The following is a 922,746-nucleotide window of genomic DNA, read 5'->3' as shown; positions in this document are numbered from 1 at the left end:
TAGCTGACGAATATCGTCGAGGCTGAATCCCAAAGCGCGGCTGCGCCGAATGAACAGCAGGCGATCACGCTCTTCTTCCGTGTACTGGCGGTATCCGGAGGCATTGCGCGCCGCCGACGGCAGCAGGCCGAGCTGCTCGTAGTAACGGATTGTCACCGCCTTAGTATCAGTGGCGCGTGCCAGTTTACCCACGGTGAAAGTTGTCGCGTTCATGGGGCTTGACCTTATAGTCGCTATAACCCTCATTCTAACGGCGAGATCGAATGAGCGAGGAGCTGATCATGGACAGCTGCTGTGAGAACAACCACTTAGTGAGGAAATCCTAATGACCACCAAGGCTCCGGGCGGTCCCTGGGGGCTGCTGCTCCTGGCCTGGCTGCTTGCGCTGTTCTCGACTCTGGCCGCGCTGTTCATTGGCGAGGTTATGGGGCAGGCGCCTTGCATACTGTGCTGGTTCCAGCGCGCCTTTATGTTCCCCCTGGCAGTGATCCTGGCCGTGGCCTGCTATCGCTCAGACTTCGACGTCTGGCGTTACGCACTGCCCCTTGCCGGTATCGGTGCATTGCTCGCCCTTGCTCACAGCCTGCTGTATGCCGGCCTGATTCCGCAGCGCATCCAGCCTTGCAGTGCCACCGGCCCGTCCTGCTCGGACGCCAACATGACCATCCTCGGAGGCATCCCGCTACCACTAGTGGCGCTGGGTGTATTCGTCCTGATCGCCATCCTGCTTATCATCATCCGTCGGAGAACTACCCAATGAACCGCCGTACCTTGGTACTGGTCATCAGCGCTCTGCTGCTGGCCGCCTTCGCCGCTGCTGCATTCTTCTACCAGGGTGCCACCCCGCCGCCCCAGAAGCAGGCGGCGCCCACCCCGCAAGGCAGTAGCGCCCTAGTGCGCTTCCATTCGCCAGTGTTCGGCCCGGCGCAGGCGCCGGTGACCATTGTTGAGTTCTTCGACCCGTCCTGCGAGGCCTGCCGCGCCTTCTACCCGATCGTGAAAAAGATCCTCGCCGAGAACCCTAGTGATGTGCGGCTAGTGGTGCGCTATGTGCTGTTCCACCAGGGTTCAGAGGAAGTTGCCCGGATGCTGGAGGCGTCCCGCAAGCAGGAACTCTTCCCGCAAGTGCTGGAAGCAGTGCTCGCCGCTCAGCCGGGCTGGCACGATGACCCCAAGGCTGCCAAAGCCTGGGAAGCAGCCGCCTCGGTTGGCCTGGACGTCGACAAGGCACGTGCCGATATGCACTCGCCGGAAGTCGACGCCGTACTCAAGACCGATATGCAGGATGTCCAGACCGTGGGTGTTCGCGGTACCCCGACCTTCTTCGTCAACGGCCGACCACTGGACGAGTTCGGTCCAGAGCCGCTGCGCGCGCTGGTCAGTAGCGAACTCGCCAAGACCAGGAACTGACACTATGCGCTGGCTAGAGAACCGCATTCCGCCGCCCCTAGTAGCCACTCTGTTCGGCCTGTTGATGTGGCTCGTCGCCCACCGGCTGCCAGGTCACCTGGAACTGGCCATCGAGTGGCGCCTTGGCGCTGCACTGGCCGTGCTGCTGGTGGGTGTGAGTGTCTGTCTGGCCGGCGTACTGTCCTTCCGACGCGCCCGCACCACGGTCAACCCATTGAAGCCGGAGACGGCCTCTGCGTTGGTCAGCTCAGGCATCTACCGCTACACGCGAAACCCGATGTACCTGGGTTTCGCCACCGTCCTGCTGGCCTGGGCGGTGTTCCTCGCCTGGCTGCCGGCAGTGCTGGGTGTACTGGGCTTCGTTCTGTACATGAACCACTTTCAGATCGCCCCGGAAGAGCGGGCACTCAGTGCTCTCTTCGGCGCAGACTTCTATCAATACTGCGAGCAAGTGCGACGTTGGCTCTAAACATCAGCCCCTTCCAACTCACTGCGCACCGCCCCTGTGCCAGGCATGCGCTTTGGGTCGAGGCTGGGTAAAAACGTTTTGAGCACCAAAGGTTGGTCGATCAATGACCAAATCTGGCGTGTGCTCGTGAATTTCAAGCGCAATAGCTGCTAAAGCTCTGCGGAAGATATCAGCGAGAGTTTGTACCCAGCCTGGGTCGTGTGCAGTCGGTCGCGAGAAGAGTGAGGTCGAAATCGTCGTGCTTGAGGCGTGCTTCGATTTCAGCGGCGTTGTGCGCGGTGTTGATTCGCAAGCGGCGCGAGGGCGAAGGTCAGGCTGTCGAGAAAGATACGGGATCGTCGACCAGCAGTAACGCGAGCGGATCGGGAAGGGCAGTCAGCAAGGTGGCCATGGGCCAATCTCACGCGGCTTTTTATTATGTTTGCGCCGCGCGAGGTAGCCCAGACTGTTTATCAGAAGCGGTAGGTCAGCTGCGCACCGAGACCATGAGCGCTGTTTTTGAAGGTGGAGCTGTAGGCACCCTTAGTCGCGCTCACGTCGTTGATCTTGGCGTCATCCTCTTGCAGATAGGAATAAGCCACATCGACCGTGACTTCGTCGCTTGGGCTCCAGGCGGCGCCGAAGCTGATGGCCTTGCGGTCGTTGGTCGGAATGCGCGGCGAGCGGTCCTCGTTGTTGGTCGGCGACTGGTCGACCGACACACCGGTGCGCAGGGTCCACTGAGGGTTCAGCTTGTAGGCGACACCAATGGCGTGGGCCCAGGTGTCATGCCAGTTTTGGTCTTCGCGGATTGGGCTCAGGCTCGAAGCCAGCAGAGCGGGTACGCCTTCGTTCTCGACCACGATCGCTTCCAGGCGGCTCCAGCGAGTCCAGGTGCTGCCGGCATAGAGGGTCCAGTCGGCATTCAGCTCGTGGGTGACCGAGAAATCCACCGACTCCGGGGTCTTCAGTTTCAGCGAGGCGTCGTACTTGCTGCCGTTGAAGGGGCCGAAGCCAGAGCCGTTGATCTCGGTGTCGCCTTCCAATTTGTAGTCGACCATCGAGTGATAGGTCAGGCCGGCGCGGGTCTGCGCGGTGATCTGATAGAGCACGCCGACGTTGTAGCCGAGCGCGGTGTCGTCACCCTTGACCTTGACCTTCCCGTCATTGGTGCCCAGCGTCGCCCGATTCAGGGCGGCGGAAGTCAGCTCGCCGTCGACGCGGTTGATGGTCGGGCCGAAACCTACCGACAACTGATCGTTGAAGCGGTAGCTGATAGTCGGCTGCACGGTGATGACCCGCACTTCGCTACGGTCACCAAAGTAGCGGCCCTGAAAGCCGCTTTCGTAGTCGGTGACCAGCCCGAACGGCACATACATGCCAATACCAAAGGTCCACTTATCGTCGATCGGCTTGACGTAATAGCCCATCGGCGCGGCGACGAGCGGCACCATGTCGCCGTCGTTGCTGCCACGGAAAGATCCGCGTGCATCGTCGATATCGGTTCTCGCATAGATCATCGCGGCACCGGCGCTGACTTGTTCGCGCTTGAGGCGTGACATGCCGGCCGGGTTGCCGAAGATGGTGGTGGCGTCCTCGGCGGAAGAGGAGCGGCCAGCAAAGGAGGTGCCCATGCTGCTGACGCTTTGTTCGTTGATGGCATAGCCACTTGCCAGGCTGTGGGTAGAGAGCGCGCCTATGGTCAGGGCAAGGGTGGTTTTGAACCAGGCTTGTTTCATCGGTAACTCCAGGGAGAGAAAAGCGGCGCGAAAGCTAGCAGGATTGCAGGTGTCTTTCCAGTGAGCTTTTGAGTGCGATTGTCGGACAAAAGCGGGCAAATTGATGGCATTAGCAGCGTATTTGCGCGTTTGTCGAATCTTGGTGGGAAGCTTCAAATCGCTCAGGCGGCATGACTTAAATGACCGACGCAATGCCGCCAGGCATGCAGAAAATCCCGCACCCGGCCTTCGGGCTGAAACACCCGCAACCAGATCCCGGCAAGCCCGACCAGATCGTCGGCCGCCGGCAAGGGCGTTTGTTCGACCGCTATCAACAACCAGGCAATGGCGGTGGCGTAACGCAGGTTGACGGTCAACTCGAGATGCGGCGCGGCAAGAAAAGCATGTTGGCTGGCTAGCCCGCGAACCAGGCTGGCGAGTTCGGGGTCGAGCGCCAAATGCCTGTCCCAGAGCATTTGGTGGCGCACGTCGGCTATCCGATACAGCCCATGTCCATGGTGGTCGTCCAAGGCACTGCCCAGCGACGACTGGCTGGCCGCTACACCCAGCAGCAGTACTTCGGCACTGGCTGAATGGCAGCCAAGGTAGAGGAGGGTAGGGCGGATGACGTGCTGGCGGAGCTCACTGGCGGCGATACCCATATAACCTCTGCGAATAGGGTGCCGGTGAGGCCAGGGCGCATGGGCAGCTTTTTGTGCTAGTTCTCGGAAAGGCCCCACCGGAAGCGGGGTTAGCCGCTCATGCTGAAGTGTAGTGAGACATTTCTGCTGTAAAGGACTGTTTTTAAATCAATTGAAGATTTAAGGCATAAGCCATATAGCGGGCAGTGCTAGCTAGTTGGGTCAGGGATCAAGGCGTAGCGGCTGTATCAGGCGTTCCAATCCGAGTGCCAAAAGCCCGTAAAGTCCCAGCCAGAATGCTGCGCAAAGCAGCCAGCCCAGGCTATTCGGTGCCGCCCAGCCGCCGTCCTCCGGGGTTTGCAGATTCGTAGGGTGGGTTAGCCGTAGGCGTAACCCGCCGACCAGGCAGGACGCCAGTGCTCCGGGCGGTACCGCGACTGACTCATGCAGCGTCTTCAGTTGCCCACTGCCACCGGCCGCGTCGGGTCGGTGATCCATTCGCTCCATGAGCCGGCGTACAGCGGCGCCAGCGGGAAGCCCGCCAGGCTCAGGGCAAACAGGTTGTGACAGGCCGTCACCCCGGACCCGCAGTAAGCCACCAGGTCTTGCTTTGGCTGGTCTTCGAGCAGCTCGTTGAAGCGTTGCTGCAAGGCCTGCGCAGGCAGAAAGCGCCCGTCGCTGCCCAGATTGTCGGTGAACGGCGCGCAGCGAGCGCCGGGAATATGCCCGGCGACAGGATCGATGGGTTCGATCTCGCCGCGAAAACGTGGCAATCCGCGCGCATCCAGCAGGGTCAGGCCTGGGTCATCCAGACATTGCTGCAACTGGCTGGCGCTGATCACCATGCTGTGGTCGGCTTGCCCGTGAAAATCGCCCTGGCGTTGCGATGGCGCTTCTGCGGTTATCGGCTGGCCGGCTTGGCGCCAGGCGGCCAGACCTCCATCGAGCAAATACACCCCGTCACGCTTGCCCAGCCAGGCCAGCAGCCACCAGGCGCGGGCGGCAAATGCGGCGGGACCGTCGTCATACAGCACCACGCTGCTGGCGTTATCGATTCCCCAGCTGTGCAGGCGCTCGATCAGCCGGATCGGCTCGGGCAACGGATGGCGCCCGGTTACGCCTTTGACGATGGGCCCGGACAAGTCCTGCTCAAGATCGGCGAAGTGCGCGCCGGGGATATGGCCTTCGGCGTAACTGCGCTGGCCGTAGGCGACATCGTCGAGGGCGAAGCGGCAGTCGAGAATGACCAGGTCGGGTTGTCCGAGGCGGCTGGCCAGCTGCTCTGCAGTCAGCAATTGGGCGAGTGGCATGAAGAGCTCCAGTGTCGTTTTCGGATCAATGCGCATCATAGCCCCGGAATTTTTTCGTACGAAACAATCCCCGTGCGCGGCCACTACGACATTCCCGCGGGCCTCGCCTGCTAACCCACCCACAAAAGCAGTGCGCAACACTTAACGGCTACATTTGATCGTTGATCGTCCCCACGCTCTGCGTGGGAATGCCGCTACAGACGCTCTGCGTCTGCGGGACGCGGAGCGTCCCCGGATCAGGTTCCCACGCTGGAGCGTGGGAACCATCGGAATGCTCGCGGCCAGGGCCGCGAGCAACAGCCTCAGCGGATCTTCAGCTTGCCAATGCGATCGTTTTCCAGACTGCCGATATACAGGTAGTCGCCCACCGGCTTGGCCGAAGTGACCATGCGCAGATGCTCGCCGCTGGTGTCGTGCAGGCTGCGAATGATCTGACCGTTTTCATTGACGGCGATCACCAGACCATAACGGGCGGCTTTCGGCCACATCGCCCGCGGCAGCTTGGCGATCTGCGCCTTGAGCCATGGATGCTGATGGAGGAAATCGGCATCCGTCTTGCGCGGCGACGGCAGGGCTACCCAGAACGTGCCGGCGCGGTCGCCCTGCAGGTTGTCTGGCAGGCCGGGCAGGTTGTCGATGAACACATCGTGGGTGCCAGCCTTGTCGCCTTTGAGCCAGTAGCGGGTGATGCGGTAGCGGTAGGTCTCGTTGACCAGGACGAAATCCTCATGGGCCGACAGCGCCACGCCGTTGGCGAAGTACAGATCCTTGATTAGCACGTCGGTCTTGCCAGTCGCCGGGTCAAAGCGCAGCAGACGGCCATGCGGGCGGGCTTCGAGCAGGTCGAGCAGGTAATCCGGTTGTTCGAACTTGGCCGAGGCATCGGAGAAATAGATGCGCCCGTCGCTGGCGATATCCACGTCGTCGGTAAAGCGGAACGGCACGCCGTCGGCCTCGCGGCTGAGCACGCTGATCTGGCCTTGCGGATCGATGCGTAACAGACCTTTGAACGCATCGGCGACGATCAGATTGCCTTGCGCGTCGAAGTCCATGCCCAGCGGCCGGCCTTGCGTGTCGGCGAAGGTTTGCACCTCGCCAGTGGTGCTGATGCGCACGATCCGACCATCGTGCAGGCCGGCATACACGCGACCCTGAGCGTCTACCGCAGTATCTTCCGGGCCATGGATCTGACCCTTGGCGAGCAGCTCGGCCTTCATCAAGGTGTCGTTGGGTTCCAGTACGCCGGTCATGCTCGGCGCTTGAGGCGCGTCCCAGGCCAGCGGGTCGATCGGGCTGGGGGTGACGGCGAGGTAAGCCGCCACGGCGACGAGCAACAGGGCAATCAGGCCCAAAAGCTTTTTCATGACATTCCCTTATTCTGATTTTTTCGAGGCAGCGGCAGCATAGGCAGCGGCTGGAGTGCCCACAAGCCTGAATAGCCGCGGTTAGGGCCTGTTAAGGCTACTGACGCGAGCCGCGTTGCAGCGAGAAATAACCCCCGGTTAAGCGCAGGACGCAGGCAATGGTCATTCCCTTGGCAAGTCGGGCCATTTCCCGCGCAAAAAACAGGCTCCGGCGCGCCGTGTCAGTAGCGTTAACAGGCCCTGGTGGGGGCGATATATACTGCGCGGCATTCTGTATGGGAGAGCCGCGTGGCTATCGAAATTAACTGGATTCGTGATGACGCCAGCCTGGCGCGCCACTGCGCCGAGTGGCAATGCCTGCCGTATGTGGTGCTGGATACCGAATTCGTGCGGGTCGACACTTTTTATCCGCTGGCCGGCCTGGTGCAGGTGGGCGATGGCAGTCGGGCGCATCTGATCGACCCGCTGTTGATCGGCGACTGGAGCAGTTTCGCCGCTTTGCTGGAGAACCCGGCGGTGGTCAAGGTGCTGCATGCCACCAGCGAGGATCTGGAAGTATTCCAACGCCTGGCTGGCGCTTCGCCGGTGCCGCTGTTCGACACGCAAATCGCCGCTGCTTATCTCAACCTGGGCTTCTCCATGGGCTACTCGCGGCTGGTGCAGGAGCTGCTGGGCATCGAGTTGCCCAAGGGCGAGACGCGCTCCGACTGGCTGCAACGCCCGCTGTCGGAGACGCAAATCAGCTATGCCGCCGAAGACGTGCTGCATCTGGCCGAGGTGTACCAGAACCTGCAGGCCAAGCTGCCGGCCGACAAGTACGAATGGGTGCTGGAAGACGGCGCCGAGCTGGTCGCCAACCAATTGCGCGTCACCGCTCCGGAAGACGCCTACCGCGACGCCAAACTGGCCTGGCGGCTCAAGCCCGCGCAGCTCGCCGTGCTGCGTGAACTGTGCGCCTGGCGTGAGCGCGAGGCGCGGGCACGCAACCAGCCGCGCAACCGCATCCTGCGGGAAAATTCGCTGTGGCCGCTGGCTCGGACGCAGCCCGACAACCTGGTCAGCCTGGCGCGCATCGAAGATATGCACCCGCGTACCGTGCGCCAGGATGGCGAATTCCTGCTCAAGCTGATCAACGACGCGGCCGCCACGCCGCCGGAGGATTGGCCCGAGCCGTTGCCCGAGCCACTGCCGTTGGAAGCATCGGCGGTGCTGAAGAAGTTGCGCGCCATTGGCCAGCGCGAAGCCGAGCAATTGGATATGGCGCCCGAGCTGATGCTGCGCAAGAAAACCCTTGAAGCGCTGCTCAAAAGCGGCTTCCCCAATGGCCCTTATCAGCTGCCGGAATCCCTGCGCGGCTGGCGCCGTGAGCGCATGGGCCAGGCATTGCTCGATCTGCTGGCCAGCCAGCAGCCGGAGGGAGAACAGGCATGAAACGTATCTGCTCCATCTATAGAAGTACCCGCAAGCGCGAGATGTATCTGTATGTGCTGCGCGCCGATGCCTTGAGTAAGGTGCCTGAGGGCCTGCTGGCCGCGTTTGGCACGCCACAGCTGGCCTTCGACATGGTGCTGACCCCGGAGCGCAAGCTGGCGCGCGAGGACATCAACCTGGTCCTGGAAAACCTCGACAAGCAGGGTTTCCATCTGCAGATGCCGCCGCCGGAAGACGAGTACATCGAGCATCTGCCGGACGAGCTGCTGCGCCGCAACGATCCGATGTAGCTCCGTTAGATATAACTCCGCTTGTCACCGCGCGACTGCGACCAGCGCTCGCGCGGCTAGTGAAACCATTTGCCCGTTGTTGCCTGTGACTCCGCGTTATCCCCTCGTCAGCCCTTGGCCGGCGAGCGCCTGAACAGGTTCATCATCATTTGTTTGCGGACTGGCCGTCCTGATTGGCGGCCAGACCAGTGTCGTTCCGAAGGTTTGTCATGCACGTCCTGATTGCTGAGAAAGACCACGCCCTGTACGCCGAATTGCTCGCCGCCGGCGAGCCGGGCTTGCTGATTCATGCCAGCGCCGATCCCGCCGAGTTGGCCCATTGGGCCGGCGATTGCCCCATCTGGCTGGGCCAGCCCGACCTGATCGCCCACGTATTGCGCCGCGGCCAGACGCCGCAGTGGCTGCAATCCACCTGGGCCGGCGTTGCCCCGCTACTGGCGGATAGCCTGCCGCGTGACTACCGCTTGACCCGCGCGGTGGGTATCTTCGGCCAGGTGATGGCCGAATACCTGCTGACCTACATCCTCAATCACGAGCGCGATGTGCTGGCGCGCCTGGCCAGCCAGGTTGAGCGGCACTGGGACAGTCGCCCGCCGCATAGCCTGGCCGGCCGGCGGGTGCTGATCGTCGGCTGCGGCGATATTGGCTTGAGCGTCGCACAGTTTCTCGCCCCGTTTGGCATCGAGCTGACCGGCATCGCCAGCAGCTCACGCGAGCTGGCGCCGTTCCGTGAAGTGGGCGGCATGGCGGATTTGCCGCGCTTGGTCGGTGAGGCCGATTACGTGATCAATCTGTTGCCGGACACGCCCCACACCCAAGATGTCTTCGACGCCGGGTTGTTCTCGCGCTTCCAGCCCAATGCGCTGTTCATCAACGTCGGCCGCGGCGCGGCGGTGGTGGATGCCGATCTGGTAATGGCGTTGCGCGAGGGCTACCTGACCGGCGCGATCATCGACGTCTGCCGCCAGGAGCCGCTGCCGCCGCGCCATCCGTTCTGGACCGCCTACGGCCTGCTGCTGACCGGACACAGTTCGGCGCCGACGCAGCCACGCTTGATGGCCCAGCTGTTTCTCGACAACCTCGCGCGCTATCGAGCCGGCACCGAGCTGCGTGGCGCAGTGGATTTCGCCCGCGGCTATTGAATTGGATAGTCGGCCCCGGCTGATGCTACGAGCTACGCCGGTGTAGGAGCGAATTCATTCGCGATGGGGCAAGCGCAGAGTTGTCTTCATTCGCAGATAAAGCCATTCGGCGTGCCAGCCTTGGCCGGCTGGCGGTGCGGCGCTAGACTGCCGGCCCTTTTTACTTCCTGCCCTTCAATTGCCATGGCCGCCAAAGTCGAACCGTTCTGGAAACGCAAAACCCTCGCCGAGCTGGATCAGCAGGAGTGGGAGTCGCTGTGCGACGGTTGCGGTTTGTGCTGCCTGCAGAAACTCGAAGACGAGGACGACGGCAGCGTCTATTACACGCGGATCGCCTGCAAACTGCTGGACCTCAACACCTGCCGTTGCAGCGATTACGAAAACCGCCGTAAATCTGTGCCCGATTGCATCCAGCTCACCCCGGGCAAGGCCGAGGATTTTCGCTGGCTGCCGCCGACGTGCGGCTATCGATTGGTCGCCGAAGGGCTGGATCTGCCGCCCTGGCACCCGCTGGTCTGCGGCGACCCGCAGGCCGTGCACAACGCCGGTATCTCCCAGGCCGGCAACATGCTCAGCGAAACCAAAGTCGCTGAGGATGACTGGGAGGACTACATGATCTTCCGCGCCGGCTAACCTGTGCGTTGTCCCGCTGGCCTGCGGGCGTGGTAGTTGGGATCGGTTTCGCCAAGGAGTATTCATCGTGTCATTACGCCTGTTGTCATTACGCCTGAGCTGGTCCGTCGCGCTACTGGCGCTGAGCCTGCCGGCCTGGGCAGCAAAGAAAGTGGACCTGGATTACCTGGTCCGCTTCCTCCCCGAGAGCGATCAGGCCGAGGTGCGCCTGACCTTGGAAGATGGCCAGGCCGTACACAGCCTGAGTTTCGAGCTGGGCGAGCAGGGCTACTACAGCGATTTCAAGACCGATGGCCAATGGCAGGTCGAGGCTGATCGCGGCATCTGGCAGCCCGCTAAAGGCAAGAGCAGCCTCAGCTATCGAGTGCGCATCAGTCATCCGCGCAAATCCGGCAGTTTCGATGCGCGGATGACCAAGGATTGGGCGCTGTTCCGCGGCGACGATCTGGTCCCCAGCGGGCAACTGAAACAGCGCGACGGCACCGAGCTGGTCTCGCGCCTGCAATTCGAATTGCCGACCGGCTGGACAAGCGTGGAAACTGGTTGGCCGCGGATCGGCAAGAACCGCTTCCGTATCGATAACGCCTCACGCCTGTTCGATCGGCCGACTGGCTGGATGCTGGCCGGGCAGATCGGCACGCGGCGCACCAAGCTGGGCGAAACCGACGTCACGGTCGCCGCACCGATGGGCGAGGGCATGCGGCGTATGGACGTGCTGACCATGCTGACTTTCGTCTGGCCGCAGGTGCAGGCGGTGTTCCCGCGTGATCCGCAGAAACTCCTGGTGGTTGGCGCTGGCGACCCGATGTGGCGCGGTGGCTTGTCGGCACCGAACTCCTTGTTCATGCATGCCGAGCGCCCGCTGGTCAGCGAGAACGGCACCAGTTCGCTGGTGCATGAGCTGGTCCACGTGTTCAGCCGGATCAGCGATACCGACCGTAGCGACTGGATCAGCGAGGGCCTGGCCGAGTACTACGCGATCGAATTGGTGCGCCGCTCCGGCGGCATGAGCGAAGGGCGCTATCAGGCGATACGCAGCAAACTCAGCAAGTGGAGTCGCAAAGTCAGCAGCCTGCGCGGTGAGCACGCCAGCGGCCCGGTCACGGCGCGAGCGGTATTGCTGCTGCAGGAGTTGGATAAGGAAATCCGCAAGGGTAGCGACAAGCGTTATTCACTCGACGATGTCGCGCGCGGCTTGATGCGTCTGGATACGGTCAGCACCAAGGACTTCATCGAGATCAGCGAAGACCTGATCGGCGGCCCTTCCAAGGTGCTGGATACGCCTCTGCTGCGTTGAGCAGAGGTCACTTCAAGGTTTGGCCTGCAGCTCGCTCAGGCGCCGCGCGGCGATTTCGAGCTCATCGCGAATCTGCGCCAGCTCGGCGCGGGTTTCCGCCAGAAAGCGCTTGGCCGGGCATTGACCGCTAACCCCGCGGGCCAGGGTCACGCCACCGATGGTGATTTCAATCAGCCCCAGTACGCCGCCGCGGCGCAGGCCTTTGCCGATCAGCAAGGCGCCGCCGCCCAGTGAGGCGCAGCGCTCCCAGCCTTGCACATTCTGCGATTGAGGCAGCGAAGTGGCGTTCAGGCGGCTTGGCTTGACGGGCTCGATCATGATGCTGTCTCCGAAGGATGCTCAGTGCTTAATCACTGACCACGCTCGCGCGCAGGCGTTCAGCCTTTGTCCTTGAGGAGGTCAGCCAAGGCACCGAGCGCTTTGTAGGTGGTCTTGGCCGCTTGCGGGGTGGCGGTCGAGCTCTCGGCAAAGTACTGCTGGTCGGTGTAGCGCGAGTGCTCGTTGTCATGGCAGTACAGGCACAGCAGCTCCCAGTTCGAGCCGTCTTGCGGGTTGTTGTCGTGGTTGTGGTCGCGGTGATGCACGGTCAGCTCGCTCAAGCCTTTACCGGAAAACTCGCGGGCGCAACGGCCGCACACCCACGGGTACATCTTCAGGGCTTTCTCGCGGTAGCCTTCCTCGCGGCGGCGCTGGGCCTCGGCGAGGCTGTGGTTGGACGAGCGGTTGGAGGTGTTGGAACTCATGGGTATCACTCTGAAAGTGGTGTTTCTGTAATGAGTTTAGCGCCGTGGCGATTTCCTTGGCGGCTGTTCAGGCCTCGGATTTCTCGGCGATCCAGATGGTGTGGCGGGTGCCGCGATTGCCGTGGGCATACACCTGATGCTCTTCGGCTTTGAACCCCGCTTTGCGCAAGCGCTCGGAAAACCCGCGTTCGGCGCTGGCCGACCAGACGGCCAGCAGCCCGCGCGGGCGGAGCGCCTGTTTGCAGGCCTGCAGGCCTTGCGCGGAATACAGCCAGTCGTTGCTGTGTTGGGTCAAGCCTTCCGGGCCGTTGTCGACATCCAGCATGATCGCATCGAAGCCGTGCGGCTCGGCGCGCAACACCTCGGCGACATCGGTGCAGCGGACGTCGGCACGCGGATCGTCGAGCGGGCGGCCAGCCTTGGCGCCGAGCGCGCCGCGATTCCACTCGATCACCCCAGGCACCAACTCGGCGACTACCACGCTGGCCTCGGCGCCCAGATGCTTGAGCGCCGAGGCGAGGGTGAAGCCCATGCCCAGCCCGCCGATCAGCACCCGGGGCTGCGGGCGCGCGGCGATGCGCTGGCAGGGCAGCGCCGCCAAGGCGTCTTCCGAACCATGCATGCGGGTGTTCATCAATTGGCCGCCGTCGCCGCCCTGGATTTTGATGACGAAATCCGGGCCGTACTCGAACAGGCACAGCGCCCCGCCGTCGTTGGGAATCGGGGCGGTGTCGAGCAGGACAAAGCGTTGCTTCATGGTGGTCTCGTAACGAAGGAAGGAGGCGCGCTGTGGCGGCTGGCGGCGTAGTCTAACCTGAGCACACCCGCACGGCGCGGGCGGCTATTCATCGCAGGGATGCTGACTCACGGAGGCCGAAGATGCGCACCTTCCTCATGATCCTGGCGTTGACTGGTTTAGCCGTCGGCACCGCGCTGGCCGCCGGGCCACTGCTGCAGATGCCCAGCGCCGCCCCCGCGGGAGCCCCTGGCACACCAACGCCCACACCCTATCAGCAGGTCGTGCCGCACGACGTGCCGAGCGTGTCGCCGCGCCAGCCGCCGCTGCTCAATAACGGAGACATCCGACCGCCGCAGGCGGTGCCGTCGCCGTCCAGGGATCAGGATTTGCCGCTGTTGCAGGAGCAGCGCCAGCGCAACTTCCAGGGCAACGAGCCGGAACGCCCGGCCGAGCAGCCGGCCGGGTCGCGTCAGGAGCTTGAGGAGTAGCAGATTGCGGTAGCCCGGATGCATCCGGGGTTCACGCCTCCGCCTCAGCGCAACACCTTGAGCAGGAAGGCGTATTCCAGCGCCACGTCCTTGAGCGCCTGATAGCGTCCACTCATGCCGCCATGGCCGGCGTCCAGATCGGTTTTGAGCAGCAGCAGATGGTCGTCGGTCTTGCTGGCGCGCAGCTTGGCGACCCATTTCGCCGCTTCCCAATATTGCACGCGGCTGTCGTTGTAGCCGGCCACCGCGAGGATTGCCGGGTACGCCTGGGCGCTGACATTCTCATAGGGCGCATAGGCCTTGATCCGCGCATACACCTCGGGCTCGTGCGGGTCACCCCATTCGTCGTATTCGGTGACGGTCAGCGGCAGATCGGGATTCTGCATGGTGTTGAGCACATCGACGAACGGCACATCGGCGATGGCGGCGGCGAACAGCTGTGGACGCTGGTTGAGCACCGCGCCGATCAGCAATCCGCCGGCGCTGCCGCCGCTGATCGCCAGTTGCTCGGCGCGCGTGTAGCCGCCTGCGAGTAGGTGCTCGGCACAGGCGATGAAGTCGCCGAAGGTGTTCTGCTTGTGCTCCAGTTTGCCGGCGCGGTACCACGCTTCGCCGAGTTCACCGCCGCCACGCACATGGGCGATGGCGAAGATGAAACCGCGCTCCAGCAGACTCAGGCGCGCATGCGAGAACCACGGGTCGAGGCTCGCCCCATAGGCGCCGTAGCCATACAGATAGAGCGGCGCCGGTGCGCCGGCGGTGAGCGTTGCGCGGCGAGCCACCAAGCTGATCGGTACTTGCGTGCCGTCGGCCGCCGTGGCCCACAGGCGCCGGCTTTCATAGGCGTCGGCATCGAACGGGCCTTCCACCGGGGTTTCCTTGAGGACTTTCTGTTCGCCGCTGGCGAGATCCAGCTGACGGATCTGCGCCGGGCGATTCAACGCCTCGTAGCGCAGGCGCATCACCGGGCTGGCGAACTCCAGGTTGTCCTGCACATGTAGGCTGTACGCCGCATCCGGCAGCTGTACGCGGGTCGGCGCCTGGCCGCGGGCGCGCACCTCGATGATCGGCAAGCCGCCTTCGCGCAGGCTGAGGACGATCGCCTGTTGGTTGAGGCTGAGGTCCTCAAGCATCACCGCGGGGTCATGGGCGATCAGCTCGCGCCACTGCGCGCGTTGTGGTGCCTGCTCGGGCGCGGCGTAGAGGGCGAAGTTGATGCCGCTCTGGTTGCTGCGGATCAGCCAGGTCCAAACACCGTCCAGCTGGCCGTGGTCGGCGTAGTACTCGTGACCTTCTTCGCGTGGCGCCAGGCACCGGAATGCACCGCGCGGCTGATCGGCGTCCAGAATCCAGACCTCGCTGGTGGTCTTGCTGCCGAGCTGGATGATCAGCTGCCGCTCGGAGCTGGCGCGGTGGCAGCTCAGGAAGAAGCGCCCGTCGGTTTCGTGGAACACCTCTTCGGCGCCCGCCTCGCCCAGGCAATGGCGGTACAGCTGATGCGGTCGATGGGTGTCGTCGAGGGTGGCGAAGAACAACGTCTGGCTGTCGTTGGCCCAGGTCATGCTGCCGTCGCAGTCGTCGAAGGGCAGGGCGCTCACGGCGCCGCTGGTGAGGTCTTTGACGAACAGCTGATATACCTCGTCGCCGCTGGTATCCAGGCTATAGGCGAGCTTGCCGTGGTCGGGGCTGATGTCGAATGCGCCAAGAGCCAGATAGCCGCCAGCGGCCAACGCATTGGGATCGAGAAGCAAGTCTTCGGCGCTTTCGTCCACCACCAGCGAGTTGTCCGCCGGTCGTGGGCAGCGGTAGTGCCGCGGGTACTCGTCACCGGCGGTGGTGCGTGTGTAGTACAACCACGGCCCCCAGGGCGTGGGTAGCGACAGGTCGGTCTCGCGGATGCGTGCCTTGATCTCCTGGAACAGCTGTTCGCGCAGCGCGGCCTGCTCGGCAAGCTCGGCCTCGAGATAGGCGTTTTCTGCTTGGAGATGCTCCATTACCTCGTCGGCATCGCGATTTTCCAGCCAGCGGTAGGGGTCGGTGCCGGCTTCGATTCGGGCGACGGGGGCTTGGGGCATGGGCTTCTCCAGGGTAGCGGGGCGACCGACGGCAAACGCGCCGGGGCGGCGAAAAGCCGTTATGATAAGCGCCCCTTCGCCAGCCCTGCCACGAACTCCATGATCGAGAACGACTATCTGCTTGCCTGGGCCGCCTACGCCATCGCCGCGCTGGGTTGTCTGTTGGTGTGGTGCCGTCTGACCAACTGGATGTGGCGTTACCTGCGCGAGCCACTGCGGGTGTTGGTTGCCGTGTGGCTGTTTGCGCCGACCATCGTCGACCCGGGCAAGGATCTGTTCGCTCCGGCCATCGCGGTGACGGCCCTGGATCTGCTGTTCAAGGTCGGCAACAACGCCTGGCATGCGGTCGCCGACCTGGCCATCTACACCATCATCGGGTTGATCGTTTATCTGCTCCTAGTGGCTCTGCGCTGGCCGCTGGAGCGCTGGTGGCAAAATCGCTTTGCGGCCAAAACACCGGTGGTAGCGGCCGAAGACGAGCCTACGATGCGTGAAGTGCTGGCTCGTCAGGCAGAGCCGCAGGCCGACACGCGCATCGATCGCAACGGTGACCGGCGCTTGCGCATCGAGCCACGGCTCTAGTCAGCGACTTCCCGTGCCGCATGGAGCCGGGCCGTCATGCATCGTCCACGCCTGACCCGGCAAGCCGACCTGTTATGCACCGCTTTGCAGCGAGAACTCTGAATCATGTGTGAATTGCTGGGCATGAGCGCCAACGTGCCGACCGATATCGTCTTCAGCTTTACCGGCCTGATGCAGCGCGGCGGCGGCACTGGCCCGCACCGCGACGGCTGGGGCATCGCTTTTTACGAAGGACGCGGGCTGCGGGTGTTTCAGGAGCCGGCGGCGAGCGTCGAGTCGGAAGTCGCCAAGCTGGTGCAACGCTATCCGATCAAGAGCGAAACGGTGATTGGCCACATCCGCCAGGCCAATGTCGGGCGCGTCTGCCTGGCCAATACCCATCCCTTCGTGCGCGAACTGTGGGGCCATAACTGGTGCTTCGCCCATAACGGCCAGTTGGCCGATTTCCAGCCGATGCCGACCTTCTACCGACCGGTCGGCGACACCGACAGCGAGGCGGCGTTTTGCGACCTGCTCAATCAGGTGCGCTCGGCCTTCCCCGAGCCGGTGGCGGTCGAAATTCTCTTACCGATTCTGATCAACGCCTGCAGCGGTTACCGCAGCAAGGGCGTTTTCAACTGCCTGTTGAGCAATGGCGACTGGCTGTTCGCCTTCTGCTCGACCAAGCTGGCACAGATCACCCGGCGTGCCCCGTTTGGCCCGGCGCGTCTGAAGGATGTCGATGTGATCGTCGACTTCCAGGCGGAAACCACGCCCAACGATGTAGTGACGGTGATCGCTACCGAACCGCTGACCGCCAACGAAAGCTGGACGCTGTACCAGCCCGGCGAATGGAGTTTGTGGCGGCGCGGCGAATGCGTCGCTCGCGGGCGTACTTGAATCCCCCGGCATGATGCCGGGTACAGGAGTGATGATGCTGCGCAGTTATTTACGTCTGGTGGTATTCGCGTTGGGGCTGCTGGTGGGCGTTCAGGTGCCCGGATTCATCGCTGACTATGCGCAGCGCATCGACGCCCACCGTCAGGAGTCGGAGCAGAGCCTGCAAGGCTTTCGCCAGACCGCGCAGCGGTTCTTCCAAGGCGACTTGAACGCATTGGTGGCGCACTACCAGGCCAGTGCCGATCCGGTGATGCGCAGCGACGCGCAAAGCATCGCCCATCTGGTCGAGCGCTTCGAACTGCTGGAAACCGAATGGCACGCCATGCAGGGGGCTTGGTACATGCAGGCCTGGCACGTGCTGGCCGAGGCCGATCAGGCGCTGCTGGCCGAGACCTGGCAGGGTTACGACTACCAGATTCTCCTGCAGCCGCAGGCGATTGCCTGGGGCCTCGGTTGCGCCTTGCTGCTGGCCTGGTTGGTCGAACTATTGGTGATGGCGATCGGCTGGACCTTTGGGGTCGGCCGCACCCACAAGATCATCCAGCACGAGCAGCGGCACTGGCGTTAGTGGCGGGCTTGGGAATGACAAAACGGGCCGCTGGCCCGTTTTTTTGGAAGCTGCTTTCGACCCGGCGCGGACTGTTACCAACGGCCAATGGCTGAAAGTGGACAGGCGGCAGGCATGCCAGCAGCCTGTTTTGATTTGGCACCTATACTGCCTTAGCCCCCGGGTTTGCTGTCCGTGCCGTACTTCTCCTCGGACCCTGTCGCATAACCAGCAGTAATTTCCCACCGCTATTCGCGCCCCAAGAAGACCACCAATGAAAAACCTAACTGCCCTGTCAGCGGTCATTGCCGTCACTCTTGCAGGTTGTGTTTCAGACTCATCGACATCCCAGTCTGGTACAGCACACACAGAAGCCTGCAAGGCAACCAGCGAGCAAGAAATATCGGCCTTGTTTGACCGATGGAACCGCTCACTGCAAACCGGCGACCCACAGAAGGTCGTCGCCAACTATGCCGAGCGCTCGATCCTGCTTCCTACCGTATCGAACAAACCGCGACTGACCGCATCCGAAAAGAAGGACTATTTCCATCACTTCCTGGAAAGTAAACCGGTGGGCAGGATCGACTCGAGGATGATCGAGATTGACTGCAATACAGCGGTTGACGCCGGCCTCTATACGTTCACTTTTGGCGCTAGTGGTACCCAGGTAAAAGCTCGCTATACATACACCTACAAGTGGGACGGGCAGCAGTGGCTGATTACCAGCCACCACTCTTCCGCTATGCCAGAGAAAAATTGAGGTGCCAAGAGCGCATGACACTTGGATCGAGCCTACATCCAAGTGCCTGCGCCTTTTTCAGCCACGCGCCTCAACCGTCAGGCATCTTCAGAGAGCGTCCTTGGTGGCTGGAGCCGCCCATAGATGCCGGTCAGCAACGGCAGAATTCAGCCAAAAGCGGACCTTCGAGAAAGGCATGCATGACGTTTCAGTACCAACATCGAGCGGGGGAACTGAGTATGAGTCGACCCCAGTTGGTGCCGCTTTTCCGTCGAAGCGCCAGCATGCAAGCCAATGCCATCGGCCTCGGCTGTTAGTAACGTGGCGCAGGTTAGACGTAACCCTGCGCTGCCCCGCTATAGCCGTTACTTCATCACTTTGATCGAGATGATGGTGGCCACCATGCCCTCTGCTTTGAACTCGAACTCCACCCGGTCACCGGCTTTCACTTGACCAAGCTGCTCCGACGTAGCCTTGAAGCCCATGACCATGGGCGGCCATTTCAAGGTCGGAACAGCGCCATGGGCGATCGTTATAGTGCCTTTCTGCATGTTTATCGCCTTGATCGTGCCACTGGCCTTGGCCGTTGGGGTTTGCTGCGCTTCTTGCTCCATCTGCATGCCTTCCATAGGCATGTCGTCCATCTTCATGCCCGGCATGTCCTCGGCAACGACGGGAAGGGATAGCACGGCGATGGAGCTGGCGACGGCGATCAAAGTTTTCTTCATACAATTTCTCCTTGGTGAATGGGGGATACAGTGGGGAGGTTTCGGCGGCGCAGCAAGCGGTAGGCCGCCGGAATGACGAACAGGGAAAGCAAGGGCGCGGTGACCATGCCGCCGACCATGGGCGCGGCGATGCGGCTCATCACCTCGCTGCCGGTACCGCTGTCCAAGAGGATCGGTAGCAGGCCGGCGATGATCACCGCCACCGTCATGGCCTTGGGCCGCACGCGCTGCACGGCACCTTCGCGAATCGCTGCGACCAGCCCACGCTCGGTGTTGTCACCGGTGTCTTCACGTTCGGCCCAGGCGTTCTTCAGGTAGAGCAGCATGATCACGCCGAACTCGGCCGCCACCCCGGCCAACGCGATGAAACCGACGCCGGTGGCCACCGACAGGTTGAAGTCCAGCAGGTAGAGGAACCAGGCCCCGCCGGTCAGGGCGAACGGTAGCGTGGCCATGATCAAGCAGGCTTCGTCGAAGCGGGCGAAGGTCAGGTAGAGCAGCACGAAGATGATCAGCAGGGTGGCCGGCACCACCAGTTTGAGCCGCGCGTTGGCCCGTTCGAGATACTCGAACTGCCCCGAATAGCTCAGGCTCATCCCCGGTTGCAGCTTGACCTGCTCGCCGACGACTCGGCGCAGGTCGGCGACCACCGAGGCGATATCCCGGCCACGCACGTCGATATACACCCAGCCGGAAGGCCTGGCGTTCTCGCTCTTGAGCATGGGTGGGCCATCATTGACCTTGATCCTGGCCACCGTGCCCAGGGTGATCTGGCCTCCCTGCGGGGTGTAGATCGGCAGTTGCTCCAGGGCGCCGAGCGAGTCGCGCCACTCACGGGGGTAGCGCACGTTGATCGGGAAGCGCGCCAGCCCTTCGATGGTCTCCCCGACGTTTTCGCCACCGATGGCGCCGGCCACGATCGACTGCACATCGGCGATATTCAGCCCGTAACGGGCGGCGGCCTGGCGGTCGATGTCCACATCGATGTAGCGCCCGCCAGTCAGGCGCTCGGCCAGGGCCGAACTCACGCCCGGAACGGTCTTGGCCGCGTGCTCGACTGCCTGGGTGACCTGGTCGATCTCCGTCAGGTTGCTGCCGGCGACCTTCACCCCGATCGGGCTCTTGATCCCGGTGGCGAGCATGTCGATGCGGTTGCGGATCGGCGGTATCCAGATATTGGTCAGCCCCGGCACCTTGACCACCCGATCCAGTTCCTCCACCAGCTTCTCCTGGGTCAAGCCGGGTCGCCATTGCTCGCGCGGTTTGAATTGGATGGTGGTTTCGAACATCTCCAGCGGCGCCGGGTCGGTGGCGGTTTCGGCGCGTCCGGCTTTGCCGAACACATGCTCGACTTCCGGTACCGTCTTGATCAGGCGGTCGGTCTGCTGCAGCAGCTGTGCGGCCTTCTGCGCCGACAGCCCAGGCAGGGCCGAAGGCATGTAGAGCAGGTCGCCCTCATCCAGCGGCGGGAGGAACTCGCCGCCCAGCCGGGAGATTGGCCACAGTGCGCTGAGAAACACCAGCAGCGCGACCAACAGGGTGACCTTGGGCCGACGCAGCACCGCGTCGAGGGCCGGTTGGTAGATCCTGATCAGCCAACGGTTCAGCGGGTTCTGCTCTTCATTGGGAATCCGTCCGCGAATCCAGTAGCCCATCAATACCGGCACCAGGGTCACCGAGAGGCCGGCCGCCGCGGCCATGGCATAGGTCTTAGTGAAGGCCAGCGGGCCGAACAGGCGGCCCTCCTGGGCTTCCAGAGTGAACACCGGGATAAACGACAGGGTGATGATCAGCAGGCAGAAGAACAGCGCCGGCCCGACCTCGGCCGCGGCTTCGGTCATCACATGCCAGTGATGCTCGCCCGCCAATTCTTCCCCAGGGTGGGCCGCGTGCCAGGCCTCGACCTTCTTGTGGGCGTTCTCGATCATCACCACCGCGGCATCGACCATGGCGCCGACGGCGATGGCGATTCCGCCGAGGGACATGATGTTGGCGTTGATCCCTTGATAGCGCATGACGATGAACGCGATGAGTATGCCAACCGGCAGCGAGATGATCGCCACCAGGGAGGAACGCAAATGCCAGAGGAAGACCGCGCAGACCAGGGCGACGACGATGAACTCCTCGAGCAGCTTGTGGCTGAGGTTTTCCACGGCGCGGTCGATCAGCTTGCTGCGGTCGTAGGTGGTGACGATTTCCACCCCGGCCGGCAGGCTGCTCTTCAGTTCCTCGAGCTTGGCCTTGACCGCGGCGATGGTTTCGCGGGCGTTCTTGCCGCTGCGCAGAATCACCACGCCGCCGACCGTCTCGCCTTCGCCGTCGAGCTCGCTAATGCCGCGGCGCATCTCCGGTCCCTGCTGGATAGTCGCCACGTCGCCGAGGGTCACCGGCACGCCGCCGGCACCGAGCTTGAGGGGAATCGCGCGGAAGTCATTCAACGTCTTCAGGTAGCCGGAAGCGCGCACCATGAACTCGGCCTCCGCCATCTCCAGCACGGAACCACCGGTTTCCTGGTTGGCCCGGCCTATGGCCTCGATCACTTCGGCCTGGGTGATGCCCAGACTGGCCAGCCTGAGCGGATCGAGCAGTACCTGGTACTGCTTGACCATGCCGCCGACGGTCGCCACTTCCGCGACGTTCGCCAGGCTCTTCAACTCGAACTTGAGGAACCAGTCTTGCAGCGCGCGCAGTTGCGCCAGGTCGTGCCCGCCGCTGCGATCCACCAGAGCGTACTGGTAGATCCAGCCCACCCCGGTGGCATCCGGCCCCAGAGCCGGCTTGGCGCTGGCCGGCAGGCGACTCTGGATCTGGCTGAGGTACTCCAGCACCCGCGAGCGAGCCCAGTAGAGGTCGGTACCGTCCTCGAAGATGACATAGACGAAGCTGTCGCCGAAGAAGGAGAAGCCGCGCACCGTCTTCGCCCCCGGCACCGAGAGCATGGTGGTGGCCAGCGGATAGGTGACCTGATTCTCGACGATCTGCGGCGCCTGGCCGGGATAGGGGGTGCGGATGATCACCTGCACATCGGAGAGATCCGGCAGCGCATCGATGGGCGTGCTTTGCACCGACCAGATACCCCAGACGCTGGCGAACAGCGTGGCCAGCAACACCAGGAAGCGGTTGGCCACCGACCAGCGGATCAGTGCGGCGATCATGGCTGGCCTCCCAGCTTCCGCAGGCGCTCAATCAACAGCCCATCGTCGGTTTGGCGCACCGCCACACGTACCTTGTCACCCACCTTGAACCCCTGCGTCAGGGCGGGGTCGGCCAGGGGGAAGGTCATGGTCATGCCAGGCATGCCCAGGGTCTTGAACGGACCATGGGCAAGGGTCACGCCCTGGTCATTGATCTCGACGATTTGCCCCTCGGCCTCATGCAAGGCGGGGGCGGGCTCCGGCATTGGCATAGGGCTCGCGACTATGCCCTTGAGGCTGGCCTCGGAATCGAGCAGGAATTGTCCGGAGGCGACCACCTGCTGGCCTTCCTCGAGACCTTGCAGCACCACCGTCTTGCCTTCGTTTTCCCGCCCGAGCTGTACTTCGACCGGGCGGTAGCGCCCACCGTCTTCGGCGAGCATCACCAGGGCACGCCGGCCGGTGCGGATGACCGCCTCGCTTGGCACCCACAACAGGCTTTGTTCTGTCGACCGGTTTAGGCGCACCTGCGCGGTCAAGCCTGGCCGCAGGCGGCCGTCGGGATTGGGTAGTTCGACACGCACGCGAACCGTGCGGCTGTCCGGATTCGTCTCGGGTAGAACGGCGCTGACCGTGCCGCCGAGCACTTCCCCTGGGAAGGCCGGCAGGCGTGCCTCGACCGCCTGGCCAACGGCAATCGCTCCAACCTCGGCCTCCGGAACGGCTACCGCGAGCCAGACGCTACTCAAACCGTTGACGCGGGCCAGGGTGTCGCCGGCCGCGACGCTCATGCCCGCCCGCACATTCAGCTCCTGCAACACACCGCCAATGGGGCTGGTGAGGGTCAGAACCGGCAGGGGCTTGCCGCTGCGTTCCACCCGGGCGATCAGCGCCGTCGGCATGCCGGTGAGGCGCAGGCGTTGGCGTGCTGCTGCCAGCAAGCCGGCGTCGCCACTGCGCTTGAGCGCGAGGAACTCCTCCTGGGCCGCGGCCCATTCCGGCACCAACAGGTCGGCCAGCGGCGCATTGGCCGTCAGCACATCGCCGGGCGCACGGGCATAGACCAGCTCGACAAAGCCAGCGGTACGCGCCTGCACCACCGCGATATCCCGCTCGTTGAACGCCAGTACGCCGACCGCCTCCAAACTGCTGGCGAGGGCCCCGCGGGTGACTGTGGCCAGGCGCAGGCCGAGATTCTGGGTCAGGCTGGGGTCGATGCTGATGGCCGCGCTGTCCGCCGCCGCATCGGCGTATTGGGGTACCAGTTGCATATCCATGAAGGGCGATTTGCCCGGCTTTTCGAACTTTTTCTGCGGGTACATCGGGTCGTACCAATACAGCACCTGGCGTTGGTCTTGCGCGCTGGCACCCGGCTCGGTAGCCGCACCGGGCATTCCGCCCAGACGCTGCTGAGCGAACCAGTAGCCGCCGGCAACGCCGAGGGCGACCGACAAACCTGCCAGCAAGGCTCCTTTCCATGCTCGAGCAATCAAGAGTCGGGCACTCATTGGCTAGCCTCCCCATAAGTGAAATACAGACGGGAGCTGGTCAGTGCTCGCTGTTCTTCAAAATCGATCTGTTTGAGCCGCGCTTCGATCAATTCGCGACGGGCGGCGATAACTGGCGCCAGTTCGCCTTTGCCGGCGCGATAGCTGGCCATGCTCAGCGCCACCTTTTCCTTCGCCAGAGGCAGCAAGCTGTTCTGGCTACGGCGTACAGCGCGGCTCAGGCGCTCGTACTCGGCAAGATCATCTTCCAGCTGCTGGGCATGCTCGCGGGCAAGGGTTTCGCGTTCAGCCTCCAACTGGTTCAGCTCGGCATGTTTGGCGGCGATCTTGGGGTTCTGCCGGGAGCCGGGAAATAGCGGTAAATCGAAGCTGAATTGCACGCTCACCATGTCGCCGAACTCGCGGCCACGGCGCTGGTAGTCGAGCTCCCAGCTCCAGTCGGAGTTCTTCTCCGCCTCGGCCTCGTGCACCTTGGCTTGCGCCTCGCGGGTCATCGGGACATAGGCTGTCAGCGCGGGATGGTGGGGCAACTTATGGGCATAACCTGAGGCATCGATGGGCCACTCCGGCAAGTTGCCGGCCAACGGCTCATCGGCGGCCGGGCCGATCCAGCGCCTGAGTGCCGCGCGGGCCTGCGCGCGCAAACGGATCAGCTCGTCCTCTTGCTCATCCAGCAGGGCCGCCTCCTGCCTCGGCGTCACCGCATCGGCGGCCTGTGCTCGGCCGCCGGCGATCTGCGCGCGGACGGCATCGCCGAGCAGGCGATTCTCGCGGAAGAAGTCCTGGAACAGCGCCTGTTTGCGCTCCACCGAGTAGCTGCTGATCCAGGCCAGAGCGGTAGCCTGACGGACGTTCAGGCGCTCGACCCGGCGTTCGGCCGTGGCCCGGTCGACTGCCGCCTCGGCCACCTCGATGCGCGCCCGGCGCTTGTCCCGGTTGGGCACCTCTTGCATGACCCCAACCATCTGCATGGTCATGAAGTCCTGGTCGATGCTCCAGCGGTCGGGGCCGCCAATGGGATAGTTCTGCACGCCCAGCAGCAACTTCGGATCGGGTAATTCGCCGGCCGGGATGGCGGCACTATTGGCCGCCTCCAACTTGGCCGCCTGGGCGGTCAGCGAAGGGGCATTGTCTTCGCTCAAGCGCAAGGCTTCATCGAGTGTCAGGGGGGCGGCCTGGCTCGGCAATGCCAGCACGGTCGCCACCAGGGCAGCCGCGACGGGCCAACCTGTGCAATAGCGTTTGGAGTGCATGTTCATGATTCCTGTGATGATCCTGCTCGCCGCTCGAGCGAGCGCGCAGGCCAACCATTCCGCTGGCGGCGGAATGGAACTCAGGTAGGTCCAGGAATCAAACGCGGGGAGGTCGCCACACCCCGGAAGGGACCTGGGCAGGCAGGAGGTCGCTGGAGAAGGAAACCACAATGGGACTGGACAACGTGACAGGCGGCTTCACGCTCGACACTTGCAGCTGGCTGGCGGTCTTGCATTCCTGGCCGGACTTGCAGGGTTTGCCGTGATCGGAAGGATTGCCCAGATACTCGCAACAGTCTTGGTCCATATCCCCCATCATCTCCATGCCCGCCGCTTTCATCGGGCAAGGTTCTGTCGCTGTGGCGAGGCCTGCCATCCCACTCAGGGGAAGCGCCAAGCTAAGCAGGACGATGAGGTAAAACCGCAGGTAGCGTTTCATGCTTGCCAGTCTAGTCAGGGATGCTGCGCCCAACAATGTGCCAAGTTGGTCGATTTGGGAAAAGCGTCCAAGCGCAACTGCGATGCAGTCCTCGCGTGGTAGCAGCCTGAATGGAAGCTCCCGAGCGACCGCTGATGAGGTGAGAGATGCTGTTCCGAAGAGACGCTCACTGGAGTGTTGTTCAATGGCCGCTTGAAGTCCCTCAAACCACATGCCCCAGAAATGAAAACGGGCCCTGCTGGGCCCGTTTTGCTGTGTGGCAGTCTTACTTGGTCAGGAACTTCATCCCATCTTCCAACCCGCGCAGGGTTAGCGGGTACATCTGATCGTGCAGCAAGTCGCGGACGATGCCGGTGGAGGAGGTGTAGTCCCAGGTGTCCTTCGGGTACGGGTTGATCCAGATGAGCTTCTTGTACTTGTCCATGAAGCGCTGCATCCACACGTAGCCCGGCTCCTCGTTCCAGTGCTCGACGCTGCCGCCGGCCTGGGTGATCTCGTAGGGCGCCATGGCGGCGTCACCGACGAACACCACTTTGTAGTCGGCGCCGTACTTGTGCAGTAGGTCCTGGGTCGAGGTGCGTTCGGAGCCGCGGCGCAGGTTGTTCTTCCACACCGACTCGTAGACGAAGTTGTGGAAGTAGAAGTACTCGAGGTGCTTGAACTCGGTCTTGCAGGCCGAGAACAGCTCTTCGCAGACCTTGACGTGGGCGTCCATCGAGCCGCCGATATCCAGCAGCAGCAACAGCTTCACCGTGTTGCGCCGCTCCGGGCGCATCTGGATGTTGAGCAGGCCGCCGTCTTTGGCGGTGTGGTCGATGGTGCCATCGAGATCCAGCTCTTCCGCCGCGCCTTCACGGGCGAACTTGCGCAGGCGGCGCAGGGCGATCTTGATGTTGCGCGTACCCAGCTCGACTTGGTCGTCGAGGTTCTTGTACTCGCGCTGATCCCAAACCTTGACGGCTTTGCCTTGGCGCTGGCCGGCGTCGCCGACGCGGATACCTTCCGGGTTGAAGCCGCCGGAGCCGAACGGGCTGGTACCGCCGGTACCGATCCACTTGTTGCCGCCGGCATGGCGTTCTTTTTGCTCTTCGAGGCGCTTCTTGAATTCCTCGATCAGCTTGTCGAGGCCGCCGAGGCTCTTGATCTTGGCCTTTTCCTCGTCGGTCAGGTGCTTCTCGAATTCTTTGCGCAACCACTCGTCCGGGATCATCGCCTGGATGGCATCGTCGAGTTTATCCAGGCCCTTGAAGTAGGCACTGAAGGCGCGGTCGAATTTGTCGAAATGGCGCTCGTCCTTGACCATCACAGTGCGGGCGAGGAAGTAGAACTCGTCCATGTCGGCGAACACCACGTTGTGTTTCAACGCATTGATCAGATCGAGCAACTCGCGCACCGAGACCGGTACCTTGGCTGCGCGCATTTCGTTGAACAGGTTGAGCAGCATGGCTGCACCCTCGTGTATTCGGGCCGGCGCCAAAAGCGCGGGCTAGGAGCGGGTTTCTTGTGGCAGGCCATCGGCGATGGCATACCAGTCTGCTTTCGACTCGGAAAAAATATGCTTCTGCGGGACCGTGCCCAGCGGCGTATCCAGTGTGCCCAGCGCCACCGATAGCCAATCCGGGTAGGGCTGTTCGCTGAACCATTGCAGGGTAGCGCCGCAGTGCTTGCAGAAAGTCCGCGTCACCCCGGGCGAGGAGTGGTACTCGGCGACCGAGTCCTGGCCCTGGGTGAAGTGGAAGTCCTGGCGTCGCACATTGCCGTAGCTGCCGAACGCTGCACCGTGAGCCTTGCGGCACATTGAGCAATGGCAATGGATGACCGACTTGATGGGGGCATCAAGCCGGTACTTCACCGCTCCGCACAGGCAACTGCCGCTATGCATGGTTCAGCTCCTCCTGAGTAGCAGCCGCCGTAGGTGGCACCTCTCGGTGCCGATGGTGGGTTACGCTGCTGCGCAGCTAATCCACCCTACGGGAGTGCAGACGAGGTTCAGCGCGAGGCGCGGCGGCTCATGAAGGCTAGGCGCTCGAGCAACTGCACGTCCTGCTCGTTCTTCACCAACGCACCGGCCAGCGGCGGGATGGCTTTGGTCGGATCGCGTTCGCGCAGCACGGCTTCGCCGATGTTGTCGGCCATCAGCAGCTTCAGCCAATCGACCAGTTCGGAAGTCGAAGGCTTTTTCTTCAGGCCCGGCACCTTGCGTACATCGAAGAACACGTCGAGTGCTTCGGCGACCAGGTCGGTGCTGATTTTCGGGTAATGCACATCGACGATCTTCTTCAGCGTCTCGCGATCCGGGAAGGCGATGTAGTGGAAGAAGCAGCGGCGCAGAAAGGCGTCCGGCAGCTCTTTCTCGTTGTTCGAGGTGATGATGATGATCGGCCGTTGCTTGGCTTTGATCGTCTCGTCGGTCTCGTAAACGTAGAACTCCATCTTGTCGAGTTCCTGCAACAGGTCGTTGGGGAACTCGATGTCGGCCTTGTCGATCTCGTCGATCAGCAGGATCACGCGCTCGTCGGACTCGAACGCCTCCCACAGCTTGCCTTTCTTGATGTAGTTGCGAACGTCGTTGACCTTGTCGGAATCCAGCTGCGAATCGCGCAGACGGCTAACCGCGTCGTACTCGTACAAACCCTGATGCGCCTTGGTGGTCGACTTGATATGCCAAGTGATCAGGCGTGCGCCAAAGGCCTCGGCCAATTGCTCGGCGAGCATGGTCTTGCCGGTGCCGGGCTCGCCCTTGACCAGCAGCGGGCGCTGCAAGGTGATGGAGGCGTTGACGGCAAGCTTGAGGTCGTCGGTGGCGACGTACGACTGGGTACCTTCGAACTTCATCGGGAAAATCCTCGGAACGGTAACGCGCGCTGGGGCAAACCGGGCGGTTCAGTAATTGGGTAGTGGTCGACTATACCGCGCCAGCTGGGCGGCTGTGAACGCAGGGGCGGTATTCAGTCATTGAATGGCTTATTTACCCCTTTCCGGCGTCGCGCCCTCGAGGCGCGCACTGAATGCCTGGATGAAGGCATTGCGCAGGAACGCCTGGAAGGCGTTGACGTCTTTGCGGTGCACGCTGCCGCTGAGTTTGACGCGGCTGGCGAACTGCTGCGCTCGACTAGACGACCACTGGCCCTAGGCATAGGCTGACTCTCTTTATTTCGAGCAAGGGAGGACGCCATGAGCCGCATTTACGCAGACAACGCCCAATCCATCGGCAATACGCCGCTGGTCGCCATCAACCGGCTGGGCCCCAAGGGCGTGACGATCCTGGCCAAGACCGAAGGCCGCAATCCGGGGTATTCGGTGAAGTGCCGGATTGGCGCCAGCATGATCTGGGATGCCGAGGAGCGCGGCGTTCTCAAGCCGGGAATGACCATCGTCGAGCCGACTTCCGGCAACACCGGCATTGGCCTGGCTTTCGTCGCTGCCGCGCGTGGCTACAAGCTGTTGCTGACCATGCCGGCGTCGATGAGCCTGGAGCGCCGCAAGGTGCTCAAGGCACTGGGCGCAGAGCTGGAGCTGACCGATCCGGCCAAGGGCATGAAGGGCGCGATGGAGAAGGCCAAGGAGTTCGCCGACTCGAACCCCGCGCAATATTTCATGCCGCAGCAGTTTGAAAATCCGGCCAACCCGGCGATCCATGAGAAAACCACCGGCCCGGAAATCTGGAACGACACCGACGGCGCGGTCGATGTACTGGTCACCGGCGTTGGCACTGGCGGCACCCTCACCGGCGTGTCGCGCTATATCAAGCAGACCAAGGGCAAGCCGATTCTCACGGTGGCAGTCGAGCCGATCGCCTCGCCGGTGATCAGCCAGACCATGGCCGGTGAGGAAGTCAAACCGAGTCCGCACAAGATCCAGGGGATTGGCGCCGGTTTCGTGCCGAAGAACCTCGACTTGAGCATGGTCGACCGCGTCGAGCAGGTCAGCGATGACGAAGCCAAGAACATGGCGCTGCGGCTGATGCAGGAGGAGGGGATTCTCTGCGGAATTTCCTGCGGTGCGGCGATGGCGGTCGCGGTGCGTCTGGCCGAGCGTCCGGAAATGCAGGGCAAGACCATCGTGGTGGTCCTCCCGGATTCGGGCGAGCGCTACCTGTCGAGCATGCTCTTCACCGACCTGTTCAGTGAGCAGGAGATGGTGCAGTAAGTCGACGTGGTTTCTCGCCCGTGAGCGTCAGGCTTTATGAGCCCGGGCTTCAAGGGTGGGTTACGCCGCTGTGCGGCTAACCCACTCTACGGACTACGGGGCTGACATAGATGTTTTTGTAGGAGCGGATTTATCCGCGATAGCCGGCGCCGCGGATCGCGAATGAATTCGCTCCTACCAGAGTGCTGAAACCAGCTTTTGTGGGTTATGCCGCTGTGCGGCTAATCCATCCTACGGACTATGCCGCCCCTGACTTACGACCTGCGCTGACTACACTCAAGACCTGTCACAGGCCCGGATCGGCCTGGCTGTCCAAGGTCATTTCCATGCTGCAGTCGGTTTCCCCCCGTAACGACCTACCCCCCGAACCCAGTGGCAGCGAGGCGCCGCCGCCGTCGGCCAAGGGTGTGCTGGCGCCGTTCGCCATCGCCGCGTTCCGCATCATCTGGATCGCCAACCTGTTCGCCAACCTCGGCACCTGGGCGCAGTCGGTGGCGGCCGCCTGGGTGGTCACCGCGGCGCACGCCAGCCCGCTGATGGTGGCGATGATCCAGGTCGCCTCGGCCTTGCCGCTGGTGTTGTTGTCGATCGTCTCCGGAGTGCTGGCGGACAACCACGACCGGCGCAAAATCATGCTGGTCGGCCTGGTGTTCGAGATGAGCGGGGCAATCTTCCTCACTACCATCGCCTTCCTCGGCTACCTCGACCCGGTGCTGCTGATTATTTCGATCCTGTGGATCACCATCGGCGGCTCGATCACCATTCCCGCATGGCAGGCGGCGGTGGGTGAGCAGGTGCCGGCGCCGCTGGTCGGCAACGCGGTGCTGCTCAACAGCGTCAATTACAACGTCGCCCGTGCGGTCGGCCCGGCGCTCGGCGGGCTGATGCTCAGCGCCATCGGCCCGGCCTGGGTGTTTTTGTTCAACACGCTTTGCTACCTGGCGCTGATCGGGGCGATCTGGCAGTGGCGGCGGCCGGTGCCGGAACACCAGCTGCCGCCGGAGCACCTCTTCGAAGGAGTGATCGCCGCGCTGCGTTTCACCCAGTACTCCAGCGTCACCCGCCTGGTGATGCTGCGTTCGGCGGCGTTCGGCCTCTCGGCCAGCGCAATCTGGGCGCTACTGCCACTGCTGGCGCACCGCAATCCGGACGGCAATGCTTCGGTGTATGGCTACATGCTCGGCGCGCTGGGCATCGGCGCGATCATCGGCAGCGCGCTGGTCAACAAGCTGCGTCAGCAGGTCGGCACCAGCCGGTTGATCAGCTTCGCCGGGGCTTTGCTGGCGTTGATGATGATGGTTACCGGCACCATCGACAGTCTGTGGGTACTGTTCGCCGCGCTGCTGATTTCCGGCAGTTGCTGGATTGCCGCGCTGGCGTCGTACAACTCGGCGGTGCAGATCCTCGTTCCGGACTGGGTCAAGGCGCGTGCCCTGGCGCTGTATCAGACCGCGCTGTACGGCGGGCTGGCGGTCGGCTCGTTCCTCTGGGGGCATCTGGCCGAGACCATGGGCGTGAAGGGCGCGTTGCTGGCCGCCGGCTGCCTGATGCTGGCCTCCGCCGTGCTGCTCTACAACTCCCGGCTGCCAGAGCTGGACGCCAGCGACATCGCCCACGCGCCGGCGACCCGCCCGGGCGAGCCGACCTTCGTGTTCAACCCGGAGCGCGGTGCTGTGCTGGTGACCATCGAGTACCGCATCCCGACCGAGCGTACCCGCGAGTTCGTCAAGGCGGTGCAGGCGCTGCGCCGTTTGCGCCTGCGCAACGGTGCCGAGCGCTGGGCGCTGTACCGCGACGTCAGCAATCAGGAGCTTTGGCAGGAGATATTGGTGGTCGACAACTGGCTGCAGCACCTGCGCATGCTCGATCGGCTGACCATCGCCGACAAGACCATCCTCGACAACGTCACCTGCCTGCACCAAGGCGATGCGCCGCCGCGGGTACGCCATGGGGTGAGTTACGAGTCCGGCGATTACGAGGCACCGTCGGCCTGAGGGGCAGCGCTGCCCTGGTGGGAGAGGGCCGAAACGTCGGGCCTGCCAGCATGGTCGTCAGGCGGCGGGAATTCGGCATCGCCGCCCCCGGATTTCATCCGGGCTACCCCTGCACTCCCCGGATGAAATCCGGGGAGTGCAGCCCCAGCTTCACGGCGACGTTTCAGCCTGCAGCGCCGGGCGTGCGGGCTTGAGTACCAGCCACAGCGCCAGAGCGATCAGCAGGCCGCCGTAGAGGTGCGCCCAGGACAGCGTTTCGTCGAGCAGCAGCACGCCCCAGAACACCCCAAATAGCGGGATCAGAAAGGTCACCGACAGGGTCTTCAGCGGGCCGACGTCGGCGATCAGACGGAAATACAGGATGTAAGCGAATGCCGTGCAGATGAAACCCAGGCCGGCCAGCGCCAGCCAGACCTGCGGCAGCGCCAGCGGCGCGAGGGGCATGTCTGCGCTGGTGAAGAGGAAGACCGGCAGCAGGCAGAGCGTGGCACCCAGCTGGCTGCCGAAAGCAACCAAGCGGCTGTCCAGACCGCCACGTTCGCTGATCCAGCGCTTGGTCATGAAGCTGGAAAAACCGTAACAGGTGGTCGCCGTCAGGCAGGCGGCGGCGCCCCACAGCAGGTTGAGGTCGAACGCTACCGGACCGGTGCGCGTCAGCAGAGCCACGCCGGCCAGACCGACTAACACGCCGATGGCCTTGGCCATCGTGAAGGCCTCGCTGAAGAACAGCGCGCCGACCAGCACGCCCATCAATGGCGTGGTGGCATTGAAAATCGCCGAATAGCCGGCCGGCAGCACTAGCGCGGCGAGGCTGTACATGGCGGTCGGAATGCCCGAGCTGATCACGCCGATCATCAGCGTCTTACCCAGCTTGCCATTGAAGTCCCAGGTGCAGCGCAGCACGGCGAGCAAGGCCAGCAGGCCGATGACCGACAGCAACACGCGCAGGAAAGCAGTCGGCATGGCGCCGATCTGCGGCACCAAGAGGCGCATGAAGAGAAAGCTGGCGCCCCAGATGGCGGCGAGACTGATCAGGCGCAGCAGGTCGGCAGGCTTCATGATGGGCGTCCATGGACTGGAGCCCGGAAGATTACCCCGCTGGTGGCATCAGGCAATCCACAACTGGCTTTCAAATTAGCGGCACAGTGGTTATCGGCCCAGTTTTTATCAACAGTCGTGCCGCGTGGAGGCTGGTGTGCTTTCCCTGCGCAAGAGCAATGACTAAGCTCGCGGTTCAGATAGAAAGACAGAGGGTTGCGTATGCCCCAGCACTGGCCGGCCGCCGACATCGCTCGATTGATCCTCGATGGCTTTGACGATTACCGCGAGTATTTCCGTCAGATCACCGACGGCGCGCGGTCGCGGTTCGAGCAGGCGCAATGGGCGCAAACCCAACAGGCGGCAGCGGCGCGCATCGCCCTGTACGAAGAGAAAGTCAGCGCTACCAATGCGCGACTGCAGGCTACGGTCGGCCAGGAGATCCTCCTCGACGTGCAGCTCTGGCCGCTGGTGAAAAGTGCCTATATCAATCTGATCGACCTGCGCTTCGACGATGAGTTGGCCGAGACCTGGTACAACTCGATTTTCTGCAGCTTGTTCAGCCACGATCTGATCAGCGACGGCTGCATGTTCATCCATACCACCCGGCCGTCGCTGCGCAGCCATGAGCGGGCGGCGCAAACCCGCAGCTATCTGCCGCGGGCCGATCTTGCTGGCATGCTCGAGCAGATTTTCAGCGACTACGGTTTCAGTGCGCCATACGAGGATCTGCCACGTGACCTGCAGCGCCTGGAAGCGCAACTGCGCGCCAGTTTGCCGGACTGGGTGTGCAAGGACCCGGAGCTGTGCATCGAGCTGTTTTCCTCGGTGCTGTACCGCAACAAGGGCGCGTATCTGGTCGGGCGCATCTATACCCGCGACGAGCAGTGGCCGCTGGTGATTCCGCTGCTGCACCGCGAAGGCCATGGCATCCAGATCGATGCGCTGATCACCGATGAAGCGGAGGTGTCGATCATCTTCTCCTTCACCCGCTCGTATTTCATGGTCGACGTGCCGGTGCCGGCGGAGTTCATCGGCTTCCTGAAACGCATTCTGCCGGGCAAGCACATCGCCGAGCTGTACACCTCAATCGGCTTCTACAAGCACGGCAAGTCGGAGTTCTACCGCGCGCTGATCAACCACCTGGCGAATACCGACGACCGCTTCGTCATGGCCCCGGGTGTGCGCGGGATGGTCATGAGCGTGTTTACCCTGCCGGGCTTCAACACCGTGTTCAAGATCATCAAGGACCGCTTTGCGCACGCCAAGAACGTCGATCGCAATACCGTGTTCGAGAAGTACCGTCTGGTGAAGAGCGTCGACCGGGTGGGGCGCATGGCCGACACCCAGGAGTTCGCCGACTTCCGTTTCCCCAAGGCCAAGTTCGACCCCGATTGCCTGGCCGAGCTGCTGGAAGTGGCGCGCTCTACTGTGGAAATCGAGAACGGCGATACCGTGCTGATCCGCCACTGCTGGACCGAGCGGCGCATGACCCCGCTGAACATCTACCTGGAGCACGCCAACGAGGCGCAGATGCATGAGGCGCTGGAGGACTACGGTCTGGCGATCAAGCAGCTGGCCGCGGCGAACATCTTCCCCGGCGACATGCTGCTGAAGAACTTCGGCGTCACCCGGCACGGCCGGGTGGTGTTCTACGACTACGACGAGATCAGTTATCTCACCGAAGTGAACTTCCGGCGCATCCCGCCGCCGCGCTATCCGGAGGACGAAATGGCCTCCGAGCCGTGGTATTCGATCGCCCCAAACGATGTATTCCCCGAGGAATTCCCGCCGTTCCTGTTCGTCGATCTGGCCCAGCGCCGGCTGTTTAACCAACTGCATGGCGACCTGTACGACGCCGACTACTGGAAGGGCCTGCAGGACGCCATCCGCGAAGGCAAAGTGATCGATGTGTTCCCCTACCGGCGCAAGAGCGAGCGGGGAACGGTCGCGTAGGGCCGACGGCTCTCGGTCTGGGCGCCAAACCGTAGGGCGGGTGCAACCCGCATGCTGCACAGCGGCGGGTTGTATCCGCCCTACGGGCTGACAGAACCGTTCAGCGGAGCGCCCGGTGTGAGTGCGGTGAACTGGGCCGTACTTGACCTAGGTCAAGTACGGCACTCCGTCGCCGGCCTAGTCTGAATCCATCAGGAGCGACTAAGCTCCTGCTTAGGGCGGTCCGAGAAGCAAGGGCCGCCCGACCACCATTCCAGGAGGGGCATTATGAAAAGTCGGCTGAACGCGTGGTTGTGGCAAGTTGGCGTCGCGCTGGGTCTGATCGATGCGCCGCGCCTACAACCGATACCGGTTCGAAGCGAAGAACAACGTCGTCTGGCTGAGCAACGTCAGCGTCGTTGAAGCGCGAGCCTAAAGCTCGCCAGCGATTTCGCTTCCATCCAGGCACTGCACTAGCAGTGCCTGCCTCCCACGGTGCTGATTGCCTATCTGCGCCGTTTGCTTGTATCTACTTTCGCTAGTGGTTCGACCCTGGCGCACCGTTGGTCGCCAGGCCTGTCTCGCCTCTCAAGATTTCCCCATCGCGACGGATTACCTCAGTAGAGCCGACGACGTAGCCAGTGGCTGCGACAGTTCCAGTCGGTCGCTGTCAGAAAATAATGTGTTGGGCGGGGCAAGGCCGGAACGTCAAATACGCCTGGGGAGGGGTATGACGCTTCGGCCTTTTTTTGCGGACAATTTTCCCACCCTTCGTTGGCTCTCGGTTTGAATCCAGGCGCCAACGCGCTAAGCCATATGCACGACGGCTCTGTCCACATGATTGATGGTGGCGAGGATCTGCTTGGGCGTGGCCAGTGCGGGCGCCATGGTCCAGCGCTCATAGGCGTCGTTGCCGATGCGCAGCATGCCGGAGTGGCTGGCCTTGTTGCCGTCGACCAGCGGGTCGGGGTCGTAGAAGCCGAGGCTGTAGCGCAGCTCCTCGATGTCGGCGGGCGCGCCGGTCAAGAACAACCAGCCCGGCTCGATATGGTGCAGCGCGACGTATTCCTTCAGGCTCTGCGGCGTGTCCAACTCGGGCTGCAGGGTGATCGAGTACATGAAGACGTCGCGCCCCAGGCGTTCGCCCAACAGTTGCTGCACCAGCCGCAGGTTGGCCGTCGCGGTCGGGCAAATCCCGCTGCACGAGGCGTACATCATGTTGATGGCGACCACCTTGTCGCGCACCAGGTCGTCGTAGAAGCGCACCGCCCGGCCTTCGTGGGTATAGAGCGGCGTGTTCGGCAGGCGACCGCCAGCGGCGGCGCTGCGAAGGCGTTGCGGTGCTTCGCCGGCCTCGTGCCAGGCGGCCCAGCCGAGTGCGGCGGCGCCGAGGGCGCCGATGCCGGCCAATAGATTTCTGCGAGTGTTCATCTGCATTCCTCCAGGTTCATGAGCGTCGTTGTCGCGCAGCGTTCAGTCGCCCACGTCCTCGCCCACGTCTTCCTCGCCCTCGCCGACGATGTCCCAGCGCACCATCATCGCGTGGTCCTCGTGGATCACGTTGTGACAGTGCATGACGTACTTGCCTTTGAAGTCGCGGAAGCGAAAGAACACCCGCATGCTCATGGTTTTCTCCAGCACGAAAACGTCCTTGCGGCCGCGCTCGTGCAGCGGCACCGGCACCTCGATCTCATCGACGGTCTTGCTGAGCATGCGGCCTTCCTCGAAGTGGCTGTGGATGGGGTGAGTCCAGCCGCCGCCGTCATCCACAAACTCCCAGACCTCGGCGCTGCCTTGCTTGATCTTGGCCCGCGGGTTGTTCACGTCGGCCAGCTGCTGGTTGACCACCCACAGGCCGTTCTTGCGATCGAACTCCCAGCGCCGCACCGGCAATGCCGCGATGTCGGTGGGCAGCTCCGGCAAGTCCCGCAGCTTGGCCGGCACCTCGCTCATGTCCGGCTCTGGCGGCTCGCGATCGACGATGAACTTGAGCACGCGGGTGCCCGGCGCCTTGACGTCCTTGGGGCCACGGGTGCTGAGCTGGCGGATCCGGTTGACCAGGTACAGCTCGGCGCCGATCTGGTACTTGGAAAAGTCCACCACTATGTCGCCGCGCTCGGCCACGCCGAGCCGCACCTTGGTCTGGCCGCGCAGCGTTTCTGGCAACAGGTTGCCGTCGTTGGCGATGTAGTCGAAGCGCTGCACGACGTTGCTCGAGTTGACCAGATAGAATTCGTACATGCGGCTGGTGCCGCTGTTGAGCAGGCGCAGGCGGTACTTGCGGCGATCCACAGGCAATACCGGCTCGACCTTGCCGTTGACCACCACCTTGTCGCCCAGTACGCCCTCGGCATGCAGCTGGTCGAAGAACAGCTGGCCGTCCGGCAGCGGGGTGAAGCGCCGGTCGCCAAAGGCCAGCGGGTAGTCGTAGGGATGGCTCGGCAGGTGCAGTGCGCCCGGGTTCGGATCGCGCTCGTCGCCCGAGTCGAGCTCGTCGAACAGCAGGTAAAAGCCGACCAGGCCGCGGTAGACGTTCGGCGCGGTGAAATCCAGGGTGTGGTCATGGAAGAACAGCGTGCCCAGGGCCTCGTTCGGATCGCCGAGGGGCGTTTTCTGCTCGTCGTAGCCGGCATAGATGTTGGGGTAGAAGTGGTCCTTGAATCCCCCGGGCGCAGTCAGGGTCGGCCCGGCATGAGTCGGGCTGTAGAAGTCGCCGGGGAAACCGTCGCTCTCCGACGGCGTATGCAGATTGTGCAGGTGGGTGGAGATTTCCGGGCTGCCGAAGCCGACGTGGGTCTCCGGCAGTTTGTTGTGGATGCGGCAGAGGATCGGCCGGCCATAGCGCGCGAAGATGGTGGCGGGCACGGTCGTGTCTGGTGTGGCTGGCACGGTCGTGTCTGGCGTGGCTCTGCGATAAGCCCAGACGGTCTGCAAGGGCAGGTCCGGATGGGTCACCCAGGCGCGATTCTCCACGGCCTCCAATTCATAGAGTTGCGGCGCGCCGAACCTTGCGGTGAGCTCGGCATAACGCTGGTGCGGGTCTCGCCCGGCTTCGCCACCGGCGATATTCGCCGCCAGCGTGGGGCTCGGGCTCAGGGTGCTGACGCCTTCGATCGGCACGATCTGCCTGGGCAGTTCCTCCCGCCAGGGCCTGGTGGCCGGGCTGGGGGGGAAGATCGGCTGGGGCGTGGTGACCCACTCCACGGCAGCACTGTTACGTGCTCTGAGGAGCAGCGGCGCCGCCATGGCCGCGGCGGACAATTTGAGAAATGAGCGTCTGGCTTCGCCCTCGGCTGAATCCTTAAAACGCTTCGACCTAGCTTTCCAAACCTTGCTTTTCATGGGGCATACCTACCCCCCGGTTGCCAATTGGGCGCTCCCACCTCTCATGAATGCTTGGTCCATGGAGGTTGTTCTCCCCAGCGCTAGCTTGACGCTGACAGTCCGCGGCGCGTTCTTCGTTGCCGCGCAAAACGTCATTGACGGTAAGACTAAAGTCCAGGGTCTGAGGGGCGTAAAGTCCAGGGCGACAGAAACTCGGCGCTTTCGTCGGATTTAATCTCGCACCGATCCCGCGCCGCCTTGAGTCATCAAGTGGATGGGTTAGGAGCAACGCGGCGTAACCCACCAGCGGTGTCAGCAACAGACACCGCCCACAACGGTGCCGCCAAGCAGCGCCGCGTGCGGTTCGGATGGTGGGTTACGCCTACGGCTAAGCCACCCTACGCCGTATGCACGACGGTTCTGTCCACATGATTGATGGTGGCGAGGATTTGCTCTGGCTCCGCCAGCGCGGGCGCCATGGTCCAGCGCTGGTAGGCATCGTTGCCGATGCGCACCATGCCAGAGTGGTTGGCCTTGTTGGCGTCGATCAATGGATTGACATCGTAGAAGCCGAGACTGACGCGCAGCTCTTCAATATCGGCCGGCGCGCCGGTCAGGAACAGCCAGCCCGGCCCGATGCGGTGCCGCTCAACGAACTCTTTGAGGATTGCCGGTGTATCCAACTCCGGCTGCAAGGTGATCGAGTACATGAAGACGTCGAGACCTGCTCGGGCGCCAAGCATTGTCTGGACGAGCCGCAAGTTCGCCGTCGCGGTCGGGCAGTTCCCTGTGCATGAGGCGTACATCATGTTGATGGCGACCACTTTGCCGCGGATCAGGTCGTCATAGAATCTGACTGCCTTGCCTTCGTGGGTGATGAGCGGCGTGTTCGGGAAGTAGCGGCCGCCTGCTGTGCCACTGCGCGCACGCTGTGGCTCGGTGCCGCTTTGCCAGGTCAGCACACCGAGCGCGGTGATGCCTATGCCGGTCAATAGATTTCTGCGAGTGTTCATGTAATCCCTCCACCCTGCGAAACACGTTGTCGCGTGACTCAGACGATGTCCCATCTGAGCATCATCGCGTGGTCCTCGTGGATCAGGTTGTGACAGTGCATGACGTACTTGCCTTTGAAGTCGCGGAAGCGCAGGAACACCCGCAGGGTCGTGAATTCTTCGAGTACGTAAACGTCCTTGCGGCCTAGCTCGTGCGCGAGCAGAGGCTTATTCACGCCCTTCTGGATCTTGCCGATGATCTGTCCTTCTTCGAAGTGGATATGAATAGGGTGAGTCCAGCCATCTTCAGGGTTCACCAACTCCCATATCTCGGCGCGGCCTTGGGTAATCAAGGCTCGCGGACGCTTCACGTTGACCAGCTGGCCGTTGATCGTCCACATGCCACCCGAACGGTCGAATATCCAGCGGCGCACCGGTGCGCCGGCGATCTCCGCTGCAGTGATGGGCGGCAGCGGCCGCAGGGTACTCGGCACCTCGCTCAGGTCCTGCTGCGGTGGTTCACGATCGATGATGAACTTGAGTACGCGGGTGCCCGGCTCCTTGATGTCCTTGCCTTCCCGGGTATCTAGCTGGCGCATCTTGTTGACGAAATAGAGCACCGTACCGATCGGGTACTTGTAGAAGTCCACGACGATGTCGGAGCGGTTGGCCATGCCGAGCATCACCCGCGTCTGATTGAGCAGCGGGGCCGGTAGCAGGTTACCGTCGTTGGCGATGAGCGTGAACTTCTCGACTTTACCGCTCGAGGTCACCAGGGAGAGAGCATAAAAGCGGCTCGGCCCGCTGTTCAGCAAACGCAGGCGATATTTACGCCGCGCGACCTTGAGCACTGGCTCGATGTACCCGTTGACCAGCACCTTGTCGCCCAACACGCCCTCGGGATTGATCTGGTCGTAGAACAGCATGTCGTTCGCATCGAAACGCCGATCGGCGAAGGCCAGCGGGTAGTCGTACGGATGGCTCGGCAGGTTCAGCGCGCTCGGACTCGGATCAAGTTCGTCACCCGAGTCGACGTCGTCGAATAGCAGGTAACTTCCAAACAAGCCGCGCACTACATTCGGAGCGGTGAAGTCCAAGGTGTGGTCATGGTAGAACAGCGTGCCCATGGCCTCGTTCGGGTCGCCGATGTGGTCTTGCAGCTGGTCGTAGCCGGCATAGATGTTCGGGTAGAAGTGGTCCTTGAATTCCCCAGGCGCGGCCAAGGTCGGGCCGGCCTTGTTCGCACTGTAGTAGTCCCCTGGGAAACCGTCGCTCTCCGACCCCGTGTGGGCATTGTGCAAGTGGGTGGAGATTTCCGGGGTGCCGAAACCGACGTGATCCTGCGGCAGCTGGTTGCGGAAGCGGACGATGATCGGTTTGCCATAGTGCGCGAAGATCGTTGGGCCAGGGCTGACGGCACCCGGCGTAGTGCCTTCGTAGCCCCAGATGGGTTGCGGCGGATAGGCTGGGTGAAACACCCAATCGAGACGCTCCTTGGCCCTCAGCTCGTAGAGCAGCGGCGCGCCGAGCACTCCGATCAGCTCGTTGAAACGTTGGTGGGGTGCGCGTCCTGCTTCACCAGCGGCGGTATTTGCCGCCTCGGTGGGGCTCGGGTTCAGGGCAGGAACTGCCTGGAGTGGAGTAATCGCATTAGGTAGCGTCACCAGCCAGGGCGTGGTTGGCGGGCTGGGCGGGTACACCGGTGTAACCGCAGCGACAGCAGTACGCCCGTTCAGAAAGACCGGCGTCAGTAGCGCGGCGGCGCCAAGCTTGAGGAATGTGCGTCGCCCCTCGATAGCGGCCGGGTCTTGTGGGTTTGGCAGCTGACCTTGCCCATGTTTCAGTTTTGTAGTTTTCATGGCGATACTCCCTGCAGATAGCGTGCTCGTCGCTGGCTCAACGTCGCGTCTGGCTGGGCGATGAACGGCCAGCGGCGGTTTCACGCCGGGCATTCGGCTGGCGGGCTGACGGTCACGGCCGAATTCTTCTCAGGCTCGCTTTCGTGCCGCAGGCGGCCATGCATTGACGAGAGTGGCCAGGTGGTCGCTGTGAGGGTGCGTGAAGGGAGTGTGGAAAAAGCCGGTAGGTCGATGCTCTTAACTGCGGGCGACTTGCTCTCTGCCCAGGAATGATCTCTGCCGTGGTGATGGCCCTGGATACGGCGCAGCACCCTCTCCTGTGCATCACAACGCTTGCAAACAAGCGTCCGAATCCTCAGTGGCTGGAAGATTGTTGCTGAAAGTGTCAAATATTAGTCTAGATCGGAATTGTTCTTAAATGCAGGGCAAGTGGCTGTTTTAGAAGGGTTTGGATAGATTTTTGCGGCGCATTGATATCAATTGGTGCTTCGCTGCTGGCATATGGTTTTCGCTGTCGGGGAGTTCACCCCCATCTATCTCGGTGCGCGGCGCATCGAGTGGGTTTTTCGGTAGGTGTGGCTTACACCTTCACTATCTCCGGCCACTGCGAAGCCCGATCCATGTGCTCGCGCAATCCGCTCCATTGCATCGTTCCGCCCTACATCATCGAGCATCTCGCCCAGTCGGCAGACCCCGCTGTGCGCTGCTGGGCAGTCGCCAATCTGGCCGCCAGCCAGGCCCTGCGTGCGGTGCGCTCGACGACTCAAGCCATGCCGGGGTTGATGGTGCGGCCGCAAGGCTTCGATGACTAATACCGGCTCCTTCAGCCGAGCTCAAAAGGCCCACCCTTGATCAGCGCGCGCTGATAGGCCGGACGGTCGTGGATGCGCTGGAGGAACCCGGTCAGCTGTGGGTAACGGTTGTCCAGGCCGCCCCGGGCCTGTGCCGCTTCCAGCGGAAAACTCATCTGGATATCGGCGGCGCTGAATGCATGGCCGGCAAACCAACCGCTGCTGGCCAGTGCGCCCTTCAGATAGGTGAGGTGTTGGTTGATCTGCGGCTGGATGAAACTGCTCTTCGCCTTGCTGGCGATGGCCTTGGCGATCGGCCGGATGAAGAACGGCATGGGCCCGCGTTCGATCCGGTCGAACACCAGCTTGAGCAACAGCGGCGGCATCGCCGAGCCCTCGGCATAGTGCAGCCAGTAGCGGTACAGCAGGCGCTCACCGGCGTCGGCCGGCTGCAGACGGCCATTGCCGTAGCGCTCCACCAGGTACTCGATGATCGCTCCCGATTCCGCCAGTACCAGTTCGCCATCGCTGAGCACCGGCGATTTGCCCAGCGGATGCACGGCGCGCAGCTCCGGTGGGGCGAGCATGGTCTTTGGATCACGCTGGTAATACTGAATCTGGTAGGGCAGCTCCAGTTCTTCCAACAGCCAGAGCACGCGCTGCGAGCGGGAGTTGTTGAGGTGGTGGACAGTGATCATCGCGGCTCCTGGTCAGGGGTTTCGAGCAGTTGCTTCATCGCATCCAGATCGCGCATGACCCAGTCCGCATCGGCGGCGAAACTGGCATCGTCCATGTCCGGCTGGCGGAACAAAGTAAAGACCACGTCGCAGCCATCACCGTTGGCGAGCACCCGCAGCGGCACATAGATTTCAATGCCCGGCGCCGGATAGACGTAGTGATCGAGCACGCCGAAGGCGTTGGCTTCGCTGAAACGGATGCGTACCCGGCCATTGGCGGTGTCGGCGAACCACTCACCGTCGATGGATTGCAGGCCATCGCCCAGCCCCGACGCCCAGAGCGGGAAGTTCGCCGGTTGCGCAAGGAAGCGGTAGACCGTGTCCAGCTCGCGCTGGATATGCACGCTGAGGGTTTGCGATGGCAGTGGCTGGCTCATGCGGGTGCTCGTCGGGTCGGGGGAAGAGGGCTTGTGGCACACTGACGGGTCAGGAGAAGTCGTATGTCACGCCCCCAATGCCCACGCTGTAACCGCCCGCTCAACCATTGCCTGTGCGCGTTGATTACGCAAGTCGACAGTCGTACGCGGCTATTGATCCTGCAGCATCCGAGCGAGGCCAATCATGCGCTGAACACCGCGCGGCTGGCGGCCCTGGGGTTGCCCAACGCGCAGCTGCTGGTCGGCGAAGTGTTCGAGGATCTGCCGGCGCTCCTAGCGCAGCCTGGCTATCGGCCGTGCCTGTTGTTCCCCGGTGAACGGGCCGTGGCACTCACCGAGTGGGTTGCCGCCGAGGTCGAACCGTTGCTGTTGGTGGTTCCTGACGGCACGTGGCGCAAGGCGCGCAAGTTGCTGCACTGCAATCCACTATTGGCCGAGCTGCCGCGGGCGAGCCTGCCGGAAGGCTTGAGTTCACGCTATCGCCTGCGCAAGGCGCCCATGGCGGGCGCCTTGTCGACGCTGGAGGCGATCGTCGCGGCGCTGCAGATTATCGAGGCACCACGGGATTTCTCGCAGTTGCTGCGACCGTTCGAGGCGTTGATCGACGGGCAGATCTCGGCAATGGGCGAGGAGACGTTTCGGCGTAATCATGCGGATCAGTAGGCTGGCGAAGAGACGACCGGGTCAGTAGGACAGACATTTTTTGGGTATCGCTGCGCCCAACCCAACCTACGCAAGACCCGTAGGTTGGGGCGGGCAGTCCGAGCGCAGCGATACCCATCGGCCGATTTCGGGACGACATCGACATCAACGCTCGCGCATCGCTTCCGAGCGGGCTTTGAGAATTGGTTTGAGCAGATAGTCCAGCACGCTTTTCTCGCCGGTGATGATGCCGACGTTGGCGACCATGCCGGGGATGATCAGCAACGGATGCTCGTCGGTACCCAGGTGGCTTTTGTCCGTGCGCACCTGGATCAAATAGAAGCTGTTGCCCTTGTCGTCGGTGACGGTGTCGGCGCCGATCAGTTCGAGGCGGGCCTTGAGGCCGCCGTAGATGGTGTAGTCATAGGCGGTGAACTTCACGGTGGCGCTCTGTCCCGGGTGCAAAAACGCCACGTCTTGCGGACGGACCCGCGCTTCGATCAGCAGACTGTCCTCCAGCGGAACGATTTCCAGCATGTCGCTGCCGGGCTGCACCACGCCGCCAATCGTATTGACCTTCAGCTGCTTGACGATGCCCTTGACCGGCGACACCACCGTGCTGCGGCTGACCCGGTCCTGAATGGCGACGCCAGTGGAGGTGATCTTCTTCAGTTCGGTGCGCATTTCGTTGAGTTCTTTGGAGGCGTCCGAGCGAAAGCCCAGTTCGGACTCCTCGATGCGGCTCTTGATCTCGTTGATCGCTGCTTCGGCTCGGGGAATCGCCAGCGTCGTGGCGTCCAGCGAGCCGCGTACCTCCACGGCGCTGCGCCGCAGGCGGAGGATTTCTACCTCGGAAATGGCCCCGGTGCCGACTAGCGGGCTGGACATGTTCAGCTCCTGCTGGAGGAGGCCGAGGCTCGAGCGATATTGCTGCTGTTTGGAGCGGAATTCGGCGAGTTCCTGGTTTTTTTGCCGCAGTTGTTCACTGAGGGTGCGCTGTTCGCTGCTCAGGCGTTTCTGGCGAGAGGTGTAGAGCGCCAGCTCGTCTTCGGCGAGCTGCGGTGCGCTGCGGGTGATTTCCTCGGACAGTGCCATGGGCCGGCCTTCGGCTTCGGCGGCCAGACGTTCGACGCGGGCGACCAGCGCCAGGCGATCGGCCTCGCTTTCACCTTTGTTGGATTGGTAGCGGGTGTCGTCCAGGCGCAGCAGCTTGTCGCCTTTTTCCACGACCTGGCCTTCGCGCACGAAGATGTCGGTGACGATGCCGCCTTCCAGGTTCTGAATCACCTGTACCTTGCTCGACGGAATGGCTTTGCCTTCGCCGCTGGTGATTTCCTCGAGCACCGCGAACTTGGCCCAGACCAGCGCCACCAGCAGCAGCGCGGCGGCGGCCCACACGGTGATCCGCGCCAGCCACGGCGAATCCTCGAGGATCGCGCTTTCGACTTCCGGCATGAATTCGGTGTCCTGCCGGCGCTGGCGAATGCTGCCGAAGTAACCGCCAATGGCTTCGATCATCCTTCGCTCCTAAACGGCGGTCGGGCCGACATGGCCTTTGCGCAGCGCTTCCATCACCGCCAGCTTCGGTCCGTCGGCCACCAGATGGGTGTTGTCGAGCACCAGCAGGCGATCGACCAGGCCGAGCATCGACGAGCGATGGGTGATCAGCAGCACCGTTTTGCCCTGCACCCAGCTGTGCAGGCGGGTGCGGAGGATTTCTTCGCTGCTGTTGTCCATCGCGCTGGTGGGTTCGTCGAGTAGCAGAATCGGCGGGTCGAGCAGCAGCGCACGGGCCAGCAATACCGCCTGGCGCTGGCCGCCGGACAGCAGTTGGCCACGCTCGCCGACCGGGCGTTCGAAGCCTTGCGGGTGCTGCCGGGCGAGTTCGCTGACGCCGGTGATTTCGGCGACTTCGAGCATGCGCGCATCGCTGACGTAGCGGGCGCCGAGGGTCAAGTTGTCGCGCAAGCTGCCGGATAGCAGGGGCATGTCGTGGGTGACATAGCCGATCTGCTGGCGCAGATCGGCCACATCGATCTGCCGCAGATCCAGGCCGTCGAGCAGCACTTGGCCTTCATCCGGGCTGTAGAAACCCATCAGCAAGCGCCCCAGGGTGCTTTTGCCGGAGCCGCTGCGGCCGATGATGCCGATCCGCTCACCGGCGCGAACGTGCAGGTTTATATTGGCCAGCGCCGGGCTGTCCTGACCCGGATAGCGGAAAGTCGCCTGACTGATGGCCAAGTCGCCATGCAACACGGTGCGTTCCAGTGGCCGCTGTTTGGCCTGGCGTTCTTGCGGCAGGGCCATCAGCGCATCGGTGCTGCGCATGGTCAGCTGCGCCTGCTGGTAGCGGGTGATCAGTCCGGCGATCTGGCCGAGCGGGGCGAGCACCCGGCTGCCGAGCATGTAGGTGGCGACCAGGGCGCCGACGCTGAGGTTGCCGGCGATGATGCTGTAGACGCCGGCGACGATGGTCGCCATGCCTGCCAGCTGCTGAATGAACAGCGTGCCGTTGGTGGCCAGCGCGGAGAGAAAGCGCGCATGGGTGTCCAGGCGGGTGAGCGCGCCGTGGGTGGCTTCCCACTGATGCTGACGCTCGCTTTCGGCGCCGCAGGCTTTCAGGGTTTCCAGGCCGCCGAGGGTTTCGATCAACAGCGCCTGACGTTCACCGCCGAGCGCCAGGCTTTTCTCCACTGTGTCGCGCAGGCGGGTCTGGATGATCGCCGCGAACAGAATGGTCAGCGGAAAGGCCAGCAGCGGGATCACCACCAACCAGCCACCCAGCAGGCCGATGACCAGCAGCATCAGCAGGGCGAAGGGCAGGTCGATGATGCTGGTCAGGGTCACGGCGGTGAGGAATTCGCGCAGGCCCTGAAAGTCATGGATGCTCTGCGCGAAGCCGCCGACGCTGGCCGGCCGTGCTTTCAGGGCCATGCCGGTGATCCGCTCGAACAGTGTGGCGGACAGCACCACGTCGGTCTTCTTGCCGGCCACATCCAGCAGATGGGCGCGCAATACCCGCAGCAACAGCTCGAACAGGGTGCCGAGCAACAGGCCGATGGCCAACACCCAGAGCGTCGCAGTGGCCTGGTTGGGTACCACGCGGTCGTAGGTCTGCATGACGAACAACGGCACCATCAGGCCGAGCAGGTTGATCAGCAGGCTGGCCAGGATGGAGTCGGCATACAGCCAGCGCGATAGCTTCAAGGTGTCGCGGAACCAGGCCTCGACCCTCGGCAGTAGCGGGTTGCGCAGGTCTTCCAGCTCATGCCGCGGGCGGGCGAACAGCGCTTGGCCGCTGTATTCGGCGGCCAGTTGTTCGCGGCTTACCCACTGCTCGCCGCCGTCGGCTTCGCAGGGCAGGATCAACGCGCGGTCCTGGTCCGCCCACTGGCGCAGCACGGCGCTGCGGCCATTCTTGAGGAGCAGCAGCACCGGCAGATTGAGTGGAGAAATCGCCTGCAACTCGCGGCGCAGCATGCGTCCCTGCAAGCCGGCACGCGCCGCGGCGCGCGGCAGCAGGTCGGCGCTGAGGCGTTGTTTGGGGAGCGGCAGGCCGGCGCTCAGGCTGCTGCGGCTGACCACGCAACCGTGCAGCTTGCAGAGAATCAGCAAGCCATCGAGCAACGGGTCGTCGTGGCTCAGCCGCGGGTCATTCGAACTGGCCAATTCCATGGTCGTCACGTTTGACTACTCCTAGGTCCCCCGACTCGCCGTTCCCGACGAGTTTTGGCCGGGCGATGAAGCGCGCCCAGCCCCTGCAGGCGGGCCTACTTCAGGTCTGGTAGATGGGCTTCGCTCTTGACGGCCGACAGTGCGGTGGCTTCGGCCGGCAGCACGGTGCCTTGCTTGCGCAGCAGTTCGCCGGTGGCCGCGAGGAGCCGGTACATGGAGAACTCTTCGGTGTAGCGCACTTCGACGTAGCGACGATTGGCGGTGAACAATTCGTTCTCGCTGTCCAGCACGTCGAGCAGGGTGCGTTGGCCGAGGCCGAATTGCTGTTGATACGCCTCGCGTACACGGGCGGTGTAGTCGGCGTACTCCCGGGCCGTGGGGGTTTGCTGGCGGGCGTTTTCCATGGCATTCCAGGCCAGCATGACGTTCTCGTTGAGCTGGCGCAGAGCGTTGTTGCGGATGTCCATCGCCTGGTTGATCTGGTACGAGGAGGATTGCAGCCGGGCTTTGTCGCGCATGCCGTTGAACAGGTTGTAATTCATCACCAGGCCGGCGCGCCAGCCGGTGTCGTGGCCTTCGTCGCCGGCGACGCTGTCGTCGGCATGGGTCGCCAGTTCGGCATCGAAACGCGGGTAGAACGGCGACTTGGCCACTTCATATTGCTTCTCCGCGGCGTTCACATCGGCTTGCGCGGATTTCAGCAGCGGGTTGTTGTCCATCATCATCTGCCGGGCCGCCAGCTGGTTCTCCGGTATTTCGCCCTTCACTGTGGTGGGGGCGACCAGCTCGTCGGGCATGCGGCCGACGGCGCTGTAGAAGTTGGCTTCCGCGTCGGCCAGGTTGACCTGTTCGGTGTACAGATTGTTTTTCGCCAGGGCCAGGCGCGCTTCGGACTGATCCAGGTCCGCCGTGCTGCCGACACCGCGATCCTTGCGCAGGCCGATCTGGTCGCCGATGCGGGTATGGGTCTGCAGATTGTTTTTCGCCAGCGTCACCATCTCGCGGCGCTTGAGCACTTCCAGATAAACCTCGACTGTCCGCAGAGCCAGGCTTTCCGCAGTGCCTTGCAGGTAATAAGCCCGCGAATTGCTCACTGCCTTGGTCCGCGCCACTTCGTTGGGCGTGTTGAAACCATCGAAGAGCATCTGCCGCAGGCGCAGCTCAGCGGCCGAGTAGGTCAGGGTTTCCTTGTGATGGTCGCCGAGCGAGCGGGTGGTGGGATTGTCCGAGCGTTCGCGGCCGTAGCCTCCCAGCGCATCGACCACGGGCAGGTAACCGCCCTTGGCGACTTTGACTTCCTCGTCGGAAGACAGCCGGCTGCTGATGTTGGCCTGGATCTCGGGGTGGTAATCAACGGTGCTTTGAATGGCTTCTGAGAGGGTCATCGCTTGGGTGTGGGCGCAGGCCATCGTGATCAGCATGCCGCTGAAAATAGGGGTCATGACGCGCATAGGTGCTTACTCCGTTGTTAAGTCCGTTTGATAAACCTACTTCCGGCGCCAATTAATTGACTTTTTATGTATTGGCAATGTTCAACGTTTGTAACAACACAGCTAAGAACATTTTCGGGAAGACGCTAAGAAAAAATCTTCACAAGCGTTATGAGAAATAAGTCTTATGCCATCTGTGATATCCGGCACATTCTTTCCGCTGTGAAGTCGGCAGGGAGCCTGTTCTCGGGCGCTGCACCACTTCTTTAAGTAGGCGGACACCGTTTTAGGACGTTCTGGCGGAGAGAAAGCAGGGTGGCTAGTCGGTTTGCACGGAGAGTGACATTTTTTTGTCGCGTTGCAGTTTTTGAAGTGCGCTGATGCGTTTCCAGGGGTTTCTTTCTCGTTCCAGCAGCTGTCCCAGAGGGCGTTACGACCTTGGCTAAGAGCTGCGCTACGGCAGTAGAGGGAAGAAATCATGGCTACTACGATCGGTGTCGTCAGACAAGTTATCGGCGAGGTGTACGCGGTTGCGAATGATGGAGCGCGGCGCTTGTTGGCCGAGGGTGATCGGGTTCATATCGGCGAACAGCTGGTAACGGGCGCGAGTGGCGCCATCGATATCGCTTTGTCCAATGGCCAACAGCTGACCCTCGGACGCGAAAGCACGCTGGAGCTCACCCAGCAGATGCTCGCCGGCCCGCAAGACGCCACGGGTCAGGTTCCGGAACCAGTCGCCGCGCCCAGCGAACAAGACCTTACCGACGTCGAAAAACTCCAGGCAGCCATCGAAGCCGGTGTCGACCCAACACTTGAAGCTGAGGCCACCGCAGCTGGCCCTGGCGGCGGCGCGGGTGGCGCAGGAGGGGGCGTAGGAGGGGGACATTCCTTCGTGCTGCTCAATGCGGTCGGCGGACAGGTCGACCCGCAGATCGGCTTTCCCACCGCCGGCTTGAGCACTGGCCCACGTTTTCCCGAAGGCGAGGTCGACGGACTCCCGGCCCTCCAGGCGGCGCTCGCAGTCGAACCGGAGCCTCAGCCAGAACCTCAGCCAGAACCTCAGCTAGAGCCACCGATCAACAACATTCCGCAGATCGAGGTCCGCTATAACGCGCCGCTGAGCGAAAGCGACACGGCGCTGGTGTTGGAAGCCGGGCTGAATCCGGATGGTTCGGATGCCGCCTCCAGCCGCGAGTTCGCCGGCGGGAGTTTTATCCTGTTCGACAGCGATGGCCTGGGCGATCTGGTTTCCGTGACAATCAACGGAGTGGTTATTCCCCTGGCCAACCTGGCCGGCGCCACCATAGCCGGCGAGCACGGCACTCTCACGGTCAGCAGCTATAACGTGGCGACCGGGGAAGCGACGTATACCTACGAGTTGACCAGTCCAACCACGGATGACGCAGGCGCGGAAACCGAGGTGTTCACCTTGGTGGTTTCCGACGGCAGCGGCAGCTCCTTGCCGGCCGCGATCAGTATCGAAATTATCGACGACGCACCCACGGCTCGGGCTGACGTCGCGACAGTAGGCGAGGGCGCTACGGTTACCGGCAACGTGGTGAGCGGGCTAGGTAGTGGCTCGCAGGCGGACAGTTTCGGCGCGGACGGCACCGGCAGCAGCTCGATAGTGGGCGTTCGGGCCGGCGCAGATATCAGCACGCCGGTCAGCGGACAAGTGGGCACGGATATCGCCGGCAGCTACGGCACGCTGACCCTCAACGCCGACGGCAGTTACAGCTATAAGAGCACTCCCGATGCGGTGAGCGAAAGCGACAGCGTTACCGATGTTTTCACCTACACCATCGTCGATGCCGATGGAGATCTCAGTACCACGACGCTGACCATCGACCTGGCGAATATCACCGTCACCACCGACCTGGGCAGTGATTCCGACACTGACGTGCATGAGGCGGGGCTGAATGGAATCGGTAGCGATGCGGCTACCAACGACGAGATCGCCAGTGGCACCTTGACCGCCGGTGGCGGGGTCGGCACTTACAGCTTCGCCGTCAATGGCAACGGCCAGGGCACCTACGGCAGCCTGACGATCGACAGCAGCGGCAATTACACCTACACCCTGACCACGCCGTATGACACTAATCCGGCCACCAACGATGGTGCCGTGACTGAGTCGGGCAAGGAGCAATTCACCTACACGGTCACCGACGCCAACGGCAATACGGCGAGCGGCACGATCGATATCGACATCGTCGACGACGTACCGACGGCGCGAGCCGATACCGCGACGGTGATCGAGGGTGGCGAGGTCGAGGGCAACGTGGTCACCGGGGTCGGTACTGGCTCGGTGGCCGACAGCTTTGGCGCCGACGGCGCCGGGACGAGTGCGGTGGTCGGCGTCAAGGCCGGCGACAACACCGCGACGCCGGTCAGCGGCGGTTTGGGCGGTGTTGGGGTGGTGGGCGCTTGGGGCACATTGATCCTCAATGCCGACGGCAGCTACAGCTACCAGAGCAGCGCCGACAGCGTGACGCCGCCAGGGGCGACGGATACGTTCACCTACACCATCGTCGATGGCGACGGTGATCTGAGCACCACCACGCTGACCATCGACGTGGCGAACATCACTGTCACCACCGCGCTAGGCAGCGGCGCTGACACCAGCGTGCGCGAGGCGGGGCTGGACGGGATCGGCAGCGATGAGGCCGGCACCGATGAGATTGCGATTGGCACCTTGACCGCCGGCGGCGGGGTCGGCAATTACAGCTTTGCCGTCGATGGCACCGGCCAGGGCCTCTACGGCAGCCTGACGATCGACAGCAACGGCGATTACACCTACACCCTGACCTCGCCAGTGAACCTGCCAGCCGGCAACAACGCCGACAACATCCAGACCACGGAAAGCTTCGACTACACGGTCACCGACGCCAACGGCAATACGGCGACTGGCAGCCTGGTGGTCAGCATCGTCGACGACGTACCGACGGCGCGAGCCGATACCGCGACGGTGATCGAGGGTGGCGAGGTCGAGGGCAACGTGGTCACCGGGGTCGGTACTGGCTCGGTGGCCGACAGCTTTGGCGCCGACGGTCCCGGGGCGAATGAGGTGGTCGGCGTCAAGGCCGGCAGCGACACCGCGACGCCGGTCAGCGGCGGTTTGGGCGGTGTTGGGGTGGTGGGCGCCTGGGGCACCTTGATCCTCAATGCCGACGGCAGCTACAGCTACCAGAGCACCGCCGACAGCGTGACGCCGCCGGGAGCGACGGATACGTTCACCTACACCATCGTCGATGGCGACGGTGATCTGAGCACCACCACCCTGGACATCAACGTGGCGAACATCACCGTCACCACCGAGCTGGGCAGCGGTGCTGACACCGACGTGCGCGAGGCGGGGCTGGACGGGATCGGCAGCGCTGCGGCTACCGGCGATGAGGTCGCCAGAGGCACCTTGACCGCCGCCAACGGGGTCGGCACTTACAGCTTCGCCGTCGATGGCAACGGCCAGGGCCTCTACGGCAACCTGACGATCGACAGCAACGGCGATTACACCTACACCCTGACCAAACCGTATGACACTGACCCGGCCACCAACAATGGTGCCCAGACTGAGTTGGGCAAGGAGCAATTCACCTACACGGTTACCGACGCCAACGGCAACACGGCGAGCGGCAGCCTGGTGGTCAGCATCGTCGACGACGTGCCGCATGCCAACGATGTGTCCGCCGCGGTTGCTCTCGACGACGAAGGACTGTTGGGCGGCATTCCGAGTGCCGGGCAGGGCGATGCGCCGGGTGTGGCGACCAGCATTACCGGCAATCTTGCCTATCACGGCGGCGCCGACGGCGTGCAGTCGGTGGTGCTCAGCGGGCCGACTATGCTCGGCAGCGAAGCGGTCACGGCCTCCAGCTGGGATGCCACGAGCCGCACTTTGAGCCTGTCTACCGCGCGTGGCGAAGTACTCCGCGTACAGATCACCGATCTCGCCAGTGGTGCCTACACGGTCACCCTGGTGAAACCGATCATGCATGCGGCGGGTGACAACGAAAACGACTTCACCCTGGCGATCGGCTACCAAGTCACCGACAAGGATGGCGATACCGCCAATGCCACGCTGCGGGTGGTCATTGATGACGACGTCCCGACCATTCAGGCCAGTACGGTCGGTGAGGATTCCTTTGTCACCTTCACCGGCACCAATGCCGGTTACGGCAACAGCTACGGCTACTACATCAAGGGTGTGGACGGTACACCGATCAGCGGCAAGGTGCTCTGGGCCAACGTGCATAATCAGTCTGCCGATGACACCGCCAGCCTGAACGGGCTGAATCCGGCGCAGGTGGGCTTCTTCATCATTCCCAATGGAGGTGCCAATGCCGGCCTGAGCAATGGTGCCGACATCACCTTCCAGTTGAGCAATGGAAAGTGGGAGGCCGTCCTGGGCAACACGTCGTTGACCGGTGCGGATGGCGCCAATGTGCTGTTCAGCGACGCCAGTCTCAATCCTGGCGGCGCGCATCTGCAGGACACCGCCGCCGACGGCAACCAGAACTGGGAAGACCAGACGCAAGGTGCTGACTGGGACTACAACGATGTCAGCGTTAGCGTGACCTGGGGCGGTCGCCTGCAGGTCGATGAGACTCGTCTGGACATCGATGCCTCGCAAAACTTCAGCGGCTTTTTCACCGCACAGCCGGGCGCCGATGGCCAGCAATCACTGACTTATGCCCTGAACATTCAGAGCTCCGGAGTCGACAGTGGCCTGGTCGACACCGCCACGGGCCAGGCGGTGGTGCTGACCCGCAATGTCGCCGGCACCGTCGTCGAAGGGCGCACCGAAGGCAGCGATGAATTGGTCTTCCGGGTCAGCGTGAACAGCACCTCGGGTGTGGTCGCGCTCGACCAGCAACGTGCCATCATGCATCCGTCTACCGATCCGGATGAAGCCAAGAGCCTGGCGGCTTCCCTCGTCACGCTGACTGGCACCGTGGTCGATAACGATGGCGACTCGGCTTCAGCCAATATCGACCTCGGCCCGCTGCTGAGCTTCAAGGATGATGCGCCAACCGCCGTCAACGATGTCCCGAGCGGACTGGTGGCCGGCGGGCTGAGCGTCGCCGAAGGCAACGTGCTGCTCAATGACATCCCTGGCGCGGATGGCGGCAAACAGTTCGTGCGCTGGGACACCTCGGCCAATAGCGCCGCGCTTACCGAGCTGGCCCGCTATGGCACGCTGACTCTCGATCCAACCACCGGCGATTACCGCTATGTGCTCGACAGCAGCGACCCGGATGTCCTTGCTTTGGGGAGCGGCACGACGATCAGCCGGGACCTGCAGTACACCATGCAGGACAAGGATGGCGATATTTCCACCGCCAAGTTGACCATCACCATCACCGGTCAGAACGACCCGGTGACCTTGAACGGCCTGAGCGTCGGGGGCGGCGAGGAGGTGGTATACGAGGCCAACCTCAGCGATGGCAGTAGTCCGAACCCGTCAGCCCTGCTCCAGACCGGCAGCTTCAGCGTGACCGCGCCAGACGGCTTGAGCAGCGTCACGGTCAATGGTCTGAGCGTCTTCAACGGCAGCACCTTCATCCCGCGGACCATCAGCGATGCGCAAGGCACCCTGAAGATCACCGCTTATGACGCGTCGACCAAGACCTTCAGCTACAGCTACACACTGAACGACAACGCACTGGTCAACAGCAGCGGAATCGACAAGCAGTTCAGCGTGCTGGCCACTGACAGCGATGGCTCCAGCGCCACGGGCAGCCTGGATATCCGCATCGTCGACGATGCGCCGCTGGCGAAAAACGACAGTGCTTCGGTGGTGGAGAGCAGCGGCAGGGACTTCAACGTGGTGTTCGTGCTCGACTCCAGCGGCAGCATCGGTGGCGGCGAATTCACGACGATGATGAATGCGGTGCGTGCCGCCGGGCAGGCCTTGTTCGCCGGCACAAGTGGCGATGTGAGCATCAAGATCGTGGCGTTTTCCGAGACCGCGACATCCTACGACGGGGTGAGCACGCTCAACGACTTCAACGCGTTGGTCACGTGGATCAGCAGCCACCGGCCGTTCGACGACAACACCAATTTTACTGCCGGCATCCAGGAGACCATGCTCGTCTACGCGCCAGTGCCTGGGGCGAGCAATCAGGTGTTCTTCATTAGCGACGGCAATCCCAACGAGCAGACCGGCAGCAACGGTCATTCGCTGGAGGACACCACCGCCACTCAATGGAATACCTTCATCGATGACAACGGCATCAATGTCACCACCATTGGCGTTGGAGACAACATCAAAATCGAGCGTCTGGCTGATGTGGACGTGGATGGCAGCGGCGCGCCGATTTTGGTCGGCGACTTCAACAGCCTGGTCCATACATTGCTAGAACAGGTCGGCGGCAGCGGTCTGCAGGGCAATGTGCGGCTTGGCAACAACGGTGTGGTGGGCGGTGGCGACGATGACGTATTTGGCGCCGACGGCGGGCATATCCAGTCGATCGTCATCAATAACGTGACCTACGTGTGGGACGGGGTAAACACCATCGACCCAAGCAGCGGCGCGAATATTGCCGGCAGCCAGCTGAGCAACATCGCCACCGCGGCCGGCGGCAAGTTGTCCTTCAACTTCGCAACCGGGGCGTGGAGTTATGTCTCGCCGGTGGCCGGCGTCAGTGCCGATACCACCGAGACGTTTGCCTACACGCTGGTCGATAACGACGGCGACACCAGTCCGGCGACCCTGCAGGTCACCGTGCTCAACATCAACACGGCGCCGACGGGCACCAACGCGATCCTCAGCCTGCTGGAAGATGCCAGCAAAGTGCTTGGCACGACCGACTTTGGCTTCAGCGACAACGACGGCAATACCTTGCAGGCGGTCAAGATCACCACGCTGCCGACTGCCGGCAGCCTGACCCTGGACGGCGGTGCTATCGCTGCCGGAACCCTCGTCAGTGCGGCGGATATCGTTGCCGGCAAGCTGGTCTTCAGTCCGGCGGCCAACGGCAATGGCACCGGCTATGCCACGTTCAGCTTCCAGGTGCAGGACAATGGCGGTACCGCCAACGGCGGGGTGAATCTGGACCCGAGCGCCAACACCATCACCTTCAACGTCACGCCGGTGAACGATGCGCCGGTGGCGACCATCACGCCGACTAGCTACACCGCGACCGAGAAGGTGGCGTTGGTGCTGAAGAACACCGGTTTGTCGGTCGGCGATCCGAGCGACGGCGGCAGCGGCAGCATGACCGCGACCCTGAGCGTCACCCAGGGCCTGCTAAAGGCGGTAGCCGGCAACACCGGAGTTTCCATCAGTGGTAACAACAGCAGTGTGCTGACCTTCACCGGCACCTTGGCGCAGATCAATGCGCTACTCGGTAGCGGCGGCGGTTCGCTGACCTACACCGCCAACCTCAATACCCCGTCGGCAGCGGTCGCGCTGGTGTTGATGATCAACGACAACGGCAACATTGGCGGTGGCGCGCTGACTCATATGGATTCCGCGCTGATCAATGTCACCGCGGTCAACGATGCGCCGTCGGCGCTCGCTGACTCGGTCTACAGCAATGCCGGCAATGGCGTAAACATCGTCATCCCGCACTGGGCGTTGCTGCACAACGACAGCGATCCGGACAGCCTGTTGCACATCGCCAGTGTCGATAGCGGTAGCGGCCTGAGCTCGGTCAGCTTGGCCACTCCCGGCGTGGTGACGGTGGTCGATACGGGAGGCGGAAGCAATCCGAATGGCGGCTCGTTTGGCTACACGGTCTCCGATGGCAGCCTGACCGCCAGCGCGACGGTGACGTTGAGGCAGGACGTCAGCAGCGAGCTGGAGGGCAGCAGCGGCAATAACATCCTTATCGATAGCTTGGCCGGCGGCCATACGCTCGACGGTAAAAGTGGCAATGACATTCTGATCGGCAACGATGGCGACGACACGCTCATCGGTGGTAGCGGCGCCGATCTGCTAATCGGCGGTAGCGGCAATGACATCCTGATCGGCGGCTCCAGTACGGATACCGCGGGTTATCTGGATGCCAGCAGCGGCGTGACGGTGGATCTGAGTAATGCCGGTGCGCAGGACACTCTGGGCGCCGGCATCGATACGCTGTCGGAGATCGAGAACCTGCTTGGTTCAAACTTCAACGACACGCTGACCGGTGACGGCGGAAACAACAGCCTCAGTGGCCTACTCGGCGACGACACGCTGATCGGCGGTCTGGGTAACGACACGCTCACCGGCGGCGGCGGAGCCGATACCTTCAAGTGGCTGGGCGGCGATATCGGTACCGATACGGTCACCGACTTCCTCAAGGGCATCGATCATCTCGATTTGTCCGACCTGCTGGTCGGGGCGAGCAACGATGCGACCAGTCTCGGTCAGTTCCTGACGTTCGCCTTCGGCACCGATACCACTATCAGCGTGGATGCTAACGGCAGCGCCGCGGGCGGTGGCGGACAGAGCATCGTCCTCAGCGGAGTGAATCTGCAGGCGGCCTACGCGGCGCCGGATGCGGCTGGCGTGATCAGCGGCATGCTCGGCGATGGTTCGTTGAAGGTCGATACCGTCTGAGGCTGTGCAGGCGTAGGTAGGAGCGAATTTATTCGCGATAGGGGTAGCGCAGGGCTATTCCTGTTCGCGAATAAATTCGCTCGCGGACATCGGGCGCTCAGCCGTGGCGCACCCGCAGGCTGCGCCAGAGCGTGGCGGTCATCAGGATGCTGACTAGCGCCCAGCCGATTGCCTGGGTGTTGAGCAGGGTTTCCTGGAATAACTGCGGCGCGATGCAGGCCCCGACGAACAGGGTGAGTAGGGCGATTTCGCGGCGAGGCCCGGCCACCGGGCGGCACAGATAGACCAGCGCCGGCAGCAGCAGAGCGGCGCTCGGGAAGCAGCGATAGCGCGGGTCGAATACCAGGGCGAGGCTCATCACCGCTGCGGCAAACCCGCTCGCGGCCAGCCACCAGCCGCCGCGCGCGTCGAGCCAGGCGAACGCTTTTGCGCGCCAGCGGTGGCGAGCGCTCAAGGCCAAGGCCGCGTGGGCCAACACGATCAGGTTGAGACCGACCAGCAGCGCCGCCCACAGCCATTCGCCGGCGTAGCGGCTGGTGACGCGGGCCATCTCGCCCCACCCGCCGATGCAAGCGGCGCCCAGCGCGGCAAGGAGCGGCAATAGCATGGCCGCGCGGGTCGAAGCCGGACGGCCGGCGAGCAGCAGGGTGGCGGCGAAAATCAGCACGCCGAGGCCCAGCCATTGCGGCCAGAACGGCAGATTGGTCACCGGCCCGGCGAGCACGCCCTTGTCTTGGCGGTCGGCATCGAACAGTCCCCAGTAACCACCCATAGCGCCTTCGCTTTCGCGCTTCCAGGGCTGGTCGAAGGCTTCGATGAGGTTGTAGCGCCAGCCGTTTTCCTCGGCCATGGCGACAAAGCCACGAATGAAACGGGCTTCGTTGACGCGGCTAGGTACGGCGGTTTCACGCTGGCGACCTTCGCTCGGCCAGCCGGTTTCACCGATCAGGATGTCCTTAGGCGCGAACTTGTTGCCAAACACCCGGCGGATCTCGCCGACATGCGCCAAGGCGGCGTCGATGCCGGTCGGCTCGTCTTCCCAATAGGGCAGTAGGTGAATGGTCAGGAAGTCCACCGCCGGCGCCACTTCCGGGTAGCTGAGCCAGAACTCCCAGACGTCGGCGTAGGTCACCGGTTGCTTGACCTGGCTTTTCACTTCGCCGATCAGCTTGATCAATTGCGCGCCGGTCACTTCCTTGCGCAGCAGGGTTTCGTTGCCGACGATCACCGATTCGACGACGTCCGGATAGGCATTGGCGGCCTTGATCAGGGCGCTGATTTCCTTCTGGTTGTCGAGCGGATTGGCGTTGATCCAGGCGCCGAGCATCAGCTTCAAGCCGTGCTTGCGAGCCAACTCGGGAATGGCTTCCAGGCCGGTCATCGAGTAGGTGCGGATGCAGTGGAAGCGTGTGGCGAGCAGGGCCAGGTCGGCATCCATGCGCTCCGGGCGCAGGGTGAAAGGCTGGTCGAACGGCGACTGATCTTTATCGAACGGCGTGTAGGACGCGCATTGCAGCTTGTGCGTGGGCGTCGCCGCATCCGGCAGAACCACCGGTTTGCCGAGTCCGTACCACAAGCCCGCGAGGGCAAGGAGGGCGAATAGGCTGACGATCAGATAGGGCAGAACCGGGAAGCGAGTTTGGGCGGTCATAGGGCTGCGCGGCTGGTGGCAAAGCCGCGCATCTTAGCGGATTCGTAGACTACTGCGGAGCGTATTAGCGGTGTTTACGAACTCGAGAATACCGATCCTACGTTGCTCAGGCGTGATGATGCAGCCAGGCATGTTTGGGAATCTCCGACTGCGACGCCGACTGCTTCTCCAGGCGTTTCCAGAACTTCTCGTGGAAGTAGAAACCGACCGAATTGCACAGTGGCTCGATCGTGGCCACCAGCCCGCCAACCGCGATGCTGCCGGTCAGCGCGTAGGTCACGCTGAAGGCAATGCAGAAGTGCATCAGGGTGAAGGTGATGGTCTTGATCATGATCGCCGCTCCAGATTGAGAATTATTCGCCGTTGGAGTGACAGTAGGCGCTGGCGACCGGATGCGGAAATCGCTGTTATGCATTGCTTCTATAGCGAAGACTAATCTGATAGAGAAAGTATGGCTAAGGCGGCTGCTACGACTAAGGTCGCGAGTAAGACTAAGGTCGTCTGTCGTGCAGCCCCCAGCCACTTAAAGTTGACTCACCAGCAACCCGTGCTGCGGAGGACAACAACAATATGAACGACAGCCTTTATAAGCGGATCGATCAAAATCCGCGATTCCACGAGATGGTAGCCAAGCGCGAGCGATTCGCTTGGATACTCTCAGCCATCATGTTGGCCCTGTATGTGGCCTTCATCTTTCTCATTGCTTTCGCTCCGCAGGTACTGGGCGCCCGTATCAGCGACGACTCACCGACCACGTGGGGTATCCCCATCGGAGTCGGCTTGATTCTCTCCGCGTTTGTGCTCACCGGCATCTACGTGCGCCGCGCCAACGGCGAGTTCGACGAGATGAACAAGGCCATTCTCAAGGAGGCGCACCAATGATCGCGCGCATTCTCACCGCCCTCGGGCTGATGGTCATCGCCCCGGCTCTGTGGGCCGCCGGCGCAATCGAAGGCGAGGTGCAGCGTCAGCCGCTCAACGTCTCGGCCATCGTCATGTTCGTCGCTTTCGTCGGCTTCACCCTGTACATCACCTACTGGGCGTCCAAGCGCAGCAAGTCGGCCTCCGACTTCTACACCGCGGGCGGTAGCATCACCGGCTTCCAGAACGGTCTGGCGATCGCCGGTGACTACATGTCGGCGGCGTCCTTCCTGGGGATTTCCGCCCTGGTGTTCGCCTCCGGCTATGACGGTCTGATCTACTCGATCGGCTTCCTGGTCGGCTGGCCGATCATTCTGTTCCTGATCGCCGAACGGCTGCGCAACCTGGGCAAATACACCTTTGCCGACGTGGCGTCCTATCGTCTCGGCCAGAAGCAGATCCGCGTGTTGTCCGCCAGCGGTTCGCTGGTCGTGGTGGCCTTCTACCTGATCGCGCAGATGGTGGGTGCCGGCAAGCTGATCGAGCTGCTGTTCGGCCTCGACTATCACGTGGCGGTAGTGCTGGTGGGCATCCTGATGGTCATGTACGTGCTGTTTGGCGGCATGCTGGCGACCACCTGGGTGCAGATCATCAAAGCCGTGCTGCTGCTCTCCGGCGCCTCCTTCATGGCGATCATGGTGCTCAAGTACGTCAACTTCGATATCGCCACGCTGTTCAGCGAAGCCATCAAGGTGCATCCGAAAGGCGAAGCGATCATGAGCCCTGGCGGCTTGGTGAAAGATCCAATTTCGGCGATGTCGCTGGGCTTGGCACTGATGTTCGGTACCGCCGGCCTGCCGCATATCCTGATGCGCTTCTTCACCGTCAGCGATGCCAAGGAAGCGCGTAAGAGCGTGTTCTGGGCGACTGGCTTCATCGGCTACTTCTATATCCTGACCTTCATCATCGGCTTCGGCGCGATCCTGTTGGTCAGCACCAACCCGGCGTTCAAGGATGCTGCTGGCGCCCTGCTGGGCGGCAACAACATGGCGGCGGTGCACCTGGCCGATGCAGTGGGCGGCAGTCTGTTCCTCGGCTTCATCTCGGCCGTGGCGTTCGCCACCATTCTCGCCGTGGTTGCCGGCTTGACCTTGTCTGGCGCCTCGGCGGTGTCGCACGACCTGTACGCCAGCGTGATCAAGGAAGGCAACGCCAACGAAAAAGATGAGCTGCGCGTCTCGAAAATCACCACCGTGGTGCTCGGTGTGCTGGCCATCGGTCTGGGCATCCTGTTCGAGAAGCAGAACATCGCCTTCATGGTCGGCCTGGCCTTCTCCATTGCAGCAAGCTGCAACTTCCCGGTGCTGATCCTCTCCATGTACTGGAAGAAGCTCACCACCCGCGGGGCGATGATCGGCGGTTGGCTCGGCCTGATCACCGCCGTGGCGCTGATGATCCTTGGCCCAACCATCTGGGTGCAGATCCTCGGCCACGAGAAAGCCATCTTCCCGTATGAGTACCCGGCGCTGTTCTCGATTGCCGTGGCCTTCGTCGGCATCTGGTTCTTCTCGATCACCGACACCTCCAAGGCTGCTAGCGAAGAGCGTTCACGCTTCTTCTCGCAGTTCATCCGCTCGCAAACCGGCTTGGGCGCCACTGGCGCAGTCGCGCACTAAGGCGTATCGCTCAGCAACTGAGCAAGTAGAAAAGGGCAGCCCTCGGGCTGCCCTTTTTTGTGCGCGATGGAGTCGCAGCGTCGGCCTTGTGGGCCGATCAGCATTGATTGTTATGGATTAATTTTTCGTTCATCTCGGATCTTTACCCTGTCGGGCATGGTCATTGCTTTTATGGTCATTGTTTTAATGAATTTGCTGGCTGGAGAACCAAGATGGACGAATACCAAGAAGAATTGCTCGACTACCACGCCGGTGAACAGGACCCCGCCGAACCGGCTGAAGACGCCACGGAAATGTGATCAGCCGGCCTGGCGCTGGGCGCGCCGGAATTCTCCCGGAGTGTTGCCGCTCCAGCGTTTGAAGGCGCGCTGAAAGGCTTCCGCCGAGGCGAAGCCGAGCAGGTAGGCGATCTCGCCGAAGGTCAGCTCGGTATCGCGGATATAGGCCATCGCCAAGTCCCGGCGGGTGTCATTGAGGATCGCGCGAAACTGCGTGCCTTCCTCGGCCAGTTTGCGGCGCAGCGTCCAGACCGGCATTTGCAGGCGCGCAGCGACTTCCTCGAGGTCCGGCTCGCGACCGAGCAGCAGCGGGCCGAGCAGATGCACGATGCGCTCGCGCAGGCTGCGGGTTCGCGTCAGTTGCTCCAGTTCACGTTCGCAAATTTCCAACAAGTGCCGCCAGGTGCTCGGGCAGTGCGTCGGGTTGCGCAAGGCAAGGTTGGCCTGGTTGAGGCGGAGCTGGTTGTCGGTCGCGGTGAATTCCACCGGGCAACCGAACAGCTCGGTGTAGCGCTCGGCGTAACTGGGCGGTGGAAACTCGATCATCACCCGTTCGACGCTCAACTGTCCGCCGCACAGTTGGCTGAGCTGGCAGGCCCAGCTGGCCAAGACGCTGTCGACCACGAAACGGTTGTAGCCGTTGTACGGGCTGATCGAATAGAAGCGCAGCCAGGCGCCGCCGGCATCTTCGATCAGGCTCGAGTGGCCACGGTAATTTTGCGCATACAACGGTTCGAAGCGGATCAGGGTGCGCGCGGCTTCGCGCACCGTTGGCGCTTGCGCAGCAGTTACGCCGGTCAGGCCGATGCGGTTCAAACCGCCAACCTGGCCCATGCGTAAGCCCAGCGCCGGGTCGCCGGTCAGCTGAATCGCCGCATGCCCCAGGCGCATGTAGCGCGGAATGGACAAACGTGCGCGCGGCTCGGCCAGGCGGGCGATGTCCAGGCCGTATTGGTCGAGTAGCGGCAGTGGGTCCTGGGCATGGCTACGCACGGCATCGGCCAGGCTGTCGACGAAGCCGACAGTCAGATCACCCAGACGCACGCGGCCAGGTTTCATGGCTTACAACCAGAGATTGATCAGGCGCGCGCCAGGCCCGTCGCCGGCCATCTGGTGCTGCTGCGCCGTGGCGACCAGGCTCTGGCCATCGCTGCCCATGTCCCACAACTGGCCGCGCATGAACACCGTGATGCCTGCCTGCGCGCCGCTGGCCGGCAAGCGTCCAGCCAGGGCTAGACGCTGCCAGGCTTCGCCTTCGCTCAAGTCGCCGGGTTGCAGCTGCACATCCGCCGGTGTCGGCGCGCCGTTATAGCCGCCCCAGGGTTTGCTCCAATTGCCGTTGCCGGTAAGGAAGGCCGGCACCGCCAGCAGTTGCGCGCCTTGTCGGGACAGTTCGGCATAGCCGGCCGGGTACCAGCTGTCGGCGCAGATCAATACGCCGAGGCGCCCGGCCGGGGTGTCCACGACGTGCAGTGCGGACACTGGCGCGGCGGCCGTGAAGCTCTGCTCGTCACGAATCGGAAAGACCTTGCGCTGCGGCTGGCCGAGCGGCGCGCCATCGGCACCGAATACCAGGCTGACGTTGTACAGCGCGCCTTTGCCGACCCGCAGCACACCGTTCTGCACCGCCGGCTCGGGCAGCACAATCGAGCCGGCCACCAGGGTCACGCCGAACTCCTTGGCCAGGCCGCCGAACAAGTCCTGGTAGTCCTTGGCCATGCGCTTGGCCTTCATGCGCAACAACGCATCGGCCAGGCGATCCTCACCCTTGGCGGCAAACCAGGCGAGTCCAAGGCGCAGGGGATTGCTCAGGCCCATCCAGGTCATCGCCTCGCTGACCGTTTGCGCTTGGTAGATCCGGTCTTTTTCGCCGCTGGCAACCAGCCAGGTGCCGATGTGTTCAGGCAGCACCACCACCGTTTTGGCGTTGAGCAGCCCTGCGCTGTGCGCCTTGGCGAGGTAGGCGGCGAGCTTCAGGCGCAGCTGCGCGGGGCTCTGGTAATCGCTGGCGTATAGCTCGGGCTGAATGCCGAGCAAATTGCCGCGCTCGCCGGGCTCGCCCAGGTTGACGGCGACCTCGCTACGCAGGTCGGACAGGTAGCGGCTGGCCGGGCGCATTTCGGTCCACACGGCGTAGCTGCCGAGCAACGCGAGCAGTACAGTCAGAGTCAGTGAAGTGAGCAGTTTGGGCATGAGGCGGGCATCGTCGAGGTCACGGCTAAGAACCTGATTTACGATCTCGCGAGCTAGAGTCGAACAAGGCCTAGGCGGCCCCGCGAAGACGGCTGAGGAAGCGGAGTTTACGAGTAGTAAATGAGCAGTCCGAAGTCGTTTTCAACGCAGTTTGACCGACGCGCAGCAGATCGTAAGCAGGTTCTAAGGGTAGGGCGGCGAGGCAGGCTTGCCAAGCGGCGCTGCTCATTTCGATCAGTAACTTGTCAGTTTGGATCATTGAGCGAGGGGCTGGCGCTCTTTATCGTCTATTCCATACCGACCGTTGCCCGTACGTCGAGGCAACGGCATTCCGTGATTCAACGCTATGTTGTGGAGTTTCTGATGACTGCTCGCTATCCGCATCTGTTGGCCCCGCTCGACCTCGGTTTCACTACCCTGAAAAACCGCACCCTGATGGGCTCCATGCACACCGGCCTGGAAGAGAAGCCCAATGGCTTCGAGCGCATGGCGGCGTACTTCGCCGAGCGCGCCCGCGGTGGCGTTGGCTTGATGGTAACCGGCGGGATCGGCCCGAACGCCGAGGGCGGCGTGTATGCCGGCGCGGCCAAGCTGAGCACCCCGGAAGAGGCGGAAAAACACAAGATCGTCACCCGCGCGGTGCACGCAGCGGACGGCAAGATTTGCATGCAGATCCTCCACGCTGGGCGCTATGCCTACAACCCCAAATCGGTAGCGCCGTCGGCCATTCAAGCGCCGATTAACCCGTTCAAGCCACTTGAGCTGGATGAAGACGGTATCGAGAAGCAGATCCAGGATTTCGTCACTTGCTCCGCGCTGGCCCAGCAAGCCGAGTACGACGGCGTCGAAATCATGGGCTCGGAAGGCTACTTCATTAACCAGTTCCTCGCTGCGCACACCAACCAGCGCACCGATCGCTGGGGTGGCAACTACGAGAATCGCATGCGCCTGCCGGTGGAAATCGTCCGTCGCGTGCGTGAAGCGGTAGGGCCGAACTTCATTATCATCTATCGCCTGTCGATGCTCGATCTGATCGAAGGTGGCAGCACCTGGGACGAAATCGTCCTGCTCGCCAAAGCCATCGAACAGGCCGGCGCGACCATCATCAATACCGGGATCGGCTGGCACGAAGCGCGGGTCCCGACCATCGCCACCAAGGTGCCGCGCGCGGCGTTCACCAAGGTCACCGCCAAGCTGCGTGGCGAGGTCGGCATTCCGCTGATCACCACCAACCGCATCAATACTCCGGAAATCGCCGAGCAAGTGCTCGCCGAGGGCGACGCCGACATGGTGTCGATGGCTCGACCGTTCCTCGCCGACCCGGACTTCGTCAACAAGGCCGCGCAAGGCCGTGCCGACGAAATCAACACCTGCATCGGCTGCAACCAGGCCTGCCTGGATCACACCTTCGGCGGCAAGCTGACCAGCTGCCTGGTCAACCCACGGGCCTGCCACGAAACCGAGCTCAACTACATTCCCACCGTTCAGGTGAAGAAAGTCGCGGTGGTCGGCGCCGGCCCGGCCGGACTGTCCGCCGCCACCGTGGCCGCCGAGCGAGGCCATCAGGTGACGCTGTTCGATTCGGCCAGCGAAATCGGCGGCCAGTTCAATGTCGCCAAACGCGTGCCGGGCAAGGAAGAGTTCTTCGAGACCTTGCGCTACTTCAAGCGCAAGCTGGAAGCCAGCGGCGTGAGCGTGCAGTTGAACACCCGCGTCGGCGTCGATGAACTGGCCAAAGCCGGTTTCGACGAAATCATCCTGGCCACCGGTATCGCCCCGCGCACCCCGGCAATTCCCGGTGTCGATAATCCGAAAGTGATCAGCTATCTGGACGCCATTCTCGAGCGCAAACCGGTCGGTCAGAGCGTCGCGGTGATCGGCGCCGGCGGTATCGGCTTCGATGTGTCCGAATTCATCACCCACAAAGGCGAAGCCACCAGCCTGAACCGCGAAGCGTTCTGGAAGGAGTGGGGCATCGACGGCGCCCTGGAAGCACGCGGCGGCATTGCGGGCATCCAGGCTGAGCCGCATGCCCCGGCGCGCCAGGTGTTCCTGCTGCAGCGCAAGAAGTCTAAGGTCGGCGACGGTCTGGGCAAGACCACCGGCTGGATTCACCGCGCGGGGTTGAAGAGCAAGAATGTGCAGATGCTCAATTCGGTCGAGTACCTGAAAGTCGACGACGCGGGCCTGCACATCCGCATCGGCGAAGGTGAACCGCAGGTATTGCCGGTTGATACGGTGATCATCTGCGCTGGCCAGGACCCGCTGCGTGAGTTGCACGATGGCCTGGTCGCCGCTGGACAGAGCGTACATTTGATTGGCGGCGCCGATGTGGCCGCCGAGCTGGATGCCAAACGGGCGATCAACCAAGGCTCGCGCCTGGCCGCCGAACTCTAACAGGTCGTTGAAAAACTACTGCGCTCGGCTATACCGCGTTGAAATCAGGCTCAAAATGCTCATTTACCACTTGTAAACTGCGCTTTTTCGCCTGATTTCGCCTTGTCTAGCCTTCGCTCGCTACGTTTTCAACGGCCTGCTAAAAAAATAGGAGTCGAACATGACCGCAGCACTCGCATTGAATCCGGCCGTGGCGCAAGCCATGAGCAAGTGGCACGAAATGGTCGCCAGTAAAGATCTACGGGCGCTGCCCGAATTGCTCGACGCCCAAGCGGTGTTCCGCTCGCCGGTCGCGTTCAAGCCTTACGTCGGTGCCCCTACTGTGGCGCTGATCCTTAATACGGTCGTCAAGGTCTTCGAGGACTTTACCTACCACCGTGAATTTGCGACTAGCGATGGTCTCAACCTGGTGCTGGAGTTCAGCGCCAGGGTGGCTGACCGTGAACTCAAGGGCATCGACATGATTCGTTTCGACGAAACCGGCAAGATCGTCGAGTTCGAAGTGATGATTCGTCCTTTGAGTGGCTTGCAGGCGCTCGGCGAGGAGATGGGCCGCCGCCTGGCGCCGTATCTCGGCAAGGCCTGATCGGCTGTCGAGTCTTCCACAGTTTCGACCCGCCGGAGCTCGCCTGAGCGCCACGGCGGGCGACTGCCAACCCAGTCACATTGCCTGCGACACCTTTTCCCCTAGACTTAGCTCAACTCGGAATAACACTCTATCCAACGGGGTTATTCACTTGGTCGCGCGCGTCTGTGTGAGCGAACGGCATCGTCAGGTCCAAGGGGAAAGCAATGAGCATGCAGAACAAACCAAAGATGGTTGAGGCCGTGCTGTTCATCAGTGAGCATGGTGTCTGCAAGGAAATGCTCTTCCCCGAGTTCGAAGCGCTACTCGATGGCATCGTCAACATGCCTGAGTTCGCCGATCAGCAAATGCGCGCTGTGTATGTGCTGATCAACCCGCGTCTGATGATCCGCGCCGCGGTGTTCTTTTATCTGGATTTCGACGAGAAGGGCGGTCCGGACCGCGGCTGGAATATTCCCCTGCGACATCTGGCGGAGCGTTCCGGGCGTGGCCCGGACATGGGCGCCGGGCCGATCCGCCTGGCCTGCCGCAGCCAGTGCCCGGTGTCCTGGCACCAGATGCATCTGTGGGATCCGAACCTGACGCCGGGGCAGAACGATCTGGTGCTGCTGCGCGATGCGGTCAAGCGTAACCAGCTCGGCCTGCTGGTCGAGGACGAAAGTGCCCCCCAGACCGTCGCCGCCGAACGTTTGCAGGTGGTGCAGGAAGACAAATGGTTCGCACCGAATCCGGCCAAGGACGACGCCGTCAAGGTGGCCGCAAAACTTGATCAGGAACACCGCCTGAAAACCGCCCAGCTGATCAAGCAGCAACGCCTACGGCTCAGCACCCTGGCCCAGCAACACAACGAAGAACTGGCCAAGTTCCGCTTGGCCAGTGACGAGCAAGGTAGCCTGCAGCTGGCTGAAATCCAGGCATTGCAACAGGCGCTGCAGCAGCAAGCCGAACTCAATGCCAACCTTAAAATCCAGCTGAGCGCACAAGCGGAAACCTTCCAGAGCGGTCGCCAGGAAATGAGTCAGCAGCTGCGGGCGCTGGAGCGCCACAGCCAAGCCGAGGCGGATATCTTGCGTGGCCAGTTCGATGCGGAACTGCAGGCGCGCATCGCCGCCGCGGTCGCCGGATATAAAGAGCAAGTTGCCATTCGCGATGTGGAACTGGCCTACCGCAACGAGATGGATAACCAGCTGCAGCTGGAAGTCGGCCGGCTACGCCGCGAGCGCGATGAGTTCGCCAGCCAGGGCGGTGATCAGATTCTTGAGCGCCTGGCCAAGCTGGGCATGGTGTTCGTGGTCTATCACCCGGGCGCCGGGCATCTGACTATTCCGTTGCAAGACATCGCTCGCTACCAAGACAACCCGCTGGCCTACGCGGCAGCCAAGTGTTTCGTTTCCGAAACGCAGTACAGCCAATGGCTGGCCCATTATCAGCAGCCCAACTGCGGAGGGACATTGCCCAGCGGCGAGCGCTGCGGGATGTCGATCGAGCGGATCGACGCGCCGAGTCGCTTCGTTACCGGCGACTCCAACTGCTGTGCCGGCCACAAAGTCAACAGCCGCTTGCGCACAGTCGGTTAAGTTGGCGCTGGTCGTTCCCCACTGGTCCCCGCAAGCACCGCTTCACGCTCTGCAGCTTGATTGGCTGGTACGCGGCGGGATCGAAGTCGCAGTGTTGCGCCTCGACTTGATCGACCCGCTAATCTCCGGGAACAAGTGGTTCAAGCTTGCACCCTATCTGCATCAAGCCGCCACACAGGGCCTGCGAGGTCTGATCAGCCTGGGCGGTCCGCACTCCAATCATCTCCACGCGCTGGCTGCTGCCGGCAAGCGCTTCGGCTTCGCCAGTGTTGGTCTACTGCGTGGCGAACCGCAAGACACGCCGACCATCGCCGACCTGCAAGCCTTTGGCATGCAATTGCATTGGCTGGGCTATGGCGGCTATCGCGACCGCCATCGTGCGGATTTCTGGCTGTCCTGGCGCGAGCGCTATCCCGAGCTGTTGCCGGTTGCTGAAGGTGGCGGCGGACTGGCTGGCGCGCGCGGTTGTGCGCCGCTGGTGCAAATGGTGCGCGAGCAATTGGCTTCGCTGGGCTGGGCGGACTATCACGGTTGGTGGCTGGCCGCTGGGACTGGGACGACCATGGCCGGCCTGGTGCTGGCAGAGGAGGCTGGGCATACCGTGCATGGCGCGATGGCCGTGCCTGGCAATCATGGCGTGGCTGAACAGGTGCGCGATCTGCTGGCACAAGCCGGCCATGAGAATGGTGGTTATCAGCTGATCGACGCCAGCCGGGGTGGCTTCGGCAAAGTCGATGCGCCGTTGCGCGGTTTTATCCACGACACCGAGCAGGCGTGCGGCTTGCCGATGGAGCCGGTGTATACCGCCAAGGCGCTGCTGGCGCTGCGAACACGGGTGGAGGCGGGTTATTTCCCGCGCGGCACGCGGCTGATATTCGTGCACACCGGCGGCTTGCAGGGCCGGCGCGCCTCGCTGGGGCTGTGAACAGCGCTTAGCGCCTGTTTACGATCTCGCGAGCTAGAGCCAAACAAGGCGCAACGCAGCGAAGTGGAGTAACAGCCAAAGGCTGGCCCGCAGGGCGAGCGTAGCGAGTCAAACGGCTGAGGAAGCGGAGTTTACGAACTGTAAATGAGCATTTCGAAGCCGTTTTCAACGCAGTTTGGCCGACGCGCAGCAGATCGTAAGCAGGCTCTTAGCGCGGCCACTGATCGCTAACCAGAAATACCCGTTCGGCTTCCTGCCAGTCGTCTGTCGCATGCTCCTCGAAACGCACCAGCAGCTGTGCCGGCGCTTGTTCATCCAGTGCCTGCAACCAGCTGTCGAAGTGCGCGGCATCCCACAAGTCCTCTGCCTTCATCTGAGCAGGGGCCAGCCAGGTTGGCCGCGGCAATGGCTGCCAGGCGCCGCTGGTTTCTGCCAGGAAGGCTGGCCAGGAACGGCGGTGCAACCAGCGTCCGCGCTGATGCTGGGCATGCGCGCCGCGGGGAGCTTGGCAGGTGGCAGGCCAGGGATAGAACAGATAGCCGGCCATCCACAGCTCGGCCTGGATGTCGGTCAGGGCGAGGCCGGCCAGCGCTTCCAGCGCCAGCGGATGCGAGGACAGTGGCAGCTGATGATAATTGAGGTGGTTGAGTTTGAGATCCAGCCGGTCATGGCTGCCGGGGCCCAGCCAGCGGGCCGGATCGCTACCGTCGGCGTCTTGCGGGCCTAGGTACAGTTTGATTGCCAGTTCCAGGTGATGCACGCCTTGGTCATCGCGCAACAGCAGATCGAGTTCGCCAAGCGTATGGCCACCGAGCTGGCGGATCGGCAAGTTGGTGGCGAGCAGCTCGACGCCAGGTGCGGCCGCCAGGGCAAACTGCCAGAGACGTTCGTAATACAACCCGAGGCGGCGGATCGAGTGCTGGCTGAGCCAATCTTCCAGGGGTCGGCTATCGAGTTCCAACTGGCGCAGCCAGTTTTCCAGCAGGTTGGGCGAGTGCATCCAGGGGCTGGCGCTGAGCGGGTGCCGTTGCGGCCAGGGGCTGCCGTTGAGCAGCGGCGGGGCGATCAGTACCCAGGCAAGATCGCGCACATGTGGCTGACGCAGTTGGCGGGGCAAGTCGGCGAGTGAGCTGAGCACGTTCATGCAGCGAGCATAGCGCCTGGCCTCTGGTTTGCCGCTATTGCCGGCTTTCGCCCATAATTCGCCTATCGACCGTCCCAGAGCCTCGCTTGCAGGAGCCCCATGGAGCAATTCCGCAATATCGGCATCATCGGTCGTCTGGGCAGTTCCCAGGCCCTCGACACCATTCGCCGCCTGAAGAAATTCCTCATTGAGCGTCACATGCACGTGATTCTCGAGGACACCATCGCCGAGGTGCTGCCGGGGCATGGCCTGCAGACGTCATCACGGCGCAACCTCGGCGAGGTCTGCGATCTGGTCATCGTGGTCGGCGGCGATGGCAGTCTGCTCGGCGCGGCGCGGGCGTTGGCGCGGCACAAGATTCCGGTGCTGGGCATCAACCGTGGCAGTCTGGGCTTTCTTACTGACATTCTTCCCGATGAACTGGAGATAAAAGTCGCCGAGGTGCTCGATGGTAAGTACCTGGTGGAAAGCCGCTTCCTCCTCGATGCCGAAATACGCCGCCACGGCGAGGCAATCGGCCAGGGCGATGCGCTCAACGACGTGGTGCTGCACCCCGGCAAGTCGACCAAGATGATCGAGTTCGAGCTGTTCATCGACGGCCAGTTCGTCTGCAGCCAGAAGGCCGACGGCCTGATCGTCGCAACGCCGACCGGCTCCACCGCCTATTCGTTGTCCGCCGGCGGGCCGATCATGCATCCCAAGCTGGATGCCATCGTCATCGTCCCCATGTACCCGCATACCTTGTCCAGTCGCCCGATAGTGGTCGACAGCAGCAGCGAGCTGAAAATCGTCGTGGCCAAGGACATGCAGATCTACCCGCTGATTTCCTGCGACGGGCAGAACCATTTCACCTGTGCGCCTGGCGACACCATCACCGTCAGCAAGAAACCGCAGAAGCTCAGCCTGATCCATCCGCTGGATCACAACTATTACGAAGTGTGTCGGACCAAGTTGGGCTGGGGTAGCCGCCTGGATAACGGGGGCGACTGATGCTCGATCCGGCCCGCAGCTATGACGTGATCGGCGATGTGCACGGCTGTGCGCGCACCCTCGAGCTCCTGCTCGAGACCCTCGGTTATCGCCGCCAGAGCGGTGTATGGCGGCATCCGCAGCGGATGGCGCTGTTTCTCGGTGACATCATCGACCGCGGCCCGCGCATCCGCGAGGCGCTGCATCTGGTGCACGACATGGTCAATGCCGGCCAGGCGTTATGCATCATGGGCAACCACGAATTCAATGCGTTGGGTTGGTGTACGTCAGCGGCGCCCGATAGCAACCGGCAGTTCGTTCACGAGCACACGCCGCGCCATGCGCGGTTGATCCGCCAGACCCTGGAGCAGTTTGAGCATTACCCTGGAGACTGGCGCGATTTCCTCGGCTGGTTCCATGAGCTGCCGTTGTTTATCGATGCCGGACGCTTCCGCCTGGTGCACGCCTGCTGGGATGCCGGTTTGATCGATGCGCTGCGCGGCAGGTATCCGGATGGGCGAATCGACAGCGCATTTCTGCAGGCCTCGTCGGTGTCGGGAAGTTTTGCTTCGCAGGTGTTCAACCGGTTGCTGCGTGGCACCGACATGCGCCTGCCAGATGGCCTGACGCTAACCAGCGATGATGGCTTCACTCGGGCGTTTTTCCGCACCAAATTCTGGGAAGAAGATCCGCAGACCTACGGCGACATCGTCTTCCAGCCTGATGCACTACCCGACGATGTGGCGAGTATGCCGCTGAGTGCGGCGGACAAAAACGCGCTGCTGCGCTACGGCGCCAAGGAGCCAATGCTGTTTGTCGGGCATTACTGGCGCAGCGGCCAACCGGCGCCGATTCGCCCCAATCTCGCCTGCCTGGATTACAGCGCGGTGCTCTACGGCAAGCTGGTGGCATACCGTCTGGATCAAGAAACCCTTATCGACCCAGGCAAATTCGTCTGGGTCGATGTCGAGCGCCCGGAGGCGTTGCAATGAGTCCTGTGGAAGTGCTGCGCCTGCCGGCGAAGGTCAATTTGAGCGGTTTCGTCACTTTGCTGCAGCGCCTCAATGTGCCGCACCGGGTCAGTGAGGAGCGCGGCGAACAGGTGCTCTGGGTGCCCAACGAACGGGTGGCCGAAGATGTGCGCGCGCTCTACACGCGCTTCCCTGAAGGCGATCCGAATTTCCAGCTGGGCGCGGATAAACCTGTCGCCCGGCCCAATTTTCTTCAGCAATTGCGCGATAGCCCGCTGACCACGGCGGTACTGTTGGCGACGTTGCTGGTCGCGGCGGTGACGCTGCTCGGTTCGAATTTCGAGGCGATTCGCTGGCTGAGCTTCCAAGACTTCCGTATCGACGGCGAATACGCCTACTTCGTACCGCTGGCCGAGAGTTTAGCGGCTGGCCAATGGTGGCGGCTGGCGACACCAATGCTGATCCACTTCGGCGTGCTGCACCTGGCCATGAACGCCATGTGGTACTGGGAGCTGGGGCGGCGTATCGAGGCGCGGCAGGGCTGGCTGATGCTGCTCGGCCTGACCCTGGTATTCAGTGTCGCGTCGAATTTCGTGCAATACCGCTGGACCGGCCCGTCGTTGTTCGGCGGCTTGTCCGGCGTGCTCTACGGGTTGCTGGGGCATTGCTGGATCTTCCAGTGGCTGGCGCCCAATCCGGCCTATCGGCTGCCCAAGGGCGTGGCGGTGATGATGCTGATCTGGCTGCTGGTCTGCCTGTCCGGGGTTATCGACGCACTGGGATTTGGCGCGATTGCCAACGGCGCGCATGTCGGCGGACTGCTGATCGGCTGCGTCACCGGCCTGCTCGGCGGTGCGCTGGCGCGTTGGCGCCGGTAGTCCGACTACGTCCCGCTGTGCTCGCGGGCATTTGCCTCAGCCGGTAAACTGCCGCTTTGTTTTTGGAGACGTGTATGTCGTCCTTTGTTGAAATGATCGAAAACATTACCCCCGAGATCTATCAGAGCCTCAAGCTGGCGGTAGAAATCGGTAAATGGTCCGACGGTCGCAAGCTGACCCAGGAGCAAAAGGAACTCTCGCTGCAGGCGCTGATCGCCTGGGAAATGCAGAACCTGCCGGAAGACCAGCGGATCGGCTACATGGGCCCGCAGGAATGCAACTCGAAGGCCGAGCCGGTGGCGAATCTGTTGTTCAGCACCTCGGCTACCGTGCACTGATGGTCGAATTGGCCCGCGGTGCATTGAGCAAGATGGCGGCGCGCCTCGACGCGCCGGTGCAGTACGCCTTCCGCCTGGATGGCGAGGAATTGCCGATCAATCCGCTGATCGGCAAGACCGTCCGCCTCGAATACCTAGGGGCTATTCATTGCAGTCACTGTGGGCGGCGCACCAAAACCAGTTTCAGCCAGGGTTACTGCTACCCGTGCATGCAGAAACTGGCGCAGTGCGACATCTGCATCATGAGCCCGGAGCGTTGCCACTACGACCAGGGCACCTGCCGCGAGCCGGCATGGGGCGAGCAGTTCTGCATGACCGACCATGTGGTCTATCTGGCCAACTCCTCCGGGGTCAAAGTCGGGATTACCCGCGCCACGCAGATTCCCACCCGTTGGATCGATCAGGGTGCGACGCAGGCGTTACCGATTCTGCGGGTTGCGACCCGCCAGCAATCCGGCTTGGTCGAGGATCTTCTGCGTAGCCAGGTGGCCGATCGCACCAACTGGCGCGCGCTGCTCAAGGGCGATGCTGCGCCGGTCGATCTGCTCGCTATCCGCGAGCAACTGTTCGACCACTGCGGCGATGGCTTGCGCGAACTTCAGCAGCGTTTCGGCTTGCAGGCCATTCAGCCGCTTGCCGATCAGCAGCCGGTGGAAATCCGCTATCCGATCGAGGCTTACCCGGCCAAATTGACCAGCTTTAATCTAGACAAGGAACCGCATGCCGAGGGAACGCTGCTCGGCATCAAGGGCCAGTATCTAATGTTCGATACCGGCGTCATCAACATCCGCAAGTACACGGCCTACCAGCTCGCCATTCACCAGTGACCAACTCGCCGTGTTGCATCCGTAGAAGGGCCACAAGCCATGCGCAACGAACAACCGAAGATGATTTACCTGAAGGACTATCAGGCGCCTGAGTACCTGATCGATGAGACGCACCTGACCTTCGAGTTGTTCGAGGACCACACCCTGGTTCATGCGCAACTGGTGATGCGCCGCAATCCCGCGCGGGGCGCCGGCTTGCCGCCACTGGTGCTCGACGGCCAGCACCTCGAGTTGCTGAGCGTGGCGCTGGATAGCACCGAGCTGAGTGCAGCGGACTATCAGCTGAGCGAGAGCACGCTGACCCTGCAGCCAAAGGCCGCCAACTTCATCATCGACAGTTCGGTGCGTATCCATCCGGAAAGCAACACCGCGCTGGAAGGCCTGTACAAGTCCGGCAGCATGTTCTGCACCCAGTGCGAGGCCGAAGGCTTCCGCAAGATCACCTATTACCTCGACCGCCCGGACGTGATGAGCAAGTTCACCACGACCCTGAGCGGCGAGCAGCACACCTATCCGGTGCTGCTTTCCAACGGCAACCTGATCGCCAGCGGCCCGGACGAGAACGGCCGGCACTGGGCGACCTGGGAAGACCCATTCATGAAGCCGGCCTACCTGTTTGCCCTGGTCGCCGGCGACCTGTGGTGCGTCGAGGACAGCTTCACCACCATGAGCCAGCGCGAAGTGGCCCTGCGCATCTATGTCGAGCCGGAAAATATCGACAAGTGCCAGCACGCCATGGACAGCCTGAAGAAGTCCATGCGCTGGGACGAGGAGGTCTATGGCCGCGAGTACGACCTGGACATCTTCATGATCGTCGCGGTCAACGACTTCAACATGGGCGCCATGGAGAACAAGGGGCTCAATATCTTCAACTCCAGCTGTGTACTGGCTCGTGCTGAAACCGCCACCGATGCCGCGCACCAGCGCGTCGAAGGGGTAGTGGCCCACGAGTATTTCCACAACTGGTCGGGCAACCGCGTGACCTGTCGCGATTGGTTCCAGCTGTCGCTGAAAGAAGGCTTCACCGTGTTCCGCGACGCCGAGTTCAGTGCCGACATGAACTCGCGCACCGTCAAACGCATCGAGGATGTGGCTTTCCTGCGCACCAACCAGTTTGCCGAAGATGCAGGCCCGATGGCCCATCCGGTGCGCCCAGACTCCTTTATGGAGATTTCCAACTTCTACACCCTGACGGTCTATGAGAAGGGCTCGGAAGTGGTGCGGATGATCCACACCCTGTTGGGCGCTGAAGGCTTCCGCAAGGGTACCGATCTGTACTTCGAGCGCCACGATGGCCAGGCGGTGACCTGCGACGACTTCGTCAAGGCCATGGAAGATGCCAGCGGCGCCGACTTCACCCAGTTCAAACGCTGGTATAGCCAGGCAGGCACGCCGCGTCTGGCGGTCAGCGAGGCATACGATGCGGCGGCCAATACTTACAGCCTGACCTTCCGCCAGAGCTGCCCGGCCACGCCGGGACAGAGCGAAAAGCTGCCGTTCGTGATTCCGGTCGAGCTGGGCTTGCTGGACGGGCAGGGCACTGATCTGCCACTACAACTGGTCGGCGAAGCGGAAGCGCAGGGCAGCAGTCGGGTGCTTTCCGTTACGCGCGCCGAGCAGGTGTTCACCTTTATCGGCGTTGAGCAAAAACCGCTGCCATCGCTGCTGCGTGGGCTGTCGGCGCCGGTCAAATTGAACTTCCCTTACGATCGCGATCAGCTGATGTTCCTGATGAAGCACGATTCCGACGGCTTCAATCGTTGGGATGCCGGCCAGCAGTTGTCGGTGCAGGTGCTGCAGGAGCTGATCGGCCAGCATCAGCGCGGTGAAGCGCTGGTACTCGATCAGCGCTTGGTCACGGCGTTGAGCTCGGTATTGGCGGATCAAACGCTGGACCAGGCCATGGTCGCCGAAATGCTGTCGCTGCCGAGTGAGGCTTATCTCACCGAAATCAGTGGAGTGGCCGATGTCGAGGCTATTCATGCCGCCCGCCAATTCGCCCGTCAGCAACTGGCCGAGGCGCTGTTCGAACCGTTGTGGCAGCGCTACCAGGCCAATCGCGAAGTGTCGCGGCAGAACCCGTATGTCGCCGAGGCCGGCCATTTTGCGCGGCGCGGTTTGCAGAACATTGCGCTGTCCTATCTCATACTGACCGGTAAGCCCGAGGTGCTGAGCGCGACGCTTGAGCAGTACGAGAGCTGCGACAACATGACCGAGCGCCTGACGGCGTTGGCGGTATTGGTCAATTCGCCGTTCGAGGAGGAGAGGGCCAAGGCGCTTGCGGCCTTTGCCGAGCACTTCAAGGACAACCCGCTGGTCATGGATCAATGGTTCAGCGTGCAGGCCGCAAGCATTTTGCCGGGCGGCTTGGCGCGGGTGCAGCAGTTGATGCAGCACTCGGCTTTCAATCTGAAGAACCCCAATAAAGTTCGCGCATTGATCGGCGCCTTCGCTGGGCAAAACCTGGTCAACTTCCACAGCGCGGACGGCTCGGGCTATCGCTTCCTGGCGGATATCGTCATCGGTCTGAATGGCTTCAATCCGCAGATCGCATCGCGCCAACTCGCGCCGTTGACGCGTTGGCGCAAATATGACGGAAGTCGCCAAGCGCTGATGAAGGCCGAGCTGGAGCGGATTCTTGCCTCGGGCGATCTCTCCAGCGACGTCTACGAAGTGGTCAGCAAAAGTCTGGTCTGAGGCGGCGCTGTTGCAAAAAAAAGTGTTACCGGCCCGTGGCTGGTAACACTTTTTTGTTACCGCGCAGAAATGCCCGCGAATTAAAAATGCTATTTCCATCAAGACTTAAGTCGTAAGGCTTGACTGTCGCGTAACTTGCTGTTCCTTCCTCATCCTTCTGATGTTTCGTCGAGTGACAATCCGCGCCAGTCTGTAGGACAAAGTGCGCAATTGTTAGCTTGCTAGGCAAATACTTGGTCACTGACTGATCAGTCAAGATTCGTCTCGATTAGTCGATTTCGTGGCGCCTAAAAAATGTCGAGAAAAGTGGCGATATGGCATCTGGGTTGCAATGGCTCATGCCGATTTGGCCCCGCGATGGCGCAGTCATAGCGGCAAGGGGTACGCATTTACGCGTGTCGAGAGAAATTTCTTTCGATCATCAAGGCCGACGCAGTGCGGCTGCAGTGCCAGTTCAGCTAAGTCGGGCTGGCGATAAAAAGAATGATCTGTCCACGGAGTAAAGCCTCGATGGAATTCAAGTCCCGTAGTCCTATGCGTTTCGCACCGTCCAAGGCCGGCTTTGCCCTGGCTGGTCTCTTGCCGCTGCTGGTTGCCGCCCAGGCCCAGGCGGTGGAATTCAGTTTCGCCGATAACGAAGTCAGTGGTTCGATCGACACCACTGTGTCCTACGGCCAGTTGTGGCGTGTGCAGGGCCAGGACAAGAACAACGACGGCATCAACACCAACGACGGGAACCGTAACTTCGACACCGGTCTGGTTTCCGAGGTGTACAAGATCACTTCCGACCTGGAAGCGACCTATCAGAATTACGGCGTGTTCGTCCGCGGCACGGCTTTCTATGACACTCAGATCATGGACAAGCGCAACGACTATCTAGACAACAACAATCCAGTCCAGCCGAGCCAGAACTCCCCTAACGACTCCAGCTTCACTTACGAAACCCGCCACAAGGCTGGTCGTGATGCGCAGCTGCTGGACGCCTATGTCTACGGCAACTGGGATCTCGCCGAGATGCCGGTCACCGCGCGGGTCGGTAACCAGGTATTCAACTGGGGCGAAGGCCTGTTCTATCGCGGTGGTATCAACACCACCAACCCGATCGACGCCGCTAAATACCGTCTGCCGGGCTCCGAGCTGAAGGAAGTGCTGATGCCGGTCGAGGCATTCAGCGGCAGCATCGGCCTGACCGACAGCCTGTCGATGGAAGCCTTCTATCAGTGGAACTGGAAGGAAACCGCAGTCGACCCGGTGGGTACTTATTTCTCCGAAACCGACCTGTTTGCGGATGGCGGCAACACGGCTTATTCGACTCAGCGTGCGCTGATTCCTCTGGGCGGCTTTTATCCTGGCCTGAGCGCGCTGGGTGTTGGTGGGTTGCAGGGCGGTCGCAACGTGGATGCCAATGGCAACATCCAGGTAGCCTCCGTAGGTAAGGACATCAACGCCAAGAACGATGGTCAGTTCGGGGTGAACTTCAAGTACATCGCTGAAGAACTGAATTCGACCGAATTCGGCGCCTATTTCGTCAACTATCACGCCAAAGAGCCGACTATCGCGGCAGACCTGGGTGACTATCAAGGCCTGAACCTGGCCCAGGTCGCCCAGGGCGTGTGCGTTGGCGCTGGCTTGGGTGGTGCCTGCGCTAACCCCGCGGTGCTTGCAAATTTCGCCACTGCCGCTGGCGGACTCGCAACTCTGGATGTAGCCAACCAGGTAAACGCCCACCGCGAGTACGTTGAAGACATCCGTATGTACGGCTTCAGCTTCAACACCACCGTAGGCAATGCCTCGGTATTCGGTGAGCTGGCCTACCGTCCGAACATGCCGATCGGTATCGCCACCACCGACGACCTGCTGGGTGACCTGCTACTGCAGGCACCGCGGTTGGCGGGTGGTGGCGCCGTGAATATCGGTGGTCAAAGCGTTCAGTTGGGTGACGAGATCCACAACTACGAACGCGTCGAGATGTACAACACCTCGCTGGGTACCATCTACAACTTTGGCCCGGGGCTGAGCTTCGACTCGCTGTTCGGGATTGCCGAATTGGCATCCGAGCATCTGCGCGGTAGCGATCTGCAGTACCAAGCCTACAACGGCACTAACCGCTACTACTCGGGGCGTGGCAACAACTCCTACGTAGGCAACGCCGATCGCGACAATCGCGACGACCAGGTCAACAAGAACGCCTACGGCTACACCCTGGTGCTGTCCGGTACCTGGAACGACGTATTCGCCGGTGTGAACCTCTCGCCGTACGCCGTCTACAAAGACGACTTTTCGGGCAACTCCTACCAGCTCGGCAACTTCGTCGAGGGTCGTAAGGCCTACACCCTGGGCGTCAAGGCCAGTTACCTGAACAGCCTGGAAGCCGAACTGCAGTACACCGAGTTCTACGGCGCCGGCGAAAACAATGGCGCTCGCGATCGCGACAACGTCGGCGTCAACGTCAAGTACTCGTTCTAAGCCTCAACTAGAAATCTGTACCGGACGCCTGTGGGCGTCCGGGCGATGAATCCTTTACGGAGAACTACGATGCTGAAAAAGCACACGCTGGTTGGTGTAGCGATTGCGCTGGCACTCACCGCAGGTAACGCAATGGCGGCTGTTTCGTCTGCGGAAGCCGCTAAATTGGGCGCCAGTCTGACCCCGTTCGGCGCCGAAAAGGCCGCCAACGCAGCCGGCACCATTCCAGAATGGACTGGCGGTATTACTAAGGCGCCGGCCGAATACAAGGGCTCGGGTCAACACCATCCAGATCCTTTCGCCAGCGACAAACCGCTGTTCACCATTACCAAAGCCAACCTCAATCAATACAAGGCCAATCTGACCGCTGGCCAGATCGCCCTGTTCGAGGCATATCCGGATACCTACCAGATCCCGGTTTATCAGACCCGTCGTTCCGGCTCGGCGCCGCAGTGGGTGTACGACAACACCATCAAGAACGCGACCAGCGCCAAGCTGCTGGATGGCGGCAATGGTTTCGCCGACGCCTACGGTGGCATCCCGTTCCCGATTCCGCACACTGGCGTCGAGGCAGTGTGGAACCATATTGCCCGCTATCGTGGTACCTACATCGTTCGTCGCGCCTCGGAAGTGGCGGTGCAGCGTAACGGTGACTACAGTCTGGTGACCTCGCAGCAGGAAGCGCTGTTCAAGTACTACCTGCCAAAAGGCAGCTTCGCTGACTTGAACAACATCATGTTTTATTACCTGTCGTTCACCAAGAGCCCGGCCCGCCTGGCTGGTGGCGCGACACTGCTGCACGAGACCCTGGATCAGGTGAAGGAGCCGCGCCAAGCCTGGGGTTATAACGCCGGTCAACGTCGTGTGCGTCGTGCGCCGAATCTGGCCTATGACACGCCTATCGCCGCCGCCGATGGTCTGCGCACCGCCGATGACACCGACATGTACAATGGCGCGCCGGATCGCTATGACTGGAAATTGGTTGGCAAGAAGGAAATCTACATTCCTTATAACAACTACAAAGTCTCCAGCTCCGAGGTGAAGTACAAGGACCTGCTGAAGGTCGGGCATATCAATCCGGCCGTTACGCGTAACGAGCTGCACCGCGTCTGGGTTGTCGAGGGCACGCTGAAGTCGGGCGCCCGCCACATCTATTCCAAGCGCACCATGTATCTGGACGAAGATAGCTGGCAAGTCGCCGCAATCGATCAGTACGACGGTCGCGGCGAGCTGTGGCGCGTTTCGATTGCTTATCTGAAGAACTACTACGAGTTGCCGACTACTTGGTCCGCGCTGGACGTGTTCCACGATCTGCAATCGCGCCGTTACTACGTGCAAAACCTGGATAACGAAGAGCCGAGCACTATCGACTTCAGTCAGCCGATTCCGGATGACGGTTACTTCAAGCCAGCAGCGCTGCGTCGTCGCGGTACGCGATAAGCGCCGTCAATCTCCTCAAAAAGGCCGCTATTCATAGCGGCTTTTTTGTGTTGCCATGCCGACAGGGCTGCGCTTAACAAAACATAACGTCCCGCACGTTGTCAGCGCTTTCCAAAGCTGGCTAGGATAGGCGGTCCTCTACGAGACACGTATCCATAAAAATAAGGGGGAAGGTATATGAGTGAGCCCGTCATGCGGCGCACCCAGACCGGTCATGCTAGCGATGTATCGGCGCTCCGTTTCCAAACACCACGAGCCAAAATGCTGTCGCTCTGCGGTGCATTGTCCATCCTGGCTTTCGCAGCTGTCCCCGTGCATGCCCAAAGCACTGAGGCTAAAGCTACCTACGCCATTGAGTCATCCAAAGCTGCCCGCAGCCTGTTGCTGGGAGTCGCCCACGCAGGCAAACGCGTGGTAGCGGTCGGTGATCGTGGTCATATCGTGTATTCCGACGACGAAGGTAAAACCTGGACTCAGGCCAAAGTGCCGAGCCGCCAGATGCTGACCGCTGTCAGTTTTGTCGACGACAAGAAAGGCTGGGCCGTCGGTCATGATGCGCAAATCCTCGCTACTCAGGACGGCGGCGCGACCTGGACTCAGCAGTACATCGATATCGACCGCGAAGAGGGCGCCCCCTTCCTCGACGTCGAATTCACCGATGCCAACAATGGCTTCGTGGTCGGCTCCTATGGTGCGTTGTTTACCACCACCGATGGCGGCCAGCATTGGGAAGATGTGTCCGATCGGCTGGACAACCCCGATGGCTATCACCTGAACGCTATCGCTCAGATCAAGGGTCAAGGCTTGTTCATCGTCGGTGAAATGGGCAGCTTGTTCCGCTCTAGCGATGCCGGACAAACCTGGGAAACGCTGAAGGGCCCTTACGAGGGTTCGTTGTTCGGCGTGCTGGGGACCGATCAGCCAGGCACCGTATTGGCTTTCGGTCTGCGCGGAAACCTCTATCGTTCGACCGATTTTGGCAGCCACTGGCAACACGTAGCGCTAAAAGCTGACAACGGTGCTCTGGAGTTCGGCCTGTCGGGCGGTAATCTGGAGAAAGATGGCAGCATCGTTCTGGTCGGCCATGGCGGTACCGTATTGAAAAGCACCGACGATGGTCGCAGCTTTGCCTTGGTCAATCGCAGCGACCGTTTGTCTTTGTCGGCCGTTACAGCCGCGGACAACGGTAATCTGATTCTGGTCGGGCAGGCAGGCGTGCAACTTGCCTCGCCAACTGGCGCCGAGTTGGGCCAACAATAATAACGCCGGGTCTTTTGAGATATGACAGCGATGACTAACCATCACCAGGACAAGGCGACATTCCTCGAACGCCTGATTTTCAACAATCGGCCGGCAGTGATTCTGATCTGCTTGCTGGTTAGCGTGTTCCTCTTCTATCAGGCCATGCATGTTCGGCCTTCGACCAGTTTCGAGAAGATGATTCCGCTGCACCATCCCTTTATCGAAAAGATGATGGAGCACCGTAATGATCTGGCCAACCTCGGCAACACCGTGCGGATTTCCGTCGAAGCCAAGAATGGCGACATCTTCAACAAGGACTACATGGAGACCCTGCGTCAGATCCATGACGAAGTGTTCTATGTGCCCGGCGTCGACCGCTCTGGCCTGAAGTCGCTGTGGAGCCCGAGTGTTCGCTGGACCGAAGTGACCGAAGAAGGTTTCTCCGGCGGCGAAGTGATTCCGCAAACCTACGATGGTTCCGAGGCTAGCCTCGACGACTTGCGCAACAACATCCTGAAGTCCGGTCAGATTGGTCGCCTGGTGGCGAACAACTTCAAGTCGAGCATCATCGATGTGCCGTTGCAGGAGGCTTATCCGGATCCTGAAGACCAGGGCCGTCTGCTCAAGCTCGACTATCGCCAGTTCTCTCATGAACTCGAGCAGAAGATCCGCGACAAGTACGAACTGCAAAACCCCAATGTGGATATCCACATCATTGGTTTTGCCAAGAAAGTCGGTGATCTGATCGATGGCCTGATCATGGTGGTGATGTTCTTCGCCGCCGCATTCGTGATCACCCTGATCCTGCTGTACTGGTTCACTCGTTGTATCCGCAGCACTATCGCCGTACTCACCACCACGCTGGTGGCGGTGATCTGGCAATTGGGCTTGATGCACATCGTCGGTTTCGGCCTCGACCCCTACTCGATGCTGGTGCCGTTCCTGATCTTTGCCATCGGTATTTCCCACGGCGTGCAGAAGATCAACGGTATCGCCTTGCAGTCGAGCGATGCAGACAATGCACTGACCGCTGCCCGGCGTACCTTCCGCCAGCTGTTCCTGCCTGGGATGATCGCCATCCTTGCGGACGCGGTGGGCTTCATCACTCTGCTGATCATCGACATCGGGGTGATCCGCGAGCTGGCCATTGGTGCTTCCATCGGTGTGGCAGTCATCGTGTTCACTAACCTGATCCTGCTGCCGGTAGCTATTTCCTACGTCGGTATCAGTAAGAAGGCGATCGAGCGCAGCAAGAAGGATGCGGTGCGCGAACATCCGTTCTGGCGCAGGCTGTCCAACTTTGCCCATCCGGTGGTAGCACCGATCTCGGTAGTGATTGCCTTGGCGATGGCGGTAGGTGGCTTCTGGTACCAGAAGCAGCATCTGCAAGTCGGTGACCTCGACCAAGGGGCTCCAGAACTGCGCCCGGACTCGCGCTACAACCTGGATAACGATTTCGTCATCAAAAACTACTCGACCAGTTCGGACGTGCTAGTGGTGATGGTGAAAACTACGCCGGAAGGTTGCTCGACCCATGAGGCAATGGAGCCGATCGACCGGCTGATGTGGAAGATGAGCAACACCGAGGGCGTGCAGTCGGCGATTTCCCTGGTCACTGTGTCGAAGCAGATGATCAAGGGCATGAACGAAGGCAACCTGAAGTGGGAAGCGCTGTCGCGTAACAAAGACGTGCTGAACAACTCCATCGCGCGTGCCGAAGGTCTGTTCAACACCGATTGCTCGCTTGCGCCGGTGCTGGTCTATCTCAACGACCACAAAGCCGCCACGCTCAAGCGTGCGGTCAAGGCGGTTGAAGAGTTCGCCGCGGAGAACAACACGGACAATCTGCAGTTCATGTTGGCGGCAGGTAACGCTGGTATCGAAGCGGCCACCAACGAGGTGATCGCCAAGACCGAGCTGACTATCCTGGTCCTGGTTTACCTCTGCGTTGCCGGTATGTGCATGATCACCTTCCGCTCGTTTGCGGCGACCATCTGCATTGTATTGCCACTGATCCTCACCTCGATTCTGGGTAATGCCTTGATGGCTTTCCTCGGTATCGGCGTGAAAGTGGCGACCTTGCCAGTAGTCGCCCTGGGTGTGGGTATCGGCGTCGACTACGGCATCTACATCTACAGCCGTCTGGAGACCTTCCTGCGTGCGGGCTTACCGCTGCAAGAGGCGTACTACGAAACGCTGAAGTCTACTGGCAAGGCGGTGCTGTTCACCGGTCTGTGCCTGGCCATCGGCGTGGCAACCTGGATGTTCTCGGCGATCAAGTTCCAGGCCGACATGGGCCTGATGCTGACCTTCATGTTCCTGCTGAACATGTTTGGGGCGCTGTGGCTGCTGCCGGCACTGGCGCGCTTCCTGATCAAACCGGAGAAACTGGCCGGTAAGAAAGGTGGCTCGCTGCTGGCTCACTAAGCCGTAAGCAGCAACAAGAACCGCGGCCTTGGCCGCGGTTTTTTTATGTTCGTTGGTTGGCTGTTCCAGTGGCAGCAAAGCGTTCAATAGCGCGGGGGAACTGCAGGCCTGCAAACTCTACGTCCTGAGTTATCCCTCAGGATGCAGCGGGGTGGGCACCCGTGTCGGCGTTGGAGGCTTGATCGGCTGGTGGATGGCCGCCAGAGTTCAACACCCGTGGCGCTGCTGGTCGAGGGCGCTATCCAGACCATCGTGGGTGGGCTGCTGAGTTGATGCAACGCAACGAAGCTGCGGTGTATCGAAGCGCAGCCATGCAAGATCACGCTTTGGGACTTATCCCTCAGCGCGGATACAGCGGCGGAAGGCCGCCTGATTCGGTATTAGTGGCTTGATGCTGCTGGGCGACGGGCAGGCTGCGAATAGCACGCCAAAGCTCATCGCCTTGCCATTGCTGACCGGTTTCGCTGTACAGCGCGCCGTTCAGACCATCCAGTGCATCCGACAACGGTACAAAACGCGCAGCCATGTCGGCCAGCGTTTCCGGCTGCTGGCGTGCCCAGGCGTCCAACGCTTGGCGTGTGGTGTGTGGCTCATTGGCCTGACAGGCGCGCTTGAGGTCGTCGAGCAGGGTGCGCGGGCTCGGACCATTCTGTGCGTTGGGTAAAATTGCCGGCTGACGGCGGGCGCGCCACCACAAGCCAAAACCCAGCAGCGTGGTGCCGGCTAGCACGGCGCTGAGCAGCTGCCACGGCCATAGCGGTACTTCTGCGGCCATCGCTGGCGGCGTGGCAACTGGGGGCTCGACTTGCAATGCCGGGTTGCTGGCAACTTCCAAGGTTCGCTCCGGCAGGCTAGTGCGCTCCAGGCGATCCTCGCGGGTGTTCCACCACAGCACTTCCAGTGCTGGCAGTTCGATGCGGCCATTGCGATTGGGCACCAAGGCTTCGCGGTCTTCGCGGCTGCCGATCAGCCCGCGCTCACCGGGCTGATTGGCCAATTGGGGCTGGTCCGGATAACGCCGCAAGCCTTCCGTGCTGGTGGCCGGCAATGGCGGGATCTGCGCGCTGGATAAGCCGTCGACCTTGATCATCAGATTGCGGGTCAGCGAATCGCCGACCTGCACCTGGTTCGGCTCAGGGCTCCAGGTTTCATGCAGGGTGACCGAGCGGGCCGGCAGCCAGGGCACATCGGTCGGGTAACTGGCTGGTTTGGCTTTGACCAGCAGGGGGATTTTGGGCGACTTGACGCGCACAAGCTTGCCCGGCTGCGGGCCGAACGGCTCCACCTGATCTTGGCTACGGGCCACGGTGGTGGCGCTAAACATCAACGCCGGAATCTCCAGTTGGCCGCTTTGCTGGGGGAAAATCGCATAGCGCAGTTCGATCACGCCATGGCGCACGCCATTGATCTGCTTTTCATAGGTGCGGGTTTCGCCAAGCTGCTCGACCCGCGCGTTGTCCATTTGCAGGGGAGTCAGATCACTGTCGTCGTACAGCGAGACCGAGTGATAGATGCGCAGGGTCAGAACGGTTTGCGCCTGCACGTAGACGCTGCCTTGATCCAGACTGGCATCGATGAAGACCGGAGCGACTTTGCCGGACTCGCCTTCGGTACCCGCCTTGAGCACTTGCAAGCTGATCGGCTGGCTGTGCATATCGCCCAGCTGCAAGGCTGGGATGACCACGCGGCCGATCTGTTTGGGTTGCAGGGTAATCAGCCAGCGGGCGCTGGCGCGGGTCTGCCCCTCCTGAGTGGAGAGGCGGTTGACCTGGCGGGTGCCAATGACTTCGAACTGTACGTCGAGCGGCGCCAGGTCTGGTTTGCCGAACAGAGTGACGTCATCAGATTCGAGGGTCAGTTCGACGGTTTCGCCTTCACTGACCCGTTCCCGGTCGACGCTGGCAGTCAGGCTGGCGGCGTTCGCGGTAAACGCCAGAACGCTGAGAAAAACGGCGCAAAACAGGCGGATCATCGGCGGCTTTCCTGATGCTGTTGCTGTTCGTACCAAAACTTGCGGCGCAGTAACTCACCCGGGTCATCGGGGATTTGCCGCAGCCATTGTTCCATCGCCTGACGTTTTTCACCGTCAAGGCCTTCGTCAGCGCCTTGCGCCGGGGCATCGTCTTGCGCATCGGTCTTGCCGAGCGCCTGATCATCGCTGCCAGCACTGTGGCTCGCTTGCGCCGGTTGCTCACCGGGGTTTTCCGGCGCCGGGTTTGATTCGGCTGGCGCCGTGGAGTTCTCCGGTTCGCCCTCTTGCCCCTGGGCAGCGGATGGCGGTGAGTTTTCGCTGGCTTGCGAATCAGTGTCGCTGGAGGGTTGCTGTTGTTGCTGCTCGCGCAACAGCTGCTCGATCAGGGCTTTGTTGTTCAGCGCCGGCTGTAGCTCGGGCCGCCGCTCCAGCGCCTGATCGTAGGCATCCAGCGCGGCCTCCAGCTCACCGGCCTTGGCCAAGGCGTTACCGCGGTTGTAGTGAGCGATGGCGGTATCGTCCTCGGCGAAGCGGCTAGCCGCGGCGGCGTAGTCTCCGGCTTGATAAAGCGCCAGTCCCTGCCATTGCGGATCACTGAAACGCTCGGCGGCCTTGGCTGGATTCTGCGCCTCCAGGAGGCGCTGGCCTTGTTGGTCGCGGCGCAGCCACAGATCCTCGAAATCGAAGGCATAGCTCGGTTGCGCCTGCACGAGCAGCAGTAATGGCAGACACAGCAACCAGCCGCGGCGCCCGGCACAGGCGGCCAGCAACAACAGCGGTAAGAGCAGCCAGTGGCCCTGATCCGCCCAGCGGGCGAGCCAGGTCTGTTCGCCCTCGCGCAGACTGTGCGCCCCATCCAGCAAGCCGAGGCGGCGCAGGTCGCGGTCATCCGGGCGAATCGTGGCGTAGCGGCCGTTGTGCTGGTCGGCGATGCGCTGCAACCCCGCGCTATCCAGACGTGGCAGCAGGATCGCGCCTTGCGCGTCCTTGAGGAAACCGCCGTCTTCCTGGGCGATTGGTGCGCCTTGCGCCGTACCCACGCCGAGGATATGCAGGGGCAGGCGATGCTGCTTGAGCGCCTGATCGATGCCCTGGCGTTCCGCCTCATCCAGTGAGGCGCCAATCAACAGCAGCGTGCCGCGACCCTGCGCACCCTGTTCCAGCAGGGCGATGGCCTTGCTCACGGCGAGCTCGGCATGTTGACCGGCCACCGGCATGATCGATGGTTTCAGCGCTTCGAGCAGATTGCGGCTGGTGGCGATATCGTCGGACAGTGGCACTACGGTATGCGCGCTGCCGGCGTACACGATGATCGCGGTTTGCGCATCGCGACGGGCTTCGAGCAGGTCGAGCAACTTGCGCCGCGCCTGTTCCAGGCGAGTGGGCTGAATATCGCCGGCAAGCATCTCTGGAGTCAGTTCGAGGATCACCACCAGCGGATCGGCGCGCTTCTGACTGGCCACTTCCACGCGCTGCCAGCTTGGCCCGAGCAGCGCCAGCAAGGCCAACAGCCAGGCCAGACCCAGGGCAATCCACGGCAAACGACTGCCACGCTCCTGGCCGCCGCTGAGTAGCGCCGCATGAAAGGCCGGCGGCAGCAACATCTGCCAGCGTCCGATGCGTTTCTGCCGATGCCAGAGCAGCCACAGCAAGCCGGCCAAGAGCGGTACCAGCAATAACCAAAGCGGTCGCTGCCAATGGGGCCAAAGCGCGTTCATGTGCGCCTCCGCAACCACTGCGGGCGCCGGCTCAGCCACTGCTGCTGCCAGTGCGGCCAGAATTCCCGCGCCGCCAGCAACAGGCTCAGGAGCAGCGCGCTAGCCAGCGGCCAGGGGTACAGGGCCAGGGCAGGGCGCGCTTGGGTGTGGGCTTGCTCGACTGGCTCCAGGCGATCGAGGGTGGCTTCGATGCTCTGCAGTTCCTGCTGATCGCGGGCGCGGAAATACTCGCCGCCGGTTTGTTCGGCAATCGCTTTGAGGGTCGTTTCGTCCAGATCGAGAGTCGGATTGAAACCGAAGCCGGCCAGGGTACTTTGCTCGGGATCGGCGCCAATCCCGATCGGATAGATCTTCACCCCTTCCTCGGCAGCCAGGCGCGCGGCGGTGAGCGGCTCGATCTCACCGCCGTTGCTGGCGCCATCGGTCACCAGCACCAGCACGCGACTCTGCGCCGGCCGCTGGCGCAGACGTTTGACCGCCAGGCCAATCGCATCGCCAATGGCGGTGTTTTTGCCGGCGATGCCGATCAGCGCCTCGTCCAGCCAGGTGCGTACGGTGGCGCGGTCAAACGTCAGCGGCGCCTGCAGATAGGCCTGGCTACCGAACAGGATCAGCCCGACGCGGTCGCCCCGGCGGCCTTCGATGAAATCGCCGAGCAGATGCTTGACCAGCGTCAGGCGGCTGACGTCGAGGCCTTGCCATTGCATGTCGGCGTAATCCATCGATCCGGAGACATCCACCGCCACGAGCAGATCGCGGCCCGTAGCGGGAACCGGCAACGGCTCGCCAATCCACTCGGGACGCGCGCTAGCCAGCAGCAGCAACAGCCAGAGCAGAATGAACGGCGCTTGCTGGCGCCAATTCGGCAGGTTGGCCCGCGCGCGACGACCGGCCAGGGTTTCCAGGTCGCTGAGGAAGCTGACTTTGAGCGCCGCCTCGCCGCTGGGGGCGGGCGGCAGCAGCCAGCGCATCAGCCAGGGCAGCGGTACGAGGAGGAAGGCCCATGGCCAGGCGAACTCAAACATGCTTGCGAATCCAGATTTCGACGGCGTGATAGAGGCCATCCACCGCCTTGTCATCGAGGCTGCATTGCGGGCGGTAGCCGCCTTCGACCAACACCATCCAGCGAGTCAGACCGGCCGCCGGGCAACGGCTGTCGAGAAACGCCAGCCAGCCGCGACCACTCAGGGTGTGGCTGTGGTTTTCTGGGTAATGGCTGCGGCACAGGCGCTTGAGCAAGCCATTGAGCTGTTGCAACCAGGGCCCGGCCGGCGCGCCATCGTAGGGTTTGCGCAGGCTCGCCAGCTCGTCCAGAGCGGCCTGGCGCTGCGGGTCGAGCGGTAATTCGCCAGCGGCCCGACGCGGTTGCAGCGGCAGGTGACCACGCCAGTGCCACAGTGCCCAGAGCAGCAGTGGCACGAGCGCCGCGAGTACCCACCAGCCAGGCGCCGGCGGCCACCAGGGAATCGGCGGCGGGGCGATCAGCGGTTCGAGCTTATCGAGCGTATTCATGGCGTTTTTCTGGGCCGCTGGGCATTCAGGTAGTCACGCAGCTGTTCGACCAGTTCAGTCTGGGTATTCAGCGGCAGCAACGGTACGCCAAGCTTCTGCGCCAGGCGCTGCCAGCGAGTTTCGCGGGCTTCGCCGAGGCTGCGGTAGGCCTGGCGCAGCTCGCTGTTGTGGGTGTCCAGTTCGATCTGCGCGCCACGCTCGTTGAAATTCAGCAGGCCGGCCGCCGGTAGGGCGTGATCGAGCGGGTCGGAAAGCGGGAACAAGACCAGATCGGTATGCCGGGCGAGCAGGGTCAATTGCTGCTCGGTGCTGTCGGTCAGGGCGCGCTCATCGCACAGCACGATCACCAGGCTGCCAGGCCGCAGAACCTCGCGAGCACGGCGCAGGGCTTGGCTGAAGGCTTCGCGATTGGCGGGGATTTCGCTGTGCAGAGCCTGACTGGCGCGCACCAAACGGTTGAGTAGTTGCAACAGGCTTTGCTTGCTGCGCCGTGGTTTGACCTCATGGTGCTCGACATCGCCAAACACCAGCCCGCCGATCCGGTCGTTGTGGGCCAGCGCGGCCCAACCGATCAGCGCCGCGGCCTGCGCGGCGAGTACCGATTTGAACACCTGGCCGCTGCCGAAGAACAGCCGCTGGCTCTGCTCGACCATGATGTAAATCGGCCGCTCGCGCTCCTCGTGGAACAGCTTGGTATGCGGCTCCTGCGTCCGCGCGGTGACGCGCCAGTCGATGGTGCGCACATCGTCGCCGGCCTGATAGACGCGCACCTGATCGAAGTCCACCCCACGGCCGCGCAGCTTGGAGTGATGCAGGCCCACCAACGGGCTGCGCCGGCTCGGCGTGGAGAACAGCTGCACCTCGCGCACCCGATGGCGCATGTCGATCAGCTCGGCGAGGTTGGCGCGGACTCCGGGTTGACTGGGAAGAATGTGCATGGCGAGCGGGACCCTAGAACGCGGCGCAGAAAGACGCCCGCTCCCGTATAGGGAAGAGGGATGGGGAGTCCAACACAGCGGCGCGCGCCAGCATCAGGCCACCGCGACCACATCGAGCACGCGCTGGATCACGCGGTCCTGATCGATACCGGCGGCTTCCGCCTCGAACGACAGGATGATGCGGTGGCGCAGCACGTCGAACAGCACCGCCTGAATATCTTCTGGGCTGACGAAGTCGCGGCCGGCCAGCCAGGCATGGGCGCGCGCGCAGCGGTCCAGGGCGATGGAACCGCGCGGGCTGGCGCCGTAGGCGATCCACTCGGCCATTTCCGGATCGAACTTGCCCGGCGTGCGGGTCGCCATCACCAGCTGCACCAGGTATTCCTCCACCGCGTCGGCCATGTACAGGCCGAGGATTTCCTTGCGCGCGGCGAAGATCGCGTGCTGGCTGACCCGGTGCTCCGGCTTGGTTTCGCCGTTCAGCGCATCGCCACGCGCCTGGGAGAGAATCTTGCGTTCCACCGAAGCGTCGGGAAAACCGATCTTCACGTGCATCAGGAAGCGATCGAGCTGGGCTTCCGGCAGCGGGTAGGTGCCTTCCTGTTCGATCGGGTTCTGCGTGGCCATTACCAGAAACAGCGGCGACAGATCGTAGGTCGAGCGACCGACCGATACCTGACGCTCGGCCATGGCTTCGAGGAGTGCCGACTGGACCTTGGCCGGCGCGCGGTTGATCTCGTCGGCGAGCACCAGATTGTGGAAGATCGGTCCTTGCTGGAACACGAAGCTGCCAGTTTCCGGCCGGTAGATCTCCGTGCCGGTGATGTCCGCAGGTAACAGGTCGGGGGTGAACTGGATGCGATGGAACTCGGCTTCGATGCCTTCGGCCAGCTCTTTGATCGCCTTGGTCTTGGCCAGTCCGGGGGCGCCTTCGACGAGCAGATGGCCGTCGGCGAGGAGGGCGATCAGCAGGCGTTCGATGAGCTTTTCCTGACCGAGAATCTGCGTAGCCAGAAAGTTTCGCAGGGTCAGGAGAGATTCACGGTGATCCATCGGGGATGTCCTGAATGAGTGCAACTGCTAACCCGCGCAGGGGCCGCTGGGACGCTTACTTTAATCGATTGCACCGGCAGCGACTAACCGCCAGTGCGCACTTGCCGATCGAACCTCACGCCTGGCGACCGGACGGTAGCGAGCGGGCCGCCAAACCGTTGCGCGCTCAGTCTAGCGAGCGCTACCCAGTCGCCCATTGGGCAAGCAGGCGCCGATGCTCGTGCATGGCGCTTGCCTGATCGCTCGGGCGCAGGCGCACCGTCTCGCCCGGCAGACATTGCGCGAGTCGGGCCAAAGCGTGTGGGCTGAGCGCGCCGAGACGCGGGTAGCCGCCAATGGTTTGCCGGTCGTTGAACAGCACGATCGGCTGTCCATCAGGCGGCACCTGAACCGCGCCAAGCGGGATACCTTCGGAAATCATCGGCCGCCCTTGATAGCGCAAGGGCGCGCCGAGCAGGCGCATGCCCATGCGGTCGGCGCGGCTATCGAGGCGCCAATCGCTATTGAACAACTCGAACAGGCTGACGCCGCTGAATTCGCCGTATTGCGCGCCGAGGATCAGCTCGAGGGTCGGCGGCGTGGAGAAGTCGGGGCGCGCGCGGTTGTCCATGCTGCGCAGCCGCGGTGCAGCAACGGCCCAGTGCAAGCGGTCGCCGGCTTGCAGCGCGCGGCCCTGGCCATCGGGGCCGCCAAGGCCTTCGCGGCTGACCGTCGAGCAGCTGCCCAGCACTGCCGGCACGGCAAAGCCGCCGGGCGTGGCGAGGTAGGCGCGCGCACCGCAGCGCGGCGCGTTGAACTGCAAACGCTGCCCGGCGCGCACGGCCACACTGCGCCAAGGTGTCAGGGGTTGGTCGTCGAGGGTCGCGGCCAAGTCGGCACCAGCCAGGGCGAGGTGGCTGTCCTGCAGACACAGCAGGGCAAAACCGCCGAGCGGGATTTCGATGACTGGCGCCCTAAGATCATTGCCGAGCAGCCAGTTGGCCCAGTAATGGGAAATCCAATCCAGCGCTCCGCCTTGGGTGACGCCCAGGTGCCGGACGCCAAAACGCCCGCCGTCCTGCAGCTGCACCAGCGGCGTGCTGCGTTCCACCAGTAGACCGCTCATGACGCGCCCTGCGTCTGCGCCAGGGGCGTGTCGTCGCCGCCCAGGCGAATGAATTCGGCATGTTCGATGGCGGCGAAACGGACCTGATCGCCCGGTTGCAGCAGGCTGTAGCCGTCCAGCTCGCGGTCGAACAAACGCGTCGGAGTGCGGCCGATCAAGTTCCAGCCGCCCGGTGACAGCAACGGATAGACGGCGGTCTGCCGCTCGGCAATCCCCACGCTGCCGGCTGCTACCCGTTGGCGCGGGGTGTCCAGGCGCGGGCTGGCCAACTCCGGCACGACCAGGCCCATAAAGGCGAAACCGGGCGCGAAGCCGAGGGCGAAGACGCAGTAGCGGTGTGCACTGTGGCGATGGATCACCTCGCTGACCGTCAGCCCGCTGCGTCGCGCCAAGAGATCAAGCTCCGGGCCGACCCGGCGGTCGTACCAGACCGGCAGCGTCAGCTGGCGGCCGCCGCCCGCCGCTAGTGGTTGCAAGTCTGCGAGGCTCGCGGCGATCAGTTCGCGCGCCTGTGCGGCAGTCAGCTGCAGTAAGTCGAATTGCAGCAACAGCGTGGTGTAGGAGGGCACCAGTTCGATCAGCCCGGCGCCGAAGGCCTGGCGCAACTGCTGCGCGGCGGCGAGCAGCCAGGGCATGTTGGCTTCGTCGATGCTGTCGAATAGCCGCAGGATAAAACAGTCGAGCGCGGCGACTTCAAGGCGCAGGTGCGGCGTGCTCATCGATCCTCCGGAGCCTCGCAGTGGATGCGCCAACCGAGCCATGGCCGATTGCGCGCTGCAGGCCGCCATGATGCATGACGCCGGGCGGACCGCGCGATGAACGAATATGTCGCAGCCTGAAAAGCTTGCTCGCCGGTGGCCTCGCTAAGCTGTTCGTGACCGCATGGTCGCTCCGCAGTCCGGGCGGTCAGTGGTCACCTAGACTGCTTGCAAGCCCGGCGTCCGACCCGGTCGCCGCTGCTTCCCCGAAACACCACGTTCAGCGGAGTATCAGCATGTCGTTCTTCACCGCCGCCAGCCGCGTCGATTTCCAGCAACAGCTGCAAACGGCCCTGGCGCAGCACGTCAGCGAGCAAGGGTTGCCGCAGATGGCCCTGTTCGCCGAGCAATTCTTCGGCATTGTCGCCCTCGATGAACTAGGCGAACGACGTCTGTCCGATCTGGTTGGCTGCACGCTGTCGGCCTGGCGCTTGCTGGAACGCTTCGATCCGGCGCAGCCGCAGGTGCAGGTGTACAACCCGGACTACGAGAAGCACGGCTGGCAATCCACGCATACCGCCATTCAAGTGCTGCATGCCGATATTCCGTTCCTGGTCGACTCGGTGCGCATGGAGGTGAGCCGCCGCGGCCACAGCATTCACACCCTGCAGACCAGCGTGCTGAGCGTGCGTCGCGACAGCCAGGGGCAGTTGCTGGAAGTCCTGCCCAAGGGCACGACGGGCCCGGACGTGCGCCACGAATCGCTGATGTTCCTGGAGATCGACCGCTGCGCCAGTGCCGGAGAGCGGCGTGCGCTGGAGAACGGTTTGCTCGAAGTGCTCGCCGATGTGCGCCTGACGGTCGCCGATTTCGAGCCGATGAAAACCAAGGCCCGCGATCTGCTGGCCTGGCTGGGCAGCGCCAAGCTCAAGGTCGACCCGGCCGAACTGGGCGAAATCAAGGTGTTTCTCGAATGGTTGCTGGACAACCACTTCACCTTCCTCGGCTATGAAGAGTTCACCGTGCACGAGGAAGCCGGCGGCGGCTTCATCAGCTACGACGAAGGCTCGCTACTCGGCCTGTCGAAGCGCCTGCGTAGCGGGCTTTCCAGTAGCGACCTGCATATCCAGAGCTATGCGCTGGATTACCTGCGCGAGCCGTTGCTGCTGTCGTTCGCCAAAGCCGCGATGCCGAGTCGCGTGCATCGCCCGGCGTACCCGGATTTCGTCTCGATCCGCGCGCTGGACGCGAAGGGCAAGGTGGTCAAGGAATGCCGCTTCATGGGCATCTATACCTCGGTGGTCTACAGCCAGAGCGTGCGCGAGATTCCGTTCATCCGCCGCAAGGTCGCCGCGGTGGAGAAACGTTCGGGGTTCAGCGCCGAAGGGCATTTGGGCAAGGAATTGGTCAAGGTGCTCGAGGTGTTGCCGCGCGACGACCTGTTCCAGACGCCGGTCGACGAGTTGTACAACACCGCGCTGGCCATCGTGCAGATCCAGGAGCGCAACAAGATCCGCCTGTTCTTGCGCAAGGACCCCTACGGCCGCTTCGTCTACGCGCTGGCCTACGTGCCGCGTGACGTGTACTCGACCGAGACCCGGCTACGCATCCAGCAGGTCCTGGTCGACCGCCTGCATGCCAGCGATTGCGAGTTCTGGACCTACTTCTCCGAGTCGCTGCTGGCACGTGTGCAGTTCATCCTGCGCGTCGATCCGCAGACCAGGCTGGACATCGACCCGCAGCAGCTGGAGCGCGAAGTCATCCAGGCCTGCCGCTCGTGGAAGGACGATTTCGCCGGGCTGGTGGTCGAGAGTTTCGGCGAAGCCAAGGGCACGCGGGTGCTTGCCGATTTTCCGAAAAGCTTCCCCGCCGGTTATCGCGAGCGCTTCGCCGCGTCCTCGGCGGTGGTCGACATGCAGCACGTGCTCAGCCTGTCGGACGTGCGCCCGTTGGTGATGAGCTTCTACCAGCCGCTGGCGGTCGATGAGCAGCAGCTGCACTGCAAGCTGTACCACGCCGATACGCCGCTGGCGCTGTCTGACGTGTTGCCGATTCTGGAGAATCTCGGCCTGCGCGTGCTCGGCGAATTTCCCTATCACCTGCAGCATCAGAACGGCCGGCAATTCTGGATTCACGACTTCGCCTTCACCTACGCCGAAGGGCTGGATGTCGATCTCCAGCAGCTCAACGACACCTTCCAGGACGCCTTCGTGCAGATCGTTAGCGGCGCCGCGGAGAACGATGGCTTCAATCGTCTGGTGCTCACCGCGGCGATGCCCTGGCGCGATGTCGCGCTGCTGCGCGCCTATGCGCGGTATTTGAAGCAGATCCGTCTGGGCTTCGATCTGGGCTATATCGCCAGCACGTTGGTCAACCACATCGACATCGCCCGCGAGTTGGTGCGGCTGTTCAAGACCCGCTTCTACCTGGCGCGCAAGCTCAGCGCCGGCGATCTGGCGGACAAGCAGCACAAGCTCGAACAGGCGATTCTCGCCGCCCTCGACGATGTCTCCGTACTCAACGAGGACCGCATCCTGCGGCGTTATCTGGACCTGATCAAAGCCACCCTGCGTACCAACTTCTATCAGCCGGACGCCACCGGTGCGGCGAAGAGCTATTTCAGCTTCAAGCTCAACCCCCGGCAGATTCCGGACATTCCCAAGCCGGTGCCGCTGTTCGAGGTGTTCGTTTATTCGCCGCGCGTTGAGGGCGTGCATCTGCGCGGTGGCAAGGTCGCCCGCGGCGGTCTGCGTTGGTCGGACCGCGAGGAGGACTACCGCACCGAGGTACTCGGCCTGGTCAAGGCCCAGCAGGTGAAAAATGCGGTGATCGTGCCGGTCGGCGCCAAGGGTGGCTTCATTCCGCGGCGCTTGCCGGTGGGCGGCAACCGCGACGAGATCCAGGCCGAGGCCATCGCCTGCTACCGGATCTTTATTTCCGGTCTGCTGGACATCACCGACAACCTCAAGGAAGGCGCGGTGGTACCGCCAGCCAACGTGGTGCGTCATGACGCGGACGATCCGTATCTGGTGGTGGCGGCCGACAAGGGCACGGCGACTTTTTCCGACATCGCCAATGGCATCGCCGGCGAATACGGCTTCTGGTTGGGCGACGCGTTCGCCTCAGGTGGCTCGGCGGGTTACGACCATAAAGGCATGGGCATCACCGCCAAGGGCGGCTGGGTGTCGGTGCAGCGGCACTTCCGCGAGCGCGGCATCGATGTGCAGAAAGACAATTTCACGGTGATCGGCATCGGTGACATGGCCGGCGACGTGTTCGGCAACGGCTTGCTGCTCTCGGACAAGCTGCAGCTGGTCGCGGCCTTCAACCATCTGCATATTTTCATCGACCCCAATCCGGACCCGGCGAAGAGCTTTGTCGAGCGCCAGCGGCTGTTCAATCTGCCGCGCTCGAACTGGAGCGACTACGAGGCCGGGTTGATTTCCGCGGGCGGCGGGGTGTTCTCGCGCAGCGCCAAAAGCATCGCCATCAGCCCGCAGATGCAGAAGCGCTTCGACATCACCGCCGACAAGCTGGCGCCCACCGAACTGCTCAATGCGCTGCTCAAGGCGCCGGTCGATCTGCTCTGGAATGGCGGCATCGGCACCTATGTGAAGTCCAGTCGGGAGAGCCACGCCGATGTTGGCGACAAGGCCAACGACGCGCTGCGCGTGGACGGTCGCGAGCTGCGTGCCAAGGTGGTGGGCGAGGGCGGCAACCTCGGCATGACCCAGCTCGGCCGCGTCGAATACGGTTTGAATGGTGGGGCGAGCAATACCGACTTCATCGACAACGCCGGCGGCGTCGACTGTTCCGACCACGAGGTGAACATCAAAATTCTCCTCAACGAGATCGTCGCTGCCGGCGACATGACCGGTAAACAGCGCAACGGCTTGCTAGTCGAGATGACCGAAGCGGTGGGTGGCCTGGTGCTCGGCAACAACTACAAGCAGACCCAGGCGCTGTCCCTGGCGCAGCGCCGGGCGCGGGAACGGATCGGCGAATACAAACGCCTGATTGCCGCGCTTGAGGCGGCCGGCAAGCTCGATCGCGCGCTGGAGTTCCTGCCCAGCGACGAGGAGCTGACCGAGCGTGCGGCCAACGGCCTGGGCCTGACCCGGCCGGAGCTGTCGGTGCTGATCTCCTACAGCAAGATCGACCTCAAGGAGTCGCTGATCAAGTCGCTGGTGCCAGACGACGACTACCTGATCCGTGAAATGGAAACCGCATTCCCGCCGTTGCTGGCAGAGAAATTTGGCGAGCCGATGCGCCGCCATCGCCTGAAGCGTGAAATCGTCAGCACGCAGATCGCCAACGACCTGGTCAATCACATGGGCATCACCTTCGTGCAGCGCCTCAAGGAGTCCACCGGGCAGAGCGCGGCCAACGTCGCCGGGGCGTATGTGATCGTCCGCGACGTGTTCCATCTGCCGCACTGGTTCCGCCAGATCGAGACGCTGGACTACAAGGTCGCCGCCGACGTGCAGTTGCAGCTGATGGAAGAGCTGATGCGTCTGGGCCGGCGCGCGACCCGCTGGTTTTTGCGTAGCCGCCGCGACAATCTCGATGCTGGCCGCGATGTGGCGCATTTTGGGCCGCAGGTGGCAGCGTTGGGCCTGAAGCTCAACGAACTGCTCGAAGGGCCGACGCTGGAGCAGTGGCAGGCGCGCTATCAGTCGTTCGTCGACGCTGGCGTGCCGGAGTTGCTGGCGCGCATGGTGGCGGGGGTCAGCCATCTGTACACCTTGTTGCCGATCATCGAGGCCGCCGATGTCACCGGGCAGAGTCCCGCACTGGTGGCCAAGGCGCACTTCGCGGTCGGCAGCGCGCTGGATCTGACCTGGTATCTGCAGCAGATCACCAGCCTGCCGGTGGAAAGCAACTGGCAGGCCTTGGCGCGTGAAGCCTTCCGCGATGATCTGGATTGGCAACAGCGCGCCATCACCGTGGCGGTGTTGCAGATGCCTGATGCGCCGGTGGATATGGAGTCGCGGATGCAGCTCTGGCTGCAGCAGCATCGGCCGTTGGTGGAGCGCTGGCGCGCGATGTTGACCGAGCTGCGCGCCTCGACCAGCACCGATTACGCCATGTATGCGGTGGCCAATCGCGAGCTGATGGATCTGGCGCAGAGCGCCCAGCATGTATTGGCAGCCTGATCGCGAGTCCTCGGCTGATCCGTAGGGTGGGTTAGGCGTAGGCGTAACCCACCGACTCTGCTGGACACTGATGTTCAGGTCGGCACCGCTGGTGGGTTACGCCGCTACGCGGCTAACCCACCCTACAAAAGCGCGGTGCACACTGTAATCGGCACATAGCCATAAAAAAAACGGGGCTTTTATGCCAGCGAGCGCAGGTAGGTCACCACGTCGCTGGCGCCGGCTAGGCGCAGGCCTTCGCCGAGAGCCGTGGCTTCGGCACTCTGGCGCGGCAGCAGGAGGATTTCCGGTGCGCCGGGGCTGTGGATCAGGCTCAGCCGTGCGTAGGGCAAACCATTGTCGAGCAGCAAGGCCATGAAGGCCGGTTCGCTCCAGGCCTGCACCGGCATGGCGAGCACGTGATAGCACGCCTGCAGGGCATCCAGGCCAGCAGCGTTGACGCTGTAGTGGATGAGATCGGCCGGTAGCGTGACATTTAGCCCACGGAGCCGGGCATAGACGATGGCGCTGCTGAACGCCTCGATCTGCCGTTCGCCGGCCCAGTAGACCCGCGACCCGTGCCAAGCGGTCGAGCGCAGCTGAATCCGTTCGCTGGCGGAAAAGTTCGGCAGGGCGAGGCTGATGGTTTTGAGAAAATCCTTGTAGCTGATGATGCGCTGCCCGCGGCAGGCCGGCGTGGCGGCAAACTCTTCGAGGCTGGTATAGACGGGCGCTGCACTGCCCCCGCCGAGGCCGTCGATCTGGCGCAGGTCGAAACTGTCGAGGTGTTGTAGCTCTTGTTTGACCACGCCGATCAGTAGGGCGTGAGCATCGGCCTTGTCATCCTGAACCGGACCGGACAGCGCACTGCGTGGCAGATTGCCGAGGCGCTGCAATTGCGGCCCGGCCTGCCACCAAATACTTGGCTGCGGCGTCGGCAACGGCTGAAACGGTAACTGCAACCTGCTGGCCCGCTCGCGCAGGGCGCGGAGCGCGCGGCCGCCCAGCCCCAGGCGCTGAGCGAGGGTGCTCAGGCGCGCGGAGAAGTTCTGCGGCTGCTCGGACAGAATCATGGTCGGGGACTCCAAAACGATGGTGCCAGTGTGGCAGAGGAATTCTCCTGCTGCACGGCAGCAATAACTGCCTGCAGGCCGCTGCAACGCCCTTGTGGCAAGATGCCAGCCTCATTTGCGAGGATTTTCCATGGCCAGTCTGGTGCTGGATATCGCCATCCCGGCCGAACGTTGGCAGGCCGTTTACCGCGGGCAGGCTAACCGCGTTCTGTTGCACAGTCGTGATGGCCGGCGGATCAGTTTGCCGGTCCATCATCTGCGTCCTTACCTCAGTCATGCCGGTGTCTACGGTAGTTTCGCGCTGGAATTCAGCGATGCCGGCGAATTGCTGAGTTTGCGCCCGCTCGACTGAGTGTCCCGCGCCTCGCGTGCTGGCGGCCGGGGCGGCTATAATCGCCGCCCCCAACGCCGCCCGAGCTAAGCCCGCCCATGTACTCCCTGGCCCGCCAGTTATTGTTCCGCCTGTCCCCGGAAACCTCCCATGAGCTGTCCATCGACTTGATCGGTGCGGGCGGTCGGTTGGGTCTCAATGGCCTGCTGGGCAAAATGCCGCGGTCGTTGCCGGTGAACGTGATGGGCCTGGACTTTCCCAATCCGGTCGGTCTGGCTGCGGGCCTGGACAAGAACGGCGATGCCATCGACGGCTTCGCCCAGCTGGGTTTCGGCTTTGTCGAGATCGGCACCGTGACGCCGCGTCCGCAGCCGGGCAATCCCAAGCCGCGCCTGTTTCGCCTGCCCGAAGCCGAGGCGATCATCAATCGCATGGGCTTCAACAACCATGGCGTCGACCACCTGCTGGCGCGGGTCAAGGCCGCCAAGTTCAAGGGCGTGCTGGGCATCAATATCGGCAAGAATTTCGACACACCGGTCGAGCGCGCGGTGGACGACTACCTGATTGGCCTGAATAAGGTCTACGCCCACGCCAGTTACATCACCGTCAACGTCAGTTCACCAAATACCCCTGGGCTGCGCAGCCTGCAGTTCGGCGACTCGCTCAAGCAATTGCTCGAAGCGCTGCGCCAGCGCCAGGAAGATTTGGCCGCCGAGCACGGTAAACGCGTACCGCTGGCCATCAAGATTGCCCCCGACATGAGCGACGAGGAAACCATCGAAGTCGCGCGGGCGCTGGTCGAGGCGGGTATGGACGCGGTGATCGCCACCAATACCACCTTGGCTCGTGAAGGCGTGGCCGGTTTGCCGTATGGCGATGAGGCGGGTGGTTTGTCCGGTGCTCCGGTGCGCGACAAGAGCACCCATATCGTCAAGGTATTGGCCAGTGAACTGGGTGGTCGCTTGCCGATCATCGCGGTGGGCGGCATCACCGAGGGCGCGCATGCGGCCGAGAAAATCGCCGCCGGGGCGAGCCTGGTGCAGATTTATTCCGGCTTTATCTACAAAGGTCCGGCATTGATCCGCGAAGCGGTGGATGCCATCGGCGCCTTGCCCGGCAAACGCTAAAACACTAAATCACAGATTCGTAGGGTGGGTTAGCTGTAGGCGTAACCCACCGAGCAGGTTGGATGCATATGTTCAGGGCGCGGCGCTGGTGGGTTACGCCGCTACGCGGCTAACCCACCCTACAAAAGCTAAAAATCGCAAGCATTAAAAAGGGCTCCCGAAGGAGCCCTGGGCTCTCGCCCGCCGCCCGGATGGGGCGCGCTTGGTAAACCTGAAGTCGGGCTCCTTAACTAGCCGACTGCGTTGAGTTCGTTAAGTCGATGAAGACCGGCGGCTCCGGTCATGCCGTCCCAGTTATCGCCGCGACCTTCTCGCCAGCCATTTATCCAGGCCTGACGGACGGACGGAAGAGTGAAAGGACACAGTTCGCGGGATTTACCATGTACGCCGTATTGATAACCGCGCAGAAAAGCTCGTTCTAAAGGATCACGCTTAAGTCTTCTCATAGGGTGTTGCCCTCACTTGTTGACTGTTATGTCCTGTTAGCCCCGAGTCGAGGCCTGGTAGATGGCCTCTACCAGAGCGGCCCGTTGCCGGCGTTACGGGCCTCCTGCCATGACCGTTGCGGTCATGACCTGAGTTGATTTCTAACCAATGCGACCTCCCGTGGGAACGATCAATTTGTCATAAGGACGTAACGATTATCAGGGTCAGGCCATAAGGGCATAGGCGATGGTGGCGGCCAACTCCATCCAGCCCCCGACATTAGGGCCTTCCCAACGGCTGGAGCGCTTCGCTGGAACATAGGAATACTTCGTATTTATTCCGACGAAGGGGGGCAAATGCGGCGTTTTGTCACTCATGGCCGGTAATCCGATCGCGCAACATTCGCCCTTTGTTGGCAAGCGGCCCTAAGCTTGGCGTGTTGCTAGGTTCTTTAGCGGTGTTTAACGCTGGTCCCGGTTGAACCGGGTTCGGCTTTCGTCCGGCGAATATTTGTCGGCGAGCGACAGGTCATGTCGCGCAATCGCGGGTGGACCGCGATTGTTCAACCCGGGCTGCGTCCGTCACTGGCGCGCCATTACTTGCCATATGGCACTGGATATCTGCATGTCGGACCAATTCGAACTGTTTCTCACCTGCCCCAAAGGCTTGGAAGGCCTACTGGCCGAAGAGGCCGCCGGGCTAGGGCTGGAGGCAGTGCGCGAACACACCTCGGCTGTTCGCGGCTTTGCCAGCATGGAGACGGCCTATCGCCTGTGCTTGTGGTCGCGCCTGGCCAACCGCGTCTTGCTGGTGCTCAAGCGTTTCAGCATGGCCAATGCCGAGGACCTGTACGACAACGTTCTGGCGGTCGACTGGCAGGATCATCTGCTCGCCAACGGCACGTTGGCGGTGGAGTTCAGCGGCCAGGGCTCGGGCATCGACAACACCCACTTCGGCGCCTTGAAGGTCAAGGATGCGATCGTCGACAAGCTGCGCAGTGACAGCGGCGAGCGGCCGTCGATCGATAAGATCAATCCCGATATGCGCGTGCATCTGCGCCTGGATCGCGGTGAAGCGATTTTGTCCCTCGATCTGTCCGGACACAGCCTGCACCAGCGCGGTTATCGCCTGCAGCAAGGCGCGGCGCCGCTGAAAGAGAACCTCGCCGCGGCGATCCTGATCCGCTCCGGTTGGCCGCGCATCGCCGCAGCCGGTGGAGCGCTGGCGGACCCGATGTGTGGGGTCGGTACCTTCCTGGTGGAGGCGGCGATGATGGCCGCCGACATCGCTCCCAACCTCAAGCGCGAGCGCTGGGGTTTCTCCAGCTGGCTCGGCCATGTGCCGGCGCTATGGAAGAAGTTGCACAGCGAAGCCGAGGCGCGTGCCGAAGCCGGCCTGGCCAAGCCGCCGTTGTGGATTCGCGGTTACGAGGCCGATCCGCGCCTGATCCAGCCGGGCCGCAACAATATCGAACGTGCCGGGTTGTCCGACTGGATCAAGATCTATCAGGGTGAGTTGGCGACCTTTGCGCCGCGTCCCGATCAGAATCAGACCGGTCTGGTGATCAGCAACCCGCCTTATGGCGAGCGTCTCGGCGATGAGGCGAGCTTGCTGTACCTCTACCAGAACCTCGGCGAGCGCCTGCGCCAGGCCTGCTTGAACTGGGAGGCGGCGGTGTTCACCGGCGCGCCGGAGCTGGGCAAGCGCATGGGCATCCGCAGTCACAAGCAGTACGCCTTCTGGAACGGTGCGCTGCCGTGCAAGTTGCTGCTGATCCAGGTCCAGCCGGAACAGTTCGTCACCGGCGAGCGCCGCACTCCCGAACAACGTGAGCGCGAGCGCGAACAGACCGAGCTGAGCCGTGCGCTGGCCCCGGTGGAGCAAGCGCGTCTGAGCGAAGGCGGGCAAATGTTCGCCAATCGCCTGCAGAAAAACCTGAAGGCCTTGGGCAAGTGGGCGCGCCGCGAAGGCGTGGAATGCTATCGCTTGTACGATGCCGACATGCCGGAGTACGCCCTGGCGATCGACCTGTATCGCGACTGGGTGCACGTGCAGGAGTACGCGCCGCCGCGCTCCATCGACCCGGAAAAAGCCCAGGCGCGTCTGCTCGATGCGCTGGCGGCGATCCCGCAGACGCTCGGCGTCGATACCAGTAAGGTGATCGTCAAACGCCGCGAGCGGCAGACCGGCATCAAGCAATACGAGCGGCAGAGCGCACAGGGGCAGTTCCTTGAGGTCGACGAGAGTGGCGTGAAGCTGTTGGTGAACTTGACCGACTACCTGGATACCGGCCTGTTCCTCGATCACCGCCCACTGCGCCTGCGCATCCAGCGCGAGGCGGCGGGAAAACGCTTCCTCAACCTGTATTGCTATACCGCCACCGCCACCGTGCATGCCGCCAAAGGTGGTGCGCGCAGCACCACCAGCGTCGACCTGTCGAAGACCTATCTCGATTGGGCGCGCCGCAATCTGGCGTTGAACGGCTTTTCCGACAAGCAGCGCTTGGAGCAGGGCGACGTGATGAACTGGCTGGCGGAGGACCGTGACGAATACGATCTGGTGTTCATCGATCCGCCGACCTTTTCCAATTCCAAGCGTATGGAAGGGGTGTTCGACGTGCAGCGCGATCACGTGCAGTTGCTCGACCTGGCCATGGCCCGGCTGGCCAAGGGCGGCGTGCTGTATTTCTCCAACAACTTCCGCAAGTTCCAGCTCGATGAAGGGCTGAGCGCGCGTTATGCGATCGAGGAAATCAGCCCGACCACCATCGATCCGGACTTCGCCCGCAATCCGAAGATTCACCGCGCCTGGCGAGTTATGGCGAAATAGCCCACCGATGTAGGAGCGAATTCATGCGTGATGTCTGTGCAGGCTTTCGTGAATGAATTCGCTCCTACAACGTTTGCAAATGCCCAAAACGAAAACGCCGCCCAGTGGGCGGCGTTTTTTATGGCGCGGCGTCAGCGTTGCGCGGTGTTGCCGGCCAGCTTCGGCTGGCGATACAGGTCGACCAGCACCTGATCGAGGATCGACGAAGCGCCCCAGGGCCGTTGATCGTTGAGGATCGCCACCACCGCCCAGGTGTTGCCATTGATGTCGCGGCTATAGCCGGCAATCGCCCGCACGGTATTCAGGGTGCCGGTCTTGATATGCGCTTCACCGGTCAGGGCGCTGCGCTTGAGACGTTTGCGCATGGTGCCGTCCATTCCCACCAACGGCAGCGAGCTGATGAATTCGGCGGCGTACGGGCCTTTCCAGGCTGCCTGCAGGATGATCGCCAACTCCCGCGCGCTGACCCGTTCGGCACGCGACAGGCCCGAGCCGTTTTCCATGACCAGATGCGGCGCGGTGATGCCTTTTTTCGCCAGCCACTGACGAATCACCCGTTGCGCGGCCTTGGCATCGTCGCCATCGGCTTCGTTGCGGAACTGCGCACCGAGGCTCAGGAACAGTTGGCGAGCCATGGTGTTGTTACTGTACTTGTTGATGTCGCGGATGATTTCCACCAGATCCGGCGAGTAGGCGCGGGCTAGCAGGCGGGCGCTTTTCGGTACGCCATCGATACGGTCTTTACCGAGAATTTTGCCGCCCAGTTCCTGCCAGATCGCCCGCACGGCACCGGCCGCGTAGGCCGGATGATCGAGCAAGGACAGGTAGGATTGCGCGCTGCAACCCTCGGCGAGCTTGCCGGTAACCACCAGCGTGGTGCCGTCGGATTGAGTGACCGGATTGAAGCGCACGTCCGGCCAGCCCGGACATTTGGCCGCGGGCAGGGCTTTGACCTGGTTGTCGATCCGCACGTTGGTCAGCGGCGGGTCCATGGCCACACTGACTTTGCCGCCGTCGGTGCGGGTAATCATGCGCACCGCTTTTAGATTGATCAGCAGCGAGTCGGGACCGACCAGAAACGGTTTGTTCTTGTCATTGCCGTCGTCATTGAAGGTCGGCAGCTGCGGCTGCACGAAGTGGCTGCGGTCGAGCACCAGGTCGCCGTTGACTTGCTGAACGCCGTTGGCGCGCAGATCGCGCATCAGCAGCCAGAGCTTCTCCATGTTCAGCTTGGGATCGCCGCCGCCCTTGAGATACAGGTTGCCGTTCAGCACGCCATTCTTCAGTTGGCCATCGGTGTAGAACTCGGTTCGCCACTGATAGGTTGGGCCGAGCATTTCCAGGGCGGCGTAGGTGGTGATCAGCTTCATGGTCGAGGCCGGATTCACCGACACATCGGGATTGACCATGTTTGTATTGCCAGGCCCGGTGAGCGGTATGGTCACCAGCGACAGGGAGTTGTTGCTGATCTTGTTTTTCTTCAGCGCCTGTTGAACGGCGGGCGGAAGTCCGGAGTTGGTGGCGGCGTAAAGGGGCAGGGCGATGGGCAGAAGCAAACTGGCGATGGCCAGGCGGCGAAACATTTTGATCATTGGGCAAGACCCTGCAGGCAAGGGCAAAAAGAAAAAGATGACATGGTGAACACTCTCGCGGGTGATTTGCGAGGTGGTCGACATTATGCCCGAAGCCTCGCGCGGATGGGTTTGCTGTGCAATCGCTGCGGTAAAAAATTCCCCGGTGGGCAACGTCTCACGACCGCGAGCCGCCTTGTCAGTCCATGACGCTGGGCGGTTCTCCTACTGGGAAGCGGACGAAGCTGCTAAAGTGCCGCGCGTTATTACTTTTGAGGATCCATCCATGGCGACTAACCGTTCCCGCCGTCTGCGCAAAAAACTCTGCGTAGGTGAGTTTCAGGAGCTGGGGTTCGAACTGAACCTGAATCTGAAAGACGACCTTACCGATGAAGCGGTCGATGCTTTCGTCGAGCAGTTTCTGAATGAGGCCATCGCGGCCAACGGCCTGGATTATGTCGGTGGCGATGACTACGGCCTGGTTTGCCTGGCCACCCGTGGCTCGGTCAACGAGGAACAACGCGTTGCTTGCGAGTCCTGGTTGAAGGGCCGCAAGGAGCTGGCGGATTACACCATCAGCCCGCTGATCGACGTCTGGCACCCGGAAACCCCGATCAACCAGGCGTAATGCTTTATCTGGGCACGTGCAATGCGTGCCCAGTGCTTCTCCCCGCTGTACCTCCGCTTAGAACCTGCTTACGATCTCCTGTCCGTCGGCCATACCGCGTTAAAAACAGGCTCGGAATGCTCATTTACAGCGCGTAAACTCCGCTTCCTCGCCTGTTTTTGCCTTGTCTGGCTCTAGTCCAAAAGATCGTAAACAGGTTCTTACTCCGTCGATACCGGCTTTGCAGTCCGATCCAGTCGTTGCTGCAGCGCATGAATCAGCAGCGCCACCAGCGTCGCCAGCGCCACTCCCAGCAGGGAGTTGAACAGGCGGACCTGGGCCAGGTGCCAGTCTTTGGCCAGGCTTTCCGACAGTAGAACGAAGCACAAGGTGTTCTGCATCACGTACAGCGCATAGTGGTGGGACTGGAATGCCCGGCTGAAGAAAATCAGCGGCAGCATGGCCGCCACCATCAGCGGCGGGCTTTGCAGGCTGTGGGCGGCGAGGATCAGCAGAGCCGCCGCGCCCAGATTAGCCATGCCGGCTTGCATGGCGCGCACCACACTGCCGCGAAACTCCAGTTGCAGGGTGCAGACCACCGCCAGGGTCAGCCAGTAACCGCGCGAAAGCTCGGCGAGCTGGACGGTCAGGCCGGCCAGGGCGAACGCCAGCGTGCAGCCCAGCGCATGCAGGCGCCACTGCTGTTCCGGCAGGCGCCGGGCATGACGGCGCAACACTTTGAGCAGGCTGATAAAGCGCGGCATGCGCGGCCACATGCGCAGGCCATGAAGGCCGCGCAGGCCGAATGACAGCAGCATCACCCACAAGCCGCCGAGGATGAACAGCACCGCCACCGCGGCCGGATTGTGCAGATTACCCAGGCCGAACTGGCCCTGTCCGAGCGACAGGCACACCGCCAGCCCGACGCCCAGCTTGCCGGCTTCGATGCCGAAGCGTTGCAGCCAGGCGAGATTCAATCCGAACGCGGCGAACAGTCCCAGGCTCAACAGCGGGTGGCTGGCCGCCCAGAACCCCAGTCCGGCGCTCAGTGCACCCAATACCGTGAGCAACAACATGCGCAGCATGCCGAAGCGGTGCAACGCGTAAGCCTGGGCGGCCTGGAAAGCGCCCGTGGCGGCCCACAGAAAGCCTGAATGTTCGGTAAACAGGCCAAGCAGCAGCGGCAGCAGGCAACCAAGCGCCGCAACGACCGCCGAACCCCAGGCTGGCGGCCCAGCGTGCCAACTCACGGCTTGCTGCAGGACTCGTTTCATGGCGTTACACAGGGCTCGAGCGGCCGGTCATCTCGCGGGCCATTTCGGTCGCATAGCTGTCGGTCATCCCGGCGATGAAGTCGATGACCCGCAGAAAGGCGCGATGCAGCGACCAGTCTGGCTGCGGCGCGTAATGGCCGAGCAAGTCGAGAATCCGCCGGTTCTTGAACGACGGCGGTTTGCCGCTGTGCTGCTCAAGAGCCGCGCCGCAGAACGCGTTAAGGAGAATCTCCAGGGTCGTGTAGGCACCGATCTCATGCAGCGTCTTGCGCTTGTCCTGGAAAATTTTCTCGCGCGCCATGGCCTTGGCGCCGAGCACGCAACGCTTGGCTGGACCATGCATGTGCTCGACCAAATCGCCCTGCAGAGTTCCAGCGAGCAAGGCTGGTTGCTGTTCGACAAAGGCGCGGGCGGCAGCGTTGGTCAGATGCTCGATGGCTTTGCCGCGCAGGATCGCCAGGCGGCGGCGCCGCGAATCCTGCGGACCGAGCTGCCGGTAAGTTTCCGGCAGATCGTCGCCGACCAGGCCGAGCAGCAGGCTTTCGACTTCCGCATAGTCGAGCAGCTCCATCTCCAGGCCGTCTTCAAGGTCGATCAGGCCGTAGCAGATGTCATCCGCGGCCTCCATCAGATACACCAGCGGGTGGCGCGCCCAGCGCTGCTCGTCGAGTTTCGGCAGGCCGAGCTTGTCGGCGATCTGCTCGAGCAGCGGCAGCTCACTCTGATAGCAGCTGAACTTGTGCTTCTTGTAGCCGAGCGCTTCGGCGTGGCGGGACGTCCAGGGATATTTGAGATAGGTGCCGAGGGTGGCGTAAGTCAGCCGAGTACCGCCGTCGAACTGGTGATACTCCAGCTGGGTGAGCACTCGAAAGCCTTGGGCATTGCCTTCGAAGTTGAGGAAGTCGGCGCGCTCGGCCTCGCTCATGCCGTCCAGCCAGCCGCGCCCGGCGGCCTGTTGGAACCAATGGCGAATGGCGTCTTCACCGGAATGACCGAACGGTGGGTTGCCGATGTCGTGGGCCAGACAGGCGGACTGCACGACCATGCCCAGGTCGCTCGGCTCGCACCAGTCCGGCAGGCTGTCGCGGATCGTCTCGCCAACGCGCATACCCAGCGAGCGACCGACGCAGCTGACTTCCAGCGAATGGGTCAGACGCGTATGGATATGGTCGTTGCTGGTGACAGGGTGGACTTGAGTCTTGCGGCCCAGGCGGCGAAAAGCGCCAGAGAAAATGATGCGGTCGTGGTCTTTGTGAAAGGGGGTGCGGCCAAGTTCGTCAGAGCTATGCGCCGTTTTACCGAGCCGTTCGCGGGTGAGCAGGGTGTGCCAGTCCAAGGACGATTCTCGTCAGTCAGGGTCGATGGCCTTTAGCTTCGGTGTTCGGGCCTCATGCTGCAAGCTTTGCTGGTCGTACGACGCTCGCGGCTGCTAACGTCAGGCGCGGATTTGGCGGATTCACCACTTCGAAAAAGGAAAGGTTTGTATGGCAGGAACCAGTCTTCTCGCGCTGATCGACGATATTGCCAGCGTACTCGACGATGTTTCGCTGATGACCAAAGTGGCGGCGAAAAAGACGGCCGGAGTGCTCGGCGACGACCTCGCCCTGAATGCTCAGCAGGTGGTCGGCGTTAAAGCCGAGCGTGAATTACCGGTGGTCTGGGCGGTCGCCAAGGGCTCGTTTCGCAACAAGCTAATCTTGGTTCCGGCGGCGTTGGCGATCAGCGCCTTGGCTCCTTGGGCGGTTATCCCGCTGCTGATGCTGGGCGGTGCCTTTCTTTGTTACGAAGGCTTTGAAAAGCTTGCCCACCGCTTCCTGCATCCCGCGCAAGAGGCCGCCGAGCACGCCGAACTACGGGAGGCCGTTGCCGATCCGCAGGTTGATCTGGTGGCGCTGGAGAAGTCCAAGATCAGCGGCGCGGTGCGCACCGATTTCATTCTCTCGGCAGAAATCATCGCCATCACCCTCGGCACCGTCGCCGAGGCGCCATTCATGCAGCAGGTCATGGTCCTGGTTGGGATTGCCATCGCCATGACCATTGGCGTGTATGGAGTAGTCGCCGGCATCGTCAAACTGGACGACGGTGGCCTGTATCTCAGCCGCAAATCGGGACTGCTGCGCCAGCTGGGTGTCGGCATCCTGCATGCCGCACCGTATCTGATGAAAAGCCTGTCGGTGATCGGCACCATCGCCATGTTCATGGTCGGAGGCGGCATCCTCACCCATGGCATCGCGGTACTGCACCATGGCGTGGAGAGCGCGGCGCAGAGCATCGGCCTCCTTGCCGGCGTAGGCCCAGCGCTGGAATGGATTACCCCAGCAATTCTGAATGCCGGCATCGGCTTGGTGGCGGGCGGCCTGGTGCTGGCGCTGGTCGAGGTGACCAGCAAGCTCTGGCACATGCTGCGGCATTAAAGGCGGGCGCTCGTCGGTGCGCGGGTTGGCGCACCGGGATCGGTCTGGGATGCTATGCAGGCTCGTCTGGCGAGCATCCACTGTTCGGTTGATGGTTGTTTCGATGTCCAAGTCTGTTGTCGTTTGTCTGCTGGCTGCTGCCCTGTGTGCTGGCTGCGCCTCCAATTTCAAACCCCTGCGTGGCGAGCCTGCGGTCGTCGCGGCCAATCGGCCCGCGCCGCCGGAGGCTCCGGTGTATGGCGTGGCTAGCTACGAGCCGCCGCAGGTCTGGTTGGCCCCGCTGGCCAAACCGGATGAAGTGCAGGGCAAGGCGCGGAGTGTCCAACGTTTGCCTGAGCCTGGTCAGGAATTGCTGCTCAAGGCTGGGGAGTCGGTGGCCGCGGGCGATCAGCCCGGTATGTTGCGGCTGTTGCAAGCTGCTGCCGACGCCGGCAACAGCACCGCACATTACGAGCTGGCGCGCATTTATCAGACCGGCCAGGACCAGACGGGCCAAGGCGTCACGGTCGATTTGCCCGCCGCCCTGTCGCATCTGAGCTTGGCGGACGCCATGGGCAATCCCGAGGCCACACGCGTCCTCGCCTGGAACTACTTACTCGGCACTGGCTTGAGTGCCGACGTGGCCTATGGAACCCGGCTGATGGAGAAGGCCGCACGCCGTAATGATCGCGCCCTGCGCGAACTCAGCCTGCTGTATCTGAACGTGTACGCCCCCGGACTGAACGATTCCGCACGCGGCCTTGAGTTATTGCAACTCGCCAGCGATGCGGGTGACCTGCAAGCCGAGCGTTTGTACCGTCAGCATCAGCAGGCGACTGCGGCGCCGGGCGTGGCGGCCGAACAGCCCTACGGTGCGGAACTTGCGCCGGGGTTGGTGAGCATCGCCGATGCGGAAGCGCACGCTGACGAAACCAAGCGGGCAGCCTTGAGTGGCGACTTGCAGTCGATGTCCCGGTATGCGGAAAACGTGCTGCAGGGGCAATTCCCCTCGCTGCAACCAGAGCTGGAGTCCTACGCCTGGTTCGCCGTCGCGGCCAAACGCGGTAGCGCGCCGGCCGCCGAGCGCATCGCCGCGCTGGAGCCGGTTCGGCAAGCTAACGCGGGGCAGATCGAGGCGCTGGTCGCCGATCTAGACAGCGCTATCGCCGCACCGGTGCCGGCGCTGGAGTAGGGCGCGAGCAGTTACAACCCAGCAGCGTCGAGATCCACCAGCAGCAAGCGCTGCCCGTTATCGATAAATGGTTGAAAGCAGGCAAGCGGTTGCCCGTCGATCACGGCGTGTTCTTAATGCTGGTTCAGGCCAACCCGAGAAGAGCGGGTAATGAGAGCCGGTGAAAAACACCGGCAGCTCAAGCAGTTGGCAAGAATGTGGCCAGCTTTGCGAACGACCTTAACGAGTGTCAGGTGGCGTGGTCGGTGCCGCATCGGACTGACGGCGCAGCACCATCATCAGCATGGGATAGACCAGGGTGCCGACGCGAATCAGGCGGCGGATGCCACCACCTTTGCTGGAGAACAGCCCTAAGGCGGCAATCCCGGCCATGCTCCACAACGGTGCGCGGGGTAGGCCGAGCAGTTTTGACCAATTGGTCGCCAAGCCGCGGGCCTTGTGCAAGGGCTGTATAACCAGCTGCGACTCGTGGCGGATTTCCTGACGATGCATTTCCAGGCGCAGGCGCACCAAGGCTTTGCGCATCTCATGACGACTGGCCCGAGCGGTTTTCGGTATTTGGCTCATGGGATCAGACGCTCGCGATCGCGGGCCAGCTCTTCAAGCGTGGCTTGGAAGGGGGAGGATTCATCTTCGACGGCGGCGCGCAGGCGGATTGCGCAATAGAGGGCAGCGATACCGTAGAACACGCACAGGCCAATCATCGCGGGAATGCGGTATGGCGTATCCCACAAGGCGACGATCAGTACCGACGACAAGCCGATGATCAGCAGCAGCCCGAAAATCAACGCGAAACCGGCGAAAAGCAGTAAGCGCAGGCTGCGGGACTTCTGCTCCTGCAATTCGATGCCGAACAGTTCGACATGGCTGTGCAGCAAGCCCACCAAGGCGCCACCCAGGCGGCGAACTGAGGGCTGAGTACTACGTGGGGGAGACTCCGTTCCGTCAGCCATGTTTAGCGGCGCCCCACCAGCAAGCCGACGATAACGCCGACCGCGGCCGCCATACCCAGGGCCTGCCAAGGATGCTCAACCACATACAACTCGGTGGCATCGACGGCCGCCTGGCCGCGCTCGCGGATCCTGTCTTCGGCAAAACCGAGGGTTTCACGGGCGCGTTGCAGACCCTCTTTCATCTGATTGCGCAGCTCGGCGGCTTCGTCGCCGGCCACGCTTGCCGTTTCGTTGAGCAGTCGTTCGGTATCGTTGACCAGCGCTTCAAACTCAGCCAACAGCGGGTCTACTCCAGAGGTCGTGTTCTTGCGGGCCATACGTGCATCTCCTTGGTCATGGCGTCAGGTGTTTCGAGTTTAGTGTCTTGAGACGGTTATTGGCGGGCAGTTTTATGAAGCGCGCTACTTACCATTCGTTCTCGGCTGCGCTTAATTGAGGATACTGATGCCCAAAATAAGGTTCCGGAGCTATTCACTGTCCGCTAGTTTGGTATAGCTATTGCATCGTAGTGGTGCGAGCTCTGAGTGAATTGCCCTGCATTCGTGCGAGGTAGCAAGCACGATTACTGCTAATTCACTCAAATAAATGAAAAATAAAGAAAAGATCCAAGATTTTATTCTGCCCAGTCTTAGTGCCAATTGCATCGCAAGCGCTCGCATTTGCGGCGTCTACGTTACGTAATGGTGCATCGTAAGCTGAGCATGATCTGCTTTGGTGCTTTTCAACGCCGGAGTCATCAGCGTCGATGGAAAACCTCAACAACGTCGTGGAAACCCTGGTCCACGGATCCAACACCCTGTTCATTCTGCTGGGCGCCGTGATGGTGCTGGCCATGCATGCAGGTTTTGCCTTTCTCGAAGTCGGTACGGTGCGCCTGAAGAATCAGGTAAATGCCCTATCGAAGATCATTTCCGATTTCGCCGTTTCGGCGCTGGCGTATTTCTTCATCGGCTACTGGGTGGCCTATGGCGTGACCTTCCTGACGCCTGCTGCGACCCTGACCGCCGATCACGGCTACGCGCTGGTGAAGTGCTTCTTCCTGCTGACTTTCGCCGCCGCGATTCCGGCAATCATTTCCGGCGGGATTGCCGAGCGGGCCAAGTTCGGTCCGCAACTGTGCGCCACGCTGCTCATCGTGGCGTTCGTTTATCCGTTCTTCGAGGGGATTGTCTGGAACGGCAACTTTGGTCTGCAGAGCTGGCTGGCTGCACGCTTTGGCGCCAGCTTCCATGATTTCGCCGGTTCGGTGGTGGTACACGCCATGGGCGGCTGGCTGGCATTCGGCGCGGTGCTCTTGCTCGGCCGCCGCGATGGCCGGTACCGCGATGGCCGATTGGTGGCGTTTGCGCCGTCCAATATTCCGTTCCTGGCCTTGGGCTCGTGGATTCTGATCGTCGGCTGGTTTGGCTTCAACGTCATGAGCGCGCAGACGGTCGCCGGCATCAGCGGCCTGGTGGCGATCAACTCGCTGATGGCGATGGTTGGCGGCACGGTGGCGGCGTTGTTTGTCGGCCGCAATGACCCTGGCTTCTTGCACAACGGTCCGCTCGCTGGTCTGGTGGCGGTCTGTGCGGGTTCCGACCTGATGCACCCGGTCGGTGCATTAGCCACCGGGTTGATCGCGGGTGCGTTGTTCGTCTGGACCTTCACCGCCGCTCAGGTGAAATGGAAAGTCGACGATGTGCTCGGTGTATGGCCGCTGCACGGCCTGTGCGGAGTATGGGGTGGCATCGCCTGCGGTATTTTTGGTCAACAGGCGTTGGGTGGAATCGGCGGCGTCAGCCTGGTCAGCCAGCTGATCGGCACCGGCTTGGGCGTCTTGGTCGCGCTGCTCGGCGGGTTGGTGGTGTATGGCGTGCTCAAACTTTCGGTAGGCATTCGCTTGAGCCAGGAAGATGAGTACTACGGCGCCGATTTGTCGATCCATAAGATTGGCGCGATAAGCCACGAATGAATCGGCGTGGGGCCTGAGCATCCAATTAAAAAGCTATGCACCCGTTAAGTGTTGCGCAGTGCTTTTGTAGGGTGGGTTAGCCGCGTAGCGGCGTAACCCACCAGCGGCGCTACCTTGGACGCCGGCGTCCAGCCTGATCGGTGGGTTACGCCTACGGCTAACCCACCCTGCGAATCATCGTCCCAGGCATTGCCTACCTGGCCTGCACCTCCCAGCAGGTGACTGGGACATAGCCAATGAAAAGCCCGCCAATTGGCGGGCTTTTTTCATGCCAAGGCGATTACCACAGCGGCATGCTGTAGCTGACGATCAGGCGGTTCTCGTCGAGATCGTTGGTGAAGTTGCTGCGAGTGGTTGCGTTGCGCCACTTCAACCCGAGGTTCTTCAACGGGCCGTCCTGGAGCACATAGGCGATGTCCATGTTGCGTTCCCACTCTTTGCCGTTATTGCCGGCTGCGCCCAGGTCGACGTCGTCGCCGGTGAGGTAGCGGGTCATGAAGGTCAGGCCTGGGATGCCGAGGCCGGCGAAGTTGTAGTCGTAGCGCGCCTGCCAGGATTTCTCGTCCTTGTTGGCGAAGTCGCCGATCTGCACATAGTTCACCAGGAACGGGTCGGTACCGTTGATGTAGGCGAAACCGGTGTCGCCGCTCATCTCCTGGTAGCCGATGCCGAAGGCGTTGTAGCCCAGGGTGTAGGTGAACATGGCGTTGAGCGCCTTGTTGTCGACGTTGGTGTCGCCGTCGTCGGTGGAGCGCGCCCAGCGGATGTCGGACTTTAATGCCTGCTTGTCGGCGATCGGCAGGACATGGACCAGGTTCAGGTAGTGCTGGTTGTACAGGTCTTCCAGCGCGCCGTAGTGGTAGCTGGTCGTCAGGCTGTCGTTCCACTTGTAGCTACCGCCGGCGAAATCGAACTTGTCCGCGGTGACACCGGCCGCACCGGTGATGTTACGGCGCCCGCCGGTGGTCATCAGCATGTCCTCGTAGTCCGAGGAGTCGCGCTGGTTGTATTGCTTCAGGCGGCCGCCGTCGAAGGTCAGGCCGTCGAGTTCCAGGGAGTTCAGTGCGCCGCCGCTGAAGGTTTGCGGCAGCAGGCGGCTGTCGTTGGCCTGGACCACCGGCAGCTTGGGAATCAGGGTGCCGACTTTCAAGGTGCTCTTCGAGGCGCGCAGCTTGGCGGTCATGCCCAAGTCGCCATAGCTGTCTTCAGCCGGGCCAGTGCCGCGACCACCGCGCTGCAGCAGACCGGTTCCGGCGCGATCCTGGCTGGAATCCAGTTTGAGGCCGAGCGTACCGATGGCATCGAGGCCTACCCCAATCGATCCTTCCGTATAGCCGGACTCCAATTTCATGATGAAACCTTGCGCCCACTCCTCGGCCTTGCTCTGGGCTGGCACTGGCGTGTCTTGGCGGAAGTCGCGGTTGAAGTAGAAGTTGCGCAGCTCCAGCGTACCTTTGCTGTCTTTGATGAACTCCGCATGGGCCAGGCTGGGGAGGGCCAGGCTAGCACCCAGGGTGGCGACAGCCACGGCCTGGGCGAGAGGGGTCTTGCTCATTATTGTTGTCTCCTCGTTGATGCAGGCAGGCGGTTTGTGACCGTACTGTTACATCCGCAAATAAAGCACATGATTCTTGGCTTAGCTTTTAGACCTTAGTAGGCAAGCGTTCTGCCGAAGGTCAGCGACCCGCTGCTTAACCCCAGCGCTATTGGGGGCTTCTCCGTCGTCTGCCGGAATGACCTGCAGATCCGACTCTGGGCCCTGAAGAACATTGCTAACGCAGGCCGCCGAGCAGACGCGCCTCGCAGCTTTCAATGGCATCCAGCGGGCCGGACAGCACCACCGCATCGCCCTGATGCAGCGGCGCATGGCGAGTCAGCGGTACTTCTTCGCCCGCGCGGCGCACGGCCTGCACCTCGACGCCCAATTCTTCCAGCATCAACTCGTCGAGTTGCCGTCCGCAGGCGTAGGCGTCTTCGTTGAGGTTCACCGCATGGAGCAAAACTTTCTGCTGCCCTTGCTGATTTATCAGCTCGCTGTTTGCGCCGGGGTAATAGCCGTGCAGCAGGCGGTAGCGACTGCGGCGCACCTCGTCGACCTGGGTTTGCACTTGCTGCGGCGCCAAGCCGAGCAGGATCAGCGCGCTGGCGGCGAGCATCAGGCTCGACTCGAGGACTTCCGGCACTACTTCGGTCGCGCCGGCTGCTTGTAACTGGGGCAGGTAGGAGTCATCACGCGTGCGCACCAGAATCGCCAGTTGCGGATAGAGCAGACGGGCTCGTTGCACGATAGCCAGCGTCGCCTCGGCATCGTTGACCGCCACCACGAGCAGGCGCGCGCGGACCAGACCGACGGCTTCAAGCAGCTCGGCGCGCCGCGAATCGCCGTAGTGCACGCATGCTTCACCGGCAGCCGCTTCCTGCACGCGCACCGGATCGTCGTCGAGGGCGACATAAGGGATATTTTCGCGGCGCAGAAAGCGGCCGATTGATTGCCCGACCCGCCCATAGCCGCAGATCACCACGTGGCCGGACAACTCGCGGCTGGCCGCAGCGAGCATCTCGGCCGAGCTGTGCGGGTGCTGCTGCCGCGCCAGGCGTGTGGCCAGCTTCGGTGCGGCGCGCAAGAGCAGTGGAGTCAGGGCCATCGAGCAGAACGTTGCGGCCAGCAACACCCCGTCGCTATCGGGTGGTAACAAGCGCGTCTGCGCCGCCAGCGTCACCAGGGCAAAGAAGAACTCGCCGCCCTGTGCCAGCGCCAAGCCGCTGCGCCAAGCGCTGGTGTTGTCTGCGCCACGCAGCGTGACCAATAGCGCGACCACGCCGCCTTTGATCAACATCAAGACGAGGGTGAATGCGGCGATTTGCAGGCCGTGGCTGAGGAAGAGATGGAAGTCGATCAGCATCCCCACGCTGACGAAAAACAGCCCGAGGAGAATGTCGCGGAAGGGGCGGATATCCGCCTCGATCTGATGGCGATAATGACTTTCGCCCAGTAGCATGCCGGCCAGAAACGCACCGAGCGCCATCGACAGCCCCAACAGATGGGTCAGCCAGGCGGTCAGCAGAACCAGCACCAACGCCAGCAGTACGAACAACTCCGGCGACCGGGCGGCGGCGACCTCATGGAACAGGCGGGGCAGTATCCACCTACTCGCCAGAAACAGGCCGGCAAACAACAGCACGGCTTTGCCGAGGGTCAGCGCCAGCACTGACAGCCATTTGTCACCCGCGCCATCGGTCAGCGCCGGCAGCAGGGTCAGTAACAGCACCGCCACCAGATCCTGGAGCAACAACACGCCAATCGCGTTCTGGCCGTGGCTGCTCAGTACTTCGCCGAGGCTGCTCAGCTCCTTGGTGACAATGGCTGTCGATGACAGCGCCAAGCCGGTACCGAGCAGTAGGGCGGCCGTCAGCGAAAAATCGAAACCATAGAAAAGCAAAGCCCCCAGCGGCAGGCCGCAGGCGATTACCTGTGCGCTGCCTAAGCCAAACACCACGCTGCGCAGCGCCAGCATGCGCGGCAGGGAAAACTCCAGGCCGAGGGTGAACAGCAAGAACACCACGCCGAGTTCGGCGATGCGCGGCAGGGTCTCGCTATGGCTGACCCAGCCCAGCGCCGCCGGATTGATTAGCACGCCGACAAACAAATAACCCAGTACTGGTGGCAGATTCAGGCGCCGGAACAGCGCAATCACCACCAGCGACGAGGAAAGGATGATCAATAGAGTGGTGGACAAAGAGCATCTCCATAGCGGGTTAACAGGTCGTTGAAAAATTACCTGCGTTGCCGATCCGGCGTTAAAAACGGCCTCAAAATGCTCATTTACAACCCGTAAACTGCGCTTTTTCGGCCGTTTTTGCCTTGTCTCGGCTGCCTCGCCTACATTTTTCAACGGCCTGTTAGCGGCGCGATAATTTATCAGCGAAGCATAGCGACGATGGGTAATTCGTCCGCCATTTGTCACGGCTTGAGCGATGATAAACTGCCAGCCGGATTCTTCTACGAGGCTTATTCCATGCTCCCCGAATGCCAATTGTTCGGCACCCTGGGTTGTCATCTGTGCGAAGTGGCGGAGGCGCTGCTCATGCCCTTTGTCGAAAACGGCTTGCTGGTCGAGTTGGTCGACATCGCCGAATACGAAGAATGGGTCGAGCACTACGGCTTGCGCATTCCGGTTCTACGTCGTTGCGATACTGGTGCCGAGCTCGATTGGCCATTCGATGCCGAGCAGATGGTGAGCTTTCTTCGCTGAAACTTTCTGCACTGAAAAACAGCAGGCAATAAAAAACCCGCCGTGAAGGCGGGTTTTTTGGGGTTTTGGTCGGAGAGACAGGATTCGAACCTGCGACCTTCTCGTCCCGAACGAGACGCGCTACCAAGCTGCGCTACACTCCGAATCGGCGCCAATAATACCGAAAAACTTTTGCAGCACAAGCAGTTATGTAGATTTTTTTGTTCGCTCAAGCCTGTCCGTTTGGCGAAGAATTATTCTAAACAGGGAAGGGCAGGAGCAGGCCCAACGGTCACGAGAGCGGCAGGACGCCGGAGAAAAAACTCGTGACCGTCGGCGCGTTTCTTAGAGCTCTTTGACGGTGCGGACCTGATCTTTGTTGACCCGGGCGCGTTTGCCGTCCAACTGTTCGAATTCGTAGAAGCCAGCCTCTTCGTCGTAGTCCGGCGCATCGACTGTCTGGATCTCGCGGCCGTCATTCAACGTGATCACCGCCGGTGAGGAACAGCCGGCCAGTGCGCCAAGACCAAGCATCAGCGTGAATGCCAGAAAAGTCCGTTGAGTCATCGTTCGTCTCCTTAGCTTGAGCAGGGTGTCTACCGCTCATCTGACGAACATTCGTCACTCAGGTTCCTGCTAATTTCGCCCTTAGCTGGATTTGGAAGCGCCGTGTAGACGCTCCAGGGTATTCAGATTGGCCAGGCGCGGATCGTCCGCGGCGCATTCCACGGCGGTCGCGCCCAGCGCCAGCAGCGCCTCGCGCGGGCTGCGTTCGCCGCGTTGCCAGGCCAGCTCCAGCGAGGCGCCGAGGGCTTTGGGCAAGATGCAGAACAATGGTTGCCATTGCCCTGCTTGGCGCACCATCACCGGTAGATCCGGCCGTTGCGCGGCGCGGCTGCGCAATTGATCGAGCAATTCACGATCGATCAGCGGGCCATCACAGGGCAGCACCAGAACATGGTCATGGCGGGCGGCAGCGAGTCCTGCACGGATACCCGCCAGCGGGCCGGGGAAGCTCTCGTCGTCGTCCTGTACCAGGCGATCGGCGTACGCGCGGTAGCGGTCGGCGTTGCGGTTGCAGGAGATGATCAGGTCGTCCGTCAGGGGTCGTGCCACGGCATGCAAATGAGCAATCAGCGGTTGCCCGCGCCATTCCAGCAAACCCTTGTCGGCACCGCCCATCCGTTGGCCGCGTCCGCCGGCAAGCAACAGTATGGAACAGGCGGGTAGGGTGGGCGGGGCACTCATTTTGGGGCTCCTGAACTGGGCGGGCGGGGCTGTGATATAACACCCGCCTGCCCCTCTCACAACCGGAATAGAGCCATGAGCCACAAGGCCGACGCGGTATTCGTGCCGCTGAATATTGCCGTGCTGACCGTCAGCGACACTCGCTCGCTGGAAACCGACACCTCTGGCCAATTGTTCGTCGACCGGCTCACCGCTGCCGGTCATAACCTGGTCGCGCGTGTGTTACTCAAGGACGACCTGTACAAAATTCGCGCCCAGGTGGCGACGTGGATCGCCGAGGACGAGGTGCAAGTGGTGCTAATCACCGGCGGCACCGGTTTCACCGGGCGCGATAGCACTCCGGAAGCGGTCGCCTGCCTGCTCGACAAACAGGTCGACGGTTTTGGCGAGTTGTTCCGGCAGATTTCGGTACCGGATATCGGTACCTCGACCATCCAGTCGCGCGCCCTGGCCGGCCTGGCCAACGGCACCCTGGTGTGCTGCCTGCCAGGCTCGACCAATGCGTGTCGTACGGGGTGGGACGGTATCCTCGCCGAGCAGCTGGATGCCCGCCATCGGCCGTGCAATTTCGTCACCCATCTCAAAGCGGTAGCGCCCTGCGAGTCGCGCGGATGACTGGCAGCGTTCATCCGGCTCTGATGTCGCTGGAAACTGCACTCGAGCGCCTGCTTGAACTGGCCGAAGCGACACCGATCAGCGAGCGCGAAACCCTGCCGCTGGGCGAAGCGCGCAGCCGGGTCCTGGCGGCCCCGCTGGTGGCTGACTTCGATCTGCCGCCTTGGCCGAACAGCGCGATGGACGGCTACGCCTTGCGCCAAGCCGACTGGCTGGGCGAGCCGCTGGTTGTTAGTCAGCGCATCTTCGCCGGTCAGGCGCCAGAACCGCTGGAAGCGGGCAGCTGCGCAAGAATCTTCACCGGCGCGCCGCTACCGGAAGGTGCCGATTGTGTGGAGATGCAGGAAAACGTCGAAATTCTCGCCGATGGCCGGGTGCGCTTCCTGCAGCCGCTCAAGCCTGGCCAACACGTCCGTCCGCAAGGTCAGGAGACCCGTCAGGGCGAAACCGTGCTGAACGCTGGCACGCGGCTCGGCCCGGTTCAGCTGGGCCTTTGTGCGACCCTTGGCGTAGCTGAGCTGCAGGTTTTGCGTCAGCCGCGGGTGGCGGTGTTGTCGACTGGCGACGAGTTGGTTGAGCCGGGCCAGCCGCTCGGGCCTGGGCAAATCTACAACAGCAACCGCCGCCTGCTATGCAGTTTGCTGGAGCAATTAGGTTGCGAAGTAGTGGATGCCGGTATCCTGCCCGACGACTTGGCGTTGACCCGTACCAAGCTCGGCGAGCTGAGCGCAGTGGACCTGATCCTGTCGACCGGCGGGGTCTCGGTGGGTGAAGCCGATTTCCTCGGGCAGGCATTGCGCGAGGGCGGCGAACTGGCGCTGTGGAAGCTGGCAATCAAGCCCGGCAAGCCGCTGACCTTTGGCCATTACCAAGGCGTGCCGGTGCTCGGCCTACCGGGCAATCCGGCCTCGACCCTGGTGACCTTTGCCCTGTTGGCGCGGCCCTATCTGCTGCGGCGCTTGGGCGTTGCCAAGGTCACGCCGCTGCAATTCCAGGTACCGGCCGGATTCGCGTGGCCCAAGGCGGGTACGCGCCGTGAATTCCTCCGGGCGCGCCTGGAGAATTGCACCGCGGTGCTGTACGCCAATCAGAGTTCCGGCGTGCTGCGTGGCGTGGCCTGGGCCGATGGTTTGGTCGAGATCCGCGAAGGCGCAACGCTGGTGGAAGGGCAGCCGGTCACCTTCATTCCGTTAAGCGAGCTGTTGCTGTAGGCATGGATGCAGCTGCGGAGCCTGGCATCGCGAATGAATTCGCTCCTACACAGATGCTTTGCGGCTCTCGCGGAACTCTCCCGGGGTCATGCCGGTCCAGCTTTTGAAGCTGCGGTGGAACGAGCGTGATTCGGTGAAGCCCAAGTACTGGGCGATGTCCTGGACCGCCAGTTCGCTGCGGATCAGGTAGTGCTCGGCAAGTTCCTGACGCAGTTCATCGAGGATTTCCTGATAGCTGGTGCCGGCCAGTTGCAGATGCCGTTGCAGGGTGCGCACGGTCATGTTGAAGCGTTCGGCGAGCCGTTCCTTGCGCGGTAAACCTTCCTTGAGCAGCAGGCGCAGGGCGTTCTTCACCCGTTGTGGCAGCGGCTCATTGCTGTCCAGTCCAGCCATCAGCGTCAGCGCGTGCTCTTCGAGGGTGCGCAGCAGGTTGGCGTCGGCCTGGCGCAGCGGCAGGTTGAGATATTCCAGCGGTACCAGCAGGGCATTCGACTCCTGGGAAAATTTCACCGGGCAGCCGAACACCGCTTGGTACTCTGCCACCTCGGCCCCGGTTGGCTGCGCGTGCTCGAACCACACCTCTTGCGGCGAGCCGTGCATGTCGGCGATCCAGCGTGCGTAGAGCAGCCAGGAGGACAGTACGTTCTCCACCATATGCCGGCGAATCTCCCCAGGCTGATGGCGACAGGTCCAGATCAGCCGCACATGGTCTGCTTGCGCTTCGATCCGGCTGACGCCCATATCGCCGACCAGTTTTTCGTACGGCACGATGCGGCTCATGGCCTCGCCGAGCGTGGCGCAATTCATGGTGATGTAGCCGAGCACGCTCCAGGAACCGGGCTGCACGAAATGTGCGGCGTGCAGGCCGAACAGCGGGTCGCCGGAGGCGGCGAGCAGATGGCCGAGCAGCTTTTCGTGGGCTTCGCTGGGCAGGCGCTTGCCGTTGTCGGCGAGGTCGGCGCGGCTCAAGCCGGCGGCCGCCAGCGCGGCCTCTTGATCCAGGCCTTGTTGTTCGGCGAGGCGCAGGTATTTCAGCAGTGCGGGAACCGAGGTATAGCCCAATGCGTGCATGGCTTTGTTCTTCTTGTCTGCGATGTCTTGATTGGCGACTTGGCTTGTCTTGATCGGACAGTGACCGAAAACGGCGGCTGGCTAGTATAAGCAGCACAGCCGGTCTCGGATCTGCTGCGCGTCGACGATACCGCGTTGAAAATGGCTTCGGACTGCTCATTTACTATTCGTAAACTCCGCGTCCTCAGCCTTTTTCGCCTTGTCTCGCCTTAGCTCGCATGATCCGAAAACCGCCTCTGAAAATGCACAGGAGAATGCTATGCGGCGCTGGAACGGTTGGGGCGATGAAAGCACGGCGATGGAGTTGCCTGGGCATGGCGCGGCCTTCCTCGCGGCACGTATTGGCAGCGGCCAGGCGTTGCCCGATGCCAGCCTGGACAGTGTGCTGGCGCAGGTTCCCCCATCTCGTCTGGCGTCCCATGCGCTGATCGATAACGGCGCCGAAACGCGCGTGCGACATGCCCGTGGACAGAGCCTGCCGGACTGGCTGGCGATGCGCGAAGGCAATTTCGGCACGTTCCCCGATGGCGTCGCGTTCCCCGAAACCGCAGTGCAGATCCGCCAGTTGCTGGCCTGGGCCGCCGAGCAGGATGTGCTGGTCATCCCCTACGGCGGCGGCACGTCGGTGGCCGGGCATATCAATCCGCAGCGTGGCGCCAAGCCGGTGCTGACGCTGTCGCTGGAGCGCATGAACCGCCTGCTGGATCTCGACGAGCAAAGCCGCCTGGCCACCTTCGGCCCCGGTGCAAGCGGCCCGCAGGTGGAAAGCCAGCTGCGTGCGCGTGGTTACACCCTCGGGCATTTTCCGCAGTCCTGGGAGCTGTCGACCCTCGGCGGCTGGGTCGCCAGTCGTTCCAGTGGTCAGCAATCGCTGCGCTATGGACGTATCGAGCAGCTGTTCGCCGGCGGCACCCTGGAGACGTTCGCCGGCCCGCTGGAGATGCCGACCTTCCCGGCCTCGGCGGCCGGCCCCGATCTGCGTGAAGTGGTGCTCGGCTCGGAAGGGCGCTTCGGGGTGATTTCCGAAGTCAAAGTGCGGGTCAGCCAACTGGCCGAGGACGAGCGTTTCTATGCGGTGTTCCTGCCGTCCTGGTCGCGAGCGCTAGAAGCGATCCGCGAGCTGGCCCAGGCGCGCGTGCCGCTGTCGATGCTGCGCCTGTCGAATGCCATCGAGACGGAAACCCAGTTGGCCCTGGCCGGCCACCCGGGGCAGATCGCGCTGTTGGAGAAGTATTTGGCCCTGCGCGGCGCCGGTGCCGGCAAGTGCATGCTGACCTTTGGCGTCACCGGCAATCGCCTGCAGAACAGCGCATCGCTCAGGCAAGCCAAACGCTTGCTGAAGGGCCATGGCGGAGTGTTCACCGGCACCTTGCTGGGCAAGAAATGGGCAGAAGGGCGCTTTCGCTTTCCGTACCTGCGCGAGACGCTGTGGCAAGCCGGCTATGTGGTCGACACGCTGGAGACCGCGACCGACTGGTGCAACGTCGACAACCTGCTCAACAAGGTCGAGTCCAGCCTGCGCGGCGGCCTCGCCGAGGACGGCGAACAGGTGCACGTGTTCACGCACCTGTCACACGTGTACGGCGAGGGCTCGAGCATCTACACCACCTATGTGTTCCGCCCGGCGGCCAGCTACCAGGCGACCTTCGAACGTTGGCAGCGGCTCAAGCACGCGGCCTCGCAGGTGATCGCCAGCAACCGCGGGACGATCAGCCACCAGCACGGCGTCGGCCGCGATCACGCGCCGTATCTGGCCGCCGAGAAGGGCGCGCAGGGCATGGCGGTGCTCAAGACCCTGGCTGAGCACTTCGACCCCGAAGGCCGGCTCAACCCTGGCGTGTTGCTGCAGGAGTGAACATGCCCGCCTGGAACGCCGCCTGGCGTGAACATGCCCTGCCTGAGCTGGCGGCCCGCGAGTGGGATCTGATCGTCATCGGCGGTGGCATCAGCGGTGCCGGAATTCTTCGTGAGGCGGCGCGCCGCGGCTGGAAATGCCTGCTGATCGAGCAACGCGATTTCGCCTGGGGCACCTCGAGTCGCTCGTCGAAGATGGTCCACGGCGGCCTGCGCTACATCGCCAAAGGCCAATGGCGACTGACTCGCGACTCGGTTCACGAGCGGCAACGCTTGCTCGACGAGGCGCCGGGGCTGGTCGAGCCGTTGAGCTTCGTGATGGCCCACTACCGCGGCGGCTTTCCCGGGCCGAAAGTGCTGGGCGGCCTGCTCGCGCTGTACGACGCCATGGCCGGCAAGCGCAACCATCTGTATTACCCGCTGCAGCAACTGCGCTACCTGGCGCCGGGGCTGAAGGACGAGGCGTTGCGCGGCGGCACGCGCTTCTTCGATGCGGTAACCGACGATGCGCGTCTGGTGCTGCGCGTGCTCGATGAAGCCCGTGGCGATGGCGGCGAAGCCTTGAACGGTTTGAAAGTCATCGAGTTGTTGCGCGCAGACGGACGGGTGAACGGCGTGCTCGCCGAAGACGCCGAGAGCGGCCAGCGCCTGACATTCCGCAGTCGGGTAGTCGCCCAGGCCACTGGCGCCTGGGCCACTCGTTTGGCACATGCGGCCGGTGGCGAGCAGATCCGCCCGCTGCGCGGCAGCCACTTGCTGCTGCCGGGCTGGCGTTTGCCGCTCGCGCATGCCTTCAGCTTTATGCATGCCGAGGATAAGCGCCCGGTCTTCGCCTTTCCCTGGGAAGGCGCCACGGTGCTCGGCACCACCGATCTCGATCACCGCGACAGCCTCGATGAGGACGCGCGGATCAGTGCGGCCGAGGTCGATTATCTGCTGGCCGCCTGTGGCCAGCAGTTTCCCGCTGCGCATATCGGTCGTGCCGATGTGCTGTCGACCTGGGCCGGCGTGCGCCCGGTGGTCGGTGACGGCACGCCGGGGCGCAAGCCGTCGGATGAAAAGCGCGAGCATGCTCTGTGGAGCGAACCGGGCTGCGTGACCTTGGCGGGCGGCAAGCTGACCACCTTCCGCTTGCTCGGCCTGGAAGTGTTGCGCGCCTGTGCGGCGCAGCTTGGACTGACTATCGAGGATCACGGCGCTACGGTGTTCCGTGCTCAGCCGAAGGTCGAGCTGCCTGGCTTGTCGCTGTTCCAGCAGCGCCGCCTGGCGGGGCGGCATGGCCGGCAGTTGCCGCGCCTGGCGGAGCTGTTGGCTGAGCTCGGTCACGCTTGCATCGGTGCCAGCGATACGCTGTGGGCCGAGCTGGCGCTAGCAGCCGAACAGGAACTGGTGCTGCATCTGGATGACTTGCTGCTGCGCCGCACGCGCATCGGGTTGCTCGTGGCGTGCGGCGCCGCAGCGGAATTGCCGGGCATTCGTGCGTTGTGTCAGGGGCGGCTGGGCTGGAGCGATGCACGCTGGGACGAGGAAGAGCGGCGCTATCTGGCGTTGTGGCGAAGCTGCTACAGCCTGCCGGGCAGCTCGTGATGGTGGGTGGCTACCCCGTGGAGCGCCACCCGGTGGAAAACGCTGCGCGGTTTTCCACCCTACGGGTTGATGGGTATCGCGGGCTCGACCCATCCTACGGTTGAGAGTTTCGTAGGCGGGGTTGAGCGCAGCGATACCCATCGACCAAGGCTGTACCGAGACCAATAACAACAAGGACCGCATCTTGAGCGAAGCAAGCTACCTGCTGGCCATCGACAACGGTACCCAGAGTGTCCGCGCGCTGCTGTTCGACCTGGCCGGCAATCTGCTCGGCAAGGGCAAGGTCGAGCTGCAGGCCTATTACTCGACGCAGCCCGGCTGGGCCGAGCAGGACCCGGAGTATTACTGGCAGAGCCTTGGCGAAGCCTGCCGCTTGCTCTGGCAGCAGGTCGACATTGACAAGCGCCTGATCAAGGGCGTGGCGCTGACCACCCAGCGCGGCACCATCATCAACGTCGATGCCGCAGGCCAGCCGTTGCGCCCGGCGATGCTCTGGCTGGATCAGCGCCGTGCCGACGTGCGCGGGCCTATCAAAGGTCTGTGGGGCTGGCTGTTCAAGCTGATCGGCGAGGAGGCGACGGTCGACTATTTCCGCGCCCAGGCCGAGCTCAACTGGATTGCCCAGCACCAGCCGGAGGTGTGGGCCAAGACTGACAAAGTGCTGCTGCTCTCCGGGTTTCTCACCCATCGGTTGACCGGGCGCTTCGTCGATTCGTTGGCCAGTTGCGTGGCCTATCTGCCGTTCGACTACAAGCGCCTGAAGTGGGCGGCGCCACGCGACTGGAAGTGGCAGGCGGTCGCCGCGCGCCGCGATCAGCTGCCCGAACTGGTCAAACCGGGCGAGCAACTCGGAACCATCAGCGCCGCAGCCAGCCGGCATACCGGCATTCCGGAAGGCCTGCCGCTGATTGCTGCCGGTGCCGACAAGGCCTGCGAGGTGCTCGGCGCCGGCGGTGTCGCGCCGAGTACCGCGTGCTTGTCGTACGGCACTACGGCGACCATCAACACCACGCGCCAGACCTACCTGGAAACCACCCCGCTGATCCCACCGTTCCCCGCGGCGATTCCCGACCATTTCAATACCGAAGTGATGATCTATCGCGGCTTCTGGATGGTCAGCTGGTTCAAACAGGAGTTCGGCCTGCGCGAGATGCAGCGCGCCGCAGAGCTGGGCGTCGAGCCCGAAGCGCTGTTCGACGAACTGGTTAACGGTGTGCCGCCCGGCTCGATGGGGCTGATGCTGCAACCCTACTGGTCGCCCGGCATCCGCGAACCGGGCCTGGAGGCCAAGGGCTCGATCATCGGTTTCGGCGACGTGCACACCCGCGCGCACCTCTATCGGGCGATTCTCGAAGGTCTGGCCTATGCGCTGCGCCAGGGCAAGGAACGCATCGAGAAGCGCTCGGGCACCGCGGTCACGTGCTTGCGGGTGTCTGGCGGCGGTTCGCAGAGCGATGCGGCGATGCAGCTCACTGCGGATATTTTCGGTTTGCCCGCCGAGCGCCCGCATACCTATGAAACCTCCGGCCTCGGCGCGGCGATCGCCTGTGCGGTGGGGCTTGGCTTGCACGCCGATTTCCCCGCGGCGATTGCGGCGATGACGCGGGTCGGCAAGGTGTTCCAGCCTGATCCGCAGGCTCGGCAGATCTATCAGCGGTTGTACGTCGAGGTCTATCAGCGCATGTACAAGCAGCTCAAGCCGCTGTACCAGAGCATTCGCGAAATCACCGGCTATCCCCAGTGAGCCGCGTCAAGCCGCGCTAGAACAGCGGGCCGGAGCGGGTGTTCTTGCCCTTGGCCAGACGATCGTAGAGCACCACGTTGACCGTGGCGGCGAGGTTCATGCAGCCGTTGGTGGGGATGTAGACGACGTCCTCGCACCAGTCGCGGATTTCCTGGTCGAGCGAGCCGTCTTCCGCGCCAAAGATGTACAGCGCGCGATCCGGGTGGGTGTATTCCGGCAGCGACCTCGCTCCGTCGACCAGTTCCACGGCGACCGGGACGCAGCCGAGCGGGAGGATTTTGCGCAGATCGTCGATGTTGATCAGCGGAATGTCCTGATGAACCTTCTTGGTGTCGGTGACGAAGTCCTTGGCCCGGTCGTAGCGGGTGCCGGTGTAGAACACCGAGCTGACGCCATAGCAGCCAGCGGCGCGCATGATCGATCCGACATTGGTCGGCGACTTAGGATTACTCAGGCCAATGCAGGCGTAGCGCTTGGTGCTCATTTTTACGGCTCGCGGGAAAAACGCGAGTATACCCGGCTCGTCCGCCTGCTTGGTCAGCGCCGCCCGCCGGCGGCGCTGCGGTCTGCTAGTTGCCTGCGCGGTTAATTGGTTATCTCAAGTTCGGATGACTGAGGCTCTGAGACAAGGCGCCGCGACGAGTCATAGCAGGGCTAGGCGAGGAGCGGTAACGCAGTATCAGGGTCTCAGGCGCCGAAATTGACTAACTGAATTAACCAAACAGGCCACTAGCTCGCTGTCTGGCTAGTAATCGCCCCGTGGACCCGGCGAGCCACTGGTGCTGCTGCCCGTTTTGCTGGAGCCAGTGTCGGGATCGCGGCCCATGCCGGAGCCGCGCTGGCTGTCGTTGATCCGCTCGCCTGCCTGCGGCGCGCCGCGGTTGAGCGTGCCGCTGGAATGATCCTCGTCGATGGTCGAGTCCAGGTTGTCCGCTTGCCGGTCCTTATCGAGCGTCGGGCCGCGCGAAGGCACGGCGCTAGGATTGGCGGGCGAGGGGATGTCGCCTTCTGCCAGCACCGGCCACGCTGCCCCGGCCAACAACCCGCTAAGCGTCAGGGCAAGAAGTCTGCTGCTGTTCATGATGTCGAGCCTCGCAAGATTACGGTTACCCATTGTTTGAGGCATTCGGGCGCACCGGAGGTTCTAGGTAAATCGGGGCGGAGCAGGTGGCAAGCGGCGCATTCCGACCAACGTATGCAGGCAAAGCGGCACGGCGCTGGTCTAGACCTAATCGACGGTTACTTGGCGATTTGTCCGGAGGCTAGTCATGCAGCTCGAAGGTTCCTGCCACTGTGGCGCGGTGGCGTTCAGCTTGACCAGCGCGCAGCCCTATCCCTATCAGCGCTGCTACTGCTCGATCTGCCGCAAGACCCAGGGCGGCGGCGGGTATGCGATCAACCTGGCTGGCGAGGCGCAAAGCCTCAAGGTGCGCGGTCGCAAAGAGATCACCATCTACCACGCGAAGCTGAAGGATCTGGGCGACAAACGTGCCCGTATCAGCCGCGCCGAACGGCATTTCTGCCGGCTGTGCGGCAGTGCGCTGTGGTTGTTCAGCCCGGAATGGCCGGAGCTGATACATCCATTCGCCTCGGCCATCGATACGCCGTTGCCGGTACCGCCGGAGCACACGCACCTGCTCCTCGACTCGAAAGCAGCCTGGGTCGAAGTCGACGCCTCGCCGGGAGACAAACAGTTTCAGGGTTATCCCGAGGAATCCATTGCGCAGTGGCACGAGCGGCTGGGCCTGACTCGCTAATGCTCCGAACCTACTCGGGGTCTGCAGTGGTCTGGCGGAACACCAGCGCCTTGAGGCCACTGTCGGCGTCGATGTCGGCGAATTCCGGCGGGTTGTCCAGGCGCTGTTCGAAACGCAAGCTGGGCGCTTCGCGGGCCATTTCTTCGATGAGAAAGTCGGGGCCGATGGCCGGGTCGTTGACGCAGGCCAGCACCATGCCATCGACGGTGAGCAATTCCGGTAGGCGGCGGAGGATTTTCTGATAGTCCTTGGTCAGCGCGAAGCTGCCTTTCTGGAAGGAGGGCGGGTCGATGATGATCAGCTCGTACGGCCCGCACTTCTTCAGCTTGCCCCAGGACTTGAATAGCTCGTGGCCGAGAAAGCTGACCCGGCTCAGGTCATGCCCGTTGAGGCGGTGATTGTCGCGGCCACGGCTCAGGGCCGCTTTGGCCATGTCCAGATTGACCACCAGCTCGGCGCCGCCGGCGATCGCCGCCACGGAAAAACCGCAGGTGTAGGCGAACAGATTGAGCACCCGTTTGCCGTGCGCCTGGGCCTGCACCCACTGGCGGCCATAGCGCATATCGAGAAACAGGCCGTTGTTCTGCTTCTTGCCCAAGTCCAGCTTGAAGCGCAGACCGTTCTCGCTGACCAGCCATTCGTCCAATGCCTCGCCGGCCAGCACGTCGACGCCGCTGTCCAGCCGATAGCGATGCTGCAGCAGCAAGGCGCGCGCGGCGCTGTGCTGCCAGGCGGGCGATTCGCCGAGTTGTTTGAGCATGTCGGTCAGCGCGGCCAGTTCGTCGTCTTCTGGCTGGCGGAACAGCGACACCAGCAGTACGCCTTGCAACCAGTCGACGGTGACGTGTTCCAGGCCCGGCCAGCGCCGGCCGCGGCCGTGGAACAGGCGCCGCGCTTCATCGGGCGCGCTGCTCAGGGCGGCGAGTGTGTGTTGCTGGAGGATGTCGATGGCGTTGGTGTTCATGGCGTCGGTCACGTGGGGCAATCGCGCATTTTAAGCGGAGCGGAGCGCTCGAGTGTTGGTCGAGTGTGGCAATGCCCTGGCAATCAAGCGGCGCACTGCGCAGACGCGCGGCTTTTAGCGCGTCGCTAAGCGGCAAGCCGAGGCTTGGGGCATTCATCGTCTGGCGGGAACCGCTCGCGCCGCGCGCAGTCGTCCATCTATACCGTTTGATCGAGGTGACCGATGACCTCGTCCACCCGCAAAAAGCCGCCCAGTCTGTTCAAAGCAGAGGACACCTTTCCTTTCGGAGTCTGAGCATGCCTAGCACCGCCAGTTACCTGTTCGTCTTCAAAGACCGCCGCCAAGCCGGCCGTGCGCTGGCTGCCGCGCTACGTCCGGTGTGGCCGGAAAATCCGCTGGTGCTGGCGTTGCCGCGCGGCGGGGTGCCACTCGGTTACGAAATCGCCAGCGCCTTCGATTCGCCGCTGGATGTGCTGATGGTGCGGAAGATTGGTGCCCCCGGGCATGAAGAGTTCGCCATCGGCGCGGTGGTCGATGGAGACGACCCGCAGTGGGTGTGCGACGATCTAGTGCTCGCCCAGTTGAAGCTGCAGCCCGCCTGGTTCGAAGAGCAGAAGCAGCGCCAGTTACACGAAATCAAACGCCGCCGTGCGCTGTATTGCGGCGAGCAGCCGCCCATTCCCGTGCGCGATCGGGCGGTGATTCTGGTCGACGACGGGATCGCCACCGGCAGCACGATGCGGGTGGCGCTCAAGGCATTAGTCAGGCTTGGCCCGCGGCGCTTGATCGTCGCCGTACCCGTGGCGCCGCAGGAAGCCCTGGATGAGTTGCGTCCGCTGGTTGACACACTGATCTGCTTGCTGACCCCCGAACCGTTCCGGGCGGTTGGTATGCATTACGAGGATTTCACCCAAACCACCGACGAAGAAGTCATCGAGTTGCTCGGTAAGGCACGCGCCGCACATCCTCGCTAACCACGTCTGGTAGGAGCGAATTCATTCGCGATGGAGGTACAGGATTTGATAGTAATCGCGGATAAATCCGCTCCTACAGTCTTTGTTATTCTGTTGGTAAGTGGGTCAGTTCGAGTAGCAGAAGTAATTTAATAAATGAAAAGGGAGATGCTGTCAGGAGATATGGGGAAGTAGTTGTGTGAAGTGAAATTCTGTTGCGTGGTGCTATGAAAGTTACTGCTTGTATAAATTCGATCAAGCCTTAAAAAGCGAAAGCCCGCGTCTGCGGGCTTTCGCTTTTTAAGGCTTGCACAACGTCAGCTGCGCTTGGTGCTGCCATGGCCACCTTTTTTACCTGCATCGGAAGAAGCTTTGTCGCGGTTGGTAACTTGCCCGCTGCTACTTTGGCCGCCTTTCTTGCCGGCTTCAGAAGCTTTTTCTCGATCGTTAGCGAAGTTGCCAGGATTGTTGGTAGGCATTTGGTTTCTCCTCTCATGAGTGGAGCAAGGCCGGTTACCGCGCCTTACGATGCATGAGAAGGTTTCGCCGAGTAATGGTTCGATATGTTTGCGCTGGTTTTTAAATTAACTCGACAGTCGGTATTTATTGCCATCGAGATGATATGAGGTGGATGTTGGTTAAATGGCATACGCATGTCTGATTAATATCATTTTGATGTTTTTAAAATAACTATTTATTGAAAGTTAATGCTGAGAACGCTGGCGGATATAAATAAATCAGGGATAGGCCTGTTCCCGCTCGAGGTCGCCGTCCTCGGCGTGGACTTTTACCGTACCGGCGCGACTGCGCATGAAGCGTTCGGTTAGCTCGAGAATCAGCTGCTTGTCCTCCGCTATTTTCGAAGGTCGCGTCGCGCCTTCCTTGCGCAGCTCCCAGCCCGTGGCCGTCGGCTGAACGTGATAGCTGCTCATGAGTCTTTCTCCATCAACCAAGTGATCACCGCGACTGGCCTGTGCCATCGCTGTTAGCCCTATAGAGCCGGAGCGGCGGGGCAGGTTCAGGTTATTCACGGGGTGGATGAAATATTCCTGAATCCCCGGCGCCGCTGCACCGTCCATAGCGCATGACATGGCTTGCAGGAGATGCGCGATGTATTAGGCAAAGGATTCTGACTACGCCAGCACCGGACGCCGGTTATCGTCATCGAGCACGGTAAATCATTGGAGAGTCGCTTGTGTGCGGCGCGCCTGCGGGTTGAACCTCCGCAATCCTTGAACCGAGAAGGTTTGCGTGGATCTGCTCACCGCCCGCCCCGAAGGCCTGTATCGCCCCGTCATGCCACGAGTTCTTTTGGAAGACGCCAGGAATACCCCGCTTTCTGATCGGCAACTCTCCGAATATGCCCCGTCAGGCGTAGCGCTGGGAAGGGATTATTCGTGGGCGACGGTGAAACCGGCGAAGCCAGGAATGTCGTGCAGGGCATTGAGCATCTGCCGTGAATCCAGAGGCCGTTCGAGAATGCCCCGCAGCGGGATCTTGCGAGACTTGGCTGCGCGTTGCAGCGATTTGCGTTGCTGCGCGCTGTAGGCGCCCAGCAGTAGCAAATGTTTGGCGTTTGCCTGGGTATGCAGGATTTCCAGATTCAGCAGGTCATTGAACGGATCATCAGCCTGGCGCAGAAATGCGACATCGAAGTGCAAGTCGTGCAGGGCAGCGGCTTGCTGCGCCTGTTGCACGCTGCAGCAGGGGTGGATGGAAAAGATCCCCAGCGCGTTAGCCGATAATTGGGCGTCGTGGTTGGCAAACACGTTTTCTTCGACGATCAGCAATCTCATTGGATCTCCCAACGACAAATACGGCAGCTGGCTTCAGCAGGCGAGACAGTTCCGTGAGCGCAGCGGCGCTTACCAGTCCTGCGTTGCGAAGTGGGCGATGCCAGGAATCCGCTGCAGGCTGTCGAGCATCTGTTGCTGGTTCAGCGGCAGATCGATGATCGCCAGCAGTGGCAGCTTGCGGGCGATGGCGGCGCGCATCAGGGTCTTGCGTTGGGCCGCGCTGTAGCTGCCCATCAGCGCCACATGATCGGCCCGAGCCTTGTGATAGAGGGCTTCGAGGTTGCGCAGGTCGCTGAACAGGTCGTGGTCCTGACGCACCAGGGCCAAGTCATAGCCCAGGCTGCTGTGCGCCACCTGGCGTTGCGCGTCTTCGACCGTGTCGCAGAGCTGAATGGAAAAGATGCCCAGCTCGTTGGCCTTGACCTCGGCGTCGTAGCCGGCGAACGGGCTGCTTTCAACGATCAGGAGTTTCATGTCGTCACCTCCGGGTGTTAGGCGGCGTTCCGGCGGCGAAAGGCGCGCGGAACCCTTGGAGGTAACTGTCGACGAAGCGGCCCCTACCGGCTGTAGGGGGATTCCGAGATGCGTGTAGGAATTTTCCGAAGCCGCTGTGTCAGCGGCTCAATAACGAAACGGCGCCCGCGCCACCGAATAACCCGGCGCTGATGCGGTTGAACCACACCTGGCCCTTGCCGGTGCGCAAGAAGCGCGCGGCGCCTTGGGCGCTGAGGCCGTAGAACAGCTTGCAGAGCAGATCGAGCACCACCCAGCTGACGATCAGCACCAACAGTTGGCCGAGCAGGGGGCGCTCGGCGCTGAGGAACTGCGGCAAGAAGGCGGCGAAGAACAGGATGTCCTTGGGGTTGCTGGCGCCCAGGCCGAAGGCCTTCCAGAACATATTGCGAAAGCTTGGGTTGACCGGTTGTTCGTCCGCTTCAACCGGTTGCGCCGCGCGCCGCGACTCCATCCAGCTTTGCCAGGCGAGGTAGAACAGGTACAGGGCGCCGATGAGTTTCAGTACGCCGAAGAGCTGTTCCGACGCCAGCAACAAGGCGCCCAACCCCAACGCGGAAGCGCTGAGCAGGCACAGCGAGGCGGAGACCCCACCGAGAAAGCTCGGCAGCGAGCGGCGCAGGCCGTAATTGAGGGTATTGCTGATCATCAGCAGCGACAGTGGTCCGGGAATCAGGATCACGATCAACGCCGCACTGCAGAACAGCAGCCAGGTTTCCAGACTCATCGCATGTCCCTCCAGAAGTGCGAAAGCCCCGGCGCATGAGCGCCGGGGCCGGGTTAGCAGACATCACCTTAGAAGCAGTTTCCGTTCACCGCAGCCGGCGCTGGTATGCAGCGCGACCGAGGCGAGCGAAGCCGCCTTACAGAAAAATGAACTTGGCGATGAAGATCGCGCACAGTGCATACAGGCTGGTGGAGATGTCCTTGTGCTTGCCGGTAAACAGCTTCATTACCACATAGGTGATAAAGCCCATCGCGATACCGTCGGCGACCGAGAAGGTCAGCGGCATCATGATCACGGTGACGATCGCCGGAATGGTTTCGGTGTGCTCATCCCAGTCGATATGCGCCATACCGCCCATCATCAGCATCGCCACGTAAATCAGCGCGCCGGCGGTGGCGTAGGCGGGAATCATCCCGGCCAGCGGGGCGAAGAACATCGCCAACACAAACAGCACGCCAACGGTGACGGCAGTCAGGCCGGTGCGCCCACCGGCAGCGACGCCCGCGGCACTTTCTACATAGCTGGTCACCGGTGGTACGCCGAGCACACCGCCGAGCACGCTGGAGGCGCTGTCGGCTTTCATGGCTTTCGACAGGTTTTCGATGCGTCCGTCTTCCTTCACCAAATGTGCGCGCTGGGCCACGCCCATCAGGGTGCCGGCGGTGTCGAACATGTGCACGAAGAGGAAGGCCAGGATCACGCTGATCATGGTCACGTTGAACGCGCCGGTGATGTCCATCGCCATAAAGGTCGGCGCCAGGCTCGGCGGCATGGAGAACACGCCGCCGAACTTGACCAGGCCAAGGCCGACGCCGATCAGGGTGACGGTGAGGATGCTGATCAGGATGCCGCCGAATATGCGGCGGTATTCGAGCACGGCGATCATCAGGAAGCAGATCGCCGCCAGCAGCGGGCCGGGGGAGGTCAGGTCGCCGATATGCAGCAAAGTCGCCGGGTGCGCGACCACGATGCCGGCGGTCTTCAGGCCGATCAGCCCGAGGAACAATCCGACCCCCGCGCCCATGGCGAAGCGCAGGCTGCTAGGAATGCTGTTGAGTAGCCACTCACGGATCCGCGAGAAGGTCAGCACCATGAACATCACGCCGGAGATGAACACCGCGCCGAGGGCGATTTCCCAGCTGTAGTTCATGGTCTTGACCACGGTGTAGGTGAAGAACGCGTTGAGGCCCATGCCCGGCGCCAGGCCTACCGGCCAGTTGGCGTACAGGCCCATCAGGAAGCAGCCCAGCGCAGCGGCCAGGCAGGTGGCGACGAACGCCGCGCCGTGGTCGATACCAGCGTCCGCCATGATGTTCGGGTTGACGAAGATGATGTAGGCCATGGTGATAAAGGTTGTCAGACCGGCGGCCAGCTCGGTTTTGACAGTGGTGCCATGCAGGCTCAGTTTGAACAGACGTTCCAGCAGACCGGTTCCGGCTGGGCGCGCGAGATGGATACTTTGTTGTTCTTGTTTGGTGCTTTCCACAGCGGGTACTCCTCATCTTTTATTGTGTTCACCCAGAACCGAGGCGCGAGAGACCTGTGCGTTCTGTGAGGCAGGTGGTGTGAGTGGTACACGTCTGAAAGGTTTTATTGACCTGAAAGTCAGAAAGTGCACGAGCGCGATTATGCTTTTGTGTACAAAAAAAGCAAATATTGTTTCTTTCGTTGCATGCATCGAACGAAAAGATTGTTGCCTGTTATTTGTGCGGGTCGTTCGCAACAATTTCGCGGGTCATGGATTCGTAAAAATCATTTAAAAAACATATAGATAGGTGTGTTTATGCGATTTTAGCTGGACCGTACCAAGCTCGATCGAAGAAGCAGGGAAGAAGCAATTGAGCGCCGAAACTTCGACCGGGTGCACTATCAACTCGCGGCGTAGGAAGGAAATGTGCTGAGGAAGTCCAAGACTTTTCCCGGCCATGCATGGTTATGCAGATATTTCCCACGCTGTAGCGCCGGACTGTATAAAGTTGATCAGATAGAAGGGCAGGTTAAATTGTGTACAATGCCGGAGCCTGTCCTCCTGCTTTCCCGTCATTTCCACTTGCCAGCAAGCGGGGTGAAAGCAGTAGAGTTTCGCTATACCGCCGACCTCTTTGACGCGAGCCCCGATGAACGAAGAATTGCAGCCCCTCAAGAAGCAGCCGCGCGCCGGCAAGACCAGTCGCAGCGGGACTCAGGATGATGTCGTTTACGCCCATATCTTCGATGCCATCCTCGAACAGCGCCTGGCCCCCGGTACGCGCTTGAGCGAAGAGGCCCTGGGCGAAATTTTTGGGGTCAGCCGGACCATCATTCGCCGCGCCCTGTCGCGCCTGGCCCATGAAGGCGTGGTGCTGCTGCGGCCGAACCGTGGTGCGGTAGTGGCCAGCCCCAGCGTCGATGAAGCCCGACAGATTTTCTACGCACGGCGCATGGTCGAGCGCGCCATCACCGAGTTGGCGGTCGAGCACGCTACCACCGAGCAGATTGCCGAACTGCGCCAGATGGTCGAGGACGAACAGACCAGCTTCTCGCGCGGTGATCGCGGCGCGGGTATTCGCCTGTCGGGCGAGTTCCATCTGAAGCTCGCCGAAGCGGCGAAGAACACTCCCCTGATCAGCTTCCAGCGCAGCCTGGTCTCGCAGACCTCGCTGATCATCGCCCAGTATGAAAGCGGCGGCCGCTCGCACTGTTCATACGACGAGCACAACGAATTGCTGGATGCCATCCAGGCGCGCGATGTGACCAAGGCGGTGAGCCTGATGATGCATCACATGGATCACATCGACAGCAAGCTCAACCTCGATGAGGAAAGCGCTTCGGATGATCTGCATGCGGTGTTCTCGCACCTCATGCACACCAAGAAGAAACCCGGCCGCGCCACCACCAATCGCTGAGTAGCAGGTCGTTGAAAAACGTAGCGAGCGAAGGCTAGACAAGGCGCAACGACCAACGGGAGTAACAGCCGCAGGCTGGCCCGAAGGGTGAGCGCCAGTGAGTAAATTAGGCGAAAAAGCGCAGTTTACGAGTGGTAAATGAGCATTTGATTCGCTCCGCTCACCCACTTTGGGGCCGCGCTAAAGCGCGTTCAGCCTTCGGCTGTGAGCCTGATTTCAACGCGGTATAGCCGAGCGCAGTAGTTTTCAAAGGTCTGCTAGCGATACCAGCACGAAGCCCCGTCAATGCGGGGCTTCGTCGTTTTTGCGCATCAGGTCCAATCGCGATCGGGTCGGCGACTTGTGTCGTCTAGCGTTCCGAAAGCTGGGCTGATTGCTCCGGGTCGCCGCGTGGCGCCAATCGGCACCCGGTCCGGCAGCGGTTCGCCGGGTATCTCGCTGCGATCCGCCGGGCCGTGCAGCAGCAAGGCGGCGCTGGCATTACAGCTACGCCTGAGCATCTGCAATCTGAGTCGCGCTGGATGATTCATACGTCGCTCCAGAGGTCAGAACAGGCGCACCGCCCCGGTTTTCAGACGTCAGTCTGATGGCAAATAGCCTAGCCGCTGTCGATTCTCTCGCTGGAAAAACGGACGACAGGCTTGCCTGGTCGGGCGCTGGACCAGCGGGAGTCGGCTGCAAGGCAAACAAAAGGCTATGTCCCAATTACGTGTTGAGGCGTGCAGGCCCGCTAGGTGATGCCTGAGACGATGATTCGTAGGGTGGGTTAGCGTAGGCGTAACCCTCCGACCGACCGTCAGGCCGGCAATGGCAATGCCTTGTGGCATCGATGGTGGGTTACGCCGCTACGCGGCTAACCCACCCTACGGAAACACCGAGTTTCGGCAGTCATTCGCGCCACCAACACGCAACCGTGATAGAGCCAAACAAAAGTCCTGCGAGTGCAGGACTTTGGTGGGCGGTCAGACGTGACGCGGTATGTGCGCCGAATTTTCGTCCGGCCGGAGGTCTACCAGGATTACCTCCGAGCTGCCTACATAGACGCAGGCCTTGCGCGAATTAATCCAGCGATTCGTCGTCGCGGATCAGTACGTAGCTGCGGCCGTCGGCGTCTTCGTCGAAGTCGTAGACGAAGTACATCACCACCTCGCCGCTCCCCGGCATGGTCGCTACGAAGTCGCCGGGCTCGGCTTCGAAGTAGCCGCTGGTAGCCGGCTTGGCTTCGCACTCGATGCGCGCGGTGACGAACAGCTCCGGGGCGCTGTCGCTGTAGAACTCGCTACGTTCGTGCTCATCCCAATCGGCAGGCGCTTCGAAGGTTCCGGTGAAAACAATCTTGGCGTCGCCAAGGTCCATCTCTTCGCCATCTGGATCGTTTTCGTCAGGACGGTAGAGCGTGCAGTTTTGCGCGTCCTGGTGATTGAGGACGGTATTGCGGGCGGCGAGGCGTTGCTGAGGGTCGACGGGAGGCATGGCGGGGATTCCGTGATCGGTGAGGCGGGTATTATCCACCGATTGCCGCCGCTGGGCGTAGCCGAAGGTCGAGAGTTGGGGGATTTGCGGTGGGGAGGGGATGGAGACCGGGAGGATGGGTGTTTGCGCGTTTGCCCTCTCCCCCAACCCTCTCCCATGAATGGGAGAGGGAGTAGTTTGTGGCGGGGCTGATCGGGTGGCGGAGCGGAGATCAGTGGCCAATCGTCACCCCTCGCCCGTTTACGGGAGAGGGGCCGGGGGAGAGGGCGCGTGCAATGCAGGTACCCGCATGAACAGAACAAAGCCTGGGCGGGTTAATCGCGGCTATGCACACGGCGGCCGGCGGCGAAGGTTTCTTTCACCGCGCGATCGTCACCCAGAATGGTCAGGGCGAAGAGTTTCTCTTCCAGGCTCTTGGCCTGCTGCATGCGGTAGCTGATCAGCGGCGTGGCGTTGTAGTCGAGGACCACGAAGTCGGCGTCCTTGCCAGTCGCGAAGTTGCCGATCTGATGATCCAGATACAGCGCGCGCGCGCCGCCAAGCGTCGCCAGGTACAGCGACTTGAACGGGTCGAGCTTCTTGCCCTGCAACTGCATGACCTTGTACGCCTCGTTCAGCGACTGCAGCTGCGAGAAGCTGGTGCCGGCGCCGACATCGGTGCCCAGGCCGACGCGCACGCCGTGCTGTTCCAGCTTCTCCAGATCGAACAGGCCGCTGCCGAGGAACAGGTTGGAAGTCGGACAGAACGCCACCGCCGAGCCGGTTTCGGCCAGGCGCTGGCACTCGGCGTCGCACAGGTGCACGCCATGGGCGAACACCGCGCGCGGGCCGATCAGCTGGTAATGGTCGTAGACATCCAGATAACCACTGCGCTTGGGGAACAGCTCTTTCACCCACTCGATCTCCGCGCGGTTCTCGGAGAGATGGGTGTGCATGTACAGGTCCGGGAACTCGGCGAATAGTCGACCGGCCAGGGCCAATTGCTCGGGCGTGCTGGTCGGCGCGAAGCGCGGGGTCACCGCATAGTGCAGGCGACCCTTGCCGTGCCAGCGTTCGATCAGTTCCTTGCTATCGGCATAGCTGGATTCCGGAGTGTCGGTCAGGTAGTCCGGGGCATTGCGATCCATCATCACCTTGCCGGCGATCATCCGCAGGTCGAGCGCTTCGGCGGCCTCGAAGAAGGCGTCCACCGATTGTTTGTGCACGCTGCCGAACACCAGGGCGGTGGTGGTGCCATTGCGCAGCAGTTCCTTGAGGAAGATCCCGGCCACATCGGCGGCATGCGCCTTGTCGGCGAACTGCTGCTCGGTGGGGAAGGTGTAGGTGTTCAGCCAGTCGAGCAGCTGCTCGCCGTAGGAGGCGATCATGCCGGTTTGCGGGTAATGGATATGGGTGTCGATGAAACCAGGGGTGATCAGCGCGTCGCGGTATTCCTGGACGTCGATACCCTGGAGTTTCGGCAGTAGCTGGTCAGCCGGGCCGACCTCGATGACGCGACCATTCTCCACGATCAGCACGCCGTCTTCGAAATACTCATAGGACTGTTCGATACCGACTTCGGCGGGGTCGGCAAGGCTATGCAGGATGGCGGCGCGGTAGGCAGTTACGTGGCTGGTCATGGTTATCTCGGTCGTGACGGTGCCGCTCTAGCGGGCAAGAGGGCGCGGGTTAGGGGAGTTCAAACGGGTGAAATTGATGGGTATCGCTGCGCGGTCTGAGCGATGCGACTCCCATCGCTCAGGTGATTCAGGTCTGCTCGCGGCGTGAGGTTGGCATTAACTTGGCAACGCTCGATGCGCCTTTCTTCACCTCTTGGCCGAAGCTGGCGTTGTAGGTGGCGATCACCTCGCCGGCGATGGACACGGCGATTTCCATCGGCAGCTTGCCCTTCACCTCGGCGATGCCCATCGGACAGCGCATGCGTTGCACGACGTCCGCCGCGAAGCCGCGCTCGTGCAGGCGGTGTTCGAATTTGACGCGCTTGGTGCGCGAGCCGATTAGGCCGTAGTAGGCGAAATCATTACGTTTGAGGATCGCGGCGCTGAGTTCCAGATCGAGCTGATGGTTGTGGGTCATGACGATGAAGTAGCTGCCGGCCGGCATGTTCTCGACTTCATCGACCACTTCTTCGTTGACCACTTTGTCGACGCCGACGGGTAGCTGTTCGGGGAACTCATTCTCCCGCGAGTCGATCCAGCGCACCTTGCACGGCAGGCTGGCGAGCAACGGCACCAGGGCGCGACCGACATGGCCGGCGCCGAATACGGCGATTTGCGCTTGTGGCTGGCCCATCGGCTCGAACAGCAGCACGGTGGCGCCGCCGCAGCATTGACCGAGGCTGGCGCCGAGGCTGAAGCGTTCCAGGCGCGTCTCCTGGCTGCGGCTTTCGAGCATCTCGCGAGCCATGGCCATCGCCTTGTATTCCAGATGACCGCCGCCGATGGTTTCGTAGATGCGCTCGGCGCTGACCACCATCTTCGAGCCGGCATTGCGCGGCGTGGAGCCGCGCTCTTCGATGATGGTCACCAGCACGCAGGGTTCGCCGCGTTGTTGCAGATCGGCGAGGGCACTGATCCAGCTCATTTGCTCAGCCTCCAGGTCGGCGACAACTGGCGCGGTCGCGACAGGCGCCAGTTGCTCAGCGACGGCTCCAGCAGCGGTATCACGATGGGTTCCGCTGGTGGGTTCTTGGGTTCGGTGTGCTTTCTCATTGTTGTGCACCGGGTAGATTGTCTTCGTGGGCGGGGACGGTGGAAAACGCTTCGCGGTTTTCCACCCTACGAATCTGCCGTACCCATGAGGGGGTTATCCGTAGGGTGGATGTCGCGCAGCACATCCACCATTCCGCGTCAGACCACTTCCGCTTCGGCGGCGACCGCTTGCGTGGCCGTTTGCCGCTGCAACTTGCGCATCTGCTCGACACCCCACAACACCCGCTCCGGGGTGGCCGGCGCGTCGATTTTGGGTTGCACGCGGTAGTCGGCGAGGCTGGCCACCGCATCCTTGAGCGCGCACCAGGCGGCGATGCCGAGCATGAACGGCGGCTCGCCGACCGCTTTGGAATGGAACACCGTGTCTTCCGGGTTTTTGCGGTTTTCCACCAGTTTCACGCGCAGGTCGATCGGCATGTCGGCGATGGCCGGAATCTTGTAGCTCGCCGGGCCGTTGGTCATCAGCTTGCCCTTGGCGTTCCACACCAGTTCCTCGGTGGTCAGCCAGCCCATGCCCTGGACGAACGCGCCTTCCACCTGGCCGATGTCGATGGCCGGGTTCAGCGAGTCGCCGACGTCATGGAGGATGTCGCCGCGCAGCATCTTGTACTCGCCGGTCAACGTGTCGACGATCACCTCGACGCAGGCCACGCCATAGGCGAAGTAGTAGAACGGTCGGCCGGCGGCCTTGTCGCGGTCGTAATGGATTTTCGGGGTGCGGTAGAAGCCGGTCGAAGACAGCGAAATCTGCCCGAAGTAGGCCTTCTGCACCACTTCTTCGAAGGATAGGAACAGGTCGCGCACGCGCACTTGGCCGTTGCGGAACTCGACGTCCTCCGGAGTCACCTTGTGTTCGCGCACCAGGAAATCGACCAGGCGCTGCTTGATGATCTCGGCGGCGTTTTTGGCGGCCATGCCGTTCAAGTCGGTACCACTGGAAGCCGCGGTCGGCGAGGTGTTGGGCACCTTGTCGGTGTTGGTCGCGGTGATCTGGATGCGCGCGATATCGACGCTGAACACCTGCGCGACGATCTGCGCGACCTTGGTGTTGAGGCCCTGGCCCATTTCGGTGCCACCGTGGTTGAGGTGGATGCTGCCGTCGGTGTAGATGTGGATCAGCGCGCCGGCCTGGTTGAGGAAGGTGGCGGTGAAGCTGATGCCGAATTTCACCGGGGTCAGCGCCAGGCCTTTTTTCAGCACCGGGCTTGTTTGGTTAAAGGCGACGATCTCGCGGCGGCGCTGGGCGTAGTCACTGCTGGCCTCCAGCTCGGCGGTCATCTCGTGGATGACGTTGTGCTCGACCGTCTGGTGATAGTGGGTGACGTTGCGCTCGTGCTTGCCGTAATAGTTGAGCTTGCGCACCTCTAGCGGATCTTTGCCGAGCTGGCGGGCAATCGCATCCATGATCTCCTCGATGGCGACCATCCCTTGCGGGCCGCCGAAACCGCGGTAGGCGGTGTTCGACGCGGTGTTGGTCTTGCAGCGATGACCGTTGATGGTGGCGTTGCCGAGGAAATAGGCGTTGTCCGAGTGGAACATCGCGCGGTCGACGATCGAGCCGGACAGGTCCGGCGAATAACCGCAATTGCCAGCCAGGTCGATCTCGATGCCATGTAGCAGGCCGTCGTCATCGAAGCCGACGTCGTACTCGACATAGAAGGGGTGGCGCTTGCCGGTGATGGTCATGTCTTCCATGCGCGGCAGACGCATCTTGGTTGGCCGACCGGTGAGGTGCGCGATCACCGCGCACAGGCAGGCCGGGCCGGCGGCCTGGGTTTCCTTGCCGCCGAACCCGCCACCCATGCGGCGCATGTCGATGACGATCTTGTGCATCGATACGCCGAGCACTTCGGCGACCAGCTTCTGCACTTCGGTGGCGTTCTGCGTCGAGGTGTAGACCAGCATGCCGCCGTCTTCGGTAGGCATCACCGAGGAGATCTGCGTTTCCAGGTAGAAGTGTTCCTGGCCGCCGATGTGCAGGTTGCCCTGCAGGCGATTCTTCGCCGAGGCCAGGTTGGTTTTCGAGTCGCCGATCTTGTGCTGATGGCTGTCGAGGACGAAGTGCTTATTGCGCAGCGCTTCGACCACATCGAGCACTGGTGGCAGGTCTTCATATTCGATGATCGCCGCCATGGCCGCCTTGCGTGCGGTTTCCAGGCTGTCGGCGCCTACCGCCAGAACCACCTGGCCGACGTACTCGACCTTGCCGTCGGCGAGCAGCGGATCACCGGCGACGACCGGACCGATATCCAGCTGGCCGGGCACATCGTCCTTGGTGATGGCGATGGCCACGCCGGGGAACTGATAGCAGGGCGCGGTATCGATCCTGATGATGCGGGCATGCGCACGGTCGGACATGCGCGCATACACATGTAGCTGGTTGGGGAATTCCAGGCGGTCGTCGACGTACACCGCCTCGCCGGACACGTGTTTGTCGGCGCTCTCGTGCTTGACGCTACGGCCGACGCCGGTGGTCATGTCGGCGCGGAACAGCGCGGCCAGTTCTTCCTGGGATTTGTAAACGTGATGGTTAGACATATGCGGTCACCCGGGTTTCGACTTCAGGGCTCTGTTGTTCGAGGAAGAACTTGCGCAGCAGGTTCTGCGCGGTCAGCAGGCGGTATTCCTTGCTGGCGCGGAAGTCGCTGAGCGGGGTGAAGTCCTGGGCCAGCGCTGCGCAGGCCCGTTCGATGCTGCCCGGGTACCAGGCGGCGCCGACCAGCGCCGCTTCGCAGGCCGCGGCGCGCTTGGGAGTCGCCGCCATGCCGCCAAAGGCGATGCGCGCTACGCGCACGGTGCCGGCTTCGATCACCAGGCTGAAGGCGGCGCATACCGCGGAGATGTCGTCGTCCAGGCGCTTGGAAACCTTGTAGGCGCGGAAGGTCTGGTTGGCGGCGGCGCGCGGCACCAGGATCTTCTCGATGAACTCGCCTTCCTGGCGGGCGGTGACCTTGTAGTCGACGAAGTAGTCCTGCAGCAGCAGGCAGCGGCTGTCGCTGCCGCGACGCAGCACAATCTCGGCGCCGAGGGCGATCAGCAGCGGTGGGGCGTCACCGATCGGCGAGGCATTGCCGATGTTACCGCCGAGGGTGCCCTGGTTGCGGATCTGCAGCGAGGCAAAACGATGCAGCAGCTCGCCGAAGTCGGGGTATTCGCTGGCCAGCGCTTCGAAACAGTCGGACAGCGGGGTGGCCGCGCCGATCTCGATGTGGCTGGCGGTGACGTCGACGCGCTTCATTTCCTCGACGTGGCCGACGTAGATCATCACCGGCAGTTCGCGGTGGAACTGGGTGACCTCCAGGGCCAGATCGGTGCCGCCGGCAAGCAGACGCGCTTGTGGATTGGCGGCATACAGGTCGGCCAGGTCGGCGACAGTCAATGGCAGCAGACAACGCTTGTCGCCGCTGTTCAGCTCGGCGGTTTCCTGCGGGGCGATGGCTTTGAGTTGGGCGATGGTTTGCGCTTCGCTGGCGTCGAACTGGTCTGGCTGTTTCTGGCAGCAGGCCTGTTCGGCGGCGTCGATGATCGGCCGATAGCCGGTGCAGCGACACAGGTTGCCAGCCAGGGCTTCCATGGTTTCGGCCTTGTCGTAGCCGTGGGAGCTTTTCTGCAACGCGAACAGGCTCATGACGAAACCGGGGGTGCAGAAGCCGCACTGCGAGCCGTGGCAGTCGACCATGGCCTGTTGCACGCTGTGCAGCTGGCCTTGGTGCTTGAGGTCTTCGACGGTGATCAGCTGCTTGCCGTGCAGCGAGGAAACGAACGTCAGGCAGGAGTTGAGGGTGCGATAGCGGATGCTCTCGCCGGTCGGTGTTGCGACCAGTTCGCCGACCACTACGGTGCAGGCACCGCAGTCGCCCGAGGCGCAGCCTTCTTTGGTACCGGATTTGCCGACGTGCTCACGCAGGTAATTGAGCACGGTGACATTGGGATCGAGCGCATGCTCACTGCGCAGCTCTCGATTGAGTAAAAACTGGATCAAGGAAGACCTCCAGGCACTTTATTGTTTTTTACGAGGGCTCGTATAAAAGCCAATTTAGAGATTTCTGACTTTTGGGTCAACAAATAATTGACTCTTTGGTCAGGCGACTCTCATGCCTTGAGGTTATGAGGCCTGGCCCATCACGATGCATGCTTTAAGCCTAGCGCTAGAGCGCCTGCACGGCACCCTGAGCAAGGGTTATGGCCGTTGAGTAGCGGCACCGTTCTGATGCCCGGTTGGCTTCAGCGATTGATTGTCGGGGCAGCTAGAGCAGTGCGGATGGCTCGATCGCCGGGGTCGACGGGACGGCCAATGGTGTAGCGGGTTGCGTCTGGATGCGCAGCGGACTGGTGATCCACCAACTGGGCAGCAGGCGCTGCACCTCAGGCTGGTTGAAGCGCGAGTCGAGCAGGTAGACCACGCCGCTATCCTCGGTGGTGCGGATTACCCGACCGGCGGCCTGGACGACTTTCTGCAGGCCGGGAAACAGGTAGGCGTAATCGAAGCCGTTGCCGAACATCGCCTGCATGCGCGCTTTCACTTCCTCGTTGATCGGGTTGATCTGCGGCAGGCCCAGGGTGGCGATAAACGCGCCGATCAAGCGTTGCCCCGGCAAGTCGATGCCTTCGCCAAACGCGCCGCCGAGCACGGCGAAGCCGATTCCTTGCGACGTCTCGGTAAAGCGGGCAAGAAACAGACTGCGGTCGATCTCATTCATGCTGCGTGATTGCGCCCACACCGGAATGTGCGGATGCGCGGCGCTGAAGCATTCGAGCACCTGTTGCAGATACGCGTAGCTGCTGAAGAAGGCCAGATAGTTGCCCGGCTGCGCGGCGAACTGGCAGGCCATCAAGTTGGCGATGGGCGTCAGGCTCGCAGCCCGGTGCTGGTAGCGGGTGGACAGGTTGCTGATGGTGCGGACTTCGAGCTGCTCGGCGCGAAACGGTGATTCGACCTCCAGCCATTGCGTGGCCGCGGGCAAGCCGAGCAGGTCGGCGTAATAGTTGGCCGGGCTGAGCGTCGCGGAAAACAGCGTGGTGCTGTGCGCCGCCTGGAAGCGCGGGGCGAGAAAGGGCGCCGGCACGATATTGCGCAGACACAGGGTCGACAGTGTGCGCCGACCGTCCGCGTCCAGGCTGATATCGAACAGCGAGTGTGACCCGTACGCCTCGGCGAGGCGGCAGAACAGCATGGCGTCGAAATAGAAGCGCAGCAGCCCGGCCTCGTTGCCGCTCGGTTGGTCGGACAGATGATCGGTGATCGCGGTCACCGCCTTCTGCAGGGCGGCGATGAACAGATCCGGCAGCGCCGGGTAAATCACATAGGGCTCCTGCTGATTGGCATGCAGCTGGTTCCAATGCCGGCCGACCCGTTCCAGCACGCCCTTGAGCACCGGCGGCGCGACTTTGCGCAGGATATTGAATTGGCTTTGATCGAGCTCCGCGGTGTACATGCCGCGCGCCCTTTCGATCAGGTTGTGCGCCTCGTCGACCAGCAGGGTGACGCGCCAGCCATTCAGCTGGGTGAGGCCGTAGAGCAGGGCGCTCATGTCGAAGTAATAGTTGTAATCGCCGACCACCACGTCCGCCCAGCGGCACAGCTCCTGGCTCAAGTAATACGGACAGACCTGATGGGCCAGCGCCACTTCGCGCACCGCGCTCTGGGTCAGCCAGCGGCGCTCGAGGGCGGCCTTGCGCGCGGCCGGCAGGCGGTCGTAGAAGCCCTTGGCGAGCGGGCAGGAGTCACCGTGGCAGGCTTTGTCCGGATGCTCGCAGGCCTTGTCGCGGGCGACATGCTCGAGCACCCGCAGCGGCATGTCCGGCTCTTGGCTGCGCAGCGCGCCGAGGGCGTCCAGGGCCAGGCCGCGCCCCGGCGTCTTGGCGGTGAGAAAGAACAGACGATCCAGACCCTGGGCAGCAAATGCCTTGAGTTGCGGGAATAGTGTGGCGAGCGTCTTGCCGATGCCGGTGGTCGCCTGAGTCATCAGCGTGGTGCCGTCGCGCGCGGCGCGATAGACGGCTTCGGCCAGTTGGCGCTGGCCTTTGCGGAAGCTCGGATAAGGGAAGCGCAGGCGTTCCAAACTGTGATCGCGCTCGCCGCGATGAGCGCTTTCTTGTTCGGCCCAGGCGATGAACCGGCTGCACTGCAACTCGAAGAAGCCGCGCAGTTCCTCGGCGGAAAAACGTTCGCGGAGCACCGTTTCCTTCTGGGAAATCACGTTGAAATACACCACCGCCAGGTCGATTTCCGCCAGCTCGCGTTCGGCGCAGAGCAGCCAGCCGTACACCTTGGCCTGCGCCCAGTGCAGTAGGCGATGGTTTTGCGGAATGCGCGTCACGTCGCCGCGATGGGTCTTGATCTCTTCGAGCAGGTTGAGCGCCGGGTCGTAGCCATCGGCCCGGCCGCTGACCGTGAGGCCCGGATACTCACCGCGCAGCGGCAACTCGGCGATATATCCAGCGCCGCGTCGGCTGACCACCGTGGCATGTCCGGCCATGCCTTCTTGGGCGGTCGGCGCCGGGGTGAAGCGCAGGTCGAGGTCACCCTCCTTGGCGGTGAACTCGCACAGCGCTCGTACCGCGACGGCGTAAGTCATGCCTCGGTACTCTCGACTTGCCATTGCACGTAGCAGACATCCACCGGCATCTGGTGCTCGGCGCAGAACGCCAGCCAGCGCCGTTGGTTGTCCTGCAGGCGATCACCGGGGCCTTTGACTTCGATCATTCGGTAGCGGCGTTCCTGCGGCCAGAACTGGATCAGGTCGGGCATCCCGGCGCGATTGTCCTTGATGTCGCGCAGCAGACGCTGGAACCAGGCTTTGAGATGCGCGGCCGGCAGGCAGTCGAGCGCTTGTTCGAGCAATTCTTCGCTGACAATCGCCCAGTGCACGAAGGGTGACTGAATGCCGAACTTGGCGGCGTAGGTCTGGCGAATGGCGTCTTTATAGGTCGCCGATTCGAGCCGCTGTAGGCAGTTGTCGAACAGCTCGCGGCGTTGGCTGTGAAAGGTCGGGCTGAGCAGATCGACCGGGCCGCTGTGAAACGGATGGAAGAACGCTCCCGGCAGCGGCGCGAAGATCGCCTCCCAGCACAGCAAGCCGAACAGGCTGCAGATCAGGGTGTTCTCCACGTAATGCACCGGCGCCTGCGGTTCGCTCAGATGCTCGCGCACCGCCAGCTCGACGCACTGGCCCAGGCTGACCAGGCTGAGATCTATGCGCCCGGCGGCGCCGACCGATCTACGCGGCGGTGCGGGCACGCCAATCTGCCGGCCAAGACGCTGCAGCGAACGCTCGAGCAACTGCGCTTCGGCATCGTTTTCCGGGGCGCTAGCAGCCTGCTGCGCCAAGGCGTGGGCTTCGTGCAACCGGCCGAGCTTTTCCAGCACGCGAATCCGTCTTTGTCGGGCCCCGACATAGCTACATCGGTCGTACAGCTGCACGGCCTGCTCCAGGCGCTGTTCGCGTTCCAGCTGCTGGGCCATGCGAAATAGCAATTTGCCGTGGCGGGTTTGCAGATAGGGATTGTCACTGGCGAAGTCGCCGATTTGCGCCAGCACCTCCTCGCAGGACAGGCCGGCGTCGAACCGCTCGCGACAACGATGCAGGTGCAGGTAGCCGTGCAGATCCTGGCGATGGCGAAAGCCGCGCGAATCCTTGCTGAAGGGCACCTGTTCGTAACGGAAGATACCCAGCTCGGCGAGCACGAACTCCGACCAGTCCTGATGCAGATTGCCGAAGAACATCAAGCGCAGGCAGTCGCATAGCTCGTCAATGAGCAGGCTGTAGAGCTGATCGTCCAGCGTCGGGAACCAGGTCGCGAAGGTGCGCGGCTCCAAGTATTGCTCGGCGAGCACGGCCAGCAGATCGGCTTTTTTCAGCGAACGATGGCGCGCAGGGTCGGCAGACAAACCCAGCAGTTCGTCTTTGCGCAGCAGGGCTGCAAGGCTCTCGAGCGGTAGTTCGGTGCTGGCGCTGATCCAGCCCAGGGCCAGCAACGGCTGTGCGGCGGCGCGGCTGTCGCCAATTTCCTCGTACACCAGTTTGCTGGCGCGAAAGTGCAGCCCCTTGCGCATGATCAGGCGCACCAGCAGCGCTTGTGAGGCGGTGGGCAAGGTGTGGAAGTTACCAATGAACTGCTGTTCTTCAGCACTCAGCAGGTCGTCATAGCGCTCGACCAGCCAATCCAGTGCAGTCAGGAAATTGCTCAGGTAATACAGGCTGGTAGGTAAGGGTGGTCGCATGAAAAAAACAAATGGCTGGGTTTTTATACAGGTATGGTGCGGGAGACCCTGGAGCGATGCAAGGGCATCGGTCGGCGGTTGGCCCGTGTGCGTAAGGGCTCTAGGCGCAGGAGTATCGGCCAGTTAGCATCTCTGGTAACCCAGCCGGGCCTTTACTGCATCGCCCACCAGGCCTGCGGTCTTCATCGAACAAGGAAATACCGATGCTCCGATCTACGGAAAAAACAACGTCCCGCGAGCTGCTGGATGTGCTAATTCGCGCCGGATTGATCACCGTTCTGGTGGTCGCCTGCTACACGATTTTTTACCCGTTCCTAGGCTTGATGCTCTGGTCACTGATCCTCGCAGTGACGCTTTATCCACTTAATACCCGGCTGGCGGCGCGGCTCAATCATCGCCAGGGACGGGCAGCGTTAATCATCGTACTGATCGGCTTACTGCTGCTGATGTTGCCCCTGGCGCTGCTCGGCGGCTCGATCGTCGATTCGGTGCAGCAGGGTAAACACCTGCTGGATAGCGGCGGTCTGCATATTCCACCGCCGGCCCCCGCGGTGGCCGGTTGGCCGCTGATCGGCGAGCCGTTGTACAAATTCTGGCTGCACGCTTCGAGTGATATGAGCTGGTTGCTGCATCAAGCGTTGCCGCATGTTCAGGGTGTGGCGAAGGTGGTGCTGACCAAGCTGGCGGGGGCCGGGATGGGCCTGATGATCTTCGTCATCGCGCTGATCATCGCCGGATTGATCATGGCGCATGGCGACAAGGGCAGCGCCACCGCCCAGGCCATTGCCAGCCGGATTTCCGGGCCGGTGCGCGGGTCGCAACTGGCGGAGTTGTGTACCTCGACGATTCGCGCGGTGGCGCAGGGCGTGGTCGGCATCGCCTTCATTCAAATGCTGCTGGTTGGCGTCGGCCTGGTGCTGATGGGCATTCCCGGCGCCGGTCTGTTGGCCTTGGCCGTGCTGTTGCTGGGTATCATGCAATTGCCGGTGGCGCTGATCACCTTGCCGGTGATCGCTTACGTCTTCGCCTTTGACGGCGTGTCGGTGGCGACAGTGGTATTCGCCATTTGGACCTTTATCGCCGGCATGGTCGACAACGTGCTCAAGCCGCTGTTGCTGGGTCGTGGCGTTTCGGTGCCGATGCCGGTGGTGCTGATCGGCGCGTTGGGCGGCATGGTCGCCAACGGCATCATCGGTTTGTTCATCGGTCCGGTGGTGTTGGCGGTGGGCTACAAGCTGTTCATGTCCTGGGTCTACCAGGCGGAAGAGGTGGTATCGCCTGTGCCGGTGGACAAGATCGATCCGCAGGAACCTCGGGTGAGTTGAATGCGTAGGGCGGGTTAGCCGCAGGCGTAACCCGCCATGTCTTCTTAAGGCCGGTGCTCCGGGGCGAGGCAATGGTGGGGGTTACGCCGCTGCGCGGCTAACCCACCCTACCAAACTGTTCAGCCAGCCAATTGGCTGGCGATGCGGATCTCGCCGCTGAGCAGCTTATGCAGCGGGCAGGCGTTGGCGATTTCCAGCAGGCGAGTGCGCTGCGCCTCATCCAGCTCGCCGCGCAGCTGGATCTTGCGTTCGATCTGGGTCAGCGCCGGCGGCGTCAGTTGTTCGGCGCTGATCGATAGTTCGACATCTACGCCTTCCAGCGTCAGCCCCTTGCGTTGCGCATACATGCTCACGGTGATGGCCGTGCAGGCACCCAGCGCCGAGAGCAGCAGCTGGTGCGGCGACGGCGCGCTGTCTCCGCCACCAATGCTTTGCGGCGCATCGCCGAACCATTGATGCGTTCCCTCGGACAGCGTCACGCGATAGGGAATGGCGCCAATCGTGGCGCTGACCAGTTCTTTGCTCATGTGTTTCTCCTGGAGGTAAGCAGCGGGTAACCGTGGGTGAAGCCACGGTAGAACAGCGCGATGGGATGCACCAGTCGTGCGGTGCGGGCTGCTGCGTTCTATCAGTGCAACGCTTCAACACTCGATAATGTTCACCGCCAGGCCACCGCGGGCGGTTTCCTTGTACTTGCTTTTCATGTCGGCGCCGGTCTGGCGCATGGTGCGAATCACCTTGTCGAGCGACACGTAGTGCTTGCCGTCGCCGCGCAGCGCCATGCGTGCGGCGTTAATCGCCTTCACCGAACCCATCGCGTTGCGCTCGATGCAGGGCACCTGCACCAGCCCGCCGATGGGGTCGCAGGTCAGACCGAGGTTGTGCTCCATGCCGATCTCGGCGGCGTTCTCGACCTGCTGCACCGTGCCACCGAGCACTTCGCAGAGCGCCCCGGCCGCCATCGAACAGGCCACCCCGACTTCGCCCTGGCAGCCGACTTCGGCCCCGGAGATCGAGGCGTTTTCCTTATAGAGAATGCCGATCGCTGCGGCGGTGAGCAGAAAACGCTCGACGCCATCTAGGGTCGCCCCAGGAATAAAACGCGTGTAGTAGTGCAGTAGCGCCGGGACGATACCAGCCGCGCCATTGGTGGGCGCGGTGACGACCCGGCCGCCGCTGGCATTCTCCTCATTGACCGCCAAGGCATAGAGATTGACCCAGTCGAGCACCACCAAGTTGTCGCGCAGGTTGGCTTCCGGATGCTCGCTGAGCTGGCGATACAGCGCGGCGGCGCGGCGTTTGACTTTCAAGCCGCCGGGCAGGATGCCTTCGCTGCGACAGCCGTTAGTTACGCAGTCCTGCATGACTTGCCAGATTCGCTGCAGACCCGCCGAGGTGTCCGTGTCCGGTCGCCAGGCTTTCTCGTTTTCGCGCATTAGCTGGCTGATGCTCAGGTCGTGAGTGGCGCACAACTCGAGCAGCTGTTTGGCGCTGGTGAAGGGGTAGGGCAGCGGGGTACTGTCGGCGACAATGCGGTCGAGGCCGGCGGCGTTCTCATCGACCACGAAGCCCCCGCCCACCGAGTAATACTCGCGACTGCGCAGTTGCAGGCCGGCGGTATCGAAGGCGCGAAAAATCAGGCCATTGGGGTGAAAGGGCTGCGGCTTGCGGATGAACGTCAGGTGCTCTTTTTCGTTGAAGGCAATCGGTTTGCTGCCGAGCAGATTCAACTGGCCGCTGCTGCGCAGCTTGTCCAAGCGGGCGGGAATGCTTTGCGTGTCGACCTGATCGGGCTGTTCGCCCTCCAGGCCGAGTATCACCGCTTTGTCGCTGCCGTGGCCTTTGCCGGTGGCGCCCAGCGAGCCGTACAGCTCGACCTTGATGCCGGTGGTGGCCTCGAGCAGGCCGTCGCGGCGCAAGCCCTCGGCAAAGCGCACTGCGGCACGCATCGGGCCGACCGTGTGAGAACTGGAGGGGCCGATGCCAATCTTGAACAGGTCAAAAACGCTGAGTGCCATGCCGGTCTCGCTGCAAACGTTGATCCTGCAAGCTTAGACCTACAGGTCTGAAGGTTTTATCTGCTTGAAATAGCGAACGGGCGCATTTGAGGGGCCAGGCACGCTGAGCCTGCCGCACCATGCACGCGGCAATCGAACGACTGAAACGCAGCGCACTGGCGCGGCAGCTATTGGGCAGCGAGTTCATCGACGGCTACATCGCCAGCAAAAGCATGGAGCTGAGCAGTTTCTTCGATGAAATCACACCATGGGAGCGGCGGGTTCTCGCCGCTCAGGCGTAGACAGGCGGGGATCGATCAGATTTCGTCGCGGCGGGATTCGCGTTGCAGCTGATAGACAAAACGCTCGATCTGCCGTTGCTCCAGACCGCTCATGTTGTGGAAGCGGACGCCGATGAAGCTCAGATCGAGTTTTTCTTCATATTGGGCATGACGCAGCTCGACCGAAGTGGTCATCGCGCCGAACGGTAGATGCGCGGTGAAGCGCTCATAGACCTGGCCCGCTTGTAGCTGAGAGCTCATATTGCCTTGGAAACGCAGCTTGCAGCCGGTGGCGGAGATATCCAGCAACTGGCCCTTGAGCGCGGGATTGAGCTTGGCGCCAGCCAGTTCGATATTGATCATCTGGGTCATTTTCAGCGGGGCGCGGAACGCGTTGCGGCGCTGGTGATAGACGACCTCAGTGGGCAACACGCTCCAATAGCAGCGATGCCCTTCAAATTCACCGATCTGCGTCTGCTGACCTTCCCAGGCGATCCGCACGCCGTCGTGGAACGCCTCGATCTTGAAGCTTTCGCCGTTGTTGAAGAAACGTTCGCCGTCATTCGGGACCAGTTCGTCCAAGGCCAGAATGCCGCGCTCACGGTCGACTTCGATCAGATAGCTCTGGAAGCGCTGACTGCGTTCGGAAAAGGTAATGACCAACGGATCATGGTGCTGAAGCAATTGCCGCAGGTTGGCAAAGATCTCCAGGGGAGCCTTGAGAATTCTGGGTGGCTGCGGGCCATTTTCCGGGTTGAAGGGGTTGGACACGGTCCGTAAATCTCCGGGCTCTAAAACGTCGGCAGCAGAATACTGGCGTTGTGCCGGCATGTCCCCGAACTTTCTTATTTCTTTGTGGATTCAGGCCCGGTTCAGTGGGCGCTGCGGGGCGATTCTAGCGGTGCTGCCGTGGCTGTCATAGAGGCCAGGCGTTTCATTACCGCCGCGCAAGATGCTCAGCACGCTGGTGACCGAAGTATGGCTAGCGCGGATGATCCGACCGTTGCGCAGGTTGGCGGTCTGGCAGTCTTCCAGCAGCGCGGCTAATTCAGCGCTGCGGGTGAGCAGTTCGACGCCTTGGGCGGACTGGCTGGCCACGGCTTCCAGGCCGGCCTGGTCAGGCGGCAATTCCAGGCTGGCGAGCAACTGGCTGCGCTCGTTGCCGTGGTGGGCGAGCTGGGTGAGCAGTGGCTTCTTGTCGCTCAGGAGGTTTTCCAGGCGCGGCAGGTCGCGCTCGCTCAAGGCCTGGTATTCGGCATCGATCAGCTCAAGCAATTGCTTGGCGGCGCCGATATCCTCGGTGAACAGGTGCAGCAGGGTCGTATCGTGCATTGCGGTGCTCTGGGTCAGACAGAGAAAGTCCCCAACGCAGCCCTAGGACTAACGCTGGGATTCGAAATCGAGCAATTTGCTGGCGACGCGCTGGCTGTCGACCTGGTAGCTACCGTCGGCAATCGCTTGCTTCAGGCGCTCGACACGCTCCTTATCGACAACGGGCTGACCGTTCAGCTTTTCAGTAATTTCTTGCAACTGCTTCGCCTCCTGGCTGAGTTGCACGGATTCACCGGCTACCGGTGCCTTGCCTTGCTCGGCAGGCCCTGCGGCCGGAGTGGTTTTGCTGGTGCCGACAGCCTCGGTACGGGCACCAGCCTGGGTACTGCCAGCACGCCCGGTTTGACCGGTAGTGGCAGTATTGGGCCGGTTGAAGTCGATAACCATGATGCTAAACCTCTGACGATGTTTGGACGCTTGTTCTAGTTTTTCGGCCATGGCTGAGAAAACTTTAGGGTAAAAAAGTGTGCAGTACGTCTAGAAAAGCGGGGTAACTCCTGCAGTTTAGGAAATTGGCTGTTTTCTGCCTATCGAAACCTGCCGGCCCGCCTCCTCAGAACCTGTTCACGATCTCGCGAGCTAGAGATAAACGGTGGCGAAAACGGCCGAGGAAGTGGAGTTTACGAGTTGTAAATGAGCATTCCGAGGTTGTTTTCAACGCCGTTTAGCCGACGCGCAGCAGATCATGAACAGGTTCTTACATCGCCACATCTACTTGGCCCGGCCCGGCCACCCGGGCCTTGATCACGCGCTGCGAGGCCAGATTGCGCACGCGGATCTGCGCCCCCTCGCTGCCATCGGATAACGCTTCTCCAGCCATGCGCACGTTGATGCTGCCACTACGTGCGTTGATAACTACCTGATCACCCTTGCGAATCGCCTCGGCCATTTGCAGGTGGGCGGGGGCTAGAACCTGATCGGGTTGCAAGGGGCGAGTCAATTTTTTGCCAAGCGCCTGTTCGGGTGTCGTCAGATAGCCTTGATTGAGCAGTCCGACATCGCGCTCGACCAGCGCGATGTCGCCTTGATCGACAACTCCGTTGCGCTTGAGCGGTCGGGTCACGATCAGCACCTCGCGATATAGACGTACTTGGGCAGGAACGAACAGCGACCATGGCGCGGCACCTTCGCAGCGCAGCTTGACGGTCACCCGACCGAGTGGCTGGGCGGGGCTTTCCAACGATGCGGACAGTTCTTCATCGCAGAGCGGCATGCGCAGCCGTGGGTCGAGGCGATTGACCTCGATCTCATAGCGGCCCTGAATTTCGCTGCGCTGCAGATAGTCCTCAACAGTGAACTCAAGAAAACCCTGAGTCGCGCCGATAAGAAGCTCAGGTGGGGTTGTGCTGGCATGACCCATGGCGCTGTAGCCGAATCCTGGCAAAGCCGGTAAAGCGGCCAGGATCAAGTTGCGGCTTTTTGCCATCACTCGCCGAAAAATTGTCGTTGTCTGGTTCATGACGGCTTAGTTAGCAAGGCCCGTGCCGCATATAGGCTCAAACGGTGCTTAATCAAGAGGAGGCAGGGCATGGCCGGAGTTATGGACTCGGTTAACCAGCGTACGCAACTGGTCGGGCAGAATCGCCTGGAGCTGCTGCTGTTCCGCCTGGATGGCAGACAGCTGTATGGCATCAACGTGTTCAAGGTGAAGGAGGTGCTGCAGTGCCCCAAACTCACCATCATGCCGAAATCCAATCCGGTAGTGCGCGGCGTGGCGAGCATCCGTGGCGGTACCATCCCGATCATCGACCTGGCCTTGGCCACCGGTCGTCGCGGCCTGGATGACCTGACCAACAGCTTCGTCATCATCACCGAGTACAACACCAAGGTTCAGGGCTTCCTGGTGCGTTCGGTGGAGCGCATCGTCAACATGAACTGGGAAGAAATCCTGCCGCCGCCCAAAGGCACGGGCCGCGATCACTACCTGACCGCCGTCACCCGTCTGGATCAGCAATTGGTGGAAATCATCGACGTGGAGAAGATCCTCGCCGAAGTAGCGCCGACCTCTGAGCATATTTCCGCGGGCATCATCGACCAGGAAACCCAGAGCAAGGCGCCGAGCAAGCGGGTCCTGATCGTCGACGACTCGTCGGTGGCGCGTAAGCAGGTGATGCGTTGCCTGCAAACGGTGGGCGTTGAGGTCGTTGCGCTGAATGATGGCCGCGAGGCGCTGGAATACTTGCGCGCTATGGTCGACGAAGGTCGGCTACCCGAGGAAGAGCTATTGATGTTGATCTCCGACATCGAGATGCCGGAGATGGATGGCTACACCCTGACGGCAGAAATTCGCCACGACCCGCGCATGCAGAAGCTGCATATCCTCCTGCATACTTCGCTTTCCGGGGTATTCAACCAAGCCATGGTGAAGAAGGTCGGCGCGGACGATTTCCTCGCCAAATTCCGCCCCGACGATTTGGCGTCGCGGGTGGTTGAACGCATCAAGGTAGCGGATGAAAGCTGAAGGTCTGGCTTTCGGAGATAAGTATGTTTGGTAAGGCGGCCTCAGTGTCTTCAGGTAATGTGGATTTCGAACAGTTCCGGATTTTTCTGGAAAAAGCCTGCGGCATTTTGTTGGGCAGCAATAAGCAGTATCTGGTGTCCAGTCGGCTGAACAAGCTGATGGAGCAGCACAGCATCAAGAGCCTCGGCGAACTGGTGCAGCGTATGGAGGGGCAGCCCCGCAGCGGGCTGCGTGAGCTGGTGGTGGACGCCATGACCACCAACGAAACCCTGTGGTTTCGCGATACCTATCCGTTTGACGTACTGAAAAGCCGCGTTCTGCCGGAGCTGCTGAAGACCAATCCTACCCAACGGCTGCGCATTTGGTCGGCGGCCGCCTCGTCGGGGCAGGAGCCGTATTCGTTGTCCATGGCGATCGATGAGTTCGAGCGCAGCAACCTTGGGCAGCTGCGCGGCGGCGCGCAGATTCTCGGCACCGATCTGTCCAGCTCGATGCTGCAAGCCTGTAAGACCGGCGAGTACGACAGCTTGGCGATTGGCCGGGGCTTGTCGCAGGAGCGTTTGCAGCGGTACTTCGACAACACTGCGCCTGGGCGCTGGGCGGTCAAGCCGGCGATCCGCAATCGGGTCGAGTTCCGCCCGCTCAACCTGCTCGACAGCTATGCGGTGCTGGGCAAGTTCGACATCGTGTTCTGCCGCAACGTGCTGATTTACTTTTCCGCGGAAGTGAAGAAGGACATCCTGCTGCGCATTCATGCCACGCTGAAGCCGGGCGGCTATCTGTTCCTCGGTGCATCGGAAGCGCTGAACGGCTTGCCGGATCATTACCAGATGGTCCAGTGCAGCCCGGGGATCATCTACAAGGTGAAGTGATTCGTACGTACATATAGAAGGAGGCCTAGGCCTCCTTTTTTTCGCCCCGGATTTCATCCGGGCTACGGTGCTGTGTAGGAGCGAATTCATTCGCGAACAGGGGCAACTCGAGCGGCCCCATCGCAAATGAATTCGCTCCTACAGATCCGTAGATGGGTTGAGCGAAGCGATACCCATCGCCGCGCCGTGATCGGCACAGGGGCGGCAATGCTCGCTGTCGAGCTTGCCGGGAGGCGGAAAAGGCTTGCCGCTTGATGCGGCAATGCACCAGTAATATCTATCTATATCATTGAAAAATAAGCAAAAAATAAAATGGCACGCGCCTTGCTATATCTCTGGCAGGAAAACCAGATAAGCCACTTGGCAAGGTTCGTTGACCATGAGCATCAGTTTCGACAAAGCCCTCGGGATTCATGAAAAAGCACTCGGCTTCCGCGCCCAGCGCGCCGAAGTGCTGGCCAACAACATCGCCAATGCCGACACGCCGAATTACAAGGCGCGTGATCTGGATTTCGCTTCGGTGCTCGCTGAGCAAAGCGAGAAGACCCAGCGCGGCACCTTTCAGCTGAATCGCACCAACAGCCAGCACATCGACGCGCAGGGCATCGGCATGGCCGACGCTGCGCTGCAGTACCGCACGCCGATGCAGCCGTCGATCGACCAGAACACTGTGGACGCGCAGCTCGAGCAAGCCAATTACGCGGAAAACTCGGTGCAGTTCCAATCCAGCTTCACGCTGCTCAACAGCAAGTTCAAAGGGCTGATCACCGCCCTGCGCGGCGAATAAGGGAGACCTCTGCCATGTCACTAGCCAGTGTTTTCAATATCGCCGGAACCGGCATGAGCGCCCAGAGCACTCGCCTGAACACCATTTCCAGCAACATCGCCAACGCCGAGAGCGTGTCGTCCAGCGTCGATCAGACCTACCGCGCCCGCCATCCGGTGTTTGCCACCATGTTCCAGAGCTCGCTGAGCGGCAGCGGCGACCGTGGCTCGCTGTTCGCCGACCAGGACCAGTCCGGTGCCGGCGTGCAGGTGCTCGGCGTGATCGAAGACCAGAGCACCCTGACGCCGCGCTACGAGCCGAAGCATCCGGCTGCCGACGACAACGGCTACGTCTATTACCCGAACGTCAACGTGGTCGAGGAGATGGCTGACATGATTTCTGCCAGCCGTGCCTTCCAGACCAATACCGAAATGATGAACACCGCCAAGCAGATGATGCAAAAAGTCCTGACCCTGGGTCAGTAACAGGCCGTTGAAAAATGTAGGCGAGGCAGCCGAGACAAGGCAAAAACGGCCGAAAAAGCGCAGTTTACGTGTTGTAAATGAGCATTTTGAGGCCGTTTTTAACGCCGTATCGGCAACGTAGGTAGTTTTCCAACGGCCTGGTAAGGCGCACGAGGAAGAATCATGAGCACAGATGGCGTAAGCGGTGTCGGCAGTTCGGCGCTGGACCAGTACCAGATCAAGAGCGAAACCAAGTCCAAGGAACTCGGCAAGAACGAGTTTCTCAATCTGCTGGTGGCGCAGCTGAACAACCAGAACCCGCTGGAGCCGCAAGGCAACGGCGAGTTCATCGCCCAACTGGCGCAGTTCAGCCAGGTGGAGGGCGTGGAGAAGCTCAACGACAGCATGAGTTCGTTGCTCTCCGGCTACCAGTCCTCGCAGGCGCTGCAGGCATCCTCGCTGGTCGGCCGCAAGGTGATCGTGCCGAGCGACAAGGCTGTGGTCGATACCAGCGAGACCTTCAAGGCCAGCGCGGTGTTGCCGGTTTCCAGCAGCAACGTCTACGTCAACGTCTACGACAGCGCCGGCACGGTAGTGAACCGCGTCAACCTTGGTCAGCAGGAGGCCGGCAATGTCAGCTTCATGTGGGACGGCAAGGATTCGAACGGCAATATTTTGCCGCCCGGCACCTACAAGTTCGAAGCGCAGGCGGTTTACGGCACCGAAACCAAGGGGCTGTACACCATGCTGCCGGCCAACGTCGACAGCGTCACCCTGGCCCAGAACGGCGGCGAATTGATGCTCAACCTGGCGGGAATCGGCAGCGTTGCGCTCTCCCAGGTCCAGGTCATCGGTCAGTAATTCACAGAATCAGCGTTTGCTGGAGTCGCCGGACTTACCGGCCAAGGAGTCTTGAATGGCGTTCAATATCGGTCTCAGCGGTCTGCGGGCTGCCACCAGTGACCTCAACGTTACCGGCAACAACATCGCCAACGCCGGCACGGCGGGCTTTAAGCAGTCGCGCGCGGAATTCGCTGACGTGTATGCCGCCTCGGTACTCGGCACCGGGTCCAACCCGCAGGGCAGCGGCGTGCTGCTCGCCAACGTGTCGCAGCTGTTCAACCAGGGCAACATCAACTACACGCAGAACGCCCTGGACCTGGCCATCAACGGCAACGGTTTCTTCGTCACCAGCAATGGCGGCGACGTCGGCTATACCCGGGCTGGCTACTTCGGTACCGACCGCGACGGCTATGTGACCAACAACTTCGGCTATCGCCTGCAGGGCAATACCGTCGACGGCAATGGCAATATCCAGAGCGGCGTGGTGGGCGATCTGCGTATCGAAACCTCCAACCAGGCGCCGAAAGCCAGCAGCCGCTTGACCCAGAACTTCAACCTGAACTCCGCGCAGGCTTCGCCGGCGACCTGGCAGGCGGCCAGTGACGCAGTGACCGTCGCCTCCACGACTGCCTGGATCAACGACCCTGCCAACGGCGTGGTGGATCCGGCCAACCCGACCGCTGCCGAGACAGCGGCCGCTCAGGCGGCGGTGGCAGCGGATCCAGCGGTGTCGGCGGCGGCGATTGCCGCGGGAAACGCAACGTTCGATCCCACCGATCCGACCACCTACAACTCCTCGACCTCGGTGAACATCTATGACACCCAGGGCAATGCCCACGTGTTCACCCAGTATTTCGTCAAGACCGCCGACAACAGCTGGCAGATGAATGTGTTGGTCGATGGTCGCAATCCGGCCAACCCGAGCCTGACCACGCCGGCCTCGGTGAACCTCTCCTTTAACGCGGCCGGTCAATTGGATACCACTGCGCTGGCGGCGTCGACGCCCAGCGGCTTCAGCATCAGCCCGGACGGCGTTATCAATATGAATAACTGGGTGCCGGCCGCGACCGATAACGGCACGCCAGCGGTCTGGTCGGCCAACGGTGCCATGGCCAACCCGGGCGGTATTGCGTTCGATCTGCGCACCTCCAGCCAGTTCGCCAGCGCTTTTGCGGTCAACAGCGTGAGCCAGGACGGCTATACCACCGGCCAGCTATCGGGCCTGGAAATCGATGATACCGGGGTGATCTTCGCCCGCTACACCAACGGCCAATCCAAGGTGCAAGGTCAGATCGTGCTCGCCAACTTCGCCAACGTGCAGGGCCTGACCCCGGTAGGCAAGACCGGTTGGGTGCAGTCGTTCGAGTCCGGCGAGCCGATAATCGGCTCGCCACGTACCGGTACCATGGGTGCCTTGCAGGCTGGCGCGCTGGAAGACTCCAACGTCGAGTTGTCGGATCAACTGGTCAACCTGATCGTTGCCCAGCGCAACTACCAAGCCAACGCCAAGACCATCGAAACCGAAAGCGCGATTACCCAGACCATCATCAACCTGCGCTGATAACGGGCCGGTGTAGGAGCGAATTCATTCACGATAGGTGTCTGTCGTGATCGCGAATGAATTCGCTCCTACCCTGTAGGGCGGGTGCAACCCGCCGGGACCTCTGCGGGCTGCACCCGCCCTACGTATCTCGACCTTTGCCGCAAGCGGCAAGCTTCCGCCGCTGGCTTGAATAAAAAGCTCCGTAGGGAGCTTTTTTTTTTATAAAATCCTTATCTATCAATGGTTTGAAAATAATTTCCGGGGCTGGCACAAGCTTTGCTATATCTCTGCCAACAGAGCAGCGGGCGGCAAAGTCCACCTCGGAGAGAACCATGGACAAGATGCTTTACGTCGCCATGAGCGGAGCCAGCCAGAGCACCCTGGCCCAGCGCGCGCATGCCAACAACTTGGCGAACATCTCCACCAACGGCTTTCGGCGCGACTTCGAGCAGGCGCGGTCGATGCAGGTATTCGGTGACAGCTTCCCGGCGCGGGTCTACGCGATGAGCGAGCGCCCCGGTACCGATTTCACCGCTGGCACTTTGCAGGAAACCGGCAACGGCATGGATGTCGCGGTTAGCGGCGACGGCTGGCTGGCCGTGCAGGCGCCGGATGGCGGGGAAGCCTATGTGCGCACCGCCAGCCTGAAGATCGATGCTTACGGCCAGCTGCGTACCGGCGCCGGTTTGCCGGTCATGGGCAACGGCGGGCCGATTGCCGTGCCGCCAGAGCAGAAAGTCGAAATCGGTGCTGACGGCACCATCACCATCCGTGCGCTCGGCGAAGCCCCCAACGTGATCGCTGAGGTCGACCGCCTGAAGCTGGTCAATCCGGATCTCAAGCAGATGGAGAAGGGCGCCGATGGCCTGATCCGCTACAAGGGCCAGGAGCCGCTGCAGGCCGATACCAACGTGCAGATGACCTCCGGATTCCTCGAAACCAGCAACGTGAATGCCGTCGAGGAGATGACCGCGATCCTCTCCTTGTCCCGCCAGTTCGAGCTGCAAGTGAAGATGATGCGTACGGCCGAGGACGATGCCTCGTCTGTGGCACGGGTCATGCAACTTAGCTAATTACCAGCAGGTGGCGCCATGAAACCGGCGCCCCAGGAGAATCAATATGCTTCCGGCTCTGTGGGTCAGTAAAACCGGTTTGTCCGCCCAGGACATGAACCTGACCACCATTTCCAACAACCTGGCGAACGTATCGACCACGGGTTTCAAACGTGATCGCGCCGAGTTTCAGGATTTGCTCTATCAGATCAAGCGTCAGCCCGGCGGCAACACCAGCCAGGACAGCCAATTGCCTTCCGGCCTGCAGCTGGGTACCGGGGTGCGCATCGTCGGCACCCAGAAGGTGTTCACCGCCGGCAGCCTGCAGACCACCGAGCAGCCGTTGGATATGGCCATCAACGGCCGCGGTTTCTTCCAGATCATGCAACCCGACGGCACCGTGGCCTACACCCGCGACGGTAGCTTTCACCTGAGCTCCGAAGGTCAGTTGGTCACCTCCAGCGGTTACGCGCTGGAGCCGGCGATCACCCTGCCCAACGAAGTGAAATCCTTCACCGTGGGTGAAGACGGCACGGTTTCGGTGACCACTACCGGCGACCCGCAACCGCAAATTTTGGGCAGCATCCAGACCGCCGACTTCATCAACCCGGCTGGTCTGGAAGCCATCGGCGGCAACCTGTTCCTGGAAACCGCTGCCAGTGGCGCGCCGCAGGTCGGTACGCCGGGCCTGACCGGCCTGGGTACCGTGCAACAGAACACCCTGGAAAATTCCAACGTCAGCGTGGTCGAGGAGTTGGTGAACATGATCACCACCCAGCGCGCGTATGAGATGAACTCGAAAGTCATCTCCACTGCCGACCAGATGCTCGGCTTCATTTCGCAGAATCTTTGATGGTGGGTTTGTAGGAGCGAACTCATTCGCGATCGGCGAATGAAAGCATCGCAAATGAATTCGCTCCTACGCCGCACCGTCTGGCTGAAACACCGAGAGGTAGTAGTGATGAATCGTTTTTCCCTTCTCCCGCTGCTTGGCGTCGTGCTCCTCGCCGGTTGCGTGGCGCCGCCACCGAAGGCTAACGATCCCTACTACGCGCCAGTGTTGCCGCGTACGCCGCTGCCGGCTGCGCAGAATAACGGGGCCATCTACCAATCGGGTTTCGATAACAGCCTGTACGGCGACCGCAAGGCGTACCGGGTCGGCGACATCATCACGATCACCCTCAACGAGAAGACCCAGGCGAGCAAGAACGCCAACTCGCAGCTGCAGAAAGACAGCACGGCCAATATCGGCCTGACCTCGCTGTTTGGCGGCGGCGTGAGCACCGACAATCCGCTGACCGGCGGCTCGCTGGAGCTCGGTGCCGAATACAGCGGCAGCCGGGATACCAAAGGCGACTCCAAGGCAGGTCAAAGCAACAGCTTGTCTGGCTCGGTCACCGTCACTGTGTCCGAAGTGCTGCCCAACGGCATCCTCGCGGTACGCGGCGAAAAATGGATGACCCTGAATACCGGCGACGAGCTGGTACGCATCGCCGGCCTGATCCGCGCCGATGATATCGCCACCGACAACACCGTCTCGTCGACCCGCGTGGCCGATGCGCGCATCACCTATTCCGGCACCGGTGCCTTCGCCGATGCCAGCCAGCCTGGCTGGTTCGACCGCTTCTTCATGAGCCCGCTGTTCCCGTTCTGATGAGACCGACCATGAAGCGACTGATTTCCGCCCTCTGCCTGCTGCTCGCCGCCGGCGCCGTCCAGGCCGAACGCCTCAAGGACCTGGCCAGCATCCAGGGCGTGCGCAGCAACCAGCTGATCGGCTACGGCCTGGTGGTCGGCCTCAACGGCAGCGGCGACCAGACCACGCAGACGCCGTTCACCCTGCAGACCTTCAACAACATGCTCGCCCAGTTCGGCATCAAGGTGCCGGCCAGCGTCGGCAACGTGCAGTTGAAGAACGTCGCGGCGGTGTCCATTCATGCTGACCTGCCGGCGTTCGCCAAGCCCGGTCAGACCATCGACATCACCGTGTCGTCGATCGGCAACGCCAAGAGCCTGCGCGGTGGCAGCCTGTTGATGACCGCGCTGAAAGGTATCGACGGCAATGTCTACGCCGTGGCGCAGGGCAATCTGGTGGTCGGTGGCTTTGACGCTGAAGGCAGCGATGGCTCGAAAATCACCGTCAACGTTCCATCGAGCGGGCGGATTCCTGGCGGAGCGACGGTCGAGCGGCCGGTGCCGAGCGGTTTCGATCAGGGCAACACGCTGACTCTCAATCTCAATCGCCCGGATTTCACCACCGCCAAGAACGTGGTTGACCACATCAACCAACTGCTCGGTCCAGGCGTCGCCCAGGCCATCGACGGCGGTTCGATCCGGGTCAGTGCGCCGCTCGATCCCAACCAGCGGGTCGACTATTTGTCGGTGCTGGAAAACCTCGAGATCGAAGCCGGTCAGGCGGTGGCCAAGGTCATCATCAACTCGCGCACCGGGACCATCGTGATCGGCCAGAACGTACGCGTGCAGCCGGCCGCGGTGACCCATGGCAGCCTGACCGTGAGCATCACCGAAGACCCGATCGTCAGCCAGCCGAATGCGTTCTCCGGCGGCCAGACGGCGGTGGTGCCGCGCTCCAAGGTGGATGCGACGCAAGAAACCAAGCCGATGTTCAAGTTCGCCCCCGGCACCAGCCTCGACGAAATCGTCCGGGCCGTGAATCAGGTCGGTGCATCGCCTTCCGACCTGATGGCCATCCTCGAAGCCCTCAAACAGGCCGGCGCGTTGCAAGCTGATCTGATCGTGATTTAAGGGGGGCAATAATGGATACCACTCGACTCGGCGGCAGCGCGAACCCTGACAGCGGCGCGTATACCGATCTCAATCGCCTCGGTCAGTTCAAGGTCGGCGGCGACAGCGAGAAGAACATCCGCAAGGTGGCGCAGGAGTTCGAATCGCTGTTCCTCAACCAGATGTTGAAAGCCATGCGTTCGGCGAACGAAGCGTTCTCCGAAGGCAACTTCATGAATAGCAACGAAACCAAGATGTATCAGGACATGCACGACCAGCAGCTGGCCGTGAGCATGTCCAAGGAACAGGGCATCGGTCTGGCCGACGTGCTGGTGCGCCAGCTGTCGCAGATCAAGAAGGGCAGCGCGCGGCCCAATCCGTTCGCGCAAACCGCCGAAGCACCGGCCCTGGCCGCCAGCGGCAAAAGCTTGCCGGCGGTCGATGCCAGCCGTGACGACTCGAAGTTGATCAACCAGCGCCGCCTGGCCTTGCCAAGCAAGCTGACCGACCGCCTGCTGGCCGGCATCGTGCCGTCCACCAGCGGCGTCGGCGAAGGCCAGCCGTTGGCGGAGAACGACTGGATTCCGGCGCGCACCTATGCGGCCCCGACCGACAAAGCCCTCACGCTGGACGGCAGCGATGCCATCAGCGGCCGTCGCCTGGCCCAGCCGCCGCTGGCACCGGGTAAGTCGGCGTTCAGCTCGCCGGAAGAGTTCATCGCCACCATGCTGCCGATGGCCCAGGACGCCGCCGACAAGATTGGTCTCGACGCGCGCTACCTGGTCGCTCAGGCCGCACTGGAAACCGGCTGGGGCAAGTCGATCATCCAGCAGCAGGACGGTTCCAGCAGCCACAACCTGTTCGGCATCAAGGCGCAGGGCTGGGATGGCGAGTCGGCGCGGGTGCTGACCACCGAATACAAAGGCGGCCAAGCGGTGAAAGAGGCGGCCAACTTCCGCGCTTACGACTCGTACCAGCAGAGCTTCCACGACTATGTGGATTTCCTGCAGAGCAACGGCCGCTATGGCGACGCGCTGGACGCCACCGACAACCCCACCCAATTCGTCAAGGAATTGCAGGCGGCCGGCTACGCCACCGACCCGCAGTACGCCCGCAAGGTCGCGCAAATCGCCAAGCAGATGCAGACCTACCAGACCGTTGCCGCCGCCGGCAGCGTGCCGAATAGCTGATGAGAACCTGCCATGGCTGATTTACTGAATATCGGGTTGTCCGGGCTGTCGTCGAGCAAGACTCAGCTGAGTGTCACCGGCCACAACATCACCAACGTCAACACCGCCGGCTACACCCGTCAGGATGCCGCGCAGGCCACGCGCACCCCGCAGTTCAGTGGCGTCGGCTACATCGGCTCGGGCACCACGCTGACGGAAATCCGTCGCAGCTACAGCGAATTCCTCACCACCCAGTTGCGCAGCAGCACCGCCCTGGGCGCCGACGTGGCGGCTTACAAGAGCCAGATCGACCAGCTCGATTCGCTGCTGGCCGGCTCGACCACCGGCATCACGCCGGCCATGCAGAAGTTTTTCTCGGCACTGCAGACCGCCGCCGAGGATCCGTCGAACATTCCCGCGCGGCAACTGGTGCTGTCCGAGGCCGAAGGTCTGGCGCGGCGCTTCAATACCGTTTATGACCGCCTCAACGAGCAGAACAACTTCACCAACAAGCAGATGAGTGCGGTGGGTGATCAGGTCAACCGATTGGCTACCTCGATTGCCAGCCTGAACGAGGCCATCGCCGTGGCCGGCTCCAACGGCAAGGCGCCCAACGATCTGCTCGATGCCCGCGACGAGGCGATCCGCCAGTTGTCGACCTTCATCGGCGTCAATGTGGTCGCCCAGGACGACGGCTCGCAGAACGTCTTCATCGGCTCCGGGCAACCCTTGGTGGTCGGCAGCAAAGCCAACACCCTGGAAGTCGTGCCGGGGCAGGGCGACCCGACGCGCTTCGAGGTGCAGTTCGTCAGCGGCGGCTCACGGCAGACCATCACCAGCCAGATCAGCGGCGGCGAACTGGGCGGCATCATCCGTTACCGCGGCGAAGTGCTCGACAGCACGATGAACTCGCTGGGGCGGCTGGCGCTGGCGGTCACCGATCAGGTCAATAGCCAGTTGGCGAACGGCCTGGACCTCAAGGGGCAAGTCGGCGCCAAGCTGTTTGGCGACTACAACGAGGCCGGCCTGGCGCAACTGCGGGTGTTGAGCTTTACCGGCAACACCGGCTCCGCGGTGCCGCAGTTGAACATCGGCGATACCAGCAAACTGACCACCAGCGACTACCGCTTGGAGTTCGACGGTACCCAGTACACCGCCCGGCGCCTCAGCGACAACGCGATGATGACCGTGAGCGGCACCGGCGCGCCGGGTGACCCGTTGCGCCTGAGCGACAGCAGCGGAACCGATCAGGGTTTCGAGGTGGTGCTAAACGGCGCCTCGAACAGTGGCGACAAATACCTGCTGCAGCCGACCCGGCGCGCTGCCGGGACCATTGCCGAGACGCTCGATCAGCCTGATCAACTGGCTTTCGCTGCGCCAGTGCGTGCGGTGAGCGGTTCGCTGGATGCCAACGGCACTATCACCGGCAGCAATCGTGGCACGGGCGCGATCAGTCAGCCCGACCTGCAGGGTGGGCTGAATCTGGCCAGTCTCAGCGGCGCGCTGCCGGTCAGCCTGGTCTATGACGCGACCACCCAGAACTTCACCCTGCCGGTTGGTGCCACGCTGACGCGGATCAACCCCAACGATGGCACGCCGGCCACGCCGACCACTTTCCAGAGTGGTCAGCTCAACAGTTACGAATTGCAGTTAGCCGACGGCAGTACCGTGCGTCTGAGCCTGAGCGGGCGCCCGGAGAATGGCGACACCTTCAGCCTGGCGCTGAACGACAAGGGCGTCTCCGATAACCGCAACGCGTTGAAGCTGGCGGACCTGCAATCCAAGGCGACCATTGGCGTCGATCCAAACTCGCCGGGCACCACCGGAGTGACGTTCTCCGATGGCTACGGCGATCTGGTCGAGCGCGTTGGCACGTTGGCGGCGCAGGCCAACCAGGACAGCGAAGCGACCACGGCGATCCTCAAGCAAGCCACGGACAACCGCGACTCGCTGTCGGGCGTCAACCTCGATGAAGAGGCGGCCAACCTGATCAAGTTCGAGCAGTACTACAACGCCTCGGCGCAGATCATTCAAGTTGCCCGCAGTCTGTTCGATACCTTGATCAACACGTTCCGCTGAGATGAACCGTAGGGTGGAAAACCGCGCAGCGTTTTCCACCAAAACACGCAGTTAACGGTGGATGCGAAAAGCGGCATCCACCCCTAGGAGAAAGGGCTTCGCCATGCGTATATCGACCATCCAGGCGTTCAACAATGGCGTATCGGGTCTGCAGCGCAACTATGCCAACGCGACCCGCACCCAGGAACAGATCAGCACCGGTAATCGCATCCTCACCCCGGCTGACGATCCGGTGGCTTCGGTGCGCCTGTTGCAGCTGGAACAGCAGCAAAACGTCTTGGCTCAGTACAACTCCAACCTCACCGCGGCGCAGAACAGCCTGAACCAGGAAGAGTCTACCCTCAACTCGGTGAACACCGTGTTGCAGCGCGTGCGAGAACTGACCGTCCAGGCGGGTAACGGTGCTTTGAGCCAACACGACCGGCAATCCATCGCCGCCGAGCTGGGTGAGCGCGAAGACGAGCTGCTCGGCCTGATGAACACCCGCAACGCGCGCGGCGAATACCTGTTCTCCGGTTTCCAGGGCAAGACCCAGCCGTTCTTGCGCAGTGCCGACGGCAGCTACGTGTATCAGGGCGACGACGGGCAGCGGAAACTGCAGGTTGCTAGCTCGTTGCAGCTGCCGATCAGCGACAGTGGCCGCGCGGTATTCGAGAGCGCCACCAACGCCGCTCGCCTGACCGTCACCGGTACGCCGGCGGGCACCATCAGCGGGGCGCTGGTCGACGACGAAGTGTCGTTCGCCAGTTTCCCGCAGTACGGTGTGCAAATCGATATCGACGCGGCCGATCCGAGCCGCTACACGATTAGCAAAATCACCACGCCAGCCGATCCCATCACGACGCCACCGACTCCGGCGGTGTTGGATGCGACTAGTGCGGTCACCGGCCAACTGATCCAGGACAAGGACAATCTGCTGCATTACAACGGCACGGCCTTCTACGTGAATGGAGTACCACCGGCCGGTTCGACCTTCACCGTCTTGCCGCCGGACTCGGACCCAAGCACCGCGCCGGCCACCAAGGTCGGCATCCTCAATACCATCGCCACGCTGCGCAAGGCGCTGGAAGATGGCGTTGACTCCCCGCAGGGCAACCGTGACGTGCGCGACGCCATCGCCCTGGGGCTGACCAATATCGACAACGGCATGACCACCGTTGACCTCACTCGTGGCCAGATCGGCGCACGCTTGAACGTGGTGGACTCGACCATGGCCGACAACGAAGACGTCACCCTGGTCAACAAAGGCGTGCAGGCCGATCTGCGTGAGCTGGACTACGCCGAAGCGCTGTCGCGCCTGTCGTTCCAGCAGATCATCTTGCAGGCGGCGCAGCAGAGTTACGTGAAAATCAGCGGCTTGAACCTGTTCAACTATCTGGGCTGAGCCCAAGGGTGGGTTAGCCGCGCAGCGGCGTAACCCACCACGCTTTCCATCGCGCCTCTCACCATGCCCAAAACCAAACCATGGATCTTGATGGTTCCCACGCTCCTGCGTGGGAACCCAGTCGGGGGACGCTCCGCGTCCCGAGACCTAGACGCAGGAGCGTCTGGGGCGGCGTTCCCCGCGGAGCGTGGGAACGATCAAGCCTGGTGCGGGGCTTGGTGGGTTACGTCGATGTAGGAGCGAATTTATTCGCGATGGCAATGACACGGTATTGCCCAGGTTCGCGGATAAATCCGCTCCCACAGAAACAAAGCCGCGCCGAAAAACTCGATCAATCATGGATTTTTGCCAATTTATATTCGCAACTTACTGTTTTAAAACAAGAAAAAATATAACAGGAGAAATCCAAAAAAAACTTAAAGCTCCCCCCGCAAGCGCCGATACAAATCACGAATGCGAACTTTAAGGGTGCCTGGGCATTGCCCACCCAAGCTCGCAAGCTCAGGCAAATACTTAGTCCTCGGAGGACACCATCATGGCTTTGACCGTCAATACAAACATTGCGTCCCTGAACACCCAGCGCAATCTGAGCGGCACTTCCAATGCCCTTTCCACTGCGATGGAGCGCCTGTCCACCGGTTCGCGCATCAACAGCGCCAAGGACGATGCTGCCGGTCTGCAGATCTCCAACCGTCTGACCAGCCAGATCAGCGGTCTGAATGTCGCGGTCCGTAACGCCAACGACGGCATCTCCCTGTCGCAAACCGCTGAAGGTGCGCTGCAACAGTCCACTAACCTGCTGCAACGCATGCGTGACCTGTCGCTGCAATCGGCCAACGGCTCCAACAGCGCCGAAGACCGCTCCTCCCTGCAGAAAGAGGTCACCCAACTGCAGAGCGAGCTGTCGCGCATTGCCGACACCACCACCTTCGGTGGCCGCAAGGTGCTGGATGGCACTTTCGGTACCTCCAGCTTCCAGGTGGGCGCCAACGCCAACGAAACCATCGACGTTACCCTGACCAGCGCTGCGGCAGACAAGCTGGGCAGTCACACCATCAAATCCAATGGCTCCATTTCGGCTGGTGCTGCTTCTGCAGCTGCAGCTACCGCTGGGGCTAACGGCCTGGATGCGCAGACTCTCACCATTACCGGCTTCAATGGTCAGAAGTCGGTGGCCACTGCTGCTGATGATTCCGCGAAAGTCGTCGCGGATAAGATCAATGCCGAAACGGCGAGCACGGGTGTCAAGGCCCAGGCCAAAACCGGTGTCCAGTTGAGCGGTCTGGCTCAGACTGGCGTGGTTTCCTTCAAGCTCACCGGCTCGAATTCGACTGCGGTCGATATCAGCGCCAACATCACCGACAAGAACGATCTGTCCAGCCTGGTCGACGCGATCAATGCCAAGTCTGCGGACACTGGAATCACTGCGTCTGCCTCCGCGATGAAGGATGGCAAGCTGGTGCTGGAGAGTAAGGCTGGTCTCGATATCAAGCTTCAGGATTTCATTGTCGCGGACGGGTCGGGCGCTGCGGGTGCCAACGTTGATGCCACCACCATCGTGAAGGCTCAAGCGCTGAAGTCGGATGGAACATATGCTGCAGCTGTGAATTTGGATGAAGGTGCAGCAGCAAACGACTCGACCACCATCAGCGGTTTCGTCACGATGAGCTCCACCAAGTCCTTCGCTGTTAACGGCGGTACCGCAGAGTTCCTGGGTAGCGCTGCTGCGAACTCCAGCCTGAGCACCGTTGCCAAGGTGGATATCACCACTGCCTCTGGCGCTCAGGATGCGATCGCGGTGATCGATGCGGCCATGGCTCAGATCGACGACCAGCGCTCCAGCCTCGGTGCTGTGCAAAACCGCTTCGACAACACCATCGCCAACCTGCAGAACATCTCGGAAAACGCCTCGGCTGCCCGCAGCCGTATCAAGGACACCGACTACGCGGCGGAAACCGCCAACCTGTCGAAGCAGCAGGTACTGCAGCAAGCCGGCACCGCAATCCTGGCCCAGGCCAAGCAACTGCCGCAGGCTGTCCTCTCCCTCCTGCAGTAATCGGATTGGGTTGAGGCAAGCACAAGGAGGAAGGGGCAACCCTTCCTCCTTTTCCTCTTGGGAGGTCAAAAATTATGGACATTTCGAAACTGTCTTCCAACCTGTCAGCGGTCTCCGCCGGACTCGACGCGCCACGTACGGGCGTTTCTTCCAGGCAGAAAACCGATCTGTCGGCAGCATTGGTTACGGAGCAAGGCAGCGGTAATCCTGGCTCGCAGGGCGATATCGATACGGCCGTGGCGAACATGTCCTCGTTCGTCCAGAGCGTGCAGCGCAACCTGGATTTCAGCGTCGATGACACCACTGGCGATGTAGTCATCAAGGTGGTCGATCGCGATTCCGGAAAGCTGGTGCGGCAGATTCCATCCGAAGAGGCACTGCGCCTGTCGGAGCAATTGGAAGAGCTGCGCAGTCTGATGTTCGAGACTCGTGCGTAGTGGCACGTTTCTTGTTTCTCTAGTTTTAAGGCAATTGGTTCAGACGTTTTATTGACGGAGGTGAGAAATGGCAGGCATTACCGGTATCGGTTCCGGCATGGATATCGACAGTATCGTCAGCGCCATGGTCACTGCCGAAAAGACGCCGAAGCAGAACCAACTCAACACGGTCGAAAAGAAAGCGACTACGCAGTTGACCAGCCTGGGTCAGTTGAAAGGGGCCATCAGCACCTTTCAGACGGCACTGGCGGCATTGAACAGCTCGTCCAGCTTTTTAGCGCGCAGTGTTACGGCCTCCGATGCCAAGGTTCTTACGCCTTCCGCGAGCCAGAGTGCCGCGGCGGGAACCTATCAGGTATCCGTCAGCCAACTGGCCGTCAGCAGTAAGGTGGCTCTTGCTGCTGTTCCTGCAGACAGCACCAAGACGCTTTCCAGCGGGACCCTTGAAATCAAGGTGGGCTCCACCACCGCACTCAAGATTGACGTCGGCTCCGGCAATAACACGCTTGCCGGCATCCGCGATGCCATCAACAAGTCAGGGGCGGGCGTCACTGCCAGTATCGTCACCGACGATAAGGGTGCGCGGTTGACGCTGACCAGCAACAAGGCAGGGGATGGTAACGACATTACCGTCAAGGCCACTAATGTCGGTACGGATGGCGACAGCTCCCTAAGTCTGTTGACGTTCAACGGCAGTGCTGGTGCTCCGGTTGCCACGGACTATGCAGGCGGAGAAGGCGACGCCGACTATCAAGCGGCGCTGCAAGCTTTCAATACTGCAAGCGGCTCCGGCAGTTCCGGCAAGGTGATCGCTGAGGCGAAAAGTGCTCAGTTGACTATCGATGGTCTTTCAATCACGCGAGACAGTAATTCAATTGACGGTGCTATTGAGGGAGTCAGCTTCAACCTGCTGACCACTGGCACCAGCAATCTGACTGTTGCCAGGGACGAAGCGGGCGTTAAATCCAAGGTACAGAGCTTTGTTGATGCCTATAACACGATGATGGGCTTCATCAATACACAGACCAAGGTCACTACGGTTACCGACAACGATGCTCCGGTGGTGGGCGCACTAGTCGGTGACAGCTCGGTCCGCGCGCTCGTGAATGTGGTCCGCAACGAGCTCGTTGCGGCACAAGACGGTACGGTCAAGGTTCTTACCAATTTAGGAATTACCACTCAGCAGGATGGGACCCTAAAAGTTGACTCGGACAAACTTGGTAAGGCCATTAGCAATGATTATGAGGGTGTTGCAAAGTACTTCACCGGCGACAGCGGATTAGCAGCGCGGTTGGGTAACAAGCTCAAGGCATATACCGAAACCGACGGCATTCTTGAGCAGCGGACAGATATGCTTCAGGCAACTCTCGATAAGGTCGACAAGCAGAACGAAGATCTCACGACCCGAATGAATGCTCTTAGCGAGCGTCTCTACAAGCAGTTCAATGCCATGGACTCTTTGGTAGCGCAGCTGACAAACACCAGTAATAGTCTGACTTCGCTTTTCGAGAATATGCCGGGGTTCGTCACTTCCAAGGAGTGATAAGTCCATTTCAGAGCATTCTTGGAGAATTTTTCGATAAAGTTACGCGCCTCGTTGCCGATACAAGTATCAGTAGCGATTAACGAGGAGTCCTGTCATGAACGCGATGCTGGCCATGAAGCAGTACCAACGAGTGAGTGTCCAAAGCGAAGTGTTCGAGGCCAGCCCGCACCGTCTGATCCAGATGTTGATGCAGGGTGCCTTGGAGCGGATCGCTCAGGCTCGCGGCGCCATCGAGCGCAATCTGTTTGCTGAAAAAGGCGAGTTGATTGGCAAGGCGATTTCCATCGTCGGCGGATTGCGTGAGCCGCTGGATCATGAGGTTGGTGGGGAGCTTTCACAGAATCTCGATAGCCTGTATGACTATATGATCCGCCGTCTGCTGGAAGCCAACCGGCAGAACGATGTCGGTCGCCTGGATGAGGTGTCCGGCCTGTTGCGTGAAATCAAGTCGTCTTGGGACGCCATCGCCCCTTAAGTCGGAGTCGTTATGATCAGCCCAATGCAGCAACTGGAAGACACTCAGTGTGCGTTGCTCTCAGCAGTCGATGCCGAGGACTGGGGGCGCGTTGCCGAGCTGGATGTGCTCTGCCGACAACATGTGACCGAGGCTATGCAGGCCGGTGATGTAGACCAACAGCGTTTGCGCGGGGCTTTCGAAAATCTGCTGGCGTTGTACGCTTCGATGATCGAACGTTGCCAGCAGCGTCGCGACGAAATAGGCAACGAGCTTGTAGCGGTTAATCGCGGCAATAAAGGCGCAAAGGTTTATCAGCTGTTCGGCTAATCTGCATTTCTCCCGCTTTTTTCCTCCAGATGTGGGCAGCAACTCGTCGGAGGAATCAAAAAAATCACGCCATTAAATTGACTATCGTCGAGTTTTTGACTTTACTACTGGCCAAGTGCCGGCATTTCTTAGTTTTTCTCCGATGCCGCTTCATTTCTCGGGCCCACTGGAAAGATCGAATAACAAATGTGGCGTGAAACCAAGATTCTATTGATTGATGACAACAGTGAGCGCCGGCGGGATATGGCGGTCATCCTCAATTTCCTCGGTGAAGAACATCTTGCTACCGCTAGCGCCAATTGGCGCGATGCGGTCGCTCCGCTTTCCAGTAGCCGTGACGTTCTCTGCGTGCTGCTTGGCGATGTAACGGCTAAGGGCGGCGCGCTGGAGTTGCTCAAGCAACTGAACGGCTGGGATGAGTTGGTGCCCTTGCTGTTGTTGGGCGACTCGGTATCGCCTGAGTGGCCCGAAGAGCTGCGCCGCCGCGTGCTGGCCAGTCTCGAATCGCCGCCGAGCTACAACAAACTCCTCGACTCTTTGCACCGCGCCCAGGTTTATCGCGCGATCTACGATCAAGCCCGCGACCGCGGTCGGTCGCGTGAACCCAACCTGTTCCGCAGCCTGGTCGGTACCAGTCGGGCCATCGGTCAGGTGCGTCAAATGATGCAGCAAGTCGCCGACACCGAAGCCAGCGTGTTGATCCTCGGCGAGTCGGGCACCGGCAAAGAAGTCGTCGCGCGCAACTTGCACTATCACTCCAAGCGCCGCGATGCGCCGTTCGTGCCGGTCAACTGCGGCGCGATTCCCGCAGAGCTGCTGGAGAGCGAATTGTTCGGCCACGAGAAGGGCGCGTTCACCGGCGCCATCACCAGCCGGGCAGGGCGTTTCGAACTGGCCAATGGCGGCACGCTGTTCCTCGACGAGATCGGCGATATGCCCCTGCCAATGCAGGTCAAGCTGTTGCGGGTCCTGCAGGAACGCACGTTCGAGCGCGTCGGCAGCAACAAGACGCAATCGGCCGACGTTCGCATCATTGCCGCGACGCACAAGAATCTTGAACAGATGATTGAAGCGGCCACTTTCCGCGAAGATCTGTATTACCGCCTTAACGTGTTCCCCATCGAAATGGCGCCGCTGCGCGAGCGGGTGGAAGACATTCCGCTGCTGCTCAACGAGCTGATTTCGCGCATGGAAGTGGAGAAGCGCGGTTCGATCCGCTTCAACTCCGCGGCCATCATGTCGCTCTGCCGTCATGATTGGGCGGGCAACGTGCGCGAGCTGGCCAACCTGGTCGAGCGCATGGCGATCATGCATCCGTACGGAGTGATCGGCGTCAGCGAGCTGCCGAAGAAATTCCGGCATGTCGATGAAGAGGACGAGCAATTGGCCGAGAGCCTGCGCGACGAGCTCGAAGAACGCGCAGCGATCGTTGCCGGTCTGCCCGGAATCTCTGCTCCGGCGCTGCTGCCGAGCGAAGGGCTCGATCTCAAGGATTACCTCGGTAATCTCGAGCAGGGCCTGATTCAGCAAGCCCTGGACGACGCGGGCGGCGTGGTTGCGCGTGCCGCCGAACGTTTGCGCATTCGCCGCACCACCCTGGTGGAGAAGATGCGCAAGTACAGCATGAGTCGCCGCGACGAAGAGATCGAACAGGACTGAACGGCGGGCGGGCGTCTGCTCGCCTTTCGCGTAGCCCGGATGCAATCCGGGAGCGGGGTTCCTCGGTTCCCGGATTGCATCCGGGCTACGTCATCGATGCATTACCACTTTTCCCTCTCCCCAGCCCTCTCCCATAAATGGGAGAGGAGGCAGTTCGGTGTTTCCAGCGCATGGGTCATTCCAGCGCTCGGATAGCCGAATATTTGACGCTAATTAGCTAACTTACTGATAAATAACGTAAATAAATTCAGGCACGACGTTTGCTATAGCTCAGTCGACTAACCGTTTTACCGGCGGTTCGAGACAGAGAGATGCGCATGAGCCAACCCGCAGCAGTACTCCAGCCTGACGTCGACAGCACCGCTGCCGTGGAGTTTGACGGCCGTGCCGGTCTTGAACAGGCGTTTGCCATGTTCAATCAGATGTCCACCCAGCTCAGCGATTCCTACAACCTGTTGGAAGCGCGGGTGACCGAGTTGAAAGGCCAACTGGCCTTGGTCAGTGCGCAACGAATGCAGGAGTTGGCCGAGAAGGAGCGCCTGGCGCACCGTCTGCAAAGTCTGCTCGATCTGCTGCCTGGCGGCGTCATCGTCATCGATGGGCACGGCGTGGTGCGCGAAGCCAATCCAGTGGCGCGCAATCTGCTCGGTCAGCCGCTGGCGGGCATGCTCTGGCGTCAGGTAATTGCCCGGTGTTTCGCGCCGCGTGAAGACGACGGCCACGAGATTTCCCTGAAAGATGGTCGGCGCTTGTCGATCGCCACGCGTTCGCTTTCAGGTGAGCCGGGGCAACTGGTGCTGCTGACCGACCTCACCGATACCCGTCGCTTGCAGGACCAGCTGGCTCGCCATGAGCGGCTCTCTTCGCTGGGGCGGATGGTCGCCTCGCTGGCGCATCAGATCCGTACACCGCTGTCGGCTGCCTTGCTGTATGCCAGTCATCTCACCGATCAAGTGCTGGAAGTGGAGCAGCAGCAACGCTTCGCCGGTCGCCTCAAAGAACGTCTGCATGAGTTGGAGCATCAGGTGCGCGACATGCTGGTGTTCGCTCGCGGCGATCTACCGTTGCCCGATCGCCTGGCTCCCAAGGCGCTGTTCGACGCCTTGCGCGCGGCCGCCGAGGTCCATGTCAGTGGCATGCAAGTGCGTTGGCAGTGCGACAGCCACGCCGGCGAATTGCTCTGTAATCGCGACACCTTGGTCGGTGCGGTGCTCAACCTGGTCGGCAACGCGATCCAGGCGGCCGGTCGCGAGGCGCGCTTGAAGATTCATCTGTCCAACCGCGGCAACTGCCTGCGGCTGTGCGTCAGCGACAACGGCCCGGGAATCGATGCCGCGACTCTGGCGCGTCTGGGCGAACCCTTCTTCACCACCAAAACCACCGGTACTGGCCTCGGCCTGGCGGTGGTCAAGGCGGTGGCGCGTGCGCACCAGGGCGAGCTGCGGTTCAGCTCGCGGCCTGGGCGCGGAACCTGCGCAATTCTTCTGCTGCCGCTGATTCCTGCGGCACAACCGATTCTGGAGCAATGCTGATGACTGCCAAAGTCCTGCTGGTCGAAGACGACCGCGCGCTGCGCGAGGCCCTGGCCGACACCCTGCTGATCGGCGGGCACGCCTATCTGGCGGTCGACTGTGCCGAGGCGGCGCTTGAAGCCCTGGGCCGTGACACGTTCAGCCTGGTGGTCAGCGACGTCAATATGCCGGGCATGGACGGCCATCAATTGCTCGGGCGCATTCGTGCGCAGTATCCGCAGTTGCCGGTCTTGTTGATGACCGCCTTCGGTGCGGTCGAGCGGGCGGTGGATGCGATTCGCCAGGGTGCGGCGGACTATCTGGTCAAACCCTTCGAGCCGCAGGCGCTGCTGGAACTGGTCGCGCGCCATGCCCTGGGTCACGTAGGTCGCAGTGAGGGCGAAGGCCCGGTTGCAACGGAGCCGGCCAGCCGACAACTGCTCGAGTTGGCCACGCGCGTGGCGCAGAGTGATTCCACGGTGCTCATCACCGGTGAATCCGGGACCGGCAAGGAAGTCCTGGCGCGCTATATCCACCAGCAGTCGCCGCGCGTAGCCAAGCCCTTCATCGCCATCAACTGTGCGGCGATTCCCGACAACATGCTCGAGGCCACCTTGTTCGGCCACGAGAAGGGCGCGTTTACTGGTGCCATCTCCACCCAGCCGGGCAAATTCGAGTTGGCTGACGGCGGGACCATTCTGCTCGACGAAATTTCCGAAATGCCGCTGGGCTTGCAGGCCAAGCTGCTGCGCGTGCTGCAAGAGCGTGAAGTGGAGCGGGTCGGCGCGCGTAAGCCGATCACCCTGGATATCCGCGTGCTGGCCACCAGCAACCGCGACCTGGCCAGCGAAGTAGCGGCGGGGCGCTTCCGTGAGGATTTGTACTACCGACTTTCGGTATTCCCGCTGGCTTGGCGCCCGCTGCGCGAGCGTACCGCTGACATTCTGCCACTGGCCGAACGGCTACTAGCCAAGCACGCCAAAAAAATGAATCAGGCCGGCGTGCGTCTGTCGGCGGATGCCCAGCGCTGTCTGGTCGGACATGTCTGGCCGGGCAATGTGCGCGAACTGGACAACGCGATTCAGCGCGCGCTGATTCTTCAGCAGGGTGGCCTGATCCAGCCACAGGATTTGTGCCTGACCACGCCGATCGGCTTCGCGCCGTTGCCGACCCCGCAGGTCATGTCGATGTCCATGTCAGCGCCAGCCAGCCCGGTGCGGCTGGTGGAAACGCCGCCCGCCGAGGCCGCTGGCGTGCTGGGCGAAGACATGCGCCGTCACGAGTACCAGATGATCATCGACACCCTGCGTTCCGAGCGCGGCCGGCGTAAGGAAGCTGCCGAGCGTCTAGGCATCAGCCCGCGCACCCTGCGCTACAAGCTGGCCCAGATGCGCGACGCCGGTATGGATGTCGAGGCTTATCTGTTCGCCTCGTAGGATGGATCGAGCGTAGCGAGGCAGCTCGTCAGACCAGTCCCATGCGGGTTGCACCCGCGCTACGAAGCAGATGTCCGTGTAGGCGCGAATTTATTCGCGAAAGCCGGTAAAGCCATCGCGAATGAATTCGCTCCTACGGTCGCGTAGGGAGCCCTACAAAGCCTCGGATGTTTGGCACCCTTGTTGCAATAACCCCGGCATAGCGCCATGCGGTGTCAAAAAAACCGCGGCCGGTGGAGGAAGTTATGAGCCAGGGTGTCGAATTCAATCGTCTGATGTTGGAAATGCGCTCCATGCAAATGGAGGCAATGGCGCGCAGCAAGCCGGTGGTCGCCACTCCCGAGCCGGGCGCGCCGAGCTTTTCCGACATGCTTGGTCAGGCGGTGAACAAGGTCAACGAGACCCAGCAGACGTCCAACCAGATGGCCGAAGCCTTCGAGATCGGCAAGAGCGGGGTTGATCTGACCGACGTGATGATCGCCTCGCAGAAAGCCAGCGTGTCGTTCCAGGCCATGACTCAGGTACGCAACAAGCTGGTCCAGGCCTACCAAGACATCATGCAAATGCCAGTGTGAGGCGCGAGTAACCCATGGCTGACGCAGTGATCAGTAACGTCCCCGCCAAGGCGGACGCCCAGGAGCCAAAGAAGCCGCTGTTCGGTTTGTCGTTCCTGGAAAACCTCTCCGACATGAGCATGCTGCGGCAAATCGGTCTGCTGGTCGGCCTGGCCGCCAGCGTCGCCATCGGCTTTGCCGTGGTGCTGTGGTCGCAACAGCCAGATTACCGTCCGCTGTTCGCCAACCTGGCCGGGATGGACGCCAACCAGGTCACTGAAACCCTGGCCAACGCCGACATCAAGTACACCATCGAACCGAACTCTGGCGCCTTGCTGGTCAAGGCCGACGACTTGGCCCGTGCCCGCATGAAGCTGGCCAGCGCCGGCATCGCCCCGCAGGACGCCAATATCGGTTTTGAAATTCTCGATAAAGAGCAAGGCCTGGGCACCAGCCAGTTCATGGAGGCCACCCGTTACCGTCGCGGCCTGGAAGGCGAGCTGGCGCGTACCGTGTCGAGCCTCAACAACGTCAAGGGTGCCCGCGTGCACCTGGCGATTCCGAAAAGCTCGGTGTTCGTTCGTGACGAACGCAAACCCAGCGCCTCGGTGCTGGTCGAGTTGTATCCAGGGCGTTCGCTGGAGCCGAGCCAGGTGATGGCGATCATCAACCTGATCTCCACCAGCGTGCCGGAACTGAACAAGTCGCAAGTCACCGTCGTCGACCAGAAGGGCAACCTGCTGTCCGACCAGCAGGAGCTATCCGAGCTGAGCATGGCCGGCAAGCAATTCGACTTCACCCGGCGTATGGAAGGCAGTCTGACCCAGCGGGTCGACAACATATTGCGTCCGGTACTGGGTGGCGATCGCTTCAAAGCCGAAGTGTCCGCCGACGTCGATTTCAGTGCGGTGGAATCGACCGCGGAAATGTTCAACCCCGATCAGCCGGCGCTGCGCAGCGAGCAGAAAGTCAACGAAGAACGCCAGAGCAGCCTGCCGCCCCAAGGCGTGCCGGGCGCGCTGTCCAATCAGCCGCCGGCCCCCGGCAGCGCGCCGCAGCAAGCCAATGCGCCGGCCGCGCCCGCTGCCTCCGGGCCGGTTGCCGCCGGCCAGCCGCTGCTCGATGCCAACGGCCAACAGATCATCGACCCGGCTACCGGCTTGCCGAAACTGGCGCCGTATCCGGCTGACAAACGCGAACAGTCGACCCGCAACTTCGAGCTGGACCGTTCGATCAGCCACACCAAGCAGCAACAGGGCCGCGTGCGGCGGATTTCTGTCGCGGTAGTGGTCGATGATCAGATCAAGGTCGACGCGCAATCCGGTGAAACCACTCGCGTGCCGTGGAGCACCGCCGATATCGCCCGCTTCACGCGTCTGGTGCAGGACGCGGTCGGCTTCGATGCCAGCCGCGGCGACAGCGTCAGCGTCATCAATACGCCGTTCACCGCCAGCCAGAACGATGAAGTCATCGATATCCCGTTCTACACCCAACCGTGGTTCTGGGATGTGGTCAAGCAAGTGCTTGGTGTGCTGTTCATCCTGGTTCTGGTGTTCGGTGTGCTGCGTCCGGTACTCAACAACATCACTGGCCACAGCAAGGGCAAGGAGCTCGCCTTGGCCGGTGGCGGGGATATGGCGCTGGGTGAAATGGGCGGTCTGGACGGCGAACTGTCGGCTGACCGGGTCAGCCTCGGCGGCCCGCAACGCATCATGTTGCCGAGCCCGACTGAAGGTTTCGATGCGCAATTGAATGCGATCAAGGGTCTGGTAGCCGAGGACCCGGGTCGCGTGGCTCAAGTAGTCAAAGACTGGATCAACGCCGATGAATGAAGCTCGCGTCGCCACCAAGCTGAACAAGGTCGAGAAGGCCGCGATTTTGCTGCTTTCGCTCGGCGAGACCGATGCCGCCCAGGTGCTGCGCCACCTCGGGCCGAAGGAAGTGCAGAAGGTCGGTATGGCCATGGCTCATATGCGCAACGTGCAGCGCGATCAGGTCGAGCAGGTAATGGGCGAGTTCGTCGAAATTGTCGGCGATCAGACCAGTCTGGGCGTCGGCGCCGACAGCTACATCCGGCGCATGCTGACCCAGGCGCTCGGCGAGGATAAAGCCGGTGGCCTGATCGATCGGATCCTGCTCGGCGGCAGCACCAGCGGCCTGGACAGCCTGAAGTGGATGGAGCCGCGCGCCGTGGCCGACGTGATCCGCTACGAACACCCGCAGATCCAGGCCATCGTGGTCGCCTACCTCGATCCCGATCAGGCCGGCGAAGTCCTTGGTCACTTCGACCACAAGGTGCGCCTGGACATCGTCCTGCGCGTCTCCTCGCTGAACACCGTGCAGCCGGCGGCGCTCAAGGAACTCAACCTGATCCTCGAGAAGCAGTTCTCCGGCAATGCCAACACCTCGCGGGCGACCATGGGTGGCGTCAAGCGTGCGGCGGACATCATGAACTTCCTCGACAGCTCGATCGAAGGCCAACTGATGGACTCGATCCGCGAGATGGATGCCGACCTGTCGACCCAGATCGAGGACCTGATGTTCGTCTTCGACAACCTCGGCGATGTCGACGACCGCGGCATCCAGGCGTTGCTGCGCGAAGTATCGTCCGAAGTGCTGGTGCTGGCGCTCAAGGGTGCCGACGATCCGGTCAAGGAAAAGGTCTTCAAGAACATGTCCAAGCGCGCCGCCGAACTGCTGCGCGACGACTTGGAAGCCCGCGGCCCGGTGCGCGTCAGTGATGTCGAGACCGCGCAGAAGGAAATCCTGACCATTGCCCGGCGCATGGCCGAGGCCGGCGAAATCGTCTTGGGCGGCAAAGGCGGCGAGGAGATGGTGTAAGCCGGCTCGCCGTATAGCCCGGACTGCATCCGGGCCACATGTAGGTTGGCGCTGAGCGCAGCGATGCCCAACACGCGATAGATCGGCCGAAAACAAATCACAAGCGAACCCAAACCATGTCGACCAAGGACACCCCCAGCGAACTGATTCGTGCCAAGGACGTCAGCGCCTTCGATCGCTGGGCTTTGCCGAGCTTCGACGCGGAAATCGAGCAGGCTGTCGCTGAGGACGTGCCAGCCGCCAGCGAGACGGCGGAACCTAGCGAAGCGAGCGAAATCGCGCAGAGCGAAGAAGTCCCGCTCGAAGCGGTCAAACCGTTGACGTTGGACGAACTCGAAGCGATCCGCCAGGACGCCTACAACGAAGGTCTGGCGACCGGCGAAAAAGACGGCTTTCGCGCCGGCCAGCTGCGGGCCAAACAGGAAGCCGATGTGGCCCTGGCCGCCAAGCTCGGTAGCCTGGAAAGCGTCATGCAGCAGTTGTTCGAGCCGATTGCCGAGCAGGATCTGGAGCTTGAGCGGATGCTCGTCAATCTGGTCAGCCACATGGCGCGTCAGGTCATCCAGCGCGAGTTGGTTAGCGACTCCAGCCAGATCCGTCATGTGCTGCGCGAGGCGCTCAAGCTGCTGCCGATGGGTGCCGGCAACATCCGCATCCATATCAATCCGCAGGATTTCGCGGTGGTCAAAGCCCTGCGCGACCGCCATGAAGAGAGCTGGCGGATTCTCGAGGACGAAGCGCTGTTGCCCGGTGGCTGCCGCATCGAGACCGAGCACAGCCGCATCGATGCGAGCATCGAGACGCGTCTGAACCAAGCCATCCAGCAGCTCTTCGAACAGCAGCGCGAACAGGCGGTGCATCCATTGCCAGCCGACATCGGCATCGATCTGGGCGCCGAGTCGGGCAGCCGGGAAGCCGCGCATGCGTCTTGAGCGCACCAGTTTTACCAAGCGCCTGGCCGGCTACGCCGATGCCGTGCAGTTGCCCGCCCAGCCGGTGGTCGAAGGCCGCCTGCTGCGCATGGTCGGCTTGACTCTGGAAGCCGAGGGCCTGCGCGCCGCGGCGGGTAGCCGCTGCCTGGTGATCAACGATGGCGACTATCACCCGGTGCAGGTCGAGGCCGAAGTGATGGGTTTTTCCGGCAATAAAATCTTCCTCATGCCGGTCGGCAGCCTCGCCGGCATCGCGCCGGGTGCCCGCGTGGTGCCGCTACCGGATACCGGCCGCTTACCGATGGGCATGAGCATGCTCGGCCGGGTGCTGGATGGCGCCGGCAATGCGCTGGACGGCAAAGGCCGGATGCGCGCCGAAGACTGGGTGCCGATGGACGGCCCAACCATCAACCCGCTCAAACGCCATCCGATCAGCGAGCCGCTAGACGTCGGTATCCGCAGCATCAACGGTTTGTTGACGGTCGGCCGTGGCCAGCGTCTCGGCCTGTTCGCCGGTACCGGCGTGGGCAAATCGGTGCTGCTGGGGATGATGACGCGCTTCACCGAGGCGGAAATCATCGTCGTCGGGCTGATCGGCGAGCGGGGCCGCGAGGTCAAGGAATTCATCGAGCACATCCTCGGCGAGGAAGGCCTCAAGCGCTCGGTGGTGGTCGCTTCGCCCGCCGACGATGCGCCGCTGATGCGTTTGCGCGCCGCGATGTATTGCACGCGGATCGCCGAATATTTCCGCGACAAGGGCAAGAACGTCCTGCTGCTGATGGACTCGCTGACCCGCTACGCCCAGGCGCAGCGCGAAATCGCCCTGGCCATCGGCGAGCCGCCGGCGACCAAGGGCTATCCGCCCTCGGTATTCGCCAAGCTGCCCAAGCTGGTCGAGCGCGCCGGTAATGCGGAGGAGGGCGGCGGCTCGATCACCGCGTTCTACACCGTGCTGTCTGAAGGTGATGACCAGCAAGACCCGATCGCCGACGCCGCGCGGGGTGTGCTCGATGGGCACTTCGTACTGTCGCGGCGACTGGCTGAGGAAGGTCACTATCCGGCCATTGATATCGAAGCCTCGATCAGCCGGGTCATGCCGCAAGTGGTTAGCGAGGAGCACATGCGCCAGGCGCAGCGCTTCAAACAACTGTGGTCGCGCTATCAGCAGAGTCGCGATCTGATCAGCGTTGGTGCCTATGCGCCGGGCGGCGATCCGGACACCGATCTGGCTATCGCCCGTTTGCCGGCGATGCAGCAGTACTTGCGCCAAGGCTTGCGGCAAAGCGAAAGCTTGGCACAGAGCTCGGCCCAGTTGACCGGGGTTTTCGGGCCGGTTAAGGGGGACTGAGACTTGGCGAACAGCCGTAGGACGGGTGCGACCCGCGCAATGTGGTCTTCGGCGGGTTGCACCCGCCCTACGCATCGGCCCCGTGGGGTGGATGGCCACCCCGTGGAAAACCGCGCAGCGTTTTCCACCACTGCAGTGGTGGATGTGCAAAGCGACATCCACCCTGCAACCTGCGCTCAGTCCGTAGCCCGGATGCAATCCGGGAGCGCGTGCAACGCCATGCCCCGGATTGCATCCGGGCTACGGTGGGAACAGCCATGACCCTCAGTCGCGCCAAGCGTCTGCAGCCGGTCATCGAGATGGCCGAGCGTGCCGAGCGCGAAGCGGCGCGCCAGCTGGGGAAGTTGCAAGGGTTGCTCAGCCAGGCGGAGGCCAAGCTGGGTGAGCTCGAGCGGTTTCGCGCCGACTACCAGCAACAATGGATCACTGAAGGCCAGCGCGGCGTTTCCGGGCAATGGCTGATGAACTACCAACGCTTTCTGTCGCAACTGGAAACCGCAATCGGACAGCAGCGGCAAAGCACCACCTGGCACCGCGATAACCTGAGCAAGGCGCGCGAAGTCTGGCAACAGCGCTATGCGCGCCTGGAGGGCCTGCGCAAGCTGGTGCAGCGTTATCAGGACGAGGCACGCCTGGCTGCCGACAAGCGCGAGCAACGCTTGCTCGATGAACTGTCGCAGCGTCTCAGGCAGCATGAGCAGTAGCGCATAGGGCAGAACTGGCGAGGTCGATCACCGCCAAGCGTGTCAGGCGCGAGGGAACCGCGCAGGAATATGTCGGCAGTGGTTGCCGGCATCGGCGCTGAGTGCTAAATCTTCCACCCGTGTTACCCGAATTTTCCGTCGCACTAAGGAGTTCCATATGGCGATCACCGCGCAACCCTCGACCGATGGCCAGGAGCTGACCATTTCGATTCAGGGGCGTTTCGACTTCGGTGCCCATCAAGAATTTCGCGACGCCTACGAGCGGGTGAGCAGCTCGCCCAAGCGCTATGTCATCGACCTCGAGGGCACCACCTACCTCGACAGTTCGGCGCTCGGCATGCTGCTCCTGCTGCGTGATCACGCCGGTGGCGACCATGCGCAGATTCGTCTGGTGAACTGCAATCCGGACGTTCGCAAGATCCTCGCCATTTCCAATTTCGAGCAACTGTTCAAGATCGCCTGAGCCCATGTCTACGCGTCTGTCCATTCTGATCGCCGAGGACAACGCCGCCGATCGCATGCTGCTGTCGACCATCGTCAATCGCCAGGGGCACCGTGTGCTCACCGCCGGCAACGGCCTGGAAGCGGTCGCCCTGTTCGAGCAGGAACGCCCGGACATGGTCCTGATGGACGCGTTGATGCCGGTGATGGATGGCTTCGAAGCCGCTCGGCGCATCAAGCAATCCGCCGGCGAAGCGCTGGTGCCGATCATCTTCCTCACCTCGCTGACCGAGGGCGAAGCGCTGGTGCGCTGCCTGGAGGCCGGCGGCGACGACTTTCTCGCCAAGCCCTACAACCGGGTGATCCTCGAAGCCAAGATCAACGCCATGGACCGCCTGCGCCGCTTACAGGCCACCATGCTGGAACAGCGCGACCTGATCGCCCGGCACAACGAGCACTTGTTGTCCGAGCAGCGGGTCGCCAAGGCGGTGTTCGACAAGGTGGCGCACTCCGGTTGCCTCGACGCGCCGAACATCCGCTATCTGCAATCGCCTTACGCGTTGTTCAACGGTGATTTGCTGTTGGCCGCCTACAAGCCTTCTGGCGGTATGCACGTGCTGCTTGGCGACTTCACCGGCCACGGCCTGCCGGCGGCGATTGGCGCAATGCCGCTGGCCGAGGTGTTTTATGGGATGACCGCCAAGGGCCATTCCATGACCGAAATCCTTCGCGAGATGAATGCCAAGCTCAAACGCATCCTGCCGCGCGGGGTGTTCTGCTGCGCCATGCTGGTGAATATCAGTTTCCAGCGGCGCACTCTGAAGGTCTGGAACGGCGGTCTGCCAGACGGCTATCTGCTGCGCCAAGGTGGCGAGCGGGTGCCGTTGGTGTCGCGCCATCTACCGTTGGGCGTGCTGGAGCCGGAGGCCTTCAGCGATGCCTGCGAGATTTATCCGCTGGAGCTGGATGACCGCTTGTTCCTGCTTTCCGATGGGGTCCTCGAGGCGCAGGACGGTGAGGGGCGGATGTTTGGCGACGAGCGTCTGCAAGCGGTGCTCGCCGCCAATCACGAGCCCGAGCAGCTGTTCGCGGAAGTCCAGCAGGCCCTGACCCGCTTTCGCGGCGAGGCGCAGGACGACATCAGCATGATCGAGGTGCGCCTGGTCGACGATGCCGACCTGCCGCGCCCGCCGCTGGCCTTTGTCGACAGCGGCCAGAGCAGCCCGTTGGACTGGGCGGCGAGCTTCGAATTCCGTGCCGAGACCTTGCGCCGTTTCAATCCACTGCCGTTTCTCTTGCAGTTGCTCCTCGAAGTACGCGGGCTGCGCGCCCAAGGCGGAGCGCTCTACAGCGTGCTCGCCGAGCTGTATTCGAATGCCCTGGAGCACGGCGTGATGGGTCTGGATTCGACCCGTAAGCGCGATGCCGATGGCTTCGCCGACTATTACCGCGAGCGCAGTGCGCGGCTGGCCAATTTGGATCAGGGTTTTGTGCGCTTTCATCTGCACGTGCAGCCGGATGCCAGCGGTGGCTGCCTGGAAGTGCGCGTCGAAGACAGCGGCAGCGGTTTCGATTTCGCCGCCGAGCTGCTGCAGCATCAAGCGCCGAGTAGCTTTAGCGGCCGCGGTTTGCGGCTGGTTCGCGAGCTGGTCGAGCACTGTTCCTGGACCGATGACGGGCGAGTGATCTGCGTAAAATTCCGCTGGTCTGAGTAATCCGCGCTTCTCAGGCATAATCACGCCACATCATCAGGGAGAGAGACGGTGGCTGAGTCGCATCTCGACAGCAATGTGCTGTTGGCCTTGCAAGACGTCATGGAAGACGAATATCCGCTGCTGCTGGATACCTTCTTGGCTGATTCCGAAGAACGCCTGCGCTCGTTGCAGGCGGCCTCGCAGCACGCCGATGCGCAAGCGATGCGCTTGGCCGCGCACAGCTTCAAGGGCAGCTGCAGCAATATGGGCGCCCGTTTGCTGGCAGGCCTGTGCAAGCAGCTCGAAGACCTGGCCCGCCAGGAGCGATTGGACCAGGCGCCGGCGGTCATCGAGCAGATCGAGCGCGAGTTCGCCATCGTGCGCATCCTCTGCAAGGTCGAACGCCAGCGCTATCAGCTGCGTTAGTTAGCGCTCCCAGTCCCCTCGTTTGCCGGCATCGAAAAGCTGGCCCGAGCCTTGCTATATCCCAGGCACGACCCATCCCTAACGGAGAGTGCCTATGGCTGTTGCCACCGACCTGCTGCTCAAGTCGGCACCTGAAGTAAAGCCCCGAGCACACACCACGAAAGCCCCGGATAACAGCGCGGAACCGCGCAAGAACGAGGCTTCCAGCTTCGCTCAGGTGTATGCAAAGGAGCGCCAGGCGAAAGCCGCCGAGCGTAACGACGAGGCGGCCAAAGCGAAAAGCGAGAAGGCCAAGGCAGCCAACGAGGCCAGGGACGGGGGCGACGACCCGGTTGCCGTGGTTGCCGGTGCCGAGTCGGTAGTTGCCGATAGCGGCAAACCCTTGCCGACCGACCCCGTGGCGGTCGATCCCAGTCCGCTGCCGGGTTTGATCGGACAACCGCCGGCGGCAGACAGCGCGCCGGAAGTCGTTGTCGACGCTGAGCAGGCCGCCGCGCTGATGCTGCCCGCGACGCTCAACCTGACGGCTTCCGGTCCCGCCAGCATGACCGAGGCCAGCCATGATCCGCAGATCGATGCGCTGAACGAAGTGGCAGCCGTCAATCTGGTGCTCGGTCTCGACGGCAAAGCGCAGTCCGCAGGCCAGTCATCGACGCAGACCGGCAACAGCCCAGCGATAGCCAACAGTGTGCAGGGCTTCGCCGCTGCGATAGCCGCGTTCAGCGATGCCAGTGCGCTCAAGGAGGAAGGCCAGCTGGAAACCGAGTTGCCGCTCGACGAGTTGGCTGGCGACAGTCTGGAAACCCTGAGCGACAGCCCGAGCGACCTACGCAGCGATAATTTTGCCAGTAAGCTGAATGCGCTGAGCCAGTCCATCCAGCAGAACTCGCCGAGTCAGCGAGCCGCGCTGGTGCCCGGTCAGCCGGTCGCCATGCAGCAAGGCAATTGGAGCGAAGCGGTCGTCGACCGGGTGATGTGGCTGTCCAGCCAGAACCTCAAGTCGGCCGAGATCCAGCTCAATCCAGCCGAGCTCGGCCGTCTGGAGGTGCGCATCGATATCTCCAAGGACGATCAGACCCAAGTGACCTTCGCCAGTCCCCACGCCGGCGTACGCGACGCCCTGGAAGGGCAGATGCATAAGCTGCGCGAGATGTTCACCCAGCAGGGCATGAACACGCTCGATGTCAGCGTCTCCGACCAGTCGCTAAATCGCGGCGGGCAGGGGCAGGGCGGTGACAGCGAGCGAGGCGCTTCGCAGTTCCGCGGCGGCCACAACCTGCGCGGCGGCGAGGAAGAGATCTCGCTGGGCATGAGTGAAATCCGTTCGACGTCTGGCAGTGGCGGCCGCAGCCTGGTCGATTACTACGCCTGAGTGGGGTGGCCGTTCCAACGGTTGATGGCCGGGCCGCTTCAGTCCGTTCAATCGTAGGAGCGGCCCTTGGCCGTGATCAGCGCACAGCGCGGCACTCGCCAAGTAATAGTGGATGACAGGCCGTAGCCGGCCTGATATATCCGCTGGCCCTTCGCGCTGCTGCGGGCAAGCTGGCATAACACTTGCTCAATCCCGGCAAACGCCCACAAATCTCCGAACAATGACGGATTATTGGCATGGCTAAGACAGACCCGGCAGCGTTACTCCCCGGTAACGACGCAAAACCGGCAAACAAACTCAAGCTGATCGTCCTGATCGCCGTGGTGTTTCTGCTGGCCATTGGCGGATCGGTCGCCGGTACCTGGTTCTTCCTCAACAAAGGCGATGCCAAGGCTGAGGAAAGCACGGCGGCCAGCAGCGAAAGCGCAACGCCGCAGAAGCAGCCGGCACTCTACGAGCAGCTGGCGCCGGCCTTTGTGGTCAATTACAAGCAGGACGGTCGGCAGCGCTACATGCAGGTCAGTGTTGCCCTGATGGCCCGTGACCCAGCGCAGCTGAGCGCACTCAAGGCGCATATGCCGGTGCTGCGCAACAACCTGGTGATGCTGTTTTCCGGTCAGGATTTCACTGCCCTGACCACGCCGGTGGGCAAGGAAATGCTGCGCCAGCAGGCCACCGCCAGCGTGCAGGAGTTGGCGAAGAAGGAGACCGGGCATACGGTCGTCGAGCAAGTGTTGTTCACCAATTTCGTGTTGCAGTAAGAGGCTCGCATGGCCGTACAAGATCTGCTTTCCCAGGATGAAATCGACGCCCTGTTGCATGGCGTCGACGATGGTCTGGTCGAAGCCGATGATGCCGCCGAGCCGGGCAGTATCAAGAGCTATGACCTGTCCAGCCAGGACCGCATCGTCCGTGGGCGCATGCCCACCCTGGAAATGATCAACGAGCGCTTCGCCCGTTACACGCGCATCAGCATGTTCAACCTCCTGCGTCGTTCGGCGGACGTGGCGGTGGGCGGTGTGCAGGTGATGAAGTTCGGCGAATACGTGCACTCGCTCTACGTCCCGACCAGCCTCAATCTGGTGAAGATGAAGCCGCTGCGCGGCACCGGGCTGTTCATTCTCGACGCCAAGCTGGTGTTCAAGCTGGTCGACAATTTCTTCGGCGGCGACGGCCGTCACGCCAAGATCGAGGGCCGCGAATTCACCCCCACCGAGCTGCGTGTGGTGCGCATGGTCATCGACCAGGCCTTCGTCGACCTCAAGGAAGCCTGGCACGCGGTGATGGACGTCAATTTCGAGTACATCAACTCGGAAGTGAACCCGGCCCTGGCCAACATCGTCAGCCCCAGCGAGGTGGTGGTCGTGTCGACCTTCCATATCGAATTGGACGGCGGTGGCGGCGACCTGCACGTGACCTTGCCGTATTCGATGATCGAGCCGATCCGCGACATGCTCGATGCGGGCTTCCAGTCCGATGTCGACGATCAGGACGAGCGCTGGGTCAAGGCCCTGCGCGAGGACATCCTCGATGTCAGCGTACCGCTCAGCGCCACCGTGGCGCGCCGCCAGCTCAAGGTACGCGACATCCTGCACATGCAGCCGGGCGATGTGATCCCGGTGGAAATGGCCGATGTCGTGACCATGCGCGCCAACGGCGTGCCGGCCTTCAAGGCCAAGCTGGGTGCGCATAAAGGCAACTTGGCGTTCCAGATTCTCGAGGCCATCGAGCGTCAGCGTTAATCCACTTCATCCTCTGGCCCAGGCGGCGAGGGGATAAACCATTCCAGCCAGCCGAGGACCGATCCCATGGCAGACGAAAACACTACTCCCGAGGAACAGGCACTGGCCGATGAGTGGGCCGCGGCCCTGTCTGAATCCGGCGATGCCAGCCAGGACGACATCGACGCGATGTTTGCCACCCCGGCCGCCGCCACCCCAGCCAAGCCTGCCGCACCGCTGGCACCCATGGAAGAATTCGGCAGCTCGCCGAAGAATAACCAGATGGTCAGCCTCGATGGCCCCAACCTGGATGTGATTCTTGATATTCCGGTGTCGATTTCCATGGAAGTCGGCAATACCGAAATCACCATCCGCAACCTGCTGCAACTCAACCAGGGCTCGGTGATCGAGCTCGACCGCCTGGCCGGTGAGCCGCTCGATGTGCTGGTCAACGGCACGCTGATCGCCCATGGCGAGGTGGTGGTGGTCAACGAGAAGTTCGGTATCCGTCTGACTGATGTGATCAGTCAGAGCGAACGCATCAAGAAGCTGCGCTGAGCATGCGCGCGGTATTCCTCGCCGCCGTGCTGGGCGGTCTGCCGTTGCTTGCCCAGGCTGCCGAGCCGGCCGCCGCGCCAGTCGTCAGCAGCGGCATCGGTGGGCAGTTAGTGCAGTTGCTGCTGGGCTTGTTGTTGGTGATCGGCCTGATTTTCCTGCTCGCCTGGCTGATGCGCCGGGTCCAGCAGATGGCCCCGCGCGGCGGCCAGATTATCAAGATCGTCGCCACCCAGGCGTTGGGCCCGCGTGATCGGCTGGTGCTGGTGGAAGTCGGTAGCGAACAAGTGCTGCTCGGCCTCAGCGCCGGGCGCATCACGCCCCTGCATGTCCTCGCCGAACCGGTGGTGAGCGCTGCCGGCGAACCGGCATCCGCTGACTTCGCCCTGCAGTTGGCGAAGCTCTTGGGCCGCGAGCAGAAGGGTAAGCCGTGAGCACAGCGATGCGTTTTGCCGTGGCGCTGCTGCTGGTTCTGGGCGCGCCGCTAGTATTTGCCGCGCCGATAGCCGTGGGAGCCGACAATCCGTTGTCGATCCCGGCAATCACCCTGGCGACCAACCCGGAAGGGCAGCAGGAATACTCGGTCAGCCTGCAGATCCTGCTGATCATGACAGCGCTGAGCTTCATTCCGGCATTCGTCATGCTGATGACTAGCTTCACGCGGATCATCATCGTCTTCTCGATCCTGCGTCAGGCCTTGGGCCTGCAGCAGACGCCGTCGAACCAGATTCTCACCGGCATGGCGCTGTTTCTGACCATGTTCATCATGGCGCCGGTATTCGAACAGATTAACCGCGATGCCCTGCAGCCCTACCTGAACGAGCAGATGCCGCCACAGGAGGCGCTCAACAAGGCCGAAGTGCCGCTGAAGAACTTCATGCTGGCGCAGACCCGCACTTCCGATCTTGAGTTGTTCGTGCGCCTGTCCAAGCGCACCGACATCGCCAGCCCGGACCAGGCGCCGCTGACGATCTTGGTACCGGCGTTCATCACCTCGGAGCTGAAGACCGCCTTCCAGATTGGTTTCATGATCTTCATTCCATTCCTGGTGATCGATCTGGTGGTGTCCAGCATTCTGATGGCGATGGGCATGATGATGTTGTCGCCGCTGATCATTTCCCTGCCGTTCAAGATCATGCTGTTTGTCTTGATCGATGGCTGGGCGCTGATTATCGGCACCTTGGCCAGCAGTTTCGGCGGCGTGTAGGAGGCTCTGCGATGACTCCCGAAGTAGCCGTAGACCTGTTCCGTGAAGCGCTGTGGCTGACCGCCCTGATGGTCGCCATCCTGGTTGTACCGAGCCTGTTGGTCGGTCTGCTGGTGGCGATGTTCCAGGCCGCCACGCAGATCAACGAACAAACCCTGAGCTTCCTGCCGCGCCTCATGGTGATTCTCATCACCCTGATCGTCCTGGGTCCCTGGATGATTCGTCAGTTGATGGAGTACACCCAGGGCCTGATCCAGAACATTCCGCAGTTGATCGGCTAGCCGTGTTCGAGCTCACCGATGCGCAGATTGGCGGCTGGGTTAGCAGCTTCGTCCTGCCCCTGTTCCGCATCGCCGCGCTGCTCATGACCATGCCGATCATCGGTACCCAGTTGGTGCCGATGCGCGTGCGCTTGTACCTGGCGCTGGCCATTTGCGTGGTGATCATGCCGACCTTGCCGCCGATGCCGAGCGTCGATTCGATCAGTCTGCAGGTGTTCGTGTTGATCGCCCAGGAAGTGCTGATCGGCGCTATGCTCGGCTTCACCCTGCAGCTGTTTTTCCATGCGTTCGTGATTGCCGGGCAGATTCTCGCCACGCAGATGGGGTTGGGTTTCGCCTCGATGGTCGACCCCACCAATGGCGTATCGGTAGCGGTGATCGGGCAGTTTTTCACCATGCTGGTGACCCTGCTGTTTCTGGCCATGAACGGCCATTTGGTGGTGCTCGAGATCATGGCCGAGAGCTTCACCACCCTGCCGGTCGGCGGCGGTTTTCTGACTGCGCAGTATTGGGAGATCGCCAACAAACTCGGCTGGGTACTCGGCGCCGGGCTGTTGCTGGTATTGCCGGCGATCACTGCGCTATTGATCGTCAACCTGGCCTTCGGCGTGATGACCCGAGCCGCGCCGCAGCTGAACATCTTCTCCATCGGCTTTCCACTGACTCTGGTGGTCGGCCTGGTGATCGTCTGGATCGGCTTGGCCGACATCCTTGCCCAATACCAATCGCTGGCCAGCGAAGCGCTGCAATTGCTGCGCGACATGGCCCAGGCGCGCTGATGAGGAGTCCGCGCTGATGGCCGAGAGCGAAAGCGGCGCCGACAAGAGCGAGGAACCCACAGAGAAGCGGCGACGCGAGTCACGTGAAAAGGGTCAGATCGCGCGGTCCCGCGAGCTCAACACGCTGGCCATTCTGTTGGCGGGCACTGGTGGCTTGCTGGCCACTGGCGGCAGCTTGGCCGACATGATGATGCAGGTCATGCGTGCCAATTTCAGCCTGTCGCGTGAGGTGTTGCTCAACGAGCAGTCCATGGGCCTGTGGCTGATGGCGTCGGGAAAAATGGCGATCGAAGCGCTGGTGCCATTGTTCGTTACTTTGCTGATTGCCTCTATCCTCGGTCCGATTGCTCTGGGTGGCTGGCTGTTCTCCATGGAGGCGTTGCAGCCCAAGTTCAGTCGCATGGATCCGCTGGCCGGGCTCAAGCGGATGTTCTCGGCCAAGGCGTTGATCGAGTTGGTCAAGGCCTTGGCGAAGTTCCTGGTGGTGCTGCTGGTGGCGTTGGCGGTGCTGTCCAGCGATCGCGATGCGTTGCTGGCGATTGCCCAGGAGCCGCTGGATATGGCGATTTTGCACAGCGTGCAGGTGGTCGGTTGGAGCGCCCTGTGGATGTCCTGCGGGATCATCCTGATTGCCGCGGTGGATGTGCCGTTTCAGCTCTGGGACAACAAGCAGAAGCTGATGATGACCAAGCAGGAAGTGCGCGACGAGTACAAGGACAGCGAAGGCAAGCCCGAGGTCAAACAGCGGATCCGGCAGATGCAGCGCGAGATGTCCGAGCGGCGGATGATGGCTGCGGTCCCGCAGGCCGACGTGGTGATCACCAACCCGACGCACTTCGCCGTGGCGCTCAAATACGACCCGAGCAAAGGCGCGGCGCCGGTGTTGCTGGCCAAGGGTGGCGATTTCATGGCGTTGAAAATCCGCGAGATCGCCCAAGAGCACAAGGTCATGATCCTCGAATCGCCGGCCCTGGCGCGGGCGGTGTATCACTCCACTGAGCTGGACCGGGAGATCCCCGCAGGCCTCTATCTGGCCGTCGCCCAAGTCCTGGCCTATGTCTACCAGCTGCGCCAGTTCCAGACCGGCAAAGGCAAACGCCCGACGCCGCTGAACGACCTGCCAATACCGCCGGATCTGCGCCGCGACGAGTGATCGCCTCGTCGCGGGAGGACCCGCGATTGTAGGTTGGGCTGAGGAGCCCGCGACGATGCCCAACAGGCGGTGCCGAGCCGCAACACCGTGACCACGCCGGACTCCGACGTTGGGCATCGCGGAGCTCAGCCCAACCTACGACCACCCGCACGACGCAACTCCGCGCTACGCCCAACCCTATTTCACCCGCCCCCTGACGAGTTGGAATGCTTCTTGCCATACCTTCTGAAAAGCGCCTGTCGGCGTCAAAAGAATGGTTAGTCGGGGTTAGGACGTGGCAGTAGATCGTTCACAGTTGATCGGCAACATGCGCACCAATCTGGCGGGCTTGCGCCAGGGCAGTCTTGGCGTGCCGCTGCTGCTGCTGGCGATGCTCGGCATGATGATGCTGCCGGTGCCGCCGTTCCTCCTCGACGTACTGTTCACCTTCAACATCGCCCTGTCGATTGTCGTCCTGCTGGTCAGCGTCTACGCGCTGCGGCCGCTGGATTTCGCGGTGTTCCCGACCATCCTGCTGGTCGCTACCTTGCTGCGCCTGGCGCTTAACGTCGCCTCCACCCGCGTAGTGCTGCTGCATGGGCAGAACGGCCACGACGCCGCCGGTAAAGTGATCCAGGCGTTCGGCGATGTGGTGATCGGCGGCAACTACGTGGTCGGTATCGTGGTGTTCGCGATCTTGATGATCATCAACTTCGTGGTGGTCACCAAGGGTGCCGGGCGGATTTCCGAGGTCAGCGCGCGTTTCACCCTGGACGCCATGCCCGGTAAACAAATGGCCATCGACGCCGACCTTAACGCCGGTTTGATCGATCAGCCAGAAGCCAAGAAGCGTCGTACCGAAGTGGCTCAGGAAGCCGACTTCTACGGTTCGATGGACGGTGCCAGTAAATTCGTGCGCGGTGACGCGGTGGCCGGTCTGCTGATTCTGTTCATCAACCTAATCGGCGGAATGGCTATCGGCATCTTCCAGCACCAGATGAGCTTTGGCGATGCGGGCAAGGTTTACGCCTTGTTGACCATCGGTGACGGTCTGGTGGCGCAGATCCCCTCGCTGCTGCTGTCCACCGCGGCGGCGATCATGGTCACCCGGGTGTCCAGCTCCGAAGACATGGGCCAGCAGGTCAACCGGCAAATGTTCGCCTCGCCCAAGGCGCTGGCGGTGTCGGCGGCGATCCTCATCGCCATGGGCCTGGTGCCGGGCATGCCGCACCTGTCGTTTATCAGCCTCGGCGCCATTGCCGGCGGCGCGGCTTACTGGATCGCCAATCGGCAGAATCAGGCCAAACACGTGGCCGAACAGGAAGTGCAGCGCCAGCAAGAATTACTGCCGGCGCACAAGGCCCAGGAAATCAAGGAGCTGGGTTGGGACGACGTCACTCCAGTGGATATGGTCGGCCTCGAAGTGGGTTACCGGCTGATTCCGCTGGTCGACCGCAACCAGGGCGGCCAGCTGCTGGCGCGGATCAAAGGGGTCCGCAAGAAGCTCTCGCAAGAGATGGGGTTCCTGATGCCCTCGGTGCATATCCGCGACAACCTCGACCTGCAGCCGAACGCCTACCGTTTGACGCTGATGGGCGTCAGCGTGGCCGAAGCCGAGGTCTATCCCGATCGCGAGTTGGCGATCAATCCCGGTCAGGTGTTTGGCACGCTCAACGGCGTGGCCGCCAAAGATCCGGCGTTCGGCCTCGAAGCGGTGTGGATCGACGTCGCCCAGCGCGACCAGGCGCAATCGCTCGGTTACACGGTGGTGGACGCCAGCACGGTGGTCGCCACTCATCTCAACCAGGTTCTGCATAAGCACGCCCATGAGCTGCTCGGCCACGAGGAAGTCCAGCAACTGTTGCAGGTGCTGGCGAAAAACTCGCCGAAGCTGGCTGAAGAGCTGGTGCCGGGAATGATTTCGCTGTCGACGCTGCTGAAAGTCCTGCAGGCGCTGCTGCAAGAACAAGTGCCGGTGCGCGACATCCGTTCGATCGCCGAGGCCATCTCCAACGTCGCCGGCAAGAGTCAAGATCCCGCCGCGATGATCGCTGCAGTGCGTGTCGCGCTGGCCCGCGCAATCGTGCAAAGCCTTGTGGGACTAGAGCCGGAGCTGCCTGTGATCACCCTGGAACCAAGGTTGGAACAGATATTGCTCAATAGCTTGCAGAAGGCCGGTCAAGGTGCCGAGGATGGAATCCTCCTCGAACCTGGCATGGCTGAGAAGTTGCAGCGTTCCTTGGTGGACGCCGCCCAGCGTCAGGAAATGCTCGGCAAGCCGGCGATATTGCTGGTAGCCGGTCCGGTCCGGGCGATGCTGTCGCGGTTTGCCCGGATGGCCGTGCCGAACATGCACGTGCTGGCCTACCAGGAAATCCCTGACAACAAGCAGGTAACTATTGTCGCCACCGTCGGACAGAACTGAGGTCCAGGCCATGCAAGTCAAACGCTTTTTCGCTGCCGATATGCGCCAAGCCATGAAACTGGTTCGCGATGAGCTGGGCGCCGATGCGTCGATCATCGGCACCCGTCGGGTTGCTGGCGGTGTCGAATTGACTGCCGCCCTGGATTATCAAATGCCGGCGGCGCCGGTGCAGCCCAACCCGGCGCTGGAAGCCGAGCTGCGCAAGACTCAGGCGAAGATCGCCTCGGCGCAGGCAGAGCTGGTGTTGCGCGAGAAGGGTGAAGCGCTGAAGAAAGACGGTCAGCTGTTTGCCAACGAATCCTTGGTCGCTCCCGAGCTCTCGGCCACGCCGGTGCATCTGGAGCGCCCGCTGCCGGTAGCGCCTGTCGCTGCGCCGGTCGCCACCGATCAACGTGCCCTGGACGCCATGCGCTCCGAGATGAGCAGTCTGCGGGAATTGATCGAGGTGCAACTGGGTTCCATGGCCTGGGGGCAGATGCAGAACCGTCGTCCGCAGCAGGCCAGCCTCTGGCGGCGTCTGCAACGTATGGGCCTGCCCGCCGAGCTGTCGCGCAACCTGCTGGAGCGCGTCGCCAATATCAACGAGCCGCGCCAGGCTTGGCGCATGTTGCTCGCCCATCTGGCCCAGGCGATTCGCACGCCGAAGCTGGAGCCGCTGGAAGAGAGTGGGGTGATTGCCCTGGTCGGTCCGGCCGGCATGGGCAAAACCACCACCCTGGCCAAGCTCGCGGCACGCTACGTGCTCAAGTACGGCGCGCAAAATGTCGCCTTGGTCAGCATGGATAGCTTCCGGATTGGCGCGCAGGAACAGCTGAAGACCCTCGGGCGCATCCTCAACGTCTCGGTAACCCAGGTCGACCCGGATCACTCGCTGACTCAGGCCCTGACGCCGCTGGCGCGCAAGCGCATGGTGTTGATCGATACCGCCGGCCTGCCGGCCAACGATCCGGCCCTGCGTCTGCAGCTGGAAAGCCTGGCGGCGCGTGGCATCAAATCGCGGAATTATCTGGTGATGGCGGCGACCAGCCAGAGTCAGGTGCTCAAGGCGGCGTACCATAGCTACAAACGCTGCGGGCTGGTGGGCTGCATCATCACCAAGGTGGATGAAGCGGCGAATCTGGGTGAGGTTCTAGGGCTGGCTATCGGTCAGCAGTTACCGGTAGCTTATCTGGCCGATGGCCCGCGCATTCCCGATGACTTACAGGTACCGCGCAGCCATCAACTGGTGAGTCGTGCGGTCAGCCTGCAAACGCCGGATGAGCCGAGCGAAGACGTCATGGCCGAGATGTTTGCCGGCCTCTATCAAGGCGCTGAACGGCGCGTTGGCTAGATATTTCGATGGCCGCAAGGGAAGCAGTCAAATGAAGCATTACAAGGTGTGGAAATAACATGGCAATGCACCCCGTACAGGTGATCGCAGTGACCGGTGGCAAGGGCGGCGTTGGCAAGACCAACGTCTCGGTGAACCTGTCCCTGGCCCTGGCCGACCTCGGTCGCCGGGTAATGCTGATGGACGCCGACCTTGGCTTGGCCAACGTTGATGTGCTGCTGGGCCTGACCGCCAAGCGCACCCTGGCCGATGTGATCGATGGCACGTGCGATCTGCGCGACGTGATCATTCAGGGGCCCGGCGGCATCCGCGTGGTACCCGCGGCTTCCGGCACGCAGAGCATGGTGCAGTTGACGCCCATGCAGCACGCCGGGCTGATCCAGGCATTCAGTGAGATCAGCGACAACCTCGACGTCCTGATCGTCGATACCGCTGCCGGCATCAGCGATGCGGTAGTCAGCTTCGTGCGCGCCGCCCAGGAGGTGCTGGTGGTGGTTTGCGACGAGCCGACCTCAATCACCGATGCCTATGCGCTGATCAAACTGCTCAACCGCGACCACGGCATGAGCCGCTTCCGGGTGCTGGCCAACATGGCCCACAGCCCGCAGGAAGGTCGCAATCTGTTCGCCAAACTGACCAAGGTCACCGATCGCTTCCTCGACGTCGCGTTGCAGTATGTCGGCGCCGTGCCCTATGACGAATCGGTGCGCAAAGCCGTACAGAAACAACGCGCGGTTTATGAAGCCTTCCCGCGCTCGAAGTGCTCCCTGGCGTTCAAGTCGATCGCCCAGAAAGTCGATAGCTGGCCGCTTCCGGCCAATCCGCGCGGCCATCTGGAATTCTTCGTCGAACGTCTGGTCAAGCATCCGTCCACCGAATCGGCCATATGACCGCAACCACTGGACTGCGTATGTACTACAAGGCACAGGCTCGTGATGCCCAGCACCAGCTGATCGAACAATATGCGCCGTTGGTCAAGCGCATCGCCTACCACTTGCTGGCCCGTTTGCCAGCCAATGTGCAGGTCGAGGATTTGATCCAGGCAGGGATGATCGGCCTGCTCGAGGCCTCGAAGAAATACGATGCCAGCAAAGGCGCGAGCTTCGAGACATTCGTCGGCATCCGCATCCGCGGCTCGATGCTCGACGAGGTGCGCAAAGGCGACTGGGCACCGCGCTCAGTGCACCGCAACAGCCGCATGGTCAGCGACGCAATCCGGAAAATTGAAGCGCGAACCGGACGCGACGCTAAAGATCAGGAGGTTGCGGCCGAACTCCAATTGAGTCTCGAAGATTACTACGGCATTCTTGGCGACACTTTGGGCAGCCGCCTATTCAGTTTCGACGACCTGCTCCAGGACGGCGAACATGGCGAGCTGGCTGAAGACGCCGAAAGTACCCACTCACAACCTGCACGAGAACTGGAAGACGAACGCTTCCAGGGGGCCCTGGCGGACGCCATTGCCAAGTTGCCGGAGCGCGAGAAGCTGGTGTTGTCGCTGTATTACGACGAAGAACTCAATCTCAAGGAAATCGGCGAAGTGCTGGGGGTCAGCGAGTCGCGGGTCAGCCAGTTGCATAGCCAGTGCGCAGCGCGTCTGCGCGCACGTTTGGGCGAGTGGCGCGCGCGCTGAAAATTTGCAGTTGCACGATTGATTGACGCTTTCCCGGGCGGGGGCGTTTTAAGACTGACCGGAGGTCGACTTGGACAAAAACATGAAAATCCTCATCGTTGACGATTTCTCGACGATGCGACGGATCATCAAGAACCTCTTGCGTGATCTGGGCTTCACCAACACGTCCGAGGCGGACGATGGCACCAGCGCACTACCGATGCTGCAAAGCGGCAATTTCGACTTTCTGGTGACCGACTGGAACATGCCGGGCATGACTGGCATCGACCTGCTACGCGCGGTACGCGCCGACGAGCGCCTCAAGCACCTGCCGGTGCTGATGGTCACGGCCGAAGCCAAACGCGATCAGATCATCGAGGCGGCCCAGGCCGGGGTAAACGGCTATGTCGTCAAACCGTTCACGGCTCAAGTCCTGAAGGAAAAGATCGAAAAGATCTTCGAGCGCGTCAACGGCTGATCTTCGCCGCGAGGGCACTATGGATCACAACGAATCCCCACTGGGTGACCTTGAGTCGACCCTGAAAACCCATGCCCGCGAGCTGGTCGAAAGTCTCGAAAAAGGCAACTTCGGCGACGCCGTGCAGCTCATTCACGAGCTCAACAAGGCGCGCGATCGCGGCCTGTACCAGGAGGTCGGCAAGCTGACGCGCGAGTTGCACAACTCGATCGTCAACTTCCAGCTCGACCCGCGCATGCCGCATGCCCAGGAAGTCTCGCAGATCACCGACGCTACCGAGCGTCTGAACTACGTGGTGACCATGACCGAGCGGGCGGCCAACCGCACCATGGACCTGGTCGAGCAGAGCGCGCCGCTGGTCAACGATCTGGGCGACGAAGCGCAGAGCTTGAGTGCCGACTGGGGGCGTTTCATGCGCCGCGAGTTGGGCGCCGATGCGTTCCGCGAACTGGCCAAACGTATCGAGCTGTTCCTTGCGCGCAGCGAGCGTGATACGCAAAAGCTCTCGGCCAATCTCAACGACATCATGTTGGCGCAGGACTACCAGGACCTCACCGGTCAGGTGATCAAGCGCGTCACGCAACTGGTGACCGAAGTCGAGGCCGATCTGCTCAAACTGATGCTGATGGCCAGCAGTGTCGACCGTTTCGCCGGCATCGAACACAGCGTCGACACTGTCCGTGCCGAACAAAAACAACAAAAAAATTCATCCCGGGGTGAAGGTCCGCAGATTCATGCCGATAAGCGTGATGACGTTGTATCCGGTCAGGACGATGTCGACGATCTGCTATCCAGCCTAGGTTTTTAGGGAGCACGTGAATGAGCTTCGGCGCCGATGAAGAAATCCTCCAGGACTTCCTGGTTGAGGCCGGCGAGATTCTGGAGCAGTTATCCGAGCAACTGGTCGAGCTGGAAAGCCGTCCTGATGATGCGGATCTGCTCAATGCCATCTTTCGCGGGTTCCATACCGTCAAAGGCGGCGCCGGTTTTCTCCAGCTAAACGAACTGGTGGAGTGCTGCCACATCGCCGAGAACGTCTTCGACATCCTGCGCAAGGGTGAGCGACGCGTTGATTCGGAACTGATGGACGTAGTGCTCGAAGCCCTGGATGCGGTCAACGGCATGTTCACCGAGGTGCGTGAGCGCGTCGAACTGACGCCGGCATCGCCGGAACTGCTGGCCGCCTTGGCGCGCCTGGCCGAACCGCAAGCCGCGCCGTCGGTAGCGGTGGCTGCGCCTGCTGTTGCGGCAGTGGCCGAGCCGACGGGTGACATCACCGACAGCGAGTTTGAGCAACTGCTCGATGCGCTCGGCGACGAGCCTCCTGCTCGACCGGAAACTGCACCCGCGGCCTGCGGGGACGAAATCAGCGACGACGAGTTTGAAGCGCTACTCGACCAACTGCATGGCAAGGGCCAGTTCGCTGGTACCGGCCTCGCCGCCGCCGCGGCGGCAGTCGTCGAAGCGCCGGTTGCGCCTGCCGCAGTCAGCAATGAAATCAACGACGACGAATTCGAAGCACTGCTCGATCAACTGCACGGCAAAGGCAAGTTCGCTGCCGAGGCGGTGGTAGAGCCGACTGCGGTGCAAGCGCCGACGCCAGCACCAGCAGTGGGCCCGGCAGGTGAGCTGATCAGCGACGATGAATTCGAAGCGCTGCTCGACCAGTTACATGGCAAGGGCAAGTTCACCGCTCCAGCTGAGGACGGAGATGTCGCCGTTGCGGTGGCTAAGCCGGCGGTGGTTGCGCCGGCGGCGCCCAAGCCGGCGACGCCAAAATCCGAACCGCAGGCCGAAGTCAAAGCCCTCGCGCCCCGTAGCGCGCCAGCAGCGCCGAGCGACAAAGTAGCCGCTAGCAGCGAAGCGGAAACCACCGTACGGGTCGACACTGCGCGCCTCGACGAAATCATGAACATGGTTGGCGAACTGGTGCTGGTGCGTAACCGCCTGGTGCGCCTGGGCGCCAACAGCGCCGACGAGAGCATGGCCAAGGCCGTGTCCAACCTCGATGTGGTGACTGCCGATCTGCAGACGGCGGTGATGAAAACCCGCATGCAGCCGATCAAAAAGGTCTTCGGCCGCTTCCCGCGGTTGGTCCGCGATCTGGCGCGCAACCTGAAGAAAGAAATCAACCTCGAGCTGGTGGGCGAGGAGACCGATCTCGACAAGAACCTGGTCGAGGCATTGGCCGATCCACTGGTGCACTTGGTGCGCAACTCGGTCGACCACGGTATCGAGCTGCCCGACGATCGTGAAGCCAAAGGCAAGAGCCGCGGCGGGCGCATCGTGCTGTCTGCTCAGCAGGAGGGCGATCACATCCTCCTGTCGATCAGCGACGACGGCAACGGTATGGATCCCGACGTTCTGCGCGCCAAGGCCGTGGAAAAGGGCCTGCTGGACAAGGACGCCGCCGACCGCCTGAACGAGTCGGAGTGCTACAACCTGATCTTCGCGCCGGGCTTCTCGACCAAAACCGAGATTTCCGATGTGTCCGGCCGCGGTGTTGGCATGGACGTGGTGAAAACCAAGATTGCCCAGCTCAACGGCACCATCAACATCTACTCGACCAAGAATCAGGGCAGCAAGATCGTCATCAAGGTGCCGCTGACCCTGGCGATCATGCCGACGCTGATGGTGATGCTGGCCGACCAGGCTTTCGCCTTCCCGCTGGTCAGCGTCAACGAGATTTTCCATCTCGACCTGTCGCGCACCAACGTGGTCGATGGTCAGGAAGTGGTGATCGTCCGCGACAAAGCCCTGCCGCTGTTCTACCTCAAGCGTTGGTTGGTCAAGAGCGCCACTCACGAAGAGCAGGGCGAAGGCCATGTGGTGATTCTCTCCGTGGGTACCCAGCGCATCGGCTTCGTGGTCGATCAACTGGTCGGCCAGGAAGAAGTAGTGATCAAGCCGCTGGGCAAGATGCTCCAGGGCACTCCGGGTATGTCCGGAGCGACCATTACCGGCGACGGCCGCATCGCGCTGATTCTCGACGTGCCCAGCTTGCTGAAGCGCTACGCCGCGCGACGCATTTGATGATTTGGCCGCCGACCCCAACGGGCGGCGGCATGCAGGAGTGTTTATGGCAGTCAAGGTCCTGGTGGTCGACGACTCCGGCTTCTTTCGCCGGCGGGTCTCGGAGATTCTCTCCGCCGACACCAACATTCAGGTTGTCGGTACCGCCACCAATGGCCGCGAGGCTATCGACCAGGCGTTGGCGCTGCGCCCTGATGTGATCACCATGGATTACGAGATGCCGATGATGGATGGCATCACGGCCGTGCGGCATATCATGCAGCGCTGCCCGACCCCTGTGTTGATGTTCTCCTCGCTGACCCACGAAGGCGCCCGCGTCACCCTCGATGCGCTGGATGCCGGGGCAGTGGATTTTCTGCCGAAGAACTTCGAAGACATCTCGCGTAATCCGGAGAAGGTCAAACAGCTGCTGTGCGAGAAAGTCCACAGCATCGCGCGCAGCAACCGCCGGCAGTTCAGCAGTCCGTTGCCGCCGGTTGCTCCGGTGAGCACTTCGGCGACCGCTTATAACCGCAGCACCAGTCCGGCGCCGGCCCGCTCGACGCCAGCCCAACCATCGGCAGCTGCGCCTGCTGCGCCGACCAGCCCTGCGCCCCGACGCAAGAATTACCGGCTGGTCGCAATCGGTACATCAACCGGCGGGCCGGTCGCCTTGCAACGCGTGCTCAGCCAGTTGCCGGCGAGTTTTCCCGCGCCACTGCTGCTGATCCAGCACATGCCGGCGGCTTTCACCAAGGCCTTCGCCGAACGCCTCGACAAGCTCTGCCAGATCCGCGTCAAGGAAGCCGAGGACGGTGATCTGCTGCGCCCCGGTCTGGCGCTGCTGGCTCCAGGCGGCAAACAGATGATGGTCGACAGCCGCGGTGCGGTGCGCATCCTGCCCGGCGATGAGCGACTCAATTACAAGCCGAGCGTCGATATCACCTTCGGCTCGGCGGCCAAATCGTTCAACGACAAAGTCCTGGCGGTGGTCCTCACCGGCATGGGCGCCGATGGCCGCGAAGGCGCGCGCATGCTCAAGCAAGGTGGCAGCCAGGTCTGGGCGCAGGATGAGGCCAGCTGTGTGATCTATGGCATGCCGATGGCGGTGGTGAAGGCCGATCTGGCCGACGCCGTGTACTCCCTCGATGACATCGGCCGGCATCTGGTCGAGGCGTGTAGCTGATGGATGTCCTCAGCCTGATCGGCATCATTCTCGCGGTGGTCGCGATTCTCGGTGGCAATTACCTCGAGGGCGGCCATGCGAGTGCGCTGCTCAACGGTCCAGCGGCGTTGATCGTGATCGGCGGCACCCTGGGCGCGGCTTTTCTGCAGGCGCCGGTGCGGGTGTTCAAACGTGCGATGAGCACGGTCAGCTGGATTCTCTTTCCCCCGCGGATCGATCTGATCGGTGGCATCAACCGGGTCGTGGGCTGGAGTTTGACCGCCCGCAAGGAAGGCTTGCTCGGCCTTGAGGCGGTAGCCGATGCCGAGCCCGATCCGTTTGCGCGCAAAGGCTTGCAGTTGCTGGTCGACGGCTCCGAGCCGGAGGCGATCCGCAGCATTCTCGAAGTCGATTTGTACACCCAGGAAAGCCGCGACCTACAGGCCGCGAAGGTCTTTGAAAGCATGGGTGGTTACGCGCCAACCATCGGCATCATCGGCGCAGTGATGGGCTTGATTCACGTGATGGGCAACCTCGCCGACCCGAGCATGCTCGGCAGTGGGATTGCCGTGGCGTTCGTCGCGACCATTTACGGCGTGGGTTTCGCCAACCTGTTGCTGCTGCCGATCGGCAACAAGCTCAAGGCCGTGGTGCAGCGTCAGGCGCGGTACCGGGAAATGCTCCTGGAAGGCATCTTGTCGATCGCCGAGGGCGAGAACCCGCGCGCCATCGAACTGAAACTGCAAGGTTTCATGGATTGATGGAGTCCGCCCATGCCCCGTAGGCGTCATCAGGAAGAACATGAAAATCACGAACGCTGGCTGGTGTCCTACGCGGACTTCATCACCTTGCTGTTCGCTTTCTTCGTGGTGATGTACTCGATCTCCTCGCTCAACGAGGGCAAATACAAAATTCTCTCCGACACCCTGGTCGGCGTATTCAACCAGCCGGATCGGGCGATCAAGCCGATTCCGGTCGGCGAAGAGCGCCCGCTGACCACCGCTCCCGAGCGTCCGGAGGATCAGGACGTGGCGCATGGCCGCGACGAGTCCGCCGAGGCCCTGGAAGACATCGCCAAGAGCATGCGCCAGACGTTTGGCGAGCTGATCGAAAGCGGTCAGGTCCTGGTGCGTGGCAATGAGCTGTGGGTCGAGCTGGAGCTAAGTTCGAGCCTGTTGTTCCCCAGTGGCGATGCGGTCCCGCGTAACCAGGCATTCGTTATCGTCGAAAAGGTTGCCAAGATCCTGGCGCCGTACGAGAACCCGGTGCATGTCGAAGGCTTCACCGACAATCTGCCGATCAAGACCGCGCAGTACCCGACCAACTGGGAACTGTCCTCGGCGCGGGCGGCGAGTGTGGTGCGCATGCTGGAGATGGATGGCGTGAAAGCCGGACGTCTGGCGGCGGTTGGCTATGGCGAGTTTCAGCCGGTGGCCGACAACGCCACCGAGGCGGGGCGCGCCCGCAACCGCCGCGTGGTGCTGGTGGTCTCGCGCAATCTCGATGTGCGCCGCTCCGTCAGCGGCATGGGCAGCACCAAAGCCGGCAGCGCGATGGGTACTGGCATGCAATCTGCACCACAGGCCTCAACAGCGGGCCCCGCAGCGGGCGCCGTCAATTCTCCGTCGCCGGCCCATTGAAGCCGGTTGCCGTTTTTCTCGACGGGCGATGCGGGTCAGAAGGAAGAAACACATGAAAGTCTGGGCAATAGCCAATCAAAAAGGTGGTGTCGGTAAAACCACGACGACCGTTGCCCTGGCTGGCCTGCTCGCCGATGCCGGCAAGCGGGTAGTGGTGGTCGATCTCGATCCGCATGGCTCGATGACCAGCTATTTTGGTCACGATCCGGATGCCCTGGAACATAGCTGCTTTGATCTGTTCCTCCATCAAGGCAGTGTGCCGCAAGGCTTGCCGCAACAGCTGCTGTTGCCGACCAGTCACGAACGCATTGCCTTGTTGCCTTCGAGCACTGCACTGGCGACCCTAGAGCGCCAATCGCCGGGCCAGAATGGCCTCGGCCTGGTGGTTTCCAAGAGCCTGAGCCAGCTGTGGGAAAAGTTTGATTTCGCCCTGATCGACAGTCCGCCCTTGCTCGGTGTGCTAATGGTCAACGCCTTGGCGGCCAGCCAGCAGCTGGCGATTCCGGTGCAGACCGAGTTCCTTGCGGTCAAAGGCCTGGAGCGTATGGTCAGCACCTTGGCGATGATCAATCGTTCGCGCAAACAGGCCTTGCCCTACAGCATTGTGCCGACCCTGTTCGACCGGCGTACCCAGGCCTCCTTGAGTACTCTGCGGGCACTGCGCGATGCCTATCCGCAGCACCTGTGGCCGGCCTACATTCCCGTCGATACGCGCCTGCGCGATGCCAGTCGGGCGGGCGTCACGCCTTCGCAATTCGATAGCAAAAGCCGCGGCGTCATCGCGTATCAGGCGCTGCTCAAGCACATGCTGGCGCAGTTGCCGGCCACTCAGGTGGCTTGAGATGCACGAGTGCTCAAGTCCCGTCGCCATCCTGCCGATAGCTAGGCACGTACATTTTTTCAGGTTGCCGTCATGAGTCGTCCCGTCGCCACCGCCACGCGCCCACAGCTGGCCTTGCAGTCCTATCTGGACGCGCTGTTGCAAGAAGCGGCGGCCGAATTGGCCGAGTCGGTGAGCCACGAGGAATTCGAGGCGGCGATGCTTGAGGAGCAGGTGCGCGATGCGCGTCTGCTCAGCGTGGCGCCGGTGGTCGAGGTTGCGCCGCGCGTGATTGAAGTGGTCGAGACCCCGCCAATAGAGCCGCCAGCACCGATCGTGCTGGCGCCGGTCGCCGAGTTGCAGGCCAGCCATGCGCCGGCACCGCTTCTGGCGCTCAACGCCGATGGGCGTCCGAGCTGGGCGGAGCAGCCGTTCGAATGTTTGCTGTTCGATGTTGCCGGCCTGACCCTCGCGGTACCGCTGGTCTGCCTCGGCTCGATCTACCCGCTGGCTGACCAAGAGCTGACGCCGCTGTTCGGTCAGCCGGATTGGTTCCTCGGTATCCTGCCGTGCCAGGCGGGCAATTTGAAAGTGCTGGATACCGCGCGCTGGGTGATGCCGGATCGCTACCGCGCCGACTTCCGCGAGGGCCTGCAATACGTGATTTCGGTACAGGGCTACGAGTGGGGGCTGGCGGTGCATCAGGTCAGCCGCTCGATTCGCCTCGATCCGGCCGAGATCAAATGGCGTGGCCAGCGTACTCAACGGCCGTGGCTGGCGGGGACGGTGATCGAACATATGTGCGCGTTGCTGGATGTGGCCTCGCTTGCGGAGCTGATCGCCAGTGGCGGCGCCAAACGCCTGGCCGATGGCCAGTTGCATTGAAGAATTGCTGTCGCGCCCTGGGCGGGACTAGTACCAATAGTTGTGTCAATAACAGCGGGCACACCCGCGCGCACCGCCGTAAGCGGGTTCGGATGAGGGTAGGGGAATGAAGAAATCGTCGATACAGGGTGCTGAAGATCCGATCCTGCAATGGGTAACTTTCCGCCTGGACAACGAAACCTATGGCATCAACGTGATGCAGGTTCAGGAAGTGCTGCGCTATACCGAAATCGCCCCAGTACCGGGTGCGCCGAGCTATGTTTTGGGCATCATCAACTTGCGCGGCAACGTGGTGACGGTGATCGATACCCGTCAACGCTTCGGTCTGGCTCCGGCGCCGGTGAGCGACAACACACGCATCGTGATCATCGAGGCCGACAAGCAAGTGGTCGGTATTCTCGTCGACAGCGTGGCCGAAGTGGTCTATCTGCGTCAGTCCGAGGTGGAAACGGCGCCGAATGTGGGTAACGATGAGTCCGCCAAGTTCATCCAGGGCGTCTGCAACAAGAATGGCGAACTGTTGATTCTGGTCGAGCTCGACAAGATGATGAGCGAAGAAGAATGGTCGGAGCTGGAGAACATCTGAGTTGATCGAAATCGCGCTGCTGGTCCTTGCCGTTGTCTGCGTCGCCCTGGTGGTGTTCTGCTGGACGTTGACGCGGCGCTTGCGTGAGCAGGCGGCGGGGCAGGCCACGCGCGATGCCGCCCGCGACCAACGCATCAAGGAATTGTCCAAGCGCCTGGATACCTACCTGACCGGCAGCATTCGCATGGGCGAAGAGCTGCAGGAGGTACGCCGGGTGGTGGCGCCGCTGCCCGACAAGCTCAGCCAGATCGAGCAGCGCGACCCTACTAGCTTGTCATTCACCCAGGCTGCGCGCCTGGTCGGACTGGGTGCCAGCGTCGACGATCTGACGCAGTCCTGCGGTCTTAGCCGCGCCGAGGCCGAGCTGATCAGCAAGCTCAATCAGGGCCGCCCGAAGGCCTGATATCCCACTGCATTAGTTTCCTTCATAGGCATTCCCGCGAATTTTCGCGAGGCGCTGGCCGCTGCCCGGGAGATACTCCGGCCAACTATTAAACTGGCAGGAGAGCAGCAGTGGAGCTGGCGGCATTTCCGTTTGGTATCACCAATTGGGTGCAGGTGGCGCCGACCGAACACGCGGGCGAACAGGGCGTGGCGCGCTGGCGCACCGCTCATTTCGGCCCGCAGCAACAGCGCGTTCGGGTGCGTATGGTCGAGTATTCCCCTGGATATCTGGCAGACCATTGGTGCCACAAAGGCCACGCGTTGCTGTGTCTGAACGGTGAGCTGGATACCGAGTTGGAAGATGGCCGGCGTTTCACGCTCAGGCCGGGCATGAGTTATCAGGTCGGCGACAATGCCGAGGCGCATCGTTCATCGACGCAGGTGGGGGTGACCCTGTTTATCGTCGACTGACGACTCAGGTGTCTTTCGGGCCTTCGAGCAGTGGCAACTCCGGCTCGTCACGGGAATTGGGGTCGAACCCCACGGGATACTTGCCTTTCAGGTGCCAAGCGAAGGCGATGATTTCGGCGATGCAGCGATACAGCGCTTCGGGAATCGCATCGCCGAGCTCCAAGCGCGCCAACAGGCGGACCAACTCGGCGTTCTCGTAGATAGGCACTTCGTATTCGCGGGCGATGGCGAGAATCGCCTCGGCTAGTTCGTCGTCACCCTTGGCACTCAGGCTGGGGGCGTTCTGGCCGTCGTAGGTGAGGGCGATGGCTTGGCGCGGAGCTTGGCGTTTCATGCGGTTTCGTCGATCCAGCGCTGTTCCAGAGAGGTCCGCGGACCTTGCGGTGGTGTGCCTTGGCGACAGGCCAGCGCGCCGACGCTAAGCCCGGCGGCGAGCAAACGCTCACGCAGGTTGTCCAGTTCGCCAGTGATCATTGCGGCGGTGGCCGAGCGCTCGGCCCACAGCTGGCCAGACAGGCTGCCATGGGCCAGCTGGGCCTGCACTTGCAGTGGCCCGAGCGGGGCGAGATCGAATGCCAGTTCGACGCGCCAGAGCATTTCCTGCTGCTCGTTCTTGCCCTGTTTGGCCTGCTCCTCACGCTGCAGTTTGAGCTGCAGCGGCACCAGATCCTCCTGGTTACGCATCGGCACTTCCATCTGCCAGGTGGTCAGCAGGTTGCCTTCGGGCGTCATCTGGGTCTGCGCCAGGCTCGATAACTGATGTGTCTGCAGGCGTGAGACGGCTGCCGCGGCGAGTTTCAGCAGGGCCTCCAGATCGACTTCCTCATCCATCGCCTGAAGCAATTTGGAAGGCAGCGGAAATCCCAGCGCTTGTTGTCGGCTGCTGCCCTGGCCGAGAGCGCCCAAGGTGTTGCGCGCAAAGGCCGGCAGTGCTTGCGCCAGAGCGCCGGCCGCACCAGCGCTGAGTGGCGCCGCGCCAGGTAGCTGCGGCAGCAACTGGCCGATCAGGCGCAGCAGATTGGCTTTGAGGTCTTGCGGCAGGGTGCCGGTGTGCCCGCCCAGCAATTTGGCTTCGAGCTGCATGCCGCTGTTTTCCAGAGCCTTGGCCAGGCCTTTGGCATCACTCAGTTGCGTCGCTTCCGGCAGGCCGCCAAGCAGTCGCTCGACGCTATTGCGTAGGCCTTCCGGCAGGGCATCGCCATTCACACTGTGCAGCGCTTTGAACAATCCTTCGAGCGAGCCTTGGCGGTTCTGCTGGCCAAGCAACTGCTGGCTCACTTCCAGTTGGTCGAGACGGCTGCTCAGCGGCAGGAAACTCAGCGCCTGGTTGCCCTGCACCTGGGCGGTCAGCAGGCTGCCGACCGGCAGGGCGTGCGGGGTTTCCAGGCTTAGCTTGCTGCCGGCCATGGGCGTATTGAGCAAATTGACCACTACCCGAAACAGCGCCTGCTGAGCCTTGAGTTGGGCGATCTGTTCACGTGCCTCGACTTTGCCCTGGATCAGCGTGCCGACCGGCAGCAAATCCAGATCGAGCTTGGTCAGCGCGGCGGCGCCGGCGTTCTGCAGGACCATCGCCAGGCGGGTGTCGGAAAGCGCGGTGACATTGAGCAGGCTGCCTTGGCTGAGCGGCTGGTTGCTGCTGGCCTGGAGCGTGGCGTGGCTGCCGTTGGCCAGGGTCAGTTTGAGCAGCACCTGAAAGCTCTGCGCCACCGCCTCGCGCACCGCGATCACTTCGGCCTTGGCGGCTTCGCCACTGGCCAGCAGTCCATCGAGCGGCTGCAAGAGCTTGAGCGCCTGCTCGGCCACCTGGCTGGGACGCGTCGGTGGCGGGCTGGCGGGTAGCGGGCGAGAGCTGCTGATTTCGCTCATGAAGGGGTTACAACCTGTTGAAATTGGCCGCTGCGGCTAGTCGGGCCGGGCATGTATAATGCCGCCCCGGTCGCGCCGACCGTGCATTTTGCGTATGCCAGTATAGCGGCCGACACCCTCCAGACTTGAGCGCCTTTGGATAAGCATGCCGTGACCAGCCCTGTCCTTGAAACCGTGGCGCTCGCCTGTGAGCGGGACTGGCGTCTGCTGTTCGAGCGACTCGACTTGCGCCTAAGCGGCGGCGAGATGCTCCAGGTCAGTGGGCCGAATGGCAGTGGCAAAACTAGCTTGCTGCGCCTGCTCGCGGGCTTGATGCAGCCGACCGCCGGTGAAATTCGCCTGAATGGCCAGCCGTTGCACAAATTGCGCGGTGAACTGGCGCGCAATCTGTTGTGGATCGGCCACGCGGCCGGAATCAAAGGTTTGCTCAGCGCCGAAGAAAACCTCGCTTGGCTCTGCGCCTTGCATCAACCCGCCGAGCGTGCGGCGATCTGGCAGGCGCTGGAGGCGGTTGGCCTGCGTGGTTTCGAGGATGTCCCTTGCCATACCTTGTCCGCCGGCCAGCAGCGCCGCGTGGCCCTGGCGCGTCTGTATCTGCAAGCGCCGCCGCTGTGGGTCCTCGACGAGCCGTTCACCGCGCTGGACAAGCAGGGTGTGGCCCAGTTGGAAGCGCATTTGGCCGCTCATTGCGAGCAGGGCGGCTTGGTGGTGCTGACCACCCATCACACGCTGGCGGCTAAGCCGAGCGGCTATCGCGAGCTCGATCTAGGCGCACTGTTGGCGAGTGAGCGCGCTGCATGAGTAATGTGTTCAGCCTGTTGATCGCCCGCGAAGCCCGCCTGCTGTTCCGCCGTCCGTCCGAGCTGGCCAATCCGCTGGTGTTCTTCGCCATCGTGGTCGCCTTGTTTCCGCTGGCCGTCGGTCCGGAAACCCAGTTGCTGCAAACCTTGTCGCCGGGCCTGGTATGGGTCGCCGCCTTGCTGGCGGTGCTGTTATCGCTGGACGGGCTGTTTCGCAGCGATTTTGAAGACGGCTCGCTGGAGCAGTGGGTCCTTTCGCCGCACCCCCTGCCTCTTCTGGTTCTGGCCAAGGTGCTGGCACACTGGCTGTTTTCTGGTCTGGCCCTGGTGGTGCTGGCGCCGCTGCTGGCGCTGATGCTCGGCTTGCCGGCGCGCTGCCTGCCGGTGCTGCTGTTGTCGCTGCTGCTCGGCACGCCGGTGCTCAGCCTGCTCGGTGCGGTCGGCGCGGCGCTGACCGTCGGTCTGAAGCGTGGCGGCCTGTTGTTGGCGCTGCTGATTCTGCCGCTGTATATCCCGGTGCTGATTCTCGGCAGCGGTGCGCTGCAAGCTTCCCTGCAAGGATTGCCGGCGGTCGGCCACTTGTTGTGGCTGGCCAGCCTGACCGCCTTGGCGGTAACCCTGACACCTTTTGCCATTGCCGCCGGCCTGACCATCAGCGTCGGCGAATGAATAACGAACTGTGGAGCGAGGATGCGCGCACGTAGCCCGGATGCAATCCGGGTCTGCTGATTCCCCGGATAGCATCCGGGCTACGGCTGAAGTGCCGCTCCCCGCATGATGATGAGTTGATCGATGAACTGGACTTGGTTTCACAAACTTGGCTCGCCCAAGTGGTTCTATGACATCAGCGGGCGTTGGCTGCCCTGGCTGGCAGTCGCCGCCGCGTTGTTGCTCGGCGTCGGTCTGGTCTGGGGCCTGGCGTTTGCGCCACCGGATTACCAGCAGGGCAACAGTTTCCGCATTATCTATATCCACGTGCCGGCAGCGATCCTCGCGCAGTCCTGCTACATCATGCTGGCGGTGGCTGGGGTGGTTGGCCTGGTGTGGAAGATGAAACTGGCCGATGTCTTCGTGCAGCAGGCCGCGCCGCTGGGCGCCTGGATGACGGTGATCGCGCTGCTTACCGGGGCCATCTGGGGCAAACCGACCTGGGGCTCGTGGTGGGTGTGGGACGCCCGCCTGACTTCGATGCTGATCCTGCTGTTCCTGTATTTCGGCGTGATCGCCCTCGGCCAGGCGATCAGCAACCGCGACAGCGCGGCCAAGGCCTGCGCAGTGCTGGCCATCGTCGGGGTGATCAACATCCCGATCATCAAATACTCGGTGGAGTGGTGGAACACCCTGCACCAGCCGGCGACCTTCACGCTCACCGAGAAACCGGCGATGCCGGTGGAAATGTGGCTGCCGCTGCTGGTCATGGTGCTCGGCATTTACTGCTTCTTCGGCGCCGTGGTGCTTATGCGCATGCGCCTTGAAGTGCTCAAGCGCGAGGCGCGCAGCAGCTGGGTAAAAGCCGAGATCGGCAAGCACTTGGGAGGCGTAAAATGAGTTTCGCTTCCTTCGGCGAATTCCTCGCCATGGGCCATCACGGCCTGTATGTCTGGACTGCCTACGGCATCAGCCTGAGCGTCCTCGTCCTCAACGTCGCGTTGCCGCTGCTGGCCCGACGTCGTTATCTGCAAGAAGAGGCGCGCCGTCTGCGCCGGGAGAGCAAGTCGTGAATCCGCTGCGCAAAAAGCGTCTGTTCATCATCCTCGGCATCCTCGCCGGCGTCGGCATTGCCGTGGCCCTGGCGCTGAGTGCCCTGCAGCAGAACATCAACCTGTTCTACACGCCCACGCAGATCGCCAATGGCGAAGTGCCGCACGACACGCGCATCCGCGCCGGCGGCATGGTTCGCAAGGGCTCTCTGGAGCGCTCGGGGGATTCGCTGGTGGTGCGCTTCGTGGTTACCGATTTCGCCAAGGATGTGACTATTCAGTACCAGGGGATTCTTCCCGACCTGTTCCGAGAAGGGCAGGGCATTGTTGCCCTCGGCAAGCTGGATGCCGATGGCGTACTGATCGCCGATGAAGTCCTCGCCAAGCACGACGAGAAGTACATGCCACCGGAAGTCACCAAGGCCCTCAAAGACAGCGGCCAAATGCCGCCGAAGGAGGGTTGAAGATGAGCGCAACCCAGATGATTCCTGCTTTGATAATTCCAGAATTGGGCCACTTGGCGATGATCCTCGCCCTGTGCTTCGCCATCGTTCAGGCCACGCTGCCGTTGATCGGCGCCTGGCGCGGCGATCGCCAGTGGATGAGCCTGGCGCAGCCGGCCGCCTGGGGCCAGTTTGCCTTTCTGGTGTTCGCCTTCGCCTGTTTGACCTGGGCGTTCATGGTCGACGATTTTTCCGTGCGCTATGTGGCCAGTAACTCCAATAGCGCGCTGCCCTGGTATTACAAATTCAGCGCCGTATGGGGCGCCCATGAGGGCTCGCTGTTGCTCTGGGCGTTGATCCTGAGCGGCTGGACCTTCGCCGTCTCGATCTTCTCCCGGCAACTGCCCGAAGACATGCTCGCTCGTGTGCTGGCGGTGATGGGCATGATCAGCATCGGCTTCCTGCTGTTCCTGATCGTTACCTCCAACCCGTTCGCGCGCTTGCTGCCCAACGCGCCGATGGATGGCAATGACCTCAATCCGCTGCTCCAAGACATCGGCCTGATCGTTCATCCACCGATGCTGTACATGGGTTACGTCGGTTTCTCGGTGGCCTTCGCCTTCGCCATTGCCGCGCTGCTCGGCGGGCGCCTGGATGCTGCCTGGGCGCGCTGGTCGCGGCCGTGGACCATCGTCGCCTGGGCCTTCCTCGGCATCGGCATCACCCTCGGCTCCTGGTGGGCCTATTACGAGTTGGGCTGGGGCGGCTGGTGGTTCTGGGACCCGGTGGAAAACGCCTCGTTCATGCCGTGGCTGGTCGGCACCGCGCTGATCCACTCGCTGGCGGTGACCGAGAAACGCGGCGTGTTCAAGAGCTGGACCGTGTTGCTGGCCATCGCCGCGTTCTCGCTCAGCTTGCTCGGGACCTTCCTGGTGCGTTCCGGAGTGCTGACCTCGGTACACGCGTTCGCCTCCGATCCGGAGCGCGGCGTGTTCATTCTCGCGTTTTTACTGCTGGTGGTCGGCGGTTCGCTGACGCTGTTCGCCGTGCGTGCACCGGTGGTCAAGAGCCAGGTCGGCTTCGCCCTGTGGTCGCGTGAAACGCTGCTGCTGGTCAACAATCTGGTGCTGGTGGTGGCCGCGGCAATGATCCTGCTTGGCACCCTTTACCCGCTGGTGCTCGATGCGCTGAGCGGCGCCAAATTGTCGGTCGGCCCGCCGTACTTCAACGCGATGTTCCTGCCGCTGATGGCGATCCTCATGGTGGTCATGGCAGTCGGCGTGACCGTACGCTGGAAGGACACCCCGCTCAAATGGCTGGCGAACATGCTCACGCCGGTGCTGCTCGGTAGCGTCGCGCTCGGCGTGCTGGCGTCGTTCCTGCTCGGCGATTTCCATTGGGCGGTGCTCGCCGCGTGCCTGCTGGCTGCCTGGGTGGTACTCGCCGGTTTCCGCGATTTGCTCGACAAGACCCGTCACACCGGTTTGCTCAAAGGCCTGCCGAACATGACCCGCAGTTACTGGGGCATGCAACTGGCGCATCTGGGCATCGCCGTCTGTGCCCTCGGCGTGGTGCTGTCCAGCCAGGGTAGTGCGGAGCGTGACTTACGCCTGGCGCCGGGTGAGTCGCTGGAGTTGGCCGGCTATCAATTCGTCTTCGAAGGTGCGAAGCACTTCGAGGGCGCGAATTTTACCTCCGATAAAGGCACCATTCGGGTCATCGAAGACGGCGAAGAAATCGCCGTGCTGCACCCGGAGAAGCGTCTGTACACCGTGCAGCAGTCGGTGATGACCGAAGCCGGAATCGACGCCGGGGTCACCCGCGACCTCTATGTCGCGCTCGGCGAGTCGCTGGGCGACGGCGCCTGGGCGGTACGCGTGCACGTCAAACCTTATGTGCGCTGGATCTGGTTCGGCGGCCTGTTGACGGGTTTCGGCGGCTTGCTCGCGGCGTTCGACCGACGCTATCGCGTCAAAGTCCGCGCCAAAGTGCGTGAAGCCCTGGGTCTGGCGGGAGCGCAAGCATGAAACGTCTGGTGTTGCTAATTCCTTTGGCGATCTTCATCGGCGTCGCCGTGTTCCTCTACAGCGGGCTGTCCAAGGATCCGTCCTTGTTGCCGTCGGCGCTGATCGGCAAGCCGGTGCCGGCCTTCTCGCTGCCGTCCGTGCAGGGCGACAAGACGCTGACCCAGGCCGATCTGCTCGGTAAGCCAGCGTTGCTCAACGTCTGGGCCACCTGGTGCATCGCCTGCCGGGTCGAGCATCCGGTGCTCAACAAGCTGGCCGGGCAGGGCGTGCGCATCGTCGGGGTCAACTACAAGGACGACAACGCCGACGCGCAGAAGTGGCTGCAGGAGTTCCACAACCCCTACCAGCTCAACATCAACGACGCGCAAGGCAGCCTGGGCCTGGACCTGGGCGTGTACGGCGCGCCGGAAACCTTCTTCATCGATGCCAAAGGCGTGATTCGCGACAAATACGTCGGCGTGATCGACCAGACCGTATGGCGCGAGAAGTTGGCGCCGGTCTATCAGAAACTCCTCGACGAGGCCGGCCAATGAAACGCCTGCTCGCCGCTGCGGCGCTTGGCCTGAGTCTGCTCGGCGTCGCCCAGGCCGCTATCGACACCTACGAATTCGCCAACGACGCGCAGCGCGAGCGCTTCACCCAGCTGACCAAGGAACTGCGCTGCCCGAAGTGCCAGAACCAGGACATCGCCGACTCCAACGCGCCGATCGCCGCCGACCTGCGCCGCGAGATCCATCGCATGCTCGGCGAAGGCCAGAGCGACGAGCAGATCGTCGAATTCATGGTCGACCGCTACGGCGACTTCGTGCGCTATAAGCCGGCCGTTAACGCGCGCACCTGGCTGCTCTGGTACGGCCCGTTCGTGCTGCTTGGTGGCGGTCTGCTGGTGCTTGGCGTGATCGTCCTGCGCCGGCGCGGCTCTACTGCCAGCGCCTCGACTGAACTCTCGGCTGACGAACGCGCACGCCTCGATAGCCTGCTGAAATCCACCCCTGCGGATAAAACTACGAATGATTGATTTCTGGCTCGCTGCCGGCCTGATGTTGCTGGTGGCCCTGGCTGTTCTGCTGGTCCCGGTGTTGCGCGGTCGTCGCGCCCAGGCCGAAGAAGACCGCACGGCGCTCAACGTCGCCCTCTATCAGGAACGTCTGAGTGAGCTGCAAGGCCAGCAGCAAGCCGGGGTGCTGACGTCTGCTCAGCTGGAAAGCGGTCGCGCCGAAGCGGCCCGTGAACTGCTCGCCGATACCGAAGGCACCCAGAGTGTGCGTCACTCGCGGCTGGGCCGGGTAATCCCGCTGGTCGCAGCGGTGTTGGTACCGCTGCTCGGCCTTGGCTTGTATCTGCATTGGGGCGCCAGTGACAAAGTCGAACTGGCCCGCGAATTCCGCCAGGCACCGGGCAGCATCGAGGACATGACCACGCGCCTGGAGCAAACGGTCAAAGCCCAACCGGATTCCGCCGAAGCCTGGCATTTCCTCGGCCGTACCTACATGGCCCAGCAACGCGCCGCTGACGCCGTGCCGGCCTTCGAGCGCGCCGCGAGCCTGTCTGATCGGCAGCCCGAAGTCCTCGGCCAATGGGCCCAAGCGCTGTATTTCGCCAGCGAGCGTAAATGGTCGCCGCAGGTCCAGGCGCTGACTGACGAAGCGCTCAAGGCCGATGCCGAGGAAGTCACCAGCCTCGGCTTGCTCGGGATTGGCGCATTCGAAGAGCAGCGCTATAACGATGCCATTGGCTACTGGGAGCGCTTGATCGCCGTATTGCCGGCAGACGACCCCTCGCGTGCGGCGATCCAGGGCGGAGTAGAGCGGGCGCGCGGCAAACTGGGTGAAGCCGGCCAGGTCGAACGTCCGGCAACGGCAGCGGTCGCCAGCGGCGCTACTCTCAAAGTGCGTGTCGAACTGGACGCGAGCCTGAAAGACAAAGTCCAGCCGGGCGACAGCGTGTTCGTCTTCGCCCGTGCCAGCAACGGCCCGCCGATGCCGCTGGCGGTCAAGCGCATGACGGTTGCCGACCTACCGGCCGAAGTCGAGTTGAGCGATGCCGACGCGATGATGCCCCAGCTGAAACTTTCCGCTTTCCCGCAGGTTCAATTGGTGGCACGCATTTCCCGCTCCGGCAAAGCCACCGACGGTGAATGGATCGGCCGCAGCCAACCGCTGGCCAGCAGCACCCGCGACCTGCAACAACTCAGCATCGACAGTCCCGATAAGTAAGAGGTACCGCCATGAAACCGACCCTGCATATCATCGCTCTGGGCTTGCTGGTCGGTTTGGCCGGTTGCGCGGCGCAGGCCCCGGCGCCAGACCTGCCGCCGCTTCCGCAATCGCCACCTAGCGCGCCAAAACAAGCGCCGCTACCTCGCCCCCCGTTGCCGCCCGTGCAACCGGTACCTAAGCCGCCCACCACGATGAAAGCCCACCCACGCTACGCCCCGCCGCCTGGCGGCAATTGCCACTGGGACAACAGCCTGGGCGTTTATGTGCTGGAAAAAGAGCGCGACGTCTTCTACCGCGAGCGCACCTATTACCGTTGGGATGGCGGCTGGTACTGGTCCAACGGCCCACAAGGCCCCTGGCAAGAAACCGACAGCAGCGGCGTGCCGCCGGGCTTGAGCAAGCGCTACGCGCAGTAGGGGCGGTGGCTCCCGCCGATCCGACTGCAAACGCCCTGGTCAGGGCCGCGAGTAGGTTTTGTACCGCAGCAGCATCGCGACCACTGTGCGGCGAGAAGCGCCGGACGTCGTCAGTCATTATCGACAGTTTCGACCTGGCAGCTGGCGACCGCCGACGCCTGCCGCAGTTGCGACATGACGGCGCCGGCTGTCTGTACCGAGGTCGACGCGATGGGAAAGCCACTCGCGGCCACTGCCTCGGCGACCCAGGTATTGCAGGTATTGGCCAGCGAATAGCGGCCGGTCGCCCGATAGAAGCGGCTGTCGCCATACAGGCCAGGACCGAGCGGTTGCAGGGTGCCGGTCGGGGAACGGGCGAAGCTCGCGACGAGGAAGGCCAGCAGGCGTTGATAGCCATTGGCGTCGACCGTCAGCGCAACCACCTCAGCCGCAGGGAAGTAACGCACGGGCTCGCCGGGTAGCCGGACCAGGTGCAGGGCGCTGTCGCCGGACCCGAACAGCGCGCGCAGCGCCTGGCCGATGCCGGGTTGCGGGGCCCGGTAGAAACCTTCGTCGCCCCAGCCGAGTTCGATGAACTCCGCGTCGGCGAAGTCCTCGCCGAGGGCCGGAAGCACCACTAGCAGGTCGGCGGCGGCGACCACCACTCCGGTATGCCAGCCGTGACTCACCACATGAAAGGTCGCGGCCGCGTTGCAGTCCAGCGGAGCCGGTGGCGGGCCAGGTGGAGTGGCGGCGCAGCCAAACAGGGCGAGAGCCAGCAGCAGGGCGATTCGCATGGGGGCGGGACCGACGACGCTTGTCCTACCCTGAAGTGCCTCCGTCCACGGGGGCCTGACGGGGTGGACGGGCGTCTCGGGAGGTCTTTGGGTATCCATCACCGTGGCTCGGCGGTTCAGGGCGAAGAAGGTTGGCGGATCTTGCACTTCATTTCCGGCGCCTCGTAGCCCCAGACCACCGTGGCCTCGCCGTGATGTCCCCAGAACGACTCATTGTTCCTCTGGTATCGAGCACCGCTGGCGGCCGGTTGTTGGTACATCAGCGAAGTGCTGTCGCCGAACTCGACAACGGCGCTCGCCGGGTCAGTGGGGTAGAAGGTGGCCACCACTTCCTTCGCCGGCTGCCCATCGCATTCGTAGCGCACCGGGCCGGTGCCTTCGATCAGTTGGTAGCGCGCCTGCAATTCGGCGATGCGCTGGCGGTAGCTGTCGGTGACGCACTGGGCCTTGTCGTCCGCCTTCCAGCAGTCGTCACGTCCCTTGATCCAGCCGCGTTGCTCGGCTTTCGGCATCGGCGGGTGCTCATTGACGGCCTTGGCCGAGGCCTGCTTGTAGACCGCTGCCAACTGCCGGTCCAGCTTGGCTAGGGCAGGGCTCTCGCAGACCAGCGCCTCGATACTGCCGGCGTCGACCTTGCCGCAATCGAAGGACGGGGCATCCCCCTGGGCCAGCACGGGCAGTGGTGTCGCCAGCAGGAGCCAGACAATGTTTTTCCGAGGACTCATGTTGCCTCCTGGCCACGCAAGTAGTGAATAAAAAGGGGACAGATTTATTTGTTAGCCTTATGCAGGCTAGTCAAAAAGATGGCAGCCCTGAGAGGAGTTGGATAAATAAGTCTGTCCCCTTTTCGGTCTTTGGCCGAGTTGGCTGCTGGCAATTCCATTAGCCAGGTAGACTCAGTTTGGCCGCGGCTCGCCGCGGTATGCGTCCAGTTGGGGCGGCGGTTTTTGGCCAAGCACCACACAACCGACGTTGTTCGGTATATCGAGGACACGGACCCGCACGGCCCGGTGGCGGAATATGTGCGCATAGGGTCTGGCCAGAGCGTCTTGTTTGCTCTTTCGTTAAGAGGCCTTAGGCATTCGCGTGCTGAGGCCTAACAATTCATATATGGGCTCAAGTTCAATCCCCAATATGTCCCGAGGGTAGGCCCGCCAAAATAACAAGCGGTTCAAGCTGGTCAACGGAGTTATTCAGGGAGACTCATGCTCTCGCACATCTTTATAGGCATCGGCGACTTCGAGCGGGCGTTCGCGTTCTACAGCGCTTTGATGAACTGCCTAGGGCTCAAGCCCCGCTTCTGCGACTGGTCGCGCCCTTGGGCGGGTTGGCAGGGGGAGGAGGTGCGGCCGCTGTTTCTGATTGGCAGGCCATTCGACCAAGAGGCTCACCATCCCGGAAATGGTCAGATGGTTGCGTTGTTGGCGCAGAGCCGTGCGCAAGTGGATAGCGCATACGCAATCGCGCTTGCGAACGGCGGGACTTCGGAAGGTGCGCCTGGCTTGCGTCCTGAGTATCACGAGAACTACTACGGGGCTTATTTTCGCGATCCCGATGGCAATAAGCTGTGTGTCGTCTGTCATGCGGCCGAAAGCTGAGCGGCTATCCACATCGCCATTGGATGGCCTGAAAATTGGATGCGTCTAGCCAGCCTGCCAATCCAATCCGATACCCAGATTAAGGAGCAACCCCATGGACCCTTTCATGCAAGCGGCAATCGACGAGGCCGAGTTGGGTGTGGCCGAGGGCGGGATTCCGATTGGTTCGGTGATCGTCCATCGCGGCGTCATCATCGGTCGGGGTCATAACCGTCGGGTGCAGCAGGGCAGTGCGATTCGGCATGGCGAGATGGATGCCTTCGAGAGTGCCGGTCGCCAGCCAGCGGAGGTTTACCGGGAGTCGGTGCTATACACCACGCTGTCGCCTTGCTCGATGTGTTCGGGGGCGATTCTGCTGTATGGCATTCCGCGGATTGTGGTTGGCGAGAACCAGACCTTCATGGGCGAGGAAGAGTGGCTGCGTTCGCGTGGGGTGCAGGTGGACGTCGTGCAGGACGAGCGTTGCGTGACGCTGATGCGCGAGTTCATCGCCCGCAGTCCGCAATTGTGGAATGAGGATATTGGCGAGTAGGGGATTCGGGGCAGTGTTGCGGGTTAGTCCTCTCTCCAACCCTCTCCACTAGGCGTACCCCCATAAATGGGAGAGGGGGCTGTTCGTGGATTACTGATATTCCCTGGTTGGCCCGCCTCTCTGTTAATGGGGCGCGTGTCCGCCGTAGCCCGGATGCAATCCGGGAATAGACCACCCGGAAGTGCCCCGGATTACATCCGGGCTACATATTCGCCGCGATCAGCGGGCCTTGAGAGGGGTCAAGCCCGCCACCATAGTGAGTGGCATGACTTCTACTCCTGTTTCTCGCGACTCTGGCGCGGCGCTGGACGGTTTTCATCCGGCGGTCGCCGCCTGGTTCAATGCCACCTTTCCCGCGCCGACGGCGGCGCAAGTCGGTGCCTGGCCGGCGATCCGCGCCGGGCGCTGCACGCTGGTGGCCGCGCCCACCGGCTCGGGTAAAACCCTTACGGCGTTCCTTGCCGCTATCGACGAGCTGGTGCGCGAAGGCCTGGAGCAGGGTGGTGAACTGCCGGATCGCTGCACCGTCGTGTACGTCTCGCCGCTCAAGGCGCTGTCCAACGACATCCGCATCAACCTCGAAGAGCCGCTGGCCGGTATCCGCGGCGAATTGCAGCGCGAAGGCCTGCCCGACGTGGATATCCGCACCGCGGTGCGCACCGGCGACACCACGCAGAGCGAGCGCGGGGCGATGCGCAAACGGGCGCCGCATATTCTGGTGACCACCCCGGAATCGCTCTACGTGCTGCTTGGTTCGGCGTCCGGGCGGGAAATGCTCAGTGGTTGCCGCAGCCTGATCGTCGATGAAATCCACGCCATCGCCGGCAGCAAACGCGGCAGCCACCTGATGCTCAGCCTCGAACGCCTGGAAGCGCTGTGTCAGCGACGCCTGGTGCGTATCGGCCTGTCCGCCACGCAGAAGCCGATTGAGAAGGTCGCGCAGTTCCTGCTCGGCAGTCAGGCGCCGTTGCCCGCGGAAGTCTTCGCGAATAATGAAGAGACAGCGGATAGCTGCTCCACAGAACCGCTGCCCGGCGACTGCGCGATCATCGATATCGGCTTCAGTCGCGCCCGCGATCTGGCCGTCGAAGTGCCGCCGCAGCCGCTGGAAGCGGTGATGAGCAACGAGGTGTGGGAAAGCGTCTACGACCGTATCGCCGACCTGGCCCGCGCGCATCGCACCACCTTGGTATTCGTCAACACCCGGCGGTTGGCCGAGCGGGCCAGCCGCCACTTATCTGAGCGGCTGGGGATCGAGGCGGTTGCCGCGCATCACGGCAGCCTGGCCAAGGAGCTGCGTCTGGATGCCGAGCAACGCCTCAAGCGCGGCGAGCTGCGCGTGTTGGTGGCGACCGCTTCGCTGGAGCTGGGCATCGATATCGGCGATGTCGAACTGGTCTGCCAGCTCGGCTCGCCGCGCAGCATTGCGGCGTTTTTGCAAAGAGTAGGGCGCTCCGGGCACAGCGTCGGCGGCACGCCCAAGGGCCGCCTGTTTCCACAGTCGCGCGACGATCTGATCGAGTGCGCCGCGCTGCTCGATTGCGTGCGCCGCAATGAGCTGGACGCGTTGGTCATTCCGCATGCGCCGCTGGATGTGCTGGCCCAGCAGATCGTCGCCGAAGTGGCCTGCCGCGAGTGGAGCGAGGACGGCCTGTATCGCCTGCTGACCCGCGCCGCGCCGTATGTCGATCTGCCGCGCGCGACCTTCGATGGCTTGCTGAAGATGCTCGCCGAAGGCTTCAGCGGCCGCATCGGTGTGCGCGCCGCGTATCTGCATCGCGACGCGGTCAATCAGCGCCTGCGTGGACGGCGCAATGCGCGGCTGACCGCGCTGACTTCCGGCGGGACGATTCCGGAAGCCGGCGACTACACGGTGCTGCTCGAACCGCAGGGTATGATGATCGGCACGGTCCACGAGGATTTCGCCGTCGAGAGTTTGGCCGGCGATGTGTTCCAGCTCGGCAACCAGTCCTACCGCATCCTGCGCATCGAGCCGGGGCGGGTGCGGGTCGAGGATGCGCATGGCCAACCACCGAGCATTCCGTTCTGGCTCGGCGAAGCGCCGGGCCGCACCAACGAGCTGTCCGTCGCCGTGGCACGCCTGCGCGGCGAGATCGAGCAGCGCCTACTGGCGGAAGCCCCCGGTAGGAGCGAATTTATTCGCGATGCAGACGGCGCCGCCGTTGCGCTGGGCGCAGATTCCGGTGCCGCTGATTCTGCCCTCTCCCCCAGCCCCTCTCCCGTGAACGGGAGAGGGGAGCAGATCGCGGCCGCTGTCGCCTGGCTGACCGACGAACTCGGCCTCAGCGAGCCGGTCGCGCAGCAAATCGTCGAATACCTGGCCCGCGCACTGAACGCCCTCGGCGCTTTGCCAACCCAGCAGCGCCTGGTGATGGAGCGCTTCTTCGACGAGTCTGGCGGCATGCAGCTGATCATCCATTCACCGTTTGGCAGCCGCCTCAACCGCGCCTGGGGCCTGGCCCTGCGCAAGCGCTTCTGTCGCAGTTTCAATTTCGAATTGCAGGCCGCGGCCACCGAGGACGCGCTGATTCTGTCGCTGTCCACCAGCCACAGCTTTCCGCTCGACGAGGTGTGGCGCTATCTGCATTCCAACAGCGCCGAGCATGTGCTGATCCAGGCCCTGCTGGATGCGCCGCTGTTCGGCGTGCGCTGGCGCTGGAATGCCACCACTGCACTGGCCCTGCCGCGTTTTTCCGGCGGCCGCAAAGTCGCGCCGCAGTTGCAGCGCATGCGCAGTGAAGACCTGCTGGCCACGGTGTTTCCCGATCAGGTCGCCTGTGTCGAGAACCTGGTCGGCGAGCGGGAGATTCCCGATCACCCGCTGGTCGCCCAGACCCTCGACGATTGCCTGCATGAGGCGATGGACAGCGAAGGCTGGCTGGCGCTGCTGCGGCGCATGGAGGCCGGCGAGGTGGAGTTGGTCGCCCACGATTTGCCGGCGCCGTCGGCGCTGGCCGGGGAGATTCTCAGCGCGCGGCCTTACGCCTATTTGGACGACGCCCCGCTGGAAGAGCGCCGCACCCAGGCTGTGCAGAGTCGCCGTTGGAGCGATCCGGAATCGGCGGATGACCTGGGCGCGCTGGATATTCAGGCCATCGAGGCGGTGCGCGCAGAGGCCTGGCCCGAGGCCCGCGACGCCGATGAAATGCACGAGGCGTTGATGGCCCTGGCTGCGCTGACGGTTGCTGAAGTCGCGGCGAATGCGAGTTGGCCGGCGCATTTGGCCAGGCTGGCTGAGGGGCGACGTGCCACCTGTTTACAGTTGGATGACCAGCCGGCGTTGTGGGTAGCTGCCGAGCGTTTGGCCCTATGGCAAGTCTTGCTGCCCGACGCCACCGGCGTGCCGGCGATTAGTGCGCCGGCTGGCTACGATCAGCTGTGGGAAGCCGAGCCGGCCCTGGTGGAAGTGGTGCGCGCGCGCTTGAGCGGCTTCGGCCCGTTACCGCTGGCGCGCATCGCTGTTGACCTGCGCCAGCCCGAACCGGTCGTGAACCTCGCCCTGTTGGCCCTGGAGCGCGAAGGCTATGTGCTGCGCGGGCGCTTCACGCCGGACGGGGCGGAAGAAGAGTGGTGCGAGCGGCATCTGCTGGCGCGCATCCATCGCTACACAGTCAAGCGCCTGCGCCGCGAGATCGAGCCGGTGGAGCGCGCCGACTTCATGCGCTTTCTGTTCGACTGGCAGCGCGTCGCTCTGGACAGCCGCGTGCGTGGCGCGGAAGCGCTGGCTGGTGTGCTCGGTCAGTTGGAAGGTTTTCAGGCCGCCGCCAGCGCTTGGGAAAGCGAAATCCTGCCCAGCCGGGTCAGCGATTACGGTATCAACTGGCTGGACGATTTGTGCCGCGCCGGCCGCGTGGTCTGGTGTCGGCTCGCGGAGAAGCCCGCGCTAGGGCGCAATCGATCGGCCGCTGGACCGTTGCGCAGCACGCCAATCGTGCTGCTGCCGCGCAAAAGCCTCGGGCTCTGGCGTGCGTGTCTCGTGCAAACGCCGGCGCCGGAGCTGTCGCCCCGCGCCGAGCGCCTGCGGCAAGTGCTGGCCAGTCAGGGCGCGCTGTTCTTCGATGAGTTGATGGACGAGGCGCACCTGCTGCGCAGCGAGCTGGAAGACAGCCTCGGCGAATTGGTCGCCCTCGGCCTGGCCAACGCCGACAGCTTCGCCGGCCTGCGCTCGCTGCTGTTGCCGGCGGCCAAGCGCAGCCGCCACGACCGCCGCGCGCGGGTCGCCCTGGCGAACATGCAGGACGCCGGGCGCTGGGCGTTACTGCGCAGCCGAGGCGAGGAAGTGGACGCCGCTGTTGACCAGAAACTCGCCGCACAGGCCCTGGAGCATGTCGCGCGGACCCTGCTGCGCCGTTACGGCGTGGCCTGCTGGCGGCTGCTCGAGCGCGAGGCCGACTGGTTGCCGTCATGGCGCGAACTGCTGCGCGTCTATCACCGTCTGGAAGCGCGCGGCGAGATTCGCGGCGGGCGTTTTATCGCCGGTGTGACTGGCGAACAGTTCGCCTTGCCGGAAGCGGTCAGCCTGCTGCGCGGAGTGCGCAAACGGCCGCTGGCTGGCGAACTGATCAGCCTGTCCGCCTCCGATCCGCTAAACCTGCTCGGCACCTTGCTCAGCGGCACCAAGGTGCCGGCGCTGGCCGGTAATCGCCTGCTATACCGCGACGGTGTGCCGGTGGCGACGTTGATCGCCGGCAAGACCGCCTTGCTGACCGAAGCCAATGTATTCACCGCTGGCGAATGGCAGGCCGCACTGATTCGCCAACCGACCGCATCATCAGGCAGCGGCCCACGACGCGCCCGCACGTCCGTATAAAGGCCCTGCAGGAGCGGCCCTTCGCAGCCCGTAGGATGGGTCGAGGAGCAACGCGACGATACCCATCGCCCTCAAGCCGATGGGTATCGCTGCGCTCGACCTGCGCGGCTCGACCCATCCTATGAAGCTGCACACTCGATGCACATCAGTCTTTCCGAACCCGCGCCGTGACACGCTGTGGAATAAGTGCCGGCATCTTCGGGTGGGGCAGCTACCCGCTATCTCTCCGTCGGAGTGCAGCATGCCGCAAGGTGTCATCGAAGATTCCCGAGCCCCCATTCGCTTAAAGCAGTACCTGCCCTCGGCCAGAGTGCTGACAAGGGGCCTGGGTGTGCTGCTAGTGCTGCTTCTGGTAGCCGTATGGTTTGCAACGCGAACTCAGGTCGCGAACCTGAACACTGTGCAGCAGCTGCGCTACAGCGGGGTCTATTCGCACTGGGCAAAAGGTGAAGTTGTTGTGCTGGTTCGCCATGGCGAACGCTGTGATCGTTCGCGCAACGCCTGCTTGAATGACCCAACCGGAATTACCGTTCAGGGCAGTCAGGTGGCTGCCGACGTGGGTAAGGGCATCCTGCGCCTGGGGCTGGGAATGACCGATGTGTTGAGCAGTCCGCAGGTTCGGACCCGGCAGACTGCCCACTTCATGTTCGGCAAGGCGATCGCCACGCAAGACTGGCTGGAGCAATGTGATCGCACCTTCGCCAATGCCGCCTTCAAGCACAAGAGAAGCGCGCATAACCTGATCCTGGTGACACACAGCGGCTGCATCGCCCAACTGGAGAAGCAATTGAACGTGCCAGGCATTGAACGCTCAAGCGCCTATGCCAGCGCATTGTTTGTTGCCGAGGACAGCCAAGGCAAAGTGCGCATTCTCGGCAAGGTCGACGCAAGCGAATGGCGCAAGTTTGCCAATGGCAGCGGCGCGTAAGCCTCACTCAGCCTGCGCATTCGCGTTTAGCCACCGCGGTTCATATAACTGACGCTCTAGCCGGTTATCGGCCGAGACCTACTTGCGCGCCTCGAGGATCAGGTTGAACGGGGTTTCCGCCGCCCGGCGGAAGCGGCTGAAACCGGCCTCGCTGAACACCTGACGCAGGCGCGCTTCGCCGGCCTGCGCGCCGAGGCCCAGACCGACGTCCTGGGACAGCGAGTTGGGCGTGCAGATGAACGTCGAGGCGGCATAGAACAGCCGGCCCACCGGGGTCTGGTTGTCGTCCAGCTTGTCATTGGCGAACGGCTCGACCAGCAGCACCGTGCCGTCCGGTTTGAGCGACTGGTAGGCATGCCGCGCGGCACCGACCGGATCGCCCATGTCGTGCAGGCAGTCGAAGTAGCAGACCAGGTCGAAGTCGTTGCCGGGGTAGTTCTTCGCCGTGGCCTGGGCGAAGCTCACCCGTTCGGCCACCTGGCCTTCCTGGGCGCGCTGCGTGGCGGTGTCGATGGATGGCGCGTGGTAGTCGAAGCCGACGAAGTGCGAGGCCGGGAAGGCCTGCGCCATGATCACCGTCGAGGCGCCGTGTCCGCAGCCGACATCGGCCACCTTGGCGCCGGCCTTGAGCTTGTCGACCACGCCGTCCAGCGCCGGCAGCCATTCGGCGACCAAGTGCGTGCGGTAGCCGGGGCGGAAAAACCGCTCGGTGCCGCTGAACATGCACGGATGGTGATCGCCCCAGGCCAGCGCGCCGTTGCCGCGCATGGCGGCGACCAGCTTGTCCTTGTCATGGAACAGCGCCGCGACTACCACCGCGCCGCCGGCCACGTAGACCGGCGAATCCTCGATCGCCAGTGCCAGCGCCTGTTCCTCGGGCAGGCGGAACTTGCCGTCGCTGTGCTCCATGTAGCCGGACGCCGCGTGGGCGCTCAGCCACTCGCGCAGCAGGCGGGCGTTGCAGCCGGTCTTGCCGGCCAGTTCTTCGGGGCTGATGGCGCGGCTGTCGGCCATTGCGCGGTACAGGCCCAGCTCGTCGCCGAGGATGATGTTGGCGAGCATCGCCGCGCCACCCATGTCGGAAACCAGCTTGCCCATGAAATCATTGAGTTTGCCTTCGTCCATTGCCTGTCCTCCTGCCCGCGGCCGGCGCCCAGGGCGCGCCGCTGCGTGGCGGTGGTCGAGTCGATGAACAAGGTGACAGCGGAAACGCGATGTGCCGGTGAATCGCCTGCTGATGCGCGCCGGTGCGGATTGCCCTGGATGCACCGGCGGGACTGCTGTGGAGTGGCCTCGCGGGTCTTGCCTGGGCGCGTGCCGGCACGGCTTCTACGCGCTCGCTGACAAGGACGGAGCGGGGCGTTTCCCCCTTGCAGGAAACGCCGTCAGTTTAGTCCCGGCACCAGTGTCGCGTGCGGCTCATCGGCCAGGCGGCGCAGCAACTGCAAGCCCCCGGGCCAGTCGCTCAGGCCGCTTTGCGAGTTCAGATGGCCCTTGGCGCCCATCTCGCACACCTGCGCGCCCCACGCCTCGGCGCAGCGGCGGGCATGGGCGAGGCTGCCGTACGGGTCATCGCTACTGGCGGCGATCAACGCGGGGAAGGGCAAGCGCGTCTGCGGCAACGGGGTAAAGCCCGTGGCGTCCACGGCAGGAAAGGCTGCGGACTGTGGGTCGGGCACAGCGACGAGCAACGCGCCACGAATCTGCGCGGCGAGGTCGGAGCGCGCCGCCCAGTGGGCAATCGCCAGACAGCCCAGACTGTGGGCGACCAGCAGCGTCTGCGGGCCGAGCGCGGTGATCTGTCGTTCGAGGGCCGCTACCCAATCAGCACAACGGACCCGCTCCCAATCCTCGACTTCGAGTCGCTGCCAGGCGGGATGCGCTGCTTGCCAACGGCTCTGCCAATGTTCAAGGCCCGAGTTGCCGATGCCGGGGACGACCAGTATGGGGAAATCCATGTGCGAAACCTTCTGAGGGAGTGGCTGGCAACAGCCTAAAGCGAGAGGTGGTGAATACCCAAGTGCGCAGCGTCAGGCCGCGCTTTTTCGACAAGACTGACGATTAAATTAAGGGCCCCGGTACGCGGTCCCAGCAAGCGAAGTGAACGATTTGGGCGCATTGTTAACGTGACTCTAACTGCGCAATTCTTCTAAAAACGATACCTACTGGGGATTCCACTATCTCCAGTTTGGCTTTGAATAAGCCTTGTGGAAGTTTGTTAAAAAAACTTTCGCTTACACATAATTCAAAAAGAAAGCCCTTAAATTTTTCGCTTTTTAACCTGAAGTCGCAAGAGTATCGTGTGTGATTTATGGTTTTTAATAAATCATCTTCAGTTGTTGTGGTATGGCCGGTTGTTATTGCAATGGTGCGTGGTATTGCATAGTTTAAGTTTATCCAGAAGATGAAAAATAAAATAAATGGGCAAATAATAATAGTGGCTACTTTTTTGATTGTGCTCATTCTGCCCCATTCTGGGTTGTTGGGCTTCCAGTGATTTTTGTGGAGTTGGAGTGCTATCCATATTAATGTGAGCGTGGTTGCCCCTGCGCTGGAGTATAAAGAGGCAATAGATGTCGCTTGGCTGGGAAGAAAGTCTTTGAAAAACATAAAATAAATCAGGGTGGATATTGCTAATAGGAGCAATAATTGGCCAGATATTTTCTGGCTCGTAGTCGCGCCGTTTTCCCATAATAAAGCCATCATGATTCCTTGATTTACGCTAATGCTTAGGTTGAGGGGCGTGATACGCGGTCCCGAACCTGTGGCGAGGTGACTAAACAAGTACCTACCACCTAGCCGGAGCGATGTGACGAGTCGGTTGCTCGATTAAATTCTCGAAGCTTAAACCGATTCACGTTTTTGGGGCGCCGCTTGTAGAGATATTCCTAGCATAGAATGCTCGGCTTGCACGCCAGAGTAATAGCAGTCCAAGAACTAACGCTATAGGTAAGACCAGTAAAACTGTAACGATGTCGCCCCAAAACGCCAGCGTGAGTTGCCATGTGGAAGAGAAGCCTGGAATTGGCTCCAGTGAGATCCTGGTTTTAATGTTCTTAAATTCCGGTACGTCCCGCAGTATTGTAGCCTTGAAAAAATATCTGCCAGTGGGGGCTTTGAAGTGTCCGGCCGGACGATAGAAATTATTAGATGTGTAACCTGCTGAGCCGAAAGAGTTGATTGTGTCTGTCGCAACTACTGCACCATTTTTTGATGAGTGCAGTGACCACTGGATAGGGATAATTACTCCAGAAGGTATGACTTTCCCTCTAAGAGCCCCCCAATTTCCAACAAGAGATCTCAGGTCTTTATCAGGGGCGCCCGTGCGATCAAAAAGAAAGTTAACTCTGTAGAGCTCTGGAATAACGATGCGCACTTCTTTTTCAATAGTGCTTCCCGCGATCAGTGTGATTTCTTCATTTAGAGGAATTGTTCTTATCCATTTAGTCCATATTGTAAATAATACGGACCATAGTATGGCTATTGATAGCACTGCAAGCAGGGCTCTTTGCTTTAGTATGAATTCCAGCATGGTTGCCTAACGTTTGGTTAAGGGGGCGCGGAACGCGGCCCCGAGTAAGCGAACGACTTGAACCGTTTGTTAGATTTCAATTGTCCACGATTGTCGCCGAACCGAGTGCTTGAAGTTGTGCATTGTTGGAACTGGCAGTCGTGAGCGTAAACAACATTGTTCTTGCTGCGTTTGGGACTGACCATTCGTAAGAGATGGTATGAGTTGGGCCGTTGGCAATTGTTTGTGCTCGCTCATCTTTTGCTAGCCGCGAAATCAGAGGGGCAGGTGAATTTCCGACTAATCCTACAAACATCTCTTCTGCTTTCGTTGCATCGGCTCTCCGCGCATAAACCATACAAATGTTTTTGTTGCTAGGAAGGGCAAGGACGAACGTCCCGTTTTTGTCAGGGACTGGCCATGCATCTCCCGGATTTCCTGATAAGAATTGAATGGATTTTTCTGGCGGGAGCTTTGGCATGTCCTTCAACTTTGCCCGAAGTCCTTCTAAGTTAGAAAGGTTTTTCATGCAGAGAGATGCGTAGATAGTTGCGAACGATTTAGCTTGATTTTCAGCATCGCTTGCAAGGCTGGTATTACACGCTACAGCAGAAATAAACATAGAAATGGTAAAGGCGCGCATTGGTTCTCCTAGTGAGATCTAACTATTGTTATGCGACATAGATTTCGCCTTTATCAGCGACATCTATGTCCCATAACGTTCCTTGTCGTCCTAATAAGCCTTTGCTTGGCTGGTAGGAGTCGTAACACATGCGACATTCCAGCCAAAAATATGGCCTAAACAGCACTAAGCTCCATTGTCGTAAAATTCTGCACCGCCAGCCGACGCTACCAATGTGCCACTAGCCTGTCCATTCCCACCGTGGACCTCCAACGGCCGTCCTACAGCCGAACCACCAATCCCGCCAGCGCGCTGCCAATCAGCACCGGCACCACCCCCACCTTGAAGCGCAGCAACGCCAGTGCCGCGCCCAGGGCGATCAGTGCCGACGGCCAGTCGAAGCTGCCGGCGAAGCCCTGCGGCCAGAGCACGTGGTAGGCGAAGAACAGCGCCAGGTTGACGATCACCCCGACCACCGCGGCGGTGATGGCGGTGAGCGGGGCGGTGAACTGCAGTTCGCCGTGGGTGGACTCCACCAGCGGGCCGCCGGCGAGGATGAACAGGAACGACGGCAGGAAGGTGAACCAGGTGACCAGGGCGGCCGCCACGGCGCCGGCGAGGAAGGCCTGGTCGGTGCCGAACATCGGCTGCAGGTAGGCACCGACGAAAGCGACGAAGGCGACCACCATGATCAGCGGCCCCGGCGTGGTTTCGCCGAGAGCCAGGCCGTCGATCATCTGCGTCGGGGTGAGCCAGCCGTAGTGGCCGACCGCGCCCTGGTAGACGTAGGGCAGCACCGCGTAGGCGCCACCGAAGGTGAGCAGCGCGGCCTTGCTGAAGAACCAGGCCATTTGCGTCAGCGTGCCCTGCCAACCGAACAACGCGGTGAGCAGGCCCATCGGCAGCAACCACAGCACGGCGCCGATCAGTAGCAGAAGCGCCAGGCGTGGCCAGCGAAAGCGTGCGTGCGCAGGTGGCGGCGTGTCGTCGTCGATCAACGCCGGGCCGTAGTCGGCATTGGCCGCTGCATGGCCGCCGCCCGGGCTGAATTGCTGTGGCGCCAATCGCCCGCCCAGGTAACCGAGCAGCGCAGCACCCAGCACGATCAGCGGGAAGGGCACGTCGAGGGCGAAGATGGCGACAAAGGCCGCGGCGGCAATGCCCCATAACCAGCTGTTTTTCAGCACTCGCCCACCGATGCGTAGCGCCGCCTGCAGCACGATCGCGGTCACCGCCGGTTTGATGCCGTAGAACAGGCCGACCAGCAGCGGCAGGTGGCCGAAGGCGATGTACAGCCAGGACACGCCGATCAGGATGAACAGCGAGGGCAGCACGAACAGCACGCCGGCCAACACGCCGCCCCAGCTGCGATGCAGCAGCCAGCCGAGGTAGGTGGCGAGCTGCTGCGCTTCCGGGCCGGGCAGCAACATGCAGAAGTTCAGCGCGTGCAGGAAGCGTTTCTCGGAAATCCAGCGGCGCTGCTCGACCAGCTCGCGGTGCATCAGAGCGATCTGCCCGGCCGGACCGCCGAAGCTGATGAAACCGAGCTTCAACCAGAAACGCAGGGCTTCGCGCAGGGTGACCGGCTGAGGGCGGACGACAGGCTCAGGCATAGGGCCTCGGGCAGAATGGCGCTGGGAAGCTCCAGCAGATGACTGGCTTTATACCGAATCGATCGCATGGTTGCAGCCAGAGTCATGCGCTCGCGGTCAGGTGGTTTCGGCTGTAGAAGTGATCTGCCCAGCGCGGCTGATGGCGAGCACCAGCCAGCAGGCGAGGATGAACGGTGCGGTCAACGGCGGCAGGCCGAGCGCGCTGAAACAGGGTTGCAGGGCCAGGCATAAGAGGATGCCGGCCAGTGGCGCCCAAGGCCGACGCGGGGTGTGGTTGAGGGCGATGGCGACGAGCACCGGGTTGTAACCATATAGGCCGAGCAGCGCGGCGGGTTCCGTTCCGCCCAGCGTCAACGCCAAGCTCAGACTGGCGAGCGCGGCGAACAGCGCCCAAGCGGCGGCGCGCCAGTCGGCGATCAACAGGCCGAGGAACACGCAGGCGCCGGCCAGCGGCGAGTCGAGAAAGATCACCTGACCGAAGCTACGCAACAGCGCGGCGGCGAGGCCGAGTGCATCGCCATGTAGGACAAGCTCGCCGACGTTGCGCGCCTCCAGGCCGAAAAGGTTGGCAGTGGCCAGGCTCAGCCAACCGAACAGCACGAAGGGCAGGGTGTACACCGGCAGGCCGCCGAGCAGCCGGCCGCGACGTAGCAGCGCATGCAGCAGCGCGGTGGCCAGCACCGCGCTGGCGAACAGCAACAACGCCATCGGTAGCGACCAATGGAAATGGCTGGCGAACAACAGGCCGATCAGCGTGGCGTTATAGCCGTACAGCCCGGCCGCGAGATCAGTGGTTTCGTAGCGCAGACCGCGGGCGATCAACAGCCCGGCGAGTGCGCCGAGTAACGTGCCGGGCAGCAGGGCCAGATCGTTCACGGCGATGCCCAGGAAGATCAGCGCGCCACACAGCGCCTGTTGTTGCAGGAAGATCTGGCTGCAGCCGTTGAGCAGGGTTTGGAATAAATGCAGGAGTCGAGTAGGCATGGTTCGGCAGTAAAAAAGAGGCGACCGTTGAAGGGGCAGGTCGCCTAAAGCTGGCAATAGCCAGATGGGATTTGGTGGGTGAGACGGACGCGGTGGTGGCTGTTGCCCTCTCCCCGAACGTAGCCCGGATGCAATCCGGGCCGAGTCTTCCGGTTTCCCGGATTGCATCCGGGCTACGGGCTACGATTTGCGGTCGGTGATGCTGGTTATCGCGAATGAATTCGCTCCTACAGACGCCGCAGAACGCTTTTCGTAGGAGCGGATTTATCCGCGATCAACCGGCAACGGCATCCTCCGTAGTACGGTTACGACAGCGTCTCGATGCGCAGCGTGTTGGTGGTGCCCGGCTGGCCGAAGGGGATACCGGCGGTGATCACTACGGTGTCGCCTTTCTTGGCCAGGCCCTGGGCCTGGGCGATTTCCAGCGCGGTGCTGCTGACTTCCTCGACCTTGCTCAACCGCGCATTGACCACCGAGTAGATGCCCCAGGCCACGGTCAGGCGGCGTGCGGTGTGCAGGCTCGGGGTCAGGCTGAGGATGGTCGCCTTGGGCCGCTCGCGGGAGGCGCGCAGGCTGGAGGCGCCCGACTCGCTGTAGTTGACCAGCGCGGCCACCGGCAGGATCGAGCTGATCCGGCGGATCGCGCAGCTGATCGCGTCGGAGGCGGTGGCCTCGGCCTGCGGGCGGCTGACGTCGAGCTGGGCCTGGTAATCCGGGCCGTTTTCCACCTGGCGGATGATCTTGCTCATCATCTGCACGGCTTCCAGCGGGTAGTCGCCGGAGGCGGTCTCCGCCGAGAGCATCACCGCGTCGGTGCCTTCGGCCACGGCGGCGGCCACGTCGGTGACTTCGGCGCGGGTCGGGGCGGGGGAGAAGCGCATCGATTCGAGCATCTGCGTGGCGACCACCACCGGGCGACCGAGACGGCGGCAGGTGGCGATGATGTCTTTCTGGATGCGCGGTACGTTCTCCGCCGGCACTTCCACGCCGAGGTCGCCGCGCGCCACCATGATCGCGTCGCACAGCTCGGCGATCGCTTCCAAGTGCTGCACCGCGGAAGGTTTCTCGATCTTGGCCATCAGGAACGCCTTGTCCTGGATCAGCGCGCGCGCCTCGACGATGTCTTCGGGGCGCTGCACGAACGACAGCGCCACCCAGTCGACGCCCAGCTGCAGACCGAAGTCCAGGTCACGGCGATCCTTGGCGGTCAGCGGCGAGAGCTGCAGCACCGCTTCCGGCACGTTGACGCCCTTGCGGTCGGACAGCTCGCCACCGGCGATCACGCGGGTGTCGATGGCGTCGGCATGCTTGGCGGTCACTTCGAAACGCAGGCGGCCGTCGTCAAGCAACAGGCTCATGCCCGGCTGCAGCGCTTCGATGATTTCCGGGTGCGGCAGGTTTACGCGCTGGGCGTTGCCCGGCGTGGCGTCCAGGTCCAGGCGGAAGGCTTGGCCCTTGGCGAGCTGCACCTTGCCCTCGGCGAAGCGGCCGACGCGTAGCTTTGGCCCTTGCAGGTCCATGAGGATGCCGATCGGGTAGTTCAGCTGGCGCTCTACCTCGCGCACCCACTGGTAGCGCAGGGCGTGGTCGGCGTGCTCGCCGTGGCTGAAGTTGAGGCGGAAGATGTTGACCCCGGCCTCCACCAGCTGGCGGATATCGTCGATGCCGTTGATCGCCGGCCCGAGGGTGGCGAGGATTTTTACCTTTTTGTTCGGAGTCATTTGGCAGGTGCCTCGAGGATCAGAATGGCGCGGAAGTCGTTGACGTTGGTACGGGTCGGGCCGGTGACGATCAGTTGATCGAGGGCGGCGAAGTAGCCATAGCCGTTGTTGTTGTCCAGCTCGTCGCGGGCGGAGAGGCCCTGGCGGCCGGCGCGGGCATAGCTGTCCGGGGTCATGATCGCCCCGGCGTTGTCCTCGGAGCCGTCGATGCCGTCGGTGTCGCCGGCCAGGGCATAGACACCGGGCAGGCCCTTGAGGCTGTCGGTGAGGCTGAGCAGGAACTCGGCGTTGCGCCCGCCACGGCCGTTACCGCGCACGGTGACGGTGGTCTCGCCGCCGGAGAGGATCACGCACGGCGCCGCTAGCGGCTGGCCGTGCAGGATGATCTGCTTGGTGATGCCGGCGTGCACCTTGGCCACTTCGCTTGATTCGCCCTCCAGGTCGCCGAGGATCAGCGGCGTCAGGCCGGCGGCGCGGACCTTGGCGGCGGCGGCGTCGAGCGCCTGCTGCGGCGTGGCGATCAGCTGGAAATGGCTGCGCTCCAGGCACGGGTCGCCGGGCTTGACCGTCTCCGAGCGCGGGTCGAGCAGCCAGGCACGCACGTGCGCCGGCACTTCGATGTCGTAGCGGGCGAGGATCGCCAGCGCCTCGGCCGAGGTGGTCGGGTCGGCCACGGTGGGGCCGGAGGCGATCACCGTGGCCTCGTCGCCGGGCACGTCGGAAATCGCGTAGGTGTACACGGTGGCCGGCCAACTGGCCTTGGCCAGGCGCCCGCCCTTGATCGCCGAGAGGTGCTTGCGCACGCAGTTCATCTCGCCGATGGTCGCCCCGGATTTGAGCAGCGCCTTGTTGATCGCCTGCTTGTCCTTGAGGCCGATGCCTGCGGCGGGCAGGGCCAGCAGCGAGGAGCCGCCGCCGGAGAGCAGGAAGATCACCCGGTCGCTTTCCGAGAGGTTGCTGACCAGTTCCAGCACGCGCCGGGCGACGCGCTCGCCGGCGTCATCCGGCACCGGGTGGGCGGCTTCCACCACTTCGATCTTCTGGCAGTTGGCGCCGTGCTCGTAGCGGGTCACCACCAGTCCAGAAATCTCGCCGTGCCACTCGCGCTCGATCACCTCGGCCATGGCTGCGGCAGCCTTGCCGGCGCCGATGACGATGACCCGCCCGCTGCGGTCGGCCGGCAGGTGGTCGGCCAGTACCTGGCGCGGATGGGCGGCGGCGATGGCGGTGGCGAACAGGTCGCGGAGCAGGGCTTGCGGATCGAGGGACATGGGAGGCTCCAGTGTTGTTATTGCGTGTATGGGCCGATTGCAATCCTCAGGGCTCGGCTTGGCAAGCGCTGAGGGTTGGAATCGACCAGCCCGTCCGGCAGGCCGTGACACCGCCGGCCGGGAGGTCGAAAGGGGTGCCGCGAGATCGGTGTGGTGTGCAAGCCGAGCTTTCCGGAACTCGTGGCCAAGTGCCGAAGCACCTGGCCGATCTTGCTGTGCCACTCCTTTCCCACGGTTTGAAACACCCGGCTTGTGACCGGGGCCGGTCGACAGCGAGTTGGGGGTAGACGGTCCCTTCGCGTTGCCTGCCAGTCTTGCCTCGTAGGATGGGTATCGCTTCGCTTAACCCATCCTACAAAGAGGTCTTGGGCTTACTTCTCGCGAATCGAGAAGTTTGCCATGTGCTCCAGGCCCTTGATCAGCGCCGAGTGGTCCCAGTTGCTGCCGCCGATCGCCGCGCAGGTGCTGAACACTTGCTGGGCGTTGGCGGTGTTGGGCAGGTTGAGGCCCAACTCGCGGGCGCCGGCCAGCGCCAGGTTGAGGTCCTTCTGGTGCAGGCTGATGCGGAAGCCCGGATCGAAGGTGCCCTTGATCATGCGCTCGCCGTGCACTTCGAGGATCTTCGAGCCGGCGAAGCCGCCCATCAGCGCTTCACGCACTTTGGCCGGATCGGCACCGTTCTTGGCGGCGAACAGCAGGGCTTCGGCGACCGCCTGGATGTTCAGGGCGACGATGATCTGGTTGGCGACCTTGGCGGTCTGCCCGTCACCGTTGCCGCCGACGTGGGTGATGTTCTTGCCCATCGCCTGGAACAGCGGCAGGGTGCGCTCGAAGGCTTTCGGGCAACCGCCGACCATGATGCTCAGGGTCGCGGCCTTGGCGCCGACTTCACCGCCGGACACCGGGGCGTCCAGGTAGGCGGCGCCGGTGGCCTTGACCTTCTCGGCGAAGACCTTGGTCGCGGTCGGGGAGATCGAGCTCATGTCGATCACCACCTTGCCGGCGCCGACGCCTTCAGCCACGCCGTCCTTGCGGAACAGCACGTCGTCGACCTGCGGAGTGTCCGGGACCATGACGATGATGAACTCGGCTTCCTGGGCGACTTCCTTCGGGTTGGCCAGGGCGATGGCGCCGGCTTCGATCAGGTCGGCGGGGGCCGGGTCGTGGTGCTCGGAGAGGAACAGGGTGTGGCCGGCTTTCTGCAGGTTCTGAGCCATGGGCTTGCCCATGATGCCGGTGCCGATAAATCCGATTTTTGCCATGAGGAAGTTCTCCTGAATCTGGGTTGTTCATTGGCTCCTCGCGAGCGCGGGAGCCCAGATGGATCAGATCGCGTTATGGGTTTTCAGCCAGCCGAGGCCGGCGGAGGTGGTGGTCAGCGGCTTGTACTCGCAGCCGACCCAGCCCTGGTAGCCGATGCGGTCCAGGTGGGCGAACAGGAAGCGGTAGTTGATCTCGCCGGTACCCGGCTCGTTGCGCCCGGGGTTGTCGGCCAGCTGCACATGGTTGATCACCGCCAGGTTGCCTTCCAGGCTGCGCGCCAGGTCACCTTCCATGATCTGCATGTGGTAGATGTCGTATTGCAGGAACAGGTTGGAGCTGCCGACCGCTTCGCGGATCTCCAGGGCCTGCTTCGTGGTGTTCAGGTAGAAGCCGGGGATGTCGCGGGTGTTGATCATTTCCATGACCAGCTTGATTCCGGCGGCCTCGAGCTTGCCTGCGGCGTACTTGAGGTTGTCGACGAAGGTCTGGCGCACGGTCGCGCAGTCGTAGCCCTGCGGACGGATGCCGGCCAGGCAGTTGATCTGGCGGTTGCCGAGCACCTGGGCGTAGGCGATGGCCTTGTCCACGCCTTCGCGGAACTCCTCGACGCGATCCGGGTGGCAGGCGATGCCACGTTCGCCCTTGGCCCAGTCACCGGCCGGCAGGTTGAACAGCACCTGCTCGAGCTTGTTGGTGGTCAGGCGGGCTTTGATTTCCGCGGCCGGGAAGTCATAGGGGAACAAGTACTCGACGCCGGCGAAGCCAGCATCGGCGGCGGCGGCGAAGCGGTCCAGGAAGTCCACTTCGGTGAACAGCATGGACAGGTTGGCGGCAAAACGGGGCATGGGATGCTCCTTTGTCGTAGCCCGGATGCACTCCGGGATGGTGTATCGGTACTCCCGGATTGCATCCGGGCTACGGTCTGGGTTTGTCTCCCCTCTCCCGATTTCGGGAGAGGGGTCGGGGGAGAGGGCGGGGCTGACTCGCGCGACCCTCTCCCTAGCCCTCTCCCACAAGTGGGAGAGGGGACAGTCCCTGCGTTAGTCCAGCATCGAAATCGCCGTCGGTGCGTCCTTGCCGGTCAGGGCCAGTTCTTCGAACTCGTTGACCGCGTTGATTTCGGTACCCATCGAGATGTTGGTGACACGCTCGAGGATCACTTCGACCACCACCGGCACGCGGTGCTTCTGCATCAGCTCCTTGGCCTGGGCGAGGGCGGCCTGGATTTCGTTCGGGTCGGTCACGCGGATCGCCTTGCAACCCAGACCCTCGACCACCGCGACGTGGTCGACGCCATAGCCGTTCAGTTCCGGTGCGTTGATGTTGTCGAACGAAAGCTGTACGCAGAAGTCGATGTCGAAGCCGCGCTGCGCCTGACGGATCAGACCCAGGTAGGAGTTGTTCACCAGGATGTGGATGTACGGCAGGTTGAACTGCGCGCCGACGGCCAGCTCTTCGATCATGAACTGGAAGTCATAGTCGCCGGACAGCGCCACGACCTGACGGCTCGGATCGGCCTTGACCACGCCCAGCGCCGCCGGCACGGTCCAGCCCAGCGGGCCGGCCTGGCCGCAGTTGATCCAGTGGCGCGGCTTGTAGACGTGCAGGAACTGCGCGCCGGCGATCTGCGACAGACCGATGGTGCTGACGTAGCAGGTTTCCTTGCCGAAGAACTCGTTCATCTCTTCGTACACGCGCTGCGGCTTGACCGGCACGTTGTCGAAGTGGGTTTTGCGCTGCAGGGTGCGCTTGCGCTGTTGGCAGGCCTCGACCCAGGCGCTGCGGTCCTTCAGCTTGCCGGCGGCTTTCCACTCGCGGGCCACTTCAAGGAAGGCGTCCAGTGCGGTGCCGGCGTCGGAGACGATGCCCAGGTCCGGGGTGAACACGCGGCCAATCTGGGTCGGTTCGATGTCGACGTGAACGAACTTGCGGCCGGCGGTGTAGACGTCCACCGAGCCGGTGTGGCGGTTGGCCCAGCGGTTGCCGACGCCGAACACCATGTCGGATTCGAGCATCGTGGCGTTGCCGTAACGGTGCGAGGTCTGCAGACCGCACATGCCGGCCATCAGCTTGTGGTCATCGGGGATGGTGCCCCAGCCCATCAGGGTCGGGATCACCGGCACGCCGACCAGTTCGGCGAACTCGACCAGCTTGTCGGAGGCGTTGGCATTGATCACGCCGCCACCGGAAACAATCAGCGGGCGCTCGGCGTCGTTGAGCATGGCCAGGGCTTTCTCGGCCTGGGTGCGGGTGGCCTTCGGCTTGTTTACCGCCAGCGGTTCGTAGGCGTCGATGTCGAACTCGATCTCAGCCATCTGCACGTCGAACGGCAGGTCGATCAGCACCGGGCCGGGACGGCCGCTGCGCATTTCATAGAAGGCTTTCTGGAAGGCGTAGGGCACCTGGCCCGGCTCCAGCACGGTGGTCGCCCACTTGGTCACCGGTTTGACGATGCTGGTGATGTCGACGGCCTGGAAGTCTTCCTTGTGCAGGCGCGCACGCGGCGCCTGGCCAGTGATGCAAAGGATCGGGATGGAGTCGGCGGAGGCCGAGTACAGACCGGTGACCATGTCGGTGCCGGCCGGGCCGGAGGTGCCGATGCACACGCCGATGTTGCCCGGGTTGGTGCGGGTGTAGCCCTCGGCCATGTGCGAGGCGCCTTCAACGTGGCGGGCCAGGACGTGGTCTACGCCACCGAGTTTCTTCAGCGCGGCATACAGCGGGTTGATCGCGGCGCCGGGGATACCGAACGCGGTGTCGATGCCTTCGCGGCGCATCACGAGGACGGCTGCCTCGATTGCTCTCATTCTGGCCATAAATTTGTGCCTCTTTTGTTATGAGATTGTATACAAAACTGCTTTGGCCGGATTCTAGGCAGGACTCGACTTGGTGGTCAAGAAAATTTCTGTATACGGTTTTGAAGGCGCGTAACTCTTTTAAAACGGGCGTTTGTGTGGGGCTTTGAGTATCCAAGTAGATGCTGAATTGTTTTGTTGTATACAAAAACAGTCAAAAATGTACGTGACTATTGAGTTTTTTGTTTTAGATGAGATAGTGCCGCTACGCTTGGTCAACGCCTGCTCACTACAGCCGGCGATTTGTACATCGCAACAGTTCTTATCCACTACAAAAGGCATAAAACGATGAGTACGTTGAATCTGGAAACCGCCACCCGCATCGCCCAGCGCGCCCAGGCCACCGGTCGCGAGTTGAGCGCGGCGCCGCTGACCATCGCGGTGCTCGACGCCGGCGGCCACCTGATCAGCCTGTTGCGTGAAGATGGCGCGAGCATGCTTCGTCCGCAGATCGCCATCGGCAAAGCCTGGGGCGCCGTCGCCTTGGGCAAGGGCTCGCGCCTGATCGCTGCCGATGCCCTGCAGCGCCCGGCGTTCATCGGTGCGGTGAATAACCTGGCTGATGGCAACCTGGTGCCGGCACCGGGTGGCGTGCTGATCCGTGATCCGCGCGGTGAGGTGATCGGTGCCATCGGCATCAGCGGCGATACCTCGGACATCGACGAGCAATGTGCGATCAGCGGGGTCGAGGCCGAGGGCCTGAAAGCCGACGCTGGCGTTTCGGCGTGACGGTCAAACTGTAGGGCAGGGGCGCAGGCGGACAAAGCCGCTGCCTGCGGGCATTGAACTGTGCAAAAGGGTGCGAGCAATCGCGCCCTTTTTTGTTGCCTGCGCATGGGCCTACCGCACGGCGGCTTTTACATAACCTTTACCGAGGCGGCGTTACGATTTGTTCAGGCCGGCTGTCAGATAGATACCGGCATAGCGCCGGTTCTCAGGAGGTGCCCCATGCTTCGCCGTGCTCCCCAATTTGTCCTGCTGTGCGGCTCGCTGGTCCTTGCCGGACACGCGGCGGCAAGCAGCAATAGCGATGCCGCCGCCATTGGCGCAGTTGTTGGTGCCGTGATCGGTGGGGCAATCGTGGCCGGGTCGAATCCTGCGCCGGTATATGGGCCGCCGCCGGTCGTCTACGCGCCGGCACCGGCTTACTATCCGCCGCCGCAGGCCTATTACCCGCCGCCGCAACCGGTTTATTACCAGACCTATCCGGTCTATCAGCCTCCCGTCGTCATCGTCGCGCCGCCGCGCTATTACGGTCCACCGCGTTACTACGGACCGCCGCGCTATTACGATGATCGGGGTCGCGGCTACGGACATGATCGCGGCCATGGTTACGGCTACGGTCGCGGCTGGTAAGACTGGCAAGAAAAAGCCCCGCATCGAGCGGGGCTTTTTTATGGCGAAGCACAACGAAGTTTTTCAAACACTTCCGATGTGTTCGCTGGCGCTCGGCTCGGCGACTTCGCAGCCCTTGAGCACCAGGCGGATGATGGTTTCCGCGGCGGCTTCGTAGTCGGCGTCGTCGAGCTTGGCCTTGCCGGTGACCGAGGAGATCTGCCAGTCGAAGTCGGCATAGGTCTGGGTCGCCGCCCAGATACTGAATAGCAAATGATGCGGATCGACTTTGGCCATCAGGCCCTGGTCGATCCAGCGCTGGAGGCAGTCGATATTGTGCTTGGCCTGGAGGTTGAGCTGCTCGGTTTGCTCGCTGGAGAGGTGCGGCGCGCCGTGCATGATCTCGCTAGCAAATACCTTGGAGGCGGAGGGTAGTTCGCGGGAAATACGAATTTTCGAGCGAATGTAGGCCTTCAGTACATGCGCCGGGTGACCTTCTTCGTTGAACGGCAGGGAGGCCGCCAGCAACGGTTCGACGATGCTTTCGAGCACTTCGCGATAGAGATTTTCTTTCGACTTGAAGTAGTAATAAACGTTGGGCTTGGGCAGGCCGGCCTTGGCCGCGATGTCGCTGGTCTTGGTGGCGGCGAAGCCCTTGTCGGCGAATTCTTCACTGGCCGCGCGCAGGATTTGTTCTTTATTGCGCTCGCGAATACTGCTCATAAGCCTCATAGGCTCCGTGTTTCATGCCGCAAAAGGCAGCAAATAGGCGGTCGGCATGGTAGCACCGGCTCTTCCGGAGCCTCAACCGCAGCCCGGTGTGATGCGTCAGGGGCAATGGGCGGAAAACTTGTATACAAAATTGTTCTTTTCTGTTTTTATTCGGCCATCCGTCCATGCCGCCGAAGCCTTCCTTCCGGTGCGTGCTGCGGCAGAATTCCACCATGCAAGACAAGGCTTTGCTCGACCCCTTTGGCCGGCGCATCACCTACCTGCGGCTGTCGGTCACCGATCGTTGCGACTTTCGCTGCACCTACTGCATGAGCGAGGACATGGTCTTCGCCCCGCGGGCGCAGATCCTTTCCCTGGAAGAACTCTATACCGTGGCCGACGCCTTTATCGGTCTCGGCGTCAAACGCATTCGCATCACCGGCGGCGAGCCGCTGGTGCGCAAGAACCTGCTCAGCTTGCTCGGCCGCCTCGGCACGCGTAGCGAGCTGGACGATTTGGCGATCACCACAAACGGCTCGCAGCTGGCGCACATGGCCGCCGACCTGCGCGCCGCCGGCGTCACCCGCCTGAACATCAGCCTCGACTCGCTACAACGTGAGCGCTTCGCCGCTTTCACCCGCCGCGATGCTCTCGACCAGGTGCTCGAGGGCATCGCCGTGGCGCGCCACGCCGGGTTCCGCCGCATCAAGCTGAATACCGTGGTGCAGAAGGGCCGCAACGACGACGAAGTGCAGGAGCTGGTGGCCTTCGCGGTGGAGCAGGGCATCGACATCAGCTTCATCGAGGAGATGCCGCTGGGCAGCATCTCCAGCCACGAACGCAAGGTCACCCTGTGCACCAGTGATGAGGTGCGCGAGCGGGTGGCGCAGCGCTTCGAGCTACTGCCGAGCAGCCACCGCACCGGCGGGCCGTCGCGCTACTGGCAGGTGCTTGGCAGCGATACCCAGGTCGGTTTCATCTCCCCGCACAGCCGCAACTTCTGCGGCGACTGCAACCGCGTGCGCGTCACCGCCGAGGGCAAGCTGGTGCTCTGCCTCGGTCATGAGGGCGCGCTCGACCTCAAGGCGCTGATCCGTCGCCATCCTGGCGATAATCAGCGGCTGCGTGGCGCGCTGATCGAGGCGCTGCGGCTCAAGCCCGAGCGGCATTTCTTCGATGCCAACGAACAGGTGCAGGTAGTGCGTTTCATGAGCATGACCGGCGGCTGATGCCTTTCCACCCCTCTCCCGCGTGCGGGAGAGGGGACGGGGGAGAGGGGCGTTCGTGCCCCATTGCAGCGGCCCTCTCCCTGGCCCTCTCCCATGAATGGGAGAGGGGACTTTCCGAACCAACCCTTTCGATAGCCCGCCAAGGGCCAAGGAGCCTACGTATGCCCAAGACAATGCTGGTGAAAAATGCCGACCTGCTGGTGACCATGGACGGCGGTCGCCGCGAGATCAAACAGGGCGGCCTGTATATCGAGGACAACCTGATCAAGCAGGTCGGCCCCAGTGCCGAGCTGCCGCAGACGGCCGATGAGATAATCGATCTTAAAGGCCATATCGTCATTCCCGGGCTGGTCAACACCCACCACCACATGTACCAGAGCCTGACCCGCGTGGTGCCGGCGGCGCAGGACGGCGAGCTGTTCAACTGGCTGACCAACCTGTACCCGATCTGGGCGCGGCTGACCCCGGAGATGATTTCGGTGTCGACCCAGACAGCCATGGCCGAGCTAATCCTCTCCGGCTGCACCACCTCCAGCGACCACCTGTACATCTATCCCAACGGCTGCAAGCTGGACGACAGCATCCATGCTGCCAATGAGATCGGCATGCGTTTTCACGCTGCACGCGGCAGCATGAGTGTCGGGCGCAGCCAGGGCGGCCTGCCGCCAGATTCGGTGGTGGAGAAGGAGGCCGACATCCTCAAGGAGTCGCAGCGCCTGATCGAGGACTATCACGATGCCAGCCACGGCTCGATGCTGCGCGTAGTCGTCGCGCCATGCTCGCCGTTCTCGGTGAGCCGCGACCTGATGCGCGAGGCGGCGGTGCTGGCGCGCCAGTACGGCGTGTCGCTGCACACCCACCTGGCCGAGAACGTCAACGACATCGCCTACAGCCGCGAGAAGTTCGGCATGACCCCGGCCGAGTACGCCGAGGATCTCGGCTGGGTCGGCCATGACGTGTGGCACGCCCACTGCGTGCAACTTGACCAGCACGGTATCGACCTGTTCGCCCGCACCGGCACCGGCGTCGCCCACTGCCCGTGCTCGAACATGCGTCTGGCCTCGGGCATCGCGCCGATCCGCAAGATGCGTGACGCCGGCGTGCCGGTTGGCCTTGGTGTCGACGGCTCGGCGTCCAACGATGGCGCAACCATGATCGGCGAGGTGCGCCAGGCCTTGCTGCTACAACGCGTCGGCTTCGGTCCGGATGCGATGACCGCCCGCGAGGCGCTGGAGATCGCCACCCTCGGCGGTGCCAAGGTGCTCAACCGCAACGACATCGGCGCTCTGGCGCCGGGCATGGCGGCTGACTTCGTGGCCTTCAACCTCAATCAGATCGGCTTTGCCGGCGCCTTGCACGATCCGCTCGCGGCACTGGTGTTCTGCGCCCCGGCGCAGGTCTCGCACAGTGTGATCAACGGCCGCGTAGTGGTGCGCGATGGCCATCTCGCCACAGTCGATCTGCCGCGGGTGCTGGAGCGGCATAACCGCCTGGCCCACCAGTTGGTCAGCGGCGAGTGAGGTAGATGGTTAAGCAGCGATACCCATGGGTAGTCGATGGGTATCGCTGCGCTCAAACTGGGTGGCCCGACCACTTCAAAAAAACTGTCCGAGTAGTCAGAAACTGGCGCGAATCTTGATGGTGTTCGTTGTCACGTCGCCCAGTGTTACCGCGCGACATTCACCACTATGGAGAGTCCCGTGAAGTCCTTGTTTCGTTACTGTCTGTTTGCCGGTCTGTTGCCTGTCGCCGCCCATGCTGAAACCTACGTGGTTGGCGTTGAGCAGGCCGACTTTGAGCCTTATTTCAGCGTTGATGCGCAAGGCAACTACCAGGGTTTTACCCGCGATTTGCTTGATCGTTTCGCTCGCGATGCAGGTATCACCTTGACGTACAAGGCGGTGGCACCAGCGGAATTGCTGGATGACTTACTAAAAGGCCGAGTCGATTTGAAGTTCCCTGACAGTCCCTATTGGGCCAAGGAACGCAAAGCCGAGAAAAAACTGACCTATAGCAGTGCAGTGGTTGAATTCATCGATGGCGTGATGGTCGCGCCGACTCATCAGGGCAAGAGCATTCAGTTGCTCAAGCGCCTGGCTGTGGTCCAGGGATGGACGCCCGAGCAGTACCGCGACTCTATCGCTTCCGGACATGTCACTCGCGTGGATAGCGCCAACCTGCGCGAGATGATTCGTAGCACTCTGAAGAAGCAGGCCGACGGTGCCTATTACAACATCGAAGTGGCGATCCATTACCTCAACTATCGCAGCAGTTCGCCCAATGCGCTGGTGTTCGACTCCAGACTGCCTTACAGCCGCGGCAGTTATCACTTGTCGACTATCAAGCAGCCGCAACTGGTCGAGCGTTTCAATCGCTTTCTCAACGAGCACAGTGGCGAGGTAGCAGCGCTCAAGACTCAGTATCGTGTCGAGGAAAACATCAACTCAGAATTCCTTGGCGTGGAGCAATGGAAGGTCGATTTCATCAAGCGCCAGCGTGCCAAGGAACAACCGCAAAGCAGCAACTGACTGGCATACGAAAACAGGGGCGCCCGCGGGCGCCTTTTTTCATGCCTCTGCATGGCGCTCTGCTATGAGCAAGAAAAATGAGCAAGGTATCGCTCTGATTACCGGCGTTTCGTAGGCATGAGCTGATCACCATTCCATCGCTGCTCGCGATTGGGACGCCTGGTCGCCGCGCATAGCAAACCTGGTCCCCATGTTTTATTGCTGGGCGCATTGTCCCTGGCGAGTGGCGGCGAGAACATTTTTGTCGTTTGGTCGGATTAAAAGATGAATACACATTTAGAAACATCTGGGTGAATAGGCTTACAGCCGCATGCTAGAGGGTCAGACTTTGGTCTGATGTTTCGTGCAAATCATTAAATATCAATAGGTTGTGATTTGAGTTAGGGGAGGCTAAGTGAGGCGACGTTTCCTTGACTATGGGTTGGGCGAGGACTTAATTGAGAGCGTTACCGCGGACCAGGCTTGAACCGGAAACGGTTTGTTCCCTGGGTCGCCAGCAGGGAGAAAGCTCATGGAACGCCTCATCACTGCTCCCTTCCATGGGAGCTTGTCACCGGTCCAACTCCACGGACCACCAACAGCCTGACAGCAGTCCAGGTCGTGCGATCTGCTGCTGATTGATAGGGCTGTTTTTTCCGCTACCGGCACTGACAACGCTCCGGCTCGATTCTGGCGCGCGGTGGCTGTATTGCCCGAACAAACCTGATTAACGACAACGTTTCAGCCACGTCGTTGCAGCGTATTCGGCTGCATGTGGTTTTCTCATCGAGCTGTAGCGAGGAAAGCAATAATGGCTACCTTAACTGTCAACCAAGCAGACCTGCAGTACATCCTCAAGCAAATCGAAATTGCCGAAGCGCACTCGGCATTTATGGCCGCCAACCCCAACGCCACGCTGGCCGAACAATCCGAATTCCTGCGCACCATGGTCGAGAGCCCGCTGCTGCCGGAAGGTTTGCGTACGGTCAACGGCTCGCTCAACAGCTTGGTGCCGGGACAGGAGCTATACGGTTCGGCCGATCAGCTGATGCGCCGTCTGCTCGATCCTGCGTTCAACACCGCCGAAGGCTTCGACCCGGATGGGACGGGTCCGTTGCCGGCGGGTCCGCTCAGCAGCTATTTGCAGGCTATTGGTTTCGTCTTCGACTCGCAGCCACGCACCATCAGCAACCTGATCGTCGATCAGTCGCTGAACAACCCGGTGGCGATCATTGCCGCGCTCGAGGCGCTGGGTGTGGCCAATGCCTACACGACCGGGACGGCAATCGCCAACCAGTACGCGGCGCTCAAACCCCTGCTGGCGGCGGCCACGACAGCCAACCAGGCCGAGGCGGCCAGCGCTGCTCAGCTGGCCGCTGCCCAGGCCGCAGCCGTCACGGCCGCGGCCAATGCCGCCGCGGCGCAGGTCGCGGCGACTCAGGCTGCCGCAGATGCCGCTGCCGCCCAAGTCGCTGCCAATGACGCGAGTGCCGCTCTGGCGGCGGCCGATGCCAACCTGACGAACAGTCCGGGAGATCCGGCGGCGCAGGCCCAGTACGACGCAGCCCTCGCGACGTCCCAGAGCGCCAATGCCAATGCCGCCACGCTCGCCCAAACCGCCGAGGATGCCAGCGCGGCCACTGCCACTGCCGACGCGGCATCCCAGGCTACCAGTCAGCAACTGGCCACGGCCTCGACCGCTCACGCTGCGTTGGTCGCCCAGAGCGATGCCGCCGACGCCGCGGCTGCCGGCCCGCAGACCCAGCTCGACACCCTGCTCACCAACGCCGGGCTGACGGTAGAAAACGACACCGTGGTGAACCCCAACGTTTCGGCGGATGAAGGGCTGACCGCGCCGTTCAACTCCTGGATGACCCTGTTCGGCCAGTTCTTCGATCACGGCCTGGATCTGGTCAACAAGGGCGGCAGCGGCACCGTGCTCATCCCGCTGCTGCCGGACGACCCGCTCTACGTGCCCGGCAGCCCGACCAACTTCATGGTGCTGACCCGTGCCACCAACCAGGTCGGCGCAGACGGCGTGTTGGGCACCGCCGACGACGTCCACGAGCACATCAACCAGACCACGCCGTACATCGACCAGAATCAGACCTATACCTCCAACGCCTCGCATCAGGCGTTCCTGCGCGAATACATGCTGGTCGACGGTAAACCCATGGCCACCGGGCACATGCTCGATGGCCAGAACGGCGGCCTGGCGACCTGGGCCGACATCAAGGCGCAGGCCCGCGAAATGCTGGGCATCGACCTCGCCGACTGGGACGTGACCAACGTGCCAATGCTGCTGATGGACCCCTATGGCGAGTTCATCCGTGGCGACAATGGCTTCCCGCAGCTCTACGTGCGGGTCACCCCGACCGCGGAGAATCTGCTGGGCATCGCCATCGTCGAAGGCGATCCGGCGGCGCCGATCAGCACCCAGCTGGCCATCCGCACCGGCCACGCCTTCCTCGACGATATCGCCCACACCGCCAAACCGGTGCTCAATGCCAACGGTCAGCTGGCTGCCGATGGTGATGACATCGCTGGCAACCCGGTGCCGGCCGACGCGCGCGGCAACAACACCCAGTACGACAACGAACTGCTCGACGCCCACTACATCACCGGCGACGGGCGCGGCAACGAGAACATCGGTCTGACCGCCGTGCACCATGTGTTCCACGCCGAGCACAACCGCCTGGTCGACGCCAACAAGCAAACCATCCTCGACTCCGGCGATCTGGCCTTCCTTAACGAATGGCTGCTGGTCGATGTTGCTGAAATACCGACGGGTGACGCCGCCATCGCCGCGCTGGCATGGGACGGCGAACGGCTGTTCCAGGCCGCGCGCTACGTCAACGAGATGCAGTACCAGCACATGGTGTTCGAAGAGTTCGCGCGCACCGTGCAGCCGAATATCGATGCCTTCGTGTTCTCCAACACCGCGGATATCGATCCGGCGATCTTTGCCGAGTTCGCCCACGTGGTGTATCGCTTCGGCCACTCGATGTTGCGCGAAACGATAGACCGCATCGGCATGAATCCGGATGGCAGCATCGGCGCGAACGACCAGATCGGTTTGATCGAGGGTTTCCTCAACCCGCTGGCGTTTGCTTCCAGCGGACTGACTGCCGAGGAAGCGGCGGGGGCAATCATTCGCGGTATGACTCGCCAGGTCGGCAACGAAATCGACGAGTTTATCACCGAGGCCCTGCGCAACAACCTGGTCGGCCTGCCGCTCGATCTGGCGGCGATCAACATCGCTCGGGCTCGGGATACCGGGGTGCCGTCATTGAATGCGGCGCGCGAACAGTTCTTTGAACTGACCGGCGACAGCCAGCTCAAGCCGTATGTGAGCTGGGTCGATTTCGCAATGCACATCAAGACCCCGGCTTCGGTGATCAACTTCATCGCCGCCTACGGCAAGCACCAGAGCATCCTTGATGCCGACACCCTGGAAGAGAAACGCGCCGCAGCCACCCTGCTGGTGATCGGTGGCACGGGCGCACCGGCTGACCGTGAGGCCTTCCTCAACAGCACCGGTGCCTGGAACGCGGCCAACAGCGGGCTGAACAGCATCGACTTCTGGATCGGCGGCCTGGCCGAGCAGAAGATGCCGTTCGGCGGCATGCTCGGCTCGACCTTCAACTTCGTCTTCGAATTGCAGATCGAGAATCTGCAGAACGGCGACCGTTTGTACTACCTGAGCCGGCTGCAGGGCACCAACCTGCTCAACGAACTGGAAGCCAACTCGTTCTCCAACCTGGTGATGCGCAATACCGACCTCGGCGATCCGACTTCCTCGCACCTGCCGGGGCTGCTGTTCGCCAATGTCGATCATATTCTCGAGATCGAAACCCAGCGGCAGATCGGTGCCGACCCGACCTGGGACGATCCGATCCGCCAGGCGCTGAGTTCCAAGGTAGTGCGCCAGGATCTGGATGGCGACGGCGATATCGACCTGCTGCAGTTCCGCGGTGGCGAACACACCGTACTCGGCGGCTCGGCGGAGAACGACACCCTGATTGGTGGCGACGGCGACGACACGCTGTGGGGGGATGGCGGCGACGACACCCTGGAAGGTGGTTTTGGCGTCGACATCATCCACGGCGGCGAGGGCGACGACATCATTACCGATGCCGGTACCGATATCGGCGCCACGGCGCTGATTCACGGCGATGGCGGCAACGATGTGATCCATGCTGGTAACGGCCTGACCTTGATCTTCGCCGGCGACGGTAGCGACTTCGTCATCGCCGGGCCGGATGGCAAGGAAGTGTTCGGCGGCCGCGGCGACGACTTCATTCGTGGCGGCGGCGGTGTCGACTTCCTGCTCGGCAATGAGGGCGATGACTGGATGGAGGGCGGCGAGGGCTTCGATACCCTGGCCGGCGACAACTCCGAGTTGTTCTTCAACAGCCCGATCGTTGGTCATGACGTGCTAGACGGTAACGGCAACGACACCGACTACGACGGCGAGACCGGCGACGACATCATGGTCCAGGGCCTGGGTATCCAGCGCAACGAGGGCATGTTCGGCTTCGACTGGGCGATCCACAAGAACGACCCGCTCGGCGCCTACAGTGACCTCAATACGCCAATCTTCACCACGGTGGAGGCGGATATCCTGCGCGACCGCTTCGATCAGGTCGAAGGCCTGTCCGGCTGGAAGCACGACGACGTGCTGCTCGGCGACAACCGCAGCAACGATCCGGAACTGGAGCCCGAGCTGCTGACCCTGCTCAACCACGAGCTGACCCAGGCCGGCGTCGACCGCATCAGCGGGCTGCAGGCCATGGTCGGCGGCGAGGCACTGGCCGATCCTGATGCGCTGGTCTACAACGCCGGCAACATCATTCTCGGCGGTGGCGGCAGCGACACCATCATGGGCCGCGGCGGTGACGACATCATCGACGGCGACTCCTGGCTCAACGTGCGTATCAGCGTGCGCGACCCCAACGATCCGAGTGTCGAGCTGTTCTCGGTGGAGAACATGACCGAGCTGCAGGCGCGCATGCTCAATCGGGAGATCAACCCGAGTCAGTTGAAGATCGTCCGCGAGATTCTCGACGGCGGCCAGGAAGGTGACATCGACACCGCGGTGTACTGGGATCTGCGCGAAAACTACGACATTTTCCGCAACGCTGACGGCAGCTGGACGGTGCAGCATGTGACGGTCGACCCGACCAATGCGGTGGGCGAGGGCGCGGTGTTCTCCGATGGTACGGACCGGTTGCTGAATATCGAGCAGTTGCAGTTTGCCGATCAGCTCATGTGGCTGACCAATCAGGCCCCGGTGGGCAGCCTGGATATCGACGATCTGCAGCCGACCGAGGGTCAGCAACTAACCGTGGCGCTGAACTTCTTCGATCCTAACGGCACGTCCACTTCGGCCTTTACATTCACCTTCCAGTGGCAGGTGCTGGTGGCAGGATTGTGGACCGATATCGCTGGCGCCACGGCCGAGCAGTTCACCCCCGCCCAGGCGCAGGTTGGCCTGCAACTACGTGCGCTGGTCAGCTACATCGACGATGGCGGCTACGCGGAGACCCTGATCTCGGCACCCACCACAGTGGTGGGCGATTTCTACCAAGGTACTGCGGCGGCTAACGGCCCGGCGCTGACTGCCGGTGACGACATCGCCTTCGGTAATGGCGGCAATGACGTGCTCAACGGTCTGGCTGGTGACGACCTGCTCGACGGCGGCATCGGCAACGACACGCTGCTCGGTGGCGCCGGTGTCGATACCCTGCTCGGCGGTGCGGGTAACGACACCCTCAATGGCGGTACCGGAGCCGACACCATGACTGGTGGCGCCGGTAACGACAGCTATGTGGTGGACGATATCGGCGATCTGGTCAACGAGGCGGTAGGCGAAGGGACCGACACGGTGCAGACCATCCTGGACCTCTACGCCTTGACGGCTAACGTCGAGAATCTGACGTATGTCGGCAGCGGTAATTTCACCGGCATCGGCAATGCCCTAGCCAACACCCTCACCGGTGGCGCCGGCAACGATGTGCTCGACGGTGGCTTGGGTAATGACCGCCTGGTCGGCGGCGCCGGCGATGACAGCTACTACATCGACGTCGCCACCGACGTGTTGGTCGAAGCGGCCGGTGCTGGCACCGACACCGTGTATTCGACCAGCGCTAGCTACACCCTGGCCGCTAACCTGGAGAACTTCGTGCAGCTCGGCGGCGCGACCTTCGCCGTCGGCAATACGTTGGCCAACAACATGCTTGGCGGGGCGGGTGACGACACCCTCAACGGCGGCACCGGCAACGACAGCCTCAATGGTCAGGCCGGCAACGACACGCTGCTCGGCGGCGGCGGTGACGACGCGCTGCTCGGTGGTTTGGGTGACGATACCCTCAATGGCGATGCCGGCAACGACAACCTGGATGGCGGCGAGGGCCATGACAGCCTGAACGGCGGCACGGGCAACGATACCCTGCTCGGTAGTGCCGGCGATGACGCCCTGGATGGCGGCACCGGCGATGACCTGCTGGTGGGCGGGGCCGGCAACGACGAGCTCGCCGGCGGAGCCAACAATGACGTGCTCGACGGCGGCGACGGTGACGACATGCTCGATGGTGGCGCCGGCAACGATACCGTCACCGGCGGTGCCGGCAACGACATCATGGTGGCCGACAGCGGCAACGACATCTTCCACTTCAGTGCCGGTTTCGGTCAGGACATGATCACCGGCTTCGATGCCGTCGCCGGCGGTGGTCAGGACCTGCTCAATGTCGCCAGCTATGGCTTCACCGCCGCGACCTTCGCCGCCGCGATCTCCGCCGGCAACGTGAGCATTGCCGCCGATGTGGTCGATACGCTGATCACCATCGGCGGAGACAGCATCCGCCTGGTGGGGGTGAACGCCGCCGATGTGACTGTCGCGGACTTCCAGTTGGCTTGAGGTAGCAGCGCAGCGAGGGCTGCGACTGCTCCACAAAAAACGGCATGTGCTGAATGGGCGCATGCCGTTTTTTATTGGGAAGAACCTCGACCCGCAGGATGGGTGGGGGCGCCTAGCCGGAGCGCAGCGATACCCAAAGCCTGCTGCTGGGCACGATCCCCTGTTACCCCTCGACCGCCTCCAGCAAGGTGGCGACACCCTGACCGCCGGCGATGCATTGCGTGGCGATGGCATAGCGTCCGCCGGTGCGCCGCAGCAGGCTCGCCGCCTTGCCGGTGATCCGTGCGCCGGTAGCGCCGAGTGGGTGACCGAGGGCCAGGGCGCCGCCGTCCAGATTGACCTTGGCCATATCCAGGCCCAGCTCGCGAACGCAGGCGAGCGATTGACTGGCGAAGGCTTCGTTGATTTCCACCAAGTCGATATCGGCGATGCCCAGGCCCGCGCGTTGCAGTACCTTGCGGGTCGCATGCAGCGGGCCCATGCCCATGATTTCCGGTGCGCAACCGGCGACGGCGACGGCCTTGATACGCGCGAAAATCTCGAGGTTGTGGCTACGGGCGAAGTCCTCGCTGCACACCAGCACGGCGGCGCTACCGTCGGTCAACGGTGATGAGGTGGCCGCGGTGACGCTGCCACCGAAGGCCGGTTGCAACTGCGCCAGCGCGTCGGCATTGGTGCCGGGGCGGATGCAGCCGTCGACGCTGATCAGTCCATCAGACGTTTCGATCGGCAGGATTTCGTCACTGAACAAGCCGCGCTCCCGCGCGCTGGCGGCCTTAGCATGGGATTCCACGGACATGGCTTCCTGATCGCTGCGGCTGATCGCGTAACGCGTGGCGACTTCTTCGGCGGTATGACCCATCGACATATATACCTGCGGAAAACTCGCCATCAGCGTCGGATTCGGGGAGATATTGAAACCGCCCATGGGCACGCGAGTCATCGACTCGACCCCGGCGCAGATGAACGCGTCGCCGGCGCCGAGGAGGATTTACCCTGCGGCGAAATGCACGGCGGTCATCGACGAGCCGCAGAAGCGGTTCACCGTGGTGCCGCCGAGAGTCTGCGGAAATCCGGCACGGAAGCTGGCGATGCGCGCGATGTTCATGCCTTGTTCGGCCTCTGGATAGGCACAGCCCATGATCACGTCTTCAATGCTGGCGGGGTCCAGGTCGAGGTTTGCCACCAGGCCCTTGAGTACCAGCGCGGCCAGGTCGTCCGGGCGGATATTGATCAACGAGCCCTTCTTTGCGAAGTGGAAGGGCGAACGGCTGAAGCCGGCGATAACGATGGAACGCATGATTTTGCTCCTGAGGTCACTTCGACAGGTTGAGGATCAAGCAGGTGGTGGAACCCACGGCGTAGAGACGGTCATCGACGTCGTAGATGCGCCCCTCGGCCAGGGCAGTCGAGCGGCCGATATGCACGATGCGGCCCTCGGCGCGAACCGGCCCGGTGCTGGCGGTGAGGCCACGGACATAGCTGATGCGCAGGTCGGTGGTGGTGTAACCCTGACCCGCTTGCAGCTGGGTATGAATCGCACAGCCCATGCACGAATCGAGCAGCGTCGCGGCATAGCCACCGTGCACGCTGCCCATCGGGTTGTAGTGCCGCGCATCGGGCGTGCCCTGGAAGACGAAGCGGCCGGACGCCCATTCCAACGGGATGAAGTCGATCAGATCACCGAACGGCGGGCAGGGCAGTTCGCCGTTGCCAATGCGATCGAAAAACTCTTGCGGCGATAGCTCGCTGACCTGGGGCAACGACAGCGTGCCTGGGGCGGCAAGGCGCGCGCGCATCGCCTGTTCGGCGGCCAGCCAGCTGGCCAGCTTGTCTTCGCGGGTTGAGGTGGACATGACAGGTTTCCTCGTTGGTTGGTCGAGCAGAAGCGTTTTTGTATTTAGGATTACAGTCATCATCCATTATTTACATGACGAGTGAAATATAATTTTCTATGCGCTGTGCCGAGGCCGAGACATGAGCCCGCATGGGTAAATCAAGCCAATAAAAAGGCTTTGTATCGGATAAGTGTTGCGCCGCGCTTTTGTAGGGTGGGTTAGCCGCATAGCGGCGTAACCTACCAGCGACGCGCCCTGGACATATGCATCCAGCCTGCTCGGTGGGTTACGCCTACGCTCGAATCATCGTCTCAGGCATCACCTACCGGGCTTGCACGCCTCAACACGCTATTGGGACATAGCCAATAACAAAGGCGCCCAATAGGCGCCGTGTGTCTGGCGATTTAAGCTGTCCAATCAGTCAGATTTGGTGCATGGACGAAAGGTACGTTTGAGTCAGGAATGGCGGCCTGATGAATGGTTGATACTGCTCCGACCGAGCTAACGTGACCTGAGGGTCAAGTTTGCGCGACAATGGCCGCCTGTTTTCGGAGCCTGCCCATGTCCCAACCCGATGCCTTGACGGCCGATGCCATCCTCGATGCGAGCGGTCTTAACTGTCCCGAACCGGTGATGATGCTGCACAACAAAGTGCGTGATTTGGTCGCCGGCGGTGTGCTCAAGGTGATCGCCACCGATCCCTCGACACGTCGCGATATCCCCAAGTTCTGCATGTTTCTCGGCCACGAGCTGCTCGATCAGCAAGAACAGGCCGGCACCTATCTGTACTGGATTCGCAAGAAAACCGAAGGCTGAGGATTTCGGCCCGCTACGACGCCTGACTTAGGGCGTCGCAGCCAAGCGGATATGCCGCTTCGCGCTGCGGGCCAGGCGGATGAACAGCATCAACGCCGCGACCGTTAGCCCGGCGATCAATCCCTGCCACAAGCCGCTCGGCCCCCGTGGCGCGCCCAGCCAGTCGCTCAGGCCAAGGGCGTAACCCACCGGCAGACCAATGCCCCAGTAGGCAAACAGGGTCAGCAGCATGGTCATGCGGGTGTCCTGATAGCCGCGCAAGGCGCCGGCGGCGCTGACTTGAATGGCATCGGAGAACTGAAATAGTGCGGCATACACCAGCAGTGTCGCGGCCACAGCGATCACCGTCGGGTCGGGGGTATAGATGCGCGCGATCGGTTCGCGCATCAGCAGCATCAGGCTGGCGGACAAGCAGGCATAGGACAGGGCGGTGACGATCCCTACCCCGGCACAAAAACGCGCCTCGCGTGGTTCGCGGCGTCCCAGCGCCTGGCCGACGCGCACGGTGATGGCCATGCTCAGCGAGTAGGGAATCATGAAGGTCAGCGAGCTGAAGTTCAGCGCGACCTGGTGACCGGCGACCACCGTGGTGCCGAGCCCGCCGATCAACAGGGCGATCACCGCGAAAATGCTCGACTCGGCAAACACTGCAATACCGATCGGCAGACCAATACCGATAAGGCGCTGGATCGGTTCCCATTTCGGCCATTCGAAGTGGCTGAACAGTTGACTGGACTGGTACGCCGGCGCCCAGCGCACCCAGGCCAACATGCCGAGGAACATGAACCACATCACCGTGCCACTGGCCCAACCGCAGCCAACCCCACCGAGTGCCGGGAAACCAAGATGGCCGTAGATCAGTACATAGTTGAGCGGGATGTTCAGCAGCAGGCCGCCGACGGCCAGCAGCATGCTCGGTCGGGTACGCCCCAAGCCATCGCTGAAACAGCGCAGTACGTGATACAGCGCTACCGCCGGAAAGCCCATGGCGATGCCGTACAGATAGCCCATGCTTGGCGCGATCAGTTCGGCCTCCACACCCATCAAGCGCAGCACCGGCTCGGCGCCCCAGGCGAGCAAGGCCGCTCCGGCCAGTCCGACTGCCAATGCCAGCCATATGGCCTGGCGTACCAGGGCGCCGATTTCTTCGCGCTGGCCGGCGCCGAAACGCTGGGCGACCTTGGCGGTAGTAGCCAGCAGAATGCCGGTCATGAGCAGGAACACCGGCACCCAGATCGAGTTGCCCAGCGCGACGGCGGCCAGGTCGCGCGGGCTCACACGCCCAGCCATCACTGCATCGACAAAGCCCATGGCGGCAAGTGCCAGCTGGGCAATCATGATCGGGGTGGCAAGGCTCAATAGCGCATGCAGCTCGCCGCGAATACGGGCGAAGCGGGAAAGGGGAAGAGACACGGGTCCATCCAGATTCGAGTGGCACTGTGACGGCAGTGCGTTCCGGGCACTCGTGCCGCCGAGCGGCAGGACTTGCAGGGGTGGCCGCTAGTCTAGACCTGACAGGGCAGTCAGGAAAGACGCGGCGGTCGAGCGCTTGAACGATGGGGTGGTGTGGGACGGGGCGCGAATGCGTTTGCCGTAACGCGTAGCCTGGATGAAATCCAGGGAAGGTTAAAGACAGCGGAGCTGGGCTGGGTGTCCGTCAGCCCCTAGAATGGCGGTCTGCTCAGGAGATAGCGATGCGAATTCTTGCCGATGAAAATATTCCCCTGGTAGAGGCCTTTTTCGGTGGCTTCGGCGACATTCGCGGGCTACCTGGGCGCTCCATCGATCGGGCCGCGCTGGCCGATGCGCAAGTGCTGCTGGTGCGCTCGGTCACCCAGGTCGATCGCGCTCTGCTGGAAGGTAGCGCGGTGCGTTTCGTCGGCACCTGCACGATCGGCACCGATCATCTGGATCTCAATTATTTCCAGCAAGCCGGCATCGGTTGGGCCAGCGCGCCCGGCTGCAATGCCCGTGGCGTGGTGGATTACGTGCTCGGCAGCCTGCTGGCATTGGCCGATGTACACGGCGCTGATCTGAGCCAGCGTTGCTACGGCGTGATCGGCGCCGGCCAAGTGGGCGGCCGCTTGGTCGAGGTGCTGCGCGGTCTGGGCTGGCGCGTGCTGGTCTGCGATCCACCGCGGCAGGCGCTTGAGGGTGGCGAGTTCGTCAGCCTCGATACGCTGCTGGCCGAGTGCGACACCATCAGCCTGCACACACCGCTGGACGCCAGCACCCGCCATCTGTTCGACGCCCAGCGCTTGGCGCGCCTGAAGCCCAAATCCTGGCTGATCAACGCCAGCCGTGGCGCGGTGGTGGACAACGCAGCCCTGCGCGAACTGCTGGAACGGCGTGCCGACCTTGAGGTGGTGCTGGATGTCTGGGAGGGCGAACCGCAGGTAGATATTGAATTGGCCCCGCTGTGCCGGCTGGCGACGCCGCATATCGCCGGTTATAGCCTGGAAGGTAAGTTGCGCGGCACGGCGCAGATCTACCAGGCCTATTGCGCCTACGCCGGTCTGGATGCGCCGATTCAGTTGGATGAACTGATGCCGGCGGCCTGGCTCTCCGAGCTGACCTTGCACGCCGATACACCGCCCGCTTGGGCGCTGGCGAGCTTGTGCCGCGCGGTGTATGACCCACGTCGTGACGATGCGGATTTTCGCCGCAGTTTGGCCGGTGACGTCGGTACGCGGCGCAGCGCGTTCGATGCTTTACGCAAACACTATCCGCCACGCCGGGAAATCGACGGCCTGCGGGTAACGCTGGATGGTGATGCACCGCAATTGGCGCAACTGGTGCGTGCGCTAGGAGCGACGTTGATCTGAGGTTCGAGCGATTGCTGGCCCGGCGCGCATGCATGGTTTTTGTGCATGCGCGCCTGCCGAGGTCTATCGAGGGGCAAGCGGTGTGCTGTGTGGCTGACGATCAGTCGTGCTTGGGTGCGGGCACCCAGCCCTTGTCCAGCTCCTGGCAGGCGCGCTGAATCATCTGTTCGGTGATCGGAATTTCCCGTCCCTGCGCATCGATGATCGAGCCACCAACCACCTGCTGTGGCGGAGGGGGTGTCACGCGCGGCTGCGGGGGAATGTTGTGCAAGCTCATGGCGGTCTCCTTTGTCAGCGGTTTGCGCAGTTTAAAAAAGCCAGATGAATGCGCGATGACAGTGAAAATAGCGGGAGCGTCAGCGAAATGTGGCGGACCCGCTCTGAAATCTAGCAGGCTCTGTGCCACGGGATAAGCGTTTCGTCCGAGCGGTTTGTTGCGTTGCCGCAGAACATTAATGAGGTGGGCATGTCGCGTTTTCACTTGGGCTTGATCATCAATCCACTGGCCGGACTCGGCGGGCCAGCGGCCCTCAAAGGCAGTGACGGGGTCGCCGCAGAGGCGCTGGCGCTCGGTGCCGAGCCACGGGCCGCGCAGCGCACGCGGATTGCCCTCGAACATCTGCGGCCGCTGGTTGAACGCATCGAATTTCTCACTCTGCCCGGCGCGATGGGTGGCGACTTGCTCAGCGAAATGGGCTTTGCGCACCGTCTGCTTGGCGAACCGACAAGCGCAATCAGCAGCGCCGAAGACACCCGCCGCGCCGTGCAGCAGCTCCAGGAGGCGGGGGTGGCGCTGATTCTCTTCGCCGGCGGCGACGGCACTGCGCGGGACGTTTGCGCGGCGGTGCGCGAAGGCCAGCCGGTGCTGGGTATTCCCGCCGGGGTGAAGATTCATTCCGGGGTCTATGCGATCAGCCCGCGGGCTGCCGGCGAGCTGACCAAGCGTTTGGTCGAAGGCGGCCTGGTGCGTTTGGCTAGCGGCGAGGTGCGCGATCTCGACGAGGCGGCGCTGCGCGAGGGGCGCGTCGCCGCACGCTGGTACGGCGAGCTGACCGTGCCGGAGGAGGGCGGCTTCGTCCAGCAGGTCAAACAAGCCGGCGTCGAATCGGAAGAACTGGTGCTCGCCGAATTGGCGGCCTGGCTGGAGGACAGCTGGGAAACCAATGTGCGCTATGTGCTCGGCCCAGGCTCGACCTTGCACGGCGTGGCCCGCAACCTGGGCTTGGAGACCACCTTGCTGGGCGTCGATGTGCTCGAAAACGGTCGCCTGATCGCCACCGATGTTACCGAAGCGCAGCTGTTCACCTTGGTCGACGCTTACCCAGCCCGTCTGCTAGTCACCGCCATCGGCGGCCAGGGCCACATCATCGGTCGCGGTAACCAGCAGATCAGCCCGCGGGTGCTGCGTGCCATCGGCTTCGACCATCTGCGCGTCGTCGCCAGCAAACGCAAGCTGCGCACTCTCGAAGGCCGCCCGTTGCTGGTCGACAGCGGCGACCCCACGCTGGACGCCGCTTTCCCCGATGCGCTACGAGTGTGGGCCGGATATAAGGAAGAGTTGCTGTATCCGGTTGGGCACTGAGTTTTTCGCCAGTTGCGGCTACCGTGGTCTGGCGATGCTAGCGGTGTATGCGTTGATGGTGTTCAAACCCTATTAGGAGCGAGCCATGAATCTCGGCAGCTGTTTATGCGGCGCAGTGCGTTATCGGGTTGAAGGCGAGTTGGCGCCGATTCAGGTCTGTCATTGCAGCCAGTGCCGCAAGGCCCAAGGCGCGCCATTCGCGACCAACATTCCGGTGTCCGAGGCGGATTTCCATCTGTTGCAGGGTGCCGAGTCGCTCACGGCATTTGAGTCTTCACCCGGTAAACAACGAGTGTTCTGCAGCCGTTGCGGGTCGCCAGTGTTTAGTCGTAATGCCAAGACCCCAGGGGTTGTGCGCCTCCGCGCCGGCAGCCTGGATGGAGAGTTGGAAACGCGGCCGGCGGTGCATTTTCATGTGGCCTCCAAGGCCAATTGGTGGGCATTGAATGATGGCCTGCCGCAATTTCCCGCGGACTATCCGCCCAAAGCCTGAGGCTGCCCATGTCTTTGCTGTCTTCCCGTCAACGCAATGCGCTGCGCATGGCCCGGCGTTTTGTCGCGCCTTATCGCTGGCAGATTGTCGGTGCGCTGCTGGCGTTGTTGTTCACTGCGGCGATTACCCTGTCCATCGGTCAGGGCATCAAGCTGCTGGTCGACAAGGGCCTGGCCACTCAATCGCCGGCCATGCTCAATCAGTCGATTGGCCTATTCATGCTGCTGGTGGTGGCGCTGGCGGTCGGTACCTTCAGCCGTTTCTATCTGGTTTCCTGGCTCGGCGAGCGCTTCGTTGCGGATATCCGCAAGCGGGTGTTCGATCATCTGATCGAGTTGCATCCGGGCTTCTACGAAAGCAATCGCGCCTCGGAAATCCAGTCGCGGTTGACCGCCGACACCACGTTGCTGCAGACGGTGATTGGCTCGTCGCTATCGATGGCGCTGCGTAACGCACTGATGCTGGTCGGCGGGGTGATTCTGCTGTTCATCACCAACGCCAAGTTGTCGGCCATCGTTATCGCCGCGTTACCGTTGGTGATCGCGCCGATTGTGATTTTCGGCCGGCGCGTGCGCAGCCTGTCGCGGCAAAGCCAAGACCGCATCGCCGATGTTGGCAGTTATGTCGGCGAGGCGCTTGGGCAGATCAAGACGGTACAGGCCTACAACCATCAGGATCAGGACAAACAACGCTTCGCCGGCACAGTGGAAAGTGCCTTCGAGACGGCGCGCAAGCGCATCGGCCAACGAGCCTGGCTGATTACCGTGGTGATCGTCCTGGTACTCGGCGCGGTCGCAGTGATGCTCTGGGTCGGTGGCATGGATGTGATCGCCGGGCGCATTTCCGGCGGCGAACTGGCGGCATTCGTGTTCTACAGCCTGATCGTCGGCATGGCCTTTGGTACCTTGAGCGAGGTGATCGGCGAGCTGCAACGGGCCGCCGGTGCTGCCGAGCGGATCGCCGAGCTGTTGCAGGCGCGCAATGAAATCACTCCACCGGCTGGCGAAGTGGCGCGCTTACCGGCGCAAGTCAGCGGTGCCCTGGTGCTCGAACACCTGCGCTTCGCCTATCCGAGTCGTCCGGAGCGCAATGCCATCGACGATTTGACCCTGAGCGTGGCGCCAGGCGAGACCTTGGCGCTGGTCGGGCCATCCGGCGCGGGCAAGTCGACGTTGTTCGATCTGCTGCTGCGTTTCTTCGATCCGCAGGGCGGACGGGTTTTGGTCGATGGCTTGCCGTTAACCAGCCTCGATCCCCGCGATCTGCGCCGCTGCTTCGCCTTGGTATCGCAACATCCGGCCCTGTTCTTCGGCAGCGTCGAGGACAACATCCGCTATGGCCGGGTCGACGCCAGCCAAGCGGAAGTCGAGGCCGCAGCGCGAGCGGCGTATGCCCACGAGTTCATTCTGCAGATGCCGGAGGGTTATCAAACCCATCTTGGCGATGGCGGCCTGGGCTTGTCCGGCGGGCAGCGTCAGCGTTTGGCGATTGCTCGCGCGCTGCTGGTTGATGCGCCGATCCTATTGTTGGACGAGGCCACCAGCGCGCTGGATGCGCAGAGCGAGTATCTGATTCAGCAAGCCTTGCCGCAATTAATGGCCGGGCGTACCACGCTGGTGATCGCCCATCGGTTGGCTACCGTGCAGAGCGCCGATCGCATTGCGGTAGTCGAGCACGGTCGGTTGGTGGCGATCGGCACCCATCCGGAGTTGGTGGCGAGCAACGCGCTGTATCGGCGTTTGGCCGAGCTGCAGTTCAGCACCATGGAGTAGTCCGGAGTCGGGTCGGGCGGGTGAAACCCGCGTCTAGCAATTGTGGGTTACCCACGCCCTCCGGCTCAAATCAGATATCTCGCGGCACTTTGACCTTGGCTTGGACCGTTGCCGCCGCGCCGGTGGAGGCGATGATGATGGCGGCGATCGCCAGCCACTGCTCCGGGCTCAGTTGCTCATGCAGGAACAGCAGCCCGGAGAGTGCGGCAATGGCCGGCTCGATGCTCATTAAGGTGCTGAACGTGCGGGCCGGCAGACGGGTCAGGGCGACCATCTCCAGGCTGTAGGGCAGGGCCGAGGACAACACCGCCACGCCAAGGGCGATGGGCAGCAGTGACCAGCTGAATAGCGCGTCGCCGGTATGTACCAAGCCAATCGGGAACACCACCGCAGCCGCCACGATGGTGCCCAGCGCCACGGTCTGTCCTCCATGTTCGGCGCCGGCTTTCTGGCCAAAGATGATGTACAGCGCCCAGCACAGGCCGGCACCGAGCGCATAGGCCATGCCTAGCGGATCGATGGGTGTCTGGGTCTGGGTGATAGGTAGCAGCAGCCAAATTCCAAACGCGGCTATGCCGATCCACAACAGATCCAGCCAGCGCCGCGACGACAGCAGGGCCAGCGTCAACGGCCCGGTGAACTCGAGCGCCACGGCAATCCCCAGCGGCACGGTTTGCAGCGACATATAGAAGAGCAGGTTCATGCCGCCCAGGGAGACACCGTAAGCCAGCAGCGAACGGCAGGAGCTCGCCGTCAGGTGGGCGCGCCAGGGGCGCATTATCACCGTGAGGATGATCGCTGCCAGCGACAGACGCAGCGCGGTGGTGCCCTCGGCGCCGACCAGCGGGAACAAGCTCTTGGCCAGCGCCGCTCCGCCTTGAATCGAGGCCATGGCCACGATCAGCACACCGATGGGCAGAAGTATGGAAGAGCTATTGGGGCGTGACATGGCGGTGTCCAGGAAAGCAGTGAGGTTACGGTAGACGCGGCGCATAAAAAAACCGGCCATCAAGGCCGGTTTTTTGGGGGCCTTGGAAACTTAGCGGTATTCGCAAAGATAGGCGGTGTCGATGGCCACTTTCAGCTGGAACTTGCTATTGGCGGGTACGGTGAAATTGCTGCCCGCTTCGAAGGTCGCCCAGTTGTCGCTGCCCGGCAGTTTGACGGTCAGGGCGCCGGCGATTACATGCATCACTTCCAGCTGGCTGGTGCCGAACTCGTATTCGCCAGCAGCCATGACGCCGACGGTAGCCGGGCCAGCGGCCATGTCGAACGCGATGGATTTGACGGTGCCGTCGAAGTACTCATTAACCTTGAACATGCGGGAAATCCTCGGAAAGGGGCGGAAAAAAGGCCGGCCAGTATGCCCAAGACGTTTGAGGCCGTCATGCGCTTTATGCGGGTAACACCAGGGGTAAAAGCCGAGCGGTATTGCGCGCATCTTCGAGGGCGCGGTGCTGCTGCCCATTGAAGTTGAAACCGGCCAGTTGCAAGGCCGCATTCAGGCCCACTGGGCGAGGCAGTTGACGTATTTCGGCGAAGCGTTGCTTGAGATTCAGATGGGGTACCTGGCGCAAGGCGCTGGACAACGCATGGCGCTGCCATTCCTGCTCCAACTGATGGCGGTCGTAATCGCCCCAACTGGTCCAGCCACTGAGGCGCTCGTGGTGTGGCCCGAGCCAACGTTCGAACAGTGGCCAGACGTTGGAGAGTGGTGCGGCACTGTCGACGCTGGTTTGGCTGATATGCGTGAGCGCACGACAAAACTGGGTTAGGCACGGCCGGCGTTGCGGACGGACATAGCGCTGGAAATGATCCAGCTCACGACCGTCGGCATTCACCAGGCTGGCGCCGATCTCGATAATTTCCATTTCTTCGACCGGCCAGCCGCCTTCCTCGGTGGTCGCCTCCAAGTCGATCACAAGCCACAGTCCCATAGCTCCTCCTTGTTGTTTGGCCAGTATGGAAGGGCTTTCCGAGCTCGGCAAACCACATGCTAGGCTGTCGTCAAAGCGACGAAGAAGGAGTTACGGCGATGGCGAAAGTAGCGTTTATCGGGCTCGGCACCATGGGCTTCCATATGGCTGGCCACCTGGCGTGCGAGGGTCATGAGGTGTGCGTCCACAACCGTTCGCCAGAGAAAATGGCGCTTTGGGGCGACGAGTTTGGTGGCGAATCGGCCAGCACGCCGCGGGAAGCGGTGCAGGGCGCGGAGTTCGTGATGATCTGCGTCGGCAATGACGACGATCTGCGCAGCGTGGTGTTTGGTGAGGACGGGGTTCTGGCCGGCATGGCCGCCGGCAGTGTGCTGATCGATCACACTACCGCTTCCGCCAGCATCGCCCGGCTGATGGCGCGGCTGGCTGCCGAGCGCGATGTGGCTTTCATCGACGCGCCGGTGTCTGGCGGGCAAGCGGGCGCCGAAAACGGCATGTTGACCGTGATGGTCGGCGGCGAGCAGCTGCACTTTGATCGTGCCGCGCCGGTGATCGAAAGCTATGCCAAGCAAGTGACGCTGATGGGGCCGGTTGGTAGTGGCCAACTGACCAAGATGGTCAATCAGATCTGCGTGGGCGGCTTGTTGCAGGGGCTGGCTGAGGCGCTGCATTTCGCCCAGGCCGCGGGGTTGGATGGGCAGGCGGCGATGGCGGTGATCAAGCACGGGGCGGCGCAATCCTGGCAACTGGATCATCGCCACGCGACGATGCTGGAAGGCAAATTCGACTTCGGTTTCGCCGTCGACTGGATGCGCAAGGACTTCGCCATCGTGCTCGACGAGGCCCGGCGCAATGGTGCCCAGCTACCGGTGACTGCGCTGGTTGATCAGTTCTATGCGGACGTCCAAGCCATGGGCGGCGGTCGCTGGGATACCTCCAGCCTGATCGCCCGACTCAAATCGCCCCAGTAATCGACAGGCCTGGCGCGACCGGTGACCGGCGTGCGAGGCTCAATCCGCAACCTGCAAGCGCAAGTTGGCCCAGTAAGTAGTCGAGCCGCAATGGCTACGGCATGAACAGCATGCCCGCACCAGGCAAATGTCATGGACACATTGGATAAGAGTGAGGAGGGCGGCGGTTTGCATCCAGACTGGCATAAATAAGTTCCAGAACAGCAGGAAGGTGCCAGCTTAGGCGAATGTCGAGGCTCGCCAAGCACGTAGTGGTCGCACAAAAATAAAAATCAGGAGAGCACATGAAGTGCTGGGTAAAGGGGTTGATCGGCGTGGTAGCCCTGGGCACCGTTGGTATGGCAGGTTGGCAGGCTTGGCAGAGTTGGCGCGAACGTCCGGTCTGGAGCTCGCTGATCGTGCCCCCGGCGCTGGCGTTGCCGCGCGAGTTCAGCCTTGGCGAGTATCGCTTCGCCTGGTCCGGCCAGGGTTTCAACCTCTACGGCCAATCCAGTCCAAGTAAGAGTCTGTGGTCGGCGCAGGGCGGCTTTTTAGCGGCGGGCATTGGCCGTGCGCAGATGGAGGAATCCCGCGGGGCGCTGTTCGTCGTGGAGCGGCGCACCCTGTTGTGCCAAGAGCAGAGCGTGGAAAGCTTCCAGTTGATCGGCGAGCAACTGACCGTGAAGGGGCATTTACGCTGCTCCGATAGCCGCGTCAGTAGCTATAGCATGAGCCTCCGAGCTGACGGCGCGCGCGGTTTGCAGCTGGCTGTGAAAGTCGACGATCCAGCACTGAACCGTCTGTATCTGAGCTGGGCGCGCGATGCCGACGAGCAATTTTTTGGCTTTGGCGAACAGTTCAGCCAGTTCGATCTGGCTGGTCACCGCTTGCCGATCCTGGTCCAAGAGCAAGGCCTTGAGCTGGGTTTAAGGCCGATGACCCCAGGCGCCAGGCGGATCCCGTCCGCGCCCGAGCCGTATTACGTGACCAGCAAGCTGCGCAGCTTTTTCAGCGAGTCGGCGGCGTATCAGGTGTTCGATCTGCGTGACGAGCAGCGGGTGCAACTGGAGGTGCATGAGACAAAGCTGAGCGCGCGCGTCTACGCCGGTGAAAGCTCGAGCGCACTGGTCGAGGCACATGCCTCGGTCGTCGGTCGTAGGCCATCGCTGCCGGATTGATCTAATAGGGCGTGGTCGTCGGATTGATGTAGCGATTGCGCTTCGGCTGTATGGGGCAGCTGACGCCAGGCGCGCTCGCCAAGTAAAATCGCAATTTTAATTCGTGGCCTGGTCGAGGCGAGGATTTGGATCATGGAGTGTCGTGCAGGTTGCGGCGCGTGCTGTATCGCGCCGTCCATTAGTTCGGCGATCCCCGGTATGCCGGAGGGCAAGCGGGCTGGTGAGCGCTGCGTGCAGCTGTCGGTTGATAATCTTTGTCTGCTGTTTGGCAAGCCGGAGCGTCCTTCGGTGTGCGGGGAATTTCGTGCTGATCATCTAACCTGTGGGGACAGTCGGGCAGACGCGATCCGCCTGTTGGGCTGGTTGGAGCAGGCTACTGCCGCGTAGCTGGGCAGATTTTCGTTTATCCGTGAGTAGGCTAGGAGAAGGTTATGAACGTGCTGCACCAGATGGCCATGGTATGCGGTTTGAGTATGTTGATGGGCGCAACGGCGCAGGCCGAAGACTGGCAGTTGGCCAAAGATGAAAACGGCATCAAGGTGTATCTGAGCAGCGTTCCAGGCTCCAAGTACAAAGCCTATCGAGGGGTGGTCGAGATCAAGGCTAACGTGAAGACCATCAATGCATTGCAGGAGGATGTCGTGGGTTCCTGTAGCTGGATTCATGCCTGCGCTGAGATGAAGCTGCTCAAGCGGCAGGGCAATGAGGCTTGGACCTATTCGACCATCGAGATGCCCTGGCCGGTAACGGGGCGTGATTTGGTGCTACATGTCCAAGGCGGGCAAGCCGCCGACGGGACGGTTGTTCGTCAGCTTAAAGCCGATCCGAACTTTGTCCCACCGGTGAAGGGCCAGATCCGGGTACCGAAGTTGGTTGGTGAGTGGCGAGTGGTGCCTAAAGGCAATGATGTCACCGAAGTGACCTATCAGGTGCAGACCGAGCCGGGCGGTAGTATTCCTTCCTGGCTGGCGAATAGTTTTGTCGTCGATGCGCCGTTCAACACATTGGATGCCTTGCGCAAACGTGCCGAGCAACGCTGAGACGATATTCGTCAAATAAAAAAGGCTGCCAATTGGCAGCCTTTTTTATTTGGCGTTAGCCGGAAAGGCGCTTACTTGCGCTCTTCCAGCGGGGCCAGATCGCGTTGCGGGTAGCCGGTGTAGAGCTGGCGCGGACGGCCGATCTTGTACGGGCTAGAGAGCATTTCCTTCCAGTGCGAAATCCAACCGACAGTGCGTGCCAGGGCGAAAATCACCGTGAACATGCTGGTCGGAATGCCGATCGCCTTGAGGATGATGCCCGAGTAGAAGTCGACGTTCGGGTACAGGTTGCGTTCTTTGAAGTACGGATCGGTCAGGGCGATCTCTTCCAGGCGCATGGCCAGTTCGAGTTGCGGATCGTTTGTGATACCCAATTCGCCAAGAACTTCGTCGCAGGTCTTTTTCATCACGGTGGCACGTGGGTCGCGGTTTTTGTACACACGATGACCGAAGCCCATGAGTTTGAACGGATCGTTCTTGTCCTTGGCTTTGGCGATGAACTTGTCGATATTTTCGACACTGCCGATCTCATCCAGCATGGTCAGCACCGCTTCGTTGGCGCCGCCGTGGGCCGGGCCCCAGAGTGCGGCGATGCCAGCGGCGATACAGGCGAACGGGTTGGCGCCTGACGAGCCGGCCAGGCGGACGGTGGAGGTGGAGGCGTTCTGCTCGTGATCGGCATGCAGGATGAAGATGCGATCCATGGCCTTGGCCAGAATCGGGCTGATCGGTTTGATCTCGCACGGCGTGTTGAACATCATGTGCAAGAAATTTTCCGCGTAGTTCAGATCGTTACGCGGGTACATCATCGGTTGGCCCATGGAGTACTTGTAAACCATGGCGGCGATGGTCGGCATCTTGGCGACCAGGCGGATCGCGGAAATTTCGCGGTGCTTGGGATTATTGATATCCAGGGAGTCGTGATAGAACGCCGACAGCGCACCGACCACGCCACACATGATGGCCATCGGGTGGGCATCACGGCGGAAGCCGTTGAAGAAGGACTTCAGCTGCTCGTGGACCATGGTGTGGTTCTTCACGGTGCCAACGAACTTGGCGCGCTGTTCTGCGGTCGGCAGTTCTCCATACAGCAGCAGGTAGCAGGTTTCCAGATAGTCGGAATTTTCGGCCAGTTGCTCGATCGGATAGCCGCGATGCAAAAGGATGCCGTTATCGCCGTCGATGTAGGTGATCTTCGATTCGCAAGAAGCGGTCGACATAAAGCCAGGATCAAAAGTGAACCGGCCCGTGGTCGTCAGACCCCGCACATCTATCACATCGGGACCAACGGTACCGCTCAGAACGGGCAGGTCGACGGGGGCTGCGCCCTCGATGATCAACTGCGCTTTTTTGTCAGCCATGTTGGCCTCCTATTTATGCTTGAAATCACCAGACTGCCCCCCACGCAGGGCCCGCAACACTATAGAGAGATAAATTCCAAAGTCAATTTGCCAGAACCTAGGCAGCAGAGGGGTTTTAGCGGCTTTTTTTGGAGAAGATTGGCCGCTATTTACGCCTTTTATATACGTCGCGCAATCCACCCTTAGGCGGTGGCCATCGCATTGTCATTAGTAGCCTAACTGTCTATACTCTGCGCCCGGCCGCCAGGGCCCTAGCGCCGATATTCTGGTGATCGCCACTCCCTGGGTATGGGTACTTGACCAGTGCACTTCCCGACAACTTTGCCCTGATTGTTAGGGGCCCTTCAGTGTGAAAAAAGCCGTGAATAGCCAAAGACCTGTAAACCTAGACTTAAGGACGATCAAACTCCCAGTCACTGCTTACACGTCCATCCTGCACCGTATTTCCGGTGTCATCCTCTTCCTGGGTATCGCCGTGATGCTTTTTGCACTCGATAAATCCCTGGCTTCTGAGGACGGCTTCGAGCAGGTGAAAGCGTGTCTGGCCAGCCCTCTGGCCAAATTTGTGATCTGGGGCTTGTTGTCTGCGCTGCTGTATCACCTGGTGGCCGGAATTCGCCATCTGATTATGGATATGGGCATCGGTGAAACGCTGGAAGGCGGCAAGCTGGGCTCGCAAATCGTTCTCGCCATTTCCGTGGTGTTGATCGTGTTGGCGGGGGTGTGGGTATGGTAACTAATGTCACGAACCTATCGCGTTCGGGCCTCTATGACTGGATGGCTCAGCGTGTGTCGGCTGTTGTTCTCGCCGCCTATTTCATTTTTCTGATTGGCTACCTCGTGGTGAATCCAGGCCTCGGCTTTGCCGAATGGCATGCGCTGTTCTCTCACGGCTGGATGCGTATCTTCAGTCTGCTGGCGCTCGTAGCACTTGGTGCTCACGCCTGGGTCGGCATGTGGACCATCGCTACTGACTACCTGACGCCGATGGCGTTGGGCAAGTGGGCGACTGTCGTGCGTTTCCTGTTCCAGGCAGTCTGCGGCATTGCGATGTTCGCGTTCTTCGTCTGGGGCGTGCAGATTCTCTGGGGTATCTGATCCATGTCTAGCATTCCTACTCTTTCCTATGACGCCATCATTGTTGGTGGCGGCGGTGCCGGCATGCGCGCGGCTCTGCAGTTGGCTCAAGGCGGCCACAAGACCGCGGTAGTCACCAAAGTCTTCCCGACTCGCTCGCACACCGTATCCGCTCAGGGTGGCATCACCTGTGCCATCGCTTCGGCCGACCCGAATGACGATTGGCGCTGGCACATGTACGACACCGTCAAAGGTTCCGACTATATCGGTGACCAGGACGCCATCGAATACATGTGTTCTGTTGGCCCAGAAGCCGTGTTTGAGCTCGAACACATGGGTCTGCCGTTCTCGCGTACTGAGCAGGGCCGTATCTATCAGCGTCCGTTTGGTGGTCAGTCCAAAGGACCGGATAACTCGACTCAGGCTGCACGTACTTGCGCCGCGGCTGACCGTACCGGTCACGCTCTGCTGCATACTCTTTATCAAGCCAACCTGAAAGCCGGTACTTCGTTCCTCAACGAGTGGTACGCGGTTGATCTGGTCAAAAATCAGGACGGCGCTGTAGTCGGCATCATTGCCATCTGCATCGAGACTGGCGAAACCGTCTACATCCGCTCCAAGGCTGTAGTTCTGGCTACTGGTGGCGCCGGTCGTATTTACTCTTCGACCACCAACGCCTTGATCAATACGGGTGACGGCGTGGGCATGGCCCTGCGTGCTGGCGTGCCGGTGCAAGACATCGAAATGTGGCAGTTCCACCCGACCGGTATCGCCGGTGCGGGCGTGCTGGTGACCGAAGGTTGCCGCGGTGAAGGTGGCTACCTGATCAACAAGCACGGCGAACGCTTCATGGAGCGCTATGCTCCGAACGCCAAAGACCTGGCCGGTCGCGACGTAGTTGCGCGCTCCATGGTTAAGGAAGTCATCGCCGGCAACGGCTGTGGTCCGGATGGCGATCACGTATTGCTGAAGCTCGATCACCTTGGTGAAGAGGTTCTGCACAGCCGCCTGCCTGGCATCTGCGAATTGTCCAAGACTTTCGCGCATGTCGACCCGGTTGTTGCACCGGTTCCAGTTATCCCGACTTGCCACTACATGATGGGCGGCGTTGCTACCAACATTCATGGCCAGGCGATGACTCAAGATGCAAACGGTAACGATGTCATCATCGACGGTCTATTTGCCGTAGGCGAAGTGGCTTGCGTATCCGTACACGGTGCCAACCGTCTGGGTGGCAACTCGCTGCTCGACCTGGTGGTGTTCGGCCGTGCGGCCGGCATCCATCTGGAGCGGGCGCTGAAAGAAGGCATTGAAGCGCGCGGCGCCAGTGCGACCGACATTGAGCTGTCGCTCAAGCGGTTGTCCGGCGTCAACGAGCGCCGCACCGGCGAAGACGTAGCTCCGCTGCGTAAAGAGCTGCAAGCCTGCATGCAGAACTACTTCGGTGTATTCCGTACTGGCGAATACATGAAGAAAGGCATCGCTCAACTGGCTGATCTGCGCGAGCGCATTGCGACCGTCAAGATCGCCGACAAGAGCCAGGCCTTCAACACTGCGCGTATCGAAGCGCTGGAACTGCAAAACCTTCTCGAAGTCGCCGAGGCTACTGCGATTGCTGCGGATACTCGTACCGAGTCCCGTGGTGCGCATGCTCGTGAAGACTTCGAAGATCGCGATGACACCAACTGGTTGTGCCACTCCCTGTATTTTCCAGGTGAGAAGCGCGTGACCAAGCGTGCTGTCAACTTCGCGCCGAAGACCGTTCCGGCGTTTGAACCCAAGATCCGTACCTATTAAGGGTGGCCGATATGTCGCTAGCCAAAACTTTGCAAGTCAGCGTTTATCGCTACAACCCAGAGCAAGACAAAGCACCCTTCATGCAGGACTTTCAAGTCGAGATCGACGGCAAGGACCTGATGGTGCTGGACGTGCTGGCTCTGATCAAGGAACAGGATGAAGGTTTCTCCTATCGTCGTTCCTGCCGTGAAGGCGTGTGCGGTTCCGACGGTATGAATATCAGCGGCAAGAACGGCCTGGCCTGTGTCACTCCGATATCTTCGGTAGTGAAAAACAACAGGCTGGTGATCCGTCCGCTGCCCGGCCTGCCGGTCATTCGTGACCTGGTCGTCGACATGAGCATCTTCTACAAGCAATACGAGAAGGTGCAGCCATATCTGCAGAACGACACGCCGGCTCCGGCTATCGAGCGTCTGCAGTCTCCGGAAGAGCGCGAGAAGTTGGACGGTCTGTACGAGTGCATCCTGTGCGCATGCTGTTCGACCTCCTGCCCGTCGTTCTGGTGGAACCCGGATAAATTCCTGGGTCCAGCTGCATTGCTTCAGGCTTATCGCTTCCTAGCTGATAGCCGCGACACCAAGACTGCTGAGCGACTGGCCTCGCTGGATGATCCGTTCAGTGTGTTCCGTTGCCGCGGCATCATGAACTGCGTGAGCGTTTGCCCAAAGGGTCTCAATCCGACCAAGGCAATCGGCCACGTACGTAACATGTTGCTGCAAAGCGGTACCTGATCAGTTGTTGTAATACCAGTAACACCTGCGGCGTCTGAAATGGTTCAGGCGTCGCGGTTCCAGTTGAAGTGCAGCTCACAAAGCCGCCTTCTTACTTGAAAAATTGAAGACCAGCAGGGGCATCCGGGCTGGTGTCCGGACTATCTGCGGGATCCGAAGTGGCTTTACCCAAGTCGCTATTCGAGGACTTTTAAAGCTAATGCGGTTTCCACGCCGATGGTGGCCCCTTACCGAGGGTGACCAAGCATGCAAGAAAGCGTGATGCAGCGCATGTGGAACAGCGCCCACCTATCCGGTGGCAATGCTGCATATGTGGAAGAGTTGTATGAACTCTACCTGCACGATCCCAACGCTGTGCCAGAAGAGTGGCGCACCTATTTCCAGAAGCTGCCCGCCGATGGCAACGTGGCGAATGACGTATCGCACTCCACGATTCGCGATCATTTCGTATTGCTGGCCAAAAACCAGCGCCGCGCTCAGCCGGTGTCCGCCGGAACGGTTAGCTCAGAGCATGAGAAGAAGCAGGTTGAAGTCCTGCGACTGATTCAGGCTTACCGCATGCGCGGCCATCAGGCTTCCCGACTCGATCCCCTCGGTCTCTGGCACCGTCGCGCCCCGGCCGACTTGTCGATCAATCACTACGGTCTGACCGATGCCGACCTCGATACCACCTTCCGTACCGGTGAGCTGTACATCGGTAAGGAAGAGGCGTCGCTGCGCGATATCTATCAGGCTCTGCAACAGACCTATTGCCGCACCATCGGCGCCGAATTCACCCATATCGTCGATTCCGAACAGCGCAAGTGGTTCCAGCAGCGCCTGGAAAGCGTGCGTGGCCGTCCGGCGTTCTCGGCCGATGTGCAAAGCCATTTGCTCGAGCGACTGACTGCCGCCGAGGGCCTGGAAAAATACCTCGGCACTAAATATCCGGGGACCAAACGTTTCGGTCTGGAAGGTGGTGAAAGCCTTATTCCACTGCTGGACGAGATCATTCAGCGCTCCGGCTCCTACGGTACTCAGGAAATCGTCATCGGCATGGCCCACCGCGGCCGTCTGAACGTTCTGGTCAATACCTTCGGCAAGAACCCGCGCGACCTGTTCGACGAGTTCGAAGGCAAGAAGGTCGAAGGCCTCAGCTCCGGTGACGTGAAATACCACCAGGGCTTCTCCTCCAACGTGATGACCCCTGGCGGCGAAGTTCACCTGGCGCTGGCGTTCAACCCCTCCCACCTGGAAATCGTTTCCCCAGTGGTCGAGGGTTCGGTACGTGCTCGTCAGGATCGTCGTAAGGATCTGTCCGGCGACAAGGTTCTGCCCATTTCCCTGCATGGCGACGCCGCATTCGCTGGCCAGGGCGTGGTCATGGAAACCTTCCAGATGTCGCAGACCCGTGGTTACAAGACGGGTGGCACCATCCATATCGTCATCAACAACCAGGTCGGCTTCACAACCAGTCGCCCGGAAGACTCGCGCTCAACCGAGTACGCCACCGACGTGGCGAAGATGATCCAGGCACCGATCTTCCATGTGAATGGCGATGATCCGGAAGCCGTGCTGTTCGTCACTCAACTGGCCGTCGACTACCGCATGCAGTTCAAGCGTGACGTCGTCATCGACTTGGTTTGCTATCGCCGCCGTGGCCACAACGAGGCCGACGAGCCGAGCGGTACTCAGCCGCTGATGTATCAGCAGATCGTCAAACAGCGCACCACTCGCGAGCTGTATGCCGAAGTGTTGGTCAAGGCTGGCGCGCTCGATGAGACCGCCGTACAAGCCAAGATCGATGACTATCGCACCGCGCTGGATAATGGCCAGCACGTGGTGAAAAGCCTGGTCAAAGAGCCGAACAAAGAGCTGTTCGTCGATTGGCGTCCGTACCTGGGGCATGCCTGGAATGCCCGTCACGACACCCGCTTCGATCTGAAAACCTTGCAGGATCTTTCTTCCAAACTGCTGGAAATTCCTGACGGGTTGGTGGTTCAGCGCCAAGTGGCAAAGATCCTCGAAGATCGCCAGAAGATGGGTGCCGGCGGCTTGCCGATCAACTGGGGCTATGCCGAGACAATGGCCTACGCCACCCTGTTGTTCGAAGGCCATCCGATTCGCATCACTGGCCAGGACGTAGGTCGCGGCACCTTCTCGCACCGCCATGCGGCGCTGCACAACCAGAAGGATGGGTCTACCTATCTACCACTGCAGAACCTGTACGCCGACCAGCCAGTTTTTGACCTGTATGACTCCTTCCTTTCCGAAGAGGCCGTGCTGGCGTTCGAATATGGCTACTCGACCACCACGCCTAGCGCGTTGGTGATCTGGGAAGCGCAATTCGGTGACTTCGCCAACGGTGCCCAAGTGGTCATCGACCAGTTCATCACCAGCGGCGAGCACAAGTGGGGTCGTCTGTGCGGCCTGACTATGCTGCTGCCACATGGTTACGAAGGGCAGGGCCCAGAGCACTCCTCTGCGCGTCTGGAGCGTTACCTGCAGTCGTGCGCCGAGCACAACATCCAGGTCTGCGTACCGACCACCCCGGCGCAGATCTACCATTTGCTGCGTCGTCAGGTAATTCGCCCGTTGCGTAAGCCGTTGGTCGTATTGACCCCTAAATCGTTGCTGCGCCATAAGTTGGCCATCTCGACGTTGGAAGATCTGGCTGAAGGCTCGTTCCAGACCGTCATCAGCGAGATCGATACCCTCGATCCGAAGAAGGTCGAACGCGTTGTGTTGTGCAGCGGCAAGGTCTATTACGACTTGCTGGAGAAGCGTCGCGCCGAAGGCCGTGAAGATATTGCCATCGTGCGTATCGAGCAGCTCTATCCGTTCCCTGAAGACGATCTGGCCGAAGTTCTCGCTCCCTACAAGAACCTCAAGCACATCGTTTGGTGTCAGGAAGAGCCGATGAACCAGGGCGCCTGGTATTGCAGCCAGCACCACATGCGTCGTGTTGCTATCGCGCACAAGAAGAGCCTGTTCCTTGAGTATGCGGGCCGCGAAGGCTCTGCTGCTCCGGCCTGTGGCTACGCTTCGATGCACGCCGAGCAGCAAGAAAAGCTGCTGCAAGATGCCTTCACCGTTTAACGCCTTCGCGCAGAAGAAACCGAATACATAGGAACCACATTAAATGGCTATCGAGATCAAAGCCCCAACTTTCCCAGAATCGGTTGCCGACGGTACCGTTGCGACTTGGCACAAAAAGCCTGGCGACGCCGTCAAGCGTGACGAACTGATTGTCGATATCGAAACCGACAAAGTGGTCATGGAAGTGTTGGCTGAAACGGACGGCGTGCTGAGTGAGATCGTCAAGAACGAAGGCGACACCGTGCTCAGCGGTGAACTGCTCGGCAAATTGAGCGCCGGCGCTGCGGCTCCTGCCGCCGCACCTGCCGCTGCCGCACCGGCTGCCCAAGCCGCCGCAGCCCCGGCAGCCGGTGGCGACGATGCGATTCTTTCGCCAGCTGCTCGCAAGTTGGCCGAAGAAAACGGCATCGATCCGAACAGCATTGCCGGTACCGGCAAAGGTGGTCGCGTCACCAAAGAAGACGTAGTCGCTGCTGTTGAAGCCAAGAAAGCCGCGCCAGCTGCTCCTGCGCCAGTGGCCAAACCGGCCGCCGCTGCACCGGTATTCGCCGCTGGCGATCGGGTCGAGAAGCGCGTGCCGATGACTCGCCTGCGCGCTAAAGTCGCCGAGCGTCTGGTCGAGGCGCAATCCTCGATGGCCATGTTGACCACCTTCAACGAAGTCGACATGACCGAAGTCATGGCCCTGCGTTCGAAGTACAAGGATCTCTTCGAGAAGAGCCATAACGGCGTGCGTCTGGGCTTCATGTCGTTCTTCGTCAAGGCTGCCGTTGAGGCGCTGAAACGCTTCCCAGCGGTCAACGCTTCGATCGATGGCAGCGACATCGTCTACCACGGCTACCAGGACATCGGCGTTGCCGTATCCAGCGACCGTGGCCTGGTGGTTCCGGTACTGCGCAATGCCGAGCTAATGTCCCTCGCCGAAGTCGAAGGCGGCATCGCCACCTTCGGCAAGAAGGCCCGTGACGGCAAACTGTCGATCGACGAGATGACCGGTGGCACCTTCACTATCACCAACGGTGGCACCTTCGGTTCGATGATGTCGACCCCGATCGTCAACCCGCCGCAAGCCGCCATCCTCGGCATGCACAATATTCTCCAGCGCCCCATGGCTATCAACGGTCAGGTGGTCATCCGTCCGATGATGTACCTGGCGCTGTCCTACGATCACCGTCTGATCGATGGCAAGGAAGCGGTCAGCTTCTTGGTGACCATCAAGAACCTGCTGGAAGACCCGGCGCGTTTGCTGCTGGATATCTAAGAGCCAGTCTCTCCCTCGGCGGTCCTCACAAGGGACCGTCCGATCTATTCGAGAAGGAATGAGTTATGACCCAAAAATTCGACGTGGTAGTCATCGGTGCCGGCCCTGGCGGCTATGTAGCCGCGATCAAGGCAGCTCAACTCGGTCTGAAGACTGCTTGCATCGAGAAATATCAGGACAAAGAGGGCAAGATCGCCCTCGGCGGCACCTGTTTGAACGTCGGCTGCATTCCATCCAAGGCGCTGCTGGACAGCTCCTACAAGTACCATGAGGCCCACGAAGGCTTCAAAATCCACGGTATCGAAGCCAAAGGCGTCACTATCGACGTCCCGGCGATGGTCGCTCGCAAGAACGGCATCATTAAGAATCTCACTGGCGGCGTTGCTGGCCTGTTCAAGGCCAACGGTGTGACGCTGCTGGAAGGCCACGGCAAGCTGCTGGCCGGCAAGAAAGTCGAAGTGACCGGCTTGGACGGCAAGAGCCAGATCGTCGAGGCTGAAAACGTCATTCTCGCCTCCGGCTCCAAGCCAGTCGATATCCCGCCGGCACCGGTCGATCAGGACATCATCGTCGATTCCACTGGCGCCCTGGAGTTCCAGTCGGTACCCAAGAAGCTCGGCGTGATCGGCGCAGGGGTGATTGGTCTGGAGCTGGGTTCGGTGTGGTCGCGTTTGGGTGCTGAAGTCACCGTGATCGAAGCGCTGGAAAAATTCCTTCCGGCCGCCGACGAGCAGATCGCCAAGGAGGGGATGAAAATCCTCACCAAGCAAGGTCTGGACATCCGTCTGGGCGCGCGCGTCACCGGCACTGAAATCAAGAAGAAGCAAGTCACTGTCAGCTTCACCGACAGTGCTGGCGAGCAGAAGATGGTGTTCGACAAGCTGATCGTAGCCGTCGGTCGTCGTCCGGTAACCACCGAGTTGCTGGCCGCTGACAGCGGTGTGACGCTCGACGAGCGTGGTTTCATCTTCGTTGACGACCAGTGCAAAACCAGCGTGCCGGGCGTTTTCGCCATTGGCGACGTGGTGCGTGGCGCGATGCTGGCCCACAAAGCTTCGGAAGAAGGTGTAATGGTTGCCGAGCGCATCGCCGGCCATAAAGCCCAGATGAACTACGACCTGATTCCGTCGGTGATCTACACCCATCCGGAAATGGCGTGGGTCGGTAAAACCGAACAGCAGTTGAAGGGTGAGGGCGTCGAGATCAAGGTCGGCACCTTCCCGTTCGCGGCCAGTGGTCGTGCCATGGCCGCTAACGACACCGCCGGCTTGGTCAAAGTGATCGCCGATGCCAAGACGGATCGCGTGCTGGGTGTTCATGTCATCGGCCCAAGCGCCGCCGAGCTGGTACAGCAAGGCGCGATTGGCATGGAATTCGGCACCAGCGCTGAAGACCTGGGCATGATGGTGTTCTCGCACCCGACACTGTCCGAAGCGCTGCATGAAGCGGCGCTGGCGGTGAATGGCCATGCCATTCATATCGCCAACCGTAAGAAACGCTGAAAAATCATTAGGATGCGGCCACTTCCAGCTGTTGGCGGTGGCCAGTCCGGCGATTTTTAGGTCACAAAAGAACCACGATGGGCCGCCCGTCATGAATCTTCTTTGAGGGTTCACCGCGGAACGCCCACCGGACTGCTCAGCAGTCACAGGTGGCGCGGCATTACTTATGCAGCGCCGAAATGCGCAATACCTAACGAAGACGGTAGACAAGCATGAATCTCCACGAGTATCAGGGTAAGCAGCTGTTCGCTGAATACGGCCTGCCCGTTTCCAAGGGCTTCGCCGTAGACACCCCGGAAGACGCGGCTGCAGCCTGCGAAAAAATCGGTGGCAGTGAGTGGGTCGTAAAGGCTCAGGTCCACGCCGGTGGTCGCGGTAAAGCGGGCGGCGTGAAGCTGGTCAAGAGCAAAGAAGACGCCAAGGCCTTCGCTGCCAACTGGCTGGGCAAACGTCTGGTGACCTACCAAACTGACGCCAATGGTCAGCCGGTCAGCAAGATTCTGGTCGAATCCTGCACCGACATCGCCAAGGAACTGTACCTGGGCGCGGTCGTTGACCGTTCCAGCCGCCGTATCGTGTTCATGGCTTCCACCGAGGGTGGCGTGGACATCGAGAAAGTTGCTCACGAGACTCCTGAGAAGATCCTCAAGGCTACCGTCGATCCGCTGGTAGGTGCTCAGCCTTACCAGGGCCGCGACCTGGCGTTCCAGCTCGGTCTGGAAGGCGATCAGATCAAACAGTTCACCCAGATCTTCGTTGGCCTGGCCAAGCTGTTCCAGGACTACGACCTGGCTCTGCTGGAAGTGAACCCGCTGGTGATCAAGGCTGACGGCAACCTGCATTGCCTGGACGCGAAGATCAACATCGACGCCAACGCCATGTACCGTCAGCCCAAGCTGCGCGCCATGCACGATCCGTCGCAGGACGACGCCCGTGAAGCGCATGCGCAGAAGTGGGAACTGAACTACGTCGCGCTGGAAGGCAACATCGGTTGCATGGTCAATGGCGCCGGTCTGGCCATGGGCACCATGGACATCGTCAACCTGCACGGCGGCAAGCCGGCCAACTTCCTCGACGTGGGCGGCGGTGCAACCAAAGAACGCGTAACCGAAGCCTTCAAGATCATCCTGTCCGACAGCAACGTAGCTGCCGTTCTGGTGAACATCTTCGGCGGTATCGTGCGTTGCGACATGATTGCCGAAGGCATCATCGGCGCCGTTAAAGAAGTCGGCGTGAAGATTCCGGTTGTAGTTCGTCTGGAAGGCAACAACGCGGACCTCGGCGCTAAAGTACTGGCCGACAGCGGTCTGAACATCATCGCGGCGACCAGCCTGACCGACGCTGCTCAGCAAGTTGTTAAAGCTGCGGAGGGCAAGTAATGAGCGTCCTGATCAATAAAGACACCAAAGTCATCTGCCAGGGCTTCACCGGCTCGCAAGGTACTTTCCACTCCGAGCAAGCCATCGCCTACGGCACCAAGATGGTTGGCGGCGTGACCCCGGGTAAAGGCGGCACCACTCACCTGAACCTGCCGGTGTTCAACACCGTCAAGGAAGCCGTTGACGCCACTGGCGCCGATGCTTCGGTGATCTACGTTCCGGCTCCATTCTGCAAAGACTCGATCCTGGAAGCGGCGTTCGGCGGCATCAAGCTGATCGTCTGCATCACCGAAGGCATCCCGACCATCGACATGCTGGAAGCCAAGGTCAAGTGCGACGAGCTGGGTGTACGCCTGATCGGTCCGAACTGCCCGGGCGTGATCACTCCCGGCGAGTGCAAGATCGGCATCATGCCGGGTCACATCCACCTGCCAGGCAAAGTAGGCATCGTGTCGCGCTCCGGCACCCTGACCTATGAAGCCGTGAAGCAGACTACCGACGCCGGCTTCGGCCAGTCCACTTGCGTGGGCATCGGTGGTGACCCGATCCCGGGTTCGAACTTCATCGACATCCTCAAGCTGTTCCAGGAAGACCCGAAAACCGAAGCCATCGTGATGATCGGTGAAATCGGTGGTTCCGCTGAGGAAGAAGCCGCTGCCTACATCAAGGCCAATGTGACCAAGCCGGTGGTGTCCTACATCGCTGGTGTGACTGCTCCTCCGGGCAAGCGCATGGGCCACGCCGGCGCCATTATCTCCGGTGGTAAAGGTACTGCGGACGAGAAGTTCGCAGCCCTGCAGGACGCAGGTGTGAAAACCGTGCGTTCCCTGGCTGACATCGGCAAGGCCCTGGCCGAGCTGACCGGTTGGGAAGTCAAGCAAGCCTAAGCCGGCTTGAGTGAGACAGAGGCCACCTTCGGGTGGCCTTTTGTTTTCTGGGTAAAAACAGTTGATCAGGCGACAGCGGATTACAACCAACCGACAGCCTGACCTGTGTCAATGCCCTCGGCGCGGCTTATTCGTTAGGCTGGCAACTATCCCGCGCCAATCCCATAAGGATCGACGCACGCACAGCGGTTCGCCTTATCCCGGTGGACGACGTTTCCTCGACACACACGGAAACCCTCCCCACAAATTCGATTTAGCGATGCGGTATTCCTAGATGAAATCCCTGAAAGGCCAGGACATTCTGGCACTCGGCTTCATGACTTTTGCCTTGTTCGTTGGTGCTGGCAACATCATTTTCCCCCCAATTGTCGGCCTGCAGTCCGGTCCGCATGTGTGGCTCGCGGCACTGGGTTTTCTGATCACCGCCGTGGGGCTACCCGTCATTACTATCGTGGCCTTGGCCAAGGTTGGCGGCGCCATGGATGCGCTCAGCGGCCCGATCGGCAAAACCGCCGGCGTGGTGCTGGCGGTGGTCTGCTATCTATCGGTGGGCCCGCTGTTTGCCACGCCGCGCACCGCCACAGTGTCTTTTGAGGTCGGGGTGGCACCGTTGACCGGCAATACACCGCTGGCGTTGTTCGCCTATAGCCTGGTGTATTTCGCTGTGGTGCTGGCGGTTTCGCTGTATCCGGGACGCCTGCTGGACACCGTTGGCCGGGTCTTGGCGCCCCTCAAGATCATTGCGCTGCTGGCGCTCGGTATCGCCGCCTTCATGCTGCCGCTGGGCACGATCGGCGACGCCACACCGGCTTATCAGGCGGCCCCATTCTCTCAGGGTTTCGTCAGCGGCTACCTGACCATGGATACGCTGGGCGCGCTGGTTTTCGGCATCGTCATCGTCAACGCGATTCGCTCGCGCGGAGTCGAGTCGCCGCGGCTGATCACCCGTTATGCCGTCATTGCCGGATTGATCGCCGGCGTCGGTTTGGCGTTGGTGTACATCAGCCTGTTCCGCCTCGGTGCGGGTAGTCATTCGATTGCTGGCGAGGCGAGCAACGGTGCTGCGATTCTGCATGCCTATGTGCAGCACACTTTCGGCGCCTGGGGCAGCGCTTTTCTTGCGGTGCTGATCTCGCTGGCCTGTCTGGTTACGGCGGTGGGCCTGACCTGTGCGTGCGCCGAATACTTCAGCCAATTGCTGCCGCTGTCTTACCGCAGCCTGGTGGTGATCCTGGCCGGCTTTTCGTTGCTGGTATCCAACCTGGGCCTAACCAAGTTGATCCAGGTATCGGTGCCAGTCCTGACCACCATTTACCCGCCATGCATCGTTCTGGTGGCGCTGAGCTTCTGCTGGAGCCTTTGGTATTCGCCAAGCCGCGTCATCGTTCCGGTGATGCTGGTATCGCTGCTGTTTGGTGTTGTCGATGGTCTTAAAGTGGCCGAGTTGGCGCATTGGATGCCGTCTTGGCTCACTCATTTGCCTCTGTCCGAGCAGGGCCTGGCCTGGCTGTTGCCGGCCGTGCTGACCCTGGCTGCGGCGAGCGTCTATGACCGTCTATTGGGTGCGCCACGCGAAGTCACCGCCTGATCTCTTTTGACTCAAAAAGGCTGCCTCTAGGCGGCCTTTTTGTTGCGTGTGCGAAACACGCAGCTGGCTATAATCGCCAGGCATATACAAGGAGTTGGCATGTTCGCGACCGAGAGCTTTTGGCCACATGTGTTGGCTGTCTTCTGGTTCATTGTTTGTTGGGCGGGTTACACCCGTTATGCGATCTGGAAGGGCCGTGATACGGCTTGTCTAGCCAGTGTCCTGCACCTCTATCGGGAAGACTGGATGCGTCGCCTGCTGTTGCGCGACAACCGCATTGCCGATGCCAGCGTGATCGGTAATCTGGAGCGCAATGCATCGTTCTTCGCTTCGAGCACCTTGATCATCCTTGCTGGCATTCTCACCGTGCTTGGCTCCTCCGAGCGCGCGGTATCGCTGTTGGCCGATCTGCCGCTGGTGCAGCCGGTCAGTCGTGGGCTCTCGGAAATCAAGCTGCTGTGTCTGGCGATCGTCTTCGTCTACGCCTTCTTCACCTTCAGCTGGTGCATGCGTCAATACAATTTCGCCGCGGTGCTGATCGGTTCGGCGCCGATGGTTGGTGAGCGGTATGTCAGCGAGCAGGAGCGCAAAGCCTTTTCCGAGCGTGCGGCGCGGGTGATTTCAATGGCCGCCAACCAGTTCAACCTGGGGCTGCGCTCTTACTATTTCGGCATGGCTGTGCTCGCCTGGTTTCTCAATCCGTGGGTGTTCATCTTGGTGACCAGCGGTGTTGTGCTGGTCCTCTATCGGCGCGAGTTTCATTCGGATGTACTCGAAGTGATGGTGTATACCCAGACCACGGCCCCAGAGCCGCTCAAGGAGAAAAACGAATGAGCACCCCGTTTTGGTGTGTGTTTATCGCCGCCTTACTGATTTATGTGGCCAAGCTTCCCCTGGCCAAGGCGATGAAGGAGGAAGGGAAGGGGTATGACAACCATGATCCGCGCGGGCAACAGGCGCGCCTGACCGGATTTGGCGCCCGGGCGCATGCGGCGCATTTGAACAGCATTGAGATATTCCCGCTGTTTGCCGTGGGTGTGCTGATGGCCCATACCACCGAGGTCTTCGGCTGGTGGGTAGATCTCCTGGCGGTGACTTTCGTGATTTCGCGAGTGCTTTATCTGTGGTTGTACTGGGCGGATAAAGCGCCTGCACGCAGCCTGGTATGGGTGATCGGCCTGTTGTGCTGTCTGTTGCTGATGCTCAGTCCGGTGCTCTGATCCAGAAAGCACAAGGCCCGCAACGTGCGGGCCTTGGCGGGTGGGATGATGGAGCGGAACTGGGTTATTGATCTTTGACTGCATCCTTGGCGTCTTCCGCCGCAGCTTGAGTCGCGTCAACGGCCTCATTGGCTTTTTCTTCAATGGCCGCGCCGGCTTCCTCGGCCTTCTGCTGAATGGCCGCGCCGGCTTCTTTGGTGGCATCGCCAGCGGACTGCATGGCATCAGAGGCCGATTCTTTGGCGGCATTCATCTTGTCTTCCGGGGTCTTGTCGCATGCGGCAAGACCGAGGGTTGCAGCGAGTAGCAAGGCATAAGTCAGCGGTTTTTGCATGGTCAGATTTCCTTGTGTGGCTTTCCGTTCAACAAGCAGTTGGAGTTGTGATGTGGTACCGAAGTTCCCGACAGGCGGAGGCAAATGGTTGACTGCATGTCACCCCTGGGTGGAGCGGGTATGATGCGCGCTTTTTGCGCCCCCTGAGACTAGACGATGAGTGATAACTTGATTATCGAGCGTGCCCAACGCTTTCTAACAGTCCTGCGCCACTGTCAGGTGCTGGGCATGAGCGTGCACTCAACCACAGGCGCCGGCCTCACCCTGCGCTTGCCCTACAGCGAGTCCATTATCGGCAACCCCGAGACTGGGGTGATCCATGGTGGCGCTATCACCACCCTGATGGACACCACTTGTGGCATTTCCACCGTCTGCGTCCTGCCGGATTTCGAGATCTGCCCAACGCTCGATCTGCGCATCGACTACATGCATCCAGCTGAACCGTACAAAGATGTCTACGGATTTGCCGAATGCTACCGAGTGACGCCGAATATCATCTTCACTCGCGGTTACGCCTATCAGGACGATCCGAATCAGCCGATTGCCCATGTAGTCGGGACTTTCATGCGCATGGGCAAGACCACAGGCAATAACTCTTCGGGGGCTACGCAATGAGCGATCTGAATCTCAATAAGCTAGTCGCCGAAGCCCACGAGAAGAACAACTACGACGCACTGCTTAGCTTGACGCCATACGCCAAGCTGCTCGGCATCGAATGCCTGCGTCTCGGCGATGACATGGTGTTTCGCCTACCGGCCAATAAAGACAGCATCGGCAATCCGGTGCTGCCGGCCATTCATGGCGGGGTGATCGCCGGCTTCATGGAGCACTCGGCGATGCTGCATTTGCTGATGTTTATGGGCACACCACATTTGCCAAAAATCATCGACTTCTCGATAGATTACCTGCGTGCAGGTCACTATCGTGACACCTACGCCCAGTGCCAGGTGTGGCGACAAGGTCGTCGGGTCGCCAACGTAGCGATCACCGCCTGGCAGACTACTCAAGCTGAACCCATCGCCACGGCGCGCGCGCATTTCAAAGTTGATGAACCTTGAACCGCTCCCGCCCCTGAGCAGGTCGGCCCACGCATAAGGAATACCGGATGGATGCGCTGTTGATCCTCGGCGGTTTGCTGTTGATTCTTGCCGGGCTGGTCTGGCTGGTCATGCTGGCTTTTGGTACCAGCCTGCTGTGGGGCATCGGTAGTTTGTTGCCGCCGCTGACCGTGCTGTATGTGCTGCGGCACTGGCGGGTGGCGCGCAAGGCGGTGGTGCTCGGTGCATTGGGCTGCATTCCATTGGTGGTGGGTCTGACCATGCTGGCCAGTAACGATCCGCAGCGCCTGGAAGCGATCTTGAGCTTGCGCTGGCTGAAGCCGCAGGTGCAAACGCCGGCGGAGCTGACCATACAGTTGCGCGGCGAGCTCAATGGTCAGCCATTCGCGCCGCAGCAAGGCGAATTGATCGATGGCACCTTGATTCTGCGCGAAGGCCAGGATTTTTTTGCCCGCCGCGAGATCAGCATCCGCCTGCCGCAACCGGTCAAGGGCGCCGTCCAGGTGGATGTGCTGCCGCAAGATCGCGGGGCTTTACCGGAAGTGCAGGTCAGCTGGTTGCTACCGGAGCAGGAGCTGCCCGAGGCGCGGCGCCTCAGTCACGGCTACACCCTGCATCTGAAGCTCGAGCCACAGGCGCCGAACAAGTTGGTCGGGGCGTTTCATCTGGTTCTGCCGCCGCAGTTCAAGACCACCTTGAGTGGTCGAGTCGAGCTGTTCAGCAATCGTCTGCGCTATATCGATGGCCGGGTCGATACCCGCCATGACTCGCGGGATACGCTGCTCTACGTCATCGACAACTACCTGCAGCGGCGTTTCGCGACGCGCGCCGTGCAGATCGTGAATCTGCCGCCGATCAGCCTGCCGGCCGAGAAGCTCGACGTGCAGATTGATGCACGCATCGATGGCCAGTCGCAGCATCTGCCCATCCTGCTGCACAAGACTTCAGCCAAAGGTTGGCGTGTCGATGGCGATCATTTTCAGCCCTTGCCCCAGGTAGCCAACAGCGCAACCGTTGGCGCGGGCTCTTCGATCGCCACTAGTGCTGCCGCGGCGCCCAGCATCCGTCCGGTGGATCGCCGCTCGCGCTTCAGTCTGGCTCGTCTGCAAAGCAACCCAGGGCAGTATCAGAATCTCGCCATGCGCGTGTTGACCGAGCGCGGCGCGCAAGCGGAAGGGCGCTTCCGTGGCATCGATACCCAAGGGCAAATCATCATCCAGCGCAACCTGGGTGGCCCCGGTGCCGCCAGCTTTGCCCTGCGTCCCGAAGAAATCAGCAGCATCGAACTGCTCGAGCCCTGAGCTCGGGCAGCATCGACTGTTTGGCTAAGCACTTGAAATGCCAGTCGTTGCCCCCATCTGCATGACATCCGCCGCGTTAGCGGTTTATGCCATCTGAGTGGAGTTAGACGACCATGAGTGTGGAAACTCAAAAAGAAACACTGGGCTTCCAAACCGAGGTGAAGCAACTGCTTCATCTGATGATCCATTCGCTGTACTCCAACAAGGAAATTTTCCTTCGCGAATTGATCTCCAACGCCTCCGACGCAGTCGACAAACTGCGCTTCGAAGCCTTGGCCAAGCCTGAGTTACTGGAAGGCGGCTCCGAGCTGAAGATTCGCGTGTCCTTCGATAAAGACGCGAAAACCGTCACCCTCGAAGACAACGGCATTGGCATGAGCCGCGAAGACGCGATTGCCCACCTGGGCACTATCGCCAAGTCCGGCACTGCAGACTTCCTGAAAAACCTCTCCGGCGATCAGAAGAAGGATTCGCACCTGATCGGTCAGTTCGGCGTGGGCTTCTATTCGGCTTTCATCGTGGCCGACAAAGTCGACGTCTTCAGTCGCCGTGCGGGCTTACCGGCTGGCGAAGGCGTGCATTGGTCATCGAAAGGCGAGGGTGATTTCGAAGTCGCCACCGTCGACAAGGCCGAACGCGGCACGCGCATCGTCCTGCATCTGAAAAGCGGCGAAGAAGAGTTCGCCGATGGTTGGCGCCTGCGCAACATCGTCAAAAAGTATTCCGACCACATCGCGCTGCCGATCGAACTGCCGAAAGAGCACCACGGTGAGGAGAAGGACAAGCCGGCGGAAGCCGAATGGGAGACCGTCAACCGCGCTAGCGCGCTGTGGACCCGTCCGCGCACCGAAGTGAAAGACGAGGAATACCAGGAGTTCTACAAGCACGTCGCCCATGACTTCGACAACCCGCTGGCCTGGAGTCACAACAAGGTCGAGGGCAAGCTGGAGTACAGCTCGCTGCTCTACGTGCCGGGCCGTGCGCCATTCGACTTATACCAGCGCGAGGCGCCCAAGGGCCTCAAACTGTATGTGCAGCGCGTGTTCATCATGGACCAGGCCGACGAGTTCCTGCCGCTGTACCTGCGCTTCATCAAGGGCGTGGTCGATTCCAACGACCTGTCGCTGAACGTCTCGCGCGAGATCCTGCAGAAGGACCCGGTGATCGACTCGATGAAGTCGGCGTTGACCAAGCGCGTACTCGACATGCTCGAGAAGCTGGCGAAGAACGAACCGGAGCAATACAAGGGCTTCTGGAAGAACTTCGGGCAGGTGCTCAAAGAAGGCCCGGCGGAAGACTTCGCTAACAAGGAGAAGATCGCCAGCCTGCTGCGCTTCGCCTCCACCAGCGATGAAAGCGGTGAGCAAAGCGTCTCGCTGGCCGACTATCTGGGCCGCGTCAAGGAAGCCCAGGACAAGGTCTACTACCTGACTGGCGAGAGCTATGCGCAGGTCAAGAACAGCCCACACCTGGAGGTCTTCCGCAAGAAAGGCATCGAGGTATTGCTGCTCACCGACCGCATCGACGAGTGGCTGATGAGCTACCTCACCGAGTTCGACGGCAAGCAGTTCGTCGATGTCGCCCGTGGCGATCTCGATCTCGGCAAGCTGGACTCGGAAGAGGACAAAAAAGCCCAGGAAGAAGTCGCCAAGGCCAAAGAAGGTCTGGTCGAACGCCTGAAAACCGCGCTGGGTGAAGAAGTTGCCGAAGTCCGGGTGTCGCATCGCCTGACCGACTCGCCGGCGATTCTGGCGATTGGCGAGCAGGATCTTGGCCTGCAGATGCGCCAGATTCTCGAAGCCAGTGGACAGAAAGTGCCGGACTCGAAGCCGATCTTCGAGTTCAATCCGGCGCATCCTCTGATCGAGAAGCTGGACGCCGAGCCGGACGAGGAGCGCTTCGGCGAGTTGTCGCGCATCCTCTTCGACCAGGCCGCCCTGGCTGCCGGCGACAGCCTGAAAGACCCGGCCGCTTACGTGCGCCGCCTCAACAAGCTGCTGGTCGAACTGTCCGCGTAATACCTGGCTGAGTGTTGAAGAAGCCGCCTACCGCTACCGGTAGGCGGCTTTTTTATTGCGCGGCGGTTCCTACCCGGTAATGCCATGGACAGCGGCTACCCTGTGTATTCCCCTTATTGCAGGAGAGCAGGCCATGAATCGATTCATGCCGCTGTTATTCGCCGGTCTGGCTGGGCTGGCCGGCCACGCGCAGGCCGCAGTGCAAAGCAAACCACTGGCTTACCAGATCGACGGGCAGCCCTTCGAAGGCGTGCTGGTCTATGACGATGCGGTAAGAAATCCGCGCCCAGGACTGTTGCTGGTGCCCAACTGGATGGGCGTCAGCGACGCGGCGGTGCGCCAGGCCAAGCTGATTGCCGCAGACCGCTACGTGATCTTTGTCGCCGACATGTATGGCAAAGCGATTCGTCCGCAAAATCCCGAGCAGGCCAAAGCCGCGGCGACTGCCGTGCGTGACGATCGGCCGCTGATGCGCAAGCGTGCGCAGGCGGCGGCTGACGTGCTGAGCGGGCAGAAGGAGGTGGCGCTGGACAGCGGAAAACTCGCCGCCATCGGCTTCTGCTTCGGCGGCGGGACGATTCTCGAACTGGCGCGCTCGGGAGCGCCGCTCAAGGCCTTCGTGTCCTTCCATGGCAACCTCGACACCCCCAATCCGCAGGATGCGCAGCAGATCAAAGCCCCCGTGCTGGTCTTGCATGGCGCGGATGATCCTTCGGTACCGCCAGCGCAGGTGAGCGCTTTCATTGCCGAAATGAGCGCGGCCAAGGCCGATTGGCAACTGGTCAGCTATGGCAATGCGGTGCATTCGTTCACCGATCCGGATGCCAAAGTCCCGGGCCGCAATCAATATAATCCGCAAGTTACGGCCCGGGCCTATCGGGCCATGAACGATCTTTTTGACGAGAGATTCGCCGGCGATTGAGCCGGTCAACCGTTCCTAGGAGGCAACATGAGTCAGATCAGCAATCGCCCCGTCAGTTACATCGTCGGGGGACAGGACTTCGAAGGTCAGCTGCTATTCGATGCCGCCGTGCAACAGCCACGTCCCGGCTTGTTGATGGCGCCGAACTGGATGGGGATCGGCGATGGCGCCATTGAAATCGCCAAGCAGGTCGTCGCGCAGGGTTATGTGGTGTTTATCGCCGACCTCTACGGCGAAGGCGTACGGCCGCAGGACGCCACCGCCGCCAGCGCGGCGATGATGACCGTCATCGACAAGGCCGGCGCGCTGCGGCAGCGCATGCAGGCCGCCCTGGAAACCTTCAAGGCGCAGCCTGACGTGGCGCTCGATACCTCCCGGCTAGCCGCATTCGGCTTCTGTTTTGGTGGCCACTGCGCCCTGGAATTAGCACGTTCCGGTGCGGCGTTGCGGGCTAGCGTGTCGTTCCACGGCACGTTGAGCACCCAAGATCCGGCGGACGAGAAGAACATCCAAGGTGCGGTGCTGGTGCTCGATGGCGCCTCCGATCCGCTGGTACCGCGCACGCAACTGACCGATTTCGCCGCGGAAATGACTGCCGTCAATGTCGACTGGCAGCTCACCAGCTATGGCGGCGCGTGCCATTCCTTCACCGACCCGCAAGCCAATGTGCCGGGCAAGATGCAATACGACGCGAAGATCGCCAAGCGTGCATTTGCGGCGATGTATGCCTTGCTCGACGAAGTATTTGCCTGACACTTTCCATGGCGTGTAGGAGCGAATTCATTCGCGATCAGGCCAGGGCCGGGCTGCGTAGGTGGAGCGCAGCGATACCCATTGCCGGTTGTTGGGCATCGCTGCGCTCAGCGCCAACCTACAAATGCCGGTGCATTCGCGATCTGGGCAAAACACCGGCGATCAACGTGGCAACTCGATGCGTTCGATCTCGCCCGGGACCGGCGGCCAATCACCGGCGGCCCAGCGCTGTTTGGCTTGCTCGATCAGTGCCGGGTCGCTGGCGAGGAAGTTCCAGTTCATGCGCCGCGGGCCGAGCGGCGCGCCGCCGATCATCACCAGTCGACTGCCCGTGCAAGCGCTGAGGGTGAAGGTTTCGCCCTCTGGCAACACGAGCATGCCGTGCATTGGCAGCGGTTCGTCGTCCAGCAAGACTTCCCCTTCGAGCAGATACACCGCGCGCTCCGGATGTTCGTCAGGAATCGCCAGCGTGGCACCGGCGTCCAGCTGTAGTTCGGCGTACAGCGTCGGCGAGCGTACCGGTACTGGCGATTGCAGGCAGAAGCCTTGGCCGGCGATCAGGCAGATGCGCACCCCGAGGGCTTCGCTGACCGGCAGGCTGGCAGCGGGATGATGGCTGTAGCTCGGTTCGCCCTGTTCGTCGACTTCCGGCAGAGCCAGCCACAGCTGCAGGCCATGTAGGCGCGAGCCGCTACGCAGCAACGACTCCGGCGTGCGCTCGACGTGGGCGACGCCGCGGCCAGCGGTCATCCAGCTGACATCGCCGGGTTTCACCTGCTGGTCGGAGCCGAGGCTGTCTTTGTGCCGCAATTCGCCCTCAAATAAATAGGTGAGGGTGGACAGGCCAATATGCGGATGCTGGCGGATATTCACCCCGCGACCGGGCGCATAGGCGGTCGCCAGCATATGGTCGAAGAACACGAAGGGGCCGACGCTCCGGCGTAGCGCTGACGGCAGCAGACGCAGGATCGGCTGGCCTTCGACATCCTCGGCGCGCGGTTGGATCAGGATCAGGTTGGTCATGAGCAGCTCTCGCGGCAGGTTGTGCACAGAGCATAACGGGTGCTTGGCCATTGCAAGCAAGGCGCACTACAGCGGCAGGCGGCGGGCCGGTTAAGGGTGATACCAGAGTTCGGGTCGGTCGAGGGGCAGGGTGTCAGGCAGCAGCGGATTGTCCAGTTCGATCACCCGGCGCTGAGGCAGATGCAGCTGCTTTAGCGTCAGCGCGAAGTAACTCTGGAACAGACGCTCGAAGCTGCCGTCGGTGATGGCTGCTTCCAGGCCGCGGCGAATGGTTTCGGCCAGCTCCGGCCGCTGGCGCGAGGTGAAGTAGTAGAGGGCGCTGGGGTAGTGCAGCACCAAATGTTTGTCGATGGCGATGTTCAGGCCCTCGGCGCTGACGCGTTGCTGTTCCTGCTGGACCATCACGGCTTCCAGCGGGAACAGATCGAAACGCTTGGCGGCGAGCATATCGAACAAGCCTGGATAGGCCGGGCTGACTTCTACCTGCTGACCATTGGCGCGCAGGATGGCGGTGTCTGGCCAGTCGCTGCGCTGGCCAATGCGTAGCGTGGCCAGCGCGGCGCGATCACTGATATTGGCCAGTAACTCGCGCTGATCGCCGCGGATCAGTGGAATGCGCCAGCCAATCAGGCCTTTGTAGATCGGGATGCGGATCGGCAGCAGCGTGGCTTCACGCTCGCGGGTGGTCATCGTCCAGATGACCTGCACTTGGTTGTCGTTGTGCTCCAGCGAATAGCGAGCTCTGCTCGGCGACATGGGCTGCGGCGAGGCTTGCAGCAGGTAGTCGCCGCCGCCTTTCTCCAGGGCCAGACGGAGCAACTCGACTGCGTAGGTTTGCGGATTTACCCCGCGCTGATGCAGTGGATAGGTCAGGTACTCGCTTGCCGCGACCGCAAAAGCGGCGAGCAGGGCCAGGCACAGGCAGGAGAGGCGGCAGAGCATGGACATCCGTTGATCCATAGCTAAAGTGCCAGCATACCCGGTGGCCTCGCGGTTCAACAATCCATGAACCACGCTCCTGCGCAACGGGTCTACCACTGCGCAAAACCGCTCAAGGAGGACAGGTTTGATCGTTTTCCGTTCGATTCTCATGTTGCTGATATGCCTCTGCGTATTCAGCGCCGAGGCGCGCGATTACCGCTACAGCGATGCCCATCTGCATTACGTGGACTTCTTCCAGGAAAGCGAAGGCATGACCAAGCTGCTTGCCGCGATGGACGCCAATAACATCGAGCACGTCATGCTTTCCGGCATTCCGGTGGCCAAGAAATGGCATGAGGATGAACCCAAGCGACCGCGCTATTACGCCGGCGACGACGCGGCCGCCTATTGGTATAGCGCTACCGATGTGATCGTCGCGGCGGCGCTCAAGCAATTGCCAGCCGAGCAGCGCCGGCGCTTGCATCCATTCCTGTCCGGCTTCAATCCCAACGACAAGAACTCCGATGCGCATATTCGGCGCATGCTCGAGCTCGACCCCGGCCTCTGGCAGGGCATCGGCGAAGTGTTCACGCGCCACGACGATCTCACCTCATTGATCGAAGGCAGCACCCCGCGCGCCAATAACGAGGCGATGATTCGCGTCTACCACTTGGCAGCCGAGTACGACCTGCCGGTGCTGCTGCACGCCAACATCACCTCCAAGCGCGAGCGCAATCCGCTGTACCTCAAGGAAGTCGAGGAGCCGCTGCGTAACCATCCGCATGTGCGCTTCATCTGGGCCCACGCCGGTAGCAGCATGGAAATCCACCGCCATCAGCCCAAGCTGGAATTCCTTCTGCCGACCTTGCAGCGGCTGCTCGAGGCTTATCCGAATCTGTATATCGATCTGTCCTGGTCGTTGCTCACGCCCTATCTACTCGACGCGCAGGGCCGGCCCGATGCTGAGTGGCTCGAGCTGGTCACTCGCTATCCCGAGCGCTTCATGGTCGGTTCCGATGTGGTCGGCCGCTTCGACAGCCTTGGCGAGCTGATGCACGGCTTCGACCCATTTCTCGATGCGCTACCCGAAGTGGTGGCACGCAAGGTCGCCCGCGACAATTTTCTCGCCATCCTGCCGCGCAAGGCGCAGCGCTGACGGCGGGCGGCCTTCAGGCTGTCATCAGACTGTCATGCCATCGTCATAGCCTCGCGCCATCCCAATCAAGGAGTGCGTGATGCGATATCCCCGTTTGAGTGTGCTGGCTGCGTTGTTGTCGATGACCGGTCTGGTCCACGCCGAAATGGCCCAAGCCGAAGTGCGCGTCGATGGACCGGTCGAGTACGGCATTTTCATCAGTCAGGCGAAAGACCTGCAGCCCGGTGAGCGCGTGCTGATGCGCAGCAATCAGCAGATCGAGCGCAGCGAAGTGATCCCGGCGCAACTCGGCACCAAGTTTGGCCTGCGCTTCAGCCTGAGCGGCAAACGTGTCGACGATACGCCGCTGACCCTGCTGTATCTGACGCCGGGCCTGACCACGCCGGATGGCGTGCGCCACGACAAGTTCGAGCTGGTGCAGAAAATGGTCGCCGGCGCGCCGCAGGACATCATGGCCTTCGAGTTCAGCGAGCAATACGAGATGGTGCCTGGCGAATGGCGCTTCCTGGTGTTTCAGGGCGATCGCAAGCTAGCCGACCAGCGTTTCACCGTACGCTGAATCGACCCGTCAACCGGAGCGGCAGCGGCGCGATACAGTTGGCCGGAATTCAATATGGGCCGCGCGCGCCGCGCCGCTCGCAAATATTGCCAAGGCTGCCCAGAACACCCGTTTTAGAGCGATACGGTATTGGCCGCACGCGCTCTGTATCGCTGACAATCCCCCAATCTGTACCGGTGCAATTTTGGTGAGTTCCGCTACTGTATCGGTCCAGTGATCGGAGGGAAGCGCGCATGACTAATCTGTTGCTCTATCAGCGTATTGCTCAGCAATTGGCCGAGGACATTCGCCGTGGCGTATTTCAGCCGGGCGAGCGAGTGCCATCGGTACGCAAGATGAGTCAGCAGCTCAGTGTCAGCCACGCCACGGTGCTTCAGGCCTATGCCAATCTGGAAGATCAGGGCCTGATTCGCGCGCGCCCGCAATCCGGCTACTACGTCCACGAAACCCCAGCCCTCACCGCGCTGACTCCAGATATCGCTCGGGTCGAGCGTCCGGGTCTGGTGACCCGCAGCAGCATCATCAATCAGGTGCTCACCGAGGCGCGCCGCGAGGGGGTCTTACCTTTCGGTGCCGCCGTGCCGCATGTCGATTATCTGCCCGTGCGCGCGCTGCATCAGCAACTGGCCAAGGTCACGCGGTTTCAGAGCCCGCGCGCCTTCAGCTACATGTTCAGCCCCGGTTTCGAGCCGCTGCGCCGTCAGGTGGCGATCCGCATGCGCGATGCCGGCGTGGTGGTCGATCCGGCCGAAGTAGTGATCACCCACGGCTGCGTGGATGCGCTGCAGATGTCGCTGCGGGTGTTGACCAAGCCGGGCGACCTGATCGCCGCTGAATCGCCGACCTATTACGGCCTGCTGCAACTGGCCGACCTGCTGGGCCTCAAGGTCATCGAGATCCCCAGCGACCCGACCACCGGCATCAGTCTGGAGGCCCTGCAACTGGCGGCCAACCAGTGGCCGGTCAAGGCGCTGGTGCTTACTGCCCGGCTCTCCAATCCGCTCGGTGGCACCATTCCCGAGGACCGGCAGAAACAGCTGCTGCGCCTGGCCAAGGACTTCGATATTCAGATCATCGAGGACGATATCTATGGCGAACTGATGTTCGAGCCGGGACCCACCAAGGCGCTGAAATCGCAGGATCGCGAGGGACGCGTGGTGTACTGCTCGAGCTTCTCGAAAACCCTCTCACCCGGGGTGCGCATCGGCTGGATCATCGCCGGCAAGCATCAGGCGGAGATCGAGCGGTTACAAACCTTCAGCACTTATTCGGCATGCAGCGTCACGCAGATGGGCGTGACCGCGTACCTGGAAAACGGTGGTTACGACCGCCATTTGCGCTACATCCGTCAGGAGTACCGCAAAAACCTCAGCGCCTTCCAGCTGGCGGTGCAGCAGTTTTTCCCCGAGGGCACGCAGATGACCCGGCCCAAGGGCGGTTTTATCCTGTGGATCAGCCTACCGGCACGGGTGAATACCAAGGACCTGCACATGCGCGCCCTGCAGCAAGGTATCAGTATCGCGCCGGGGCTGATCTTCAGTAATACCGAGCAGTTCAACCATTGCATCCGCCTGAACTGCGGCATGCCATGGAACCGGGAAACCGAGCGTGCGCTGATGACTCTCGGCATGCTGGCCGCGCAGCTGTGCCAGGAAGTCGGTTTGAGCTAAGCCAGCGGTAGCCCGGATGTAATCCGGGAAACGGCTTGTACGCCTCCCCGGATTGCATCCGGGCTACTTACTACTCGTTAAGCGGTTAACCCGAATCATCGAAACCTTGCGTCTACTGCGGTGAATGGATCAATCCTTCCCTGGAGACGCATCATGGCCACGTCCCTTACCGTTGCCCGTCAACCCTTGCTGTGCGGCCTGTTGCTGGGCTTGGCGGCCTGCGGCGGTACACAATCCGAGACGCCCAACACCCACTCGTCCGCCCGGCCGGCAGCCGCACCCATGGCGGAGCAAGCTCGCGTGCAGGTCGAGCAAGCCAGGCAGATCGACAGCAAAGCGCTGGCGCGCGAAAGCTTCGCCACCCGGCCGATGCCAGTTCTGGTGGCACCGGCGGCCCCAGCAGCGCTGGCCGATGCCATGACCAGCGGCTATCGCGACGTCTACCGCGAGCAGTATCAACAGCTCGCCGACAACCCGGTACAGGCAGTAGCCGACGCGCCGGTGTCGACCTTCAGCATCGATGTGGATACCGGCAGCTATGCCAATGTGCGGCGCCTTCTCAATGACGGCCGTTTGCCGCCGGCAGAAGCGGTGCGCCTGGAAGAGCTGGTCAACTATTTCCCCTATGCCTATCCGCTGCCGCAGGGTGACGCGCTGTTCGGTGACGCGCCGTTCGGCGTGAGCACCGAACTGGCGATTACCCCGTGGAATCCGCAGTCGCGGTTGCTGCGGGTGGCGATCAAGGCTTCGGACACCACGATTGAGCGCCTGCCGCCGGCCAACCTGGTGTTTCTGGTCGATGTATCCGGCTCGATGGATCGTCGCGAAGGTCTGCCGCTGGTGCAGAGCACCTTGAAGCTGCTGGTCGATCAGTTGCGCGGCGAAGACAAGGTCTCGCTGGTGGTCTACGCCGGTGAGTCGCGAGTGGTGCTGCAACCTACGTCAGGCACCGACAAGGCGAAGATTCACGCCGCCATCGAACAACTCAGTGCGGGCGGATCGACCGCCGGCGAATCGGGCATCAAGCTGGCCTACCAACAGGCCCAGCAAGGCTTTATCGAAGGCGGCATCAACCGCATCCTGCTGGCCACCGACGGCGACTTCAACGTCGGCATCAGTGATTTCGAAACCCTCAAGCAATTGGCCGCCGACAAGCGTAAAAGCGGCGTGTCGCTGACCACCCTGGGCTTTGCCACTGACAACTACAACGAGCGGCTGATGGAGCAGCTGGCCGATGCCGGCGACGGCAACTACGCCTATATCGACAACCTGCGCGAGGCACGCAAGGTGCTGGTCGAGCAGTTGGCCTCGACGCTCGCGGTGGTGGCCAGGGACGTCAAGTTGCAGGTCGAATTCAATCCCGCACAGGTCAGCGAGTACCGTCTGCTCGGCTATGAAAACCGCGCGCTCAAGCGGGAAGATTTCAGCAACGACAAAGTCGACGCTGGAGAAATTGGTGCCGGCCACGTAGTCACTGCGCTGTACGAAATAGTCCCGGTCGGCGCCAAGGGTTGGCTGGAGCCGCTGCGCTATCAGCGCGCCCAGGCGTCTGCGTCCACGGATTCCGAGCTGGCGTGGTTGCGCATCCGCTACAAGGCGCCGCAGGGTGGCGCTAGCAAGCTGCTCGAAGTGCCGATCAAGGCAGCAGCAGTGCAACCGATAGCCGAATCCAGCGATGATTTGCGCTTTGCCGCGGCGGTGGCCGCTTTCGCTCAGCAACTCAAGGGTGGTCAATACACCGGCGCCTTCGACTTCGCCGAGACGATTGCGTTGGCCCGGACCGCCAAGGGTGACGATCGCTTCGGCTTACGCGCTGAGTTCATTCAACTGGCCGAGCTGGCCGGCAGTCTGCACACTTCAACGGGCAATACGTCCAGCGCAAGCCTTCCAACCACCAGCAAGGTCCAGTGAATGTGACTGTCCCAAGCGTAATGCCCGGCGACGCGCAGCTGCTGCAGCGTTACCGGAGTGGCGATAGCGAGGCCTTTGGCGTGCTGTATGCGCGCCATCGGCTTGGCCTGTTTCGCTTCCTTTGCGGCCTGTGCGGCGACCCGGCGCTGGCCGAAGAGGTGTTCCAGGACACCTGGCTGAGCCTGATTCGTAGCGACAGCGAATTGCGCGAAGCGGTGCAGTTCAAGACCTGGCTGTATCAGATCGCCCGCAATCGATTGATCGACCATTGGCGCAAGCAAGGTCGTCATCAGGCGCTGCATGACCAATATGACGAGCAGCAGCACGGCGAACCCGATACGTCCTCCAGCCCGGATCAGCAGCTCGGCCTGGCGCGGGATCAGCAGCGGTTGCAGGCCGCGCTGGACGATCTACCGGCCGAACAGCGCGAGGTTTTTCTGTTGCGTGCGCATGGCAATCTGGAGCTGGGCGAGATTGCCGAACTGACCCACACCCCGGCGGAAACGGTGAAAAGCCGGCTGCGCTATGCCGTGCAAAAGCTGCGGCGCTTGCTCGCCGATCCGACCGTCGCCGAGGAGTTATCCGTATGAACCATGATCAACACCAGTCGGACAACGAACGGCAGTTGGAGCAGCAATTGCTCGGCCATTTCCGCACGCACAGCCAGGGTGAACCTTCGGCACAGATTGATGCACGCATCCTCGCGGCGGCCCGTGCACAGCGGCCGACCGAACGCGCACCGAACTGGCTGCAGCGCACGAGCACCTGGTTATCGGGCGGCAATGCGCGACGCCAGCGTTGGCCATTGGCGCTGGCCGGCGTGGCGTGTCTGGGGATTGGCATCAGCCTGACCTGGCGCACGCTGGAACAGGCGCCGGCCAGTTACGACGCGATGCCCGCACCCATGAGCGCTCCGCCAGCGCCAAGTCCTGCCAGCGCGCCGTTACGTGAGTCGCAGGCCGAGATGGCCAGCCAGGCCAAGGCCCTGGAGTCGCCCGCACAAGCGCAGGCCAAGCGGGAAATGCGCAAGCCGGTGGTCGCCGAACCAGCGCCGTCGGCATTCGCGGACACTCAGGTGGACGAGCCGCAAGACAGTCTGCGCCGGCTGTTGCAGCTACGTCGCAGCGGACAGGACAAGCAGGCCGAAGCGCTGCGCCAGCAACTGCAGCGCGACTACCCGCAACTGGATATCGCCGCCGCTCTGAAAGCTCTGGAACAGCAGCCTTGAGAGCTTGTCAGCACGGCTATGGCGGGCCAGCATATAGGCGTCTTTTGCCTGCAGATGAACTTTGATGAGCGCGAAACGAACCCTTGGTCTGCTGTTGATGGTCCTGGCCCTTGGTGCTTGCGACGATGGTGTGCCGCCAGTGCCCAAGGTGCCGCCCAGTGCACCGGTGCCGAAACCACCGACGACTGCGCCGCAGGAGGCCGGCAAGTCGGAACTGGTAATTAAGCAGGCGCCTGCCTCGGTGGAGGAAACGCCGGTGCCTAAGGCCAGCCTCGACCCCGGTTTGGCTAACAAACCCGCGGAGAAACCGGCGGAATCCAAGGTCGCCAAGCCGGATTTGGAGGTCAAAGAGGCGCCCAAGTCCGCGCAAGAAAAGCCATTGCCGCAAGCCACGCTCGACCTGCGTCTGCCCAAGGAGTTGGTGGATAGCCTGGAGCACGAGGTACCCGTGCCGGAAGAGCCGAAGCCGCTGCTACCGCCCATGTTCGCGCCCAAAGAGCCGAGCGAGGGGCCTTTCCAACTGAATGGCAAACTGATCACCAATGATCGGGAAGACGACTATCTACGCTCCGTCGAAGGTGCGGAACTGCAATTCGAGTTCAAGCAATAGCGACGCTGCTGAGTAGGGTTGTCGATCTGCGGGCAGCACAAACGACTAGTGGCCTGTGCGGTTAATTGGTTATCTCAAGTTCGGATGGCTGAGGCTCTGAGACAAGGCGCCGCGACGAGTCATAGCAGGGCTATGGCGAGGAGCGGTAACGCAGTATCAGGGTCTCAGGCGCCGAAATTGACTAACTGAATTAACCAAACAGGCCACTAACTGGTAATCGCGGCCACAGTGGCCCGACTCCATCCGAGGAAGCGTGCCATGCCAGCGTTGCAGAAGATTAGTCCCTGCCTATGGTTCGACGACCAGGCCGAACAGGCCGCGAAGTTCTACACCGGCATCTTTAATAATTCGCGCATCGTCACGATTAGCCACTACGGTGAGGCCGGGCAGGAGATCCATGGCCGGCCAGCAGGCTCGGTGATGACCGTTGCCTTCGAGTTGGACGGCCAACTATTCACCGCGCTCAATGGCGGGCCGGTATTCACCTTTAACGAAGCCATTTCGCTGCAAGTGTTCTGCGCCACGCAGGCAGAGCTGGATTACTGCTGGGCGCGGCTTGCCGAGGGCGGCCCTGTCGAAGCGCAGCAGTGCGGCTGGGTCAAGGACAAATACGGAGTGTCCTGGCAGATCGTGCCTAGCACGTTGATGGACTTGGTCAGCGACGCCGACCGGGAAAAATCCCAGCGGGTCATGACGGCCTTGCTGCAGATGAAAAAGCTCGATATCGCCGAGCTGGAGCGGGCTTACGCCGGCTGACACGTGAAACGCTGGGTATCGGCAGTTCAGCCGCGACCCAGCCTGGGCTGCGGGTGTCGATCAAAACCCGTAGTCAGCGTTGCCAATCGCGCGATGCAGGACCTCATCAATTTCTGCATAGGCGTGGCTGCCGGGCAGGCGGACGAACAGCGGATCGTCGGTCGCCTGCGGATCGAAGCCGACTTTCTTCAGGTCGACCTTCTTGTACTTGAAGGTGCCGGTAGTCTCCACGTGGCTGAGCAGGCGCAGGAACAGCGGCACGGCATAGGCGGGTAGCTCGCGGTCCAGATGCGCGGCCAGGGCTGTGCGGTCCAGCTCAGTACCTTCGCTCAAACGCAGTGCGGCCATCCCACAGCGGCCGTTGGTGCCGGGAATTTCCACGCCGTAAACCACCGCGTCCTCGATGCCGGGAAAGGCAGCGATGATGCTCTCGACTTCGGTGGTGGAGACGTTCTCGCCTTTCCAGCGGAAGGTGTCGCCGAGGCGGTCGACGAACTGGGCGTGCTTGAAGCCGATGTCGCGCATCAAGTCACCGGTGTTGAACCAGGCGTCACCTTTCTTGAACACATCGCGGAAGATCGCCGCCTCGCTCTTGCTCGGGTCGGTGTAGCCATCGAACGGCCACTTGTCGGTGATTTCGCTGATCAGCAGACCGGGCTCGCCCTTGTTGGCCTTGGCCATGAAGCCCTTGGCGTCGCGCACCGGGCGATCGGCGTCCAGGTCATAGCGGACGATGGCGTAGGGCGCCGGGGAAAACCCCACGGTGTTGTCGAAGTTGAACACGTTGGTGAAGCCGATGTTGCCCTCGCTGGAGGCGTAGAACTCCATGACCCGTTTGATGCCGAAGCGCGCCTTGAAGTCGTTCCAGATCGACGGGCGCAGGCCGTTGCCGATCATGCAGGTGAGGGTGTTGCCGTGTTCTTCAGTGCATTCGGCGTGATTGAGCAGGTAACGGCACAGCTCGCCGATATAGCCGAAGCAGGTGGCGCGATACTCGGCGACGTCCTTCCAGAAGGCGCTGGCCGAGAACTTGCGGCGCAGGGCAATGGCCGCGCCACCAGCCAGCGCGGCGCTCCAGCACACGGTGACGGCGTTGTTGTGGTAACAGGGAAGGGTCAGGTAAAGCACGTCCTCGGGGGTAAGACCGAGACCGGAATGTCCGAAGCCGCCGTAAGCCTTGATCCACTTGCCGTGGCTGAGGATCGACGCCTTGGGCAGCCCGGTGGTGCCGGAGGTGTAGATCAGGAAGCAGGCGTCCTTCATGCGCACCTGGGTGCTGCTCGGCAGGTTACCGTCGGCCTGGCCACGCGCCAGCAGGGCGAGGTTCTGCCAGCCGGCCGGTGCCGTGCCGGCCTCGGCCAGGGTGTCGCAGTCGGCCAGCCAGTAGCAGTAGCGATGGGCGTTATCGACCTCGCCTCGGACGCTGTCGAACACTACCTGCAGCTCTTCGCCAACCACAAAGTGGCTGGGGTTGACCAGGTTCAGACTGTGGGTGAGCACGTTGCCGCGCTGGGTGGTGTTGATCAGCGCGCCGGCGGCGCCGAGCTTGGCTAGCGCGGCCAGCACGGCGAGGATTTCCAGGCGATTTTCGAGCATCACCGCGACCACGCTGCCGTGCTGCACCCCCTCGGCCTGCAGGGCGTGCGCCAGGCGGTTGGCCCAGGCGTTGAAGGCGGCGTAGCTGAGGCGTCGCTGCTCCTGGATGACGGCCGGATGCTCCGGGTAGCGCTGTGCGGCGCGCTCCAGCGCCCAGGCCAGCGAGAGGTTCTTCTCGCGGTTGCGGATGGCGGTGTAGTAGAGGCCGAGCACCGCGCGTGGGGCGCGGGCGAGGGCGGACGGCAGGCGGCCTAGGAAGCGGGTGGTGGTGATCAGGTCGGCGTTGGGCATGGCGCTCGCGCTTGTTGTTGTGGGCGATCTTGCCAGTGACCAATGTAACGGTGACCGATTGCGGCTGCTATGACCCCGGCGCAGGCGGCGTCGGGCAGATCGGCAAATACGTGGCCGAGGGCGAAGCAGGGTCGATAGTCACCCCTCTCCCGTTTACGGGAGAGGGGTAGGGGGGAGAGGGCTACTGCGCTCAGTCGAGGAACAGATCGGTAGCCAGCTTGCCGCCAGCGGGATCGTAGCGGTAGTGCTCGAAGTCGCTGACGCCTTGTTCGGCGAGGATTTCGTCGTCGATCAACAGGCGCCCGGTGATGCTGCGCTCGGTGCTGGAGAGGATGGCGTAGGCCGCGTCGGCCATGATTTCCGGCTTGCGCGCGTACTTGAAGATGTCGCGCCCGCCCAGCTCGAACTCGATGGCGGCGGTGGCGATGATGGTCCGCGGCCACAGGGCGTTGACGCTGATGCCGTACTTCTTGAACTCGTCGCTCATGCCCAGGGTGAGCATGCTCATGCCGTACTTGGTGACGGTGTACGGGCCGTGCTGGGCGAACCATTTGCTCGCAAGGTTGAGCGGCGGCGACAGGCTGAGGATGTGGCCGTTGCTGCTTTGTTTCAGGTAGGGCAGCGCCGCCTGGCTGCAGACCATCACCGCGCGGGTGTTGATCTGGAACATCAGGTCGAAGCGCTTGGGTTCGAGCTTCTCGACGCCGACCAGCTTGATCGCCCCGGCGTTGTTGACCAGCGCGTCGATGCCGCCGAAGTGCTCGGCGGCCTTGGCCATGGCTTCGCGCACGGCGTTCTCGTCGCGCACGTCGACTTGCAGGGCCAGTGCCTTGCCGCCGGCGGCCTCGACTTCCGCTGCGACGCTGAAGATGGTGCCTTCGAGCTTGGGATGCGGCTCGGCGCTTTTCGCCGCGATGACGATGTTGGCGCCATCACGCGCAGCGCGCAGGGCGATTTCGCGGCCGATGCCACGGCTGGCGCCGGTGATGAACAGGGTTTTGCCTTGCAGGGACATGGGGCCTCCTGGTTGTCGATGGTTCCCATGCTCCGGCGTGGGAACCGGTTCGGGGACGCTCTGCGTCCCCTGAGACGCGGAGCGTCTCGGGCGGCATTCCCACGCGGAGCGCGGGAACGATCAGCTAAAAGCCTTGCGGTGGATGGAGGACGTTCTTTACGCCTCCTGGGCCTCCACCTCCACCAGCACCTGGCGGTTCTTCACCTGGTCACCCTTGCTCACCTGGATGCGGCGGATCACGCCGTCGACCCCGGCCTTGAGCGGGTGTTCCATCTTCATCGCTTCCAGCACCAGCAGCAGCTGGCCCTTGTCGACCTTGTCGCCTTCGCTGACCAGCACCTCGACGATCGCGCCATCCATCGGCGCCTTGACCGTGCCGGAGCTGGCGGCGTCCTGGCCGGCGACTGGTTCGTGGGTGACGTCGAGCAGTTCCAGGTTGCCGTTGTGGCCATACAACCATAGGCGCTCGCCGGCCAGGTGGTAGGCGAGGCGGCGGCGCACGCCGTCCAGTTCCAGTGTGGCCCAGCGACCATCGGCCGCCAGCAGGCGCAGGTCGAACTGGACATCGCCAATCCGTGCGGCGAAGCGTGGCTGCTTGCCGCTGTCTGCGACGCTGAGTTCGACGGCATGCTTGTGCTCGCCGTGCTTGAGCACGAAGCGCCAGGGCGCGTTATCGACGTTGCGCCAGCCGGCCAGGCCATGCTGGTGGGCGCGCTGCAGCGCCGAGGCCTGGTAGAGCAGGGCGGCGGCGCTAGCCAGTTCGCTAGCGGCCGGCGCTTGTGGACTGAGGCTAGGGTCGGCGGCGAAGTGCTCGCCGATAAAGGCCGTGGTGGCCTGCCCGGCGGCGAACTCCGGGTGCTTGAGCAGGTTGGCGAGAAAGCGCTGGTTGCCGTTGACGCCGAGCAGCACGCAATCCTCGACCGCGCGGACCAGCTTGCGCCGCGCCTCGTCGCGGGTCGCGCCGTAGGCGATGACCTTGGCCAGCATCGGGTCGTAGAACGGCGTCACCGGCTGGCCCTCGACCAGGCCGTGGTCGATGCGGATGCCATCCAGCAGCGCCGGCTCCCAGCGCAGCACCTCGCCGGTCTGCGGCAGGAAGTTGTGCGCGCTGTCTTCGGCGTACAGGCGCACTTCGATGGCGTGGCCGGTCAGGCGGATCTCGTCCTGCTTGAGTGGCAGCGGCTGGCCTTCGGCGACGCGGATCTGCCAGGCCACCAGGTCCTGGCCGGTGATCAGCTCGGTGACCGGGTGTTCGACCTGCAGGCGGGTGTTCATCTCCAGGAAATAGAACACGCCGCTGGCATCGAGGAGGAACTCCACCGTGCCGGCACCGACATAGTTGACCGTCGCTGCCGCCTGCACCGCCGCCTCGCCCATGGCTTTACGCAGCTCCGGCGACATCACCGGGCAGGGCGCTTCCTCGATGACCTTCTGGTGGCGGCGCTGCACCGAGCAGTCGCGCTCGCCGAGGTAGACGATATTGCCGTGGCGGTCGCCGAATATCTGGATTTCCACATGGCGCGGCTGGATCACCGCTCTTTCCAGGATCAGTTCGCCGGAGCCGAAGGCGTTCTGCGCCTCGGAGCGCGCGGTGCGCAGCTGCGTGGCCAGTTCGCCGGCCTCATGGACCAGACGCATGCCGCGTCCGCCACCGCCGGCGCTGGCCTTGATCATCAGCGGATAGCCGATGCGCAGGGCCTCGCGGGTCAGGGTCTCGTCATCCTGGGCGGCGCCTTCGTAGCCGGGGATGCAGGGCACGCCGGCCTCGAGCATGGCGAGCTTCGACAGCCGCTTGCTGCCCATCAGGTGTATGGCCTCGACGGTCGGACCGATGAACACGATGCCGGCCGCTTCGCAGGCGCGGGCGAACTCGGCGTTCTCGGAGAGGAAACCGTAGCCGGGGTGGATGGCGTCGGCGCCGGTCTTCTGCGCGGCGGCGATGATGGCGTCGATCACCAGATAGGACTGGTTGACCTGCGCCGGGCCGATGCCCACCGCCTCGTCGGCCAGTTGCACATGGCGGGCGCCGGCGTCGGCCTCGCTGAACACCGCCACGCTGCGGTAGCCCAGCTCGTGCGCGGTACGGATCACCCGGCAGGCGATCTCGCCGCGGTTGGCGATCAGGATCTTGGTGAAGGCGGGCATGTCGTTATGAACTCCTGATTCTCAAGCCACTCGATTCGGTACCCTCTCCCATTCATGGGAGAGGGCTAGGGAGAGGGTTGCGTTGCCGGGCTCCCTCTCCCCCGGCCCCTCTCCCGTAAACGGGAGAGGGGAGTCATTCGGCCCACTTAGGCGCGCGTTTCTGCACGAAGGCCATGGTCCCCTCGGCACCTTCCTCTCCGGTCACCGCCACGGCGAACAGCTTGGCGGCATGGTCGAGCACGGCATCCAGCGGTTCGGTTTCGGTGGCCAGCAGCAGCGCCTTGGTCGCCGCGTTGGCCTGCGGCGCGCAGTGGCGGACCTGCTCCAGGACCTGTGCCAGGCGTAGCGCGATGGCTGCGTCGTCAGCCTCGCAGAAGTGCACCAGGCCCAGGCGCAGGGCTTCCAATCCGTCGAAGCGCGCAGCGGTCAGCGCCAGGCGACGGGCCTGGGTCAGGCCGATGCGCTTGGCCACGAAGGGCGCGATCTGCGCCGGGAGGATGCCGAGGGTGGTTTCCGGCATGCCGAACTTGGCGTTGGCGCGGGCGATGGCGATGTCGGAGACGCAGGCCAGGCCGAAGCCGCCGCCCAGCACCGCGCCTTCCAGCACGGCGATCAGCACCAGTGGCGCGGCTTGGGCTTCCTCCAGCAGGCTGCCGAAGGCACGGTTGAGCTCGCGGTAGGCGTCGACGCCCTTGCTGCGCGCGCCGGCCATGTCCTTGATATCGCCGCCGGCGCAGAAATGCCCGCCGGCACCACGCAGCACCAGGGCACGCACGCTGCGCGCGTCGCGCAGCGTGGCGAGCACGGCGCGCAGTTCCTGGACCATCGCCAGGCTCATGGCGTTGCGGCTGTCCGGGCGGTTGAGGGTGACGTGCAGCACGCCGCCTTCGAGCGCCAGCAGCAGGGTTTCGGTGGTGGGCAGTTCCATCATCGCAAGCCTCGGTTCGGTGATCGTTCCCACGCTCCAGCGTGGGAATGCCTCTGGCGGCGCTCCTGCGCCGTTGGGACGCGGAGCGTCCCGGTATGGGTTCCCACGCGGAGCATGGGAACCATCGGGTATCACTTCTTCTTGCCCGGCAGGGTGCCCATCAGCTTGCAGATGATGCCGAGCATGATCTCGTCGGCGCCGCCGCCGATGGAGGCCAGGCGGGTGTCGCGGTAGGCGCGCGAAACTGGGTTGTCCCACATGAAGCCCATGCCGCCCCAGTACTGCAGGCAGGAGTCGGTGACTTCACGTGCCAGGCGGCCGACCTTGAGCTTGGCCATCGAAGCGAGGCGGGTGACGTCCTTGCCGTTGATGTACAGCTCGGTGGCCTGATAAGTGAGCGCGCGCAGCGCCTCGATCTCGGTCATCAGCTCGGCCATGCGGAAGTGGATGACCTGGTTGTCGATCAGTGCGTTACCGAAGGTCTTGCGCTCCTTGCAGTACTCGATGGTGGCGTTGACCACATACTCCAGGCCCTTGATACCGCTGGCAGCAGCGAACAGGCGTTCCTCCTGGAACTGCAGCATCTGCATCATGAAGCCGGTGCCTTCCGCGCCGATGCGGTTGCGCTGCGGCACGCGCACGTTGTCGAAGAACACCTGGGCGGTCTCCGAGCTGCGCATGCCGAGCTTGTCCAGGTGCGGGCTGAGGCTGATGCCCGGAGTGTTCATCGGCACCATGATCAGCGATTTGTTGATGTGCGGCTTGTCGTCCGAGGTGTTGGCCAGCAGGCAGATGAAATCGGCCGACGGCGAGTTGGTGATCCACATCTTGCTGCCGTTGATCACGTAGTCGTCGCCGTCCTTGCGTGCATTGGTCTTCAGCCCGGCGACATCGGAGCCGGCGCCGACCTCGGAGACGCCGATGCAGCCGACCAGGTCGCCGGCGATGGCGGGACGCAGGAACTCCTCGCGCAACTCATCGGAGCCGAAGCGCGCCAGGGCCGGGGTGCACATGTCGGTCTGCACGCCGAAGGCCATGGGGATGCCGCCGCAGGTGATGGTGCCGAACTCCTCGGTGGCGACCATCGAGTAGCTGTAGTCCAGACCCATGCCGCCAAACTTCTCCGGCTTGGAGATGCCCAGCAGGCCGAGGTCGCCGGCTTTCTTGAAGATCTCGTGGATCGGGAAGCGGCCGTCTTTTTCCCACTGGTCGACGTGCGGGTTGATTTCCTTGGCGACGAAATCACGGACGGTCTTGCGTAGCGCTTCGTGTTCGGGGGTGAAGATCATTTTGTTGTTCTCCTTGAAAGGTGTTCGTTCGCGGGCGCTGTTGGCCCTCTCCCTAACCCTCTCCCACCAGTAGGAGAGGGGACTTGTTGGTGCGTGCCGGTGAGCGAGGCGCTAGCCGGCAACGCCGAGTAACTCCCCTCTACCAGCCTTCTTTTATGAAGAGGGGCGAGGGACTGGGGGAGAGGGCGGTGCCTCTCCGGACTAACCTCAAAGCCATGTAGGGCGGGTGAAACCCGCAGGCCGCTAATCGTGTAGACGCGCGGGTTGCACCCGCCCTACGGCTGCTGTCCTCCCTCGCCATGGGAGAGGGCATCACAGCCGCGCGACCCCAAAGCTATTGCGCTTCAGCGGCCGCACTGCAGCTTCGGCACAGATATCCAGCAGGTAACCGAGCAGCTTGCGCGTGTCGCGCGGGTCGATCAGGCCGTCGTCCCACAGGCTCGCCGTGCCGTACAGCGCGGTGGCCGAGCTGTCGAGCTTCTGTGCAGTCATCTGCTCGAGCATGTCGAGCATCTTCGGGTCGGCTTCCTTGCCTTCCTTGGCGTGCTTTTCCTCGGTGACGATGCGCAGCACCTTGCCGGCCTGCGCGCCGCCCATCACCGCGGTCTTGCTGTTCGGCCAGGCGAAGATGAAGCGCGGGTCGAGGCCACGCCCGCACATGGCGTAGTTGCCGGCGCCGTAGGAGCCGCCGACCACCAGGGTCAGCTTCGGCACGCTGGCGTTGGCCACCGCCTGGATCAGCTTGGAGCCGTGCTTGATCACGCCGAGCTGTTCCGCTTCGGTACCGACCATGAAGCCGGTGGTGTTGTGGAAGAACAGGATCGGCGTGTTGCTCTGCTCACACAGCTGGATGAACTGCGCCGCCTTGACAGCGCCTTGCGGGGTGATTGGCCCGTTGTTGCCGATGATGCCGCACGGCTGGCCTTCGATCTGCAGGTGGCCGCAGACGGTCTGGCTGTCGAACTCGTTCTTGAAGTCGAGGAACTCCGAGCCGTCGGCGATGCGCGCGATGATCTCGCGCACGTCGTAGGGCTTCTTGGCGTCGGCCGGGACCACGCCGAGCAGTTCCTCGGCCGGGTACAACGGTTCCTTCCAGGTCTTCTGCGGGCGCAGCGGCAACTGGGCGTTCCACGGCAGCATGGCGAGGATCGAGCGGGCCAGGCGCACGCCGTCGGCATCGTTCTCGGCCAGGTATTCGGCAGTGCCGGCGATCTGCGCGTGCATCTCGGCACCGCCCAGTTGCTCGTCGGTGGCCACTTCGCCGGTCGCGGCTTTCAGCAGCGGCGGGCCGGCGAGGAACATCTTGGCTTTGCCGCGCACCACCACCACGTAGTCCGACAGGCCTGGCTGATAGGCTCCGCCGGCAGTGCTGGAACCGTGCACCACGGTGATCTGCGGCAGGCCCATGGCCGACATGCGCGCCTGGTTGGCGAAGCCGCGCGCTCCTTCGACGAAGATGTCCGCCGCGTAATTGAGGTTGGCGCCGCCGCTCTCGGCCAGGGTGATGATCGGCAGCTTGTTCTCGCTGGCGATCTGCTGCAGGCGCAGGGATTTCTTCAGGCCGAACGGGGCGATGGTGCCGCCCTTGATCGCACTGTTGTTGGCGACCACCAGGACGCGCACGCCAGCGACGTAACCGATGCCGGCGATCAGCCCGCCACCCGCCTGGGTGCCGTCCTTGTCGTCATGGAACTTGTAGCCGGCCAGCGAGCACAGCTCGAGGAACGGCGCGCCGGCATCGAGCAGCAGGTTGAGGCGCTCGCGCGGCAGTAACTGGCCGCGCTTGACGAACTTCGGCTTGGCCTCGGCGGCCTTGTCCAGCACCTTCTGCTCTACTTCGCGGAAGCTGGTGACGGCGGCGAGCATGGCTTCGCGGTTCTGCGCGAAGGTTTCGCCGTGGACGTCCAGTTCGGATTGGATCACCGGCATCGGCTTACTCCTGATCTTTCAGCACGTCGGGCGCGTAGGCCCGGTGGAAGCCGTTGTAGGACTCGCTGTTGGTCGCCTTGCCCAGTTGCCAGGTGCGCGTGCCCTGGGTCGCAGCGCCGTCGATGCGGATGGTGTTGCCGCTGATGAAGCTGGCGCCGGGCGAGAGCAGGAAGACGATGGCCGAGGCGATCTCCGCTTCGGTGGCGATGCGCTGCAGCGGCACGTGGTTCTTCAGCGAGCGGATCATGGTCTTCATGGCTTCCGGGTAGGTGTCCATGCCGCTGGAGGCGACCCAGCCGGGCGCCACCGCGTTGACCCGCACACCGGAGTGGCCCCATTCGAAGGCGGCGGTCTTGGTGAAGTTCTCCATGCCCGCGCGCGCGGCGCCGGAGTGACCCATGCCGGGCATGCCGCCCCACATGTCGGCGAGCATGTTGACGATGCTGCCGCCGCGCTTGCTCATGCACTGGTTGTACACCTCGCGGGCGACCAGGAAACCGCCGACCAGGTTGGTGCGCACCACGGTCTCGAAGCCCTTCTGGTTGATCGAGGCGAGCGGCGCGGGGTACTGGCCGCCGGCGTTGTTGACCAGATGGTGGATCTGCCCGCGTTCGGCCAGCACCGCGGCGACCATCGCCTTGACCGGCTCTTCCTCGCGGATGTCGCAGGCTTGCCAGCTGACGCTGCCGCCGTCTTCGACTATCTCTGCTGCGGTGGCTTCCAGCTTCTCGGGCTTGCGCCCGACCAGCACCACGTGGGCGCCGAGCGCCGCCAGCTCATGGGCGGTGCAACGGCCGATGCCGCTGCCGCCGCCGGTCACCAGGATGGTCTGGCCGGCGAACAGACCGGGTTTGAATATGGAGTCGTAGCTCATCGTTGTGGTCCTTCGGCTCTCTTGGCGGCCACCCTGTTGGGGTGGAATCCATTTGCTTTTGGTAGGAGCGAATTCATTCGCGAGGCGGTGTTGCCGGTATCGCGAATGAATTCGCTCCTACATCGGTTTCGCTCACAGGCTGTCGGCCAGCGCCTTGGGCACCGGTACCTGGAATTCCAGCAACTGCTGGGCGAACGCCTTGCCCTGCGGGTCGCTGCGCAGGCTGGCGATGCCGCCACCGCCGAGGGCGTTTTCCAGCAGAAAGTTGAGGCTGTGGCTGCCCGGCAGATACCAGCGCGACACGCGGCCGATCTGTGGGTCGAGCACATGCTCCATCCACTCGGCGACGTTCTCGACGCTGAGCGCGGCGGCGATCCACTGCAGGTATTCGGGTTTACGCGCCATCACGCCGATGTTGCTGTGGTTGCCCTTGTCGCCGGAGCGCGCCACGGCCAGCTTGATCAGCGGCACGCTGGCGTCGGCCACACCCTGCGGGGCATCCGGCTCGACGGCTTCGGCGAGGCTGGCCGGATCGAGGGTTTCCAGCTCGGGCAAGGCGACCGCCTGGCGTTGCTCGCCCTGGACCACCTCGAGCTGACAGGCGCTCTTGTCGCTGAGGAAGGAGAACAGGCGGATCACCGGGCTGACCCCGGCGCGTCCGCCGGCGCTGCCGGTCAGACCCGGTGCCATGCCGGTCGCGGCCTGGGCGATCTCGCGGGAGAACAACACCAGCGCTTCCTTCTTGCTGTGCCGGGCGGACAGGCGCAGCACCACTTCACGGCTGTCGCTGCGCCGTGCGTGGGGGCCGTAGGTGGATTCCGCGCCGAGGATGTCGATGGCGGTTTCGCGGTAATCGCCCCAGCCGCGCTCGGCGAGCATTTCGCGGGTCTTGTTGAGGATCGCCTGGCCGACCCGTTGGGCCTTCTTCGCCGCGTCGATACCGGCCATGACGAAGCTGGCGGTGCAGCGGAAACCGTCTGGGTAGGTGGCGCTGACCTTGTACTGGTCGCTCGGCGGTAGGCCGCGCGCGCCCTTGAGCAGCACCCGGTCATGGCCGGCTTGTTCGAGCGTGACGCGGGTGAAGTCGCAGGTCACGTCCGGCAGCAGATAGGCGCGCGGGTCGCCGATCTCATAGAGCATCTGCTCGCCGACTGAGAAAGCCGTGACCAAGCCGCCGGAACTATCCGGCTTGGTCACGATAAAGCGTCCATCGGCCTCGACTTCGACGATCGGGAAACCAATGTGTTCGTAATCCGGCACCGACTCCCAGTCGGTGAAGTTGCCTCCGGTGCACTGCGCGCCGCATTCGATGACGTGACCGGCCAGCGCCGCCTGGGCGAGCTTGTCGTAGTCGTTCCAGGCCCAGCCGAATTCGTGCACCAGGGCGGCGCTGACCACGGCGCTATCCACCACCCGGCCAGTGATGACGATGTCGGCGCCGAGCTTGAGCGCTTCGACAATGCCTGGCGCGCCGAGGTAAGCGTTGACCGACACGCACATCGGCGGTAGCGGGGCGCCGCTGAACATTTCCACGGTGCCGGCCTTGGCCAGTTCACCGAGCCTGGATTGCAGGTTGTCGCCGTGCAGCACGGCGATCTTCAGGTCGACGCCGGCTTGCGCACAGGCAGCGGCCAGGGCCTTCGCGCAGCTCTCCGGGTTGACCCCGCCGGCGTTGCTGATCACTCGAATGTTCTTGGCGGCGATGTCTTTGAGCAGCGGCGTCAGCACTTCGACGAAGTCGGTGGCGTAGCCGGCTTCGGGGTTCTTCATCCGCGCGCCGGCCATGATCGACATGGTGATCTCGGCCAGGTAGTCGAACACCAGATAGTCGAGTTCGCTGCCGTTGACCAATTGCGCGGCGGCGGTGGAGGTGTCGCCCCAGAAGGCGGAGGCGCAGCCGATGCGTACGGTTCGAGTCATTGGAATTGTCCGTGCCACATTGAAGGTGGGTCGACATTACCAAGCAAGCGCTTGGTTGAAAAGTGCCGAATATCCTTTTGCACCCGAATTAACACCCAAGCGCTTGCTTGGTTGTCTGCCAGGGCCTAAATTCCGCAGCAATGACAGGTACTTGCCGGATATCGACCGTAACGTGCGGCGAACCGAGCACGGCTTGGGTAGTGGAGAGCAAGTGTGGACGAGCAAAAAGCTCAAGCGGTTATGCGCGAATTGGTGGCTGGCGGCCAAGTCACCGACCCGGAAAGCCCGCGAGGCAAGTTGCTGAAAACGGCGGCGCACCTGTTCCGCAGCAAAGGCTTCGAGCGCACCACGGTGCGCGATCTGGCCAGCGCGGTGGGCATTCAATCCGGCAGCATCTTTCATCACTTCAAGAGCAAGGATGAGATCCTCCGTTCGGTGATGGAGGAGAACATTCTCTATAACACGGCGCTGATGCGCGCTGCCCTGGCCGAGGCGACGGATGTGCGTGAGCGCCTGCTGGCGCTGATCCGCTGCGAATTGCAGTCGATCATCGGCGGCACGGGCGAGGCGATGGCGGTCTTGGTGTTCGAATGGCGTTCACTGTCAGAAGAGGGCCAGGCCTACATCCTCGACCTGCGCGCCAGTTATGAGCGTCTCTGGCTGGATGTATTGGTCGAGGCTGAGGCCGCGGGCCAATTCAGCGGTGATCCCTTCATCGCCCGACGCTTACTCACGGGCGCGTTGTCTTGGACAAACACGTGGTTCCGCGCCGAAGGTCCGCTGACGATTGATGAGCTCGCCGAGCAGGCGTTACGGATGGTTTTGAAAGACGCCTGAACAGTGAAGTGGCAGATTCGTAAGGTGGGCTAGCCGTAGGCGTAACCCACCGACCAGACTGGACGCCAGTGTTCCGGGTGGTGCCGCTGGTGGGTTACGCCGCAGCGCGGCTAACCCACCCTACAAAAGCGCTGCGCAACTTAAGCGGGCGGGTCGAAATGGCAGCCCTGGCCGATCACTCGTCCCGCTCCAGATAGCCGTTGGCGCGGTTGATATCGTCATCGCCCAAACTGCCTACCGAGGCGGCCAAACGCAGGTGCGAAATCAGGTAGCGCAGCTTCGCCTCGAACAGGTCGCGCTGCGCGTTGTAGACCAGTTCCTCTGCGTTGAGGATATCAATGTTGGTATTGCTCCCGCCCTCGAAACCTTTTTCCCGCGCAAGTAGCGAGTCTTGGCTGGATGTCACTGCAGTTTGCAGGGCGCGGATGCGTGCAGCGCCGCTCTGTACCCCGTGGAACTCACGGGTTGTCACGGAGACCACATCCTCGCGCGTGGCATTCAGTTCTTCCTGCGCCCGGTCGCGGTTGGCCACCGCCTGACGTGCTTGGGAGCTCACGTAACCACCACTGTAGAGCGGGATATTCACTTCCAACCCGACCGAGCTGTAGCGGTTGCGCTGATCCAGCGTGGAGATGGTTTCGCTGTCGCCCGCGGTATAGCCAGCGACGAAATCCAAGACCGGCCAATGACCGGCCTTGGCTTTGTTGACGTCTTCTTCGGCGACCGTATAGCTGTAGCGACTGGCTTGGATGGTCGGGTTGTTGGAGCGCGCGCGGGCCAGCCAATCCTGCAAGTCGCCCTCGAGCGGCGGAGTAGGGAAGTCGGAGTGCAGCGTGGCAACCGTCTCCGGTATTTCGCCCAGATATTCCTGAATCAGCCGGCGGGCGACCAGCAGATTGTCCTGAGCCTCGATCAACTCGGCTTCGGCCAGGTCGCGTCGGGCGATGGAGTCGGCGATATCGGTTTTGGTGCCTTCGCCATTTTCGAAGAGTTGGTTGGATGCCGTCAGCCGTTTCTCGAATGCCTGGCGCTTGGCGCGGGTCAGGTCAATCGTTTCCCGTGCCAGCAGCAAACTGAAATAGCGACTGGCTAGGTTCAGGGCGGCGTCCTGTCGCTTGGCGTCGAACACCGCCACGCTGTAATCGGCGCGCTGATCGCCTTGGCGGTATTCGGCCATTTTGCGTTTATCGAAAAGCGTCTGACGTAGACGCAAGGCGGCACCCTTGGAGTCGTAATCGAGATCGTTGTCGACATCGCCCTGCTTCTGCGTGCCGTTAACTTGATTGCCATACGCGGTGGCATTGATCTGCGGCAGCAGCGGCGCCTTGCCCAGGGTACGGAATTCCTGGCCCGCGTCTTTCTCATGCACAGCGGCGCGGTAGATTGGCCCTTGGTATTGCAGCAAATCCCAGGCTTCTTTGAGATCCATCGCAGCCGCCGGAACTGCCACACCCAGCAGGCAGGCGAATAGGTATCTTCTGGCCATTGTTATTGCTCCTTGAAAGCACTATCGATGCGATCCAGTAGAGGTTTGAACAGGTAGCTCATCAGATTTCGCTCACCGGTCTTGATCGTCACGGTGGCTGGCATTCCAGGGCGAATACGGTTGGCGCCGAGCTTGTCCATACCCTGCGGGGTGACTTCGATCTGGGCGAGGTAGAAGGGCTGCTTGTTCTGCTCGTCGATCAACCGGTCGGCGGAGACCGTCAACACTCGGCCGGGAATATTTGGCGTCTGCGAGTGGTTGAAGGCTGGGAAGGAGATATCCACCGGCAAGCCAGGCGTCATCTTGTCGATTGCCTGCACGGGAATCATCGCGTCGACCTGCAACGGCTCGTTGGCCGGCACGATGTCCATGATCTTGAAGCCGGGCTGGATCACGCCGCCGATGGTGGCGATGCCCACACCTTGAACCATGCCGTCGATGGGCGAGCGAATCGAGGTGTGGGTAACTTCGTAATCCAGGGAGCGCAGGCGGTCGGCGAGGCTGGTGCTTTCCTTCTGCACCTCGGTCAACTGCGATTGAACCTCCTTGAAGTAGTCGTTTTGGCGCTGGAGGATGCGCAGCTTCAGCTCGGTCACCTGGCTGCGCACACGAGCGATGTTGTTGATGTTCTCTGCCTGGCCGGCGTTCAGTTCGGCGGCGTTGCGCTCCAGTTCGAGCATGCGATTGCGCGGAACATAGCCTTCGTCAGCCAGCGTGCGGGTGCCGTTGAGTTGCTCGCGGAGAAATTTTGCCTGCGAGGCGCGCGCGCCGTAGACCTGTTGCAGACCCTTGACCTGCACTTCGGCGGCGGACTGGGTTTCCTGAAGGATACTGAGCTCGCCGGCGAGCCCGGCAAGGCGAGTGGTGAACAGGCGCTCCTGCAATTCGACGGAGTCATTCAGGCGCGGGTCGCCCTTGAAACGTTCGAGCAATTCTGGATCGAAGGTCACCCTGAGCTTGCCGTCGCGTTCGGCTTCCAGGCGGTTCTCGACGGTCTTGGCGACGATGTATTGCGCGCCGATCACTCCCCGCTCGGCCAGCGCCCGGGTTGAATCGAGGCGCACCAACTCTTGGCCTTTGCGCACTGCATCACCTTCGCGGACGAGAATTGCATCGACGGTGCCACCGGTAAGATGCTGAACGGTTTTGCGGTTACTGGTTACTTTGACCGTGCCGGTGGCGACGATGCCGGCATCCAGTGGCGCCAGCCATGACCAAAGCAGGAAGCCGCCAAATCCGGCGACCACCAGCCAGATGCCCCAGCGCGCGGGCTTGCTGGTGTCGATATCGACGACGGTTTGCGGGGCGGTGAGGATCAGGTCCTTGCGTTCGACAGCGTGCATGGCAGTCACTCCCTTACCTTGACCGAGGCCAGTGGTGGTGGGTTGCCCGGCGATATCACGTTGGCCTGACGCAGGGCCGAGAACACTTCGTCGCGCAAACCAAACATCTGCACCGAGCCTTCACGCAGCATCAGGACCTTGTCGACCATGCCGAGTACCGACGGGCGATGGGAGATCAGCACGCAGGTGGCGCCTCGTTTTTTGAGTTCGGCCAAGGCATCAAGTAAGGCTTTTTCGCCGACGTCGTCGAGGTTGGCATTTGGCTCGTCGAGCACCAGCAGCACGGGCTCGCCATACAGCGCACGAGCCAGGGCAATACGCTGTTTCTGTCCGCCGGACAATGGGCTGCCGTCGACACCCAGGCGGGTGTCGTAACCCTGCGGGAAGCGCAGGATCATGTCGTGCACGCCGGCGGATTTGGCGGCGCGCAAAACGCCTTCGCTGTCGATCTCGCCGAAGCGTGCAATGTTCTCGGCGAGGGTGCCTTCGAACAGTTCGACATCCTGCGGCAAGTAGCCCAGCCAGGGGCCAAGCTCGGCTTTGTTCCAAGTGAATACGTCGGCGCCGTCGAGCCGCACCTTGCCACCGTGTGCGGGCCAGATGCCGACCAGCAGCCGGGCAAGAGTCGACTTGCCAGAGGCGGATGGGCCAATGATGCCAATGGTTTCACCGGGCGAAAGATTGAAGCTCACGCCATGCAGAATCGCGGTGGTGGTGCCCGGTGCACCGGCATGTGCGCCTTCCACTGAAAGCATACCCAGCGGCCGTTCCAGCGACATGCTGGGCGGGCGCCGTGGATACTCGCTAAGCATCTCGTTGAGGCGGCCCCAGGCCATGCGGCAACCGAGTAGCTGCTTCCATGAACCGATTACTTGTTCAACCGGTCCGAGCGCTCGACCGGTAAGGATCGAGCAGGCGATCATCATGCCCGCGGTGATTTCCCCGTTGATCGCCAACAGTGCACCGCCCCCGAGGATCAGCGACTGCAGGGTGATCCGCACAAAGCGGCCCACGCCGCTGATGTAGGCGGCGCGGTCGGAGGCTAGGGTCTGACGTTCAAGGATGCGCAGGTGCCCTTGGAACCAGCGGCCACTGATTGCCGGCAACATGCCCATCGCCTCGATCACCTCAGCATTGCGCAGGTTGTTGTTGGCATAAGCGGCGGAGCCTTGCGATGCCTGGTTGGCTTCAGCCAATGGTTGCTGAGTGGCGATTTCGGTGATGTAGGCGAGGCACACCAATATCAGCGAGCCGACCAGTGTGAGCAGTGCGAGCAGCGGGTGGATCAGATAGGCAACGAACAGATAAACCGGTGTCCAAGGCGCATCGAAAAACGCAAACAAGGCGTTGCCGGTCAGGAATTGGCGTACCTGGGAAAGATCTTGTAGGGCTTGGGCTGGATTGCCCCCGGCGCGACTGAGATTTCGCTCGAAGGCGGCGGTGAAGATGCGCTTGTTGAGATCCATGTCGATGCGATTGCCGACGCGAATCATCACCCGTGAACGGGCGATTTCCAGCAGCGCCATTAGCAAGTACAGGCCCACCACCAGAACGGTGAGCATCATCAGGGTCGTGACGTTGCTGCTGACCAGGGCGCGGTCGTACACCTGCAACATGTATATCGCAGGCGCCAGCATCAGAAGGTTGAGTACACCGCTGAAGGCAGCCAGCGAGTAAAAGGTTCGACGCAGGCGGAATAGCACATCCGCGAGTTCGGAGCGGGGGGGCGACATCTTGTCCATCGCGCTTTACTACCTTTGCAGACTACGCGGTAATCACTTACGCCAGCAGCGGAAGACAGCTCCCTCTGATTGCGCACCCGGTTTCCAGCAAGCACTTTCCCAGTGCTTTCCCGGTCAGCCTCAACGCAGAGCGTAGGTGATGAATGTTTTTCCGGCGATCCACGTTGGTCGCAAAAATTGCTTGTTAGTGGAAGTAACGTTTTATAAATGCCAATAAAAACAAGTAGATAACATCATTTTTCCGTTCGTCGACTTTGTTGTCACTATCTTGACACGCTTTTTGTATCGGACTTTAGTCTTATCCATGGGTGTTGCTGCGTGTGATCCGGACCACCAGGGACGGCGCCTGAATGCAATGCCTGCCGAGGAAAAGGCTATGTACGTCATTTACTTCATTCCATGGGTAAGGATGTCGGTTCAGGAATGCATCCTTACTTCCCGTTTTCACGGGCCACCTGAGTTCTGATTCCACTCGCTGAGCGTTCCAGCCCAGCCAGGGGTCAAGCGATAAGCCCTCGACCGTACGTGCTTTCTAGCAAAGCGCGGTGAGAGCTTTTTGTCTGCGCTTGCTGCTCCAAATAGGCCCTGACGCTCATTCATCCAGCTTTATCCAGTCGCACTCACCTGAGCGCGTCGTGGCATCCGTCGTCCCGTGTTTATCCAGATTGAGGGAAAATAAAATGGCCGATTTCATTAAATCCGACCTGGAATTCATTCTTCAGCAGATTTTCATCGCCGAAGCCAATGCCGCCGGTACGCCTCTTTCCGAACTGTTGCCAAACTCCCAGGTGCCTTGGGGGCTGAGGACCGTAGATGGTTCCGGCAACCACATTCAGCCGGGTCAGGATGGCTTCGGTTCGGCTGATAACCTCTTTCCGCATCTGGTCAACCCAGTGCACCTGCCGAACTACACCCCGGGAACGACCGTATTCGATTCGCAGCCGCGGACCATCTCCAACCTGATTGCCGACCAGACCAGCGATAACCCCGCGGCTTTGCAGGCCTACATCGATGCCGGCATGGCGGAAGTAGTGAACGGCGTGTTGACCCATCTGTCTGGCCCCCTTGCAGGGCAACCGGTCCAGCCAGGGCAAGCGCTGGTCATCCCCAACTCGGCTCCGGATGAGGGATTGTCGGCAGGCTTCAACGCCTGGTTCACCTTCTTCGGCCAGTTCTTCGACCACGGGCTGGACCTGGTGCAGAAGGGTGGCAGCAGCACTGTGTTCATTCCGCTGCAGGCGGATGATCCGCTCTTCGATGCGGGTGTGGACGGGATTGCTAACACCGATGACGATGGCCCAAATTTCATGGTGTTGACCCGCGCCAGCGTCGTCACGCTGCCGGGCGCGGATGGTGTGCTGGGTAACGCCGATGACGTCACGGGTAACGTCAACCTGACGACCCCCTTCGTCGACCAGAACCAAACCTACACCTCACACCCTTCGCACCAGGCCTTCCTGCGCGAGTACATACTGACTGCCGGCGGTCCGGTGGCCACCGGTAAGCTGATTACCGGCGCCGATGGAGGGATGGCCACCTGGGGCGATGTGAAGGCTCAGGCCCGCGACATTCTTGGCATTGAACTGGACGATCTCGACGCCTTCAACCTGCCGCTGCTGGCCACCGATGCCTATGGCAATTTCATTCCTGGGGATAATGGCTTCCCGCAACTGGTGGTTGGCGCAAACTCCCTGGTGTCCGCCGGCCTGCCGCCGATCGATGCCAGCCAGGCGATCCGTACCGGTCACGCTTTCCTTGATGACATCGCCCATTTTGCCAACCCGATTGGCGATCACGATGGCAATCCGCTGACCCCAAATCAGCAGCTGACTCGCGTGGAAGACGGCGTAGCCGACTCTACTGTGCCACCAGCCTTGGGCACCTACGATGGCGACTTGCTCGACGCGCACTTCGTCGCCGGCGACGGCCGGGCTAACGAGAATATCGCTCTGACTGCGGTACACCACGTGTTCCACGCCGAGCACAATCGGCTGGTCGAACAGACCAAGACAGTGGCCCTCGAATCGGCGCAAGCCGGCGATCTCACTTTCCTCAATCAGTGGCTGGCAGTAGAAGTGCAAGCGCTGCCGACTGATCTGTCCACCCTGGTGTGGAACGGTGAACGCCTATTCCAAGCCGCCAAATTCGGCACCGAGATGCAGTACCAGCATCTGGTATTCGAAGAGTTTGCGCGCAAGATCCATCCGGGAGTGGATGCCTTCCTGGCGCCGACCGGGTTCGACAGCACCATCGATCCGTCCATCGTTGCCGAGTTCGCTCATGCGGTATACCGCCTTGGGCACTCGATGCTGGTGGAAACCATCGACCGCCTTGATCCGGCCTTCCAGTCGAGCGAAATTGGCCTGATCGACGCGTTCCTCAATCCGCTTGAATTCAACCAGCAGGGCACGCTTACCCCTGAAGAAGCCGCCGGCGCCATCGTGCGCGGCACCACTCGTCAACTCGGCAGCCAAATTGACGAGTTCGTTATCGGCGCGGTGCGCAACAACCTGCTGGGCCTTCCGCTCGACCTGGCGGCACTCAATATTGCCCGCGGCCGCGACACTGGCCTGCCGACCCTGAACGCGGCGCGCGAGCAGTTCTATGCAATGACCGGTGATGCCCAGCTCAAGCCTTACGCGAGCTGGCTGGACCTGATGGACAACCTCAAGAACCCGCTGTCGCTGGTTAACTTCATCGCCGCCTATGGCGAGCATGCCACGATCACTGCAGCAACCACAGTCAACGCCAAGCGGGCCGCGGCGTTCGACCTGGTATTCGGCAATGCCAACAACCCCAACATCGGCGACCGGTTCGATTTCCTCAACGCCACAGGAGCCTATGCGGGCGGTAGCCTGGGCGGTTTGAACAATATCGACCTGTGGATCGGCGGCCTGGCCGAACAGATCATGCCGTTCGGCGGCATGCTTGGCTCGACCTTCACCTTCGTCTTCGAGACGCAAATGGAAGCGCTGCAGAACGGCGACCGCTTCTACTATCTGGCGCGGCTGGCCGGGCTCAACTTTCTCAGCGAAATGGAGAACAACTCGTTCGCCAAGCTGGTGATGTTGCACACCAATGCCACTCACCTGCCTGCGGATATCTTCTCCACACCGGGACTGATTCTTGAGGCTAACCAGGCGCTGCAGTTCAACCCTGGCGTCACGCCGGGGGCCGACGGCATCTTGCTCGACGACCCGACCACGGTGGTCGACGAAAGCGCGGACAACGGCGCCGGCAGCGCCGACCCGGTGGGCGACAACCCGCTGATCCCGCTGGTCATTCGTGTCGACCCTAATCCACCGACTGTAGGTCCGGCGGCGGATACCTATCTGCGCTACACCGGCGACGAGCACGTGGTGCTGGGCGGCACAGCTGGCAACGATATCCTCATCGCCAGCATCGGCGATGACACCTTGTGGGGCGACGCCGGTAATGACCGCCTGGAAGGTGGTGATGGCAACGACACCATTGAAGGTGGCGACGGCGACGACATCATCACTGACAAGGGCGGTGATGACGTTCTCAAAGGTAACGACGGCAACGATGTGATCCAGGGTGGCAATGGCGCCAATATCATTCTCGGCGGGGCTGGCAGCGACTTCATCATTACTGGTGAGGACATCTCGGAAACCTTTGGCGGCACCGGCAATGACTTCATTCTGGGCGCCAAGACCAATATCCAGACTGCCGGCAACGAGGGCGACGACTGGATCGAAGTCGGTACCCAGGATGGGGCGCCGGGTGACAACTTCGACCCCTTCGCCACGGACGCGGTCTTCGGTCATGACGTGTTCGTCGGCGGCGGTGGTTTCGATGAAGTGATCGGCGAGGGTGGTCACGACATCATGGTCGGCTCGGAAGGGTCCGATCACTTCGATGGCATGTCTGGCTACGACTGGGCAACCTACAAAAGCGACCGTTTCGGGGTGGCTGTCGACCTCATGGTCAACGACCAATTCGAGCCACCAGTGCCGGCATCCAATGCAGGCATTCTCGACCGCTTCGCTGAAGTCGAAGGGCTGTCCGGCTCAGCGTTCAGCGACATCCTGCGCGGTGACAACGCCAATGCCGAACTCCTCCTCACCCACGGCGGGGCTCTGGGCAGTGTGCTCGATCAGGCTGGCATCGACCTGATCGTCGGTCTGCAGCAGCTGCTCAACCGCATGCTGGGCGGCAATCAGACGTCGTTCGACGGCGGCAACATCATTCTTGGCGGCAGCAGCAGCGACATTCTTGAGGGTCGCGGCGGCAACGATCTGATCGATGGCGACCGCTGGCTTGATGTGCGTATTGGTGTCAGCGGGCATGTGCCACAAGCGGGCCGGCCGGTCATCACCAGCGTCGCGAGCATGACCGAGTTGATTCCCTACATGCTGTCCGGCGAGATCAACCCTAGTCAGCTCAGTATTGTCCGCACGATTCGCGAAGGGGTTAATGGCTACGACACCGCAGTGTTCTCCGGCCAGCGCGCGGAGTACACCATCAGCACGGCGAATGGTGTCATCACGGTGACCCATAACGAACTCGACGCCAACGGCGCCATCGTCGGTGTCGGCACTGGCATCGACGGCGTGGACACGTTGGTGAATGTCGAGCGCCTGCAGTTCAACGACCAGCGCGTGCTGCTGCCCAGCACCATCGCCAACGCGACGCCCACCGGAACCCTGCAGATCCGCGACTCGGCCACCGGGGTGCTGGACAACACGCCGGCGGTCGGCCAGGTGCTGAGTGCCAGCTCGTTGCTGATTCGCGACAATAACAACATCCACCCCGACAACCCGGGCACGCCGGCCAACGAATTGGACACCGACGCCTCGCTGTCTGGGCGGCCGGTCAGCTATGTCTGGCAGGTCGAGCGCATCACGGGCTCGGGGATCTTCGAGGACATCGTCGCTGAGGGCGGCGATGTACCGGCCACGGCCAATCGCGGCAACTTCACCGTTACGGCCGACCTGAATGGCCTGGCCTTGCGGGTGAGGGCGGTCTATCAGGACGACAACGGCACGCTGGAAACCGTGTTCTCCGGGCCAACCAACCCGGTTGCGGGCATCGTCGCGGCGCCGCCTCCAGTGGTCACGCCAATCGAAGATGAAACCGTACCAATCAACGGTGGCCTGCACCTGATCCGCGCCGATGTGCAGTTCATCCTCGACCAGATCAAGATCGCCGAACGGCATGCGGCCGGGGAGAATCTTCTCGACATTCTGCCCAACTCGCGGGTGCCTTTCGGTCTACGCACCGTGGATGGCTCGCTGAACAACCTGGTGCCGGGGCAGGAGCAGTTTGGTGCCGCCGATAATCCGTTCCCGCTCTCGCTGGATCCGTTTTTCCGCAACGATCAGGACAATGATGAGTTCGATGCCAACGGTCCGGCGCCGGGTGGTTTGGTGACTAATACCAGCTATTTCGCGCTCAATGGCCTGGGCCAAACCATCAGCGTGGCCGATGCCGACCCACGGATAATCTCCAATCTGATCGTCGACCAGACCATCAGCAATCCGGCGGCTGTGCAGGCCTATATTGCCGGTGGCTTTGGCACATTGAACGCCAACGGACAGTTGGTCGATGCGGATGGGCTGATCATTCCGGCTGGGCAGCCGCTGTTCATCCCCAATACCGCGCCCGACGAGGGTCTATCGGCTGGCTTCAACTCCTGGTTCACGCTGTTTGGCCAGTTCTTCGATCACGGCCTGGATCTGGTCAACAAGGGCGGCAACGGCACCGTGTACATCCCGCTGCAGGAGGATGATCCGTTGTACGTGGTGGGCGGCCAGACCAATTTCATGGTGCTGAGTCGCGCCACCAACATGGCGATCAACGCGGGTGCGGACGGGGAAATCGGCACTGCCGATGACGTGCATCTGCACAACAACCAGACCACCCCGTTCATCGACCAGAACCAGACCTATACCTCGCACCCATCGCATCAGGTATTCCTGCGTGAGTATGTGCTGGTCAATGGTCGGCCGATGGATACAGGTCGCCTGCTGAATGGTTCGGACGGTGGGCTGCCGACCTGGGCGGACGTCAAAGCTCAGGCAGCGAACATCCTCGGCATTCAGCTGGATGATGCCGATCTGCTTAACCTGCCGCTGATCGCCACGGACGATTACGGCAATTTCGTCCCGTCCGCCACCGGCTTCCCGTCGATCGTTACCCTTACCGGCGAGGAGTCTGGCACGCCGCTGGCGCCGGTGGATGCCACGGCTGCCATCCGTACCGGTCATGCCTTCCTCGACGATATCGCCCATACCGCGGCGCCTGTGTTCGTGAATGGCGTGCTGGCTCCTGACACTGACCTCCCGGGCGAGGTGACGGTCAACCCGCTGACTGGGCAACGGTTGGTATACGACAACGAACTGCTCGACGCGCACTTTGCTACTGGCGATGGTCGCGGAAACGAGAACATCGGCCTGACCGCGGTGCACCATGTGTTCCACGCGGAGCACAACCGTATGGTTGCGCACCTCAAGGAAGTGATCCTGGCGAGCAACGACCTGGCCTTCGTCAATGAGTGGCTACGTGTCGACGTAGGGGCGATACCCACCGACCCTGCGGCTATCGCGGCGTTGGCATGGGACGGCGCCCGTTTGTTCCAGGCTGCGCGCTTCTCGACCGAGATGCAGTATCAGCACCTGGTGTTCGAGGAGTTCGCTCGCAAGGTCCAGCCGCAGGTCGACGCGTTCTTCGCGCCGACCCAGGTCTATGACACCGACATCAATCCGGCCATCGTCGCCGAGTTTGCCCACGTGGTGTATCGCTTCGGCCACTCGATGCTGACCGAAACGGTCGATCGCCTGGACCCGGCGTTCAACTCCAGCCAGATGGGCCTGATCGAGGCGTTCCTTAACCCACTGGCGTTTAACCAGTTGCGCAATCCGGATTTCAATCCGCTGCTGCCAACCGACCCGGTGACCAATCCGGAGTTCCTCAATGTCTCGGCGGACGACGCTGCAGGCGCAATCATCCGCGGCATGACCCGTCAACTCGGCAACGAGATCGACGAGTTCGTCACCGAGGCGTTGCGCAACAATCTGCTCGGGTTGCCGCTGGATCTGGCGACCATCAACTTGGCGCGCGGTCGGGATACCGGCGTGCCATCGCTGAATGCGGCGCGTCATCAGTTCTATGAAATGACCGGTGACACCCAGCTCAAGCCGTACGCGAGCTGGATCGACCTGGCGATTAACATGAAGCACCCCGAGTCGCTGATCAACTTCATCGCCGCCTACGGTACGCATGACACGATCACCAGCGCGACAACGCTGGCGGGCAAGCGCGCCGCAGCGTCGCTACTGGTACTGGGTGGAGAGGGCGCGCCAGCCGATCGGCTGGAGTTCCTCAACAGCAATGGCAGCTGGGCGAATTCCACGCTTCGCGTCAAAGACATCGATGGAGTCACCAATACCGGTCTGGGCAACGTTGATCTGTGGATTGGTGGTCTCGCCGAGAAGCAGATGCCATTTGGTGGGCTACTGGGTTCGACCTTCAATTTCGTCTTCGAGACGCAAATGGAGAAACTCCAGGACGGCGACCGCTTCTACTACCTGGAGCGCACCGCCGGGCTGAACTTCCTGACTGAGCTGGAGAACAACTCGTTCGCCAAGCTGATCATGGCTAACACCAATGCCACGCACCTGCCGGGTGACGTGTTCTCCACCCCTGGTTTGATCCTTGAGGCGGATCAAGTCGTGCAATTCAATGAGGGTTTGGGTAACGCTGATCCAGATGACGGCACGGTGACTCGCATCAATCCGAATCCACCGACCCAGGGGCCACTGGCGGACACCTACCTGCGCTATACCGGTGACGAGCATGTGGTGCTCGGTGGTACGGACGGCAACGACGTGCTGGTTTCCAGCCTGGGTGACGACACTCTGTACGGGGATGCCGGGGATGACCGCCTGGAAGGCGGCTTCGGCAACGACTTCCTGTTCGGTGGTGCCGGCGATGACATCCTCACGGACCGCGGCGGCGATGACAACATCCAGGGCGGCGAAGGCAACGACGTCATCCATGGCGGGAATGGCATCGACCTGATCCTCGGCGGCTTCGGCAGTGACTTCATCGTCAAGATCGAGGACGAATCGGAGATCTTCGGCGGTACCGGCAACGACTTCATCCTCGCCGCCCGGGCCAACGAAATGACCTTCGGCAACGAGGGTGACGACTGGATCGAACATGGCATGGCAGATGGCGCCGCCGGCGATAACTTCGATTCGTTCGGCAACGATCCGATTCTCGGCCACGACGTGTTCATCGGCGAAGCAGGGATCATCGACCGCATGGACGGTGAGGGCGGCGATGACATCATGATGGGTAACGGTGGCGAAGGTGACCGTTATGTCGGGATGTCGGGCTTCGACTGGGCAGCGTTCCGCGATGACCCGTATGGCGTGAGTGTCGATTTCAGCATGCGCGCGTTCAACGAAACCCCGATCGCCCCGTCCAGCGCTTCGGTGCTGGCGCGTTTCGAAATGACTGAAGGTCTGTCCGGCTCGCAGCATGGCGACATTCTGCGCGGTGATAGTCTGGACACGGCAGGCATCCTCACCTCTGGTATCCACGGCAGCGTGCTGAACGCCGCAGGGATCGCCCGCATCGCTGGCATGCAGGAGTTCCTCGATGCCATGCAGGGCGCTCCGGTAAGCTCGTTCGGTTCGGGCAACATCATCCTTGGCGGCAGTGGTAGCGACATCATCGAAGGCCGCGGTGGAGACGACCTGCTTCACGGTGACAAGTACCTGAATGTGAAAATTGGCGTCACTGGCCACCCGACCATTACCAGCGCCAACAGCATGACCGAGCTGGTTCCGTACATGCTCTCTGGTGAGATTCGTCCGGATCAGCTCAGCATCGTTCGCGAACTGCTGGATGGCGAAGCCGACTATGACACTGCAGTGTTCTCTGGCCTGTCGACGGAATACACCTTCGACTTTGAGGGTGACGTGCTGGTGGTCACGGACAGCGTGGTCGGGCGCGATGGGACGGACCGCCTGACCGGCATCGAGCGGTTGCAGTTCAACGACGGCGCTGTGCCTATCAGCGGCGACAACGAAGCTCCGACTGGTTCGCTGGTGATCCTCGATGCCATCACCGGCTTACGGGATGACACGCCAAGCTCCGGCCAACTGCTACGCGTCACACCTATCGCGGTGCAGGACGGCGACAACATCACCTTAGCCAACCCGAATGGCGCAATCACCGGAGCGGTGTCGTACTTCTGGCAGGTTGAAACCGTCGCCGGTTCAGGAATATTCGATGACATCGTGCTCGATGCGGGAGGCGAAGAAACCATTGCCACTGGCCAGACCTTCCGGGTTACGGACGAGCTGGCAGGCCTTAACCTGCGGGTACGCGCGGTCTACAAGGATGCCAACGGCACTCTGGAGATCGTCGATTCGGCGCCCAATGCACTGCCGGAAGGCGGGCCGGAAATCGACATTGCAGCGCCAGCGCAGGGGCAATTGCTCACCGCATCGCTGGGTGACCTGGTCGATCCGGATGGCACCACCACCTCGACGTTCAGCTATCAATGGCAGGTGGGCAGTGTCGGCAATTTCAACGATATCGACGGCGCTACCGGGTCGACCTTCACGCCAGGACAGGCGCAGGTCGGCCAGCAGATTCGGGTGGTGGTCAGTTATGTCGATGACTTCGGCGTGGCCGAAAGCGCGGCATCCGGCCCGACTCAGCAAGTTGCCAACGTCAACGACGCGCCTGTCGGGTTGCCGCAGATCAGCGATACCACACCAGAACAGGGCCAGGTATTGACGGCCGTCACTGGCGGCATCACCGACCTCGATGGCCTGGGCACCTTCAGCTACCAGTGGCAACAAGGCAACGGCGTGTCGTTCACCGACATCGATGGGGCAACCAACGCCACGTACACGCCGGGCTCCGGTCAGCTCAATCTGCAGCTGCAGGTGATCGTCCGCTACACCGACGGCTTCGGCCAGTTGGAGCAACTGACCTCAGTGGCTACCCAAGCCGTGGCGGCAGTGGCTGGGCTGATCATCACCGGTACCAACCTGGCGAACACCCTCGACGGTGCCGCCGGGAACGATGTGATCCAGGGGTTGGGTGGTAACGATGTGCTCAATGGCTTAGGCGGCCTGGATCTGCTGCTCGGCGGTACTGGCAACGACACCCTGAATGGCGGCGACGACAACGACACCCTCAGTGGCGATGCCGGCAACGACATCCTCAATGGTGGTACCGGCGCCGACACCATGAACGGTGGCACCGGTAACGATACCTATGTAGTGGATAACCTCGGCGATGTGGTCAGCGAAGCTGGCGGTAATGGAACCGATCTGGTGCAGACCACGCTGGGCAGTTACACGCTGGTTACAGGCGTGGAAAACCTGACCTACACCGGCCTCGACTCATTCACCGGTACCGGCAACACCGTGGCCAACGTCATCACCGGTGGCGCAGGCGACGACTCGCTGAGTGGCGATGCCGGCAACGACACGCTGAACGGCAATGGCGGCAGCGACACCCTGATCGGGGACGCCGGTAACGACGCCCTCAACGGCGGTGCCGGCGATGACAGCCTGGATGGCGGGACCGGCAACGACGACCTGAACGGCGGCGCCGGCAACGACAGTTACTTCGTTGACGCCGTTGGCGACGACATCATCGAGGCGGCGGGCGGCGGTACCGATACGGCGTTCTCCACCAGTGCAGCGTTCACCCTGGATGCCAACGTCGAGGACTTCGTCCAGATCGGCAGCAACGCCACGGTGGCGAGCGGTAACGCGCTGGCTAACGTAATGAGCGGCAACGTCGGCAACGACACGCTGAACGGGCAGGGCGGCAATGACACCCTCAGCGGCGCTGGCGGTGACGACACACTCAACGGCGGAGGTGGCAATGACAGCCTGGACGGCGGCATTGGCAACGACGGTATGAGTGGGGGTGCTGGCAACGACCAGTTGTTGGGCGGTGCAGGGATCGACTCGCTCAACGGCGATACCGGTACCGACCTGCTCGACGGTGGCGAAGATGACGATGCGCTCGACGGCGGCTCGGGTAACGACACCTTGATCGGTGGCGCGGGAGCCGACTTCCTGGATGGCGGAACGGGCAACGATATCGTCACCGGCGGCACAGGGGACGACATCATGGTCGCCAATTCTGGCAATGACACCTTCGTGTTCAGCGCCGGCTTCGGCAGCGATCAGATCATCGGTTTCGATGCCAATCCCAACGGCGGTCAGGACCGTCTGGATATTTCCGCGTTCAACATCACGGCGGCGACTTTCGCAGCCGGGGTAGCCATCGTGGATGACGGGGTGGACACCGTGGTCAACATCGGCGCCGACTCGATTCGCTTGGTCGGGGTAGTAGATGTAACCACCGTTACCGCGGCGGACTTCATTCTCACGGTGTGATGCAAAATGGGGATCAACAGGGGCACTTCGGTGCCCCTTGTTTTGCCTGGGGAATGGGGCCCGGCTAGGGGGTATTGACCCAGAGCATCTTGCGGTCATCCTTGGCCCCGGCGCCGATCAAGCACCGCGCTTCGTCTTCGGTGATATGTACCAACTGGCCGGCAACGTCCATTTGCGACATGCGTGCCTCTGGATCGGTGAGGATCACCAGGCCGGCAATCGGCCGCTCGTAAACTACGCCGTCGAGGGTAATGGTGCATGAGGCATTTTCGACATCGATCAATAACGCCATATCGGTCATCCTTGGATGAGCGAGTCGTTTGCGAAGGAGCAGGGCTTACCGGTCTTGGGCGTCTTTGGCGTCCTGCTCAAGATTGCGCTGATGAATGCGTTTGAGCTGCTCCTCGGTCAGCGGCAACTTTTTGGCCGTATCGCGCAGCATCAATAAGCCACCGACGATAGAGCCGATGGCGAGTATCAGGATCAGCCATGCATACCAAGGCATAAAAGTATCTCCGAGCAGTGAACAATGAGTCGCAGCTGGTATGAGTTTCGAACACACCGCGCTACAGGCGTTCCTTCAATAACTGGCTACGGTACTCGGCATGGGGATACATGTCAGGCAGCGACTTATCGCAGCAGCGTCGAAGTACCGTTGGTTGTAGTTTAGGTGCGGCCGGCTAGAATGGTCTGGTGCGACCAGTTCGACCGAACGGCAAGCCAAGCCAAGTGGCATTCCGCTACAATGCGCGCCGATTTCGACTGCCTGAGAGCCCGCCCATGTCCGCTTGCCAGACTCCGATCATCGTCGCCCTCGACTTCCCGACCCGTGACGCCGCGCTGGCCGTCGCCGATCGGCTGGATCCCGCCTTGTGTCGGGTCAAGGTCGGCAAGGAGCTGTTCACCCGCTGCGGTCCCGCGATTGTCGAAAGCCTGGCCGGCAAGGGCTTCGAGGTATTCCTTGACCTGAAATTTCATGACATCCCCAATACCACCGCGATGGCCGTCAAGGCCGCCGCCGAGATGGGCGTGTGGATGGTCAATGTGCATTGCTCTGGCGGTCTGCGCATGATGGCCGCGTGCCGCGAGACGTTGGATCAGTTGAGCGGCCCGAAACCGCTGCTGATCGGCGTGACCGTGCTGACCAGCATGGAGCGCGACGATCTCGCCGGCATCGGCCTGGATGTCGAGCCGCAGGAGCAGGTATTGCGCCTCGCCGCGCTGGCCGAGCAGGCCGGCATGGATGGCTTGGTGTGCTCCGCGCAGGAAGCTCTGGCGCTCAAGGCTACACATCCGGGGCTGCAACTGGTCACCCCCGGTATTCGCCCGGCAGGTAGTGGGCTGGACGATCAGCGGCGCATCCTCACGCCGCGCCAGGCGCTGGAGGCCGGCTCGGATTACTTGGTGATCGGCCGGCCGATCGCCCAAGCCAGCGATCCGGCACAAGCCCTGGCGGCAGTGGTTGCCGAATTGGCATAACGAAATCGGCCCCGTTCAGGGGCCGAATTGTTTGTAGGCGGATGAACTGCTGTGGCTCCCCTCTCCCATGTATGGGAGAGGGGCTGGGGGAGAGGGGGCAGGCAGGAAGGTCATTATGTCGACTGTCTACCCCTCTCCCTAGCCCTCTCCCCAGAGGGGCGAGGGGATAAATGCAAAAGCCTTCTAGCTTCGCTCAGACCTTCAGCACCAGTCTGTAGCCCGGATGCAATCCGGGAAGGCCCGAGTATCCTCAAGCCTTTCTCAAACCTTCAGCACCAGCTTGCCGAAGTTCTCGCCGCTGAATAGCTTGAGCAGAGTCTCCGGGAACGTCTGCAGACCTTCGACGACATCTTCTTTGCTCTTCAGTTTGCCCGCGGCCATCCAGCCGCCCATCTCTTTGGCGGCATCGGCAAACTGATTGGCGTAATCCATCACCACGAAGCCTTCCATGCGCGCGCGGTTGACCAGCAGCGATAGATAGTTAGCCGGCCCTTTCACCGCTTCCTTATTGTTGTATTGGCTGATCGCGCCGCAGATCACTACCCGCGCCTTGGGCGCCAGGCGAGTCAGCACTGCGTCGAGGATGTCGCCGCCGACGTTATCGAAGTACACGTCGACGCCTTTCGGGCATTCGCGCTTGAGGCCGGCGTGGACGTCTTCGTTCTTGTAGTCGATGGCGCCATCGAAGCCGAGTTCGTCGATCAGGAACTGGCTCTTTTCCTTGCCGCCCGCGATGCCGACCACGCGGCAGCCTTTGAGCTTGGCGATCTGCCCGGCAATGCTGCCGACTGCGCCAGCCGCACCGGAAATCACCACGGTGTCACCGGCTTTTGGCGCACCGACGTCGAGCAGAGCGAAGTAGGCGGTCATCCCGGTCATGCCCAAAGCAGACAGATACAGCGGCAGCGGCGCGCGTTTCGGGTCGACCTTATAGAAACCTTTTGGCGCCCCGACAAAGTAGTCCTGAACACCCAGCGCCCCGTTGACGTGATCGCCCACGGCAAACTCCGGATTCTGCGAGGCGATGACCTCACCGACCCCCAGCGCGCGCATGACTTCGCCCAGACCGACTGGCGGAATATAGGACTTGGCGTCGTTCATCCAGCCGCGCATGGCCGGATCGAGGGACAGATACAGGTTCTTCACCACAATCTCGCCAGGGCCAGGTTCACCCAGCGGAGTCTCGACATAGTTGAAAGTCTCACGGCTAGGCACGCCGACGGGGCGCTGCGCGAGCAGGAATTGGCGATTGAGTTGGGCGGACATGGCAAGTCACTCATTGGCGGGAGAGTGTTGTGTGATAGTCCGCCGTGACGGTTCCGGCAAGTTTTAGTTGGCCGGCGGATGCCAAGTTATCCACGTTGTTGATTGGTGGCGTAATCAGCCTGATGGATGAACCGACCGCGCGCGTCCTGATAGTGATGCCTGTATCGCGGCCGGCTATTTATGCTGGCTAAGGTTCATTTATTAGCGCAGAGGACTAACACGATGAGCATGACCTTTTCCGGCCAGGTCGCCCTGGTCACCGGTGCGGCGGCAGGCATTGGCCGCGCGACCGCCCAGGCTTTTGCGGCAGCAGGCCTGAAGGTGGTGGCCGCCGACCTCGACACTCAGGCCGGTGAAACCACCGTGGCATTGATCCGCGCTGCGGGCGGCGAGGCCACCTTCGTGCGCTGCGACGTCACCAAGGACGCCGAGGTCAAGGCGCTGATGGAGCAGGTGATCGCCACTTACGCTCGTCTGGATTACGCGTTCAACAACGCTGGCATCGAGATCGAGAAGGGCAAAGTGGCGGAGGGCGACGAAGCGGTGTTTGACGCGATCATGAGCGTCAACGTCAAAGGCGTATGGCTGTGCATGAAGCACCAGTTGCCGCTGATGCTGGCCCAGGGCGGCGGCGCAATCGTCAACACCGGCTCGGTCGCGAGCCTGGGTGCGGCGCCGAAGATGAGCATTTACGCGGCCTCCAAGCATGCGGTGCTCGGCCTGACCAAGTCGGCGGCGATTGAGTATGCGAAGAGCAACATCCGCGTGAACGCCGTGTGCCCCGGTGTGATCGATACCGACATGTTCCGCCGAGCGCACGAGGCCGATCCGAAGAAAGCCGCGTTCGCCAGCGCCATGCACCCGGTCGGGCGCATCGGCAAGGTCGAGGAAATTGCCGCCGCGGTGCTGTATTTGTGTAGCGATGGCGCGAGCTTCACCACTGGCCAGGCGTTGGCGGTGGATGGCGGGTTCACCGCCGCCTAGGCATCGTAATAAGGGCGCCCGCAAGGCGCCTTTTTGCATTCTGTTACAAGCTCCACGGATTCTGGCGCGCCAAGACACTACCGCAGGCTTGAGCGGTTGCGCAGAATCCAGGCAAGTCCACCCAGAGAACAATAACAATGACTGAAAGCCTGCTGAGTACCGTATTTCTCCCCCTGGCACTTGGCATCATCATGCTCGGCCTGGGGTTATCGCTAACCCTCGCGGACTTCGCCCGCGTGGTCAAATTCCCCAAGCCAGTGTTGATTGGCCTCGGTTGCCAGATTCTCCTGCTGCCGCTGGCGTGCTTCTTCATCGCCAAGGGCTTTCATCTGGAAGCCGCGCTGGCCGTGGGCATGATGCTGTTGGCGGCCTCGCCGGGTGGCACCACGGCGAATCTCTACAGTCATCTGGCGCATGGTGATGTGGCGCTGAATATCACTCTGACAGCCGTCAATTCGGTGGTGGCGATCCTCACCATGCCGTTGATCGTCAACCTGTCGATGGCTTATTTCATGTCCGCCGACCAGGCTATTCCGTTGCAATTTGCCAAGGTCGTCCAGGTGTTCGCAGTCGTCCTCGGGCCGGTAGCGATTGGGATGTGGGTGCGCGCCCAGTTCCCGGCGTTCGCCGCGCGCATGCAGAAACCGGTAAAGATTATTTCCGCGCTGTTCCTGGCGATCATCATCCTCTTGGCGGTGGTCAAGGATTGGGCAACCTTCATCGAGTACGCCCCGGTAGTCGGCTTGGCGGCGCTGTGTTTCAACCTGGTGAGTCTGGCTGTGGGTTATTGCGTACCGCGCCTGCTCAAGCTGTCGCAACGCCAGGCGGTCGCCATCGGCATGGAAATCGGTATCCATAACGGCACCCTGGCCATCGCCTTGGCGCTCAGCCCAATGCTGCTGAACAACTCGACCATGGCTATTCCGGCGGCGATCTACAGCATCATCATGTTCTTCACCGCCGGTGCTTTCGGCTGGTGGGTGAACCGTGTGCATGGTCGTGAGCTGGCCGCCGAAGCCGAGGTGGCGGCCAGTAACTGAGGCGGAGCTGGACCTTGGTGCCTGTTCACGATCTTGCGACGCGCAGCAGATCGTGAACCGGCTCTTAGCGTTTGCCCCAATTGAGTACCGCTAAGGTCAACATCCCCGCGACAATTCCCCAGAACGCCGAGCCCACGCCAAACAGCGTCATCCCCGACGCGGTCACCAGGAAGGTGATCAACGCTGCCTCGCGCTCCTTGGGCTCGCTCATGGCCTGAGTCAGGCCGCCGATGATCGAAGCGAACAACGCCAAGGCGGCGATCGACAGGATCAGCGCCTTGGGCAGCGCGGCGAACAACGCCGCGAGGGTCGCGCCAAAAATCCCGGCGATGCCATAGAACACTCCACACCAGACCGCCGCGGTATAGCGTTTGCGCGGATCTTCATGGGCTTCTGGCCCAGCGCAGATGGCGGCGCTGATGGCAGCCATATGAATGCCGTGGGAGCCGAACGGCGCCAGCACAATCGACACCAAACCGGTGGTGGTCAGTAACGGCGAAGCCGGCACGTCGTAGCCGTTGGCGCGCAGTACGGCCATGCCCGGCAGATTCTGCGAGGCCATGGCGACGACGAACAACGGGATACCGATGCTGATCGCTGCCGCAATGGAAAAGCTCGGCGCGGTCCACTCCGGCGTGGCCAGCTGCAGTTCGAATGCATGGAAATCGAGCAGACCGAGAATGCCCGCCAGCAGACAGCCAACCAGCAGCGCGGCGAGCACCGCATAGCGCGGCAGCAGGCGCTTACCGAACAGATAGGCAAGCAGCATGGCGACCACCAGCAGGGTTTGTTGTTCGGCGGCCACGCAGATTTCCAGGCCGATCTTGAACAACACACCAGCCAGCAGCGCTGCGGCGATGGAGCCGGGAATGCGCCGCATGATGCGGTCGAAACTGCCGGTCAGTCCGCACAGCACGATTAAGCCCGAACAGAGGATATAGGCGCCGATCGCCTCGCTGTATGGCACGCCGGGCAGGCTGCTGATCAGCAGCGCCGCGCCAGGCGTCGACCAGGCGATCATCACTGGCGCGCGATAGCGCAGCGACAGGCCGATGCAGCAGATCGCCATGCCGATCGATAGTGCCCAGATCCACGAGGATATCTGTCCATTGGACAGGCCGGCGGCTTGGCCCGCCTGAAACATCAGCACCAGCGAGCTGGTGTAGCCGGTGAGCATAGCGATAAAGCCGGCGACTATCGCCGACGGCGAGCTGTCGGCCAGCGGGCGTAGGCGCGCTTGGGTGACCTCGGTCATGGTGCTTCCTTGAAAAACGCGAAACGTAGCCCGGATGCAATCCGGGGGCTCGATCCAAATTGTTCAGCTCAGCGGCAAGTCCGCCAGGATCGGGTAGAGCGAGGCCACCAGTAGCAAGGCCATGCTGACATTGAACAGGCGCAGTACGCGTGGGTTCTCCAGCCAGCGGCGCAGCAAGCTGCCAGCCATCGTCCACAAGCTGACACTGGGGCAATTGACCAGCGCGAAGAGCCCGGCGATCAGCAGCACGTTAAGGAAGAAGTTCTCTTGCGGGGTATAGGTGGTGATCGCGCCGATAGCCATCACCCATGCCTTGGGATTGACCCACTGGAACGCCGCCGCTTGCAGAAAACTAAAGGGTTTGCCGGCGGCTTGACCGCTATCCGGTGCGCCGGAACGGGCAATCTTCCAGGCCAGATACAACAGGTAGGCCGCGCCCAAGTAGCGTAGCGCGCTGTACAGCGCTGGAAAGCTGACAAACAACTGGCCCAAGCCCAGGCCAACGGCAATCACCAGCAGCATGAAGCCCAGGCTGATGCCAAGCATGTGTGGCACGCTGCGGCGCACTCCGAAGTTCACTCCGGAGGCGAGCAGCATCATGTTGTTGGGTCCGGGCGTTACCGAGGTGACAAAGGCGAAGAGGACGAAGGCGAGTAGCAGTTCGGGGCTCATGGGCGGGTACTCGGAAAACAGGAGTCCAGCCTATGCGCGACGGCGCAGGGCGTCGCGGTACAGCGGTCGGCGCAAATGCCGATACAGTTTTCGCACTTTGAAGCTTACGAGCGAAGTGTGTTGTTCAGTCTTGCCCTACGCCGCTGCCCGCGTCCGCTTGACGGCTTCTGCCCAGTGTCTGATTGACCGCCAGCCAGCCGCTGGCCGCCGCCTCGCCGGTTTCGGCAAACACCCGTTGCAGCAACTTGGTTTGTTCGTGGCGCAGCGCCGTTTCTAGTTTGGCGCCTTCGCTGGTCAGGCCGAGTCGGCGTTTACGCTTGTCATCCTCGGCGGTGACGCTTTCCACCAGGTGCATTTCCATCAATTGGCGCAGCGGTGGGTTCAGGGCTTGCTTGCTGACGCCGAGGACTTCCAGCAGTTCTTTCATGCTCAAACCCGGGTTGCGGGCGATGAAGAACAGGATGCGATGGTGCACGCGGCTCAGACCGCGCCGCGCGAGCATCTCGTCGGGTTTGGCGGTAAATGCCTGATAGCCGAAGAAGAAGGCTTCCAGGGCAAGTTGCTGAGCGGTCGGATTTTTCAGGTCAATCATATTGACGTATCTGTCGGTGGCGTCGTAGTTTCGGTCAATCAGTTTGACCCATTTTCTCCTGCCTTCGCTACCGGTGACCTGCATGGCCTTCTCCGAACGTATTGCCCGCCTGAAAAGCTCCCTGATCCGTGAAATTCTCGCTGCGGCGCAACGTCCGGAAGTGATGTCGTTCGCCGGCGGTTTGCCGGCCGAGCCAATGTTGCCGAAAGTCCAATGGGCGGACATGCCAGCGAGCATGGGCCAATACGGCATGAGCGAAGGCGAGCCGGAACTGCGCGAAGCGATCGCCGCCGAAGCGCGTGCCTTGGGGATTGTCTGCGACGCCAGCCAGGTGCTGATCGTCAGCGGCTCGCAGCAGACTCTCGACCTGGCCAGCAAATTGTTCATCGATCCGGGCACCGAAGTGCTGCTCGAGGCGCCGACCTATCTGGCCGCGCTGCAAGCGTTCCAGCTGTTCGGCGCCGATTGCATCACTGTCCCGCAAGAGGCCGACGGCCCCGAGCTGGTTGCCCTGCGCCAGCGCCTGGAGCAGCACAAACCGGCCTTCGCCTACCTGATCCCGACTTTCCAGAACCCGTCTGGCGTGCGCTACAGCGAGGCCAAGCGCGAAGCCGTGGCGGCCTTGCTCGACGAGTTCGGCGTCACCCTGATCGAGGACGAACCGTACCGCGAGCTGGTGTTCGATGAAGGCCGCGCCGCGCCCATCGTCAGCCGCCTGAAGAAGGCCAGCTGGGTGTACACCGGTACGGTCTCCAAGACATTGCTGCCGGGCCTGCGCGTGGGCTTTTTGATTGCCACTCCGGACCTGTTCCCGCATTTCCTGCGCCTTAAGCAGTCCGCCGACCTGCACACCAACCGCATTGGCCAGTGGCAGGCGCTGCAGTGGCTGGGCAGCCAGCAATATCGCGATCACCTGGCCGAACTGCGCGACTTCTATCGCAAGCGTCGCGACGCCATGCAGGTGGCGCTGGAAGAGCATTTCGCCGAACTGGCGGACTGGAACATTCCGCAGGGCGGACTGTTCTTCTGGCTGACCCTCAAGCAGCCACTGGATACCCGCACGCTGCTGAATCCGGCGTTGGAGCAGAACGTTGCGTTCATGCCGGGCGAGCCGTTCTTTACTCACCCGGAGCAGAACCCGGGTTATCTGCGGTTGAATTTCAGCCACGTGGCGCCGGAGCGCCTCGGCGAAGGGCTGCGGCGTCTGGCCAGCGTTATCCGTCAGGCCCAGGCCGCCGAGGCGGCTTAACAAGGAGGCAGTAATGTTCAAGGTGTACGGCGATTACAAGTCCGGCAACTGCTACAAGGTCAAGCTGATGCTGCACCTGCTCGGCAAGGAGTCGAAGTGGGTGCCGGTGGATATCCAGAAAGGCGAGACGCAGACTGCGGAGTTTCTTGCGATGAACCCCAACGGCAAGATTCCGGTGCTGCAACTGGAAGACGGCAGCTGTGTGTGGGAGTCGAATGCCATCCTCAACTTCCTCGCCGATGGCAGCGAGTTCCTGCCGACCGAGCCGCGCCTGCGCACCCAGGTGTTGCAGTGGCAGTTCTTCGAGCAGTACAGCCATGAGCCCTATGTCGCGGTGGCGCGCTTCATCCAGCTCTACGAGGGCCTGCCGGAAGCGCGCCGCGACGAGTATGAGAACTGCCACAAAGGTGGTTACAAGGCCCTGCGGGTGATGGAGCAGCAGCTCAAAGCCACGCCCTACTTGGTCGGTGACAGCTACACCATCGCCGACATCGCGCTGTACGCCTATACCCACGTGGCGGATGAAGGCGGCTTTGACCTTAGCGGCTATCCAGCGATCCAGGCCTGGCTTGCGCGGGTGGCCAGCCATCCGCAGCATGTGGCAATGCTTGGTTGAGTCCTCGTCAAAAAAACCGGCCGCTGGCCGGTTTTTTCTGCACGCAATAAGCGGCCGTCCCAGGCTGGAGAGTTAAACGGCAGTGCTTTGGTCGACCTCGGCCGCAGCAGGAGCACGGCGGCTTACCAGTCGGCACGCCATCATGAACGCCAAAGGCGACACTACCAGGGAAAGGCAGAAGGCTACGGGCCAGGCAATAACGAAAGAACTGATCCAAGCATCCGCCATTGCGGCGGTTAAACCTAGATGAAGCGTGGCGAAGAATCCGGTCATCAGGAAGGCCATCATCCCGGAGATGAAGACCTGGGCAGTGATCACGACTTTCTTACTGTGCATGCAAGGGTTCCTTTAAGAACGGGGAGAGCATGGACGGCAAAATGGCCACCCACAGCATCGCCCCCAATTTGATTAGGGTGATGCCGGGGATTCTGAAGACAGACTAATTCTCGTAGGACAACGAGGGCCGGAATAACCACACCGACCGATCATTTTTCGGCGCCGGGATAGTAGGTACCGCTCTGCCGTGGGTCAAGCCTCGCTTCGCCCGTGGAAGGGCTGGGTAGATGATGCTCGCCCCCACTCAATACAGAAGCCCTGCGGGCTAACCAGCTTGTAGTCTGCTCCTGGCGCCGGTCGTCTCTTCGGCACTGGTCAAGCCGGATGCGAACGGTGGTCAGCATCTATGCAATTGGCTGGTCTGTGGCCATGCAATTGGGCGGTCAAGTGCGAAGCGCCCATAAAAAACCGGCCATGAAGGCCGGTTTTGTTTGCAGCGCCGATCAGTTGATCAGGCTGAGGAACTCGCTACGGGTGGCGGCACTCTCGCGGAATTCGCCAAGCATCACCGAAGTGACCATCGACGAGTTCTGCTTCTCTACCCCGCGCATCATCATGCACATGTGCTGCGCCTCGATGACCACCGCCACGCCTACGGCGCCGGTGATCTGCTGGATGGCCTCGGCGATCTGGCGGCTGAGGTTTTCCTGGATCTGCAGGCGCCGAGCGTACATATCGACGATCCGCGCCACTTTCGACAGGCCGAGCACTTTGCCGTTGGGAATGTAGGCCACGTGGGCTTTGCCGATGAAGGGCAGCAGGTGGTGTTCGCACAGCGAATACAGCTCGATGTTCTTCACTAGGACCATTTCGCTGTTGTCGGAGCTGAACAGGGCGCCGTTGGTTACTTCTTCCAGCGTTTGCTCGTAGCCACGGCAAAGGTACTGCATGGCTTTGGCCGCGCGCTTGGGGGTATCGCGCAGGCCTTCGCGGGTGACGTCTTCACCGAGCTGTTCGAGAATCGCGGTGTAGTGCTGTTCCAGGGACATGATCTTCCTGTGGGGCTTAGCTTATGGGGCACAAGAGCGCAGGGTAGGGCGCGACTGCCAGGCTGGCAAGGGCGGAGAGCGCCGCAACGGTGAGCATTTTCGGCCGGTTTGCGGCTTTCATCAGTAGTGGATTACTCGTCCCGGCCGTCCATCATAGTGCGTTTGAGCATCACGTAGATGGCTCCGGTGCCGCCGTGCTTGGCCAGGCACGAGGTGAAGCCGAGCACTTGCGGATGCTGACGCAACCAGGTGTTGACGTGGCTTTTCAGCATCGGGCTACGGCCATCCTTGCGTTGCGCTTTGCCATGGGTGATGCGCACGCAACGCACCTCCAGTTTGCTGGCTTCGGCGAAGAACTCCCACAGCGTATCGCGGGCTTTTTCTACCGTCATGCCGTGCAGGTCGAGGCTGCCTTCAAAGCTGATCTGGCCCTGTTTGAGCTTACGCATCTGGCCTTCCTGCACACCGTCGCGCGACCAGTGCAGTTCATCTTCGGGGCCGACATCGATGACAAATTGATCGGACAGGCCATCGACCTTGACGCTATCGGTGCGGATAGTCGCCGCTTGGCGCAGGGTGCTGAGGTGGGTGCGGTCGGACTTCGGTTTGCCGACGTCGGCGCGATCGTGGGAGATCGGCTTGACGCCGCGAAGCTGGTCGCGAAACAGGGAAAAGTCGTCGTCTTGCATGTAAGGCCTCCGCGAAGGCCCACTAGTTTAACCGCTCACGAGCGATGAGCGTCAGTCACGCTTTTTCATCAGATGTGGCGAGATGTTTAAATCATTGCCGCGGCGCAGACGCCGCCGGCATTTGCGCCACCCCAGGATGCCGATCCACAGCAGCAGCAATCCGCTAATCAACAGCGCGATGGCCGCGCCGGGCGTGGCATTCAGCGAACCCAATGCTGGTGGACGACCCAGCAGGGTGGCGGCTCCAGCCATGGCGAGCAGTACTCCGAGGCAGGCAAACAGTGCAGCCAATGCCGTACCGAAACGCCAGCGCCACACGCTCGGGCCGCGCTCGCGCAGGCGGCGGGCGTTGAAACCACCGGATAGTTTCATTCCGACTTCCTCAAAGGTTATCGGGGGTATGACCCACCCTCGTTGGTGAGGTTCAAGAAGCGGGCGCGATTAGACCTGCAGGCCGCCGAAAAGTGCTCATATCAGTGCTGACGCGTGAGGAACCAGGGCCGCGAAATTGTCCGCCAGAGCGGCCATCTCTGCACGATGCAGATCGGCAGCGCTGATTACCCCATCACCCAGCGGTAGGTCGCGGGTCGCGCAGGCGGCATTCACCAGCGTGCAGCGGTAGCCGTAATCCTTACAGGCACGCACGGTGCTGCTCACGCTGGAGTGGGTCATGAAACCACAGATGATCAGGTCAAGACGCCCGATGGTCTGCAGACGGTCGTGCAGCTCGGTCCCGGAGAAGGCATTGGGTAGGCGCTTTTCAACGATCAGCTCGCCCGGATGGGGTGCCAGTTCCGGCAAAAAACGCCCGCGTGGGCCTTGCGGATCGAGGAAGCCGCCCGGAACGCCCAAGTGCTTGACGTGAATAACGGGAGTGCCAGCAGCGCGTGCGGCACTCAGCAAGCTGGTGATCTCGGCGATAGCGGCGTCCAGTCCGGACAATGGAAGCATGCCGCTGCGGTACTCCTCCTGCGCATCGATGACGATCAGGCAACTGTGCTGCAGGCTGGCGGGGGCGTAACTGCGACCGGACAGCTGAAGAAGAGTTTGGGGCTGAGACATGAGAACTCCTGGCGGACGCGCAATAGGCCCATTGTCACTCCCTACGCCGACGCTGTGAACCACTGCATCACTTCATCGGTAATTCTCTGCGCGCTCGCAGAGTTCTCCCCTGCGCTCTAGAATGCCCGCCTGCTCTCTGGAGATCCCGCCGTGCTTGCTTCCTCGTCGCACCTGCGCACCTTGCGCGACCATATTCGCTGGGCCGTCAGCCGCTTTCATAGCGAAGGCCTGTTCTTTGGCCACGGCACCGACAATGCCTGGGATGATGCACGCCAGCTGGTACTCGGCGCCTTGCACCTGCCGTGGGAGATCGCCGACGCCTATCTCGACTGCCGATTGGAGGACGACGAGCGCGAGCATGTGCAAACGCTGCTCGCTCGGCGTATCGAGGAACGCATCCCAACCGCCTACTTGCTGGGCGAGGCCTGGTTCTGCGGATTGTCCTTCGCCGTCGACGAGCGCGTCCTGGTCCCACGCTCACCCATCGCTGAGCTGATCCCGCAGCATTTCGCGCCGTGGCTGCCGCACGAACCGGCACGGATTCTCGATCTGTGTACCGGCTCCGGCTGCATCGGCATTGCCTGCGCGTACCAATTTCCGCAGGCCGAAGTGGTGCTTGCCGATTTGTCCTTCGAGGCGTTGGAAGTCGCCTACCAGAATGTCGAGCGGCATGAGCTGGAAGAGCGCGTGTACACGGTGCAGGGCGACGGTTTTGCCGGCTTGCCGGGCCAGCGCTTCGATCTGATCGTCTCCAACCCGCCGTATGTCGATGCCGAAGACTTCGCCGACATGCCAGCCGAATACCAGCATGAGCCTGAGCTGGGCCTGGCCTGCGGGGCCGATGGTCTGGACTTGGTGCGGCGCATGCTGGCCGAGGCGGCCGATCATCTGAGCGAGCAGGGTTTGCTGATTGTCGAAGTCGGCAACAGCCAAGTGCATGTCGAAGCGCTATACCCGGAAGTGGATTTCACCTGGTTGGAGTTCGCCCAAGGCGGGCACGGGGTGTTCCTACTCGCCGCCGCGCAATGCCGCGAGCATCAGGAGCTGTTCCGCTCACGCCTCAATCCATAGCCCGGCGCAGCGCAGCCAGCAACCTTGGAGCCTGTCTACGATCTGCTCCGCGTCGGCCAAACTGCGTTGAAAACGGCTTCGGAATGCTCATTTACAGTTCGTAAACTCCATTTCCTCAGCCGTTTTCGCGGGGCCGCCTAGCCCTTGTTTGGCTCTAGCTCGCGAGATCGTAAACAGGCTCTTAGCGCGTGGCGATCCAGATCAGCAGCCCGGCCTGGAACACCGCGAAGGCCACCAGGCAGGTGATTGTGAAGCGCAGGGTGCCGTCTTCGCGGCGCAGCACGGCAATCCGCTCGTCCAGCTTGCGGATTTTGACTTCCTGCTCCTGCAGGTTGCGGTCGGCTTGTTCGAGCATAGCGGCCGCATCCTGCAAGGCCACGACTTGTACCTTGTCCTTATGCCAGTCGCTGTGCAGCGCGTTGACCCGCTCGGCGCTGTATTGCGCCTTGAGTTGCAAGGTATCCAGATAGCTCAACTCAAAGCCCTGAGCCTGCAAGAAGTGATCGCGACGGGCGCGTGCGTCGTCGCCGAGCGCATCCTTGATCCCTAGAGCCCCGCCCTCGACGCGGTAGTGCGCCCAGCGCTGTTTGGCCCAGGCGATGCCTTGACCGAGCAGAAAACGTCCGAGTCCGCGATTTTGCGGTTCAACCTGCAAATGGCTGTCGGAGCCGAAACGGACTTCCTTGCTGCGGTGGTCGGCCCAAATATCCAGCACGTTCTGCTCCCGCCGCACTCGCTGGCCGGGTAGTTGGATAGTCAGGCGCAGCAAGCTCTGCGTCGGACTATGCCGCTCAGCACGCCCGAGTTGCACGAAACGTAGCGGCCGCATGCCGGTATCCCGGTCGGTCGGCAACGGCGCCAGGCGCAGCAGATGGAATTGTTCCGGCTCGAGCTCGGCCCAGAGGTTTGGCTGGGTAGCGGCGACGCCGGCTTCTGCCTCGGTGGTGGATGGGGCGATTTCAGTCATATAGGCAACGTCCTGGTACGTTGATGCCAGGTTATAGAAGCCTTATCGGCAAGTCGTTGTCTAGCTAGATGCTGTCGATGTGCTATTACGTCGAATGAAGTCGATGATGCCATTGGCCAATTGCAGCGCCAGCGGCAGTTTTGGATCGTTGTACGACGCCATCTGCCGTTGCGGATCGTCCGAGACGATGCGCAGCACGTGGTTCATGCCTGGAATCAGCAGTAGCTCAGCGTCCGGCTTGGAGGCCTGCAACGCTTCGGCGTCTTTGATACCGACTTGGATATCGTGGCTGCCCTGGATGATCAGCGCCGGGATGCGCAATTGCGCGAAAGCCGCGGCCGGATCGTAACCAAACAGCGAAATCAGATAAGGCTGCACGCTGGGGCGGAAGATGACTTGCAGCTCATCGGGCACCTCGTCGTCGGGTTGACCGGCCTTGAGGCTGGCGATTATGTCCATGCTGCGCGCCAGCAGCCGTGGTGGCAGGCGATTGCCGAGTTGCTCGCGGAGCACTTGGTCAATTGGCCGCGCGCTGCCGGCAATCGATACCAGCGCATCGGCACCGGCCCCGCTGGCGGCCAGACTGGCGATCAAGGCGCCTTCGCTGTGGCCGATCAACACCAGTTCGCTGAAGCGCGGGTCAGTCTTGATCAACCGGCCCCAGGCCACGGCATCGCTGACATAACGTTCGACGCTCAGATTGCGCTCGTCCGGCGTAGCGGGCTGACTGGCGGCCACGCCGCGTTTGTCGTAGCGCACGCTGGCGATGCCGTGACGCGCCAACACCTGCGCCAACAACTTGAGGCTGTCGTTGTTGCCGCCACCGGGGTTGTTGCCATTGCGGTCGGTCGGCCCTGAGCCGGCGATCAACAGCGCGACAGGCACGGCTTGCGGGGTTTTGGGTAGCAGCAGGGTGCCGTACAGCGTGCCCGCGCCGGTATCCAACTCGAGCGGCCGTTGCAGTACGGTAAGCGGCGTGGCCTGGGCTAGGCTGGCGAACAGAGAAAAACTCAAGGCAAGCACTCGTAACATACAGGTTCGACTTCCAGGGAGCTTGGCGGCTTGGACGCGTCGGCTCGGATAAGGTTCGTGGGTGAACTGCACGGGCGCGGCGGGTATACTCCGAGCCCTTGTTTTTGGCTGATTCGCGGAGCGCCCTGCATGTCCGGCAACACTTACGGCAAGCTGTTTACCGTCACCACCGCCGGCGAAAGCCACGGCCCGGCCCTGGTCGCGATCGTCGATGGCTGCCCGCCGGGTCTTGAGCTGTCGCTGGAGGATCTGCAACGCGACCTCAATCGCCGCAAGCCAGGCACCAGCCGTCACACGACCCAGCGCCAGGAAGACGACGAGGTGGAAATCCTCTCCGGCGTATTCGAAGGCAAGACGACTGGTTGTCCAATCGGCCTGCTGATCCGCAATACCGACCAGAAGTCTAAGGACTACTCGGCGATCAAGGATCTGTTCCGTCCGGCCCATGCCGATTACACCTACCACCACAAGTATGGCATCCGCGACTACCGCGGCGGTGGCCGTAGTTCGGCGCGGGAAACCGCGATGCGCGTGGCGGCTGGCGCCATCGCCAAGAAATACCTGGCGACTCTCGGCATTCAGGTGCGCGGCTACATGAGCCAGCTCGGTCCGATCGAGATTCCCTTCAAGACCTGGGACAGCGTCGAGCAGAACGCGTTTTTCAGCCCCGACCCGGACAAAGTTGCGGAGCTCGAAGCCTATATGGACCAACTGCGCCGCGATCAGGACTCGGTCGGGGCGAAGATCACCGTAGTTGCCGAGGGCGTGCCGCCGGGGCTCGGTGAGCCAATTTTCGACCGTCTGGACGCCGAACTGGCCCATGCGCTGATGTGTATCAATGCCGTCAAAGGCGTGGAGATTGGCGCCGGATTTGCCAGTGTCGCCCAGCGTGGCACCGAGCATCGCGACGAGATGACGCCAGAGGGTTTCCTCAGCAACAACGCCGGCGGTATTCTCGGCGGGATTTCCTCCGGTCAGCCGATTGTCGCCAATCTGGCGCTCAAGCCGACCTCGAGCATCACCACGCCGGGTCGCTCGATCGACATCAACGGCAACCCGGTAGATGTCATCACCAAGGGCCGCCACGACCCGTGCGTGGGTATTCGCGCCACGCCAATCGCCGAGGCGATGATGGCCATCGTGCTGATGGATCATCTGCTGCGCCATCGCGGACAAAATGCCGGGGTCAGCGTCAGCACTCCGGTATTGCCGCAGCTTTGATCGGGACCCTGGTTGGAGTGCAGCGATACTCAGCGCGGCCTGTGTTGGGTATCGCTATGCTCCATCCAACCTACGTGATGTCCTGATGTCCTCCGCATTGCCTTACTGGCGTCTGTCCAGCTTCTACTGGTTCTATTTCTCCCTGCTAGGCGCCACGGCGCCGTTCTTGGCGTTGTATTTCCACCACCTGGGTTTCTCCAGCGCGCGGATTGGCGAGCTGGTGGCGATTCCCATGCTGATGCGTTGTGTGGCGCCGAATCTGTGGGGCTGGCTCGGCGACAAGACCGGCCAGCGCTTGGCGATCGTGCGCTTCGGCGCGTTCTGCACGCTGCTGTGCTTTGGCGGGATTTTCATCAGTCACAGTTACGCCTGGCTGGCGCTGATCATGGCGCTGCACGCGTTCTTCTGGCATGCGGTGCTGCCGCAGTTCGAAGTGATCACCCTCGCGCATCTCAAGGATCAGGCATCGCGCTACAGCCAGGTGCGTTTGTGGGGCAGCGTCGGCTTCATCGTTACCGTAGTCGGCCTGGGTAAATTGTTCGATTTGTTCAGCCTGGATGCGTATCCCTGGGCACTAATAGGGATCATGGCGGGCATCGTGGTGAGCAGTTGCTGGGTGCCCAACGCGCAGCCTGAGTACCACAGCGAGCAGGCTGGAGCAGGCGGTTTTCTCCAGCAGCTACAGCGTCCTGGTGTGTTGGCGTTTTATGCCAGTGTGGCGCTGATGCAGCTCAGTCATGGCCCGTACTACACCTTTTTGACCCTGCACCTCGAGAGCCTCGGTTACGCACGCAGCCTGATCGGCCAGCTGTGGGCGCTGGGCGTGGTGGCCGAGGTGATTCTGTTTATGGTGATGAATCGCCTGCTGGTACGCTTTTCCCTGCGCCAGGTGCTGCTCGCCAGCTTCCTGCTCGCCGCGCTGCGCTGGTTGTTGCTGGGTAATTTTGCCGATCATCTGCTCGTGCTGCTGTTTGCCCAGCTGCTGCATGCGGCAACCTTCGGCAGCTTTCACGCGGCGGCGATTCACTTCGTCCAAGGCAGCTTCGGTGCTCGCCAGCAAGGTCAGGGTCAGGCGCTGTACGCGGCGATGGCCGGGATTGGCGGGGCGCTCGGTGCGTTGTATTCCGGCTACAGCTGGAACACCCTCGGACCGGCCTGGACCTTCGGCCTGGCGAGCCTGGCGGCATTGGCCGCCGCCGTGATGATCATCCTTCGATTGCCGCCACCCTCCAGCCTGGAGCGCACCTGATGAGCTGCCTTACCGTTTATGCAGAAACTTCTCCCGAGCAGCCCAACAAGCTGTTGACCCATGGCGAGGACATCACCGCGACACTGGCCGAGATCGGTGTGCGTTTCGAGCGTTGGCAGACGCAGACGCCGCTCTCGCGGGATTCCAGCCACGCCGAGTTGCTCGCCGCGTATCAGCCACACATTGACCAACTTCGCGACGAGTGTGGCTATCGCGCCAGCGAAGTGCTCAGTGTGACTCGCGAGCATCGGCAAAAAGACGAGCTGTGCGCCAAGCTGCTCGACGAGCACCGGCGCGAGCAGGATGAAGTGTGCTTCTTCGTCAGTGGACGCGGGTTGTACAGCGTGCACGTCAATGGCTACGTCTTTTCCCTGCTGTGCGAGAAGGGCGATTTGCTGGTGATTCCGGCCGGCATCCGCCACTGGTTCGACCTGGGCGAGCAACCGCATTGCATCGCCATTCGCCTGAGCGGCGGCGACGATGGCGCGGTGGAGCTCACCGGTGAGGACATCGCCAGCCGCTTCCCGCGCCTGGATGACCAGATATAGGTGACTGGCTAGAGCAGCCAGGCACCTTCCAGCTGCAGCAACAGTTGTTTGCGCTCCAGTCCGCCGGCATAGCCGGTCAGCGTGCCGTTACTGCCGATCACCCGGTGGCAGGGGATGATGATGGCCAGCGGATTGGCACCATTGGCGGTGCCCACCGCCCGCACAGCCGCAGGCTTGGCGATATGCCGGGCGAGTTCGGCGTAGCTCCAGGTGCGCCCGTAGGGGATTTCTTGCAGAGCCTGCCAAATCTGGCGCTGAAACGCCGTACCGGCTGGCGCCAGACGCAGCTCGAAACGCTCGCGCTGACCGGCGAAGTATTCATCCAGCTGCCGGCAGACGTCGTCCAGTTCACCTTGATCGGCCTGCCAGCCGTGGACCAGCTCCCAGGCTCGGGCCGCATCCATATGCAATAGCCGCAGGCCCTGTTCGTCGCCGGCAATCAGCAATTTGCCAAGTGGGCTGTGGTGATAGCGGTAATGCATGCTCAATCCTCCGCGTAGCTGTGCCAGAGATACACCGCCGCATAGGCGCGCCAGGGCCGCCAGCATTCGGCGCGCTCGGCCAAGGCGCGCGGGCGGATGCCGGCGCTGCCCCATAGAGGCGCTTTGAGCAGGCCCAGATCGGCGGTGGGAAACGCGTCCGCCGCCCCGAAGGCGCGCAAGGCAATGTACTCCGCGGTCCACGGGCCGATGCCGGGCAGGGCGCAGAGACGCTCGACCAAAGTCTCGACCCCCTCATCGATAGTCAGCCGCAATTCGCCGCAGGCCACCGCGCGGGCGAAGTTGCGCAGCGTTTGTGCACGCTTGCCGGGCATGCCGATGTTGGCCAGCACGTCGTCGGCCAACGCTTGCGGCGTGGGGAACAACCACATCGGCTCGCCATCCGGGGTTTGCGTGAGCGGGGTGCCGAGACGTTGCACCAGGCGCCCGGTGATAGTCACGGCGGCCTTGACGGTAACCTGCTGGCCGACGATGGCGCGCACCGCCTGCTCGAATGGGTCGAAGGCCATGGGCAAACGCAAACTCGGCGCGCGGGCGATCAGTTCGGCGAGCAGTGGATCACGGCGCAGGTGCGTGAGGATGGTCTCCAGTTCGGCATCCAGGTCGAACATCCGACGTACCTGGGCGCTCAGCTGATCGATCAAGTCCGCGCATCCAGGGCCGACGCTCAGCTCGAGGGTGTTTTGCCCGGCCAGCGGGCGTACGCCAAACCAACCACCGCGCTCGCCAAGCCGGAAGCTGCGCGTATAGCCGAGCGGAGTCAGGCGCTCGACGCCGGCCAAGCGGCGCAAGGCAAAATGGCCATGGAACTGCTGCCAATTCAGCGGGCTGCCACACGCCAGTTGGACCACGGAGGAGGTGAGGGGCGTTGTCGTGTTCATCGGCAGACGATACCGCCGTCGATAAGGCTTGTCGCTCCGGATCTGGGGATCGAATTCGCGCCATGTCCCGGAGCAGGAACGGTCGCCATGACAAAATTTTCACAGTCCTATCGGCAATGTTTCGCGTTTGCTAGCTGACCTATCGGGTTGCCCACGCGGTATGCTCCAGCTACTTGCGCGCGGCGCTCATCCTATTCGCAGTGCCAGTCACCTGCCCGGATGCGCTCCCCGTTGCATCGATATCAACCGCCCATAGAACACGGATCCTGACCCAGCATGACCCCGAAGGATGTTCCCAGCCGCCAGCCTTTTTCCTCGCGCCTAGCCAATCCCACCCTCAAAAGTCACCTCACGTTCACCTTGCTGAGTGGGTTGGCGCTGTTGCTGATGTACACCCTGATGCGCGTCGCACTGCTGGTGTACAACCGTGAGCTGATCGGCGACTCGCCGGTCGCCACGTTTGTCGAGGCGTTCTACAACGGCCTGCGTTTCGATGCCCGCGTCGTGATGTATGCCTGCATACCGTTGTTGCTGTCGCTGCTCAGCGTGCGCGCCATGGCCGCGCGGGGCGTATTGCGAATTTGGTTGACGGGTTTCGCCAGCATCACCTTGTTCCTCGGCCTGGCGGAGCTGGATTTCTATCGTGAATTCCACCAGCGCCTGAATAGTCTGGTGTTCCAGTACTTCGAGGAAGACACCAAAACCGTCGCCAGCATGGTCTGGAATGGTTTCCCGGTCGGCCGTTACCTGCTGGCCTGGGCAGTGGCGACCTGGCTGCTGTATCAGCTGTTCAAGCGTCTCGATCTGCTCAGCCGGCCAGCGTCGAGCGTTGCGGCAAACCGTGTTGGTCGATCCAGTGCGCCCTGGTATTGGCGCGTGACGGCCTTCGTAGTGTGCTTGCTGGTGACGGTGATCGTCGCCCGTGGCCATGTGCGCCAAGGCCCGCCGCTGCGCTGGGGCGACGCCTACACCACCGATTCGATGTTCGCCAATCAGCTCGGCCTGAACGGCACTCTGACGCTGATTTCGGCAGCCCAGGCAAGCTTCTCGCCACATCGCGACAACGCCTGGAAGTCGACCATGCAGGACCAGCAGGCGCTTGAAACGGTGCGCAAGCTGCTGCTGACCCCGCACGATCAGCTGATCGACGCCGATACCGCGGCGATCCGTCGTGAGTACACGCCGCCGGCCGACGGCACGCTGCCGATTCGCAACGTGGTGGTGATCCTCATGGAAAGCTTTGCCGGCCACTCGGTCGGCGCACTGGGCAGTCCGATCAAAGGCATCACGCCGAATTTTGACAAACTGGCCAAGGAGGGTTTGCTGTTCGACCGCTTCTTCTCCAACGGCACCCATACCCATCAGGGCATGTTCGCCACCATGGCGTGTTTCCCCAACCTGCCCAGTTTCGAATACCTGATGCGGACGCCGGAAGGCGCGCATCAATTCTCTGGTTTGCCGCAGCTGCTCAGTGCCCGCGGCTTCGACAACCTGTACGTCTACAACGGTAACTTCCAGTGGGACAACCAGTCGGGTTTCTTCAGCAACCAGGGCATGACCAACTTCGTCGGCCGCGAGGATTTCGTTAATCCGGTATTCATGGACCCGACCTGGGGCGTATCCGACCAGGACATGTTCAACCGCGGCGCCGAAGAGCTGCTCAAACTCGGCACGCAGAAGCCGTTCTACGCACTCTTGCAAACGCTTTCCAACCACACACCGTACGCACTACCGACGCAATTGCCGGTCGAGCCGGTGACTGGCTATGGCTCGCTGGATGAGCACCTCACGGCCATGCGCTATTCCGATTGGGCGCTAGGGCAATTCTTCGAGAAAGCGCGTCAGGCGCCGTATTTCAAGGACACCCTGTTCGTGGTCGTTGGCGACCATGGCTTTGGCGGTGATCGCCAGTTGACGGAAATGGACCTGTTCCGTTTCAACGTGCCGTTGCTGCTCATCGCGCCGGGTATTCAGGAAAAATTCGGCACCGTCAGCCACACCGTCGGCACGCAAGTCGACGTCGTGCCGACCATCATGGGCCGTTTGGGTGGTCAGGTCCGCCATCAGTGCTGGGGCCGCGACCTGCTCAATCTGCCCGAAGGCGACCACGGCATTGGCGTGATCAAGCCCTCGGGCGGCGAACAGACTGTCGCCCTCGTCACTCCCGAACGCATCCTGATTCAGCCCAAGGGCTTCGAGCCGCGCTTGTATGCCTACCAACTTGGCGCTGACGCCAAGGCCGAGCGGATTGATGGCGAGATCGACCCGGAGCTGAAAAAGCAGCTTGAGGCCTTCCTGCAGACTGCCACCAAGAGCTTGCTGGACAACACCGCCGGTGTGGTGAATGGCAAGTCGGCCAAGGACTGATCAACCGTAGCGATGAAAAAGGAGCCGTCAGGCTCCTTTTTTATGGGCGACAGGGCAGGGCAATACGCTGAATTCACCGCCGTTATGACGGAGTAATTCGTAGCGATAGTGTCCTTGCCTCAACCGCACCTGGGTGCTCGCATCTCTCATAGCGTCTGTTAAAGCGCTCATTACCCGATTGCGCAGTTGTGGAGTAATCTGGCACTTTCGTACAAATAACCACCGCGCCTGTCTAGCGTGGGTATTTCAGGGATAAAACAATGACAACAATCCCCCAGCCTCTCGCGCCTTTGCGGGTATTGATTATCGGCGCCGGCTTTGCCGGTCTTGGTCTGGCGATTCTTCTGCAGCGCGCGGGCATCCATAATTACCTGATCCTCGAGAAGGCCGACGAGGTAGGCGGAACCTGGCGCGACAACAGCTATCCGGGCGCCGCCTGCGATATTCATTCGCATCTTTACTCTTTTTCTTTTGCGCCCAAAAACGACTGGTCACGCAAGTTCGCGCCGCAATCGGAAATTCTCGCCTATCAGCGACAGCTGGCCGACGAGCACGGCCTGCGCCCGCATATCCGCTTCGGTGTCGAGGTGGTGGAGGCGGCGTTCGATGAGGCGGCGGGTGTATGGCAGGTCACCAGCGATAGCGGGGAGCTATTTACTGCTCAAGCCTTGGTCAGCGCCTGTGGGCAACTCAACCGGCCGGCGTATCCGCAGCTGTCGGGAATCGAAAAATTTTCCGGCGAGGTGTTTCATTCAGCGCGCTGGAATCACGCTTATGATCTGAGCGGCAAGCGGGTGGCGGTGATTGGCACGGGTGCCAGCGCCATCCAGTTCGTGCCGCAGATCGCCAGCCAGGTCGCGCAGTTGCATCTGTTTCAGCGCTCGGCCGCCTATGTGATTGCCAAGCCGGACCGCCCCTACAAGGCCTGGGAGTTGGCGGTCATGCGGCGCTTTCCTGCGGTGCAGAAGCTCGATCGCCTGCTCAAGTACATCCAGCACGAATCACGGGCGTTGGCGTTTTCGGTGTTTCCCTCGGTGATGAAGGTCATGCGCCTGGAGTTCCAGCGCCATCTGCGCCGCGGTATTGGCAATCCTGAGCTGCGCAAGAAACTCGATCCGGACTACCCGCTGGGCTGCAAGCGCATTCTGATTTCCAACGACTACTACCCGGCGCTGGCTAGGCCGAATGTCGAAGTAATCAGCGATCCGATCCGCGAAGTGACCGAACGTGGCGTAATCACCGCCGACGGTCAGGAGCGCGAGGTCGATGCGATCATCTATGGCACGGGCTTCGCCGCTACCGGATTTCTCGCGCCGATGCGCATCAGCGGACGCGCCGGGCAGACGCTCGACGAGGTCTGGCAGGCCGGCGCGGAAGCCTACTTGGGCATCAGCGTCAGCGGCTTCCCGAATCTCTTTCTGCTGTATGGGCCGAACACCAATCTCGGTCACAACTCGATTCTTTACATGCTCGAAAGCCAGTTCGCCTATGTGCTCGGTTGCTTACGGGCATTGGATCAGGGCCTGCGTTACCTGGATCTGAAACCTGAGGTGCAACAGCGTTTCAACCACAAACTGCAGCATCGGATCAGGCATACCGTCTGGGCTCAAGGCTGCACCAGCTGGTACCAGACCGCCGACGGCAAGAACACCAATAATTGGCCCGGTTTCACTCTCACTTACCGACACCACACGCGGCATCCGGAGTTTGTCGATTATGAATGCATTCGTTGAGTTCACTGCGCCTGCGCCGGAACAACCGCGGCGGCGCGCCATCATGCGCGGGGCGCTACGTCTGCTGTTTCGCAGTGTGGTGCGCCCGCCCGTGCCGATTGCCTGCCAGCGGCTGATTATTCGTGCGCTGACCTTCAAACCCACACGTATTTCCGGGGTGACGCGTACGTCGGCGGAACTGGCCGGGCGGCGCTGTGAGTGGCATCGCCCCCAGCACAGCGATGATGGCGTGTTGTTGTATTTGCATGGCGGCGCCTACCTGCTCGGCTCACCGGCTACCCACCGGCGTCTGTGTTCGATCCTGGCACGTAATGCCAGTGTATCGGTGTGCGCCCTGGACTACCGCTTGGCGCCCGAGCACCCGTATCCCGCCGCCCGTGAGGACGCGGTCGCCGCCTACCGGGCATTGCTGGATGCCGGCCATCGCCCCGAGCAGATTGCCATTGGTGGTGATTCGGCGGGAGGCAATCTCACCTTGATTACCGCTCAACGTTTATTGGCCGAAGGCTTGCCGTTACCGGCCGCATTGGTCTGCCTGTCGCCGTGGGCCGATGGTACGGGCGAGCATCTCTACGATCCGCCAGCCGGCGATCCACTGCTCAATCCTGCATGGCTGGACCAGGCTTTTCAGTTGTATCGCCCGGCACATATCCAGCACGACGACCCTGAGTTTTCCCCCTTGCATGGGCGATTTGAAGGGCTGCCGCCGCTGTTGATTCAGGTCGGTGAAGACGAAATGCTACTCAACGACAGCCTGCGGTTAGCTGAGCGAGCGACGGCTGCTGGGGTGAGCGTGCAGTTGGAGCGCTATCCGGAGTTGTGGCATGTGTTCCAGATGCATGTAGGTTCTCTCCGCGCTGCCGACCAGGCAGTAAGGCGGATTGCCAATTTCTTGCGCGCGCATATAAGCGTAGGAGGTTGATCATGCCCAACATTCTCATCACCGGCGCGGCGTCTGGTATCGGCGCGGCAACCGCGCGACTCTTCCATGCACGCGGCTGGGCCGTCGGTTTGTTGGATATCAATGCCCTGGCCGTCGCAGAGCTGGCACATGAGCTGGATGATTCCTGGCATGCCGCCTTGGATGTGACGGACGCGTCGGCTGCGGCGCAGGCGTTGGCGCAGTTCTGCGGCCATCACGATGGCCAGCTGCGGCTGTTATTCAATTGCGCCGGTATCTTGCGCTTCGGGTATTTCGAAGACATAGAACTGGCCGAGCATCTGCGAATTCTCGATATCAACGTGCGCGGCGTCCTGCAAATGAGCCATGCCGCCTTCATGTACCTGAAGGCCACGCCAGACGCCCAGGTAGTCAACATGGGCTCCGCTTCCGGTCTCTATGGCACGCCACACATGGCCAGTTACTCGGCCTCCAAGTTCGCGGTACGCGGCCTGACCGAGGCGCTGGATCTGGAGTGGCGCCGACACGATATCCGTGTCGGCGATATGATGCCGCCGTTTGTGCGTACGCCAATGGTCGACAGCCAGCGTTTCGAGCCGCCGACCTTGCGGCGCCTGGGGGTGACGCTCGCCGCCGAGGACGTTGCCGCGGCGGTTTGGCAGCAAGCGCACGCCGCAGCGGTGCACCGCCCGGTCAGTTGGACGTTCAAGCTGATGTATTGGTCCGGGCAGCTCGCGCCGGCCTGGCTGAATCGCTTGGTCATGGCCCGTTTGAGTCGCGAATAGAGCGATAAATCCATGGCGCCGCCTGTCGCGCATATTGGTAAATCCAAGGGCTAGCCGGCGGGCAGGGCTACCAGACGCTACCCTCAGCATGACGACACCCAATTATCAGGTGTCGTTGTATGCCGGCTGTTGACATAGAGAGCAGCCCAAGCCGGCTGTTGAAAAAACGTAGCGAGCGAAGGCTAGACAAGGCGCAACGACCAACGGGAGTAACAGCCGCAGGCTGGCCCGAAGGGTGAGCGCCAGTGAATAAATCAGGCGAAAAAGCGCAGTTTACAAGTGGTAAATGAGCATTTTGAGCCTGATTTCAACGCGGTATAGTCGAGCGCAGTAGTTTTTCAACGGCCTGCTAGCCGCTCGTGAAACGGGCGGGTACGCGCAGTGTGGGGAGCCGTGAAGCCAGCAGAGGCTTCGGGTTTCTGGAAAGCGGGAAATCCATCAATCGCTTGAGAGGAGGTGTTTATGACTACTGCCTTCCACGATGATGTCAGCAGTAAGGTGCTGCACCGCATGAAAGAAAGTGGATTCGACTTCAGCCGTTTTCATCCCATCGAGTTCTACGCCATCTTTCCCGACGAGGAGCGGGCCCGACTGGCGGCGAAGCAATTTCAAGGCGAGTCTCTCAACGCGCAGGTCAGTGTCCGCGATGGCGCCTGGCACCTGTCCATCAGCAAAGTGATGTACGCCACTTACGAAGGCATTGGCGATTTCGAACAGGATCTGGAATCGCTATTGGTGCCGCTCGGCGGGGTGCTCGATGGTTGGGGTGTAACGCAGGAACTCGGCGCCTCGCGCGCTTGAGTAACACCGCATAAGCGCCTAGTCGACGTCATTCCGGCCTTTGGCCGGGATGGCGCTCGTTTCAGCATTCGCTTCCGTAGACCCCTCACGGCGCGTGGTTTGCCTCACTCTGCACCGGGAGGTAATTCAGGCATGTCCGATATTCTGATCCTCACCCACGCCGATTTTTGTCCACCTGGTCATTTGGCCAGCCTGCTGGATGAGTGGCAGCTGGATTTCACCGTGCTACGCGTGGATCTCGGCGAGTTGGATGGCATCGATCTCGATGTGCCGAAGGCCGTGGCGCTGATGGGCGGGCCGATGAGCGTCAATGATCCGTTGCCGTGGCTGGCGACCGAAATTGCCGCCTTGCGCCACTTTATCCGCCGCGATATTCCGCTGATCGGCCACTGCCTGGGTGGTCAGCTATTAGCCAAGGCGCTGGATGCGCCGGTGCATCGCATGTCCTACCGGGAAGTCGGTTGGCACCCGCTATGCCGTTCGCCGCGAACGGCGGACAGCCCGTGGCTGGCCCATCTGGCCGACGAGTTCTGCGTTTATCAGTGGCATGGCGATACCTTCGATCTGCCGGTCGGCGCCGAACGCTTGCTATCCAGTCCGTGGTGTCGCAATCAGGCGTTTGCCTGGGGCGACAAGCTGCTGGCGCTGCAGGGCCATCCGGAAGTGACCGAGGAAATGGTCCGTCTCTGGCTCCGCGATGGGGCCCACCTTCTGGATGAAAGCCAACCCAGCCAGCAGAGCGTGAGGCAAATGCTCAGCGACTTGCCCAGCAAGGTCGCCACGCTCCATCAGGTCGCCGAGGGCTTCTATCGCCATTGGCTGCAACTGGCGGAGTTGAGCCGCCCCTGAGGTTGCAGCGCGTGTCCCGCTGACGGGCGAACCAAACGCCATACCGCGACGCATACCTTTTCCGAAAATGGCTGCAAAGCCTGTAGGAGCGAATTCATTCGCGATCAGTGCATCGGCCAATCGCGAATGAATTTGCTCCTACAACGTCAGATCCGCTTGCCGTGCAATAGGGCGCAAGCTCTTCAGGGCTGACGCTTGCGCACGGATATGGTGCGAAGAACTTTCGTTATTTCATTATGTATTTGTATTTAAAGGAATTATTCGCTGGCACGGGCTTTGCGATAGCTCTGTCGTCCGGGTGACAAGGAGTTCGGCATGAGTCGCACTTTTTTCAATGAAATGTTCGAAGCCGACGGCAACTGCCGACCGCATTACCGCGAGTTCGCTCGCTGGCTGGCGGACACGCCGGATGAGCTACTGGCCCAGCGTCGCCGAGAGGCTGACCTGCTGTTTCATCGCGCGGGGATCACCTTCACGCTATATGGCGACGACCAGGGCACCGAGCGGCTGATTCCCTTCGACATCATTCCGCGCAGTATTCCGGCCAGCGAATGGCGCATGGTCGAGCACGGCTGCATCCAGCGCGTGCAGGCGCTGAACATGTTCCTCGCCGATCTGTACCACAACCAGCGCATCATCAAGGCCGGAGTGATTCCCGCCGAGCAGGTGTTGGCTAACGAAGGCTACCAGCCAGCCATGCAGGGGCTCGGGTTGCACGGCGACATCTATGCGCATATCGCCGGCGTCGATCTGGTTCGCGATGGCGATGGCACTTACTACGTTCTGGAAGACAACCTGCGCACCCCGAGCGGCGTCAGTTACATGCTCGAAGACCGCAAGATGATGATGCGGCTGTTCCCCGAGCTGTTTGCCGCCCAGCGCATCGCACCCATCAACCACTATCCGAATCTGCTGCTCGATACGCTGAAAAGCTCCAGTCCGCTGGATAACCCCAGCGTCGTGGTGCTGACTCCCGGCCGTTTCAACAGCGCCTATTTCGAGCATGCCTTTCTGGCTCGCGAGATGGGCGTCGAGTTGGTCGAGGGCGCTGATCTGTTCGTTCGCGACGACAAAGTCTTTATGCGCACCACCGCCGGCGCGCGCCAGGTGGATGTGATCTACCGGCGCCTCGACGATGCCTTTCTCGACCCGCTGGCCTTCAATCCCGACTCAATGCTCGGCGTGCCTGGCCTGCTGGCCGCCTATCGCTCCGGCAATGTGATTCTCGCCAACGCCATCGGCACCGGCGTGGCGGATGACAAGTCGGTATATCCCTTCGTCACCGACATGATCCGTTTCTACCTCGACGAGGAACCGATCCTGCAGAACGTGCCGACCTGGCAATGCCGTAAACCTGATGAGCTGTCCCATGTGCTGGCGCATCTGCCGGAGCTGGTGGTGAAGGAAACCCAGGGCTCCGGCGGCTACGGCATGCTGGTTGGCCCGGCGGCCAGCGCGGCGGAGATCGAAACGTTTCGCGCGCGTCTCAAGGCCCGCCCCGAAGCCTATATCGCCCAGCCGACGCTGGCCCTGTCGACCTGTCCGACCTTTGTCGAAAACGGCATCGCGCCGCGTCATATCGACTTGCGCCCGTTCGTGCTGTCCGGCCGCGAAACGCGCCTGGTGCCGGGTGGCCTGACCCGCGTGGCGCTGCGCGAAGGTTCGCTGGTGGTCAACTCGTCGCAGGGCGGCGGGACCAAAGACACCTGGATCGTGGAGGACTGAGGAATGCTTTCGAGGACTGCCTCCGATCTGTACTGGATGTCGCGTTATCTGGAGCGCGCCGAGAACCTCGCGCGCATGCTCGACGTAAGTTATTCACTGTCGCTGATGCCGCAAACCGGGCGTGGCGATGGTCTCGACGAACTGGCCATGCCGCTGTTGATCACCGGCACGCTGGATGAATATCTGAGTCGCCACGGCCAGCTGCACGCTGAGCGCATGCTGCATTTTTTCGCGCTCGACGAGGCCAACCAGGCGAGCATCTATTGCTGCCTGCAGGCAGCGCGGGCCAACGCCCATGCGGTACGTGGGCGCATCACCGCGGACATGTGGGAGAACATCAACGCCACTTGGCTGGAGATTCGTGGCATCGCCGAGCAGGGTCTCGGCCGCTATGGCATCAGCCGCTTCTGCGAGTGGGTCAAGGAGCGCTCCCACCTGTTCCGCGGTGCCACCTTCGGCACCATCATGCGCAGTGATGCCTATCGCTTCATTCGCCTGGGTACCTTCATCGAGCGCGCCGACAACACTTTGCGCCTGCTCGATGCGCGCTACGAAATGCTCGGTGACGAGGCCGAGGAGATCGATGATCGCTCGGCGCGTAGCTACTACCAGTGGAGCGCCTTGCTGCGCGCGCTGTCGTCGTTCGAAGCGTTCGCCGAGATCTACCGCGGCTCGCCGAATACCCGCAAGGTCACCGAGCTGTTGCTCCTGCGGCCGGATGTGCCGCGCTCGCTGCGCTCCTGTCAGGAAGAACTGCACCAGATTCTCGCCAGCCTGCCCGGCGAAAACGGCCGCCCGGCGCAGCGCCTGGCCGCCGAGCTGGCCGCGCGCCTGCGCTACACCGGCATCGACGAAATTCTCAACGCCGGCCTGCATGCCTGGCTTACCGATTTCATCCTGCTGGTTCGCCAGCTGGCCCGTGCCATCCACAGCTCCTATTTGGAGGTCGTATGAGACTGTCCATCCGTCACGACACCACCTATCACTACGATGATCAGGTCCGCGCGAGCATTCAATATTTGCGCCTGACTCCGCACAGCAGCGAGCGCCAGCAGATCATCAGCTGGCAGCTGACCTTGCCGCGCCCGGTGCGTGCGCAGCTCGATCCCTACGGCAACATCCTCCATGTGCTGACGCTGGACGAGCCGCACGAATCGATCGTCATCGGCGCGCGGGGCCAGGTGGATATCGACGAGCAACGTGAGGCCGAGCATGAAGACGGCTCGGCACTGCCGTTCTTGCGCCAGACGCGCCTCACCCAGGCTGACGAAGCGCTACGAGGGTTCGCCGTGCAGCAGTGCAAAAGCGGCGCCGATCGCAGTGCGCTGATCGGCCTGATGGAGGCGCTCAACGAGCAGATGGCCTACAAACCGGGGGCGACGCAGATCGATACCACCGCCGCCGAGGCGTTCGCCGGCCGCGCCGGGGTGTGTCAGGACCACACGCACGCGTTCATCGCCTGCGCCCGCACGCTCGGGGTTCCAGCGCGCTATGTCTCGGGCTACCTGTACAACGGCAACAACAGCCAGCTGGCCAGTCACGCATGGGCGGAAGCCTGGCTGGACGATGCCTGGTACAGCTTCGATGTCACCAACAATCTGGCCCGCCCGGAGCGGCATCTGAAGCTCGCTGTGGGCCTGGATTACTTGGATGCCTGCCCGGTGCGCGGCATGCGTCGCGGCGGAGGGGGCGAGCAGATGCACGCCAAGGTGCCGTTCGCCTCGTTGCTGGCAGTGCAGGCGCAGTAGGGGCGGGGGTGCTTGTAGGATGGGTCGGGCCGCGCAGGTCGAGCGCCATCGCCGGCGCATCGATGGGTATCGTCGCAGCGCTCCTCGACCCATCCTACGACCTACGAGTCGCCATGCCCTGAATGCCGGGCGCTACCGCAGGGTCGAAACAAGGCCCCCATCGGCCTGCACAAGAAGGCATATCCATGACTTACTGCGTCGCCATGAACTTGGTCGATGGTCTGGTGTTCGTCTCCGACTCGCGTACCAATGCGGGCATCGACCACATCGCCACCTTCCGCAAGCTGTTCACCTTTGGCGTGCCAGGCGAGCGGCTGATCGTGCTACAGACCGCCGGCAACCTGGCCACCTCACAGTCGGTGATCAACCTACTCAAGCAGCGCATCGCCGACCTTAACCAGATCAACCTGTACAGCGTGCCGACGCTCTACGATGCCACCGCGTTGGTCGCCGGGACGATTCGCGAGGTGGTCGCCCGCGATGGCGCGCCGCTGGCCGGCAACACCGACCTGACCTGCTCGTTCCTGGTCGGAGGGCAGATCGTCGGCAGCCCGCCGGATCTGTACAGCATCTATCCGCAGGGCAATTTCATTCAGGCGACCGTCGATACACCGTTTCTGCAGCTGGGTGAGAGCAAGTACGGCAAGCCGATCCTCGACCGCAATCTGCACTTCGACACCCCGCTGGAAGAGGCCCTGCGCTGTGCGCTGGTGTCTTTCGACTCGACCATTCGCAGTAATCTTTCGGTTGGGTTACCGCTGGACCTGCTGGTCTATCACAAGGACAGCCTGATCGTGCCTGAAGGGTATCGGGTGAGTGAGGAGGACCAGTACTACCGCGACATCCGCAAGCGTTGGGCGAGCGGTCTGCAGGCACTGCTCTACGAGTTGCCCGCGCCGCCGAAGGATTACAACGTTTGAGTCTGCGGGTTGGCGAATGCAGTCAGGGCCCGGTCCTGTTGCTTAAGGTGCGCTGACGACTTTGCGTCCGGCCATGTGGCGCAAATAGGCGAGTAGTTGGCCGAGCTGTTCATCGCTCAGCGCTTCTTGAGAGAACCCCGGCATCCGCCCTTGTGGCCAGCGCCGCAGATTTTGCGGGTCGCGGATGTAGCGGGCGAGGAAGTCCGTTGCGAAGTATTCGGTTGGATTGAAGGGCAAATTCAGGTCCGGGCCGAACTGGGCGTCGCCGGCGCCATTGAGGCGATGGCAGGCCAGACAGTTTTTCTGAAACTGAGCAAACCCCGCCTGAACATCCGGTGCGGAATTGGCAGCCGGCAGCAGCGCCGGGAAGCGCTTGGCCACGGGCGCCAGGAGGCGGATGCTGGCTACCTGGTACGGCCACTGTTCCGTGCCAATATCGCTTTTCTGCGGCTCGCTCCAGACCAGATAAAACGGTCCGGCACTCGGCTTGCCTTTGGCCAGTGCCGGCCAGGGACGTGCCGGATCTTCAATCGCCAGCCAGGCCGTCGCCGCGCTCTGTGCCAACACCGGCGCAGCCGGTAATTCAGCGGCGAAACCATCTGATGCCACCACCTGCAAATGATCGCCGGCCTGCACACCCTCCAGCAGACTGGCCAGCGGCACTGCCCGGTAATACATGACGCGCTTGTAGGCGACATCGGCAGGAATCTCGATCTCCCGCGCTTGCGGATGATTGAGCAGGGCGCTGGTTTGCCAATGGCGTGGCCCGCCAGGCAGGTCCAGGGTCAGTTCAGCGGCCATGGACAAGGCGCTGGCCGACAGGCACAAACAGGCCGTAAGTGATGCACACACGCGACGCATGAGATAGCTCCGAGATCGGGGGCGGGCACCCTAGCATATCGTCCAGCGGTGTTCGTAGGGGCGGCCCATGGTCGCTGAAAAGCCTCGCGGCCAGGGCCGCTCCTGCGCAAATGTGTGCGTGTAGAGGCAGGGCAGACTTAGCGGTCGATGAGGTATCTACCCGCGGCCGGATGATGTCAGACGCATCATCCAGGCCCGCGAGCCCAAGGTGGAAAACTCAAGTGAATAGGCGGGTAATGTTGGGCAGGATCAGAATCACGGCAGTGGCGAATACGATCAACGTGGCCTGACGAATCTTCGGTTGTCTGAACATGATTGATGCCTTTTTTTGTTATCGGTGGCGTCATTGCCCCGCTTTAAAAGCCTGGCGGGTCGGCGTCATGCCGAAGCATTTAAAAATATCGTCCCGGCAAATCCCGGCGGCGACTTCCACTGTCAAATCTAGGGTTCAGATCATGTTTTCTTTAGATGACTTGGCAGCAAAGCCCAATCTTCTAACACCCAGCAGTTATCCCCTGGCTTGCTAGTGGCACGGTGATCCGCACGCCAGACCTGTTTGGCGGAGATTGCTCGATATTGGCCATCTCTAACCGTTCGTCTGAGCGCTGTAGTCAATGGCGCTGAGCGCTTCGGTCATTGAGCCAAGATGGCCGGCGGTTAAGGTGTACGACGCTAACAAGAACAAAGTGGTTTTCGGGGCGCCCCGACTTCGCACTGCCATCGACTCCTCCTTGCAGAGGCCAGAGGACACCATGACTACCGAAGCTTTCATTTTCGACGCGGTGCGTACGCCGCGCGGCAAAGGCAAGAAGGACGGCGCGCTGTACAGCGTCAAGCCGGTCAACCTGATTGCTGGCCTGCTCAAGGCTCTGCAGGAACGCAACAATCTCGACACCAGCCAGGTCGATGACGTGGTGCTGGGCTGCGTCGGTCCGGTCGGTGACCAGGGCGGCGACATCGCCAAGACCGCGGTGCTGGTCGCCGACTGGGACGTCAGCGTCGCCGGCGTACAGCTCAACCGCTTCTGCGCCTCGGGTCTTGAGGCGGTGAACCTCGGTGCGATGAAGGTTCGTTCCGGCTTCGAAGATCTCGTGGTCGTCGGTGGCGTGGAGTCGATGTCGCGCGTGCCGATGGGTGCGGACGGCGGCCCCTGGGCGCTGGACCCGGAAACCAACATGCACACCAATTTCGTCCCGCAGGGCGTGGGCGCCGATTTGATCGCCACGCTCGAAGGCTTCAGCCGCGCCGACGTCGATGCCTTCGCCCTGCGTTCGCAGCAAAAAGCCGCGCGTGCCAGTGCCGACGGTTCGTTCAAGAAGTCGTTGGTGCCGGTCACCGACCAGAACGGCATCGTGCTGCTCGATCACGACGAGTTCATTCGCGGCGAGTCGACCCTGGAGGGCCTGGGCAAGCTCAAGCCGAGCTTCGAGATGATGGGGCAGATGGGTTTCGACGCCAGTGCCATCCGCCAGTACAGCCATGTCGAGCGCATCGCGCATGTGCATACGCCGGGCAACAGCTCGGGCATCGTCGATGGCGCCGCCGCGATGCTGATCGGCTCCGAAGCCAAGGGCAAGGAGCTGGGCTTGAAGCCGCGCGCGCGCATCGTAGCCACTGCGGTCACCAGCACCGATCCGACCATCATGCTCACTGGCCCCGCGCCGGCCACCCGCAAGGCGCTGGCCAAAGCTGGCCTGAAGGTCGACGACATCGATCTGTTCGAAGTCAACGAAGCCTTCGCCTCGGTGGTGATGAAGTTCATGAAAGACATGGGCGTCAGCGAGGACAAGGTCAACGTCAACGGCGGCTCGATCGCCATGGGCCACCCGCTGGGCGCCACCGGCTGCGCGATCCTCGGCACCCTGCTCGATGAGCTGGAGAAGCGCGATCTGCGCTACGGCCTGGCCACACTCTGCGTGGGCGGCGGTATGGGCATAGCCACCATCATCGAACGTATCTAAGGAGCTTTCAGAAGCTACTGCGCTCGATCAAGCTGCGTTGGAACCCGTTTCGGAATGCTCATTGGCTACAGCCAACTCCGCTTCCTCAGCCGGCTTCCGCCTTGCCTGCTCGTCGCTCGCTACGCTTCTGAAGCGCTCCCCCAACAATGGGAAAGAGAAATGACTGACGCCATCCGTTACGAAAAAGGCCAGGACAATATCGTCGTCCTGACCATCGATATGCCTGGCCAGAGCGCCAATACCATGAACGCCGTGTATGGCGCGGCGATGGGCAAGATCGTAGAGCGCCTGCAGACCGAGAAGGACAGCATCGCCGGGGTGATCGTCACCTCGGCGAAGAAGACCTTCTTCGCCGGCGGCGACCTGAACGAGCTGATCAAGGTCAGCAAGGCCGACGCCGGCGAGTTCTATCGCCGCATTCTCGACCTCAAGGCGCAGCTGCGCACCCTGGAAACCCTGGGCAAGCCCGTAGTCGCTGCCATCAACGGCGCGGCCCTCGGCGGCGGCTGGGAAATCTGCCTGGCCTGTCATCACCGCATTGCCCTGGACGACAAGGGCGTGCAGCTCGGTCTGCCGGAAGTCACCCTCGGCCTGTTGCCGGGCGGCGGCGGAGTGGTGCGCATGGTGCGTCTGCTGGGTATCGAAAAGTCCCTGCCGTACCTGCTCGAAGGCAAGAAGGTCGATGCGCAGGCCGCGCTGAAAGCCGGCCTGATCCAAGAAATCGCCAGCAACCGTGATGAGATGCTGGCCAAGGCGCGGGCCTGGATCCTCGCCAATCCGGCGGCCGTGCAGCCTTGGGACGTCAAGGGTTACAAGATTCCTGGCGGTACCCCGTCCAGCCCGAATGTGGCGCAGATGCTGTCGATCGCTCCTTCGGTGCTGCGCGACAAGACCAAAGGCTGCTTCCCGGCGCCGGAGAGGATCCTCTGCGCCGCCGTCGAGGGCGCTCAGGTTGATTTCGACACCGCGCACATCATCGAGGCGCGCTACTTCACCGAACTGGTCACCGGCCAGGTGGCGAAGAACATGATCGGCACTTTCTGGTTCCAGCTGAACGAGATCAACGCCGGCAAGTCCCGTCCGCAAGGTTTCCCGGTCAGCGCGACCAAGAAGGTCGGTGTGCTTGGCGCCGGCATGATGGGCGCAGGGATCGCCTACGTCTCGGCCGTCGCCGGTATCGAAGTGGTGCTCAAGGACGTGTCGGTGGAAGCGGCGGAGAAGGGCAAGGCTTACTCCGCCGGCCTGCTGGATAAGCAGGTGGCGCGCGGCAAGCTGAGCGCCGAGAAGCGTGACGCAGTCCTGGCGCGGATCAAGGCCACGGCCAGCGAGGCGGATTTCACCGGCTGCGACCTGATCATCGAAGCCGTGTTCGAAGACCGCGCGTTAAAAGGCAAAGTCACCGCTGCCGCCGAAGCGGCGGCGCTGAGCGACGCGGTAATCGCGTCCAACACCTCGACGCTGCCGATTACCGGCCTGGCCACTGCGGTGCAGAAGCAGGACAAATTCATTGGCCTGCATTTCTTCAGCCCGGTCGACAAGATGCCGCTGGTGGAAATCATCCGTGGCGAGAAGACCAGCGACGAGACCTTGGCGCGCGCCTTCGATTACGTGCTGCAAATCAAGAAGACGCCGATCGTGGTCCACGACAGCCGTGGCTTCTTCACGTCGCGGGTGTTTGGCACCTTCACCAACGAAGGCCTGGCGATGCTCGGCGAGGGCGTCAACGCGGCGATGATCGAGACCGAGGCGCGTAATGCCGGCATGCCGGTCGGGCCGCTGGCGATCTCCGACGAAGTGTCCATGGGTTTGATGTCGCACATCCGCGCGCAGACCCGCAAAGATCTGGAAGCCGAGGGCAAGCAGATGCCGCAGCACCCGGCGTTCGCCGTGGTCGATCTGATGGTCAGCGAGTACAAGCGCCAGGGCAAAGCCGCCGGTGGTGGCTTCTATGACTATCCGCAGGCCGGCAAGAAGCACCTGTGGCCGGAACTGAAAGCGCGCTTCGAGAAAGCCGACAAACAGATCCCGGCCGCCGATGTGCGGGATCGCATGCTGTTCATCCAGGCCATCGAGACCGTACGGTGCGTGGAGGAGGGCGTGTTGTTATCGACTGCCGACGCCAACATCGGTTCGATCTTCGGCATCGGTTTCGCCGCCTGGAGCGGTGGTGCGCTGCAGTTCATCAACCAATACGGGGTGAAGGACTTCGTCGCCCGGGCCGAATATCTCGCCGAGCAATACGGCGAGCGTTTCATACCGCCGACGTTGTTGCTCGAGAAGGCAGGTAAGAACGAGCGCTTCTAACCAGCAGGCAATACCTAAGCCGACCCTTGTGGTCGGCTTTTTTTTGCAGCTGGTTTCCTGGAAAAATCACTGAATGTCCTGGCTTTTTGGCGTCATCCACATCCCCTGGTTCTTCGGCACCAGGCAGCTCAACCACAGGCTCAGGTTCGAGCGTGAGTGGTCCGTGCGGTGCAGGGGATGCTGGAGGAAGCCAGTAAGCGAGGAGTCGCTAGACAGCAGAAAGCCGGCCAGTGAGTCGGCTTTTCTGTCTGGAGGGTTTTCAGCAGACGGTCTGCCGAAACAGTTCGCGGCGGATAGCTTGGCGCTCACCCGGCGGAGTCGGCATGTTCAGGGTCAGTAGGCTGCCGTCTTCCAATTGGAAGGCGAGCTCCGTTTCGAAACTCAGCTGGCAATCTTCGAAGTGGGCATAGGTCACTCCATACGCAGAGAGGCAGGAGAGATTCTCGATGGCGTTCATGGCCATCCTCCGTTTGCTCGGCACCGCCGAGAGGTTTACTGGGGCTTGTTCTGGGCTTTTCTGGAGTGGAAGGCTTCACCTGGTAGCGCTGAGGATCGCTGCTGCCGAAGAAAGCAGAGGCGGCGATCAGGCTGGCGATAGCGGCATATGTGCTCATGATGGATTCCTCTTCTGGCGGTGGGGCGCTGAGCCCCGATGGCTGGATAATTGCCGAGATGCGGCATGCGCAGAAGTGAATGGGCTTTATGGTCACTATCGAGGTGAGTGATGGAGGTGGCGTTGAAAGAGCGCTGACGGCTGGCTGATTGAGGTCGGGCATGCCCACGAACGTCTCGCCACCAACAGCGGTGTTTGGTCTGGTGGCGGTTCTCTTGCGGTTTGGACTGTGTTAAAAAAAATGCACGTTTTTGAATAGCTCTCCGTATCAGGAAATTGTTATGACGCTGCGCATCTGCATTCTGGAAACCGACGTCCTGCGTCCCGAACTGGTCGATCAGTACCAGAGCTACGGGAAGATGTTCGAGCAACTGTTCTCCCGTCAGCCGATTGCGGCCGAGTTCGTTGTGTACAACGTGTTGGAAGGTAGTTACCCGCCGGACTCAGAGAGTTTCGATGCCTACCTGGTGACCGGCAGCAAGGCTGACTCGTTCGCCAACGACCCCTGGATCGAAACCCTGCGGGCCTACCTTCTCGAGCGCTACCAGCGCGGCGACAAAATCCTTGGCGTGTGTTTCGGCCATCAACTGCTGGCGCTGTTGCTCGGCGGCAAGGCTGAGCGCGCCGCCCAGGGCTGGGGTGTGGGGACGCACAATTATCGGATCGCCGAGCAGCCGGAATGGATGACTCCAGCCGTGGACGATCTGACCTTGCTGATCAGCCACCAAGACCAGGTCACCGCCTTACCGGAAAACGCCAGGCTGATTGCCTCCAGCGACTTCTGCCCGCACGCGGCCTATGCCATCGAGGACCAGGTGCTGTGCTTCCAGGGGCATCCGGAGTTCATTCACGACTATTCGCGCGCGCTGCTCGACATTCGTCAACAGCATCTGGGCGAGCAGATCTACCAACAGGGCGTGGCCAGCCTGGATCGCGATCACCAGGGCGATGTTGTAGCCGAATGGATGATGCGCTTTGTCGCTCGCGGGCGAACCGGCGAGCCGGTCTGATTGGTAACCCCGCTAGATGCAAAAAAGCCCGATTTGATCGGGCTTTTTTCTGGGCGGTCTTAAAGCCATTTCAAACGCTTGAAGTTGGCATACAACACCGTGCAACCGACGGTAATGATGCCGATCACGACAAAATAGCCGTACTTCCAGGTCAGTTCGGGCATGTTTTGGAAGTTCATCCCATAGATACCCGCCACCGCAGTGGGGAAGGCCAAAATTGCCGCCCAGGCACCGAATTTGCGCTGCGTAACGCTTTGCCGCGACGACTCGAGCAGCAGACCGATCTCGATGGCATGGTCAGCCATTTCGCGCAGACCGGTGAGGTCTTCCAGCAGGCGTTGAACGTGGATTGCCACATCGCGAAAGTAAGGACGCATGTGTTTGTCGATGAAGGGGAAATCCAGGTGCTGCAGGTCCTGGCATATCTCCTCAAGCGGTGCCAGGTAGCGGCGCAGGCGCAGTAGGTCGCGACGGGTGCTCTGGATCTGCTCGACGTCCTCCTGGCTCAACGGGTTGTTGAGCACGTGCTGCTCCATGTCCTCCATGCGGTCGTGGTACTGGTCGAGCAGTGGTCGGTAGTTCTCGATCACGAAACTGAGCAGCGCGTAGAGTACGAAGTCCTCGCCGTGCTCGAGCATCTGTGGCTGGGCCTCGCTGCGCTGGCGCACCGCGGCGTAGGATGGCGATTCGCCGTAGCGCGCACTGATCACATAGCCCTTGCCGGCGAACAACTGGGTCTCGATGAACACCAGGTCGTCGTCGTTATCGTCGACGATCGGCGAGTAGAGCACCATAAACAGCGCATCGCCGAAGGTTTCCAGCTTCGGCCGGGTGTGCTGCAACAGCGCATCCTCGACGGCCAGCGGGTGCAGGTTGAACTGCTGTTGCAGGGTCAGCAGCTCCGGCTCGCCGGGATCATGGAGGCCGATCCAGACGAAATGCCCCTCCTTGGCGGCCCATTCGGCACCCTGCTGCAGGGAGATGTCCGTGACTTTCTTGCCTTTGGCGTAAACCGCGGAGCCGACCACTCGCGACATGTTGTCCTCGTTGTGACTGTTGAACGGGAATGTTTCATGGGCATGAAAGTCGCGGCCACCGCAGGACAAACCGTACAGCGCCTGGCTGGAGGCGCCGTACACGGTGGCCGAGCGACGGATCAGCGCGGAGGCGTCACCACGACATACTGTAACTGCATGCCTACGTACTGCGGCTGATACCAGGTGCTGCCGCACTGCTGGTAGGTCAAACCGTTGACCAGTACAGGCACACAGTTCGCCGGTACGCTGCTGACCACGCTACCGACCACCATGGCAGTCGTGGCGCCGACAACCACGCCAGCGACTATAGGGTCGTACCAGCCGTAGTAGTGCGGCGGCGGTGGTGGCGGAGGCGGAGGCGGCATTGGCCTCGGCGGTGGCGGGCCAGGGGGATGCGGTTGTGGCCCTGGGCCTGGGTAGGGTTGTGGTGGGCCGGGATGAGGGGGTTGAGGGCCAGGACCGGGTGGCTGCGGATGTGGAGTCGGACCCGGTGGTGGCCCTGGTGCGGGTCGCGGTCCTGGCTGAGGTGGGGGTGAGTACTGATGCTGGACACCACCGCCCCATTGTCCCGGCATCGGGTGCTGGAACGTGTGACCGGCGAAGCCGGCATGATGGAATATTTGGGTGCGCGCACCGCCGCCACGCATGTGCCATGCCTGGGCTAGCGGACTCAGTAGCATCAGGATGGCGAGGCCGGCGCTGATAATGCTTTTCGATTTGCTCATGCCGCCTCCCTATTGGTTGGATTGCTGGGGTTGATTGGTGTCCAACTGACGCAACTCCACCGCTTGGGCGCCAGTCGGGGGCTGGAAGTCGAAAGTGTCTGTCGTGAAGGTCGGGGCCGGCTGCCAATGCAGGCGCACACTGTGTCGCGGCCGGGCCTCGTCGTTGCTACTGATGATAACCAGTTGACAGGGCAGGGGCTGAGGGCCGCTTTCGACCCAGAGCTGCCAGTCGATACCGTCCTGCCGATAGGCGTAGTGTTCGCAGGTTTTGCCTGCGAGCTTCTCGGTGCCGATGTAGGCCGCCGAGTGGATGTTGTCGCGCAGGCTGCGGTCATTACTCCAGTAGAACAGGTCGGCCAGCGGCAACTGGATGCCATAGCGACCCTCCAGTTGCTCGAGCAGCGAATCGATGTTCGGCGGTGCGACCAGGCGGCTGTAGTAGTTGTGGAGGTCGCCGTATACGACGAAATGGTTGCCGTCGTAGTAGAGGCTGCGGCGATGCAGGCCATCGCTGACCGTCACCTGCAGCCTGTTCGGGCGCTCGGCCTTGAGTTCGGTATGGTGGGAGAACTGTATGGTCTGACCGCTATCCAGAACCTGGTCGGTGGTGCTGTCGGCGCTGATCTGGAAGCGCTGCAGCGAACGCATGTAGTCGCTCATCTTTTGCAAGGCATCGAGCGCTCTGGGCTCGCGTTCCGGCGAATCGACGGCAAGGGCGCCGCTGCTTATGGCGGCGAGCAGTACTGCACAAGCTAGTGAACGTATAGCCATAAACTGTCTCTTTGCGTGCGGTGTTGTTGCAGCATAGTCAGCGAATCACCGGCAACAAACACAAAAAACCGGCGCAGAACCGGGCCTGCTCAGCGAGGCAACTGTTCAGATGGCGTGCTGGCGATCCAGTTCGATCGACGTGTCCAGCGCCTCCAGCAGAGCCTTGCGGACTTTGAGCTTGGTGTTGCGGTGGGCAATCATGTTGATCTTTTTCAATTGCTGCGCGGCGGCCAGCGCAGAGGCCTGCAGCTGTTCAGGTGCGACGACCTTGTCGAGGAAGCCGGCGTCGACCGCGCTTTGTGGATCGAACATCTCGCCGTTGATCACCGAACGGTGGAATGCCGACTTGTGCAAGCGGTCACGCGCCAGTTCGATGCCGACGTGATGCATGGTCATGCCGATCTGCACTTCGTTCAGCCCGATGCTGAACGGCCCTTCGACGCCAATGCGGTAGTCGGCCGAGAGCAGGATGAAGGCGCCTTTCGCCACCGCGTGACCCGGGCAGGCAACGATCACCGGGAATGGATGAGCGAGCAGGCGCCGCGCTAACGTAGAGCCAGCGGCAACCAGATTGATCGCATTCTGCGGACCGGAGGTCATCACCTTGAGGTCATAGCCGCCGGAGAGAATGCCGGGTTGGCCGGTGATGATTACCACAGCGCGATCCTGCTCGGCGCGGTCCAGCGCAGCATTGAAGGCGGCGATTACATCCGGCGAGATTGCATTGACCTTGCCATTGCTGAGGGTCAGGGTGGCAATGCCGTCTTCGAGTTGGTAGCTGATCAGATCGCTCATGGCGGAGTTCCTTGCGGCGTGAAAGAGACTGAAAGTGGGCTGACGTTACCCATCGGCAAACCTGCGGTAAAGCGCCCTGGCTGACTGATGAGTCACCCCGGCGGCACTGCCGCGAACCACTACGCTGGCTTAAGCGCATGAATCTTCTGCAAAAAAACTTTGCCTTTGGCGGGGTGTTCGGCTAGATTAGCGCGCCTCGACGGACCGCAAGGTCGGTCGAGATCCGGTGAAGTGTCCGAGCGGTTGAAGGAGCACGCCTGGAAAGTGTGTATACAGGAAACTGTATCAAGGGTTCGAATCCCTTCTTCACCGCCACTTTCGCAAAACCCCTGACAGAGCGATCTTCAGGGGTTTTTTGCATTCTGACGTCTGCTACGGTCGCCACTCAGTCGGCGCAGTGATAGAGATGGCGGCAGCCGCGCCCTGGAGCCAGCGATGAAAACCACCTGGGACATCTTCTGCAGCGTCGTCGACAACTATGGCGACATCGGCGTGACCTGGCGCTTGGCCAGGCAGCTGGTGGTCGAGCATGGGCAGGCGGTGCGGTTGTGGGTGGATGACCTGCGGGCGTTCGTGCGCCTCTGTCCCGAAGCCGATGCACTCGCCGACAGCCAATGGCAGCAGGGTGTCGAAGTGCGGGTGTGGCACCCCGACTGGCAGGTGGTCGAGCCGGGCCAAGTGGTAATCGAGGCCTTCGCCTGTCATTTGCCACCTGCCTATATAGAAGCGATGGCGGCCCGACCCCGGACGCTGTGGCTGAATCTGGAGTATCTCAGCGCTGAAGACTGGGTGGGTGGCTGCCACGGCCTGCCATCGCCGCAGGCTAACGGCTTGCGGAAGTTCTTCTTTTTCCCCGGCTTCACCCACGACACCGGCGGTCTGTTGCGTGAGGTTGATCTGCTTGCCAGGCGCCGGGTATTCCAGGCTGACCCGGAGGCGCGCAAGGTATTCCTGGCCAGTATCGGTGTGGCGGTGGCGCCTGAGTCTCGGCTGATTTCGCTGTTCGCTTATGAGAACCCCGCCGTGGCGAGTTGGCTGGACGCGCTGGCAGCTAGCGACGCAGCAATCCAATTGCTGGTGCCGCAGGGGCGTGTTGTCGCTGACGTGCAAGCCTGGCTGGGCGAGGGCGATCTTGTCGTAGGCGGCAATTGGCGGCGTGGCAATCTGCAGGTGCATCTCTTGCCCTTCATGCGGCAGGAGGATTACGACCTGCTGCTCTGGAGCTGCGACGCCAATATTGTGCGCGGCGAGGATTCGTTCGTGCGTGCGCAATGGGCCGGGCGGCCGCTGCTCTGGCATATCTACGAGCAGGATGAGCAGGCGCATTGGGACAAGCTCGAGGCCTTTCTCAGCCTGTATCGACAGGAGTTGTCGGTCACGGCAGATGCGGCGTTGAGCGGCTTATGGCAGGCATGGAATGCCGGTGAAGACATGACCAAGAGCTGGAATGCCTGTCTAAAGGTATGGCCCGAGCTGGCTGAACATGCCGAACGCTGGTGCCTGCAGCAGGCCTCCCGTCCTGATCTCACCGCAGCGCTGGTACAGTTTTACCGAAATTGGCTATCATGCGCGGCCTAGAAATTCGCATCTCCATCTAATTCCGGATATTCGTATGAAAACCGCACAAGAAATGAAGCCCAACAGTGTGGCCCTGATCGACGGTCAGCCTTGGCTTATCCAGAAAGCCGAGTTCACCAAGTCCGGTCGTAACAGCGCCATCGTCAAAATGAAGCTGAAGAACCTGATCAACGGCTCCAAGACCGAGACCGTTTACAAGGCCGACGACAAGATGGAGCCGGTGATCCTCGAGCGTAAGGAAGTGAACCTTTCCTACATCAGCGGTGACGACTACGTGTTCATGGACCCGGAGTACAACTCTTACGAGCTGCGCGCCGAAGACCTGGAAAGCGTTCTGCCGTTCATCGAAGAAGGCATGACCGACGTCTGCGAAGCGGTGTTCTTCGAAGGCAAAGTGATCTCCATCGATCTGCCGACCACCATCGTTCGCCAGATCACCTACACCGAGAACTCCGCCCGTGGCGACACTTCCGGCAAGGTGATGAAGACTGCCAAGCTGAGCAACGGCACCGAAGTCAAAGTTGCTGATTTCTGCAACATCGACGACTGGATTGAAATCGATACCCGTGACGGTTCCTACAAAGGCCGCACCCAGGCGCCGCAGGCCTAAGCCTTACGCGCTACAAAAAAAGCCCGGCATTCGCCGGGCTTTTTCGTTTCTGCCGTTTGCGTCAGACGCTGACGTTCAGGCGTACGTCGATGTTGCCGCGGGTGGCGTTGGAGTACGGGCAGACCTGGTGGGCGGCAGCGACCAACTCTTCGGCGGCGGCTTGGTCGAGGCCCGGCAGGCTGACATTCAGTTCCACTTCCAGGCCGAAACCGCCGGGGATCTGGCCAATGCCGACCTTGCCGGTAATCGAGGCGTCGGCCGGCAGGGCTTGTTTCTTCTGCCCGGCGACGAACTTCAGTGCACCAATGAAGCAGGCCGAATAGCCGGCGGCGAACAATTGTTCCGGGTTGGTGGCTTCGCCGCCCTGGCCGCCAAGTTCGCGCGGGGTGCTCAGCTTCACGTCGAGGACGCCGTCGGAGGAAACGGCACGACCGTCACGGCCGCCGGTGGCGGTTGCAGTTGCGGTGTAGAGCGCTTCGATGGCTTGCATGAGGTATCTCCAAGTTGTTTGCTTGATAAAATATTGCGCGCTAACTAAATGCGTGCGACGGAAATTACTCGTGATTTATTTAGTGCGCAATATATTTCTTGGGGCAGTTCGCTATAAGCGTTCCGGCTCTTGGGGATATCGCTCTAGACAGCCTTGTGCAGGCTGGCGCGCAGGCTCACTAGCTCCTGCTTGAGGGCGATGAGCTGGTCGATCGATTGCCCGGTGGTCTCGAGGATGCAGGCGGGAAGCGGCTCTGCCTGCTGCTGTAAAGAGCGACCCTTGGCAGTCAGTCGTAGCTCCACGACGCGCTCGTCGGCACTGCTACGGGTGCGGCTCAGCAGGCCTTCGACTTCCAGGCGTTTGAGCAATGGTGTGACCGAGCCGGGATCTGTCAGCAAGCGCTGGCTGAGCTCGCCGACGGTAATGCCGTCGCGTTCCCAGAGCACCAGCATCGCCAGATATTGCGGGTAGGTGAGGTTGAGCGCTTGTAACAGGGGTTTGTAGACCTTGGTCATCGCCAACGAGGTGGAATACAGGGCGAAGCACAGCTGGTTGTCGAGGCGCAGTTGTTCGCAGCGGCTAGAGCGGGTCATGGCGGGAGTCCGGAAGTAAGCCTGGCCTCAATTTAGCGCGCTTAACTTTCGTGCTCCAGGCTTTTATGGCAAGTCACCGCTCGCCCGCGACGCGGTCAGATCCGGAACCCTTCGGTGATGTGCTCGGCGAGGGTTTCGGTGACTTGCGACTGACCCTGTGGATTACGCAGCAGCACGATGCTGGCCATCGGCATGCGCGGCAAACCTTCGGCCTCGCCAATGATGCGCATGTCCGGGGTGATCAGGCTTTGCAGCTGCGCTGTTACCGCCAGACCAGCACTGACCACCGCCATGATCGCCGAGAGGCTGGGGCTGGTGTAGGCCACGCGATACTCGCGTTCCATCGCATCCAGCGCGTTGCAGGCCCAGTTTCGACAGAAGCAGTCGCCGTTGAACATCGCCAGCGGTATGGGTTGTTGCTCATGGGGGCTGAAGCCCTGGGCTTCGGCCCAGACGATGTGTTCCTGGCGCAGCAGTTGGCCGATTTCCTTGCCCGGCTCGCGGGTGACGATGGTTAGGTCGAGGTCCTGGCGTTGCAGCAATTGGTGGGACGGCTCGCAATGCAACTCCACCTGGATCAGCGGAAAGCTCTGCGCGAAACGCGAGAGAATCCCCGGCAGGAAGCGCATCACGTAGTCGTCCGGCGTGCCGATGCGCACGGAGCCGACCATATGCGGCTCGCGCAAGGTATTGAGCACCTCGCCGTGCAGCTTGAGGATTCTCCGCGCGTAGCCGAGCAGCACCTGGCCCTCCGGCGTCAGCCGCACCTGGCGGCCGTCGCGCTCGAATACCGAGCGCTGCAACACGTCTTCCTCAAGCCGCTTCATCTGCATGCTGACTGCCGATTGGGTGCGGTTGACCGCATCCGCAGCGCGCGTGAAGCCGCCGTGATCGGCAATGGCCACGAAGGTGCGCAGCAGTTCGGTATCGATGCTCGGATAAGTGCCCATTCATCAATCTCCCAGATGCAGTGCATAAGAAACATTCGTTGGATTGATCTTAAGTCCGGCAGGAGACTGGCGCCATCCCCACATGGAGGGCGATGCGATGAAAGGTCAATTCGGATTTGTTGGAGTTCTACCCGCGAGCAAAGCACGAGCGGAACGGCGTCACTGGTGGCGCGCGTTGGGCTGGCAATTGCGTCGCTGGTACCAGCTGGCACATCAGCGTCGGCAACTGGCGATGCTCAGCGACGAAGCGTTGAAGGATATCGGCCTCAGCCGGGCCGATACCATGCAAGAAAGCGAGCTGCCGTTCTGGGATGATCCGTCCAAGCGCTGAGTCGTATCGGTGGCGTTTCCCGCATAGCAAGGAAGAAATATGACTAAGTATCACCTGGCCCAGATCAATATCGCGCGGACCCTTGAGCCGCTGGATCATCCGCTGCTCAAGGACTTTGTCGACCAGCTCGATGCGGTCAACGCGTTGGCCGAGCAAAGTGCGGGCTTTATCTGGCGCCTGCAAACGGAAGAGGGCGATGCAACGTCGATCCAGGCGTTCGACGACCCGCAGATCATCGTCAACATGTCGGTGTGGGAGTCGTTCGAGGCGCTGAAGGGCTTTGTCTATTCCGGCGAACATCTGCGCGTGATGCGCAATCGCTCCAGCTGGATGGCGAAACTGCAGACGCCGATTCTCGCGCTGTGGTGGATCCCGGCGGGACAGATTCCGAGTGTCGAATCGGCAAAGGCCGCATTGCGCTCGCTCGAGGAAAACGGCTCGACGCCGGCTGCGTTCACCTTTGCCAAGCCGTATCCGATGCCAGAGCCGCAGTCGCTGCCGGCGTGAATGGCGAAACGCTTGGCCGGCCAGAGCGGGGTGACGTAGGGTAGGCCATCCACGCTCAGAGTGTGCTCATGGTCGAATCCCTTTCGCTGCAACAGGCTCGTCGCCTGGCTCTGGTGGCCCAGGGTTTTACCGCCCGCCCGCCACGCTTGGTGAAGAACACGCATCTCACCCAGATGATCGAGCGCCTCGGTGCGCTGCAGATCGACTCGGTCAACGCCTTGGTGCGTTCGCACTATTTGCCGCTGTTTTCGCGCCTTGGCGATTACTCGCAGAGCTTGTTGGAGCAGGCCGCCTGGGGGCCGAAACGTAGTCGCAAACTGTTCGAATATTGGGGCCATGAAGCCTCGCTGTTGCCGCTGGAACTGTATCCGCTGCTGCGCTGGCGCATGCGTCGTGCAGCCAATGGCCAGGGCATCTATGGGCAGCTGGCGCGATTTGGCTACGAGCGGCGGGACGTGATTCACCGCGTGCTGCAAGCGGTGCGCGAGCAAGGCGCCCTCGGTGCCGGCAGCTTGAGCACTCGAGAGGTGCGCGCCGGACCATGGTGGGATTGGAGCGCGGAAAAGCATGCGCTGGAATGGTTGTTCGCTGCCGGTGAAGTGACAGTCGCCGGCCGTCGCGGTTTTGAACGCCTTTACGACTTGCCCGAGCGGGTGTTCTCCACCGCGCTGCTCAATCAGCCTGAATTGGACGAGGCCGATGCCCAGCGCCAACTGGTGCTGCGCGCTGCGATGGCCTTGGGCGTGGCGACCGAAAAGGATTTGCGCGAGTACTTCCGTCTGACACCCGCCGACAGTCGCGCACGACTGGCCGAGCTGCTGGAGAGCGGTGATCTACTGGCGGTGCGGGTGCACGGCTGGGACAAGCCCGCCTACTGTGCGGGCGAGCCGAATACCGTGCGGCGCATCGAGGCCAGCGCCTTGCTGTCGCCGTTCGATTCGCTGGTCTGGGAGCGCGAACGCACCGAGCGGCTGTTCGATTTCCGCTATCGCCTGGAGATTTACACCCCGCCGCACAAGCGGGTGTACGGCTACTACGTGCTGCCGTTTCTGCACCGCGAACGGCTGGCCGCACGCGTCGACTTGCGCGCCGAGCGAGCGCTCAGCCGCCTGGCGGTGCATGCCGTTCACGAAGAAGAAAAGGGCTTGGACGAGGAGGGTATGCAGGCGCTGGCCGGACAGCTGCGGGCGTTGGCGGATTGGCTTGGCTTGGAGCATGTACAGCTGAATTGCACCCGCAGTGGCGGAGCGCGGCTCGCTGCCTATTTGTAGGAGCGGCCCATGGCCGCGATGCATTTAACGGCGGCCATCAACCTGTAGCCCGGATGCAATCCGGGGGAACCCACTCACCGGCTCTCCGGATTGCATCCGGGCTACACAGCTACGCAGCAGGAATCAGCGGCGTACTTGCTTCAGCGTCTCGGCAATCATGAACGCCAGCTCCAGCGATTGGTCGGCGTTCATCCGCGGATCGCAGTGGGTGTGATAGCGGTCCGACAGGCCATCCTCGGTAATCGGGCGCGAGCCGCCGATGCACTCGGTGACGTTCTGCCCGGTCATCTCGATATGGATACCGCCAGCGTAAGTGCCCTCGGCCTGGTGCACGTCGAAGAACTGCCGTACTTCACTGAGAATCTGCGCGAAGTCGCGCGTCTTGTAGCCGCTCGACGCCTTGATGGTGTTGCCGTGCATCGGGTCGGAGCTCCACAGCACCTGCTTGCCTTCCTTCTGCACCGCGCGCAGCAGGCGCGGGAAGTTCGCTTCGACCTTGTCGGCGCCCATGCGCACGATGAGGTTGAGGCGACCCGGGTCGTTGTCCGGGTTGAGCACATCGATCAGGCGGATCAGATCATCGCTGTCCATGCTCGGGCCGACTTTGACGCCGATCGGATTACCCACGCCGCGCAGGAACTCAACGTGCGCGCCGTCCAGCTGGCGGGTGCGGTCGCCAATCCACAGCATGTGCGCCGAGCAGTCGTAATAGCCGCCGGTAAGGCTGTCGCGGCGCACGAAGGCTTCTTCGTAGTTGAGCAGCAGCGCTTCGTGGGCGGTGAAGAAACTGGTCTCGCGCAGTTGCGGCGAGGTGTCCATGCCGCAAGCGCGCATAAACGCCAGGGTTTCGTCGATGCGGTCGGCGAGCTGGCTGTATTTCTCGGCCAGCGCCGAGTTGGCGATGAAGTCGAGGTTCCACTGATGCACCTGATGCAGGTCGGCGAAACCGCCCTGGGCGAAGGCGCGCAGTAGGTTCAAGGTGGCGGTGGCCTGATGGTAGGACTGCAGCAAGCGGTCCGGATCGGGCACGCGGCTGGTCGCATCGAAACCGATGCCGTTGACGATATCACCGCGGTAGGCGGGCAGGGTCACCCCGTCGATGGTCTCGTCATTAGCCGAACGCGGTTTGGCGAACTGGCCGGCCATGCGGCCGACTTTCACCACCGGGCAGCCGGCGGCGAAGGTCATGACGATGGCCATCTGCAGCAGCACTTTGAAGGTGTCGCGAATTTTCGCCGCGCTGAACTCGGCGAAACTCTCGGCGCAATCGCCGCCCTGGAGCAGAAAGGCCCGGCCCTGAGTGATCTCGGCAAACTGCCGACGCAGCTCGCGCGCTTCCCCGGCGAACACCAGCGGCGGATAGCCGGCCAGGGTGCGTTCAACCTCGGCGAGGTGGGCGGCGTCGGGGTAGACGGGTTGTTGCAGGATCGGCTTGCCTCTCCAGCTTTCGGGACTCCAGGTCTGGCTCATCACGGACTCGTTGCGGCTGATTTCAGTTGCCAGCATGGTAACCGATCGGCAGCGCACCTGGTGTCAATGGCCGTGATAGGCAGGCTGCATCAGCGCCGCACCGGCTATGTCGATGGCTCGTTTTCGTAGGATGGGTCGGGACGAGTAGTCTGAGCCTGCGATACCCATCACCTCTCACGCTGTGCTTGTTGGGTATCGCTGTGCTCAACGCCAATCTACAACAACCGGCGGGACTCCAAGCCAGCAGGGCAGCGGTGATGCATAGCAGCGCATGGATGTCGATGCGGAAATGTTGTTCCGGTACGTGGTGGTGTAAGTGTTCACCCAGTTAATGTAGGGCGGGTGCAACCCGCGCTGAGGCTTGGCGGGTTTTACCCGCCCTACGAATTGGCATGCTGCTTCGCGAGTACCTGCGGCGTCAGGCGCGCCAGGCCAGTAGGGCGCCGGTGATGCTCAGCAGTACATAGATACCGATGCGGAAATGTTGTTCCGGCACGCGGTGGTGCAGGCGTTCGCCGAGCAGCACGCCGACGGCCAGTAGCGGCACGTAGCTGGCGATGTGCGGCAGGGCAGGAGCCAGGCTGCCGTTGGCGAGAAAGGCCAGGGTCAGCACGCTGTTGAGGCTCAGCCAGACGCACACCAGGGTGGCGCGAAAGCGCGCCTTGTCCAGCTCGGTGGCGGCCAGGGCGTAGACCAGTAGCGGCCCGCCGGAGGCGAACAGGCCGTGGCTGATGCCGGCAGCGCCGATTTGCAAGCGGGTCATCCACAGCGGCGTGTGGCCGGCTGGTTTGCTCTGACCCATGCGCAGCAGCTCGCGCAGGGCGAACCACATGATCAGCACGCCGAAGCCCTGTTTCAACGCGCCATCGCTGAGCCACGGGCTGAGACCGAAGCCGAGCAGGGTGCCGACCAGCATGCCAGGCAGAATCAGGCTGAGCAGCAGGCTGCGGTCAATCAGGCCGCGCAGCTTCCAGGTCAGGAAGCCGCTCATGAGCACGTTCAGGGCCACCAGCACCGGCAGCATGTCTTTGATTGGCAGCATCAGGGCGCCGAGCGATAGAGCGATTACCACGCTGCCGAAGCCGGTCATGGCTTCCAGGGTGTAGGCGAGGAAAATGCAGGCACCCAGCCAGATCCAGGGGTCGATCATTAATGGATTCCTTGATGAGGCGGTGAGTAGGAGCGAATTCATTCGCGATCAGGCTGCCGCTCTTCGCGAATGAATTCGCTCCTACGAGAGGGTATGGGGTCAGCGCGGCAGTTCGCCGGCGAAGCGCCGGCTCATCTGGCGGTAGTAGAAACCGGGCGCCAGGCGCCAGAGCAGGCTGGCGAACCAGCTAGCGCGATCCGGGAATAGCCGTTCTTGGCGCCGCTCCAGGGCGTGGAGGATTTGACTGGCCATCCAGTCGGCGCCGCGGACCTTGCCGATGGTCGAGCGCGCATGGCCGGCGGGGCGGCCGTCGGCACCGAGGGCGTGGCGCTCGATGCTGGTGTCGAGAAAACTCGGGTAAACCAACAGCAAATGGATGCCGTCGAGGCTGAGTTCCGCGCGCAGCACTTCAAAAAACTGCCCCAGCGCGCTCTTCGCCGCGCAGTAGCCGGCGCGCCCGAGTACCGGCATCCAGCCAGCCATCGAGCCGATGGTCACCACCTGGCCGCGACTCTCGCGCAGCAGTGGCAGCGCGGCCAGAGTTAGCTCGGCCGGCGCCTGATAGTCCACCGCCATGACTTTGCGAAATACCGCCGGGTCGGTGCGGGTGGTCGGTGAGCGATGGGTGATGCCGGCGTTATTGATGAGCAAATCCAAACGTCCGAACCGCTCGCGGCAGGCCTGGAACAGGGCGCAATGCAGGGCCGCATCGGTAATGTCGCCGGACAGCGCCAGCACGCGCTCGGGCTCCAGCTCGGCGCAACGCGCTTGCAGGGTGGCCGCATCGATATCGGTCAATATCAGTCGATCGCCACGGGCATGGCAGGCCCGCGCCAGCTCCCAGCCGAGGCCGTTGGCGGCCCCGGTGATCAGCGTCACGCTCACGCTTGCGCGGCTTGCGGTAGTGGTGCGTTCTGGATCGCCAGGCCCTGCTTCAGCTCGTCGGTGTGCTGCTTGATGCTCGCCCGGTAGCTGTCCTTGTGGACGTAGTAGGCCATGCGCTCCAAGTCTAGATAGTCGTAGCCACCGTCCAGGCGAATGCTCGCCCGTTGCTGCTTGATCTGTTTGAAGCGCTGCGCGGCGGCGCTGCCGGCTTGCGTCTGGCGGATATACAGGGCGACCAGTTCGGCCTGTTCGTCGCGGCCCTGCCAGCCGAGCCCGGAGGCTTCGACCATGCCCATCATGAACAGGTCGTCGTAGTGCGGGTGGAACACGTTGAGATAGAGCTGCGGCGCGCCAACGCGCTCCGGCCAGTTAAGGTGGGCGCGGTCGATGAACGGGTAATCGAGCTTGTAGCCGGTGCCTTGCAGGATCAGGTCGTATTCGGCCTGTTCACCGTCGGTGAAGGTCACTTGCTTGCCATCGATCCCGGCGATGTCGCGGCGCGCCTTGATGTCGCCATGGCCGAGATGATGAAGCACCAGCGAGTTCATCACCGGGTGCGATTCATAGAGCTTGTAGTCCGGGTCGGGCAGACCGTACTGCGAGGGTTTGCCGACCAGGGCGCGAACCATCAAGCCGTCGAGGCGCTGCTTGAGCGGGCGCGGCAGTTTGATCGCGCCGCCAAAGGTGTCGGTCGGCTTGCCGAGGATGAATTTGGGCAGGAAATAATAGCCGCGACGCACTGACAGATCGACCGAGGCGGCGCGGTGCACGGCATCGACGGCGATGTCGCAAGCTGAGTTGCCGCAGCCGAGCACCAGCACGCGCTTGCTCTCGAAAACCGCCGCCGAGCGGTACTCGCTGGAGTGCATCAGCTCGCCGCTGAATTCGCCCGGCAGCTTCGGTCGGTTGGGCTTGTGCAGGGTGCCGTTGGCGATCAGTACACCCTCGAACTGCCATTCGCGACGCTCGCCGTCGCGCTCGCTGGTCAGCTTCCAGCCCTTGTCGAGACGCTCGACCGAAACCACGCGGGTGTTGAACTGATAATGCTCGTACAGGCTGAAATGTGTGGCGTAATCGCGGAAGTAACGGCGCATTTCGCTGTGATGCGGATAGGGCGCGACGTCGGTGCGCATCGGGAACGCACTGAACTCGGTGGTGCTCTTGGAGGAAATCAAGTGCGCCGATTCATACATGGTGCTGTGCGGGTTCTCGATATCCCACAGGCCGCCGACGTCGTTGTTCAGCTCGAAGCCGACGAAGGGAATGCCGTGTTTGTGCAGCTGCCTGGCAGTGCATAGGCCCATGGGGCCGGCGCCGATAATGGCGAACATAGGGAACCTCAACCTTCTTGTTGGTATGCCTGAATTATCCCGTGACCGCACCACCGCTCTTCAATGACAATCGGCGCCGATCATCATCGCTGCCTGGTCGGCGATGTCATGCCCGCTTGCTGAACGAGGAATTGCGCTGTGTCTTCACCCGAAGAACCGAAAGAGGAACGCCTGCTCGCCGAAGTGCGCGATGAGTTTGGCGTGATCCGGGTGATGGAAGTCGGCGACTACCGCTTTCTTGAGTTCGGCGAGGCCATCGAACAGAGCTGCGTATTCACGCCTGACCCGAGCTGGTTGGAATACGACTACACCCGCGCCATGCTGCTCGGCGCGCTGGTGCATCCGCAGCCGGAGTGCGCGCTGTTTCTCGGCCTGGGCGCAGGCAATCTGACCCAGGCATGCCTGAAGTTCCTGCCGTTGGAAGATGTCGAGGCCATCGAATTGCGCCCCGATGTGCCGCGTCTGGCCATGGAGTACATGGGCCTGGCGGACGATCCGCGGCTGACCATTCGTATCGGCGACGCCATGGAGTTGCTGGCCACGGCGGAGACCGCCGATCTGATCTTCGTCGATCTGTATACCGACACCGGGCCAGGCGTCGGCCATCTGGCCTGGAAATTCCTCGAAGCCTGTCAGCAGCGTCTTAACGAAGGTGGCTGGCTGGTGATCAACCAGTGGGCCTGCAACGACGGTAAACCGCTTGGCGCGGCGCTCTTGCGCGGTCTGTTCCATCGGCATTACTGGGAGTGCCCGGTGAAGGAGGGCAACGTGATCCTGCTGGTGCCGGCTGACCTCGACCAGCAATTGGATCTCGCCGCCTTGTATGGCAAAGCGGCTGCGCTGGCGCCGCAGTTGGGCTATTCGCTGAAGCCGCTGATCGACGTCTTGCGCCCGGCGACCTGACTGTAGCGCTCACCGGTCACTGGTAGGGCGGACTCAGGGGTGCAGCGAACAGTCCGCCGATCGATTTGAATCGATGCTCGCTGGCGAGCACGCCCTACGCGGCTGAATGTCCGGTAGCGAGCTGCTCGTGGTGCGCTTTTGCCTGCACGCACCATTCTGGGATGCCTGGCTGAGCTCGCTATCCCCTGGAAGATGCCCGTTGTAGACGCCTGGCCTGGTAATTGCTGAAGCGATATCACCTTGATATCGAGAAGTAGGGGCCAGTATGTCGATCCTGCACAGCAATGCCATGCAACTGTCTGCAAACGAGCGGGGCTGGCTGCCCTGGTGGGGTAAAACCGGCAAATTTGCCATGGCGCGTTCCTGCTGGTTGAACCGGCAGATTTACCCGGTGGTCGAGCAGACCTTCGAAGGCATCGCCCAGACTCGGGTGAAAATCCTGCAGAGCTGGGCCCGTGCGCAGTGGGAGCATCTCGGTGAACTTGCCGAGGTGCTGGCGCGGGATTTCCCACACAGCGGAACGCCGCAGTACGACAGTGCCTTGCTACATGCCAAACGCCAGCAGGCGCTGGATTTTTCCGAGCTGTTTATCGTGAGTTGCAACGGGCGGGTGCTGGCTTCCACCGATACCGGGCATATCAACGCCAGCGATCTGCCGTCGCGCGCCTTGGCCGAAGGTTTGCGGCGACCCTTTCTGCATGGCCCATATATCGACCCACTGACCAAGAGCATCGGGCCTTTGACTTCGCGCTTCCATGATGCGGTGACGTTGATGTTCTATCAGCCGATCACTGTCGCCGGCGTGGTGCGCGGTTGTCTGTGCGCGCGGGTGCCGAACGATGTGCTGGGCGATCTGATCCAGCGCGAGGCCGGACACATTTTCCCGGAGTCCGGCGACAACTATCTGTTCATGGTCGATTCGGTGTTCGATCGGGCGATTCAGCAGGGCACCGCGCTGTCGCGCTCGCGCTTCGAAGACAACACCTTCAGCCACGGCGAAAACCTCAAAAGCGGCGTGAATACTGACTGGGGCGTGGTCAGCGTGCGCGAGCACACCGAGCTGGAACTGCGCTTTACCGATCCGGCCACCGGGCAGTTGCATCCGGGGGTACGCGAGACCATTCGCAACGGTTCCAACCTGTTTGTCACCTATCCGGGCTACTCCGATTACCGGCACATTCCGGTGATTGGCAAAGGCGTGACCTTTCAGTTGCCGGGCTCGCCGGATCGCTGGGGAATGATGTGCGAGGCCGATCTGGAGGAGGTCTACCGCCGCCGTTCTCTGAGCCTCAGCCTGATGAAAACCTATCTGCTCACCGTGCTGACGCTGTTCGGCGTCCGCAGCGTTCTGCAGCACTTCAGCGGTTTACCGTTGTTTGCCTTGGATCTGATCGACGGCGGCCTGTTGCTCGGTGGCGCCTGGTTCTTCGCCGCTTATGGCCCACGCCGGCTGGCCGCACGGATGGGCGCGATGACCGAGGTGATCCGCACGATTGCCGAAGGCGAGGGCAACTTGCGCCAGCGCCTCGACAGCAATCGCCTGGTAGCCGATGAGACCGGGGACATGGGGCGCTGGATTAATAGCTTTATCGACAATCTCGACGGCATCGTCGGCCAAGTCATTCAGGCATCGCTGAGCGTCCGGCAGACCAACGAGACGATGCTCGATCGCAGCAGCGAAGCCGGTCAGACCACCCGCGAAGTGACCGAGGCGGTGCACCGCATGCTGCTCTTGGTGGAAGAGCAATTGGGCGAGATTCAGCAGGCCTCGATGACTGCCGAGGAGATGAAACGGGCGATGGACGAGGTGGTCGAGCGCGCCCGCGTGCAATTTGAGGCGGTGCGCGCGGGCACCCAGACCATTCGCGATGTGGTGGCGCGTTCGGCGCGCAGTGTGCAATCGCTGGATGCGCGCATGGGCGAGATCGGCAACATCGTAGGGCTGATCAGCGACATCACCAATCAGACCAATTTGCTCGCCCTCAACGCGGCAATCGAGGCGGCGCGGGCGGGCGAACACGGTCGCGGTTTCGCCGTGGTGGCGGGCGAGGTGCGCACGCTGGCCTCGCGGACCGCTAATGCCGCGGAGGACATTCGCCATATGGTCGCCGGCCTGCAGGCTGAGACCCAGGAGGCCGTGGCCTTCATGCAAAGTGGCGTGCAGGACGTCGACAACAACCTGCGCCGCACCGAGGAGGCGTCCTCGGAGAACCTGCATTTGCACCAAACGGTGGAGCGCATGTTCGAGATCATCCAGCAGCTCAACCAGCGCAGCCTGCACTACGGGCAAAGCATCCGCGGCGTCGATCAGGCTTCCGGGGAGATGGGGCAGACCGTCTGCATCCTGCACAGCAGTGCGGAAACCGTGCGGCATACGGCGAGCAAGTTGCAGCAATTGGTTGGGCAATTCCGGGTTACGTCGACGTCCTTGTCGGCGTGAGGCTTGAGGCGCGGTTCGGGTGCATTCCGGGCGTGAGTTGTAGGTTGGCGTTGAGCGTAGCGATACCCAACGAGCGGTCGACGATGGGTATCGCTGCACTCAACCTGCGCGGCCCGCCCCATCCTGCGGCTATTCGATCAGCGGCCCTTGAACACGCCTGGTCGACGTTCCTGCATGGCGCGTGCGCCTTCTTGAGCGTCCTCGCTGGCCATCATTTGCGGCACCGTTGTCGCGAAGCTGCGCACGGCGGCCGCCTCACTGTCGCTGACCGCCTGGCGTGCTGAGGCGAGAGTGGCTTGAACGCCGAGTGGCGCCTGGGCGGCAACGCGTCCGGCCAAGAACAGCGCGCGTGGCAGCAGATCCTCACTGGCCAGAACCTCCTGAACCAAGCCCATACGGTACGCTTCGTGGGCATCGAATTCATCACCGGTGAGCAGCCAGCGCATCGCGTTGCCCCAGCCGGCGACCTGATGCATGCGCAACGTGGCGCCGGCGAACGGGAAGATGCCGCGTTGGACCTCCATCTGCGCGAAGCGAGTGTTGCTGGCGCACAAGTTGATGTCCGAGGCCAGCATCAACTCGATGCCGATGGTGTAGCAGTAGCCCTGTACGGCGACGATGACCGGCTTGCTGACCCGCGGTCCGCCAAACACGCCCCACGGATCGCAAGCGCCGGGCGGCGGCGTCCAGCCTGCGGCGAAGCTGGGGCCGATCTGCGTGAGGTCGAGGCCGGCGGTGAAGTGCTCGCCATGGGCGAATACCACCGCGACGCGGGCATCGCTGTCGCGCTCGAACTCGCCGTAAGCCAGGCAGAAGTCGTTCAGCAGGTCGAGATCGAAGGCGTTGCGCTTGGCGGAGCGATCGATGCCGATCAACATGATGTGGCCCTGTTTTTCACGGCTGACACGGCTGCTGGAGCGTTGAGTCATGACAAGAGTCCTTCTGCTGGCGTGGGCTGAACGGTTTGTATAGCGCGGCGCATGATGGCTTGTCCAAGTCATTCGATCCGCAGGTTTGAGCAGCGCGCAGGGGCTTACCGTTTGGCGGCAGACAACTCGACCCAGGGAAAAACTCGCGCCAGGGTCAGGATTTTCCGGTATAGTGCGCGCCGGCCAGTGACCTGGTCGCGTTTGAGGTATGCAATCTCCCCCGAAGCCAGCCTTCGGCAGCGTGTCCGCCCTGCGGACTACCCTTGACGATCCATCATCCATTTACGTTTTCGCAAATCCCCGCCGACCAAGGCTGTCAGGGTGACCTTCGGGTCTTTCATGGCATGTGCAGCTTCGGAACATGGGTCTTTGCGGATTTAGAGGCAGACCCATGACCCAAGTATCCGGCGGATTCGCCGCGCTCGAACTTCATCCCAATATTCTTGCTGCTGTTATTGCAACTGGCTACGAAGAGCCATCGGCGATTCAGTTGCAGTCGATCCCAGTGATCCTCGCCGGCCACGACATGATCGGCCAGGCGCAGACCGGTACCGGCAAGACCGCCGCCTTCGCGCTGCCGATTCTCAGCCGTATCGACCCGGCCAAGCGCGAGCCGCAGGCCCTGATCCTGGCACCGACCCGCGAGCTGGCTCTGCAGGTTGCCACCGCGTTTGAAACCTACGCCAAGCAAATGCCTGGCGTGAACGTCATCGCCGTTTACGGCGGCGCGCCGATGGGCCCGCAGCTGAAAGCCATTCGCAATGGCGCGCAGATTGTCGTGGCGACCCCAGGCCGTCTGGTTGACCACCTGCGTCGTGACGAGAAAGTGTTGTCCACCATTCAGCATCTGGTGCTCGACGAAGCCGACGAAATGCTCAAACTCGGCTTCATGGATGACCTTGAAGTCATCTTCGCCGCCATGCCGGAAACCCGTCAGACCGTGCTGTTCTCGGCCACCTTGCCGCATTCGATTCGCGCCATCGCTGAAAAGCACCTGCGCAATCCGAAGCACGTCAAGATTGAAACCAAGACCCAGACCGTGACCGCCATTGAGCAGGCGCACCTGCTGGTACACGCCGACCAGAAGCACTCGGCGGTCCTGCGTTTGCTGGAAGTCGAAGAGTTCGATGCGCTGATCGCCTTCGTACGTACCAAACAAGCCACTCTGGATCTGGCCTCCGCCCTGGAAGCTGCGGGCTACAAAGCCGCTGCGCTGAACGGCGACATCGCTCAGAACCAGCGTGAGCGCGTCATCGACTCGCTCAAAGATGGTCGCCTGGACATCGTGGTTGCTACTGACGTAGCCGCCCGTGGTCTCGACGTACCGCGCATCACCCACGTCTTCAACGTCGACATGCCGTATGACCCGGAATCCTACGTCCACCGTATCGGCCGTACCGGCCGTGCCGGTCGTACCGGTCGTGCGCTGCTGCTGGTAACCCCGCGCGAGCGCCGCATGCTGCAAGTGATCGAGCGCGTAACTGGCCAGAAGGTCGACGAAGTTCGTCTGCCCAACGCCCAGCAAGTGCTGGATGCGCGCATCAAGAAACTCACCACCAGCCTGCAACCGCTGGTGGCTGACGCCGAGGCCAGCCATGGCGAGCTGCTTGATCGCCTGACCGCCGATATCGGCTGCAGCCCGCGCGCCCTGGCCGCTGCACTGCTGCTCAAGGCAACCAATGGTCAGTCGCTGACCTTGGCCCAGGTCGAGCGCGAGCAGCCGCTAGTTCCGAGCAGCGCCCCGCGTGCGCCGCGCACCGAGCGTTCTGGCGAAGTCCGTGAGCGTCGTGCTCCGGTGCCATTGGCCGAAGGCCGCGCCCGCTGCCGTACCGCGCTGGGAACTCGTGACGGGATTGCTGCACGCAACCTGCTTGGCGCCATCCTCAATGAAGGTGGCCTGACTCGCGAAGAGATCGGTCGCATTCAAGTGCGCGAATCCTTCAGCTTGGTCGAGCTGCCGGAAGAGGGGTTGGAGCGCCTGCTCGGCAAGCTCAAGGACACTCGCGTCGGTGGTAAGCAACTGAAGCTGCGCCGTTATCGCGAAGATTAATCCTCGCCGTTGCCGCGTAAATAAAAAGCCCCGCCTAGTGCGGGGCTTTTTTGTTTGGGTGCCTCAGTCGAAGCGGTAGATATCCATCCCCAGCGCGCCGAGGGTGAAGCCTTCGTGTACCAGACTGAAGCGCTGGCCGGCGCCCCGGGCGAAATACAGCGGCAGCAGGTGTTCTTCGCTGGGGTGATTGCGCGCAGCGTGAGGTGCCTGGCGACGGTAGTCATGCAGGGCGGCTTCGTCGCTGCCGGCGAGCTGCTCCACCATCCAGTCGCGAAAGGCCTTAGCCCAGGGTGTGATGACTTCCGGGCCCGCATGCCAGTCGAGTTCGCCGAGGTTATGAGTGATGCTGCCGGAGCCGATCAGCAGCACGCCTTGCGCACGCAGGCTGGCGAGGGTGCGGCCAACGCGAGTCTGGAATGCTGGGCCGCGCTGGCTGGGCAGCGAGAGTTGCACTACCGGGATGTCGGCCGCCGGATACATCAGCGACAGGGGCACCCAGGTGCCGTGATCGAACGGTCTTTGGTCATCAAGGCGGACGCTGAGGCCGTGTTCTTCTAGCAAGTCAGCAATCTGCTCGGCCAGTTGCGGCGAGCCAGGGGCTGGGTAATCGAGGCGATAGAGTTCCGCAGGGAAGCCGCCAAAGTCGTGCCAGGTGATTGGCTGGGCGGCGCTGCTGAGTCGCAAATCGTCGCTTTCCCAGTGCGCGGATACCACCAGGATGGCGCGCGGTTTTGGCAATTCGGCGGCCAGGCGAGCCAGTGCGGGTCCGCTGGCGCCCGGTTGCAGGGCCAGCATCGGTGAACCGTGCGAGATAAACAGGCTGGGTAGCATCAGGGGTTTCCTCCGGTGACGGGTGCCATCATCCGGCGGAGACATATCGACTACCAGTATAAATTTTCGAGCGATTTGATCGAATTAGTAGTTCTTTTCAGCCAATAAAAACGGGCGGCCGAAGCCGCCCGTTTTTATTGGCAATCGCTCAACCGCGGCGTTGCAGTGCTTCGATGCGCACTTCAAGCGGCGGGTGGCTCATAAACAGGCTTTTCAGTCCGGTCTTGATGCCGCCGTTGATGCCGAAAGCGCTCATGGTTTCCGGCATGTGCACCGGTACGCCTTGTTCGGAGCGCAAGCGCTGCAGGGCGCTGATCATTGCGTTGGTGCCGGCCAAGCGGGCGCCGGCTTCGTCGGCGCGGAATTCGCGTTTGCGCGAGAACCACATGACGATGGTGCTGGCGAGGATGCCCAGAACCATTTCGGCGATGAAGGTCGCGACGTAGAAACCGATGCCGTTGCCTTCTTCGTTCTTCAGAATGACTTTGTCGACGAAGTTGCCGAAGATCCGCGCGAAGAACATCACGAAGGTGTTCACGACGCCTTGAATCAGCGCCAGGGTGACCATGTCGCCGTTGGCGACGTGGCCGATTTCATGGGCCAGCACGGCCTTCACTTCATCTGGCGAAAAGCGCTCGAGCAGGCCCTGGCTGACTGCAACCAGCGCGTCGTTCTTGTTCCAGCCGGTGGCGAAGGCGTTGGATTCGTAAGCGGGGAAGATACCGACTTCGGGCATCTTGATCCCGGCTTCGCGCGACAGCTCTTCAACGGTTTGCAGCAGCCACTGTTCGTGGCGGGTACGCGGCTGGGTGATGATCTGGGTGCCAGTGCTCATCTTCGCCATCCACTTGGAGATGAACAGCGACACCAGCGAGCCGGCAAAGCCGAACACGGCGCAGAAAACCAGCAGGTTGCCGTAGTTCTGGCCGGTGAAGCGGTCTACCCCAAGCAGCTTGAGGGTGATACTGGCGATGAGTAGTACCGCCAAGTTGGTGGCCAGGAACAACAGAATGCGCATCATGGTTTAAAGCTTCTCCTTACGAGACAGATGTACTCAGTATGCGGGCTATATAAGGGCGGGCTACAGGCCTATTCAACCTGGCGACTATTTCAAACTATGTCGCTTGGCCTGCGGGAGTGGCTTCGAACAACAGCCGAGTCAGTCGTGCGGTGCGCTCGCTGTGGCGACTGGCCAGTGCTTCGCGTAATTGATGGGCGAGGGTGGCGTGTACGCGGCGTACGCTTGGTGGCAGCGTCTCGTCCGTCTGCAGTGCATGTGGGACAGCGCGTGACAGGCGCAAAAAGCCTTTCTCGCTGAGCACTGCCTGATCGAGTGCGTCGTAATGAATGGTCGATTCGTAGCGCAGGTAACCTTCATCCGCCAGCCAGAGCAGGGCGCCGAGGCAGCTCTGGTGACGCTTGCTGGGTAGGCCGAACTCATCCGGCTCTTCGCGACCAATCAAGTCTTCTACGTACAACCCGACTTTGCGCGGGAAGGCCTGGTAAAGCATCAGCAGGCCTGCCGCACAATCCTTGTAGAAGTCGTCGATCTGCAGGTCCATTCGGGCGCCGCCGGGGGTTACTGGCTGTACGACTTGAGGAAGTTGCCGATGCGCCCGATGGCTTGTTCCAGCTCATCCACGCGCGGCAGGGTGACCACGCGGAAGTGATCCGGCCACGGCCAGTTGAAGGCGGTGCCCTGGACGATCAGCAGTTTCTCGGACAGCAACAGATCGAGAACGAATTTTTCGTCGTTGTGGATGGGGCAGACCTTCGGGTCGATCTTCGGAAAGGCGTACAGCGCGCCCATCGGCTTGACGCAGCTGACGCCCGGGATGTCGTTGAGCAATTCCCAGGTGCGGTTGCGCTGCTCCAGCAGGCGACCGTTGGGCAATACCAGATCGTTGATGCTCTGGTAGCCACCCAGCGCGGTCTGGATCGCATGCTGACTCGGCACGTTGGCGCACAGGCGCATGTTGGCGAGGATGTCGATGCCTTCGATGTAGCTCTGCGCGCGGTGTTTCGGCCCGGAAATCGCCACCCAGCCAGAGCGAAAGCCTGCCACTCGGTAGGATTTGGACAAGCCATTGAAGGTCAGGCAAAGCACGTCCGGCGCCAGCGAGGCGGTGGAGATGTGCACGGCTTCGTCGTAGAGGATCTTGTCGTAGATCTCGTCGGAGAACAGCACCAGATTGTGCTGCCGGGCCAGTTCGACCATGCCTTCGAGGACTTCTTTGGAATAGACGGCGCCGGTCGGGTTGTTGGGGTTGATAATCACCATGGCCTTGGTGTTCGGGGTGATCTTGGCCTTGATGTCTTCGAGGTCCGGCCACCAGTGGGCCTGCTCGTCGCACATGTAATGCACCGGTTTGCCGCCGGCCAAGGCCACGGATGCGGTCCACAGCGGGTAATCAGGAGCCGGGATCAGCACTTCGTCGCCATTGTTGAGCAGTGCCTGCATGGCCATCACGATCAGCTCGGATACTCCGTTGCCGAGATAGATGTCCTCGATGCCAACGCCTTCGACCTGCTTCTGCTGGTAGTACTGCATCACCGCTTTGCGTGCGCTAAACAGGCCTTTGGAGTCGCTGTAGCCCTGGGCGGTAGGCAGATTGCGGATCACGTCCTGAAGGATTTCATCCGGCGCTTCGAAGCCAAACGGCGCTGGATTGCCGATGTTCAGCTTGAGAATGCGATGGCCTTCTTCTTCCAAACGTTTGGCGTGCTTGAGTACTGGGCCGCGGATGTCATAGCAGACGTTGGCGAGCTTGTTGGATTTGCTGACCTGCATATATGAAGTCCTGAAATGAGCGAACGCCGCAGAAAAAGGCTGGAAAAGAGTCCGCCGAGAGCCGCTTGGCAGCCTGCAACCTGGGTGACAGACTGGGGTCGAAAAGTGCCGCAATCATACGTGTGGCCCGATTCTTGGAAAAGAGAGATCGCTCGGCTTTTTGAACTTGAGGTAGCCTATGGACAAGCTCGATAAACCCTTGGAAGCGTGGCGCGAAGAGCTCTCCGACACGCAGTTCCAGGTCTGCCGGTTGGGTGGCACGGAGCGCGCCTTTACCGGTGCGTACTACGACACCAAAACTCCCGGCGTCTATCGCTGCGCCTGCTGCGGCACGGCGCTGTTCGATTCAGATGCCAAGTACGACTCTGGCAGCGGCTGGCCAAGCTATTTCCAGCCGGTTTCCGCTGAGGTAATCGCCAGTAAGAACGATTCGAGTCACGGCATGCAGCGGATCGAAATCACTTGTGCCAAGTGCGATGCGCATCTGGGCCATGTGTTTCCCGATGGGCCGGCCCCGACGGGGCTGCGTTATTGCATAAACTCAGCGTCGTTGAAGCTGGAACCGCGTTCTTAGTCGTCGGTGTGGGCGCAGGCTAGCTTGCGCTGCCTGTCATAGAAGTCCGGGGTAGAGCGAGGAAGTTTTCCGTAATTAGATTGTGCGCAATTTAATTGCTGTCTATCTTGTCAGCTAACCAACTTCATTAGGCGAACAGGCATGAGTGACTCCCTTCTCGATATCCCGTGCACCACCATTAAAGGTGAGCAGAAGACCCTAGCGGATTTCGGCGGCAAGGCGCTTTTGGTGGTCAATACCGCCAGCAAGTGCGGCTTTACTCCTCAGTACAAGGGGCTGGAAAGCCTCTGGCAGCAGTACAAGGATAAAGGACTGGTGGTGCTGGGCTTCCCGTGCAATCAGTTCGGTAGTCAGGAGCCAGGCGATGAAGGGGCGATCAGTGAATTCTGCGAGCTGAATTTCGGAGTCAGCTTCCCGCTGTTCAAGAAAATCGATGTCAACGGAACCGCCACCCATCCGCTGTATGTGAAGCTGAAGCAGCGCGCCCCGGGCCTGCTGGGCAGCAAGCGGATCAAGTGGAACTTCACCAAATTCCTCCTCGACGCCGACGGGAAGGAAATCAAGCGTTTCGCGCCCACCACCAAACCGGAAGATCTCACTACTGAGATCGAAGCACTGCTGAGATGAGCGAGCAGTCATCACTGCCGGCTGAGCTGAGCTCGCTGCTGCTGGATGAGCAGCTGTGCTTCAAGTTGTATGCGGCTTCGCGGGCAATTATCCGCGCCTACAAGCCGATGCTTGACGATCTCGGTCTGACCTACCCGCAGTACCTGGCGATGCTGGTGCTGTGGGAGTGGCAGCAGGTACCGCCTGCGCAGCCTACGGTGAAAGCTCTGGGCCGGCGCTTGGCGCTGGATTCCGGGACGTTGACACCGTTGCTCAAGCGCTTGCAGCAATTGGACTTGGTGCGGCGCCAGCGGGGTATCGAGGACGAGCGTGAAGTCCACCTGGGGCTGACGGAAGCCGGCTCGATGTTGCGCGACCGCGTACTGCCGCTCAAAGCCAGGCTGATCTGCGATAGTCAGGTCGATCCGCAGCAACTAAGTGAGTTGCGCACGTCGGTGGGCGGCTTGCTGGACCGGCTCGCGTTAATGCCTTAGCGGTCAGCGGTACGCCGAGATTGGTGCGTAACGGCAGGTAATCAACGATTGCCCGCCAGTGGTGCGCTGGCATAATCGGCGCTTACCCGAAGTTATCCCTCAGGAGTACATGGTGGATTCCCGTCTGAATGCTTTTCTCGAACGTGCCGAGAGTGTATTGGCTCGTCTGGAGCCGTTGTTGCCGACGCTGCGGGTCGACATCGATTGGAGTCGTAGCCTGGCATCGCGCTGGCATCGCGAAGGGCGCAGTGGGTATCTGCAGGCTCTGGAAGTCAGCTTGGATACCGGCCTCGACGATTTGATTGGCGTGGATAGGCAGCGCGATCAACTAGCACGCAATACCCGGCAGTTCGTCGATGGCTTGCCGGCCAACCATGCCTTGCTTTGGGGGGCGCGGGGGACCGGCAAGTCGTCGCTGGTGCGCGCTTTGCTCTCCGAGCATGCGGCCGCCGGATTGCGCCTGATCGAAATCGAGCGGGACCATCTGGCTGATCTGCCGCGAGTGGTCGAGCAGCTGGCCAAGTTGCCGCAGCGATTCGTGTTGTTTTGCGACGACTTGTCGTTTGAAGCGGGCGAGGGCGACTACCGAGTGCTGAAGAGCGTTCTCGATGGCTCTCTGGAGCGGGCGCCTGATAATGTCCTGTTGTATGCGACTTCCAACCGCCGCCATCTGGTGCCGGAGAAGCAGAGCGATAACGAAAACTGGCAGAGGGTTGACGGCGAACTCCATCCCAACGAGGCAGTGGAAGACAAGATCGCGCTGTCCGACCGGTTTGGGCTGTGGCTGTCGTTTTATCCGTTCACTCAAGAACACTTCCTCGATGTCGTGCGGCATTGGATCGAGGTGCTCGCTGCATCGGCCAAGCTGACCTGGGACTGGGATGAGGCGCTGGAAAAAGAGGCGATCCGCTGGGCGACGGGGCGGGGCAATCGTAACGGCCGCTGCGCCTACCAATTCGCGCGTTACTGGGTTGGCCTTTGCTTGCTGGATGTGCGCGGATAAGCAAATTTTCGAGCGCGAGGCCGGCAGCGAATGCAGATGACATTTCTGCAACTGGCATGCGCTGTATGAAAAAGCCCGGCATTTGCCGGGCTTTTTCTTTCACTGTTCGACTTTTGCCCGTTCGCGCATTTTGGCAACCGTGGCCTGTTCGGCGGGTAGCACTGCCAGCACCGAAGGGCGGGCTTTGATTCGGACCAGAAACGCACTCAAGCTTGGCCAGCGCTGTTCATCCAGGTGCTCGCCACCGTGCTCCATGTTGATCAACTGCGAGGCAATGGCGAGGTCGGCCAGGCTCAGGCTGCCGCCTACAAAGTATTCGGCTTGGCCGAGGGTCTTTTCCAGATAATCGAAGTGCTGCGGCAGGCGGTCATGCAAGGCGCTTTGCACGGCGGACTCGTCGCACTGCTGGCCGAGAGTTGCCTTGACGATGCGGTTGCGGAACACGGTAAACGTGGTCAGAGGTGCAAGTTCATAGTCGGCGTACTTTTCCAGCCAGCGCACCTTGGAGCGCTGCTCCGCTCCTTGGCCGTACAAGGGCGGGCGCTCGGCATGCTTATCTTCCAGGTACTGGCAGATGACGCTGGAGTCGGCAAGCTCCACCGAGTCGTCGCGAAAAGCAGGAATACGCCCCAGCGGACTGATTGCCCGGAAGCTCTCGGAGCGATCGCCAGGCATGACCACTTCGAGTTGGTAGTCGAGGCCCTTTTCGGCGAGGTAAAGCCGTAACTTACGGACAAAGGGTGACAATGGCGCGCCATACACAATAAGGCTCATATGAAAATTGTCCTGATATTGGTGTTTTGGGGTCAGTCGTAGATCTGCTTTTTCTTCCAGTCCTCTTCGTCTAGCGACTTGAGGCCGTCATTCAGCTCGTATGATTCTTCTTCCGCCGGCTTGATGGTATCCAGCACCATCGAGTTGGCTCGGGCCAGCTGCATTTCCAATTGCTTCAAGGCTGCCTGGTAAGGCGTGGGGTCAGTCTGCTTGCGCAGATATTGCACGCCGCGTTCGAAAGCCAAGCGCGCCTGGCCGGGCTGGTTCTGCAGCAGGGCTTGCTGGCCAAGGTTGTTGAATAGATCGATGTTGGTATTCACCAGCATCTGACGAATCTCGTTTGCCCAATATTTGCCTTGCTGTTCGGGCAGTACGCCTTCTTTTACCGCACGGCTCAGCTGGCCGTGAAGGTTTTCCAGCAGATAGCGAATGTCTTTGGCTTGGGCTTCGCTGAGGACTTTTTGTGGTGGGTTGCTGATCGCAATCGATTCGCCATTGTCGATCAAGCCGCGTAGCTCTGCGATGCGCACCTTGAGGGCGTTGTTGTGTTTGTCCAGCGGCAGCAATCGCTCGCTGCCATGCAGTTGCAGGCGCGCCAGTAGGAGCTTGAGCTGCGGCGACATCAGCTGGCCGGGAAGCGCTTCAGAAATCTCGCTACAGCGCCTCACGCGGTCCGAAAGGTCAGCCCTGCGTCGCGCTTTCTCGAGTTTGTTGTGTTCAACAATGTGGTTGATATAACCGATGGCGATCAAGATAACGATGCCGCCTACAATCAGTAGGGTAATTAGAAGTGAAGACACCGGGCACCTCGGATATTGTTGTTTCTCGCGAGTGTAGAGACATCCACTCCTGGCTCATAGAGGAAGCCCGGTTTTCGCTCAGAAGTCTTTGATTTTGAAAAAAAATTGATTGAGGGTTGACGGACTTTAAAAGCCTTCATAGAATGCGCGCCACTTTCAATGCTAAGGCAAACAGCCCGCATCGAAAGCCGAAATAGGCGTCAAGCTGTTGTGCCTGAGTCCCCTTCGTCTAGTGGCCTAGGACACCGCCCTTTCACGGCGGTAACAGGGGTTCGAGTCCCCTAGGGGACGCCATTTCGGTTGCCAAGTTGTATTGCGGGAATAGCTCAGTTGGTAGAGCACGACCTTGCCAAGGTCGGGGTCGCGAGTTCGAGTCTCGTTTCCCGCTCCAGTTTAATAAGCGATGCTTAAGTGCGTTGTTTGTCCCCTTCGTCTAGTGGCCTAGGACACCGCCCTTTCACGGCGGTAACAGGGGTTCGAGTCCCCTAGGGGACGCCATTTTGGTTGCACCAAGTTGTATGCGGGAATAGCTCAGTTGGTAGAGCACGACCTTGCCAAGGTCGGGGTCGCGAGTTCGAGTCTCGTTTCCCGCTCCAAATAAACAAAAACGCCGCTCATTGAGCGGCGTTTTTGTTTGTGTTGGAAAAGCCTCAAAACAAGGCCCGCACGGTATCGACGGGCCTTTCGTATCAGTGTTTGCTGCTTGCCTGCGGCAACGACAACAGTTGCTTTTCCTGACTCCAATCGAACGGTTCATCATTCTCTTCGGCTTCGTAGCGGCGCTCGTCGAGGCGCTGGAACAGTTCGATCTCTTCGTCCGGCATGAAATGCAGGCAGTCGCCACCAAAGAACCACAGCAGGTCGCGCGGCACCAGATGGGCGATCTGCGGATAGCGGTGGAAGATCTGGCTGATCAGGTCCTGGCCCAGATACAGATTGCTTTCCGGATCCTTGGGTAGCTCGTGGAGCAGCTCGTCGAAACGCTCGAGGAAGAGCGCGTGGGTATCGTCTTCCACTTGTTCGGCTTCGCCCAGCGCGACCAGGATGCCGCGCAGGTGGTTGAGCAGGGCGAGGTGATGGTCGAGGTAGGCTGTGGCCATGATGATGATCCTGAAAAGCAAAACGGGCGCGGGAGTATAAATCCCCCCACAGCCGCTGTCGTCCGCAGGCCGTCTAGCAGGCCGTTGAAAAACTACCTGCGTTGCCGGTACGGCGTTAAAAACGGCCTCAAAATGCTCATTTACAGCGCGTAAACTGCGCTTTTTCGGCCGTTTTTGCCTTGTCTCGGCTGCCTCGGCTACATTTTTCAACGGCCGTCTAGCGAACTTTACCCAGATTCACGGTCAGCTCTTCCTTGGCGAAATCATCGACATCGATCACTTTGCGGCGCGCGTTTTCCGCGGCGCGTAGCTTTTGTACCTCCTCGGCTTGCAAGACGCCGCCAGCCAGCGCGGCATCCAGCAGCGACTGGCCGGGAGCCGGGTGGATTTGCCCGGACTTCAATGCGCTGTGCAGTTTCTGTTGCTCTGTCTGGCTGTCCGCCAACAAGGTCGCGGCGTGTTGTAGCGCGCCGACCGGGTCATCGGGATCGGTGGGTCGGTAGCAGCCTTCTAGTAGCGCCTCGAGGGCCGGGTCGCCTTTGGCACGGCCGAGAATCTTGGCGACATCGGCGTCCAGTCGATCTGACGGGCCTTTGTGGCGGCGCCCGAGCGGGAACACGACGATGCGCAGCAGGCAGCCGAACAGGCGATTGGGGAAGTTGTGTAGCAGATCGTTCAGCGCCTGCTCGGCCTTACCGAGGCTTTCCTCCAGTGCCCACTGCACCGAGGGTTGCAGATGCTCGGGATAATCGAGGTCGTGATAGCGCTTGAGCGCGGCCGATGCCAGGTAAAGATGGCTGAGCACGTCGCCTAAACGCGCGGACAGACGTTCCCGGCGCTTCAGCTCGCCGCCGAGCAGCATCATGCTGAAGTCGGCGAGCAGGGCGAAGGCCGCTGCCAGGCGATTCAGCGCGCGGAAGTACGGTCGGCTCAAATTGTCCCCAGGCACGTTTCCGAACAGGCCCAGCGATAGGCTGAGGATCAGGCTGCTGGCGGCATTGCCGACGGCGAAGCCAACATGGCGCATGAGCAGATCGTCGAATTCGACCAGGGCCTGATTGCGATCCTCGCGGCTGGCCAGGGCCATTTCCTGGAGTACGTAGGGATGGCAGCGGATTGCGCCCTGACCGAAGATCATCAGGTTGCGCGAAAGAATGTTGGCGCCCTCGACCGTGATGAAAATCGGTGCACCCTGCCATGAACGGCCCAGATAATTGTTGGGGCCCAGGATGATGCCCTTGCCGCCATGCACGTCCATGGCGTGGCTGATGCATTCGCGGCCCCGTTCAGTCAGGTGGTATTTGAGGATCGCCGACAGCACCGAGGGTTTCTCGCCCAGATCCACCGCGCTGGCGGTGAGGATGCGCGCGCTGTCCATCAGCCAGGCATTGCCACCGATCCGCGCCAGGGCTTCCTGGATGCCCTCGAACGCGGCCAGCGGCACATTGAATTGCTCGCGGATCTGCGTGTATTGGCCGGTGACCAAGCTGGTGTACTTGGCCGCGCCGGTGCCCACAGCGGGCAGAGAAATCGAGCGGCCCACCGACAGGCAGTTCATCAGCATCATCCAGCCCTTGCCGAGGTATTCCGGGCCGCCTATCAAGTATTCGAGCGGCACAAACACGTCTTTCCCCCAGTTTGGCCCGTTCATGAAGGCCGCCCCGAGCGGCAGGTGGCGCCGGCCGATATCCACGCCGGGGGTATCGGTAGGAATCAGCGCGAGACTGATGCCCAGATCTTCCTCGTCGCCCAACAGATGTTCCGGGTCGTAGGCCTTGAACGCCAGGCCCAGCAGGGTGGCGACCGGGCCGAGGGTGATATAGCGCTTCTCCCAGTTGAGGCGCAGGCCGAGCACTTGATCGCCTTGCCAGTCGCCCTTGCAGATGATGCCGGTGTCCGGCATAGCTCCAGCGTCGGAGCCGGCGAGCGGGCCGGTCAGGGCGAAGCAGGGGATGTCTTCGCCGCGGGCCAGGCGCGGCAGGTAATGCTTGCGCTGCTCATCCGTGCCGTAGTGCAGCAACAGTTCGGCCGGGCCGAGCGAGTTGGGCACCATCACCGTGGAGGCGAGATCGCCGCTGCGGGTCGCCAGTTTCATCGCCACCTGCGAGTGGGCGTAGGCGGAGAAGCCCTTGCCGCCGTATTCCTTGGGAATGATCAGGGCGAAGAAACCGTTGTCCTTGATGAACTGCCAGGCCTGCTCGGGCAGGTCCATCTGTTGGCCGATCTCCCAGTCGCTGACCATTGCGCAGAGCTCTTCAGTCGGGCCATCGATAAAGGCCTTTTCCTCCTCGCTGAGCTGCGCCTTGGGATAGTTCAGCAGGGTATTCCAGTCCGGCCGGCCGCTGAACAGTTCGCCATCCCACCACACCGTACCGGCCTCGATGGCTTCCCGTTCGGTGTCCGACATCGGCGGCAGGACGTTCTGAAACCAGCGGAACAGCGGGGCACTGATCAGTTGGCGACGCAGCTGGGGAAGCGCCAGCGGCAGGGCCACGGCGAGCCACAGCAGACCGAGGATGAGCATCAGCCAACCTGGCGCGTGACCAAACACGATCATCGCGATCAGAAAGACCGCGACCACCCCAAAGGCTGGCAAGGGGGCGGTGCGGCGATGGGCCAAAAAGGCCACGCCGAGAACTAGCACCAGTAACCACACGAGCAGCATGCGCATTCCTCCGTGGATATGACGGCAAGCCTTGCGGCTTACTGAAGAGCGTAGCCAACTGCATTCAGCAAGATGGCGACATGGGCGGTGAGCTTGGCCGAAACGTCGTGAGCGATGCGGTGGCGGTCTCGATAGACTGGCCGGCGAGCCTCAGAACCTGTTTACGATCTGCTGCGCGTCGGCCCTGCTGCGTTAAGAACAGGCTCAGAATGCTCATTTACAGCCCGTAAACTCCGCTTCTTCGCCTGTTTTTATCTTGCATGGCTCTAGCTCGCTAGATCGTAAACAGGCTCTCAGGAGAATCCTCATGCGCGAATACCTCGAGCCCGGCCGCTTCATCGATAGTGACCACCCACGGGTGGTGGAGTTCGCCGAACTATGGCGTGGCGCTAGCGCCGATCCACTCGACCAGGCGGTCAGTCTGTACTTCGCGGTGCGCGATGAGATCCGCTACAACCCCTACAGCTTCAGCATCGATCTGGACCATCTGACCGCCAGTCACGCCTTGCAGGCCGGCGAATCCTATTGCGTGCCCAAGGCCCTGTTGCTGGCCGCCTGCGCCCGGCATTGCGGGGTTCCCGCGCGTATCGGCCTGGCTGACGTGCGCAATCACCTGGCTACCCCACGCTTGCTGGAAATGCTGCGCAGCGAGATCTTCGCCATGCACGGCTACACCGAGCTGTACCTGCGTGGGCGCTGGGTCAAGGCCACGCCGGCGTTCAACCGCGAGCTGTGCCGCGCTTTCCAGGTGGCGCCGCTGGAGTTCGATGGTTTGCACGACAGCGTGTTTCATCGGTTCAACGACAACGGCGAGCTCTATATGGAATACCTCGCCGATCACGGCCAGTTCGCCGATCTCCCCGAGGCGCTGTTCTTCGGCCATCTGGAACAGAGCTACCCGCATCTGTTCACGGCCGACTCGCCATTCCTCGGCGGCGACCTGCTGGCCGAAGCCCTGCGTATGAAAGCCGTCGATAGCTGATATCGGGATTTGTGGCTTTTCTCCTGAGCCGCACCTGCTAGGGTGCAGGTCAGAGCTCGTTCGCCATCGCTCCTACAGCATCACTTTGAAACAGACCGTTGCAATTGGCCGGCCCAAGCTTTATCAAAGCCACCTTCATTTCGCTGAGTACCTGCCTCCCATGAGTTCCGCCTTGTCCATCCGGCAGCTGACCAAGACCTACGGTAACGGCTTCCAAGCGCTGCACGGCATCGATCTGGATGTCGCCGAAGGTGATTTCTTCGCCTTGCTCGGCCCCAACGGCGCCGGCAAATCCACCACTATCGGCATCCTGTCCACCCTGGTGAACAAGTCCAGCGGCACGGTCAACGTGTTCGGTCACGACCTCGACAAAGAACCCTATGCGCTCAAGCGCTGCCTCGGCGTGGTCCCGCAGGAGTTCAACTTCAACCAGTTCGAGAAGGTTTTCGACATCGTCGTGACCCAGGCCGGCTACTACGGCATCCCGCCGAAGCTGGCCAAGGAACGCGCTGAGCAGTACCTCACCCAACTCGGCCTATGGGACAAGCGTAATAACGCCTCGCGCGAATTGTCCGGCGGCATGAAACGTCGCCTGATGATTGCCCGCGCGCTGGTCCACCAGCCGCGCTTGCTGATTCTCGATGAGCCAACCGCCGGGGTGGACATCGAGCTGCGCCGCTCGATGTGGAGCTTCCTGACCGATCTGAATCAGCAGGGCATCACCATCATCCTCACCACCCATTACCTGGAAGAGGCCGAACAGCTGTGCCGCAACATCGGCATCATCGACCACGGGCGAATCGTCGAGAACACCAGCATGAAGGAGCTGCTGAAGAAGCTGCACGTGGAAACCTTCCTGCTCGACCTCAAGGATTCGCTGCCGGTAGCGCCGCAATTGAACGGCTACCCGACGCAGATGCTCGACCATCACACCCTTGAGGTGCAGGTGGAGAAAAGCCTTGGCTTGACCGAGTTGTTCCGCCAATTGGCGCTGCTGAACATCGAAGTGCTCAGCCTGCGCAACAAAAGCAACCGCCTGGAGGAGCTGTTCGTGTCTTTGGTCGAGAAGAACCTGGCGAAGGTGGCCGTATGAACACCGAGCTGATCAATTCCGAGCTGCGCGCCAACTGGGTAGCGCTGAACACCATCGTCTACCGCGAGATTCGCCGTTTCGTGCGCATCTGGCCGCAAACCCTGCTGCCGCCGGCGATCACCATGGTTTTGTACTTCGTCATCTTCGGCAACCTGATCGGTCGGCAGATTGGCGACATGGGCGGCTTCACCTACATGCAGTACATCGTGCCGGGGCTGATCATGATGTCGGTGATTACCAACGCCTACGGCAACGTGGTGTCGAGTTTCTTCGGCAGCAAGTTCCAGCGTTCGGTCGAGGAGTTGCTGGTGTCGCCGGTGTCGCCGCACACCATTCTGCTCGGCTACACCATCGGCGGCGTGTTGCGCGGGTTGGCGGTGGGCTTCATCGTCACCTTGCTGTCGCTGTTCTTCACCAAGCTGCAAGTGCATCACCTGGGCGTCACCGTGCTGGTGGTGCTGCTGACGGCGACGATCTTCTCGCTCGGCGGTTTCGTCAACGCGGTGTATGCGCGCAACTTTGACGACATTTCGATCATCCCGACCTTCGTGCTGACGCCGCTGACCTATCTGGGCGGGGTGTTCTATTCGATCAGCCTGCTGCCGCCGTTCTGGCAGACGGTGTCGCTGGCCAACCCGATTCTGCACATGGTCAACGCCTTCCGTTACGGCATTCTGGGGGTGTCGGATATCCGTATCGGGATCGCCATCAGCTTCATGCTGGTCGCCACCGCGGTGCTTTACGTCGTATGCATCCGCCTGTTGATCAGCGGGCGCGGGATGCGTCAGTAGTCTGCCCAACTATCGCTCGACCGTAGGAAACGGTTGAGCGCAGCGATACCCATCGGGAGCCCTGTTGGGTATCGCTGCGCTCAGCCTAGGCGGCCCCCACCAACCTACAAAGCCGCTGGGACTCGCCAGATCGGCTCAGTCTTCCTCCAGCACCGCCTTGTAGCTGGCCTTCAGCCGTTGCTGCACCTCTTGCGGCACGTTGTTGTAGTGGCTGAGCTGCATACCGTACGCGCCCTGGCCGGCAGTGATCGACTTGAGCCGGCCGGCATAGCCTTCCAGCTCGGCCAGCGGTACTTGGCCGCGAATCAGCGTCACCCCCTGCGATAGCGACTCGGTGCCGAGCACCTGGCCGCGCCGACCGATCAGGTCGGTGGTGATGTCGCCCAGCTTGGCTTCGGGGGCAGTGATCTCAATCGTCATGATCGGTTCCAGGGCAATGCAGCCGGCGGCGCGCAAACCGTCGAGCATGGCTTTGCGGCCTGCCGCCTGGAACGCCACGTCCTTGGAGTCGACCGCGTGGCTCTTGCCGTCATACACGGTGACTTTCACATCGGCTACCGGATAGCCGGCCAGCGGGCCGCTGTCGAGCACCGAACGCACGCCTTTCTCTACGGAGAGAATGAACTGGCCGGGAATCACCCCGCCCTTGACCTCGTCGGTGAACTCGAAGCCGGCGCCGCGCGGTAGCGGTTCGACGCGCAGGAATACCTCGCCGAACTGGCCGGCGCCGCCGGTCTGCTTCTTGTGCCGGCTATGGCCTTCGGCGGCTCGGGTGATGGTTTCCTGATACGGCACGCGCGGCGGGCGGGTTTCGACTTCCAGCTTGTAGTTGCCGGCCAGGCGATCGAGCAGGTAGCGCAAGTGCAACTCGCCCATGCCGCGCAGCACGGTTTCCTGGGTGGCGGGGTGGTAGTCGAGCTTGACGCAGGGGTCTTCGGCTTGCAGACGAGCAAGGACCTCGGCAATCCGCTGCTCGTCGCCGCGCCGCTTGGCCTCGATGGCCAAGCCGAGCATCGGCTCGGGGAAGTCCAGCGGCTTGAGGTGGATCTGGTCTTCATCGTGGGAGTCATGCAAGACCGCGCCGAATTCGACTTCATCGACCTTGGTCAGGGCACCAAAGTCACCGGGAATCAGTTGCCCGACTTCTTCGTGGCGTTTGCCTTGCAGGCGTAGTAGATGACCGAGTTTGAACGGCTTGCGGCCATCACCGACGAACAGCTGCATGTCGCGCTGCAAGGTGCCTTGATAGACGCGGAAGATGCCGAGTTTGCCGACAAAGGGGTCCATCACCACTTTGAACACGTGGGCCAGCGCGTGTTGTTGCGGATCAGGCTGGGCGCGAAATGGCTGCGCTTCGGCGCCTTCGCCCTTGATGAACAGCGGCGGGTTGCCCTCGCTCGGGTTCGGCGCCAGCTTGGCGAGGATATCCAGCAGTTCCGTCACACCGGCGCCAGTGCGCGCCGAGACGAAGCACAGCGGAATCAGATGACCTTCGCGTAGCGCCCGTTCGAAGGGCTCGTGCAGCTCTTCGGGGCTGATTTCGCCCTGGTCGAGATAGCGCGCCATCAGCTCCTCGTCGACTTCCACGACTTGGTCGACCAGGGCCTGATGGGCGTCTTCCACCGAGGAAAAGTCGGCATTGCCGGCGGGCTCGAAGAAACAGTCGACCACCCGGCTGGCGCCGTCGGCCGGCAGATTGAGCGGCAGCACTTCCTTGCCGAAGGTGGCGCGCAGCTCGGCGAGCAACGTGGGCAGGTCGACGCGCTCGGCATCGATCTTGTTGACCACCAACAGTCGGCACAACCCGCGCTCGGCGGCCAGATCCATCATCCGTCGGGTGGTGAGTTCGATGCCGCTCTGCGCATTGACCACCACCAGTGCGGTTTCCACCGCCGCCAGCGCGGCGATGGCTTGGCCGATAAAGTCAGGAAAGCCGGGAGTGTCGATCAGGTTGATCTCGGCGCCAGCGTAACTGCAATGCGCCAGCGCCGAGGATAGGGAGTGGTGGTATTCGCGCTCCATGGGGTCGAAGTCGCAGACCGTATCGCCGCGCTCCAACGTGCCCATGCTGGTGATCGCGCCGCTGCGGTGCAGCAGCGCCTCGGCCAGGCTGGTCTTGCCGCTGTCGCCCTGACCGACCAGGGCGACTGTTCGGATGGCATCGGTTGAATAGTTCGCCATGAGCACCTCCGCTTGCAGAATTTCTGCAGTATAGGTAGCCGAGGTTTTGGGCCCGGACGATGCGCCGGTTTACTGCCGTCCAGGTGACGGCCGGTGGCCGGAGAAGCGGCGTTTATTGATCCGGCCCTTTGATGTCTTCATTTTCGTAGGGTGGGTTAGGCCGCAGGCCGTAACCCACCGGCCGGCCTCAGGGATGCCTGCCGACATCCATGGCGGGTTACGCCGCTACGCGGCTAACCCTCCCTACGACTGCGGAGTGCCGGCTGAAAGCTCAAACTTCAGCGGGCCTGATCAATAGTTGGCGCTGGAGGGAAACTCCAAGATGAACCGCGTCCAGCCATCGGCTGACAGGCAGCGGATCTTGCCGCCATGGGCATGGACGATCGAGCGGGTGATCGCCAGGCCCAGGCCGGCATGTTCGGCTTGGCCTTCGCGGCGGGCCGGATCGGCGCGGAAGAAGCGATCGAACAGGCGCGGTAGCGACTCGGCGGGAATGGATTCACCCTGGTTGGCGACGATCAGGCGGATGCCGTCGGGGCCGGTTTCCGCTGTCAGATGGATTTCGCCGCCAGCGGGAGTGAAGCGCAACGCATTGTCCAGCAGGTTGGACAAGGCCCGGCGCAACAAGCTGCGGTCGGCTTGCAGCGGCGCCGAGCCAGAGACGCGCAGGCCGACGCCGGTTTCCTCGGCCAGCGGTGTGAAGTAATCGGCCACCGCCTGCAGCTCCGGGCCCATGTCCAGCGGTTCGCGGCGGGTGGGCAGCAGACCGTGTTCGGCTTTCGCCAGGAACAGCATGTCGCCCACCATCTGGGCCAGGTGCTGAAGCTCTTCGAGGTTGGAGTGCAGGGCTTCGCGGTAGCTCGGGAGGTCGCGCGGCTGGCTGAGGGTTACCTGCGTCTGGGTCAACAGGTTGGAGAGCGGCGTGCGCAGCTCGTGGGCGATGTCGGCGGAAAAGGCCGACAGCCGCACGAAGGCATAGTCCAGGCGGGCGAGCATGGCATTGAAGGCGCGGATCAGCTCGGTCAGCTCGACCGGCGCGTCGTGCTCGTCCAGGCGATGGGTCAGCGATGAGGCGGACATGCTGCTCGCTAGTTCGGTCATCTGCCGTAACGGGCGCAGGCCGCGCCGGGCTACCCAGGCGCCGAGAAGGGCGGTGGCCAGTGCGCTGAGGCCGACGGTTAGCCAGATCAGTTGCTGCATGCGTTGCAGAAAGTGCTGGTGATGGGTGATGTCGAGCAGCAGGCGCAGGCGCGGCGAGTCGCGCTGGCCCTCGTGCAACGGGGTATCCAGCACGCGGTAGTCGGTGGCATTGGCTTTCAGGTCGTGCAGGCCGGTGTGCAATGCGGGCAGTTCGACTTGCGCGGCGCTGCTGGCGAACCAGGTACTGCCGTCATGCCCCAGAATTTGCAGGCTGAGGTCCGGGTGGTGACGCAGTTCGACGTCTAGTGCCGGCCGATGGGCGTTCAGTGCGTTCGGGCTGTCGACGTTTTTCAGCAGGCTGCGAAATACCGCGACGCGGCTGTTCAGCAGTTGCTGGTCCAGTTCGATGAAGTGCGCCTCGCTGGCGCGGTTGAACAGGACTCCGGCCAGCAGCGAGACCGCCGCCGTGCAGGCGGCGAACAGTAGACCGAGGCGATTGGCCAGGGACAGGCGGGGGGTCACTCGCGCACCTCCAGCACGTAGCCCATGCCGCGCACGGTATGGATCAATGGCGCGGCGAAACCTTCGTCGACCTTGGCGCGCAGGCGGCGGATGGCGACCTCGATGACGTTGGTGTCGCTGTCGAAATTCATGTCCCAGACCTGCGAGGCGATCAGCGTTTTTGGCAGTACCTCGCCCTGGCGGCGCAGGAGCAGTTCGAGCAGGGCGAACTCCTTGGCGGTCAGGTCGATGCGCCGGCCGTCGCGTTCGACGCGGCGACGCAGCAGATCGAGGTGCAGGTCGGCCAGTTGCAGCTGGGTTTCCTGCGGGCCGGACTGGCTGCGTCGCAGCAGGCTGCGTACCCGGGCAAGCAGCTCGGTGAAGGCAAAGGGCTTGACCAGGTAATCGTCGGCCCCCGACTCCAGGCCGCGAACCCGATCGTCCACCGCATCACGGGCGGTAAGGATTAGCACCGGGAGCGGCAATCCCTGCGCACGCACGCGGGCGAGGATCTGCCAGCCGTCGAGGCCGGGCAGCATGATGTCGAGGATCAGCAGGTCATAGTCGCCGGAAAGGGCCAGATGCTGGCCCTCGATGCCGTCACGCGCCAGCTCGACGCTGAAACCTGCTTCGCCCAGTCCCTGTTGCAGGTAGTGGCCGGTCTTGGGTTCGTCTTCGACGATCAGCAATTTCATGGGTTTTCCATCAGCACTGTGTCGCGCTCCTATAAAGGGCGCATTTATACCCGGGCCTGATTGTCAGGAATGTCTTCCTGACAGATTTGTAATCTACCGGTCAGCTGGATGCCAGTTGCCGGTTCGTAGGATGGCGGCCTAGACCACAACTGGAATCGTGTTCATGTCCTTGCGCATCCTGCCGCTCCTGGCCGCTGTTTTTACCCTTCCCGTGCTCGCCGATACCCCGGCAGGCGGTTACTCCTTCGGCCATCCGGCCAAATCCGCAGGCGCCACCCGGACGGTGGAGATCGTCATGGGCGACATGTACTTCGAGCCGGCCAGCGTACAGGTCAAGGCCGGTGAAACCGTACGTTTCGTGCTGAAGAACGAAGGCAGCCTGCTGCACGAGATCAACCTCGGCGACGCCGGCATGCATGCCGAGCACCAGAAGCGGATGTTGATGATGCAGCAGATGGGCATGCTCACTCCAACCGGGATGAAGCATGACATGGGCGCGATGGACCACAGTCAGATGGGGCACGACATGGGCAGCGCGGACCATGCGGCAATGATCAAACACGACGACGCCAACAGCGTGCTGGTCGAGCCAGGCAAGACTGCCGAGCTGACTTGGACCTTCAGTCAGGCCACCGGCCTGGAGTTCGCTTGCAATATCCCCGGCCATTATCAGGCCGGCATGGTCGGCAACATCGAGATCACGCCGTGACCCGCCTGTGGCTGGCTGCCGGCTTGCTGTGCGGTAGCCTCTCCGTGCACGCCGGCACCTATGACTTGGTGATCGACGAGGGTGAGTTGCACCTGAGCGACGGCAGTCGTGCGGCGCTGACCGTCAATGGCCAGACCCCGGCGCCGGAGCTGCGCTTCCAGGAAGGCGAAGAGGTGGTGCTCAACGTCACCAATCGCCTGGATCGCGACACCTCGCTGCACTGGCACGGCATCCTGCTGCCCTACACCCAGGACGGTGTGCCGGGCATCAGCTTTCCCGGGATCAAGCCGGGTGAAACCTTTACCTACCGCTTCCGCATTCAGCAGGCCGGCACTTACTGGTATCACGCGCACAGCGGTTTCCAGGAGCAAGAAGGACTGTACGGCCCGCTGATCATCGAGCCCAAGGGCCGCGAACCGTACCGCTACGACCGCGAGTACACGGTGCTGCTGTTCGACTGGCAGGACGAAAAGCCCGAACGCACCCTCAGCAATCTGAAAAAACAGGCTGATTACTACAACGACCAGCAGCAGACGGCGGGTGATTTCTTCCGTGATGCGGGCCGCGACGGCTTCTGGGCAACGGTCAAGGACCGCTGGGCCTGGGGCGACATGCGCATGAGCAAGACCGATATCGCCGATGTCAGCGGCTTCCGCTTCCTGGTCAACGGCAAGGATGTCGAGCAGAACTGGACGGCACTGTTCAAGCCCGGCGAGCGGGTGCGCCTGCGCATCATCAACGGTTCGGGAATGAGCTATTTCGACCTGCGGATCCCCGGTCTGTCGATGACCGTGGTGCAGGCCGACGGCAACGACGTACAACCGGTGACCGTCGACCAGTTGCGCATTGCCGTCGCCGAAACCTATGACGTGATCGTCCAGCCCAAGGAGGACAAAGCCTACACCCTGTTCGCCGAGTCGATGGACCGTCGCGGATATGCCCGCGCCACGCTGGCCCCGCGTGCGGGAATGCAGGCCGAGGTGCCAAAGCTGCGTGAGCCGCGCCTGCTGAACATGGCGGACATGGGGGCCAGCCATGCGGGCATGACTCATGAGGGGATGGGGCATGGCGACATGGCTGGAATGAATCACGACCAGATGGCCGGCATGGATCACGCGGCGATGGGTCACGCCATGCCTGTCGGCAACCCAGACTACGCCGCTGGCAGTGGTATCGCGCCCGAGCCGGTTGATGGTGGTCGGGTGCTGGTCTATGGCGATCTCAAAGCGATGCGTCCGTTCGCTGACTATCGCGCGCCGGACCGCACTATCGAGCTGAAGCTGACCGGCAACATGGAGCGCTATTACTGGTCATTCGACGGCAAGAAATACTCGGAGGCCGAGCCGGTCCGCTTGAAGTATGGCGAGCGGGTGCGCATCCGCTTCGTCAACCAGACCATGATGAACCACCCGATGCACCTGCACGGCATGTGGATGCAGCTGGACAAAGGCAACGGTCGATTCAATCCGCTCAAGCATGTGGTCAACGTCGCACCGGGGCAGACCCTGGAAGTCGACGTGCCGGCGGATGCCAAGGGCGAGTGGGCCTTCCACTGCCACCTGATCTACCACATGGCCAGCGGCATGTTCCGCAAGGTCATCGTCGAGGCGCCGGATGGCGGCAGCCAGCCGTTCTATCCCGCGGCTCGGGAGGAGGGCGGCCATGCGCATTAATGAACGAGTGCTAGCCGGTGTGCTGATCGGCTTACCGTTATCGGCTTTGGCCATGGAGATGGACGACATGCCGGTCGGCCATTTCGCTGTCGATCGTCTGGAACAGCGTTTTCACGGCGACGATCAGCAACTGGCCTGGGAGGCCGAGGGCTGGTACGGCAACGATCGTCACAAGCTGGTGCTCAAAAGCGAGGGCGAACGCGATGCCGGCGGTCCGACCCAGTCGAGCCAGACGCAATTGCTCTACCGTCGGGAGGCCAGCACGTTCTTCGACTGGCAGGCCGGCCTTCGTTATGACGACCAGTCAGGGCCGCAACGCAGCTACGCGGTGCTCGGTCTCAAGGGGCTGGCGCCACAGTGGATTGAGCTGGACGCCAACCTGTTCGTCAGCGAGCAGGGCGATCCTTCGCTACGGGTGGAGGCCGAATACGAGTGGCTGTTGAGTCAGCGCTGGGTGCTCGAACCGAAGCTGGAATACGACCTGGCCATGGCCGACGACCGCGATCTGGACATTGGCGCCGGGGGCAGCACCCTGGAAGCCGGCTTGCGCCTGCACTATCGGATCACCCCGGCGTTCTCTCCCTATGTCGGCTACCAGTGGGAAAAGACCTACGGCCGCAGCAGCGACTGGCTACGTGAGGCGGGCGAGGATGACGAGGAGGGTGCTTGGGTGGTCGGCCTGCGATTCTGGTTGTAAGGCGTATCCATACTTTTGGGGGCGGAAATGCGCGCGCCAGTGGTCCAGGGGCCCTGAAAGCACCGAGGAAACTGTATACACTTGCCGCGTTTTTCTCCTTCCAGGTTTTCGCCATGCAGCACCCTGCCGAACATTCGCCGCTAGGTAAATCCAGCGAATACATCGCCACTTACAGCCCGGAACTGCTGTTCCCCATTGCCCGCGCGACCAAGTGGGCGGAGCTGGGCCTGACCGCGCAAACCCTGCCCTATCAGGGCGTCGATTATTGGAATTGCTATGAGCTGTCCTGGCTGCTGCCGTCTGGTAAGCCAGTAGTAGCAATTGGCGAATTCGCGATTCCCGCAGACTCGCCGAATATCATCGAATCCAAGTCCTTCAAGCTGTATCTCAACTCGCTGAACCAGAGCACCTTCAGCGATGCTGCCGCGCTTGAAACAGTCATGACTCGGGATCTCTCGGCTGCCGCTGGTGCTCCGGTGGCAGTACGGGTGCGCAGCCTGGCCGATGTGCAGGCGCAAGGCGTGGCGCCGCTGCCTGGCGTGTGCATCGACGAACTGGATATCCAGGTGTCGCGCTACGAGCATCCGCAAGCCGAATTGCTGCGTTGCGAACCGTGCGGCTCGGTAGATGAGGCGTTGCACAGCCATTTGCTTAAATCCAATTGCCCGGTCACCGGTCAGCCTGACTGGGGCAGTGTGACGCTGGAGTATCAGGGCGCTGCGCGGCTAGATCCCGCCAGTTTTCTGGCTTATCTGGTGAGCTTTCGTCAGCACGTCGATTTTCACGAGCAATGCGTGGAGCGGATTTTCCTCGATCTGCAGCGATTGCTCGCGCCGACCAAGCTCACTGTCTATGCGCGCTATGTGCGCCGCGGCGGGTTGGATATCAATCCGTATCGCAGTACGGCGCCGATTACGCCGGACAATCGCCGACTGGTCCGCCAGTAACGCAAAAGCCCCGGTCGATGCCGGGGCTTTTTAGTTGTACAGGGCTCAAATACCCATGTTGGCGAGACTTTGCACGATGTTGCGCAATGTGCCGGCCAGCGTCGGATGCTCGACCTCGAAGCGTTCCACCGCGAGATTAACGCCATCCACCAACCCCGTGTCCGGGGTGACGGCTTCCAGTTCGAGTTTCAGTTCGATTTGACTGATCAAATCCTGCAGATGCGTCTGCTCTTCGGCGGTCAATGTGGTACCGCTATCGAGTTGTTCGCGCAGTTCATTCAATTGCTGCTGCAATTCACGAGCAGGCATGGGGTATCCCTCCATAGTAATTACAGGCATTGACCTGCCAGGCTGGCGAAAGGTCCACGCCTCACTGACAGGTTACGCCAACATCCGGGCATATTCATTGCGCGCATCAGGCAAATAGTTGGCGCACCGAGTCGGGAATCGGCACGCTGCGCTCCTCACGATGATTGATCCAGACGACTTTGCAAAAGCCTTCTCCGTAGACTGTTTGCGGGTTTTCCAGGGTGGTCATGCGATGTTCGAGGGTCAAACTGCTGCGGCCCGCTGCACCGAGATATAGCTCGACGACCACCGTCGCCGGATAAACCACCGCCTTCAGGTAGGTATGCATGTTTTGCAATACCACCGGCCCGACTTCGCTGAAATCCAGGCCCAGTTGGCGGAACCACTGTACTCGCGCCTCTTCCGTGTACTGAATATAGGTGGTGTTGTTGACGTGTTGGCGGCTATCCATGTCGCCCCAGCGCACTGGAATCCGCGCGGTGAAAACTAAGCGTTTTTCTGTCATAAAAGGTTTCGCTATGCTGCCGAAATAGTGGGGTCGAGGCTTTATACTGCGCAGCCAAATGGCGGTCGCCTGCTCGCCAAAGTACTTTTTCTCATGGAGAAACTGCAATGCGTGTTTTCGCTGCAAAGTGGATCGAGGGTCTGGTATGCCTTATGGCGTTCGCCAGTCTGGCACTGGTGCCATTGGCTGCACAGGCCGCAGAAGAAGACCCATGGGAAGGTTTCAATCGGGCAATTTTCCGATTCAACGATACCCTCGATACCTATGCGCTGAAGCCGCTTGCGCAGGGTTATCAGACGATCACCCCGCAATTTCTCGAAGATGGCGTGCATAACGTCTTCAACAACGTTGGCGACGTGGGCAACCTGGCCAACAACCTGCTGCAAGGCAAGATTCATGATGCCGGTGTTGATAGCAGCCGACTGATTTTCAACACCACGTTCGGGTTGCTTGGTTTCTTCGATGTCGGCACCTCAATGGGGCTGAACCGCAACGATGAAGACTTCGGCCAGACTCTCGGCGCCTGGGGCATAGGTAGCGGTCCGTACCTGATGCTGCCGTTCTTCGGTCCGAGCACCGTGCGTGATGCGCCGGCAATGATTCCGGATAGTTACCTCGGCCCGTATCCGTACATCGATCATGTGCCGACCCGTAACGTGACCCGCGGTGTGGACGTGATCGATACCCGGGCGAACCTGTTGTCGGCGGAGAAAATGATCAACGGCGATAAATACGTGTTCATCCGCAACGTCTACCTGCAGAACCGCGAATTCAAAGTGCAGGACGGCCAGGTCGAAGACGACTTTTAAAAGCTGTCGAACTTGCTTCCAGATGTGACAAAGGCGGCCTAGGCCGCCTTTGTCATGTTTGATTCAGAACGCGGTTAGTTCATCGCCACGATGGACAGCCCGAGTGCTTGACCACCCTCGTCCAGCGAGCTGACGCGAACCACTTCCGCCTCTACGTCCAGACCTTTGAGTTCGCGATGGGAGGAGGGGATCAACACTCGCACGCGGTCGCCCATCTTCAGTGCGGTAGGCGCTTCGAGGTGCATGCCGTTGCTCGAAAGGTCCAGGCAGATGGCTCCGAGCTCCCTCCCGCCGTGCACCAAAGTGACCGGGGCCTCAAGGCGCATTCGGATGAAGTCGCGTTTCTCACTGTAGTCCCGATCGTTTTGGGTCATGCCTTGATCCTCTTGTTATGACGTGTTTGCCTCTTATAGTCCCCACCGTTTTCGGGTGTAAAGGTGCCGGGCGCGCCAATCGGGCCAAGCTTGAATCAGGGCACGGATGGGAGTACCGTCTGCGCCTTAATGTGAGCCGAGTACACGCGTTCAGGATCTCACGCTCAACGCTTAAGCCAATTCCCTGGCGCCGTTTGCCTGGTACCCCATGCACAATTCCAGTGCCTCGCTGCTGATAATTGATGACGACGACGTAGTGCGCGCAAGCCTTGCGGCCTATCTGGAAGACAGCGGTTTCCATGTGCTGCAAGCCAGTAATGGCCTTCAGGGATTGCAGGTATTCGAGCGAGAAAAGCCCGATATTGTCGTTTGTGATCTGCGCATGCCTCAGGTCGATGGCCTTGAGCTGATTCGTCGAATTAACGCCTTGGAAGTCGAAGTGCCGGTAATCGTCGTTTCTGGCGCCGGCGTCATGGGCGATGTTGTCGAAGCCCTGCGTCTCGGGGCTGCCGATTACCTGATCAAGCCGTTGGAAGACCTTGCGGTGCTCGAGCATTCGGTGCGCCGCGCGCTGGATCGTGCGCACCTGCGCCTGGAAAACCGCCGTTATCGCGAGAAGCTGGAAGCGGCCAATCGCGAGCTGGAGGCCAGTCTGCACTTGTTGCAGGAGGACCAGAACGCCGGTCGCCAGGTACAGATGAATATGCTGCCGGTGACGCCTTGGGTTGCCGATGACCTGCAGTTCGCTCATCAGATCATTCCTTCTTTATATCTCTCGGGCGATTTCGTCGATTACTTCCGCATTGATGAGCGGCGGGTGGCGTTTTATTTGGCCGATGTCTCTGGACACGGCGCGTCTTCCGCGTTCGTGACTGTGCTGCTCAAGTTCATGACCACCCGGCTGTTGTATGAGTCGCGCCGTGGTGGACGTTTGCCGGCGTTCAAACCGTCGGACGTACTCGGGCACATCAACCGTGGGCTGATCAACTGCAAGCTCGGTAAGCATGTGACCATGCTTGGCGGCGTTATCGACCAGGTCGAGGGCACGCTGACCTACAGCATTGGCGGGCATTTGCCGCTACCGGTCATGTTTAGCGAAGGAAAAGCCCACTACCTGAACGGTAAGGGCTTGCCGGTGGGATTATTCGACGAGGCTGAATACTCGGACCAGGTGATGGATTTGCCTGCTTCCTTCAGTCTCACCCTGTTGTCCGATGGCATTCTGGACCTTTTGCCGGGCGACACACTCAAAGAGAAAGAGCTAGCGTTGCCTGAGCTGGTAAGTCAGGCAGGCGGAAGCCTGGAAGGGCTACGCCAGGTGCTTGGGCTGGGCGATTTGGGCGATATGCCTGACGATATTGCCCTGCTGGTATTGAGCAGGAACCTTGCGTGAGCAACAGCATGAGAGGCGTGGCATGAGTACCGGTAGAATTCAATTCGCCGAGCAGGATGGCACTTTCATCCTCAAATTCGTTGGTGAAGTCCGTCTGACCCTATGTTCGGCACTGGACGCCACGATCGAGAAGATTTTTTCCGCGCTGAATTTTTCCGCGATCATCATCGATCTCACCGAAACCCGCAGCATCGACAGCACCACCCTGGGCTTGTTGGCCAAACTGTCGATTCTTTCGCGGCAGAAAGTCGGATTGCTGCCAACTGTGGTTACCACTCACGAAGACATTACGCGCTTGCTGCAGTCGATGGGCTTCGATCAGGTATTCAATATTGTCGATCGCCCAGGAATTCCGTGTCCGGATTGCCTGGATGATTTGCCGTCGCAAGAGCAATCCGAAGACATCGTCAAAGCCAAGGTATTGGAAGCCCATAAGATCCTCATGGGTCTCAATGAATCCAATCGCGAGGCTTTCCATGATCTGGTCAACGCGCTCGAGCGCCACTGATTCGATCGGTTTGCTTCAAATGAAAACGCGCGCCCTAGGGCGCGCGTTTTTTGTTGGGCGACTTCACGCCTTGCTGGCGAGGAGCGCTTCGAGTTTTTCCTGATCGCGGGCGAACAGGCGGATACCTTCAGCAAGTTTCTCGGTGGCCATGGGATCCTCGTTCATGCCCCAGCGAAAGCGGCTTTCATCGAGCGATTGGCGTGCCTCGCCAGTTTTGCCAGGTGCCAGTTTGCGCGCCAGCGAGCCCTGGTCATCAGCCAGTTGCTGTAGCAACTCGGGGCTGATGGTCAGACGGTCGCAACCCGCTAGTTGCTCGATTTGGCCGAGGTTGCGGAAGCTCGCACCCATCACCACGGTCTGGTAGCCGTTGGCCTTGTAGTAGTCGTAGATGCGTGCCACCGAGCGCACGCCAGGGTCTTCGGCACCGACGAAATCGCGGCCCTCGGCCTTCTTGTACCAGTCGTAGATGCGCCCGACGAAGGGCGAGATCAGGAACACGCCGGCGTCGGCGCAGGCGGCGGCCTGGGCGAAGGCGAACAGCAGGGTCAGATTGGTCTGGATGCCAGCTTTTCCCAGCTGTTCGGCGGCGCGGATGCCTTCCCAGGTGGCGGCGATCTTGATCAGCACCCGCTCGCGGCCGATGCCGGCCTGCTCGTAGAGGCCGATCAGGCGTTCGGCGCGTTGCAGGGTGGCCTGGGTATCGAAGGACAAACGGGCGTCCACCTCGGTGGAGATGCGCCCGGGAATCACCTTGAGGATTTCCCCGCCGACCGCGACGCCGAAGCGGTCGCAGGCCAGGCCGAGATCGCCGTCGCAGCCGGCTACCGCATCGTCGAGCAGTTGCGCATAACGCGGCAGGGCGGCGGCCTTGAGCAGCAGCGAGGGATTGGTGGTGGCGTCGACCGGCTTGAGGCGGGCGATGGCGTCGATATCGCCGGTGTCGGCGACCACGGTGGTGAAAGCTTTAAGTTGATCCAGCTTGGAGGTCATGGCGAAGCCTTATCGTGGCGGATGCCATGACCTTACCCGAGCTGAATCTGCCCCTCAACGGGAGCTTTCTGCCAGCAGTGGCAATAAGCCGTTATTCGCGCAGTTGGTCGGCTGCCGTCTGCCCGCACAGCGCACGGAGCTGGTCGCACAGGCTGCGGCCGGCGCTGCCCAGCTCGGCGCGCGCATAGAGCACCAGTTCCAGCCCGTCGATCGACGGGAAACCTTCCTCGGCCGTCAGCACCTGATGCGAAGGCTGCTGGCAGCGCAGCGGCAACAGGCTCACGCCCATGCCGGCGCCCGCCGCCGCGGCGAGGCTGGCCAGGCTGGCGCTGCAATAGCTGATTCGCCAGCGGCGACCGTTGCCCTCCAGTGCGTGGATCATCTCCTGGCGATACAGGGCGCCCAGCGGAAATACCACCAGTGGCAGGGGATCGCGCCCGGCGCTGGGCTGCGCAGCGCTGTCCAGCCAGCACAGAGGTTCGGGCCAGCGTGCCAGGCAGTCGCTGTCGGCGCCCCACTGCTTGACCAGCAACAGGTCCAGCTCGCCGTTGCGATACTGGCGCAGCAGTTCATGGCTGAGGCCGCTGGAAATCTCCAGACGCAGGCGCGGGCGTTGGGCGCTGAACGCGGCGAGCAGCGGCATCATGCGTTCGCCGGCGAAGTCCTCGGGCATGCCCAGGCGCAGCACGCCTTCGCTGTGTTCCATGTTCAGCGCTACGCGGGCTTCCTCGCCCAGCTGCAGGATGCGCCGGGCATAACCGAGCAGACGTTCGCCTTCCTCGGTGGGCAGGATCTGGCGCTGGCTGCGGTCGAGCAGGCGGCAATCCAGGCTCTGTTCCAGACGGAGAATCTGCTGGCTGACGGTGGATTGGGTCAGGTGCAGGTGTTCGGCGGCGCGGGTGAAATTGCCGGCATCCACCACCATGACGAAACTGCGCAGCAAAGTCGGGTCGAGCATTCTGATTCCCACTGGAAAGCATTTCACCATTTAATTTCAACATACTAGGCCGCCTGGGCATAATTTTCTGACTTGCAGCAGAGTCGGTGACATTCATGCAACACGAAGATTTCATGCGCGAAGCCGTGGCCTTGGCCCGTGCCAATGTCGACGCTGGCGGGCGACCGTTCGGCGCCGTGCTGGTCCGCGATGGCCGGGTCATCGCGCGCGCCGCCAACGAAATCCACCTCGATCAGGACCCGACCGGCCACGCCGAGTTGTTGGCGATCCGCCGGGCCAGCCAGGTGCTCGGCAGTCCCCGGTTGGACGGCTGCGTGATCTACGCCAGCGGCCATCCGTGCCCGATGTGCCTGGCGGCCATGCACCTGTGCGGGGTGAGCGCGGCCTATTTCGCCTATTCGAACGAGGACGGCGCGGCCTTCGGGCTGTCGACCGCGGCGGTTTACGTGCAGATGGCGCACCCGCCGCAGGAGCAGTCGCTACCCTTGCGGCCACTGTTGCCCCAGGGCGAGCAGGGGTTGTACTCCTTCTGGCAAGCGACTCGGGGATGAGTGGCGGCGGTTGCGAGTCGGCGCTACGCGAGAGCGGAACGCGCGCCCAGGTGGGCTCGCTGGGCCTGCTGGTGATAGTCGCGCTGGGCATCAACCTGCGGCCGATGCTGACCTCGATTGGCCCCTTGCTCACCGAGATTCGCCAGGCGACTGGCCTGGGCTTCCAGGGTGCGTCGATGCTGACCGTCTTGCCGGTGCTGTGCATGGGCCTGTTCGCCTTGGCGCTGCCCTGGCTCGGACCTCGGCTCGGCGAGGGGCGGGGCATGGTCTGCGGGCTGCTGGCGATTGCCGTCGCCTGCCTATGGCGCCTGCTGCTAGACAGCGGCCTGGCGCTGGTGGCCAGCGCGGTGCTGGCCGGTACCGGCGTGGCGATCATCCAGGCGCTGGTGCCGGGAGTGATCAAGCGCTGGTTTCCGCAACGCGTGCCGGCCGCGATGGGCCTGTATTCGGCGTCCTTGATGGCCGGTGGCGGCAGTGCCGCTGTGCTGGCGCCGGTCGTCGCCGAGCATTTTGGGCGCTGGCAGAGCGGCCTCGGCATCTGGCTGCTGCCGGCGCTGTTCGGCCTGCTGCTATGGGGGCTGGGGCGGCCACGAGAGCCGGCTGCGGGCGTGCAGGCGCAGGCCGGCGGGCATTTCTTCGCCAGCCGCCGGGCCTGGTTATTGGCGATCTATTTCGGCCTGATCAACGGTGGCTATACCAGCATGGTTGCCTGGCTGCCGGTCTATTACCGGCAGCTGGACTGGAGCGCCGAGGCGAGTGGCCAACTGATCGGTTTGATGACCATCTTCCAGGTTCTCGCCGCCTTGAGCATGCCGATCCTCAGCCGTCGCTCGGCGGACCGCCGCCCCTGGCTCTGCCTGGCGCTGCTGGTGCAGCTTGGCGGCTTCGCCGGCCTGCTGCTGGCGCCGCTGTACTTGCCGGGCCTGTGGGTGGCCTTGATCGGCTATGGCCTGGGCGCCTGCTTCGCGCTCAGCCTGACGCTCACCCTCGACCACTTACCTGACCCCGGCGCCGCCGGCCGCTTGGCCGCATTCGTCCAAGGCATCGGCTTCATCATCACCGGCATCATTCCCTACGTGACCGGCTGGCTGCGCGATGTCACCGGCAGCTTCCAGACGTCCTGGCTGCTGCTCGCGGTGTCCATCGTGCTGATGCTCGGCGTGACGCTGCGCTTCGCCCCGCACGGCTACGCGCGCGCCATGCAGCGGCCAGTCGCGGAGTAGCGCGAGCAAGGTAAAAAAAACCGCGGTCAGGAGTCTGAACCGCGGGCGAGGGGAGCATTAGGTTCTGTACGAAAACTGCCTGCGCTCGGTGATGCTGCGTTAAAAAGTGGTTCGGACTGCTCATTTACAACTCGTAAACTCCGCGTCCTCGCCACTTTTTGCCTTGCCTGACCTTCGCTCGGCGACTTTTCGTACAGAACCTAGGTTGTCAGGCCGCTGGTTGCCAGCCACCGCCCAGCGCCTTGTAGATGGCGACTATGCCGCGATACACCTCGACCTCGGCCAGCGCCTGGGCATCCTCGGCGGCCAGGCGTTCGCGCTCGGCGTCGAGCAGCACGAGGAAGTCCACCGTGCCCTCGCGATAGCGGATCGCCGCCTGTTCGGCCGCGGCACGGCTGGCCTCGCTCTGGCGCACCAGCGAGAGCAGGCGCTGCTGGCGCTTGCCATAGTCGCTGAAGGCATTCTCCGACTCTTCCAGGGCCAGCAGCACCTGCTGCTCGTAGCTGGCCAGGGCGCCATCGGCGTCGGCCTCGGCACCGCGCAGACGGGCGCGCACGCTGCCCAGGTCGAACGCCGCCCAGCTGATAGTCGGGGCGATGGCCCAGGCGCGTGCGGCCGAGGAGCCCAGTTGCGAGCCGCGCCCGGCGGTGAAGCCGAGGAAACCACTGAGGCTGACCCGTGGAAACAGGTCCGCCGTGGCCACCCCGACATTCGCGGTGGCCGCCGCCAGCCGGCGTTCGGCGCTGCGGATATCCGGGCGGCGGCGCAGCAACTCACTCGGGTCGCCAATCGGCAGGGCCTTGCTGATGGCCGGCAGTTCGCGCGGACTGAGATCGACCTGCAACTGTTCCGGACGCTGGCCGAGCAGGGTGGCGATGCGGTTACGGGCGCGCACTTCCTGCGCCTGCAACTGCGGCAGGCTGGCTTCGGTGGCGGCCAGGCGGGCGTCGGCGCGCAGGACGTCGAGTTCGTTGCCGACTCCGGCCTCGCGCAGGCGCTCGGTGAGGTTGCGCGAGTCCTGCTGGTTCTGCAGGTTGCTGCGGGCGATGCGTTCGCGCAGTTGGGCGCCGCGCAGTTCGCCGTAGGCATCGACCAGTTCGGCAATCAGGCTGACTTGCAATTGCTGCAACTCGGCCTCGACGGTGCCGATGTCGGCGTCGCTGGCCTCTATCTGCCGTTGGATGCGGCCGAACAGGTCGAGCTCCCAGGCCATGTCCAGGCCGAGGTCGTAGCGTTCGATATTGACGCGGTCTTCGGTGACGCCGGGCTGTTGCGCTTTACCAATTTCGCTGCTGGCGCGGCTGGTGGCCGTGGGCAACTGATCGTTGGCGACATCGTCACGGATCGAGCGCGCCGCTTTCAGGCGGGCGAAAGCCACGCGCAGCTCGCGGTTGCCCTGCAGCGACTGGCTGACCAGCTGGTTCAGGGTCGGGTCGTCGAACTGTTGCCACCACAGCGTCTCAAAGCGTGCGCGGTCATAGTTGCCGCTATCGGCGCTGGTCACGCGGGCGGCTTCGGTCTGCGGCGCCTGATAGTCCGGGCCGACCGCGCAAGCGCTGATGGCCAGGGCCAAGAGGCTGATGCCGAAGGCTTTCAGGGGGCGGACGCGGAGCGTCCTGGGCTGCATTGCCACGCGGGAGCGTGGCAACGATCGGCTCTGGATGGTCATGCGTGCAGCTCCTTGAGTGACTCGACTTTCGCGGCCTTGCGCGCCTCGCGTTTCTCCACGAAACCGCGGATCAGCACATAGAACACCGGGGTTAGCAGCAGGCCGAAGAATGTCACCCCGATCATCCCGCTGAACACCGCGACGCCCATGGCGTGGCGCATCTCCGCACCGGCGCCGGAGGAGAGCACCAGCGGCACCACGCCCATGATGAAGGCGAAGCTGGTCATCAGGATCGGCCGCAGCCGCAGGCGGCAGGCTTCCAGTACCGCGGCGACGCGGTCCATGCCTTCCTCCTGTTTGTCCTTGGCGAACTCGACGATGAGGATGGCGTTCTTGCACGCCAGGCCGACCAGGACGATCAAACCGATCTGGGTGAAGATGTTGTTGTCGCCACCGGCCAGAATCACCCCGGTGATGGCCGACAGCAGGGTCATCGGCACGATCAGGATCACCGCCAGCGGCAGGCTCCAGCTCTCGTACTGCGCGGCCAGCACCAGGAAGGCGAGCAGCACGCAGAGCGGGAAGACGAAGATCGCGGAGTTGCCGGCGAGGATCTGCTGGTAGGTCAGTTCGGTCCACTCGTAGCTCATGCCGTTGGGCAGCTCTTCCTTCAGCAGCTTCTCCATCGCCGCCTCGGCCTGCCCTGAGCTGTAGCCCGGGGCGGCGGCGCCGTTGATCTCGGCGGTGAGGAAGCCGTTGTAGTGCATCACCCGGTCGGGACCGGCGCTGTCGCTGACCTTAACGAAGGTCGACAGTGGCACCATCTCGCCACGGTTGTTGCGCACCTTCAGTTGACCGATCTGCTCAGGCGCGAGGCGGAACTTCTGCTCGGCCTGCACGTTGACCTGATAGGTACGGCCGAAGCGGTTGAAGTCGTTGGCGTACAGCGAGCCGAGGTAGACCTGCATGGTGTCGAAGATGTCGCTGATCGCCACGCCGTGGGTCTTGGCCTTCTCGCGGTCGATATCGGCATCCACCTGCGGCACGTTGACCTGGTAGCTGGTGAACAGCCCGGCCAGCTCCGGCACGTTCTGGCTCTTGGCGATGACGTTCTGCACCTGGGTGTAGAGCTCCTCATAGCCGAGGTTGCCGCGGTCCTGCACCTGCACGCGGAAGCCGCCGATGGTGCCGAGGCCCTGCACGGGCGGCGGCGGGAAGATGGCGATGAAGGCGTCCTGGATTTCGCCGAACTGCGCGTTGAGGTCTTCGGCGATGGCGTTGGCGGACAGCGCCGGGTCCTTGCGCTGGTCGAAGGGCTTGAGCGGGGTGAAGACGATGCCGCTGTTCGGGCTGTTGGTGAAGCCGTTAATCGACAGGCCGGGGAAGGCCACGGTGTTCTCCACGCCCGGGTGCTTGCCGGCGATCTCCGACATGCGCTTGATCACCGCCTCGGTACGGTCGAGGGTGGCGGCGTCCGGCAACTGGGCGAAGGCCACCAGGTACTGCTTGTCCTGCGGTGGCACGAAGCCGGTCGGGGTGCTGGAGAAACCAAGGTAAGTCAGGCCCATCAACCCGGCGTAGACCACCAGCGCCACCGAGCTGCCGCGCAGCACGCGGCGTACCACGCCGACGTAGCCCTTGCCGGCACGTTCGAACGCGCGGTTGAACGGACGGAACAGCCAGCCGCCGAACAGCTTGTCGAGGGCCCGTGAGAAGCGGTCTTTCGGCGCGTCATGCTCGCGCAGCAGCACCGCGGCCAGGGCCGGCGACAGGGTCAGCGAGTTGAGCGCGGAGATCACCGTGGAGATCGCGATGGTCAGCGCGAACTGCTGGTAGAACTGCCCGGTGAGCCCGGAGATGAACGCGGTCGGCACGAACACCGCGCAGAGCACCAGGGCCGTGGCAACGATCGGCCCGGTGACTTCCTTCATCGCCTGCTTGGTGGCTTCCACCGGTGATTTGCCGAGGCCGATGTTCCGTTCGACGTTCTCTACCACGACGATGGCGTCGTCCACCACGATGCCGATGGCCAGCACCAGGCCGAACAGCGACAGCGCGTTGAGCGAGAAACCGAACATGTGCATCACGGCGAAGGTGCCGATCAGCGACACCGGCACGGCGGCCAGCGGGATGATCGAGGCGCGCCAGGTCTGCAGGAACAGGATCACCACCAGCACCACCAGGACGATGGCTTCGAGCAGGGTGTGTGCCACCGCTTCGATGGAGCCGCGCACGAAGATGGTCGGGTCGTAGACGATTTCGTAGTCGACGCCCTGCGGGAAGCTCTGCTTCAGCTCGCCCATGCGCTTGCGCACCGCATCGGAGATTTCGATGGCATTCGAGCCGGGGCGCTGGAACACCGGGATGGCCACCGCCGGCTGGTTGTTGAGCAGCGAGCGCAGGGCGTACTGGCTGGAGCCCAACTCGATGCGCGCGATGTCTTTCAGGCGAGTGATTTCGCCATCTTCACCGGCACGGATGATGATGTTCTCGAACTCTTCCTCGTTGATCAGCCGGCCCTGGGTGTTGATCGACAGCTGGAAGCTGGTATCGCCCGGTGCCGGCGGCGCGCCTAGGGAGCCGGCGGCGACCTGGCGGTTCTGCTCGCGAATGGCGTTGACCACGTCGCTGGCGGTGAGATTGCGCGAGGCCACCTTGTTCGGATCGAGCCACACGCGCAGCGAGTAGTTACCGAGGCCGAACAGTTGCACGTCGCCCACGCCGTCCAGGCGCGCCAGTTCGTCCTTGATGTTCAAGGCGGCGTAGTTGGACAGGTAGAGCATGTCGTAGCGGTTATCCGGCGAGGTCAGGTGCACGACCATGGTCAGGTCGGGCGAGGCCTTGTCGACGGTCACGCCGAGACGCTGCACTTCGGTGGGCAGGGTCGGCATGGTGCGCGTCACGCGGTTCTGCACCTGCACCTGGGCGTTGTCCAGGTCGGTGCCGAGAGCGAAGGTGATGGTCAGGGTCATCTTGCCGTCGGCGGTGCCCTGCGACGACATGTACAGCATGCCCTCGACCCCGGTGATCGCCTGCTCCAGCGGCGAGGCGACGGTTTCGCCGATCACCTTGGGGTTGGCACCGGGGAAGTTGGCGCGCACCACCACGGTGGGCGGCACCACTTCCGGGTATTCGCTGATCGGCAGCTGGAACAGCGAGATCGCGCCGCCGATCAGGATCAGCAGTGACAGCACGGCGGCGAAGATCGGCCGCGAAATGAAGAATTGCGAGAAGTTCATCGTCTGGGTCCCTCAGGATTCTCAGGCAAAACCGTCCCGTCGCCCCGCCGAAACGGGGCTGGAAGACGGGCTGGTTTTAGCCGCGCGGCGTGGTTGGGCGGTTGACGGGCTGGCGTTCGGCAACTCGGGGCGGATTGCTGGCGGCCACGGCGTTGCGTTGTTCGGCGAGGGCGGCGAGGGTGGCCGCATCTGCCATCGGCACCGCATCCGGGCTGACCGGCATGCCCGGGCGGGCGCGCTGCAGGCCGTTGACCACGATCTTCTCGCCCTTGGCCAGGCCGCTGCGCACGATGCGCAGGCCTTCCAGCTTGGGACCGAGTTCGATGGCGCGGTAGGCGACCTTGTCGTCCTCGGCGAGGACCAAGACGAACTTCTTGCCGAGGTCGGTGCCGACGGCCGAATCCTTGATCAGCGCGGCGTCGTAGGTGGCGCTGCCGACCAGCTTCAAGCGCGCGTAGAGGCCCGGGGTGAACTCGCCGTTGCGGTTGTCGAACACCGCGCGGCCGCGGATGGTGCCGGTCTTTGGATCGACCTGGTTGTCGATGAAGTCCATCTGCCCCAGGTGCGGGAAACCGTCCTCGTCGGACAGGCCGAGGTATACCGGGGTGGTGTCGCCGCGGCTGCCCTGGCGGGCCAGCTGGTTGTACTTGAGGAACACACGCTCGTCGGCGTCGAAGTAGGCGTACACCTTGTCGGTGGAGACCAGGCTGGTCAGGCGGGTTTCGCCGGCGTTGACCAGGTTGCCGGTGGTCACATCGGCGCGGCTGACGCGGCCGTCGATCGGCGCGCTGACGCGGGTGAAACTGAGGTTCAGGCGCGCCGCTTCCAGGCCAGCCTGGATCGCCGCGACTTCGGCACGGGCCTGCAGCGCTGCGCTGGCACGGGCATCGGCCAGTTCGGCGGAGATCGCGTTGCTGGCGCGCAGACGCTCGCCGCGGCGAGCTTCGTTCTCGGTGCGGCTGAGGTTGGCGCGGACTTGCTGGAGCTGAGCTTCCAGGCGGCGGACTTCGGCCTCGAACGGGCGCGGGTCGATCTGGAACAGCAGATCGCCTTTCTTCACCAGCGACCCTTCGCTGAAGGCCACCTGGTCGATGTAGCCGGACACCCGCGGGCGAACCACCACCGATTCCGGCGCTTCCAGGCGGCCGGTGAGCTCGTCCCACTCGTTGATCGGTTGCTCAATCACGGTAGCGACGCTGACCTTGGCGGGCAGGGTGGCCGCGGCCTGTTCCGGTGCGCGCCCACAGGCCGCAAGAATCAGCAGGGAAAGCGCGGCGAGGGGATAACGCAAGGCCTTGGATGACTGTTCCATGGGTGACTCCGCCAATCGTTTTTTAGGATTGGCGCAGTCTGCGACGCGGGTTTGTCGAGGACGAATCGAACCGGGCGAAGTTGAATATCAATCTGAATGATGGAAGGCGGTGTTGTATCGACGTGGACGTAGGATGGGTCGGGACGCGTAGTCTGAGCCGTAGGCGATACCCATGCGGGATCGGATTGATGGGTATCGCTGCGCTCAACCCATCCTACAGGCTGTCGGGATCGCCGAAGAACATCTGGATGCGCGAGCGCAACCAGCGTTCGGCCGGATCGTTGTCCTGCGCGCCGCGCCAGGCCATGTGCAGTTCGAAGCTGCCGGTCTCCAGCGGCAGGTCCTCGGCGCGCAGACCGCCGGCGGCGGTGAGGGCAGCGGCGGTGTAGTCCGGCACTGTGGCGACGATGTCGGTACCGGCCAGCAGGGTGCCGAGGCCGTTGAACTGCGGCACGGCCAGCACCACATGGCGGCTGCGGCCGAGCTTGGCCAGCTCTTCGTCGATGAAGCCGCTGAGGTCACCGGCGAAGGACACCAGCGCATGCGGCCGCGCGCAATAGTCGTCGAGGCTGAGCGCGCCTGGCGCGCTATCGGCGCGCAGCAGCTTGGGTTTATTGCGGCGCAGCACCTTGCGCTTGGCGTTGGCCGGCAGTTCGATGGTATAGCCGACCCCCACGGAAATTTCCCCGGACGCCAGCAGGCTAGGCGTCAGCAGATAGTTGGCCCGGCGCACGACCAGCACCACCCCTGGGGCTTCGGCGCGCAGACGCTTGAGCAGCGCCGGCAGCAGGGCAAACTCGACGTCGTCGGAGAGGCCGATGCGAAACACCGCGGTGCTGGTGGCCGGATCGAAGTCGGCGGCGCGGCTGACGGCGGTGGAAATCGAGTCGAGCGCCGGCGAAAGCAGCGCGAAGATCTCCACGGCGCGCGCCGAAGGCTCCATGCTGCGGCCGGTGCGGACGAACAGCGGGTCGTCGAACAGGCTGCGCAGACGGGCGAGGGCGGCACTGATCGCCGGCTGACCGAGGAACAGTTTTTCCGCCGCGCGGGTGACGCTGCGCTCGTGCATCAGCGTCTCGAAGACGATCAACAGGTTGAGGTCGACGCGACGTAGATCGTTACGGTTCATTCGGCTGGCCTCGGTTTCGCAGGCGAATAGGATTGAAGCGGCGGGTTGGTCACGTCAAGTCGCTGCATCATCGCTGTCTATGTGCACTATCGATGGCAGCGGGTAGTCTTAATCTCAAAGCCCGGATAAAGTCCGGGCCATTAGAAATAACCGGCGAGGTTCGTGATGTCCCGCATGATTCGCTTTCACCAATTTGGTCCTGCCGAAGTCCTCAAGATAGAACAGGTAGAGTCCGGCCAACCTGGCCCGGGCGAAGTATTGCTGCACGTCGAAGCGATTGGCGTGAGCTGGCATGACGTGCTCTGGCGGCAGAACCTGGCACCTAGCCAGGCTCGCTTGCCAGCCGGCATCGGCCACGAATTGGCCGGTGAGGTGCTGGCGGTGGGCGAGGGTGTTGATGATCTGTCGGTAGGCGATAAGGTCGCCAGCTTCCCGGCACACAGCGCCAACGACTATCCGGCGTATGGCGAACAACTGGTCATGCCGCGCAGTTCGCTGACCCGCTACCCCGAACAGCTCAGCGCCCAGCAAGCCGCGGTGCATTACACCGCTCTGCTGACTGGTTATTTCGCCTATGTCGACCTGGCTCGTGCAGAAACCGGGCAAAGCGTACTGCTCACCGATGCCGCGCACTGTGGCGGTCCGGCCATGTTGCAGCTCGGCAAGGCGCTCGGTTTGCGGATGATCGCCGCCACCAAGGATGCGGATGACCGCGAAGCCCTACTCGCGCTGGGCGCCGATAAGGTGATCGTCACCGAGGAAGAAGACTTGGTCGGCCGCATCGCCAAGATCACTGATGGCCGCGGCGTGGATATCGTCCTCGATGGCCTCGGTGGCCCGCAGATGTGTCTGCTCGGAGATGTGCTCGCCCCGCGTGGTCGCTTGGTCCTGTACGGATTGCAGGGCGGCAACGAAACGCCGTTCCCGGCCTGTGCAGCGTTCCAGAAGAACATTCAGTTCTTCGTCCATTGTCTGGGCAATTTCACCGGCAAGCCGGAGCTGAGCATTCCTCAGGACGAAGTGGCGTTGCAGCGCGCGCTGGTGGCAATTAACCAGATGACCCGCGACGGACTGCTGACCACCGAAGTCGGGAAAGTCTTGCCACTGGAAGCCGCCGCCGAAGCCCACCGTTATATGGAAGGCTGCCCGAAGGGCGGGCGAGTGGTACTGGTTCCATAGTTCCGGGGGGCAGCTCGATCTTGTAGGGTGGATGTCGCGCAGCACATCCACCGCGGGTCGAGCCCTCTCCGCAGTCTGCTCATCCGCCCGTGGAGAGTGGGTGGAAAACGCTTCGCGGTTTTCCACGGGGTGGCCTTCCACCCTACGGAACTACGTGTGTGGTTATCGCCCTTGCAGCAGTTCGATGGTCTGATCGAGCAACGCCAGCGGCTCTTTACTCTTGTGAATATCCACCGACAGCATCTGCCGAAAACGTCGCGCACCTGGAAAACCGGTGCCCAGGCCGAGGACGTGGCGGGTGATGTGATGCATCGCCCCGCCCTCGGCCAGGTGGCGCTCGATGTACGGGCGCATCAGCGTCAGTGCCTCGGCGCGGCTGATGATCGGCCCGTCGCCGCCGAACAGCGCGCGGTCCACTTCCGCCAGCAGAAAAGGGTTGTGATAGGCCTCGCGGCCGAGCATCACGCCGTCGAAAGTCTGCAGATGGTTCTGGCACTCCTCCAGGGTCTTGATCCCGCCGTTGAGGATGATCTCCAGATCCGGGAAGTCGCGCTTGAGCTGCGCCGCCACGTCGTAGCGCAATGGGGGGATCTCGCGGTTCTCCTTCGGCGACAGACCGGCGAGGATGGCTATTCGCGCATGCACGGTGAAACTGCGGCAACCGGCGTCGCGCACCTGGCCGACGAAGTCGCACAGCTCGGCGTAGCTGTCGCGGCCATCGATGCCGATGCGGTGCTTGACCGTGATCGGGATCGCCACCGCATCCAGCATGGACTTGACGCAGTCGCCCACCAGCGCCGGATGGCCCATCAGGCAGGCGCCGATCATGTTGTTCTGCACCCGGTCGCTGGGGCAGCCGACGTTGAGGTTGACCTCGTCGTAGCCCGCCTCTTCGGCCATCCGCGCGCACGCGGCCAGCTCGTCAGGCACGCTACCGCCGAGCTGTAGCGCCAGCGGATGCTCGCTCTCATCATGGCGCAGGAAGCGCGCGTGATCCCCGCGCAGCAACGCGCCCGTGGTGACCATCTCGGTATACAGCAGGGCATGTTTGGACAGCAGGCGCAGGAAGAAGCGACAGTGTCGATCAGTCCAATCCATCATCGGCGCAACAGAAAACCTCCTATTTGGCTCTGGCCGCTCTGTTATGGGCGCTGTAGCTGTATTTGTGGGGTTTTCTGCTTCGCTCATTTGCTACCGTTTTCGCTTATTTTTGCTCGTTTCTGAGAGTGCGTTGCTACAATGTAGCAACGCAAATCAGTCGTGTAGCAAAATCATGGGCTCTATAACTATCCGCAAGCGCAAGGACGGGTCTGCACGGTATACCGCGCAAATCAGGATCATGCAGCAGGGCGCAACAGTTTATCAGGAAAGCCAGACCTTCGACCGCAAGGCCACCGCGCAGGCCTGGGTCAAGCGGCGCGAGACGGAATTGGCTGAGCCAGGCGCCATTGCTAAAGCAAATCGCAAGGGCGTGACGGTCAAGGAAATGATCAAGCGCTACCTTGATGAGTATGAAAAGATCAAGCCGCTGGGCAAGACCAAGCGCGCCACGCTCAAGGCCATCAGCGAGACATGGCTGGGCGAACTTGAAGACTCGCACATCACCAGCCAGCGGTTGGTCGAGTACGGCAATCGCCGGATGCAAGAGGACGGCATTCAGGCGCAGACGCTCGGCAATGACCTGGCTCACCTGGGCGCAGTGTTCTCTGTAGCAAGGCCAGCATGGGGTTATGACATTGACCCGATGGCGATGCCTGACGCGCGCCGGGTCCTGCGCAAGATGGGTGCCGTGACCAAGAGCAAGGAAAGGACGCGCCGGCCCACGTTGGATGAACTGGACAAGCTGCTGGCTTACTTCTCCGAGATGCGCGACCGCCGCAAGCAACAGATCGACATGGTGCGAGTAACCGTGTTCGCGCTGTTCTCAACGCGCCGGCAAGAGGAGATCACGCGCATTCGCTGGGGTGCTATGGATGAGCCAGGCCAGCGGGTGCTGATCACCGATATGAAGAATCCAGGCCAGAAGCACGGCAATGACGTGTGGTGCCTGGTTCCAGATGAGGCTTGGCGCATCCTGCAGTCAATGCCTCGGGTTGCTGACGAGGTATTCCCCTATAACGCCAGATCAGTGTCCGCGTCGTTTACACGTGCCTGCAGTTTTCTGGAGATTGACGATCTGCATTTTCACGACCTGCGCCATGACGGCGTGAGTCGGCTTTTTGAAATGGGTTGGGATATTCCGAAAGCGGCCAGCGTGTCGGGCCATCGGGATTGGAACTCGATGCGGCGCTACACGCACCTACGGGGGAATGGCGATCCGTACAAGGATTGGCCATGGCTGGAGAGGGTTGTAACGGGCCCCGTGATTGGGGCCGTGTTGGGTTAGGACACTCGACGTATGCCTCGCCCCATCAATTTGTCGTGCTCCGCCTTGGCCTTGCTGTGCTGGGTGTCGAGGTAAGTAGCCAGATCAGACAGGTGAACGCCTCGCGCTGACTTCTGGCTGCTCTCCATCGGTACCAGTGTCAGGTCGATTTGTCCGGCGGCGACCTTGAGTTTCATTTTCTCTGGCGTCAGGTGGCTGAAATAGTCAGCACAGACGCGCTCAAGCGGGATGATTGCTTGGCCGTTGTACTGGGCCATCAGTAGGAAGGCAGTATTCATGCCGCACCTGCCATAGACTTTCCGGCCATGGCCAGTTCGTCGTCAAGGGCATCGATCTGCTGCATCAGGTTGACCTGGGTGTGCTCGCCGCATCCACGGGTAGCCTCGTTCCAGTTTTTGCTGGCGGAGCGTATCAAGTTGAGGTTGCCCATATGATGCACTCGGGTTTGCCATAGTTCGTCGTCTGTTTGTGTTGTGCTCATGCAGCCACCCGCTGCTGGTGGGTGGTGCAGGGACGATTCTTATTTTTCATTGGGCGCCCTAGTCGTACCCCTGAAAACCAAGGGCCGAAGTTCCTGGTACAAAAGAGAGGAAAAAGGCCCGGACAAGCCGCTAATTCTGACTCCCGCCCTCTCGTCTGGGGCGGTCACCTGTAATCAGTCCTACGATTTAAGTATTAACCAGCTCCTGATTTTCTGCTTAAAACTACTCTGAGAACTGCTCTGGAGGCCCCGGAATTGCTGGGTTTTGTGGTTTTGAGAAGTTGTACGTAGTACCGCGTTGCTCAGCTTCTTTAGCCATATTCGCAGCCAGGGCGGGGAACGGCTGAATAGTTCGTATTTTCTTGTCGGTGATGCGCTGCAAGACCAGGGGGAGTTTGTCTTTTGGGTAGCGCTGGCCGTGTTCGTCGCACGCCGAGCGGAACAAGCGGTAGTCGCATTCTTTCACCCGGCGCGCCTCGATAATCTTGCGGAGAATGCTGGTGGACGGTCGATTTGGCAGCGCCACCATCAGCAGGTCCCCCAGCTCAGCCTGGTTGTAACTCAAGGCCCGGGCGTCGTAGAGAAGGGTAGCGGCCTGGTACTAGACGCCTCGAGCACCGGTTTCCATGGTTAATCGTTCGTGGCTGAGGGTGCCGGTCTTGACGACCTTGAAAGTGATTTCGTCGGCAGCCTGCGTAATTGCACTGACTTGACCACCCGATTGCATCCCTCCTGACCAAGTATTTGCATTCGTGTCGACCATCCGCTTGCATGCGGTTTAACCAGTCACACCGTAGTAACGACCGGCTGCAATCGGCCCAGGCTGTGTGAAAGCGTTTCGAGTGCCAAGCGCCGAACAATCAACGATCAAATCTGGTGCTCTCTCTCGAGTCCTATGCAAGCTAGCTCGGATAACTTTCGCACATTTCGCGTACCGGGTTATGCGCCCTACGGTACTAGCGATGGTTGCGATAGCGTTCGGTCAAGGACTGCACGAGGGTGACGTAGGATTGCGTCTCGGCGTAGGGAGGCACCCCGTTGTACTCCGGCGTTGTAACCTGCCAACGCCAGCACCTGGTTGCCGTTGAAGCGCTTGAGCAGCCAGGCCAGGTAGCGCACGCCGCCACGAATGTTCTGTCGTGCGTCGAACGGATCGTCCACGGCGAAGCGCTCGGCGGTGGCTGGCATCAACTGCATCAGCCCCTGGGCGCCGGCTTCGGAAATGGTGTTGGGGCGAAACGCCGATTCGGCATGGATCACTGCGCGGACCAGCGCCCTGTCGACACCATAATGACCCGAAGCGGCTTCAATCTCCCGACGATAGGAATGGGTGTCCAGGCGCAGTGAGGCGACCTTGAAATCCTTCGGCGCCATGCACAGATAGCAGCCCTTGATGTAATAGAGCTCAAGGATATCGACCCGTGCGGAGATCCCGACTGGGCGCCGGCTCACATATTGACGAATACCCTTGTGGACGAAGGTGTACACCCGAATCCGCATCGCGCTTGAGTTGTCGTCCCGCACAAGCCGTGGCAGGGCCATTGCCTTGGCGCCGACACCCGCCATGCCATTCAGGCGAGTGCAGCGGCCGCTGGCGATGGCTTGGCTGGTGTAGCTGATGGCTCCGTCCCTGGCTTGGCACTTGAACATGGCGCTGGCGCACAGTGGCGCGACCAGCAAGGCCAGCTCGATGCAGCCAAGAAGACTCTTGCGAGCCCATCGCCATGCTCTGAAACTCATCACATCGCTCCGCGCCGCAGGCGCCGATCAGGCCTGGGCCGCCTAGCCCGGGCGCTGTCTTTGGAGGGCCTATTCTGGGTGACCCGCCTTTTGTTCTGGTAGTTATACCCCTTGTAACTGGCCTTGGAACTTGCGTTGACGTACGGGCTGCCGGCGTTCCCAGGCGAGGCGCCGGCCTGATTAGGCTGATCCCAAAGACTGCATGGGATAATCTTGCGCAACGAATCAACCATGAAACTGCGAACTGAACGATGGGTTTTGAACAACTAGCTGAGCTACGTGACCGCCTGCGGGCTGAAAATGAGCAGGTAAAGACTGATAGCACGAAGCCGCGCAAACGGAAGTCCTCCCTGCAAGCGAAGCCTCGTGAGCAAGATCCTGCGGTTGAAGCGATCTGGCGATTACAGAAGCACTTTCCATTAGCCTTCCCGGTCAATCCAGCCCCTAAGGTTCCGCTCAAGGAGGGCATTTTCAAGGATGCCGAGCAACACCTGGAGCTGCTCGGAATCTCCAGCGAGCAGCTCAAACTGGGCATCGCGACCTGGTGCCGGGGGAGTCGATACTGGGCAAGCATGACGGAGAATGCGCCGCGCTTGGACTTGAGCGGCCAGGCAGTTGGCGCGGTGACGGCGGCTCAGGTGCTGCATGCGAAGCAGCAGGCAAAGCGGCAGCGCGGACAAGCGCGACGTATTCAGTCAAAGCCGAAAGAGCGTGTACAGGACCCCGCCGCCGATACCGCTGCAGAACAGATCGTGGATTAAAGTCACTCGCGCTCGGCATCGAGTCGCCCAATCAATCCAGTCACCGGCAAAGTGCGCGAGTGACTGCTAGCCAGCGCCCTCAATGTCGCGTGAGGTGCTGATGAGGCGACTCGAAGGGCAGTTCATGGCCGGTTAGCGACCATGTGCCGTGGCTGATCCACCCTTGCCCTCCCTCAACACGGAGGACAAGCCATGAAATCCAGCGCCATCTACAACCATTGCCCTTGGAACAAGGGAAAGCTAGTCGGGCAGAAAGCCCCACTGCGGCTCAGAGATATTTGGGCCATCCGGGTAAGGCTCCAGATCGCGGAGCGAACCCGGGATCTTGCTCTATTCGACCTGGCGATCGACAGCAAGCTGCGAGCCTGCGACTTAACCAAGCTTCGTGTGCGGGACATAGCCCATGGAGACCATGTGTCGTCGCGAGCCATCGTGATGCAGCAGAAAACTCAGCGCCCAGTGCAATTTGAGATCACTGAGCAACCCGGGCGGCTTTGGAGGCCTGGATACATCAGGCCCAGCTCCGCAGCGAGGACTGCCTATTTCCGAGCCGGCTGCACGGCTCAGATCATCTCTCCTCCAGGCAATACGCTCGAATCGTCAAAGCCTGGGTGACAGCCATTGGCCTTGATCCAGCCATGTATGGCACCCACACGCTGCGGCGTACGAAGGCATCACTGATCTATCGCAGAACGAAGAACCTGAGGGCAGTCCAACTCCTGCTCGGCCATACGAAGCTTGAAAGCACCGTCCGATACCTAAAAATTGAGGTCGATGACGCCTTGGAAATAGCGGAGCAGACCGAGGCCTGACCATGCATAGTGACGGTTGAAGCCAGACCGTCGCTATGCAGGGTCAGAAACGGACACACCGCTCCAATCGCAAATTTGTCCCCTTTGCCCGTGAACCTTGCGTTGCGGCCCGCAGTCTTAGCCCGGTCTCGAAGTCCAGTTGCCAGCAACTTCAGCAAGGCGCTTCCCCGGTCTTCTGCCTCGCCTTTATCGCCAATGCCGTCGTCATCCCATCAGAGCTGTTCGCCGTTCATGCGCCAATCCGCCCGTACCTCCCGCATTGTCTCGTTTTGCCTCATTTCGTTGCTCCCTCTGTTCGCCAGTCCCGCCCATGCCAGCGGGGAAAGGCAATTGCTGGCGGCCATCAACGATTACCGCGCCCAACCCCAGCGCTGCGAGAGACGCACGGTCCAGGCGTTGGCGCCGCTGGCGCTGAAGTCGAGCCTGGCCTTGCCGGTCGGCTTTAACGGCGGTTTGCGGGAAGCGTTGAAGGCTTCCGGCTATCAGACGATGACGGTGCGGACCATCCGCCTGGTCGGGGCGGAGGATGCCGAGGCAGCCTTTGCCATGCTCCGGCGCGGTTACTGCAGGGCCCTGCTCGATACGCAATTCGCCGATATCGGCGTCAGTCGCACAAGAAGCAAGTGGCGGGTGGTACTGGCACGGCCCTTGTTCGATAACCATCTGGGCGATTGGAGGGCGGCGGGCAAGGCCTTGCTGGTCCAGGTCAACGCGGCACGGGCGAAGCCGCGCCTGTGTGGTCGTCGGCGCTTCGCCGCCGCACGGCCATTGACCTGGAATTCCGCCCTGGGGGCGGCGGCCCAGGAACACAGTCGGGCGATGGCCAACGGCAACTACTTCGCACACCAGGACCCCGACGGTGATTCGCCGGCGGATCGGGCGCGGGCCGCCGGCTACCGTGGCCGGCAGATCGGCGAGAACATCGCCGCCGGACAAGGCTCATCGAGCCAGGCGCTGGAAGGCTGGCTGGCCAGCCCCGGGCATTGCGCCAACCTGATGACCCCGCTGTTTACCCAGGTTGGCGCGGCCTATGCAGCGCAATCGCGTAGCGCCGCGGGAATATATTGGACGATGCTGTTCGGCGCGCCCTGAGTTGTAGTCGCGGATCTCTTGCGTGTGGGCGACCCACTGCCACGGGCGCCAAAGCGAAGGGGGCTTGCAATGAGGGGAGTCCATATACGGACCTTAAACGGCAGCACCTGACCAAGCCAACCTGACTAGCGCAGCGGCTCACTGGTACTCGGGCTACAGCGACAGAGACCTATCTTGAATCACGCGCTTCAACGAACGGGCTAATGGAGATCACCACTTCGGACTGGGCGATCACCTAAGCAAGTGAGCAAGGAGGCTGGGTGGCGAGATCGATTTGTATAGGCACAATCACCGACTGGATGGGTTTTGGTCGTCGTTTACAAGCAATTTCTGTAATTCTTCAGGAACCGGCATGGGCCTGAAAGCACTGATCTTGGAACGCCCTGTATTGCCGATAGGCACCCAAATTTTGGAGAACAGCAGGGCCGCGAAAATGCGGGGTATTTGCCCCGCGACCTCGCGATAATCGCCGATCTGCCAGCCGAGCGCGAGCATCAGCCAGTGTGACCTGGCATGCAGCAAGGGTTGGCGCTGGGTCAGGATGTGCGCGCGCTCTAGCCATCGAAAGGCATCTGCACTGCGTCTTTCCTGCATGGCGTGCTCGGCCTGTTGAAGGGCTTGTTCAATCGCAAGTTGCAGTGCTGCGTTCATCTCCAATCCTCCTGTCCTACTTTTTAAGAAGGCGCAGGCCGTTGAACACCACCAGTAGGCTTACGCCCATGTCTGCAAAGACGGCCATCCACATGGTGGCCTGACCCGTTAGGGTAATGGCGAGAAACAGGGCCTTGATCCCTAACGCCAGCACGATGTTCTGCTTGAGGATGGCTGCGGTTTGTTGGGATAGGCGGATGAAGGCCGGGATCTTGCGCAGGTCGTCGTCCATCAACGCTACATCCGCAGTTTCGATGGCGGTGTCCGTGCCGGCGGCGGCCATGGCGAAACCGATTTCAGACTTTGCCAGCGCCGGTGCATCGTTGATGCCATCGCCGACCATTCCGACGACATAGCCGCGCGCCTGCAATGCTTCAATGGCTTGCAACTTATCAACCGGGAGGAGGTTGCCGCGTGCCTCGTCGATACCTACCTGCTTTGCGATGGCTTCTGCGGTGTGCGGGTTATCGCCGGTCAACATCGTAGTCTTCACCCCGAGCGCGTGAAGCTCCTCAATTGCCTTGCAGCTGGAGTCTTTTACGGTATCGGCAACTGCGAACATGGCAATGGCACGCTGTGGACTGCACAGCACCACCACTGTTTTACCTTGGCGTTCAAGGCGTTCGAGTATCGCTTCCAGCTCTGGTGAGCAGAGGCCAAGCTCTTCCACCAGGCGGTGGTTACCCAGGTGGAAATCCATGCCTTCGATGGTGCCTCGTACACCTCGACCCAGTAGGGCTTCGAACCCCTCAACGGCGGCAAACGTCAGCCCATTCTCAGTGGCATGCTTGGCTATCGCTTGCGAAACCGGATGGTCAGACCGACTGGCGAGGCTGGCGGAATGTGCGCGGTAGAGTTCTGAGTCCTGCTCAACCAACGGCATGTAATCGGTCTGCACCGGCTTGCCGTGGGTAATGGTTCCGGTCTTGTCGAGTGCCAGGAAGCCAAGCTTGCCGCCGATTTCCAGGTAGACACCGCCTTTGATCAGGATGCCTTTGCGCGCAGCCGCAGCCAGGCCACTGACGATGGTGACGGGGGTCGAGATGACCAAGGCGCAAGGGCAGGCGACAACCAACAGTACCAAAGCGCGATAGATCCAGTCGTACCAGGGCTCGGCCATAAACAGCGGTGGCACTATGGCGACAGCCAGGGCGAATAGGAATACGACAGGGGTGTATACCTTGGCGAATTGATCGACAAAGCGTTGGGTCGGCGCGCGTGAGCCCTGCGCCTCTTCGACCGCGTGAATTATTCGGGCCAGGGTGGTGTTGGCAGCGGCGGCCACGACGCGGTATTCCAGCGAGCCGGCTTCATTGATGGTTCCAGCAAAAACCGGGGCGCCGATGGTTTTCTCTACGGGCAGGCTTTCCCCTGTGATGGGCGCTTGGTTGATGGTGGAGTTGCCGGAAGTTACCTCGCCATCGAGGCCGATTCGCTCGCCAGGTCGAACCCTGACCAACGCGCCTACGGCGATGGTTTTGACGTCAACTTCAAGCCACGAGCCGTCGGCCTGCTGCACCGTGGCGCGCTCCGGGGTCAGATCCATCAGGCCACGGATGGCGTTGCGAGCCCGATCCAGCGACTTCGCTTCGATCAGCTCGGCGACAGCAAAGAGGAACATGACCATGGCCGCTTCTGGCCATTGCCCAATCAGTACCGCACCGGTTACCGCGATGCTCATCAGCGCATTAATGTTCAGGTTTCGGTTCTTCAGGGCGATCCAACCCTTTTTATAGGTCGTCAGGCCGCACAGCAGAATGGCGAGCAGTGCCACGCCAGCCACAACCCATTCGGGAGCAAGCTCGGCGAAGTGCAACAATTCAGCCAATACGGCGGCTACGCCCGATAGTGCCAAAGGCCACCAGGTCTTCTTGCTAGGGGCCCCTTGCACTTCTTCGTTTGGTGTTCCTGAACCCTCAACCACCGGAGCGAAACCAAGGCCGCGAATAGCTGCCAGCGCTACTGGCAGTGCATCTGCTGTGTGACGAAGCGTCAGTACGCGCTGAAGCAGGTTGAATTCCAACTCACTGATGCCCGGTAGTGAGGACAGCTTGTCGCGAATCAGCTTTTCTTCCGTTGGGCAGTCCATCTGTTCAATATTGATGCGGGCTTGCCCGTCAGCAGATAGTGGTTCTGCTTGCATGCCCAGAGACGAGATCGCCGCTTCGATAGGCGAGGTCGAGGGCAAGCTGTGCCATACCCCAAGAATGCGATTGATCAGGTTGAAGTCGAGCTTATCTACGCCTGCGAGCTTGCTCAGTTTGTCCTGAATCAGCGTTTGTTCGGTAGGGCAGTCCATTTGCTCAATGCGAAAGCTGCTGAGCCTGGAGCCGGCTAGGACACTTCCCGTTGAGGCGGCTGTGGCGGAGCACTGAATCGTCTCGCTGGGGTCACAGCAGACATCCGTTGGAACCGCTTCAGATTTGTGTTCGTCACCGCAGCAGCCAGCCATGGGGGTATCCTCATTGATCAGTTATGCAGAGTGAACACCCTGAAGCCACTACAGGGTCAAGCGTTTGTCGAAGAGGTAATTCATGAGAATTGGAGAGCTGGCCAAGCTTGCCGATTGCCAGGTTGAAACGGTTCGCTACTACGAGCGTGAGGAGCTATTGCCGGCCCCGGCTCGCAGCGAGGGTAATTACCGCCTGTACAGCAGTGAACATCTTGAGAGGCTTACGTTTATTCGTAACTGCCGAACACTGGACATGACCCTGGACGAGATCAGAAGCTTGCTGGCGCTGATGGATCGGCCAGAGGAAAACTGTGAGGGTGTGAATAGCTTAGTGGATGAGCACATCGAGCATGTAAAAGAGCGCGTGACCAACCTGCTGGCACTGCAACAACAGTTGGTTGAGTTGCGACACCGCTGCGCCTTTGGGCGGGGTGTAGATGAGTGTGGAATCCTTCAGCGCCTGAACACGACTGGCGGTGTCAGTGTGCTTCCAGATGTTGGCCACACCCATGTTGGTAAAAGCCACCGCCATTAACAATGCACCACTGCCTGCAATGCTCGGTACGAGACACTGCGGGAGTGGTGCTGGCGCGCCTGTTTGCAGACCGCTAGCGCTTGTTTGTTTTGTTCGACTTCAGCTTTAACCAGCTCACGGGAGTGTTTTTCAATGACAGCTGCGGATTCATCCGGTTGCTGCCTTTCGCCACCGGCAGCTTTGGGTTGCGGACTCAACTGATCGACCCGGAAGTGACGGCCGGGAATGGTCTGAATGAAGGCTGCGGCGGTTTGCATCCCGCCACCTACACTTACTGAGTCATCGATACGGCCTCCCTGCCAGTGGTCGGGCATGGAGGCCGTGCCACGACGTGAGGTTCAGCCTGACGAGGAGAGGAGACGATGAAGACAGTTCGAATGGGCATGCTGGCATTGGCGCTGAGCGTGACCCTGGCGACGGCTTGGGGTGCTGACGAGGTGCCCATGATTACCGGCGAGCAATGGACGCAATCATCGCTGGAACTCAAGAAAGCCTATCTCATCGGTATCGCCAACGCGTTCCACGTGGAGGCGGCCTACCACGCAATCAAACCGCCGTCCGATGAGCAGAGCCTGATTCCCCGTTTCGGCAGGGGCCTGAAGGGCCACACGCTCGACACCGTGCGCGATGGGCTCGACCAGTGGTATGCCGCCAACCCCGACCGCGTGAACCGGCCGGTCATCGAGACCATCTGGTTCGAGATGGTCGTGCCCGGCTTGCAGCAGAACAAGTAGCGGAGATGAACATGAAAGGGTTCCTAGCGTTTGCCGCCGTCCTCGTCGCAGCGGGCCTGATCGGCTGCACCTCGATGAGTTCCCAGCAGCAGGGCACCTTGAGCGGTGCTGCTATTGGTGCCGCCGCTGGCGCCGGCATTGCTGCCATCGCTGGCGGTAGCGGCTGGACCGGCGCCGCGGTCGGTGCCGTCGCCGGTGGCGTGGTGGGCAATATCAGAGGCAGCAAGAAGTAGGACTGGAAAGGTGGCAGATTAATTTTGCCTACCCTGAACGCTCGCTTTTAGCCGGATAGCGACGGTCCGATTTCGGCCGTCGCCATGCAGGGTCAGACCTCGGTCTGTTCCGACATTTCCAAGGCGTCATCGACCTCAATTCCTAGGTATCGGACAGTGCTTTCAAGCTTTGTATGGCCGAGTAGGAGTTGTACCGCTCTCAGGTTCTTCGTCCTGCGGTAGATCAGGGATGCTTTCGTGCGGCGCATCGTGTGTGTGCCGTACATGGCCGGATCAAGGCCAATGACTCTCACCCAGGATTTGACGATCCGAGCGTATTGCCTGGTGGAGAGATGATCTGAACTATGCAACCGACTCGGAAAGAGGCACTCCTCGCTGCTGAGCTTGGCCTGATGTATCCAGGTTTCCAAGGCCACCCGAGTTTGCTCTGTGATCTCAAACTGCACCGGTCGCTGGGTTTTCTGCTGCATCACGATTGCTCGCGACGACACGTGCTCTCCATGCGATACATCTCGCACACGAAGCTTGGTTAAGTCACAGGCTCGCAGCTTACTATCGATGGCCAGATCGAAAATAGCCAGATCCCGGGTTCTCTCCGCAATTTGTAGCCTTACCCGGATTGCCCAAATATCTCTGAGCCGGAGCGGGGTTTCTGCCCGACCAGCTTTCCCTTGTTCCAGGGCTGATGGTTGTGGGTAGTAGTGATGTTCATGGCTTGTCCTCCACATGAGGGAGAACAAGGATGGTCGTTGGATGTGGTGGTCGCTATCGGCCCAGACCGTGTAAAAACGTAGCGAGTGATGGCAATTAACTGTCGGCGGATTTTCTCAGTGTTCAGGAGGCCGCCGGAGGCCCAATCAAGCGCAATCGATGATTCTGGTTGTTATGGTACTTTCGGCTTCGGCGCGCCTGCTGGAGGGCGGCAAGAGTCGTAAAACAGGCCTCAGGCCTTCATCGCCGCCATCAAGGCATCGCTACCCATCAAGCGCAGTATGCGTTTGAGATTGTAGGCGAGCACATGCAGGCTCATCTCGGTACTCACCCGGTCGAGCGTTCTGGTGAGGAAATGGGTGGCGCCCATCCAGGACTTCAGCGTGCCGAACGGGTGCTCGACCGTCTGACGGCGGATTCGCATCATCTCAGGAGCTTGATCCAGACGATTCTGCATCGCCTCGAGTACGGACTCATGCTCCCAGCGGCTCACTCGTCGCTCGGGGCTAGGCGTACAGTGCTCTTTCAACGCGCAACCTTGGCAATGCGAACTCCAGTAACGGTGCAGCTTCAGGCCTTTCTCGATGCTTGAGAAACGCCAGATCAGGCGTTGCCCAGCAGGGCATTGGTACTCGTTCTTTGCTGCGTCGTAGATGAAATCACCTTTGCCAAAGCGGCCAGCCGCTGTCGCTCCCGAGGTCAGCGTCTTGGGTACGAAAACAGTGATTCCAGCTTCATGGCAAGCCAGGATTTCTTCGCCTTTGAAATACCCCCTGTCTGCGACCGCCGAGAGTTCCTCGACGCCCATGGCTTCTCGGGCTTGCTTGGCCATTGAACTTAGTTGGTCTCGATCGACTCCGTCGTTCGTGACCTCATGCGTCACGATCAGGTGGTGCTTCGCGTCGACCGCCGCCTGCACGTTGTAGCCGACCATTCCGGTGCCACGCGTCTTCATTGAGCGGGCATCGGGATCGGTCAGGGAGATCTGTTTATCCGGTGTTTCGTTGAGCTGAACCTCGATTTCCTTGAGCTCCTGCATCTTGGCTTTCAAGGTCGCAATCTTGTCGTGAAGGCGCTCAGCTTTGACCTGCGCCACGGCAGGCTCCTGACGATCTGCGGTGTCCAGCGCCGTCAGGTAGCGGTTGACTCGATCTCAGCCATTCGCCGTTGAAGCTTGGCGCTGGTGAAATTGCGGTCGCGATTGTTGACCGCCTTGAACTTGCTGCCATCGATGGCCACCAGCGCTTCAGAGAACAGACCAAGCTGCTGGCACAGCACCACGAACTGCCGACAGACGCCGCGGATTGCCTTGCCGTTATCCTTGCGAAAATTGGCGATGGTCTTGAAGTCCGGCATCAGACGTCCGGTCAGCCACATCAATTCGACATTGCGCTGCGCCTCTCGCTCCAGCCGGCGACTGGATTGGATGCGATTGAGATAGCCGTAGATGTAGATCTTCAGGAGATCGGCAGGATGGTAAGCAGGTCTGCCAGTTTCCGCCGGGACGACACCGTCGAAACCAAGCGGGCCGAGGTCGAGTTCATCGACGAAAACATCGACCACCCGTACCGGGTTGGTGTCCGCTACGTAGTCATCCAGGCTCTCGGGGAGCAGCACGCTTTGGCCTCGATGCTCTCCCTGGATAAAACGCTTCATCGGCATCCTCCGCTGATTTGAATCCATCAAATCACAGCAAGGTCGGTGCCAACGTTTTTACACAGTCTGGGCCAGAGGCGGACATCCCTCACCGGCAGTTCATGGCGGGCTCACGCACAATGCTTTCTATGACCATGCTTGCACAGGTGCGGTCGAATTCAAGCCGTCGCTATCCGGCCAGCCACGGTTATCAACAGCCCATAATTTCAGAAGCAATCAAGGCGGCTGCCACCGCGGCAACAGTTGGCGTCACTTAGTAGCAGCCCTGAACCGGAATATGTCTCAGTTGTTGCCGGCCTGAATGCCTTTGAGCGCGGTCTCGACGAACATGCCTACCTGCTGGCCAGCGTCGGTGCGTGGCGCCGCGCTGTTCCAGTCGGTGATTCGCGCCAGATGTTCTTCCACGTCTTCCGGAGTCGGCTCGGTGCTGAGGAATACCGGTGCGGTCTCTTCCATACGGGCACCGGAGAATACGCCGGCGCCGGCGCTCAGCAGCAGCTTGGTGGGAGCATGTTCACTGACCAGGAACAGTGCCGCCGGCGTGGCGAGTTCGGGGCCAGTGATTTTCAGAAGATCCGCGGGCAGCACGTCTTGGGTCATGCGAGTGGCGGCCATTGGTGCCAGGGTGTTGACGTGCACGTTGTTCTTGCGGCCTTCGACGGCCAGCATATTCATTAGGCCCACCAGGCCCATCTTGGCCGCACCATAGTTGGCCTGGCCGAAGTTGCCGAACAGGCCGGCGGCCGATGTGGTCATCAGGATGCGGCCGTAGTTCTGCTCTTTCATCAGGTCCCAGACAGCCTTCGAGCAATACATTGCCCCCATCAGATGGACGTTGATCACCGCGTGGATGTCGTCCAGTTCCAGCTTAGCGAAGGACTTGTCGCGCAGGATGCCGGCGTTGTTGATCAGGATGTCGACGCGGCCGAAGGCCTCGACGGCCTGCCTGACCATAGCCTGAACCTGTTCGTAGTCGGCAACGTTGGCGCCGTTGGCGATGGCGGTGCCGCCGGCCTGACGGATTTCCTCGACCACCGCTAGTGCGGCCTCGGAAGAGCTGCCGATGCCGTCACGGCTGCCACCGAAATCGTTGATTACCACCTTGGCACCGCGCTTGGCGAGTTCCAGGGCGTGGATGCGGCCCAGGCCGTTGCCGGAGCCGGTGACGATGGCGACGCGGTCATCGAAGCGAATGGTCATGTCTTGTTCCTCAGGTTTTTAGTGTGGCGAATGGCTGAGCGCCTGTTGCGGGCGTCCGTGCCCTGCTCGTCGATGCGTTGTCCAGCTCAGGCTGCGGCGCTGCAGTAGTCCACCTGGAACTTACCGGATGCCGACGCGGTTGCTCCCTATCTTTTCGGCCGTTGCGCGGCTCCGCTGGCTGGTGGAGGATGGGGCAGGAGTCAGTAAAGCGTGTTGCCGACCGCTGGCAGAAGTTGTCGCCGGTGCTGCACGATGTCGGACTGGCCGACGGGCGAGAAAGAGCGAAATAACTAGGATGCAAGCGTCTCCGATGAACTCCGACGATCTGCTGATCGTGACCAAGTTTTCTCCGCCGCGGCTGAACGCCCGGCATATCCCGCGCACTCAGCTGTTGGAGCGGCTGAACGAGGTGCGCCAGGGCAAGCTCACGCTGATCTCCGGCGCTGCCGGCTTCGGCAAGACCCTGTTGCTTGCGCAGTGGCGCCAGATGTTGCTCAAGGAGGGGCTCGACGTGGTCTGGCTATCGCTCAGCCAGGAGGATCGCGACTACCCCGGATTCAGCGCCTACTTGGTGGCGGCCTTGCAGCGCCTGGGCATCGCGGTGGAGAGCGGCCTGGTCGACGGCGAACCCAGCGAGTACTCGCTCAACATCCTGGTCGCGGCGGTCACGCGCCTGGCTGAGCAGGCCATGCGCGAGCTGTATTTGCTGATCGACGATTACCAGAATGTCGAGTCCCCGCTGGCGCACCGCCTGTTGCAGAAACTGCTGGACCACGGCCCAGCCAACCTGCACCTGGTCGTCGCCTCGCGTAGCGCGCTGCCATTGAGCCTCGGCCGGCTGCGCATGCAAGGGCAGGCGGCGGAGATCAACTTTGCCGAACTGCCGTTCGACGTGGCCGAGACGCGGGTGTTCTTCGAGCGCAACCTGGCGGGCCTGGAGCTGAGCGCCGACGAGGAACAGCAGATTCACACGCTCACCGGCGGCTGGCCGGCCAGTCTGCAGCCGATTGCCACCGCGCTGCGTATTCGCCCGGCGTCGCGGACCCGGCTGCGCGAAGTGCTGAAATCGAGTGATCTGCACGCGTACCTGGAAGAGGATGTGCTCGCCTGCCTGGCGCCGGAGCTGATCCAGCTGCTGGAACAGCTGTCGCCCTTTCGCCGCTTCAACGCTGATCTGACCGCATTCGTGACGGGCAACGATCAGGCCGCGGAGCTGATACGGCGGGCCGAGCTGGAAAACCTGCTGATCTATCGGGTGGACTCGGCGGACAATCTGCCCTGGTACCGCCTGCATCCGCTGTTCAGTGAGTTCCTCGCGAAGCGCCTGGCCAAGCGCGAAGCGGCGGCGGTGGACGCGCTACACCGGCGCGCCAGCCAATGGTTTGCCGAGCGCGAGCTGTTGGTCGAGGCGTTGCGTCACGCCAACCTGTGCCACGACCTGGATTTCGCCGTCGCCGCCATGGAACGCGTCGGCAACGCGCAATGGAGCATGGCCTATATCAGCCCGATGCTGACCCTGCTCGAACTGTTGCCTCAGGAGACCCTGTTCGCCCATCCTCGGCTGTTCATCCTCGGCTGCCTAACCTATGCCTTCACCGCCCGCCCGGAGCAGGCCGCCCGCTGGATGGAACAGATCCGCCGCACCGAGGCGGCGCGCATTCCGGCGTTGTCCTCAAGTTTTGCCCTGGTCGACGCCACCGTCGCCCTGCAACGCGACAACCCGCGGCGGGTCATCAGCCTGCTGGAACCGTCGTTGCAGGCGGTGCTGGCCAACCGCCCGCTGCGTTACATCAGTCTGACGACGCTGGCCTGTGCCTACCTGTTGGTGGGCCGAGTGGCGGATGTGCAGCGGCTGCACGTGGAATACCCCATCGCCGGCGAGGACCACGCGAGCGACATGGCCCTGGTCTATGAGAGCACCCTGATTCTGGCCAAGATGCGCAATGGCGACGTCGACGAGGTGACGCGGCTGGGAGCGGCTCTGCTTGCGCGTGCCGAAGCGGGCTACGGGCGGGGCTCGGTTGCGGCCAACGTGTGCGCCGGCCCGCTGTGTACTGCGTACTACGAACTGGACCGTATCGACGATGCCCTGGCGGTGCTGGTCAACCGCGGTAGCATCCTGCAGGCGGCCATGCCCGACGTGATGATCCTCGCCTCGCTGTGCCGCGCCCGCATCGCCGCGCTGCGCGAGCCCCCCCAGGTGCTGCTGAACTTCCTCGAATCCCAGGCGGCGCACTTTCAGCAACTGGGCCTGGACCGGCTGCAGGCGCTCATGCTGGCCGAGCAGGTCAAGGCCTGGCTGGCCCAAAGCAAGATCCGCCACGCCGCCGAACGCCTGGAGCGGCTGGAAGGGCTGGTCGAGCGCTTTCGCGGCGATTGCCAGGATGAAGTCGTGATCATCCTCGCCTTGGCCCGTGCCCGATTGGCCCTGGCGCAGCACGAACCGGCGCGTGCGCTCGAATCCTTGGCCCTGGTCGGCCGCTTCGCTGAGCGTTATGGGCGGCGCCAGACCCACGTCCAGGCGCGTCTCCTCGCGGCGCTCGCCCATACCGACCTGGGCCAGGAGGACTCGGCCATGGCGTGCCTACGCGAGGCAGTGGACGACGCCGTACAGTGCGGCTTGCGCCGTACCCTGCTGGACGAAGGCCCACGTCTGGCCGGCCTGCTGCAGCGCTTAAGCGAGACACAGACGCTGGATGAGCGCTGCCATCGTTACCTCACCGAAATGTGGCGCAGCGATGCGCCGGCCGGGCCAGCCGCGGAAACCGCGGAAACGCCGCCGCTCAACCGCCTGCTCGCCGGCGGCCACCCGGTCAGCCTGACGCCACGCGAGATGGAGGTGCTGCGGCTGATGGCCGAGACAATGTCCAACAAGCGCATTGCCCTCACGCTCAATCTCACTCTGGGAACGGTGAAATGGAATGTGAATAACATCCTCACCAAGCTGGGCGTGCCCAGCCGCTACGCCGCCGTGTCCATGGCGCGCCAGCAGGGGCTGCTTCGTTGAAGTAGTGCTGGCCTGCAAGGCCCCGCTCCGACCTCCCCGCCGACCAAACGCCCGATGTGCCGCATCGGGCGTTTTGTGTTGTGGCTGCTGCGCCCCGCCCTTGGCCAGCGGCACCATGTCCTCGCCCACTACCTACCCCTACCCTGAAGATAGGCGTGTCCCGTCCACCCTCCTCGCATGCTGCAGCCATGGAGAGCCCGCTGGGCTTCCGCCGCGTAACTGGAGAGAGAAGCGCAATGAACGACGCAGTGTTGTTTGAAAAGGTCGGCAAGACCGCGGTCATCACCCTGAACCGACCGCAGAAGAAGAACGCCCTCGATCAGGCAATCTGCCAGGCGCTGCCGGAGGTGCTGCGCGCCGCGCGCACCGACCGCACGGTGCGTTCGGTGGTGCTGACTGGCGCAGGTGGGGCGTTCTGCTCCGGTTTCGATCTGGACGGATCGGTGAGTAGTGACGAACCCGTCTTCGCAGGGCGCGAAGCCGTGCTGGATTTTCACCGCTGGCTCCGTGAGCTGCAGGAGCTGGAGAAGCCGGTGATCGCTGCGGTGGATGGTGCAGCAGCGGGCGCCGGCTTCTCCCTCGCGCTGATGGCGGATTTCGTCTTCGTCACTCCTAAAGCCCGGTTGCAATCGAGCTTTCTCTGCCTGGGCCTGGTACCGGATCTATCGCTGCTCCACTGGCTGCCACGCCTGATTGGTCTGTCGCGTGCCAAGGAAATCCTGTTCTCGGCCCGCCCTGTCGGCGCGGAGGAGGCGCTTGAGCTGGGCCTAGCCCAGGTGCAGGTGCCAGCCGAACAATTGGTTGAACGGGCGCTGGAGTATGCCCGGCAGTTCGATGATGCGCCGCTGCAGGCCCTTGGCCTGGTGAAGACCCTGCTGAACCGCAGCTTCGAAAGTGACCGCGAAACCATGACCCAGTTCGAGGCGATGGCGCAGTCGCTCTGCGTAGGCAGCCGCTACAACAGCGAGGCGGTGAGACGTTTCCGGGACAAGGAAGGGCTGCTGTACCGCGGCACGGCGCGATTCATGTCCTGAGTCCGCCTGGCTTGGAGTGGTGTTGGCGGATGTCGCCATGGCCGCCGTTTTCTATCTAGGTCCTGAGGGGCGGCAGCTCCCGCAACGTGAATATTCCTGAAGCTCGAAACGGCTTTCCGTGGCTGCTATGGCACCTCGGCTGGGATGAGTGATTTTGAGGAGAAGCAAATGAGTCAAAAAATCGTGGTCGCCGGTGTCGGCATGATTCCATTCACCAAGCCCGGCCAGAGCGAAACCTATCCGGTGATGGGCGAGCAGGCGGTGCGCATCGCCCTGGCTGACGCCGGGGTCGGCTACGAGTCGATCCAGCAGGCTTACGCCAGCTATGTCTTCGGCGATTCCACCTCCGGTCAGCGCGTGCTCTACAACGTCGGCATGACTGGCATCCCGGTGATCAACGTCAACAACAACTGCGCCAGCGGCTCGACCGCGCTGTTCCTGGCCAACCAGGCGATCGCCAGCGGCATGGTCGACATCGTGCTGGCCTTCGGCTTCGAACAGATGGTCCCCGGTGCGATTCCCAGCGCCTTCGCCGACCGTCCCAGCCCGCTGGAGCTGTTCCTCGATCAGTGCGACAAAGGCGTTGCCGGTGCGGCAGAAATCCCCGCCGCTCTGCGCATCTTCGGCTGTGCCGGGATCGAGCACATGAAGCGCTTCGGCACCCCGCTGGAGACCTTCGCCAAGATCCGCGCCAAGGCCAGCCGCCATGCGGCGAACAACCCCAAGGCAGTATTCCGCAAGATCGTCACCGTCGAAGACGTGCTCGCCGAGCAGATGATGTGGCCGGGCGTGATGACCCGCTCGATGGCCTGCCCGCCGACCTGTGGTGCCGGCGCTGTGGTGCTGTGCAGCGAGTCCTACGCGAAGAAACACGGCCTCGACCGCAGCGTGTCCATTGCTGGTCAGGCACTGACCACTGACGGCGCGGAAACCTTCACCTCCGGCGACATGCGTGATCTCGCTGGTTACTCCATGTCCCGCGCGGCGGCCAACAAAGTCTACGAGATGGCTGGCGTGGGCGCTGCGGATGTCGATGTCGTGGAGCTGCACGACTGCTTCGCACAGAACGAGCTGCTCACCTACGAATCGCTAGGCCTGTGCCCAGAAGGCGGCGCGCAGAAGTTTGTCGACGACGGCGACAACACCTACGGCGGTAAATTTGTGGTCAACCCTTCCGGCGGCCTGCTCTGCAAGGGCCACCCGATCGGCGCCACCGGCCTCGCACAGTGCACCGAGCTGGTCCTGCAGTTGCGCGGCCAGGCCGAGCAGCGTCAGGTCGAGGGTGCGCGCATCGCCTTGCAGCACAACATCGGTATCGGTGGTGCGGCCGTGGTCACCATGTACCGCAAAGACTGACGGGAGCCCGCCATGGACTTTCAACCCGATGCCGGCCTCGAGGCGTTCCAACAGGAAGGGAGAGTAGATTTCATGACGCAAGATCGCAGCGGTCCTCTGGCTGGACTGAGAATTCTGGAAATCGCGGGACTCGGGCCAGCGCCGTTCTGCGGCATGTTGCTCGCAGACCTAGGAGCGGATGTCGTGCTGGTGGATCGGCTAGAGACGGGGCCGGAAGATGTCGACTTCGGCAAGCATGCGGTCTTCAACCGCGGCAAGCGCTCGATAGCAGTCGATCTCAAGAGCCAGGAAGGCATCGACACCGTGCTGCAGCTGGCGCAAAGCTGCGACGCCCTGATCGAAGGCATGCGTCCCGGTGTGATGGAGCGCCTGGGGCTCGGGCCAGAAGTGTGCCTGGCGCGCAATCCGAGACTGATTTATGGCCGCATGACCGGCTGGGGCCAGAGCGGGCCGTTGGCCCAGGCCGCGGGGCATGATCTGAACTACGTCGCTCTCTCCGGCGCCCTGTGGTGGTCCGGCCAGCCCGGTGAGACGCCGATTGTCCCGCCGAGCCTGGTGGGCGATGTCGGTGGGGGTGCGCTCTATCTGACGATAGGCGTACTCGCTGGCATCATGAACGCGCGCACCACCGGACAAGGGCAGGTGGTGGATGCCGCCATCGTCGATGGCAGCGCCCACATGCTGAACCTGCTGCTCAGTCTGAAATCGGCGGGCCAGATGAGCAATGAGCGTGGCAAGAGCATTCTGGATGGGCCGCAGTGGTACCGCACGTACAGGTGTTCCGACGGCCAGTTCATTTCCGTAGGCGCGGTGGAGCCACGCTTCTACAGGCTGTTGCTGGAGAAGCTTGGGCTGAACGATGATCCGGACTACGTGCAAAGCGCCGATCCGGCCCACTGGCCGCGCCTGCATGACGGCTTCGCTGCCCTGTTCGCGACAAGGACACGTGACGAGTGGTGTGCGCTGCTGGAAGGTTCCGACGCCTGCTTTGCGCCGGTGCTCAATGTCGACGAGGCGGCGGCGCATCCGCATATGCGGGAGCGGGGCATCTACAGTCGGGTTGACGGCGTCCTGCAGGCCGGCCCGGCACCACGCTTCTCAGTCACCTCGACCGCTTCGCCCGGCGCCATACCGGCTCGCGGCCAGGACACAAAGAGGGTATTGCACGATTGGTGCGGCGCATGAATCGGGGCAGCCGTATTGGCGGCTGACAAGCATGATTGGTCCTAGAGCGTGACGACTTGAAATAGCCTGGAAGGGAACATTGCATGAACAACAATAATTCGACGACTTTGCTCCATCGCTTCCTGCACTGGGAAGAAACCCGGCCCGATGCCATCTACCTGACCCAGCCTGTGCCCGGTGGCGTTGCCGACTACAGCTGGCGCGAGGTCGGTGACCAGGCGCGTCGGATGGCGACCTACCTGAATTCGCTGGCGCTGCCTGCCGGCAGCACCATCGCGATCATTGGCAAGAATAGCGCGCACTGGATCATCGCCGACCTGGCGATCTGGATGGCCGGTCATGTCTCCGTCCCGCTGTATCCGACGATGAGTGAGGACGCCCTGCGCTACGTCATCGAGCATGCCAGCGTCCGGCTGCTGTTCCTCGGCAGGATGGAGGCCGGCAGCAACATCCACGACATGCTTCCGGCGGGTATGCCGGTCATAGCCTTGCCCTTGGCGCCGGCAGGCAACTATGCGCAATGGGACGATCTGATCGCAGTCCACCCGCCGCTGCAAGACGTTCACCTGCCGGAACCCAGCGAGCTGGCCACCATCATCTATACCTCCGGCACCACTGGTAAGCCGAAAGGGGTGATGCATAGCTTCGGTGTCATGCATACCTACGCCACCCTCGCCGGTGGCGATTTCTGCAACTTGATGCCCGGGGAGCGCATGCTCTCCTATCTGCCCCTGGCGCATGCAGCAGAACGATCCTCAGTGGAATCCAATTCCCTATGCCATGGGGTCCAGATTTTCTTCAACGACAGTCTTGAAACCTTTACCCAGGATCTGGCGCGGGCGCGGCCGTCGATCTTCATCTCCATGCCGAGGCTCTGGACCAAGTTCTACCAAGCGACTTGCGCCCGGCTGACGGCCGAACAGCAGACGCTGCTCTTCAGCCAGTGCGAGGCCGGCGCTGCCCTCCGGAAGCAGGTGCTGGTCATGCTGGGGCTGGACCAGACGCGCATCGCCTTTACCGGTTCGGCGCCACTGCCGCCGGAGATCGTCAGTTGGTACCGCAACCTGGGGCTCGAGCTGCTGGATGTCTACGGCATGTCTGAGAACTTCTGCTACTCCCATTACAGCCGCCCCGGACAGGTGCGCGTGGGTTATGTGGGCCAGGCGCTACCGGGGGTTCGCTGCCGCATCTCGGAAGAAGGTGAGATCCTGGTCGCCTGCCCGACGCAGATGATGGGTTATTACAAGCAGCCGGAACTGACCGCCCAAAGCATGACGGCAGACGGCTACTTCAAAACTGGCGACCGCGGCGTTCTGGACGAGGAGGAACGGCTGAGAATCACCGGTCGGGTGAAGGAACTGTTCAAGACCAGCAAGGGTAAGTACGTGGCACCCGTGCCTATCGAAAACCGCTTCGGTCACAAGGCAATTGAGGCGATCTGCGTCACCGGCCCGTCTCAGCCACAGCCCTTTGCACTGCTCATGCTTTCACCAGAAGGACGCAGCGCCCTCGCCGATTCGCAACGCCGCAATGAATGGGTGGCTGAACTGGAGGAATTGCTGGGCAGCGTCAACAGCAGCCTGGAGGCGCATGAACGGCTGAGTTATATGGTCGTAGTGAAGGATACCTGGAGCATCGAAAACGGCTTCCTCACCCCGACACTGAAGATCAAGCGTGATGTCATCGAAAGCCGCTACCTGGCCAATGCCGAAGCCTGGCTCGGTTCGGGGCAAACGATCATTTTCGAAAACGATCTGGCCTAGCCCATGTAATCAGCAGGGTCGGGTCTGGGAAAGATACTGGTTCTTGCGTCTCGAAGCCCCGCATATGCGGGGCTTCGTGTGACACCTGAGAGCTCGCATCATCTGGAAATTCGCGCTTTAACCATCCAGCAATTTGCTCCGGCGACCACTGCAATTGGAGCTTGCTTGCTACGATCTGCGCCGCTGTTGGGTTCTTTGCCAGTTTACAGATCTTGGGACGACATGCTCTGCCCCAGGTAGCTTGCTCGGCCTGACTTGCCCGATAGCTTCCCAGACCGCCATTGCGCTTAATCTCGCGGCTGATGGTAGAAGGTGCTCGCCCGAGTAGTGATGCCACCGAACGGATCGATTTTCCGGCCACCACCGCACGTGAAATCTCTTCGCGCTCAGCCAAAGTCAACGCCAATCTTGAGCGATGGCGCGCAGGAGGCTGGATACCCCCGGTCTCCGCCAAAATGCGTTGTATTGATGAGTGATTACGGTCGAACAACTGCGCGATCTGCTGGAGAGAATCTCCCTTTCGCCAATGCTCCCACATCAGCGCTTTTGGGTTTCGGTGTAATAGATCCGAGGGCTTTGCTTCATTTGCAACACTCCTCTTGCTTACACAGAATCTAGTGTGTTGCATCCACCGGTTGAATCCACAGCCGATTTCCGACATTCGCGACAGGCAGCTATGGGTCGTTTTGAGCCGCTCGGCTGACCCGCGTAAGTGGTCAACCCGTTGCCAATGCGTGGTCATATCGAATGCATATGACTGGTCAGCGGCAAGGCCAACCGCCGGTCAAGTGAGGCGCAATTTCGCACGTGTTGATGAGCTTGAGTCTTCGGCCTCATCAACGGGGGGGATTGAGGCTTTTTCACCCCGCCCCAAGGCCGGGCTGCAGTCACAGCTTGTAGCCGATCTGCCGCAACAAATTCTTGCGCCAGAGGATGTCGTCGTCGCCTTCGATGTCGTTGACCCGCAAGCCATCCACCACGCCGAGTATGCCGCGGCCCTGTTCCGTCTCGGCGACAATCACTTCGGTGGGATTGGCGGTGGCACAGAAAACCCGGCAGACCTCCGGGACCATCTTGATGGCGTTCAACAGGTTCAGCGGGTAGAAGCCGTCGCCGAGGAAAATGATGAAGCTATGGCCGGCGGCAATGGCTTGGGCATTCTTCTGGGCCAGTTCGATCATCGCGGCATCGGTGCCAGACCAGCGCACCAGGCATTTGCCCGAGGCTTCGCAAAAGGCCAGGCCAAACTTGATGCCTGGCACGGCACCGACCAAGGCTTCGTGGATGTCCTCGACGGACTTGATGAAGTGCGTCTGACCCAAAATGAAGTTCGTGGCTTCCGGCTTGTCGATTTTCACGGTGATGAGTTGCATCGCAAACCTCCCTTTTCCGATCGGGTTTAACGGCGCGCAAATCATGCGGGAGCCCTAGCCACGCCCCGCGTTGCCGAGCATCCGGCCCTGGTGGTCCCGGGCGGCACAATCGGTTGCGCCGGCGAATTAAGCATAGCCATGCCTTGGTCATGACCCGGTTCAACTGTTGCCGGGCGGATGGGCGGCCAGCCGATCTTGCAGCGGTCCGTGCCGTATGGACGGGCAGGGAAATCGCTGCGGCTGATCCCGACTAGTCTCAGCTAAAGGCACCTTGGCTGGAGCGCGATTACTGAGAACCTGCCCCGGATCTGCCGCGCAGATCGGAAAAGGGTTCCCGGCAGCGCCGGGCTCTCCCCGGTCCAGTCGTGCCGCGGGGCGTTCTTGGCTGTTTGCCACAGCCATCGCCGGCACAGCCTCGATAGGGCCGCACACCGATGCTGAAGATCCAGGGCCTATGCAAAAGCTACCCGACTCCCCAGGGGCCGCTGGCGGTGCTGCGGGGCATCGACCTCGAGCTGGAGGAGGGCGGCAGCCTGGCGTTGATGGGCGAATCCGGCAGCGGCAAGAGCACCTTGCTGCACCTGGTGGCCGGCCTCGACCGCTTCGATGCCGGCAGCATCTGGGTGGCCGGGCGCTCGCTGGCCGCGCTCGATGAAAGCCAGTTGGCGGCCTGGCGGTGCAGCGGGATCGGTCTGATCTTCCAGCAGTTCAACCTGATTGCCAGCTTGCGGGTCGAGGACAACCTGGCCTTCCAGGCTCGTCTGGCCGGCCGCCATGACCCGCACTGGCAGGCGCAGCTGGTCCAGCGGCTCGGCCTTGGCCAGCTGCTCAAGCGCTATCCCGAACAACTCTCCTGCGGGCAGCAGCAACGGGTGGCCTTGGGCCGAGCGCTGGCCGCCAGACCGCCGTTGTTGCTGGCCGACGAGCCTACCGGCAGCCTGGATGAGGCGACCTGTGACGAGGTGCTGGAGCTGCTGCTGCAACTGCTCGAAGGCAGTACCACCAGCCTGCTGATGGTGACCCATAGCCCGCGCATGGCGGCGCGCCTGCAGCGGCGCGTGAGCTTGCAGGGCGGCCGCCTATTGGCGCGAGGCGAGGCCTGACATGCGGATTTTCTACTGGACGCTGAGTGGTCTGTTCAGCCATTGGCGCCGGCATCCCGTGCAGTTCTTCAGTGTGCTGACCGGTCTGTGGCTGGCCACCAGCCTATGGACGGGTGTGCAGGCGCTGAACAGCCAGGCCCGGGAAAGCTATGCGCGGGCCAGCCAACTGCTGGCCGGCGCTGACCAATACGCGCTCAGTGCCCGCAACGGCGGGCTGTTTGCGCAGCAGTACTTCATCGAACTGCGACGTGCCGGCTGGCCGGTATCGCCAGTCCTGCAGGGCCGCTTGCGCCTGCGGGGGCAGGCCGAACAGCGCCTGCAGCTGATCGGCATCGAACCCCTGACCTTGCCGGCCGACACCTCGCTGGCCGGGCAAGCTATCGAGCGCCTGGACCTGGCCGCCTTTCTTGGCCAGCCCGGGCGCACCTGGATTGCCCCCGACACCCTCGCGGCCCTCGGCCTGGCAGCCGGGGCGCAACCGCTGACCGAGGCCGGGCAAGCCTTGCCGCCGCTGGAGCTGCGGCCGCAGTTGGCGCCGGGCGTGCTGCTGGTGGATATCGGCGTCGCCCAACGCCTGCTCGATGCACCACAGCAGCTGTCCCGGTTGCTGCTGGCCGGCGATTTCGCCCGCAGTAATCCGCGCCTGCCGCCGCAACTGGCCGAGCAACTGGTGCTGAACCGTCGCAGCGAAGCGGCCGATCTGGGCCGGCTCACCGACAGCTTCCACCTCAATCTCACCGCCCTCGGTTTGCTGGCCTTTGTCGTCGGGCTGTTCATCGTGCATGCCGCCATCGGCCTGGCGCTGGAGCAGCGCCGCGCGCTGTTGCGCACCCTGCGGGCCTGCGGGGTGAGCGTCCGCACCCTGCTGGGCGCCCTTGCCCTGGAACTCTGCGGCCTGGCCTTGCTCGGCGGCCTGGCTGGCGTGCTCAGTGGTTACTGGCTGGCCAGCCTGCTGTTGCCGGATGTGGTGGCCAGCTTGCGTGGCCTGTATGGCGCCGAGGTCGCCGGGCAGCTCAGCCTCAGCCCGCAGTGGTGGCTCGGCGGGCTGGCCATGAGCCTGCTCGGCGCCTTGCTCGCCGGCGCCGGCAGCCTGCTCAGGGCCGCGCGCTTGCCGCTGCTGGCCTTGGCTCAGCCCGAGGCGTGGCAGCAGGCCCAGGCGCTCTGGTTGCGCCGCCAGGCCCTGCTGGCGGCGGCGCTCGGTGTGCTGGCGCTGGTCGCGCTGCTGGGCGGCAACAGCCTGATCGCCGGCTTCGTCCTGCTCGCCGCTTTGCTGCTGGCGGCGGCCCTGAGTTTGCCGCTATGCCTGAACCTGCTGCTGGAGGGCCTGCTGCCGCGCTGCCGCTCGCCGCTGGCGCAGTGGTTCGTCGCCGACAGTCGCCAGCAGCTGCCGGGTCTGGCGCTGGCGCTGATGGCCCTGCTGCTGGCGCTGGCGGCGAATATCGGCGTCGGCAGCATGACCGAGGGCTTTCGCCAGACCTTTGCCGGCTGGCTCGATCAGCGCCTGGCCGCCGAGCTGTACCTCACCCCGCAGGATCCGCAACAAGCCCTGGCCATCGGCGCCTGGTTGGCCCGCCAGCCACAGGTCAGCGCGGTACTGCCGAGCTGGCGGGTCGAGCTGCAGCTGCAGGGCTGGCCGGCGCAGCTCAGCGGCATACTCGATCACCCGGCCTACCGTGCCCACTGGCCACTGCTAAGCGCCAGCCCCGATGCCTGGGAGCAACTGGCCCGGCAACAGGCGCTGATGCTAAGCGAGCAGCTGGCGCGACGCTTGAACCTGCAGCTGGGCGAGAGCCTGAGCCTGCCAACCCCTAAAGGCGAATGGCGGCTGGTAGTCGCCGGCATCTATGCCGACTACGGCAATCCGAAAGGGCATCTGCTGGTCAATGCCTCGGGCTTGCAACAGCACTGGCCGGGGTTGAGCCCGAGCAGCTACAGCCTGCACCTGCCTGCCGCCGAGGTCCCCGAGCTGATGCAGGCCCTGCAGCAGACCTTTGCCCTGGGCAGCGACCGGATCATCGATCAGAGCGAACTCAAGGCCTGGTCGACCCGCATATTCGAACGCACCTTTGCCGCCACCGCCGCGCTCAACAGCCTGACCCTGGGAGTGGCCGGCGTGGCGCTGTTCATCAACCTGCTGACCCTCGGCCAGGCGCGCCTGAGCCAACTGGCACCGCTCTGGGCGCTGGGGGTGAGTCGAGCGCAGCTGGCCTGGCTCAGCCTCGGCCAGACCCTGCTGCTGGCGCTGATCACCCTGCTGCTGGCGGTGCCGCTGGGGCTGGTGCTGGCCTGGTGCCTGGTCGCGGTGATCAACGTGCAGGCCTTTGGCTGGCGCCTGCCGCTGCATGTGTTTCCCTGGCAGCTCCTGCAACTGCTGGCCATGGCCGTGCTCGCCACTCTACTGGCCGCCGCCTGGCCGCTGTGGAAGCTCGGGCGGACCACCCCCGGCCGAGTTGCTGAGGACCTTCGCCGATGAACGCTAGCCTGCGCCTGGTGCTCCTCGCGGGCTTGCTGCTCGGCGCCTGCGATGCCGAACCGCCGCCTGCCGAGGGTTTTGCCGGGCTCGGCAGCGCCGCGGCGAACTTTGCCCAGGTGACCCCGGGCCGGGCCTTCAGCTTCCCGGCCGATCACGGCGCGCACCCGGATTACCGCATCGAATGGTGGTATGTGACGGCCAATCTGGAGGATGAGCAGGGCCGTGCCTGGGGCGTGCAGTGGACGCTGTTCCGCAGTGCCTTGCAGCCCGGCTCCACGAGTGAGGGTTGGAGCAACCAGAACCTGTGGATGGGCCATGCCGGGCTGACCGGCCCGCATGGCCATCGCTCCGCGGAAACCTTCGCCCGCGGCGGCATCGGCCAGGTCGGCGTCGACGCCTCGCCCTTCAAGGCCTGGATCGACGATTGGCAGTTCAGCAGCCGCAAGCCGGCGAACGCGGGGCTGGGCGAGCTGGATCTGCACGCCAAGGGCGGCGCCTTCAGCTATCGCCTGCGCCTGCTCAGCAGCCGCCCGCCGGTGCTGCACGGCGAGCAGGGCTTCAGCCAGAAGTCCGGCCAAGGGCAGGCGTCCTACTACTACAGTCAGCCGTTCTTCCAGGCCCAGGGCACCATCCAGTTGCAAGGCCGCTCGTACCGAGTAAAGGGCCCGGCCTGGCTAGACCGTGAGTGGACCAGCCAGTACCTGGCGCCCGACCAGAGCGGGTGGGACTGGTTCTCCCTGCATCTGGATACGGGCGAGAAGCTCATGCTGTTCCAGCTGCGCCATGCCGACGGCGCACACTACCGCGCCGGCACCTGGATCAGTGCCAGCGGCCAGCCCCGCGCGCTGGCTAGCCAGGACATCGTCATGACCCCCTTGCAGTACAGCCGGGTCGCCGGCCGTCGGCTACCGACCCGCTGGTCGCTGCGCATCGCCAGCCAGGGTTTCGCCATCAGCAGCACGCCGGTGCAGGAGAATGCCTGGATGGATACCCGCTTCCCTTACTGGGAGGGGCCCATCCGTTTCAGTGGCAGCCATCAGGGCGTGGGCTACCTGGAGCTGACGGGGTATTGAGGCAATGTTCTTCAGCAGGAAGCGGGCGATCGCCACGAAAAAGGGGACTGCTTTATTTTCTGCTCTTCAACAGCCTGCCTCGGTACGAGACGAAACCGTACCTCCCCGCCGGACTCTCTTGCTCCCGTACTCGCCACCTATATTCAAAACACCGTGGGCGGACGTGCTGGACGTTCCGTTGGAGATGGGGCTGGCAAAGCTGCAAAAGCCCAGCAGCTGGCTAGGAGGAAGACAGCAGGCCATCGAGGTCTGCGGAGCAAGCAAACCCGTATGAGCAGTGTGAAGGGCTCGGTTGAAACCTATCTGTCATCGGTGTCTCTGCGGACGGGAAGGTAAAGTCCCCACTTTGCGTGACTACGCTTCAGCTTTCTTTCCTAAGCCCAAACCCACCGTCACCACGCCTACTCCGAGTAGGCCGTGAACGGCAGCAATGGGTCGGTTTTTGTCCTTCAGTGCTTGTCTGATGCTCTCCTGAGTAGCGCCCGCTGACACCCATCTACTGCAAACAGCTAGTCAGCGTAAATACAAATGGCTGGCCAGTTGGTGTGCAAACGGGTGGTCAGGTAAGTGCGATCACACAAAGTGATCGTGTGCCTTTTGGGATTAGGTTGAGCGCATCGATATAGATGTGCCTTGGCTCTTGGTTGTATTGGTCATCGGTATTTTTTTCCGATAACTGGGGCAGTTTCAGGGATTTGTACAATGTACCGATGGGATTTAAGTGTGGGTGAGGGTGGTGATAGGGTCTGTGTACCGCTTTCGGACAGATGATCGGGTAAAAGTCGTGGCCGGGGTGCTTGGTTGGCACGCTCACTGCCGCGGCAAGCACATATAGCGTTGGCTCAAAACCAGTGTGGCGCGATCAGTATTGTACCGTTATTGGTTGTCTTAATATCTATATAGGCCTGCCTGCATATCGAAATGGCTGTTAGTGTTATTTGTCGGTCCTCTCATGGAGGAGGGCATGCCCTAGGGAGAGTGCGCGACGCCGTATCCTCAATTAGTGGGGTTGGCGACTGGGGTGATCGCTCTTTTCAGAGCCTATGGGCCGAGACCCGGGTTACCCAGAATGGGCCAAAGCCCTCCAGCGCGACAAGAAACGCTAGGCGTCAATGCCGTTGGTCGCGTCTTTTGAGCATCCCTCAAGCTGCCCGCCCCAGCGCCCTCGATAAGTGTGCCTTTTTCTAGTGATTCGTCACTTAAAACGGTACGTTGTATATCGGCACCTTAAAACAGCCCAGGAGGCAACATGACCCCAAAACCCCGCTTTGTCCGGGCGTACCTGCGCGCGTCCACTGTGGAGCAGGACGTGGATCGAGCACGGCAGATGCTCGTCGATTTCGCCCAGGAGCACGGCCAGCACATCGCGGCCTTCTACCTGGAGAACGAGAGCGGCACCAAACTCCACCGACCGGAACTGTTCCGCCTGCTGAGGGACGCCCAGCCCGGCGACATTCTCTTGTGCGAGCAGGTCGACCGGCTGAGCAGGTTGGAGGCCGCCGATTGGCTCCAACTGCGCAGCATCATCGCCGCCAAAGAGCTGCACATCGTCGCCCTCGACTTGCCGACCTCGCACCAGTTTCTGGCCGAGGCGCAGGGCGACAGCTTCACGGGGCGGATGTTGTCGGCGATCAACAGCATGTTGCTGGACATGCTCGCCGCCGTGGCGCGCAAGGACTACGAGGACAGGCGGCGGCGCACCCTGCAGGGGATCGCCAAGGCGCAGGCGCAAGGCAAGTACAAGGGCCGACCCATCAACGGCGAGCTGCACGACAAGATCAAGGCCTGTCTGCGTCGCGGCATGCCGATCCGGGAAACCGCCGCGATGCTCGACTGCGCCAAGTCGACGGTGCAGCGGGTCAAGCAGGACCTTGAACGCGACAACTGCCCGGCCTAGAGCTGGCAGGAAGCACCCCTCCCATCTTTGAACGGGTCGTTTGGCCGGTGTGCAGGTACGCCGCCGGCAGGCCCGGGTCGTTGTTTGCTCGATTTCTCGGTTATCTCTCTTCTATCTAATAATATTTTTTAACAATCAAAATATTATTACTAAGGGGGGTCATAAAACGGAAAACGAGGGTTGCCGAAAAAACCTCGGGCGAAAAAGAACCAAAAAAACAGATGAACAGATAAATAGCTTGACTGTTTCTCTATTTTGTGGGCGATTTTTCGCGGCAAAGTCCGACCCCAAAAATCAACTTCCCCAGTAAAATCAACGACTTACTTAAAAGTCCGAGGTCTACGCCATTTGCCGATCCCACGCGCTACGCGCTACCCCTCGGCCCGCCACCCACCCACTCGAACCGATAGCAATCCCGTAAGGAAAAAATACCCACGCGCTACCCCGTCACGGTCGGTGGTTTAGCCAATTCCAGTAATCACCCCCCAAATTTCGATACTTGCCCGGTATTCCGGGCAAAACCCACCAAAACCCAGCTAAGAAGGCAATGGCCATGACCACCACCCCCAAGGGCCTGTCCCAGGAAGCCATCCTGCACATCCGCACCACCCTTGCCCGCTACTACCGGGGCGAGATCGACGACGCCCAGGCCGCGCAGGCCTTGGGCCAGTTGCACAAGGACGCGCTCGCCGAATTCATCTTCCAACTGTTCGCCCGTGGCCTGCTGACGCGCGGCGCGCTCGACATCGACGATGACGGCCAGGTGATCTGAGCCATCCCTCGAATAGGAGCACCGACCATGCGCCAAGGCACCCCCTCCCAGCGTTTCGGCCAGCGTGGCCTGCACATCCTCCACCTCGGTGGCGGCACCACCACCCCGCTGCTGCTGCACCTGTACGGCGCCGACGACCAGCTGCTGGCCAGCCTCAGCGAGGAACGCGGCGAATGCCTCGATCCGGGCCACGTCGACTTCTTCCTGGGGCCGAACTGCCGCCCGGCGCGCTACGCCCGCCAGCTGGTGGAGACCCTGCCCGACGGTCGCACGGCCGTGGTGCCCGGCGACCCGGCCGCCCTGAGCAAGAACCCCACGGCCTGGCTGGCGTTCCTCGACGCCTGGATCAGCCGCCACGAACCCCCCACCCCCAGCTAAGAAGGAGTCCGCCATGGGCCTCGATTGCTTCATCCACGTCACCCGCCACTCGGGCCTGCCGGCCGACCAGTTCAACTGCGAGCCCCTGTACCTCACCGAGGCCCTCGTCGAAGAGTTGGAAGCCGACTGGCTGGCGGGCCGCCTCACGCCCACCGACGGCTTCTTCTTCGGCAGCGCCAACAGCCGCGACGAGATCAACGAGGCCCTGGTCCTGCTGCTCGATGCCCACGAGCACGGCGGGCTATGGCTAACTCGCCAACGGGCCGCTGTTGGCCGCCTTCAAGGCTGTCGCTGAGGCCCTCTAACCCACCCCACGTAAGAAGGAGGCGATCATGGAGCTGCCCCCCAATCTGATCTCGCTCAGCGAGCGCATCTGCACCCACATGAGGTAGCTCTGGCGCAGGTGCTGTTGCCTACCGCGAAGGTGCGCCAGGCCCGCGGCGAACGGGTGTGCCGGACGTGATCAGCCTCCGCCGCAAGGGCGTCACCCTGTAACTGCTGTCGGAAGAGTACGTCGCCGCCCATCCCGAGCAGCCGACCTACCGCAATACCCGGTTCGTCGAGCATTACCGCAGCTACGCCAGAACCCTCAAGCGTTCGATGCGCCTACAGCACCAGGCCGGCGAGAAGCTGTTGATCGACTACGCCGGCCCGACGCTACGGGTGATCGATCCAACCACCGGTGCGATCACCTGGGCGCATTTCTTCGCCGGCACTGGGAGCCTCAAGCTACACCTATGCCTACGCCACGCCCGGTGAAAACCCTGGTGGACTGGCTGACCGCGCTGAGTCAGGCGTTCAGCTACTTTGGCGGCGTCACCGAGATGATCGTCCCCGACAACCCGCGCGCCCTGATTGCCATCCGGACCGCTACGAGCCGGGCTTGAACCGTGCCGCGTTGGAGTGTGCCCGGCATTACGGCAGCGTGATGCTGCCGGCGCGGCCGCGTAAGCCACAGGACAAAGCCGAGGTGGTGGTACAGGTCGTCGAGCGCTGGGTCATGGCGTGGCTGCGGTACCGCCAGTTCTTAAGCCTGTGTGAACTTAACCAGGCGATTGCCGAGCTACAGGAGGATTTTACCCGGCTCTCTGGGGGTAGCGCTCGGTGGCCGGGAGGAACACTAGTGCAGCACTCCTGATGTCAAACTAGACACTCCTCTTAGGCCGTGGCACTACTCTAATGCCTTATGGACCTGTTTCAGCTCGGTGAGTTGATACACCATCGGCTCATGCGCGCGGCGGCTCTGCGTGAGTGCATCCTAGGTCACGAGCAGGGTGTCCTGTAGGTACTCATTGTCTTGTATCAGGTGTTGCTCCTGAACTTGCAGTTCGCCCTAGCTGCTCGCTGCACTGTGGGAGTGGTTGGTACATACAGCTGTGCAAGTCGACGCAATTTCGCCGCGAAGTTCCAGTCGAGGCAAATGCTCAGGCTTGATCTTGGCTTGGCAGTTCAAGCAGGAATGATGGCGTGACGTCGAGCGCTTCAGCCAAACGATAGATATTTAGCAATGCAATGTTGCGCTGCCCTCGCTCTACTCCGCCGAGATAGCTACGCGCCAGCCCGCTTTCCAGAGCAAGGCGCTCTTGGGACCAGCTTTTTGCTTTTCTGGCCTCTATCAATCGTTGGCCGAAAAGAACTCTTGGATCGGTTGGCATCTTCACCCCTCAAAGAGCGGAGATGCTATGAGTGCCGCCTCTATCGGGCCACGCTCTATAGGTGCACGCTCTATGAGTGACAAATTTTAATTTCAGGCTTAAGATGGCCTCTATAAGTACCTATTGAGCTGAAAGCTTGCGGCTAGCACTGACATTGGTCAGATAGTTGATCAGGAAAACCATGAATGGCTGGCATCGTAAAAACCTGACGTTTCAGTGCTGGCAGGTCTGGCGATTCCGCTAGACGGACTTTCTGGGTTGGGGCGGAGGGTTCCCTGCTGTCGATGCTGTCAGCGAATAACCGAACCAATAGTGTCGTGATGCTCTTCCTTCGCTCGGCGGGGCTGTTTGGGCTCGCTTTCTGGTTTTCAAGTTGCAAAAGCACGCAAAGCATTGATGGAGAGCATTATTCGGGAGAATGATCTCTGGCTAGACCCGGCGAATCTGCTGGGTTATCCAGCCCCGATCTTTCTCGTATTCGCTAAACAGAACCGCAAGTTGGCGATCTGCAATCACGTGACCGGATATTGTTGGGGCTTCGCTTATATATTGGCTTGGCGTTACGAGTGGCGAGAGGTCGAGCGCATGGGGATTTCTGGCGCAGGTTCACAGGTTTCCAATACCGGCATCAGAGCCCCAGCGTTTTAGCGCATTAAAAAGGCTAAACACTTCACCTTGGTGCTGGAGTTTGCGGGCGAGCAAAACTCGATTCTGACGTTTCCCGGTGAGCGCACGTGTGGCTGAAACCTGGTGCGCGCGCCCTAACGCTTTATTAAACGGCTGAATTGATTCACTGCAAATAACGCCGCCTCAATCCGCCATACATGGCTGGATAGTGCAAGCTTGAATCGACTTGTTAGCAATCAATAAGAGAAGTAGGGAAGGCTTGAGAGAACTCAGATATATCCTACCCATCCACCTCTCATCAAACATGGCGATAGTTAAGTTATGCAGAATGCATTAGTTAAGCAGGATCGGAGGCGGTACTTTATTGAGAAGGCAAGGAAAGTCCATGGAGATAAATACAGTTATGACGGTGTCGTATATAAAAACAATAAGACGAAGGTCGCCATGCTCTGCAAAATACATGGGGAGTTTTTGCAAGCACCCTCAAGCCACCTGGCGGGCTGCGGCTGCATAGGCTGTGGTATAAAAAGTAGATCCATGAGGTGCAGGCAAACACTGAGTGAATTTATCGCAAAAGCTCAATATAAGCACGGCGATAAGTATTGCTACGATCAAATAGAAAATTATTCAGCTAGTTCTAAGGTGCCAATTGTATGTCCCGATCATGGTGTTTTTATGATGGAGCCTTCGAATCATCTAACCGGTCAAGGCTGCAAAGACTGCGGGGTGAGCAGGCGAGCTAACAAGTGCAGATCCAGTGGAGACGAGTTTGTTGCTCGAGCATATCGTATCCATGGAAATAGATATGGCTATGCCCAGGTTAATTACCTTAATGCAAGGGCGAGCGTGATAATTGAATGCGCAAAGCATGGCCCATTCCAACAGACGCCAGATACTCATCTCAAAGGTAGTGGATGTAAGAGGTGTGCAGCTGAACAGAGAGGGAAGTGTCGTGAATTAGGAATGCGAGCCAATATTGAGCGAGCAAGAAAAAAACATAAGGATTTTTATGACTACGCGTTAGTGCCAGCAGAGGGGAGTTCCTGCGACAAGGTACGAATCAGATGTCCCAGGCATGGACTTTTTTCGCAAGATTTTTACCAGCACTCTCGTGGGATGGGCTGTCCGAAATGTTGGGATGAAAGAAGGAGTATGAGACGCAAGGAAAAAGAGGCGTTCATTCTTGATGCTAGAAATAAACATGGTGCGAAGTATGACTATTCGGAAGTCGACTACATTAATGCTTATACAAAGATTAAAGTTATCTGTGCTGCGCATGGCTCGTTTGAAGTAACGCCAACAAAACATTTGAGTAGAGGTGATGGATGTCCGGAATGCGGATTTCTTAAGCGAAAAGGAATCGGGGGGATTACTGATGTTCGGTTAGAAAATGAGCCGGAGCTCGGCAGAGTTGATGCCTGGGTGTATATTGTGTGCATGGAAAGTTGTGAGGAGAAGTTCTTTAAGGTCGGGCACACGACAAGTAAATATCCGGAAAATCGTTTTTCCTTCTTTGATATGTATAGCTGGAACATTGAGCATGCTGTAAGCAAGCCGCTCTGTGAGGCGCTCAGATTAGAAAACGAGCTAAAGCGAACGCTACCCGGATACAGGCCGAAGCTTAAGTTTAACGGTTATACTGAGTGTACCTATGAAGATCCGTGGCCACTGTTAAAGGAACTCCTGAATATATAGCCATATACGGGTGATTCGAACAAACTTGACGTATCGCGTGGCTCTCATCGACAGGCATTGAGCCAAGGGCCTCGCTGGTACAACGGATAATCTGTCTCAACCGACAGAACTGGGATGGCAGATTGTCCCAGCACTGCGTCGGCAATCGGGCTGCATCGGTATCGCAGCCCTATCCACCAAGACTCATTGTGCCGCAGAGGGCAATAGCTCAGCCCCATCGCGATCGACGATCAGGCGACGCAGTTCGTCGGCGACGGCGACCTTTTCCCCCGTCGAGTTGATCATCCAGACACAGATGGCGTGGCCGTGACCAACCCGGGTGCCGTTCCAGGCCGCGAACTCCATGCGGAAGCTGGTTTTGCGAATCCAGGCGACGCGACCGGTGATCAGGATCTTCTCGCCGTGTTCGAGCGAGCGGTCGTAGGTGAAGCCGAGTTCCTTGATCACCGGGCCTGGGGCTTCCCGGGTGAAGCGGGGTACGCCCAGGGATTCGAGATAGGCATTGCGGCTTTCTTCGCACCAGCCCAGGTAGGCGAGGTTGTTCGCATGGCCGAAGGGGTCGATGTCCGCCCAGCGTACTTCGAAATGCTTGCCGAAGGCCCAGCCCGGTTCGACGCCGTACTGCGCCCGGGAGTCGTTGTTCAGATCATTCATGCTTGTTCCTCGCCTCTTGGCAGTCTTTAGATATGCAGCGCCCGGCCGTAGGCGGCCAGTACCGCTTCGTGCATGGCCTCCGACTGGGTCGGGTGGGGGAAGATGGCGCTCATCAGCTCCGCTTCGGTGGTTTCCAGTTCCAGGCCGACGGTGTAGCCCTGAATCATTTCGGTGACTTCCTCGCCGACCATGTGTGCGCCGAGCAGCTCGCCGCTGTCCGCATCGAACACTACCTTGGTGAAACCGCCCGTTGCCCCCAGCGCGATGGCCTTGCCGTTGGCGGCGAACGGGAACTTGCCGACGCGCACCTCGCGCCCGCTGTCGCGGGCCTGGGCTTCGGTCAGGCCGACGCTGGCGACCTGTGGATGGCTGTAAGTGCAGGCCGGTACGCGGTTGCTGTCCAGTGGATGCGGATCGAGGCCGGCGATCTTCTCGACGCAGATCAGCGCCTCGTGGCTGGCCTTGTGCGCCAGCCACGGAGGACCGGCGACGTCGCCGATGGCGTAGACGCCGGGCTCGCCGGTGGCGCAGTAGCGGTCGGTGACGATATGGGTCTTCTCCACCTTGACCGCGGTGCCTTCCAAGCCGAGGTCCTCGACGTTGCCGACGATGCCGGCGGCGCTGAGGATCACGTCGACCTCCAGGGTCGCCGCGCTGGCACCGTCCAACTCCACCCGCCAGCCGCTGCTGAGGCGCTGGCTGGATTGCAGGCGGCAGCCGGTGTGCAGGGCGATGCCGTCCTTGCGCAGCGCGTCGGCGACATGCGCGGAAATTTCCTCGTCTTCCACCGGCAGGATACGTTCGGCCATCTCGATCACGCTGACCTCGCAGCCCAGCGCATGGTAGAAGCTGGCGAATTCGATGCCGATGGCGCCGGCGCCGATCACCAGCAGGCGCTTGGGCAGGGCAGGCGGTTGCAGGGCCTCACGGTACGACCAGAGGCTGGCGCCGTCCGCCTCGAGCCCCGGCAGTTGCCGTGCCCGCGCGCCGGTGGCGAGGATGATGTGCGGCGCCGCCAGCGTCAGCGTCAGCGTGTCGCTGCCGCGGGTCACTTGCAGGGTGTGCCGACCCGCGAGGCGGGCATGGCCGTTGATCACGGTGACGCCGTTCTTCTTCATCAGATGCTCGACGCCGCGTTGCAGCTGGGCTGCGACAGCGCGCGAACGAGCCACCATGGTCGGCAGGTCAGCCTGCGGCGCGCCGACGCTGACGCCGAAGTGCGCGGCATCGCGCACCAGACGCAGCACATCGGCGGAGCGCAGCAGCGCCTTGGTGGGGATGCAGCCCCAGTTCAGGCAGATGCCGCCGAGCTGGGCCTTCTCCACCAGCGCCGTGCGCATGCCCAGTTGGGCGGCGCGGATCGCCGCCACGTAGCCCCCGGGGCCACCGCCGACGACGATCAAATCGAATGCTTGTGTCTTCATCGTTGCCTCAGACCAGAATCGCCAGCGGGTTTTCGATAATGCGTTTGAAGGCGGCCAGCCACTGTGCGGCGAGGGCACCGTCGACGGCGCGATGGTCGACCGACAAGGTCACGGTCATCAGCGGCGCCACTACCAGCGCGCCATCCTCGACCACCGGGCGCAGCGATGTGGCGCCCACGGCAAGGATCGCCGCATGGGGTGGATTGATAATCGCGGAGAACTCCTCGACGCCGTACATGCCAAGGTTGCTGATGGTGAAGCTGCCGCCCTGGTAGTCCGCCGGCGCCAGTCGTCCGCTACGCGCGCGTCCGGCCAGTTCGGCGACCTCGCTGCCGATGCGCGACAACGACTTGCTGCCGACATCGCGGACCACCGGGGTGATCAGCCCGTTGTCGGTGGCGACTGCCACGGCGATGTCCGCCCGCTGGTAGCGACGCAAGGCACTGTCGGTCCAGCTGACGTTCATCGCTGGCACTTCCTCGAGCGCCGCGGCGACCGCCTTGATGATGAAGTCGTTGATCGAGCACTTGCGCGGCGCACTGGCGTTGATTTGGGCACGCAAGTCGTTCAGTCGGTCCATCCGGCAGTCAGCCTTCAGGTAGAAGTGCGGCACGCTGGCCTTGCTCTCGGTCAGGCGACGCGCAATGGTGCGGCGCATGTTCGAGTGTGCGACTTCTTCGTAATCGCCTGCGCCGCTGCTGGCCGCCGGGGCGACTGGTGCAGGCGTGGGCGCCGGTGCGGCGGGTGCCGGGCGGGCGCTTTCCACATCGCGCTTGACGATGCGCCCGTGCGGGCCGCTGCCCTGCAGCGTGGCGAGCTCGACTCCCTGTTCCTTGGCCAGGCGCCGCGCCAGCGGGCTGGCCTTGATCCGTTCGCCATCGGCAACCACAGGAGTTGCCTGGGCTGTCGAGGCTGCCGGTGCTGCGGCCTGCGCTGTAGGGACAAGAGCCGTAGCCAGCAGCGCCGCGATATCGACGCCGTTCTCGCCGGGCGCATGCAGCACGGCGATGGGGGCGCCCACGGCAACGTCCTCGCCGACCGGGCTGAGAATCTTGCCGAGTACGCCGGCCTCATCGGCCTCGAAGTCAACCAATGCCTTGTCGGTTTCGATGGTGACGAGGATGTCGCCGACCGCAATGGCGTCGCCCTCGCGCTTCAGCCATTCGTTGAGCACTGCCGAGGTGCCGTTGGCGGCGATTTCCGGCATGCGGATGAGTTTTGCCATGTCAGCTCGCTCCGTTGATGAGGTCGGGACGGTAGTCGCCGATGCGTTGGTACTGCACCAGTTCGAGGACGTTTCCCTCGGGGTCGCGACAGAACGCCAGGTAAACACCGGGCCGCACTTCCACGCGCTGCGGGCCGGTCATGAACTCGATGCCAGCGTGCTGCAGATCGGCGATCGCAGCGTCGATGTCGTCGAGGATGAAGGTCAGGTAGGTCGCGTTCGGTCGGTCGAGAATCCATTCGCCGGGTGCCGCGGCACCGGTCGGCGTGGCCCGCGCCAGCAACTTGATACGCTCGCCCCGGTTGGTCTGCAGGCGCACCACGGTATAGGCCTCCGGGCACAACGCGGCGGCACTGGCCTTGTCGGCCGGCACAACGAACTCGCTGACGAAGCGAAAACCCAGCACGCCTTCATAGAAGGCGCGCTGCATGGCGAGATCGCGACAGGCGATACCGACTTCGAGAGGGACGGTCATGTGGATGGTCATCGCAAACTCCTCGGCCGCTCAGGCGGCGCCCTTGTCGCGCATGACGCGGTGCAGGCCGACGACCACCTCTTCGGTGCGTGCGCAGGCCGCGCGCTCCAGCACCTTGGAGATGCTCGGCGAGGCTTCGCTGCCGGATACGCGCTGCACCGGCTGGTCGAGCCAGTCGAAGCAGCGGCGCTGGATCTCGTCCGCCAGCCAGCCACCGTACGAGGTGCCGACCGAGCCCTGTTCGACGATCAGCACGTTGTTGGTCTTGCGGATGCTCGCCTCGATGGTTTCCCAGTCGAGACTGGCGCGGTCGAGCCAGCGCAGGTCGACCACTTCGGCGTCGACGCCGCTGTGTTCGGCGGCTTCGAGGGCGTGGGCGACCATCGACAGGTAGGTCAGCACCGTCACCTCCTTGCCGCTGCGGCGGATGGCGGCCTTGCCGAACGGGATCTGGTAGTCGAGGTCTTCGGCCGGCGCCAGGCCTGACGAGGTGTACAGGTCGACGTGCTCGATCACCAGCACCGGGTCCTTGAGCGCCAGCGCGGCGTTCATCAGACCGATGTAGTCGAACGGCGTGGACGGCGCGACGATCCGCCAGCCGGGGCTGGTGGCGAAGATGCCCGCCGGGTCCATCGAGTGTTGTGAGCCGTAACCGGTGCCCATGGCCACCTTGGTGCGCAGCACAAAGGGCATCTCGATGTCGCCGCCGAACATGTGCCGGGCCTTGCCGATCTGGTTGAACACCTGGTCGGCGGCGACCCACATGAAGTCGGGGTACATGAACTCCACCACCGGGCGGTAGCGGCCGTCCATCGCCAGGCCGCCGCCGAGACCGGCGAAGGCGTTCTCGCTGATCGGCGTGCCGAGCACGCGATCCGGGAAGCGATCCTTGAGGCCGCGGGTGGCGCCGTTGGTGCCGCCCTTGAGGCGGTGCACATCCTCGCCCATGACCACCACGCCCGGGTCGGTTTCCATGCGGCGGGCCATCACGTCGGCCACCGCATCGATGAACTTGCGCTTCTCCAGCTTGCCCTGGAAGCCGGCTTCCTCCGCGGTACGCGCGCCCTGCAGCTCGCTCAGGTCGCCGCGCACGCCGACGTTGCAGAAGTCCGGGCTGGGCCACAGGTCGGGGCGAATCCGCCGCTTGCCCGCCCGGACGCCGCTGTCGGCTTCGGTCAGCGCGGCCGCCGCGCGCTGCATGGCCGCCTGCGCGCGACCGCGCAGGTCGGCGATCTGCTCGGCATCGATCAAGCCGCGTTCCTGCATGCGCCGGCCCAGGTGATCGAGCGGGTCGCGCTCGCGCCAGGCCTGCTCCTCGTCCTTGCTGCGGTAGCCGAAAGCGCTGCCGGGATAGGCGCCGTTCTGGTGGAAGAAGCGGTACACGTCGGCCTCGATGATGGTCGGCCCCTTGCCGGCGCGCATGTGCGCCAGTGCTTCTTGCATCGCCAGGTATACCGCCAGCGGGTCCATGCCGTCGACACGCCAGCTGGGGATGTTGAAGGCCGCGCCGCGCGCGGAGAGGCGCGGCTCGGCGGTGGCTTCCTCGACCGTGGTGGAAACCGCGTAGCGGTTGTTCTCGATGAAGAAGCACAGCGGCAACTGCCAGGCGGCGGCGAGGTTCATGCTTTCTAGCACCGAGCCGATGTTCACCGCGCCGTCGCCGAAGTAGGTCACCGCCACGGCATCGGTGCCGGCGTGCTTGTGCGCCCAGGCCGCACCGGCCGCCAGCGGCACACCGCCACCGACGATGGCGTTGGTGCCGAGCACGCCGGCGTCCTGCCAGCGCAGGTGCATGGAGCCGCCACGTCCCTGGCAGAAGCCCTGGGCCAGGCCGAGGATCTCACCCAGCGTGCGTTGCAGCAGGTTCTCGACCTCGCTGCTCAGCGGCGCCTTGGGATCGATGCCGGTGGGGTTGAGATAGCCGAGGGCCTTGGCGAGGAACTGATGATGTCCACGGTGGGAGCCGTTGATCTGGTCGGCGGCGACCAGCGGCACAATGGAGCCGGCCGCGCCGCCTTCCTGGCCGACGCTGGAGTGTGCCGGGCCGTGTACCAGGCCTTCGGCGGCCAGCTCCAGCACGCTTTCCTCGAAGGCGCGGATCAGGTGCATGTGCGCCAGCAGGGTGCCGAGCACGGCCGGGGCGGCGTTCTGCCAGTCCTGTTCGGTGGTGCGCAGCTCCACCCAGGGCGCGGCGGGCGCCAGCGCGATATGTTCTGCCATGATGTCGGTCTCGGGGTCAGATGTAGCCGTAAGCCGTCCAGCCGCCGTCGGCGACTAGGGTCTGGCCATTGATGAAAGCGGCCGCATCGGCCGCAAGGAACAGGGCGACGCCGGCGATTTCTTCCGGTTGCGCCAGGCGCCCGGCCGGCGTGCGCGCGGTCAGCGCATCCAGGTCCATGCGCCCGTCGCGCACCAACTGGTCGACCAGCGCGGTCTGCACATAACCGGGGGCTATGGCGTTGACCCGCACGCCGGCCTTGGCCCATTCGATGGCCAGCACCTTGGTCAGCATCACCACGGCGGCCTTGCTGCCGCAGTAGGCGGCGCGCTCTGGAGCGGCGCTCAGGCCGTACATCGAGGCGGTGTTGAGGATCACGCCACTGCTCTGGTCGACCATCCGGCGGCCGGCTGCCTGCGCGCAGTAGAAGACGCCGTTGAGGTTGATGTCGATCGCCCGCCGCCAGTCATCCGCGCTCAGTTCGAGGGTCGGACGGTTCATGGCGATGCCGGCATTGTTCAGCAGAACGTCGACCCGCCCGAAGCTCTCCACCGTGCGCTGCATCGCGTCCTCGACCACCTGCGGATCGGTGATCGAGCCGGCGATGGCTTCCAGCTGGATGCCGGGATGTGTTTCACCCAGCTCGCCACGAACCTGCTCCAGCGCGCTGGCGTTGATGTCGAACAGCGCCAGGTGGGCGCCATTGGCGGCGAAGGCTTTAGCCATGGCGAGGCCGATGCCGCTGGCGGCGCCGGTGACGAAGGCCACCTTGCCTGCCAGTTCCGGGTACCCCTGCACCGTGCTCATAGGTGTGCTCGTTTGCTGTGTCATACCGCTGTCCAGCCTTTCAGTTGTCGGTTGTTGTTCTTGGCGGTTCAGGCCAGTCCGAAGAAGCGCGCCATTTCCTCGATCTGCGCATCGACCATGTGGCGGCCCAGATGGATCGGGTGACCGAGCTTGGCTGCGGCGAGCAGCAGCGGGGTCATGTCCGGGTTCATCACTACCTCGGCGACCACTGCGCCGACTGGCAGTCGATCCAGCTCGAAGGGCAGGCCATCGCCTGGCTGCAGGCCGAGCGACGTGGAGTTCACCGCCAGCGTGCAGTGCTCAGGCACTGATCCGGCCACCTCGGCGACCAGGTGCGGGTGATGCGCACGCAGCTCCTCCACCAGTTGCCGCGCGCGGCTCTCGGTGCGGTTGTAGATGGCGATGGACGCCGCGCCGTGGTTGGCCAGCGTATGGGCGATGGCCTTGGCCGCGCCGCCGGCGCCGGCGATGTAGACGTGTTGAGCACGAATGGCATGGCCCTGGGCGAGCAGACCGCGGGTGAACCCTTCGCCGTCGAGGTTGGTGCCGACCAACGCGCCGAGCTCATGGTCGATGCGCAGCACGTTGACCGCGCCGATCTGCCGCGCCGCGTCGCTGAGTTCGGTGCACAGCGGCAACACGGATTCCTTGTAGGGGATGGTCACTACCAGCCCCGCGAGATTGCGCATGGCCGGCAAGCTGGCGATGAACGCTGCGAAATTTTCCGGGCGCACATGCAAGGGTACGAGGACGGCATTGCAGCCCAGTTCCTGCATGTACGCATTGAAGCGTTCCGGTGTGCGCACGTGCTCGATGGGGTCGGCGACGATGCCGACGACGCGGGTTTTTCCGTTGATCATGTTTCCCTCGTCTCCGATCGGGCCGTGCCGGTGCTGTCTCGCCATCATGTATGACGAATGATGTTTACTTGTCAGACAAGTTGGCGCACATTATTGGCCGCAATCGCGGTTGTCAATAACTACTATCAGCCTGTCAGACAAGTTGCATGGCAAGCACCGCACAGCGCCATCAACAGAGGGAACACAATGATCGCTTTCGAGAGCAAAACTGCCCTGATCACTGGCGCCGCTAGCGGCATTGGCCGTGCCTGTGCGCGGATGCTGGGGCGAGCAGGCGCCAACTTGGCCCTGGCCGACATCAACGAGGCAGCGCTGGAAGTGCTGCAGGCCGAGCTGATCGCCGACGGAGTGGCCGGTAGCATCAGCTGCCATCTGCTGGATATCGGCGACGAAGCGTCGTGCATCCGCACCAGCGAAGCGGTGGCCGCGCGCCACGGGCAGATCGACCACCTGATCCACGCCGCCGGCATCTACCCGGAAGGCCTGGTGCGCGACCTGCAGGACGCCGACTGGCAGCGTCTGATGCGCATCAACCTGGACGGCACCTTCTACATCTGCCGTGCGGCGATGCCGTTTTTCAGCGACGACAGTTCGATCGTCAATCTCTCATCGGTGGCCGGTCATCGCGGCAGCTACGCGCACGCCCACTACTCGGCGTCCAAGGGCGCGGTCAGCAGTTTCAGCAAGAGCCTGGCGCTCGAGCTGGCGCCCAAGACCCGGGTCAACCTGGTCGCCCCAGGCATCATCGAGACACCGATGACTGCCGCGCTGCTGCACCAGAAGGGCCAGGCGCTGCTCGACGGTACGCCGCTAAAGCGCTTCGGCACGGCGGAGGAAGTGGCTGGAGCCATCGTGTTCCTCTGCTCTCCGCTGGCCAGTTTCGTCACTGGCGAAACCCTTCACGTCAACGGCGGCTTGTATATGGTGTAAGAGCCTGTTTACGATCTTCTGGATTAGAGTCAGACAAGGCAAAAGTGGCCGAGAAAGCGCAGTTTACGAAGTGTAAATGAGCATTTTGAGGCCACTTTTAACGCGGTCTGGCCGCGAGCCAGGAGATCGTAAACAGGCTCTAAGAATACCGACCATGATCACCCCTCCGGATCCAAGGCTTGCCTACATGAGCACTGCGCAGAACACCCCGAATCGGGCCACTCCCACAGCAGAACAGTCGCGCCAGCCGGTGACGGAGGTGATTGTCGAGTGGCTGTATCAACAGATTGAAAGCGGGGTGCTCCAGCCGGGTGACAAGCTGCCCAGCGAAAGCGCGCTACAGGAGCGCTTCTCAGTGGGGCGCTCGGCGGTGCGCGAGGCCCTGTCGCAGCTCAAGTCCGAAGGCATCGTCAGGGCTGAGCAGGGGCGGGGCGTATTCGTCAACGAACGGGGGGCGCGCCAGGCCTTTCGCTTGCAGGCGTCCTCGTTGGATGACAGTGAGAGCCTGGCGCACATTCTTGAGCTGCTGGTGACCTTCGAAACGGCTGCTGCTCGCTACGCAGCCCTGCGGCGTACGCCTGACGACCTGAAGTGCATCAAGCGGGCACTGGTCGGCATGGAGTACGCGGTGCTCAACGACGAACTGGGCGAGGAGGAGGACTTTGCCTTTCATCAGGCCATCGTTGACGCCACCAAGAACCCCCACTTCAAATCGTTCAACGATTACCTGGAGCAGCACGCCCGTCGGCTGATCCGCCAGGCGCGCAGCAATACCGCGAAGAACTACGCCGAGCTGATTCAGGACGTGCAGAACGAGCACAAGGCAATCTTCGAGGCGATCGAGGCCGGGAATGCCGAAGCAGCGAGCGCCGCCGCGGAAAACCATCTGCACAACGCGGCGAAACGTCTGAACATGTACGTTCAGGCTTAGCCGAACTCGCCGTTCGCGGGCGTTTCAAGCCGGATAGTGGCGGTCGAGAAAGTCGCTGAGTAGGGCATTCACTTCTGCCGGTCGTTCGTTCTGTATCCAGTGACCGCAGCCTTCCAGTACGTGCTGCTCGAGTCTCGGCACCCGTTCGCCCATGCGCTTGAGCGTATAGGTTTCCAGCTTGCCGACCGGGTCGCGCTCACCGAGCAGAAACAGGGTCGGCTGGAGAATGGTCTGGCCGGCCAGTGCTTCGGTGCGCTGCCAGGTGCGAGCGAAGTTGCGGTACCAGTTCAGCGGGCCCCGGAAGCCGCGGGCAAAGGTGCGCACGTAGATGGCGAAGTCCTCGGCCGTACACCAGGCCGGCAAGTCCTGTGGTTCGGGCAGACCGTCGAGCAGGCGGGCGCCGGCGGGTTTGTCCTGCAGGAACACCTCGCCCTGTCCGCCGAGCAGTAGGCGCAGACTGCGGGCGACGTCAGCCTCCAGCTTGGCCTCCGCGTCACCCGGCTCCTGGAAATAGACGATGTAGTTAAAGCGACCAGCATTCACCTCGCGCATGATGTCGATGGCGGGGCGTTTGGGGCGACCGCCGAAGGGCACTGACATCGTCACCAGGGTTTTGACACGCTGCGGTTCGAGCATGGCCAGGTACCAGGCCATGCCCGCCCCCCAGTCGTGACTGATCACCCCGACCTCGGTGTGGCCGAGTACGTCCATCGCGGCCTGGATGTCACCGCATAGGGTGACCAGGTCGTAAGCCTCTGGCTCGCTCGGCGCGCTGCTCAGGCCGTAGCCGCGCATTTCAGGAATAAGCACTCGGTAGCCGGCGCAAGCCAACGGCTCGATCTGTTGGCGCCAGGAGTGCCAGCATTCGGGAAAACCGTGCAGTAGCCAGAGTGGTCGACCGTCAGCCGGGCCTGCGCTGTACAAGCTGAGCGTGATGCCATGAACGTCAAGCAGTAGGTGGTCGATAACGGGCATGTTGGGCTCCTTGATTCGGGCCGATTGGGGCACTGGTCAGGCGCCCCTAGGGGAGGGGGCCAAGAGTCCATGGCCCTTTCGCAGTCCGCGACAAATCGACTTAGAACTGCGCGTCGTCCATCGCCAGGGCGGCATCGCCACCGTGTAGTACGGTGTCTGCCAAGCCGTTGGCCCGCGTCAGCTGGTGATCGGCATAGAACTGCACGGTATGCAGCTTGGCCTGGTAGAACGCGGTGTCGCCGCTGCCTTCGCGCAGGCGCTGCTCGGCGACCAGCGCGCTGCGCGCCAGCTGCCAGCCGCCGGCGACGATGCCGAACAGCTCGAGGAACGGCACCGAGCCGACCGAGACCTTGGCTACCGCACTGTCGTACTCGGCGACGATGAACTGCACGGCCTGCTGCAGGGCGCCGATGCCCTGGCCCAGGGCCGCGCCGATGCGGCTCAGGCTGGCGCTGTCGGCCGCACCGAGCTGCGCCTTGACGGTACGCATGCGCTCGATCAGCTGGCCGATGGCCTGGCCGCCGTCGCGGGCGATCTTGCGACCGACCAGGTCGGCGGCCTGGATGCCGGTGGTGCCTTCGTAAATCGTGGTGATGCGCGCATCGCGCAGGTGCTGGGCGGCGCCGGTTTCCTCGATGAAGCCCATGCCGCCGTGGATCTGCACGCCGAGCGAGGCGATGTCGATGGCGTTCTCGGTGCTCCAGCCTTTGACTACCGGGATCATCAGGTCGACGAAGGCCTGACTGCGCTGACGCTGTTCGGCGTCGGCATGGCGCTGGGCAAAATCCATCGCCGTGGCGACCTCGCAAGCCAGCGCACGCATCGCTTCGGTACGCGACTTCATCGACAGCAGCATGCGGCGCACGTCCGGGTGACGAATGATCGCCACCTTGTCGCGGCTCTTCACGCCCAGTTCGCCGCCTTGCACGCGATCACGGGCGTAGGCGAGGGCGCGCTGGTAGGCGCGTTCGGCCAGGCCGATGCCTTCGATGCCGACCGAGAAGCGCGCGGCGTTCATCATGATGAACATGTATTCCAGACCGCGGTTTTCTTCGCCGACCAGCCAGCCAGTGGCACCGCCCTGGTCGCCGAAGGCCAGTACCGCAGTCGGGCTGGCGTGGATGCCGAGCTTGTGCTCGATCGATACGCAGCGCACGTCGTTGCGCGCGCCGAGGCTGCCGTCGGGGTTGACCAGGAACTTCGGCACGACAAACAGCGAGATGCCTTTGACACCCTCCGGCGCGCCCGGTATGCGGGCCAGCACCAGATGGACGATGTTGTCGGTGAGGTCGTGCTCGCCGTAAGTGATGAAAATCTTCTGGCCGAACACTTTGTAGGTACCGTCGCCCTGCGGCTCGGCGCGGCTGCGCACGGCGGCGAGGTCGGAACCGGCCTGGGGTTCGGTGAGGTTCATCGATCCGGTCCACTCGCCGCTGACCATCTTCGGCAGGTAGGTTTCCTTGAGGTGCGCGGAGCCACGCAGTTCGATGGCTTCGATAGCACCACGGGTCAGCATCGGGCACAGCCCGAAGGAGACGTTGGCGCCGTTCCACATTTCCTCGACCAGCGCCGAGACCAGGCGCGGCAGGCCCTGGCCGCCGAACTCTGGCTCGCAGGACAGCGCGTTCCAGCCGCCCTCGACGAATTGCTCGTAGGCCTTGCGCCAGCCAGCGGGGGTGCTCACCGCGCCGTCGTGCCAGCGCGCGCCTTCGCGGTCGCCGATCACGTTCAGCGGCGACAGCACTTCACCGGCGAAACGCCCGGCCTCTGCGAGGATGGCGTCGACCAGATCGCTACCCAGATCCTCGCAGCCGGGCAGGGCAGCGATGCGCTGCAAGTGGCCAAACTCGTTGAGGAGGAACTGCATGTCGCGTAGGGGGGCGGTGTAGTCACTCATCGGAAGGTCTCTATCGGTTGTCGTTGGGGTAGCTAGCGACGATTGCTCGCGGCGCATCGGCAAGAGGGCGGTAGTTAACCAGATTGTCGGCTTGTCTCTCCCACTCCATTGGAAGGGCATCTAGTGGCAGACCCCAGCCTTTCGGCCCCTCAGCCAACTCCACGGGAGTGGTCCGGCTGGCAGCGCTTTTACCTAAGGTGGCGGGCAGATGGTCGCCCGTGGGGCGGACCTGTTCCACCCGTCTCCAGAGGATTCCACCATGATCCCCCGCACTTTGTTTGACCACGAACATGAAGAGTTTCGCAGTACCGTCCGCCGCTTCCTGGCTGATGAGTGCATGCCGTTCCACGAGCAGTGGGAAGAGGACCGCCGCGTCCCGCGCGAGATCTGGAGGAAAGCCGGCGAACTGGGCATGCTCAACGCCACCACGCCGGAAGCCTATGGCGGCTTGGGCCTCAACCATCTGTTCACGATGATCACGGTGGAGGAGATAGCCTTCGCCAATGTCACCGGCCTGAACGGCTTTGGCATTCAGGACATCTGTGCCGGCTACATTGCCAACTTCGGTACCGAAGAACAGAAACTGCAATGGTTGCCGAAAATGGCGAGTGGTGAGGTGATTGCGGCTCTGGCGATGACCGAGCCGAACACCGGTTCCGATCTGCAGGCGGTGAAAACCCGTGCCGTGCTGGACGGTGATGAATACGTCATCAATGGCGCCAAGACCTTCATCTCCAACGGCACCAACTGCGACCTTATCGTGGTGGTGGCGAAGACCGGCAGCAGCGGCAAGGGCTCCCAGGACATTTCGCTAATCCTGGTCGAGGCGGATAGCCCGGGCGTGACCAAATCGAAACCGTTGCGCAAGGTCGGCCTGCACGCCCAGGACACCACCATGCTGTTCTTCGAGAACGTGCGGGTCCCCGTGTGTAGCGTGCTTGGCGGCGAGCCAGGGAAGGGCTTCTACCAGATGATGAAAGAGCTGGCGTGGGAGCGACTGTCCATTGCCATCGCCAGTATCTCCGGTGCCCAGGCGGTGCTCGACCATACCATTGACTACACCCAAGGCCGCACCGTGTTCGGCAAGCCGATCATCGAGTTTCAGAATGCGCGCTTCAAGCTCGCCGATCTGAAGACCGAGATCGCCATCGGCCAGACCTATGTCGACCGCTGCATGGAACTCTGCCTGGAGCACAAACTGACCACCGAAGCTGCGGCCGCGGCCAAGATGTGGTGCTCGGATCTGTACTCCAAGGTGGTCGACGCCTGCCTGCAGCTGCATGGCGGCAATGGCTACATGCTCGAGTACCCGGTAGCGCGCCATTACATTGATAGCCGCATCACTCGCATCTATGGCGGCGCCAACGACATCATGCGCGAGCTGATCGCCCGCACACTGTGATCTGTCGGGGCCGTTTGGCCCCGGCGACGAAGGATGGCGATGGAGGGGCTGATGTCCACCTTGCCCAGTCTCCGCAGGCGGGGCACGTCATGCCCCGTCCCACCAAGACCTCATCCTCTTCTGCTGTATCCGACCTGTCATGGCAGCCTAGGGGCGATGGAATTCGCTTCGCTGTCCTGGATTAGGTAATCGATGAGCGCCCTGACGCGCAACGGCAGGTGACGGGCATGGGGGGTAGCGTCGAAGGAACTGCGGCAACATCGGCAGCAGCCGGTAAAGCGGCCGCCCGTTAATGACTACTTACGACCGATTCTGTTGAAAAAGTCCCGCCACGATTTTTCCCCACGAAAGAGCGGTGGCGACGTTGAAATCTGGTTCGCTCGGAAGGTAGAACTGCCTTGGTTTTTACGTAGCTACGCCAAAATCGCGCGCTTTTTGAGCTGCCGAAAGCCAGCTCTCTCGGGGACCGACTTTTTCAACAGAATCGACCCTTTGCAGACGTTCAGATCTTTAATAAAGACCTTCGGACTTCGCCACAACGGCTACCAGTGGCCGATCACAAAGTTGTCTACGATAGAGAATCAGCTCAGGCTTGCCCCATCAGGAAGCTGACACAATCAGTGGAACTGGCATGCCTCCATCGAAATCGATGGAGCTCCATTGCAGAGTGAATGGAAGGCTGGAGTGTATCAATGGTGAAGCTCGGGGCTATCGAGTTCGACGACTGCATATTCGATGCAATGCGTGACGACAGGCTTGTCATATTTGCTGGTGCGGGGGTCTCGATGGGACCACCATCAAACCTGGCTAGTTTTGAGAAACTGACCAGCGATATTGCTCAGGGAACAGGGTTAGTGCCTTCCAATCCTCTAGATCGCTTTCTGGGGCAGTTGCAACACCGCAAGGTGAACGTTCACGAGCGCGCCGCTCAATTACTCTCCCCCTCAGGTAGCGCTCCGAACGCACTTCACCACGACTTACTTCGCCTGTTTCGCGTATCAAACCATGTGAGACTGGTTACCACCAACTTCGATCTGCATTTTGAGACCGCGGCCCATGCTCTGTTCGGGGTCGTGCCAGAGATTTATCGAGCTCCAGCGCTACCGCTGGGATATAACTTTGCCGGCATCGTGCATCTTCATGGCGCACTTCCACATGCGCAGAACCTTGTTCTTACCGATGCTGACTTTGGCCGGGCCTACCTCACCGAAGGCTGGGCCAGACGCTTTCTAGTTGATGCATTCCGCCGATACACCGTGCTGTTCGTTGGCTACAGCCACAACGATGTCGTGATGAATTACCTCGCGCGCGCCCTGCCTGCAAGTGGTGTCGCAGGACGCTTCGCACTCACCAACGAGGATGGAAGCTGGGATCTTCTGGGCATCAAGCCCATTCGATTCAACACAGGCTCGGGGGCCGACGCCTATAAGGAACTCTACGACGGCATCCAAAAGCTCGCCGAGCGTTCAACGCGTGGCGCGCTGGACTGGCAAACGCGATTGACCGATTTGGGGAGCCGCGTGCCACCGGCGGACGAAGAGGCTATTGGTGAAGTCGAACAGGCGCTGCGCGAGGTGCACACGACACGCTTTCTAGTCGGCGTCGCGCGAGATGTGGAGTGGCCCAAGTGGCTGGATGCGCGCAACCACCTTGATGCACTTTTCGATGCAGCAGACCTCAGTGAACGAGACCGCTTGCTGGCCTGGTGGCTGGCGGAGCATTTTGCCATCGAACATCCGGAGATGATGTTCGATTTGGTTGCGGCGCACGGCCTGCGGATTAATCCGGTGCTCTGGTGGTCTATTGGGCGAGAACTAGGCGTCACAAAGGACAAGCCGCTGGACAACTCCGCCCTCAAGCGCTGGGTCACGATTTTGCTCGCGAGTGCACCATCCACTGCGGACCACCACGTCCTGATGTGGCTTGCGGAGCGCTGCGCCAGCAATGAAATTTTCCAGCTCACGTTGAAGGTGTTCCTCCACATGAGCCAACACAGACTTGCCATCAGGCCCGGCATTGTTTGGCACGACGGAGACGATAATGAACGCGACCGACGCTTGGATGCAGACTGCATCCTGCGTGCTGATCATTGGTCGCTGAATGAAATCTGGATCAACCACATTCAGTCGCACATGGCTTTGATTGCGCAGCCTCTGCTGTCCGGAATCACCAGTCGGCTGGAGGATATACACCACGACCTTGCAGCCTGGGACAAGGCGTCCCCTGAATGGGATCCGGTGAGCTACGGCCGCTCCGCGATCGAGCCTCACGAGCAAGATCGCTATCCAGAAGCCATTGATGTAGTGATCGATGCCGCACGAGATGCGCTGGAGTGGCTCGCCGCCAACGCACCCACGCTGCTCGATGCATGGATCGAAAGGCTTGTCACCTCGAATGTGCCGCTGTTGCGGCGGCTATCCATACACGCTGTCATCGTGCATACCTGCAAGTCGGCGGACGAGCGTTTGAGGTGGTTGCTGGATCGAGTCGGCCTGCATGAGCTCTCGGAGCATCACGAGGTTCACCGCATGGCAGCCCTGAACTACGCTGCGGCAAGTGATGGAGTGCGGCAGGCCGTCGTGGACGCTGTGCTTGCGCACATTTTGCCGACGAGCGACGACAGGCCTGGCGAAATGCAGACGGCGCGCTCGCATTTCAATTGGCTTTCCTGGTTACTGCAGTCGAAGCCCGATTGCAGTTTGGCAGAAGCAGCGTTGACACCGATCAAGGCCCAGTTTCCGGACTGGCGACCGTCGGAGCATCCTGATCTCACACACTGGGCTGGTTCGGCGGGCTGGGTTGGCTTTCAGAGCCCGTGGTCCGTTGAGCAGATGCTGGCCCGTGACCCTTTAGAGCAAATTGAAGACCTGCTGACCTTCAACGGGAGCCGCTTTGACGGACCTGACCGAGATGGCTTGATCGTGGCTGTCAGAGAAGCATGTAAACAGAAAGCAAGTTGGGCATTCGCTCTTGCCGGGGTCTTGGTCGAACGGTCGCTATGGACATCCGATCTATGGCCTGCAGTGATTGGAGGGTTGCAGGAATCTGAGCTAACAGTGGATGGTTGGCGCGCCCTGCTGGAAGTTGCATCAAACCCCGAGCTTCATACGTCGCATGCATACGATATCGCAAGCTTGCTCTATGCCCTTGTAAGAGACGGGGGAAAGCCGTTTGCTCTCGACTTACTGGAGTGTGCCAATGCAATTGCGCTACCTGTGTGGGGCGTCTTGGAGCCATACGAGCAGGATGAGGAAATTGACGACTGGTTATCGCGCGCCATCAATCGGCCAGCTGGAAAAATTGTCGAGTTTTGGATCAATGGCCTTTCGCTGCTCTTGAGCGGCAAGACTGGAACCGAGCGAGTCCTTCCTGAAAATTACCGGCAATGGTTCACGATGGTGGTGCAGGACCCAACCTCGAAGGGTGGGTTAGGACGCAGTTTGCTAGCCAGTCAGACGGCTTTTCTGTTCAGCCTTGATGAAATTTGGGCACAGCAACACATCGTCTCTCTGTTTATAGATGTTGATAGACAAAAGTTTGCCCAGGCCTGGGATGGCTTCCTAGTATGGGGAAGGTTGTATCCAGCCCTGGTCGAGGCATTGATGCCGGCTTTCATCTCGGCAATAGAGTCGCTTGGTACAGTCCTACCTAAGCAGAGACACCGCTTCGTTGAGTTCTACACAGCGCTTGCCGTGTTTCACGTCGCTGATCCGATGCAGCAGCTGTTACCGGCGCTCTTCCAGCACGGGTCATTAGAAGATCGAACCGGCTTCGCCGCTCATCTCGGATACTTCCTTCGCCAAATGCAACAGGATGCCAAGCAACGGCTATGGGACAGTTGGCTGCACCTTTACTGGCAGGATCGGCTTCAAGGAGTGCTTGCTGTGCTGGATGAGGCGGAAATTCGCAAGATGCTGGAGTGGTTGCCTTATCTTGGAGATGCATTCCCCTCAGCGGTATCGTTGTCTATTCGCGCTCCGACGATTCAAATTGAACACAGCAGTCTGCTGTACGAGCTCCGCGACAACGAGTCGGTTACACGCTATCCCGACGAGACCGCAGAGCTGCTCATTTACTTGTGCAACTGCGTTGTTGCTTACCACGCCGCAGATTTGGCCAGGGTGGCTGCCCGTTTGCCTACGCTTCACCCGGATTTGCGACGCAGGCTTGATGAAGGCTTGGCCCGCATTGGCGCCAATCTCAATAGGTGACTGATGCCCCCCGTGGGGGGTTATCCGAGAGACGGCGAGACCTGCTTTGAAAAGCGAGAAGAGCACTACCTCTTATGCAGTCTGCGACGGCGGCTGATGAGTTAACAGATTCGGCTTTACTACCGCGTTGATGGTGCCGCAGCTCGAATCTACAGCGCGTGTGCTCCTTGCCATCCGGCAGCTATTGGCCGTTTTTAGCCTTTCGCAAACGATCTCAACGCTTGCCAATTGCCTAAATACCTTTGCCGTTGCAGGCATCCATAACGACAAGAGCCCGACCTTTTCAGGCCGGGCTCTTGTGCGTCTCGCCGGAGCGAGGGGGAGTGGTTTAGCGAATGCCCGCGTTGCGCAAGGCGGCCGGGGTGTAATCGTTCATCCGGGTGCGGTCAACGAATTGAGTGGCTTTCTTCGATTCGTTGGTCATGCCGATGACGTTGTAGCGGCCGGAGATCAGGTCATAGATGCCGATCATGGAGTTCAGCGGCGTCTGGTGCTGGTAGTCGTTGACGGCATACCCCTCACCGACCCTCCAGAGCTGACCGCGACCGTCGTAGTGGTCGGCCTCGGCCAACTGCCAGGTGTCTTCGTCGAAGTACATGTCGCGCTTGGCGTAGATGTGTCGCTCACCCTCCTTCAGAGTGGCAACGACATGCCAGACGCGGTGCAGTTCGTAGCGGGTCAGATCCTGGTTGATGTGGCCGGGTTTGATGATCTCGGCGTACTTATGCTTGGGCGACGCCAGCTGGTAGTTGTTGTACGGGATGTACCGCTCTGTCTTGCCGACCAGCTTCCAGTCGTAGCGGTCCGGAGCGCCGTTCATGAGGTCGGTGTTGTCGGCGGTGCGCATGCCGTCGGAGCCTGAGCCTGGGCCGTCGTAGGCCACCTGGGGGGCGCGCCGGACGCGGCGCTGGCCAGCATTGTAGATCCAGGCCATGCGCGGCTCCTTGACCTGGTCAATGGTCTCGTGGACCAGCGTGACGTTGCCGGCCAGGCGGGCAGGGGCGGTGATGCTCTGCTTGTAGACGTATAGGAGGTTGCTGGCCTGGTTAGGGTTGATTCCATCCATGAGCTGGGGATAGCTCAGCTCGTCGCCATATTCGACGAGAGCGTAAGAGCCATCGGTCTGCGGCGCGACCTGGGCTGCATGGCGAGTGGTGTTGCCGCCGCGGTAGCGGTTGGTATGGTTCCAGTACACCTCGACGCCGCTTTTTGGAATTGGGAAGGGGGTGTAGCGGGTTTCGGTGAAGTTGGCCAGGCCGTTGCCGCCATCGGTCAGCTCGGTGCTCACCGCACCCTTCTTCACGGCATCGTAGACGGCCTGCGGCATGCTGGCGGTGCGGTGGGTTTTGTACACCGGAATCTTGTAGCTGGCGCCGTAGCGTTTGAACATCGCCAGTTGCCCTGGGGTCAGCTTGTCCTTGTACTGCTCGGCGTTCGCTGCGGTGATGGTGAACAGCGGCTGCTCGCCGGCGAACGGATCGCCGAGGAAGCCATTGCTGTCCACCGGCGCCGCGCCGGGTTTCAGGCCGCCGTCCCAGGCTGGGATGCTGCCGTCGGCGTTGCCTTCCTTCTGCGCGCCTACCGGGGTCAGGGTGGTGCCCAACTTGTCGGCTTCCTGCTGAGAGACGGCGGCCATCACGCTGGAGGCCAGTAGGCTCAGCGCCAAGACACCCATTTTCATCATTGTTGTTTTCATGTTGTGTTTCCTCTTGCACGCGCCGATCAGAAGTTCACGCCGAAGCTGAGCGCGACGAAGTCGCGATCGGTGTTGGTGTTGAAGTCACCGCCGAAGAAGTCCGTGTAGCTCAGGCTGGCGGTGTACGTGTTCTTGAAGTCGGCATCCAGGCCGACACTGACCGCCTTGGTGCCTTCTTCGAAGTTCGGCCCATAGCCTTCTACGTCATGCGACCAGGCCAGGTTCGGCGCCAGGTTGATACCGGCGAAGACGTTCTGGTAATCCAGGCGGGCGCGGGCGCGGTAGCCCCAGGAGTCGGTGGTGTAGAAGCCGTCGTCGTTGCATTCCTGCTGCGGGTTGCTGGGCCGGGTTACGCCATTGGGCTGACCGGGCACCTGACCGGGAGACCCCAGGCATACCGCATTGTTGATACCGGGGAACTGGCCCCCACCAAAACTCGGGCTGCGGCCGAAGCGCAGGTCGGTGCCGTCGCTCTTGCCCAAACCGTTGATGCGGTTGTAGCCGACCTCGCCGACTAAGGTCAGGCGGCTCGCGCCCATCACCTGGTCGATGAACTGGGTGGCGGTCATCTGCGCCTGCAGCACCGGCATGCGCTCGTAGCCGGCGATATTGGCGCCCGGCGCATTCTGCGCATGACCGGTGGTGATGACCGGCGACATGGCCACCCCGGCCACTTGCTGGTTCAGTGCCGCCAGGTTGAGGTCGGGGGTATTGATCTGCAGCGGCATGTTCGGCCGGTAGCTGACTTCGCCGCCCAGCGAAGTGCCGCCGACGTTGGTCTGGAAGCTAACGCCATACAGGCGGATATCTTCCGGGTAGTCGATGAAGTAACTCGCTCCACGGATCCGATCGATGGCGTTGAGGGATGCGGCTGTCGTTGCTCCGGCGATAAAGTTGTTTACCGTAGTCCGCTTCAGGCTCAGGAACGGGCTGCGGCTGTGGTAGTTCATCGCATAGGCGCCGAACTCGGTGTCGTGCAGTTCCGGCGCGAACCAGCGCAAGGCCAAGCCCCATTGCCCGCTATCACCCGGTTCGTTGTCTTCGAGGCGGGGGATGTACGCGTCTTGAGTGCCGGCGCGAATGCCGCCCGCCAAGGTGGCGGAACTGACTGCCGGATTGCCCGATTGCGAGACACCAGGGGCCAGGTCGAGACCGGTCACAACCAGGCGATCGTTGCAGCCCTTCGGCACGCCATCGTTGCCGAAGAAGGTGCCGCAGTTGTCGACCACGCTGTTGTCCCACTCCAGCTGGTAGAAGGCCTCGGCGTTGAGGTTTTCGGTCAGCCCTTGGGAGACATAGAGCATATTGACCGGGATCAGGCCTTCCTTGACCTCGGCGCCGGGGCGGCGCAGGGCGGCGACGTCGATCGGGTTGATTGAGTTGATGCTGTTGCCAATGAAGGTGCTCTCGCCCCAGCTCACTACCTGCTTGCCCAGGCGCACGTTGCCCGGCAGGTCGCCGAGGTTGTAGTTGTGGTAAACGAAGGCATCGAGGAACTCGGCGCCGGAGGACTTGGCTAAGTCGTCGCGGCCGCTGTCGTCGATGTCGTAGAACAGGCGGTGTTCGTCCTTCAGCTCGAAGTCGTACCAGTACTTGCCGCGCACGAAGACGCCGGAATCGCCGTACTTCAGCTCGAGGTCGTGCACGCCCTTGAAGATCTTCGAGAAGGTCTCGCCCTTCTTGAAGTTCAGGCGGTTGTCGTCGACCGTGCGAGCGGAGGAGTTGCCACGCACCCCTTGCGAGTTGAAGTTGGAGATGAAGTCCGGATCGCCGCCACGCACCGCCCAGCTGGCGCCCACGGACAGCGATGAGTCGAATTGCCCCTCGATTTCCCCGATATTGAAGTTAATGGCGTGAGCCTGTGCACTCACGCCCAAGGCGACGGCTGCAGCCAGCAGATGCGGCTGAAAGGCCCCGCGCTTTGTTGTTCTTGTCATGCGGCGCTCCAGTGTATGGATCAGATGGAGCAGCCATCCTAGGCAGCCGCCTGAAAAGACTGAATTGTCCGATCAGTCATTTCGCGCATTGTCCGAAAGCTCAATTTCGACCTTGATTCCACCTCGTTTGGCAGCGCCTCAGAGCGACATTGGCAGACATAGGGGGACGCGGTGTTGCCGAAGGTAACAGCCTCCCGCAGCCGCCTGGCAGGCGGGTTTCGAGCGTTTTTAGGCGCGTTTTTACCTCGAACGAAGGATAGGGAAAGCACCCTTACGCACGAATAATTGCTGCACTTGTCCTTGTGGCGACCACTTGAGGCTGGGAGGGTGTGATGACGCGGTGTCTGGTAACGACGATCCAAAGCGCGCAGGGCGTGGACGAGGAACCGCCGCGCCAGCCCTTCGCCTATCTGCCTCGGGAACGGCTCACCAGTGAACTGCTCACGCGTCCTCGGCGGCTGCGCTTGCTATGCGCTCCGGCTGGCTACGGCAAGACGGCGCTGCTCAATGCCTGTTTGTCTCGGCGGGCGGGGGGAGCGCGGCATGTCTGGCTTGATATGGCCGGCCGGCCTCTGACGCTGGAGCAGTTCTGCATGCAGCTGTCGACTCGACTCGGTGCCGAGGCCGCACAGTGCCGAGCCCCCCAGGCGTTGCTGGAGTACTTGGGGCGGGCCAGTGACCTCTGGCTGATCCTCGACGATTTTCCGACCGAGCGTTGCGCCGGGCTCGACGACTGGCTTGACCAGCTACTGCACTCTGCAGCGCCGGTTCAGCTATGGGTAAGCTGTCGCCGGCGTCCGGCGTGGCGGCTAGGGCGTTTGCTGGCGGATGGCGAACTGATTGAGCTGGACGCAGCGCTGCTGGCGTTCAGCCGCGAAGAGTTCGAGGCGGTGGTCGAGCTCTTTGAGCCCGATATCTCCCCGTCCTCCCGCATAAGCCTCTGGAGCTCGACGCGTGGCTGGTGTGCGGGAGTGCGTCTATTGCTGAGCGTGCCCGGGTGCCACGACCGCACCGGAACCGCTTGGGTGCGTGCCTACCTTGGTGACGAAGTGCTCGCGAGTCTGTCCCCGGACGAGTGTCGGTTGCTGAGCAGAATGGCCTACTTGCCGCGGATCTCGGCCAGTTTGTGCGACCAGCTCTGGCCCGACTTGGGCGCGGGCGATCTTTTCCAGGGCTTGTTGCAGACGCAATCATTCTTCCTGCCCCTAGAGGGACCGGATGACTCTTGGTACGGCATGCTGCCGGTCGTCTCCACGGCATTGCGCCAAGAGCTTGGAGCGGCCGAGTTGAATCGCTTGCGATTGGATGCCTGTCGCCTGCTCTATGCCGATGGCTTCATCGACGAGGCCATTGAGCTGGCCTTGTCGGCTGGCCAGATGGAGATGGCAGCCTGCTACATGGAACGCCTGAAGCTGGACTGGATGTATGTTGCGCGCAATCTGCGTACCTGGTTGGAGTGGCGTTCGCATCTGTCTTTGCAACTGCTGGAGAGCACGCCGAGCCTGATCTATATGAATGCCCGGGCGCTGCTCAGCACTTGGCGTCTGGATGAGGCGCATGCGTGCATCACGCGGCTGTCCAGCCTGTATCCGCAGCCCAGGGTGCAGGTGAACGTACGCATGATGGCCAACTGGCAAGCGCTGCAAGGCACCCTCCAGGGGCTGCGAGGCGACGCTGCGGGAGCCCGCGAACATTGCGCGGCGGCCTTGCAGCACCTCGAAATGCGCGACTGGCAATCGTCATTCCTCTGCTATTCGACCCTCTCCCGGGTGGCGATGGCAGAAGGCGAGCCCGAGCAGGCCCACCGCTGGCAACAGGCGTCGCTGACGCTGGCGCGGCGCCAGGGCTGCCTCGCCAGCGAGGTGTTGATCAATGCCGACCGGATTCGCCAGCTGATTCTCGCTGATGAACTGGAACTGGCCGGGTTGATGCTCGGTGAGTGTTTCGACCTGATCAGCGCCGACAACACCCACCACAGTCTGCTGTTAGGGCGGCTGCAGATGCTGGAAGGCGAGCTGTATTTGTTGCGCGGTGATCTGGATGCCTGCGAAAAAGCGTTGAAGGCGGGGCTGGAAAATGCCCTGGCGAGCGCCGATCCCTATGCTTTGCATGCGTGGGTAGGATTGGCGGAAGTGGCGGCCTGCCGTAACGATTTTGATCAGGCCCGCTTCCAGCTCTGTCGGGCGGAGCGGCATATGCAATGCGGGCGAGTGGAGGAGGGCTGCTACCAATTGCTGCTCGACTATCAGCAGCTGCGATTGCTGGCTCGCCAGGGCGCTTGGGAACGTATGCTGCCGCTGGCACTCGCCGCTGAGGCCGCGCTACTGGGCACTTCCCGGCGCTTGCCGCCGCTGCATTCCCCGTCGCTACCGCAGCGCTTCCAGCTGCTGCTGGCGTTGGCGGAGTGGGGCACTGGGCAAGGGCAGGCCGCGATGGAGCGTTTGCGCAGGTTGCTCGCGGACTGCGAGCAGCTGTGCTTTCGCGGACTGAGCGCCGAAGCTCGAGTCGCCCTGGCGCGGGTGGAGCAGGAGCTGGGCAGTGAACCGGACGCGCCTGCTGGCCAGTCGTCGCGGCCGCTGGTCAACACGAGCCTGTTGTATGGGCGACATTCTCAGCGGGGCGTTTCGCCTCTCGCGAATCGGCAACAGGGTGGCGATGGGCTCACGTCGCGCGAGTTTTCCGTTCTGGAGTTGGTGGCCCAGGGCCTGTCCAATCAGGAAATAAGTGATCGGCTTTTCATTTCTCTAAGCACGGTCAAGGCACACGCCGTGAGCATCAACCACAAACTCGGCGTCAAGCGGCGGACCCAGGCCGTGATGCGGGCGAAGTCGATGGGCATGCTGGCCTGACCGCAGATGATTTCAGTCGAGCAGGCCATGGGCCCGAGCGATGGCGAGGACTTCGGTACGGCTCTTCGCCCCCAACTTCCCACTGACGCTGCGCAAGTGACTCTTCACGGTGTGCTCGGAGAGGCACATTTGTTCGGCGATGGCGCGGTTTCGGTTGCCCGCCGCCAGTAGACGGATCACATCGATCTCGCGAGCGGTCAGCTGCAAATCAGCTTGCGGAGTCGTCTTCGCTCCATGCTGCGTTTCGTAGCGGTGCAGCAGGTCGGTGATGAAGGCCGGCGAAATGTTCAGGCTGCTGCACAGGGCCTGGAAGGAGACTGCCCAACTGCGCATAAGTTTTTCCAGCGCTGCGCCCTCGTCGAGGAAGGTCCGCAGAAACCCCTCCTTGCTGGCCAGCTGCAACGCCGCGGTGAGGGTTGTCAGGGCGTCTTTGCGTCGGCCCGTTCCGGCCTGTGCCATTGCCAGCAACAGGCGCAGCTTCAAGGCCCGACGATAATGCTGATACTGCAGTGCGGTTTCGATGGCGGGGCGCAGGGCGGTAACGGCCTCTCGGTACTGGCCGCGGGCGATCTGCAGGCGTTGCCGAGCGATGAACGGGGTGTCGGTATCGCAACTGTTCGTCGATCGATCCGGTCGTACCCAGCCGCCGGATAGCTCCGCGGAGTGGAGTGCCTGGGCGGCGATATCCAGACGATCCTCCAGGGTGGCGACGCGGGTACGCTCCAGCCAGACCGCGCAGAGTATGCGCATGGAGCCACTGCCTCGCCCCAGTTGTTCCAGCTCGGCCAGGTGATGCAGCCAAGCATCGCGGTCACCCAGCTGCAAGGCGATGCGTGCCAGAAGCACCAGGCGGGTGATCAGGGAATCCGATCCGGCGATATCCAGTGCGTCAGCCGGAATGCCGGCGAGGATGTGGCCTGCCTTGACCAGCTCGTCGCCCTCGTAAAGCACGACGGCCCGCAAGATATCCAGCGTCGGTTTGCCTGCCCCCCACTTGCTGCTCTGCTCGGGAGTCTCAGTCAGGCGGGCGGCCTCCAGTCGAGCGGAAGAGTCGCGCAAATGCCCCTGGGTCAGTTCGAGCGTACTTTCAATGTAGGTCGCGATTCCCCCCAGAAGCGCCCGGCCGCCCTGCGAGCCTTGGTGCGCCATCTCGGTCAAAATGTGGCGCGCATCGTCGTAGCGGCCGGCATAGACCAGACAGAAGGCCAGCGGTGTCGCCACGATGCTGTACTGCAGGCCGTCGTGTGGCGATAGGCGTTCGATCTGGGTTTGACCCAAGGCAAGTGCGGCATCCAGCTGATCGGTGAGCGCCAGTAACAGGCAGCGGATGGCCTGGATTTCCGGCCCGGCCGGGTGGCGCTCGACGACCCGCATGGCGTGCTGATAGCGGCGATCGAGCAGCAGCGTCCAGGCGTGGCTCAGCACCAAGCGTGGGTAGACATCGAGAACATCCGCAGGCAATCGCTCGAGCCAGCGCAACAGCAGGCGCAACCGGCCGGCATCGACCAGCGCGTCGAGCTGGCGGTCCAGCAGTTCCGCGCCAGCCGCCCAGTCTGTCGCCTGCAGGTGCTGCTCGATGGCTGCCAAGGGGCGCTCAGTCTTCAGATACCACTGCGCAGCACGTCTGTGGAGGTGTTCGGCCTGCCCGGGAAGCTGACGTTCCAGGGCGTGAGACAGGAACTCGCGGAACAGCCGGTGATAGCGATACCAGTGACGCTGCGGGTCAGTCGGCTGGATGAATAGATTGGCGCGCTCGAGTTGGTCAATCAGCGCCTGGCTGTTATGGCTGCCCAGAAGCTCGTCACAGAGCGGGACGCAGAAGTCGTCGAGGATGCTGGTCTGCAACAGGAAGTTGCGCAGTTCCTCGCTTTGGTTCGCGAGGATGTCCTCGGCCAGGTAGTCGGCCAGCTCTAGGCTGGACCCGGAGAGCAAGTGGATGAAGGCCGTCCGGTCGCTGCGGCCTTGTAATGACAGGGTGGCCAGGTAGAGGGCGGTGATCCAGCCTTCGGTGCTGTGCTGCAAGCTGGCGACTTCGCTGTCGTCCAACTCCAGGCCGCAGGTCTCGCGGAGGTAGGTGGCGGTCTCCTCGGGGGTGAAGCGTAACGCGGCGGTGCCAATCTCGAGCACCTGGCCCTGGGCACGTAGCCGACCCAGGCTGATGTCCGGTGTGGTTCGGGAGGCAATTACCAGCGATCCGCACGCGGGCAGGGCTTCGAGCAAGCGCCGGATGAAGTCCAGCGCCGCGGGCGCAGTGAGCGCCTCGAAGTCGTCCAGCAAGATTGAAAATGGTTCGTCCAGGCTGCCCAGGTAGGTGAGTAGCGAGGTTTCGTCTCCGCGCACCGATTCTCCGGGCTGAAGGCCTGCGCGCAGGTGAGCCGCCAGGCGACGCGGCTGGTTGTCGGCCGCGTCGAGGTTCAGCCAGAGCACCCGGCGCCCCTGCGCAAGGCAGTGTTCGCGGTACAGGCGCAGCAAAGTGGTCTTGCCGAAGCCGGCAGCGGCGCTGATCAGGATGAGGCGGGGCGCGTCGGCGTCACTCATGCGCTGCAGCAAAGCGTGGCGAGGGAGAGGGCTGGTCACTGCCCTCGGCACGCTGAACTTGGTGGGGTGGATATGCAGTTCAGAGGGGCCGGCATTGCCAGTTTCGGTGAGGTCCGGCCACGCCTGGTGTGCCGGTGCTTCCGCGACAGTGGGGATCAGGCTCAGGCGCGCCAACAGGTCTGGGCGGTCGAACATCGAACTCTCCGGCAGGCACGCCGCCGTGCGGCAATAGTCACGGCGGCAGGCCTTCGTTTGTAGGTCTTTCGCCCATATTGCCACGCTCATAAGGGCTGAGAAGCCCCGATGGTGCTCCACAGGTAGAAAAGGGCCGAGTTTCGCTCGTTCGAGTGATTGTTCGTGTGGTGTCGCCGGCTAGCCTGTCGCTGCGTTGGCCTCGCGAGTCAGCGAGGACATTCCACGACAAGAGAGGCAAGCGATGGCGGGACCATTGGCAGGTGTGAAAGTAATTGAGATGAATGCAATCGGCCCGGCGCCGTTCGCGGTGATGTTGCTCGCCGACATGGGCGCCGAGGTGATCCGCATCGATCGGCAGGTCTCCGGCTTCCTCAACGGCGACGACAGCGTGATCGGCCGTGGCCGGCGCAGCCTGGCCATCGACCCGCGCAAACCAGGTGCCACTGAGGTGCTGCTGCAGCTGATCGAGGGCGCAGACGTGCTGGTGGAGGGTTTCCGCCCCGGCGTCATGGAGCGCCTCGGCCTTGGTCCCGACATCTGTCTCGCGCGTAACCCGAAGCTGGTCTACGGCCGCATGACCGGCTGGGGGCAGACAGGACCGCTGGCATCTAGTGCCGGGCATGACCTCAACTACCTGGCGATCACTGGTGCCCTGCATGCCATGGGGCATGCCGATCGCGAACCGACGCCGCCGCTACACCTGGCCGGCGACATGGGCGGCGGGGCGATGTTTCTCGCGTTCGGTGTCGTCTGCGCGCTGTTCGAGGCGCGTAAGTCGGGCGCAGGCCAGGTAGTGGACGCGGCCATCAGCGACGGCGCGGCGCTGCTCAGCACGATGTATTACGAGCTCAAGCAGCGCGGTGAGTGGCGCGGTCGTGGCGAGAACATGTTCGACGGCGGTGCGCCGTTCTACGGTTGCTACGCCTGTGCCGATGGCGGCTTCGTGTCCATCGGCTCGATCGAGCCGCAGTTCTATCAATTGCTCCTCGAACTCTGCGGAATCGACGATCCAGCCTTCAAGGCCCAGTGGGACCGCGGGGAATGGCCGGCGCTGCGCAGCAAGCTGGAAGCGCTATTCCGCACCCGCAGTCGTGACCAGTGGTGCCAGCTGTTGGAAGGGACGGATGTGTGTTTCGCCCCGGTGCTGGATTTCAGCGAGGCACCTGCCCACCCGCATCACCTGGCGCGGGGCACCTTCATGGAGAGCAACGGGGTCGTCCACCCAGCCCCTGCTCCGCACCTGAGCGCGACTCCTGCAGTCGCCGGCAAGGTCGTGCGCAACGGCGAGCACAACCTGGAAATTCTCCGCGAACTCGGCCTAGACGAAGTGGCTATCGCCACGTTGCGATCGGCCGGGGCAATTGCCTGAAGGGGTGGGGTACCCCACTCCCTCCGCGCTGGATACAGGTGGCCGGGCATGCGCGACCATCAAGTCATGGAGCTCCCGGATCGATAGACGACCGCAGCCCAGCAACTGACCAACTGATAGTGGAGATAGAAATGTCGCAGAAAACCTATGTTGCCGGTGTCGGCATGATTCAGTTTGCCAAACCTGGCCAGAGCGGTAGCTACGTCGAGATGGGTGCCGAGGCGATCCGCCTGGCCCTGAAGGATGCCGGCATTGACTACAACCTGGTGCAGCAGGCTTATGCAGGCTACGTCTACGGCGACTCCACCTGCGGCCAGTCGGCACTCTACGAAGTCGGCATGACCGGTATCCCGGTGATCAACGTCAACAACAACTGCGCCAGCGGCTCGACCGCCCTGTACCTGGCCCGCCAGGCGGTGGAAAGCGGCGCGGTGGATTGCGCCCTGGCCTTCGGTTTCGAGCAGATGCAGCCGGGCGCGCTGAAGAGCTCCTGGAACGATCGAGAGCCGGCCATGGGCAAATCCTATCGTGCCGCTTCCGAAGTCTTTCCGGAGGGTGTCGGCATGCCAGGGGCGCTGATGCTCTTCGGTGGCGCCGGTAAAGAACACATGGAGAAGTACGGCACGCAGATGAGCACCTTTGCCGCGATCCGCGCCAAGGCCAGCCGTCACGCCGCCAACAACCCGCTGGCGGTGTTCAAGAAAGTCGTCACTACTGAAGAAGTAATGGCCGACCAAGTGGTCTGGGAGGGCGTGATGACCCGTCTGATGGCCTGCCCGCCGACCTGCGGTGGCGCCGCGGCGATCCTCGTGTCCGAGCGCTTCGCCAAGAAGCACGGCCTGCGTACCGACGTGGTGGTCCTCGCCCAAGCCCTCGCCACCGACAAGCCGGCAGCCTTCGACCCGCCGTCGATGATCGAAATCGTCGGCAGTGGCATGACCCGCCAGGCCTCCCAGGAAGTCTACGAAAAAGCTGGCGTCGGCCCGCAAGACATCCGCGTTTGCGAGCTGCACGACTGCTTCGCCCACAACGAACTGATCACCTATGAAGGCCTGGGCTTCTGCCCGGCTGGTGGCGGCGAGAAGTTCGTCATGGACGGTGACAACACCTACGGCGGTCAGGTGGTGATCAATCCGTCCGGCGGTCTGCTGTCCAAAGGTCACCCGCTGGGCGCCACCGGTCTGGCGCAGTGCTTCGAGCTGACCCACCAGCTGCGCGGCACCGCTGGCGCGCGTCAGGTCGAGAACCTGCAGCACGCCCTGCAGCACAACCTCGGCCTCGGCGGCGCTGGTGTCGTGACCCTCTACGGTCGCGGTTGACACGTCCCCGCACGCGCGCCCTTGAAGGCGCGCGATTCCCCGGATAAACGACAGGAAACACTGACATGGCAGACAAGAGTCTGATCGGTCGCTCCACCGGAATGAGCACCTGTGAAGTGGAGAAGGGCCGTCTGCGCTTCTTCGCCAAGTCGATCGGCGAGACCGATCCCATTTACACCGACGAGGCAGCGGCTGAGGCCGCCGGTTATCCGTCCCTGCCGGTGCCACCGACCTTCCTGATGTGCCTGGAGAGCGAAGGGCGCAATGCGCAGGCGATCGTCGAAGAGGTCATGGGTTTCGACCTCGGGCGCATCCTGCATGCCGAGCAGGAGTTCACCTATTACGGAATGGCGTTTGCCGGCGACCTGCTGACCTTCGATACCCACATCGCCGATGTGTACGAGAAGAAGGGCGGTGCGCTGCAGTTCGTCGTCCAGCAGACCCGCGTCATCAACCAGAAAGGCGAGCACATCGCCGACATCCGTTCGTCGCTCGTGCAGCGTTGAGGAGCAGGCCATGACTATCCCGCAATACAGCAATGTGCAGGTCGGCGACGAACTGCCCTTGATGAAGCTGCGCCCGATCGATCGCACCATGCTGGCGCTCTATGCCGGTGCCTCGGGCGATCACAACCAGATCCATATCGACATCGACTTTGCCCGCAAGGCGCGTCAACCCGACGTGTTCGCCCACGGCATGTTGTCCGCCGCCTACCTCGGTCGCCTGCTCACCCACTGGGTGCCGCAGCGGCAGATCCGCAAGCTGGCGGTGCGCTTCACGGGTATCACCCAGCTCGGCCACATCCCGCGCCTGACCGGGCGTATCGCCGAGAAATTCGAGGAGAACGGCGAACAGCGCGTGCGCCTCGATATCCAGTGCGCCAACCAGTACGGCGAACCCAAGCTGGTCGGCGAAGCCGTGGTGGCGCTGGCCTGAACCCCCCCATACGAACAAGTCGTAGGACGGGTGTAACCCGCCAAGCAGCCACTCCGGCCTGGCGGGTTGCACCCGCCCTACGGCAAGAACCTGAATAGGAATAGAACGAATGAAAAAGCTCGAAGGTAAAGTCGCCCTGGTCACCGGTTCCGGTCGTGGCATCGGTCGTAGCGTCGCGCTGCAATTGGCCGCCTACGGCGCCAAAGTCGTGGTCAACGACCTGGATGCCGCTCCGGCTGAAGAAGTAGTCGCCGAGATCCGTGCTGCGGGCGGCGAAGCCGTGGCCTGCGTCGGTAGCGTGACTGCAGTCGATTTCGCCGACCGCTTCGTGCAGACCGCCGTCAAGACATACGGCGCCATCGACATCCTCGTCAACAACGCCGGTTACACCTGGGACAACGTGATCCAGAAGATGAGCGACGAGCAGTGGTACGCGATCATCGACTGCCACCTGACCGCGCCATTCCGCATCCTGCGCGCCGCCCAGCCGATCATCAGCGCCCAGGCCAAGAAAGAAGCCGCTGAAGGCAAGGAAGTGTTCCGCCGTGTGGTGAACATCTCCTCCATTGCCGCGGGCGGCAACGCCGGACAAACCAACTACTCTGCTGGCAAGGCCGGCATTCTCGGCATGACCAAGACCCTGGCCAAGGAGTGGGGCCGCATGAAGGTATGCGTCAACGCCGTGGCCTTCGGCTTTATCGAAACCCGCATGACCCAGGCGCTGGCCGGCGACGAGAGCAAGACCATCAACATCGAGGGTCGTGTGATCAAGGTTGGCGTGCAGAAGGCCGTGGTCGATGGCGCCAGCCAGGTAATTCCGCTGGGTCGCCCGGGTACTCCGGACGAAGCAGCCGGTGCGGTGGTCATGCTGTGCCTGCCGGAAGCCAACTACGTGTCCGGCCAGACTATCGTCTGCGGCGGCGGTCACGGCAACGTCTGAGCCTGAGAGGAATCCGACATGCAACTGGACAATTACCGTTCCCCCTGGGTGAACGAAGAGCTCTCCGCCTTCGGCGACAGCATCCGCCGCTTCGTGCGTGAGCGCATGGCGCCGCATGAGGATGAATGGCGTGCGCAACACCAAGGCGACCGCGCCACCTGGTTGGCCTGCGGCGAGATGGGCATGATCCTGCCGGACATCCCTTCCGAGTATGGCGGCGCCGACGGCACTCCGGCGCACTACGCCGTGGTGCTGCAGGAGCTGGCCTATGGCGGCTCGGCCAGTATCGCGCTGAGCATCAACCATATCGTCGGCCACTACATCCTGGCCGGCGGCACCGAGGCGCAGAAGCAGCAGTGGCTGCCGAAGATCGCTTCGGGCGAGGTGATCTGCTCCATCGCCATGACCGAACCGGGCACCGGTTCTGACCTGCAGGGCGTGCGCACCCGCGCCGTCAAGCAGGGCGACAAGTACGTCATCAGCGGCTCGAAGACCTTCATCAGCAACGGTCAGTTGAGCGACATGGTGGTGGTGGTCGCCAAGACCGATCTGGAAGCCAAGGGCTCGAAGGGTATCTCGTTGTTCATCGTCGACACCAAGACGCCGGGCTTCCAGCGCGGCAAGTGCCTGGACAAGATCGGCATGCCGGGCCAGGACACCTCGGAAATGTTCTTCGAGGACTGCATCGTGCCGGCCGACTGCCTGCTCGGCGGCGCCGAAGGGCAGGGCTTCATCCAGCTGATGCAGCAATTGCCATACGAGCGCGCGGAAATCGGCATCCAGGCCGTCGCCCACATGGAGCGCGCCCTGGCCCTGACCGTGGAGTACACCAAGGAGCGCAAGGCCTTCGGCAAGGCGATCCTGGACTTCCAGAACACCCGCTTCCAGCTCGCCGATGTGAAGGCCACGGTGGTCGCCTCGCGCACCTTCGTTGATCTGATCATCCAGCGCTGGGTCGACGGCACCCTGGACACCACCCTGGCGTCGATGGGCAAGTTCTGGCTGACCGATCGCCAGGGCGAGGTCATGGACCGTTGCCTGCAGTTCTTCGGCGGCTTCGGCTACATGAACGAGTACCCCATCGCCCGGATGTTCGCCGACGCCCGCGTCGCGCGCATCTATGGCGGTGCCAACGAGATCCAGCGCGAGCTGGTCGGTCGCTCGCTGTAAGAGAGGATTCGGGTGGCGCTCATCCACGAGAGTGCCGCCCGGTTCGCCAGGGAAGGCCTTTCAACCCTGATTGCCTCAAGAGAAGACTGTGATGGCGGAATACGCATCGGAAAACCAGCAGCGGCGCTTGCTGCACACTCGCCAGGTCACCTGCACGGGCTATCTGCGCGAGGACGGCCTGTTCGAGTTCGAAGGGCGGTTGCGCGATACCAAGTCGTATGACACCACGCTGTTGTTCAGCAGCATTCCTGCCAACGAGCCGGTGCACCAGATGCTGATCGTCATGACCGTCGACCAGGATCTGCTGATCCACGACCTGAAGGCTGTCACCGAGGTCGGGCCGATGCCGTTCTGCAGCCAGATAAACGGCGCCTATGCGGCCTTGAAGGGGCTGCGCATAGGTTCAGGCTTCAAGAAACGGCTGCTCGAACGCGTGGGCGGCGAGCAGGGCTGTACCCACCTGACCGAACTGCTCGGCCCGATGGCGACTACCGTTTACCAGACAGTTTCCATGCTCGCCTATGGCACCCCGCGAGAGCGGGCGGCAGTCGATCCGGCCAACGGGTTTTCTGGCAACCAATGGGTGATCGGCACCTGCCATGGCTACCGCAGCGATGGCGAAGCCGCGAACATATTACTGGCCCGCAGCCGAGCGGCCGCAGCGTTGCCGCTGGCTGTGGCCGTCGACTGAAGGCCCCGGACGGGGCATGAGTGACTTGGTGTTGCATGCAGCCTGCACAGCGCGCATCCGCCAATAACAACAAGAGTGGAGGTTCAGATGTACATCACCCAAGGCTTACACCGCCACATGCAGCAGCGCCCTCAGGCAACTGCCATTCGCGAGCAGGGCCGCAGCGTCACCTTCGCCGAGCTTGGCAGCCGCATCGCTCGCCTGGCCGGCGCACTCAAGACCCTGGGCATGGCCAGTGGCGAATGTGTCGCCATGCTCTCGCGCAACTCGCAGCGCTACCTCGAATACGCGTTCGGCGTACCCTGGGCCGATGGCGTGCTGAACCCGGTCAATACACGCTGGAGCGTCGCCGAGATCGTCTATTCCCTGGACGACTCGCAATCGACCATGCTGATTGTCGACGACACCTTCAAGGCGATGGGTGAGGCGATCTTCGAACAGGCCAAGACACTCCGCCACATGATCTATGCCGGCGACGGCGAGACTCCGGAGGGCATGCTCAACTACGAGGCGCTGCTGGCGGCCGCCGAGCCGGTGGAGGACGTGCGCCGCAGCGGTGATGCGCTCCTCGGCGTCTTCTATACCGGCGGTACCACCGGCTTCCCCAAGGGCGTGATGATCAGCCACAACAACCTGGCCTTCGCCGGCCTGGCGGGGTTGACCCGGGGCTTCTACGGCAGTGGCTCGGTGTTCCTGCACGCCATGCCGATGTTCCACCTGGCCGACTTCTCGGCGATGTACGGCCAAGTGGTGACCGGTGGCGTGCACGTCGTGCTGCCGGCGTTCAGCGGCGAGTCTGCCCTGCAGGCGGTCATCGACGAGCAGGTCACGGACGTCATGCTGGCGCCGACCATGATCCAGATGATGCTCGATGCACGCGACGCCAATCCGGCGCTGGCGAAGGTCGAGTTGGCATCGATCCGCAATATCATCTACGGCGCCTCGCCGATTTCTCCGGCGCTGCTCGATCGTGCCTGCGAAGCCTTCCCCTCGGCTCGCTTCTTCCAGGGCTATGGCATGACCGAGTTGACTACCGGCGGCACCATGCTCGATCCCGAGTACCACTGCGACGCGCACCACCACAGCGGCAAGATGTATTCCGCCGGCCGTGCGATGAACTGCGTCGAGCTGCGCATCGTCGATGCCGAGGATCACGAAGTGCCGCGCGGCAGCGTGGGCGAGATCGTCGTGCGTGGGCCGAACGTCATGCTCGGCTACCTGAACAAGCCAGAGGCCACCGCGGAGGTGCTGCGCGACGGCTGGATGCATACCGGCGATGGCGGATACATGGACGAGGAGGGCTTTGTCTACATCGTCGACCGCCTGAAGGACATGATTGTCAGTGGCGGTGAGAATATCTATTCCGCCGAGGTGGAGAACGCCATCTCCAGCCATCCGGCCGTGGCGCAGTGCGCGGTCATCGGCATTCCCCACGACAAGTGGGGTGAGACCGTGCATGCGATCATCGTACTGAAGTCGGATTGCGGCAGCAGCGAAGCCGAAATCGTCAGCCACTGCCGCGATCGTATCGCCGGCTACAAGTGTCCGCGCAGCGTCGAGTTCCGTAGTGCTCTACCGCTTTCAGGAGTGGGCAAGATTCTTAAGAACGAACTGCGCAAACCGTTCTGGGAAAACCACTCGCGCAACATCGCGTAACTGCCAAAGAACAGACCGCCATGCGCCCTCTCAGGAGCATGGCGGTCTTTCCGCGTCAACCCTCGCAGGTTTCCGACTGCCGCCTGATGGGCCGGCAAAGTCTGGCTGATTGGCATACCGATACGGCGTTGAAGGATGAGATTCAGGCCTGAAACAACGCGCGGGTGATCGCCTGCGCGTCGGCGTCATGCTCTGACTGATCGAGTGTCATTGCGATCGATCGATGCGACGGGTCTATGCGCGCTGCCAACTGGTCGATCTTCGCCAGGGTCCTCGCGCTGAGCAGGCTGGCCATCTGAATCTCGGTCCGAGAGGCCTGGCCTTCGTCCAGACGCTGCAAGCTGGCGACGATCATCTGCCGAGCTGCAGACACGGCGGTGGCCATTTCGGCCAGGTGCAGGGCCAGCAGGGGCTGAATGTTGCCGGTCGTGTGTTCGCGCGTCTGCTCGACGACGTGGTCGAGCACCTGCTGCGCTTTTGCGACGCAATTCATTCCTTTGAACAGTTTACGAAGGTCGTGCAGGCGGGCGATCGTGGTCGCGTCGCCAAGCCATCGCTCCTCAGTCAGAAAGGTCTGGGTGACCTGTAAGTTGGAAAGGGGAGCCGAGGCGCTTCCGGAAGAGTGTGAATGAGAGATATCGATCCGGTCCGCATGCCGGTCCAGCAGAAAGCAGCTCTGCCCACCATTGCCATTGTTCGCGCTGCAGATGAGGAGGTCCGCCCAGGCGGCACCGCGTACCTGCTCGACAGTACCATCGAGGAGGAAGCCGCCGCGCTGGACGGTCGTGCTCAGGCCTTGGTGGTCCAAGGCGAAACCGACGATGCAGCGGCCTTCGAGGAGATCTGCCAGGTAGCCGTCGCGCGAGGTGTCCCGGGACGCCAGCAGCCACGCTGTCAGCAGGTTAGCGAGCGCTATTTCGGCCAGTTCGTCACTGCCTCTGGCCAGCTCCTCGAACAGATGGGCAAGGCTGGTCCAGTCCAACCCCATCCCGCCCAGCTCCGTTGCGACCGCTCCGCCAGGCAGGCCGAACTCGGCCAGACTCTCCAACAGCTCGAGGAGTTGTGGATGAGCTCGAGCGCCCCGCTGAAGCGTGGCGGCAATCGGCTGAATCTCCGAGCTGACGAAAGCCCGCATGCTCTGGACGAGCAAGGCCTGTTGAGAGGTGAAGTGGAGTGGCGTACGCATCCTGAAACAGTCCTGGAGGGGAAGTGCAGCCAGACTAATGCATCCACCTGGCAGGCCCACCCCTCCTGTGGATGGGGAGACTCCCTACCGCGGGTACCTTTATCGCGGTCGCGCCAACGACGGCAGGGCGCGACGGCTACGATGCACCTTAGTCAAAGTACAGCGAGTTCCCTCCAGGCCGCACGCAGGCGGGACCGGCCGTTGCGGAATAAGGAGTTCAGATGAGCCAATCACCTCTGTTGTTTAACAGCCAGTTCACACCGCCGAGGATTGGCAGCCACAGTATCTTGCGCGAGCAACTGCTCGTGCGGCTGAGCGAAGCGCGCAATAGCCGTCTGTTCCTGGTGACCGGAGGTGCGGGGTTCGGCAAGACCACGCTGGTGGCGCAATGGCGGCAGTCGCTGATCCAGGGCGGTGCGACGGTGGCCTGGTTGTCGCTATCGACTGACGAAGGCCAGTTGGAGCCGTTTTGCACCAACCTGGTGGGTGCACTGCAACAAGCCGGTATGGCGTTGGAAGGGACGCTGGTGCCTGGCGAAATCGTCTCGGATGACGCGCTGAAACCGTTTCTCTCGCTACTGGTCAACAGCGTGGCCAGGGTCAAGAGCGACCTGTATCTGATCATCGATGACTTCCAGCATGCCACCGATCCGCGTATCGACCGGTTGATACAGGGGCTCATCGAACGAGCTCCGCAGAACCTGCACATTGTCCTCGCCAGCCGGACAGTGCCGATGTTGCTGCTCGGGCGCTGGCGAGCAATGGGAGAGTTCTGCGAGATCGATGGCGAGGAGCTATTGTTCAGCTTCCGTGAAGCCTTCGCCTATCTGCGCAGCCACCTCGATCAAGGCATTGAAGTGGATGTCGCACGCGCATTGCATGACAAGACCGACGGCTGGCCCATAGGTCTACAGCTGCTGGCGATTGCCCTGAAGGCCAATCCGCGCCGCAAGCTCAGTGCAGCTGCATTGCAGCCGACCCGCCAGGCGCTGGGGGCCTATCTCGCGGAGGATGTCCTGGCGGACCTGCCGCCGCCGCTACTGGACTTCCTGCAGAAGATATCCATGCTGCGTCGTTTCAACTCGACCGTGGCCGCGCACATCACCGGGGTGGATGACGCCCAGGCACTTATTCAGGCTATCGAGGCGCGCAATCTGTTCCTGCAGCCGGTGGACGGACCGGGTGACCTGCAGTGGTTCCGCTTGCACCCTATGTTTTCGGAGTTTCTCGCCGAGCAGCTATTGGCTTCTGGGTACGACATACGCTCCTTGCATTTGCGGGCGACCCGCTGGTTCGAGGAGGCCGGACTGGTGGCGGAAGCGGCGCGCCATGCGCTGTTGACGGAAGACGTGGACTACCTGATCGGCCTGCTGGAGCGGATCAGGCCGCCGCTTAAAAGCATCAGTCATCTGAGTGAGTTCATGTGCTGGCTCGACCGGGTGCCGCTTGAAACGCTGGCCCAGCATCCGGAACTCTTCCTGATCGGCATCTGGAGCAGTGTGCTGACCCTGCGTACCGACAAGGCTGAGCAGTGGATCGCAGTCTGGCAACAGGCCGGAGTGGTGCCGGACAGGCGCATGGAACTGGCCGTGCTTAAGGCGGCGATTGCCAACCAGCGCGATGATGTAGGCCAATGCCTGCAACTCCTTGAGCCTCTGGCGGAACAGCCGCTGGATAGCCCGTTCCTCGCGCAGGTGTTTGCCAGTCTCTATATAGGTTGTCTCGGCACTGTAGGTCGCCATCACGACGCGCGCCGCTACTTCAATTCACCGCAGGCGCGTGGGCTACGTGGTAACACGCACGAGATGGCGCTGATCGCAGTCAACTCGATGGCTCACGTCGCACTGTTCGAGGGCAATATGCTGGAGGCCGTGCGAATCGGCAGCGACCTGCTGGCGGAGGCAGAGACCGTCCATGGGCGTCGCTCGGTCAGCGCCTGCAACTGCGCGGCCCTGATGGCGACCGCCTTCTACGAGCTCGATCGAATCGACGACGCCCGCGAGGCACTTTCCAACCGCCTGGACATCCTGCATATCGCCGTTCCCGAACTGATGATCAACGCGGTGTTGTGCTTCGCGCGGCTTCAGTACCTGCAGGAGTCATCGCGCAGCGCGTTGGAGTTCCTTCGGCAGCGCGAACAGCACTTCCGCCGGCTCGGTTCTGACCGGGGGGTGGCGAACATGCTGGCCGAGCAGGTGCGCATGGTGCTCGCCGACGGCGACTGGCGCCACGGTGAAAGCCTGCAGATGGTGCTCGACGACCTGCAAAAGCAGCATCTGGAACCGTGTCCACGGAGTGTGGAAATCAAGGTGCTGGCAACGCTTTCCCTGGCCCGAGTCGCCTTGTCCAGGCGCCAGCCAGAGATGGCCTTGCGGGTGCTGGTCGAGCTGGATGCCTTGGTCAGCGAGTATCAGCGCGGTGTCTGGCGGGTACGCCTGGACCTGCTGCGTTGCCTGGCGTTGGATCAATTGGGTCGCGACATCGAGGCTGGGGAGGCGCTCTGGCACGCCGTGCTCAGTGGCTATCGCCTAGGCCTGTTGAGGACTTTTTTTGACGAGGGCAAGGTCTTGTCGCGGCTGCTGCATGGCCTTGAGTGCCCAGATAATCCGGACCTGGATGCCTACCTCGATCAGCTCAAGCAGAGTCCCGGCCCGGCGCCGGTAGACAGCGAGATTGACGCGCGGATCGATGGGAAAGGCGAGCTCACCCTGCTTACCGATTTCGATGGCGGCCTGTCTTTGACCAAGCGCGAACTGGAAATCCTGGTATTGCTGGAGCAATCGATGTCTAACAAGCGCATCGCTCTGACGCTCAGCCTCAGCTTGCAGACGGTCAAGTGGAACCTGCGCAACATCTTCGGCAAGCTCGGTGTGTCCAATCGCTATGACGCCATCGTCATCGCCCGCAAACGCATAAAGCGCGCCTGAGGACCAACGCTCCGGGGGGGGCAGCCCGGAGCGCCGGTGCCTACAGCGGGTTCACCAAGTGGCCGCCGTCGACCACCAGCACGCTGACGGTCATGTACGCACCAATGCCCCTCGATGCGCCGGTGACCAGCAGCACCTTGCCGTTCAGGGAAAAGCCGTCGAAAGCACTCATCACAACACCTCGAACAGGCCGGCCGCGCCCATGCCCCCGCCGACGCACATGGTGATCACCACATACTTCACGCCACGCCGCTTACCTTCCAGCAGCGCGTGGCCGACCATCCGTGCGCCGCTCATGCCATAGGGGTGACCGATGGCGATGGCGCCGCCGTTGACGTTCAGCTTGGCCGGGTCGATGCCGAGCTTCTCGGCGCAGTACAGCACCTGGCAGGCGAAGGCTTCGTTGAGCTCCCACAGGCCGATGTCGTTGACCTTCAGGCCGTGTTGCCTGAGCAGCTTGGGCACCGCCAGCACCGGGCCGATGCCCATCTCTTCCGGGGCCAGGCCGGCCACCGCGATACCGCGATACAGGCCGAGCGGTTCGAGGTTGCGCTGCGAGGCCAGGCGCGCGTCCATCAGCACGCAGGCGCTGGCGCCGTCGGAAAGCTGGCTGGCGTTGCCGGCGGTGATACAGCCGCCGTCGATCACCGGCTTGAGTTTGCTCAGGTCGTCGAGCACGGTCTGCGGGCGGTTGCCTTCGTCGAGGCTGAGGGTGACTTGCTCGTAGCTGACCGCGCCACTGGCCTTATCGACCACCTGTTTGGTAGCGGTGACCGGAACGATCTCGGCTTCGAACAGGCCGGCGGTCTGGGCGGCGGCGGTGCGCATCTGCGACTGCAGCGCGTAAGCGTCCTGCGCGTCACGGCTGATGCCGTAGCGCGCGGCGACCAGCTCGGCGGTCTGCAGCATCGGCATGTAGGCGTGTTCGGCGTGGCGCAGCACCAACTCGTCGGGCTGGCTGTTGACCCACTCCATGTGGCGGCCTTGCACCAGGCTGATCTGCTCCTGGCCGGCGCCGATGGTCACGGCCATGCCGTCGACCATGATCTGCTTGGCGGCGGTGGCGATTGCCATCAGCCCGGAGGCGCACTGGCGGTCGAGGGTCTGGCCACTCACCGACAGCGGCAGCCCGGAAGCCAGCGCGCTCAGGCGGCCGAGGTTGCATCCGGCGGTTCCGGCGGGCATGGCGGTGCCCATCACGAGGTCGTCGATTTCGCCCGCTTCGATGCCGGCGCGCTCGACCGCGGCGCGGATCGCATGGCTGGCCATGCTCGGCGACTTGAGGTTGTTGAACGCGCCACGGAACGCCTTGGCAATCGGCGTGCGGGCGGTGGAAAGGATGACGGCTTCTTTCATGGTTTGTCCTGTCTATGGGCGTTGGCTTTTTTCCCTCGCCCCTCTGGGGAGAGGGTTAGGGAGAGGGGCGGGCGTTCAGGTCGGCACCTGTGCTAGCCCATTTCCCTCTCCCCCAGCCCCTCTCCCGTAAACGGGAGAGGGGAGCTAATGCAGCGTTTGCCTATGAATCCTGTGCAGTGAGTGGCGATCAGATCTTCTCGATCTTGGTCTTGCCGGCGGCGACCAACCGTTCCAGCAGCGCTGTCGGCTGGAACCACATCTCGCCATAGCCGCCGAGCGTGTCGCGGTAGCGGCGGAGGCTGGCCAGGACGTGGTCGAGGCCGAGGGTCTCCGCGTAATGCATCGGCCCGCCGAGGTGCGCCGGGAAGCCGTAGCCGTTGATGTACACCAGGTCGATGTCGCTGCTGCGCAGGGCGATGCCCTCGTCGAGCAGCTGGATGCCTTCGTTGATCAGGCCGAACAGGCAGCGGTCGTGGATTTCCTCGGCGGAAATCTCGCGGCGGGCGATGCCCAGGTCGGCTGCCACGCGCACCGCCAGCTCAGTCACCAGCGGATCGTCGAGACGCTCGCGGCCCTCGTAGCGGTAGAAGCCGGCATTGGTCTTCTGCCCGTAGCGCCCGAGCTTGTACAGCTCGTCGCCGAGCTGGCAGTAGCTCGGGTCGTGGGCGATCACCGCGCGGCGCGACTCGCGGATCAGGTAACCGATGTCGATGCCGGCCAGGTCCTGCACGGCGAGCATGCCCATCGCCAGGCCGAGGTCGCTGAGCACCTGGTCGATCTGCGCCGGGCTGGCGCCTTCGAGCAGCAAACGATGCGCTTCGCGCGAGTAGGGCTCGAACATGCGGTTGCCGATGAAGCCGAAGCATACCCCGGAGACCACCGGGATCTTGCCAATCTTGCGCGCCAGCTTGAGCGTGGTGGCCAGCGCGTCCGGCGCGGTCTGGGCGGCGCGTACCACTTCCAGCAGGCGCATGACGTTGGCCGGGCTGAAGAAGTGCAGGCCGATCACGTCCTGCGGACGGCGGGTCACTGCGGCGATGGCGTCGACGTCGAGGGTCGAGGTGTTGCTGGCGAGGATCGCGCCCGGCTTGCACACCTGATCGAGGGTGCGGAACACCTGCTGCTTGATCTCCAGGTTCTCGAACACCGCTTCGATCACTAGGTCGGCGTCGGCCAGGTCGGCGTAGTCGACGGTGCCCTGCAGCAGTGCCATGCGCTGTTCCAGTTGCGCCTGAGTGAGCTTGCCGCGCGTGACGCTGATCGCGTAGTTATGGTGGATCTGCGTGAGGCCGCGGTCCAGGGCTTCCGGCTTGAGCTCGAGCAGCGTTACCGGGATGCCGGCATTGGCGAAGTTCATGGCGATGCCGCCGCCCATGGTGCCGGCACCGATCACCGCGACCTTGTTGATCGGGCGCAGCGGGGTACCGGCGGCGATGCCTGGCACCTTGGCCGCTTCGCGCTCGGCGAAGAACACGTGGCGCAGAGCCGCTGATTGCGCCGAGTCCTCGGCTCGCTTGAACAGTGCCTGCTCACGGGCCAGGCCTTCGCTCAGCGGCAGGTCGCAGGCGCTCTCCACCGCGGCGAGCACCAGGCGTGGCGCCAGACGGCTCTTCCAGCGTGGCTCATTAGCGGCGCGGAAACTGGCGAAGAAGTCAGTCGGCAGGTCGGTGGCAGGGCAGGGGTAGGGCGCCGAAGGTTGGGCTGGCACCTGATTGGCGATCAGCTCTCGAGCGCAGGCGCAGGCGGTATCCAGCAGACTCTCGGCGCTGTCGGCGACACGGTCGAAGATGGCGAGCAGCGACGCGCGCGTGGCATCGATCTGCTGACCGGAGAGCATCATGTTGAGCGCCGACTCTGCGCCGATCAGCCGTGGCAGGCGCTGGGTGCCGCCGGCGCCGGGCAGCAGGCCGAGATTGATTTCCGGCAGGCCGACGCGGGTGCCCGGCTCGCCGATGCGGTAACCGCAGGCCAGCGCCAACTCCAGGCCGCCGCCGAGGGCGAGCTTGCCGATCGCGGCGATCAGCGGTTTATCGATCTCGGTCAGGCGCACCAGCAGGCTGGGCAGGTCCGGCGCGGCGAACGAGGCGCCGGTGCCGAACTCGGTGATATCGGCGCCGGCGCAGAACAGTCCGTTGCTGCCGTGGATGATGATCGCGCGGACATTCTGGTCGGCGGCGGCGCGCTCGCAAGCGTCCAGCAGGGCGGCCCGCAGTGGCTGGCCGAGGGCATTGACCGGCGGGCGGGCGAGGCCGATCAGGGCCAGGCCGTCTTCGATGCGGTAGTGGATCAGATCGCTCATGGAGGTTCCTGGTGCGCGTGAAGGTTGTCGAAAGGTCTCGCGCGCTGGCCTGGCCGTATTGCTTGTGAGGGCCACGTTGTTGCCATGAGCGACACACTTCGGCAGCAGAGGGGAGCGGCAGACACATGCAGTGAACCGTAAACCTCAACCTCCGAGACCATCCTGGGGGGTGGGGTTGGCCTGCTCCGGATGGGTTGGTTGGCACGGCTAAGGTATGGGGTGGGCTGGCCGGAAGGAGTGGGGGCGAAACAGGAAGTGGCGAGTAGCATCCGGGCGAAGGGCAACTTCGACCGCCGTCAATGCAAGAGTGGAGAGCTGACGAGATGAGAATGCTGAACAAATGGTTAGGCGGGCTGGTCATGGCGATCTGTATGCCAGTGCTGGCGCAGGCCGCCGACAAGCCCAACATCCTGGTGATCTTCGGCGACGACATCGGCTACTTCAACGTCAGCGCCTACAACCAGGGCATGATGGGCTACGAGACGCCGAACATCGACCGTATCGCCAACGAGGGCGCGCTATTCACCCACGCCTACGGCGAGCAATCCTGCACGGCGGGGCGCTCGGCCTTCATCCTCGGCGAGCATCCGTTCCGCACCGGTCTGCTGACCATCGGCCTGCCCGGCTCCCAGCATGGCATCCCGGACTGGGCACCGACCCTCGGCGACGTGATGAAGCAGCAGGGCTACACCACCGGCCAGTTCGGCAAGAACCACCTCGGCGACCGCGACAAGCACCTGCCGACCAACCACGGCTTCGACGAGTTCTTCGGCAACCTCTACCACGTGAACGCCGAGGAAGAGCCGGAGACCTACTACTATCCGAAGGACCCGGAATTCCGCAAGAAGTATGGCCCGCGCGGGGTGATCCACTCCTACGCCGACGGCAAGATCGAGGACACCGGCCCGCTGACCCGCAAGCGCATGGAAACCATCGACCAAGAGTTCGTCGATGCCACCGCGAACTTCATCGACAAGGCGCACAAGGCCGACAAGCCGTTCTTCGCCTGGTTCAACAGCACTCGCATGCACGTCTGGACCCACCTGAAGAAGGAGTCTGACGGCAAGACTGGCATTGGCCTGTATCCGGACGGCATGGTCGAGCACGACGGTCAGGTCGGCCAGTTGCTGAAGAAGCTCGATGACCTGGGTATCGCTGACAACACCATCATCGTCTACACCACCGACAACGGTGCGCAGAAGGTCAGCTGGCCGGACGGCGGCACCTCGCCGTTCAATGGCGAGAAGGGCACTTCCAACGAGGGCGGCCACCGCGTGCCGCTGCTGGTGAAGTGGCCGGCCGTGCTCAAGCCGGGCAGCCGTTTCAACAACCTGATCGCCCACAACGACTGGATGCCGACCCTGGCCGCCGCTGCCGGCAACCCGAATCTGGTCGCCGAGATGGCCAAGGGCACCACGGCCAACGGCAAGCAGTGGCGCGTACACCTGGACGGCTACGACTTCCTGCCGTTCTTCAAGGGCGAGGCGAAGGCCAGCCCACGCGAGGAGTACTTCTATTTCGGTCAAGGGGGCGAGCTGAATGCGCTGCGCTGGAACGACTGGAAAGTCGCCTTCGCCAGCTTCGAGGGCTCCATCTCCCGCTCATCGCGAACGGTCACCAACTGGCCGAGCATCACCAACCTGAAGGCCGATCCCTTCGAAACCGCGCGCAAGGAGTCGGGGCTATCAGCGCGTTGGGCCGCCGACCAGATGTGGCTGTTCGTGCCGGTGCAGGCCGAAATCGGGAAGTTCATGGCGACGCTGGAACCGTACCCCTTCCAGGAAGGCCAGAACCTCAATCCGGCCAACATCAATTACCAGAGTCTGGCGCTCAAGAAGGCGCTGACGGGCCTGCAGAAGCCGTCCACCGCACAGTGAACCCCGGACCTCCAAGCGCCGCGTTCGTCGCGGCGCTCGTGCCCTCGGCATGGGGAGGGGAGATCACTGTCAGGGCACCCAGAACAACAAGACCAGTAACTCGTGATGCGCGGCTCAAGGCCAGGCACACCGAAACAGGAGCAGGTATGTTCATTCAGAAAAAGGCGCGTGCCCTTGGCTGGCTGCTGGGGCTGTGCGCCCTGGCGATCCAGGCGCATGCCGAGACGATACTGCCGAAACCGGACTACCACTTCCCGGGGTATGTCGGGCGCACCAAACTCGACAGCGACCCGCCCAAATTCCCGGAGGTCGACCGGCCGCCGAAAGGCGCGCCCAACGTCCTGGTGATCCTCCTCGACGATGTCGGCTTCGGCCAGTTCGACGTCTTCGGTGGCGGCGTTGCCTCTCCCGGCCTCGACAGGCTGGCCGCCGACGGCGTGCGCTTCAACCGCTTCCACACCAGTGCGCTGTGCTCGCCGACCCGCGCCGCGCTGCTCACCGGACGCACGCCCCATCAGACCAACACCGGGGTGATCTCCGAACTTGGCATCGGCTACGACGGCTATACCGGCATCCTGCCGAAAAGTACCGGCACCATCGCCGAGATCCTCCGCCAGAACGGCTACGCCACCGCGCAGATCGGCAAGAACCACAACACGCCGCCGTGGGAGACCAGCGAAGTCGGTCCCTTTGACCGCTGGCCGACCGGCCTGGGATTCGATTACTTCTATGGCTTCAACGGCGGTGATACCAGCCAGTTCGAGCCGATCCTCTACGAAGGCCATAGCCTGGTCCCTCGCTCGAAGGATCCGAACTATCACCTGACCACCGATCTGGCCGACCACGCCATCACCTGGGTCAACAAGGGCAAGGCCATCGACCCGCAGCGGCCGTTCTTCCTCTATGTCGCGCCCGGCGCCGCCCACTCGCCGCACCAGCCGCCGGCCGACTGGCGCGACAAGTACAAGGGCCAGTTCGACATGGGCTGGGACAAGTACCGTGAGCTGACCCTGGAGCGCCAGAAGAAGCTCGGCGTGGTACCGGCCAATACCCAGCTGACCCCGCGTCCGGCTGATCTGCCGGCTTGGGATTCCCTGCAGCCCGAGCAGCAGCGCCTGTACTCGCGGATGATGGAACTGTTCGCGGCCTTCAGCGCGCATGCCGACTACGAGATGGGCCGGATCATCGATGCGGTGCGCAAGCTGCCCGATGGCGACAACACCCTGATCATCTATGTGGTCGGTGACAACGGCGCCTCCGCCGAAGGCGGGATGGACGGCCGCACCAACGAGTTCTCGATCTTCAACGGTGTGCAGGAAACCTGGCAGAGCAATCTCAAGGTCATCGACGAACTGGGCGGGCCGAAGCACTTCAACCACTTCCCGTCAGCCTGGGCGCATGCCATGAACGCGCCGTTCCAGTGGACCAAACAGGTCGCCTCGCACTTCGGTGGCACGCGCAACCCGCTGGTCATTTCCTGGCCTGCGAAGATCAAGGACAAGGGTGGCCTGCGCAGTCAGTTCGCCTATGTCTCGGACATCACCCCGACCATCCTCGAGGCGGCAGGCATCGAAGCGCCGAGTGTGCTCAATGGCGTGCCGCAGAAGCCCATGGATGGCATCAGCATGCTGTATGCCTTCGATGACGCGAAGGCCAAGGAGCGTCGTCGAGGCCAGGTGTTTGAGTTGTTCCGCAACCGTGGCATCTACCAGGACGGCTGGTTCGCTTCCTCGGTGGGCTCCAAGCCATGGAATTCGGACCGTGAAGAGTTCGACGTGGATAAGACCACTTGGGAGCTGTACAACATCGACGAAGACTTCAGTCAGGCCAACGACCTCGCCGCGCAACATCCGGAGAAGGTCAAGCAGATGGAACAGCTGTGGTGGGCCGAGGCGCAGAAGGCCAATATCCTGCCGCTGAACTGGGACGGCATAAAACGCTTCAACGCCGAGTTGATGGGCCGTCCGAGTCTGGCCGCCGGGCGCAAGCAGTTCGTCTACAACGGCCCGCTGGCGGCATTGCCCGAAGGCAACGCGCCGGGACTGCACAACCGCTCGTTCTCGGTGACCGCGGAGGTGGAGTTGCCGGAGAAGGCCAATGGCATGCTCTTCACCCAAGGCGGCTCCACCGGGGGCTGGGGCTTCTTCCTCAAGGACGGACGACTGAGCGCCGTGCACAACTTCCTGGGCATGGCCAGCTACCGGGTGGACAGCGAGTCCGTGCTACCGGCCGGCAAAACCACCTTGAAGATGGACTTCGACTACGACGGCAACGCCAAGGACCGTGGCAAAGGCGGCACGTTGCGTCTGTCGGCCAACGGCAAGGTCGTCGCCGAGGGCAGGGTGGAGCGCACCGTGCCGTTCATCTACTCGCTCTACGAGGGCCAGGACGTCGGCCTCGACTCCGGTTCCGCGGTGTCAGCCGACTACACGCCGCCGTTCACCTTCGCAGGCCGGCTGAACCGGCTGACGGTGGACCTCCGTTGAGCCTTCACTGAATCATCAGGGCCCACAATGGGCCTTGGTCTCGCCTGGCTCGTGCAGGCTTTGGCGGGCAGGGTGATTTGTCGCTCGCTTCGCTCACAGGGCAGGTGAAAGCTACGCTTTCACCTGCCCCTCAACTTGACCATTAGGGCTCATGCCAGGCCGCTTGGGCACAGAGCCTCGCTACCCACCGAAAGAGGATAAGCACCCATGCTGAGGAAATGGCTCGTAACCCTTAATGCCGTGGCGATCCTTGCGATCGGCACTCTCCCCGTGGCGGTTGCTCAAGACCATGGCACACCTGCAGTGATGAACCAGCCGGCACCGGCTCAGGCGCTTTCCGAGGAGGAGGCCCATGCCATCGCCAAGGATGCCTACGTCTACGCCTATCCGCTGCTGTTGACGCACATCACGTTGCAGAAGTTGAGCAACTTCGCCGAACCGACCGGGTCGGTCCGTGGCCCGGCCAACCAGTTTCATCACGCCCGCGCGTTCCCGGTTCCCAGCAACAAGACTGTTATCCGCTCGAACGTTGACACCCTCTACTCGGCCGCTGTGCTCGACCTGAAGGACGAACCGATCGTCCTTTCGGTTCCGGCCACCGACCACTACTTCCATCTGCCGATGCTCAGCCTGTGGACCGATGTGTTCGCTGTGCCCGGCACCCGTACCACCGGCAAGAACACCGCGCGCGACTTCCTCGTGGTCGGGCCGCAATGGAACGGCAGCGTGCCGGCGGGCCTGGAGATGATCAAGAGCCCCACTCGCTATACGTGGATCATCGGCCGCACCCAGACCAACGGCGTCGCCGACTACGCCACCGTGCACAAGGTCCAGGACGGCTTCAAGCTGATGCCGCTCTCCGCCTGGGGCAAGGGCGCGTACGTGCCGCCCAAAGGCCAGGTCGACCCGAGCATCGACATGAAGACGCCGCCGCCGGCGCAATTGGACAAGATGGACGCGGCGGCCTTCTTCGGCCGCTTCGCCGAGCTCTTGAAGGACAACCCGCCGAACCCGGTAGATTATCCGATGATCCACCGCCTCGAGCGACTGGGGTTCACGGTTGGCCAGAGCTTCGACCTCGCGGCGGCGCCGGCGAGCGTGCGGCAGGCGTTCGAGCGCGGTTATGCCGACGGCAGGGCGCTGGTGCTGGCCGAGGGCAAGAAGGAAGCCGGCATCGGCGGCAAGGGCTGGGTCTACACCACGCGCAGCGGCACCTACGGCGCGGACTATCTGTACCGCGCCGCCATCGCCCAGTGCTGCGTTGGCGAAAACCTACCGCAGGACGCAATCTATCCCTCGCTGGCGAGCGACAGCGAAGGCCGGCCACTCGATGGCAACAACCAATACGTGCTGCACTTCGAGAAGGGCAAGCTGCCGCCGGTGGATGCCTTCTGGTCGGTGACGGCCTATGACATCGAGGGCTACTTCATCCCGAACCCACTGGAACGCCTGGCGCTCGGCGACCGCGACAAGCTCGTCAGCAACGCCGACGGTTCGCTCGATCTGTATATCCAGGCGGACTCGCCAGGGCAGGACAAGGAAGCCAACTGGCTACCGGTCGCCATGGCGCCGTTCACCCTCCTGCTGCGCCTCTACTCGCCGCGCGAGGAGATCATCGACGGCGTCTGGACGCCGCCAGCGGTCGTCCGCCAGTAATCCGAAGCCGCTCTGCGTCATCGCTGCCGGGGCTGGACACTGCCTTCACCACAAGGCGTGTTCATGACCCCGGCTAGGTCGTGTTTGCATGCCCGAAACTTCCGCTGCGTCATCGGCTCAGGTGCTTGGGATTGCCGAGTGCTTGCCCGGACAGGGCAGGAGGTTTCGAGTCTGGCGGAAGGAGGCGTGCGCTTAAACGCAGTCGGCAAAGCGCCGACCGTGAGCGGGAGCCTTGGCTGCTGGCGAGCAACCTTCCTGAAGTTCAATGGAATGCCGCGCAGATCGTGGCCATCTACAAACGCCGCAAGCAGATCGAAGAAGGCGTTAGCGACGTGAAAAGCGAGAAGCAGGGAATTGGTCATCACCTGCACCGTAGCCACTACCCCAGACGCATCGAAGTGCTCTTACTCATTGCTGCACTGGCCAACTATTTGATTTGCCTGTTGGGTTTGCTAGCTCGCCGGGCCGGTCATGAGCAGCGCTTCCAAAGCAACAGCCTCAAGAGCAAGCGGGTGTTATCCCTGTGGCGATTGGGCTTGGAGTATTGGCGAAACTACGGGCAGGAAATCCATCGGGACGTCTTGGAAGAAATAGAGCTTAGCCTGTGCCTGGAGGCACACCGCCAGGCACAGGGGCTGGGCTAGATTTGTGGGGACCACTCAGGGTCCGGCCGGCCTTTTTGTATCTGGAAGGATCATAGGATTTTCAGTCAATTGCTCTGCCAGCTATGGCTGCAGGAGCGATAGCGGGGAGAGGCGAGACAATCTTCCTTCTGCTTAATATTTGCTACAGCAAATTATTGTTCTGATGTAACTGATTGAAAAATATTGAATTTAAAATTTAGTCAATCCAATCCATCATCGGGGCGACGGAGAAGCGGCGCGAGGGGCCGCGCGGAATTTCAATGGATGTATTCAAAGTTGATCTTCAGCGAGTGACGGGTGCGTATGCCGTGACCGCGAGGCGCACATGAAAAGGTCGGGCCATTATACAGATCATTACCGAAGCCTCAGGCGAATAGGGCAGCTGCCTGTCCGCTTTTAATTCCCTCATAAATCATCGGTTTAACAGCATTTGCGCAGCTGGCTGATGGAATCAGTGCGCTAGTCAATCAGCATTCGCGAACTGCGCTTTTCGCCACGCTCAGGTCAGCAGCTTCTGCTTTGCCCGTCCCCCTTCGTGTTTGTCGCACGGCCATTAGACGGTCTCGGCACTGAAGGTTTGTTTTAGCCAATGTTGGGCGGTTTGCAGCAGGTGATCAGAGAGCTGCGGATCTGCAACGCTGCGCGCCAGCATCAGCGCGCCGACCAGCGCCGAGAGGATCACCACGCTTTGTTCGCTGGCTTGCGGCCCGGAGAGTGTGCCTTCGAGGCTGTTCAGGCGGCTGCGCACCACTTCATCGGTAATCGGGCTGGGTTCGCCGCGCTGGCCGAGTTCCGCCGCCATGGTCGGTAATGGGCATCCCAGGTCGGGTCTGGCGCGGTGGTCGGTGGATAGATAAACGTCGATGAAGCGCGCCAATGGATGGTCCTTGGCAAACAGTTCAGTGGTGCTGGCCTCAAGGTTGCCGGCTGCTACCCGCAGGGCTTGCTGGACCAAATCGTCCTTGGATTTGAAGTGCGCGTAGAAGCCGCCGTGGGTCAGTCCCAATGCCTTCATCAAGGGCTGCAAACCGGTGGCGCCAATGCCATCGCGTCGAAAACGCTCCGATGCTTCTTTGAGGATGCGTTGATTGGTTTCCGCTTTGTGGGTTTCTGAATATCGCACGGTTCATCTCCGCAATGACGAGTGGTGGAATGATATCCGTAATGTTGCGCCCGGTGCATGCCTGCTGCGGCGGACGATCCTTTGGCGTTGATAGCCAAGATTGTTGGTTGACAGGATTATACGTGTAATTCAATCATTGGAATGTTGGTTGTAATCTTACTCATCGCGCGGACATTGGCATGAGCGAGCATCCTGGCGCGAATAGCGCCAGGAGCAATTGCCCGCCGCCTTTCGAGGCCACTCTGTGGAGCGTCGCTACATGACTATGAATCTTCCGCCGCTGCCGTCGCGCAGCCTGTTGTGGCTGCTGGTGTTACTCACCGGCCTGGGCGAAATCTCTACCCAATTACTGATCCCCAGCCTGGCCTCCATCGAAGTTGAGCTGGGTGCGCCGAAAGGTTCGGTGCTGGCCGCGCTGGCCGTGTTCGTCGGAGCGTTCGGTTTGGGACAGCTGATTCTCGGGCCATTGTCCGACCGTATCGGCCGGCGTCCGGTGTTGCTCGGCGGTCTGTCGCTGTATGTGTTGGCGACCCTGTGGATGGCATTCGCCAATGGCATGCAGGAATTCATCGCCGCGCGTGCCTTGCAAGGTCTCGGCGCCTGCGCCGCGCTGGTATTGGCGCGGGCGGTGGTGCGCGATGTGTGGAAGGAGCGCGCTGCGCCAACTTTGGCGTTGACGGTGATCGGCATGCTTTGCGCGATCGTGCTGATGCCGGTGATCGGCGGGCTGTTGGCCACGCACCTGGGCGGTTGGCGTTCGGCGGTCGGGCTTTCCGCCCTGTTGGGTAGCCTCGCCTTGCTGGCGGTGATGCTGGGTTATCGCGAAAGCAACCTGAGCCGCGATCCGCAGGCCGGGCGCATTGGCTCGCTGGTTGGCCAATATGCCAGCCTGCTGGCCGGGCGCTCCTACCGCGCCTTCGCCTTGGCGCTGGCCTGCACCTACGGGGCGATGTTCTGTTTCATCGCCGGTTCCTCGTGGATATTCGTCGGCCTGCTAGGGCTGACGGCGACGCAGTACGGCCTGGTATTCGGCGGCATCGTTTCCGGCCTGATTGCCGGCGCGCTATGCGCTAGCCGGTGGATCACGCGCATCGGCGCCGAACGTTTGGTCGGCATCGGCACCGGCTTGGTCGCGACGGGTGCGCTGGTCACCCTGCTGGTCCATCAAGTCCACGGACTGTCGATCCTCGGCCTGTTTGTTCCGCAAGTCTTGCTGACCTTCGGCGCGGGAATGGTGTTGCCGGCGTCGGTGGCCGGTGCGGTGATGCCCAATGCACAGTGCGCCGGCTTGGCTGCGGGCTTCATGGGGTTTGCGCAGATGGCCGGCGGCATGAGCGCGGGCTTGCTGCTGAGCCAACTGCAAGATGGCACGGCGCTGCCCATGATCGAGTTGCACGGCGTATTCGCCTGCGGCGCATTCATCCTGTTCCAACTATTGCGTCCGCGTAACCCGTTGCTGGTGCCGACCGCTCCGTTGAAAGGCCGTTAGAGCGTCGATTGCCTATGCTGAATTTTCCCTTTATTCACTGAGCAGGAATCGACCATGAGCAGTTATGACGTAGTTGTGATCGGCGGCGGCCCCGGCGGTTACAACGCCGCCATCAAGGCCGGGCAGTTGGGCCTGAAGGTGGCGTGTGTGGAGGGTCGCGAGACGTTGGGCGGGACTTGTTTGAACGTCGGTTGCATGCCGTCCAAGGCCTTGCTGCATGCGTCGGAACTGTACGAGGCGGCCAGTGGTGGCGAGTTCACCACCTTGGGTATCGAGGTCAAACCGCAGCTCAATCTGGCTCAGATGATGAAGCAGAAGGGCGACAGCGTGACGGCGCTGACCAAGGGCATCGAGTTTCTCTTTCGCAAGCACAAGGCCGAATGGATCAAGGGTTGGGGACGAATCGACGGGCCGGGCAAGGTGGTCGTCACCGCCGCGGACGGCAGCGAGCAGGTGTTGCAGGCTAAGGACATCGTCATCGCCACGGGCTCCGAACCGACCCAGCTACCGGGGGTGCAGATCGATAACCTGCGCATTCTCGATTCCACCGGCGCGTTGTCGCTGCCCGAGGTACCCAAGCATCTGGTGGTAATCGGTGCCGGCGTGATCGGCCTGGAGCTCGGCTCGGTCTGGCGGCGGCTAGGCAGCCAGGTCACGGTGGTGGAGTTTCTCGAGCGCATCTGTCCGGGCCTCGACAACGACACGGCGAAGACCCTGCAGCGTTCGCTGAGCAAGCAGGGCATGAGTTTCAAACTCGGCGCCAAAGTCACCGGGGCCAAGGCCTCGGCCACTGGCGTGACGCTGAGCATTGAGCCGGTTAGCGGCGGGCCGGCGGAAACCCTGGAGGCCGATTACGTATTGGTGTCTATCGGCCGCCGGCCCTACACCAAGGGGCTGGGCCTGGAAACCGTCGGCCTGCAGACCGACAAGCGCGGCATGTTGGTCAACGAGAAACACCGCAGCGCGGCGCCTGGCGTGTGGGTAATTGGCGATGTGACCTCGGGGCTGATGCTTGCCCATAAGGCGGAGGACGAAGCGATCGCCTGTATCGAACAGATCGCCGGCAAGGCGGGCGAGGTCAACTACAACCTGATTCCCAGCGTGATCTACACCAAGCCGGAAGTCGCTAGCGTCGGTAAAAGCGAAGAGCAGCTCAAGGAGGAGGGGCGCGCCTACAAGGTCGGCAAATTCCCCTTCACCGCCAACAGCCGGGCGAAGATCAATCACGAGACCGAAGGCTTCGCCAAAGTGCTCGCCGACGAGCGCACCGATGAAGTGCTGGGCGTACACTTGATCGGCCCGAGCGTCAGCGAAATGATCGGCGAGTATTGCGTGGCGATGGAGTTTTCCGCGTCGTCCGAGGACATTGCCCTGACCTGTCACCCACACCCGACTCGCTCCGAAGCGCTACGCCAGGCGGCGATGGATGTGCATGACGAGGCAATGCAGATGTAAAGCGTGCTTCACCCGGGTAAGGCGCTGCGCAATCGGCCGGGTGACCGGCCGATTGCGCAGCCTGATCAGTCGGCGCTGATGGGCGCCGATTGCATTTGATACCAGACTGCGCCGTGCGCATCCTCGCTCGCCGTCACCTCGCCGCGCTGCACTAGATAGTTGAGATTGGCCAAGCTTTCGCCGGTGGCCAGCGGCAGCAGTTCATTGTCGATGCCTGCGGCGAACAACACCGAGAACACATCGACTGCACGTTTGGGGCCTTCCGCCAGCAACTCGCGCAAGCGGTCCAACGCCCGCAAGTGACCGTTCTTCAGGTGGTCGAGGCGGTCGTGCAGGCTGCGGAATGGCTCGCCATGCGCCGGCAGCACCAGTACATCGGCGGGAAGCTCCGCCTTGAGCTTATCCAGCGAATACATCCACTCGCCCATCGGGTCGGCTGCGGGCTCGGTCGGATGTACCGAGACGTTGGAGGAGATGCGCGGCAGTACTTGGTCGCCGGAGATCAGCACGTTCAATTCCGGGCAGTAGAAACACGCATGCTCGGGCGAATGCCCGGAGCCGACGACCACCTGCCATTGGTGCGCGCCAATGGTCAACCGCTGGCCATCGCGCAGGCGCTGATAGCTTTCCGGCAACGGCGAGACTTTCTTGCCGTAGCCACCGAAGCGGGCGCGGTAATGTTCTATCTGTTCGGCCGTCCAGCCGGCGCGCTGGTAAAAGCGCACGCCTTCGGGCGGCGCTTGACGGCCGGTATCAGCCACCAGGACTCGGCAATTCAGGTACTCGGTACGCGTCATCCACAGTTCGCAGGCGTAGGTGCGAGTCAACCAGCCGGCCATGCCGATGTGGTCGGGGTGCATGTGCGTGGCAAACACCCGAGTCGGGCCGTGTTCACCAAGTGGCGCGCCGACAGCGAACAGAGTTCGCCAGGCTTCTTCGGTTTGCGTGGTGTGCATGCCGGTATCGAAGATCGCCCAGCCTTCGCCATCCCGCACCGCCCATAGGTTGATGTGGTCCAGCGTGAGCGGCAGTGGCATGCGCAGCCACAGTACGCCGGGCGCTACCTCCAGAGCCGTGCCTGCCTCAGGGGGCTTGCCGCAGGGATACTGCAGCGCTTTACGTGTGGGCTTCATGGTGCGGTTTCCTTAACTTCTGGACCGCCCAAAGCAGTGGCGGTTGGATTCACAGTGCAAGGCAAGACGTTCATTCACCGGTCAAAGGCACCGCAGTTGATTCGCGGCCTCAGTCGAAGACGCCAAGAACAATGGCGGGCGGTCCCGAATTGCGTCAATGTCGCGATGGACATTTCCGAGGCGGGTCCTAAGGGCTGGGCTTCTCTACATGTATGCATATATAGGCGCACTATTCAGCAAACAACATCGAGTGATGTGGTTACTTTAGCCGGTGGCTGGTATGAATGAATTGAGGCTATTGCTCCTTCCTTTATATGCAGGAAGAAAATCTCAAAAAATATCTATTGACGTGTCGTTCTGCGGCCCTATAATGCGCACCACTTCTGGCGCAGTCATGATATAAAAGTTCTTGTTAATCAAAAGGTTAGCGTGAATTATCAGGGAGTGCTGAAGGGTTCGATCAGGATGGTCGAGGTAGTGAAAAGAGGTGGTTGACAGTGTCGAATGATGCTGTAAGATTCGCCTCCCGCTACCGAGATGCGAAATGCTGATTGGAAGCGCAAGCGGTTGAAGTAGAAAAGAAATTTTCGAAACTGCTTGACGGAATGAGGAGCTGCTGTAGAATGCGCGCCTCGGTTGAGACGAAAGACTTAACCAACTGCTCTTTAACAACTTGAATCAAGCAATTCGTGTGGGTGCTTGTGGAGTAAGACTGGTGGTCGAGATGATTATCAGCAACACAAGTAACACTCGTGAATTCGAGAGTTTATTTGCGATTGCTGAGCCAAGTTTAGGGTTTTCTCAAAACCCAAGCAGTATTGAACTGAAGAGTTTGATCATGGCTCAGATTGAACGCTGGCGGCAGGCCTAACACATGCAAGTCGAGCGGTAGAGGGGTGCTTGCACTCCTTGAGAGCGGCGGACGGGTGAGTAATGCCTAGGAATCTGCCTGTTAGTGGGGGATAACGTTCGGAAACGGACGCTAATACCGCATACGTCCTACGGGAGAAAGTGGGGGATCTTCGGACCTCACGCTAACAGATGAGCCTAGGTCGGATTAGCTAGTTGGTGAGGTAAAGGCTCACCAAGGCGACGATCCGTAACTGGTCTGAGAGGATGATCAGTCACACTGGAACTGAGACACGGTCCAGACTCCTACGGGAGGCAGCAGTGGGGAATATTGGACAATGGGCGAAAGCCTGATCCAGCCATGCCGCGTGTGTGAAGAAGGTCTTCGGATTGTAAAGCACTTTAAGTTGGGAGGAAGGGCATTAACCTAATACGTTAGTGTTTTGACGTTACCGACAGAATAAGCACCGGCTAACTTCGTGCCAGCAGCCGCGGTAATACGAAGGGTGCAAGCGTTAATCGGAATTACTGGGCGTAAAGCGCGCGTAGGTGGTTTGATAAGTTGGATGTGAAAGCCCTGGGCTCAACCTGGGAACTGCATCCAAAACTGTCTGACTAGAGTACGGTAGAGGGTGGTGGAATTTCCTGTGTAGCGGTGAAATGCGTAGATATAGGAAGGAACACCAGTGGCGAAGGCGACCACCTGGACTGATACTGACACTGAGGTGCGAAAGCGTGGGGAGCAAACAGGATTAGATACCCTGGTAGTCCACGCCGTAAACGATGTCGACTAGCCGTTGGGTTCCTTGAGAACTTAGTGGCGCAGCTAACGCATTAAGTCGACCGCCTGGGGAGTACGGCCGCAAGGTTAAAACTCAAATGAATTGACGGGGGCCCGCACAAGCGGTGGAGCATGTGGTTTAATTCGAAGCAACGCGAAGAACCTTACCTGGCCTTGACATCTACAGAACTTTCCAGAGATGGATTGGTGCCTTCGGGAACTGTAAGACAGGTGCTGCATGGCTGTCGTCAGCTCGTGTCGTGAGATGTTGGGTTAAGTCCCGTAACGAGCGCAACCCTTGTCCTTAGTTACCAGCACGTTATGGTGGGCACTCTAAGGAGACTGCCGGTGACAAACCGGAGGAAGGTGGGGATGACGTCAAGTCATCATGGCCCTTACGGCCAGGGCTACACACGTGCTACAATGGTCGGTACAGAGGGTTGCCAAGCCGCGAGGTGGAGCTAATCCCACAAAACCGATCGTAGTCCGGATCGCAGTCTGCAACTCGACTGCGTGAAGTCGGAATCGCTAGTAATCGTGAATCAGAATGTCACGGTGAATACGTTCCCGGGCCTTGTACACACCGCCCGTCACACCATGGGAGTGGGTTGCACCAGAAGTAGCTAGTCTAACCGCAAGGGGGACGGTTACCACGGTGTGATTCATGACTGGGGTGAAGTCGTAACAAGGTAGCCGTAGGGGAACCTGCGGCTGGATCACCTCCTTAATCGAAGACTTCAGCTTCTTCATAAGTTCCCACACGAATTGCTTGATTCACTTGCGAAAAGCGATTGGGTTTAGACCCGAGAGTGAGACGATTGGGTCTGTAGCTCAGTTGGTTAGAGCGCACCCCTGATAAGGGTGAGGTCGGCAGTTCGAATCTGCCCAGACCCACCAATTGTCAAGGGATGTGGCCGGTCATTAGATGGGGCCATAGCTCAGCTGGGAGAGCGCCTGCTTTGCACGCAGGAGGTCAGGAGTTCGATCCTCCTTGGCTCCACCATCCTCATGAAAATCGCTGAAAGCACAGAATTGAAGACTTATGAGTGAGTCTTGAATTCTGGTCTTTGCGCCAGAACTGTTCTTTAAAAATTTGGGTATGTGATAGAAGTAGACCAATTAGTCACTTTCACTGGTGGTTAATTGCGTCAAGGTAAAATTTGTGAGTTCAAGCGCAAATTTTCGGCGAATGTCGTCTTCACGTTTGAGACAGTAACCAGATTGCTTGGGGTTATATGGTCAAGTGAAGAAGCGCATACGGTGGATGCCTTGGCAGTCAGAGGCGATGAAAGACGTGGTAGCCTGCGATAAGCTTCGGGGAGTCGGCAAACAGACTTTGATCCGGAGATCTCTGAATGGGGGAACCCAGCCATCATAAGATGGTTATCTTGTACTGAATACATAGGTGCAAGAGGCGAACCAGGGGAACTGAAACATCTAAGTACCCTGAGGAAAAGAAATCAACCGAGATTCCCTTAGTAGTGGCGAGCGAACGGGGATTAGCCCTTAAGCTTCTTTGATTTTAGCGGAACGCTCTGGAAAGTGCGGCCATAGTGGGTGATAGCCCCGTACGCGAAAAGATCTTAGAAGTGAAATCGAGTAGGACGGAGCACGAGAAACTTTGTCTGAATATGGGGGGACCATCCTCCAAGGCTAAATACTACTGACTGACCGATAGTGAACTAGTACCGTGAGGGAAAGGCGAAAAGAACCCCGGAGAGGGGAGTGAAATAGATCCTGAAACCGTATGCGTACAAGCAGTGGGAGCCCACTTTGTTGGGTGACTGCGTACCTTTTGTATAATGGGTCAGCGACTTATATTCAGTGGCGAGCTTAACCGAATAGGGGAGGCGTAGCGAAAGCGAGTCTTAATAGGGCGTTTAGTCGCTGGGTATAGACCCGAAACCGGGCGATCTATCCATGGGCAGGTTGAAGGTTAGGTAACACTGACTGGAGGACCGAACCGACTACCGTTGAAAAGTTAGCGGATGACCTGTGGATCGGAGTGAAAGGCTAATCAAGCTCGGAGATAGCTGGTTCTCCTCGAAAGCTATTTAGGTAGCGCCTCGTGTATCACTGCTGGGGGTAGAGCACTGTTTCGGCTAGGGGGTCATCCCGACTTACCAAACCGATGCAAACTCCGAATACCAGCAAGTGTCAGCACGGGAGACACACGGCGGGTGCTAACGTCCGTCGTGAAAAGGGAAACAACCCAGACCGTCAGCTAAGGTCCCAAAGTTATGGTTAAGTGGGAAACGATGTGGGAAGGCTTAGACAGCTAGGAGGTTGGCTTAGAAGCAGCCACCCTTTAAAGAAAGCGTAATAGCTCACTAGTCGAGTCGGCCTGCGCGGAAGATGTAACGGGGCTCAAACCATACACCGAAGCTACGGGTTCATCTTAGGATGAGCGGTAGAGGAGCGTTCTGTAAGCCTGTGAAGGTGAGTTGAGAAGCTTGCTGGAGGTATCAGAAGTGCGAATGCTGACATGAGTAACGACAATGGGTGTGAAAAACACCCACGCCGAAAGACCAAGGGTTCCTGCGCAACGTTAATCGACGCAGGGTTAGTCGGTCCCTAAGGCGAGGCTGAAAAGCGTAGTCGATGGGAAACAGGTTAATATTCCTGTACTTCTAGTTACTGCGATGGAGGGACGGAGAAGGCTAGGCCAGCTTGGCGTTGGTTGTCCAAGTTTAAGGTTGTAGGCTGAGATCTTAGGTAAATCCGGGATCTTAAGGCTGAGAGCTGATGACGAGCGCTCTTTTAGAGCGTGAAGTGGTTGATGCCATGCTTCCAAGAAAAGCTTCTAAGCTTCAGGTAACTAGGAACCGTACCCCAAACCGACACAGGTGGTTGGGTAGAGAATACCAAGGCGCTTGAGAGAACTCGGGTGAAGGAACTAGGCAAAATGGCACCGTAACTTCGGGAGAAGGTGCGCCGGTGAGGGTGAAGGACTTGCTCCGTAAGCTCATGCCGGTCGAAGATACCAGGCCGCTGCGACTGTTTATTAAAAACACAGCACTCTGCAAACACGAAAGTGGACGTATAGGGTGTGACGCCTGCCCGGTGCCGGAAGGTTAATTGATGGGGTTAGCGCAAGCGAAGCTCTTGATCGAAGCCCCGGTAAACGGCGGCCGTAACTATAACGGTCCTAAGGTAGCGAAATTCCTTGTCGGGTAAGTTCCGACCTGCACGAATGGCGTAACGATGGCGGCGCTGTCTCCACCCGAGACTCAGTGAAATTGAAATCGCTGTGAAGATGCAGTGTATCCGCGGCTAGACGGAAAGACCCCGTGAACCTTTACTATAGCTTTGCACTGGACTTTGAATTTGCTTGTGTAGGATAGGTGGGAGGCTTTGAAGCGTGGACGCCAGTTCGCGTGGAGCCAATCTTGAAATACCACCCTGGCAACTTTGAGGTTCTAACTCTGGTCCGTTATCCGGATCGAGGACAGTGTATGGTGGGTAGTTTGACTGGGGCGGTCTCCTCCTAAAGAGTAACGGAGGAGTACGAAGGTGCGCTCAGACCGGTCGGAAATCGGTCGTAGAGTATAAAGGCAAAAGCGCGCTTGACTGCGAGACAGACACGTCGAGCAGGTACGAAAGTAGGTCTTAGTGATCCGGTGGTTCTGTATGGAAGGGCCATCGCTCAACGGATAAAAGGTACTCCGGGGATAACAGGCTGATACCGCCCAAGAGTTCATATCGACGGCGGTGTTTGGCACCTCGATGTCGGCTCATCACATCCTGGGGCTGAAGCCGGTCCCAAGGGTATGGCTGTTCGCCATTTAAAGTGGTACGCGAGCTGGGTTTAGAACGTCGTGAGACAGTTCGGTCCCTATCTGCCGTGGACGTTTGAGATTTGAGAGGGGCTGACCTTAGTACGAGAGGACCGGGTTGGACGAACCTCTGGTGTTCCGGTTGTCACGCCAGTGGCATTGCCGGGTAGCTACGTTCGGAAAAGATAACCGCTGAAAGCATCTAAGCGGGAAACTTGCCTCAAGATGAGATCTCACTGGAGCCTTGAGCTCCCTAAAGGGCCGTCGAAGACTACGACGTTGATAGGTTGGGTGTGTAAGCGCTGTGAGGCGTTGAGCTAACCAATACTAATTGCCCGTGAGGCTTGACCATATAACACCCAAACAATTTGCGTGTTAGACGTCGAAGCCGACAATAAACCGAAAATTTGCAAGAACTCGCAATACCGCCGCAAGGCTCTATCACACACCCATTCGGGATGGCGTCTAACCACGACATCCCAACCCAATTGCTTGACGACCATAGAGCGTCGGAACCACCTGATCCCATCCCGAACTCAGTAGTGAAACGACTCATCGCCGATGGTAGTGTGGGGTCTCCCCATGTGAGAGTAGGTCATCGTCAAGCTTCTATCCCAAACCCCCGATTCGCTCACGCGAATCGGGGGTTTGTCTTTGGGCCGAGGAAGCTCAGTGCTGTACTGGGGCAGATTTCACGCGGAAAAGTGGACAAATCGCAGTCCATGCTGCGAAGGCGCTTTCAGTTTGAGTTAAGTTGGAGCGGTTATCTTGTGGCTGTGAAACGGTCTCATAAGAAATGCTCGGATTCTCGAAGATTATCGGACTCGCGGATCAAGTTTATTGCGTGTTATAGCGGCATCGTTGCGCTGAGTCTTGCTCTGTGAAGTACAAGCACGTGATCTGCATCAGGATGAGGCGCTAAAGCTGCGGGCCGACGGCGTGTTACCGGCTCGATGAACTTACATGCCGTTAGCGAAGGCCGGCGTTGCCATATCGATGGAGTCGCGCACTGGCTTCAGCGCTTGGGCGTACTTGACCAAGACGTCCAAGGCGTAGTCGCAGCGCGCACGTAAGCGGCTGTCGTCCTCGCCTTCGGCCTCCAGGCTATTTAGAACCTTTTCTGCGTGCCTGACGATAAGGTGCTCAGGCAGGTAGCAAAGGCGGCAATTTTTGTAGCCGGACGAGCGTAGTTCGCTGATCGGATACGCACCGCCCACACCCGAAGAAACGCCGACCAACAGCCCTGGCTTGTGCGCCAATTCAGCCTTGCTCGCATATAGAAAGAAATTCTTCACCGCCGGACTGGCCATCCCGTGCCATTCCGGGGCGATGATGATCACTGCGTCGGCGGCATTCAGCTGCTCGGCATACTGATTCCAGGGGCCACTGTGCTCAGCCGGCCATAGGGGCAACGGGTTTTCGCCAAGATCGATGACGTTGCTCTGCGCCTCATTGGTATGGCGCAGATCGATTAAGCGTTGACGCAGGTAGCGGGCAATCTTGCCTGACTGGCTCTTCACGCGGCTGGAGCCAGCCACGACGGCGAAATTCAGCATGCTTGAAATCCTTTTAAATGGTGCGTGCACAGGTTAATGCTGCGTGCGCAAGTCGACAAATGTTGATGCGTCAGGCTGGTGGTCGAATGACGCCAGCGACTGTTTATGCCTGCGCCAGAGCGACTGCAGGCGAAGATCGGCAACCATGATTGCCGATCATTGGCAGCAAACTATACGCGGAACTGATTCAGCAAACCCTGCTGGTGGGCGATCAAATAGTCGAGCGAGTGGCTGATCTGCGCAGATTCATCGGCTTGTCCGCAAAGCGACTCGGTGACATCGCGAATTGACGCCATATTGCGGCCGATTGCCTCGGCTACGGCACTTTGTTCCTCGGCCGCGCTGGCGATTTTCAGGTTCATGTAATGGCCGATACCGCGTCCTCATTCCGGCGTAGCGCCGCGACGGCCAGTTCGGCGTGGTCGAAGCTGCTTTGCGATGGCTGTTGCCAAGGTCTCGAGGGATAAAGGCCGGCCAGCAGAGTGATTTTCCACTGGATGGAGAGGCGATTGAGCATGTGGATACACCTATCGATCGAGTTACAGGCCTGCTATTGGCACCATTCGAGGACTCTTAATTCCCCACCCACCGAGCTGCCGGTAGAGGTCTGATGATTAAAATTTGCTCGGTTGTAGGCGGATTCGACCGATAGGTGGATTCGCAACAGACTGTCGCGCTAACGCAACAAAGGATTTATTGCTAATTGCTGCTTAGGCAGTATCATCTCTGAAAATTACTGCCTAGACAGATATTAGCCAGATCATGAACCACTATAGTTCGTCCGATTATCCCTTCAGTAAATCCATCGGGCATTACCTGAACCGAGCCGATTTGCTCAAGAACCATCTGTTGGATCACTACCTGGCTCCGCTCGATATCAGCGCGGCGCAGTGCAGGGTGCTGATCTATATCGGTTACGAGAAGGCCAATACACCGGCCGAATTGTGCCGCGAGCTGTCGATCGATAGCGGCTCGATGACGCGCATGCTCGATCGTCTCGAAAACAAGGGATTGCTCGTGCGGAGCCCGTGCCCGCAGGATCGCCGTCGCGTGCGTCTCGCGCTTAGCGCTGAGGGGCAGTTGATCTGCGAGCAGACCCCCCAATTGATTGCCAACGCGATGAACGATTTGGCTAGCGGCCTCAGCCATGACGAGCTGGTCTGCTTGAACGGTTTGCTGGAAAAAATGCTGCTACCGCACCAAACGGTAGCAGCGGGGGAATGACGGGGATGATCGGCCTTAAGCAATTTGGACATACCATGCTGGCCAGTTCGCTGCTCCTGCTCGGTGCTTGTGTCAGCTCGGATGGGCTGGAGCCACAGGGCAAGATCTTGAACAGTGCCGACTTACAGGCTCGGCAAACGTTGACTGGCGTTACTCTTTCGGCGGCGGCATGGCCACGCCAGGATTGGTGGCAGACGCTCGGCGATCCGAGTTTGAATGCGCTCATCGAACAAGCGTTGCGGGACACCCCTGATCTGCAAATCGCCGATGCCCGTGCTCGCCAGGCCAACGCTCAGGCGCTGGCCGAAGATGCCGCGCGGTTGCCTAGCGTCAATGCCAATGCCGCTTATTCCGGTGCTCGTCTGCCGGAGGGTCTGGTGCCGGGCGGTGACTACGCCGGCATCAAATACCTGTCGCTGGGATTTAATTATGACGTTGACCTGTGGGGTGGCCAGCGTGCCGCCTGGGAAGCGGCGCTCGGGCAGGCTCGGGCAGCTGAAGTCGACCGTCAGGCAGCACGTCTGAATCTGTCGGCCAGTGTGGCGCGCGCCTATAGCCAGCTCGGCTATGCCTTCATCGAGCGCGATCTGGCCAACGAGGAGCTGCAGCGTGCCGAGCATCTGGTCAAGCTCAGTCAGCAGCGTATGGATGCCGGGCTGGACAGCAAGGTGCAGCTGCAGCAAAGCCAGACACTACAGGCCAGTGCGCAGCAACAACTGGCGGCAGCAGAGCAGCGGATCGACAGTGATCGCATCGCCTTGGCAGTGCTGCTCGGCCAAGGCCCGGATCGCGGTCAACAAATCGCCCGGCCGCAGATTCTCCAGCCTGTCGCGCTGGCGTTACCCTCCAACTTGCCGGCCGAGCTGCTTGGTCGGCGCCCCGATGTGATTGCTGCACGCTGGCGGGTAGAGGCGGCAAGCAAGGACATTCAATCGGCTAAAACCAGCTTTTATCCGAACCTCAACTTGAGTGCGATGGCGGGTCTGGCGGCTGGACACTTCGATGAGATGTTTCGCGGTTCGAGTCGCTTCTATCAAGTCGCTCCGGCAATTTCGCTGCCGATCTTCGATGGTGGCCGTCTGCGTGCCAACTTGGCCGGGATCAATGCCGATTACGATCTGGCCGTCGCCCAGTACAACAAAACCGTGATCGCTGCGCTGGGGGAGGTGAGCGACAACCTCAGCCAGCTGCGCTCGATGCAGCTGCGAATCGGGGCCCAGCAGCAGGCTCGCGACATCGCCAAGTCAAACTTCGCATTGGCCACCCGGCGTTATGGCGAAGGTATCGGCAACTATCTCGACGTGCTCAGCGTCGAGCAGCAACTGCTAGTCAGCGAACGCCTGCTTGCCGAGCTCAATGCAATGCAACTCGACACCTCCGTACGCCTGGTTCAGGCCCTCGGTGGTGGTTTCCAACTCGATCAAAATGCGCTCGCCCAAGTGGCGCGCCCAGCTGCTGAATAACTGAGGCCAATACATGAGCACGCAAGAAATCTCCCCAAGCAACCCGCGTCGTAAACGCCTGCTGCTGTTGTTGTTAGTGGTGGTCGTCCTCGGTGGCCTGGCCAGTCTGTTCTGGGAGCTGTTGTTTGCGGGGCGGAGCGAGCACACTGACAACGCCTACATCGGTGGCAACGTGGTGCAGATCACCCCACAACTGCTGGGTACGGTGGTCAGCATCGGCGCCGACGACGGCGATCTGGTCGAGGCCGGACAGGTGCTGGTGAAGTTTGATCCCAGCGATGCCGAAATCAGCGTGCAGGAAGCCGAGGCCAACTTGGCTCGCAGTGTTCGCCAAGTGCGTGGGCTTTTCAGTAATGTCGATGGCCTGAAAGCGGACATGGCGGCGCGGAAGGTTTCTCTGGAGAAGGCCAAGGCCGACTTCGCTCGGCGTAAGAATCTGGCCCAGGACGGTGCGATTTCCCGCGAGGAGTTGGCCCACGCGCAGGACGCGTTGGATGGCGCGCAAAGTGCGCTGATCAGTGCCGAGCAGCATCTAAAAACCAATCGTGCGCTGATCGACGATACTCAGATCGGCTCGCATCCGGACGTCAAAGCGGCCTCCGCCAAGCTGCGCCAAGCCTATCTGGACGAGGCCCGCACGACCATCGTCGCGCCGGTCCGCGGTTATGTAGCCAAGCGCACCGTGCAACTCGGACAGCGTGTGCAGCCGGGGGTTCCACTGATGGCTGTGATCCCGCTCGACGAGGTGTGGATCGATGCGAATTTCAAAGAAACCCAGCTTAAGAAGATGCGCATCGGTCAGCCGGTCGAAATCGAATCGGATCTGTATGGCAGCGAAGTGAAGTTCACCGGTAGCGTCGACAGTCTTGGTGTCGGCACGGGCAGTGCGTTTTCACTGCTGCCAGCGCAAAACGCCAGCGGCAACTGGATCAAGATCGTGCAGCGGGTACCGGTGCGCATTCGTATCAACCCCAGCGATCTGGCCGCACATCCGCTGCGTATTGGCTTGTCGATGAAGGTCAAGGTCGATCTACGCGACCAGAGTGGTCCAGCCCTCGCGCTGCAACCGCCGAAGCGGGCTCTGCTGGCCACTGAGGTATACCAGCAGCAACTGACTGCGGCGGACCAGATGATCGAGCACATCATTCATGCCAATGGCCCGCAGGCCGGCAACAAGACGGCCCAGCGCTAAGGGTCCGATGGTGATGATTGATCAGAACAAGGCGAGCTTCACTCCGCCGAACCTAGTGCTGGCGACCATCGGTCTGTCGCTGGTGACTTTTATGCAGGTGCTCGACACCACCATCGCCAACGTTTCGTTACCGACTATCTCCGGCAACCTGGGCGCCAGTACAGAGCAGGGCACTTGGGTGATCACCTCGTTCGCGGTGAGCACCGCGGTTGCCTTGCCATTGACCGGTTGGATGAGCCGCCGCTTCGGCGAAATGCGCTTGTTCATCGCTGCCACGTTGTTGTTCATGTTGGCTTCGTTCCTGTGCGGGATCGCTCAGTCAATGAACAGCCTGGTGGGCTTCCGCGCCTTACAGGGATTCGTCGCCGGGCCGCTGTATCCGATTACCCAGGCGCTGCTGTTGTCGATTTATCCGCCGGCCAAGCGCGGCATGGCGTTATCGTTGTTGGCCATGGTCACGGTGGTCGCACCCATTGCCGGGCCGCTCCTGGGTGGCTGGATCACCGACCAGTACAGCTGGCCATGGATCTTCTTCATCAACTTGCCAATTGGCTTGTTCGCCGTCTTAGTGGTGTATCAGCAGTTGGGTAAACGCCCGGAGACACTGAAGAAAGAACCGATGGACTACGTCGGTCTGGTGACCTTGGTGATAGGGGTCGGCGCTCTGCAGATAGTGCTGGATAAAGGCAACGAACTGGATTGGTTCGAGTCCACTTTCATCATTGCGGGCAGCGTAGTCGCGTTGATCTCGCTAGCGTTCTTCCTGATTTGGGAGCTCACCGAGCGCCACCCGATCGTCAATCTACGTCTGTTCCGCTACCGTAATTACAGCGCCGGTACGTTGGCGATGGTCGGCGGTTACGGGGCGTTCATGGGGATCAGCTTGCTGCTGCCCCAATGGCTGCAAACGCAGATGGGCTATACCGCTACCTGGGCGGGGATGGCCGCGGCGCCGATTGGCATTGTGCCGGTTCTGCTCGCACCGATCATGGGCCGTTATGCTCACAAGTTCGATCTGCGCGTACTGGCCTCCGTAGCGTTTCTGGCGATGGGTATCAGCTGCTTCATGCGCGCCAGCTTCACCACGGACGTCGACTATTTGCACGTGGCCTTGGTGCAGTTGTTCATGGGTATCGGTGTGGCGATGTTCTTTATGCCGATTTTCAGCATTCTGCTATCTGAATTGCCCCAGAACCAGATCGCCGATGGCTCCGGATTGGCGACGTTCTTGCGGACCCTGGCTGGTAGCTTCGCGGCGTCGCTGACTACCTGGATCTGGGTGCGCCGTGCCGACCAGCATCACGCCCATTTGACTGAACATGTGAGTGTGTATGAGCCGACTACCCAAGAGACGTTGGCGCAGATGGGAGGTATAACTCAGCAAAATGCAGCCTCGCTGGATCATATGATTACGAGCCAGGCGTACATGATGTCGACCATCGATTACTTCACCTTGGCCGGTTGGGTCTGCCTAGGCCTGATCGCTCTGATCTGGCTGGCCAAACCACCGTTTGTGGCCAAGGCAGCAGCTGGCGCGGCAAGCACCGCGCATTGAGTGTTGAGCCACGCCTCTAGCCTCAAGCCGCTATTCGCAGGCCACAAAAAACCCGGCATAGGCCGGGTTTTTTGTGGTCGCTCCGAAGACTCAGCTGGCCAACGCCAAACCTGCGTGTTGGACCAGATCGAGCAGTGGTTGCGGGTAGACACCCAAGACGAAGGCCAGCAGCGCGACCAGTAGCAACATGATGCCGCCGGTTCGTTGCGCCCAGTGCAGCGGTGCATCGTGGCGGTGCAGGTTGGGTTCGACCAGGAACAGCGCGACCATCACCCGCAGGTAATAGAACACCCCGATAGCGCTGCCGATGACCAGCGCGGCCAGCAACCACCACTGCTGGGACTGCACGCCGACGGCGATTACATAGAACTTACCGATAAAGCCGGCGGTGAGCGGAATACCGGCCAGCGACAGCATCATTACGGTCAGCACGGCAGTCAGGTACGGACGGCGCCAGAACAGGCCGCGGTACTCGTACAGCGCATCGCAATCGCGGCCGCTGTAAGGCGTGGACATCAGGGTAATCACCCCGAATGCGCCCAGGCTGGTCAGTACATAGGTCGCCAGGTATACGCCGATGGCTTCGACAGCCAAGCCTTTGCTGGCAATCACGGCGATTAGCAGGTAACCGAAATGGGCAATCGATGAGTAGCCCAGCAGGCGCTTGAGGTTGCTCTGGATCAGCGCGAGCAGGTTGCCGACCAGGATCGAGGCGACCGCGATTACCGACAGCACGACGTTCAGCAGGCCTTCGTTGGCTGCTGGCGAGAGTTGGAACAGACGGAGCAATACGGCAAATACCGCGACCTTGCTGGCCGTGGCGAGGAACGCGGCGACCGGTGCGGGCGCGCCTTCGTATACATCCGGGGTCCACAGATGGAAGGGAACCAGCGACAGTTTGAACGCCAGGCCGACCAGCATCATGCCAATGCCCAGCTGCGCCAGGGCGCTTTGCAGGCCAGTGCTCGCCAGTTTGGCGCCGATGCCGCTGAAGCTCATGGTGCCCGCGTCGGCATACAGCAGTGCCATACCGAATAGCAGGAACGCCGAACCAGCGGCGGACAGCACCATGTATTTGATGCCGGCTTCCAACGAGCGCTTGTTGAAGAAGGCATAAGCCACCATGCCGTACACCGGTACCGACAGTAGCTCGAGACCGATGAACAGGCCGGCCAGGTGCTGGGCGCTGACCAGCACAATGCCACCGGCCGCCGCCAACAGAATCAGCAGGTACAGTTCTTCACGGTTGCCTGGGTAACCTTTTCCGGCCTGATTTTCACCGAGATAGGCATGCGCGAGAGTTACGCAGGCGAGGGTGGCGACCAGGATTAGCGCGGTATAGAAGCCCGCGTAGTTGTCTACCAGGAGTAGGTCGGTGACTGCCAACGGAGTGACCTGCAGCGCCGGGATGATCGACAGCAAGGCCAGGTTCAGGCCGGCCACCGACAGCACGAAGGTCAGTGTGTGGCTGCGTCGCCAGGCGATGCCGAGCATGACCACCACCAGAGTGGCACTGGTGACCAGCAGCGGCAGCAGGGCGATGAAGTGTTGAGTGGTGAATTCCATAGCGCTACTTACCGGGCCGAAGCGAGTTGAGTGAAGGCGGAGCCGAGCCACTGCTGCACGCCGTGCATGCTGGCGGCTGAGGTGTCGAGCACCGGCTGCGGATAGACGCCCAGGAGGATCAACAGCACGGCCAAACCAACGACCATGCCCATCTCGCGGGCTTGCAAGCCGAACAGCGGGCTATCGCTCTTGGACGGGCCGAAGTAGGCGCGGTGAATCATGATCAGCGCGTACACCGAACCCAACACCAGACCGGTCGAGGCTAGTACGGTGATCCACGGCGCGCCCTGGAAGCTGCCGACCAGAATCAGGAATTCACCGACAAAGTTGCCGGTGCCCGGCAAACCGAGCGCGGCGGCGGCGAAGAACAGGCTGAGGGCTGGCAGGTAAGGCAGGCGCGCCCAGATACCGCCCATCTCGCGCATGTCACGGGTATGCACACGCTCGTAGAGCTGACCGCAGATGATGAACAGTGCCGCTGCCGACAAGCCGTGAGCGATCATCTGCACGACCGCGCCTTGCAGGGCGATCTGGCTGCCGGAGTAGATGGCGATCAGCACGAAGCCCATGTGCGAGACGCTCGAGTAGGCCACCAAACGCTTGATGTCGGTCTGCGCGAACGACAGCAACGCGCCATAGACGATGGCGAATACGCCCAGCCACTGGGCAATCGGCGCGAATTCGGCCGATGCATTCGGGAACAGCGGCAGGGCGAAGCGGATCATGCCGTAGGCGGCGGTTTTCAGCAGAATCCCGGCGAGGTCGACGGAACCGGCGGTCGGCGCCTGGGCATGGGCGTCCGGCAGCCAGGAGTGGAAGGGCACCACCGGGAATTTCACGGCGAAGGCGATGAAGAAGCCGAGCATCAGCAGGTATTCGGTGCGCGGCGCCATTTCGGTCTTCAGCAGTTCGGCGTAACTGAACGTCAGCATGCCGGTCTGGCTGTAGTGGACGAACACCAGCGCGAGGATCGCCACCAGCATGGTCAGGCCGCTGGCCTGGGTGTAGATGAAGAACTTGGTCGCCGCGTTGATCCGCGACTTGCCCTTGCTGCCGCTGTGACCCCAGAGCGCGATGAGGAAATACATCGGCACCAGCATCATTTCCCAGAAGAAGAAGAACAGGAACAGGTCGACGGCCAGGAACACACCGACCACGCCGCCGAGAATCCACAGCAGGTTGAGGTGGAAGAAGCCGACTCGGGTCTGGATCTCGTTCCACGAGCAGAGCACCGAGAGCACGCCGAGCAGGCCGGTGAGGCTGATCATCAGCACCGACAGGCCGTCCAGTGCCAGGTGCACGCTGATGCCGAAGCGCTCGATCCATGGCACTTGGAATTCGGCCGCCCACTGCGGTGCAGCGCCGGGCGCCGGGGCCTGACTGAAATCGCCGGTCGCCCACAGCCACAGGCCGAGGCCGAACAGCAGGCACATGCTCAGCAGCGCGATCCAGCGTGGCAGCGTGGTGCCGAAGCGCTCGCCTTGCCAGCACAGCAGGCCGCCGATAAAGGGAATCAGGATTAGCCAAGGCAGAATCATGACGGGCTGTATTCCTTAATTCAGAATCAAAAGAGTGGCGAGCAGCAGCACGGCGCCACCGACGATGGAGACGGCGTACCAGCGCAGATTGCCGGTTTGCGTGCGACTCATGGCGTAGTGCCCGCCGCGCACCAGGCGCGGAAGCGTGCCGATGCTGCGGTCGATTGGATCGCGGCTGAGCAGACGTGTCACCAGCATGTACGGTTGCACGAACAGCTTGTCGTAGAGCCAGTCGAAGCCCCAGGCAGCGAACCACCAGGCCGACAGGAAACGCCCCAGCGCACTGTTGGCAATCGCGCTGACTAGCGTGCGCTTACCAAGGAACAGCAAGGCCGCGAGCAGGATGCCGGCGATGGCGATGGCGCCTGAGGCGATTTCCAGGCTGTGCTTGGCTTCGCCGCCGGCATGCCCAGCGCTTTGCGGCAGCACGCCGGCCAGCGGCGGGGTGATCAAGGCGCCAATGAACGTCGACAGCACGATCAGGGTGATCAGCGGCAACCAGTGAGTAATGCCGTGGCCGGCATGCGCCTCGCTTTTGGCTTCGCCATGGAAGGCGATGAAGATCAGCCGGAAGGTGTACAGCGAGGTCATGAAGGCGCCCAGCAGACCGGCATAGAGCAGCGTCTGATGACCGCTGGCGAAGGCTTCCCAAAGGATCTCATCCTTCGAATAGAAGCCAGCAGTGACCAGAGGCAGGGCGGCCAAGGCGGCGCCACCGACGATGAAGCTCGCATAGGCCAGCGGCAGCTTTTTCCACAGGCCGCCCATCTTGAAGATGTTCTGCTCGTGGTGGCAGGCGACGATCACCGCACCGGAAGCGAGGAACAGCAGCGCCTTGAAGAAGGCGTGGGTCATCAGGTGGAAGATCGCGCCTTCCCAGGCACCCACGCCCAGGGCGAGAAACATGTAGCCGATCTGGCTCATGGTCGAGTAGGCGAGGATGCGCTTGATGTCGGTCTGCACCAGGGCGGCGAAGCCGGCCAGGACCAGAGTTACGCCGCCGACGATGCCGACCAGTTCCAGCACGTCTGGTGCGAGGGCGAACAGGCCATGGGTACGGGCGATCAGGTAGACGCCGGCGGTGACCATGGTCGCCGCGTGGATCAGCGCCGAGACCGGAGTTGGGCCGGCCATGGCGTCGGCCAGCCAGGTCTGCAGCGGCAGCTGGGCGGACTTGCCGACCGCGCCGCCGAGCAGCATCAGGGCCGCCAGCTGCATCCAGAAGTCACCGACGGCGAACTTCTGCGGCGCCAGCACCAGCAGTTCCTGAATGTTCAGGGTGCCGAGCTGGGCGAACAGGATGAACAGGCCGATGGCCATGAATACATCGCCGACACGGGTGACGATGAAGGCCTTGAGCGCCGCGTTACCGTTGGGTATGTGCTGGTAGTAGTGACCGATCAGCAGGTAACTGCACAGGCCCACGCCTTCCCAACCGAAGTAGAGGAACAGCAGGTTATCGCCGAGCACCAGGAACAGCATGCTGGCGATGAACAGGTTGGTATAGGCGAAGAAACGCGAGTAACCCTCTTCACCACGCATGTACCAGGAGGCGAACAGGTGGATCAGGAAACCGACGCCGGTGACCACGCCGAGCATGGTCAGCGACAGGCCGTCCAGGTGCAGGGTGAAGCTGGGACGGAAGCCTTCCACCGCCATCCACTGCCAGAGCACCTGGGTGTACACGCCGCTTTCCGGCGGATTGACGTTGAACCGCCAGATGAGCCAGGCAGTGACCAGGGCGGACAGGCCGACCGAACCGACGCCGATCAGGGCCGCGAGGTTTTCCGAGAAACGTCCACGGGAGAAGGCCAGGATCAGCCAGCCGAGCAGGGGGAACAGGCAAGTCAGGAATAGAAGATTCATCCGCGCATCTCGCTGGCAGCGTCGATATCGAGGGTGTGGAAGCGGCGATACAGCTGCAGCAGGATCGCCAGGCCAATGCTGGCTTCCGCGGCGGCCAAGGTGATGACTAGGATGAACATCACCTGACCATCCGGCTGCGCCCAACGGCTGCCGGCGACGACGAAGGCCAGTGCGGCGGCGTTCATCATGATTTCCAGGCTCATCAGCACGAACAGAATATTGCGCCGCACCATCAGGCCGACCAGGCCGAGGCAGAACAGCACGCCGGCAACGGCCAGGCCGTGCTCTAGGGGAATAGAGTTGATCATGATGGTTCCTTCGCCTCGTGACGGCCGAGGTGGTAGGCAGCGACCAGTGCTGCGAGCAGCAACATGGAGGCCAGCTCGACGACTAGCAGATAAGGCCCGAACAGGCTGATACCGACGGCCTTGGCATCCACCGTGACCTGGCCCAGGGGGGCGCCGGTAAAGGCCTGACCAAACAGCACATATAGCAGCTCGGCCAACAGCAGCAGCGACAGTGCAGCCGGGCCAGCCCAGATTCCGGGCTTCAGCCAGCTACGTTCCTGCTCGACGATGGCCGGGCCAAGGTTGAGCATCATCACCACGAAGACGAACAGCACCATGATCGCGCCGGCGTAGACGATGATCTCCAGCGCGCCGGCGAACGGCGCGCCGAGGCTGAAGAAGCACATGGCTACCGCCAGCAGGGAGATGATCAGGTAGAGCAGGGCATGTACGGGGTTGCTGTTGGTGATCACCCGCAGCGTGGATACCACCGCAATGCCAGCAGCGAAATAGAAAGCGAATTCCATTATTCGTCCTTAAGGCAGCAGGCTTTTCACGTTGATCGGCTCGGCTTCATTCTGCGCGGCGCCTTTCGGCTTACCGGCGATGGCCATACCGGCAACGCGATAGAAGTTGTAATCCGGATTCTTGCCCGGGCCGGAAATCAGCAGATCTTCCTTCTCATACACCAGGTCCTGGCGCTTGAACTCGGCCATTTCGAAATCCGGAGTCAGCTGGATCGCGGTGGTCGGACAGGCTTCCTCGCACAAGCCGCAGAAGATGCAGCGCGAGAAGTTGATACGGAAAAATTCCGGATACCAGCGACCGTCCTCGGTCTCGGCCTTTTGCAGGGAAATGCAGCCAACCGGGCAGGCCACTGCGCAGAGGTTGCAGGCCACGCAGCGCTCTTCGCCGTCGGGGTCGCGGGTCAGGACGATCCGGCCACGGTAGCGCGGCGGCAGGTACACCGGCTCTTCTGGATATTGCAGGGTGTCGCGCTTGCGAAAGGCGTGGCCAAAAACCATCACCAGGCTGCGTAGCTGGGTGTAGGTGCCATGCACGATGTGCAAAATTTCTTTGATCATGGTCATTGTCCTTACTGGGCCGCGGCCAGCACGAGTGCGCCGGTCACCAGCAGGTTGAGCAGAGTCAGCGGCAAGCAGAACTTCCAGCTGAAACTCATTACTTGGTCATAGCGCGGGCGCGGGATAGAGGCGCGCAGCAGAATGAACAACATGATGAAGAAGCCGGTTTTCAGGGCGAACCAGATGAACGGAATCTGCGGCAGGATGCCAAACGGGCCGTGCCAGCCGCCGAAGAACAGCGTCGCCAACAGCGCCGAGATAAACACGATGCCGATGTATTCGCCGACGAAGAACATGCCCCATTTCATCCCGGCATATTCGATGTGGTAGCCATCGGCCAATTCCTGCTCCGCTTCTGGCTGGTCGAACGGGTGACGGTGAGTCACCGCAACGCCGGCGATAAAGAAGGTACAGAAGCCAAAGAACTGCGGAATGATGAACCACAGGTTCTGCGCCTGGTAATCGACGATGTCGCGCATGTTGAAGGAGCCAACCTGTGCCACCACGCCCATCAACGAGAGGCCCATGAACACTTCATAGGACACCGTCTGTGCCGAGGCACGTAATGCGCCGAGTAGGGCGAACTTGTTGTTGCTCGACCAACCGGCAAACATCACCGCGTATACCGACAGACCCGCCATTGCGAAGAAGAACAGCAGGCCGATGTTCAGGTCCGCGACACCCCAGGTTGGGGTAATCGGGATGATCGCGAAGGCGATCAGCATGGCGCTCATCGCTACCACTGGCGCCAAGGTGAAGATCGGTTTGTCGGCGAACGGCGGCGTCCAGTCTTCCTTGAAGAACATCTTGATCATGTCAGCGGCGATCTGGAAGGCGCCGAATGGGCCAACCCGGTTCGGGCCGTAGCGGTCTTGCCAGAGCGCCAGCAGGCGGCGCTCAACCCAGCTGAGCAGGGCGCCGCAGATCACTACGGCGAGCAAAATCACGATCGACTTTAGGACGGCGACGATGACATCGACTAGTTCTGGAGTCAGCCAGCTCATTGCGCGGCCTCCTGCAGATTGCTCGCCGCTCGCCCGGCGAGGACCGAAGGAATGCCCGGCAGACCAACCGGCAGGGCAACCACGCCGGCGGCCAGCTGCTCATCGATACGCAGTGGCAGACGCAGAGTTTGTTCGCCGATATTCAGACTGAGCAGTGCGCCATCGTTGACGCCCAGACGGTCAGCCTCGGACTTCGCCAAAGCCACATAGGCTTGCGGAATGCGCTCCTGCACCGGCGCAGCACGCGAGGAGTTCTCTTCGCTGCCGAACAGGTGGTGCACCGGCGCGACTTGCCAGCTGCCAGCAGCCGGGTTGAACGGGGCCGGAACCGTGCTGAACCATTGCAGGTTGTCGCCGTGGGTTTCGATCAGGCGCACGCCAGGGTCGCCGGCGCGCAGGTGACCACCCACTTCGTCCTGGAATTTGTTCCAGGCTTGCGGTGAGTTCCAACCCGGCGACCAGGCAAAGGGAATCTGCTGACGCGGTTCAGCAGAGCCGGAGTAGCCTTCCATGGAGAAGGCAAAAGCGCTGTCCTTGTCCTGCGGCTGGCGTGGCTCGTGCACGCTGATATTGGCGCGCATGGCAGTCCGACCGCTGTAACGTAGCGGCTCGCGGGCCAGCTTCATACCCTTGATGCGGAAGGCTGCCGAAGGTGCGGCGTTGACGATGGTGCTGAGCTTTTCATCGCTGGCGGCCACCGCAGCGGTGACTTGATCGAGCAGGGTCCAGTCGACGGTCTTCTCCTGCAGCGTGCTGTGCAGCGCGTGCAGCCAGCGCCAGCCTTCGCGAACCAGAATTTTGGCGTCGTAGTAGGACGGCTCATAGACCTGGAAGAAGCGTTGGGCACGGCCTTCCTGGCTGACCAGGGTGCCGTCACCTTCGGCGAAGCTGGCCGCGGGCAGGACCAGATCGGCGCGCTCGACGGTAGCGGTCTGCTGGTGATCGGCAACGATGACTACCTTGGCGGCATTCAGTGCGGCGTCGACGGTTGCCGCATCGGCACGGCGGTACAGGTCGTTTTCCAGCACCACGACGGCATCGGCTTGTTGGGAGATCAGGGCATTCAGTGCCGCGTCCACGGACTCGCCGCCCAGCAGGGTGACGCCGAGGCTGTTGGCCTCGGGTACGACCAGGCTGATCGAACCCTTTTTGTCGCGTGCTTTAAGGGCCTTGGCAATGTTCGCTGCGGCCTCAATCAGCGCCGGGTTACCCAGCGAGGTGCCGGATATCACCAGTGGACGTTTGGCGGCCAGCAGGGCATCGGCGATGCGCTGCGCCAGTTCGCCGGCTTCGGTGTCCAGACCGGCAACCGCCGGAGCGCTCGGGTCGATGGCATGGGCGACGGCAAAGCCGATACGGGCCAGATCATCCGGCGCGGCATGGACGCATTCGGCGGCGACGTCGTCGAGTTTGGTATCGGTCAGGCTGGCAATGAACAGCGGATTCAACTCGTGCTGAGCAATGGTCTTCACCGCGGCATCCAGCCACGGTTGGATTTTCATCGCCGCGGCCATCTCTTCGCCTTTGCCTTTCACAGTCTGGCGCAGGGCCAGGGCGATACGTGCAGCAGTCTGGGTCAGGTCCTCGCCCAGAACGAACACGGCGTCGTGCTCTTCGATTTCGCGCATCGACGGAATCGGTAGCGGACTATTTTGCAGGACCTGCAACACCAGCCGCAGGTTATCCAGCTCGGCGGCGGTGATGCCGGTGTAGAAGTTGTCCGCGCCGACCAGTTCGCGCAGGGCGAAGTTGCTTTCCAGACTGGCGCGCGGCGAGCCAATGCCGATCACGCGTTTGCCTTTGAGTAGCTCGGCGGCTTTGTCCAGTGCTTCGTCCAGCCCCAATTTCTGCGCACCAAAGCGCGGCTGGCGTGGGCGATCCTCGCGATTGACATAGCCATAGCCGAAGCGGCCACGGTCGCAGAGGAAGTAGTGGTTGACCGAGCCGTTGTAGCGGTTCTCGATGCGCCGGATCTCACCGTAACGCTCGCCGGGACTGATGTTGCAGCCGCTCGAGCAGCCATGGCAGATGCTCGGGGCGAACTGCATGTCCCACTTGCGGTTGTAGCGCTCGGAGTGGGTTTTGTCGGTGAATACACCGGTCGGGCAAACCTCGGTGAGGTTGCCGGAGAATTCGCTTTCCAGCACACCGTCTTCAACGCGCCCGAAGTACACGTTGTCATGGGCGCCGAACACACCGAGGTCGGTGCCGCCGGCGTAATCCTTGTAGAAGCGCACGCAGCGGTAGCAGGCGATGCAGCGGTTCATTTCGTGGGAAATGAACGGGCCGAGCTGCTGATTCTGGTGGGTGCGTTTGCTGAAGCGATAACGGCGCTCGTTGTGGCCGGTCATCACCGTCATGTCTTGCAGGTGGCAGTGGCCGCCTTCTTCGCACACCGGGCAGTCGTGCGGGTGGTTGGTCATCAGCCATTCGACGACGCTGGCGCGGAAGGCCTTGGCCTCTTCGTCGTCGATGGAGATCCAGCTGTTGTCGGTGGCGGGGGTCATGCAGGACATGACCAGGCGACCGCGTTTGTCGTTTTCGTCGGTGTACTGCTTGACCGCGCATTGGCGGCAGGCGCCGACGCTACCGAGCGCCGGGTGCCAGCAGAAGTACGGGATGTCGAGGCCGAGGGAGAGACAGGCCTGTAACAGGTTGTCCGCCCCGTCGACTTCGAGCGCTTTGCCGTCTACGTGGATAGTGGCCATGGTTCAGGTTTCTTCGTTGCCCCGCTTGTGACGGGCTTGGCTAATAGAATCACGGAGCAGTCGGGGCCGGGTGTGGCCGCCAAGCTGCGAATATTTTTTATGCGCCGATTTTTAGTGCCGGTGCTGCCGGTACGCTCTGGCGGGCAACGCCAGCCTCGAACTCCGGTCGGAAATACTTGATTGCGCTACCCAGCGGTTCTACGGCGCCCGGGGCATGGGCACAGAAGGTTTTGCCTGGGCCGAGGAAGTTGACCAGTTGCAACAAGGTCTCGATGTCCTCGGCGCGACCTTCACCACGTTCCAGCGCGCGGAGCATTTTCACGCTCCATGGCAAGCCGTCACGACAAGGTGTGCAGAAACCGCAGGATTCGCGGGCGAAGAACTCTTCCATGTTGCGCAGCAGAGAGACCATGTTGACGCTTTCGTCGACCGCCATGGCCAGGCCCGTACCCATCCGGGTGCCGACTTTGGCGATGCCGGCAGCGAACATCGGCGCATCGAGATGCTCAGGCAGCAGGAAGCCGGTACCGGCACCGCCGGGTTGCCAGCACTTCAACTTGTAGCCGTCGCGCATGCCGCCGGCGTAGTCCTCGAACAGCTCACGGGCCGGGGTACCGAACGGCAATTCCCAGACGCCGGGGTTCTTCACCTTGCCGGAGAAGCCCATGAGCTTGGTGCCCATGTCTTCGCTGCCCGGGCGCGCCAGGGTCTTGTACCAGTCGACACCGTTGCCGACGATGGCCGGCACGTTGCACAGCGTTTCAACGTTGTTGACGCAAGTCGGCTTGCCCCAGACGCCGACGGCGGCGGGGAAGGGCGGCTTGGAACGCGGGTTGGCGCGACGGCCTTCCAGCGAGTTGATCAACGCGGTTTCTTCGCCGCAGATGTAGCGGCCGGCGCCGGCGTGGACGAACAGCTCGAAGTCGAAGCCACTGCCGAGGATGTTCTTGCCAAGCAGACCGGCAGCCTTGGCTTCTTCGACAGCGCGGTTCAGATTGCGCGCCGCGTCAACATATTCGCCGCGCAGGAAGATGTAGCCGCGATAGGCTTTCAGCGCGCGCGCGCTGATCAGCATGCCTTCGATCAGCAGATGCGGCAGCTGCTCCATCAGCATGCGGTCTTTCCAGGTGTTCGGTTCCATCTCATCCGCGTTGCACAGCAGGTAGCGGATGTTCAGGGACTCATCTTTAGGCATCAGGCCCCACTTTACCCCAGTGGGGAAGCCGGCGCCGCCACGGCCTTTGAGGCCGGAGTCTTTGACGACCTGAACGATATCGTCGGTGGCCATCTGTGCCAGGGCCTTGCGCGCGGCGCTGTAGCCGTCTTTGGCCTGGTATTCGTCGAGCCAGACGGGAGCGCCATCGTCACGCAGACGCCAGGTCAGCGGATGGGTTTCCGGGCTGCGGGCGATCAGGTTGGCAGGGCCGAAGGAGGTCAATTTCATGGGTAGGCCTCCAGCAGACTGGCGACGCCGCTCGGCTCGATATTACCGAAGGTATCGTCGTCGATCATCAGTGCCGGGGCCTTGTCGCAATTGCCCAGGCAGCAAACCGGCAGCAGGGTGAAACGGTCGTCGGCGGTGGTTTGGCCGAGGCCGATACCCAGCTGTTGCTGGATCGCATCGACCACCGATTCATGACCGCCGATGTAACAGACCATGCTGTCGCACACGCGAATGATGTGACGGCCCACTGGCTGGCGGAAGATCTGGCTATAGAAGGTTGCTACGCCCTCGACGTCGCTGGCCGGGATGCCGAGTAGCTCGCCAATGGCCGGAATGGCGCCATCGGGCACCCAGCCGCGCTCTTTCTGCACGATCTTCAGCGCTTCGATGGACGCGGCGCGCGAGTCTTCGTAGTGATGCATCTCATGCTCGATGGCCGAGCGCTCGCTGTCGCTGAGGGTAAAACGGTCGGTCTGGATTAACGTGCTCATGCTTAGCGGTCCACGTCGGCCATAACGAAATCGATACTGCCCAGATACGCGATCAGGTCAGCCACCATGCTGCCGCGGATTACCGAAGGAATCTGCTGCAGATGCGGGAAGCTGGGGGTGCGAATCCGGGTGCGGTAGCTCATGGTGCCGCCGTCGCTCGTCAGGTAGTAACTGTTGATGCCCTTGGTCGCTTCAATCATCTGGAAGGCTTCATTGGCCGGCATGACCGGGCCCCAGGAAACCTGCAGGAAGTGAGTAATCAAGGTTTCGATGTGTTGCAACGTGCGTTCTTTCGGCGGCGGCGTTGTCAGCGGGTGGTCCGCCTTGTACGGGCCTTCCGGCATATTTTTCAGGCATTGCTCGATGATCCGAACGCTCTGACGCATTTCCTCGACACGGACAATGCAGCGGTCGTAGGCATCGCCGTTGACGGCGAGCGGCACTTCGAACTCGAAATTTTCATAGCCGGAGTACGGGCGGGCTTTGCGCAGGTCGAAGTCCAGACCGGTGGAGCGTAGGCCGGCGCCGGTGACGCCCCATTCCAACGCTTCTTTGGTGTTGTACTGGGCGACGCCGATGGTACGGCCTTTGAGAATGCTGTTCTTCAACGCGGCCTTTTCGTATTCATCGAGGCGCTTGGGCAGCCATTCGACGAAGTCCTTGACCAGTTTCTCCCAGCCGCGCGGCAGATCGTGGGCGACGCCACCGATGCGGTACCAGGCCGGATGCAGGCGGAAACCGGTGATAGCTTCGATCACCGTGTAGGCGCGCTGGCGGTCGGTGAATGTGAAGAACACCGGGGTCATCGCACCGACGTCCTGGATATAAGTACCCAGGAACAGCAGGTGGCTGGTGATGCGGAAGAACTCGGCCATCATGATGCGGATGACGTCGACCTTTTCCGGCACCTTGATGCCCGCCAGTTTCTCGACCGAGAGTACATAGGGCAGGTTGTTCATGACCCCGCCGAGGTAGTCGATGCGGTCGGTATAGGGAATGAAGCTATGCCAGGATTGACGCTCGGCCATCTTCTCGGCGCCACGGTGGTGGTAGCCGACTTCCGGCACGCAATCGACGATTTCTTCGCCATCCAGCTGCAGGATGATGCGGAAGGCGCCGTGAGCGGACGGGTGGTTGGGGCCGAGATTGAGGAACATGTAGTCCTCATTCTCGCCATGCCGCTTCATACCCCAGTCCTCTGGCTTGAAGCGCGCAGCTTCTTCTTCCAGGTTCTGTTTGGCGACGGACAGGCTGAATGGATCGAATTCGGTGGCGCGCGCCGGGTAGTCCTTGCGCAGCGGGTGACCTTCCCAGGTTGGCGGCATCATGATCCGCGACAGATGCGGGTGGCCGGCGAAGGTGATGCCGAACATGTCCCAGACTTCGCGCTCGTACCAGTTGGCGTTCGGCCAGATTTTGGTGGCGGTCGGCAGATTGAGGTCGCCCTCGGACAGCGCGACCTTGAGCATCACGTCGCTGTTCCGCTCGATCGACATCAGATGGTAGAACACGCTGAAGTCGGCGCCAGGCAGGCCGAAGCGCTTGGTGCGCAAGCGCTCGTCGACGCCATGCAGGTCGTAAAGCATTACGTACGGTTTGGGGAGCTGACGCAGGAAGGTCAGCACCTCGATAATTTTTTCGCGGGCAACCCAGAGCACCGGCATGCCGGTACGGGTGGACTGGACGGTAAAGGTCTCAGCGCCAAAGCGGGAGTTCAGTTCAACGACGACATCTTGGTCGTCTGCCTTGTAAGGCGGGATGTACAGAGCGGTGTCTGCAGTCATGGTCTCGGTCGCTTTCAGTCAACGTATAAGGGTGAGGCGGCTTTCTTGAGAAAGGCCAGGATCACACTTCGTCGGGGCTGCGCAGGTTGGTCACCTGGATACGCTGTTCACGGCGCTGTTCCCGTTGCGACGGCATGTCGGCGCGATACACGCCTTGATCGCCGACGACCCAGGAAAGTGGGCGCCGCTCTTGGCCGATTGATTCCTGCAACAGCATAAGCGCCTGCAGGAACGCCTCGGGGCGCGGAGGACAGCCGGGCACGTAAACGTCCACGGGGAGGAATTTGTCGACCCCCTGAACGACCGAGTAAATATCGTACATACCGCCTGAGTTGGCACATGCCCCCATGGAAATTACCCACTTAGGCTCGAGCATCTGCTCATAGAGGCGCTGGATGACTGGCGCCATCTTGATGAAGCAGGTGCCTGCAATGACCATGAAGTCGGCCTGGCGCGGAGATGCACGAATTACTTCGGCACCGAAGCGGGCAATGTCATGGGGTGCTGTGAAAGCAGTGGTCATTTCCACGTAGCAGCAGGACAGGCCGAAGTTATACGGCCACAGGGAGTTCTTGCGACCCCAGTTGACCGCACCGGTCAGCACGTCCTGCAGTTTGCCCATGTAAATGTTGCGATGGACTTGACCCTCGAGCGGATCGGCTACGGTCTCCCGCTCGCCGATCGGATACTGCTCGTTAGGAGCATCCGGGTCGATCCTGGTGAGTTTGTATTGCATCGCCAAAGCCTCATTGTTTTAGCTTCGCCTGCCGCTTGCGACGACCTTCGGGAGCCCAATCGAGCGCCCCGATGCGCCAAAGGTAGACAAGACCTGCCAACAGAATTGCTATAAAAACTGTAGCTTCAACGAAGCCGGCCCAGCCGCTTTCACGGACAGAAACCGACCAGGCGAAGAGAAAGAGGGCTTCAACGTCGAAAATCACGAATAGCATCGCGACCAAATAGAATTTTGCGGATAGGCGCAGACGGGCGCTACCGGTAGGCAGCATTCCGGATTCGAAGGGTTCGTTCTTGCTCCGGCCCCAGGCTTTGCTGCCCAGCAGGCTGGATACGCCGAGCATGAAAGCGCACAGGCCAACGACCCCGAGCAAAAAAATGGCAAAGCCCCAGTTGTGGGACATGGTAACGACGGTCTCAGCATTCATGCCGGAGTTCCTTGAGCAAGGGGCGGCGATACATACAAAACTTGTAGCTGGCGCAAATGCTTAGCCAGCAATCGATTCGGCTAATTTTATGCGTGTCTGCCGGGTTAAGTAAATTTTTCCTTATAAAAAATTAACTTAGCGGCCAAGTATGCACCTGCTTAGGCCGGTTGAAACATTGTTTCATCGTCTACTTCACGCGCATCAGTTTGCTTGCTAGACATGGCGACGCTCGTCGACGGCTACCTAGGTGACGTACGGAACAACAAAAAAGCCCCGGCATTTCTGCCGGGGCTTTCGGGTTGCGCACTCAGTCTGGGGTCGTGGCCCGGGCTGGGTGAAACCGATTCCGATTAGTGGAACTGGTTCATGGTGTTGTCTTTGCCGCCGGCTTTCAGGGCCGCTTCACCAGCGAAGTACTCTTTGTGAGCGTCGCCGATGTCGGAACCGGACATGTTCTGGTGCTTAACGCAGGCGATACCTTGACGGATCTCCTGACGCTGAACGCCTTTCACGTAGGCCAGCATGCCCTGGTCTGCGAAGTACCCTTTGGCCAGGTTGTCGGTGGACAGCGCGGCGGTGTGGTAGGTCGGCAGAGTGATCAGGTGGTGGAAGATACCAGCCTGAGCCGAACCGTCGCGTTGGAAGGTGCGGATCTTCTCGTCGGCGACTTGAGCCAGCTCAGTTTCGTCGTACTCGACGCTCATCAGCTTGGTGCGGTCGTAGGCGGAAACGTCCTTGCCTTCAGCAGCGAAGGCATCGAATACCTGCTGACGGAAGTTCAGGGTCCAGTTGAACGACGGGCTGTTGTTGTAAACCAGCTTGGCGTTAGGGATGGTTTTACGGATTTCGTTAACCATTTCTGCGATCTGGCCGACGTGTGGCTTCTCGGTTTCGATCCACAGCATGTCAGCGCCGTTCTGCAGCGAGGTGATGCTGTCCAGTACGCAGCGCGCTTCACCGGTGCCAGCACGGAACTGGAACAGGTTGGACGGCAGACGCTTAGGACGCAGCAGCTTGCCACCGCGGTTCAGTACTACGTCGCCGTTGTTCAGGTCGGCAGCGGAGACTTCTTCGCAATCCAGGAAGGAGTTGTACTGGTCGCCCAGGTCACCCGGCTGGTTGGTAACAGCGATCTGCTTGGTCAGGCCAGCACCCAGGGAGTCGGTACGAGCAACGATCACGCCGTTGTCGATGCCCAACTCGAGGAATGCGTAGCGAACAGCGTTGATCTTGGCCAGGAAGTCAGCGTGCGGCACGGTGACTTTGCCGTCTTGGTGGCCGCACTGCTTCTCGTCGGAAACCTGGTTTTCGATCTGGATGCAGCAAGCACCCGCTTCGATCATCTTCTTGGCCAGCAGGTAGGTCGCTTCCGGGTTACCGAAACCAGCGTCGATGTCGGCGATGATTGGCACTACGTGGGTTTCGTAGTTGTCGATCTGGTTCTGCAGGTCAGCAGCTTTGGCGTTGTCGCCAGCAGTGCGGGCAGCGTCCAGAGCGGTGAACAGCAGGTCCAGTTCGCGGGCATCAGCCTGGCGCAGGAAGGTGTACAGTTCTTCGATCAGGCCGGAAACCGAAGTTTTCTCGTGCATGGACTGATCCGGCAGCGGACCGAAATCCGAACGCAGAGCAGCAACCATCCAGCCCGACAGGTAGAGGTAGCGCTTGTTGGTGGTCTTCAGGTGCTTCTTGATCGAAATCAGCTTCTGCTGACCGATGAAACCATGCCAGCAACCCAGCGACTGGGTGTAGACGGAGGAGTCAGCATCGTACTCGGCCATGTCTTTGCGCATGATGTCGGCAGTGTACTGAGCGATTTCCAGACCGGTTTTGAAACGGTTCTGGGCGCGCATGCGGGCCACGGACTCAGGGTCAATAGCACTCCAGCTGCTGCCGATGGCTTCTTTCAGCGCGGCAACGGCCTTGATGTCGTTTTGATAAGCTGACATGGTCAATCCTTCAAAGTATGTGTTTGGTTGAGCACCGACTTCCCACCCCAAAATCCCTTCAAAACGATCCAATTTCAGTAATTGGGCTCTAAAGGCATTGTTATGGGCGGCTCACCGCAGTGTGATGAGTGTTGACCAGGACGAGGTTGAAACTGTGCAGGAGGGGAGGACGAACAGTTGGATGACCGATTCAGAACCGCAGCAAAGCGATTCGATAGCCGAACAGGTCAATCTGGCTGATACGCTAAAACGCTTCCCCGTCCCTCAGGACAACTTCGTTCCAGTCGCAATCTCGTCAAACCGCCTTGTGGGCTGTGCAACACGAATCGGCTCAAGTCGTTAGATTAGAGCGCAATTCGGAGGCTTCTTTTCAGAGCCTCTGATTAGCGGGAGCGGGGCCATCATGCCTTTCAAACAAATGTTCGTCAAACGTTTTGTAGTGCTTTTTTAGCGCTACTACATAACTTTTTAGAGGCGACCGCTTGGTCAGATTTGCGGACTAATCCAAGGTCTCGACTTTTAAGCGCACAGTCATATTCTCGCTTCCTTGCGTCGAATAATGTTGAAGGAATCCGCTTTGGCTCTCCTGTCGACTTTCGTTGACGCCACCAATAGTCATCCACTCGCCAAGTCGTCCGCTCACCCGGGTATCGGTACTTTGCAGATTGATCGCCCCGGATGGGTTTTGGCTTAGCCGGTCGTTATTGGTGCTGATGCTGACATGTACGACGTCACCCGTGAGGCTGGCGGTTACGTAGAAGCCGCGAGTGACGTCACGGTATTGGGTGTCGCTATACGCTTGGCCGTAAGGACCATTGCTGGTGGTAGTGATGGGTACGCTTTGACCGGCCTGAATAAGCGCGGGATAACCTTCGGTCGTCTGCACTTGCTGGGAGCCACCGCCACGACTGGCAGTACTGCGGCGGATGCCCCTGACCTGATCGCGGCCGTTGACCTCGCCGCGTCCAGATTGAATTTCAACATTGCCCGCACTGGCTGAACCATTCACGTTGTAGCCGCGATCATCTGCGTAGTTGGTGTCAGCGGTATCGACGCTGATCAGCAGACGGCGAGGCTGTTTGTCGAGTTGGTCGAGAACCCCGCGAAGCTCATCGATCTTGGCTGGCGATGCATTGACTACGAGCTGGTTGCCATACGCACTGACACGGCCCTCATTGCCAAGCACGGCTTGCACAACGGGCATCACGTCATCGGCGGTGCGGTAATTGAGCGGAATGATCTCGGTAGCGGCCAGTAGCGGTGGGCTACAAACCATAAGCACAGCGGCAAGCCAGAGACGCAGGTTCATAGCAGAAAGCTCCGCAAGTCAGGGTCAGTAATGCTCAGATCCCAGGCTTGATCAAACTGCGCCTGGCGCTGACGCACTCGGCCGGCGTCGTTATAAAGCGCATAGCCCGCGAGATTCGCTGGTTCAGGACGCAGCAGCAATCCATGGCGATCAGCCAGCAGAAAAGCGGCGGCGTCGCTGGGGTGATCCGGATTGATTTTGCGAATTTGCAGGTTGCTCGGCAAGCGGTGCGAGAGATTCAGAAGACGATGGCCTTCTTTGGTCGCACGAGTGATATCGCGCAGGAGAATCCGTATTTGGCTTTTGGGGCTGCTGAGCAGTAAGCGGGTACAGGCTTCTTGCACGCTGCTGTGGTTATACAGCCAAGGCTCAAGATCCTGGCTGTAAATGCATATAGACCGTTGTGCCTGTTGTAGAAGAGCCAACGCGTGAGCGCGAGCTTCGGCGGGTTGACTGAAGCGTTCCAGCGGTAGATGGACGCCAAGTGAATATGGCGCTGGCTCCCAATGTTGCGGTTCAGCATGCTGGCTCGGCGGATTATGGACAGCAAAACGCCCCGGAGACTGAAACTCGATGACCGGCAGTTCTACTGATTCGGCATCCGCTTCAGGCGGCGGGGCATTTTCTTTGTTCATCTCGACCTCAGCGGGTTTGGCGCACCATATCCACGTGGGGAATACCGGCGTCTAGGAATTCACCGCTAACAACCGAGAAACCCAGGCGCTCATAGAACGGTGTGGCGTGAACTTGAGCACTGAGCATCTGCCGGACCAGTCCGCGGCGCTCGGCTTCGATAATGACCGCGTTCACCAATGCTTCACCGACTTTCAGGCCGCGCCAATTTTTGAGGACCGAAACGCGGCCGATGTGGCCATCGAGCAGTAGCCGCGCCGTTCCGATCGCATAATCGCCATCTATAGCCAGGAAATGCACAGCGTCCAGATCTTCTGCATCCCACTCGAGCTCTGGAGGCACGGTTTGCTCGGCAATAAACACCGTCTCGCGAATTCGACGCAGGTCGGCATTATCTTTCTGCCAATCGGCGACACGGACATACAGGTTATTCATCAGCAAACTCCAAACTTCCTTGCTTGATAAGCTCCACCAACAGCTTACGCCCGTCAGCGTCGGCTAGCCATTGGCTGAGATTCTCGGCATGCAGAGCATCGGCGGCGCAGATCAGTTTCAGCAAGTCGCGCAGGTTGCCGGGCAACAATCGGCTTTGGCCGCTGGCAAACAGGAGCAAGTCGTCATCCACCTCCGACCAGGCAAGACGTGCGCTTGGGTTGCGGACAAGTACTACACCCTCTTTCAGACCAGCAAAAAACTCCGCCTCGTCGAGCTCGCCACCGGCTACCAGCTCCGGGTATCGAGGCTCCGTCATGAACTGACCGAACCAGGTAAGTAGCAGTCGCTCATCCCCCATGTGCTCGGTCAACAGTGCCTTGAGACGATCAAGGGAGTCGCGTTGAATCTGATGGGGATCTGCGGTTGGGGCGATGCCTGCGTCACTGTAGCGCTCCTCCTCCGGCAGGAACTGACTGAGGAAGTCGGTGAAGTGCGTCAAGACTTCAGCGGCGCTGGGGGCGCGGAAGCCCACGGAGTAGGTCAGGCAGTCGTTCTCGGCAGTGCCGTAGTGGGCAACGCGTGGCGGCAGATAGAGCATGTCGCCGGGTTCCAAGACCCATTCATCGGTTTGCTCGAAGTCAGCCAGAATGCGCAGATCGGCATGCTCCAGCAGCGGGCTGTCGCTATCGCACATTTGGCCGATCTTCCAGCGCCGTTGGCCTTGTGCTTGCAGTAGAAACACATCGTAGTTATCGAAGTGGGGCCCGACGCTGCCTCCCGGTGCGGCGAAGCTGATCATCACGTCGTCGATGCGCCAGCTTGGTAGGAAGCGGAAGTTCTGCAGCAACTCCGCAACCTCGGGGACGAATTGATCGACAGCCTGAACCAGTAGTGTCCAGTCGCGCTCAGGCAATGCCTTGAAGTCATCTTCGTTGAAGGGGCCGCGGCGCAATTCCCATGGGCGTTCGCCTTGCTCAATAACCAAGCGAGACTCGACTTCTTCCTCTAGCGACAGACCAGCCAACTCGTCGGCGGAAATAGGGCTTTCATAGTCGGGTAGGGCCTGGCGAATCAGCAGTGGTTTTTTCTGCCAGTAGTCGCGCAAGAATTCCCGTGCAGTCAAACCGCCCAAGAGTTGAAGAGGAATATCAGGATTCATAAATAAGCCTTTGAAATAAAAACGCCCGGCACAGCCGGGCGTGCAAAAAAGAAGCTGTGATTAGACGCGCTTGGCTTGTGCTGCGGCATTGCCGATGTAGTTGGCTGGGGTCATGGCGCGAAGTTGATCCTTCGCCTCGGCGGGAATCTCCAGGCCGTCGATGAACTGCTGCAAGGCTTCGGCGCTGATGCCTTTGCCACGGGTCAATTCTTTTAACTTTTCGTATGCGTTCTCGACGCCGTAACGGCGCATTACGGTTTGCACTGGCTCGGCCAGTACTTCCCAGCATGCATTAAGATCCTCAGCAATCCGTTGAACATTAAGCTCCAACTTGCTGATTCCTTTGAGGCTGGATTCGTAGGCGATCACGCTATGAGCAAAGCCAACACCGAGATTGCGCAGTACGGTGGAGTCGGTCAGGTCACGCTGCCAGCGCGAAATTGGCAACTTGCTTGCCAGATGCTGGAGCAGGGCGTTGGCAATGCCGAGGTTGCCTTCCGAGTTCTCGAAATCGATCGGATTGACTTTGTGTGGCATGGTCGACGAGCCGATTTCGCCGGCCACGGTCTTCTGCTTGAAGTAACCGAGGGAGATATAGCCCCAAATATCCCGATCAAAGTCGATGAGGATGGTGTTGAAGCGGGCAACGGCGTCGAACAGTTCGGCGATGTAGTCGTGCGGCTCGATCTGTGTGGTGTAGGGGTTCCACTGCAGACCCAGATCGCCTTCGATAAAGTCGCGGGCGTTGGCTTCCCAATCGATCTGCGGGTAGGCCGACAGGTGAGCGTTGTAGTTGCCCACCGCGCCATTGATCTTGCCCAGTAGCGGCACGCCGGCAACTTGGTTGATCTGCCGCTCCAGGCGGTAGACCACGTTGGCCAGCTCTTTGCCCAGGCTGGTTGGGGAGGCTGGTTGGCCGTGGGTGCGCGAGAGCATCGGTACATCGGCAAAATTGACTGCCAATTCGCGAATGGCGCCGGCGATTTGTTTCATCAGCGGCAGCAGCACGTTGTCTCGACCTTCGCGTAGCATCAGTGCGTGCGACAGGTTGTTGATGTCTTCGCTGGTGCAGGCGAAGTGAATAAACTCACTGACTTTGGCCAATTCGGGCAACTTGGCGGCCTGCTCCTTGAGCAGGTATTCGACGGCTTTGACGTCGTGATTGGTGGTGCGCTCGATGTCTTTGACGCGCTGGGCATGCTCGATCTGGAAATCGGTAACCAGGCTGTCCAGAAGGGCGTTGGCTTCGGCGGAGAAGGGTGCGACTTCCGGCACTCCCGTATGCGCCGCCAGGCGCTGCAGCCAGCGTACTTCGACCATCACGCGGAAGCGGATCAGGCCGTACTCGCTGAAGATTGGGCGCAGGGCGCTAGTTTTACCGGCGTAACGGCCGTCGACGGGGGAAACCGCGGTGAGCGAGGAGAGCTGCATGGAAGGCGTTCTCGGACAGTCGGCTAACAAAATGGGCGCGTATCATACATGAAAAAGCCGGCCAAAATTCGGTCGGCCGATTAGCGTAGTTTCGTGGCGCATTGCCGAGGGCTAACCACGCAGCAGCGGATACAACTCGGTAAGCATCTTGCGGCGACTGAAAACTAGCTGCCAACGATGGCCGCCCAACTGTCGCCACAGGCGCGCGGAACGAATGCCGGTAAGCAGCAAGGCGCGGATTTTTGCGGCGTTATTGGGTTGCTGCAAATTGCGCATGTCGCCCTGCACCTGGATGCGCTGGCGGAAGGTGCTCAAGGTGTCCTGATAAATGGCTGCACAGTTCGCCACCACATTTTCATGGGTGAGGCCAAAGTGCTGCACCTGCTGCTGGACCTGGTCGAGGCGGCTGCCGATGACCTGCAGCATGTCATCGCGCTTGCTCAGTTGGCGCTCCAGCCCAAGCAGGGCCAGCGCATAGCGCAAGGGCTCGCGCTGCAGGCTGGAGGGCTCGCGCTCAAGGGCGCTGGCCAGGGCGCGGTAGCCGTCGCGCAAGTTAAGATCGTCGCCACCATAGACTTCCAGCGTATCCTTTGGATCGCGCACGAGCAGGCTACCTAGCATGCATGCCAAAGGTGTTTCGCTGATCTGTCCGGTGCGAGCGATTTTATCGACCAATGCTGCCGCTTCGAAAACTGCTCCTAATGCAACGAGCTGCTCCTGCATAGGAGTCATTGGCATGCATCCTTGCTGTTCCAAGGCACGGCAATCTCGATTACGCCGCCACCGAGACAAACCTCGCCGTCATAGAACACCACCGATTGTCCCGGAGTTACTGCGCGCTGGGGTTGATCGAAGATGGCGCGATAACCGCTGGCGGTTCTTTCCAGGGTACAGCCTTGATCGCTTTGGCGATAACGCACTTTGGCTGTCAGTTTGCGCGGCTGGCTAAGATCTATGGGGTTGACCCAATAGATATCCGAGGACAAGAGGGCTCGCGCAAACAGCCATGGGTGGTCATTGCCTTGGCCGACGGTCAGCACATTGCGCTCAAGATCTTTATGCAACACGTACCAGGGCTCTTCACCAGCATCTTTCAAGCCGCCGATACCTAGGCCCTGACGTTGGCCGATGGTGTGATACATCAGGCCGCTGTGACGACCGATTACCTGGCCTTCGGTATTCTCGATATTGCCTGGCTGGGCGGGCAGGTATTGCTTGAGGAAGTCGCTAAAACGACGCTCGCCGATGAAGCAGATTCCGGTGGAGTCCTTCTTTTTGGCGGTAGCCAGTTCGTATTGCTCGGCAATAGCGCGTACCGCTGGCTTCTCCAGTTCGCCGACGGGAAACAAGGTCTTGGCAATTTGGTCACCGCCAACCGCATGCAGGAAGTAGCTTTGATCCTTGTTCGGATCGAGACCCTTGAGCAGTTCAGTGCGATCTTCCTTGTCACGACGGCGCACGTAGTGACCGGTAGCGATCAGGTCGGCGCCGAGCATCAGCGCATAATCGAGAAACGCTTTGAACTTGATTTCGCGGTTGCAAAGAATATCCGGGTTTGGGGTGCGACCCGCTTTGTATTCGGCGAGAAAGTGTTCGAATACGTTGTCCCAATATTCTGCGGCGAAGTTGGCGGTATGCAGCTTGATACCCAGCTTGTCGCAGACCGCTTGGGCGTCCGCCAGATCGTCCATCGCCGTGCAGTATTCGGTGCCGTCGTCCTCCTCCCAATTTTTCATGAAAAGACCTTCCACCTGATACCCCTGCTGCATCAACAGAAGAGCGGAGACGGAGGAGTCAACGCCGCCGGACATGCCGACGATTACACGTTGTGGGGTTGCACTGCGGATGGGGTCGGACATAGCGGTACGGGAGATTTACTCGGCAAAGATTGAGGATTCTACATTAGCCACTGCAGGGGTGCGATTTCAGGCGGAAGGGCGAATCAGGCTCAGCGCGAATCGCTCGCCGGCAAGATAGTCATCGACACAGCGCAAAACCAGTTCACTGCGCCAGCGCTCGGGCTGCGCGGCCAGTTCGTCACGGGTCAGCCAATGCGGGCCGATGATGCCTTCGTCTAGCGGCAAGTCGGGGTGGTGGCGCAGGGGGCGAGCGGCGAAGCATATGCGCTGGTAAGTCACGCCGTTACTCGGGGCGGTATAGAGGTAGATGCCGGTCACTGCGGTGAGTTCGACATCCCAGCCAGTTTCCTCGAGGGTTTCGCGAAGCGCGGCCTGAATGAGGCTTTCGGCGGCGTCCAAGTGGCCGGCCGGCTGGTTAAAAACCGCCCGGCCATCAGCCATTTCCTCTACGAGCAGAAACCGCCCTTGATCTTCGACGACTGTTGCAACGGTGATGTGGGGCTGCCAAAGCATCTTGGGCTTCCTAGTAAAAAGGTGGCAATCATAGCAGCAGGCGAGAGCTGCCTTTTCCGGATTCCGCCTGATTTGCAGGACGGAAACAAGAACCCCGGCGCATGGCCGGGGTTCCGTTCATCGGGCGTGGTTAGCGCCTGGCGCTAATTTCAATGCAGCGCGTCGATTGCCGCATTGAATGTGACGCTTGGACGCATGACCTTGTTGGTCAGCTCTGGATTCGAGCGGTAGTAACCGCCGATGTCCACTGGCTTGCCCTGAGCGGAGTTCAGTTCGGCAACGATAGTTGCTTCCTGTTCGGACAGGGTGCTCGCCAGTTGGCGGAAGCGGGCTTTCAGATCGGTGTCTTCGTCCTGTGCTGCCAGAGCTTGCGCCCAATACAGCGCCAGATAGAAGTGGCTGCCGCGGTTATCCAGTTCGCCGGTTTTGCGCGATGGGGACTTGTTGTTGTCCAGCAGTTTGCCAGTGGCCTCGTCCAGGGTCTTGCCCAGCAGTTTGGCTTTGGTGTTGCTGGTCTTGATGCCGGTTTCTTCGAGCGAGACGGCCAGAGCCAGGAACTCACCAAGTGAATCCCAGCGCAGGTGGTTCTCTTCGGTCAACTGTTGCACGTGTTTCGGTGCGGAGCCGCCGGCGCCGGTTTCGTACATGCCGCCACCGGCCATCAGCGGGACGATAGATAGCATTTTCGCTGAGGTGCCCAGTTCCATGATGGGGAACAGGTCGGTCAGGTAGTCACGCAGGACGTTACCGGTCACCGAGATGGTGTCCTGGCCGCGGATCTGGCGTTCCATGCTCGTGCGAATGGCTTCGTTGTAGCCCATGATCTGGATGTCGAGGCCGTTCAGGTCGTAATCCTGCAGGTAGGTTTCGACTTTCTTTTGCAGCTGCCGGTCATGGGCGCGCTCTGGGTCCAGCCAAAAGATGGCCGGGGTATTGGACTGACGGGCGCGAGTAACGGCCAGCTTGACCCAGTCACGGATTGGAGCGTCTTTAGTCTGGCAGGCACGCCAGATATCACCGGCTTCAACCTCGTGCTGCATCAGCACAGTGCCGTCAGCCAGGACTGCGCGCATGGTGCCATTGGCATGCATTTCGAAGGTCTTGTCGTGGGACCCGTATTCCTCGGCTTTCTGCGCCATCAGGCCGACGTTTGGCACGGTACCCATGGTGGTCGGGTCGAACGCGCCGTTGGTTTTGCAGAAATTGATCATTTCTTGATAGATACGGGCGTAGGTGCTTTCCGGCATCACCGCCTTGGTGTCTTTCTGCTTGCCGTCTTTGCCCCACATCTGGCCAGAGTTGCGGATCATGGCCGGCATCGAAGCGTCAACGATGACGTCGCTCGGGATGTGCAGGTTGGTGATGCCCTTGACGGAATCGACCATCGCCATTTCCGGGCGGTCGCTGTAGCAGGCGTGGATGTCATTCAGGATCTCTTCCTGCTGCGAAGCTGGCAGAGATTTGATCTTGTCATACACGCTGCTGAGCCCATTGTTCGGGTTGACGCCCAGCTCTTCGAACAGCTTGCCGTACTTCTCGAACGCGTCTTTGTAATACACGCTAACGGCGTGGCCGAAGACGATCGGGTGGGACACCTTCATCATCGTCGCCTTGACGTGCAGCGACCACATTACGCCGGTCTCTTTGCATTCCTGCAGCGTTCTTTCGAGGAACTCACGCAACTTCCGGCAGCTCATGAACATGCCGTCGAGTACTTCGCCTTCTTCCAGGTGCAGTTGTTTCTTGACTTCAACCTGGCCGTCTTTACCGACGAATTCGATGCGAATGTCACCAGCCTTGCCCATGGTGATGGACTGCTCGCTCGAGAAGAAATCGCCGCCGCGCATGTAGTCCGCGTGCGACTGCGACGCCATGCTCCACTTGCCCATCGAATGCGGATGCTTGCGGGCGAACGCCTTGACTGCGGCAGGTGCGCGGCGGTCAGAGTTGCCTTCGCGCAGAACCGGGTTCACCGCGCTGCCAAGAATTTTGCCGTATCGAGTGCGGGTGTCTTTCTCTTGTTCGGTCTGCGGATCTTCCGGGAAGTCCGGGACCTTGTAGCCCAGCGCCTGCAGTTCGGCGATTGCACCTTTGAGCTGCGGCACGGAAGCGCTGATGTTCGGTAGCTTGATGATGTTGGCGTCTGGCGAAGTGGCCAGAGTTGCTAGCTGAGCAAGGTCATCTTCTACCTCTTTATCAGCGTCAAGCTGGTCGGAGAAACTGGCCAGAATGCGCCCGGCTAGAGAGATATCACGAGTTTCGACGTCTATCCCGGCGGAGGCGGCGAAGGCCTTCACGATAGGGAGAAGTGAGTAGGTAGCAAGCGCGGGAGCTTCGTCGGTGAAGGTATAGGTAATTTTCGAGCGGATGGACATTAACTATTAACTCTCTTCTTTGCTGGGCGTGCAGAGAATCTCGATATGCGCGGGGTAGGCGCTTTCGCTCAATGTCAGCGTTGAGCTGAAATTCGAGAGTTGCCGCGGGGGTGGGTTGTGGCACCAGTAGAGTGTTGTACGGTCAAGTCATGGTGGGGACCCGGCCGTGGCGAGGGTTGGGAGCCTGGTTTCAGGCTGTCTTGACCTCGATGACTATTAAGTCACGGCGCGCAGTATACCACCGCATTAGGGGGGTGAGGTGTGCACCTTATTTAAACTAACGGAGGTGTGGTTTCAGTCGGGGCAAGTAGGCTACCCTCAGAGGTTGCAAGAAGTTTTAACCACAACGTGGAGTTCAGCATGGGATACCAAAAGATCCAGGTCCCGGCAGCCGGTGACAAAATCACTGTAAATGCCGACCTGTCCCTGAATGTACCGAACAATCCAATCATCCCGTTCATCGAGGGTGATGGTATCGGTGTCGATATCAGCCCCGTCATGATCAAGGTGGTTGACGCTGCAGTAAGCAAGGCATATGGCGGCGCCCGCAAGATTTCCTGGATGGAGGTCTATGCAGGTGAAAAAGCCACTCAAGTCTACGACCAAGACACCTGGCTGCCGAAAGAGACCCTGGAAGTTGTGCGCGACTATGTGGTCTCCATCAAGGGCCCGCTGACCACTCCGGTTGGTGGTGGTATCCGCTCGCTGAACGTGGCGCTGCGTCAAGAGCTCGACCTATACGTTTGTCTGCGCCCTGTGCGCTGGTTCGAAGGTGTTCCCAGTCCGGTCAAGAAGCCTGGCGACGTCGACATGACAATTTTCCGTGAAAACTCGGAAGATATTTATGCTGGCATCGAATGGAAAGCCGGTTCGCCGGAAGCGACCAAGGTCATCAAGTTCCTCCAAGAGGAAATGGGCGTTACCAAAATTCGTTTCGACGAGAACTGCGGTATCGGCGTTAAGCCGGTTTCTAAGGAAGGCACCAAGCGACTGGCGCGTAAAGCACTGCAGTATGTCGTTGATAACGACCGCGACTCGCTGACGATCGTGCACAAAGGCAACATCATGAAGTTCACCGAAGGTGCCTTCAAAGAGTGGGCCTATGAAATTGCCGCGGAAGAGTTTGGGGCGACCTTGCTCGATGGTGGTCCTTGGATGCAGTTCAAGAATCCCAAAACTGGCAAAAATGTGATCGTCAAAGACGCCATTGCTGACGCCATGCTCCAGCAAATCCTGCTGCGCCCAGCCGAATACGATGTGATCGCTACTTTGAACCTGAATGGCGACTATCTGTCCGACGCCTTGGCGGCGGAAGTGGGTGGTATCGGTATCGCTCCAGGTGCCAACCTATCTGACACCGTGGCTATGTTCGAGGCCACCCACGGCACCGCACCGAAATATGCCGGTAAAGATCAGGTGAACCCCGGTTCATTGATTCTTTCCGCAGAGATGATGCTGCGCCATATGGGCTGGATAGAAGCTGCTGACTTGATTATCAAAGGCACCAATGGCGCTATTTCGGCCAAAACCGTGACCTATGATTTCGAGCGTCTGATGGATGGCGCGACCCTGCTGTCGTGTTCGGCGTTCGGTGATGCGCTGATCTCTCATATGTAAGCTGATCTGCGTTAAGAAAAAGGCCGGTCAAGTGACCGGCCTTTTTTATGTGCTGCTATTAGTCTAAGCCTCGATGGGAGTGGTCTCGGCATGTAGAGCTACGGCAGGAGCATCTGTTGAAACGGTTGCGGCGCTGATATTGATGGCGTGCAAACCTTTAGGGCCCTGAACGATATCGAAGCTTACCGGTTGGCCAGCTTTAAGCGTCTTGTAGCCTTCCATTTGGATAGCCGAGTAGTGGGCGAACAGGTCTTCATCTCGTCCGTCGGCCAGAATAAATCCATAGCCCTTGGCGTTGTTGAACCACTTGACCTTACCGCTAAGCATGCTGATATCCCTCTGCAAAGGACTCCATAGCTGGAGTATCATCCACCCTATTCCGCGCAAATGACCGATCGGGATGAGACGCGGAACTCCTGATACCCGAGATGGGTATTCTCTGTTTGTAACACCCTTTTGCTGTTAGTCAAGGCTATACGGCGGCCACCTGCGAAATGGATCAAAATCTGTCTAGCATCGTTATTTTCCAGCGGCGAACCTTTCATTCCAATATGCGTGTAAGCAGTGAGATTCGACTAACATTCAATCAAGATCATCCTGCTCCGCATGAGGGTGATTCATTCGGTGTGGCAGTGCAGGAGGCCAAACCGAAGTTGCAGGTACCACCCATGTACAAGGTGGTTCTTTTCAACGATGACTACACACCTATGGATTTTGTGGTCGAAGTGCTCGAGGTTTTTTTCAACCTGAACAGGGAGCTGGCAACCAAGATCATGCTGGCCGTCCATACAGAGGGAAGGGCAGTGTGCGGAGTGTTTACCCGGGACATCGCTGAAACCAAGGCTATGCAGGTCAACCAGTACGCGAGAGAGTGCCAGCATCCGCTACTCTGTGAGATCGAGAAGGACGGTTAGTTCCGGCCGCTTGGGTATGAGGTGAAGCTATGTTAAACCGAGAGCTCGAAGTCACCCTCAATCTGGCTTTCAAGGAGGCTCGCGCAAAGCGTCATGAGTTCATGACGGTTGAGCACCTACTGTTAGCGCTTTTGGATAATGAGGCCGCAGCCAGCGTGCTGCGCGCATGTGGCGCTAATTTAGAAAAGCTGCGGAGAGATCTGCAGGAATTTATCGATTCGACCACGCCATTAATTCCTCAGCATGATGAAGATCGTGAAACTCAGCCGACACTGGGCTTTCAGCGTGTTCTTCAGCGCGCTGTGTTTCATGTGCAAAGTTCCGGCAAGCGCGAAGTAACGGGCGCCAATGTGCTCGTGGCAATTTTCAGCGAGCAGGAAAGTCAGGCCGTGTTTCTACTGAAGCAGCAAAGCATTGCCCGCATCGATGTGGTCAATTTCATCGCCCACGGCATTTCCAAGGTGCCTGGTCATGGCGATAGTTCGTTGAATGATCAAGAAATGCAGGACGATGAGGGGGGGGAACCTTCTCCTTCTGGAAATCCCCTCGATGCCTATGCCAGTAATTTGAATGATTTGGCACGCCAAGGCCGCATCGATCCACTGGTCGGACGTGAGCTGGAGGTCGAGCGTGTCGCTCAGATTTTGGCGCGTCGCCGCAAGAATAACCCGCTTTTAGTGGGTGAGGCTGGGGTTGGCAAGACGGCCATTGCCGAGGGCTTAGCGAAGCGCATTGTGGATAATCAGGTGCCAGATTTGCTGGCCGAAAGCGTGGTTTATTCGCTGGATCTAGGCGCGCTGCTCGCGGGGACAAAGTATCGCGGCGACTTCGAGAAACGCTTCAAAGCTCTACTTAATGAGCTGCGTAAGCGGCCCCACGCGATCCTATTTATCGATGAAATCCATACCATTATCGGCGCTGGTGCTGCGTCCGGAGGCGTTATGGATGCCTCCAACTTGCTTAAGCCGATGCTTTCTTCTGGTGAAATACGCTGTATCGGCTCAACGACTTTTCAAGAATTCCGCGGCATCTTTGAGAAAGATCGCGCATTGGCGCGACGCTTCCAAAAGGTGGATGTCACAGAGCCTTCGGTTGAAGACACCATCGGCATCTTGCGTGGTCTGAAAGCGCGTTTCGAGCAACATCACAGTATCGAGTACAGCGACGAGGCGTTGCGCGCAGCGGCTGAGCTGGCCGCACGCTATATCAATGACCGGCACATGCCGGACAAGGCCATCGATGTCATCGATGAGGCGGGTGCATATCAGCGCCTGCAGCCCCTAGAAAAGCGCGCCAAGCGTATCGAGGTGGCGCAGGTTGAAGATATCGTCGCGAAAATTGCGCGAATCCCGCCGCGCAATGTCACTAGCTCGGATAAGGAGCTGCTGCGCAATCTGGAGCGCGATCTCAAGCTCACCGTATTTGGTCAGGAGCCTGCAATTGATTCGTTGGCTACGGCGATCAAGCTATCCCGCGCCGGACTCAAATCACCGGATAAACCGGTTGGCTCCTTCCTGTTTGCCGGCCCCACCGGTGTAGGTAAGACGGAAGCGGCGAGACAGCTGGCCAAGGCCATGGGCATTGAGCTGGTGCGTTTTGACATGTCTGAGTACATGGAGCGGCACACGGTTTCGCGCCTGATCGGTGCTCCACCTGGATATGTCGGATTCGATCAGGGTGGATTGCTGACTGAAGCGATTACCAAGATGCCGCACTGTGTATTGTTACTCGATGAAATCGAGAAGGCTCATCCCGAGGTGTTCAACCTGCTTCTGCAGGTGATGGATCACGGAACGCTAACCGATAACAACGGGCGTAAGGCAGACTTCCGCAATGTCATTTTGATCATGACTACCAACGCTGGGGCCGAAATTGCAGCGAGGGCGTCGATCGGTTTTACCCATCAAGATCACTCCACCGATGCGATGGAGGTTATCAAGAAGAGCTTCACGCCGGAGTTCCGTAACCGTCTGGATACGATTATCCAGTTTGGTCGTCTCAGTCATGAAGTGATCAAGAGCATCGTCGACAAGTTCCTTACTGAGCTGCAAGCGCAGCTGGAGGACAAGCATGTCACTCTGGAGGTCAGCGATGCCGCTCGAGGCTGGCTTGCTGAGGCTGGATACGATGTGCAGATGGGTGCTAGGCCGATGGCGCGTTTGATTCAGGACAAGATCAAGCGCCCGCTCGCTGAGGAGATCCTTTTTGGCGAACTGGCTGAGCATGGCGGTGTGGTGCACATTGATCTCAAAGACGGCGAGCTGTCCTTTGAGTTCGAGACAACGGCTGAGCTCGCTTAGCTTTTAGTGCGGACAACAAAAACGCCCGGCATCTGCCGGGCGTTTTTGTTTGGACTGGCTTAGCGCGCGCGGTAGGTAATGCGGCCTTTGCTCAAGTCATAGGGCGTCAATTCGACACGCACTTTATCGCCAGTCAGGATACGAATGTAGTTTTTGCGCATCTTGCCGGAGATGTGCGCTGTTACGACGTGCCCGTTTTCCAACTCCACGCGGAACATGGTGTTGGGCAGGGTGTCGACGACAGTGCCTTCCATTTCGAAGCTGTCTTCTTTCGACATGCAGTAAAGCCCTCGGTATTCAGTGAATGGCCCGAAGCAACAAGCTCCAAGCAAAATCGGCGTGCATTGTGCCCGAAAACGGGGTAATGCGCCAAGGGCTTCAGGTTAACGTCACCCATCGTTGATTGACGAATAGTTCAATTGGCCGGTATTGGGTCTTGTAATTCATCTTGCGGCAATTTTTGATCCAGTAACCAAGATAGACAGCCTTCAAGCCCAGGCGAGCGCTCTCGCCAATTTGCCAAAGGATGGCGAAGCGACCCAGGCTACGGCGTTCTTCATCGGGATCGTAAAAGGTGTAGACCGCAGAGAGGCCGTTAGGCAGTGCATCGGTTACCGCAATCGCCAGCAGCCGACCTGCTAGCCGGAACTCGTAAAAACGGGCGAAGGGCAGGTCGCGAACCAAAAAAGTTGAGAATTGCTCACGGCTGGGAGGGTACATATCGCCATCGGCATGGCGCTGTTCGATATAGCGGACATACAGGGCGTAATACTCTTCTGTGTAAGAAGGGCGCACAGCTAGAACCTGCAGGTCCGAGTTGCGTTTAATAATCCGCCGCTGTTGCCGATTAGGGGCGAATTTTTCGGCCGGGATACGTGCTGGAACGCAGGCGCTACAACGCTGGCAATGCGGGCGATACAAATGATCGCCGCTACGGCGAAAGCCTACTTCTGAAAGCTCGGCATAGACCTCCACATCCATCGGCTGACTGGGGTCGAGAAACAGGGTGGTGGCCTGCTCCTCGGGCAGATAGCTGCAAGGATGTGGCTGAGTGGCATAAAACTTCAGGCGCGCCAGCTCGGTCATGGTTATGTCTCGGGTAAGCCTTGAGTAAGTGTATGCCAGCCTTCCGGCCTCGCCTAGGCGAGCCAGTCGGCTGCAGTATCTTGATCAAGATGGCGAGCCAGATAGTCGGCAAACTGGGCGCGGGGGATGGCGCGGGCGCCGAGGCTATGCAGGTGTTGAGTCGGCATCTGGCAGTCGATGAGGGCGAATCCCCACTCCTGCAATTGTTCAACAAGCGTTACGAAACCGACTTTGGATGCATTGTCGATGCGGCTGAACATGGACTCGCCGAAGAACAGTTGGCCCATTGCCAGGCCGTAGAGGCCGCCCACCAACTCGTCACCACGCCACACTTCGACTGAATGGGCGATGCCTCGTGCGTGCAGCTCTAGATAAGCGGACTGCATGGGTAAGGTTATCCATGTGCCATTGGCATAGTCGCGAGGTGCTGAGCAGGCGCGGATGACGGCGGCGAAGTCCTGATCGAAGGTGACCTTGAGCTGACCCTGGCGCATGAATTTGCTCAGGCTGCGAGACACATGCAGCTCGTCCGGAAATAGGACGGTGCGCGGATCGGGGGACCACCAGAGAAGTGGCTGACCATCTTGGTACCAGGGGAAACAACCGTGTCGATAAGCCTGAATCAGTCTCTCGGCACTCAAATCGCCGCCAGCCGCCAATAAGCCGTTGGGCTCATGTAGCGCTTTCTCTAGCGGGGGGAAGTCCAGTGAGTTGCGTTGCAGCCAGGTAAGCATGGCAAGTTCCGCGGAGGAGGGCAGTGCGTCAAGGCGGCGCGCTGCCCGTTGGCAGTCAAACGTCGAGGTACTTTTCTGCGTCAAGCGCGGCCATGCAACCAGCACCTGCCGAGGTGATAGCTTGACGATATACATGGTCCGCAACGTCGCCGGCGGCGAACACGCCGTCGATCGCTGTGGCGGTGGCATTGCCTTCACTGCCGCCTTTGATTAGCAGGTAGCCGTCGCGCATCTCCAACTGCCCGTGGAACAGGTCAGTATTCGGCTTGTGACCGATAGCGATGAATACACCGGCCAGCTGCAACTCCTTGGTTTCACCGCTCTGAGTGTTTTTCAGGCGGGCTCCGGTAACGCCAGTGGCGTCGCCGAGCACTTCGTCGAGACTGTGATTCCAATGCAAACGGATATTGCCGTTGGCGGCCTTCTCGAACAGTTTGTCCTGCAAGATTTTCTCGGAGCGCAGTTTGTCGCGACGATGGATTAGGTGAACTTCCTTGGCGATATTGGACAGATACAGCGCTTCTTCAACGGCGGTATTGCCGCCGCCAACTACGCAGACGACCTGATTGCGATAGAAAAAACCGTCACAGGTCGCGCACGCCGAAACGCCTTTGCCTGCAAATGCCTCCTCCGAAGGTAAACCCAGGTACTGGGCAGAGGCGCCAGTGGCGATGATCAATGCGTCACAGGTATAGGTGCCGCTGTCGCCTTTCAGTGTGAAAGGGCGTTGTTGCAACTCAGCTGTATGAATGTGGTCGTAGACAATCTCGGTGTCGAAGCGCTCGGCATGCTTCTGCATCCGCTCCATTAATGCCGGCCCGGTCAGGCCTTCGACGTCACCCGGCCAGTTGTCTACTTCGGTGGTAATGGTGAGCTGGCCGCCAGGCTGAATTCCGGTGATGACGGTTGGCTTGAGATTGGCCCGCGCGGCATACACGGCAGCACTATAACCAGCCGGGCCAGAGCCCAGAATAATCAGCCGTGAATGCTTGACTTCACTCATAAAAACACCTCATAAGCCTTTGTCACAAAAGAGAATGCATGCTCAAATTGAGCCGCGCGAAAGCAACTGGTAGCTATGCTACACCGAAGCAGAGTGGGAGCGAGAGCTCTACGGCTACGTCCTGGCATGATGTGTTCAAAGCCGTACAATAGGCGCCATTTCTGCTGTCATTCGATTGTTGGGCGCGCCATCGGCGCAGGAAACGACGCGTTTTGAAGAATTCGAATACCACTACCCAAGCCTCTGTGTGGCGCCAGCAATTGCCCTACCGGCTCAAGGAAGGGGCGCTGATTGCGCTTGGAGCGCTGTGCCTCTACTTATGGATGGCATTGCTGACCTACGATCAGAATGATCCAGGCTGGACCCACACCAGCAATGTTGATCAGGTACAGAATTCAGCCGGTCGTGCGGGTGCCTGGTTCGCCGACATCCTGTTCATGGCCTTGGGCTATTTCGCTTATTTGTTCCCGCTACTGCTGGCGGTAAAGACCTGGCAAGTATTCCGTGCCCGGCATCAGGCATGGCAGTGGAGCGGTTGGTTGTTCTCCTGGCGCATGATCGGCCTGGTATTTCTCGTCCTTTCTGGCGCTGCCTTGGCTTACATCCATTTTCATCCGGGCAACAGCATGCCAGCCTCGGCGGGTGGCGCGCTCGGTGAAAGCCTCGGCCAGTTAGCCGTGGCGGCGCTCAATGTGCAGGGCAGCACGCTGCTGTTAATCGCCTTCTTTCTGTTTGGGCTGACGGTGTTTACCGACCTCTCCTGGTTCAAGGTGATGGACCTCACCGGGAAAATCACTCTTGATCTGGCAGAGCTGATTCAGAATGCTGCCAATCGCTGGTGGAGCGCCCGGGTCGAACGTAAGCAACTGGTTGCACAGCTGCGCGAAGTAGATAAACGCGTCAGCGAAGTCGCCGCCCCAGTAGTTCCGGATCGTCGTGAGCAAGCCCGGGTCAAGGAACGCTTGATCGAGCGCGAAGAAGCCCTCAGCAAACACATGACTGAGCGCGAGAAACGTCCGCCTGTGACGATCACTCCGCCGGAACCAGCCAAAGCGATCGAGCCCAGCAAGCGCGTGCAGAAAGAGAAGCAGGCGCCGCTGTTCGTCGATAGTGCTGTAGAAGGCACGTTGCCGCCGATTTCCATCCTCGATCGCGCCGAGAAAAAGCAGAAGAGCTTCTCGCCAGAGTCGCTGGAAGCTATGTCGCGCCTGCTGGAAATCAAACTTAAAGAATTTGGCGTCGAAGTCATCGTCGAATCGGTACATCCCGGTCCAGTGATCACCCGGTTTGAAATTCAACCGGCGGCTGGGGTCAAAGTCAGTCGAATCTCCAATCTGGCCAAGGACCTGGCGCGCTCGCTGGCGGTTATCAGCGTACGTGTGGTCGAGGTTATTCCTGGCAAGACCACCGTCGGCATTGAGATTCCCAACGAGGATCGGCAAATCGTGCGCTTCTCCGAAGTGCTCGAGTCAAATGAGTACGACGATGCCAAATCACCGGTGACCATTGCCCTCGGGCATGACATTGGCGGTAAGCCGGTTATCGCCGACCTGGCGCGAATGCCGCATTTGCTGGTCGCCGGCACCACGGGCTCCGGTAAGTCGGTTGGTGTCAACGCGATGATCCTGTCGATCTTGTTCAAGTCGACCCCGGAGCACGCGCGGTTGATCATGATCGACCCGAAGATGCTCGAACTGTCGATTTATGAAGGCATACCGCATCTCCTGTGCCCGGTAGTCACCGACATGAAGGAGGCGGCCAACGCATTGCGTTGGAGCGTCGCCGAGATGGACCGGCGCTATAAGCTGATGGCCGCCATGGGCGTTCGTAACCTGGCCGGCTTCAATCGCAAGATCAAGGATGCCGAGGAGGCGGGCACGCCGCTCACCGACCCGCTGTACCGCCGCGAAAGCATGGAAGATCAGGCGCCGCTGCTGAAGACATTGCCGACTATCGTGGTCGTCGTCGACGAATTCGCCGACATGATGATGATCGTTGGCAAGAAGGTCGAAGAGCTGATCGCGCGGATTGCCCAGAAGGCTCGTGCGGCGGGCATCCACCTGATTCTCGCCACCCAGCGGCCTTCGGTGGACGTGATTACCGGTCTGATCAAGGCCAACATCCCGACTCGCATGGCGTTCCAGGTATCCAGCAAGATCGACTCGCGCACCATTCTTGACCAAGGCGGCGCCGAGCAGCTGTTGGGGCATGGCGACATGCTCTACCTGCCGCCCGGTACCGGTCTGCCGATTCGCGTCCACGGTGCGTTCGTTTCCGACGAGGAAGTCCATCGCGTGGTCGAGGCTTGGAAGCTGCGCGGCGCACCGGACTATATCGAAGACATCCTTGCCGGAGCCGAAGAAGGTCCCAGCGGTAGTTTCGATGGTGGCGAAGGCGGTGGCGAGGGCAGCGAAGAAGATCCGCTATATGACGAAGCGGTCCGTTTCGTCACCGAGAGCCGTCGTGCGTCGATCTCTGCGGTGCAGCGCAAACTCAAAATCGGTTACAACCGCGCCGCTCGCATGATCGAGGCGATGGAGATGGCCGGGGTTGTGACCTCGATGAGCACCAATGGCTCACGCGAAGTCATCGCACCAGGTCCGATTCGCGATTGAGCAGCGGCCGTTCGCCGGCCGCTGTAGTCGTCTCGCTGGCTGGGTATTGGCCGCCGACTGCCTGTAAACTCTGCTTTTTATTCTTTCGCGCCAGCATGCGCTGCAGCGAAGCCCGCAGTTACATCCTGATAGAGGACTTTCATGCGCCTGATTCGCATGTTGTTGATCGCAGCACTGAGCGTTGCCGCCCTGACCGCACAGGCGGATGACCAGGCAGCTATTCAGCGCCTGACCGAAATGCTCAACAAAGCCCAGACCATCAGTGGCCGCTTCTCGCAGTTGACGTTGGATGGCTCCGGCACCCAACTGCAGGAAACCGCCGGGGAAATGACGCTGAAGCGCCCAGGGCTGTTCCGCTGGCATACCGATGCGCCGATGGAGCAACTGCTGGTCTCCAATGGCGAGAAAGTCTGGCTATACGATCCGGATTTGCAGCAAGTAACTATCCAGACCCTTGACCAGCGCTTGACCCATACGCCGGCCTTGCTGCTGTCTGGCGACGTATCGAAGATCAGCGAGAACTTCGAGATCAGCTACAAGGAAGCCGGCGACGTCGTCGACTTCACGCTCAAGCCAAAGGCCAAGGACACGCTGTTCGACAATCTGCGCCTGTCGTTCCGTAAGGGCAGCATCAATGACATGCAGCTGATCGACAGCGTCGGCCAGCGCACCAATATCCTGTTCTTCGGCGTGAAGATGAATCAACCGGTGGATGCCGGCCAGTTCACCTTCCAGATCCCTGAAGGCGCCGACGTCATTCAGGAATAAGAGGTCGCCCACGCGCCCATGGACCTGTTCCGCTCCACACCAATCGCCCAGCCCCTGGCCGCTCGTTTACGGGCGACCAGTCTGGATGAGTACGTCGGTCAGGAGCACTTGCTGGCGCCGGGTAAGCCCCTGCGCGAAGCGCTGGAGCAGGGCGCGCTGCACTCGATGATCTTCTGGGGCCCACCCGGGGTCGGAAAGACTACTCTGGCGAAGTTGCTGGCGCAGGTCTCCGATGCGCATTTCGAGACGATTTCCGCGGTGCTTTCCGGGGTCAAGGAAATTCGTCAGTCCGTCGAGATGGCCAAACAGCAGGCTGCTCAATACGGCAAGCGCACCATCCTGTTCGTCGATGAAGTGCACCGCTTCAACAAGTCGCAACAGGATGCGTTCCTGCCTTATGTAGAAGACGGCACGCTGATTTTCATTGGTGCCACCACCGAAAACCCGTCGTTCGAACTGAACAACGCGCTGCTATCGCGGGCGCGTGTCTACGTCCTGAAAAGTCTCGACGAAAGCGCGCTGCACAAGTTGGTGCAGCGCGCCTTGATGGAAGAAAAGGGCCTCGGCAAACGCCAATTGCAATTGCCCGACGAGAGCTTCCAGATTCTCTTGGCGGCTGCCGATGGCGATGGCCGCCGCCTGCTCAACCTTCTGGAAAACGCCGCTGACCTGGTCGAAGACGGCGACACGATTGGCAGCGAGCTGTTGCAGAACCTTCTAGGTGATAGCCGCCGGCGGTTCGATAAGGGCGGTGAAGCGTTCTACGACCAGATTTCCGCGCTGCACAAATCAGTGCGCGGCTCCAATCCCGATGCCGCGCTGTACTGGTTCGCGCGCATGCTTGATGGCGGTTGCGATGCGCTGTATCTGGCGCGCCGCGTGGTGCGTATGGCCAGCGAAGAAGTCGGCAATGCCGATCCGCGCGCCTTACCTTTGTGTCTATCGGCCTGGGAAGTTCAGGAGCGCCTCGGCAGTCCGGAAGGTGAGCTGGCGATTGCCCAAGCCATCGTTTATCTGGCCTGCGCGCCGAAAAGCAATGCGGTCTACACCGCCTTCAAGGCGGCGATGCGGGATGTTGCCGAGAACGGCTCGTTGGAAGTACCCCTGCACTTGCGCAACGCGCCGACCAAGCTGATGAAGGAACTGGGTTATGGCGATGAATACCGCTACGCCCACGACGAGCTAGACGCCTATGCCGCCGGCGAGGATTACTTCCCCGAGGCCATGCAGCCGCGCCAGTACTACCAGCCCGTCGCCCGCGGACTTGAGTTGAAAATACGTGACAAGCTCCAGCATCTGGCAGCTCAGGATCGCGCCAGCCCAAGACAAAGGAGAAAGCCATGATGCCGCTGATTCTCGCCGTTGCCGTGGGCGGCATGATCGGCACGTTACTGAGATTTGCTACCGGCAATTGGGTCACCGCCCATTGGCCGCAACATTTTTATCTGGCTACAGTGGCGGTCAACATCGTCGGTTGCCTGCTGATTGGCTACCTGTACGGCGTGTTCCTGATTCGCCCGGATATCCCGCTGGAGCTGCGTGCCGGATTAATGGTTGGATTCCTGGGCGGGCTGACGACTTTTTCTTCCTTTTCGCTCGACACCTTGCGCTTGCTGGAAACCGGGCAAGCGCCGCTGGCTCTGGGTTATGCCGCCGCCAGTGTGCTGGGCGGTGTGCTGGCGACCTGGGCCGGACTGACTTTTGCGAAACTCTGATAGACGAGAACCAACATGCTCGATTCCAAACTGATACGCAGCGAACTGGCCAACGTGGCCGAGCGCTTGGCGACCCGCGGCTTCCAACTGGATGTGGCGCGCATCGAGGCGCTCGAAGCGCAACGCAAGACCGTGCAAACCCGTACCGAACAATTGCAGGCCGAGCGCAATGCGCGCTCCAAGTCGATTGGCCACGCCAAGGCGCGTGGTGAGGACATCGCACCGCTGATGGCCGATGTCGAGCGGATGGCGGGTGAGTTGAGCGAGGGCAAACAGGAGCTGGACGCCATCCAGGCCGAGCTTGATGCGATTCTCTTGGGTTTGCCGAATTTGCCCCATGAGTCGGTGCCGGTCGGCGCGGACGAAGAGAGCAATGTCGAAGTTCGTCGTTGGGGCAGCCCGCGGACCTTTGATTTCGCCGTTCAGGATCACGTCGCGCTTGGCGAACAGCATGGCTGGCTGGATTTCGAAACCGCCGCCAAGCTCTCTGGCGCGCGTTTCGCCCTGCTGCGTGGGCCAATCGCCCGTCTGCACCGCGCTCTGGCGCAGTTCATGATCGATCTGCATACCGCCGAGCATGGCTACGAAGAGGCCTACACCCCTTATCTGGTTCAGGCGCCGGCTCTGCAGGGGACCGGTCAATTGCCCAAGTTCGAGGAAGATCTGTTCAAGATCAGCCGCGAAGGCGAGGCCGATTTCTATCTGATCCCGACTGCCGAGGTGTCGTTGACCAACATCGTCGCCGGCGAAATTCTCGATGCCAAACAACTGCCGGTTAAGTTGGTTGCGCATACGCCGTGCTTCCGCAGTGAAGCCGGTGCGTCCGGGCGCGATACCCGTGGGATGATCCGTCAGCACCAATTCGACAAGGTCGAGATGGTCCAGATTGTCGAACCGAGCAAATCCGCCGAGGCGCTGGAAGGCCTGACCGCTAACGCCGAAAAAGTCCTGCAACTACTCGAGCTGCCCTATCGCGTGCTGGCGCTGTGCACGGGCGACATGGGTTTCAGCGCGGTGAAAACCTACGATCTGGAGGTCTGGGTGCCCAGCCAGGACAAATACCGCGAGATTTCCTCGTGTTCCAACTGCGGTGACTTCCAGGCCCGCCGCATGCAGGCGCGTTGGCGCAACCCGGAAACCGGCAAGCCAGAGCTGGTGCATACCCTCAATGGCTCCGGCCTGGCGGTCGGCCGGACGTTGGTTGCCGTATTGGAGAACAACCAGCAGGCTGACGGCAGCATTCGCGTACCGGCCGCGCTCAAACCGTATATGGGTGGCATCGAGGTGATTGGCTAACGCCAATTGCCGTTATAAGGCCACACTCAATCCGGCCTGCCTGGATTGAGTGTGGCTCCTACCTAGAGTTTGCGCAGGTTCCTTTCCGCTACTGAGTCGCCGCCATGGATTTCCTCCCGCTGTTCCACAACCTTAAAGATCGCACCGTGCTGGTTGTCGGGGGCGGTGAGGTGGCGCTTCGCAAGGCACGCTTGCTCGCTGATGCTGGCGCGCGTTTGCGTCTGGTAACCCCGGCAGTGCTTGATGAGTTGCGCGACCTGGTCGCCGAGAACGGCGGGCAATTGCGCTTGCGTGGTTATGAACTGGACGATCTCGATGAGGCCGTGCTGGTTATCGCCGCCACCGACGACGAACCGCTGAATGCGCAAATCTCCGCTCAAGCGCAGGCGCGCAGCTTGCCGGTCAATGTGGTGGATTCACCGGCGCTCTGCACGGTGATCTTTCCCGCGATCGTCGATCGCTCGCCGCTGATCGTCGCGGTTTCCAGCGGTGGTGATGCACCGGTACTGGCGCGCTTGACCAGGGCCAAGATCGAAACCTGGATTCCCGCTGCATACGGTCAACTGGCCGGATTAGCCAAGCTATTCCGCTCGCGAGTCAAAGCCTTGCTGCCCAACGTGCAACAACGCCGCGTGTTTTGGGAGGAGGTCTTTCAAGGGCCGATTGCCGAGCGCGTGCTCGCTGGACAAGTTGGCGAGGCCGAGCGGCTACTCGAAGAGCGCCTGGCCGGCGCAGTGCCGCAAGCGCTTGGCGAGGTTTATCTGGTCGGCGCCGGCCCGGGCGATCCAGATCTGCTGACGTTCCGTGCTCTGCGTCTGATGCAGCAGGCTGATGTGGTGCTGTATGACCGTTTGGTGGCACCGGCGATTATCGAACTGTGCCGCCGTGATGCCGAGCGAATCTACGTCGGCAAGCAGCGCGCCGAACACGCGTTGCCCCAACAGCAGATCAACCAACACTTGGTCGAGCTGGCCCGGCAAGGTAAGCGGGTGCTGCGTCTGAAGGGCGGCGATCCGTTCATCTTCGGCCGTGGCGGCGAGGAAATCGAAGAGTTGGCCACCCATGGCATTCCCTTCCAGGTGGTGCCCGGCATCACTGCGGCGAGTGGTTGCGCCGCGTACGCGGGAATTCCGCTCACCCATCGCGATTATGCGCAGTCGGTGCGCTTCGTCACTGGCCATCTCAAGGATGGCAGTTGTGACCTGCCCTGGAAGGAATTGGTCGCGCCGGGCCAGACCCTGGTGTTCTACATGGGCTTGGTGGGCTTGCCGATGATCTGCCAGCAGCTGATGCGCCACGGCAGTGCTGCCGACACCCCCGCGGCGCTGATCCAACAGGGTACGACCAGCAGTCAGCGGGTATTCACGGGCACGTTAGCCAACTTGTCGGATCTAGTGGCTGAGCACGAAGTGCATGCGCCGACGTTGGTCATCGTTGGCGATGTGGTGCGTCTGCGCGACAAGCTGGCCTGGTTCGAAGGGCAATAGGCCATGCTCTTCAATGCCGCTATAGACTGCCAGCGATTCCCTTGCCCGGTAGACGCTGGCGGTTATGCGCTTGGCTGAAATCCAACTGCGGTCCAAGCGGCACGACCCCGGTCGGATTGATGGTGCGATGGCTGGCGTAGTAATGGTGTTTGATGTGCTCGAAATCCACTGTCGACGCCACATCCGGCCATTGATAGAGCTCGAGTAGCCAATTCGACAGATTCGGATAGTCGGCAATGCGCTTCAAGTTGCATTTGAAGTGGCCGTGGTACACCGCGTCGAAACGGATCAGCGTGGTGAACAGCCGCCAATCGGCTTCGGTCAGGTATTCGCCGGTCAAGTAACGGTGTTCGCCGAGGCGATTTTCCAGCCAATTAAGCTCATCGAACAGCGCAACAAACGCCTCTTCATAGGCGTCCTGACTGGTGGCGAAGCCGGCCTTGTACACGCCGTTGTTGATAGCCGGATAGATGCGCGCGTTAAGGGCATCTATTTCCTCGCGCAAGTGGGCGGGGTATAGATCCAGATGGTTGCCGGTCAGGCCGTCGAATGCCGTATTGAACATGCGGATGATTTCCGCCGACTCATTGCTGACGATGCAGTTCTGCTGTTTGTCCCACAGCGCCGGCACTGTGACGCGACCGCTGTAATGCGGATTATCAAGGGTGTAGCGCTGGTGCAGATAAGTCAGCTCTTCGAGCGCGTCGCCGTTTGAGCCATGGGCGGTATCGAAGGTCCAGCCTTGTTCGCCCATCAACCAGCTGACCACTGATACATCGATCAACGCTTCCAGCCCTTTGAGCTTGCGGAAAATCAAGGTGCGGTGGGCCCAAGGGCAGGCTAGCGATACATACAGGTGGTAGCGGCCCGGCTCGGCACGAAAGCCGCCAACGCCACTGGGGCCGGGGGCGCCATCCGCGCTGACCCAGTTACGCCGTTGCGCGTCTTCGCGACGGAAACGCCCATCGCGCTTGGTGTCATACCACTGGTCACGCCAATGGCCATCGATTAACAGGCCCATTGCTCTGGCTCCTCGACTTAGTCGGATAGAGCCAGTCTAGGTCAGCTTGCTCGAACGAATGGTTGAAATCCCGCGTCGTTTTAATCGATCAAATCGATTGATTGCGGGTTTGCCAATATTCTTCGGCCTGTGCGAAGGCCTGTTCCCGATCAGCGCCCAAGCCCACCAGGGCCAAGGCCATGGTCGAAAGCACCGCCTGCTGAGCGTATTCGTCCTCTACCTGGCCACGCCAGAAGGCGAGCAGATGTTGCGGCTCGAGTCGGTCGGGTTTGACGTGGCGCAAGGCCGACAACGCTGGCCATTCGGCATCCCAGCTTTCCCCGTTGCGGGTGCCGAAGAGATGGTTGCGGGCATCGGGATTTATCTCGATCTCGCCACCTTCGCCTTTAACGACGATCGCGGTATCGCCGAGCAAGCGGCTGGCTTCGCGGTGGGCCTCTTGGTAGCCCGGATGGAAAATGCTCTGCAGGCCGCAGCGAGCCTTGAGCGGGTTGAGGATGCGCGCGAGCGAATGAATCGGCGAGCGCAGGCCGAGGGTATTGCGCAGGTCGATCATCCGTTGCAGTTGCGGCATCCAATCGCCCAGTGGGCTGAACGCCAGATGCTGTTCGTCCAGCGCGCGGCTGACCGCTTGCCAATCGCGGCACAGCGGAATCTGCAACAGTTCGAGAAACTGTTCGCTATACAGGCGCCCAGCGGTATGGGCACCGCCACCGTGAATGAGGATACGCACGCCATGACCAGCCAGGCATTTGGCCGCCAAGAGAAACCAGGGCAGGTGGCGTTTTTTTCCTGCGTAACTCGGCCAGTCGAGATCGACAGCTATCTGCGGAGCATCCAGACGAGCGCGTACCGCTTCGGTGAAACCAGCAAGCTCGGTCGCGTTTTCCTCCTTGTGGCGCAACAACATCAGGAAAGCGCCGAGCTGCGTGTCTTCGACTTTGCCATCGAGCAGCATGCCCATGGCTTCGCGAGCTTCTTCTTGAGTCATGTCGCGTGCGCCGCGCTTGCCTTTGCCGAGAATGCGCACAAAAGGAGCGAAGGGGTGTTCGGCCGGAGTCGTAAGCGTCAGCGGGGAGGCGGTCATAGGCAATTGGTCGGCTTGGGCAGGCCTGCCAACTTGGCGGCCAGTTTGGCGGGAGTACCCTTGAACAGGCGGTTGAGATGCAGGCTGTTGCCTTTCTCCGGGCCAAGTTTCAGGGCGGTGTATTTGATCAGCGGGCGGGTGGCCGGCGAGAGCTGGAACTCGCTGTAGAACGTGCGCAGCAGTTGGAGGATTTCCCAATGCTCGTCGCTGAGCACCAATTCTTCCTGGGCCGCCAGTGCTTCGGCGATCTGCGGGGACCAGACCTCGCGATCGACCAGATAGCCGTCCTTGTCCAGCGCGATGTTTTGATCGCCGAGGTGTAAGACAGTCATAGCCAGCTATTGACCTTATCGAAGCGGGTGCAGAGTTCAACGAAGGCCGGATAATCCACGGGCTGCACTCGCATGGGAACAGAGAGGCCGCGCGCCTGCAGGTCTTCGCTCAGCGCAAACAGGGCGATGCTGTCAGGCATCAATTCCAGCACTTGGCGCTGGGCGGTCGCCGCCTGGAGCGCGTAGACCGCGTCACCGCTCAGTAGTAGCGCATCGTTGGCGCCTAACAAGCGCAGGCAACTGCTTAGCCGGCTGTCGCTGAATGGCGAATGGGACAGGACATGTAAGGTAGCCATCAGAGGGTAATCACTTGGTCGTATTGATCGAGAAGCTGGCTAAGCCCCGCGTCATCCAGATTTTGGACGGGCAGACTCAATCCATCCAGCTGCATTCCCCGTTCGCTCAGACTGCGACTCGACACATAGAGCGACTCGATGCCGAATAGCGGCAGCGCTTGCAGGTTGGCGGTCAGATCCTTTTGTTGCACGGCGGCGGAGTGTTGGTTGCCAGCCAGCTGGAACACGCCATCGTCGAGAAACAGCAGGCCGATCGGTAGATCGAACGCGCCACCGGCGAGGGCGATATCCAGCGCTTCACGGGCATTCGGTCCAGACCAAGGTGCTTGGCGAGTGATGATCAGCAGCGATTTGCTCATCGTCACGCTCCCCCAAAACAGATCAGGCGATCGGCGAGCTGGGTGGCCTCATGTAATTGCCCGAGGCCAGATAAGTCCCACGGCTGGGCCAGGCTGGCGGCATTGCGCTCATAGCGTCGGGCCTCTTCCTCATTGAGGATGCCGCGACGCAGGGCAGCCGCGATGCAGACCACGCCGTCCAGCTGCTCGTCGCGAACAAAGGCAGTCCATTCGGCGGCGCAGTCCAGCTCGTCTTGGGGGGCGACGATACTGGCCGATGCGCTATGTACGCCGTCCTGATAGAAAAACAGCCGCACGATCTCATGCCCGCCCGCAAGTACAGCCTGGGCGAAACGCAGGGCGCGCCGCGAAGGGGGTGCATGAGGCGGAGAGAAGAGGGCGATGGCGAATTTCATGGCATACCTTGACGGTTCGAAGCTGCCGAAATGATACGGCCTGGACGCTCAAAGTGCTCGTTGCAGACACGAAAAAGCCCGCCGAAGCGGGCTTTTGCTTTCTTGTGACAGGATCAGTCGTCGCTGCCCATGATGCCGAAAATCTGCAGGAGGCTGATGAACAGGTTGTAGATCGATACGTACAGGCTGATCGTCGCCATGATGTAGTTGCGTTCACCACCATGGATGATCGCGCTGGTCTGGAACAAGATGCAGGCCGAGGAGAACAGCACAAAGCCCGCGCTGATGGCCAGCTGCAGCCCGCTGATCTGGAAGAACACGCTTACTAGCACCGCGGCGAGCAACACGAAGAAACCGGCGGTGATGAACCCGGCGAGGAAGCTCATATCCTTGCGGGTGGTCAGCACGTATGCCGACAGGCCGAAGAATACCAATGCCGTCATCGCAAAGGCCGAGCTGACCACTTCGGCACCGCCGGCCATGCCCAGATAACGATTGAGGATCGGGCCGAGCGTGAATCCCATGAAGCCGGTCAGCGCGAACGTGCTAACCAATCCCCACGCCGAGTTGCGCAGCTTAGTGGTGAGAAAGAACAGGCCGTAGAAACCGATCAGCACCACAAAGAAATTAATGGAGCGAATTTGCATCTGCTGCGCGACGTACGCCATCACACCGCTGAACGCCAAGGTCAGTGCCAGCAGGCCGTAGGTATTGCGCAATACGCGGCTGACTTCTAGCTGCGCGCCCCGAGCATGTTCGAGGGCATAATTTTGTTCGTGCATAGCGACTCTCCTGCTAAGCGTAAGGGTTCCGTGACCACGGTCGACTGGATCATAACAGAGGCATTGAATTAGCCAATGTTGAGAGTTTGACAGTGTGTTTCGTTTCGGTAAGATGGCGGCCCCGCGTTACCTGCGGAAGTGTGGCCGAGTGGTTTAAGGCAGCGGTCTTGAAAACCGCCGGGTGTAACAGCCCCCAGAGTTCGAATCTCTGCGCTTCCGCCATCTATTTCCCCTTCATGCTATTTCATTTTTCCGGACTTCTGCGTATGCAGTCGGCGAGCGTGCGTCGCGCTAGGTGCTGCCTGGAGTTTTTGATAAGGTGGCTACCAGCCAAAAAAACCACTGCAGGAAGCGGCTTTTGACGTATTACGAGGTGTCGTTTGATTAGGGTCCTAGTGGTCGATGACCATGATCTGGTTCGTACCGGCATTACTCGAATGCTTGCCGACATCGATGGCCTACAAGTGGTGGGGCAGGCGAGTTCCGGTGAGGAGTCGCTAAAGAAAGCCCGTGAGTTGAAGCCCGATGTAGTGCTGATGGATATCAAGATGCCCGGCATCGGCGGGCTGGAAGCCACTCGGAAGCTGTTGCGCAGTCACCCAGACCTCAAGGTAGTCGCCGTTACTGCCTGTGAGGAGGATCCTTTCCCAACCCGTTTGCTGCAAGCTGGTGCCGCAGGCTACCTAACCAAGGGCGCGGCATTGGAAGAGATGGTCCAGGCCATCCGTCTGGTATTCGCGGGCCAGCGCTTCATTAGTCCCCAGATCGCTCAACAGTTGGCCCTTAAGCCATTCCAGCCGCAGAGCAATGGCTCTCCGTTCGATTTGCTTTCCGAGCGAGAAATCCAGATCGCGTTGATGATCGCCGATTGTCAGAAAGTCCAGAGCATCTCCGACAAGCTTTGCTTGTCACCCAAGACGGTAAACACCTACCGCTACCGTATATTCGAGAAGCTGGCGATCACCAGCGACGTGGAACTTGCACTTCTGGCTGTGCGCCACGGCATGGTCGACGCTACCCGTTAAATGACCATCCCCTTCGACTCCAGCGCATTCCTTGCTACATGCAGCAATCGACCCGGCGTTTATCGGATGTTCGATCTGGCGGGCAAGCTGCTCTATGTCGGCAAAGCCAAAAGTCTAAAAAAACGCTTGGCCAGCTACTTCCGCAAAAGCGGGTTGGCGCCGAAAACGGCGGCTCTAGTTGGCAAGATTGCCCAAGTGGAAACCACTATCACGGGCAACGAAACCGAAGCGCTGCTGCTCGAGCAAACGCTCATCAAAGAGTGGCGACCGCCCTACAACATCCTACTGCGCGACGATAAGTCGTATCCCTACGTGTTTCTCTCGGATGCCACTTACCCCCAGCTGGGCATTCATCGTGGCGCGAAGAAGCAGAAGGGGCGCTATTTTGGCCCGTATCCTAGTGCTGGCGCGATTCGGGAAAGCCTCGGGCTCCTGCAGAAAGCATTTCTCGTGCGCCAGTGCGAGGACAGTTATTTCAAGAATCGCACCCGTCCTTGCCTGCAGTATCAGATCAAGCGCTGTAAGGGACCTTGTGTTGGCTTGGTCGAGCCCGCCGAATATGCCGAGGATGTACGTCACGCGGTGATGTTTCTCGAAGGGCGAAGCAATGCCCTGAGTGAAGAGTTATCCGCCGCCATGGAGCAGGCTGCTGCGAAGCTCGATTTCGAAAGGGCAGCAGAGCTTCGCGATCAAATAGCCTTGCTACGCCGCGTTCAGGACCAGCAAAGCATGGAGGGGGGCACTGGCGACGTCGATGTCGTAGCTGCCGCTGTCAGCCCTGGCGGCGCTTGTGTGCACTTGATCAGCGTGCGTGGCGGCAGAGTGCTGGGTAGCAAGAATTTCTTTCCTCAAGTGGCGATCGAGGAGGAGGTTGGCGAAGTTCTCGCGGCTTTCCTGGCGCAGTACTACCTGAGTAATCGAGAGCGTGATTTACCGAACGAGTTGATCGTTAACGTCATGCACGAAGACTTTCCAACGCTCATCGATGCAATACATGAGCTGCGCGGTGCGGAGCTGAGCATCAGCCATCGCGTACGGGGTACGCGCGCGCGTTGGCAGCAGTTGGCGGTAACCAACGCTGAACAGGCCTTGGCGGCGCGTCTGGCCAACCGCCAGCATGTAGCGGCGCGCTTCGATGCACTGGCAGAAGCGCTGGACCTTGATGAAACGCCGCAGCGCCTCGAATGCTTCGACATCAGCCATTCAAGTGGCGAAGCGACTGTGGCGTCTTGCGTGGTGTTTGGGCCGGAAGGCCCTCTGAAGTCTGACTATCGCCGCTATAACATTGAAGGCGTCACGCCCGGTGATGATTATGCCGCGATGCGCCAGGCGCTAACTCGGCGCTTCAGCAAGGTAAAAGAAGGGGAAGGCAAGTTGCCCGATATCCTGCTGGTGGATGGCGGTAAGGGGCAGCTGTCAATGGCGCAAGAGGTGTTACAGGAGCTTGCGGTGCCAGAGTTGATTCTTCTAGGCGTTGCCAAAGGGGTTACCCGCAAGCCAGGTCTGGAGACTCTGTATCTGAACGATGCCGCTCACGAGTTCACGCTTCCGGGCAACTCGCCCGCACTGCATTTAATTCAACAGATTCGTGATGAGTCGCACCGCTTTGCCATTACTGGCCACCGCGCCCGCCGCGGAAAAGCGCGCACCACTTCAACGCTTGAACAGGTCGCGGGCGTCGGGCCAAAGCGCAGGCGGGAGTTGCTCAACCATTTTGGCGGCTTGCAGGAGCTCTCCCGTGCCAGCATCGAGGAAATTGCCAAAGCACCCGGTGTCAGCAAAAAGCTGGCCGAGTCGATTTATGCCGCCCTGCACAGCGAGTAGAATGCCCGCTCATCTCGCAGCCTAGTCGTACCGATGAATATTCCAAATCTGATTACCGTACTACGCGTTCTGCTGATTCCGATCTTCATCCTATTGTTCTACATGCCGTTTGCCTGGAGCCATTTGGCAGCCAGCGCAGTATTCGGGCTGGCTGCGTTAACCGATTGGCTTGATGGTTACTTGGCGCGGCGGCTGGAGCAAAGCACGCCGTTCGGGGCCTTTCTCGATCCGGTGGCAGATAAGTTGATGGTGGCCGTCGCGCTGGTTTTACTAGTCGAGGAGCATGCCAATTTCTGGCTGACGCTGCCGGCGGCCATCATCATCGGTCGCGAAATCGTCATCTCCGCATTGCGCGAGTGGATGGCAGAGCTAGGTGCTCGGGCTCATGTGGCGGTTTCCAATCTAGGTAAATGGAAGACAGCGGCGCAGATGCTGGCACTGGTCATCCTGCTGGCCAATCCCGCACTGATGAATGCCTGGGTGCTTGGTGGATATGTGCTGTTGATTGTCGCTGCGGCGCTGACCCTGTGGTCCATGCTGCAATACTTGGTAGCTGCCTGGCCGCACCTCAGTACAGCCGCCGAGAAGAAATAAGCTTTTTTGAATCAAAGGGTTGACGAGGCGTTCTGAATCTATAGAATGGCGCCCGTCACCAAGACATGCGGGAATAGCTCAGTTGGTAGAGCACGACCTTGCCAAGGTCGGGGTCGCGAGTTCGAGTCTCGTTTCCCGCTCCAATTTGTTGACGTTGGCGCCGCTGAATGCGGCGTCTTCGTTTTGAGGCCGGTTGGCAGAGTGGTCATGCAGCGGATTGCAAATCCGTGTACGCCGGTTCGATTCCGACATCGGCCTCCAGTATAAAAAGCCCCGTAAATCCATGATTTACGGGGCTTTTTGTTTATCTGGTGTGCGTGGAAAACTTGCGCCCAACAGGGTGGGCTGTATATATTCCTGCGCTCATCAAGAAGTTGCTGTTCCGCTATACGATGTACGCGCTGCCGCCCGAATGGCGAAATCGGTAGACGCAGGAGACTTAAAATCTCTCGACCGCGAGGTCATGCCGGTTCGAGTCCGGCTTCGGGCACCATCTCATCGCTATTTCAGCCTTTCATAAGGCCTTCTCAAGTCACTTTGTCGCTCCTTAGAGTGCTGAACACGTCAATATTTCTTGTCGCCGGGAACTCTCTTAGCGCGAGTTTCTCTATCCAAGAGTTGTCGTCACTGGTTGAGCCATTGTAAGGGCGCTGCCGGCTGATTAGACTGCGCGGCATTCCGTGTGCCCCCTCGTTTCGAAGGACTCTCATGATCAAGAAATGCTTGTTCCCGGCTGCCGGCTACGGCACCCGTTTTCTGCCTGCAACCAAAGCCATGCCCAAGGAAATGCTGCCGGTGGTGAACAAGCCACTAATCCAGTACGGCGTTGAAGAAGCACTGGATGCTGGGTTGAAGGAAATCTCCATCGTGACGGGCCGTGGCAAGCGTGCGCTGGAGGACCATTTCGATATCAGTTACGAGTTGGAACACCAGATCAAAGGCACCGACAAGGAAAAATACCTGGTCGGTATCCGTCGCCTGATCGACGAGTGCAGCTTTTCCTACACCCGTCAGGTGGAAATGAAAGGTTTGGGGCATGCGATTCTCAGCGGTCGCCCGCTGATTGGCGATGAGCCATTCGCCGTAGTGCTGGCCGACGACTTGTGCCTGAACATCGAGGGTGACGGCGTTCTGACCCAGATGGTCAAACTCTACAACCAGTTCCGTTGCTCTATCGTCGCCATCCAGGAAGTACCACCGGAGGAAACCTCCAAGTACGGTGTGATCTCCGGCGAAATGATCCGTGACGACATTTACCGTGTGAACACCATGGTCGAGAAGCCGAAACCGGAAGATGCACCTTCCAACCTGGCGATCATCGGTCGTTACATCCTTACTCCGGACATTTTCGATCTGATCGAAAAGACCGAGCCGGGCAAAGGCGGTGAGATCCAGATCACTGACGCGCTGATGAAGCAAGCGCAGGACGGTTGCGTGCTGGCCTATAAATTCAAAGGCAAGCGCTTCGATTGCGGTGGCGCGGAAGGCTACATCGACGCTACCAATTACTGCTTCGAGAATTACTACAAAACCGGTAAAGCGTACTGATCCGGTCCTGATCCAAGCGAAAGCCACCCGCGGGTGGCTTTCGTGTTTCTGCTGATTGGGTTTTGCTAGGGGATCGGCATTTCTTCCGACCCTGGCCCGAGCGGTTGGCCGTAGCTGAACTCGACATAGTTGCCCGCCGGGTCGCGTAAGCCGCAGTAGTAACCGACTGGGTAAGGCTCGTTGCGCGGAGCCCAGACCAGGCAGCCATCCTTCGCTGCCTGCGTGGCGATTGCATCGACCTGCTCGCGACTGTCCAGAGCAAAGCCGAAATGACTGTAGTCGTCGGCGGCGAGTTGCCGGTCGTTACCACCGGGCATGATGACGAAAATGAATTGGTGCTCTTTGCCCGGTTCGGCCATCCAGACAATCCGTGAACCTTTCCCGGCTCGCTCATGGATTACCCGCATACCGCAGTAGCGGCTATAGAACTGCAAGCAGGCATCCAAATCGGGAACGTGCAGTGCGATATGAGTGAGAGTAGGGCGCATGGGCATTCTCCTTTCTCGTCTTGGCAGTCTAGGCCCGCCGGCTGGCGGCGGCTGCGTTTGCGGTATGCTTGGCGCTTATTCAAGGAGACGTGTTGATGGCTTACGACTTCGATTTATTTGTCATTGGCGCCGGTTCTGGCGGTGTGCGCGCGGCTCGTTTTGCCGCCGGTTATGGCGCTCGCGTGGCGGTAGCAGAAAGCCGTTATCTGGGCGGCACCTGCGTGAACGTTGGTTGTGTACCGAAAAAGCTGCTGGTCTACGGCGCGCACTTTTCCGAAGATTTCGAACTAGCCAAAGGCTTCGGCTGGTCGTTGCCACGTGCGGATTTCGATTGGCCGACCTTGATCGGCAACAAGGATCGAGAGATCCAGCGTCTCAACGGCATTTACCGCAACTTGCTGGTCAATTCCGGCGTCACCCTGCTGGAAAGCCATGCCAAATTGATCGACGCGAATCACGTCGAAGTCGATGGTAAGCGCTATAGCGCTCAGCACATTCTGCTCGCCACCGGCGGCTGGCCGCAGATACCCGACATTCCGGGCCAGGAGCATGCGATCAGCTCCAACGAGGCGTTCTTCCTCAAGCAGTTGCCCAAACGCGTGCTGGTGGTCGGTGGCGGCTATATCGCGGTGGAGTTCGCCTCGATCTTCCACGGTGTAGGCGCGCAAACCACGCTGCTGTATCGCGGCGAGTTGTTCCTGCGTGGCTTCGATGGCGGGGTGCGCACGCATCTGCGTGAAGAGTTGGAGCGTAAGGGCCTGGAGCTGCAGTTCAATGCGGATATCGCGCGTATCGACAAGCAAGCCGATGGCAGCCTGCGCGCCACGCTCAAGGACGGTCGCGAACTGGAGGCTGATTGCGTGTTCTACGCCACTGGCCGCCGGCCAATGCTCGACAACCTGGGGCTGGAGAACGTCGACGTGGCGCTGGATAAGCGCGGCTTCATCCAGGTCGATGAGCAGTTTCAAACTAGCGAACCGTCGATCCTGGCCATTGGCGACGTGATCGGACGTGTCCAACTGACTCCGGTGGCGCTGGCCGAAGGGATGGCTGTGGCGCGGCGTTTGTTCAAGCCGGAGGAATATCGTCCGGTGGATTATGCGCACATCCCCACTGCTGTATTCAGTCTGCCTAATATCGGTACGGTCGGTCTGACCGAAGAGCAGGCGCGCGAGGCCGGGCATGAGCTGAAGATTTTTGAGAGTCGCTTCCGCGCCTTGAAACTGACGCTGACCGAATCCCAGGAGCGCACCTTTATGAAGCTGGTCGTGGATGCCAAGAGCGACCGCGTATTGGGCTGTCACATGGTGGGTCCGGATGCAGGAGAAATCATCCAAGGATTAGCGGTGGCCTTGAAGGCTGGGGCGACTAAGCAGGTGTTCGACGAAACCCTGGGCGTGCATCCGTCCATGGCTGAGGAGTTTGTTACCATGCGCGCCCCTGTTAGCGCCTGAGACATCATGGAACAGCTTTTCTACCTGTCGGACCTGTTCGGAGTCGTGGTTTTTGCTATTACCGGCGCGCTTATGGCGGGCCGCAAATCCATGGATTTGTTTGGCGTGCTGGTGATTGCCATCGTCACTGCGTTGGGTGGCGGCACGCTTCGCGATGTGATTCTGAATAACTACCCGGTCAGCTGGATTCGCAACGACACCTACATTCTGATCGCCTCGCTGGCGGCAATTGGCACGGTGTTATGGGTGCGGTTGACCCGGCCGATTCATGAGACGGGCCTGTTGATCGCCGATGCCTTTGGCCTGGCGGTGTTTACGGTGATAGGCACCGAGGTCGCGCTCCAGCACGGCACGCCCATCAGTACGGCAGTGATCATGGGGGTGATGACGGGGGTGGCCGGCGGGGTCATGCGGGATGTCTTGTGCAACGAGATTCCGATGATTTTCCAGAAGGAAATCTACGCCACCGCCTGTATTGCCGGGTCGTTGATGTTCATCCTCTTGCAGCAGATCGGCATCGCCCATTGGATGGCCACGGGTTTGGCAATGTTGACGGTATTGCTGATCCGCTTGGCGGCGATCTACTGGCATCTGTCACTACCGCGCTTCCATCTGCTCGATCGAAGCTGAGCATCGCGTACGCCTCGCTAAACAAAACGGCCACCCTAGGGTGGCCGTTTTTTCTTGTGGGCGATTTACACCCGTTCAACCACCGGCATCCGCCATTTGCCTGTGCGTACGTCCTCACTGGGGCCGTAGAGGCGCAAGGTAATGAAGAAGGGGCCTTTGGCTGCTGACGGTAGCCAGTTGCTCTGTTCGGTTGGGGGCACCGTTTGGATCACCAGGGTGAGGCCTCCGTCGGCATCACGCTGGAGGCTGTCGCGGCTGCTCAAGCTGTAGCGGTCGATCGAGTTTTCCACCAGTTGCCGGTCAGGCAGATCGTAGAGCGTCAGCGACCAGAATTGACTGGCCGGTGGCAGCTGATTGGGCGCAAAACGTAAGCGGTATTTCTGCCCGGCCATCAGCGGCTGACCGCTGCCGTCCAGCTTGGTGCCGGTGTAGAAGGCTTCCTCGATGCTGTTGCCATAGATGCCCAAGGCGGCGCCCATGGCGCGTTTGAGGTAATCGTTGGCCAGGGCGGTGCGGTCGCCGAACATGCTGATCGGCCGCGGCAGCTTCTCGGTGATCGCCTTCAGGTCGGCTTGCCCCTGCTGGATGCCGGCGATCAAGGCCTGGCGCTGTGCCGCGCTGAGGGCTGCGGCATCGAATGGTTGGCCGGGAGCGATACCGATCCGAGCGAAACGCTCGCGCAACCCACGTTCCGATTCGACTACTGGGCAGAGGGTCAGCAGCTGATTGAGATGGGCGATGAAGCCTGCACCCAAGCCGGTTTTGATATCCCAGGGCAGCCAGTCGATTGTCGGTGCGGCTGCCGGCGCGGGAGTGCTGGCGAAGTCGTGCAGGGCGCGTAGCTTGTACTGCTGTTGGATGGCACGCACGGCGGGGAGGTCATCATGGCTGTTGAGGCCGGTACGGCCGAGGATCATGACGATCTCCGTCTCGCTGCGTAGCACTTGCTTGATACCGGGCGGCGTGGCGCCTTGCCAGTTCGGGCCAGCGATCAGATAGTCGCCTGCTGCACGTCCGGTGCTGAGCACTCCGACGTAAGCGAAGTTCTGCGTGTATTGGTCGACCAACTGGTGCACGTAATAGCGCTTGTCATCCACCGCCGGCACGCTCAGTACCCAGGGTTCGGCGCGCAGATCGAGCCAGGCCCAGGAGTAGGGCGTGTCATTGTTCGGCGTGACGATATCGCGGTTCTTCGGCGTGAACAGTTCGCTGTAATGGCGGAACTTGCCGAAGCCGCCCACGTATTCGCTGGTGTCTGGATTGAGTGCCTGCTTCTGCATGGTTTGGTAATGCATGAGCATCGGGTAGGCATAGATCCAGGCGTCACGAGCGATGGCCTGGAACTCGGCCGGATCGGCTGTCAGTGGTTGCGCGGCAGCCAGCAACCAGCTGGGACAGGCCAGGCTGGCGCCAAGAACCGTCGCGCCCGCAAGAAAATTCCGGCGACTGAAAGGAAGGCTCGTCATGCTCATTGCTCCGCGTCGACCGGCGTGATGCCCGGCAGCTGATAGATGCCCTTGAGCGCCGGTTCCTTGGGCAGATAAAGGCGCAGCAACATGTTGAACGGACCTTGCGGCGCGGGCAGCCAGTTAGCCTGTTGCGCGGCAGTGGTGGGTTGTTCGTTCTGGATGTACAGAGTCAGGCCGCCATCGGCGTCGTAGACCAGCCCAGGCGTGCGATCGCCAATCGAATAGCGTTTGATGGGGTTGGCGACGAGCAGCTGGGTTTGGCTGTCATAGAGGGTCAACGACCAGAAGGAATTAACCGGCGGTAACTGCCCAGCGGCGAAGTGCAGACGGTAGCGCTTGCCGCCATTGAGCGGCTGGCCGTGGCTGTCCTGCAGGGCAATCGGGTACAGGGCTTCAGCCGGATCGTTGACATAGATGTAACGCCAAGCCGCGGCCGCACGCGTCAAGTCATCGCTGCCGAAATGCCCGGCATTGGCCGGCGAGCTGTACCAGCCGTTACGATTTGGAGAAATGCTCGATGATGCAGCTCTGACCTTGGCGCGGGCTGCTTCGGCGCCTTCGGCGATGGCGCTGGCGAGTTCCTTGGGAGGATTGAAAGCCAGCCCCGGACCCACGCCGATTTCCGCGAAGCGCTGGAGCTGTGCCTGTTCTTCCGGCGACCAGGCGTGCAGCGCCGCCAGGCCATTGAAAATGTCGAACAGGGCACTGGCCTTGCCGTCCTTGGTGTTGCTGTACGGCGGCAGTGTCAGTTTGGGCAACGCGACTGGCGGCTCTTGTTTAAGCGCAGCGGAGAGGCTCTGCAAACGGTACTCCTTGAGCACGACAGCCGCGCCTTGATCCTCCGGGCCTTTGACTTCGGTACGGCCAAGCAGGAATACCAAGCGGCTCGGCGAACGGATCACACCGCTGTAGCCGGCAGGCAGTTCACCTTTCCAGTCCGGCCCGGCAATCAAGTAGCGGCCGGCGGCGGTGCCGGTCGCGCGGGTGCCGATGTAATCGAGGTTGTTGGTGCGCAAGTCGATCAGCTGGAAGCTGTAATAGCGCTGGGTTTCGGCCGGCACGCTGAGCACCTGCGGCTCGCTGCGCAGGTCAAGCAGGGCGCGTGAATAGAAGGTGTCGTTGTTGGGCGAGACCACGTTCTTATCATCCGGTCCCAATAGTCGCGCTTCGCCATACAACACGTTATAGGGCAGCTTGGCGGCAATGGCATTCAGCACTTTGTCGTGTTCGGCGCTGGCGTAGGCGAATACATAGGCCTCTTCCGATAATGCGCGGGCTTGCTGCGAACTGAGAGCGGCATGCGCGCTTGGCAGGCCAAAGCAAAGGCCCAGGGCGAGCAGGCACAGGCGTGGTCTAGTGATACGCGAGCTGTTGTTCTTCATTGTGTGCTCCGGCGGATGGGGGCGGCTATAACGCTGTGGTCAATCGCAGGTGAGCCGAAATTGCTTGGGGGTGATGCCGTAATGCGTGCGGAACGCGCGAATGAAATTGCCTGCCTGACGATAGCCGCTAGTTAGGGCGATGCTCTCGATCGATCGATCGGAGCATTTCAGCAACTGCTTGGCCATCGTTAGCCGTTCAGCCAGAGATTGATTGGCTTGCGGCTGTTGCCACGTGGCGCGGAGCGACTGGTGCAGAAAGTCGTTGGCGCCTTGCAGCGGCCAGGCCAATGCGGCGCTGGGTAGCAGCAAGCTCAGCGTGGGCCCACGCCGATAAGATATTCCCCAGGATTGCAGCAGCGCGTCGCAGTTCTGTTCCGGGGTGATCTGCGCTTCGACAACCAACTCAGCCGGCCGACGATTTACCCGGCGCGCCATATTGCGCACCAAAGCCAACAGGCTCGAATCGAGGCCAAAGGCGTGAGGCGGTAGTGTGGCGTTGAAGGTCAGGCGACTGAAGCCGTCGTGGTGACTGAGCTCTGGTTGTATATGCCCCATCAAGATGGGTAGGCACTCTGTTAGGCATTGCAAGCTGTCGCCGAGGGTGGCCGCGGTATCGAAAAGAATATTCAGGCCTTGCAAGCTACCAGTCGCCAGGCGAGCACGTAATTCGCAGCCGAATTGAGGATCGGCGCCGATTGCGGCGCACTCATCGAACAGCTGAAGGACCTGGCGTGCAGGTATGGCGAGGCTGTGATCGCGGAGTGCATCGGGGCACAAGCCGACCCGAGTGCAGAGTTCATGGATCGGAAGGTTGTATTGCGCAGCGTGGCTAAGAATGGTGCTGGGCCAGGCGCTGGCTACCATGGGTTCCTGCTGCATAAGGCTCCTCTTGTTAGCGGCTGAGCGCGCCTAATAGAGCACCTTGGACGCATATTTGCCAAATGCATTAAACGCATGGAACTGATTCGCTCGGCGCATTGCTGGCTGTGAGTCGCGCCAACCAGCAGTACGGCCAAAAGTGGGGCGAAAAAATTTACTCCTTCATGGCCTATTGGCCCTGCCGCAAGGCAGGGTCGTCTGGATTCAATTGCTCCAGCTCCGCCTGCAAGATCTGCACTTTCTGCATTTGCCCGGCGTCTCGCCAGAAACCGATCAAGGTCATGCGCGCCTGACGGTTATTGGGCTGCCGTTCCAGCAATTGCTCCAGTTGATGAATAGCGCCTTCGGCATCGCCACTATCATGCAAAGCAATCGCCATCACGTAATTGAACTGGCCGTTGTCTGGCTCCAGGCGTGCGGCTTCGGCCAGTTCCTTGAGGGCAGCGGTTTTCTCGCCGCGACGAATCAGCGCGAGGCCGTTGGCATGGTGGAGCAGGGCGGATTGCGGATGTTTTTTGAGGCCCTCAGCCATGAGCTGCTGGGCTTCGTTCATCCGGTAATTGCCATCTAGCCATTGGATCAGGGTGACCAGCGCCGGAAGGAAGTTCGGATCGCGCAGCAGCGCATCCCGCAGAGCTGGCTCGACGAGAGCTGAGCGCCCTTGGGCCTGATAAAGCATGGCCAGGTTGAGGTTGGCCTCGGCCCGATCAGCCAGACTTTTCTGCACCTGCTCGTATTCGCCGATGACCTTGTCCCAGCTGGGTTGATACTGCAATGCTTCGGCGGGCAGGCCGAGCAGGGCACTTGCGGCCGCCAGGCGCACGGCGCGGACTGGATCATTGAGCAGCGGGCCAATTGGGCCCGAGCGATGCTCAGGCGGGGTCATGCTGGTCACGGCCTCAATCGCAGCCAAGCGGACCTGGGAATCGGCATGTTTCAGCTCGCGCCGGGCTAGATCCAGCGCACGTTGGCTTGGGTAGTACGGCAGCTCGGCGAGCAACGTGGCACGACGGATGGCTGGCAGATCACTGGAGTCGAGTTGCTGGAACAGCGCGCGGGAGGCTCCGGGCTTGCCGTTGCGAATCAGCCACAGGCTTTCGTCGTAGCGCGGCACGGCAGGCTTGTCGGCGCCATACCAGGCGTTGAACTGCTCGGCGACCTTATCGCCGGCAGTTTCTTTATGGCAGCCGAGGCAGGCGTCAGGTGTTCCCAGCTTTAGGGCGCGGCCAGGGTTGGGAATGCTGAAGCTGTGATCGTGGCGGAAATCGTTGCCCATGTAGAACTTGCCGGGCATGTGGCAATCGACGCACTGCGAGCCGGGCTGACCAGGCTGGTGCTGGTGATGTTCAGGTGAATCGTAATTCTTCGCCTGCAAACCCTTGCCGTCGATACCCGGCAGTGAAGTCTTGCCGGCGGGGTTGTGACATTGCAGGCAGACGGCATTGCCCGGCGCCTTCAACTCAGTGCTATGCGGGTTATGGCAGTTGCTGCAGCTCACGCCTTTGGCGAACATTTTGCTTTGGGTGAACGAGCCGTACTCGAACACCTCTTCCTTAATCTTGCCGTCCAGTTCGTACAGAGCCTGGGTCAGCGGGCTGGGCAGGTAGTCGTCCATCAGCCGCTTGTGCGCGGCGAAACCATCGCCCAGCGGCGCGCGTCGAGCGTGGCAACGGCCGCAGGTTTCCGCCTGGCGGGTGGTGTCGGCCTTGCTCAGGTCAATATCGAAGCCGTGCGTTTTGCTGCCATCGGGTTTGCTCGCCCATTGCAGATGGTTGGACGCCGGTCCGTGACAGGACTGGCAGCCAACGCCGAGCGACTGCCATTGGCTGGCATAGCTGTTGGTTTGCGCATTGAAGTTGCGTTTGAAGCCGGTGGTGTGGCACTCGACGCACATGAAATTGGCGTTCTGCTGCGGCTGGCTCCAGTGCAGCTCATCTTTGAAGTCGACGCCCTGACCGGGATAGAGGTGGAACCAGTTTTTCTTCTCGACATCCCAGGCGACGCCGAGGGCTTGCAGACGGCCGCCAGGTGCTTCCAACAGATATTGCTGCAAGGGCGCGACGCCGAAGGTGTAGGCCGCGCGGAAGTCTGCTGCTTTGCCATCAGGGCCCGGTGTGTTGACCCAGAAGCTGCCGTCCTTCTGAAAGAAGCGCGTGGTTTCGCTGCCGTCCTTGAACGTCACATTGTTGAAGTCGCCCAGCACGCTCTCAGTAGTGGCTTCTTCCATCGCCATCTGGTGATGGGAGCCTTGCCAGTCTTTGACCTGCACGGCGTGACAACCCACGCACTGGCCTTCATCGACCAGGCTGGCCGTGCTCTCTGCGATTGGTTTAATTACTGCAGGTTTGGTCGCCGGCGCAGGGCTTGAGGGCACCGCAACCCCTGGCGTGCTGCGCTGCAACATGAACCAGACAATCACCGTCGCCAGCAGCAATAGCCCGGCGAGCCAGGGAAGCAGAAAGCTGAAAGAGCGTTTGGCTGGTGTGGCGGGAGACGTGGCAGTTGGGGTTTTTTTATGTTTAGGCATGGTCTAGGACGCGGTCTTCACGGTTTGGCGCAGCTTCAGGGACAGCCGCAGGGCTGTCAAACGATTGCAGGATGGATCGGTATGCGGCCCCCGTTACGGTTGCCTGCCAAAGAACCAGCGGTAGTACGGGTTGCCGCCGTCCTCGGCAACCACCCTCGGCATATCTCGCGCCCAGGCCTCGCGGTTACCGGTATAGGCGTACAAACCAACCGCATAGAAGCGCGCCAGACGCGCTTGCTGGTCGATCAAAGCAGCCTGAAATACGGGATCTGCATTGATCAGCGGTGGCTCGCTGCGCAGGGCGAGCAGTGCCGGCAGAACGCGGGCGAACTCATTCGGGCGCACCCATGGCGCGTATTCGATGCGCGGTTGGTCGTCAGTAACCGGCGGCGCATCGCCGGCATAGCGCTCGAGGCCGGCTCGGTCAGTCACCCAGGTCGCGAGCAGAGCGGCGGGGGAGAAGATACCCACTTCCCGCAAGGCGCTGGCGACTGCCGGCTGCGCGAAGCGCGCGCGAATACGAGCGATGTCCAACTCCAGCGGCTGTAGCGAACCGATCAACAGCATCTCGTGGAACTCGGTGGTCCATAGCGAAGCGTGGGGGAATACTTCGAGGAAGCTGCGCACCAATGAGCGGCTGTCTTCATCGTTCTGAGTCGGCAGGGGCAACCATTGGGCGACAAGCCCGTCAGGCTGCAGACGATTGGCCGCCAACTGATAAAAATCCTGCGAATAGAGATTCACCACGCCCGCGGCGGAAGGCGGTGGCGGCTCAAGGGTGACCACGTCGTAGCGGTCCTCGCTGCGCAGCAATTCGCGCCGGCCGTCGCGCAGGCGGATGTCCAGCCGCGGATCGCCTGCTGCTCCGTAGTTGCCCCGAAACAGCGGGGCGGCGCTGATGACCTCAGGCAGCAGTTCGGCGACCACTGGCCGCTCCAGCCCTTGATAGCGCAGCATGGCGCCGGCGGTAATGCCTGTGCCGAAGCCGATAACCAGCGCCGAACGAGGCTCCTGGCGATGAATCAGCAGTGGCAACAACGCTTGCAAACGCATGTAGCGCAGCGACGGCATGGCGTCGCCGGTATTGGATACGCCCTGGATATACAGGCGGTTGAACTTGCGTTGCCCCTGACCTTGGCTAACCACCGCTACCGTGCCGCCGCGACCCTCCTTGTAAAACGCCAGCTCGCCGCTACGCGCACCCGGCAGCAATTCGGCCAACCGTTCCGGTGGAGTCAGGACGCCAACCACAAGGCTGGCGATGCCAATGGCGATTACACCTTGGCGCAGACCTTTGCCTACCTGCGAGCCGCGGAGTACTGCGAGTACGCTGATGCCCGCCGCCAGCACGGCCAACAGTCCCAAGGTGCGCACTAAGCCAAGGCCGGGCACCAGCACGAAGCCTACGAGCATCACTCCGACGATGCCGCCGAGGGTGTTGAGCGCCACCACGACGCCGACGTCGCGCCCTACATGGGCGCTATCCACCGATAGCCGCAAGGCGAGCGGAAAGGCGGCGCCGAGCAAGGTGGTCGGCAGGAACACCACACTTAGTGCCGCCACGGCGAAACGCGCGCACATGCCGGCAAGTTCGTTGCCAGTCAGCGCCAGCACGGCAGCCTCTGCCTGGGTTTGGGCGATTACCAGCCAATGCCCCAAGCCAGCGATTTCCAATAAGGCGATCAGCCCGGCTGCGCCGATCAGCAGGCCGAACAAGCCCCACGGATCGCGAATGCGGTCGGCGCGCCGCGCATAGATCGCGCTACCCAGCACCAAACCGGCGAGATAGGTGGCGAGCACTACCGAGAAGGCAAACGCGCGAGTGCTCATGAACTGCACGATAGATTGGGTCCAAACCACCTCGTAGCCGAGCGCCACGCCACCGGCGAGGCAATACAGCAAGATGGCCAGTCGCGCGGCGGGCGTGCGAGTGCTTTTTTCTGCGATAGGAGCTGGCGGCAGCGCGCTTTTGCCTCGTTGGGCGAGCAGCGCGCCGACGGCGGCGAGCAGGTTCAACAGGGCGGCCGCCACCGCGCTACCGCTGACGCCTAACATCGGAATCAACAAGAAGGCCGCAAGCAGCGTGCCGGCGATGGCGCCGGCAGTATTTGCCGCATACAGGCCGCCGCCAGCCGTAGCGACTTGGCCGTCACGGGGAGTGAGTGAGCGGACCAGTACCGGCAAGGTGCCGCCCATCAAAAACGCGGGCAGCCCGACCAGAGCGAACGGCAAAACCCAGGCGAACAGCCCCACCTGCGCTTCAAGCCGAGCGAACGTGCCGGCCGAATGCGCCAAACCCCAGGTTGTGGCGATAGCCAATAGGGCAACACCCAATTCCAGCGCGGCGTACAGCCGGACCGGATGCCGCAGACGATCGGCCCAGCGACCGAAAAACAGGCCGCCGAGCGCCAGGCCGGCAAAGAAAGCACTGATACCGGCAGTGATGGCATAGACCTCTACGCCCACCACCAGCGAAAGTTGTTTGACCCACAAGACTTGATAAACCAGCGCCGCACCGCCGGACATGAACAGCAGCAGGGCTGGAATCAGCAACGCCGGCAAGCTCTGTGCCTGCGCTGTGATGGAAACCGAAGATTTATTGCGATGGCGCGAAGCGTTGCGAACTGCAGAAGGCATCGAGTCGTGGGCCTGTGTGAGAAAACAATGAAGCCTTGTGACCGAACAGTTGCCTGGCCGATCACAAGGCTCGTCAGCGCCCATTACGACAGGGCGCGGGTTGCTAACACTACTGCTTGTTGGCCTTCATTTTTTCCGCGATCTTCGCATCCACGGCCTTGCGCACCTGGTCGATGCTGAAGCTGGCCGGTTTCTGGCTCGGCGGATAGGCGACGAAGGTTTCCAGGAAGGTGGCGGACTTCATGGTGGCGATGGCGGTCAGGTAGGCGTTCTTGGTCAGCCAGTCGTAGTACTGGTCGGAAACCACGTCGGCTCGCTCGTACGGGTCCATGCGCAGGTTGAACAGCTTCGGCACGCGCAGGCAGACGAAAGGCTCGCTCCACACCGCGAAGCCGCCCGGAGCCCGCTGCTCGCAGAACACCACCTTCCAGTTGTCAAAACGCATGGCGACCAGATCGCCGTCGTCGTTGAAGTAGAAGAACTCGTTGCGCGCGCTCTTGTCGCTCTTGCCGGTAAGGAGATCGAGCTGGTTGTAGCCGTCGAGGTGCACCTTGAAGCTCTTGCCGGCGGAGGTCGGTGCCCAGCCCTTGAGCAGCTTGTCCTTGACCTCGGTATCGCCCGCGGCGGCCAGCAGGGTGGGGAACCAGTCGAGGCCGGAGAACATCTGGTTGGACACTTCGCCAGGCTTGATGTGGTTCGGCCAACGGACCATGGCCGGCACCCGGTAGGCACCTTCCCAGTTGGAGTTCTTCTCGTTGCGGAACGGCGTGGTCGCCGCATCCGGCCAGGACCACTGGTTCGGGCCGTTATCGGTGGTGTAGACCACTATGGTGTTGTCGGCGATCTTCAGATCGTCCAGGGTTTTCAGCAGCTTGCCGACGTCACCGTCATGCTCGAGCATGCCGTCGGCATACTCGTTGCCCGGCATGCCGCTCTGGCCTTGCATCGACTCGCGCACATGGGTGTAGGCGTGCATGCGCGTGGTGTTCATCCACACGAAGAACGGTTTGTCGGCCTCGGCCTGCTTCTTGATGAAGTTGATGGCGCCTTCGGTGGTTTCGTCGTCGATGGTTTCCATGCGCTTCTTGTTCAGCGCACCGGTGTCCTCGATCTTGCCATCGGCAGTGGAGTGCAGTACGCCGCGCGGCGAGAAGTTCTTCACGTAGGGATCGTTGGGGTCCTTCGGCCAGTAGGGACGCTCGGGTTCCTCTTCGGCGTTGAGGTGGTAGAGGTTGCCGAAGAACTCGTCGAAACCGTGCTTGGTCGGCAGGTATTCGTCGCGGTCACCCAGGTGGTTCTTGCCGAACTGGCCGGTGGCATAGCCTTGGGACTTGAGCGCCTGGGCGATGGTGATGTCGCGGTCTTGCAGGCCGACGGTGGCACCTGGCACGCCGACCTTGGAGAGGCCGGTACGCAGCGGCGTCTGGCCGGTGATGAAACTGGAACGACCGGCGGTGCAGCTGTTCTCCGCATAGTAATCGGTGAACATCATGCCTTCCTTGGCGATGCGGTCGATGTTCGGCGTCTTGTAGCCGAGCACGCCCATCGAGTAGGCACTGATATTGGTCTGGCCGATGTCGTCACCGAATATCACCAAGATATTCGGCTTGTCCGCGGCGCTGGCGGCGGATGCCCCCATTACTGCGGCGGCGGCGAGGGCGAGCCTCGGTAGCCATCTTCTTGTGCGGTTCATTGAACTCTCTCCATTTCACGTTTCAGAGTCGCGTTCCACGACTACGTTGCACCAGAGCCGCCGACTGCAATACGGCATCCCCAGTATTCTTGCGCGGGTTTATTGCCCGCTTGTGGCAGTGGCGAAAGGGAACACCTGCCGCCACTCCGCTGCCATGTCCACTACAGTCCAGCCCTCGGCCTTGGCCTGATCCAGGGCCTTGTCCAGCTTGCCGATCTTGGATTCGCGGTCATAAGCCCATTCGCGCTTGGCATCGGTGTGATGCACCAGGCCGGTGAAGCGCTTGCCGCTGCCGGCGGCGGTCCACTGCAGCATCTGCAGGTCACCGTCGGAGTTGCCGAAGGCGAAGATTGGCCGGCGGCCGATGATCGAATCGATGCTTTCCGGCTTACCGGGGCCATCGTCGTTATGCGCCAGCTTGGGCGTGCGCAGGATCGACAGCTTGCCGTCCTGGTTCTGGAACTGGGTGACGAAGGTGGTGCCGATCACCTGCTCCGGCGGGATGCCATAGACCTCCTCGGCGAAGGCGCGCATGAAGGTTACATCGCCACCGGAGACTATGTAGGTCTTGAAGCCGTTGGCGCGCAGATAGGCGAGCAGTTCCAGCATCGGCTGGTAGACCATCTCGGTGAACGGCTTCTGGCTCTTCGGATGCACGGCCTTGGCCAGCCAGGCTTCGGCATTGTCGATGAAGGCTTCGCTGCTCAGGCCGGTATGGGTGGCGCCGACGATCTTGATGATGCCGTCCATGCCGCTTGCGGCCAGGGTCTTCTGGTCACCTTCCAGTACGGCCTTGAAGGGTTGTTGCTCCTTCCATTCCGGATGCTGCGGGGCCAGCCGCTTGACCTCGGCGAAGGCGAACAACACCTGGAAATACATCGGCTGTTCGCTCCACAGGGTGCCGTCGTTGTCGAACACCGCAATCCGCTCGGCGGGCGCAACGAAATCCTTGGAGCCTTCGCTGGTGACGGCGCTGACGAAGCTTTCGATGGCCTTTTTCGAGGGGCCGTCATTCCACGATGGTAGCGGGTCAGCCGCCTGCACCAGCAGCGGCAGGGCCAGCAGCAGCGGCATCAGCCAGCGCAGGTTGGGAATTGAAAGGGCAGATCGGTTCATAGGGCTTCCTTGGTGCTATATGCCGCCGACGGAGGCGGGGCTTGACGAGGGTTCAACGGCACCAGGCCATGCCTGGCAAGGGCATGCGGTTGTTGCTTGCGAGCTTCCTTACGCAGCGCCGGAAGGCTCTGCTGCAGCTCTTGCAGTGCCTCGGTGGCGCGTTCCGGCCGGCCATAACAGGATTTCAGCAAGACTAGCAGCCGTTGCGCCAAGGGGATGGGGAGCTGAGTCGCGAAATTCTTCAAGGTTTGTGCGCCCTGACTGCGTCTGGCCCAGAGGTACAAAGCGGTCAGTTGCGCCGGTTTGCCGTTGAGTTGCCCGGGCAGCTGTTTCCAGGCGTAGTCCGCCGACTGCAGGTAGGTCTGCTGCCGCCGGGCTTGCCAGCCGCGTAGGGCGGCCCGCCCACGCCGCCACCAGGGCTTGCCCCAGTAGAAGGCCAGCGCGCCAACCACCAGGGCAATGACGAGCAGCAACCAATGCCGGGCGATTCGCACTCGAGCTTTCTGCCCGAGCTTCTGCAAATCTTCAGCGATGGAGAAAGGCGCTTGGTAAGCGCTGTTGGCCGTGGCCTCGAACTCCACAGCCGGCACCCTGGCAGTGCGCGCCTGATTGGCTGCAGCATCCCACCAGCGCAATTCGATGGCCGGGAGTGTGTAGTGGCCGGGCTGGTCGACCACATAGCTGGCGACATCGACCCGCCGCCCGCCGCTGATGGCACCACGGCCATTGTCCAGCGGTACCACTTGCGGGGTTTTCACATAGCGCTTGAGGCCATCGATTTCGACGAACTCCGGCGGCGGAATCAGCATGGCCTGGGCGCCGTCGGCTTCGATGGTCAGCTGGCGGGTCAGGCTGTCACCGACCCGCAGCGGCTCATGCGAGTGGACGATTTGCTGGTCGAACCTCAGTCCCTGGGCCACCAGCACTTGCTGGCCTGCGGGCACGCCCGCAGGCAGTCGAGCGATAAAGCCGAGCGGCTGGCTCTGCACGGTGACCGGGCCGCTGCCCTGGCCGGGGCTGACCTGAATCGACAGGGCCGGGATGCTGTAGCTCTGCGCCTGGTTGGGGGTGATCAGATAGCTGAAACGCAGGCCGAAGAGCTTTTCACCCTGGCGCTGTTCGGTGAGATGGGTGGCCTCGCTGCTCGGCGGCATCACCATGGCACCGGGCAGGTCCAGGTTTGGCAGTTGTGGGGCGTCGGTGAACCAGGTGTCCACCAGTACATCGACCTCCAGGCGCACAGTGCTGCCAACCGTCACCGTGCCGGCCGGCGCTATCCGGCTTTCCACCAGCACCTTCGGTGCGGCCAGGCCCAGCAACGGGCAGAGGCAGCAGAGCAGTAGCAACAGGCGCTTCATGGCTGGCCTCCATTCGAGGCCTTGCGGGCGGCATCCTGCAGGCTGAACTTCTGCTTGAGGAACTTGGCCGGTGAGGTGCTCAGGTTGCGCAGCCACAACTCGTCCGATGGTGTTCTCGGTGCCTGCACCTGCACGCTCTTGCCCTTACTGGTCTTATTGTCGAATTTCTCTTCGTCGGGCTTCAGATCCGGCGCTTTTTCTCCTGCTTCTTGCTGCTCCTTATACAGCTCGGTGACCAAGGCCAGATTGGCGCTGGCCTCGGGGAACTGCGGTTGCAGCTTGAGGGCCTGGCCGAAGGCAGCGATGGCCTCCGGCAGCTTGTACAGGCGGGCATAGCTGTTACCCAGGTAGAAGTAGGCCTGGGCGCTATCGAGGTGGGCGAAGCTGGCCAGCGCGGCGGTGTAATCGGCGGCGTTGTAGGCCGCCAGGCCTTGCCAGTAGGGATCATGAAAGTGCGCCTGAGCTTGCGGGTAATGGCCGTGCTCGAAGGCCCAGCGGCCCTGCTGATCCGGGGTGAAGAAGGCATCGGCCAGCACCCCGGCCTGGGCCGGCGGTGCGGGCAGGGCCAAGCCCAGCGCCAGCAGCAGGCCGGCCAGCCAATTGACGCTCCAGCCACGGCGCACGCAGAAGAAGGTGATCAGCAGCAGCGGCCAGCACAGCCAGTAGCCGGCATCCTTCCAGTGCACTTCCTGCTCGTCGCCGTTGGCAGCCTGGAAGTGCTTCTGAGCGTGCAGTTCGATCCAGTCGAGGTCGTCGTCGTTAAGGGTCAGGCTGCCCAGCGGTGCATCGGCGGCATCGGCCAGCTGCTTGAGGGCCGCGCCGTCGAAACTGCCCAGGATCGGCCGGCCGGTGCTGTCCACCCGCGGTTGCCCCTGGGCATCGCGGAGCATGCCTCCGTCCTGACTGCCGACCGCGAGGATCAGCAACTGCAGCCCGGCGTTATCCAGGCTCTTGCCGATTGCTTCGAGCTGGCTGACGTCAGCGCCATCGGTGACCAGCACCAAGGTGCCGGGGGACTGCTCGGCGGCCAGCAGGCGCTTGGCTTCCTCGATCACGGCCAGGGCGTTCTTGCCGGGTGCCTCGATCAGCTCGGTGGAGAGCGCCTGCAGGAAGCTATCCAGCAGCGCCGGATCTTCGGTGGCCGGCAGCACCAGATGGGCGCTGCCGGCATAGGCGATCAGCCCGGTGCGTGCGCCGGCGCGGCGCTGGATCAGGTCGTGCAGTTTGTGTTTGGCGGCCTCCAGCCGGGTCGGCGGCACGTCGTTGGCATCCATGGATGGCGACAGATCGACCGCCAGGATCAGCGGTGCGCGGTTTTCCAGAAAGGCCGGACGATCCTGCTCCCAGGTCGGCCCGGCCGCTGCCAGGCCACCGAGGATCAACAGGGCGCCGAACAGATGCACCGGCCGCAGGTGCTGCCGGTCGCTGGGGGTGATCACCAGATGCTTGAGCAGGTGCGGCGCGATGGACCCACGCAGCCGCCGGCTCAGATCGCGGCTGCGCCCCCAGGCCAGCGGCAGGAGAAGGCCGGGCAGGAGCAGCAACAGCCAGAGCGGGCGCAGGAAGTGGAAGGCGTTGAGGTCGATGTCCATCTCAGCCTTCCTGCGTCTGACGTGGACCGCCAGCGCTGGCCAGGTAGCCGCGCAGCGCAGCGAGCACTTGATACAGCGCCAATAGGCCGAGAGCCGCGCCGAGCGGCAGCCAGAACAGGTCGCGCTTGGGCTGGTGGCTGAACTTCTTCACCTCGTGCGGGGTGAGGCGGTCGAGGGTGGCGTACACCTGCTTGAGGGCGTCGCGGTCATCGGCGCGGAAAGACTGTCCGCCGGTGGTCTCGGCGATTCTCTTCAGTGCGCCGAGATCGACCTTGGCATCACCGGTGGCCTCGGGGTCGCCGATGCCGATGGTGTGCACCACGATGCCCTTGGCGGCCGCCATCTTCGCCGCATGGTCGGGCGGGATGGCGCTGCCGGTGTCGTTGCCATCGCTGAGCAGGATCAGCACCTTGTCTTTCTCCTTGGCGCTGTCGAGCATCTTGATGGTCAGGCCGATGGCGTCGCCGATGGCGGTGTTCGGCCCGGCCATGCCGATGCCGACTTCATCGAGCAGCAGGCTCAGGCTGGCGTGGTCGAGGGTCAGCGGCGCCTGCGGATAGGCGCCGGTGCCGAACACGATCAGGCCGAGGCGGTCATCCTTGCGCTGCTCGATGAAGCTCTGCACCACCTGTTTGACGGCGCTTAGACGATCCACGTGCTGGCCGTCGGCGTTGGTGTAGTCGGTGGCCTCCATCGACTGCGAGATGTCGATGGCGAGCATCAGGTCGCGTACCGGCTGAGTGCGCTCGATGGGCTTCTCCACCAGCACCGGGCGGGCGCAGGCGAGCACCAGCAGAACCCAGACCAGCAGGTTGAGTAGCAACTGCCAGGTGCTGCCGAGCACGCCGGAACGATTCGGCGTCTGGCCGATGGCGCGGCTCATGGCACTGAAGAACGGCACACGCACGGCACTGCGAGCCTCGCGGTACTCGGCCAGGTAGCGGTAACCGAGCAGCGGCAGCGGCAGCAACAGCAGCAGCCAGGGGTAATCAAATTGCCACATGGTGGTTCTCTATCCAGTGCCGGCTGTTGGTCAGCAACGCCTGCTGTGCGGCGGCGGGGAGGGCGCGCAACTGCGCCTCCGGGGCGTAGGCGAGGGCGGCCAGTTGCTGGCCGAAGGTCGGCGGCAGTGGTTGTGCGCAGGTCTTGTCCAGAAAGGCTTGCCAGTTGGCGCCGCTCAGGGTGGCCACGTCTGGCTTTTCCGGCATCGACAGCGCGACGCGCTTGAGCAGTTCCGGCAGCTCGCGCAGGGCCGGCAAGCGCTGGACGTCATCAGCTAGCGCCTGCTCCAGCTCGTTCAGGCGGGCGAGAGCGTCGCGGCGATAGCGGTCGCGATTCCAGCGTCGCCAACGCAGCGCGCCCCAAATGGCCAGGCCAGTCAGCAGCAGAATCAGCAACAGCAGCCAGCCCCAGGTTTGCGGGAAGTAGCTGACCACCGGCGCCGGCAGCGGCAGTTCCTTGAGTTGGTCGAGACTCGGCGGGTTCGCAGTCATCGTGGCGCTCCCGTCAGTCGGCCCATTTCCCGGCGCATCTGTTCCAGCGCGTCTTCGCCGGTGCTGAACATCATCAGCGGCACCTGGCTGCGGCGTAGCAGGGTGGCGACGTCCTTCAAACGGCCGGTGAGGAATTCGCCCAGCGGTTGGTGCACCTGACGCCGCTCGACCTCCAGCTCGACCTGCAGCTCGCCCTGGGTGACCATCACCCGGCCGCTGGCCGGCAGCTTAAGGGCCAGCGGGTCATAGACCTGCATGGCGATCACGTTGTTATGCGCGGACAACTCGCGCAGCAGCTGCAGGGTGCGTGGGCCAGCGCCGGCGAAGTCGCTGACGATGCAGATCAGGTGGTCGTGGCCGGCCATGCTCAGGCAATGCTGCAGGACCTTGTCGAGCTGGTCTGCGTTTTCAGCGTCCGGGAGTGTCGCGGAAAGCGCCTGATTTTGCCGAACGATGGCTGCGCACAGCGCTTCCACCCGGCTGCGGCTGCGGATCGGGCTGATGCGCTCGATGCGGCTGTCGTTGAACACCAGGCCGCCGACCCGGTCGCCGGCGTGGAAGGTCATCCAGGCGGCGAGGGCGCCCAGCTCGGCGGCGGTGGCGGATTTGAAGCTGCGCTGCGAGCCGAAGAACATGCTCATGCGCTGGTCCACCAGAATCAGCGCCGGCCGGTCGCGCTCCTCGGTGAAGGTCCGCACGAAAGGTTTGCCATAGCGCAGCGAGGTACGCCAGTCGAGGTGGCGGAGGTCGTCGCCGGGCTGATAGCGGCGCAGCTCGTCGAAGTTCAGCCCGCGCCCACGCAGACGCGAGGCATGGTTGCCGGCGAGGATGCTCGACAGCGGCTGGCGGGCGAGGAAGCTCAGGCCGCGGACGCGATGTTCCAAGGCCATTAACTGCGCCAGGGAGACATAGACGAAACCATCCGGGCCCGGTGATTGTTGTTGCATAACGCTTCCCTTGCTTGCGGGTATTCAGAGCCCTGTCACGATTCTTTTCTGCGGCATCGAACAGGCAAAAAAGTGCGTGATTCCGCGCATCTGTCCCCTCTCCCGTTTACGGGAGAGGGCTAGGGAGAGGGCATCATCACGAACCTCCCCCAGCCCCTCTCCCACAAGTGGGAGAGGGGAGCCTTCTGCGATCGTTAACAGTTTCTCAGGCCGGAATGGCCACCTTGTCCAGCAGGCGATCGAGTACCTGGTCGGCGCTGACGCCGTCGGCTACGGCGTCATAGGACAGCAGCAGGCGATGGCGCAGCACCGGATGCACCACGGCGCGCACATCGTCAGGCGACACGAAGTCATTGCCAGCCAACCAAGCATGCGCACGGGCGCTGCGGTCCAGGCCGATGCCGCCACGCGGGCTGGCGCCGATGTGGATCCAGCGCGCGAGGTCGGCGTCATAGTCGGACGGCTTGCGGGTGGCGTTGATCAGATCGATCAGGTAGCGGTCGATGGCTTCCGACACATGCACGGCGCTGACTTCCTTGCGTGCGGCGAAGATCGCCTCCTGCGCCAGCCTGGCCTCTACAGCTGGCGCGCCTTGCTGGGCGGCTTGCTCCTCTTCGCGCAACAGGCGCAGCACCTGGGTCTCGTCGTCCGGCTTGGGATAGTCCAGCAGCACCTTCATCAGGAACCGGTCCATCTGCGCCTCGGGCAACGGATAGGTGCCTTCCTGCTCGATGGGATTCTGGGTGGCCAGGACCATGAACAGCCCCGGCATCGGGTGGCTGGTGCCGGCGACGGTGATCTGCCGCTCTTCCATGGCTTCCAGCAAGGCGGCCTGCACCTTGGCCGGGGCCCGATTGATCTCGTCGGCGAGGATCACGTTGCCAAACAACGGGCCGGGCTGGAACTTGATCTCGTTGTGGCCCTCGCTCTGCTGGAGGATTTCCGCGCCGGTGATGTCCGACGGCAGCAGATCGGGGGTGAACTGGATGCGGCTCATCTTCGCGTCCAGATGCTTGGCCAGCGCTTTGACCGTGCGGGTCTTGGCCAGGCCCGGCAGGCTTTCCAGCAGCAGATGGCCGTTGGCGAGCAGGCCCAGCAGCACTTGGCGAATGACCTCATCCTGACCAAGCACGGCCTGGGCAATGCTGGAGTGCAGGCTGAGGATGTCGTTACGTACGCTCATGGTTTTTCCTTGTGACACGAACATTGGCGCCGCGGAATGCACTGGCCGCGGCGTCTGCAAAAGGGGCGAGGTGCTTCCCTATTCGTACTTGCCGAGGGGAATGACGAGGCTCACCCAGGTGTTCCAGCCCTCCGCGCGATTGCGCGCATCAAACTCGTAGTAGCCTTTGAGATTGACGTACCAGAGCTCCTGCCCGATAGCAAAGAAATGCCCGGCCTGCGGCCCCACGGCCCTGACCCGCGATTTGAAGTCGCCGAGCACGGCGCCGCTACCGTCATCACCGGTCACCTGCTCGTAGAAGTAGCCAACCAATCCAAAGTGAGTTTGCGGTGAGATAAAGCGCGAGGCGCTCCAGTCGAGGTGGGCGTCGAGACCATTTTGGTAGTCGGTATCAGAGTTTTCCCAGTTGTAGGTCATGCCCGTCACTACAGAGAACTCGTTCACCTTGTCGTAGTAGGTGTAGCCGCCGCCGACATCCATTGCCGCGTGGCCCAGTCCGAGGTTGACCAGCCGGTCAGGGTCGTAGGCACCAACCGGCAGGCTGCCCATGGTGTAAACCATGAAGTTGTGTACGTCCTTGTGCTCCCACTTCAACGTGGCCATTCCGTAGATATCGCTGCCGCCTTTCAGGCTGTCGCTGACCCCTGTGGAAATTGTATTGCCGCGTGGGCCAGTGAGCGTGGCATCGACATCAACTGCCATGCGCCCCACGGCGGCTAGGGCCGTAACTGCCGCCTGGCCGCCCAGCAGCGGTTCGCCGAAGGTATAGGTTGGGCCCGCAAACAATAAGTCGGCTTCCGCGTCCACACCTGCTGCGACGCGGCCACGTCCACCGCGCGGTATTTGCTTGCTTGCGCTCAAGTCGGCGCTGGTGTGGTAATAGATCAGCGGCAGGCTCCAGCCAGGCTGGACTTGCACGGCCGCCATTGCGCTGAACTGGCCCGGCAGCCAAAAGCTAACACCGCCTTCGTCTGCCAAAGCGCTAGGCACTGCCGCTGCTAGCGCCACGCCCGCGAACAGGGCCGCTGCGGCATGGCGGCCGGCGTGAGGCCAGATGAGTAACTTGTGCTTTAACGACTGTTCCATCGTGACGTGCTCCGGTATCCAGATACGGTTGTCCGTACTCATTATGGTCTTGTTGTCAGGTTCAGATCCGGGACGGCCAGTACCATGGCAACTACAGCAATGTCTTAATGCTCATACTCAAGCTCTTTGAGTGCCTATAAATTGCTTCCGTGGCGATCATGGGCAAACTCTCTTTTAGCCAGGTCTTGCAGCAGTTCGTGTCACTCGTAACCAATGCCCTGGCCGGCGGCAACTCGATCAACATTATTTACCAAGGGTGATATTAACGCCGGCAAACACCGTGAACTGCGGCAGGCCGGCGCCTTGGTGGTCCACTGTCCATTGTGGCTCGATAAAGGCGTTATAGATGTTGTGGCCGATCTTCGTGGCCTTGCCGACACCCAGGCCGAGCGGGATGTAATGGGTGTCGTTCTTCAAATCGAAGGTCCAGGTGCCGGTGGAGCGCAGATACCAGCCCTTGGGCAGGTTATGAATGAGGAAGGGCTGGAAGGTTGCGGTTTCTACGTGGGCCCGGTCGTTGTCACCAGCGAACGAGCTCTGGTATTGCACTAGCGCGCCGAGGAGTCCCCGTGGCGAAGAGTCAATTGCGACAGCCGCCAAGCCAGCCTGCCACTTGCCTGTACCCAGCTCATCTTCAGCGGCAGTTGGTGCGGTGATTTGTGGGCCGATGCCGAGCTGCACACCTTCGGTTTTCAGCAAAAAAATGTCGAATAGATTGAGATCCCCAATACCGGTGCTGTAGCCACCGGAGGGATCGGGCCGAGTACTGATTGGTAGCGTGGCGCGGAGCAGCTGGGGAACGCCGATAAAATCGCTTGGCGCGATCGGCAAGGTGCCCCGCAGGAGGAAATCATTGGTGTGCGCGTTGGAGTCGTAGAGTTCAGGAGTGTAGTAGTCCTGGAAATTCAAACCCGGCGACAGGTTTAGAGGGTTATTGCTCTTGTTGGCAATGTCAGCGTTATCGGCCTGTACCACGCCGGTGGAAACCATTGCTGCGACGAGCAGCAAACGCTCGATACCCATAATCAATCCCTCGAACATGACGAAATGTTAGCGAAATCGCTGGGCAGCTCGTGTCCATTCCCAGCTATGTATTCGACCTATTGTGGCGTCATCTTCCTACGATTCTAAAGTCATTCCGCGATTAACAATAGGATCGTTATTCCTATCTTATTAATACGGGTTGCACGATCAAACGATGAGCAACCATGCAGTGTGCCCGCTTTTACGTGCGCTTAAGAAGCGTAACTACCTGATATATATCAAAATAACATCACAGGGCGGCGCAATGTCTGCTTGATTGCCAAGGAGATAGCGCGCAAAGCGCTCAACCAGCAACTCAAGGATCGGACCGCTGGCGCTCTGTATTTCCACGATCGGAGCATGTCACCCGACTGGGCCAGGGAATGCATCAAGACCGCCGAGACCAGCAAATTTCTCTTCTATAAAAGGTGCCGCGCGCTAGTCCGTCAATCTGTCGACCGCCGATCGTTGTCCCCGAACGCTCATGCCTGAGAGCAGTGAACACTCGGCAATGCGCTCCGACGCAGTCAGGGCGCGTTCTCCGCTGGCTCTGATCTCAGATATGCAGGGCATGCCCCAGCGCCCGCAGCGCCGTTTCCTGCACCGCCTCGCCGAGGGTCGGGTGGGCGTGGATGGTGCCGGCGATGTCTTCCAGGCAGGCGCCCATCTCCAGCGACTGGACGAACGCCGTGGACAGTTCCGACACCGCCTTGCCCACCGCCTGCCAGCCGAGGATCAGGTGATTGTCGCGACGTGCCACCACCCGCACGAAACCGTCGCTGGACTCCAGGGTCATCGCCCGGCCGTTGGCGGCGAACGGGAAGCTCGCCACCAGGCAGTCGAGACCGGCGGCCTTGGCCTGTTCCGGCGACTGGCCGACCACCACCACTTCCGGATCGGTGAAGCACACCGCCGGGATTGCCGTGGGGGCGAACTCGCGACGTTTGCCGGCGATCAGCTCGGCGACCATCTCGCCCTGGGCCATGGCCCGGTGCGCCAGCATCGGTTCGCCGGCCAGGTCGCCGATCGCCCAGACGTTGCGCATCGAGGTGCGGCACTGCTCGTCGATCTTCACGGCGCGGCCGTGCATGTCCAGGTGCAGGGCTTCCAGGTTCCAGCCGCTGGCGTTGGGGTGGCGGCCGACGGCGATCAGCACCTGGTCGGTCTCGATCACCCGCTGCGCGCCCTGATCGTCGCGCACGCGCAGGCCGTGGCCGCCCGGTTCCAGGCCCATCACGCTGTGGCCGAGGTAGAGTTCGACCCCTAGCTTGCGCAGGGCGGAGGCGACCGGTTTTGTCAGCTCCTCGTCGTAGCTGGGCAGGATGCGCGGCTGGGCTTCAACCACTGTCACCTCGACGCCCAGCTTGCGATAGGCGGTGCCCAGCTCCAGGCCGATGTAGCCGCCACCGACCACCGCCAGACGCTTGGGCAGTGCCCGGGGCGCCAGCGCTTCGGTGGACGAGATGACGTTGCCGCCGATCGGCAGGAAGGGCAGTTCCACCGACTTCGAGCCGGTGGCCAGCAGCATGTGCTCGCAGTGGATCTGCTGCGTGCCGCCCGCGGCGAGATCGACTTCCACCGTCTTGCCGTCGACGATCTTCGCCCAGCCCTCCACCACGCTGACGCCATGCTTCTTCAGCAACGCGGCGACTCCGGTGGTCAGGCGGTCGACGATGCCGTCCTTCCATTCCACGGTGCGCTGGATGTCGATGCTCGGCGCTTGCACGCTGATGCCCAGAGCTGAGTTGCCGGCGAACTCGCGGGCCTTGAGGTATTCCTCGGCGGCGTGGATCAGCGCCTTGGACGGGATGCAGCCGATGTTCAGGCAGGTGCCGCCGAGGGCGGCGCCTTCCACCAGCACGGTACGAATGCCGAGCTGGCCGGCGCGGATGGCGGCGACGTAGCCGCCGGGGCCGCCGCCGACGATCAGCAGCGTGGTTTCAGTGACGTGAGCCATCGACGCTTACTCCAGGAACAGGGTGGCAGGGTGTTCGAGCAGGCCGCGCACGGCCTGGATGAAGGCTGCCGCATCCATGCCGTCAACCACCCGGTGATCGAAGGACGAGGACAGGTTCATCATCTTGCGCACCACGATCTGGCCATTGACCACCATCGGCCGTTCGACCATGCGGTTGACCCCGACAATCGCCACTTCCGGATGGTTGATCACCGGCGTACTGGCGATACCGCCCAAGGCACCGAGGCTGCTCAGGGTGATGGTTGAGCCGGACAGTTCCTCGCGGCTGGCCTTGCCACTGCGCGCGGCTTCCGCCAGACGTGCCACTTCCGCGGAGTTGCCCCACAGGTCGCGGGATTCGGCGTTGCGCAGCACCGGCACCATAAGGCCGCTGTCGCTCTGGGTGGCGACGCCGAGGTGCACCGCGCCGTAGCGGGTGACCACGTCGGCCTCGTCGTCGTAGCGGGCGTTGAGCTGCGGAAACTCGCGCAGGGCGACCACCATCGCGCGGGCGATGAAGGGCAGCAGGGTCAGCTTGCCGCGTGCTGCGCCGTACTTGGCGTTGAGGTGCTGGCGTAGGGCTTCGAGGTCGGTGACGTCGATTTCCTCGACATAGCTGAAGTGCGGAATGCGCCGCTTGGCCTCGGCCATCTTCTGCGCAATCCTGCGGCGCAGACCGATCACCGGGATCTTCTGCTCGTCGTGGCGCGCGGCGTAGCCGGAGGCCACGGTGGCGCCGCCGTGGGTCAGGTAGAGCTCCAGGTCGTCGGGGAGGATGCGCCCGGCGGGGCCGCTGCCCTGCACGAACTGCAGCTCGACGCCCAGGTCGCGGGCGCGCTGGCGGATCGCCGGGGAGGCCAGCGGCTTTTCCCCCGGCGCACGGCGCGGGACCGGCGTCGGAGCAGGGCGAGCTGCCGGGGCGACCGGCTTGGGCTCGACGCGCGGCTCGGGCTTCGCGGGTTGCGGGGCCGCTGCGGTGTTGGCTTCCGGTCTGGCCGGCGCTGCCTCCTGGGTCTTCGGCTGAGCGGCTTCTTTAAGGTTGCCGTGGCCTTCTACTTCCAGGCGGATCAGTTCGCCGCCCACGGCCAGCACCTGGCCCGGCGCCCCGCCCAGGGCGAGGATCTTGCCGGCCACCGGCGAGGGGATTTCCACCGTGGCCTTGTCGGTCATGACTTCGGCCAGCACCTGGTCCTCATGCACCTCGTCGCCGACCTGTACATGCCACTCCACCAGCTCGACTTCGGCGATGCCTTCGCCGATATCCGGCATCTTGATGACGTGAATGCCCATTCAGACCTCCATGGCACGCTTGAAGGCGGCGCCAACCCGCGCCGGCCCGGGGAAGTAGTCCCATTCCTGGGCGTGCGGGTAGGGGGTGTCCCAGCCGGTCACACGCGCGATGGGCGATTCGAGGTGGTGGAAGCAGTTCTCCTGAACCAGCGACATCAGCTCGGCGCCATAGCCGCAGGTGCGGGTGGCCTCGTGGACGATGACGCAGCGGCCGGTCTTCTTCACCGACTCGACGATGGTATCCAGGTCCAGCGGCCAGAGACTGCGCAGATCGATGATCTCGGCGTCGATGCCGGTCTCCTCGGCCGCGGTCTGCGCCACGTAGACGGTGGTGCCGTAGGTCAGCACGGTGAGCTCCGCGCCGGGGCGGGCGATGACCGCCTTGTCCAGCGGCACGCTGTAGTAGCCCTCCGGCACCTGGCTGGCCGGGTGCTTGGACCAGGGCGTTACCGGGCGGTCGTGGTGACCGTCGAACGGGCCGTTGTACAGGCGCTTGGGCTCCAGGAAGATCACCGGGTCGTCGTTCTCGATGCAGGCGATCAACAGGCCCTTGGCGTCGTAGGGGTTGGACGGCATCACCGTGCGCAGGCCGCAGACCTGGGTGAACATCGCCTCCGGACTCTGGCTGTGCGTCTGGCCGCCGTAGATGCCGCCGCCGCAGGGCATGCGCACCACCATCGGCACGATGAAATCGCTCACCGAGCGGTAGCGGATGCGCGCCGCCTCGGACACCAGTTGGTCGGTGGCCGGGTAGACGTAGTCGGCGAACTGGATCTCCACCACCGGCCGCAGGCCGTAGGCGCCCATGCCGACGGCGGCGCCGATGATGCCGCTCTCCGAGATCGGCGCGTCGAACACCCGCGAGCTGCCGTACTTCTTCTGCAGGCCCTCGGTGCAGCGGAACACGCCGCCGAAGTAGCCGACGTCCTGGCCGAATACCACGACGTTGTCGTCGCGTTCGAGCATCACATCCATCGCCGAGCGCAGCGCCTGGATCATGGTCATGCTGGTTACTGCCTGGGCGTTTTCCGTTTGCGGGTTCATGGCATTCATACCCCGAGCTCCTGGCGCTGCCGACGCAGGTGTTCCGGCAGGTCCTTGTAGACGTCTTCGAACATGCTGGCGGCGCTGAAGACGTGGCCGTCCACCAGCGAGCCGTGGCTTTCGGCTTCCTTCTGCGCGGCGATCACTTCGGCTTCCAGTTCCTTGTGCAGCGCGTCGTGTTGCTCGTCCGACCAGATGCCGAGAGCGACCATGTGCTGCTTGAGGCGGGCGATCGGGTCGCCGAGCGGGAAGTTGGTGTAATCGTCGGCCGGGCGGTACTTCGACGGGTCGTCGGACGTGGAGTGCGGGCCGGCGCGGTAGGTGACCCACTCGATCAGGCTCGGGCCGAGGTTGCGCCGCGCGCGTTCGGCGGCCCACTGCGAGGCGGCGTAGACGGCGAGGAAATCGTTGCCGTCGACGCGCAGCGAGGCGATCCCGCAACCCACGCCACGGTTGGCGAAGGTGGTGCCTTCACCGCCTGCGATGGCCTGGAAGGTGGAGATCGCCCACTGGTTGTTGACCACGTTGAGGATCACTGGCGCGCGGTAGACGTGGGCGAAGGTGAGGGCGGTGTGGAAGTCCGCTTCGGCGGTGGCGCCGTCGCCGATCCAGGCCGAGGCGATCTTGGTATCGCCCTTGATCGCCGAGGCCATGCCCCAGCCTACCGCCTGGATGAACTGGGTGGCGAGGTTGCCGGAAATCGAGAAGAAGCCGTATTCGCGGCTGGAGTACATGATCGGCAGCTGGCGGCCCTTGAGCGGGTCGGCCTCGTTGGATAGGAGCTGGCAGATCATGTCCTTCAGCGGGTAGTTCCGCGTGATCAGGATGCCTTGCTGGCGATAGGTCGGGAAGCACATGTCGCCGTCCTTCAGCGCCATGGTGTGGGCGGTGGCGATGGCTTCCTCGCCCAGGCACTGCATGTAGAAGGACATTTTCTTCTGCCGCTGTGCGGTGGTCATGCGCGCGTCGAAGATGCGCGTCTTGAGCATGGCGCGCAGGCCGGTTTCCAGCTGCTCGTGGCTGAGTTCCGGGTTCCAGTCACCGAGTGCCTGGCCGTCATCGTCGAGCACGCGCACTAGGCTGTAGGCGAGGTCGCTGGTCTGCGCCGGCTCCACGTCGATGGCCGGTTTGCGCGCTTCGCCGGCGGCGGACAGGTGCAGGTAGGAGAAATCGGTCTTGCAGCCGGGACGGCCGGTGGGTTCCGGGACGTGCAAGCGCAATGGTTGGTAATCATTCATGGCTTTGCCTCCGGCCTTCGCGGCCCAAGGAATGGATCGGAAAGGGCTCAGCGAACGGGCGCGGCGGAGAACGAGCTGGGCGAGTGCAGCCCGGGCTGGGCGGAGGCGAATAAACGGCGCGCGCGGGAGCGGCGGGGGAGCTGGGTGTGCGTGACGTCACTCATGGTGAGGTCCTCGTCATTTGTTCTTGTGAATTGAGTATATGCCTCGGTAGTTGGTTTTTTGCTCCAAATTGACTCGCTTAAACGGTCACGATTAGTATGTTTGAACTAACAAAACCATAAACGGTAGAACAGCGAACCATGGCCGAACTCGACCGCATCGACCTCAAGATTCTCCGCGCCCTGGCCGAGGATGGCCGCCTGAGCTGGCGCGACCTGGCCCTCAAGGTGGGGCTGTCGCTGACCCCGACGCTGCGTCGGGTACGCCGCCTGGAAGAGGAGCACTACATCCAAGGCTATTTTGCGCGTCTGGACGAAGAGCGCCTGTCTGGAGGGATGAGCGTGTTCGTCTCCGTCTCCTTAGAAAAGCAGACCGGCGACTACCTCGCCCGGTTCGAAGAACGCATCGTCGAGGCGCCGCAAGTGATGAGCTGCTTCCAGATGACCGGCGATGCCGACTACATGCTGCGCGTGGTGGTCAAGGACCTCGCAGCGTACCAAGCCTTCCTCACCAATACGCTGACCTGCATTCCCGGGGTCGCCGGAATCAAGTCGGCGTTCGCCCTGAAGTCGGTGATGCTGCGCTCGGCGCCGCCGATCTGAACGTTCGCCGGCAAGGCAGGACGGCGGTTTTTCTGGGTGACTCACTGCGCTTGCCCTTCGGGCTGAAAGCGGTCACCCGCGATCTTTGCCGCCCATTGGTGGACAAGCTGGGGGCTCAGGCGCTGTGCTGCGGGAGCTTGATCGACTGGTCGCGTTCGGGTGTGTCTTCGGCCTGGGTGTCCGGCACATCGTCACCCTCCGTCGGGTTGCCGTCTAGCCATTGCTCGGTGGATTTCTGCGCCTGGTCGATTTGTTTGTTGAGTTCCTTGGCCGTTTCGTTCAGCGCGTTGCGGGCAGTCTGTTCGACTTCCAGTTGGGCTTTCTCGGCGAGTTTCTGGGCGGCGTTTTCGGCGGCTTCGCAGCCGGCCAGCAGAGCCAGAGCAGCGATGCAGACGACCCGCAGCGAGCGAGCAGTGAGTGGGGAAAAGGACATGGTGACTTGCTCCATAGAGATGGCACGGCGTGACCGTGACGAAAAGGGGGGCGATGGTACGGTATGGCGTTGGACAACAGGTGAGACAACTAGGCCTCCTCGCTGCGGTATCAGTTAGCAGGCCGGGGCTGAGGATTATCAGGCCTCCGGGCCGCTCAACACAGGGGGAGGCACAGGGCTCTCCGGTAGATAAATTCGCGCCGACCTTACCGGCTTCACCACAGAGTGCCTAGCGCTCCGACGGTAGACGCAGGCCCGGTTGCGCTGCTGTTTGGCCTAGTACATGGCGCTGTCGGTCGCCTTGATCAAGGCTTCCGGGCTGTCGGCGCCCTCGGGGTAGTGGGCGATGCAGATACTCAGGGTTACAAAGTTGATCGGTGCACCGCTCAGTTCGATCAGCGTCGCCATCTCTCGAGCCGGCGGGCAGCATGATGAATTCGGCGCCGCCGATCTGAATCAGCAGGTTTCGTTCCTGTATCTGATCGACAGCGGCTACAGCATCACGCCGCGGAACCAGGCCTGCGAATCTATGCTGCGCTGTATTTAGATGCCTGAGGGAGCGTATTCACCCATCATCGTGGCATGTCGCTAGATGATGTTTTACGCGACATCCGCCGAATGCTTGGTCGGAATCCTGATTTGGATGAGAACCCAGCGCTAGAGCAGCTACGCGTAAATCAGGAACGTGTGAGTAGGTCCTTGCGAATCTCGCTGACAACCACGATGGCCGCATCAATTTCCGGATCAGCTCAGTGATCAAGGAAGAGTTCGAGCGGTTGTCGGCACCACTCGCTGTATTGTGCTGAGCAAAATTGGAGTGGGTTTCAGGCCAAGTGGGTGCTTCTTTCTTAGCGGCCGCTGAAGCAAGGCGGACGCTTGTCGATGAATGCCTGCACGCCCTCCCGAGCATCCTCGCTCTGCGTGCTGGCCAGCAGGCCGGCGCTCTCCACGTCCAGATGGGTCGCCACATCGCGACTGTTGGCTTCGTCGCACAGTCGCTTGATCCGCGCGAAAGCCTGCGTGGCGCCGGCGGCCAGGGTATGCGCGAGTGTTTCGGCTGCATGGGTCAGTTTGTCCGGCGTATGCAGTTCGTCGAACAGGCCCATGGCCAGGCACTGCTCGGCCTCGAACATTTCGTTGAGGATGAACAGACGTTTGGCCTTGGCCGCGCCGATGCGCTGGGTGGCGTAATAGGAGGCGCCGATGTCCGGGGTCAAGCCAATGGCCGAGTAGCCGCCACGTACCCGTGCGGTGTTGCTGGCCAGGACGAAATCGGCGCAGCAGGCCAGGGCGATACCGGCGCCGCCGACCCCGCCGTGGACGACGCTGATTACCGGAGCCGGTAGGGCGGCGAGTTTTTTCATCGCCGGATTGAGCAGCACCAGCATGGCACCGATGTGCGCCGACAGACGCTCGCGGTTCTCGACGAGCTCGGCGATGTCGCCGCCCGCACAGAAGCGCGGGCCGCGGGCGCTCAGCACCACCACGCGCGGTTTGGCGCGCACGAGTTGTTCGACAGCCTCGGCAAACGCCGCGCTGAAGGCCAAGCTGATGGCATTGCCCTGCGCCGGGCGGTTGAGAGTGAGGCGACCGATGCCGCCTTCGACGCTGTACAGAACCGGGGATTCGGAATTCAAGATGGCTGCTCCTGGTGTGTCTCTCCCATTCCTGGGAGAGGGTCGAACTCGGCTTATTGATCCGGCCCTTTGATGTCTTGATTGGCCGCAGGCCGTAACCCACCGACCGGCCACAGGGATGTCTGCCGACATCCATGGTGGGTTACGCCGCTACGCGGCTAACCCGCCCTACGACTGAAAGTTCAAACCTCAGCAGGCCTGATCATTAGAACGAGCGGGCGATGATCTCTTTCATGATCTCGCTGGTGCCGGCGTAGATGCGCTGCACGCGGGCGTCGGCATACATGCGGGCGATCGGGTACTCCATCATGTAGCCGTAGCCGCCGAACAGCTGTAAGCACTCGTCGATAACCTTGCCCTGGGTCTCGGTCATCCACAGCTTGGCCTTCGACGCGGTTACCGGGTCCATGCTGCCGTCGAGCATGCGCTGGATGCAGTTGTCGATGAACACGCGGGCGAGAGTCGCTTGGGTATCGCATTCGGCCAGCTTGAAGCGGGTGTTTTGCATATCCAGCAGTGGCTTGCCGAAGGCCTTGCGCTCGCGGGTGTATTCCAAGGTCAGGCGCACCGCGCGTTCGATCGAGGCGGCGGAGCCTACGGAGCAGCCGACACGTTCATAGGCCAGGTCGGACATCAACTGGCGCATGCCCTGGCCTTCCACGCCACCGAGCAGGTTGGCCGCCGGCACGCGTACGTCCTGGAAGGCCAGTTCGGAGGTGTCGGCGTTGTGCTGGCCGAGCTTTTCCAGTACCCGGCCGACACTGAAACCGGCGCAATCCTTGGTTTCCACGATGATCAGCGACATACCCTTGCTGCCGGCATTCGGCTCGGTTTTGGTCACCACCACCACCAGGTCGGCCATCGAACCGTTGGAAATGAACGTCTTCGCGCCGTTGATCACGTACTGGTCGCCTTCGCGTACGGCGCGGGTGCGGATGCCCTGCAGGTCGGAGCCGGTACCTGGCTCGGTCATGGCGATGGAACCGATCATCTCGCCCGAGGCCATCTTCGGCAGGTACTTGTGCTTCTGCTCCTCGGTGCCGTGATTGAGGATGTAGTGGGAAACGATGTGGTGCACCTGCACGCCGAAGCCCCAGTCACCCACCGCCGCCTGCTCCTCGAAGAACACCGCGAGGTGGGCGAAGTTGCCGCCGCTACCGCCGTACTCCTCCGGCATGTCCAGGGCCAGCAGGCCGAGTTCGCCGGCCTTGTACCAGAGCTCGCGGTCGACGTGGTGCTGCTTGTACCAGCGTTCCTGGTGCGGCACGACTTCCTCGGCGAAGAAGCGCCGCACGTTATCGCGGACGACTTCCAGCTCGGGATTCATCCAGGGGGAGGTGTAGGTTTGGCTCATTGCGGTATCTCCTGACTTGCGTTGCGTGCTGGATGCAATCCGGGAGCGGGTGTACCGGGCTACATTTTGTAGCGTTCAATATCCGTATAGGCGTAACCCACCGGCCCTGCGGGGCACTGATGTTCAAGTCGGCACCGCTGGTGGGTTACGCCGCTACGCGGCTAACCCACCCTACAAAAGCCATGCGGCAAGCCTTAGACCGACTGCCATACCGAGCTGGCCGGGTCGCTCAGTGCGGCCAAGATCTGCGCGGTATGTTCGCCCGCGGCCGGAATCGCGCCGGGGGTGACCACCTCACCATCGAAGCGGGGTGCCACGCGGGTTTGCAGCAGGCCATCGCGCTCGAAATAGACACCGCGAGCGACGTTATGCGGATGCTGCGCGGCCTCACGCGGGCCGAGCACTGGTGCGAAGCACACGTCGGTCCCTTCGAACAGCGCGCACCAGTGCTGGCGCGATTGGCTGGCGAACAGCTCGGTGAAGAACTGATGCAGCTCTGCCCAGCGGCTGCGATCCCACTGCTTGGCGAAGCGCGCATCGTTCTGCAGGCCGAGTTTTTCCAGCAGCAGCGCATAGAACTGCGGCTCAAGCGAACCGAGGGTGACGAAGTCGCCATCGGCGCAGCGATAGGTGGCGTAGAACGGCGAGCTGTCGTGAATGTTCTGGCCGCGCTCGTCGGTCATCCAGCCGATGTTGCGGCTCGCCAGCATGAGCTGGAGCATGTGCGCCGAACCGTCGAGGATGGCCGCATCGACCACCGCGCCCTTGCCGGTGGCCCGCGCATTGAGGATGCCGGAGAGCAAGCCGATGGTCAGGTACTGCGCGCCGCCTCCGATATCGCCCAAAGCGGCGAAGGCTGAGGAGGGCGGGGTTTCAGGGGCGCCGTTGTGGAACAGCGCGCCGGACAGCGAGACATAGTTGTTGTCGTGGCCGGCGGCCTGAGCCATTGGCCCGGACTGGCCCCAGCCGGTCATGCGCCCGTACACCAGCTTCGGATTGCGTGCCTGGCACACTTCCGGGCCCAGACCGAGGCGTTCCATCACGCCCGGACGCATGCCTTCGATCAGCGCGTCGGCGTCTTCGATCAGGCGCAGTACCAGTTCGCGGCCTTCGGCGCTCTTCAGGTCGGCGACCACCGAACGCTTGCCGCGGTTAAGCAAATTGGCGTGGGCGGCGGCGCCGGTATCGCGCTCGACGGCGATCACTTCGGCGCCCAGATCGGCCAGGTGCATGGCCGAGAATGGCCCAGGGCCAATACCGCAGATTTCTACAATCTTGATGCCTTGCAGCATGAAATCACCTCATTGATTGATATCGGTCCAGCGGGACGCATCGGCTGGATCCTCGTAGCGTCGTAGGATGGGTTGAGCTTGTGATACCCATCCTACGAAGCCCAACCCAGGCGGCCCACCCATCCTACGGCTGAGTTTTCAGGCCACGTCCATCAGCTGGCTGAAGGCCTTGAGGTGATGATCGTCATCGCCGAACTGGCGGGCGACCATCAGCAGGTGCTTGGCGTGGTGCGACAGCACGTATTCCCAGGTCAGGCCGATGCCACCGTGCAGTTGGATGCCCTGGTCGGCGACGAAGCGCGCGGCGCGGCTGATGATGTACTTGGCGGCAGCCAAGGTACGGCTGCGCTCAGCACTGTCCGGCTGGTCAGCCACGCAGGCGGCGAGGATGGCCATCGAGGTGGCCTGGTCCAGTTCGATGCGCATGTCGACCATGCGGTGCTGCAGCGCCTGGAACCTGCCGATCACCTGGCCGAACTGCTGGCGCGTCTTCAGGTAGTCGAGGGTCAGTTGGCAGGCCGCCTCCATGCTGCCGACCGCTTCGGCGCACTGCGCAGCGATGGCGCGGCCCTGCTGGTAACGCAGCGCAGCCAGGGCCTGACCCGGCTCGCCGAGTAAGGTGCCGCTGGCATTGTCCAAGTACAACTCACAGGCCTTGCGGCCATCCAGGGTCGGGAAGGCACGGCGCTTTACCCCCGCGCTCGTCGGGTCGATCAGGAACAAGCTGATGCCGGACTCGTCGTGTGCTTCACCGCTGGTGCGGGCCGACACGAGGATCAGCCCGGCGCTCTGCCCGGCGACTACCACGGATTTACGCCCGCTGAGTCGCCAGCCACTTTCTACCGCTTCGGCGCGGGTCTGTACGTCATGCAGCTGGTAATGGCTCTGCGGCTCGTCGAGGGCCACGCCCAGCTGCAGCTGGGCGCTGGCCACGTGCGGCAGCAGTTCGTTCTTCTGCGCCGTGCTGCCCAGCTGGTTGATCAGCCCGCCGGCGAAGATCACCGAATACAGGTAGGGTTCCAGGCACAGGCCACGGCCCAGTTCGGTGGCGATCAGCATGGTGTCCACGCCGCTGCCGCCGAAGCCGCCGAACTCTTCGGCGAATGGCACAGAGGTCAGGCCTAGCTCGCCGAGCTGTTGCCAAAATTCGCGGCTGAAGCCCGGCTCGCTCTTGGCGAACTGCTCGCGCTGCTCGAAACCATAAGCGTCGCGCACCAGGCGCGCCGCGGTGTCCTGCAGCATTTGCTGCTCTTCTGTCAGTTTGAAATCCATGGTGTAGACCCCTTACAGCTCGAGAATCATCTTGGCGATGATGTTCTTCTGAATTTCGTTCGATCCGCCGTAGATCGAGGCTTTGCGCATGTCCAGGTACTGGTTGCTGGCGGCACTGCTGTACTCGGTATGCAGCAGTTCCGCGCAATCGCCGTAGCCCAGCTCCTCTTCGATGACCGGCAGGGAGTAGGTGCCCACCGCCTTGTTGATCAGGTAGGTGATCTGCTGGCGCAGCTCGGTGCCCTTGATCTTCAGGATTGAGCTTTCCGCGCCCGGCACGCCGCCGTCGCGAGTCGCGGCGAGGGTGCGCAGGTTGCTCATCTCGGCGGCCATCAATTGCATTTCCACGTCGGCGATCTGCGCGCGGAACAGCGGGTCGTCGATCAGCGGCTGGCCATTGCGCAGCTCTTGGCTGGCGACCCGTTTCAGCTTGGCCAACAGCGCCTTGGCCTGGCCGATGCCGGCGATGCCGGTGCGTTCGTGGGTGAGCAGGTACTTGGCGCAGGTCCAGCCCTTGTTCTCCTCGCCGACCAGGTTTTCCACCGGCACGCGCACGTTGTCGAAAAACACCTCGTTGACTTCGTGTTCACCGTCCAGGGTGATGATCGGCCGCACAGTAATGCCCGGGGTCTTCATGTCGATCAGCAGGAAGCTGATGCCGCGCTGCTGCTGGGCCTCGGGATCGGTGCGCACCAGGCAGAACATCCAGTCGGCGTAGTGCGCCAGGGTGGTCCAGATCTTCTGGCCGTTGACCACGTAATGGTCGCCGTCACGTACCGCGCGGGTTTTCAGCGAAGCCAGGTCGGAGCCGGCGCCCGGCTCGGAATAGCCCTGGCACCACCAGTCTTCGCAATTGAGGATGCGCGGCAGGAAATATGCCTTCTGCGCGGGCGTGCCGAACTTGATGATGACCGGCCCGACCATGTTGACGCCGAACGGAAGGATCCCCGTGGCGCCGGCAATTGCGCACTCTTCCTCGAAGATGTGCTTCTCGACCACACTCCAGCCGGTGCCACCGAGCTCCACCGGCCAACTGGCGGCCAGCCAGCCACGCTCATTGAGCAGGCGCATCCAGGTGACCTGGTCTTGTTTGTCGAAGCGTTTTCCGTGGCGACCGCGCGCAGCGAAATCGGCCGGCAGCTTGTCACTTAGAAACGTGCGCACCTCGTCCTGGAAGGCGAGTTCAGCGGGGGTGTAACGGATGTCCATCGAGGAAGTCCTCCAATCTATTCATATGAGTGGGCCAGGATGAGCCAGTCAGGCTAGGTGCCGGATAGCGCCGTAGACGAAAGACGCCTTACCCACGTCGACAATGGCGTGTTGGCCCGCAATCGCGTGCTCAGACGCCGCGGAACACCGGCGTGCGCTTCTCGGCGAAGGCCTTGAGGGCTTCCTTGTGGTCGGCGCTGGAGAAGTTTTCCTTCTCCAGCGCCAGCGAGGTGTCGAGGACCAGGTTCACCGTGTCGCGCACGATCTTGTTCACGCTGGCCTTGCTCGCCAGGATCGCCAGGCGCGGGCCGTCGGCCATGCGGCGGGCCATGGCCGTGGCGGTGGCCAGGGCCTCGCCATTGGCGACCACCTGGTTGATCAGGCCGATGCGCTCGGCTTCGGTGGCGGTCATGGCGTCGCCGGTGAACAGGTACTGCTTGGCGCGTGCCGGGCCGACCAACAGCGGCCAGATCGCGGCACCGCCATCACCGGCGGCGACCCCGACCCGTACATGCGGGTCGGAAATCTTCGCCGACTCGGCGGCGAAGACCATGTCGCAGAACAGTGCCAGGGTCGCGCCCAGGCCGGCGGCGTGGCCGTTGACCGCGGCGATGAGCGGCTGCGGCAGTTCGAGCATGTCGATGATGATCTTGCGCGCTTCGCGGAACAGCTGGTTGAGGCCTTCCTGATCGATGTCGCGCATCCACGCCAGGTCGCCGCCGCCGCAAAAACCGCGGCCTTCGCCGGTCAGCACCACCGCATGCACGCTACGGTCGGCGGCGATGTCGGCGAATACGGTCGAGAGTTCAGTGTGCAGCGCGGCATCGATCGCGTTGAACGTTTCGGGACGATTCAGGCGTACGGTCAGCACGCCGTTGTCTTGGGCGAAGGTGATGAATTTGTAGGCTTCGTAGTTCATGAGAGCTCCAGGAGTTTTTGGCCACAGGGCCGGCGAGTGGGGTTACGCGAGCACGCCGCCATCGACGACGAAATGCCCGCCAGTGGCGTAGGAAGACTTGTCCGAGGCCAGCCACAGGACCATTTCCGCTTGCTCGGCCGGCTCAGCCAGGCGGCGCATCGGCACGGAGCGGGCCAGGGCGTCCAGGCCCTTGGGATCTAAGAGACTGGTCTCGCCGACGAGCATCGGCGTCGCCACGAAACCGGGGCACAGCGCATTGATGCGCACGCCGTACTTGCCGTATTCCAGCGCGGCGCTGCGGGTCAGGCCGATCACACCGTGTTTGGAAGCCGAGTAGGCGGCTGATCCTGCGGTGCCCTGCAGGCCCATGATCGAGGCGGTATTGATGATCGAGCCGCCGCGCTCTTTCATGGCGCGCAGTTCATGCACCATGCAGTTGAAAACCCCGGTCAGGTTCACATCCAGAACCTGGCGCCACTGCTCCAGGCCCTGGTCCTGAGTGAGCGATGGTGCGCCGCCGATGCCGGCATTGTTGAAGGCGATGTCGAGCTGGCCGTAGTGCCCCAGCGTCGCTTCGACCAATGCGGCGCAATCCGCGTCGCGGCGCACATCGACACGCTGGAAAAACGCCTCGCCGCCAGCCTGGCGGATCTCCTCGACCATGGCCTGGCCTGCGGTCTCGCTCATGTCTGCCACGGCGACCCGCGCACCTTCACGGGCAAACAGCAGAGCGGTGGCGCGACCGATTCCGGAGGCGCCGCCGGTGACGATCGCGACTTTGTTGTGCAAAAGCTTCATATGAATTCTCACTCTCGAATGTGGGGATATGGACGCAATCCGGCTCTTAGGCCGTGGTCCCGCCATCGACGACGAACTGCCCACCGTTGGCATAGGAGGACTTGTCCGAAGCCAGCCACAGCACCATCTCGGCCATTTCTTCGGGGCGACCCTGGCGGCGTAGCGCCGAGCCCTTCACACCGGCGTTGATCATCTTGTCGTTGAAGCCGCTGTCCGGGCCGACGGTCATCGGTGTCTCGATCAGGCCGGGGCACAGGGCGTTGATGCGCACGCCGTACTTGCCGTATTCCAGCGCGGCGCTGCGGGTCAGGCCGATCACTCCGTGCTTGGAGGCCGAGTAGGCCGCCGCGCCGTAGGCGCCCTGGATGCCGGCTATCGAGGCGGTATTGATGATCGAGCCACCGCGCTCTTTCATCACGCGAAGCTCATGCACCATGCAGTTGAAAACGCCGGTCAGGTTGACGTCGAGCATGCGTTGCCAGAGCGCCAGGCCCTGGTCTTCAGTCAGCGTCGGTGCAGCGAAGATGCCGGCGTTGTTGAAGGCGATGTCGAGCTGACCGAAGCGAGCCAGGGTGGCCGCGACCAGCGCCGCACAGTTCTCGTCGCTGCGCACGTCGAGGGTTTGCATGAAGGCTGTGCCACCGGCCTGCTCAATCTCCCTGACCACTTCAGCGCCGGCCACTTCGCTCATATCCGCGACCACCACCTTGGCGCCGTTGCGGGCGAACAGCAGTGCGCTGGCGCGGCCAATGCCGGACGCGCCGCCGGTCACGACCGCGACCTTGCCTTGTAGAGCTGCCATAGAAAATTCCTCTGCGCCTGGACCGGGCATGCCGGATGTTGTTTGGGGGAGGGCGACCATGGCCAGCGAAGCTAATGCACGGGCGCGGAATCGAATCCACTCCAGGGGAGTGGGCGGGGGTAGGTCGGGGGCGCGCGGCGTTGGCCCGGCGCGCCGGGGCGATTCAGAGAGAGTGGGCAAGGTCTTCCAGGCGTACCCCCACCCACCCACTCCCTCGGGGCGGGTGACCCCATCCGATGGATAGGTATCTTGGGCACATGAGCCGGCTCTGCCCGCTCGCTTGCGCAGGTCGCGAGACACAACCAACTGTATGGAGAAGACAATGTCGCAGAAAGTGTACGTAGCGGGCGTGGGCATGATCCCGTTCATGAAGCCCGGTGCCAGCGGTACCTACATCCAGATGGGCGCCGAAGCCACCCGTCTGGCGCTGAAGGATGCCGGTATCGACTACAAGCTGGTGCAGCAGGCCTATGTTGGCTACGTCTACGGCGACTCCACCAGCGGCCAGTCGGCCCTCTACGAAGTCGGCCTGAGCGGCATCCCGATGCTCAACGTCAACAATAACTGCTCGACCGGCTCCAGCGCGCTGTACCTGGCTCGCCAGGCGGTGGAGAGCGGCGCGGTCGACTGCGCCCTGGCCCTGGGCTTCGAACAGATGCAACCGGGCGCCCTGAAGAATCATTGGGATGACCGTCCTGGCGTGACGGGCAAATGTATGGATATCGCCGCGCAACTGGCCAGCGATGTGCCGGAAATGCCGATGGCCCTGAAAATGTTCGGTGGCGCCGGCCGCGAGCACATGCAGAAGTACGGCACGCAGATGAGCACCTTCGCCGCGATCCGCGCCAAGGCCAGCCGTCATGCCGTCAACAACCCGCTGGCGCTGTTCCGCAAAGTCGTCACCACTGAAGACGTGATGAACGACATGGTCGTTTGGCCGGACGTGATGACCCGTCTGATGGCCTGCCCGCCGACTTGCGGCGGCGCGGCGGCGATCGTCTGCTCGGAAGCCTTCGCCAAGAAGCACGGCCTGCGCACCGACGTAGTGATCCTCGCCCAGTCGATGACCACCGACGCGCCGATCGCCTACGAGCCGCCGTCGATGATCCAGATGGTTGGCCGCGATATGGCCGAGCGCGCCTCGCGTGAAGTCTACGAAAAAGCCGGCATCGGCCCGCAGGACATCCGCGTAGCCGAGATGCACGACTGCTTCGCCCACAACGAGCTGCTGACTTATGAAGCGCTGGGTCTCTGCCCGATTGGCGGCGCCGAGAAATTCGTCCTCGATGGCGACAACACCTATGGCGGCCAAGTGGTCACCAACCCCTCCGGCGGCCTGCTCTCCAAGGGCCACCCGCTGGGCGCCACCGGCTTGGCGCAGTGCTATGAGCTGACCCATCAGCTGCGTGGCACTGCCGAGGCGCGTCAGGTCGAAGGCTTGAATCACGCCCTGCAACACAACCTGGGCCTGGGCGGCGCTTGCGTCGTGACCTTGTACGGTCGCGGCTAACGTCGGGTTATTGATCAGGTTTCGTAGGGTGGGTTAGGCCGCAGGCCGTAACCCACCGACCGGCCGCAGGGTCGGTCAGCGGGATGTCTGCCGACATCCATGGCAGGTACGCCGCTACGCGGCTAACCCGCCCTACGACTTACGGCTTCATTGACCACTTTGCAGACTCACAAAAAGGAGATAGCAAAATGACCTACATAGGAAAAAAGCTCGCCAGATTGGTCCTGGCTATCGGCCTGTCGAGTGCGGCGCTAAGCGCTTTTGCCGCCGAAAAGCCCAATGTCTTGGTGATCTTTGGTGACGACGTCGGCATCTTCAATCTGAGTGCCTACAACCAAGGCATGATGGGCTACGAGACGCCGAACATCGACCGTATCGCCAAAGAGGGTGCGCTGTTCACCCACGGCTACGGCGAGCAGTCCTGCACTGCCGGTCGCTCGGCCTTCGCCCTCGGCCAGCATCCGTTCCGCACCGGCCTGCTGACCGTCGGCATGCCAGGCTCCGAGCACGGCATCCCGGACTGGGCGCCGACCATCGGCGACGTGATGAAGCAGCAGGGCTACACCACTGGCCAGTTCGGCAAGAACCACCTCGGCGACCGCAACCAGCACCTGCCGACCAACCACGGTTTCGACGAATTCTTCGGCAACCTCTACCACATGAACGCCGAGGAAGAGCCGGAGACCTACTACTACCCGAAAGACCCGGAATTCCGCAAAAAATACGGTCCGCGCGGGGTGATCCATTCCTACGCCGACGGCAAGATCGAGGACACCGGCCCGCTGACCCGCAAGCGCATGGAAACCATCGACGACGAGTTGGTGCAGGCCACCGAGAACTTCATCGATAAAGCGAACAAGGCCGACAAACCCTTCTTCGTCTGGTTCAACAGCACGCGCATGCATGTCTGGACCCACCTGAAGAAAGAGTACGACGGCAAGACCGGGATTGGCCTGTATCCGGACGGCATGGTTGAACACGATGACCACGTCGGCAAGCTGCTGAAGAAGCTCGACGACCTCGGCATCGCCGACAACACCATCATCATCTACACCACCGACAATGGCGCCGAGAAGTTCACCTGGCCGGATGGCGGCACCTCACCGTTCCATGGCGAAAAGGGCACCTCCAATGAAGGCGGCCACCGTGTGCCGCTGCTGGTGAAATGGCCGGGCGTGATCAAGCCAGGCAGCCGCTTCAACAACATGATCGCCCATAACGACTGGATGCCGACCCTGGCAGCCGCCGCCGGCAACGCGAGCCTGGTGGCCGATATGGCCAAGGGCAGCCAACTGAGCGGCAAGCAATACCGCGTGCACCTGGACGGCTACAACTTCCTGCCGTTCTTCAAGGGCGAGGCGAAGGACAGCCCGCGCGAGGAGTACTTCTACTTCAGCATGGGTGGCGATCTGGATGCGATCCGTTGGAAGGAGTGGCGCTTGAGCTTTGCCACCATGGAAGGCGGTTTCGGCGACGCTTCCCGCAGGGTTGCCAACGTGCCGGTGCTGACCAACCTGCTGGCTGACCCGTTCCAGACCGCGCGCCAGGAATCGGACATGGCGCGGCGCTGGGCCTTCGATCAGGCGTGGTTGTTCGTGCCGATCCAGGCCAAGGTCAAGGCCTTCATGGGTAGCCTGTCGCAGTACCCGTTCCAGGAAGGCGTCAGCCTGAATGTGGCCAACATCAACTATCAGAGCCTGGCGGTGAAGAAGGCGATGATGAGTCTGCAGAAGGCGCCTCCAGCAAAGCCCGCGCAATGAACAGCTCGCCTGGCGGATCACTATTGATCCGGCCCATTGATGTCTTGATTTCGTAGGGTGGGTTAGCCGTAGGCGTAACCCACCGACCGGCCACAGGGATGCCTGGCGACATCCATGGCGGGTTACGCCGCTGCGCGGCTAACCCGCCCTACGACTGCGTGCGCGTCTTCGGGCGCGCCTCTCGAAAAGTTCTTATAGGAGACATGTGAAATGGCAGACAAAAGTCTGATCGGCCGTTCGCTCGGCGTCACCAGCGTCGAAGTGGAAAAAGGCCGCCTGCGTTTCTTCGCCAAGGCCATTGGTGAAACCGATCCGATATATACCGACGAAGCCGCTGCCCAAGCCGCCGGCTACAAGTCGCTACCGGTGCCGCCGAGCTTCTTCATGTGCCTCGGCGGCGAAGGTCGCGACCTGGTCGAGCAGCTGAACATCTACGGTTTCGATCTCGGCCGCATCCTGCACGCCGAACAGTCGTTCGTGTACCACAAGCCCGCGGTGGCCGGTGATGTGCTGACCTTCGACACCAAGATCGCCGACGTCTACGACAAGAAAGGCGGCGCGCTGCAGTTCGTGGTCAATGAAACCCGTGTGACCAACCAGGACGGCGAGCACATCGCCGATGTCCGTGGCACCGTCGTTCAGCGTTAAGGAGCCAGCAAAATGACTACCGTTCAATACTCCGATATCCAGGTTGGCGACGAGATCCCGCTGCTCAAGCTGCAACCGATCAATCGCACCACCCTGGCCCTGTATGCCGGCGCCTCGGGTGACCACAACCCGATCCACATCGACATCGACTTCGCCCGCAAGGCGCGGATGCCCGACGTGTTCGCCCACGGCATGTTGTCTGCCGCCTACCTCGGCCGCCTGCTGACCCGCTGGGTGCCACAGAGCCAATTGCGCAGCCTGTCGATCCGTTTCACCGGCATCACCCAGCTCGGCCACATCCCGACCTGCACCGGCAAAGTCACCGAGAAGTTCGAAGAAAACGGCGAGAAGCGTGTGCGTCTGGCGATCCGCTGCGGCAATCAGTACGGCGAAGAAAAGCTCGCCGGCGAAGCCGTGGTCGCCCTGGCCTGATATTCCATCCCCCCACTCGTAGGAACAGTTAAATGAAAAAGCTCGAAGGTAAAGTCGCTCTGGTAACCGGCTCTGGCCGTGGCATTGGTCGTGAAGTCGCCCTGCAACTGGCTGCCTACGGCGCCAAAGTCGTGGTCAACGACCTGGACGCCGGCCCGGCTGAAGAAGTGGTCGCCGAGATCCGTGCTGCGGGCGGCGAAGCCGTGGCCTGCGTCGGCAGCGTTACCGCTGTTGATTTCGCCGAGCGCCTGGTGCAAACCGCGGTCACGGCTTACGGCGCCATCGACATCATCATCAACAACGCCGGCTTCACCTGGGACAACGTGATCCAGAAGATGAGCGACGAGCAGTGGTACGCCATCATGGATTGCCACCTGACCGCGCCGTTCCGCATCCTGCGCGCCGCTCAGCCGATCATCAGCGCCGCTGCCAAGAAAGAAGCCGCCGAAGGCCGCGAAGTGTTCCGCAAAGTGGTGAACATCTCCTCCGGCGCCGCTGGCGGCAACCCCGGCCAGAGCAACTACTCCTCGGCCAAAGCCGGCATCCTCGGCCTGACCAAGACCCTCTCCAAGGAGTGGGGCCGCTTCAAGGTCAACGTCAACGCCGTGGCCTTCGGCTTCATCGAAACCCGTCTGACTCAGGCGCTGGCCGGCGACGAGAGCAAGACCGTGAACATCGAGGGTCGCGAGATCAAGGTCGGCGTGCAGCAGTCTTTGGTCGACGGCGCCAGCCAGATAATCCCACTGGGTCGCCCAGGTACTCCGGAAGAAGCAGCCGGTGCGGTGGTCATGCTGTGCCTGCCGGAAGCCAACTACGTGTCCGGCCAGACCATCGTCTGCGGCGGCGGTTACGGCAACGTTTAATCCTACGAGGAAATCGATATGCAACTGGAAAACTATCGCTCCCCGTGGATGGACTCCGACCTGGATGCCTTCCGCGACAGCATTCGCCGCTTCGTCCGTGAGCAACTGATGCCGCACGAAGACAAGTGGCGCGAACAGCACCGCTCCGACCGTTCGGCCTGGCTGGCCGCCGGCGAGATGGGCATGATCCTGCCGGATATGCCCTCCGAGTACGGCGGCGCCGATGGCACCCCGGCGCACTATGCCGTGACCTTGGAGGAGCTGACCTATGCCGGCGTGACGAGCCTGGGTCTGGGGATCAGCCATATTGTTGGCCACTACATCCTGGACAGCGGTACCGAAGAGCAGAAGCTCAAGTGGCTGCCGAAGATCGCCTCCGGCGAGTGCATCACCTCGATCGCCATGACCGAGCCGGGCACCGGCTCCGACCTGCAGGGTGTGCGCACTCGGGCGGTGAAGAAGGGCGACAAATACGTCATCAGCGGCTCGAAGACCTTCATCACCAACGGTCAGATCAGTGACATCGTGGTGGTGATCGCCAAGACCGATCTGGAGGCCAAGGGTTCGCGCGGTATCTCGTTGTTCATCGTCGACACCAAGACCGCGGGCTTCCAGCGCGGCAAGTGCCTGGACAAGGTCGGCCTGCCGGGCCAGGACACCTCGGAAATGTTCTTCGAGGAGTGCGAAGTGTCGGCCGACTGCCTGATCGGTGGCGTTGAGGGTCAGGGTTTCATCCAGCTGATGCAGCAACTGCCCTACGAGCGCGCGCAGATCGGCATCGGTGCCGCTGCCCAGATGGAGCGCGCACTGGCGCTGACCGTCGAGTACACCAAGGAGCGCAAGGCCTTCGGCAAGGCGATCATCGACTTCCAGAACACCCGCTTCCAGTTGGCCGAGATCAAGGCCACGGTCACCGCGTCGCGGACCTTCGCCGACCTGATCGTGCAACGCTGGGTGGACGGCACTCTGGACACCACACTGGCCTCGATGGGCAAGTTCTGGCTGACCGATCGCCAAGGGGAAGTGGTTGACCGCTGCCTGCAGTTCTTCGGCGGCTTCGGCTACATGAACGAGTACCCGATCGCGAGGATGTTCTCCGACTCTCGCGTGGCGCGTATCTATGGCGGCGCCAACGAGATCCAGCGCGAGGTGGTCGGTCGGTCGCTGTAACCCACTAGTCATGGTCTCGCGGGTGCGCATCGCTTTTGTAGGGTGGGTTAGCCGCGTAGCGGCGTAACCCACCAGCGCTGCCGACCTGAACATCAGTGCCCCGCAGGGTCGGTGGGTTACGCCTACGGCTAACCCACTCTACGCCTTACGGATCTGTTTCCCAACGGCACTCCGGCAGGCTTGCCTGCCGTTCGAATGCCGTTTTTTTATACGTGGTACGAGATGAGTGAAATGAAGGAAAACGTATCGGCTGCCTCGACCCGGCAGCGACTGCATACCCGCCAGGTCGAATGCACCGGCTTTTTGCGCAGCGACGGCTTGATCGATATCGAAGGGCGCTTGCTGGACACCAAGCACCACGATCACGACGCCTACTACAAGATGATCCTGGCCGGTGAGCCGGTGCATCGGATGCGCGTGGTGATGACCGTCGATTTGCAGTTCGTGATTCATGACATCAAAGCCGTCACCGAAGACGCACCGTCACCGTTCTGTCCAGGAGTCGCGGCGATCTATGCCAGCCTGATCGGCCTGAAGATCGGCCCGGGCTTCAAGAAACAGGTCGCCCAGCGCGTCGGTGGCACCAAGGGCTGTACGCACCTCACCGAATTGCTCGGCCCCATGGCTACCACGCTGTATCAGAGCACCTTCGATCTGCTCCAGGACGCCGAGCGCGAGCGTGCTGCCAGTGATCCGGACTATGTCGCGCCGAAGCTCTGGGTTATCGATACCTGCCAGGTCTACCGGGCTGACGGCGAAGCGGCACGCATGCGCTGGCCAGATGCTCACCAGGTAGCAAGCGAGCCGGTACGCCTGATGACCGGCACGGAAATAGCGCGAACCACGCAAAGAGACGTAGCCGGCACGTTTGCATGACTTGAGTCTGCGACGTACCTCGACCCAGTGACCAAAAACAACAAGATATTGGAGTTTCCGATGTACATCACTCAAGGTTTGCACCGTCATATTCAGAGCCGCCCGAATGCCACAGCCATTCGTTATCGGGGTCGCAGTGTCAGCTATGCCGAGTTCGGTGAGCGCGTCGCCCGTCTGGCCGGCGCGCTGAAAAATCTGGGCGTAACCAGTGGCGAGCGAGTGGCGATGCTGTCGCTCAACTCGCAGCGTTATATCGAGTACTACCAGGCGGTGCCCTGGGCGGATGCGGTGCTCAACCCGGTGAATATCCGCTGGAGCGTGGCGGAGATCGTCTACTCGCTGGACGATTCGGAAACCAGCGTGCTGATCGTCGACGACGCCTTCCTCGGGCTGGCCGGCAAGGTCATCGAGGCGGCGAAAACCCTGCGCCTGGTGATCTATGCAGGCGACGGTGAAACCCCTGAGGGCATGCTCAGTTACGAAGCGTTGCTCGCTGGTAGCGAACCGGTGGAAGACGCCCGCCGGGGTGGCGATTCGCTGCTGGGGATCTTTTATACCGGCGGCACTACCGGGTTCCCCAAGGGGGTAATGCTCAGCCACAACAACATGGGCTTCTCGGGCCTGGCCGCCATCAACCAGACCGGCTACGGTCCGCATACCGTCTATCTGCATGCGATGCCGATGTTCCATGTGGCCGACCTGTCGTCGATGGTCGGGTTGTTTATCAGTGGTGGTGTGCATGTGGTATTGCCTGCGTTCAAGCCGCAGGAAGTGCTCGAGCAGATCAGTCAGGAGAGGCCCAGCAACACCTTGCTGGCGCCAACCATGCTGCAGATGCTCATCGACTGGCGCGAGGCCAATCCGGCTGCGGCCGAACTCGATCTGAGCGCGCTCGGGGAAATCACCTATGGCGCTTCGGCCATCTCCCCGGCGTTGCTCGACCGCGCTCGCCAGGCTTTCCCCGCGGCCAAGTTCATCCAGGGCTACGGCATGACCGAACTGGCCCCTGGCGCGTCCATCCTGGGTGCCGAGTATCACTGTGAGGCGCATCAGCGCAGCGGCAAGATGTACTCGGCCGGCTTGCCGATCACCTGCATTGAAATGCGCGTCGCCGACGCCGAAGACCGCGAAGTGCCGCGCGGCACCGTCGGCGAGATTCTCGTGCGTGGGCCGAACGTCATGCTCGGCTACTGGAAAAAGCCGGAAGCCACCGCCGAAGCGCTGCGTGGTGGTTGGATGCACACCGGCGACGGCGGCTACATGGACGAGGACGGCTTCATCTACATCTGCGACCGCCTCAAGGACATGATCGTTAGCGGCGGGGAGAACATCTTCACCGCCGAAGTCGAGAGCGCCATCGCCAGCCATCCGGCCGTCGCCCAAGCCGCGGTGATCGGCGTTCCCTGCGATAAGTGGGGCGAGACGGTGCACGCGGTGCTTATCCGCAAGCCGGAGCACAGCGTCAGCGAAGAGGACATCATCTCCCATTGTCGCGAGCGCATCGCCGGTTACAAGGTGCCGCGCAGCGTCGAGTTCCGCGACACGTTGCCACTGTCCAGTGTCGGCAAGGTGCTGAAAACCGACCTGCGCGCGCCGTTCTGGGAAGGTCGCAAACGCGGCGTGGCCTGAGCCAGCTTGGTCGGTGGGTTACGCCTACGGCTAACCCACCCGACGAGTCTGGCTCGCTTCTATCCCCTCGCCCCATTGGGGAGTGGGTGAGGGGGCGGAGCCTGCGGGCACGTCGCTACTTCGCGGCGAGCCATGAAAAACAATAACCAGCAGAGAACTGAAACCATGGAAACACGCTGTGCTACCACTCTGTCCGCGGGTTGCAAGAGACTGTTCGCCGCCTGCCTGTTAAGCCTCGGTCTGGCCAGCGCCGCGCTGCCGCTCGCCGCGCGCGCCGAGACGTCCTTCACCTCGGAACAACTGCAAAGCCGCATGCTCGAACGCCGCGCCGTCGAAGCGGCCGTCTGGGGCATCCCACTGGTCAACTTCGACGCCATGCGCCAGGCCTATTTCCGCGATGCCGGCGCGCAGTACAACGACGTCATGTACTGGTCGCGCCCGTCGGACTGGAAGAACCAGACCACTACGCCGAACCACTCGACCATCTACGTGATGGTCTTCGTCAATGTTAAAGACGGCCCGGTGGTGCTCGACATTCCGGCGACCAAGAACGCCGGCCTGTACGGCGCCGTGGTCGATTCGTGGACCATTCCGCTGCTCAACGTCGGCAGTCGCGGCGAAGATCAGGGCAAGGGTGGCCGTTATCTGGTACTGCCGCCGGGCTACAAGGGCGAAGTGCCGGCCGGCTACATCGCGATCCCGAGCAGTACCGTCAACAACTACACGCTGTTACGGGTGATCACCAAGACCACCAGCGACGCGGATCTGGCCGGTGGCGTCGACTACCTGAAGACTCTCAAGGTCTATCCGCTGGCCAAAGCGGCGGCGCCGGCCGCCAATCGCTATATCGACGTGGCCGACAAGGTCTACGACGGCATCGTCAAATACGACGCCAGCTTCTACGAGTCGCTGGCACGGATGGTCGCCGAAGAGCCGGTGCAGGCGCGCGACCTGGCCATCATGGGCCAGCTGAGTGCGTTGGATATCGGTAAGACGCTGAGCTTCAAACCGGACGCGCAACGTCAGGCGCTGCTTCAGCGTGGCATCGAGGAAGCGCACGCCTACATGATGGATGGCTATGCCAAGTCGGGCATCGCGATCTGGGGTGACAAGCGCAAATGGCGCTCGCTGGCAGGACCGAAGGCAATGGCGACGAAATTGTCGTTCATCGATCCAGCGCAGGAGATGCATCTCGATCAGCGCGCCTACGCCTGGTTCGCCATGTTCGGGCCGATCGTGCCGCCGGGTCCGCATGTATACATGAAGAGCTACGAAACCGATAAAGGCCAGCAGCTCGATGGTAGCCACAGTTACCGGCTGACCATTCCGGCCAACCCCCCGGCGCGTGATTTCTGGGCGGTAGACGCCTACGACGGGCACACGGCCGGTTTCATCCGTGAAGCCAAGGTGGTGGGGCTGGACTCCTACAACCAGCAGATGAAGAAGAACGCTGACGGCAGCGTCGATCTGTACTTCGGACCCAAGCCACCAGCCGGGAATGAGAGCAACTGGATCAGCACCAAAGCGGGCCAGCCGTTCTTCATCTTGTTCCGCATCTACGGTCCGGACAAGGCCATGGCCGAGCGCAGCTGGGTGTTGAACGATATCGAACAGCTCGACTGATCTCGCCGTTGCTTCGCAGCATCCAGGTATATCGAATCATCACAAGGAAACTCTCTATGTCGCGCACCCTAACGCTACCCCGCGGCCTTGCCATCTTGTTGTGCCTTGCTCCGCTGGCCGCGGCCGTACAGGCCCAGGACGCCCCTGGACCCTATGCCTTCGAGAACGGTTATCCAACTGCCGAAACCGTGCAGCGCGTATACGACGACGTTGATCTGAACCGGGCCCTGCAGACCTATCGGTTCTTCTACCCCAACGTGGCGATGATGCATCTGTGGAAATCCAACCTGGCCTTGGGTCAGGTGCCCAACAAGGTATTCACCATTCTCGAGGGCACGCCCAAGAAACGCGTGTTCACTGCCAACTCCGATACGCCTTACGCCGGCGCGATGCTCGACCTGTCCGCCGGCCCGGTGGTGGTCGAGTTGCCCGTCGGACCGATCATGAGCGTGGTCAACGACCTCAACCAGCGCTGGGTCGCCGACCTTGGCCTACCTGGCCCAGACAAGGGCCAGGGCGGCAAGTACCTGTTCCTGCCGCCGGGCTATCAGGGCGAGGTGCCGGCGGGCTATTTCACCGCCCAGTCGACCACCAATCGCTTGCTTCTAATGCTGCGCGCCTTGCCCAAGGACGGCCAGCAGGCGGCTATCGCGCTGATGAAATCGGTCAAGATCCATCCGCTGGACAACGCCGCCGCCTGGCCGGCGCCGCAATGGCTGGACCAGGCCGGTAAGGCCAGCGACATTTCCACTGTGCCGATGGAAAGCACCCTGCAGTACTGGCGCGAGCTACATGAGTTGATCGACAGCGAGCCGGCCTTCGCCGAGTACCAGAACTATTACGGCGAGCTGGCCGCGCTGGGCATCGCCAAGGGCAAGCCCTTCAACCCGGACGCACGCATGCAGCGCATCCTCACGGAGGCCGCGCAGCGCGGTAACGCGCAAATGCGCGTGCAGTCGCTGGCCGACCGTCGCGCCGACCGCCTGGCCTGGCCAGACCGGCAGTGGGAATGGGCAGTGCTGCGCCCGGAGAACGGCAAGTTCGAAGTCGATGGCCGCGTCGATCTGGAAGCGCGGGAAAAGTGGTTCTACCAGGCGATGATCGCCTCACCGGCGATGTTCCGCCGCGCCCCCGGCGCCGGCTCGCTCTACTGGCTGGGCAGTCGCGACAATCACGGCGCTTTCCTCGATGGCAGCAAGACCTACAAGCTGAGCGTGCCCCAGCCGGTGCCGGCCAAGCTGTTTTGGTCGGTGACGGTGTACGACAGCGAGACTCGCTCGCAGATCGAAAACCCGCAGAACCATGCGGCCCTGCGCTCGATGATCGAACTTCAGAGTGTCGCCAAGGAAGGGGTGACCGAGCTGTACTTCGGCCCCACCGCCCCGGCCGGTCACGAGAAACAATGGATCAAGACCTTGTCGGGCAAGGGCTGGTTTACCTATTTCCGTATCTATGGCCCCGAGGCAGCGGCCTTCGACGGACGCTGGAAGCCATACGATTTCGAGGAAGTGAAATAGCCCTGCCATGCGCCGGTTCGCCGGCGCATGGCGTCACGGATCAGGACCGCCGATCAGCTCGCCGTGGATGCGCTGCGCATCCACGGCGAGCAGTCGTAGGGCGGGTTAGCCGCGTAGCGGCGTATTCGCTGCCGTTCAGGCCGGCCTGCTCGAGCAGACGCTTGATCACCGCGGCGCCCAGTTCGACCGCGGGAATACCGGCCAGCGAGCCCTGGAAACTGCCGATGGCAGTACGAGTGGCGGCGACAATGACGACGTCTTGCATAGGTGCTCCGAGATGAAAGGGAATCAATGGGTGGACTATGCCTTTCCATCCAGCGCAGTGGTCCACTCTTCCAGGGTGGGGGGGTAACGACCTCGGATCTTTTCAGGCGCTCATGCTGATGATGGGGCGATGGGCCCGGCAGAACGTCTAGCGAGCGTTCCTTCCGCCGACGAGGAGCCGATTTCTGCTTTGAATGGGCAGGGTGGTGCTGGAAAGCGCTGTCGTATTGGTGAAAGCGGGTGTGGGTGAGGCGACATTCGCAGAGCTACCTGCCCGCCGGTCAGACAGTTGCCCTTGGAAACCTGCGCCAGCCGCTCGATGCGCCGGTGCCAGCACGGTCTTGCTCATCAGGGAAAATACGCTCAGATCGCTCATCACGAGCACCTCGAACAGGCCGGTCGCGCCCATACCGCCGCCGTTGACGTTCAACTTGGCCGGGGCGATGCGGAGCGTCTCGGCGCAGTGCCCATCACCAGGCCTTCGATTTCCCTGGCGTCGATCCCGGCACGCTCGACCGCGGCGCTGGGCATGCCCGGCGACTTGAGGTTGTTGAGCGCGTCACCGGCGTGCGGGCGGTGGCGAGGGTGACGGCTTCTTTCATGGAGTGATCCAGGTCGCTCAGTGGGAAATGAATACTGCGGCTTGCAGTTCGTAGGGCCACAGCGGTTCGATGCGGGTCTTGCCGGCGGCGACCAGGCGTTCCAGCAGCGGCGCCGGCTGGAACCACATCTCGCCATAGACGCCGAGTTCCTTGCGGTAGCGCTGGATGCCGGCCAGCACCTTGTCGAGACCGAGCTGTTCGGCGTAGTGCATCGGCCCGCCGAGGTGGGCCGGGAAGCCGTAGCCGTTGATCCACACCAGGTCGATGTCGCTGGCGCGCAGGGCGATACCCTCGTCGAGCAGCTGGATGCCTTCGTTGATCAGCATGAACAGGCAGCGGTCGTGGATTTCCTGGTCGCTGATATGGCGGCGGGGAACATGCAGCTCGCCGGCCAGGCGTTCGGCGATGGCCGCCACCTCATAGTCGTCCTGGCACTGCCGCCCCTCGTAGCGGTAGAAGCCGTGACCGGTCTTCTGGCCAAAACGGCCCAGGGCATACAGCTCGTTGCCGACGATGTAGTAGCTCGGGTCGTGGGCGAAGGCCGCGCGGTTGGCGTCGCGCACCAGGAAGTTGACGTCGACGCCGGCCAGGGCGGTCATGCTCAGCACGCCCATGTTCAGGTCGAGGCCGGTGAGCACGCTATCCACCTGCGCCGGGGTGGCGCCTTCGAGCACCAGGCGGTGCGCTTCGCGGTTGTAGGGTTCGAGCATGCGGTTGCCGATGAAGCCGAAGCACACGCCGGAGACCACCGGCAGTTTGCCGATGCGCTTGGCAATCTTCAGGGTGGTGGCCAGCACGTCCGGGGCGGTTTCGCGGGGGCGCACTACTTCCAGCAGGCGCATGACGTTGGCCGGGCTGAAGAAGTGCAGGCCGATCACGTCCTGCGGGCGGCAGGTCACTCCGGCGATCTGGTCGACGTCGAGCGAAGAGGTATTGGTGGCGAGGATAGCGCCCGGCTTGCACACCCGGTCGAGGGTGCGGAACACGTCTTCCTTGATTTCCAGCTTCTCGAACACCGCCTCGATCACCAGGTCGGCGTCGGCCAGGTCGGCGTAGTCGAGGGTACCCTGCAGCAGGGCCATGCGCTGTTCCAGTTGCGCCTCGCTGAGCTTGCCGCGTTGGACGCTGATTGCGTAGTTCTTGTGGATCTGCGTCAGGCCGCGATCCAGCGCGTCGCCCTGACGTTCCAGCAGCGTCACCGGGATGCCGGCGTTGACGAAGTTCATGGCGATGCCGCCGCCCATGGTGCCGGCGCCGATCACCGCGACCTTGTTGATCGGGCGCAGCGGGGTGTTGGCGTCGACGCCGGGGATCTTGCCGGCGTCGCGTTCGGCGAAGAACACGTGGCGTAGCGCGGTCGACTGCGCCGAGGTCTCGGCTTGCTTGAACAACGCAAGTTCACGGGCGAGCCCTTCGTCGAGCGGCAGTTCGCAGGCGGCCTCGACGGCGGCCAGCACCAGGCGTGGGGCCAGGCGGCTTTTCCAGCGTGGCTCGTGCTCGGCGCGATACTGGGCGAAGAAGTCGTTCGGCAGGTCGACGGCTGGGTGCGGGTAGGGTGCCGCTGGCTGGGCCGGCGCCTGCGCTGCGATCAGCTCGCGGGCGTAGGCGCGGGCTTCATCGAGCAGACCCTCGGCGCTGTCGGTGACGCGGTTGAGCAGACCGAGCATCTGTGCGCGCTTAGCGCTGATCTGTTGGCCGGACATCATCATATTCAGTGCCGACTCGGCGCCCAGCAGGCGTGGCAGGCGCTGGGTGCCGCCGGCGCCGGGCAGCAGCCCAAGGTTGATTTCTGGCAGGCCGACGCGGGTCGCCGGTGCAGCGATACGGTAACCGCAGGCCAGGGCCAGCTCCAGGCCGCCGCCGAGCGCCAGTTTGCCGATCGCGGCGATCAGCGGTTTGTCGATCTCGGTCAGGCGCACCAGCAGGTCGGGCAGGTCCGGCGCGGCGAAGGACGCCGCGCTGCCGAACTCGCTGATATCGGCGCCGGCGCTGAACAGGCCGTTGGCACCGTGCAGGACGATGGCGCGGACGGCCGGGTCGGCGGCGGCGCGCTCGCAGGCATCGAGCAGGGCGGCGCGCAGCGGTTGGCCGAGGGCGTTGACCGGTGGGCGGGCGAGACCGATCAGGGCCAGGCTGTCTTCGACGCGATAGTTAATCAGAGTGCTCATGGTGACTCCTTGTAGCGCTTGCATACGGCACTGGGTGGTCTTCTGGTTGTGCGGGGCGAGGTACTCGGCGGCGATGCCGCGTGCGGTATCCAGGGGCGCATCGAACACGGCGCGATCGTGCTCGGCGTAGCGCGGACGTTCGAGTAGCGCCTCGGTGTCGAACAGTTCGTAGAGCTGGAAGCTCGGTTCGCGTTCGTTGAGGAGCTGATCGGTCATGGTGTTCTCGTCGACGAAAATATGTGGCGAAAGAGGCAGCGCCCGACGCGCACGAACGGCAGTCAAGGCAGGCGCACAGTAAAGAGGCGATTGCCCACAGAACCATCCCTCTTTACGAGTGGGGAGGGAGGCGGGGACGAATACCTACTCGCCACGGGGGGTGTGGCAGGCGGGCAACGGCCTATGGTGACGCGAAGCGCCGCCGGCGATGCCGCCGGTACGATTAACCTGCATCCAGGGGAAGCCCGATGATTCCACGTGTCCTGTTCGACCACGAACATGAAGAGTTCCGCAACACCGTTCGCCGCTTCCTGGCCGAGGAGTGCACGCCGCTCCACGAGCAGTGGGAGGAGGACCGCGTGGTGCCGCGCGCGATCTGGCGTCGCGCCGGCGAGCTGGGCATGCTCAACGCCACCACGCCGGAGGCCTATGGCGGCCTCGGGCTGGATCGTCGCTTAACCATGATCGCCGTAGAGGAGGTGGCGCGCGCCGGGCTGTCCGGGCTGGTTGGCTTCAACGTCCACGACATCTGCGCCGGCTACTTCATCAACTTCGCTACCGAGGCGCAGAAACAGCAGTGGCTGCCGAAGATGGCCGGCGGCGAGGTGATCAGCGCGGTGGCGATGACCGAGCCGAACACCGGCTCCGATCTGCAGGCGGTGAAGACCCGCGCCGTGCTGGACGGCGACGAGTACGTGATCAATGGTGCCAAGACCTTCATCTCCAACGGCACCAACTGTGATGTGGTGATCGTGGTGGCCAAGACCGGCAACAGCGGCAAGGGCGCTGCCGACATCTCGCTGATCCTGGTCGAGGCCGACCGCGTCGGGCTGACCAAGTCCAAGCCGCTGCGCAAGGTCGGTCAGCACGCGCAGGACACCACCATGCTGTTCTTCGAGGACTGCCGCGTGCCGAAGGAGAACGTCCTGGGTGGCGTGCCGGGGCAGGGCTTCTACCAGTTGATGAAGGAACTGGCCTGGGAGCGCCTGAGCATCGGCATTCTCAGCATGGCGGCGAGCCAGGCGGTGCTCGAACAGACCATCGACTACACCCGTGGCCGCACCGTGTTCGGCAAGCCGATCATCGATTTCCAGAACTCGCGCTTCAAACTCGCCGATCTGAAGGCCGAGATCGCCATCGGCCAGACCTACGTGGACCGCTGCATGGAGCTGTGCCTCGAGCACACTCTGAGCCCCGAAGCTGCGGCGGCCGCCAAGCTGTGGTGCACCGAGCTGTACTCACGGGTCGTCGACCAATGCCTGCAGCTGCACGGCGGCAACGGCTACATGCTCGAGTATCCGGTCGCCCGCCACTACCTGGACAGCCGGATCAACCGCATCTATGGCGGCGCCAACGACATCATGCGCGAGCTGGTCGCCCGCAGTCTCTGAGCCAGAGCCAAGCCTTCTCTGTTGGAGAAGGCTCGGCTTCGCTTCTCATCATCGCTGACGGATATCAGGCTTTCGCGCTCGCCTGCGCGTCAGGCGTGCATTGGCGCTACGCCCCGAGGCGAAGGCTGATGGCTGAGTGGGCGGATCGCCCACTACCTCTCTGCCGGAATGCGGTATGGCTGAGGCTAGGTTGGCCTAGCCGGCAATAAGTGCTTTCCGCCGCTCAGATCTGCTTGGGGAGTATGTCGCGGTTGCGCCCGGCGACCACCGCGTCGTAACGCCGGGAAACGCCGAGTTTGTGGAAGATGCTCTTCACGTACCATTTCACCGTCTGCAGGCTGATGCTCAGCGTCAGAGCGATGTGTTTGTTCGACATCGACTGGCTCATCAGGGTCAGAATTTCCAGCTCCCGTTTGGTCAGCAACCCCTGGCTGTCCTTCGGCAGCTTCTCGCTGGCGCTCGTCTCCGGTGGTTGCTCGTCCTGCTGCAACAGGCTGTCGCGATACTCATCGAGCAGTGGGAGGTCGTCGAGATCCAGGTCTTTCAGCAATTGCTGAAACGCCTCGCCCTCGTCAAGCAGTGAGCGCTTCAGACCCAGGCGATAACCGCTGGCGAGGGCGGAATGACTACGCTCGGCCGCTTCGCTATCGCGGCCGAGTGCTTGCAGCGCCAGTGCCTGCAAGATATCCACCCGAACCTTGACGATGCCCCGGTCGAACTCGCTGGCCAGCCGGGCGACCACCTGCAACTCCAGCAGCGCCGCTTCCGGGTGTTTCCAGGTCAGCGCCAGCCGGGCTCGGGACAGCGCGGCGAGCGAGACGATTTCGGCGTTGCGCGGTGACGCCTCGTAGTCGCGGTCCTTGATAACATCCAGCGCCGCCAACAGCGTCTCGGCATGCCGCCAGTCACCGCATTGCAGGCCCATGCGGATCTGCTCGGCGAGCATGTTAGCCAGGCCGCGATCGAGGCCGGCGTCGCGAAAATACTCGGCGCGCTTGGCGAGGTAATCCAGGGCCTTGCGCGGACTTTCCTGCAGGTATTGCACGCGGGCATGGGACAGGGCAACGCTGATCATGCGATCGGGCACCGAGAAACGCAGCACGTCCATGCGATTGGCGAGCACCTCTCGCGCCTCGTCGATGCGATCCTGTTCATAGAACACCTCGGCCATCGCCATGGCGCAGTAGCAGGTGCTGACCGCCCGCCGGCCATACAGCCGTTCGGCTTGCAGCAGCACCGGCGCGGCGATGCGTTCGGCCTCCAGCACCGCGCCTTCGAACAGGGCGACGGTGGCCAGGCTGGTGTGGCCGACCAGGGCCATTTCCTCGTCGCCATGGCGCACCACGCGGCCTGCCTGGGACTGGAACAGGCCGCGCGCCTCCGCGTAGCGTCCCATCTGGCAAAGACAGCCGAGCGTCAGGCTCACGCGCGCTTGTTCCTGGAAATTGTTGTCCAGCGCCGTGTCAGTCAGTGTCTCGAGGTAGGCGAAGCAGCGCGGAATGTCGTCGCGCTGCAGGGCGATGGCGGCTTTCAGCAGGGCGAGCTGGGGTGCCCACTCGGCGACTTTCGATCCCGTTTCCAAGGCCTTGATCCAGGTATCGGCCTTGTCCGTCAGCAGGGTCAGGACGCAGCTCCAGATCCCCAGCAAGAGCAGGTTGGGATGCTGCAGCAGCACCGCCAGCGGCACCTGATCCAGCCAGCACAGGAACTGCCGCAGATTGCTGATGCTGCGTTGCGAGGGCTGCACCCGCTCGAGCAACTGCACCAACAGGTCGACGTCGGCGCATTGCAGGGTATGGCGCACGGCCTCGCTCACCAGCCGGGCTTCCTCGAACCAGTGGGCGGCGCGCCGATGCAGCGGCTGGGTGTCGATACCCGAAAGCGCCAGGCGCTGGCTGAGGAACTCGGCGAACAGCGGGTGCAGGCGGTACCACTGGTAGCGCCCGGGCAGATCAAGCGGCAGCAGGAACAGGTTGCGCGCCTCGAGCATGGCGATCAGCTCCGCCGCGCGCGGCGAGCCGGTGACGTAGCCGGCGACCTCGACATTGAAGCGGAGCAGGATGGATATCTGGTAGAGAAATTCGAGCAGCTCCGCTGGCAGGTCGGCGATCACGTCCTCGTCGAGGTAATCACCGAGGGCGGCGCTGGTTGGCAGCAGTGCCTCGGTCCTGCTGCGCTTATGCGGGTTGTTTTTCAGCGCGATCGACATCAGCTGCAGACCGATGGGCCAGCCATCGGTCTTGTCATGCAGCGAGCGGGCGAGCTCCAAGTCGATACCGGCATCCAGATAGGCCTTGAGCAGCTCCATGGACTCATGGAAGTTGAACGCCAGGTGGCTGTCGCCGACTTCGAACAGTTCGTCCATCGCGCGCAGGCGACCGAGCAGTAGCCCCGGCTTGCTGCGGGAGGCGAGCACCAGATGCAGGTTGTTCGGGGCGTTGTCCAGCAGCGCCTGGATCATCAGCAGCAGGCGCGGCGAGGTGATGTGCTGGAAGTCGTCAATCAGCAGGTACAGCTCGCTGGGCCAGCGCGCCAGGGTGTTGATGATCAGTGGCGGCAGCAGCTGCAGGTCTTCGTTGAGGCTGATAGTGCTCAGCTCATCCATCGACAGGCCGGCCTGCTGCAGCGTGCCGATAAGGTTCGCGCAGAACTGTTCCGGCTCGCCGTCTTCCTGGGCGAGCGACAGCCAGGCGACCGTGGCGCCGTTCTTGATCAGGTCCTGACGCCACTGCGCCAGCAGCGTGGTCTTGCCGAACCCCGCGCTGCCACACAGCACCACCAGCCGGCTGTGGCGCGCCTGATGCAGACTGTCGAGCAGCGCCTCGCGGTGCACTGAGTAGCGGCCGATGCGCGGCGGGGCGAACTTGGTCGTGATCAGCAGAGAGGTGGGCTTCATGGGGAATCCGGACTCCAGTGCGCGGGTAATTCGTTAAGCTTGACCGTCAATTGCAAGCAAACGCAAACGCAAAAGCCACGCAGGCGGTGAGCCGCGAGCGTGGCGTCGGTATCGCGGAGCTCAGGCGATATTGCGCTTGCGACCCTCCCAGTAGGGTTTGCGCAGCTCGTTCTTGAGGATCTTGCCGACCCCGGAAAGCGGCAGCGAGGATCGGAACTCCACGCTACGCGGGCACTTGTAGCCGGCGATGCGCTCGCGGCAGTGGTTGACGATATCGTCTTCGCTGGCGTTATGACCAGGCTTGAGGACGACCACCGCATGCACTGTTTCGCCCCACTTGTCGTGGGGAATGCCGATGGCCGCGCACTGGGCCACGGCCGGGTGGCTGGCAATGGCGGTTTCCACCTCGGCGGAGTAGATGTTCTCGCCGCCGCTGACGATCATGTCCTTGAGGCGGTCGACGATGAAGACGAAGCCTTCGGTGTCCATATACCCGCCGTCGCCGGTGTGCATCCAGCCGTCGCGCAGCACCTCGGCGGTGGCCTCGGGCTTGTTCCAGTAGCCGAGCATGACGTTCGGCCCGCGCACGGCGATCTCGCCGATCGTGCCACGCGGCACTTCGTTGTCATCGGTATCGACGATGCGCACTTCGACGCAGGCGCCCGCCGTGCCGGCGGAGTACATCTTGCCGCTGTGGTGGTGTTCTTCGTTGTGGTATTCGGGGGCGAGCGTGGTGCCGATGGTGGTCAGCTCGGTCATGCCGTAACCCTGGAAGAAAGCGGCGCGTGGGAAGGCCTCGCAGGCACGGTCGAGCAGGGTCGGCGAGATCGGCGAGGCGCCGTAGACGATGTGGCGGACCGAGTCCAGGTCGACCGTGGCCAGCGCCGGACTGGCGATGCGCGCGTCCAGCATCATCTGGATCATGGTCGGCGCCAGCAGCATCTCGGTGATCTGCTCATCGACGATGGCCTGCACCGCGGCCTCACCGCTGAAGGCCGGCATCGGCACGTGCACGCCGCCGCTCACGGTCAGACAGTACAGGGCCGAGAAGTCGGCCAGGTGGAACATCGGCATGGCGTGCAGGTACACCGAGTGGCGGTCGAAGAGACCCTTGCTCATGCTCGAGAAGCCGGCGAATGCCAGGTTGTTGTGGCTAATCATCACGCCTTTGGGAAAACCGGTGGTGCCGCCGGTGTAGAAGATGCCCAGCAGCGCATCGCCACCCCGACGGGTGTCGGCGATCGGTTCGGCGGCGGCCAGCAGCGCTTCGTACGACAGCATGCCGGCAGGTGTCTCGCCGTCGCCGGCGTAGATCAGCGTGCGAATGGTCTTGGCCTGCTCGAGGATGGCTTGGCCCATCTCGGCGAAAGTGTCGTCGACAATCAGTACAGTGGACCCGGAGTCGTCCAGCGAGTAGACGATCTCGGCCACGCTCCAGCGAGTGTTGACGGGGTTGAGCACACCATCGGCCCACGGTACGCCGAACACGTATTCGATGTAGCGCTGCGAGTTGCGCGAGAGCATGGCTACGCAGTCGCCACTGGCCATGCCGAGGGTCTTGAGCGCGCCGGCCAGGCGGGCGATGCGGTCGCCGAGTTCGGCGAAGGTCATGCTGCGCCCCTGGTAGCGGACGGCTATCGTGTCAGGCCGTTCCTTCATGTGGCGGTGCAGGCCTTGGGTGATGTACATAGGGGAATCTCCTCTCTTGTAGTTATAGGTCGTCGCCTGACTTGCCGGCGCCATCCCGATCGACCGCCAGCCGGCGCGCACCCTCGCTTCCAACCCGATAGGCATGGCAGCCGCCGATTACCCAGCGGTTGTCCGTGCCGATGACCGCCTCCGAGCGGCGCTCGCTCTCGTACTTCAAGGTCGCGATGGTCTGGTACACAGTGGTCGCCATCCGCCCGAGCAATTCGGTCAGATGGGTGCAGCCGGCTTCACCGCCCACGCATTCGGCGACTTTCTTCTTGAAACCTGGCGCAATCTTCAGGCCCTGTAGGGCCGTATAGGCAGGGTTGACCTCGGCGCAGAAGGGTGTCGGCGCCGCTTCGGTTTTCACCTGGATCTCGCGGATCACCCGTTCGGCATCGACAGTCATGACGATGCGCATCAGGTGCACCGGTTCGCCGACGGCGATGTGCTTGTAGTTCAGCGAGTGGGCCTGGGTCTTGCTGTCCTCCAGCACGCCCTCGAACTCGAACAGGCCGTCGTCGCGCAGGTAGCCCTTGCAGATGACCTGGCGGGTGTGCAGCAGGCGCCGCCCAATTTCTGTTGCCATGCGGCCGTTGGCCTCACTTCTCATGACGATGCCTCGTGATTGATCTTCACGGCCGGCTGGTGCCGCGCCATGGGTACGGCCATCCCTGGCCGTGTTGGACGCCTCCTCCGTGGAAAGGCGGCATCCTCACGCTCCATGGGTTACAACGAACGCCCGACCAGCTCGCGCTGGATTTCGTTGGCGCCGCCATAGATGCGGGCCACGCGGGAGTCGGAGAACATGCGTGCGATCGGGTACTCGTTCATGTAGCCGAAACCGCCGAAGAACTGCAGGCAGGTGTCGATCACCTCGCCTTGACGGTCGGTCAGCCAGAACTTGCCCATCGAGGCTAGGGTGCTGTCCAGCGTACCGTCGACCCAGCGTTGCACGACCAGATCGGCGAACAGGCGGGAAGCCAGCACGGTGGCCTTTACTTCGGCCAGGGTGAAGCGGGTGTTCTGGAAGTCGAGGATCGACTTGCCGAACGCCTTGCGCTCCTTGGTGTAGTCGACGGTCAGCGCTAGCGCGCGCTCCAGCGAGGCGGCCGCCTGGATGGCGATATCCGCGCGCTCGTAGGGCAGTTGCTGCATCAGCTGGATGAAACCCTGACCCTCGACGCCACCGATCAGGCAGTCGGCCGACACTTCGCAGTCCTCGAAGAACATTTCCGAGGTGTCCTGGCCCGGCAGGCCAACCTTGTCCAGGCACTTGCCGCGCTGGAAGCCGGGGGTCTTGGTGTCGACGATGAACAGTGAAATGCCCTTCGAACCCTTGGCCTCCAGGTCGGTCTTGGCGATCACCACCGCCATGTCGCTGTTCTGGCCGTTGCTGATGAAGGTCTTCGAGCCGCTGATGACGTACTTGTCACCCTTCTTCACCGCGCGGGTGCGCACGCCCTGCAGGTCGGAACCGGTGCCCGGCTCGGTCATGGCGATCGAGGTGATGCACTCGCCGGAAGCGATCTTCGGCAGCCACTCGCGCTTCTGCGCTTCGGTGCCGCTACCCAGGATGTAGTGCCCCACGACGTGGCTGACGCTTAGCGCGATGCTCGTCGCGCCGGCATAGATCAACTCTTCCGTGGCCACGGCGTAGTGCGCCGGGGTGCCATCGACACCGCCGTACTCGGAGGGCATGTCCGGCAGGATCATGCCCATCTCGCCGCAGGCCAGCCAGGCGCTGCGGTCGGTGCGCTTCTGCGCGCGCCACTTGTCTTCGTGGGGCAACAGTTGCTCGCGAATGAAACGGCGGATGCTGTCACGGAAGGCGGTGAGATCGGCGTCTTCCCAGGGAGAACGGTAGTTTTCTACACGCATGATGGTTTCTCGCAGGCTTAGATGTTGCCGTAACCGCCGCCGCAGACCAGAACCTGACCAGAGACGAAGTCGGACTCGGGAATGCAGAACATGTAGACCGAACCGGCACCCTCGTCCGGAGTGCCCGGGCGGCCCAGCGGGCAGATCTGGTTGCTGGCGGCGATGGTGGCTGGCTGGATGCCGACCTTGATTTCGCGGCCTTCGATATTCACGGTCTTGCTCTCGTCGCCGGCCAGCGCCTGGGTCATGCGGGTATCGATATGACCGAAGGCCACGGCGTTGACGTTGATGTTGTAGCGGCCCCACTCCTTGGACAGGGTCTTGGTCATGCCCAGGATGCCGGCCTTGCCAGCGGAGTAGTTGGTCTGCCCGGCGTTGCCGCCCGCGGCGATGGAGGAGATGTTGACCACCTTGCGGTAGACCACGCGGCCTTCGGCGAGCTCCTGCTTGGCCAGGGCGCTGATCACCGGCTGGGCGGCACGGAGGATGCGGAACGGCGCGGTCAGGTGGCAGTCGATGATCGCGTACCACTGCTCGTCGGACATCTTCTGGATCACGCTGTCCCAGGTGTAACCGGCGTTGTTGACGATGATGTCGATGCCGCCGAAGGAGTCGACGGCGGTCTTGATGAAGCGATCGGCGAAGTCGACCGCGGTGACGCTGCCCACGCAGGCCACGGCTTCACCGCCGGCGGCGCGGATCTCGGCGACCACTTCCTCGGCCGGTGCGGCGTCGAGGTCGTTGACGACCACTTTGGCGCCCTCGGCGGCCAGTTTCAGGGCGACGCTGCGACCGATGCCACGCCCGGAACCGGTGACCAGGGCAACTTTGCCTTCAAGTTTTTTCATGATGGTTTCCCTAAGTTTTTTTGTTCGGTAGGAAGACTTAAGCGAGCGCGACCACGGCGTCGCCGACCAGCTTGGGCTCGCCGTGCTGGTTGACACACTGGATTTCGAGACGCACGCGCTGCTCGCCGCCTTCTTCGAATTTCTCGGTGATCCGGCCGGTCAGGTGCGGGATGTGGCCGATCCAGGTGATGCCGACGAAGCGCACGGACAGGTTGCGGATCCGCGGCTGCGGTACCCAGGCGGTGAGCAGGCGGCCGAGGTAGGCGACCGACAGCATGCCCTGGGCGAACACGTCCGGCTGACGCGCCTTGCGGGCGAAGTCGGTGTCGATGTGGACCTGGTTGTGGTCACCGGACGCGCCGGCGTACAGGGCCAGCATGGTGCGGTCGACCGGGCGCAGCTTCATCAGCGACAGCTCGTCGCCGACCTGTACATCACTGTATTTAGGAATGGACATCATGGGCTCCTCAGCGCTGGACCAGCGACGAACGAAGGTCGGCGACGTGCTCGCCGCGTTGGTTGGTGACACGGCATTCCTGCACGACAAACTGCAGGGCGCCGCCTTTCTTGTCGTACACGTCGACGATGCGGGTATCGAAGGTCAGCACGTCGCCGGCGAAGGCCATGCGGTGGTAGTCGAAGCTCTGCTCGGCGTGCAGGATGCGGCCGAGATCGAAGCCAATCACGTCCTCGACGATGGACTGCGGGTTGCGACCTTCACTTTCCAGGCACGCGAGGAAGGTCGGCGGCGCCGGTAGGGACGGATAGCCGGCCGCCTCCGCAGCGGCCTCGTCGGTATAGACCGGGTCGGTTTCGCCGATAGCCTTGGCGAAGAAGCGCAGGCGCCCCTTCTCTACTTCGCTGCGGGTCACGCCGAGGGAGCGGCCGATCAGGTTCTTGTCTGCCATTTCAGTTATTTCCTGTCGTAAGGCTGGGGCCCGCGCCAGGCGCGGGATGGAGGGCGATCAACCGCGACCGTAGAGGGTCACGACACCGGCGCCGCCGAGGCCGAGGTTGTGTTGCAAGGCGTGCTGCAGGTTCTCGACCTGACGTGCGCCAGCCGTGCCGCGCAGTTGGTTGGTCAGCTCGTAGCACTGGGCCAGACCGGTGGCGCCCAGCGGGTGGCCCTTGGAGAGCAGGCCGCCGGACGGGTTGGTGACCACCTGGCCGCCGTAGGTGTTGTCGCCGTCCAGGACGAACTTCTCGCCCTCGCCAACCTTGCAGAAGCCGAGGCCTTCGTAGGTCAGCAGTTCGTTGTGGGCGAAGCAGTCGTGCAGTTCGCAGACTCGGATGTCTTCCGGGCCGACGCCGGCTTTCTCGTAGACTTCCTGGGAGGCCTGGCGGGTCATGCCGGTGCCGACCACGCTGATCATCGACGGCGGATCGAAGGCGTCCGGCTTGTCGGTAGCCAGGGCCTGGGCGAGGATCACCACGTCGGTGCGCAGGCCGTGCTTCTTGGCGAAGCGCTCGGACACAAGGATCGCCGCAGCGCCACCGCAGGTCGGCGGGCAGGCCATCAGACGGGTCATCACGCCTTCCCAGACGACCTGGTCGGCCATCACTTCTTCGGTGGTGACGACCTTCTTGAACACGGACAGCGGGTTGTTGGCGGCGTGACGGCTGGCCTTGGCGCGGATGGCCGCGAAGGTCTCCATCTTGGTGCCGTACTTCTGCATGTGTTCTTTACCGGCGCCGCCGAAGAACATCAGCGCGCCCGGCATGCCGATGCCTTCCGGGAAGGCCACGGCGGAGGCATCGAGGCCCTTGCCCATGGTGGGCAGGCGGTCGGTCCAGAAGTTCTTCAATGCACCCGGCTGCATCTGCTCGAAGCCGAAGGCCAGGGCGCAATCCACCGTGCCGCTTTCCACGGCCTGGCGGGCAAGGTACAGGGCAGTCGAGCCGCTGCCGCAGTTGTTGTTGACGTTGATCACCGGGATACCGGTCATGCCGACTTCGTACAGGGCCGACTGGCCGCAGGTGGAGTCGCCATAGACGTAGCCGGCATACGCCTGCTGCACCAGGTTGTAGTCGATGCCGGCATCCTTTAGAGCCAGACGAACCGCCTCGGCCCCCATCTCGATATAGCTACCGCTCTGGCCAGGCTTGGCGAAAGGGATCATGCCGACACCGGCGACGTAAGTTTTCTGCGACATCTTGTTCTCCTGGGACAGTGGTCAGATCACCGCGATAGCGGAACTCGTGAAGTCATATTTGCTCGGCTGGCGGGCTAAGTATTCCGCTCACAAAGAGTGGGAAAAGGGTGGGGGGGTACCCCGGCGGTCGCCATGAAGGTGCCGCGCGCCTGGTTGTGTGGGTGGTGCGGCGCTTCGTCGAAGTCCAGTACTGGCGCGAAGCACACGCCCATTTCGATATTTTTTGGCTATGCACCGGTTAGGTGCTGCGCATCGCTTTTGTAGGGTTAGCCGCAATGCTGTTCATTTAGGTTTTGGTGCCACAGGCAGGCCACGCGGACAGAACCCTCTCCCGCCGGGAGAGGTCAGGGTGAGGGGGCGCAGCCAATACAGGCGAAGAGGTTGCGTTGCTACGAGGCTTCTTCCCCTCACCCCGACCCTCTCCCCAGCGGGGAGAGGGAGAGCAGAACCCTCTCCCGACCGGCCGGAGGGCCGGCCACGGGGATGCCTGCCGGCATCCATGGTGGGTTACGCCGCTACGCGGCTAACCCACCCTACGGCCCTAGGATCTGCTGTTCGTGTAGGCGCGAATTTATTCGCGAAAGGCGGTAAATCCATCGCGAATGAATTCGCTCCTACGGGCTTTTGTGGTGGGGCGAGGATGGGCAATCGCTCGAACGAGGGAGGAGGGGTGGCTTGCCTCCCACTCTCGTGGAGGGGACAACGACAGGGCAAAGGGGCCTAGCTTTGCCCTAGGTTTTACTAATCGCTCGGATGGCGGCGGGTGGCGGGCTCTGCGCTTGTCGGCCAGTTGTGGAGGGCACTATGTTCGAAGGCTCCAAGCTGTCATTACCCCAGGTTCAAGCGCCTGCAGTGATCATGCTGCCGGTCATGCATGAACGGGTCGCGATGCTCCGGGCGACGTCGCCGGTATCGATCGATCCACGCAAGTTGCGCAGTCCGGAAGCCTCGGCGAAGTCGTTACCGCGCGAACGGCTGCTCGCGCAGTTGACGCAGGATCAGGAGGCCCGGCTGATTCTGCTCCGCGCCGCCAGCGGCTTCGGCAAGACCACGTTGCTGCAGCAGTACCGCCAGTCTTGCGAAGATCGTGGGCAGAGCACCCTATGGCTCAGCCTCGATGCGACAGACAACGACCCAGAGTGTTTCCTGGCACACCTGCATGCCGGCCTGGATGCGCTGGACCTGCCTCAGGTGGCGGTTGCCGATAGCGGCCAGGCCCTGCTGGCGCGAATCGCGCGCGCGGCCACGCCACTGGTGATGTTGCTCGACGGCTACGAGGCGATTCGCACGCCGGCGGTCGATGAGCTGGTTTCGCGGCTGTTGGTGGTGCTGCCCGCGCACATGCAACTGGTGATCGCCTCGCGTGCCGCGTCAGGCATAGCCCTCGGCCGGCTGCGCGCGCAGCGCCTGCTGTGCGAGCTCGACGCCACCGCGCTGGCGTTCAGCGAGCAGGAAACCCGTCAGTTGCTCGACCAGGAGTGCCTGGACCTCGACGAGCAAGCGCTGGCCGAGCTGCTGCGCAGTACCGAAGGCTGGCCGGTCGCGCTGCAGATGGCGACGCTATCGCGGCGCGACGGCTGCATGGCCCCGGCGCTCGCCGAGTACTTCAGCGAAGTGGTGCTGGCCGGTGTGGACGCAGAAACTCGCGAATTCCTGCAGCAAACTTGCGTTCTCGACCGACTCTGCGTGCCCGCGTGCGAGGCGCTGACCGGTAGCGGCGATGCGCGGAGCATGCTTTTGCGCCTGGAGCGTGCCGGCCTGTTCCTGTTTCCCCTCGGCGACGGCGGGTATCGCTACCATGCGCTGTTCGCCGAATTTCTCCGCGCCACGCTCCAGCACCGGCAGCCGCATGGCCTCCACGAACTGCACCTGCGAGCGGCGCGCTGGTCACTCGACAATGGCCAGCCGGCTGCCGCCATCGAGCACCTGCTACAGGCGCGCGAATACGAGGCGGTATTCGATCGACTGGAGCCGATCCTCGATCAGTTGATCGACGAGGGGCGGTTGCGCACCTTGGCGCGCTGGTTTGACCAGCTGCCAGCCGCGGCCGTGGCCAGGCGTCCGCGTCTGGCCCTGGTGCAGGCCTGGATCCGGGTGCTCGAACAGCGTTACCAGGACACCCTACAGCTGATCGATCGGCAGGCGTTCAGCCTCGAGAGCGAAAGCCTGCGCTGCCTGCTGCTGGTCTTCACCGACCAGTTCGAAGCCGCCCACTCCGCCTGTCTCCAGCACATCGAACGCCTACCGCCGGGCGACTCACTGCACCATGGCCTGTTGGCCATCAGCCTGGCCTACTGTCAGATCGGCCTGGGTGAGCACGGGCAGGCGCGCCTGCAACTGAGTCGCTTGGTCGGCATGGCGACGACAAAGCGGGCGACGATCGTCGATAACCTCGCTGACACCCTCGACAGCATTCTCGACTTGACCGAGGGCCGGTTGGGCAGTGCCCTCGTCCGTTTGCGCACGCTTGCCAGCCGGCCGCGGGCCGGCGGTTGCAGGAGATGGGAGGCGGGGAGTTTGGCGCGAGATATCGTGCGGACCGCTCTGCTGTACGAAGCTGATGAGCTCGAAGAAGCGCGGCGCATACTGACGGGCATTCCACGCGGCGGCCGTTTCAGCAACGGTGCCGATGCGATGATCAGTGCCCAGGTATTGCTGGCGCGCATGGCCCTGCTCGACGGCGACCGGCCGGCCTGGCAGCGTCACCTCGCCGAGCTGGAGCAGGCCGGTCGCCGTTGCGGGCTGCACCGGGTGATCTGCGCGGTGTGGCTGGAGCGTGCTCGCGTGGCCACCCTGGAGCGACGTTTCGACCTGGCAGCACAGGCGCTGCACAGTGCCGACAACCACGCCGACTGGATGCGTCCGGAGCTGCGCATGTACGCCAGCGACGTGGACGATACCTTCGTCGCCCGGCAGCGTCTGGGCATCGCGCGCGGTCAGTTTGCCGAGGCGGCCGACGAGTTGGCGGCGGCGCTCGCCGCTGCGTTGCGCCAGCACCGTCAGCGCCGGGCCTTGAAGCTGCGGCTGCTGCTGGCCATGGCGCTAGCCGGCCTCGATCGCGACGGCGAGGCGTTCACCGAGCTGACCGAAGCCTTGCGCCTCGCCGCGCACGAAGGTTTCATCCGCAGCTTTCTCGACGAAGGCGCCGGCCTCGCTCGGCTGTTGCAGCGCTGGGCGGTCGTGCACCAGACGCAGGCCAGCAGCCTGGGTGTGCGGCCCGAGTTTCTCGCCGGCCTGCTACGCCGCTTCGGCGTTGCGGCGGTCACTGGCGTGTCCGGCGCTGTCGAGGCGGCCGCCCATCTGACTTCGCGCGAACTCGACGTCCTGCGCCTGCTGGCTGCCGGCCACCGCAACCGCAACATCGCGGAGCGGATGAGTCTGTCCGAACACACGGTTAAGACCCACCTGCGCAATATTAACGCCAAGCTCGGCGCCAATGGCCGTACCGCTGCGATCGCCATTGCCCGGGCGCTACAGCTGCTGGACTAGTGGCCTGTTTGGCTAACTGAATTAGCCGCACGGACTCGTAGGGTGGGTTAGCCGTAGGCGTAATCCACCGCCCCGGCTGGACGCCGGTGTTCCGGGCGATGCCGCTGGTGAGTTACACCGCTACGAGGCTAACCCACAAAAGCCCGTAGGAGCGAATTCATTCGCGATGGATTTACCGCCTTTCGCGAATAAATTCGCTCCTACACAAACATCAGAACTGTTCCGGACGATGTCACTGGCCTGCGCTCAGGACAGCATGCCGAACGAGCGTGCGCGCATTACCGCCTGGGTGCGTCGTCTGACCCCCAGTTTGTGGTTGATGCTGACGGTGTGCGCCTTGACGGTATTCAAGGAGATAAACAGTCGTTCGCTGATCTCCTGGTTGGACAGCCCTTCGGCGAGCAGCTCCAGCACGCCGAACTCGCGAGCGGTCAGCTCTTTTGCATGCGATACGGTGCTGCCGCTCGTCCCGAGACTCTCGTCCCAGCCGGCAACCAGGCTGAAAGGGGGAAGTATCGCGCCATCCTCGGCGTTTCTGGCAGGCGTTCGGCCGAGTGTCAGCTCCACGCGGAACAGCGCCACGCGCACCTCGGCGAGCAGGCCGCGGAACTGCATACGCTCACACTCATCGGCCAGCCGACGCAGGCGCGACTCCGCTGCCGCGGCGCGGCCCGTACCGAACTCGGCAAGCGCGAGCAGGTAGCGATTGCGCTGATGCATGGAGGGGGCGTGCAGAGGTGGCAGACGTCCCGCTGCCGTATGGGCCTGTTCCTCCAGGCTGGCGGCCAGCGGCAGCACCTGCTGCCAGAGCCCCTGACGCGCCAGAATGCGCAGCTGGAACTGGGCTATCACGGCCTGGTAGCAGTCGGCGTGCACATTGGCGCGCTGCATGCGCCGTTCCGCCTCGAGCAGATGTCGATGGCCCCGCTCGTGTTGACCGCGACAGGCCGCCACTTCCGCCAGGCCCAGGCTGCCATGCAGGACGCAAGGGTCTGCGCTGAGCTCGGCATATTTCACGCCGTTCACCAGTGCCGTTTCGGCGGTGTCCAGATTGCCACGCAACAGCAGCAGCTCGCCGCGCAGGATCCATAGGCGACCGAGCAGCAGCGCGTGCTGTCTGCCGCTGGCGGCCACCAGAGCGAAGTCCTCGTCGAGTAGGGCCTCGGCGAGCGACAGTTCGTGGCTCAGCAGCAGGCCACGGATGCGGTCGGTGTCGATCAGCACCTCGCTGGCCAGGCAGCCTTGGCGCCGGCTCAGCTCCACGGCGTTTTGCAGGCGTTGGCGGGCCTGGTCCGGTTGTCCGGCGGCCATCTCCACGCGGGCAAGGGTGGAATGGCAAAGGACCGCTGACTGCCAGTCACGCAGATCCAGATGGTCGGGCGCGGAGCTGCAGTGCTCGCGCGCCGTTGCGACGTCGCCGAGCAGCCCGCGCAGGGTGCCGTGCAGCGCCTGCCAGTTGCTCAGCACGCGGCAGTGGCGGCGCGCGGTGACCTGCGGCATCGCCCGGTTCAGGCGCTCCAGGCAGGTCGCCGCCTCATCCAGACGCCAGGTCATCAGCAACGCACGGGCGTTCAGGTAGATAAGCAGTGGCGTGCTTTCCAGCAGCTCCAGGGGCAGGCGCGAGCGCCAGTCGAGCCAGGTGCGCAGGTGCTGCTCGCTGAACAGCCAGTCGAGGGTCAGCTGGTGCATGTAGCTGACCGCCACCTCGACCTGGCCGGCGCTCAACGCCAGTTCAATCGCCTCGTCGAGGAAGCCGGCGCCGCTCAGGTAGCGACAGGCATGCAGCCGCAAGCGGCTCAGCTCGGAGGCACCCAGCTCACCCTGCAGCGCTCTGGCCACGGGCGGGAGCAGGCGATACCAGGTGGCGCTGGAGTCTACTGGCTGGAAGACGGGGTGATCGCGTAGCAGCCGACGGAACACGGTGCCGCCATCTTGTAGCTCCCACAGCTGGTCGCAGAATTCGGCAGACACGCGCGGCAGGTGCGCCAGGCCGATCAGCAGCTGGCGCTCCTCCGCCGAGACCCGCGACAGCAGTTCGTCACCCAGGTACTGACGCAACCAGTCGGCGCCGTTCGCTGTGCCCAGCAGCAGGCGCGCACCGGCACACCAGCCCTGGGTCTGCTGCCAGGCCGACTCCGCTGCCTCGCTGCCGGGCGCCGGATCGAACAGAGGCACTAGGTCGTCGTATTCGCGGCGGGAGAAGGACAGGCGCTCGGCGCCGAGCTCCAGCAGCTGATCGTCGAGCATCAACTGAGCGAGCCGCCAAGGTGATCGCTGGCGGCAGCTGACCCAGAGTTGCAGCGGCGTTTCCGGCAGGCTCAGCAGTTGATCGATCCAGACGTTGAGCGCGTCATTGCTACTGGCCCCCAGGTCGTCCAGCACCAGCACCAGCGGCTCGCCGGGGAGCCGCAGTCGTTCCAGCAGCGCTGCCGGCTCGCTCGGGCCGGGCAGCAGTATGGTCAGCTGCGCGCACAGCCAGTCCAGGCTGGGGGCCTGGCCGCGCAGGCTCAGCCACAGGCAACGTGGCGTGGGCGCGAGGTGACGCAGGTATTCATTGAATAGCACGCTCTTGCCGTAACCGGCTGGCGCATAAAGCAGGCGCAGGCGGTAGGGCTTGGCTCCCAGCTCGTCGATGAGGTGCGGACGGGACTGGTGAAGCGAGGGCAGGGGCGGCGGCGTGGCCGCCGCGAAGGCGGTGCCGGGCGTCAGGGAAGGGCAGGCAGGCATGATTTCCTCGGCACGGGCGACAGTCGATCGGGTGCAAGGCCTGGCCCTGCGCGCGCGTCGATTGTCGGTCCGATTCCGCAGTCGCCAAATCAGCCGTTCGAGGTAGAGGTATCGCCCGGTTTCTACCTCGCGCGCGAGGAGACGGTGGGGTGGTAACAGTGGTGCGCCGGGCACGCTGTTACCGGCGGCCACGCGCGGGCATAAGGCGAGCGCAGCGGCAGGCTGATTTTCGCTCGTCTCAACCTTTCGGGTAACCCGGCAAATTGTCTGAACAGGCAATTTTGACCCTCCGATGCGCGACCTAGCATGGGGCCTCCACTTGATCCATTTTTTTGGAGCGCCGCATGACAACAACAACAAAGCGCGGAGTCTTCCAGCCGCATCTGCTGGCTGCAGCCGTCGCCGTCGGCCTGAGTGCACCTGCTCACGCCATTATTTTCAATATCGGGGAAGTCGAAGGGCAGTTCGATTCATCGCTGTCGGTTGGTGCCAGCTGGGCAACCCGCGGCCCGGATCCGGATTTCATTTCCAACTTCAACGCGCAAGGTGTGCGTGGCAATTCCTCGGCGCGGACCGCTGACGACAACCGCCTGAACTTCAAGAAGGGCGAGACCTTCTCGAAAATCTTCAAAGGCTTGCACGACCTGGAGCTGAAGTACGGCGACAGCGGCGTCTTCGTGCGCGGCAAGTACTGGTACGACTTCGAGCTGAAGGACGAGCACCGCCTGTTCTACGACATCGACGACAGCGGCCGTGACCGCGCTGCCAAGTCGTCCGGGGCGATGTTCCTCGACACCTTCGTCTACCACAACTACAACATCGGCGAGCTGCCGGGTAACGTGCGTCTGGGCAAGCAAGTAGTCAGCTGGGGTGAGAGCACCTTCATCGGTAACTCGATCAACAGCATCAACCCAATCGACGTCGCCGCGCTGCGCCGTCCGGGCTCCGAGGTCAAGGAAGGCCTGATCCCGGTCAACATGTTCTACCTGTCGCAGAACCTCAGCGAGAACATCACGGCCGAGGCCTTCTATCAGCTCGAATGGGAAAGCAGCGTTCTCGACAACTGCGGCACCTTCTTCGGCAGCGATGCGGTTCCGGAAGGCTGCACCGATCGTGCAGTGATCGCCGGCCTGGATCTGCCGCCGGGAGCGGCGAACCGTGGCAACAACCTGGCGACGGTTGCCGGCTCGACGGTTCAGGTAGGGCCGGGGGTATTCCTCAATAACCCTCTTTCCGGAACTGATGACGCCTTTGTCCCGCGCACCAAAACCAAGGATGCCCGAGACGACGGTCAATTCGGCGTAGCCTTGCGCTGGTTCATCCCGGAGCTGAACGACACCGAGCTCGGTGCCTACTACCTGGACTACCATTCTCGCAACCCGAACCTCGACTTTACTCGGGCCACGACGACAGCCGCGACCGGCACAGGACTGGGCGCCACCTCCGGCGCCATCAATGCGGTACGCAGCGCCAGCTATCACGTCGTTTATCCCGAAGACATCCGCCTCTACGGCCTGAGCTTCCAGACCAATATCGCAGGCACCTCGCTGGGTGGTGAAGTCAGCTTCCGGCCGAATATGCCGCTGCAGCTCAATGGTGCCGACCTCAACCTGGCAGCCGTAGGCAACGCCACTTCGCCGCTGTTCGTCAGCGGGCATTCCGTCAATGCGCCGGGTTCGGCACTGCAGGGTTACGAGCGGATGCCGGTACTGCAGACGCAGATGACCGCGACCGAGTTCTTCGATCAGGTCATGGGTGCCAGCCGTCTGACCCTGGTCGGCGAAGTCGGTTACAACCGCATCAACGGTCTGGGCGATGCCGACGGCACCGATCTGCGCTTCGGCCGTAGCACTGTCTGGGGCGCCGGCCAGCTAGCCACCGCAGCGGGTCCGGCGACCTGTGCCGGGACCCTGAACCCGGTACCGGGCCAGCCTGCCAACGTCGTGCGACCGTCCAACCCGCAGCAAGAGTGCAACGACAAGGGCTTCTACACCACCGACTCCTGGGGATACCGCGCTCGCGCCCGTCTCGACTATCCGAACATGTTCGCCGGCATCAACCTGGCGCCGAGCGTGGCCTGGTCGCATGACGTCGATGGCAACGGCCCGAACTTCGAGGAAGGCCTCAAAGCCATCAGCCTCGGTTTGGATGCGGATTACGCCAACACCTATACCGCGAGCCTCAATTACACCGATTTCTTCGGCGGTGAATTCAACAGCAACGGTGACCGCGACTTCGTGGCACTCAGCTTCGGCGTGAACTTCTGATTGGCACTTGCAAGAGGAAACACAGCATGAAAACAAAAACAATGATGCAAATGGGTGCCCTGGCGCTGACCCTGTTGGCCAGCAGCGTGATGGCGGCCGTCTCCCAGGAGGAGGCCAACAAACTGGGCACCATCCTGACCCCGCTCGGCGCGCAGAAGGAAGGCAACGCCGACGGCAGCATCCCGGCCTGGACTGGCGGCCTGAAACCCGGCGCGGCGCCAGTGGATGCCAATGGCTTCCTCGGCGATCCGTTCGCAGGCGAGAAGCCGCTGTTCGTCATCACCGCGGCCAACGCCGAGCAGTACAAGGACAAGCTGACCCCCGGCCAGCTGGCGATGTTCAAGCGCTACTCGGACAGCTACAAGATCCCGGTGTACCAGAGCCAGCGCACCGGCGGTGCTCCAGGGGCAGCCTACGAGGCAGCCAAGAAGAGCGCGGTCAACGTCACGCTGACGGATGGCGGCAACGGCCTGGCTAACTTCGCGGCTTCCCGCTACTACCCCTTCCCGCTGCCGAAAAGTGGCGTAGAGGTGTACTGGAACCACACCAACCGCTATCGCGGCGGCAACATGGTCCGCCAGGCTGCCCAGGCCGCGCCGCAGACCAATGGCTCCTACACCATCGTGGGGTACGAGGATGAGCTCAGTTATCCGCAGCACATGGATGGCGTCGAGCCGGGCCGCGCCGACAAATTGCAGTACCTTTACAAGCAGCAGGTGACTGCGCCGGCGCGCATGGCCGGTACCGTCCTGCTGGTCCACGAGACCATCGATCAGGTCAATGACCCACGCATGGCCTGGCTCTACAATGCTGGCCAACGTCGCGTACGTCGGGCCCCTCAGGTCTCCTACGATGGTCCGGGCACCGCGGCTGACGGCATGCGCACTGCCGACAACGCCGATCTGATGAACGGCGCTCCGGACCGCTACGACTGGAAGTTGGTCGGCAAGCAGGAGCTGTACATCCCTTACAACAACTATGAACTGGCATTGCCCAAGCATAAGTACGCCGAGATCATCCAGGCTGGGCACATCAACCAGGACCTGACCCGCTACGAGCTGCACCGTGTCTGGCATGTGGTCGCCACGCTGAAGGCCGGCGAGCGGCATATCTATGCCAAGCGCGACATGTACTTCGACGAGGACACCTGGCAATTGGCCGAGGTCGATCATTATGACGGCCGCGGTCAGCTGTGGCGGGTCGCAGAGGGCTATGCGTACAGCGACTACGAACGTCAGGCGGCTACCTACGCGATGATGGGTATCTACGACCTGATCGCCGGCCGCTATAACGTGCTGGCGATGACCAACGAGTCCAAGCACGCACCGGTCTACGGCGGCACCAGCAAAATGTCCGACTACACCCCGGCGGCATTGCGCAACGCAGGCGTCCGCTAACCTCCAGCCCCTCCGAGCACACCGACGTCCCGCTTGCGGGACGTCGGCCCATGGCGACCGTCCTTCTATCCCTGTCTTCGTGAACTGCAGTGCCGAAGGACAAGCCAGGGAGTTTCCTGTCGGCTCAAGCTCGCCAGTGAGGCTGATCCGACTGAGTGGGCGGCGCAAGGCCAGTCCATCACCCAGCCTGAGGCGACAAGCTGATCGCCACAGGTGCTGCAGACGTAGGCCATATCCCTGCAAAACGTCGGTGCTGCACCTTCACCGACGAGCAACGCTCGGTCTAGTGCTATGAACCACCGCCCCTATCACAACGTTTGAAGACAGCAGGCCGCAAATGCACCAGCTGTGGCGGCCCTTTGCTAACTACCTGGAGAACTTCCATGACCAACTGCCTTGCCTATGGTGCACATGAGACCCATGCCGAGCTGTCCCCGATGCGCATCGAGCGTCGTGTGCTGCGTGACGACGACGTGGCCATCGAGATCGCCTACTGCGGCGTTTGCCATTCCGATCTGCACTTTGCCCACAACGACTGGGGCAACACTGTGTTCCCCTGCGTGCCCGGCCACGAGATCGTCGGCCACGTGACGGCTGTCGGCAGCGCAGTGAGCCGCTACCGGGTGGGCGACCGCGTGGCGGTCGGCTGCCTGGTCGACAGCTGCCAACAGTGTGCAGCCTGCGAGCAGGGCGAGGAGTCGTACTGCGAGAAGGGCATAACCCCGACCTACAACGGCCGCGACCGCCAGACCGGCGACACCACCCTGGGCGGCTATGCGCAGCACATCGTGGTGCGCGACAAGTTCGTCCTGCGCGTGCCCGAGGTGCTCGACCTGCGCTACACCGGCCCGCTGCTGTGCGCCGGCATCACCGTCTGGGCGCCGCTGCGCGACCATGGCGTGAAACCGGGTACGCGGGTGGCCGTGGTCGGCCTCGGCGGCCTCGGGCACATGGCGGTCAAGCTGGCGGCGGCCCTGGGCGCGGAAGTCACGGTGGTCACCACCTCGCCGGGCAAGGCCGACGATGCCCGCGCCTTGGGTGCGCACCACGTGCTGCTGTCCACCGACCCGGCGGCGATGAAGGGCGCCGGCAACGCCTTCGACCTGGTCCTCGACACCATTCCGCGCAAGCACAACGTCAACCCTTACCTGATGCTGCTCGGCCGCCACGGCAAGCTGGTGCTGGTCGGCGCGCTGGAGCCGTTGGAGCCAATCCATGGCGGCCTGCTGGCCCGCAACAATCGCTCGATCTCCGGCTCGCTGATCGGCGGCCTTGCCCAGACCCAGGAACTGCTCGAGTTCTGCGCCGAGCACCAAGTGCTGCCGAACTGCGAGCTGATCCGCATCCAGGACATCAACGTCGCCTTCAAGCGCCTGGAGAGCAACGACGTGAAGTACCGCTTCGTCATCGACATGGCGTCGTTGGGAGAGTCCTGATCGCCTGCTGGATGTCACCAAGGGAGGAGGGCGAAGCCATCTTCGGGTTCGCTCCTTTCCTCCGCTCCTCTGGCGAGCTTCAACAGCCCCAGCACGGATAAATCACGGATGGCGACTATCTGCAGCACCTGATCGATTGATTCGCCGAGGAGGTCGAGGGATGCCGTGCTTGCGCTGCTGGGTAAGTCGTTCTAGCAGGTCGATAAAGCCGGCATAACCCCACGTTGTCCCAAGAGCGACTAGGAATCCTGGCTGGGCTTGATCCGATATCAGCCAGTGCGCGGATGAACCAGTACGAAGCAGGAACTCATGCCGACTACGTCTCCGATATCCACGAACCGCTCCACCGCATTGCCGGTAACCCTCGCAGCCTGGAAGGTGATATCGCGAGAAAGTGTATGCCCTGACGCAGCTGTGGCGCTATCCTTGCGAAAAATATCAGACAAAAACAGCCAGTTATGCTTGTGGTTCGAACTTTAAAATCGGAGAAATGAAAGCGCGCCTGGGTTCGTTGCCGGAAACGTCCGGCAGCTCCTCGTGGCCGGTCTCGCTGCTGAGCGTAGAGATGTGCCCACAGTGCTCTGAGAGTGGAAATGCCATGGGGCCGTAGTCGCGGCTGTCTCTATCAGTACCAGCTTGGCGCCCAGCAAAAGGTTCTGAGGGAGAGCCGCAGCAGGCGGAGCTTCAGAAACGTCTGGAGGCCTTCCTGCAGGTGGCGCCCCAGAGCCTGCTGCACAACACCACGGGCGCCACCGCGGCCAAGACGCCGGCCCGCGCCGAGTAAGGTTCAGGCCGTGCCGCGCTGGAAACGGTGCGGCGCGATGCCTTTCCAGCGCTTGAAGGCGTGGATGAAGTTGGAGACTTCGCCATAGCCCAGGCGTTCGGCGATTCCCTCCAGAGTCAGGCCGCCGGTGGCCAGCAGTTCCTCGGCCAGGGTCTGACGCACCTCGTCCAGCAGCAGGCGGAATCAGCTATCGTTTCTCTCGGCATGCCGCCGGTGGCACAGCAGCCATGTGCGTAGCGCCAGTAGCTCTAGAGCGTGCATGCCTCACAGACACCGAAAGGGCCTGGGGATCGGCGGTAAAGACGCCAGCGACGCCTTGCTTGCCACGGCCAAGGTGCGTTATCGCCAGAGTGATGAGGCCAGCACGCTGGAGAAAACCGCCAGTAGCTACCGCACGCTTAAAACGAGAATACTCAAGCAAGAATCGATGAAGTTTTCGTAGCTTATTGTTTTTTTTTAGATTATTTCTTTTAAGCAAAATTTCTTGTTTTTAAGAAACTGCGACATACCCACACGAGGCGTACGCGTGCTGATTCATTATCCAGGGCGCCTGCCTTGCGATCCTTAGGCTTCGCATAATGAATATTATGTTAAATCTAGTGTTATTTATGGACGCCTAGCGGTGGTTATTGCTTGCAGCGCTCAGAACTAAAAAGTCGAGATTTCGAGAACTAATTCTTTGAAAAATCGCATGCCGCACTTTCGTGAAGATTTAGTTGCACTCCTCCTGCCATCCCACAGCGAGCCTCGTCGCGTACTCCAGTTCGATCTCCCCATGTGGCTCCAGATTGGTTGGAACCTGTGAGCCTGAACAGATGCGTGATGCCTTTGGGCTCATCTATCAATGCGAGAACTCAGTACCGCCGAGTGCACCTGAATTGCGAGTTCGCGCCGAGGGTCGTCCGGTGAGGTGGACTCAAGGAACTCTCAAATTTTCCAAGGCTGAGTACCGTCTCAGCGTCTGGATAGTGGCGCAGTAGCCGCTTTACTACCCAGCGAGGGGCGATTCAGTCTTCCCCTACTCCTTCCCTCAGTTGGGTGCTCCTACAAGGGGCTGATACACCACCTCGCCACCGAATACGAATTGCAAACTGCAGGGCACTTCTTAGGAGCCCTCGCAGTGTCAGTTTCAAACACTCAATCTCTCACGGGCATCGATTGCTGGTTAGGCCGGACGGCAGCACTGGCCGCCGGCAGAGTTTTGCCGGCCAGGCTGTCCTTGCCAGCCTAGCCGGCAAGGCGCTGCGCCCCGGCCGCAAGCGAGGGGCGTACTATAATTAATCCGCGCGCTTGCTTGCGTGGCGAGACCCCAAGGCGAACCAGGTTATACGTGGTACTCGCCTTGGAGGGCAGAGGGCAGCGCAGCAGGCGGGACCGAAGTTACGCCTGATTCCGCGATTGAGGATCCTGCCATGAAAATTCAATCCTTCCAGCATTACTCCCATGATCTGGGCATGGCTGTTCACGACGTTTGGATTACCGCCAAAGTGAAGTCGACCCTGGCATTTTCCGAATCGACACGCAGCCACCATATCAATGTCAAAACCCATGCCGGCATGGTGACGTTGAGCGGTCGAGTGAACACCCATAAACAGTGTGATCAGGCCATAGAGCTGGCCCGTTCGGTCCATGGCGTCATCGAAATCGATGCCAGCGACTTGCAGACCCATATCTTCACGGGGAATTTCCCCGAAGCGCCCAACTCCGAGGAAAGCGCTGAGTATCGGCCGCCATCGTCAACCAAGACGGACGACAGATGACGACGGCGACCTTGTGAAGGCCAAGGCTGGACGGGGCGACTATTCGCCCGCGTAGGGCCGGCATACAGCCTTGACCAGTAGGAAGGGCCGCATGCGTCCCTTCCTACTGGTCTGTTCTTGTGCTCAGCCTATGACGGTCGGCAGGTGCGGCCGGGTAGCCAGCCTCCCCTTCGAGCGGCTCCACAGGAATCACCTCCAGGCCAACCAGCTGAGCTTCCTCGAGGGTGTCGCAATGGCGCCGTAGATAGCAAAGAGCATCTGCGGCAGCGCTTTCAAGAGACGCCCAGGCATCAGTCACCCGATTCAGCGGCAGGAAGCTTTTTGTTCCTGGCTGCATGTCAATAATTACTGAGGGTCAGGGCGCCGGTTTGGGCCTGTCGATCGTGCGCCGGGTGGTCGAGCTGCACCGCGGCAGCAACTGGTTGAGTCGCCGCTGGGCGGGCTGGAGGTTTGCGTACGTTTGCCGCGCCTCCTGGAGAACGACATGCGGGACATTCGGCACCCATGATCAACCAGCCTGTCTGGGCAGCGGCCATAACCGGAGCTGCGAGGACGATCAAACAGGATTGGCCTGATAGGGAAAGGGGACAGTCGAAACACACAACGGATAATGTCCGCTGGCTCTCGCCCAGCGGCGTCATGCCGTGGTAACACCATGACCCCGAGCGCCAGGGACCGGCGCTCCACTCCCCCCTTGCGCCCCAAACCCCCTCATATACCCCCGCTCACAAAGCATTCATTTCAGCAATATCACGCACCACCTGATCTGCAGAGCGGTCGAACATCGCCTGCTCCTGCGCATCCAGAGACAACTCGATCACCCGCGCAACCCCCTCCTCTGCCAGCACACAGGGGACACCCATGGCAATACCTGTTCGCCCGTACTCGCCCTCGAGAATCGCGACCGCCGGCAAAATGCGGTTTCGCCCATTGGCGATAGCATCCACCATCTGTGAAATTGCCACGCCCGGCGCATCGCAGGCGCTCCCCAGCTTCTTCAAACCCAGAATCTCGCCGCCACCCTGACGTGTGCGCTCCACAATCCGCTCTATCTGCTGACTGGACAGGAAGTGAGACAGCGGCACCGAACCGACCGCACAGTATCGCATCAGCGGCACCATGCTATCGCCATGCCCTCCCAGCACCAGCGCCGTGATATCCCGAGCAGAAAACCCTGTCTCCTCGGCAATAAAACACTTCATGCGCGCTGTATCCAGCACCCCCGCCTGCCCGAACACCCTGTCGCGTCCCAGCCCACTGAGACACCAAGCCCGATAGGTCAGCACGTCGACGGGGTTCGACACCACCAACACCGTCGCCGCCGGAGCATGACGATTAATATCCAGCATGATGCTATCGAGAATTGGCAGATTGATACTCAATACATCCTGACGTGACTGACCAGGCTTGCGGGGCACACCCGCCGTAATCACTACCAGGTCAGAATCCTGCAGCAATTCGGCATTGGACCCGCCGTAAACCCTGGTATCAGAACCTGACTCAACTGCCGCCTGCCAGACGTCCAGCGCCTTGCCCTGTGCCAACTCACCCTGCACATCAATCAACATCAACTCACGACAGAACTCATCCCGGGCGATGATCTGAGCCGCCGCCTCACCCACCATACCGGCACCCACAATTGATAGCTTGTTCACCTCACACCTCCCCGCGGCGCGCGCCACCAGCAACACGCCCACCTATACAGAGAAGTATTACCCGCTAATGCTAAAAGGCCACCCGAAGGTGGCCTGTATTTGGCCGTAAGGCTGCTTGCTTTCGGGGGTGTCGATATTGGTCATGCGTACTTTGATCTGGGATCGTGACGCATCAAGGCAGGTGAAGGTGGTCGCCATCGCTGATGGCGACCACCTTGCAGCTAATCTCAGACGAGAATGAGGTTTAGCGTAATCGTTAACAGGGCAACCCAGCGGCCTAACCACATTTTTCGCGAGCTGGCAGACGGCCTCAAGGCATCGATCGTCAATCTGCTCGACGGTGAGCCGGTCACCTCGTTCGCTAACTTCGAGGCGTTCACCGACTGGCTGGATGCGGAACAAAGAAGGGCCGCTCATCGAGCGGCCCTTCTTTGTTCGAGCCGTCCGAGAAAATTCGACCAGCACAGGGTTGTCTTCCCGCACGTCGCCTGCAGCCCGCCGAGCTGAGCTAACGTTATACAGACCAGCCTATCCCCCTGGGGGCCACTATGGAGCCGAAACCCGGCAGCTCGACAACATCATGGAGGCGATGGCCAGGCAGACAGTCGCCCTACTCTCCCCTCAGCGGCAAACGGTACTGATCGGCATCCTAAGGCGCGGCGAGCCACTGGCGCGCATGCTGCAACAGCGCCTGGTGCAACAGTTCAGGTTGCCCGAGTTGCCGCTCTACCCGCTCAAATTGAAGCGCTACGCCGATGATCTGACGCTGTTGTATGCCCAAACCGCGCTGACCGAAAACCCGGCATTGGCGACACTGGATCTGCCCCGAACCCGCCTGCTACTGGTCGACGACGTCCTGTATGAGGGCCATTCTCTGTTGCGCGCGAGCAGCTACTTGGCGCAACTGGGTGCCAACGAGATCCGCACTGCGGTCTTAGTCGATCGTTGCGTGTGCAAACAGCCGATACAGGCCGACATCATCGGGCTGCGTCTGCAGGTGGCGCCTAGCGATATCATCGAATGCAACGTGCCCCCCTACGAGACGGATTTTCGTATCGATGTGCTGCGGCTCGCCCCTCATTCGGGCTGAGGTTGCAGGTGGTTCAGCAACCAACTGCCGGCCAGTTCGGCCACCACCTCGAGCTTGCCCGGTTCTTCGAACAGATGGCTCGCGCCCGGCACTACCTCCAAGCGCTGCGGGCCTTGCAGTTGCCGGGCGGACTCGCGGTTCAGCGCCAGCACGGTGTCATCCCACTCGCCAACGATCAGCAGGGTGGGTGCCTTGACCTGTTGCAGTGCCGGCTCGGCCAGATCGGTGCGGCCACCGCGTGAAACCACCGCCGCGACAGCGCTCGGCCGCTCCGCAGCCGCCTTCAGGGCCGCGGCGGCGCCGGTACTGGCGCCGAACAGTCCGATTGGCAGCTGGCGTAACTCCTCGTCGTGGCGCAGGTGGTCGATCGCGGCTAGCAGCCGCCGCGTCAACAGCGCGATATCGAACCGAAACTCACGGCTGAGCATATCGATGCGATGCTCGTCCTCGGTCAACAAATCGAGGAGCAGCGTGGCAAGCCCAAGGTGATTGAGGTAATCCGCCACCATTCGATTGCGCGGGCTGAACCTGCTGCTCCCGCTGCCATGGGCGAATAGCACGATTCCGCTGGCGTCGGCAGGCAGAGCCAGATCGGCGTCCAACTCGGCATCCGCCAGGGGCAAGCTCAGACTCCGGTGTTGCAGCCACTGTTCTTGGTTCATGTCGATAGGCTCCAATTAAGCGGGCTCCTCGCAAGTCATCCTGACTTGTTCGGAACGCAGCGAGTCCACTACAGACCCTGACTCGGCTCACGACTAGCCAAGACTCAGGTCTTTGCTTTGCAGACAGAACAGCCCTCCACGATCACGCACTACGGCCTGTCACCCGGCATTCCAGCGACTGCGCGCAGGGCTATTGCGCAGCGTCACGCAGTTCCCTCCGCCAAGCCTGGCTCAGCAAGGTCTTCACCTCCTCATCCGTGGTCTGGGCGAAATCGAGGTACCACTGGCCAATGGAAAAGAAGGGCTCTGGGGCGAGCGGACAGATCAGTTGATCGACCAGAGGGCGCAGCATCGCCAACGTCTCCACGGGCGCGACCGGTACGGCGACTACGATGCGCGCCGGCGCCTGCTGGCGTACCGCCGCAATCGCCGCACGCATGGTGGCACCGGTCGCCAGTCCGTCATCGACCAGTATCACCCGTTGCCCGGCCACGGCTGGCGCGGGACGTTCGCCCCGATAGGCCAGGTCACGGCGCTGCAGCTCCAGAACTTCCTCTTGCACGGCCGCGTCGATGGCCGCTGGGGGTATGTGCAGGTGACGGATGACATCATCGTTCAACACCTGCACGCCGCCGCTGGCAATGGCGCCCATCGCCAGCTCCTTATGACCGGGCGTGCCTAGTTTGCGCACCAGCATCAAATCCAGCCGCAGGGCCAGTGCGCTGGCAATTTCATAGGCGACCGGCACGCCGCCCCGTGGCAAGGCCAGCACGAGCACATCGGCTTGCTCGCGCCACGCCGCCAACGCCGCGGCCAGGGTCTGGCCCGCCTCCACCCGGTCACGAAACGGAATATCCCACTTCATGTCTTCGGCTCCTCAGTGTCCAACTATGCGCCTGACTTTCGCTGTTTGCCTTGCTCCCTATCGGCTTCTCGGCGGCAATAAGACCCTGCACTGTCACGAAAGCGCCATGGATCAAAGATCGTGGTGTCGCCGGGGATCCTCTCCAGGCTCACACCGACGAGGATGTGGGGCTGTAATGTCACCCTGGCCGCGGCTGGCCATTCGGTCACCTTGCTACTGGGCGTACTGACCGCTGTCTCCGTCAGCACTTATGTGATCGACGCGATCAGTCGCTTTTCGGCGGTGTACCAGGCGCTCGACATCCTGGCGCTTTCCATCGCTGGTTCGGCTACGCGCTTTTACCCAGGCAACGCTCAACCAGCGCCGCAGCGCTGGTTACGGGGGCAGCGCAGGTGCGGTTGCGGCACACATAGGCGGTGGCTTGTCCGGCGAGTGGCGTGCGGCCCGCGCCCAAGGGAACGTCCTCGGCGAAGGCCAGCACCCGTGCCGGCAGGTAGCGCCGATGCAGGCTCGCCAGCAAGGCGCTGGCGGCCTCGCGCTCGCCTGCAATGACGACGCTCAGCGGGCCGCATTGGGCGAAGTCCTGCGCGGCCAGGAGATGGGCGAAGCCGAAGGGGTTCTGCGCGGCTGCGGCGCGGTACATGGCGAATACCTGCTCGGCATGCTCGCGGTAGAGCTCGCGACCGGTCAGCTCGAAGAGCCGCAGGAAGGCGAACACGCTGGTCGAGGTACCCGAAGGCCAGGCATTGTCGTGCGGCGCGCGCGGCCGGTGCACCAGCTGCTCGCCATCGCCGGGGGTGAAGTAGAGGCCATCATCCCAGAACTTCTCGAGGATCAGTTCGGCCAGCCGCGTGGCCCGGGCGAGATGGTGCGGGTCGAAGTCGCACTCGTAGAGATCGAGCAGCGCGTTGGCGAGGAAGGCGTAGTCCTCGAGGAAGCCCGGGACCTTGGCCGTGCCCTCGCGCCACGCCCGGTACAGGCCACCCTCGGGGGTCGAAAGGTGGTCCTGGAGGAATTCGGCGGCGCGCCGCGCGGTGTCCAGGTGGCCCGCGCTTCCCGTGGCCTGGTAGGCGGCGCAGAGGCCCTGGATCATCAGCGCGTTCCAGCTGGTGAGGATGTTTTCGTCGCGCCCCGGACGAATGCGCTGGGCCCGCGCCGCCAACAGCTTCTCGCGCAGGCCCACCAGTTGCGCCTCCTCCCCCGCGTCCAGCGCGGCGGCGCGGTGCAGCACCGTGCTGCCATGCTCGAAGTTGCCCGCCGCGCTCACGCCGTAGGCCCGGCAGGCCAAGGCAGCGTCCGCAGCGCCGAGGACGGCCTGCACCTGCACCGGAGTCCACACGTAGAACTTGCCTTCCTCACCCTCGCTATCGGCGTCCTCGCTGGCGTAGAAGCCGCCCTCGGGATGGGTCATATCGCGCCGGATGTAGTCGATCGTCTCCTCGAACACGCGCCGCCAGGAGGGATTGCCGGTCGCGCGATAGGCGTCGGCATAGAGCTTCACCAACTGGCCGTTGTCGTAGAGCATCTTCTCGAAGTGCGGCACGGCCCAGCGCTCGTCCACGCAATAGCGGGCGAAGCCGCCGCCGAGGTGGTCGTAGAGGCCACCGGCCGCCATGCGCTCAAGGGTCAGCTCGAGGGAGCTCAGCAGGTCCGGCTCGCCCAGGCGCTGATGGAGCCGCAGGACCAGGTCATGGCAGGAGGGGTTGGGGAACTTCGGCGCCTGCCCCAGGCCACCGTGGATGCGGTCGGTGCTCTTGGCAATCAACCGGGCTGCCGCGGCCGGCTGGTCTTGCTCCGGCGGCGTATCACCCTGCAACTGGAGGTCTGCCATGAGGCGGTAGCCCTGGTGGATCTGTTCGACGTTCTGCCGCAGCGCCGTGCGGTTGTTCCGCCAGGCCTCGCTCAGCCCGAGCAGAACCTGGGCGAAGCCGGGCCGGCCGTGGCTCGGCTGCGGCGGGAAATAGGTGCCGCCGAAGAACGGCTCGCGCTGCGGGGTGAGGAACACCGTCAGCGGCCAGCCACCGCCCTGCCCCAGCATCTGCACGACTTTCTGGTAGATGTCGTCGAGGTCGGGCCGCTCCTGGCGGTCGACCTTGATGTTGATGAAGTGCTCGTTCAGCAGGCGCGCGAGGTCCGGGTCCTCGAACGACTCGTGGGCCATCACATGACACCAGTGGCAGGCGGCATAGCCCACCGACAGATGGATCGGCCTGTCCTCGTCGCGGGCACGACGGAACGCTTCGTCACCCCAGGGATACCAGTCCACCGGGTTCTCTGCGTGTTGCCTCAGATAGGGCGAGGTTTCATTGGCGAGTCGGTTGCTCATGACTGGCTCCTCACAATGGGTTCTCTGGAACTGCTTCCTTCGGGCCCCTCACAACAAACCAAGCTGCAGGCGGGCCGCCTCGGACATGCGGCTCTGGTCCCAGGGCGGCTCCCAGACCAGCTCGATTTCGACCTGACTGACGCCGGGGAGCGCCTGGACCTTGGCCCGCGCCTCCTCCTTCAGCACCTCGCCCATGCCACAGCCGGGCGCGGTCATCGACATCCTGATCGCGACTCGCTGGCCGCCGCCTTCCAGCGGCTGGATCTGGCATTGGTAGATCAGCCCGAGATCGACCACGTTGACCGGGATCTCCGGATCGTAGACGGTCCGCAGCACGTCGAGGACCTGCTGGACGTTCAAAGTACCGGACGCCGGCTGGGCGCTCGCCTGGGGCATGCTCAGCCCCAGGGCGTCGGCCTCGCCGGCTGCGATCCGCGCGAGCTGGCCGCTGGCGGTCCTGATCGTGAAGCTGCCGCCGAGCGCCTGGGTCACGACGACCCACTCGCCCCGTGCCAGCCGTAGCGGCTCCCCGCGCGGAATCAGCGTGGCCGTGCAATCTCGCTTGAGCGCTATCCGCTGGGCGTGGCCCGGCTGGTTGGGGTTGTCGAAGGTGAAACCGGCGCCGCGCAGCTCCTGCACGTAGTCGATGGCCAGCCCATCGGCCCGGCGCGCGCTCGCGGGGTCGAGCCACAGGCTGATGCCGTCCGTTTCGACGGCGAGATCCCCCTCCGTGCCGGACCCGAAGAGCAGCTCATGCTCGAAGCGCTCGTCGATCCTCAGCCGCAGCAAGCCGCTGCGGCCGTCCGCCAGGGCGTCGCGCAGGACCTGCCGCGCCGCGTCGCTGAGGCGGATGCCGGGAATACGCCGCTCGGTTGCCATGGCTTACTCCGTAGTGACCGGCGCGCTGCCCCCTTCAAGGGCACTGCGCAGCGTGTGCCAGGCCAGCGTCGCGCACTTGACCCGCACCGGAAATTCCCAGACCCCGGCGAGCACCGCCAGCTTGCCGAGCTCCGCAGGTGCCGCCTGGGCATCCGGACCCTCGGTGAGCAACGCATGCACCCGGTCGAACAGCGCCAGCGCCTCCTCCTGCCGTTTTCCCTTGACCGCCATGGTCATCAAGGACGCCGAAGCCTGGGAAATAGCACAGCCGGCCCCCTGGAAGGCAATGTCCTCGATCACCCCGTCCGCGAGCTGGATATAAACCCTGAGCTGATCGCCGCACAGCGGATTGAAGCCCTCCGCCGTATGGGTAGCGCCCTCCAGCGGGCGGAAATTACGCGGCCGCTTGCCGTGGTCGATGATCACGTCCTGGTAGAGATCGCGCAGCTCGCCGTTCATTGGAACAGCTCCCGGACCTTGGCCAGGCCAGCCACCAGCGCATCGATGTCCTGCTCCGTGCTGTAGCAGCCGAGCGAGGCGCGGGCCGTGGCGACCAGGCCGAATCGCTGCATCAGCGGCTGGGCGCAGTGGTGCCCGGTGCGGATCGCGACACCCTCGCGGTCGAGGACGGTACCGATATCGTGCGGATGGATGCCGTCGAGGACGAAAGACAGTACGCCGACCTTTTCCGGCGCGGTGCCGATCAGCCGGAGGCCGGGCACCGCGGCGAGTGCCTGCTGCGCGTAGGACAGCACGGCCTGCTCGTGGGCAGCGATGGCCTCCGCCCCCAGCTCGCCGAGGAAGTCGATCGCCGCGCCGAGCCCGATCGCACCGGCCATGTTCGGCGTGCCCGCCTCGAAGCGGTAGGGCGGCTTGTTGTAGAGGGTCTTTTCGAAGCTGACCGAAAGGATCATGTCGCCGCCGCCCTGGTAGGGCGGCATCGCCTCGAGCAGTTCGCGGCGGCCATAAAGCACGCCTACGCCGGTGGGGCCGTACATCTTGTGCCCCGACAGGGCATAGAAGTCGCAGCCCAGGGCGCGCACGTCGAGCCTCAGGTGCGGGGCCGCCTGGGCGCCGTCGACCAGCACGCGCGCGCCCCGGGCATGGGCGAGCTCGACGATGCGCTGGATCGGGTTGATGGTCCCCAGCACGTTCGAGACATGGGCGACCGCCACCAGCCTGGTCCTGGGCCCGATCAGCCGTTCCAGCTCATCCAGCAAGAGTTCGCCGGCATCGTCGATGGGTGCCACCCGCAGATGGGCGCCGGTCTGCTCGCAGAGCATCTGCCAGGGAACTATGTTCGAGTGGTGCTCCATGGCGCTGATGAGCACCTCGTCGCCGGCGTGGACCTGGGTCTTGCCAAGGGTTTGCGCGACCAGATTGACCGCCTCGGTGGTGCCGCGGACGAAGACGATTTCCTCGACGTGCTCGGCGTTGAGAAACCGCTGGACCTTCGCCCGCGCCTTCTCGTACTCCTCGGTGGCGCGCACCGAGAGATAGTGCACGCCACGGTGCACGTTGGCGTTTTCCTTCAGGAAGAAGCGCGACATCGCGTCTATGACCGCCTGTGGCTTCTGGCTGGTCGCAGCGCTGTCGAGGTAGATCAGGGGTTTTCCGTAGATCGTCTCCGCAAGAATCGGGAAGGCCTGGCGCACCCGCTCGACGTCGTAGCCGGCCGTGAGGTCGAGCCGTTGCGGTGGTGTCTGCAGGCTGGTTTCCAGGTTGCTCATGCCGCCACCTCCAGGCCCCGCAGCTGCGCGGCCACCAGGCGCTCCACCCGGGCCCGCAGCGGCTCCAGGCGAATCAGTTCGAGCATCTCGCTGGCGAACGCATAGGTCAGCAGGGACCGCGCCGCCGCCTCGGGTATCCCGCGCGAACGCAGATAGAAAACGGCCTGTTCATCCAGCTGGCCGACGGCGGCGCCGTGGGCGCACTTGACTTCATCGGCGAAGATCTCCAGCCGCGGCTGGGTGTTGGCCTGGGCCGACGCCGACAACAGCAGCGTCTTGATGGTCTGGCTGGCATCCGTCTTCAGCGCGCCCGGGCGCACTATGATGCGCCCGTCGAAGACCCCGTGGCCACGCCCGTCGATCACGCCCTTATAGAGTTCGCGGCTGGTACAGCGCGGTGCCAGGTGCTCGATGCACGTCTGGTTGTCCAGGTGCTGTTCGCCGCGGGGCAGGTAAAGACCATCAAGAACGACCTGGGCGCCGGGGCCTTCGAGCAGCACCCGCACCTCCTGCCGCGCCAGCGCCGCACCGAGTGCCGAGGAGTGCGCGACGAAGCGGCTGTCTTCGGCCTGGCGCACGCCAAGGAGCGCAACATGGAACGCCGAGGTGCTCTCGTCCTGCAGCTTGTAATGCTCGAGCGTCGCGCCAGCCTCGAGCACCAGTTCGGTGACGGCATTGCTGAGGTAGACCCCCACCCCGCTACCCAGGTGGCTTTCCACCACGGTCGCGCGGCTCCCTGCACCCACCTGCACCAGGGCGCGCGGATGCGCCGCCAGCGGCGTAGTGCCGGGGGCCGACAGAAACACCAGGTGGATCGGCGCCTCGACCCGGGTGCCGGCGGGGATCCGCACCAGGGCCCCGTCCTCGGCGAGGGCCGCATTGAGCGCGGTGAAGGCCTGCGGTTGCGCGCGGAACGCACGGGCGAACAGGTCCTCGAGCGCCCCGCTGTCGGCCGGGAGCAGTGCGGCCAGGCTGCCCAGCTGGACGCCTGGGGGCAGGCCCTTCAACGCAGAGAGTTCAGCGGCGAAATAGCCGTTGACGAAGACCATCCGCGGGCCGCCGAGGTCGCCGCAGAGCTGCTCGACGTTCGCGGCGGACAGCTGCCGGCTCGCGCCGGGCCCGGCCGGCTGGAACGGGATGGCCAGCATGGGCGCGACTCGCGTGTACTTCCAGGCCTCGTCCTTGGCCGTGGGAAAGCCCTGTTCGGCCACCCAGTGGAACGCCGCGCGACGCAGATCCCCCAACCAGACCGGCTGGCGACCGTCGACCCTGGGTTCGAGGCGGGCGAGGAACGCCGTGCTCGCTTCGCCGTTCATGGCCTGGCTCCGGTTGTCGGCCCCTGCTCGAAGCCGGCATAGCCGTGCTTCTCGAGCTCAACGGCCAGCGTCTTGTCGCCGGACTGCACGATCTGGCCGTTGGCCATGACATGCACATGGTCCGGCACTATGTAGTCGAGCAGGCGCTGGTAGTGGGTGATCACCAGCAGCGCGCGGTCTTCACGCCGCAGCGCGTTGACGCCAGCGGCGACGGTGCGCAGCGCATCTATGTCCAGGCCCGAGTCGGTTTCATCGAGGATGGCCAGCTTGGGTTCCAGGATCATCATCTGGAAGATCTCGTTGCGCTTCTTCTCGCCACCGGAGAAGCCTTCGTTGACCGCGCGGCTCATGAAGCTCTGGTCCATCTCGACCAGCGCCATGCGCTCCTTGGCCAGCGTGAGGAAGTCCAGCGCGTCGAGCTCCTCGAGCCCGCGCTGCCTGCGCACCGCGTTGAGGGCCGTGCGCAGGAAGTAGAGGTTGCCGACGCCGGGAATCTCCACCGGGTACTGGAACGCCAGGAAGATGCCGGCGACCGCGCGCTCTTCCGCCGCCATGGCGAGCAGATCCCGGCCCTCATAAAGCACCTCGCCGCTGACCTCGTAGGCCTCATGGCCCGCCAGCACCTGGGCCAGGGTGCTCTTGCCCGAGCCGTTCGGCCCCATGATCGCGTGCACCTCGCCGGCGCCAATCCTCAAAGTGATGCCCCGAAGGATCTCGCGGCCCTCGACATTGGCGTGCAGATTCCTGATCTCGAGCATGCTCCACCTCAGCCTTCAAACCTCGGCCCTCAGCCGACGCAACCCTCCAGGCTCACGCCCAGCAGTTTCTGGGCTTCTACCGCGAACTCCATCGGCAGTTCCTTGAACACCTCGCGGCAGAAGCCATTGACGATCATCGGCACCGCATCTTCCTCGCGGATGCCACGCTGCCGGCAGTAGAACAGCTGTTCCTCGCTGATCTTCGAGGTGGAGGCCTCGTGCTCGACCCGAGCGCTGGGGTTCTTCACCTCGAGATAGGGGAAGGTGTGCGCGCCACACTGGCTGCCCAGCAGCAGGGAGTCGCACTGGGTATGGTTGCGGGCGCCGGCCGCCCCCTTCTGGATCTTCACCAGGCCGCGGTAAGTGTTCTGCCCATGGCCGGCGGAGATCCCCTTGGAGAGGATGGTACTGCGTGTGTTCCGCCCGATGTGAATCATCTTGGTGCCGGTGTCCGCCTGCTGGTGGTTGGTGGTCAGGGCGACCGAGTAGAACTCGCCGACCGAGTCGTCGCCCTGGAGGATCACGCCCGGATACTTCCAGGTGATGGCCGAGCCGGTCTCGACCTGGGTCCAGGAGATCTTCGAGTTTCTGCCGGCGCACTTGCCGCGCTTGGTGACGAAGTTGTAGATGCCGCCGCGCCCTTCGGCGTCGCCCGGGTACCAGTTCTGCACCGTGGCGTACTTGATCTGCGCATCATCCAGCGCGATCAGTTCGACCACCGCCGCGTGCAGCTGATTCTTGTCGCGCATCGGCGCGGTGCAGCCCTCGAGGTAGCTCACGTAGGCGTCGTCCTCGGCGACTATCAGCGTGCGCTCGAACTGGCCGGTGTCCGCGGCGTTGATGCGGAAGTAGGTCGACAGCTCCATCGGGCAGCGCACCCCCTTGGGCACGTAGCAGAAGGAGCCGTCGGAAAACACCGCCGAGTTCAGTGTGGCGAAGAAGTTGTCGCTGTAGGGGACGACCGAACCCAGGTATTTACGCACCAAATCCGGGTGGTTCTGCACGGCCTCGGAGAAGGAGCAGAAGATCACGCCGACCTCGGCCAGCTTTTGCTTGAAGGTCGTCGCCACCGATACCGAGTCGACCACGGCGTCCACCGCCACGCCGGTCAGGCGCTCCTGCTCGGCGAGCGAGATGCCGAGCTTGCCGAACATCGTGCGCAGTTCGGGGTCGACCTCGTCGAGGCTCTTGGGCCCCGGGGTTTTCGGCTTGGGCGCCGAGTAATAGATGATGTCCTGGTAGTCGATGGGGGCGTAGTGGACGTTCTGCCAGCTCGGCTCGCGCATGGTCAGCCAGTGACGGTAGGCCTTCAGGCGCCAGTCGAGCAGCCACTGCGGCTCGTTCTTCTTGGCCGAGATCAGGCGGATGATGTCCTCGTTGAGCCCGCGCGGGGCGGCGTCGCTCTCCAGGTCGGAGACGAAGCCGTACTTATACGCTCGACTGCTGAGTTCGCGGATCTTCGCATTATCAGTGCTCATCACTGCCCTCCTCGTCACCCATGACGGAGGATTCGATCGCTCATCCGTGAAGCGCAGCTCCATGTTTAGCAACTATATTCTTTTTAAAGTATAGATACTCGGAAAATTCGCTGACTCGGGGGCGGTCGCGCACGCGCCGGTTACGGCTCGCGGGGGGCGCGGGGCGCAGCGCCGGGCAGCGAAACCAGCCCCGCGTCAGGCCTCCGCCGAGGGCCGCAGCAAGATGTCGTCGCCCTCCACCCGCACTTCGAACTGCTCGACCCGATAGGCCGATTCCGTCAGGCATTCGCCGTTGGTCACGTCGAACTCGTAGGCGTGCACGGGGCAGGTCACCACGCAGCCGCAGAGCGTGCCTTCGCCCAGCGGGCCGTCCTCGTGCGGGCAGCTATTGTGAATGGCGAAGTACTGGCAGGCGACGTTGAACAGCGCGACGGGCGTAGCCCCCAGGTACACGGTCTTGCCGCTACCCGGCTTAATGTCGCCCACGCGGGCGACCCTGACGAATTCACTCATGGCGCCACTCCAGGCTACGGCCGAGGCCCCCGGCAGGGCTGCCGAGCCGCCAAACTTCACTGCTAGACGGTCGCCCCTCGAATGTCAATAATGAACTTTCCTAAGTATGGAAATGGAAGCAGCGATGCGCGTGGCCAGCAAGAATGCCGAGGCGCCCGGCTCCGGTCGGGATCGGGTCCTTTTCCTGCTCAAGCGGGACGGCCCCCAGGCCACGGCGCAGGTCGCACAGCAACTAGGCGTGACGGCCATGGCCGTGCGCCAGCACCTTTCCGTCCTCTACGGCGAGGGTTTGGTCGAGTTCAGCGATGAGCAGCGCAAGATTGGCCGCCCCGCGCGCATCTGGCGGCTGACGCCGAAGGCCAATGCGCGTTTCCCTGATCACCACGCGGGGCTGGCGGTCGAGATGCTGCAGGTGGTGCAGAGCACCTTCGGTGAAGAAGGCCTGGAACGCCTGACCGACGGCTGGACACGCAAGCAAGTGGCCGCCTATCGCGCGCAGATGCCCCGCCAGGACCTGCCGCTCGACCAGCGGGTGGCCGCCCTGGTCAGGATTCGCTGCGAGGAAGGTTTCATGGCCGAGTGCCGGCCGGCTCAGGACGGGACCATCGAACTGGTGGAAAACCATTGTGCGATCGCCAAGGCCGCGCACTTTTGCCCCCGGCTCTGCGGCGGCGAGCTGACGCTGTTTCGCGAGGTGCTCGGCGACGCCGTCACCGTCGAACGCGTCGAGCACTTCCTCGCCGGCGACCGCCGCTGCACGTACCGCATTCTCGCGAACCCGAGCGCCAGCTAGCGCCACCACCGAAAAGGATCACGACTACGTGCTCAGCCGCGCGCGCGACTGAGCCGGCGCAGCGGGGTAGGCATGCACCGCCGGGCAGGAAGGATGCGTCCAGTGCCGGGATTGATTGCCGCGGATATATGCGGGGTCACCACTAGAATTGATCACTCAGCGATGCCCAATCGGACGCTTCTGGCCGATCTCTGTCTCTCGCGAACGTCCGTTGCGGGTCGATTCCGGCCGGTGATGACTGGCAGCAGACGACCCTTAGCTGCCGGTGGGGAATCAGCGCCGACGGCCAGTCGAAAGTCCCCTCGAAGCCTTGCGGCCAGAGTACGTGGTAGCCGAAGAACAACGCCAGGTTGAGGATCACCCCGACCACGGCGGCAGTGATAGCCGTCAGCGGCGCAGTGAACTTCAGTTCGTTGTGGGTCGACTCCACCAACGGGCCGCCCGCGAGAATGAACAGGAAGGACGGCAGGAAGGTGAACCAGGTGACCAGGCTGGCGGCCACCGCCCCGGTCAGGAAGGCCTGATCGGCACCGAACACCTGCTGCACATAGCCGCCACAGAAGGTTTGCCTAGATATCGAGCACGCCAGCGGCGATGACCTCGAAGAGTCCTCGGCGGTGAATCTGGGCTACCGCCACCTCTGGTAGGTGTAGCCCGAAGAAACCCAAGTCCGGACATGTGCCGGGCTTTTTGCGTACGGCGATTTGCCGTGAATGGCACGCCGATGTCGTGATTCGCAGGGATCGCCTTCACTTCGGCCAATTTCAGCCAGACTGATAGTCGACCTGGCACGACGCATCGATCGCCGCCGAACCCCGGACTACAACGCAAGGATTCTGCGATGGCTGAATCAAGCAAGAAGATGAGCCTCGCCGGGCTGACCACCCTGGTGGCGGTGAACATGATGGGCTCAGGCATCATCATGCTGCCGACCAGCATGGCCCAGCTCGGCGCGGTGTCGCTGCTGTCGTGGGTGATCACCGCGATCGGCTCGATGGCGATCGCCTACAGCTTCGCCCAGTGCGGCATCTACTGCCCACGCTCGGGCGGCCTGTCGGCCTACACCGAAGAGGCGCATTCGAAGTCGGGCTTCTTCCTCTGCTCGTACCTGTACTTCCTGTCGCTGGCCATCGCCAACGTCGCCGTGGCGATATCAGCGGTGGGCTACATGACTGCCTTCATTCCCTGGCTGGGCAGCGACGCGATCCCGCTGTTCGTCGGCACGGTGAGTCTGATCTGGCTGACCATCGTCGCCAACTTCGGCGGGCCGAGCATCACCGGCAAGATCGGCGCGATCAGCGTCTGGGGGGTGATCATACCGGTGGCCGGGCTCAGCCTGATCGGCTGGTTCTGGTTCAAGCCGGAGGTGTTCGTCGCGGCGTGGAACCCCAACCAGCTGCCCATCGCCGAAGCCGTCGGGCAGACCATCCCGCTGACGCTGTGGGCGTTCCTCGGCATGGAATCGGCGGCGCAGGCCTCCGATGCGGTGGAGAATCCCAAGCGCAACGTGCCGCTCGCCTGCCTGTTCGGCACCCTTGGTGCGGCGGTGGTCTACGTGCTGTCGACCACCGTCATCCAGGGCATCATCCCCAACCCCGAGCTGGCCAACTCTTCGGCGCCGTTCGCGCTGGTCTATGCGCAGATGTTCAACCCTACGGTCGGCAACATCATCATGGTGCTGGCGGTGATCGCCTGCATCGGTTCGCTGCTCGGCTGGCAGTTCACCCTGGCGCAGACCGCCAAGATGACTGCCGATGAGGGCATGTTCCCGAAAATCTTCGGCCGCCTCACCGCCATGCAGGCGCCGGTGCTCGGCATGCTCGTCTGCGGCGTGCTGCAGACCGTTATGGCGCTATCGACCATCTCACCCAACGCCAGCGCGCAGTTCGGCAAGCTGGTCAGCCTGGCCGCGGTGACCAACCTGATTCCCTACGTGACCGCCCTCACCGGCCTGCTGGTGATCATGTACAAGGTCGGCGTCGGCCCGACGATCTACATCCGCAACAGCCTGATCCTGATGGTGGCGCTGGCCTACTCGTTCTACGCCCTGTACTCCTGCGGCAAGGACGCGGTGTTCGGCGGCACCCTGGTGCTGGCCATCGGTTACCTGTTCTACGGCTCGATCGCCAAGTTCTTCGTCACCACACCGCCACCCAGGCTGGCGGACGCCGGAGGGATCCGCCTATGAATCCGGTTTTCCGCACATCGCTCGGTCTGCTGCTCGCCGGCCTGCTCGCCGTACCGACCTTGGCTACCGCGAACACGCTGGAGCGCGTGCGCAGCAGCAACACCTTCACCCTCGGTTATCTGCCTGACTTCGTCCCGTTCAGCAGCGCGGCGGGCGAGCAGGTCAGCGGCTACGCCATCGACCTGTGCCTGAAGATCGCCGAGCGCCTCAAGGCCGAACTGGCGCTGCCCAATCTGCAGGTGCGCTACCAGCCGCTGACACCCAGCGAGCAGATCAGCGCCGTCAGCTCGGGCCAGGTCGACATCCTCTGCACGCCGACCCCGGAGACCCTGGAGCGGCGCAAGTCGGTGAGCTTCTCGGTGCCGGTGTATACCGCCGGCCTCTCGGCGCTGCTGCGCAAAGATGCGCCCGAGGCCTTGCGCCGCGCGCTGAACGGCGAGGAGGCGCACGTCGGCCCGACCTGGCGGGCGACGGTCAATCGCGGCTTGTCCAACCAGACCTACGCCGCCGTCGCCGGCAGCATCACGGTGGACTGGATTCGCCAGCAGATGAATCGCCTCGGTGTGGTGGCGACCCTGGTCGCCGTGGAGAACAACCAACAGGGCGTGCAACAGGTGGCCGAGGGCAAGGCCGATGCGTTCTTCGCCGAACGCATGCTGCTCAATAACCTGCTGCAGACCCAAGACGTGGCCGGGCAGTTGATGGTGCTCGACCGCACCTTCACTTCGGCGCCGGCGTCGTTGGTGCTTAAGCGTGGCGATGAAGACTTTCGCCTGCTGGTTGATAGCGTGTTGAGCAATATGTACCGCTCGGGTGAGATCGAACAGGCGTACGGCAAATACCTGGGTGGGGCTAGTGATACGACCAAGATGCTATTCAAGGCCTATGCGCTGCCCTAGCACCGCAGCCCAGGCAGGCGCGAGCGAACAGCCACCGCCTGATTGAGCTAGTCGTCGGGATGCTGTTGTGACCGCGGGGTGTGGCGCTTGATGACATCCATCACCGCTGCGGTCATCACTGCTGTGGAGACGCCGAACATCAGGATGCCGTTAGCCGCCTCCAATGGACTGAGCAGGCGCCAGCGAGCCGACATGACAACGTCTCCATACCCTAACGTGGCGAAGGTCACGCCCGAGAAATACAGCGCAGTGGCAAAGCTGTCGAACTCACCGAGCAGCATGAATAGCGCCGCCCATATCCCCATCTGCACGAAATTGCCCAGCAGCATGATCAACATCACCAGCGACAGCAGGGTTGTGTTCCATACCCATGAGTCCGGCCCGTGTGCGCCCTTCCCGCGTACGTATTGACGCAAACTCAGGGTCACGAACAGCGCCTGCAACAGCAAACAGAGCAGCATCACGGGAAGGCCGACCAGAAAGTTGAGCAGCATACGGTCCTCTCCTCAGCTTGCGACGCGCCCTCGCCGGCGAAGGCGGTGTGCGTCGATCAAGTAAACCGCCAGGCAGGCATACAGGGTGACAGCGATGAACAGCCCCATGCGCACGGCGAAAGCGCTGTAGACATCCTTGCCGGCGGCGCTGTCCTGTACCGACTGGCCGAGCAGGATGATCAGCGTGGCCATGCTGCTCAGCCAAAATCCAGGGCTTTGCCGGGTCGGGCTCAGGGCGTACAACTTGCGCGCCAGCAGCAGGCCAAACAGCAGCATCCACAGAAAGAACATCCACAGGTTCGGCAGGATGCTCAGCCCTCCCCAGAACAACATGGCCAACAGGCCGCCGAGCAGGGTCGAACCCAGCAGTTCGCGCCCGGCATCGCGCGCCTTGGTGCTGCATACCTGCTGGCCGAGGCTCACCGATTTCATGATCAGCGGCATGTAGCTGGCCGGGTCGATCAGCGCCAGCAGAAACGCCGGCATCACCACCAGGGCGGCGCGCAGGGCAATCCAGCTTGCCTTGGCGGGTGGCGTCTTGGGCTGGGCAGGCGCGACAGGCGCATTGGCCGGCTCGGGAAATAGCCAGTGGCCGAGCGCCAGGGCCAGCACGGCGAGCAGCACTGCCTTGCTCAACGCTTCGATGACCATCAGGGCCAGGGAAAAGACACTGGTACCGGCGGCGGAGATAAGGGTCAGGCCGATGACCAGGAAAGTCCCCACCAACGGATTGCCCCCACGCAGCCCATAACGGAAGCAATGGAACAGGCACAACCCAACCAGCAATACCCCACTCACAGGAACATATTGCAGCAGCGGGATCACCAGCAAACCGCTTGCGGTGGTCAGCATCACCATCAGCGCCAGACCCAATCCGGCCTTGAGGGGCAGCGGCCGGTTCATCGAGGCCAGCATGAACAGCGCCAGCATCGGTGCCAGGAAGGGAATCGGCAGATCCAGGCCGAAGCTGACGGCCAGACACAGCGCAACGCCACTGGCCAGGCGTAGCGCGCGCTGGCTGCGAGGATCGCGCTCAGTAGGCATAGGACAGCCAGCTCATCACGCGAATGAACAGGTGGCCGAGCAGGTTCAGCGGGTTGCCTTCGGAGGGAAACGCCATGACCTCGGCTTGCCCTCCGGCGCGGATGTCGCGCGGAGTGGTCAGCTCGCCGGGGGCGAACTCGACCACCACCGGAAAACGCTGGGCCGGACGCAACCAGTCGCGACTGTTCTCCACACTCGGCAAGGTGCCGGGCGCGGTGCTCTGACCAACGCTGACGCCATAGCCAACGCTGCGCACGCGGCCTTTGAATATTTTGCCGGGCAGTGCATCCAGCACGATGGCCACGGGAGTCCCCGGCTCGACCCGGCCCAGATTGTTCTCAGTCATTTCCGCATTGATCCACACGTCGTGGATTGCAATCAGGGTCATGACCGGATTGCCGGCGGCAGCATATTGACCGGCCTCAGTGCGCAAATCGGTGATCAGGCCATCCGAGCGCGCGCGTATCTGGGTATTGGTCAGATCCAGCTCAGCCTTCGCCAAGGCGGTAGCGGCGCTGCGTAACAGGGCATTCTCTTCATCGCTGCCGCCCTGCTGTTCGCGTGCACGTTGCACTTCGGCCCGCGCCGCGGCGACCTGACTGACGGCCTCTTCGCGAGTGGCACGCGACACTTCGAGACGGCGCAGGGAAATGGTGCCCGGGTCTTCACGGTACAGGCGTTCGAGGCGCTGACTGTCCTGACGGGCCTTGAGTTCGTTGGCCTGGGCGGCGCGCAAGTTGGCCTGCGCCGATTCGATTCCTGCGGTGCTGGCGCCGATCTGCCGGCGTGTCGACTCAAGGTCGGCGCGGGCGCGATCAACGGCGATCCGATACTGCTGCTGATCGATCTCGAACAGAACCTCCCCGGCCTTGACGTTCTGATTGTTGCGCACGTGCACCTGGGTTACCCGCCCCGCCACTTCCGCCGCCACCGGAACGACGAAAGCCTGTACCCGCGCCTGCTGCGTGTAAGGCGTGAAGCGATCGGCCAGCAGGTACCAGACCAGGATCAGGCCGATCAGCAAAGCTACCCAGTTGGCGCCCTTCTTCACTGCGTCGGCGGCGGGCGTCGGCTCGCTCGGCGGCGCTTCTTCTGCAGGCTTTTGCTGGCTGTCATTCATCGGAACCTACCTTGTCTCAGGTGGACTGGTGTCGGCGGGCGGACGGCTTGGCTCATCCAGTAATTCGCCCCAGTCGGTGCGTTGTTGCATCTGCTGGCGGGTGGCGGGATCGACCAGTGGTTGCTCGCTGTACCAACCACCACCAAGAGCCCTGTACAGGGCAATCAGATTGCTCACGGCGGTACTGCGGTTGACCAGATACGCGTCCTGCTGGGCGAATAGCGCCCGCTGGGCATCCAGTACGCGCTGGAAATCCGAATAGCCTTCGCGGTACTGGGCGCTGGCCAGGGTCAGCGAGCGCTCGGCGGCCACCGAGGCCTCGCTCAGGATGTGGTCACGCTCCAGCGACTTGATCAAACCGATGGCAGCATCGTCGGCCTCGCGCGCGGCCTGACGCACGCTGTCCTGATAAGCGACGATCAGCTGCTGCAAGCGGGCATCCTGTACGCGCACGTTGTCTTTGATCCGGCCATGGTCGAACACGTCCCAAAGCAGACTGGGGCCGCCGACAAGATCCAGCGTGTCGGAAGCGCCGCTCAGCGTGGTAGTGGACCAGGCGATGCTGCCCAGCAGGCTCAGCGATGGGTACAGATCGGCCTCGGCCACACCGATCTGCGCCGACTGGGCGGCAACCTGAAGCTCGGCGGCGCGGACGTCTGGACGGCGCAATAGCAGGTTGCCGGGGACATCCTCCAACACGGCGCGGTCGATCAGCGGGATCAGTCCCTCCTTCTCCGCCAGTTCCGGGAGTTGGCCCGGAGGACGACCAATCAGTGTGGACAAGACGTTACGGGTGCGCAGCACTTGGCTTTCCAGGTCTGGGATGGTGCTCAGAGTGCCCAGGTACTGGGTCTTGGCCTGTTGCAGATCCAGCTCGGCACTCTCACCGCTGGTGAACAGCCGCTCGGTGATCTCGTAGCTGCGTTTTTGCAAACGGGCGTTGTCGCGCGCAATGCGCAGGCGGGCCTCGGCGGTGCGCAGGGCGAAATAACTGTCCGCCATCTGCGCGCGCAGCAGCACCAGCGCGTCGTCATGATTGGCCTGGGCGGCAAAGTAGGCGGCATCGGCCGACTCGATGGCGCGACTGAAACGTCCCCAGAAATCCAGTTCCCAAGCGACGTCGAAAGCGGCGCTGTGCTGCCAGAAATGACGATCCTGCGGGTTGCGGCCACCGGATTCGTTGTGGTCGAAATACAGGCTGTCGGCACTGGCCTGCTGCAGTTGCGGGTAACGGCCGCTCAGGGCTATGCCCAGTTGAGCTCGGGCTTCCATCACCCGCAGGCCGGCGATTCTCAAGTCCGGATTGTTGGCATCGGCTTCGGAGATCAGCCGGTCAAGGATCGGATCGGCGAACACCTGCCACCATTGGCGGGGATCGGGCGACGGCCGCGGCTGGCTGACCTGCGCGAGTGCCGGGCTGTGCCAGCCGTCGACCCACGCCTCGCCCGGCGCCTGGAAATCCGGCCCGACGCGTACGCAGCCGCTAACGCCAAGCGCTATCAGCAGGACTAGCCGGCTCGGACCGGGGATCAGCAGCATGGCGAGGGCGGCGACCGCGTCACGCCGGTTGCTGGTCACTTGTCTCGTTGCTTTGCGCCGGCTCATCCACCCACTGCCAGAACAGCCGGTAACCGACCGCGAGCATCACCGGGCCGATGAACAGGCCGATGAACCCGCTGGTGACCATACCGCCCAGTGCACCGATCAATATCACCGGCATCGGTACATCGACACCGCGTCCCAGTAACAACGGCTTAAGCACGTTGTCGGCCATGCCAGCGACGAAGGCGTAGATGCCGAAGATGATGCTCGCCACGGTGGCGCCCTCGGTGGCGAAGACATAACCAATCACCGGCACGGTGATCAGCAAGACCGGTAGCTGCATGATGCCGAGCAGCAACACTGCCAGGGCGAGCAGGCCGGCGCCGGGAATGCCCATGAGCACGAAGGCGACACCAACCAACAGCATCTGGATAAAGGCGATACCAACCACGCCCTGGGCCACCGCACGGATGGTGGCGGTGCAGAGCTCGGCGATCTTCGGTCCCCGTTCCGGGCCGGAGATGCGCAAGGCGATCCGCACTGCGCTCCGGTGGCCATTGTCGCCATAGGCCATGGCGATACCGGCGATGATCAGTGCAGCGATAAACATCAGGAAGCCCATTCCGACACCGGCCAGCTTGCCCAGCACCGTCAGACCAACGCCTTTCAGGTGCGGGGTCAGCTCTTTCACCACGCTCGTCAGATCCGTCGACGCTTGCAGCCAGAAGGCGTGCAGGGTCGGCCCCACCAGCGGCCAACTGGCCACCGCCTCACTCGGTGGCGGAATATGCAGGCTCTCGGACTTGACCACCTCCAGGGCGCTCTGTGCCGACTCCGCCATCGAGGTGGCCAGCAGATACAACGGCACCATCAGGATGGCGAGCGCGACCAGCACGATCAGGCTCGCCACATGTCCATCGCGAGCTCCGAGCCGGGCCTTGAGCATTCGATGCAGTGGGTACAGTGTGATGGCGAGGATCACCGACCAGAGCATTAGGTCGAGGAAGGGATTGAAGATCTGGAAGCAGAAAACGACCAGTACGGCAATCAGACCTGCGCGGATCAGGACATCCAGCAATCCACGCGACAGCATCCATTCAGTGAGAGGACTAGGCGCCATCATGTTTCTCCTTGCGTGCAGCTAACCGAACCGGAATCGATACGTTCTTCACCTCTTCCCTGCACCGTTTCGCCATTCAGTGGAACGGGAAGATGTAGTTCATCCAGGCGGCCATGCGCAGAAGAATCTTGCGCATCACCGCAACATGGTGGAAATGCTTGCTGTAGAGCGCCGCCTGCCCATACGAGCCGCCCGGCATCAGCTTGCTGTATTGCGCGAAATTGGGGTCGGTGATTTCGATAATGACTGGCACCCTGCCCGGCGGCGGTGAACCGGTGTAGCTCATCAACGTGCCGGAGGGCTGTATCTGCCCTTCTCCGATCACGGCGATCACGTTCTTCACCTCGCCTTTGAACACCTTGCCCGGGATCCCGTCGAACGCGATCTCAGCCTCATCGTCCGGCGTCAGACGCAGCTGGCTGTTCTGCCGCATCCAGGCCACGAAGTAATGGCCCTCGTCAGGAATGAAAACCATGGAAGGCCGCAATGGCAGCTTGGTCGCCATCATCCCGGGGCGCAGTGAGACATGAGTGACAAAGCCTTTGCCCGGAGCCCGCACCACGGTGTTATCCAGTTCAAACTGAGCGATATTCAGTTGCGCCTGAAGATCCGTCACACGAGCGGTAGCGATATCCAGATCACGGCGGGTGCCGAAGTTACGCTTGATCAGCTCTCTGATTCGGCCCAAGTCGCCCCTGGCTTGAATTAGCTGCGCCTCGATGGATTTCAGTCGGTTCTCGAAGGGGGTCGGGTCGATGCGAAACAGTACGTCACCCTTCTCCAGTGGCTGGTTGGTCTGTACGGGGACATCGATCACCTGACCGGTGACCACCGGTATCACTGGAGTCGAGACGAAATACGAACGCGCCACCTCCGAATAGGGATGGTTGTAATTCATGGTGAAGATCAGCGCGCCGATCAGCACTACACCGCCAAGAACTGCAGTGGGTACCGTCCACTTGTTCAGCGGGATGCGGAAGATCTTGAAGATAGCGATGCACAACGCGGCATAGGTGAGGATGAGCAAGAGATCCATGGCTCAGATTCCCGCGCCAAGATCAGGACCAGGATCTGCCGGCGTCTGAGCTACCGCCATCTTGCCTTCGAGCCGATCCACCCGCTGCTGCAACTCGGCTACTTGTTGCTCCAGATGGATGACATGGCTTTGCGGTGACTTACCGTCGCCAAAGCCCCAGCCACGATCCTCCCTATAGGCCATCGCCCAGATCCACAGGAACGGCCAAAGTGCGTGCAGGGTGAACAGGCTGACCCAGCCGGTGGCATGGATTGCGTCTTGATGGGGATGATTGCGGTGCACGGCAATTTCATAGGGGATGTCGTGCAGCACGATGATCCCGTAGAACAGCACCAGCCCGACGAAGATCAGCAGACCCAAGGCGAAGTAATCGAGCATGGCATCCGTCCCTTCTGAGTGAGCGAACCGCTGTGCTGAAATCTAGCCCATTTGCTATGGCATCGCCCGGAGCCCACCAGGCATAACCTTGCCCCTAGTCAGTAGGAGGCTTTACCTCCCCGAAACCCTGACCAGTGGCAGCTGCTCATTGCCAATCTTCGTTCGCGTGGTAGAGCCGGCGGCAAGCATCGGTGGTGCTGGAGAACAGCTCGCCGCTGAGCTGACTCCGGAGCAGTTCGCTGTGCTGCAGGCGATCCATGATCGGGCCTTTGACTTCAGCCAGGTGCAGTTTCACGTCGCGCAACAGCAAACTGCGATTGAGCTCACCGAGAGCAGCCAGCCCCGAATAGTCGATCATTGAGTTGCCTCTGATTTCCTAGACGCATCCGAAGGGCTCCTTTTGGCCGGTTGATGCCGGTCAGATTTTATTTGGGAAGCGCTGAACAAACATCCGATTCATACCTCGTCGACGTTTTCAGCCTGATTTCTACGGCCTAGTGGACGAGCACTGCTAATTTCGGACCGGTTTGAGTCCTAGTTTCGCAGGTTGGCGGAGCATCGCCCATGTTGCATGTGGATTGAACCCCTGGCTTCGCACTAGCGACGATAATAGCGGTGATCGTCCGCGTAGCGCTGCCGCATGGCCCGATCTCGGTGGCGCTCCCAATCACGATGACGTTCAGCTTCTCGGCGGGCTTGCTCTCTACGCCACTTTTCTCTACGCCAGTCGTCTCGGCGCCAATCGTCTCTACGATCGTGCCAACGACCGTCATGCCAGTATCGGTCGTCATGGGCAAGCAACGGCCCTGGCTGCTTGCCGGCCATACTGGCCAAGGTCGGCCAAGGGTTGCCGGCAGCCTGGACCGGAGCCTGAACTGCTGCGACTTCAGTTGCGAAAACAGGAGTTGAGGTCTTCATCTGTGTTGCTGATGCCGAGCCCACTGCCGCGAATGCCAACAGCCCGAAGAGCACCATCCGTGGGTCATGGAATTTCATGAGCGAAGACAACCTCTGATTGACATTTTGACGTGTGGCTATCTGGCTGCGGGAAGACTGCAGGTTCGCGCTTACCGAGTGGATGTGCCTATCCACATAGACCGATAAATAGGGAAAAGTTCTAGGGACCCGCTGCTTAAATATCCAACGGCCTCAGTGCTCGGCCCCTTTGAGGTTTGCTATCTCGATGTCCGCTCTTGGCCGATTGCTGCCTATGGTGAGTGGCAGCAATGGGGCGACTGCTGCCGGTCGTGACAGACCGGAATCGACCCTTAGCTGCCGTTCACGGCCTACTCGGAGTAGGCGTGGTGACGGTGGGTTTGGGCTTAGGAAAGAAAGCTGAGCGTAGTCACGCAAAGTGCGCGGACTTTACCTTCCCGTCCGCAGAGACACCGATGACAAATAGGTTTCAACCGAGCCCTTCACACTGCTCATACGGGTTTGCTTGCTCCGCAGACCTCGCTGGCCTGCTTGCTTCCTCCTGGCCGGCTGCAGGACTTTTGCAGCTTTGCCAGCCCCCTCTCCAACGGGACGTCCAGCACGTCCGCCCACGGTGTTTTGAGTATAGGTGGCGAGTCCGGGAGCAAGAGCGTCCGGCTGGACGGTACGGTTTCGGCTCGGACGGGGCAGATTGTTGAGCAGAAAATAAAGCAGTCCCCTTGTTCGCGGCGATCGCCCGCGCCCTGCTGAAGAACATTGCCTCAATACCCCGTCAGCTCCAGGTAGCCCACGCCCCGATGGCTGCCACTGAAACGGATCGGCCCCTCCCAGTAGGGGAAGCGGGTATCCATCCAGGCATTCTCCTGCACCGGCGTGCTGCTGATCTCGAAGCCCTCGCTGGCGATGCGCAGCGACCAGCGGGTCGGTAGCCGACGGCCGGCGACCCGGCTGTACTGCAAGGGGGTCATGACGATGTCCTGGCTAGCCAGTGCGCGGGGCTCTCCCGTGGCGCTGATCCAGGTGCCGGCGCGGTAGTGGGCGCCGTCGGCATGGCGCAGTTGGAACAGCATGAGCTTCTCGCCCGTCTCCAGATGCAGGGAGAACCAGTCCCAGCCGCGCTGGTCGGGCGCCAGGTACTGGCTGGTCCATTCGCGGTCTAGCCAGGCCGGGCCATTTACTCGGTACAAGCGGCCTTGCAACTGGATGGTGCCCTCAGCCTGCAAGAACGGCTGGCTGTAGTAGTAGGACGCCTGCCCCTCCCCGGACTTCTGGCTGAAGCCCTGCTCGCCGTGCAGCACCGGCGGGCGGCTGCTGACCAGGCGCAGGCGATAGCTGAAGGCGCCGCCCTTGGCGTGCAGCTCCAGCTCGCCCAGCCCCGCGTCCGCCGGCGTGCGGCTGCTGAACTGCCAATCGTCGATCCAGGCCTTGAAGGGCGAGGCGTCGACGCCGGCCTGGCCGATGCCGCCGCGGGCGAAGGTTTCCGCGAAGCGATGGCCGTATGGGCCGGTCAGCCCGGCATGGCCCATCCACAGGTTCTGGTTGCTCCAACCCTCACTCGTGGAGCCGGGCTGCAAGGCACTGCGGAACAGCGTCCATTGCACGCCCCAGGCACGGCCCTGTTCATCCTCCAGATTGGCCGTCACGTACCACCATTCGATGCGGTAATCCGGGTGTGCGCCGTGATCCGCCGGGAAGCTGAAGGCCCGGCCGGGGGTCACCTGGGCAAAGCCCGCCGCCGCGCTGCCGAGCCCGGCAAAGCCCTCGCCCGGCGGCGGTTCGGCATCGCAGGCGCCGAGCAGCAAGCCCGCGAGGAGCAGCAGGCGCAGCCTAGCGTTCATCGGCGAAGGTCCTCAACAACGCGGCCGGGGTGGTCCGCCCGAGTTTCCACAGCGGCCAGGCGGCGGCCAGTAGCGTGGCGAGCACCGCCATGGCCAGCAGTTGCAGGAGCTGCCAGGGAAACACATGCAGCGGCAGGCGCCAACCAAAGGCCTGCACGTTGATCACCGCGACCAGGCACCAGGCCAGCACCAGCCCCAGCGGCACCGCCAGCAGCAGGGTGATCAGCGCCAGCAACAGGGTCTGGCCGAGGCTGAGCCAGGCCAGCTGCGCTCGGCCCACGCCCAGCGCCCAGAGTGGTGCCAGTTGGCTCAGGCGCGCCTGGCCGAGGGTCAGCAGGCTGATGAACAGCGCCACGCCGGCCACTCCCAGGGTCAGGCTGTTGAGCGCGGCGGTGGCGGCAAAGGTGCGTTCGAACACGCGGGTCGACCAGGCCTTGAGTTCGCTCTGGTCGATGATCCGGTCGCTGCCCAGGGCAAAGGTCTGCTGCAGGGCCTGCATCAGCTCGGGGACCTCGACAGCAGGCAGGTGCAGGCTGTAGCTGCTCGGGCTCAGCCCCGGCCAGTGCTGTTGCAAACCCGCGGCATTGACCAGCAGGTGCCCTTTCGGATTGCCGTAGTCGGCATAGATGCCGGCGACCACCAGCGGCCATTCGCCTTTAGGGGTCGGCAGGCTCAGGCGCTCGCCCAGCTGCAGGTTCAAGCGTCGCGCCAGCTGCTCGCTGAGCATCAGCGCCTGTTGCCGGGCCAGTTGCTCCCAGGCATCGGGGCTGGCGCTCAGCAGCGGCCAGTGGGCGCGGTAGGCCGGGTGATCGAGTATGCCGCTGAGTTGCGCCGGCCAACCCTTCAACTGCAACTCGACCCGCCAGCTCGGCAGTACCGCGCTGACCTGTGGCTGGCGAGCCAACCAGGCGCCGATGGCCAGTGCCTGCTGCGGATCCTGCGGGGTGAGGTACAGCTCGGCGGCCAGGCGCTGATCGAGCCAGCCGGCAAAGGTCTGGCGAAAGCCCTCGGTCATGCTGCCGACGCCGATATTCGCCGCCAGCGCCAGCAGCAGGGCCATCAGCGCCAGCGCCAGACCCGGCAGCTGCTGGCGACTGTCGGCGACGAACCACTGCGCCAGCGGCGAGCGGCAGCGCGGCAGCAGGCCCTCCAGCAGCAGGTTCAGGCATAGCGGCAAACTCAGGGCCGCCGCCAGCAGCAAAGCGGCGAGCAGGACGAAGCCGGCGATCAGGCTGTTGCCGCCCAGCAGCGCGACTAACGCCAGCAAGGCGAGCGCCGCCGCCAGCAGGGCCTGGCGGCGCAGCCAGAGCGCCTGGGCTTGCTGCCACGCCTCGGGCTGGGCCAAGGCCAGCAGCGGCAAGCGCGCGGCCCTGAGCAGGCTGCCGGCGCCGGCGAGCAAGGCACCGAGCAGGCTCATGGCTAGCCCGCCGAGCCACCACTGCGGGCTGAGGCTGAGCTGCCCGGCAACCTCGGCGCCATACAGGCCACGCAAGCTGGCCACGACATCCGGCAACAGCAGGCTGGCCAGCCAGTAACCGCTGAGCACGCCAGCCAAACCGCCGAGCAAGGCCAGGCCGCAGAGTTCTAGGGCCAGGGCGCCCAGCAGGGTGCGGGCACTCACCCCGCAGGCCCGCAGGGTGCGTAACAGTGCGCGGCGCTGCTCCAGCGCCAGGCCGATGGCGGCGTGCACGATGAACAGCCCGACGACAAAGGCTAGCAAACCGAGGGCGGTGAGATTGAGGTGGAAGCTGTCGGTGAGCCGGCCCAGATCGGCCGCTTCGCTGCGACGGTTCAGCACCAGTTGCTCGGCCAGTTGCGGCGGCAGGCGCGGATTACTGCGGGCGAAATCGCCGGCCAGCAGCAACCGGGACAGCTGCTGCGGTGCGTCGAGCAGGCGTTGGGCGACGCCGATATCCACCAGCAACACTCCCGGCGCCAACTGCGGCCGCAGTTCCAGCGGCGGCAAGGCTTGCCCGGCCTCGGTCAGCGGTTGCGCCCCGGCGGCAAGGTCGAGGGCCGCGAGGGTGTCGGGGGCAATCCAGGTGCGCCCGGGCTGGCCGAGAAAGGCTGCTAGGTCCAGGCGCTCGACCGCTTGCCCGGCCAGCGAGGTGTCGGCCGGCAAGGTCAGGGGTTCGATGCCGATCAGCTGCAGGCGCTGTTCGGCCTGCCCCCGCAGGCGCAAACGGCCCTGCAGGAGTGGCGATACCGGCCAGCCGGCACGTCGCAGTTCGATGAAGTACTGCTGCGCAAACAGCCCGCCGTTGCGGGCACTGAGCGCGTATTGGTCAGCGTCGGCCAGCAGCTGGCTGGCCCGCGCATAGCTTTCCCGGGCCTGGCTGTTCAGCGCCTGCACACCCGTCCACAGGCTGGTGGCCAGCCACAGACCGGTCAGCACACTGAAGAACTGCACGGGATGCCGGCGCCAATGGCTGAACAGACCACTCAGCGTCCAGTAGAAAATCCGCATGTCAGGCCTCGCCTCGCGCCAATAGGCGGCCGCCCTGCAAGCTCACGCGCCGCTGCAGGCGCGCCGCCATGCGCGGGCTATGGGTCACCATCAGGAGGCTGGTGGTGCTGTCGGCGAGCAGTTGCAGCAGCAGCTCCAGCACCTCGTCACCGGTCGCCTCATCTAGGCTGCCGGTGGGTTCGTCAGCCAGCAACAGCGGCGGTCTGGCGGCCAGCGCTCGGCCCAAGGCCACCCGTTGCTGCTGCCCGCAGGAGAGCTGTTCGGGATAGCGCTTGAGCAGCTGGCCAAGGCCGAGCCGCTGGACCAGCTGCGCCTGCCAGTGCGGGTCATGGCGGCCGGCCAGACGAGCCTGAAAGGCCAGATTGTCCTCGACCCGCAGGCTGGCAATCAGGTTGAACTGCTGGAAGATCAGGCCGATCCCGCTGCGCCGCCAGGCCGCCAACTGGCTTTCATCGAGCGCGGCCAGCGAGTGCCCGGCCACCCAGATGCTGCCGGCATCGAAGCGGTCGAGGCCGGCCACCAGGTGCAGCAAGGTGCTCTTGCCGCTGCCGGATTCGCCCATCAACGCCAGGCTGCCGCCCTCCTCCAGTTCGAGGTCGATGCCCCGCAGCACCGCCAGCGGCCCCTGGGGAGTCGGGTAGCTTTTGCATAGGCCCTGGATCTTCAGCATCGGTGTGCGGCCCTATCGAGGCTGTGCCGGCGATGGCTGTGGCAAACAGCCAAGAACGCCCCGCGGCACGACTGGACCGGGGAGAGCCCGGCGCTGCCGGGAACCCTTTTCCGATCTGCGCGGCAGATCCGGGGCAGGTTCTCAGTAATCACGCTCCAGCCGAGGTGCCTTTAGCTGAGACTAGTCGGGATCGGCCGCAGCGATTTCCCTGCCCGTCCATACGGCACGGACCGCTGCAAGATCGGCTGGCCGCCCATCCGCACGGCCACCGCTGAACAGCGGTCATGACCAAGGCATGGCTATGCTTAATTCGCCAGCGCAACCGATGGTGCCGCCCGGGACCAGCAGGGCCGGATGCCCGGCAACGCGGGGCGGGGCCAGGGCACTGCATGATTCCCGCGCCGTTAAACCCGATCGGAAAAGGGAGGGTTGCGATGCAACTCATCACGGTAAAAATCGACAAGCCGGAAGCCACGAACTTCATTCTGGGGCAGACGCATTTCATCAAGTCCGTCGAGGACATCCACGAAGCCTTGGTCGGTGCCGTACCCGGCATCAAGTTTGGCCTGGCCTTTTGCGAAGCCTCGGGCAAATGCCTGGTGCGCTGGTCTGGCACCGATGCCGCGATGATCGAACTGGCCCAGAAGAATGCCCAAGCCATTGCCGCCGGCCATAGCTTCATCATTTTCCTCGGCGACGGCTTCTACCCGCTGAACCTGTTGAACGCCATCAAGATGGTGCCGGAGGTCTGCCGGGTTTTCTGTGCCACCGCCAATCCCACCGAAGTGATTGTCGCCGAGACGGAACAGGGCCGCGGCATACTCGGCGTGGTGGATGGCTTGCGGGTCAACGACATCGAAGGCGACGACGACATCCTCTGGCGCAAGAATTTGTTGCGGCAGATCGGCTACAAGCTGTGATTGCCAAATATTTTCTTGTTCAAGCTTGTCAGAGCGGTGCATCCAACTAGGTCAACCCGCGCCGGCAAACACCCCAAACGCACCGAATGAGCAGATAAAAGCCCAGACAGAACGCTTCCTTCTATGCTCAAAGCATAGGCCGGGATGTCTACCGGAGCGGGGGTAGTCTAGGTCTAATGATTCCGGATACCCATTTAGGCAAGAATGCTCGCCATAGAAAGGTGTCCGGAATCATTAGACCACTACAACACCGCTCCGATACGGTCACGGCAGCATTGAACATGGCCCGCCGTTAGGGTTCGAAGCCCTTAAGGCATGTTTACCGAGCGCTGTAGATTTCCTTGTCACGACATGAGTCCTGATGCCAAATGAAATTACGGCTTCATCCAGCCAGGGTTGTCGCCCTGGTTTTCCTGGCCGCGATACTGGCCGGCACCGCCATTTTGATGCTGCCGATATCCCAAGCCGAGGGTATCGCCCCCCCTTGGGTGACAGCCTTCTTTACCGCGGTATCGGCCGTCTGCGTTACCGGGCTGGTAGTGGTGGACACCGGTACGTACTGGTCGACCTTCGGCCAGTCGGTGATCCTGCTACTGTTCCAACTTGGCGGCTTCGGCATCATGACGGTGGCGACCTTGCTCGGCTTGATGGTCAACCGCAGCTTACGTCTACGCACTAAAATGGTCGCACAGTTGGAATCACGCTCATTGGGGTTGGGCGACATCGCCAGCGTGGCCAAGCTAGTGCTGGTGGTGACGTTCGCCTTGGAACTCATCTTGACCCTGTGGCTCACCCTCAGATTACGCCTGGCCTATGACCTTCCCTGGGCTGATGCAGCGTGGAGCGGCCTGTTTCATGCGGTATCGGCATTCAATAACGCGGGTTTCTCCATTTATCCCGACAGCCTGATGCGCTACGCCGCAGATGCTTGGATCCTGCTGCCAGTCATGGTTGCGATCATTATTGGCGGCATTGGCTTTCCCGTACTGTATGACTTGCGCAGCAGGTTCAACGATCCCCGCCGTTGGTCGCTGCATACCAAGCTCACCCTGGCTGGAACGGCAATCCTGCTTCTGGGCGGTTTTTTCACGCTGCTGCTGTTCGAGTGGTTCAACCCGACTACCCTCGGCCCGATGCCAGTGGCCAATAAAATGCTCTCGGCGGCATTTGCTTCCGTTTCTGCGCGTACCGCCGGGTTCAACTCTATCGATATTGGCGCGTTGACCCATGAAAGCTGGGCGATGCACTACCTCCTGATGTTCGTAGGGGGTGGCAGCGCGGGAACCGCGGGTGGCGTCAAAGTCGGTACTGTCGCCATCCTGGCCTTGCTGGTCATCGCCGAAATTCGTGGCCACAGTGACACCGAGGCATTTGGCCGGCGAGTCGGCGCCCCGGCCCAGCGTCAAGCTATCACGGTGCTCGTTCTGGGCAGCGCCATGATCGTGCTGGCGACGCTCTTTATTTTGCGTGAAACAGATTTCGCCACAGACCAAGTCATATTCGAAGTCATCTCAGCGTTTGGCACGGTCGGCTTGTCCACCGGCATCACCGCCGATCTCCCCGCATCGGCCCAACTGATGCTGACGCTGCTGATGTATGTCGGGCGGGTCGGCACTATCACGCTTGCGGCTTCACTGGCCCTGGGCGAGCACCGCATGCCCTACCGCTACCCAGAGGAACACCCAATTGTTGGCTAACTTTCTGTTCACCGAGCAGTTTGCCTTTTCTAAGGGCGATAGCGTGGTCGTGATCGGCCTCGGCCGTTTCGGCGGCTCCGTTGCCCAATCGCTGATGCGGCTCGGTCACGATGTGATGGGCATCGACCGGGACGCCGTGCCTGTCCATGACTGGGCCGATCTCTTGACTCATGCTGTCCAGGCCGACTCCACCAACCTGATGGTATTGCGCCAACTGGGTGTTGCCGACTTCGCTCACGCCATTGTGGGGATAGGCACCGACCTGGCAGCCAGCTTGCTGACCATCATGACGCTGACCGAACTGGGTATCCCGGATATCTGGGTCAAGGCCCAGACTGCCGAGCATGGACAGATAGCCCAGCGGATTGGCGCCCATCACGTTGTCTACCCGGAGAGGGAAATGGGGGAGCGTGTTGCTCACCTCATTAGCGGGCGGATGATCGATTTCATCGAGTTCGATGACGGCTTCGCCATCGCCAAGATTCACTCCCCCCTGCCGAGCCACAACAACACGCTGGCCGACGGCAATATCCGTGAAAAATTTGGTGTGACGGTCGTAGGGTTGAAACGCGCCAGTCAAGACTTCCAGCATGCCACCCCTAGCACCCTGATCATGCCGGGTGATCTGCTAATCGTGTCCGGCCCGACCCATCTGATCCAGAAATTTGCGGGCCACTCGACATAACGACTTACTCTCCTAACAGACCTCGGCTGTATTTAAGGTCTTTCCAGATACGGCCAGAGCCCTGATATCAAAGTCTCAAGAAGTCATGCATGAAAAATGAGCTTCGTCCCCCCGCTCAGGGTGGCGGCACTCAAACGCTCGCTGCTTAGAGTGGGGGCCGAAAAAATTAGGCCATGCTGATGCTGCGGCGACGCGGCACTGGCCATGGACGACGAGTACTTCTAACAGGGGTTGATCAGACGATGCAGCCCATCCTGTGATCAAGACAGCTCCTCGACCAGCACGGCAGCATAGCTGAAGTCACCGCCACCGTGCTCAGCGGGTACGGTGAGGCACAGCGGGCCTTGGTCGACGTAGCCCGCCTCGCCCCCTGCGCCTGGCGCTGCAGGCACTGGGTCAGGTCCTGTTCTTATTGTCGGGGAGAAACTGCTCGGAAGCTGCAGCGTGACGTTACTACGAGGCCTGCAACTGGGTGTTCGGCACTGCGAAGTGCAGGCTGTTCATCCACAGCGCAGGCACTCCGAGTCTTCGCCAGCCTAATTCCGCACAGACCCAGTCGCCTGTTGCGGATGGTTTCATATGGGAGGCTAAACCTTGCCCTTCCAAATCGTGAAAATGCCGTTGGCACGCAGCACCAGCCGTTCGCCAACCTTGAGCAGGCAGCTTGCATTCGCGAAGCTGCTACCCACTTTGAGCACATCGACATGCGCCTCGAGCCACTCGCCTTCGCGCACGGCTCCTCGGCAGTCGATGTTCAAAAATAGAAAAATCATGGCCCAGTCAGCTGTGAGTTGAACTGGACTGAGTCGACCAGCAATTGCGCTGCACTGCATTACCACCGGGCTTCAGTCCTTGATCGAAGTCGACCATGATCAATCAACAAAAGCGGCTGCGCCCTTCCCTGTGGCGCATGCTTGAGTCATCCGGTCAGAAACCCACGGTTGCCGAGAGCAGATAGGTTCTGGGGGTCGACAGGGTCAGGCCCGCTGCGCTGTCGGACGAGGTCGCGGCAGAGGCCCAATAGGTCTTGTCCAGTACGTTCTCCACCGTGGCCCGCAGGGTTACCGGGCTGCCGCCCAGTTTGAAGGCGTAACGGCCGCCCAGGTCGTAGCGTTCCCAGCTGTCGATTTCCTGCTCATTGGCTGGGTCCAAGTACTGGGAACTGGTGTGGATGGCACGTGCGGTCAGGGTCAGCCCCCGGACGCTTTCGATGTCCCATTCGGCGCCGAGGTTGGCGTTGACCTCCGGCGCGCCGGTGCCGTGGTTACCGTCGAACTCGCCATCGGTGGTATCACTCTGCTCGCTGTCGAGCAGCATCACCCCGCCCAGCAGGCGCACACCATTAAGCGGCTCGCCGAAGACGCTGAGTTCCACCCCCTGGTTGGTCAGCTCGCCGTTGGGCTTGAAGTTGTTTAGATCGTCGAACTGATAGGCCGGCTGTTCGATACGGAACAGGCTGGCGGTCAGGCCGAAGGTGCCTTGGTCGTACTTGGCACCGACTTCTGCCTGCTTGCTGCGGTATGGCGGGAACACGGTGTCGGCGTTATTTGCCGTGGTCGGCGCGGTCTCGCCCTGGGTCAGGCCTTCCACGTAGTTGGCGTACAACGACACATGGTTAGTGGCCTTGAACACCACGCCCAGCGCGGGCGACGTATCGGTTTCGTCATTCACCGGTTCGTCACGGACGCCGTCGCTCCAGGAGGTAACTTTAACTCGCTGCAGGCGCGCGCCGAGGGTCAGTAGCAGGCGATCCTCGAGGAAACCCAAGGTGTCGGCCAGGGCCACGCTGGTAAAACGGTCTTCGGTGTGGGTGCTGGTATCGAAGCGGTTCGGCCGGCCTGGGTAAGCGACTTCCACCGGGTTATAGATGTTGCCGATGCTGCGCAGGTAGCGCTCGCCGGCGTTATCGAAATCCATGTCGAAGCGGTTCAGGCTCAGGTTTACCGTGTGGTTGACCGAGCCGGTGCTGAACCACTGGCGGGCGCCAATGGTGGCGGTCTTCACGTCTTCATCGCGGCGGAAGGTGCGCGGCACCAAGGTGAAATTGCCATTGTTTTGAGTGTTCTGGACCCCGTGGCGCAGAAAGTCGTAGTTGCCTTTGCGCGCGCCATAGGCGGCGTAGACCATCAGCGAGTCGCTGACATCGAATTCGCCGCGCAAGGCGCCAAAGGAGTCTTTGGTTTGCGAATAGGTCCAAGGCTGAGCGAAGTTGCGGTCGATGTCTTCGGCTTTGGGCACCTTGGCCCCGGGAGCCAGTTCGACACGCTCCTGCGGCGCGTCGGCACGGCGATTTTGATGGCCGATGTCTAGCGACAGACGCACCCGCTCTTCCCGCAGGTCCAGGCCGAGCACACCGGTTTCGCGCTTGAGCGCCTGATGGTCCCACTCGGTATCACCGGACTGACGCACGCCGTTGAAGCGCACGCCGAAACGCTGGTTCTCACCCAAGCGTCGGCCGATGTCCACCGCGCCGCCGAACTGCCCCTCCGAAACGTAACTGCCGGTGAACTCAGTGACCGGCGCATCTGTGGCGCGCTTGGGCACGATGTTGATGCCGCTGCCGATGCTGCCGCGCGGGGCGATACCGGACAGTACCGCGCTCGGCCCCTTGAGGATATCGACGCGTTCGGCGATCTCCATGTCGATGGCATAGGTCGGCAGGATGCCGTACAGGCCGCCATAGGAGACGTCACTGTTGAACAGGCTGAAGCCGCGCACGGTGAACTGCTCGAAACGCCCGCTGGCCGGGTTGGAGGTGCGCACCGATGGGTAGGCAGCCACAGCATCGCCGAGGGTGCGGGCTTGCTGGTTCTTCAGCGCTTCCTTGGTGTAGGACGTGACGCTGAACGGGCTGTCCATGAAATCCTGGTCCCCGAGCATGCCCTGGTAACCGGCTCGCGCCACCTGGCCACCGGCGTAAGGTTGGTCGCCCACCACGCCGCGTGCACCGCGAATCGAGGTGCTGGGCAGTTGCAGGCTGCCTTCGTCCAGGGCCGGGGTCAGGGTGTAAGCCTGTTCGCCCACCGGCTGCAGTTGCAGGCCGGTGCCCTGCAGCAGCCGGGCAAAGCCCTCCTCCACGCCGTATTCGCCGGACAGGCCATTACTGGCGCGCCCGCTGACCAGCGCAGGGTCTACTGACAGGTTGACCCCAGCCAGGCCGGCGAAACGGGTCAGCGCCGCGCTCAGACTGCCAGCCGGCACCTGATAACTGCGCCGGGCGGCGTCTTCCGCCCAACTGGTCGAGATAAACAATGGACTGGCGCTCAGACTCATCACGAGACCCAAGCGGAATAACGGGCGAAAACGGCAAGGCGGCACTGCGGGCATGGGAAGGAATTCTCGATTTTATTCACTTACCCGGAATGACCAGCGACCTGAAAAAAAGGGACAGGCTTCAGGTAATGTTTTTTCGAGGGGCATTTCTTTGCGGGATCAGGGTGACCCAGTAACGGGTACGCGAATGCACCTCCAGCGGCAGGCTAGCGGCCAGCAGTGAGAGCACACGATCGGTGTTGTCGAGGCGGAAACTGCCGGTGACCCGCAAGCTTTCCAGCTCCGGTTCCCAGCGCAACAGCCCGGGGCGATAACGGCTCAGCTCGCGCAGGAAATCCCCCAGCGGTTGGTTCTGTGCCATCAGCACCCCATCGCGCCAGCCAGGCAGCAAGGTGTCGAAGGTGTCGGCAGATCCGGCGCCGCTAGCTTGCAGGCTGATCTGCTGCCCTTCACGCAAGACCAGAATCGGGCCGTGCAAGGGCTGCAATTGCACCGAACCGCTGACCACCGACACCTGGCAATCCCGCTCGTTGAGGCGCACACAAACTTCGCTGCGACTGACGATGATGCGGCCATAAGGCGCCTGGATGGTCAGCGGCGCGCTGCCAGGGACCTTGAGCGCCATTTCTCCGCGGACCAGGGTCAGTTGGCGGACGCCCAGATCGATGTTGACCGCACTGGAGGTGTTCAGCTGCAACGAACTGCCGTCGGCCAAGGGGATTTGTGTGTGCTCGCCGATACCGGTATGCAGGTCGGCGCGCCATACATCCAGCGGCAACTGCCGGCCCAGCAGCCAGATTGCCGGTACCAGTGCCGCGACCCCGAGGGCGCGTTTGAGCACCGCTCGGCGTGCCGGATCCGGGCGATCCAGAGTAGCCATCGCCAGAGCCGTCGGCAGGCCGGAAAACCGCTGGCGCAGCAGCTGCGCCTTCTGCCAGGCACTCTCATGGCTGCTACTGCTGTTGCGCCAGTTCTGCAGGCGAGCGTGATCGTCTTCATTGGCCGCGCCAGATTCCAGCAGCGCCAACCACTGGGCCGCCGCGCGTGCCACCTCACGGGCCTCGTTGGAAGGCACTGAGTGCATCACAGCTCCACCAGTAGGCAATGCTCGTAGGCCTGGGCCATGTAACGTTTGACGGTGCGTTCGGACACTTCAAGGCGTTCGGCGATCTCGCGGTAACCCAGCCCTTCCAGTTGGCTCCAGAGAAACGCCCGGCGCACCAGAGCCGGTAGACCGTCAAGCAACTCATCCAGGGCCTGCAGGGTTTCCAGCAGCACCCAACGTTGCTCCGGCGATGGCACGCTCTCTTCGGGTAGCTGCGCCAAGGCGTCCAGGTAGGCCTGCTCCAGATTGCGCCGGGTGTAGAAGTTGCTCAGCAGGCGTTTACCCACCGTCAGCAGATAGGCCCGTGGCTCGCGCATCTCGGCGACCTGCTGGGAGCTGGAAAGCACCCGCAGGAAGGTGTCCTGACTCAGGTCCGCCGCATCCCAGGCATTGCCCATGCGTCGGCGCAGCCAGTTCTCCAGCCAGCTTCGATGGTCGCGGTACAGGGCGTGTAGGCTGTGCTCCGGTGGCGCCGCTACTTCAATCATCTCATGGGGCCTTGCGCGAAGACGGCTCAAATGCGAGTGATTCTAATTAGGACTACCCCGCTACACCAAGTCCTTTTGGGTATTCCGGATCTCTCCCCCCTTCAATTCGTCCTACAGAGGCGACGTAGGTCGGGGATGTGCGCGGCAATCGCCCCAAAAAAGGGACTGAGCCAAACGCTGCGCACATTTGTGGCTCAGCGCCTGCCGCAACAAACGCTTAATTCTCCGCAAATAACCCCACACATCCCACTATTCAGCGCGATTCGCCGGTTGTCCGGGAGACTGGCACGCAACCTGCTTATACCCCAGCACAACCTGCCGGACACCCGGCAGCGCACTCCCCGTGGTCACTGTCGACCACTTGCCGTTCAGGCGCGGGGATGAGTGACCCCGAGCAACGGCGCTCAGGTCAGCACTCCACAATAACTATGAATACCAGGCAAAGGCGCCTGGAGCTAATCGACAGCTCCAGGCGCCTTTTTTTGCATCTTTTTTAACCGCGTTGCCCCGGCAGCGGCTTGTACTGAGGAACGGCTATGAACTCCTTCGTCACTCCGATCAAGAGCGAAACCCTGATCGTCATCGGCAACGGTATGGTCGGCCACCACTGTGTCGAGCAACTGATCGAACGCGGTGCGCTGGCCCACTATCAGGTGCACGTATACGGCGAAGAACGCCAACGCGCCTATGACCGTGTGCACCTCTCCGAGTACTTCGGCGGTAAGGATGCCGAAGACCTGGCCCTTGGCGACGCCGACCTGTATGCCCGCAACGGCGTGCATCTGCACCTCGGCGAGCAAGTCCTGGAGATCGACCGCGAGCGCCAGGAAGTGGTCACCAACCACGGCCGCCGCGCTTACGACCGTCTGGTGCTGGCCACCGGCTCTTACCCCTTCGTACCGCCGATTCCCGGCGCCGAAGGCAATTCGCGCCTGGTCTACCGCACCCTCGACGATCTCGACGCCATTCGCGCCGCTGCGGCCAATGCCCGTCGCGGCGTCGTGGTCGGCGGCGGCCTGCTCGGCCTGGAAGCCGCCAACGCGCTGAAATCGCTCGGCCTGGAAGCCCACGTGGTGGAGTTCGCCCCGCGGCTGATGCCGGTCCAGTTGGACCCTGACGGCGGCGCCGCCCTGCGTGCGCGCATCGAAGCCCTTGGCGTCGGCGTACACCTGTCGCGCGCCACCCAGGACATCGTCATCGGCGAGGAATACGCCTACCGGATGAACTTCAACGACGGCGAATTCCTGGAAACCGACCTGATCGTGTTCTCCGCCGGGATTCGCCCGCAAGATGCCCTCGGCCGTAGCTCGGGCCTGGAAATCGCTCCGCGCGGCGGCGTGGTGATCGACAACGACTGCCGCACCAGCGACCCGGCGATCTTCGCCATCGGCGAGTGCGCCTCCTGGAACGGCAGCATCTTCGGCCTGGTCGCCCCCGGTTACACCATGGCGCGCAACCTCGCCGCGCAGCTGGTTGGCCAGGCGCACGAGCCGTTCACCGGCGCGGACATGTCAACCAAGCTCAAGCTGCTCGGCGTCGACGTCGGCTCGATCGGCGACGCCCATGCGGCCACGCCGGGCGCCAAGAGCTACCGGTTCATCGACGAAGCCAACGCCAGCTATCGGCGCCTGGTGGTGTCCGCCGATGGCCAGCACGTGATCGGCGCGGTGCTAGTCGGCGACAACAGCTACTACGACACCCTGCTGCAGTACGCACAGAACGGCATCAAACTGCCGCAGGAACCGTCCAGCCTGATCCTGCCGCTCTCCGACGGCGCGCCGACCCTCGGTGCCGACGCACTGCCGGACACCGCGACCATCTGCTCCTGCCACAACGTCAGCAAGGGCGCGGTGTGCTGCCAGGTCGACGCTGGCATCACCGACCTCGGCGAACTGAAGGCGGTGACCAAGGCCGGTACCGGCTGCGGCGGTTGCAGCGCGCTGCTCAAACAGGTCTTCGAACATGAGCTGAGCGCCCGTGGCGTGGCCGTCGACAAGAGCCTGTGCGAACACTTCGCCCACACCCGCCAGGAGCTGTACGCCATCGTGCGGGTAGAAGGGGTGATCAGCTTCGAGGAACTGCTGGCCAAGCACGGCCGCGGCCACACCGGTTGCGACATCTGCAAGCCGGCGGTGGGCTCGATCCTCGCGTCGTGCTGGAACCAGTCGATCACCGACCCCGCGCTGGTGCCGCTGCAAGATACCAACGACACCTTCATGGCCAACATGCAGAAGAACGGCACCTACTCCGTCGTGCCGCGTATTCCCGGTGGCGAAATCACCCCGGACGGGCTGATCGCCATCGGCGCGGTGGCGAAGAAGTACGACCTCTACACCAAGATCACCGGCGGCCAGCGCATCGACCTGTTCGGCGCGCAACTGCATGAGTTGCCGGATATCTGGGGCGAGCTAATCGCCGCCGGCTTCGAGACCGGCCACGCCTACGGCAAGTCGCTGCGTACCGTGAAGTCCTGCGTGGGCAGCACCTGGTGCCGCTACGGCGTGCAGGACAGCGTGGGCATGGCGCTGATCCTCGAGGACCGCTACAAGGGCCTGCGCTCGCCGCACAAGATCAAGTTCGCCGTCTCCGGCTGCACCCGCGAATGCGCCGAGGCGCAGAGCAAGGACGTCGGTGTGATCGCCACCGAGAAGGGCTGGAACCTCTATGTCAGCGGCAACGGCGGCATGCGTCCACGGCACGCCGAGCTGTTCGCCACCGATCTGGATGACGCCACCCTGATCCGCTACATCGACCGGTTCCTGATGTTCTACGTGCGCACCGCCGACCGCCTGCAACGCACCTCGGTCTGGCGCGAGTCGCTGGAAGGCGGCCTGGACTACCTCAAGGAAGTGATCATCGACGACAGCCTGGGCCTGGCGGGCGAGCTGGAAGCGCAGATGCAGCTGGTGGTCGACCGCTACGAATGCGAATGGGCCAACGCCATCCAGGACCCGGAGAAGCTCAAACGCTTCCGCACCTTCGTCAACGACCAGCGCGGCGACCCGGACATCCATTTCGTCAAGGAACGCGGCCAGCGCCGGCCGGTGCACTCCTCCGAACTCCACCTGATCCCTGTCACCGAGGAGGTGCTCTGATGAGCCAGTCCAACGTCGTGCTTGCCGCTTCCCCCTCCGCACTTTCCTGGCAGGCGCTGTGCCGCAGCCAGGATCTGGTGGCCAACTCCGGCGTGGTCGCCTGGCTGGACGGGGCGCAGATCGCCCTCTTCCACCTGCCGCACACGGTCGACGGCGAGAAGCTGTTCGCCATTGAGAACCGCGACCCGAAATCCGGCGCCAACGTGATTGGCCGCGGCATCGTCGGCCAGCTCAAGGGCGATCTGGTGATCGCCTCGCCACTCTACAAGCAGCACTTCCGCCTGGCGGACGGCAGCTGCCTGGAATACCCCGAGCAACGCCTGCGCGTCTGGCCGGTGCGCCTGAACGGCGATGCCGTGGAAATCGGCGTCGCCGCACAAGACTGATCCACAACGACGACCGGCGCGCCCAAGCGCCGGCTCACTGGCTACCGAGCCTCACACAGAGAGCACCCCGATGTCCTACCTGGTTCCTGCAGAATTCGTGACCAAGATGGTCGACTCCGGCGAGTCGAAGATCTTCATGTCGACCCGCGACACCCTGATCCGTGCCTTCATGGCCGGTGCGATCCTGGCCCTGGCCGCCGTGTTCGCCATCACCATTTCCGTGCAGACGGGCTCGCCGCTGGTGGGCGCCATCCTCTTCCCGGTCGGCTTCGTGATGCTTTACCTGATGGGCTTCGACCTGCTCACCGGGGTGTTCGTCCTCACCCCGCTGGCCCTGCTCGACAAGCGCCCGGGCGTCACCGTCGGCGGCGTGCTGCGCAACTGGGGCCTGGTGTTCACCGGCAACTTCGCCGGTGCGCTGACCGTGGCGGTGATGATGGCGTTCGTCTTCACCTACGGGTTTTCCACTGGTCCCGGCGTGATCGGCGAGAAGATCTCCCACATCGGTGAAGCCCGTACCCTGGGCTACGCCGAATACGGCCTGGCCGGCTGGCTGACCATCTTCCTGCGCGGCATGCTGTGCAACTGGATGGTGTCCCTGGGTGTGGTCGGCGCGATGATCTCTACCACTGTCAGCGGCAAGACCATCGCCATGTGGATGCCGATCATGCTGTTCTTCTACATGGGCTTCGAGCACTCGGTGGTGAACATGTTCCTGTTCCCCTCGGCGATGATTTTGGGCGGCAACTTCTCAGTGATGGATTACATGCTCTGGAACGAGATTCCGACCGCGCTGGGCAACCTGGTCGGCGGCCTCGCCTTCACCGGTCTGACCCTCTACAGCACGCACATTCGCACCGCGCCGAAACGTTCGTTCAGCTGAGCCGTACCGGCCGGAAGCCGCAGCCCTAACCGGTTGCGGCTTTGTTGTGAGTGACATCTTCCCGAGCGAACCAAGCATCCTGTGAAAGTCTCCGTAGGGCAGTACTCCGACAAGGGCCGCAAGGCGGTCAACCAGGACTTCCATGGCGCCTGCATTCCTCCGGAGCCGCAGCTGAGCGCCAAGGGTATCGCCCTGGCGCTGGCCGACGGCATCAGCAGCAGCGAGGTCAGCCATATCGCCAGCGAAACGGCGGTCAGCGGCTTCCTCGCCGACTACTTCAGCACCTCGGAAACCTGGTCGGTGAAGAAGTCCGCCGAGCGCGTGCTGAGCGCTACCAATTCCTGGCTGCACGCGCAGACCCGGCAGAGCCAGTATCGCTACGACCAGGATCGCGGCTATGTGTGCACCTTCAGCGCGCTGGTGCTCAAGTCGACCACCGCGCACCTGTTCCACGCCGGCGATGCGCGCATCTACCGGCTCCAGGGTAGCGCCCTCGAGCAACTGACCAACGACCACCGCCTGTGGGTGGGTGAAGACAAGAGCTACCTGAGCCGCGGCCTGGGCATCAATCCACAGTTGGAGCTCGACTATCGAGCGCTTGCGGTCGATCGCGGTGACCTGTTCGTCCTGGCCACCGATGGTGTGTACGAGCACGCCAGCGACCGCTACATGGTGGAAACCATCGCCGCACACGCCGACAACCTCGATGCAGCGGCGCGCGCCATCGTCGCTACCGCCCTGGCCCAAGGCAGCGCCGACAATCTGACCGTGCAGATCGTGCGAATCGACGAATTGCCCAGCGAAGATGCCGACGAGCTTTATCAGAAACTCACCGAACTACCCTGCCCGCCGATGTTGCAGGCGCGCATGGTGTTCGATGGCTACCGGATCGTCCGCGAAGTGCACGCCAGCAGCCGCAGCCACGTGTACCTGGCGCTAGACGGCGAAAGCGACACGCCGGTGATCATCAAGACGCCTTCTATCGACCAGCAGCACGACCCGCTCTACCTGGAACGCTTCCTCACCGAAGAGTGGATCGCCCGGCGCATCGATAGCGCGCATGTGCTCAAGGCCTGGCCGCAGACACGCAAGCGCAACTATCTGTACACCGTAGCCGAGTACATCGAGGGGCAGACGCTCAGCCAGTGGATGATCGACCACCCCAAGCCCGACCTGGAGACGGTGCGCGGCATCGTCGAGCAGATCGCCAAGGGCCTGCGCGCGTTCCACCGCCTGGAAATGCTCCACCAGGACCTGCGCCCGGATAACGTGCTGATCGACGCCACCGGCACGGTGAAGATCATCGACTTCGGCTCCACCCAGGTCGCCGGCATCCTCGAAATCGCCACCCCGCTGCAACGCCAGTCGTTGCTAGGCACCGCGCAGTACACCGCACCGGAATACTTCCTCGGCGAAAGCGGTTCGCCGCGCTCGGACCAGTTCTCCCTGGCGGTAATCACCTACCAGATGCTCACCGGGCAGCTGCCCTACGGCGCGCAAGTGGCCAAGTCACGCAGCCAGGCCGCGCAAAACCGCCTGGTCTACCGCTCCGCCCGGGATATCGAGCGGGAGATTCCGGCGTGGATCGACGACGTGCTGCGCAAGGCCAGCCACCCCAATCCGAACAAGCGCTACGAGGAGCTCTCCGAGTTCGTCTACGAGTTGCGCCATCCCAACCAGGCGTTCCTCAACCGCACCCGCGCCCCGCTGCTGGAGCGCAACCCGGTACTGTTCTGGAAAGGCCTGTGCGGCGTGCTGCTGGCCGTCATCGGGCTGTTATTGCTGCGTTAATTTCTCCGGCGACGCCTCGTAGGATGGGCGGGGCCGCCTAAGTCGAGAAGCGAGTGCCGATACCCAACCCATGGACTCATGCCGGCTTTGATTGGGCGGTGCAGGTGTTTAGCGCCCCACCGCACGTGGGTTGGGCTGAATTTTCCGGCGTTTGACCAGGGTTTGCATCGCGCGCGCGTACAAAGCCTGGCCGGTGTAGGTCGGTAGTTCATTGCTGATCCAGCCGTCATCGGGGCTATGCCAGCGCAACTCGCCGCTTTGCAGCTTCAGTTCACGCTGAATCTGGCGAACCGACCTTTCAATGTCACTGACCGACTTCAGCGAGCTGGAGTCGATCACCCGACATAAGCAGCTATCCGCGCAGTGAAGTTCCAGCAGCACCGAACCATCGGGACGCGAGTGGGCGGTGATGCCCTGGTTGCGGAAGGACTCGAGAATCAATTCCATGCTGCCTTTCATCGCGGTGTGCTCCTTATTGATTTCAATACCCGAACTTCAATAAGCAGTTCACATGCCGCTTTGAGAAACTTTATTACTCATTAAAAATCAATTAGTTAGCCTTGAAGATGGTATTTTGATATCAGCAAAATGCATGAATTGAGCGTTACGCCATCATGCAGAATGCACGGTGAAAGCTACGAGCCAGACCTCATAAGGCCTGTAATCGCCTGCGCCAAATCGCTCTGCCGATAGGGTTTGGACAGCATGGGCAGGCTAGACGATGCAGCGTGAAGCTCTTCGGCGAAACCAGTGGCCAAAATCACTGGCAGTTTCGGCCATTGGCCATGGACCGCCGCGATCAGTTGCAAGCCAGTCATGCCGGGCATGGCATGGTCGCTGATGAGTAAGTCGGGTATTTGGCTCTCCAGCAGGTCGAGTGCCTGGTCGCCAGAATTAGCCGTCACCACATCACAGCCCAAGTCTTCGAGCATGGCCACGGTACTCGCCATCACGAGCGCGTCATCGTCCACCAGCAGAACCTTGTAGTGAAACGGACTGTCGGCAACCTGTGGGGCGCGGCTTTCACCCGTGCCAACCACCTCTTCTCCCTGAGCGCTGGGCAGCCAGAGCTCCGCAGTGGTGCCGATACCTTTCTGGCTACGCAGGATGAGTTTGCCCCCCAGCTGTTCCGCCAAACCGTGAACGATGGAAAGCCCCAGCCCGGTGCCCTTGCCGATGCTCTTCGTGGTGAAAAATGGCTCCACCGCACGCTGCAATGTGAGTTCATCCATCCCTTCGCCCGTATCCGTAACGCTCAGGCACACATAGCGGCCCTGGGTCAGGTGGCGCGGATCGTTCGGCTCGACCACCTGGTTAGTCGCAGTGATGACGATATTGCCGCCATTAGGCATGACATCGCGGACGTTCATGGCCAGGTTGATCACCGCTAGCTCCAGCTGGCTCATATCACCCTTGATCGGGTCGAGAGACAGAGGCAAGCGGGTCTCGAAGGTAATGACTGGAGCGAACGAATTCAGCAGCTCGGTCATGGCGCGAATCATTCCCTGCACCTCGATTACCTGGGGCAAGAGCCGCTGACGCCTGGAGAACGTGAGCATCCGCTGGGTCAAGCTGGCCCCGCGTTGGGCGCCAGCAATGGCATTGTCGACCAGCCGCTGCAGCTTCGGATCGGCCGGTAGCCGCTTGGCGAGGAGCTCCAGGTTACCGAGCACCGCCATCAGCAAATTGTTGAAGTCGTGGGCGATGCCGCCGGTCAATTGGCCGATCGCCTCCATCTTCTGCGACTGAAACAATGCGGAACGGGCTTGCTCCAGGGCTTCCTGCGCCGCCTTGGCCTCGCTGATATCGCGTGTAACCTTGGCGAATCCGAGCAGCGTGCCTTTCGGGTTGCGAATCGGATCAATCACCACGCTGGCCCAGAAACGCGTGCCGTCCTTGCGCACCCGCCAGCCTTCGCTTTTGAACCAGCCTTCACGCGCGGAAATTTCCAAGTTGAGCTGCGGAAGGCCAGATGCACGGTCCTCCGGGGTATAAAAATTCGAAAAGGACTGGCCGAGGACTTCGTCTTCGGTGTACCCCTTGAAGCGCTGGGCGCCGCGATTCCAGCTGACCACGATCCCCACTGGGTCGATCATGTAGATCGCATAGTCATGGACAGCGTTGACCAGAAAACGGTAGCGACTATCGTCGCTCAACAGCGAATCCGACTTCATTGTCTATCCCTGTGTGGCGCATAGATCACGACAGGACTGGGAGACGGGGCGAGACATAGTGGTGAGTCCCGCAGCGACTGCAGCAAGACACCATGAATCGCTCAAGCCCCAGCCAACAGTTCTGCGGTTGACCCCATCGACAGCCGAAAAGCGCACAACTAACGGTCATGGTCGACTTTCGATGCATTCGTGAAAGCAGTGGTAGATTTTGAGCGCAACTCGATGCGCGCCGAGACTCATTGAAAAAAACAAAGAGTTAGGGGCAACTGGCGACAGAGTCATCGGTCATTTTGCACGACCAGCGCAGTTACGAATTGCAAAATACCGCCCGGCCGGAGCAGGCGGGCGGCATCGGACAGGGCCAAGTTCAGCGCGCGGCGTCCTGCTGCATCAGTGGGGTTTCCTGGATTTTGGCGGCGTCCCAGCCGCCACCCAGGGCGGCGATCAGTTGCACGCTGGCCGTCAGGCGGCTGCCTTGCAGGCTGAGCAGCGTGCGCTCGTTGGAGAGCGCGCTGGTTTGCACGTTGACCACGCTGTTGTAGTCGATAGTGCCGGCCTTGTACTGGTTTTCGATCAGCCGCAGCGAATCGCGGGCGGACGCCAAAGCCTCCTCCTGCACCGCGCTCTCGCGAGTGAAGACATCCAGCTGGACCAGGTAATCCTCCACCTCGCGGAAGCCATCGAGCACGCTCTGCCGGTAGTCGGCGACGGTCTGGTCATAGCTTGCTTCGGCCTGCTCGACCCGCGAGCGGATGATGCCGCCGTCGAATAGGGTCATGGCGAATTGCGGGCCGATCGACCAGAAGCGGTTCGGTGCGCTGATCCAGTCATTCAGGCTGCCACTGCGATAGCCTCCGCTGGCCGACAAGACCAGATCTGGATAGTAGGCGGCCTGTTCCACACCGATATCCGCGTTGGCGGCGATCACCCGGCGCTCCGAAGCGGCGATGTCCGGTCGCCGTTCGAGCAAGGCGGATGGCACGTTCAGCGGGATTTCCGGTAGCGCGGGAACCTGGTCGAGTTCAGCGAGATCGAACTCGCTCGGCGGCACGCCGATGAGCACGGCGATGGCATGTTCCAGCTGGGCGCGCTGGTACTCCAGATCGATGGACTGCGCTTGAGTACTTTTCAGCTGAGTCCGCGCCTGAGTGACGTCGGATTTCGGCACGATGCCGGCGTTGTACTGGTTGTCGGTCAGCTTCAGCGCGCGCTGATACGCCACCACCGTCGCCTCGAGCAAGCGCTTCTGTTCATCCAGTACACGCAGTTGCAGATAGCTCTGCACCAGTTCGGACTGCAGGCTCAGACGCACCCCGGCGAGATCGGCGGCGCTGGCGTCCATGCTGGCGTTGTCCGCTTCCAGCTGGCGGCGCAACTTGCCCCACAGATCCAGCTCCCAGCTCACGCCGAGGCTCGCCTCGTAGCTCTTCGATACGTTGGCGGCGCTCGAACCGCTGACACTGATGCCGTCAGACGTGCTGATGGTATTGCTGCCGCCGCCCTGCCCTGCACGACTGACACCGACATTGGTGCCGATGGTCGGGAAGAACGCCGCCCGCGCACCACGAGTCAGGGCTCGGGCCTGGCGGTATTGCGCTTCGGAGCTGGCCAGACTCTGGTTGTTGGCGTTCAGTCGCTCGATCAACTGGTTCAGCTGAGCATCGCCATACAGTTGCCACCAGGCGTCGCTTTGCAAAGCGTTGGCGGGTGTCGCGGCTTTCCAACCGGCGGCATGCTTGAAGGCGGTGGGTGTGCCGCCGGCCAGACTCGGGCGCTGATAATCGGGCCCGATGGCGCAGGCGCTCAGCGTCAGGCTAATGCACAGGGCCAGAGCCGTAGGGCGGGTGCAACCCGCCACAGCGCTGAAGAATGCTCGCGCGGGTTGCACCCGCCCTACAAAGCCGATTCGGGTAAATGAATTCATAGCGGTGTTTCCAAGGCGGCATCGGTACGCACGCCGCGCCAACTATTGAAGCGATGGCGCAGGCGGTCGAGGGAGAGATAGACCACCGGAGTGGTGTACAGGGTCAGGATCTGGCTGAGGATCAGCCCGCCGACGATGGTGATGCCCAGCGGTTGGCGCATCTCTGCACCTTCGGTACCGCCGATCAGTAGCGGCATGGCGCCAAGAATCGCCGCCAGAGTGGTCATCAGGATCGGTCGTAGCCGCTGCAGACACGCCTGGCGGATCGACTCGCTGGGCGACAGGCCGCTTTCGCGCTCGAGTTGCAGGGCCAGGTCGATCATCAAGATCGCGTTCTTCTTAACGATACCGATCAGCAGGAACAAGCCGAGTAGCGAAATCAGGCTGAATTGGCCGCCGACCAGCAAGATCGTCAGCAGCGCCCCAACGCCCGCCGAGGGCAGCGTCGAGAGAATGGTCAGCGGGTGGATATAGCTCTCGTAGAGAATCCCGAGGACCAGATAGACCAGCACCAGAGCGCCGAGAATCATCCAGGGTTGATTCTCCTGGGTGCTCTTGAAGGCATCGCCAGCGCCACCGAGCCGACCGATCACATCGGTCGGCAGGCCAATCGCGGCAATTGCCCGGTCAATCGCCACGGTGGCCTGATCGAGGCTGACCCCCGGCGCCAGGTCGAAGGAAATACTTTCCGAGGCGAACTGGCCGTCGTGAGTCACCCGGTCGTCTTCCAGACTGTAGGTGTAGTGGGCAAAGGTCGACAGCGGCACGCGTTTGCCATCGGCGGTGATCAACTGCACCTGATCGAGGGTATTGGGGTCCTGGGCGTATTTGGGATTGACCTCCATGACCACCTGATACTGGTTGAGGCTGTCATAGATCGTGGAGATCTGCCGCTGGCTGTAGGCGTTGTTGAGCACCGTACTGACCATGGCCATGTCCACGCCCAGACGCTTGGCCTGTTCGCGGTCGATCTGCAGGGTCACCTGCTGTGCGCCGCGCCCCTCGCGGGCATCGATGGCGGTCAGCTCGGGCAGCGCCTTGAGCGCCGTGGCGACCTTCGGCAGCCACTCACGCAGCGCCGATAGCTCGTCGGTTTGCAGCACGTACTGGTATTGCGAGGTGTCCTGCTCACGCGAGCCACCGAACATCAGGTCCTGGTCGGCCATCAGCATCAGCCGGCCACCAGGGACTTTCGGGGTACTTTTGCGCAGGCGCTCGATGACCTTCTGGGCATCCACGCCGCGCTCTTCGAGTGGCTTGAGGCGGACGATCATGAAGGCGTTATTGATCCCGCCATTACCGCCGATGAAGCCGGCCACGCTTTGCACCGCCGGGTCCTTGAGCACCGCGCGACGGAAGATTTCCATCTTCGGCTGCATGACGCTGAACGACAGGCCGTCGTCGCCGCGGATGAAGCCGATCAACTGGCCGGTGTCCTGCTGCGGCAGGAACGTCTTGGGCACGATGACGTAGAGGAAAACGTTCAAGCCGATGGTGGCCAGCAGGCTCAGCAAGGTCAGCCGCGGATGGCGTAACACCCAGCCCAGGCTGCGGTCGTAGAAATCCACCAGGCGCTCGTGAACGCCTTGGCTCCAGCGTTGCAGGCGCGATTCGCGTTGCGGATCATGCGGCTTGAGCCAGCGTGCGCAGAGCATCGGCGTCAAGGTCAGGGAGACCACCAGCGAGACCAGAATCGACGCCGCCAGGGTGATCGAAAACTCGCGGAATAGCTGCCCGACAATGCCGCCCATAAACAGGATGGAAACGAACACCGCGACCAGCGAGAGGTTCATCGACAGCAGGGTGAAGCCGACTTCGCGCGTACCGCGCAGCGCCGCCTGGAAGGGTTTTTCGCCGTTATCGATGTGCCGGGCGATGTTCTCCAACACCACGATGGCGTCATCCACCACCAACCCGGCGGCGAGAATCAGCGCCATCAGCGACAACACGTTGAGCGAGAAGCCGCACAGGTACATCACCGCGAAGCTGCCAATCAGCGATACCGGGACCGCCAATGCGGGAATCAACGAGGCGCGCAGATTGCCAAGCGACAAGAACACCACGACGATCACCAGCGCCACCGCGATCAGCAGCGTGCGCTCGGCTTCGTGCAGGGTCGAGCGGATCACCGGCGAGCGATCCATCGCCAGGTCCAGTTGCACGCTGGCCGGCAACACCGCCTGCAACGCCGGCAGCTGCGCCTTGATCGACTCGATGGTTTCGATGATGTTGGCGCCGGCCTGGCGGTTGATCACCAGCAGCACAGCCGAGTTGTCGTTGAAGAAGCCGCTGTTGTAGCGATCTTCCACCGCATCGCGGACCTGGGCGACATCGCTCAAACGCAGCGCGGCGCCATCCTGGTAACGAATGATCAGTGGCCGGTAATCCTTGGCGCGCTCCAACTGGTCGTTGGCCTGCACCTGCCATTGCCGCTCACCGTCTGCCACCTGGCCTTTCGGGCGGCGCACGTTGGCGTTGTCGATCGCAGTGCGCACCTCGTCGAGGCTCAGACCGTACTGGTTGAGCAATTGCGGCTCGAGTTCGACGCGCACCGCCGGCAGCGAGCTGCCGCCAACTTGCACCTCGCCGACCCCGGTCACCTGCGACAGGCTCTGGGCGAGGATGGTCGAGGCCAGGTCGTAGAGCTGGCCCTTCTCCAGTACATCGGAGGTCAGCGACAGCACCATGATCGGCGCCTGCGACGGGTTGACCTTCTTGTAGGTCGGCATGCTGCGCATCCCGCTGGGCAGCAGGTTGCGCGAGGCATTAATCGCCGCTTGCACGTCGCGAGCGGCGCCGTTGATGTCGCGATTGCTCTCGAACTGCAGAATGATCCGTGATGAGCCCTGGCCGGTGCGGCTGGTCATCTGGGTGATGCCGGCAATCGTCCCGAGTGAGCGCTCCAGCGGCGTAGTGACGCTGGACGCCATGATCTCCGGGCTGGCGCCGGCCAGGTTGGCCTGCACGGTGATTACCGGGAAGTCCATCTGCGGCAGCGGCGACACTGGCAACAGGCCAAAGCTCAGGCCGCCGAGCAGCAGGATCGCCAGGCTGAGCAGCATGGTCGCCACCGGACGGCGGATGAACGGCGCAGAGAGGTTCATGCCCACGCCTCGGCGGTAGGAGCGAATTTATTCGCGATGCCCCGAACCGAATTCGCGAATGAATTCGCTCCTACACACAGCCGAGATGTCCGGTTGTGCTCGGGCAACCCCCTCTCCCATTCATGGGAGAGGGTTGGGGAGAGGGCAACGGACGCGCCGGAGACGCCAGCCACCCTCTCCCCCGACCCCTCTCCCGTAAACGGGAGAGGGGAGGAAATGCCGCTCAGTCCGTAGCCCGGATGTAATCCGGGGGCCAGGCAACTCCGCTTCCCGGATTGCATCCGGGCTACGGTGGCGCGAGCGATGCTCATACCACCACCTCTTCACCCTCTTCTTCCTGCCGCCCATAACGCCGCGCCAGGCGGTCGAAGTACAGGTAGATGACCGGTGTGGTGAACAGCGTCAGCACCTGGCTGACCAGCAGGCCGCCAACCATCACCAGACCCAGCGGCTGACGCAACTCGGCGCCGGAGCCGCTGGCGAGCATCAGCGGAATAGCGCCGAACAACGCCGCCAGGGTGGTCATCAGGATCGGCCGGAAGCGCAGCAGCGCCGCTTGGTAGATCGCCGCCTCGGGCGGCATGCCTTGGTTGCGTTCGGCGTCGAGGGCGAAGTCGATCATCATGATCGCGTTCTTCTTGACGATGCCGATCAGCAAGATGATGCCGATGATCGCGATCAGCCCCAGATCGTTGCCGGTGAGCAGCAACGCCAGCAGCGCGCCGACGCCCGCCGAGGGCAAGGTGGAGAGAATCGTCACCGGATGGATGTAGCTCTCATAGAGCACTCCGAGGACGATATACATGGTCACCACGGCGGCGAGAATCAGCCACAGGGTGCTCGACAACGAGGCGCGGAAGGCTTCGGCGGCGCCCTGGAAGCGGCTCTGCACGCCTTCCGGCATACCGATGTCGCGCTGAGCCTGCTCGATGACCGCCACCGCTTCGCCGAGCGACACGCCCAGGGTCAGGTTGAATGACAGATTGACCGCCGGAAACTGACCGATGTGGTTGACCACCAGGTCAGTGTTGCGCTCCTCGACCTGGGCCAGGCTGGACAGCGGCACCTGGTTGCCGGCGCTGGTCTGCACATGGATTTGGCCAAGTGCCTGCGGGCCGATCTGCTCGCCGCTGCGCGACTGCAACACCACGCGATACTGGCTGGACTGGGTGAAGATGGTCGAGATCTGCCGCTGGCCGAAGGCGTCGTACAACGCATCGGTGATGCTTGAGACGTTCACGCCCAAGCGGCCGGCGAGATCACGGTCGATGTTCAGGTATACCTGCAAGCCTTTGTCCTGCAGGTCGCTGGCGACATCGCGCAGTTCGGCTTTGCCACGCAGCTCGTCGACCAGCTTGTGCGTCCACTCGCGCAGCAACTCGGTATCCGGCGACTCCAGGCTGAACTGGAATTGCGTGCGGCTGACCCGATCCTCGATGGTCAAGTCCTGGACTGGCTGGAGGAACAGGCGAATATCGCTGAGCTGGGCGAGCTGCGGCTGCAGACGTTCGATCACCTCGCTGGCGCTAACATCGCGTTCGCCGTGTGGCTTGAGATTGATCAGCAAGCGGCCGCTGTTGAGCGTGACATTGTCGCCATCGACACCGATGTAGGAGCTCAGGCTCGCCACCGCCGGATCTTTGAGAATGAGCGTCGCGAGTTCCTGCTGACGCGTGCTCATGGCGCTGAACGACACCGACTGCGGCGCTTCGGAAATACCCTGAATCACCCCGGTGTCCTGCACCGGAAAGAAGCCCTTGGGCACCGCGAGATAAAGCACCACGGTCAGCCCGAGGGTGGCGATGGCCACCAGCAGGGTCAGCGGCTGGTGGCGCAGCACCACTTGCAAACAGCGCCCGTAGCCGGCGATCAGCTGGTTGATCCAGTTGCCGCAGGCCCGATAGAACCAGCCCTGCTCGCGCTCCGGCGGTTCACGCTTGAGCAGTCGCGCGCACATCATCGGGGTCAGGGTCAGCGAGACCACCAGCGAAATGAGGATCGCCACCGCCAGGGTGATAGCAAATTCGCGGAACAAGCGGCCGACCACATCGGCCATGAACAGCAGCGGAATCAGCACGGCGATCAACGAGAAAGTCAGCGAGATCAGCGTGAAGCCGATCTGTCGCGCTCCTTTGAGCGCCGCCTGCATCGGTGTGGCGCCCTCCTCCAGATGGCGAGAAATGTTTTCCAGCATGACGATGGCATCGTCGACCACAAAACCCGTGGCGATGGTCAGCGCCATCAAAGTCAGGTTGTTGATCGAGAAGCCGGCCAGATACATCACCGCAAAGGTGCCGACCAGCGACAACGGCACGGCAATCGACGGAATGATGGTGGCCGACAGCTTGCGCAGGAAGATGAGCGTCACCATCACCACCAGCGCGACGGCCAGGAACAGCTCGTGCAACACATCGCGCACCGAGGCGCGGATGGTCTGGGTGCGGTCGGTGAGCACGCTGACATCCAGACCGGACGGCATGGTCGAGGTAATTTTCGGCAACAGCTCCTGAATCCGGTCGACCACCTCGATGACGTTGGCACCCGGTTGGCGCTGGATATTGATCAGCACCGCCTGGTTCTGGTTGGCCCAGGCGGCGAGTCGCTCGTCCTCGGCGCCATCGACGATGTCGGCGACATCTTTGAGCCGCAGCACGCCGCCATTGTTGTAGGAAAGGATCAGCTCGGCGTATTCCTCCGGGGAGCGCAGCTGGTCGTTGGCATCGAGCATCGACACCCGGGTGGGGCCGTCGAAGTTGCCCTTGGGCTGATTGACGTTGGAGGCGTTGACCAGGGTGCGCACGTCCGACAGGTTCAGACCGTTGGCCGCCAAGGCCTCGGGGTTGACGCGGATGCGCACCGCCTGGCGCTGACCGCCAGCCAGGCTGACCATGCCGACACCGCTGATTTGCGCGAGCTTTTGCGCCATGCGCGTATCGACCAGGTCATGCAGCTTGGGCAGCGGCATGGTCTTGGAGCTAATCGCTATGGTCAGCACCGGCGTATCGGCTGGGTTGACCTTGTTGTACACCGGCGGCGCGGGCAAATCCTTGGGCAGCAGGTTGGTGGCCGCATTGATGGCCGCCTGCACCTCCTGTTCGGCGATATCCAGGCCCATTTCCAGGGTGAAGCGCAGGGTGATCACCGAGGCACCGCCGGAGCTGGTCGAGGACATCTGCGCCAAGCCGGGCATCTGCCCGAACTGCCGTTCCAGGGGCGCGGTCACGGCGCTGGTCATCACTTCCGGGCTGGCGCCGGGATACAGCGTGAGCACTCGAATGGTCGGGTAATCGACCTGCGGCAAGGCCGACACCGGCAGCAGCTTGTAGGCGATCAGGCCGGCGAGGACGATCGCCAGCATGCTCAGCGTGGTGGCGACCGGGCGAAGGATGAACAGCCGTGACAGATTCATGCGTCGGGTTTTTCGCGGGCGGCAGGTTTGGTAGCAGTTTGATCCGAACCTTGCAGCTCAACGACCGGCGAGGCAGGCACCGCGTCGCTGTCATGGACAATTTCCACTTCGCTGCCATCGCGCAGCCGGTCGGTGCCTTCCAGGACCACCCGGTCACCGGCTTTCAAGCCGCTGAGCACCACGCTGCGCTCGCCGTCGTTCGGGCCAATCTGCAGCTGGCGGATATGCACTTTCTTGTCACCGTCGAGCACATAGACGAACGAGCCGTCGGTGCCGAACTGCACCGCCGCAGTGGGCACCAGTACGGCGTTTTTCAGGGTGTCGGCGCGCAGCTTGACGTTGACGAACTGGTTGGGAAACAGGGTTTCCTTTTCATTGGTAAAACGCGCCTTGAGCTTCAAGGTGCCGGTGGTGGTGTCGATCTGGTTGTCCAGGCTATGCAGCACGCCTTCGGCCTGCAGGCGGGTTTCCCCGCGATCCCAGGCTTCCACCGCCATCGGCTGGCCGCTGCGGTAATGCTCGACCACGTCCGGCAAATCCCGCTCCGGCAAGGTGAAGCTAACGCTGATCGGCTGGGTCTGAGTGATCACCACCAACGGCGTGGTATCGCCGGAGCTGACCAGGTTGCCGGCATCCACCTGACGCAAGCCCAGGCGTCCGGAAATCGGCGCCTTGACCTGGGTAAAGTCGAGATTCAAGCGCGCCTGGGCGACGGCCGCCTCGTTGCCCTTGATGGTGCCGCGATATTGGTTGACCAGGGCTTCCTGGGTATCGAGGGTTTGCTTGGCGATGCTGTCTTCTTCGAACAGACCTTTGTAGCGTTTCAGGTCGAGTTCGGCGTTGCGCAGCTGCGCCTGGTTCTCCTGCAGGGTGCCTTGGGCTTGCTGCAGCGCGACCTGGAACGGCCGCGGATCGATGACCGCCAACACGGCGCCGGCCTTGACCAGCTGACCTTCTTCGAACAACAGCTTGACCAGTTGGCCGTCGACGCGCCCGCGAACATTCACGGTATTCATCGCCGTCACAGTCCCCAATGCCTTGTAGTAGACCGGGAAGTCGCCCTGGCTGGCGGCGGCGATCCGCACCGGAGTAGGCCCGCCCATGAAACCGCCGCCGAATCCGCCGCCGCCTCCAGGACCAGGTGCCATACCCGGAGCGCCAGCGCCGCGCCGGCGGCCCGCGCCAGGCTGGGCGGCCTGTTCAGCTGTAGCGCCGTCGCCGGGCTGGGATTTGCTCGTCGGCCATTGCCACCAGGCCAGCAACGCCAAGGCGAGCACAGTCAGGCCGATGAACAACCAGCGGCGCGAGGAACGGGATTCAGGGGTATTCGGAGAGCGAGCGGCCATGATGCACTTTCAACGTCTTCGGGAGCGTGCACGATAAGCACAGGACGCGGCCAAGCAAAGCCTCTTTACCGGGTTTTTACCTTCTACTGACGCCTCTAAACCCATGACCCGCAAATAAAAAGTTACGTGTTGGGCACCGCTTCCGTAGGGTGGGTTAGCCGCGTAGCGGCGTAACCCACCGGCGCGGTCACCCTGAACACCGGCGTCCAGCAGGGTTGGCGGGTTACGCCTACGGCTAACCCACCCTACGAATCATCACGCACTTACGCTTCTAAACCCATGGCGCGCAAATAAAAACGGCCTGCTTAAGCAGGCCGTTTTTAATATTGCCGGGTATTACTTGGTGAGCGCCGCAATGGCTGCGTCGTAGTTCGGCTCATCAGCAATTTCGCCGACCAATTCGCTGTGCAGGACTTTGTCGTTCTCGTCCAGCACCACCACGGCGCGAGCGGCGACGCCAGCCAGCGGGCCGGAGGCAATGGCGACACCATAGTTATTGAGGAAATCAGCGCCACGCATGGTCGACAGATTCATCACATTGCTTAGACCTTCAGCGCCGCAGAAGCGCGCTTGGGCAAACGGCAAGTCGGCGGAAATGCACAGCACCACGGTGTTGGCGAGCTTGCTGGATTGCTCGTTGAACTTGCGTACCGAGGTGGCGCAGGTCGGCGTGTCGACGCTTGGGAAGATGTTCAGGACTTTGCGTTTGCCGACCAGGCTGGCCAGGGTCACGTCGCCCAGATCTTTGCCGACCAGGGTGAATGCCGGTGCGGTTTGTCCGGCTTTTGGCAATTCGCCAGCGACTTCGATCGGGTTGCCCTTGAGGGTCACTTGAGCCATGAGAATGGTCCTTTTTGTTGGGTGGGGAAAAAGCGGCGAGCGCATGGTGACTGCATGAAAGAGCCGAAATGCTAGCACGGCACTAGCGCCATTTAGAGCGCTGCGGGGCAATCAGCCTACGCCCCCATTACGCATGTGGCCAATCGTTCAGCTTCTCGCCACCCGCACAGCGCCGGCTGGCAACAGGATTGACTGCTATCCGGAGATGACCTGCGCCACCGGCCGTGGGTTGGGATGGAAGAACACATGCTCGCGAATCGGCCCGACCGCCACTTCGCCGATTTCTTCGTAGCCTTGGCGGGCATAGAACTCCAGATAGCGCGGATTACCGGTGTCCAGCACCACGCCCTGCGAGCCGGTGTCCTCGGCGCACCAGTCGTGCAAGGCGCCGAGCAGCCGCTCGCCCAAATGCTGGCCCTGAAACTGCGGATGCACGCCGAGTAGCGGCAGCACGTGATAAGGCCCCGGCGGCAGGCAGGCGAGCACGGCGTCGTGATATTCGAGATAGCGCTTGGTGCAGCGAAAGCCGGTGGTCAGCAACATACGCAGACGCCAGGCCCAACTTTCGGTGATATCCAGACGCCGCTGCGGTGGCGCAATCAAGGCGATACCGATCAGGCGATCCTCGAGCAACAGGCCGATCGCTGGCAGTTCCTCGGCGAAATGCTGCTGCACCAGTTCGCGGACCGTGGCGCGCACACGCTGGTCGTAGCCAGGACGCTCAGCCTCGAACAGATAGGCAAACGTCGGTTCGTGACGATAGGCGTGGTACAGCAGCGAACGCGCCTCGCGTGCATAACCGCCATCGAGCATGCGGATATTCAGCGCCGCGAGGGAAACCTGGGAATTAGGCATTCACGGTGACCTCTTAATTATTGTTATCGGTTTTTCTTGCCTCCCAGCAACTTAGCACCCGCCCCCAGACGCCGCCAGACGGCTGGCCGCAAGGCCCGGCGATGGGCTAGCATCGGGCTTTTCCCAGGATGGCTAGCCATGAAGATCGTTTCTTTCAATATCAATGGCCTGCGCGCCCGTCCGCATCAGCTGGCAGCGCTAATCGAAAAGCATCAGCCGGATGTCATCGGCCTGCAGGAAACCAAAGTCAGCGACGAGCAGTTCCCCGAAGCGGAAATCCGCCAGCTCGGCTATCACGTGCATTACCACGGCCAGAAAGGCCATTACGGTGTCGCCCTGCTATCGCGCAAAGCGCCGCTGGTGCTGAGCAAAGGCTTCCCTGGCGACGATGAAGAAGCGCAACGGCGTTTCATCTGGGGTACCTACGCCGATGCGCACGGCAACCCGATCACCATCATGAACGGCTACTTCCCGCAGGGTGAAAGCCGCGATCACCCGACCAAATTCCCCGCCAAACAGCGCTTTTACGCCAATCTACAAGAGCTGCTGCTGACTCAGTTCAAACAGGACCAACCACTGGTGGTGATGGGTGACATCAACATCTCACCGGAAGACAGCGACATTGGCATCGGCGAGAACAACCGTCTGCGCTGGCTGAAGACCGGCAAGTGCAGCTTCCTGCCGGAAGAGCGCGAATGGCTGGCGACCCTGAAGAACTGGGGCCTGGTCGACAGTTTCCGCCACCTCAACCCGACGGTCAGCGATCGCTTCAGCTGGTTCGACTACCGCAGCCGCGGCTTCGAGGACGAACCCAAGCGCGGCCTGCGCATCGACGTGATCCTCGCTTCCGACCCACTGCTCGCACGGTTCAAGGACGCCGGGGTCGACTATGACCTGCGCGGCATGGAAAAGCCTTCCGACCACGCGCCGATCTGGCTTGAGCTGAGCTGAGCCCGTCTCGACCATGCACCAAGCCCGGCTCCAACGCCGGGCTATTGGCTATGTCCCCGCTAACGTGTTGCGCAGCGCTTTTGTAGGGTGGGTTAGCCGCGTAGCGGCGTAACCCACCAGCGACGCCGCTCGGAACACTGGCGTCCAACCTAGTCGGTGGGTTACGCCTACGGCTAACCCACCCTACGAATCTGAGCTGAACCTGCTGGCGTATTAACGCAGGAAGTCGAACGCGACTGCCCGCGTGCACACCTACGACAGGCTTCTTACGCCTGCCGAGTCATCGACTCGTCACACTCCTGTCATCTTTGCTGCTTAGCCTGCCGGCCTTCGGATCACTCCAAGGACGCACTCATGCTGCACCCTTCTTCTCGCCTGCCGGCAAACTGGCCTGCAACCATTACCTGGCTGCTACTCGGCTTTATCTGCTACGCCCTGCCCTGGTCGGTTATCGCCGCCCCTGGTGAACCGCCAGTACTGCGCATCCAGGGCTCCAACACCATCGGCGCGAAGCTCGGTCCGGCACTGGTCAAAGGCTTGATGGAGGAACGCGGCCTGCGCGACATCCGCCTGCAGCAAGGCGCAGCCGAGAACGAGCAGCGGGTCATCGGCGTGAACGCCGAGGGTCAGGAGGTGCGCATCGAGGTCGCCGCACACGGCTCGGGCACCGGTTTCACTGCCTTGAAGGATGGCAGTGCGGAACTGGCTGCCTCCTCGCGGCCGATCAAACCGGCTGAAGCGCAGTTGTTGACCAGTCTCGGCGATCTGAAAGGCCGCGACGCCGAACAGATCATCGCCCTCGATGGCCTGGCGATCATTCTCAATCCGAACAATCCGCTGGCCAGCCTGACCACCGAACAACTGGCGCGTATCTTCGCCGGCGAGGTGAAGACCTGGGAGGAGCTCGGCGGGCGCGGCGGTGAGATCCGCCTGTACGCGCGGGACGACAAATCCGGCACCTACGACACCTTCAAGGAACTGGTCCTCGCCGCCCACGGCAAGACGCTGGCGGCGAATGCCAAGCGTTTCGAGTCCAGCGAACAGTTGTCCGACTCCGTCAGCCAGGACAGCCACGGCATCGGCTTCATCGGCCTCCCCTACATCCGTCAGGCAAAGGCGCTGGCCATCGCCGATGGTGACTCGCAGGCCATGCCGCCGAGCACCACGCTGATCGCCACCGAGGACTACCCCCTGTCGCGGCGCTTGTTCCTGTATCTCCCTCCGGGCCAGCAAAACCCCTGGGCCAAGGCGCTGGTGCAGTTCGCTCACAGCCCGCGCGGCCAGGCAATCGTCGAGCAGACAGGATTCATCGCGCAGACGGTCCGCGCGGTTAAAGTGGCGGCGGATTCGAATTTGCCTCACGACTACCGTGAACTGGCGAGCCAGGCACAACGGCTATCGGTGAATTTCCGCTTCCAGGAAGGCAGCGCGACGCTGGATAACAAGGCGCAGCGCGACCTCGAACGGGTACTGGATTACTTGCAAAGCCACGACAAGCTGAATCAGGCGGTCGTGCTGGTCGGCTTTGGCGATCCCAAGCTCGATCCGGAGCGAGCTGCGCTACTGTCCAAGCTGCGCGCCATGGCCGTGCGCCGCGAGCTGGCCCGCCACGGGGTGGCCTTCCGCGAGATCACCGGCCTCGGCGATCAACTGCCGGTAGCCGCCAACGACGGCGAAGATGGCCGCCTGAAAAATCGCCGGGTGGAAGTCTGGGTGTATTAGGCGCGGATCAATAACCGCAACCGCGCTCTAATCGGCGGGAATGGGGGTGGAGGAAGCGTCCCCCGCCACGGGTTCATACTTAAGCCGCTGCGCCTCGAGTTGCCCGAGACCTACTTCGATCTGTCCCGATAGGTAATAGACCCCCGCCAACACTCCGGTTTCGCGATTGCGCATCAGGTTCAGCCACTCTTCGTCAAAGGCGGCGTTGATGTTTTTCCGCAAGCGCGCTTCCGTTGCCGGTCGTTCATTCTCCCGTGTGAGGGCAGTGAAACCGGCCACGCCCAAGGAAATCACCGAGCCCGCTACTCGTCCAACCAACGCCCCCAAAGCGCTTGCCGCACTGCTGGCGGTGAGCTCGGCCTCCAGGGTTTCGCTGGTGTGTTTCGCCATCGAGGCGATTCCCTCATTCGACGCCCACGCCCCAGGGCCACCGGGAGTGGTGAGAATTCGCTCGATCAGGGCGTCATAAGCCTGCAGCTCATCCAGCGGATCGGCGTGGACAACCTGATAAAGCGAAGCGCTGTAGGCCGGCTGGGTTAAGGCTATGGCTGGAATTTGATTCAGGCGCTGGTCGAACTGCTCTGGTGGTACCCCATAGCGCTGCGGGATTACCTGGAGTTGCTCGCCGAGCCGCAAGACATAGAAACTCGTGGTCTTTTGCATGACATCGTCAGGATCGATCTGCTCGGAAACGGGCTCCAGTACGCGATCCTGATACTGCTCCTGCAGATAGATGGACAGACGATTAACCGCCGAATCCTTATCCCCGTCCGCGCTCACCCGGTACCAGGCGACTTTCATGCTCAGCCATTGGCGGGTCCAGTAGCTGGAGAACCAGGGAATAAAGTCATCATCGGTACGTTTGTAGACCAAGTCCATCCAGCTCTCCATGAAGTCGAGAGCGTATTTCTCGGCCTGCGCTGCCGCAGCGTCTGAGGCGGCTCCAATATCGCTATCGACCTGCCGCCAGGTGTATTCCGAGACCACAACATCAGGGGGACGATCTGCGGTAGCACACCCCACGAGCGCCACCATCAAGGCGACGAGCAAGGAGCGCAAAATCAACATTGCCAAGACTCCTGGAGCAAGTTCGTTAGCGGCTCATCCCCACCAACGAAAGTGGCTAACCGGACTCTTCACACTGCTCATGCGGGCTTTCCGCAAAATCAATGGTCGCTCGATTGCTCCTTGCACATAGCAGTCTTCAGCGCCTTCTTCGGCCGCGCGTACAGCACGTCCGGCTTGGGCTTGAAAGTATAGGTGGCGAAAAAACACGGCTTGCACAAACCGACGCCTGGCGCTGCGGGGCGCCAGCCCACTAAATGGGCGCCGACGCAATTTCTTACACCCCCAGACTTGTCAGAGTCTGGCCAGGGCTTCTAGCCTCGTTAGGGTGACGCCGGGCCCCTCTGGCGGTGAATGCTCACCGTGATGTCGGAGTCATTTGACTGGTCAATTTTCGACATTCAAGGAGGGGCTCATGGAAGCTCTACAAACGTTCCTAGGTGGGGAGTTCCTCGGTACCGCCGCCTGGCTGTGGCTGGTTTTCCTCGGCATCGTCAGCGCCCTGCTGGTCCTCGATCTAGGCGTGCTGCACCGAGATCAACACGAAATCGAAATGCGCGAAAGTCTGCTGCTGTACAGCGGCTACTTTGCCGTAGGCGTGCTATTCGGCGTGTGGGTCTGGTTTCAGCTGGGGGCGCAAAGCGCGCTGGAGTTCTATACCGGCTTTCTCGTCGAGCAATCGCTGTCGATGGACAACGTGTTCGTCATGGCGACGATCCTCGGCTACTTCAACATCCCGCGGCGCTACCAACATCGTGTGCTGTTCTGGGGAATTCTCGGGGTGATCCTGCTGCGCGCGCTCATGATCGGCCTGGGCACGGCGCTAATTAAGGAGTTCGACTGGATTCTCTATGTGTTCGGCGCGTTCCTGCTGTTCACCGGGGTGAAAATGCTGTTCGCCAAGGACGAAGCGCACCCGGACTTGTCGCAGAACTCGGTGCTGCGCTTCCTGCGTAAGCGCCTGCGCATCACCGATGAGCTGCATGGGCCACATTTTTTCGTCCGCCGCCCCGACGCGAGCGGCAAGTTGTTGCTCTATGGCACACCGTTGTTCCTGGCACTAGTACTGATCGAGTTGGCCGACCTTGTGTTTGCCGTAGACAGCGTGCCAGCGGTGTTCGCCATCACCCAGGATCCGTTCATCGTCTACACCTCGAACATCTTCGCGATCCTCGGGCTGCGCGCGCTGTACTTCGCCCTGGCAGCACTCATGCACCGTTTCGTTTATCTGAAATACGCGTTGGCGTTGGTGTTGGTGTTCATCGGTGGGAAGATTTTCGCCCACGGTATCGTCGGCCCGATTCCACCGCTGCTGTCGCTGAGCGTCACCTTCGGCGTGTTGGCGGGCGGCGTGCTGCTATCACTGTTGAAGACGCGCAACCAGGCCGAGCAGCGTTAGCGAGAGTCAGAGGACGATGGATATGCAGGATGTGCTGATCGAAGCCATCGAGAAACGCGGCAAACAGCAGTGGCAGGTCCGGCTAGGGAGCCGCTACGTGACCTTCGTGCAGGAGCAGGCGGCCCGCGCCTTCCCCGCCCAGCTGCACCTGCGTGTGCATTGGTTGCACCAGCAGAGCGATGTCACAGACAGTGCCAACCCCTCACCGCCCTGAAGCGCAAAGCCATCCTGTAGGAGCGAATTTATTCGCGATGGGGCCGCCCGAGCTGCCCTGCTCTCCTACACAGCCACAAACAACAAGGCCCGCATCTGCGGGCCTTGTTGTTTCAGCCGGGTTAGTGGCTGCTGCGGAGCATTTCCTTCGGCACGTATTTGCCGATCTCGAACTTGCCGATCGCCGCGCGGTGCACTTCGTCCGGGCCATCGGCCAGGCGCAGGGTGCGCTGCATGGCGTAGAAGTACGCCAGCGGCGTGTCGTTGGAGACACCGGCACCACCGTGGATCTGGATCGCACGGTCGATCACGCTCAGCGCGACGTTGGGCGCCACCACCTTGATCTGGGCGATCTCGCTCTGCGCGATCTTGTTGCCCACGGTATCCATCATGTACGCCGCATTGAGGGTCAGCAGGCGAGCCTGGTTGATCTCGATACGTGAGTTGGCGATGTGGTCGATGTTGCCGCCTAGGCGGGCCAGCGGCCTGCCGAACGCGGTGCGGCTGGCGGCGCGCTTGCACATCAGTTCCAGCGCGCGCTCGGCCATGCCCACGGAGCGCATGCAGTGGTGGATACGGCCTGGGCCAAGGCGACCCTGGGCGATCTCGAAGCCACGGCCTTCGCCGAGCAGGACGTTCTCATACGGCACGCGGACATTCTCGAACAGCACTTCGGCGTGGCCGTGCGGCGCGTCGTCGTAGCCGAACACCGGCAGCGGACGGAGGATTTTCACCCCTGGGGTATCGGTCGGCACCAGAATCATCGAGTGCTGCTGGTGGCGCGGGCCGTCCGGATTGGTCAGGCCCATGAAGATCATGATCTTGCAACGCGGATCGCAAGCGCCGGAGGTCCACCACTTGCGGCCGTTGATCACCCACTCGTCACCCTCGCGTACCGCGCGGGCTTCCATGTTGGTGGCGTCGGACGAAGCCACGCCCGGCTCGGTCATCGCGAAGGCCGAACGGATCTCACCGGAGAGCAGCGGCTCCAGCCACTGTTTCTTCTGTGCTTCAGTGGCGTAACGCACCAGGGTTTCCATGTTGCCGGTGTCCGGCGCCGAGCAATTGAACGGTTCGGAGCCCATCAGCGAGCGGCCCATGATCTCGGCCAGCGGTGCGTATTCCATGTTGGTCAGGCCGGCACCGTAGTCGGACTCCGGCAGGAACAGGTTCCACAAACCCTCGGCTTTGGCCTTGGCTTTCAGCTCTTCCATGATCGCCGTGGGCTGCCAGCGGTCGCCTTCGGCCACTTGCTTGTCGAATACCTCCTCGGCTGGATAAACGTAGGCGTCCATGAACGCGGTAACGCGCTCACGCAATTCTTGAACCTTGGGAGAGTAAGCAAAATCCATGGGAAGCTACCTTTGACCGGCTGAGATGGAATGATCCTAGAACATGACCCCGTGATTTATCCAACCTATTCTCGGCGTGTATAAACATTCATCACTCATATATGATCACCCGATCGGGTACTTTCGGAGTGTGTTTGGAAATGAATCTAAGCAAGGTCGATCTCAACCTTTTCATTGTCTTCGATGCCATCTACACCGAAGCCAATCTGACCCGCGCCGGCCAAATTGTTGGTATCACCCAACCGGCCGTTTCCAACGCCCTCGCTCGTCTGCGCGAAACCTTCAATGACCCGCTGTTCGTGCGTACGGCCCAGGGCATGGTGCCGACGCCAATGGCGCAGAACATCATCGGCTCAGTGCGCAACGCTCTGCAGTTGTTGCGCGTATCCGTGCAGGAAAGCCGCATTTTCAACCCAGCCCAAGCGAATAAGACGTTCCGCATCAGCATGACCGACCTCACCGAGGCGGTCGTTTTGCCGCTTCTGTTCCAGCGCCTGCGTCGCCTGGCGCCGCAGGTACAGATCGAAAGCTTCCTGTCTAAACGCCGCGAGACCACCAAAGAGCTGGCCGCCGGCCGTCTGGACTTCGCCGTGGACTTGCCGCTGAACACCGATGCGCAGGTGCGCCACGTCAAGCTGATGGACGACCGCTACGTCTGCGCGATGCGCCAAGGTCATCCGCTGGGCAAAGAGAAAATCAGCATCGAAAAGTACTTGTCGCAGTCGCACGTGCAGATTTCCAGCCGCCGCAGTGGCCTCGGCTATGTCGATCTGGCCCTCGGCAAGATGGGCCTGCAACGCAAAATCGCACTGCGTTCCCAGCACTACCTGATGGCCTCTACAGTCATCGAAAGCACCGACATGCTGATGACCGCGCCCGAGCGCTTCGCTCGACGTCATGGGCTGCACTATGCCGATCTGCCGGTCGAGGTTCCGGCGGTTGAAACCCATCTGTACTGGCACGAGAGCACCGACCAGGATCCGGCCAACCGCTGGATGCGGGAGCAAATCATCGAAATCTGCCAGCAGGTTTCACGTAACGAAGCGAAAACCGCTTGACGGTTGTCGGCATTCCACATCCGGACTATTATTAACTTTAAGTCCGTATGCGGAGGATGGTGGCCATGGTAGTCGCCGAGCGTAAAGCCGAACCGATCGCCAATCTCGACTCGACCAAAGCCGGTCAAGTGGCATTGAAGTTCTTCTTCAACCTGATGGAAAAATGGCATTGCTCGGTCGAAGAGCAAATGGTCCTGCTCGGCTCCATCGGTCGTAGCACGCTGTACAAGTACCGCCAGCTGCCGGAAATCCGCTTGCCGCGCGATACCCTCGAGCGCGTGTCCTATCTGATGGGCATCCACAAATCGCTGCGTATCCTGTTTGGCGACAAACCGTCCACCTACGACTGGGTTCGCAAATCCAACAGCGAAGCACCGTTCAACGGCCATAGCGCGATGGAGTTGATGCTCGCCGGCGGCGTGGTCGATCTGGCCGATGTGCGCCGCTATCTGGATGGAGTGCGCGGTTGAGCCAAGCCGCCCTGCCTGCATGGAATCGTGCCTACCGCATCGTCTCCAGCGCCTTTCCACCGATCTCGGTGTTCGAGGACGTGCTCGATCCCGCCGACCTGGAGCAGGCCTACCTAATCGAAGGCCTGACCAACGACCGCCTGCGCGAAGAAGCCGGCCTACTCGCCCTGGTCGCTCCTGAAGATCGGGTCAGCGGTCCCGGCGCCTCGCCGCTAATGGCGGCGTTCACCCATATCGGCTATGCCAGTCGTTTCACCGACGGTAAATACGGCGTGTATTACTGCGGCGACAGCTTGCAGACCGCCATCGCCGAAACGCGCTATCACAAGGAACGCTTCCTGCGCGCCACCGCTGAGCCAAGCATGGAGCTCACCCTGCGCACCTACGTGTGCCAGGTGATCAAACCGCTGGTCGATATCCGCCAAGATTACGCGCAGCTTCACAATCCTGATCCGTCCAGTTACCCGATTGCCCAACACTTCGCCGCCGAGCAACGCAAGCAGAAGGCCTGGGGCCTGCTCTACCGCAGCGTGCGCCATGCGGACGGTGAATGCGCGGCGCTATTCCGCCCCCCGGCCGCCAGCCTGCCGCTGCAGGGCGTGCATTTGCGCTACGTCTGGGACGGCAAGCTGCAACAGATCGTCAATGTCTTCGAGATTAAGCAGCTCGCCTGAGAACCTGTTTACGATCTGCTGCGCGTCGGCCATACGGCGTTGAAATCGGGCTCAGAAGCCGCTTGCGGCTAACGCACTTCAGTGCGGCCCCGAAGGGGCGAGCGTAGCGAGTCATGCTCATTTACAACACATTCGAGATCAAACAGCTCGCCTGAGGCGACCGACAGGAGTCAGCAGTGCTGAAAAAGAGTTTCCAATCCATCCTGACCACCTGGTTCGCCGGCCTGTTGGTGCTACTGCCGCTGACCCTGACGCTGATCCTGCTCGGTTGGCTGTTCAGCCTGCTGAACAGCATGGTCGGCCCGGCGACCCTCACCGGGCGCCTGTTCGCCGCGCTCGGCCAACCCTTTGCCAGCAACCCGTACCTAGCCTACCTACTCGGTAGCCTGCTGCTGGCGGCGGCGATCTATGCCCTCGGCCTGGCCGTGCAGCTGGGGCTGAAGCGCCCGTTGGCGCGACTGATGGACATCACCCTTGGACGCATCCCTGTATTCAACAAGTTGTACAATCTGGCCGAGCGATTTGTCGCCCTGATCGACAAGAAAGAAGGCGCCGATATCGAAGCCATGAGTCCAGTTTGGTGCTTCTTTGGCGGAAATGGTGCCGCGGTGCTGGCCTTGATGCCCAACCCAGAGCCTCTGGAGATCGAGGGCCGCCGCTATTACGCGATCCTCGTGCCGACCGCGCCGATCCCCGTGGGCGGCGGCCTGCTGTATGTGCCCGTGGACTGGGTGCGCCCGGCGAACATGGGTGTCGATGCGTTCACCAGCGTGTATGTGTCGATGGGCATTACCCCGCCCAACGTGCCGGCAGTCCGACCGGAATAACTGGGTACAGTCGTTGCTTCCTCGCTCCGACAGTGCGGCCATGAGTCGCATTGCAATTCCGGACACATGGTAACTTTTTGTATACAAGCTAGTAGCCAAAACGTATTTACTTTGTCTACAGTGCGTGCACAAAGACAAAAAGCGAGCGCAACACCCATGAAAAATCCTTCAGTAGCAGCGTCATCGCATCAACGGCCCGAAGACGAAAACCTCGGCATCGGCGCCAACCTGGCCTACGGGCTGCAGCATGTACTCACCATGTACGGCGGTATCGTCGCGGTCCCCCTGATCATCGGCCAGGCCGCTGGCCTGTCACCGGCGGACATCGGCCTGCTGATCGCCGCCTCGCTGTTCGCCGGCGGCCTCGCCACCTTGCTGCAGACCCTCGGCCTGCCGTTCTTCGGCTGTCAGCTGCCGCTGGTGCAGGGCGTGTCCTTCGCCGGTGTGGCGACCATGATCGCAATCATCGGCAGCAACGGCGCCGGAGGCATCCCCGTGGTGCTCGGTGCGGTGATCGCCGCCTCGCTGATCGGCCTGCTGATAACCCCGATATTCTCGCGAATTACCAAGTTCTTCCCGCCCTTGGTCACCGGCATCGTCATCACCACCATCGGCCTGACGCTGATGCCGGTCGCCGCACGCTGGGCGATGGGCGGCAACAGCCAGTCGCCGGAGTTTGGCAGCATGGCCAATATCGGCCTGGCCGCCGTCACCCTCGGTTTCGTGCTGCTGTTCAGCAAGCTCGGTAACGCCAGTATCTCGCGCCTGTCGATCCTCCTGGCCATGGTCATCGGCACCGTGATCGCGGTGTTCTGCGGCATGGCCGACTTCTCCAATGTGCTCGAAGGCCCGCTGGTGGCAATGCCCAACCCGTTGCATTTCGGCATGCCGGAGTTCCAGATTGCGGCGATCCTGTCGATGCTGATCGTGATCATCGTCACCCTGGTGGAAACCTCCGCCGACATCCTCGCGGTCGGCGAGATCATCGGCACCAAGGTCGACTCCAAGCGTCTCGGCAACGGCCTGCGCGCCGACATGATCTCCAGCTCGCTGGCGCCGATCTTCGGCTCGTTTACCCAGAGCGCGTTCGCCCAGAACGTCGGCCTGGTCGCCGTCACCGGTATCAAGAGCCGCTACGTGGTGGCCTACGCCGGGTTGATCCTGGTGACTCTCGGCCTGCTGCCGGTGATGGGCCGACTGATTGCCGCGGTACCCACCGCGGTGCTCGGCGGCGCCGGCGTGGTGCTGTTCGGCACCGTGGCGGCGAGTGGCATCCGCACCCTGGCGCAGGTCGACTACCGCAACAACATGAACCTGATCATCGTCGCCACCTCGATCGGCTTCGGCATGATCCCGATCGCCGCGCCGACCTTCTACCACCACTTCCCGGCCTGGTTCGAGACCATCTTCCACTCGGGCATCAGCTCGGCGGCGATCATGGCCATCGCCCTGAACCTGCTGTTCAACCACTTCAAGGCCGGCAACTCCGACCAGCAGTCGGTGTTCGTCGCTGCCAGCGAGCGCACCTTGAGGGTTCAGGACATCGCTGCACTGAACGAAGGCGACTACTTCCAGGACGGCAAGCTCTTCGACGCCGACGGCAACGAAGTACCGGTGCTTAGCCATGACGACCATGGCTACGGCCACGACCACGCCGCGCCGAAGTCGCCGCGCAGCACCTCGGCTGAAGCCGCCCATCCCTCCAGCGCCTAAGCGCCCCGCAATAGCGTTGCCCGGCCCTGCGCCGGGCAACGTCCGTTCTGCCCCTCCGCACCGCCTCGCCCGCCGCTCCTCCTCCCCCGTTCCGCACCCTCGCACTCAGGATTGACAGTTCTTCGACTCATGCTTACGTTAACGTAAAGGTAAACGAATTCGAGCCCCGTCATGCCGACCACCTACTCCATCTCCGATCTGGCCCGCGAACTGGACGTCACCCCCCGCGCCATTCGTTTCTACGAAGAGCACGGCATGCTCAGCCCCGAGCGGCGTGGCCAGGAACGCGTCTACAGTCCCAAGGATCTGGTCGCCCTGAAACTGATCCTGCGCGGCAAGCGCATCGGCTTCTCGCTGGCCGAGTGCAAGGAGCTGATCGACCTCTACGACCCGAGCAGCGGCAACCGCAAGCAGCTGGAGACCTTCATGGCGAAGATCACCGAACGCCGCGCACAACTCGCCCAGCAGGTCCTCGACATCGAGCAGATGCAGCTGGAGCTGGATACCGCCGAAGAACGCTGCCTGGCCGCCATGGCCGAAACCATCGACTAATCCGATTCCCCGCGACGCGCACCACACAACGACAACAGGTGATTCCATGAACTACCCGAACCTCAACTTCGCCCTCGGTGAAACCATCAACATGCTGCGCGAGCAGGTGCAGGGCTTCGTCGCCGCCGAACTGGCGCCGCGCGCCGCCGAGATCGACAGCAGCAACCAGTTCCCCATGGACATGTGGAAGAAGTTCGGCGACATGGGCCTGCTCGGCATCACCGTCGAGGAGGAATACGGCGGATCCGGCCTGGGTTATGTGGCCCACGTCGTCGCCATGGAAGAGATCAGCCGCGCCTCGGCCTCGGTCGCCCTCTCCTACGGCGCGCACTCCAACCTGTGCGTCAACCAGATCAAGCGCAACGGCACCGCCGAACAGAAGGCCAAGTACCTGCCCAAGCTGGTTTCCGGCGAGCATGTCGGCGCCCTGGCCATGAGCGAGCCGAACGCCGGCTCCGACGTGGTCTCGATGAAACTGCGCGCCGACAAGCAGGGCGACCGCTATGTGCTCAACGGCAGCAAGATGTGGATCACCAACGGCCCGGACGCCCACACCTACGTGATCTACGCCCGCACCGACGCGAGCAAGGCCTCGGGCGGCATCACCGCCTTCATCGTCGAGCGCGACTGGAAGGGTTTCTCCCGCAGCCCGAAGCTGGACAAGCTCGGCATGCGCGGCTCGAACACCTGCGAGCTGGTGTTCCAGGATGTGGAAGTGCCGGAAGAGAACATTCTTGGCGCACTCAACGGCGGCGTGAAGGTGCTGATGAGCGGCCTCGACTACGAGCGTGTGGTGCTCTCTGGCGGCCCGACCGGGATCATGCAGGCGTGCATGGACGTGGTGCTGCCCTACATCCACGACCGCAAGCAGTTCGGCCAGAGCATCGGCGAGTTCCAGCTGATCCAGGGCAAGGTCGCCGACATGTACACCCAGCTCAACGCCAGCCGCGCCTACCTGTACGCGGTGGCCAACGCCTGCGACCGTGGCGAGACCACCCGCAAGGACGCTGCCGGGGTGATCCTCTACACCGCCGAACGCGCCACGCAGATGGCCCTGGATGCCATCCAGATCCTCGGCGGCAACGGCTACATCAACGACTTCCCCACCGGCCGCCTGCTGCGCGACGCCAAGCTCTACGAGATCGGCGCCGGCACCAGCGAAATCCGCCGCATGTTGATTGGGCGCGAGCTGTTTAACGAAACCAGGTAATCCATCGCCCAGCGCGGACAAGCCCCCTCTCCCCTCGCTTCATAAACAGGAGCAGGGAGAGGGTTAGGGAGAGGGGCAAGGCCGCCAGCGCCACCCTCCCCCCCGGCCCCTCTCCCGCAAGCGGGAGAGGGGAGCCAAAGACCCGTAGCCCGGATGCAATCCGGGAGGAATCGAGATCACCCCGGATTGCATCCGGGCTACGAAACGGAGCGAGCCAATGGCCATCCTGCACCCCCAGATCAACCCGCGGTCGGCGGAGTTCGCCGCCAACTCGGCGGCCATGCTCGAACAGGTCAACGACCTGCGCGCCCTACTCGCCCGCGTCCACGAAGGCGGCGGCGCCACGGCCCAGGAGCGCCACACCTCGCGCGGCAAGCTGCTGCCGCGTGAGCGCATCAATCGCCTGCTCGATCCCGGCTCGCCGTTTCTCGAGATCGGCCAGCTCGCCGCCCATGAGGTGTACGGCGAAGCCGTGCCGGCCGCTGGCGTGATCGCCGGTATCGGCCGTGTGGAAGGCGTCGAGTGCATGATCCTCGCCAACGACGCCACGGTGAAAGGCGGCAGCTACTACCCGCTGACCGTGAAGAAACACCTGCGCGCCCAAACCATCGCCCGCGAGAACCGCCTGCCGTGCATCTATCTGGTGGACTCCGGCGGCGCCAACCTGCCACGTCAGGACGAGGTGTTCCCCGACCGTGAGCACTTCGGCCGCATCTTCTTCAACCAGGCCAACATGAGCGCCCTCGGCATCCCGCAGATCGCCGTGGTCATGGGCTCGTGCACCGCCGGCGGCGCCTATGTGCCGGCGATGAGTGACGAGACCATCATGGTGCGCAACCAGGCCACCATCTTCCTCGCCGGCCCGCCGCTGGTGAAAGCCGCCACCGGCGAGGTGGTCAGCGCCGAGGACCTCGGCGGTGCCGACGTGCACTGCAAGACCTCCGGGGTCGCCGACCACTACGCCGAGGACGACGAGCACGCCCTGGCCCTGGCCCGCCGCTGCGTGAGCAACCTCAACTGGCGCAAGCTCGGCGAACTGCAACGCCATCAGCCGCTGGCGCCGCGCTATGCCAGCGACGAGCTGTATGGAGTGATCCCGGCCGACGCCAAGCAGCCGTTCGACGTGCGCGAGGTGATCGCGCGGATCGTCGACGATTCGTCCTTCGACGAATTCAAGGCGCTGTTCGGCGCCACCCTGGTCTGCGGCTTCGCCCACCTGCACGGCTACCCGGTGGCGATCCTCGCCAACAACGGGATTTTGTTTGCCGAATCGGCGCAGAAAGGCGCGCACTTCATCGAACTGGCCTGCCAGCGCGGCATTCCGCTGCTGTTCCTGCAGAACATCACCGGTTTCATGGTCGGCCAGAAATACGAGGCCGGCGGCATCGCCAAGCACGGCGCCAAGCTGGTCACCGCGGTGGCCTGCGCCAAGGTGCCGAAGTTCACCGTGATCATCGGCGGCAGCTTCGGCGCCGGTAACTACGGCATGTGCGGCCGCGCCTACGACCCGCGTTTCCTGTGGATGTGGCCGAATGCGCGGATCGGCGTGATGGGCGGCGAACAGGCCGCCGGCGTGCTCGCCCAGGTCAAGCGCGAGCAGGCCGAGCGCGCCGGCCAGGCTTTCTCCGCCGAGGAAGAACGGCAGATCAAGCAGCCGATCCTCGACCAGTACGAACACCAGGGCCACCCCTACTACTCCAGCGCCCGGCTCTGGGACGACGGCGTGATCGACCCGGCACAGACCCGCGAGGTGCTGGCGCTGGCGCTCTCGGCGACGCTCAACGCGCCGATCGAGCCGACTCAGTTCGGCGTGTTCAGGATGTAAAAAACCTACTCCCCTCTCCCGCTTGCGGGAGAGGGGCCGGGGGAGAGGGAAATCGGCGAAGCACCGGCCCTCACCCCAGCCCTCTCCCGGAGGGAGAGGGAGTCACTGACATGAGAGCCCGTGCATGACTACTTACAACACCATCGAACTACAGATCGACCCGCGCGGCGTGGCCAGCCTCTGGCTCAACCGCCCGGACAAGAACAACGCCTTCAACGCCGAGATGATCCGCGAGCTGATCCTCGCCCTCGACGCGGTCGCGGCCGACAAGAGCGTGCGTCTGCTGGTCCTGCGTGGCCACGGCAAACACTTCTGCGCCGGCGGCGACCTGAGCTGGATGCAGCAGGCCGCTGAACTGGACTACAACGGCAACCTGGCCGATGCCCAGCAACTCGCCGAACTAATGCACAACCTCTACCACCTGAAGAAGCCGACCCTGGCCGTGGTGCAGGGCGCGGCCTTCGCCGGCGGTCTGGGGCTGGTCAGCTGCTGCGACCTGGCGATCGGCGCCGACAACGCGCAGTTCAGCCTCTCCGAGGTGCGCATCGGCCTGATCCCGGCAACCATCGCGCCGTTCGTGGTCAAGGCCATCGGCCAGCGTGCCGCCAGCCGTTTCGCCCTGACCGCCGCGCGCTTCGATGGCCAGCGCGCCGTGGCCCTCGGCCTGCTCGCCGAAAGCTATCCGACCGAGGAGCTGGAGGCCCAGGCCGAGGCCTGGATCGCCAACCTGCGCCTCAACAGCCCCGCGGCGATGAGCGCCTGCAAGGCACTGTTCCATGAGGTCGCCGCCGCCGAGCTGACCCCGGCGCTGCGCCGTTACACCGAAAGCGCCATCGCCCGCGTGCGCATGAGCGTCGAAGGCCAGGAAGGCCTGCGCGCCTTCCTCGACAAACGCAAGCCGACCTGGCAGGGAGACGCCTGATGCCCGCCCGCTTTGGTAGGTTGGCGTTGAGCGCAGCGATACCCAACGGCAAGTCCTCAGTTACCACCACATCCGCTTGTTGGGCATCGCAGGCTCAGCCCAACCTACATTCGAGTCACGCCACCTCCACGGAGTCGCAGCCATGATCACTACGCTGCTGGTCGCCAACCGCGGCGAGATCGCCTGCCGGGTGATGCGCACCGCCAAAGCCCTCGGCCTGAAGACCGTGGCCGTGCACAGCGCGGTCGACCGCGACGCCCGCCACGTGCGCGAGGCGGATATGGCCGTCGACCTCGGCGGCGCCAAACCGGCCGACAGCTACCTGCTCATCGACAAGCTGATCGCCGCGGCCGAGGCCAGCGGCGCCCAAGCCATTCACCCAGGCTACGGCTTCCTCTCCGAGAACGCCGGCTTCGCCCGCGCCATCGAGGCCGCCGGGCTGATCTTCCTCGGCCCGCCCGCCTCGGCCATCGATGCCATGGGCAGCAAGTCCGCCGCCAAGGCGCTGATGGAAGATGCCGGCGTGCCCCTGGTGCCCGGCTACCACGGCGAAGCGCAGGATGTGGAAACCTTCCGCGCCGCGTCCGCGGGCATCGGCTACCCGGTGCTGCTCAAAGCTGCCGCCGGTGGTGGCGGCAAGGGCATGAAGGTGGTTGAACGCGAGAGCGAGTTGGGCGAAGCCCTGGCCTCGGCCCAGCGCGAGGCGCAGGCGGCGTTCGGCGACTCGCGCATGCTGGTGGAAAAGTACGTGCTCAAGCCGCGCCATGTGGAAATCCAGGTGTTCGCCGACCAGCACGGCAACTGCCTGTACCTCAACGAACGCGACTGCTCGATCCAGCGCCGCCACCAGAAGGTGGTCGAGGAAGCGCCAGCGCCGGGTCTCAGCGCCGAACTGCGCCAGGCCATGGGCGAAGCCGCAGTGAAGGCGGCGCAATCCATCGGCTATGTCGGCGCCGGCACCGTGGAGTTTCTCCTCGACGCGCGTGGCGACTTCTTCTTTATGGAGATGAATACCCGCCTGCAGGTCGAGCATCCGGTCACCGAAGCCATCACCGGCCTCGACCTGGTCGCCTGGCAGATCCGTGTCGCCCGTGGCGAAGAGCTGCCGATCAGCCAGGCGCAGGTGCCACTGATCGGCCACGCCATCGAAGTGCGCCTGTACGCCGAAGACCCGGACAACGACTTCCTCCCGGCCGCCGGCACCCTCGCTCTGTATCGCGAAACGGCCGCCGGCCCGGGCCGCCGAGTGGACAGCGGCGTCGCCGAAGGCGATGTGGTCTCGCCGTTCTACGACCCGATGCTCGGCAAGCTGATCGCCTGGGGCGAGAGTCGCGAGGAAGCCCGCCAGCGCCTCTTGGCCATGCTCGACGACACCCTGGTCGGCGGGGTGAAGACCAACCTGGCCTTCCTGCGTCGCGTGCTGGCCCATCCGGCCTTCGCCGCCGCCGAGCTGGACACCGGCTTCATCCCCCGTCACCAGGATGTCCTGCTACCGGCTCCGGGCGCACTGCCGGAGGCGTTCTGGCAGGCTGCCGCCGATGCCTTTATCCAGAGCGAAGCCAGCCAGGTGCGCGGCGACGATCCACACTCGCCGTGGAACGCCCGCAGCGGCTGGCGTGCCGGGGTGGCGACGGAGACCGAGCTGCATCTGGTCTGCGGCAGCGACAATTGCAAGGTCCGCCCCACGGGCGGCGCGCAGCTCCAGGACGAAGCGCTCTCCTGTACGAGCGAGCTTGCTCGCGATCAAAGCATCGCCAGCAAGCTGGCTCCTACAACAACATCGCTGCAACGCCGCCTGCACGCCATCCGCCAGGGCGATACCCTGTATCTCGAGTGGAACGGCGAGCTGCATAGTGTCACCCGCTTCGACCCGATTGCCGCCGTGGAAGCCAGCCACAGCCACCACGCCGGCCTCACCGCCCCCATGAACGGCAGCATCGTCCGCGTGCTGGTGGCAGCCGGCCAAGCGGTCGAGGCCGGCACCGCCCTGGTGGTGCTGGAGGCGATGAAGATGGAGCACACCATCCGCGCGCCGCATGCCGGGGTGGTCAAGGCGCTGTACTGCACAGAGGGCGACATGGTCGGCGAAGGGGCGGCATTGGTGGAGCTGGAGCAACTGGCCACCGGCGGCGGCGATTTCGGTGGATAGCAGGGCGGACTCAGCACCCCGCAGGATGGGTATCGCCTTGCTCAACCCATCCTACGACAATGAAGCCCAGCACCGGCCTTAGAACCTGTTTACGATCTCCTGGCTCGCGGCCAGACCGCGTTAAAAGTGGCCTAAAAATGCTCATTTACACTTCGTAAACTGCGCTTTTTCGGCCACTTTTGCCTTGTCTGGCTCTAATCCAGAAGATCGTAAACAGGCTCTGAGTTGTAGGGTGGAAAACCGCGAAGCGTTTTCCACCAAAAACGGTGGATGGATAAAGCGTCATCCACCCTACGGAGAAAAGCACATGAACCTACCCCAACACGTCCGCCTGGTCGAAGTCGGCCCGCGTGACGGTCTGCAGAACGAGAAGCAGCCGATCAGCGTGGCGGACAAGGTGCGTCTGGTCGACGACCTGAGCGCCGCCGGCCTGAGCTATATCGAGGTCGGCAGCTTCGTCTCGCCCAAGTGGGTGCCGCAGATGGCCGGCAGCGCCGAGGTGTTCGCCCAGATCGCGCGCAAGCCGGGCGTCACCTATGCCGCGCTGGCGCCGAACCTGAGAGGCTTCGAGGCGGCGCTGGAGTCGCAGGTCGAGGAAGTCGCGGTGTTCGCCGCCGCCTCCGAGGCCTTCTCGCAGATGAACATCAACTGCTCGATTGCCGAGAGCCTGGAGCGCTTCGTGCCGGTGCTAGACGCCGCCAAGCAGCGCGGCGTGCGCGTGCGCGGCTATGTGTCCTGCGTACTCGGCTGCCCCTACGAGGGCGACGTGTCGCCCGAACAGGTCGCCAGTGTGGCCCGCGAGTTGTTCGCCATGGGCTGCTACGAAGTGTCCCTGGGCGACACCATCGGCGTCGGCACCGCCGGCGCGACTAGGCGCATGTTCGAGGTGGTCGGCCGCGACGTGCCGCGCGACAAGCTCGCCGGGCACTTCCATGACACCTATGGCCAGGCTGTAGCCAACGTCTACGCCAGTCTGCTCGAAGGCATCAGCGTGTTCGACAGCTCGGTCGCCGGCCTCGGTGGCTGCCCCTACGCCAAGGGCGCCACCGGCAACGTGGCGAGCGAGGACGTGCTCTACCTGCTCAACGGTCTGGGCATCGACACCGGCATCGATCTCGACAAGCTGATCGCCGCCGGCCAGCGCATCTGCCAGGTGCTCGGTCGTGACAACGGCTCGCGGGTCGCGCGGGCCCGCAACCTGTAGGAGCGGATTTATCCGCGATGCTTTTATCGCACGAGCAATCGCGAATGAATTCGCGCCTACAGTCACGGGGAAGAAGCCGTAGCCCGGATGCAATCCGGGAACGAAACCGCCGACATCCCCGGATTGCATCCGGGCTACGTCCATGGGAACGCAAGGGCAAGGAGATTGGCATGAACCTGCAAGGCAAGACCGCACTGGTCACCGGTTCCACCAGTGGCATCGGCCTCGGCATCGCCGAGCGCCTGGCCGCTTCCGGCGCCGATGTACTGCTCAACGGCTTCGGCGAGGTCGAGGCCGCGCTTGCCGCCGTCGCCAAGCACGGCGGCAAGGTCGGCCATCATCCGGCGGACATGGCCAGCCCGGAACAGATCGGCGAGATGCTCACCTACGCCGAACGCGAATTCGGCGGCATCGACATCCTAGTCAACAACGCCGGCATCCAGCACGTCGCGCCGGTCGAGGAATTCCCGATCGAGTGCTGGGACGCAATCATCGCCATCAACCTGTCTTCGGTATTCCACACCACCCGCCTGGCGCTGCCGGGCATGCGTCAACGTGGCTGGGGGCGGATCGTCAATATCGCCTCGGTGCACGGCCTGGCCGCCTCGGCGCAGAAGGCCGCCTACGTGGCCGCCAAACACGGCGTCGTCGGCCTGACCAAGGTGGTGGCGCTGGAAACCGCGCAGAGCGCCATCACCTGTAACGCCATCTGCCCCGGCTGGGTGCTGACCCCGCTGGTCCAGCGGCAGATCGACAGCCGCGCCGAGGCTGCCGGCAGCGTCGAGCAGGCGCGTCACGACCTGCTGGCGGAGAAACAGCCATCGCGCGAGTTCGTCACCCCCGAGCAACTCGGCGAGCTGGTGCTGTTCCTCTGCAGCGAAGCCGCCAGCCAGGTGCGTGGCGCCGCCTGGAACGTGGACGGCGGCTGGTTGGCGCAGTGATTTTGTAGGCGCGAGCGCTGCTCGTGATCGGAGGCGACGCGAAAGCTTCGCCGGCTCACCGCAAAGATCGAATCAGGACTCCTTTATGTCTCAACCGCTCTGGACCCCATCCGCCGAACGCATCGCCGCCACCCGCATGGATGCGTTCCGCCACTTCGTCAATCAGCGTCACGCCCTGGGCTTGGCCGACTACCCGGCCCTGCATGCCTGGAGCGTGGCGCAACGCGAAGCCTTCTGGCAGGCCATCGTCGACTTCTTCGAGGTTCGCTTCAGTAGCGCGCCCAGCGCGGTGCTCGAGGAAGGACCGGCGATGCCCAGCGCCCACTGGTTCCCTGGCGCCACGCTGAACTTCGCCGAGCACCTGCTGCGCCGCCGCGACGCGCATCCGGCGCTGGTCGCCATCGGCGAGGACGGCTCGCGTGAGCAGCTGACCTATGCCGAACTGGCCGCGCAGGTCGCCGGCCTGCAGCAGAGCCTGCGCAATGCCGGTGTGGGCATCGGCGACCGCGTCGCGGCCTTCATGCCCAATACCTGGCAGACCATGGTCGGCATGCTCGCCACCGCCAGCCTCGGCGCCACCTGGTCGAGCTGCTCGCCGGACTTCGGTACCCAGGGGGTGATCGACCGCTTCGGCCAGATCGAGCCCAAGGTGCTGATCGCCGCCGCCGGCTACCGCTACGCCGGCAAGAACCTCGACCTGACCGCCAAGCTCAACGAAATCCTCGAACGCCTGCCCAGCCTGCAACAGCTGGTGGTGGTGCCCTACTCCCACGCCGACGCCAAGCCTGCGGACTACGCGACTGCGGCCAAGGTCGCGCTGTGGAACGACTTCTACCAGCCCGGCGGCGAGCCGCAGTTCACGCCGGTGACCTTCGAGCAGCCGCTGTACATCCTCTACTCCAGCGGCACCACCGGCGTGCCCAAGTGCATCGTCCACGGCGTCGGCGGCACCCTGCTGCAGCACGTCAAGGAGCACGGCCTGCACACCGACCTCGGCGCAGACGACACCCTGTTCTACTACACCACCTGCGGCTGGATGATGTGGAACTGGCTGGTGTCTGGCCTAGCCCTGGGCGCCACCCTGGTGCTGTTCGACGGCTCGCCGTTCCATCCCGGCGCCAAGCGGCTGATCGACCTGATCGATGCGGAGAACATCAGCATCTTCGGCACCAGCGCCAAGTACCTCGCCGCACTGGAGAAGGCCGGCGTGCTGCCCAATCAGAGCCACAACTTGCAACGTTTGAAGGCCATCCTTTCCACCGGCTCGCCGCTGGCTCACGAGAGCTTCGATTACGTCTACCGCGCGTTCAAGGCGGACTTGTGCCTGTCCTCGATCTCCGGCGGCACCGACATCGTCTCCTGCTTCGCCCTTGGCAACCCGGTGCTGCCGGTGCGGCGCGGCGAGCTGCAGTGCAAGGGCCTGGGTATGGACGTGCAGGTCTGGAACGACGCCGGCCAGCCGGTCATCGGCGAGAAAGGCGAACTGGTCTGCGCCCGGCATTTCCCGTCGATGCCGGTGGCTTTCTGGAACGATCCGCAGGGCGAGAAATTCCACGCCGCCTACTTCGACACCTTCCCCGGCGTCTGGGCCCACGGTGACTACGCCGAGGAAACCGCGCACGGCGGCCTGGTCATCCACGGCCGTTCGGATGCGGTACTCAACCCCGGCGGCGTGCGCATCGGCACCGCCGAGATCTACCGCCAGGTGGAGAAGGTCGAGGAGGTGCTGGAGTCCATCGCCATCGGCCAGGACTGGCACGGCGATGTGCGGGTGGTGCTGTTCGTGCGCCTGCGTGACGGAGTGGCGCTGACCGTCGAGCTGCAAAAGCAGATCCGCCAGATCATCCGCGCCAACACCACGCCACGGCACGTGCCGGAGAAGATCATCGCGGTCGCCGACATCCCTCGCACCATCAGCGGCAAGATCGTCGAACTGGCGGTGCGCAACGTGGTGCACGGCCAACCGGTGAAGAACACCGATGCCCTGGCCAACCCGCAGGCGCTGGAGTTGTTCAGCGACCTACCGCAGCTCAAGGACTGAGCTGCTCCAATCGCGAATAAATTCGCGCCTACAAGCCCGGATGTAGGAGCGAATTTATTCGCGATATAACGAACCAACCACGAGGCAACGGAATGCCCACCCGCACAATCCGCACGCCCGCGCGCTACGTAGCGGGCGCTTTTCCGAAGCCGGCCGCAGTTACCTCATCACGATGGTTACCCACCTGCGTCGGCCTGCTTTTCTTGATTTCGACTGCGCGCGTCAACTGGTCCACGAAATGCGGCTCTGCGCGGAGGACGGCCTTGCAGACTCCCTCGCCTGGGTCATCATGCCGGATCATCTGCATTGGTTACTGACACTCAGGCAAGGCAGCCTTGCCCAGTTGATGAAGCGCCTGAAAGCACGCAACACCCAAGCAATCAATCGGCGATCAGACATCAGTGGGAGTCTTTGGCATCCCAACTACCACGACCGCGCGGTGCGCCATGACGACGACATCCAAGCCATGGCCAGCTATGTGGTTGCCAACCCACTTCGAACTGGGTTGGTAAAACGCCTTGGCGACTACCCGCTTTGGGATGCCATGTGGCTATGAAAGCGCCCCTGTAGGAGCGAATTCATTCGCGATCATGGGTAATACCGTGGCATCCCTATCGCGAATAAACTCGCTCCTACACTCGCCGTGAACAGTTAGCCCATACAGGCGACCACGAGCGGTGTGTACTCAAGCCGCTACCGGCGCACCACTATTGGCCCAGCCCTGATGCCGGGGCAGGCCATCGTCGGGCAGGGTCAGCAGGGGGTGTTTGGAGCGCACGAACACCCAGCGGTCGGGCTTGCCGCCCGCGTCCTGATCGCGGTCGAGGGTCGGTACGTGCACCAGTTCGAAATCCGCGAAGGCATCCACATGCACGTACAGATGGCAGCCGCATGCGCTGCAGAAGTGCCGATGGCAGGTGGGTTTGGAGTGAAAGGTGCGCAACTTGTCCGCATTCTCCGTAATGCGGAAGGACTGTTTGTCGACCACGGCGATGATCGCCATGGCCCCGCCGCAGATGTCGGTGCAATCCGTGCAGAGGCAGTAATGCACCTCGGCGGGTCGGGCGGTGTACTCGTAGCGAACGGGGTTGGTATCACAGCGGCACCCTCCTACCGCTTTGAATGAATCACTCATGATCAGCCTCCTCTATGCGAGTGATGCCTAGCGCTAACCTCCGAGCCTGTGCCCGACGATCGGCAAGTGACTATTCGAACGACCGCAGAAGTCGGGCTCCTGCGCGTTGCTCTTAGAGCCTGTTCCCGATCTCGCGAGCTAAGGCCAGACAAGGCGGAAATGGCTGAGGACGCGGAGTTTACGAGTTGTAAATGAGCAGTACTCGCTTCGCTCGCCCTTCGGGTCGCGCTGAAGCACGTTAGCGGCAAGCCGCTTTCCGAAGCCATTTTCAACGCCGTATGACCGACGCGCAGCAGATCGTGAACAGGCTCTTACAGTGTGGTCGCTCCGCGAGAAAGTGTGGTCTGCCCTCCTCGCAAACGCGGGCATAAGAAATTCGGGCCTGGCAGGCAATGCCCTTTCCTGTAGGAGCGAATTTATTCGCGACGAAGGGCTATGCGGAGTCGCTCCAGAATCGCGAATAAATTCGCTCCTACAAAAGCCTGTGCTCCGCCTCGGCCCCCGGTCGCCCCGGGTCTTCCGGCGGCTCTCCTCGAGCTTCAGCCCGTGGGGCGGACTCAGGAGCGCTGCGAGCAGTACGCCAGCAACCGGTCGCCACTACTACAGATACGGCCTCACCACGCCCGACGCCCTGGCCACGAAGGCGTCTTTCTCGCCCACCGGCGCCACGTAGTGCAGCGCCTCGGCGCAGGCGCCCTCGCCGGCCAGTTTGGCGATCACCCAGGCGGCCAGGTAGGGCGCCGACAGGCAGCCGCCGGCGGTGGCCAGGTTGCCGCTGGCGTAGAACGGTTGATCGAGCACGCGCACGCCGGCTTCGATGACCCAGGGCTTGGTGGTCAGGTCGGTGCAGGCCGGCAGGTCGCCGAGCAGGCCGAGCTTGGCCATCAGCAGTGTGCCGGAGCACTGTGCGCCGATCAGCTGGCCCTGCGGGTCGAGGCGCAAGCGGTCGAGAATCGCCGGCGACTGGGCGATCTCGCGGGTCTTGATGCCGCTTCCAAACAGCACCACATCAGCCTGGTTGGCAAACTCCAGCGGCTGCTGGGCATGCACGATCACGCCGTTCATCGAGATCACCTGCGCCGTCGGGCAGGTGATCTCCGCGCACCAACCCTGGCTGCGCAGGCGATTGAGCAGGCCGGCGGCGACGAAGGAGTCGAGCTCGTTGAAGCCGTCAAAGGTGAGGATGGCGATGCGCATGGTTCGCTCCGGTTGAATGCCCAGTGCCTGCGACTGTAGACCGAAGCGTACCCGCGCACCCGATACAGTGCGCGGCTGAGTCAGCGGTACAGCGCCTCAGATACCGCGGCGCCCCGGATCTTCGGGTAGCTGCTCTTCCTCGATGTCCTCGAGCTTGAGCTCCATGCTCCAGTCGCCCGACTCGATCGCCTTCGCGGTGGTCGCGACCGGGGCCGTCGACACGACGGACTGGGCGGCCGGTGCAGCCGGGGTTTCGCGGTAGAGCTTGAGCTTGAGGCGCACGTTGTTGGCCGAGTCGGCGTTCTTCACCGCCTCGTCTTCGTCGATCACACCCTCGTTGACGAGGTCGATCAGCGCCTGGTCGAAGGTCTGCATGCCGAGGTTCTTCGACTTTTCCATGATCTCCTTGATCTCGGAGAACTCGTTGCGCTTGATCAGGTCGCGGATGGTCGGCGTACCGAGCAGCACTTCCACCGCCGCGCGGCGCTTGCCGTCGGTGGTCTTGACCAGGCGTTGGGAGACGAAGGCCTTGAGGTTGTTGCCCAGGTCGTTGAGCAGCTGCGGGCGGCGCTCCTCGGGGAAGAAGTTGATGATGCGGTCGAGCGCCTGGTTGGCGTTATTGGCGTGCAGGGTGGAGATCGCCAGGTGGCCGGTGTCGGCAAAGGCCAGCGCGTGCTCCATGGTCTCGCGGTCGCGAATCTCGCCGATCAGGATCACGTCCGGGGCCTGGCGCAGGGTGTTCTTCAGCGCCGCGTGGAAGCTGCGGGTGTCCACGCCGACTTCGCGCTGGTTGATGATCGACTTCTTGTGCCGATGCACGTATTCCACCGGGTCTTCGATGGTGATGATGTGGCCGCCGCTGTTGCGGTTGCGGTAGTCGATCAGCGCCGCCAGCGAGGTGGACTTGCCCGAGCCGGTGCCACCGACGAACAGCACCAGACCGCGCTTCTCCATCACGGTCTTGAGCAGCACCTCGGGCAGCTTGAGGTCTTCGAACTTGGGGATGTCCAGCTTGATGTTGCGCGCGACGATGGAGACTTCGTTGCGCTGTTTGAAGATGTTGATGCGGAAGCGCCCGACCCCCGGTACCGAGGTGGCCAGATTCATCTCCAGCTCGCGCTCGAATTCAGCCTTCTGCTCGGCATCCATCACACTCGCCGCAATGGCGGCCACCTCGCCCGGCTTGAGCGGCTCGGCCGCCAGCGCGCGCAACACGCCGTTGAACTTCGCACAAGGTGGTGCACCGGTGGACAGGTAGAGATCGGAGCCATCCTGACTAGACAGGATTTTGAGCATTGCAGAGAGATCCATGACGGTGCGTCCGTAGCTATTTTTGTGGGATGCAGCGGTATCGGCGGCCAACAAGCCTGAAAGATGGCGTCATTCTGATGGCGCAACAAAAGCTGGCACAATACCGTCCGGAAAAAATTGAGGATAGCGTCATGGCAAAGGCAATGGCCCGCCACATCCTGGTCAAGACTGAGGCCGAAGCGGCGGCGCTGAAGAAACGCATCGCCGCCGGTGAAGCTTTCGATGTACTGGCCCGCAAGTACTCGACCTGCCCGTCCGGCAAAAAGGGTGGCGACCTGGGCGAAGTGCGTCCCGGGCAGATGGTGCGGGCGATCGATCAGGTGATTTTCAAGAAGCCGGTGCGCGAGGTGCATGGACCGATAAAGAGCCAGTTTGGCTATCACCTGGTGCAGGTGTTCTATCGCGAGTGAAACCTGCCAGTAGGAGCGAATTCATTCGCGATCGGCAGCTGCCCCATCGCGAATGAATTCGCTCCTACCTCCCTGCCTTCACCCGCCGCCGTGTCAACCAGCGTGCCAGCAGCCAGAACACCAGGGCGAGGATGGCCAGGTTGATCAGCGGCCACTGGATCTGCTGATAGCTGGCGCCCATCTGGTGCAAGCGCAGGAAGCCCTCTACCCCAGAGGTATTGGGGATCATCCTCGACAGCCAGAACAACGGTTCGGGAAGCATCTCCTTTGGCCAACTGAAGCCGGCGAGGAACACGCCCGGCAGCGAGGTGAACAGCAGCACCTGACCGACGGTGATCGAGCTGCGGAAGAGGTTGCCGACCACCAAGCCGAACAGCGTGGTGGCGAGCAGGAACAGCGTCAGGAAGGGCATCAACACCCAGCCGTTGCCCTGGTTCGGCAGCCCGTAGAGGCGGAAGATCACGCCGAAGAAGAACAGCGAGTTGAACGCCGAGATCAGCAGGTACGGCACGCAGCGGCCGAGCACCCACATCCCCGGCGAGCGTCCGGCCACGGGCGACAGTGGCAGGTGGCGATTGTCTGCCGAAAGCATGCCGATGCCGATCAGCAGGGTCTGGTGCAGCATGATGATCAGCACGGCCGGCACCACGTAGCTGGCATAACCGCCAGCTGGGTCGTAGAGCGTCTTGATGGTAACCGGCAGCACCGCCCGCGTGACATTGGCCTGTTCCTGCGGCACCCCCTTGGCCTGCAGCTGCTCGATCTGTACTCCGGCGCCGATGGTCATCGCCACCTCGGTGAGAGTTTCGGCGATCATGCTGTAGGCCAGCACATAACCGGCGTTGCCATACACGCCGATCACCGCCTGCTCGCCGCGCAGCACACGTCGCTCGAACTCGCGAGGAATCTCCACCACACCCAGGGCTTTCGAGCGATACAGCTGGTCGCGGGCGGCGCTCATGTCGTCCGCAGAACCGACCACTTCGACCATCTCGGCAGCATCCGCCATGCGGATCAGTTCGCGGCTGAGGGCGCTGTTGTCGTGGTCGACCACCACCACCGGCACGTCACGAAACACCTGGTGGCTGTAGGGCGAGGGATACAGCAGGCCATACAGCAGAATGGCGCCGATCAGCACGCCCAGCGCGCCCTCGTTGCGACGCACCGCGGCAAACTCCTCGCGCATCGCCTGCAGAAAGGCCCCGATCATTCGCGCCCCCAGTAGCTCGGTGTCTGCAAAACCAGCCGCGCACGCCACAAGCCGATCCCCCAGAAGAATGCGGTCATCAGGGCCAGGGTCAGCAAACGCTGAGCAGACACCGCTTCGGGTATCGAACCCAGGGTCTGCTCGATCTGCAGATGGACGAAATGGGTCAGCGGCAGCATCTCGCCCCAAATGCGCGGACCGAGCGGCAATGCCTCGAGAGGAAAGGTCACCCCACAGAACGCCACCGCCGGCGAGGCGATCAGACTGGCAAGCGACACGGCCACCCGGTAGTTGGCGGTGGTCATCACCAGCAGCAAGGCCAGGCCCTGATAGACCAGTACCAACAGCAGCAAGCCGAACAGCATCACGCCCAGATGCTCGGGCATACCCATGCCCAGCCAGCGGTAGGTGCCAAACAGCAGCAAGCTGCCGAACAGCATCCACCAGCCGGTATAGAGTCCGAACTTGCGTAATAGCGCGAGAAACCAGCCGCCCTGCGCCGCCGCCAGCCAAGCCGGCACGCTCTTCTCCAGCAGTTCGGTGCCGAGGAACTGGGTAGCGCTGATGAAGATGAACACGTGCAGCGTCGCCGAGATCAGTAGCAAGGCGAGAAAGGGCCCATAGTCGATGCCAGGGTTGAACAGCGGGTGCAGTTCGGCGCGCACCGGGAGGATGCTGACCACCTTGCCGCCCATCTGTGCCTGCTGGATCAACGAGTTGCGGGCCGACAGCTCACCCAGCACCGACTGGACATCGACGCTGATCCTGCCCGCCGCAGTCATCAGTTGCTGGTTGACGAACACCTGAATCGGGACCGGATCGCCACGCTTCATCCGCTTGAACAGGTCGTGGGGCAGCGCCATCACCGCATAGACCTCGCCGCGCAGCAGCAGGTCTTGCGCGGCACCGACGCTGTCTGGAAAGGCCGCGACCCGGGTGGAGCTGGTGGCATCCAGCAGACGGGTGACCTCGCGACTCAAGACGCTGTTGTCGAAGTCCACCACGGCGATCGGCAGGTCATGCGGTGTGCGTGCGGAGAAGATCCATAGCAGCAGCACGGTGCCAATGAGCGGCAGCCCGAACAGCAGCCAGGCCGCCGACTGGTGATCGCGGATACGCTGCCACTCGCGGTGCAGGAAACGACCCATGCCGGCCTCAGCCCGCGGTCAGGTCGGATTCCGGGAGCACCACGCGCATGCCCGGACGCAACCCCTCCACCGCCTCGACCGGCCGAGCCCGGACCTCGAAGGTGCGTAGATCGAAACTGCCCAGGTCGCGGGTCGAGCGCCAAGTGGCGAAATCGCCCAGCGGCGCGATCAGGCTGACTTTGAAGCGCACCTCACGATTACTCAGCGCCGGCACCCGGGCGGTGAACTCCTGACCCACCTTGAGCCCGTGAAGGAAGTCCTCGCGCAGATTGAAGGTGACCCACGGCAGGTCGGTGCGGGTGATCACCAGCAGCGGGAAGCCGGCGCCCAACACCTCGCCCTCTTCGATGACGCGCGTGCTGATTTCGCCGGCCACCGGTGCGCTCAGGCGGGTTTCGGCAATCACCGCCTGGACTTCCGCGCGGGCGCCTTCGGCTTCTCCCAACTGCGCAGTGGCCGCGGCTTTGTCCTCCGTGCGCGCGCCCTCTTGCGCTTCATCGTATTGCGCTTTGGCGGCGAGGACTTTCTGCGCGCTGGCGGCGGCCATGGTTTGCACTTCGTCGCGGCGCTGCTGCGGGATCACCCCGTCGCGAAACAGACGCTCCATGCGCCCGGCGGTGGTCTGCGCCAGCCGGGCCTCTTCCTGCGCTGCCAGCCAGCCGGCTTTGGCGCGAGCGATATCCTGGCTGCGCGCGCCGGTCTGTGCTTTGTCGCGCAGGGCGGTGGCACCACTGACCATGGCCTGCACCTGGGCCATTTTGGCGTCGGCTTCCGGACTGTCGATCTCCACCAGCAGTTGGCCGACCGTGACTGCATCGCCTTCACGCACGTGGATCGCTTTGACGCGACCGGGGTATTTGGAGGCGATGTTGACCCGATCAGCTTCGATCTGCCCCTCGAGATAACGTGGCTGGGGCCAGAATACCCAGACCGCCAACCCTGCGATGACGAGCACCGCTAATCCCAGCAGGAAGATGGATTTGCCTGATTTCGGCGAATTGGTCCCTTCGCTCATGGGCGTTGCTCCTGTGTACGGCGTAGCCATTCCTCCAATGCGGGTCCTTGGCCGGACACCACCATCAGCGCGGCATAGTTGGTCAGTGCGGAATAACGAGCGCCCAAGTCGGCGAGCTGGACTTTGGACTGAGTGTTCTGGGCATCGATTACATCGAGTGAGCGAGCGAAGCCTTCGGCAAAGGCTTTCTGCTGCGCGCGAAGGCTTTCGTCGCTGAGCTGACGGGTGCGCCGCAAGGTGCGAATCTGCTCCTGGGCATTTTCCAGTTCGTGATAGCGCTGCTCGATCAACAGATTGAAATCGCGGCGTGCCTGTTCGTAGGTCTGGCCGACCTCCTCCAGCCGGGCGTTGGCCTCGTGCAGCTTGCCGCGCCGCTCGCCACCATCGAAAAGCGGCAGAGTAATGGTTACGCCGGCGGTCCACTGCGGCCAGATTTCCGGCAGGTTGTAGTTGCTGAGACTGCGCACGGCCAGCACGTTGACCGCTGGCAGATAGGCGCCCTTGACCGCATCGGTGGCCGATTCAGCTTGTTTGCGGGTCGCCGCCAGTTGTTTGAGCTGGCTGTTGTCCTGGCTACCGCTGGTGAAACGCTGCAACGGCGGCAGGCTGTCCACCGTAGGAATAGCCACATCGCGGGGTGGCGTAGCCTCGCCGTTGAGCAACGAGGCCAGCGATTGCCGGGCCATACGCAGGTTGCGCTCGGCCATCGACCGCTCGCGCTCCGCTTCGGAAGCGGCAACATCGGCGCTGAGACGCTCGACCTTCGCGATCTGCCCTTCCTTCTCCAGATGCTGAGCGTTCTGTTCATGGTTGCGCAGGCTGCTTGCGGCGGCCGTCTGTACTCTCAGCGCCTCTTCGGCCACGCGTACTCCGTAGTAGCGCTTCACCAGTTCCAATACCAATTCGTCGTAGGTGTGCGCACGCCCCTCGCGGCTGGCCTCGACCGCTGACTCCGCCGCCTCTACGCCGGCACTCACCCGCCCGCCGGTATACAGCGGATATTTGACGATGGCATCGAGGCTGCCGAAGTTGCGGTCTTGGATGGTGACGTCGGAAATACGCGCCGCAGCCGCCGCATCACCATGATCGACGAAGGCCTGACGAACATCGCCCAGATCGACCTCAATATCCTGATCGAGCAGATAGTGATTGCTGGACAGCACCAGCTCGGGAAAATGCTTCGCCGTTGCGGCTTCACGCTGACCCTCGGCGGCATTGATTGCCGCCTCGCCGGCCCGGAGCTTGGGGCTGTCGCGCAAGCGATCCATGGCGTCGCCAATCGCGATTTCCTGCGCCGCTACAGTCTGTAGCGACATCAGCAACCACAGGCCCAAACCGATTGATCCGTTTATTCGCACTCTGCGCGCTCCCTTTCGCCATTGATCGCTCGGTTCCACTTTTGTGAGCGCTTACCCATCAGAACCGATCGCAGAGTAACAGCGGGAGAGGTCACTCGTCTTGGCGTGTCTTAACGGCATTGCCCTGATGCTGTAACGACCGCCCAGGCAATTTTCTGCCGCTGCAGTCAGCAAACCGCTACAATCGCGCCCTTATTCGCGCCCGCGCCCGCCCAAACTTGGTCAAAATCCGTGATTTCTACCGCAAACATCACCATGCAATAAGCCATGGGTATGGGTGGGGGTCTATGAGTAGGAAACACGCGGGTTCCAGCCACATGGCTACTCAGCCAAACACACCGATTGGTATCAAAATTGGTATCAGATTCGGGCTGAGCAATCCCGATTTAGGGCATTCCAAAGGGGCTCATCACACCCCTTCACAACTCGCCTCGTGCGACAGCAGAAGCACTGCGCGCCTGATCTTAAGCGCGCCTCCAGACCTCGACTTGCAGTTTTCAGAATGACTGGAAACTGGAAATGCCAGACCGATCTGGCCTCCCGCTTCAGGGACATTCAAGTCGAGGAAATTGCCATGCTGAAAAGCCTTATCACCGCACTTGCCAAAAGCCTGCGACGCCCTGCTCCCAGTCTTGGCTACCAGACCAGAATCTATCCATCGCTTGGTGAAATGATCGTTGTGTATGACAGCCTGGATTTCGGGTCGCTCGCAACGGATGACCAACTGAGTCGAATGGCAGCGTATTGGAAAATCGACGAGCCTTTCGATACTCCGATAGGTTCGCCGAACTGTTCTGCTCCGCTACTGGGAGATTGCTCTGGGTTCGAGATCAATCCAGGCAGTGGCATTCCGATGATCTGCAATTCGCTGGATGCTATGGGGAATCCATTTGGGTGGAGTGATACGAATGCAGAGACCAACATCTAGTCGGGTAGCCCCGGGTCATTACTGATCCAGGGCCCCCTGAGAACCGTACGTGCGATTTTCACCGCATACGGCTCAAGCCGTCAGTAAGCCTTCCACGGAAGACCGGCGTATCGGCATCTCTCTGGAGCCAATACACCCTTGCAATCAGTTCCGAGTCGACTACACCTGCCTCCGCTTGCGTGGTGATAGGTGGCAGGCCACAGACACGCGCTTTCGCCCGTGCTCTATCATGCTGGCCTGCTCTCGCTACTTCTGAGATAGTCCCGTCAGACCTCATGCAATCAACGACCACGCAGAAGTCTGCCCGGTTTCCCGTGGGGTGATGTTCCAACCCCTATCCGAACCATTACAGCCCGGCGTTCGCTTTCTCTGCGATCCCTTACCCACACGGCCAACAGCTCACCTTATGGCTCGCCTGAATCGCCCCGGGTTTCGTGGAGGCTGTTTCGTTTAAGTCAGGCAGCAATGGCCTGACCTGTTTGTTGCCGGTAGAAGTTTGCCTCAGCCTCCGCAGGCGGGATATAGCCGATTGAACTCAGCAGACGCTCATTGTTGTACCAGTGCACCCACCGCAGGGTGCGCCATCTCTACGGCCTCGCGGCTCTTCCATGACTGACGGTGAATCAGCTCCGCCTTGTACAGTCCGTTGATGGTTTCAGCCAAGGCGTTGTCGTAGCTATCACCTTTGCTGCCGACCGAGGGCTCGACCCCGGCCTCGGCCAGTCGCTCGGTGTAGCGAATGGAGACGTACTGGCTACCGCGGTCGCTGTGATGGATCAGACCGCCTGTGCGATGTGGCTGGCGGGCATACAGGGCTTGCTCCAGGGCATCCAGCACGAAGTCGGTCTTCATGCTGGTACTGACTCGCCAGCCCACTATGCGGCGTGCAAACACGTCGATGACAAACGCCACATACAGCCATCCCTGCCAGGTCGAAACGTAGGTGAAGCCCGATACCCACAACTGGTTTGGGCGGTCGGCACGGAACTGCCGTTGGACACGATCCAGTGGGCATACGGTTTGGTCACCCGATACCGTTGTCCATACAACCTGGCCGCGCCTTATGCCCTGTAATCCAGCCCGACGCATCAACCGCTCCACCGTGCATCTGGCTGCCCCGATGCCTTCTCGCCTGAGCTGCTTCCAGACCTTCACCGCGCCATAGCACTGCATGTTGGCGTCCCACACCCGCTGGATTTCCGGGATCAACACGTCATCACGCCGAGCACGGCAACAACGTAGTGCAGGGTTACGCTGCTGCGCCGCGTGCCTGCGGTAACCGGACGGGGCGATCTGCAAGACGCTGCAGATCGACTCGACCCCTAGACGGTCACGATGCTGATCGACAAATGCCCTCAGGACTTGGTGCGGCGGTCGAGCTCCGCCTGGGCAAAATACGCACTGGCCAGGCGCAGGATCTCGTTGGCTTTACGCAGCTCGCGGTTCTCCCGCTCCAAAGCCTTGATGCGCTCGCGCTCTTCGCTGGTCTGACCGGGGCGCTGACCAGCGTCGGTCTGCTGGCGACGAATCCAACCATGCAGGGTTTGCGCTGCACAGCCAATCTTCGGAGCAATGGCCTCAATGGCCGCCCACTCGGACGGATAATCGTTCAGGTGTTCCAGAACCATGCGCACGGCACGTTCACGGACTTCAGGGGAGTAGGTCGTAGTCTTTTTCATAGCCTCATCTTCTCAAGAGTTGAGGCCTCCACGAAACCCGGGGCGATTCAGCATTTCGGTAGCGGCATCCCCAGCCTGCCACCTATCACCACGAAATCGGAGGCAGGTGTAGTCGACTCGAAACTGATTGCAAAGGTGTATGGCTCCAGGGACGCAGAGATGCCAATACGCCGGTCTTCCGTGGAAGGCTTACTAACGGCTTGAGCCGTATGCGGTGAAAATCGCACGTACGGCTCTCAGGGGACCCTGGATCAGCAATGACCCGGGGCTACCCGACTAAGCTTACACATTTTGAAATCACTGGAGAATTTGAAGCGTCAAATCCATTGGGAAAAATCAATCATGCAAGCCAGAAAATACATTTCAAGTTCTCACGAAGCGGCGTCATTTTTAGTTTCCTTCATGATGCTCGCTATCCCCGGTACGATATTGCTATTGGCCTTCCCATCGCTGGCAAACACTGAGATAGCCAACTGGATCTACATTCTAGAGTTCATGTGCGGTGCCGTTGGGAGGTTCACCCATCGAAGACGTAAAACCAGCAGAACCCTATTCAATAGAGATGGGAGCGGACGATGAAACCACCAATCAAGCTAGTGTTATCCAGCCTATCGGAAGAAAACTCGACATGCTGGCAGAAATATATGTAGAAGCACGCATTGGCGAAGTTACCGAAATACCTTTATCAGAATTCCTGCGAGAGAACTTCGCCCCTAGAACCCCACAAAAAAATCATCTGCGCCTAGTAACGTCAATCGCTAAAATCAGGCCACACCTTGATGGTGCGAAATGATAAAATATTTGATCGGATGGATAGCTACGCACTGAACCGCAGGGTTGCATACTTTAAGGCGCTGTTAAATTTTATTCGAGGTTGAAAGTTTGGCGACGACTTTGAAGCGGGGAGCTGCATAAGTGCTGAAAATAATCTCTGCCTCATTGCCCTGGGCGTCGCTATCACCGGCGGCTCCACTGTACCGGCATTTAATCCGACTAGCGCGCCCGTAGGCTGAAATCCTATAGCTACCACATTTAGAAGAACAGCTGCCCCAGGGCCCCGGCACTGCCCTACACTTCAAGTGAAATCGGTGAATGGAGGTTTGATATGTCGCTGGGAAATCAATACCTGCTGCTCGAGTTCGCAATTGTGATCTTAATTGTCGGGTTCGGGACGTGGGTTCTGCGCGGATAGCAGAACGCGCTCCTCCTCGTCCCGCCCATCTCGTATCAACACCAGCCGCGGTGCCGGACGATCTGACAGAGTCCAGCGCCAGCCAGGAAGCTCCGCCATGGAGAGCAAAACTCACCGAGCTAGCTCTCCTGTGGCATGCCGTGGCCAATTCGAATGCCGCCCTCTCGCTAGATTTGCCTGCCAACATTCACATTAGAAACAAACCAGTGGTGCGCTCAGTCGCGGCCAGAAATAAAAGCCTATTAACAAGCAGACCCCTGCCCATGTAGCGAGCGGCATCCGTAAATCCCGCAAGAGTTGATTCAGGGTGCATTGAATTAGGCGCCGCCGATAGCCATTGATGAAGAACTCGGCCCAAAGCAGTGGGGCCACCTGAAAGGCAATCACCAGGAGTAACCGTAGCTGCAGCAGTTCGACCAGCACCTGGCAGGGCGCAATATCCACCTGCTCAAGCGATGTTGCTAGTCGCATTAGTACGAAACTTACTACCGCAACAAGTGGGACGGTGGCGAAAGCCAATCTGCGCCATAACTGAGCAGAAACGTTGGGGATATTGCGCTTCATGGGACATCTCCGGAAATGACTCCTCGATGCCACCATGAAAAGCAGAATATGCAAGCTGCTGGAGACCGACATTACGCGCACGGCTGACGGTTGCATTTTCAATCAGAGGGATAAAACGGAGGGACTGGGCCAAAAGCGGACCTCCTTGGGCTCAAATTGGAGCGCTGGCGGGCCCGGCTCGCCTATAGTCCGGGGCAGGTGCCTGCGACTGTCCAATTCAGCCTTCGCACATCTCCACCTGCACCAGCACGTCGTAGAACGTCGCGCCATTGCCCATGTCGGTGACCCGCTGGCTGGTGACTTCATTGGCGTTCTTGCCATCCTCGGCGAACTTCTTCCACCAGATCGACAGGCCCACCACCAATCCCGGCCGCGCGCGGTCGCTGACCCGCGCCTTGGCTTCGAACGCGCCGCGGTCGTTGTAGATGCGCACCATTTGGCCGTCCTCGATGCCGCGCGCCGCCGCGTCGTTCGGATGGATGTCCAGATGCGGCTCGCCTTCGGTGCTGCGCAGGCTCTGCACGTTGACGAAGGTGCTGTTCATGAAATTGCGCGCCGGCGGCGAGATCATCGCCAACGGATACTTCTTCGCCAGCTCCGGGTTGCTCGCCACCGACTCGTAGGGGGCGATGAAGGTCGGCACTGGGTCGAGGCCGGCGGCCTGCATGCGCGCGGAGAAGAACTCGCATTTACCCGAGGGCGTCGGGAAGCCACCGTTGGCGAACGGCGCATCGGGCACGTTCATCTTCTGCCAGCCGACCAGCTTGAGCGCCTCCCAGCCGAAATGCTGGGCGCGCACATCCTGCGTCTTGAACGCCTGGGCGGCGATCTCGTCGTCGCTTTCGCGGAAGCACGGCTCGTCGAAGCCCATGCGTGCGGCCAGCAGGCGGAAGATCTCCGAGTTCGGCTTGGCTTCGCCGAGCGGGGCGATCGCCGCGTTGTTGGCCAGCATGTAATTGTGCCCGTAGGCCATATGTACGTCGACGTGCTCCAGCTGCGTGGTGGCGGGCAGGAGAATGTCCGCGTAGTCGGCGGTGTCGGTCTGGAAATGCTCGAGCACCACGGTGAACAGGTCGTCGCGGGCGAAGCCCTGGGCGACTTTCGGCGACTCCGGCGCCACCGCGACCGGGCTGGAGTTGTAGACGATCAGCGCCTCGACCTTGGGCCCGAACTCGGCGGAGGTCTCGCGCAGCAGGTTGTCGCCGATGGTGCTCATGTTGAGGGTGCGTGGACGGCCACCGGTGCGCAGATCAGAGCGCTGCAAGGCGCGGTGGTTGACCGGAAAGGCGTCCGCCGAGGCCAGCAGCACGCCGCCTGCCGCCTGTCGCCAGGCGCCGACCAGCGCCGGCAGGCAGGCGATGTTGCGCACCGCCATGCCACCGCCGCGCACGCGCTGCAGGCCGTAGTTGAGGCGGATCGCCACGGCCTCGCCGCGCCGGGCGGCTTCGCCATAGTCGCGTGCCAGCTGCAATACCTCTTCCGCGCTGATTCCGCAGGTCTGCGCGGTGCGCTCCGGGGTCCAGTCCTGCACGCGTTCCTTGAGTTGCTCGAAGCCCAGGGTGTGCTCGGCGATGTACGCCTCGTCGAGCAACTGCTCGGCGATCAGCACGTGCATCATGCCCAGCGCCAGCGCCGCGTCGGTGCCCGGCAGCAGGGCGATGTGCTGGTGGCATTTCTCCGCAGTGAGCGAGCGGTAGGGGTCGATGGCGATCAGCCTGGCGCCACGGCGCTTGGCCTGCTGCACGCGGGTCCAGAAATGCAGGTTGGAGGCGATCGGGTTGCAGCCCCAGATCAGGATCAGTTTCGAGTGTTCGAACTGTTCGACATCGGTGCCCAGTTGCGCGCCGATGCTGTACTGGTAGCCGACGCTGCCGGCGGTGCTGCAGATGGTGCGATCCAGGTAGGAGGCGCCGATCTTGTGGAAGAAGCGCGCCGACATCGAGTCGCCCTGCACCAGGCCCATGGTGCCGGCGTAGCTGTACGGCAGGATGGCTTGCGGGGCGCGCGCGGCGATGTCCGTGAGGCGCGCGGCGATGGTGTCGAGCGCCTCGTCCCAGCTGATGCGCGCGAGCTGGCCGGCGCCCTTCGCGCCGATGCGCTTCATCGGGTAGAGCAGGCGATCGGCGTGGTAGGTGCGCTGCAGGTAGCGCGCCACTTTGGTACACAGCGCGCCGCCGGTAGTGGGGTGCTCAGGGTCGCCGCGCACTTCGGTGGCGACCCCGTCCTGCACGGTGATCAGCATCGCGCAGGTGTCGGGACAGTCATGCGGACAAGCCGCGCGAACGATGGACGTGGTCACTGGAGTACCTCGGAATTATGTGAGCGCGAAGGGGCTGCCGTCTGATGAAGCGGCTTGCCGAGTAGCGCCAGCACGGCGTCCAGTGACTCCGCGCCGCGGCCCTGCAGCTCACATATCACGAACGCCAGCAGGGCCTGCTCATGGCGGGTGATATAGCGCAGCAGGGGGCGCTCCCGGCCTTCGTCAGGGATCAGTTGTTCGCCTGCGCTGTACTGCGCCACGAACTTCTGCAAGGACGGCTGGAACACTGTCAGGAACTCCAGCCACGGCAGCTTGGAGAAACGCTCGGCGAGCTGCTCACCGCGCTCGATGTTGTGGCGTTGCTCGGCCACTTCGATGCCCAGCTCGCGCAGCCCGGCACGGATGTGCTCCTTGGTCTGGGTCTCCAGTTGGGCGAGCACCTGCCACTTGTGTTGGTGCTCCGCGTCTGCGGCGCGTTCCGAGAGACCGCTGAAGAATGCTTCGCCCTCAACTTCTTCGACGAATATGGCGCTCAGGTACTGCTGGTATTCAGCATTCATGATTTCCGTGGCCCTTTTTTATACGTTGTTGCCGCGCTAGAAACGCGGCCATCAGAGCATGTTTGAGATTGCTCTTATTCACGGAAAACTCCTGATAGCGAAGCGCTTATCGCATCTCTGTTTTTTGCTGGGCATCGCCATACGGACGCCATTCGCCGATCTTGCGCGCCGCCTCGCCCTCCGGGTGGTAGGCGTGACAGGTACCGATCACCCAGTGGCTGGGCATCTCGAAGCTCGGGTCGCGCGCCGCACGTTCGCGCAGGCGCTTCTGGATGACCGGCGCCATGGTCTGCACCGCGGTGGTGGCCATCGGGCCGAGCATTTCGGTGAGGTGGGTACAGCCCTTCAGCCCGCCGACCAGTTCGGCGGCGCGCTTCTTGAAACCGGGCCCGATGCGCAGGCCCTTGAGCGCCGCGTAGGCGCTGCTGATGTGTGGGCACACCGGCGTCGGCGCGTGCTCGGAATGCGCCTCGATGTGCTGGATCAGCATCCTTTCGTCGAGGGTCATCACCAGACGCATCTGGTGCAGCACGCCGCCGGCGGCAATGGTGCCATAGAGAAACTGGGTGTCGATGCCCTTGGTGTCGAGCAGTCGGCCTTCGATGTCGAACAGGCCGTCATCGCGCAGGTAACCCGTGCACACCACCTGACGGGTATGCAGCAGTTTCCGGCCGGGGCTCCCGGCGATCTTCTCGCTCATATCACAACCCTCGCCAACGACGGGGCGCCGAAGCGCCCCGTAGCCATCAGACGGTACCGAGACCGCCGCCGCACACCAGCACCTGGCCGGACAGGTAGTCCGATTCCGGAATGCAGAACAGGTACACGGCGTTGGCCGCCTCCTCCGGATTGCCCGGACGACCCAGCGGAATAGCGGTCTTGGACGCTTCGACGGTGGCCTGGCTGATGCCAACCTTGATCTCGCGGCCTTCGATGTTGATGAACCGTGGATCGCCTTCGACCGGCAGGGTCATGCGGGTCTCGATGTGACCGAAGGCCACCGCGTTGACATTGACCTTGTAGCGGCCCCACTCCTTGGACAGCGCCTTGGTCATGCCCAGCACGCCAGCCTTGGCGGTGGAATAGTTGACCTGACCCGCGTTGCCGGCGGCGGACACCGAGGAGATGTTGACGATCTTGCGGTTGACCACGCGGCCTTCGGCGGCTTCTTTCTTCGCCGCAGCACTAATGATCGGCTGGGCCGCGCGGAGGATGCGGAACGGCGCGGTGATGTGGCAGTCGATGATCGCGTACCACTGCTCGTCGGTCATCTTCTGGATCACGCTGTCCCAGGTGTAACCGGCGTTGTTGACGATGATGTCGATGGTGCCGTAGCTGTCCATCGCGGTCTTGACGAAGCGGTCGGCGAAGTCAACGGCGGTCACGCTGCCGACGCAGGCCACGGCTTCACCACCGGCGGCGCGGATCTCCGCAACTACTTCTTCGGCCGGCGCGGCGTCGAGGTCGTTGACTACTACTTTAGCGCCATCGGCGGCCAGTTTCAGGGCCACGCTGCGGCCGATACCACGACCGGAGCCGGTGACCAGGGCGACTTTACCTTCAAGCTTTTTCATTCAATCTATTCCTATGCAGGTTCTTGCCGTAGGGCGGGTGCAACCCGCCAGGCCGGAGTGGCCGCTTGGCGGGTTGCACCCGCCCTACGACTTGTTCGTATGGGGTTCAAGCCAGCGCGACGACGGCTTCGCCGGTCAGGCGCGGCTCGCCGTATTGGTTGCAACAGCTCAGTTCGATGCGGATGCGCGGCTCGCCGTTCTGCTCGAACTTCTCGATCACCGTGCCGGTGCAGGTGGGGATGTGCCCCAGGTGGGTGATGCCGACGAAGCGCACGGACAGGCTGCGGATCCGCGGCTGCGGCACCCAACTGGTGAGCAGCCGGCCGAGGTAGGCAGCCGACAACATGCCGTGGGCGAACACGTCGGGCTGGCCCGACTTGCGGGCGAAATCGAGGTCGATGTGGACCTGGTTGTGGTCGCCCGACGCACCGGCATACAGCGCCAGGGTGGTGCGGTTGACCGGCGGCAGGACAAGCGGCGGCAACTGGTCGCCGACCTGCACCTCGCTGTAACGCGGAATGTTCATGGGCGATTCCTCAGCGCTGCACGGTGGAGGCGCGGACATCGGCGATGTGCTCGCCGTGCTGGTTGGTGACGCGGGTTTCGGTCACCACGAACTGCAGAGCGCCGTTCTTCTTCTCGTACACGTCGACGATGCGGCTGTCGAAGGTCAGCACGTCGCCGGCGAAGGCCATGCGGTGGTAGCTGAAGCTCTGCTCGGCATGCAGGATGCGGCCAAGGCTGAAGCCCATGATGCCCTCGACGATGTGGTCGTTATCGCGCCCTTCACGTTCCAGGCAGAACAAAAAGGACGGTGGCATCGGCAACGAGCGATAGCCGGCGGCATGGGCCGCCGCCTCATCGGTGTATACCGGGTCGGTCTCGCCGATGGATTTGGCGAAGAAGCGCAGGCGGCCCTTTTCCAACTCGGCACTGGTCACGCCGAGCGAACGGCCGATCAGACTGGTATCTGCCATTTTGGGATTCCTGTCAGGTGAAAAGGCGCGCCCCTGGAGCGGGGCGCGCGGTGACTTAGAACCTGTTCACGATCTCGTGATGAGGTTCTTAGCCGCGACCGAACAGGGTCACGATCCCGGCGCCACCCAGGCCGAGGTTGTGCTGCAGAGCGTGCTGCAGGCCTTCGACCTGACGCGCGCCGGCGGTGCCGCGCAGCTGGTTGGTCAGCTCGTAGCACTGCGCCAGACCGGTGGCACCCAGCGGGTGGCCCTTGGAGAGAAGGCCGCCGGACGGGTTAGTGACCACGCGCCCGCCATAGGTGTTGTCGCCGTCCAGGACGAACTTCTCGCCTTCGCCTTCGGCGCAGAAGCCCAGGCCTTCGTAGGTCAGCAGCTCGTTCTGGGCGAAGCAGTCGTGCAGTTCGCAGACGCGGATGTCTTCCGGGCCGACACCGGCTTTCTCGTAGACTTCACGGGCGCCCTGACGGGTCATGCCAACACCGACGGCGCTGATCATCGACGGCGGATCAAAGGCTTCCGGCTGGTCGGTGACCAGGGCCTGGGCGAGGATCACCACGTCGGTGCGCAGGCCGTGCTTCTTGGCGAAGCGCTCGGAGACGACGATTGCCGCGGCGCCGCCGCAAGTCGGCGGGCAAGCCATCAGGCGGGTCATCACACCAGGGAAGATCACCGGGTCGGCCATCACTTCCTCGGTGGTCACCACCTTCTTGAATACCGACATCGGGTTATTGGCGGCATGACGGCTGGCCTTGGCGCGGATCGCCGCGAAGGTTTCCATCTTGGTGCCGTACTTCTCCATGTGTTCCTTGCCGGCGCCGCCGAACAGGCGCAGAGCGTTAGGCATGCCTTCGCCTTCCGGGAACACGCGACGTGCCACGTCCATGCCCTTGCCGTAGGTCACCGGACGATCGGTCCAGTGGTCTTTCAGGGCGCCCGGTTGCATCTGCTCGAAGCCGAAGGCCAGCGCGCAATCGGCCATGCCGCTTTCCACCGCCTGACGAGCCAGCCAGAGCGCCGAGGAACCACTGCCGCAGTTGTTGTTGACGTTGATGACTGGGATACCGGTCAGACCCACTTCGTAAAGCGCCGACTGGCCGCTGGTGGAGTCGCCGTAGACGTAGCCGGCATAGGCCTGCTGCACCAGCTTGTAATCGATACCGGCATCCTTCAGGGCCAGGCGAATGGCTTCGGCACCCATCTCGATGTAGGTACCGCTCTGGCCGGGCTTGGCAAACGGAATCATGCCGACACCGGCGACGTAGACTTTCTGCGACATATCTTTCTCCAGGGACAGGTGACAGGACCTTGCTCATCGCTCACACAGCGGCGACACAGCGACCATGGAGCGATGGTCATCCACTCCGGCAATGGCGCGCCCCCTCCTGTCGAGGGGGATCGGCCTTTGCCGCGCCAACGCGGCGGCCCACCGAAATATCACCCAAAAGGAGTAGCCCCCTCCCCTTAGGGGGGGGGAGTGGCTGTCTGCGGGATTAGCGTTTGGCCCGCTGATCGAGCACCGACACACGTTCAGAAAGGCAAGCGCGACAACGGCCAACGCCGGCGTTGCAGCCGCTCACCCACGCCGCTCGCGGCAACCCAATTGATCAGCTGGGTTTGAGCCGTTCGCCCTTCGTCCTATTGCAACCGTCTTTGGAGCGCCGCATGACAATAAGAAAATCCGGAGTCTTCCAACCCCACCTGCTGGCCGCCGCCATTGCAGTGGGCGTCGCATCTCAGGCCCAGGCCGTTAGCTTCCAAATTGGGGAAATCGAGGGCAGCTTCGATTCGTCACTCTCTGTGGGTGCCAGTTGGGCCGCAGACGGCCCGGACCCCGAGTTCATCCACCCCGCCAACACCTTGGGCATGCGTGGTTATTCGGCAACCCGCACCGCGGACGACAACCGCAAGAACTTCAAGAAGGGCGAAACCTTCTCGAAAATCTTCAAGGGCATTCATGATCTGGAGCTGAAATACGGCGACAGCGGCGTGTTCGTCCGCGGCAAGTACTGGTATGACTTCGAGCTGAAGGACGAGCACCGCCTGTTCTACGACATCGATGACAGCGGTCGCGACCGCGCCGCCCAATCCTCGGGCGCGATGTTCCTCGACACCTTTGTCTACCACAACTACAACATCGGCGACCTGTCGGGCAACGTGCGCCTGGGTAAGCAGGTGGTGAGCTGGGGTGAGAGCACCTTCATCGGTAACTCGATCAACAGCATCAACCCGATCGACGTCGCCGCGTTGCGCCGTCCCGGCTCTGAGGTCAAAGAAGGCCTGATCCCGGTCAACATGTTCTACCTGTCCCAGGGCCTGTCGGAGAACCTCAACGCCGAGGCCTTCTATCAGATCGAATGGGAAAAGACGGTAACCGACAACTGCGGCACCTTCTTCGGTTCTGACCCCTTGCCGAAGGGTTGTAACGACCGCCTGGTGTTCGCCGGCCCCGACCTCGCGCCCGGTGTAGCCAGGAATACTGCCTCCGCTGCGACGATTCTCGCGGGCGGGAATGCGGCAACGGATGACGTCTACATGCCGCGCGCCAAGGACAACGACGCCCGTGACGGCGGTCAGTACGGTTTGGCCTTGCGCTGGTTCGTGCCGGAAGCCAACGACACCGAATTCGGTGCTTACCTGATGAACTATCACAGCCGCAACCCGTACCTGAGCTTCAAGCAGACCACCGTGCCGTCGATCACGGCAGGCGAGATCGGCGCCCTGCGCAACAGCCTTATCGCAGCAGGTCGTACGCCCGCGCAGATCACTACCGCTCTGCAAGTGGCGGGCGGTCAGCGCCAGTTCGACCAGGTCCGAGCTGCGCGCTACTTCGTGGACTACCCGGAAGACATCCGCCTCTACGGCCTGAGCTTCCAAACCAACGTCGGCGGCACCTCGCTGGGTGGCGAAGTCAGCTACCGGCCGAACATGCCGCTGCAGATCAACACCCCCGACCTCAACCTGGCGGCGCTGCACGCGACCAACCCGGCCACCTTCTCCGGGGCCACTTCGCCGGTTTTCACCTCCGGAGAAACCACCCGTTCGCTGGGCGGCGACCTGCCAGGCTACAAACGCATGCCGGTGGTCCAGGCGCAGATGACCGCCACCCACTTCATCGACCAGGTTTTGGGCGCCAGCCGCCTGACCCTGGTGGGCGAGATTGGCTACAACCGCATCAACGGCCTAGGCAAGTCCGACGGCACCGACGTACGTTTCGGCCGCAGCCCGGTCTGGGGCGCCGGCGAACTCCCTGGCGCGCTGAACACCTCAGTCTGCGCCACCCCGACCAGCACGCAGCGGAACAACTGCACCAGCCACGGCTTCTACACCACCGACTCCTGGGGCTACCGCACCCGCGCCAGCCTGAACTACAGCAACGTGTTCGCTGGCATCAACCTGACACCGAACGTGGCCTGGTCGCATGACGTGGAGGGCTTTGGTCCGAACTTCGAGGAAGGCGTCAAGGCCGTCAGCGTCGGTCTGGATGCGGACTACCTGAACACCTACACCGCCAGCCTCAGCTACACCGACTTCTTCGGCGGCGACTTCAACACCAACACCGATCGTGACTTCGTCGCGCTCAGCCTCGGCGTGAACTTCTGAGCCGTTATCGGCAGAGGGTAATTGCATGAAAACAAAAACAAACATGATCATCAAAAGTGGCGTCATCGCGCTGTCCCTGCTGGCCAGCAGCGTCATGGCCGCGGTTTCGCAGCAGGAAGCCGACCAGCTCGGCACCACGCTGACCCCGCTGGGTGCGGAAAAAGCCGGCAACGCCGACGGCAGCATTCCGGCCTGGACCGGCGGGTTGAAGCCTGGCGCGGGTAGCGTGGACGCCAAGGGGTTCCTCTCGGATCCCTACGCCAATGAAAAGCCGCTGTTCACCATCACCGCCGCTAACGCCGCGCAGTACAAGGACAAGCTGACGCCGGGCCAGATGGCGATGTTCAAGCGCTACGCCAGCACCTACAAAATCCCGGTGTACAAAACCGAGCGCAGCGCGGCCAACCCGCAGGAAATCTACGAGGCGGCGAAGAAGAGCGCGGTGAACGTGAAACTGATCAGCGACGGCAACGGCCTGGAGCACTTCACCGAGTCGCGCAACTACGCCTTCCCCATTCCGAAGAACGGCGTGGAGGTGTACTGGAACCACCAGACCCGCTATCGCGGCAAGAACATTCAGCGCTGGGCGGCCCAGGCGGCTCCGCAAGTCAATGGCGCCTACACCATCGTCGACACCAACGACAAGAACAGCTTCCCGCAATACATGGACGGCGCAGACCCGAAAGAGTCGGCCAACGTGCTGTTCTACTACATCTTCGCGGTCACCGGCCCGGCACGCCTGGCGGGCAACGTGTCGATGGCCCACGAGACCATCGACCAGGTTAAGGAGCCGCGTAGAGCCTGGGCCTACAACGCCGGCCAGCGCCGCGTGCGGCGCGCCCCGCAATTGGCCTACGACGCCCCCGGCCTAGCCTCCGACGGCATGCGCACCTCCGACAACGCCGACATGATGAACGGCGCACCGGACCGCTACGACTGGAAGCTGGTGGGCAAAAAGGAGATGTACATCCCCTACAACAACTACCACCTGCAGTCGCCCAGCGTGAAGTACGCCGACATCATCAAGCCCGGGCACATCAACCAGGATCTGACCCGCTACGAGCTGCACCGGGTCTGGCAAGTCCAGGCCACCCTCAAACCGGGCGAACGGCATATCTATGCCAAGCGCGACATGTACTTCGACGAGGACACCTGGACCATCGTCGAGGTCGATCACTACGACGGCCGAGGCAACTTGTGGCGGGTGGGTGAAAACTACACCTACTCGCAGTACGAACAAGGCGTCAACGTGCCTGCGGCGCAGGGCTTCTATGACCTGATCGCCGGCCGCTACATCGTCGCAGCGATGAGCAACGAAGCGAAGAGCGCCCCGCAGTTTGGTCAACGGACCAAGATGTCCGACTTCACCCCGGCATCGCTGCGCAACGCCGGTATCCGTTAAACCTTGTTAGCCCAATGAAAAACGGCGCCCTCGGGCGCCGTTTTTCGTTTCATCACCGACATTGCCGGCGCACCGTTCTTAGCGAGTCACTCCGCAGTCGTCAGCAGCGCATGCACCATGCGCGCGAGCATCTGCACCGTATCCTTTTCGGTCAAGTAGCTGGGGCGTTCCAGGAGGATCGCCCGGGACAGGGCGAGTAAAGTGTGGAAGACCAAAAAGTGCGCCTTGTCTTTGTCGCGGACCAGGACCTCATCGGCGAAGCGGCACATCAGTGCCTCGGTCGCGCTACCGGACAGCTCCTCTCGCGCCTTGACCACGTCGAGCCTTACCAACTCGTCGTAGTGGGTCGAGCGCACGCTGAACTCCGGATCGAAGCGGATCTTCTGGAGATAGAGATTGAGGCCGACCTCGATGGTCAGCACGATGCCGTCGTACAGTGTGGTGTCGGCCGGCAGCGCGGCGATTCTGGTCAGCAGTTCGGTGCGCACTTCCTTGCGGACGTCCTCGTAGATGGCGGCGATCAGCGCCTCCATGGTCGGGAAATACTCGTAGATGGAACTGGTGGCAACACCCGCCTCTTCCGCCAGACGCAAGGTCGTCAGCTCATCCCTTCCATGCCGTTCGAGGATCTGCCGGGCGGTCTGCTTGAGGGCGTCGACCAAGGCGATGGAACGTGCCTGGCGCGGCGATTTGCGCTGCTGGGCAGGCACCTCGACTCGCAACACACCATCGGCACCGGGTCGCGATTCGTCGATGGGGGGCTTGCTCATATCGTTTCTCCTGGCGGTGGCGTCCCTCGTGCGGCAGAGCGGGCGCACTCAAAAAATGCTGCGGGTCGGCCAGGGTGAGCCCCCCGTCGCTGAGCAACGGGGGTAGCTTCGAGGCCTCCGCTTGGGTGTCGTGTAAGGCTCCATTTCATCACAATAACAGTCCACACCCCGGCCCCTTCCACTCCTTCAGAGTAGGTCCGCATGACTCGTCGGGACAGCGCGCCGGAGCGACGTCGTCCCCTCCCGAGGAGACGGTTTTGGGCGCGCTCAGGAAATCCGCCGCCCCAGGTCCTTCCAATACTTGTCGCGCACCTGGCGGCGCAGCACCTTGCCGACCGGGCTGACCGGCAGCTCGCTGACCAGCAGCAGCGATTTGGGCGCCTTGAAACGTCCCAGCCGACCTTTGACGTGCTCGATCAGCTCCGCCACTGACGGCTGCGTGCCAACCCTCACCACCACCTCGGCATGCACCGCCTCGCCCCATTCCGCATGGGGGATGCCGACCACGGCGGAGATCGCCACGTCCGGATGGGCATTGAGCGCCGCCTCCACCTCGACCGCATAGACGTTGAAGCCGCCGGTGATGATCATGTCTTTCTTGCGATCGACGATGAACAGGTAACCCAGCTCGTCGACACACCCCAGATCACCCGACCTCCAGAAGCCGTTGCTGAACTCGGCAGCGGTCGCCTCGGGATTGCCGTGATAGCCGCCGATGGTGGCCCGGCTGCGCAACCAGATCTCGCCGGTGGCGCCGGCTTCAACCTCCGCGCCCTGCTCGTCGACGATCATCAGCTCGACGCCTGGCGCCACCCGCCCCGCCGAAGCGAGCCGGCCGGCCGCGTCGGCCAACAGGTGGTCGGCCTTGCTCAGCGTGGCCACCGACTGCAAGCATTCGGTGGCTCCGTAAATCTGCAGGAAGACATTGCCGAAGCGCTGCTGCAATTGCGCGAGCTTGCTCGGGCTCATTGGCGCGGCGCCGTAGTAAATGGTCTGCAGGCTGGACAGGTCGTGGTCGCTGGCCTCCGGCATGTCGAGCAGGCGATACAGCAGGGTCGGCACCAGCGAACCGACGGTGACCCCCTCGGCCTCGATGTTGCGGCACCACAGGGCGAGGTCCGGCGCGTTCTGGGTCAGCGTACAACCGCCACGGAACAGCGTGGCCAGCACGCTCAGCCCCGAGCCATGGCTGATCGGCGCCATGTGCAGCAGACGGGTTGCGGCATCGAAGGCCTGCTCGCTCTCGGCATAGAAGGCGTCGCGGCAGGCCAGCCAGTTGTCCATGGTGTACTGCGCGCACTTGCTCTTGCCGGTGGTGCCGCCGGTGAAGCGGTAGATCAGGATATCCGTGCGCGGGTCGCTCTCCACGCCGGGGTCGTGGTCGCCGACGCCGTCCAGCAACTCGTCGAAGACGTACAGACCCTCACGCCTGACGGTCGGCGGGTCCATGCAGACCACGCTGATGCCGCGGGCCTGCAACCAGTCGAAGTAGCGTTCGAGCAGCGCGTTTTCGAGGAACACCACCTTCGGCTGCAGTTGATCGACCTGCGCAACATGCTCGTCGAGCGAGTCGCGGAAGTTGGTGAACGCCGCGGCGGCCTCACCCTTGAGCGCGGTCCAGGTGTGCAGCAACGACAGGTTGTCGTTCTCCAGAATGCACAGGTAGCGGTCGCCGCGCCGTAGCTGCAGGCGCTCGCGCATCATGTTGACGATCCGGTTGGTCAGCCGGTGCAGCTCGGCGAAGCTGTAGCGCCGCTGCCGCTCGATATTGACCAATGCCTCGTGGTCGCCGTAACGAACCGCGAGTTGGGCAAAGGTACGGGCGAAGTTCATCTTCATCGGAAGTCTCGTTCTTGTTATTGGCTCCCGAGTTATGCGCCTGCCCGATCTAATCCTCCCCCCTGCGATGGAGGGGGGAGTCGGAAACGACATGGCCGATCCTGGAGGATCGGCCATGCTGGTCACCACGCGGGTTTACTCGAAGCCCCGTAGGGTGGGTTAGCCGTAGGCGTAACCCACCACCCGTGCTGGACATCGGTGCCCAGGTTGGCACCGCTGGTGGGTTACGCCGCTACGCGGCTAACCCACCCTACAAAAGCGCTGCTCAACACGAATCGATGGCCATGAAAAGGCCGGCCCAATGCGGACTACTCGAAGATGACCTTGCAGCGGCTCGATCCCCAGGTTTCGGCCGCCGCGTGGTAACGCTCCTCGATAAGGTTGCGGCGGATCTTCAGGGTCGGCGTGAGCAAGCCGTTCTCGATGCTCCAGGGCTCCTGCACGACGACCAGGCAGTCCAGTTGCTCATGCGCCTCCAACTGCGCGTTGACCTCGGCCAGCAGCGCCTCCAGCTCGGCGCCGATCTGCTCGCACGTCGCTGCGTCGGCAAGCGCCGCGCGGGTGTCCGGCGCCACATTGAGCAGGCCGATCGGCTGCGCCAGTCCCACGCCGATCACGCAGGACGCTTCGATGGTCTGGTGGTTACCCAGTTTGGCCTCGATCGGTACCGGCGCGACGTACTTGCCCTTGGCGGTCTTGAACAGATCCTTGACCCGCCCGGTGATACGCAAGCGCCCCGTCTCGTCCAGCTCGCCACGGTCGCCGGTACGGAACAGCCCGTCCTCGGTGTAGCTCTCGACGGTCAACTCAGGCTCGCGGTAGTAGCCGAGCATCTGCCCCGGGCTACGCACGAGGATTTCCCCGTCCGCGGCGATCCGGCATTCGACTTCGGGAAGGGCTGCGCCGACGTAGCCGATGCGGACATCTCCCGGGCGACTGAAATGTGAGGTACCGAAGTTTTCCGACATCCCGTAGCCCTCGATCAGCTCCAGTCCGAGCTGGCGGTACCAGGCATGGACGGCCGCCGGCAGCGGCGCCGAGCCGGACATCCCGGTGTGCACCTGGTCGAGCCCGAGCGCGCCGAGAATCTGCCCCTTCATCACCGGCGCCTGCTCCGAATCAGCGAACGCCGCCGCCTGCACCGCCGGCGCAATCCGCTCGTTGATACCGTGATAGAACTTGCCCCACAGGCGCGGCACCGACATGAAAATGGTCGGTCGCGCCCGGCGCAGGTCGTCGGCGAAGGTCGCCAGGCTCTCGTTGAAGAACACCTGGCAGCCGCTGTACAGCGACAGCGCCTCGACTACGGCGCGTTCGGCGGTATGCGCCAGCGGCAGGTAGGACAGCAGGCGATCGGACGTACTGGTGCCACGGCCGCCGTTGTACATCACCCGGGTGACGGGCAGTACGTCGTGCATCGCGGCGAAGCTGAGCATCACGCCTTTCGGGTTACCGGTACTGCCGGAGGTGTAGGTGATGGTTGCCAGTTCGTCCGGCGCCGGCAGCAGCGGTTCGGCCAGTGGCGCGCAGCTGGCCATCAGTTTCTCCCAGGCCAGGCCTTCGCTGCGCGCCGAGCGCGGCAGGTTGATCAGCGGCAATTCCGCCGGCACCGCGGCGCTGACATCGAGCCAGCCGGCGGCGTCGCCGTCCAGGCGGCCGACGAACATCAGCCGGGCACCGGAGTGCGCGAGCACATAACCCACCGTGCTGGCATTGGCGGTCGAGTAGATCGGCACGCTGACGTGCCCGGCCAGCCAGATCGCCAGGTCAGCGATGATCCAGTGCGCGGTGTTCTTGCCGAGGATGGCGATCGCCGACTTGGGCGGCAGGCCCAGCGACTGCAGGTACGTCGCCATGCGACGCGCCTGGTCGCCGACTTCACCCCAGCGGTACTCGACCACCGAGCCGTCCTCAAGCGGTTGGGTCAGATAGACCGTATCGGGCTGGCGGCTTTCCCAGTCGAGAAAGCGGTGAAGCAAGGTCGCATGTTCGTGTGTGGCGCTCATGGCAGTTCCTACGGTACAGCGGCGGCTGGCCGCCTGGTTCATTGTTGTTGGATAGCGGATGACCGCTGATTCGCCGTTCAGTCGCGTCGGTAAAGCGTCACGATGGAGCCGGCCTCGCCGGCATCCTGTTGCAGGGCGATCGAGGCGTGCGGAACCTGTCGCGATCCGGCGCGGTCACGCAGATGCATCACCAGTTCGGCGCACTGGGCCAGGCCGGACGTACTCGCGCCAAAGCCCATTCCCAGCAGTCCGCCGGACGGATTGACGACGATATTGCCGCCATAGGTGTTGTCGCCGTCCTCGATGAATCGCTCGGCGCTGCCCTCGCGGCAGAACCCCAGTGCCTCGTACAGCAGCAGCTCGGTGACGGTCGCGCGGTCGTGCAGTTCGCACAGCTGGAGGTCGGCCGGACCGATACCGGCCCGCTCGTAGACTTCCCAGGAAACCGCCATGTCGCGCTCGTACCCCACCGACTGCAACGGCGTGTCCGGCGCGACGGCAGGCCCCCGCAGTTCGTCGCTGCAGACCTGCGCCAGGATCCGCACCGGACGGCTCAAGGCGAGGCGGCGGGCAAACTCGGTGGAACACACCAGCAATGCGCTGGCGGCGTACGCCGGAGCGGCGAACTGCAGACGGGGCAGCGGCGCGAAGCCGCCCTGTCCAGCCAGCACGTCATCGAGACCCAGCGGCTGGCCGTAATCGGCATCCGGATTGTGGAACGCATGCTGATGGGCCTTCACCGCGATCATCGCGAAGGTTTCCTGACGGCACTGATGGCGTCGCGTGTACTCGCGCGCGGCAGCGGTCCACAGCGCCATGGATTGTTCGCTCGGTGCATCGGCCGGACCATGATCGATCCCGGCCACCAGCACGCAGTGCGCACGCCCCTCCTCGATGTCGCGGCGCGCCAGGTACAGCGCCCGGCTGGCGCCGGCCACCGAGGCATCGACCGAAACGATGGGCGGGACATGCCCCAGAGCACGTAACAAGGACTCCTGCCAGGGCAGGCGGGCGCCACCGCTCGCGCACAGATAGACCTGCTCGACCTGCATCGGCTCGAGGCTAGCGTCGGCCATTGCGCAGCCGATTGCCTCACCCAGCGCCGATACGGGATACCAGCCAGCGGTCGACCGGTGATAGGCAGAACGGCCCACGCCAACCACTCTGACGTCTTGCTCCATCACGCGCTCCTGAAATTCTGTTGCCGCCGCCCCGTCGGGGACGGCGGACTTTCTCTACAGCCTTAGGCCGGGACTTGCTCGAAGATTTCGACCGAACCGCCCTTGAGCACCACTACGTCACGCTCGACGGCACGGGTCTCGAACAGCACGCGGGTCGGTGATTCGCGCCACATGCGGGTTTCCAGGGTGTCGCCCGGCATCACGATGGCGGCGAAACGCACGCGGATGTTCTTGAACAGACGCGAGTCGTTGTTACAGAACGCCTTGATCACGTGGCGACCGGCATAGCCGAAGGTGCACAGACCGTGCAGGAACGGCTTCTCGTAGCCGGCCTTGGAGGCGTAGTCCGGATCGACGTGCATCGGGTTCCAGTCACCACACAGGCGGTACAGCAGGGCCTGGTTGAGCTCGGTCTGCTCGGCGATGACAAAGTCCGGCGCGCGATCGGGCAGCGGCGCGGCCGCTACGCTCGGCACACGCTTCAGGCCAGCACCCGGAGTGCCGGTGTAGAAGCTGGTGAACTCGTTGTAGAACAACGGAGTGCCGTTCTCGTCGGTGGTGTGGATTTCCAGCACGCTGACCGAGCTCTTGCCTTTGTCCAGCGCTTCCTTCAAGCGCATGGTGTGCTTGAGCTTCGCCTTCGGCGGCAGCGGACGGTACATCTCGGTGTACTGCTCGCCATGCAGGCCCTTGGCGAATGGCAGTTCCAGGCCTTCCAGGGTCGGCTTGCCGGCGAGAATCGCCTTGAGGAACACCTGAGTGGCCGGCAGCACTGCCATGGTCGGCAGCACGCGGAACTCTTGATCCTTGAACTCATTGATGTAGAGCAGCTCGGTGCGGTCCAGCGGGTCCTTGGCGGCGCCCACGGCCAGCGCGTAGAGCGCAGCGTCGGTCTGAGTGTATTCGGTTTCCAGGGTCGCGACGGCGTTGGCCGCCACTTCCATGTCGACGTACTGGTTACCACCGATGGCATTGCCGGCCATGCGCTCGAACAGCTCCTTGAAGCCTTCGCCGCCGCTGGTGGGGTGCACGCTCTTCTCGTCGAAGCGGGTGATGCGTTCCCAGTTCTCGCGCACCAGCTCCGGGCTCAGCGAGTCGGTGTGCAGGAAGCGGCCGTAGGAACGCTCCCAACGGTACTTGGCGTGGAAGCCGCCACCGACTTCGAACAGGCCACCGGTGTCCGGGCACTCTTCGCTGCACAGCCAGCCAACCAGCGGCGCGACGTCCTCGACCTTGACCTTGGCGTGCAGCTCTTCCGGGAACAGGCCACTGGCGATCACCATGCGCGAGGCGGCGATCGGCGCAATGGTGTTGACGCGGATGTTCTTGCTCGCGCCCTCGATGGCCAGCGAGTTGGCGAAGCCGATCAGCCCGGCCTTGGCCGTGCCGTAGTTGCACTGACCGAAGTTGCCGAAGATACCGGTGCCAGAGGCGGTCATGACGATGCGGCCATAGCCCTTGTCGCGCATGATCGGCCACACCGCGTGGGTCAGGCGGAACGCGCCCTTGACGTGCACGTCCTGGATCAGGTCCCACTGCTCTTCGGTCATCTTGTGGAACGCGGTGTCACGCAGGATGCCGGCGTTGTTGATCAGGATGTCGACGGTGCCGAAGGCCTCCAGGGCAGTGGCGACGATCTTCTCGCCCTCGGTGACCGAGTGGTAGTCGGCGACGGCTTCGCCGCCCAGCGCCTTGATCTCGGCGACCACGGCATCGGCGGCTTCGGACGAAGTCCCCAGACCGGCGGTGGTCACGCCGAGGTCATTGACCACGACTTTGGCGCCACGGGCGCCGAGCAACAGGGCATGGGCACGACCAAGGCCGTTGCCAGCGCCGGTGACGATGGCGACTTTGCCGTCAAAACGAATTTCCTGCGACATGATTGCTTCCTCCAATGGGATGGTGGTTGGCCCTTACAGGGTGCGGGCGATGATTTCTTTCATGATTTCGTTGGTGCCGCCCCAGATCCGGTTACCCCGGGTATCCAGGTACAGGCGTGCGATCGGGTACTCGGTCATGTAACCGTTGCCGCCGTGCAGCTGCAGGCAGGCGTCGACCACCCGGCTGCTCAGCTCGGCGGTCCAGTACTTGGCGATCGCGGCGGTCTCGGCGCTCAGCTCGCCCTTCAGCAGCAGTTCCATGCAGCTGTCGACGAAGGAGCGGCCGATCTGCACTTCGGTCTTCAATTGAGCGAGGGTGAAACGCGAGTTCTGGAAGTCGAGCACCGGCTTGCCGAACACCATGCGGGTGCGGGTGTAGTCGATGGTGTGGTCGATGGCGGCCTCGGCCTGGGCCTGGAAGCCGGCGGCGCCGATGATGCGTTCCCAAGCCAGGTCGTGCATGAGCTGGTAGAAGCCCTTGCCTTCCACGCCACCGAGCACGTTCTCCACCGGCACACGGCAGTCGTCGAAGAACAGCATCGAGGTGTCCTGGGCGTGCAGGCCGACCTTTTCCAGCGGCTGCGAACGGGTGAAACCGGCACGCTCCTTCTCGACGATGACCAGCGAGATGTCCTGGGCGCCCTTGCCGCTGGTGCCGGTCTTGCAGACCACGATGGCCAGGTCGCAGGACGCACCGTTGGAGATGAAGGTCTTCGAGCCGTTCAGCACATACTCGTCACCGTCACGCACCGCGCGGGTCTTAACTGCCTGCAGGTCGGAACCGGTGTTCGGCTCGGTCATCGCGATCGAACCGACCGCCTCGCCGGCGACCATCTTCGGCAACCACTTCTGCTTCTGCGCCTCGGTGCCGTAGTTGAGCAGGTAGAAGGCGACCAGGCCGTGCACGCCGAAACCGATCAGGCCGGTGGCGCCGACGCGAAAGAACTCCTCGCCGAAGATCATGTCGAACAGCCGGTCGGCGCCGGGGCCGCCGTACTCCTCGGGTATCGACGGCAGCAACATGCCCAGCTCGCCGGCCTTGCGCCAGACCGCGCGCGGCACGCACTTGTCCTTTTCCCATTGGGCGTGGAAGGGGGCGACCTCGGTTTCCATGAAGCGCCGTACGGCGCGGCGGAATTCGTCGTGCTCGGTGCTGAACAGGGTGCGGGGGATCAGGTATTCCATGGGGGATTCCTCTCGGCGAGCGGGATCAGAGCGTGCGCCCGACCAGGTCTTTCATGATGTCGTTGGCGCCGCCGGCGATACGCAGGACGCGGTGATCGAGGTAATGACGGGCGACCGGGTACTCGAGCATGTAGCCGTTGCCGCCGTGCAGCTGCAGGCACTCGTCGACCACCTTGGAGTACAGGTCCGAGCAGAACAGCTTGGCCGCGGCCGCCGCCTCGGGGCTGAGGCTGTGGGCCAGGCACTGCTCCATGCAGCGGTCGACATAGTTCTGCGCCACGGCCAGCTGCATCTTCAGATCGGCCAGCTTGAAGCGAGTGTTCTGGAACTCGAAGATCGGCTTGCCGAATACGGTGCGACCACGGGTGTAGTCCAGGGTGTGTTCGAGCACCGCGAGCGAGCCGGCAACGCTGCTGATGGCGATCGACAGACGCTCCCAGGCCAGCTCCTTCATCAGGTTAATGAAGCCCTGGCCCGCGACGCCGCCCAGGACGTTTTCCTTCGGCACGCGGCAGTCTTCGAAGAACAACATGGTGGTGTCCTGGGCATGCAGGCCGACTTTCTTCAACGGCTTGGACTTGCTGAAGCCGGCACGCCCAGCCTCGACCAGAATCAGCGAAATGTCGGCGGAGCCCTTGCCGGTGTTGCCGGTCTTGGCCACCACGACCACCACATCACAGTTGGTGCCGTTGGAGATGAAGGTCTTGGCGCCGTTGATCACGTACTCGTCACCGTCCAGCACGGCACGGGTCTTCACTGCCTGCAGGTCGGAGCCAGTGTCGGGCTCGGTCATCGCCACCGCGGCAATCGCCTGACCGCTCGCCATCTTTGGCAGCCACTGCTGCTTCTGAGCGTCGGTGGCAAAGTTCACCAGGTAGCCGGCGACAATGTCGTGCACGCCGAAACCGATCAGCCCCGACGCCAGACCGGCGCGGTTGATTTCCTCAGCGGCGATCATCGAGAAGCGCCGATCCAGGCCCAGGCCGCCGTACTCCTCCGGGGTAGTAGCGTTGAGCATGCCGAGTTCGCCGGCGCGCTCCCAGATGGCGCGCGGAACCCGATGGTCCGCCTCCCACTGCTCCAGATGCGGAGCGCACTCCTCCGCCAGGAAGCGCCGCACGGTGTTGCGGAACTCCTCATGCTCATGGTCAAACAGGGTGCGTGGAATCATCGGTTTGCTCCTCGGATCTTGTCTGCGCAGCGGCAAAAAACGCCGGTACGGGATGGAGCCAAGATAGGAGGAGGTGGGGCGCTGCCGTCCCCCTCGGGGAGGGGGGGATTGGGGGCCCGGGGAGACGGCCGACTGGAAAAGACCGCCCCCCTTCATACGGGGAGGTCGGCCGGCTGGCGCTCTCCCTATTCTGAGATCGCGCGCCGCCAGTCGACGCCCGTCACGCCGGCGTCCACGCAACCCGGCAGGGCGGGCGTCGGCTGGCGACGCTCAGATTCTCAGAACCTGTTTCGGATCTTGCGAGCTAGAGCGAGACAAGGCGCAACGAAGCGAAGCGGAGTAACAGCCGCAGGCTGGCCCGTAGGGCGAGCGAAGCGAGTCAAACAGCCGAAGAAGCGCAGTTTACGAGTTGTAAATGAGCATTCTGAGGCTGTTTTTAACGCCGTATCGCCGACGCGCAGCAGATCCGAGACAGGTTCTCAGATCACTTCGTGTTTGCGCGCCCATGAGATGGCGTCATAGCGACTGGAAACCCCGAGCTTCACGTAGATGTTCTTGAGGTTCCATTTCACCGTTTCCAACGAGATGTTCAGGGTCAAGGCCACGCGTTTGTTGGACATGGCCTGGTTGATCAACTGCAGGATCGCCAGTTCACGAGGCGTCAACAGCGTTTTCGCCGCCGCGTCGGCCGCCTCACCGCCCCGGGAGGACGAATCGGCCACGGCGAAGCGGCTCAGCAAGTCGCTCAGATACTCGCTCGGCGAGCGCTCCGCGAGCGGCACGAGCAGACGCTGGAGGGCCGGCCCCTCATCCAGGAAGGTGCGCACCAGACCAAGCTCGGCGCCCAACCGCAGCGCCTCGACGAGCAGCACCTCGACGCGCGCACCTTCGCGCAGATCGGCGCGCGCCTGGGCTTCCAGCAATAGCGCGAGAACCGTGAACTGCCCGCGCTCATAGCGCTGGGCGTAATCCCGCAAGCCGTGCAACGCCTCCAGCGCCCGGTCCGGATAGTTGTCGGCCAGACAGATCCGCACCCGCGCCAGCGAGGCCAGGGCGGGAATTTCGGCAGTGAAGCCACTGGCCTGACCGAACGCCTCGGCGACCTGATCGATCTGGCTCGCCCGCTCCGCGGCCGCACCCCGATCATGCTGCAGCAAGGCGAGTCGCGACTGCTCCGCCAGGCAGTGAACCAATGGGCGGTGCAGGCCTAAGTGACGGAAATGGCGCACCTGGCGCTCGAGAAACGCCATCGCCACCGCGGGCGATTCCTGCAATAGGTCGAGGCGAGCCCGACAGATGGTCGCTCGCAGCATGGTGTCGGGCATTGCCCATTGCAGCAAACCGTTGCGGTTGGCGAGGACTTCCCGGGCCTCGTCGATACGATCTCGCTCGCGATAGACCTCGGCCAATGTCGCCGCCCCCAGGTAGGCGCTGGCCGAGCGGTGCCCGTGGACCGCCACGGCACGAGCCAGCTGCACGACCCCGCCTTGTTCGGCCTCGACCATCCGCCCCACCTGCAGGTGGCACAGCGTCCGCGCGCCCTCGCCAATCAACGCCATTTCGGAGTCACGGTCGCTTTCCGGAATAGGATTTTCATCCAGGCAGCGCAGCGCGTCGGCGTAGCGTCCCGCTGCGGAATAGGCGATGGCGAGCAGTGCCGGCGCACCGTAGCGGGTCACGGAATAATCCTCCGCCAACGGTACGAAGCCTTCGAGCAACGCGATAATCGGGTCGGTGCGGTCGCGCTGCACTTCGATGGCGGCCTGAACCAATGGCAGGCGATGGCGGATGTCGATTGGCTGCGCCGCACCGCTAAGCCGGAAGCGCTCCAGCCATAGCTCGGCCTTCGCCGGCCGCGCGGTCAGGGCATACGCCAGGCAGCCGAGGAAGAACAGACGCGGGCGGGAGAACAGGATGTCCTCGGGCAGCCGCTCCAGCAACCGCAGCAGCGGGCTCAGTTGGTCGAGGCTCCAGCTCGCCGGGGTGGCACGTTCGATCATCTCGGCAGCGAAGGCCAGATCATCGCCCAGGGTCGCGTGGCGCACCGCCTCCGCCAGCAACGCATGCTCGGCCAGCCAGCGCGCCGCGCGGCGGTGCAGCTCAACCAGCTCGCGCTGATGCTGACGGGCCAGGCGGGCGGAAAGGAAGTCGCCAAACAATGCATGGAAGCGATACCAGGGCTGGCGGTCGTCGGACTCGACCCGGACGATCATCAGATTTTCCTCGGCCATGCGCTTGAGCAGCGCCGGCGCGTCGAGGCAACCGGTCACGGCTTCAGCGAGGGAGGCATTGAAGCGGCGGCACATGCTGATCCGCTCCATGAAGCCGGCCAGCTCGACCGGCAGATGGGCCATCACTTCCTCGGCCAGGTAGGTCTGCAGATCATCGGAGCGCCAGCCCAGATCGCGCAACATGCCACGCGCATCCGGATTGCTGCGCAGCAGGATGAGGATCAGCTGCAGACTGGCCGGCCAGCCGCTGGTCAGTTCGTGAACCAGCAGCACCTCCTCGGCAGTCAGCTTGAGTGCCGTCAGGTTGAGCTCGAGGAAGGCCCGCGTCTCGCCAAGGTCGAACGGCAACGCCGCGCAGTCGATGTCCACGACCTCATCCAGCAAGCGCAGGCGGCTGAAGTTGAGCGGTGGCGCGACGCGCGACACGATGACGAAATGCAGGTTGGCCGGACTGTGATCCAGGAGCCTCTGCATCAACTGATGGGAGCGCTGATCGCTGACGTGCTGATAGTCGTCCAGCACCAGAAACAGTTCCTTGTTGATGCCGGCGGCACCCTCGACGATGGCGGCCACCACTTCATCGATGAATTCCGGCCGCACCCCCTCCGGCGGAATACCCGAGTCGAACGGAATGCCGAGGCGCTGCAAGGCCCCATGTAGATAAGCGAAGAAGATCGACAACTGCTTGTCGTCGACGCTGAGCGACAGCCAGGCCACATCGGCCCCGACCCGCATCATTTCCTGGCGCCACTGTGCCAACAGCGTGGTCTTGCCGAAACCGGGGCTGCCGGTCACCAGCCCTACCCGGCGTTTCGCCATCCCCTGGAAGGCATCGAGCAGTCGCTGCCGGGGGATCGACTGAGTGCCAAGGCGCGGCGGCGAAAATTTCGTCGACACCAGTTGCCTGTCGGTATGCATATCCACACGGAGTCTCCCATCACGGCCCGCGCAACTGCGCGCGGTACTGCAGAATCAGGCGTAGCTGAGCCGCCTGACAACCGCAAGCATAGCCGTTGCCAATGCTTGCCTGGCGCGCAGGCGAAGGCGCAAACCTGATATCAGTCAGCGATGATGAGGAGCGAAACAAAATCCCAGCCCCCTCCAACAGAGGGGGCTGGGCTATGGCTCAGAGACTGCGGGCGACCAGCTCGCGCATGATGTCGTTGGCGCCGCCGTAGATGCGGTTGACCCGGCTATCCAGGTAGTGACGGGCGACCGGGTACTCGAGCATGTAGCCGTTGCCGCCGTGCAGCTGCAGGCACTGGTCGACGACCCGCGAGTACAGCTCGGTGCACCACAGCTTGGCGGCCGCCGCGGCTTCCGGGCTCAGGGTGTGCTCGAGGCACAGCTCCATGCAGCGGTCCACGTAGGTCTGACCGAGGACGATCTCGGTCTTCAGGTCGGCGAGCTTGAAGCGCGAGTTCTGGAAATCGATGATCGGCTTGCCAAACACGGTGCGACCACGGGTGTACTCGATGGTTTGTTCGAGCACCGCCTGGCTTGCCGCCACGCCGAGAATGCCAATGCTCAGGCGCTCCCAGGCCAGCTCCTTCATCAGCTGGTAGAAGCCCTGCCCCGCCACGCCGCCGAGGACGTTGTCCTTCGGCACGCGGCAGTCCTCGAAGAACAGCATGGTGGTGTCCTGGGCATGCATGCCGACCTTCTTCAGCGGCTTGGACTTGGTCAGCCCGACGCGATCGGCCTCGACCAGGATCAGCGAGGTGTCGGCGGAGCCCTTGCCGCTGTTGCCGGTCTTGGCCACCACGACCACCACATCACAGTTGGTGCCGTTGGAGATGAAGGTCTTGGCGCCGTTGATCACGTACTCGTCACCGTCCAGCACCGCGCGGGTCTTCACCGCCTGCAGGTCGGAGCCGGTGTTCGGCTCGGTCATCGCCACCGCAGCGATCGCCTCGCCGACCGCCATTTTCGGCAGCCACTGCTGTTTCTGCTCCTCGGTGCCGAAGTTGATGAAGTAGCCGGCGCAGATGTCGTGCACGTTGAAACCGTTCAGCCCGGACAGGCCGGCGCGCGACACTTCTTCCACGGCAATCATCGAGAAGCGCCGATCCAGCCCGAGTCCGCCGTATTCCTCCGGCGTGGTGGCGTTGAGCATGCCCAGCTCGCCGGCGCGCTGCCAGATCGCGCGCGGCACCAGACGATCTTCCTCCCACTGCTCGTGGAATGGCGCGCACTCCTCGGCTAGAAAGCGGCGAACGGTGTTGCGGAATTCTTCGTGTTCGTGATCGAACAGGGTACGTGGAATCATCGGGTTTCCCCTGGAAGCAGGTTGATCGTATCGCCGGCCTTGCCGGTGGCGCTTCGCGTCACCATAGGCGGTTGCCCGCCTGCCACACCCCCTCGTAGCGAGTAGGTGCTCGCCCGCGCCTCACGCCCCCACTCGTAAAGGGGGGATCGTTGGTGGCGCATTCGCCTCTTTACTGCCTGCCTCAACAGCCATCAGCGCGGCGCGCCGAGCGCTGTCTGTTTCGCCACCAATTTTCGTCGACGAGAACGCCATGACCGACAAGTTGCTCAACGAACGCGAGCTGAGCTTCCAGCTCTACGAGATGCTCGACACCGAAGCGCTGCTGCAACGCCCGCGCTACGCCGAGCACGATCGCGCCGTATTCGATGCGACCCTGGAAACCGCGCGCGGCATCGCCGCCGAGTTCCTCGCCCCGCACAACCAGAAGGGCGACGCCAACGAGCCGACCTTCGACGGCGAGAAGGTCAGCCTGATTCCGGAAACCAAAGCCGCCTGGGACGCGCTCGCCGGCGCCGGTTTCCACGCCGCCCACCACGACGCCGAGGACGGCGGCCTGCAACTGCCGGAAGTGGTGTTGCGCGCCTGCATGGCCTACTTCAACGCCGCCAACGTTTCCTCTGCGGCCTATTCCTTCCTGACCATCGGCGCCGCCAACCTGGTCAAGGGCTTCGCCGGCGATACCCTGCGCCAGCGCTTCCTGCCGCCGATGCTCGACGGTCGCTACAGCGGCACCATGGCGCTGACCGAACCGGGCCAGGGCTCGGCGCTCGGCGACATCCGCACCACCGCGCGCCCGGCCGACGACGGCAGCTACCGGGTGTTCGGCCAGAAGATGTTCATCTCCGGCGGCGACCATGAGCTGACCGACAACATCGTGCACATGGTGCTGGCCCGCATCGACGGCGCGCCGGCCGGGGTCAAGGGCATCTCGCTATTCCTGGTGCCTAAATTCCTGGTCAACGCCGACGGCAGCCGCGGCGCGCGCAACGACGTGGCGCTGGCTGGCCTGCTGCACAAGCTGGGTTACCGCAACACCACCTCCACCGTGCTCAGCTTCGGTGAGAAGGGCGGCGCGGTCGGTTACCTGGTGGGCGAGGCCAACAAGGGTCTCGCCTACATGTTCCAACTGATGAACGAGGCGCGCATCGGCGTGGCCCTGGGCGCCTCGGCGCTGGCTTACCAGAGCTACATCCATGCCCTCGACTACGCCCGCGAGCGTCCGCAGGGTCGCCTGCCCGGCAGCAAGGACCCGCTGGCGTCGCAGGTACGCATCGTCGAGCACGCCGACGTGCGGCGCATGCTGCTGCAGCAAAAGGTCTACGCCGAGGGCAGCCTGTCGCTGTGCCTGTACGCCAGCAGCCTGTTCGAGGACGCCCACACCGCGCCCGAGCAGGCGGCCCGCGAGGACGCCGCCGAACTGCTCGACCTGCTGATCCCGATGGTCAAGTCCTACCCGTCGAAGTACGGGGTGATCGCCTCCGATCTCGGCATCCAGATCCTCGGCGGCTCCGGCTACATCCGCGAGTACCCGCTGGAACAGTACTACCGCGACAACCGCCTCAACCCGATCCACGAAGGCACCGAGGGCATCCACGGCCTCGACCTGCTCGGCCGCAAGGTCGGCCAGCGCGGTGGCAAGGGCTACCGGCTGTTCCTCGCCGCCGCCCGCGCCAGCCTCGAGCAGGCCGCCGCTGACAGCACCTGCGCGCCGCTGACTGCCGCCTTGGCCGATGCGCTAGGCATCCTCGAGCGGGTCACCGTCGATCTGCAGGCGCAGGTCGGCGCCGATGCCAACCTCGGCCTCTCCAACGCCACCGCCTACCTCGACCTGTTCGGCCGAGTGGTGGTCGGCTGGATCTGGCTGCGTCAGGCGCTGGTCGCCAGCCGCGCGCTGAACGCCGGCGCCGCCGGCAGCGAAGCCGACTTCTACCAGGGCAAGTTGCACGCCGCCCGCTATTTCATGGACTGGGAACTGGCCGGCCTGGACGCCCAGGCGCGCCTGCTCAGTGCCGGCAACCGACTGTGCTTCGACATGCAGAACGCCTGGTTCTGACCGCGCCCACGGCGTGTAGGAGCGAATTCATTCGCTCCTACACAGACTTGAGCACCGGCCGGCCTCGCGGCGCTTTTATTCATCGACACCATTCAAACCACTACAGGGAATCATCATGAGCGACTTGATCCACTATCGCCTCGAAGACGAACTGGCCCTGATCGGCCTCGCCCGTCCGCCGGTCAACGCCCTCGGCCAACCGCTGCGTGCCGCCCTGCTGGACGCCTGCGAGCGCGCCGCCGCCGACCCGGCCGTACGCGCCATCATCCTTCACGGCGCCAACGGCCTGTTCAGCGCCGGCGCCGACATCAGCGAGTTCGGCAGCGACGCCTCCTTCGCCGCGCCGGATCTGCCCGGCCTGCTGGTGCGCCTGACCGAGATCGACAAACCGCTGATCGCCGCGATCGGCAAGCTGGCGCTCGGCGGCGGCCTGGAGCTGGCGCTGGCCTGCGGTTACCGCATCGCTGAACCGGCTACCCGCGTCGGCCTGCCGGAAATCAACCTCGGCTTGCTGCCCGGCGCCGGCGGCACCCAGCGGCTTCCACGGCTGATCGGCGCCGAGTCGGCACTGAATATGATGATTTCCGGCCAACAGGTCAGCGCTGATCGCGCACGGATGCTCCGCCTGCTCGACCGCGTCACCGACAGCGCCGAAGGTCTGCTCGATGAAGCCCGCGCCTACGCCCGCGAGCTGCTTGCAACGCAAGCGCCGGCCCAGCCAGTCGCGCCCTATCCGGACCCAGCCGTCGACCTGCCGGACGACTTCATCGCTCAATACCGCGCCGAGAACGAGCCACGCTGGAAGAGCCGCCTGGCCCCGCGCCTGGTGCTGGCCGCCGTCGAGGCCGCCTGCGAACTGCCGCTCGACCAGGGTCTGGCTCACGAGCATGCGCTGTTCAAGAAAGCTGAGAACTCCACGCAATCGGCCGCGCTGCGGCACGTGTTCTTCGCCGAGCGCGAAGCCGGCAAGGTTCCCGGCATCGACGCCAACACCACGCTGCGCCCGATCAACAAGGTCGCGGTGATCGGCGCCGGCACCATGGGCGGCGGCATCGCCATGAACTTCGCCAACGCCGGCATCCCGGTGACGCTGCTGGAACGCCAGGGCGACGCGCTGGACCATGGCCTGGGCCAGATCCGCAACAACTACGCGATCAGCGTCACCCGCGGCAAGCTCAGCGAAGCCCAACTGGAACAGCGCATGGCCCTGCTGCAGGGCACCCTCGACTACGCCGACCTGGCCGACGCCGACCTGGTGATCGAGGCGGTGTTCGAGAAAATGGAGATCAAGCAGGAGGTGTTCCGCACCCTCGACCGGGTGTGCAAGCCGGGCGCTATCCTCGCCACCAACACCTCCTCGCTCGACGTCGACCAGATCGCCGGGGTGACCTGCCGTCCACAGGACGTGATCGGCCTGCACTTCTTCAGCCCGGCCAACGTCATGCGCCTGCTGGAAGTGGTGCGCGCCGCCAAGACCGCCCCGGATGTGCTGGCCACGACCATGAAAGTCGCCAAGCAGATCGGCAAGCTGCCGGTGGTCTCCGGCGTGTGTTTCGGCTTCATCGGCAACCGCATGCTCGAACCCTACGCCCGCGAGGCGCACCGTCTGGTCCTCGAAGGCGCCAACCCGGCCCAGGTGGACGGCGTACTCACCGGCCTCGACCTGAACATGGGCGTGCTGAGCATGCTCGACCTGGCCGGCATCGACGTGAACTTCCTGGTGCGCCAATCCAACCTGGCTGCCACCCGTCACGACCCGAGCTACCACATCGTCGGCAACGAGCTGTATGCCCTGGGCCGCTACGGCCAGAAGGCCGGTCGCGGCTTCTATATCTACGAGGGCCGGCAGCGCCAGGACGACTACGAGGTGGTCGCCATCGCCGAACGCCTGGCCGGTGAACTGAACGTCCCGCGCCGCGCCATTTCCGACCAGGAAATCCACGATCGCTGCCTGTTCATGCTGATCAACGAAGGCATCCAACTGCTCGACGAGGGCATCGCCCTGCGCGCCAGCGACATCGACCTGGTGTGGATCAACGGCTACGGCTTCCCGGCCCACCTCGGCGGGCCGATGCACTACGCCGAACAGCTCGGCCTGGACAAGGTGCTGGCCGGCATCCAGCGCTACCGCAAGGAGCTCGGCGCCTATGGCGAGATGTGGTTCCAACCGGCGTCGCTACTGGAGCGCCTGGTCACCGCCGGCAAGACCCGCATCGAACCGCTGTGGCCCAACGAACTACAGCCAGCAGTATTCATTTCCCACTGAACCAACTCCCCTCTCCCATTCATGGAGAGGGGCTGGGGGAGAGGGAAATGGGCGCGCACCGCTGTCGACCTGAACGCCCGCCCCTCTCCCTGGCCCTCTCCCAGCGGGAGAGGGAACCAAACCAAGGACATCCTGAACCATGAAAGAAGCCGTCATCCTCGCCACCGCCCGTACGCCGATCGCCAAGGCGTTTCGCGGTGCCTTCAACAACACTCCGTCGCCGTCCATGGCCGCCTTCGCCATTCGTGCCGCCGTCGAGCGCGCCGGCATCGAAGCCGCCGAGATCGAAGACCTGGTGATGGGCACCGGCATGCCCGCCGGCACCGCCGGCTGGAACCTCGGGCGCATGAGCGTGTTGGCCGCCGGCCTGCCGCTCTCGGTCAGCGGCCAGACCCTCGACCGCCAGTGCGCCTCCGGCCTGATGGCCATTGCCACCGCCGCCAAGCAGATCATGGTCGACGGCATGCAGGTCACCGTCGGCGCCGGCCAGGAGCACATCAGTCTGGTGCAGAACCGTCACATGGAATGGGTCGGCGAGTACCACGACGCCCAGGTGCTGGACAACGTGCCGACCGCCTATATGCCGATGCTGCGCACCGCCGAGCTGGTCGCCGCGCGCTATGGCATCAGCCGTGAAGCGCAGGACGCCTACTCGCTGCAATCGCAGCAGCGCACCGCCGCCGCCCAGGTCGCTGGCCTGTTCGACGGCGAGATCGTGCCGGTCAGCGTGAGCAAGTCGGTGACCGACAAGGCCACTGGCGCAGTCAGCTACGAGCAGGTCAGCCTTTCGCTCGACGAAGGCAACCGCCCGCAGACCGTGCTTGACGACCTCAGCAAGCTCAAGCCGGTGATCGAAGGCGGCTGCATCACCGCCGGCAACGCCAGCCAGCTGTCCGACGGCGCCAGCGCCTGCGTGCTGATGGATGGCCGCCTGGCCGCGCAGCGCAACCTGCAACCGCTGGGTCTGTATCGCGGCATCGCCGTCGCCGGTCTGGCGCCGGAAGAGATGGGCATCGGCCCAGTGCTGGCCGTGCCCAAGTTGCTCAAGCAGCACGGCCTGACTGTCGACGACATCGGTCTGTGGGAACTCAACGAAGCCTTCGCCTGCCAGGTGCTGTATTGCGCCGAGAAGCTGGGCATCGACCCGGCCAAGCTCAACGTCAACGGCGGCGCCATCGCCATTGGCCACCCGTACGGCATGAGCGGAGCGCGGATGGTCGGCCATGCGCTGCTGGAAGGTAAGCGCCGTGGCGTGAAGTACGTGGTGATCACCATGTGCGTCGGCGGTGGCATGGGTGCCGCCGGCCTGTTCGAGGTGCTTTGATGGACAAGAATATTTTCTCGCTCGCTGGCAAGACCGTCCTGATTACCGGCGCTTCCAGCGGCATTGGCGCGCACTACGCCAAAACTGTCGCTCAGTACGGCGCACGGGTGATTATCGGCGCGCGCCGCGTTGACCGCCTGGAGCAACTGGCAGGGGAAATCCGCGCCATGGGCCGTGAGGTACTGGCGGTCAGCATGGACGTCACCCACCGCGAAAGCGTCGAGGCGGCCTTCGACGCTGCGGAAGCTGAATTCGGCGTGGTCGACGTCGTGGTCAACAACGCCGGCATCGGCCAGGAAAAGCGCCCGCTGGAAATCACCGAGGAAGACTGGCGCGCCATGCTGTCGACCAACCTCGACGGTGTCTGGCGCGTCGCCCAGGTTGCCGCGCAACGCCTGGCGAAAGCCGGCCAGCCGGGCAACATCGTCAACATCGCCTCGATGCTCGGCCTGCGCGTCGGCGCCAACCTCAGCCACTATTGCGCGGCCAAGGCAGCGGTGGTGCAGCTGACCAAGTCGCTGGCACTGGAGTTGGCGCGCAACAAAATCCGCGTCAACGCCATCGCCCCCGGCTACTTCAAGACCGAGATCAATGACGAGTTCTTCGACACCGAAGCCGGGCTGGGCTACATCCGCCACCAGGTGCCGATGCGCCGTCTAGGCCAGCTGGAGGAACTGGACGGCGCCCTGCTACTGCTCGCCAGCGATGCCGGCTCGTTCATGACCGGCTCGGTACTGTCGGTGGACGGTGGACAGGCCAACAACCAGGTCTGATCGATCTTCCCAGTCATAAAAAGGGCGCCTCAGGCGCCCTTTTTATGCACTGCCGAAGGTGGAATGGCTTCGCGGTTCTCCGCCCTACGAAGTGGCTGGCTCCTACAAGAGCGGTGCCTGCCTGGGACCTCGGCGATTTGCAGATCGGTTGCGCGCCATGCTGTCGACCAACCTGGACTGTGTCTGGCGATTCCTATTTCGACAGCGAAAGAGCCAGGCTAGCGTCGCCCTGTTCATTCAAAGAAGCACCTCGCTTTTCGCTGATTGGAAGGAAAGCTCGCTGGACGTCGACCGACGGCCCCCTCTCTTGGGGTGGGCAACGAAACCCAAAAGCTCGGCAGCATGAGCCTCATCTGTGCACACGATTGCACAACCCTTGAGGCCCCGACATGGCTCGCAACATTTCCTCTCCTGACAAACCAATCCGTGCGGTCGCTCCGGCTGGCCAGCGGATCACAGCCAGGGTCCTTGCCGAACGGCTCGGGGTTGCCACGTCGACCATCACCCGAGCGTTCGACAAGCAGTCGCGCATCTCCGCTGAGCTGCGCCAGCGCATCCTCGCCATGGCCAATGAGCTGGGTTATCGGCCCAATGCCATTGCCCGCTCGCTGAACCAGCGACGGACCGGCATCGTCGCGCTGGTCACCGGCAACATGCTCAACCCGTTCTACCCCGCCGCCATCGAGGAATTTTCGCTGCAACTGCAGCAGACCGGCCGCCAGCTGCTGCTCTTCGTGGTGCAGCCAGGTGGCGACGCGGACGAACTGATGCCGCAACTGCTGCAGTACCAGGTCGATGCCATCGTGGTGACCGCGGCGAAGCTGTCTTCGCACATGTCGGATATGTGCGGGCGCCAGGGTGTTCCGGTGGTGTTCATGAACCGCCGCGTCGAGGACCCGACCGTCTGGTCGGTGTGCTGCGATAACGAGCGCATGGGAGCTGCGGTGGCCGAGTACCTGGTGGGCAAAAATCGCCGCGCCTGTGCCTTCGTCTCCGGCGATCCGAACATCTCCACCACGGCTGACCGCCTGCGCGGCTTCGAGCACGGCCTGGCCATGCACGGCCAACGCCCGGTTGCCTGCGTGCAGGGCGGGTACAGCTACGAAGGAGCGCGAGACGCGGCGGCCCAGTTGTTTGGCGCCGGCCAGCCCGCCATCGATGCGGTGTTCTGCGCCAACGACGTAATGGCCCTCGGCGTGCTGAGCCACCTGCGCCTGAACACTTCCCTGCGCGTGCCCGAGGACGTGGCCGTAGTTGGCTTCGACGACATCCGTGCCGCCGCCTATGCGGAGAATGACCTGACCACGGTGCACCAACCGGTGCGCGAGATGATCGCTTGCGTCATTCGGCTGCTCGATGAAGGCCGCCCGAGCGGCAGCGTGGCCGAAGCGCTGCGCGAAGTGCCGGGGCGACTGGTCATTCGCTCCTCCGCCTAGCACACAGCCCCGGCAAACCCATCACAACAACAAGAAAACCAGGAGACAGGCATGAACCCGACAGAGTCCACCGACGACAGTGCGATGTACCGCAAGATCAGCTGGCGCATCATGCCGCTGCTGATGGTCGCCTACGTGGTGGCGTTCCTCGATCGCATCAACATCGGCTATGCGCAGCTGCAGATGAAAGAGACGCTGGCCTTCAGCGACGCCGTCTACGCCCTGGGCGCGGGAATCTTCTTCATCGGCTACCTGCTGTTCGAAGTGCCAAGCAACCTGCTGCTGGAGAAGGCCGGTGTGCGCAAGACGCTGCTGCGCATTATGGTCTGTTGGGGCATCGTCGCCATGGCGATGATGTTCGTGCAGACGCCGACGCAGTTCTACGTGCTGCGCTTTCTGCTCGGCGTCTTCGAAGCCGGTTTTACCCCCGGCGCCCTGCTCTACCTGACCTACTGGTACCCACCGGCGCGGCGCGCGCGGATGATCGCAGTGTTCCTGCTCGGCGCCATCATCGCCAGCCTGATCGCCGGGCCGCTGTCGGGCGTCATCATGAAGTTCCTCGACGGCATCAACGGCTGGCACGGCTGGCAATGGCTGTTCCTGGTGCAGGGCCTGCCTGCCCCGCTACTCGGCCTGCTGGCCTGGTTCGTCCTCGTCGACCGCCCCGAACAGGCAGCCTGGCTGAGCGCCGAGGAGAAAGTCCGGCTGCGCCAGCAGTTCGACGCCGAAAGCCAGTCGGCCAGCAAGGCCAACCACGGCTCGCTGCGCGACCTGCTGGGCGATCCCAAGGTCTGGACGTTGTCGCTGGTCTATGTGCTGATGGTCGCCGGGACCTACTTCATCGCCTTCTCGACGCCGACCCTGATCCGGAGCTGGGGCGTCGCCGACGTGCTGGAGATCGGGCTCTACGCCACGCTGCCGCAACTCTTCGCCATTGCCGGCGTGATCCTGCTCGGCCGCAGTTCCGACCGCCACGGCGAGCGCCGCTGGCATTTCACCGCCGGCGCGCTGACGGCCGCCAGCGGCATGGCACTGATCGCCCTGGCCGAGGGTCAGCTCGGCCTCTCGCTGGCCGGCCTGTGCCTGGCCGTACTCGGCCTCACCTCGGTCACCCCGGTGTTCTTCGCCCTGACCTCCGACTACCTGCCACGCGCCTCGGTGGCGGCCGGCATCGCCCTGGTCAGCAGCCTTGGCAACCTCGGCGGCGCCATCAGCCCGTCGGTTACCAACGCCCTCAACGCCGCCAGCGGCGGCACGGCCTACAGCCTGTACTTGGTGATGAGCCTGTACCTGCTGGCCGCATTCATCGTCCTGACGGTCGCCCGGCCGCCAGTCCCCGTTTTTCAAGCCGCCTGAGGCGGCATTCCCTGGAAAGCTATAGGTAATTGCCATGATCCAACAGCTCAAGAAAGGCCAGGCGGCCCAAGCCAAGGCCAGCAACCAGGCGCAGGTACGCGCCACCGTCGAAGGTATCCTCGCCGACATCGAAGAGCGCGGCGACGCGGCGGTGCGTGAGTACTCGGCGAAGTTCGACAACTGGTCGCCGGACAGCTTCCGCCTCAGCCAGGCGCAGATCGACGCCTGCATCGCCGGCCTGTCGCAGCAGACGCTCGACGACATCAAGTTCGCCCAGACGCAGATCCGCCGTTTCGCGCAGATCCAGAAGGACTCGATGCACGACGTCGAGGTCGAGACGCTGCCGGGCGTGGTGCTCGGCCATCGCAACATTCCGGTCAATTCGGTCGGCTGCTACATCCCCGGCGGTAAGTACCCGCTGATTGCCAGCGCGCACATGAGCGTGCTCACCGCCAAAGTGGCCGGCGTCAAGCGCGTGATCGCCGCCGCGCCGCCGTTCGAAGGCCAGCCCTGCCCAGAGATCGTCGCCGCCATGCACCTGGCCGGCGCCGATGAGATCTACTGCCTCGGCGGTGTGCAGGCGGTCGCGGCGATGGCCATCGGCACCGAGAGCATCACCGGCGTCGACATGATCGTCGGCCCGGGCAACGCCTTCGTGGCCGAAGCCAAGCGCCAGCTCTATGGCCGCGTCGGTATCGACCTGTTCGCCGGCCCGACCGAGACCATGGTGATCTGCGACGACACGGTGGACGCCGAACTGGTCGCCGTCGACCTGCTCGGCCAGGCCGAACACGGCCCGACCTCGCCGGCCTATTGCGTGACCACCAGCCAGAAGATCGCCGAGGAACTGCCGGCTGCCATCGAACTGGTGCTGGCGCGCCTGGACACCGCACCGGTGGCGAGCGTCGCCTGGCGCGACTTCGGCGAGATCTACCTGTGCGACAGCGACGAGGAAGCCCTGGAGGTCTCCGAGCGGCTGTGCTCCGAGCACGTGCAGGTGATGACCAAGGACCCGGATTGGTACCTGCAGCGCATGACCAGTTACGGCGGCCTGTTCCTCGGCCACCGCACCAACGTCAGCTACGGCGACAAGGTGATCGGCACCAACCACACGCTGCCAACCATGGGCGCCGGCCGTTACACCGGCGGGCTGTGGGTCGGCAAGTTCATCAAGACCCACACCTACCAGCGCGTACTGACCGACGCGGCCAGCGTAATGGTCGGCGAGTACTGCTCGCGCCTGTGCGGCTACGAGCATATGTCTGGACACAAAGAGCAGGCGGACATCCGCGTGCGCCGCATGAAGCAGGAGGCCTGAAGCCATGAGTAAACCCGCACCGCATAACCGCAGCGAATACCGCTACTTCCGCGACATCACCACGCGCTGGATGGACAACGACGTCTACGCCCACGTCAACAACGTCATCTACTACAGCTGGTTCGACACCGTGGTAAACGGCTGGCTGCTGGAGCAGAACGTGCTGGATTTCACCGACAGCCCGGCGGTCGGCCTGGTGGTGGAAACCCACTGCAGCTACTTCTCGTCGATCGCCTTTCCGGATTTGGTGCGCGCTGGTCTGCGCGTCACCCGTCTGGGCACCTCGAGCGTGCGCTACGAGGTCGGCCTGTACGCCAACGACAACACCGAGGCCTCGGCCCAGGGCCACTTCGTCCACGTCTACGTCGACCGCGTGACGCGCCGCCCGGTGCCGCTGCCGGAGGCACTGCGCCGTGCGCTGGAGACTATCGAGGTCGCCGAATGAACGACTTCAACGGCCGCGTAGCGGTGATCACCGGCGCGGCCTCGGGTTTCGGCAAGGCCTTTGCCGAGATGGCAGCCGGCCTTGGCATGAAGCTGGTACTCGCCGATATCCAGGCCGAGGCGCTCGACGCCACGGTGGCCGAACTACGCGCCCGCGGCGCCGCGGTGATCGGCTTGCGCACGGACGTCTCCCAGTCTGAGCAGATCCAAGCGCTGGCCGATGCGGCCATCGCTGAGTTTGGCGCAGTGCACCTGTTGTTCAACAACGCCGGCGTGCTCGCCGGCGGCCTGGTCTGGGAGAACAGCGAGAAGGATTGGGACTGGGTGCTGGGCGTCAACGTGCGCAGCGTGATCCACGGGGTGCGCATCTTCACCCCGTTGATGCTCGCCGCTGCCGCGGCCGATCCTGGCTATGAGGGGCACATTATCAACACCGCGTCGATGTCCGGGCTGCTCAACGCACCGACCATGGGCGCCTACAACCTCAGCAAGCAGGCCGTGGTATCGCTCAGCGAGACGCTCTACCACGACCTCGCCCTGGTCTCCGAGCAGGTGCATTGCTCGGTGCTCTGCCCGTACTTTGTGCCCACCGGCATCAGCCAGTCCGCGCGGAATCGTCCGGGTGAGCTGGCCAACGCCACTGGCCTGACCCGCTCGCAGGCGATCGCCCTGGCCCAGAATCAGAAGGCCACCGGCTCCGCCAAGGTCAGCGCCGAGCAGATCGCCCAGCTGACCTTCGAGGCGATTCACCAGGGTGGCTTCTACATCTATTCGCATCCCCACGCCATGGGATCGGTGCGCGAGCGCTTCGAGGCGATTGTCGAGCAGCGCAACCCGCCCGATCCCTATTCCGAACGACCGGAACTGCGCGAGCAGTTGGTCGAGGCGCTGCGCGGCTAAACAACCCAGCTTTAGGCATTAACGTTCACGGGAGAGACTTCATGCTCAAACACATCAAGCGTCTGGCCCTGGCCGGCGCTTTGCTCGCCGCGCCACTGGCGCAGGCCGCGGACCAGCCCAACATTTTGGTGATCTGGGGCGACGACATCGGCTGGCAGAACGTGAGTGCCTACGGCATGGGCACCATGGGCTACACCACACCGAACATCGACAGCATCGGCACGCAGGGCATTCGCTTCACCGACCACTATGGGCAGCCGTCGTGCACCGCCGGTCGTGCGGCGTTCATCACCGGCCAGTACCCGATCCGCTCGGGGCTGACCACCGTGGGCCTGCCGGGTGACAAGCTCGGCCTGCAGGCCGCCTCGCCAAGTCTCGCTGAAGTGCTGAAGCAGGCCGGCTACCGCACCGGCCAGTTCGGCAAGAACCACTTGGGCGACAACAACGCCAACCTGCCGACGGTACATGGCTTCGACGAGTTCTACGGCAACCTCTACCACCTCAATACCGAAGAGCAGAGCGAGTATCTGGACTACCAGAACTACGCCAAGACGTATCCCGGCGGCCCGGAGGCCTACGCCAAGAAGTTCGCCACCCGTGGTGTGCTGCACACCTTCGCCAGCGACAAGGACGACCCGACGCTAGACCCGCGTTTCGGCCCCGTCGGCAAGCAGACCATCAAGGACACCGGAGCGCTTACCATGCAGCGCATGGAAGACTTCGACGGCGCCGAAGTGATTCCCATGGCGCTGGATTTCATGCGCAAAGTGAAAAAGGAAGACAAACCCTTCTTCGTCTGGCTCAACACCAGCCGTATGCACCTGTATACCCGCCTCAACGACAAATGGCGCACCGCCGCCGCACCGTACACCCATGAGGACGACACCCAGGGCAGCGGCATGCTGCAGCACGACCACGACATCGGCCAGGTACTCGATTTCCTCAAGGCCAACGGCCTGGATGAAAACACCATCGTCTGGTACTCCACCGATAACGGCCCGGAACACTCCTCCTGGCCGCACGGCGCGACCACGCCCTTCCGCGGCGAGAAAATGACCACCTACGAGGGCGGTGTGCGCGTGCCTTCGATGCTGCGCTGGCCGGGCATGGTCCAGCCGGGGCAGATCAAGAACGGCATCCAGGCGCACCAGGACATGTTCACCAGCCTGGCCGCCGCGGCCGGTGTGGCGGATGTGGCCGAGCAGGTGAAGAAAGACAAGAAGCAGTACATCGACGGCATCAACAACCTCGACTACTGGTCCGGCAAGTCGCCAGAGAGCAAGCGCACCAGCATGCTCTACTACATCGAGAGCAAGCTCACCGCCGTGCGCATGGGTCCGTGGAAGATGCACTTCTCCACCAAGGAGGACTACTACGCCGCTGTGCAGCCGCGGTTTGCCCCGCTGATGTTCAACCTGCGCAGCGACCCGTTCGAGAGCTATGACAGCAAAGACTCCTACGGCCAGCTGATCCAGAAAAACTCGTGGATCTCGGGACCGATGAGCGAGCTGATCGGCGCGCACCTGAAAACCCTGGCCGAGTACCCGCCAGTGCAGGCCGCCAAGTCGTTCGACCGCTCGAACCTGGTGCAGGACTTCCTGAGGAGCCAGCAGAAAGCGCCATAACGAAGGCTATATCCCAGTTACGTGTTGCAAGACTAGATTCGTAGGGCGGGTTAGCCGTAGGCGTAACCCGCCAGCCCTGCTGGAAACCGCTGCCCAGGGCGACGACGGTGGTTGCGCCGCTACGCGGCTAACCCGCCCTACAACAGAGCTGTGCAACACTTAACGGGTACATAGCCATGCTGAAACGTAGCGCGAAGGCTCCTGCGGTTCTGCTGAGGCGTCGCCAGCTCCACTTGATTGCAATGATCAGGGCAGCAGCCCATTTCCCCCACTCTCGACGAGTGGGGGAAATGGGCCACGTGCAAGGCATAGTTCACCTATTGGTTTCCTATGCCTCGGAGCACATATGCAAGAAGTCGTCATTGTCGCCGCCACCCGTACCGCCATCGGCAGTTTCCAGGGCTCCCTGGCCGGCGTGCCCGCCGTCGAACTGGGCGCTGCGGTAATCAAACGCCTGCTGGAGCAGACCGGCCTGAACGGCAGCGAAGTGGATGAGGTGCTGCTCGGCCATGTGCTGACTGCCGGCGCCGGGCAAAACACCGCCCGCCAGGCCGCGATCAAGGCCGGCCTGCCGCACGCAGTGCCGGCGATGACGGTCGGCAAGGTCTGCGGCTCCGGCTTGAAAGCCCTGCACCTGGCCACCCAGGCGATCCGTTGCGGCGACGCCGAGGTGGTGATCGCCGGCGGCATGGAGAACATGAGCCTGGCCCCCTACGTCATGCCCGGCGCGCGCACCGGCCTGCGCATGGGCCACGCCAAACTGGTCGACACGATGATCCAGGACGGCCTGTGGGACGCCTTCAACGACTACCACATGGGCATTACCGCCGAGAATCTGGTGGAAAAATACAGCGTCAGCCGTGAAGCCCAGGACGCCTTCGCCGCCGCCTCGCAGCAGAAAGCCGTGGCCGCCATCGAAGGTGGCCGCTTCAAGGATGAAATCACCCCGATCCTGATCCCGTCGCGCAAGGGCGAGCCGCTCAGCTTCGCCACCGACGAGCAACCGCGCGCCGGCACCAGCGCCGAAGCGCTGGCCAAGCTCAAGCCGGCGTTCAAGAAAGACGGCACGGTCACCGCCGGCAACGCCTCCACCCTCAACGACGGCGCCGCCGCGGTGCTGCTAATGAGCGCCGACAAGGCCAAAGCCCTCGGCCTGCCGGTCCTGGCGCGCATTGCCGGCTACGCCAACGCTGGCGTCGATCCGGCGATCATGGGCATCGCCCCGGTCTCGACGACTCAGCGCTGCCTGGCCAAAGCCGGCTGGCAGCTGGCCGACCTGGACTTGATCGAAGCCAACGAAGCCTTCGCCGCGCAGGCCCTGTCGGTCGGCCAGGAGCTCGGCTGGGACGCCAGCAAGGTCAACGTCAACGGCGGCGCCATCGCCCTCGGCCACCCGATCGGCGCGTCGGGCTGCCGCGTGCTGGTGACCCTGCTGCATGAAATGATCAAACGTGATGCGAAAAAAGGTCTGGCGACCTTGTGCATCGGCGGCGGCCAAGGCGTGGCCCTGGCCATCGAAAGAGCCTGACCCGTAGGGCGGGTGAAACCCGCATAGCAATTCAACAGCCCGCACCGCGGGTTGCACCCGCCCTACATTGGCAAATACCCAGCAGCAGGGTTGGGCTCACAATCGCCCGTTGGGCATCGCGGGCTCAGCCCAACCTACGTGGGAGCCGTAGCCCGGATGCAATCCGGGAGCAGTCCATGGCCGCAACACCGGCAACAGGGTTTGCATATTCAGGTGCGAGTCGCGCGCTAAAACAGGAGAAACCAGCATGACCATTCAGAAAGTCGCCGTCATCGGCGCCGGCACCATGGGCAATGGCATCGCCCAGACATGCGCGTCTGCCGGCCTGTCCGTGACCATGATCGACATATCCGACGCGGCCCTCGAGCGCGGCCTGCAGACCCTCGCCAGCAACCTCGAACGGTTGGTGAAGAAGGAGCGGCTGAGCGCCACCGAGCGTGACGCCACACTGGGCCGCATCCGGACCAGCACCGATTACGCCAGCCTGGCCGACGCCGACCTAGTCATCGAGGCGGCCACCGAGAACCTCGAACTCAAGCGTCGCATCCTGGCGCAGATCGATGCCCAGGTAACGGCCAACGCCCTGATCGCGACCAACACCTCGTCGATCTCGATCACCGAACTGGCCGGTTCGGTGCGCGGGCCGGAGCGCTTCATCGGCCTGCACTTCTTCAATCCGGTGCCGGTGATGACGCTGGTGGAAGTCATTCGCGGCCTGCAGACCAGCGATGCCACCCACGCGCTCGCCCTGGAATTCGCCGAACACATCGGCAAGACCGCGATCAGCGTGAGCAACGGTCCCGGTTTCGTGGTCAACCGCCTACTGATTCCGATGATCAACGAAGCGGTGTTCGTTCTTCAGGAAGGCGTGGCCAGTGCTGCAGACATCGACACTGGCATGCGCCTGGGCTGCAACCATCCGATCGGCCCGCTGGCACTCGCTGACCTGATCGGCCTTGACACCACGCTGGCGATCATGCAGGTGCTCAACGATGGTTTCGCCGATCCCAAATACCGCCCTGCACCGCTCCTGCGCGAGATGGTCGCGGCCGGCCGGCTCGGTCGCAAGAGCGGCCGTGGCTTCTTTGATTATTGAGAGACAACGTCCATGACTGATTACACCGCCCCCCTACGCGACATGCAGTTCCTCCTCAACGAACTCGGCCACTTGCAGCGCATCGCCGCCCTGCCCGGCTGCGAGGATCTGGGTAGCGATCTGGTCGATGCCATCCTCGCCGAGGCCGGCCGCTTCTCTGGTGAAGTGTTGTCGCCGCTGAACGTGATCGGCGACCGCGAAGGCGCACGCTGGAACGACGGCGAGGTGCGCACCGCTTCCGGCTGGAAGCAGGCCTACTCGCAGTTCGTCGAGGGTGGCTGGAACGCCCTGTCCTGCGAGCCGGAGTTCGGCGGCCAGGGCCTGCCGCGCCTGGTCTCGGCGCTGGTCGAGGAAATGTGGAATGGCGCCAACGTGTCCTTCGGACTGTGCCCAATGCTGACCCGTGGTGCCATCGAAGCCATCGAACTGCGCGGCTCCGAGCACCTCAAGGAAACCTACCTGCCGAAGATGGTCAGCGGCGAGTGGACCGGCTCGATGAACCTCACCGAACCGCAAGCCGGTTCCGACTTGGCTGCCGTGCGCAGCCGCGCCGAGCCGCAGGGTGACGGGACCTACAAGGTGTTCGGCCAGAAGATTTTCATCACTTATGGCGAACACGATCTCACCGACAACATCGTCCATCTGGTGCTGGCCCGCGTACCGGGCGCGCCGGAGGGCGTGAAAGGTATCTCGCTGTTCGTGGTGCCAAAGTTCCTGATCAATGCCGACGGCAGCCTCGGCGCACGCAACGACGTGCGCTGCGTGTCCATCGAACACAAGCTCGGCATCCACGGCAGCCCGACTGCGGTACTCGCCTTCGGCGACAAAGGCGGCGCCACCGGCTGGCTGGTCGGCGAAGAAAACCGCGGCCTGGAGTACATGTTCATCATGATGAACGCCGCGCGCTTCTCGGTCGGTATCGAAGGTATCGGCCTGGCTGAGCGTGCCTACCAGCGCGCCGTCGCCTACGCCCGTGATCGCGTACAAGGCGGCGAGTTGGGGGTTAAGAGCCGCGATAAAGTAGCGATCATCCGGCATCCGGACGTGCGCCGCATGCTGCTGTCGATGAAGTCGCGTACCGAGGCCATGCGCGCGCTGGCCTGCGAGGTGGCGGTGGCGATGGACATCGCCCAGCGCCATGCCGACGCCTCCGAGCGCCAGCAAGCGCAGGCCTTCGTCGACCTGATGATCCCGGTGATCAAGGGCTGCGGCACCGAGAACGCCATCGACATCGCTTCGCTCGGCGTGCAGATCCACGGCGGCATGGGCTTCATCGAAGAAACCGGCGCCGCCCAGCACCTGCGCGATGCGCGGATCACCAGCATCTACGAAGGCACCACCGGCATTCAGGCCGCCGACCTGGTCGGTCGCAAGATCGCCCGCGACGGCGGCCAGGCCATCCGCGCGCTGATCGAGCGCATGCGCACGGTCGAGGCGCAGCTGCGCAGCGGCGACGATGCGACGCTGCTGATCATCGCCCAGGCGCTGGGCGACGGCATCGACGCCCTGGAGCAGGCAATCGCTTTCATCGTCGCGCAGTACGGCGACCACCCGGCCAGGGTCCTGGCCGGTTCGGTACCGTTCCTCGAGCTGTTCGGTCTGGTCGCCGGTGGCTGGCAGCTGGCAGGCGCCGCGCAAGTGGCGCAGCAGCATCTGGCGCAAGGCGGCGACGCAGGCTTCTATCAGGCGAAACTGCACACCGCGCGCTTCTACGCCGAGCACCTGCTGGTCCGTGCCAACGGTCTGGTATCTGTCGTGCTGCAGAGCGGCGATGTCGTGCTGGCGATGGACGACGAACAGTTCTGACACTGGTGCGTCTCCATTAGAGCCGCCAGTGGAGCGTACCTTCGATCTGAATGGTCTGTTAACCACCCCCGGATTTCGCCGGGCAATCAGCAGGTCTTTCAGCTTCGTGCGAGCGAACCGCGACGACGCCGACCTTTTCGACAGAACCGGTCGAACGCCGTCGCAGGCCGGTGCGCTCAATGAGCTTGGCACCTCACTCGCTGATGGTCGCGGCGAGGTCGTCGAGGTCACTGATGGCGCGGTCGAGGTAGAAGGTGGCACCTCCGCTGAGGTGACCGTTGCCCTGTAGCAACTGACTCCTAACGAAGCGGTAGGTGTTGTCTATCTTGCCCAGCGCCATGGTGTGCTGTGGATAGCTGGCCTGCAGTTGTTCAAAGCGTTGGCTGACCTCGGCATCGAAATGCTGGACCTGCTCGCCGCTGAGCGCGAAGGGCTGTGGATCGGGCAATGGGTAGCCGCGCAATTGGTAGTCCAACAGCAACGAAGCCAGGGCCCTGCTCTGCGCGCCCAGCCCCTCCGCCAGGGGATCGCTGGGGGCATTCGTGGGGGTAGCGAGGGCTATCTGCTGCAGTGCATCCCTCGCCTCCAGCAACTGACGAACCAGCAGCGGAAACTGCGCCGCGTCTTCCCGAGGCAGTCCTTCAAGAGTTTCGAACACTGTTCTCATGGTCTGTAGCGGGCGGTGCAATGACTCCGAGCCACCCATCTGGACCGCCAGCGTATCGAGTGCCATGAGGTTGTGGTACACCGACGTCAGACCGCGAGCGTCGGGCTCGCGCTCGCGCGGATCGAAGTAGGCCATGGCACTGGCGCAGAGCAGCTTGCTGCGGCTGTCGATTTCGCTCAAGCGCTGCGCATCAAGCGCGTTTCCACTGGCCAGTAGGGGATTTAGCAGGCACAACAGTAGCAGGGTCTTTCGCATCGTCCGGTGTCCTTGTTTTTTGTTGTTGTGGCAGATCGACGACGAAACAAACCTGAGCCGGCAGAAACCAACCCAGAGCGCATAGGAAGCACTGGACGGCGCCTAGTGTGCACCTTCCTTTTCTGGGGGGCGCTGGGGTGGCCTCGCCTGGCTGCGACGGCATTGCTGAGGCGACACCCGCCGCCCTCCACCGCCCGCTTCCCTACCTGGCGGGCGGCTCGATCCACGCCGCTCCACCTGCATCGCACCGGCACCATGCCCGGAACACGGAAGGGGCTGTCTGCCATCACCGCAGATTGATTTTTTTTCATTAAAAATCAATTTGTTATAAAAATACGCGATCCGGAAAGGCCGTCCCTTGGTCGTCCCTATACTCGCCCTACGGCCTTGAGGACGCATTTACCGTCAGCACTGCATACCCGCCGTCACGCCCCTCTCGAGAACAACAAGCGGGCCACCCGCAGGAGCGACACATGAGCGACACCCTTGAGCAGTACCCGACCACCGCCATCGCGCCACCCGTGCCGAAGACTGTCTACGCCAAGGTGCTGTGGCGACTGATGCCCTTTCTGCTGCTGGCCTTCATCATCAACGCCATCGACCGGATCAACCTGTCCTTCGCCAAGCTGCGCATGGCCGAAGACATCCTGCTCAGTGACGCCGCCTATGGCATCGGCGCAGGGATCTTCTACCTCGGCTACATCCTCTTCGAGGTGCCCAGTAACCTCTATATGCAGCGGGTCGGCGCGCGCCAAACCCTGACTCGCATCATGGTGCTGTGGGGGATGGTGACCGTGGCGACCGCCTTCGTCACCACCGCCAACCAACTGATAGCCGCGCGCTTTTTGCTCGGCGTGGCGGAAGCCGGATTCTTTCCCGGGGTGATCCTGTACATGACCTACTGGCTACCCGCGTCCCTGCGCGGGCGGGTCACTGCCGCGTTCTTGATGTCGGCGATGGTTGCCGGGATCATCTGCGGACCGTTGTCCGGCGTGATCATGGCCCACCTGGACGGCTGGCTGGGCTTCAACGACTGGCAGGTGCTGTTCATTCTGACCGGTGCACCGGCCATCCTCCTCGGCGTATTCGGCTGGTTCTGGCTGACCGACCGTCCCGAGCAGGCCAACTGGCTGAGCGACGAGGAGAAGCGCCAGATCGCCCAGTCCACATCCAGTGAGCCACACACCGTGCGCAGTCACTTCGGCGGCGTGCTGCGCGATCCCCGCCTGTACATCGCCGGCCTGGTGTACTTCTGCATCTACAGCGGCTCGAACACCGTGACCTACTGGATACCGACGCTGATCCGCGGCTTCGGCCTGGAAGACCTGAAGCTGATCGGCATGCTCGCCGCCCTGCCATTCCTGGTCGCCCTGTGCGCCATGTACCTGCTGGGACGCAGTTCCGACCGGCACATGGAGCGGCGCTGGCACCTCGCCCTGACCATGCTGGTTGGCGCGGGTAGCTTCGCCCTGCTCGGCCTGGCGCAAGGCAATGTGGTGCTATCGATCTTCCTCATGAGCCTTGGCGCAGCCGCCGCGCTGTCGGCGATCCCGCTGTTCTGGACGATCCCGCCAGCGCTACTCAACAGCGCCGGCGCGGCGGGTGGCATCGCCATCATCAGCAGCCTCGGCAACCTCGCCGGGGTGCTCAGCCAAGCCGCCGTCGGAGCGATCAAGTCCGCTACCGGCAGTCTTTACCTGGCGTTCGATGTGATGGCCGCAGTGATGGTGCTGGGCGCGCTGCTCCTGCTGATCGGGATTCCGGCACATTGCCTCAGGGACAACCGACCTTCCCACTGAGTGGGATGCCGCAGGCCTCGTTCAGGGCCTGCGGATCACTCGATCAAGTCGTGCTTGCGGGCCCAGGAAATCGCGTCGTAACGGCTGGAAACGCCAAGCTTCGCGTAGATGTTCTTCAGATTCCATTTCACTGTTTCCAGCGAAATGTTCAGCTTCAGCGCCACCAGCTTGTTCGACATGGCCTGGCCGATCAGCTGCAGGATGGCCAGCTCGCGGGGCGTCAGCACCGCGGGTGCGCCGGCGCCGTCCGATTCAACGGAGTGCGGCGCCTGGTCCTGGCCGAATCGCGCCAGCAGCATCCGCACGTAGTCAGCTTGCTTGCCTGGCGGCAGCTGTTCGGCCAATGAGGCCAGCAGACGTTGCACTGCCGGGCCCTCGTCGAGGAAGGTGCGCACCAACCCCAGGCGCTCGCCGGCCTCGACTGCCTGCCGCAGCCATTGCAGATCCTGCGGGTTGGCCTGGGCCATCAGCAGCAAGGCGGTGACATCCCACTGCTCGCGGTGGTACTCGGAGGTGTAGCAGCGCACGGCTTCCAAGACCTCGAGCGCCTGCTGCGGCAGCTCGGTGGCCAGCAGCACCCGGGCCCGGGTCAGCGCCGCCAGGGCCGGAATCTCGGCCTGAAAGCCGCGCGCCTGCGCATAGCCAGCCGCCAGGGCATCGACTCGCGCGGCATGCTCCGCGGCCAGGGCGCGGTCGTTGCCGAGCAGCGCGATACGCACCTGTTCGGCCAGGCAGTGCACCAAGGCGCGGTCCAGGCCGAGATTACGGAAATGCCGCTCCTGACGCTCGAGGAACGCCAGGGCAGCGGCGGCCGACTCCTGGATCAGTACCAGACGTGCCTGGCAGATACTGGCCAGCAGCATGGTCTGCGGCATCGCCCACTGCAGCAGACTTTCGCGGTTCGCCAAGATCTCCCGCGATTCGTCGAGACGATCCTGCTCGCGGTACACCTCGGCAAGGTTCGCTGCGCTCAGGTAGGCGCTCACCGAGCGGAAGCCATGCAGCGCTATCGCCCGCTCCAGTTGGGCGACACCCACCCGCTCGGCATCCGCGATGCGCCCCTCGAGCATGTGACAGAGCATCCGCGTGCCTTCGGAGACCAGCGACAACTCCGAGTCGCGATCGGCCTCGATGATCGGATTCTGCTCCAGACAGCGCAGCGCATCGGCGTGCCGCCCCGCCGCCGAGTAGGCGATGGCCAGCAGGATCGGCGCGCCATAACGGGTCACCGGGTAGTCGTTGGACAGCGCCTGAAAACGCTCCAGCAGACCGATCACCGGGTCGGTGCGGTCCCGTTGGATTTCAATCGCCGCCTGCACCAGGGGCACACGGAAATCCTCGTCGGCCTGCTGCACCGCGCCGCTGCGGCGGAACTGTTCGAGCCAGAGCTCGGCCTTCCCCGGCCTGGCGGTCAACGCGTAGGCCATGCACCCGAGAAAGACCAATCGCGGCCGGGAAAACAGCACTTCCTGGGGCAGGCGATCGAGCAGACGCAACAACGGGCCGAGTTGCTCCAGGCTCCAGGAGGCCGGAGCCGCACGCTCGATTACCAGGGCGGCGAACTCCAGATCACCGCCCTGAGTGGCGTGCCGCACCGCTTCAGCCAGCAGACGGTGCTCGGCCAGCCAATGCGCCGCGCGCCTATGCAGCTCGCTGACCAGCGCCGGATCGCGCTGTTCGAGGCGCGTCGAAAGGAACTCGCCAAACAGCGGGTGAAAGCGATACCAGGGCTGCCGGTCATCGGACTCGACGCGGAAGATCAGCATGTTTTCTTCGTCGAGCCGCTTGAGCATCTCCTGGGCATTCGCGCTGCCGGTCACCGCCTCGGCCAGCGACGCATTGAAGCGTCGGCAGAGACTGATGCTTTCCATGAAAGCGGCCCGATCCGCCGGCAGATGGATCATCACGTCCTCCGCCAGGTAGGTATGCAGATCATCGGAGCGCCACACCAGCTCGCGCAGGGTGCCACGTGCCTGGGGGTTGCTGCGCAGCAGAATGACGATCAACTGCAGGCTCGCGGGCCAGCCGCGGGTCAGCTCATGAATGAGCTGCAGTTCTTCGGTGCTCAACTTCAGCGCCGGCAGGTTCTGCTCAAGAAATGCACGGGTCTCGCCCGCCTCGAACGGCAGGCCGACACAGTCCAGTTCCACCACCTGCCCCATCATCCGCAGGCGACTCAGGCTGAGCGGTGGCCCGACGCGGGAGGCAATCACGAAATGCAGGTTGTCCGGACAATGATCGAGCAGCTTCTGCATCAGCAGATGGGCGCGGGGATCAGTCACGTGCTGGTAATCGTCGATCACCAGGTACAGTTCCTTGGTCAGACTAGCGGCGCCGTCGACGATGCTGGCAACCATGGCATCGACGAACTCCGGCCGAGCCGACTCCAGTGGGATGCGGTTGTCGAGCGGAATCCCCAGGCGCTGTAGCGCGCCACGCAGGTAGGCGAAGAATACCGAAAGCTGCCGGTCGTCGGCACTCAGCGACAGCCAGGCCACCTCGGTGCCGTCGCGCATCATCGCCTGGCGCCACTGCGCCAGCAGGGTGGTCTTGCCATAGCCGGGACTGCCGACCACCAGCCCCACCCGACATTGGGTCATGAGCTGAAATTCGTCGAGGAGCCTCTGCCGAGGAATCGTCTGCGTGCCAATCCGCGGCGGCGAAAACTTCGTCGACACAAGCAGATTGTCGATATGCATGTCCAATCCTGCCTCCACTGCTCCAGTTACTCGCCAATGACACACTTCAGTCGGCAGGACGCTGCATGGGCGCGGCGATTCGAGTTCAAACATAAATCTTTGCCGACCCGGACAGGATACTTGCGCCCCGTACCGGATCACCATAAATGCAGAATGGACGACGAGCCAGCGCTGATGATGGGCCAGCTTTGTGGCCCACCGAGCGGTGGCTCGATCGTCTGTTGGGGGAAATGCGCATGCGGAGCCAGTGGCGACGCCGCATGCGCGATGCAGGGAAAACTCAGCGAATCCCGGTACCGGCGAGGTTGTCCGGCGTCCACTTGCTGTCCGGCAGCAGGCTGTTGCTGATCTTCAGACCGTATTTACCGGGCCACAGGTTGATGTAGTAGGTTCCGGCGATAACGTCGTAATGACTGACGGGCGTGTTGTTGATCGCCGACTGGTCGTACAGCGCGGTGATGTAGGAGAAGCCTGGGCGCCACAGCTGCCCACGACCGTCGTACTGATCGACCGCCAGAGCCGCCCAGCTGTCCTCGTCGAGGTAGTAGGTACGCTTCGCGTAGATGTGGCGCTGGCCTTCCTTCAGGGTCGCCTCGACCACCCACACGCGGTGCAGCTCCCAGCGCACTACGTCCGGATTGAGGAACTTGGGACCGACCACTTCGTCCGGGTTGTCGGCATAGGTGAAGCGATAGGTGTTGTACGGAACGTACAGCTCCTTCTTGCCGACCAGTTTCCAGTCGTAGCGATCCATCTTGCCGCTGAACAGGTTGGTGTCATCGACGGTGGACATGCCGGACGTGCTCGGGTTCGGCGTGTCGTAGGCCAGGTCCGGCGCCAGGCGCACGCGACGCTGCCCGGGCAGGTACTGGTAGGCGCGGCGACCGAGGGTGGTGTAGTCGATCGGCTCGGCGGTCTGCAGCGACTCACCGGCACGACGCGCCGGGCCGCTGTAGTTGGCGCGGGCACGGGTCATCAGGTTTTCATCGGCCGGACGCGATAAGTCGTAGAACGCCGATTCGTTGGCCCACATGCCCTGGGTGGAAATCACCTTGCGGCCGGAGGCGTTGACGTTGTAGGCAGTATATTTGGGTATGACGAAGCGCAGGCCCTGGAAACGCGCGATGTGGTTGAGCATCACCTCGTTGCCGGTCTTCGGGATCGGGAACGGGGTGCCCGCGCGAGCGCCCTGCACCGACAGGCCATCCGCGGACAGCGACGCGCGAGTGGCGTTCTTCACGGTGTTGTCGAGCACGAACTGCGGATAGGCCACGGTACGATGGGTCGGATAGACGTCGATGCGATAACCGGGCTGGTTTTTGAGCAGCGACTTGGCCCCTTCACTCAGCTTGGCCGCGTACTGATCCATGTTCTTCGCATCGATCGAAAACAGCGGCTTTTCACTGGCGAATGGATCGGGGCGAATGCCCGTGCTCGCATCGAAGCCAGCCGGTGCCGTGGTCAGGCCACCGGTGTACTCGGGAATCGAGCCATCCGCATTGCCGGCCTTTTCGGCTCCAAAAGAAGTCAGCGTGGTGCCCAGTTTCTGGGCCTCAGTTGCCGACACTGCCGCATGGAGCACGCCTGCATGCGCCGCCAGCAAGCCGGCCGCGATCAGGGTTTTTGTGAGTTTAGTCATGTCTCCACCTTTCTAGGGTCTGAAATCAAGTGATGCACGCCAGCCTCGGAGCCGCCAGAACAGCGGTATTCGGCAGGCGGGAGCACCTTCATCGATTGAATGAAACACACGAGCGGGCCATCGATGCAGAGCCCTAGCCTCGACTTGAGGGTAATGAGGGAAGCAGTGGGCCCGCCCCTCCCAAAGTGGAGTAATAGGGGGGGAGGGTGACCCGGTGACGACGCGTTCAAGCCGTCGCGCACCGGCCGCCTAGAACGAAAAAGGCCATGGCGCGGTGACCCGCCCCATGGCCTGAAAAACGCAAATTTGGCCCGCCGGAGACGACATCAATCTCCGGCGAGTCCACGCCACCGCGTCTAGTGGCCTGTACGGCTAGTGGATTAACTCAAGTTCGGATGCCAGAGGTTCCGAGACAAGGCGCCGCGACGAGTCATAGCAGGGCTATGGCGAGGAGCGGCAACGCAGTAGCGGGACGTCTGGCGCCGAAATTGACTAATTGAACTAGCCACACAGGCCACCCGCTTAGCCGAACACCCGCAGGATGGCTTCGGCCACGCAAGCGGGCTTCGCCACGCCTTCGATCTCGACGGTCATCTCATAGGTGATCTGTGCGCCATTGCCTGGCAGCGCTTCCCACGACTGCACCTTGAAGTGCGCGCGCAGGCGGCTGTCGACCGGCACCGGCTGGACGAAGCGCACCTTGTTCAAGCCGTAGTTCACGCCCATCTTCACGTTGCGAATCTCGAAGGCGTTGGTCATGAGGGTCGGCAGCAGGCTGAGGGTTAGAAAGCCGTGGGCGATCGGCTTGCCGAACGGTCCCTCGGCCGCGCGCTGCGGATCGACATGGATCCACTGCTGATCGCCGGTGGCCTCGGCGAAGGTATTGATGCGCTGCTGGTCGATGGTCAGCCAGTCGCTGGTGGCAATCACCTCGCCCACCTGGCCTTGCAGTTCGGTCAGATTCTCAAAGCTTTTCATCGGTACGTACTCGAATGAATTGGATACGAATGGTTTTTTGACTGTGTCCCCGTAACGTGTTGAGCAGCGCTTTTGTAGGGTGGGTTAGCCGCATAGCGGTGTAACCAACCAGCGGTGCTGACCTGGACATCGGCGTCCAGCAGGGTCGGTGGGTTACGCCTACGGCTAACCCACCCTACGGTTCAGCGTGTCGTCTCAGCACATAATTGGGACATCACCTTTTGGGGGCCGCCTACACGCCGAGCTCGGCCTGCAGCGCCGCAGCGCACAGCGCTTCGTGGCTGTCACTGCTGCCCAGCAGCAGGTCGGCGACCACAGCACGCTTGTAGTAGTGGCCGACCAGATATTCCTCGGTCATGCCGATACCGCCATGCAGCTGGATACCCTGACCGCAGACGACCTTCGCCGCCCGGCCGATCAGCATCTTGGCGGCCGACAGGGTCTTCAGGCGCGCCGGTTCCTCGTCATTGGCCAGCGAGGCCAGTGCCGCATGCAGCATCGAACGCGACAGCTCCAGCTCGGCAGCCATGTCGGCCATGCGGTGCTGCAACGCCTGAAAGGCACTGATCGGCACGCCGAACTGCTTGCGCACCTTGAGGTACTCGGCGGTGACTTCGATGGTCTTTTCCATCACCCCGATCAGCTCCGCGCACAGTGTCACGATGCCGCTGGCCAGGCCGGCGCGCAGTGCGCCGAGGCCCTGGCCGGCTTCGCCGAGCAGCGCATCCGCGCTTACCCGCACGCCAGCAAAGGTCAGTTCCTCGACCCAGCTGCCGTCATGCAGCGGCAGCGCCTGGCGGGTCAGCCCGGCGCTGTCGCCGTCGACCAGCAACAGGCTGATGCCCGAAGTTCCTTCGATCCGCGCAGAGACGATAAAGGCCTGCGCGCCGACCGCACCGAGCACCAGCGACTTGCTGCCGTTCAGCACAAAGCCGTCGCCCGTGCGCTCGGCGCGCAGCGCGACGATGTCCGGCATGCCGCGCGAGGCCGGCTCGCTGTAGGCCAGGGCGAGGCGATAGCTACCATCGGCCAGCTGTGGCAGCAGCGTCTCCTGCTGCGCCGGCGTGCCAGCGGCGACCAGGGTCTGTGCCGCCAGCACTGCGCAGCCGAGGTACGGCTCGAGCACCAGGGCGCGGCCCAGTTCCTGGCTGATGATCACACTGTCCACCAGCGTGCCGCCGAGACCGCCGTACTCTTCGGGCAACGCAGCCATCAGCCAGCCGTTCTCGGCGAACAGCTGCCAGTTCGCCGCACTGCCGTTGCGACCGCTGTGCAGCAGCGCGGTGCGCGCCTCGAAGCCGTACGCCTTGTCGACGTAGCGGCGCACGCTGTCCTGCAGCAGCTTCTGCTCGGACGTCAGTTGGAAATCCATGCCTGCTCCCCTCTCAAAATTGGAACAGCATCTTGGCGATGATGCCCCGCTGTACCTCGCTGGTACCGCCGTAGATAGTCGATGCCCGACGCAGGAACATGTCGTTGGCAATGCCGCGGGCCAGCGCCTGCAGCGGATAAGGCTGCGCGGGCGCCGCCTCGTGCGGATGCGGATAGGCAATGGCACCGTAATCGCCGAGTGCCTCGAGCTGCGCCTCGGTGATGCGCTGCTGCAGCTCGGTGGCGCGAACCTTCAGCATCGAACCGAGCACATGCGAGGCCGGATCGTGCTGCTGCTCCAGGCGCGCGACGCGCTGCACCAGCATGCCGATGGCTTGCAGCTCGGCATCCAGGCGCGCCAGCTTGAGGGCGAACGCCGGCTGCGCACCGAGCGCCTGGTCGCCAACGCGCAGCGCCGTGGCGAACTGGCGCAGCTCGCGCATGTAGCGCTTGAGCTCCGGCAGGTCGGCCGTGGTGGCGTGCTCGTTGTTGAGCAGGAACTTGGTGATGTTCCAGCCCTGCCCTTCGGCACCGATCAGGTTCTGCACCGGCACCCGCACGTTGTCGAAGAAGGTCTCGTTGAGGTGGTGCGCATCGTCAATGCTGCGAATCGGCCGCACGGTGACGCCCGGGGTTTTCATGTCCACCAGCAGGAAGCTGATCCCCGCCTGCTTCTTGCCTTCCGCGCTGGTGCGCACCAGCAGGAAAATCCAGTCGGCGTCATGCGCGTAGCTGGTCCAGATCTTCTGGCCGTTGATGATGTAGTCGTCGCCATCGCGCTCGGCGCGGGTGCGCAGCGAGGCCAGGTCGGAGCCGGAGCCCGGCTCGGAGAAACCCTGGCACCACAGGCGCTCGCCACGGAAGATGGCCGGCATGTGCTCGGCCTTCTGCTCGGGCGTGGCGAAAGCGTTCAGCACCGGGCCGAGCATCTTCTGCACGAAGCCGTCCTGGGTCGGCGTGCCGGCGGCGCTGCACTCGTCGTCGAACACCAGGATTTGCGGCACCGACCAGCCGGTGCCGCCGTGTTCCGTGGCCCAGTACGGCGCGCCCCAGCCTTGCGCATCGAGCAACTGCTGCCAGCGCTGGATCTGCTCGCGCGGCGAGCGCACGCAACGCTGCAGGCCTTTCAGCTCGGCCGGCACCTGCGCGATGAACTGCCGGACGTCCTGGCGGAACGCCTCGAGGCCGGCATCGGGTTGAAAGTCCATGGCGGGTCCCCGTCAGTCTTTGCGGTACATGGTGACCACGGCCGCACCACCGATACCGATGTTGTGCTGCAGGGCGATGCGCGCGCCCTCGACCTGGCGCTGCTCGGCCTGGCCGCGCAACTGCTGGACCAGCTCAGTGCACTGCGCCAGACCGGTGGCGCCGATCGGGTGGCCCTTGCAGAGCAGACCGCCGGACGGGTTGACGACGAATTTGCCGCCGTAGGTGTTGTCGCCGTCGTCGACGAACTTCTGCGCGCCACCTTCCGGGCACAGGCCGAGCGATTCGTAGGTCAGCAGCTCGTTCTGCGCGAAGCAGTCGTGCAGCTCGACCACGCTCACATCCTTGGCGCCGATGCCGGCCATCTCGTAGACCTTGTTGGCCGCCGCGCGGGACATCGAGTAACCAGCGAGATCACGCATGTCGCCGGAGGTGAAGGTTTCCGCGCCGTCAGTAGTCAGCGCCTGGCCAGCGATGGACACGCGGCGGTCGAGGCCGTGCTTCTTCGCGTAGGACTCGCTGCACAGGACCACAGCGCCGGCACCACAGGTCGGCGGGCAGGCCATCGAGCGAGTCATCACGCCCGGCCACATCACCTGCTCGGCGAGCACGTCTTCGACGGTGACGATCTTGCGGAACACTGCCTTGGGGTTGTTCGCCGCATGGCGGCTGGCCTTGGCGCGGATCTTGGCGAAGGTCTCCAGCGGCGTACCGAAGCGCTTCATATGCTCGATGCCGGCGCTGCCGAAGATGCGCAGCGCCGAGGGGATGGCCGCGGCGCCCGGCACGTTGCGGTCGCACTGGTCGAGGAAAAGCTCCAGCGGGCTGGGACGGTCAGCGAAGGCACTGGGGATGGCGCCGGGGACCATCTGCTCGAAGCCGAAGGCCAGCACGATGTCGACCATGCCGCTGGCGATCGCCTGGTTGGCCAGGAACAACGCGGTGGAGCCGCTGGCGCAGTTATTGTTGACGTTGATGACCGGAATGCCGGTCATGCCCACGTTGTAGAGCACGCGCTGACCACTGGTCGAATCGCCAAAGACATAGCTCGCGTAAGCCTGCTGGATCGACTCATAGCCGACACCGGCGTCCGCCAGGGCGATGCGCACCGCTTGCTCGCCCATCACCGGATAGGTTTCGCTCTGACCGGGCTTGGTGAATGGAATCATGCCAACACCGGCGACAACGACTTTCTGCGTCATGTCTTTCTCCTCTCGTTTTTCTGTTAGTCACCGCCACCAAACCGACCCTGACGGGCAAGGCTGGCGTGCGGTGAAACCATGAATTTCAGGGTATGCATCGAAAGCGCTAGCTGCCCCTCCCCCTCCAGGCAGTCGTAGGGGGGGGGCAGCGAGCGGAAGGCCGCGCGCCGCGCAGCGCCCATCCGGTCAGGAAGGCCGGCGAGCAGCAGCCGGATAAAGCGCCGGCTCCTTGGCCATGAAGCGGCGCAGCGCCTCGGCGTGATAATCACTGGCCACGCACAACGATTGCGCCGCCGCTTCCAGCTGGGTCAGCGCCGCCCGATCGGTCTCGAAGGAACGATTGAGGATGGTCTTGGCCAGCGCCAGCGCCCTGGGCGGTGCGTTGTCGAAGCGCCGCGCATAGGCGAGCGCCTCATCCAGCAGGCTTTCCGCCGGCACCACCGCCTGGGCAATACCCAGCGCGACGGCGTCCTCAACCGCCACCGGAAGCGCGGAGAAGACGATTTCCTTGGCCTTGGCCAAGCCGACCAGGCGCGGCAGCACGTACATCATCGACAGGTCGGGGACCAGGCCGACGCCGAGAAACGACGGCATCAGCCGCGCCCGCGGGCTGAGGAAGATGAAGTCGGCGGCCAGTGCCAGGGAGAAACCGGCACCCACGGCGACGCCATCGACCGCCGCGATCACCGGCTTTTCCATATTGGCCAGCTCGGCGAACCAGTCCTGCGAGTCGAGCACGATGTCGCGACCGATAAAGGTCTTCTCGTTGTCGTTCGCCTCGCCCAGGTAGGCCCCGGAACAGAACGCGCCGCCGGCGCCGGTCAGCACCACCGAGGCCACCGAGCGGTCGTTGCGAGCGCGGCGCACCACCTCGGGCAGCGCCGCCATGACGGCCTCTTCCAAGGCGTTGCGGGTCTGCGGCCGGTTGAGGGTGATCACCGCGGTCTTGCCGATTTTCTCGTACAGCACCGCGGCGTTTGTCTGGTTACTCATGATCCTGCTCCCTCACAGTTGGATCGACCCGGCCGCACGCGGGCGGCCGGGCGCGGCGGTTACAGGTTGCGCGAGATGATCAGCTTCTGAATGTGGCTGGTGCCTTCATAGATCTTGATCACCCGCGCATCGCGGTAATAGCGCTCGACCGGGAAGTCAGTGAGGTAGCCATAACCGCCGTGAACCTGGATCGCATCCGAGCAGACCTTCTCGACCATCTCGCTGGCGAACAGCTTGATCAACGAGGCTTCCTTCGGGCAGCGGATCCCGGCCTGGCACAGACGGGCGGCGTGCAGCATGTACACGTGCGAGACGTCCACCTGGGTCGCCATGTCGGCCAGATCGAACGCCACGCCCTGCAGATTGATGATCGGCGCGCCGTAGGCTTCGCGTTCCTTGGCGTATTTCACCGCGGCTTCCAGTGCCGCACGCGCTACACCGGTCGCCAGCGCAGCAATCGCCACCCGGCCTTCGTCCAGGCCGGCAATGATGTGTTTGTAGCCGGCCCCTTCGGCGCCCAGCAGGTTGCTCACCGGCGTACGGCAGCCCTCCATCTGGATCGCCGCCAGGTTGGCCGTACGCTGGCCCATCTTTTCTTCGTTGCGGGTGACCACGAAGCCCGGGGTGCTCGGGTCGGCCATGATCAGGCTGACGCCTTTCTTGCCGGCGTCCTTGTTGGTGACGGCCACCACGATGGCTACGCCCGCTTCGCCGCCGTTGGAGATGAACTGCTTGCTGCCATTCAACACATAGTCATCGCCATCGCGGCGGGCCGAGGTGCGGAAGGCGGCGGTATCCGAACCGGCGTGCGGTTCACTCAACAAGAAGCAGCCGATCTTTTCCCCACGGATCATGGCCGGCAGCCATTGCTGCCGCTGCTCCTCGGTACCGTCGCGGTAGATCGACAAGGCGACGGAGTTGTGCACATGCAGGGCAGTGGCAAAGCCGGCATCGACAGCGGCAAATTCTTCGATGGTCAGGCAGTACTCCACGAAGCTCAGGCCGACACCGCCGTACTCTTCGGGGATGTGCATGCCGAGAAAGCCGAGTTCGGCGATAGCATTCAGTTCCTCCCGCGGCCAGGCACCCGTGCGGTCGCGCTCGGCGGCAGTCGGCGCGACCACTTCCTGCGCCACCTTGCGGGCGGAATCGCGGATCATGACTTCCTGCTCGCTCAGGAATACTGCAGATGTATCGCTCATTGTCTTCCTCGTCTGTCTGGGGGGGTGCCCACCGACACAGCGTTTTGCTGCGAGGCCTGATCCACGGCGGCGCCATCAAAGGCGGCCGGCCACGGAAGGCCGTCGGTTTGTCCACGCCTACAGCATGAGATGAGCGCCGCCAGCGTCGCTCCTTCCCTATCGGGAGGGGATAGCCCCCCCCGGCTAAAGCGGCAGGCGAACGCCGCCCCAACAGGGCATGGGTGACGAGGACAGACAAACGATGCGCGCACGCGGACGCAGAACGTCCGGAAAGCGCTGTAGACGTTCGCCTTGAAGAGCAAACACGGGGGTATTCTTAGCGGGAAACCAACTCGACACTGCTGCTGGTGTCGAGCGCCGCCTGGGTAGAACGGCTTATTTGAAGAAGTGGCTGGGTGTCGTGCCGAACTGTTTTTTGAACATGGTGGTGAAGGCACTCGGACTTTCGTAACCCAGTTCGCCGGCGACGTCGATGATCTTCTCCCCCACCGCTATGCGTTCCAACGCCAGTAACAGCCGAGCTTGCTGACGCCACTGACCAAAGGTCATCCCGGCGCCCTTCTGAAACAGCCGCTGGATGGTTTTTTCATCGAGGCTCAAGCGAGTGCTCCAATCCGCCAGCGTTGAGCCATCGCCCGGATCGTTAAGCAGGGTTGTACAAATGGACTCGATGCGCGGGTCCGCCGGCTGAGGCAGGTGTAACGGCAAAGTCGGGAGGATTTTCAGCTCATCCAGAATCAAGTTCATGACCCTTGATTCCCGTGAGTTCGGATCAAAGGGCTCAGCGATATCGATGGAGGCCTTGATCAACTCGCTCAGCAGCGGGGAGATGCTCACCGCCTTGGATTCGCTAGGTAGCTCCAGCGTGCTATCGGGGCGCACGTACACACTGCGCATTTTCACCGGCCCGACACAGCGAATGGCGTGAATTTTCCCACTGGGCATCCAAATGCCCCGACTGGGCGGCACAGTCCACTGGCTCATTTCAGAGTGAACGACCATCACACCCTGGATGGCGTAAATCAGTTGGTGTTTTTGGTGGCTGTGCGGATCGATACGCCAACCGTCCGGGTAGTCAGTAGCGCTGCCACTCACCAACCAGTCGCCTCATCGATCTCTACGACAGCTTCATGCAGTGGCTTGATCATTTCGCCCTTTTTAAGAGAGTTGCCACCCCAATTTCGCGAGACAGGCAGATTCACGAAATTTAGCATAGCCGCGCACTCCGAAATCTCGCAGCGCATTTCTGCTGAACAGCTAGTCCGCAGATCACGCTGTTTTTGTCTGGAAGATCGAATATGCCCCTTAGCTCCACTGCCTCGCCCTTGGCTGCCCCATCGATAGCTAACCAAGCCAGCCCCCTGGTCATGCGCGTGATCGGCGCCTGCGCGTTGGCGCACCTGATCAACGATCTGATCCAGGCCGTGCTGCCGTCGATCTACCCGATGCTCAAGGCCAATTACGGGCTGACCTTCGCCCAGGTCGGCTTGATCACCCTGACGTTCCAACTCACCGCTTCGCTGCTGCAGCCATGGGTGGGTTACCACACCGACCGCCACCCCAAGCCGTGGTTGCTGCCCGCCGGTTCGCTGTGCACGCTGGTTGGCATCCTCCTCCTGGCCTTCGTCGGTAGTTTCCCGGCGATTCTGCTGGCCTCGGCGCTGGTCGGGATTGGCTCGTCGACATTCCATCCGGAAGCTTCGCGCATCGCCCGCCTCGCTTCCGGCGGGCGCTACGGCTTGGCCCAGTCGAGCTTCCAGGTCGGCGGCAATGCCGGCAGCGCCTTCGGCCCGCTGCTGGCGGCGGCCATCGTGATTCCCTACGGCCAGGGCCACGTTGCCTGGTTCGGCTTGTTCGCGGCGTTCGCGATTCTGGTGCTCTACGGGCTGAGCCGCTGGTATCGCAAGCACCTTGATCTGTTCAAGCTCAAGCAGGGCAGCCAGGCCACTCACGGGCTGTCGAAACGCCGAGTGACTGCCGCTTTGGGGGTGTTGGCGCTGCTGGTGTTCTCCAAATATTTCTACATGTCCTGCTTCACCAACTACTTCACTTTCTACCTGATCGAGAAGTTCGACCTGTCGATTGCCAACTCCCAGCTGCACCTGTTCCTGTTCCTTGGCGCTGTCGCGGCAGGCACCTTCTTCGGTGGGCCAATCGGCGACAGGATCGGGCGCAAGAAGGTCATCTGGTTTTCTATCCTGGGCGTCGCCCCCTTCAGCCTGGCGCTGCCCTACGCCGACCTGTTCTGGACCGGCGTACTGAGCATGGTCATCGGCTTTATCCTCGCCTCGGCCTTCTCAGCCATCGTGGTCTTCGCTCAGGAATTGGTGCCAGGCAACGTCGGCATGATCGCCGGTATTTTCTTCGGCTTGATGTTCGGCTTTGGCGGTATCGGCGGTGCGCTGCTGGGCTATCTTGCGGATATCCATGGCATCGAATACGTGTTCTATCTGTGCTCGTTCCTGCCTCTGCTGGGGATCCTGACGATCCTGTTGCCGTCGACCAAAGGGGTATAGCGGGGGGGCTGTGGAGATTTATCTTCGTTGCGGGCCACATCCGTGTGGCCCTAGGCCGACGCTTACTTGAGCAGACCCTGCTGGCGGGCCGTGGTAATCGCGCCATAGCGGCTCGACACGCCGAGCTTGGCGAGGATGTTCTTCACGTTCCACTTCACCGTGCCGAAGGTCAGATTCAGGGTCAGGGCGATACGCTTGTTGGACATGGCCTGGGAGATCAGGCTGAGGATTTCCAGCTCGCGCGGGGTCAGCACCGCCGGCTGTCCGCTGCTGGCGTCCCGCGCCACCGCCGCATCCGCGGCGCCCTCCTCCGCAGCCAGGTGCGCCAGCAGATCGGCCAGATACTGTGCGGTGAAGGCGTCCAGCGGCAGGGCGGCGCGCAGCTGCTCAATCAGTTCCATCGCCTCGCTCTCGTCGAGCAGGGTGCGCACCAGGCCGAGCGTGGCGCCGGTTTGCAGCGCCTGGGCCAGCTCGGCGGCGGCGGCTTCGCTGTCATCCTGCATGTCGTGCGCGATCGCGGCGAGCAGGTTGGTCTTCACCATGGCGCGGCCGCGACCATGCTGCTCACCGAACCGCCGGACCTCGGCCAGCGCCACCAGCGCGGCAGCCGGGTCGCGATCGGAAATCGCAGTACGCGCGCGCACCGCCGCGGTGATCGCGGCAATCTCGCCTTGCCCGCCGGCGCTGCCGCCCTGCGCCGCCAGACCCTGCAGCCGCGCCAGCAGCTCACCGGCCTGCCGACGCTCGCCCATCGCCAACAGCAAGGCAGCCTGTTCGGCGATCATCATCGCCTGCGGCCGGCTCAGGCCGAGCAGATGAAAGTGCGCCGCCTGGTCTTCGAGGAAACGCAGGGCGTCCTGCGGCTCGCCGCGCAGCACTTCGATGCGCGCGCGGCACAACGAGGCGCGCGCCATCACGTCCGGCATCGAAAACTGCAGGATGCCAGAGCGATTGGCCAGCACCTCCAGCGCATCGTCGATGCGATCAAGCTCGTAGTAGGCGTCGCTCAGCGTCGCGGCGCACAGGTTGGCGGCCACCGAGCCGCGCCCATAGCCGGCCTCGGCACGCGCCAGCACGCCGGCACCGATGCGCTCGGCCTCGCGCACGCTGCCCTTGGTCAGGTAGGCCAGGGCGCGATTGCTTTCGAAGACCATCGCCATGTCATTTTCGCGATCGTCCGGATTGATCGGGTTGTCATCGAACAGCCGGCGCACATCCTCGAAGCGGCCGACCGTCAGGTAGGCCACCGCCAACGCCGACAGGCTGATGTAGCGCAATGAGCGGTTCTCCACCGGTGCCTTGAGGGTCGGCTCGAGCAGATCGATGACCCGTTTGAGGTCGTCGAGCTGCATCGCTACCGCCGCGTCGGCCAGGGCGAAGCGCGAGGAAATCGCCGGGTTCTTCGCCGCCTCGGTGCGGCGGATCTGCTCCAGCCAGCGCTCGGCTTTTTCCGGCCTGGCGGTGAGGGCGTAGGTCAGGCAGCCGAGGACGAACAGGCGCGGATGGGCGAACAGGGTTTCCTGTGGCAACCGATCAAGCAGGTGCAGCATCGGCCCGATGTAGGCCATGCTCCAGGTGGTGGTCGCGGCCTGCTCGAGCGCACTCACCGCGTAGTCGAGGTCACCGCACAGATTGGCATGGCGGATCGATTCGGCAAGGAAGTCGTGCTCGGCGAACCACTGGCTGGCCCGCCCATGCAGCGCCTCGATCACCGCTTGGCCCTGCTGCGCCAAGCGCTGCGACAGGAACTCGCCGAACAAGGGATGGAAGCGGTACCACGGCAGGCTGTCGTCCGAGTCCACCCGGTAAATCAGCAGGTTCTCGTCCTCGGCCAGCTTGATCAGTTCCAGCGCGCGCGAATCTTGCGCCACGAACTCCGCCAGCTCGGCGTTGAAACGCCGGAAGATCGAGATCTTCTCCATCAGCTCGACCAGTTCCTCGGGCAGGCACGCCACCACATCTTCGGCGAGATAGGCCTGCAGATCGGACGACTTCCACAGCAGCGAGCGTAGTTTCGCGCGCTTCGCCGGGCGGACGCGCAGCATGGTGGCGATCGGCTGCAGGCTGGCCGGCCAGCCGCCGGTCAGGTCATGGATCAGCCGATCCTCATCGGCGGTCAGCTCCAGACTGGTGAGGTTCTGGGCGAAGAAGGCCTTGGTCTCCTCCAGATCGAAAGGCAGCTCGGCGAAGTCGATTTCCGCCACATAGCCCTGCATGCGCAGCCGGCCGAGGCTGAGCGGCGGAATGGTACGCGAGGCGATCACGATGTGCAGGTTCGCTGGGCAGTGATCGAGCAGCTTCTGGATCAGCCCATGGGCCGAAGGCGCTTCGATGTGCTGGTAATCATCGATCAGCAGGTACAACTCGCGACCGATCTCCTCCGCCGCCCGCGTCACCACCGCGACCACCGCGCTCATCGACTGGTCGCCGCCTTCCGCATTGAGCATCTCGCCGTCGATCTGGATGCCCAGATGCTGCAGAGACGCCAACAGGTAGGAGAAGAAGCTGCGGAATTCCCTGTCGTCATGGCTGAACGACAGCCAGGCCACTTCGACCCCGGCCTTCATCAGTTCCTGCCGCCATTGCGCGAGCAGGATGGTCTTGCCGAACCCCGCTCCGCCGGTAATCAGCGTGACGGTGCTGTCCTGCGCCTCGCTCAGCCGCCCAAGCAGGTGCACACGCGGGATGTGTCGGGTGTTCAGTCGTGGTGGCGAGAACTTGGTCGCCACCAGCAGATTTTCGGAATTCATTACCGTGGTTTGCATCGATTGACTGCTCCGCCTTGCACATCGGCCGCGCCACGCAGAGCCGACCGTCAACACCATCATGGCAGGTTCGGGACGAGACGCCCCGGCCGGCATGCCGATAAAGCTGCCTAGCGTGGCAGGCATCCGCCGACCCGCCCATGACAATTCCCGCCATCCGCGCCGCCGCCGGACGCCAGCCGCCAACCCGTGGATACCGGCCCTGGACCCGCGCCGCAGCCCGATGGTAAGCCCGCTTCGCGCGCCTGACACCCACTCCCCTCCCCACCCGTCCATTAAGGGAGGGGTCCGATAAAAAGCGCCTGACGTAAGGTCCCATCTGAGCAAAAACGCCATTTGAACGCTGAGTGAGGATAAAAAATGAGCGAGTCGGTTTCCTTTGAAGTGAAGGGCCAGGTGGGCTGGATCACCCTGACCCGTCCGAAGGCCATGAACGCCCTGAACCGTGAAATGCTCGACGCCATGATCGAGTGCCTGAAAGGCTGGGAACACGACGCCAGCGTGCGCGTGGTAGCCCTGACCGCCACCGGCCGGGCGTTCTGCGCCGGCGCCGACCTGAAGGCCGGCGGCACCCCTCAGCCGGGCGAAATGGATCTGCTGGACACCATCGTCGCGTTCTTCGACCGCCTGCGCGCCTTCCCGAAACCGGTGATCGCCGCGGTCAACGGCATGGCCCTGGCCGGTGGTCTGGAAACCGTGCTGTGCTGCGACTTCGTGATCGCGGCCGAGAGCGCCAGCTTCGGCGACGCGCACTCCAACTTCGGCGTGTTCCCGGGTGGCGGCGGTGCTGCCGTGTTGCCGCGCAAGATTCCGGAGAACATCGCCAAGTACATGCTGTTCACCGGTGACGCCCTGCCAGCCCAGGACATGAAGCAGTACGGTCTGGTCAGCGAAGTGGTGGCCGACGCTGAACTGGTCGCCCGCGTCCAGGCCATCGGCGACAAGCTCGCCGACAAGAGCCCGCTGGTGCTGCGCAAGATGAAGAAAGTCTGCGACGAAGCCACCGACAAGAGCCGTGCCGACGCGCTGCGCCACGAACTGCTGGCCCTGCGCGATCACCAACGCTCCTACGACATGGCCGAAGGCGTGAGCGCCTTCGCCGAGAAGCGCAAGCCGGATTTCAAAGGCTACTGATCCGCGCCCCGTCACTCAACAGAACTCGAGGTAACTATGGAAAACGTCTACATCGTCGGCGTGGGTATGACCAAGTTCGGTCGCCACGCGGACAAGAGCATCAAGCAACTCACCGCCTGGGCCGTCGAAGACGCCCTGAAAGATGCCAACTGCGACCGCAAGTGGGTCCAAGTCGGCTTCTTCGGCAACTGCACCCAGGGCCATTTCGACGGCCAGCACATGATCCGTGGCCAGGTGGCGCTGCTGCCGCTGGGCCTGGACGGCATCCCGATCTTCAACATCGAGGGCGCCTGCGCCTCGTCGAGCCACGCCTTCAACCTGGCGGTCACCCAACTGCGCGCCGGCGCCGCCGATGTCGCCATCGCCGTGGGCGCAGAGAAGATGTTCTACAGCGACAAGGCCAAGATGTTCTCCGCCTTCGAGTCGGCCTGGGACATCGAGACCTTCGAGGAGAACCAGCAGTACCTAAGCAACATGGGCAAAAGCATCGTACCGCCGGAAGGCTCGCAGTCGAAAAACCCCTACAGCCCGTTCATGGACATCTACGCGGCGCTGGGCCGTGGTGGCTTGATGGAGCGCTACGGCATCACCCAGCGCCAGCTGGCCGCCGTGTCCTCGAAGAACCACGGTCATTCGGTGCACAACGAGCGTTCGCAGTACCGCAACGCCATGAGCATCGAGGAAATCCTCGCCGCGCCGCCGATCACCTACCCGATCACCCTGCCGATGTGCTCGCCGATCTCCGACGGCGCCGCCGCCGCGATCCTCTGCACCGAGTCGGCACTGAAGAAATACGGTTTCGACAAGAGCCGCGCGATCAAGGTGCTGGCTTCCGTGGTGCGCTCGGCCTCGGCCCGTGCCGCCGACGATTTCGACAAGGGCTGCACCCACCTGGCCGGCAAGGCGGCGTTCGAACAGGCCGGGATCAGCCCGCAGGACGTGGACGTGGCCGAAGTGCACGACGCCACCGCCATCGGCGAACTGCTCGCCATCGAGGCCCTGGGGCTGTGCGAGCCGGGCATGAGCGGCGTGATGGCCGAAAGCGGCGACAGCTCCCTGGGCGGTCGCCTGCCGGTCAACCCGTCCGGCGGCCTGGAATCCAAGGGCCACCCGATTGGCGCCACCGGCATCGGCCAGATTTTCGAGCTGGTCGAGCAGTTGCGCGGCGACTGCGGCAAGCGTCAGGTGGAAGGCGCGCGCATCGCCATGCAAGGCAACGGCGGCGGCCTGTGGCGCGTCGAGGAATCGACCGAACACGTCGGCATCTTCAGCCGCGCCTAATGACTACGGGCGCGGCCCTTCCCGGCCGCGCCGCAACATTCGCTATTCATTGATTTGAGGTTAACGAAATGACGATTCGCTTCGACGGCCAAGTGGCCATTGTTACCGGCGCCGGCAACGGCCTAGGCCGTATTCACGCCCTGGAACTCGCCAAGCGTGGCGCCAAGGTAGTAATCAACGACTTCGGCGGCAGCCGTGACGGCACCGGTTCTTCCACCGACTCCGCCCTGGCTGTGGTCGAGGAAATCCGCCAGGCCGGCGGCACCGCCATCGCCAACGGCGCCAACGTCGCCGACTACGAGCAGGTCCAGGTCATGGTCGCCCAGACCGTCGCCGAGTTCGGCCGCGTCGACATCCTGATCAACAACGCCGGCATCCTGCGTGACAAGTCCTTCGCCAAGATGGAACTGGCCGACATCCACGCGGTGATCAATGTCCACCTGATGGGTGCGATGTACTGCTCCAAGGCCGTCTGGGACGTGATGAAGGCGCAGAACTACGGTCGCATCCTGATGACCACCTCCGCCGCCGGCCTGTTCGGCAACTTCGGCCAGGCCAACTACGGCGCGGCGAAGATGGCCGTGGTCGGCCTGATGAACATGCTGGCCATCGAAGGCCGCAAGAACAACATCCACGTCAACACCCTGGCGCCGATGGCCGCCACCCGCATGACTGCCGACGTGATGCCGGAAGAACTGCTGAAGGTCAGCCGTCCCGAGCAGGTCACTCCGGGTGCCCTGTATCTGGTCAGCGAAAACGCTCCGACCAAGCTGGTCCTGGGCGCCGGTGCCGGCGTGTTCACCGCCGTGCGCATGGAAGAGACCGCGCCGGTCTACATTCCGGAAGCGGAGCTGTCGCCGGAAGCCATCGAGGCCCGCATCGAGCAGATCGCCGACTGGACCACCGCCGTCCCGCGCACAGATGCCAACGCACAGGTTGCGCTGTTCATCGACACCGCGATGAAAGCCCTGAAGGCTTGAGTCGAGGCCGGGTTCGGCCTTAGAGCCTGTTTACGATCTCGCGAGCTAGAGTCAAACAAGGCGAAAACGGCTGAGGACGCGGAGTTTACGAGTTGTAAATGAGCAGTCCGAAGCCGTTTTCAACGCAGTTTGACCGACACGCAGCAGATCGTAGACAGGCTCTTAGCTTGAATCGACAGCGAAATCCGCAGCGGCCTGCCGCTGCGGATGGACTGGACGCCTGGAACGGACCCCGCAAGCCACTGAGCAGTCGAGCTGCCCGGGCCGCTTCCGGGGCCGTCGTCCCATAACAGCATTGACCGCGAACGCGCGGATTTCTGCCGCTGGCACCGACTGCCATCCGCACGCCCGACCGGGCTAGCCCAGGCATTCGGGAAGGAGAACAAGATGACAACAATGAACTTCGCACGCACGATAAGAAACCTCGCCGTGCGTTTCGCCGACCGGGAAGCCTTGGTCAATATCGAGCGCAACCGCCGCTACACCTTCCGCGAACTGCACCTGCTCACCAACCGCATCGCCAACATGATGCGCGAGCGCCTGCAGTTAAAACGCGGCGACATCTATATGTGCATCCTCGATAACGACAACCTGTCGCTGCTGCACGCCTGGACCTCGATGAAAGGCGAGGCCGCCGGCGCCTACACCAATTTCCGTGATTCGCTCGAAGAGCACCGCGGGCAGATCGCCCTGATCCAGCCCAAGGTGGTGTTCCTTGAGAACAGCCTGCTTGAGCGCTATGTCGGCCTGCTGCGCGAACAGGGCATCACCGCAGTCTGCATGGATCCGCCGGAAAACAGCCAAGACGGCCTGCTGTACTTCTGGGATCTGCTCGAAGGCATCAGCGACCAGACCACCGAGGTCGCCCACGACACCCAGAACGACGTGGTCTCCTACCGCTTCACCGGCGGCACCACCGGCGTCAGCAAGTGCGTGCCCTACACCATGGACAACTGGCTGGCGCTGCGCGACTCCATGTACATGGAGAGCGAGCAGCCCTACCAGCCGGACACCCGCTTCCTGCACATGGCACCGATCAGCCACGGCTCCGGTCTCGGCCTGCTGCCGACGCTGTTCCGCGGCGGCTGCACGGTGACCCAGAACATTCCGGACATGGTCCAGCTGTGCCGCAACATCGAGGCGGAACGCATCACCATGACCCTGCTGGTGCCGACGATGATCTATCGGCTGCTGGAAATGCCCGAGGCCAGCAGCTACGACCTGTCGTCGCTGAATAGCCTGGCCTACGGCGCCGCGCCGATGAGCCCGACCAAACTGCGCCAGGCCCAGGAGCGTTTCGGCAATATCTTCATGCAGATCTACGGCGCCACCGAATGCCTGCACGCGGTGGCGATGCTCAGCAAGGCCGACCACCTGAACGCCAGCGATGAACAGATCGGTTCGGCCGGGCGCATCGCCGCCGGCGCCGAAGTGATCATCGTCGACGATGACGGCCGCGAAGTGCCGCACGGGGAAACCGGTGAGCTGTGGGTGCGCTCGCGCGGCACGGTGTCCGGCTATTTCGGCAACCCGGAGGCCAGCGCCAGCGAATTCGTCGACGGTTTCTGGAAGTCCGGCGACCTCGGCTACCTCGACCAGGAAGGCTTCCTGCATCTGGTCGACCGCAAGAAGGACATGATCATCACCGGCGGCTTCAACGTGTACGCGGTGGAGGTCGAAGCAGCCCTCAACTCGCACCCGGCAGTGTCCAACTCGGCGGTGGTCGGCATCCCCCATGAGGAATGGGGCGAGGCGCTGCATGCCGAGGTGGTGATCAAGGCTGGCCAGGAAGTCTCCGCCGACGCGCTGATCGAGCACGTCAAGGGTCGCCTCGGGCGCTTCAAGGCGCCGAAGTCGATCCTGTTCGTCGAGGCGCTGCCGGTCAGCGTGGTCGGCAAGGTGCTGCGCCGTCAGGTTCGCGAGAAATACTGGAAGAACATGACGCGCCGCGTGTCCTGACCCCCAAGCTTTACCCTTGCTGCCCTGAGCGGCGCTGGCGTTTCCACGAACGACGGCGTTTGCTCGGGGCTTTTTTATGGCCAAGAAAAAGCCCGCAGCTGCGGGCTTTTTTCTTGTTGCTCAGCGGACCGGCTGCGCCTCCGGGAGCTTCCAGCTGCCATCGAGGATCGACTGCTTGGGCTGGTAGAAGCGCACCATGTAGTTCCAGCCCGCCATGATCGGCAGGCAGTTGGCGGTCGCCGCCTCGCAACCGCCGAACTGAATGGCGACCGAGCCATCGGCAGACTTCTGCGCCGTCAGGTTGTTGAGGGTGTAGGCATCCGCCGGGTTCTTGCGGAAGTTGCCATCGGCGTCATACACGCTGACCGACCAGAAGCTGTCGACCGGCACGTCCTTCACGCTCAGGCGATACACCGTGTTGCCATCGTTACGCGCCGGGGTGATGTTCTGGTACAGCGCATCCTTCTCCGGGAGGCCGCCCCAGGCGATGGCGCTGCCGACCAGATGACGCACCGGCGCCACCTCGCCCGCCTTGCCGAACATGCCGCGCGAGTCCGGCACCGTCCGGCCCAGCACGATCAGCGCCTGGCGCAGCGCATCCTGGCTGACCTTGTCCCAGCTCGGCGCCTCGAAACGGCCGGGGCCGCCGGGCTGGCTCAGCGAAACCGCATCCTGCAGGGCATTGACCTGCTTCAGGTCCTCCGGCTTGGTAGGATCGAACAGCGTGCGCACGCCGAGCATGACGTAGCGGGTGCCCACACTCTGCCGACTGAAGGTGTGGCTGCCCGCGCCGTAATGGACGCTGATGTGATGGTCCTCGTCGATCACCGCGAGGGACATGTAGCGGCCGCCCGCCTCCGGCAGGGCGACGGTGACCGGACCGGCGTCCAGGTCGAAGACGCCGGTGGAATACAGCGTGTCGCGGTTCGGTCGCACCACGGTTTGAACACCCACCGGCATCAGCTGGCGCAGGTGGGCGAATTGCCCCAGGCCACCGCGTTGCAAGGTAAGGCCGAAGTAGCGGTCGGTCTCCGCGCGGATGAAGTTGTCCAGCGTGACGGCGACGGGCTTGGCTGGCGCCACATCCACATCGGCGGCATGCGCGCTTGCCAAAGCGGCGAACAGCAGGGCGGGCGCCAGGCGGCGCCCTGTGCCGGTAATTGGCATAGAGATGGTCCTTGTTGTTATGGATGACTCGTAAAGACGGCAGTCCGCCGGGTGCGGAACTGCCGTTGGCGAAGCCTCAGAGGTGCTTGATCACCGGCGGGAAGTATTCGCCGCTGGCAACGTCGCCCTTGGGCCCGTAGAAGCGCAGCACCAGGCGGTAAATCTGCCCCGGCGCGGTGGGCAGCCAGTTGCCATCCGCCACGTCCTGCGGCTTGCTCGGCGCGAAGTGCAGGGTCAGCGAACCGTCCTGGTTGTACTTCAGATCTGCCTGATCGTTGACCGAGAAGCGGTTCAGCGAATTAGGCAGCACGAGGAAGGTCTTGGCATTGGTGGCGGTGATCGACCAGTAGTAGTTGGCCATCGAGGCAGGCAGCTGCTTGCCAGGGAAGGTCAGCGAATAGCTTTGGGTGCCGTCCAGGGTCTTGCCGTTGGCATCCTGCCCACCGCGGTAGTAGATCACTTCCTTCTGGGTGTTGGCCCAGATGCCGCCGTAGTTCACCAGGGTACGGGTCAGATAATCATCGCCGTAAGTGCCGACTGTGGCCGGACGAGCCCAGCCGTCGCGGGCCGTGCCGTGGCCGATGATCGGCGAGGCTTTGGCGATGTCGGCGAAGGCTTGGGTATGGATCGACTTGTCGACGCGCGCCCGTTCCGCCGGGTCGGCGATGGCTGCGGCGATGGCGCGCACCTTGGCCTGCACTTGTTCCATGCCGGGGTTGATGTCCGGCTCCTGCAGCGCCACAGTGGCCGAGTCGAAGGCCTCCACACCGGGCAGCTTCTGCCCTTCGAAGATCAGCGTTTTCGGCACTTCCGGCAGTTGCGGCGAGCCGCTCGGGCGCATCTTGAACTGGTGCTGCAGGCGCTCGGCCTCACTCCAGTCCTTGCCCAGTTCGACCCGGCTCAGCACCCGCAAGGTGCGCGCGGGAACGTCGATGCGCTGGGTGTCGGCCGGCAGCGAAACCTTGGCGTCTTTCAGGCAGACCGCGAACTCGCCGTTCGGATGCTCGGGATATTCACGCTCGTTGATGTTGGCCAAGGTCTCGCCCCAGCCGTTGAGAAATTGCACCGTGTAGTAACGGTCGACGACCTTCGGCACCGTAACCTGCGTACAGCTCTTCTCGTCGATCCCCACCCAGGCCTCGGAATAGGCCACATCCAGATTGGGGTTGGGCCAGTCCACCGCGCCGGGTTTGCGGTGGTACAGCGTGTTCCACTGCATGCCGTCCTTGAAGTCCAGCTGTTGCTGACGGGTCACCAACAGGCGGCCAAGCAGGTAGATGTAGGCGTCGCTGATGTCTTGATCGGTGATCGCCACTGCGGGTGCGGCAGGGGGGGTTTGCGCGAGGGCGAGAGGCGCCTGCAGGCAGGCAGTCACCAACCAAGTCGCTGCAGTGGCGCCAAGGGCGGCAGGTAATCGCATGGACATGAACGTTCTCCGTCGAAAGCAATTGGTACGAACTCTAGATCATAGCCAGTTAGCCTCATCGGACCACTTATGCCCCCCTCCTTTTGGAGTGGGCGACCCGGGCGCGGGGCAATCGCCGAGCTATACCCCTGCCCGGCTCGGGCTCAGTCGACCTGCACGTCGCTCAACGAGGCCATGTCGATGACGAAGCGGTACTTCACGTCGTTCTTTTCCATGCGCTCGAAAGCGCTGTTGATGTCCTGCATGCGGATCATCTCGCAGTTCGGCAGCACCTGGTGCTCGGCACAGAACTCCAACAACTCTTGGGTCTGCGCGAGACCACCCATCAGCGATCCGGAGATCGAGCGATTGTTGAACGCCAGCAGAGCGCCGTGAATCGGCTCCAGCGGTTCCAGCGCGCCGACCAGCGCCAGCTTGCCATTGCGGGCGAGCAGCATCAGGTACGGATTAACGTTGTGCTTGCGCGGAATGGTGTCGAGGATCAGGTCGAAGCTACTGGCGGCGCCCTTCATTGCCGCCGGCTCGGTGGATAGCAGCACGTGATGGGCACCCAACGCACGGGCATCGTCGGCCTTGCCCGGCGAGGTGGTGATCACCGTGACTTCCGCGCCCAGGGCAACTGCCAGCTTGACGCCCATGTGCCCGAGGCCGCCGAGGCCGACCACCGCCACCCGCGAACCCTGCTTGATGCCATGCGTGCGCAGCGGCTCCCACACGGTGATGCCGGCGCACAGCAGCGGGCCGGTGTAGCGCAGGTCGAGCGCCTCGGGTACGCGCAGCACGAACTTCTCGCGCACCACAATGTGCTGCGCATAGCCGCCCTGGGTGACGGCACCGCTCTGGCGGTCGCGGCCGTTGTAGGTCGGGGTCATGCCCTTCTCGCAGTACGACTCCTCGCCCTGCTCGCAGGCCGCGCACTGCTGGCAACTGTCGACCAGGCAGCCGACTGCCACCTGGTCGCCTACCCGGTAGCGGCTCACCGCGCTACCGACGGAGGTGACGTGGCCGACAATTTCGTGGCCGGGCACGCAGGGAAATACGGTGCTGCCCCAGTCGTTATGGGCGAAGTGCAGGTCGGAGTGGCAGACGCCGCAGTAGGCGATCTGGATGGCGACGTCATCGTCACGCAAAGCGCGACGCTCGATGCGCAAAGGGGTCAGATCCGCGTGGGCTTCATGGGCGCAGTAGGCAAGACAATTGGTCATGACAAATCCTCGAAAGGGAGACAAAACGGTCCGATCACGTGACCGGGCCTGGTATCAGATGGAAGGACGCAGCCAGGGCGCCGCCGTGGTTTCCGGCGAGGCGATCTGGTTGGAAATCCATTTACCCATGCGCCGCATCGGCTCGAGCGAGTCCTGCGGGGCGGCGAACTTCATCGCCGCCGCGTAGCCCAGCGAGACGATGCGCTGGGCGCCATAGAGCGGCAGGACGTCCTTCAGTTGATCCTTGATGCTTTCCGGGTAAACGCCGACGGTCTGGGTGTAGGAGTCCACCGCGTCCATCATCTCGTCGAGCGAGTCCACCGGCACCAGGTTGGCGGTGCGGTCGTCGAGGCTGGTGGAGAAGGACACCGGCTCGGGGATCTGCGAGCAGATGATCGCGCCCTCGCCGTCCTTGCCACCGATGACCTTGTACCACTCGTCATCCAGGCGCAGCGCGTCGACTTCCGCCTTGAGGCGCTGGTCGTAGCGCTTGGGCGCGGTGGACAGGGTGTTCGGCAGGCCGAGCATCGCCTCGTAGACGTACTGGCCGAAGGTATTCAACCGCGCCAGGCCGTCCTCGTCGGTGCCGCTCTGCACGTAGATCACCCGGGCGCAGACGCAGCCCTTCTGGTTGATCGCACCGATGTCGGCGGCCAGGCGCACGGCGGCTTCGCGCATGCTCGCTTCGCTGGCGAAGGTGCCCTCGCCAATGATCGACGCACTGCGTTTCGGATCGAGGGAGATCAGCTCGAGGCCCGGCTGGATGTACTGGGTGACGTGCTTGATAGAGGCGAAACCGCCCCAGGCGACGATCTTCTCCAGGTTCTGCGGCTGGTACAGGCGCTGTTCAAAAGCCTGGTCGCCACCTTTCCAGTAGGCCACGGTGAGGTGCTTGGTCAGCGGGTGATCCGACGCCATGTCGATCATGGTGCGGGCGATGGCCAGCGCGGTGAACGGGTCGTTGGACGGCGCCTTGATGATCGCGTCGCTGCGCAACACCATGTTGCGGATGATGGTCCACAGCGACAGCGACACGGCGTTGCCGGCGACGATGTGCAGGGTGCGCGCGCCGAAGCAGCGCACTTCCAGCTCGGTGCCGTCGAGCAGGGTCTGCTTGACCCAGCCTTCCAGGTAATCGACGCCCACCGTGGTTTCCACCATCTCGCGGATGAACTCGCGCGACAGCATGTGCTGCAGGCCCATGTAGGAGGCTTTGACGATGGTCGGGGTGGTCGGCGCGGTCAGGTAGGACAGCTCGCAGGCTTCCTGCAGGTAGCGGTTCTTGCTGAATTCCAGGCGCTCGCCGAGCTCGACGCAGTAGTCGAGGATGTCCTCGAAGCTCAGCGCGTACAGGTCAGCCAGCTTGGCCGGATTACCCAGCGGCAGCTTGTCGATGTACTTGTGTGCATCCGGGGTGAGGAAGGCCAGGTCACCGCCGCGGCCACCCACTTCGATCAGGTTGTCGGTGATGACTTCGCCGCGGATGATCAGCGGTGCAATGGGATGGGTCATGAATCAGCCCTCGAAGGTATTCAGGAAGTCCATCGCCTCGCGATGGGACTGTTCGGATGCGGCGCAGGTGATCTTGTCGTCACCACCGTTCTTGTCGCTGTAGCGCTCGATGGCACCGGCCACGTAGCGGCTCGGCCGGCCGCAGGCGCAGGGCTTGTCCCACTCGACGGTGATCTCGTCGCCGGTGATGAAGCCACCCCAGCGCAGGTCGGCGCCCAGGTCGAAGAACGCTGCGCGCCCGGTCTGCCGACCTTCGCGGGGCAGCGCCTTGCCGGTTTCCGGGTCGAGCACGAAGGGAATCGCGGTGTGTGCGAAGTGGTAGTTGCCGTGCTCGCACTTAGCGTGCGAACCGCTGGGCGTTTCCGACATCGCGTAGGTCTCATTGAGCTTGTTCACGCCGGTGAAGCGCATGACGTCCTCACGCCAGCCCTCGGGCTGCACCACGCCCTTGGCGCCGCCGGTGGTGGCGATCCACGAATCGGGGTGGAACACGCCCTCGATACCGCGTTCCAGGCCGGCCTTGGCCATGTTGTGCAGCAGGTTCCAGGTGCCGCCGATGTACACGCGCTTGCCCTTGAGCTTGGCGGTCATGTCGTCGAAGAAGTTGGCCAGGTGCTGCGGCATGTCGGCCTGCAGCTGATCGAATTCCTTCTTCTTGGCCAGCAGCTCGGGGCTGATCACCAGACGGTCGAGGGTGCCCTTGGCATGCGCGGCGCGGACCTTGGCGCCGAGGTGCAGCACGTCGCTGGACAGCGTCGCCGGGTAGGCGGCATGGAAGTTGTCCAGGCTCGGCAACACGGTACGCATGAGCATCACGTTACCGCGCAGGTGACTGAGATAGCCCTTGCGGTAGTAGGGATAGGCGGAGTGCATGTCCACCGCCGGGCTGTCCGGGCCGGTCATGCCCCAGGCATAGAGGCGGCGGATCTGCACGGATTTCTCGAACTCGCGGAAACCCAGCGGCAGGAACGACAGGGTGCCGGACGTGCCGGAAGTGTGGCTGAGGCACAACTCCGGCACCGCCACCTCCATGGTCTCGAACCACTCGTCGAGGCCCTGGCAGGCGCTGACGTCGGTGGCGAGGATCTTCTCGCCGATTTCCGGGATCACCAACCGGCTCAGCCACTTGTTGATCGCGGTGAAGTTGTTCTTCTCCAGCAGCGACGGCGGGTAGGACTTGAACACCGTGTGTTCGAACAGCAGCGGCACCAGGTCTTCGAGTTTCTCGATGCGCTCAACGCCCTCGCCGTCGGCGAGTTTCTTCAGCACCGGAATGCTGTCGCGCATTTGCGCGAAGCGGCGCTGGAGTGCCGCCAGTTGCAGCGCATCGACCTCGTCGCGCGGCAGCTGATTCCAGGTCTCGAAGGAGTGCTCGGCCAACTCAGCAGGGTTGGTCAACAGCAGTTCAACCTTCTCGTCGATTGTTCTTGTCATGCGGAGAGCCTCTTCGAATTCGCTGATTCACGCGGCGAGGGGAACGCTGCCCATCGCCACAGTAGAGCCAGTGTAGGGAGAGTCGCCGGCAATTCGTTCCGGATTCAGAAGCCCGAATATCAATTACAAACAGTTGATTTAACTGACATTTTTTAGAAGCTCAGCGACGCGTTTCCAAATCCGGGGTGGTCAGCAGCGTATGGATCATCCGCGCCAGCAGGCGGACGGTGTCCGGGGCGAGCAGGTACTGCGGCCGTTCGAGGAGCAGCGCACGCGGCAAGGCGATCACCGCACGATGTGGGTCGGCCAGCAGGTCGCGGACGTTTGCGCGGGCGGTGCATTGAGCTGCTGGTTTCAATGCGGCTAGGTGTGATTCTTACCCATCCGCCTCAGTTGGTTACGGCGGTGGGCTTCGACGGAAATGGCACAGCCTCTGAGTTGCCAATCGCCCTCTCCCCCGGCCCCTCTCCCCCTCTTTGTAAAAGAGCAGGGAGAGGGGAGTAAGGCTAGCGTCTACGTCTGTGACACACGCAGGTTTCTGTAGCCTGGATGCAATCCAGGGAGCGGAATTGCTTGTTTTCCCGGATTGCATCCGGGCTACGGCCTGCTGTTGTCCCCTCACCCCTTTGGGAGAGGGTTAGGGCGGCCCGCGTAGGGTGAGGGGGCGGAACTGACAGGCGCTGTCTTCCTCAGGCTCCGCCACCTGAAAACGAGCCAGTTTCTTCAATGGCTGCCAGGTTGCACTCCACCAGCATGTCGATGGCCTTCTGCGCGATGGGCGTCAACGTCCGATGCGCCAGATGGGCGATGACAAACTGAGTGGTGAAGTCGGCCGTATCTTCGAAGTGGATCCGCTGTAAGCGGCCCTCGCGCAGCTCGTCGCGCACGGAACTCACCGGTGCGCAAAGTATCACGTCCGATTTCCCGGCGAGCTCGCGTAGCACTTGGAAGCTGTTGCACTCGACACTGAATGACACATTCTCAGCCGCCCCCAGTTGCATGATTCTGCGGAGTGACTCGCGGGCGTCATCGGGTATCGGCACGCCGGCCAGCGCCAGGTCGTGCAGCATCGAAATGGGCGGGCGCGCCTGCTCGAGAATGGGATGCCCGCTGCGGGCGAACCAACCGCAGGGCATGGGTGGCAGCATTCGCAAAGCCAGATCCGGCGACTCCGGTATGGCTTGGCTGGTCGAGACCAGAAAGTCGACGCGCTCCTTGCGCAGGCCTTCCAGCAGCGTCCGCCAGTCTTCCACCTGGGCGCTAATCCGCAGGCCCCGATGAGTGCCGTTCAGACGCGCCAAAGTATCGGTGAGCAGCACCGCGGCGGGGAAAGGGCCGATGCCGAAGCTGAGGTCTCCCAGCTCGTAGTTATTGAACAGCCGCACGTCGCACTCCAACCCGCGCAGCTCGAAGAGCGCCTTGCGGGCCCGCTCGAGCACCAGCCGGCCACCGGGCGTCAGGATGATGCCGCGCGACTGGCGGTCGCAGAGGGGCATGCCCAAGGCTTCCTCCAAACTCTGGATGCTACGGCTCAATGCCGATTGGGTGAGGTGCACCCGAGCGGCCGCCTTGACGAAGGAACCCTCCTCAGCGAGGACCACCAAGTGTTCAAGCTGACGCAGGTTCATTGGTATGAGTCCGCTGCAAGAATGGCATTCATTTTATGCAATAGAAGTATATGTCGCGCTACTTTAGCCTGCTAGATGCGTCCTTTACGGTCGTTACGTCGCCACAAAAATTTCAAGACGAGACGTTACCCATGAACTCATCACAATCCTTCGACGCTACCTCCATCCGCGAAACACTGCGGCTTCAGCGTGCGGCTTTTCTTGCCGCCCCACTCGCCAGTGCCGAGGCGCGCATTGAGCTGCTCGAACGCGCTGCCGTGCTCTTGCTCACCCATGGCGACGAGCTGATTGAGGCGCTGAACGCCGATTTCGGCGTGCGCAGTCCGACTTTTTCTCGTGGTCTGGAAATCCAGGCCCCGCTGGCCACTATCCGTCAGACCCAGGCAAACCTCGAACGCTGGATGCAGCCCGAAGCACGGGAAAGCGCGCAAGGCGAAGCGTGGGTGCAATACCAACCACTGGGTGTGGTCGGTGTGATGACGCCCTGGAACGGCCCGGTGAACCTGCTATTCAATGGCCTGGCCGGTGCGCTGGCAGCAGGCAACCGAGTAATGCTCAAGCCTTCCGAAGCCACCCCGCGGACCAGCGCGCTCCTCGCCGCCCTGTTGGGCTCGGTGTACGCCCAGGACGAAGTGGCGGTAATCACCGGCGGCGCCGATGTCGCCAGCGCCTTCTGCAGTCAGCCTTTCGATCACTTGCTGTTTACCGGGGCCGCCAGCATTGGCCGCGAGGTGATGCGCGCGGCGGCGGAACATCTGGTGCCGGTCACACTGGAACTAGGCGGGAAATCGCCGGTGATCATCTCGCGCTCGGCCGACGTGGCCTCAGCGGCGGCCGCCGTGACGATGAGCAAGATGAACAATTCTGGACAGATCTGCGTCGCCCCTGACTATGTTTTCGTCCCAGAGGAATTGCTGGCGTCCTTTGTCGCCGCCACTCAGGCGGCGATCGCCGCGCACTACCCCAGCCTGCGCGACAATCCGGAAGTCACCTCGATCATCAACCGTCGGCACTTTGAACGCCTGCACGGCTATCTCGACGAAGCCCGCGCCGCCGGGGTCGAGTTGATCGAGCTGAATCCGGCCGGGGAGAACCTCACCGGCCAGGCGTTCCACAAGATGATTCCGACCCTGCTCATCAACCCTGGCGACGAGCTGCAGGTGATGCAGAACGAGATCTTCGGTCCGCTGCTGCCGATCAAGACCTATCGCGAACTGGACGAGGTGCTCGCCTACGTCAATGCCCGTCCGCGGCCGCTGGCCCTGTACTACTTCGGCCTCGACGCCATCGAGGAACAACAGGTGCTGGCGCGCACCTGCTCCGGTGGCGTGACGATCAACGGCATCGCCAAGCACGCCGGCCTGGAGAGCCTGCCCTTCGGCGGGGTTGGCGCCAGCGGCATGGGCGCCTATCGCGGCTTCGACGGCTTCCGCCGCTTCAGCCACGGCAAAGCAGTCTTTCGCGCCTGAAGCTGGCTGCGGCATTGCCCCGACCCGCCGTGCCGGTTGGGGAATGCGCGGACGCCTCGCAACGATAATTCGGAACTCTCGATGACTATGACTACCTACGACTACATCATTATCGGCGCCGGCTCGGCCGGCTGCGCCCTCGCCGGTCGCCTGGCTGACGCCCAGCCCGGCAGCATCGCGCTGCTGGAGGCCGGTGGCCACGACCAGAAGCGCGTGATCACCCTCCCCATCGGCTTCGCCGCCACCGTGCCCAAGGCCGGTCCCTTCAACTACGGTTACCAGACTGAGCCGCAGCCTGGACTCAACGGCCGGCAGATTTTCCAGCCGCGTGGCCGTGGCCTGGGCGGCAGCTCGTCGATCAACGCCATGGTCTATATCCGCGGCGTGCCCAGCGACTACGATCACTGGGCCGAACTGGGTTGCGCGGGCTGGAGTTGGCAGGACGTCTTGCCCTACTTCAAACGCTCAGAGGCCAACATCCGCCTCGCGGGCCACGCCGAAACTCAGTTGCACGGCGGTGTTGGGCCATTGAAGGTTGCCGATACGCGCAGCACCAACCCTTTTGATCGCCGTTTCATTGAGGCCACCCTGGCCGCCGGCTATCCGTACAACGACGACTTCAACGGTAGCACCCAGGAAGGCGTGGGCTTTTATCAGCGTACCCAACTGAATGGCGAGCGGTGGAACGCCGCGCGGGCTTACCTGCACGGCGGCGCTATGCCTTTGAACGGCGGGCGCAGCAATCTGCAGGTGCTGACCGACAGCCAGGTGCTGCGCATCCTCTTTGAGGGCAAGCGGGCGGTGGGCGTGGAGCATATGCACAACGGCCAGCGCCAGGTGCTGCGCGCTCGCCGGGAGGTGATCCTCAGCGCCGGCTCGTACGGCTCGCCGCAGCTGCTGATGGTCTCGGGGGTGGGACCGGCGGAGCATCTGGCGGAGCACGGTATCGAGCTGGTGCAGGATCTGCCGGAGGTCGGCCAGAACCTGCAGGAGCATCCGGACGCCAGGCTGCACATGCGGCTATTCAGCACCGATCTTTACGCAGCCTCGGTTCCCGGTGGGCTGCGCATGCTCGGTGAATGGCAACGCTATCGGCGCGATCGCTACGGCATGTTCGCCTCGAACATCGTCGAGACCGGCGCCTTCCTGAAAAGCCGCGCGGAACTCCCCGACCCGGATCTGCAGTTGCACTTCGGCACTTCCTTCGGCGATCTACAGAAGCTCGGCACCCATGGCTACAATGGCCACGTCTGCGTGCTGCGTCCGCACAGCCGCGGCGAACTGCGACTGGCCTCCGCCGATGCACGGGAGGCCCCGCTGATCAATCCAAATCTGCTGGGCGACCCGCGTGACCTCGAGGCCATGTTGACCGGCGTGCATCTGGTCAAGCGCATTCTTGACCAGCCGCAGTTGGCGTCGCTCGGCGGAAAGGCGCATTTCCACGCGCACCTGAAATTCGACGGCAGCGACGACGAGGCGGTGAAGCAGATGATCCGCGAGCGAACCGAAACCGCCTTCCATCCGGTAGGGACCTGCCGCATGGGTGCGGACCGTGAGTCTGTCGTCGATCCGCAATTGCGCGTGCGCGGCATTGATGGGCTGCGAGTGGTCGACGTCTCCATCATGCCGAAGCTGATCGGCGGCAATACCAATGCGCCGGCGATGATGATCGGCGAGAAGGCCTGTGACCTGCTGCTGCAGGAACAACAGCAATAAGCGCAGCGGCCAACCCCGCCGTGTTCTGGCGGTCGGCGTCACATTGCTTTGCGGCAGTGCGACACTGGCCGCCGCGCGAGCGCGGCAAAGCCGGCGCTGGCCATAGAAATTCCAGAGCTCGGACAAAATGCCGAATTCGCTCGACCCTGGTCTCCGGCGCATGGCCCAGCGGAATACCTATGCTGGGCCGTTCCAGGTCACCGAAAGGGTCGGCAGGTCCGCGGGCTGGAGCTGGCGAACATGACCATCAACGGCGCGTTTCCACATCCGGGGTGGTCAGCAGCGCATGAATCATCCGCGCCAGCAGGCGAACGGTGTCCGGCGCCACCAGGTATTGCGGCCGTTCGAGGAGCAGCGCGCGCGGCAAGGCGACCACCGCCTGATAGGCGAGGAAGCCGGCCTTCTCGCGGTCGCGCACCAGCACCTCGCTGGAAAAGCGTTCGACCAGCCCCGGGATGACCATTGACGACCAAAAGCGCTCCGCCTTGACCAGGTCGAGGCGCACCAGCTCGGCGTGGTAGGCCGCCTTGATGCTCAGCTCCGAGTCGATCTGCATCCAGCGGTGCAAGGCCGCAAGGCCGGTGCCCAAGACCATCTCGATGCCATCGAACAGCGCGGCGGTGGCTGGGAGATTGGCCAGACTGGCGATCACCTCCTGGCGTGCTTCTTCGCGGTAGTCGTCGAAGATCGCCCCGACCAGCGCTTCGATGGTCGGGAAGTACTCGTAGATCGAGCTGATAGCGACCCCCGAGTAATCCGCCAGGCGATACACCGACAAGCCGCTGCGACCTTCCTGCTCGAGGATGTCGCGGCCGGCTTTTTTCAGCGCCTCGACCAGGGCGATCGAGCGTGCCTGGCGCGGCAGCTTGCGCTGCCGGGCGGTGAGCTCGACCAGCAGCACCTCGCCGCCGGCCTGGGAACGGGTGTCCTTGAGCGCGGCGGCTTCGGTTTGCAGAGTGCGGTTCAACATGGTCGTCAGGGTGTGACGATGTTGAAGTTCGGCGTGAAGCTGCCCAGCATGCCGAGCAACGCCTTGAACTGACCAGCCTGACCGTCGAGCTTCACCTCGCCGTTCTGGATGGCCGTGGCGAAGTCGGTCTGGCGCAGGCTGATGCGATCCAGGGTGGCCTTGCTGAGGCTGACCGCGGCGTCGGGCTGGGCATGCTGGCTGTTCTCGCGATAGGTCAGCACGCCGTTGCTCAGGGTCAGCGCGAAGTCCTGCTTGAGGTCGTCGAAGCGCCAGTTGAGGGTCATGTCGTGGCCCTGCGCCTTTTCCGCATCGAGGCGCACGGCCAGCAAGTCGAAGAACATCGCCGGGGTCGCGGCACGCACCAGATCCTCGGTGGCGCGCGGCACATTGTCCTGTGCCCCCTCGCGCAGCTCCTGCGCGCCGAGCAGATACATGTTGCGCCAGGTGGCCGCCTCGCTGCGGTAGCCGAGCTGCTCCAGCGCATCGGCCTGGATTTCGCGGGCCGCCTGGTTCTGCGGCTCGGCGAAGACCAGTTGATTGCCCAGCTGCACTGCCCAGCGATAGTCGCCACGGGCCATCGCCGCACGGATCAGCTCGAGCATCTGGTCGGCACCACCGAGCGCCTCGACCAGACGCTTGCCGGATTCCGCCGGCGGCAGCGGATCGAGGTTGGCCGGATTGCCGTCGTAAAAACCGAGGTAGCGCTGGTACACCGCACGGACGTTGAAGCTCAGCGTGCCGTAGTAGCCACGCGTATGCCATTTGCGGTCGAGTTCGCCGGGCAGTTTGGGGGTCGCCGCGGCGATCTCCAGGGGCGTCAGGCCCTGATTGAGCAGATGCAAGGTCTGGTTGTGGATGTAGGCGTACATGTCGCGTTGGTCGGCAAGCAAGGTGCGGATGTTCGCGCCGTCCCAGGTCGGCCAGTTGTGCTGGGCGAACAGCACCTCGGCCTTGTCGCCATAGCGCACCAAGCTGTCATCCAGATAGCGCGCCCAGCCCTTGGCATCGCGCACCTCGGCACCGCGCGGGGTGAGCACGTTATGCATGACCTGGGTGGCGTTTTCCGCCATGCACAGCGCACGCATCTGCGGCAGGTAGAGGTTCATCTCCGCCGGCGCCTCGGTCCCCGGAGTCAGCTGGAATTCGACCTGAATGCCGGCGATCTCGTGCGTCTCGGTGGGCTTGCCGATCAGATCGGTAGGCGGAATCAGGCTGATCGTGCCGCCGACCGACGCGCCCTTGCCGATCCCCGTGTCGATCTGCCCGCGCTCGCCGGGCTTCAGTGCGCTGCCGCTCTGATACTGGGCGCGGCGGAACATCGCCGTGCCGGCCAGCACGTTCTCGCTGATCGCATGCTCCATGAAGCCGGCCGGGGCGAAGATCCTAACCTTGCCCGCTCGCACATCGGCCTCGTCGACAACGCCGCGCACCCCGCCGAAATGATCGGCATGGCTGTGGCTGTAGACCACCGCTACCACCGGTTTGCGCGGCCGATGCTGGTAGTACAGCTCCAGCGCGGCATGTGCCGTTTCGGTGGACGTCAGCGGGTCGATGATCAGCAGGCCGTTGTCGCCCTCGATGATCGTCATGTTCGCCAGGTCCAGCCCGCGCACCTGATAGATGTGCTCCATCACCTGGAACAGGCCGGCATTGGCGTTCAGCTGCGCCAGACGCCAAAGGCTGGGGTTGATGGTGTCCGGTACCTGGTCCTGAGCCAGGAAGTCGTAGCGGTGGGTATTCCACACCACCCTGCCGGCAGCGTTCTTGATCTCGCCCGCAAAGGGCGCCACCAGGCCGCGGCGCACCGCGTCGTAATCGGCACGATCGGCGAACGGCAACTGGTCGAGCACCGCGCGGTTCGCCGCGATGGTTTGCGGGCTCGCCGGCTTGCCCAGCGGGGCCTCGCCTGCCATGACTCCGACCGCCAATAGGGAGGTCGTGGCAAATAGGGCAATTACTTGGGTTCGCATACTTTTCCTACTATATGAAATTGTTCGAACGTGCGCCGCGCCGGCGCGGATTCAAGCCTGCACGTCGGTCATGAGGACCGCGTCGGCGATCCACTGTTTGTGGCAATCGGTGGTGCCAGCGGAGATCGACAGCGCCATCGCCTCGCGCGCCAGGCGCTCGATCTCGCTGCCCCGGCCCGCTCCCTCGCCGCCGTGCAACTGCGCCGCGTCATGACAGGCCTTCACCGCCAAGTCGCAGGCGAGCCACTTCGCCATCGACACCGCCATGGCACTCGGCCTGTTGGCATCCATCAGGGAAATGGCCTGGAAACACATCAGTCTGGCGGCGTCGATCGCGGTAGCCATCTCGGCGAGCCGGGCCGCCATCTGAGAATGTCCCGGCAGCAGCCGGCCGCCCGGGCGCAGCTGCCGCACATGGGCGATGGACGCATCGAGGGCCGCACGCATCAGGCCGACCGCGAGCAAACCGATATCGGCATGCATTTTTGCCAGCAGCCGGCGTGCGCTGCGCATGCCCGCCTCGCCCGCCCAGATGCAATTAACCGCCAGCACCCGCGCACCGGTGAAGGTGATCTGCGCGGCGGGAGGCCCGCTGAGCGCGCCCCTGTCGAGCTTGCGCGACAGATAGCCGTGATCCTTGCGGTCGACGATGACGTGCACACGCGCATCCTTCGCAGAGTCAGCCGCAACGATCAGAAAATCCGCGAAATGGCCATTGGCGCCCCCGCTTGCCTCGCCGCTGAGCACCACACTGTCGCCATCCTGCTCAATGGTGAGCAGGGCGCTCGCCGAGTCGGCATCTCCCAGGCAGAAGGCGGCGAAAACCCGCCCCGCGAGAAGGTCGGCGAGGTAGCGGTCGCGCAGGTACGCCTGGGTCGACGGTAGCTCGGCCAGAACCATGGCCGCGGCGCGGTTGGTGATCACGCACCAAGCGATGTCGAGGGAGATGACGCTGAGCTCCTCGAACAACATCGCCTCGGTCGCCAGCGACAAGCCCAATCCACCCAGCGCCTTGGTCACGCTGGCGCCGGGCAGGCCGAACTCGGCGATCGCCTGGGTGATGTCGAGCAGCCGCTCCTTGGAAATCGGACGGTCCCGATAGCCGCGCACGATCGGCTCGACCTCCGAGGCGAGAAACTGGCGAAAGCTCTCGATCATGAACCGCTGATCTTCGGTTGGACTTTCAACATTCATGGCCCAGTTCCTCGTTGCAGCGGCGCGGTTCAATCCGGGTCCCGGCAGGTCAGGAAACACCACCTCGGCCGTCCCCTCGCCTTTCGCGGGGACGGCCGAGGTCCTAGCCCAGGCTGCGGGAGATGATCAGTTTCTGGATGTGGCTGGTGCCCTCGTAAATCTTGGTCACCCGCACGTCGCGGCAATAGCGCTCGACCGGGAAGTCGCGGAGGTAGCCGTAGCCGCCGTGCACCTGCAGTGCGTCGGAGCAGACCTTCTCGGCCATCTCGCTGGCGAACAGCTTGGCGATCGAGGCCTCCTTGGCACAGGGGATACCGGCTTCGCACAAGCGCGCGGCGTGCACCACGTACTGGTGCGACACGTCGACCTTCATCGCCATGTCGGCCAGGTCGAAGGCCACGCCCTGCAGGTTGATGATCGGCGCGCCATAGGCCTCACGTTCCTTGGCGTAGGCGACCCCGGCGTCCAGCGCGGCACGCGCCACACCGGTGGCCACCGCGGCGATGGCCACACGCCCTTCGGACAGCGAGCCCATGATGGCGCCATACCCAGCCCCTTCGGCGCCGAGCAGGTTGTCCACCGGCACCCGGCATTCGTCGAGCTGGATCTGCGCCACATGCGCGGAACGCTGGCCGAGTTTCTCCTCGATGCGCGCGACGATGTAACCGGGATGCTCGCTGGGATCGACGATGAACAGGCTGCTGCCCTTCTTGCCGGCGGCCTTGTCGGTGACCGCGAGGACCAGGCCAACGCCCGCCTCATTGCCGTTGGAGATGAACTGCTTGCTGCCGTTGAGCACGTAGTGCTCGCCCTCGCGACGCGCGCTGGTGCGGAACGCCGCGGTGTCGGAGCCGGCTTGCGGTTCGCTCAGCAGGAAGGCGCCAATCCGCGTGCCGGCGGCGATGCCGGGCAGGTACTTGCGCTTCTGCGCCTCGCTACCAAGTTTGGCAATCGACATGCCGGCGGAGTTGTGCACGTGGATCAGCGTGGCGAAGCCGGCATCGGCGGCGGCGAACTCCTCGATGGCCAAGCAGTACTCGACGAAGCTCAAGCCCGCGCCACCGTACTCCTCGGGGATCAGCATGCCGAGAAAACCCAGCTCGGCGGCGGCCGCCAGTTCGGCGTGCGGCCAGGCACCGCTGCGATCCCGCTCGGCCGCGGTGGCCGCGACCACCTCGAGCGCGACCTTGCGCGCCGAGTCGCGAATCAGCAGTTCTTGTTCGCTCAGAAAAACAGAGGAGGAATCGCTCATCGTTACACCTGTACATTTCGCTTAATGGGTTGAAACCGAGGACCGGCCGGCGCGCAGGCAGCGCACCGGCACGGCTCCCGTCAGAGACACTGGGCGGTCGAAACCTTGCGCTGCACCTTGACCGCCTGCGGCTGTTCGGCAGCATCCGGCGCAGCACTGCCGGGCAGCAGGAAGTGCGACAGCGCCGGGATCAGCACCAGGGCGCCGAGCATGTTCCACAGGAACATGAAGGTCAGCAGAATGCCCATGTCGGCCTGGAACTTGATCGACGAGAACGCCCAGGTGATCACGCCCGCAGCCAGCGTCACACCGACCAACGCCACCACCTTTCCGGTGAAGCGCAGGGCGTAGCAGTACGCCTCGGCGAGCGACGCACCGGCACGCTGGCGGGCCAGCTGGATGCTCAGCAAATACAGCGCGTAGTCGACGCCGATGCCGACGCCGAGGGCGATCACCGGCAGCGTGGCGACCTTCACGCCCATGCCCAGCGCGACCATCAGCGCCTCGCAGAGCACCGAAGTAATCACCAGCGGCACCACGGCGACGATCACCGCGCGCCAGCTGCGGAAGGTGATGAAGCACAGCACGATGACCGCCGCGTAGACGTACATCAGCATGGTGAAGTTGGCTTTCTTGACCACGATGTTGGTCGCCGCCTCGATCCCGGCACTGCCGGCGGCAAGCAGGAACTGATGCTCGGGGGTGCTATTCGCAGCGGCAAACGCCTCGGCCACCTTGACCACCCGATCGAGCGTCTCGGCCTTGTGATCGGCCAGGTAGGCGACCACCGGCATCACCGAACAATCGGTGTTGAACAGCTCCGGATTGGTGGTGCTGGCCGTGCGCGCGGCGTAGTTCAACACGTCCTGGTTCGGCGGGATCGACAGCCACTTGTTGCTGCCTTCATAGGAACCAGCAGTGATCTTGCGTACCGCGTCGGCCAGCGACACCGTGCTCTGCACTCCAGGCACCTGCCGCAACGCCCAACCCAGCCGGTCGGCCGCGATCAGCGTTTCATAGCCGAGGCAGCCCTCGGGGGCGGTCTTGACGATCACCGCGAACTGATCGCTCGACAACGAGTACTTCTCGGTGATGTAGGCGTTGTCGAGGTTGTAGCGCGAGTTCGGCCGCAGCTCGGAAACCCCGGCGTCGAGGTCGCCGATCTTCAGCTGCGTGCTGACCATGAAGCCGCCGACCAGCAGCACCAGCGAAGCCGCGATCGCCGCGATCGCCCAGCGCCGCTCGGTGAAGCGCGTCAGCAGTTTCCACATCCCGCCAAGTTCCGCTTCATCGGCGCGCAGGCTGCGCTGCGCCGCCTTCTGACTGACACCGGTGTAGGACAGCATCACCGGCAACAGGATCAGGTTGGTGAAGACCAGCAGCGCCACACCGATGCTGGCGGTAATCGCCAGATCTTTGATGACCGGAATGTCGATCATCATCAGCACGGCGAAGCCCACCGCATCGGCGGCCAGCGCCGTCAGACCGGCGAGGAACAGGCGGCGGAAGGTGTAGCGGGCGGCGACCAGCTTGTGGGTGCCGCGGCCGATGTCCTGCATGATGCCGTTCATCTTCTGCGCGCCGTGGGACACGCCGATGGCGAACACCAGGAACGGCACCAGAATCGAGTAGGGATCCAGCTCGTAGCCGAGCCTGGCGATCAAGCCGAGCTGCCAGAGCACCGCCACGCAGGAGCAGGCCAGCACCAGCAAGGTGCTGCGCAGGCAACGGGTCCAGGCAAAGATGATCAGCGCAGCGATCACCGCCGCGACGACGAAGTAGAGGATCATCTGGACGAGACCGTCGAGCAGCTCGCCGACCACCTTGGCGAAGCCGACCAGACGGATCTCGATCTGCGCACTGCCTTGCTCGCCGGAGAACTTCGCGCGCACTGCCTCGAGCTTTTTCGCCAGCGCCCAGTAGTCGAGCGCTTCACCGGTACTCACGTCCTTATCCAGCAACGGCAGGAAAATCATGCTCGAGCGGTAATCGGTGCCGACCAGGCTGCCGAGCAGTTGCGCCCTACCGATGTTCTGCTTGAGCTGCTCGATGCTCTCCGCTGAACCGGTGTAGTTGTCGGGCATCACCGGACCACCGGCGAAACCTTCCTCGGTGACCTCGTTCCAGCGCACCACCGGCATCCACAGCGACTTGACGTTGGCGCGGTCGATGCCCGGGGTCAGGAACAACTCGTCGTTGATCTCCTTGAGCGCCTGCAGGTAGTCCGGCGCGAAGATGTCGCCGTTCTTGTTCTCGACCACCACGCGCACCGCATTCCCCAGACCAGCGAGCTCGCTGCGGTTGTCGAGGAAATTGCGAATGTACGGTTGGTGGTGCGGAATGGTCTTTTCGAAGGCCGCGTTGAAGGTGAGCTTGGTCGCATCCCAGCCCAGCACCAGCGTGACCAGCGCGCAAAGGATCACCACCAGCAGGCGATTGTTGAAGATCAGCCGCTCGAGCCAGCTGCCGGACTTGCGGTCGAACGCATTCAGATCGCGGATCGTCTGCAGGTTTTCGTCGAATTTGTTGGTATTCATTACATATCCCCAACGGATCTGTTGTTACTGCAGGTTTTCCACGCGCACGCCACCGATGCCGGCCAGCGCGACAGCGCCTCCGGCGGCCGGGGCCACAGCGAAGTTCGGGGCGACACGGTTCGGTTTGGCTGGCGCAAAGCTGGCGCCCTGATCACGCGAGCGCAGGACGTGTCCGGCCTGGCTGACCAGCACGACGGAGCCGTCGGCGAGCGCGATACCGGCGGTCAAGCCCGCATGGACATGCGTCTCGACCTTGCTCCAGCTGACGCCGCCATCGACGCTGCGATAGGCGTTGCCACGCAGCCCATACACCAAGACCATCTCGGCGTTGCCTAGCAGGCCGAACAGCGTGCCCTGGTAAGGCAGCTGCAACTGCTGGAAACGCTGCCCAGTGGCATCGAGCTTGAGTGCCAGCCCCTGCTCACCAACGATGAACAGCGAGCCGCCCGCCGGACGGATGCCGTAGAGGTGCATGCCGCGCGGGTTGTCGATGCGGTCGAGCCACGGCGTCCAGGACTTGCCACCGTCCTCGGTGCGCAGGATCAGGTTGAACGCACCGACCACGAAGCCCTTCTGGTCGTTCTCGAACCAGACATCCAGCAGCGGCTTGTCCGCGCCCTGGGCAACGAAGGCCTCGGCCTCTTGTTGCAGGCGCTGCGCCTCGGGGTCGTCGGCATTGGCCGGTGCGCCGTAGCTCTTGCCCACCAACTCGGCGATCTGCCGACCATCGAGCTGCTTGCTCCAGGTCGCGCCGCCGTCGGTGGTGTGCAGAATCACGCCCTCATGGCCGACCGCCCAGCCCTGGCGCGCGCTCGGAAACGCCAACGCGGTCAGATCGGAGCTGACCGGCACCTGCGCCTGCTGCCAGGCCTTGCCATCATCGGAGTAGAGAATGTGCCCGCGCTGACCGGCGGCTACCGTGCGGCTGCCCGCCGCGGCCAGGGCATTCAGCGGGGCGAGAATCGCCTTGGCGCTCGGCACGGCGGCCAGCTCCATCGGCGAAGTGAATACGGGTTGCGCGACGACCGGACCGGCCAATGCGGCGAGGATCGCGAGCGGGGTGCAGATACGTTTTACAAGCACCTTGGTACCCTCAAATCTGTGCGCCAGGGCGCTTACTGCAGAACGGCAAGGGCAGGAGTTCCCGCCCCGGACCAATGAATCGACGTCCCTGCCGTGCTGGTGTGAATGACACGCGAAGAAAACCATCGCCCCACCGTGACAACGGTGAGGCGAGCGTCCCGCCAGCCAGCAGCGGACGGGGCGCGCCGTCTGTCAGAGCGTGGTCTTGAAGGTGAGGAACACCGCACCACGATCTTCCAGCGCCGACTGAGCACCACTGGTGGTGCGCAGGGAGCCATTGGGGTTCTTCGAGATGTCGCCGAAGTAGTCGACATACTTCAGATCGAAGCGGTAGCGGCTGTACAGGTCCAGGGCCACGCCCACCGCGTAGCTGCCGGCATCCTCGTTACCGCCGGAGGCGACCGCCGAATTGCCGTTCAGGCCGCGCGAGTAGCTGAGCGGCAGCGACACATCACCGCCCGGAAACACCTGGTACCAGACCGGCGTGAAGTTCACCGCCGCGCCATAGTTGCTGCGGGTCACCGCGTCGATGTTGAGCGGGTTGGCCTTGTACGCGGAGCTACCTTTGAACACGTTCTGCGGGTCGTCGGTTACCGACAGCCAACGGCTCGCAGTCAGCTCGGCCGACCAAGAGGCGCCGTCGTACAGCGCCGTTGGGCTGAGCGAGCCGATGGCGTTGAGCACCCCGTGCAGGGTGTCGCCACGGGCACCGAGGACGTCGCCATCGTCCGGCAGACGGGCCACCGAAGTCACGGTCGCCGCACCGCTGTTCAGCGGCATGTTTTGACGGTAGTTGACGTCTGCACCGAAGCTGATGCCGCCGATTTCCTTCGACAGGCTCAGGCCGTACATGTCGATATCGTCGCCGTAGTTCGCGAAGTATTTGCAGGCCGCCAGCGTGCACCGCGTTGCGGGCGCCACCGTGATCATCTGCACGAGCTGCGGCTGGGTGTCGGAGAAGTTGCGCACGTAGAAGCCGAGGGTGCCGTCCAGCCACTCTGGGCTCCAGCGCGTCATCACGCCCCAGTCGCCACGGTCGTCCGGCTCGATATCGTCGCCATGCCCGACACGCACGCCCGGCACACCCGGCGCCAGGACGAGGGACTCACCGCCCTGCAAGAAAGCGTCGCTGAAGCCGAGGTAGGTGCCCGCTTCAGGGACACGCGACGGGCGCCACTCCAGGAAGTACTGCGCGGCGAACGACAGCTCCGGGGTCACCTGCAGCTGCGTGGAGAGTTGCGTACGCGGCAGGTACAGCTCCTTGGCTTCGACGCCCGGCAACGCCAAGGCCTTGGCCTGGTCGAGCGGCGCCTGGCCGTAGGAGATACCGTGGATCGCGCCGCTACCGAGCAGCGACTCACCCCAGTTGACCGTGTGCCGGCCCGCGCGAACGTTCAGCGGCATGTCGCCGAGGTCGAAGGAGCCGAACACGAAGGCATCCATGATCTCGCCGGACGGCCCGCGGTAGTAGCGCTTGGCGTAGTTGCTCAGGCCCAGCGCCGGCCGACCATTTTCGATGTGGTTGGAGGTAGCGACGTTCTTGTTGTCCAGGCCGCCTTCATAGGCCTGGTCGTACCAGCTCGCAGCACTGACCCGCGCGCCGTATTTGCCCTTATAGACAAGGTCGGTCTCGGTGAGGATGTCGAGCCGATTGGCGACCATGCTGTGCTTGTTGAAGTTGCGATCGCCGTCGTCGTTGTTCGCGTTGCCGAGGATGGCCTTGGACTGGCTATCCAGACGCTGACCGATGTTGTAGCGCAGCGTATTGTCGAAGCGCAGCTGCAGGTCTTCGTTACCGGTATCGATCTCAAAAGCCCCCACCTGTCCAGCGGCAGCCACGCAAAGCGCCAAGGCCGTCAACCGCAGTACAGAGGAGCTGACAGGCTGAATCTGTTTCGACTTGTTCTTGTTATTCGTCATCTAAGGTGTCTCCTCTCTCGCCATATCACGACTGCGCGCCGACTCCCCGCCCAGCCACGTGAACCTCAATCAACGGATCGAGCTTCGCTAGCCTGCCAGCGGGACAGGAAACTTCCCCCTCCCTCCTGAAGGGGGATTCGGACGCATCCGAATTGGGGGGGCGAGAGCCGCAAAGACCAAGATTCAGAGCCTTCAGGCCAGATTGCACGGGCGCTCGCGCAGACCGGGGTGGGCACCCCCTCTTATGGGAGGGACGGAGGTTCGTGGCCTTCCCTACCATCGCCGCGAACCATTCACGTGCAGGAGAGACCCCTTCCATGAAACTCGACAACAAAGTGGCGATCGTCACCGGCGCGGCATCCGGACTCGGCCTGGCGACCTGCCAGGCGCTGGCGGCCGCAGGCGCCACCGTGGTCGGCTTCGACCTCGACCAGGCGAAGCTCGACGCCGCGCTCGGGCCCAAGCTCAAAGGGATCGCCGTGAACGTGGCGGACGAAGCCAGCGTCCAGGCCGGTATCGACGCCGTGCTTGAGACGTACGGGCAGATCCACGTGGCGGTGAATTGCGCCGGCATCCTCGGCCCGTGCAAGACCCTGTCGAAAGGCCAGCTGTTCCCCAGCGAGCTGTGGAATCGCGTGCTGTCGGTCAATCTCACCGGCACCTTCAACATCATCCGCCACGCGGCTTTGGCGATGAGCGCGAACAGCCCGGAAGACACCGGCGAGCGCGGCGTGATCATCAACACCGCCTCGGGCGCGGCGCGTGAAGGACAGATGGGCCAGGCCGCCTACAGCGCCAGCAAGGCCGGCGTCATCGGCATGACCCTGCCGATCGCCCGCGACCTGGCCGAACACGGCATTCGCGTCGTCACCCTGGCGCCCGGATTGTTCGAGTCCGGCATGTCGGCCGGCATGCCGCCGAAGGTTTCCGAAAGCATCGTCGGCAGCCTGCTGTTCCCGCGCCGCATGGGCCTGCCGAGCGAGTTCGCCGCGCTGGTCCAGCATGTGATCGAGAACGCCTACCTGAACGCCCTCACCCTCGATATCCAGTGCGGCGTGCGCTGATTCGGCGAAATACATCCGGCGCGCGCGGCGCCGGATGTCACACCCTGGCGTAGGAGCGAATTCATTCGCGATGCCGACACCTCGGTGTGGCCTGCTTTCGCGAATGAATTCGCTCCTACAGCCGAGTAGCCCGGATGAAATCCGGGAAATTGGATTGCTGGCGCCCCCGGATTTCATCCGGGCTACGGGCTGGTTTGTCTCCCCTCTCCCATTTATGGGAGAGGGGACGGGGGAGAGGGCAATGGGCGCGCACCGCTGTCAACCTGAACCCCCTGTCGGCGCGGCCGCTACAGCGCGGCCTGCCCTATCGCGGACGCGCGCAATACCAGGCTACGCCCTCGGCATCGAGCTCCCGCGAGATCTCACCCCGGCGCAACAGGTAGTTCAGGTGGGCGACGCTCTCGCCGGTGGCGAGACTCAGCATCGACGCATCGCTGAACGGAATCGGCCGCGAAAACAGCAGCGCGAAGGTATCGACCACCCGCTTGGGCGTCTGCAGCCCCGCCCGCAGTCGCTCCAGCGCGCGCTGAATGCTTGCCCCCAACTGATCCAACCGCACGTGCAAGCCATGGAACGGCTCGTTGTGCGCCGGCAGCACCAGCACGTCAGCCGGTACGCGCTGACGCAGCATGTCGAGCGATGCCAGCCATTCGGCCAATGGATCGGCATCCGGCTCGGTCGGGTGCACGGAGATGTTCGAGGAAATCCGTGGGAGCACCTGGTCTCCCGAGATCAGCAACTTGCGCTGCGCGTCATACAGGCAGGCATGCTCGGGCGAATGGCCGGCACCGACAACGACTTCCCATTCATACTCGCCAATACGCAGACGCTCGCCGTCGCACACGCGCCGGTAGCTGTCGGGCAACTGGGACATCATTCGGCCGAAGTTACCGAAGCGCGAGTGATACACGTTGAGCGCGCTTTCATCCCAGCCGGCACGCCGATAGAAGGCTACCCCGTCATCGGGTGCGGCGCGGCCCGTATCGCTAGCCAGCATCCGGCAGGACAGGTACTCCAGGCGAGTCATCCACAAACGGCAGCCGAACCGCCGGGTCAGCCAGCCGGCGAAGCCGATGTGGTCCGGATGCATGTGGGTGACCAGCACGCGCTGCAGCTCGCGCCCGGCCAGTGGTCCGGCAAGCAGCTGGTTCCACACCGACATCGCCTCATCGCTGTTCACCCCGGTATCGACCAGGGTGTAGCCCTCACCATCGGCGAGCACCCAGAGGTTGATCGCGCCCAGGGAAAACGGCAGCGGCATGCTGATCCATTGCACGCCGGGAACGATCTCACCCAGCGCGCCGTTTTCCGGTCTTGCTCCGCAGGGGTAGCTGAGCGCATCGCGCGTTGTGCTGCGACTTTCCGTCTCCATCATCGTGCTCCTACTGCTTGGGTAAGGTGTCAGCTGTCGAGCCGACGAAGTTCGGTGTGGTGGTCGAACGGTTGGTAACGGGACTGCCGATCCCGGCAGATCTTGACCATCGCCACCGCGGGGTCGCGCGCCAGCACCAGCCGGCCGCGGATGGCGACCAGATGATCGAGCAGCCGCTCCTTCTCTTCGACCAGGCATTCAGGATTGCGGTCCAGGGCGCTGGTCACGTCCAGCCTCAGCCAATGGGAGCCCGGCAGCAGATCGCCGGCGAAGACCACCTTGCCACCGGGCATGTCGATCTCCGGCAGCAACTGCCCGGGCGTGTAGCCATCGCTGACCTGGAAATGCCAGCCAGGCCCCAGCAACTCCGAGCTGGTGCCCTCGACCAGCGCCAGGCGGCCGCTGCTCTCCAGTTGGCCGATGATCGGCTGCACGAACAGCGCGCGATCCAGCGGATGCGGATGGCTGGCGCGTATCCAGTGACGTTCACCGACCAGGTAACGCGCGCGGGGAAACAGCAGGCGGGGCATATCGCCGGCCCGCACGGCGGCCTGCAGCTCCGGCGACAGGCGGGCCTGCAGATGGGTCAGCACCACCGCGTGGATATCCATTTCCCCCAGCCCATGCTCGGCCAGGCTGTCGAGCAGGCCGGCGGCATAGTGCTGACAACTGCAAGCTCTCGGCAGGGGCGCAAGCAGGCCTTCGCTGCCGGCGAGCACCAGAATGTTCTGCCGATCCTGCTGCACCAGCAGCGCACGCGAGGCCAGACCGATTTGGTTGTTGTGGTCGGGCGCGATCCAGCTGGCCCACAACTGCCGGGGTACCGCCCCGAACATCACCCCGCCATCGAGTTGCCGGGGTTGGCCGGTGAGGGTGGAAAGCCTACGGTTCACGCGCACTACCTCTTCGAACACCATCCCGCTACCACCGGCAGCGGGTTTTTCTGATGGCCCAAGATAGAGTGACCAGCGCCAACCCCGCCCCCCTCCTGAAGAGGGGAAGAGACGAACGCCGGCGCCGCGGAATTGGCAACGGCACTTTCTTTTTCTTTTAGCTTTTCCTTTTAGCGCTGAATTGGATCTCGGCTCGGCACGCCGTCGACCAGGCGCAACAGGCCCAGCGGGTTGGCGTCCTGGAGGGCGTCGGGCAGCAGCTCGTCGGGGTAGTTCTGGTAGCACAGCGGGCGCAGGAAGCGGTCGATCGCCACGGTGCCGACCGAGGTGCCGCGGGCATCCGAGGTGGCCGGATAGGGGCCGCCATGCACCATCGCGTCGCAGACTTCCACGCCGGTCGGGTAGCCGTTGACCAGCAAGCGCCCGGCCTTGTGCTCGAGCAGCGGCACCAGGTGGCGGAAACCCTGCAGATCGGCAGGTTCACCGATCAGCGTGGCGGCCAACTGCCCGCGCAGGCCCTGCAAGGCGCGCTGCAGCTCGGCGGCATCGGCCACTTCGACCACCACGGTGAGCGGCCCGAAGACCTCCTCCTGGAGCAATTCGTCGCTGCTCAGCAGCAGGCTGGCGTCAGCTTGGAACAACTGCGCCTGCGCTTGCCGGCCGGCCTGCGGCGCGCCAGCCAGATGGCGCACGGCGGGGTGCGCATGCAGGGCCGCTACGCCGTGCTCGTAGCTGCGCAGGATGCCGGCGTTGAGCATGGTCTGCGCCGGCTGGTCGGCCATGCGCGCGGTGAGTTGCGCGAGGAAGGCCGTGAACTCCGGCGAGCGGATGCCCAGGACCAGGCCCGGGTTGGTGCAGAACTGCCCGCAACCCATTACCACGGACGCAGCCAGCTCTGTGGCGATGCGCTCGCCGCGCAGCTTCAGCGCTTCGGGCAGCATGATTACCGGATTAATGCTGCTCATCTCGGCAAATACCGGGATCGGTTGCGGGCGCGCCGCGGCCATGTCGCACAGCGCGCGGCCGCCCTTGAGCGAACCGGTGAAACCGACCGCCTGAATCGCCGGATGCTTGACCAGCAGCTCACCGACGCCGCCGCCATAGATCATGCTGAACACCCCGGCGGGCATGCCGGTCGCTGCGGCGGCGCGGACGATGGCGCCGGCCACGTACTCGGCGGTGGCCATGTGGCCGCTGTGTGCTTTGACGATCACCGGGCAGCCGGCGGCCAGCGCCGCAGCGGTATCGCCGCCGGCGGTGGAGAACGCCAACGGAAAGTTGGCGGCGCCGAATACCGCCACCGGGCCAACCCCGAGGCGGCACTGGCGCAGATCCGCACGTGACACTGGTTGCCGCGCGGGCTGTGCACGGTCGATCCGCGCGCCGAGGAAGTCGCCACGCCGCAGAGCCTCGGCGAACAGGCGCATCTGGTTGCTGGTGCGCGTCCGCTCGCTCAGCACGCGCGCCGGCGGCAACGCGGTTTCACGAGTCACGGTGGCGAGAAAGGCGTCGCCCAGCGCATCCAGTTCGCTGGCGATGGCGTCGAGAAACTCGGCGCGGCGCGCGGGCGCCAGGGCGCGGAACTCTGGGTAGGCGGCCTCGGCAGCCAGGGCGGCGGCATCGACTTCGGCGGCGGTGGCCTGCGCGAAGTGACAGGGCAACGGCTCGCCGGTGCTGGCATCGAAGCTGTTCAGACAAACGTCGCCGGCAGCGCTGCGAGCGCCCGCGATGAAATTGTGACCGGTGAGGGACATGGCATTTCCTGCACGCTGATAGGGATAGGAAGGGTCGGCGAGCCCCGCCAGCCGCTCGGCGGTGACGGGGACGCCTGGGAAGCGAGGACTAGTCGGTCAGGGTGCTCAGCTCGGCGCGCACCAGTGGGGGTATGGCGACCGGCTTGTTGCTGGCCCGATCGACATACACGTAAACCACGTAACCGAGCGCGGAAGCCTCGGTCTCGTCATTGCGAAAGACGCCGAGCTCGTAGCGGGCGCTGCTGTTGCCCAGGTGGGCGATACGCAGGCCGACGTGCACCTGATCGGGGAAGGTGATCGGCGAAAAGAACGTGCAGCTCGACTCGACGATCAGGCCGATGACCGGGCTGTTGTCGATGTCCAGGGTGCCCTGCTCGACCAGGAACTGGGTGATCGCCGAATCGAAGAACGAGTAGTAGACGACGTTCTGCACATGGCCATAAGAATCGTGGTCGCCCCAGCGCGTGCCGAGGGTGTAGGAGCGTCGGAAATCCTCCCGGCGTGGACGGTGGGCTTTGGTGCTCATAGTACTTCTCGGTAGATGGCGCGTACGTCGTCCAGCTGGACCTCGCGCGGGTTGTTGCCGAGCAGGCGCTGCTGCTTCATCGCATCCAGCGCCAGGGCCTCGATATCGGCCTCGCCGATGCCCACGTCGCGCAGCCGGGTCGGCAGTTGCAGCGCACCGGCCAGGCCGCCCAGGTGTTCGGCCAAAGCACGAGCTTTTTCCTGATCGCTGCCGGTCACAGTGGGCAGCACGATCTCGGCCAGTTGCGCGTACAGCGGCGCCACGGTGTCGAGGTTGAAGCGCATCACCGGGCCGAGCACCAGGGCGTTGGACACCCCGTGCGGCACGTGGAAACGCGCGCCGAGCGGATACGCCAGCGCGTGCACGGCGGCCACCGGCGAGTTGGCGAACGCCATGCCGGCCAGACAGGCGCCGAGCAGCATGTTTTCCCGCGCGACCAGATCGGCGCCGTCGCGGCAGGCCTGGTGGATGCTGCCGGACAGCAGGCACAGTGCCTCACGCGCCAGGCAGTCGGAGATCGGGTTCTTCAGGTTGCGGCTGGTGTAGGCCTCCACCGCGTGAACCATGGCATCGATGCCGGTCGCCGCGGTGATATGCGCCGGCAGGCCGAGCGTCAGGTCAGCATCCAGCACCGCCAAGTCCGGCAACAGGGTCGGCGAATAAACCACGTTCTTCTCGCCGGCACCGGTAGTGACCACCGACACCGAGGTCACCTCGGAGCCGGTGCCAGCGGTGGTCGGCACCAGGATCAGCGGCAGGCGTTGACCCTTGCTCACATTGATCCCGTAGATCTGCGCCAGCTCTTCGCCGCCGCGGATGAGCAAGGCGGCCAGCTTGGCGGCATCCAGCGAACTGCCGCCGCCAAAGCCGACCACGCAATCCGCGCCACAGGCCCTACCCGCCTCCACTGCGGCGAGGATCACCGACTCCGGTGGGTCGGCCAGCACGTCGGCGAACACCCGGACCGGGACGCCCGCCGCGGAAAAACCGGCCAGCACCGGGTCGAGCAGGCCAGCGGCCACGACACCGGCATCGGTGACCAGCAGCACGGAGCTGCCACCCAGGTTGCGCACCTGTGCGGCGAGACGGGTGGCGGCACCGCGCTCGATGATCATCGAGCGGGTGGTATTGAATGCCATCGATAGCATTGGAAGAGCCTCAAATGGGTTACTTCGACAGCCTCCGCGCTTGTGTCGCGGAGCGCTCTGTTCATTACCCTACAGGTTCGCTCTCCGCCACCGCCCCCTCCCTCTGAGGGGGCAGAAATGGCGAGGAAAACAGCAGCCCCGGCAGTGGCCTGCGCCTTCCCTGGCTACGGCTTTGCGGGGCCGGCCGGGGGACATAACTGGGCGTTCGACAGACATAAAAAAGCCGGGCGAGGCCCGGCTTTCTGGAGAACCACTCGCTTAGTTGGCAGGTGGCGCCAGCTTCTGCAGTTTCATCATTGCCTGCTTAACGGCCAGGCTCTGATAGCTGATGTTGGCCGGATTCAGGCTGACGCCCTCCTGGAATGGGTACTGCGGGATGGTCGCCATGAACGCCTGAATCTGCGCCTGAACCGGCACGAACAACCACATCTGGTCGCCCTTCCAGCGGGTGAACAGGCTGGATTCGCGTTGCGCGGTTTCGAACGGGTCGGCCTTCAGGTTGACGATCTGCGGCCAGTTGGTGACCTTGCGCGATCCCGAGCCGACCGAGCCTTCCGTCTGGGCGAAGCTGACCTTCCAGTCTTTCCAGCGCAGCGCGTTCAGCTCGCCGGCCTGGGAGAAGTAGAAGTACTCCTCGCGCGGGCTGTCCTTGGCCTCACCTTTGAAGAACGGCAGGAAGTTGTAGCCGTCCAAGTGCACCTTGAACTGCTTGCCATTCAGCTCGCTGCCTTTGGCCATCTCGGCGACCAGACTCGCGGCACCGGCGGCGGCGGCCAGGGTCGGCATCCAGTCGTTGTGAGCGATCATGTTGTTGAAATGGCTACCCGGCTTGAGCACGCCCGGCCACTTAACCAGCAGCGGCACGCGGTGGCCGCCTTCGTTGCTGCTGCCCTTTTCGCCATGGAACGGCGAGCTGCCGCCATCCGGCCAAGTCGCTTTCTGCGCGCCGTTGTCGGTGGTGTAGACGATGATGGTGTTGTCGGCGATGCCCAGCTCGTCGAGCTTGTTCAGCAGCCGGCCGACGTGGTCGTCGTGCTCGAGCATGCCGTCCGGGTACAGGCCGATGCCGGTCTTGCCGTCGTAGTCCTTACTCAGGTGGGTCCAACTGTGCATGCGTGTGCTGTTGAACCAGACGAAGAAGGGTTTATCCGCCTGGTGCGCCTTGTCGATGAAGTTCTCGGCGGCCTGGACGAATTCGCCGTCGACGGTTTCCATGCGCCTGCGGTTCAGCGGGCCGGTGTCTTCGATCTTGCCGTCGGCATAGCTATGGATCACCCCACGCGGGCCGTATTTTTTGCGGAACGCCGGATCCTTCGGATAGTAGTAGCCCTCCGGCTCTTCCTCGGCATTCAGGTGGTAGAGGTTGCCGAAGAATTCGTCGAAGCCGTGGTTGGTCGGCAGGTGCTTGTCGCGGTCGCCCAGGTGGTTCTTGCCGAACTGGCCGGTGGTGTAGCCCTGCTGTTTCATCACGTCGCCGATGGTCGGCGCCCAGTCAGGGATGCCGTGCTGGGCGCCGGGCATGCCGATGGTCAGCAGGCCGGTGCGGAACGGGTGCTCGCCGAGGGCGAAAGCCGAACGGCCGGCGGTGCAGGACTGCTCGCCGTAGGCGTGGGTGAACAACGCGCCCTCGTTGGCGATACGGTCGATGTTCGGCGTCTCGTAACCCATCATGCCCTGGTTGTAGGCACTCAGGTTGTAGTAGCCGACGTCATCGCCAAAAATCACCAGGACGTTGGGTTTGTCCGCTGCATGCGCACTCACTGTTGCGCCTGCCAGTGCCAAGGCACACAGCAGCTTTCCTATACGAGCCATATCGGCGTCTCCGGTTCGAATCGAATTAATGGCCGGGCAGCGATAGCCACCCTGCCCTAGGGCCTGAACAGTAGGAGGGCCGGGTAACGCGGACACCCCTCCCTCCGAGGGGGGCGTCGCGTCAAGCACGGGCGCCGCGCCAGAATGGCAAAGTGGCCGTGGAGGTTTGCCCTCGCACGGCCACTGGTCTCACTTACCTCTTACCCTCGAGAGTGACGGCTAGCGCAGACCGTCCGTGCGCAGGGCGGCCGGGGTGAAGTCGAAGTACTTCGCCTCCACTCCGAACGTCGTGGTGCTCGGCTCCTGGTTACGCATGCCGAGCGCCAGGTAGCGACTGGACATCAGGTCGTACAGCGCCTCGACCGCCAGATAGCTAGTCTGCTGCTGGTAGTTGTACAGCGCATGGCCTTCGGCGACGCGCCACAACTGCCCGCGACCGTCATAGTGGTCAACCTCGGCGATCTGCCAGGTGTCCTCGTCGAGGTACATGTGGCGCTTGGAGTAAATGTGCCGGGAGCCCGACTTGAGGGTCGCCACGACTTCCCAGACCCGGTGCAGCTCGTAGCGGGTGTGCTCAGGATTGATGTGGCCGGCCTTGATGATGTCGTCGTACTTGAGCGCCGGGGACTCCAGCGCGTAGCTGTTGTACGGGATATACAGTTCCTTTTTGCCCACCAGCTTCCAGTCGTAGCGGTCCGGGGCGCCGTTGAACATGTCCAGGTTGTCGGCGGTGCGCAAGCCGTCGGAAGCGGTGCCCGGGCCGTCGTAGGCGACCTGCGGCGCTCGCCGCACGCGGCGCTGGCCGGCGTTGTAGATCCAGGCCAGGCGCGGCTCGGTGATCTGGTTGAGCGTCTCATGAGCGAGCACGGCGGTGCCGGCCAGACGCGCCGGCGCGGTCACCCGCTGCTTGACCAGGTACAGGATGCTGCCCTTCTTGTCCGCCGGGAAATCGGCGACTTGTTCCGGATAGACCTGCTCCTCCAAGAAGCGTACCGGCGTGTAGGCACCGTTCACCTGCGGGGTGACCTGGATGTAGCTGCGCGAATAGTTGCCGCCCAAGTAACGGGTGACGTGGTTCCACAGCACCTCGACGCCATTCTTCGGAATCGGGAAGGCGTAGTAGCCACTCTGCGCAAAGTTGGCCAGGCCATCCCCGCCGTTGACCTCCTCGACCTGCAGCGCGCTTTTGCGCGCTGCTTCCTGGATGGCGGCCGGCACCGTGGCGGTGCGATGGGACGGGTAGACCGGAATGCGATAGCTGTCCGGGTAGCGCTTGAACATCGCCATCTGACCATCGGTCAACTTGTCCCGGTATTCCGCGGCATTGGCTGCGGTAATCACCAACAGCGGCTTTTCGCCGGCGAACGGGTTGGCCAGGAAGCCGTTGGCCGCCACTGCGCCAGCGTCCTTCGGCAGCCCGCCGGTCCAGGCCGGGATGCTGCCGTCGGCGTTGGCTTCTTTCTGCGCGCCTAGCGGGGTGAGGGTGGTGCCGAGCTGGGCGGCTTGGTCGGCGGAGACCGCTGCCATCACCTGGCCGGCGAGCAGGCTCAAAGCCAGGATGCAGCTGTTTTGCAGGAATTTATTCATTATTTTGCTCCTGGGAATGCTTAGAAGTTCACGCCGAAGCTCAGCGAAACGAAGTCACGGTCGACGTCGGTATTGAAATCACCACCGAAGTTGTTGGTGTAACTGAGGCTGGCTGTATAGGTGTTGCGGTAGTCGGCATCGAGGCCCAGGCCAACGGACTTGGAACCTTGGTTGAACACCGGGCCGTAGCCGTCGACGTCGTGTGACCAGAACAGGTTGGGTGCCAGGTTCACCCCGGCGAACACGTCGCTGTACTTGAGGTTGGTGAAGGCGCGGTAGCCCCAGGAGTTCGCCGTGTAGTAGCCGTGGCGGCCGCCCTGGACGATGTCGCCGTATACCGAGTCGCGGCCGTAGCGCTGAGTTTCCAGCGACTCCAGGCCACCAACATGGGTGAGGCCCACTTCAACCGCGAGGCTCAGCGAAGTGGCCCCCAGCACCGGGTCGAACAGATGCAAGAAGGTGGTCTGCGCCTGGGTCACCTCCTTGCGCTTCCAGCCCTGCAGGACCTGGCCTTCCTCGGCCCGCACGGTCGGTTCGAGGACAGCGCCGCCGGTGAGGGCGCTGAAGGTCGGGTTCAGCGCGCCACCGAACAGGTCGGCGGTGTTGATGCTGATCGGCGCGTTGGGCCGGTAGCTGATCTCGCCGCTCCAGGCCGTGCCGGTGGGCAGCTCGGTGGCGAAGCTGGCGCCATACAGATGAATGTCTTCCGGGTAATCGAGGAAGTAGCTGGTGTTGCCGGCACCGGTCGCCAGGCCAAGGGCGAATTGCAGGTCGGGGTCGCCGAGCGCGGCGAAGCCCGGGTCGTTGTTGATGAAGTCGGTCACGCCGCTGGCGGTGCGCAGGCTGAAACGCGGCGCGCGCGAGTGATAGTTGAGGTAATAGGCGCCGTACTCCACGCCATCGCCCAGCCAGCGCAACGCCATGCCGTACTGACCGCTGTCGCGCGGATCGTTGTTTTGTTCGCGGCGGATGACCACCCCTTCCGGGTCGGTGACGTCAAAGCCCAGGCCCGCGGCGGCGGCGATCGGTTCGAGCGGCGCGATGCCGGCCATGCCGCCGTTGAGGTTGTTGTTACAGCCCTTGGCCACCGGATCGGCGCCGAAGAAGGTGCCGCAGTTATCCAGTGCGTAGGGTTTCCACTCCAGCTGGTAGAAGCCCTCGAGGCTCAGGTTCTCGGTCAAGCCCTGGGCGACGTAGATCATGTTGACCGGGATCAAGCCTTCCTTGAGCTCGGCGCCCGGACGGCGCAGCGCAGCGACATCGAGAGGGTTGATCGAGTTGATCGAGTTGCCGATGAACAGGCTTTCGCCCCAGCTCACCACCTGCTTGCCGACACGCAGGTCGCCGGGGTGCTCGGCCAGCTCGTAGCGTTGCGAGATGAAGGCGTCGAGGATCTGCGCACCGGAGGAGCGCGCGGACATTTCGCGACCGTCATCGCTGATCTGCTTGAACGGCCGGCTTTCGTCCTTGAGCTCGAAGTCGTACCAGTACTTGCCGCGCACGAAGGCGCGGGTGTCGCCGTAGCTCAGCTCCAGGTCGTGCACGCCCTTGAAGATTTTCGAGAAGGTTTCGCCCTTCTCGAAGTTCAGACGGCCGTCATCACCGGACGAGGAAAAGCCGCGACCGCCGTTGCTGCCGTCGATCAGCTTGCTGCTGGGGTCTTCGGTGGCCCAGCTGGCGCCGACCGACAGGGCCGAGTCGAACTGGCCCTGCAGCTCGCCGACCGTAAAGGCGGCGGCGTGGGCGCCGAAGGAAGCCATGGAAATCGCGGTCGCCAGTAGGTAGCGCTGGAAGTGTGGTTTATGCACTGGGAGGTCCTTTTTTTGTTGTTGTGATCCTGGCGAGCCTGTCAGCAAGCTGGACGATTCCGAGGGCGGCGGGTTGCGCCGCCGACGGCTAGCTGTGTTGCTGCAGGAAACAGAGCACTGCTTGCCGTTCTTCAGCCTTGCGCAGGCCACCAAAAGCCATTGCCGTGTCGGGGAACATCTTTGCGGGAGCGGTCAGCCAGCGATCGAGCTGCTCGACGGTCCAGGTGCTGTTCGCCCCGGCCAAGTCGCTCGAATAGTTGAAGCCCACCACCGAACCGATGGGCCGGCCGACCACACCGGCGAGGTGCGGACCGATGTGATCGGCGTCGAGGGCATGACAGGCGGCGCATTTGGTCTGGAAGGCCTGTTGGCCAGCGCCGACATCGCACTCGGCGGCCAGACTGGCGAAGCTCATGGCCAGAGCGAAGGCTCCGAACAGCGGGCGTATCAGAGAGTGCATGAACGTTCCTTTCGGCTGCGCTTGAGGTGAAGCTAAGGTGGCAGCGGGAACGTTTTTTGAATCGCCGTGGCACGCCAATGACTTGTCATGGCGTGCCAATCGGCGGTGGCAGGATGTTACTTGGGCGGAGTATAGGGGTCCGGCGTACCGGGCTCGATCGGCGGGTACTGCTTGAGGCTGGTCTTGATGCCGCCGACGATGCGCATAATCGGGTGCATCGCCCAGGAGTTCTGAATGATCACGTTGTCTTCCTCGCGCAGGTCGGTCAGCAAGTTGTGCAGGCGCGGACTGGACAGCGGCAGTGCGGGATCGAACATGTTTTCCTGAAGGAAGAAATGCAGCTTCCAGTTGCGCCACTTGACCGCCGACAGCCGATCGGCAACGTAGGCTGGGAAGCCTTCACGATTGGAGTGTTGCTGCTTGCCGGTGAGAAAGGCCAACTGATCGACGCCATCTACCGCGCGATCCGTGGGCACTTGCGCACCGCCGGCGTGGGCGAGCGTGGTGTACAGGTCGGTGATGTGCACGACCTCGTTGCTGACCTTGCCCACCGGCGTCTGGCCCGGCCAGCGCAGGATAAACGGCGCGCGCAACGACGCTTCCATGGCGGTGAAGTAGGTGCCGCGCCACGGGCCGTTGGCGCCGATCCACGGGTGCACGGCCTCGCCGCCGTTGTCACTGGCGAACACCACCAGGGTGTTATCGGCGATGCCGGCCGCCTGCAGGGCATCGAGAACCTGCCCGGTGCGGTAGTCCATCTCGGTCAGGGCATCGGCCCAGGAGCCATTGCCGGTTTTACCGGCAAAGGCCGGGTTCGGTTGCGTTGGCATGTGCATCAGCGAGAACGAGACGAAGGCGAAGAACGGTTTGCCGGCCTCGGCATTGCGCTTGATGAAGGTCGTCGCCCGATCGGCAATTTCCTCGTCCAGCGTGCGCCGGCTGGCGAGGTCGAGCTTCTTGACCTTGCGCGGCGCCTCATCCCGGTGGGCCTCAAGGATGGACGGCGCCGGTACCAGCGTCTCGTCCCAGCCCTGCTTGCTGCCCACCGCCGGCCATAGACTGTTGGTGTCGTCGGCATTGCTCCACATGGCTTCGTCGTAGGTACGCGGCACACCGTAGAACTCGTCGAAGCCCTGCTGGGTGGGCAGGCGCGCATTGCTGCTGCCCAGGTGCCACTTGCCCCAGATGCCGGTGGCATAGCCACGCGCGGACAACAGCTCGGCCAGGGTCTGCTCCCACAGGGTTAGACCATCGGGGCCGCCGGCACTGGGCACGCGATAAGTCCCGGAGCGGATCGGGAAGCGCCCGGTCATCAGCGCCGAGCGCGACGGCGTGCACTGCGCCTCGACGTTGAAGTTGGTCAGGCGCACACCCTCGGCGGCGAGCTGATCGATGCGCGGGGTCTCGGCGCCGCGCAATACCCCACCGCCGTAAACGCCGAGCTCCCCATAACCGAGGTTGTCGATCAGGATCACCACGATGTTGGGCTGCGCGGGTTGGGCCAGACAAGAAAGGCTGAGCAGCATGCTTGCCAGGAGGCAGAACCATTTGCGATACATAGAAAGCTCCGGAGGGGCGGCGGATTATTCACCGCACAGTCTCTTAGGCACCGGTGTAATGCTTGTCGGCAGGTGCCAATGTTTTGCCATTGAGTGCCATTGCCGATCCGGCTTGTCCGCGCGCAGTGAACGCGGTGCAATCTGTGGCGTACCGTGGCATTGTCGCCAGCCCTGCATCGAGTCAGACGGCGGGGACGGGCCGCCCGAGGAGGGCAACGAAGATGTCTCGCTTGAATTACACCGTTTACGCCGAAGCCTTGCTGCTGCATCACGCCGAGGTGTTTCGACCGTTTCTCGGTATGGCGGGCCTGTCGCCGGAGGTGCTCGAGCGTCCCGAGGCGAAGATCCCGTTGAGTCAGTACACCGCCTTGCTGGAAATTACCGCGGCGCAATGCGATCCCAATCTCGGCTTGCGGCTGGGCCTCGGTCTGCTCGGCGGCCCGGCCGGCGGCAGTCTGCTCGGCGGTTTCGGCCACGCCGCGCGCAGCGCGGCTACCGTGCGGGCGCTGCTCGACTTCGGCAGTCGCTACATGATCGTCCACGCCCAGGCCAATGAGCTGAGCTGGCAGCAGAGTGGCAACCAGCTGGAAGTCTCCTATCGCCTCACCGACCCCAGCATCACCGACCGCCGCCAGGATGCCGAATATGCCCTGGCCGTGCTGTACACCCGGCTGCGGGAGTGCACTGCGAGAAAATTCGAACTCCTGCGAGTCGACTTTGCCCACCCGCAGCCGGCGGACATCACCCTGCATCAGCAGACGTTCCAATGCCCACTGCGCTTCGAGCAGCCCAGCAATACGCTGGTCTGGCCCGCGGCGATGCTCGACGAAGCGTTGGTGACGGCAGATCCCCGGCTGTTTCAGGCGCTGCTGCCGGGCCTGGAGGAAGAGCGCAAGCGACGCATGGCCGACAGCGATCTAGCCATGCGCATCAGCCTGGCCATCGAGGCCGATCTCAAAGGCGGCAAAGTGGGCTTGGATCAGGTGGCCACGCAGCTGTGCATGAGCAAGCGCACCCTGCAGCGGCGCCTCAGCGAACTGGAAGTGGAGTTCAACGAGTTGGTCGAGGAGGTACGCCAGGCACGGGCCATCGAGTTCGTGCGCAACTCGTCGCTGAGCCTGACCGAAATTGGTATGCGCCTGGGTTACAACGAGGCCAGCTCGTTCAGCCGGGCGTTCCGGCGCTGGACGGGACTGACGCCCCGCGAGTATCGGCAGCAGCACCAGCAGTAGTCGATGGCCGGCTGCGCGGCCATCGACTTGCAGCGTCAGCCTAGCAGTTTCTGGGCCCGTTTGGCGGCTTGGCCGCCGGCCCCGATGGCGCCATCGATGAACCCACGCCAGCCTTCGCCATGGTCGCCTTGACCGAATAGCACCCGGCCACGGTCCTTCTGGAAGTGGTCGTAGTACTTGCCCAGCCAGTTCGGCTTGTAGCTGCAATAGGTGCCCTTGGCATACGGGTCAAGGGTCCACTCGTAGCCGTAGCACTCCTCGACCTCCAGATCCGGGTAGAAGGAACTCACCACCGCCTGCACGGCGTCGCGATCCTGGATGTCGAGCTTCTCCGGGTCGGCACCGAAGGCGACGAAGATGGTGTGATCCTCGCCCTTGGCATAGGTCACCAACAAGTTGAGCGGATGTTCGGAACCGGCCGCCCCGAGGCGCTTGCCGTCGTCCGGCAGCTTGCCCTTGGTACGGACAAACACCTTAACCCCGCTGCCGGAGTGCTTCTCCTTCGCCGCCTCGATCAGCGCCGGGTCCAGCGCCGGAGTGAAGGCAATGCGCGGCAGCACGTTCATCGGCACGGCGACGATCACCGCGCCTGCGCTGATGGTTTCGCCCTGCTCGGTAGTAATCAGCACGCGCTTGCCTTGATCCTCGACCTTGACCACCGGAGTGGACAGGCGGATTTCCGGCTTGCCTTCCTCGACCATCGCGTTGATCAGGCTGATGGTGCCGTCCTTGAAGCTGTAGCGGCCCACAGAATCGACCAACGCGGTCATGTTCCAGCCCGGCAGCGACCACCAGCGGGCCACATCGGCGTAGGAGGCGCGATCGCTGGTGGTATGTGCAATACCAGCGATGTAAGCATCGACAAACGAGCGTTGCAGCGGGGTGAGCTGCAGTTGGGCAAGGCGATCGGCACCGCTCAGGCTGTCGACGGCGAGCAGCTCCTTCCAGGTGTGCTTGGCGTCGTAGGGACGCTCCCAGAGTTTGGGCGCGTCGGCAAAATAGTCCTTGATCGCCTTGGAGATGCTGATCAGGTCCTCGAGCTTGGGCTCGATCGCCTTGCCGTCGTGGATGATGCGGATGCTCTGCTTGTCTTCGACGAACGGCTCGGGGGTTTCCTTGAGTTTGAGGCCGTAGCGCTGCACCTCACTCCAGACGAAGGGCTGGGTCCAGTGAATCCAGGTGCCGCCCAGCTCGATCTTGTGGCCGGCGAACTCGCTGCTGAAGGTGCGCCCGCCGAGACGGTTGCGCGCTTCGAGGATCACCGTCTTGTAGCCGTTCTTCATGCTGTCGCGCGCCGCGGTCACGCCGGCGAAGCCACCACCGATGACCACCACGTCGTAATCGCAATCGGCATGCTTGGCGCCGCGCTTGTCGCCGGCCACCGCCGAGCCGAGCGACACCGCGCCGGCAGCCACCACCGCCCCGGCCGCACCGACTACGCCGGCATTCTGGAGAAACTTGCGGCGACTAACGCCGTCACTCTGCTGGTTGCTCATGCCCACACCTTTCAACGTTATCGTGATGCCTTCCGGCAGTTACCTGAAAACATGCCAGAACGCGGGCAGGGGCAATTGTCAGACGATGCCAATGATTTGCCATTGAGCGCCAGCGTGGGTTTTCCACGTATCAGGAAGCAGCGCTGAGGCGCCACTCCTCGACCAGCCGTGCAAGGCGACTGGTCGAGCCACTTGGCTGAGGAGCGGCGAGCCACCCGTGCGGGCGGCGAGGTTTACCACTGGTGGGTATAGCTTGCCGTCAGCACCGTGCCGGGGGCTGGTAGGTGGCTGGTGTTGTTGCTGTTGCGCATCAGCTGGCTGTAAAGCGGGTAGTAGTCGCGATTGAACAGATTCTGAATGCCGACGCTGACTTGGTCGGCATCGCTCAGTCGGTACTCGCTGATAAGGTCGACGGTGGTGTATCCGCTGACTTCGCGACGCCCGAAACTCGTTACTCCATCTAGCCGGTAGTCCTCGCCATCGAAATAGGTCGCCTGCAGACGGTTACTCCACGCGTCGTTCGGTCGGTACTGGATATAGGCGGTGAGCTTAAGCGGTGGTATGCGGTAGCCGGTCATGTCCTGCCAATCACCACCGTCTGGTTTCTCGCGACCTTTGATCCAGGTGAAGGTGCCGCCGGCGCCCCAGCTCTCGTCGCTATTCAACCAGTCGGCACCGCCTTCCACGCCGTGGATTCGTTCCTTGGTGCGAGTCAGGATCAGGCCATTGTTGAAGCTCTGCACGTCCCCTAGCTTGGAGGTGCTGTAGAAAACCGCCAACGAGGCCAGGGTCTGTTCACCAACGGCACCACGCCAGCCCAGTTCATAGTTGTTGGTTTTCACCGGTTCCAGGTTCGAGGAGTCGATGTCGAAGCCCCGCCGAGCATTACGCAGCTGCACACCGATATCGGGCAACTGGAAGCCTTGGCTGAAGGTGGCATACAGCTCCTGACCGGCCACCGGTGAGTAAATCACTCCGATGTTGGATAGGACTGCGTCGTAGTGCGCCTCGCCGCCTTGCACGGTCACTGGCTGAACAGCCGCAGATTCCGAGAGCGGAATGAAGTCATCGAACTCGGCGGTGGCGTACTCGTAACGCAGGCCACCATCGAAAGACCATTGCTCGTTGAGCTTGTGCTGCAGCTGGGCGAACCCACCGGTACTGCGGGTGGTCAGGTCGGGCATGTAGGTCAGTTTGCCGATCTTGTTGAACACCGTGCCGCCACTGGCATCGTAGGCGCGCGGGTCAAAGATATCGATCGGCATGTCGCTTCGCTCCTGGTTGAAGTCGCCACCCCAGACCAGTTCGGTATCTCCCTGATTGCCCAGAGGAGTGCGCAGCGTCACGCGGCTGCCGAAAATTTCGCTGTTCTGCATCACCTGGTCGACGTTACGACCGCGCGTGGCCACCGCGCGGGCGTCGAACGGATTGAAGCGGGTGAAATAGTCCCGGTAATAGAGCTGGGCGTTCATGTTGCCGCCCAGCACCTCCTCATGCGCATACTCGAGATTGACCAGCGTGTTCTTAATCTGGTTCTGCTCATCCAGCGACAGCCCTTTGATCGGACGTGCCGGGACCGAGCCAGCTGGCAGGCGTGCGACGGAAGGGTCGGAGGCGTAGTCGGTGTCCTGCTGTGCATCGTAGTGGCTGGCAGATAGCTGAACGCGCTGTACGTCGTCGATGCGCAGGCCGAGCTTGCCGCCGATGTTGTAGGCGTTCGAATCGAACAGGTCACCCTGACTGGGCTCCGGTGCAATGCGATGGCCGTTGGCATCGTAGGACGCACCGATGTGCCGGGCACCGAAATCCAACGCGTAGTCAACGGTGCCTTGTGAACCGGAAAAATGCTGCTGCAGCTGTCCACCCAAACCGTCATTGTCCAGCTGGGTCAGCGGTGACGTTGCTGTCAGGCTGGTCTCGGCGCGCGGCTCACCGCCGGCCGGGCGAGTGGTGATGGATACGATGCCGCCAGTGGCACCGGCACCGTAAATGGCGCTGCTGCCGCGGGTGACTTCGACGCGTTCGATCAGCGCTGGGTCGATGTTTGCCAGGTTGCGCGATGAATCGCGATTGGTATTCAGCGGGACGCCATCGACCAGCACCAGCATGGTCCGCCCACGCAAGGTCTGGCCATAATCGGTGACGGTGCGGCTGGAGTCGGCCATCCCTGGAATGGCCTTCGCCAGCAGGCCGGCCAGACCATCAGAGCCCTGGCGCAGCTGCTGCAACTGCTCGTGCTCGATGACATCCACCTGACGCGCCTGCGGCACCAGGTTGCTGTTGGTGCGCGAGGCAGTCACCTCCATGGCGTTGAGCTCAATCGCAGCCTCTTCGGCCGGCGCGGTATCCAGCGGCTGAGACTGGCTGGGTACCACCACAAAGGTGTGCTCATCGCGTTCCTGAACGGTAAGCCCGCTATTGCCCAGCAAGCGCTGTAGCGCTTCGAGCAGCGTGTAGCTCCCGCGAAGTGCAGGCGCGGCCTTGCCCGCCGTAGCGTCGCTGGCAAACAGAATCTGTGCATTGGATTGCCGCGCCAGCGCATTCAGTGACTTCTCCAGCGATGAGGCTGGAACGTCGAACTCGACGGGAGCGGATTGCGCCAGGGACGAAAGGCTGATCAGCAGGCCACTGGCCAACAGGGACAGATGCAGTGGCGCACGCCGTAGGGGCTGACTCACTTCTGGTTCTCCATGAAATAAGGGGGTTCATGGAGATAGCCGCCACAGAGCGAGTACAACCCTACCTTCAGTTGAGGAATTATTTTTTTCCGGCTCGGTCGCGGATCAATACGGCACCATCGGCGCCGGTGGACACGCTGACCGGCAGGATGCTGGGCAGCAGTGAAATCAGGCTGTCCACATGCTCGCTATCGAATACGCCGGAAATCGGTAGGCCGGCCAGACTGCGATCTACCAGTTGAATCGGGGCCGGATGGTAACGCTGGACCACCTCGAGCACGTCGCTCAGCGGCGTGCTCTCAAATACCAGGCGGTTGTCCTGCCAAGCGATGACATCCTCAACGTTGACCCGTATTGCCTGATCGGGCAAACCGGCGTGTACGCGCAGCTGCTGACCTGGTTCAAGGAACGTGGTGGTCGGGGCGGCATGCCCGTGCACGGCAACCTTGCCTTCGGCAACGGTCACCAACACATCGTTCGACCGCCGACTTACATTGAAGCGCGTGCCGACCACCTTCACGTCTGCGGTACCGGCGTCGACCAGGAACGGGCGATAGCGCATCGGTGCCACGTCAAACAGCGCCTGCCCCGCCTGCAATTCGACTTGCCGACTGCGTAAATGCCAACTAACTACCAGCTTGCTGGCACTGTCCAGCAGCACCTGGCTGCCGTCCGCCAATTGCAGGGTCTGTCGCTGGCCAACCGCGCTGGCGTAATCCTCGATGCGATATGCTGGATCGAACCATGCCAATCCAGTTGACAGACCGAGGAGGAGCAGCCCTAGGGCGGCGCCAGCCGCGCGCTTCTTGGGCCGTGACTGAGGTGTTGGAAGAGGAAAGCGCTTCTTCAACTCCTCGCGGAACGAAGCAATCGCCTCGTCCTCTTGGGTGAATTCATTCGGTTTTCGCGGGGCATCGCTCATAGCGCCACCTCATAACCGAGTTTGGCTCGGCAGGCCGCCATCCCTAAGCGCAGATGCTTCTCCACCGTCTTCAACGAGATCCCCAGGCGCTCAGCCACCTCGCTTTGAGGCAGTTCATGCAGCTTGTGCATCACGAACACCATCTGGCAGCGCGGCGGCAGCGACGCGATGGCCTCGGTGAGGTGCTCCAGCGTCTGCACTGCGCCATAGTGACGCTCCTGAGTAGGAGCTCCGCTGTCGACCTCTGGCAGCTCTGGGACAGCCACGACCCACGCTTGCCGGCGGCGCTCACTGCGGTAGCGCGTGATGGCATTGTCGTGTGCGACCTTGCGCAACAGCGCCAATGGAGAACGCACGCCGTCCTTTTCGTGCTTTTCCAGCAACTGAACGCACAGGTCATGAATGACCTCGCGAGCAAAGCCATGATCCCCAAAACGCCGACGCACGTGCTCCACCAGTTCGTCATAGTGACGAACCAATGCGGCGAGGAGCGATGGCTTGACGGGGTCGAACTGCACGAGGACCTGCATGGCGGAAGCGAGCGAGTACCCTCGAAGAGGGTGAGAGCAGGCGAATATAAATGAGAATCTATTTCACTCAAAGCATCGATGCACCATAGATAGGCCAAAGCCTGCACTACCCAACTTGATGAAGGTCATCGGACTACCAGCGCCGCAGCCGAGAGGTGAGTCAACCTGATCGCCTGGAGCTGTACCCGCACGACCTTGTCGAGCGCGCCCCCGAAACCAAGCACTGGCGGGCCATCGATGAGGGCGCAAGCTGAGCCCCAGCTACCGGGCGCCCGAAGACCAGACCTAGGCCCGCTCTTTTTCAATCCTCACGTTCGTGTGGATTTTCTTGCAGATTTCTTTTTCTGACTTAAAATCCACACAATCGTGCGGATTTTTATTTTTCTAAGTCCACTTTTTTACAAAAACCGCACGCTCTTGAGGATTTTCCCGGATTTCTACAATTTCCGAGTAAATCCTTACAACCGTGAGGATTTCCACAATGAACTTCCCGATCGACTCGCCCGAGACTCTCGGCCAAGTCATTCGCGCCGCCCGCAAGGCACTGGACCTGCGCCAGGACGATGCCGCCGGAATCATCGGCGTCAGCGAGAACTTCCTCGGCAAGGTCGAGCGCGGCGGTGAAACCGTCCAGTGGGGAAAACTCTTCCAGGTGATGGAGCAACTGGGCCTAAAGATGTCTGTCGAGGTTCCCGACGCAGCCGCAAGTGCCGCTTGGGAGAACTTCATCCGCCTGCGCAACAAGGCGGCGCACGACATCGGTTCCACAAACCGGGGTAATCGGTCATGACCGAACGGCAGCTGAACGTCTGGATCAACTTCGACCTGATCGGCGTGCTGGCCGAGCGCAATGGGCTGTGGACCTTCACCTACTACCCCGAGTGGCTGGCCAACAACCAGGCCTACCCCCTGAGTCCCAGCCTACCGCTGCAGGAAGAGACGCACGTCGACGGCGCGACTGTTCGGCTGGTGCAGTGGTACTTCGACAACCTGCTGCCTGAAGAGGATCAGCGCCGGCTGATTGCCGATGCCGCGCATGTAGGAGTCGAGGACGCCTTCGGCATGCTGCAGCACTTCGGCGCGGAATCTGCCGGGGCGCTGTCGCTGCTGCCGCCCGGCGAGGAGCCGGAAAGAGGAAGCGTGGTCCCCCTCTCTGAAGAAGAGTTGGCCGCGCGCATCCGTAACATGCCCCAGGTAGCGTTGGCCGAGCAGGCCCCCAAGCGCATGTCGCTGGCCGGTGCGCAGCACAAGGTTGGCGTGATCTACGACGGCAAAGAGCTGTTCGACCCGATCGGCACCACGCCCTCGACCCACATCCTGAAACCCGAACACCCCAGCCCGCATTACAGCCAGTCGGTGATTATCGAATGGTTCATCATGACCTTGGCGCGGCGGGTCAAGCTTCCGGTACCGCCGGTGTACCGCATGTACATCCCCGTGCCTGTATTCCTGATTGAACGCTTTGATCGAAAGAGGACCGAGGATGGCTGGGCGCGCATGCACTGCATCGACGCCTGCCAACTGCTGGATCTGGACCGGACCGTCAAGTACAGCCAGGGCAGCGTCGAGCGCCTCCAGCAGATAGCTGACGCATGCACCATCCCCGCAGTGGCCCGGCTTGCGCTCTACAAGTGGCTGCTGTTCAACGTGCTGGTAGGCAACGACGACGCGCACCTGAAGAACGTCAGCTTCTTCATAACCCCGAAGGGAGTCCAACTGGCGCCGTTCTACGATCTGCTGAGTACAGCGGTATGGGAAACAAGGACGTTCGACAAGAACGGATGGCCGGACCAATGCACCACAGCCTGGCCCATCGGCACCGAGGACAAACTGGCTCAACTGAACCGCGACATCCTTCTCGCCGCCGGCGATACGCTGGGTATCAAGCCTACGACTTCGCTGAAGCTGATGAGCCAGCTGGCGCAGGATGTACGGCAAGAGGCTCGCAAGCTGATGGACGAAGTTCAGCATGAGAATGAGCGCATCGCCCAGGAGCGGCCCGAGCTACAGGCCACGTTCGCCGGCGAGATGAAGGCGCTCCGCGCCATCGTCCACATCGTGATCAGCGAGATGACCGCCAAGTTTATCTAGGGTCTCCGGGCGAGCCTCAGGCCCGCCCGGCCCAAGCGCTCCCAGGTTGCATTTCCACGTTCCTGTTTAACCTCGGGGCGCTCAGCACCAGCTGACTACCTCCCGCTGGTGCTGCTCCGCTAATCCAAGGAGCGCCCCATGTCCAGGCAGCACTGAAACCCGCCAACCCCACTCTCCCTCATCACCTGATCGGACCCGCCTGCGGGAGCTGCGCCAAAATCAGAACCTGTCGCTCGACCAGGCCGCCCAGCGGCTGACAGAGCTGGCCGGCAAGGACGTGTCTATCGGCAAGTGGAACCACTGGGAAGTGTGGACGACCCAGCCTTCCAGGTGCGCGACCAGTTCTGGCGCAGCAACGTGCAGCTGTGCTCCGCCAACTTCCCGCTCTATGGCGACATGAGCTCGCGCATGATGCGCACCATTGCAACGCTGGTGCCAAAAATCATCCCGTATTCAATCGACGAGGCCTTCGCCGACTGTGCCGGCATGACCGACAAGCAGGTCTTCGACATCGGCGCTGAGCTGCGCTCACGAGTCCCCAAGTGGACCGGTATCCCGATCGGGGTTGGCATCGGACCCACACTCACTCTCGCCAAGGTCGCTAACTACGCAGCCAAACGCATCTACAAGACCGAGCCCGTCCGACCGTGACGCGTTGCTGGTTATCACACCTATCGGAGAAGTCTGGGGCATTGGCCCAGCGCTATCCGATCGCCTGAAAAGCATGGGAGTGAGTACCGCAGCCGACTTTGCGGTCATGCCCGAACATCTGCTGGCTGGTGTCTTCCCGGTCACCGTACGACGCACTCAGCTGGAGCTGCAGGGAATTGTTGCTATCGCGCCAGACGACCCCAACGCGCCCAGGCAGATAATCAACGCCAGCCGCAGCTTCGGATCTCCAGTCGCAAGCGCTGATGCTCTAGCGCTGGCGCTCTCAACCTTCGCCTCAACCGCGGCCCGGCAACGCTCGTTCGTCAGATCTAGCGGGTGTACGCCAGGTCGAACCCCTTCAGCACGCGCGCCGCGCGTTATCAGCGTTCCCTTCGGGAGGCTACGGCCGGCGACTAATAGGGCTGTTCACGCCACGACTTTCGAGTGGCCTGCTCCCTGACCATGTCTTCCGGTTCCCAGAAGACCGGGACGCCTCCATGCAGCCCTCTTGTCGATCAATTAACGCGGACTAGGCGCAGGGCTGGGCGAGCGTTCGACTGGCTCCGATCCTGCTGGGTCCACTCGGCTTGAATGCGCTTGGCGGTTGCCGCTTGAGCCGGGAGCAGCGGGCGGAAGCCTTGCACCATGGAGTCCAAGGCACTCTCCTGCCCTGCATCGACCAGCTCATTCCACGGATCCCGGATGAACTCACTAAACGGCTTGTTGCTGATCTCACCAATGCGGGCATCGGCGTAGATCTCGACCCACATGTCCAGCTCGTCCGGGGAAATGTCGCGGTAGGAAGTAGCTCTGGCAGTTGTCATGGTGCGTGTCTCTTGGCTGGGTGATGACTTCACCCTACCCGCACCCGGAGATATGCAACCCCATCGAATCAGCCCAGAGCGTCAAAGCTGCGCGCCACTTGAATCGTCTTGCGCAGCAGCACGCGCTCTTTCCTATTCAGCTTGATCAGCTTTCGATACTGCTCGAAGTAGTCTTCGTAACGGTTGTAGAGCTCCTCAATCCATACCTCCATTTTCCCCAGGTACCGGCGATCCTGCCGATCAGCCTTCCCCTTTGGGAGCGTCAGCTCATGTCTCTTCCGCTTCCCGTCATCGGTCGAGAACGTGTAACGAAACCAAAGAATCGAGAAGGAACCTGACGCAGAAAACCTCGTGCGTGGAGCTATATACAGCATCGAGTTTGTTGCTTTGCAATGAGCCAGCCCATCCGCCCAGAAGGCGTCGACCCGCGCCTTGGCTTCGGTGCACAACATTGCGAATTCAGCCTCGATTCGATCGTGGTTTTCGGTGTACAGCTCTGTCATGTTCATTTTCGTATTCATGTCCATTCCTATCTATAGGGATATTACACGAGACTCCCTATATATCCGTCAGACGCAACGGATCAAGGAAAACCGGCATGCCAGAAATTCCTATCAAATGTCAGATTATCCCCATAGATAGAGGTACCTCTGTGTGAAGTATTATTTAAAATAAACGTGAAGCACAAGTACCTATAAATCTATGGGGATAAGTAAAAACAAGCCTATTGTAAATGCCGGCAATGAATGGTGGCCAGAACAGCTTGAAAGCGCTTGCAAGCGGATGATCCCAGCATAGGAATGCGCCTGGACGCCGGCGGTGGGTTAGATCATTCAAAAAGGAAAAAGGGCGACCCGCAGTGGGCTCAATTGAGGGGTTGCATCTCAAAAAAGGGTGTCAGTGTGGTTCACAGATACAGCAGTCGACCTTTAGTCGACCGTTTGTGATCTGAGCCAGGTCGCGAGGATGAGGGTTCGCCGCGCCGGCCTGAAGCAAGGAATCGCAGAGTTACTTTTGCATACCTTTTGAGAACCTTTTTGGTGGCGGTAATTTGCGGAGAGGATACTTCGGGTAGCAGCTCAACATTCAGCATCCAGGCAAAAATGCCTGCGCCGCGCGGGTCTTTTCATAGGCGTGCTGATTGCAGCTTCATCACGCGACCTCTTACGTCTGTGGCCGATAGATCCATTGCCCACGGCGAAATAACTTCTGCCGGCCTCCCCAAGCCTGTAATCGGCCAAACAACCCCACTTGCATACAGCAGCTCTCATGCTCAGATGACTGCTGCCCGATTAGCGCGCGCTCTTTTTGCTCAAAAGCACCTTTTTTTCTCGGCAGCACCAAGTGCATACGACTCATGCGAGCCGCACTAATGAAGCGCGAGATCCGGCCCTTTTTTGGGTACCAATACAGCCTTCCCAGCGAGAAATCCCGGTCACGATGAGTCCAGTAAACATCGTTGAGGGAAGAGCTACCCATGAACAAAAAACAAAATGCTTTAGCCGAGGGGATCAAGGCAGCTTCATGCACCCATCCAGCAGCTCTGAGCTGGGTGACGCAATGAGAGCCACCGTTGACTCAGGCGACATGGACAAAGTCTCGGAAGAGAGGATGGCCGAGCTGTTGGGAACCACCAAGCGGGCGCTGCAAGCCCGGCGCGCGCGCAAGCAGATCCCGGAAGGGGTGTGGATCAAAACGGGCCGCCAGATCATTTACAGCAAGCGGAGATATGACGAATGGCTCGAAAGCCAATGGATATGCCCACCGGAGTGGAAGTCTTCCGTAACTCAATCCGTATCCGTTTCATCTGGAACGGGCGACGCTGCAACGAAACGCTCCCGTATCCCGTCACGCAGAAAGGGATCGCAGCTGCATCCATTCTTAGAGATCAAGTAGTCCGCCTAGCCAAGATGGGTCTGCTGGACGACGCCAAGTACGTAGAGCTGTTTCCCAGCTCGGCAGTACCGGTGGGCGGTGTTATGTGTTTTGGCGAGTTCACGCAGCTGTGGCTGGATAGTCGGGAAATTACGGATGGCACTCGGCTCAACTACAAAAGCATCCTTAACCGGTATTGGATGCCGCATTTGGCGCTGATCCGAGTGGACCTCATCACAACTACCCTGTTACGTCGCATCGTTGCTGGAACCAAATGGATATCGCCCGGCGTAAAGCGAAACGCACTTTTCAAAGTCTCAACGATTTTGAAGGCGGCTGTTGCGGATGGAGTAATTGAGCGAAACCCGGCAGACGCATTGGAAAATGCCAAAACGATCGCGCAAGGAGATCGACCCATTCACTCAAGATGAAGCCAATCGCATCATTGAGCGACTGTACCAGAACGAGCATTGGCCGAGCTCGATTTACGCAGCCTTCTACGAGTTCGTTTTCTTCACGGGGTTACGTCTTTCAGAGGCTTTAGCCCTTCGTTGGGATGCCGTGGACATGAATCAACGGGTAGCGCATGTTCGTCGAACGGTCGCACTGGGTGTCATTGAAGAACGCACCAAAACTGGTAGCGACCGCTTCGTGCTGCTGAATGAACGAGCCATGCATGCCCTGGAATTTGCCAAGGCGTATGCAGAACGCCGCAAGTCCGGAACAGGAAAAGTAATCGAAACGCCCTATATATTTCCGCCGTCGAAAAACAACGAGTACGTGAAGCAGACGTCCGATCTGCACCACCAGTGGCGGCCAGTGCTGAAAGCGTTGGGCGTCCGTTATCGGCCGCCGTACAACTGCCGTCATACCTATGCGACAATATGTTTAATGTCTGGCATGAACCCCGCATTCATATCCCAGCAGCTCGGCCATAGCGTGCAGATGCTGCTTTCTACGTATGCCCGCTGGATCAACTCGAGCTCCGATTGGAGCGAACTGGAAAAGCTGAATATTGGTATCAAATTGGTATCAGGCGTTCCAGCCCACAGCTAAGTTATTGATAGGTAAGCTCTTTGATCTCCACCGCAAACATCACCATGCAATTCGGGGCTAAGCCCCTGTTCGAAAACGTTTCCGTCAAGTTCGGCAACGGCAACCGTTACGGTCTGATCGGAGCCAATGGCTGCGGCAAGTCGACATTCATGAAGATTCTCGGTGGTGATCTCGAATCGAGCGGTGGCCAGGTGATGCTGGAACCCAACGTACGCCTGGGTAAGTTGCGTCAGGACCAGTTTGCCTACGAAGACTTCAGCGTCATCGATACCGTGATCATGGGTCACGAAGAGCTGTGGAAGGTCAAGGCTGAGCGTGAGCGTATTTACTCGCTGCCGGAAATGACCGAAGCCGACGGCATGGCCGTGGGCGAGCTGGAAACCGAGTTCGGCGAGATGGATGGCTACACCGCCGAATCGCGCGCCGGTGAACTGCTGCTCGGCCTGGGTATCCCGCTGGCCCAGCATTTCGGCCCGATGAGCGAAGTCGCTCCAGGCTGGAAACTCCGCGTGCTGCTGGCTCAGGCGTTGTTCTCCAACCCGGAAGTGCTGCTCCTCGACGAGCCGACCAACCACCTGGACATCAACACCATTCGCTGGCTGGAAAACATTCTCACGGCGCGTAACAGCACCATGATCATCATTTCCCACGACCGGCACTTCCTGAACAGCGTATGCACGCACATGGCCGACCTGGATTACGGCGAGCTGCGTCTGTTCCCCGGCAATTACGACGAGTACATGACCGCGGCGACCCAGTCGCGCGAGCAATTGCTCTCTGATAACGCCAAGAAGAAGGCGCAGATTGCCGAGCTGCAATCCTTCGTCAGCCGCTTCTCGGCCAACGCCTCGAAGGCCAAGCAAGCCACCTCGCGTGCCAAGCAGATCGACAAGATCCAACTGGCCGAGGTCAAGCCGTCCAGCCGCGTCAGCCCGTTCATCCGCTTCGAGCAAACCAAGAAGCTGCACCGCCAGGCCGTGACCATCGACAAACTGGCCAAGGGCTTCGACGGCAAAGAGCTGTTCAAGAACTTCAGTTTCCAGGTCGAAGCCGGCGAGCGCATCGCCATCATCGGCCCCAACGGTATCGGCAAGACCACCTTGCTGCGCACGCTGGTCGGCGAACTGGCCCCGGATGCCGGCGAAGTGAAATGGACCGAAAGCGCCGAAGTCGGTTATTACGCCCAGGACCATGCCCACGACTTTGAAGACGACTGCAATCTGTTCGACTGGATGAGTCAATGGACGCAAGGCGGCGAACAGCTGGTCCGCGGCACCCTCGGGCGCATGCTGTTCTCCAACGACGAGATCCTCAAGTCAGTCAAAGTCATCTCCGGTGGCGAGCAAGGTCGCATGCTGTTTGGCAAGCTGATCCTGCAAAAGGCCAACGTCCTGCTGATGGACGAACCGACTAACCACCTGGACATGGAATCCATCGAGGCGCTCAACCTGGCCTTGGAAAACTATCCGGGCACCTTGGTATTCGTCAGCCATGACCGTGAATTCGTTGGCTCGTTGGCCACACGCATCATCGAGTTGAGCGAAAACGGCGTCGTCGATTTCAGCGGCACCTATGACGACTATCTGCGCAGCCAGGGCGTGATCGTCTAGGTTCGCCGACGTTACCTACAACGCCCCGCTCAGTCGGGGCGTTGTGTTTTCTGGCGCTACAAAATGCTACGCAGCCCATTAGTTAGTTAGCTTCCTTTTAATAACGACTGCGGCGATCATTGCAGCGTGTTTCCGCGCCTGTGAACCTTGTCATGTCCAGTCAAGACTCCGCCCAATCTAGCTCGAAGATGCCCCTCCTGCCGATCATTGGGATCGTCATGTTTTCCTTCTTGGGCTACCTCTGCACGGGTATTCCGCTGGCCGTGCTGCCTGCCTATGTTGACCAAACTCTGGGCTATGGCAGCGTGTTGGCCGGTCTGACTATCGGCTTGCAATATTTCGCCACACTGCTCTGCCGCCCAATCGCTGGCCGCATCGCCGACACCAACGGCTGCAAGCGCGGCGTTGTCTACGGATTGATTGGCATCGGCGTGAGCGGCCTGCTCACCCTGCTCGCCACCTTTCTGCACGGCCAGCCCCTGGCGAGCTTGTTGATACTGCTGACCGGCCGCATTGCGCTCGGCGCTGCACTGAGCATCATTGGCGTCAGCGCGCTCAGCTGGGGCATTGCCCGAGCGGGCACTGAGCACACAGCGCAGGTGATTTCCTTGAATGGCGTCGCAGCCTATGGCGCAATCGGCCTCGGCGCGCCACTCGGGGTGATTTTTGTCGACCACCAGGGACTCTGGACCCTTGGCGCATCGCTGGCTCTGCTCGCTGTTATCGGCCTGCTGATGGTCTGGCCCAAGCGTTCGGAGCCGGTCATTGCCGGCGAACGGTTGCCCTTCATTGCCGCGCTTGGACGTGTTTTTCCCTACGGCTGCGGCCTAGCACTTGGCTCGATCGGCTATGGCACGCTGACGGCCTTTGTCACCCTGTACTACGCCAGTCTCGGCTGGGACGGCGCAGCCTATTGCCTGACCGCCTTCGGCGTGTTTTTCATTGCCGCGCGCCTGCTGTTCACCGGCAGCATTAACCGTTGGGGCGGCTTTCGCGTGGCCATCATCTGCCTGGGCATCGAAACCCTTGGCCTGGTTCTGCTGTGGCTAGCGCCCTCCACGTCGGTAGCAGTGGTCGGCGCATCGTTGGCGGGCTTTGGTCTGTCGCTGGTGTATCCAGCGCTGGGTATGGAAGTGATCGGCCGCATCCCGGCCAGCAGCCGCAGCGCGGGGTTAGGTGCCTATGCGGTGTTCTTCGACCTGGCGCTGGCGATTGCCGGGCCGTTGATGGGTGTGGTTGCCCGAGGCTATGGCTATGCCTCAATCTTTCTGATCTCGGCGTTGCTGTCGTTCGCTGGATTGCTGCTCAGCGTCTGGTTGGCGCGCACTAAGCGCTGACTGGGAGCATTACTCAACGGGACCTGCCACAAGCCCCATTTGCCGCGAGGCCACCATGACCGCCGATCAAATCGCCGCTTTCTGCCTGCAATTGCCGGGGGCTCGCGAGGACCTCAAGTGGGGCAGCAATCGAGTGTTCTCTGTGGCGGGCAACAAGATGTTCGCCATCCTCGACTTCCTCGGCGCCGGTCTGGCCTTCAAGGTCGATACCGAGCTGTTCCTAGGTTATGTCGACCGTCCCGGCATCCACCCGGCGCCCTATCTGGCGCGCGCGTACTGGATCAGCATGGATGCGCCCTACCCGCTCGGCGACGGCGAGCTGCGCGACTTGCTCATACGCTCGCATCAACTAGTGGTTCGCAAGTTGCCGAAAATTCGTCAGGTAGGGCTATTACTGGATCAGTAGGGAAATAGGCCGATTCAACTGCCGGCCATGAAGCGACCGTCCAGCACAAGCCAATCGACCCAGAAGCCCTGGTGCAGCAACACGATGGCCCAGAACACTACCTGGAATGACAGCTTGCGGGTCTTGTGGCGGAACAGCTGCTGCGCGACCAGGGCTCCGGGCCATCCACCCAGCAATTCGGTCACATGCAGGCTGTTTTCTGAGGTGCGCCAGCGGCCTTTCTGCGCCTTGTGCTTATCACCCCAGTACTGCAGGAAGCTGACGACACTGAACAATGGATACGCCAACAGTGGCCAGACCACGCCGGTCGTCAGCAGCTGTTTCATCGCACCGGCAGCGGGCAGGCTGCAGAGCACCACAAACAGCAACAGTTTCACCGGCAGAGCCTGAATGCTGGGAGCGGCTGCTAGCGTGGCGTGCGCCTTCGATGGGCTCTGCTTAAGCTGCGGTTGTACCGGTTTACGCCGAATTGCCGGGTGATCCAGACTCAGGCTTTCGCCGCGCATGTGCTCGGCGCGTATCCGTCCCTGTTGATCCAGGACGCTGATGAACAACACCGCTTGCCCTGGCTGAGGCCGGCGATCGCCGCGCACCGCGGAAATATGCACGAAGACATCCTCGCCACCGCGCTCAGGCTGGATAAAGCCAAATCCCTTGTCATCATTCCAACTTTTCAGCAGGCCACGCTCTTCCATCCTTGAACCCTCCGAGCATCAGCTGTGCGCTGTGCTCCAGTCGATCCATCCCATCTGCCAGGTTGCCAGGATCAGCAAGCCAAAACCGATCCGGTACCAGGCGAATGCCGCATAGCTATGGCTGCCAATGAACTTCAGCAGGCCGCGCACCGCGATCATCGCGAAGATGAACGAAGTGACGAAGCCGGCGGCAAATACCGGAAGATCGTCAGGCTGGAACAGTTCGCGGTATTTGTAGGCCGAATAGACCGCGGCGCCGACCATGGTCGGCATGGCGAGAAAGAAGGAAAACTCGGTCGCCGCCTTGCGCGACAAGCCGAATAGCAGTCCTCCGATGATGGTCGCTCCCGAGCGTGAGGTTCCAGGAACCATTGCCAGACACTGGGCGAGGCCGATTTTCAAGGCATCTTTCCAGCCCATGTCATCGACCGTGTCTACGTGGATCACGTGTTGACGGCGCTCGGCCCACAGCATGACCACTCCGCCGACCAGTAGGGCCCCCGCTACGGTGATCGGGTTGAACAGATACGCGTGAATCAAGTCGGCGAACAAAACACCCAAGACTACCGCTGGAATGAAGGCGATCAGCAAATTGCTGGTGAAGCGCTGCGCCTGGCGCTCGGTCGGTAGCCCGACGACCACCTCGATGATCTTGCGTCGGAACTCCCAGACCACAGCCAGAATCGCCGCCAGCTGAATGATGATGTTGAAAGCAATCGCCCGCGGGCCATCGAAGCCAATCAGATCGGCTACGATGATCTGGTGCCCAGTACTGGAAATCGGCAGGAATTCCGTCAGCCCTTCGACGACACCCAAAATCAGCGCCTGAGCGGCGGTCAAAAAATCCATGCAATCCCCTATAAGCGAAGTAAAGCCTCGCCAATCGATAAATTATTCAAGCCAGACGGTGCTCGGCGAGCCCGAGACTCACCGGCGAAAAGTCGGTTCCAGCAAATGGACATCAAGCGCTACAACTACCCGGTTAGCACTCAGGTTGCCGCTTGAGCGCCGAAATGCTATCAGAGGCGAATAACAAACACTGCATCCGAGATGACAAAGAGCATGGAGCACCAGGAAATCGACCTGCGTCAGCCGCAAAACCAGGATCTCATCTGGGATTTGGGGAGCATGGCCCGACGTGAGCTGGCCGAGCGTTTCATGCGCCTGTTCGAGAATCGCTTATGCGTTTACTCCGAATCGGTGCGCCAGCTGTACACCAACTACAGCCTGCATTTTCCCAGCGATCTCGGTCGTAAGATGGTGGTGCTGCCAAACGCCTATGCGTTCCACGACACGCTGCATGGCATAGACGCCGATGCCATCCGCAAAACCGGGCTGTTCGTGCTTCCCGGGTCGTTGTTGGGAAAACCCGGCCTGCTGCTCGCCAATCACTTGGACGAAGGTGGTCAGCCGCCGAAAACCATGTCGTTCAAAACGGCCTTGGCGCAAATCATCAGCAAACAACAACAGGCCGGTGGTTTGTTCCTGCCCATTATGCAGAAAGGCGATCTGCGCGAATTCGATCAGCAGATGCCTTACATCCATTTGCACCGACTGCAATTGAACAAGCTCGATCATCTCTCGGCATTCGACCGAAACGACATCCAAAACAGCATCACCAAGAAATTGATGGAGCTGTATCGAAACGCCGACAAACTTGCCTGCTAGTCGCGGCGAGACGCCCGGAGCGATCTCTATCGCCGTGATAGCGGCATTTCTGCGTGATGAATGCCTGCGCGGATGTATTGAAACTGCAACACCTACACGCCACAAACTTCAATAAAACGGTCAAAACCAGCACTTTCAGCCTGGCTGTTTCACTTTTGACACATCCACTGCAAAGCCACTCTAAGTCACGCACCGCTAGGGATAGAGGTCTATCGGCAGCTATCCGGGTGTCTCAGTCGCTATACAACCAACCTCATGCCCCACTACAGACAAAAACCATAACCAACTGATTAATCTGTAGTTTATAGGTTTTGGCACAACTCCTGCGCTAGCTCGGTCCGGTACCGCTAGACGGAAAAGGAATTGCTGCCATGGATCATTACGCTCGTACAGCCGCGCTCTCGCTGCTCACTCTGTCGATCACTGCTCTTTTTCCCTGCACGTTCAGTTATGCCCAAGACGGCATCATCGTCTTGCAACGCACTGTGCAGCCGCGTGTAGCCACGCGCCCTACCGACATCCCCGATCCTCGCCCCACCGTCGTCAACGCCAATATCTCGCAACCGGTCAATCAGGCTGTCAGCGGCGCGGGTGGTGGCGGGACGGTTAGCCAAGAGCTGGGCGACGCGGACTTCGCCAATATCACCAGTGGTAGTGGCATCAAGGCGACCATCATGCCGGGCGGCAATCTGCCTGGCTTCGGCTCGGCGGTAGGTAGCGGTTCGACGACTCACCAGAACATCTCTGGCAGCGCCCCTGGCCATAGTGGCGGCGGTGCGGGCAGCGGCCTGGCCGGAACAATCAACGGCACAGTGCAGCGCGGCCTGGCTCCGTTGCAGATGCTGGGTGGAGGCGAATGACCATGCTGCGGCTAACCCTTGTCCTCGCCTGCGCCTGCCCCCTTCTGGCGCTGGCCGATCCGGCACAACACCAGTCCCGGATCGACTCCAGCGCCAGCAACTATCGCGGGATCGTCTCCATCAACCAGGCCGCCGGCGACTATCAGCAGCAAAGTAATGCGCGGGCATTGGCGATTGGCCTGGCTGGTTCCGCCGCTACCCAGCAGCGGCAAACGCTCCAGGTCGATGACATCCAACCGGCACTCAATGCCACGGCGAGCATTGACGGCGCCGCATTTACCGCGGGTAGCGGCGTACTGGGCGTCAATCAATCGGCCGGAGCAGCGACCCAGCAGGCCAACAGTGTGCGGATCAGCATTCAGACGGCCCCGCTAAGCCTGGACGACAGCGTCCTGGCGCAGAGCGTGGCCATCACAGCGAACTCCGGTCCAGTTGTAGCAACCCCAGGGGAGCGACGTGTCGTCACCGACGACAAGGCTTTTGTCGGTAGCCGTGGTGTGGTGCAGCTGAACCAGAGCGCGGGGGTCGGCAGCCGCATGGCTAACACCCTCAGCATCAGGGTTGCGGATTAACCCTGAGACAAACGTTGAAAAAAGTAAGTCCAACATTGCAAGGAGAAACACCATGAAAGCAAGAATGGTAATGACGCCGTTGGCATTCGCCCTGGCAACCGCCATGGCAGCAACCGCAGTGCAGGCCGAAAGCCAGAACAACCAGCAGTTCTTTCAAAGCGGCGCCGAAGCGACCGTCGATGACTCGCAGAGCATTCAGGAGAATAAAGTCATCAACGAAGGCACCGTGAACGATGCATCGGCCACCAACATCGGCCAAGCCGCGTCGGGCAATATCGGCATCAACATCGTTGCCGGTACCAATAACCAGCAGGCCAATGCGGCTGCGCTGGCCACTGCGGATGCCCAGTTCGTCTTCGGTTCTGCCAGCGCGTCGACCACCGTCGGGCAAACCCTGCAAGGCAACGTTGTAAAAAACTACGCCAATCCGAGCACCGCCACGCTGACCAATGCGCTGAACAATGCATCGGGTAACGTTGCGGCGAACGTGGCGGCCGGTACTTACAACCAACAGAAAAACGACCTCGCGGCAGCTGTTTCCGCCGGCCGTTTCTCCACGGCAACAAGCAGCGCGACCCAGGACATCAGTGGGGAGACCACCAATAACAAGGCCACGCTGGAATATGCCGCAGCCAATGTGAGCCTCAGCCTGAGCGGTGTCGGCGGGACTTACTCGGGCAGTTCCGATCAGGAAGGTGATGTTTATCTCGACACCTGGAACGGAGAATTCCACCCAGCCGGCCCCAATACCGGCCACGTTGACGTCGATAGCGCCGCTCAAGGCGCCACCGATAGCAACAACGACGGTGGCGCGTTCCACTTCAACGAGCAAGGCGATATCAGCCTCAGCGGCAACGTGACAGGTCAGCTGCCAGTAGTAGCCGGCTTCCAGGCTCCGGTCACCAACACCGCCACGCTGACCAACTCACTTAACGGCGTGTCCGGCAATGTCGGGGTCAACATCGCAGCAGGTAGCGGTAACCAGCAAAGCAACTCGCTGGCCATTGCCGCAGGTTGCACCTCCTGCCCTGCCGGTGGCACCTCACCGGGCAGTGAAAGCGGGCTGCGCCTCTAAAGCTGTGGTATGGGACTCCGGCTTCGGCCGGAGTTCTTTTCTTTCATAGCGTAAGGATCGCGCCATGCGCACGCTTGCCGTCACGCTTCTCTGCCTGCCCCTACTGGCCAATGCGGCGCAATTGCCCTTGGCAGTTCTTCCAGGCGGAGCATTGGCGTTCAAACCCGTCGAAAGCTTTCGCGAAAGACGCTTCAGTAACCTCGTCGAACAGAAGACTGACTTCAGCTGCGGTGCCGCATCGCTGGCCACCATCCTCTATCAGGCGTACCGGCTGGATGTCGATGAGAACACCGTTATCCAAGGCATGCTCAGCCAAGCCGACCATGAGCTGGTTCGCAGCCAAGGCTTTTCGATGCTGGACATGAAGCGCTATGTCGAAGGCATCGGGCTACGGGCCCGTGGCTATCGAATCCCCGCCGAGGAGCTCAATCAGCTCAAGGTGCCCGCGATCGTGCTTCTAGATGTTCGCGGCTACAAACACTTCGTTGTCCTGCAACGAACCACCCGCCAATGGGCCTACATCGGCGACCCGGTTCTTGGGCATAAACGCTACAGCCTGGAGGATTTCGAGAGGGGCTGGAACGGCATCGTCTTTGCCGTTATCGGTCAGGGATATGACCGGGCCAACGTCCTGTTGGCGCCACCCGAACCACTCACGGCTCGGCACCAACTCGATCGATTCCGCCCAGTAAAGGATGCAGAGCTTATGGAGTTTGGCTTTCTCCAGAGCGATTTCTTCTGAGGGGCTCTGCCCCGGGAGCAAGAAATGAAGACTTATCAATGGCTGGCTGGCTGCCTTATCGCCGGAAGCATGCCTCTCCAAGCGGCAAATCTGTTTCAACCAATGGAACTGAACGACCACGAATTATCTCAATTACGCGGCCGCTATGTCCTTCCCGACCGCATTGTCAGCTTCGGCGTAACCATGAGCAGTAGCTGGCAGAACGCCAACGGCCAGGTTCTCGGTGGGCAACTCAACATGCAGATCCAGCAGGGCCTCGCCAAACCGGTGTTCAACGTCACGACGTTCAATGGCAGCGGTCAAGCGACGCAGGCGGGCTCCGGACAACTGATCGGCGGCGAAGGGCTGAATCAGGTCCAGGGCGTAGTGCAAAGCACGCGCTCGGCGGGTGACTTCAACGTCAGCCAGAACGGTATCAACATCGATGTCACGCACGGTACTCAGGCCCCGCTCGCGGAAGGTCAAAACAGCTTGGCCAACACCATCCAAACCAGTGACCTGGGCGTAGTCCGCATCAACTCTGGCAATGGCGGGTTACAGCTGGCCATCAACGCCAACGGCCAAGGATCTTCGCTGCAGCAATTGGGCGCGGGAGGGGCGGTCCAACGCACCGACATCGTCGGTTCGAACAACCGGGTAGAGAACGTCGCCGCACTGAACGTAATGCTTCGCGAAAACATGCCATCGGCCAGTGGGCTGAATTGCGCTTGGGAACAACTTAAAAGCCTGCAGCCCACGGGCTATTGATCTCGCAGAGGAGCAACCATGACCAACAAGGACGTAATGATGCCCAAGCGTTTGACCGCCTGCGTGATGGCAGGCGTCGCAGCCTTGGTCGCATTGCCGCTGCAGGCAGCTACGGAGGCAGAAGCCTCCACCCTGCAACATCAACTGATTGAACTCAAGGATCGATATGAGTCCCAGCAGAAAGCGCTAATGGTGCTTGAGCAGCGACTTCGCCAGATCGAAGCGCAACCGCCGGCACCGCAACGCCCGGCCACTCGCCCGCTCAGCAAACAGCCCAACGAGACGGTCGCGCAGCAGGGTTCCGGATATGGAACCAGCTTGCAGGATGACAACACGCCCGCGCGCAGCGTCGAGAATCTGTATGACGAAGCAAGTGGCTTCTTCGGTGGCGGCGCCTTCAGCGTGGAAACCGGGCTCAGCTACTCCCACTACGATACCCGCCAGCTGTTCCTTAATGGCTTCCTGGCTCTGGACAGCATCTTTCTTGGCAATCTCGGGGTCGACCAGATCAACTCCGACTACTTCACCCTCGACTTAACCAGCCGCTACAACTGGCACCAGCGCTGGCAGTTCGATGTGAATGCGCCAATCGTTTATCGCCAGTCCACCTACGAATCGGCAGGAGCCGCCGGCGGTGCGTCCAATCAGATCAGCGATGAAACCGTGAAAGGCGACCCGCGGCTCGGCGACGTCAATTTCGGCGTGTCGTACAAGTTCATGGATGAGAGCGAAAGCCAACCCGATGCCGTCGTCAGCTTTCGGGTCAAGGCACCGACTGGCGACGAGCCTTATGGCATCAAACTGGAACCTGTGCCCGGCAATAACAACCTCAACGTCCCCGAAGACTTGCCCACCGGCAACGGCGTGTGGTCCGTTACGCCGGGGCTGTCGCTGGTCAAGACAGTCGACCCGGCAGTGCTGTTCGGTAATATTTCCTATACCTACAACCTGGAGGAGTCGGTCGATGACCTCAGCCCGACCCAGGGCGTCAAGCAGCCGGGCAAAGTCAAACTAGGTAACTGGTTTCAATACGGCATGGGGCTTGCGTTTGCCCTCAACGAGCGCATGAGTCTTTCCATGTCGTACTCGCAACTGATAGCGCAAAAAAGCAAAGTAAAGTCGGATGGTCTGGAGTGGGAAACGGTGTCGGGCAGCGATGCCAATGCTGCCTACTTCAACATCGGCTCAACCTTCGCGGTGAATCAGAATTTGACCGTGGTGCCCAACTTGTCCATTGGACTGACGCCAGATTCGCCAGACTTCACGTTCAGCGTCAAATTCCCCTACTACTTCTGAACTAACTATCGCCCGGCCATTGATGGCCGGGTTTTGCGCTGTCGCTCAGCGAATCTGATGCTTGTGCATCAGGCGGTAAAAGGTCGGTCGCGAGACACCTAACACCCGTGCGGCCTGGCTGAGATTGTTAGAGAAACGCGCCAGCACATCACACAACGCCTGGCGCTCCGCTTGGAAAATGTAAGCTTCCAGGGTTTGCTGGGCTGCGCAGGGCATTTCGCTAAGATCGAGGCCCAGATTGATCGCCTCGATTTGCCTTCCCTCGGCCAATACCAATCCGCGACGAACGCGATTGGCTAGCTCGCGGACATTTCCCGGCCACGGATGAGTCTTCATCGCGGTTAGTGCGCCCTCGCTGAACTTGCGCGGACGGCGGCCGATTTCCTGGCTGTAAAGCTGTGAGAAGTAGTCGGCCAGCAGCGGAATATCTCCCGGCCTGCTGCGCAACGGCAGCGTCTCTACTTGCAGCACATTGAGACGGTAAAAGAGGTCCTCACGAAAGCGGCACGACTCGATGGCTTTTTCCAGATTGACGTGAGTCGCCGCAAGAACGCGCACATTGATCGGAATGGGCTGCGTACCGCCGACCCGCTCGATTTGCTTTTCTTGCAGTACCCGCAACAAGTTGGCTTGCAGGTCCAGAGGCAGGTCGGCGACCTCATCGAGGAACAACGTGCCACCGGCGGCGGACTCGAAACGGCCGATCTTGCGTTGGTGAGCGCCGGTAAACGCGCCCTTCTCGTGGCCGAACAATTCCGACTGAATCAGATGCTCTGGAATTGCCCCGCAATTAACTGCCACGAATGGACCATTGGCACGCCGCGACTGGCGATGCAAGGTTCTGGCAACGAGTTCCTTACCGGTGCCGCTTTCGCCATGTACCAGGACGGTGGAGTCCGTTGCGGCCAACTTCGTGAGCAGTTTGCGCAGCTCTTGCATCGGCTTACTCTGGCCGAGCAATTCGTTGCCTAGATCATCGCGACTTTCACGCCCGCGTCCACGCAAGCGAGCCATGCCGAATGCACGCCCCAGAGTTACTTGGACACGATCGACATCGAAGGGAAGCGTATGGAAATCGAAAAACCACTCGCTGATGAAATCGCCCACGTGCTGATGCCGCAAAGCGTCTGCACTCAATACCGCGATCCACTCGGTATTGCTGTTCGAGATCAGCTCCTTGATGCTTTCCGGGCGCGGAAGCTGGGCAGCTTGCAATCGCAATAAGCCAACGTCACAGGCCGGTGGATCGAGATTGTCTAGCGTACAACTGGATACCTCCCAACCAGCACTTTTCAACTCGGGCAGTAATCTCAGGCAATCAGCACAAGGCTCGACCACCAAAAGGCGTCGCGCCGGATCGACCACGTCGAACATTGTTATTCCTTGGCGTCAATTATTAGTAATCCATTCAAAACAGATGCTTGTTTCGACAAATGGAGGCTAGCCTGTTTTTTGACGCGCCTTGGAAGCTTTTCTCATAAATCTAGATTCATCAATAACATGCAGACGAATTCGAATGAGTTACTGGTACTGATGTGCCAAATTTATGACTGTTTGCCAAGATTTGGCGGTTGGCCTAACGTCCGCACACCCACGTAACAAGGAAGTTTTTGTTCATGCGTACTTTTCGCCCCGTTCTGATAATTGCCATTGGCACCCTACTGATTGCTCTGGCGATACCGCTTTATTACATCGCCCGTCCCAATCTGCCGGTTTATCAGCAACCAACCGCCCTCCACTATCTAGACCAGTGGAGTCCAGAGGCGCGGCAAACCTACTACTACACGCCGCAAGGCACACGGGTGAAAGGACTGCGCTATGACTGGTTCGTCGCCCTGGAACTGCCTTTTTCCAGCGCCAAGTTCGCTACCCCCGATTACCTTGCGCGCTTTGGTTTTCTGATTGATCCGCAGCAGCGCGCATCGCAACTCAACCCAGGCAATTTACCGGTGGGCTTTGCCCGTCACGCTGACGAGGCCACCGGTAATCAGTACCTGGATATCACCTGTTCCGCCTGTCATACCGGCGAGCTGCGCTATCGCGGCAACGCCATTCGCATCGATGGCGGCGCCGCCCTGCATTCGCTTGCCTCCACGGTGCCGACCCTACGCGGCGGCGGATTCGGTCAGGCACTAGGCATGAGCATGGCGCTCACCTACTACAATCCATTGAAGTTCAGACGCTTCGCCAAAGAGATTCTCGGCGAGCGCTATGAGCTGGAGCACGACCAACTGCGCCGGGATTTCAAAACCGTTCTCGATCGTCTCATGGCGACTGCCTACAACGACTGGCACCGCGATCTGTATCCGACCGAAGAAGGCTTCGGCCGCACCGATGCGTTCGGTCGCATTGCCAACAGCGTGTTTGGCGATGTAATCGATGCAAGCAACTATCGGGTCGCCAATGCGCCGGTGAGTTATCCGCAGGTCTGGGATATCTGGAAATTCGATTGGGTGCAGTGGAATGGCTCGGCGATGCAACCCATGGCGCGCAACATCGGCGAAGCGTTGGGCGTGGGTGCCACCCTAAGAATATTCGACGATCACGGCCAAGCCGTTGCCGAACCTGATCGGTATGCCTCCAGCGTGCGTCTGCGCGAGCTGTATACCCTCGAGCAAACGCTCAAACAGTTGCGACCACCCGCTTGGCCGGAACAGGTACTCGGCAAAGTCGATCGCGAGTTGGCCAGCCGAGGCCGAGCGTTGTTCGAGGAAAATTGCGCCTATTGCCATGCGCCAGTGGCGAAACCCGCGAACAAGCGTTATGCCCCGACGCGCGATCCGGAATGGCATCTGCGGGTCGTTCCCACATCTATCGTCGGTACTGACACGACCGCCGCCGACAACATTGCCGACCACCGTTTCGACATCCGCAAGTTGGGCTGGGACAAACAACAGCTCGGCAAGCTAGACGTGAAACTCTTTGGCTCCAGCCTTGAGCGAGTCGATCTAGGCAGTATTTCCAGCGCCAAGGGCCTCGCCTATATCACCGCATACGTGGAAAACCGTGCCTACCTCGATGCTGGAATCAGCGCCGATGTGCGGGCGGAAATGGACGGTTTCGGGTTGCCTATCAGCGTACAAGAGAAGCGTGGCTATAAAGCCCGTCCCCTCGATGGCATCTGGGCAACTCCGCCGTTCCTACACAACGGCTCGGTGCCCAATCTGTTCCAGCTACTTTCGCCGCGCCTTGAGCGCGCCAGTGAGTTCTGGGTAGGCAGCCACGAGTACGATCCACAGCGGGCCGGCTTTCGGACCGAGAAACTCGCCGGCGGCTTTCTGTTCAAGACGTCGGTTACCGGTAACAGCAATCGCGGCCATGAGTTTCGCGATGGCTGTCGCAGCGAAGGCGTGATCGGCCGTGGGCTGGAGCCCAGCGAACGGTGGGCGCTGGTCGAGTATCTGAAAACGCTAGGCAATCCCCAGCTCGAGGCACAACTCACGCCCATCACCGCCAAACCGTGGACGCCTGGGCCAAATTGCCACGGACTGATCTCGCTTGCGGCCACGAAACAATAGGAAGGAGCCTGTTATGTTGAAGAAATTCTGGCTGTGGCTGGGTCGCCTGATTGGCAAACTTATCGCGTTGCTGTTGGTGCTTGGCCTTGCTGGGTGGGCGATCGGCGCGCTGTATTACAGCTGGAAGTTTTCCGGCCCGGTCTCTAGCGAAGAACACATTCCAGCCGGCGAAGCCGCGCTGACGCGAGGCATCATCGACGACGCGCTGCGCATCGCCGAACAGCACCGCGACAACACACGTGTACTGCGCGATGCCCATGCCAAGGCGCATGGCTGCGTCAGGGCACAAGTCAGCGTACGCAGCGATCTGCCTACCGACTTGCGCCAGGGGGTGTTCAGCGAGCCGGGGAAAACCTGGCAAGCCTGGATGCGCCTGTCCAACGGCAACGCTTACCCGCAGTTCGACCGCGCGCGGGATGCTCGCGGAATGGCGATCAAGCTCCTCGACGTTCCGGGTGCGAAGCTGATGAGCGGCCCAGCCAGCGCCGGCGATCAAGATTTCGTGATGTTCAATAACACCGCGTTCTTCGTGCGCGATGTTGCCGAATACAAAACCAACTTCGCCATCCAGGCCAGCGGCAAGCAAGTACAGGCTTTTTTCCCCGGCTGGGATCCGCGCAACTGGGAAATTCGCCATTTATTCATCGCCCTGCAGACCCTCGCGCCAGCCCCGGAAAGTCCGGCGTCAACCAATTACAACTCGATTGCGCCGTTCAAACTCGGCCCGCACAACATCAAGTACCGAGTGATTCCTGCCCCGGGTAACTGTCCGGCCTATCAATTGCCGGAGCAGAACCACGGATTACCGAACTTCCTGCGTAATGCGCTCTATCAACAACTGTCGCTCGATCGCATGCCAATCTGTTTTGAACTTCAAGTCCAGCGGCAAAATGCCGCACATTACATGCCCATCGAAGACACCAGCGTCGAATGGGATGAATCGATATCGCCATTTGAAACAGTCGCGAACATAAGAATTCCGGCACAGGACTTCGATACCACCGAGCAAAATCTGCTCTGCGATAATTTGTCGTTCAATCCTTGGCATGCATTGGCAGAACATCGGCCGATTGGTGGGATAAACCGTCTGCGTAAAGCTGTCTACGAGGCAGTAAGCGCTTATCGATATGGGCGCAATAACGGCCAATAAGCCGCCGTACTTTTAATCAGTTCGCTATTCCATCGGCGGGGATAGCGGACTTCCAGGACTTCCGGACAGGCAATCAGCGATGTAGCGGCGCGATGCTGCGGATAATTTTTTTGTGACAAATACAACTATTTCTGTATTTGATGTGACTTCCGAGTCAGATCGGAACATCCACAGTATGAATGCCGGTAGAGCGCAAAGCGCCATCGGCTCAAACTTCCTGGGTATATACGGAGAAAGATCCCATGAACAGTCCACTCCGTTTCAACGAAGCGCTTTTGATCGCCGGCCGTGCCTTTCAACCATTCCAGTGCGTTGCCTGGACAGCGCCGGATGGCACCGGCGAACTTAGCCTGACGGTCATCGATCGTACCAATACCCGCCTGCTGGGGCGCACCCTGCTCTCCAGTAGTATCTACAGCGATCCCGACCAGCTCGCCTGCGAGCTGAAGAAGTCTCGCGAAGAACTCAGCCAGCAAGGTTACGATCTCGAACCTTGGCAAATGCCTGAATAAGCCTTTATCTCTGAAGCGGATAGCCACAATGGCTATCCGCTTTCGCTTCACCCCTCCGCTATATCTAACGAACCTCCGCGCCGCTTGCTCGTCTATCGATTAATGATCGACAGACAGAGAGCGTGTGTCATGAGCCAGCTAAGTCTTGTAGAAGCCACTCGAATCACCGAGCAGGCCTTTCTTCCCCATCACTGCACCACGACCCTGAACAGCGAAGACGCCAGCTTCTCTTTCCGCGTATTCGGTGAAAATGGCGCCGAACTGTTCGTGCAAGCGCATGTCGCACGCAGCCAATACAGCGATTGGACACATCTCGCCGGGCTACTCGAGCTGGCCCGCCTGGAGCTGAGCAAGGACGGCTATGCGCTGACGCCTTGGTCGATGCCGGGCGAAAACCCGTCGAGGCGATGACATGCAGGCCTTCGATCCAAAGCGCTTGCGGCTTGATGAGCTTCCACCGGAGTTCCTGGCCGAGGGGCATTCGCCTACACGGCAGTATTCATCTTCCTGAAGGTTTCCGGACGCCGCGGCGTCAAACAGCTTTCGCTGTTCGCGCTGGTGGTCATCCTCACGCTGGGTTCCGCCGCGGGGGATGTGTCGTTCTATCACGACGTGCCTTTGCTACCGATCATGGTGGTGTTCGGCACGCTGCTGTTGCTCTACCGGGCGACCACACTGCTTATGAAATGGAGCCCGCGCTTCGGCAGCCTGGTCGAAGGCTGCCCGATCGTGATCATTCGCGATGGCCTGTTCGAGCTTGGCGTGATCCGCCGGCAGAATATCTCCAGCGATGAATTTTCCATGGAGTTACTCCAGCAGGGCGTCGAGCATCTGGACCAGATCCGCCTGGGTATCGTCGAGCTGGATGGCGGCGTCAATCTGTACTTCTTCAGCAACGATCAGGTGCGGCCAGGTCTGTCAGTTTTGCCGTTGCCGTTGCCGCTGCGCCATCGCCTCACCGAAATCGCCACACCGAGCCTGTATGCCTGCGAACGCTGCGGCCATTCGATCTGGAGCGAAACCCTGGGTGGTGTCCGATGAACGACCAAGTCCCGCCCATCGCCACCGGCACTCGCCCGACACCGAAAGATGAGGGCCTGGATACCGCCCCTTCCTCTGCCCCGCTTTGCCAGCGGATTTGCATTACGTCGACGACAGCCAGCAGGCCTGCGCCGGAAAAAACTGCGCGGCAAATTCGCAGCGAACGCATCCACGATGCCGAAACTATCCAGCGCATCAACAGGCTGGCGATTCCACCCGCGTATGGCGATGTCTGGATCTGTGCCAACCCCAAGGGCCATCTGCAGGCCACCGGCCGTGATGCGCGGGGACGCAAGCAATACCGCTCACCCGCGCAAGCGAGGAAACCGCATTGATGCGCTTCCTGGAAGCGCGCTCGCAGAGTGAACGGGGCTAGATTGGCAATCTCTGTGGGGCAGATGGCATTGCCGCCATTTGCAGCGGGCCGCAGACTGGCAGCATCGACCATCCCCAGGAGCCAGATGAGCCCCCGCGCCAAATCGCCTGCCTGATTCCCCCCAGCTCATGGGCCTTGATGTCACCGGGCCCATGCAGGTATTTGTCACCCAACGTCGAACTGTCCTAGCCACAGAGGAGATATCCCCATGCTGCAACTGCGCCCGAATTGCGAATGCTGCGACCGTGACTTGCCTGGCGATACCGGCGACGCATTGATCTGTTCCTTCGAATGCACCTTCTGCCACGGTTGCGCCGCGCGCCTCGGTCAGCGCTGTCCGAATTGCGGCGGGCAATTGCTGGCCCGGCCGCCGCGCTCGCCAGCGGCATTATTGAAATACCCTGCCAGCACAGAGCGGGTATTCCGGCCAGACGTTTCCGCGGCTGCCATCGCGACGAGAGCGCAGAGCGCTGCTTCCTCCAAGTAACGTTGCCAGCGATTGCAGGCATAAAAAAGGCGACCCGCAGGTCGCCTTTTTTGTTCCGCGGGCCTCAGTAGTAGGCGTTTTCGCGGTTGGTATGGTCGGTCACATCGCGCACGCCCTTAAGCTCGGGAATGCGTTCCAGCAAGGTCCGTTCGACACCATCCTTGAGGGTCAGATCAACCTGGCCGCAACCCTGGCAACCACCGCCGAACTGCAACACGGCAATGCCTTCATCGACGACTTCGATCAGCGAAACCTGCCCACCATGACTGGCCAGCCCCGGATTGATCTCGGTCTGCAGGTAGTAGTTGATCCGCTCATTGAGCGGACTCTCTTCGTTGACCATCGGCACTTTGGCGTTCGGCGCCTTGATGGTCAGCTGGCCACCCATGCGGTCGGTGGCGTAGTCGACTACCGCGTCTTCCAGGAAGGGTTCGCTGACCGAGTCGATCCAGGCAGTGAAGCTCTTCAGCGCGAGAGCGGTGTCTTCATGCTTCTCTTCACCAGGCTTGCAGTAGGCGATGCAAGTTTCGGCGTACTGGGTACCAGGCTGGGTGATGAAAACTCGGATGCCGATACCCGTGGTGTTCTGCTTGCTCAGCAGATCAGCCAAGTAGTCGTGGGCAGCTTCGGTAATAGTGATGGCGCTCATGGCAACTCCTCGCAAACGTGCAGGCAGTTTACGCCAATCAGCCAACGCGACAAAGCCCTAGCAATTTAGTAGGAATAATGCTCGATGCCGTAGGCGCTTGCCCAACCCCCTCTGGGCAAGTGTCTGTTTAGCTTTGCCGCGAGACCGGCTGCGGCGCACAGCGCTCCGACAGGGCCTTCAGCGCTTGGTAGAGACGCTGCTCAAGCAATCGATAGCTGATCCAGGACGCCAACATAATGACCGGCACGCAACCCACCACCACCGCATAGGGGTTGAGCTCGAAGCGCCGGCTCAGATACCAGCCCAGCGACAGCACCAGCACGTGCACCAGATACACCGAATACGACCAGTCGCCGAGCGCTTTGAATATCCGCTTATCAGTGAAGTAGCACTCCAGTGAAATGCTCGCGATCACGATCAGGCCGCTCGGTATTCCCTAGTGCAACAGGCGCGCGGTGCCGTCGAGGTGATACAGCGCAGCCAGCTAGCCGATAAGCACCAGCACCGGCAGCCAGAGACCCTCGCGAATCCATCCACGCCGATAGATCACCCCGATCAGTACCCCGACAAAGAACTCGTACACGATCGGCTGACCATAGAAACCATCCAGCACGCCGATGCGACTTAGCACCTCCCACGTGAGCAGCAGCGAGACGCCGAGCAGCTGGATTTATCGACTAGAGGTTTTCGTAGCGGTTCATGTCCAGAACGCCCGCTTCTCTTGGCTCGGTCTCGCGAATGTAAGCCGACAGGTCATGGAACAATTGCCAGAACCGCGGACTGGAACGACGCACGCCCCAGCGCTCGACCAATGTGTCAAAACCAGCCTCATCACGCACATGTTCCATGGCCTGGACAAACTCCGGTAACTCCTCGGCATCCAGGTTGAAGATGAAATTCGGGTAACTGCTCCATACCCCGGGATACACCGTCAGCGTGTCCAGCCCAGGCTGATAGCGCCCTTCCTCGCCGAGCATGAACGCCACATTGCTGTGCGCCCGATTGCGCAACAGGCTGTAGATTTCCCGCCGGCCGTCGGCTAGCTCGACGCGCAGCATGGTCGCCTCGGGTAACTGCTCGATCACCTTCAAGCCCGCGGCGGGTCGATTGGCCAGGCGGCTAAGCGTCTGGTCGGCGCGTTGTAAGGTCGGCTGCACATTCGGGCGGAAACAGTGGCCATCGCGGCAACGGTTGAGCGGATCGGGGCGTGCATTGAGCTGCCCGTAACGTTGCAACAAGCCTTGTACGAAGGCCTTCTTGGGATCGCTCTCCGGCAGGCCCAAAGCGCTGTCGGTGTCGTCATCGATGCTCTGGTAGTCCAGCCACATCTTCAGTTTGCCGCTGCTTTGGTACCAATCATCGAGCAGTGCATCGCGCGACTCCGCCGGCATCAGTCGCAGGAAGTTGACTTCAGAACCATTGCGGATCAAATCGAAATACAGCCGGGTTTGCGCCTGGTGCGAGACATTGCCGAACACATCGAAATTGACCACCAGCTGGTAGTAGGTGCGTTCCAGCAGGGGGTAATCCATCAGCCACAGCGTTTGTGGTATCTCGCCGACCAGGCCCTTACGCACCGAAGCGCTGTCGAACTGGCGAAAAATCGACAGCAGCGCGTTGTCGTTGCCAGTCCAGATTTGTGACCAGTCCGGCGCTGGCGCGTCGGCGTAGGCGTCCATGCGCAGCTCTTCATAGGCATTGCGCTTGTCCCGATAATCGGTCCACATGCCTAACAGACTACCGATGTCGTCGAATTGCCCGGGCATTTCCAGGAGCGGCGTGGCCTGCTCACGGTAGTCGGCGTCGGTGATGAACAGGTCATGTTGCGGGTCCTGGAACAGCGTCCAGAAGTTGTCGCGGATCACATCCGTGGCGATCTGCCCACGACAAACCGGTCCGCGGATAAAGGTGCGCACGAAATACTCGGCGTTATCCAGCATGAACTGGTAACGCGCCTCGGCCGGTATCGCCTCGAAGGTTTCGAACGGGTTGGCACGACGCTGGGCGCCATAGCCCGGTACTTTGTCGGTGCTCCAGTCGTCGCCGAAAAACAGCTCGCGAACCCGCGTGAGCTTCTGCGCGCTAAGCGGATAGGTGATGTGGGTCTTGTGGACGATGACGCCCTGGATAGGCCAAAGGCGGTAGTAGAAATCGCTGCCCGGATCATCGTTGGGGCGGCGCGTGGTAATCGGATCGATTGGCTGACCACTCGGCGTTCGCGAACGTACCAACTGGAAGAAGTGCCCAGCTTCACCGCTTTCAAAGTACAGGTGAGCCAGGAACAAGTGCTCGAACAACCAGCGCCCGACCAAGGTTTCGCGAGCGCCTCGGGCATTCAGCAATGCCTCCCAATCGGCTATTTGCGCGGTTTCCGTCATCGTGAGCGTCAAGGCCTGCTCTTCGACAGGTGCGCCCTGAGCCAGCCAGCGCTGCAAGGTCTGATATTCAGCGTCGCTCAAACCGGTGACAGCGAATGGCATGCCGGCATGGGCGAATTTCTTCGCGTAAGCATCGAACTCGCCGGGCAGCGGACATTGATTCAATCGGTTGATGCCGATGTCGAGATCAGCTGGCAATTTGGCGTTGGGTTTCAGCGGCTGGCCACGTCCCAGCTCGAGCATCCGCGCCATGAGCGCCGCCTGGCCGCCCTGCGGGTCGATCACTGAGCTGAAACCCTTGGCTCGCCACGCCTGCTCGCTACGGGCATCCAAATAAAGCCGCGTGGTTGGCTGGGCTTTGGTGCGCGCACCGTCGTACACCAGCGCCTTGCTGGCACCCCGTAGCACGCCTTCACCGCTACCGAGGTTGAGCTGACAGGGGGCGTCATAGCATGCGTGGCAAGCCACGCACTTCTGCGTGAGGATCGGCTGAATATCACGACTGTAGGAGATGTCAGCCGCTTGTACGGGTGTCATGAACGAGAGGAAAGGCAGCGACAAGGCGCCCAATGCACGCAGCAGCATAGTGAGTTCCAGAATCATCGGATGCGCTGATTCTACGGTTCTAAACTCCAGAGAACGAGCAAGGCTTTAGTCGGCAACATGAGCGCTATTCATGTAAAAGCCGCTGAAGCTCAGAACGGCTAAGGTTTTGGTATCATCGCGCCCTTTCGTCACAGCTCCTCTCAGGTAGTACCGTCCATGTCCCTGTCCGATCGCAGCGCCCGTTTACACGCCCTTCAGCAAGCCCTGAAGGAACGCATCCTGATCCTCGACGGCGGCATGGGCACCATGATCCAGAGCTACAAGCTGGAGGAAGAGGATTACCGTGGCGCGCGCTTCGCCGATTGGCCGAGCGATGTGAAAGGCAACAACGATCTGTTGATTCTCAGCCGTCCGGACATCATCGGCGCCATCGAGAAGGCCTATCTGGACGCCGGTGCCGACATCCTCGAGACCAACACTTTCAACGCCACGCAGGTGTCCCAGGCCGACTACGGCATGGAAGCGCTGGTCTATGAGCTGAACGTCGAAGGCGCGCGCTTGGCCCGCCAGGTGGCCGATGCCAAGACTTTGGAAACCCCGGACAAGCCGCGCTTCGTCGCCGGCGTACTCGGCCCGACCAGCCGTACCTGCTCGATCTCCCCCGACGTCAACGACCCCGGCTACCGTAACGTTAGCTTCGACGAGCTGGTGGAAAACTACACCGAGGCTACCAAGGGGCTGATCGAGGGCGGTGCTGACCTGATCCTGATCGAGACCATTTTCGACACCCTGAATGCCAAGGCGGCGATCTTCGCCGTTCAGGGCGTATTCGAAGAAATTGGCATCGAACTGCCGATCATGATTTCCGGAACCATCACCGATGCCTCCGGACGCACACTGTCCGGGCAGACCACCGAAGCGTTCTGGAACTCGGTGCGCCACGCCAACCCGATCTCCGTGGGACTCAACTGCGCCCTCGGCGCCAAGGATCTGCGCCCGTATCTGGAAGAACTGTCGACCAAGGCCGGCACCCACGTCTCCGCGCACCCCAACGCCGGCCTGCCGAATGCCTTCGGCGAGTACGACGAAACGCCGGCGGAAACCGCGGCGGTCATCGAGGAGTTCGCCCAGAGCGGCTTCCTCAACATCATCGGCGGCTGCTGCGGCACCACGCCGGGGCATATCCAGGCGATTGCCGAAGCCGTAGCCAAGTACAAGCCACGCGCTATTCCGGAGATCCCCAAGGCCTGTCGCCTGTCCGGTCTGGAGCCGTTTACCATCGATCGCAACTCGCTGTTCGTGAACGTCGGCGAGCGCACCAACATCACCGGCTCGGCCAAATTCGCCCGGCTGATCCGCGAGGACAACTACACCGAAGCCCTGGAAGTCGCCCTGCAGCAGGTGGAAGCCGGCGCCCAGGTGATCGACATCAACATGGACGAAGGGATGCTCGATTCCCAGGCGGCCATGGTCAAGTTCCTCAACCTGATCGCCGGTGAGCCGGACATCTCCCGCGTGCCGATCATGATCGACTCCTCCAAGTGGGAAGTGATCGAGGCCGGCCTCAAGTGCATCCAGGGCAAGGGCATCGTCAACTCGATCTCGATGAAGGAAGGCGTCGAGCAGTTCAAGCACCACGCAAAGCTGTGCAAGCGCTACGGCGCCGCCGTAGTGGTGATGGCCTTCGACGAAATCGGCCAGGCCGACACCGCCGCACGCAAGCGCGAGATCTGCCAGCGCAGCTACGACATCTTGGTCAATGAAGTGGGCTTCCCACCGGAAGACATCATCTTCGACCCGAACATTTTCGCCGTCGCCACCGGCATCGAAGAGCACAACAACTACGCGGTCGACTTCATTGAGGCCTGCGCCTATATCCGCGACCACCTGCCCCATGCGCTGACCTCGGGCGGCGTGTCCAACGTGTCGTTCTCGTTCCGCGGCAACAACCCGGTTCGCGAGGCGATCCACTCGGTATTCCTCTACCACGCGATCCAGAACGGCCTGACCATGGGCATCGTCAACGCCGGCCAACTGGAAATCTACGACGAGATTCCCAAGGAGCTGCGCGAGAAGGTCGAGGACGTCATCCTCAACCGCCACGAAGGCGGCACCGAGGCCCTGCTGGCCATCGCCGACAACTATCGTGGCGACGGTAGTGTCAAGGAAGCCGAAACCGAGGAATGGCGTGCCCTGCCGGTCGGCAAACGCCTGGAGCACGCACTGGTCAAAGGCATTACCGCGTTTATCGTCGAAGACACCGAGGAATGCCGCCAGCAGTGCGCGCGCCCCATCGAGGTCATTGAGGGCCCGCTGATGAGCGGGATGAACGTGGTCGGCGACCTGTTCGGCGCCGGCAAGATGTTCCTGCCGCAGGTGGTCAAATCCGCCCGCGTGATGAAGCAGGCCGTGGCCCACCTGATCCCCTTTATCGAGGCGGAAAAAGGCGACAAGCCGCAGGCCAAGGGCAAGATCCTCATGGCCACGGTCAAGGGCGACGTCCACGACATCGGCAAGAACATCGTCGGCGTGGTGCTCGGCTGCAACGGCTACGACATAGTCGATCTGGGCGTGATGGTGCCGGCGGAGAAGATCCTGCAGACGGCCATCGCCGAGAAGTGCGACATCATTGGCCTGTCCGGCTTGATCACCCCCTCGCTGGACGAGATGGTCCACGTTGCCCGCGAGATGCAACGCCAGGGCTTCAGCCTGCCGCTGATGATCGGCGGCGCCACCACTTCGAAAGCGCATACCGCGGTGAAGATCGAGCCGAAATACCAGAACGATGCGGTGGTCTACGTCACCGACGCCTCGCGCGCCGTTGGCGTGGCCACCCAGTTGCTCTCCAAGGAGCTGAAAGCCGGCTTCGTCGAGCGCACCCGCGCCGATTACGTGGAAGTGCGCGAACGCACCGCCGCCCGCAGCGCGCGCACCGAGCGTCTGCCGTACGCCGCCGCGCTGGCCAACAAGCCGCAGTTCGACTGGAGCGGCTACCGCGCCAGCCAACCGACGTTCACCGGTGTGAAAGTGCTGGAAGATATCGACCTGTCGGTCCTCGCCGAATACATCGACTGGACACCGTTCTTCATCTCCTGGGATCTGGCCGGCAAGTACCCGCGCATCCTCACCGATGAAGTCGTCGGTGAAGCCGCCACCGCACTGTTCGCCGACGCCCAGGCGATGCTCAAGAAGCTGATCGATGAAAAGCTGATCAGCGCCCGCGCAGTGTTTGGCTTCTGGCCGGCCAACCAGGTCGACCATGACGACATCGAAGTCTACGGCGACGACGGTCAGCCGCTCGCCAAGCTGCATCATCTGCGCCAGCAAACCATCAAGCCCGATGGCAAGCCGAACCTGGCCTTGGCGGACTTTGTCGCACCGAAGGACAGTGGCGTGACCGACTATGTCGGCGGCTTTATCACCACCGCCGGCATTGGCGCCGAAGAAGTCGCCAAGGCTTACCAAAACGCCGGCGACGACTACAACAGCATCATGGTCAAAGCCCTCGCCGATCGCCTCGCCGAAGCCTGCGCCGAATGGCTGCATGAGCAGGTGCGCAAGAATTATTGGGGCTACGCCCAGGACGAACAGCTGAGTAACGAAGAGCTAATCAAGGAGCAGTACAAGGGCATCCGCCCTGCCCCCGGCTACCCGGCCTGCCCGGACCACACCGAGAAGAAGACCCTGTTCACCCTGCTCGACCCCGAGGCCGAATTCGACAAGGCCGGCCGCAGCGGCGTATTTCTCACCGACCACTACGCCATGTTCCCCGCCGCCGCAGTCAGCGGCTGGTACTTCGCCCATCCCGAGGCGCAGTACTTCGCCGTCGGCAAGGTGGATAAGGACCAGGTGGAGAGCTATACGGCACGCAAAGGCCAGGAGCTGGCCGTAAGCGAGCGCTGGCTGGCGCCAAATCTGGGCTATGACAACTGAGTCGGCAACCAACCACACGGGGCCTGAGCATTCAGGCCCCGTGTCATCCGCGCTGAATCACTCTGCGGTCGCCCGGCGGCTGCCTTCTGCTGAATGCTGAACGCCCCGTCCTGTCCGTCCCACCGAGATCAGATGAATACTCTCGAACAACTGCGCCGCGGTGAACTAGCCGGCATCCAGCGCCTGGATCTGTCCTGCAATCTGAGCGAGTTCCCCCGCGAAATTTTCGATCTCGCCGACAGCCTGGAAGTCCTCAACCTTTCCGCTAACCAGTTGACCAGCCTGCCAGCGGATTTGCCCCGTCTGCACAAGTTGCGCATTCTTTTCTGCTCAGATAACCCCTTCACCGTCGTCCCGGAAGTGCTGGGCGATTGCCCGCGCCTGGAAATGATCGGCTTTAAAGCCAATCACCTGCACCACTTGCCGGCCGCTGCGTTGCCTCCCGCATTGCGTTGGCTGATTCTCAGTGACAACCAATTGCCGGCCTTGCCTGCCGAGCTCGGCAACTGCAAACACCTGCAAAAGCTGATGCTCGCTGGTAACCGACTCGATGCGCTGCCGGACAGCCTGAGCGACTGCCAAAATCTCGAACTGCTGCGCATCGCCGCCAACCGTTTCGAAAATCTGCCAGCTTGGTTACTGGAACTGCCGCGCCTGGCTTGGCTGGCATTCGCCGGCAATCCGGTCAGCGACGCCAGTGAAACCACCGCTTTGGCGCGGCATTCCATTCCGGCGATTCCACACAATGAAATCGCCTTGGGCGAAATACTCGGTCAGGGCGCCTCGGGGATCATTCACTGCGCAGAATGGCGAGTCCCAGGGCGTCCACCGCAAGCCATGGCGGTGAAGCTGTTCAAGGGCCGCATGACCAGTGACGGATTGCCACATAGTGAAATGGCGGCCTGCCTGGCCGCGGGCGAACACGCCAATCTGATTCGTGTCACCGGACCGTTGGCGACTCAGGCAAGCGAGCCGCCAGGACTGCTGCTAGAGCGTGTCCACGCCGATTACCGACCGTTGGCCAACCCGCCCTCACTGGCCAGCTGTACCCGCGACTGCTATGCCGTGTCTCGAAGTTTTAGCGTAACTGAAGCGCTGCGCATCGCGCGGGCCGTGGCTTCGGCGACAGCCCATCTGCATGCCAGGGGAATTTTGCACGGCGATCTCTACGCGCATAATCTGCTGGTCGACGCTGTGGGCGAATGCCTTCTTGGCGACTTTGGCGCCGCGTCCTTCTTCACGCCACAAAGCACGCCAGGCAAAGCCTTGCAGCAAATCGAAGCGCGTGCATTCGGTTGTTTGCTGGAAGAACTGTTGCAACGCTGCCCAGCAGATGATCAACCCCAGCAATTGGCCAAGCTCTGGCAACTGCAAGCCGACTGTGCGTCAACCCTAGTGGCTGCGCGGCCGGACTTCGCTGATATCAGTAGCGTACTTGGCCGATAGTCATTGGCAGCGACGAAGCTGCTGAGCACCACCTCCGGCAGCCTTTCAACGCAGCTGCGAGGGCGACTTGCGGACGATCTTGATCGAGTGCGTGAGAGCGGGCTTGCGGGTCACGCTGATAGCCCGGCGGGTCACGGTGTCGATCGTGATGTTCCAGAAACCAGAACTGGGCACGGTAATTTTCGCGGGAAACTGGTCGAACGCGCCGCCGTGGTAGGTATGCCGACCACCATTTTTAAAGCTGCGGAAGTTCGCATCGTTCATCAGGCGGATGTTGCAAGGCTGTGAGCACTGGATGACGACGATGTCGTCCTCGTTCAGGTGTTCACGTTGGTGTATGAATTTCATGTACAGCTCCACGCCGCTTTAAACCAATCAGGCCGGCATTATGGGCCCGTCGACAGTTTGAGCGAAGCGATACGCATCGACTCCCTTGCCGAACGTCCTGGCACCCGCCCAATTGCGCGGCCTGCTGCCCTACTCAGACGCGCGGTGGTAGCATGCGCGCCCCATGCGTATCCATGACTTCCACCAGCGTCTCGCCGACCTCGGCGCCAAACCCATGCACATTGGGCGCGTCAGCCGTGCCTGGCTGAAAGGCCTGCCGCTGGATACCGGCACCCGCCATCAGCAGACGGAAAATTTCCTGCCGCTGAGCGTTCGTGATGGCTTGCCGGAGTTGACTCAGACGCTAAATGGCCTGGCAGAGCTGCGCTCCGAACATCCCGGCGCCGATGGCTCCGCGCGCCTACTGGTGGCTCTGGCCGATGGGCAAATGATCGAAAGCGTGCTGCTGCCGCGCGATGGCCTGTGCGTCTCGACCCAAGTCGGCTGCGCGGTTGGCTGCGTATTTTGCATGACCGGCAAGAGTGGCCTGCTACGCCAGCTCGGGAGTGCCGAGATCGTCGCCCAGGTGGCGCTTGCGCGGCGCTTCCGGCCGGTGAAAAAAGTGGTGTTCATGGGTATGGGCGAACCGGCGCACAACCTCGACAACGTCCTGGAAGCCATCGATATGCTCGGCACCGACGGCGGCATTGGCCACAAGAATCTGGTGTTCTCGACTGTCGGCGACATGCGGGTGTTCGAGCGCTTGCCGCAGCAACGCATCAAGCCGGCCTTGGCCCTGTCGCTGCATACCACCGATGCACAGTTGCGCCAGCAACTGTTGCCGCGCGCGCCGCGTATCGACCCGGATGAATTAGTGGCCTTGGGCGAAGAGTACGCACGCCGCTTCGACTATCCCATCCAGTATCAATGGACGCTGCTCGCCGGAATCAACGACAGCCAGGAAGAAATGGACGGCGTTCTGCGCCTGCTCAAGGGCAAGTTTGCGGTCCTCAACCTGATCCCCTACAACAGCCTGGAAGACGATGAGTACCAGCGCCCAGACGGTGATCGGATCGTGCAGATAGTCCGCTACTTGCACAGCCGCGGCGTACTGACCAAGGTGCGCAACTCCGCCGGGCAGGACATCGAAGGCGGCTGCGGACAGCTGCGCGCCAGGGCAGTCGATGTCGTCAATACCCGACGACTGCACCGCCACAGCCAATGACATTCTCCTCCTGCTAGCCCTCAGGCTAAGCTGACGAAAAGGGAGGTAAACCATGAGCGATTCGAACAACGATAAAGCGCCAACGCTCAAGCAGATGTTGCAGAGCATATTGGCAGGCGCCTTCGGCGTGCAGAGCGGCAAGAACCGAACCCGGGATTTCACCCACGGCAAACCGAGCCATTTCATCGTGCTCGGTGTGCTGTTTACCGCGATATTTGCGCTGGGGCTGTTTGGCCTGGTCAAGCTGGTGCTGTACCTGGCCGGGATCTAGTACAACAGCGGCCGCAATGAGAATGTGTAATTGCGCATATGCGGCTGACCGACAGCACTGAAGCGACGGAAATCGAGATCAAAGTCTTTTTTCTGCAATCGATTCCGGAGCTTTCCCGCTTGCTGCGCGTCGAGCAACACGAAAAGACGATCCTTTCGCTCAATGCCACCCCGGGCGGCGAAATCAAGGCCGGCGTGGTAGTCATGAAGCATCACCATGGCCCAACCACCCAGTGTGAAATGGCCGCTGGCCAATACCGATATATCGCCATTGGTGCGTGCCTGCAGCACTCTCTCCGAGCTGTTTATCGCTGAAAACAGCACGTCATGGCCCGGCTTCCCGCCGCGCTCCTGCAGTGCCTGAATGGCGCCAAATGCCATCTGATCATTTGCCGCCCATACCAGGCGCACGTCTGGATAACGAGTAAACAGTAGCTGCGCCTGCTCGTAGCTACGCTGTTGGCTCCAGTTGCCAAGGGCAAGCTGTCTGAGACGTACCTGGGGATGTTCAGCCAAGGCTTTACGCAAACCGCGCTCGCGAGCCTGACTAACGGGTGTCGCTCGATTCCCCGCAAACGCCAACATATCGACCGGCCCCTCACCGGCACTGGCCTGATGCTGGCGGATCAACTGATCCGCAATCAGGTAGCCTGCCTCGTCATCATTGCTGATAAGACTGCCGATCCAATTGGGATACTTTTCTCGGGGTGCGCCCAGCGCCTTCTGCTGATCTGCAGTCAGAACGTTATGCACCATGAACAGCTTGACCCCGCTGTGTGCGGCGAGACGCAGAACTTCGGGAGCCACATATTCTTCATTACTAAACAGCAGGTAATCCGGCCGGTTAGAACCCAGCAATATCTGGCGCGCCTGGCTTATCTGCTGATGCGGATCGCGCTCGGCATATAGAACCTGCAAGTCCATGCCCAGGCTATTAGCGGCAGCCTGCATAAATCGGGAATAGAGAACCCAGAAGTCCTCATTAGATTTGCCAGGATTGAGGAAAACCACCTGAGCCGACTGTGCCCAGGTCGTGCTGCACAAGCACCAGAGGAACAAAACCCTGCCAATAAAGCCTTTCACGTTTCACCAGTCCGCCTGCGATCAGCGGGCAGTATAACCGCCAAGATGATAGCCATATGACACCAATCGTCTGCCTTCGGACAAAGCAAAGCCGCCGCGTGTAACCTCGCGGCGGCTTTGCTTAATGGGACGACGAACGCTTTATTTACTGGTGGCTGACCCAATACACCGCAGTCGCTACCGCCAGCAGAATCAGGACAAATATGGCCCGCGCATCGACGACGCTATCGCGGTTATCAAGCTCGGTATGATCGGACATGGCTTCCCCCTTCTTGTGATTATTGGTAGCTCGCCCCAGCAGTTAAGACCACCGTTGGTACTCACTCAAGGCCCATCTCGGCACGAGTCGTTAGCACTAGGGGTTTGACCCATATACGAAAACTTCACTTTTGCGCATAAAGCTGAACTGGTATCTTGCCCGGCTCCGCCAGGAGTGCGCGGCCGTGCGCGCGATTAGCTGTAGCCAGCCTGAGAACGAATTTTATGTACGTATACGATGAGTACGACCAACGGATCGTCGAGGACCGCGTCAAGCAGTTCCGCGATCAGACCCACCGCTATCTGGCGGGTGAACTGAGCGGCGAAGAATTTCGCCCGCTGCGTCTGCAGAACGGTCTTTATATCCAGCGTTATGCGCCGATGCTTCGGATTGCCGTCCCCTATGGCTTGCTGAGCTCCACTCAGGTGCGCAAGCTGGCGCAGATCGCCCGGGACTACGACAAGGGCTATGCGCACATTAGTACCCGGCAAAACGTCCAGTTCAACTGGCCAGAACTGGAAGACGTTCCTGAAATCCTTGCCGAATTGGCGACCGTGCAAATGCACGCGATTCAGACCAGCGGCAACTGCATCCGTAACACCACCACCGATCAGTTCGCCGGCGTCGCCAAAGATGAGCTGGTCGATCCGCGCCCGTGGTGCGAGATCATTCGTCAGTGGTCGACCTTCCACCCAGAGTTCACCCATCTGCCGCGTAAGTTCAAGATCGCCGTCAATGGCGCCGTGAGCGATCGTGCTGCCATCGAAGTCCATGACATTGGCGTCGAAGCCGTTAAGAACGCTGCTGGCGAACTGGGTTTCCGGGTTTCTGTCGGTGGCGGTCTTGGCCGTACTCCGATCGTCGGCAGTTTCATCAATGAATTCCTGCCGTGGCAGCACCTGCTCACCTATCTCGACGCCATTTTGCGGGTGTACAACCGCTATGGGCGCCGCGACAACAAGTACAAGGCGCGTATCAAGATCCTCGTCAAAGCGCTAACTCCGGAAGTGTTTGCCGAGCGCGTCGACGCTGCCTGGGAGCTCTTGAAGGATGGTCCGAGCACCCTGACTGAGGCCGAAGTTCAACGTATCGCGCAGCACTTCGTCGATCCAGCCTACAAAACTCTCGACGACCAGACCGCTGCCCTGGCCGAACTCGACCAGCAGCACCCTGGCTTCGCCCGCTGGCGTGAACGCAACGTCGTGGCCCACAAGAAAACCGGTTATGCGGCGGTGACCCTGTCTCTCAAGCCGACAGGCGTGGCCCCCGGCGATGTCACCGACAAGCAGCTCGATGCTATTGCCGACTTGGCCGACCGCTACAGTTTCGGCGAAATCCGCAACTCCCATGAGCAGAACATTATCCTCGCCGATGTCGAGCAAAGTCAGCTGCTCACGCTGTGGGGCGAATTGCGTGAACTCGGTTTTGCCACGCCAAACATTGGCCTGCTGACCGACATCATCTGCTGCCCGGGCGGCGACTTTTGCTCCCTGGCCAATGCCAAGTCGATTCCGGTGGCGGAAGCGATCCAGCGTCGTTTCGATGACCTCGACTACTTGTTCGATATCGGCGAAATCGACCTGAACATCTCTGGCTGCATGAACGCTTGTGGTCACCATCACGTCGGCCATATCGGCATTCTCGGTGTGGACAAGAAAGGCCAGGAGTTCTATCAGATTTCTCTCGGCGGCAGCTCCAATCGTGATGCCAGCCTTGCGCAGATCCTCGGCCCATCCTTTGCCCAGGACGACGTGCCCGATGTGATCGAGCGGATCATCAACGTTTACGTGGAAAAACGTACCGAGGACGAATCCTTCCTCGAGACTTTCCGTCGTGTCGGCATCGACCCGTTCAAGGAGCGTGTATATGCAGCGAATCATTAAGAACGGCGAGATCGTCGACGAAACCTGGCATCTGCTTCCTAAGGATGCGACGCTGGAAATCCTCACCAATTGCGACGATTACATCGTGCCGTTGGCGCTGTGGCGCGAACACAGCCATGCGCTCAAGGCGCGAGACGGCGGCGTTGGCGTTTGGCTGGATGCTGACGAGGCAATCGAAGAAATCGTCGAAGAACTTCAGCACTTCCAAGTTATTGCGCTGAATTTCCCTGCTTTCACCGATGGCCGTCATTACTCCACGGCTAGCCTGCTGCGTCAGCATTACGGCTTTAAGGGCGAAATTCGCGCCATCGGCGACGTCCTGCGCGATCAACTGTTCGCCATGCGCCGTTGCGGCTTCGATGCCTATGCCCTGCGCGCAGACAAAGACCCGCAGGACGCACTTAAGGCCTTCGAGGACTTCTCCGAGGTCTATCAGGCCGCCATCGACCAACCGTTGCCGCTATTTCGCCGCCGACCTGCTTGAACAGGTAGTCGAACGTTAGAGCAGCAATAAAAAGCCCGGCAAATGCCAGGCTTTTTATACTCAGCGCACCACACTCAGTCCAGGCGAACCAGCACCCGACCAACCAGCTTGCCGGCGAGAATCTGCTCGATAGCTCCTGGCAACTCATCCAGCGCGATTTCGCGGACCAAGGCATCCAGATTCTTCAGCTTCCACTGCAGCGATAGCCGATCCCACATCGATGCCTTGACCACCAGCGGCAATTCCACCGAGTCGACACCCAGCAGATTTACCCCACGTAGGATGAACGGCATGACATTGCCCTTGAAGGCGATACCCGCCGTCAGCCCACAACAGGCCACGCTGGCGCCGTATCGTAGCGACTTGACCACATTGAACAGAATATCGCCGCCGACAGTATCCACCGCCCCCGCCCATTGCTCCTTGAGCATGGGGCGCTCCAGACCTTCCTGCAGGGCGCTGCGCTCGACAATCCGCGACGCGCCCAGCTGGCTGAGGAACTCGGCCTGATCGGCCTTGCCCGTGGAGGCCGCTACTTCGTAGCCCAGTTGGGACAATAGCGACACCGCGATACTGCCGACGCCGCCCGTGGCGCCCGTGACCAGAACTGGCCCGGCATTGGGTTCGACCCCGGCCTGCTCGAGCTTGTCGACGCATAACGCGGCGGTCAGCCCCGCGGTTCCCAGCACCATTGCCTCACGCAGGGACAGACCTTGCGGACGCTTGATCGCCCAGGCGGCCGGAATCCGGATGTACTGGCCGAACCCACCCGCGGTGTTCATCCCCAGGTCGTAGCCGGTAACAATGACTTCATCACCGACGCTGAATTCGTTCACGCTCGACTCGACCACTTCACCGGCGGCATCGATACCCGGTGTATGCGGATAAGCCTTGGTCACGCCGCGGTTACCACTGGCGGACAGCGCATCCTTGAAATTCAGCGAGGAATAGCGCACCCGAATCAACAAATCGCCAGCCGGCAGATCTGCTGTATCGCGCTCGACGATCTGTCGCGAGAACTCCCCGCCCGCCTCTTCGCAAACCTGCAGCGCCTTGAACTTGCCCATTACCAACCTCCTGAATAGCGGAATTCGTTTACCAGAACCGTTGATTGAGCCGACTGACCCATTGCAGCAACAGGCGATCTGCCGCCAGGCTCACTGCCAAACCCATGCGTTCTTGAAGGGTTTTCTTCTGCGCGTAATGCAAGTGGAACAGCTCGGCGTGCTTGGCTCGCGTCGCCAGATACTCATCGCTGGTCATCAACTCATCCACCAGCTTCTTGCCTAGCGCGGCCTGTCCCAGCCAGATTTCGCCCGTGGCGATCTCATCGATATTCAACTGCGGGCGGTGGCTGGCCACGAAGCCTTTGAACAGTTCATGAGTGGTTTCCAAGTCTTCCTGGAATTTTTCCCGGCCCTTTTCGGTATTTTCGCCAAAAACCGTCAAGGTTCTTTTGTACTCGCCGGCGGTCAGCACTTCGAAATCGATTTCGTGTTTTTTCAGAAGTTTATGAATATTGGGTAGCTGCGCGACCACGCCAATGGAGCCGAGGATGGCGAATGGCGCGGAAATGATCTTCTCGCCAATGCACGCCATCATGTAGCCGCCGCTTGCCGCGACCTTGTCGATGCAGACGGTCAACGGTACGCCCGCCTGACGAATGCGCGCCAACTGTGATGCGGCCAGGCCATAGCTATGCACCAAACCGCCGCCACTTTCGAGACGCAGCACTACCTCGTCCTGCGAGGTTGCCATGCTCAGCAAGGCGGTCACTTCATGGCGTAGGTTGTCGGTGGCTGAAGCCTTGATGTCGCCATCGAAATCCAGGACAAAAACCCGCGGTTTCTCCGCTGCGGTTTTTTTCGCCAGTTTCTCGGCTTTGGCTTCTGCTTTACGCACCGCTTTCAACCGGCTTTTGTCTAGCACCGCTTGTTCCAAGCCTTGATGCAGTGCCTTGTAGAAGTCGTTGAGTTTGCGCACTTGCAGCTGCCCGGAGCTTTTGCTGCGGCCTTTACTGCGCAATACGGCGATGGCCGCCAGCACCACGAGCACCGCCACCACCAGCGTTATCGTCTTGGCCAGAAAGCCCGCATAGTCAGCTAGAAACTCCACGCATTTCCCCTTGCTTGTTACTTCGCGACCCCATATGGGAGCGCGATCAATGATCGCCCAAGCATACCCAGCCAACTGAGCGCCGACCAGCAAATGGACGGGCAACCGTGCGGCCTTCCCAACGTAAGAAGTGGCCGCCTAACCAATTCAAACAAGCGTATGTTTTTTCGTTGACACGGCCTACCTATCCTCATAACCTCGCGAAATCTTCACCTTTTCGGATGAGCCAAAGCGTGGGCAGCATTTACCTGATTCGACATGGCCAGGCCTCCTTCGGCGCAGACGATTACGATGTATTGTCCGAAACCGGGATCCGCCAAGCGGAACTGCTGGGCAAGTATCTGATTCAAATCGGCGCTCAGTTTGACCGTGCTATTAGCGGCGATCTGCGCCGCCAGCAGCACACAGCCGAACATGCTTTTGCTCAATACCGGGCGGCCGGCTTGGACGCTCCAGAGATCGAAACCGATAGCGCATTCAACGAGTTCGATGCCGATGGCGTTATCCGCGCCCTGCTCCCAAGCCTGGTCAGCGGCGAACCCGAGGCGCTGTATGTATTGCGTAATGGCGCGCAGAACCGGGCCGAGTTCCAGCGCCTGTTTGCGTTGCTGATAGGTCGTTGGATCAATGGCGAACACGAATCCGACCTGGCCAGCTGGCAAAGCTTTGTCGACGCAGTCGAGGCCGGGCTCGACCGCATTCTCGACACAACCACCAACAAGCAGAACGTCGCCGTATTCACTTCGGGCGGCACCATTACCGCACTGCTCCACCTAGTCACCGGCATACCGGTGGCCAAGGCATTCGAACTCAATTGGCAAATCCTCAACACTTCGCTCAACCGTCTGAAGTTCCGCGGCCGCGAAGTGGCTTTGGCTTCCTTCAACAGCCATGCACATCTGGAATCGTTGAAGGCCCCGGAACTCATCACCTACCGCTGAGCGCCCCGGAATACTGGCCGCAAGGCCGTTGGAACAACCTGAAAACCAAAAAGGACCACCCCATGAGCAGCACTGCTGAAATCGTTAAAAACATGCAATCCAAGTTCAACGCCAGTGCCGCGGCCGGCCTTGATCTGGTATTCCAGTTCAACATCGAAGATGGTGAGAACCACTACTTGGTAGTCAAGGACGGCACTTGCGATCTGCAGCAAGGCGACGCGCCGAACCCGAACGTTACCCTGATCATGAACACCGAAACCCTGAAAGGCATCACCAGCGGCGAGACCGATGGCATGCAGGCTTTCATGGGCGGCAAACTGCGCGCCGAAGGCGACATGATGCTGGCGATGAAGCTGGGCGAGCTGTTCCCGGTCTAAGCTTTATCTCGCTATGCGATACCAAGAACCGGAGTCCATGGACTCCGGTTTTTTTTCATTCGAAAAGAGCAATCAGGCAGGTTGATCGAGCTGCAACACGCTCACCAATAAACCCCTGGTCGAGCTTGTGAGGCAGGTGAAGCAGCATTAGATTAGCCAATAGTCTTGGCTTCCCATCATAAATAAAAGGGATAAGTATGGCGCTTACTGATCAATCCACCCGCATCCGCGAAGGTGAAGAACTCGACGCAACCGCGATCGATACTTATCTCAAATTCCATATTTCCGGACTCTCTGGCACGCCTCGCATCAGCCAATTCCCTGGTGGCGCTTCCAATCTGACTTACCTGCTGGAATACCCCGAGCAGGAGTTTGTATTGCGCCGGCCGCCATTCGGCAAGAAGGCCAAATCCGCTCACGACATGGGTCGCGAATTCCGCATTCTCAATCAATTGAACGCCGGTTTTCCTTACTGTCCGAAGGCCTATGCGCATTGCACCGACGACTCAGTGATTGGCGCCGAGTTCTACGTGATGGAACGCGTCAAGGGCATCATCCTGCGTGACGAACTGCCGCCTGAGCTGAATCTGGACGAAGCGCGTACTCGCCAGCTGTGCGAAAACTTCGTTGATAAGCTGGTCGACCTGCACAACGTCGATTACAAGGCCTGCGGCCTCGCCGACCTCGGCAAGCCAGAAGGTTACGTACAACGCCAGATCGGTGGCTGGATCGACCGCTACGAGAAGGCCATGACCCCTGACGCGCCGCAGTGGGAAGCGGTCAAGTCCTGGCTCAACGACAAGATGCCCGCCGACCATCCGAAACCGGGGATCGTGCACAACGATTACCGCTTGGACAACGTCATCCTCGACCCGGCCAACCCGATGAAGATCATCGGGGTACTGGACTGGGAGATGACCACCATCGGCGATCCGCTGATGGACTTGGGCAACACCCTCGCCTACTGGATTCAGGCCGACGATCCGGCGCCGATGCAAGCGCTGCGCCGGCAGCCGAGCCACTTACCGGGCATGCTGACCCGCCAGCAATTCGCCGATTACTACGCCGAGCGCTCCGGCATCGAAATCACTAACTTCGATTTCTATTACACCTACGGCGTGTTCCGTCTGGCCGGCATCATGCAGCAGATCTACTACCGCTTCTTCCACGGCCAAACCCAGGACAAACGTTTCGCGCAGTTCATTCACGCGAACAAGTTGTTGGAGCAGGTGTGCCTGCAGGTCATCGATAAATCACGGCTGTAACTGTTTCCAGTCAATCGCACATAGCAAGGGGAACCCCATGTCCAAGACTCATCTGTTCGACCTCGACGGCAAAGTCGCCTTCGTTTCCGGCGCCAGCCGTGGGATCGGCGAGGCGATCGCCAAGCTGCTCGCGCAACAAGGCGCGCATGTGATCGTCTCCAGCCGCAAGATCGATGGTTGCCAAGCTGTGGCCGACGCCATCATCGCCGAGGGCGGCAAAGCCACCGCGATCGCCTGCCACATCGGTGAAATGGAGCAGATCCAGAGCGTCTTCGCGCAGATTCGCGAACAGTTCGGTCGCCTCGATATCCTGGTCAACAACGCAGCTACCAACCCGCAGTTCTGCAACGTGCTGGACACCGACCTCAGCGCCTTCCAGAAGACCGTCGACGTCAACATTCGCGGCTACTACTTCATGTCCATCGAAGGCGGCAAGCTGATGAAGCAGAACGGCGGCGGCAGCATCATCAACGTGGCCTCGATTAACGGCGTCTCGCCGGGGGAATTCCAAGGTATCTATTCGGTTACCAAGGCTGCGGTAATCAGCATGACCAAGGTGTTCGCCAAGGAATGCGCGCAGTTCGGCATCCGCTGCAACGCCCTGCTGCCGGGCCTGACCGATACCAAGTTCGCCTCGGCACTGACCAAGAATGACGCCATCCTGAATGTCGCCTTGCAGCGTATTCCGCTCAAGCGCGTTGCCGATCCGAGCGAAATGGCCGGCACTGTGTTGTATCTGGCAAGCGACGCATCCACCTATACCACCGGCGTAGCGCTGAACGTGGACGGCGGCTTCCTCGCCTGAGGCAAGTGAGCAATAAAAAAGGGACCTCTCGGGGTCCCTTTTTTATTCCTGGCAGCTTGGCTCAGTGCCAGTTTTTCAACGCTTGGTGTGCGGCCTGGTTCAGCGGTTGAGCCAACAGACCGGTTGGCGTCAGTGCCACCGCATAGACTGCCCCGTCGGCGATGGGCAGATAGGTCACACGCTGCGCCTGGGGATCGAACAGAAACAGATCGCGTTGCCCCAACCGCAGCCAGCGCCAGAGATCAATGCCGTAAGGACTTTGCGCCAGCGCCACCTGGGTACGCTGGGCCAACTCCTGCTGTTCGATGGCGAGGAAGCGCCCGGAAAGTTTTTCGAGTCGGTAACCGGGCTGTAGACCGATCAATGCAGCCAGCCCCTTCCACTGCAGCATGCGCACATCCAGCTGCCATAGATCGCCTTCCAGCGTCACGCTGCGCTCATCAGCGCCTTCCAACATGTTGACCGTGTAACGCCCCGGGCCATCCGCCTGAAAACTCACCGTGACCAGAGGCTTCCCCTCCGGTAATGCGTCGTAGCTCATCAGGTCGTAGGCGATCACTCCAACCAAGCCAGCCATGACCAAAAAAGCCAGCCCGATCGTGCCGCGCAGCCAGCCGAGAAACCACTGACGATTGAACAGAATGCGTGCGGCGACAACGACCGCCAACAGGGCAAGCAGCGCGACACTCCAAGCCAAACCGTCATACTGCATGAGCCGTTCCTTGTCTGGAAAATAGCCGGCATTATGCTTAGCCAGCTACCGTCAAGCCAGCGAGCACTTCGCGCAATCGGACACACGTTGGACCTATGCCCTTCCCTATTGAGCTCATCGTCGATCCGTTCACATTGCTGGCACTTGCGCTGGTGGCATTCATGGCCGGATTCATCGATGCCATCGCGGGCGGCGGAGGCCTACTGACGATTCCTGCATTGCTCACCGCCGGTCTGCCTCCGCATTTGGTCCTGGGCACCAACAAGCTGTGCGCCACCTTTGGCTCGGCTACCGCGAGCGTTACCTTCTATCGCCGCAAACTGTTCGATCCACGCCAGTGGCGCAATGCACTGATCGCCACCGGCATTGGCGCGCTGCTCGGTGCTGCCGTGGCGCACTGGTTACCAGCGGCTTGGTTGAATCAATTCCTGCCAGTGGTGGTGTTTGCGTGTGGGTTGTATCTGTTATTTAGCCGCACACCGCCGGCCCCTCTGACCAGCGATGCGCCAATCGCCCGCGGTCGTCAGTGGCCGCAAGGGTTCGGCCTGGGTTTTTACGATGGTGTCGCGGGGCCGGGTACCGGCGCGTTCTGGACCGTCAGCAGTCTGCTGCTCTACCCGCTCGACTTGCTGCGCGCCAGCGGCGTGGCGCGCAGCATGAATTTCGTCAGCAACGCGGCGGCGCTGAGCGTGTTCATCTTCTCGGGTCAGGTCGCCTGGGCGCTGGGCTTGAGCATGGGCGTGGCGTTGATGCTCGGTGCATTTCTCGGCGCACGCACGGCGATTCGCGGCGGCGCCAAATTCATTCGCCCGGTGTTTATTCTCGTGGTGCTGGCGTTAACGGCGCGTCTAGCGTGGCAGCACTGGTTCGGGATGACCTAGACGGCGTGCCAGGTACGCATCGATGAGATAGCGCGCGATGGAGCGCTGCATCGGCAAAGGCGGTAACTTCTCGATGTGAAACCAGGCGGCGTCTTCGATTTCATCGGCCTGCGGGACGATTTCCCCCGACGCGTATTCGGCATGAAAGCCCAGCATCAGCGAGTGCGGAAATGGCCAGCCTTGGCTGCCGAGGTACTGCACGTTACCTATTTCGATGCCGACTTCTTCGCGCACCTCCCGGGCCACACACTCTTCAGCCGACTCACCGGGCTCGACGAAGCCGGCCAGCGTGCTGTACATGCCCGGCACGAACCGCGGCGAGCGGGCGAGCAGGATCTCATCGCCGCGGGTGACCAACACGATCATGCTCGGCGAAATTCGGGCGTAGCTGTCCAGCGCACAATCCGGGCAGCGTAAGCAGCGCTCGCCGGGCACCAGAGCATTGCGACTGCCGCAACGACCACAGAACCGATGCTGGCTGCTCCAGCAACCAATCTGCTCAGCAAACGACAGCATGCGGAAAGTCTGATAATCAGCTTGCAGCATAAACTGGCGCAGGCCCTGCCACTGACAACCCATCAACTCAGCCGGCTGACCGAACTCCAGCAGCCATACCGGCTCGTCGTTGAGATAACCCAGGCCATACTCGGCAAAGTTCGGCAGGTCTTGGCGCTTCAGCCATTCGCGCGAGAACAGTACACCGTTGCTATCGGCAAGAAATCCCTGCGTGCTGCGCGCCAGAGCCCAGCCGCCCGGCGTACTGTTATCCAGCGGGGGAGTTGTCTGCCAACCCATCAGGCCGCTACCGGTAAGCCGAGGACTCGCACGCTTTCAGCGGCGAGATCGAGCACGCTCGGGGTTGTTTCAGGACGCAGTACGCCGCCCCCTTCCAAGTAATACTCCAGGCTCGTCAGCGCATCGGCGAGGGTTTCCAGCATTTGCTCCGAAGGCATCTGCGTGGTTTCCAGCATGTGCTTCTGGATGTAATCGCTGCATGCGCCGATCAACAGCGCCGCGCGCGCCTGACCAAGGAACCACAAGCCGCCGCGCACCGATTGCAGGCTAAACGGCACGTTGGCAAGGTGCAGCTTGTCGCCATTGGATTCCAGATATGAGGTGATCGCCCGCTTGGCCAATGCCAGGCCGGCCTGCGCCTCGCCAACCACCACGATGCGCGCTTCGGCAAACTGGTGCAGGGCAAAGGCTTCCGCCTCGTCGACTACCGGGAGCGGACGCTGATCGCGACGCTCCAGATTGGCCACCATGCTTTCCACATGCAGCACCGCATCGGCCAGTTTGTTGAGGGCCGGACTGTCCGGTACTTGCTCCTCGCACCAGGCCGCCACCAAGGGCAGTTGGGCGCTGAGAATGGTGCTTGCCGAATTCAGACCCACCATGTTCAAGGTCTTGGTCAACTTGGCCAGCAACGCCTGCAGGGAACTGAAACCTTCGCTATCGGCAGTGCCACGCTCGATCAGGTCCAGCAGATCCTTGACGCTGGTCAGCTCCTCGCGAATCGCCGAGGACAGCGAACGCATGACCGCCTGTCCTGGACCGGCCAGGCGCTGGTATTCCTCTTCCAGCAACTGATCGGTGAACGGCAGCGGGGTGAGGCCAAAGGTCTCGCGAACCTGAGTCGCCAATGGACCCTGACTGTCGGCCAGCGCCACTAGGTAGAGAAGCTCTTTAAGCAGATTACGCGGCGCGTCGTACTGGGGATTTGCAAGCAGTTGCTTGAGCTCTCGATCGAGGCGGGCGAACAACTGCTTGCGCGATTTCCGCGCAAGCAGTTGGCCATCGGTCTGAGCTTCCAGTGCCGCCGCGGCAATCCAGCACAGACGTCCGCGCGACTCATGAGCGAACAGACTGTTCAAGCGACTAAACGCCCGAGCCATGACTTTGATGCCGGCCTGGGAGCTCTCTTCGCGGATAAATCCGAGCAAGCCCACTTGATACATGTGGCGTAGCTGCCGGATCAGGTTTTGCAGCGTGGCGGCATCCGGCTGTTGGCAAGTAGTGGATGGCCGCGGCTGATCGAGACGCGCGCTGAAGAAGAAGCTTTCCGGCAACGCTGCCTGACCGCCAGCCTGGCGCAGATCGTTAATCGCCGGAAGCAGCAGCTCAGGCAGTTCCTGGCGGTGGCTTTCGACATTTTCGAGATAGCGTCGCAACACATGCAACGCATTGCTCAATGCGCCCAGCTGGCCATCCCGCTCTTCGCCAGCGCCGGCAGGGATATCGGTGGCTTGCTGGAGAATCTCCTGCGCCAGCAGCTCAGCCCCGGCCAACTCCACCAGACTCAAGGTGCCGCGTACCTGGTGCAGACTCTCTACGGCTTGTTGTAACGGGCTGCCGTTGTGGCGCTCGGCAATAAACTGTTCGAGGCTCTGTTCGGCCTCTTCCATGGTGGCGAACAACTCGTCGCGCACCAAACTCAAGGACGTGGCTCCTGAAACCATGTCTAGTGCGCCTCCCGCGCGGTTGTAATGGCTAGCATCGGACGCATACGCCTTAGTCGGCGAATTCTGGTTTCTGCTTGTTCATGAATGCGGTCATGGCGATGCGTAAATCCTCAGATTGCAGCATTGCCGCATTCCAGGTCGCGATGTATTCAAGACCGTCATCAATACTGTGGTCACGCATGTAATCGAGCATGCGTTTGGTGCCGCGCACGGCGATCGGCGATTTCCCAGCGATTTCCTGGGCGATTTCAAGCACTCCGGCCTGCAAGGCGTCGTGGTCGGCGTAGGTGCGATTCACCAGGCCGATGCTGCGGGCTTCTTCGCCATTGATGGTGCGGGCGGTGTAGGCCAGTTCACGCGCCAGGCCATCGCCGATGATGCGCGGCAGACGCTGCAGCGTACCGATGTCGGCTGCGAGGCCCATATCGACTTCGCGAATCGACAGCTGGGCATCAACGGTGGCGTAACGCATGTCGCAGGCAGTGATGAGATCAATGCCACCGCCCAAGCAGTAACCCTGAATCGCGGCCAACACCGGCTTGCGGCAATTGTCGACGGCGTTGATGGAGCCTTGCAGTTTAAGGATCACGCGGCGCTGCAGTTCAGCGTTGCGCCCTACATCCTTGCCGTACTTGTGAGTGCCCGCGGCGAGCATGCCCAGATCGATGCCGGCCGAGAAATGTTTGCCAACCCCTGACAGCACCACCACGCGAACTTCATCGGTCTCATCGACCCAACGGAAAATGTCGACGATTTCGGTCCAGAAGTCGGCGTTCATGGCGTTGAATTTGTCGGGACGATTAATCGCCACGTGGGCGATCTTGTCTTTCAGCTCGACGCGGAAAGCTTTGTAGTCAGACATGACGCATCCTCGAACAGCGCGGGCGCGCATAAGTATTGTTATGGCGAAAACCGCCCAACTATAACAACTGAGCGATAAATGTCGATGCCGCTGACTGTGATGCAGAACACGTCGTCTGACTTGCGGAAAAACATTGAATTCATGGGGTAAGCAATTGATCTACCGACCATCCAGGCGGGTGCTGAGAGCATCAGCTTCGACTCGATTGCGCCATTGCCGCCAGCTATAGAGTGGGATGCCTGCCATCAACACCAGAAAGCCCCAGAAGATCGCCGCCTCTCCAGTGCCATAGAGCGCCCACATCGAATAGATGAAGCCCAGCGTGCCCAGAGCGAACAATGGCGCCCGCTCGCGCGGTCTGAAATCCTGCGGTGAAACAGCGAGAAACTGCAGGAGCGCCGCCGTGCAGAAGGCGTACGGCACGACGCCGGTCATGGTGCCCAAGAGGATGATCACATTGAATACATCGACCAGTTCACCCTGGCCATCGACCAGCACCAACGCCGTGACCAACAGTCCAGAAACCAACAGGCCATTAGCCGGTACATCGTATTTATTGGTTTTCGCCAGAGACTTTGGCAGCAAGCCATCGCGTGCAGTCGCCATGGGGATCTGCCCTTGCAATAAGACCCAGCCATTCAGCGCCCCCAGACATGCGATCACCGCCCCGCCAGCTACCAGGTAATAACCCCAAGTTCCGAGCAAAACCTGAGCCGCATCGGCGAAAGGCGCGTTGGAGCGCATCAACACATCGGGGGGAAGAACGCCCTGCACCGCAGTGATCGACAAGATATACACCCCGGCTGCCACCAAGGTCCCAAACACCGTGGCGCGCGGGATCGTGCGCTTCGGATCGCGCACATGCTCGGCCGGCACGGTCGCCGACTCCAAGCCGATGAAGGACCACAACGTCAGCGCCGCCGTGGTCGCGATCGCCTGGGCGTAACCACCGCCACCAGGAATATCCTTGGGCTCGGGAATGCTCAGGTATTCAGGATGAAAGGAAAACCAGCCAAGGACACCGATCAGCAACAACGGCACCAGTTTCAGCGCAGTAAGAATATTCTGCGCCAGGCCGAACGCGCCGATGCCCCGCAGGTTGATCAAGGTGCACAGCCAGATCGCGCCGATGGCGGTACTCACCGCCAAGACCGGTTCTTTCAGGGCCGGAATAAACACCTGTAAATAGCCGACCAGCGTCACCGCAATGGCGGCGTTTCCGATCCACGCGGCTTTCCAATAGGTCCAAGCGCATAGGTAGCCGGCGAAATTGCCAAAGCCGTCACGCGTGTAGGCATACGGACCGCCCGCCGCTGGCTTGAGCCGGCTCAAGCGGGCAAAGGTCAAGGCCAGAATTACCGCACCAATAGAGGAAATTGCCCAGCCAAACAGACTCAGCCCGCCAAAAGCCGCGAGGCTGGCCGGCAGGAGAAATACACCAGAGCCCACCATATTGCCGACCACCAGGGCAGTACAGGTCCAGAACCCCATGGTACCCGTCTTGCCTGCCTCTCCTTGACTCATGCGTTCCCCCAGTTGAGCTACTGCTTTATGCAATCCACTGTATAGCAGCGTTGGCCGTTTATATCCTCGTCCTGCAGGCCGTGTACATCGGCATCGAAGCCTGGGAAGCATTGATCAAAAGCCCGCGCGAACTCCAAGTAATCGATGATCGAGCGCGTCGCCGGAGTAAAGCGCTCGCCTGGCATGATCAAAGGAATACCCGGAGGATACGGCACCAGCATCACCGCGGCTATGCGCCCTTCGAGCTGATCGATCGGCACCGCCTCGACCTCGCCACGCACCAGTTGGTCATAGGCATCGGCCGGCTTGATGGCCACCTCCGGCAACACCGTATACATACGTTTCAGAGCTTTCGCCGTGGCGTTGTCGCGGTAGCAGCTGTGCAATTCATCGCACAGATCGCGCAAGCCGAGACCGGCATAGCGCGCGCCACCCGCCTTGGCGATGCTTGGCAGCGCTTGTGGCAGCGCCAGATTGGCGTCGTAGCAACGCTTGAACTCCAGCAACTCGGTGAGCAGCGTGCTCCATTTCCCTTTGGTGATGCCCATCGAGAACAACACCAGGAATGAATAGAGACCGGTCTTTTCCACCACCAGGCCGCGCTCCCAGAGGAACTTGCTTACCACCGCAGCCGGGATACCGCAGTCGTCCAGCTTGCCACCCGCGGTCAGGCCGGGCGTGACCAAGGTGACCTTGATCGGGTCGAGCAGCACGTAGTCTTCGCTCACCTCGCCGAAGCCATGCCAGTCAGCATTCGGTGCGAGCAGCCAGTCGAGGGTGGCAACGCCTTCGCCGCCCTCGGTTTGCGGTGGCTGCCAGATATCGAACCACCAATCTTCCGCAGGCAGGTTCTGCCGCAGATTGGCCAAGGCGCGGCGAAAGCTCAGCGCCTCATCGAAGGTCTCCTGGATCAGCGAGCGTCCGGCCGGGCCTTCCATCATCGCCGAGGCGACGTCGAGAGAGGCGATGATGCTGTACTGCGGCGAAGTGGAGATATGCATCATGAAGGCTTCGTTAAAGCGATCGCGATCGAGCTGGCGCACGCCGCCGTCTTGCACGTGAATCATCGATGCCTGGCTGAAAGCCGCCAGCAGTTTGTGGGTCGAGTGAGTGGTAAACACCAGCGGCGCGTGCGGATCACGGCGGGTGCCCATGCCGTAGCGGCCGGTATAGAACTCATGGAACGCCGCGTAGGCGTACCAGGCCTCGTCGAAGTGCAGCACCTCGACACTGTCGCCGAGGGCCTGCTTGATCAACTCGGCGTTGTAGCAGAGACCGTCGTAGGTGGAGTTGGTCACCACCGCCAGCTTGACCTTCGGCGGCCGCCCTTTAGCCAGTGGGCTGGCGGCGATCTTGGCCTGAATCGATTCGCGGGAGAACTCGCTGAGCGGAATCGGACCGATAATGCCCAGCTCGTTTCGCTCGGGGCAGAGATAAAGCGGAATCGCCCCGGTCATGATGATCGCGTGGAGAATCGACTTGTGACAGTTACGGTCGACCAGCACCAGATCGTCCCGAGCAACCATGGAGTGCCAGACGATCTTGTTGGCCGTCGAGGTGCCGTTGATGACGAAGTAGGTGTGATCGGCGCCGAAGTTACGCGCCGCACGGCTTTCCGCTTCGGCCAGCGGACCGGTGTGATCGAGCAGCGAGCCCAGCTCCGGCACGGATACCGACAAGTCGGAACGCAGCGTGTTCTCCCCGAAAAACTGATGAAACGCTTGGCCTACCGGGCTTTTGCGATAGGCAACGCCGCCGCCATGACCCGGCGTGTGCCACGAATAATTGGACTGCGCGGTGTGCTCCACCAAGGCGCGGAAGAACGGCGGCAACAAGCCTTCCAGATAATTGCGCGCGGCTCGCGCCACCTGGCGGGCGAGGAACGGCACGGTGTCCTCGAACAGATACAACAGGCCGCGCAGCTGGTTGAGATCGGCCATCGCCTCCGCCGGCGCGTTCTCGATGGTCACCTGTTCGCCTAAGGCGAAAATTGGCAGCTGCGGCGCTCGCACGCGCGCCACACGAATCAGCTCGACCACATCATGCAGCAGACGCTGGTTCTCCCCCGCACCTTCGGCGGCCACCAGAATGCAGGCCAAGCCGTGATGGGTGGAAGCGACGATGCGGCCTTCGGCCGAATTGGCAGTGGAGAGAATGCTGAAGCCTTCCTGCTCCAGCTCGCGGGCGATTTCCCGCACGCGATCACCGGCCACCGTGTCGGCCTTGATGTCGCGGTGGACGATGAGAATGGGGAATTTAAGGTCTTTGTACATTCTGCGCCCCTGGGTGGACGGCTGGTGCCGCCAATCACCTCAGGGTAGAGCGACGTCCGGTCGGACGGAACCCCGCAGGCTTTAGCCTGTACGAAAAGGTCGCGCGCGGATAAGTCAGGCTCAGACTTCGGCGGTGGATTCCATCTGCACCCACAACGCCGGCGCCCCGGCGGACTTCTCGATGATCGCCAGGCGTGTCGCATGGGCCGCCAGCTCGTCGGCACTGGCAGGGATGATCCGCGTCACCGTTCGGTCGGCTGGCAGGCGACGGATTTCGCTGGCCTGCGCGACACCGCCATTGCCGTTGCCGTCGGACGCGTTGCCAGCCAGCGACAGGCTAGTCTGGCCGCCGGTCATGGTCAGATAGACGTCAGCCAGAATCTCCGCATCGAGCAAGGCGCCGTGCAATTCGCGACCGGAGTTGTCGACGCCATAACGCTTGCACAGCGCATCGAGGTTGTTGCGCTGCCCCGGATGCCGCTCGCGCGCCATGACCAGGGTGTCGAGCACCGAGCAGTAGTTACTGACTTCGGCGCGTTCGTTGTGGCCGATCAGGGCAAATTCGTTGTTGATGAAGCCGATGTCGAACGCCGCGTTATGAATGATCAGCTGGGCGTCTTTGATGAACTCGTAGAATTCGTCGGCGACTTCGCGAAAGCGTGGCTTGCCGACGAGAAACTCGTTGGTGATGCCGTGCACCGCGATAGCACCTTCGTCGCTCTCGCGATCTGGCTGCAGATAGACGTGAAAATGCCGCCCGGTTAGGCGTCGCCCGATCAGCTCGACACAACCGATCTCGATGATCCGGTGGCCATCGGTAACCGGCATGCCGGTCGTTTCGGTATCCAGAACCACACTACGCATGCTTTATGCCCCTGACTTGATCTACACCGCGGTTGGCCAACTGATCGGCGCGCTCGTTGCCGGGGTGACCAGTATGTCCGCGCACCCATTGCCAGATGACCTGGTGACGGTTGACCTGCTCGTCCAGCTGCTGCCAGAGATCGGCATTCTTCACCGGCTGTTTGGCCGCGGTTTTCCAGCCGCGCTTCTTCCAGTTTGGCATCCATTCCTGAATGCCACGCATGACGTATTCGGAGTCCGTGACCAGACGCACCTCGCAGGAACGCTTGAGTTCGGCCAGGCCACGAATCGCCGCGGTGAGCTCCATGCGATTGTTGGTGGTTTCCAGCTCGCCACCCCACAACTCTTTTTCCACGCCCTTATAAACAAGCAGCGCACCCCAGCCACCTGGACCAGGATTGCCCTTGCAGGCGCCATCGGTGAAGAGTTCGATCAATTCAGACATTCTCAAGACTCGGGTCTAGCTATTTGGAATCCCGCCGGCTGATTTTGGCCACGGGCATGGGCAGTAGCTTGCCCATAGGAGCCCGCTGGGCTTGTCGCAACGGCCGCAAACCGACCACGATCTTGCGCGCCACGAGCAGATAAAAGCCCGCGCCAGAAGGCTGCCAACGGTCGCCCCAGTGTTCCAGGCGTGCCAGCCGTGATTGCCAGGCGGCGGAAGAAAGCGGCGGACGATAGCACCCGAAGCGGCGTTTCTCCAGCGCGAATCCGAGCAGATTCAGCCAGTCGCCGACCCGTGCCGGAGAGATGCAGCGCGCCTTGCGAAAGGCATCGCGGGCGAACCAATGCCGCAGCCCCCACGTGCTCCATGGGTTGATACCGATGATCAATAAATGTCCACCGGGCCTGACGCTGTGCGCCGCTTCCCGCAGCAGACCATGCGGCGACAGGCTGAAATCCAGGCCATGCTGCAGCACCACCACGTCAGCGGCATGCTCGCTCAATGGCCACGCCTGCTCCTCACAGACAATCTCGATACCAGGTAACGGCGCGCCGACCCGCACGCTGCGCTGAATCTGCCCGCAGTCCATCGTTTCGGCGGGTGGCCCGTAATGCACCAGATAACCGCCGAACAAACGCGCCAACTCGTCTTCCAGCAGGCGCCGCTCCTGGACCAGCAATAATTGACCAAGTGGGCCGTCCAGCCAGGCACGCGCAGCGCGGGTCAGGGCAAGCCAGTCGGCGTCGGCCTGAGCGAAAACTTGATTGGTCATATCGATACCCTGCCGCAACCTTTGTGCCTAAGATGAGCCATTGATGACAGCTTAGCGACTTCAGCCATGATACAGATCGATGCCCTG

General features: G+C 62.2%; 764 protein-coding genes, 12 tRNA genes, 3 rRNA genes, 21 pseudogenes and 1 other annotated feature (2 of these 801 running past the window's edge). Of the genes and pseudogenes, 398 read left to right on the top strand and 402 right to left on the bottom strand.

Features of this window, described 5'->3' with window-relative positions; all coding sequences use genetic code 11:
• Positions 1-213 carry the 5' portion of a helix-turn-helix domain-containing protein gene (locus NVV93_RS12985; RefSeq protein ID WP_258251063.1) on the bottom strand. The gene continues 195 nt to the left of window position 1, outside the view, so only the first 213 of its 408 coding nucleotides appear in the window; its start codon is at positions 211-213; the stop codon falls past the left edge of the window.
• A 112-nt stretch (positions 214-325) separates the two neighbouring features.
• Between NVV93_RS12985 and NVV93_RS12980 the strand changes: the two genes are divergently transcribed.
• Genes NVV93_RS12980 through NVV93_RS12970 form a run of 3 tightly spaced genes read left to right on the top strand, consistent with a single transcriptional unit; the run spans position 326 to position 1,879 of the window.
• Positions 326-760 carry a disulfide bond formation protein B gene (locus tag NVV93_RS12980; protein ID WP_258251062.1) on the top strand — a complete coding sequence of 145 codons (435 nt, stop codon included), beginning with the start codon at positions 326-328 and terminating at the stop codon, positions 758-760.
• The gene (locus tag NVV93_RS12975; RefSeq protein ID WP_258251061.1) at positions 757-1,410 is read left to right on the top strand and encodes a thioredoxin domain-containing protein; all 654 of its coding nucleotides are present in this window, start codon (positions 757-759) and stop codon (positions 1,408-1,410) included. The genes NVV93_RS12980 and NVV93_RS12975 overlap by 4 nt, the downstream gene beginning before the upstream one ends.
• Positions 1,411-1,414: 4 nt before the next feature.
• Positions 1,415-1,879 carry an isoprenylcysteine carboxylmethyltransferase family protein gene (locus NVV93_RS12970; RefSeq protein ID WP_258251060.1) on the top strand — a complete coding sequence of 155 codons (465 nt, stop codon included), beginning with the start codon at positions 1,415-1,417 and terminating at the stop codon, positions 1,877-1,879.
• 452 nt (positions 1,880-2,331) lie between these two features.
• Here the strand turns inward: NVV93_RS12970 and NVV93_RS12965 are convergent, their stop codons facing one another.
• From NVV93_RS12965 to NVV93_RS12950, 4 genes are all read right to left on the bottom strand, one after another.
• Positions 2,332-3,597 carry an OmpP1/FadL family transporter gene (locus tag NVV93_RS12965; RefSeq protein WP_258251059.1) on the bottom strand — a complete coding sequence of 422 codons (1,266 nt, stop codon included), beginning with the start codon at positions 3,595-3,597 and terminating at the stop codon, positions 2,332-2,334.
• 161 nt (positions 3,598-3,758) lie between these two features.
• The gene (locus NVV93_RS12960; RefSeq protein WP_258251058.1) at positions 3,759-4,238 is read right to left on the bottom strand and encodes a hypothetical protein; all 480 of its coding nucleotides are present in this window, start codon (positions 4,236-4,238) and stop codon (positions 3,759-3,761) included.
• Positions 4,239-4,672: 434 nt separating this feature from the next.
• Positions 4,673-5,527 carry a sulfurtransferase gene (locus tag NVV93_RS12955; protein ID WP_258251057.1) on the bottom strand — a complete coding sequence of 285 codons (855 nt, stop codon included), beginning with the start codon at positions 5,525-5,527 and terminating at the stop codon, positions 4,673-4,675.
• Between the two features lie 302 nt (positions 5,528-5,829).
• On the bottom strand, positions 5,830-6,891 hold the full coding sequence (locus NVV93_RS12950) for an SMP-30/gluconolactonase/LRE family protein (RefSeq protein ID WP_258251056.1): 1,062 nt from the start codon (positions 6,889-6,891) through the stop codon (positions 5,830-5,832).
• 288 nt (positions 6,892-7,179) lie between these two features.
• Between NVV93_RS12950 and rnd the strand changes: the two genes are divergently transcribed.
• The 5 genes from rnd to NVV93_RS12925 all read left to right on the top strand — a co-directional run bounded on the left by rnd (position 7,180) and on the right by NVV93_RS12925 (position 11,684).
• The gene (rnd, locus tag NVV93_RS12945) at positions 7,180-8,322 is read left to right on the top strand and encodes a ribonuclease D (protein WP_258251055.1); all 1,143 of its coding nucleotides are present in this window, start codon (positions 7,180-7,182) and stop codon (positions 8,320-8,322) included.
• Entirely contained in the window at positions 8,319-8,612 is a 294-nt protein-coding gene (locus tag NVV93_RS12940; protein WP_258251054.1) for a YcgL domain-containing protein, read from the top strand. Before rnd ends, NVV93_RS12940 begins: the two co-directional genes overlap by 4 nt.
• Before the next feature lie 209 nt (positions 8,613-8,821).
• Positions 8,822-9,754, top strand: a complete 933-nt coding sequence (locus NVV93_RS12935; RefSeq protein WP_258251053.1) for a D-2-hydroxyacid dehydrogenase — start codon at positions 8,822-8,824, stop codon at positions 9,752-9,754.
• A gap of 183 nt (positions 9,755-9,937) precedes the next feature.
• Positions 9,938-10,387, top strand: a complete 450-nt coding sequence (locus tag NVV93_RS12930) for a YcgN family cysteine cluster protein (RefSeq protein WP_258251052.1) — start codon at positions 9,938-9,940, stop codon at positions 10,385-10,387.
• Between the two features lie 82 nt (positions 10,388-10,469).
• On the top strand, positions 10,470-11,684 hold the full coding sequence (locus tag NVV93_RS12925; RefSeq protein WP_258254360.1) for a hypothetical protein: 1,215 nt from the start codon (positions 10,470-10,472) through the stop codon (positions 11,682-11,684).
• A 12-nt stretch (positions 11,685-11,696) separates the two neighbouring features.
• On the opposite strand, the gene NVV93_RS12920 is transcribed toward NVV93_RS12925, so the two are convergent.
• The 3 genes from NVV93_RS12920 to NVV93_RS12910 form a co-directional block, all read right to left on the bottom strand.
• The gene (locus tag NVV93_RS12920) at positions 11,697-12,002 is read right to left on the bottom strand and encodes a DUF2892 domain-containing protein (protein WP_258251051.1); all 306 of its coding nucleotides are present in this window, start codon (positions 12,000-12,002) and stop codon (positions 11,697-11,699) included.
• 59 nt (positions 12,003-12,061) lie between these two features.
• The gene (locus NVV93_RS12915) at positions 12,062-12,427 is read right to left on the bottom strand and encodes a YajD family HNH nuclease (RefSeq protein WP_258251050.1); all 366 of its coding nucleotides are present in this window, start codon (positions 12,425-12,427) and stop codon (positions 12,062-12,064) included.
• A gap of 67 nt (positions 12,428-12,494) precedes the next feature.
• Positions 12,495-13,184, bottom strand: coding sequence for a spermidine synthase (locus NVV93_RS12910; RefSeq protein WP_258251049.1), 690 nt, complete (start codon positions 13,182-13,184; stop codon positions 12,495-12,497).
• Positions 13,185-13,306: 122 nt separating this feature from the next.
• On the opposite strand from NVV93_RS12910, the gene NVV93_RS12905 reads away from it, so the two are divergent.
• Positions 13,307-13,654, top strand: coding sequence for a hypothetical protein (locus NVV93_RS12905; protein ID WP_258251048.1), 348 nt, complete (start codon positions 13,307-13,309; stop codon positions 13,652-13,654).
• A gap of 44 nt (positions 13,655-13,698) precedes the next feature.
• Here NVV93_RS12905 and NVV93_RS12900 read toward each other — a convergent pair whose 3' ends face one another.
• Positions 13,699-15,729, bottom strand: coding sequence for a S9 family peptidase (locus NVV93_RS12900; protein WP_258251047.1), 2,031 nt, complete (start codon positions 15,727-15,729; stop codon positions 13,699-13,701).
• Positions 15,730-15,828: 99 nt separating this feature from the next.
• Here NVV93_RS12900 and NVV93_RS12895 point away from each other — a divergent pair, with 99 nt between their 5' ends.
• The 4 genes from NVV93_RS12895 (at position 15,829) to NVV93_RS12880 (ending at position 18,497) form a co-directional block, all read left to right on the top strand.
• Entirely contained in the window at positions 15,829-16,311 is a 483-nt protein-coding gene (locus NVV93_RS12895) for an MFS transporter (protein WP_258251046.1), read from the top strand.
• 105 nt (positions 16,312-16,416) lie between these two features.
• Positions 16,417-17,190: a class II glutamine amidotransferase gene (locus NVV93_RS12890; RefSeq protein ID WP_258251045.1), complete on the top strand. Its 774-nt coding sequence runs from the start codon at positions 16,417-16,419 to the stop codon at positions 17,188-17,190.
• A 34-nt stretch (positions 17,191-17,224) separates the two neighbouring features.
• The gene (locus NVV93_RS12885) at positions 17,225-17,758 is read left to right on the top strand and encodes a DUF2937 family protein (RefSeq protein ID WP_258251044.1); all 534 of its coding nucleotides are present in this window, start codon (positions 17,225-17,227) and stop codon (positions 17,756-17,758) included.
• A 253-nt stretch (positions 17,759-18,011) separates the two neighbouring features.
• Entirely contained in the window at positions 18,012-18,497 is a 486-nt protein-coding gene (locus tag NVV93_RS12880; protein WP_258251043.1) for an SgcJ/EcaC family oxidoreductase, read from the top strand.
• Positions 18,498-18,841: 344 nt separating this feature from the next.
• Here the strand turns inward: NVV93_RS12880 and NVV93_RS12875 are convergent, their stop codons facing one another.
• The 8 genes from NVV93_RS12875 to NVV93_RS12840 all read right to left on the bottom strand — a co-directional run bounded on the left by NVV93_RS12875 (position 18,842) and on the right by NVV93_RS12840 (position 28,373).
• Complete coding sequence (locus tag NVV93_RS12875; protein ID WP_258251042.1) at positions 18,842-19,204, bottom strand: copper-binding protein; 363 nt, start codon at positions 19,202-19,204, stop codon at positions 18,842-18,844.
• Positions 19,201-22,359: an efflux RND transporter permease subunit gene (locus tag NVV93_RS12870; protein ID WP_258251041.1), complete on the bottom strand. Its 3,159-nt coding sequence runs from the start codon at positions 22,357-22,359 to the stop codon at positions 19,201-19,203. The genes NVV93_RS12875 and NVV93_RS12870 overlap by 4 nt, the downstream gene beginning before the upstream one ends.
• Positions 22,356-23,831 carry an efflux RND transporter periplasmic adaptor subunit gene (locus NVV93_RS12865; protein ID WP_258254359.1) on the bottom strand — a complete coding sequence of 492 codons (1,476 nt, stop codon included), beginning with the start codon at positions 23,829-23,831 and terminating at the stop codon, positions 22,356-22,358. Before NVV93_RS12865 ends, NVV93_RS12870 begins: the two co-directional genes overlap by 4 nt.
• 11 nt (positions 23,832-23,842) lie before the next feature.
• The gene (locus tag NVV93_RS12860) at positions 23,843-25,099 is read right to left on the bottom strand and encodes a TolC family protein (protein WP_258251040.1); all 1,257 of its coding nucleotides are present in this window, start codon (positions 25,097-25,099) and stop codon (positions 23,843-23,845) included.
• Between the two features lie 97 nt (positions 25,100-25,196).
• On the bottom strand, positions 25,197-25,538 hold the full coding sequence (locus NVV93_RS12855) for a hypothetical protein (RefSeq protein WP_258251039.1): 342 nt from the start codon (positions 25,536-25,538) through the stop codon (positions 25,197-25,199).
• A 265-nt stretch (positions 25,539-25,803) separates the two neighbouring features.
• The gene (locus NVV93_RS12850; RefSeq protein ID WP_258251038.1) at positions 25,804-26,982 is read right to left on the bottom strand and encodes a VWA domain-containing protein; all 1,179 of its coding nucleotides are present in this window, start codon (positions 26,980-26,982) and stop codon (positions 25,804-25,806) included.
• Between the two features lie 42 nt (positions 26,983-27,024).
• Positions 27,025-27,420: a GFA family protein gene (locus NVV93_RS12845; RefSeq protein WP_258251037.1), complete on the bottom strand. Its 396-nt coding sequence runs from the start codon at positions 27,418-27,420 to the stop codon at positions 27,025-27,027.
• Between the two features lie 107 nt (positions 27,421-27,527).
• The gene (locus tag NVV93_RS12840; RefSeq protein WP_258251036.1) at positions 27,528-28,373 is read right to left on the bottom strand and encodes a MoxR family ATPase; all 846 of its coding nucleotides are present in this window, start codon (positions 28,371-28,373) and stop codon (positions 27,528-27,530) included.
• 339 nt (positions 28,374-28,712) lie between these two features.
• On the opposite strand from NVV93_RS12840, the gene cysK reads away from it, so the two are divergent.
• Together cysK and NVV93_RS12830 are read left to right on the top strand one after the other, a co-directional pair.
• Positions 28,713-29,687, top strand: a complete 975-nt coding sequence (cysK, locus tag NVV93_RS12835; RefSeq protein WP_258251035.1) for a cysteine synthase A — start codon at positions 28,713-28,715, stop codon at positions 29,685-29,687.
• 326 nt (positions 29,688-30,013) lie between these two features.
• On the top strand, positions 30,014-31,681 hold the full coding sequence (locus NVV93_RS12830; protein WP_258251034.1) for an MFS transporter: 1,668 nt from the start codon (positions 30,014-30,016) through the stop codon (positions 31,679-31,681).
• 150 nt (positions 31,682-31,831) lie between these two features.
• Here NVV93_RS12830 and NVV93_RS12825 read toward each other — a convergent pair whose 3' ends face one another.
• Entirely contained in the window at positions 31,832-32,740 is a 909-nt protein-coding gene (locus NVV93_RS12825) for a DMT family transporter (protein WP_258251033.1), read from the bottom strand.
• A 201-nt stretch (positions 32,741-32,941) separates the two neighbouring features.
• Between NVV93_RS12825 and aceK the strand changes: the two genes are divergently transcribed.
• Positions 32,942-34,675, top strand: coding sequence for a bifunctional isocitrate dehydrogenase kinase/phosphatase (gene aceK / locus NVV93_RS12820; protein WP_258251032.1), 1,734 nt, complete (start codon positions 32,942-32,944; stop codon positions 34,673-34,675).
• Positions 34,676-34,942: 267 nt separating this feature from the next.
• On the top strand, positions 34,943-35,077 hold the full coding sequence (locus NVV93_RS12815) for a PA1414 family protein (RefSeq protein ID WP_258251031.1): 135 nt from the start codon (positions 34,943-34,945) through the stop codon (positions 35,075-35,077).
• Positions 35,078-35,461: 384 nt separating this feature from the next.
• Here NVV93_RS12815 and NVV93_RS12810 read toward each other — a convergent pair whose 3' ends face one another.
• The 4 genes from NVV93_RS12810 to NVV93_RS12795 form a co-directional block, all read right to left on the bottom strand.
• Complete coding sequence (locus NVV93_RS12810) at positions 35,462-36,085, bottom strand: SCO family protein (RefSeq protein ID WP_258251030.1); 624 nt, start codon at positions 36,083-36,085, stop codon at positions 35,462-35,464.
• A gap of 42 nt (positions 36,086-36,127) precedes the next feature.
• On the bottom strand, positions 36,128-37,858 hold the full coding sequence (locus NVV93_RS12805) for a multicopper oxidase domain-containing protein (RefSeq protein WP_309137376.1): 1,731 nt from the start codon (positions 37,856-37,858) through the stop codon (positions 36,128-36,130).
• Positions 37,859-38,376: 518 nt separating this feature from the next.
• On the bottom strand, positions 38,377-38,991 hold the full coding sequence (locus tag NVV93_RS12800; RefSeq protein ID WP_258251029.1) for an SCO family protein: 615 nt from the start codon (positions 38,989-38,991) through the stop codon (positions 38,377-38,379).
• A gap of 38 nt (positions 38,992-39,029) precedes the next feature.
• Entirely contained in the window at positions 39,030-40,829 is a 1,800-nt protein-coding gene (locus NVV93_RS12795) for a multicopper oxidase family protein (protein WP_258251028.1), read from the bottom strand.
• 557 nt (positions 40,830-41,386) lie between these two features.
• Here NVV93_RS12795 and NVV93_RS12790 point away from each other — a divergent pair.
• Entirely contained in the window at positions 41,387-41,641 is a 255-nt protein-coding gene (locus NVV93_RS12790; RefSeq protein ID WP_258251027.1) for a hypothetical protein, read from the top strand.
• Positions 41,642-41,652: 11 nt separating this feature from the next.
• Here the strand turns inward: NVV93_RS12790 and NVV93_RS12785 are convergent, their stop codons facing one another.
• Positions 41,653-42,318 (bottom strand): glutathione S-transferase, encoded by a 666-nt coding sequence (locus NVV93_RS12785; RefSeq protein WP_258251026.1) that lies wholly within the window; start codon positions 42,316-42,318, stop codon positions 41,653-41,655.
• The gene (locus tag NVV93_RS12780) at positions 42,315-42,734 is read right to left on the bottom strand and encodes an SRPBCC family protein (RefSeq protein ID WP_258251025.1); all 420 of its coding nucleotides are present in this window, start codon (positions 42,732-42,734) and stop codon (positions 42,315-42,317) included. The genes NVV93_RS12785 and NVV93_RS12780 overlap by 4 nt, the downstream gene beginning before the upstream one ends.
• A gap of 63 nt (positions 42,735-42,797) precedes the next feature.
• On the opposite strand from NVV93_RS12780, the gene NVV93_RS12775 reads away from it, so the two are divergent.
• A complete protein-coding gene (locus NVV93_RS12775; RefSeq protein ID WP_258251024.1) occupies positions 42,798-43,397 on the top strand; it encodes a tRNA-uridine aminocarboxypropyltransferase in 600 nt (199 codons plus the stop codon).
• Between the two features lie 144 nt (positions 43,398-43,541).
• Here NVV93_RS12775 and NVV93_RS12770 read toward each other — a convergent pair whose 3' ends face one another.
• The 3 genes from NVV93_RS12770 to NVV93_RS12760 all read right to left on the bottom strand — a co-directional run bounded on the left by NVV93_RS12770 (position 43,542) and on the right by NVV93_RS12760 (position 48,502).
• Positions 43,542-44,894 carry an HlyD family type I secretion periplasmic adaptor subunit gene (locus NVV93_RS12770; protein WP_258251023.1) on the bottom strand — a complete coding sequence of 451 codons (1,353 nt, stop codon included), beginning with the start codon at positions 44,892-44,894 and terminating at the stop codon, positions 43,542-43,544.
• Between the two features lie 9 nt (positions 44,895-44,903).
• A complete protein-coding gene (locus NVV93_RS12765; protein ID WP_375162886.1) occupies positions 44,904-47,051 on the bottom strand; it encodes a type I secretion system permease/ATPase in 2,148 nt (715 codons plus the stop codon).
• 95 nt (positions 47,052-47,146) lie between these two features.
• Positions 47,147-48,502 (bottom strand): TolC family outer membrane protein, encoded by a 1,356-nt coding sequence (locus NVV93_RS12760; RefSeq protein ID WP_258251021.1) that lies wholly within the window; start codon positions 48,500-48,502, stop codon positions 47,147-47,149.
• 457 nt (positions 48,503-48,959) lie between these two features.
• On the opposite strand from NVV93_RS12760, the gene NVV93_RS12750 reads away from it, so the two are divergent.
• Positions 48,960-57,020, top strand: a complete 8,061-nt coding sequence (locus tag NVV93_RS12750) for a retention module-containing protein (protein ID WP_375162885.1) — start codon at positions 48,960-48,962, stop codon at positions 57,018-57,020.
• A gap of 97 nt (positions 57,021-57,117) precedes the next feature.
• On the opposite strand, the gene NVV93_RS12745 is transcribed toward NVV93_RS12750, so the two are convergent.
• Both NVV93_RS12745 and NVV93_RS12740 read right to left on the bottom strand, forming a co-directional pair.
• Positions 57,118-58,671 (bottom strand): beta (1-6) glucans synthase, encoded by a 1,554-nt coding sequence (locus NVV93_RS12745; RefSeq protein ID WP_258251018.1) that lies wholly within the window; start codon positions 58,669-58,671, stop codon positions 57,118-57,120.
• 106 nt (positions 58,672-58,777) lie between these two features.
• Positions 58,778-59,002 carry a DUF2061 domain-containing protein gene (locus tag NVV93_RS12740; RefSeq protein ID WP_258251017.1) on the bottom strand — a complete coding sequence of 75 codons (225 nt, stop codon included), beginning with the start codon at positions 59,000-59,002 and terminating at the stop codon, positions 58,778-58,780.
• A 239-nt stretch (positions 59,003-59,241) separates the two neighbouring features.
• On the opposite strand from NVV93_RS12740, the gene NVV93_RS12735 reads away from it, so the two are divergent.
• Positions 59,242-59,553, top strand: coding sequence for a DUF485 domain-containing protein (locus NVV93_RS12735; RefSeq protein WP_258251016.1), 312 nt, complete (start codon positions 59,242-59,244; stop codon positions 59,551-59,553).
• Complete coding sequence (locus NVV93_RS12730; protein ID WP_258251015.1) at positions 59,550-61,208, top strand: cation acetate symporter; 1,659 nt, start codon at positions 59,550-59,552, stop codon at positions 61,206-61,208. Before NVV93_RS12735 ends, NVV93_RS12730 begins: the two co-directional genes overlap by 4 nt.
• 299 nt (positions 61,209-61,507) lie before the next feature.
• Here NVV93_RS12730 and NVV93_RS12725 read toward each other — a convergent pair whose 3' ends face one another.
• Both NVV93_RS12725 and NVV93_RS12720 read right to left on the bottom strand, forming a co-directional pair.
• A complete protein-coding gene (locus tag NVV93_RS12725) occupies positions 61,508-62,545 on the bottom strand; it encodes an AraC family transcriptional regulator (RefSeq protein ID WP_258251014.1) in 1,038 nt (345 codons plus the stop codon).
• Between the two features lie 3 nt (positions 62,546-62,548).
• Complete coding sequence (locus tag NVV93_RS12720; protein WP_258251013.1) at positions 62,549-63,679, bottom strand: carbon-nitrogen hydrolase family protein; 1,131 nt, start codon at positions 63,677-63,679, stop codon at positions 62,549-62,551.
• 363 nt (positions 63,680-64,042) lie between these two features.
• On the opposite strand from NVV93_RS12720, the gene NVV93_RS12715 reads away from it, so the two are divergent.
• From NVV93_RS12715 to NVV93_RS12700, 4 genes are all read left to right on the top strand, one after another.
• A complete protein-coding gene (locus NVV93_RS12715; protein ID WP_258251012.1) occupies positions 64,043-66,076 on the top strand; it encodes an NADPH-dependent 2,4-dienoyl-CoA reductase in 2,034 nt (677 codons plus the stop codon).
• A 160-nt stretch (positions 66,077-66,236) separates the two neighbouring features.
• Positions 66,237-66,662, top strand: coding sequence for a nuclear transport factor 2 family protein (locus tag NVV93_RS12710; protein ID WP_258251011.1), 426 nt, complete (start codon positions 66,237-66,239; stop codon positions 66,660-66,662).
• Positions 66,663-66,868: 206 nt separating this feature from the next.
• A complete protein-coding gene (locus NVV93_RS12705) occupies positions 66,869-68,239 on the top strand; it encodes a chromosome partitioning protein ParA (protein WP_258251010.1) in 1,371 nt (456 codons plus the stop codon).
• Between the two features lies 1 nt (position 68,240).
• Positions 68,241-69,164, top strand: coding sequence for a 1-aminocyclopropane-1-carboxylate deaminase/D-cysteine desulfhydrase (locus tag NVV93_RS12700; protein ID WP_258251009.1), 924 nt, complete (start codon positions 68,241-68,243; stop codon positions 69,162-69,164).
• A 208-nt stretch (positions 69,165-69,372) separates the two neighbouring features.
• On the opposite strand, the gene NVV93_RS12695 is transcribed toward NVV93_RS12700, so the two are convergent.
• Positions 69,373-70,308 carry a DUF1853 family protein gene (locus tag NVV93_RS12695; RefSeq protein WP_258251008.1) on the bottom strand — a complete coding sequence of 312 codons (936 nt, stop codon included), beginning with the start codon at positions 70,306-70,308 and terminating at the stop codon, positions 69,373-69,375.
• Positions 70,309-70,407: 99 nt separating this feature from the next.
• Here NVV93_RS12695 and NVV93_RS12690 point away from each other — a divergent pair, with 99 nt between their 5' ends.
• From NVV93_RS12690 to NVV93_RS12645, 10 genes are all read left to right on the top strand, one after another.
• Positions 70,408-71,298, top strand: a complete 891-nt coding sequence (locus NVV93_RS12690) for an NAD(+) kinase (RefSeq protein ID WP_258251007.1) — start codon at positions 70,408-70,410, stop codon at positions 71,296-71,298.
• Entirely contained in the window at positions 71,298-72,269 is a 972-nt protein-coding gene (locus NVV93_RS12685) for a metallophosphoesterase (RefSeq protein ID WP_258251006.1), read from the top strand. Before NVV93_RS12690 ends, NVV93_RS12685 begins: the two co-directional genes overlap by 1 nt.
• Positions 72,266-73,126, top strand: coding sequence for a rhomboid family intramembrane serine protease (locus tag NVV93_RS12680; RefSeq protein ID WP_258251005.1), 861 nt, complete (start codon positions 72,266-72,268; stop codon positions 73,124-73,126). Before NVV93_RS12685 ends, NVV93_RS12680 begins: the two co-directional genes overlap by 4 nt.
• 74 nt (positions 73,127-73,200) lie before the next feature.
• Complete coding sequence (locus NVV93_RS12675; RefSeq protein WP_258251004.1) at positions 73,201-73,464, top strand: YeaC family protein; 264 nt, start codon at positions 73,201-73,203, stop codon at positions 73,462-73,464.
• Entirely contained in the window at positions 73,464-74,291 is an 828-nt protein-coding gene (locus NVV93_RS12670) for a DUF2797 domain-containing protein (RefSeq protein ID WP_258251003.1), read from the top strand. Before NVV93_RS12675 ends, NVV93_RS12670 begins: the two co-directional genes overlap by 1 nt.
• Positions 74,292-74,330: 39 nt before the next feature.
• Positions 74,331-76,988, top strand: a complete 2,658-nt coding sequence (gene pepN, locus NVV93_RS12665) for an aminopeptidase N (RefSeq protein ID WP_258251002.1) — start codon at positions 74,331-74,333, stop codon at positions 76,986-76,988.
• A gap of 510 nt (positions 76,989-77,498) precedes the next feature.
• Positions 77,499-79,454, top strand: a complete 1,956-nt coding sequence (locus NVV93_RS12660; protein ID WP_258251001.1) for a DUF1302 domain-containing protein — start codon at positions 77,499-77,501, stop codon at positions 79,452-79,454.
• A gap of 69 nt (positions 79,455-79,523) precedes the next feature.
• Complete coding sequence (locus NVV93_RS12655) at positions 79,524-80,894, top strand: DUF1329 domain-containing protein (protein WP_258251000.1); 1,371 nt, start codon at positions 79,524-79,526, stop codon at positions 80,892-80,894.
• Positions 80,895-81,071: 177 nt separating this feature from the next.
• On the top strand, positions 81,072-82,154 hold the full coding sequence (locus NVV93_RS12650; RefSeq protein WP_375162884.1) for a WD40/YVTN/BNR-like repeat-containing protein: 1,083 nt from the start codon (positions 81,072-81,074) through the stop codon (positions 82,152-82,154).
• 21 nt (positions 82,155-82,175) lie between these two features.
• Positions 82,176-84,563 (top strand): RND family transporter, encoded by a 2,388-nt coding sequence (locus NVV93_RS12645; RefSeq protein ID WP_258250999.1) that lies wholly within the window; start codon positions 82,176-82,178, stop codon positions 84,561-84,563.
• Positions 84,564-84,903: 340 nt separating this feature from the next.
• Here the strand turns inward: NVV93_RS12645 and NVV93_RS12640 are convergent, their stop codons facing one another.
• From NVV93_RS12640 to pxpB, 8 genes are all read right to left on the bottom strand, one after another.
• The gene (locus NVV93_RS12640; RefSeq protein ID WP_258250998.1) at positions 84,904-86,535 is read right to left on the bottom strand and encodes a BatD family protein; all 1,632 of its coding nucleotides are present in this window, start codon (positions 86,533-86,535) and stop codon (positions 84,904-84,906) included.
• On the bottom strand, positions 86,532-88,253 hold the full coding sequence (locus tag NVV93_RS12635; protein WP_258250997.1) for a VWA domain-containing protein: 1,722 nt from the start codon (positions 88,251-88,253) through the stop codon (positions 86,532-86,534). The genes NVV93_RS12640 and NVV93_RS12635 overlap by 4 nt, the downstream gene beginning before the upstream one ends.
• Positions 88,250-89,278 carry a VWA domain-containing protein gene (locus NVV93_RS12630; protein WP_258250996.1) on the bottom strand — a complete coding sequence of 343 codons (1,029 nt, stop codon included), beginning with the start codon at positions 89,276-89,278 and terminating at the stop codon, positions 88,250-88,252. Before NVV93_RS12630 ends, NVV93_RS12635 begins: the two co-directional genes overlap by 4 nt.
• Positions 89,271-89,765, bottom strand: a complete 495-nt coding sequence (locus NVV93_RS12625; RefSeq protein WP_258250995.1) for a DUF4381 domain-containing protein — start codon at positions 89,763-89,765, stop codon at positions 89,271-89,273. Before NVV93_RS12625 ends, NVV93_RS12630 begins: the two co-directional genes overlap by 8 nt.
• Positions 89,762-90,703 carry a DUF58 domain-containing protein gene (locus NVV93_RS12620; protein WP_258250994.1) on the bottom strand — a complete coding sequence of 314 codons (942 nt, stop codon included), beginning with the start codon at positions 90,701-90,703 and terminating at the stop codon, positions 89,762-89,764. The genes NVV93_RS12625 and NVV93_RS12620 overlap by 4 nt, the downstream gene beginning before the upstream one ends.
• Positions 90,704-90,796: 93 nt before the next feature.
• Positions 90,797-91,756 (bottom strand): MoxR family ATPase, encoded by a 960-nt coding sequence (locus NVV93_RS12615; RefSeq protein WP_258250993.1) that lies wholly within the window; start codon positions 91,754-91,756, stop codon positions 90,797-90,799.
• Positions 91,757-91,937: 181 nt separating this feature from the next.
• Positions 91,938-92,861 carry a biotin-dependent carboxyltransferase family protein gene (locus tag NVV93_RS12610; RefSeq protein WP_258250992.1) on the bottom strand — a complete coding sequence of 308 codons (924 nt, stop codon included), beginning with the start codon at positions 92,859-92,861 and terminating at the stop codon, positions 91,938-91,940.
• Positions 92,858-93,580 (bottom strand): 5-oxoprolinase subunit PxpB, encoded by a 723-nt coding sequence (pxpB, locus tag NVV93_RS12605; RefSeq protein WP_258250991.1) that lies wholly within the window; start codon positions 93,578-93,580, stop codon positions 92,858-92,860. The genes NVV93_RS12610 and pxpB overlap by 4 nt, the downstream gene beginning before the upstream one ends.
• Positions 93,581-93,855: 275 nt before the next feature.
• On the opposite strand from pxpB, the gene NVV93_RS12600 reads away from it, so the two are divergent.
• Positions 93,856-98,715 carry an NAD-glutamate dehydrogenase gene (locus NVV93_RS12600; protein WP_258250990.1) on the top strand — a complete coding sequence of 1,620 codons (4,860 nt, stop codon included), beginning with the start codon at positions 93,856-93,858 and terminating at the stop codon, positions 98,713-98,715.
• Between the two features lie 179 nt (positions 98,716-98,894).
• Here NVV93_RS12600 and NVV93_RS12595 read toward each other — a convergent pair whose 3' ends face one another.
• Positions 98,895-99,767: a hypothetical protein gene (locus tag NVV93_RS12595; protein WP_258250989.1), complete on the bottom strand. Its 873-nt coding sequence runs from the start codon at positions 99,765-99,767 to the stop codon at positions 98,895-98,897.
• Between the two features lie 130 nt (positions 99,768-99,897).
• Here NVV93_RS12595 and NVV93_RS12590 point away from each other — a divergent pair, with 130 nt between their 5' ends.
• Together NVV93_RS12590 and NVV93_RS12585 are read left to right on the top strand one after the other, a co-directional pair.
• A complete protein-coding gene (locus NVV93_RS12590; protein WP_258250988.1) occupies positions 99,898-100,119 on the top strand; it encodes a DUF2835 domain-containing protein in 222 nt (73 codons plus the stop codon).
• Between the two features lie 77 nt (positions 100,120-100,196).
• Positions 100,197-101,225 carry a quinone-dependent dihydroorotate dehydrogenase gene (locus NVV93_RS12585; RefSeq protein WP_258250987.1) on the top strand — a complete coding sequence of 343 codons (1,029 nt, stop codon included), beginning with the start codon at positions 100,197-100,199 and terminating at the stop codon, positions 101,223-101,225.
• A gap of 230 nt (positions 101,226-101,455) precedes the next feature.
• On the opposite strand, the gene rmf is transcribed toward NVV93_RS12585, so the two are convergent.
• Together rmf and NVV93_RS12575 are read right to left on the bottom strand one after the other, a co-directional pair.
• Complete coding sequence (gene rmf, locus NVV93_RS12580) at positions 101,456-101,671, bottom strand: ribosome modulation factor (protein ID WP_258250986.1); 216 nt, start codon at positions 101,669-101,671, stop codon at positions 101,456-101,458.
• Positions 101,672-101,875: 204 nt separating this feature from the next.
• A complete protein-coding gene (locus NVV93_RS12575; protein WP_258250985.1) occupies positions 101,876-102,028 on the bottom strand; it encodes a hypothetical protein in 153 nt (50 codons plus the stop codon).
• A 247-nt stretch (positions 102,029-102,275) separates the two neighbouring features.
• Here NVV93_RS12575 and rlmKL point away from each other — a divergent pair, with 247 nt between their 5' ends.
• Positions 102,276-104,480, top strand: coding sequence for a bifunctional 23S rRNA (guanine(2069)-N(7))-methyltransferase RlmK/23S rRNA (guanine(2445)-N(2))-methyltransferase RlmL (rlmKL, locus tag NVV93_RS12570; RefSeq protein WP_258250984.1), 2,205 nt, complete (start codon positions 102,276-102,278; stop codon positions 104,478-104,480).
• Between the two features lie 131 nt (positions 104,481-104,611).
• On the opposite strand, the gene dacB is transcribed toward rlmKL, so the two are convergent.
• Complete coding sequence (gene dacB / locus NVV93_RS12565; protein ID WP_258250983.1) at positions 104,612-106,072, bottom strand: D-alanyl-D-alanine carboxypeptidase/D-alanyl-D-alanine-endopeptidase; 1,461 nt, start codon at positions 106,070-106,072, stop codon at positions 104,612-104,614.
• Positions 106,073-106,337: 265 nt separating this feature from the next.
• On the opposite strand from dacB, the gene NVV93_RS12560 reads away from it, so the two are divergent.
• Complete coding sequence (locus NVV93_RS12560) at positions 106,338-106,679, top strand: 50S ribosome-binding protein YggL (RefSeq protein ID WP_258250982.1); 342 nt, start codon at positions 106,338-106,340, stop codon at positions 106,677-106,679.
• A 200-nt stretch (positions 106,680-106,879) separates the two neighbouring features.
• Here NVV93_RS12560 and NVV93_RS12555 read toward each other — a convergent pair whose 3' ends face one another.
• Complete coding sequence (locus tag NVV93_RS12555) at positions 106,880-107,932, bottom strand: FUSC family protein (RefSeq protein ID WP_258250981.1); 1,053 nt, start codon at positions 107,930-107,932, stop codon at positions 106,880-106,882.
• 4 nt (positions 107,933-107,936) lie between these two features.
• The gene (locus tag NVV93_RS12550) at positions 107,937-109,268 is read right to left on the bottom strand and encodes a deoxyguanosinetriphosphate triphosphohydrolase (protein WP_258250980.1); all 1,332 of its coding nucleotides are present in this window, start codon (positions 109,266-109,268) and stop codon (positions 107,937-107,939) included.
• Between the two features lie 148 nt (positions 109,269-109,416).
• Between NVV93_RS12550 and NVV93_RS12545 the strand changes: the two genes are divergently transcribed.
• Together NVV93_RS12545 and NVV93_RS12540 are read left to right on the top strand one after the other, a co-directional pair.
• Complete coding sequence (locus NVV93_RS12545; protein WP_258250979.1) at positions 109,417-110,346, top strand: DUF808 domain-containing protein; 930 nt, start codon at positions 109,417-109,419, stop codon at positions 110,344-110,346.
• Between the two features lie 103 nt (positions 110,347-110,449).
• Positions 110,450-111,517 carry a tetratricopeptide repeat protein gene (locus NVV93_RS12540; protein ID WP_258250978.1) on the top strand — a complete coding sequence of 356 codons (1,068 nt, stop codon included), beginning with the start codon at positions 110,450-110,452 and terminating at the stop codon, positions 111,515-111,517.
• Between the two features lie 219 nt (positions 111,518-111,736).
• Here NVV93_RS12540 and NVV93_RS12535 read toward each other — a convergent pair whose 3' ends face one another.
• The 3 genes from NVV93_RS12535 to NVV93_RS12525 are packed head-to-tail and all read right to left on the bottom strand — an operon-like array spanning position 111,737 to position 112,787.
• Entirely contained in the window at positions 111,737-112,084 is a 348-nt protein-coding gene (locus NVV93_RS12535) for a hypothetical protein (RefSeq protein WP_258250977.1), read from the bottom strand.
• Complete coding sequence (locus NVV93_RS12530; RefSeq protein WP_258250976.1) at positions 112,081-112,470, bottom strand: phage holin family protein; 390 nt, start codon at positions 112,468-112,470, stop codon at positions 112,081-112,083. Before NVV93_RS12530 ends, NVV93_RS12535 begins: the two co-directional genes overlap by 4 nt.
• A 2-nt stretch (positions 112,471-112,472) precedes the next feature.
• Positions 112,473-112,787 (bottom strand): YqjD family protein, encoded by a 315-nt coding sequence (locus tag NVV93_RS12525; RefSeq protein WP_258250975.1) that lies wholly within the window; start codon positions 112,785-112,787, stop codon positions 112,473-112,475.
• A gap of 428 nt (positions 112,788-113,215) precedes the next feature.
• Here NVV93_RS12525 and NVV93_RS12520 point away from each other — a divergent pair, with 428 nt between their 5' ends.
• Complete coding sequence (locus tag NVV93_RS12520) at positions 113,216-114,424, top strand: ammonium transporter (protein ID WP_258250974.1); 1,209 nt, start codon at positions 113,216-113,218, stop codon at positions 114,422-114,424.
• Positions 114,425-114,704: 280 nt separating this feature from the next.
• Here the strand turns inward: NVV93_RS12520 and NVV93_RS12515 are convergent, their stop codons facing one another.
• Both NVV93_RS12515 and NVV93_RS12510 read right to left on the bottom strand, forming a co-directional pair.
• Positions 114,705-115,979, bottom strand: coding sequence for an OprD family porin (locus NVV93_RS12515; protein WP_258250973.1), 1,275 nt, complete (start codon positions 115,977-115,979; stop codon positions 114,705-114,707).
• Positions 115,980-116,196: 217 nt separating this feature from the next.
• Complete coding sequence (locus NVV93_RS12510) at positions 116,197-118,161, bottom strand: monovalent cation:proton antiporter family protein (RefSeq protein ID WP_258250972.1); 1,965 nt, start codon at positions 118,159-118,161, stop codon at positions 116,197-116,199.
• A 279-nt stretch (positions 118,162-118,440) separates the two neighbouring features.
• Here NVV93_RS12510 and NVV93_RS12505 point away from each other — a divergent pair, with 279 nt between their 5' ends.
• Positions 118,441-118,677: a glutaredoxin family protein gene (locus NVV93_RS12505; protein ID WP_258254356.1), complete on the top strand. Its 237-nt coding sequence runs from the start codon at positions 118,441-118,443 to the stop codon at positions 118,675-118,677.
• A gap of 66 nt (positions 118,678-118,743) precedes the next feature.
• Here the strand turns inward: NVV93_RS12505 and NVV93_RS12500 are convergent.
• The 3 genes from NVV93_RS12500 to mobA form a co-directional block, all read right to left on the bottom strand.
• Positions 118,744-118,820, bottom strand: a tRNA-Pro gene (locus NVV93_RS12500).
• A 181-nt stretch (positions 118,821-119,001) separates the two neighbouring features.
• The gene (locus NVV93_RS12495) at positions 119,002-119,223 is read right to left on the bottom strand and encodes a YgdI/YgdR family lipoprotein (RefSeq protein ID WP_258250971.1); all 222 of its coding nucleotides are present in this window, start codon (positions 119,221-119,223) and stop codon (positions 119,002-119,004) included.
• A gap of 81 nt (positions 119,224-119,304) precedes the next feature.
• On the bottom strand, positions 119,305-119,904 hold the full coding sequence (mobA, locus tag NVV93_RS12490; protein WP_258250970.1) for a molybdenum cofactor guanylyltransferase MobA: 600 nt from the start codon (positions 119,902-119,904) through the stop codon (positions 119,305-119,307).
• A gap of 75 nt (positions 119,905-119,979) precedes the next feature.
• Here mobA and moaB point away from each other — a divergent pair, with 75 nt between their 5' ends.
• Positions 119,980-120,519: a molybdenum cofactor biosynthesis protein B gene (moaB, locus tag NVV93_RS12485; protein ID WP_258250969.1), complete on the top strand. Its 540-nt coding sequence runs from the start codon at positions 119,980-119,982 to the stop codon at positions 120,517-120,519.
• Positions 120,516-121,730 (top strand): gephyrin-like molybdotransferase Glp, encoded by a 1,215-nt coding sequence (glp, locus tag NVV93_RS12480; RefSeq protein WP_258250968.1) that lies wholly within the window; start codon positions 120,516-120,518, stop codon positions 121,728-121,730. Before moaB ends, glp begins: the two co-directional genes overlap by 4 nt.
• A gap of 45 nt (positions 121,731-121,775) precedes the next feature.
• Here glp and NVV93_RS12475 read toward each other — a convergent pair whose 3' ends face one another.
• Positions 121,776-122,801: an AraC family transcriptional regulator gene (locus NVV93_RS12475; protein ID WP_258250967.1), complete on the bottom strand. Its 1,026-nt coding sequence runs from the start codon at positions 122,799-122,801 to the stop codon at positions 121,776-121,778.
• Between the two features lie 259 nt (positions 122,802-123,060).
• Here NVV93_RS12475 and NVV93_RS12470 point away from each other — a divergent pair, with 259 nt between their 5' ends.
• The 3 genes from NVV93_RS12470 to NVV93_RS12460 all read left to right on the top strand — a co-directional run bounded on the left by NVV93_RS12470 (position 123,061) and on the right by NVV93_RS12460 (position 127,986).
• On the top strand, positions 123,061-124,656 hold the full coding sequence (locus tag NVV93_RS12470; RefSeq protein ID WP_258250966.1) for an FAD-binding oxidoreductase: 1,596 nt from the start codon (positions 123,061-123,063) through the stop codon (positions 124,654-124,656).
• A 2-nt stretch (positions 124,657-124,658) separates the two neighbouring features.
• Positions 124,659-126,242, top strand: coding sequence for a glycerol-3-phosphate dehydrogenase/oxidase (locus NVV93_RS12465; RefSeq protein ID WP_258250965.1), 1,584 nt, complete (start codon positions 124,659-124,661; stop codon positions 126,240-126,242).
• 184 nt (positions 126,243-126,426) lie between these two features.
• Positions 126,427-127,986 carry an FGGY-family carbohydrate kinase gene (locus tag NVV93_RS12460; RefSeq protein ID WP_258250964.1) on the top strand — a complete coding sequence of 520 codons (1,560 nt, stop codon included), beginning with the start codon at positions 126,427-126,429 and terminating at the stop codon, positions 127,984-127,986.
• Between the two features lie 16 nt (positions 127,987-128,002).
• Here NVV93_RS12460 and NVV93_RS12455 read toward each other — a convergent pair whose 3' ends face one another.
• Both NVV93_RS12455 and NVV93_RS12450 read right to left on the bottom strand, forming a co-directional pair.
• A complete protein-coding gene (locus NVV93_RS12455; RefSeq protein WP_258250963.1) occupies positions 128,003-128,470 on the bottom strand; it encodes an RNA methyltransferase in 468 nt (155 codons plus the stop codon).
• A 261-nt stretch (positions 128,471-128,731) separates the two neighbouring features.
• The gene (locus NVV93_RS12450; RefSeq protein WP_258250962.1) at positions 128,732-129,067 is read right to left on the bottom strand and encodes a hypothetical protein; all 336 of its coding nucleotides are present in this window, start codon (positions 129,065-129,067) and stop codon (positions 128,732-128,734) included.
• A gap of 187 nt (positions 129,068-129,254) precedes the next feature.
• Between NVV93_RS12450 and NVV93_RS12445 the strand changes: the two genes are divergently transcribed.
• On the top strand, positions 129,255-129,743 hold the full coding sequence (locus tag NVV93_RS12445; RefSeq protein WP_258250961.1) for a GFA family protein: 489 nt from the start codon (positions 129,255-129,257) through the stop codon (positions 129,741-129,743).
• Between the two features lie 10 nt (positions 129,744-129,753).
• Here the strand turns inward: NVV93_RS12445 and NVV93_RS12440 are convergent, their stop codons facing one another.
• On the bottom strand, positions 129,754-130,707 hold the full coding sequence (locus tag NVV93_RS12440; RefSeq protein ID WP_258250960.1) for a class I SAM-dependent methyltransferase: 954 nt from the start codon (positions 130,705-130,707) through the stop codon (positions 129,754-129,756).
• A 296-nt stretch (positions 130,708-131,003) separates the two neighbouring features.
• Between NVV93_RS12440 and NVV93_RS12435 the strand changes: the two genes are divergently transcribed.
• Positions 131,004-131,681: a phosphoribosyltransferase gene (locus NVV93_RS12435; RefSeq protein WP_258250959.1), complete on the top strand. Its 678-nt coding sequence runs from the start codon at positions 131,004-131,006 to the stop codon at positions 131,679-131,681.
• A gap of 296 nt (positions 131,682-131,977) precedes the next feature.
• Here NVV93_RS12435 and NVV93_RS12430 read toward each other — a convergent pair whose 3' ends face one another.
• From NVV93_RS12430 to NVV93_RS12405, 6 genes are all read right to left on the bottom strand, one after another.
• Entirely contained in the window at positions 131,978-132,139 is a 162-nt protein-coding gene (locus NVV93_RS12430) for a general stress protein (protein ID WP_258250958.1), read from the bottom strand.
• Between the two features lie 258 nt (positions 132,140-132,397).
• On the bottom strand, positions 132,398-132,592 hold the full coding sequence (locus tag NVV93_RS12425; RefSeq protein ID WP_258250957.1) for a DUF2188 domain-containing protein: 195 nt from the start codon (positions 132,590-132,592) through the stop codon (positions 132,398-132,400).
• Between the two features lie 459 nt (positions 132,593-133,051).
• Entirely contained in the window at positions 133,052-133,456 is a 405-nt protein-coding gene (locus NVV93_RS12420; protein ID WP_258250956.1) for a hypothetical protein, read from the bottom strand.
• Positions 133,457-133,525: 69 nt separating this feature from the next.
• Positions 133,526-133,930, bottom strand: a complete 405-nt coding sequence (locus NVV93_RS12415; RefSeq protein ID WP_258250955.1) for a hypothetical protein — start codon at positions 133,928-133,930, stop codon at positions 133,526-133,528.
• Between the two features lie 139 nt (positions 133,931-134,069).
• A complete protein-coding gene (locus tag NVV93_RS12410) occupies positions 134,070-134,696 on the bottom strand; it encodes a LysE family translocator (protein WP_258250954.1) in 627 nt (208 codons plus the stop codon).
• A gap of 136 nt (positions 134,697-134,832) precedes the next feature.
• The gene (locus NVV93_RS12405; protein ID WP_258250953.1) at positions 134,833-136,182 is read right to left on the bottom strand and encodes an NCS2 family permease; all 1,350 of its coding nucleotides are present in this window, start codon (positions 136,180-136,182) and stop codon (positions 134,833-134,835) included.
• 631 nt (positions 136,183-136,813) lie between these two features.
• Here NVV93_RS12405 and NVV93_RS12400 point away from each other — a divergent pair.
• Positions 136,814-137,581 carry a GntR family transcriptional regulator gene (locus tag NVV93_RS12400; protein WP_258250952.1) on the top strand — a complete coding sequence of 256 codons (768 nt, stop codon included), beginning with the start codon at positions 136,814-136,816 and terminating at the stop codon, positions 137,579-137,581.
• 1,059 nt (positions 137,582-138,640) lie between these two features.
• On the opposite strand, the gene NVV93_RS12395 is transcribed toward NVV93_RS12400, so the two are convergent.
• The 7 genes from NVV93_RS12395 to NVV93_RS12365 all read right to left on the bottom strand — a co-directional run bounded on the left by NVV93_RS12395 (position 138,641) and on the right by NVV93_RS12365 (position 149,989).
• A complete protein-coding gene (locus NVV93_RS12395) occupies positions 138,641-139,054 on the bottom strand; it encodes a hypothetical protein (RefSeq protein ID WP_258250951.1) in 414 nt (137 codons plus the stop codon).
• Positions 139,055-139,368: 314 nt separating this feature from the next.
• Entirely contained in the window at positions 139,369-140,673 is a 1,305-nt protein-coding gene (guaD, locus tag NVV93_RS12390) for a guanine deaminase (RefSeq protein WP_258250950.1), read from the bottom strand.
• A 127-nt stretch (positions 140,674-140,800) separates the two neighbouring features.
• Positions 140,801-141,637, bottom strand: a complete 837-nt coding sequence (gene xdhC, locus NVV93_RS12385) for a xanthine dehydrogenase accessory protein XdhC (RefSeq protein WP_258250949.1) — start codon at positions 141,635-141,637, stop codon at positions 140,801-140,803.
• Between the two features lie 266 nt (positions 141,638-141,903).
• The gene (gene xdhB, locus NVV93_RS12380) at positions 141,904-144,303 is read right to left on the bottom strand and encodes a xanthine dehydrogenase molybdopterin binding subunit (RefSeq protein ID WP_258250948.1); all 2,400 of its coding nucleotides are present in this window, start codon (positions 144,301-144,303) and stop codon (positions 141,904-141,906) included.
• On the bottom strand, positions 144,296-145,747 hold the full coding sequence (xdhA, locus tag NVV93_RS12375) for a xanthine dehydrogenase small subunit (protein ID WP_258250947.1): 1,452 nt from the start codon (positions 145,745-145,747) through the stop codon (positions 144,296-144,298). Before xdhA ends, xdhB begins: the two co-directional genes overlap by 8 nt.
• Positions 145,748-146,012: 265 nt before the next feature.
• Positions 146,013-148,343 (bottom strand): ATP-dependent DNA helicase, encoded by a 2,331-nt coding sequence (locus NVV93_RS12370; protein ID WP_258250946.1) that lies wholly within the window; start codon positions 148,341-148,343, stop codon positions 146,013-146,015.
• A complete protein-coding gene (locus tag NVV93_RS12365) occupies positions 148,340-149,989 on the bottom strand; it encodes a VRR-NUC domain-containing protein (RefSeq protein ID WP_258250945.1) in 1,650 nt (549 codons plus the stop codon). The genes NVV93_RS12370 and NVV93_RS12365 overlap by 4 nt, the downstream gene beginning before the upstream one ends.
• A gap of 203 nt (positions 149,990-150,192) precedes the next feature.
• Here NVV93_RS12365 and NVV93_RS12360 point away from each other — a divergent pair, with 203 nt between their 5' ends.
• Positions 150,193-151,314: an AI-2E family transporter gene (locus tag NVV93_RS12360; RefSeq protein ID WP_258250944.1), complete on the top strand. Its 1,122-nt coding sequence runs from the start codon at positions 150,193-150,195 to the stop codon at positions 151,312-151,314.
• A gap of 119 nt (positions 151,315-151,433) precedes the next feature.
• On the opposite strand, the gene NVV93_RS12355 is transcribed toward NVV93_RS12360, so the two are convergent.
• The gene (locus tag NVV93_RS12355) at positions 151,434-151,841 is read right to left on the bottom strand and encodes an OsmC family protein (protein ID WP_258250943.1); all 408 of its coding nucleotides are present in this window, start codon (positions 151,839-151,841) and stop codon (positions 151,434-151,436) included.
• A 114-nt stretch (positions 151,842-151,955) separates the two neighbouring features.
• Positions 151,956-153,332 carry an L-serine ammonia-lyase gene (locus tag NVV93_RS12350; protein ID WP_258250942.1) on the bottom strand — a complete coding sequence of 459 codons (1,377 nt, stop codon included), beginning with the start codon at positions 153,330-153,332 and terminating at the stop codon, positions 151,956-151,958.
• A gap of 79 nt (positions 153,333-153,411) precedes the next feature.
• Here NVV93_RS12350 and NVV93_RS12345 point away from each other — a divergent pair.
• Positions 153,412-153,613, top strand: a pseudogene (locus tag NVV93_RS12345) (glutamine synthetase); the annotation flags it as partial.
• A 15-nt stretch (positions 153,614-153,628) separates the two neighbouring features.
• Here NVV93_RS12345 and NVV93_RS12340 read toward each other — a convergent pair.
• The 4 genes from NVV93_RS12340 to flgA all read right to left on the bottom strand — a co-directional run bounded on the left by NVV93_RS12340 (position 153,629) and on the right by flgA (position 156,383).
• Complete coding sequence (locus tag NVV93_RS12340; protein ID WP_309137375.1) at positions 153,629-154,363, bottom strand: flagellar regulator YcgR PilZN domain-containing protein; 735 nt, start codon at positions 154,361-154,363, stop codon at positions 153,629-153,631.
• A 90-nt stretch (positions 154,364-154,453) separates the two neighbouring features.
• Positions 154,454-154,924 (bottom strand): flagella synthesis protein FlgN, encoded by a 471-nt coding sequence (locus NVV93_RS12335; RefSeq protein WP_258250940.1) that lies wholly within the window; start codon positions 154,922-154,924, stop codon positions 154,454-154,456.
• 48 nt (positions 154,925-154,972) lie between these two features.
• Positions 154,973-155,311 carry a flagellar biosynthesis anti-sigma factor FlgM gene (gene flgM / locus NVV93_RS12330; protein ID WP_258250939.1) on the bottom strand — a complete coding sequence of 113 codons (339 nt, stop codon included), beginning with the start codon at positions 155,309-155,311 and terminating at the stop codon, positions 154,973-154,975.
• Between the two features lie 310 nt (positions 155,312-155,621).
• Positions 155,622-156,383 carry a flagellar basal body P-ring formation chaperone FlgA gene (flgA, locus tag NVV93_RS12325; protein ID WP_258250938.1) on the bottom strand — a complete coding sequence of 254 codons (762 nt, stop codon included), beginning with the start codon at positions 156,381-156,383 and terminating at the stop codon, positions 155,622-155,624.
• 69 nt (positions 156,384-156,452) lie between these two features.
• Between flgA and NVV93_RS12320 the strand changes: the two genes are divergently transcribed.
• The 54 genes from NVV93_RS12320 to NVV93_RS12055 all read left to right on the top strand — a co-directional run bounded on the left by NVV93_RS12320 (position 156,453) and on the right by NVV93_RS12055 (position 210,526).
• Complete coding sequence (locus NVV93_RS12320) at positions 156,453-157,385, top strand: chemotaxis protein CheV (RefSeq protein WP_258250937.1); 933 nt, start codon at positions 156,453-156,455, stop codon at positions 157,383-157,385.
• Positions 157,386-157,429: 44 nt separating this feature from the next.
• Positions 157,430-158,257 carry a protein-glutamate O-methyltransferase CheR gene (gene cheR, locus NVV93_RS12315; RefSeq protein ID WP_258250936.1) on the top strand — a complete coding sequence of 276 codons (828 nt, stop codon included), beginning with the start codon at positions 157,430-157,432 and terminating at the stop codon, positions 158,255-158,257.
• A 379-nt stretch (positions 158,258-158,636) separates the two neighbouring features.
• Positions 158,637-159,044, top strand: coding sequence for a flagellar basal body rod protein FlgB (flgB, locus tag NVV93_RS12310; RefSeq protein ID WP_258250935.1), 408 nt, complete (start codon positions 158,637-158,639; stop codon positions 159,042-159,044).
• A 14-nt stretch (positions 159,045-159,058) separates the two neighbouring features.
• The gene (flgC, locus tag NVV93_RS12305) at positions 159,059-159,508 is read left to right on the top strand and encodes a flagellar basal body rod protein FlgC (protein WP_258250934.1); all 450 of its coding nucleotides are present in this window, start codon (positions 159,059-159,061) and stop codon (positions 159,506-159,508) included.
• A gap of 162 nt (positions 159,509-159,670) precedes the next feature.
• Positions 159,671-160,348 (top strand): flagellar hook assembly protein FlgD, encoded by a 678-nt coding sequence (gene flgD / locus NVV93_RS12300; RefSeq protein ID WP_258250933.1) that lies wholly within the window; start codon positions 159,671-159,673, stop codon positions 160,346-160,348.
• A gap of 55 nt (positions 160,349-160,403) precedes the next feature.
• Complete coding sequence (locus NVV93_RS12295; RefSeq protein ID WP_258250932.1) at positions 160,404-161,891, top strand: flagellar hook protein FlgE; 1,488 nt, start codon at positions 160,404-160,406, stop codon at positions 161,889-161,891.
• A 314-nt stretch (positions 161,892-162,205) separates the two neighbouring features.
• Positions 162,206-162,946: a flagellar basal body rod protein FlgF gene (locus NVV93_RS12290; RefSeq protein WP_258250931.1), complete on the top strand. Its 741-nt coding sequence runs from the start codon at positions 162,206-162,208 to the stop codon at positions 162,944-162,946.
• Between the two features lie 46 nt (positions 162,947-162,992).
• Positions 162,993-163,778, top strand: a complete 786-nt coding sequence (flgG, locus tag NVV93_RS12285; protein WP_258250930.1) for a flagellar basal-body rod protein FlgG — start codon at positions 162,993-162,995, stop codon at positions 163,776-163,778.
• 108 nt (positions 163,779-163,886) lie between these two features.
• Positions 163,887-164,579, top strand: a complete 693-nt coding sequence (flgH, locus tag NVV93_RS12280; protein WP_258250929.1) for a flagellar basal body L-ring protein FlgH — start codon at positions 163,887-163,889, stop codon at positions 164,577-164,579.
• Between the two features lie 11 nt (positions 164,580-164,590).
• Positions 164,591-165,691, top strand: a complete 1,101-nt coding sequence (locus tag NVV93_RS12275) for a flagellar basal body P-ring protein FlgI (protein WP_258250928.1) — start codon at positions 164,591-164,593, stop codon at positions 165,689-165,691.
• A gap of 11 nt (positions 165,692-165,702) precedes the next feature.
• On the top strand, positions 165,703-166,860 hold the full coding sequence (gene flgJ / locus NVV93_RS12270; RefSeq protein WP_258250927.1) for a flagellar assembly peptidoglycan hydrolase FlgJ: 1,158 nt from the start codon (positions 165,703-165,705) through the stop codon (positions 166,858-166,860).
• Between the two features lie 12 nt (positions 166,861-166,872).
• Entirely contained in the window at positions 166,873-168,918 is a 2,046-nt protein-coding gene (gene flgK / locus NVV93_RS12265; protein WP_258250926.1) for a flagellar hook-associated protein FlgK, read from the top strand.
• Between the two features lie 103 nt (positions 168,919-169,021).
• The gene (gene flgL, locus NVV93_RS12260; protein WP_258250925.1) at positions 169,022-170,302 is read left to right on the top strand and encodes a flagellar hook-associated protein FlgL; all 1,281 of its coding nucleotides are present in this window, start codon (positions 169,022-169,024) and stop codon (positions 170,300-170,302) included.
• A gap of 535 nt (positions 170,303-170,837) precedes the next feature.
• The gene (locus tag NVV93_RS12255) at positions 170,838-172,358 is read left to right on the top strand and encodes a flagellin (RefSeq protein WP_258250924.1); all 1,521 of its coding nucleotides are present in this window, start codon (positions 170,838-170,840) and stop codon (positions 172,356-172,358) included.
• A gap of 74 nt (positions 172,359-172,432) precedes the next feature.
• The gene (locus NVV93_RS12250) at positions 172,433-172,795 is read left to right on the top strand and encodes a flagellar protein FlaG (protein ID WP_258250923.1); all 363 of its coding nucleotides are present in this window, start codon (positions 172,433-172,435) and stop codon (positions 172,793-172,795) included.
• 67 nt (positions 172,796-172,862) lie between these two features.
• Positions 172,863-174,338 carry a flagellar filament capping protein FliD gene (gene fliD / locus NVV93_RS12245; protein ID WP_258250922.1) on the top strand — a complete coding sequence of 492 codons (1,476 nt, stop codon included), beginning with the start codon at positions 172,863-172,865 and terminating at the stop codon, positions 174,336-174,338.
• A 97-nt stretch (positions 174,339-174,435) separates the two neighbouring features.
• Positions 174,436-174,816 carry a flagellar export chaperone FliS gene (gene fliS, locus NVV93_RS12240; RefSeq protein WP_258250921.1) on the top strand — a complete coding sequence of 127 codons (381 nt, stop codon included), beginning with the start codon at positions 174,436-174,438 and terminating at the stop codon, positions 174,814-174,816.
• A 24-nt stretch (positions 174,817-174,840) separates the two neighbouring features.
• Positions 174,841-175,125, top strand: coding sequence for a flagellar protein FliT (locus tag NVV93_RS12235; RefSeq protein WP_258250920.1), 285 nt, complete (start codon positions 174,841-174,843; stop codon positions 175,123-175,125).
• Between the two features lie 186 nt (positions 175,126-175,311).
• Positions 175,312-176,784 carry a sigma-54 dependent transcriptional regulator gene (locus NVV93_RS12230; RefSeq protein WP_258250919.1) on the top strand — a complete coding sequence of 491 codons (1,473 nt, stop codon included), beginning with the start codon at positions 175,312-175,314 and terminating at the stop codon, positions 176,782-176,784.
• Between the two features lie 317 nt (positions 176,785-177,101).
• Positions 177,102-178,316 (top strand): PAS domain-containing sensor histidine kinase, encoded by a 1,215-nt coding sequence (locus NVV93_RS12225; RefSeq protein WP_258250918.1) that lies wholly within the window; start codon positions 177,102-177,104, stop codon positions 178,314-178,316.
• Entirely contained in the window at positions 178,316-179,731 is a 1,416-nt protein-coding gene (gene fleR / locus NVV93_RS12220) for a sigma-54-dependent response regulator transcription factor FleR (RefSeq protein ID WP_258250917.1), read from the top strand. Before NVV93_RS12225 ends, fleR begins: the two co-directional genes overlap by 1 nt.
• Positions 179,732-179,976: 245 nt before the next feature.
• Positions 179,977-180,306, top strand: a complete 330-nt coding sequence (gene fliE, locus NVV93_RS12215; protein ID WP_258250916.1) for a flagellar hook-basal body complex protein FliE — start codon at positions 179,977-179,979, stop codon at positions 180,304-180,306.
• Positions 180,307-180,320: 14 nt separating this feature from the next.
• Positions 180,321-182,117 carry a flagellar basal-body MS-ring/collar protein FliF gene (fliF, locus tag NVV93_RS12210; RefSeq protein WP_258250915.1) on the top strand — a complete coding sequence of 599 codons (1,797 nt, stop codon included), beginning with the start codon at positions 180,321-180,323 and terminating at the stop codon, positions 182,115-182,117.
• Positions 182,110-183,126, top strand: a complete 1,017-nt coding sequence (fliG, locus tag NVV93_RS12205; RefSeq protein ID WP_258250914.1) for a flagellar motor switch protein FliG — start codon at positions 182,110-182,112, stop codon at positions 183,124-183,126. The genes fliF and fliG overlap by 8 nt, the downstream gene beginning before the upstream one ends.
• Before the next feature lie 116 nt (positions 183,127-183,242).
• On the top strand, positions 183,243-184,058 hold the full coding sequence (gene fliH, locus NVV93_RS12200; protein WP_258250913.1) for a flagellar assembly protein FliH: 816 nt from the start codon (positions 183,243-183,245) through the stop codon (positions 184,056-184,058).
• A complete protein-coding gene (fliI, locus tag NVV93_RS12195) occupies positions 184,048-185,406 on the top strand; it encodes a flagellar protein export ATPase FliI (protein WP_258250912.1) in 1,359 nt (452 codons plus the stop codon). The genes fliH and fliI overlap by 11 nt, the downstream gene beginning before the upstream one ends.
• Before the next feature lie 257 nt (positions 185,407-185,663).
• Positions 185,664-186,110: a flagellar export protein FliJ gene (fliJ, locus tag NVV93_RS12190; RefSeq protein WP_258250911.1), complete on the top strand. Its 447-nt coding sequence runs from the start codon at positions 185,664-185,666 to the stop codon at positions 186,108-186,110.
• A gap of 157 nt (positions 186,111-186,267) precedes the next feature.
• The gene (locus NVV93_RS12185) at positions 186,268-186,573 is read left to right on the top strand and encodes an STAS domain-containing protein (RefSeq protein WP_258250910.1); all 306 of its coding nucleotides are present in this window, start codon (positions 186,268-186,270) and stop codon (positions 186,571-186,573) included.
• Positions 186,574-186,577: 4 nt separating this feature from the next.
• A complete protein-coding gene (locus NVV93_RS12180) occupies positions 186,578-188,266 on the top strand; it encodes a fused response regulator/phosphatase (RefSeq protein WP_258250909.1) in 1,689 nt (562 codons plus the stop codon).
• Positions 188,267-188,314: 48 nt separating this feature from the next.
• Complete coding sequence (locus NVV93_RS12175) at positions 188,315-188,671, top strand: Hpt domain-containing protein (RefSeq protein ID WP_258250908.1); 357 nt, start codon at positions 188,315-188,317, stop codon at positions 188,669-188,671.
• A gap of 94 nt (positions 188,672-188,765) precedes the next feature.
• Complete coding sequence (locus NVV93_RS12170) at positions 188,766-190,043, top strand: flagellar hook-length control protein FliK (RefSeq protein WP_258250907.1); 1,278 nt, start codon at positions 188,766-188,768, stop codon at positions 190,041-190,043.
• 236 nt (positions 190,044-190,279) lie between these two features.
• On the top strand, positions 190,280-190,804 hold the full coding sequence (gene fliL, locus NVV93_RS12165; RefSeq protein ID WP_258250906.1) for a flagellar basal body-associated protein FliL: 525 nt from the start codon (positions 190,280-190,282) through the stop codon (positions 190,802-190,804).
• 9 nt (positions 190,805-190,813) lie between these two features.
• Positions 190,814-191,785, top strand: coding sequence for a flagellar motor switch protein FliM (fliM, locus tag NVV93_RS12160; protein ID WP_258250905.1), 972 nt, complete (start codon positions 190,814-190,816; stop codon positions 191,783-191,785).
• Positions 191,786-191,851: 66 nt separating this feature from the next.
• Entirely contained in the window at positions 191,852-192,322 is a 471-nt protein-coding gene (gene fliN / locus NVV93_RS12155) for a flagellar motor switch protein FliN (RefSeq protein ID WP_258250904.1), read from the top strand.
• Positions 192,323-192,324: 2 nt separating this feature from the next.
• Positions 192,325-192,753, top strand: coding sequence for a flagellar biosynthetic protein FliO (gene fliO / locus NVV93_RS12150; protein WP_258250903.1), 429 nt, complete (start codon positions 192,325-192,327; stop codon positions 192,751-192,753).
• A gap of 8 nt (positions 192,754-192,761) precedes the next feature.
• Positions 192,762-193,526, top strand: coding sequence for a flagellar type III secretion system pore protein FliP (fliP, locus tag NVV93_RS12145; protein WP_258254355.1), 765 nt, complete (start codon positions 192,762-192,764; stop codon positions 193,524-193,526).
• An 11-nt stretch (positions 193,527-193,537) separates the two neighbouring features.
• A complete protein-coding gene (gene fliQ, locus NVV93_RS12140) occupies positions 193,538-193,807 on the top strand; it encodes a flagellar biosynthesis protein FliQ (protein ID WP_258250902.1) in 270 nt (89 codons plus the stop codon).
• A 2-nt stretch (positions 193,808-193,809) separates the two neighbouring features.
• Entirely contained in the window at positions 193,810-194,586 is a 777-nt protein-coding gene (fliR, locus tag NVV93_RS12135; RefSeq protein WP_258250901.1) for a flagellar biosynthetic protein FliR, read from the top strand.
• Between the two features lie 16 nt (positions 194,587-194,602).
• Positions 194,603-195,739, top strand: coding sequence for a flagellar biosynthesis protein FlhB (gene flhB, locus NVV93_RS12130; RefSeq protein WP_258250900.1), 1,137 nt, complete (start codon positions 194,603-194,605; stop codon positions 195,737-195,739).
• 307 nt (positions 195,740-196,046) lie between these two features.
• Positions 196,047-198,143 (top strand): flagellar biosynthesis protein FlhA, encoded by a 2,097-nt coding sequence (gene flhA / locus NVV93_RS12125; protein WP_258250899.1) that lies wholly within the window; start codon positions 196,047-196,049, stop codon positions 198,141-198,143.
• Between the two features lie 10 nt (positions 198,144-198,153).
• Positions 198,154-199,473 (top strand): flagellar biosynthesis protein FlhF, encoded by a 1,320-nt coding sequence (gene flhF / locus NVV93_RS12120; protein WP_258250898.1) that lies wholly within the window; start codon positions 198,154-198,156, stop codon positions 199,471-199,473.
• Between the two features lie 59 nt (positions 199,474-199,532).
• Positions 199,533-200,363: a flagellar synthesis regulator FleN gene (fleN, locus tag NVV93_RS12115; protein WP_258250897.1), complete on the top strand. Its 831-nt coding sequence runs from the start codon at positions 199,533-199,535 to the stop codon at positions 200,361-200,363.
• A complete protein-coding gene (gene fliA, locus NVV93_RS12110; RefSeq protein ID WP_258250896.1) occupies positions 200,360-201,106 on the top strand; it encodes an RNA polymerase sigma factor FliA in 747 nt (248 codons plus the stop codon). Before fleN ends, fliA begins: the two co-directional genes overlap by 4 nt.
• 82 nt (positions 201,107-201,188) lie before the next feature.
• Complete coding sequence (locus NVV93_RS12105; protein WP_258250895.1) at positions 201,189-201,563, top strand: chemotaxis response regulator CheY; 375 nt, start codon at positions 201,189-201,191, stop codon at positions 201,561-201,563.
• Positions 201,564-201,582: 19 nt separating this feature from the next.
• Positions 201,583-202,371 carry a protein phosphatase CheZ gene (locus NVV93_RS12100; RefSeq protein ID WP_258250894.1) on the top strand — a complete coding sequence of 263 codons (789 nt, stop codon included), beginning with the start codon at positions 201,583-201,585 and terminating at the stop codon, positions 202,369-202,371.
• 11 nt (positions 202,372-202,382) lie between these two features.
• The gene (locus NVV93_RS12095; protein ID WP_258250893.1) at positions 202,383-204,596 is read left to right on the top strand and encodes a chemotaxis protein CheA; all 2,214 of its coding nucleotides are present in this window, start codon (positions 202,383-202,385) and stop codon (positions 204,594-204,596) included.
• 46 nt (positions 204,597-204,642) lie between these two features.
• The gene (locus tag NVV93_RS12090; protein ID WP_258250892.1) at positions 204,643-205,761 is read left to right on the top strand and encodes a chemotaxis response regulator protein-glutamate methylesterase; all 1,119 of its coding nucleotides are present in this window, start codon (positions 204,643-204,645) and stop codon (positions 205,759-205,761) included.
• A complete protein-coding gene (locus tag NVV93_RS12085; protein ID WP_258250891.1) occupies positions 205,761-206,501 on the top strand; it encodes a flagellar motor protein in 741 nt (246 codons plus the stop codon). The genes NVV93_RS12090 and NVV93_RS12085 overlap by 1 nt, the downstream gene beginning before the upstream one ends.
• A 12-nt stretch (positions 206,502-206,513) precedes the next feature.
• On the top strand, positions 206,514-207,380 hold the full coding sequence (gene motD / locus NVV93_RS12080) for a flagellar motor protein MotD (protein ID WP_258250890.1): 867 nt from the start codon (positions 206,514-206,516) through the stop codon (positions 207,378-207,380).
• A 52-nt stretch (positions 207,381-207,432) separates the two neighbouring features.
• The gene (locus tag NVV93_RS12075) at positions 207,433-208,221 is read left to right on the top strand and encodes a ParA family protein (RefSeq protein ID WP_258250889.1); all 789 of its coding nucleotides are present in this window, start codon (positions 207,433-207,435) and stop codon (positions 208,219-208,221) included.
• Between the two features lie 72 nt (positions 208,222-208,293).
• Entirely contained in the window at positions 208,294-209,085 is a 792-nt protein-coding gene (locus tag NVV93_RS12070; protein ID WP_258250888.1) for a CheW domain-containing protein, read from the top strand.
• A 106-nt stretch (positions 209,086-209,191) separates the two neighbouring features.
• Positions 209,192-209,671, top strand: a complete 480-nt coding sequence (locus NVV93_RS12065) for a chemotaxis protein CheW (RefSeq protein WP_258250887.1) — start codon at positions 209,192-209,194, stop codon at positions 209,669-209,671.
• A gap of 1 nt (position 209,672) precedes the next feature.
• Complete coding sequence (locus NVV93_RS12060) at positions 209,673-210,074, top strand: DUF2802 domain-containing protein (protein ID WP_258250886.1); 402 nt, start codon at positions 209,673-209,675, stop codon at positions 210,072-210,074.
• A 110-nt stretch (positions 210,075-210,184) separates the two neighbouring features.
• Entirely contained in the window at positions 210,185-210,526 is a 342-nt protein-coding gene (locus NVV93_RS12055) for a DHCW motif cupin fold protein (protein WP_258250885.1), read from the top strand.
• 4 nt (positions 210,527-210,530) lie between these two features.
• Here the strand turns inward: NVV93_RS12055 and NVV93_RS12050 are convergent, their stop codons facing one another.
• Positions 210,531-210,860, bottom strand: coding sequence for an EscU/YscU/HrcU family type III secretion system export apparatus switch protein (locus NVV93_RS12050; RefSeq protein WP_258250884.1), 330 nt, complete (start codon positions 210,858-210,860; stop codon positions 210,531-210,533).
• Entirely contained in the window at positions 210,857-212,395 is a 1,539-nt protein-coding gene (locus NVV93_RS12045; protein WP_258250883.1) for a flagellar hook-length control protein FliK, read from the bottom strand. Before NVV93_RS12045 ends, NVV93_RS12050 begins: the two co-directional genes overlap by 4 nt.
• A gap of 150 nt (positions 212,396-212,545) precedes the next feature.
• Between NVV93_RS12045 and ccmA the strand changes: the two genes are divergently transcribed.
• The 10 genes from ccmA (at position 212,546) to NVV93_RS11995 (ending at position 220,000) form a co-directional block, all read left to right on the top strand.
• Positions 212,546-213,196, top strand: a complete 651-nt coding sequence (gene ccmA, locus NVV93_RS12040; RefSeq protein WP_258250882.1) for a cytochrome c biogenesis heme-transporting ATPase CcmA — start codon at positions 212,546-212,548, stop codon at positions 213,194-213,196.
• Positions 213,193-213,864, top strand: a complete 672-nt coding sequence (gene ccmB / locus NVV93_RS12035; protein ID WP_258250881.1) for a heme exporter protein CcmB — start codon at positions 213,193-213,195, stop codon at positions 213,862-213,864. The genes ccmA and ccmB overlap by 4 nt, the downstream gene beginning before the upstream one ends.
• 123 nt (positions 213,865-213,987) lie before the next feature.
• Positions 213,988-214,743 carry a heme ABC transporter permease gene (locus tag NVV93_RS12030; protein WP_258250880.1) on the top strand — a complete coding sequence of 252 codons (756 nt, stop codon included), beginning with the start codon at positions 213,988-213,990 and terminating at the stop codon, positions 214,741-214,743.
• Positions 214,740-214,916: a heme exporter protein CcmD gene (gene ccmD / locus NVV93_RS12025; protein ID WP_258250879.1), complete on the top strand. Its 177-nt coding sequence runs from the start codon at positions 214,740-214,742 to the stop codon at positions 214,914-214,916. The genes NVV93_RS12030 and ccmD overlap by 4 nt, the downstream gene beginning before the upstream one ends.
• Entirely contained in the window at positions 214,913-215,359 is a 447-nt protein-coding gene (ccmE, locus tag NVV93_RS12020; RefSeq protein WP_258250878.1) for a cytochrome c maturation protein CcmE, read from the top strand. Before ccmD ends, ccmE begins: the two co-directional genes overlap by 4 nt.
• 32 nt (positions 215,360-215,391) lie before the next feature.
• Positions 215,392-217,365: a heme lyase CcmF/NrfE family subunit gene (locus NVV93_RS12015; RefSeq protein ID WP_258254354.1), complete on the top strand. Its 1,974-nt coding sequence runs from the start codon at positions 215,392-215,394 to the stop codon at positions 217,363-217,365.
• Positions 217,362-217,898 (top strand): DsbE family thiol:disulfide interchange protein, encoded by a 537-nt coding sequence (locus tag NVV93_RS12010; protein ID WP_258250877.1) that lies wholly within the window; start codon positions 217,362-217,364, stop codon positions 217,896-217,898. The genes NVV93_RS12015 and NVV93_RS12010 overlap by 4 nt, the downstream gene beginning before the upstream one ends.
• Positions 217,895-218,383 (top strand): cytochrome c-type biogenesis protein, encoded by a 489-nt coding sequence (locus tag NVV93_RS12005; RefSeq protein ID WP_258250876.1) that lies wholly within the window; start codon positions 217,895-217,897, stop codon positions 218,381-218,383. Before NVV93_RS12010 ends, NVV93_RS12005 begins: the two co-directional genes overlap by 4 nt.
• Positions 218,376-219,581: a c-type cytochrome biogenesis protein CcmI gene (gene ccmI / locus NVV93_RS12000; protein ID WP_258250875.1), complete on the top strand. Its 1,206-nt coding sequence runs from the start codon at positions 218,376-218,378 to the stop codon at positions 219,579-219,581. Before NVV93_RS12005 ends, ccmI begins: the two co-directional genes overlap by 8 nt.
• Before the next feature lie 11 nt (positions 219,582-219,592).
• A complete protein-coding gene (locus tag NVV93_RS11995; RefSeq protein WP_258250874.1) occupies positions 219,593-220,000 on the top strand; it encodes a hypothetical protein in 408 nt (135 codons plus the stop codon).
• 110 nt (positions 220,001-220,110) lie between these two features.
• Here NVV93_RS11995 and NVV93_RS11990 read toward each other — a convergent pair whose 3' ends face one another.
• Together NVV93_RS11990 and NVV93_RS11985 are read right to left on the bottom strand one after the other, a co-directional pair.
• Positions 220,111-220,776, bottom strand: coding sequence for a DUF2459 domain-containing protein (locus NVV93_RS11990; RefSeq protein WP_258250873.1), 666 nt, complete (start codon positions 220,774-220,776; stop codon positions 220,111-220,113).
• A gap of 116 nt (positions 220,777-220,892) precedes the next feature.
• Positions 220,893-221,501 (bottom strand): MliC family protein, encoded by a 609-nt coding sequence (locus tag NVV93_RS11985; protein WP_258250872.1) that lies wholly within the window; start codon positions 221,499-221,501, stop codon positions 220,893-220,895.
• A gap of 480 nt (positions 221,502-221,981) precedes the next feature.
• Between NVV93_RS11985 and NVV93_RS11980 the strand changes: the two genes are divergently transcribed.
• The 4 genes from NVV93_RS11980 (at position 221,982) to NVV93_RS11965 (ending at position 228,665) form a co-directional block, all read left to right on the top strand.
• Positions 221,982-222,374, top strand: coding sequence for a VOC family protein (locus tag NVV93_RS11980; protein WP_258250871.1), 393 nt, complete (start codon positions 221,982-221,984; stop codon positions 222,372-222,374).
• Between the two features lie 94 nt (positions 222,375-222,468).
• Positions 222,469-222,906, top strand: a complete 438-nt coding sequence (locus NVV93_RS11975; RefSeq protein ID WP_258250870.1) for a nucleoside deaminase — start codon at positions 222,469-222,471, stop codon at positions 222,904-222,906.
• 265 nt (positions 222,907-223,171) lie between these two features.
• Positions 223,172-227,737, top strand: coding sequence for a DEAD/DEAH box helicase (locus NVV93_RS11970; RefSeq protein WP_258250869.1), 4,566 nt, complete (start codon positions 223,172-223,174; stop codon positions 227,735-227,737).
• A 241-nt stretch (positions 227,738-227,978) separates the two neighbouring features.
• Positions 227,979-228,665, top strand: a complete 687-nt coding sequence (locus NVV93_RS11965; protein ID WP_258250868.1) for a histidine phosphatase family protein — start codon at positions 227,979-227,981, stop codon at positions 228,663-228,665.
• Positions 228,666-228,743: 78 nt separating this feature from the next.
• Here NVV93_RS11965 and NVV93_RS11960 read toward each other — a convergent pair whose 3' ends face one another.
• The 12 genes from NVV93_RS11960 to gcl form a co-directional block, all read right to left on the bottom strand.
• Complete coding sequence (locus tag NVV93_RS11960) at positions 228,744-229,790, bottom strand: class I SAM-dependent methyltransferase (RefSeq protein WP_258250867.1); 1,047 nt, start codon at positions 229,788-229,790, stop codon at positions 228,744-228,746.
• A gap of 260 nt (positions 229,791-230,050) precedes the next feature.
• Positions 230,051-230,623 carry an alpha/beta hydrolase gene (locus NVV93_RS11955; protein WP_258250866.1) on the bottom strand — a complete coding sequence of 191 codons (573 nt, stop codon included), beginning with the start codon at positions 230,621-230,623 and terminating at the stop codon, positions 230,051-230,053.
• A 163-nt stretch (positions 230,624-230,786) separates the two neighbouring features.
• Positions 230,787-231,368 carry a hypothetical protein gene (locus NVV93_RS11950; RefSeq protein ID WP_258250865.1) on the bottom strand — a complete coding sequence of 194 codons (582 nt, stop codon included), beginning with the start codon at positions 231,366-231,368 and terminating at the stop codon, positions 230,787-230,789.
• A gap of 151 nt (positions 231,369-231,519) precedes the next feature.
• Positions 231,520-232,197 carry a DUF5625 family protein gene (locus NVV93_RS11945; protein ID WP_258250864.1) on the bottom strand — a complete coding sequence of 226 codons (678 nt, stop codon included), beginning with the start codon at positions 232,195-232,197 and terminating at the stop codon, positions 231,520-231,522.
• Positions 232,198-232,273: 76 nt separating this feature from the next.
• Positions 232,274-232,819 carry a hypothetical protein gene (locus tag NVV93_RS11940; RefSeq protein WP_258250863.1) on the bottom strand — a complete coding sequence of 182 codons (546 nt, stop codon included), beginning with the start codon at positions 232,817-232,819 and terminating at the stop codon, positions 232,274-232,276.
• A 260-nt stretch (positions 232,820-233,079) separates the two neighbouring features.
• A complete protein-coding gene (chrA, locus tag NVV93_RS11935) occupies positions 233,080-234,411 on the bottom strand; it encodes a chromate efflux transporter (protein ID WP_258250862.1) in 1,332 nt (443 codons plus the stop codon).
• Positions 234,412-234,507: 96 nt separating this feature from the next.
• The gene (locus tag NVV93_RS11930; RefSeq protein WP_258250861.1) at positions 234,508-235,395 is read right to left on the bottom strand and encodes an urea transporter; all 888 of its coding nucleotides are present in this window, start codon (positions 235,393-235,395) and stop codon (positions 234,508-234,510) included.
• Positions 235,396-235,700: 305 nt separating this feature from the next.
• The gene (gene pyk / locus NVV93_RS11925; RefSeq protein WP_258250860.1) at positions 235,701-237,116 is read right to left on the bottom strand and encodes a pyruvate kinase; all 1,416 of its coding nucleotides are present in this window, start codon (positions 237,114-237,116) and stop codon (positions 235,701-235,703) included.
• Positions 237,113-238,387 (bottom strand): glycerate kinase, encoded by a 1,275-nt coding sequence (locus tag NVV93_RS11920; protein WP_258250859.1) that lies wholly within the window; start codon positions 238,385-238,387, stop codon positions 237,113-237,115. The genes pyk and NVV93_RS11920 overlap by 4 nt, the downstream gene beginning before the upstream one ends.
• 371 nt (positions 238,388-238,758) lie before the next feature.
• Positions 238,759-239,649 (bottom strand): 2-hydroxy-3-oxopropionate reductase, encoded by an 891-nt coding sequence (locus tag NVV93_RS11915; RefSeq protein ID WP_258250858.1) that lies wholly within the window; start codon positions 239,647-239,649, stop codon positions 238,759-238,761.
• Between the two features lie 63 nt (positions 239,650-239,712).
• On the bottom strand, positions 239,713-240,495 hold the full coding sequence (gene hyi / locus NVV93_RS11910; protein ID WP_258250857.1) for a hydroxypyruvate isomerase: 783 nt from the start codon (positions 240,493-240,495) through the stop codon (positions 239,713-239,715).
• Positions 240,496-240,690: 195 nt separating this feature from the next.
• Positions 240,691-242,466 carry a glyoxylate carboligase gene (gene gcl / locus NVV93_RS11905; protein ID WP_258250856.1) on the bottom strand — a complete coding sequence of 592 codons (1,776 nt, stop codon included), beginning with the start codon at positions 242,464-242,466 and terminating at the stop codon, positions 240,691-240,693.
• Positions 242,467-242,793: 327 nt separating this feature from the next.
• On the opposite strand from gcl, the gene NVV93_RS11900 reads away from it, so the two are divergent.
• Both NVV93_RS11900 and NVV93_RS11895 read left to right on the top strand, forming a co-directional pair.
• Positions 242,794-243,234 (top strand): heme-binding protein, encoded by a 441-nt coding sequence (locus NVV93_RS11900; protein ID WP_258250855.1) that lies wholly within the window; start codon positions 242,794-242,796, stop codon positions 243,232-243,234.
• Positions 243,235-243,453: 219 nt separating this feature from the next.
• Positions 243,454-243,861 (top strand): hypothetical protein, encoded by a 408-nt coding sequence (locus tag NVV93_RS11895; protein ID WP_258250854.1) that lies wholly within the window; start codon positions 243,454-243,456, stop codon positions 243,859-243,861.
• Between the two features lie 63 nt (positions 243,862-243,924).
• Here NVV93_RS11895 and NVV93_RS11890 read toward each other — a convergent pair whose 3' ends face one another.
• Entirely contained in the window at positions 243,925-244,563 is a 639-nt protein-coding gene (locus tag NVV93_RS11890; protein WP_258250853.1) for a TetR/AcrR family transcriptional regulator, read from the bottom strand.
• A gap of 221 nt (positions 244,564-244,784) precedes the next feature.
• On the opposite strand from NVV93_RS11890, the gene moaA reads away from it, so the two are divergent.
• From moaA to NVV93_RS20090, 4 genes are all read left to right on the top strand, one after another.
• Positions 244,785-245,780: a GTP 3',8-cyclase MoaA gene (gene moaA, locus NVV93_RS11885; protein WP_258250852.1), complete on the top strand. Its 996-nt coding sequence runs from the start codon at positions 244,785-244,787 to the stop codon at positions 245,778-245,780.
• A 161-nt stretch (positions 245,781-245,941) separates the two neighbouring features.
• Positions 245,942-247,300, top strand: a complete 1,359-nt coding sequence (locus NVV93_RS11880) for an 8-oxoguanine deaminase (RefSeq protein WP_258250851.1) — start codon at positions 245,942-245,944, stop codon at positions 247,298-247,300.
• A 180-nt stretch (positions 247,301-247,480) separates the two neighbouring features.
• On the top strand, positions 247,481-248,308 hold the full coding sequence (locus tag NVV93_RS11875) for an ABC transporter substrate-binding protein (protein ID WP_258250850.1): 828 nt from the start codon (positions 247,481-247,483) through the stop codon (positions 248,306-248,308).
• A 790-nt stretch (positions 248,309-249,098) separates the two neighbouring features.
• Positions 249,099-255,206: a peroxidase family protein gene (locus tag NVV93_RS20090; RefSeq protein WP_309137374.1), complete on the top strand. Its 6,108-nt coding sequence runs from the start codon at positions 249,099-249,101 to the stop codon at positions 255,204-255,206.
• A gap of 163 nt (positions 255,207-255,369) precedes the next feature.
• On the opposite strand, the pseudogene NVV93_RS11855 reads toward NVV93_RS20090, so the two are convergent.
• Together NVV93_RS11855 and NVV93_RS11850 are read right to left on the bottom strand one after the other, a co-directional pair.
• A pseudogene (locus NVV93_RS11855) lies at positions 255,370-256,506 on the bottom strand (thiolase family protein).
• Between the two features lie 16 nt (positions 256,507-256,522).
• On the bottom strand, positions 256,523-257,062 hold the full coding sequence (locus NVV93_RS11850) for a PaaI family thioesterase (protein ID WP_258250849.1): 540 nt from the start codon (positions 257,060-257,062) through the stop codon (positions 256,523-256,525).
• 543 nt (positions 257,063-257,605) lie between these two features.
• Here NVV93_RS11850 and tusA point away from each other — a divergent pair.
• Entirely contained in the window at positions 257,606-257,860 is a 255-nt protein-coding gene (gene tusA, locus NVV93_RS11845) for a sulfurtransferase TusA (RefSeq protein WP_258250848.1), read from the top strand.
• Positions 257,861-257,887: 27 nt separating this feature from the next.
• On the opposite strand, the gene NVV93_RS11840 is transcribed toward tusA, so the two are convergent.
• Positions 257,888-259,273 (bottom strand): MATE family efflux transporter, encoded by a 1,386-nt coding sequence (locus NVV93_RS11840; protein ID WP_309137373.1) that lies wholly within the window; start codon positions 259,271-259,273, stop codon positions 257,888-257,890.
• A 281-nt stretch (positions 259,274-259,554) separates the two neighbouring features.
• On the opposite strand from NVV93_RS11840, the gene pdxB reads away from it, so the two are divergent.
• Positions 259,555-260,685, top strand: a complete 1,131-nt coding sequence (gene pdxB / locus NVV93_RS11835; RefSeq protein ID WP_258250847.1) for a 4-phosphoerythronate dehydrogenase PdxB — start codon at positions 259,555-259,557, stop codon at positions 260,683-260,685.
• Positions 260,686-260,785: 100 nt separating this feature from the next.
• Here pdxB and NVV93_RS11830 read toward each other — a convergent pair whose 3' ends face one another.
• A complete protein-coding gene (locus NVV93_RS11830; protein ID WP_258250846.1) occupies positions 260,786-260,962 on the bottom strand; it encodes a PA1571 family protein in 177 nt (58 codons plus the stop codon).
• Between the two features lie 189 nt (positions 260,963-261,151).
• Between NVV93_RS11830 and NVV93_RS11825 the strand changes: the two genes are divergently transcribed.
• From NVV93_RS11825 to NVV93_RS11815, 3 genes are all read left to right on the top strand, one after another.
• Positions 261,152-262,267, top strand: coding sequence for an ATP-NAD kinase family protein (locus NVV93_RS11825; protein ID WP_258250845.1), 1,116 nt, complete (start codon positions 261,152-261,154; stop codon positions 262,265-262,267).
• Between the two features lie 85 nt (positions 262,268-262,352).
• Entirely contained in the window at positions 262,353-262,760 is a 408-nt protein-coding gene (locus tag NVV93_RS11820) for a GFA family protein (RefSeq protein WP_258250844.1), read from the top strand.
• 8 nt (positions 262,761-262,768) lie between these two features.
• Positions 262,769-264,532, top strand: a complete 1,764-nt coding sequence (locus NVV93_RS11815) for an ABC transporter transmembrane domain-containing protein (RefSeq protein ID WP_375162883.1) — start codon at positions 262,769-262,771, stop codon at positions 264,530-264,532.
• Between the two features lie 70 nt (positions 264,533-264,602).
• On the opposite strand, the gene rhtA is transcribed toward NVV93_RS11815, so the two are convergent.
• The 3 genes from rhtA to NVV93_RS11800 all read right to left on the bottom strand — a co-directional run bounded on the left by rhtA (position 264,603) and on the right by NVV93_RS11800 (position 266,469).
• Positions 264,603-265,481: a threonine/homoserine exporter RhtA gene (gene rhtA / locus NVV93_RS11810; RefSeq protein ID WP_258250843.1), complete on the bottom strand. Its 879-nt coding sequence runs from the start codon at positions 265,479-265,481 to the stop codon at positions 264,603-264,605.
• A gap of 90 nt (positions 265,482-265,571) precedes the next feature.
• Positions 265,572-265,853 (bottom strand): pyrimidine/purine nucleoside phosphorylase, encoded by a 282-nt coding sequence (locus tag NVV93_RS11805; protein ID WP_258250842.1) that lies wholly within the window; start codon positions 265,851-265,853, stop codon positions 265,572-265,574.
• 73 nt (positions 265,854-265,926) lie between these two features.
• Positions 265,927-266,469, bottom strand: coding sequence for an exonuclease domain-containing protein (locus NVV93_RS11800; protein ID WP_258250841.1), 543 nt, complete (start codon positions 266,467-266,469; stop codon positions 265,927-265,929).
• Positions 266,470-266,567: 98 nt separating this feature from the next.
• Between NVV93_RS11800 and NVV93_RS11795 the strand changes: the two genes are divergently transcribed.
• The 4 genes from NVV93_RS11795 to NVV93_RS11780 all read left to right on the top strand — a co-directional run bounded on the left by NVV93_RS11795 (position 266,568) and on the right by NVV93_RS11780 (position 269,637).
• Positions 266,568-267,440 carry an NAD(P)-dependent oxidoreductase gene (locus NVV93_RS11795; RefSeq protein WP_258250840.1) on the top strand — a complete coding sequence of 291 codons (873 nt, stop codon included), beginning with the start codon at positions 266,568-266,570 and terminating at the stop codon, positions 267,438-267,440.
• Between the two features lie 284 nt (positions 267,441-267,724).
• Complete coding sequence (locus tag NVV93_RS11790; RefSeq protein WP_258250839.1) at positions 267,725-268,597, top strand: hypothetical protein; 873 nt, start codon at positions 267,725-267,727, stop codon at positions 268,595-268,597.
• Positions 268,598-268,729: 132 nt separating this feature from the next.
• A complete protein-coding gene (locus tag NVV93_RS11785) occupies positions 268,730-268,984 on the top strand; it encodes a YkgJ family cysteine cluster protein (RefSeq protein ID WP_258250838.1) in 255 nt (84 codons plus the stop codon).
• Between the two features lie 44 nt (positions 268,985-269,028).
• Positions 269,029-269,637 carry an START domain-containing protein gene (locus NVV93_RS11780; protein ID WP_375162882.1) on the top strand — a complete coding sequence of 203 codons (609 nt, stop codon included), beginning with the start codon at positions 269,029-269,031 and terminating at the stop codon, positions 269,635-269,637.
• Between the two features lie 71 nt (positions 269,638-269,708).
• Here NVV93_RS11780 and gltA read toward each other — a convergent pair whose 3' ends face one another.
• Positions 269,709-270,998: a citrate synthase gene (gene gltA / locus NVV93_RS11775; protein ID WP_258250837.1), complete on the bottom strand. Its 1,290-nt coding sequence runs from the start codon at positions 270,996-270,998 to the stop codon at positions 269,709-269,711.
• A gap of 349 nt (positions 270,999-271,347) precedes the next feature.
• Between gltA and sdhC the strand changes: the two genes are divergently transcribed.
• From sdhC to NVV93_RS11715, 12 genes are all read left to right on the top strand, one after another.
• A complete protein-coding gene (gene sdhC, locus NVV93_RS11770; protein WP_258250836.1) occupies positions 271,348-271,734 on the top strand; it encodes a succinate dehydrogenase, cytochrome b556 subunit in 387 nt (128 codons plus the stop codon).
• Positions 271,728-272,096, top strand: a complete 369-nt coding sequence (sdhD, locus tag NVV93_RS11765) for a succinate dehydrogenase, hydrophobic membrane anchor protein (RefSeq protein ID WP_258250835.1) — start codon at positions 271,728-271,730, stop codon at positions 272,094-272,096. The genes sdhC and sdhD overlap by 7 nt, the downstream gene beginning before the upstream one ends.
• Before the next feature lie 3 nt (positions 272,097-272,099).
• Positions 272,100-273,872, top strand: a complete 1,773-nt coding sequence (gene sdhA, locus NVV93_RS11760; protein ID WP_258250834.1) for a succinate dehydrogenase flavoprotein subunit — start codon at positions 272,100-272,102, stop codon at positions 273,870-273,872.
• Positions 273,873-273,883: 11 nt separating this feature from the next.
• Positions 273,884-274,603, top strand: a complete 720-nt coding sequence (locus NVV93_RS11755; RefSeq protein WP_258250833.1) for a succinate dehydrogenase iron-sulfur subunit — start codon at positions 273,884-273,886, stop codon at positions 274,601-274,603.
• 246 nt (positions 274,604-274,849) lie between these two features.
• Positions 274,850-277,681, top strand: a complete 2,832-nt coding sequence (locus NVV93_RS11750) for a 2-oxoglutarate dehydrogenase E1 component (RefSeq protein ID WP_258250832.1) — start codon at positions 274,850-274,852, stop codon at positions 277,679-277,681.
• A gap of 43 nt (positions 277,682-277,724) precedes the next feature.
• A complete protein-coding gene (gene odhB / locus NVV93_RS11745) occupies positions 277,725-278,942 on the top strand; it encodes a 2-oxoglutarate dehydrogenase complex dihydrolipoyllysine-residue succinyltransferase (protein ID WP_258250831.1) in 1,218 nt (405 codons plus the stop codon).
• Between the two features lie 65 nt (positions 278,943-279,007).
• A complete protein-coding gene (gene lpdA / locus NVV93_RS11740) occupies positions 279,008-280,444 on the top strand; it encodes a dihydrolipoyl dehydrogenase (RefSeq protein WP_258250830.1) in 1,437 nt (478 codons plus the stop codon).
• Positions 280,445-280,656: 212 nt separating this feature from the next.
• On the top strand, positions 280,657-281,823 hold the full coding sequence (gene sucC / locus NVV93_RS11735) for an ADP-forming succinate--CoA ligase subunit beta (protein WP_258250829.1): 1,167 nt from the start codon (positions 280,657-280,659) through the stop codon (positions 281,821-281,823).
• Entirely contained in the window at positions 281,823-282,710 is an 888-nt protein-coding gene (sucD, locus tag NVV93_RS11730; protein WP_258250828.1) for a succinate--CoA ligase subunit alpha, read from the top strand. The genes sucC and sucD overlap by 1 nt, the downstream gene beginning before the upstream one ends.
• Positions 282,711-282,984: 274 nt before the next feature.
• Positions 282,985-284,298, top strand: a complete 1,314-nt coding sequence (brnQ, locus tag NVV93_RS11725; RefSeq protein ID WP_258250827.1) for a branched-chain amino acid transport system II carrier protein — start codon at positions 282,985-282,987, stop codon at positions 284,296-284,298.
• Between the two features lie 99 nt (positions 284,299-284,397).
• Positions 284,398-285,132: a DUF599 domain-containing protein gene (locus NVV93_RS11720; RefSeq protein ID WP_258250826.1), complete on the top strand. Its 735-nt coding sequence runs from the start codon at positions 284,398-284,400 to the stop codon at positions 285,130-285,132.
• Positions 285,129-285,518 (top strand): MAPEG family protein, encoded by a 390-nt coding sequence (locus NVV93_RS11715; protein WP_258250825.1) that lies wholly within the window; start codon positions 285,129-285,131, stop codon positions 285,516-285,518. Before NVV93_RS11720 ends, NVV93_RS11715 begins: the two co-directional genes overlap by 4 nt.
• Before the next feature lie 64 nt (positions 285,519-285,582).
• Here NVV93_RS11715 and NVV93_RS11710 read toward each other — a convergent pair whose 3' ends face one another.
• On the bottom strand, positions 285,583-285,852 hold the full coding sequence (locus NVV93_RS11710; protein ID WP_258250824.1) for a hypothetical protein: 270 nt from the start codon (positions 285,850-285,852) through the stop codon (positions 285,583-285,585).
• Positions 285,853-286,008: 156 nt separating this feature from the next.
• Between NVV93_RS11710 and NVV93_RS11705 the strand changes: the two genes are divergently transcribed.
• From NVV93_RS11705 to NVV93_RS11680, 6 genes are all read left to right on the top strand, one after another.
• On the top strand, positions 286,009-286,467 hold the full coding sequence (locus NVV93_RS11705) for a PaaI family thioesterase (RefSeq protein WP_258250823.1): 459 nt from the start codon (positions 286,009-286,011) through the stop codon (positions 286,465-286,467).
• Positions 286,464-286,910, top strand: a complete 447-nt coding sequence (locus NVV93_RS11700; protein ID WP_258250822.1) for a PaaI family thioesterase — start codon at positions 286,464-286,466, stop codon at positions 286,908-286,910. Before NVV93_RS11705 ends, NVV93_RS11700 begins: the two co-directional genes overlap by 4 nt.
• Before the next feature lie 47 nt (positions 286,911-286,957).
• Positions 286,958-288,211, top strand: a complete 1,254-nt coding sequence (locus NVV93_RS11695; RefSeq protein WP_258250821.1) for an MFS transporter — start codon at positions 286,958-286,960, stop codon at positions 288,209-288,211.
• Positions 288,212-288,324: 113 nt separating this feature from the next.
• Positions 288,325-290,229, top strand: coding sequence for a molecular chaperone HtpG (htpG, locus tag NVV93_RS11690; protein ID WP_258250820.1), 1,905 nt, complete (start codon positions 288,325-288,327; stop codon positions 290,227-290,229).
• Positions 290,230-290,374: 145 nt separating this feature from the next.
• Positions 290,375-291,151 carry a dienelactone hydrolase family protein gene (locus tag NVV93_RS11685; protein WP_375162929.1) on the top strand — a complete coding sequence of 259 codons (777 nt, stop codon included), beginning with the start codon at positions 290,375-290,377 and terminating at the stop codon, positions 291,149-291,151.
• Positions 291,152-291,178: 27 nt separating this feature from the next.
• On the top strand, positions 291,179-291,904 hold the full coding sequence (locus tag NVV93_RS11680; protein WP_258250818.1) for a dienelactone hydrolase family protein: 726 nt from the start codon (positions 291,179-291,181) through the stop codon (positions 291,902-291,904).
• A gap of 162 nt (positions 291,905-292,066) precedes the next feature.
• On the opposite strand, the gene NVV93_RS11675 is transcribed toward NVV93_RS11680, so the two are convergent.
• Both NVV93_RS11675 and NVV93_RS11670 read right to left on the bottom strand, forming a co-directional pair.
• A complete protein-coding gene (locus NVV93_RS11675) occupies positions 292,067-292,927 on the bottom strand; it encodes a pirin family protein (RefSeq protein WP_258250817.1) in 861 nt (286 codons plus the stop codon).
• A gap of 90 nt (positions 292,928-293,017) precedes the next feature.
• A complete protein-coding gene (locus tag NVV93_RS11670) occupies positions 293,018-293,875 on the bottom strand; it encodes an ABC transporter substrate-binding protein (RefSeq protein WP_258250816.1) in 858 nt (285 codons plus the stop codon).
• A 142-nt stretch (positions 293,876-294,017) separates the two neighbouring features.
• Between NVV93_RS11670 and NVV93_RS11665 the strand changes: the two genes are divergently transcribed.
• The 8 genes from NVV93_RS11665 (at position 294,018) to NVV93_RS11630 (ending at position 301,738) form a co-directional block, all read left to right on the top strand.
• Positions 294,018-295,004 carry an amidohydrolase family protein gene (locus tag NVV93_RS11665; RefSeq protein ID WP_258254349.1) on the top strand — a complete coding sequence of 329 codons (987 nt, stop codon included), beginning with the start codon at positions 294,018-294,020 and terminating at the stop codon, positions 295,002-295,004.
• 79 nt (positions 295,005-295,083) lie between these two features.
• The gene (locus NVV93_RS11660; protein ID WP_258250815.1) at positions 295,084-295,563 is read left to right on the top strand and encodes a DUF3859 domain-containing protein; all 480 of its coding nucleotides are present in this window, start codon (positions 295,084-295,086) and stop codon (positions 295,561-295,563) included.
• 233 nt (positions 295,564-295,796) lie between these two features.
• Positions 295,797-297,233: a PLP-dependent aminotransferase family protein gene (locus NVV93_RS11655; protein WP_258250814.1), complete on the top strand. Its 1,437-nt coding sequence runs from the start codon at positions 295,797-295,799 to the stop codon at positions 297,231-297,233.
• A gap of 153 nt (positions 297,234-297,386) precedes the next feature.
• On the top strand, positions 297,387-299,144 hold the full coding sequence (locus NVV93_RS11650) for a VWA domain-containing protein (RefSeq protein ID WP_258250813.1): 1,758 nt from the start codon (positions 297,387-297,389) through the stop codon (positions 299,142-299,144).
• A 20-nt stretch (positions 299,145-299,164) separates the two neighbouring features.
• Positions 299,165-299,734: an RNA polymerase sigma factor gene (locus NVV93_RS11645; RefSeq protein ID WP_258254348.1), complete on the top strand. Its 570-nt coding sequence runs from the start codon at positions 299,165-299,167 to the stop codon at positions 299,732-299,734.
• On the top strand, positions 299,731-300,372 hold the full coding sequence (locus NVV93_RS11640; protein WP_258250812.1) for a hypothetical protein: 642 nt from the start codon (positions 299,731-299,733) through the stop codon (positions 300,370-300,372). Before NVV93_RS11645 ends, NVV93_RS11640 begins: the two co-directional genes overlap by 4 nt.
• Positions 300,373-300,436: 64 nt before the next feature.
• Positions 300,437-300,982 (top strand): hypothetical protein, encoded by a 546-nt coding sequence (locus NVV93_RS11635; protein ID WP_258250811.1) that lies wholly within the window; start codon positions 300,437-300,439, stop codon positions 300,980-300,982.
• A 258-nt stretch (positions 300,983-301,240) separates the two neighbouring features.
• Complete coding sequence (locus NVV93_RS11630) at positions 301,241-301,738, top strand: VOC family protein (RefSeq protein WP_258250810.1); 498 nt, start codon at positions 301,241-301,243, stop codon at positions 301,736-301,738.
• 60 nt (positions 301,739-301,798) lie between these two features.
• Here NVV93_RS11630 and NVV93_RS11625 read toward each other — a convergent pair whose 3' ends face one another.
• The 8 genes from NVV93_RS11625 to NVV93_RS11590 all read right to left on the bottom strand — a co-directional run bounded on the left by NVV93_RS11625 (position 301,799) and on the right by NVV93_RS11590 (position 313,725).
• Positions 301,799-303,625: a long-chain-acyl-CoA synthetase gene (locus NVV93_RS11625; protein WP_258250809.1), complete on the bottom strand. Its 1,827-nt coding sequence runs from the start codon at positions 303,623-303,625 to the stop codon at positions 301,799-301,801.
• A gap of 190 nt (positions 303,626-303,815) precedes the next feature.
• The gene (locus NVV93_RS11620) at positions 303,816-304,640 is read right to left on the bottom strand and encodes an NAD(P)-dependent oxidoreductase (protein ID WP_258250808.1); all 825 of its coding nucleotides are present in this window, start codon (positions 304,638-304,640) and stop codon (positions 303,816-303,818) included.
• Between the two features lie 156 nt (positions 304,641-304,796).
• A complete protein-coding gene (atuF, locus tag NVV93_RS11615; protein WP_258250807.1) occupies positions 304,797-306,785 on the bottom strand; it encodes a geranyl-CoA carboxylase subunit apha in 1,989 nt (662 codons plus the stop codon).
• A 133-nt stretch (positions 306,786-306,918) separates the two neighbouring features.
• Positions 306,919-307,713, bottom strand: coding sequence for an enoyl-CoA hydratase/isomerase family protein (locus NVV93_RS11610; RefSeq protein WP_258254347.1), 795 nt, complete (start codon positions 307,711-307,713; stop codon positions 306,919-306,921).
• Between the two features lie 131 nt (positions 307,714-307,844).
• Entirely contained in the window at positions 307,845-309,002 is a 1,158-nt protein-coding gene (atuD, locus tag NVV93_RS11605) for a citronellyl-CoA dehydrogenase (RefSeq protein WP_258250806.1), read from the bottom strand.
• Positions 309,003-309,314: 312 nt separating this feature from the next.
• On the bottom strand, positions 309,315-310,931 hold the full coding sequence (atuC, locus tag NVV93_RS11600) for a geranyl-CoA carboxylase subunit beta (RefSeq protein WP_258250805.1): 1,617 nt from the start codon (positions 310,929-310,931) through the stop codon (positions 309,315-309,317).
• Between the two features lie 4 nt (positions 310,932-310,935).
• The gene (locus tag NVV93_RS11595) at positions 310,936-311,805 is read right to left on the bottom strand and encodes an SDR family oxidoreductase (RefSeq protein WP_258250804.1); all 870 of its coding nucleotides are present in this window, start codon (positions 311,803-311,805) and stop codon (positions 310,936-310,938) included.
• Between the two features lie 132 nt (positions 311,806-311,937).
• Positions 311,938-313,725 (bottom strand): acyclic terpene utilization AtuA family protein, encoded by a 1,788-nt coding sequence (locus NVV93_RS11590; RefSeq protein ID WP_258250803.1) that lies wholly within the window; start codon positions 313,723-313,725, stop codon positions 311,938-311,940.
• 213 nt (positions 313,726-313,938) lie between these two features.
• On the opposite strand from NVV93_RS11590, the gene NVV93_RS11585 reads away from it, so the two are divergent.
• Positions 313,939-314,562: a TetR/AcrR family transcriptional regulator gene (locus tag NVV93_RS11585; protein WP_258250802.1), complete on the top strand. Its 624-nt coding sequence runs from the start codon at positions 313,939-313,941 to the stop codon at positions 314,560-314,562.
• A gap of 175 nt (positions 314,563-314,737) precedes the next feature.
• Here the strand turns inward: NVV93_RS11585 and NVV93_RS11580 are convergent, their stop codons facing one another.
• The 3 genes from NVV93_RS11580 to NVV93_RS11570 are packed head-to-tail and all read right to left on the bottom strand — an operon-like array spanning position 314,738 to position 319,133.
• Entirely contained in the window at positions 314,738-316,048 is a 1,311-nt protein-coding gene (locus tag NVV93_RS11580; protein ID WP_258250801.1) for a TolC family outer membrane protein, read from the bottom strand.
• Between the two features lie 2 nt (positions 316,049-316,050).
• The gene (locus NVV93_RS11575) at positions 316,051-317,391 is read right to left on the bottom strand and encodes an HlyD family type I secretion periplasmic adaptor subunit (RefSeq protein WP_258250800.1); all 1,341 of its coding nucleotides are present in this window, start codon (positions 317,389-317,391) and stop codon (positions 316,051-316,053) included.
• Between the two features lie 5 nt (positions 317,392-317,396).
• Complete coding sequence (locus NVV93_RS11570; RefSeq protein WP_258250799.1) at positions 317,397-319,133, bottom strand: type I secretion system permease/ATPase; 1,737 nt, start codon at positions 319,131-319,133, stop codon at positions 317,397-317,399.
• A gap of 680 nt (positions 319,134-319,813) precedes the next feature.
• On the opposite strand from NVV93_RS11570, the gene NVV93_RS11565 reads away from it, so the two are divergent.
• On the top strand, positions 319,814-330,535 hold the full coding sequence (locus tag NVV93_RS11565) for a peroxidase family protein (RefSeq protein WP_258250798.1): 10,722 nt from the start codon (positions 319,814-319,816) through the stop codon (positions 330,533-330,535).
• Positions 330,536-330,599: 64 nt separating this feature from the next.
• Here the strand turns inward: NVV93_RS11565 and NVV93_RS11560 are convergent, their stop codons facing one another.
• Positions 330,600-330,827, bottom strand: coding sequence for a DUF3203 family protein (locus tag NVV93_RS11560; protein WP_258250797.1), 228 nt, complete (start codon positions 330,825-330,827; stop codon positions 330,600-330,602).
• A gap of 45 nt (positions 330,828-330,872) precedes the next feature.
• A complete protein-coding gene (locus tag NVV93_RS11555; protein WP_258250796.1) occupies positions 330,873-331,040 on the bottom strand; it encodes a DUF2897 family protein in 168 nt (55 codons plus the stop codon).
• Between the two features lie 275 nt (positions 331,041-331,315).
• On the opposite strand from NVV93_RS11555, the gene pyrF reads away from it, so the two are divergent.
• Positions 331,316-332,014 carry an orotidine-5'-phosphate decarboxylase gene (gene pyrF, locus NVV93_RS11550; RefSeq protein WP_258250795.1) on the top strand — a complete coding sequence of 233 codons (699 nt, stop codon included), beginning with the start codon at positions 331,316-331,318 and terminating at the stop codon, positions 332,012-332,014.
• A 261-nt stretch (positions 332,015-332,275) separates the two neighbouring features.
• On the opposite strand, the gene NVV93_RS11545 is transcribed toward pyrF, so the two are convergent.
• Positions 332,276-333,280, bottom strand: a complete 1,005-nt coding sequence (locus tag NVV93_RS11545) for an NADP-dependent oxidoreductase (RefSeq protein ID WP_258250794.1) — start codon at positions 333,278-333,280, stop codon at positions 332,276-332,278.
• Between the two features lie 222 nt (positions 333,281-333,502).
• Between NVV93_RS11545 and NVV93_RS11540 the strand changes: the two genes are divergently transcribed.
• Positions 333,503-334,264: an SDR family oxidoreductase gene (locus NVV93_RS11540; protein ID WP_258250793.1), complete on the top strand. Its 762-nt coding sequence runs from the start codon at positions 333,503-333,505 to the stop codon at positions 334,262-334,264.
• Positions 334,265-334,401: 137 nt separating this feature from the next.
• On the top strand, positions 334,402-335,304 hold the full coding sequence (locus NVV93_RS11535) for a bile acid:sodium symporter family protein (protein WP_258250792.1): 903 nt from the start codon (positions 334,402-334,404) through the stop codon (positions 335,302-335,304).
• A 64-nt stretch (positions 335,305-335,368) separates the two neighbouring features.
• On the opposite strand, the gene NVV93_RS11530 is transcribed toward NVV93_RS11535, so the two are convergent.
• The 3 genes from NVV93_RS11530 to NVV93_RS11520 all read right to left on the bottom strand — a co-directional run bounded on the left by NVV93_RS11530 (position 335,369) and on the right by NVV93_RS11520 (position 337,823).
• Positions 335,369-336,559 carry a benzoate/H(+) symporter BenE family transporter gene (locus NVV93_RS11530; RefSeq protein ID WP_258250791.1) on the bottom strand — a complete coding sequence of 397 codons (1,191 nt, stop codon included), beginning with the start codon at positions 336,557-336,559 and terminating at the stop codon, positions 335,369-335,371.
• 63 nt (positions 336,560-336,622) lie between these two features.
• On the bottom strand, positions 336,623-337,231 hold the full coding sequence (locus NVV93_RS11525; RefSeq protein WP_258250790.1) for a LysE family translocator: 609 nt from the start codon (positions 337,229-337,231) through the stop codon (positions 336,623-336,625).
• A 124-nt stretch (positions 337,232-337,355) separates the two neighbouring features.
• Complete coding sequence (locus NVV93_RS11520; RefSeq protein WP_258254346.1) at positions 337,356-337,823, bottom strand: MarR family winged helix-turn-helix transcriptional regulator; 468 nt, start codon at positions 337,821-337,823, stop codon at positions 337,356-337,358.
• An 82-nt stretch (positions 337,824-337,905) separates the two neighbouring features.
• On the opposite strand from NVV93_RS11520, the gene NVV93_RS11515 reads away from it, so the two are divergent.
• Entirely contained in the window at positions 337,906-339,072 is a 1,167-nt protein-coding gene (locus tag NVV93_RS11515) for a PLP-dependent aminotransferase family protein (protein WP_258250789.1), read from the top strand.
• Between the two features lie 13 nt (positions 339,073-339,085).
• Positions 339,086-339,688, top strand: coding sequence for a glutathione S-transferase family protein (locus NVV93_RS11510; RefSeq protein ID WP_258250788.1), 603 nt, complete (start codon positions 339,086-339,088; stop codon positions 339,686-339,688).
• 72 nt (positions 339,689-339,760) lie between these two features.
• On the opposite strand, the gene NVV93_RS11505 is transcribed toward NVV93_RS11510, so the two are convergent.
• From NVV93_RS11505 to NVV93_RS11485, 5 genes are all read right to left on the bottom strand, one after another.
• Positions 339,761-340,024, bottom strand: a complete 264-nt coding sequence (locus NVV93_RS11505) for a DUF2798 domain-containing protein (RefSeq protein WP_258250787.1) — start codon at positions 340,022-340,024, stop codon at positions 339,761-339,763.
• A 443-nt stretch (positions 340,025-340,467) separates the two neighbouring features.
• Positions 340,468-341,013, bottom strand: coding sequence for a GTP cyclohydrolase I FolE (gene folE / locus NVV93_RS11500; protein ID WP_258250786.1), 546 nt, complete (start codon positions 341,011-341,013; stop codon positions 340,468-340,470).
• Between the two features lie 131 nt (positions 341,014-341,144).
• Positions 341,145-341,702, bottom strand: a complete 558-nt coding sequence (locus NVV93_RS11495) for a Smr/MutS family protein (RefSeq protein WP_258250785.1) — start codon at positions 341,700-341,702, stop codon at positions 341,145-341,147.
• A 51-nt stretch (positions 341,703-341,753) separates the two neighbouring features.
• Positions 341,754-342,074, bottom strand: coding sequence for a hypothetical protein (locus NVV93_RS11490; protein WP_258250784.1), 321 nt, complete (start codon positions 342,072-342,074; stop codon positions 341,754-341,756).
• A 96-nt stretch (positions 342,075-342,170) separates the two neighbouring features.
• Positions 342,171-342,764 (bottom strand): cysteine hydrolase family protein, encoded by a 594-nt coding sequence (locus NVV93_RS11485; protein ID WP_258250783.1) that lies wholly within the window; start codon positions 342,762-342,764, stop codon positions 342,171-342,173.
• Positions 342,765-342,914: 150 nt separating this feature from the next.
• Here NVV93_RS11485 and prmB point away from each other — a divergent pair, with 150 nt between their 5' ends.
• Positions 342,915-343,835: a 50S ribosomal protein L3 N(5)-glutamine methyltransferase gene (gene prmB / locus NVV93_RS11480; protein WP_375162881.1), complete on the top strand. Its 921-nt coding sequence runs from the start codon at positions 342,915-342,917 to the stop codon at positions 343,833-343,835.
• 181 nt (positions 343,836-344,016) lie between these two features.
• On the opposite strand, the gene NVV93_RS11475 is transcribed toward prmB, so the two are convergent.
• Both NVV93_RS11475 and NVV93_RS11470 read right to left on the bottom strand, forming a co-directional pair.
• On the bottom strand, positions 344,017-344,802 hold the full coding sequence (locus NVV93_RS11475; protein WP_258250782.1) for a hypothetical protein: 786 nt from the start codon (positions 344,800-344,802) through the stop codon (positions 344,017-344,019).
• Between the two features lie 60 nt (positions 344,803-344,862).
• Complete coding sequence (locus NVV93_RS11470) at positions 344,863-345,834, bottom strand: S9 family peptidase (RefSeq protein ID WP_258250781.1); 972 nt, start codon at positions 345,832-345,834, stop codon at positions 344,863-344,865.
• A 129-nt stretch (positions 345,835-345,963) separates the two neighbouring features.
• Here NVV93_RS11470 and aroC point away from each other — a divergent pair, with 129 nt between their 5' ends.
• The 3 genes from aroC (at position 345,964) to NVV93_RS11455 (ending at position 348,852) form a co-directional block, all read left to right on the top strand.
• Positions 345,964-347,055, top strand: a complete 1,092-nt coding sequence (gene aroC, locus NVV93_RS11465) for a chorismate synthase (RefSeq protein WP_258250780.1) — start codon at positions 345,964-345,966, stop codon at positions 347,053-347,055.
• Between the two features lie 85 nt (positions 347,056-347,140).
• The gene (locus tag NVV93_RS11460) at positions 347,141-348,304 is read left to right on the top strand and encodes an MFS transporter (protein ID WP_258250779.1); all 1,164 of its coding nucleotides are present in this window, start codon (positions 347,141-347,143) and stop codon (positions 348,302-348,304) included.
• Positions 348,304-348,852, top strand: a complete 549-nt coding sequence (locus NVV93_RS11455) for an acireductone dioxygenase (RefSeq protein WP_258250778.1) — start codon at positions 348,304-348,306, stop codon at positions 348,850-348,852. The genes NVV93_RS11460 and NVV93_RS11455 overlap by 1 nt, the downstream gene beginning before the upstream one ends.
• Before the next feature lie 8 nt (positions 348,853-348,860).
• Here the strand turns inward: NVV93_RS11455 and NVV93_RS11450 are convergent, their stop codons facing one another.
• Both NVV93_RS11450 and NVV93_RS11445 read right to left on the bottom strand, forming a co-directional pair.
• A complete protein-coding gene (locus NVV93_RS11450) occupies positions 348,861-349,334 on the bottom strand; it encodes a methylated-DNA--[protein]-cysteine S-methyltransferase (protein ID WP_258250777.1) in 474 nt (157 codons plus the stop codon).
• Positions 349,335-349,336: 2 nt separating this feature from the next.
• Positions 349,337-350,233 carry a DNA-3-methyladenine glycosylase gene (locus NVV93_RS11445; RefSeq protein ID WP_258250776.1) on the bottom strand — a complete coding sequence of 299 codons (897 nt, stop codon included), beginning with the start codon at positions 350,231-350,233 and terminating at the stop codon, positions 349,337-349,339.
• A gap of 276 nt (positions 350,234-350,509) precedes the next feature.
• Here NVV93_RS11445 and NVV93_RS11440 point away from each other — a divergent pair, with 276 nt between their 5' ends.
• The 10 genes from NVV93_RS11440 to NVV93_RS11395 all read left to right on the top strand — a co-directional run bounded on the left by NVV93_RS11440 (position 350,510) and on the right by NVV93_RS11395 (position 362,062).
• Positions 350,510-352,600 carry an LTA synthase family protein gene (locus NVV93_RS11440; RefSeq protein WP_258250775.1) on the top strand — a complete coding sequence of 697 codons (2,091 nt, stop codon included), beginning with the start codon at positions 350,510-350,512 and terminating at the stop codon, positions 352,598-352,600.
• Between the two features lie 260 nt (positions 352,601-352,860).
• Positions 352,861-354,333 (top strand): NAD(P)/FAD-dependent oxidoreductase, encoded by a 1,473-nt coding sequence (locus tag NVV93_RS11435; RefSeq protein WP_258250774.1) that lies wholly within the window; start codon positions 352,861-352,863, stop codon positions 354,331-354,333.
• Complete coding sequence (locus NVV93_RS11430; protein WP_258250773.1) at positions 354,317-355,255, top strand: alpha/beta hydrolase; 939 nt, start codon at positions 354,317-354,319, stop codon at positions 355,253-355,255. The genes NVV93_RS11435 and NVV93_RS11430 overlap by 17 nt, the downstream gene beginning before the upstream one ends.
• 2 nt (positions 355,256-355,257) lie before the next feature.
• On the top strand, positions 355,258-356,019 hold the full coding sequence (locus NVV93_RS11425) for an SDR family oxidoreductase (protein ID WP_258250772.1): 762 nt from the start codon (positions 355,258-355,260) through the stop codon (positions 356,017-356,019).
• 462 nt (positions 356,020-356,481) lie between these two features.
• A complete protein-coding gene (locus NVV93_RS11420) occupies positions 356,482-356,820 on the top strand; it encodes a ribonuclease E inhibitor RraB (RefSeq protein ID WP_258250771.1) in 339 nt (112 codons plus the stop codon).
• A gap of 132 nt (positions 356,821-356,952) precedes the next feature.
• Positions 356,953-357,669: a type 1 glutamine amidotransferase gene (locus tag NVV93_RS11415; protein WP_258250770.1), complete on the top strand. Its 717-nt coding sequence runs from the start codon at positions 356,953-356,955 to the stop codon at positions 357,667-357,669.
• A gap of 315 nt (positions 357,670-357,984) precedes the next feature.
• Entirely contained in the window at positions 357,985-359,394 is a 1,410-nt protein-coding gene (locus NVV93_RS11410) for a circularly permuted type 2 ATP-grasp protein (RefSeq protein ID WP_258250769.1), read from the top strand.
• A gap of 3 nt (positions 359,395-359,397) precedes the next feature.
• Positions 359,398-360,348, top strand: coding sequence for an alpha-E domain-containing protein (locus NVV93_RS11405; protein WP_258250768.1), 951 nt, complete (start codon positions 359,398-359,400; stop codon positions 360,346-360,348).
• A complete protein-coding gene (locus tag NVV93_RS11400) occupies positions 360,345-361,142 on the top strand; it encodes a transglutaminase family protein (RefSeq protein ID WP_258250767.1) in 798 nt (265 codons plus the stop codon). Before NVV93_RS11405 ends, NVV93_RS11400 begins: the two co-directional genes overlap by 4 nt.
• A gap of 185 nt (positions 361,143-361,327) precedes the next feature.
• On the top strand, positions 361,328-362,062 hold the full coding sequence (locus tag NVV93_RS11395; RefSeq protein ID WP_258250766.1) for a peptidase: 735 nt from the start codon (positions 361,328-361,330) through the stop codon (positions 362,060-362,062).
• Between the two features lie 42 nt (positions 362,063-362,104).
• Here the strand turns inward: NVV93_RS11395 and NVV93_RS11390 are convergent, their stop codons facing one another.
• Positions 362,105-362,923, bottom strand: coding sequence for a cytochrome c (locus NVV93_RS11390; protein ID WP_258250765.1), 819 nt, complete (start codon positions 362,921-362,923; stop codon positions 362,105-362,107).
• Between the two features lie 752 nt (positions 362,924-363,675).
• On the opposite strand from NVV93_RS11390, the gene NVV93_RS11385 reads away from it, so the two are divergent.
• Together NVV93_RS11385 and NVV93_RS11380 are read left to right on the top strand one after the other, a co-directional pair.
• Complete coding sequence (locus NVV93_RS11385; protein ID WP_258250764.1) at positions 363,676-364,884, top strand: acetyl-CoA C-acetyltransferase; 1,209 nt, start codon at positions 363,676-363,678, stop codon at positions 364,882-364,884.
• Positions 364,885-365,043: 159 nt separating this feature from the next.
• The gene (locus NVV93_RS11380; RefSeq protein ID WP_258250763.1) at positions 365,044-367,188 is read left to right on the top strand and encodes a 3-hydroxyacyl-CoA dehydrogenase NAD-binding domain-containing protein; all 2,145 of its coding nucleotides are present in this window, start codon (positions 365,044-365,046) and stop codon (positions 367,186-367,188) included.
• 259 nt (positions 367,189-367,447) lie between these two features.
• Here NVV93_RS11380 and ptrC read toward each other — a convergent pair whose 3' ends face one another.
• Positions 367,448-367,645, bottom strand: a complete 198-nt coding sequence (ptrC, locus tag NVV93_RS11375) for a type III secretion system co-regulatory protein PtrC (RefSeq protein ID WP_258250762.1) — start codon at positions 367,643-367,645, stop codon at positions 367,448-367,450.
• A gap of 437 nt (positions 367,646-368,082) precedes the next feature.
• On the opposite strand from ptrC, the gene NVV93_RS11370 reads away from it, so the two are divergent.
• Positions 368,083-368,811 carry an amidotransferase gene (locus NVV93_RS11370; RefSeq protein WP_258250761.1) on the top strand — a complete coding sequence of 243 codons (729 nt, stop codon included), beginning with the start codon at positions 368,083-368,085 and terminating at the stop codon, positions 368,809-368,811.
• A 59-nt stretch (positions 368,812-368,870) separates the two neighbouring features.
• On the opposite strand, the gene NVV93_RS11365 is transcribed toward NVV93_RS11370, so the two are convergent.
• Together NVV93_RS11365 and NVV93_RS11360 are read right to left on the bottom strand one after the other, a co-directional pair.
• Positions 368,871-369,848, bottom strand: a complete 978-nt coding sequence (locus NVV93_RS11365) for a magnesium and cobalt transport protein CorA (RefSeq protein ID WP_258250760.1) — start codon at positions 369,846-369,848, stop codon at positions 368,871-368,873.
• A 119-nt stretch (positions 369,849-369,967) separates the two neighbouring features.
• Positions 369,968-370,213: a hypothetical protein gene (locus NVV93_RS11360; protein WP_258250759.1), complete on the bottom strand. Its 246-nt coding sequence runs from the start codon at positions 370,211-370,213 to the stop codon at positions 369,968-369,970.
• A 177-nt stretch (positions 370,214-370,390) separates the two neighbouring features.
• On the opposite strand from NVV93_RS11360, the gene NVV93_RS11355 reads away from it, so the two are divergent.
• Positions 370,391-370,513, top strand: coding sequence for a hypothetical protein (locus tag NVV93_RS11355; RefSeq protein ID WP_258250758.1), 123 nt, complete (start codon positions 370,391-370,393; stop codon positions 370,511-370,513).
• Between the two features lie 69 nt (positions 370,514-370,582).
• On the opposite strand, the gene NVV93_RS11350 is transcribed toward NVV93_RS11355, so the two are convergent.
• Both NVV93_RS11350 and NVV93_RS11345 read right to left on the bottom strand, forming a co-directional pair.
• Positions 370,583-371,344, bottom strand: coding sequence for a DUF2092 domain-containing protein (locus tag NVV93_RS11350; RefSeq protein ID WP_258250757.1), 762 nt, complete (start codon positions 371,342-371,344; stop codon positions 370,583-370,585).
• Between the two features lie 105 nt (positions 371,345-371,449).
• Positions 371,450-372,139, bottom strand: coding sequence for a crotonase/enoyl-CoA hydratase family protein (locus tag NVV93_RS11345; protein WP_258250756.1), 690 nt, complete (start codon positions 372,137-372,139; stop codon positions 371,450-371,452).
• Between the two features lie 225 nt (positions 372,140-372,364).
• Here NVV93_RS11345 and NVV93_RS11340 point away from each other — a divergent pair.
• From NVV93_RS11340 to efp, 3 genes are all read left to right on the top strand, one after another.
• Positions 372,365-372,454, top strand: a tRNA-Ser gene (locus tag NVV93_RS11340).
• Positions 372,455-372,574: 120 nt separating this feature from the next.
• Positions 372,575-373,717: an elongation factor P maturation arginine rhamnosyltransferase EarP gene (earP, locus tag NVV93_RS11335; protein ID WP_258250755.1), complete on the top strand. Its 1,143-nt coding sequence runs from the start codon at positions 372,575-372,577 to the stop codon at positions 373,715-373,717.
• Between the two features lie 34 nt (positions 373,718-373,751).
• Positions 373,752-374,327 (top strand): elongation factor P, encoded by a 576-nt coding sequence (efp, locus tag NVV93_RS11330; protein ID WP_258250754.1) that lies wholly within the window; start codon positions 373,752-373,754, stop codon positions 374,325-374,327.
• Between the two features lie 61 nt (positions 374,328-374,388).
• Here the strand turns inward: efp and NVV93_RS11325 are convergent, their stop codons facing one another.
• The 3 genes from NVV93_RS11325 to NVV93_RS11315 form a co-directional block, all read right to left on the bottom strand.
• Positions 374,389-374,817, bottom strand: a complete 429-nt coding sequence (locus tag NVV93_RS11325; RefSeq protein ID WP_258250753.1) for an organic hydroperoxide resistance protein — start codon at positions 374,815-374,817, stop codon at positions 374,389-374,391.
• A gap of 143 nt (positions 374,818-374,960) precedes the next feature.
• Positions 374,961-375,410 (bottom strand): MarR family winged helix-turn-helix transcriptional regulator, encoded by a 450-nt coding sequence (locus NVV93_RS11320; protein ID WP_258250752.1) that lies wholly within the window; start codon positions 375,408-375,410, stop codon positions 374,961-374,963.
• Positions 375,411-375,505: 95 nt separating this feature from the next.
• Complete coding sequence (locus NVV93_RS11315) at positions 375,506-376,360, bottom strand: LysR family transcriptional regulator (RefSeq protein ID WP_258250751.1); 855 nt, start codon at positions 376,358-376,360, stop codon at positions 375,506-375,508.
• A gap of 97 nt (positions 376,361-376,457) precedes the next feature.
• On the opposite strand from NVV93_RS11315, the gene NVV93_RS11310 reads away from it, so the two are divergent.
• From NVV93_RS11310 to NVV93_RS11300, 3 genes are all read left to right on the top strand, one after another.
• Positions 376,458-376,691: a DUF1127 domain-containing protein gene (locus tag NVV93_RS11310; RefSeq protein WP_258250750.1), complete on the top strand. Its 234-nt coding sequence runs from the start codon at positions 376,458-376,460 to the stop codon at positions 376,689-376,691.
• Between the two features lie 39 nt (positions 376,692-376,730).
• Positions 376,731-377,198 carry a DUF3291 domain-containing protein gene (locus NVV93_RS11305; RefSeq protein WP_258250749.1) on the top strand — a complete coding sequence of 156 codons (468 nt, stop codon included), beginning with the start codon at positions 376,731-376,733 and terminating at the stop codon, positions 377,196-377,198.
• A 68-nt stretch (positions 377,199-377,266) separates the two neighbouring features.
• Positions 377,267-378,469, top strand: coding sequence for a winged helix-turn-helix domain-containing protein (locus NVV93_RS11300; protein WP_258250748.1), 1,203 nt, complete (start codon positions 377,267-377,269; stop codon positions 378,467-378,469).
• Between the two features lie 123 nt (positions 378,470-378,592).
• Here the strand turns inward: NVV93_RS11300 and NVV93_RS11295 are convergent, their stop codons facing one another.
• The 4 genes from NVV93_RS11295 to NVV93_RS11280 all read right to left on the bottom strand — a co-directional run bounded on the left by NVV93_RS11295 (position 378,593) and on the right by NVV93_RS11280 (position 383,305).
• Positions 378,593-379,939, bottom strand: a complete 1,347-nt coding sequence (locus NVV93_RS11295; protein ID WP_258250747.1) for a class II 3-deoxy-7-phosphoheptulonate synthase — start codon at positions 379,937-379,939, stop codon at positions 378,593-378,595.
• 418 nt (positions 379,940-380,357) lie between these two features.
• The gene (locus NVV93_RS11290; RefSeq protein ID WP_258250746.1) at positions 380,358-381,089 is read right to left on the bottom strand and encodes a sulfite exporter TauE/SafE family protein; all 732 of its coding nucleotides are present in this window, start codon (positions 381,087-381,089) and stop codon (positions 380,358-380,360) included.
• A gap of 99 nt (positions 381,090-381,188) precedes the next feature.
• A complete protein-coding gene (locus tag NVV93_RS11285) occupies positions 381,189-381,974 on the bottom strand; it encodes an SDR family oxidoreductase (RefSeq protein WP_258250745.1) in 786 nt (261 codons plus the stop codon).
• Entirely contained in the window at positions 381,971-383,305 is a 1,335-nt protein-coding gene (locus NVV93_RS11280) for an NAD(P)/FAD-dependent oxidoreductase (RefSeq protein WP_258250744.1), read from the bottom strand. Before NVV93_RS11280 ends, NVV93_RS11285 begins: the two co-directional genes overlap by 4 nt.
• Before the next feature lie 213 nt (positions 383,306-383,518).
• Here NVV93_RS11280 and NVV93_RS11275 point away from each other — a divergent pair, with 213 nt between their 5' ends.
• Both NVV93_RS11275 and NVV93_RS11270 read left to right on the top strand, forming a co-directional pair.
• On the top strand, positions 383,519-384,208 hold the full coding sequence (locus tag NVV93_RS11275) for a spermidine synthase (protein WP_258254344.1): 690 nt from the start codon (positions 383,519-383,521) through the stop codon (positions 384,206-384,208).
• Between the two features lie 265 nt (positions 384,209-384,473).
• The gene (locus NVV93_RS11270) at positions 384,474-386,648 is read left to right on the top strand and encodes a methyl-accepting chemotaxis protein (RefSeq protein WP_258250743.1); all 2,175 of its coding nucleotides are present in this window, start codon (positions 384,474-384,476) and stop codon (positions 386,646-386,648) included.
• A gap of 137 nt (positions 386,649-386,785) precedes the next feature.
• Here the strand turns inward: NVV93_RS11270 and NVV93_RS11265 are convergent, their stop codons facing one another.
• Complete coding sequence (locus NVV93_RS11265) at positions 386,786-387,577, bottom strand: crotonase/enoyl-CoA hydratase family protein (protein WP_258250742.1); 792 nt, start codon at positions 387,575-387,577, stop codon at positions 386,786-386,788.
• Between the two features lie 361 nt (positions 387,578-387,938).
• On the opposite strand from NVV93_RS11265, the gene NVV93_RS11260 reads away from it, so the two are divergent.
• Positions 387,939-389,627 (top strand): DEAD/DEAH box helicase, encoded by a 1,689-nt coding sequence (locus tag NVV93_RS11260; protein WP_375162880.1) that lies wholly within the window; start codon positions 387,939-387,941, stop codon positions 389,625-389,627.
• 63 nt (positions 389,628-389,690) lie between these two features.
• On the opposite strand, the gene NVV93_RS11255 is transcribed toward NVV93_RS11260, so the two are convergent.
• From NVV93_RS11255 to NVV93_RS11240, 4 genes are all read right to left on the bottom strand, one after another.
• A complete protein-coding gene (locus tag NVV93_RS11255) occupies positions 389,691-390,458 on the bottom strand; it encodes a class III extradiol ring-cleavage dioxygenase (protein ID WP_258250739.1) in 768 nt (255 codons plus the stop codon).
• A 148-nt stretch (positions 390,459-390,606) separates the two neighbouring features.
• On the bottom strand, positions 390,607-391,479 hold the full coding sequence (gene htpX, locus NVV93_RS11250) for a protease HtpX (protein ID WP_258250738.1): 873 nt from the start codon (positions 391,477-391,479) through the stop codon (positions 390,607-390,609).
• Positions 391,480-391,573: 94 nt separating this feature from the next.
• Positions 391,574-392,020: a hypothetical protein gene (locus NVV93_RS11245; protein WP_258250737.1), complete on the bottom strand. Its 447-nt coding sequence runs from the start codon at positions 392,018-392,020 to the stop codon at positions 391,574-391,576.
• 17 nt (positions 392,021-392,037) lie between these two features.
• Positions 392,038-393,249, bottom strand: a complete 1,212-nt coding sequence (locus tag NVV93_RS11240) for a pyridoxal phosphate-dependent aminotransferase (RefSeq protein WP_258250736.1) — start codon at positions 393,247-393,249, stop codon at positions 392,038-392,040.
• Positions 393,250-393,427: 178 nt separating this feature from the next.
• On the opposite strand from NVV93_RS11240, the gene msrB reads away from it, so the two are divergent.
• The 4 genes from msrB to NVV93_RS11220 all read left to right on the top strand — a co-directional run bounded on the left by msrB (position 393,428) and on the right by NVV93_RS11220 (position 395,926).
• Positions 393,428-393,823, top strand: a complete 396-nt coding sequence (msrB, locus tag NVV93_RS11235) for a peptide-methionine (R)-S-oxide reductase MsrB (RefSeq protein WP_258250735.1) — start codon at positions 393,428-393,430, stop codon at positions 393,821-393,823.
• Between the two features lie 141 nt (positions 393,824-393,964).
• The gene (locus tag NVV93_RS11230) at positions 393,965-394,450 is read left to right on the top strand and encodes a glutathione peroxidase (RefSeq protein WP_258250734.1); all 486 of its coding nucleotides are present in this window, start codon (positions 393,965-393,967) and stop codon (positions 394,448-394,450) included.
• Positions 394,447-394,923, top strand: a complete 477-nt coding sequence (locus NVV93_RS11225) for a MarR family winged helix-turn-helix transcriptional regulator (RefSeq protein ID WP_258250733.1) — start codon at positions 394,447-394,449, stop codon at positions 394,921-394,923. The genes NVV93_RS11230 and NVV93_RS11225 overlap by 4 nt, the downstream gene beginning before the upstream one ends.
• Before the next feature lie 112 nt (positions 394,924-395,035).
• Positions 395,036-395,926: an ATP-binding protein gene (locus NVV93_RS11220; protein ID WP_258254343.1), complete on the top strand. Its 891-nt coding sequence runs from the start codon at positions 395,036-395,038 to the stop codon at positions 395,924-395,926.
• A 99-nt stretch (positions 395,927-396,025) separates the two neighbouring features.
• Here NVV93_RS11220 and NVV93_RS11215 read toward each other — a convergent pair whose 3' ends face one another.
• On the bottom strand, positions 396,026-396,700 hold the full coding sequence (locus NVV93_RS11215; RefSeq protein WP_258250732.1) for a glutathione S-transferase family protein: 675 nt from the start codon (positions 396,698-396,700) through the stop codon (positions 396,026-396,028).
• Positions 396,701-396,732: 32 nt separating this feature from the next.
• Positions 396,733-397,500, bottom strand: coding sequence for a hypothetical protein (locus NVV93_RS11210; protein WP_258250731.1), 768 nt, complete (start codon positions 397,498-397,500; stop codon positions 396,733-396,735).
• Between the two features lie 218 nt (positions 397,501-397,718).
• Here NVV93_RS11210 and NVV93_RS11205 point away from each other — a divergent pair.
• The 4 genes from NVV93_RS11205 (at position 397,719) to NVV93_RS11190 (ending at position 398,096) form a co-directional block, all read left to right on the top strand.
• Positions 397,719-397,794: transfer RNA gene (locus NVV93_RS11205), tRNA-Glu, on the top strand.
• A 21-nt stretch (positions 397,795-397,815) separates the two neighbouring features.
• Positions 397,816-397,891 (top strand) — tRNA-Gly (locus NVV93_RS11200).
• A gap of 31 nt (positions 397,892-397,922) precedes the next feature.
• Positions 397,923-397,998, top strand: a tRNA-Glu gene (locus tag NVV93_RS11195).
• Positions 397,999-398,020: 22 nt separating this feature from the next.
• Positions 398,021-398,096: transfer RNA gene (locus NVV93_RS11190), tRNA-Gly, on the top strand.
• A 93-nt stretch (positions 398,097-398,189) separates the two neighbouring features.
• Here the strand turns inward: NVV93_RS11190 and NVV93_RS11185 are convergent.
• Both NVV93_RS11185 and NVV93_RS11180 read right to left on the bottom strand, forming a co-directional pair.
• The gene (locus NVV93_RS11185) at positions 398,190-398,600 is read right to left on the bottom strand and encodes a PA2817 family protein (RefSeq protein WP_258250730.1); all 411 of its coding nucleotides are present in this window, start codon (positions 398,598-398,600) and stop codon (positions 398,190-398,192) included.
• 217 nt (positions 398,601-398,817) lie between these two features.
• Positions 398,818-401,265: an acyl-CoA dehydrogenase gene (locus tag NVV93_RS11180; protein ID WP_258250729.1), complete on the bottom strand. Its 2,448-nt coding sequence runs from the start codon at positions 401,263-401,265 to the stop codon at positions 398,818-398,820.
• A gap of 307 nt (positions 401,266-401,572) precedes the next feature.
• Here NVV93_RS11180 and NVV93_RS11175 point away from each other — a divergent pair, with 307 nt between their 5' ends.
• The 3 genes from NVV93_RS11175 to NVV93_RS11165 all read left to right on the top strand — a co-directional run bounded on the left by NVV93_RS11175 (position 401,573) and on the right by NVV93_RS11165 (position 404,131).
• Positions 401,573-402,247, top strand: a complete 675-nt coding sequence (locus NVV93_RS11175) for a transglutaminase family protein (RefSeq protein WP_258250728.1) — start codon at positions 401,573-401,575, stop codon at positions 402,245-402,247.
• Between the two features lie 160 nt (positions 402,248-402,407).
• Entirely contained in the window at positions 402,408-403,340 is a 933-nt protein-coding gene (locus tag NVV93_RS11170) for an ABC transporter ATP-binding protein (RefSeq protein WP_258250727.1), read from the top strand.
• 11 nt (positions 403,341-403,351) lie between these two features.
• Entirely contained in the window at positions 403,352-404,131 is a 780-nt protein-coding gene (locus tag NVV93_RS11165) for an ABC transporter permease (RefSeq protein WP_258254342.1), read from the top strand.
• Positions 404,132-404,266: 135 nt separating this feature from the next.
• On the opposite strand, the gene fusA is transcribed toward NVV93_RS11165, so the two are convergent.
• The 3 genes from fusA to NVV93_RS11150 form a co-directional block, all read right to left on the bottom strand.
• On the bottom strand, positions 404,267-406,312 hold the full coding sequence (fusA, locus tag NVV93_RS11160) for an elongation factor G (RefSeq protein WP_258250726.1): 2,046 nt from the start codon (positions 406,310-406,312) through the stop codon (positions 404,267-404,269).
• Positions 406,313-406,603: 291 nt separating this feature from the next.
• On the bottom strand, positions 406,604-407,974 hold the full coding sequence (locus NVV93_RS11155; RefSeq protein ID WP_258250725.1) for a heavy metal sensor histidine kinase: 1,371 nt from the start codon (positions 407,972-407,974) through the stop codon (positions 406,604-406,606).
• Positions 407,971-408,648 (bottom strand): heavy metal response regulator transcription factor, encoded by a 678-nt coding sequence (locus NVV93_RS11150; RefSeq protein ID WP_258250724.1) that lies wholly within the window; start codon positions 408,646-408,648, stop codon positions 407,971-407,973. Before NVV93_RS11150 ends, NVV93_RS11155 begins: the two co-directional genes overlap by 4 nt.
• A gap of 163 nt (positions 408,649-408,811) precedes the next feature.
• Between NVV93_RS11150 and NVV93_RS11145 the strand changes: the two genes are divergently transcribed.
• The 4 genes from NVV93_RS11145 (at position 408,812) to queF (ending at position 412,674) form a co-directional block, all read left to right on the top strand.
• Positions 408,812-409,357 (top strand): plastocyanin/azurin family copper-binding protein, encoded by a 546-nt coding sequence (locus NVV93_RS11145; RefSeq protein WP_258250723.1) that lies wholly within the window; start codon positions 408,812-408,814, stop codon positions 409,355-409,357.
• A complete protein-coding gene (locus NVV93_RS11140) occupies positions 409,354-411,030 on the top strand; it encodes a copper resistance system multicopper oxidase (RefSeq protein WP_258250722.1) in 1,677 nt (558 codons plus the stop codon). The genes NVV93_RS11145 and NVV93_RS11140 overlap by 4 nt, the downstream gene beginning before the upstream one ends.
• On the top strand, positions 411,020-411,727 hold the full coding sequence (locus tag NVV93_RS11135; protein WP_258250721.1) for a copper resistance protein B: 708 nt from the start codon (positions 411,020-411,022) through the stop codon (positions 411,725-411,727). The genes NVV93_RS11140 and NVV93_RS11135 overlap by 11 nt, the downstream gene beginning before the upstream one ends.
• A 113-nt stretch (positions 411,728-411,840) precedes the next feature.
• Positions 411,841-412,674 carry an NADPH-dependent 7-cyano-7-deazaguanine reductase QueF gene (gene queF, locus NVV93_RS11130; protein ID WP_258250720.1) on the top strand — a complete coding sequence of 278 codons (834 nt, stop codon included), beginning with the start codon at positions 411,841-411,843 and terminating at the stop codon, positions 412,672-412,674.
• Between the two features lie 45 nt (positions 412,675-412,719).
• Here queF and NVV93_RS11125 read toward each other — a convergent pair whose 3' ends face one another.
• On the bottom strand, positions 412,720-412,983 hold the full coding sequence (locus NVV93_RS11125; protein ID WP_258250719.1) for a DUF4404 family protein: 264 nt from the start codon (positions 412,981-412,983) through the stop codon (positions 412,720-412,722).
• 106 nt (positions 412,984-413,089) lie between these two features.
• On the bottom strand, positions 413,090-413,488 hold the full coding sequence (locus tag NVV93_RS11120) for a thioesterase family protein (RefSeq protein ID WP_258250718.1): 399 nt from the start codon (positions 413,486-413,488) through the stop codon (positions 413,090-413,092).
• A gap of 107 nt (positions 413,489-413,595) precedes the next feature.
• On the opposite strand from NVV93_RS11120, the gene NVV93_RS11115 reads away from it, so the two are divergent.
• Positions 413,596-414,297 carry a VacJ family lipoprotein gene (locus tag NVV93_RS11115; RefSeq protein WP_375162879.1) on the top strand — a complete coding sequence of 234 codons (702 nt, stop codon included), beginning with the start codon at positions 413,596-413,598 and terminating at the stop codon, positions 414,295-414,297.
• A gap of 74 nt (positions 414,298-414,371) precedes the next feature.
• Here NVV93_RS11115 and NVV93_RS11110 read toward each other — a convergent pair whose 3' ends face one another.
• Positions 414,372-414,671 carry a PilZ domain-containing protein gene (locus tag NVV93_RS11110; protein WP_258250717.1) on the bottom strand — a complete coding sequence of 100 codons (300 nt, stop codon included), beginning with the start codon at positions 414,669-414,671 and terminating at the stop codon, positions 414,372-414,374.
• 208 nt (positions 414,672-414,879) lie between these two features.
• Between NVV93_RS11110 and rssB the strand changes: the two genes are divergently transcribed.
• Together rssB and rssC are read left to right on the top strand one after the other, a co-directional pair.
• Positions 414,880-416,064, top strand: coding sequence for a two-component system response regulator RssB (rssB, locus tag NVV93_RS11105; protein WP_258250716.1), 1,185 nt, complete (start codon positions 414,880-414,882; stop codon positions 416,062-416,064).
• Between the two features lie 22 nt (positions 416,065-416,086).
• Positions 416,087-416,572 (top strand): anti-sigma factor antagonist RssC, encoded by a 486-nt coding sequence (rssC, locus tag NVV93_RS11100; RefSeq protein ID WP_258250715.1) that lies wholly within the window; start codon positions 416,087-416,089, stop codon positions 416,570-416,572.
• A 63-nt stretch (positions 416,573-416,635) separates the two neighbouring features.
• Here the strand turns inward: rssC and tal are convergent, their stop codons facing one another.
• Positions 416,636-417,562, bottom strand: coding sequence for a transaldolase (tal, locus tag NVV93_RS11095; protein ID WP_258250714.1), 927 nt, complete (start codon positions 417,560-417,562; stop codon positions 416,636-416,638).
• A 91-nt stretch (positions 417,563-417,653) separates the two neighbouring features.
• Positions 417,654-418,520 carry a LysR substrate-binding domain-containing protein gene (locus NVV93_RS11090; protein WP_258250713.1) on the bottom strand — a complete coding sequence of 289 codons (867 nt, stop codon included), beginning with the start codon at positions 418,518-418,520 and terminating at the stop codon, positions 417,654-417,656.
• 95 nt (positions 418,521-418,615) lie between these two features.
• Here NVV93_RS11090 and NVV93_RS11085 point away from each other — a divergent pair, with 95 nt between their 5' ends.
• Both NVV93_RS11085 and NVV93_RS11080 read left to right on the top strand, forming a co-directional pair.
• Positions 418,616-419,071 carry a nucleoside deaminase gene (locus NVV93_RS11085; RefSeq protein ID WP_258250712.1) on the top strand — a complete coding sequence of 152 codons (456 nt, stop codon included), beginning with the start codon at positions 418,616-418,618 and terminating at the stop codon, positions 419,069-419,071.
• Entirely contained in the window at positions 419,068-420,294 is a 1,227-nt protein-coding gene (locus tag NVV93_RS11080) for a CynX/NimT family MFS transporter (RefSeq protein WP_258250711.1), read from the top strand. Before NVV93_RS11085 ends, NVV93_RS11080 begins: the two co-directional genes overlap by 4 nt.
• Positions 420,295-420,502: 208 nt before the next feature.
• On the opposite strand, the gene NVV93_RS11075 is transcribed toward NVV93_RS11080, so the two are convergent.
• From NVV93_RS11075 to NVV93_RS11060, 4 genes are all read right to left on the bottom strand, one after another.
• Complete coding sequence (locus NVV93_RS11075) at positions 420,503-421,921, bottom strand: efflux transporter outer membrane subunit (protein WP_258254340.1); 1,419 nt, start codon at positions 421,919-421,921, stop codon at positions 420,503-420,505.
• Positions 421,922-421,959: 38 nt separating this feature from the next.
• Positions 421,960-425,142, bottom strand: coding sequence for an efflux RND transporter permease subunit (locus NVV93_RS11070; RefSeq protein WP_258250710.1), 3,183 nt, complete (start codon positions 425,140-425,142; stop codon positions 421,960-421,962).
• Between the two features lie 76 nt (positions 425,143-425,218).
• Positions 425,219-426,454: a multidrug efflux RND transporter periplasmic adaptor subunit MexE gene (gene mexE / locus NVV93_RS11065; RefSeq protein ID WP_258250709.1), complete on the bottom strand. Its 1,236-nt coding sequence runs from the start codon at positions 426,452-426,454 to the stop codon at positions 425,219-425,221.
• A 214-nt stretch (positions 426,455-426,668) separates the two neighbouring features.
• On the bottom strand, positions 426,669-427,583 hold the full coding sequence (locus NVV93_RS11060) for a LysR family transcriptional regulator (RefSeq protein ID WP_258250708.1): 915 nt from the start codon (positions 427,581-427,583) through the stop codon (positions 426,669-426,671).
• Positions 427,584-427,748: 165 nt separating this feature from the next.
• Between NVV93_RS11060 and NVV93_RS11055 the strand changes: the two genes are divergently transcribed.
• Positions 427,749-428,762, top strand: coding sequence for a zinc-dependent alcohol dehydrogenase family protein (locus tag NVV93_RS11055; RefSeq protein ID WP_258250707.1), 1,014 nt, complete (start codon positions 427,749-427,751; stop codon positions 428,760-428,762).
• 162 nt (positions 428,763-428,924) lie between these two features.
• Here NVV93_RS11055 and dusA read toward each other — a convergent pair whose 3' ends face one another.
• Positions 428,925-429,950, bottom strand: a complete 1,026-nt coding sequence (dusA, locus tag NVV93_RS11050) for a tRNA dihydrouridine(20/20a) synthase DusA (RefSeq protein ID WP_258250706.1) — start codon at positions 429,948-429,950, stop codon at positions 428,925-428,927.
• 85 nt (positions 429,951-430,035) lie between these two features.
• On the opposite strand from dusA, the gene NVV93_RS11045 reads away from it, so the two are divergent.
• On the top strand, positions 430,036-431,148 hold the full coding sequence (locus NVV93_RS11045) for a tyrosine-type recombinase/integrase (RefSeq protein WP_258250705.1): 1,113 nt from the start codon (positions 430,036-430,038) through the stop codon (positions 431,146-431,148).
• On the opposite strand, the gene NVV93_RS11040 is transcribed toward NVV93_RS11045, so the two are convergent.
• From NVV93_RS11040 to NVV93_RS11025, 4 genes and pseudogenes are all read right to left on the bottom strand, one after another.
• The gene (locus NVV93_RS11040) at positions 431,145-431,426 is read right to left on the bottom strand and encodes a pyocin activator PrtN family protein (protein WP_258250704.1); all 282 of its coding nucleotides are present in this window, start codon (positions 431,424-431,426) and stop codon (positions 431,145-431,147) included. The two genes, NVV93_RS11045 and NVV93_RS11040, sit on opposite strands and share 4 nt — an antisense overlap.
• Positions 431,423-431,629 (bottom strand): hypothetical protein, encoded by a 207-nt coding sequence (locus tag NVV93_RS11035; RefSeq protein ID WP_258250703.1) that lies wholly within the window; start codon positions 431,627-431,629, stop codon positions 431,423-431,425. The genes NVV93_RS11040 and NVV93_RS11035 overlap by 4 nt, the downstream gene beginning before the upstream one ends.
• 223 nt (positions 431,630-431,852) lie before the next feature.
• Complete coding sequence (locus NVV93_RS11030; RefSeq protein ID WP_258250702.1) at positions 431,853-432,194, bottom strand: hypothetical protein; 342 nt, start codon at positions 432,192-432,194, stop codon at positions 431,853-431,855.
• A 391-nt stretch (positions 432,195-432,585) separates the two neighbouring features.
• Positions 432,586-433,369 (bottom strand): annotated as a pseudogene (locus NVV93_RS11025) (lytic transglycosylase domain-containing protein).
• A 251-nt stretch (positions 433,370-433,620) separates the two neighbouring features.
• Between NVV93_RS11025 and NVV93_RS11020 the strand changes: the two are divergent.
• The 3 genes and pseudogenes from NVV93_RS11020 to NVV93_RS11010 all read left to right on the top strand — a co-directional run bounded on the left by NVV93_RS11020 (position 433,621) and on the right by NVV93_RS11010 (position 436,034).
• Positions 433,621-434,130, top strand: coding sequence for a ProQ/FinO family protein (locus NVV93_RS11020; protein ID WP_258250701.1), 510 nt, complete (start codon positions 433,621-433,623; stop codon positions 434,128-434,130).
• Between the two features lie 192 nt (positions 434,131-434,322).
• Positions 434,323-434,942, top strand: a pseudogene (locus NVV93_RS11015) (tyrosine-type recombinase/integrase).
• 231 nt (positions 434,943-435,173) lie between these two features.
• Positions 435,174-436,034 carry a CAP domain-containing protein gene (locus NVV93_RS11010; RefSeq protein WP_258250700.1) on the top strand — a complete coding sequence of 287 codons (861 nt, stop codon included), beginning with the start codon at positions 435,174-435,176 and terminating at the stop codon, positions 436,032-436,034.
• A 288-nt stretch (positions 436,035-436,322) separates the two neighbouring features.
• Here the strand turns inward: NVV93_RS11010 and NVV93_RS11005 are convergent, their stop codons facing one another.
• Positions 436,323-436,685, bottom strand: coding sequence for a DUF3703 domain-containing protein (locus NVV93_RS11005; protein WP_258250699.1), 363 nt, complete (start codon positions 436,683-436,685; stop codon positions 436,323-436,325).
• 16 nt (positions 436,686-436,701) lie between these two features.
• Positions 436,702-438,984, bottom strand: coding sequence for a heavy metal translocating P-type ATPase (locus NVV93_RS11000; RefSeq protein ID WP_258254339.1), 2,283 nt, complete (start codon positions 438,982-438,984; stop codon positions 436,702-436,704).
• A gap of 235 nt (positions 438,985-439,219) precedes the next feature.
• On the opposite strand from NVV93_RS11000, the gene cadR reads away from it, so the two are divergent.
• Positions 439,220-439,672, top strand: a complete 453-nt coding sequence (cadR, locus tag NVV93_RS10995; protein WP_258250698.1) for a Cd(II)/Pb(II)-responsive transcriptional regulator — start codon at positions 439,220-439,222, stop codon at positions 439,670-439,672.
• Here cadR and NVV93_RS10990 read toward each other — a convergent pair.
• Positions 439,669-439,929: a hypothetical protein gene (locus NVV93_RS10990; RefSeq protein WP_258250697.1), complete on the bottom strand. Its 261-nt coding sequence runs from the start codon at positions 439,927-439,929 to the stop codon at positions 439,669-439,671. The genes cadR and NVV93_RS10990 overlap by 4 nt on opposite strands.
• A 105-nt stretch (positions 439,930-440,034) precedes the next feature.
• On the opposite strand from NVV93_RS10990, the gene NVV93_RS10985 reads away from it, so the two are divergent.
• Together NVV93_RS10985 and NVV93_RS10980 are read left to right on the top strand one after the other, a co-directional pair.
• Entirely contained in the window at positions 440,035-440,406 is a 372-nt protein-coding gene (locus tag NVV93_RS10985; RefSeq protein WP_258250696.1) for a hypothetical protein, read from the top strand.
• A gap of 11 nt (positions 440,407-440,417) precedes the next feature.
• Positions 440,418-440,639, top strand: coding sequence for a YMGG-like glycine zipper-containing protein (locus tag NVV93_RS10980; RefSeq protein WP_258250695.1), 222 nt, complete (start codon positions 440,418-440,420; stop codon positions 440,637-440,639).
• Positions 440,640-440,731: 92 nt separating this feature from the next.
• On the opposite strand, the pseudogene NVV93_RS10975 reads toward NVV93_RS10980, so the two are convergent.
• From NVV93_RS10975 to NVV93_RS10965, 3 genes and pseudogenes are all read right to left on the bottom strand, one after another.
• Positions 440,732-441,351 (bottom strand): annotated as a pseudogene (locus tag NVV93_RS10975) (tyrosine-type recombinase/integrase).
• A 231-nt stretch (positions 441,352-441,582) separates the two neighbouring features.
• Positions 441,583-443,006, bottom strand: a pseudogene (locus NVV93_RS10970) (IS1182 family transposase).
• Between the two features lie 282 nt (positions 443,007-443,288).
• Entirely contained in the window at positions 443,289-444,206 is a 918-nt protein-coding gene (locus NVV93_RS10965; RefSeq protein ID WP_258250694.1) for an SDR family NAD(P)-dependent oxidoreductase, read from the bottom strand.
• A gap of 310 nt (positions 444,207-444,516) precedes the next feature.
• On the opposite strand from NVV93_RS10965, the gene NVV93_RS10960 reads away from it, so the two are divergent.
• From NVV93_RS10960 to NVV93_RS10940, 5 genes are all read left to right on the top strand, one after another.
• Positions 444,517-447,213, top strand: a complete 2,697-nt coding sequence (locus NVV93_RS10960; RefSeq protein WP_258250693.1) for a LuxR C-terminal-related transcriptional regulator — start codon at positions 444,517-444,519, stop codon at positions 447,211-447,213.
• 188 nt (positions 447,214-447,401) lie between these two features.
• On the top strand, positions 447,402-448,247 hold the full coding sequence (locus NVV93_RS10955; protein WP_258250692.1) for an enoyl-CoA hydratase/isomerase family protein: 846 nt from the start codon (positions 447,402-447,404) through the stop codon (positions 448,245-448,247).
• Positions 448,248-448,415: 168 nt separating this feature from the next.
• Positions 448,416-449,603 (top strand): lipid-transfer protein, encoded by a 1,188-nt coding sequence (locus tag NVV93_RS10950; protein ID WP_258250691.1) that lies wholly within the window; start codon positions 448,416-448,418, stop codon positions 449,601-449,603.
• A 72-nt stretch (positions 449,604-449,675) separates the two neighbouring features.
• A complete protein-coding gene (locus NVV93_RS10945) occupies positions 449,676-450,788 on the top strand; it encodes a CaiB/BaiF CoA-transferase family protein (protein WP_258254338.1) in 1,113 nt (370 codons plus the stop codon).
• 83 nt (positions 450,789-450,871) lie between these two features.
• Positions 450,872-452,551 (top strand): AMP-binding protein, encoded by a 1,680-nt coding sequence (locus NVV93_RS10940; RefSeq protein ID WP_258250690.1) that lies wholly within the window; start codon positions 450,872-450,874, stop codon positions 452,549-452,551.
• A gap of 73 nt (positions 452,552-452,624) precedes the next feature.
• Here the strand turns inward: NVV93_RS10940 and NVV93_RS10935 are convergent.
• Positions 452,625-453,136, bottom strand: a pseudogene (locus NVV93_RS10935) (transposase); the annotation flags it as partial.
• A 302-nt stretch (positions 453,137-453,438) separates the two neighbouring features.
• Positions 453,439-453,924 carry an adenosine-specific kinase gene (locus NVV93_RS10930; protein ID WP_258250509.1) on the bottom strand — a complete coding sequence of 162 codons (486 nt, stop codon included), beginning with the start codon at positions 453,922-453,924 and terminating at the stop codon, positions 453,439-453,441.
• A 434-nt stretch (positions 453,925-454,358) separates the two neighbouring features.
• Here NVV93_RS10930 and NVV93_RS10925 point away from each other — a divergent pair, with 434 nt between their 5' ends.
• The 8 genes and pseudogenes from NVV93_RS10925 to istA form a co-directional block, all read left to right on the top strand.
• Positions 454,359-455,027, top strand: coding sequence for an ABC transporter ATP-binding protein (locus tag NVV93_RS10925; RefSeq protein ID WP_258250689.1), 669 nt, complete (start codon positions 454,359-454,361; stop codon positions 455,025-455,027).
• 1 nt (position 455,028) lies between these two features.
• Positions 455,029-457,507 (top strand): annotated as a pseudogene (locus NVV93_RS10920) (ABC transporter permease).
• Positions 457,497-458,573 carry a lipocalin-like domain-containing protein gene (locus NVV93_RS10915; RefSeq protein ID WP_258250688.1) on the top strand — a complete coding sequence of 359 codons (1,077 nt, stop codon included), beginning with the start codon at positions 457,497-457,499 and terminating at the stop codon, positions 458,571-458,573. The pseudogene NVV93_RS10920 and the gene NVV93_RS10915 overlap by 11 nt, the downstream one beginning before the upstream one ends.
• A 1,249-nt stretch (positions 458,574-459,822) precedes the next feature.
• Positions 459,823-460,470, top strand: a complete 648-nt coding sequence (locus NVV93_RS10910; protein WP_258250687.1) for a recombinase family protein — start codon at positions 459,823-459,825, stop codon at positions 460,468-460,470.
• 553 nt (positions 460,471-461,023) lie between these two features.
• Positions 461,024-461,242, top strand: a complete 219-nt coding sequence (locus tag NVV93_RS10905) for a hypothetical protein (RefSeq protein ID WP_258250686.1) — start codon at positions 461,024-461,026, stop codon at positions 461,240-461,242.
• A 27-nt stretch (positions 461,243-461,269) separates the two neighbouring features.
• Complete coding sequence (locus tag NVV93_RS10900) at positions 461,270-461,620, top strand: hypothetical protein (RefSeq protein ID WP_258250685.1); 351 nt, start codon at positions 461,270-461,272, stop codon at positions 461,618-461,620.
• 13 nt (positions 461,621-461,633) lie between these two features.
• Positions 461,634-461,915, top strand: a complete 282-nt coding sequence (locus NVV93_RS10895; protein ID WP_258250684.1) for a hypothetical protein — start codon at positions 461,634-461,636, stop codon at positions 461,913-461,915.
• Between the two features lie 90 nt (positions 461,916-462,005).
• Positions 462,006-462,728: pseudogene (istA, locus tag NVV93_RS10890) on the top strand (IS21 family transposase); the annotation flags it as partial.
• Positions 462,729-463,044: 316 nt separating this feature from the next.
• Here istA and NVV93_RS10885 read toward each other — a convergent pair.
• Positions 463,045-463,275 carry a helix-turn-helix domain-containing protein gene (locus tag NVV93_RS10885; RefSeq protein ID WP_119956463.1) on the bottom strand — a complete coding sequence of 77 codons (231 nt, stop codon included), beginning with the start codon at positions 463,273-463,275 and terminating at the stop codon, positions 463,045-463,047.
• A gap of 948 nt (positions 463,276-464,223) precedes the next feature.
• Here NVV93_RS10885 and NVV93_RS10880 point away from each other — a divergent pair.
• Positions 464,224-465,597: a hypothetical protein gene (locus tag NVV93_RS10880; protein WP_258250683.1), complete on the top strand. Its 1,374-nt coding sequence runs from the start codon at positions 464,224-464,226 to the stop codon at positions 465,595-465,597.
• Positions 465,598-465,780: 183 nt separating this feature from the next.
• Here the strand turns inward: NVV93_RS10880 and NVV93_RS10875 are convergent, their stop codons facing one another.
• From NVV93_RS10875 to NVV93_RS10845, 7 genes are all read right to left on the bottom strand, one after another.
• Positions 465,781-466,251, bottom strand: a complete 471-nt coding sequence (locus NVV93_RS10875) for an acyl-CoA thioesterase (RefSeq protein WP_258250682.1) — start codon at positions 466,249-466,251, stop codon at positions 465,781-465,783.
• A 26-nt stretch (positions 466,252-466,277) separates the two neighbouring features.
• Positions 466,278-467,675 (bottom strand): dihydrolipoyl dehydrogenase, encoded by a 1,398-nt coding sequence (gene lpdA / locus NVV93_RS10870; protein WP_258250681.1) that lies wholly within the window; start codon positions 467,673-467,675, stop codon positions 466,278-466,280.
• Positions 467,676-467,682: 7 nt separating this feature from the next.
• Complete coding sequence (locus NVV93_RS10865; protein ID WP_258250680.1) at positions 467,683-468,900, bottom strand: dihydrolipoamide acetyltransferase family protein; 1,218 nt, start codon at positions 468,898-468,900, stop codon at positions 467,683-467,685.
• A gap of 1 nt (position 468,901) precedes the next feature.
• Complete coding sequence (locus NVV93_RS10860) at positions 468,902-469,387, bottom strand: VOC family protein (protein ID WP_258250679.1); 486 nt, start codon at positions 469,385-469,387, stop codon at positions 468,902-468,904.
• Positions 469,388-469,405: 18 nt separating this feature from the next.
• Positions 469,406-471,595, bottom strand: coding sequence for a thiamine pyrophosphate-dependent enzyme (locus tag NVV93_RS10855; RefSeq protein ID WP_258250678.1), 2,190 nt, complete (start codon positions 471,593-471,595; stop codon positions 469,406-469,408).
• Positions 471,596-471,611: 16 nt separating this feature from the next.
• Positions 471,612-472,400 (bottom strand): SDR family NAD(P)-dependent oxidoreductase, encoded by a 789-nt coding sequence (locus NVV93_RS10850; protein WP_258250677.1) that lies wholly within the window; start codon positions 472,398-472,400, stop codon positions 471,612-471,614.
• A 68-nt stretch (positions 472,401-472,468) separates the two neighbouring features.
• Positions 472,469-473,260 (bottom strand): shikimate dehydrogenase, encoded by a 792-nt coding sequence (locus tag NVV93_RS10845; RefSeq protein WP_258250676.1) that lies wholly within the window; start codon positions 473,258-473,260, stop codon positions 472,469-472,471.
• Positions 473,261-473,446: 186 nt separating this feature from the next.
• Here NVV93_RS10845 and NVV93_RS10840 point away from each other — a divergent pair, with 186 nt between their 5' ends.
• The gene (locus NVV93_RS10840; RefSeq protein WP_258250675.1) at positions 473,447-474,190 is read left to right on the top strand and encodes an SDR family NAD(P)-dependent oxidoreductase; all 744 of its coding nucleotides are present in this window, start codon (positions 473,447-473,449) and stop codon (positions 474,188-474,190) included.
• A 187-nt stretch (positions 474,191-474,377) separates the two neighbouring features.
• Positions 474,378-475,121 carry a FadR/GntR family transcriptional regulator gene (locus NVV93_RS10835; RefSeq protein ID WP_258250674.1) on the top strand — a complete coding sequence of 248 codons (744 nt, stop codon included), beginning with the start codon at positions 474,378-474,380 and terminating at the stop codon, positions 475,119-475,121.
• A gap of 24 nt (positions 475,122-475,145) precedes the next feature.
• On the opposite strand, the gene NVV93_RS10830 is transcribed toward NVV93_RS10835, so the two are convergent.
• Complete coding sequence (locus NVV93_RS10830) at positions 475,146-476,096, bottom strand: alpha/beta fold hydrolase (RefSeq protein WP_258250673.1); 951 nt, start codon at positions 476,094-476,096, stop codon at positions 475,146-475,148.
• 100 nt (positions 476,097-476,196) lie between these two features.
• The gene (locus tag NVV93_RS10825) at positions 476,197-477,993 is read right to left on the bottom strand and encodes an acyl-CoA dehydrogenase (RefSeq protein WP_258250672.1); all 1,797 of its coding nucleotides are present in this window, start codon (positions 477,991-477,993) and stop codon (positions 476,197-476,199) included.
• 259 nt (positions 477,994-478,252) lie between these two features.
• On the opposite strand from NVV93_RS10825, the gene NVV93_RS10820 reads away from it, so the two are divergent.
• Together NVV93_RS10820 and NVV93_RS10815 are read left to right on the top strand one after the other, a co-directional pair.
• Positions 478,253-479,395: an acyl-CoA dehydrogenase family protein gene (locus NVV93_RS10820; RefSeq protein ID WP_258250671.1), complete on the top strand. Its 1,143-nt coding sequence runs from the start codon at positions 478,253-478,255 to the stop codon at positions 479,393-479,395.
• Between the two features lie 671 nt (positions 479,396-480,066).
• Positions 480,067-483,606, top strand: coding sequence for a DUF4020 domain-containing protein (locus tag NVV93_RS10815; RefSeq protein WP_258250670.1), 3,540 nt, complete (start codon positions 480,067-480,069; stop codon positions 483,604-483,606).
• Positions 483,607-483,934: 328 nt separating this feature from the next.
• Here the strand turns inward: NVV93_RS10815 and NVV93_RS10810 are convergent, their stop codons facing one another.
• Together NVV93_RS10810 and NVV93_RS10805 are read right to left on the bottom strand one after the other, a co-directional pair.
• Positions 483,935-485,302: a DUF1329 domain-containing protein gene (locus tag NVV93_RS10810; RefSeq protein WP_258250669.1), complete on the bottom strand. Its 1,368-nt coding sequence runs from the start codon at positions 485,300-485,302 to the stop codon at positions 483,935-483,937.
• A 26-nt stretch (positions 485,303-485,328) separates the two neighbouring features.
• Positions 485,329-487,239, bottom strand: coding sequence for a DUF1302 domain-containing protein (locus NVV93_RS10805; protein ID WP_258250668.1), 1,911 nt, complete (start codon positions 487,237-487,239; stop codon positions 485,329-485,331).
• Between the two features lie 332 nt (positions 487,240-487,571).
• On the opposite strand from NVV93_RS10805, the gene NVV93_RS10800 reads away from it, so the two are divergent.
• A complete protein-coding gene (locus NVV93_RS10800) occupies positions 487,572-490,088 on the top strand; it encodes a LuxR C-terminal-related transcriptional regulator (protein WP_258250667.1) in 2,517 nt (838 codons plus the stop codon).
• A gap of 12 nt (positions 490,089-490,100) precedes the next feature.
• Here NVV93_RS10800 and NVV93_RS10795 read toward each other — a convergent pair whose 3' ends face one another.
• Positions 490,101-492,821 (bottom strand): LuxR C-terminal-related transcriptional regulator, encoded by a 2,721-nt coding sequence (locus NVV93_RS10795; RefSeq protein WP_258250665.1) that lies wholly within the window; start codon positions 492,819-492,821, stop codon positions 490,101-490,103.
• A 241-nt stretch (positions 492,822-493,062) separates the two neighbouring features.
• Here NVV93_RS10795 and NVV93_RS10790 point away from each other — a divergent pair, with 241 nt between their 5' ends.
• The 9 genes from NVV93_RS10790 to NVV93_RS10750 all read left to right on the top strand — a co-directional run bounded on the left by NVV93_RS10790 (position 493,063) and on the right by NVV93_RS10750 (position 501,054).
• The gene (locus NVV93_RS10790) at positions 493,063-494,190 is read left to right on the top strand and encodes a CaiB/BaiF CoA-transferase family protein (RefSeq protein ID WP_258250664.1); all 1,128 of its coding nucleotides are present in this window, start codon (positions 493,063-493,065) and stop codon (positions 494,188-494,190) included.
• A gap of 131 nt (positions 494,191-494,321) precedes the next feature.
• A complete protein-coding gene (locus NVV93_RS10785; protein ID WP_258250663.1) occupies positions 494,322-495,509 on the top strand; it encodes a lipid-transfer protein in 1,188 nt (395 codons plus the stop codon).
• A gap of 65 nt (positions 495,510-495,574) precedes the next feature.
• Entirely contained in the window at positions 495,575-496,015 is a 441-nt protein-coding gene (locus tag NVV93_RS10780; RefSeq protein WP_258250661.1) for a MaoC family dehydratase N-terminal domain-containing protein, read from the top strand.
• Positions 496,016-496,025: 10 nt separating this feature from the next.
• Entirely contained in the window at positions 496,026-496,445 is a 420-nt protein-coding gene (locus tag NVV93_RS10775; protein WP_258250659.1) for a MaoC family dehydratase, read from the top strand.
• Positions 496,446-496,554: 109 nt separating this feature from the next.
• On the top strand, positions 496,555-497,385 hold the full coding sequence (locus NVV93_RS10770) for an SDR family NAD(P)-dependent oxidoreductase (RefSeq protein WP_258250658.1): 831 nt from the start codon (positions 496,555-496,557) through the stop codon (positions 497,383-497,385).
• A gap of 18 nt (positions 497,386-497,403) precedes the next feature.
• On the top strand, positions 497,404-498,555 hold the full coding sequence (locus tag NVV93_RS10765; protein ID WP_258250656.1) for an acyl-CoA dehydrogenase family protein: 1,152 nt from the start codon (positions 497,404-497,406) through the stop codon (positions 498,553-498,555).
• A 91-nt stretch (positions 498,556-498,646) separates the two neighbouring features.
• Positions 498,647-499,246, top strand: coding sequence for a DUF2889 domain-containing protein (locus tag NVV93_RS10760; RefSeq protein ID WP_258250655.1), 600 nt, complete (start codon positions 498,647-498,649; stop codon positions 499,244-499,246).
• A gap of 87 nt (positions 499,247-499,333) precedes the next feature.
• Complete coding sequence (locus NVV93_RS10755; RefSeq protein ID WP_258250654.1) at positions 499,334-500,902, top strand: long-chain-fatty-acid--CoA ligase; 1,569 nt, start codon at positions 499,334-499,336, stop codon at positions 500,900-500,902.
• Positions 500,903-500,922: 20 nt separating this feature from the next.
• Positions 500,923-501,054, top strand: a complete 132-nt coding sequence (locus tag NVV93_RS10750) for a hypothetical protein (RefSeq protein ID WP_258250653.1) — start codon at positions 500,923-500,925, stop codon at positions 501,052-501,054.
• Here NVV93_RS10750 and NVV93_RS10745 read toward each other — a convergent pair.
• Positions 501,045-502,088, bottom strand: coding sequence for an acyl-CoA dehydrogenase family protein (locus NVV93_RS10745; RefSeq protein WP_258250652.1), 1,044 nt, complete (start codon positions 502,086-502,088; stop codon positions 501,045-501,047). The genes NVV93_RS10750 and NVV93_RS10745 overlap by 10 nt on opposite strands.
• Positions 502,089-502,309: 221 nt before the next feature.
• Between NVV93_RS10745 and NVV93_RS10740 the strand changes: the two genes are divergently transcribed.
• A complete protein-coding gene (locus tag NVV93_RS10740; protein ID WP_258250650.1) occupies positions 502,310-505,015 on the top strand; it encodes a LuxR C-terminal-related transcriptional regulator in 2,706 nt (901 codons plus the stop codon).
• Between the two features lie 40 nt (positions 505,016-505,055).
• Here NVV93_RS10740 and NVV93_RS10735 read toward each other — a convergent pair whose 3' ends face one another.
• From NVV93_RS10735 to NVV93_RS10725, 3 genes are all read right to left on the bottom strand, one after another.
• The gene (locus tag NVV93_RS10735; protein WP_258250649.1) at positions 505,056-505,187 is read right to left on the bottom strand and encodes a hypothetical protein; all 132 of its coding nucleotides are present in this window, start codon (positions 505,185-505,187) and stop codon (positions 505,056-505,058) included.
• Complete coding sequence (locus NVV93_RS10730; RefSeq protein ID WP_258250648.1) at positions 505,187-506,371, bottom strand: acetyl-CoA C-acyltransferase; 1,185 nt, start codon at positions 506,369-506,371, stop codon at positions 505,187-505,189. Before NVV93_RS10730 ends, NVV93_RS10735 begins: the two co-directional genes overlap by 1 nt.
• 187 nt (positions 506,372-506,558) lie before the next feature.
• Positions 506,559-508,670, bottom strand: a complete 2,112-nt coding sequence (locus NVV93_RS10725) for a 3-hydroxyacyl-CoA dehydrogenase NAD-binding domain-containing protein (RefSeq protein ID WP_258250647.1) — start codon at positions 508,668-508,670, stop codon at positions 506,559-506,561.
• A gap of 329 nt (positions 508,671-508,999) precedes the next feature.
• Between NVV93_RS10725 and NVV93_RS10720 the strand changes: the two genes are divergently transcribed.
• From NVV93_RS10720 to NVV93_RS10705, 4 genes and pseudogenes are all read left to right on the top strand, one after another.
• Positions 509,000-510,547 carry an arylsulfatase gene (locus NVV93_RS10720; protein WP_258250646.1) on the top strand — a complete coding sequence of 516 codons (1,548 nt, stop codon included), beginning with the start codon at positions 509,000-509,002 and terminating at the stop codon, positions 510,545-510,547.
• A gap of 146 nt (positions 510,548-510,693) precedes the next feature.
• A complete protein-coding gene (locus NVV93_RS10715) occupies positions 510,694-513,033 on the top strand; it encodes an arylsulfatase (RefSeq protein WP_258250645.1) in 2,340 nt (779 codons plus the stop codon).
• 207 nt (positions 513,034-513,240) lie between these two features.
• Positions 513,241-514,689, top strand: a complete 1,449-nt coding sequence (locus tag NVV93_RS10710) for a DUF1254 domain-containing protein (protein WP_258250644.1) — start codon at positions 513,241-513,243, stop codon at positions 514,687-514,689.
• Positions 514,690-514,759: 70 nt separating this feature from the next.
• Positions 514,760-515,333: pseudogene (locus tag NVV93_RS10705) on the top strand (transposase); the annotation flags it as partial.
• A 553-nt stretch (positions 515,334-515,886) separates the two neighbouring features.
• On the opposite strand, the gene NVV93_RS10700 reads toward NVV93_RS10705, so the two are convergent.
• Positions 515,887-516,456 (bottom strand): TetR/AcrR family transcriptional regulator, encoded by a 570-nt coding sequence (locus NVV93_RS10700; protein WP_258250643.1) that lies wholly within the window; start codon positions 516,454-516,456, stop codon positions 515,887-515,889.
• Between the two features lie 265 nt (positions 516,457-516,721).
• Between NVV93_RS10700 and NVV93_RS10695 the strand changes: the two genes are divergently transcribed.
• A complete protein-coding gene (locus NVV93_RS10695) occupies positions 516,722-517,945 on the top strand; it encodes an MFS transporter (RefSeq protein ID WP_258254337.1) in 1,224 nt (407 codons plus the stop codon).
• 54 nt (positions 517,946-517,999) lie between these two features.
• The gene (gene lpdA, locus NVV93_RS10690) at positions 518,000-519,400 is read left to right on the top strand and encodes a dihydrolipoyl dehydrogenase (RefSeq protein ID WP_258250642.1); all 1,401 of its coding nucleotides are present in this window, start codon (positions 518,000-518,002) and stop codon (positions 519,398-519,400) included.
• A 65-nt stretch (positions 519,401-519,465) separates the two neighbouring features.
• Here the strand turns inward: lpdA (NVV93_RS10690) and NVV93_RS10685 are convergent, their stop codons facing one another.
• Entirely contained in the window at positions 519,466-520,533 is a 1,068-nt protein-coding gene (locus tag NVV93_RS10685) for an MBL fold metallo-hydrolase (RefSeq protein ID WP_258250641.1), read from the bottom strand.
• A gap of 820 nt (positions 520,534-521,353) precedes the next feature.
• On the opposite strand from NVV93_RS10685, the gene NVV93_RS10680 reads away from it, so the two are divergent.
• The 5 genes from NVV93_RS10680 (at position 521,354) to rrf (ending at position 526,546) form a co-directional block, all read left to right on the top strand.
• Positions 521,354-522,890: ribosomal RNA gene (locus NVV93_RS10680) — 16S ribosomal RNA — on the top strand.
• A 93-nt stretch (positions 522,891-522,983) separates the two neighbouring features.
• Positions 522,984-523,060: transfer RNA gene (locus NVV93_RS10675), tRNA-Ile, on the top strand.
• Positions 523,061-523,090: 30 nt separating this feature from the next.
• Positions 523,091-523,166, top strand: a tRNA-Ala gene (locus NVV93_RS10670).
• 234 nt (positions 523,167-523,400) lie between these two features.
• Positions 523,401-526,291 (top strand): 23S ribosomal RNA (locus NVV93_RS10665).
• Between the two features lie 139 nt (positions 526,292-526,430).
• Positions 526,431-526,546, top strand: a 5S ribosomal RNA gene (rrf, locus tag NVV93_RS10660).
• Together the 16S, 23S and 5S rRNA genes with 2 tRNA genes alongside form the textbook arrangement of a ribosomal RNA operon.
• Before the next feature lie 352 nt (positions 526,547-526,898).
• Here the strand turns inward: rrf and NVV93_RS10655 are convergent.
• Together NVV93_RS10655 and NVV93_RS10650 are read right to left on the bottom strand one after the other, a co-directional pair.
• A complete protein-coding gene (locus tag NVV93_RS10655; RefSeq protein ID WP_258250640.1) occupies positions 526,899-527,495 on the bottom strand; it encodes an NADPH-dependent FMN reductase in 597 nt (198 codons plus the stop codon).
• A 170-nt stretch (positions 527,496-527,665) separates the two neighbouring features.
• A pseudogene (locus tag NVV93_RS10650) lies at positions 527,666-527,910 on the bottom strand (chemotaxis protein); the annotation flags it as partial.
• 347 nt (positions 527,911-528,257) lie between these two features.
• Between NVV93_RS10650 and NVV93_RS10645 the strand changes: the two are divergent.
• From NVV93_RS10645 to NVV93_RS10630, 4 genes are read left to right on the top strand one after another with little or no spacing between them, the layout of a single operon-like run.
• Complete coding sequence (locus tag NVV93_RS10645) at positions 528,258-528,719, top strand: MarR family winged helix-turn-helix transcriptional regulator (protein ID WP_258250639.1); 462 nt, start codon at positions 528,258-528,260, stop codon at positions 528,717-528,719.
• 35 nt (positions 528,720-528,754) lie between these two features.
• Positions 528,755-530,182 (top strand): efflux transporter outer membrane subunit, encoded by a 1,428-nt coding sequence (locus NVV93_RS10640; protein WP_309137372.1) that lies wholly within the window; start codon positions 528,755-528,757, stop codon positions 530,180-530,182.
• Between the two features lie 13 nt (positions 530,183-530,195).
• Positions 530,196-531,374, top strand: coding sequence for an efflux RND transporter periplasmic adaptor subunit (locus NVV93_RS10635; RefSeq protein WP_258250637.1), 1,179 nt, complete (start codon positions 530,196-530,198; stop codon positions 531,372-531,374).
• A gap of 13 nt (positions 531,375-531,387) precedes the next feature.
• Entirely contained in the window at positions 531,388-532,929 is a 1,542-nt protein-coding gene (locus NVV93_RS10630; RefSeq protein WP_258250636.1) for a DHA2 family efflux MFS transporter permease subunit, read from the top strand.
• A gap of 90 nt (positions 532,930-533,019) precedes the next feature.
• On the opposite strand, the gene nuoN is transcribed toward NVV93_RS10630, so the two are convergent.
• From nuoN to NVV93_RS10515, 23 genes are all read right to left on the bottom strand, one after another.
• Entirely contained in the window at positions 533,020-534,495 is a 1,476-nt protein-coding gene (gene nuoN / locus NVV93_RS10625) for an NADH-quinone oxidoreductase subunit NuoN (protein WP_258250635.1), read from the bottom strand.
• An 8-nt stretch (positions 534,496-534,503) separates the two neighbouring features.
• Complete coding sequence (nuoM, locus tag NVV93_RS10620) at positions 534,504-536,033, bottom strand: NADH-quinone oxidoreductase subunit M (RefSeq protein ID WP_258250634.1); 1,530 nt, start codon at positions 536,031-536,033, stop codon at positions 534,504-534,506.
• A 15-nt stretch (positions 536,034-536,048) separates the two neighbouring features.
• Positions 536,049-537,899: an NADH-quinone oxidoreductase subunit L gene (gene nuoL / locus NVV93_RS10615; protein WP_258250633.1), complete on the bottom strand. Its 1,851-nt coding sequence runs from the start codon at positions 537,897-537,899 to the stop codon at positions 536,049-536,051.
• Positions 537,896-538,204 carry an NADH-quinone oxidoreductase subunit NuoK gene (nuoK, locus tag NVV93_RS10610; protein WP_258254336.1) on the bottom strand — a complete coding sequence of 103 codons (309 nt, stop codon included), beginning with the start codon at positions 538,202-538,204 and terminating at the stop codon, positions 537,896-537,898. The genes nuoL and nuoK overlap by 4 nt, the downstream gene beginning before the upstream one ends.
• Complete coding sequence (nuoJ, locus tag NVV93_RS10605; protein WP_258250632.1) at positions 538,204-538,713, bottom strand: NADH-quinone oxidoreductase subunit J; 510 nt, start codon at positions 538,711-538,713, stop codon at positions 538,204-538,206. Before nuoJ ends, nuoK begins: the two co-directional genes overlap by 1 nt.
• 9 nt (positions 538,714-538,722) lie before the next feature.
• The gene (gene nuoI / locus NVV93_RS10600) at positions 538,723-539,271 is read right to left on the bottom strand and encodes an NADH-quinone oxidoreductase subunit NuoI (RefSeq protein WP_375162878.1); all 549 of its coding nucleotides are present in this window, start codon (positions 539,269-539,271) and stop codon (positions 538,723-538,725) included.
• A gap of 11 nt (positions 539,272-539,282) precedes the next feature.
• Entirely contained in the window at positions 539,283-540,275 is a 993-nt protein-coding gene (gene nuoH / locus NVV93_RS10595) for an NADH-quinone oxidoreductase subunit NuoH (RefSeq protein WP_258250630.1), read from the bottom strand.
• On the bottom strand, positions 540,272-542,983 hold the full coding sequence (gene nuoG, locus NVV93_RS10590) for an NADH-quinone oxidoreductase subunit NuoG (protein WP_258250629.1): 2,712 nt from the start codon (positions 542,981-542,983) through the stop codon (positions 540,272-540,274). Before nuoG ends, nuoH begins: the two co-directional genes overlap by 4 nt.
• A 97-nt stretch (positions 542,984-543,080) precedes the next feature.
• Positions 543,081-544,427, bottom strand: coding sequence for an NADH-quinone oxidoreductase subunit NuoF (nuoF, locus tag NVV93_RS10585; RefSeq protein WP_258250628.1), 1,347 nt, complete (start codon positions 544,425-544,427; stop codon positions 543,081-543,083).
• Positions 544,424-544,918: an NADH-quinone oxidoreductase subunit NuoE gene (nuoE, locus tag NVV93_RS10580; protein ID WP_258250627.1), complete on the bottom strand. Its 495-nt coding sequence runs from the start codon at positions 544,916-544,918 to the stop codon at positions 544,424-544,426. Before nuoE ends, nuoF begins: the two co-directional genes overlap by 4 nt.
• A gap of 2 nt (positions 544,919-544,920) precedes the next feature.
• On the bottom strand, positions 544,921-546,702 hold the full coding sequence (gene nuoC / locus NVV93_RS10575) for an NADH-quinone oxidoreductase subunit C/D (RefSeq protein ID WP_258250625.1): 1,782 nt from the start codon (positions 546,700-546,702) through the stop codon (positions 544,921-544,923).
• 61 nt (positions 546,703-546,763) lie between these two features.
• Positions 546,764-547,438 (bottom strand): NADH-quinone oxidoreductase subunit B family protein, encoded by a 675-nt coding sequence (locus NVV93_RS10570; RefSeq protein ID WP_258250624.1) that lies wholly within the window; start codon positions 547,436-547,438, stop codon positions 546,764-546,766.
• A 10-nt stretch (positions 547,439-547,448) separates the two neighbouring features.
• The gene (locus tag NVV93_RS10565; RefSeq protein WP_309137395.1) at positions 547,449-547,841 is read right to left on the bottom strand and encodes an NADH-quinone oxidoreductase subunit A; all 393 of its coding nucleotides are present in this window, start codon (positions 547,839-547,841) and stop codon (positions 547,449-547,451) included.
• Positions 547,842-548,215: 374 nt separating this feature from the next.
• Entirely contained in the window at positions 548,216-549,811 is a 1,596-nt protein-coding gene (locus tag NVV93_RS10560; RefSeq protein WP_258250622.1) for an isocitrate lyase, read from the bottom strand.
• A gap of 499 nt (positions 549,812-550,310) precedes the next feature.
• On the bottom strand, positions 550,311-551,120 hold the full coding sequence (locus tag NVV93_RS10555; RefSeq protein WP_375162877.1) for a secretin N-terminal domain-containing protein: 810 nt from the start codon (positions 551,118-551,120) through the stop codon (positions 550,311-550,313).
• On the bottom strand, positions 551,117-551,755 hold the full coding sequence (locus tag NVV93_RS10550; RefSeq protein ID WP_258250621.1) for a histone acetyltransferase HPA2: 639 nt from the start codon (positions 551,753-551,755) through the stop codon (positions 551,117-551,119). The genes NVV93_RS10555 and NVV93_RS10550 overlap by 4 nt, the downstream gene beginning before the upstream one ends.
• A gap of 7 nt (positions 551,756-551,762) precedes the next feature.
• Entirely contained in the window at positions 551,763-552,188 is a 426-nt protein-coding gene (locus NVV93_RS10545) for a GNAT family N-acetyltransferase (RefSeq protein ID WP_258250620.1), read from the bottom strand.
• Positions 552,181-553,347 (bottom strand): cupin domain-containing protein, encoded by a 1,167-nt coding sequence (locus tag NVV93_RS10540; protein WP_258250619.1) that lies wholly within the window; start codon positions 553,345-553,347, stop codon positions 552,181-552,183. Before NVV93_RS10540 ends, NVV93_RS10545 begins: the two co-directional genes overlap by 8 nt.
• A 60-nt stretch (positions 553,348-553,407) precedes the next feature.
• Positions 553,408-554,778 carry an adenylosuccinate lyase gene (gene purB, locus NVV93_RS10535; RefSeq protein WP_258250618.1) on the bottom strand — a complete coding sequence of 457 codons (1,371 nt, stop codon included), beginning with the start codon at positions 554,776-554,778 and terminating at the stop codon, positions 553,408-553,410.
• A gap of 111 nt (positions 554,779-554,889) precedes the next feature.
• The gene (hflD, locus tag NVV93_RS10530) at positions 554,890-555,510 is read right to left on the bottom strand and encodes a high frequency lysogenization protein HflD (protein ID WP_258254334.1); all 621 of its coding nucleotides are present in this window, start codon (positions 555,508-555,510) and stop codon (positions 554,890-554,892) included.
• Positions 555,507-556,637: a tRNA 2-thiouridine(34) synthase MnmA gene (gene mnmA, locus NVV93_RS10525; protein ID WP_258250617.1), complete on the bottom strand. Its 1,131-nt coding sequence runs from the start codon at positions 556,635-556,637 to the stop codon at positions 555,507-555,509. Before mnmA ends, hflD begins: the two co-directional genes overlap by 4 nt.
• 66 nt (positions 556,638-556,703) lie before the next feature.
• The gene (locus NVV93_RS10520; protein ID WP_258250616.1) at positions 556,704-557,150 is read right to left on the bottom strand and encodes an NUDIX hydrolase; all 447 of its coding nucleotides are present in this window, start codon (positions 557,148-557,150) and stop codon (positions 556,704-556,706) included.
• A 149-nt stretch (positions 557,151-557,299) separates the two neighbouring features.
• The gene (locus NVV93_RS10515; RefSeq protein ID WP_258250615.1) at positions 557,300-559,525 is read right to left on the bottom strand and encodes an NADP-dependent isocitrate dehydrogenase; all 2,226 of its coding nucleotides are present in this window, start codon (positions 559,523-559,525) and stop codon (positions 557,300-557,302) included.
• Between the two features lie 360 nt (positions 559,526-559,885).
• Between NVV93_RS10515 and icd the strand changes: the two genes are divergently transcribed.
• Positions 559,886-561,142, top strand: a complete 1,257-nt coding sequence (icd, locus tag NVV93_RS10510; RefSeq protein ID WP_258250614.1) for an NADP-dependent isocitrate dehydrogenase — start codon at positions 559,886-559,888, stop codon at positions 561,140-561,142.
• 63 nt (positions 561,143-561,205) lie between these two features.
• On the opposite strand, the gene cspD is transcribed toward icd, so the two are convergent.
• Complete coding sequence (gene cspD / locus NVV93_RS10505; RefSeq protein ID WP_258250613.1) at positions 561,206-561,469, bottom strand: cold shock domain-containing protein CspD; 264 nt, start codon at positions 561,467-561,469, stop codon at positions 561,206-561,208.
• Positions 561,470-561,693: 224 nt separating this feature from the next.
• On the opposite strand from cspD, the gene clpS reads away from it, so the two are divergent.
• Positions 561,694-562,056, top strand: a complete 363-nt coding sequence (gene clpS / locus NVV93_RS10500; RefSeq protein WP_258254333.1) for an ATP-dependent Clp protease adapter ClpS — start codon at positions 561,694-561,696, stop codon at positions 562,054-562,056.
• Between the two features lie 29 nt (positions 562,057-562,085).
• On the top strand, positions 562,086-564,356 hold the full coding sequence (clpA, locus tag NVV93_RS10495) for an ATP-dependent Clp protease ATP-binding subunit ClpA (protein ID WP_258250612.1): 2,271 nt from the start codon (positions 562,086-562,088) through the stop codon (positions 564,354-564,356).
• A 59-nt stretch (positions 564,357-564,415) separates the two neighbouring features.
• Here clpA and infA read toward each other — a convergent pair whose 3' ends face one another.
• The 4 genes from infA to trxB all read right to left on the bottom strand — a co-directional run bounded on the left by infA (position 564,416) and on the right by trxB (position 567,179).
• Positions 564,416-564,634, bottom strand: coding sequence for a translation initiation factor IF-1 (infA, locus tag NVV93_RS10490; RefSeq protein WP_002553999.1), 219 nt, complete (start codon positions 564,632-564,634; stop codon positions 564,416-564,418).
• Between the two features lie 100 nt (positions 564,635-564,734).
• Positions 564,735-565,442 carry an arginyltransferase gene (locus NVV93_RS10485; RefSeq protein WP_258250611.1) on the bottom strand — a complete coding sequence of 236 codons (708 nt, stop codon included), beginning with the start codon at positions 565,440-565,442 and terminating at the stop codon, positions 564,735-564,737.
• Positions 565,443-565,495: 53 nt separating this feature from the next.
• Positions 565,496-566,176, bottom strand: a complete 681-nt coding sequence (aat, locus tag NVV93_RS10480) for a leucyl/phenylalanyl-tRNA--protein transferase (protein WP_258250610.1) — start codon at positions 566,174-566,176, stop codon at positions 565,496-565,498.
• A 55-nt stretch (positions 566,177-566,231) separates the two neighbouring features.
• A complete protein-coding gene (gene trxB, locus NVV93_RS10475) occupies positions 566,232-567,179 on the bottom strand; it encodes a thioredoxin-disulfide reductase (protein ID WP_258250609.1) in 948 nt (315 codons plus the stop codon).
• Between the two features lie 164 nt (positions 567,180-567,343).
• Between trxB and ftsK the strand changes: the two genes are divergently transcribed.
• The 6 genes from ftsK to cysG all read left to right on the top strand — a co-directional run bounded on the left by ftsK (position 567,344) and on the right by cysG (position 575,060).
• Entirely contained in the window at positions 567,344-569,794 is a 2,451-nt protein-coding gene (gene ftsK, locus NVV93_RS10470; RefSeq protein ID WP_309137394.1) for a DNA translocase FtsK, read from the top strand.
• Between the two features lie 141 nt (positions 569,795-569,935).
• Positions 569,936-570,562, top strand: coding sequence for an outer membrane lipoprotein chaperone LolA (gene lolA / locus NVV93_RS10465; RefSeq protein ID WP_258250608.1), 627 nt, complete (start codon positions 569,936-569,938; stop codon positions 570,560-570,562).
• Between the two features lie 18 nt (positions 570,563-570,580).
• A complete protein-coding gene (locus NVV93_RS10460) occupies positions 570,581-571,906 on the top strand; it encodes a replication-associated recombination protein A (RefSeq protein ID WP_258250607.1) in 1,326 nt (441 codons plus the stop codon).
• On the top strand, positions 571,903-572,277 hold the full coding sequence (gene crcB / locus NVV93_RS10455) for a fluoride efflux transporter CrcB (RefSeq protein ID WP_258250606.1): 375 nt from the start codon (positions 571,903-571,905) through the stop codon (positions 572,275-572,277). The genes NVV93_RS10460 and crcB overlap by 4 nt, the downstream gene beginning before the upstream one ends.
• 15 nt (positions 572,278-572,292) lie before the next feature.
• Positions 572,293-573,573, top strand: a complete 1,281-nt coding sequence (gene serS, locus NVV93_RS10450; protein WP_258250605.1) for a serine--tRNA ligase — start codon at positions 572,293-572,295, stop codon at positions 573,571-573,573.
• A 104-nt stretch (positions 573,574-573,677) separates the two neighbouring features.
• Positions 573,678-575,060: a siroheme synthase CysG gene (gene cysG / locus NVV93_RS10445; protein ID WP_258250604.1), complete on the top strand. Its 1,383-nt coding sequence runs from the start codon at positions 573,678-573,680 to the stop codon at positions 575,058-575,060.
• A gap of 19 nt (positions 575,061-575,079) precedes the next feature.
• Here cysG and NVV93_RS10440 read toward each other — a convergent pair whose 3' ends face one another.
• The 7 genes from NVV93_RS10440 to NVV93_RS10410 all read right to left on the bottom strand — a co-directional run bounded on the left by NVV93_RS10440 (position 575,080) and on the right by NVV93_RS10410 (position 579,332).
• A complete protein-coding gene (locus tag NVV93_RS10440) occupies positions 575,080-576,081 on the bottom strand; it encodes a glutathione S-transferase family protein (protein WP_258250603.1) in 1,002 nt (333 codons plus the stop codon).
• Between the two features lie 88 nt (positions 576,082-576,169).
• A complete protein-coding gene (locus NVV93_RS10435) occupies positions 576,170-577,168 on the bottom strand; it encodes a glycosyl transferase family protein (RefSeq protein ID WP_258250602.1) in 999 nt (332 codons plus the stop codon).
• The gene (locus NVV93_RS10430; protein WP_258250601.1) at positions 577,165-577,500 is read right to left on the bottom strand and encodes a TusE/DsrC/DsvC family sulfur relay protein; all 336 of its coding nucleotides are present in this window, start codon (positions 577,498-577,500) and stop codon (positions 577,165-577,167) included. The genes NVV93_RS10435 and NVV93_RS10430 overlap by 4 nt, the downstream gene beginning before the upstream one ends.
• Positions 577,497-577,796 (bottom strand): sulfurtransferase complex subunit TusB, encoded by a 300-nt coding sequence (gene tusB / locus NVV93_RS10425; RefSeq protein ID WP_258250600.1) that lies wholly within the window; start codon positions 577,794-577,796, stop codon positions 577,497-577,499. The genes NVV93_RS10430 and tusB overlap by 4 nt, the downstream gene beginning before the upstream one ends.
• Complete coding sequence (gene tusC / locus NVV93_RS10420; protein ID WP_258250599.1) at positions 577,796-578,155, bottom strand: sulfurtransferase complex subunit TusC; 360 nt, start codon at positions 578,153-578,155, stop codon at positions 577,796-577,798. Before tusC ends, tusB begins: the two co-directional genes overlap by 1 nt.
• A 2-nt stretch (positions 578,156-578,157) precedes the next feature.
• On the bottom strand, positions 578,158-578,550 hold the full coding sequence (gene tusD, locus NVV93_RS10415) for a sulfurtransferase complex subunit TusD (RefSeq protein ID WP_258250598.1): 393 nt from the start codon (positions 578,548-578,550) through the stop codon (positions 578,158-578,160).
• A gap of 113 nt (positions 578,551-578,663) precedes the next feature.
• Positions 578,664-579,332: a Bax inhibitor-1/YccA family protein gene (locus tag NVV93_RS10410; protein WP_258250597.1), complete on the bottom strand. Its 669-nt coding sequence runs from the start codon at positions 579,330-579,332 to the stop codon at positions 578,664-578,666.
• Positions 579,333-579,466: 134 nt separating this feature from the next.
• Between NVV93_RS10410 and NVV93_RS10405 the strand changes: the two genes are divergently transcribed.
• The 8 genes from NVV93_RS10405 to galU all read left to right on the top strand — a co-directional run bounded on the left by NVV93_RS10405 (position 579,467) and on the right by galU (position 584,323).
• Positions 579,467-579,554: transfer RNA gene (locus NVV93_RS10405), tRNA-Ser, on the top strand.
• A gap of 158 nt (positions 579,555-579,712) precedes the next feature.
• A complete protein-coding gene (uvrY, locus tag NVV93_RS10400) occupies positions 579,713-580,357 on the top strand; it encodes a UvrY/SirA/GacA family response regulator transcription factor (protein WP_258250596.1) in 645 nt (214 codons plus the stop codon).
• Positions 580,358-582,181, top strand: a complete 1,824-nt coding sequence (uvrC, locus tag NVV93_RS10395; protein WP_258250595.1) for an excinuclease ABC subunit UvrC — start codon at positions 580,358-580,360, stop codon at positions 582,179-582,181. It begins immediately after the preceding gene.
• A 33-nt stretch (positions 582,182-582,214) separates the two neighbouring features.
• Positions 582,215-582,775 (top strand): CDP-diacylglycerol--glycerol-3-phosphate 3-phosphatidyltransferase, encoded by a 561-nt coding sequence (gene pgsA, locus NVV93_RS10390; RefSeq protein WP_258250594.1) that lies wholly within the window; start codon positions 582,215-582,217, stop codon positions 582,773-582,775.
• Between the two features lie 67 nt (positions 582,776-582,842).
• A tRNA-Gly gene (locus NVV93_RS10385) sits at positions 582,843-582,918 on the top strand.
• A gap of 44 nt (positions 582,919-582,962) precedes the next feature.
• A tRNA-Cys gene (locus NVV93_RS10380) sits at positions 582,963-583,036 on the top strand.
• 145 nt (positions 583,037-583,181) lie between these two features.
• A tRNA-Leu gene (locus tag NVV93_RS10375) sits at positions 583,182-583,268 on the top strand.
• Between the two features lie 215 nt (positions 583,269-583,483).
• Entirely contained in the window at positions 583,484-584,323 is an 840-nt protein-coding gene (gene galU / locus NVV93_RS10370; RefSeq protein ID WP_258250593.1) for a UTP--glucose-1-phosphate uridylyltransferase GalU, read from the top strand.
• A gap of 65 nt (positions 584,324-584,388) precedes the next feature.
• Here galU and NVV93_RS10365 read toward each other — a convergent pair whose 3' ends face one another.
• On the bottom strand, positions 584,389-584,811 hold the full coding sequence (locus NVV93_RS10365; RefSeq protein WP_258250592.1) for a VOC family protein: 423 nt from the start codon (positions 584,809-584,811) through the stop codon (positions 584,389-584,391).
• 95 nt (positions 584,812-584,906) lie between these two features.
• Here NVV93_RS10365 and gorA point away from each other — a divergent pair, with 95 nt between their 5' ends.
• Together gorA and NVV93_RS10355 are read left to right on the top strand one after the other, a co-directional pair.
• On the top strand, positions 584,907-586,265 hold the full coding sequence (gene gorA / locus NVV93_RS10360) for a glutathione-disulfide reductase (RefSeq protein WP_258250591.1): 1,359 nt from the start codon (positions 584,907-584,909) through the stop codon (positions 586,263-586,265).
• 6 nt (positions 586,266-586,271) lie between these two features.
• Positions 586,272-586,895, top strand: coding sequence for a trimeric intracellular cation channel family protein (locus tag NVV93_RS10355; RefSeq protein WP_258250590.1), 624 nt, complete (start codon positions 586,272-586,274; stop codon positions 586,893-586,895).
• A 65-nt stretch (positions 586,896-586,960) separates the two neighbouring features.
• Here NVV93_RS10355 and NVV93_RS10350 read toward each other — a convergent pair whose 3' ends face one another.
• From NVV93_RS10350 to NVV93_RS10280, 15 genes are all read right to left on the bottom strand, one after another.
• Positions 586,961-588,361 (bottom strand): DUF1254 domain-containing protein, encoded by a 1,401-nt coding sequence (locus tag NVV93_RS10350; protein ID WP_258250589.1) that lies wholly within the window; start codon positions 588,359-588,361, stop codon positions 586,961-586,963.
• Positions 588,362-588,363: 2 nt separating this feature from the next.
• Positions 588,364-589,746: a DUF1254 domain-containing protein gene (locus NVV93_RS10345; protein WP_258250588.1), complete on the bottom strand. Its 1,383-nt coding sequence runs from the start codon at positions 589,744-589,746 to the stop codon at positions 588,364-588,366.
• Positions 589,747-589,785: 39 nt separating this feature from the next.
• Positions 589,786-590,625 (bottom strand): AraC family transcriptional regulator ligand-binding domain-containing protein, encoded by an 840-nt coding sequence (locus NVV93_RS10340; protein ID WP_258250587.1) that lies wholly within the window; start codon positions 590,623-590,625, stop codon positions 589,786-589,788.
• 169 nt (positions 590,626-590,794) lie between these two features.
• Positions 590,795-593,152: a multiheme c-type cytochrome gene (locus NVV93_RS10335; protein ID WP_258250586.1), complete on the bottom strand. Its 2,358-nt coding sequence runs from the start codon at positions 593,150-593,152 to the stop codon at positions 590,795-590,797.
• Positions 593,153-593,245: 93 nt separating this feature from the next.
• On the bottom strand, positions 593,246-595,789 hold the full coding sequence (locus tag NVV93_RS10330) for a fused MFS/spermidine synthase (RefSeq protein ID WP_375162876.1): 2,544 nt from the start codon (positions 595,787-595,789) through the stop codon (positions 593,246-593,248).
• A 109-nt stretch (positions 595,790-595,898) separates the two neighbouring features.
• The gene (locus tag NVV93_RS10325; protein ID WP_258250585.1) at positions 595,899-597,482 is read right to left on the bottom strand and encodes an arylsulfatase; all 1,584 of its coding nucleotides are present in this window, start codon (positions 597,480-597,482) and stop codon (positions 595,899-595,901) included.
• A 99-nt stretch (positions 597,483-597,581) separates the two neighbouring features.
• Complete coding sequence (locus NVV93_RS10320) at positions 597,582-598,598, bottom strand: HAD family phosphatase (RefSeq protein WP_258250584.1); 1,017 nt, start codon at positions 598,596-598,598, stop codon at positions 597,582-597,584.
• A complete protein-coding gene (locus NVV93_RS10315; RefSeq protein ID WP_258250583.1) occupies positions 598,595-599,956 on the bottom strand; it encodes a BatD family protein in 1,362 nt (453 codons plus the stop codon). The genes NVV93_RS10320 and NVV93_RS10315 overlap by 4 nt, the downstream gene beginning before the upstream one ends.
• Positions 599,953-601,548, bottom strand: a complete 1,596-nt coding sequence (locus NVV93_RS10310; protein ID WP_258250582.1) for a VWA domain-containing protein — start codon at positions 601,546-601,548, stop codon at positions 599,953-599,955. The genes NVV93_RS10315 and NVV93_RS10310 overlap by 4 nt, the downstream gene beginning before the upstream one ends.
• A gap of 1 nt (position 601,549) precedes the next feature.
• Complete coding sequence (locus NVV93_RS10305; protein ID WP_258250581.1) at positions 601,550-602,551, bottom strand: VWA domain-containing protein; 1,002 nt, start codon at positions 602,549-602,551, stop codon at positions 601,550-601,552.
• Positions 602,538-603,041, bottom strand: coding sequence for a DUF4381 domain-containing protein (locus tag NVV93_RS10300; RefSeq protein ID WP_258250580.1), 504 nt, complete (start codon positions 603,039-603,041; stop codon positions 602,538-602,540). The genes NVV93_RS10305 and NVV93_RS10300 overlap by 14 nt, the downstream gene beginning before the upstream one ends.
• Positions 603,038-603,988 carry a DUF58 domain-containing protein gene (locus tag NVV93_RS10295; protein ID WP_258250579.1) on the bottom strand — a complete coding sequence of 317 codons (951 nt, stop codon included), beginning with the start codon at positions 603,986-603,988 and terminating at the stop codon, positions 603,038-603,040. The genes NVV93_RS10300 and NVV93_RS10295 overlap by 4 nt, the downstream gene beginning before the upstream one ends.
• A 205-nt stretch (positions 603,989-604,193) precedes the next feature.
• Entirely contained in the window at positions 604,194-605,171 is a 978-nt protein-coding gene (locus NVV93_RS10290; RefSeq protein ID WP_258250578.1) for a MoxR family ATPase, read from the bottom strand.
• Between the two features lie 78 nt (positions 605,172-605,249).
• Entirely contained in the window at positions 605,250-606,257 is a 1,008-nt protein-coding gene (locus NVV93_RS10285; RefSeq protein WP_258250577.1) for a transporter, read from the bottom strand.
• A gap of 243 nt (positions 606,258-606,500) precedes the next feature.
• Positions 606,501-607,280 carry a hypothetical protein gene (locus tag NVV93_RS10280; protein ID WP_258250576.1) on the bottom strand — a complete coding sequence of 260 codons (780 nt, stop codon included), beginning with the start codon at positions 607,278-607,280 and terminating at the stop codon, positions 606,501-606,503.
• A gap of 276 nt (positions 607,281-607,556) precedes the next feature.
• Here NVV93_RS10280 and NVV93_RS10275 point away from each other — a divergent pair.
• Positions 607,557-607,772 (top strand): annotated as a pseudogene (locus tag NVV93_RS10275) (hypothetical protein); the annotation flags it as partial.
• Between the two features lie 64 nt (positions 607,773-607,836).
• Here the strand turns inward: NVV93_RS10275 and lpdA (NVV93_RS10270) are convergent.
• From lpdA (NVV93_RS10270) to NVV93_RS10255, 4 genes are read right to left on the bottom strand one after another with little or no spacing between them, the layout of a single operon-like run.
• The gene (gene lpdA / locus NVV93_RS10270; RefSeq protein ID WP_258250575.1) at positions 607,837-609,237 is read right to left on the bottom strand and encodes a dihydrolipoyl dehydrogenase; all 1,401 of its coding nucleotides are present in this window, start codon (positions 609,235-609,237) and stop codon (positions 607,837-607,839) included.
• A gap of 6 nt (positions 609,238-609,243) precedes the next feature.
• Complete coding sequence (locus NVV93_RS10265; RefSeq protein WP_258250574.1) at positions 609,244-610,527, bottom strand: dihydrolipoamide acetyltransferase family protein; 1,284 nt, start codon at positions 610,525-610,527, stop codon at positions 609,244-609,246.
• Positions 610,528-611,580 (bottom strand): alpha-ketoacid dehydrogenase subunit beta, encoded by a 1,053-nt coding sequence (locus tag NVV93_RS10260; protein ID WP_258250573.1) that lies wholly within the window; start codon positions 611,578-611,580, stop codon positions 610,528-610,530.
• A complete protein-coding gene (locus NVV93_RS10255; protein WP_258250572.1) occupies positions 611,577-612,809 on the bottom strand; it encodes a 3-methyl-2-oxobutanoate dehydrogenase (2-methylpropanoyl-transferring) subunit alpha in 1,233 nt (410 codons plus the stop codon). The genes NVV93_RS10260 and NVV93_RS10255 overlap by 4 nt, the downstream gene beginning before the upstream one ends.
• Positions 612,810-613,111: 302 nt before the next feature.
• Here NVV93_RS10255 and NVV93_RS10250 point away from each other — a divergent pair, with 302 nt between their 5' ends.
• Entirely contained in the window at positions 613,112-613,573 is a 462-nt protein-coding gene (locus NVV93_RS10250) for an Lrp/AsnC family transcriptional regulator (protein WP_258250571.1), read from the top strand.
• Positions 613,574-613,688: 115 nt separating this feature from the next.
• Here NVV93_RS10250 and NVV93_RS10245 read toward each other — a convergent pair whose 3' ends face one another.
• The 10 genes from NVV93_RS10245 to NVV93_RS10200 form a co-directional block, all read right to left on the bottom strand.
• On the bottom strand, positions 613,689-614,006 hold the full coding sequence (locus tag NVV93_RS10245; protein WP_258250570.1) for a hypothetical protein: 318 nt from the start codon (positions 614,004-614,006) through the stop codon (positions 613,689-613,691).
• Positions 614,007-614,282: 276 nt separating this feature from the next.
• Positions 614,283-614,414 carry a GGDEF domain-containing protein gene (locus NVV93_RS10240; RefSeq protein WP_258250569.1) on the bottom strand — a complete coding sequence of 44 codons (132 nt, stop codon included), beginning with the start codon at positions 614,412-614,414 and terminating at the stop codon, positions 614,283-614,285.
• A gap of 440 nt (positions 614,415-614,854) precedes the next feature.
• Positions 614,855-615,643, bottom strand: coding sequence for an enoyl-CoA hydratase/isomerase family protein (locus NVV93_RS10235; protein WP_258250568.1), 789 nt, complete (start codon positions 615,641-615,643; stop codon positions 614,855-614,857).
• 205 nt (positions 615,644-615,848) lie between these two features.
• Positions 615,849-616,997, bottom strand: coding sequence for an acyl-CoA dehydrogenase family protein (locus NVV93_RS10230; protein WP_258250567.1), 1,149 nt, complete (start codon positions 616,995-616,997; stop codon positions 615,849-615,851).
• Between the two features lie 194 nt (positions 616,998-617,191).
• Entirely contained in the window at positions 617,192-618,289 is a 1,098-nt protein-coding gene (locus NVV93_RS10225; protein ID WP_258250566.1) for a CaiB/BaiF CoA-transferase family protein, read from the bottom strand.
• 138 nt (positions 618,290-618,427) lie between these two features.
• Positions 618,428-619,561 carry an acyl-CoA dehydrogenase family protein gene (locus NVV93_RS10220; protein ID WP_258250565.1) on the bottom strand — a complete coding sequence of 378 codons (1,134 nt, stop codon included), beginning with the start codon at positions 619,559-619,561 and terminating at the stop codon, positions 618,428-618,430.
• A gap of 12 nt (positions 619,562-619,573) precedes the next feature.
• A complete protein-coding gene (locus tag NVV93_RS10215; protein WP_258250564.1) occupies positions 619,574-620,770 on the bottom strand; it encodes an acyl-CoA dehydrogenase family protein in 1,197 nt (398 codons plus the stop codon).
• A gap of 130 nt (positions 620,771-620,900) precedes the next feature.
• Positions 620,901-621,689 (bottom strand): enoyl-CoA hydratase/isomerase family protein, encoded by a 789-nt coding sequence (locus NVV93_RS10210; RefSeq protein ID WP_258250563.1) that lies wholly within the window; start codon positions 621,687-621,689, stop codon positions 620,901-620,903.
• A gap of 42 nt (positions 621,690-621,731) precedes the next feature.
• Positions 621,732-622,487 carry an SDR family NAD(P)-dependent oxidoreductase gene (locus NVV93_RS10205; protein WP_258250562.1) on the bottom strand — a complete coding sequence of 252 codons (756 nt, stop codon included), beginning with the start codon at positions 622,485-622,487 and terminating at the stop codon, positions 621,732-621,734.
• 46 nt (positions 622,488-622,533) lie between these two features.
• Positions 622,534-623,289 carry an SDR family NAD(P)-dependent oxidoreductase gene (locus tag NVV93_RS10200; protein ID WP_258250561.1) on the bottom strand — a complete coding sequence of 252 codons (756 nt, stop codon included), beginning with the start codon at positions 623,287-623,289 and terminating at the stop codon, positions 622,534-622,536.
• A 322-nt stretch (positions 623,290-623,611) separates the two neighbouring features.
• Here NVV93_RS10200 and NVV93_RS10195 point away from each other — a divergent pair, with 322 nt between their 5' ends.
• From NVV93_RS10195 to NVV93_RS10150, 10 genes are all read left to right on the top strand, one after another.
• Entirely contained in the window at positions 623,612-624,799 is a 1,188-nt protein-coding gene (locus tag NVV93_RS10195; protein ID WP_258250560.1) for a lipid-transfer protein, read from the top strand.
• A 188-nt stretch (positions 624,800-624,987) separates the two neighbouring features.
• Positions 624,988-626,559 carry an arylsulfatase gene (locus NVV93_RS10190; RefSeq protein WP_258250559.1) on the top strand — a complete coding sequence of 524 codons (1,572 nt, stop codon included), beginning with the start codon at positions 624,988-624,990 and terminating at the stop codon, positions 626,557-626,559.
• A 210-nt stretch (positions 626,560-626,769) separates the two neighbouring features.
• Positions 626,770-627,207, top strand: a complete 438-nt coding sequence (locus tag NVV93_RS10185) for a MaoC family dehydratase N-terminal domain-containing protein (RefSeq protein ID WP_258250558.1) — start codon at positions 626,770-626,772, stop codon at positions 627,205-627,207.
• Between the two features lie 12 nt (positions 627,208-627,219).
• Positions 627,220-627,639, top strand: a complete 420-nt coding sequence (locus NVV93_RS10180) for a MaoC family dehydratase (RefSeq protein ID WP_258250557.1) — start codon at positions 627,220-627,222, stop codon at positions 627,637-627,639.
• 32 nt (positions 627,640-627,671) lie between these two features.
• Complete coding sequence (locus NVV93_RS10175; protein ID WP_258250556.1) at positions 627,672-628,502, top strand: SDR family NAD(P)-dependent oxidoreductase; 831 nt, start codon at positions 627,672-627,674, stop codon at positions 628,500-628,502.
• An 18-nt stretch (positions 628,503-628,520) separates the two neighbouring features.
• Positions 628,521-629,672 (top strand): acyl-CoA dehydrogenase family protein, encoded by a 1,152-nt coding sequence (locus tag NVV93_RS10170; RefSeq protein WP_258250555.1) that lies wholly within the window; start codon positions 628,521-628,523, stop codon positions 629,670-629,672.
• Positions 629,673-629,894: 222 nt separating this feature from the next.
• Positions 629,895-630,548: a DUF2889 domain-containing protein gene (locus NVV93_RS10165; RefSeq protein WP_258250554.1), complete on the top strand. Its 654-nt coding sequence runs from the start codon at positions 629,895-629,897 to the stop codon at positions 630,546-630,548.
• Positions 630,549-630,608: 60 nt separating this feature from the next.
• A complete protein-coding gene (locus tag NVV93_RS10160) occupies positions 630,609-632,177 on the top strand; it encodes a long-chain-fatty-acid--CoA ligase (RefSeq protein WP_258250553.1) in 1,569 nt (522 codons plus the stop codon).
• A 165-nt stretch (positions 632,178-632,342) separates the two neighbouring features.
• Positions 632,343-633,800 (top strand): DUF1254 domain-containing protein, encoded by a 1,458-nt coding sequence (locus tag NVV93_RS10155; RefSeq protein WP_258250552.1) that lies wholly within the window; start codon positions 632,343-632,345, stop codon positions 633,798-633,800.
• 56 nt (positions 633,801-633,856) lie between these two features.
• Complete coding sequence (locus tag NVV93_RS10150) at positions 633,857-635,317, top strand: DUF1254 domain-containing protein (RefSeq protein ID WP_258250551.1); 1,461 nt, start codon at positions 633,857-633,859, stop codon at positions 635,315-635,317.
• Positions 635,318-635,396: 79 nt separating this feature from the next.
• Here the strand turns inward: NVV93_RS10150 and NVV93_RS10145 are convergent.
• Both NVV93_RS10145 and NVV93_RS10140 read right to left on the bottom strand, forming a co-directional pair.
• Positions 635,397-635,582: pseudogene (locus tag NVV93_RS10145) on the bottom strand (acetyl-CoA C-acetyltransferase); the annotation flags it as partial.
• Between the two features lie 618 nt (positions 635,583-636,200).
• A complete protein-coding gene (locus NVV93_RS10140) occupies positions 636,201-638,567 on the bottom strand; it encodes a 3-hydroxyacyl-CoA dehydrogenase NAD-binding domain-containing protein (RefSeq protein ID WP_258250550.1) in 2,367 nt (788 codons plus the stop codon).
• A 248-nt stretch (positions 638,568-638,815) separates the two neighbouring features.
• On the opposite strand from NVV93_RS10140, the gene NVV93_RS10135 reads away from it, so the two are divergent.
• Positions 638,816-639,958 (top strand): acyl-CoA dehydrogenase family protein, encoded by a 1,143-nt coding sequence (locus NVV93_RS10135; RefSeq protein WP_258250549.1) that lies wholly within the window; start codon positions 638,816-638,818, stop codon positions 639,956-639,958.
• Between the two features lie 223 nt (positions 639,959-640,181).
• Here the strand turns inward: NVV93_RS10135 and NVV93_RS10130 are convergent, their stop codons facing one another.
• The 8 genes from NVV93_RS10130 to NVV93_RS10095 all read right to left on the bottom strand — a co-directional run bounded on the left by NVV93_RS10130 (position 640,182) and on the right by NVV93_RS10095 (position 649,425).
• Entirely contained in the window at positions 640,182-642,854 is a 2,673-nt protein-coding gene (locus NVV93_RS10130; protein WP_258250548.1) for a LuxR C-terminal-related transcriptional regulator, read from the bottom strand.
• A gap of 120 nt (positions 642,855-642,974) precedes the next feature.
• Positions 642,975-644,543 (bottom strand): long-chain-fatty-acid--CoA ligase, encoded by a 1,569-nt coding sequence (locus NVV93_RS10125; protein ID WP_258250547.1) that lies wholly within the window; start codon positions 644,541-644,543, stop codon positions 642,975-642,977.
• A gap of 22 nt (positions 644,544-644,565) precedes the next feature.
• Positions 644,566-645,132: a DUF2889 domain-containing protein gene (locus NVV93_RS10120; RefSeq protein ID WP_258250546.1), complete on the bottom strand. Its 567-nt coding sequence runs from the start codon at positions 645,130-645,132 to the stop codon at positions 644,566-644,568.
• Positions 645,133-645,272: 140 nt separating this feature from the next.
• Positions 645,273-646,424, bottom strand: a complete 1,152-nt coding sequence (locus tag NVV93_RS10115; protein ID WP_258250545.1) for an acyl-CoA dehydrogenase family protein — start codon at positions 646,422-646,424, stop codon at positions 645,273-645,275.
• Positions 646,425-646,441: 17 nt separating this feature from the next.
• Positions 646,442-647,272 (bottom strand): SDR family NAD(P)-dependent oxidoreductase, encoded by an 831-nt coding sequence (locus NVV93_RS10110; RefSeq protein WP_258250544.1) that lies wholly within the window; start codon positions 647,270-647,272, stop codon positions 646,442-646,444.
• A 37-nt stretch (positions 647,273-647,309) separates the two neighbouring features.
• Positions 647,310-647,729: a MaoC/PaaZ C-terminal domain-containing protein gene (locus NVV93_RS10105; RefSeq protein ID WP_258250543.1), complete on the bottom strand. Its 420-nt coding sequence runs from the start codon at positions 647,727-647,729 to the stop codon at positions 647,310-647,312.
• Positions 647,730-647,739: 10 nt separating this feature from the next.
• Entirely contained in the window at positions 647,740-648,180 is a 441-nt protein-coding gene (locus NVV93_RS10100) for a MaoC family dehydratase N-terminal domain-containing protein (RefSeq protein ID WP_258250542.1), read from the bottom strand.
• A 57-nt stretch (positions 648,181-648,237) separates the two neighbouring features.
• The gene (locus tag NVV93_RS10095; protein WP_258250541.1) at positions 648,238-649,425 is read right to left on the bottom strand and encodes a lipid-transfer protein; all 1,188 of its coding nucleotides are present in this window, start codon (positions 649,423-649,425) and stop codon (positions 648,238-648,240) included.
• A gap of 804 nt (positions 649,426-650,229) precedes the next feature.
• On the opposite strand from NVV93_RS10095, the gene NVV93_RS10090 reads away from it, so the two are divergent.
• On the top strand, positions 650,230-652,914 hold the full coding sequence (locus NVV93_RS10090) for a LuxR C-terminal-related transcriptional regulator (protein ID WP_258250540.1): 2,685 nt from the start codon (positions 650,230-650,232) through the stop codon (positions 652,912-652,914).
• Positions 652,915-653,160: 246 nt separating this feature from the next.
• Here NVV93_RS10090 and NVV93_RS10085 read toward each other — a convergent pair whose 3' ends face one another.
• Positions 653,161-655,641 (bottom strand): LuxR C-terminal-related transcriptional regulator, encoded by a 2,481-nt coding sequence (locus NVV93_RS10085; protein WP_258250539.1) that lies wholly within the window; start codon positions 655,639-655,641, stop codon positions 653,161-653,163.
• A gap of 344 nt (positions 655,642-655,985) precedes the next feature.
• Here NVV93_RS10085 and NVV93_RS10080 point away from each other — a divergent pair, with 344 nt between their 5' ends.
• The 3 genes from NVV93_RS10080 to NVV93_RS10070 all read left to right on the top strand — a co-directional run bounded on the left by NVV93_RS10080 (position 655,986) and on the right by NVV93_RS10070 (position 660,741).
• Positions 655,986-657,908, top strand: coding sequence for a DUF1302 domain-containing protein (locus NVV93_RS10080; protein ID WP_258250538.1), 1,923 nt, complete (start codon positions 655,986-655,988; stop codon positions 657,906-657,908).
• A 26-nt stretch (positions 657,909-657,934) separates the two neighbouring features.
• Positions 657,935-659,305, top strand: a complete 1,371-nt coding sequence (locus NVV93_RS10075) for a DUF1329 domain-containing protein (RefSeq protein WP_258250537.1) — start codon at positions 657,935-657,937, stop codon at positions 659,303-659,305.
• A 383-nt stretch (positions 659,306-659,688) separates the two neighbouring features.
• Complete coding sequence (locus tag NVV93_RS10070; protein WP_258250536.1) at positions 659,689-660,741, top strand: NAD(P)-dependent alcohol dehydrogenase; 1,053 nt, start codon at positions 659,689-659,691, stop codon at positions 660,739-660,741.
• A gap of 787 nt (positions 660,742-661,528) precedes the next feature.
• Here NVV93_RS10070 and NVV93_RS10065 read toward each other — a convergent pair.
• A pseudogene (locus NVV93_RS10065) lies at positions 661,529-661,708 on the bottom strand (helix-turn-helix domain-containing protein); the annotation flags it as partial.
• Positions 661,709-661,784: 76 nt separating this feature from the next.
• On the opposite strand from NVV93_RS10065, the gene NVV93_RS10060 reads away from it, so the two are divergent.
• Together NVV93_RS10060 and NVV93_RS10055 are read left to right on the top strand one after the other, a co-directional pair.
• The gene (locus tag NVV93_RS10060) at positions 661,785-661,967 is read left to right on the top strand and encodes a hypothetical protein (RefSeq protein WP_258250535.1); all 183 of its coding nucleotides are present in this window, start codon (positions 661,785-661,787) and stop codon (positions 661,965-661,967) included.
• Between the two features lie 970 nt (positions 661,968-662,937).
• On the top strand, positions 662,938-663,285 hold the full coding sequence (locus NVV93_RS10055) for a BON domain-containing protein (protein WP_258250534.1): 348 nt from the start codon (positions 662,938-662,940) through the stop codon (positions 663,283-663,285).
• Positions 663,286-664,010: 725 nt separating this feature from the next.
• On the opposite strand, the gene NVV93_RS10050 is transcribed toward NVV93_RS10055, so the two are convergent.
• Positions 664,011-664,940: a malate dehydrogenase gene (locus NVV93_RS10050; protein ID WP_258250533.1), complete on the bottom strand. Its 930-nt coding sequence runs from the start codon at positions 664,938-664,940 to the stop codon at positions 664,011-664,013.
• A 57-nt stretch (positions 664,941-664,997) separates the two neighbouring features.
• Positions 664,998-665,405 carry a hypothetical protein gene (locus tag NVV93_RS10045; RefSeq protein ID WP_258250532.1) on the bottom strand — a complete coding sequence of 136 codons (408 nt, stop codon included), beginning with the start codon at positions 665,403-665,405 and terminating at the stop codon, positions 664,998-665,000.
• A gap of 115 nt (positions 665,406-665,520) precedes the next feature.
• On the opposite strand from NVV93_RS10045, the gene NVV93_RS10040 reads away from it, so the two are divergent.
• Positions 665,521-666,030 (top strand): phosphoribosyltransferase family protein, encoded by a 510-nt coding sequence (locus tag NVV93_RS10040; RefSeq protein WP_258250531.1) that lies wholly within the window; start codon positions 665,521-665,523, stop codon positions 666,028-666,030.
• Here the strand turns inward: NVV93_RS10040 and NVV93_RS10035 are convergent.
• The gene (locus NVV93_RS10035) at positions 666,018-666,692 is read right to left on the bottom strand and encodes a dienelactone hydrolase family protein (protein WP_258250530.1); all 675 of its coding nucleotides are present in this window, start codon (positions 666,690-666,692) and stop codon (positions 666,018-666,020) included. The genes NVV93_RS10040 and NVV93_RS10035 overlap by 13 nt on opposite strands.
• 190 nt (positions 666,693-666,882) lie before the next feature.
• Entirely contained in the window at positions 666,883-667,557 is a 675-nt protein-coding gene (locus tag NVV93_RS10030; protein WP_119893410.1) for a phosphoribosyltransferase, read from the bottom strand.
• A 168-nt stretch (positions 667,558-667,725) separates the two neighbouring features.
• On the opposite strand from NVV93_RS10030, the pseudogene NVV93_RS10025 reads away from it, so the two are divergent.
• Positions 667,726-667,940: pseudogene (locus NVV93_RS10025) on the top strand (HupE/UreJ family protein); the annotation flags it as partial.
• Here the strand turns inward: NVV93_RS10025 and NVV93_RS10020 are convergent.
• The 8 genes from NVV93_RS10020 to NVV93_RS09985 form a co-directional block, all read right to left on the bottom strand.
• Positions 667,886-669,883 (bottom strand): thioredoxin domain-containing protein, encoded by a 1,998-nt coding sequence (locus tag NVV93_RS10020; RefSeq protein WP_258250529.1) that lies wholly within the window; start codon positions 669,881-669,883, stop codon positions 667,886-667,888. The pseudogene NVV93_RS10025 and the gene NVV93_RS10020 overlap by 55 nt on opposite strands.
• Positions 669,884-669,931: 48 nt before the next feature.
• Positions 669,932-670,762 carry a putative Fe-S cluster assembly protein SufT gene (gene sufT / locus NVV93_RS10015; RefSeq protein ID WP_258250528.1) on the bottom strand — a complete coding sequence of 277 codons (831 nt, stop codon included), beginning with the start codon at positions 670,760-670,762 and terminating at the stop codon, positions 669,932-669,934.
• A gap of 3 nt (positions 670,763-670,765) precedes the next feature.
• Positions 670,766-671,221 (bottom strand): Fe-S cluster assembly sulfur transfer protein SufU, encoded by a 456-nt coding sequence (gene sufU / locus NVV93_RS10010; RefSeq protein ID WP_119893405.1) that lies wholly within the window; start codon positions 671,219-671,221, stop codon positions 670,766-670,768.
• Positions 671,218-672,492: a cysteine desulfurase gene (locus tag NVV93_RS10005; protein WP_258250527.1), complete on the bottom strand. Its 1,275-nt coding sequence runs from the start codon at positions 672,490-672,492 to the stop codon at positions 671,218-671,220. Before NVV93_RS10005 ends, sufU begins: the two co-directional genes overlap by 4 nt.
• The gene (sufD, locus tag NVV93_RS10000) at positions 672,489-673,808 is read right to left on the bottom strand and encodes a Fe-S cluster assembly protein SufD (protein WP_258250526.1); all 1,320 of its coding nucleotides are present in this window, start codon (positions 673,806-673,808) and stop codon (positions 672,489-672,491) included. The genes NVV93_RS10005 and sufD overlap by 4 nt, the downstream gene beginning before the upstream one ends.
• On the bottom strand, positions 673,805-674,566 hold the full coding sequence (gene sufC, locus NVV93_RS09995) for a Fe-S cluster assembly ATPase SufC (protein ID WP_258250525.1): 762 nt from the start codon (positions 674,564-674,566) through the stop codon (positions 673,805-673,807). Before sufC ends, sufD begins: the two co-directional genes overlap by 4 nt.
• Positions 674,567-674,595: 29 nt before the next feature.
• Positions 674,596-676,044, bottom strand: a complete 1,449-nt coding sequence (gene sufB / locus NVV93_RS09990; RefSeq protein ID WP_119893401.1) for a Fe-S cluster assembly protein SufB — start codon at positions 676,042-676,044, stop codon at positions 674,596-674,598.
• Positions 676,045-676,239: 195 nt separating this feature from the next.
• A complete protein-coding gene (locus tag NVV93_RS09985) occupies positions 676,240-676,557 on the bottom strand; it encodes a Rieske 2Fe-2S domain-containing protein (RefSeq protein WP_258250524.1) in 318 nt (105 codons plus the stop codon).
• A gap of 106 nt (positions 676,558-676,663) precedes the next feature.
• Between NVV93_RS09985 and NVV93_RS09980 the strand changes: the two genes are divergently transcribed.
• Positions 676,664-677,350 carry a metalloregulator ArsR/SmtB family transcription factor gene (locus NVV93_RS09980; protein WP_258250523.1) on the top strand — a complete coding sequence of 229 codons (687 nt, stop codon included), beginning with the start codon at positions 676,664-676,666 and terminating at the stop codon, positions 677,348-677,350.
• A gap of 271 nt (positions 677,351-677,621) precedes the next feature.
• Here NVV93_RS09980 and NVV93_RS09975 read toward each other — a convergent pair.
• A pseudogene (locus tag NVV93_RS09975) lies at positions 677,622-677,912 on the bottom strand (chromate transporter); the annotation flags it as partial.
• A gap of 279 nt (positions 677,913-678,191) precedes the next feature.
• On the opposite strand from NVV93_RS09975, the gene potE reads away from it, so the two are divergent.
• Both potE and NVV93_RS09965 read left to right on the top strand, forming a co-directional pair.
• Positions 678,192-679,538 (top strand): putrescine-ornithine antiporter, encoded by a 1,347-nt coding sequence (gene potE, locus NVV93_RS09970; RefSeq protein WP_258250522.1) that lies wholly within the window; start codon positions 678,192-678,194, stop codon positions 679,536-679,538.
• Positions 679,535-680,437, top strand: a complete 903-nt coding sequence (locus NVV93_RS09965; protein ID WP_258250521.1) for an amino acid ABC transporter substrate-binding protein — start codon at positions 679,535-679,537, stop codon at positions 680,435-680,437. Before potE ends, NVV93_RS09965 begins: the two co-directional genes overlap by 4 nt.
• Before the next feature lie 47 nt (positions 680,438-680,484).
• Here NVV93_RS09965 and NVV93_RS09960 read toward each other — a convergent pair whose 3' ends face one another.
• The 12 genes from NVV93_RS09960 to NVV93_RS09905 form a co-directional block, all read right to left on the bottom strand.
• The gene (locus tag NVV93_RS09960) at positions 680,485-680,931 is read right to left on the bottom strand and encodes a potassium channel family protein (RefSeq protein WP_258250520.1); all 447 of its coding nucleotides are present in this window, start codon (positions 680,929-680,931) and stop codon (positions 680,485-680,487) included.
• Between the two features lie 12 nt (positions 680,932-680,943).
• Entirely contained in the window at positions 680,944-681,975 is a 1,032-nt protein-coding gene (locus tag NVV93_RS09955) for a DUF2955 domain-containing protein (protein WP_258250519.1), read from the bottom strand.
• Positions 681,965-683,095: an HlyD family secretion protein gene (locus tag NVV93_RS09950; protein WP_258250518.1), complete on the bottom strand. Its 1,131-nt coding sequence runs from the start codon at positions 683,093-683,095 to the stop codon at positions 681,965-681,967. Before NVV93_RS09950 ends, NVV93_RS09955 begins: the two co-directional genes overlap by 11 nt.
• A gap of 6 nt (positions 683,096-683,101) precedes the next feature.
• Positions 683,102-684,634 (bottom strand): efflux transporter outer membrane subunit, encoded by a 1,533-nt coding sequence (locus NVV93_RS09945; RefSeq protein WP_258254330.1) that lies wholly within the window; start codon positions 684,632-684,634, stop codon positions 683,102-683,104.
• Positions 684,635-684,653: 19 nt separating this feature from the next.
• Positions 684,654-685,757: an AI-2E family transporter gene (locus tag NVV93_RS09940; RefSeq protein ID WP_258250517.1), complete on the bottom strand. Its 1,104-nt coding sequence runs from the start codon at positions 685,755-685,757 to the stop codon at positions 684,654-684,656.
• A gap of 76 nt (positions 685,758-685,833) precedes the next feature.
• Positions 685,834-686,793 carry an HlyD family secretion protein gene (locus NVV93_RS09935; RefSeq protein WP_258250516.1) on the bottom strand — a complete coding sequence of 320 codons (960 nt, stop codon included), beginning with the start codon at positions 686,791-686,793 and terminating at the stop codon, positions 685,834-685,836.
• 3 nt (positions 686,794-686,796) lie between these two features.
• Entirely contained in the window at positions 686,797-687,171 is a 375-nt protein-coding gene (locus NVV93_RS09930) for a DUF3302 domain-containing protein (RefSeq protein ID WP_258250515.1), read from the bottom strand.
• A gap of 145 nt (positions 687,172-687,316) precedes the next feature.
• Positions 687,317-687,529, bottom strand: a complete 213-nt coding sequence (locus NVV93_RS09925; protein ID WP_258250514.1) for an STAS domain-containing protein — start codon at positions 687,527-687,529, stop codon at positions 687,317-687,319.
• Between the two features lie 239 nt (positions 687,530-687,768).
• Entirely contained in the window at positions 687,769-688,167 is a 399-nt protein-coding gene (locus NVV93_RS09920) for a hypothetical protein (RefSeq protein ID WP_258250513.1), read from the bottom strand.
• Positions 688,168-688,868: 701 nt separating this feature from the next.
• On the bottom strand, positions 688,869-689,945 hold the full coding sequence (locus NVV93_RS09915; protein WP_258250512.1) for a lipocalin-like domain-containing protein: 1,077 nt from the start codon (positions 689,943-689,945) through the stop codon (positions 688,869-688,871).
• The gene (locus NVV93_RS09910) at positions 689,935-692,412 is read right to left on the bottom strand and encodes an ABC transporter permease (RefSeq protein ID WP_258250511.1); all 2,478 of its coding nucleotides are present in this window, start codon (positions 692,410-692,412) and stop codon (positions 689,935-689,937) included. The genes NVV93_RS09915 and NVV93_RS09910 overlap by 11 nt, the downstream gene beginning before the upstream one ends.
• A gap of 1 nt (position 692,413) precedes the next feature.
• Positions 692,414-693,082 (bottom strand): ABC transporter ATP-binding protein, encoded by a 669-nt coding sequence (locus tag NVV93_RS09905; protein WP_258250510.1) that lies wholly within the window; start codon positions 693,080-693,082, stop codon positions 692,414-692,416.
• 434 nt (positions 693,083-693,516) lie between these two features.
• Here NVV93_RS09905 and NVV93_RS09900 point away from each other — a divergent pair, with 434 nt between their 5' ends.
• The 3 genes from NVV93_RS09900 (at position 693,517) to NVV93_RS09890 (ending at position 696,384) form a co-directional block, all read left to right on the top strand.
• A complete protein-coding gene (locus NVV93_RS09900; protein ID WP_258250509.1) occupies positions 693,517-694,002 on the top strand; it encodes an adenosine-specific kinase in 486 nt (161 codons plus the stop codon).
• 368 nt (positions 694,003-694,370) lie between these two features.
• Positions 694,371-695,699, top strand: coding sequence for a TrkH family potassium uptake protein (locus NVV93_RS09895; RefSeq protein WP_258250508.1), 1,329 nt, complete (start codon positions 694,371-694,373; stop codon positions 695,697-695,699).
• Positions 695,689-696,384, top strand: a complete 696-nt coding sequence (locus NVV93_RS09890; protein WP_258250507.1) for a TrkA family potassium uptake protein — start codon at positions 695,689-695,691, stop codon at positions 696,382-696,384. Before NVV93_RS09895 ends, NVV93_RS09890 begins: the two co-directional genes overlap by 11 nt.
• 260 nt (positions 696,385-696,644) lie before the next feature.
• Here the strand turns inward: NVV93_RS09890 and NVV93_RS09885 are convergent, their stop codons facing one another.
• The 5 genes from NVV93_RS09885 to NVV93_RS09865 all read right to left on the bottom strand — a co-directional run bounded on the left by NVV93_RS09885 (position 696,645) and on the right by NVV93_RS09865 (position 701,250).
• Complete coding sequence (locus NVV93_RS09885; protein ID WP_258250506.1) at positions 696,645-696,776, bottom strand: acyl-CoA dehydrogenase family protein; 132 nt, start codon at positions 696,774-696,776, stop codon at positions 696,645-696,647.
• 195 nt (positions 696,777-696,971) lie between these two features.
• Entirely contained in the window at positions 696,972-697,157 is a 186-nt protein-coding gene (locus NVV93_RS09880) for a hypothetical protein (RefSeq protein WP_258250505.1), read from the bottom strand.
• Between the two features lie 154 nt (positions 697,158-697,311).
• Positions 697,312-699,711 (bottom strand): TonB-dependent receptor, encoded by a 2,400-nt coding sequence (locus NVV93_RS09875; protein ID WP_258250504.1) that lies wholly within the window; start codon positions 699,709-699,711, stop codon positions 697,312-697,314.
• A gap of 67 nt (positions 699,712-699,778) precedes the next feature.
• Positions 699,779-700,741: a FecR domain-containing protein gene (locus tag NVV93_RS09870; RefSeq protein ID WP_258250503.1), complete on the bottom strand. Its 963-nt coding sequence runs from the start codon at positions 700,739-700,741 to the stop codon at positions 699,779-699,781.
• Complete coding sequence (locus NVV93_RS09865; protein WP_258254257.1) at positions 700,741-701,250, bottom strand: sigma-70 family RNA polymerase sigma factor; 510 nt, start codon at positions 701,248-701,250, stop codon at positions 700,741-700,743. Before NVV93_RS09865 ends, NVV93_RS09870 begins: the two co-directional genes overlap by 1 nt.
• 536 nt (positions 701,251-701,786) lie before the next feature.
• Here NVV93_RS09865 and nirB point away from each other — a divergent pair.
• The 4 genes from nirB (at position 701,787) to NVV93_RS09845 (ending at position 707,405) form a co-directional block, all read left to right on the top strand.
• Positions 701,787-704,345, top strand: coding sequence for a nitrite reductase large subunit NirB (gene nirB, locus NVV93_RS09860; RefSeq protein ID WP_258254256.1), 2,559 nt, complete (start codon positions 701,787-701,789; stop codon positions 704,343-704,345).
• Complete coding sequence (gene nirD, locus NVV93_RS09855; protein ID WP_258254255.1) at positions 704,345-704,731, top strand: nitrite reductase small subunit NirD; 387 nt, start codon at positions 704,345-704,347, stop codon at positions 704,729-704,731. The genes nirB and nirD overlap by 1 nt, the downstream gene beginning before the upstream one ends.
• A 70-nt stretch (positions 704,732-704,801) precedes the next feature.
• Complete coding sequence (locus NVV93_RS09850) at positions 704,802-705,614, top strand: formate/nitrite transporter family protein (RefSeq protein ID WP_258254254.1); 813 nt, start codon at positions 704,802-704,804, stop codon at positions 705,612-705,614.
• Between the two features lie 81 nt (positions 705,615-705,695).
• Positions 705,696-707,405, top strand: coding sequence for a bifunctional protein-serine/threonine kinase/phosphatase (locus NVV93_RS09845; protein ID WP_258254253.1), 1,710 nt, complete (start codon positions 705,696-705,698; stop codon positions 707,403-707,405).
• A gap of 108 nt (positions 707,406-707,513) precedes the next feature.
• Here NVV93_RS09845 and NVV93_RS09840 read toward each other — a convergent pair whose 3' ends face one another.
• The 8 genes from NVV93_RS09840 to NVV93_RS09805 form a co-directional block, all read right to left on the bottom strand.
• Complete coding sequence (locus tag NVV93_RS09840; RefSeq protein WP_258254252.1) at positions 707,514-707,864, bottom strand: DUF3509 domain-containing protein; 351 nt, start codon at positions 707,862-707,864, stop codon at positions 707,514-707,516.
• A gap of 176 nt (positions 707,865-708,040) precedes the next feature.
• The gene (locus tag NVV93_RS09835) at positions 708,041-709,579 is read right to left on the bottom strand and encodes a PAS domain S-box protein (protein ID WP_258254251.1); all 1,539 of its coding nucleotides are present in this window, start codon (positions 709,577-709,579) and stop codon (positions 708,041-708,043) included.
• Between the two features lie 367 nt (positions 709,580-709,946).
• Positions 709,947-711,503: an efflux transporter outer membrane subunit gene (locus tag NVV93_RS09830; RefSeq protein ID WP_258254250.1), complete on the bottom strand. Its 1,557-nt coding sequence runs from the start codon at positions 711,501-711,503 to the stop codon at positions 709,947-709,949.
• Complete coding sequence (locus tag NVV93_RS09825; RefSeq protein WP_258254249.1) at positions 711,500-714,607, bottom strand: multidrug efflux RND transporter permease subunit; 3,108 nt, start codon at positions 714,605-714,607, stop codon at positions 711,500-711,502. Before NVV93_RS09825 ends, NVV93_RS09830 begins: the two co-directional genes overlap by 4 nt.
• Positions 714,608-714,914: 307 nt before the next feature.
• Positions 714,915-718,016 (bottom strand): MdtB/MuxB family multidrug efflux RND transporter permease subunit, encoded by a 3,102-nt coding sequence (locus NVV93_RS09820; protein WP_258254248.1) that lies wholly within the window; start codon positions 718,014-718,016, stop codon positions 714,915-714,917.
• Positions 718,013-719,362, bottom strand: coding sequence for an MdtA/MuxA family multidrug efflux RND transporter periplasmic adaptor subunit (locus tag NVV93_RS09815; RefSeq protein WP_258254247.1), 1,350 nt, complete (start codon positions 719,360-719,362; stop codon positions 718,013-718,015). Before NVV93_RS09815 ends, NVV93_RS09820 begins: the two co-directional genes overlap by 4 nt.
• Before the next feature lie 336 nt (positions 719,363-719,698).
• Positions 719,699-720,202 (bottom strand): thiol peroxidase, encoded by a 504-nt coding sequence (tpx, locus tag NVV93_RS09810; protein WP_258254246.1) that lies wholly within the window; start codon positions 720,200-720,202, stop codon positions 719,699-719,701.
• A 195-nt stretch (positions 720,203-720,397) separates the two neighbouring features.
• A complete protein-coding gene (locus tag NVV93_RS09805) occupies positions 720,398-721,057 on the bottom strand; it encodes an N-acetyltransferase (protein ID WP_258254245.1) in 660 nt (219 codons plus the stop codon).
• A 138-nt stretch (positions 721,058-721,195) separates the two neighbouring features.
• Here NVV93_RS09805 and xthA point away from each other — a divergent pair, with 138 nt between their 5' ends.
• Together xthA and NVV93_RS09795 are read left to right on the top strand one after the other, a co-directional pair.
• The gene (gene xthA, locus NVV93_RS09800; protein ID WP_258254244.1) at positions 721,196-722,008 is read left to right on the top strand and encodes an exodeoxyribonuclease III; all 813 of its coding nucleotides are present in this window, start codon (positions 721,196-721,198) and stop codon (positions 722,006-722,008) included.
• Positions 722,009-722,362: 354 nt separating this feature from the next.
• Complete coding sequence (locus NVV93_RS09795) at positions 722,363-723,730, top strand: phosphate ABC transporter substrate-binding/OmpA family protein (protein ID WP_258254243.1); 1,368 nt, start codon at positions 722,363-722,365, stop codon at positions 723,728-723,730.
• A gap of 27 nt (positions 723,731-723,757) precedes the next feature.
• Here NVV93_RS09795 and NVV93_RS09790 read toward each other — a convergent pair whose 3' ends face one another.
• On the bottom strand, positions 723,758-724,798 hold the full coding sequence (locus tag NVV93_RS09790) for a hypothetical protein (protein ID WP_258254242.1): 1,041 nt from the start codon (positions 724,796-724,798) through the stop codon (positions 723,758-723,760).
• Positions 724,799-725,210: 412 nt separating this feature from the next.
• On the opposite strand from NVV93_RS09790, the gene NVV93_RS09785 reads away from it, so the two are divergent.
• Both NVV93_RS09785 and NVV93_RS09780 read left to right on the top strand, forming a co-directional pair.
• The gene (locus NVV93_RS09785) at positions 725,211-726,194 is read left to right on the top strand and encodes a TerC family protein (protein ID WP_258254241.1); all 984 of its coding nucleotides are present in this window, start codon (positions 725,211-725,213) and stop codon (positions 726,192-726,194) included.
• Positions 726,195-726,210: 16 nt separating this feature from the next.
• Positions 726,211-726,408, top strand: a complete 198-nt coding sequence (locus tag NVV93_RS09780) for a hypothetical protein (RefSeq protein WP_309137390.1) — start codon at positions 726,211-726,213, stop codon at positions 726,406-726,408.
• Positions 726,409-726,529: 121 nt separating this feature from the next.
• Here the strand turns inward: NVV93_RS09780 and NVV93_RS09775 are convergent, their stop codons facing one another.
• Complete coding sequence (locus tag NVV93_RS09775) at positions 726,530-727,759, bottom strand: acyl-CoA dehydrogenase (RefSeq protein ID WP_258254240.1); 1,230 nt, start codon at positions 727,757-727,759, stop codon at positions 726,530-726,532.
• A 140-nt stretch (positions 727,760-727,899) separates the two neighbouring features.
• Here NVV93_RS09775 and NVV93_RS09770 point away from each other — a divergent pair, with 140 nt between their 5' ends.
• The 14 genes from NVV93_RS09770 to NVV93_RS09705 all read left to right on the top strand — a co-directional run bounded on the left by NVV93_RS09770 (position 727,900) and on the right by NVV93_RS09705 (position 743,901).
• Positions 727,900-728,817: a LysR family transcriptional regulator gene (locus NVV93_RS09770; RefSeq protein ID WP_258254239.1), complete on the top strand. Its 918-nt coding sequence runs from the start codon at positions 727,900-727,902 to the stop codon at positions 728,815-728,817.
• 65 nt (positions 728,818-728,882) lie between these two features.
• Positions 728,883-729,287: an MbcA/ParS/Xre antitoxin family protein gene (locus NVV93_RS09765; RefSeq protein ID WP_258254238.1), complete on the top strand. Its 405-nt coding sequence runs from the start codon at positions 728,883-728,885 to the stop codon at positions 729,285-729,287.
• Complete coding sequence (locus NVV93_RS09760; RefSeq protein WP_258254237.1) at positions 729,284-729,961, top strand: RES family NAD+ phosphorylase; 678 nt, start codon at positions 729,284-729,286, stop codon at positions 729,959-729,961. The genes NVV93_RS09765 and NVV93_RS09760 overlap by 4 nt, the downstream gene beginning before the upstream one ends.
• Positions 729,962-730,137: 176 nt before the next feature.
• Complete coding sequence (locus NVV93_RS09755; protein ID WP_258254236.1) at positions 730,138-730,788, top strand: DUF502 domain-containing protein; 651 nt, start codon at positions 730,138-730,140, stop codon at positions 730,786-730,788.
• Between the two features lie 156 nt (positions 730,789-730,944).
• Entirely contained in the window at positions 730,945-732,501 is a 1,557-nt protein-coding gene (locus NVV93_RS09750) for a nucleobase:cation symporter-2 family protein (RefSeq protein ID WP_258254235.1), read from the top strand.
• 171 nt (positions 732,502-732,672) lie between these two features.
• On the top strand, positions 732,673-733,053 hold the full coding sequence (locus tag NVV93_RS09745; RefSeq protein ID WP_258254234.1) for a MerR family DNA-binding transcriptional regulator: 381 nt from the start codon (positions 732,673-732,675) through the stop codon (positions 733,051-733,053).
• Between the two features lie 46 nt (positions 733,054-733,099).
• Positions 733,100-734,263 carry an isovaleryl-CoA dehydrogenase gene (locus NVV93_RS09740; RefSeq protein ID WP_258254233.1) on the top strand — a complete coding sequence of 388 codons (1,164 nt, stop codon included), beginning with the start codon at positions 733,100-733,102 and terminating at the stop codon, positions 734,261-734,263.
• A 217-nt stretch (positions 734,264-734,480) separates the two neighbouring features.
• Positions 734,481-736,088 (top strand): carboxyl transferase domain-containing protein, encoded by a 1,608-nt coding sequence (locus tag NVV93_RS09735; RefSeq protein ID WP_258254232.1) that lies wholly within the window; start codon positions 734,481-734,483, stop codon positions 736,086-736,088.
• 124 nt (positions 736,089-736,212) lie between these two features.
• Positions 736,213-737,010, top strand: coding sequence for a gamma-carboxygeranoyl-CoA hydratase (locus NVV93_RS09730; protein ID WP_258254231.1), 798 nt, complete (start codon positions 736,213-736,215; stop codon positions 737,008-737,010).
• A 142-nt stretch (positions 737,011-737,152) separates the two neighbouring features.
• Complete coding sequence (locus NVV93_RS09725) at positions 737,153-739,159, top strand: acetyl/propionyl/methylcrotonyl-CoA carboxylase subunit alpha (RefSeq protein ID WP_258254230.1); 2,007 nt, start codon at positions 737,153-737,155, stop codon at positions 739,157-739,159.
• Between the two features lie 307 nt (positions 739,160-739,466).
• On the top strand, positions 739,467-740,363 hold the full coding sequence (locus NVV93_RS09720) for a hydroxymethylglutaryl-CoA lyase (RefSeq protein ID WP_258254229.1): 897 nt from the start codon (positions 739,467-739,469) through the stop codon (positions 740,361-740,363).
• A 170-nt stretch (positions 740,364-740,533) separates the two neighbouring features.
• Complete coding sequence (locus NVV93_RS09715) at positions 740,534-741,304, top strand: 3-hydroxybutyrate dehydrogenase (protein WP_258254228.1); 771 nt, start codon at positions 740,534-740,536, stop codon at positions 741,302-741,304.
• A gap of 85 nt (positions 741,305-741,389) precedes the next feature.
• Positions 741,390-743,345, top strand: coding sequence for an acetoacetate--CoA ligase (locus NVV93_RS09710; RefSeq protein ID WP_258254227.1), 1,956 nt, complete (start codon positions 741,390-741,392; stop codon positions 743,343-743,345).
• Between the two features lie 172 nt (positions 743,346-743,517).
• A complete protein-coding gene (locus NVV93_RS09705; RefSeq protein WP_258254226.1) occupies positions 743,518-743,901 on the top strand; it encodes a transposase in 384 nt (127 codons plus the stop codon).
• 129 nt (positions 743,902-744,030) lie between these two features.
• Here NVV93_RS09705 and NVV93_RS09700 read toward each other — a convergent pair whose 3' ends face one another.
• The 3 genes from NVV93_RS09700 to NVV93_RS09690 all read right to left on the bottom strand — a co-directional run bounded on the left by NVV93_RS09700 (position 744,031) and on the right by NVV93_RS09690 (position 746,988).
• Positions 744,031-744,480, bottom strand: coding sequence for a GFA family protein (locus tag NVV93_RS09700; RefSeq protein WP_258254225.1), 450 nt, complete (start codon positions 744,478-744,480; stop codon positions 744,031-744,033).
• 600 nt (positions 744,481-745,080) lie between these two features.
• Positions 745,081-745,677 (bottom strand): DJ-1/PfpI family protein, encoded by a 597-nt coding sequence (locus NVV93_RS09695; RefSeq protein WP_258254224.1) that lies wholly within the window; start codon positions 745,675-745,677, stop codon positions 745,081-745,083.
• Between the two features lie 96 nt (positions 745,678-745,773).
• Positions 745,774-746,988, bottom strand: coding sequence for a PilT/PilU family type 4a pilus ATPase (locus NVV93_RS09690; protein WP_258254223.1), 1,215 nt, complete (start codon positions 746,986-746,988; stop codon positions 745,774-745,776).
• Between the two features lie 131 nt (positions 746,989-747,119).
• Between NVV93_RS09690 and NVV93_RS09685 the strand changes: the two genes are divergently transcribed.
• Complete coding sequence (locus NVV93_RS09685; RefSeq protein WP_258254222.1) at positions 747,120-747,398, top strand: peptidylprolyl isomerase; 279 nt, start codon at positions 747,120-747,122, stop codon at positions 747,396-747,398.
• 64 nt (positions 747,399-747,462) lie between these two features.
• Here the strand turns inward: NVV93_RS09685 and NVV93_RS09680 are convergent, their stop codons facing one another.
• Genes NVV93_RS09680 through NVV93_RS09665 form a run of 4 tightly spaced genes read right to left on the bottom strand, consistent with a single transcriptional unit; the run spans position 747,463 to position 752,084 of the window.
• On the bottom strand, positions 747,463-748,608 hold the full coding sequence (locus NVV93_RS09680) for an ABC transporter permease (protein ID WP_258254221.1): 1,146 nt from the start codon (positions 748,606-748,608) through the stop codon (positions 747,463-747,465).
• On the bottom strand, positions 748,605-749,753 hold the full coding sequence (locus tag NVV93_RS09675; RefSeq protein ID WP_258254220.1) for an ABC transporter permease: 1,149 nt from the start codon (positions 749,751-749,753) through the stop codon (positions 748,605-748,607). The genes NVV93_RS09680 and NVV93_RS09675 overlap by 4 nt, the downstream gene beginning before the upstream one ends.
• Before the next feature lie 7 nt (positions 749,754-749,760).
• A complete protein-coding gene (locus NVV93_RS09670) occupies positions 749,761-750,768 on the bottom strand; it encodes an HlyD family secretion protein (protein ID WP_258254219.1) in 1,008 nt (335 codons plus the stop codon).
• Positions 750,765-752,084, bottom strand: a complete 1,320-nt coding sequence (locus NVV93_RS09665; RefSeq protein ID WP_258254218.1) for a TolC family protein — start codon at positions 752,082-752,084, stop codon at positions 750,765-750,767. Before NVV93_RS09665 ends, NVV93_RS09670 begins: the two co-directional genes overlap by 4 nt.
• 616 nt (positions 752,085-752,700) lie before the next feature.
• On the opposite strand from NVV93_RS09665, the gene NVV93_RS09660 reads away from it, so the two are divergent.
• The gene (locus NVV93_RS09660) at positions 752,701-753,054 is read left to right on the top strand and encodes a hypothetical protein (RefSeq protein WP_258254217.1); all 354 of its coding nucleotides are present in this window, start codon (positions 752,701-752,703) and stop codon (positions 753,052-753,054) included.
• 455 nt (positions 753,055-753,509) lie between these two features.
• Here NVV93_RS09660 and NVV93_RS09655 read toward each other — a convergent pair.
• The 9 genes and pseudogenes from NVV93_RS09655 to NVV93_RS09615 all read right to left on the bottom strand — a co-directional run bounded on the left by NVV93_RS09655 (position 753,510) and on the right by NVV93_RS09615 (position 763,136).
• Positions 753,510-754,733: pseudogene (locus NVV93_RS09655) on the bottom strand (IS3 family transposase).
• Positions 754,339-754,455 (bottom strand) — a sequence feature (AL1L pseudoknot). (Overlaps the previous pseudogene by 117 nt.)
• A gap of 1,384 nt (positions 754,734-756,117) precedes the next feature.
• A complete protein-coding gene (locus NVV93_RS09650) occupies positions 756,118-756,489 on the bottom strand; it encodes a hypothetical protein (protein ID WP_258254216.1) in 372 nt (123 codons plus the stop codon).
• A 217-nt stretch (positions 756,490-756,706) separates the two neighbouring features.
• A complete protein-coding gene (locus NVV93_RS09645) occupies positions 756,707-758,788 on the bottom strand; it encodes a molybdopterin-dependent oxidoreductase (RefSeq protein WP_258254215.1) in 2,082 nt (693 codons plus the stop codon).
• Positions 758,785-759,309 carry a hypothetical protein gene (locus NVV93_RS09640; RefSeq protein ID WP_258254214.1) on the bottom strand — a complete coding sequence of 175 codons (525 nt, stop codon included), beginning with the start codon at positions 759,307-759,309 and terminating at the stop codon, positions 758,785-758,787. Before NVV93_RS09640 ends, NVV93_RS09645 begins: the two co-directional genes overlap by 4 nt.
• A 106-nt stretch (positions 759,310-759,415) precedes the next feature.
• Positions 759,416-760,009, bottom strand: coding sequence for a DUF2889 domain-containing protein (locus tag NVV93_RS09635; RefSeq protein WP_258254213.1), 594 nt, complete (start codon positions 760,007-760,009; stop codon positions 759,416-759,418).
• Between the two features lie 46 nt (positions 760,010-760,055).
• Positions 760,056-760,883 (bottom strand): SDR family NAD(P)-dependent oxidoreductase, encoded by an 828-nt coding sequence (locus NVV93_RS09630; protein ID WP_258254212.1) that lies wholly within the window; start codon positions 760,881-760,883, stop codon positions 760,056-760,058.
• Between the two features lie 106 nt (positions 760,884-760,989).
• Positions 760,990-761,409 (bottom strand): MaoC family dehydratase, encoded by a 420-nt coding sequence (locus tag NVV93_RS09625; RefSeq protein WP_258254211.1) that lies wholly within the window; start codon positions 761,407-761,409, stop codon positions 760,990-760,992.
• A gap of 10 nt (positions 761,410-761,419) precedes the next feature.
• On the bottom strand, positions 761,420-761,860 hold the full coding sequence (locus NVV93_RS09620) for a MaoC family dehydratase N-terminal domain-containing protein (RefSeq protein WP_258254210.1): 441 nt from the start codon (positions 761,858-761,860) through the stop codon (positions 761,420-761,422).
• An 88-nt stretch (positions 761,861-761,948) separates the two neighbouring features.
• The gene (locus NVV93_RS09615) at positions 761,949-763,136 is read right to left on the bottom strand and encodes a lipid-transfer protein (protein WP_258254209.1); all 1,188 of its coding nucleotides are present in this window, start codon (positions 763,134-763,136) and stop codon (positions 761,949-761,951) included.
• Between the two features lie 386 nt (positions 763,137-763,522).
• On the opposite strand from NVV93_RS09615, the gene NVV93_RS09610 reads away from it, so the two are divergent.
• On the top strand, positions 763,523-765,460 hold the full coding sequence (locus tag NVV93_RS09610) for a DUF1302 domain-containing protein (protein ID WP_258254208.1): 1,938 nt from the start codon (positions 763,523-763,525) through the stop codon (positions 765,458-765,460).
• 25 nt (positions 765,461-765,485) lie between these two features.
• Positions 765,486-766,862, top strand: coding sequence for a DUF1329 domain-containing protein (locus NVV93_RS09605; protein ID WP_258254207.1), 1,377 nt, complete (start codon positions 765,486-765,488; stop codon positions 766,860-766,862).
• A gap of 86 nt (positions 766,863-766,948) precedes the next feature.
• Here the strand turns inward: NVV93_RS09605 and NVV93_RS09600 are convergent, their stop codons facing one another.
• From NVV93_RS09600 to NVV93_RS09560, 9 genes are all read right to left on the bottom strand, one after another.
• Positions 766,949-767,632 carry a TetR/AcrR family transcriptional regulator gene (locus NVV93_RS09600; RefSeq protein WP_258254206.1) on the bottom strand — a complete coding sequence of 228 codons (684 nt, stop codon included), beginning with the start codon at positions 767,630-767,632 and terminating at the stop codon, positions 766,949-766,951.
• 267 nt (positions 767,633-767,899) lie between these two features.
• The gene (locus NVV93_RS09595) at positions 767,900-769,471 is read right to left on the bottom strand and encodes a class I adenylate-forming enzyme family protein (RefSeq protein WP_258254205.1); all 1,572 of its coding nucleotides are present in this window, start codon (positions 769,469-769,471) and stop codon (positions 767,900-767,902) included.
• Between the two features lie 308 nt (positions 769,472-769,779).
• The gene (locus tag NVV93_RS09590; RefSeq protein ID WP_258254204.1) at positions 769,780-771,477 is read right to left on the bottom strand and encodes an AMP-binding protein; all 1,698 of its coding nucleotides are present in this window, start codon (positions 771,475-771,477) and stop codon (positions 769,780-769,782) included.
• 77 nt (positions 771,478-771,554) lie between these two features.
• On the bottom strand, positions 771,555-772,658 hold the full coding sequence (locus tag NVV93_RS09585) for a lipid-transfer protein (RefSeq protein WP_258254203.1): 1,104 nt from the start codon (positions 772,656-772,658) through the stop codon (positions 771,555-771,557).
• 62 nt (positions 772,659-772,720) lie between these two features.
• The gene (locus NVV93_RS09580) at positions 772,721-774,538 is read right to left on the bottom strand and encodes an SDR family oxidoreductase (protein ID WP_258254202.1); all 1,818 of its coding nucleotides are present in this window, start codon (positions 774,536-774,538) and stop codon (positions 772,721-772,723) included.
• A 33-nt stretch (positions 774,539-774,571) separates the two neighbouring features.
• Complete coding sequence (locus NVV93_RS09575; RefSeq protein ID WP_258254328.1) at positions 774,572-775,714, bottom strand: acyl-CoA dehydrogenase family protein; 1,143 nt, start codon at positions 775,712-775,714, stop codon at positions 774,572-774,574.
• 34 nt (positions 775,715-775,748) lie between these two features.
• Entirely contained in the window at positions 775,749-776,894 is a 1,146-nt protein-coding gene (locus tag NVV93_RS09570) for an acyl-CoA dehydrogenase family protein (RefSeq protein WP_258254201.1), read from the bottom strand.
• Between the two features lie 479 nt (positions 776,895-777,373).
• Entirely contained in the window at positions 777,374-780,043 is a 2,670-nt protein-coding gene (locus NVV93_RS09565) for a LuxR C-terminal-related transcriptional regulator (RefSeq protein ID WP_258254327.1), read from the bottom strand.
• A 208-nt stretch (positions 780,044-780,251) separates the two neighbouring features.
• Positions 780,252-781,394, bottom strand: coding sequence for an acyl-CoA dehydrogenase family protein (locus NVV93_RS09560; protein WP_258254200.1), 1,143 nt, complete (start codon positions 781,392-781,394; stop codon positions 780,252-780,254).
• A gap of 250 nt (positions 781,395-781,644) precedes the next feature.
• Here NVV93_RS09560 and NVV93_RS09555 point away from each other — a divergent pair, with 250 nt between their 5' ends.
• From NVV93_RS09555 to NVV93_RS09495, 13 genes are all read left to right on the top strand, one after another.
• Complete coding sequence (locus NVV93_RS09555; RefSeq protein ID WP_258254199.1) at positions 781,645-783,447, top strand: acyl-CoA dehydrogenase; 1,803 nt, start codon at positions 781,645-781,647, stop codon at positions 783,445-783,447.
• A 115-nt stretch (positions 783,448-783,562) separates the two neighbouring features.
• Complete coding sequence (locus NVV93_RS09550) at positions 783,563-785,713, top strand: 3-hydroxyacyl-CoA dehydrogenase NAD-binding domain-containing protein (RefSeq protein ID WP_258254198.1); 2,151 nt, start codon at positions 783,563-783,565, stop codon at positions 785,711-785,713.
• Positions 785,714-785,852: 139 nt separating this feature from the next.
• The gene (locus NVV93_RS09545) at positions 785,853-787,037 is read left to right on the top strand and encodes an acetyl-CoA C-acyltransferase (RefSeq protein WP_258254197.1); all 1,185 of its coding nucleotides are present in this window, start codon (positions 785,853-785,855) and stop codon (positions 787,035-787,037) included.
• Positions 787,037-787,810 (top strand): SDR family NAD(P)-dependent oxidoreductase, encoded by a 774-nt coding sequence (locus NVV93_RS09540; protein ID WP_258254196.1) that lies wholly within the window; start codon positions 787,037-787,039, stop codon positions 787,808-787,810. The genes NVV93_RS09545 and NVV93_RS09540 overlap by 1 nt, the downstream gene beginning before the upstream one ends.
• 389 nt (positions 787,811-788,199) lie before the next feature.
• Positions 788,200-789,246 (top strand): LacI family DNA-binding transcriptional regulator, encoded by a 1,047-nt coding sequence (locus NVV93_RS09535; protein WP_258254195.1) that lies wholly within the window; start codon positions 788,200-788,202, stop codon positions 789,244-789,246.
• Positions 789,247-789,297: 51 nt separating this feature from the next.
• Positions 789,298-790,602: an MFS transporter gene (locus tag NVV93_RS09530; protein WP_258254194.1), complete on the top strand. Its 1,305-nt coding sequence runs from the start codon at positions 789,298-789,300 to the stop codon at positions 790,600-790,602.
• A gap of 34 nt (positions 790,603-790,636) precedes the next feature.
• Positions 790,637-791,920 carry a histidinol dehydrogenase gene (hisD, locus tag NVV93_RS09525; protein ID WP_258254193.1) on the top strand — a complete coding sequence of 428 codons (1,284 nt, stop codon included), beginning with the start codon at positions 790,637-790,639 and terminating at the stop codon, positions 791,918-791,920.
• A 4-nt stretch (positions 791,921-791,924) separates the two neighbouring features.
• Positions 791,925-792,365, top strand: coding sequence for a thioesterase family protein (locus NVV93_RS09520; protein WP_258254192.1), 441 nt, complete (start codon positions 791,925-791,927; stop codon positions 792,363-792,365).
• Positions 792,362-793,264: an SDR family oxidoreductase gene (locus NVV93_RS09515; RefSeq protein WP_258254191.1), complete on the top strand. Its 903-nt coding sequence runs from the start codon at positions 792,362-792,364 to the stop codon at positions 793,262-793,264. The genes NVV93_RS09520 and NVV93_RS09515 overlap by 4 nt, the downstream gene beginning before the upstream one ends.
• 41 nt (positions 793,265-793,305) lie before the next feature.
• A complete protein-coding gene (locus NVV93_RS09510) occupies positions 793,306-794,889 on the top strand; it encodes an arylsulfatase (RefSeq protein WP_258254190.1) in 1,584 nt (527 codons plus the stop codon).
• Positions 794,890-795,235: 346 nt separating this feature from the next.
• Positions 795,236-796,417 carry an acetyl-CoA C-acetyltransferase gene (locus NVV93_RS09505; protein WP_258254189.1) on the top strand — a complete coding sequence of 394 codons (1,182 nt, stop codon included), beginning with the start codon at positions 795,236-795,238 and terminating at the stop codon, positions 796,415-796,417.
• Between the two features lie 247 nt (positions 796,418-796,664).
• A complete protein-coding gene (locus NVV93_RS09500) occupies positions 796,665-797,513 on the top strand; it encodes a 3-hydroxybutyryl-CoA dehydrogenase (RefSeq protein ID WP_258254188.1) in 849 nt (282 codons plus the stop codon).
• Between the two features lie 12 nt (positions 797,514-797,525).
• The gene (locus tag NVV93_RS09495; RefSeq protein ID WP_258254187.1) at positions 797,526-799,319 is read left to right on the top strand and encodes an acyl-CoA dehydrogenase; all 1,794 of its coding nucleotides are present in this window, start codon (positions 797,526-797,528) and stop codon (positions 799,317-799,319) included.
• 193 nt (positions 799,320-799,512) lie between these two features.
• Here NVV93_RS09495 and NVV93_RS09490 read toward each other — a convergent pair whose 3' ends face one another.
• Complete coding sequence (locus NVV93_RS09490; RefSeq protein WP_258254186.1) at positions 799,513-800,241, bottom strand: hypothetical protein; 729 nt, start codon at positions 800,239-800,241, stop codon at positions 799,513-799,515.
• A 473-nt stretch (positions 800,242-800,714) separates the two neighbouring features.
• Between NVV93_RS09490 and NVV93_RS09485 the strand changes: the two genes are divergently transcribed.
• Entirely contained in the window at positions 800,715-802,040 is a 1,326-nt protein-coding gene (locus NVV93_RS09485) for an MFS transporter (protein ID WP_258254185.1), read from the top strand.
• A gap of 35 nt (positions 802,041-802,075) precedes the next feature.
• Here the strand turns inward: NVV93_RS09485 and NVV93_RS09480 are convergent, their stop codons facing one another.
• The 9 genes and pseudogenes from NVV93_RS09480 to NVV93_RS09440 all read right to left on the bottom strand — a co-directional run bounded on the left by NVV93_RS09480 (position 802,076) and on the right by NVV93_RS09440 (position 814,478).
• Positions 802,076-804,640 carry a LuxR C-terminal-related transcriptional regulator gene (locus tag NVV93_RS09480; RefSeq protein ID WP_258254184.1) on the bottom strand — a complete coding sequence of 855 codons (2,565 nt, stop codon included), beginning with the start codon at positions 804,638-804,640 and terminating at the stop codon, positions 802,076-802,078.
• 379 nt (positions 804,641-805,019) lie between these two features.
• Positions 805,020-806,378, bottom strand: coding sequence for a DUF1329 domain-containing protein (locus NVV93_RS09475; protein ID WP_258254183.1), 1,359 nt, complete (start codon positions 806,376-806,378; stop codon positions 805,020-805,022).
• Positions 806,379-806,900: 522 nt separating this feature from the next.
• Positions 806,901-807,356: a MaoC family dehydratase gene (locus tag NVV93_RS09470; RefSeq protein WP_258254182.1), complete on the bottom strand. Its 456-nt coding sequence runs from the start codon at positions 807,354-807,356 to the stop codon at positions 806,901-806,903.
• Positions 807,357-807,588: 232 nt separating this feature from the next.
• Entirely contained in the window at positions 807,589-808,728 is a 1,140-nt protein-coding gene (locus NVV93_RS09465; RefSeq protein ID WP_258254181.1) for an acyl-CoA dehydrogenase family protein, read from the bottom strand.
• Positions 808,729-808,741: 13 nt separating this feature from the next.
• Entirely contained in the window at positions 808,742-809,935 is a 1,194-nt protein-coding gene (locus tag NVV93_RS09460; RefSeq protein ID WP_258254180.1) for an acyl-CoA dehydrogenase family protein, read from the bottom strand.
• 12 nt (positions 809,936-809,947) lie between these two features.
• Positions 809,948-811,135, bottom strand: coding sequence for a lipid-transfer protein (locus NVV93_RS09455; RefSeq protein WP_258254179.1), 1,188 nt, complete (start codon positions 811,133-811,135; stop codon positions 809,948-809,950).
• Between the two features lie 186 nt (positions 811,136-811,321).
• Complete coding sequence (locus NVV93_RS09450; protein WP_258254178.1) at positions 811,322-812,128, bottom strand: enoyl-CoA hydratase/isomerase family protein; 807 nt, start codon at positions 812,126-812,128, stop codon at positions 811,322-811,324.
• A 59-nt stretch (positions 812,129-812,187) separates the two neighbouring features.
• On the bottom strand, positions 812,188-813,330 hold the full coding sequence (locus NVV93_RS09445; protein ID WP_258254177.1) for an acyl-CoA dehydrogenase family protein: 1,143 nt from the start codon (positions 813,328-813,330) through the stop codon (positions 812,188-812,190).
• Between the two features lie 375 nt (positions 813,331-813,705).
• Positions 813,706-814,478 (bottom strand): annotated as a pseudogene (locus NVV93_RS09440) (helix-turn-helix domain-containing protein).
• 150 nt (positions 814,479-814,628) lie between these two features.
• Between NVV93_RS09440 and NVV93_RS09435 the strand changes: the two are divergent.
• On the top strand, positions 814,629-815,846 hold the full coding sequence (locus NVV93_RS09435) for an MFS transporter (RefSeq protein WP_309137389.1): 1,218 nt from the start codon (positions 814,629-814,631) through the stop codon (positions 815,844-815,846).
• A gap of 62 nt (positions 815,847-815,908) precedes the next feature.
• Here the strand turns inward: NVV93_RS09435 and NVV93_RS09430 are convergent, their stop codons facing one another.
• Positions 815,909-818,611 carry a LuxR C-terminal-related transcriptional regulator gene (locus NVV93_RS09430; protein WP_258254176.1) on the bottom strand — a complete coding sequence of 901 codons (2,703 nt, stop codon included), beginning with the start codon at positions 818,609-818,611 and terminating at the stop codon, positions 815,909-815,911.
• A gap of 360 nt (positions 818,612-818,971) precedes the next feature.
• Between NVV93_RS09430 and NVV93_RS09425 the strand changes: the two genes are divergently transcribed.
• From NVV93_RS09425 to NVV93_RS09410, 4 genes are all read left to right on the top strand, one after another.
• Positions 818,972-819,745 carry an enoyl-CoA hydratase/isomerase family protein gene (locus NVV93_RS09425; RefSeq protein ID WP_258254175.1) on the top strand — a complete coding sequence of 258 codons (774 nt, stop codon included), beginning with the start codon at positions 818,972-818,974 and terminating at the stop codon, positions 819,743-819,745.
• A gap of 36 nt (positions 819,746-819,781) precedes the next feature.
• Positions 819,782-821,026, top strand: a complete 1,245-nt coding sequence (locus NVV93_RS09420; protein ID WP_258254174.1) for a thiolase family protein — start codon at positions 819,782-819,784, stop codon at positions 821,024-821,026.
• A 68-nt stretch (positions 821,027-821,094) separates the two neighbouring features.
• Complete coding sequence (locus NVV93_RS09415) at positions 821,095-822,006, top strand: SDR family NAD(P)-dependent oxidoreductase (RefSeq protein ID WP_258254173.1); 912 nt, start codon at positions 821,095-821,097, stop codon at positions 822,004-822,006.
• A 387-nt stretch (positions 822,007-822,393) separates the two neighbouring features.
• Entirely contained in the window at positions 822,394-823,965 is a 1,572-nt protein-coding gene (locus tag NVV93_RS09410) for an AMP-binding protein (protein ID WP_258254172.1), read from the top strand.
• A gap of 120 nt (positions 823,966-824,085) precedes the next feature.
• Here the strand turns inward: NVV93_RS09410 and NVV93_RS09405 are convergent, their stop codons facing one another.
• The 7 genes from NVV93_RS09405 to NVV93_RS09375 form a co-directional block, all read right to left on the bottom strand.
• Positions 824,086-825,132, bottom strand: coding sequence for a DUF1254 domain-containing protein (locus NVV93_RS09405; RefSeq protein ID WP_258254171.1), 1,047 nt, complete (start codon positions 825,130-825,132; stop codon positions 824,086-824,088).
• Positions 825,133-825,208: 76 nt separating this feature from the next.
• Entirely contained in the window at positions 825,209-826,558 is a 1,350-nt protein-coding gene (locus NVV93_RS09400) for a DUF1214 domain-containing protein (protein ID WP_258254170.1), read from the bottom strand.
• A 143-nt stretch (positions 826,559-826,701) separates the two neighbouring features.
• Positions 826,702-827,763, bottom strand: coding sequence for an NAD(P)-dependent alcohol dehydrogenase (locus tag NVV93_RS09395; protein ID WP_258254169.1), 1,062 nt, complete (start codon positions 827,761-827,763; stop codon positions 826,702-826,704).
• A 54-nt stretch (positions 827,764-827,817) separates the two neighbouring features.
• Positions 827,818-829,275 carry an acyl-CoA reductase gene (locus NVV93_RS09390; RefSeq protein ID WP_258254168.1) on the bottom strand — a complete coding sequence of 486 codons (1,458 nt, stop codon included), beginning with the start codon at positions 829,273-829,275 and terminating at the stop codon, positions 827,818-827,820.
• A 3-nt stretch (positions 829,276-829,278) separates the two neighbouring features.
• Positions 829,279-830,709, bottom strand: coding sequence for a hypothetical protein (locus NVV93_RS09385; RefSeq protein WP_258254167.1), 1,431 nt, complete (start codon positions 830,707-830,709; stop codon positions 829,279-829,281).
• Between the two features lie 160 nt (positions 830,710-830,869).
• Positions 830,870-831,067: a hypothetical protein gene (locus tag NVV93_RS09380; RefSeq protein ID WP_258254166.1), complete on the bottom strand. Its 198-nt coding sequence runs from the start codon at positions 831,065-831,067 to the stop codon at positions 830,870-830,872.
• 331 nt (positions 831,068-831,398) lie between these two features.
• Positions 831,399-832,337 (bottom strand): LysR family transcriptional regulator, encoded by a 939-nt coding sequence (locus NVV93_RS09375; protein ID WP_258254165.1) that lies wholly within the window; start codon positions 832,335-832,337, stop codon positions 831,399-831,401.
• Positions 832,338-832,468: 131 nt separating this feature from the next.
• Between NVV93_RS09375 and NVV93_RS09370 the strand changes: the two genes are divergently transcribed.
• On the top strand, positions 832,469-833,806 hold the full coding sequence (locus tag NVV93_RS09370) for a coniferyl aldehyde dehydrogenase (protein WP_258254164.1): 1,338 nt from the start codon (positions 832,469-832,471) through the stop codon (positions 833,804-833,806).
• Between the two features lie 81 nt (positions 833,807-833,887).
• Positions 833,888-835,522 carry a GMC family oxidoreductase gene (locus NVV93_RS09365; RefSeq protein ID WP_258254163.1) on the top strand — a complete coding sequence of 545 codons (1,635 nt, stop codon included), beginning with the start codon at positions 833,888-833,890 and terminating at the stop codon, positions 835,520-835,522.
• Positions 835,523-835,769: 247 nt separating this feature from the next.
• On the opposite strand, the gene NVV93_RS09360 is transcribed toward NVV93_RS09365, so the two are convergent.
• From NVV93_RS09360 to NVV93_RS09330, 7 genes are all read right to left on the bottom strand, one after another.
• Positions 835,770-836,492 carry a TetR/AcrR family transcriptional regulator gene (locus NVV93_RS09360; protein WP_258254162.1) on the bottom strand — a complete coding sequence of 241 codons (723 nt, stop codon included), beginning with the start codon at positions 836,490-836,492 and terminating at the stop codon, positions 835,770-835,772.
• 5 nt (positions 836,493-836,497) lie between these two features.
• Complete coding sequence (locus NVV93_RS09355) at positions 836,498-838,462, bottom strand: alkyl/aryl-sulfatase (protein ID WP_375162916.1); 1,965 nt, start codon at positions 838,460-838,462, stop codon at positions 836,498-836,500.
• 51 nt (positions 838,463-838,513) lie between these two features.
• On the bottom strand, positions 838,514-839,656 hold the full coding sequence (locus NVV93_RS09350; protein ID WP_258254160.1) for an acyl-CoA dehydrogenase family protein: 1,143 nt from the start codon (positions 839,654-839,656) through the stop codon (positions 838,514-838,516).
• 103 nt (positions 839,657-839,759) lie between these two features.
• On the bottom strand, positions 839,760-840,908 hold the full coding sequence (locus tag NVV93_RS09345; protein WP_258254159.1) for an acyl-CoA dehydrogenase family protein: 1,149 nt from the start codon (positions 840,906-840,908) through the stop codon (positions 839,760-839,762).
• 80 nt (positions 840,909-840,988) lie between these two features.
• A complete protein-coding gene (locus tag NVV93_RS09340; RefSeq protein ID WP_258254158.1) occupies positions 840,989-843,445 on the bottom strand; it encodes an RND family transporter in 2,457 nt (818 codons plus the stop codon).
• A 24-nt stretch (positions 843,446-843,469) separates the two neighbouring features.
• Positions 843,470-844,528, bottom strand: coding sequence for a YCF48-related protein (locus NVV93_RS09335; protein WP_258254156.1), 1,059 nt, complete (start codon positions 844,526-844,528; stop codon positions 843,470-843,472).
• Positions 844,529-844,720: 192 nt separating this feature from the next.
• Positions 844,721-846,448 carry a DUF1302 domain-containing protein gene (locus NVV93_RS09330; RefSeq protein ID WP_258254155.1) on the bottom strand — a complete coding sequence of 576 codons (1,728 nt, stop codon included), beginning with the start codon at positions 846,446-846,448 and terminating at the stop codon, positions 844,721-844,723.
• Positions 846,449-846,765: 317 nt separating this feature from the next.
• Here NVV93_RS09330 and NVV93_RS09325 point away from each other — a divergent pair, with 317 nt between their 5' ends.
• Positions 846,766-847,512: an SDR family NAD(P)-dependent oxidoreductase gene (locus NVV93_RS09325; RefSeq protein WP_258254154.1), complete on the top strand. Its 747-nt coding sequence runs from the start codon at positions 846,766-846,768 to the stop codon at positions 847,510-847,512.
• Between the two features lie 304 nt (positions 847,513-847,816).
• Here NVV93_RS09325 and NVV93_RS09320 read toward each other — a convergent pair whose 3' ends face one another.
• From NVV93_RS09320 to NVV93_RS09275, 10 genes are all read right to left on the bottom strand, one after another.
• Complete coding sequence (locus NVV93_RS09320; protein WP_258254153.1) at positions 847,817-848,884, bottom strand: MBL fold metallo-hydrolase; 1,068 nt, start codon at positions 848,882-848,884, stop codon at positions 847,817-847,819.
• A 29-nt stretch (positions 848,885-848,913) separates the two neighbouring features.
• The gene (locus NVV93_RS09315) at positions 848,914-849,777 is read right to left on the bottom strand and encodes an MBL fold metallo-hydrolase (RefSeq protein ID WP_258254152.1); all 864 of its coding nucleotides are present in this window, start codon (positions 849,775-849,777) and stop codon (positions 848,914-848,916) included.
• Between the two features lie 170 nt (positions 849,778-849,947).
• Positions 849,948-851,531, bottom strand: a complete 1,584-nt coding sequence (locus tag NVV93_RS09310; protein ID WP_258254151.1) for an aldehyde dehydrogenase (NADP(+)) — start codon at positions 851,529-851,531, stop codon at positions 849,948-849,950.
• Positions 851,532-851,619: 88 nt separating this feature from the next.
• Positions 851,620-852,057 carry a thioesterase family protein gene (locus NVV93_RS09305; RefSeq protein WP_258254150.1) on the bottom strand — a complete coding sequence of 146 codons (438 nt, stop codon included), beginning with the start codon at positions 852,055-852,057 and terminating at the stop codon, positions 851,620-851,622.
• Entirely contained in the window at positions 852,054-853,205 is a 1,152-nt protein-coding gene (locus NVV93_RS09300) for an iron-containing alcohol dehydrogenase (protein ID WP_258254149.1), read from the bottom strand. Before NVV93_RS09300 ends, NVV93_RS09305 begins: the two co-directional genes overlap by 4 nt.
• A 258-nt stretch (positions 853,206-853,463) precedes the next feature.
• Positions 853,464-855,017 carry an arylsulfatase gene (locus tag NVV93_RS09295; protein ID WP_258254148.1) on the bottom strand — a complete coding sequence of 518 codons (1,554 nt, stop codon included), beginning with the start codon at positions 855,015-855,017 and terminating at the stop codon, positions 853,464-853,466.
• Positions 855,018-855,236: 219 nt separating this feature from the next.
• A complete protein-coding gene (locus NVV93_RS09290; RefSeq protein WP_258254147.1) occupies positions 855,237-856,604 on the bottom strand; it encodes a DUF1329 domain-containing protein in 1,368 nt (455 codons plus the stop codon).
• Positions 856,605-856,624: 20 nt separating this feature from the next.
• Entirely contained in the window at positions 856,625-858,364 is a 1,740-nt protein-coding gene (locus NVV93_RS09285; protein WP_258254325.1) for a DUF1302 domain-containing protein, read from the bottom strand.
• Between the two features lie 136 nt (positions 858,365-858,500).
• A complete protein-coding gene (locus NVV93_RS09280) occupies positions 858,501-858,872 on the bottom strand; it encodes a cytochrome c family protein (protein WP_258254146.1) in 372 nt (123 codons plus the stop codon).
• A gap of 116 nt (positions 858,873-858,988) precedes the next feature.
• Positions 858,989-860,431, bottom strand: a complete 1,443-nt coding sequence (locus NVV93_RS09275) for an arylsulfatase (protein ID WP_258254145.1) — start codon at positions 860,429-860,431, stop codon at positions 858,989-858,991.
• 221 nt (positions 860,432-860,652) lie between these two features.
• On the opposite strand from NVV93_RS09275, the gene NVV93_RS09270 reads away from it, so the two are divergent.
• A complete protein-coding gene (locus NVV93_RS09270; RefSeq protein WP_258254144.1) occupies positions 860,653-861,663 on the top strand; it encodes an AraC family transcriptional regulator in 1,011 nt (336 codons plus the stop codon).
• Positions 861,664-861,698: 35 nt separating this feature from the next.
• Here the strand turns inward: NVV93_RS09270 and NVV93_RS09265 are convergent, their stop codons facing one another.
• The 4 genes from NVV93_RS09265 to NVV93_RS09250 all read right to left on the bottom strand — a co-directional run bounded on the left by NVV93_RS09265 (position 861,699) and on the right by NVV93_RS09250 (position 867,277).
• Positions 861,699-863,159, bottom strand: coding sequence for an NAD(P)/FAD-dependent oxidoreductase (locus NVV93_RS09265; RefSeq protein ID WP_258254143.1), 1,461 nt, complete (start codon positions 863,157-863,159; stop codon positions 861,699-861,701).
• Positions 863,160-863,392: 233 nt separating this feature from the next.
• A complete protein-coding gene (locus tag NVV93_RS09260; RefSeq protein WP_258254142.1) occupies positions 863,393-865,837 on the bottom strand; it encodes a TonB-dependent receptor in 2,445 nt (814 codons plus the stop codon).
• Between the two features lie 79 nt (positions 865,838-865,916).
• Entirely contained in the window at positions 865,917-866,759 is an 843-nt protein-coding gene (locus NVV93_RS09255; protein WP_258254141.1) for a FecR family protein, read from the bottom strand.
• Entirely contained in the window at positions 866,756-867,277 is a 522-nt protein-coding gene (locus tag NVV93_RS09250) for an RNA polymerase sigma factor (RefSeq protein ID WP_258254324.1), read from the bottom strand. The genes NVV93_RS09255 and NVV93_RS09250 overlap by 4 nt, the downstream gene beginning before the upstream one ends.
• Positions 867,278-867,770: 493 nt before the next feature.
• Here NVV93_RS09250 and NVV93_RS09245 point away from each other — a divergent pair, with 493 nt between their 5' ends.
• The 3 genes from NVV93_RS09245 to NVV93_RS09235 all read left to right on the top strand — a co-directional run bounded on the left by NVV93_RS09245 (position 867,771) and on the right by NVV93_RS09235 (position 870,031).
• Positions 867,771-868,079: a helix-turn-helix domain-containing protein gene (locus NVV93_RS09245; RefSeq protein ID WP_258254140.1), complete on the top strand. Its 309-nt coding sequence runs from the start codon at positions 867,771-867,773 to the stop codon at positions 868,077-868,079.
• Positions 868,076-869,380, top strand: coding sequence for a HipA domain-containing protein (locus tag NVV93_RS09240; protein WP_258254139.1), 1,305 nt, complete (start codon positions 868,076-868,078; stop codon positions 869,378-869,380). Before NVV93_RS09245 ends, NVV93_RS09240 begins: the two co-directional genes overlap by 4 nt.
• A 309-nt stretch (positions 869,381-869,689) precedes the next feature.
• On the top strand, positions 869,690-870,031 hold the full coding sequence (locus tag NVV93_RS09235) for a hypothetical protein (RefSeq protein ID WP_258254138.1): 342 nt from the start codon (positions 869,690-869,692) through the stop codon (positions 870,029-870,031).
• A 515-nt stretch (positions 870,032-870,546) separates the two neighbouring features.
• Here NVV93_RS09235 and NVV93_RS09230 read toward each other — a convergent pair.
• A complete protein-coding gene (locus NVV93_RS09230) occupies positions 870,547-870,855 on the bottom strand; it encodes a hypothetical protein (RefSeq protein ID WP_258254137.1) in 309 nt (102 codons plus the stop codon).
• A gap of 68 nt (positions 870,856-870,923) precedes the next feature.
• Entirely contained in the window at positions 870,924-871,376 is a 453-nt protein-coding gene (gene mobI / locus NVV93_RS09225; RefSeq protein WP_258254136.1) for a conjugative transfer protein MobI(A/C), read from the bottom strand.
• 1,215 nt (positions 871,377-872,591) lie between these two features.
• Between mobI and NVV93_RS09220 the strand changes: the two are divergent.
• From NVV93_RS09220 to NVV93_RS09205, 4 genes and pseudogenes are all read left to right on the top strand, one after another.
• Positions 872,592-873,786: pseudogene (locus NVV93_RS09220) on the top strand (tyrosine-type recombinase/integrase).
• A 20-nt stretch (positions 873,787-873,806) separates the two neighbouring features.
• Complete coding sequence (locus tag NVV93_RS09215) at positions 873,807-875,396, top strand: ABC-F family ATPase (protein WP_258254135.1); 1,590 nt, start codon at positions 873,807-873,809, stop codon at positions 875,394-875,396.
• Positions 875,397-875,548: 152 nt separating this feature from the next.
• Positions 875,549-876,733, top strand: coding sequence for an MFS transporter (locus tag NVV93_RS09210; RefSeq protein WP_258254134.1), 1,185 nt, complete (start codon positions 875,549-875,551; stop codon positions 876,731-876,733).
• A gap of 55 nt (positions 876,734-876,788) precedes the next feature.
• Entirely contained in the window at positions 876,789-877,139 is a 351-nt protein-coding gene (locus NVV93_RS09205) for an MmcQ/YjbR family DNA-binding protein (RefSeq protein ID WP_258254133.1), read from the top strand.
• Positions 877,140-877,153: 14 nt separating this feature from the next.
• Here NVV93_RS09205 and NVV93_RS09200 read toward each other — a convergent pair whose 3' ends face one another.
• The gene (locus NVV93_RS09200; protein WP_258254132.1) at positions 877,154-877,834 is read right to left on the bottom strand and encodes a DUF1294 domain-containing protein; all 681 of its coding nucleotides are present in this window, start codon (positions 877,832-877,834) and stop codon (positions 877,154-877,156) included.
• A gap of 18 nt (positions 877,835-877,852) precedes the next feature.
• The gene (locus tag NVV93_RS09195; RefSeq protein ID WP_258254131.1) at positions 877,853-878,683 is read right to left on the bottom strand and encodes an undecaprenyl-diphosphate phosphatase; all 831 of its coding nucleotides are present in this window, start codon (positions 878,681-878,683) and stop codon (positions 877,853-877,855) included.
• A gap of 309 nt (positions 878,684-878,992) precedes the next feature.
• On the opposite strand from NVV93_RS09195, the gene NVV93_RS09190 reads away from it, so the two are divergent.
• The 7 genes from NVV93_RS09190 (at position 878,993) to NVV93_RS09160 (ending at position 884,794) form a co-directional block, all read left to right on the top strand.
• Positions 878,993-879,502, top strand: coding sequence for a hypothetical protein (locus NVV93_RS09190; RefSeq protein WP_258254130.1), 510 nt, complete (start codon positions 878,993-878,995; stop codon positions 879,500-879,502).
• 371 nt (positions 879,503-879,873) lie between these two features.
• Positions 879,874-880,362 carry a hypothetical protein gene (locus tag NVV93_RS09185; RefSeq protein ID WP_258254129.1) on the top strand — a complete coding sequence of 163 codons (489 nt, stop codon included), beginning with the start codon at positions 879,874-879,876 and terminating at the stop codon, positions 880,360-880,362.
• A gap of 2 nt (positions 880,363-880,364) precedes the next feature.
• Entirely contained in the window at positions 880,365-880,934 is a 570-nt protein-coding gene (locus NVV93_RS09180; RefSeq protein WP_258254128.1) for an adhesin, read from the top strand.
• A gap of 52 nt (positions 880,935-880,986) precedes the next feature.
• Positions 880,987-882,009 carry a hypothetical protein gene (locus NVV93_RS09175; protein ID WP_258254127.1) on the top strand — a complete coding sequence of 341 codons (1,023 nt, stop codon included), beginning with the start codon at positions 880,987-880,989 and terminating at the stop codon, positions 882,007-882,009.
• 64 nt (positions 882,010-882,073) lie between these two features.
• Positions 882,074-882,751, top strand: a complete 678-nt coding sequence (locus NVV93_RS09170; protein ID WP_258254126.1) for a C39 family peptidase — start codon at positions 882,074-882,076, stop codon at positions 882,749-882,751.
• Positions 882,752-882,775: 24 nt separating this feature from the next.
• The gene (locus tag NVV93_RS09165; RefSeq protein ID WP_258254125.1) at positions 882,776-883,498 is read left to right on the top strand and encodes a hypothetical protein; all 723 of its coding nucleotides are present in this window, start codon (positions 882,776-882,778) and stop codon (positions 883,496-883,498) included.
• 66 nt (positions 883,499-883,564) lie between these two features.
• Entirely contained in the window at positions 883,565-884,794 is a 1,230-nt protein-coding gene (locus NVV93_RS09160) for a transporter (protein WP_258254323.1), read from the top strand.
• A 45-nt stretch (positions 884,795-884,839) separates the two neighbouring features.
• Here the strand turns inward: NVV93_RS09160 and NVV93_RS09155 are convergent, their stop codons facing one another.
• Positions 884,840-886,168, bottom strand: coding sequence for a sigma-54 dependent transcriptional regulator (locus tag NVV93_RS09155; RefSeq protein WP_258254124.1), 1,329 nt, complete (start codon positions 886,166-886,168; stop codon positions 884,840-884,842).
• A gap of 242 nt (positions 886,169-886,410) precedes the next feature.
• Here NVV93_RS09155 and NVV93_RS09150 point away from each other — a divergent pair, with 242 nt between their 5' ends.
• The 7 genes and pseudogenes from NVV93_RS09150 (at position 886,411) to NVV93_RS09120 (ending at position 891,878) form a co-directional block, all read left to right on the top strand.
• The gene (locus NVV93_RS09150) at positions 886,411-888,312 is read left to right on the top strand and encodes a cytochrome c (protein ID WP_258254123.1); all 1,902 of its coding nucleotides are present in this window, start codon (positions 886,411-886,413) and stop codon (positions 888,310-888,312) included.
• Between the two features lie 13 nt (positions 888,313-888,325).
• On the top strand, positions 888,326-889,462 hold the full coding sequence (locus tag NVV93_RS09145) for a catalase family protein (RefSeq protein WP_258254122.1): 1,137 nt from the start codon (positions 888,326-888,328) through the stop codon (positions 889,460-889,462).
• 242 nt (positions 889,463-889,704) lie between these two features.
• Positions 889,705-889,974, top strand: coding sequence for a hypothetical protein (locus NVV93_RS09140; RefSeq protein WP_258254121.1), 270 nt, complete (start codon positions 889,705-889,707; stop codon positions 889,972-889,974).
• Positions 889,975-890,103: 129 nt separating this feature from the next.
• Positions 890,104-890,385, top strand: coding sequence for a DUF1652 domain-containing protein (locus NVV93_RS09135; protein ID WP_258254120.1), 282 nt, complete (start codon positions 890,104-890,106; stop codon positions 890,383-890,385).
• 1 nt (position 890,386) lies between these two features.
• Positions 890,387-891,015: pseudogene (locus NVV93_RS09130) on the top strand (DUF421 domain-containing protein).
• Positions 891,012-891,320 (top strand): annotated as a pseudogene (locus NVV93_RS09125) (DNA topoisomerase IB); the annotation flags it as partial. The pseudogenes NVV93_RS09130 and NVV93_RS09125, both read left to right, overlap by 4 nt.
• A 279-nt stretch (positions 891,321-891,599) precedes the next feature.
• Positions 891,600-891,878: a DUF1272 domain-containing protein gene (locus NVV93_RS09120; protein WP_258254118.1), complete on the top strand. Its 279-nt coding sequence runs from the start codon at positions 891,600-891,602 to the stop codon at positions 891,876-891,878.
• A gap of 64 nt (positions 891,879-891,942) precedes the next feature.
• Here the strand turns inward: NVV93_RS09120 and nfuA are convergent, their stop codons facing one another.
• The 4 genes from nfuA to NVV93_RS09100 all read right to left on the bottom strand — a co-directional run bounded on the left by nfuA (position 891,943) and on the right by NVV93_RS09100 (position 895,490).
• The gene (gene nfuA, locus NVV93_RS09115) at positions 891,943-892,527 is read right to left on the bottom strand and encodes a Fe-S biogenesis protein NfuA (RefSeq protein WP_258254117.1); all 585 of its coding nucleotides are present in this window, start codon (positions 892,525-892,527) and stop codon (positions 891,943-891,945) included.
• A 127-nt stretch (positions 892,528-892,654) separates the two neighbouring features.
• On the bottom strand, positions 892,655-892,942 hold the full coding sequence (locus NVV93_RS09110; protein WP_258254115.1) for an acyltransferase: 288 nt from the start codon (positions 892,940-892,942) through the stop codon (positions 892,655-892,657).
• A gap of 69 nt (positions 892,943-893,011) precedes the next feature.
• Positions 893,012-893,158: a hypothetical protein gene (locus NVV93_RS09105; protein ID WP_258254114.1), complete on the bottom strand. Its 147-nt coding sequence runs from the start codon at positions 893,156-893,158 to the stop codon at positions 893,012-893,014.
• 46 nt (positions 893,159-893,204) lie between these two features.
• Positions 893,205-895,490 (bottom strand): fatty acid cis/trans isomerase, encoded by a 2,286-nt coding sequence (locus tag NVV93_RS09100; protein ID WP_258254113.1) that lies wholly within the window; start codon positions 895,488-895,490, stop codon positions 893,205-893,207.
• Between the two features lie 177 nt (positions 895,491-895,667).
• Here NVV93_RS09100 and metH point away from each other — a divergent pair, with 177 nt between their 5' ends.
• Positions 895,668-899,384 (top strand): methionine synthase, encoded by a 3,717-nt coding sequence (gene metH, locus NVV93_RS09095; protein ID WP_258254112.1) that lies wholly within the window; start codon positions 895,668-895,670, stop codon positions 899,382-899,384.
• A 132-nt stretch (positions 899,385-899,516) separates the two neighbouring features.
• The gene (locus tag NVV93_RS09090; protein ID WP_258254111.1) at positions 899,517-900,830 is read left to right on the top strand and encodes a leucine-rich repeat-containing protein kinase family protein; all 1,314 of its coding nucleotides are present in this window, start codon (positions 899,517-899,519) and stop codon (positions 900,828-900,830) included.
• Positions 900,831-900,875: 45 nt separating this feature from the next.
• Here the strand turns inward: NVV93_RS09090 and NVV93_RS09085 are convergent, their stop codons facing one another.
• A complete protein-coding gene (locus NVV93_RS09085; protein ID WP_258254110.1) occupies positions 900,876-901,178 on the bottom strand; it encodes a DUF1883 domain-containing protein in 303 nt (100 codons plus the stop codon).
• A 163-nt stretch (positions 901,179-901,341) separates the two neighbouring features.
• Between NVV93_RS09085 and NVV93_RS09080 the strand changes: the two genes are divergently transcribed.
• Together NVV93_RS09080 and NVV93_RS09075 are read left to right on the top strand one after the other, a co-directional pair.
• Positions 901,342-902,382 (top strand): RNA methyltransferase, encoded by a 1,041-nt coding sequence (locus NVV93_RS09080; protein WP_258254109.1) that lies wholly within the window; start codon positions 901,342-901,344, stop codon positions 902,380-902,382.
• 52 nt (positions 902,383-902,434) lie between these two features.
• Entirely contained in the window at positions 902,435-902,653 is a 219-nt protein-coding gene (locus NVV93_RS09075; protein ID WP_258254108.1) for a DUF2970 domain-containing protein, read from the top strand.
• On the opposite strand, the gene NVV93_RS09070 is transcribed toward NVV93_RS09075, so the two are convergent.
• A complete protein-coding gene (locus NVV93_RS09070; protein WP_258254107.1) occupies positions 902,650-903,735 on the bottom strand; it encodes an ABC transporter substrate-binding protein in 1,086 nt (361 codons plus the stop codon). The two genes, NVV93_RS09075 and NVV93_RS09070, sit on opposite strands and share 4 nt — an antisense overlap.
• 483 nt (positions 903,736-904,218) lie before the next feature.
• Here NVV93_RS09070 and NVV93_RS09065 point away from each other — a divergent pair, with 483 nt between their 5' ends.
• Positions 904,219-905,877 (top strand): nitrite/sulfite reductase, encoded by a 1,659-nt coding sequence (locus NVV93_RS09065; RefSeq protein WP_258254106.1) that lies wholly within the window; start codon positions 904,219-904,221, stop codon positions 905,875-905,877.
• Positions 905,861-906,361: a DUF934 domain-containing protein gene (locus tag NVV93_RS09060; protein WP_258254105.1), complete on the top strand. Its 501-nt coding sequence runs from the start codon at positions 905,861-905,863 to the stop codon at positions 906,359-906,361. Before NVV93_RS09065 ends, NVV93_RS09060 begins: the two co-directional genes overlap by 17 nt.
• A 74-nt stretch (positions 906,362-906,435) precedes the next feature.
• Here the strand turns inward: NVV93_RS09060 and NVV93_RS09055 are convergent, their stop codons facing one another.
• Entirely contained in the window at positions 906,436-907,428 is a 993-nt protein-coding gene (locus tag NVV93_RS09055) for a YhdH/YhfP family quinone oxidoreductase (RefSeq protein ID WP_258254103.1), read from the bottom strand.
• Positions 907,429-907,456: 28 nt separating this feature from the next.
• The gene (sohB, locus tag NVV93_RS09050; protein WP_258254102.1) at positions 907,457-908,476 is read right to left on the bottom strand and encodes a protease SohB; all 1,020 of its coding nucleotides are present in this window, start codon (positions 908,474-908,476) and stop codon (positions 907,457-907,459) included.
• Between the two features lie 233 nt (positions 908,477-908,709).
• Between sohB and NVV93_RS09045 the strand changes: the two genes are divergently transcribed.
• From NVV93_RS09045 to NVV93_RS09030, 4 genes are all read left to right on the top strand, one after another.
• Positions 908,710-909,417, top strand: a complete 708-nt coding sequence (locus NVV93_RS09045) for a histidine phosphatase family protein (RefSeq protein ID WP_258254322.1) — start codon at positions 908,710-908,712, stop codon at positions 909,415-909,417.
• 62 nt (positions 909,418-909,479) lie between these two features.
• On the top strand, positions 909,480-909,794 hold the full coding sequence (locus NVV93_RS09040) for an SCP2 sterol-binding domain-containing protein (protein ID WP_258254101.1): 315 nt from the start codon (positions 909,480-909,482) through the stop codon (positions 909,792-909,794).
• A gap of 197 nt (positions 909,795-909,991) precedes the next feature.
• Positions 909,992-911,059 carry a phosphotransferase family protein gene (locus NVV93_RS09035; protein WP_258254099.1) on the top strand — a complete coding sequence of 356 codons (1,068 nt, stop codon included), beginning with the start codon at positions 909,992-909,994 and terminating at the stop codon, positions 911,057-911,059.
• A 37-nt stretch (positions 911,060-911,096) separates the two neighbouring features.
• Positions 911,097-911,864 carry an SDR family oxidoreductase gene (locus NVV93_RS09030; protein ID WP_258254098.1) on the top strand — a complete coding sequence of 256 codons (768 nt, stop codon included), beginning with the start codon at positions 911,097-911,099 and terminating at the stop codon, positions 911,862-911,864.
• A 61-nt stretch (positions 911,865-911,925) separates the two neighbouring features.
• On the opposite strand, the gene NVV93_RS09025 is transcribed toward NVV93_RS09030, so the two are convergent.
• Entirely contained in the window at positions 911,926-912,576 is a 651-nt protein-coding gene (locus NVV93_RS09025) for a hypothetical protein (protein WP_258254097.1), read from the bottom strand.
• Positions 912,577-912,671: 95 nt separating this feature from the next.
• On the opposite strand from NVV93_RS09025, the gene NVV93_RS09020 reads away from it, so the two are divergent.
• Positions 912,672-913,457: a TSUP family transporter gene (locus NVV93_RS09020; RefSeq protein WP_258254096.1), complete on the top strand. Its 786-nt coding sequence runs from the start codon at positions 912,672-912,674 to the stop codon at positions 913,455-913,457.
• Here the strand turns inward: NVV93_RS09020 and nudC are convergent.
• The 8 genes from nudC to NVV93_RS08980 all read right to left on the bottom strand — a co-directional run bounded on the left by nudC (position 913,425) and on the right by NVV93_RS08980 (position 922,659).
• Complete coding sequence (gene nudC / locus NVV93_RS09015; RefSeq protein WP_258254095.1) at positions 913,425-914,252, bottom strand: NAD(+) diphosphatase; 828 nt, start codon at positions 914,250-914,252, stop codon at positions 913,425-913,427. The two genes, NVV93_RS09020 and nudC, sit on opposite strands and share 33 nt — an antisense overlap.
• Positions 914,252-915,916: a ferrous iron transporter B gene (locus NVV93_RS09010; RefSeq protein ID WP_258254094.1), complete on the bottom strand. Its 1,665-nt coding sequence runs from the start codon at positions 915,914-915,916 to the stop codon at positions 914,252-914,254. Before NVV93_RS09010 ends, nudC begins: the two co-directional genes overlap by 1 nt.
• 52 nt (positions 915,917-915,968) lie before the next feature.
• Positions 915,969-916,781: a crotonase/enoyl-CoA hydratase family protein gene (locus NVV93_RS09005; protein ID WP_258254093.1), complete on the bottom strand. Its 813-nt coding sequence runs from the start codon at positions 916,779-916,781 to the stop codon at positions 915,969-915,971.
• Positions 916,782-916,940: 159 nt separating this feature from the next.
• On the bottom strand, positions 916,941-918,305 hold the full coding sequence (locus tag NVV93_RS09000; protein WP_258254092.1) for an amino acid permease: 1,365 nt from the start codon (positions 918,303-918,305) through the stop codon (positions 916,941-916,943).
• Positions 918,306-918,322: 17 nt separating this feature from the next.
• The gene (locus tag NVV93_RS08995) at positions 918,323-920,578 is read right to left on the bottom strand and encodes an arginine/lysine/ornithine decarboxylase (RefSeq protein WP_258254091.1); all 2,256 of its coding nucleotides are present in this window, start codon (positions 920,576-920,578) and stop codon (positions 918,323-918,325) included.
• Positions 920,579-920,698: 120 nt separating this feature from the next.
• Complete coding sequence (gene dnaQ, locus NVV93_RS08990) at positions 920,699-921,442, bottom strand: DNA polymerase III subunit epsilon (protein ID WP_258254090.1); 744 nt, start codon at positions 921,440-921,442, stop codon at positions 920,699-920,701.
• Positions 921,435-921,887: a ribonuclease HI gene (gene rnhA, locus NVV93_RS08985; protein WP_258254089.1), complete on the bottom strand. Its 453-nt coding sequence runs from the start codon at positions 921,885-921,887 to the stop codon at positions 921,435-921,437. Before rnhA ends, dnaQ begins: the two co-directional genes overlap by 8 nt.
• Positions 921,888-921,906: 19 nt before the next feature.
• A complete protein-coding gene (locus NVV93_RS08980; RefSeq protein ID WP_258254088.1) occupies positions 921,907-922,659 on the bottom strand; it encodes a class I SAM-dependent methyltransferase in 753 nt (250 codons plus the stop codon).
• A gap of 66 nt (positions 922,660-922,725) precedes the next feature.
• Between NVV93_RS08980 and gloB the strand changes: the two genes are divergently transcribed.
• Positions 922,726-922,746 carry the start of a hydroxyacylglutathione hydrolase gene (gene gloB / locus NVV93_RS08975; protein WP_258254087.1) on the top strand. Its footprint extends 759 nt past the window's final position, so the window shows 21 of its 780 coding nt (coding positions 1-21); its start codon is at positions 922,726-922,728; its stop codon lies off the right edge, out of view.

This window comes from Pseudomonas sp. LS44 (assembly GCF_024730785.1).
Taxonomy (GTDB): Bacteria; Pseudomonadota; Gammaproteobacteria; order Pseudomonadales; family Pseudomonadaceae; genus Aquipseudomonas.
This window is presented reverse-complemented; position numbering and strand designations above follow the sequence as displayed.

Coding starts and splice junctions, on each gene's coding strand:
- NVV93_RS10750 (WP_258250653.1), top strand. CDS start 500,923: ATGCGCCCTCTCAGGAGCATGGCGGTCTTTCCGCGTCAACCCTCGCAG.
- NVV93_RS11795 (WP_258250840.1), top strand. CDS start 266,568: ATGGCGAAAGTAGCGTTTATCGGGCTCGGCACCATGGGCTTCCATATG.
- NVV93_RS10800 (WP_258250667.1), top strand. CDS start 487,572: ATGACGCGGTGTCTGGTAACGACGATCCAAAGCGCGCAGGGCGTGGAC.
- NVV93_RS10320 (WP_258250584.1), bottom strand. CDS start 598,598: ATGAACCGATCTGCCCTTTCAATTCCCAACCTGCGCTGGCTGATGCCG.
- NVV93_RS09320 (WP_258254153.1), bottom strand. CDS start 848,884: ATGGAGACGGAAAGTCGCAGCACAACGCGCGATGCGCTCAGCTACCCC.
- NVV93_RS12010 (WP_258250877.1), top strand. CDS start 217,362: ATGAAACGTCTGGTGTTGCTAATTCCTTTGGCGATCTTCATCGGCGTC.
- NVV93_RS11635 (WP_258250811.1), top strand. CDS start 300,437: ATGAGCGCGAAACGAACCCTTGGTCTGCTGTTGATGGTCCTGGCCCTT.
- NVV93_RS12740 (WP_258251017.1), bottom strand. CDS start 59,002: ATGATCAAGACCATCACCTTCACCCTGATGCACTTCTGCATTGCCTTC.
- NVV93_RS09410 (WP_258254172.1), top strand. CDS start 822,394: ATGACAACAATGAACTTCGCACGCACGATAAGAAACCTCGCCGTGCGT.
- NVV93_RS11370 (WP_258250761.1), top strand. CDS start 368,083: ATGACGCTGCGCATCTGCATTCTGGAAACCGACGTCCTGCGTCCCGAA.
- NVV93_RS12495 (WP_258250971.1), bottom strand. CDS start 119,223: ATGACTCAACGGACTTTTCTGGCATTCACGCTGATGCTTGGTCTTGGC.
- NVV93_RS11880 (WP_258250851.1), top strand. CDS start 245,942: ATGCCCAAGACAATGCTGGTGAAAAATGCCGACCTGCTGGTGACCATG.
- NVV93_RS09515 (WP_258254191.1), top strand. CDS start 792,362: ATGAACGACTTCAACGGCCGCGTAGCGGTGATCACCGGCGCGGCCTCG.
- NVV93_RS11270 (WP_258250743.1), top strand. CDS start 384,474: ATGTCGATCCTGCACAGCAATGCCATGCAACTGTCTGCAAACGAGCGG.
- pxpB (WP_258250991.1), bottom strand. CDS start 93,580: ATGAGCACGCCGCACCTGCGCCTTGAAGTCGCCGCGCTCGACTGTTTT.
- NVV93_RS09135 (WP_258254120.1), top strand. CDS start 890,104: ATGAGCCAGCTAAGTCTTGTAGAAGCCACTCGAATCACCGAGCAGGCC.
- NVV93_RS10365 (WP_258250592.1), bottom strand. CDS start 584,811: ATGCGCCCTACTCTCACTCATATCGCACTGCACGTTCCCGATTTGGAT.
- NVV93_RS10190 (WP_258250559.1), top strand. CDS start 624,988: ATGACCTACATAGGAAAAAAGCTCGCCAGATTGGTCCTGGCTATCGGC.
- NVV93_RS11345 (WP_258250756.1), bottom strand. CDS start 372,139: ATGAGCGATCTGATCAGCTACCAACTCGAAGACGGCATTGCCACCCTG.
- fliQ (WP_258250902.1), top strand. CDS start 193,538: ATGACTCCCGAAGTAGCCGTAGACCTGTTCCGTGAAGCGCTGTGGCTG.
- sdhD (WP_258250835.1), top strand. CDS start 271,728: ATGGTAACTAATGTCACGAACCTATCGCGTTCGGGCCTCTATGACTGG.
- NVV93_RS11485 (WP_258250783.1), bottom strand. CDS start 342,764: ATGTCTCAGCCCCAAACTCTTCTTCAGCTGTCCGGTCGCAGTTACGCC.
- NVV93_RS09875 (WP_258250504.1), bottom strand. CDS start 699,711: ATGCCCGCAGTGCCGCCTTGCCGTTTTCGCCCGTTATTCCGCTTGGGT.
- NVV93_RS11955 (WP_258250866.1), bottom strand. CDS start 230,623: ATGGATTTCCCCATACTGGTCGTCCCCGGCATCGGCAACTCGGGCCTT.
- NVV93_RS11320 (WP_258250752.1), bottom strand. CDS start 375,410: ATGACCCGCTCTAGCCGCTGCGAACAACTGCGCCTCGACAACCAGCTG.
- NVV93_RS10100 (WP_258250542.1), bottom strand. CDS start 648,180: ATGGCAGACAAGAACCTGATCGGCCGCTCCCTCGGCGTGACCCGCAGC.
- NVV93_RS11415 (WP_258250770.1), top strand. CDS start 356,953: ATGTCCGATATTCTGATCCTCACCCACGCCGATTTTTGTCCACCTGGT.
- NVV93_RS11980 (WP_258250871.1), top strand. CDS start 221,982: ATGCTCTCGCACATCTTTATAGGCATCGGCGACTTCGAGCGGGCGTTC.
- NVV93_RS11040 (WP_258250704.1), bottom strand. CDS start 431,426: ATGAATACTGCCTTCCTACTGATGGCCCAGTACAACGGCCAAGCAATC.
- NVV93_RS09205 (WP_258254133.1), top strand. CDS start 876,789: ATGACCGCCGATCAAATCGCCGCTTTCTGCCTGCAATTGCCGGGGGCT.
- flgC (WP_258250934.1), top strand. CDS start 159,059: ATGTCACTAGCCAGTGTTTTCAATATCGCCGGAACCGGCATGAGCGCC.
- chrA (WP_258250862.1), bottom strand. CDS start 234,411: ATGCCTGAGCCTGTCGTCCGCCCTCAGCCGGTCACCCTGCGCGAAGCC.
- NVV93_RS09340 (WP_258254158.1), bottom strand. CDS start 843,445: ATGAATACCAACAAATTCGACGAAAACCTGCAGACGATCCGCGATCTG.
- NVV93_RS12770 (WP_258251023.1), bottom strand. CDS start 44,894: ATGATCGAAGCCATTGGCGGTTACTTCGGCAGCATTCGCCAGCGCCGG.
- NVV93_RS09935 (WP_258250516.1), bottom strand. CDS start 686,793: ATGGATCTCTTGCTCATCCTCACCTATGCCGCGTTGTGCATCGCTATC.
- NVV93_RS10645 (WP_258250639.1), top strand. CDS start 528,258: ATGAACCACTATAGTTCGTCCGATTATCCCTTCAGTAAATCCATCGGG.
- NVV93_RS09945 (WP_258254330.1), bottom strand. CDS start 684,634: ATGCTGCTGATCCCCGGTCCGAGCCGGCTAGTCCTGCTGATAGCGCTT.
- NVV93_RS11555 (WP_258250796.1), bottom strand. CDS start 331,040: ATGCCTTGGTATGCATGGCTGATCCTGATACTCGCCATCGGCTCTATC.
- NVV93_RS12600 (WP_258250990.1), top strand. CDS start 93,856: ATGTCGTTCTTCACCGCCGCCAGCCGCGTCGATTTCCAGCAACAGCTG.
- NVV93_RS10060 (WP_258250535.1), top strand. CDS start 661,785: ATGCCTCACAGACACCGAAAGGGCCTGGGGATCGGCGGTAAAGACGCC.
- NVV93_RS09595 (WP_258254205.1), bottom strand. CDS start 769,471: ATGAAGATGAACTTCGCCCGTACCTTTGCCCAACTCGCGGTTCGTTAC.
- NVV93_RS11850 (WP_258250849.1), bottom strand. CDS start 257,062: ATGTCCACCTCAACCCGCGAAGACAAGCTGGCCAGCTGGCTGGCCGCC.
- flgJ (WP_258250927.1), top strand. CDS start 165,703: ATGGATACCACTCGACTCGGCGGCAGCGCGAACCCTGACAGCGGCGCG.
- NVV93_RS09460 (WP_258254180.1), bottom strand. CDS start 809,935: ATGGACTTTCAACCCGATGCCGGCCTCGAGGCGTTCCGCCAGGACGTC.
- NVV93_RS11405 (WP_258250768.1), top strand. CDS start 359,398: ATGCTTTCGAGGACTGCCTCCGATCTGTACTGGATGTCGCGTTATCTG.
- NVV93_RS09190 (WP_258254130.1), top strand. CDS start 878,993: ATGCGCCTGTTCGAGAATCGCTTATGCGTTTACTCCGAATCGGTGCGC.
- NVV93_RS09700 (WP_258254225.1), bottom strand. CDS start 744,480: ATGAGTGATTCATTCAAAGCGGTAGGAGGGTGCCGCTGTGATACCAAC.
- NVV93_RS09820 (WP_258254248.1), bottom strand. CDS start 718,016: ATGAATCTGTCACGGCTGTTCATCCTTCGCCCGGTCGCCACCACGCTG.
- NVV93_RS11700 (WP_258250822.1), top strand. CDS start 286,464: ATGAGCGATCTGAATCTCAATAAGCTAGTCGCCGAAGCCCACGAGAAG.
- NVV93_RS09505 (WP_258254189.1), top strand. CDS start 795,236: ATGCAAGAAGTCGTCATTGTCGCCGCCACCCGTACCGCCATCGGCAGT.
- NVV93_RS12045 (WP_258250883.1), bottom strand. CDS start 212,395: ATGAGCGAAATCAGCAGCTCTCGCCCGCTACCCGCCAGCCCGCCACCG.
- NVV93_RS10310 (WP_258250582.1), bottom strand. CDS start 601,548: ATGGACATCGACCTCAACGCCTTCCACTTCCTGCGCCCGCTCTGGCTG.
- NVV93_RS09165 (WP_258254125.1), top strand. CDS start 882,776: ATGAAGACTTATCAATGGCTGGCTGGCTGCCTTATCGCCGGAAGCATG.
- NVV93_RS12725 (WP_258251014.1), bottom strand. CDS start 62,545: ATGAAACCTGGCCGCGTGCGTCTGGGTGATCTGACTGTCGGCTTCGTC.
- NVV93_RS09210 (WP_258254134.1), top strand. CDS start 875,549: ATGTCCAGTCAAGACTCCGCCCAATCTAGCTCGAAGATGCCCCTCCTG.
- NVV93_RS12525 (WP_258250975.1), bottom strand. CDS start 112,787: ATGGCCCGCAAGAACACGACCTCTGGAGTAGACCCGCTGTTGGCTGAG.
- NVV93_RS10950 (WP_258250691.1), top strand. CDS start 448,416: ATGAGTCAAAAAATCGTGGTCGCCGGTGTCGGCATGATTCCATTCACC.
- NVV93_RS11020 (WP_258250701.1), top strand. CDS start 433,621: ATGGGTTTTGAACAACTAGCTGAGCTACGTGACCGCCTGCGGGCTGAA.
- NVV93_RS10940 (WP_258250690.1), top strand. CDS start 450,872: ATGAACAACAATAATTCGACGACTTTGCTCCATCGCTTCCTGCACTGG.
- NVV93_RS11435 (WP_258250774.1), top strand. CDS start 352,861: ATGACAACAATCCCCCAGCCTCTCGCGCCTTTGCGGGTATTGATTATC.
- NVV93_RS09180 (WP_258254128.1), top strand. CDS start 880,365: ATGCTGCGGCTAACCCTTGTCCTCGCCTGCGCCTGCCCCCTTCTGGCG.
- NVV93_RS10715 (WP_258250645.1), top strand. CDS start 510,694: ATGTTCATTCAGAAAAAGGCGCGTGCCCTTGGCTGGCTGCTGGGGCTG.
- lpdA (WP_258250575.1), bottom strand. CDS start 609,237: ATGGCTCACGTCACTGAAACCACGCTGCTGATCGTCGGCGGCGGCCCC.
- lpdA (WP_258250642.1), top strand. CDS start 518,000: ATGAGCAGTTATGACGTAGTTGTGATCGGCGGCGGCCCCGGCGGTTAC.
- NVV93_RS12940 (WP_258251054.1), top strand. CDS start 8,319: ATGAAACGTATCTGCTCCATCTATAGAAGTACCCGCAAGCGCGAGATG.
- lpdA (WP_258250830.1), top strand. CDS start 279,008: ATGACCCAAAAATTCGACGTGGTAGTCATCGGTGCCGGCCCTGGCGGC.
- NVV93_RS10720 (WP_258250646.1), top strand. CDS start 509,000: ATGCTGAACAAATGGTTAGGCGGGCTGGTCATGGCGATCTGTATGCCA.
- mexE (WP_258250709.1), bottom strand. CDS start 426,454: ATGGAACAGTCATCCAAGGCCTTGCGTTATCCCCTCGCCGCGCTTTCC.
- NVV93_RS09750 (WP_258254235.1), top strand. CDS start 730,945: ATGAAAAATCCTTCAGTAGCAGCGTCATCGCATCAACGGCCCGAAGAC.
- NVV93_RS11170 (WP_258250727.1), top strand. CDS start 402,408: ATGAGTTCCGCCTTGTCCATCCGGCAGCTGACCAAGACCTACGGTAAC.
- cspD (WP_258250613.1), bottom strand. CDS start 561,469: ATGCTTAGCGGTAAGGTCAAGTGGTTCAACAACGCCAAGGGCTATGGA.
- NVV93_RS10820 (WP_258250671.1), top strand. CDS start 478,253: ATGATCCCCCGCACTTTGTTTGACCACGAACATGAAGAGTTTCGCAGT.
- NVV93_RS10150 (WP_258250551.1), top strand. CDS start 633,857: ATGTCGCGCACCCTAACGCTACCCCGCGGCCTTGCCATCTTGTTGTGC.
- nuoG (WP_258250629.1), bottom strand. CDS start 542,983: ATGGCCACTATCCACGTAGACGGCAAAGCGCTCGAAGTCGACGGGGCG.
- NVV93_RS12575 (WP_258250985.1), bottom strand. CDS start 102,028: ATGAGTGACAAAACGCCGCATTTGCCCCCCTTCGTCGGAATAAATACG.
- NVV93_RS10020 (WP_258250529.1), bottom strand. CDS start 669,883: ATGAGCAACCGACTCGCCAATGAAACCTCGCCCTATCTGAGGCAACAC.
- NVV93_RS12905 (WP_258251048.1), top strand. CDS start 13,307: ATGCGCACCTTCCTCATGATCCTGGCGTTGACTGGTTTAGCCGTCGGC.
- NVV93_RS09530 (WP_258254194.1), top strand. CDS start 789,298: ATGAACCCGACAGAGTCCACCGACGACAGTGCGATGTACCGCAAGATC.
- fliA (WP_258250896.1), top strand. CDS start 200,360: ATGACCGCAACCACTGGACTGCGTATGTACTACAAGGCACAGGCTCGT.
- NVV93_RS09480 (WP_258254184.1), bottom strand. CDS start 804,640: ATGACCCAATGTCGGGTGGGGCTGGTGGTCGGCAGTCCCGGCTATGGC.
- NVV93_RS11940 (WP_258250863.1), bottom strand. CDS start 232,819: ATGCGCGCCTTTACCATTTCTATGTTTATTTCTGCTGTAGCGTGTAAT.
- lpdA (WP_258250681.1), bottom strand. CDS start 467,675: ATGAAGACACAAGCATTCGATTTGATCGTCGTCGGCGGTGGCCCCGGG.
- NVV93_RS10345 (WP_258250588.1), bottom strand. CDS start 589,746: ATGAAGAACAACAGCTCGCGTATCACTAGACCACGCCTGTGCCTGCTC.
- NVV93_RS09485 (WP_258254185.1), top strand. CDS start 800,715: ATGAGCGACACCCTTGAGCAGTACCCGACCACCGCCATCGCGCCACCC.
- NVV93_RS09355 (WP_375162916.1), bottom strand. CDS start 838,462: ATGCGAACCCAAGTAATTGCCCTATTTGCCACGACCTCCCTATTGGCG.
- fliO (WP_258250903.1), top strand. CDS start 192,325: ATGCGCGCGGTATTCCTCGCCGCCGTGCTGGGCGGTCTGCCGTTGCTT.
- NVV93_RS11620 (WP_258250808.1), bottom strand. CDS start 304,640: ATGTCCCTGCAAGGCAAAACCCTGTTCATCACCGGCGCCAGCCGTGGC.
- NVV93_RS12535 (WP_258250977.1), bottom strand. CDS start 112,084: ATGAGCCAAATACCGAAAACCGCTCGGGCCAGTCGTCATGAGATGCGC.
- NVV93_RS11975 (WP_258250870.1), top strand. CDS start 222,469: ATGGACCCTTTCATGCAAGCGGCAATCGACGAGGCCGAGTTGGGTGTG.
- fliL (WP_258250906.1), top strand. CDS start 190,280: ATGGCTAAGACAGACCCGGCAGCGTTACTCCCCGGTAACGACGCAAAA.
- NVV93_RS10965 (WP_258250694.1), bottom strand. CDS start 444,206: ATGACCATTCGCTTCGATGACCGCGTCGCCATCGTCACCGGCTCCGGC.
- NVV93_RS11540 (WP_258250793.1), top strand. CDS start 333,503: ATGAGCATGACCTTTTCCGGCCAGGTCGCCCTGGTCACCGGTGCGGCG.
- NVV93_RS09430 (WP_258254176.1), bottom strand. CDS start 818,611: ATGCAAACCACGGTAATGAATTCCGAAAATCTGCTGGTGGCGACCAAG.
- NVV93_RS10960 (WP_258250693.1), top strand. CDS start 444,517: ATGAACTCCGACGATCTGCTGATCGTGACCAAGTTTTCTCCGCCGCGG.
- NVV93_RS11580 (WP_258250801.1), bottom strand. CDS start 316,048: ATGGCCAGAAGATACCTATTCGCCTGCCTGCTGGGTGTGGCAGTTCCG.
- NVV93_RS11560 (WP_258250797.1), bottom strand. CDS start 330,827: ATGGCGTTATTGATCGATGTCGAAAATGCCTCATGCACCATTACCCTC.
- rmf (WP_258250986.1), bottom strand. CDS start 101,671: ATGAGAAGACTTAAGCGTGATCCTTTAGAACGAGCTTTTCTGCGCGGT.
- NVV93_RS11665 (WP_258254349.1), top strand. CDS start 294,018: ATGTTGCTGATATGCCTCTGCGTATTCAGCGCCGAGGCGCGCGATTAC.
- folE (WP_258250786.1), bottom strand. CDS start 341,013: ATGTCCCTGGAACAGCACTACACCGCGATTCTCGAACAGCTCGGTGAA.
- NVV93_RS12625 (WP_258250995.1), bottom strand. CDS start 89,765: ATGAATACGCTCGATAAGCTCGAACCGCTGATCGCCCCGCCGCCGATT.
- NVV93_RS12670 (WP_258251003.1), top strand. CDS start 73,464: ATGGTCGAATTGGCCCGCGGTGCATTGAGCAAGATGGCGGCGCGCCTC.
- NVV93_RS10340 (WP_258250587.1), bottom strand. CDS start 590,625: ATGCAGCAGGAACCCATGGTAGCCAGCGCCTGGCCCAGCACCATTCTT.
- NVV93_RS10810 (WP_258250669.1), bottom strand. CDS start 485,302: ATGAAAACAACAATGATGAAAATGGGTGTCTTGGCGCTGAGCCTACTG.
- NVV93_RS11800 (WP_258250841.1), bottom strand. CDS start 266,469: ATGGGACTGTGGCTTGTGATCGACTTGGAGGCGACCACCGAGGAAGGC.
- NVV93_RS09690 (WP_258254223.1), bottom strand. CDS start 746,988: ATGGATCTCTCTGCAATGCTCAAAATCCTGTCTAGTCAGGATGGCTCC.
- NVV93_RS10115 (WP_258250545.1), bottom strand. CDS start 646,424: ATGCGTGTAGAAAACTACCGTTCTCCCTGGGAAGACGCCGATCTCACC.
- NVV93_RS09715 (WP_258254228.1), top strand. CDS start 740,534: ATGAACCTGCAAGGCAAGACCGCACTGGTCACCGGTTCCACCAGTGGC.
- flgG (WP_258250930.1), top strand. CDS start 162,993: ATGCTTCCGGCTCTGTGGGTCAGTAAAACCGGTTTGTCCGCCCAGGAC.
- NVV93_RS10220 (WP_258250565.1), bottom strand. CDS start 619,561: ATGGATTTCAAACTGACAGAAGAGCAGCAAATGCTGCAGGACACCGCG.
- NVV93_RS12455 (WP_258250963.1), bottom strand. CDS start 128,470: ATGAGCACCAAGCGCTACGCCTGCATTGGCCTGAGTAATCCTAAGTCG.
- NVV93_RS12825 (WP_258251033.1), bottom strand. CDS start 32,740: ATGAAGCCTGCCGACCTGCTGCGCCTGATCAGTCTCGCCGCCATCTGG.
- NVV93_RS11070 (WP_258250710.1), bottom strand. CDS start 425,142: ATGAACTTCTCGCAATTCTTCATTTCGCGGCCGATCTTCGCCGCCGTG.
- NVV93_RS11750 (WP_258250832.1), top strand. CDS start 274,850: ATGCAAGAAAGCGTGATGCAGCGCATGTGGAACAGCGCCCACCTATCC.
- flhF (WP_258250898.1), top strand. CDS start 198,154: ATGCAAGTCAAACGCTTTTTCGCTGCCGATATGCGCCAAGCCATGAAA.
- NVV93_RS12590 (WP_258250988.1), top strand. CDS start 99,898: ATGGCCAGTCTGGTGCTGGATATCGCCATCCCGGCCGAACGTTGGCAG.
- NVV93_RS10070 (WP_258250536.1), top strand. CDS start 659,689: ATGACCAACTGCCTTGCCTATGGTGCACATGAGACCCATGCCGAGCTG.
- NVV93_RS11110 (WP_258250717.1), bottom strand. CDS start 414,671: ATGACCCAAAACGATCGGGACTACAGTGAGAAACGCGACTTCATCCGA.
- NVV93_RS09000 (WP_258254092.1), bottom strand. CDS start 918,305: ATGAGTCAAGGAGAGGCAGGCAAGACGGGTACCATGGGGTTCTGGACC.
- motD (WP_258250890.1), top strand. CDS start 206,514: ATGCCCCGTAGGCGTCATCAGGAAGAACATGAAAATCACGAACGCTGG.
- aroC (WP_258250780.1), top strand. CDS start 345,964: ATGTCCGGCAACACTTACGGCAAGCTGTTTACCGTCACCACCGCCGGC.
- NVV93_RS09635 (WP_258254213.1), bottom strand. CDS start 760,009: ATGAGCGAGAAGATCGCCGGGAGCCCCGGCCGGAAACTGCTGCATACC.
- NVV93_RS11355 (WP_258250758.1), top strand. CDS start 370,391: ATGCTGGACACCACCGCCCCATTGTCCCGGCATCGGGTGCTGGAACGT.
- NVV93_RS10780 (WP_258250661.1), top strand. CDS start 495,575: ATGGCAGACAAGAGTCTGATCGGTCGCTCCACCGGAATGAGCACCTGT.
- NVV93_RS12705 (WP_258251010.1), top strand. CDS start 66,869: ATGAGCATGCAGAACAAACCAAAGATGGTTGAGGCCGTGCTGTTCATC.
- NVV93_RS10250 (WP_258250571.1), top strand. CDS start 613,112: ATGGCCGAACTCGACCGCATCGACCTCAAGATTCTCCGCGCCCTGGCC.
- NVV93_RS10225 (WP_258250566.1), bottom strand. CDS start 618,289: ATGCTGCAAGGCATCAAGATTGTAGAAATCTGCGGTATTGGCCCTGGG.
- NVV93_RS10105 (WP_258250543.1), bottom strand. CDS start 647,729: ATGTCCATTCCTAAATACAGTGATGTACAGGTCGGCGACGAGCTGTCG.
- NVV93_RS11815 (WP_375162883.1), top strand. CDS start 262,769: ATGTCTTTGCTGTCTTCCCGTCAACGCAATGCGCTGCGCATGGCCCGG.
- NVV93_RS10945 (WP_258254338.1), top strand. CDS start 449,676: ATGACGCAAGATCGCAGCGGTCCTCTGGCTGGACTGAGAATTCTGGAA.
- NVV93_RS11045 (WP_258250705.1), top strand. CDS start 430,036: ATGGGCTCTATAACTATCCGCAAGCGCAAGGACGGGTCTGCACGGTAT.
- NVV93_RS12555 (WP_258250981.1), bottom strand. CDS start 107,932: ATGAAACGAGTCCTGCAGCAAGCCGTGAGTTGGCACGCTGGGCCGCCA.
- NVV93_RS11520 (WP_258254346.1), bottom strand. CDS start 337,823: ATGATTGACCTGAAAAATCCGACCGCTCAGCAACTTGCCCTGGAAGCC.
- serS (WP_258250605.1), top strand. CDS start 572,293: ATGCTCGATTCCAAACTGATACGCAGCGAACTGGCCAACGTGGCCGAG.
- NVV93_RS11265 (WP_258250742.1), bottom strand. CDS start 387,577: ATGACTCAACGCTCCAGCAGCCGTGTCAGCCGTGAAAAACAGGGCCAC.
- htpG (WP_258250820.1), top strand. CDS start 288,325: ATGAGTGTGGAAACTCAAAAAGAAACACTGGGCTTCCAAACCGAGGTG.
- trxB (WP_258250609.1), bottom strand. CDS start 567,179: ATGAGTGAAGTCAAGCATTCACGGCTGATTATTCTGGGCTCTGGCCCG.
- NVV93_RS09155 (WP_258254124.1), bottom strand. CDS start 886,168: ATGTTCGACGTGGTCGATCCGGCGCGACGCCTTTTGGTGGTCGAGCCT.
- NVV93_RS11780 (WP_375162882.1), top strand. CDS start 269,029: ATGAACGTGCTGCACCAGATGGCCATGGTATGCGGTTTGAGTATGTTG.
- NVV93_RS09080 (WP_258254109.1), top strand. CDS start 901,342: ATGCGTATCCATGACTTCCACCAGCGTCTCGCCGACCTCGGCGCCAAA.
- NVV93_RS12530 (WP_258250976.1), bottom strand. CDS start 112,470: ATGGCTGACGGAACGGAGTCTCCCCCACGTAGTACTCAGCCCTCAGTT.
- NVV93_RS10860 (WP_258250679.1), bottom strand. CDS start 469,387: ATGACCATCCACATGACCGTCCCTCTCGAAGTCGGTATCGCCTGTCGC.
- hflD (WP_258254334.1), bottom strand. CDS start 555,510: ATGACTCCTATGCAGGAGCAGCTCGTTGCATTAGGAGCAGTTTTCGAA.
- NVV93_RS10130 (WP_258250548.1), bottom strand. CDS start 642,854: ATGAAGCCCACCTCTCTGCTGATCACGACCAAGTTCGCCCCGCCGCGC.
- NVV93_RS12585 (WP_258250987.1), top strand. CDS start 100,197: ATGTACTCCCTGGCCCGCCAGTTATTGTTCCGCCTGTCCCCGGAAACC.
- NVV93_RS12295 (WP_258250932.1), top strand. CDS start 160,404: ATGGCGTTCAATATCGGTCTCAGCGGTCTGCGGGCTGCCACCAGTGAC.
- NVV93_RS11515 (WP_258250789.1), top strand. CDS start 337,906: ATGGCCTTCTCCGAACGTATTGCCCGCCTGAAAAGCTCCCTGATCCGT.
- NVV93_RS09555 (WP_258254199.1), top strand. CDS start 781,645: ATGACCGACAAGTTGCTCAACGAACGCGAGCTGAGCTTCCAGCTCTAC.
- NVV93_RS11445 (WP_258250776.1), bottom strand. CDS start 350,233: ATGAACACGACAACGCCCCTCACCTCCTCCGTGGTCCAACTGGCGTGT.
- NVV93_RS11655 (WP_258250814.1), top strand. CDS start 295,797: ATGACTAATCTGTTGCTCTATCAGCGTATTGCTCAGCAATTGGCCGAG.
- mobA (WP_258250970.1), bottom strand. CDS start 119,904: ATGAGTGCCCCGCCCACCCTACCCGCCTGTTCCATACTGTTGCTTGCC.
- NVV93_RS11675 (WP_258250817.1), bottom strand. CDS start 292,927: ATGACCAACCTGATCCTGATCCAACCGCGCGCCGAGGATGTCGAAGGC.
- NVV93_RS12660 (WP_258251001.1), top strand. CDS start 77,499: ATGGAATTCAAGTCCCGTAGTCCTATGCGTTTCGCACCGTCCAAGGCC.
- aat (WP_258250610.1), bottom strand. CDS start 566,176: ATGCTTACCTGGCTGCAACGCAACTCACTGGACTTCCCCCCGCTAGAG.
- NVV93_RS12845 (WP_258251037.1), bottom strand. CDS start 27,420: ATGCATAGCGGCAGTTGCCTGTGCGGAGCGGTGAAGTACCGGCTTGAT.
- NVV93_RS09195 (WP_258254131.1), bottom strand. CDS start 878,683: ATGGATTTTTTGACCGCCGCTCAGGCGCTGATTTTGGGTGTCGTCGAA.
- NVV93_RS11610 (WP_258254347.1), bottom strand. CDS start 307,713: ATGGAACTGCCCACCACCGAAACCCTGCTGCTGGCGCTCGAAGGCGGC.
- NVV93_RS09615 (WP_258254209.1), bottom strand. CDS start 763,136: ATGTCGCAGAAAGTCTACGTCGCCGGTGTCGGCATGATTCCGTTTGCC.
- NVV93_RS10570 (WP_258250624.1), bottom strand. CDS start 547,438: ATGCAATACAAACTCACCAGGATCGACCCGGATGCTCCTAACGAGCAG.
- NVV93_RS09325 (WP_258254154.1), top strand. CDS start 846,766: ATGAAACTCGACAACAAAGTGGCGATCGTCACCGGCGCGGCATCCGGA.
- NVV93_RS09420 (WP_258254174.1), top strand. CDS start 819,782: ATGGAAAACGTCTACATCGTCGGCGTGGGTATGACCAAGTTCGGTCGC.
- galU (WP_258250593.1), top strand. CDS start 583,484: ATGATCAAGAAATGCTTGTTCCCGGCTGCCGGCTACGGCACCCGTTTT.
- NVV93_RS09835 (WP_258254251.1), bottom strand. CDS start 709,579: ATGAAGTCGGATTCGCTGTTGAGCGACGATAGTCGCTACCGTTTTCTG.
- NVV93_RS10170 (WP_258250555.1), top strand. CDS start 628,521: ATGCAACTGGAAAACTATCGCTCCCCGTGGATGGACTCCGACCTGGAT.
- NVV93_RS09025 (WP_258254097.1), bottom strand. CDS start 912,576: ATGCAGTATGACGGTTTGGCTTGGAGTGTCGCGCTGCTTGCCCTGTTG.
- NVV93_RS12275 (WP_258250928.1), top strand. CDS start 164,591: ATGAAGCGACTGATTTCCGCCCTCTGCCTGCTGCTCGCCGCCGGCGCC.
- NVV93_RS09030 (WP_258254098.1), top strand. CDS start 911,097: ATGTCCAAGACTCATCTGTTCGACCTCGACGGCAAAGTCGCCTTCGTT.
- NVV93_RS11275 (WP_258254344.1), top strand. CDS start 383,519: ATGGAAGTCGGCGACTACCGCTTTCTTGAGTTCGGCGAGGCCATCGAA.
- NVV93_RS11790 (WP_258250839.1), top strand. CDS start 267,725: ATGAAGTGCTGGGTAAAGGGGTTGATCGGCGTGGTAGCCCTGGGCACC.
- NVV93_RS11425 (WP_258250772.1), top strand. CDS start 355,258: ATGCCCAACATTCTCATCACCGGCGCGGCGTCTGGTATCGGCGCGGCA.
- NVV93_RS09565 (WP_258254327.1), bottom strand. CDS start 780,043: ATGCATACCGACAGGCAACTGGTGTCGACGAAATTTTCGCCGCCGCGC.
- NVV93_RS09730 (WP_258254231.1), top strand. CDS start 736,213: ATGACTACTTACAACACCATCGAACTACAGATCGACCCGCGCGGCGTG.
- cysK (WP_258251035.1), top strand. CDS start 28,713: ATGAGCCGCATTTACGCAGACAACGCCCAATCCATCGGCAATACGCCG.
- NVV93_RS11385 (WP_258250764.1), top strand. CDS start 363,676: ATGACTACCGAAGCTTTCATTTTCGACGCGGTGCGTACGCCGCGCGGC.
- NVV93_RS09295 (WP_258254148.1), bottom strand. CDS start 855,017: ATGGCTCGTATAGGAAAGCTGCTGTGTGCCTTGGCACTGGCAGGCGCA.
- flgK (WP_258250926.1), top strand. CDS start 166,873: ATGGCTGATTTACTGAATATCGGGTTGTCCGGGCTGTCGTCGAGCAAG.
- NVV93_RS12540 (WP_258250978.1), top strand. CDS start 110,450: ATGTCCAAGTCTGTTGTCGTTTGTCTGCTGGCTGCTGCCCTGTGTGCT.
- NVV93_RS11430 (WP_258250773.1), top strand. CDS start 354,317: ATGAATGCATTCGTTGAGTTCACTGCGCCTGCGCCGGAACAACCGCGG.
- NVV93_RS09720 (WP_258254229.1), top strand. CDS start 739,467: ATGAACCTACCCCAACACGTCCGCCTGGTCGAAGTCGGCCCGCGTGAC.
- NVV93_RS09880 (WP_258250505.1), bottom strand. CDS start 697,157: ATGATTTTTCTATTTTTGAACATCGACTGCCGAGGAGCCGTGCGCGAA.
- NVV93_RS11145 (WP_258250723.1), top strand. CDS start 408,812: ATGTCCTTGCGCATCCTGCCGCTCCTGGCCGCTGTTTTTACCCTTCCC.
- NVV93_RS12880 (WP_258251043.1), top strand. CDS start 18,012: ATGAAAAACCTAACTGCCCTGTCAGCGGTCATTGCCGTCACTCTTGCA.
- fleN (WP_258250897.1), top strand. CDS start 199,533: ATGGCAATGCACCCCGTACAGGTGATCGCAGTGACCGGTGGCAAGGGC.
- efp (WP_258250754.1), top strand. CDS start 373,752: ATGAAAACCGCACAAGAAATGAAGCCCAACAGTGTGGCCCTGATCGAC.
- NVV93_RS10355 (WP_258250590.1), top strand. CDS start 586,272: ATGGAACAGCTTTTCTACCTGTCGGACCTGTTCGGAGTCGTGGTTTTT.
- NVV93_RS11660 (WP_258250815.1), top strand. CDS start 295,084: ATGCGATATCCCCGTTTGAGTGTGCTGGCTGCGTTGTTGTCGATGACC.
- sufC (WP_258250525.1), bottom strand. CDS start 674,566: ATGCTCGAGATCAGGAATCTGCACGCCAATGTCGAGGGCCGCGAGATC.
- nuoM (WP_258250634.1), bottom strand. CDS start 536,033: ATGATTCTGCCTTGGCTAATCCTGATTCCCTTTATCGGCGGCCTGCTG.
- NVV93_RS09895 (WP_258250508.1), top strand. CDS start 694,371: ATGAAATTACGGCTTCATCCAGCCAGGGTTGTCGCCCTGGTTTTCCTG.
- ptrC (WP_258250762.1), bottom strand. CDS start 367,645: ATGAACGCCATCGAGAATCTCTCCTGCCTCTCTGCGTATGGAGTGACC.
- NVV93_RS12450 (WP_258250962.1), bottom strand. CDS start 129,067: ATGAACAGCAGCAGACTTCTTGCCCTGACGCTTAGCGGGTTGTTGGCC.
- NVV93_RS10325 (WP_258250585.1), bottom strand. CDS start 597,482: ATGAACCGCACAAGAAGATGGCTACCGAGGCTCGCCCTCGCCGCCGCC.
- nuoJ (WP_258250632.1), bottom strand. CDS start 538,713: ATGGAATTCGCTTTCTATTTCGCTGCTGGCATTGCGGTGGTATCCACG.
- nirD (WP_258254255.1), top strand. CDS start 704,345: ATGAGCCAGTCCAACGTCGTGCTTGCCGCTTCCCCCTCCGCACTTTCC.
- pepN (WP_258251002.1), top strand. CDS start 74,331: ATGCGCAACGAACAACCGAAGATGATTTACCTGAAGGACTATCAGGCG.
- NVV93_RS12365 (WP_258250945.1), bottom strand. CDS start 149,989: ATGCGACCACCCTTACCTACCAGCCTGTATTACCTGAGCAATTTCCTG.
- glp (WP_258250968.1), top strand. CDS start 120,516: ATGACTGGCAGCGTTCATCCGGCTCTGATGTCGCTGGAAACTGCACTC.
- atuC (WP_258250805.1), bottom strand. CDS start 310,931: ATGCCGGTGATCCAATCCGAACTGGACGTCCACGGCGAAACCTTCGCG.
- NVV93_RS10485 (WP_258250611.1), bottom strand. CDS start 565,442: ATGACCGAGCTGGCGCGCCTGAAGTTTTATGCCACTCAGCCACATCCT.
- sufD (WP_258250526.1), bottom strand. CDS start 673,808: ATGAACGGCGAAGCGAGCACGGCGTTCCTCGCCCGCCTCGAACCCAGG.
- fliF (WP_258250915.1), top strand. CDS start 180,321: ATGGCTGACGCAGTGATCAGTAACGTCCCCGCCAAGGCGGACGCCCAG.
- NVV93_RS09950 (WP_258250518.1), bottom strand. CDS start 683,095: ATGAATGACAGCCAGCAAAAGCCTGCAGAAGAAGCGCCGCCGAGCGAG.
- NVV93_RS12400 (WP_258250952.1), top strand. CDS start 136,814: ATGAACGAAGAATTGCAGCCCCTCAAGAAGCAGCCGCGCGCCGGCAAG.
- NVV93_RS12505 (WP_258254356.1), top strand. CDS start 118,441: ATGCTCCCCGAATGCCAATTGTTCGGCACCCTGGGTTGTCATCTGTGC.
- flgB (WP_258250935.1), top strand. CDS start 158,637: ATGAGCATCAGTTTCGACAAAGCCCTCGGGATTCATGAAAAAGCACTC.
- rnhA (WP_258254089.1), bottom strand. CDS start 921,887: ATGTCTGAATTGATCGAACTCTTCACCGATGGCGCCTGCAAGGGCAAT.
- icd (WP_258250614.1), top strand. CDS start 559,886: ATGGGATACCAAAAGATCCAGGTCCCGGCAGCCGGTGACAAAATCACT.
- NVV93_RS12070 (WP_258250888.1), top strand. CDS start 208,294: ATGAGTCGTCCCGTCGCCACCGCCACGCGCCCACAGCTGGCCTTGCAG.
- NVV93_RS10845 (WP_258250676.1), bottom strand. CDS start 473,260: ATGATCAACGGAAAAACCCGCGTCGTCGGCATCGTCGCCGACCCCATC.
- NVV93_RS09520 (WP_258254192.1), top strand. CDS start 791,925: ATGAGTAAACCCGCACCGCATAACCGCAGCGAATACCGCTACTTCCGC.
- NVV93_RS09735 (WP_258254232.1), top strand. CDS start 734,481: ATGGCCATCCTGCACCCCCAGATCAACCCGCGGTCGGCGGAGTTCGCC.
- NVV93_RS09745 (WP_258254234.1), top strand. CDS start 732,673: ATGCCGACCACCTACTCCATCTCCGATCTGGCCCGCGAACTGGACGTC.
- NVV93_RS12930 (WP_258251052.1), top strand. CDS start 9,938: ATGGCCGCCAAAGTCGAACCGTTCTGGAAACGCAAAACCCTCGCCGAG.
- NVV93_RS10735 (WP_258250649.1), bottom strand. CDS start 505,187: ATGAGTGCTTTCGACGGCTTTTCCCTGAACGGCAAGGTGCTGCTGGTC.
- NVV93_RS12560 (WP_258250982.1), top strand. CDS start 106,338: ATGGCGACTAACCGTTCCCGCCGTCTGCGCAAAAAACTCTGCGTAGGT.
- NVV93_RS09580 (WP_258254202.1), bottom strand. CDS start 774,538: ATGTCGCAGGAAATTCGTTTTGACGGCAAAGTCGCCATCGTCACCGGC.
- NVV93_RS09005 (WP_258254093.1), bottom strand. CDS start 916,781: ATGTCTGACTACAAAGCTTTCCGCGTCGAGCTGAAAGACAAGATCGCC.
- NVV93_RS12105 (WP_258250895.1), top strand. CDS start 201,189: ATGAAAATCCTCATCGTTGACGATTTCTCGACGATGCGACGGATCATC.
- NVV93_RS11255 (WP_258250739.1), bottom strand. CDS start 390,458: ATGCTACCCAGCCTGTTTATCTCGCACGGTTCACCGATGCTGGCCCTG.
- NVV93_RS11565 (WP_258250798.1), top strand. CDS start 319,814: ATGGCCGATTTCATTAAATCCGACCTGGAATTCATTCTTCAGCAGATT.
- NVV93_RS12230 (WP_258250919.1), top strand. CDS start 175,312: ATGTGGCGTGAAACCAAGATTCTATTGATTGATGACAACAGTGAGCGC.
- NVV93_RS12965 (WP_258251059.1), bottom strand. CDS start 3,597: ATGAAACAAGCCTGGTTCAAAACCACCCTTGCCCTGACCATAGGCGCG.
- NVV93_RS09610 (WP_258254208.1), top strand. CDS start 763,523: ATGACAATAAGAAAATCCGGAGTCTTCCAACCCCACCTGCTGGCCGCC.
- NVV93_RS12465 (WP_258250965.1), top strand. CDS start 124,659: ATGCCCGCCTGGAACGCCGCCTGGCGTGAACATGCCCTGCCTGAGCTG.
- hisD (WP_258254193.1), top strand. CDS start 790,637: ATGATCCAACAGCTCAAGAAAGGCCAGGCGGCCCAAGCCAAGGCCAGC.
- NVV93_RS09560 (WP_258254200.1), bottom strand. CDS start 781,394: ATGATTCCACGTACCCTGTTCGATCACGAACACGAAGAATTCCGCAAC.
- NVV93_RS11180 (WP_258250729.1), bottom strand. CDS start 401,265: ATGCTGCTCGTGTGGTTACTGGTGCTAGTTCTCGGCGTGGCCTTTTTG.
- NVV93_RS11950 (WP_258250865.1), bottom strand. CDS start 231,368: ATGGCTTTATTATGGGAAAACGGCGCGACTACGAGCCAGAAAATATCT.
- NVV93_RS10315 (WP_258250583.1), bottom strand. CDS start 599,956: ATGAAGCGCCTGTTGCTACTGCTCTGCTGCCTCTGCCCGTTGCTGGGC.
- NVV93_RS10790 (WP_258250664.1), top strand. CDS start 493,063: ATGGCGGGACCATTGGCAGGTGTGAAAGTAATTGAGATGAATGCAATC.
- NVV93_RS10185 (WP_258250558.1), top strand. CDS start 626,770: ATGGCAGACAAAAGTCTGATCGGCCGTTCGCTCGGCGTCACCAGCGTC.
- NVV93_RS11120 (WP_258250718.1), bottom strand. CDS start 413,488: ATGACAGAAAAACGCTTAGTTTTCACCGCGCGGATTCCAGTGCGCTGG.
- NVV93_RS10930 (WP_258250509.1), bottom strand. CDS start 453,924: ATGCAACTCATCACCGTGAAAATCGACAAGCCGGAAGCCACGAACTTC.
- NVV93_RS09770 (WP_258254239.1), top strand. CDS start 727,900: ATGAATCTAAGCAAGGTCGATCTCAACCTTTTCATTGTCTTCGATGCC.
- NVV93_RS12935 (WP_258251053.1), top strand. CDS start 8,822: ATGCACGTCCTGATTGCTGAGAAAGACCACGCCCTGTACGCCGAATTG.
- NVV93_RS10440 (WP_258250603.1), bottom strand. CDS start 576,081: ATGGGCCTGTTAATCGATGGCCATTGGCGTGACCAGTGGTATGACACC.
- sufB (WP_119893401.1), bottom strand. CDS start 676,044: ATGAGCACTGATAATGCGAAGATCCGCGAACTCAGCAGTCGAGCGTAT.
- NVV93_RS11310 (WP_258250750.1), top strand. CDS start 376,458: ATGAAAGGTCAATTCGGATTTGTTGGAGTTCTACCCGCGAGCAAAGCA.
- NVV93_RS10835 (WP_258250674.1), top strand. CDS start 474,378: ATGAGCACTGCGCAGAACACCCCGAATCGGGCCACTCCCACAGCAGAA.
- NVV93_RS10290 (WP_258250578.1), bottom strand. CDS start 605,171: ATGAGCGTACGTAACGACATCCTCAGCCTGCACTCCAGCATTGCCCAG.
- NVV93_RS10725 (WP_258250647.1), bottom strand. CDS start 508,670: ATGAGCGATCTGATCCACTACCGCATCGAAGACGGCCTGGCCCTGATC.
- NVV93_RS10255 (WP_258250572.1), bottom strand. CDS start 612,809: ATGAATGATTACCAACCATTGCGCTTGCACGTCCCGGAACCCACCGGC.
- NVV93_RS09370 (WP_258254164.1), top strand. CDS start 832,469: ATGAACTCATCACAATCCTTCGACGCTACCTCCATCCGCGAAACACTG.
- NVV93_RS09955 (WP_258250519.1), bottom strand. CDS start 681,975: ATGCCTACTGAGCGCGATCCTCGCAGCCAGCGCGCGCTACGCCTGGCC.
- NVV93_RS10520 (WP_258250616.1), bottom strand. CDS start 557,150: ATGCTTTGGCAGCCCCACATCACCGTTGCAACAGTCGTCGAAGATCAA.
- NVV93_RS10210 (WP_258250563.1), bottom strand. CDS start 621,689: ATGAACTACGAAGCCTACAAATTCATCACCTTCGCCCAAGACAACGGC.
- fliD (WP_258250922.1), top strand. CDS start 172,863: ATGGCAGGCATTACCGGTATCGGTTCCGGCATGGATATCGACAGTATC.
- NVV93_RS09425 (WP_258254175.1), top strand. CDS start 818,972: ATGAGCGAGTCGGTTTCCTTTGAAGTGAAGGGCCAGGTGGGCTGGATC.
- NVV93_RS11175 (WP_258250728.1), top strand. CDS start 401,573: ATGCGCGAATACCTCGAGCCCGGCCGCTTCATCGATAGTGACCACCCA.
- NVV93_RS11365 (WP_258250760.1), bottom strand. CDS start 369,848: ATGTCGCGAGTGGTCGGCTCCGCGGTTTACGCCAAAGGCAAGAAAGTC.
- NVV93_RS10435 (WP_258250602.1), bottom strand. CDS start 577,168: ATGACCGCCTCCCCGCTGACGCTTACGACTCCGGCCGAACACCCCTTC.
- NVV93_RS11125 (WP_258250719.1), bottom strand. CDS start 412,983: ATGCCTGCTCGTGAATTGCAGCAGCAATTGAATGAACTGCGCGAACAA.
- NVV93_RS09145 (WP_258254122.1), top strand. CDS start 888,326: ATGTTGAAGAAATTCTGGCTGTGGCTGGGTCGCCTGATTGGCAAACTT.
- NVV93_RS11680 (WP_258250818.1), top strand. CDS start 291,179: ATGAGTCAGATCAGCAATCGCCCCGTCAGTTACATCGTCGGGGGACAG.
- NVV93_RS11380 (WP_258250763.1), top strand. CDS start 365,044: ATGACTGACGCCATCCGTTACGAAAAAGGCCAGGACAATATCGTCGTC.
- sufU (WP_119893405.1), bottom strand. CDS start 671,221: ATGAACGGCGAGCTGCGCGATCTCTACCAGGACGTGATCATCGACCAC.
- NVV93_RS09795 (WP_258254243.1), top strand. CDS start 722,363: ATGCTGCACCCTTCTTCTCGCCTGCCGGCAAACTGGCCTGCAACCATT.
- NVV93_RS10875 (WP_258250682.1), bottom strand. CDS start 466,251: ATGAATGATCTGAACAACGACTCCCGGGCGCAGTACGGCGTCGAACCG.
- NVV93_RS12095 (WP_258250893.1), top strand. CDS start 202,383: ATGAGCTTCGGCGCCGATGAAGAAATCCTCCAGGACTTCCTGGTTGAG.
- NVV93_RS10895 (WP_258250684.1), top strand. CDS start 461,634: ATGGGCCTCGATTGCTTCATCCACGTCACCCGCCACTCGGGCCTGCCG.
- NVV93_RS09675 (WP_258254220.1), bottom strand. CDS start 749,753: ATGGGTCGTTTCCTGCACCGCGAGTGGCAGCGTATCCGCGATCACCAG.
- NVV93_RS11475 (WP_258250782.1), bottom strand. CDS start 344,802: ATGACTGAAATCGCCCCATCCACCACCGAGGCAGAAGCCGGCGTCGCC.
- NVV93_RS10075 (WP_258250537.1), top strand. CDS start 657,935: ATGAAAACAAAAACAATGATGCAAATGGGTGCCCTGGCGCTGACCCTG.
- NVV93_RS11890 (WP_258250853.1), bottom strand. CDS start 244,563: ATGAGCAGTATTCGCGAGCGCAATAAAGAACAAATCCTGCGCGCGGCC.
- NVV93_RS12900 (WP_258251047.1), bottom strand. CDS start 15,729: ATGCCCCAAGCCCCCGTCGCCCGAATCGAAGCCGGCACCGACCCCTAC.
- nuoN (WP_258250635.1), bottom strand. CDS start 534,495: ATGGAATTCACCACTCAACACTTCATCGCCCTGCTGCCGCTGCTGGTC.
- atuF (WP_258250807.1), bottom strand. CDS start 306,785: ATGCCCGCCTTCACCAAGATCCTGATCGCCAACCGCGGCGAGATCGCC.
- NVV93_RS10565 (WP_309137395.1), bottom strand. CDS start 547,841: ATGTCCCACAACTGGGGCTTTGCCATTTTTTTGCTCGGGGTCGTTGGC.
- NVV93_RS10030 (WP_119893410.1), bottom strand. CDS start 667,557: ATGAAGTGGGATATTCCGTTTCGTGACCGGGTGGAGGCGGGCCAGACC.
- NVV93_RS10205 (WP_258250562.1), bottom strand. CDS start 622,487: ATGAAGCTTTTGCACAACAAAGTCGCGATCGTCACCGGCGGCGCCTCC.
- flgL (WP_258250925.1), top strand. CDS start 169,022: ATGCGTATATCGACCATCCAGGCGTTCAACAATGGCGTATCGGGTCTG.
- NVV93_RS09075 (WP_258254108.1), top strand. CDS start 902,435: ATGAGCGATTCGAACAACGATAAAGCGCCAACGCTCAAGCAGATGTTG.
- NVV93_RS12075 (WP_258250889.1), top strand. CDS start 207,433: ATGAAAGTCTGGGCAATAGCCAATCAAAAAGGTGGTGTCGGTAAAACC.
- NVV93_RS09660 (WP_258254217.1), top strand. CDS start 752,701: ATGCTGAAAAGCCTTATCACCGCACTTGCCAAAAGCCTGCGACGCCCT.
- NVV93_RS10755 (WP_258250654.1), top strand. CDS start 499,334: ATGTACATCACCCAAGGCTTACACCGCCACATGCAGCAGCGCCCTCAG.
- NVV93_RS10515 (WP_258250615.1), bottom strand. CDS start 559,525: ATGTCCATCCGCTCGAAAATTACCTATACCTTCACCGACGAAGCTCCC.
- NVV93_RS09765 (WP_258254238.1), top strand. CDS start 728,883: ATGGTAGTCGCCGAGCGTAAAGCCGAACCGATCGCCAATCTCGACTCG.
- NVV93_RS09985 (WP_258250524.1), bottom strand. CDS start 676,557: ATGAGTGAATTCGTCAGGGTCGCCCGCGTGGGCGACATTAAGCCGGGT.
- dacB (WP_258250983.1), bottom strand. CDS start 106,072: ATGATCAAAATGTTTCGCCGCCTGGCCATCGCCAGTTTGCTTCTGCCC.
- htpX (WP_258250738.1), bottom strand. CDS start 391,479: ATGATGCGCATTCTGTTGTTCCTGGCCACCAACTTGGCGGTACTACTC.
- NVV93_RS09305 (WP_258254150.1), bottom strand. CDS start 852,057: ATGAGCACCAAAGCCCACCGTCCACGCCGGGAGGATTTCCGACGCTCC.
- crcB (WP_258250606.1), top strand. CDS start 571,903: ATGATGCCGCTGATTCTCGCCGTTGCCGTGGGCGGCATGATCGGCACG.
- hyi (WP_258250857.1), bottom strand. CDS start 240,495: ATGCCCCGTTTTGCCGCCAACCTGTCCATGCTGTTCACCGAAGTGGAC.
- NVV93_RS12645 (WP_258250999.1), top strand. CDS start 82,176: ATGACAGCGATGACTAACCATCACCAGGACAAGGCGACATTCCTCGAA.
- NVV93_RS09670 (WP_258254219.1), bottom strand. CDS start 750,768: ATGAGCGAAGGGACCAATTCGCCGAAATCAGGCAAATCCATCTTCCTG.
- ccmB (WP_258250881.1), top strand. CDS start 213,193: ATGAGTAATGTGTTCAGCCTGTTGATCGCCCGCGAAGCCCGCCTGCTG.
- NVV93_RS12410 (WP_258250954.1), bottom strand. CDS start 134,696: ATGAGTCTGGAAACCTGGCTGCTGTTCTGCAGTGCGGCGTTGATCGTG.
- NVV93_RS09240 (WP_258254139.1), top strand. CDS start 868,076: ATGACCGAACGGCAGCTGAACGTCTGGATCAACTTCGACCTGATCGGC.
- NVV93_RS12955 (WP_258251057.1), bottom strand. CDS start 5,527: ATGCCACTCGCCCAATTGCTGACTGCAGAGCAGCTGGCCAGCCGCCTC.
- NVV93_RS11150 (WP_258250724.1), bottom strand. CDS start 408,648: ATGAAATTGCTGATCGTCGAAGACGAACCCAAGACCGGCCACTACCTG.
- tusD (WP_258250598.1), bottom strand. CDS start 578,550: ATGAAATTCGCCATCGCCCTCTTCTCTCCGCCTCATGCACCCCCTTCG.
- NVV93_RS09865 (WP_258254257.1), bottom strand. CDS start 701,250: ATGATTGAAGTAGCGGCGCCACCGGAGCACAGCCTACACGCCCTGTAC.
- NVV93_RS11005 (WP_258250699.1), bottom strand. CDS start 436,685: ATGAACGCAGCACTGCAACTTGCGATTGAACAAGCCCTTCAACAGGCC.
- NVV93_RS12885 (WP_258251044.1), top strand. CDS start 17,225: ATGCTGCGCAGTTATTTACGTCTGGTGGTATTCGCGTTGGGGCTGCTG.
- NVV93_RS11450 (WP_258250777.1), bottom strand. CDS start 349,334: ATGCATTACCGCTATCACCACAGCCCACTTGGCAAATTGCTGATTGCC.
- odhB (WP_258250831.1), top strand. CDS start 277,725: ATGGCTATCGAGATCAAAGCCCCAACTTTCCCAGAATCGGTTGCCGAC.
- NVV93_RS10770 (WP_258250658.1), top strand. CDS start 496,555: ATGAAAAAGCTCGAAGGTAAAGTCGCCCTGGTCACCGGTTCCGGTCGT.
- NVV93_RS12800 (WP_258251029.1), bottom strand. CDS start 38,991: ATGAACACTCGCAGAAATCTATTGACCGGCATAGGCATCACCGCGCTC.
- NVV93_RS10540 (WP_258250619.1), bottom strand. CDS start 553,347: ATGAATCCTGATATTCCTCTTCAACTCTTGGGCGGTTTGACTGCACGG.
- NVV93_RS09930 (WP_258250515.1), bottom strand. CDS start 687,171: ATGCTCGATTACTTCGCCTTGGGTCTGCTGATCTTCGTCGGGCTGGTG.
- NVV93_RS09905 (WP_258250510.1), bottom strand. CDS start 693,082: ATGCTGAAGATCCAGGGCCTATGCAAAAGCTACCCGACTCCCCAGGGG.
- NVV93_RS11945 (WP_258250864.1), bottom strand. CDS start 232,197: ATGCTGGAATTCATACTAAAGCAAAGAGCCCTGCTTGCAGTGCTATCA.
- NVV93_RS11685 (WP_375162929.1), top strand. CDS start 290,375: ATGCCGCTGTTATTCGCCGGTCTGGCTGGGCTGGCCGGCCACGCGCAG.
- NVV93_RS10165 (WP_258250554.1), top strand. CDS start 629,895: ATGAGTGAAATGAAGGAAAACGTATCGGCTGCCTCGACCCGGCAGCGA.
- mobI (WP_258254136.1), bottom strand. CDS start 871,376: ATGAATACGAAAATGAACATGACAGAGCTGTACACCGAAAACCACGAT.
- queF (WP_258250720.1), top strand. CDS start 411,841: ATGCAGCACCCTGCCGAACATTCGCCGCTAGGTAAATCCAGCGAATAC.
- tal (WP_258250714.1), bottom strand. CDS start 417,562: ATGACCTCCAAGCTGGATCAACTTAAAGCTTTCACCACCGTGGTCGCC.
- NVV93_RS12635 (WP_258250997.1), bottom strand. CDS start 88,253: ATGAACGCGCTTTGGCCCCATTGGCAGCGACCGCTTTGGTTATTGCTG.
- NVV93_RS10195 (WP_258250560.1), top strand. CDS start 623,612: ATGTCGCAGAAAGTGTACGTAGCGGGCGTGGGCATGATCCCGTTCATG.
- NVV93_RS10215 (WP_258250564.1), bottom strand. CDS start 620,770: ATGGACATCCGTTACACCCCCGCTGAACTCGCCTTCCAGGACGAGGTG.
- NVV93_RS11295 (WP_258250747.1), bottom strand. CDS start 379,939: ATGAGCCAGACCTGGAGTCCCGAAAGCTGGAGAGGCAAGCCGATCCTG.
- NVV93_RS09470 (WP_258254182.1), bottom strand. CDS start 807,356: ATGAAAAGCTTTGAGAATCTGACCGAACTGCAAGGCCAGGTGGGCGAG.
- NVV93_RS11785 (WP_258250838.1), top strand. CDS start 268,730: ATGGAGTGTCGTGCAGGTTGCGGCGCGTGCTGTATCGCGCCGTCCATT.
- NVV93_RS11460 (WP_258250779.1), top strand. CDS start 347,141: ATGTCCTCCGCATTGCCTTACTGGCGTCTGTCCAGCTTCTACTGGTTC.
- sufT (WP_258250528.1), bottom strand. CDS start 670,762: ATGGCAACCGAGCGGCGTATTCCCGGCATCCGCCTCAGCGACGCGGCG.
- NVV93_RS10245 (WP_258250570.1), bottom strand. CDS start 614,006: ATGTCCTTTTCCCCACTCACTGCTCGCTCGCTGCGGGTCGTCTGCATC.
- NVV93_RS10840 (WP_258250675.1), top strand. CDS start 473,447: ATGATCGCTTTCGAGAGCAAAACTGCCCTGATCACTGGCGCCGCTAGC.
- fliJ (WP_258250911.1), top strand. CDS start 185,664: ATGACCCTCAGTCGCGCCAAGCGTCTGCAGCCGGTCATCGAGATGGCC.
- NVV93_RS10040 (WP_258250531.1), top strand. CDS start 665,521: ATGGAGGCGATGGCCAGGCAGACAGTCGCCCTACTCTCCCCTCAGCGG.
- NVV93_RS12425 (WP_258250957.1), bottom strand. CDS start 132,592: ATGAGCAGCTATCACGTTCAGCCGACGGCCACGGGCTGGGAGCTGCGC.
- NVV93_RS11230 (WP_258250734.1), top strand. CDS start 393,965: ATGAGTGACTCCCTTCTCGATATCCCGTGCACCACCATTAAAGGTGAG.
- NVV93_RS09365 (WP_258254163.1), top strand. CDS start 833,888: ATGACTATGACTACCTACGACTACATCATTATCGGCGCCGGCTCGGCC.
- NVV93_RS09785 (WP_258254241.1), top strand. CDS start 725,211: ATGGAAGCTCTACAAACGTTCCTAGGTGGGGAGTTCCTCGGTACCGCC.
- NVV93_RS09960 (WP_258250520.1), bottom strand. CDS start 680,931: ATGCTGCTCAACTTTCTGGTCGGCCTTCCCGTGATGCTGCTCTGTTTG.
- NVV93_RS11575 (WP_258250800.1), bottom strand. CDS start 317,391: ATGCACGCTGTCGAACGCAAGGACCTGATCCTCACCGCCCCGCAAACC.
- NVV93_RS09570 (WP_258254201.1), bottom strand. CDS start 776,894: ATGATTCCACGCACCCTGTTTGACCATGAGCATGAGGAGTTCCGCAAC.
- NVV93_RS09465 (WP_258254181.1), bottom strand. CDS start 808,728: ATGGATTTCCAACTGACGTCCGAGCAGAAGCTGCTGCAGGACAGCGTG.
- NVV93_RS11930 (WP_258250861.1), bottom strand. CDS start 235,395: ATGCCTACTCGACTCCTGCATTTATTCCAAACCCTGCTCAACGGCTGC.
- NVV93_RS12545 (WP_258250979.1), top strand. CDS start 109,417: ATGGCAGGAACCAGTCTTCTCGCGCTGATCGACGATATTGCCAGCGTA.
- NVV93_RS11035 (WP_258250703.1), bottom strand. CDS start 431,629: ATGAGCACAACACAAACAGACGACGAACTATGGCAAACCCGAGTGCAT.
- NVV93_RS12690 (WP_258251007.1), top strand. CDS start 70,408: ATGGAGCAATTCCGCAATATCGGCATCATCGGTCGTCTGGGCAGTTCC.
- NVV93_RS10905 (WP_258250686.1), top strand. CDS start 461,024: ATGACCACCACCCCCAAGGGCCTGTCCCAGGAAGCCATCCTGCACATC.
- NVV93_RS09680 (WP_258254221.1), bottom strand. CDS start 748,608: ATGATCGGGGCCTTTCTGCAGGCGATGCGCGAGGAGTTTGCCGCGGTG.
- NVV93_RS09170 (WP_258254126.1), top strand. CDS start 882,074: ATGCGCACGCTTGCCGTCACGCTTCTCTGCCTGCCCCTACTGGCCAAT.
- gltA (WP_258250837.1), bottom strand. CDS start 270,998: ATGGCTGACAAAAAAGCGCAGTTGATCATCGAGGGCGCAGCCCCCGTC.
- NVV93_RS12090 (WP_258250892.1), top strand. CDS start 204,643: ATGGCAGTCAAGGTCCTGGTGGTCGACGACTCCGGCTTCTTTCGCCGG.
- NVV93_RS12720 (WP_258251013.1), bottom strand. CDS start 63,679: ATGCCCAAACTGCTCACTTCACTGACTCTGACTGTACTGCTCGCGTTG.
- NVV93_RS11670 (WP_258250816.1), bottom strand. CDS start 293,875: ATGTCCATGCTCTGCCGCCTCTCCTGCCTGTGCCTGGCCCTGCTCGCC.
- cadR (WP_258250698.1), top strand. CDS start 439,220: ATGAGAATTGGAGAGCTGGCCAAGCTTGCCGATTGCCAGGTTGAAACG.
- NVV93_RS09405 (WP_258254171.1), bottom strand. CDS start 825,132: ATGCCAATTACCGGCACAGGGCGCCGCCTGGCGCCCGCCCTGCTGTTC.
- earP (WP_258250755.1), top strand. CDS start 372,575: ATGAAAACCACCTGGGACATCTTCTGCAGCGTCGTCGACAACTATGGC.
- NVV93_RS08995 (WP_258254091.1), bottom strand. CDS start 920,578: ATGTACAAAGACCTTAAATTCCCCATTCTCATCGTCCACCGCGACATC.
- purB (WP_258250618.1), bottom strand. CDS start 554,778: ATGCAGCTCTCCTCGCTCACCGCGGTTTCCCCCGTCGACGGCCGTTAC.
- nuoI (WP_375162878.1), bottom strand. CDS start 539,271: ATGATCAAAGAAATTTTGCACATCGTGCATGGCACCTACACCCAGCTA.
- NVV93_RS11115 (WP_375162879.1), top strand. CDS start 413,596: ATGCGTGTTTTCGCTGCAAAGTGGATCGAGGGTCTGGTATGCCTTATG.
- NVV93_RS12335 (WP_258250940.1), bottom strand. CDS start 154,924: ATGCACGATACGACCCTGCTGCACCTGTTCACCGAGGATATCGGCGCC.
- NVV93_RS12180 (WP_258250909.1), top strand. CDS start 186,578: ATGTCTACGCGTCTGTCCATTCTGATCGCCGAGGACAACGCCGCCGAT.
- NVV93_RS12320 (WP_258250937.1), top strand. CDS start 156,453: ATGGCCGGAGTTATGGACTCGGTTAACCAGCGTACGCAACTGGTCGGG.
- rhtA (WP_258250843.1), bottom strand. CDS start 265,481: ATGTCACGCCCCAATAGCTCTTCCATACTTCTGCCCATCGGTGTGCTG.
- NVV93_RS09290 (WP_258254147.1), bottom strand. CDS start 856,604: ATGAATAAATTCCTGCAAAACAGCTGCATCCTGGCTTTGAGCCTGCTC.
- NVV93_RS12050 (WP_258250884.1), bottom strand. CDS start 210,860: ATGAAACGCCAAGCTCCGCGCCAAGCCATCGCCCTCACCTACGACGGC.
- rlmKL (WP_258250984.1), top strand. CDS start 102,276: ATGTCGGACCAATTCGAACTGTTTCTCACCTGCCCCAAAGGCTTGGAA.
- NVV93_RS09490 (WP_258254186.1), bottom strand. CDS start 800,241: ATGCGAAAGACCCTGCTACTGTTGTGCCTGCTAAATCCCCTACTGGCC.
- NVV93_RS12435 (WP_258250959.1), top strand. CDS start 131,004: ATGCCTAGCACCGCCAGTTACCTGTTCGTCTTCAAAGACCGCCGCCAA.
- fliN (WP_258250904.1), top strand. CDS start 191,852: ATGGCAGACGAAAACACTACTCCCGAGGAACAGGCACTGGCCGATGAG.
- NVV93_RS10815 (WP_258250670.1), top strand. CDS start 480,067: ATGGAAGGCTGGAGTGTATCAATGGTGAAGCTCGGGGCTATCGAGTTC.
- NVV93_RS20090 (WP_309137374.1), top strand. CDS start 249,099: ATGGCTACCTTAACTGTCAACCAAGCAGACCTGCAGTACATCCTCAAG.
- NVV93_RS10795 (WP_258250665.1), bottom strand. CDS start 492,821: ATGTTCGACCGCCCAGACCTGTTGGCGCGCCTGAGCCTGATCCCCACT.
- NVV93_RS11350 (WP_258250757.1), bottom strand. CDS start 371,344: ATGGCTATACGTTCACTAGCTTGTGCAGTACTGCTCGCCGCCATAAGC.
- NVV93_RS09825 (WP_258254249.1), bottom strand. CDS start 714,607: ATGAACCTCTCTGCGCCGTTCATCCGCCGTCCGGTGGCGACCATGCTG.
- NVV93_RS12595 (WP_258250989.1), bottom strand. CDS start 99,767: ATGATTCTGTCCGAGCAGCCGCAGAACTTCTCCGCGCGCCTGAGCACC.
- NVV93_RS12355 (WP_258250943.1), bottom strand. CDS start 151,841: ATGAGCAAAGAACTGGTCAGCGCCACGATTGGCGCCATTCCCTATCGC.
- NVV93_RS10410 (WP_258250597.1), bottom strand. CDS start 579,332: ATGCACGAACAAAATTATGCCCTCGAACATGCTCGGGGCGCGCAGCTA.
- NVV93_RS11590 (WP_258250803.1), bottom strand. CDS start 313,725: ATGACTCGAACCGTACGCATCGGCTGCGCCTCCGCCTTCTGGGGCGAC.
- NVV93_RS12520 (WP_258250974.1), top strand. CDS start 113,216: ATGGAAAACCTCAACAACGTCGTGGAAACCCTGGTCCACGGATCCAAC.
- NVV93_RS12255 (WP_258250924.1), top strand. CDS start 170,838: ATGGCTTTGACCGTCAATACAAACATTGCGTCCCTGAACACCCAGCGC.
- NVV93_RS09605 (WP_258254207.1), top strand. CDS start 765,486: ATGAAAACAAAAACAAACATGATCATCAAAAGTGGCGTCATCGCGCTG.
- guaD (WP_258250950.1), bottom strand. CDS start 140,673: ATGACCAGCCACGTAACTGCCTACCGCGCCGCCATCCTGCATAGCCTT.
- NVV93_RS12815 (WP_258251031.1), top strand. CDS start 34,943: ATGAAAAGTCGGCTGAACGCGTGGTTGTGGCAAGTTGGCGTCGCGCTG.
- NVV93_RS11315 (WP_258250751.1), bottom strand. CDS start 376,360: ATGGGCACTTATCCGAGCATCGATACCGAACTGCTGCGCACCTTCGTG.
- NVV93_RS09850 (WP_258254254.1), top strand. CDS start 704,802: ATGTCCTACCTGGTTCCTGCAGAATTCGTGACCAAGATGGTCGACTCC.
- NVV93_RS12950 (WP_258251056.1), bottom strand. CDS start 6,891: ATGAAAAAGCTTTTGGGCCTGATTGCCCTGTTGCTCGTCGCCGTGGCG.
- NVV93_RS09630 (WP_258254212.1), bottom strand. CDS start 760,883: ATGAAAAAGCTTGAAGGTAAAGTCGCCCTGGTCACCGGCTCCGGTCGT.
- NVV93_RS09140 (WP_258254121.1), top strand. CDS start 889,705: ATGAACAGTCCACTCCGTTTCAACGAAGCGCTTTTGATCGCCGGCCGT.
- NVV93_RS11915 (WP_258250858.1), bottom strand. CDS start 239,649: ATGGCAAAAATCGGATTTATCGGCACCGGCATCATGGGCAAGCCCATG.
- NVV93_RS11960 (WP_258250867.1), bottom strand. CDS start 229,790: ATGGACGAAGGCAAACTCAATGATTTCATGGGCAAGCTGGTTTCCGAC.
- NVV93_RS09090 (WP_258254111.1), top strand. CDS start 899,517: ATGAATACTCTCGAACAACTGCGCCGCGGTGAACTAGCCGGCATCCAG.
- NVV93_RS11280 (WP_258250744.1), bottom strand. CDS start 383,305: ATGTTCGCCATTATCGGCGCCGGCCCCATGGGCCTATGCACTGCCAGG.
- NVV93_RS12745 (WP_258251018.1), bottom strand. CDS start 58,671: ATGACCGCCCAAACTCGCTTCCCGGTTCTGCCCTATCTGATCGTCAGC.
- fliH (WP_258250913.1), top strand. CDS start 183,243: ATGTCGACCAAGGACACCCCCAGCGAACTGATTCGTGCCAAGGACGTC.
- NVV93_RS11000 (WP_258254339.1), bottom strand. CDS start 438,984: ATGGACTGCCCTACCGAACAAACGCTGATTCAGGACAAACTGAGCAAG.
- NVV93_RS09910 (WP_258250511.1), bottom strand. CDS start 692,412: ATGCGGATTTTCTACTGGACGCTGAGTGGTCTGTTCAGCCATTGGCGC.
- NVV93_RS12030 (WP_258250880.1), top strand. CDS start 213,988: ATGAACTGGACTTGGTTTCACAAACTTGGCTCGCCCAAGTGGTTCTAT.
- NVV93_RS10120 (WP_258250546.1), bottom strand. CDS start 645,132: ATGGCAACAGAAATTGGGCGGCGCCTGCTGCACACCCGCCAGGTCATC.
- NVV93_RS08980 (WP_258254088.1), bottom strand. CDS start 922,659: ATGACCAATCAAGTTTTCGCTCAGGCCGACGCCGACTGGCTTGCCCTG.
- NVV93_RS10090 (WP_258250540.1), top strand. CDS start 650,230: ATGTTCGAAGGCTCCAAGCTGTCATTACCCCAGGTTCAAGCGCCTGCA.
- NVV93_RS09175 (WP_258254127.1), top strand. CDS start 880,987: ATGAAAGCAAGAATGGTAATGACGCCGTTGGCATTCGCCCTGGCAACC.
- nudC (WP_258254095.1), bottom strand. CDS start 914,252: ATGGGTTGGCAGACAACTCCCCCGCTGGATAACAGTACGCCGGGCGGC.
- NVV93_RS12370 (WP_258250946.1), bottom strand. CDS start 148,343: ATGACTTACGCCGTCGCGGTACGAGCGCTGTGCGAGTTCACCGCCAAG.
- NVV93_RS09150 (WP_258254123.1), top strand. CDS start 886,411: ATGCGTACTTTTCGCCCCGTTCTGATAATTGCCATTGGCACCCTACTG.
- NVV93_RS09725 (WP_258254230.1), top strand. CDS start 737,153: ATGATCACTACGCTGCTGGTCGCCAACCGCGGCGAGATCGCCTGCCGG.
- NVV93_RS10155 (WP_258250552.1), top strand. CDS start 632,343: ATGGAAACACGCTGTGCTACCACTCTGTCCGCGGGTTGCAAGAGACTG.
- NVV93_RS10280 (WP_258250576.1), bottom strand. CDS start 607,280: ATGGGTATCGAGCGTTTGCTGCTCGTCGCAGCAATGGTTTCCACCGGC.
- NVV93_RS12615 (WP_258250993.1), bottom strand. CDS start 91,756: ATGGATCACCGTGAATCTCTCCTGACCCTGCGAAACTTTCTGGCTACG.
- NVV93_RS10555 (WP_375162877.1), bottom strand. CDS start 551,120: ATGAACCTGCGTCTCTGGCTTGCCGCTGTGCTTATGGTTTGTAGCCCA.
- NVV93_RS10885 (WP_119956463.1), bottom strand. CDS start 463,275: ATGCCAACCGATCCAAGAGTTCTTTTCGGCCAACGATTGATAGAGGCC.
- NVV93_RS09915 (WP_258250512.1), bottom strand. CDS start 689,945: ATGAACGCTAGGCTGCGCCTGCTGCTCCTCGCGGGCTTGCTGCTCGGC.
- flhB (WP_258250900.1), top strand. CDS start 194,603: ATGGCCGAGAGCGAAAGCGGCGCCGACAAGAGCGAGGAACCCACAGAG.
- NVV93_RS09600 (WP_258254206.1), bottom strand. CDS start 767,632: ATGAGCAAGCCCCCCATCGACGAATCGCGACCCGGTGCCGATGGTGTG.
- pdxB (WP_258250847.1), top strand. CDS start 259,555: ATGCGAATTCTTGCCGATGAAAATATTCCCCTGGTAGAGGCCTTTTTC.
- NVV93_RS09475 (WP_258254183.1), bottom strand. CDS start 806,378: ATGACTAAACTCACAAAAACCCTGATCGCGGCCGGCTTGCTGGCGGCG.
- NVV93_RS09625 (WP_258254211.1), bottom strand. CDS start 761,409: ATGAACATTCCGCGTTACAGCGAGGTGCAGGTCGGCGACCAGTTGCCG.
- NVV93_RS11715 (WP_258250825.1), top strand. CDS start 285,129: ATGAGCACCCCGTTTTGGTGTGTGTTTATCGCCGCCTTACTGATTTAT.
- fliP (WP_258254355.1), top strand. CDS start 192,762: ATGCGTTTTGCCGTGGCGCTGCTGCTGGTTCTGGGCGCGCCGCTAGTA.
- NVV93_RS09395 (WP_258254169.1), bottom strand. CDS start 827,763: ATGACCAATTGTCTTGCCTACTGCGCCCATGAAGCCCACGCGGATCTG.
- NVV93_RS11215 (WP_258250732.1), bottom strand. CDS start 396,700: ATGAGCCTTATTGTGTATGGCGCGCCATTGTCACCCTTTGTCCGTAAG.
- flgA (WP_258250938.1), bottom strand. CDS start 156,383: ATGAACCAGACAACGACAATTTTTCGGCGAGTGATGGCAAAAAGCCGC.
- xthA (WP_258254244.1), top strand. CDS start 721,196: ATGAAGATCGTTTCTTTCAATATCAATGGCCTGCGCGCCCGTCCGCAT.
- rssC (WP_258250715.1), top strand. CDS start 416,087: ATGAGTACCGGTAGAATTCAATTCGCCGAGCAGGATGGCACTTTCATC.
- NVV93_RS09255 (WP_258254141.1), bottom strand. CDS start 866,759: ATGAGCGATGCCCCGCGAAAACCGAATGAATTCACCCAAGAGGACGAG.
- NVV93_RS12350 (WP_258250942.1), bottom strand. CDS start 153,332: ATGGCACTCAGCGTTTTTGACCTGTTCAAGATTGGCATCGGCCCCTCC.
- NVV93_RS09840 (WP_258254252.1), bottom strand. CDS start 707,864: ATGAAAGGCAGCATGGAATTGATTCTCGAGTCCTTCCGCAACCAGGGC.
- nirB (WP_258254256.1), top strand. CDS start 701,787: ATGAACTCCTTCGTCACTCCGATCAAGAGCGAAACCCTGATCGTCATC.
- NVV93_RS09085 (WP_258254110.1), bottom strand. CDS start 901,178: ATGAAATTCATACACCAACGTGAACACCTGAACGAGGACGACATCGTC.
- NVV93_RS10545 (WP_258250620.1), bottom strand. CDS start 552,188: ATGAATAACCTGTATGTCCGTGTCGCCGATTGGCAGAAAGATAATGCC.
- NVV93_RS11990 (WP_258250873.1), bottom strand. CDS start 220,776: ATGCGAATCGCCCTGCTGCTGGCTCTCGCCCTGTTTGGCTGCGCCGCC.
- NVV93_RS12895 (WP_258251046.1), top strand. CDS start 15,829: ATGATCGAGAACGACTATCTGCTTGCCTGGGCCGCCTACGCCATCGCC.
- NVV93_RS09510 (WP_258254190.1), top strand. CDS start 793,306: ATGCTCAAACACATCAAGCGTCTGGCCCTGGCCGGCGCTTTGCTCGCC.
- sucD (WP_258250828.1), top strand. CDS start 281,823: ATGAGCGTCCTGATCAATAAAGACACCAAAGTCATCTGCCAGGGCTTC.
- NVV93_RS11525 (WP_258250790.1), bottom strand. CDS start 337,231: ATGAGCCCCGAACTGCTACTCGCCTTCGTCCTCTTCGCCTTTGTCACC.
- NVV93_RS12715 (WP_258251012.1), top strand. CDS start 64,043: ATGACTGCTCGCTATCCGCATCTGTTGGCCCCGCTCGACCTCGGTTTC.
- NVV93_RS11530 (WP_258250791.1), bottom strand. CDS start 336,559: ATGACCGAGGTCACCCAAGCGCGCCTACGCCCGCTGGCCGACAGCTCG.
- NVV93_RS09310 (WP_258254151.1), bottom strand. CDS start 851,531: ATGTCCCTCACCGGTCACAATTTCATCGCGGGCGCTCGCAGCGCTGCC.
- NVV93_RS10180 (WP_258250557.1), top strand. CDS start 627,220: ATGACTACCGTTCAATACTCCGATATCCAGGTTGGCGACGAGATCCCG.
- NVV93_RS11510 (WP_258250788.1), top strand. CDS start 339,086: ATGTTCAAGGTGTACGGCGATTACAAGTCCGGCAACTGCTACAAGGTC.
- NVV93_RS10630 (WP_258250636.1), top strand. CDS start 531,388: ATGATTGATCAGAACAAGGCGAGCTTCACTCCGCCGAACCTAGTGCTG.
- NVV93_RS12685 (WP_258251006.1), top strand. CDS start 71,298: ATGCTCGATCCGGCCCGCAGCTATGACGTGATCGGCGATGTGCACGGC.
- NVV93_RS10160 (WP_258250553.1), top strand. CDS start 630,609: ATGTACATCACTCAAGGTTTGCACCGTCATATTCAGAGCCGCCCGAAT.
- NVV93_RS11395 (WP_258250766.1), top strand. CDS start 361,328: ATGACTTACTGCGTCGCCATGAACTTGGTCGATGGTCTGGTGTTCGTC.
- fusA (WP_258250726.1), bottom strand. CDS start 406,312: ATGGCGAACTATTCAACCGATGCCATCCGAACAGTCGCCCTGGTCGGT.
- NVV93_RS12970 (WP_258251060.1), top strand. CDS start 1,415: ATGCGCTGGCTAGAGAACCGCATTCCGCCGCCCCTAGTAGCCACTCTG.
- NVV93_RS12610 (WP_258250992.1), bottom strand. CDS start 92,861: ATGAGCGGTCTACTGGTGGAACGCAGCACGCCGCTGGTGCAGCTGCAG.
- NVV93_RS09100 (WP_258254113.1), bottom strand. CDS start 895,490: ATGCTGCTGCGTGCATTGGGCGCCTTGTCGCTGCCTTTCCTCTCGTTC.
- NVV93_RS09920 (WP_258250513.1), bottom strand. CDS start 688,167: ATGAAATTCCATGACCCACGGATGGTGCTCTTCGGGCTGTTGGCATTC.
- NVV93_RS09285 (WP_258254325.1), bottom strand. CDS start 858,364: ATGGCTTCCTTCGGCGCCCACGCCGCCGCCTTTACGGTCGGCGAGCTG.
- NVV93_RS10200 (WP_258250561.1), bottom strand. CDS start 623,289: ATGGCAGCTCTACAAGGCAAGGTCGCGGTCGTGACCGGCGGCGCGTCC.
- lolA (WP_258250608.1), top strand. CDS start 569,936: ATGCGCCTGATTCGCATGTTGTTGATCGCAGCACTGAGCGTTGCCGCC.
- NVV93_RS10880 (WP_258250683.1), top strand. CDS start 464,224: ATGCAGAATGCATTAGTTAAGCAGGATCGGAGGCGGTACTTTATTGAG.
- NVV93_RS09160 (WP_258254323.1), top strand. CDS start 883,565: ATGGCAGGCGTCGCAGCCTTGGTCGCATTGCCGCTGCAGGCAGCTACG.
- NVV93_RS12855 (WP_258251039.1), bottom strand. CDS start 25,538: ATGAAACGCTACCTGCGGTTTTACCTCATCGTCCTGCTTAGCTTGGCG.
- NVV93_RS09345 (WP_258254159.1), bottom strand. CDS start 840,908: ATGAGCGATTCCTCCTCTGTTTTTCTGAGCGAACAAGAACTGCTGATT.
- NVV93_RS09925 (WP_258250514.1), bottom strand. CDS start 687,529: ATGATCGACTATTCGGGGCTGGCTGCTCTCGGTGAGCTCAATCGCAGT.
- NVV93_RS09435 (WP_309137389.1), top strand. CDS start 814,629: ATGCCCCTTAGCTCCACTGCCTCGCCCTTGGCTGCCCCATCGATAGCT.
- NVV93_RS09940 (WP_258250517.1), bottom strand. CDS start 685,757: ATGGCGCCTAGTCCTCTCACTGAATGGATGCTGTCGCGTGGATTGCTG.
- nuoC (WP_258250625.1), bottom strand. CDS start 546,702: ATGACTGCAGACACCGCTCTGTACATCCCGCCTTACAAGGCAGACGAC.
- rssB (WP_258250716.1), top strand. CDS start 414,880: ATGCACAATTCCAGTGCCTCGCTGCTGATAATTGATGACGACGACGTA.
- NVV93_RS11705 (WP_258250823.1), top strand. CDS start 286,009: ATGAGTGATAACTTGATTATCGAGCGTGCCCAACGCTTTCTAACAGTC.
- uvrC (WP_258250595.1), top strand. CDS start 580,358: ATGACCATCCCCTTCGACTCCAGCGCATTCCTTGCTACATGCAGCAAT.
- NVV93_RS09230 (WP_258254137.1), bottom strand. CDS start 870,855: ATGACAACTGCCAGAGCTACTTCCTACCGCGACATTTCCCCGGACGAG.
- NVV93_RS09900 (WP_258250509.1), top strand. CDS start 693,517: ATGCAACTCATCACGGTAAAAATCGACAAGCCGGAAGCCACGAACTTC.
- NVV93_RS11085 (WP_258250712.1), top strand. CDS start 418,616: ATGCAACACGAAGATTTCATGCGCGAAGCCGTGGCCTTGGCCCGTGCC.
- NVV93_RS12360 (WP_258250944.1), top strand. CDS start 150,193: ATGCTCCGATCTACGGAAAAAACAACGTCCCGCGAGCTGCTGGATGTG.
- NVV93_RS12170 (WP_258250907.1), top strand. CDS start 188,766: ATGGCTGTTGCCACCGACCTGCTGCTCAAGTCGGCACCTGAAGTAAAG.
- NVV93_RS11695 (WP_258250821.1), top strand. CDS start 286,958: ATGGATGCGCTGTTGATCCTCGGCGGTTTGCTGTTGATTCTTGCCGGG.
- NVV93_RS09400 (WP_258254170.1), bottom strand. CDS start 826,558: ATGTCCATGCGATTACCTGCCGCCCTTGGCGCCACTGCAGCGACTTGG.
- NVV93_RS11420 (WP_258250771.1), top strand. CDS start 356,482: ATGACTACTGCCTTCCACGATGATGTCAGCAGTAAGGTGCTGCACCGC.
- NVV93_RS12440 (WP_258250960.1), bottom strand. CDS start 130,707: ATGAACACCAACGCCATCGACATCCTCCAGCAACACACACTCGCCGCC.
- xdhB (WP_258250948.1), bottom strand. CDS start 144,303: ATGTCTAACCATCACGTTTACAAATCCCAGGAAGAACTGGCCGCGCTG.
- NVV93_RS11535 (WP_258250792.1), top strand. CDS start 334,402: ATGACTGAAAGCCTGCTGAGTACCGTATTTCTCCCCCTGGCACTTGGC.
- NVV93_RS12065 (WP_258250887.1), top strand. CDS start 209,192: ATGAAGAAATCGTCGATACAGGGTGCTGAAGATCCGATCCTGCAATGG.
- NVV93_RS10175 (WP_258250556.1), top strand. CDS start 627,672: ATGAAAAAGCTCGAAGGTAAAGTCGCTCTGGTAACCGGCTCTGGCCGT.
- tpx (WP_258254246.1), bottom strand. CDS start 720,202: ATGGCTCAAGTGACCCTCAAGGGCAACCCGATCGAAGTCGCTGGCGAA.
- NVV93_RS10980 (WP_258250695.1), top strand. CDS start 440,418: ATGAAAGGGTTCCTAGCGTTTGCCGCCGTCCTCGTCGCAGCGGGCCTG.
- NVV93_RS11390 (WP_258250765.1), bottom strand. CDS start 362,923: ATGCGTCGCGTGTGTGCATCACTTACGGCCTGTTTGTGCCTGTCGGCC.
- NVV93_RS10685 (WP_258250641.1), bottom strand. CDS start 520,533: ATGAAGCCCACACGTAAAGCGCTGCAGTATCCCTGCGGCAAGCCCCCT.
- NVV93_RS09300 (WP_258254149.1), bottom strand. CDS start 853,205: ATGCTATCGATGGCATTCAATACCACCCGCTCGATGATCATCGAGCGC.
- NVV93_RS11260 (WP_375162880.1), top strand. CDS start 387,939: ATGGGTCTTTGCGGATTTAGAGGCAGACCCATGACCCAAGTATCCGGC.
- NVV93_RS09830 (WP_258254250.1), bottom strand. CDS start 711,503: ATGAATTCATTTACCCGAATCGGCTTTGTAGGGCGGGTGCAACCCGCG.
- NVV93_RS09415 (WP_258254173.1), top strand. CDS start 821,095: ATGACGATTCGCTTCGACGGCCAAGTGGCCATTGTTACCGGCGCCGGC.
- NVV93_RS10550 (WP_258250621.1), bottom strand. CDS start 551,755: ATGAACAAAGAAAATGCCCCGCCGCCTGAAGCGGATGCCGAATCAGTA.
- NVV93_RS12980 (WP_258251062.1), top strand. CDS start 326: ATGACCACCAAGGCTCCGGGCGGTCCCTGGGGGCTGCTGCTCCTGGCC.
- NVV93_RS10035 (WP_258250530.1), bottom strand. CDS start 666,692: ATGAACCAAGAACAGTGGCTGCAACACCGGAGTCTGAGCTTGCCCCTG.
- NVV93_RS10265 (WP_258250574.1), bottom strand. CDS start 610,527: ATGGGCATTCACGTCATCAAGATGCCGGATATCGGCGAAGGCATCGCC.
- moaA (WP_258250852.1), top strand. CDS start 244,785: ATGCAAGACAAGGCTTTGCTCGACCCCTTTGGCCGGCGCATCACCTAC.
- NVV93_RS12675 (WP_258251004.1), top strand. CDS start 73,201: ATGTCGTCCTTTGTTGAAATGATCGAAAACATTACCCCCGAGATCTAT.
- NVV93_RS10285 (WP_258250577.1), bottom strand. CDS start 606,257: ATGGAACAGTCGTTAAAGCACAAGTTACTCATCTGGCCTCACGCCGGC.
- NVV93_RS11625 (WP_258250809.1), bottom strand. CDS start 303,625: ATGCCCAACGCCGACCTGATCACCACCACCCGCTTCCTAGGCCGCCTG.
- NVV93_RS12810 (WP_258251030.1), bottom strand. CDS start 36,085: ATGAACACTCGCAGAAATCTATTGGCCGGCATCGGCGCCCTCGGCGCC.
- NVV93_RS11640 (WP_258250812.1), top strand. CDS start 299,731: ATGAACCATGATCAACACCAGTCGGACAACGAACGGCAGTTGGAGCAG.
- NVV93_RS09775 (WP_258254240.1), bottom strand. CDS start 727,759: ATGGATTTTGCTTACTCTCCCAAGGTTCAAGAATTGCGTGAGCGCGTT.
- NVV93_RS10140 (WP_258250550.1), bottom strand. CDS start 638,567: ATGACCGATCAGCTCCTCAACGAACGCGAACCGAGCTTCCAGCTCTAC.
- NVV93_RS09450 (WP_258254178.1), bottom strand. CDS start 812,128: ATGAGTAACCAGACAAACGCCGCGGTGCTGTACGAGAAAATCGGCAAG.
- NVV93_RS12890 (WP_258251045.1), top strand. CDS start 16,417: ATGTGTGAATTGCTGGGCATGAGCGCCAACGTGCCGACCGATATCGTC.
- NVV93_RS10330 (WP_375162876.1), bottom strand. CDS start 595,789: ATGCCTTCTGCAGTTCGCAACGCTTCGCGCCATCGCAATAAATCTTCG.
- NVV93_RS09455 (WP_258254179.1), bottom strand. CDS start 811,135: ATGACGCAGAAAGTCGTTGTCGCCGGTGTTGGCATGATTCCATTCACC.
- pyrF (WP_258250795.1), top strand. CDS start 331,316: ATGTCCGCTTGCCAGACTCCGATCATCGTCGCCCTCGACTTCCCGACC.
- cysG (WP_258250604.1), top strand. CDS start 573,678: ATGGATTTCCTCCCGCTGTTCCACAACCTTAAAGATCGCACCGTGCTG.
- nuoH (WP_258250630.1), bottom strand. CDS start 540,275: ATGAGCTGGCTGACTCCAGAACTAGTCGATGTCATCGTCGCCGTCCTA.
- NVV93_RS10110 (WP_258250544.1), bottom strand. CDS start 647,272: ATGAAAAAACTTGAAGGCAAAGTTGCCCTGGTCACCGGTTCCGGGCGT.
- NVV93_RS10300 (WP_258250580.1), bottom strand. CDS start 603,041: ATGACTGCGAACCCGCCGAGTCTCGACCAACTCAAGGAACTGCCGCTG.
- NVV93_RS10850 (WP_258250677.1), bottom strand. CDS start 472,400: ATGAGCACGGTGCAGGGGTACCCGGAACTGGCAGGCAAGGTGGCCTTC.
- NVV93_RS09065 (WP_258254106.1), top strand. CDS start 904,219: ATGTACGTATACGATGAGTACGACCAACGGATCGTCGAGGACCGCGTC.
- NVV93_RS12420 (WP_258250956.1), bottom strand. CDS start 133,456: ATGAGATTGCTGATCGTCGAAGAAAACGTGTTTGCCAACCACGACGCC.
- NVV93_RS12710 (WP_258251011.1), top strand. CDS start 66,237: ATGACCGCAGCACTCGCATTGAATCCGGCCGTGGCGCAAGCCATGAGC.
- NVV93_RS12785 (WP_258251026.1), bottom strand. CDS start 42,318: ATGATCACTGTCCACCACCTCAACAACTCCCGCTCGCAGCGCGTGCTC.
- NVV93_RS11755 (WP_258250833.1), top strand. CDS start 273,884: ATGTCGCTAGCCAAAACTTTGCAAGTCAGCGTTTATCGCTACAACCCA.
- NVV93_RS09550 (WP_258254198.1), top strand. CDS start 783,563: ATGAGCGACTTGATCCACTATCGCCTCGAAGACGAACTGGCCCTGATC.
- NVV93_RS10830 (WP_258250673.1), bottom strand. CDS start 476,096: ATGCCCGTTATCGACCACCTACTGCTTGACGTTCATGGCATCACGCTC.
- NVV93_RS09275 (WP_258254145.1), bottom strand. CDS start 860,431: ATGTATCGCAAATGGTTCTGCCTCCTGGCAAGCATGCTGCTCAGCCTT.
- NVV93_RS11455 (WP_258250778.1), top strand. CDS start 348,304: ATGAGCTGCCTTACCGTTTATGCAGAAACTTCTCCCGAGCAGCCCAAC.
- NVV93_RS10350 (WP_258250589.1), bottom strand. CDS start 588,361: ATGACGAGCCTTCCTTTCAGTCGCCGGAATTTTCTTGCGGGCGCGACG.
- NVV93_RS09350 (WP_258254160.1), bottom strand. CDS start 839,656: ATGAATGTTGAAAGTCCAACCGAAGATCAGCGGTTCATGATCGAGAGC.
- brnQ (WP_258250827.1), top strand. CDS start 282,985: ATGAAATCCCTGAAAGGCCAGGACATTCTGGCACTCGGCTTCATGACT.
- flgD (WP_258250933.1), top strand. CDS start 159,671: ATGAGCACAGATGGCGTAAGCGGTGTCGGCAGTTCGGCGCTGGACCAG.
- NVV93_RS12850 (WP_258251038.1), bottom strand. CDS start 26,982: ATGCTGCTCAACCTGTTCAACGAAATGCGCGCAGCCAAGGTACCGGTC.
- NVV93_RS09695 (WP_258254224.1), bottom strand. CDS start 745,677: ATGCGCATCGCCATCCTCACCTTTGACGGCTTCAACGAGCTCGACTCC.
- NVV93_RS09020 (WP_258254096.1), top strand. CDS start 912,672: ATGCCCTTCCCTATTGAGCTCATCGTCGATCCGTTCACATTGCTGGCA.
- NVV93_RS12795 (WP_258251028.1), bottom strand. CDS start 40,829: ATGAAAACTACAAAACTGAAACATGGGCAAGGTCAGCTGCCAAACCCA.
- NVV93_RS12875 (WP_258251042.1), bottom strand. CDS start 19,204: ATGAAGAAAACTTTGATCGCCGTCGCCAGCTCCATCGCCGTGCTATCC.
- NVV93_RS11055 (WP_258250707.1), top strand. CDS start 427,749: ATGTCCCGCATGATTCGCTTTCACCAATTTGGTCCTGCCGAAGTCCTC.
- NVV93_RS11820 (WP_258250844.1), top strand. CDS start 262,353: ATGAATCTCGGCAGCTGTTTATGCGGCGCAGTGCGTTATCGGGTTGAA.
- NVV93_RS09710 (WP_258254227.1), top strand. CDS start 741,390: ATGTCTCAACCGCTCTGGACCCCATCCGCCGAACGCATCGCCGCCACC.
- NVV93_RS10695 (WP_258254337.1), top strand. CDS start 516,722: ATGAATCTTCCGCCGCTGCCGTCGCGCAGCCTGTTGTGGCTGCTGGTG.
- NVV93_RS09035 (WP_258254099.1), top strand. CDS start 909,992: ATGGCGCTTACTGATCAATCCACCCGCATCCGCGAAGGTGAAGAACTC.
- NVV93_RS12975 (WP_258251061.1), top strand. CDS start 757: ATGAACCGCCGTACCTTGGTACTGGTCATCAGCGCTCTGCTGCTGGCC.
- NVV93_RS11185 (WP_258250730.1), bottom strand. CDS start 398,600: ATGGCCACAGCCTACCTCGACCATCACCTCGCCCTGCTCAACCACCTG.
- fleR (WP_258250917.1), top strand. CDS start 178,316: ATGACTGCCAAAGTCCTGCTGGTCGAAGACGACCGCGCGCTGCGCGAG.
- NVV93_RS11830 (WP_258250846.1), bottom strand. CDS start 260,962: ATGAGCTTGCACAACATTCCCCCGCAGCCGCGCGTGACACCCCCTCCG.
- clpA (WP_258250612.1), top strand. CDS start 562,086: ATGTTAAACCGAGAGCTCGAAGTCACCCTCAATCTGGCTTTCAAGGAG.
- NVV93_RS09055 (WP_258254103.1), bottom strand. CDS start 907,428: ATGGGCAAGTTCAAGGCGCTGCAGGTTTGCGAAGAGGCGGGCGGGGAG.
- NVV93_RS12780 (WP_258251025.1), bottom strand. CDS start 42,734: ATGAGCCAGCCACTGCCATCGCAAACCCTCAGCGTGCATATCCAGCGC.
- NVV93_RS11645 (WP_258254348.1), top strand. CDS start 299,165: ATGCCCGGCGACGCGCAGCTGCTGCAGCGTTACCGGAGTGGCGATAGC.
- NVV93_RS11470 (WP_258250781.1), bottom strand. CDS start 345,834: ATGTTACGAGTGCTTGCCTTGAGTTTTTCTCTGTTCGCCAGCCTAGCC.
- NVV93_RS09535 (WP_258254195.1), top strand. CDS start 788,200: ATGGCTCGCAACATTTCCTCTCCTGACAAACCAATCCGTGCGGTCGCT.
- NVV93_RS11650 (WP_258250813.1), top strand. CDS start 297,387: ATGGCCACGTCCCTTACCGTTGCCCGTCAACCCTTGCTGTGCGGCCTG.
- NVV93_RS09540 (WP_258254196.1), top strand. CDS start 787,037: ATGGACAAGAATATTTTCTCGCTCGCTGGCAAGACCGTCCTGATTACC.
- NVV93_RS09585 (WP_258254203.1), bottom strand. CDS start 772,658: ATGGAGCAAGACGTCAGAGTGGTTGGCGTGGGCCGTTCTGCCTATCAC.
- sdhA (WP_258250834.1), top strand. CDS start 272,100: ATGTCTAGCATTCCTACTCTTTCCTATGACGCCATCATTGTTGGTGGC.
- fliE (WP_258250916.1), top strand. CDS start 179,977: ATGAGCCAGGGTGTCGAATTCAATCGTCTGATGTTGGAAATGCGCTCC.
- NVV93_RS10915 (WP_258250688.1), top strand. CDS start 457,497: ATGAACGCTAGCCTGCGCCTGGTGCTCCTCGCGGGCTTGCTGCTCGGC.
- NVV93_RS11805 (WP_258250842.1), bottom strand. CDS start 265,853: ATGTTCAAGGTTAATGAGTACTTCGACGGCACCGTCAAATCCATCGCG.
- NVV93_RS09590 (WP_258254204.1), bottom strand. CDS start 771,477: ATGAGCGCCACACACGAACATGCGACCTTGCTTCACCGCTTTCTCGAC.
- NVV93_RS10080 (WP_258250538.1), top strand. CDS start 655,986: ATGACAACAACAACAAAGCGCGGAGTCTTCCAGCCGCATCTGCTGGCT.
- NVV93_RS10240 (WP_258250569.1), bottom strand. CDS start 614,414: ATGGCGACGCTGATCGAACTGAGCGGTGCACCGATCAACTTTGTAACC.
- tusB (WP_258250600.1), bottom strand. CDS start 577,796: ATGGCTACCTTACATGTCCTGTCCCATTCGCCATTCAGCGACAGCCGG.
- NVV93_RS12915 (WP_258251050.1), bottom strand. CDS start 12,427: ATGAGTTCCAACACCTCCAACCGCTCGTCCAACCACAGCCTCGCCGAG.
- NVV93_RS12430 (WP_258250958.1), bottom strand. CDS start 132,139: ATGCCTACCAACAATCCTGGCAACTTCGCTAACGATCGAGAAAAAGCT.
- fliS (WP_258250921.1), top strand. CDS start 174,436: ATGAACGCGATGCTGGCCATGAAGCAGTACCAACGAGTGAGTGTCCAA.
- fliM (WP_258250905.1), top strand. CDS start 190,814: ATGGCCGTACAAGATCTGCTTTCCCAGGATGAAATCGACGCCCTGTTG.
- NVV93_RS11495 (WP_258250785.1), bottom strand. CDS start 341,702: ATGCAAGACGACGACTTTTCCCTGTTTCGCGACCAGCTTCGCGGCGTC.
- NVV93_RS12680 (WP_258251005.1), top strand. CDS start 72,266: ATGAGTCCTGTGGAAGTGCTGCGCCTGCCGGCGAAGGTCAATTTGAGC.
- NVV93_RS09980 (WP_258250523.1), top strand. CDS start 676,664: ATGGAAATGGAAGCAGCGATGCGCGTGGCCAGCAAGAATGCCGAGGCG.
- NVV93_RS09375 (WP_258254165.1), bottom strand. CDS start 832,337: ATGAACCTGCGTCAGCTTGAACACTTGGTGGTCCTCGCTGAGGAGGGT.
- NVV93_RS12760 (WP_258251021.1), bottom strand. CDS start 48,502: ATGCGCGTCATGACCCCTATTTTCAGCGGCATGCTGATCACGATGGCC.
- NVV93_RS11970 (WP_258250869.1), top strand. CDS start 223,172: ATGACTTCTACTCCTGTTTCTCGCGACTCTGGCGCGGCGCTGGACGGT.
- NVV93_RS12185 (WP_258250910.1), top strand. CDS start 186,268: ATGGCGATCACCGCGCAACCCTCGACCGATGGCCAGGAGCTGACCATT.
- nuoE (WP_258250627.1), bottom strand. CDS start 544,918: ATGAGCACGTTAATCCAGACCGACCGTTTTACCCTCAGCGACAGCGAG.
- NVV93_RS12630 (WP_258250996.1), bottom strand. CDS start 89,278: ATGTTTGAGTTCGCCTGGCCATGGGCCTTCCTCCTCGTACCGCTGCCC.
- aceK (WP_258251032.1), top strand. CDS start 32,942: ATGCCCCAGCACTGGCCGGCCGCCGACATCGCTCGATTGATCCTCGAT.
- NVV93_RS09665 (WP_258254218.1), bottom strand. CDS start 752,084: ATGTCGCTACAGACTGTAGCGGCGCAGGAAATCGCGATTGGCGACGCC.
- flhA (WP_258250899.1), top strand. CDS start 196,047: ATGCGCACCAATCTGGCGGGCTTGCGCCAGGGCAGTCTTGGCGTGCCG.
- NVV93_RS09385 (WP_258254167.1), bottom strand. CDS start 830,709: ATGACAAGAACAATCGACGAGAAGGTTGAACTGCTGTTGACCAACCCT.
- NVV93_RS09805 (WP_258254245.1), bottom strand. CDS start 721,057: ATGCCTAATTCCCAGGTTTCCCTCGCGGCGCTGAATATCCGCATGCTC.
- NVV93_RS11080 (WP_258250711.1), top strand. CDS start 419,068: ATGAGTGGCGGCGGTTGCGAGTCGGCGCTACGCGAGAGCGGAACGCGC.
- NVV93_RS09705 (WP_258254226.1), top strand. CDS start 743,518: ATGGTTACCCACCTGCGTCGGCCTGCTTTTCTTGATTTCGACTGCGCG.
- NVV93_RS12655 (WP_258251000.1), top strand. CDS start 79,524: ATGCTGAAAAAGCACACGCTGGTTGGTGTAGCGATTGCGCTGGCACTC.
- fliI (WP_258250912.1), top strand. CDS start 184,048: ATGCGTCTTGAGCGCACCAGTTTTACCAAGCGCCTGGCCGGCTACGCC.
- NVV93_RS10135 (WP_258250549.1), top strand. CDS start 638,816: ATGATTCCACGTGTCCTGTTCGACCACGAACATGAAGAGTTCCGCAAC.
- NVV93_RS12695 (WP_258251008.1), bottom strand. CDS start 70,308: ATGAACGTGCTCAGCTCACTCGCCGACTTGCCCCGCCAACTGCGTCAG.
- NVV93_RS12415 (WP_258250955.1), bottom strand. CDS start 133,930: ATGAAACTCCTGATCGTTGAAAGCAGCCCGTTCGCCGGCTACGACGCC.
- NVV93_RS10955 (WP_258250692.1), top strand. CDS start 447,402: ATGGAGAGCCCGCTGGGCTTCCGCCGCGTAACTGGAGAGAGAAGCGCA.
- NVV93_RS12840 (WP_258251036.1), bottom strand. CDS start 28,373: ATGAAGTTCGAAGGTACCCAGTCGTACGTCGCCACCGACGACCTCAAG.
- pyk (WP_258250860.1), bottom strand. CDS start 237,116: ATGACTCCGAACAAAAAGGTAAAAATCCTCGCCACCCTCGGGCCGGCG.
- NVV93_RS09270 (WP_258254144.1), top strand. CDS start 860,653: ATGTCTCGCTTGAATTACACCGTTTACGCCGAAGCCTTGCTGCTGCAT.
- NVV93_RS11490 (WP_258250784.1), bottom strand. CDS start 342,074: ATGAAACTATCCGGTGGTTTCAACGCCCGCCGCCTGCGCGAGCGCGGC.
- NVV93_RS10805 (WP_258250668.1), bottom strand. CDS start 487,239: ATGACAAGAACAACAAAGCGCGGGGCCTTTCAGCCGCATCTGCTGGCT.
- NVV93_RS09245 (WP_258254140.1), top strand. CDS start 867,771: ATGAACTTCCCGATCGACTCGCCCGAGACTCTCGGCCAAGTCATTCGC.
- NVV93_RS11135 (WP_258250721.1), top strand. CDS start 411,020: ATGCGCATTAATGAACGAGTGCTAGCCGGTGTGCTGATCGGCTTACCG.
- NVV93_RS10295 (WP_258250579.1), bottom strand. CDS start 603,988: ATGCAACAACAATCACCGGGCCCGGATGGTTTCGTCTATGTCTCCCTG.
- NVV93_RS11720 (WP_258250826.1), top strand. CDS start 284,398: ATGTTCGCGACCGAGAGCTTTTGGCCACATGTGTTGGCTGTCTTCTGG.
- NVV93_RS09390 (WP_258254168.1), bottom strand. CDS start 829,275: ATGACCCATCCCATTGCACCGCTGATCATCCGCGGCGAAGTCATCACC.
- NVV93_RS12860 (WP_258251040.1), bottom strand. CDS start 25,099: ATGCACTCCAAACGCTATTGCACAGGTTGGCCCGTCGCGGCTGCCCTG.
- NVV93_RS12775 (WP_258251024.1), top strand. CDS start 42,798: ATGTCACGCCCCCAATGCCCACGCTGTAACCGCCCGCTCAACCATTGC.
- NVV93_RS11710 (WP_258250824.1), bottom strand. CDS start 285,852: ATGCAAAAACCGCTGACTTATGCCTTGCTACTCGCTGCAACCCTCGGT.
- NVV93_RS10900 (WP_258250685.1), top strand. CDS start 461,270: ATGCGCCAAGGCACCCCCTCCCAGCGTTTCGGCCAGCGTGGCCTGCAC.
- NVV93_RS12730 (WP_258251015.1), top strand. CDS start 59,550: ATGATCGCGCGCATTCTCACCGCCCTCGGGCTGATGGTCATCGCCCCG.
- NVV93_RS12470 (WP_258250966.1), top strand. CDS start 123,061: ATGCGGCGCTGGAACGGTTGGGGCGATGAAAGCACGGCGATGGAGTTG.
- NVV93_RS10865 (WP_258250680.1), bottom strand. CDS start 468,900: ATGGCAAAACTCATCCGCATGCCGGAAATCGCCGCCAACGGCACCTCG.
- NVV93_RS11075 (WP_258254340.1), bottom strand. CDS start 421,921: ATGCAGCCCAGGACGCTCCGCGTCCGCCCCCTGAAAGCCTTCGGCATC.
- NVV93_RS11630 (WP_258250810.1), top strand. CDS start 301,241: ATGCCAGCGTTGCAGAAGATTAGTCCCTGCCTATGGTTCGACGACCAG.
- NVV93_RS11900 (WP_258250855.1), top strand. CDS start 242,794: ATGAGTACGTTGAATCTGGAAACCGCCACCCGCATCGCCCAGCGCGCC.
- ccmI (WP_258250875.1), top strand. CDS start 218,376: ATGATTGATTTCTGGCTCGCTGCCGGCCTGATGTTGCTGGTGGCCCTG.
- dusA (WP_258250706.1), bottom strand. CDS start 429,950: ATGAGCGAAGCAGAAAACCCCACAAATACAGCTACAGCGCCCATAACA.
- metH (WP_258254112.1), top strand. CDS start 895,668: ATGTCCCTGTCCGATCGCAGCGCCCGTTTACACGCCCTTCAGCAAGCC.
- flgM (WP_258250939.1), bottom strand. CDS start 155,311: ATGGTTATCGACTTCAACCGGCCCAATACTGCCACTACCGGTCAAACC.
- NVV93_RS09790 (WP_258254242.1), bottom strand. CDS start 724,798: ATGTTGATTTTGCGCTCCTTGCTCGTCGCCTTGATGGTGGCGCTCGTG.
- NVV93_RS10640 (WP_309137372.1), top strand. CDS start 528,755: ATGCTGGCCAGTTCGCTGCTCCTGCTCGGTGCTTGTGTCAGCTCGGAT.
- NVV93_RS10785 (WP_258250663.1), top strand. CDS start 494,322: ATGTCGCAGAAAACCTATGTTGCCGGTGTCGGCATGATTCAGTTTGCC.
- NVV93_RS12515 (WP_258250973.1), bottom strand. CDS start 115,979: ATGAGCAAGACCCCTCTCGCCCAGGCCGTGGCTGTCGCCACCCTGGGT.
- NVV93_RS10765 (WP_258250656.1), top strand. CDS start 497,404: ATGCAACTGGACAATTACCGTTCCCCCTGGGTGAACGAAGAGCTCTCC.
- NVV93_RS12870 (WP_258251041.1), bottom strand. CDS start 22,359: ATGATCGCCGCACTGATCCGCTGGTCGGTGGCCAACCGCTTCCTGGTG.
- NVV93_RS11825 (WP_258250845.1), top strand. CDS start 261,152: ATGTCGCGTTTTCACTTGGGCTTGATCATCAATCCACTGGCCGGACTC.
- NVV93_RS09445 (WP_258254177.1), bottom strand. CDS start 813,330: ATGAGCGATACATCTGCAGTATTCCTGAGCGAGCAGGAAGTCATGATC.
- NVV93_RS10085 (WP_258250539.1), bottom strand. CDS start 655,641: ATGCCTGCCTGCCCTTCCCTGACGCCCGGCACCGCCTTCGCGGCGGCC.
- NVV93_RS10710 (WP_258250644.1), top strand. CDS start 513,241: ATGCTGAGGAAATGGCTCGTAACCCTTAATGCCGTGGCGATCCTTGCG.
- moaB (WP_258250969.1), top strand. CDS start 119,980: ATGAGCCACAAGGCCGACGCGGTATTCGTGCCGCTGAATATTGCCGTG.
- NVV93_RS11290 (WP_258250746.1), bottom strand. CDS start 381,089: ATGATCGACCCCTGGATCTGGCTGGGTGCCTGCATTTTCCTCGCCTAC.
- NVV93_RS12085 (WP_258250891.1), top strand. CDS start 205,761: ATGGATGTCCTCAGCCTGATCGGCATCATTCTCGCGGTGGTCGCGATT.
- NVV93_RS12395 (WP_258250951.1), bottom strand. CDS start 139,054: ATGCCTCCCGTCGACCCTCAGCAACGCCTCGCCGCCCGCAATACCGTC.
- infA (WP_002553999.1), bottom strand. CDS start 564,634: ATGTCGAAAGAAGACAGCTTCGAAATGGAAGGCACTGTCGTCGACACC.
- NVV93_RS10095 (WP_258250541.1), bottom strand. CDS start 649,425: ATGTCGCAGAAAACTTACGTCGCCGGTGTCGGCATGATCCCTTTCGCC.
- NVV93_RS12920 (WP_258251051.1), bottom strand. CDS start 12,002: ATGATCGAGCCCGTCAAGCCAAGCCGCCTGAACGCCACTTCGCTGCCT.
- xdhC (WP_258250949.1), bottom strand. CDS start 141,637: ATGAGCTGGATCAGTGCCCTCGCCGATCTGCAACAACGCGGCGAACCC.
- NVV93_RS10335 (WP_258250586.1), bottom strand. CDS start 593,152: ATGCCTAAACATAAAAAAACCCCAACTGCCACGTCTCCCGCCACACCA.
- NVV93_RS11090 (WP_258250713.1), bottom strand. CDS start 418,520: ATGCTCGACCCGACTTTGCTGCGCAGTTTCGTCATGGTGGTGGATGCC.
- NVV93_RS09640 (WP_258254214.1), bottom strand. CDS start 759,309: ATGAATGCTGAATACCAGCAGTACCTGAGCGCCATATTCGTCGAAGAA.
- atuD (WP_258250806.1), bottom strand. CDS start 309,002: ATGATCTTCACCCCCGAACACGAAGCGCTACGCAAGACCGTCCGTGAT.
- NVV93_RS11245 (WP_258250737.1), bottom strand. CDS start 392,020: ATGGACCTGCAGATCGACGACTTCTACAAGGATTGTGCGGCAGGCCTG.
- NVV93_RS09685 (WP_258254222.1), top strand. CDS start 747,120: ATGGCAAAGGCAATGGCCCGCCACATCCTGGTCAAGACTGAGGCCGAA.
- NVV93_RS10730 (WP_258250648.1), bottom strand. CDS start 506,371: ATGAAAGAAGCCGTCATCCTTTCCACCGCCCGCACGCCGATTGCCAAG.
- NVV93_RS11305 (WP_258250749.1), top strand. CDS start 376,731: ATGACTAAGTATCACCTGGCCCAGATCAATATCGCGCGGACCCTTGAG.
- NVV93_RS09870 (WP_258250503.1), bottom strand. CDS start 700,741: ATGCACTCAGTGCCTTCCAACGAGGCCCGTGAGGTGGCACGCGCGGCG.
- NVV93_RS12475 (WP_258250967.1), bottom strand. CDS start 122,801: ATGCACGCATTGGGCTATACCTCGGTTCCCGCACTGCTGAAATACCTG.
- NVV93_RS12750 (WP_375162885.1), top strand. CDS start 48,960: ATGGCTACTACGATCGGTGTCGTCAGACAAGTTATCGGCGAGGTGTAC.
- NVV93_RS12250 (WP_258250923.1), top strand. CDS start 172,433: ATGGACATTTCGAAACTGTCTTCCAACCTGTCAGCGGTCTCCGCCGGA.
- NVV93_RS10825 (WP_258250672.1), bottom strand. CDS start 477,993: ATGAGTGACTACACCGCCCCCCTACGCGACATGCAGTTCCTCCTCAAC.
- NVV93_RS11545 (WP_258250794.1), bottom strand. CDS start 333,280: ATGTCCGCCCAACTCAATCGCCAATTCCTGCTCGCGCAGCGCCCCGTC.
- NVV93_RS11895 (WP_258250854.1), top strand. CDS start 243,454: ATGCTTCGCCGTGCTCCCCAATTTGTCCTGCTGTGCGGCTCGCTGGTC.
- NVV93_RS11010 (WP_258250700.1), top strand. CDS start 435,174: ATGCGCCAATCCGCCCGTACCTCCCGCATTGTCTCGTTTTGCCTCATT.
- NVV93_RS09500 (WP_258254188.1), top strand. CDS start 796,665: ATGACCATTCAGAAAGTCGCCGTCATCGGCGCCGGCACCATGGGCAAT.
- NVV93_RS11300 (WP_258250748.1), top strand. CDS start 377,267: ATGGTCGAATCCCTTTCGCTGCAACAGGCTCGTCGCCTGGCTCTGGTG.
- NVV93_RS10775 (WP_258250659.1), top strand. CDS start 496,026: ATGACTATCCCGCAATACAGCAATGTGCAGGTCGGCGACGAACTGCCC.
- NVV93_RS12735 (WP_258251016.1), top strand. CDS start 59,242: ATGAACGACAGCCTTTATAAGCGGATCGATCAAAATCCGCGATTCCAC.
- flgH (WP_258250929.1), top strand. CDS start 163,887: ATGAATCGTTTTTCCCTTCTCCCGCTGCTTGGCGTCGTGCTCCTCGCC.
- NVV93_RS12005 (WP_258250876.1), top strand. CDS start 217,895: ATGAAACGCCTGCTCGCCGCTGCGGCGCTTGGCCTGAGTCTGCTCGGC.
- NVV93_RS12290 (WP_258250931.1), top strand. CDS start 162,206: ATGGACAAGATGCTTTACGTCGCCATGAGCGGAGCCAGCCAGAGCACC.
- NVV93_RS09360 (WP_258254162.1), bottom strand. CDS start 836,492: ATGTTGAACCGCACTCTGCAAACCGAAGCCGCCGCGCTCAAGGACACC.
- NVV93_RS09280 (WP_258254146.1), bottom strand. CDS start 858,872: ATGCACTCTCTGATACGCCCGCTGTTCGGAGCCTTCGCTCTGGCCATG.
- NVV93_RS09815 (WP_258254247.1), bottom strand. CDS start 719,362: ATGGCCGCTCGCTCTCCGAATACCCCTGAATCCCGTTCCTCGCGCCGC.
- NVV93_RS11595 (WP_258250804.1), bottom strand. CDS start 311,805: ATGAGCTACGACTCCATATTCAAACCCGGTCTGTTCGCCGGCCAGACC.
- NVV93_RS09965 (WP_258250521.1), top strand. CDS start 679,535: ATGAATCCGGTTTTCCGCACATCGCTCGGTCTGCTGCTCGCCGGCCTG.
- NVV93_RS10125 (WP_258250547.1), bottom strand. CDS start 644,543: ATGTACATCACCCAAGGCCTGCACCGCCACATGAAGGAACGGCCTGAC.
- NVV93_RS11400 (WP_258250767.1), top strand. CDS start 360,345: ATGAGACTGTCCATCCGTCACGACACCACCTATCACTACGATGATCAG.
- NVV93_RS09185 (WP_258254129.1), top strand. CDS start 879,874: ATGGATCATTACGCTCGTACAGCCGCGCTCTCGCTGCTCACTCTGTCG.
- potE (WP_258250522.1), top strand. CDS start 678,192: ATGGCTGAATCAAGCAAGAAGATGAGCCTCGCCGGGCTGACCACCCTG.
- NVV93_RS11360 (WP_258250759.1), bottom strand. CDS start 370,213: ATGCCGCCTCCGCCTCCGCCACCACCGCCGCCGCACTACTACGGCTGG.
- NVV93_RS11410 (WP_258250769.1), top strand. CDS start 357,985: ATGAGTCGCACTTTTTTCAATGAAATGTTCGAAGCCGACGGCAACTGC.
- NVV93_RS12830 (WP_258251034.1), top strand. CDS start 30,014: ATGCTGCAGTCGGTTTCCCCCCGTAACGACCTACCCCCCGAACCCAGT.
- NVV93_RS12650 (WP_375162884.1), top strand. CDS start 81,072: ATGAGTGAGCCCGTCATGCGGCGCACCCAGACCGGTCATGCTAGCGAT.
- nfuA (WP_258254117.1), bottom strand. CDS start 892,527: ATGAGCGCCATCACTATTACCGAAGCTGCCCACGACTACTTGGCTGAT.
- NVV93_RS12640 (WP_258250998.1), bottom strand. CDS start 86,535: ATGATCCGCCTGTTTTGCGCCGTTTTTCTCAGCGTTCTGGCGTTTACC.
- NVV93_RS10260 (WP_258250573.1), bottom strand. CDS start 611,580: ATGAATGCCATGAACCCGCAAACGGAAAACGCCCAGGCAGTAACCAGC.
- NVV93_RS12910 (WP_258251049.1), bottom strand. CDS start 13,184: ATGAAGCAACGCTTTGTCCTGCTCGACACCGCCCCGATTCCCAACGAC.
- NVV93_RS11440 (WP_258250775.1), top strand. CDS start 350,510: ATGACCCCGAAGGATGTTCCCAGCCGCCAGCCTTTTTCCTCGCGCCTA.
- NVV93_RS10655 (WP_258250640.1), bottom strand. CDS start 527,495: ATGCTGAATTTCGCCGTCGTGGCTGGCTCCAGCCGCGTGAAGAGCCAG.
- dnaQ (WP_258254090.1), bottom strand. CDS start 921,442: ATGCGTAGTGTGGTTCTGGATACCGAAACGACCGGCATGCCGGTTACC.
- NVV93_RS12960 (WP_258251058.1), bottom strand. CDS start 4,238: ATGGGTATCGCCGCCAGTGAGCTCCGCCAGCACGTCATCCGCCCTACC.
- mnmA (WP_258250617.1), bottom strand. CDS start 556,637: ATGTCCGACCCCATCCGCAGTGCAACCCCACAACGTGTAATCGTCGGC.
- NVV93_RS11965 (WP_258250868.1), top strand. CDS start 227,979: ATGCCGCAAGGTGTCATCGAAGATTCCCGAGCCCCCATTCGCTTAAAG.
- NVV93_RS09060 (WP_258254105.1), top strand. CDS start 905,861: ATGCAGCGAATCATTAAGAACGGCGAGATCGTCGACGAAACCTGGCAT.
- NVV93_RS10760 (WP_258250655.1), top strand. CDS start 498,647: ATGGCGGAATACGCATCGGAAAACCAGCAGCGGCGCTTGCTGCACACT.
- NVV93_RS09010 (WP_258254094.1), bottom strand. CDS start 915,916: ATGGTTTCAGGAGCCACGTCCTTGAGTTTGGTGCGCGACGAGTTGTTC.
- NVV93_RS09620 (WP_258254210.1), bottom strand. CDS start 761,860: ATGGCAGATACCAGTCTGATCGGCCGTTCGCTCGGCGTGACCAGTGCC.
- NVV93_RS10005 (WP_258250527.1), bottom strand. CDS start 672,492: ATGAGCAACCTGGAAACCAGCCTGCAGACACCACCGCAACGGCTCGAC.
- NVV93_RS10925 (WP_258250689.1), top strand. CDS start 454,359: ATGCTGAAGATCCAGGGCCTATGCAAAAGCTACCCGACTCCCCAGGGG.
- NVV93_RS11985 (WP_258250872.1), bottom strand. CDS start 221,501: ATGAGTCCTCGGAAAAACATTGTCTGGCTCCTGCTGGCGACACCACTG.
- NVV93_RS12100 (WP_258250894.1), top strand. CDS start 201,583: ATGGATCACAACGAATCCCCACTGGGTGACCTTGAGTCGACCCTGAAA.
- NVV93_RS11570 (WP_258250799.1), bottom strand. CDS start 319,133: ATGGACAAGATGTCGCCCCCCCGCTCCGAACTCGCGGATGTGCTATTC.
- NVV93_RS10990 (WP_258250697.1), bottom strand. CDS start 439,929: ATGCAAACCGCCGCAGCCTTCATTCAGACCATTCCCGGCCGTCACTTC.
- NVV93_RS11920 (WP_258250859.1), bottom strand. CDS start 238,387: ATGTCCCTCGATCCGCAAGCCCTGCTCCGCGACCTGTTCGCCACCGCC.
- NVV93_RS09740 (WP_258254233.1), top strand. CDS start 733,100: ATGAACTACCCGAACCTCAACTTCGCCCTCGGTGAAACCATCAACATG.
- NVV93_RS11225 (WP_258250733.1), top strand. CDS start 394,447: ATGAGCGAGCAGTCATCACTGCCGGCTGAGCTGAGCTCGCTGCTGCTG.
- nuoF (WP_258250628.1), bottom strand. CDS start 544,427: ATGAAATTGACCTCCTTCGGCCCTGCCAACCTGATCGCCCGCAGCCCG.
- NVV93_RS10855 (WP_258250678.1), bottom strand. CDS start 471,595: ATGGCAGAACATATCGCGCTGGCGCCCGCCGCGCCCTGGGTGGAGCTG.
- NVV93_RS10230 (WP_258250567.1), bottom strand. CDS start 616,997: ATGAGCCAAACCTACACCTCCCCCTGGATGAATCCCGAGCTGGAAGTC.
- NVV93_RS09545 (WP_258254197.1), top strand. CDS start 785,853: ATGAAAGAAGCCGTCATCCTCGCCACCGCCCGTACGCCGATCGCCAAG.
- NVV93_RS09120 (WP_258254118.1), top strand. CDS start 891,600: ATGCTGCAACTGCGCCCGAATTGCGAATGCTGCGACCGTGACTTGCCT.
- NVV93_RS11995 (WP_258250874.1), top strand. CDS start 219,593: ATGAAACCGACCCTGCATATCATCGCTCTGGGCTTGCTGGTCGGTTTG.
- NVV93_RS12225 (WP_258250918.1), top strand. CDS start 177,102: ATGAGCCAACCCGCAGCAGTACTCCAGCCTGACGTCGACAGCACCGCT.
- NVV93_RS10745 (WP_258250652.1), bottom strand. CDS start 502,088: ATGCGTACGCCACTCCACTTCACCTCTCAACAGGCCTTGCTCGTCCAG.
- NVV93_RS12445 (WP_258250961.1), top strand. CDS start 129,255: ATGCAGCTCGAAGGTTCCTGCCACTGTGGCGCGGTGGCGTTCAGCTTG.
- NVV93_RS12235 (WP_258250920.1), top strand. CDS start 174,841: ATGCAGCAACTGGAAGACACTCAGTGTGCGTTGCTCTCAGCAGTCGAT.
- NVV93_RS12620 (WP_258250994.1), bottom strand. CDS start 90,703: ATGCACATTCTTCCCAGTCAACCCGGAGTCCGCGCCAACCTCGCCGAG.
- NVV93_RS09650 (WP_258254216.1), bottom strand. CDS start 756,489: ATGAAGCGCAATATCCCCAACGTTTCTGCTCAGTTATGGCGCAGATTG.
- NVV93_RS09200 (WP_258254132.1), bottom strand. CDS start 877,834: ATGGAAGAGCGTGGCCTGCTGAAAAGTTGGAATGATGACAAGGGATTT.
- NVV93_RS09265 (WP_258254143.1), bottom strand. CDS start 863,159: ATGAGCAACCAGCAGAGTGACGGCGTTAGTCGCCGCAAGTTTCTCCAG.
- NVV93_RS10910 (WP_258250687.1), top strand. CDS start 459,823: ATGACCCCAAAACCCCGCTTTGTCCGGGCGTACCTGCGCGCGTCCACT.
- NVV93_RS09330 (WP_258254155.1), bottom strand. CDS start 846,448: ATGACGAATAACAAGAACAAGTCGAAACAGATTCAGCCTGTCAGCTCC.
- NVV93_RS09495 (WP_258254187.1), top strand. CDS start 797,526: ATGACTGATTACACCGCCCCCCTACGCGACATGCAGTTCCTCCTCAAC.
- tusC (WP_258250599.1), bottom strand. CDS start 578,155: ATGAGCAAATCGCTGCTGATCATCACTCGCCAAGCACCTTGGTCTGGA.
- gcl (WP_258250856.1), bottom strand. CDS start 242,466: ATGGCCAGAATGAGAGCAATCGAGGCAGCCGTCCTCGTGATGCGCCGC.
- msrB (WP_258250735.1), top strand. CDS start 393,428: ATGGACAAGCTCGATAAACCCTTGGAAGCGTGGCGCGAAGAGCTCTCC.
- NVV93_RS10460 (WP_258250607.1), top strand. CDS start 570,581: ATGGACCTGTTCCGCTCCACACCAATCGCCCAGCCCCTGGCCGCTCGT.
- NVV93_RS11060 (WP_258250708.1), bottom strand. CDS start 427,583: ATGAACCGTAACGATCTACGTCGCGTCGACCTCAACCTGTTGATCGTC.
- NVV93_RS10560 (WP_258250622.1), bottom strand. CDS start 549,811: ATGTCAGCTTATCAAAACGACATCAAGGCCGTTGCCGCGCTGAAAGAA.
- NVV93_RS09780 (WP_309137390.1), top strand. CDS start 726,211: ATGGATATGCAGGATGTGCTGATCGAAGCCATCGAGAAACGCGGCAAA.
- NVV93_RS10305 (WP_258250581.1), bottom strand. CDS start 602,551: ATGTGGCAATTTGATTACCCCTGGCTGCTGCTGTTGCTGCCGCTGCCG.
- pgsA (WP_258250594.1), top strand. CDS start 582,215: ATGAATATTCCAAATCTGATTACCGTACTACGCGTTCTGCTGATTCCG.
- NVV93_RS11240 (WP_258250736.1), bottom strand. CDS start 393,249: ATGCAGGTCAGCAAATCCAACAAGCTCGCCAACGTCTGCTATGACATC.
- NVV93_RS10055 (WP_258250534.1), top strand. CDS start 662,938: ATGAAAATTCAATCCTTCCAGCATTACTCCCATGATCTGGGCATGGCT.
- NVV93_RS10740 (WP_258250650.1), top strand. CDS start 502,310: ATGAGCCAATCACCTCTGTTGTTTAACAGCCAGTTCACACCGCCGAGG.
- tusA (WP_258250848.1), top strand. CDS start 257,606: ATGTCCCAACCCGATGCCTTGACGGCCGATGCCATCCTCGATGCGAGC.
- nuoL (WP_258250633.1), bottom strand. CDS start 537,899: ATGAATCTTCTATTCCTGACTTGCCTGTTCCCCCTGCTCGGCTGGCTG.
- NVV93_RS12765 (WP_375162886.1), bottom strand. CDS start 47,051: ATGGAATTGGCCAGTTCGAATGACCCGCGGCTGAGCCACGACGACCCG.
- gorA (WP_258250591.1), top strand. CDS start 584,907: ATGGCTTACGACTTCGATTTATTTGTCATTGGCGCCGGTTCTGGCGGT.
- sucC (WP_258250829.1), top strand. CDS start 280,657: ATGAATCTCCACGAGTATCAGGGTAAGCAGCTGTTCGCTGAATACGGC.
- NVV93_RS09040 (WP_258254101.1), top strand. CDS start 909,480: ATGAGCAGCACTGCTGAAATCGTTAAAAACATGCAATCCAAGTTCAAC.
- clpS (WP_258254333.1), top strand. CDS start 561,694: ATGCGTGTAAGCAGTGAGATTCGACTAACATTCAATCAAGATCATCCT.
- NVV93_RS11505 (WP_258250787.1), bottom strand. CDS start 340,024: ATGCACAGTAAGAAAGTCGTGATCACTGCCCAGGTCTTCATCTCCGGG.
- NVV93_RS10985 (WP_258250696.1), top strand. CDS start 440,035: ATGAAGACAGTTCGAATGGGCATGCTGGCATTGGCGCTGAGCGTGACC.
- fliG (WP_258250914.1), top strand. CDS start 182,110: ATGAATGAAGCTCGCGTCGCCACCAAGCTGAACAAGGTCGAGAAGGCC.
- NVV93_RS11325 (WP_258250753.1), bottom strand. CDS start 374,817: ATGCAAGCCATCGAAGCGCTCTACACCGCAACTGCAACCGCCACCGGC.
- ccmD (WP_258250879.1), top strand. CDS start 214,740: ATGAGTTTCGCTTCCTTCGGCGAATTCCTCGCCATGGGCCATCACGGC.
- NVV93_RS10635 (WP_258250637.1), top strand. CDS start 530,196: ATGAGCACGCAAGAAATCTCCCCAAGCAACCCGCGTCGTAAACGCCTG.
- NVV93_RS10430 (WP_258250601.1), bottom strand. CDS start 577,500: ATGACTGTCTTACACCTCGGCGATCAAAACATCGCGCTGGACAAGGAC.